Annotated in this window: 675 protein-coding genes, 23 tRNA genes, 6 rRNA genes, 3 other RNA genes, 8 pseudogenes and 7 riboswitches (1 of these 722 cut by a window edge); of the genes and pseudogenes, 488 read left to right on the forward strand and 227 right to left on the reverse strand. The window is 41.1% G+C overall.

Annotated elements, in window-relative coordinates; genetic code table 11:
* Positions 1-37 precede the first annotated feature (37 nt).
* The 7 genes from HXT46_RS00255 (at position 38) to nagA (ending at position 9,040) form a co-directional block, all read left to right on the forward strand.
* Entirely contained in the window at positions 38-1,603 is a 1,566-nt protein-coding gene (locus tag HXT46_RS00255) for an ABC transporter substrate-binding protein (protein ID WP_004137684.1), read from the forward strand.
* A gap of 198 nt (positions 1,604-1,801) precedes the next feature.
* A complete protein-coding gene (locus HXT46_RS00260) occupies positions 1,802-2,707 on the forward strand; it encodes an ABC transporter permease (RefSeq protein WP_004113928.1) in 906 nt (301 codons plus the stop codon).
* A gap of 1 nt (position 2,708) precedes the next feature.
* Positions 2,709-4,733, forward strand: coding sequence for a dipeptide/oligopeptide/nickel ABC transporter permease/ATP-binding protein (locus HXT46_RS00265; protein WP_004113926.1), 2,025 nt, complete (start codon positions 2,709-2,711; stop codon positions 4,731-4,733).
* Positions 4,730-5,590, forward strand: a complete 861-nt coding sequence (locus HXT46_RS00270) for an ABC transporter ATP-binding protein (protein ID WP_004113924.1) — start codon at positions 4,730-4,732, stop codon at positions 5,588-5,590. Before HXT46_RS00265 ends, HXT46_RS00270 begins: the two co-directional genes overlap by 4 nt.
* 171 nt (positions 5,591-5,761) lie before the next feature.
* Positions 5,762-6,721 carry a dihydrodipicolinate synthase family protein gene (locus tag HXT46_RS00275; protein WP_004113922.1) on the forward strand — a complete coding sequence of 320 codons (960 nt, stop codon included), beginning with the start codon at positions 5,762-5,764 and terminating at the stop codon, positions 6,719-6,721.
* A gap of 171 nt (positions 6,722-6,892) precedes the next feature.
* A complete protein-coding gene (gene nagB, locus HXT46_RS00280; RefSeq protein WP_004113921.1) occupies positions 6,893-7,705 on the forward strand; it encodes a glucosamine-6-phosphate deaminase in 813 nt (270 codons plus the stop codon).
* Between the two features lie 75 nt (positions 7,706-7,780).
* The gene (gene nagA, locus HXT46_RS00285) at positions 7,781-9,040 is read left to right on the forward strand and encodes an N-acetylglucosamine-6-phosphate deacetylase (protein WP_421786001.1); all 1,260 of its coding nucleotides are present in this window, start codon (positions 7,781-7,783) and stop codon (positions 9,038-9,040) included.
* 513 nt (positions 9,041-9,553) lie between these two features.
* Here the strand turns inward: nagA and HXT46_RS00290 are convergent.
* From HXT46_RS00290 to tgt, 4 genes are all read right to left on the reverse strand, one after another.
* The gene (locus HXT46_RS00290; RefSeq protein WP_004137759.1) at positions 9,554-10,351 is read right to left on the reverse strand and encodes a FadR/GntR family transcriptional regulator; all 798 of its coding nucleotides are present in this window, start codon (positions 10,349-10,351) and stop codon (positions 9,554-9,556) included.
* Positions 10,335-13,058: a sialidase family protein gene (locus tag HXT46_RS00295; RefSeq protein WP_421786004.1), complete on the reverse strand. Its 2,724-nt coding sequence runs from the start codon at positions 13,056-13,058 to the stop codon at positions 10,335-10,337. The genes HXT46_RS00290 and HXT46_RS00295 overlap by 17 nt, the downstream gene beginning before the upstream one ends.
* Before the next feature lie 170 nt (positions 13,059-13,228).
* A tRNA-Leu gene (locus HXT46_RS00300) sits at positions 13,229-13,311 on the reverse strand.
* Between the two features lie 249 nt (positions 13,312-13,560).
* Positions 13,561-14,886 carry a tRNA guanosine(34) transglycosylase Tgt gene (tgt, locus tag HXT46_RS00305; RefSeq protein ID WP_415681498.1) on the reverse strand — a complete coding sequence of 442 codons (1,326 nt, stop codon included), beginning with the start codon at positions 14,884-14,886 and terminating at the stop codon, positions 13,561-13,563.
* Positions 14,887-15,227: 341 nt separating this feature from the next.
* Here tgt and HXT46_RS00310 point away from each other — a divergent pair, with 341 nt between their 5' ends.
* Together HXT46_RS00310 and HXT46_RS00315 are read left to right on the forward strand one after the other, a co-directional pair.
* Positions 15,228-17,066 (forward strand): S1C family serine protease, encoded by a 1,839-nt coding sequence (locus HXT46_RS00310; RefSeq protein WP_421786007.1) that lies wholly within the window; start codon positions 15,228-15,230, stop codon positions 17,064-17,066.
* Positions 17,067-17,075: 9 nt separating this feature from the next.
* The gene (locus HXT46_RS00315) at positions 17,076-17,786 is read left to right on the forward strand and encodes a nitroreductase family protein (protein WP_004137757.1); all 711 of its coding nucleotides are present in this window, start codon (positions 17,076-17,078) and stop codon (positions 17,784-17,786) included.
* A 24-nt stretch (positions 17,787-17,810) separates the two neighbouring features.
* On the opposite strand, the gene HXT46_RS00320 is transcribed toward HXT46_RS00315, so the two are convergent.
* Positions 17,811-19,568, reverse strand: coding sequence for an ABC transporter ATP-binding protein (locus HXT46_RS00320; RefSeq protein ID WP_421786009.1), 1,758 nt, complete (start codon positions 19,566-19,568; stop codon positions 17,811-17,813).
* A gap of 32 nt (positions 19,569-19,600) precedes the next feature.
* The gene (gene rlmB, locus HXT46_RS00325) at positions 19,601-20,596 is read right to left on the reverse strand and encodes a 23S rRNA (guanosine(2251)-2'-O)-methyltransferase RlmB (protein ID WP_065189640.1); all 996 of its coding nucleotides are present in this window, start codon (positions 20,594-20,596) and stop codon (positions 19,601-19,603) included.
* 213 nt (positions 20,597-20,809) lie between these two features.
* Here rlmB and HXT46_RS00330 point away from each other — a divergent pair, with 213 nt between their 5' ends.
* The 12 genes from HXT46_RS00330 to HXT46_RS00385 all read left to right on the forward strand — a co-directional run bounded on the left by HXT46_RS00330 (position 20,810) and on the right by HXT46_RS00385 (position 36,981).
* Positions 20,810-23,767, forward strand: a complete 2,958-nt coding sequence (locus HXT46_RS00330; RefSeq protein ID WP_421786011.1) for a cation-translocating P-type ATPase — start codon at positions 20,810-20,812, stop codon at positions 23,765-23,767.
* Between the two features lie 90 nt (positions 23,768-23,857).
* Positions 23,858-24,439 carry a dCTP deaminase gene (dcd, locus tag HXT46_RS00335; RefSeq protein ID WP_004113895.1) on the forward strand — a complete coding sequence of 194 codons (582 nt, stop codon included), beginning with the start codon at positions 23,858-23,860 and terminating at the stop codon, positions 24,437-24,439.
* A gap of 290 nt (positions 24,440-24,729) precedes the next feature.
* Entirely contained in the window at positions 24,730-25,551 is an 822-nt protein-coding gene (locus tag HXT46_RS00340; protein ID WP_019261475.1) for an alpha/beta hydrolase, read from the forward strand.
* A complete protein-coding gene (locus HXT46_RS00345; RefSeq protein ID WP_421786014.1) occupies positions 25,548-26,012 on the forward strand; it encodes a nucleoside deaminase in 465 nt (154 codons plus the stop codon). The genes HXT46_RS00340 and HXT46_RS00345 overlap by 4 nt, the downstream gene beginning before the upstream one ends.
* Positions 26,013-26,502: 490 nt before the next feature.
* Positions 26,503-27,513, forward strand: coding sequence for a substrate-binding domain-containing protein (locus HXT46_RS00350; RefSeq protein ID WP_421786016.1), 1,011 nt, complete (start codon positions 26,503-26,505; stop codon positions 27,511-27,513).
* 262 nt (positions 27,514-27,775) lie between these two features.
* Positions 27,776-29,269, forward strand: coding sequence for a sugar ABC transporter ATP-binding protein (locus HXT46_RS00355; RefSeq protein WP_174190721.1), 1,494 nt, complete (start codon positions 27,776-27,778; stop codon positions 29,267-29,269).
* Between the two features lie 172 nt (positions 29,270-29,441).
* The gene (locus HXT46_RS00360; RefSeq protein WP_004113889.1) at positions 29,442-30,443 is read left to right on the forward strand and encodes an ABC transporter permease; all 1,002 of its coding nucleotides are present in this window, start codon (positions 29,442-29,444) and stop codon (positions 30,441-30,443) included.
* Between the two features lie 298 nt (positions 30,444-30,741).
* Entirely contained in the window at positions 30,742-31,680 is a 939-nt protein-coding gene (locus HXT46_RS00365) for a D-ribose ABC transporter substrate-binding protein (RefSeq protein ID WP_019261473.1), read from the forward strand.
* Positions 31,681-32,069: 389 nt separating this feature from the next.
* Entirely contained in the window at positions 32,070-32,465 is a 396-nt protein-coding gene (rbsD, locus tag HXT46_RS00370; protein ID WP_004113887.1) for a D-ribose pyranase, read from the forward strand.
* A 68-nt stretch (positions 32,466-32,533) separates the two neighbouring features.
* Positions 32,534-33,598 (forward strand): ribokinase, encoded by a 1,065-nt coding sequence (locus HXT46_RS00375; RefSeq protein WP_004113885.1) that lies wholly within the window; start codon positions 32,534-32,536, stop codon positions 33,596-33,598.
* A gap of 257 nt (positions 33,599-33,855) precedes the next feature.
* Entirely contained in the window at positions 33,856-34,824 is a 969-nt protein-coding gene (locus HXT46_RS00380) for a ketopantoate reductase family protein (RefSeq protein ID WP_004137622.1), read from the forward strand.
* A gap of 213 nt (positions 34,825-35,037) precedes the next feature.
* Positions 35,038-36,981, forward strand: coding sequence for an alpha-glucosidase (locus HXT46_RS00385; RefSeq protein ID WP_421786019.1), 1,944 nt, complete (start codon positions 35,038-35,040; stop codon positions 36,979-36,981).
* A 28-nt stretch (positions 36,982-37,009) separates the two neighbouring features.
* On the opposite strand, the gene HXT46_RS00390 is transcribed toward HXT46_RS00385, so the two are convergent.
* Positions 37,010-37,792, reverse strand: a complete 783-nt coding sequence (locus HXT46_RS00390) for an SIR2 family NAD-dependent protein deacylase (RefSeq protein WP_174142996.1) — start codon at positions 37,790-37,792, stop codon at positions 37,010-37,012.
* 568 nt (positions 37,793-38,360) lie between these two features.
* Between HXT46_RS00390 and HXT46_RS00395 the strand changes: the two genes are divergently transcribed.
* The 6 genes from HXT46_RS00395 (at position 38,361) to HXT46_RS00420 (ending at position 48,224) form a co-directional block, all read left to right on the forward strand.
* Positions 38,361-39,888 (forward strand): 16S ribosomal RNA (locus HXT46_RS00395).
* 373 nt (positions 39,889-40,261) lie between these two features.
* Positions 40,262-43,322 (forward strand): 23S ribosomal RNA (locus HXT46_RS00400).
* Positions 43,323-43,490: 168 nt separating this feature from the next.
* Positions 43,491-43,607 (forward strand): 5S ribosomal RNA (gene rrf / locus HXT46_RS00405).
* The 16S, 23S and 5S rRNA genes sit together here, the layout of an rRNA operon.
* 311 nt (positions 43,608-43,918) lie before the next feature.
* Positions 43,919-44,011: riboswitch (TPP riboswitch) on the forward strand.
* The gene (gene thiM / locus HXT46_RS00410; protein WP_004112852.1) at positions 43,999-45,516 is read left to right on the forward strand and encodes a hydroxyethylthiazole kinase; all 1,518 of its coding nucleotides are present in this window, start codon (positions 43,999-44,001) and stop codon (positions 45,514-45,516) included. It overlaps the preceding riboswitch by 13 nt.
* A gap of 5 nt (positions 45,517-45,521) precedes the next feature.
* Positions 45,522-47,219, forward strand: a complete 1,698-nt coding sequence (locus HXT46_RS00415) for a bifunctional hydroxymethylpyrimidine kinase/phosphomethylpyrimidine kinase (protein WP_004112854.1) — start codon at positions 45,522-45,524, stop codon at positions 47,217-47,219.
* A 591-nt stretch (positions 47,220-47,810) separates the two neighbouring features.
* Positions 47,811-48,224, forward strand: a complete 414-nt coding sequence (locus HXT46_RS00420) for a transcriptional regulator (RefSeq protein ID WP_004113737.1) — start codon at positions 47,811-47,813, stop codon at positions 48,222-48,224.
* A gap of 180 nt (positions 48,225-48,404) precedes the next feature.
* Here the strand turns inward: HXT46_RS00420 and HXT46_RS00425 are convergent, their stop codons facing one another.
* From HXT46_RS00425 to HXT46_RS00435, 3 genes are all read right to left on the reverse strand, one after another.
* The gene (locus tag HXT46_RS00425; RefSeq protein WP_004112863.1) at positions 48,405-48,776 is read right to left on the reverse strand and encodes a hypothetical protein; all 372 of its coding nucleotides are present in this window, start codon (positions 48,774-48,776) and stop codon (positions 48,405-48,407) included.
* Between the two features lie 161 nt (positions 48,777-48,937).
* Positions 48,938-50,098 (reverse strand): hypothetical protein, encoded by a 1,161-nt coding sequence (locus tag HXT46_RS00430; RefSeq protein WP_004138458.1) that lies wholly within the window; start codon positions 50,096-50,098, stop codon positions 48,938-48,940.
* Positions 50,095-50,766: a response regulator transcription factor gene (locus HXT46_RS00435; RefSeq protein WP_004113741.1), complete on the reverse strand. Its 672-nt coding sequence runs from the start codon at positions 50,764-50,766 to the stop codon at positions 50,095-50,097. The genes HXT46_RS00430 and HXT46_RS00435 overlap by 4 nt, the downstream gene beginning before the upstream one ends.
* Before the next feature lie 476 nt (positions 50,767-51,242).
* Here HXT46_RS00435 and HXT46_RS00440 point away from each other — a divergent pair, with 476 nt between their 5' ends.
* From HXT46_RS00440 to HXT46_RS00455, 4 genes are read left to right on the forward strand one after another with little or no spacing between them, the layout of a single operon-like run.
* Entirely contained in the window at positions 51,243-52,145 is a 903-nt protein-coding gene (locus tag HXT46_RS00440; protein WP_004138420.1) for an efflux RND transporter periplasmic adaptor subunit, read from the forward strand.
* The gene (locus HXT46_RS00445) at positions 52,142-52,852 is read left to right on the forward strand and encodes an ABC transporter ATP-binding protein (protein WP_032836407.1); all 711 of its coding nucleotides are present in this window, start codon (positions 52,142-52,144) and stop codon (positions 52,850-52,852) included. The genes HXT46_RS00440 and HXT46_RS00445 overlap by 4 nt, the downstream gene beginning before the upstream one ends.
* Positions 52,836-54,047 carry an ABC transporter permease gene (locus HXT46_RS00450; RefSeq protein WP_004118109.1) on the forward strand — a complete coding sequence of 404 codons (1,212 nt, stop codon included), beginning with the start codon at positions 52,836-52,838 and terminating at the stop codon, positions 54,045-54,047. Before HXT46_RS00445 ends, HXT46_RS00450 begins: the two co-directional genes overlap by 17 nt.
* A 27-nt stretch (positions 54,048-54,074) precedes the next feature.
* Positions 54,075-54,599 carry a hypothetical protein gene (locus HXT46_RS00455; RefSeq protein ID WP_004113747.1) on the forward strand — a complete coding sequence of 175 codons (525 nt, stop codon included), beginning with the start codon at positions 54,075-54,077 and terminating at the stop codon, positions 54,597-54,599.
* A gap of 44 nt (positions 54,600-54,643) precedes the next feature.
* On the opposite strand, the gene HXT46_RS00460 is transcribed toward HXT46_RS00455, so the two are convergent.
* On the reverse strand, positions 54,644-55,906 hold the full coding sequence (locus tag HXT46_RS00460; protein WP_004138411.1) for an MFS transporter: 1,263 nt from the start codon (positions 55,904-55,906) through the stop codon (positions 54,644-54,646).
* A 463-nt stretch (positions 55,907-56,369) separates the two neighbouring features.
* On the opposite strand from HXT46_RS00460, the gene HXT46_RS00465 reads away from it, so the two are divergent.
* The 6 genes from HXT46_RS00465 to HXT46_RS00490 all read left to right on the forward strand — a co-directional run bounded on the left by HXT46_RS00465 (position 56,370) and on the right by HXT46_RS00490 (position 62,285).
* Positions 56,370-56,495 carry a hypothetical protein gene (locus HXT46_RS00465; protein ID WP_004112878.1) on the forward strand — a complete coding sequence of 42 codons (126 nt, stop codon included), beginning with the start codon at positions 56,370-56,372 and terminating at the stop codon, positions 56,493-56,495.
* Positions 56,496-56,702: 207 nt separating this feature from the next.
* A complete protein-coding gene (locus tag HXT46_RS00470) occupies positions 56,703-57,974 on the forward strand; it encodes an ABC transporter substrate-binding protein (protein ID WP_004138403.1) in 1,272 nt (423 codons plus the stop codon).
* 84 nt (positions 57,975-58,058) lie between these two features.
* Entirely contained in the window at positions 58,059-58,964 is a 906-nt protein-coding gene (locus HXT46_RS00475) for a carbohydrate ABC transporter permease (RefSeq protein WP_004118115.1), read from the forward strand.
* Positions 58,964-59,785 (forward strand): carbohydrate ABC transporter permease, encoded by an 822-nt coding sequence (locus HXT46_RS00480; protein WP_004112888.1) that lies wholly within the window; start codon positions 58,964-58,966, stop codon positions 59,783-59,785. Before HXT46_RS00475 ends, HXT46_RS00480 begins: the two co-directional genes overlap by 1 nt.
* 32 nt (positions 59,786-59,817) lie before the next feature.
* The gene (locus HXT46_RS00485; RefSeq protein WP_004138409.1) at positions 59,818-61,197 is read left to right on the forward strand and encodes a glycoside hydrolase family 13 protein; all 1,380 of its coding nucleotides are present in this window, start codon (positions 59,818-59,820) and stop codon (positions 61,195-61,197) included.
* A gap of 29 nt (positions 61,198-61,226) precedes the next feature.
* Positions 61,227-62,285 (forward strand): LacI family DNA-binding transcriptional regulator, encoded by a 1,059-nt coding sequence (locus HXT46_RS00490; RefSeq protein WP_004113759.1) that lies wholly within the window; start codon positions 61,227-61,229, stop codon positions 62,283-62,285.
* A 142-nt stretch (positions 62,286-62,427) separates the two neighbouring features.
* On the opposite strand, the gene HXT46_RS00495 is transcribed toward HXT46_RS00490, so the two are convergent.
* A complete protein-coding gene (locus HXT46_RS00495) occupies positions 62,428-63,957 on the reverse strand; it encodes an aminotransferase class I/II-fold pyridoxal phosphate-dependent enzyme (protein WP_004138415.1) in 1,530 nt (509 codons plus the stop codon).
* A gap of 360 nt (positions 63,958-64,317) precedes the next feature.
* On the opposite strand from HXT46_RS00495, the gene HXT46_RS00500 reads away from it, so the two are divergent.
* On the forward strand, positions 64,318-66,381 hold the full coding sequence (locus HXT46_RS00500; protein WP_004138447.1) for a cation:proton antiporter: 2,064 nt from the start codon (positions 64,318-64,320) through the stop codon (positions 66,379-66,381).
* A gap of 279 nt (positions 66,382-66,660) precedes the next feature.
* Complete coding sequence (locus tag HXT46_RS00505; RefSeq protein WP_004138399.1) at positions 66,661-66,927, forward strand: hypothetical protein; 267 nt, start codon at positions 66,661-66,663, stop codon at positions 66,925-66,927.
* A gap of 47 nt (positions 66,928-66,974) precedes the next feature.
* Here the strand turns inward: HXT46_RS00505 and HXT46_RS00510 are convergent, their stop codons facing one another.
* A complete protein-coding gene (locus tag HXT46_RS00510) occupies positions 66,975-67,790 on the reverse strand; it encodes a nitroreductase family protein (protein WP_004138445.1) in 816 nt (271 codons plus the stop codon).
* Between the two features lie 73 nt (positions 67,791-67,863).
* Complete coding sequence (locus HXT46_RS00515) at positions 67,864-68,448, reverse strand: hypothetical protein (RefSeq protein ID WP_004138443.1); 585 nt, start codon at positions 68,446-68,448, stop codon at positions 67,864-67,866.
* A 183-nt stretch (positions 68,449-68,631) separates the two neighbouring features.
* On the opposite strand from HXT46_RS00515, the gene HXT46_RS00520 reads away from it, so the two are divergent.
* Together HXT46_RS00520 and HXT46_RS00525 are read left to right on the forward strand one after the other, a co-directional pair.
* Positions 68,632-69,390, forward strand: a complete 759-nt coding sequence (locus HXT46_RS00520; protein ID WP_004138413.1) for a histidine phosphatase family protein — start codon at positions 68,632-68,634, stop codon at positions 69,388-69,390.
* 154 nt (positions 69,391-69,544) lie between these two features.
* Positions 69,545-70,888: an ABC transporter substrate-binding protein gene (locus HXT46_RS00525; protein WP_004138370.1), complete on the forward strand. Its 1,344-nt coding sequence runs from the start codon at positions 69,545-69,547 to the stop codon at positions 70,886-70,888.
* Positions 70,889-71,139: 251 nt separating this feature from the next.
* On the opposite strand, the gene HXT46_RS00530 is transcribed toward HXT46_RS00525, so the two are convergent.
* The gene (locus tag HXT46_RS00530; RefSeq protein WP_004118123.1) at positions 71,140-72,159 is read right to left on the reverse strand and encodes a LacI family DNA-binding transcriptional regulator; all 1,020 of its coding nucleotides are present in this window, start codon (positions 72,157-72,159) and stop codon (positions 71,140-71,142) included.
* A 349-nt stretch (positions 72,160-72,508) separates the two neighbouring features.
* On the opposite strand from HXT46_RS00530, the gene HXT46_RS00535 reads away from it, so the two are divergent.
* The 3 genes from HXT46_RS00535 (at position 72,509) to HXT46_RS00545 (ending at position 74,955) form a co-directional block, all read left to right on the forward strand.
* Positions 72,509-73,363 carry a carbohydrate ABC transporter permease gene (locus HXT46_RS00535; protein ID WP_004138422.1) on the forward strand — a complete coding sequence of 285 codons (855 nt, stop codon included), beginning with the start codon at positions 72,509-72,511 and terminating at the stop codon, positions 73,361-73,363.
* On the forward strand, positions 73,360-74,193 hold the full coding sequence (locus tag HXT46_RS00540) for a carbohydrate ABC transporter permease (RefSeq protein WP_004113778.1): 834 nt from the start codon (positions 73,360-73,362) through the stop codon (positions 74,191-74,193). Before HXT46_RS00535 ends, HXT46_RS00540 begins: the two co-directional genes overlap by 4 nt.
* Positions 74,194-74,340: 147 nt before the next feature.
* The gene (locus HXT46_RS00545) at positions 74,341-74,955 is read left to right on the forward strand and encodes a DUF624 domain-containing protein (protein ID WP_421786030.1); all 615 of its coding nucleotides are present in this window, start codon (positions 74,341-74,343) and stop codon (positions 74,953-74,955) included.
* Positions 74,956-75,286: 331 nt separating this feature from the next.
* On the opposite strand, the gene malQ is transcribed toward HXT46_RS00545, so the two are convergent.
* From malQ to HXT46_RS00575, 6 genes are all read right to left on the reverse strand, one after another.
* Entirely contained in the window at positions 75,287-77,539 is a 2,253-nt protein-coding gene (malQ, locus tag HXT46_RS00550) for a 4-alpha-glucanotransferase (protein WP_421786032.1), read from the reverse strand.
* A gap of 244 nt (positions 77,540-77,783) precedes the next feature.
* Positions 77,784-80,546, reverse strand: coding sequence for a hypothetical protein (locus HXT46_RS00555; protein WP_421786034.1), 2,763 nt, complete (start codon positions 80,544-80,546; stop codon positions 77,784-77,786).
* 445 nt (positions 80,547-80,991) lie between these two features.
* Positions 80,992-82,983: a type I pullulanase gene (gene pulA / locus HXT46_RS00560; RefSeq protein WP_421786036.1), complete on the reverse strand. Its 1,992-nt coding sequence runs from the start codon at positions 82,981-82,983 to the stop codon at positions 80,992-80,994.
* A 105-nt stretch (positions 82,984-83,088) separates the two neighbouring features.
* Entirely contained in the window at positions 83,089-84,009 is a 921-nt protein-coding gene (locus tag HXT46_RS00565; RefSeq protein WP_004113786.1) for a sugar ABC transporter permease, read from the reverse strand.
* Entirely contained in the window at positions 84,006-85,409 is a 1,404-nt protein-coding gene (locus HXT46_RS00570) for a carbohydrate ABC transporter permease (protein WP_004113788.1), read from the reverse strand. The genes HXT46_RS00565 and HXT46_RS00570 overlap by 4 nt, the downstream gene beginning before the upstream one ends.
* Before the next feature lie 158 nt (positions 85,410-85,567).
* The gene (locus tag HXT46_RS00575; protein WP_004118137.1) at positions 85,568-86,797 is read right to left on the reverse strand and encodes an extracellular solute-binding protein; all 1,230 of its coding nucleotides are present in this window, start codon (positions 86,795-86,797) and stop codon (positions 85,568-85,570) included.
* Between the two features lie 443 nt (positions 86,798-87,240).
* Here HXT46_RS00575 and HXT46_RS00580 point away from each other — a divergent pair, with 443 nt between their 5' ends.
* Both HXT46_RS00580 and HXT46_RS00585 read left to right on the forward strand, forming a co-directional pair.
* Positions 87,241-88,947, forward strand: coding sequence for an alpha-amylase family glycosyl hydrolase (locus HXT46_RS00580; RefSeq protein ID WP_421786038.1), 1,707 nt, complete (start codon positions 87,241-87,243; stop codon positions 88,945-88,947).
* Between the two features lie 298 nt (positions 88,948-89,245).
* Positions 89,246-90,019 (forward strand): TraX family protein, encoded by a 774-nt coding sequence (locus HXT46_RS00585; RefSeq protein ID WP_004118141.1) that lies wholly within the window; start codon positions 89,246-89,248, stop codon positions 90,017-90,019.
* Here the strand turns inward: HXT46_RS00585 and HXT46_RS00590 are convergent.
* A complete protein-coding gene (locus tag HXT46_RS00590) occupies positions 90,003-91,019 on the reverse strand; it encodes a LacI family DNA-binding transcriptional regulator (RefSeq protein ID WP_032841349.1) in 1,017 nt (338 codons plus the stop codon). The two genes, HXT46_RS00585 and HXT46_RS00590, sit on opposite strands and share 17 nt — an antisense overlap.
* Before the next feature lie 258 nt (positions 91,020-91,277).
* Between HXT46_RS00590 and HXT46_RS00595 the strand changes: the two genes are divergently transcribed.
* The 14 genes from HXT46_RS00595 to HXT46_RS00660 all read left to right on the forward strand — a co-directional run bounded on the left by HXT46_RS00595 (position 91,278) and on the right by HXT46_RS00660 (position 115,120).
* On the forward strand, positions 91,278-92,666 hold the full coding sequence (locus HXT46_RS00595; RefSeq protein WP_004118145.1) for an extracellular solute-binding protein: 1,389 nt from the start codon (positions 91,278-91,280) through the stop codon (positions 92,664-92,666).
* Between the two features lie 70 nt (positions 92,667-92,736).
* Positions 92,737-93,672 (forward strand): carbohydrate ABC transporter permease, encoded by a 936-nt coding sequence (locus HXT46_RS00600; protein ID WP_004113799.1) that lies wholly within the window; start codon positions 92,737-92,739, stop codon positions 93,670-93,672.
* Entirely contained in the window at positions 93,669-94,502 is an 834-nt protein-coding gene (locus HXT46_RS00605; protein WP_004113800.1) for a carbohydrate ABC transporter permease, read from the forward strand. Before HXT46_RS00600 ends, HXT46_RS00605 begins: the two co-directional genes overlap by 4 nt.
* 15 nt (positions 94,503-94,517) lie before the next feature.
* A complete protein-coding gene (locus tag HXT46_RS00610; RefSeq protein ID WP_421786041.1) occupies positions 94,518-97,316 on the forward strand; it encodes a TIM-barrel domain-containing protein in 2,799 nt (932 codons plus the stop codon).
* A 1,014-nt stretch (positions 97,317-98,330) separates the two neighbouring features.
* A complete protein-coding gene (locus HXT46_RS00615; protein ID WP_421786043.1) occupies positions 98,331-105,968 on the forward strand; it encodes a peptidase in 7,638 nt (2,545 codons plus the stop codon).
* Positions 105,969-106,499: 531 nt separating this feature from the next.
* Positions 106,500-107,570, forward strand: coding sequence for a glycine oxidase ThiO (gene thiO, locus HXT46_RS00620; RefSeq protein ID WP_004118154.1), 1,071 nt, complete (start codon positions 106,500-106,502; stop codon positions 107,568-107,570).
* A 54-nt stretch (positions 107,571-107,624) separates the two neighbouring features.
* Entirely contained in the window at positions 107,625-107,831 is a 207-nt protein-coding gene (thiS, locus tag HXT46_RS00625; protein ID WP_004118156.1) for a sulfur carrier protein ThiS, read from the forward strand.
* Positions 107,832-107,916: 85 nt separating this feature from the next.
* The gene (locus HXT46_RS00630; RefSeq protein ID WP_004112835.1) at positions 107,917-108,735 is read left to right on the forward strand and encodes a thiazole synthase; all 819 of its coding nucleotides are present in this window, start codon (positions 107,917-107,919) and stop codon (positions 108,733-108,735) included.
* 42 nt (positions 108,736-108,777) lie between these two features.
* Positions 108,778-109,506, forward strand: a complete 729-nt coding sequence (locus HXT46_RS00635; RefSeq protein WP_285089122.1) for a HesA/MoeB/ThiF family protein — start codon at positions 108,778-108,780, stop codon at positions 109,504-109,506.
* A 200-nt stretch (positions 109,507-109,706) separates the two neighbouring features.
* A complete protein-coding gene (gene dnaK, locus HXT46_RS00640; RefSeq protein WP_004112831.1) occupies positions 109,707-111,599 on the forward strand; it encodes a molecular chaperone DnaK in 1,893 nt (630 codons plus the stop codon).
* Positions 111,599-112,369: a nucleotide exchange factor GrpE gene (grpE, locus tag HXT46_RS00645; RefSeq protein ID WP_415705199.1), complete on the forward strand. Its 771-nt coding sequence runs from the start codon at positions 111,599-111,601 to the stop codon at positions 112,367-112,369. Before dnaK ends, grpE begins: the two co-directional genes overlap by 1 nt.
* 209 nt (positions 112,370-112,578) lie before the next feature.
* On the forward strand, positions 112,579-113,622 hold the full coding sequence (locus HXT46_RS00650; RefSeq protein WP_174190839.1) for a DnaJ C-terminal domain-containing protein: 1,044 nt from the start codon (positions 112,579-112,581) through the stop codon (positions 113,620-113,622).
* A 40-nt stretch (positions 113,623-113,662) separates the two neighbouring features.
* On the forward strand, positions 113,663-114,277 hold the full coding sequence (locus HXT46_RS00655; RefSeq protein WP_004112824.1) for a heat shock protein transcriptional repressor HspR: 615 nt from the start codon (positions 113,663-113,665) through the stop codon (positions 114,275-114,277).
* A 129-nt stretch (positions 114,278-114,406) separates the two neighbouring features.
* A complete protein-coding gene (locus tag HXT46_RS00660) occupies positions 114,407-115,120 on the forward strand; it encodes an HAD family hydrolase (RefSeq protein WP_004112821.1) in 714 nt (237 codons plus the stop codon).
* A 548-nt stretch (positions 115,121-115,668) separates the two neighbouring features.
* On the opposite strand, the gene HXT46_RS00665 is transcribed toward HXT46_RS00660, so the two are convergent.
* Positions 115,669-118,020 carry a transglycosylase domain-containing protein gene (locus HXT46_RS00665; RefSeq protein ID WP_421786047.1) on the reverse strand — a complete coding sequence of 784 codons (2,352 nt, stop codon included), beginning with the start codon at positions 118,018-118,020 and terminating at the stop codon, positions 115,669-115,671.
* Between the two features lie 134 nt (positions 118,021-118,154).
* Between HXT46_RS00665 and HXT46_RS00670 the strand changes: the two genes are divergently transcribed.
* The 10 genes from HXT46_RS00670 to HXT46_RS00715 all read left to right on the forward strand — a co-directional run bounded on the left by HXT46_RS00670 (position 118,155) and on the right by HXT46_RS00715 (position 133,801).
* Complete coding sequence (locus tag HXT46_RS00670; protein WP_004112814.1) at positions 118,155-119,297, forward strand: inositol-3-phosphate synthase; 1,143 nt, start codon at positions 118,155-118,157, stop codon at positions 119,295-119,297.
* 67 nt (positions 119,298-119,364) lie between these two features.
* An RNA gene (ffs, locus tag HXT46_RS00675) (signal recognition particle sRNA small type) lies at positions 119,365-119,461 on the forward strand.
* Between the two features lie 436 nt (positions 119,462-119,897).
* Positions 119,898-121,019: a PAP2 family protein gene (locus HXT46_RS00680; protein WP_421786049.1), complete on the forward strand. Its 1,122-nt coding sequence runs from the start codon at positions 119,898-119,900 to the stop codon at positions 121,017-121,019.
* A gap of 170 nt (positions 121,020-121,189) precedes the next feature.
* Complete coding sequence (gene topA / locus HXT46_RS00685) at positions 121,190-124,033, forward strand: type I DNA topoisomerase (RefSeq protein WP_421786051.1); 2,844 nt, start codon at positions 121,190-121,192, stop codon at positions 124,031-124,033.
* A 21-nt stretch (positions 124,034-124,054) separates the two neighbouring features.
* Positions 124,055-124,756 carry a dTMP kinase gene (gene tmk, locus HXT46_RS00690; protein WP_102720954.1) on the forward strand — a complete coding sequence of 234 codons (702 nt, stop codon included), beginning with the start codon at positions 124,055-124,057 and terminating at the stop codon, positions 124,754-124,756.
* Positions 124,757-124,774: 18 nt separating this feature from the next.
* Positions 124,775-125,962, forward strand: coding sequence for a DNA polymerase III subunit delta' (locus HXT46_RS00695; RefSeq protein ID WP_421786053.1), 1,188 nt, complete (start codon positions 124,775-124,777; stop codon positions 125,960-125,962).
* Between the two features lie 397 nt (positions 125,963-126,359).
* Positions 126,360-126,911, forward strand: a complete 552-nt coding sequence (locus tag HXT46_RS00700; RefSeq protein WP_004113843.1) for a YbhB/YbcL family Raf kinase inhibitor-like protein — start codon at positions 126,360-126,362, stop codon at positions 126,909-126,911.
* Between the two features lie 183 nt (positions 126,912-127,094).
* Positions 127,095-128,702: a C69 family dipeptidase gene (locus HXT46_RS00705; protein WP_421786056.1), complete on the forward strand. Its 1,608-nt coding sequence runs from the start codon at positions 127,095-127,097 to the stop codon at positions 128,700-128,702.
* 212 nt (positions 128,703-128,914) lie between these two features.
* The gene (locus HXT46_RS00710; protein ID WP_421786311.1) at positions 128,915-130,432 is read left to right on the forward strand and encodes a formate--tetrahydrofolate ligase; all 1,518 of its coding nucleotides are present in this window, start codon (positions 128,915-128,917) and stop codon (positions 130,430-130,432) included.
* Positions 130,433-130,927: 495 nt separating this feature from the next.
* The gene (locus HXT46_RS00715; protein ID WP_421786058.1) at positions 130,928-133,801 is read left to right on the forward strand and encodes an SdrD B-like domain-containing protein; all 2,874 of its coding nucleotides are present in this window, start codon (positions 130,928-130,930) and stop codon (positions 133,799-133,801) included.
* A gap of 493 nt (positions 133,802-134,294) precedes the next feature.
* On the opposite strand, the gene HXT46_RS00720 is transcribed toward HXT46_RS00715, so the two are convergent.
* Positions 134,295-135,140 carry an alpha/beta hydrolase gene (locus tag HXT46_RS00720; protein WP_415707044.1) on the reverse strand — a complete coding sequence of 282 codons (846 nt, stop codon included), beginning with the start codon at positions 135,138-135,140 and terminating at the stop codon, positions 134,295-134,297.
* Between the two features lie 141 nt (positions 135,141-135,281).
* Here HXT46_RS00720 and rsmI point away from each other — a divergent pair, with 141 nt between their 5' ends.
* Positions 135,282-136,175: a 16S rRNA (cytidine(1402)-2'-O)-methyltransferase gene (gene rsmI, locus HXT46_RS00725; RefSeq protein ID WP_004118187.1), complete on the forward strand. Its 894-nt coding sequence runs from the start codon at positions 135,282-135,284 to the stop codon at positions 136,173-136,175.
* Here the strand turns inward: rsmI and HXT46_RS00730 are convergent.
* Entirely contained in the window at positions 136,170-136,481 is a 312-nt protein-coding gene (locus HXT46_RS00730) for a hypothetical protein (protein ID WP_014554813.1), read from the reverse strand. The two genes, rsmI and HXT46_RS00730, sit on opposite strands and share 6 nt — an antisense overlap.
* Entirely contained in the window at positions 136,471-137,349 is an 879-nt protein-coding gene (locus HXT46_RS00735) for a hypothetical protein (RefSeq protein WP_180947414.1), read from the reverse strand. Before HXT46_RS00735 ends, HXT46_RS00730 begins: the two co-directional genes overlap by 11 nt.
* A gap of 209 nt (positions 137,350-137,558) precedes the next feature.
* Here HXT46_RS00735 and metG point away from each other — a divergent pair, with 209 nt between their 5' ends.
* On the forward strand, positions 137,559-139,424 hold the full coding sequence (gene metG / locus HXT46_RS00740) for a methionine--tRNA ligase (protein ID WP_004112755.1): 1,866 nt from the start codon (positions 137,559-137,561) through the stop codon (positions 139,422-139,424).
* A 441-nt stretch (positions 139,425-139,865) separates the two neighbouring features.
* Here the strand turns inward: metG and HXT46_RS00745 are convergent, their stop codons facing one another.
* Positions 139,866-141,305 carry an aminopeptidase C gene (locus HXT46_RS00745; RefSeq protein ID WP_415699131.1) on the reverse strand — a complete coding sequence of 480 codons (1,440 nt, stop codon included), beginning with the start codon at positions 141,303-141,305 and terminating at the stop codon, positions 139,866-139,868.
* A gap of 485 nt (positions 141,306-141,790) precedes the next feature.
* On the opposite strand from HXT46_RS00745, the gene HXT46_RS00750 reads away from it, so the two are divergent.
* The 9 genes from HXT46_RS00750 (at position 141,791) to HXT46_RS00790 (ending at position 156,251) form a co-directional block, all read left to right on the forward strand.
* Complete coding sequence (locus HXT46_RS00750; protein ID WP_004138444.1) at positions 141,791-142,774, forward strand: ABC transporter permease; 984 nt, start codon at positions 141,791-141,793, stop codon at positions 142,772-142,774.
* Between the two features lie 25 nt (positions 142,775-142,799).
* The gene (locus tag HXT46_RS00755; RefSeq protein WP_004112747.1) at positions 142,800-143,747 is read left to right on the forward strand and encodes an ABC transporter permease; all 948 of its coding nucleotides are present in this window, start codon (positions 142,800-142,802) and stop codon (positions 143,745-143,747) included.
* A 20-nt stretch (positions 143,748-143,767) separates the two neighbouring features.
* Complete coding sequence (locus HXT46_RS00760) at positions 143,768-145,663, forward strand: ABC transporter ATP-binding protein (protein WP_004113856.1); 1,896 nt, start codon at positions 143,768-143,770, stop codon at positions 145,661-145,663.
* Between the two features lie 325 nt (positions 145,664-145,988).
* Positions 145,989-147,737 (forward strand): ABC transporter family substrate-binding protein, encoded by a 1,749-nt coding sequence (locus tag HXT46_RS00765; RefSeq protein ID WP_004113858.1) that lies wholly within the window; start codon positions 145,989-145,991, stop codon positions 147,735-147,737.
* A gap of 238 nt (positions 147,738-147,975) precedes the next feature.
* On the forward strand, positions 147,976-149,802 hold the full coding sequence (locus HXT46_RS00770; protein WP_004138380.1) for an ABC transporter ATP-binding protein: 1,827 nt from the start codon (positions 147,976-147,978) through the stop codon (positions 149,800-149,802).
* Between the two features lies 1 nt (position 149,803).
* A complete protein-coding gene (locus HXT46_RS00775; RefSeq protein WP_421786064.1) occupies positions 149,804-151,600 on the forward strand; it encodes an ABC transporter ATP-binding protein in 1,797 nt (598 codons plus the stop codon).
* A gap of 65 nt (positions 151,601-151,665) precedes the next feature.
* Complete coding sequence (locus HXT46_RS00780) at positions 151,666-152,646, forward strand: TatD family hydrolase (RefSeq protein ID WP_101890429.1); 981 nt, start codon at positions 151,666-151,668, stop codon at positions 152,644-152,646.
* A 200-nt stretch (positions 152,647-152,846) separates the two neighbouring features.
* Entirely contained in the window at positions 152,847-155,348 is a 2,502-nt protein-coding gene (locus HXT46_RS00785; RefSeq protein ID WP_415686784.1) for a KUP/HAK/KT family potassium transporter, read from the forward strand.
* A 69-nt stretch (positions 155,349-155,417) separates the two neighbouring features.
* Entirely contained in the window at positions 155,418-156,251 is an 834-nt protein-coding gene (locus HXT46_RS00790) for an HD domain-containing protein (RefSeq protein WP_410313232.1), read from the forward strand.
* Positions 156,252-156,280: 29 nt separating this feature from the next.
* Here HXT46_RS00790 and HXT46_RS00795 read toward each other — a convergent pair whose 3' ends face one another.
* A complete protein-coding gene (locus tag HXT46_RS00795) occupies positions 156,281-157,021 on the reverse strand; it encodes a FadR/GntR family transcriptional regulator (protein ID WP_004112733.1) in 741 nt (246 codons plus the stop codon).
* Between the two features lie 161 nt (positions 157,022-157,182).
* Between HXT46_RS00795 and HXT46_RS00800 the strand changes: the two genes are divergently transcribed.
* The 22 genes from HXT46_RS00800 to HXT46_RS00905 all read left to right on the forward strand — a co-directional run bounded on the left by HXT46_RS00800 (position 157,183) and on the right by HXT46_RS00905 (position 185,823).
* On the forward strand, positions 157,183-157,710 hold the full coding sequence (locus HXT46_RS00800; RefSeq protein WP_004112729.1) for a gluconokinase: 528 nt from the start codon (positions 157,183-157,185) through the stop codon (positions 157,708-157,710).
* Between the two features lie 180 nt (positions 157,711-157,890).
* Positions 157,891-159,231 (forward strand): GntP family permease, encoded by a 1,341-nt coding sequence (locus HXT46_RS00805; protein ID WP_004112718.1) that lies wholly within the window; start codon positions 157,891-157,893, stop codon positions 159,229-159,231.
* A gap of 97 nt (positions 159,232-159,328) precedes the next feature.
* The gene (gene gnd / locus HXT46_RS00810) at positions 159,329-160,204 is read left to right on the forward strand and encodes a phosphogluconate dehydrogenase (NAD(+)-dependent, decarboxylating) (protein WP_064623022.1); all 876 of its coding nucleotides are present in this window, start codon (positions 159,329-159,331) and stop codon (positions 160,202-160,204) included.
* Positions 160,205-160,265: 61 nt separating this feature from the next.
* On the forward strand, positions 160,266-160,574 hold the full coding sequence (locus tag HXT46_RS00815) for a hypothetical protein (RefSeq protein WP_415682516.1): 309 nt from the start codon (positions 160,266-160,268) through the stop codon (positions 160,572-160,574).
* 190 nt (positions 160,575-160,764) lie between these two features.
* Positions 160,765-162,292, forward strand: a 16S ribosomal RNA gene (locus tag HXT46_RS00820).
* A gap of 373 nt (positions 162,293-162,665) precedes the next feature.
* Positions 162,666-165,726 (forward strand): 23S ribosomal RNA (locus HXT46_RS00825).
* Positions 165,727-165,893: 167 nt separating this feature from the next.
* Positions 165,894-166,010, forward strand: a 5S ribosomal RNA gene (rrf, locus tag HXT46_RS00830).
* A gap of 183 nt (positions 166,011-166,193) precedes the next feature.
* Complete coding sequence (locus HXT46_RS00835; RefSeq protein WP_004125197.1) at positions 166,194-166,748, forward strand: cysteine hydrolase family protein; 555 nt, start codon at positions 166,194-166,196, stop codon at positions 166,746-166,748.
* A gap of 234 nt (positions 166,749-166,982) precedes the next feature.
* Positions 166,983-169,328 (forward strand): choice-of-anchor M domain-containing protein, encoded by a 2,346-nt coding sequence (locus HXT46_RS00840; protein ID WP_101890054.1) that lies wholly within the window; start codon positions 166,983-166,985, stop codon positions 169,326-169,328.
* 34 nt (positions 169,329-169,362) lie between these two features.
* Positions 169,363-170,562 (forward strand): TIGR03773 family transporter-associated surface protein, encoded by a 1,200-nt coding sequence (locus HXT46_RS00845; protein ID WP_004115987.1) that lies wholly within the window; start codon positions 169,363-169,365, stop codon positions 170,560-170,562.
* A gap of 13 nt (positions 170,563-170,575) precedes the next feature.
* A complete protein-coding gene (locus tag HXT46_RS00850) occupies positions 170,576-172,771 on the forward strand; it encodes a choice-of-anchor M domain-containing protein (RefSeq protein WP_421786068.1) in 2,196 nt (731 codons plus the stop codon).
* Between the two features lie 51 nt (positions 172,772-172,822).
* The gene (locus HXT46_RS00855; RefSeq protein ID WP_217431485.1) at positions 172,823-174,619 is read left to right on the forward strand and encodes an anchored repeat ABC transporter, substrate-binding protein; all 1,797 of its coding nucleotides are present in this window, start codon (positions 172,823-172,825) and stop codon (positions 174,617-174,619) included.
* A 16-nt stretch (positions 174,620-174,635) separates the two neighbouring features.
* Positions 174,636-175,457 carry an anchored repeat-type ABC transporter ATP-binding subunit gene (locus HXT46_RS00860; RefSeq protein ID WP_004113713.1) on the forward strand — a complete coding sequence of 274 codons (822 nt, stop codon included), beginning with the start codon at positions 174,636-174,638 and terminating at the stop codon, positions 175,455-175,457.
* The gene (locus HXT46_RS00865) at positions 175,457-176,329 is read left to right on the forward strand and encodes an anchored repeat-type ABC transporter permease subunit (protein WP_004113712.1); all 873 of its coding nucleotides are present in this window, start codon (positions 175,457-175,459) and stop codon (positions 176,327-176,329) included. The genes HXT46_RS00860 and HXT46_RS00865 overlap by 1 nt, the downstream gene beginning before the upstream one ends.
* A 34-nt stretch (positions 176,330-176,363) precedes the next feature.
* Complete coding sequence (locus HXT46_RS00870; RefSeq protein WP_421786070.1) at positions 176,364-177,245, forward strand: lysophospholipid acyltransferase family protein; 882 nt, start codon at positions 176,364-176,366, stop codon at positions 177,243-177,245.
* Positions 177,246-177,411: 166 nt separating this feature from the next.
* On the forward strand, positions 177,412-178,407 hold the full coding sequence (locus HXT46_RS00875) for an NAD(P)H-dependent glycerol-3-phosphate dehydrogenase (RefSeq protein WP_004113710.1): 996 nt from the start codon (positions 177,412-177,414) through the stop codon (positions 178,405-178,407).
* An 85-nt stretch (positions 178,408-178,492) separates the two neighbouring features.
* On the forward strand, positions 178,493-179,638 hold the full coding sequence (locus HXT46_RS00880) for a D-alanine--D-alanine ligase family protein (protein WP_004113708.1): 1,146 nt from the start codon (positions 178,493-178,495) through the stop codon (positions 179,636-179,638).
* Between the two features lie 143 nt (positions 179,639-179,781).
* Positions 179,782-180,774 (forward strand): CPBP family intramembrane glutamic endopeptidase, encoded by a 993-nt coding sequence (locus tag HXT46_RS00885; protein WP_421786073.1) that lies wholly within the window; start codon positions 179,782-179,784, stop codon positions 180,772-180,774.
* Between the two features lie 105 nt (positions 180,775-180,879).
* Complete coding sequence (locus HXT46_RS00890; protein WP_421786075.1) at positions 180,880-182,268, forward strand: homoserine dehydrogenase; 1,389 nt, start codon at positions 180,880-180,882, stop codon at positions 182,266-182,268.
* A 76-nt stretch (positions 182,269-182,344) separates the two neighbouring features.
* A complete protein-coding gene (gene thrB, locus HXT46_RS00895) occupies positions 182,345-183,376 on the forward strand; it encodes a homoserine kinase (RefSeq protein WP_421786077.1) in 1,032 nt (343 codons plus the stop codon).
* Between the two features lie 33 nt (positions 183,377-183,409).
* A complete protein-coding gene (locus HXT46_RS00900; protein ID WP_421786079.1) occupies positions 183,410-184,858 on the forward strand; it encodes a Maf family nucleotide pyrophosphatase in 1,449 nt (482 codons plus the stop codon).
* Positions 184,859-185,334: 476 nt separating this feature from the next.
* Positions 185,335-185,823, forward strand: coding sequence for a hypothetical protein (locus HXT46_RS00905; RefSeq protein ID WP_421786081.1), 489 nt, complete (start codon positions 185,335-185,337; stop codon positions 185,821-185,823).
* 22 nt (positions 185,824-185,845) lie between these two features.
* Here HXT46_RS00905 and HXT46_RS00910 read toward each other — a convergent pair whose 3' ends face one another.
* On the reverse strand, positions 185,846-186,994 hold the full coding sequence (locus HXT46_RS00910; RefSeq protein WP_421786083.1) for a GTP pyrophosphokinase: 1,149 nt from the start codon (positions 186,992-186,994) through the stop codon (positions 185,846-185,848).
* 46 nt (positions 186,995-187,040) lie between these two features.
* Between HXT46_RS00910 and HXT46_RS00915 the strand changes: the two genes are divergently transcribed.
* The 5 genes and pseudogenes from HXT46_RS00915 to HXT46_RS00935 all read left to right on the forward strand — a co-directional run bounded on the left by HXT46_RS00915 (position 187,041) and on the right by HXT46_RS00935 (position 196,569).
* Positions 187,041-187,502 carry a Panacea domain-containing protein gene (locus HXT46_RS00915; protein ID WP_248898619.1) on the forward strand — a complete coding sequence of 154 codons (462 nt, stop codon included), beginning with the start codon at positions 187,041-187,043 and terminating at the stop codon, positions 187,500-187,502.
* Between the two features lie 18 nt (positions 187,503-187,520).
* A pseudogene (locus HXT46_RS00920) lies at positions 187,521-187,738 on the forward strand (ORF6N domain-containing protein); the annotation flags it as partial.
* Between the two features lie 179 nt (positions 187,739-187,917).
* Positions 187,918-192,996, forward strand: a complete 5,079-nt coding sequence (locus HXT46_RS00925; RefSeq protein WP_421786085.1) for a type ISP restriction/modification enzyme — start codon at positions 187,918-187,920, stop codon at positions 192,994-192,996.
* A gap of 334 nt (positions 192,997-193,330) precedes the next feature.
* The gene (locus tag HXT46_RS00930) at positions 193,331-194,191 is read left to right on the forward strand and encodes a KilA-N domain-containing protein (RefSeq protein ID WP_248898622.1); all 861 of its coding nucleotides are present in this window, start codon (positions 193,331-193,333) and stop codon (positions 194,189-194,191) included.
* Between the two features lie 665 nt (positions 194,192-194,856).
* The gene (locus HXT46_RS00935) at positions 194,857-196,569 is read left to right on the forward strand and encodes a hypothetical protein (protein ID WP_421786088.1); all 1,713 of its coding nucleotides are present in this window, start codon (positions 194,857-194,859) and stop codon (positions 196,567-196,569) included.
* A gap of 308 nt (positions 196,570-196,877) precedes the next feature.
* On the opposite strand, the gene HXT46_RS00940 is transcribed toward HXT46_RS00935, so the two are convergent.
* The gene (locus HXT46_RS00940; RefSeq protein WP_421786090.1) at positions 196,878-197,819 is read right to left on the reverse strand and encodes an AEC family transporter; all 942 of its coding nucleotides are present in this window, start codon (positions 197,817-197,819) and stop codon (positions 196,878-196,880) included.
* A 343-nt stretch (positions 197,820-198,162) separates the two neighbouring features.
* Between HXT46_RS00940 and HXT46_RS00945 the strand changes: the two genes are divergently transcribed.
* From HXT46_RS00945 to HXT46_RS01000, 12 genes are all read left to right on the forward strand, one after another.
* Entirely contained in the window at positions 198,163-201,570 is a 3,408-nt protein-coding gene (locus HXT46_RS00945) for an Rne/Rng family ribonuclease (RefSeq protein WP_421786092.1), read from the forward strand.
* A 181-nt stretch (positions 201,571-201,751) separates the two neighbouring features.
* Entirely contained in the window at positions 201,752-202,060 is a 309-nt protein-coding gene (gene rplU, locus HXT46_RS00950) for a 50S ribosomal protein L21 (RefSeq protein WP_004111933.1), read from the forward strand.
* Between the two features lie 33 nt (positions 202,061-202,093).
* The gene (rpmA, locus tag HXT46_RS00955; RefSeq protein WP_004106248.1) at positions 202,094-202,345 is read left to right on the forward strand and encodes a 50S ribosomal protein L27; all 252 of its coding nucleotides are present in this window, start codon (positions 202,094-202,096) and stop codon (positions 202,343-202,345) included.
* A gap of 94 nt (positions 202,346-202,439) precedes the next feature.
* Positions 202,440-204,104, forward strand: coding sequence for a GTPase ObgE (gene obgE, locus HXT46_RS00960; RefSeq protein ID WP_421786094.1), 1,665 nt, complete (start codon positions 202,440-202,442; stop codon positions 204,102-204,104).
* The gene (proB, locus tag HXT46_RS00965) at positions 204,105-205,250 is read left to right on the forward strand and encodes a glutamate 5-kinase (protein ID WP_014554788.1); all 1,146 of its coding nucleotides are present in this window, start codon (positions 204,105-204,107) and stop codon (positions 205,248-205,250) included.
* A 469-nt stretch (positions 205,251-205,719) separates the two neighbouring features.
* Positions 205,720-206,982 carry a pyridoxal phosphate-dependent aminotransferase gene (locus tag HXT46_RS00970; protein WP_246979340.1) on the forward strand — a complete coding sequence of 421 codons (1,263 nt, stop codon included), beginning with the start codon at positions 205,720-205,722 and terminating at the stop codon, positions 206,980-206,982.
* 164 nt (positions 206,983-207,146) lie between these two features.
* Positions 207,147-207,222: transfer RNA gene (locus HXT46_RS00975), tRNA-Trp, on the forward strand.
* 38 nt (positions 207,223-207,260) lie between these two features.
* Positions 207,261-207,476 carry a preprotein translocase subunit SecE gene (secE, locus tag HXT46_RS00980; protein ID WP_004111941.1) on the forward strand — a complete coding sequence of 72 codons (216 nt, stop codon included), beginning with the start codon at positions 207,261-207,263 and terminating at the stop codon, positions 207,474-207,476.
* A 28-nt stretch (positions 207,477-207,504) separates the two neighbouring features.
* Positions 207,505-208,359, forward strand: a complete 855-nt coding sequence (nusG, locus tag HXT46_RS00985) for a transcription termination/antitermination protein NusG (RefSeq protein ID WP_421786097.1) — start codon at positions 207,505-207,507, stop codon at positions 208,357-208,359.
* A gap of 479 nt (positions 208,360-208,838) precedes the next feature.
* Positions 208,839-210,248, forward strand: coding sequence for a metallophosphoesterase (locus tag HXT46_RS00990; RefSeq protein WP_009994437.1), 1,410 nt, complete (start codon positions 208,839-208,841; stop codon positions 210,246-210,248).
* 88 nt (positions 210,249-210,336) lie between these two features.
* On the forward strand, positions 210,337-211,695 hold the full coding sequence (murA, locus tag HXT46_RS00995) for a UDP-N-acetylglucosamine 1-carboxyvinyltransferase (RefSeq protein WP_004111949.1): 1,359 nt from the start codon (positions 210,337-210,339) through the stop codon (positions 211,693-211,695).
* 175 nt (positions 211,696-211,870) lie between these two features.
* On the forward strand, positions 211,871-213,850 hold the full coding sequence (locus tag HXT46_RS01000) for a serine/threonine protein kinase (RefSeq protein ID WP_421786099.1): 1,980 nt from the start codon (positions 211,871-211,873) through the stop codon (positions 213,848-213,850).
* Between the two features lie 311 nt (positions 213,851-214,161).
* Here the strand turns inward: HXT46_RS01000 and HXT46_RS01005 are convergent.
* Positions 214,162-214,234 (reverse strand) — tRNA-Ala (locus tag HXT46_RS01005).
* 163 nt (positions 214,235-214,397) lie between these two features.
* Entirely contained in the window at positions 214,398-215,045 is a 648-nt protein-coding gene (locus HXT46_RS01010) for a hypothetical protein (protein WP_004111953.1), read from the reverse strand.
* A gap of 375 nt (positions 215,046-215,420) precedes the next feature.
* On the opposite strand from HXT46_RS01010, the gene HXT46_RS01015 reads away from it, so the two are divergent.
* From HXT46_RS01015 to HXT46_RS01050, 8 genes are all read left to right on the forward strand, one after another.
* Positions 215,421-216,101 (forward strand): DedA family protein, encoded by a 681-nt coding sequence (locus tag HXT46_RS01015; RefSeq protein ID WP_004124207.1) that lies wholly within the window; start codon positions 215,421-215,423, stop codon positions 216,099-216,101.
* Positions 216,102-216,246: 145 nt separating this feature from the next.
* Complete coding sequence (gene rpsO / locus HXT46_RS01020) at positions 216,247-216,516, forward strand: 30S ribosomal protein S15 (RefSeq protein WP_004111957.1); 270 nt, start codon at positions 216,247-216,249, stop codon at positions 216,514-216,516.
* Between the two features lie 434 nt (positions 216,517-216,950).
* Positions 216,951-219,695, forward strand: a complete 2,745-nt coding sequence (locus tag HXT46_RS01025) for a polyribonucleotide nucleotidyltransferase (RefSeq protein WP_004115946.1) — start codon at positions 216,951-216,953, stop codon at positions 219,693-219,695.
* A 126-nt stretch (positions 219,696-219,821) separates the two neighbouring features.
* On the forward strand, positions 219,822-220,679 hold the full coding sequence (locus HXT46_RS01030; protein ID WP_421786102.1) for an aldo/keto reductase: 858 nt from the start codon (positions 219,822-219,824) through the stop codon (positions 220,677-220,679).
* A gap of 54 nt (positions 220,680-220,733) precedes the next feature.
* A complete protein-coding gene (locus HXT46_RS01035) occupies positions 220,734-221,699 on the forward strand; it encodes a polyphenol oxidase family protein (protein ID WP_421786104.1) in 966 nt (321 codons plus the stop codon).
* A gap of 31 nt (positions 221,700-221,730) precedes the next feature.
* Entirely contained in the window at positions 221,731-222,402 is a 672-nt protein-coding gene (locus tag HXT46_RS01040) for a pyroglutamyl-peptidase I (protein WP_285064657.1), read from the forward strand.
* A 109-nt stretch (positions 222,403-222,511) separates the two neighbouring features.
* Positions 222,512-223,903: a cell division protein gene (locus HXT46_RS01045; protein ID WP_182835830.1), complete on the forward strand. Its 1,392-nt coding sequence runs from the start codon at positions 222,512-222,514 to the stop codon at positions 223,901-223,903.
* Between the two features lie 195 nt (positions 223,904-224,098).
* Positions 224,099-225,433 (forward strand): C1 family peptidase, encoded by a 1,335-nt coding sequence (locus HXT46_RS01050; protein WP_421786107.1) that lies wholly within the window; start codon positions 224,099-224,101, stop codon positions 225,431-225,433.
* A gap of 280 nt (positions 225,434-225,713) precedes the next feature.
* Here HXT46_RS01050 and HXT46_RS01055 read toward each other — a convergent pair whose 3' ends face one another.
* Positions 225,714-226,667 carry a hypothetical protein gene (locus HXT46_RS01055; protein ID WP_101888592.1) on the reverse strand — a complete coding sequence of 318 codons (954 nt, stop codon included), beginning with the start codon at positions 226,665-226,667 and terminating at the stop codon, positions 225,714-225,716.
* Between the two features lie 221 nt (positions 226,668-226,888).
* On the opposite strand from HXT46_RS01055, the gene nusA reads away from it, so the two are divergent.
* The 17 genes from nusA (at position 226,889) to rplA (ending at position 246,702) form a co-directional block, all read left to right on the forward strand.
* A complete protein-coding gene (gene nusA / locus HXT46_RS01060; protein WP_065189770.1) occupies positions 226,889-227,938 on the forward strand; it encodes a transcription termination factor NusA in 1,050 nt (349 codons plus the stop codon).
* Positions 227,939-228,192: 254 nt separating this feature from the next.
* Positions 228,193-231,126 (forward strand): translation initiation factor IF-2, encoded by a 2,934-nt coding sequence (infB, locus tag HXT46_RS01065; protein ID WP_421786110.1) that lies wholly within the window; start codon positions 228,193-228,195, stop codon positions 231,124-231,126.
* A gap of 2 nt (positions 231,127-231,128) precedes the next feature.
* On the forward strand, positions 231,129-231,710 hold the full coding sequence (rbfA, locus tag HXT46_RS01070) for a 30S ribosome-binding factor RbfA (RefSeq protein ID WP_004111977.1): 582 nt from the start codon (positions 231,129-231,131) through the stop codon (positions 231,708-231,710).
* 36 nt (positions 231,711-231,746) lie between these two features.
* Positions 231,747-232,949, forward strand: coding sequence for a tRNA pseudouridine(55) synthase TruB (gene truB / locus HXT46_RS01075; protein WP_032840541.1), 1,203 nt, complete (start codon positions 231,747-231,749; stop codon positions 232,947-232,949).
* Positions 232,950-233,038: 89 nt separating this feature from the next.
* Positions 233,039-234,376 carry a riboflavin kinase gene (locus HXT46_RS01080; RefSeq protein WP_421786314.1) on the forward strand — a complete coding sequence of 446 codons (1,338 nt, stop codon included), beginning with the start codon at positions 233,039-233,041 and terminating at the stop codon, positions 234,374-234,376.
* Positions 234,377-234,489: 113 nt separating this feature from the next.
* The gene (locus HXT46_RS01085) at positions 234,490-235,752 is read left to right on the forward strand and encodes a 3-deoxy-7-phosphoheptulonate synthase (protein ID WP_101890077.1); all 1,263 of its coding nucleotides are present in this window, start codon (positions 234,490-234,492) and stop codon (positions 235,750-235,752) included.
* 642 nt (positions 235,753-236,394) lie between these two features.
* The gene (locus tag HXT46_RS01090) at positions 236,395-236,871 is read left to right on the forward strand and encodes a hypothetical protein (protein ID WP_004111985.1); all 477 of its coding nucleotides are present in this window, start codon (positions 236,395-236,397) and stop codon (positions 236,869-236,871) included.
* An 8-nt stretch (positions 236,872-236,879) separates the two neighbouring features.
* Entirely contained in the window at positions 236,880-237,581 is a 702-nt protein-coding gene (gene mtnN, locus HXT46_RS01095) for a 5'-methylthioadenosine/S-adenosylhomocysteine nucleosidase (RefSeq protein WP_421786112.1), read from the forward strand.
* 282 nt (positions 237,582-237,863) lie between these two features.
* On the forward strand, positions 237,864-239,045 hold the full coding sequence (gene pstS / locus HXT46_RS01100) for a phosphate ABC transporter substrate-binding protein PstS (RefSeq protein WP_004111989.1): 1,182 nt from the start codon (positions 237,864-237,866) through the stop codon (positions 239,043-239,045).
* 82 nt (positions 239,046-239,127) lie between these two features.
* Entirely contained in the window at positions 239,128-240,114 is a 987-nt protein-coding gene (gene pstC, locus HXT46_RS01105) for a phosphate ABC transporter permease subunit PstC (protein ID WP_421786115.1), read from the forward strand.
* Positions 240,111-241,118: a phosphate ABC transporter permease PstA gene (pstA, locus tag HXT46_RS01110; protein ID WP_004111993.1), complete on the forward strand. Its 1,008-nt coding sequence runs from the start codon at positions 240,111-240,113 to the stop codon at positions 241,116-241,118. Before pstC ends, pstA begins: the two co-directional genes overlap by 4 nt.
* A gap of 29 nt (positions 241,119-241,147) precedes the next feature.
* The gene (pstB, locus tag HXT46_RS01115) at positions 241,148-241,927 is read left to right on the forward strand and encodes a phosphate ABC transporter ATP-binding protein PstB (RefSeq protein ID WP_004111995.1); all 780 of its coding nucleotides are present in this window, start codon (positions 241,148-241,150) and stop codon (positions 241,925-241,927) included.
* 293 nt (positions 241,928-242,220) lie between these two features.
* Positions 242,221-243,615, forward strand: coding sequence for an NCS2 family permease (locus tag HXT46_RS01120; RefSeq protein WP_004118365.1), 1,395 nt, complete (start codon positions 242,221-242,223; stop codon positions 243,613-243,615).
* Between the two features lie 448 nt (positions 243,616-244,063).
* The gene (gene rplJ / locus HXT46_RS01125; protein ID WP_004112001.1) at positions 244,064-244,585 is read left to right on the forward strand and encodes a 50S ribosomal protein L10; all 522 of its coding nucleotides are present in this window, start codon (positions 244,064-244,066) and stop codon (positions 244,583-244,585) included.
* Between the two features lie 96 nt (positions 244,586-244,681).
* Positions 244,682-245,065: a 50S ribosomal protein L7/L12 gene (gene rplL, locus HXT46_RS01130; protein ID WP_004112006.1), complete on the forward strand. Its 384-nt coding sequence runs from the start codon at positions 244,682-244,684 to the stop codon at positions 245,063-245,065.
* A gap of 494 nt (positions 245,066-245,559) precedes the next feature.
* Positions 245,560-245,991: a 50S ribosomal protein L11 gene (gene rplK / locus HXT46_RS01135; protein ID WP_004112010.1), complete on the forward strand. Its 432-nt coding sequence runs from the start codon at positions 245,560-245,562 to the stop codon at positions 245,989-245,991.
* Positions 245,992-246,006: 15 nt separating this feature from the next.
* Positions 246,007-246,702 (forward strand): 50S ribosomal protein L1, encoded by a 696-nt coding sequence (gene rplA, locus HXT46_RS01140; protein ID WP_004118314.1) that lies wholly within the window; start codon positions 246,007-246,009, stop codon positions 246,700-246,702.
* An 87-nt stretch (positions 246,703-246,789) separates the two neighbouring features.
* On the opposite strand, the gene HXT46_RS01145 is transcribed toward rplA, so the two are convergent.
* On the reverse strand, positions 246,790-248,079 hold the full coding sequence (locus HXT46_RS01145; RefSeq protein WP_174190527.1) for a helix-turn-helix domain-containing protein: 1,290 nt from the start codon (positions 248,077-248,079) through the stop codon (positions 246,790-246,792).
* Positions 248,076-250,223 carry a DUF6020 family protein gene (locus tag HXT46_RS01150; RefSeq protein ID WP_421786118.1) on the reverse strand — a complete coding sequence of 716 codons (2,148 nt, stop codon included), beginning with the start codon at positions 250,221-250,223 and terminating at the stop codon, positions 248,076-248,078. The genes HXT46_RS01145 and HXT46_RS01150 overlap by 4 nt, the downstream gene beginning before the upstream one ends.
* Positions 250,224-250,333: 110 nt before the next feature.
* Between HXT46_RS01150 and HXT46_RS01155 the strand changes: the two genes are divergently transcribed.
* Together HXT46_RS01155 and HXT46_RS01160 are read left to right on the forward strand one after the other, a co-directional pair.
* Entirely contained in the window at positions 250,334-251,338 is a 1,005-nt protein-coding gene (locus tag HXT46_RS01155) for a biotin--[acetyl-CoA-carboxylase] ligase (protein ID WP_421786120.1), read from the forward strand.
* 671 nt (positions 251,339-252,009) lie between these two features.
* On the forward strand, positions 252,010-253,230 hold the full coding sequence (locus HXT46_RS01160) for a hypothetical protein (RefSeq protein WP_421786122.1): 1,221 nt from the start codon (positions 252,010-252,012) through the stop codon (positions 253,228-253,230).
* A 343-nt stretch (positions 253,231-253,573) separates the two neighbouring features.
* On the opposite strand, the gene HXT46_RS01165 is transcribed toward HXT46_RS01160, so the two are convergent.
* Positions 253,574-254,413 (reverse strand): ATP-binding cassette domain-containing protein, encoded by an 840-nt coding sequence (locus HXT46_RS01165; protein WP_004112032.1) that lies wholly within the window; start codon positions 254,411-254,413, stop codon positions 253,574-253,576.
* Positions 254,414-254,468: 55 nt separating this feature from the next.
* The gene (locus HXT46_RS01170; RefSeq protein WP_421786124.1) at positions 254,469-255,647 is read right to left on the reverse strand and encodes an ROK family protein; all 1,179 of its coding nucleotides are present in this window, start codon (positions 255,645-255,647) and stop codon (positions 254,469-254,471) included.
* A gap of 271 nt (positions 255,648-255,918) precedes the next feature.
* On the opposite strand from HXT46_RS01170, the gene HXT46_RS01175 reads away from it, so the two are divergent.
* From HXT46_RS01175 to HXT46_RS01210, 8 genes are all read left to right on the forward strand, one after another.
* Complete coding sequence (locus tag HXT46_RS01175) at positions 255,919-257,073, forward strand: sugar-binding protein (RefSeq protein ID WP_004112036.1); 1,155 nt, start codon at positions 255,919-255,921, stop codon at positions 257,071-257,073.
* Positions 257,074-257,172: 99 nt separating this feature from the next.
* Entirely contained in the window at positions 257,173-258,717 is a 1,545-nt protein-coding gene (locus tag HXT46_RS01180; protein WP_004112038.1) for a sugar ABC transporter ATP-binding protein, read from the forward strand.
* A gap of 7 nt (positions 258,718-258,724) precedes the next feature.
* Positions 258,725-259,945: a multiple monosaccharide ABC transporter permease gene (mmsB, locus tag HXT46_RS01185; RefSeq protein ID WP_004112039.1), complete on the forward strand. Its 1,221-nt coding sequence runs from the start codon at positions 258,725-258,727 to the stop codon at positions 259,943-259,945.
* 137 nt (positions 259,946-260,082) lie between these two features.
* Positions 260,083-260,313 carry a CDP-diacylglycerol--glycerol-3-phosphate 3-phosphatidyltransferase gene (locus HXT46_RS01190; RefSeq protein WP_415682214.1) on the forward strand — a complete coding sequence of 77 codons (231 nt, stop codon included), beginning with the start codon at positions 260,083-260,085 and terminating at the stop codon, positions 260,311-260,313.
* Between the two features lie 73 nt (positions 260,314-260,386).
* Positions 260,387-262,000 (forward strand): xylulokinase, encoded by a 1,614-nt coding sequence (locus HXT46_RS01195; protein ID WP_182835798.1) that lies wholly within the window; start codon positions 260,387-260,389, stop codon positions 261,998-262,000.
* A gap of 90 nt (positions 262,001-262,090) precedes the next feature.
* Positions 262,091-262,783, forward strand: a complete 693-nt coding sequence (locus HXT46_RS01200) for an L-ribulose-5-phosphate 4-epimerase (protein WP_421786127.1) — start codon at positions 262,091-262,093, stop codon at positions 262,781-262,783.
* Positions 262,784-262,833: 50 nt separating this feature from the next.
* Positions 262,834-264,348 (forward strand): L-arabinose isomerase, encoded by a 1,515-nt coding sequence (araA, locus tag HXT46_RS01205; RefSeq protein ID WP_415684378.1) that lies wholly within the window; start codon positions 262,834-262,836, stop codon positions 264,346-264,348.
* Between the two features lie 93 nt (positions 264,349-264,441).
* A complete protein-coding gene (locus tag HXT46_RS01210; RefSeq protein WP_075038789.1) occupies positions 264,442-265,302 on the forward strand; it encodes an aldo/keto reductase in 861 nt (286 codons plus the stop codon).
* A 274-nt stretch (positions 265,303-265,576) separates the two neighbouring features.
* On the opposite strand, the gene HXT46_RS01215 is transcribed toward HXT46_RS01210, so the two are convergent.
* From HXT46_RS01215 to HXT46_RS01225, 3 genes are all read right to left on the reverse strand, one after another.
* Positions 265,577-266,401: an amino acid ABC transporter ATP-binding protein gene (locus HXT46_RS01215; protein ID WP_075038788.1), complete on the reverse strand. Its 825-nt coding sequence runs from the start codon at positions 266,399-266,401 to the stop codon at positions 265,577-265,579.
* Positions 266,401-267,294, reverse strand: coding sequence for an amino acid ABC transporter permease (locus HXT46_RS01220; RefSeq protein ID WP_248902267.1), 894 nt, complete (start codon positions 267,292-267,294; stop codon positions 266,401-266,403). Before HXT46_RS01220 ends, HXT46_RS01215 begins: the two co-directional genes overlap by 1 nt.
* A 152-nt stretch (positions 267,295-267,446) precedes the next feature.
* Complete coding sequence (locus tag HXT46_RS01225) at positions 267,447-268,316, reverse strand: ABC transporter substrate-binding protein (RefSeq protein WP_004116998.1); 870 nt, start codon at positions 268,314-268,316, stop codon at positions 267,447-267,449.
* Between the two features lie 264 nt (positions 268,317-268,580).
* Between HXT46_RS01225 and HXT46_RS01230 the strand changes: the two genes are divergently transcribed.
* A complete protein-coding gene (locus HXT46_RS01230; protein WP_421786131.1) occupies positions 268,581-269,471 on the forward strand; it encodes a nucleosidase in 891 nt (296 codons plus the stop codon).
* Between the two features lie 12 nt (positions 269,472-269,483).
* Here the strand turns inward: HXT46_RS01230 and HXT46_RS01235 are convergent, their stop codons facing one another.
* The 4 genes from HXT46_RS01235 to radA all read right to left on the reverse strand — a co-directional run bounded on the left by HXT46_RS01235 (position 269,484) and on the right by radA (position 274,618).
* Positions 269,484-270,032 (reverse strand): cupin domain-containing protein, encoded by a 549-nt coding sequence (locus HXT46_RS01235; protein ID WP_004575034.1) that lies wholly within the window; start codon positions 270,030-270,032, stop codon positions 269,484-269,486.
* Positions 270,033-270,109: 77 nt separating this feature from the next.
* Positions 270,110-271,531 (reverse strand): amidohydrolase family protein, encoded by a 1,422-nt coding sequence (locus HXT46_RS01240; RefSeq protein WP_248911936.1) that lies wholly within the window; start codon positions 271,529-271,531, stop codon positions 270,110-270,112.
* A gap of 92 nt (positions 271,532-271,623) precedes the next feature.
* On the reverse strand, positions 271,624-273,138 hold the full coding sequence (locus HXT46_RS01245; protein ID WP_004112062.1) for an adenosylhomocysteinase: 1,515 nt from the start codon (positions 273,136-273,138) through the stop codon (positions 271,624-271,626).
* A gap of 34 nt (positions 273,139-273,172) precedes the next feature.
* Positions 273,173-274,618 carry a DNA repair protein RadA gene (radA, locus tag HXT46_RS01250; protein WP_004116987.1) on the reverse strand — a complete coding sequence of 482 codons (1,446 nt, stop codon included), beginning with the start codon at positions 274,616-274,618 and terminating at the stop codon, positions 273,173-273,175.
* A gap of 93 nt (positions 274,619-274,711) precedes the next feature.
* Here radA and HXT46_RS01255 point away from each other — a divergent pair, with 93 nt between their 5' ends.
* Both HXT46_RS01255 and HXT46_RS01260 read left to right on the forward strand, forming a co-directional pair.
* Positions 274,712-275,341: a hypothetical protein gene (locus HXT46_RS01255; RefSeq protein WP_101890090.1), complete on the forward strand. Its 630-nt coding sequence runs from the start codon at positions 274,712-274,714 to the stop codon at positions 275,339-275,341.
* 126 nt (positions 275,342-275,467) lie between these two features.
* On the forward strand, positions 275,468-275,557 hold the full coding sequence (locus tag HXT46_RS01260; RefSeq protein WP_004268639.1) for a 30S ribosomal protein bS22: 90 nt from the start codon (positions 275,468-275,470) through the stop codon (positions 275,555-275,557).
* A 193-nt stretch (positions 275,558-275,750) separates the two neighbouring features.
* Here the strand turns inward: HXT46_RS01260 and rpiA are convergent, their stop codons facing one another.
* The 4 genes from rpiA to HXT46_RS01280 all read right to left on the reverse strand — a co-directional run bounded on the left by rpiA (position 275,751) and on the right by HXT46_RS01280 (position 280,754).
* A complete protein-coding gene (gene rpiA, locus HXT46_RS01265) occupies positions 275,751-276,449 on the reverse strand; it encodes a ribose-5-phosphate isomerase RpiA (protein ID WP_004112071.1) in 699 nt (232 codons plus the stop codon).
* Between the two features lie 116 nt (positions 276,450-276,565).
* Positions 276,566-277,627, reverse strand: a complete 1,062-nt coding sequence (locus HXT46_RS01270) for a ribonuclease H family protein (RefSeq protein WP_004112073.1) — start codon at positions 277,625-277,627, stop codon at positions 276,566-276,568.
* Between the two features lie 34 nt (positions 277,628-277,661).
* The gene (pgm, locus tag HXT46_RS01275) at positions 277,662-279,335 is read right to left on the reverse strand and encodes a phosphoglucomutase (alpha-D-glucose-1,6-bisphosphate-dependent) (RefSeq protein ID WP_174190537.1); all 1,674 of its coding nucleotides are present in this window, start codon (positions 279,333-279,335) and stop codon (positions 277,662-277,664) included.
* A gap of 291 nt (positions 279,336-279,626) precedes the next feature.
* Positions 279,627-280,754, reverse strand: coding sequence for a diacylglycerol/lipid kinase family protein (locus HXT46_RS01280; RefSeq protein WP_119675383.1), 1,128 nt, complete (start codon positions 280,752-280,754; stop codon positions 279,627-279,629).
* Between the two features lie 248 nt (positions 280,755-281,002).
* On the opposite strand from HXT46_RS01280, the gene HXT46_RS01285 reads away from it, so the two are divergent.
* From HXT46_RS01285 to HXT46_RS01305, 5 genes are all read left to right on the forward strand, one after another.
* Complete coding sequence (locus HXT46_RS01285; RefSeq protein ID WP_410312920.1) at positions 281,003-282,592, forward strand: L,D-transpeptidase; 1,590 nt, start codon at positions 281,003-281,005, stop codon at positions 282,590-282,592.
* Positions 282,593-282,656: 64 nt separating this feature from the next.
* Positions 282,657-283,976, forward strand: coding sequence for an App1 family protein (locus HXT46_RS01290; RefSeq protein ID WP_285064539.1), 1,320 nt, complete (start codon positions 282,657-282,659; stop codon positions 283,974-283,976).
* 68 nt (positions 283,977-284,044) lie between these two features.
* Positions 284,045-286,552 carry a S9 family peptidase gene (locus HXT46_RS01295; protein ID WP_410312921.1) on the forward strand — a complete coding sequence of 836 codons (2,508 nt, stop codon included), beginning with the start codon at positions 284,045-284,047 and terminating at the stop codon, positions 286,550-286,552.
* Between the two features lie 30 nt (positions 286,553-286,582).
* Positions 286,583-287,302, forward strand: a complete 720-nt coding sequence (locus HXT46_RS01300; protein WP_004112109.1) for a Crp/Fnr family transcriptional regulator — start codon at positions 286,583-286,585, stop codon at positions 287,300-287,302.
* A 52-nt stretch (positions 287,303-287,354) separates the two neighbouring features.
* Positions 287,355-289,745: a transglycosylase domain-containing protein gene (locus tag HXT46_RS01305; RefSeq protein WP_421780447.1), complete on the forward strand. Its 2,391-nt coding sequence runs from the start codon at positions 287,355-287,357 to the stop codon at positions 289,743-289,745.
* A 117-nt stretch (positions 289,746-289,862) separates the two neighbouring features.
* Here HXT46_RS01305 and HXT46_RS01310 read toward each other — a convergent pair whose 3' ends face one another.
* Positions 289,863-291,017, reverse strand: a complete 1,155-nt coding sequence (locus HXT46_RS01310) for a quinone-dependent dihydroorotate dehydrogenase (RefSeq protein WP_421786136.1) — start codon at positions 291,015-291,017, stop codon at positions 289,863-289,865.
* A gap of 209 nt (positions 291,018-291,226) precedes the next feature.
* On the opposite strand from HXT46_RS01310, the gene HXT46_RS01315 reads away from it, so the two are divergent.
* The 3 genes from HXT46_RS01315 to HXT46_RS01325 all read left to right on the forward strand — a co-directional run bounded on the left by HXT46_RS01315 (position 291,227) and on the right by HXT46_RS01325 (position 294,858).
* Entirely contained in the window at positions 291,227-293,260 is a 2,034-nt protein-coding gene (locus HXT46_RS01315; RefSeq protein WP_421786138.1) for an ABC-F family ATP-binding cassette domain-containing protein, read from the forward strand.
* 86 nt (positions 293,261-293,346) lie between these two features.
* Entirely contained in the window at positions 293,347-294,111 is a 765-nt protein-coding gene (gene rph / locus HXT46_RS01320) for a ribonuclease PH (protein ID WP_421786140.1), read from the forward strand.
* A 54-nt stretch (positions 294,112-294,165) separates the two neighbouring features.
* Positions 294,166-294,858, forward strand: coding sequence for a non-canonical purine NTP pyrophosphatase (locus tag HXT46_RS01325; protein ID WP_004116970.1), 693 nt, complete (start codon positions 294,166-294,168; stop codon positions 294,856-294,858).
* Positions 294,859-294,915: 57 nt separating this feature from the next.
* Here the strand turns inward: HXT46_RS01325 and rfbA are convergent, their stop codons facing one another.
* The 5 genes from rfbA to HXT46_RS01350 form a co-directional block, all read right to left on the reverse strand.
* On the reverse strand, positions 294,916-295,815 hold the full coding sequence (gene rfbA / locus HXT46_RS01330) for a glucose-1-phosphate thymidylyltransferase RfbA (protein WP_004112125.1): 900 nt from the start codon (positions 295,813-295,815) through the stop codon (positions 294,916-294,918).
* A 14-nt stretch (positions 295,816-295,829) separates the two neighbouring features.
* Positions 295,830-297,272 (reverse strand): sugar nucleotide-binding protein, encoded by a 1,443-nt coding sequence (locus tag HXT46_RS01335; RefSeq protein WP_174190999.1) that lies wholly within the window; start codon positions 297,270-297,272, stop codon positions 295,830-295,832.
* A 98-nt stretch (positions 297,273-297,370) separates the two neighbouring features.
* The gene (gene rfbB / locus HXT46_RS01340; RefSeq protein WP_174191000.1) at positions 297,371-298,405 is read right to left on the reverse strand and encodes a dTDP-glucose 4,6-dehydratase; all 1,035 of its coding nucleotides are present in this window, start codon (positions 298,403-298,405) and stop codon (positions 297,371-297,373) included.
* 57 nt (positions 298,406-298,462) lie between these two features.
* Complete coding sequence (locus HXT46_RS01345; protein WP_373271522.1) at positions 298,463-299,134, reverse strand: ABC transporter ATP-binding protein; 672 nt, start codon at positions 299,132-299,134, stop codon at positions 298,463-298,465.
* Positions 299,135-299,286: 152 nt separating this feature from the next.
* Positions 299,287-300,150 carry an ABC transporter permease gene (locus tag HXT46_RS01350; protein ID WP_004112141.1) on the reverse strand — a complete coding sequence of 288 codons (864 nt, stop codon included), beginning with the start codon at positions 300,148-300,150 and terminating at the stop codon, positions 299,287-299,289.
* Positions 300,151-300,476: 326 nt separating this feature from the next.
* Here HXT46_RS01350 and HXT46_RS01355 point away from each other — a divergent pair, with 326 nt between their 5' ends.
* Together HXT46_RS01355 and HXT46_RS01360 are read left to right on the forward strand one after the other, a co-directional pair.
* Positions 300,477-301,319 (forward strand): NAD-dependent epimerase/dehydratase family protein, encoded by an 843-nt coding sequence (locus tag HXT46_RS01355; RefSeq protein ID WP_421786144.1) that lies wholly within the window; start codon positions 300,477-300,479, stop codon positions 301,317-301,319.
* 65 nt (positions 301,320-301,384) lie between these two features.
* A complete protein-coding gene (locus HXT46_RS01360) occupies positions 301,385-302,356 on the forward strand; it encodes a glycosyltransferase family 2 protein (protein ID WP_004112145.1) in 972 nt (323 codons plus the stop codon).
* A 39-nt stretch (positions 302,357-302,395) separates the two neighbouring features.
* Here HXT46_RS01360 and HXT46_RS01365 read toward each other — a convergent pair whose 3' ends face one another.
* On the reverse strand, positions 302,396-304,090 hold the full coding sequence (locus HXT46_RS01365; RefSeq protein ID WP_004112148.1) for a glucosyltransferase domain-containing protein: 1,695 nt from the start codon (positions 304,088-304,090) through the stop codon (positions 302,396-302,398).
* Positions 304,091-304,253: 163 nt separating this feature from the next.
* Here HXT46_RS01365 and HXT46_RS01370 point away from each other — a divergent pair, with 163 nt between their 5' ends.
* The 6 genes from HXT46_RS01370 (at position 304,254) to glf (ending at position 311,945) form a co-directional block, all read left to right on the forward strand.
* Entirely contained in the window at positions 304,254-305,540 is a 1,287-nt protein-coding gene (locus HXT46_RS01370) for a glycosyltransferase family 2 protein (RefSeq protein ID WP_101888596.1), read from the forward strand.
* A gap of 88 nt (positions 305,541-305,628) precedes the next feature.
* Positions 305,629-307,542: a rhamnan synthesis F family protein gene (locus HXT46_RS01375; RefSeq protein ID WP_004115812.1), complete on the forward strand. Its 1,914-nt coding sequence runs from the start codon at positions 305,629-305,631 to the stop codon at positions 307,540-307,542.
* The gene (locus HXT46_RS01380; protein WP_004575007.1) at positions 307,535-308,632 is read left to right on the forward strand and encodes an acyltransferase family protein; all 1,098 of its coding nucleotides are present in this window, start codon (positions 307,535-307,537) and stop codon (positions 308,630-308,632) included. Before HXT46_RS01375 ends, HXT46_RS01380 begins: the two co-directional genes overlap by 8 nt.
* Before the next feature lies 1 nt (position 308,633).
* The gene (locus HXT46_RS01385) at positions 308,634-309,515 is read left to right on the forward strand and encodes a glycosyltransferase (protein WP_004115801.1); all 882 of its coding nucleotides are present in this window, start codon (positions 308,634-308,636) and stop codon (positions 309,513-309,515) included.
* Between the two features lie 19 nt (positions 309,516-309,534).
* A complete protein-coding gene (locus HXT46_RS01390) occupies positions 309,535-310,662 on the forward strand; it encodes a glycosyltransferase family 2 protein (RefSeq protein ID WP_415682179.1) in 1,128 nt (375 codons plus the stop codon).
* A 56-nt stretch (positions 310,663-310,718) separates the two neighbouring features.
* Positions 310,719-311,945, forward strand: a complete 1,227-nt coding sequence (glf, locus tag HXT46_RS01395) for a UDP-galactopyranose mutase (protein WP_174190705.1) — start codon at positions 310,719-310,721, stop codon at positions 311,943-311,945.
* Between the two features lie 215 nt (positions 311,946-312,160).
* Here glf and serS read toward each other — a convergent pair whose 3' ends face one another.
* Complete coding sequence (serS, locus tag HXT46_RS01400) at positions 312,161-313,447, reverse strand: serine--tRNA ligase (protein WP_421786146.1); 1,287 nt, start codon at positions 313,445-313,447, stop codon at positions 312,161-312,163.
* Between the two features lie 78 nt (positions 313,448-313,525).
* Between serS and trxA the strand changes: the two genes are divergently transcribed.
* The 3 genes from trxA to HXT46_RS01415 all read left to right on the forward strand — a co-directional run bounded on the left by trxA (position 313,526) and on the right by HXT46_RS01415 (position 316,910).
* A complete protein-coding gene (gene trxA / locus HXT46_RS01405) occupies positions 313,526-313,912 on the forward strand; it encodes a thioredoxin (RefSeq protein ID WP_004112182.1) in 387 nt (128 codons plus the stop codon).
* A 133-nt stretch (positions 313,913-314,045) separates the two neighbouring features.
* Positions 314,046-315,050: a G5 domain-containing protein gene (locus tag HXT46_RS01410; protein ID WP_421786149.1), complete on the forward strand. Its 1,005-nt coding sequence runs from the start codon at positions 314,046-314,048 to the stop codon at positions 315,048-315,050.
* Between the two features lie 201 nt (positions 315,051-315,251).
* Positions 315,252-316,910, forward strand: a complete 1,659-nt coding sequence (locus tag HXT46_RS01415) for an MDR family MFS transporter (RefSeq protein WP_004116956.1) — start codon at positions 315,252-315,254, stop codon at positions 316,908-316,910.
* A 567-nt stretch (positions 316,911-317,477) separates the two neighbouring features.
* Here HXT46_RS01415 and HXT46_RS01420 read toward each other — a convergent pair.
* The gene (locus HXT46_RS01420; RefSeq protein ID WP_020760219.1) at positions 317,478-317,669 is read right to left on the reverse strand and encodes a hypothetical protein; all 192 of its coding nucleotides are present in this window, start codon (positions 317,667-317,669) and stop codon (positions 317,478-317,480) included.
* Between the two features lie 278 nt (positions 317,670-317,947).
* Here HXT46_RS01420 and HXT46_RS01425 point away from each other — a divergent pair, with 278 nt between their 5' ends.
* Both HXT46_RS01425 and HXT46_RS01430 read left to right on the forward strand, forming a co-directional pair.
* Entirely contained in the window at positions 317,948-318,748 is an 801-nt protein-coding gene (locus HXT46_RS01425; protein ID WP_004112186.1) for a DeoR/GlpR family DNA-binding transcription regulator, read from the forward strand.
* A 269-nt stretch (positions 318,749-319,017) separates the two neighbouring features.
* The gene (locus tag HXT46_RS01430; protein WP_421786152.1) at positions 319,018-320,826 is read left to right on the forward strand and encodes a DEAD/DEAH box helicase; all 1,809 of its coding nucleotides are present in this window, start codon (positions 319,018-319,020) and stop codon (positions 320,824-320,826) included.
* A gap of 701 nt (positions 320,827-321,527) precedes the next feature.
* Here HXT46_RS01430 and HXT46_RS01435 read toward each other — a convergent pair.
* Positions 321,528-321,950 (reverse strand): DUF3052 domain-containing protein, encoded by a 423-nt coding sequence (locus tag HXT46_RS01435; RefSeq protein ID WP_004112197.1) that lies wholly within the window; start codon positions 321,948-321,950, stop codon positions 321,528-321,530.
* Positions 321,951-322,233: 283 nt separating this feature from the next.
* On the opposite strand from HXT46_RS01435, the gene nrdD reads away from it, so the two are divergent.
* From nrdD to HXT46_RS01485, 10 genes are all read left to right on the forward strand, one after another.
* Complete coding sequence (nrdD, locus tag HXT46_RS01440; protein ID WP_004112200.1) at positions 322,234-324,687, forward strand: anaerobic ribonucleoside-triphosphate reductase; 2,454 nt, start codon at positions 322,234-322,236, stop codon at positions 324,685-324,687.
* Positions 324,688-324,881: 194 nt separating this feature from the next.
* Positions 324,882-325,595, forward strand: coding sequence for an anaerobic ribonucleoside-triphosphate reductase activating protein (gene nrdG, locus HXT46_RS01445; protein WP_009994349.1), 714 nt, complete (start codon positions 324,882-324,884; stop codon positions 325,593-325,595).
* An 808-nt stretch (positions 325,596-326,403) separates the two neighbouring features.
* A complete protein-coding gene (locus HXT46_RS01450; protein WP_246943425.1) occupies positions 326,404-328,245 on the forward strand; it encodes an ABC transporter ATP-binding protein in 1,842 nt (613 codons plus the stop codon).
* A gap of 2 nt (positions 328,246-328,247) precedes the next feature.
* The gene (locus tag HXT46_RS01455) at positions 328,248-330,299 is read left to right on the forward strand and encodes an ABC transporter ATP-binding protein (RefSeq protein ID WP_004112211.1); all 2,052 of its coding nucleotides are present in this window, start codon (positions 328,248-328,250) and stop codon (positions 330,297-330,299) included.
* Between the two features lie 102 nt (positions 330,300-330,401).
* A tRNA-Asp gene (locus HXT46_RS01460) sits at positions 330,402-330,475 on the forward strand.
* Between the two features lie 43 nt (positions 330,476-330,518).
* Positions 330,519-330,591 (forward strand) — tRNA-Phe (locus HXT46_RS01465).
* 166 nt (positions 330,592-330,757) lie between these two features.
* On the forward strand, positions 330,758-331,657 hold the full coding sequence (trmB, locus tag HXT46_RS01470) for a tRNA (guanosine(46)-N7)-methyltransferase TrmB (RefSeq protein ID WP_004574381.1): 900 nt from the start codon (positions 330,758-330,760) through the stop codon (positions 331,655-331,657).
* Between the two features lie 74 nt (positions 331,658-331,731).
* Positions 331,732-331,803 (forward strand) — tRNA-Glu (locus HXT46_RS01475).
* A 270-nt stretch (positions 331,804-332,073) separates the two neighbouring features.
* Positions 332,074-333,486, forward strand: a complete 1,413-nt coding sequence (glmM, locus tag HXT46_RS01480; protein WP_004574382.1) for a phosphoglucosamine mutase — start codon at positions 332,074-332,076, stop codon at positions 333,484-333,486.
* Between the two features lie 301 nt (positions 333,487-333,787).
* Complete coding sequence (locus HXT46_RS01485; protein ID WP_004115770.1) at positions 333,788-334,441, forward strand: peptide deformylase; 654 nt, start codon at positions 333,788-333,790, stop codon at positions 334,439-334,441.
* A gap of 69 nt (positions 334,442-334,510) precedes the next feature.
* Here HXT46_RS01485 and glnA (HXT46_RS01490) read toward each other — a convergent pair whose 3' ends face one another.
* Positions 334,511-335,947 (reverse strand): type I glutamate--ammonia ligase, encoded by a 1,437-nt coding sequence (gene glnA / locus HXT46_RS01490; protein ID WP_004112221.1) that lies wholly within the window; start codon positions 335,945-335,947, stop codon positions 334,511-334,513.
* 173 nt (positions 335,948-336,120) lie between these two features.
* Between glnA (HXT46_RS01490) and HXT46_RS01495 the strand changes: the two genes are divergently transcribed.
* Together HXT46_RS01495 and HXT46_RS01500 are read left to right on the forward strand one after the other, a co-directional pair.
* Positions 336,121-337,713 carry an AI-2E family transporter gene (locus tag HXT46_RS01495; protein ID WP_004112223.1) on the forward strand — a complete coding sequence of 531 codons (1,593 nt, stop codon included), beginning with the start codon at positions 336,121-336,123 and terminating at the stop codon, positions 337,711-337,713.
* On the forward strand, positions 337,710-338,936 hold the full coding sequence (locus HXT46_RS01500) for a glycosyltransferase family 2 protein (protein WP_004115768.1): 1,227 nt from the start codon (positions 337,710-337,712) through the stop codon (positions 338,934-338,936). Before HXT46_RS01495 ends, HXT46_RS01500 begins: the two co-directional genes overlap by 4 nt.
* 351 nt (positions 338,937-339,287) lie before the next feature.
* On the opposite strand, the gene HXT46_RS01505 is transcribed toward HXT46_RS01500, so the two are convergent.
* Positions 339,288-339,476 (reverse strand): hypothetical protein, encoded by a 189-nt coding sequence (locus HXT46_RS01505; protein WP_032837316.1) that lies wholly within the window; start codon positions 339,474-339,476, stop codon positions 339,288-339,290.
* A gap of 97 nt (positions 339,477-339,573) precedes the next feature.
* Between HXT46_RS01505 and HXT46_RS01510 the strand changes: the two genes are divergently transcribed.
* From HXT46_RS01510 to HXT46_RS01520, 3 genes are all read left to right on the forward strand, one after another.
* Complete coding sequence (locus HXT46_RS01510; protein WP_174190545.1) at positions 339,574-340,452, forward strand: ABC transporter ATP-binding protein; 879 nt, start codon at positions 339,574-339,576, stop codon at positions 340,450-340,452.
* 15 nt (positions 340,453-340,467) lie between these two features.
* Positions 340,468-342,120, forward strand: coding sequence for a hypothetical protein (locus HXT46_RS01515; RefSeq protein ID WP_032834431.1), 1,653 nt, complete (start codon positions 340,468-340,470; stop codon positions 342,118-342,120).
* 146 nt (positions 342,121-342,266) lie between these two features.
* Positions 342,267-344,051 carry a D-alanyl-D-alanine carboxypeptidase/D-alanyl-D-alanine-endopeptidase gene (locus HXT46_RS01520; protein WP_174190546.1) on the forward strand — a complete coding sequence of 595 codons (1,785 nt, stop codon included), beginning with the start codon at positions 342,267-342,269 and terminating at the stop codon, positions 344,049-344,051.
* A 188-nt stretch (positions 344,052-344,239) separates the two neighbouring features.
* On the opposite strand, the gene tilS is transcribed toward HXT46_RS01520, so the two are convergent.
* A complete protein-coding gene (tilS, locus tag HXT46_RS01525) occupies positions 344,240-345,331 on the reverse strand; it encodes a tRNA lysidine(34) synthetase TilS (protein WP_014554746.1) in 1,092 nt (363 codons plus the stop codon).
* A gap of 69 nt (positions 345,332-345,400) precedes the next feature.
* Here tilS and hpt point away from each other — a divergent pair, with 69 nt between their 5' ends.
* From hpt to HXT46_RS01560, 7 genes are all read left to right on the forward strand, one after another.
* Positions 345,401-345,955 (forward strand): hypoxanthine phosphoribosyltransferase, encoded by a 555-nt coding sequence (gene hpt / locus HXT46_RS01530; RefSeq protein WP_004112234.1) that lies wholly within the window; start codon positions 345,401-345,403, stop codon positions 345,953-345,955.
* A gap of 193 nt (positions 345,956-346,148) precedes the next feature.
* Positions 346,149-348,416, forward strand: coding sequence for an ATP-dependent zinc metalloprotease FtsH (ftsH, locus tag HXT46_RS01535; RefSeq protein WP_410309700.1), 2,268 nt, complete (start codon positions 346,149-346,151; stop codon positions 348,414-348,416).
* Between the two features lie 97 nt (positions 348,417-348,513).
* On the forward strand, positions 348,514-349,575 hold the full coding sequence (locus tag HXT46_RS01540) for a dihydroneopterin aldolase (RefSeq protein ID WP_004112237.1): 1,062 nt from the start codon (positions 348,514-348,516) through the stop codon (positions 349,573-349,575).
* Positions 349,575-350,084, forward strand: coding sequence for a DUF3180 domain-containing protein (locus tag HXT46_RS01545; protein WP_004112239.1), 510 nt, complete (start codon positions 349,575-349,577; stop codon positions 350,082-350,084). The genes HXT46_RS01540 and HXT46_RS01545 overlap by 1 nt, the downstream gene beginning before the upstream one ends.
* Positions 350,085-350,226: 142 nt before the next feature.
* Complete coding sequence (gene ettA, locus HXT46_RS01550) at positions 350,227-351,903, forward strand: energy-dependent translational throttle protein EttA (RefSeq protein WP_004122991.1); 1,677 nt, start codon at positions 350,227-350,229, stop codon at positions 351,901-351,903.
* Positions 351,904-351,973: 70 nt separating this feature from the next.
* Positions 351,974-352,972 carry a lipid II:glycine glycyltransferase FemX gene (locus HXT46_RS01555; protein ID WP_004115724.1) on the forward strand — a complete coding sequence of 333 codons (999 nt, stop codon included), beginning with the start codon at positions 351,974-351,976 and terminating at the stop codon, positions 352,970-352,972.
* A gap of 557 nt (positions 352,973-353,529) precedes the next feature.
* Positions 353,530-359,784: a sugar-binding protein gene (locus HXT46_RS01560; protein ID WP_421786159.1), complete on the forward strand. Its 6,255-nt coding sequence runs from the start codon at positions 353,530-353,532 to the stop codon at positions 359,782-359,784.
* 630 nt (positions 359,785-360,414) lie between these two features.
* On the opposite strand, the gene HXT46_RS01565 is transcribed toward HXT46_RS01560, so the two are convergent.
* From HXT46_RS01565 to HXT46_RS01575, 3 genes are all read right to left on the reverse strand, one after another.
* The gene (locus HXT46_RS01565) at positions 360,415-361,245 is read right to left on the reverse strand and encodes a carbohydrate ABC transporter permease (RefSeq protein WP_004115716.1); all 831 of its coding nucleotides are present in this window, start codon (positions 361,243-361,245) and stop codon (positions 360,415-360,417) included.
* Positions 361,245-362,189, reverse strand: coding sequence for a carbohydrate ABC transporter permease (locus HXT46_RS01570; RefSeq protein ID WP_020760108.1), 945 nt, complete (start codon positions 362,187-362,189; stop codon positions 361,245-361,247). Before HXT46_RS01570 ends, HXT46_RS01565 begins: the two co-directional genes overlap by 1 nt.
* Before the next feature lie 143 nt (positions 362,190-362,332).
* Entirely contained in the window at positions 362,333-363,586 is a 1,254-nt protein-coding gene (locus tag HXT46_RS01575) for an ABC transporter substrate-binding protein (protein WP_004112252.1), read from the reverse strand.
* 310 nt (positions 363,587-363,896) lie between these two features.
* On the opposite strand from HXT46_RS01575, the gene HXT46_RS01580 reads away from it, so the two are divergent.
* The 7 genes from HXT46_RS01580 to HXT46_RS01610 all read left to right on the forward strand — a co-directional run bounded on the left by HXT46_RS01580 (position 363,897) and on the right by HXT46_RS01610 (position 373,123).
* Positions 363,897-365,516 carry a glycoside hydrolase family 31 protein gene (locus HXT46_RS01580; RefSeq protein ID WP_004112254.1) on the forward strand — a complete coding sequence of 540 codons (1,620 nt, stop codon included), beginning with the start codon at positions 363,897-363,899 and terminating at the stop codon, positions 365,514-365,516.
* A gap of 94 nt (positions 365,517-365,610) precedes the next feature.
* On the forward strand, positions 365,611-366,723 hold the full coding sequence (locus HXT46_RS01585; RefSeq protein ID WP_004112255.1) for a LacI family DNA-binding transcriptional regulator: 1,113 nt from the start codon (positions 365,611-365,613) through the stop codon (positions 366,721-366,723).
* A 46-nt stretch (positions 366,724-366,769) separates the two neighbouring features.
* A complete protein-coding gene (locus HXT46_RS01590; protein ID WP_004115711.1) occupies positions 366,770-367,504 on the forward strand; it encodes a hypothetical protein in 735 nt (244 codons plus the stop codon).
* Positions 367,491-370,292 (forward strand): HAD-IC family P-type ATPase, encoded by a 2,802-nt coding sequence (locus HXT46_RS01595; RefSeq protein ID WP_421786163.1) that lies wholly within the window; start codon positions 367,491-367,493, stop codon positions 370,290-370,292. Before HXT46_RS01590 ends, HXT46_RS01595 begins: the two co-directional genes overlap by 14 nt.
* Before the next feature lie 145 nt (positions 370,293-370,437).
* A complete protein-coding gene (locus HXT46_RS01600) occupies positions 370,438-371,922 on the forward strand; it encodes an L-serine ammonia-lyase (RefSeq protein ID WP_004112260.1) in 1,485 nt (494 codons plus the stop codon).
* Between the two features lie 247 nt (positions 371,923-372,169).
* Positions 372,170-372,577 carry an FKBP-type peptidyl-prolyl cis-trans isomerase gene (locus tag HXT46_RS01605; RefSeq protein WP_014554739.1) on the forward strand — a complete coding sequence of 136 codons (408 nt, stop codon included), beginning with the start codon at positions 372,170-372,172 and terminating at the stop codon, positions 372,575-372,577.
* Between the two features lie 66 nt (positions 372,578-372,643).
* A complete protein-coding gene (locus HXT46_RS01610; RefSeq protein ID WP_004112265.1) occupies positions 372,644-373,123 on the forward strand; it encodes a GreA/GreB family elongation factor in 480 nt (159 codons plus the stop codon).
* A 166-nt stretch (positions 373,124-373,289) separates the two neighbouring features.
* On the opposite strand, the gene lexA is transcribed toward HXT46_RS01610, so the two are convergent.
* Positions 373,290-374,009, reverse strand: a complete 720-nt coding sequence (lexA, locus tag HXT46_RS01615) for a transcriptional repressor LexA (RefSeq protein ID WP_004112267.1) — start codon at positions 374,007-374,009, stop codon at positions 373,290-373,292.
* Between the two features lie 171 nt (positions 374,010-374,180).
* Here lexA and HXT46_RS01620 point away from each other — a divergent pair, with 171 nt between their 5' ends.
* Genes HXT46_RS01620 through nrdR form a run of 3 tightly spaced genes read left to right on the forward strand, consistent with a single transcriptional unit; the run spans position 374,181 to position 375,289 of the window.
* Positions 374,181-374,549 carry a LysM peptidoglycan-binding domain-containing protein gene (locus HXT46_RS01620; protein WP_014554737.1) on the forward strand — a complete coding sequence of 123 codons (369 nt, stop codon included), beginning with the start codon at positions 374,181-374,183 and terminating at the stop codon, positions 374,547-374,549.
* A 45-nt stretch (positions 374,550-374,594) separates the two neighbouring features.
* Positions 374,595-374,786, forward strand: a complete 192-nt coding sequence (locus HXT46_RS01625) for a hypothetical protein (protein WP_014554736.1) — start codon at positions 374,595-374,597, stop codon at positions 374,784-374,786.
* 53 nt (positions 374,787-374,839) lie between these two features.
* Positions 374,840-375,289 carry a transcriptional regulator NrdR gene (nrdR, locus tag HXT46_RS01630; protein ID WP_004116911.1) on the forward strand — a complete coding sequence of 150 codons (450 nt, stop codon included), beginning with the start codon at positions 374,840-374,842 and terminating at the stop codon, positions 375,287-375,289.
* Between the two features lie 74 nt (positions 375,290-375,363).
* Here nrdR and HXT46_RS01635 read toward each other — a convergent pair whose 3' ends face one another.
* Positions 375,364-377,640 (reverse strand): HelD family protein, encoded by a 2,277-nt coding sequence (locus tag HXT46_RS01635; protein ID WP_075038508.1) that lies wholly within the window; start codon positions 377,638-377,640, stop codon positions 375,364-375,366.
* A gap of 229 nt (positions 377,641-377,869) precedes the next feature.
* On the opposite strand from HXT46_RS01635, the gene mraZ reads away from it, so the two are divergent.
* The 16 genes from mraZ (at position 377,870) to tuf (ending at position 398,338) form a co-directional block, all read left to right on the forward strand.
* The gene (gene mraZ, locus HXT46_RS01640; protein WP_421786167.1) at positions 377,870-378,643 is read left to right on the forward strand and encodes a division/cell wall cluster transcriptional repressor MraZ; all 774 of its coding nucleotides are present in this window, start codon (positions 377,870-377,872) and stop codon (positions 378,641-378,643) included.
* A gap of 11 nt (positions 378,644-378,654) precedes the next feature.
* Positions 378,655-379,716, forward strand: coding sequence for a 16S rRNA (cytosine(1402)-N(4))-methyltransferase RsmH (gene rsmH, locus HXT46_RS01645; protein ID WP_004122310.1), 1,062 nt, complete (start codon positions 378,655-378,657; stop codon positions 379,714-379,716).
* A complete protein-coding gene (locus HXT46_RS01650) occupies positions 379,716-380,348 on the forward strand; it encodes a hypothetical protein (RefSeq protein ID WP_004112281.1) in 633 nt (210 codons plus the stop codon). The genes rsmH and HXT46_RS01650 overlap by 1 nt, the downstream gene beginning before the upstream one ends.
* The gene (locus HXT46_RS01655; protein WP_004112286.1) at positions 380,348-382,441 is read left to right on the forward strand and encodes a peptidoglycan D,D-transpeptidase FtsI family protein; all 2,094 of its coding nucleotides are present in this window, start codon (positions 380,348-380,350) and stop codon (positions 382,439-382,441) included. Before HXT46_RS01650 ends, HXT46_RS01655 begins: the two co-directional genes overlap by 1 nt.
* Positions 382,442-382,469: 28 nt before the next feature.
* Entirely contained in the window at positions 382,470-383,705 is a 1,236-nt protein-coding gene (locus HXT46_RS01660; RefSeq protein WP_421786169.1) for a UDP-N-acetylmuramyl peptide synthase, read from the forward strand.
* A 93-nt stretch (positions 383,706-383,798) separates the two neighbouring features.
* Positions 383,799-385,529, forward strand: coding sequence for a UDP-N-acetylmuramoyl-tripeptide--D-alanyl-D-alanine ligase (locus tag HXT46_RS01665; protein ID WP_009994548.1), 1,731 nt, complete (start codon positions 383,799-383,801; stop codon positions 385,527-385,529).
* Positions 385,526-386,629: a phospho-N-acetylmuramoyl-pentapeptide-transferase gene (gene mraY, locus HXT46_RS01670; RefSeq protein WP_421786171.1), complete on the forward strand. Its 1,104-nt coding sequence runs from the start codon at positions 385,526-385,528 to the stop codon at positions 386,627-386,629. Before HXT46_RS01665 ends, mraY begins: the two co-directional genes overlap by 4 nt.
* 78 nt (positions 386,630-386,707) lie before the next feature.
* Positions 386,708-388,285, forward strand: a complete 1,578-nt coding sequence (gene murD / locus HXT46_RS01675) for a UDP-N-acetylmuramoyl-L-alanine--D-glutamate ligase (RefSeq protein ID WP_009994543.1) — start codon at positions 386,708-386,710, stop codon at positions 388,283-388,285.
* Entirely contained in the window at positions 388,272-389,600 is a 1,329-nt protein-coding gene (locus tag HXT46_RS01680) for an FtsW/RodA/SpoVE family cell cycle protein (RefSeq protein WP_009994541.1), read from the forward strand. Before murD ends, HXT46_RS01680 begins: the two co-directional genes overlap by 14 nt.
* A 132-nt stretch (positions 389,601-389,732) precedes the next feature.
* Positions 389,733-390,959, forward strand: coding sequence for a UDP-N-acetylglucosamine--N-acetylmuramyl-(pentapeptide) pyrophosphoryl-undecaprenol N-acetylglucosamine transferase (locus HXT46_RS01685; RefSeq protein WP_415697128.1), 1,227 nt, complete (start codon positions 389,733-389,735; stop codon positions 390,957-390,959).
* A gap of 2 nt (positions 390,960-390,961) precedes the next feature.
* Entirely contained in the window at positions 390,962-392,473 is a 1,512-nt protein-coding gene (murC, locus tag HXT46_RS01690) for a UDP-N-acetylmuramate--L-alanine ligase (RefSeq protein ID WP_004112295.1), read from the forward strand.
* 64 nt (positions 392,474-392,537) lie between these two features.
* Positions 392,538-393,671, forward strand: a complete 1,134-nt coding sequence (locus HXT46_RS01695; protein WP_004575091.1) for a cell division protein FtsQ/DivIB — start codon at positions 392,538-392,540, stop codon at positions 393,669-393,671.
* Between the two features lie 279 nt (positions 393,672-393,950).
* Positions 393,951-394,322: a 30S ribosomal protein S12 gene (gene rpsL / locus HXT46_RS01700; protein ID WP_003813881.1), complete on the forward strand. Its 372-nt coding sequence runs from the start codon at positions 393,951-393,953 to the stop codon at positions 394,320-394,322.
* A gap of 3 nt (positions 394,323-394,325) precedes the next feature.
* Positions 394,326-394,796 carry a 30S ribosomal protein S7 gene (rpsG, locus tag HXT46_RS01705; protein WP_004112309.1) on the forward strand — a complete coding sequence of 157 codons (471 nt, stop codon included), beginning with the start codon at positions 394,326-394,328 and terminating at the stop codon, positions 394,794-394,796.
* A 42-nt stretch (positions 394,797-394,838) separates the two neighbouring features.
* On the forward strand, positions 394,839-396,968 hold the full coding sequence (gene fusA, locus HXT46_RS01710) for an elongation factor G (protein WP_004112311.1): 2,130 nt from the start codon (positions 394,839-394,841) through the stop codon (positions 396,966-396,968).
* Between the two features lie 170 nt (positions 396,969-397,138).
* Entirely contained in the window at positions 397,139-398,338 is a 1,200-nt protein-coding gene (tuf, locus tag HXT46_RS01715; RefSeq protein WP_004112314.1) for an elongation factor Tu, read from the forward strand.
* 776 nt (positions 398,339-399,114) lie between these two features.
* Here the strand turns inward: tuf and HXT46_RS01720 are convergent.
* Positions 399,115-399,188: transfer RNA gene (locus tag HXT46_RS01720), tRNA-Lys, on the reverse strand.
* A gap of 435 nt (positions 399,189-399,623) precedes the next feature.
* On the opposite strand from HXT46_RS01720, the gene HXT46_RS01725 reads away from it, so the two are divergent.
* The 10 genes from HXT46_RS01725 to murI all read left to right on the forward strand — a co-directional run bounded on the left by HXT46_RS01725 (position 399,624) and on the right by murI (position 417,888).
* A complete protein-coding gene (locus HXT46_RS01725) occupies positions 399,624-405,647 on the forward strand; it encodes a S8 family serine peptidase (protein ID WP_421786175.1) in 6,024 nt (2,007 codons plus the stop codon).
* A gap of 152 nt (positions 405,648-405,799) precedes the next feature.
* Positions 405,800-407,155 carry an exodeoxyribonuclease VII large subunit gene (gene xseA, locus HXT46_RS01730; protein ID WP_246979451.1) on the forward strand — a complete coding sequence of 452 codons (1,356 nt, stop codon included), beginning with the start codon at positions 405,800-405,802 and terminating at the stop codon, positions 407,153-407,155.
* A 92-nt stretch (positions 407,156-407,247) separates the two neighbouring features.
* On the forward strand, positions 407,248-407,559 hold the full coding sequence (locus HXT46_RS01735; RefSeq protein ID WP_004115679.1) for an exodeoxyribonuclease VII small subunit: 312 nt from the start codon (positions 407,248-407,250) through the stop codon (positions 407,557-407,559).
* Between the two features lie 49 nt (positions 407,560-407,608).
* A tRNA-Arg gene (locus tag HXT46_RS01740) sits at positions 407,609-407,681 on the forward strand.
* A gap of 256 nt (positions 407,682-407,937) precedes the next feature.
* Positions 407,938-411,348 carry a mupirocin-resistant isoleucine--tRNA ligase gene (ileS, locus tag HXT46_RS01745; protein WP_421786178.1) on the forward strand — a complete coding sequence of 1,137 codons (3,411 nt, stop codon included), beginning with the start codon at positions 407,938-407,940 and terminating at the stop codon, positions 411,346-411,348.
* Positions 411,349-411,630: 282 nt separating this feature from the next.
* Positions 411,631-412,518: an ABC transporter permease gene (locus HXT46_RS01750; RefSeq protein WP_192381777.1), complete on the forward strand. Its 888-nt coding sequence runs from the start codon at positions 411,631-411,633 to the stop codon at positions 412,516-412,518.
* Positions 412,515-413,522, forward strand: coding sequence for an ABC transporter permease (locus HXT46_RS01755; RefSeq protein WP_004115673.1), 1,008 nt, complete (start codon positions 412,515-412,517; stop codon positions 413,520-413,522). Before HXT46_RS01750 ends, HXT46_RS01755 begins: the two co-directional genes overlap by 4 nt.
* Before the next feature lie 142 nt (positions 413,523-413,664).
* Positions 413,665-415,413 carry an ABC transporter substrate-binding protein gene (locus HXT46_RS01760; protein WP_174190559.1) on the forward strand — a complete coding sequence of 583 codons (1,749 nt, stop codon included), beginning with the start codon at positions 413,665-413,667 and terminating at the stop codon, positions 415,411-415,413.
* Between the two features lie 16 nt (positions 415,414-415,429).
* Entirely contained in the window at positions 415,430-417,055 is a 1,626-nt protein-coding gene (locus HXT46_RS01765) for an ATP-binding cassette domain-containing protein (RefSeq protein ID WP_421786181.1), read from the forward strand.
* Between the two features lie 50 nt (positions 417,056-417,105).
* Complete coding sequence (murI, locus tag HXT46_RS01770) at positions 417,106-417,888, forward strand: glutamate racemase (protein ID WP_004115668.1); 783 nt, start codon at positions 417,106-417,108, stop codon at positions 417,886-417,888.
* A gap of 77 nt (positions 417,889-417,965) precedes the next feature.
* Here murI and HXT46_RS01775 read toward each other — a convergent pair whose 3' ends face one another.
* Positions 417,966-418,670, reverse strand: coding sequence for a vitamin K epoxide reductase family protein (locus tag HXT46_RS01775; protein WP_004112337.1), 705 nt, complete (start codon positions 418,668-418,670; stop codon positions 417,966-417,968).
* Between the two features lie 81 nt (positions 418,671-418,751).
* On the opposite strand from HXT46_RS01775, the gene HXT46_RS01780 reads away from it, so the two are divergent.
* A complete protein-coding gene (locus HXT46_RS01780) occupies positions 418,752-419,639 on the forward strand; it encodes a PHP domain-containing protein (RefSeq protein ID WP_004137925.1) in 888 nt (295 codons plus the stop codon).
* A gap of 8 nt (positions 419,640-419,647) precedes the next feature.
* On the opposite strand, the gene HXT46_RS01785 is transcribed toward HXT46_RS01780, so the two are convergent.
* Both HXT46_RS01785 and HXT46_RS01790 read right to left on the reverse strand, forming a co-directional pair.
* On the reverse strand, positions 419,648-419,872 hold the full coding sequence (locus HXT46_RS01785) for a DUF3107 domain-containing protein (protein ID WP_004112344.1): 225 nt from the start codon (positions 419,870-419,872) through the stop codon (positions 419,648-419,650).
* A gap of 82 nt (positions 419,873-419,954) precedes the next feature.
* Positions 419,955-421,490 (reverse strand): phosphotransferase, encoded by a 1,536-nt coding sequence (locus tag HXT46_RS01790; RefSeq protein WP_004575051.1) that lies wholly within the window; start codon positions 421,488-421,490, stop codon positions 419,955-419,957.
* A 151-nt stretch (positions 421,491-421,641) separates the two neighbouring features.
* On the opposite strand from HXT46_RS01790, the gene HXT46_RS01795 reads away from it, so the two are divergent.
* Positions 421,642-423,225, forward strand: a complete 1,584-nt coding sequence (locus HXT46_RS01795; RefSeq protein WP_004575085.1) for an ATP-dependent helicase — start codon at positions 421,642-421,644, stop codon at positions 423,223-423,225.
* Positions 423,226-423,350: 125 nt separating this feature from the next.
* Here the strand turns inward: HXT46_RS01795 and HXT46_RS01800 are convergent, their stop codons facing one another.
* The gene (locus tag HXT46_RS01800; RefSeq protein WP_421786185.1) at positions 423,351-425,177 is read right to left on the reverse strand and encodes a zinc-dependent metalloprotease; all 1,827 of its coding nucleotides are present in this window, start codon (positions 425,175-425,177) and stop codon (positions 423,351-423,353) included.
* Positions 425,178-425,396: 219 nt separating this feature from the next.
* On the opposite strand from HXT46_RS01800, the gene HXT46_RS01805 reads away from it, so the two are divergent.
* The 4 genes from HXT46_RS01805 (at position 425,397) to HXT46_RS01820 (ending at position 435,868) form a co-directional block, all read left to right on the forward strand.
* The gene (locus HXT46_RS01805) at positions 425,397-426,338 is read left to right on the forward strand and encodes a S16 family serine protease (RefSeq protein WP_009994622.1); all 942 of its coding nucleotides are present in this window, start codon (positions 425,397-425,399) and stop codon (positions 426,336-426,338) included.
* Between the two features lie 618 nt (positions 426,339-426,956).
* Positions 426,957-432,422, forward strand: coding sequence for a Rib/alpha-like domain-containing protein (locus HXT46_RS01810; RefSeq protein ID WP_421786318.1), 5,466 nt, complete (start codon positions 426,957-426,959; stop codon positions 432,420-432,422).
* 95 nt (positions 432,423-432,517) lie between these two features.
* A complete protein-coding gene (locus HXT46_RS01815) occupies positions 432,518-434,449 on the forward strand; it encodes a SpaH/EbpB family LPXTG-anchored major pilin (RefSeq protein ID WP_421786187.1) in 1,932 nt (643 codons plus the stop codon).
* Between the two features lie 321 nt (positions 434,450-434,770).
* On the forward strand, positions 434,771-435,868 hold the full coding sequence (locus HXT46_RS01820; RefSeq protein WP_421786189.1) for a class C sortase: 1,098 nt from the start codon (positions 434,771-434,773) through the stop codon (positions 435,866-435,868).
* Between the two features lie 119 nt (positions 435,869-435,987).
* Here the strand turns inward: HXT46_RS01820 and HXT46_RS01825 are convergent.
* Positions 435,988-436,061, reverse strand: a tRNA-Val gene (locus tag HXT46_RS01825).
* Positions 436,062-436,209: 148 nt separating this feature from the next.
* Here HXT46_RS01825 and HXT46_RS01830 point away from each other — a divergent pair.
* The 6 genes from HXT46_RS01830 to HXT46_RS01855 all read left to right on the forward strand — a co-directional run bounded on the left by HXT46_RS01830 (position 436,210) and on the right by HXT46_RS01855 (position 442,760).
* Complete coding sequence (locus HXT46_RS01830) at positions 436,210-437,736, forward strand: DivIVA domain-containing protein (protein WP_004112362.1); 1,527 nt, start codon at positions 436,210-436,212, stop codon at positions 437,734-437,736.
* A gap of 46 nt (positions 437,737-437,782) precedes the next feature.
* Positions 437,783-438,517, forward strand: a complete 735-nt coding sequence (recO, locus tag HXT46_RS01835; RefSeq protein ID WP_004112365.1) for a DNA repair protein RecO — start codon at positions 437,783-437,785, stop codon at positions 438,515-438,517.
* 121 nt (positions 438,518-438,638) lie between these two features.
* Positions 438,639-438,741, forward strand: a riboswitch (TPP riboswitch).
* Positions 438,742-438,776: 35 nt separating this feature from the next.
* Entirely contained in the window at positions 438,777-439,397 is a 621-nt protein-coding gene (locus HXT46_RS01840) for an ECF transporter S component (protein WP_004116835.1), read from the forward strand.
* A 178-nt stretch (positions 439,398-439,575) separates the two neighbouring features.
* Positions 439,576-440,499 carry an ABC transporter substrate-binding protein gene (locus HXT46_RS01845; protein ID WP_004112371.1) on the forward strand — a complete coding sequence of 308 codons (924 nt, stop codon included), beginning with the start codon at positions 439,576-439,578 and terminating at the stop codon, positions 440,497-440,499.
* A 144-nt stretch (positions 440,500-440,643) separates the two neighbouring features.
* Positions 440,644-441,861 carry a phosphotransferase enzyme family protein gene (locus tag HXT46_RS01850; protein WP_174191032.1) on the forward strand — a complete coding sequence of 406 codons (1,218 nt, stop codon included), beginning with the start codon at positions 440,644-440,646 and terminating at the stop codon, positions 441,859-441,861.
* A 104-nt stretch (positions 441,862-441,965) separates the two neighbouring features.
* A complete protein-coding gene (locus HXT46_RS01855) occupies positions 441,966-442,760 on the forward strand; it encodes an isoprenyl transferase (RefSeq protein ID WP_004112377.1) in 795 nt (264 codons plus the stop codon).
* Between the two features lie 26 nt (positions 442,761-442,786).
* Here the strand turns inward: HXT46_RS01855 and HXT46_RS01860 are convergent, their stop codons facing one another.
* Positions 442,787-444,016, reverse strand: a complete 1,230-nt coding sequence (locus tag HXT46_RS01860; RefSeq protein WP_119675877.1) for a M20 family metallopeptidase — start codon at positions 444,014-444,016, stop codon at positions 442,787-442,789.
* A 64-nt stretch (positions 444,017-444,080) separates the two neighbouring features.
* Entirely contained in the window at positions 444,081-444,464 is a 384-nt protein-coding gene (locus tag HXT46_RS01865) for an MTH1187 family thiamine-binding protein (protein WP_004574987.1), read from the reverse strand.
* A 170-nt stretch (positions 444,465-444,634) separates the two neighbouring features.
* Between HXT46_RS01865 and HXT46_RS01870 the strand changes: the two genes are divergently transcribed.
* From HXT46_RS01870 to HXT46_RS01930, 13 genes are all read left to right on the forward strand, one after another.
* A complete protein-coding gene (locus HXT46_RS01870) occupies positions 444,635-446,155 on the forward strand; it encodes a glycine--tRNA ligase (protein WP_009993551.1) in 1,521 nt (506 codons plus the stop codon).
* A gap of 69 nt (positions 446,156-446,224) precedes the next feature.
* Complete coding sequence (gene dusB / locus HXT46_RS01875) at positions 446,225-447,379, forward strand: tRNA dihydrouridine synthase DusB (protein ID WP_421786194.1); 1,155 nt, start codon at positions 446,225-446,227, stop codon at positions 447,377-447,379.
* A gap of 226 nt (positions 447,380-447,605) precedes the next feature.
* Positions 447,606-448,808 (forward strand): cell division protein FtsZ, encoded by a 1,203-nt coding sequence (gene ftsZ / locus HXT46_RS01880; protein ID WP_421786196.1) that lies wholly within the window; start codon positions 447,606-447,608, stop codon positions 448,806-448,808.
* A gap of 24 nt (positions 448,809-448,832) precedes the next feature.
* Positions 448,833-449,300 carry a cell division protein SepF gene (locus HXT46_RS01885; protein ID WP_421786198.1) on the forward strand — a complete coding sequence of 156 codons (468 nt, stop codon included), beginning with the start codon at positions 448,833-448,835 and terminating at the stop codon, positions 449,298-449,300.
* Between the two features lie 185 nt (positions 449,301-449,485).
* Positions 449,486-449,782 (forward strand): YggT family protein, encoded by a 297-nt coding sequence (locus tag HXT46_RS01890; protein WP_004116829.1) that lies wholly within the window; start codon positions 449,486-449,488, stop codon positions 449,780-449,782.
* A 173-nt stretch (positions 449,783-449,955) separates the two neighbouring features.
* Positions 449,956-451,272, forward strand: coding sequence for a DivIVA domain-containing protein (locus HXT46_RS01895; protein ID WP_004112400.1), 1,317 nt, complete (start codon positions 449,956-449,958; stop codon positions 451,270-451,272).
* A gap of 47 nt (positions 451,273-451,319) precedes the next feature.
* Complete coding sequence (locus HXT46_RS01900) at positions 451,320-451,814, forward strand: signal peptidase II (protein WP_016827360.1); 495 nt, start codon at positions 451,320-451,322, stop codon at positions 451,812-451,814.
* A complete protein-coding gene (locus HXT46_RS01905; protein WP_004116820.1) occupies positions 451,807-452,739 on the forward strand; it encodes an RluA family pseudouridine synthase in 933 nt (310 codons plus the stop codon). The genes HXT46_RS01900 and HXT46_RS01905 overlap by 8 nt, the downstream gene beginning before the upstream one ends.
* Before the next feature lie 52 nt (positions 452,740-452,791).
* The gene (gene dnaE / locus HXT46_RS01910; RefSeq protein ID WP_004137938.1) at positions 452,792-456,343 is read left to right on the forward strand and encodes a DNA polymerase III subunit alpha; all 3,552 of its coding nucleotides are present in this window, start codon (positions 452,792-452,794) and stop codon (positions 456,341-456,343) included.
* 61 nt (positions 456,344-456,404) lie between these two features.
* A complete protein-coding gene (locus tag HXT46_RS01915) occupies positions 456,405-457,100 on the forward strand; it encodes a hypothetical protein (RefSeq protein WP_020759885.1) in 696 nt (231 codons plus the stop codon).
* Positions 457,101-457,253: 153 nt separating this feature from the next.
* The gene (gene glnA / locus HXT46_RS01920; RefSeq protein WP_004112411.1) at positions 457,254-458,591 is read left to right on the forward strand and encodes a type I glutamate--ammonia ligase; all 1,338 of its coding nucleotides are present in this window, start codon (positions 457,254-457,256) and stop codon (positions 458,589-458,591) included.
* A 399-nt stretch (positions 458,592-458,990) separates the two neighbouring features.
* On the forward strand, positions 458,991-459,947 hold the full coding sequence (locus HXT46_RS01925) for a nucleoside hydrolase (RefSeq protein WP_004112414.1): 957 nt from the start codon (positions 458,991-458,993) through the stop codon (positions 459,945-459,947).
* 141 nt (positions 459,948-460,088) lie between these two features.
* Complete coding sequence (locus tag HXT46_RS01930; protein WP_064623330.1) at positions 460,089-461,492, forward strand: MFS transporter; 1,404 nt, start codon at positions 460,089-460,091, stop codon at positions 461,490-461,492.
* 117 nt (positions 461,493-461,609) lie between these two features.
* Here the strand turns inward: HXT46_RS01930 and hrpA are convergent, their stop codons facing one another.
* Both hrpA and HXT46_RS01940 read right to left on the reverse strand, forming a co-directional pair.
* A complete protein-coding gene (hrpA, locus tag HXT46_RS01935) occupies positions 461,610-465,677 on the reverse strand; it encodes an ATP-dependent RNA helicase HrpA (RefSeq protein ID WP_101886370.1) in 4,068 nt (1,355 codons plus the stop codon).
* A 28-nt stretch (positions 465,678-465,705) separates the two neighbouring features.
* On the reverse strand, positions 465,706-466,407 hold the full coding sequence (locus tag HXT46_RS01940) for a class I SAM-dependent methyltransferase (RefSeq protein ID WP_004116812.1): 702 nt from the start codon (positions 466,405-466,407) through the stop codon (positions 465,706-465,708).
* 169 nt (positions 466,408-466,576) lie between these two features.
* Here HXT46_RS01940 and hflX point away from each other — a divergent pair, with 169 nt between their 5' ends.
* The 6 genes from hflX (at position 466,577) to HXT46_RS01970 (ending at position 472,531) form a co-directional block, all read left to right on the forward strand.
* Positions 466,577-468,046 carry a GTPase HflX gene (gene hflX, locus HXT46_RS01945; protein WP_013399502.1) on the forward strand — a complete coding sequence of 490 codons (1,470 nt, stop codon included), beginning with the start codon at positions 466,577-466,579 and terminating at the stop codon, positions 468,044-468,046.
* Between the two features lie 133 nt (positions 468,047-468,179).
* Positions 468,180-469,142: an L-lactate dehydrogenase gene (locus tag HXT46_RS01950; protein ID WP_004112440.1), complete on the forward strand. Its 963-nt coding sequence runs from the start codon at positions 468,180-468,182 to the stop codon at positions 469,140-469,142.
* 158 nt (positions 469,143-469,300) lie between these two features.
* A complete protein-coding gene (locus tag HXT46_RS01955) occupies positions 469,301-470,647 on the forward strand; it encodes a SufS family cysteine desulfurase (protein WP_421786203.1) in 1,347 nt (448 codons plus the stop codon).
* A 66-nt stretch (positions 470,648-470,713) separates the two neighbouring features.
* A complete protein-coding gene (gene sufU, locus HXT46_RS01960; protein WP_019261425.1) occupies positions 470,714-471,361 on the forward strand; it encodes a Fe-S cluster assembly sulfur transfer protein SufU in 648 nt (215 codons plus the stop codon).
* A gap of 53 nt (positions 471,362-471,414) precedes the next feature.
* A complete protein-coding gene (locus HXT46_RS01965) occupies positions 471,415-471,855 on the forward strand; it encodes a metal-sulfur cluster assembly factor (RefSeq protein ID WP_004115603.1) in 441 nt (146 codons plus the stop codon).
* 13 nt (positions 471,856-471,868) lie between these two features.
* The gene (locus tag HXT46_RS01970) at positions 471,869-472,531 is read left to right on the forward strand and encodes an HAD family hydrolase (RefSeq protein ID WP_248902318.1); all 663 of its coding nucleotides are present in this window, start codon (positions 471,869-471,871) and stop codon (positions 472,529-472,531) included.
* Positions 472,532-472,556: 25 nt separating this feature from the next.
* Here the strand turns inward: HXT46_RS01970 and HXT46_RS01975 are convergent, their stop codons facing one another.
* The 3 genes from HXT46_RS01975 to HXT46_RS01985 form a co-directional block, all read right to left on the reverse strand.
* On the reverse strand, positions 472,557-473,186 hold the full coding sequence (locus tag HXT46_RS01975) for a DUF4125 family protein (protein WP_004115596.1): 630 nt from the start codon (positions 473,184-473,186) through the stop codon (positions 472,557-472,559).
* Positions 473,186-475,243, reverse strand: a complete 2,058-nt coding sequence (locus HXT46_RS01980; RefSeq protein ID WP_020760760.1) for a DUF4037 domain-containing protein — start codon at positions 475,241-475,243, stop codon at positions 473,186-473,188. Before HXT46_RS01980 ends, HXT46_RS01975 begins: the two co-directional genes overlap by 1 nt.
* 113 nt (positions 475,244-475,356) lie before the next feature.
* A tRNA-Pro gene (locus HXT46_RS01985) sits at positions 475,357-475,430 on the reverse strand.
* A gap of 448 nt (positions 475,431-475,878) precedes the next feature.
* Here HXT46_RS01985 and lysS point away from each other — a divergent pair.
* Positions 475,879-477,552, forward strand: a complete 1,674-nt coding sequence (lysS, locus tag HXT46_RS01990) for a lysine--tRNA ligase (RefSeq protein WP_004115592.1) — start codon at positions 475,879-475,881, stop codon at positions 477,550-477,552.
* A 128-nt stretch (positions 477,553-477,680) separates the two neighbouring features.
* Positions 477,681-478,421, forward strand: coding sequence for a phosphoglyceromutase (locus HXT46_RS01995; RefSeq protein WP_004112459.1), 741 nt, complete (start codon positions 477,681-477,683; stop codon positions 478,419-478,421).
* Between the two features lie 109 nt (positions 478,422-478,530).
* Here HXT46_RS01995 and phoU read toward each other — a convergent pair whose 3' ends face one another.
* Positions 478,531-479,211 (reverse strand): phosphate signaling complex protein PhoU, encoded by a 681-nt coding sequence (phoU, locus tag HXT46_RS02000; RefSeq protein ID WP_009994834.1) that lies wholly within the window; start codon positions 479,209-479,211, stop codon positions 478,531-478,533.
* Between the two features lie 167 nt (positions 479,212-479,378).
* Between phoU and HXT46_RS02005 the strand changes: the two genes are divergently transcribed.
* Entirely contained in the window at positions 479,379-480,806 is a 1,428-nt protein-coding gene (locus tag HXT46_RS02005) for a sensor histidine kinase (protein ID WP_065189674.1), read from the forward strand.
* Between the two features lie 23 nt (positions 480,807-480,829).
* Here HXT46_RS02005 and HXT46_RS02010 read toward each other — a convergent pair whose 3' ends face one another.
* A complete protein-coding gene (locus tag HXT46_RS02010) occupies positions 480,830-481,096 on the reverse strand; it encodes a hypothetical protein (RefSeq protein ID WP_013399512.1) in 267 nt (88 codons plus the stop codon).
* A gap of 186 nt (positions 481,097-481,282) precedes the next feature.
* Between HXT46_RS02010 and HXT46_RS02015 the strand changes: the two genes are divergently transcribed.
* From HXT46_RS02015 to HXT46_RS02025, 3 genes are all read left to right on the forward strand, one after another.
* A complete protein-coding gene (locus HXT46_RS02015; RefSeq protein WP_004116799.1) occupies positions 481,283-482,287 on the forward strand; it encodes a CHAP domain-containing protein in 1,005 nt (334 codons plus the stop codon).
* 161 nt (positions 482,288-482,448) lie between these two features.
* Complete coding sequence (locus HXT46_RS02020) at positions 482,449-483,204, forward strand: C40 family peptidase (RefSeq protein WP_421786208.1); 756 nt, start codon at positions 482,449-482,451, stop codon at positions 483,202-483,204.
* Positions 483,205-483,416: 212 nt separating this feature from the next.
* Positions 483,417-484,460, forward strand: coding sequence for a universal stress protein (locus HXT46_RS02025; RefSeq protein ID WP_004115580.1), 1,044 nt, complete (start codon positions 483,417-483,419; stop codon positions 484,458-484,460).
* Positions 484,461-484,593: 133 nt separating this feature from the next.
* Here HXT46_RS02025 and HXT46_RS02030 read toward each other — a convergent pair whose 3' ends face one another.
* Positions 484,594-485,832, reverse strand: coding sequence for a glycosyltransferase (locus tag HXT46_RS02030; RefSeq protein ID WP_004116793.1), 1,239 nt, complete (start codon positions 485,830-485,832; stop codon positions 484,594-484,596).
* A gap of 91 nt (positions 485,833-485,923) precedes the next feature.
* Positions 485,924-486,343 carry an OsmC family protein gene (locus HXT46_RS02035; protein ID WP_004116790.1) on the reverse strand — a complete coding sequence of 140 codons (420 nt, stop codon included), beginning with the start codon at positions 486,341-486,343 and terminating at the stop codon, positions 485,924-485,926.
* 194 nt (positions 486,344-486,537) lie between these two features.
* Here HXT46_RS02035 and HXT46_RS02040 point away from each other — a divergent pair, with 194 nt between their 5' ends.
* From HXT46_RS02040 to HXT46_RS02050, 3 genes are read left to right on the forward strand one after another with little or no spacing between them, the layout of a single operon-like run.
* Positions 486,538-487,410, forward strand: a complete 873-nt coding sequence (locus HXT46_RS02040) for a thymidylate synthase (protein ID WP_004574972.1) — start codon at positions 486,538-486,540, stop codon at positions 487,408-487,410.
* A 48-nt stretch (positions 487,411-487,458) separates the two neighbouring features.
* Positions 487,459-488,091, forward strand: a complete 633-nt coding sequence (locus HXT46_RS02045) for a dihydrofolate reductase (protein WP_004115573.1) — start codon at positions 487,459-487,461, stop codon at positions 488,089-488,091.
* Positions 488,092-488,099: 8 nt separating this feature from the next.
* Positions 488,100-488,645 carry a low molecular weight protein-tyrosine-phosphatase gene (locus HXT46_RS02050; protein WP_004112487.1) on the forward strand — a complete coding sequence of 182 codons (546 nt, stop codon included), beginning with the start codon at positions 488,100-488,102 and terminating at the stop codon, positions 488,643-488,645.
* 107 nt (positions 488,646-488,752) lie between these two features.
* Here the strand turns inward: HXT46_RS02050 and HXT46_RS02055 are convergent, their stop codons facing one another.
* The gene (locus HXT46_RS02055) at positions 488,753-489,538 is read right to left on the reverse strand and encodes a DUF4191 domain-containing protein (protein WP_004112489.1); all 786 of its coding nucleotides are present in this window, start codon (positions 489,536-489,538) and stop codon (positions 488,753-488,755) included.
* 127 nt (positions 489,539-489,665) lie between these two features.
* The gene (locus HXT46_RS02060) at positions 489,666-490,232 is read right to left on the reverse strand and encodes a DUF3043 domain-containing protein (RefSeq protein ID WP_373271523.1); all 567 of its coding nucleotides are present in this window, start codon (positions 490,230-490,232) and stop codon (positions 489,666-489,668) included.
* A 206-nt stretch (positions 490,233-490,438) separates the two neighbouring features.
* Between HXT46_RS02060 and HXT46_RS02065 the strand changes: the two genes are divergently transcribed.
* Both HXT46_RS02065 and HXT46_RS02070 read left to right on the forward strand, forming a co-directional pair.
* Positions 490,439-491,806 (forward strand): dipeptidase, encoded by a 1,368-nt coding sequence (locus tag HXT46_RS02065; protein WP_421786210.1) that lies wholly within the window; start codon positions 490,439-490,441, stop codon positions 491,804-491,806.
* A 465-nt stretch (positions 491,807-492,271) separates the two neighbouring features.
* Positions 492,272-494,884, forward strand: coding sequence for an ATP-binding cassette domain-containing protein (locus HXT46_RS02070; RefSeq protein WP_020760175.1), 2,613 nt, complete (start codon positions 492,272-492,274; stop codon positions 494,882-494,884).
* Positions 494,885-494,899: 15 nt separating this feature from the next.
* On the opposite strand, the gene HXT46_RS02075 is transcribed toward HXT46_RS02070, so the two are convergent.
* A tRNA-Arg gene (locus HXT46_RS02075) sits at positions 494,900-494,972 on the reverse strand.
* Positions 494,973-495,051: 79 nt separating this feature from the next.
* Positions 495,052-496,593, reverse strand: coding sequence for a hydroxyethylthiazole kinase (thiM, locus tag HXT46_RS02080; protein ID WP_048730379.1), 1,542 nt, complete (start codon positions 496,591-496,593; stop codon positions 495,052-495,054).
* Positions 496,581-496,673: riboswitch (TPP riboswitch) on the reverse strand. (Overlaps the previous gene by 13 nt.)
* A gap of 560 nt (positions 496,674-497,233) precedes the next feature.
* Between thiM (HXT46_RS02080) and HXT46_RS02085 the strand changes: the two genes are divergently transcribed.
* The 8 genes from HXT46_RS02085 to HXT46_RS02120 all read left to right on the forward strand — a co-directional run bounded on the left by HXT46_RS02085 (position 497,234) and on the right by HXT46_RS02120 (position 507,577).
* Positions 497,234-497,860 carry a hypothetical protein gene (locus HXT46_RS02085; protein WP_004115566.1) on the forward strand — a complete coding sequence of 209 codons (627 nt, stop codon included), beginning with the start codon at positions 497,234-497,236 and terminating at the stop codon, positions 497,858-497,860.
* Positions 497,861-497,981: 121 nt separating this feature from the next.
* Positions 497,982-498,563: a tryptophan transporter gene (locus HXT46_RS02090; protein ID WP_004115564.1), complete on the forward strand. Its 582-nt coding sequence runs from the start codon at positions 497,982-497,984 to the stop codon at positions 498,561-498,563.
* Between the two features lie 108 nt (positions 498,564-498,671).
* On the forward strand, positions 498,672-500,489 hold the full coding sequence (locus HXT46_RS02095; RefSeq protein WP_421786213.1) for an ABC transporter ATP-binding protein: 1,818 nt from the start codon (positions 498,672-498,674) through the stop codon (positions 500,487-500,489).
* Between the two features lie 18 nt (positions 500,490-500,507).
* A complete protein-coding gene (locus tag HXT46_RS02100; protein ID WP_421786215.1) occupies positions 500,508-501,281 on the forward strand; it encodes an energy-coupling factor transporter transmembrane component T family protein in 774 nt (257 codons plus the stop codon).
* A 57-nt stretch (positions 501,282-501,338) separates the two neighbouring features.
* Positions 501,339-502,421: a 1,4-dihydroxy-2-naphthoate octaprenyltransferase gene (gene menA, locus HXT46_RS02105; protein ID WP_004115559.1), complete on the forward strand. Its 1,083-nt coding sequence runs from the start codon at positions 501,339-501,341 to the stop codon at positions 502,419-502,421.
* A 227-nt stretch (positions 502,422-502,648) separates the two neighbouring features.
* Positions 502,649-503,437, forward strand: a complete 789-nt coding sequence (locus HXT46_RS02110) for an ANTAR domain-containing response regulator (protein WP_004112506.1) — start codon at positions 502,649-502,651, stop codon at positions 503,435-503,437.
* Positions 503,438-503,559: 122 nt separating this feature from the next.
* On the forward strand, positions 503,560-506,661 hold the full coding sequence (polA, locus tag HXT46_RS02115; RefSeq protein WP_421786217.1) for a DNA polymerase I: 3,102 nt from the start codon (positions 503,560-503,562) through the stop codon (positions 506,659-506,661).
* A 58-nt stretch (positions 506,662-506,719) separates the two neighbouring features.
* Positions 506,720-507,577 (forward strand): Nif3-like dinuclear metal center hexameric protein, encoded by an 858-nt coding sequence (locus tag HXT46_RS02120; protein ID WP_101886377.1) that lies wholly within the window; start codon positions 506,720-506,722, stop codon positions 507,575-507,577.
* An 82-nt stretch (positions 507,578-507,659) separates the two neighbouring features.
* On the opposite strand, the gene HXT46_RS02125 is transcribed toward HXT46_RS02120, so the two are convergent.
* The 5 genes from HXT46_RS02125 to HXT46_RS02145 form a co-directional block, all read right to left on the reverse strand.
* A tRNA-Leu gene (locus HXT46_RS02125) sits at positions 507,660-507,746 on the reverse strand.
* A 66-nt stretch (positions 507,747-507,812) separates the two neighbouring features.
* Positions 507,813-509,804 (reverse strand): FAD-binding protein, encoded by a 1,992-nt coding sequence (locus HXT46_RS02130; RefSeq protein WP_415686172.1) that lies wholly within the window; start codon positions 509,802-509,804, stop codon positions 507,813-507,815.
* A gap of 29 nt (positions 509,805-509,833) precedes the next feature.
* Entirely contained in the window at positions 509,834-511,348 is a 1,515-nt protein-coding gene (gene dprA / locus HXT46_RS02135) for a DNA-processing protein DprA (protein ID WP_421786220.1), read from the reverse strand.
* The gene (locus HXT46_RS02140; protein WP_410311595.1) at positions 511,345-513,030 is read right to left on the reverse strand and encodes a YifB family Mg chelatase-like AAA ATPase; all 1,686 of its coding nucleotides are present in this window, start codon (positions 513,028-513,030) and stop codon (positions 511,345-511,347) included. The genes dprA and HXT46_RS02140 overlap by 4 nt, the downstream gene beginning before the upstream one ends.
* Positions 513,030-513,491 (reverse strand): YraN family protein, encoded by a 462-nt coding sequence (locus tag HXT46_RS02145; RefSeq protein ID WP_004112513.1) that lies wholly within the window; start codon positions 513,489-513,491, stop codon positions 513,030-513,032. Before HXT46_RS02145 ends, HXT46_RS02140 begins: the two co-directional genes overlap by 1 nt.
* A gap of 232 nt (positions 513,492-513,723) precedes the next feature.
* Here HXT46_RS02145 and glgX point away from each other — a divergent pair, with 232 nt between their 5' ends.
* Complete coding sequence (gene glgX, locus HXT46_RS02150) at positions 513,724-515,862, forward strand: glycogen debranching protein GlgX (protein ID WP_004112514.1); 2,139 nt, start codon at positions 513,724-513,726, stop codon at positions 515,860-515,862.
* A 72-nt stretch (positions 515,863-515,934) separates the two neighbouring features.
* Here the strand turns inward: glgX and HXT46_RS02155 are convergent, their stop codons facing one another.
* A complete protein-coding gene (locus tag HXT46_RS02155) occupies positions 515,935-517,032 on the reverse strand; it encodes a hypothetical protein (RefSeq protein WP_004121854.1) in 1,098 nt (365 codons plus the stop codon).
* 134 nt (positions 517,033-517,166) lie between these two features.
* On the opposite strand from HXT46_RS02155, the gene HXT46_RS02160 reads away from it, so the two are divergent.
* The 5 genes from HXT46_RS02160 to aroA all read left to right on the forward strand — a co-directional run bounded on the left by HXT46_RS02160 (position 517,167) and on the right by aroA (position 522,299).
* A tRNA-Pro gene (locus HXT46_RS02160) sits at positions 517,167-517,240 on the forward strand.
* A 340-nt stretch (positions 517,241-517,580) separates the two neighbouring features.
* Positions 517,581-518,183: an ECF transporter S component gene (locus HXT46_RS02165; RefSeq protein WP_014554685.1), complete on the forward strand. Its 603-nt coding sequence runs from the start codon at positions 517,581-517,583 to the stop codon at positions 518,181-518,183.
* Between the two features lie 197 nt (positions 518,184-518,380).
* Positions 518,381-519,970 carry an ABC transporter ATP-binding protein gene (locus HXT46_RS02170; RefSeq protein ID WP_421786224.1) on the forward strand — a complete coding sequence of 530 codons (1,590 nt, stop codon included), beginning with the start codon at positions 518,381-518,383 and terminating at the stop codon, positions 519,968-519,970.
* Between the two features lie 2 nt (positions 519,971-519,972).
* A complete protein-coding gene (locus HXT46_RS02175) occupies positions 519,973-520,866 on the forward strand; it encodes an energy-coupling factor transporter transmembrane component T family protein (RefSeq protein WP_004112518.1) in 894 nt (297 codons plus the stop codon).
* A gap of 62 nt (positions 520,867-520,928) precedes the next feature.
* Positions 520,929-522,299: a 3-phosphoshikimate 1-carboxyvinyltransferase gene (gene aroA, locus HXT46_RS02180; RefSeq protein ID WP_421786320.1), complete on the forward strand. Its 1,371-nt coding sequence runs from the start codon at positions 520,929-520,931 to the stop codon at positions 522,297-522,299.
* Positions 522,300-522,411: 112 nt separating this feature from the next.
* On the opposite strand, the gene HXT46_RS02185 is transcribed toward aroA, so the two are convergent.
* The 3 genes from HXT46_RS02185 to HXT46_RS02195 all read right to left on the reverse strand — a co-directional run bounded on the left by HXT46_RS02185 (position 522,412) and on the right by HXT46_RS02195 (position 528,174).
* The gene (locus tag HXT46_RS02185; RefSeq protein ID WP_004112520.1) at positions 522,412-523,641 is read right to left on the reverse strand and encodes an acetate/propionate family kinase; all 1,230 of its coding nucleotides are present in this window, start codon (positions 523,639-523,641) and stop codon (positions 522,412-522,414) included.
* 139 nt (positions 523,642-523,780) lie between these two features.
* A complete protein-coding gene (pta, locus tag HXT46_RS02190) occupies positions 523,781-525,445 on the reverse strand; it encodes a phosphate acetyltransferase (RefSeq protein WP_421786227.1) in 1,665 nt (554 codons plus the stop codon).
* Between the two features lie 251 nt (positions 525,446-525,696).
* Positions 525,697-528,174 (reverse strand): phosphoketolase, encoded by a 2,478-nt coding sequence (locus HXT46_RS02195; protein WP_004112522.1) that lies wholly within the window; start codon positions 528,172-528,174, stop codon positions 525,697-525,699.
* Positions 528,175-528,589: 415 nt separating this feature from the next.
* On the opposite strand from HXT46_RS02195, the gene guaA reads away from it, so the two are divergent.
* The 3 genes from guaA (at position 528,590) to ssrA (ending at position 532,510) form a co-directional block, all read left to right on the forward strand.
* The gene (gene guaA / locus HXT46_RS02200) at positions 528,590-530,152 is read left to right on the forward strand and encodes a glutamine-hydrolyzing GMP synthase (RefSeq protein ID WP_004112523.1); all 1,563 of its coding nucleotides are present in this window, start codon (positions 528,590-528,592) and stop codon (positions 530,150-530,152) included.
* Between the two features lie 96 nt (positions 530,153-530,248).
* Positions 530,249-531,931 (forward strand): alpha-amylase, encoded by a 1,683-nt coding sequence (locus HXT46_RS02205; RefSeq protein WP_421786322.1) that lies wholly within the window; start codon positions 530,249-530,251, stop codon positions 531,929-531,931.
* Positions 531,932-532,113: 182 nt separating this feature from the next.
* Positions 532,114-532,510, forward strand: a transfer-messenger RNA (tmRNA) gene (ssrA, locus tag HXT46_RS02210).
* 238 nt (positions 532,511-532,748) lie between these two features.
* Here the strand turns inward: ssrA and HXT46_RS02215 are convergent.
* Positions 532,749-533,495 carry a Panacea domain-containing protein gene (locus HXT46_RS02215; RefSeq protein ID WP_004112525.1) on the reverse strand — a complete coding sequence of 249 codons (747 nt, stop codon included), beginning with the start codon at positions 533,493-533,495 and terminating at the stop codon, positions 532,749-532,751.
* Positions 533,496-533,865: 370 nt separating this feature from the next.
* Here HXT46_RS02215 and miaA point away from each other — a divergent pair, with 370 nt between their 5' ends.
* The 15 genes from miaA (at position 533,866) to HXT46_RS02290 (ending at position 553,388) form a co-directional block, all read left to right on the forward strand.
* On the forward strand, positions 533,866-534,855 hold the full coding sequence (gene miaA / locus HXT46_RS02220; protein ID WP_004115519.1) for a tRNA (adenosine(37)-N6)-dimethylallyltransferase MiaA: 990 nt from the start codon (positions 533,866-533,868) through the stop codon (positions 534,853-534,855).
* 151 nt (positions 534,856-535,006) lie between these two features.
* Entirely contained in the window at positions 535,007-536,008 is a 1,002-nt protein-coding gene (locus tag HXT46_RS02225) for a cation diffusion facilitator family transporter (RefSeq protein WP_004115518.1), read from the forward strand.
* Positions 536,009-536,089: 81 nt separating this feature from the next.
* Positions 536,090-537,055: a TrmH family RNA methyltransferase gene (locus tag HXT46_RS02230; protein WP_004115517.1), complete on the forward strand. Its 966-nt coding sequence runs from the start codon at positions 536,090-536,092 to the stop codon at positions 537,053-537,055.
* Between the two features lie 60 nt (positions 537,056-537,115).
* Positions 537,116-538,183 (forward strand): phenylalanine--tRNA ligase subunit alpha, encoded by a 1,068-nt coding sequence (gene pheS / locus HXT46_RS02235; protein ID WP_004121821.1) that lies wholly within the window; start codon positions 537,116-537,118, stop codon positions 538,181-538,183.
* A gap of 5 nt (positions 538,184-538,188) precedes the next feature.
* Positions 538,189-540,813, forward strand: coding sequence for a phenylalanine--tRNA ligase subunit beta (pheT, locus tag HXT46_RS02240; RefSeq protein WP_421786230.1), 2,625 nt, complete (start codon positions 538,189-538,191; stop codon positions 540,811-540,813).
* 194 nt (positions 540,814-541,007) lie between these two features.
* Positions 541,008-541,631: an arginine repressor gene (locus HXT46_RS02245; protein WP_004121816.1), complete on the forward strand. Its 624-nt coding sequence runs from the start codon at positions 541,008-541,010 to the stop codon at positions 541,629-541,631.
* Positions 541,632-541,918: 287 nt separating this feature from the next.
* Entirely contained in the window at positions 541,919-543,133 is a 1,215-nt protein-coding gene (locus HXT46_RS02250; protein ID WP_004115510.1) for an argininosuccinate synthase, read from the forward strand.
* Between the two features lie 30 nt (positions 543,134-543,163).
* Complete coding sequence (argH, locus tag HXT46_RS02255) at positions 543,164-544,681, forward strand: argininosuccinate lyase (protein WP_421786233.1); 1,518 nt, start codon at positions 543,164-543,166, stop codon at positions 544,679-544,681.
* Between the two features lie 66 nt (positions 544,682-544,747).
* Positions 544,748-546,067, forward strand: a complete 1,320-nt coding sequence (tyrS, locus tag HXT46_RS02260; protein ID WP_004112539.1) for a tyrosine--tRNA ligase — start codon at positions 544,748-544,750, stop codon at positions 546,065-546,067.
* An 83-nt stretch (positions 546,068-546,150) separates the two neighbouring features.
* Complete coding sequence (locus HXT46_RS02265) at positions 546,151-547,686, forward strand: tetratricopeptide repeat protein (RefSeq protein ID WP_415690975.1); 1,536 nt, start codon at positions 546,151-546,153, stop codon at positions 547,684-547,686.
* Between the two features lie 98 nt (positions 547,687-547,784).
* Complete coding sequence (locus tag HXT46_RS02270) at positions 547,785-548,882, forward strand: HAD-IIA family hydrolase (RefSeq protein ID WP_004574985.1); 1,098 nt, start codon at positions 547,785-547,787, stop codon at positions 548,880-548,882.
* A gap of 38 nt (positions 548,883-548,920) precedes the next feature.
* The gene (locus tag HXT46_RS02275; RefSeq protein WP_415698302.1) at positions 548,921-549,700 is read left to right on the forward strand and encodes a TlyA family RNA methyltransferase; all 780 of its coding nucleotides are present in this window, start codon (positions 548,921-548,923) and stop codon (positions 549,698-549,700) included.
* Between the two features lie 108 nt (positions 549,701-549,808).
* Positions 549,809-550,837: an NAD kinase gene (locus HXT46_RS02280; RefSeq protein WP_020761809.1), complete on the forward strand. Its 1,029-nt coding sequence runs from the start codon at positions 549,809-549,811 to the stop codon at positions 550,835-550,837.
* A 9-nt stretch (positions 550,838-550,846) separates the two neighbouring features.
* Positions 550,847-552,625 carry a DNA repair protein RecN gene (gene recN, locus HXT46_RS02285; RefSeq protein WP_116692194.1) on the forward strand — a complete coding sequence of 593 codons (1,779 nt, stop codon included), beginning with the start codon at positions 550,847-550,849 and terminating at the stop codon, positions 552,623-552,625.
* Between the two features lie 64 nt (positions 552,626-552,689).
* The gene (locus HXT46_RS02290) at positions 552,690-553,388 is read left to right on the forward strand and encodes an HAD family hydrolase (protein WP_020760880.1); all 699 of its coding nucleotides are present in this window, start codon (positions 552,690-552,692) and stop codon (positions 553,386-553,388) included.
* On the opposite strand, the gene rnpB is transcribed toward HXT46_RS02290, so the two are convergent.
* Positions 553,387-553,758, reverse strand: an RNA gene (gene rnpB / locus HXT46_RS02295) — RNase P RNA component class A. The two genes, HXT46_RS02290 and rnpB, sit on opposite strands and share 2 nt — an antisense overlap.
* Before the next feature lie 156 nt (positions 553,759-553,914).
* On the opposite strand from rnpB, the gene hpf reads away from it, so the two are divergent.
* Together hpf and secA are read left to right on the forward strand one after the other, a co-directional pair.
* The gene (gene hpf, locus HXT46_RS02300) at positions 553,915-554,589 is read left to right on the forward strand and encodes a ribosome hibernation-promoting factor, HPF/YfiA family (protein WP_004112546.1); all 675 of its coding nucleotides are present in this window, start codon (positions 553,915-553,917) and stop codon (positions 554,587-554,589) included.
* Positions 554,590-554,801: 212 nt separating this feature from the next.
* Complete coding sequence (gene secA / locus HXT46_RS02305; RefSeq protein ID WP_004115494.1) at positions 554,802-557,573, forward strand: preprotein translocase subunit SecA; 2,772 nt, start codon at positions 554,802-554,804, stop codon at positions 557,571-557,573.
* A 99-nt stretch (positions 557,574-557,672) separates the two neighbouring features.
* Here secA and HXT46_RS02310 read toward each other — a convergent pair whose 3' ends face one another.
* Positions 557,673-558,215 carry a hypothetical protein gene (locus tag HXT46_RS02310; RefSeq protein WP_004112548.1) on the reverse strand — a complete coding sequence of 181 codons (543 nt, stop codon included), beginning with the start codon at positions 558,213-558,215 and terminating at the stop codon, positions 557,673-557,675.
* A gap of 76 nt (positions 558,216-558,291) precedes the next feature.
* On the opposite strand from HXT46_RS02310, the gene HXT46_RS02315 reads away from it, so the two are divergent.
* A complete protein-coding gene (locus HXT46_RS02315) occupies positions 558,292-558,981 on the forward strand; it encodes a lysophospholipid acyltransferase family protein (RefSeq protein WP_004115491.1) in 690 nt (229 codons plus the stop codon).
* Between the two features lie 133 nt (positions 558,982-559,114).
* Here HXT46_RS02315 and HXT46_RS02320 read toward each other — a convergent pair whose 3' ends face one another.
* Both HXT46_RS02320 and HXT46_RS02325 read right to left on the reverse strand, forming a co-directional pair.
* Positions 559,115-561,436, reverse strand: a complete 2,322-nt coding sequence (locus HXT46_RS02320; RefSeq protein ID WP_421786238.1) for a protein kinase domain-containing protein — start codon at positions 561,434-561,436, stop codon at positions 559,115-559,117.
* A gap of 90 nt (positions 561,437-561,526) precedes the next feature.
* Positions 561,527-562,609: a polyprenyl synthetase family protein gene (locus HXT46_RS02325; RefSeq protein ID WP_004112551.1), complete on the reverse strand. Its 1,083-nt coding sequence runs from the start codon at positions 562,607-562,609 to the stop codon at positions 561,527-561,529.
* A gap of 178 nt (positions 562,610-562,787) precedes the next feature.
* On the opposite strand from HXT46_RS02325, the gene HXT46_RS02330 reads away from it, so the two are divergent.
* From HXT46_RS02330 to HXT46_RS02360, 7 genes and pseudogenes are all read left to right on the forward strand, one after another.
* Complete coding sequence (locus tag HXT46_RS02330; RefSeq protein WP_004112552.1) at positions 562,788-563,738, forward strand: hypothetical protein; 951 nt, start codon at positions 562,788-562,790, stop codon at positions 563,736-563,738.
* A gap of 130 nt (positions 563,739-563,868) precedes the next feature.
* The gene (locus HXT46_RS02335) at positions 563,869-565,176 is read left to right on the forward strand and encodes an RNA polymerase sigma factor (protein WP_421786241.1); all 1,308 of its coding nucleotides are present in this window, start codon (positions 563,869-563,871) and stop codon (positions 565,174-565,176) included.
* Between the two features lie 108 nt (positions 565,177-565,284).
* Positions 565,285-567,645 (forward strand): DNA gyrase/topoisomerase IV subunit B, encoded by a 2,361-nt coding sequence (locus tag HXT46_RS02340; protein WP_004112555.1) that lies wholly within the window; start codon positions 565,285-565,287, stop codon positions 567,643-567,645.
* A gap of 218 nt (positions 567,646-567,863) precedes the next feature.
* A pseudogene (locus HXT46_RS02345) lies at positions 567,864-570,000 on the forward strand (InlB B-repeat-containing protein).
* Positions 570,001-570,208: 208 nt separating this feature from the next.
* Positions 570,209-570,508, forward strand: a complete 300-nt coding sequence (locus tag HXT46_RS02350) for a DUF3791 domain-containing protein (RefSeq protein ID WP_004112558.1) — start codon at positions 570,209-570,211, stop codon at positions 570,506-570,508.
* Complete coding sequence (locus HXT46_RS02355) at positions 570,468-570,695, forward strand: DUF3791 domain-containing protein (RefSeq protein ID WP_032840554.1); 228 nt, start codon at positions 570,468-570,470, stop codon at positions 570,693-570,695. The genes HXT46_RS02350 and HXT46_RS02355 overlap by 41 nt, the downstream gene beginning before the upstream one ends.
* Positions 570,696-570,814: 119 nt before the next feature.
* Positions 570,815-573,013, forward strand: coding sequence for a cell surface protein (locus tag HXT46_RS02360; protein WP_421786244.1), 2,199 nt, complete (start codon positions 570,815-570,817; stop codon positions 573,011-573,013).
* A gap of 144 nt (positions 573,014-573,157) precedes the next feature.
* Here HXT46_RS02360 and HXT46_RS02365 read toward each other — a convergent pair whose 3' ends face one another.
* Both HXT46_RS02365 and HXT46_RS02370 read right to left on the reverse strand, forming a co-directional pair.
* Positions 573,158-574,267: a type II TA system antitoxin MqsA family protein gene (locus HXT46_RS02365; protein WP_410310556.1), complete on the reverse strand. Its 1,110-nt coding sequence runs from the start codon at positions 574,265-574,267 to the stop codon at positions 573,158-573,160.
* A gap of 57 nt (positions 574,268-574,324) precedes the next feature.
* Positions 574,325-574,732: a hypothetical protein gene (locus HXT46_RS02370; RefSeq protein WP_004112566.1), complete on the reverse strand. Its 408-nt coding sequence runs from the start codon at positions 574,730-574,732 to the stop codon at positions 574,325-574,327.
* Positions 574,733-575,041: 309 nt separating this feature from the next.
* Here HXT46_RS02370 and HXT46_RS02375 point away from each other — a divergent pair, with 309 nt between their 5' ends.
* The 3 genes from HXT46_RS02375 (at position 575,042) to HXT46_RS02385 (ending at position 578,662) form a co-directional block, all read left to right on the forward strand.
* Positions 575,042-575,188 carry a hypothetical protein gene (locus HXT46_RS02375; protein WP_101891890.1) on the forward strand — a complete coding sequence of 49 codons (147 nt, stop codon included), beginning with the start codon at positions 575,042-575,044 and terminating at the stop codon, positions 575,186-575,188.
* A gap of 22 nt (positions 575,189-575,210) precedes the next feature.
* The gene (locus HXT46_RS02380) at positions 575,211-576,389 is read left to right on the forward strand and encodes an MFS transporter (RefSeq protein ID WP_101891891.1); all 1,179 of its coding nucleotides are present in this window, start codon (positions 575,211-575,213) and stop codon (positions 576,387-576,389) included.
* Positions 576,390-576,607: 218 nt separating this feature from the next.
* A complete protein-coding gene (locus HXT46_RS02385) occupies positions 576,608-578,662 on the forward strand; it encodes an InlB B-repeat-containing protein (protein WP_421786246.1) in 2,055 nt (684 codons plus the stop codon).
* An 80-nt stretch (positions 578,663-578,742) separates the two neighbouring features.
* Here HXT46_RS02385 and HXT46_RS02390 read toward each other — a convergent pair whose 3' ends face one another.
* Entirely contained in the window at positions 578,743-581,430 is a 2,688-nt protein-coding gene (locus tag HXT46_RS02390; RefSeq protein ID WP_065189323.1) for a DNA gyrase/topoisomerase IV subunit A, read from the reverse strand.
* A gap of 156 nt (positions 581,431-581,586) precedes the next feature.
* Between HXT46_RS02390 and HXT46_RS02395 the strand changes: the two genes are divergently transcribed.
* Positions 581,587-582,780: an alkaline phosphatase family protein gene (locus tag HXT46_RS02395; protein ID WP_032836418.1), complete on the forward strand. Its 1,194-nt coding sequence runs from the start codon at positions 581,587-581,589 to the stop codon at positions 582,778-582,780.
* An 11-nt stretch (positions 582,781-582,791) separates the two neighbouring features.
* Here the strand turns inward: HXT46_RS02395 and sepH are convergent, their stop codons facing one another.
* Complete coding sequence (gene sepH / locus HXT46_RS02400) at positions 582,792-584,123, reverse strand: septation protein SepH (protein ID WP_065189324.1); 1,332 nt, start codon at positions 584,121-584,123, stop codon at positions 582,792-582,794.
* Positions 584,124-584,328: 205 nt separating this feature from the next.
* Between sepH and HXT46_RS02405 the strand changes: the two genes are divergently transcribed.
* From HXT46_RS02405 to HXT46_RS02415, 3 genes are all read left to right on the forward strand, one after another.
* A complete protein-coding gene (locus HXT46_RS02405; protein ID WP_004112589.1) occupies positions 584,329-584,622 on the forward strand; it encodes a DUF4193 domain-containing protein in 294 nt (97 codons plus the stop codon).
* Complete coding sequence (gene dut / locus HXT46_RS02410) at positions 584,622-585,119, forward strand: dUTP diphosphatase (RefSeq protein ID WP_009993670.1); 498 nt, start codon at positions 584,622-584,624, stop codon at positions 585,117-585,119. The genes HXT46_RS02405 and dut overlap by 1 nt, the downstream gene beginning before the upstream one ends.
* Before the next feature lie 160 nt (positions 585,120-585,279).
* Entirely contained in the window at positions 585,280-587,619 is a 2,340-nt protein-coding gene (locus tag HXT46_RS02415) for a RelA/SpoT family protein (RefSeq protein ID WP_101890166.1), read from the forward strand.
* 103 nt (positions 587,620-587,722) lie between these two features.
* Here the strand turns inward: HXT46_RS02415 and HXT46_RS02420 are convergent, their stop codons facing one another.
* The 5 genes from HXT46_RS02420 to HXT46_RS02440 form a co-directional block, all read right to left on the reverse strand.
* On the reverse strand, positions 587,723-588,262 hold the full coding sequence (locus HXT46_RS02420; protein ID WP_004112594.1) for a peptidylprolyl isomerase: 540 nt from the start codon (positions 588,260-588,262) through the stop codon (positions 587,723-587,725).
* Positions 588,263-588,409: 147 nt separating this feature from the next.
* Positions 588,410-591,055 carry a phosphomethylpyrimidine synthase ThiC gene (thiC, locus tag HXT46_RS02425; RefSeq protein WP_421786250.1) on the reverse strand — a complete coding sequence of 882 codons (2,646 nt, stop codon included), beginning with the start codon at positions 591,053-591,055 and terminating at the stop codon, positions 588,410-588,412.
* A riboswitch (TPP riboswitch) is annotated at positions 591,052-591,159 on the reverse strand. Its footprint overlaps the gene before it by 4 nt.
* 171 nt (positions 591,160-591,330) lie before the next feature.
* Positions 591,331-592,014, reverse strand: coding sequence for a methionine ABC transporter permease (locus tag HXT46_RS02430; protein WP_004112597.1), 684 nt, complete (start codon positions 592,012-592,014; stop codon positions 591,331-591,333).
* Between the two features lie 2 nt (positions 592,015-592,016).
* Positions 592,017-592,841 (reverse strand): methionine ABC transporter ATP-binding protein, encoded by an 825-nt coding sequence (locus HXT46_RS02435; protein WP_014554658.1) that lies wholly within the window; start codon positions 592,839-592,841, stop codon positions 592,017-592,019.
* A 104-nt stretch (positions 592,842-592,945) separates the two neighbouring features.
* The gene (locus tag HXT46_RS02440) at positions 592,946-593,794 is read right to left on the reverse strand and encodes a MetQ/NlpA family ABC transporter substrate-binding protein (RefSeq protein WP_004112601.1); all 849 of its coding nucleotides are present in this window, start codon (positions 593,792-593,794) and stop codon (positions 592,946-592,948) included.
* Positions 593,795-594,102: 308 nt separating this feature from the next.
* Here HXT46_RS02440 and HXT46_RS02445 point away from each other — a divergent pair, with 308 nt between their 5' ends.
* From HXT46_RS02445 to HXT46_RS02490, 10 genes are all read left to right on the forward strand, one after another.
* The gene (locus HXT46_RS02445) at positions 594,103-595,800 is read left to right on the forward strand and encodes an NAD+ synthase (protein ID WP_248902367.1); all 1,698 of its coding nucleotides are present in this window, start codon (positions 594,103-594,105) and stop codon (positions 595,798-595,800) included.
* Between the two features lie 241 nt (positions 595,801-596,041).
* Entirely contained in the window at positions 596,042-598,417 is a 2,376-nt protein-coding gene (gene pflB, locus HXT46_RS02450; protein ID WP_004112605.1) for a formate C-acetyltransferase, read from the forward strand.
* Positions 598,418-598,538: 121 nt separating this feature from the next.
* Positions 598,539-599,420 carry a pyruvate formate-lyase-activating protein gene (gene pflA, locus HXT46_RS02455; RefSeq protein ID WP_004112608.1) on the forward strand — a complete coding sequence of 294 codons (882 nt, stop codon included), beginning with the start codon at positions 598,539-598,541 and terminating at the stop codon, positions 599,418-599,420.
* A 99-nt stretch (positions 599,421-599,519) separates the two neighbouring features.
* Positions 599,520-599,891 (forward strand): hypothetical protein, encoded by a 372-nt coding sequence (locus HXT46_RS02460; RefSeq protein WP_004115434.1) that lies wholly within the window; start codon positions 599,520-599,522, stop codon positions 599,889-599,891.
* Between the two features lie 193 nt (positions 599,892-600,084).
* Entirely contained in the window at positions 600,085-601,458 is a 1,374-nt protein-coding gene (locus tag HXT46_RS02465; protein WP_032836416.1) for an HRDC domain-containing protein, read from the forward strand.
* Between the two features lie 52 nt (positions 601,459-601,510).
* Complete coding sequence (tig, locus tag HXT46_RS02470) at positions 601,511-602,869, forward strand: trigger factor (protein WP_004112612.1); 1,359 nt, start codon at positions 601,511-601,513, stop codon at positions 602,867-602,869.
* Between the two features lie 122 nt (positions 602,870-602,991).
* Positions 602,992-604,455 carry a chloride channel protein gene (locus HXT46_RS02475; protein ID WP_004112613.1) on the forward strand — a complete coding sequence of 488 codons (1,464 nt, stop codon included), beginning with the start codon at positions 602,992-602,994 and terminating at the stop codon, positions 604,453-604,455.
* Positions 604,456-604,490: 35 nt separating this feature from the next.
* Entirely contained in the window at positions 604,491-605,102 is a 612-nt protein-coding gene (locus tag HXT46_RS02480; protein ID WP_004112615.1) for an ATP-dependent Clp protease proteolytic subunit, read from the forward strand.
* A 6-nt stretch (positions 605,103-605,108) separates the two neighbouring features.
* A complete protein-coding gene (locus tag HXT46_RS02485) occupies positions 605,109-605,777 on the forward strand; it encodes an ATP-dependent Clp protease proteolytic subunit (RefSeq protein WP_004112616.1) in 669 nt (222 codons plus the stop codon).
* 139 nt (positions 605,778-605,916) lie between these two features.
* Positions 605,917-605,990 (forward strand) — tRNA-Arg (locus HXT46_RS02490).
* Between the two features lie 151 nt (positions 605,991-606,141).
* Here HXT46_RS02490 and HXT46_RS02495 read toward each other — a convergent pair.
* The 12 genes from HXT46_RS02495 to HXT46_RS02550 form a co-directional block, all read right to left on the reverse strand.
* Positions 606,142-606,423 carry an HU family DNA-binding protein gene (locus HXT46_RS02495; protein ID WP_004112617.1) on the reverse strand — a complete coding sequence of 94 codons (282 nt, stop codon included), beginning with the start codon at positions 606,421-606,423 and terminating at the stop codon, positions 606,142-606,144.
* Positions 606,424-606,712: 289 nt separating this feature from the next.
* Complete coding sequence (locus HXT46_RS02500; RefSeq protein ID WP_014554652.1) at positions 606,713-609,148, reverse strand: lysylphosphatidylglycerol synthase transmembrane domain-containing protein; 2,436 nt, start codon at positions 609,146-609,148, stop codon at positions 606,713-606,715.
* Positions 609,149-609,177: 29 nt separating this feature from the next.
* A complete protein-coding gene (gene purB / locus HXT46_RS02505) occupies positions 609,178-610,620 on the reverse strand; it encodes an adenylosuccinate lyase (RefSeq protein WP_064623607.1) in 1,443 nt (480 codons plus the stop codon).
* A gap of 69 nt (positions 610,621-610,689) precedes the next feature.
* Positions 610,690-612,360 (reverse strand): alpha/beta hydrolase, encoded by a 1,671-nt coding sequence (locus HXT46_RS02510; RefSeq protein WP_180947408.1) that lies wholly within the window; start codon positions 612,358-612,360, stop codon positions 610,690-610,692.
* Positions 612,361-612,365: 5 nt separating this feature from the next.
* A complete protein-coding gene (locus HXT46_RS02515) occupies positions 612,366-612,566 on the reverse strand; it encodes a hypothetical protein (RefSeq protein WP_004118052.1) in 201 nt (66 codons plus the stop codon).
* Positions 612,567-612,684: 118 nt separating this feature from the next.
* Positions 612,685-613,299 (reverse strand): DUF6466 family protein, encoded by a 615-nt coding sequence (locus HXT46_RS02520; protein WP_048730310.1) that lies wholly within the window; start codon positions 613,297-613,299, stop codon positions 612,685-612,687.
* Positions 613,296-614,333: a vWA domain-containing protein gene (locus tag HXT46_RS02525; protein ID WP_004115395.1), complete on the reverse strand. Its 1,038-nt coding sequence runs from the start codon at positions 614,331-614,333 to the stop codon at positions 613,296-613,298. The genes HXT46_RS02520 and HXT46_RS02525 overlap by 4 nt, the downstream gene beginning before the upstream one ends.
* Positions 614,330-615,520, reverse strand: coding sequence for a vWA domain-containing protein (locus HXT46_RS02530; protein WP_004115392.1), 1,191 nt, complete (start codon positions 615,518-615,520; stop codon positions 614,330-614,332). Before HXT46_RS02530 ends, HXT46_RS02525 begins: the two co-directional genes overlap by 4 nt.
* Positions 615,517-616,050, reverse strand: coding sequence for a hypothetical protein (locus HXT46_RS02535; RefSeq protein ID WP_004115388.1), 534 nt, complete (start codon positions 616,048-616,050; stop codon positions 615,517-615,519). Before HXT46_RS02535 ends, HXT46_RS02530 begins: the two co-directional genes overlap by 4 nt.
* 12 nt (positions 616,051-616,062) lie before the next feature.
* Entirely contained in the window at positions 616,063-617,097 is a 1,035-nt protein-coding gene (locus HXT46_RS02540) for a DUF58 domain-containing protein (protein WP_004115385.1), read from the reverse strand.
* A complete protein-coding gene (locus HXT46_RS02545; protein ID WP_014554647.1) occupies positions 617,094-618,248 on the reverse strand; it encodes an AAA family ATPase in 1,155 nt (384 codons plus the stop codon). The genes HXT46_RS02540 and HXT46_RS02545 overlap by 4 nt, the downstream gene beginning before the upstream one ends.
* Before the next feature lie 61 nt (positions 618,249-618,309).
* On the reverse strand, positions 618,310-619,020 hold the full coding sequence (locus HXT46_RS02550) for a uracil-DNA glycosylase (RefSeq protein WP_004118032.1): 711 nt from the start codon (positions 619,018-619,020) through the stop codon (positions 618,310-618,312).
* A 146-nt stretch (positions 619,021-619,166) separates the two neighbouring features.
* Here HXT46_RS02550 and HXT46_RS02555 point away from each other — a divergent pair, with 146 nt between their 5' ends.
* Positions 619,167-619,850 (forward strand): LytR C-terminal domain-containing protein, encoded by a 684-nt coding sequence (locus HXT46_RS02555; protein WP_004115367.1) that lies wholly within the window; start codon positions 619,167-619,169, stop codon positions 619,848-619,850.
* 273 nt (positions 619,851-620,123) lie between these two features.
* On the forward strand, positions 620,124-621,749 hold the full coding sequence (groL, locus tag HXT46_RS02560) for a chaperonin GroEL (RefSeq protein WP_004112644.1): 1,626 nt from the start codon (positions 620,124-620,126) through the stop codon (positions 621,747-621,749).
* Positions 621,750-621,867: 118 nt separating this feature from the next.
* On the opposite strand, the gene HXT46_RS02565 is transcribed toward groL, so the two are convergent.
* Entirely contained in the window at positions 621,868-622,161 is a 294-nt protein-coding gene (locus tag HXT46_RS02565) for a WXG100 family type VII secretion target (RefSeq protein WP_004112646.1), read from the reverse strand.
* A 187-nt stretch (positions 622,162-622,348) separates the two neighbouring features.
* On the opposite strand from HXT46_RS02565, the gene HXT46_RS02570 reads away from it, so the two are divergent.
* The 6 genes from HXT46_RS02570 (at position 622,349) to HXT46_RS02595 (ending at position 630,354) form a co-directional block, all read left to right on the forward strand.
* The gene (locus tag HXT46_RS02570) at positions 622,349-623,083 is read left to right on the forward strand and encodes a hypothetical protein (protein ID WP_004112647.1); all 735 of its coding nucleotides are present in this window, start codon (positions 622,349-622,351) and stop codon (positions 623,081-623,083) included.
* Positions 623,084-623,143: 60 nt separating this feature from the next.
* Positions 623,144-623,884: a response regulator transcription factor gene (locus tag HXT46_RS02575; protein ID WP_004112649.1), complete on the forward strand. Its 741-nt coding sequence runs from the start codon at positions 623,144-623,146 to the stop codon at positions 623,882-623,884.
* A gap of 2 nt (positions 623,885-623,886) precedes the next feature.
* Complete coding sequence (locus tag HXT46_RS02580) at positions 623,887-625,920, forward strand: sensor histidine kinase (protein ID WP_101890176.1); 2,034 nt, start codon at positions 623,887-623,889, stop codon at positions 625,918-625,920.
* A 189-nt stretch (positions 625,921-626,109) separates the two neighbouring features.
* The gene (locus tag HXT46_RS02585; protein ID WP_004112652.1) at positions 626,110-626,499 is read left to right on the forward strand and encodes a cold-shock protein; all 390 of its coding nucleotides are present in this window, start codon (positions 626,110-626,112) and stop codon (positions 626,497-626,499) included.
* An 18-nt stretch (positions 626,500-626,517) separates the two neighbouring features.
* On the forward strand, positions 626,518-627,795 hold the full coding sequence (locus HXT46_RS02590) for a DUF3027 domain-containing protein (protein WP_101890177.1): 1,278 nt from the start codon (positions 626,518-626,520) through the stop codon (positions 627,793-627,795).
* Between the two features lie 69 nt (positions 627,796-627,864).
* On the forward strand, positions 627,865-630,354 hold the full coding sequence (locus tag HXT46_RS02595; protein ID WP_004112655.1) for an ATP-dependent Clp protease ATP-binding subunit: 2,490 nt from the start codon (positions 627,865-627,867) through the stop codon (positions 630,352-630,354).
* 124 nt (positions 630,355-630,478) lie between these two features.
* On the opposite strand, the pseudogene HXT46_RS02600 reads toward HXT46_RS02595, so the two are convergent.
* Positions 630,479-630,649, reverse strand: a pseudogene (locus tag HXT46_RS02600) (type IIL restriction-modification enzyme MmeI); the annotation flags it as partial.
* Between the two features lie 188 nt (positions 630,650-630,837).
* Between HXT46_RS02600 and HXT46_RS02605 the strand changes: the two are divergent.
* Genes HXT46_RS02605 through HXT46_RS02620 form a run of 4 tightly spaced genes read left to right on the forward strand, consistent with a single transcriptional unit; the run spans position 630,838 to position 636,656 of the window.
* A complete protein-coding gene (locus HXT46_RS02605; RefSeq protein ID WP_248898707.1) occupies positions 630,838-632,568 on the forward strand; it encodes a site-specific DNA-methyltransferase in 1,731 nt (576 codons plus the stop codon).
* Positions 632,562-634,775: a DEAD/DEAH box helicase gene (locus HXT46_RS02610; RefSeq protein WP_248898708.1), complete on the forward strand. Its 2,214-nt coding sequence runs from the start codon at positions 632,562-632,564 to the stop codon at positions 634,773-634,775. Before HXT46_RS02605 ends, HXT46_RS02610 begins: the two co-directional genes overlap by 7 nt.
* Before the next feature lie 2 nt (positions 634,776-634,777).
* Positions 634,778-635,557, forward strand: coding sequence for a DUF6414 family protein (locus tag HXT46_RS02615; protein ID WP_248898709.1), 780 nt, complete (start codon positions 634,778-634,780; stop codon positions 635,555-635,557).
* Positions 635,547-636,656 carry an AAA family ATPase gene (locus tag HXT46_RS02620; protein WP_248898710.1) on the forward strand — a complete coding sequence of 370 codons (1,110 nt, stop codon included), beginning with the start codon at positions 635,547-635,549 and terminating at the stop codon, positions 636,654-636,656. The genes HXT46_RS02615 and HXT46_RS02620 overlap by 11 nt, the downstream gene beginning before the upstream one ends.
* A 364-nt stretch (positions 636,657-637,020) precedes the next feature.
* Here the strand turns inward: HXT46_RS02620 and HXT46_RS02625 are convergent, their stop codons facing one another.
* Entirely contained in the window at positions 637,021-637,170 is a 150-nt protein-coding gene (locus HXT46_RS02625; RefSeq protein ID WP_248898711.1) for a hypothetical protein, read from the reverse strand.
* 843 nt (positions 637,171-638,013) lie between these two features.
* Between HXT46_RS02625 and HXT46_RS02630 the strand changes: the two genes are divergently transcribed.
* The 4 genes from HXT46_RS02630 to HXT46_RS02645 all read left to right on the forward strand — a co-directional run bounded on the left by HXT46_RS02630 (position 638,014) and on the right by HXT46_RS02645 (position 638,401).
* Positions 638,014-638,086: transfer RNA gene (locus HXT46_RS02630), tRNA-Gly, on the forward strand.
* A gap of 28 nt (positions 638,087-638,114) precedes the next feature.
* Positions 638,115-638,185: transfer RNA gene (locus tag HXT46_RS02635), tRNA-Cys, on the forward strand.
* Between the two features lie 31 nt (positions 638,186-638,216).
* A tRNA-Val gene (locus tag HXT46_RS02640) sits at positions 638,217-638,288 on the forward strand.
* Between the two features lie 40 nt (positions 638,289-638,328).
* A tRNA-Val gene (locus tag HXT46_RS02645) sits at positions 638,329-638,401 on the forward strand.
* A gap of 271 nt (positions 638,402-638,672) precedes the next feature.
* On the opposite strand, the gene HXT46_RS02650 is transcribed toward HXT46_RS02645, so the two are convergent.
* The 3 genes from HXT46_RS02650 to HXT46_RS02660 form a co-directional block, all read right to left on the reverse strand.
* On the reverse strand, positions 638,673-639,605 hold the full coding sequence (locus tag HXT46_RS02650; protein WP_004111907.1) for a LysR family transcriptional regulator: 933 nt from the start codon (positions 639,603-639,605) through the stop codon (positions 638,673-638,675).
* Positions 639,606-639,711: 106 nt separating this feature from the next.
* On the reverse strand, positions 639,712-640,398 hold the full coding sequence (locus HXT46_RS02655; RefSeq protein ID WP_421786261.1) for an HAD family hydrolase: 687 nt from the start codon (positions 640,396-640,398) through the stop codon (positions 639,712-639,714).
* A 14-nt stretch (positions 640,399-640,412) separates the two neighbouring features.
* A complete protein-coding gene (locus tag HXT46_RS02660) occupies positions 640,413-641,456 on the reverse strand; it encodes an ADP-dependent NAD(P)H-hydrate dehydratase (RefSeq protein WP_421786262.1) in 1,044 nt (347 codons plus the stop codon).
* Positions 641,457-641,797: 341 nt separating this feature from the next.
* On the opposite strand from HXT46_RS02660, the gene HXT46_RS02665 reads away from it, so the two are divergent.
* The 5 genes from HXT46_RS02665 (at position 641,798) to thrS (ending at position 647,900) form a co-directional block, all read left to right on the forward strand.
* Positions 641,798-642,982: a metal ABC transporter solute-binding protein, Zn/Mn family gene (locus HXT46_RS02665; RefSeq protein WP_004115334.1), complete on the forward strand. Its 1,185-nt coding sequence runs from the start codon at positions 641,798-641,800 to the stop codon at positions 642,980-642,982.
* A 94-nt stretch (positions 642,983-643,076) separates the two neighbouring features.
* The gene (locus HXT46_RS02670; protein ID WP_013399558.1) at positions 643,077-643,889 is read left to right on the forward strand and encodes a metal ABC transporter ATP-binding protein; all 813 of its coding nucleotides are present in this window, start codon (positions 643,077-643,079) and stop codon (positions 643,887-643,889) included.
* Positions 643,879-644,823 (forward strand): metal ABC transporter permease, encoded by a 945-nt coding sequence (locus HXT46_RS02675; RefSeq protein ID WP_004111894.1) that lies wholly within the window; start codon positions 643,879-643,881, stop codon positions 644,821-644,823. Before HXT46_RS02670 ends, HXT46_RS02675 begins: the two co-directional genes overlap by 11 nt.
* Before the next feature lie 2 nt (positions 644,824-644,825).
* The gene (locus tag HXT46_RS02680) at positions 644,826-645,725 is read left to right on the forward strand and encodes a metal ABC transporter permease (RefSeq protein WP_004111893.1); all 900 of its coding nucleotides are present in this window, start codon (positions 644,826-644,828) and stop codon (positions 645,723-645,725) included.
* A 144-nt stretch (positions 645,726-645,869) separates the two neighbouring features.
* On the forward strand, positions 645,870-647,900 hold the full coding sequence (gene thrS / locus HXT46_RS02685; RefSeq protein ID WP_064623182.1) for a threonine--tRNA ligase: 2,031 nt from the start codon (positions 645,870-645,872) through the stop codon (positions 647,898-647,900).
* Between the two features lie 118 nt (positions 647,901-648,018).
* Here the strand turns inward: thrS and HXT46_RS02690 are convergent, their stop codons facing one another.
* The 5 genes from HXT46_RS02690 to HXT46_RS02710 form a co-directional block, all read right to left on the reverse strand.
* Complete coding sequence (locus HXT46_RS02690) at positions 648,019-648,933, reverse strand: dihydrodipicolinate synthase family protein (RefSeq protein WP_064623180.1); 915 nt, start codon at positions 648,931-648,933, stop codon at positions 648,019-648,021.
* A gap of 124 nt (positions 648,934-649,057) precedes the next feature.
* A complete protein-coding gene (locus HXT46_RS02695; RefSeq protein ID WP_020761062.1) occupies positions 649,058-649,831 on the reverse strand; it encodes an amidohydrolase family protein in 774 nt (257 codons plus the stop codon).
* A 41-nt stretch (positions 649,832-649,872) separates the two neighbouring features.
* The gene (locus HXT46_RS02700) at positions 649,873-651,159 is read right to left on the reverse strand and encodes an MFS transporter (protein ID WP_004111886.1); all 1,287 of its coding nucleotides are present in this window, start codon (positions 651,157-651,159) and stop codon (positions 649,873-649,875) included.
* Positions 651,160-651,301: 142 nt separating this feature from the next.
* Positions 651,302-652,093, reverse strand: coding sequence for an SDR family oxidoreductase (locus tag HXT46_RS02705; RefSeq protein WP_004111884.1), 792 nt, complete (start codon positions 652,091-652,093; stop codon positions 651,302-651,304).
* A gap of 132 nt (positions 652,094-652,225) precedes the next feature.
* Complete coding sequence (locus HXT46_RS02710) at positions 652,226-653,509, reverse strand: enolase C-terminal domain-like protein (protein ID WP_020760259.1); 1,284 nt, start codon at positions 653,507-653,509, stop codon at positions 652,226-652,228.
* A 496-nt stretch (positions 653,510-654,005) separates the two neighbouring features.
* Between HXT46_RS02710 and HXT46_RS02715 the strand changes: the two genes are divergently transcribed.
* Positions 654,006-655,049 carry a LacI family DNA-binding transcriptional regulator gene (locus HXT46_RS02715; protein WP_004115320.1) on the forward strand — a complete coding sequence of 348 codons (1,044 nt, stop codon included), beginning with the start codon at positions 654,006-654,008 and terminating at the stop codon, positions 655,047-655,049.
* A gap of 141 nt (positions 655,050-655,190) precedes the next feature.
* On the opposite strand, the gene fucO is transcribed toward HXT46_RS02715, so the two are convergent.
* Positions 655,191-656,342 (reverse strand): lactaldehyde reductase, encoded by a 1,152-nt coding sequence (fucO, locus tag HXT46_RS02720; protein WP_004111880.1) that lies wholly within the window; start codon positions 656,340-656,342, stop codon positions 655,191-655,193.
* Between the two features lie 577 nt (positions 656,343-656,919).
* Between fucO and HXT46_RS02725 the strand changes: the two genes are divergently transcribed.
* From HXT46_RS02725 to HXT46_RS02735, 3 genes are all read left to right on the forward strand, one after another.
* On the forward strand, positions 656,920-657,747 hold the full coding sequence (locus tag HXT46_RS02725) for an ABC transporter ATP-binding protein (protein WP_004111879.1): 828 nt from the start codon (positions 656,920-656,922) through the stop codon (positions 657,745-657,747).
* A gap of 17 nt (positions 657,748-657,764) precedes the next feature.
* Positions 657,765-660,458 carry an ABC transporter permease gene (locus tag HXT46_RS02730; protein ID WP_421786268.1) on the forward strand — a complete coding sequence of 898 codons (2,694 nt, stop codon included), beginning with the start codon at positions 657,765-657,767 and terminating at the stop codon, positions 660,456-660,458.
* Positions 660,459-660,829: 371 nt separating this feature from the next.
* On the forward strand, positions 660,830-662,281 hold the full coding sequence (locus tag HXT46_RS02735) for a hypothetical protein (protein WP_004111876.1): 1,452 nt from the start codon (positions 660,830-660,832) through the stop codon (positions 662,279-662,281).
* 206 nt (positions 662,282-662,487) lie between these two features.
* Here HXT46_RS02735 and HXT46_RS02740 read toward each other — a convergent pair whose 3' ends face one another.
* On the reverse strand, positions 662,488-663,219 hold the full coding sequence (locus tag HXT46_RS02740; RefSeq protein ID WP_013399561.1) for a response regulator: 732 nt from the start codon (positions 663,217-663,219) through the stop codon (positions 662,488-662,490).
* 23 nt (positions 663,220-663,242) lie between these two features.
* Positions 663,243-665,771 (reverse strand): histidine kinase, encoded by a 2,529-nt coding sequence (locus tag HXT46_RS02745; protein WP_421786270.1) that lies wholly within the window; start codon positions 665,769-665,771, stop codon positions 663,243-663,245.
* Between the two features lie 129 nt (positions 665,772-665,900).
* On the opposite strand from HXT46_RS02745, the gene HXT46_RS02750 reads away from it, so the two are divergent.
* From HXT46_RS02750 to HXT46_RS02765, 4 genes are all read left to right on the forward strand, one after another.
* Complete coding sequence (locus HXT46_RS02750) at positions 665,901-667,280, forward strand: alpha/beta fold hydrolase (protein WP_004111864.1); 1,380 nt, start codon at positions 665,901-665,903, stop codon at positions 667,278-667,280.
* A 156-nt stretch (positions 667,281-667,436) separates the two neighbouring features.
* Positions 667,437-668,240 carry a pyrroline-5-carboxylate reductase gene (proC, locus tag HXT46_RS02755; protein WP_101886426.1) on the forward strand — a complete coding sequence of 268 codons (804 nt, stop codon included), beginning with the start codon at positions 667,437-667,439 and terminating at the stop codon, positions 668,238-668,240.
* Positions 668,241-668,297: 57 nt separating this feature from the next.
* On the forward strand, positions 668,298-669,386 hold the full coding sequence (gene ychF / locus HXT46_RS02760) for a redox-regulated ATPase YchF (protein WP_004111854.1): 1,089 nt from the start codon (positions 668,298-668,300) through the stop codon (positions 669,384-669,386).
* A gap of 115 nt (positions 669,387-669,501) precedes the next feature.
* Positions 669,502-670,245, forward strand: coding sequence for a L,D-transpeptidase (locus HXT46_RS02765; RefSeq protein WP_004111852.1), 744 nt, complete (start codon positions 669,502-669,504; stop codon positions 670,243-670,245).
* 80 nt (positions 670,246-670,325) lie between these two features.
* On the opposite strand, the gene HXT46_RS02770 is transcribed toward HXT46_RS02765, so the two are convergent.
* Positions 670,326-671,387 (reverse strand): YeiH family protein, encoded by a 1,062-nt coding sequence (locus HXT46_RS02770; RefSeq protein WP_032836389.1) that lies wholly within the window; start codon positions 671,385-671,387, stop codon positions 670,326-670,328.
* Between the two features lie 240 nt (positions 671,388-671,627).
* On the opposite strand from HXT46_RS02770, the gene HXT46_RS02775 reads away from it, so the two are divergent.
* The 3 genes from HXT46_RS02775 (at position 671,628) to HXT46_RS02785 (ending at position 677,345) form a co-directional block, all read left to right on the forward strand.
* Entirely contained in the window at positions 671,628-671,996 is a 369-nt protein-coding gene (locus HXT46_RS02775) for a DUF488 domain-containing protein (protein ID WP_004138317.1), read from the forward strand.
* Positions 671,997-672,340: 344 nt separating this feature from the next.
* Positions 672,341-673,630, forward strand: a complete 1,290-nt coding sequence (locus tag HXT46_RS02780) for a uracil-xanthine permease family protein (protein ID WP_004111840.1) — start codon at positions 672,341-672,343, stop codon at positions 673,628-673,630.
* A 139-nt stretch (positions 673,631-673,769) separates the two neighbouring features.
* On the forward strand, positions 673,770-677,345 hold the full coding sequence (locus HXT46_RS02785; RefSeq protein ID WP_004138155.1) for a UPF0182 family protein: 3,576 nt from the start codon (positions 673,770-673,772) through the stop codon (positions 677,343-677,345).
* Between the two features lie 86 nt (positions 677,346-677,431).
* Here HXT46_RS02785 and HXT46_RS02790 read toward each other — a convergent pair whose 3' ends face one another.
* On the reverse strand, positions 677,432-678,223 hold the full coding sequence (locus HXT46_RS02790; protein ID WP_004117970.1) for an ABC transporter permease: 792 nt from the start codon (positions 678,221-678,223) through the stop codon (positions 677,432-677,434).
* A gap of 314 nt (positions 678,224-678,537) precedes the next feature.
* On the opposite strand from HXT46_RS02790, the gene HXT46_RS02795 reads away from it, so the two are divergent.
* The 3 genes from HXT46_RS02795 to mfd all read left to right on the forward strand — a co-directional run bounded on the left by HXT46_RS02795 (position 678,538) and on the right by mfd (position 683,946).
* Complete coding sequence (locus HXT46_RS02795) at positions 678,538-679,590, forward strand: ABC transporter substrate-binding protein (RefSeq protein WP_004138058.1); 1,053 nt, start codon at positions 678,538-678,540, stop codon at positions 679,588-679,590.
* A gap of 164 nt (positions 679,591-679,754) precedes the next feature.
* A complete protein-coding gene (pth, locus tag HXT46_RS02800) occupies positions 679,755-680,354 on the forward strand; it encodes an aminoacyl-tRNA hydrolase (RefSeq protein WP_004111835.1) in 600 nt (199 codons plus the stop codon).
* The gene (mfd, locus tag HXT46_RS02805; RefSeq protein WP_004138191.1) at positions 680,344-683,946 is read left to right on the forward strand and encodes a transcription-repair coupling factor; all 3,603 of its coding nucleotides are present in this window, start codon (positions 680,344-680,346) and stop codon (positions 683,944-683,946) included. The genes pth and mfd overlap by 11 nt, the downstream gene beginning before the upstream one ends.
* 33 nt (positions 683,947-683,979) lie before the next feature.
* Here the strand turns inward: mfd and HXT46_RS02810 are convergent, their stop codons facing one another.
* From HXT46_RS02810 to HXT46_RS02820, 3 genes are all read right to left on the reverse strand, one after another.
* On the reverse strand, positions 683,980-684,720 hold the full coding sequence (locus tag HXT46_RS02810; RefSeq protein WP_004111829.1) for an ABC transporter ATP-binding protein: 741 nt from the start codon (positions 684,718-684,720) through the stop codon (positions 683,980-683,982).
* Between the two features lie 58 nt (positions 684,721-684,778).
* Positions 684,779-685,783 (reverse strand): ABC transporter substrate-binding protein, encoded by a 1,005-nt coding sequence (locus HXT46_RS02815; RefSeq protein ID WP_004111826.1) that lies wholly within the window; start codon positions 685,781-685,783, stop codon positions 684,779-684,781.
* A gap of 187 nt (positions 685,784-685,970) precedes the next feature.
* On the reverse strand, positions 685,971-686,768 hold the full coding sequence (locus tag HXT46_RS02820) for an ABC transporter permease (RefSeq protein WP_004138162.1): 798 nt from the start codon (positions 686,766-686,768) through the stop codon (positions 685,971-685,973).
* Positions 686,759-686,861: riboswitch (TPP riboswitch) on the reverse strand. Its footprint overlaps the gene before it by 10 nt.
* 148 nt (positions 686,862-687,009) lie before the next feature.
* Here HXT46_RS02820 and eno point away from each other — a divergent pair.
* The 8 genes from eno (at position 687,010) to HXT46_RS02860 (ending at position 696,142) form a co-directional block, all read left to right on the forward strand.
* Positions 687,010-688,305 (forward strand): phosphopyruvate hydratase, encoded by a 1,296-nt coding sequence (gene eno, locus HXT46_RS02825; protein WP_004111823.1) that lies wholly within the window; start codon positions 687,010-687,012, stop codon positions 688,303-688,305.
* A 221-nt stretch (positions 688,306-688,526) separates the two neighbouring features.
* Positions 688,527-689,441, forward strand: coding sequence for an L-lactate dehydrogenase (locus HXT46_RS02830; protein WP_009994092.1), 915 nt, complete (start codon positions 688,527-688,529; stop codon positions 689,439-689,441).
* A 185-nt stretch (positions 689,442-689,626) separates the two neighbouring features.
* A complete protein-coding gene (locus tag HXT46_RS02835) occupies positions 689,627-690,247 on the forward strand; it encodes an FtsB family cell division protein (protein WP_174190611.1) in 621 nt (206 codons plus the stop codon).
* Between the two features lie 60 nt (positions 690,248-690,307).
* Positions 690,308-691,936, forward strand: a complete 1,629-nt coding sequence (locus HXT46_RS02840; RefSeq protein WP_162861361.1) for a DUF501 domain-containing protein — start codon at positions 690,308-690,310, stop codon at positions 691,934-691,936.
* A 41-nt stretch (positions 691,937-691,977) separates the two neighbouring features.
* Positions 691,978-692,061 (forward strand) — tRNA-Leu (locus HXT46_RS02845).
* Between the two features lie 211 nt (positions 692,062-692,272).
* Entirely contained in the window at positions 692,273-693,442 is a 1,170-nt protein-coding gene (locus tag HXT46_RS02850) for a branched-chain amino acid aminotransferase (RefSeq protein WP_004111815.1), read from the forward strand.
* Between the two features lie 181 nt (positions 693,443-693,623).
* Positions 693,624-694,379, forward strand: a complete 756-nt coding sequence (locus HXT46_RS02855; protein WP_004111813.1) for a trimeric intracellular cation channel family protein — start codon at positions 693,624-693,626, stop codon at positions 694,377-694,379.
* Between the two features lie 71 nt (positions 694,380-694,450).
* Positions 694,451-694,642, forward strand: a riboswitch (Lysine riboswitch).
* Positions 694,643-694,693: 51 nt separating this feature from the next.
* Positions 694,694-696,142, forward strand: coding sequence for an amino acid permease (locus HXT46_RS02860; protein ID WP_004138348.1), 1,449 nt, complete (start codon positions 694,694-694,696; stop codon positions 696,140-696,142).
* A gap of 65 nt (positions 696,143-696,207) precedes the next feature.
* Here the strand turns inward: HXT46_RS02860 and HXT46_RS02865 are convergent, their stop codons facing one another.
* Positions 696,208-697,131 carry a hypothetical protein gene (locus tag HXT46_RS02865; RefSeq protein WP_421786278.1) on the reverse strand — a complete coding sequence of 308 codons (924 nt, stop codon included), beginning with the start codon at positions 697,129-697,131 and terminating at the stop codon, positions 696,208-696,210.
* A gap of 208 nt (positions 697,132-697,339) precedes the next feature.
* A tRNA-Asn gene (locus HXT46_RS02870) sits at positions 697,340-697,415 on the reverse strand.
* A 276-nt stretch (positions 697,416-697,691) separates the two neighbouring features.
* On the opposite strand from HXT46_RS02870, the gene HXT46_RS02875 reads away from it, so the two are divergent.
* Complete coding sequence (locus HXT46_RS02875; protein WP_004111802.1) at positions 697,692-698,453, forward strand: M23 family metallopeptidase; 762 nt, start codon at positions 697,692-697,694, stop codon at positions 698,451-698,453.
* Positions 698,454-698,547: 94 nt separating this feature from the next.
* The gene (locus HXT46_RS02880; protein ID WP_004111801.1) at positions 698,548-700,362 is read left to right on the forward strand and encodes an AMP-dependent synthetase/ligase; all 1,815 of its coding nucleotides are present in this window, start codon (positions 698,548-698,550) and stop codon (positions 700,360-700,362) included.
* Between the two features lie 6 nt (positions 700,363-700,368).
* Here the strand turns inward: HXT46_RS02880 and HXT46_RS02885 are convergent, their stop codons facing one another.
* The 4 genes from HXT46_RS02885 to HXT46_RS02900 form a co-directional block, all read right to left on the reverse strand.
* A complete protein-coding gene (locus tag HXT46_RS02885) occupies positions 700,369-702,087 on the reverse strand; it encodes a hypothetical protein (protein ID WP_421786280.1) in 1,719 nt (572 codons plus the stop codon).
* 77 nt (positions 702,088-702,164) lie between these two features.
* On the reverse strand, positions 702,165-702,971 hold the full coding sequence (locus HXT46_RS02890) for a fructosamine kinase family protein (RefSeq protein ID WP_421786282.1): 807 nt from the start codon (positions 702,969-702,971) through the stop codon (positions 702,165-702,167).
* Positions 702,972-703,060: 89 nt separating this feature from the next.
* A complete protein-coding gene (locus HXT46_RS02895; protein ID WP_004111798.1) occupies positions 703,061-703,504 on the reverse strand; it encodes a DUF2871 domain-containing protein in 444 nt (147 codons plus the stop codon).
* A 74-nt stretch (positions 703,505-703,578) separates the two neighbouring features.
* A complete protein-coding gene (locus HXT46_RS02900) occupies positions 703,579-704,019 on the reverse strand; it encodes a hypothetical protein (RefSeq protein WP_192382243.1) in 441 nt (146 codons plus the stop codon).
* A 205-nt stretch (positions 704,020-704,224) separates the two neighbouring features.
* Here HXT46_RS02900 and leuS point away from each other — a divergent pair, with 205 nt between their 5' ends.
* The 36 genes from leuS (at position 704,225) to HXT46_RS03080 (ending at position 749,303) form a co-directional block, all read left to right on the forward strand.
* Entirely contained in the window at positions 704,225-707,209 is a 2,985-nt protein-coding gene (leuS, locus tag HXT46_RS02905; RefSeq protein ID WP_103013147.1) for a leucine--tRNA ligase, read from the forward strand.
* 150 nt (positions 707,210-707,359) lie between these two features.
* Positions 707,360-708,151, forward strand: a complete 792-nt coding sequence (locus HXT46_RS02910; protein ID WP_004117231.1) for a ComEA family DNA-binding protein — start codon at positions 707,360-707,362, stop codon at positions 708,149-708,151.
* A gap of 26 nt (positions 708,152-708,177) precedes the next feature.
* Positions 708,178-710,001, forward strand: a complete 1,824-nt coding sequence (locus tag HXT46_RS02915; RefSeq protein ID WP_246979131.1) for a ComEC/Rec2 family competence protein — start codon at positions 708,178-708,180, stop codon at positions 709,999-710,001.
* Between the two features lie 126 nt (positions 710,002-710,127).
* Positions 710,128-711,099 carry a DNA polymerase III subunit delta gene (gene holA, locus HXT46_RS02920; protein WP_004111788.1) on the forward strand — a complete coding sequence of 324 codons (972 nt, stop codon included), beginning with the start codon at positions 710,128-710,130 and terminating at the stop codon, positions 711,097-711,099.
* A gap of 70 nt (positions 711,100-711,169) precedes the next feature.
* Positions 711,170-711,733, forward strand: a complete 564-nt coding sequence (tsaE, locus tag HXT46_RS02925) for a tRNA (adenosine(37)-N6)-threonylcarbamoyltransferase complex ATPase subunit type 1 TsaE (protein ID WP_004115217.1) — start codon at positions 711,170-711,172, stop codon at positions 711,731-711,733.
* 38 nt (positions 711,734-711,771) lie between these two features.
* Entirely contained in the window at positions 711,772-712,566 is a 795-nt protein-coding gene (tsaB, locus tag HXT46_RS02930; protein WP_020759511.1) for a tRNA (adenosine(37)-N6)-threonylcarbamoyltransferase complex dimerization subunit type 1 TsaB, read from the forward strand.
* A 20-nt stretch (positions 712,567-712,586) separates the two neighbouring features.
* Entirely contained in the window at positions 712,587-713,195 is a 609-nt protein-coding gene (rimI, locus tag HXT46_RS02935) for a ribosomal protein S18-alanine N-acetyltransferase (protein WP_004111784.1), read from the forward strand.
* Positions 713,188-714,252, forward strand: a complete 1,065-nt coding sequence (gene tsaD / locus HXT46_RS02940) for a tRNA (adenosine(37)-N6)-threonylcarbamoyltransferase complex transferase subunit TsaD (RefSeq protein WP_014554613.1) — start codon at positions 713,188-713,190, stop codon at positions 714,250-714,252. Before rimI ends, tsaD begins: the two co-directional genes overlap by 8 nt.
* Before the next feature lie 36 nt (positions 714,253-714,288).
* The gene (locus tag HXT46_RS02945; protein ID WP_075038641.1) at positions 714,289-715,389 is read left to right on the forward strand and encodes a tRNA (adenine-N1)-methyltransferase; all 1,101 of its coding nucleotides are present in this window, start codon (positions 714,289-714,291) and stop codon (positions 715,387-715,389) included.
* 21 nt (positions 715,390-715,410) lie between these two features.
* Positions 715,411-715,968 (forward strand): SixA phosphatase family protein, encoded by a 558-nt coding sequence (locus tag HXT46_RS02950; RefSeq protein ID WP_004117220.1) that lies wholly within the window; start codon positions 715,411-715,413, stop codon positions 715,966-715,968.
* Between the two features lie 176 nt (positions 715,969-716,144).
* Positions 716,145-718,481 (forward strand): 5-methyltetrahydropteroyltriglutamate--homocysteine S-methyltransferase, encoded by a 2,337-nt coding sequence (metE, locus tag HXT46_RS02955; RefSeq protein WP_014554611.1) that lies wholly within the window; start codon positions 716,145-716,147, stop codon positions 718,479-718,481.
* A complete protein-coding gene (gene metF / locus HXT46_RS02960) occupies positions 718,478-719,332 on the forward strand; it encodes a methylenetetrahydrofolate reductase [NAD(P)H] (protein WP_004111779.1) in 855 nt (284 codons plus the stop codon). Before metE ends, metF begins: the two co-directional genes overlap by 4 nt.
* A gap of 49 nt (positions 719,333-719,381) precedes the next feature.
* Positions 719,382-722,654, forward strand: coding sequence for a bifunctional [glutamine synthetase] adenylyltransferase/[glutamine synthetase]-adenylyl-L-tyrosine phosphorylase (locus tag HXT46_RS02965; protein ID WP_421786326.1), 3,273 nt, complete (start codon positions 719,382-719,384; stop codon positions 722,652-722,654).
* 111 nt (positions 722,655-722,765) lie between these two features.
* A complete protein-coding gene (pyrB, locus tag HXT46_RS02970) occupies positions 722,766-723,995 on the forward strand; it encodes an aspartate carbamoyltransferase (protein ID WP_285064624.1) in 1,230 nt (409 codons plus the stop codon).
* 86 nt (positions 723,996-724,081) lie between these two features.
* A complete protein-coding gene (locus HXT46_RS02975; protein WP_004111776.1) occupies positions 724,082-725,494 on the forward strand; it encodes a dihydroorotase in 1,413 nt (470 codons plus the stop codon).
* 84 nt (positions 725,495-725,578) lie between these two features.
* Positions 725,579-726,613 (forward strand): orotidine-5'-phosphate decarboxylase, encoded by a 1,035-nt coding sequence (gene pyrF, locus HXT46_RS02980; RefSeq protein WP_004138240.1) that lies wholly within the window; start codon positions 725,579-725,581, stop codon positions 726,611-726,613.
* 188 nt (positions 726,614-726,801) lie between these two features.
* Positions 726,802-727,710, forward strand: a complete 909-nt coding sequence (locus HXT46_RS02985) for a dihydroorotate dehydrogenase electron transfer subunit (RefSeq protein ID WP_004138030.1) — start codon at positions 726,802-726,804, stop codon at positions 727,708-727,710.
* A gap of 6 nt (positions 727,711-727,716) precedes the next feature.
* On the forward strand, positions 727,717-728,712 hold the full coding sequence (locus HXT46_RS02990) for a dihydroorotate dehydrogenase (protein WP_415682790.1): 996 nt from the start codon (positions 727,717-727,719) through the stop codon (positions 728,710-728,712).
* 74 nt (positions 728,713-728,786) lie between these two features.
* Complete coding sequence (gene pyrE / locus HXT46_RS02995; protein WP_421786291.1) at positions 728,787-729,479, forward strand: orotate phosphoribosyltransferase; 693 nt, start codon at positions 728,787-728,789, stop codon at positions 729,477-729,479.
* Positions 729,480-729,606: 127 nt separating this feature from the next.
* Positions 729,607-730,551: a hypothetical protein gene (locus HXT46_RS03000; RefSeq protein ID WP_248911999.1), complete on the forward strand. Its 945-nt coding sequence runs from the start codon at positions 729,607-729,609 to the stop codon at positions 730,549-730,551.
* 135 nt (positions 730,552-730,686) lie between these two features.
* Positions 730,687-731,250 carry an elongation factor P gene (efp, locus tag HXT46_RS03005; protein ID WP_004115197.1) on the forward strand — a complete coding sequence of 188 codons (564 nt, stop codon included), beginning with the start codon at positions 730,687-730,689 and terminating at the stop codon, positions 731,248-731,250.
* 163 nt (positions 731,251-731,413) lie between these two features.
* A complete protein-coding gene (nusB, locus tag HXT46_RS03010; protein ID WP_048730236.1) occupies positions 731,414-731,944 on the forward strand; it encodes a transcription antitermination factor NusB in 531 nt (176 codons plus the stop codon).
* A 188-nt stretch (positions 731,945-732,132) separates the two neighbouring features.
* Positions 732,133-733,347 carry a glutamine-hydrolyzing carbamoyl-phosphate synthase small subunit gene (gene carA / locus HXT46_RS03015; protein ID WP_004111767.1) on the forward strand — a complete coding sequence of 405 codons (1,215 nt, stop codon included), beginning with the start codon at positions 732,133-732,135 and terminating at the stop codon, positions 733,345-733,347.
* A gap of 29 nt (positions 733,348-733,376) precedes the next feature.
* Entirely contained in the window at positions 733,377-736,772 is a 3,396-nt protein-coding gene (gene carB, locus HXT46_RS03020; protein WP_048730234.1) for a carbamoyl-phosphate synthase large subunit, read from the forward strand.
* 3 nt (positions 736,773-736,775) lie between these two features.
* Entirely contained in the window at positions 736,776-737,675 is a 900-nt protein-coding gene (gene pyrF, locus HXT46_RS03025) for an orotidine-5'-phosphate decarboxylase (RefSeq protein WP_004115188.1), read from the forward strand.
* A gap of 22 nt (positions 737,676-737,697) precedes the next feature.
* Positions 737,698-738,315 (forward strand): guanylate kinase, encoded by a 618-nt coding sequence (gmk, locus tag HXT46_RS03030; RefSeq protein WP_048730232.1) that lies wholly within the window; start codon positions 737,698-737,700, stop codon positions 738,313-738,315.
* A 109-nt stretch (positions 738,316-738,424) separates the two neighbouring features.
* The gene (gene rpoZ / locus HXT46_RS03035) at positions 738,425-738,709 is read left to right on the forward strand and encodes a DNA-directed RNA polymerase subunit omega (protein WP_004111763.1); all 285 of its coding nucleotides are present in this window, start codon (positions 738,425-738,427) and stop codon (positions 738,707-738,709) included.
* A 113-nt stretch (positions 738,710-738,822) separates the two neighbouring features.
* Positions 738,823-740,049: a methionine adenosyltransferase gene (gene metK, locus HXT46_RS03040; RefSeq protein ID WP_009994736.1), complete on the forward strand. Its 1,227-nt coding sequence runs from the start codon at positions 738,823-738,825 to the stop codon at positions 740,047-740,049.
* A 25-nt stretch (positions 740,050-740,074) separates the two neighbouring features.
* On the forward strand, positions 740,075-742,525 hold the full coding sequence (locus HXT46_RS03045) for a primosomal protein N' (RefSeq protein WP_421786296.1): 2,451 nt from the start codon (positions 740,075-740,077) through the stop codon (positions 742,523-742,525).
* A gap of 46 nt (positions 742,526-742,571) precedes the next feature.
* Positions 742,572-743,696, forward strand: a complete 1,125-nt coding sequence (locus HXT46_RS03050) for a shikimate dehydrogenase (RefSeq protein ID WP_101888626.1) — start codon at positions 742,572-742,574, stop codon at positions 743,694-743,696.
* Positions 743,693-744,592, forward strand: coding sequence for an RNase adapter RapZ (gene rapZ, locus HXT46_RS03055; RefSeq protein WP_009994741.1), 900 nt, complete (start codon positions 743,693-743,695; stop codon positions 744,590-744,592). The genes HXT46_RS03050 and rapZ overlap by 4 nt, the downstream gene beginning before the upstream one ends.
* A gap of 174 nt (positions 744,593-744,766) precedes the next feature.
* Positions 744,767-745,705 (forward strand): DNA-binding protein WhiA, encoded by a 939-nt coding sequence (whiA, locus tag HXT46_RS03060; protein ID WP_004111755.1) that lies wholly within the window; start codon positions 744,767-744,769, stop codon positions 745,703-745,705.
* 215 nt (positions 745,706-745,920) lie between these two features.
* Positions 745,921-747,126: a phosphoglycerate kinase gene (locus HXT46_RS03065; RefSeq protein WP_020759503.1), complete on the forward strand. Its 1,206-nt coding sequence runs from the start codon at positions 745,921-745,923 to the stop codon at positions 747,124-747,126.
* A 105-nt stretch (positions 747,127-747,231) separates the two neighbouring features.
* Entirely contained in the window at positions 747,232-748,029 is a 798-nt protein-coding gene (tpiA, locus tag HXT46_RS03070; protein ID WP_020759502.1) for a triose-phosphate isomerase, read from the forward strand.
* Between the two features lie 59 nt (positions 748,030-748,088).
* On the forward strand, positions 748,089-748,337 hold the full coding sequence (gene secG, locus HXT46_RS03075; protein ID WP_004115170.1) for a preprotein translocase subunit SecG: 249 nt from the start codon (positions 748,089-748,091) through the stop codon (positions 748,335-748,337).
* Between the two features lie 129 nt (positions 748,338-748,466).
* Positions 748,467-749,303: an HAD hydrolase family protein gene (locus tag HXT46_RS03080; RefSeq protein WP_101886451.1), complete on the forward strand. Its 837-nt coding sequence runs from the start codon at positions 748,467-748,469 to the stop codon at positions 749,301-749,303.
* A gap of 593 nt (positions 749,304-749,896) precedes the next feature.
* Here HXT46_RS03080 and HXT46_RS03085 read toward each other — a convergent pair.
* Entirely contained in the window at positions 749,897-750,346 is a 450-nt protein-coding gene (locus HXT46_RS03085) for a hypothetical protein (RefSeq protein ID WP_004111746.1), read from the reverse strand.
* A gap of 1 nt (position 750,347) precedes the next feature.
* Positions 750,348-750,548, reverse strand: a complete 201-nt coding sequence (locus tag HXT46_RS03090; RefSeq protein ID WP_004111744.1) for a helix-turn-helix transcriptional regulator — start codon at positions 750,546-750,548, stop codon at positions 750,348-750,350.
* A gap of 310 nt (positions 750,549-750,858) precedes the next feature.
* Here HXT46_RS03090 and HXT46_RS03095 point away from each other — a divergent pair, with 310 nt between their 5' ends.
* The 3 genes from HXT46_RS03095 (at position 750,859) to HXT46_RS03105 (ending at position 752,927) form a co-directional block, all read left to right on the forward strand.
* A complete protein-coding gene (locus HXT46_RS03095; protein ID WP_257994157.1) occupies positions 750,859-750,951 on the forward strand; it encodes a recombinase family protein in 93 nt (30 codons plus the stop codon).
* Positions 750,911-751,813 carry a recombinase zinc beta ribbon domain-containing protein gene (locus tag HXT46_RS03100; protein WP_421786300.1) on the forward strand — a complete coding sequence of 301 codons (903 nt, stop codon included), beginning with the start codon at positions 750,911-750,913 and terminating at the stop codon, positions 751,811-751,813. Before HXT46_RS03095 ends, HXT46_RS03100 begins: the two co-directional genes overlap by 41 nt.
* 643 nt (positions 751,814-752,456) lie before the next feature.
* Positions 752,457-752,927 (forward strand): GNAT family N-acetyltransferase, encoded by a 471-nt coding sequence (locus HXT46_RS03105; protein WP_004111719.1) that lies wholly within the window; start codon positions 752,457-752,459, stop codon positions 752,925-752,927.
* 111 nt (positions 752,928-753,038) lie between these two features.
* On the opposite strand, the pseudogene HXT46_RS03110 reads toward HXT46_RS03105, so the two are convergent.
* Positions 753,039-753,149: pseudogene (locus HXT46_RS03110) on the reverse strand (conjugal transfer protein TraG); the annotation flags it as partial.
* 127 nt (positions 753,150-753,276) lie between these two features.
* Between HXT46_RS03110 and HXT46_RS03115 the strand changes: the two are divergent.
* A pseudogene (locus HXT46_RS03115) lies at positions 753,277-753,887 on the forward strand (CadD family cadmium resistance transporter).
* A gap of 622 nt (positions 753,888-754,509) precedes the next feature.
* Here HXT46_RS03115 and HXT46_RS03120 read toward each other — a convergent pair.
* Positions 754,510-755,313, reverse strand: a complete 804-nt coding sequence (locus HXT46_RS03120) for a sulfite exporter TauE/SafE family protein (protein WP_019261274.1) — start codon at positions 755,311-755,313, stop codon at positions 754,510-754,512.
* Between the two features lie 129 nt (positions 755,314-755,442).
* On the opposite strand from HXT46_RS03120, the gene HXT46_RS03125 reads away from it, so the two are divergent.
* Entirely contained in the window at positions 755,443-755,781 is a 339-nt protein-coding gene (locus HXT46_RS03125) for a hypothetical protein (protein WP_004573940.1), read from the forward strand.
* A 46-nt stretch (positions 755,782-755,827) separates the two neighbouring features.
* A complete protein-coding gene (locus HXT46_RS03130) occupies positions 755,828-756,319 on the forward strand; it encodes an NUDIX hydrolase (protein WP_004120512.1) in 492 nt (163 codons plus the stop codon).
* A gap of 408 nt (positions 756,320-756,727) precedes the next feature.
* Here the strand turns inward: HXT46_RS03130 and HXT46_RS03135 are convergent, their stop codons facing one another.
* Genes HXT46_RS03135 through HXT46_RS03160 form a run of 6 tightly spaced genes read right to left on the reverse strand, consistent with a single transcriptional unit; the run spans position 756,728 to position 763,705 of the window.
* Complete coding sequence (locus HXT46_RS03135) at positions 756,728-758,137, reverse strand: ABC transporter ATP-binding protein (RefSeq protein ID WP_101887808.1); 1,410 nt, start codon at positions 758,135-758,137, stop codon at positions 756,728-756,730.
* On the reverse strand, positions 758,134-758,868 hold the full coding sequence (locus tag HXT46_RS03140) for an energy-coupling factor transporter transmembrane component T (protein ID WP_101887807.1): 735 nt from the start codon (positions 758,866-758,868) through the stop codon (positions 758,134-758,136). Before HXT46_RS03140 ends, HXT46_RS03135 begins: the two co-directional genes overlap by 4 nt.
* Positions 758,868-759,452, reverse strand: a complete 585-nt coding sequence (locus HXT46_RS03145) for an MptD family putative ECF transporter S component (protein WP_004120520.1) — start codon at positions 759,450-759,452, stop codon at positions 758,868-758,870. The genes HXT46_RS03140 and HXT46_RS03145 overlap by 1 nt, the downstream gene beginning before the upstream one ends.
* A gap of 47 nt (positions 759,453-759,499) precedes the next feature.
* Positions 759,500-761,257 (reverse strand): ABC transporter ATP-binding protein, encoded by a 1,758-nt coding sequence (locus tag HXT46_RS03150; RefSeq protein WP_101887806.1) that lies wholly within the window; start codon positions 761,255-761,257, stop codon positions 759,500-759,502.
* Positions 761,250-762,995, reverse strand: coding sequence for an ABC transporter ATP-binding protein (locus tag HXT46_RS03155; RefSeq protein WP_101887805.1), 1,746 nt, complete (start codon positions 762,993-762,995; stop codon positions 761,250-761,252). The genes HXT46_RS03150 and HXT46_RS03155 overlap by 8 nt, the downstream gene beginning before the upstream one ends.
* Entirely contained in the window at positions 762,992-763,705 is a 714-nt protein-coding gene (locus HXT46_RS03160; RefSeq protein ID WP_016827934.1) for a TetR/AcrR family transcriptional regulator, read from the reverse strand. The genes HXT46_RS03155 and HXT46_RS03160 overlap by 4 nt, the downstream gene beginning before the upstream one ends.
* A gap of 824 nt (positions 763,706-764,529) precedes the next feature.
* Here HXT46_RS03160 and HXT46_RS03165 point away from each other — a divergent pair.
* The 5 genes and pseudogenes from HXT46_RS03165 to HXT46_RS03185 form a co-directional block, all read left to right on the forward strand.
* A pseudogene (locus HXT46_RS03165) lies at positions 764,530-764,739 on the forward strand (type I restriction endonuclease subunit R); the annotation flags it as partial.
* Between the two features lie 91 nt (positions 764,740-764,830).
* A complete protein-coding gene (locus HXT46_RS03170) occupies positions 764,831-765,652 on the forward strand; it encodes an SMODS domain-containing nucleotidyltransferase (RefSeq protein ID WP_004125829.1) in 822 nt (273 codons plus the stop codon).
* A gap of 1 nt (position 765,653) precedes the next feature.
* Complete coding sequence (locus HXT46_RS03175; RefSeq protein WP_004125833.1) at positions 765,654-766,208, forward strand: SLATT domain-containing protein; 555 nt, start codon at positions 765,654-765,656, stop codon at positions 766,206-766,208.
* Between the two features lie 22 nt (positions 766,209-766,230).
* Positions 766,231-767,694: pseudogene (locus tag HXT46_RS03180) on the forward strand (RNA-binding domain-containing protein).
* 629 nt (positions 767,695-768,323) lie between these two features.
* Complete coding sequence (locus tag HXT46_RS03185; protein WP_064623382.1) at positions 768,324-768,926, forward strand: DUF4097 family beta strand repeat-containing protein; 603 nt, start codon at positions 768,324-768,326, stop codon at positions 768,924-768,926.
* 247 nt (positions 768,927-769,173) lie between these two features.
* Here the strand turns inward: HXT46_RS03185 and HXT46_RS03190 are convergent, their stop codons facing one another.
* Complete coding sequence (locus tag HXT46_RS03190; protein WP_004121609.1) at positions 769,174-769,575, reverse strand: hypothetical protein; 402 nt, start codon at positions 769,573-769,575, stop codon at positions 769,174-769,176.
* Complete coding sequence (locus tag HXT46_RS03195; protein WP_004134772.1) at positions 769,572-769,775, reverse strand: helix-turn-helix transcriptional regulator; 204 nt, start codon at positions 769,773-769,775, stop codon at positions 769,572-769,574. Before HXT46_RS03195 ends, HXT46_RS03190 begins: the two co-directional genes overlap by 4 nt.
* A gap of 190 nt (positions 769,776-769,965) precedes the next feature.
* Here HXT46_RS03195 and HXT46_RS03200 point away from each other — a divergent pair, with 190 nt between their 5' ends.
* Complete coding sequence (locus HXT46_RS03200) at positions 769,966-771,159, forward strand: hypothetical protein (protein WP_119675625.1); 1,194 nt, start codon at positions 769,966-769,968, stop codon at positions 771,157-771,159.
* Between the two features lie 350 nt (positions 771,160-771,509).
* Positions 771,510-772,238 carry an ATP-binding protein gene (locus HXT46_RS03205; protein ID WP_421786307.1) on the forward strand — a complete coding sequence of 243 codons (729 nt, stop codon included), beginning with the start codon at positions 771,510-771,512 and terminating at the stop codon, positions 772,236-772,238.
* 77 nt (positions 772,239-772,315) lie between these two features.
* On the opposite strand, the gene tal is transcribed toward HXT46_RS03205, so the two are convergent.
* Together tal and tkt are read right to left on the reverse strand one after the other, a co-directional pair.
* Positions 772,316-773,419 carry a transaldolase gene (gene tal, locus HXT46_RS03210; protein ID WP_421786309.1) on the reverse strand — a complete coding sequence of 368 codons (1,104 nt, stop codon included), beginning with the start codon at positions 773,417-773,419 and terminating at the stop codon, positions 772,316-772,318.
* 210 nt (positions 773,420-773,629) lie between these two features.
* Positions 773,630-775,729 carry a transketolase gene (gene tkt, locus HXT46_RS03215; protein WP_019261268.1) on the reverse strand — a complete coding sequence of 700 codons (2,100 nt, stop codon included), beginning with the start codon at positions 775,727-775,729 and terminating at the stop codon, positions 773,630-773,632.
* A gap of 261 nt (positions 775,730-775,990) precedes the next feature.
* Here tkt and hrcA point away from each other — a divergent pair, with 261 nt between their 5' ends.
* The 3 genes from hrcA (at position 775,991) to fmt (ending at position 779,320) form a co-directional block, all read left to right on the forward strand.
* Positions 775,991-777,007 carry a heat-inducible transcriptional repressor HrcA gene (hrcA, locus tag HXT46_RS03220; protein ID WP_217431498.1) on the forward strand — a complete coding sequence of 339 codons (1,017 nt, stop codon included), beginning with the start codon at positions 775,991-775,993 and terminating at the stop codon, positions 777,005-777,007.
* Between the two features lie 59 nt (positions 777,008-777,066).
* Complete coding sequence (locus HXT46_RS03225) at positions 777,067-778,224, forward strand: DnaJ C-terminal domain-containing protein (RefSeq protein WP_004138365.1); 1,158 nt, start codon at positions 777,067-777,069, stop codon at positions 778,222-778,224.
* Between the two features lie 115 nt (positions 778,225-778,339).
* Positions 778,340-779,320, forward strand: coding sequence for a methionyl-tRNA formyltransferase (gene fmt, locus HXT46_RS03230; RefSeq protein ID WP_004115123.1), 981 nt, complete (start codon positions 778,340-778,342; stop codon positions 779,318-779,320).
* 62 nt (positions 779,321-779,382) lie between these two features.
* Here fmt and serB read toward each other — a convergent pair whose 3' ends face one another.
* Positions 779,383-780,066, reverse strand: a complete 684-nt coding sequence (gene serB, locus HXT46_RS03235; protein WP_415685808.1) for a phosphoserine phosphatase SerB — start codon at positions 780,064-780,066, stop codon at positions 779,383-779,385.
* Between the two features lie 267 nt (positions 780,067-780,333).
* Here serB and HXT46_RS03240 point away from each other — a divergent pair, with 267 nt between their 5' ends.
* The 3 genes from HXT46_RS03240 (at position 780,334) to HXT46_RS03250 (ending at position 783,456) form a co-directional block, all read left to right on the forward strand.
* Positions 780,334-781,176: an inositol monophosphatase family protein gene (locus HXT46_RS03240; protein WP_004111680.1), complete on the forward strand. Its 843-nt coding sequence runs from the start codon at positions 780,334-780,336 to the stop codon at positions 781,174-781,176.
* Positions 781,177-781,356: 180 nt separating this feature from the next.
* On the forward strand, positions 781,357-782,127 hold the full coding sequence (ppgK, locus tag HXT46_RS03245) for a polyphosphate--glucose phosphotransferase (protein WP_004111678.1): 771 nt from the start codon (positions 781,357-781,359) through the stop codon (positions 782,125-782,127).
* Positions 782,128-782,241: 114 nt separating this feature from the next.
* The gene (locus HXT46_RS03250; protein ID WP_415686615.1) at positions 782,242-783,456 is read left to right on the forward strand and encodes a pyridoxal phosphate-dependent aminotransferase; all 1,215 of its coding nucleotides are present in this window, start codon (positions 782,242-782,244) and stop codon (positions 783,454-783,456) included.
* 10 nt (positions 783,457-783,466) lie between these two features.
* Here HXT46_RS03250 and HXT46_RS03255 read toward each other — a convergent pair whose 3' ends face one another.
* Together HXT46_RS03255 and HXT46_RS03260 are read right to left on the reverse strand one after the other, a co-directional pair.
* Entirely contained in the window at positions 783,467-785,686 is a 2,220-nt protein-coding gene (locus HXT46_RS03255) for a beta-carotene 15,15'-monooxygenase (RefSeq protein WP_415686616.1), read from the reverse strand.
* A 15-nt stretch (positions 785,687-785,701) separates the two neighbouring features.
* Positions 785,702-787,303, reverse strand: a complete 1,602-nt coding sequence (locus tag HXT46_RS03260; protein WP_004111673.1) for an ABC-F family ATP-binding cassette domain-containing protein — start codon at positions 787,301-787,303, stop codon at positions 785,702-785,704.
* 260 nt (positions 787,304-787,563) lie between these two features.
* On the opposite strand from HXT46_RS03260, the gene uvrA reads away from it, so the two are divergent.
* From uvrA to HXT46_RS03390, 26 genes are all read left to right on the forward strand, one after another.
* Positions 787,564-790,587: an excinuclease ABC subunit UvrA gene (uvrA, locus tag HXT46_RS03265; RefSeq protein ID WP_410310711.1), complete on the forward strand. Its 3,024-nt coding sequence runs from the start codon at positions 787,564-787,566 to the stop codon at positions 790,585-790,587.
* A 44-nt stretch (positions 790,588-790,631) separates the two neighbouring features.
* The gene (gene uvrC / locus HXT46_RS03270) at positions 790,632-792,863 is read left to right on the forward strand and encodes an excinuclease ABC subunit UvrC (RefSeq protein WP_014554585.1); all 2,232 of its coding nucleotides are present in this window, start codon (positions 790,632-790,634) and stop codon (positions 792,861-792,863) included.
* A gap of 88 nt (positions 792,864-792,951) precedes the next feature.
* On the forward strand, positions 792,952-794,082 hold the full coding sequence (locus HXT46_RS03275) for a GuaB3 family IMP dehydrogenase-related protein (protein ID WP_004111665.1): 1,131 nt from the start codon (positions 792,952-792,954) through the stop codon (positions 794,080-794,082).
* Between the two features lie 305 nt (positions 794,083-794,387).
* Positions 794,388-794,969, forward strand: a complete 582-nt coding sequence (locus HXT46_RS03280; RefSeq protein ID WP_004111664.1) for a hypothetical protein — start codon at positions 794,388-794,390, stop codon at positions 794,967-794,969.
* Positions 794,970-795,180: 211 nt separating this feature from the next.
* Positions 795,181-797,241, forward strand: a complete 2,061-nt coding sequence (locus HXT46_RS03285; protein WP_041160640.1) for an AMP-dependent synthetase/ligase — start codon at positions 795,181-795,183, stop codon at positions 797,239-797,241.
* Positions 797,242-797,368: 127 nt separating this feature from the next.
* Positions 797,369-797,857, forward strand: coding sequence for a peptide deformylase (gene def / locus HXT46_RS03290; RefSeq protein WP_004111662.1), 489 nt, complete (start codon positions 797,369-797,371; stop codon positions 797,855-797,857).
* Between the two features lie 270 nt (positions 797,858-798,127).
* Positions 798,128-798,928, forward strand: coding sequence for a 30S ribosomal protein S2 (rpsB, locus tag HXT46_RS03295; protein ID WP_004111661.1), 801 nt, complete (start codon positions 798,128-798,130; stop codon positions 798,926-798,928).
* A gap of 29 nt (positions 798,929-798,957) precedes the next feature.
* Positions 798,958-799,809 carry a translation elongation factor Ts gene (gene tsf / locus HXT46_RS03300; protein ID WP_032833912.1) on the forward strand — a complete coding sequence of 284 codons (852 nt, stop codon included), beginning with the start codon at positions 798,958-798,960 and terminating at the stop codon, positions 799,807-799,809.
* Between the two features lie 176 nt (positions 799,810-799,985).
* Positions 799,986-800,735 carry a UMP kinase gene (gene pyrH, locus HXT46_RS03305; RefSeq protein WP_004111656.1) on the forward strand — a complete coding sequence of 250 codons (750 nt, stop codon included), beginning with the start codon at positions 799,986-799,988 and terminating at the stop codon, positions 800,733-800,735.
* A gap of 102 nt (positions 800,736-800,837) precedes the next feature.
* Positions 800,838-801,392, forward strand: coding sequence for a ribosome recycling factor (gene frr / locus HXT46_RS03310; protein ID WP_004111654.1), 555 nt, complete (start codon positions 800,838-800,840; stop codon positions 801,390-801,392).
* 34 nt (positions 801,393-801,426) lie between these two features.
* Positions 801,427-802,467, forward strand: coding sequence for a phosphatidate cytidylyltransferase (locus HXT46_RS03315; RefSeq protein ID WP_004111652.1), 1,041 nt, complete (start codon positions 801,427-801,429; stop codon positions 802,465-802,467).
* Between the two features lie 90 nt (positions 802,468-802,557).
* The gene (lgt, locus tag HXT46_RS03320; protein WP_004111650.1) at positions 802,558-803,493 is read left to right on the forward strand and encodes a prolipoprotein diacylglyceryl transferase; all 936 of its coding nucleotides are present in this window, start codon (positions 802,558-802,560) and stop codon (positions 803,491-803,493) included.
* A 64-nt stretch (positions 803,494-803,557) separates the two neighbouring features.
* A complete protein-coding gene (gene rpe / locus HXT46_RS03325) occupies positions 803,558-804,223 on the forward strand; it encodes a ribulose-phosphate 3-epimerase (protein ID WP_174143102.1) in 666 nt (221 codons plus the stop codon).
* A gap of 101 nt (positions 804,224-804,324) precedes the next feature.
* Positions 804,325-804,927: a CDP-alcohol phosphatidyltransferase family protein gene (locus HXT46_RS03330; protein ID WP_004111646.1), complete on the forward strand. Its 603-nt coding sequence runs from the start codon at positions 804,325-804,327 to the stop codon at positions 804,925-804,927.
* Positions 804,928-804,969: 42 nt separating this feature from the next.
* Positions 804,970-806,001, forward strand: a complete 1,032-nt coding sequence (locus HXT46_RS03335; RefSeq protein ID WP_004111644.1) for a DUF881 domain-containing protein — start codon at positions 804,970-804,972, stop codon at positions 805,999-806,001.
* A gap of 11 nt (positions 806,002-806,012) precedes the next feature.
* A complete protein-coding gene (locus HXT46_RS03340; RefSeq protein WP_004111642.1) occupies positions 806,013-806,345 on the forward strand; it encodes a small basic family protein in 333 nt (110 codons plus the stop codon).
* Position 806,346: 1 nt separating this feature from the next.
* On the forward strand, positions 806,347-807,249 hold the full coding sequence (locus HXT46_RS03345) for a DUF881 domain-containing protein (RefSeq protein ID WP_020759713.1): 903 nt from the start codon (positions 806,347-806,349) through the stop codon (positions 807,247-807,249).
* Positions 807,250-807,267: 18 nt separating this feature from the next.
* Entirely contained in the window at positions 807,268-807,708 is a 441-nt protein-coding gene (locus HXT46_RS03350; RefSeq protein ID WP_004111634.1) for an FHA domain-containing protein, read from the forward strand.
* Positions 807,708-808,232, forward strand: coding sequence for a MerR family transcriptional regulator (locus HXT46_RS03355; protein WP_004115090.1), 525 nt, complete (start codon positions 807,708-807,710; stop codon positions 808,230-808,232). Before HXT46_RS03350 ends, HXT46_RS03355 begins: the two co-directional genes overlap by 1 nt.
* A 166-nt stretch (positions 808,233-808,398) precedes the next feature.
* Positions 808,399-808,563 (forward strand): hypothetical protein, encoded by a 165-nt coding sequence (locus HXT46_RS03360; RefSeq protein ID WP_004130853.1) that lies wholly within the window; start codon positions 808,399-808,401, stop codon positions 808,561-808,563.
* 14 nt (positions 808,564-808,577) lie between these two features.
* The gene (locus tag HXT46_RS03365; RefSeq protein ID WP_004130852.1) at positions 808,578-808,781 is read left to right on the forward strand and encodes a hypothetical protein; all 204 of its coding nucleotides are present in this window, start codon (positions 808,578-808,580) and stop codon (positions 808,779-808,781) included.
* A 154-nt stretch (positions 808,782-808,935) separates the two neighbouring features.
* The gene (locus HXT46_RS03370) at positions 808,936-809,310 is read left to right on the forward strand and encodes a hypothetical protein (RefSeq protein WP_032840178.1); all 375 of its coding nucleotides are present in this window, start codon (positions 808,936-808,938) and stop codon (positions 809,308-809,310) included.
* 115 nt (positions 809,311-809,425) lie between these two features.
* Positions 809,426-810,292, forward strand: coding sequence for a hypothetical protein (locus HXT46_RS03375; RefSeq protein ID WP_248898749.1), 867 nt, complete (start codon positions 809,426-809,428; stop codon positions 810,290-810,292).
* 2 nt (positions 810,293-810,294) lie between these two features.
* The gene (locus HXT46_RS03380) at positions 810,295-810,585 is read left to right on the forward strand and encodes a hypothetical protein (protein WP_018639283.1); all 291 of its coding nucleotides are present in this window, start codon (positions 810,295-810,297) and stop codon (positions 810,583-810,585) included.
* Entirely contained in the window at positions 810,582-811,280 is a 699-nt protein-coding gene (locus tag HXT46_RS03385) for a zonular occludens toxin domain-containing protein (protein WP_018639282.1), read from the forward strand. Before HXT46_RS03380 ends, HXT46_RS03385 begins: the two co-directional genes overlap by 4 nt.
* 141 nt (positions 811,281-811,421) lie before the next feature.
* Positions 811,422-812,507 carry a protein rep gene (locus tag HXT46_RS03390; protein WP_421785613.1) on the forward strand — a complete coding sequence of 362 codons (1,086 nt, stop codon included), beginning with the start codon at positions 811,422-811,424 and terminating at the stop codon, positions 812,505-812,507.
* A gap of 45 nt (positions 812,508-812,552) precedes the next feature.
* Here HXT46_RS03390 and HXT46_RS03395 read toward each other — a convergent pair whose 3' ends face one another.
* The 12 genes from HXT46_RS03395 to hisS all read right to left on the reverse strand — a co-directional run bounded on the left by HXT46_RS03395 (position 812,553) and on the right by hisS (position 827,576).
* Positions 812,553-813,251, reverse strand: a complete 699-nt coding sequence (locus HXT46_RS03395; protein ID WP_004117864.1) for an HAD hydrolase-like protein — start codon at positions 813,249-813,251, stop codon at positions 812,553-812,555.
* Between the two features lie 45 nt (positions 813,252-813,296).
* Positions 813,297-813,644, reverse strand: a complete 348-nt coding sequence (locus tag HXT46_RS03400) for an RNA polymerase-binding protein RbpA (protein ID WP_004111625.1) — start codon at positions 813,642-813,644, stop codon at positions 813,297-813,299.
* Positions 813,645-813,734: 90 nt separating this feature from the next.
* The gene (locus HXT46_RS03405) at positions 813,735-816,371 is read right to left on the reverse strand and encodes a DEAD/DEAH box helicase (RefSeq protein ID WP_421785615.1); all 2,637 of its coding nucleotides are present in this window, start codon (positions 816,369-816,371) and stop codon (positions 813,735-813,737) included.
* A 54-nt stretch (positions 816,372-816,425) separates the two neighbouring features.
* Positions 816,426-816,791: a hypothetical protein gene (locus HXT46_RS03410; protein ID WP_101887994.1), complete on the reverse strand. Its 366-nt coding sequence runs from the start codon at positions 816,789-816,791 to the stop codon at positions 816,426-816,428.
* 1 nt (position 816,792) lies between these two features.
* Positions 816,793-818,718, reverse strand: coding sequence for a helix-turn-helix transcriptional regulator (locus HXT46_RS03415; RefSeq protein WP_004115086.1), 1,926 nt, complete (start codon positions 818,716-818,718; stop codon positions 816,793-816,795).
* Between the two features lie 252 nt (positions 818,719-818,970).
* Positions 818,971-820,398: a UTP--glucose-1-phosphate uridylyltransferase gene (locus HXT46_RS03420; protein ID WP_004115085.1), complete on the reverse strand. Its 1,428-nt coding sequence runs from the start codon at positions 820,396-820,398 to the stop codon at positions 818,971-818,973.
* A 163-nt stretch (positions 820,399-820,561) separates the two neighbouring features.
* Positions 820,562-821,665 (reverse strand): amino acid ABC transporter permease, encoded by a 1,104-nt coding sequence (locus HXT46_RS03425; RefSeq protein ID WP_004115083.1) that lies wholly within the window; start codon positions 821,663-821,665, stop codon positions 820,562-820,564.
* Between the two features lie 5 nt (positions 821,666-821,670).
* Positions 821,671-822,348: an ABC transporter permease subunit gene (locus HXT46_RS03430; protein WP_004111612.1), complete on the reverse strand. Its 678-nt coding sequence runs from the start codon at positions 822,346-822,348 to the stop codon at positions 821,671-821,673.
* Position 822,349: 1 nt separating this feature from the next.
* A complete protein-coding gene (locus HXT46_RS03435; protein WP_421785618.1) occupies positions 822,350-823,222 on the reverse strand; it encodes a glutamate ABC transporter substrate-binding protein in 873 nt (290 codons plus the stop codon).
* Positions 823,223-823,277: 55 nt separating this feature from the next.
* A complete protein-coding gene (locus HXT46_RS03440) occupies positions 823,278-824,048 on the reverse strand; it encodes an amino acid ABC transporter ATP-binding protein (protein ID WP_421785620.1) in 771 nt (256 codons plus the stop codon).
* Positions 824,049-824,264: 216 nt separating this feature from the next.
* On the reverse strand, positions 824,265-826,061 hold the full coding sequence (gene aspS / locus HXT46_RS03445; RefSeq protein WP_004115077.1) for an aspartate--tRNA ligase: 1,797 nt from the start codon (positions 826,059-826,061) through the stop codon (positions 824,265-824,267).
* 114 nt (positions 826,062-826,175) lie between these two features.
* Positions 826,176-827,576 (reverse strand): histidine--tRNA ligase, encoded by a 1,401-nt coding sequence (gene hisS, locus HXT46_RS03450; protein WP_421785622.1) that lies wholly within the window; start codon positions 827,574-827,576, stop codon positions 826,176-826,178.
* 96 nt (positions 827,577-827,672) lie between these two features.
* On the opposite strand from hisS, the gene HXT46_RS03455 reads away from it, so the two are divergent.
* A complete protein-coding gene (locus HXT46_RS03455; protein ID WP_421785624.1) occupies positions 827,673-829,040 on the forward strand; it encodes a DUF349 domain-containing protein in 1,368 nt (455 codons plus the stop codon).
* A 63-nt stretch (positions 829,041-829,103) separates the two neighbouring features.
* Here the strand turns inward: HXT46_RS03455 and HXT46_RS03460 are convergent, their stop codons facing one another.
* The 7 genes from HXT46_RS03460 to HXT46_RS03490 all read right to left on the reverse strand — a co-directional run bounded on the left by HXT46_RS03460 (position 829,104) and on the right by HXT46_RS03490 (position 840,391).
* Positions 829,104-830,252, reverse strand: a complete 1,149-nt coding sequence (locus HXT46_RS03460) for an Mrp/NBP35 family ATP-binding protein (protein WP_421785626.1) — start codon at positions 830,250-830,252, stop codon at positions 829,104-829,106.
* A 9-nt stretch (positions 830,253-830,261) separates the two neighbouring features.
* Complete coding sequence (gene ligA, locus HXT46_RS03465; protein ID WP_421785628.1) at positions 830,262-833,144, reverse strand: NAD-dependent DNA ligase LigA; 2,883 nt, start codon at positions 833,142-833,144, stop codon at positions 830,262-830,264.
* 86 nt (positions 833,145-833,230) lie between these two features.
* Complete coding sequence (locus HXT46_RS03470) at positions 833,231-836,530, reverse strand: tetratricopeptide repeat protein (protein ID WP_421785630.1); 3,300 nt, start codon at positions 836,528-836,530, stop codon at positions 833,231-833,233.
* 270 nt (positions 836,531-836,800) lie between these two features.
* The gene (locus HXT46_RS03475) at positions 836,801-837,700 is read right to left on the reverse strand and encodes a LysR substrate-binding domain-containing protein (protein ID WP_004115065.1); all 900 of its coding nucleotides are present in this window, start codon (positions 837,698-837,700) and stop codon (positions 836,801-836,803) included.
* A gap of 89 nt (positions 837,701-837,789) precedes the next feature.
* Entirely contained in the window at positions 837,790-839,403 is a 1,614-nt protein-coding gene (ahpF, locus tag HXT46_RS03480) for an alkyl hydroperoxide reductase subunit F (protein ID WP_285060141.1), read from the reverse strand.
* Positions 839,404-839,478: 75 nt separating this feature from the next.
* The gene (gene ahpC, locus HXT46_RS03485) at positions 839,479-840,042 is read right to left on the reverse strand and encodes an alkyl hydroperoxide reductase subunit C (protein ID WP_004115062.1); all 564 of its coding nucleotides are present in this window, start codon (positions 840,040-840,042) and stop codon (positions 839,479-839,481) included.
* 273 nt (positions 840,043-840,315) lie between these two features.
* Positions 840,316-840,391: transfer RNA gene (locus HXT46_RS03490), tRNA-Gly, on the reverse strand.
* 304 nt (positions 840,392-840,695) lie between these two features.
* On the opposite strand from HXT46_RS03490, the gene adhP reads away from it, so the two are divergent.
* Positions 840,696-841,706: an alcohol dehydrogenase AdhP gene (adhP, locus tag HXT46_RS03495; protein ID WP_004111567.1), complete on the forward strand. Its 1,011-nt coding sequence runs from the start codon at positions 840,696-840,698 to the stop codon at positions 841,704-841,706.
* A 98-nt stretch (positions 841,707-841,804) separates the two neighbouring features.
* On the opposite strand, the gene HXT46_RS03500 is transcribed toward adhP, so the two are convergent.
* Positions 841,805-842,815: a glycosyltransferase gene (locus HXT46_RS03500; protein WP_421785632.1), complete on the reverse strand. Its 1,011-nt coding sequence runs from the start codon at positions 842,813-842,815 to the stop codon at positions 841,805-841,807.
* Positions 842,816-842,923: 108 nt separating this feature from the next.
* A riboswitch (FMN riboswitch) is annotated at positions 842,924-843,075 on the forward strand.
* Between the two features lie 5 nt (positions 843,076-843,080).
* Here HXT46_RS03500 and HXT46_RS03505 point away from each other — a divergent pair.
* From HXT46_RS03505 to HXT46_RS03515, 3 genes are all read left to right on the forward strand, one after another.
* Complete coding sequence (locus tag HXT46_RS03505; protein ID WP_009994724.1) at positions 843,081-843,695, forward strand: ECF transporter S component; 615 nt, start codon at positions 843,081-843,083, stop codon at positions 843,693-843,695.
* 58 nt (positions 843,696-843,753) lie between these two features.
* The gene (locus HXT46_RS03510) at positions 843,754-846,099 is read left to right on the forward strand and encodes an energy-coupling factor transporter ATPase (RefSeq protein WP_421785635.1); all 2,346 of its coding nucleotides are present in this window, start codon (positions 843,754-843,756) and stop codon (positions 846,097-846,099) included.
* A gap of 244 nt (positions 846,100-846,343) precedes the next feature.
* Positions 846,344-846,649: a YhbY family RNA-binding protein gene (locus HXT46_RS03515; protein ID WP_103013215.1), complete on the forward strand. Its 306-nt coding sequence runs from the start codon at positions 846,344-846,346 to the stop codon at positions 846,647-846,649.
* Positions 846,650-846,724: 75 nt separating this feature from the next.
* Here HXT46_RS03515 and HXT46_RS03520 read toward each other — a convergent pair whose 3' ends face one another.
* The 4 genes from HXT46_RS03520 to HXT46_RS03535 all read right to left on the reverse strand — a co-directional run bounded on the left by HXT46_RS03520 (position 846,725) and on the right by HXT46_RS03535 (position 853,761).
* A complete protein-coding gene (locus tag HXT46_RS03520; protein WP_004138252.1) occupies positions 846,725-848,098 on the reverse strand; it encodes a replication-associated recombination protein A in 1,374 nt (457 codons plus the stop codon).
* A 94-nt stretch (positions 848,099-848,192) separates the two neighbouring features.
* Positions 848,193-850,721 carry a DEAD/DEAH box helicase gene (locus HXT46_RS03525; protein WP_285064359.1) on the reverse strand — a complete coding sequence of 843 codons (2,529 nt, stop codon included), beginning with the start codon at positions 850,719-850,721 and terminating at the stop codon, positions 848,193-848,195.
* Between the two features lie 65 nt (positions 850,722-850,786).
* Entirely contained in the window at positions 850,787-852,991 is a 2,205-nt protein-coding gene (gene der, locus HXT46_RS03530; RefSeq protein ID WP_004115051.1) for a bifunctional cytidylate kinase/GTPase Der, read from the reverse strand.
* A complete protein-coding gene (locus tag HXT46_RS03535; RefSeq protein ID WP_004113665.1) occupies positions 852,988-853,761 on the reverse strand; it encodes a pseudouridine synthase in 774 nt (257 codons plus the stop codon). Before HXT46_RS03535 ends, der begins: the two co-directional genes overlap by 4 nt.
* A 199-nt stretch (positions 853,762-853,960) precedes the next feature.
* Here HXT46_RS03535 and HXT46_RS03540 point away from each other — a divergent pair, with 199 nt between their 5' ends.
* Positions 853,961-854,947, forward strand: a complete 987-nt coding sequence (locus HXT46_RS03540; protein ID WP_004113663.1) for an MIP/aquaporin family protein — start codon at positions 853,961-853,963, stop codon at positions 854,945-854,947.
* A 27-nt stretch (positions 854,948-854,974) separates the two neighbouring features.
* Here the strand turns inward: HXT46_RS03540 and HXT46_RS03545 are convergent, their stop codons facing one another.
* From HXT46_RS03545 to HXT46_RS03615, 15 genes are all read right to left on the reverse strand, one after another.
* Complete coding sequence (locus tag HXT46_RS03545; RefSeq protein WP_004113661.1) at positions 854,975-855,364, reverse strand: DUF3017 domain-containing protein; 390 nt, start codon at positions 855,362-855,364, stop codon at positions 854,975-854,977.
* Between the two features lie 106 nt (positions 855,365-855,470).
* Entirely contained in the window at positions 855,471-857,111 is a 1,641-nt protein-coding gene (gene purH, locus HXT46_RS03550) for a bifunctional phosphoribosylaminoimidazolecarboxamide formyltransferase/IMP cyclohydrolase (RefSeq protein WP_421786330.1), read from the reverse strand.
* A gap of 73 nt (positions 857,112-857,184) precedes the next feature.
* Positions 857,185-858,780 (reverse strand): DUF6350 family protein, encoded by a 1,596-nt coding sequence (locus HXT46_RS03555; protein ID WP_020759731.1) that lies wholly within the window; start codon positions 858,778-858,780, stop codon positions 857,185-857,187.
* 133 nt (positions 858,781-858,913) lie between these two features.
* Positions 858,914-859,495: an adenine phosphoribosyltransferase gene (locus HXT46_RS03560; protein ID WP_004125952.1), complete on the reverse strand. Its 582-nt coding sequence runs from the start codon at positions 859,493-859,495 to the stop codon at positions 858,914-858,916.
* Between the two features lie 18 nt (positions 859,496-859,513).
* The gene (yajC, locus tag HXT46_RS03565) at positions 859,514-859,930 is read right to left on the reverse strand and encodes a preprotein translocase subunit YajC (RefSeq protein WP_004138065.1); all 417 of its coding nucleotides are present in this window, start codon (positions 859,928-859,930) and stop codon (positions 859,514-859,516) included.
* Positions 859,931-859,998: 68 nt separating this feature from the next.
* Positions 859,999-861,060: a Holliday junction branch migration DNA helicase RuvB gene (gene ruvB / locus HXT46_RS03570; protein ID WP_004113654.1), complete on the reverse strand. Its 1,062-nt coding sequence runs from the start codon at positions 861,058-861,060 to the stop codon at positions 859,999-860,001.
* A gap of 6 nt (positions 861,061-861,066) precedes the next feature.
* Positions 861,067-861,705, reverse strand: coding sequence for a Holliday junction branch migration protein RuvA (gene ruvA / locus HXT46_RS03575; protein ID WP_421785639.1), 639 nt, complete (start codon positions 861,703-861,705; stop codon positions 861,067-861,069).
* Between the two features lie 48 nt (positions 861,706-861,753).
* Positions 861,754-862,335: a crossover junction endodeoxyribonuclease RuvC gene (gene ruvC / locus HXT46_RS03580; protein ID WP_004113652.1), complete on the reverse strand. Its 582-nt coding sequence runs from the start codon at positions 862,333-862,335 to the stop codon at positions 861,754-861,756.
* Between the two features lie 6 nt (positions 862,336-862,341).
* Positions 862,342-863,100, reverse strand: a complete 759-nt coding sequence (locus HXT46_RS03585) for a YebC/PmpR family DNA-binding transcriptional regulator (protein WP_004113651.1) — start codon at positions 863,098-863,100, stop codon at positions 862,342-862,344.
* Positions 863,101-863,165: 65 nt separating this feature from the next.
* Entirely contained in the window at positions 863,166-863,828 is a 663-nt protein-coding gene (locus tag HXT46_RS03590; RefSeq protein ID WP_014554568.1) for a CDP-alcohol phosphatidyltransferase family protein, read from the reverse strand.
* A gap of 106 nt (positions 863,829-863,934) precedes the next feature.
* A tRNA-Gln gene (locus HXT46_RS03595) sits at positions 863,935-864,005 on the reverse strand.
* A gap of 76 nt (positions 864,006-864,081) precedes the next feature.
* On the reverse strand, positions 864,082-865,104 hold the full coding sequence (locus tag HXT46_RS03600; protein WP_032833905.1) for a ribose-phosphate diphosphokinase: 1,023 nt from the start codon (positions 865,102-865,104) through the stop codon (positions 864,082-864,084).
* Between the two features lie 126 nt (positions 865,105-865,230).
* The gene (gene nadD / locus HXT46_RS03605; RefSeq protein ID WP_004117782.1) at positions 865,231-866,067 is read right to left on the reverse strand and encodes a nicotinate-nucleotide adenylyltransferase; all 837 of its coding nucleotides are present in this window, start codon (positions 866,065-866,067) and stop codon (positions 865,231-865,233) included.
* A 49-nt stretch (positions 866,068-866,116) separates the two neighbouring features.
* The gene (locus HXT46_RS03610; RefSeq protein ID WP_004117780.1) at positions 866,117-866,692 is read right to left on the reverse strand and encodes a hypothetical protein; all 576 of its coding nucleotides are present in this window, start codon (positions 866,690-866,692) and stop codon (positions 866,117-866,119) included.
* Between the two features lie 49 nt (positions 866,693-866,741).
* Complete coding sequence (locus HXT46_RS03615) at positions 866,742-868,100, reverse strand: glutamate-5-semialdehyde dehydrogenase (protein WP_080576954.1); 1,359 nt, start codon at positions 868,098-868,100, stop codon at positions 866,742-866,744.
* A 72-nt stretch (positions 868,101-868,172) separates the two neighbouring features.
* Here HXT46_RS03615 and thrC point away from each other — a divergent pair, with 72 nt between their 5' ends.
* Positions 868,173-869,690 (forward strand): threonine synthase, encoded by a 1,518-nt coding sequence (thrC, locus tag HXT46_RS03620; protein ID WP_004117776.1) that lies wholly within the window; start codon positions 868,173-868,175, stop codon positions 869,688-869,690.
* A 10-nt stretch (positions 869,691-869,700) separates the two neighbouring features.
* Here the strand turns inward: thrC and HXT46_RS03625 are convergent, their stop codons facing one another.
* The 7 genes from HXT46_RS03625 to HXT46_RS03655 all read right to left on the reverse strand — a co-directional run bounded on the left by HXT46_RS03625 (position 869,701) and on the right by HXT46_RS03655 (position 876,525).
* The gene (locus tag HXT46_RS03625; RefSeq protein ID WP_004117774.1) at positions 869,701-870,426 is read right to left on the reverse strand and encodes a regulatory protein RecX; all 726 of its coding nucleotides are present in this window, start codon (positions 870,424-870,426) and stop codon (positions 869,701-869,703) included.
* Between the two features lie 86 nt (positions 870,427-870,512).
* Complete coding sequence (gene recA / locus HXT46_RS03630; protein ID WP_004113623.1) at positions 870,513-871,667, reverse strand: recombinase RecA; 1,155 nt, start codon at positions 871,665-871,667, stop codon at positions 870,513-870,515.
* 212 nt (positions 871,668-871,879) lie between these two features.
* Positions 871,880-872,113, reverse strand: a complete 234-nt coding sequence (locus HXT46_RS03635; protein ID WP_004113620.1) for a DUF3046 domain-containing protein — start codon at positions 872,111-872,113, stop codon at positions 871,880-871,882.
* On the reverse strand, positions 872,100-872,816 hold the full coding sequence (locus HXT46_RS03640) for a CinA family protein (RefSeq protein WP_004117772.1): 717 nt from the start codon (positions 872,814-872,816) through the stop codon (positions 872,100-872,102). The genes HXT46_RS03635 and HXT46_RS03640 overlap by 14 nt, the downstream gene beginning before the upstream one ends.
* A 7-nt stretch (positions 872,817-872,823) precedes the next feature.
* Complete coding sequence (gene pgsA, locus HXT46_RS03645) at positions 872,824-873,438, reverse strand: CDP-diacylglycerol--glycerol-3-phosphate 3-phosphatidyltransferase (RefSeq protein WP_004113615.1); 615 nt, start codon at positions 873,436-873,438, stop codon at positions 872,824-872,826.
* A 63-nt stretch (positions 873,439-873,501) separates the two neighbouring features.
* Positions 873,502-876,255 (reverse strand): DNA translocase FtsK 4TM domain-containing protein, encoded by a 2,754-nt coding sequence (locus tag HXT46_RS03650; RefSeq protein WP_421785642.1) that lies wholly within the window; start codon positions 876,253-876,255, stop codon positions 873,502-873,504.
* Positions 876,256-876,449: 194 nt separating this feature from the next.
* Positions 876,450-876,525, reverse strand: a tRNA-His gene (locus tag HXT46_RS03655).
* Between the two features lie 133 nt (positions 876,526-876,658).
* On the opposite strand from HXT46_RS03655, the gene purT reads away from it, so the two are divergent.
* The 6 genes from purT (at position 876,659) to purD (ending at position 886,858) form a co-directional block, all read left to right on the forward strand.
* Positions 876,659-877,996 (forward strand): formate-dependent phosphoribosylglycinamide formyltransferase, encoded by a 1,338-nt coding sequence (gene purT, locus HXT46_RS03660; protein WP_004117771.1) that lies wholly within the window; start codon positions 876,659-876,661, stop codon positions 877,994-877,996.
* 172 nt (positions 877,997-878,168) lie between these two features.
* Positions 878,169-878,951: a phosphoribosylaminoimidazolesuccinocarboxamide synthase gene (gene purC / locus HXT46_RS03665; RefSeq protein ID WP_004138186.1), complete on the forward strand. Its 783-nt coding sequence runs from the start codon at positions 878,169-878,171 to the stop codon at positions 878,949-878,951.
* Positions 878,952-879,088: 137 nt separating this feature from the next.
* On the forward strand, positions 879,089-882,850 hold the full coding sequence (locus HXT46_RS03670) for a phosphoribosylformylglycinamidine synthase (RefSeq protein WP_421785645.1): 3,762 nt from the start codon (positions 879,089-879,091) through the stop codon (positions 882,848-882,850).
* A 66-nt stretch (positions 882,851-882,916) separates the two neighbouring features.
* Positions 882,917-884,404 (forward strand): amidophosphoribosyltransferase, encoded by a 1,488-nt coding sequence (gene purF, locus HXT46_RS03675; protein ID WP_004113604.1) that lies wholly within the window; start codon positions 882,917-882,919, stop codon positions 884,402-884,404.
* Between the two features lie 80 nt (positions 884,405-884,484).
* Complete coding sequence (purM, locus tag HXT46_RS03680; protein ID WP_004113603.1) at positions 884,485-885,519, forward strand: phosphoribosylformylglycinamidine cyclo-ligase; 1,035 nt, start codon at positions 884,485-884,487, stop codon at positions 885,517-885,519.
* Between the two features lie 64 nt (positions 885,520-885,583).
* On the forward strand, positions 885,584-886,858 hold the full coding sequence (gene purD / locus HXT46_RS03685) for a phosphoribosylamine--glycine ligase (protein WP_101887977.1): 1,275 nt from the start codon (positions 885,584-885,586) through the stop codon (positions 886,856-886,858).
* Between the two features lie 25 nt (positions 886,859-886,883).
* On the opposite strand, the gene HXT46_RS03690 is transcribed toward purD, so the two are convergent.
* Positions 886,884-888,917, reverse strand: a complete 2,034-nt coding sequence (locus HXT46_RS03690) for an LTA synthase family protein (protein ID WP_421785647.1) — start codon at positions 888,915-888,917, stop codon at positions 886,884-886,886.
* 267 nt (positions 888,918-889,184) lie between these two features.
* Between HXT46_RS03690 and HXT46_RS03695 the strand changes: the two genes are divergently transcribed.
* Both HXT46_RS03695 and HXT46_RS03700 read left to right on the forward strand, forming a co-directional pair.
* On the forward strand, positions 889,185-890,561 hold the full coding sequence (locus tag HXT46_RS03695; protein WP_004138241.1) for an alpha/beta hydrolase-fold protein: 1,377 nt from the start codon (positions 889,185-889,187) through the stop codon (positions 890,559-890,561).
* Positions 890,562-890,564: 3 nt separating this feature from the next.
* Positions 890,565-893,175: pseudogene (locus tag HXT46_RS03700) on the forward strand (bifunctional lysylphosphatidylglycerol flippase/synthetase MprF).
* Between the two features lie 89 nt (positions 893,176-893,264).
* Here the strand turns inward: HXT46_RS03700 and HXT46_RS03705 are convergent.
* The 9 genes from HXT46_RS03705 to lepA all read right to left on the reverse strand — a co-directional run bounded on the left by HXT46_RS03705 (position 893,265) and on the right by lepA (position 903,212).
* Positions 893,265-893,669: a Fur family transcriptional regulator gene (locus tag HXT46_RS03705; RefSeq protein ID WP_004113597.1), complete on the reverse strand. Its 405-nt coding sequence runs from the start codon at positions 893,667-893,669 to the stop codon at positions 893,265-893,267.
* A gap of 92 nt (positions 893,670-893,761) precedes the next feature.
* Positions 893,762-894,934, reverse strand: coding sequence for a 5-(carboxyamino)imidazole ribonucleotide synthase (gene purK / locus HXT46_RS03710; protein WP_004117757.1), 1,173 nt, complete (start codon positions 894,932-894,934; stop codon positions 893,762-893,764).
* A complete protein-coding gene (gene purE / locus HXT46_RS03715; RefSeq protein ID WP_217430555.1) occupies positions 894,918-895,382 on the reverse strand; it encodes a 5-(carboxyamino)imidazole ribonucleotide mutase in 465 nt (154 codons plus the stop codon). Before purE ends, purK begins: the two co-directional genes overlap by 17 nt.
* A gap of 150 nt (positions 895,383-895,532) precedes the next feature.
* Positions 895,533-896,171, reverse strand: coding sequence for an ABC transporter ATP-binding protein (locus tag HXT46_RS03720; protein WP_004117754.1), 639 nt, complete (start codon positions 896,169-896,171; stop codon positions 895,533-895,535).
* Positions 896,172-896,329: 158 nt separating this feature from the next.
* Positions 896,330-897,670 (reverse strand): ABC transporter permease, encoded by a 1,341-nt coding sequence (locus HXT46_RS03725; protein WP_174142855.1) that lies wholly within the window; start codon positions 897,668-897,670, stop codon positions 896,330-896,332.
* A 24-nt stretch (positions 897,671-897,694) separates the two neighbouring features.
* Positions 897,695-899,065, reverse strand: coding sequence for an ABC transporter permease (locus HXT46_RS03730; RefSeq protein WP_421785651.1), 1,371 nt, complete (start codon positions 899,063-899,065; stop codon positions 897,695-897,697).
* 449 nt (positions 899,066-899,514) lie between these two features.
* Positions 899,515-899,970, reverse strand: a complete 456-nt coding sequence (locus HXT46_RS03735) for a tripartite tricarboxylate transporter TctB family protein (protein ID WP_004117747.1) — start codon at positions 899,968-899,970, stop codon at positions 899,515-899,517.
* A gap of 45 nt (positions 899,971-900,015) precedes the next feature.
* Positions 900,016-901,335, reverse strand: coding sequence for a radical SAM family heme chaperone HemW (gene hemW / locus HXT46_RS03740; RefSeq protein WP_009994119.1), 1,320 nt, complete (start codon positions 901,333-901,335; stop codon positions 900,016-900,018).
* On the reverse strand, positions 901,332-903,212 hold the full coding sequence (gene lepA / locus HXT46_RS03745) for a translation elongation factor 4 (protein WP_004113579.1): 1,881 nt from the start codon (positions 903,210-903,212) through the stop codon (positions 901,332-901,334). The genes hemW and lepA overlap by 4 nt, the downstream gene beginning before the upstream one ends.
* Before the next feature lie 255 nt (positions 903,213-903,467).
* Here lepA and rpsT point away from each other — a divergent pair, with 255 nt between their 5' ends.
* Positions 903,468-903,728 (forward strand): 30S ribosomal protein S20, encoded by a 261-nt coding sequence (gene rpsT / locus HXT46_RS03750; RefSeq protein ID WP_004113577.1) that lies wholly within the window; start codon positions 903,468-903,470, stop codon positions 903,726-903,728.
* A gap of 144 nt (positions 903,729-903,872) precedes the next feature.
* On the opposite strand, the gene HXT46_RS03755 is transcribed toward rpsT, so the two are convergent.
* The 3 genes from HXT46_RS03755 to HXT46_RS03765 all read right to left on the reverse strand — a co-directional run bounded on the left by HXT46_RS03755 (position 903,873) and on the right by HXT46_RS03765 (position 907,872).
* Positions 903,873-904,601: a GntR family transcriptional regulator gene (locus tag HXT46_RS03755; RefSeq protein WP_004114987.1), complete on the reverse strand. Its 729-nt coding sequence runs from the start codon at positions 904,599-904,601 to the stop codon at positions 903,873-903,875.
* A gap of 300 nt (positions 904,602-904,901) precedes the next feature.
* Positions 904,902-906,287: a PTS ascorbate transporter subunit IIC gene (locus HXT46_RS03760; protein ID WP_004113572.1), complete on the reverse strand. Its 1,386-nt coding sequence runs from the start codon at positions 906,285-906,287 to the stop codon at positions 904,902-904,904.
* Between the two features lie 391 nt (positions 906,288-906,678).
* Complete coding sequence (locus HXT46_RS03765; RefSeq protein WP_004113569.1) at positions 906,679-907,872, reverse strand: SLC13 family permease; 1,194 nt, start codon at positions 907,870-907,872, stop codon at positions 906,679-906,681.
* Between the two features lie 277 nt (positions 907,873-908,149).
* Here HXT46_RS03765 and HXT46_RS03770 point away from each other — a divergent pair, with 277 nt between their 5' ends.
* Positions 908,150-909,865, forward strand: coding sequence for an acetolactate synthase large subunit (locus HXT46_RS03770; protein WP_004117736.1), 1,716 nt, complete (start codon positions 908,150-908,152; stop codon positions 909,863-909,865).
* A gap of 161 nt (positions 909,866-910,026) precedes the next feature.
* Here HXT46_RS03770 and HXT46_RS03775 read toward each other — a convergent pair whose 3' ends face one another.
* On the reverse strand, positions 910,027-910,983 hold the full coding sequence (locus tag HXT46_RS03775; RefSeq protein ID WP_004114979.1) for an ROK family protein: 957 nt from the start codon (positions 910,981-910,983) through the stop codon (positions 910,027-910,029).
* Positions 910,984-911,260: 277 nt separating this feature from the next.
* Here HXT46_RS03775 and HXT46_RS03780 point away from each other — a divergent pair, with 277 nt between their 5' ends.
* Both HXT46_RS03780 and HXT46_RS03785 read left to right on the forward strand, forming a co-directional pair.
* Positions 911,261-912,400, forward strand: a complete 1,140-nt coding sequence (locus tag HXT46_RS03780; RefSeq protein ID WP_004114978.1) for an ROK family protein — start codon at positions 911,261-911,263, stop codon at positions 912,398-912,400.
* Positions 912,401-912,466: 66 nt separating this feature from the next.
* Positions 912,467-914,410 carry a beta-N-acetylhexosaminidase gene (locus HXT46_RS03785; RefSeq protein ID WP_410311304.1) on the forward strand — a complete coding sequence of 648 codons (1,944 nt, stop codon included), beginning with the start codon at positions 912,467-912,469 and terminating at the stop codon, positions 914,408-914,410.
* A 136-nt stretch (positions 914,411-914,546) separates the two neighbouring features.
* Here the strand turns inward: HXT46_RS03785 and HXT46_RS03790 are convergent, their stop codons facing one another.
* Together HXT46_RS03790 and HXT46_RS03795 are read right to left on the reverse strand one after the other, a co-directional pair.
* Positions 914,547-915,512, reverse strand: a complete 966-nt coding sequence (locus HXT46_RS03790; protein ID WP_020761465.1) for a nucleoside hydrolase — start codon at positions 915,510-915,512, stop codon at positions 914,547-914,549.
* A gap of 17 nt (positions 915,513-915,529) precedes the next feature.
* A complete protein-coding gene (locus tag HXT46_RS03795; protein ID WP_009994132.1) occupies positions 915,530-916,708 on the reverse strand; it encodes an MFS transporter in 1,179 nt (392 codons plus the stop codon).
* A 136-nt stretch (positions 916,709-916,844) separates the two neighbouring features.
* Here HXT46_RS03795 and HXT46_RS03800 point away from each other — a divergent pair, with 136 nt between their 5' ends.
* The 5 genes from HXT46_RS03800 (at position 916,845) to HXT46_RS03820 (ending at position 920,765) form a co-directional block, all read left to right on the forward strand.
* On the forward strand, positions 916,845-917,546 hold the full coding sequence (locus HXT46_RS03800; RefSeq protein ID WP_075038722.1) for a Crp/Fnr family transcriptional regulator: 702 nt from the start codon (positions 916,845-916,847) through the stop codon (positions 917,544-917,546).
* 79 nt (positions 917,547-917,625) lie between these two features.
* The gene (locus HXT46_RS03805) at positions 917,626-918,237 is read left to right on the forward strand and encodes an ECF transporter S component (protein ID WP_013399619.1); all 612 of its coding nucleotides are present in this window, start codon (positions 917,626-917,628) and stop codon (positions 918,235-918,237) included.
* Between the two features lie 240 nt (positions 918,238-918,477).
* A complete protein-coding gene (locus HXT46_RS03810) occupies positions 918,478-919,098 on the forward strand; it encodes an energy-coupling factor transporter transmembrane component T (protein ID WP_230454567.1) in 621 nt (206 codons plus the stop codon).
* Positions 919,082-919,936: an energy-coupling factor ABC transporter ATP-binding protein gene (locus tag HXT46_RS03815; RefSeq protein ID WP_004113544.1), complete on the forward strand. Its 855-nt coding sequence runs from the start codon at positions 919,082-919,084 to the stop codon at positions 919,934-919,936. Before HXT46_RS03810 ends, HXT46_RS03815 begins: the two co-directional genes overlap by 17 nt.
* The gene (locus HXT46_RS03820; RefSeq protein WP_009993757.1) at positions 919,920-920,765 is read left to right on the forward strand and encodes an energy-coupling factor ABC transporter ATP-binding protein; all 846 of its coding nucleotides are present in this window, start codon (positions 919,920-919,922) and stop codon (positions 920,763-920,765) included. Before HXT46_RS03815 ends, HXT46_RS03820 begins: the two co-directional genes overlap by 17 nt.
* A gap of 45 nt (positions 920,766-920,810) precedes the next feature.
* Here HXT46_RS03820 and HXT46_RS03825 read toward each other — a convergent pair whose 3' ends face one another.
* On the reverse strand, positions 920,811-922,746 hold the 3' portion of the coding sequence (locus HXT46_RS03825; RefSeq protein ID WP_041160638.1) for an alpha-mannosidase. 1,190 nt of this gene lie beyond the right edge of the window; 1,936 of the gene's 3,126 nt are visible here — the last part of the coding sequence; the start codon falls outside the window, past its right edge — the gene reads right to left on this strand; the stop codon is at positions 920,811-920,813.

The raw sequence follows: 922,746 nt of genomic DNA on the forward strand, positions 1-922,746 counted from the left end.
AAATGCGAAGAAAACAACTCAATGGTGAGGAGAAAATATGGCACGAATTAACTCAAAGCTAACCGCGGTAATCGCTGCAGGTGTAGCCGCATTAATGATGCTTTCTGGCTGTGGTGGAGCAAAATCCCACAAGGCAGCAAAAGCAAAGACTGCTGTTAAAGATACAATCACAGCTCAAGTCGCATACGCAAGCCGTGACTTTGCGCCATCCACTACTTCGGGCGCATTGCCAATGGCAGCAAACTGGCATGTGACAGAGCCGCTCTATGCTCTTGATTACAGCAATTTTAAAGTCTTCAATGCTCTTGCAAAAGGTGAGCCAAAGAAGATTTCCGACACCGAATATGAGGTAACAATTCGCGATGCTGCAAAGTTCTCTGATGGAACTGAAGTAACAGCAGGAGACGTAGTATCTTCCTTCAAGCGCACAACTGCAAAAGGCAGCCTCTATATATCTATGCTCGACTTTATTGATTCAGTTGAAGCAAAAGACAATCGTCATGTAATCTTCAAGCTAAAGAAAGCATTCCCACTGTTCAAGCAGCGTCTTGCTTTAATCCAGATTGTTCCAACAGCAAAGTCTGACGCAGATCTTAAGAACATGCCAATCGGCTCTGGTCCATGGAAGTATGTGTCCATTACAGATAACCAAGTAAAGTTTGAGCGCAACGATCTTTATAACGGCAAGTACAAGGCACAGACCAAGAAGATGGTTTGGAACGTAACCGTTGACGATACTGCTCGCGTAACAGCAATGCAAGGTGGAAAGACAGACGTAATGGAAATGGTTCCAGCACAAGCATTCAACACTTTGAAGGCGTCTGGTTCCGAGCTTAAGACCGCACAGGGCTTCACGCTTCCATTCGTTATGTTCAACACAAAGCAAAAGCCATTTGATGATAAGCGAGTTCGCCAAGCAGCTCTCTACGCGATTGATGTAAACAAGCTCATCTCTAACCAAATGAGCGGCCAAGGCGAGCCAGCAACAAGCTTCTTGCCAAAGAACTATGCAAACTACCACAAGGCAAAGAACGTTTACACCAAGAACATTGCTAAGGCAAAGAGCTTGCTTAAGGAAGCTGGCGTAAGTGGTCCACTAAAGTTCACTCTTTACACTACAGATCACACTTGGATTACTCAGCTTGCTCCACAAATCAAGAACGATCTTGCGGAGATTGGTATGGATGTAGAAATCAAGTCCATGAAGTCTTCTGCTCTCTACCCACAGATTACCGACCGTGACGATGCAAACTACTCCATGGTTTTGGCCCCAGGCGATCCATCCGTGTTCGGCAACGATCCAGATTTGCTTATGAGCTGGTGGTACGGCGACAATGCTTGGACTCGTCAGCGCACGTTCTGGAAGAACTCCGAAGGATACGCAAAGCTCCACAAGCTTATGGATGCAGCTCTTGAAGCGTCCAAGCCAGCAGATCGCCAGAAGTATTGGAACCAGTGCTTCGATTTAATTAGCGACGAAGTTCCTCTGTACCCACTCTTCCATCGTAAGACTACGACTGCTGTAAAGAAGGGCGCATTGGCTGAGTGGAACGCAATCGGCTCCACTGGCATCAACCTTGTAAAAGCAAAGCTAACAAAGTAGGTGCAAGCTAAAAAATAACAAACTTCATTTTCCCTAACCTCTAACCGCAAAACCGGCCCGGCTGTTTACCTTTCTCGCCTTTGTGCAGATGGGCCGGTTTTGTTATGCCTTAATAACAAATTTCTTCAATGGATGTGTGGATGTCTTATGAGTAATTTTCTTAGACTTTTAGGTAGGCGATTAATCGCACTGCCATTCATGGCATTCGGTGTTACGTTCCTCGTATTCTTCCTTATGTCATTTTCAAAATATGATCCAGCAGTTGCAGCATTAGGTGAAAACTCATCGCCAGCAGCACTTGCCGCATTCCGCCATGAAATGGGTTACGATCGTCCGTGGTGGGAGCAGTTTGGATCTTACATAGTTGGACTATTCCAAGGAAACATGGGTGTTTACGGCGTAAACAAGGATTCTGTAGCTCAGAGAGTGGCAGATGCCTTCCCAATCACCTTGCAGCTAACCTTCATTGGTTTGTTGATAGCAATAATCTTTGCAGTAATCTTCGGCGTTTTTGCAGCTCTTTACCGCGACACTTGGGTTGACCAAACAGTCCGCGTGCTTTCGATTATTGCAATCGCAACTCCATCCTTCTGGCTCGGCGTTCTTTTGATTTACGTCTTGCAAATCAAGCTTGCATGGCTCCCAGGATCTGGCGATTTTGTGCCGTTCTTTGAAGATCCAGAAGCTTACATCGCTAGAATGGCAATGCCTTGCTTTGCATTAGGTCTCCCAGTAGCAGGTCAACTTACGCGAATCATACGAACCTCGATGGTAGAAGAATTGGATAAGGATTATGTGCGAACCGCAATCGGCGCAGGTATTCCAAAGAGTGTGGTGGTTGCTAGAAACGTGTTCCGCAACGCTCTGATTACACCAATCACGACTCTTGGTATGAAGATCGGTTACCTTATGGGTGGTGCAATCGTTATCGAAGTTATTTTTGCACTCCCAGGAATGGGCACTGCAATGTTCGACGGCATTAATGGCAACCAACCAATGCTTGTTCAAGGTGTTGTTTTGGTTGTTGCAATTGCATTCATCTTCATAAACATTATTGTTGATTTGCTTTACGTGTTAATCAACCCAAGAATTAGGACGGTGTGACATGCTATTCGGAAAGAATCAGGTAGTAGATGCCGCATCTAAGCCAGGTATCAAATTTAACAGATTTAAAAGCATGAGCTTAGGTTCTAAAATATCGCTTATTGTGATTGCAATACTGGCATTCTGCGCAGTATTCGCGCGATTCCTAGCTCCATGCGACCCAGTAAAGATTACGCAAAACTATCAGCCTCCAACAGGAGCGCACTGGTTTGGTACCGATAACCTTGGTAGAGACGTGTTCTCGCGCGTTATGTACGGCGCTCGCTACTCGTTGGTAATCGGCTTGTCGTCTGTGCTCTTTGCATTAGTGATGGGCGCAATAATCGGCGCAATCGCAGCTGTAAGCCGCACTTGGATATCTGAGCTTATAATGCGACTGATTGATATAGTAATGTCAATCCCAGGAATCGCATTAGCGGCTGTATGCCTTGCAATTCTTGGACAATCCATGATTGGTATCATCATTTCCATCGGCGTGCTTTACGTTCCACAAATCGCAAGAATTGTGCGCGCAAACATAATAAGTGAATATGGAAAAGACTACGTTCGTGCAGTAATCGTTTCTGGCGCTCGCGCACCTTGGATTTTACTCAAGCACGTAACGCGTAATATTGCAGCTCCAGTTATGGTGTTCACAACGCTTTCTGTTGCAGACGCAATCGTGTTCGAAGCTTCTCTTAGCTTCATCAACGCTGGTATTCCAGAACCAACGCCAACATGGGGCAACATTTTGTCTTCCGCTAAAGCAGGCGTTATCTTCGGATACTGGTGGCAGGCATTGTTCCCAGGCTTAGCAATCATGATTACCGTTTTGTGCCTAAACATTCTTTCTGAAGGCATTACGGACGCAATGGTTGCTGCTCCAACTGCTCCAGTAGCTAAGAGCGCTGCAGATGCGGATGCGGCTCGCAAGGAAGATAGGATTCTCACCGACCCAGTGGCAGCTTACAAGGAGCAGCACGACGCTTTGGTTGAGTCTTTGGCAAAGCTTCGCGAGGCTGAGTTAAAGCGCACGGATCGCTTGCAGCCAACGTCTACGGAGCCTCCAGTTATTGAAGTTAAAGACTTGTGCATTCAGTTCCCACGCTACGGCAGCGTAAATGTTGTAGACCACTTGAGCTTCTCTGTTCGTCCAGGCGAAACAATGGGCTTGGTTGGCGAATCTGGTTGCGGTAAGTCAATCACTTCGCTTGCGATTATGGGCTTGCTCGATCCAAAAGCTAAGATTAGCGGACAAATCCTCTTTAATGGCAAGGATCTTGTAAAGCTTAGCCCAAAGGAGCACAATGCTTTGCGCGGACACGAAATCGCAATGGTATACCAAGACGCGTTGTCTTCCTTAAACCCATCAATGCTGATTAAAGCGCAGATGAAGCAGCTAACTTCTAGAGGTGGAACTCGTAGCGCCGAAGAGTTATTGGAGCTTGTAGGCTTGGATCCAAAGCGCACGCTTGAATCCTACCCACACGAGCTTTCTGGTGGTCAGCGTCAACGCGTGTTGATTGCAATGGCACTTACGCGAGATCCAAAGTTGATAATCGCAGATGAGCCAACAACCGCTTTGGATGTTACTGTTCAAAAGCAAGTGATTGACCTTCTTAACGAATTGCGCGAAAAGCTTGGATTCGCAATGGTGTTTGTAAGCCACGATTTGGCTCTTGTTGCAAAGGTTGCACACTCGATTACCGTAATGTACGCAGGCCAGGTTGTTGAGCAAGGCTCCACCAAGGAAATTCTCACTGATCCGCATCACGAGTACACGCGCGGCTTGCTCGGCTCCGTAACCTCCATTGAGGCTGGCGCTCCAAGATTGCATCAGGTTCCAGGAACTGTTCCAAGCCCATCCGACTTCCCTAAGGGAGATCGATTCGCACCGCGTTCTTCTCATCCAGATCAAGGACTTGATGTGCGCCCAGTAATGAAGCGTATTCCAGGAACATGGCACTTCTATGCTGCGCCTCCCGATCCTGAAACGGATGCACCTTCCGCAATTTTGACCAACTCCGATCAAGGAGATGTGCGATGAACATGAATGTTAATGACGCAAACAAAACTCAAAGCGAAAATGGCGATGTTCCAATCATCGAGTTGCGCGACGCCGAAGTGGTGTTCACTACTCGAGCAGGATCTGGCTTATTCCACAAGAACAAGATTACAGCCGTAAACAAGGTGAATCTTAAGCTTATGCCAGGCAAGACGATTGGTATTGTTGGCGAATCTGGTTGCGGAAAGTCTACTACTGCAAACATTATGTGCGGTCTTCAGCAAGTAACAAGCGGCAAGGTTTTGTTCAAAGGTCAAGACGTTACGCATAGAACTGCAAAAGAGCGCATGGATATTGGACGCGTGGTTTCCGTTGTGTTCCAGGATCCAGCAATGGCTTTGAATGCGCGCATGAGTGTGATTGACCAGTTGATTGACCCGCTTGTTGTGCACAAGATTGGAAGCAAAGCTGAGCGCGATGCTAGAGCCAAGGAGCTAATCCGAATGGTTGGTTTGCCTCACTCTGTTCTTGGCGCTTTGCCAGGTCAGCTTTCTGGCGGCCAGCGTCAGCGCGTGGCAATCGCTCGTGCTCTTTCGCTTAATCCAGATGCAATAATCGCAGATGAGCCAACTTCCGCTTTGGATGTTTCTGTGCGTGCTCAGATTTTGAATCTTCTTTCCGACTTAAAGAAGAAGCTGAATCTTTCCATGGTGTTTATTAGCCACGATATTCAAACAATTCGATACATATCCGACGAGGTTGTTGTTATGAATCACGGAACGATTGTTGAGCGCGGCGAAACTCACCAGGTGATTAACAATCCGCAAGATGAGTACACAAAGATTTTGATGGGCGCGGCGCCTTCGCTGTTGCACCCAACGGAAGAAGAGTGCAAGTAGTGCAAGCAGTGCGAGCAAGCGCTAGTCGTTAGTCGCTAGCTTGAATGCGAGGGCGGTCTGTTAAGACCTTGCAGTAAATCCATGCAGGCCGCCCATTAATTGCAAAATCTAAAGTCATAAATCATAAATCAATAAGTCATAAATAATAAAAAATACGAAAGAAGTTTAATCATGGCAGAAAAATTCCACGGCGTTATTCCACCAGTAGTTACGCCATTAACGGCAGACGGCGAAGTAGACGTTGTTAGCTTTGAGCGTTCGCTTAACCGAATGATTGAAGCAGGCGTAGACGGCCTGTTTACGCTTGGATCTTCTGGCGAAGTTGCGTTTAGCACAGATAAGCGCCGTCGTGAAATCATTGAAACCGTAATGCGCATTGTTGATGGTCGCGTGCCAGTGTTGGTTGGGTGCATCGATACGGAAACAAACCGTGTTATTGAGCATGCAAAGGAAGCTAAGGAGCTTGGAGCGGCTGCAATCGTTGCAACAGCGCCATTCTACGCACTCGGCGGCATGGCAGAAGTTGAGCGCCACTTCCGTCTTATTCACGAAGCTGTTCCAGATTTGCCACTGTTCGCTTACGATATTCCAGTTTGCGTACACACAAAGCTACCAGGCGCTTTGCTTGTAAAGCTTGGTAAAGATGGCGTACTTGCAGGCGTTAAGGATTCTTCCAACGATGACGTGTCGTTCAGGTTCCTTGTAGACGACAACAATAAGGCTGGCCACCCATTGACTTTGCTTACGGGCCAAGAGGTTGTTGTTGACGGCGCATACATGGCTGGCGCGGACGGTTCTGTTCCAGGACTTGCAAACGTTGAGGCAACTGGCTACGTGCGCATGTGGAAGGCTGCTCAGGCTGGCGATTGGGCAACAGTTAAGAAGGAGCAGGATTGGCTTGCTGCTTTGATGCGAATCGTTACTGTTCCTAGCGGAGTGGCAGGCTTCGGCGCAGGAGTTGGAGCATTTAAGACCGCAATGGCGTTGCTTGGCGTGTTTGACACAAATCAGATGCCAGATCCAGTTTGCCCACTTAAGGGAGAAAATGTTGAAGCCGTGGCTCGTGTTCTTAAGGAAGTTGGCTTGACTTTGGCAAAGACCCCAGAAGAAGTAAGCGATTCTACTAAGTGAGTATTTTTATCAGATAATTTAAGCAAATAATTTAAACAAAATCGTTTATTCATGGTGCATAGTAAATAAATGGTATTGCGGCGTACGCTTAAACGTATGCCGCAATGCTAATATTTGCTTGGAGTATTTGCAGAATCAAAAATCACAAAAGCTTTAAAGGAGAAGCTAAAGATGGCTGAAGTTATTATTGTAAAAGATCAGGATGAGGCAGGCGAGCTATACGCCGAATCTGTTGTAGATTTGATTAGTCGCAAGCCAGATGCAGTACTAGGGTTGGCAACAGGATCAAGCCCATTAAAAGCCTACGAGCATCTTGCAAAGCTTGTAAAAGACAAGAATGTTGACGTGAGCCGCGTACGTGGATTTGCGCTTGACGAATACATTGGATTGCCATTAGAGCACGAACAATCTTACCACAGCACAATCCGCAGAACTGTAACAGATCTAATAGGCCTAAACCCAGATTTAGTTCATGTTCCAGGAGATGTTCTTAATGGAGCGCCATTAAGCGAAGGTGATAAGATTGCGCACGCTGGAGCAGACTACGATGCTGCTATTGCTGCCGCTGGTGGGATTGACGTGCAAATCTTGGGAATCGGCTCCGACGGTCACGTTGGATTCAACGAGCCAGGATCTTCTCTTGCATCTGGTACTCGCGTTAAAACACTAACCGAGCAGACTCGCGTAGACAACCGCAGATTCTTCGACGGAGATATTAACCAAGTTCCAACTCACTGCATAACACAAGGAATTGGAACGATTTTGCGCGCTCGTCATCTCGTGCTTCTTGCGTTTGGTGAAAATAAGGCAGATGCGGTAGCTGCAACAGTAGAAGGTGGAGTAAGCTCGCTATGCCCGGCTTCTGCGCTTCAAATGCATCCTCATGCAACAGTGATTATAGATGAGTCTGCTGCAAGCAAACTTAAGCTTGCTGACTACTATCGTTGGGTGTATGCAAATAAGCCATCTTGGCAGGGGATCTGATACACAAGTCTGAAATTTAAGATAATAAATTTAAGATAATAAGATATCAAATAAGCACAAGCATAGGTGAATGAAATGTCAAAAGATGTGTATTTAGATGCCGTAAAGAAGATTGATGATTCACTAAAATCAAACGAAGAGCGCAATTTTGTAGTGCGCAACGTGAACGTTGTAGACGCTCGAGGAATTGTACCCAATTCGTGGATTTTGGTTAGTGACGGCGTAATTCTAGAGACTGGCATTTTAGACGAAGACCTTGCTTTAGCTATTAGCACTCGCGGCTTAAGCGCATCTGATTTAAGTGTTGTGGATGGGTGTGGCTGTTTTGCTACGCCAGGGTATATTGATCTGCACGCTCATGGAGCCTGGGAGCATTCGTTTGACGATGGTGCCGAAGGTATTGCTATAGCGCGCGCGTATCACATGCTTCATGGAACAACTAGGCAAGTTCTTAGCTTGATTACAAACCCTCTTGACGTAATGCAAGAGAATTTGCGTACTGTTAAGCGTGTTATGCAAACGCGCCCAGATGTGCTTGGGTCGCATTTAGAGGGTCCGTTCTTGGCGTTGTCTAGAAAAGGCGCGCACGACCCTAATTGCCTAGTGGACCCTACTCCAGAGCGCGTTGATGCGTTGCTTGAGGCGGCAGATGGAACTTTGCGCCAAATTACTTTGGCTCCAGAGCGAGAACACGGCATGGAAGCGATTAAGCGTTTTGTAGAAGCTGGCGTGATCCCAGCAGTGGGGCATTGTGATGCAGATTATAAAACCGCGCGCGCGGCTTTTAATGCTGGCTCTACGCTTATGACTCACATGTTTAACGCCATGAACGGCATTCATCACCGTAAGCCAGGTCCAATCCCTGCAGCCTTGGAGGATTCACGCGTAACTATTGAGCTTATTAACGATGGTTTCCACGTTGAAAATCCAGTTTTGAGAATGGCTTTTGATGCTGCTCCTAATCGCATTGCGTTTGTAACAGATGCTATGGCGGCAACAGGTTGTGCGGATGGCGCTTATAAGCTTGGCGCTCTAGACGTTACGGTTACGGGCGGCCATGCAAGGCTTGTTTCTAATGGTGCTATTGCGGGATCTACCCTGATCTTGGAAGTGGCAGTTGAGCGCGCTGTTAAGGAACTTGGCATTGGTTTGCCGGCAGCTATTGCGGCTGCAACTCTTATTCCTGCCCACGCACTTGGAGTAGATAAGCCGAATGCTATAACTAGCGCTCCTTTGGGCTTAGTTGAAAAGGGGTACGCAGCCGATTTGCTTTTGCTTAATCCAGGAACTTTGGCAGTTGAGCACGTTTGGTGCGACGGTCATAAAATTTCGTAACGTAAATCGTATCGTTGCGATTAATCGTGATGCTGTAGTACTCAGGCATCACCATTGAAGATGAAAGAACCGCTCCCTAAACTAGAGCGGTTCTTTCATCTTATGCACACCAAGCTAGGTAGAGATTCGAGATTTTTCGCAGCGAATGAAGCGAACCTCAGCATCTTTGATGGTGATTCGCTGAAGTAGCAAGAAAAATCGAGAATCTCAGCGATTAAGCAATACGCAATTGTTCAAGAATGTAAGAGGGCTGGGTGATTCTTGGTCGAACAGTATAAGAGCGGCAGCCGATACCAAATAATCCAAATTATCAACCACTACAAATAAACTTCAACCCAAAAAACGAAATCAAAGCCAAATCGGAACAACCGCAACTCTAGACTACACGTAATAGGCAGAGCGTTGTGAGACAAGAAACACCCAGCCCTCGCGCAACGCTAAATAGGAAAATCGCGCAACACCAAGCTAAGTCACAGCGCTCATGCAAGTCGATTCGTAAGAAAATTATGCGATTTAGTGCTTATGCAGTCTATTAAGCAAAATAGACTGAATTGGCTCGTAATGGTCGTTTACCGCCTGTCTATATCCATCTGCGTCTCCCGCAATAGCCGTTTTTAGCATAAGCTCGTGCGCTCTAGCGGTTTTTTCAAGCTCGTCTGAAACTTCCAACCCCAATTGTGGCAAAACCGCCATATGCACAAGCCACAAGCATCGCACGAATTGCTCTGCAATCGTATTGTTTACCGCGCGCAAAATACCAGTGTGGAAAGCAATGTCTTGTTCCAAGAACGTTTTTCCAGCATGTGCTTCTTTGGTCATTATTTCCGAAAGCGCCTCCAATTCTGGCTGCTGTGTTCCTTTAAGTGACTCAACCACCTTATCCGCGCATCCAAGGTCTAGGAATTTTCGCATTTCTACAACATCGCTTAAATCTTCAAAATTCTTATTTATTGAGATTAAGGAGCGAAAAGCGAGTGTTTCCACCATTGGGTCAAGCGATAATGAGCCAACAAACATGCCTTTCCCTTGCTTAACTTCCACAATATTAAGCGCTTCCAGCTTGCGAATCGCCTCGCGCACAGATGACCTTGATGCACCAATCAAGTTGCAAAGCATTGGTTCTGTTGGCAGCATATCTTTTGGCTGCAAGCGTTCTCTTAAGATAAGCGACCTGATTGCATCCATTGTTTCATCGCAGCGTTTTCTGGCTGTGATTGGAGCGGAGTTTGAGTTTGAGCTTGCCTGTAAGAAAGATAAACGATCTAGTGTTGTCATCTCGTCGTCTTCATGGCTGCTAAATGTCTCTTCCATGTTGGCTCCTTTCAGTTCGCGTAAGGCTTCCTTCTTCTAAATCTTTCATTTTTTCACTTGTGTTTATTTTATTTTTTATACAATCTAAGTCTGTATTGTTTAAACTTTTTGCATTGCTTTTAAAATCTATTTGTAAATTATCCTGCTTCCAAAGATTGGAATCTATTGCTGTTATATAAATTCCAGTAGTCTCTCTTTCCCACAGTAGTTGCAAAGTTCGTTTATTGCTAGAGCTAAGGCATTGATAAACGTGGTGGAATGGGTTTATGCACACGTTTTTTGCCCATGTTTTTCCGCCGTCGTAGCTAAATCTCACAACTCCGCGACCGCGATAAGGCATCATTTGGCTTGCGTTTGCAAATGCTATGCAGTCTGCGTTGTCTGCATTTTTGCTGTTAAAACAGGTTGCGCTCGGCTGGCTGAATATCTCTGGCAAACTTGTGTCAAAAATTAGCTCGCTCCAAGTTTCTCCGCAATCATGACTAATGGCTTTGCCTACACATCCCGAGCGATTTTGATTGCGGAAGAAAGCCAGAATATCGCCATTTTTGCGCTCAGCAAACACGGTTTCGGAGCTTGTGGCATCGTCGTCTTGCATTGTTGCAGGATCTACGATTTTTCCGTTGATCGATCGCCCTTCGTTAATCATTTTGCCTCGGCTCCATGTTTTGCCGTCGTCGTCCGAAATAAGTGCTCCCGAAGAGTAGTGCGATTTGCTTTGGCCGCTGCAATAGAATGGCACGAGTATTCTGCCGTAATGTTTCTCGCTGTGCCTAATAACTATTCCGTTCCCTGGGCATACTCCAGCGAAGCTCATCCATGGCTCCTTAACCATGTGATCGATTAAGCGTGGCGCACTCCATGTTTTGCCGTCGTCGTCCGAGTAGATTTGCGCTATATAACACGTCTTTTCGGCAAATAATGGCTGACTTTCGCTTGCAATTTCTTGCGATTTCCATATGTTCCACGTGGAACTGTCGCAAGTTTGATTACTGTGCGAGTTATTGCGTAAGTCATTGTGCGAATCGCAATTTTTTATGCTTCCGTCTGGGAAAACTAGCCACTTTGTTGCGCATTCTTTTTCGCTAGAATCGCATGGCAATTTTACGGCTGCGCTTCCATCCATTGCTGCAGAGTAGTGTATACCAAAGAGATCTTCCAGCTTGATTCTTCCGCACGCGTCAACGCCTACAGCGGTTTTGCAATTTGTTAATCCAATTCCGCTAGGATTAAGGTCTATTAATAAGTTAATTCTTTCGCTTTTTCCCGCTGGATCTAAAATGGGGCAGGAGTCGATTGCGCTCGCGCCCAGTTTTCCAAGGTTTTTGCCAGGCATGTTGATTACCGTTTGCAAAGGACCCCACGTTTTTCCGCCATCTGTGGATCTGCGAATCACAAAGTTTATGTGGTTTGGAGCGTCGTTTGAAACGCTTGTTCGCTGGTCTGCTCCTGCGATTAGCGTTCCCGTGCGCGTTTTTACAAGAGACGGTATTCTGTAACTGCGAGATTGTGCATATCCCGTATCGAATAATGCAGTTGTTACAAGTGGCTTTACTCTTGATATTCTTTGGATTTGGCCTTCGGTTAGTGCGCTAAAGTAGATTCCGCCTGTTCTGGCTTCTCCCATTAATCGCACTCCGCGCAAGTCTTCGCCTATACTCACTGCGTTTAATCCTGTTATGTTTGCAAACCAGAATTGTCCTATGTTGTGCGACTGGCTGTATCCGTCTACGTAAATGTCGGTTGCTCCGCGATTTGCGCGAATAATCAAGTCGTGCCATTCGCCGTCGTCAACGCTTGCGGCTGCTTCGATTACGCTCTTTACACACGTTTCGTCGTCGATTAGCGTGATTTTTATGCCTTCTGGTCCTGCATACACGCTTATTTTTTCGCTAGATTCTAGATTAGTTTTTGTTCCAACAGTTCCAGCAGCAAAAAGAACTCCATGTTGGCCAGGGCCTCGCAATCTAAATTGAATGTGCAAAGTTCCGCTCGACTTGCAAGATACGCGTTTTATGTCTCTTGCGCAAATCGTAGGTCCTGCAAAACATATGTCTGGCTGTGCTTGAGTGGACGAATTCGCAATTTCTTCTGGATTCGGCAAGTGACTTGAGTAATAAAAATCGTAGATTCGCGAAGATTTTTCCAACGATGGGCTTGCTTCAGCCTCTTTTGTGCTCACTCTTTGCGGCCCAAGATTTGTTGCGCTTGCAAAACATTGGTATCCGTCTAAATAGAATCGGCTCCCAAAACTTCCGTACGTTATTGCAAAATCGTGTTCGCGCCCGTTGCCTATATTTACGGCATCTTCCATGTGTAGCGCAATTTCTTTCGCACCGTTTGCGTCGGCGCTATCTTCTAAAAGATTTTGTGCACTAAGCAGGGGAGCGTCTTCTTTAATACTTATTTTTATTATTGGAGTTGTGTGCTCTTGTTGTGCAGAAGCTTCCGACTTTTGCGCGGGCTTAATATCTAATAAATCACAATCCGAATTTGCTACAAATTTAAACCCTATTATTCCTTCGTTTTGATTTATTTCCTCGTTTTTATCTTTGCGATTGAGGCATGATGCGTTTTCGCTATATTTTTTGTTTTCGCTAGATGGCGTAATTTTTATTGTGGCATGGCTGAATCGCGTCTGCTTCGAACCCTCGATATACGCGATATCTTCAATAAGGCTCGTCGTCTTCGTTGAACGGCGTTCCATTTTTAGTCCTCCATGACCAGAAAAATTAAAACCACTATGTTTTAACACGTCTGACGTCTTACGACATCTACTTATTTAGTCTATCACATATTTTTAAGCAAACGCGCAACTGTTGTAAGATGATGTCACAAAATAAAAAAGAACGTTGAAAAATCAACGTTCTTAAAGAGTGCGAACGGCGGGACTTGAACCCGCACGAGTATACACTCACTGCCACCTGAAGACAGCGCGTCTACCATTCCGCCACGTTCGCATACAGACCACAAAGCTACCATATTTGCAGCCGTTTAGCAAATATACACCTAGTGTGTTGCGCGACGACCTGCCTTCGAGCTTAGAGCGTAGCGCGAGAAGGCAATTCGGAGCGCTGAGCTTGCTCAAAGTTGAAAGCACAGTGTGCTTTCAACGCAAGCGAAGGCGTGAGCGCGCTTAGACCGCGCGAACGCAGAAACACCCAGCCCTCTCGCAACGTTAAGTAGGAAACCGTGCAACTCCAGAGAAATTATCCGCGCGACCCATTCTCATAATAATGGGCTAACGATTCATCTCTGAACTCTTCAAAATATCCGCCGTCAATCGACGCGCGAATGTCGTCTAGAAGCTTAACAAAGAATCGCTCGTTGTGAATCGTAGCAAGCGTGTATCCGTTCATCTCTTTAGCGCGCAGCAAATGACTAACATACATGCGCGAATAATGCGTGCAAGTGTAGCAATCGCATCCAGCTTCAAGCGGACCCTGATCGTGCTTAAATTCCGCGCGCTTCACGTTGTATCGTCCGTGGCGAGTAAAAATCGCGCCGTTTCTGCCGCATCGCGCAGGCGCCACGCAATCAAACGTATCGCCGCCGTTTTCTACGCAAGCAAAAATGTCGTCTACAGCAGCGATTCCAAGCACGTGGCGAGGGCGATTTTCTGGCATAGCATCGCAGATCCAAGCGCAAGTGTCTCCAATAATGCGCTTTTCAATTGCGCCGCCAATTCCGACGCCGTCAAAGTCGAGCGAAGCAATCTGCTCTGCCGCGTGCCTACGCAAATCCTCGTAATTCGCTCCCTGAACTACTCCATACAGCGCCTGATATGGCTTTCCTAATCGTGCCTCGGTTAATCGCTTGTGTTCGGCAACACAACGCTTAGCCCAGCGGAAAGTGCGCTCAACGGATTCCTCCTGGTAGCGGCGAGTGTTCATAAGAGTTGTAAGCTCATCGAAAGCAAACATAATATCTGCGCCAAGCTTGTGTTGAATACCCATTGAGATTTCTGCGCTAAATCGGTGAATTGAGCCGTTTAGAGGGGACTTAAACGTTACGCCATCCTCGTCAACGAATGCCATGCGCTCTTTACCTTCTGCAATAACATCGTCGGACTTCATGCCTGTAACGTCCATTGCAAGAGTTTTCTTAAAACCAGCGCCAAGCGAAAGCACTTGGAATCCACCAGAATCCGTAAAAGTTGGGCCATCCCAGTTCATAAACTTTGCAAGACCGCCAGCTTCGTCTAAAATGTCTTCACCAGGGCGCTCATATAAGTGGAATGCGTTAGAAAGCATGCATTGGCCGCCCAAGTCTTTTATTGACTCTGGCAGCACGGCCTTCATTGCGGCTTGAGTTGCAACAGGCACAAAAGCAGGCGTGTGAATATCTCCATGAGGTGTGCGAATTACGCCAGTTCGCCCGTATCTTGCGCCGTCACGTCCCTTGCCGTCCGCCGTATTTTCCAAACGCGTTTTTGTTGTAAACGAGAATTCATTGCGATCTCCAGGCTTACCAGGCTCTGCTCCGCGTGGGTGTTCAATAAGATTAGTCATACCTTTTACTCTATTAGAAGGCATGACGATACGCGCATAAGTTGTGGCATTGTACGCGGAAAAGTCGCCAGCAACCGTTCGTTAAATTTTACGTGTTTATGTATTTTCTATAAAAACCGCTAGCTAATTTTACGGTATTCATACGGTAACTATATGGTATTTATACGGCATTATATGGCTAAATATTCAGGTAATTTTAAGAGCAAAACGTTTAACTCATATTGTAAGAAAATTAAATCTTAGATTTTAACTTACGCTTTATTTGCGTGTAGAAAGATTAAAGCGCGTAAAAATCTCATATTAACTTGTATGAATGCGTGTAATCAGATTAGAGTATGTTGTGTTAAAAGATTTAAGGAGGATTAATGGCTGACGATATTTATGATTCTAAGGCCTATGATTCTAGTGAAGTGCAATCTGAGCAGTCTTCACAAGGACAGTCACAGACGGAGGAGACTAAGCAGACTGGTCAGGGTGAACCTCAGATTTATCGTCCTGCTCCGGAATATGGTGCATATGGTCCTGTTAATACTGGCGACGGAAGTGATGAAAATAATTCTGCAAACTCTTCGGTTGCTGGCGACTCTACTGCTAATGATGGTGAAGAATCGTCAAGAAACACAGTTAACGGAGATTATGCGCGTTCGGATGACAATTTGGATAATCCATTCTTGCCTTATGGTGATCCCTATAGCGGCAATATTAAAAATTCTAGATTTGGGAATCCTTATGATTTGAGTGATGATGCTGCTGGCGATGATGCTGCTGCTGGCGATGCTGGCGATAATCAGGATGATGCAGTTCATGGCGAAGTACAGGTCGTAAATCAGGGTTCAAATCAGAATCCAAATCAGGGTCCACATGTAGTGTACAAAAAGCGTGGCGCTAGAAAAGAGTCCAGAGAAAACTCAAATATAACAGTGGCGATTGTATCGTCAATTATTTCTGCAGTGGTATGCGTTGTTGTAATGTCATTCGCTATTACTCAAGGACTAATTTCTATTCCAGGTTCGGGAACGCTTGCAGATGTAGGCACACAATCATCTTCAAAAGGAACAGCAGTAGTAAAAGGTGGTCAATCTCCAGATTGGCGTTCGGTTGCTAAAAACGTTTCTGGCGGCGTTGTGTCTATTCAGGCGCGCAATGACAAGAATATGAGCAAAGGCTCTGGGGCAATAATCGACAAGCAAGGTCATGTTGTTACAAACAATCACGTTATTGCTGGAATGCAACAGTTGCAAGTAACGCTATCTAATGGCCAGATTTACAAGGCAAAGCTTGTTGGAACCGATAAAACTACCGATTTGGCTGTGCTTAAAGTAGACGGTTTACCAAGTAACGTAAAGCCAGTTGAGTTTGCTGATTCTGATGCTCTTGCTGTTGGAGAACCTGTGATGGCAATTGGAAATCCTCTTGGTTACGACGATACTGCTACAACAGGCATTGTTTCCGCGCTTAATCGCCCAGTTTCCGTTATGGATGATCAGAGTCGTTCGGAAATCGTAACAAATGCTGTGCAAATTGACGCTGCAATCAATCCTGGTAATTCTGGCGGACCAACTTTTGATGCTGCTGGAAAAGTAATCGGTATTAATTCTTCTATTGCCGCAACTTCTGCTAGAGGTGGCACAGCAGGGTCTATTGGAATTGGATTTGCTATTCCGTCTAATCTTGTTAAGCGCGTAGTAAACGAGATTATTAAGAATGGTTCTGTAAAGCACGTTGCTCTTGGAATTATGGTTAAAAGCGTGAACGTAACGCAAAATAACATTACGCGCGGCGGCGCTCAAGTGGCGTCTGTAACTCCTGGCGCTCCTGCAGCAAAAGGCGGAATGCGTGCTGGAGATACAATCGTGGCGTTTAATGGAAAGCCTGTGACAAGCAATTATTCGCTTTTGGGATTTGTGCGCGCTACCGCTTTGGGAGATAAGGCAACAATAACGGTTGTTCGTGGTAACGGAACTGTCAATCTAACAGTCAAGTTTAACCAGGAAGAAGCTGCTGTTAATGGTGCAACTCGTCAAGACCCTCGATCCTTGAGGAAGCGCGGAAGTAAAAAACCTGATTCTTCCGATAAGAAGAGCCAGAACAACAATGGAGGCGATTCTTCAGATGGAGATGACGATCCTTTGGATCAGCTCCCTCGAGGCGGAGACGACGATTCTGACGATGGTGGCATTTTTGACCCATTCGGTTTCTGGTAAACTGATAGTATGACTTACAAAGATTTTTGCCAACTTGCATCGGAGCGGTTTTCTGCACGCGACTTTTTAAACAAGCCGATTGAGCAAAACGTTTTAGAGTCAATATTGCACACTGCTTCTCTTGCGCCAAGCTGGAGCAACACAAGAGCTTACGCGCTTGCGATTGCGCAAGGTGGCAAAAAAGACAACATTGTGAAAGCTTATTTAGATAAGTGCAATGCAATGCTTAAAGCCAAAGATAAGAGTTTGAGCGAATCTGAGCGCGCTCAGTTTGCTCAAGAGTCAGCGCCTAATGGCGACGTTCCTGTTGCAAAGCCGTACCCCGACGATTTAAAACAGCGAAGCGCTAAACTCGGTCTAGCGTTATATTCGCATTTAGGAATCGAAAGGCACGATTTTGCAGCCAGGAACGCCCATACGCGCAGAAATTTCGAAGCTTTTGGAGCACCCGTTATTGGCTTTGTTTTAGCTAGACGCGATTTTATGCCATTTGCTGCAATGGATGCAGGTCTTATGCTACAAACGCTGTTTCTTGCTGCTAAAGATTTAGGCGTTGACTCTTGTCCGCTTGGAGTTTTGGCGACCTGGCGAGATCCGCTAGACGCGGAGTTTGACGTTCCAGAAAACATGGATCTTTTAACTGGATTTGCGCTTGGGTATGCTAGCGATTCGCACACAAACGAGTTTAGAGCAGAGCATCCAAAGATTGAGCTGCTTTAGCGATTGCGAAACAATTGTTTTTGCCTATTTTATATGCGCTTTGCGCTCGTAAATAGTAGACGTGCTTTCCCAAACAAGAGCCTTCCAAGACGTTTTAACGTTGGAAACAGCGTGCGCATTGTAATGCGAAATGTTGTAGTTTAAAGCCAAGAAGTAGTACCACGGCTGGCTGGATTCGCTAACAAAAAATTCTGGCTCGCCCTTTGCAGCACAATCCGTCAACTCTTGTGCTTGCTGGCTTGCAGTAGGGCTTTCATTCGTTATAAAAGTCTTGTTTTTGTAAGCGCAATCTATAAGATTTTTAGAAAAATAAGGGTTTGCGCCTATTAAAAGCCACGAATATTGGTGAGTGTCGTTTTCTTCGTGAGAAATAACTTTTCCACTTTCGTCAACCTGCTCGTCGTTATGGAGCCAAGATGCTACAAAACGCTTATTTTGCAAGTGATTACTAGATATGTATTGTGCTACAGCTCTAGAAGGCGAATAGTCAAACAGAATGTCGTTTACGCAAGCAAACGCGTTCCAAATTAGGCTTGGTGCAAGGATTATTGATATTAGTAGGTTGATTTTAAAAGCTTTGTTTTCGGTAATTTTTGTTTTATTTTGATAAAGATTAGTCGGCTTTATTTTAGCTAGTGCAGATTTTGTAAAAATGGCGACTTTAATAAAAATCGCAGGAATATCTTTTGTACTAAGCGGCTCTTTGATGTGACTAATCCAAAGTATGCTTAGCAGAAACACAAAGATTAGACCTGCGTGGTGAAGCGTAAAATAGCGAACGGCTACGATTGTAAGGACAAGATAAGGGATTACAAGAACTGTAAGAAGTTTTCTGCGCTTGGCGATTCTAATTGCAAATGCCCAAATCGCAAGACTAAAAATCGTGCATATTGTGATTGGCAAAAAGTCAAAAGGCATTCTTCGCATTGAAATATCGCCATAAAAGCTTGTAAACATGCTTTCGGAAGGCATTACGAATATAAAAGCGAAGCATTTTGCAATTGTTGAATTGCCATCAATCGTTGCGCGAGTGGCGAATGCGTTTTTTGCTGGCCATGCAAGAGCAAGGTTTGCAGCGCCAAAAATGGCGATTAATCCCCAAGATATAAGTCGCGCCCAATTTGATGCGATTGTTGCTTTAATCGCGTGAAGAATGGAGCTAAAATTAAGAGTTTTGCTAATATTCTTGCTAAAAACTCGCCAAATCCAAGCAATTGTAAAGCCTGCAGCAAATGCAATCCCATACACGCTAAGCAAGCACATAAACATAAGACTAATCGCAAGTTTGCAAGCGCTAGAAGTCTTAGAATCCGCACTATTCCAATAATGTGCCGCTACTAGCAAGCTTAAGCAAAGCAAAGCGTATGGTCGCGATGTAACACCGTACTGGAAGCAAGCAAAATAAGTAAACGGAATAAGAAAAGTTGCAAGGCTGCTTGCGCTTTTAAAAGGCGACTTAAAAATAAGCCACGCACCCAGTAGGCTTGCGCAAACCAGTTGAATACCCTTAATTCCAAACTCGTATGGAACGCTATTTTTAGCTGCAATCGCAAGCAAAAGATTCCAAAAAGGAGGGTGACCCTCGTAATGGGGTCTAACGCTAATAATGTCTGCAAGCGACGAGTCGCGCGCAATCAGCCAGCTTTGAGCTTCGTCAAACCAAGGTTCGTGGAAACACATTACGATTGCAATAATCGCAATGTATAAAACAAAAGCTAATAATAAAGCCAATGTGCGCGCGTTATGTGAATCTTGTAAATTGCGTGGCTTAAAAATCCGCATGAGTGTTAACTCTTAATTCGCAATGCTAATTACTAATTTTGACTCAAGGCGGAAAGCCTGCGAGCGTTAGCAACAGCATACAAGCTGATTCCAGCTGCAACGGATGCGTTAAGCGATTCGACAGCGCTAGAAATTGGGATTCCAGCAATAGCATCGCAAGCTTCACGCGTTAGGCGACTCATGCCCTTGCCCTCGCTTCCAAGAACTACGACAAGCGGATCGGTTTCAAAACCAGTCTCGCCAACAAGCTTGTCGCCGCCACCGTCAAGACCAATCGCATACCATCCGCGCTCGCGCAAACCTTGAATCGCCTTGTTTAAATTCACAACTCTAGCAACAGGCAAATGTGCTGCTGCGCCTGCAGAAACCTTCCAAGCGGCAGCTGTAACAGATGCGCTTCTGCGCTCAGGCAAGATTACGCCATTTGCGCCAAAAGCGGCTGCGGATCGAATAACAGCACCAAGATTTTGTGGATCGGTAACTCCATCTAGTGCTATAAACAATGGGCGTGCGTTAATGCGAGCGGCTGCAGAATCCGCCGCCTCCATAGCGCGAGACTTCTTTTCTGCGCGGTCAACAAGCTCTTGCAGCGAATAATATTGATAAGGCTGCACTTTTAATATAATGCCTTGATGATTGGTGCTGTGAGCAATGCGATCCATTTCCAAGCGATCCGCTTCCAAAAGTCGCAATCCTTGCATGCCAGCAAGCTTAACGATTTCGCGCGTGCGATCGTCATGCTCAATGCGATTTGCAACATAAAGTTGCGTGCTAGGAACGCCTACGCGCAAAGCTTCAAGAGCTGCATTTCGCCCAATTACCAACTCGTCGCTATCTGTGCCCAACTTATCTACTCTGCGTCTAGCTGCCAAACGCGGATCTGCAAACGTGCGCTTAATCGCAGCCTTTTTAGCGAAATAAGCCTTATGATACACGCGGTCCTCTGCTTTAGGAGTAGGTCCCTTGCCGCGCAATGCATTACGATGTTTTCCACCCGATCCCTTGGTCGGTCCTTTTTTCATAGCCATATTCTTATTTTCACATGCCCCCGAGGCATTGACGATGCTTTGGTGCTGCATTAGCGAGGCATTAGTATTTGGCGCTTTATGTGGCATAATAGAACGGTACTTAATTATTGTTATTGCAATAATCCACAACCGCGCAATAATCAAGATTTTGAGTCAATTTTGCGTAAAAATTTTGATTATTGACTACTCCGCGGCGCTCCCAAGGGGGAAAATATGGTTGATCAAAGCGATCAATCCAAAGATCCGTCATTGCAAGACGTGCAAAATGTTGCAAATTCGCTTAATGTAAACGTTTCTACGGGTTTAAGTAGTGATGAGGCGGCTAAAAGGCTCGCGCAATTTGGCCCGAACGTTTTAGCTAGCGCTCCTAAAACACCAGCGTGGAAGAGGTTCCTCGAACAATTTAAAGATCCGCTTGTTTACTTGCTTATAGCGGCTACTATTATTTCCGCAATCGCATGGTTTGTTGAGCGCGCACAACATGGTGGCGAAAGTGGCGGCGAAGTTCTGCCGTTTGACTCAATAGTTATAATCGTGATTCTTATAGCAAACGCAGTTTTGGGCTATATTCAAGAGTCGCGCGCGCAAGAAGCAGTTGAAGCGCTGGCAAAAATGAGCGCTCCGCAAACGTCTGTTCTTAGAGATGGGCGAGTTATGCGCATAGATACGGCGGATGTTGTGCCTGGAGATATTTTGGTTCTCGGCGAAGGCGATGCTGTTTCTGCAGACGCAAGGCTTATTGCAGCCGCTTCTTTGCGCGTTGCGGAAGCAAGCCTTACAGGAGAATCTGTTGCTGTTAGCAAGCGTCCAGAAACTCTAGCTTCGCCAAAATCTTTGGCAGACCGCACAAACATGGTGTTTAATGGCACTGCCGTAACGCAAGGCACTGGTCGCGCAATAGTCACTTCTACTGGCATGAAAACTCAGGTTGGAAAAATCGCAGACATGCTTTCTAGCGCGCAAGAAGAAGCCACTCCTCTCGAGAAGGAGATGGTTCGCGTATCTAAGGTTCTTGGAATCGCAGTGTGTATTATTGCAGCCGTTGTGCTTGCGTCTATGTGGGCGCTTGAAGGATTCCGCACTATTGAAGATGTTATAGATTCTTTGCTTCTTTCCGTTTCTCTTGCTGTTGCTGCTGTTCCAGAAGGCTTGGCTGCTATTTTAACGGTTGTTCTTGCGCTTGGCGTGCAGCGCATGGTAAAGCATCATGCTGTTGTTAAAAAGCTTTCGTCTGTAGAAACGCTTGGCTCCGCATCTGTTATTTGCTCCGACAAAACGGGTACTTTAACTCGAAACGAGATGACTGTTGAGCGTGTTATAACGCCTAGTGGCCAAGTACAGCTTACGGGTAGTGGGTATAAACCAGAAGGACGAATGGTTTTGCTTGATTCTTTAGATGCGGATTTGGCGGTTCCTCCAGCTCTAGCAACAGAGGTGATTGGCGCGCTCGGATCTGGGTATTTAGCAAACGATGGCGATTTGCACCATAATGAATCGTCTGACGCATGGCAGCCAGTTGGCGACCCTACTGAGGTTTCTCTTATTGTTGCGGCGCGCAAAACCAAGGCGGACAAGCGTTACGCGCATCTTAGTCGCGTTGCGGAAGTGCCGTTTACTTCTGAGCGCAAACGCATGTCTGTTGTTGTTAAAGACGGGTCGGATTCTGGGAATCTTATTGTTTGTGCAAAAGGTGCTCCAGATGTTTTGCTTTCTTATTGCACGCGAATCGCAGTTGCTGGCGCTGTTCGTCCTCTTACAGACGGAGATCGCGAAGAAATTCTTGCAAACGTGGAAAAGCTATCTGGAGAAGCGTATCGCACTCTTGCAATGGCGTATAGGCCACTTGGCGTAGATAGTTTAGCTAAAGTTGACGGCATGGTTTCTAACGCTGCCGGCCAAATCGCAGACGTTGCTGAACAAAGTGATGTTTTGGAGTCTGATTTGATTTGGAACGGCATGGTCGCGATTATTGATCCTCCTAGAATCGAAGTTCGAGATAGCGTTGCTCAAGCGCATCGTGCTGGAATTCGAACTGTTATGATTACTGGCGATCATCCGCTTACTGCTGCTCGAATCGCTCGCGACCTTGGCATTATTGGAAAAGATGAGCATGCGCTTACAGGCGATGAGCTTGACGAGTTACTTTCTAGAGACGACGACAATATTGCTTTCGACGATGCGATTAGCAAAGTGAGCGTGTACGCGCGCGTTGCTCCAGAACACAAGCTTGCGATTGTTTCCTCGCTTCAAAGGCAGGGCAATATTGTTGCTATGACTGGCGACGGTGTAAACGATGCTCCTGCTGTAAAGTCGGCAGATATTGGCGTTGCAATGGGCATTACGGGTACGGAAGTCACTAAAGAATCTGCCAAGATGATTTTGGCTGACGATAACTTCTCTACAATCGTTGCAGCAGTGCGCGAAGGTCGCGGAATTTTCGACAATATTCGTAAATTCTTGAGATATTTGCTTAGTTCCAATGTTGGCGAAGTGTTCACCGTGTTTGGTGGTGTAGTGTTTGCTGGTGCTTTGGGAATTACGCAGCCAAACTCTGTTGGCGTGACTTTGCCTCTTCTTGCAACTCAATTGCTTTGGATTAATTTGCTTACGGACGCTGCTCCTGCGCTCGCAATGGGCGTTGATCCGCAAACTGACGATGTTATGAATAGGCGTCCGCGAAGGCTTACAGATAGCGTTATCGATAAGCCAATGTGGGGAGATATTGTGTTTATTGGTGTGATCATGGCAGCTATAACGCTGATTGGTATGGACATGCATTTGGCTGGCGGATTGTTTACAGACCGCTCCACAACTGTTTTAACTCATGCAGCTCAAATGACTCACGCGCGCACAATGGGCTTCACTATTCTTATGTTTGCTCAAATGCTTAATGCTTTGGCTTCTCGCTCGCATTTGCAAAGCGTGTTTGTTGGCTTGTTTGCAAATCGCTGGCTTTGGGGTGCAATCGCAGTTTCCGTAGTGTTGCAGCTTGCTGTAATTTATATACCATTCCTTAATGGTCCGTTTGGCACAGTTCCACTCGACTTTATGGAGTGGGTTGAATGCCTTGGACTTTCAATGGTTGTGCTTATTGCTTCGGAGCTAAGAAAGTGCGTTTTGCGCTTTATGGCTCACAAGAAGTCTGCAGCTGCTGTTGCGATTTCTGCCTAATATTTTCGACCGCGGCACGCGCTACACTTGGCATATTAGTGTATTTAAGTGTTTGTTTTATGAAGTTTTATCGCAAGGAGATTTGACGTTATGCTGTTGTCTGATCGCGACATCCTCAAAGCTCATGACGAGGGTCATATTGATTTGACCCCATGGACCCCAGAAATGGTACAGCCTGCGTCGATTGATGTGCGGCTCGACCGATTCTTCCGATTGTTTAATAATCACGCTTACACCTACGTGGATCCTGCAGAAAATCAGGGGGAGTTGACTGAGCAGTTTGCGGTTGCCCCTGATGAACCTTGGATTTTGCATCCTGGCGAGTTTGCTCTTGGTTCCACTTGGGAGTATGTGAAGTTGGATTCTACGATTGCGGCGCGCTTAGAAGGTAAAAGCTCTCTTGGTCGTCTTGGAATTTTAACTCATTCTACGGCTGGCTTTATTGATCCAGGTTTTGAAGGTCATATCACCTTGGAGCTTTCAAATGTTAGTACTTTGCCGGTTAAATTGTGGCCAGGTATGAAGATTGGTCAAATGTGCTTCTTCAAGCTGAGTTCTCCTTGCGAAAATCCTTACGGATCTTCTGTTAACGGATCTCACTATCAAGGTCAGCGTGGTCCAACACCGTCTAGGTCTTATGAGAACTTCTATCGCGCAAATTTGGAAGATTAGTCTTGATTAAGATTTGATTAGTCTTGATTTTTAAGAAAAATCAGGGGAAAAGTAGTAAACTTTCAGGAACTTATCAGCTAACGTACTAGCAGCACTAAGGATTATGTGTTTTCATAATATTAGTGAAAAACTTAAAAAGTAATTCACGAAAGCTTATTCATATTTTTTCCTTTAATTTAAACCCCGACTTAAACGGTCGGGGTTAAATTTTTATGTAGCGTTTAGGCGTTTAGCGCAGTGTTCGGATTACAAGGGTTATAAATGCCAAAGCTGTGCCGTATGCTGTAGATATGACTAATCATAACGGTGTGATCTCAGATGAGTTCGACAACGGCGAGTTTGACAATAACGACAATAATGGCGATTTTGGCAGCGAAGACAGTGCTGCAAGCGCTTCAAATGGTCTCCATGCTGGTCGCGAATCTAGCGTTGTTCCAGGACGTTTCGGCGAAGATTTGCATGTAAGCGCTGCTAAGTATTCTCGCGGAGAAGCGTCGGCTTACGCTACAAGACCTCTTCTTTTGCTTCTGCACGGGTGGGGTTCCAATGAGGATGATTTGCTTGATTTGCTGCGCGTTGTTGCCCCTTATAATGATGCGATTTCTTTGCGCGCTCCGCTTCGATTAGATCAAGGCGCTTACAGCTGGTTCCATGATGCTGTTCCTCAGGGAGATGACTTAGATCGAGATATGTATGCTGCAGCTGCTGCAATTGACGAGTGGGTTGCTGCGAACGTTCCTGAAGATCGCGCTGTTGTGCCATTTGGTTTTTCGCAGGGTGCGGCTCTTGCTGTTCATATTCTCAGGCTTAACCCTGAACGTTATCGTGCAGCCGTTGCGCTTTCTGGCTTTGTAGCTCCTAATATTGCCAAGGATATTTCTCTTAATGATGATGTTCTTGCGGATCTTAATACGCCTGTTTTCTTTGGTTATGGTTTGGATGATGCTGTTATTGCTCCTTACGAGTTTTCAGCGGCTGCAGCCTGGCTTGAGGAACATACGTGGTTGGAAGAGAAGCGTTACCGAGGGCTTGACCATGCAGTTCACATGGAAGAACTTGGCGATATTCGCTCTTGGTTTGCTTTGCACAATATTTCTTCGGGGCTAATGTGACTTTGTGCGCGCGCGAATATGTTCCGCTAATGCAAGAGGCATTGCGACTTGCGCAAGTTGCTTCCGATTGTGGAGAAGTTCCAGTTGGCGCTGTTGTTGTAGACGGCTCTGGGGTGATTATTGGGCGCGGCTCTAATCTTCGCGAGCGAGACGCGGATCCTCTTTCTCATGCAGAAATTCTTGCGATTAGGCAGGCGGCAGAGGGTAAAAAGTCTTGGAATCTTAGCGATTGTGCGCTTGTTGTTACTTTGGAGCCTTGCCCTATGTGCGCTGGGGCGATTTTACAAACACATATAAAGCATGTTGTTTTTGGCGCATGGGATTCAAAACTTGGCGCATGTGGATCTGTTTGGGATATTCTGCGAGATCCTCATGTTGGCTCGCATCCGCAAGTTTTTGGTTCTGTTTGTGAATCGCAGTGTGTTCAGATTTTAGGCAATTTTTTTAAGAATTGCAGGTAGATTTGATTTACTCAAGTCTTTTCTAGTTCTGCTTAGCATTGTTTAACATAACCTAGTTTCGTCTTCTTTTATTGTTTCTTATTTAATCTCATCTACTCTTATTTTTTTTTTAAACCATTTTATTTTACTAATAATTATTTTAATAATATAAATTTCTTAGTGTTTTTATCTTGCAATTGCGTTTTTTAAATGCTATAGTTGCGGTAACGTTACCGCATAAGGCTTGCTATGGGAGCAGGAAGAATGTGGAAACGTTATCTCATAGGTGACTTTGGTCAGCGCTGATGAAGCTACTTAGTGAGATTGAGGTTAGTAAAAACATCGTATGCATAGATGCATAGTGTGATTCTCTCAAAAGAGAGGAGTATATGGAAAGACGTAATTTAGAATATAGAATACAAGAGAAAATCAGAGCATATAAATTGCAATGTAAATAATCTTAAATGCTGTACTTGTATAGTTTTGTATAGTGTTACCAATGGGAGGTGTTATGGCGTATATTACGATTCGCGATGTTGCACAACATGCTGGAATATCAGTGTCAACTGTGTCTCGCGCATTAAACAACACAGGTCGTATATCGGCAAACACCAAGGCAAAAGTTGAGCGTGCGGTTGCTCAATTAGGTTATATTCCAGATTCGCGCGCGCAAGCAATGCGATCGTTACGCACAAAAACAGTAGGACTGCTTGTGCCAGATATTCGTAACGCATATTTTGCCGAACTCGCTTACACTGTTCAAGACTCATTGTTTGAGGCAGGCTATTGTGCATTTATAGGAACATCATCTGAAAGTGCATCACGTCAAGATTCATTTATTACAAGTATTCTTTCGCAACGTATTGATGGAGCGATTATAGTTCCTCAAGGCGAAGTTACTGAAGCTATGGGAAAGCTGATTGAGCAGCGACTCCCTATGCTGTTTATGGATCGCCACGTAGAACCGCAAGCTAGCGGCTTAGAACACGTGCCAGTAGTTGATTCAGACCCAAAAAAGGGCATTCATGATGCGCTGTTAGATGTTCGGCAACATGGTTTTCACTCAGTTGGCTATATTTCTGGCCCAATTATTGCTTCGCCCTCGTTGCAAGAACGTGAGCAAGCATTTAGAACCGTGGCTTCAGAGATACTTGGCGAAGAGCATGTATTCGTAGAATCAACAGGATTTGACCAGTCGTCGTGTGCAAGCGTAATGCATCGCATGATTAATGTTGGAGTGAAAGCTCTTATTATTGGCTATTCGCCAGATGCGTTGCGAGTAATGCAAGTGATGGCTCAAGAAGGATTAGTAATAGGCAAAGATATATCATTGATTTCTTTCGATGATGTAGAAGTGTTTCGCCTAGCAACTCCACGTATTTCTGTGATTTCACAGCAAGTTCAACGTATTGGCCACATAAGTGCTGCACTGTTTTTAGATATGCTTGAGAATAATGGTGACGTTAAATCGCAGCGTGTAGAAACTGTGTATATCCCTCGCGAATCGCTAGGGCGAGCATAGATTCGTAAAAAGCTGCAAAATATCGTCATTCTTTAATGGTTTATCTATCAGTATTTCAACTGATTATTGCACTGTAACTTTGTTGTACGTGTATTAATTGTTTGAGTGAACATTGTTCGTACTCTGTACTTTGCACATTGTACTTAATGTTTTATTCGCAATTCGCAAGTCAATATAAACGTAACTAAACAAACAATAACTTGACGTAATCAATGGTAATTTCGCGAGCGCATTGATGCTATAGCGAAGGAAGAGGCTAAACATGACGGAGCTGTCATTAGTAGGAGTATCGAAAATATTCGGTAATTCTACTGTAGTTGACAATGTGTCAGTAAAAGTAAAGCCAGGTGAAGTTCATGTTCTACTTGGTGAAAATGGTGCTGGCAAGTCAACTGTTATTAAAATGATGAGTGGCATTTATCAGCCAGATAAAGGTCATATTGAGATTAACGGTAAAACGGTGCGTATTCCTAATGTAGATGCTGCGCGCAAATTAGGTATTGCTGTAATACACCAAGAGTTAAATTTAGTGCCTGAACTTTCCATTATGGAAAATCTGTTTCTTGGCATGCTACCGACCAAAGCTGGTTTTGTTGATCGCGCAACTATGCGATCTAAAGCAAAAGAGGCATTGCAAGTTATTGGCTTAGAAGAAGATGTAGATAAGCCAATGGGAGAGCTTGGAGTGGCTCGTCAGCAAATGGTAGAAATTGCTAAAGCGCTTATGCAACATGCATCTATTCTTATTCTTGACGAACCAACGGCAGCACTTACAAAGCGTGAGTGTGAACAATTATTCAGCATTATTGCAGATCTGAAATCTAAAAATGTTGGAATGGTATTTATTTCTCACCATTTGGACGAGATTGCGCGAGTTGGAGATGTAGTAACCGTACTTCGAGATGGAAAATACGTTGACACTGTTAGTGCAGATGTTCCAGAAAAAGAACTTGTAAGGTTAATGGTTGGACGCGATATAACTAATCAGTTCCCGCATGGGAATAGGCATCAAGGCAAGGAACTGCTAAAAGTAGAAGGATTAACGCGAAAAGGTGCTATTGAGGATGTGTCTTTTAGCGTTCATGCTGGAGAAGTCGTTGGACTTGCAGGCTTGGTTGGTGCTGGTAGGACTGAGGTTCTTCGTGCAATATTTGGAGCGGATGCTTACGATTCGGGATCTGTTTCAGTAGACGGAAAAGCGATTCCTAAAGCAAATATTGCTGGCAGCATTGCTGCAGGTCTTGGATTAGTGCCAGAAGATCGTCGCGTGCAAGGTCTTATTTTGGAGGCATCTGTTGCAGATAATCTTGGAATCTCTACGTTAATTCCTACATCTCATGCTGGTTTTGCAGATTTAAAAGGTCAGCGTGCGCATGAAGAAGAAACTGCAGAGAAATTGCGTATTCGCATGGCAAATATTGATCAGCTTGCTGGTTCGCTTTCTGGTGGAAATCAGCAGAAAATCGTATTTGGCAAGTGGTCTATGGCAAACGTAAAAGTGCTGCTTTTGGATGAGCCTACTCGTGGCGTTGATGTTGGCGCTCGCGTTGAAATCTATGAGCTTATTAACAATATCGTTGAAAACGGTGGAGCAGTACTTATGGCTTCATCAGATTTACCTGAAGTTCTAGGAATGTCTGATCGTATTCTCGTAATGTCAAACGGCAAGATCAGTGGAGAACTTGCTGCTAGCGAGGCTACGCAGGAAAAGGTTATGGAACTTGCTGTAACGCATCTTAGTGAATCAGATAAATAGGAATAAATAGCAATAAATAACGATAAACAACAATAAACAACATGGCGTGAAGTCATATTGAAAAATTAAAAATTGAAAGATTACTTGTAAAACGTAAAAATTGCGTTCTGCAGTTTGAAAAGCGCAAATAGGTGCTGTGAACTGTTGGAAACTCGTTAAAGGAGTATTTGTTATGAGTGCTACAAAGAGCGAAAAATCTCACCGTTTAGGGTATGGTGCAGACGACAAAGGATTTTTGCCAACGTTAAAAAAGTTTGCATCTCGTAATGGTGCACTTATTGGTTTGATTATTTTGTGTGCAGCGCTTTCTTGCGCTACGCCTGCATTTTTAACAAGTGTAAATATTCTCAACGTTGGCATTCAAGCTGCTACGGTAGCAATTTTGGCATTTGGTCAAACTTTCGTAATCGTTTCCGCTGGAATTGATTTGTCGGTTGGTGCAGTTGCTGCGATTTCTAGCATGCTTGTTGCTTACACTGGCGCTTCTATGGGCTTACCTCCAATATTGACTATTATTATTGGTGTAGCTACAGGTGCAGTTTTTGGCTTAATTTCTGGCGTTGCTAATGCTTTTCTTAAGCTGCCGTCGTTTATTGCCACGTTGGCAATGATGTCTGTGGCTCGTGGACTTACGCTGGTTGTTTCGGATGGTCGTCCTATTTCCACTTCGGGCATGGTGAATTTCTTCGGAGCAACAATATGCGGAATCCCTATGCCAATAGTGATGATGATTATTATGGGCGTTATTTCCGCAATAATCTTGAACTTCACTACTACAGGTCGTTCAATGTATGCTGTTGGCGGAAATATGGAAGCATCTCGTCTTTCTGGCATAAACATTCATAAAACTCAAATTATGGTGTTTATTCTTTCTGGCGTTTTTGCTGCTGTAGCTGGTTTAGTGATTGCAGGGCGTTTGCATTCTGCTCAGCCTCAAGCAGCTACCGGTTACGAGATGGATGCTATAGCGTCTGTGGTTATTGGTGGCGCATCGCTTTCTGGAGGCAAAGGTAAGATTTCAGGCACATTCGTAGGCGCAATACTTTTGGCTGTTATTCGTAATGGCTTGAACATTTTGAACGTTTCTTCCTTCTGGCAGCAAGTTGTTATTGGCTTGGTGATTGCGTTTGCTGTAAGCCTCGATACTTTGCGACGCAAGGAAGATACTCACTGAAATAAGGCATACTAAGCAATTAATAGACATATTAATAATCCGTAGAAACTTGATCTCCTTGCTTAGAAGGGGGGTGTTTATAAAGGTATTGACTTAATGGTGGCAAGCATCAATGCCTAAATGCAGCAAAAATATAATAAGAAATCTAACAAAAATCTAATAAAAATAATTTAAATTATAACTGAAAACAATTTAACAATATGGTAAATAAATGGCAAAAACATCAGCCTTATTTATGCAAATAATGTTTTAAATATTGTGATTTGCGATTAATAAGGCAATAGTCAAAGGAGATATGATGAATTATCTAGTTATGCGCCGTGGTATGAAGCTCGCTTGTGCTGTTGCAGCAGCATCGGCTCTTGTTTTCAGCATGAGTGCGTGTGGAAATGCAAGCTCTAACGACAAGGTTGCGCTGTTAGTGTCTACGCTAAATAATCCATTCTTTGTGGATTTGCGTGATGGTGCGCAAGCGGAAGCCAAGAAGCTGGGAGTTGATTTACAGGTTTCAGATGCTCAGAACGATTCTTCTAAGCAGCAAGATCAAGCTCAAAACGCGCAATCTCAAGGTGCTAAAGCAGTAATTATAAATCCTGTGGATTCCGATGCTGCTGGCCCAGCCGTTGCGCCACTTCTTAGCTCTGGTATGCCTGTGATTTCTGTGGATCGTTCCGTAACTGGCGAAAAAGTTACTTCTCACATTGCCTCCGATAACGTGGCAGGAGGTGCTCAAGCTGCCGATGCGCTCGCTAAGAGCATGGGAGAAAAGGGCGAAGTTCTAATTTTGCAAGGCATCCCAGGTGCTGCTTCTACGCGAGATCGTGGCAAAGGTTTTAAAGATCGCATTAAGAAGTATCCAAATATTAAGGTTGTTGCGGAGCAGACTGCTAACTTTGATCGTGCCGAGGCGTTGAACGTTGCAACCAACTTGTTGCAATCTCATCCGAACGCAGCTGGCATTTACGCCGAGAATGACGAGATGGCATTAGGTGCAATCCAATCATTAGGTGCTAAAGCTGGTAAAGATGTTAAAGTAGTTGGCTTCGATGGTACTGCTGATGGCATGAAGGCTATTAAGGCTGGAACAATGGCTGGCACTATTGCTCAGCAACCAAAGGAGCTTGGGCGTTCTGCCGTTGCTGCAGCTGTAAAAGCTATTAAGAAGCAAACTGTTCCAAAGACTGAGCCAATTACTGTGAAAACAGTTACAGCAAAGAATGTAGCTGATTTCGAGTAATAGTAAATCAAGTAGTACAAAAAAGTAGTAAACCAAATAGTGTGAAAAGTGTACAAAAAGTAGTACAACATTTATATGGCGTTGAAATCGTTGACTTGTATGCTAAGCGTAACAATTAATACGATTTTATTGCATATGCAACGTGTATGTTGTCATCGTTTTCAACGCCGCACTATTTGTTGTTTTTAATATCACATTATTTTGGATGCATTATTTGTAAATATATAAAAAGTAAATATTTAAAATAAGTAAATATAAATAAGTAGATATTTAGTCTTATAACAATCATTACAGCAAGCATTTAAGCTTGATGAGCATTTGCTATTATGCGATTATCACTGTTGATAGTCACTAATGCAAGGTAAAAATTTAATATCATAAGGAGAAAAATGTTAACTCATGGCATCTTGAACTCGCAATTAGCGGCTGCTCTGGCAAAGCTTAGGCATAAGGATCAATTTGTTATTTCTGATTGCGGATTACCAGTTCCACAAGGCGTAGAAGTAATAGATTTAGCTTTAGTGTTTGGAATTCCACGATTTAGCGATGTGCTGAATGCAATCAAAGCTGATTTGGTACTTGAATCAGGCATAATGGCTAAAGAAGCATGCAATAAAAAGCCAGAAGAGTGGGTAAAAGAATCCTTAGGCGTGCCGCTAACATACGTTCCACACGATGGCGATGAAGGTTTTAAAGCTTTAGTTTCACAAGCAAAATTTGTGATTCGTACAGGCGAAACTACGCCATATTCCAACATTTTATTGCGCTGTGGCGTTCCTTTCTAAATTTCTAAATTGTGGTGTTCTTTTATAAATTTTTAATATTAAAGATTAGTTGCTGATTTAGGAGAAAAATGCATTGTTATAGTAAGCTTGATTCGTTAAGTGGATTAGAAAATATTGCGTCGCTCCGCTTAAACGATTTAAAAGTTACGCAAGAGAATATACAAGAATCACATAAAGCGGATTCAAACGCTATTGCAATAGTCGGCTCTATGAATGCGGATTACACTATTGTGGCAGATCGTCTTCCTAACCCAGGAGAAACCATTAATGGAAACGAGATTCGCGTGTTGCCAGGTGGAAAATCTGGTAATCAAGCTGTATCGGCTGCAAAACTCGGTGCACACGTTAAAATGTTTGGTGCAGTTGGCAATGATTCCAATGCTGATTTTCTCCTAAATTCTTTGCAATCTTCCGGAGTTGATACAACTTGTGTTCGTCGCGTAGAAAATAAAAAGAGTGGCGCAACTGTGATTACTGTAGATGCGCATAGTGGGGAAAATACTATTGTGTATGCTCCAGGATCTAATTCTTTAGTAGATTGTGAGTATATTCAATCGCCGTTAGTAAAATCCGCTCTCACTAGCGCAAAAGTTCTTGGTCTTTGTTTAGAAAGTCCTTTAGAAACTGTAACTATGTGCGCACAACTAGCGCATGAAAATGGTGTAAAAGTGCTTCTTAACGATTCGCCATTTTTAAACAAGTTGCCTAAAGATTTGATTGATTCTGCGGATATTTTGCTTGTTAATGAGCATGAGATGGCGCAACTTTTGAATATTGAAGAGCCAGATGATGGCGATTGGTATTCTTTTGATTGGAATCATGTAGCTCACGCTATGCATGATTTTGGCTTTGATGAAGCTGTAGTTACTCTTGGCTCTAAAGGCTCTGTAGTGTTGGATTATTCAAAAGAGGATTGCGTATGCATGATTTCCCCTCAGAGAGTTAAAGCTGTTGATACAACTGGCTGCGGTGATGCTTTTATGGGCACAATATTAGCTTGTTTGTCTGTAGATATGCGTTTAGACGAAGCTGCCGCGTTAGCGTCTTATGTTTCTGCGTATGCAGCTACTGGTTTTGGCGCTCAAGCTTCTTATGGCACAGTTGAACAAATTCGTCAATTTTTTAATGTTTAAGTGACTGAGTTGTAGGTGATTGCGATATACGCATATTTGTGAGCATTATTAGTTGGTAATTGCATTTTAAATAATACAAAATTTTGACATTCTCAAAAAACTGTGTAATATGCTATAAAAACCAAAAAGCAGTTGGCTGATTTTAGTCACTACAATCAGCCTTACTGCTTTTTACTATATTTACAGTCGCTTCGACGAATTTCCATGTATGTATGAATTTCGCCTAAGCACATTTTTACCTAAAAGGAGGTGTCACTATGAGTGGCATGAAATATGCAATGATCGGTTCTGGAGCTATGGGGTATCGCTATGGCGTTTTGTTGCAGGAAACGGCTGGCATTCATGTTGATTTCATTGATGCCTGGGATGAAAATGTGAATAAAGTTCGCGAGCAAGGCGGCGTAATGGTGAGCCGAGATCATGAAAATCGTCATCTTGTGCCAATCAATATGTATACCCCTGAGGATTATGACGGCGATCCAGATGTGTGGATTGTGTTTATGAAGCAGATGCAACTTGCTCAAATGTTGGAGCGTTGCAAGCATTTGTTTAATGATCATCAGGTTGTGTTCGCTGCAATGAATGGTTGGGGTCATTTCGAAAAGCTTCAGCAGTATTTCTCGGATGATCGTATTTACGGTGGTACTGCAATGATTGCAACCGTGCTGAATGGCCCGGGCGACGTTGATTTTATTGGTAAAGTCGGCGTTGGCACAATGAATATGTGCGCGTTGAATGAGCAGGTGAGCGATGTTGAGCTTGCTATGCGAGATGATTTTAAAGCTGCTGGCTTGAATCCTACTATTACGGAAGATTTCAAGGGTACTTGCATGGCGAAGGTAGTTTTTAATTCCGTAGTTAACACTTTGTGCACAATGTATCAGATTCAAATGGGTCAGTTTATTTCTTACCCAGGAGCTATGGATATGGCTCGCCAACTTATTGACGAGGCATACGACGTGTGCGATCGTGCAGGAATTCGTATGGTTAATACGCGTCAGCAGGAGTTGGAGGCTATTGATTACGTGAGCCGAGTGGCAAATCCTTTGCACTATCCTTCTATGTATCAAGATATGAGTCGTGGACGAAAAACAGAGGTTGATTATATCAATGGCTATATTGCGAAGCTTGGTCGAGAAAATGATTACGTGTGCCGCACGCACGAGTTCTTAACGCACGGAGTTCATTTGGCGGAGCTTGCATTTAAATTGCATAATCAGCAGTGATTTGGAGAGCATTCTACAATTCGTACAATGAATGAGAAGGAGACACGGCTCGTGGTTTTTACTACGGGCCGCTTTTTATTATCCGCGCGTAACATCTAATATGCTGATAAAATTTAGAGTCTAAAATCATAAATACTATTAAATAAATAAAATTATTTGTAATAAATAAAACTGTAATAAAAATACTTATTAACGTAAATTAATGGGGATTAAATGACTACTTTTGACAAAGCGAACTTGCCAGAATCCGTGCGCACAAATGGGGCTACACCAAACCCTTGGTGGGCAAATGCAGTTGTGTATCAGATTTATCCGCGAAGCTTCCAAGATACTAACGGCGACGGAATAGGCGATTTGAAGGGCATTACTTCGCGTCTTGATTATTTGGCTGATTTAGGCGTTGACGTGCTCTGGCTTAGCCCTGTTTACAAGTCTCCGCAAGACGATAACGGCTACGATATTTCCGATTATCAAGATATTGATCCGCTTTTTGGCACTCTAGAAGATATGGATGAGCTTTTGGCACAAGCGCATAAACGCGGTCTTAAAGTTGTGATGGATTTGGTAGTAAATCACACTTCCGACGAGCATGCTTGGTTCCAGGCTTCAAGAGATGCTTCTAGCGATTACGCAGACTGGTATTGGTGGAGGCCAGCGCGCAAAGGTTGCGTTCCTGGGGCTCCGGGTGCTGAGCCAAATAAGTGGGGTTCGTATTTCGGCGGTTCCGCGTGGACTTACGATCCAAAGCGCGGCGAATATTACTTCCACCAGTATTCGCCAAAGCAGCCAGATTTGAATTGGGAAAATCCTGCGGTTCGCGCTGCCGTGTACAAGATGATGAATTGGTGGATGGATCGCGGAATTGACGGCTTCCGCATGGATGTGATTACGCAAATTTCTAAGCGCGTAGATAGCGAAGGGCGTTTACCTGGAGAATACGGTTCGCAGATTGAAGATGCGCCAGCAGGCGATGACGGCTACTCTTCTCCGTATTTCTTCTGCTCCGACGGCCCTCGTTTAGACGAGTTTTTGCGCGAGATGCGCGAAGCGGTTTTCAAGGGTCGCGAAGGTTTCTTAACCGTTGGCGAGGCTCCTGGAATTTCCGCGCATCGAAACACTTATATTACAAATCCTGCTAATGGTGAGCTAGACATGCTCTTCTTGTTCGATCAAGTTAATGTTGATTGCGCAAATGGCACTAAGTGGAATCCTATTCCTCTTAAGTTGACGGCATTAAAGCGCGCAATGGCAGATCAGCAGCAGGCAGTTAGCGAGGCTGGTTGGGCGAGCCTGTTCTTTAATAATCACGATCAGCCGCGTGCGCTTTCTCGCTGGGGTAGTGAGGCTAGCGATGAGATGCGCGTGCTTTCCGCTAAGTCTATTGCAATGCTCTTGCACATGCACCGCGGCACTCCGTACGTGTATCAGGGTGAAGAAATTGGCATGACAAACGCGCACTTTACGAGTCTCGAGCAGTATCGCGATTTGGAAGCGTTAAATATGTTTAAGCAGCGCGTAGAAGAAGCGCATATTCAGTCGGCTGAGTCGATGATGGATGCGCTCGCAAAGCGCGGTCGCGATAATTCTCGAACGCCTATGCAATGGAATGCGTCTAAATATGCTGGATTCATGCCTTTTAATGTTCCGTCGCAAAATAATGCACAGCCGTGGATTAGCGTGAATCCTAATTATGTAGATATTAACGCTGCTGAGCAAATGGAAGATTCGGATTCTGTTTATTCGTTCTACAAGCGTTTGATTGAGTTGCGTCATTTGCAGCCTGTTGTTTCGGCTGGTTCTTGGAATTTGATTGATGCGGATGATGAGTGTGTTTACGCGTTTATTAGGAAGGTTGAGCAGACTTGTGAGAATGCTAAGGCAGATGAGGCAGGTCTTGAGAATGGTGTGCGTTCTTCAAGCGCGGTTGCTGGCGATTCTTCCTCTGTCTCGATAAAGAAGCTGCTCGTAATGGTAAATATGACGGATTCGTCTGTGGCAATACCTGCTCAAAGTGCCGAATTGTTGCGTAATATCGCCTCTAATGGCGTATCGTATGATGATGTGATGATTTCTACCTACAGCGCGGATCATGCTCTTAAATCACTTAAAAATGGCACGCTTGCGCCTTGGGAGGGAATCGCTGTTAGCTTGCAATAATTATTTTGAAATAGTCACTTTGTAATATTCACTTTGCAATAGTTTCGTCTACTAATTTTGGCAGAGCTTTCGCAATATCTTCGCGTATTATGCGCTCTGCCAAATAATCGTATTGCGTAGCGCCCAGGTTTATTATTGTAATCGGCACTCCTGCGCGAGCGGCTAGCGGCACAAGGCTTGCAGCTGGAAACACTTCTAGCGTGGAGCCAATAACCCACAACTCGCTTGCGTGCATAATCGCCTGCGCGCTGCGTTCCATTGCACCTTCGGGAAGTGCTTCTCCAAAATATACAACGTCTGTTTTTATAAGACCATTGCAAGGCATATTTCCGCGGTACGGCAGCGCGCGCCTGCAATGTGGGTCTGGGTGTGCGTCTAAGTCGCGCATAATGTCGGCTGTATTGTAGCTAGCGTGGCAGCTCATGCAATGCGATGTTCCAATGCTTCCGTGCAAGTTCACTACAATATCTGGGCTGTTTCCAGCTTTTTCGTGAAGCGCATCAAAGTTTTGAGTGGCGATTAAGTCCAGCATCCCAGCTTTTTCAAGTTTTACTAGCGATTTGTGTGCTGTTCCTGGCTGAGCGTTCCAAACTGGCGACTCTTTTTGCCAGCGCCAAGAGTAAATGCGTTCCTCTTCACTGCTTAAAAACGCGTCTATATCGTAAACACTCATTTGCTCTGGGTGTTTAGTCCAAACTCCATCTGGGCCTCGAAAGTCTGGAATGCCAGCGCTTGTAGATATTCCGGCGCCTGTTAGAGCCACAATGTGATTGTGTGAGTTGTTCTTGCTGTTTTTCTCGCTATTTCTCATATACCTATATATAGCACGCGAACGCATAGCACGTACACATGTTGTATGCATATATTTTGTTTACGTTGTTTGCGTTGTGTATTTTGATTATTTTGCTCGATTGCTTTGCGCGACACTCCAGGGTTTTGTGTTTTTTATGGTTTTTTGTTTGTTTTTTGGGTTGTTTTTGGTTTTGTGTTGGTGGTTGTGGTGGTTTGTTGTGGTTTTTTGCTGTTTTCGACACGCCGATGTTTTGGCTTGTTTTCAATGGTTTTGTGGTGTTTGTTTGGTGTTGGTTTGCGTTTTGGTGGGGTTTGGTGTAAGTTTATCTCTTGCTGCTCAGCGCGGCTGGTTCTCCTCGGTTGAGGTTGATGGGCCGGCTGGTGTGGTGGTGGTTTGAGAACTCAAGAGCGTGTCTGTACTACTTATTAGTTAATTATTGCCAGTTCATTGTCAGCCTCACGGATTGTGGGGTGCCTGAGAGATGGTTAAATGATGGTGAGGTTTTTGTTGGGATGTTCTTTCCTTAAAGAATGTCTCGTCTTTTTCTTTTATATTGGAGCCTTTTGTTGGCTCTTCATTGAAGTTTTTCGTGGAGGGTTCGATTCTGGCTCAGGATGAACGCTGGCGGCGTGCTTAACACATGCAAGTCGAACGGGATCTGACCAGCTTGCTGGTTGGTGAGAGTGGCGAACGGGTGAGTAATGCGTGACCAACCTGCCCCATGCTCCAGAATAGCTCTTGGAAACGGGTGGTAATGCTGGATGCTCCAACTTGACGCATGTCTTGTTGGGAAAGTGTTTAGTGGCATGGGATGGGGTCGCGTCCTATCAGCTTGTAGGCGGGGTAATGGCCCACCTAGGCTTCGACGGGTAGCCGGCCTGAGAGGGCGGACGGCCACATTGGGACTGAGATACGGCCCAGACTCCTACGGGAGGCAGCAGTGGGGAATATTGCGCAATGGGGGGAACCCTGACGCAGCGACGCCGCGTGCGGGATGAAGGCCTTCGGGTTGTAAACCGCTTTTGATTGGGAGCAAGCCTTTTTGGTGAGTGTACCTTTCGAATAAGCGCCGGCTAACTACGTGCCAGCAGCCGCGGTAATACGTAGGGCGCAAGCGTTATCCGGAATTATTGGGCGTAAAGAGCTTGTAGGCGGTTCGTCGCGTCTGGTGTGAAAGCCCATCGCTTAACGGTGGGTTTGCGCCGGGTACGGGCGGGCTAGAGTGCAGTAGGGGAGACTGGAATTCTCGGTGTAACGGTGGAATGTGTAGATATCGGGAAGAACACCAATGGCGAAGGCAGGTCTCTGGGCTGTTACTGACGCTGAGAAGCGAAAGCGTGGGGAGCGAACAGGATTAGATACCCTGGTAGTCCACGCCGTAAACGGTGGACGCTGGATGTGGGGCCCATTCCACGGGTTCTGTGTCGGAGCTAACGCGTTAAGCGTCCCGCCTGGGGAGTACGGCCGCAAGGCTAAAACTCAAAGAAATTGACGGGGGCCCGCACAAGCGGCGGAGCATGCGGATTAATTCGATGCAACGCGAAGAACCTTACCTGGGCTTGACATGTGCCTGACGACTGCAGAGATGTGGTTTCCTTTCGGGGCAGGTTCACAGGTGGTGCATGGTCGTCGTCAGCTCGTGTCGTGAGATGTTGGGTTAAGTCCCGCAACGAGCGCAACCCTCGCCCTGTGTTGCCAGCGGGTTATGCCGGGAACTCACGGGGGACCGCCGGGGTTAACTCGGAGGAAGGTGGGGATGACGTCAGATCATCATGCCCCTTACGTCCAGGGCTTCACGCATGCTACAATGGCCAGTACAACGGGTTGCTTCATGGTGACATGGTGCTAATCCCTTAAAACTGGTCTCAGTTCGGATCGTAGTCTGCAACTCGACTACGTGAAGGCGGAGTCGCTAGTAATCGCGAATCAGCAACGTCGCGGTGAATGCGTTCCCGGGCCTTGTACACACCGCCCGTCAAGTCATGAAAGTGGGCAGCACCCGAAGCCGGTGGCCTAACCCTTTTGGGATGGAGCCGTCTAAGGTGAGGCTCGTGATTGGGACTAAGTCGTAACAAGGTAGCCGTACCGGAAGGTGCGGCTGGATCACCTCCTTTCTACGGAGTTTTTGTGCACGCTCGGTTGAGTGTGGTTACTGGTGTGGAAAACAATAGTTAATGTTTTTAGATGAGTTTGTTGGGCATGCTTTTGGGTTCCCGGATTGCCACCCCCCTTTTTTTGGGGTTGCGGTCCTGGCCCTTGGATTACAGGTTGAGGCTTTTTGGTTTTTGGCTTGTGTTCTTGGTGTTTGGTGGTTTGAGAACTGGATAGTGGACGCGAGTAAGAATAGTGAGACTATTTTTGGTTTTGCTTGTTTTTACTTTTATCAATTTCAACCGGCTCCATTTTGGTGGAGTCGCTTGATCGTTTTGTGATCGTTTAGTGTGATGATTTATTGTCTAGAGAGTTAAGCGATAGGCTTTTTACTGGTGTATCACTGGTAAGGGCGTATGGTGGATGCCTTGGTAGACAGGACCGATGAAGGACGTGACGGGCTGCGATATGCCTCGGGGAGCTGCCGAGTGGGCTTTGATCCGAGGATTTCCGAATGGGGAGACCCGGCCACTGTTATGGGTGGTCACCACAGTTTTTGTGGGGGGTACGCAGGGAAGTGAAACATCTCAGTACCTGCAGGAAAGGATACTCCGTGAGTAGTGGCGAGCGAAAGCGGATCAGGCTAAACCGAGTACGTGTGATAACCGTCAGGTGTTGCGTATTCGGGGTCGTGGGATTGACTGTTCAGCCTCTGACGGGGTTGAGAAGAGTGATAAAATGTCGTGTTATGTGAATGGGATTGAATTCCCAGCCGTAGAGGGTGATGGCCCCGTAGCAGGTTGCGCGATGTCTTTTTATGTTTATTCCCAAGTAGCGCGGGCCTCGTGGAATCCCGCGTGAATCTGCCCAGACCGTTGGGTAAGCCTAAGTATTCCTGTCTGACCGATAGTGTACTAGTACCGTGAGGGAAAGGTGAAAAGCACCCCGGGAGGGGAGTGAAATAGTTCCTGAAACCGTGCGCTTACAATCCGTCGGAGCCTTCTTTGTGGGGTGACGGCGTGCCTATCGAAAAATGAGTCTGCGAGTCAGTGGTATGTGGCGAGGCTAACCCGGGTGGGGGAGCCGTAGCGAAAGCGAGTTTTAAAAGGCGTTTTAGTCGCATGTCCTGGACCCGAAGCGGGATGATCTAGCCCTGAGCAGGTTGAAGCGCGGGTAAGACCGTGTGGAGGACCGAACCCACCTAGGTTGAAAACTGGGGGGATGACTTGGGGTTAGGGGTGAAAGGCCAATCAAATTCCGTGATAGCTGGTTCTCTCCGAAATGCATTTAGGTGCAGCGTCATGTTATTGCTTGCAGGGGGTAGAGCTACTGGATGCTTGCGGGCCCATACCGGGTACTAATAGCAGCCAAACTCCGAATACCTGTTAGGTTTATCATGGCAGTGAGTCGGCGGGGGATAAGCTCCGTCGTCAAAAGGGAAACAGCCCTGATCGTCGTCTAAGGTCCCGAAGCGCGTGCTAAGTGGGAAAGGATGTGGAGTCGCATAGACAGCCAGGAGGTTGGCTCAGAAGCAGCCATCCTTGAAAGAGTGCGTAACAGCTCACTGGTCTAGTGGTTCCGCGCCGACAATGTAGCGGGGCTTAAGCACGCCACCGAAGACGCGACTGCATGATTTAGTTCATGTGGGGTAGGAGAGCGTCCTGTATGGGGTGAAGCGGCAGTGTGAACTTGTCGTGGACTATACGGGAGTGAGAATGCAGACATGAGTAGCGAGAGACAGGTGTGAATCCTGTCCGCTGAATGACTAAGGGTTCCGGGGCCACGTTCGTCGTCCCCGGGTGAGTCGAGTCCTAAGGCGAGGCCGACAGGCGTAGTCGAATGGATGAACGGGTTGATATTCCCGTACCGGTGTTACACCGTTCGAACTGAATCTGAGAGTACTAACCTTCGTTATTCTGGTTGATTATCTTTCGGGGTTTTCTTCTGGTTTAGTGTTGGGACTGTATCGGTAGTAGGTTAGCGTGGGAGTGACGCGGGTAGGTAGCCGGCTGCGGAGGTGGTTTTCCGTGGCTAAGCGTGTGGGCTGTCCTCTAGGTAAATCCGGGGGATGTTTAAGCTGAGGCGTGATGGGTAGGCTGTAAGGCTGATTCCGGTGATCCTGCTTGCCGAGAAAAGCTTCAACGTGAGGTGTGATTCCGCTCGTACCCTAAACCGACACTGGTGGTCTGGTAGAGTATACCAAAGCGATCGGGCGAATCCTGGCCAAGGAACTCGGCAAATTACTCCCGTGCCTTCGGCATAAGGGAGACCCCTGATGGTGATGTTTTTTACAAGCGGAGCTGTTGGGGGTGGCACAAGCTAGGGGGTAGCGACTGTTTACCAAAAACACAGGAGCGTGCGAAGGCGTAAGCCGCTGTATACGCTCTGACGCCTGCCCGGTGCCGGAAGGTTAAGAGGATCCGTTAGCTTCGGTGAAGCGGTGAATTTAAGCCCCGGTAAACGGCGGTGGTAACTATAACCATCCTAAGGTAGCGAAATTCCTTGTCGGGTAAGTTCCGACCTGCACGAATGGCGTAACGACTTCCCCACTGTCTCGGCCAGGAGCCCGGCGAAATTGCAGTACGAGTAAAGATGCTCGTTAAGCGCAGAAGGACGAAAAGACCCCGGGACCTTTACTATACCTTGGTATTGTCGTTAGGTGTGGATCGTGTAGCATAGGCGGGAGGCTGTGAAGCGTGGGCGCTAGCTTGCGTGGAGTCGATCAGTGAAATACCGCTCTTTCCATATCTGGCGTCTAACCTCGACACGTTATCCGTGTTAGGGACAGTGCCTGGCGGGTAGTTTAACTGGGGCGGTTGCCTCCTAAAGAGTAACGGAGGCGCTCAATGGTCCGCTCAGCCCGGTTGGCAATCGGGTGTTGAGTGTAATCGCACAAGCGGGCTTGACTGTGAGACTGACGGGTCGAGCAGGGACGAAAGTCGGAGATAGTGATCCGGTGCCGGCGTACGGACGTGGCATCGCTCAACGGATAAAAGGTACCCCGGGGATAACAGGCTGATCATTCCCAAGAGTCCATATCGACGGGATGGTTTGGCACCTCGATGTCGGCTCGTCGCATCCTGGGGCTGGAGCAGGTCCCAAGGGTTCGGCTGTTCGCCGATTAAAGCGGCACGCGAGCTGGGTTCAGAACGTCGTGAGACAGTTTGGTCTCTATCCTCTGCGCTCGTTGGAATGTTGAGGAGACCTGCCCATAGTACGAGAGGACCTGGGTGGACGAACCTCTGGTATGCCGGTCGTCACGCCAGTGGCGCTGCCGGTTAGCTACGTTTGGAAGGGATAACCGCTGAAAGCATCTAAGCGGGAAGCCTGCTCCAAGATTAGCATTCCTTGCACTTTGTGTGTGAGCCCCCATGTAGAACACGTGGTTGATAGGCTGGATGTGGAAGCCCTGTAAGGGGTGGAGCTGACCAGTACTAATGGGCGATTGTGATACTACTTGTATTGCTTATCGTTTAATTCTCTTAGATAGTATGGAGTGTTAAATGATCATGATTATGGTTAAGTTGTTGATTTTGATGATTGTTTCTTCTGTTTGCTCGCGTTCATGTCCGGTTCCCAAACCGCCAATTTGCCGCTCGTTTAAAGCGAGTGTATAATCTAGTTTTGCGGTGGTCATGGCTCAGGTGAGACGCCCGGTCCCATTCCGAACCCGGAAGCTAAGGCCTGACACGGTGAGGGTACTGCACTCGATAGGGTGTGGGAGACTAGCACGCTGCCGCATTATTCTTTGATAAGCGGGGAACTTGATTGTTCCCCGCTTTTTTATTATTTAAGTTTAGGTTATCGTCGAACACGTTCATATTCTTGTAGTGCGATTGTACTTGATTTACGTCGTGTCGTTATACAAACGCACTACATGGAAGGTCCTCGTTCGCGCGGTCTAAGCGCGCTCACGTCTTCGCCGCCGTAGAAGCACACCGTGCTTCTACGCTAAGCGGCTCAGCGCTCCGAATTACCTTTTCGCGCTACGCTCTAAGCGAAAAGGCAGGTCGGAGCGCATATAAATAACGTCATAACGAACATATATAGTCAAACATAGGTTCGGGGTGCGCATAAGCGCTGAGATTATACCCGTTGAACCTGATCTAGTTAGTACTAGCGAAGGGAAAATCATGACTACTGTGTCGTGTTCTAAAAATAGTGAATTCTCAACTAATGCTCGTTGCAAGCAATTCATGCAAGATGTGCGAGAATGCATTGAAACTTTACGCGCAAAAAATCCGCTAACGCATTGCGTAACGAATAATGTTGTTCAAGAAATAACAGCAAACGTTCTGCTGGCTGCTGGAGCATCGCCAGCAATGGTCGTAGATGCAGAAGAAGCTGAAGTATTTGCTCAAATCGCATCTGGTGTATTAGTAAACATTGGAACGTATAGGCCAGTAGACAAAGAATCTATGGATGCTGCGATTCGCGGAGCTGTAAAAGCACACACTCCATGGGTTCTTGACCCAGTTGCAGTTGGCGGTTTAGCTCCACGCACGCAATACGCGCGCGAAATTGTTAAAAGTCATCCTGCTGTAATTCGTGCCAACGCTTCCGAAATCTTAGGCTTAGCTGGAGAAGAAAGCGGCGGTAAAGGCGTAGACGCTGGAGATTCCGTTGATTCGGCAGTTGCAGCAGCTAAGAAGCTAGTTAAACGCTACGGCTCGGTAGTGGCTATTTCTGGCGAAAAAGACGCTATTTATGGGCACGGATGCTCGGCACGAGTTTCTGGCGGCCACGAAATAATGACGAAAGTAGTCGGCACGGGCTGCTCTCTTGGCGCGTTGGTGGCAGCATACGTTGGAGCAAATCGAAATCGACCTTTTGCAGCAACAGTTGCCGCGCACGTACACGCTGCTGCAGCAGGAACTTGGGCAGCGCAACGTTCAACATTGCCAGGGTCATTTAGAAAATTATGGATGGATGCGCTTATGGATTTGAGCGCAGACGAGATGCTGAAATTAGCGAATATTGAATTTGAACTCGATCCTGTTGATTGGTCTCTATACTTTATAACAGACCCAAAGATGAGTGATCGAGCAGAAGAAGATATTGCAGTTGATTGCGTTAAAGGCGGAGCAAGCGTAGTCCAATTGCGCGATAAGTACGCAAATAGCGAAACTTTTAACAATAAAGCTCAAAGCCTGCGAGACAAAATGCTTGCTAATGGTTGCGGAGACGTGCCGATTTTTGTTGACGATCGTATAGATTGCGCTAAAAACTTAGGGTTCAACTTGCATGTTGGGCAAACAGACACGCCTTATATTGAAGCGCGTAAGTCTATTCCTGCAGAGTGGATGGTTGGACTTTCTATAGAAAAGTTAGAACAGTTAGATTACGTTTATAACGAATGTGCTAAAGAAAATGTGGCATTACCAGATGTTATTGGAATAGGTCCGATTTGGCCTACTGCCACTAAGCCAGACGCTGCTCCTGCTTTAGGAGTTGAAGGAGTAGAAAAGATTGCTAAACGCGCTAAAGAACTCGGCATTAGCACTCTAGGAATCGGCGGAGTTAATGAAAATACCGTGTTTCCTATTAAAAGCACTTCAATAGATGGTTTATGCGTAGTATCTGCTCTAATGCTTGCGCAAAATCCTTGCGAAGAAGCACACAAATTACGCGATGCTATTACAAAGGAATAAAAATAATGAATAATCAATTTTCGCAAACTCAAGCACCTTTGCAATCAATTTCTAAATTATATGATTCAAGTCTAAGGCCATCTTCCTTGCCATCTTTAGAAGAGCCAATTATTCCGCGAGTGCTAAGCATTGCTGGAACTGATCCAACAGGCGGAGCTGGAATTCAAGCTGATTTAAAATCAATCACAGCATCTCATGGATTCGCAATGTGTGTAACAACTAATTTGGTTGCTCAAAACACTTGCGGTGTGCGCGAAGTTTACACTCCTCCAACAGACTTTTTGCAAGCGCAACTAGAAGCAGTATTTGATGACGTAACTATTGATGCTGTAAAAATCGGCATGCTTGGAGACAAATCATATATTAGCCTAGTTCAAGATTGGCTTAAGAATCATCCTGTTCCTGTTGTTGTGTTAGACCCAGTAATGGTAGCAACTTCGGGAGATAGGTTGCTTGAAAAGTCTGCAGAAGATGCAATGCGTGAGTTTGCGCCTCTTGCGGATGTTATTACGCCAAACATACCTGAGCTCGCAGTATTATGCGATAAACAGTCTGCATCTAATTTTGAAGAAGCTTATGCTCAAGCAAGCGAGTGGAGTGCAAAAAACAATACTATTGTTATTGTTAAAGGCGGCCACTTAACAAGCGACGATGCTGGTAATACTGTTGTGTTCCCAGATGGCCACAGAGTGCACGTTCCTTGCCCTAGGGTTGATACAACAACAACGCATGGCACGGGCTGCTCGCTATCTTCCTCGCTCGCTACGCGCATAGGATTAGCGTTGCGAGAAGGCAAGAAGCTTAGTGATTACAGTACAGTAGCGGATGCTCTAGCATGGTCGTCAAGATGGCTTAATGAGGCTATTGCTTGCGGTAAAGATTTGCATGTTGGCAAAGGTCATGGGCCTGTGAATCATGCGGCTCGTAATTACCGTTTGGAATTAGATTCTTCATCAACTCCTTGGGAGCATATGCAAACTAATGGCTTAGACGGATTAACTGCGCAAAGCGTAGTCGTAAAAGCTCATAGCAAGGCTAGAAAGCCAAAGGTGGAGCCTTGTGGCCCTTGGACTCAAGCTTTATGGGATGCTAGCGCAGATGTTGATAACAACATTATGAAAATGCCATTTATTAAGGCTTTAGGCAATGGAACGCTTGACTCCGACTTGTTTGCTTTCTACATAAGTCAAGATTCCGAATACTTGAAGCGTTACTCGCGCGCGCTAGCTGCTGTTGGAGCTAAAACGCCAGATAATGAAGCTGGAGTGCATTGGGCTACGGGTGCAGCTATGTGTATAGAAGCAGAATCGCAGTTGCACAGAGATTGGCTTGGAAGTAGAAATATAAGCATTGATGCGCCTTGCTCGCCAGTAACGTTAGCTTACGTAAATCACTTACTTGCTTCTACAATGGCAGAAGATTACGTGATTGGAGCTGCATCCATATTGCCATGCTATTGGCTTTATGAAGAAGTGGGACAAATTTTAGTCAAAAATAATACTCCTGAAAACCCATATCATGATTGGATTTCAATGTATTCTTCTAATGATTTTGAGTCAGGAGTAAGAATGGCAGTTAAATTTGTTGAGAGAGCTTTTGAAGAAGCTGGCCCACAGGCTCGAATTCTTGCTGCTCAAGCATATATGACTTCATGCATTTACGAGTATGAGTTCTTTAATCAAGCTCATAGAGCATTGAGGTAGATGGTTTGATAGCTTGATAGCGCTGATGCATTGACTTCGTCTTTATTAACAAAATCTAGAAGATTTGAAGATGAGTAAAAGCGTCAGCGCATTTTTATAATACGCATGTCTCTTATTTATTGTTGATTTTCTGAGCAGCGCAGATGCACAAGTGACTTGCTTAAGACCTTGCTTAAGACTTAAATCGTGAGTAGTAAAAGTTACCTAAATTCGCTAGTCAATTTTCCTATCTGCATATTTTCCCATTTTCATATCTCCCTATCTTCCTATCTTGCAAAACTCAAAGTACTTTGGAAAATATCAAATAGAATTGCATTCAATGACGGTTATGCATTTGCGATGATTTTGTATGCAATGCCTATTTACTGAATTGATAAATAGGCATATACTTATATGTGTGAAGCGAAAAGAGTTGGAGAAAAAACTCAATCAGCTTGCAAGAAGTACTAATAGACAAATAACTTGGTCTGAGGGCGGTAATCATAGCAAAGTTTGCATTGGCGAATTGGCTACTACTGTTCCGAGGCATAATGAAATAAATGAGCTTACTGCTAGAAGCATTATTAGATATTTTGAAAGGAACCTGCAGGCATGATAGGAGCAATGAGTGTTACTGAGCATGATAATGCAACAAATTGTTTGCAAAAGGTGACTGCTATAGCTCGCAGATGCGATGACTGGTGGGCTATAGAAGTGCCAGAAATACCAGGATTATTTACTCAAGTACGTAGGCTTGATAAGGTTGCAGCAATGGTAAAAGATGCTGCTGCAACTTTAAATGTTAAAGTCAATTGCGTGGAAGTAACTCCGAAACTTAGTGAGCAAGATGAGCTTATGCTTCAGCGCATGTTAGATGCAAAATCTGCAGCTATAAAAACTCAAGAAGAAGCGTCTATACTTATGCGTGAAACAGTTCGTATACTAAGGAATCAGGGATTGACGGTTCGTGATGTTGCAGAGCTTACGGGGGTTACTCCGCAGCGAATAAGCTCGCTTAAATCTTAGTGATTTAATGCAATGCGGTTGGGGCTATGCACAAGCAAGTTGCTCAGTAGTGTATAAACTCTATGCAAAACAAATCAATAGCGGATAAATAAGTAAAGGTCAAGTCGTAGGATGTGTGGCTACAACTTGACCTTTGAAAATTGCGATATGTTTTTAAGTTAAAATCGCAGTCTAATGCTTTTATTTATTCTTGGCAATTCCAAGAGCTTTTGAACTTTCATCCTTGTCAAGGCCTATAAATAAAAGCACGATTATGCCAATAATCAGCGGAACATAACCGTATCCAGATCCGTGGATTATGCCGAATATTTCCATAAGACCATTTGCTATTACGGCTAGTGAAGATACTATAAAATATAGTTGCGCGCACCACGGTTTTTTAATTAGAAACATGGTTGCAAGACCAAATAATCCAGCGATAATTTGAGGCACTCCCCATAGATAATCATTACGCATTACAATCAGCGCGATTCCGCTAGCAAGAAATACGCCATTGGCTATTGTCCAAAATACGGATGGAATTTGTGCTTTTGTATCTTCTAAATTACTCATATTCTTCTCTTTCTAATACAAGAAAATAATTGTGTATATCAAACCTTTACAACTTATAAATTAATGGCGTGCTAAAAGGTAAACAATATCTTGTCTAGGAAAACCTTTACAAATAATTACTATCTAAAACTGCTTAAGATTCATTAATCTTTTAAACTGAATCAGTAAGCCATACTATCTATACAGTTATGTTCATTTTTGAAAGGAATAACTGCATTACATTCCCAATACTTACCAAAGGCTCGAAAATAGAGTGAACCGCCTAAATGCTTTATGGTATCGCGATGAAGCAGAAGTCCTTTTTGAGATACTGAGCGAATTGCATCTTTACTTTTCCCGCCCAAAAATCGAACATTGAACTGTTTTATAACAATTTGTTTTTCGCGTATCGAAATTCTGATGTAATAAACTAAAGAAGCATATTTTCGCATGTTCAAATATAGTTCTTCGATTAATTCAATAACTTCACAGATGATTTCATCGCTAATGTCTTCAGGGATATCGTTACTAGATATGTTGCATATTGATCTTCCTTTTAATCCACAAGATGTATTGATTGAGTCGTTCATTTGTAGTGTATCTTCAATGTGCTGAATGAACTCGCTTCGAGCATCTTGCTTAGCAGTATTTCCACGTAGAATGTCGATAATATTATGTCCTTCTTCAAAAGCCTGATCTGCCAAATCATTTATTGCCTCAATAGCACTTCGCTGTTTTTTAGAAATAGACTTGTCAAGTAATGCTATTTTACTTTGTAGTGCAATATCTGCAATCTTATTAGTTAATCTATCGTGCATTCGCACAGCCAGATGAAGATTATTAATTGTTTGCTTATCTTTTTCATAAAGAACCATTTTTTGGTGAGAAATGCGCAAAATAATACCAGTGCAAACGCAAAATATATTTATTAAAAGGTAAGCAATAAGATACTTGAAAGACAAAGTTGATAGGTATCGGTATGCAACGTAGTGTAATGCATCTATTACTAAGAATAAAGGTAGTGTGAATTGAATCGGATATAAATACGAAATAAAAACAAATGATATGATGAGCCCGAAAGTTACTGGTGGAAGATTCAGACTAGGAATAACAAGAATGCTGAGATGTACAAAAATATAGCACATGCTCATAAAATGCGGGAGCAAGCAAAGAAACAGATTTATAGCAGCAAGAATCATGTAAACTATGACAAGTTGTATTGTGCTATTGTCGCTATTTGAGTAAATATATGCATCCATTGCGCTCGACAAACATCCCAATAGTAAAAATGTTTTATTGTCAATAAGCTTTTCTCGTAAACGACGCATTAAGAAAATAATCATTGTGTATCATTTCCTAAATATTCATCATGCAGCCATGTAGTAATAAGTTGTGAACGATTTGTCACATTCAATTTTTTGAACACGCGACGAAGGATAGTTTCCACAGTACAAGTTTCAACAAATAAACGTTTGGCGATTTGCGCATTAGTCATGCCTTTACTGCACAACTTTATAATTTCAGTCTCATGATTCGTTAAAGCAAGGCGTCCATTTTTTGGCTTATTTTGCAAACGCTGAAATGCTGTCGTCGTGTCGTCAAAATGAAGATCTCCTATTATTTGTGGCTTGAACGTGCCATTGGCAATACTGCTAAGCATGGCGCAAATAGTTTCTGGGTGGTTCTTTCCAACAATGCCTTGCGCGCCTGCTGTTGATGCTTTTAAAGCATAATCGTTTATAGGGAATGAAGTTATAGCAATTATTATTGGGAGTGAGTATCTTCTTCGCAATTCGTATAATATTTTAATTCCCGAAACCCCAGACATATACATGTCAATTAGCAGCACGTCTGGGCATTGATTTTGACAAAATTGAATTGCTTGATCGGCGTACGCGGATAACCAGCAAATACTGCAGGACGGAACAACCTGTTCAATATATGTTTTTAGGCCGTGTAGACAAAAACAATCATCATCAACAATGCCAACAGTAATATGCTTTGCTATCATATTGCTCCTTCAGAAAAGCATTATTTAAGTAATAATAGTACTTGAATTTGTATGATGAATATCTTGTCTAGGAAAACCTTTACAAAGGTAATCTTATAAAGGTAGGCACTGAGAGCTTACGGGGGTTACTCCGCAGCGAATAAGTTCGCTTAAAGTTTAGTGATTCAATCACAATGTGGTTGAGGTTATAAGCAAATAAATTGTTCAGTAACATATAAACTCTATGCAAAACAAATCATTCTCTGGTATTACGCAAGCTCCAAAAATCATAAATAAAATCATCATTTAGTGTGATGCAAACTCTTTACGGCGATTATAGGCTATTAAGCAAAAGCTGAAATCCTCAATAAAGTGTCAATCATAAAAGCATTAATTGTAGCATTATCAAGCACTTTATTTATTTTGGATCAGTTTGAGAGGCTTGTTTCGACGCATACTATGTGTCTACGAGTTTGGCGAGTAAGGAGATTTGTGTTATGAGTAAGTTTACGAAAGTACTCTTGCTTTCTGCTATGCCAGTGTGTTTGCTTACTGCATGCTCTGGTAGCGCAGTTGATAATAGTCAACAGCAAGCACAACACGATTCAGTTCCACTTGTTTCAGTCAAAAAACAGCCTTTAACACAAGTTGTGTCGGGTAAAGCAACAATAGAACAATCGTCTACCTTTGTTATCACTGCTGTAAGTAGAGGGAATTTTTCTCCATCGGTAAAAGCAGGAAGTGCTGTAAAAGCTGGAAGTATTTTAGGCTACAATGCTGGTAACAAAGTTATTGCTCCAGTAAACGCTAAAGTTGTGTCAGTGGCTGAATCATCTGCGGACGTGCCTAAATCTTTCCCGCTATTTACTCTTAAATATGAAGGTTTTTCAATAAGCCTTAACGCAAAAGCTTTACTTCGTTCTGCGGATATTGCAGATGTTAAAGGTCGCTTCCAAGTTGAAGACGGTGTTGGACCAACAAATTGTTTGCAAATAGTACAAAGCGGTGGAACTTCTACCGATGTTGCAGCCTCGGGTAGTAGCAAGAATGATAATGCTGATTCAACTCAAACAGATGAGTCGAGTGCGCAAAGTAAACCCAGTGTATCGTCAAAAGTTTTAACGTGTTTAATAGATAAAAGCACAGAAGTAGAATCAGGTCAAAATGCGACGCTTGTTTTTAATGGCAAGCATAAACAATCGGTTCTAACTCTGCCTGTTAGTGCGGTTGCTGGAAGAGTCCAAAAAGGCTTAGTATCATACAAGAAAGGCGATAATTGGGAGCGTAAAGAAGTTGGTCTTGGAATCAGTGACGGCGCTAATATTGAAATTACGTCTGGTTTGCATGAGGGTGATGTTGTAGCAGGTGTTTCTCCTAATCTCATTCCAGGAGTGCAATGATTATGGAGAACAATACTGTTCCGCTGGTTGAACTACAAGACGTGTCAGCGCGTGTAAAACTAGGCAATGGCGAATGGCTTACCACTGTCAACTCTGCTTCTATGTTACTTAATCAAGGTGAAACATACGCGGTAGTTGGCAGGTCTGGCTCCGGCAAAACAAGTCTTATTTCTATTATTGGATTTTTGAATAAAAATTTTACTGGAAAATACTATTATTTTGGCAAATCAATCCAAAAGTGTAGTGATGCTACAGTATCGCATATGCGCGCTCGAAATATTGGTTTTGTTTTTCAAAACTATTCGCTTATTAAGCATTTAAGCATTAGAGAAAATGTTGAGTTGCCGCTTTTATACGCAGGACTACAACAAAGCAAGCAGAAAAGAAGAAAAACTATAGAAGAAGCATTATGTGATGTTGGATTGCAAGATAAACTAAACGAATACCCTGGAAGGCTATCAGGCGGTGAACAGCAGAGAGTCGCGATAGCGCGTGCTCTCGTCACTAATCCCGAATTACTTATTTGCGATGAGCCAACTGGTGCGCTCGATAGTAGTACGGGAGAAAAAGTGCTTCAAGTGTTGCATGATCGTGTTCGAGAATCTGGAACAACATTACTATTAGTCACTCATGATATGAAAGTGGCTCGTTCTTGCTCTCACATTTTTACTATGGAAGGCGGTGTTCTTTATGATCATGCTGCTTAAAGATTTGCGCCTGTCTCCTATGAGATCCTTCCTCACAGGTTTTTCAATGTTTATCGGCATCATTGCCGTTATTGCGTCAGTGCTTATCGGCACGGTTGGTAAGGACTATCTTATTGCAACTAACGAACAGCTAAACGGTCGTAGACCAACATACGAGATTACTTTTTCAGCACAAAATTTTGACGAATATTCAGTATTTAACAAATTCTTAAATCGCATTGAATCCGCAAACCGTAACGCTAACGTTATGCTACAAACAAACACTGGACTACTGTTTAGCGCTTCTATGCCAGCCTCGAAGAGTGTAAAAATAAGCAAAGAATATAAGACTGGCAATCTTCAATATGCTGACGCTGTTTACACTACGGCAGGATACAACAAAGTTTATAACTTACCTATTGTAAGTGGAAGATGGTTTAGTAATAGCGCTAAAAGCAACGCATTAGAAATGGTAGTAAACCAATCTGCTAGCAAAAGATACAAGATTGGTGAAGTAGCATTTATTACTTCTCGCAAAACAACACAAATGAGTCCTATAAGGATTGTTGGAGTTGTGAACGATGGCGTAGACTCAGCAAAAGTATACGTGAATATTCTAGGATTATTACGTTATGCTCCAACTCTTTGGGAATATTCTGGAAAAGAAGCTCAAGGCTCAATCTACTGGTTGAATAAAGAAAATCGTTCTCAAAAATCAATTAAATCTTATGTTTCAGATGCTCTTTACGACTGTTGTGGTGGACAAGTAAACGAAATTAGAAGACATGATAATAGTGATGATTACGAGAATGTTATAACAGTATTGCAATTAAGTTTTGCTATCGTAGCAGCATTATTGCTTTTTGTTTCCGCGCTAGGTTTAATCAATATTGGTTTAGCATCGTTGGAGCAGCGCACACATGAACTGCTTATACGCAGAGCCTTGGGTGCTACTAGATGGTCTATTGCTTCACTCGTGTTAGGAAGTGCGATTATTTTAGCGCTGATAGTTTCGATTGCTGCTGTCGCTGTTTCTTTTGGACTTGTGTCTATAGCATCAAGTTTTTGGGATGCAGCAAGCCCAGTTAGTCCGCCAGTTTACCCATATGAAGCCGCTATTGGAGCTGTTATTGCGGCTTTTATTACAGCGCTTGCTGGAAGTGTGGTGCCGGCAATAAAAGCATCACGTTTACAACCAGCATTAGCATTGCGTTAATTTTCAAAAAATAAGAAAGAAGGAATAATGAATAATCATACTATTGGTAAAGCAACTCTTATTGTTGGTGTGCTTAGTGCGCTTCTTATGTTTAATGCGTGTGGAGGAATAGGCAACAATAATGCGAGTGGTATGGGTGGCGCGCGCTCGCAAAATAGTTCGCCGAGAGAGATTGTTGATTTTGCTCATATAGAGAAGGAATATCAGGAATCTGTGGCAAAGCTTAGTTGGCCTGAAAAATATAAAGCTCCTGCAAACTTGGTTGGAGAAGAAAAAGACGCTCAGTTCCAGAGTGGATATGGTGATACGCAAGCATCTAATTATTATCAGTGTGCTTGGGAACGGCAATGGTTAGACACGTATGCTAGTGATGAACAAGCGGCAAGTAAAGCTTTGCATGAGCTTGAAAAAGTGCCTAGCATGCCGTTTATGGGTCCAGATCGTTGTGATGATGCAACGCGAAACTTTTTCAAAGAGCACATGCGTAAAGCAAAACTAGGAGATCCGTCAGGATTCCAACAGGATGTGCAAACTAATTGTCCTGTGATGTAATTGCATTTGTATAGCTTTATTGTGCTTACGCGCTAAATAGCTTGTTATATGCTTCTTTTTACCCATGTTGATGGTGTCCAATAATCTTTGGTAAGCATTGATGGGTATGTTTGTTTACGAGCTTGAATAATCCATAAGGCTATACCTGTTGAAACAAGTATTACGCCAGCTGCAATCATTATGAATAATGATGAATTTAGATTTCCCCATGCTAGTACGCTTGCATACCCTACGATAATGCCGCATTGCTCCATAATAGAAGTAAAAGTAGTAGTCGCGCCGAGAATGTGTGTCGGTATGCCATCGAGAAGAGCTGTTTGCCCATAGACAATAGTTGCGTCAAAAATAATACCTGCAATGAAAGCAGAGCAAAGAAAAAGAGCAATCCAGTTATTAAGTGCGAAAATAAGTAAAGGAATAGAAAGGAATCCAGGTAATAAAATAGAGTATAAAATCTCATAATGTAGCACAATGTATTTGCATAATAGCGAACCTACAATCATGCCAATGTTAAATATGCTGACTATTGATCCCCACGTGGATGCCGAATGAAAAAGCGTGAGACAATGGTGTGCTCCCATTAGTCTGAATGCAGCAAGCCATGAGCCTGATTGTAATGCTGATACTACTCCTAAGACTATTAACCATGGTGTAGATTTCATATAGTGTAGAGAAGCTGCAAAACCAGCAGTTTTATTGCTTCCTGTCTTCGTATTGTTTGAGCTATTTTGTGCTTGCTGGTTTAGATTAGCTAACAGTAGAGGTAGCGCCGCTAGTATCATCACAACAGCAATGCTCGTAAAGAAAATGAGTGGATTGCATATATCAACAAGTATGCCAGTAATCGCAGGTGCAGCAAGCCTGCTGAGATTAATCCACATACGCATGCTTGCTAAAAATTTGGTTTTTTCGCCAGTTGGCGCGCTATATGCCATTAATACTTTTTGATTAGGCGAAGAAAATGCAGTAAAGAATCCGAATATTATGCCGAGTAGTGTAACCGTAATAGCAATAAGATTATGCTGTGCTACTAAAGCGAAACCGTATCCAGTACACAACAAGGCAAAACAGACCGTTAGCGCTATAAACAATCTAGTTGGTGGATATTTATCTGCGATAATTCCACCAAGCGGTGCTGCTATGCAGGTCATAAGTGCTACGGACACTGCGTTAAGCGCTGCGTGAGATAAGTCGACATGTATTAAAAGATATAGGCTTACGCCAAATCTACAGCTTGTTATAAGAAAAGCATTAAGCGATAAAACGGCAATAATAAGAGTTGTGCGAATCCGTGCCGCAGCGTTCATTTCCTTCTCTTTTTTCTTTCTTTCATGTTATGAATGTCTTTCATATTCTGAATGATATATGCCTCTTGATATACACCTTTTTCTGGACTGTGAGTGAAATGAGTGTTTTATTGCAGTGTTTTACTCTTAACTACTCTTAACTGTGCTGAGCCCTACTCTCGTATGGCTTTGTTGGGTTTTCTTTGTGTTTATTGTGGTGTTTTACTCCGAAATGCTCCGAAATGTATTTACTTTTGCGCTTTGTTGTTTGTGTCGTGATTCGAATTGCTGCAGTTTGCAAACAAGATATATAACTACTGGCGATAGTAGGAGAGGAAGCTGGAGAGTTTGCTTATTGCGTCGCGAAGCGTTTGCAAGCGCGGCAAGTAGATAACGTGTAATTATTTTAAGGGATTGACGTTTGTTTAACAATGTAGTAAATTGATTTACAAGAGTTTAGCATTGCAGTTCAAAGGAGACTGAAATGGAAAGAATACCTAAAGGTAAAAAGTTCCAATTTAAGGCATTGCTTGATGACAAACAGTGGGTATCTAAAGATAATGTCTTCGGAGTTGGAGGGGAGGAGGTAGAAACAAGCGTGCATTTTTGATTTGGTGTCTGTGTGAACATGACATGTAGATTTATATGAGCCAGTGTTTGCGGCAATTAAAAAACTGTTTGCTTGTTATGTAGTCATACAACAAAGAATAAAAAAATTACTAGTTTGTTTTCTGATGCTTTAGAGAATAGTTCGTCACCCATTTTCTAAATGCAAAATGAGTGCAAGTTAACATATGCAGATAAAAAGAAGGTTACAATGAAGAAACTTACAAAAATATGTGCATTAATCGGTGCTGCTGCAATGATTATTAGCGCAGGTGCGTGTGGTAGTGCAAAATCATCCGACGCTAATGGCTCAACACAGCTTACCATTTGGCATTATTGGGATGGCGCTAATGCCGATACCTTTGATGCAATGGTGAAGGATTTTAATGCTTCGCATAAAAATATTAAGATTAAGACTGCGAGCGTCCCGAACTCTGATTTTATGACGAAGCTTCGTGCATCGGCTTCGTCGAAGAGCTTGCCAGATATTTCTATAAGTGATTTGGTATGGGTGCCACAGATTGCAAAAATGGGCAATTTGACTGATCTTTCTAAGGTTATCAGCTCGAAAACGCTCGATGATGTGACTCCTGCATTGATTGACTATGGTCATATTGACGGCAAACAAGTTTCTGTGCCAGTTACTGCCAATAATCTTGCGTACATGTACAACAAGGACGTTTATAAAGAAGCTGGGTTAGATCCTAACAAACCACCACAAACATGGGATGAGTTGAAGAAAGTTGCAAAGACGATCAAGGAAAAGACGGGCAAGCCAGGGTATGATTTGCTTACTCAAGCAGGAGATAACGGAGAAGGTTTAACTTGGAACTTCCAGGTCAACTTGTGGCAAGCTGGCGGCGAATTCTTGACGAAGGATAATTCTAAGGCTGCATTCAATACGCCAGAAGGCAAGAAGGCTATGAACTTCTGGATGGATCTCATCAAGAGTGGCGTGAGCCCATATGCTAAGTGGGGCGAATTTGAAAAGGGCAAGGGTGGTTCTGCTCAGGAAGGTAGCTGGATGGTTGGCATCTGGGCGCCAGATCCACCATTTGATTTCGGTGTAGCGAAAGCTCCTCATCCAAAGGATGGCAAGGAAGCGACTAATCTCGGTGGTGAACAAGCAATCGTCTTCCATAATTCTGACGCTCGTGCCAAGGCTGCTGGCGAATTCTTGAACTGGTTCTTGCAGCCAGAACAGGTGATCAAGTGGTCGCAAAAGACTGGCATGCTTCCTGTAACGAAGAGTGTTGCAAAGTCTGATAAGTATTTGGATTGGGTTAAGAAGGAACAGCCTCGTTTAATTCCGTTTGTGGAACAAATGGAGATTGCTCATACACGTCCAAATACGCCATTGTATCCAAAGATTTCCTTTGAATTTGCAAAGGCTGTGGAGAAGGCTTTCGCTGGAGAGCAGAGTGTTGACGAAGCGCTTGCGAATGCTGAAAAGGCAGTTAACGACGTGATTGCCAAAGGCTGATTGCATAAATACTGTGCCGATAGCTGGGTCAAAGGAAATGAAGTTGACTCAGCTATCGGGGTTCTTTGCATCAAGGAGTATGTAATGAAAAAACGTCATTTTCTCAAGTCTGCGCACAGGCACTACCAGAAAGATCAAGTAATATGTGCTGCGGTATTCTTGTTGCCAGCAGTGCTTATTATTGGTGGTTTCGTGCTGTACCCTGTGTTGTCTGCTGTATATATTTCACTAACATCGTGGGATGGATTCTCTCCAGAAAAGAAATTTATTGGCTTGGGAAACTATGTTCGTCTTTTCCAAGATCCTGAGTTTTTCAATAGCTTAATGGTAACGGTTATTTATGCTGCTGGTGTATGTGTATTAAGTGTGCTGACTGGATTGTTGCTCGCGCTTTTGCTTGATGCGCCTATACGAGGTAGGAGTATTTATCGTAGTATTTACTTCCTTCCAGTGGTTACATCTTCTGTGGCTGCAGCCATTGTGTGGAAATATATGCTCGATCCTTCTGGATTCGTGAACAGTGTGTTGATGAAATTCAATATACACGGACCAGATTGGTTACAAAATCGTTGGCTTGCGCTTATTGCATTAATTCTTTTGACCGTGTGGAAAAATATTGGTTTTAACGCTATTTTGTATTTAACTGCGTTACAAGCATTGCCAAAAAGCGTGTATGAAGCGGCTGCATTAGATGGAGCTACTGGGTGGCAAAAATTATGGAAGATTACTTTCCCATTGCTATCTCCAATGACGTTTTTTGTAGTAGTTCAGGCATTAGTAACGAGCTTCCAATCCTTCGACCTTGCATACATGCTCACTGGTGGCGGTCCTCGCGGAGGCACGGAAGTGCTTGGCATGATGATGTATCGTGATGCGTTCAAGCTCGGTGATTTTGGCTATGGAACAGCAATAGCGTTCATTACGCTTGCGCTAGTGCTAGGCGTGACGATGATTCAATGGAAAGTTTCTGGAGCACAAGGAGAAGAATAATGAAGTCATCATTATGGTCGCGTTTGGCGCGTCATGCGATTCTGATTTTAGGTTCAGCAACAGTAATCATTCCATTTTTGTGGATGTTCACTACTTCTTTGCAAATGCGTGCTGAAACATACACGAATACTTCAATTTTTCCTACATCATGGCATTGGGAAAACTATATTCACGCTTGGCAAGCGGCGCCGTTTGCGCAATATTATTGGAATACGCTATTGATGACGGTAGGAATTGTTGTAGGACATTTAATATTTGATGCCTTTGCCGCCTACGCTTTTGCGCGATTAGAATTTCCTTTGAAGAAAACAATATTCATTCTGCTGCTTTCTGCATTGATGATTCCTAATTTTGTGATTGTTATTCCGTCTTATGAGATAGTCGCTAATTTGGGATGGGTCGATACGCTGTATGCTTTGATTGTTCCTAGACTTGCAGATGTGTTTGGCATTATTTTACTTCGCCAATATTTTGCAACAATTCCTCGAGAGCTTGATGAGGCAGCGCGCATTGACGGTTGTGGCAGGTTTGGAATATTCTTCAAAGTAATCGTTCCATTGTCGTCCCCAGCGTTTGCGACGCTTGGTATTTTTAGTTTTCTCTTTGCGTGGAATGATTTCCTTTGGCCGTTATTGGTTACGAATACGGATGAAACTCGTACAATTCAGATTGGTTTAGCATCCTTCGTAGGGCGTTACGGAACCTCTTGGAATTATTTGATGGCAGGAACTTTGACTGCAACAATACCAAGTATTATTGTGTTCCTTTTCTTCCAACGTGCGCTTGTTAGAGGAATTGCCAATACTGGTATGAAAGATTAGAAATTGTAGAAAAATTAAGGATGGGGTTTATTATGTCTATACCACAGTGGTTGCCTGATGCAAGATTTTATCAGATTTTTCCTGATCGTTTCTATCGTTGTGAAGGCTACGGTATGCTAACTGAAGGTCATGTGCCGCTTGATCCATGGGATGCTGAGCCTACGCGTGAGAATTTCTTAGGTGGTAATATTGCTGGAATTACAGAAAAACTTGATTATATTCATGATTTAGGTTGCAATGCGCTCTATTTGAATCCAATTTTTTCTGCTGCAACAAATCATCGTTATGACGCAAACGATTATTTTAAAATCGATCCACTTTTAGGAACTCTTGAAGATTTCCATACATTGGTAGATGAAGCGCATAAGCGGAATATACGTATAGTACTAGATGCAGTTTTAAATCATTGTGGTAAAACTCATTGGATGTTTCAAGATGTTGTTAAAAATGAAGAGAATTCAGAATATGTTAATTATTTTTCAGTGAAAAACTTTCCAGTTAAGTCATTGCCTGTGCCTAATTATAAAACCTGTTCTGGTTGTGAATATCTACCGAAGTGGAATGTGTTTAATCCAAAGGTGCGTGAGCATCATTTTAATGTTGCGAAATATTGGATTGATCAAGGTATCGACGGTTATCGTCTTGATGTTCCATATTTTATTTATCCAGAATTTTGGCAGGATTTTAGGCAAGTTGTTAAATCAAAAAATTCAGAATTATGTTTGATAGCTGAAGAATGGAGAGACCCTGCTCAATGGTTGCAAGGAGACACTACCGATAGCACAATGAATTATACTCTGCGTGATTTAGTTTTAGGTTTTACTGCAACAAAGCGATTCAATGCATACGATTTTGTTAACGGTATTAACCGTCTGCAGGAGCGCATACCGTATGGATATCACCATGGGATGATGAATTTGTTGGGTAGTCACGATACTGAGCGTGTTTTAACTGCGCATCAAAATAATACTGAGGATTGCATAACTGCCTACTGTTGCATGTTTGCCTGCGAAGGTGCTCCGATGATTTATTACGGTGATGAACTTGGTATGGTTGGCGATAATGATCCAGGGTGCCGTTCTGGCATGCAGTGGGATAGTCTTGATACAAATGCTGAAATATTCCGTACAATTGTTCAATTAAATGCATTGCGACGTGATCATATTGCGTTGCGAAGGGGTACGCAAAGTTGTTACGCTGTTGATGGAGATACTGTCATTATTTCGCGAGAGCATAAGGAAGAATCTCTTTTGATGATTATTTCACGTAGTAATTTATTAGAGTATAATTCATCGAAGCTACCTCAACAATTGCAAAATCATAATTGGCGAATTATAAATGGTGTAACTGTTGGAGATAGTTGGCGCCCTAATAAAGATAATTCTATGATCGTATTGCAGGCTCAACAGTAAAAATAATGTAGAAGTAAGAAGTGTGAAGCATGGGAAAGAAAATTACAATGCAGGATATTGCTGATGCAGCGCGTGTCTCTAAATCTGCTGTCTCCTTTGCGTATAATACTCCTGATCGCTTATCGTCAGAAACTGTAGAACACATATTTTCAGTTGCAAAGGAACTAGGATATGTGCGTAATCCTGTTGCTTATATGCTGCGAACTCAAAAGACAAATAGTTTGGGATTGTTACTACCACAGCAATTAGGGCGAGTGCTAGAAAACCCATACTATTCGGAATTTATTCAGGGTATTGGGCAAATCTGTGAGCGAGAGGGATTGACGCTTCTTTTAGTGCCTCCACTTCGTAATTCTATGTTAAAAGCAATTCCTTATGCTGCCGTTGACGGTTTTATAGTAACTGGTTTAGAAGAAGATCGTGGTGAAGTTGAAGCGCTTATGCAGCAAGGAAAGCCATTTGTGATTGTTGACAGTGAAGTACATAGCCAGGCTCCGAGTATCAATATTGATGAGACGCGCGCTATGAAAGAATTAACTGAGCATCTTATTTCATTGGGTCATCGCAATTTTGTGGTGATTTCTCCAGAATCAGGTAATGATGATGGGTATCTTTCTTGGCATGGAACAATTCGTCGCCGTATTGATGGTGTGGTTTCTGCTTTAGAAGAGAATGGAATAGCTCCACTGGTCGATAAGAAAAATGTTATTGAAGTGCCATGTACTCGTACTGGAGGAGAAGAAGCTTTTGCACAAATAAAACAAAATAATTCTGTATTACCAACTGCATTCATCTGTTTTAGTGATGTTATTGCGTTTGGAGTAATGGACGCTGCTAGACAGTCTGGTTTACAAATCCCACGCGATATTTCTGTTACAGGCTTTGATGATATAGATGAGTCTGCATGTAGTAATCCACCGTTGACAACAGTTAAACAACCTGTCACAACTAAAGGACGTTTAGCTGCTGAATATATAGTAGAGACTTTGAATGCTGGGTATGAACGAGCATCATCCCGTCACGTATGCCTACCTATTACTGTGCTGCTGCGTGAGTCAATTGGCCCAGCAGCATCTATAAGAGAATAGGCTGCGTAGTAAATACTTGATTCCTTCCTCCTATGAAAATATAGTGCCACGTTAAGTTTTTTTAGCGTGGCACTATATGCATAATTTCTTGAATAGGGTCAGAATTAATCGTAATTTTTTGTTTATGCAAAAATTATGATTTCTACTGGCGATAGTAGGAGAGGAAGCTGGAGAGTTTGCCCATTGCATCGCGAAGCGTTTGTAAGCGTGGCAAGTAGACTACGCGGAAGTAGCCTGGAGTCTGCCAATTAAAGCCTTTGCCGTGCACAATCAGCAACTTTTGGTCGCGCAGCAAATCAAGCGCAAACTGTTCGTCGTCGTGAATGTTGTAGCGAGCAGAATCGAGTTTTACAAACATGTAGAAAGCAGCATCTGGTCGCTCGACGCTTACGCCATCCATCTCCTGAAGTGCGTTATAGCAATACTCGCGCTGCTCATACACGCGTCCGCCCGGCTCCAAATACTTCTCAACGCTTTGGTATCCGCCTAAAGCAGTCTGAATAATAGATTGCGCAGGAACGTTCGAGCACAAGCGCATATTAGACAGCATGTTAAGCCCCATAATGTAGTCGCGAGCTTTGGATTTATCTCCCGAAAGGCTCATCCAACCAATACGGAAGCCAGCAATCATATGCGACTTAGAAAGTCCGCTAAAAGTTACGCAGAACACGTCTGGAGCAAGAGAAGCAATCGAAACATGTTTTTTGCCGTCCATAACAAGACGATCGTAAATCTCGTCCGCAAAAATAATCAGATTAAACTCGCGCGCAATCTTAACAATCTCTTCCAAAACTTCGCGACTATACAGCACGCCCGTAGGATTATTCGGGTTAATAATCACGATTGCTTTAGTGCGAGGCGTGATTTTAGAGCGAATATCGGCAATATCTGGGTACCAATGCGACTTTTCGTCACACATGTAGTGCACAGGAGTGCCGCCAGCCAAGCTCGCGCACGCAGTCCACAACGGGTAGTCTGGGCTTGGTATAAGAATCTCGTCGCCGCAATCAAGCAACGCTTGCATAGAAAGATTAATCAGCTCGGAAACGCCGTTTCCAGTGTAAATATCTTCCATTTGCACGCCTGGAATGCCCTTAAGTTGATCGTATTGCATAATCGCCTTGCGTGCGGAGAAAAGTCCACGACTATCCGAGTAGCCTTCGCAGTCAATAAGCTGCTGTTGCATGTCGTAAATCACTTCGTCTGGAGCGCGGAATCCAAAAGGCGCAGGATTTCCAATGTTGAGCTTTAAAATATGCGTTCCGTTTGCTTCCATGCGGTTTGCTTCTTCTACAACAGGGCCTCGAACGTCGTAGAGCACGTGCTCAAGTTTGGTGGATTTGTTGAAGTTTCTATGTTTGAGTGTTTCAGAAAGCTCATCTTCTGTTAATGGGCGATTTTCCTCGTGCTGCTCGCTGCAATCTGCTTGCGCCTTTTGCGCGGTTTTTGCGCAAGAATGCCCACCTTTGATTCCGTAGTCGCTAATTTCAAGAATTTGTGCAAGCATATCTCGCACGTCTTTGCGTGGCTCAGTTTTACCGCTTAAATACTGGCTTAACTGGCTTTTGCCAAGCTTATGGCCGCTTTTTGCTGCAAGATCGATTACATCAATCTGCTTATATTCTTTGATTTTCATGGCCTTTTTAAGGTCGTTTGCAAAATTCTGTGCCATAATCCGTCTTTCTTATAGAAGCTTATAAAATCAGCATTCTTAAATTGAACAAACTTACAACAAAGTTCAAAATAGAAGCTATAAATTGAACTTTGAGGCGATTAAAAGACAATTTTACGCATAAAAAAGCATTTTGCAAGTCTAGAATTGAATTTATTTTGAATTTTGACAGAACCGTGCGAACAATTATGAACTTTTTGAATCTATGTTGAACTTTTGAATAAATAGACAATTTTTAGATTTATTTTAGATTACTTTGAATTACTCAAATTGTTTTACCATTTTCTTATATTTCGCGCGGTTGCCATGTTTCGATAAGCTGGAAAAATATGGCAAATAAGCAAGGGGAGTTATAGCACTATGCCAGTTTTTGAGCTAATTCTGTACATAATGGCAGTTGTAGTGCTGTCATCATTCTTGGAGCGTTTTATACCAAGAGTTTCAGTGCCACTTGTGCAGATAGCTATGGGTATTATTGCCTCGGAATTGCCATTTTTCCCAAACGCATCTTTAGATCCAAACATGTTTATGGTCGTTATAGTTGCGCCACTTATATACTTTGAGTCTAGAGAAATCAATAAGCTAGCTTTACTGTCTTCTTTCAAATATTCCGCCACGCTAGCTGTTGGGTTAGTTTTAGCCACAATGATTGTTGTTGGCATTCTATTGCCTGCAATATGGCCGTTTGTGCCAATTACGGCAGCTCTTGTGTTGGGTGCTGCATTAGGTCCAACAGATGCCGTGGCAGTAAGCGCTTTAAGTCACGAAGTGTCGCTTACGCGTAAACAATTTAGCGTTCTTCAAGGCGAATCATTATTTAATGACGCATCTGGAATAGTAGGATTCCAATTTGCAGTGTTGGTAGCATCCTCAGGCGTTTTCGACATTGTTCCAGCATTAAGCAGTTTTACAACAAAATTCTTTGGTGGAATAGCAGTAGGCGCGTTAGTAGGTTTTGCTGCAAACTGGCTTTTTGAAAAAATCAGGTCACTAGGTTGGGAAACTACGAAAACTAGAATATTAATGGAATTATTCCTACCATTTTTGCTATACATGGGTGCAGAAAGCCTTGAAACTTCGGGAATGCTTGCGCTAGTTACTGCAGGATTGCTTACAAAATTCGATCGTTCTGGAGTAGGTCCTAATGTTTCGCGAACAAATATAGTGGCAAACAGTGTTTGGAGCGTTCTATCTTTTGGGCTTAATGGTGCTGTTTTTGTGCTTTTGGGAATCGCGCTTCCAAAAGTAGTAAGTTCAAGTTGGAATGATCGTGGAATTAACAATCTTATTCTAGTGGCGATTATTTGCGTAACTTTAGTTGCCATTATAGGCGTTCGATTCTTGTGGATGGTTATTATGATTCGCCTTGCAAGTCGATCTAAAGCAAATAGGCGAGATGTAGATTGGCTAAAATCGTCCGTAATAATGACATTAGGTGGAGCAAAAGGAACTTTAACATTAGCGCTGATGTTTACGCTTCCAATTAGCTTCTCGCTTAGAAATGAATTGATTTTTATTGCTGGAGTGGTGATAGTAGTAACGCTTTTGCTAGCTAACTTTATTCTTCCCCTAATATCTCCTAAAGATAACAATCATGAGCTAGAAGCAGTTACGCCAATAATCATAGAAGTTTTGCGGAGAACCGTTGAAGAGCTTACGCTTAACGTTACGCAGGACAATCTTAAAAGTGATGATTATGAAACTCGAGGTGCCGTTTTATCTGTGATTGATTCCTACACGGAACGAATCAATAGGCTAAAACAAAATGTAAATAAGAGTGATTCAAAAGACTACTTGTTATTACGTGTAGATGCTCTAAATTGGGAAAAGGACTATATAAAACAAAGGCTTAAAGAACTTAAACAAGATAGTATAAATAAATCTCATAATTTAGAGACAGAAGCATGCGAGAGGCTTTTGGATCAGATAATGAATTCCTTAAGACATATTCACACAGGGGAACAATCACAATCTATAATGTGGTATTTGCGTGGACGATTTAGGGCTGCTCAGCGAAGAGTAGTAACAGTTGTAAGACGAACAAGTAATATGATTCGCCGAACGACTCCGCTTCTTAGAGAAGACATGATTTTTGTGCGCGTTCGGCAGATTCATATTGACGTTATACATAGCGTTGTTAAACGCTTGTATCAGGAAATGCATAAGGAAACATATAATACGGAGCATTGTTCAACGCTTTTGCGTGAATATAGGGCTAATGAGGCGCTTCTTAGATCTAGGCCAAATGTTGCTATGAGCGTAAAAATGATTGAGAGGATTGATGATGTTAAGCGTGAAAGCTATGCGATTGAGCTTAGGATTATTCACGAGATGTATGAGGCGGGTTACATTACGCGTGCACAAGAGCGGCAGTTGCGAAACAACGTTTATGTTATGAATGTTGATGCTAATGCAGATGTGTAAGTTTTGTGTTAAATGCAGCTTTGTAGTGCGTTTGTATTAACTTTGCGGCGTGCTGTGTCGTTCGCGCGGTCTAAGCGCGCGAACGACTTCGCCGCGCAGAAGCAGTGCTTCTGCTTTGAGCGGCTCAGCGAATCGAGGTGATTTCTCGCGCATTATGCAGCTCGAAATCGTCGATTCGCACGCGGTCTAAGCGCGCGCTATTCCTCGCGGCTATTAGTAGCCGCTCGGCTGATTTGGCACATAAAGTTGCGAATCAACGCAGTTTGTTGCGGTGATACTATGGGTTACATGTATTTCTTTACTCCGCGCAGATGTGAATCTACTCAAAAAATAATGTATGCCAATAAAGGGCAGGCTCTTATGGCAGCGGATAAAAGCCTTAGAGAGCGCGGAGCAAGATTATGGGTTTATAAATGCGATTATTGCGGAAGTTGGCATTTAACGCATTCAAATCCTGCAATTCGTAAGTATTGCGATATGCGCTCGCGATTTGAAACAACCAAACCTAAGTCTAGAAAACGCGGATATAAGCCGCGTCTTCGTTAAATAATTAATGCTAAATAATTAACACTAAAAATCAGCAAATCAATAAATCAATACTTAAAAGTAAATCCTTGCGCATTAAGCTGCGATTCGCAACTATGGTTTTTGGCGCCAGAATCTACAGCAAGCTTTGCGATTTGTGCGCTGAACGCGTCTACTGGTTTGCTAGCATTTCGCAAATCGTAGTATTTATGCACTCTTTCATCGAATTCTGCAAGTTTTTCAAGCAAAACATCATCGCTGATAGGGTATTCATTTTCAAAGAATTGCATGCTCGAGTCCATGCGCGGCTTTAGCTCTGGGCTTTGGTCTGGCTCGCCAATCGCAAGCCCAAGTACTGGATACGTGTATTTTGGCAACTTCAAAAGTTCAATTAAATCGGGTATATTGTTCAAAATTGAACCAAGAATTACGCATCCAAGTCCAAGCGATTCTGCGGCTGTTTCCATAGCGTGTAGTGCAAGAATTGCGTCATTTTGTGATTGTGAGAACCTGTATCCTGTTTTAAGCGTAAAGTCGTTCCCGTCTGCATCAATGCCATTTTTGCGCGCTATAGCAGCATTTCTGTGCTGGTCAATAATAAAAACATACAAAAGTGGTGCTGTGGCTATATAAGTTTGATTTCCAAGCTGGGAAAGCTTTTGTTTAAGATTTTTGCTAGTGATTTTAATTGCGGACCAGTCGTTTAAAAACTGACTACAAGCTGCGCGCTGTGCTGCTGCTTCCAACGTTTTTACAATATTTTCGCTAATCGGCTCGTTTTTAAAAGCGCGTATAGATCTACGATTTAGAAGTGTCTGAATTGTTTTATTTTCTTCAATCTGTTTATTGTTGTTTTGATCGTTATTTTGTTGCAACTCTGTCATTTTATTTCCTTAAAATTATGCTATTTAAAAATATTTATGCTATTTGGGCTACTTAAAATACTTGTTTTTCTTGTTATTTTCTGCGACTTTGCCTTTTCTTAATTGCAGATAGTACCGCGCGATTTGTGTATCTACCTGCAACTGTTGTTAAGATTGCGCTAAAAATCGCAAGCCCGATGTTCATGAGCAAAGAATCTTCTTGTTTATTGTCTTTACTGATTTTTTTATAGTCTTCTCTATTTACGTCTTTATTTTTGCTACTTTTATTTTTTCTGTATTTCTCAAATTGTTTATTTTGCGCGATTTTGTGCATTTTATTGTTTTTTACGTAATGCTTCCATACGATTTCTGCGACTTTACCTACGACCATTGTAACAATTGCAGGAATTGCAGATTTTGCAATCATATCTAACAAAGTGTCAGGATTTTTAAGTCTTTTTTGTCTTAATGCAATAGCTTTATCGTTAACCTTGTTTAAACGCTTAATTGTAAGATTTGAAGCGCTGCGGGTTGCGCTGCGAGACGCATTATGAGTCGCACAATAATCTGCATGCGCGTTGGAAGATTCGGTATAAAATTGACCAGAAAAGTCTTGTCGTGAATTGTGCTGCGAATCATTCCGTGAATCATATCGTGAATCATTTTGGGTTAACGTCATATTTTTATGTTAATGGTAGCGAAATACCAATTAGTAATTGACATGTAAAAGTGTTATAAAAGTGTTATAAAAGCGAGCGAACATGGCAGTGGAGCCAGTTTGTAAGTAATGGGTTTAGATTTGCGCTAAGGCACCAAGCGCAGATTTTCGACTTGTTGGCGGTGCTTAAGGCGGAGTGGATTTATGCTGAACAGTATTGACGTTGACGTTAATGGTGGTTCATTTAGCGGAGATTCGTACGAGATTCAAGATGTTCCAGCAACTTGTGGCGGAGCTCCAGAGGGAAGACTTGTTCTTTTGCGTCACGGACAAACTGTTTGGAGCGAATCAGGTCAGCATACAGGTAGAACGGATATACCGCTTACTCAAATTGGTTGTTCGCAAGCAGTTTATGCTGGTGAGCGCATTCGACAAGCATTTCCTAAGGGTTTTGATGCGGATTGCCAGTTTGTAAGCCCTCTTGTTCGTGCTCGTCAAACAGCTCAACTGGCGGGTTTTACGTATTGCACGCCGTTAGAATACGCAGCTGAATGGGATTATGGGTGTGCAGAAGGGCGAACTAGAAAAGATGTCTCCGCGTTAAGCGGAGTAGAATCGTGGGATGTTTGGCGAGATGGTCCTAAGGCTCTTCCAGAGTTTATGTCGGATTCTTGTGAAGAGTCTCTTCCGAGTGGTGAAACGGTGAAAGTAGTACGCTGCAATGGGGAAAGTCTGCAGGATGTTTCTGATAGAACGCAAAAAATAATCGACTCTGTTTTGCCAAAGCTTAAAAGCGGCAAGGATGTGATTATTGTTGCGCACGCGCATGTTCTTAGAATTTTAGCTATGAGATGGTTAGGCGTTGATGCGTCTCAAGCGCGGTTGCTGCGACTAGACACCGCCCACTACAGCGCTCTTGGAACTTATAAGGGAGATCGTGTAATCGTTCGCTGGAATTGTTGATTTGTGATTGTTGCAGATTGTGCGACACGCCATCATATCAACACTGCTATCGTTTGCAATATCTTTGCATTTGAGGCATAATAAAAATTGTCGAAAAGGGCACCTAGGGGTGCGGCGGCTCATAGTAGGGTCGACGGCATAGGAGAAAGGTTCGATGATGAATCGTACAATTAAGTCAACAATTGCACTTGTAGCTTGCTCCGCGATGGCATTCGGTGCGCTCGCTGCATGTGGTTCCAGCTCTTCGGATTCTTCCGATAAGGGTAAGGTTTACTTCCTTAACTTCAAGCCAGAATCTGCTGATCAGTGGAAGGAAGTTGCTAAGGAATATACCAAGAAGACTGGTATTCCTGTAAAGGTCCAGAACGCTGCTTCTGGCACATATGAGCAGTCTCTTAAGAGTGAAATCAGCAAGGGTGATGAAGCCCCTACACTCTTCCAGGTGAATGGTCCTGTTGGATATGCATCTTGGAAGGATTACACTGCAGATCTTAAGGATACGGAGCTTTACAAGCAGCTTCAGAACAAGGATATTGCTCTTAAGGACGGAGATAAGGTTGTTGGTGTTCCATACGCAATGGAAACTTACGGCTTGATTTACAACAAGTCTTTGTTAAAGAAGTACACTGAGCTTAAGGATGCAAAGGTAAAGTCTGCTGAAGAGATTAATTCCTTCGATAAGCTTAAGGCTGTTGCTGACGACATTCAGGCTCGTAAGGGTGAACTTGGTGTTGATGGTGCTTTCACTTCTGCTGGCTTCGATTCCAGCTCTGATTGGCGCTTTAAGACTCACCTTGCAAACATTCCTCTGTACTATGAGTTCAAGGCAGACAAGGTAACTAAGCAGCCAGCAAAGATCAAGGGCACGTTCCTTGACGGATACAAGAAGATCTTTGATCTTTACATTACTGATTCCACCACTCCTGCAACTCAGCTCAGCTCTAAGACTGGTGAGGATGCAAACTCTGAGTTCTCGCTTGGCAAGGCTGTGTTCTATCAGAATGGTACTTGGGCTTGGACCGACTTGCAGAAGGCTGGTATGAAGGCTGAAGACCTTGGCATGCTCCCAATCTACATTGGTGCTAAGGGCGAAGAAAAGCAGGGCTTGGCTACTGGCTCCGAGAACTACTGGTGCATTAACGATAAGACTTCGGATGCAAACAAGAAGGCAACTAAGGACTTCTTGAAGTGGGTTCTTACCTCTGATTATGGCAAGGAAGCTATGTCTAAGAAGATGGGCTTCACCACTCCATTCAAGAGCTTTGCTGATATGAAGTCTGAGAATCCTTTGACTGCTGCTGCTGTTGAAGATGCTCAGTCTGGTAAGACTCCTGTAAGCTGGAACTTCACTATGATGCCATCTGACAACTGGAAGAACGATCTTGGCTCCGCTTTGCTTGAGTATGCTCAGGGCACTGGCAAGTGGGATAAGGTTAAGAGCGCCTTCGTTGACAATTGGGCTAAGGAAGTTGCTCAGACTCACGAAGATCAGGATTAATCTGAATATTGATTATTCGGCTTAAACTTGATTACAAATTAAAGTCATAATTTAAGAACATAATTTAAAACGATAATTTAAGATTGGGCTGTTGATGTAATTGCATTAGCACAGTGCATTAATAGCCTACCAAAAGAGCTTCAAGCCTTAGGGGTTTGAAGCTCTTTTGTTTGAATTTAGGCTGAATTTTGTTTGAATCTATTCTGATATTTAAATAGTATTTTAAGATTGTATTTAAGATGGTACTTGAACTAAGCTACGTCAAGTTGAGATGTACTCGAGCGCACAATTAACTGTGCTGGAATCGTAATGTATCTGCGACTTTCATCTAAATAATCTCCATTAATTAAAGATAAAGTCATTTTTGCAGCATCCACTGCCATGCTTACAGGGTCTTGTCTGATAGTTGTAAGTCCTGTTTCTCTAGCGTAGAAGCTGTCGTCAAAACCGATAATTGAAAGATCACCTGGTGTGCTGTATCCGCTTCTAGAAAGCTGGAACATTAAAGGTATTGCTATCCCGTCTTCTTGGCATGCGATTGCGGTAGGCATACTACTGTTGCTTAAAAGCGATGAAACTATTGAACTTATGCGGTCTAAACCTTCTGGAGCTACGATTTCGGTAGGCGTAATATTGTTAATCTTGCATTCGTCAATAAACGAATGATAACGTTGTAAAACGCTGAAATGAAGGGAAACATCGCGATTTGTGCGAATATAAGCTATGTTTTTATGACCTAATCCAATAAGGTGACGAGCCATAAGCCTCGCGCCCTGATTGTCGTCAATATTAATTGTTGCGTCAAAATCGCAGTCCATAGGATATAAGCAATTTATGCCTAAAACCGGTACGCCAGTTGCCTTTAATGAAGCAACTTCCGACTTATTTACGTCAAATGAGCAAACTATTACAGCATCCGCATTTCTTCGAGTTGGTAGCATATCAAAGAATTCTGCGCGCTCTTGGCTGCTGGATATTTGGAAAATTGATAGATCGTATCCTGCTGGGTGAAGAACCTGATTCAATCCTTGCATTATGGATGCGCTAAACCACAGTCGAATGCTGTCGCTCATTAGTAGTGCGACTCTTAGAGTTTTGCCAGATTTTAAAGCGGCTGCAGAACGAGATATTGAGAAGTTTAGTTTTTCTGCAATAGCCAACACTTTGTCGCGAGTTATTGCGGAAACTAAGTCTGGTCGTGTAAATGAGCGTGAAACAGTAGATACTGATACGTGAGCTTCGTTGGCAACATCTTGAATATTAGCCGGCATGTGAACTCCTTTATTCGCACAACATCAATATCTTCATCAATATTTTTATTAATGTCTTCATTAATATCATTCAATCATCTTCAACGATAGTATATGAGCAGCGCATACATCAATGTTCATTGCGCCTCTTATACACAAACGTTTGCAATAAAAATAATAATAGCAGATTTTGCTGCAAAATCGCCAAAAATAGGGATTTTCTTCACATTTAATTTTGATTTCATCGCGTAACGACATGCAAAAAATGACAACGTTTGACATTGCTGTTGCATGTAGTAATATAAAAGTATTGGTTCGGGCGTCGACGCTCGTACAAGCGTTGTACTCAAGGAGGAGAAAGTGACGAGTCATGATTAATATGAGTGGAAAAGCAATACGCAAATGGTGGGCGTTATTCGCTTTGCCAACGTTTGCTGCTTTTGTAATCGGCTTTTTAGTGCCGTTCGTGATGGGTGTGTATCTTAGCTTTACTAAGTTCCATACTGTTACGGATGGAAAGTTTGTGGGTATTCGCAATTATCGCAAGGCTTTGCGCGATCCTCATTTTATTCATTCGTTGATTTTCACAACTGCTTTTACTGTGGTAACAACAGTTGTTATTAACGTTATTGCTTTTGCAATTGCGTATATGCTTACAAAGAAGTTCAAAGGTTCAAACTTATTCCGTACAGTGTTCTTTATGCCAAATCTTATTGGTGGCATTGTTTTGGGATATGTTTGGCAAGTAGTGCTTAATGGTATTTTAGGCTACTTTGGTCGTGCTATTACGTATTCTGCGACGTACGGATTCTGGGGCATGGTTCTTTTGATATGCTGGCAGCAAATCGGATATATGATGATTATTTACATTGCTGGTTTGCAGGCGCTTCCAGGAGATGTTATTGAGGCGGCAGCTGTTGATGGCGCAAACCCAACGCAAACGCTGTTTAAGATTACGATTCCTCTTATGATGCCGTCCATTACAGTGTGCACATTCTTGACTGTTACAAACGGATTCAAGCTGTTCGATCAGAACTTGGCGTTGACTAATGGTGCTCCTTCCAGAAAGTCGGAGATGTTGGCGTTGAACATTTTCAACACATTCTATGGAAGAATCAATGGTGAAGGCGTCGGTCAGGCAAAGGCAGTCATATTCTTCATCATTGTGGCTGTAATTGCTTTGATTCAGAACAGGTTGACAACGTCTAAGGAGGTGGCAGCATGAACGAGAAGACTAAGCATCCTGTGCTTTGGACCACGCTTTTTGCTGTAGTGAGTTTGTTGTGGATTTTCCCAATTGCGTTAGTGTTTATGAATTCCTTTAAGTCAAAGGTGTATATTGCTAGCGAGCCATTTTCACTTACTCCAAAGTCGTTTATTGGTTTTGATAATTACGTTCTTGGCATTAACCGCACGAATTTGTTGATGAGCTTTTGGTGGACAATTGTTGTAACGATTGGCGCTGTGGTTCTGATTCTTTTGTGCACTTCGATGTGTGCATGGTGGATTGTGCGAGTAAACAATTGGGCTGCAAGGCTGCTTTACGTATTGTTCTTGTTCAATATGATTGTGCCATTCCAGATGGTTATGTTCACTCTTTCCAACATCACTACAAAGCTTGGGTTGAACACCCCTTGGGGATTGTGGATTATCTACCTTGGTTTTGGCGCAGGTTTGGCTGTGTTTATTTTCACGGGCGTTGTGAAGGGTATTCCTCAGGAATTGGAAGAGTCCGCAATGATTGATGGTGCTTCAGTGCCTCGCATATTCTTCCAGATTATTGTTCCAATTATGAGACCTGCTATTATATCCGTTTCTATCTTGCAAACAATGTGGATTTGGAACGACTTCCTTCTTCCTTACCTAACTTTGGATTTGAACAAGTATAAGACTGTTTCGATTGCAGTTCAATATTTGAAGGGTGGTTATGGTTCCGTTGAAATGGGTGCCATGATGGGCTGCTTGGTTCTTGCCATTCTTCCAATTATTATCTTCTACCTCATCTGCCAGAAGTATATTATCAAAGGCGTTATGGCTGGTGCGGTAAAAGGCTGAGGTCTTTTCTCCTTCGGACCTCGGTTGCATGATGATGGTGGTTGCAAAACTTTGCTTCCACCATCATTTGTGTTTAAGTGTATTTTTTAGTGTATTGTTATTTTAGATTTGTTTTAGATTGCGTTTAACTATGCGGGAGTGGTTGTAATGATTTCTTTTGGCATCCCCGATTCAAAGTTTGCTCAAGGAATGGAATCGTTTGCAGATGCAGTATGGCTTACCATTTTAATGATTATTACGAGTATTCCGATTATAACGATTGGCGCATCTATTACAGCTGCTCATGAAACTGCTAGAAGGATTGAACGCGGAGAAGCGCACACAACTTCAATCTATTTTAAATCTTTTAAAAATAATTTTGTTAAATCTACTATTATTTGGATAATTTTGCTTCCGATTCTTGTGGCAATTGTAGGGTCTTGGATTTTTCTGCAGCTTACGCCACTTTTAATAATAAAGTTTGCGATCAGTATTTTATGGGTTTTGGTTGCTCAATGGGTGTTTGCTCTTCAAGCAAGATTTGAAAATTCTGTTGGTAGAACTTTGATTAATTCGTTGATTTTTAGCGTATCTTACATTGCAACCACTTTTATGATGGTTTTGCTTGACTTTGTATTTTTTGCGCTTGTCTATTTATCTTTAAAGTATTTTTTGCAGGGATTACCGCTGTTGATTTTGCTTGGATGGGGGTCTTTGATTATGCTCCATACTCCGCTGCTTGAGCGTGTGTTTGCAAAATACGTTAAAACAAGTGGTAAGTGATTTGTGAATTGACATTAGTAACCCGAGAATTAGATGTAACCAAGTAATCGTGTATTCGGATAACTGGGTAATCGGGGGTAACTAGGTATTCGTGTATTCTGCAGAATAATTAATGAGGCGAACATCATCATGGATGTTCGCCTCATTTGGGACATCATTACAAGGTGCTTTAAATGTGCAACTATGCGCAAATCCTAACACCATGTCGGGGAGGGAAACAAGTTACTCTTAACAGATAACCATGCCCTTTCATTATACTCTAAATAGCTTTATTTATAAAGGTTTTCACCCTTTCTTTTTTGTTATTTTTATTGTTATTTTGGCTTAAATTCTAATTATTTTTGCCGTTCATAACAGCTGCCATAGAAAGCACTCTAGGTGACTTAAACACTTCGTCGGTATGAACAACATTGCCATCTTTATCAGCAAGAGGAATACGCCAATTTGGATATTCTGTACTGGTTCCAGGCTGATTCTGCGAACGCTTTTCTCCAACTGCGTCAACAAGCGCCACTTGCAAAAGCAAAGATGGGGAAGTGCGCATAATCGCATGCATAGCCTCCACAATCTCTTGCACATGGTCTTCTACATGTTCGGCAGCATCCTTGCTAATCCATCCGCCTTCCAAAAGCATCTTCATCATGGCGTCCCGTTCTGCGCTCGCAGCCTTCTGGAAGCTTTCTACAGAATCGGTAAGCAAGTGAAGCTCCTCGCGAAGCTTAACATGCTCAAAAGCAAGGTATCCAGCTGTAGGTGGCATGTCGTGAGTTGTAACAGATGCCAAAGCGTATTCGCGGTATGTAGAAGGGTTTGCAAATATAATCTGCTTTTTACCAGCCTTCTTAGCGGCTTTTTCTGCATCGTCGTTGTGAGTGAACCATTCAACAACAGTTCCAAGAATTCCATGCGAGGCAAGAACCTTAGAAACATATGCTGGAACAGTGCCCAAATCTTCGCCAATCACCAATCCGCCTGCGCGAGTTGCCTCAATGCTAAGAACAGCAAGCATAGCGTCCACGTTGTAGTACACGTAAGCACCGTTTTTAGCTCCTTGACCTTGCGGAATCCACCATAAGCGGAAAAGCCCAAGCACGTGGTCAATGCGAACTGCGCCAGCATGCAAGAACACGTTGTGAACCATGTCTCGGTATGCAATGTAACCAGTTTCGTCTAGATAATTAGGGTCAAATGGAGGCTGACCCCAATCCTGACCTTGCTGGTTGTAGAAGTCTGGAGGTGCACCAACGCTAACGCCGTTAGCAAATCGCTCTGGGCTCCACCACACATCTGCACCATAGCCGTGAACGCCAACAGCCATGTCTTGCATAAGACCAATCGCCATTCCAGCGGCTTTAGCTTCGGCATGGGCAGCTGCAACCTGCTCGTCTGCAATCCACTGCAGCCAGCGGTGGAACTCCAACAAATCAGCGTGCTCGCGCTTAAGCGCGTCAATCTGAGGAGTGCCCTTGCCAGTGGTATCAAACCAAAGGTTATCTCCCCAAGGAGCGCCCCAAACCTCGAAGGCTACGCACCAAGTCGCAAAAGCGTCTAAGTCTTCTCCAGAACGCGCCTTAAAGTCTGCGAAATCCTGCTCACGCTCTGCGCTTCTAGGCTGCTCAAAAATCATCTTTAGTGCTGGTAGCTTTGCGCTCCAAGCAGCGTTAATATCCATAGGATTTGGATCGTTGTTTTGCGCTTCAACCGACTCGTGCAGAGCTTCCACTTGTTCTCTCTGGCTATCGCTTAATTGCGTGTATTCTGGAATATCCTGTGGGCGAATATAAGTTACGTTTAAGAATCTGCGCGACTCAGGCAAATAAGGCGAAGGCTCTAAAGGCGCCACTGGTGCGCAGGCGTGAATTGGGTTTATAAGCATGAAGTCGGCTTTGCCAATGCTACCCGCGTCTTTAAGCAGCCTACGCAAGTCTCCATAATCGCCAACTCCCCAAGATTCCTTTGATCGCACGGAGTAGAGCTGAGTCATGTAACCCCAGCGATGGCGTTCCTGAACGCTTTGCGGAAGAGGGATTCTTGCTGGAGCAGAAATCAGTGTAACCTGAGCATGCAAGGCGCATTCGTCATCTACAGTTGCTTTCAGAGTGTGGTAACCCATTGGCAAATCTTCTGGAAGTTCCAGCAATAAGTCGCCCTCTTTGCTTGTCTTAAAGTTATTAAGCGGCTTATCAGGCGTATCCTCGTATTCTGTTCCGTCTTCTAAAGTCAGTGTTACGTGGATTTTGCTTGGGTCGATTGCACTACCGCCAGTGTGCACAGGCACTATTGTTTTTGTGCCATTAAAGCATACAACTGTTGGTGGCAGAAGTTCGCTATCTCGCTTTTCTTGCACTCGTTTTAGTGAGTTTGCAATATTTTCCTCTGTATCTGCTTGCCAACCTAGTGCATCTAGCACGCCAACAAGAGCTTCATCGGTAATTTCCGTATAGTCGCCTAGTTGGTCGATGTAGAAAGTTGCAACTCCGCAGGCTTTTGCTAACTGAATTAGTGGACGATTGAGTCGTTCTGTGCTTTCTTCTACGGGCACAGGCGTGGCAGCCTTTGTTTTGGCGTTGTCTGTTGTGCTCATGATGCTCCTTTGTTAATCAGTGGCACATGTAATCTCGTCGCATCGATGTTGGTTTGCAAACGATGTCGAAGAGTGCGATTTCTCAACACCTCACTGGATTGAGGTACGCTCTAGCTAACCATTATATTAAGTATTGATATCGTTTGCAATATTGGCGATTTTCGTGGCACTTAACAAAAACCGCAGAAGGTTAAATACCAACTGCGGTTTTTGTTATTTGTTATTTGCGCATATTTGCTGCTACTTACTTGCGACGGATTCGCATAAAGTGCCATCCTGCGCCGATTGCTGCGATTCCAGCAGTTATGCTGCCAGCAACAGCTGCGATTAGCGTTGTGCTGTTGCCAGCGGCGTGCTCACCGTTGTTTGCGCCAGATGCCTGAGCGCTCTTATCGCTGCTATTGTCTTCGCTCTTTGAGTCTTCGTTCTTGGACTCTTCGGATTCCTTCTGATTTTCATCTTTTGCGGAATCGTTAGATGTGTTCTTGGACTCTTCGCTCTTTGTTGTGTTTGCGGAGCTTGCTGTAGGAGCAGCAGGAGCAGCAGGAGCAGCAGGAGCAGCAGATGCTGCAGCACGAGGCGTGCGTGCAGGAGTCTCTGCGGTTGCTGGCGACTTAGCAGTAGCGTTTTCTACGAGTTCTTCTGCAGCTTTTGCGGTATGCGTGGACTCCGTTTGGTTCGCTGGAACAGCACTGTGCTTAGGTGCAGCCTGTGGTGCAGACTGTGATACAGAAGGAGCCGAAGCCTGTGGCGCACTTGGTGCAGCATTGTTCTGTGGCGCATTCTGTGGAGTGCTTGGAGCTGGAGCTGGCTGTTGTGCGCTTGGTGGCGCAGAAGGAGCCTGTTCCTGCACCTGTGGATTTGAAGCCGTTGGAGGTGCTGGTGGATTAAGCGGAGCTTGTGGCTGCACCTGTGGAGCCTCTTGCGGAGTGCTTGGAGCTGGAGCAGGAGCTGGTGTAGAAGGAGCTGGCTTCTGAACCTGTGGATTCAAAGATTCCTCAGCCTTCTGCTTTGCTGCAGTGAGACTATTTTCCACATTGTTCAACGTTTGTGTTGATTTATCAAGTTCTTTAGATCGATTAGCAACCTCTTTTATCATTAAATCAAAAGCGAATTCGATGGTTTGGGAGCTTGCAGCATACTTTGAAATAAGTGTACGCTTGGTCTCTTCAATTGAAGCTTTTAGCTCTAAGATCTTTGCTTTAGTTGCTTCAACATTAGTTTTCGCTTCATTTAGTTTTTGCTTTGCTGTTTCAGCAAGTTGTTTAGTCACCTCGACATTAGTTTTAGCTTCGGATATTTCTTTATCGATTCGCTTCAAGTCTTCTTTCAGTTGATTAAGATTCTTTTCGGCGGTATCCTTATCCATTTTAGCGTTTTCAAGATTAGCAGTTTCGTCTTGAACTTTTTTCTCTGCTTTTTGTGCTTCTTCTGTTATTGCCAGTAAGTTTTGAGCAGCTTTTTCTGCCGCCTCTTTAGCTTTTTCTGCCTCCTCTTTAGTGGTAGAAAAAGCTTTTTCAGCATCTTGTTTAGATTCTTTTAGCTCTTTTATAGTATTCTCAAGCTCAGCTAGTTCGGATTCTTTATCTGAAACTTTTTTAGCTAAAGAATTAGATTCAGACTTCTTCTCATTGGCAGCTTTTCGAGCATCTTTTGCATTATCAGAAATTCTTGTTAAAGAATTTATCTCAGAAGTCAATTCAGAAATTGTATCTAATAGATCTCTTATTTGACTACTTTTATCTGCTTCGGCAAGTTCTTTTTGAGCTTTTTTTGCTTCAGTACTTAGTTTTTCGCTATTTTCTTTTGCGGTACTAGCTTCGTTTTTTAATCGCTCTTCAATATCTTGCGCCTCTGTCTTTTTAGTTTGCGCGTTAGTTAATTTTTCTATATGTGAAGGATCACCAAGTTTTGATCTATCGGATTCTAATTTTTGTAATTCTCTCTCATATTCGGCAACTTTTTCTTTTTGTTGTGTATATGCAAGTTGTTTTTGAGCAGCAGTTTTTTCTGCTTCTTCAGCATTTTTCTTAGTTGAAGCAGCTTTTTCTTTTAGCTGATTAATTTTGTTTTGATCATTGTCAGCATCAAGAGTTTTTAGATTTTCTTCTGCAGTTTTAATTTGCTTAGTAATGTTCTCAATCTTATTATCGACGCCTTCAGCAGCTGCTTCCTTTTGCTGTGCTTCTTTTTCAATCTTTTCAGCTTCTGCCTTAGCAGATTCAGACTTTTGCTTGGCTTCAGCTAACTCTGCTTCAAGCTTAGATTTAGCCTCTTCTTCATTTGCTAAATCTTCTGCAGTTTCTTCGTTGTCATCTTTTGCGTCCTCAGCAAGTTCATCTTTTGCAGCTTTTTCTTCAGACCTAATTTTGTTTACTTGATCAGCATTTTGCTTAGCCTCATCAGTCACTTTCTTGTCTTTTTCTGCCTCTTTTACGGCTTTACTCTTCTCTTCAATGCGCTGCTCGGCATTTGCTATATTCTGAGTCTCTGTTTCTATTTTCTTATTGGTCTCAGCAATGCTATTTTCTGCATTATTTTTCTTTTCTACAGCTTCATTAATTTTTCTTGCAGTATCTTCAGCTTCTTGTTTTGCTTCTTCTACAGCTTTATTTGCTTCATTATGCTTATTCTGAGCTTCTTTTTGTAGATTCTTTGATTCTTCGACTTTTTGGAGTATTTCTGCATTTGCTGGAGTGTTATTCTTAGGTGTGCCTGAACCTTGAACCGTTCCAGGATTTTCTTTCTCTTGCTTGCCGGCAGCAGCGTCGCCAGTAACAGGCGAGTTAACGGTTTGTGGTTTAAAATCTTCTGGACCATAAGAAACAACATTGCTAACAGCATCAAAACCAGTGTCGGATATGGTCTTAACCTGTGCTGCTGGATGATTGGACGTATCTGTTGTAGTCGCGTCTGCTGCGTTGGCAGCGTTTGCAATGCTTATGCTTCCAATAAGAGCCAAAGAGCTTGCGCCCAAAGAGATAGCGGCTGCAATCTTAGCGTTCATATTTACCTCATTCTTCAAATCATTTAGGTTTGGGTGTGGGGGTATTTGTTTAATTATCAAGTTGTAAGATCAAAGCGCTGGCATACAATCCGTGTCTGTATTGCGTCTCTGTCTTGTTTCTAGACTTTCTACTCTTCTCTACTCTGCATATTTCTCCACTTTGCATATACACAATAGGGGTATAAAGTATAAAAGTTATTCTAACAGAATCACAGGAATAATTCGCTCACTTTGGCAAGTTATAAGGAACAATTAAGGAAATTACAAGGATTCGCCTTGAAATATTAGTATCCGACTCAGTATTCGAAAATATTGGGTTATTCCCCAAAATATTAATATTCAATCATAAGCCAAAAAATAATCCCGACTTTGTTCCCAAATCATAGGAATAAGAGAACAAAATCGGGATAAATTGCGAGCCGAGCGCGCTCAAGAACTCGAGCAATCAAGCGCGCTTGCGACTCAACACAACGAATGTACGCGGCGGCACATGAACCGCACGCTGAGAGCCATTATCATCGCACAGCATAGAAACGCAGCTGCCAGAGTCGTGCCCCGTCCACTTAGCAAAATACTCAGTGGAATCCAACACGCAGCGCCACGGGCTTGCAGATTTAGCAGGCAAATCAATTGCTGCAGACGCATCATTCATAGGGTTCACACACACAATCAAGTCGCTTCCAATCTGCTCTGCAAGAACAGTATTATCAGACGCAGTAAGGTGAGTGCGCTTAGCATCATAAAACTCAGCATTCTTAGCGCGAAGTTTTATAAGCGCACTATACCATTCTACAAGCGGTTGGAATCGCTCAGCTCTAGACCAATCAAGCTGGTTCATAAGAACGCCGCGATTATAAGAATTATCACAACCATGCTTAGTGCGACCAAACTCCTCGCCGCCAAGCATAAACGGCATACCAGCAGAACACAAAATCAATCCAGCACTGAGAATATTAGCGCTAAAAATGTCTGCAACGCTGTTTGGATCACTTGCGTCAAAATCGCAGCTAGACGCATTATCGCGCATAGAAATACACAGCTTATCCCACAAAGTCAAATCGTCGTGAGCAGAAACATACTGCACAATTTGACCAACACTTTTACCAGCACAAGGCATACCACGCCAGCCATTAAACGCGTTTCGCACAGGATCCGCCGTCCAAAACTCATTGCCATTTACATATCCGCGGTCATGATGATCCATAACATTGCCCTTAAGCGTGTCACGAGACTCATCACTAAACCAGCCGATTCTAGAATCAAGGAATCCTCGCCCATCTTTATCTCCCATAGGGCAATCATCAGGTACAGCTGCAGCATCCGCGCCCCACGGCTCGCCATACATAAGAATATCTTTGCCGCCATCAAGCTTATCTAATTCTGCGCGAATCATGTTCAACGTTTCCGCGTCCGTTAATCCCATAAGGTCAAATCTAAAACCATCCACATGGTAGCAGCGCGCCCAATGCAAAATAGACTCAATCATAAAACGCCTAAACATTGGGTGATCGGAAGCCATTTCGTTACCGCAGCCAGAACCGTTTGCAAAAGACCCATCAGACTTACGTCTGCAGAAATAGCCTGGGGCGACACTTTCAAACACATTCGACGCAGCCTCAAACATGTGGTTATAAACAACATCCATAACTACGCGCATGCCATTCTTGTGCAAAGCGCCAATCATCGCCTTGCACTCGCGTATTCTTGCCGTACCGTCGTATGGATTGCTAGAGTAAGCACCCTCCGGCACATTGTACGCATGTGGATCGTAGCCCCAATTGTAAAGCGAATCCACGCTCTCACCGTTTTTGCGAGCAGACGAAATCGCAACCTCATCCACAGTCGCAAAATCGTAGATTGGCATTAGTTGAACGTGAGTTACGCCAAGTTTTTTAAGATAGTCGATTCCAGTAGGGAAGTTGTTATCTGAATCTAAAGTCGTATGCGAATCTGTAAAAGCAAGATACTGACCACTATGTTCTGGCTTAAATCCGCCATTAGGATTGCTGCTAAAGTCTTCAACATGCGTTTCCCAAACAACCGTCGCATGGCGTACAAACTCTGGCGACTTATCTTTGTGCCAGTCAGCTGGGCTAACGCGTTCCTCACTTACAACCATGCTGCGCTCGCCATTTACGCCACTAGCAACACCCCAAGGGTCACTTGTACGATTCACTTTTCCATCAGCAAAAGTCACCAGAAAATCGTAATAAACGCCATCTAGCCTTTGCAATATTGAAGTTCTCCATGCGCCGTCGCGCAATGGCTTTAAATTACGTGTTTTGAAAGGTTCGCTGTTGTTTCCTGTTTCAAAAAGTCTTAGCGTCACGCATGATGCGGTTGGCGCCCAAACTGTGAATGTTGTTGATTTTTCATTAAGCGAGCATCCAAGCTGACCCGAGTACACTGGCCATTGTGTTGAAGACGTGAACGTCATGTAATATATCCTTCTTTTAATTATTCAGAAGAAAATGAAGGCCGAAACGCTTTAAAACGCTCGACCCCCATTTTCAATTAAACCCCACAATTGATGTAGAGGTTACTATCCCTTAACAGAGCCAGACATCGACTCTTCATAGAATCGCTGCATAACAATAAACAGGATTGCAATCGGAATGGAAACGCACACAGCTCCAGCGGAGAATCGTGCGAACCAGTGATTGATGTATTCTCTCTGCAACATCTGGTACAAGCCCAAAGCCACAGTGTAATTATCTTGAGTACGGGCAATAGTCTTAACCAAAACGAAGTCAAGCCATGGACCCAAGAAGCTAACAATAGCCTGGAACACAATCATAGGCTTGCATATTGGAAGAATAATCTTCCAGAACACTTGCCAAGTTGTGCATCCGTCCAAATAAGCGGCTTCATCCAAAGACTTTGGAATCGTGTCCATATAGCCCTTCATAACGTAGAAGCCCATGCCGCTACCAGCAGAGTAAACGATTATAAGGGAAATAAGAACAACAGAACCATTCGTCAAGCCAAAAGCCTTCAAAATGAAGTAGATAGCGATAACTGCCATGATGCCTGGGAACATACCAAGAATCAAAGCAATGTTCATAAATGTCTTACGACCGCGGAAACGCAAACGAGACATGCAGAACGCTACTACAAGCACGAAGAACAGAGAGATAATGCACACGAAAATAGACACAATCAAGGTGTTTAAGAACATTCGTGGGAAGTCAAGAACTTCTCGCTCAGTAAACAGCTGAATGTAATTATTAAACGTGTACTTAGTCGGGAAGAACGTTGTCTGATATGGTGCAGTGTTCTGGTTAAAGCTTTCCAAGAACACCCAAACGATTGGCGCAAGCCAAATCACAGCCATAACAATCAGGAACAGATGAGCTACAATGTCTCCGAATATGCGGCGGATACGCTGATCGCGCCAGAACGGGACACTACGTACACTATGCACAGTCTGTTCGCCTTGCATAAGATCCTTCTTATTACTCACCGGAATCCCTCCTCATTCTTGTAGGAGCCAGAGTTGCGGTATGTTATCAAAGCAACAATCGCAAGCACAATGAATGTCATAATGCCGATTACCGCGCCCATGCTGTAGTTATCTTTATCAACCGTAAGCTTGTACAGCCAGGTGATGAGCAAATCAGTCTTACCTGCAGAAGAACCAATTGGTGTTGGCTCGCCGCCAGACAACAGGTAAATAACGTTGAAGTTATTAACGTTTCCAGTGAAGGTGGTGATCAGGTATGGAGTCATAACAAAGAAGATATATGGCATAGTGACGTTCATGAAACGCTGCCACCAGCTTGCACCGTCAAGCTCTGCGGCTTCGTAAAGTTCAGCTGGAACGTTCTGCAAAATACCAGTGATCTGCATGATGGTGTAAGGAATACCAACCCAAAGGTTGATGAGAATAACCGTAACCCTTGCCCAAGTAGCATCCTGGAAGAACGGTAGTGGAGAATGAATCCAGCCAGAAGATATAAGAAGACGGTTAATAGCGCCATCTCTTTGCAACATGCTGTGCATAACAAGCAAGGACACAAACTGTGGGACAGCAATGGTCAAAGAGAAGCAGATACGCCACAAGCTCTTAAGACGAGTGGTGCGCCTGTTAATAATCATTGCCATAAACATGCCGAAGAAGAAGTTCAAGAATGTAGCGAAGAAAGCCCAAACAAGGGTCCAAATCAAAACATCAAAGAAGATTCCAGCATTAATGGTTCCAGTTGTATTTCCAAGAATCTTAAAGAAGTTGTTTAAACCAACCCAATGGAACAGCAATGTGTGGTCACGATCATAGTTTGTGAATGCCATCGAAATCATGAACACCAATGGCAAAACCGTGAACAAAACAATTCCAGCGGTTGGAAGAGTCATAAAACCAACGTGCGCATGGCGGTCGAGCAAAGACTCAACATCTTTAACAAAAGTAATAGGCTTTTCTCCGCGTGCTACAAAAGCCTGAGCTTTGTATGCGCTACGCAAAGACAAAGTAGCTAAATAAATTAAAACAACAATTGCTGCAATGCTCATAACGCCATACAGCAAAATTTCAACAGAATTATCTCCAGCCACATAGTGCCAGAAGCCGTTAATCTTTACTCTACCCTGCTTCTTAGTACCAAGAGTACCGAATTTTGGTAGATATTCAGCGCCAGTTGTGGCCAAGAAGGCAAGAACTCCAGCCTCGCATAGAATGAATACGAGACCTTTCACGTACTGTTTGCGAACGAAGTTACCAAAACCGAAGATAATTATCGAAACCCAAGACAGTACGTCTGCGTGCTTTGCAGCCTCCTGTAATGAGTATTGCGAAGGGGCAATGTATTCATCGGCAGCAGGTGCCTTCTTACGCTTCCCTCGCTTGGTGGATGTCGTGCCAGTCATGACATGCCTTTCGTAAAATTGTGGGGTTTTTACAAGCAAAGGACGCCCCGCCCCGATTTTAAAATCCTTAGGGGAGCGGGGCGTCCTTGCCGTGTGTTTTCTAAATATTATTTTCTTTTAAAAGAATTTAATATTTAGAAAACAGTCGTAAGTAATACTTACTTCTTAAGAGCTTCCTCAAAGCCCTTCTGGAAGTCTGCAATCTTTGCAGCGGCGTTGCCGTCGTTGACTTCCTTGTTTGCCAATGCAGTACCGAAGGTCTTCATTGGATCCCAGAAGGCACCCATTTCTGGAACGGTTGGCTGCAAGACAGAAGTCTTAGCAATGGTGTTCATCTGAGCCACAGCGGCTGGGTTGTCCTTAACGAGATCAGACAAAGACTTAGCAACTGGGATATCGCCGTGAAGCTTGTACATCTGCTCCTGGGATTCCTTAGAACCGAGGAATGCAGCGAACTTAGCGGCCATCTCTGGAGCCTTGGAGTTAGGGTTGTAAGCAACAGCCTTAGAACCAGCGAAGGACTTCATCTGATGTTCGCCATCTTCAGACTTGAACTTTGGAAGCTGAGCAGCAGCGTAGTTGTCGCCCAAAGCCTTCTTTACGTCGCCAGCATCCCAAGAGCCAGAGAAGTAAGCGTCAACAGTGTGGTTCTTAATGCCAGCTAAGCCAGCGCCATCGCCATCCATTACGAAGTTCTTGTTCTGAATGAGCTTTGCAACATACTTGGTGATTTCGGCAGCCTTGTCACCAATCTTGATGCCAGCCTTGCCATCGTTGCTCTTCTCGCCGAAGAGGGTCATGTTGCCATCGAGGTAGAAGCCTGGAAGGTACCAAGCGTTGCTGATATCGAAAGCAACCTTGCCCTTTTCGAGCATCTTATCGAGGGACTTAACGTCTTCGTCGGAGAACTTGGACTTATCGTAGTACATGAACCAAGTGTTGCCCATGTATGGAACGCCATAAAGCTTGCCATCCTGAGCGGTTACAGACTGGATGATGGTATCATCGTTGTCTTCCTTAACCTGCTTGGCAGCGTCGTCGCTCAACTCGCCAATTGCATTTGCTTTTACCAAGTCGCCGAGCTGATCGTTAGGGAACAGGTAAACGTCGGCAGCAGCCTTAGCGTCCTGCTTAACGGTCTTAGCAGCATCTGGTGGAGCAACAACAGCGTTCTTAAAAGTAACCTCTGGGTGATCCTTCTTGAAGGCTTTCTCCATAGCCTGAATCCAGCCGCCAGCCTTCTGATCTTCGGAAGAAGACCACACGGTGAGCTTTACTGGGTTTGCCTTGTTGCTGGAGCCAGCGTTGGTGCTAGAACCGCATGCAGCAAATCCAAACATTGTAGCGATTGCGAGGCCTGCGCCCAGCACTTTCTTCATATTCGTCATCCTTGACCTCCTATATCATGCCAGCTTGGCATGTTCTTTGGTGGCATAGTAACAGATCCCATGCGACGCACCATCGCATTTTGCTGCGTTGAGCAGTGTCGCATTTTTATTGAAATCCGTATATAAGCAATGTGTAGTATACACGGATATAAAAGTGTTAGCAAATCATGTCGCAAGTGATTAGAAAAATTGTTTGTAAAGTGACTTTTTAGCTTTAGAAAATCGTATTTTATTCTATAACTCAGTAAATTTAACGGAATTTTATTATTGACTGGTTGAATGTGAATCGACGATTTCGAGCTCAGTCAAAGCGTAAAGTTTTCCTGATTTTGTTGCTCAAAATGGCAAAATCAACAACAAAAAGTGAATAGTAAAATAAAATCGTACGAGTTAAAAGTCAAGTCAAAATAAAAGATAAGTTACGTCAACAAAAAAGGGGAAATATGCAAAACGAACATGCGCAATGGCTGCGCGACGCCGTGTTCTACGAAATCTATCCACAAAGCTTCTACGATTCAAACGGCGACGGAATCGGCGATATTCCAGGCATAATCGAAAAACTCGACTACGTAAAATCGCTTGGATGCAATGCGATCTGGCTAAATCCTTGCTACGATTCGCCATTTAAAGACGCGGGTTACGATGTGCGCGACTACAAAAAAGTGGCAGCGCGCTACGGCACGAATGAGGATTTGCAACGTCTTTTTAGCGAAGCACACAATCGCGGAATGCACATTTTGCTAGACCTTGTTCCAGGGCACACAAGCGAAGAGCACGAGTGGTTTAAGCAAAGCTCGCGCGCGCAAGAAAACGAGTTTAGCAAGCGATATATATGGACCGACAGCGCGTTTAGCGGCTATTCCATGCCGTTTATTGGCGGCGAAAGCGAGCGAGATGCCACGTATATTCTGAACTTCTTTAAATGCCAGCCAGCGCTAAATTACGGCTTTGCGCATAGGGATCGCGCGTGGCAATCCGCGCCAGATTCTAATGAGGCTGCGCAAACGCGTGCCGCGATGGTTGATGTTATGCGATTCTGGCTTGCGCTCGGTGCGGACGGATTCCGCGTAGACATGGCGGATTCGCTTGTAAAAAACGACGACAACAATGGCGAGGGAAGCCTTGGCAAAGACAACACGATTCGCGCATGGCAAGAGATGCTGGGTGCTGTAAAGGCCGAGTATCCGCAGGCTGCTTTCGTTTCGGAGTGGGGCAGGCCTCGTCAGGCGCTGGCTGCTGGATTCGACATGGACTTCTATTTGAATTGGCGCTGGGATGGGAATCCGAACGGTTACGCGCGCTTGGCTCGCGATGTGGATAATGCGCTAGACAGCAATCCCGAGCACGACCACAGCTACTTTAATGCGCGCGGCGGCGGCAGCATTTGCCCATTTTTAGACGATTATTGCCCACAGTATGAGGCCACTTGCAACGAGGGTTATTTTAGCTTTATAACGTGCAATCATGATACTCCACGCCTGGCTCCGCGATTAAGCGAGCGCGAAAGGCGGATTGCGTTTGGCATGATTCTTACAATGCCAGGTGTGCCGTTTGTGTATTACGGCGACGAAATCGGCATGAAATATCGCGATATTCCTACAAAAGAGGGCGGTTATGCGCGCACGGGCACGCGTACGCCAATGCAGTGGGATGATTCTAAGAATTTTGGATTCTCCACGGCTGCAAAGTCGAAGTTGTACTTGCCTGTTGAGGCGCGCGCGGATGGAAGGACTTGCGCAAACTCGCGTAAGCAGGCCGTGCAAAGTGGCGAGATTCCAACGGTTTTGGGTCAGGAGCAGGATGGCGATTCGCTGCTTAACTGGGTGCGCGCGCTGATTGCTTTGCGTCACGAGTGCGCGGCATTGCACGCGGATGCCACTTGGCGAGTGTTGCACGCTCCTGTGGATGGTCGCAGTTTTGCGTACGAGCGATGTGCGGCTGAGTCGAATGTGTCGGATGGCGAATCCTCTACAGATAGATGCATTGTGGTTATGAATCCTGGATTAAACGAGGAGACGATTGCGCTTAGCGCGCTTGCAGGGCTTACGCCAGAGGAGATTTTGCAGCCGCGGATTTCGGTTGGAGCGGTTGCTTGCGATTCTTCCGCGCTTAAACTCGGCGCGCAGTCCTTCGCTGTGTTTGCTTTATAACACGATTTTCCTATTTAGCGTTGTGTGAGGGCTGGGTGTTTCTACGTCCGCGCGGTCTAAGCGCGCGGACGTCTTCGCCGCATGTAAAGTCCACTGGACTTTACATTTAAGCGGCTCAGCGCTCCGAATTACCTTTTCGCGCTATGCTCTAAGCGAAAAGGTAGGTCGTCGCGCACTGCAGAGATTTAAGTTAGGGTTTGATACAATTGCAATGATGTCAACGCTGTTGTCAATAACGTTGCAATGACGGCAAAAGCTTATACGCACTCAACGCACGCATGCGAGCAAGAGGTGAATTATGGACGCGCTAAAACCAAAGATCCGCGCAGACAAGAACATAAAAATGGGTATTACGCTCAAAAAGTTCAAGCTGCTCGGCGCTGTAATGATAATGCTCAGCGCATTTGGCACAACCGTGATTCCGCACCTTTTTGGCGGTCTTTCCAACTCCAATATGTGGAGCCTCACAGCTGCCGTAGTTTGCGAAGTTATAAGCTGGTCGGCTCTGCCGTGGTACGCGTGGCTACTCGTTCGCGGATATCAAAACACGCATAACCTCAACCTTTACACGCTCCGCCTTCTTGTGCTTGCGCTTATTTGCGAGGTTCCGTACGACTTTACAACCTTTGGCTGCGCTTTCGATATGCGCTCGCAAAATCCAGTGTTTGGGCTTGTTATTGCGCTTTTTGTGCTTTCGGGAATCGACATGGTTCGCGCGCGTTTTAAAGGCGCTCAAAAAGTTGCGTCAATCGCAGTAATCCTGGTTGCAGGAATATTGTGGAATCTTTTCGGCAAAGTCGGCTTTAGGCAGAATATTTTTTGGGGTGGAGCTTTACTTTTAGGATTTGTTCTTATCTTTAGATTCCTAGAAAACCACGAGATTCGCATGGAGCTGATTGCTGGCGCGTTTGGCGGTATGTCGCTTTTGGCGCCAGGTGTTGGCGTGGCTGTGCTGCACTATCGCAGTCCGTATGGCGACGGACCTAAGCAAACTAAGCAATTCCGCTGGCTTATGTATGCGTGGTATCCGCTTATGCTTGTAATCGCAAGCTTGTTCACGATTCTGCTTTAGGTGCAGCCGTAGAATTTCTTATAATAAGTTGCACTGGAGCTGTAAGATGTCTTCGCGCTACAGCTTTACCTTCTATAAGAGATATCGCAATGTTCCCAGCCTGCTCTGCCATTGTTTTAGGATTCTGACGAATGGTGGTTAGTCCAGCCTCTTTTGCATAAGTGCCATTGTCGAATCCTATAATCGATAAATCTTCAGGCACGCGAATTCCTAATTTTTGTAATCTAAACAAGAACGGCATTGCTGTTGAATCCTGGTGGAAGCATATTGCCGTAGGGGGATTTTCTTGTGTAAAAAGCTCAGAAAGAGTGGCATCTATAGGGTCATCTTTTATGTCTATTGGCAGTACTTTCCCTTGCATTCCATCAATATTGTTGCACACGTTTTCAAAGCTTGTGATTCTTCTTGACGAGCTAAAGCGGAAAGATGAACAAAAATGCTCATACACGTATAAAAGACGCTTATGCCCTAATGTTGCTAAGTGTTGAATCGCAAGTTTTATACCCAGAGCATCGTCGATTCCGATTGATGCAGAAAGCACTTTAGAAGCTGTGCAGTTTATTCCAACAATTGGTACGTTTATGCGTTGTAATTGTTCAGCCTCATTGCTGCTTATGTCAAATGACGATACGATTATTGCGTCTGTGTTTGCGCGTAAGGGCAGCTCTTTAAAGAAGTTTTTTCTTTGTTCAACTCCCTCTAAAAGGTGTATTACAAGGTCGTAGCCATTTTTGTTCAGTACGCTATTTAATCCTTCTATAATTGCTGAGCTAAACCATTCGATTTTACTGCTTCCGATTAGTAGCGTTATGCGATATGATTTGCCTGTTTTAAGCTCCCCGGCGGTTCTAGAAACAGTGAAATCCATTTGTTCGGCTGCGCGCATGACTTTGGCGCGTGTAGATGCGGAGACTTTTTCTGGATGTGCGAATGTTCTGGAGACGGTTGCAATCGACACTCCTGCCAGTGTTGCTACATCGCAAATACTAGTTTTTGACAAGTCGCACCTCTTTTAAGCGTTTTAGCTGCAGAGTTTTTAGCTGCATTTCTTTTAATCACCCTGCTTCTAGTTATCATAAATGAAAAGGTTTACATTTTTAGACACGCCGCCTAAAAAGTATTTATTCGTGCAAAACTAGCTTAGTATTAAGGATTCAAAATGAAAACCTTTACATTTACATTTTTAATGTTTGACCGAGTCAAACTTAAAGCAATATTATAAAATTACCCATCAATTTCACGAGGAAGTGGAGTAACAATGAAGATTAGAAAAATATGCATATCCTGTATAGCAGTTTTGGGCATGATTTCTACGCTTGCCGCATGTGGGAATAATGGTGCAGCAGGAGTAACAGATACAAAGAAAGACAAAGGCCTAGCTGTTATGGGTCAAGCTTTAAAGTATGACCCAAATCATTTAGTAAATCAAGGAAAGCCAATCCAGCTTGAGTATTGGAGCTGGGGAGACGCGTCCACTGATCCAATTTACGACATGATTAAGGATTATCAAAAGATTTATCCAAATGTAAAGTTTAAGACTAAGAACGTTGCTTGGGATGATTACTGGACAAAGCTTCCACTTGCTCTAAAGGGAACAAAGGGCCCAGCTTTGTTCAATATTCACAACTCCAAAGATGAGCTTATTCGCCCATACGCTGCCGATTACAAGATTGACAAGGCTGCTATGGAATCGGATTACGCAACGGCTAGTGCGCATGAAGATGCTAAAGGTAATGTAAAGTACATTGATTCCGTAATCAATACGGGAAACATCTACTACAACAAGAAGCTTTGGAAGGAAGCTGGCTTAACTGAGGCAGATATTCCTGCTACTTGGGATGAGTTGCGCGAAGTGGCGAAGAAACTCACTAAGTGGAACGGTTCCAAGATGGAACAGGCTGGATTTAACGTGAACGGCGATGCTTATGCTGCAATCAATCAAGGATTGAACTATCAGCGTGGTGAACTTGCTTTTGATGAAAGTGGCAAGAAGCCTAATTTTGACAACAAAGTCACGCGTGAAAACATGAAGTTCTTGAAGAATTTGTACGACAAAGACAAGGTCATTTCTACCGACTTTGGCACGGATTACACGCAAAGCTTTGGAAACGGCCAATCTGGAATGGTTTATGCCTGGGGATGGCTCGAAGGTGTGCTAAAAGAAAAGTACCCAAATATTGAATATGGAGTCTTCCCAACTCCAACATTCACAAAAGAAAAGCCATTTGCGTACGATCGCTACAATGGAGAATCCACTCCAGGAATTAACGCTCACCAGTCAAAAGATCAGCAAGAGGTTGCTCAAGACTTTATTAAGTTCATTCTCGCTAACGATGCGTTTATTCGCTCGGCAGTAAAGCATTTGAACTCGTTCCCAGCAAAGAAGTCTTTGCAAAACGATCCTGAGATTCTAAAGGCTCCAGTAATGGCTGCGATTCAGCCGCGTGCAGATCGCCTAATCTGGCCAGGGATCACGCCTTCTACCGTGGAAACAAGTAGCAAGGCTGCTTTCCAGAACGTTATGCAAAATGGTGAGTCTATTGATGATGCAATCAAAGAGGCTCAAGCAACAATGGTTAAAGATATGAAGAATTCTAAGTTTACGTCTGCAGAAAGTAAGTATGAGTTCTTCAAAGAGCACAAGTAAAAACAAAGCAGACTAGTTAACTAGTTGTAAATCGTAATCACTGTGCTCAGTAGGTAAGGCAAGGAAAATCATGAAACAAGTAAATCAGGATTCTCATTTGAGCAAAATGAGAAAACATAATGGTGGTATGTCAAAAATAAGCACTGCTCTTTCTCGAACCTTCTCCTTTCGGAATATAGCAGTAGTGTTTCTGATTGTTTATTTTGTGATTTTTCTTGCCTATCCAATATATAAGGCTTTTGCAGGCAGCTTCCATGAATGGAATCCGCTTGTTGGAACATACAATTGGGTTGGGCTGGATAATTTTAAGCAGATTTTAGTAGATAAGTTATTCTGGAAGTCCATTGCAAACACCGCAATCTTTACGTTTGTATCTGTTGTATTCCGCGTTATTCTTGGCATTGGTTTTGCAATGTTGTTAAGCTCCAAGCTTGTTAAGTGCAAAGATACTCTGCGAGGTCTTTTCTACATGCCAACAATTACGCCGTTGGTGGCAGTGAGCTTTGTGTGGATGTGGATGTTTGACCCGCAGTTTGGCATGATCGATAGGGTTACAGGCTTAAACATAAATTGGTTGCACAGTTCGACTTGGGCTATGCCAGCAATCATAATAATGACAATTTGGAAAGACTTTGGCTACGCAACGGTATTGTATTTGGCTGGATTAATGAATCTGCCAAAAGATGTTTACGAAGCGGCAGAAATCGACGGCGCTAATAGTGTTCAGAAATTCTTTAGAATAACAGTTCCGTTGCTAAAACCAACAACACTTTTTATAGTAATCACATCTATGATTGGCTATATTCAAGCGTATGTTCAGATTCTTGTTATGACCAATGGAGGCCCAGGAACATCAACGTACACAATCAGCTACCTAATTTTTGATCAAGCGTTCCAAAAGTATAACTTTGGAATTGCATCTGCAATGAGCGTCATTCTGTTTATAATCACTGGAATCCTAACATTCATAATGTTTAAAGCGTCTAAGGATAGTGAGTTAGTATGAAAAAACAAAATCTTAAAAAGAGCATTATTGGATGGTTTCTAACAATATTCCTATTCTTATTGTCTTTCTTAACAATCGTGCCATTTATTTGGATGTTTGTATCTTCCTTTGCTCCAAACAGCGACATTGTGCGCATAGATGGTGGGCTGTTCCCAAAGCCAAGCACATTTGGGAATTACGTTGGGATTCAAGAGAAATTCGACTTTTTGAGGCTATTCTTTAACTCATTGTTTATATCGGTAGTTAAAACGGTAATAGCCATTTACACGAGTGCCGTTCTTGGATATGTGTTTGCAAAAATGAGGTTCCGTGGCAGAAATCTGCTTTTTGGAATAGTAATAAGCACGATGATGGTACCGTGGGCAGTAACAATTATTCCTCAATACGACATGATGACTAGCTTTGGTTGGCAAGACACGTATCGCGCGCTTATAGTTCCAGGCTTAATAAGCGCATTTGGAATCTTCTTATTCCGACAATCAATAAGCGGAATATCCGACGAATTGATTGAAGCAGCAAAACTAGATGGAGCTTCGGATTCTAGAATATTCCACAGAATAATTCTGCCAATGAGCCACAATACTATTGCTGCGCTCGCGATATTTACGTTCTTGTGGAATTGGGAAGACTATTTGTGGCCATTCCTTATGATTACAGACGAGAAAAAGCAGCTTCTTGCAGTTGGATTGAAGACGTTTAGCGGAAGATTTGGAACTGACTACGGCGGTTTGTTTGCTGCGGCATCGCTTGCTATTATTCCTGTAGTAGTAGTGTACTTGGTGTTCCAGAAGCAGTTTATTGCTGGAATTTCAACCGGCAGCGGTAAGTAGAAAAGGGCGGGTCGAATGACTTTACAAGATGCGCGTGAAGCGCGTGGAACACAGGATGTGCAAGACGCACACATTTTTTACGATTACGCTAAAAATCCGCTAGCTAAGGCAAAAGAATCGCAGGTTATAAGCGGCAAAAATTGGCGAATCACTTTAATCACGGATTCGCTTGTGCGCCTTGAGTGGAGCGAAAACGGCGAATTTGTAGACGCTCCTACGCAAACAGTTGTAAGACGAAACTTCGAGGGCAGCGCGCAGTTTGCCGCGGAAAAGTCGCCAGCAACCGAAGATGAAGCATCGCGCGCTTTTAATCCAAAATCTGTTAATCCAAAATATAGTGTAAAAAACTTGGAAAATGGATGGATAGAAGTCGAAACCGAAAAACTACTGATCACATACAACCAGCAGCCGTTTAGCAAAGAGGGCTTGAGCATTGTTGTGCGCGGAGTGCCAGGCTCGCAATTCAACACGTGGCATTACGGCGACGAGTGCCACGGCAATTTGCTCGGCACGGCTCGAACAGTGGACGAGGCGGATGGAGCCGTTAAGCTTGGAACGGGCGTAATATCTCGCGACGGGTGGGCTGTGTTAGACGATTCGCGCTCGGCAAAAATCGCGTATGCGGCTGCTGTTGATGGAAAAGAAAACCCATACGGGGCATGGGTGGAGCCGCGTGAAAAGGCGGATGGTAGTGTGTCTGGCGAAAACTCTGGCGAAAACTCTAAAGACCTATACTTCTTTGGCTACGGTCACAACTATATAGGCGCAATTCGCGACTTTTACAAGCTTACGGGCGCGCAGCCTCTTCTTCCGCGATTCGCACTAAGCAACTGGTGGAGCAGGTACTACAGGTACAGCCAAGACGAATATTTGCAGCTGATGAGCCGATTTAAGCGCGAAGGCATACCGTTCTCCACTGCCGTAATCGACATGGATTGGCACGTGACGGATGTGGACCCAAAGTATGGTTCGGGATGGACTGGCTACACGTGGAACCGCGATTTATTCCCAGATCATCGCGCGTTTTTGCGCAGACTTGCCAGCGAAGGGCTTTCTGCAACGCTTAATTTGCACCCGAGAGACGGCGTGCGCGCGTTTGAAGAAGACTATGCGCAAGTTGCGCGCGATATGGGAATTGACCCTGCAAGCGGCAAGGCAGTTGAGTTTGACCTTACAAATCCGCGCTTTTTGCGAGCATACCTAAACATGCATCGGCGCATGGAGAACGAGGGCGTTGGGTTCTGGTGGATTGACTGGCAGCAGGGCGGAGTTACAAAGCAGGCTGGGCTGGATCCGCTTTGGATGCTTAACCACGTGCATTACCAGGATTCGGGGCGCGGCGGTGCGTGGCCGCTAACGTTCTCGCGCTACGCGGGTCCTGGCTCGCACCGATACCCAGTGGGATTCTCGGGAGATAGCGTGACAACGTGGGATTCGCTGGCTTTCCAAACTTACTTTACTTCTACGGCGTCCAACATTGGCTACGGCTGGTGGAGCCACGATATTGGCGGACACATGCTTGGCGTGCGATGCAATGAGCTGGAGGCGCGCTGGTATGCGTTTGGCACGTTTAGCCCGATTAATCGCCTTCACTCCAGCTGCTCGCCGTTTGCAGGCAAGGAGCCGTGGAACTTCCCTCGTGAAACTCGTGACGCGATGGTTAAAATGCTGCGACTTCGCGCGCAATTGATGCCTTATTTATATACGATGAATTATCGCGCGGCGGTTTGCGGCAGGCCGATCGTAGAGCCAATGTATTGGCAATCGCCAGAAACACCTGCAGCGTACGAGATGCCGAATGAGTACCGTTTTGGCAGCCAGCTTGTGGTTGCGCCAATCGTTAGCAAGGGGTGCGAGCAAGTTGAGCGCGGTTGCACTTCCGTTTGGCTTCCAGAAGGCGATTGGTACGATTTCTTTGACGGAAGGCGCTACGTTTCGCGCGGCGGTGCTGGGCGCAGATTTGAGGTTTGGCGAGGAATCGACCGCGTGCCGGCGTTTGCGCGCGCTGGGGCTATTGTGCCAATGCAAGTTTTGCCAAGCGAAGAAGATTGCGCTCGAAATGAAGATGTTGCGAAGTCTGTGAATAGCGTTGAAAATCCGCGATCTTTGCGCATTCTTGCATTCCCAGGGGATTGCGGCGAGTTTGTTATGCGCGAAGATAACGGCCGATTTGAAGACGCGTGCGCTGGTAAAACTGACGATACGCGCATGGAGCTTATTTGGCGAGATGGCAATGGATCCACACAGTTTGTGATTGATGCAGCAAAAGGATGCGCTAGTGCCGTTTCTTCGCTGCCTTCTAAGCGCGATTGGAGCGTGGTATTTAGAGGCGTGGCTTGCCCAGACTTTTCGCGAGTTCGCGTTTTTGTTGGGCAAAATCAGATTGAATCTGAGGCTGTAGAAGTTTCATATGAAGGCGAAGAGGGCGACTTAAGTCTCACTGTTTCTGTGCGCAACGTGCCTGTTGGCGATTGCGTGCGAGTGATTGTTGATGGCGGACTGTGCATTGCGCAAGACCCTAAGATTGGCGATTGCTACAGATTGCTTTTACAAGCGCAAATGCCGTACCGCGGCAAGGAGATTGCTTTTGATGCGATTCGCCAAGCTGGTGGTAGTGCGAGTGCTATAAGTGAGCTTTGCGCACTTGAGTACACTAGCGAGAGCGAGTTTGAGCGACATCAGCAAAGCGTTGACTTGACTAACGCGCATGCGCCGCAGCACCCAGAGGTTGCTAAGTGGGCGCAATGGAAGTGCACGCTGCCTGATTCGGTTAAGCGCTCTCTTGAGGAGATTTTAATTCGCAGCGCGCTGTAATGCACTGTAATGCGCGAACGATATTTCCTATTTGGTGTTGTAGGAGGGCTGGCTAATTCTACGCTCGCGCGTTACAGCGCGCTCACGCCCTCGCTTGCGTTGAAAGCACACTGTGCTTTCAACTTTGAGCAAGCTCAGCGAATCGAGGTGACTTCTCGCGCGCTATGCAGCTCGAAGTCATCGATTCGCACAACGCTTCGCCTCTTACGTGTTGGTTGTTGTTGCGGTTGTTCCGTTTTGGCTTTGATTTTGTTTTTGGGTTGAGGTTTGTTTGTAGTGGTGGCTCATTGGATTGTTTGGTATCGGCGCCGCTCTTATATTGTTCGACCAAGAATCACCCAGCCCTCTTACACGTCTGAGCTTTTGTGTGGCTTTCATCGCCGCATTTGGTGTAATCATGTAGTGCGTTTGTACCGAATTTCAGCGTTTTTTAATACAAACACACTACACAAACACGCAAAACTGTAGTGTGTTTGTACTGAATTTCGGCGTTTTTTTTTTGATACAAACGCACTACAAGAAATGCACAAAATATTGAACAAAAGTCAACATAAACAACAAAGCACGGAAAACAACTCCGCTTTTTGTTGTTGATTTTGCCGTTTTGAACAACATTTTCGGGAAAAAGTTGATGCTTGCGGCGAACGAAAACCCACTGCAGAGGGTCTAAAAATGTGATTTGTATCATATACAAATGTTTAGATGAGTGAGCTAAAAATGGCGGTTGATTCGCCAGAATTGCGAGAATTTTTGAAAAAAATATCTCGAAAAAACCCTTGAAATAAAAAGGCTGGGGGGGGGGGGTATGTATCCCCAAAAGCTACAAACATTTGTTTATGTAGTGTCAAAAATATTCTTTAAATGTTATAATGACTTGTTAAAGATTGCTGCTCCTTTATAGTTGCAAGCTATTGAAAATTAGATAACTACTTTTAGAGCTTATGACTTTTTGTCGCTCATGGTTAGAGCGTTCAAAACTTTTTGACTATTTGTTCTAATAGAAAGAAGAGGAACATGACTACAAAATCTGCTAAACACGCCAACAAGACATTTGGTTCTGCAAAAGATGAGTCTGCAAAGGCTGTTGATATGCGCAAAGTGGCTGCTCTTTCGGCTGGAGCTGCTAGCGTAATTGCCGGCGCGGCGATTGCTTTTGGCGCAACTCCTGCAATGGCGGCGGAGACTCCTGCTTCTGCGCCTGTTAATACGAATGATCCTGCAAAAGAACAGAGTGTAATTGCTAATAAGAATAAGACTGAGGGTGAGGATTCTAAGAAGACTGCGACCGAGACTAATAAGAAGGAAGAATCTAAGAAGGAGCAGCCTGAGCAGACTAAACCAACTGAGCAGACTGTAGTAAAAACCGAAGGTAAGGCTGACGCTACTAAGACTGAGTCTGGGTCGAAGGTTGAGAGCGCTACGGCTGTAGATAATAAGGTTACGAATAGCACTTCTGCTACTGATAAGACTAATGCAGACAGTAGCACCACTGAGGAAACTAGCACTCCTGCGGAAAATGTCGTAAAGAAGCGTACAAGGCGTGCGGCGGTTGAGAATAAGCAACCTGAGGCTACTAATTATGCTAAGGATGAAAATCAGAAGCAGGGCGAACCTGTTGTTGGTGCAGATCGCGAAGCTAATCCTGCACCTGCTCCACAAGTTAATAGTGAGATAACACTTTCAAAAGAAACAAAAGACACACTCCCTAACATGTATGCGTGGGGATCTTCTGACAATACGTATATTGAAAAAGGCCAAAACCAATCCGTTACCTTTAAATTTGCTGCACCAACTGACGGAAGTACCATTACCAAAGTAGCTATTTTCCCATCTGATGGTAATACTGTTGATAATGCTAAAAGTAGAAAGTTCCTTGAATATTATTCCGATGCTGCTGCTGTAAACGAGCATCAGCCATATTCAGGTACATACGAATTTAAAGTAGACAATGATGGTACAGCTACGCTTACCATGACCAAGCTTTATAGAAATGGCAATCTTAAGAGTGGAGAAAGCTACTCTGCAAACCGTTGCATTTATGTGTACGGTACAGATAAAAACGGTAAAACAGTAGTGCTGTACAAGACGAATATTGTGCGTGCGGCAACACTTATTCCGCCTAAAACAGCTGGCTCAATTGTGCTGAAATATAACGAAGCGCTTACTGAAAAACAAATTCAAGATAAGCTAAAGGCTGCTTTGGATGCTCCTACCGAAGCCACTGGTAAAAAATCAATTCGCGCACAAATTGATGCTGCAAGTAGATCTAACGGCGTTGGTGGACGCACTGGAGTAAACGGCGCATTTGTTCAGACGCCAGATGACCCTGAGAAAAAGGTGGTTATTACTGACAAGCAGGCGTATGACCCTTCCCAGGTTACTAGAATCAACACGGTTACGTCAAAGAAAGACCAGCCAACAACATATGTTGCTGGCGCTCAAACGCTCAAAACCTACCTGGTCTCCGACCTTGGCTACAAGTCTGAGGCGCTCGCTCTTACTGTTGCGCGCTACGATACGCGTATTGATAAGCCGATTGTGGACGACCTGTCCAAGGTTTCCGATGATGTAAAAACCGAAATTAAACGCAAGCTTGCGCATCTTAATCACGTAAGCCAAGATCAGGTGACCATTAACGACCAGGGTGAAGTCACTATCAACTTTGCTGGCGTGGATGAAAACGACGCTCCTAAGATTGCACTCAGCGACCTTGTGTTGAAGAAGATTGCAGAGAAGGATGTCGTCGTTCCAGCTGGCGAGAAAGCAGTCTTTGTTGCTAACCCACTGGGTTACTCCAATGCCGAACTTGACCGAATTAAAACAGCTATTTTCGAAGCTAACAAAGACAACGAAGAGCTTGGCCTTACCAGCAAAGATCAAATTTCACTCTCGTACCTTACAGGTGACCTTACTGGCGCAGGCGATGCTAATAAAGGTCGTTCAAACGGCTTACAAGAAAATAATATTAGTGTAACCATTAAGACTGATAAAGCACTTGCAGAGTTTACATCAGACATAACCAAAGATAAACTCACGCGTCTCCCAGATATTCGTAAGGATTATAACGTTGAACTGGTAAAGAATAAGCTTGATGGTCGCGATAGCGATGAGGGCTTCTCGTGGAGTGACGATAAACACACTACACTCATCTATCGTTATGACCCAACCAAAGCTCAAGCGTTTACCGCTCCTGAGATTTTGAAACTTATAAAAGCTACGCCTAAGGATCAGAAAACAGGTTTGCGTCCGCTTGCGGGTGGTGAAGCGCTCGATCACGAAGGCGCGAACGGCAAGGCGCGTAAATCTCATGTGTATTATTCAATTGATAAAAATGGTGAACCTACTACCGAGCTGACCCTTGGTATGATGAGTGGTCCGTATTGGATAGGCAATCCACAAGTTGCCAATTCAGACGTGAATATGGGTGACGAAGAGTCGAAGGTGGGTCAGTATACCTGGGATACAGAGGCTGGTTCTGTAACTGTTGCTGCTAAGCAGAACAAAGTTTTTAAGACGCGCTTGTTTGTTGCACCATATACTTTGACGTACTATCGCGGCGTATATACAAATCCGTATCAAAAGGATCCTAACAACACGCCTAAGGCAATCAACATTATCTTTGTGCCGCAAACGAATCATAAGACGAAGGATCTTAAGGATTCGATTGGCGAGCACGCTACAACTCAGGTTGAAGGCAAGGATATTCCAACTGATTCTAAGTACTACAACGCGTCTGACAAGGTAAAGAAAGACTACGAGGATGCGTTGAAGGTTGCTAAACAAACGCTTGAAAAAGTTGGAACTACCACAGACGATAAGTTATCTGAACAGCTTAAGGCTGAGGTTGATAACGCGACGATTAACCTTAATAAGGCACGCGCCGAGCTTGATGGTGCTGACACCAAGAAAGACGAACTGGATAAGTCGATAACAGAAGATGGTACGCCTGCTGAAGGTCAACAAGCTACAACTGGTACAAAGGCTAGCGATAAGTATAAGAACGTAAGCGATCCTGACTTCAAGACGCCTGAAGGCAAGACTGACGAAGCTAGAAACAATGCAGCTAAAGAGGCTAAGAAGGCTTACGATGAGGCGCTTGCTGAAGCTGAGAAAGTAAAGGCAGACGACAACGCCACGCAAAAGGCCGTTGACGACGCCAAGGCCAAGCTTGATGCCGCGCGCGCAAAGCTTAACGACTTTACCACTAGCAAAGATAAGCTTAACGCTGCCATTGCTGAGCATGGTCAGGTAAACACGGGCGATGCAAAGCTAACTGACCCAGATAAGAAATTAGCTTCCGCCGACCCAACCTACCAGAACTCTACTCCTGAGCAGCGCAAAGCATACGATGACGCTGTAAAGAAGGCAAATGAACTTGCCAAGGATCCTAACGCTTCTCAAAAGGACGTTAACGCAGCTATTGACGCGCTTCAAAAAGCTAAAGCAGCTCTTGACGCTAAAGCTACGGATAAGTCAAAGCTTATAGCTGCCGAAAAGCTCAGCTTCGATAATCCTGATAAAACTGACGCAAGCAAGCAGAGCACCTTCTACAAGAATGCGCTTAATAAGCAGACTAACGGTGCAAACGAGCAAGAAAAACAAGCTGCTAAAACTGCTGTTGAAAACTATGATAATGCGTTAGATAATGCGCGCAAGGTTCTTAAGAACGATAAAGCAACTCAGGCTGAAGTTGATGATGCTAAAAAGAAGCTTGAAGCAGCCGAAAAAGCATTGCATGATGGTTATGCAACCGACCCTGACGAACTTACTAAAGTTCTTGCTGATAACTTTAGTGGTTACCTGATGCCTGCATACTTTAACGCTTTCGATAAGGCGCAAGCGGGCGACGCAGATGCCAAGAAAGCATTCAAAGACTACAATGATGCTTATCAAAAAGCTAAGGAGCTTAAGGAAAATCTAGAAAAAGCTAAGACTTGTGGAAAGGCTCCAACTCAAACAGAGATTGATGAAGCCAAGACTGCACTTGAAACAGCACGTACTGTTATCGACAAGTATGCAACTAATACCAGCAGGCTTTCGGCAGCTGTATTTAACGATATTGCAATACAAAAGAGCCCTGCATACAAGAATGTATCCGCAGATGATGCGAGCGAAGAAGCAAAAGAAGCTAAAAAGAAGTATGACGCCGCAGTAGAGAAACTGCACAAGGCGCTTGCTAACAAGCTGCCAAAGGATCCAGTTCCTGATAGTAATACCCCGAAGAAAGATGGCAACCTTAACGATAAGGACTACCTGAAAGACATTCAGGCGCACAAGAACGGCGAGCCTCTGGATAGGGATGTTGACGCTATCCTTAAGGAAATGAACGCTGCAGCTGCTGAGTTGAACAAGTTTGCAACCAAGACTGACGCTCTGCTTAAGTCTGTTAACGAGCATGACAATACTCAGCAGACGCCTGCATTCAAGAATGCAAATCATCCTGCTTTCAAGCAAGCTGACGGTAAGACTGCTGATGATACTAAGAATACTGCTGCTAAGGCAGCTGTAGATGCTTATGGTGACGCTCTCAACAAGGCAAAGGAATTGCTCAAGAATCCTGCTGCAACGCAGAAGGAAGTCAATGATGCGTTGAAGAAGCTCGATGATGCTCGCACGGCTCTTGACGCCTACAAGACTGATGTTAAAGCGCTCAAAGCAAGTGTTGACAAGCACGGCTCTACAGAGGGCCCTGCAGCTACAGAAGGAACGCAAACTTCTGATGCGTATCGCAATGCGTCTGATCCTCACTTCATGAAGGAAGATGGCGGCAAGCTTGTTCCTGATAAAGAAAAGAACACTCAGGCCGCCGCAGCCAAGAAGGCGTATGATGAGGCTTTGACCAAAGCTCAGGAGCTTTTGAAGAAGCATGGCGATAAAGATACGCCGCAAGATGCAAAGCCAACTCAAACAGAAATTAATGCTGCGCTTGATGCTCTTGATACAGCACGCACCAATCTTGACACGTACAAGACTGACACTTCTAAGCTTGAGGAAGAAACTAGGAAGTCTACTGCGGAGGGTGCTCCTGCTGTTACTGAAAACGACTTCGAGAATACGCCAGAGTTTAAGAACGCTCAGGCTAAGACAAGCAATGGTCAAACAAATGCTGACGTTGCTGCCTACCAGGAAGCTCTCAAGAAGGCTCGCGATCTTGCAAAGGCTGCAGCAGATCAAGACAAGAAGAACAGCGAGCGTCCAACGCAAAAGCAGATTAACGAGGCGCTTGACGCACTTAAAGCAGCCAAGAAGCAGATTACTGACAACTATAAGACGAATCTTGAAGCGTTGACTGCTGCTAAAGACTTTGCAGATGGTGACTTCAAGAATACGCCTGAGTACAAGAACGCTCTTGCTAAGAAGACTGCTGGTGACCAAGGTGCTACAAATGACTTGGGTAAAGATGGTGAGCAAACTGGCTTCGACAATATTCTCAAGAAAGTTGCCGACAAACTTAATGACGATACTTGGAAGCAAAAAGCAACCCAAAAAGAAGTAAGCGCGCTGCTTAAACAGCTCCAAGACGCTCAAGAGAAGATTGCGAAGACTTATAAGACTGATGCAATTAAGCTTGAACGTGAAGTAGGAGATAAAGATCAAGACGGCAAGCCAGTTGTTCCTCCGTTTGAGGCGTCGGTAACGTACAAGAACGCACTTGAAAAGGCAAAGACGGAGGATGCTGCTACAACGGATCCTAACTCCGCTACTAAGAAGCTGGAAGCTTACAACGAAAAGCTCAAGGCTGCACAGGAACTCATCAACAAGGTGAATAACCCTGATCCAAATGCAAAGCCAGAAGATCGTCCAACGCAAGTCCAAGTAGACAAGGCGTTGCAAGACCTTAAGGATGCCAAGGATGCAATCACCAATGGTTTCAAGACTGACGTCACTGCCTTGCAGAATGAAGCTGAGGATAATGACGAGCATGGTAATGCGAAGCAAGAAGCAGACAAGTTCGAAAACTCTACCGAGTTCAAGAACCTCAAGGCAAAGCAGGAAGGAAATACAAAGCCTGATGACCTTGTAGCGTATGAGCAGGCTTTGGCTAAGGCTAAGGAACTCGTCGACAAGAACGATGGTATGGTTGCTGATCCTAATGATTCGACTAAGCAGATTGCTGTGCCAAAGGATCAGCTCCCAACTCAGAAGGAAGTTGACGAGGCTCAAAAGGCTCTTAAGGAAATCAAAGACAAGATTCTTGCTAACTACAAGACCAATTCGACCGAGTTGAAAATGGAAGTCGACAAGTCTAAGGACGGCAAAGACGACACCAGAACCGACGTGTTCGAGAACACTCCTGCGTTCAAGAACGCTGATGCTAAGAAGGGTGACGACGGCAAAGATAATGCCGACATGGCAGCCTACAAGACGGCTCTTGCTGATGCAAAGGCTCTACTTGACAAGTTTGACCCTGCTACAGGTCTACCAAAGACTAATCTCCCATCAGGTGAAAAGGCTCCAACCAAAAAGCAGCTTGACGATGCACTTCAGAAGCTACAAGATGCTAAGTCTAAGATAGAAAAAGACTATGCAACTAAGAAAGAAGAGTTGAAGTCTGAAGCGGATGCTAATGACGCCTTTACTAAGACACCTGAGTATCAGAATGCTCAAACTAAGGGTGATGACGCGTCTAAGCAAGCTCTTGAGGACTACAAGAAGGCTCTTGAGGATGCGAATAAGGTTCTTGGTGATAAGGATGCAACTCAGGCTCAGGTTGACGAGGCTTTGAAGAAGCTTCAGGATGCTAAGAAGAAGCTTTCGGATGGTTATAAGACTGATAAGACTGATTTGCGCCAAGAGGCTGGTAAGGATTCTGATTTCACTCAGTCTCCTGAGTATCAGAATGCTGCAGGAAGCTCAGAGGCTGAGGCTTATAAGCGCGCATTGGATGAAGCTAATGCAGTTCTTAAGAACCCTAATGCAACTCAGGCTGAGGTTGACGAGGCTTTGAAGAAGCTCCAGGATGCTAAGCAGAAGCTTGCTGATTCTCATAAGACCGATAAGTCTGGTTTGGTTTCGGAATATGTAACCGATCCTGACTTCCGTAAGTCGATTCCGTTCATTATTGGTAAGGCTGCTGATTTGGCAGAGTATCAGCAGGCGTTGAATGATGCGGATAGTGTGCTTAAGGATTCTAATGCTACACAAGCTCAGGTTGATCAGGCTCTTCGTAGGCTTCGTGATGCTAAGCAAAAGTTGATTGATGCTTATAACAGGCTTGTTAATACTGGTGTTGGTGTTAACGATGTGAATAATACTAGTGTTAATAATGTTGTTGATAAGGGTGCTTTGCAGGCTGAGGTTGATGCGGCTCTTGGTGATGTTTCGGCTAATGCTAATGGCGTAGTGGCTGATTCTAACTTGGTGAGTGAGTTTAATGCGGCTTTGAATTATGCTCGCTCAGTGTTAGCGGACGCGAATGCTACTCAGGGGCAGGTTGATTCGGCGTTGGCTCGTTTGCGTGCTGCGCGTGCAGCTTTGCGTGCGGGAATGCTCGCAGCGCGTGATTCTGCTGGAATGAATCTCAAGCGTGGTGACGTGAGTGGTGTTAATACTGGCGCTAGTTCCTCGGTGTTTGCTGCTTTGGCTGCGGTGTTTGCTGGGCTTGGAGTGGCTGGTGCTGCGTCTAAGCGTAGGAAGCATTCGGCTCGTTAGTTTAATCTGTAGTAGTGTGTGATGCTGCTACGATTGGAGTAATGTGAATTAATGGCTTGGAGATAATCTCTTCAAGCCATTAATTGTTTTCTTCTTTTCCACATTTTGTTTGCTCATGTACAGAAGAAGACGCGGAAGAAGACGCGGAAGAATTCGCAGAAGGAATCTCCGAATAACATAGCAAAGAAAACGACAAATAACATTTTGGAGAATATTGCGAAGAACATACCAGTGAATTTAGTAATTTTTCACAAAAGTGTTAAAATCCATAACTGTGACTTATGCAAAGCAAAATTGCAAATCACCCGTATGGGGACGTTTGCAGGATTGCACTATCGCGAATAATCGCCAGTAGTTGTGATTGCAAAAGCCAAAAAGAGAAAATAGTCTAAAAAATAATCTAAAAACAGTCTAAAAGGTCTGAAATTAACCAAAATAGACGAAACACGGGAGCTTGTTCTATACAGGCTGAGAGGGCGAAAGCCGACCGTAAACCTGATGCGGGTAATGCCGCCGTAGGGAAGGAGTATTATGCGAAATATTCGTATTATTGGTGCAGGTATCATTGGTCTAGCAACAGCTTGGAGACTTACAGAAGCTGGCGTAAAAGTTAGCATAATTGACCCAGATCCAGTCTCTGGCGCTTCTCATCATGCTGCCGGCATGTTAGCTCCTACCGCAGAAATGCAATATCAGCAGGATGCCTTGTATCCGCTCATGTTTGAGTCTGCAACTATGTATAAGGAATTGGTTGATTCGGTTGCAAAATACACCGATAAGCCAACTGGCTACTTAGAGTGCGGATCTTACGTAATTGGCGGTGACGCTGCAGATAACGAGCACGTAAACGAGTTGCTAAACTTGCAGCACCGTTACGGACGTAGAGCTGAGCATATTTCTGTGAGTAAGCTTCGTGAAATTGAACCTGCGCTTTCGCCGACGATTGCAGGCGCTGTAAGCGTTCCGGATGATCATCAGATTAATCCTCGTCAGTTTACTGCAGCAATGATTGATGCACTTGAAAAGCGTGGTGTTGTTATTGAGCGTCGCGCAAGCACTCCAGACGATTTGGGTCCAGACACGGTTTTGGCATCTGGTTTGGGTGCTAAGGAAATGCTTCCTCAGCTTAAGCTTCGCGCTGTGTGGGGCGACATGATTCGTATGACTATTCCAGAGCCTTTGCGCCCAATTTTAAGCTCTGTGGTTCGTGGATTTGTGCATGACCGCCCAGTGTATTTGGTGCCTCGCGCTAAGGAAACAGGCGAGCTTGTGCTCGGCGCTACTTCTCGTGAAGACGACCGCGATATTCCAAAGGTTGGCGGTGTGCTCGACTTGCTTCGTGATGCAGCAAGCGTACTTCCCGGCATCCAGGAATGCTCGATTACTGAGGTTACCGCTGGCGGTCGCCCAGGAACTCCAGATGATTTGCCATTCATTGGCATTGATCCTAAGACGCACACCACAATTTCTACTGGTTACTTCCGTCACGGCATTTTGCTCACAGCTTTGGGTTCGTCTTTGACTACAAAGCTTGTGCTTGAGCAAGAGTTGACTGAGAAGGAAAAGGGCTTCTTGGAGAGCTGCAATCCTGCTCGCTTCTAGTGACGCAAGTTTCTAGTTACGCAAGTTTTAATTGACGTTAATAAAGGTTGAATTATGCAAATCGTCGTCAATGGTGAAACCACTCAAGTGAAGGATAACTTGACTATTGCCCAACTTGTTGCACAACTCTACGGATCTGACTCTGGTTTTGGCATTGCGGTCGCCATTGGCGACGATGTGCTTAAGCGCGCCCAATGGGAATCAACCATCATCTGCGATGGGGATAAGATCGAAATTCTCAGCGCGGTTCAGGGCGGATGACCCTCAATAGGCGACTGATCCACAATAGCGGTTGATTTCAAATAATTTGAGTATAGTTTCAAAAAATTTATATAAAAGGCTTAAAATGACAGAAAATATAGAAAATAATGAAGAAAATGTCGATACTTGGCAGCTTTGCGGTAAGACCTTGCACTCAAGGCTTTTGCTTGGCACGGGTGGAATGACAAGCATTGACATTATGGAAAAGTCACTTGTTGCTTCAGGCGCGGAAGTAGCAACTGTTGCTTTGCGTCGTCACGCAAAAACTGGAGTTGATATTTACGGTATGTTGCAGCGCCATAACATTAACGTTTTGCCAAATACTGCTGGTTGCAAAACTGCTCATGATGCTGTTCTTACAGCAAAAATGGCTCGTGAATCACTTGGAACTGATTGGATTAAGCTCGAAGTGATTGCAGACGACGATACTTTGCTCCCAGACACTCGCGAAGTTTTGCTTGCTGCAGAAAAGCTAGTTGAAGAAGGATTTAGCGTGCTCTGCTACACTAATGACGATCCGATTGTGGCTCGTCGCCTTGTGTCGCTTGGTGTGAAGGCTGTTATGCCAGGGGGTGCTCCAATTGGAACTGGACTTGGTATTTTGAATCCTCGAAACATTGAGCTGATTGTTCAAGAAAGCAAAGAATCTGGCGTTCCTGTGATTTTGGATGCTGGCGTTGGCACCGCTTCAGATGTTGTTAAAGCTTTCGAAATCGGTTGCTCGGGCGTGCTTCTTGCAAGCGCTGTAACTCGCTGCCCAGATCCTGTAAAGATGGGTCGTGCAATGGCTGCTGCTGTAACTGCTGGTAAGCTTGCTCACGATGCTGGCCGTATTCCTAAGCGTGAGCATGCGCTCGCGTCTTCGCCTGTTGAAGGTCGCGCTTGGGCTGACGCAGTACTGTAAATTCTGTAAATTTTGTACTGTAATTGATTCAGCATATTCAGTATGACGATTAATAAGATTTATGACAACCTGCAGGAGCTTGAGGCGGAACGCACTTGCCGCCACTTGCTCCTGCCGGGCTTTACGCATGAACATCAGCAATTACTTCGCGATGCGAAAATCTGCATGGTTGGGGCAGGTGGACTTGGTTCGCCGTGCTTGCTTTCGCTTGCTGCTGCAGGAGTTGGTGAAATCACGATTTGTGACGACGATGTTGTAGAGCTTTCTAATTTGCAAAGGCAGACTTTATACACTGTGGATCAGTGTGGCAAGTCGAAAGCTCAACTTGCAGCTAAGCGCTTGCAGGCATTATCTCCAGGTTTAAAAATCAACCTTGTAAATAGATTTAATGAAGACAACGCAAAACAACTTGTAGAAAATCACGACTTAATAATTGATGGTTGTGATAATTTTGCTACGCGCTTTTTGATTGCGGATGCTGCTTGGCATGCTGGTACGCCAGAAGTTTATGGCTCAGTTCTTTATTATGAAGGTCAAGTAAGCGTTTTTGTGCCAGGAAAAGGACCTACTTTGCGTGACTTGTATGCTTGCCCTCCGCCTAAAGAAAAAGTGCCAAAATCGGCTGTATTAGGCGCAACTGCAGCTATTGTTGGCGCAATGATGGCAACTGAAGCAATCAAGATTATAACTGGTATAGGAAAGCCGCTTATTGGGGTTTTGGCGCGATATAACGCCATTGATAACTCGCTTCGACATTTTAGATTTGCGTGAACTTTGCGAAAAGTTACAAAAGTTGAGTGGAGTAGTATTAAGTTTTTGCGAAACGCGCACCAAAATATTTGACTTTAATAACTTGAGTGTGTTAGACTCAAGTTTTGTAAAAAGAAAAAGTGGCTAGTCGCAAGGCTGGCTGCCAAGAATTTGAGTACATAGATTAAAAGGTACATAGATAAAGATAGCTAGGAGATATTATGGGACGCGCAGTAGGTATTGATTTAGGAACAACGAACTCCTGCATTGCAACGCTTGAAGGCGGCAGTCCAACAGTTATTGTTAACGCAGAAGGTGCGCGTACAACACCATCCGTGGTGGCATTCAGCAAGTCGGGCGAAATCTTGGTTGGTGAAGTCGCTAAGCGTCAGGCAGTTACAAACGTTGATCGTACGATTAGCTCTGTAAAGCGCCATATGGGTACGGATTGGTCTGTTGAGATTGATGGCAAGAAGTGGACTCCACAAGAGATTTCCGCACAGGTTTTAATGAAGTTGAAGCGCGATGCTGAAGCCTACCTTGGTGAGCCAGTAACCGATGCCGTTATTACATGCCCAGCTTACTTCAACGATGCACAGCGTCAGGCAACTAAGGATGCAGGTAAGATTGCAGGCTTGAACGTGCTGCGTATTATTAACGAACCAACTGCTGCAGCTTTGGCTTACGGCCTTGAAAAAGGCAAGGAAGACGAGCGCATTTTGGTATTCGATTTGGGTGGCGGTACTTTCGATGTGTCGCTTCTTGAGATTGGTAAGGATGACGACGGCTTCTCTACAATCCAGGTGCAGGCAACTAATGGCGATAACCACTTGGGTGGCGATGACTGGGATCAGAAGATTATCGACTGGCTTGTTGGCGAAGTTAAGAACAAGTACGGCGTTGATTTGAGCAAGGATAAGATTGCTTTGCAGCGCTTGAAGGAAGCTGCTGAGCAGGCAAAGAAGGAGCTTAGCTCTTCTACTTCTGCTTCAATTTCTATGCAGTACTTGGCAATGACTCAAGACGGAACTCCAGTGCATTTGGATGAGACTTTGACTCGCGCTCACTTTGAGGAAATGACTTCCGACTTGCTCGGTCGCTGCCGTACACCATTTAACAACGTGCTTTCCGACGCTGGCATCTCCGTAAGCCAGATTGATCACGTGGTGCTTGTTGGTGGTTCAACTCGTATGCCAGCCGTCAAGGAGCTTGTAAAGGAGCTTACGGGCGGTAAGGAAGCGAATCAGTCCGTGAACCCAGATGAGGTTGTGGCTGTTGGTGCAGCCGTGCAATCGGGCGTTATTAAGGGAGACCGCAAAGACGTTCTGCTTATTGATGTAACTCCACTTTCCTTGGGCATTGAAACCAAGGGTGGAATTATGACGAAGCTTATTGAGCGTAATACCGCAATTCCAACTAAGCGCTCTGAAGTGTTCTCTACTGCAGAAGACAATCAGCCATCCGTGTTGATTCAGGTTTATCAGGGTGAACGTGAGTTTGCTCGTGATAACAAGCCTCTTGGTACTTTTGAGTTGACTGGTATTGCTCCAGCTCCTCGTGGCGTTCCACAAATCGAAGTTACTTTCGACATTGATGCTAACGGCATTGTGCACGTTTCCGCTAAGGATAAGGGCACTGGTAAGGAACAGTCCATGACGATTACGGGCGGTTCTGGCTTGCCAAAGGACGAGATTGACCGCATGGTTAAGGAAGCTGAAGCTCACGAAGCTGAAGATAAGAAGCGCAAGGAAGAAGCTGATACTCGCAACCAGGCAGAATCCTTCGCTTACCAGACTGAAAAGCTAGTAAACGATAATAAGGATAAGCTTTCTGACGAAATCTCCAAGGAAGTTACCGAAAAGGTGAATGCTTTGAAGGAAGCTTTGAAGGGCGATGATATTGAGAAGATTAAGTCTGCTCAGAGCGAGCTTATGACTTCTGCTCAAAAGATTGGTCAGCAGCTTTACGCTCAGCAGGGTGCGGCTGGTGCACAGGCTGGCGCTGCTGGTGCTGCATCTGATGCAAATGCTGGCGCTGGATCTTCTGCAAAGGATGACGACGTGGTTGACGCCGAAGTGGTGGACGACGACAAGGACGATAAGGACAACAAGTAATGTCCGAGTTTAACGCCAACGACTACTTGAGCGGATTGGAAGATGTGCCTTCGGATGCTGGCGATTTGGAAGAATCGTCAAATCCAGCTGATTCTGCTAGTGCAGCCTCGTCTAGTGAGCATGTGGATGCATCACAAAACGAAGCACAAGACGCAGCTGCTCATGAGGCAAAGCATGCGGCGACGCAAGATACGTCAACACAAGATGTGGATGCTAATGCAAGTGCCGATGCGGAAAAGTCGCCAGCAACCGACGATAAAGCCAACGCTAGTAAGTCTCAAGAAAATAATGATTCTTCAGACACGCAAAGCAACGAAGAAGAAGATTCTTTAACACCGCTTGGCAAAGCCAAAAAAGAGGCGGCGGAGTATTTGGAAGCGTTGCAACGCGAGCGAGCAGAGTTCATAAACTTCCGCAACCGTGCTTCTAAAGAGCAAGATCGATTCCGTCAACATGGAATTATCGATGTTTTAACAGCTTTGCTACCTGCTTTAGATGATATTGATCGTATTCGTGAACATAGTGATATGGACGATTCATTTAAAGCCGTTGCTGCAAAGTTAGACAAAGCATTTGAGAAATTCGGCGTTGAAAAGTTCGGCGAAAAGGGCGAAGAATTTGACCCGACTAAGCACGATGCGATTCTGCATAAGCCAGATCCAGATGCTACAAAAGACACAGTAGATGTTGTTGTAGAAGCAGGATACAGGATCGGAGATCGAGTGATTCGCGCAGCTAGAGTGGTTGTTGCGTCGCCAGCGAACTCGTGAAACACGCTGTGAAACATTCGTATGGTTTGTATGTAACGCAATAAAACGCAGTTACCGACTTGCGAAGAATCCCATAAAAACTTACTCGTGCTGGTTTAAAACGTTTAAAACACTGTTTACAAACGCAAAACCAACACGAGTAGGTTTTTATTTAAGGTTTATATATAAATGTTATGCCAATGTGCTCGAAACATAAGAAGGAGGCACAAATGGCTGAAAATGAATGGTTAGCCAAAGATTTCTACAAAGTGCTCGGTGTCTCCAAAGATGCCGACGAAGACACAATCACAAAAGCATACAGAAAACTAGCTAGAAAATATCATCCTGATTTAAACAAAACAAAAGAAGCGGAAGAAAAATTCAAAGACGTGTCCGAAGCGTATGACGTGTTGAAAGATAAGCAAACACGTCAGCGTTACGATGCGATACGCCAATTTGGAGCGGGCGGAGCAAGATTCGCTGGAGGCTCTGGAGCAGACGGATTCGACGCAAGTGGATTCAGCGATATATTCTCATCGATGTTCGGAGGCTCAAATGGGTCTCGCGTGCGATTCTCCACAAGCGGAGCTGGACCAGACATGGGAAACATATTCTCCATGTTCACGGGAGGTGCAGGAGCGCAATCTTCGCAAGGATTTGGAGGAAGTGGCTTTAATGGTGGCGCAGAATATGGTCAATATGGTCAATATGGTCAATCTGCTCCACAAAATTCGCCTGAACGCGGTGAAGACATTACAACTTCAATCAAACTAACATTTAAACAAGCGTTCAAAGGTGCTACGGTTTCGCTTCGATCGGGCGGAGAGTCGTTCAAAACTCATATTCCAGCAGGAGTAAAAGATGGGCAAAAAATCCGCTTAAAGTCCAAGGGCAAGCCAGGGAAGTTTGGTGGAGAAGCTGGAGATATGTACTTACAGGTTCAGGTAGAAAAAACTGATAATTTTTCTCTACGCGGCTGTGATTTAGTGGCAAATCTTCCGCTTACACTAGATGAGGCTGTTCGCGGAGCAAAAGTCACGCTTAAAAACCTAGATGGTAAGCCAGTAGTGTTTAAAGTGCCAGCTGGAACATCTAGCGGTAGCGAAGTACGTGTAGAAGGCGAAGGCGTGCCAGGTAAAAATGGAGCCTTTGTAGGAATCGTACAAATACAAATACCAAAGCGATCTGGCATGATGATAAAGCGTGCTGCAAAAGAATTCAACAAGGCATGCGGAGAATCATATGAGCAAGAAGTGCACGATTTGCGCGCATAGCAACAAATCGCTTAGTGTGTGCGTGTAGAAAGGAAAAGTCATGGTTAGGTTGGAGCGCCAAACTAAAGCATTGTACGAAATGTGTGCAGTGGCGTTAGTGCGTGGAAGCGCAACTCTTGACGGCGCAGATGAAGTCGGCTTTAAAATCGACATGCCGATTTTTACAGTAAGCCACGTAGCCAACCTAACCGACACTCATCCACAAACACTAAGACAGTACGACAGGCTGCGCTTGATTATGCCACAGCGTACAGAAGGTGGAGCTAGAAGATACTCGCTTAGAGACATAGATAGGCTTGTGCAAACACAAAAACTAAGCCAAGAGGATGGAGTAAATCTTGCTGGAATAATGCGTATTTTGGCTTTGCAAGAAGAAAATCGCCAGCTTAAAAGACAAGTAAGACACTTGATTGAAGAAGCCAATTGCGCTGAACGAAATATTTTTACTGCGACTGTAGATGGGAATATTGTAGAAGTTCAAAGGTCACAAAGCGCAAAGGATTGGCGACGCGACATTCGTGTTCAACAGCGAGCATTGCCATCATCGTATAATAAACATTCTCACTCGCAAAACGATGCTCAATACAACAATTGTGATTATGATGATTTAAACGACGATAAGTCTGTTGTTTTGTGGCGAGCATTCAGAATATAGCAATGTAGCAGTCTAACATTAGTTTAGATATTATTAAATACTAATCAAATGTTTAAATATAAAATGTAAATATAAAATATAAATATTGATAAATATCGCATACGTAAAGCGACAAAACAAAGGGTATTGATGGCAATAAACACAACAGCAGCGCAAAACACCACAAATCACAAGCTTTCCGCAGTCTTTTGGGATATGGACGGCACGTTAATTGATTCGGAACCGTATTGGCATGATGCTGAAATCCAAATCGCAAAAGAACATGGTGGCGAATGGAACGAAGAATTAGCTTGGCAGTATTCTGGTGGATCTTTAAAAGATGTTGCTGAAGCCATGATTGCTCGCGGAACAAAAATGGGCGTTGAAGAAATCGGCAACGCGATGGTGGACTATGTAGCGCAAAAAGAGCAGATAGAGGTTCCATGGGTACCAGACGTTCTGAATCTTTTGCAAAAATTAGCGGATGCAGGAATCCCTTCGATTCTAGTGAGCAATTCACCAAGGCGACTTGTTGAAAACATTGTGAACCATGCGCCAAAAGGTGCGTTTGCAGGATACATTTGCGGAGACGATGGATATGCTACAAAGCCAAGCTCCGAGCCATATTTAGCAGCAGGGAAACTGCTTGGTATTAGTGCGCAAAACATGAAGTATTGCATCGCTATTGAGGATTCGTTTGCAGGGTTAAAGTCGGCTGCGGCTTCGGGGGCGACGACTCTTGCACAAACAGCGTACTCGAATCTAGACGTAAGTAACGGACCGCAATTCGCTGATATACATGGATACGAAGATGTTACGCCTCAAACGCTTGAGCGCTACATTATTGCGCGAATTGCGCAGTAACATACAAACACACTACATGATTACATCAAGCTAGGTGGAGATTCGAGATTTTTCGCAGCGAATGAAGCGAACCTCAGCATCTTTGATGGTGATTCGCTGAAGTAGCAAGAAAAATCGAGAATCTCGGTGATTAAGCTATACGCAATTGTTCAAGCACGTAAGAGGGCTGGGTGATTCTTGGTCGAACAGTATAAGAGCGGCAGCCGATACTAAATAATCCAATGAATCACCCTACAAACAAACTTCAACCCAAAAAACAAAATCAAAGCCAAATCGGAACAACCGCAACAACAGACTACACGTAAGAGGCGGAGCGTTGTGCGAATCGACGACTTCGAGCTGCATAGCGCGCGAGAAGTCACCTCGATTCGCTGAGCCGCTTAAATGTAAAGTCCAGTGGACTTTACATGCGGCGAAGGAGTGAGCGCGGCTAATCCGTGCGAGCGTAGAAACACCCAGCCCTCGCGCAACAGTAAACAGTAAATATGAAATGTCGTTCGCGCGGCCTAAGCGCGCGAACGCACTACGAGATTACAGAATCACGTAGATTAATCGCCGCCAGCAGCGCCTTCTTGAGTCTCTGATCCAGAGTATCCATATGGCGATCCTGGCGAGTCAAATGCTCCAGACGAATTGCGTTCAGCTTGACCAGACTCTCCCGAACCAAGCCCAGATCCATAAGATCCTTCGGACCCGCGTGAAGAGTCGCCAGCAGCCGCGCCTGCAGAATCTGAAGGCTTATTTTCTGTCCTATCTACTTTATCCTTATTTTCCTTATAAGGCTCTTTATCGTCAGAAGCTCTATCCGAGTAGTCGTATTCCGAAGTATGCCTATTGCCTCCAAGTCCCCACTTGCCATCTTCACCACCAATTTTGCCGTTATCCTTAGCTTCTGGGAACTTCTCGGTAGGCATTCCAGTAAGCGCGTGACGCATATACTTTGTAAACAAATGTGCAGAATACCCAACACCGCCTGGATAACCGCGGAAAGACGGAACAGGCTGAGGATTTCCCTGCGCATTCGGATACCATATAGCAAACACGGTTACAACACTAGGAGTAAAACCAACAAAGCTGCATGCAGTCTCATCGTTTGCGGTACCAGACTTTCCAGCTATAGGTTTGCCAACACCCCTAGCTTCCGTAGAAGTACCATATTGCACAACGCCTTGCAGAGCTTTAGTGGTAAGAGCCATGTCTGCTGGAGAAAACACTTGTCGTCCAGATGTTGGAGCTCTATAAAATTCTTTACCATCTGGATTCTTAACGCTAGCAACAATATGAATATCTGGCCTGCGCCCCTGACTTGCTATCGTAGAATAGGCTCGCGCAATTTCGCTAACATGCACAGGGTCGTTACCCAACACTGTGAACGGATTTTCGCCATTAATCCTCTTAGGATCCAAGCCAGCCGTAACAGCAGTATGAGCCACAGCCCTACGCCCAAGCTTTTGCTGCAAAGACATAAACGGCGTGTTCACGGAGTTTGCTGTTGCTTTATAAAGGTTGATTGTTCCCCAATTAGTGTTTGCATAGTTGTTAACAGGCTTATCTATGCCTTCAAACTTTAGGTTAGAATTTCCATTAAACAGCGTATTAAGACTTGTTCCAGCCTGAATAGCACCGATTAAAGCGAATGGCTTCATGGTGCTTCCAGGTTCATAAAGGGCTTGAGTAGCATTATTAAGCGGTTTAGAAAGATAGTCATCTCCAGCATAAACGGATATGATTGACCCGTCTTTAGGATTTACACTCATTCCACCTACTTGCAATCCAGCTGGAGCAATTCCGCGACCACCCATAGCAGGGCTTGCCACACTAAACATTAAATCCTGCTTAGCTTTGTCGATTGTTGTAACAATACGATATCCGCCAGTATCAAGGTCTTCCTTTGTAAAAGCTCCGCTTTGAGTAAGCTCGCTGCGAACCATGTTAAGCAAATAACCTTGAGGTCCTGAATAAACGTTTTGCTTAGTCTGATTAATGGTTTGTGGCATTTTAGCGCTTTTATATTCTGCGTCAGTAATGTACTTGTCTTCACGCATAATCCTAAGAACGCGCTTGAATCGCATATTCGCTTCTTTAGGCATAATTGCAGGATCCCAGCTGCTTGGTGCAGGGATTATTCCAGCCAGCATTGCTGCTTGAGATAGTGTAAGATCCTTTGCTTCTACACCAAAGTACGCTTTTGCTGCCGCTTGTATTCCATACGCTCCGCGACCAAGATAAATAGTGTTCATATAGTTACATAGCACAGTATTTTTATCTTGTGTTTGCGCGATTTTTAGAGCTAGAATCGCCTCGTGAAGCTTGCCTAAATACGTTTTTGTTTCACCAAGATAGTAGCGTTCTGCATACTGTTGTGTGATTGTGGACCCGCCCCAGCGTCCTTTAGAAGTTATGTTGTGAATTATTGCGCGTCCAATTCCTTTAAAATCAATTCCACCGTCTTTGTAGAACGATCTGTTTTCGCTTGCGACTATCGCGTTGCCAACATATGGTTTTAGCGCAGAGCAACTTATGATTTCTCTATTTTGTTCCGCAAAACTACCGATTTCTGTTTTTCCGTCTGCGTAGTACACCTTGGTTTTGTCTGCCATTGCAATCTTATCTGGCTGCGGAATGTCGGTGTTTACATACATAACCGCAAATACGAGTGTGCCAAGGATTATTGGTGTAAAAATTATGATTAATGCCCAAAATAGGATTGGATGTTTTGTTCGCCACGTGTCGCGGATTCTTTTGTGTTTTCTTCTTTGACGCCTCTGCCTTGTTGCGCTTGGTCTGGCTGTTCCAGTTCTGGCGTTTGCGCGTCGTTTTTCCTCTGCAGAAGTCGCGCTTCTTACAGTGCGTCCTGTATTAGAAGAGTGCGAATTTTGTCCATTACTATTTGCAACCATATAATCCAAGTTAGCGCTTGGCGAGGAATTTTAATCATATGTAATATCATGTGTAATATTTGTAAAAGCTAGTATTATAAAAGTGTGTTAGTGCAGCATGATTATATGCTGCTGTTTTTGGGCAAGGAGTTTATATGAGTATCCGCGTTGCCATTGCCGGTGTTGGCAATTGTGCTTCGTCGTTGGTTCAAGGCGTTGAATACTACAAAAATGCCAATGATGGCGATAAAATTCCAGGATTAATGCATGCTGTTTTTGGGCAATATCGCGTGCGAGATATTGAGTTTGTAGCAGCTTTTGACGTTGACGCTTTAAAAGTTGGCCATGACTTAAGCGAGGCGATTTATGCTTCGCAAAACAACACGATTCGCTTTGCAGACGTGCCTAATCTTGGCGTTAAAGTGCAGCGTGGACCTACTTACGATGGTTTGGGCGACTATTATAAGCAGATGATTGACGAATCCGAAGAAGAACCTGTGGATGTTGCCGCGGTTTTGCGCGATTTGCATGTAGACGTGCTTGTGTCTTACTTGCCAGTAGGCTCCGAGCAGGCAGACAAGGCTTATGCTACGGCGGCTATGGAAGCTGGATGCGCGTTTGTGAATTGCCTTCCTGTTTTTATTGCTTCCGACCCAGTTTGGGCGCAAAAATTCCGTGACGCAGGCGTTCCGATTATTGGCGACGATATTAAAAGTCAGGTTGGAGCTACGATTACGCACCGCGTTATGGCGCGACTTTTTGAAGATAGAGGAGTGCGTTTGGATCGCACTTACCAGTTGAATGTTGGCGGAAACATGGACTTTATGAACATGTTGCAGCGCTCTAGGCTTGAGTCGAAGAAGATTTCTAAGACGCGCGCGGTTACTTCGATTGTTCCGCACGATATGGATGATCACAACGTGCACATTGGTCCTTCGGATTATGTTGCTTGGCTTGACGATCGCAAGTTTGCGTTTGTGCGCTTAGAGGGCACCACTTTTGGCGATGTTCCGCTTAGCTTAGAGTACAAGCTCGAAGTGTGGGATTCGCCTAATTCTGCAGGTATTGTTATAGACGCTGTGCGCGCGGCGAAGATTTCGCTAGATCGCAAGCTTTCGGGTCCGATTTTGGCTCCTAGCTCCTACTTTATGAAGTCGCCAGCTGTTCAGCATGAAGATAGCGAGGCGCGCGAACTCGTTGAGCGCTATATTGCTGGAGATGTTGAGGCAGATGAGTCGCAGCTTAATGCAGATGTTGAGGCTGCAAAAGAACATGGTAAAAGCGTGTGGCGCGCCTAGCAATGCGCCTAATGGTGCGGAAGCTTGCGACTTGCGCTCGACTTGTAGCCAAAATCGTGTAATATAGGTAGAGCCTCCGCGTGGCACTACGTCACCCAATCCCCCCAGGGCAGGAATGCAGCAAGGGTAAGTGGCCTCTGGTGGGTGCGCGGGGGTTTTCTTATATAAAGTTTGTTAGATTTGTCTCGCTCGTGATGCAAATATAACGCAAGCGATATTACCCATTTGTTGTTGCGCGAGGGCTGGGTGTTTCTTGTCTCACAACGCTCCGCCTCTTGTGTGTTTCTTGTTGTTGCGGTTGTTCCGTTTTGTCTTTGATTTTGTTTTTTGGTTGAAGTTTGTTTTGTAGTGGTTGATCATTGGACTATTTGGTATCGGCTGCCGCTCTTATATTGTTCGACCAAGAATCACCCAGCCCTCTTACATGCTTGAACAATTGCGTAGTTTTCATCACCGAGATTCTCGATTTTTCTTGCTACTTCAGCGAATCACCATCAAAGATGCTGAGGTTCGCTTCATCCGCTGCGAAAAATCTCGAATCTCTACCACATTTGGCGTAATCTACACAACCACGTCGCGCATGGAGTGTTGTTTGATAAAATGCTTGGTATGAGTCTATTTGAAGGCAGCAAGATTAGCGATGGCAGCGACGACAGTGATAATAGCCAAATTAGCGGCATTGGTGAAAATATCAAAAATAGTAAAAATTCTCAAAGCAGCGAGGCTAATCAAGATATTTCTAAGCTCGATCCGCTGATGAATCGTCCTAGAATATCAACAATAGCTTTGTGTGCGCTGTGTGCTGTTCTTTTTGCATCTTTTGCATCAATCATGTGGATTCTAGCCGTTAGAACCGCAATAGGTCAGTCGTATGAAGAAATGGTGATTAGTACTTTTGGATATAGTGCCATTCCGTCGTGGCTGTCTGTTGTACTAACTCCGCTTAGAAGTTCCATACTCGTTATAGTCTTATCTGCCTTGATTTGCGCTGCGGCAGCAATAATATCAATCATAAGAAAACGCTGGTGGCTGATTGCGCAATGCGCTGTAATACTAGTTTTATCTCTAGCTGCAGAGCCTCTAAAACGTGTGCTTCCGCGTCCGATCCTAGTAAATGTAGCAACGCTTGCAAAAAATTCCGCTCCGTCTGGTCACATGCTACTAATGGCGGCTGCGTGCGCGCTGCTTGTTTGCGCTGTAAGTCGCGCTTTTAGAGCATGGGTTGCGCTTGGATCAGCAATAATCACATTTCTGCTTGCCATAGCTCTTTTGGGAGGCAGATGGCACAGGCCGGCAGACGTTATGATATCCGTACTCATAGTTGGTGCTGTAACGTCAACAGTGTTGATTTTTACAAGATCATCCGCAATGGACGTGCCAGGTTCAAGAAGATCATCTATAAGCGTGCAAATCGTTGGAAGCGCAATGATCACAATGGGAATAATCTGCCTAACTTACTGTTCGTACATGATTTACCAGATTATGCCAGGAATAGATTTAGGTGCAAAATGGGCTATAGGGGTATCGCACTCTTGCGCATATTGGGCTGTAGCAGGAGTGTGTAGCTTGACTTTCGGCGTTTTGATGGTTCTTAGACAATCCAGTGCAGCTCCTTTAAGTAGGCTAGGATTAGTTGGTGCTCCGCCTACTCCTCCTTCAAAAAGCGAAGTTCCAAAACGTCAAGATGAGGACGATTTATTGTTAAGATTATCGTCTAATTGAATAAAAAATAAGTAAAGTGGTATATATAGGAGTATATGCTGATATTTCGCAAAGTTTGATTTTGTTGATTTTGTTGAATATGAAACGCGTATTGCGTTAGAGTTTGCGTGGATTGAGTAGTAAAAGCGCGGAATATGCATACAAAATGCATCTGTACGAAAGGAGAGCGTATGACAGAGCAGAACAAGCTTGTCATTGTGGAGTCTCCCACTAAAGCGCGTAAAATAGGCGGATATCTTGGAAACGGATACACTGTTATGGCATCCGTGGGTCATATTCGTGATTTAGCACAGCCAAGTCAGGTGCCAGCTGCTAAAAAGGCAGAATTTGGCAAGTTTGGCGTAGATGTAAACAATGGTTTTGAGCCATACTATGTTGTTGGCGCGGATAAAAAGAAAACAGTTTCGGATTTAAAGGCTGCGCTCGCAAAGTCGGGCGAATTGTTCCTCGCAACTGATGAGGACCGCGAAGGAGAAGCGATTGCGTGGCATCTTGTGCAAGCACTTAAGCCAAAAGTGCCAGTAAAGCGCATGGTGTTTCACGAGATTACAAAAGATGCGATTCAAGCTTCGCTTGCTAACACGCGAAACGTTGACGACCATATGGTTGATGCGCAAGAAACACGCCGCGTGTTGGATAGATTGTACGGCTACGAGCTTTCGCCAGTTTTGTGGCGTAAAGTTGGGCCGGGTCTTTCTGCTGGGCGAGTGCAATCTGTTGCAACGCGTTTGATTGTTGAGCGCGAGCGCGAGCGAATGGCGTTTAAAAAGGCGAGCTATTGGGATGTTTGTGCGGATTTGAGCGCAAATGGCGTTGATTTCCAAGCGAGAATGACGGCTCTAAATGGAGAGCGTTTGGCTGCCTCTAAAGATTTTAATTCGCTTGGCGAGCTTCAAAAAACTAAGGGCGAATCTGCTTTAGCGCACTATTTGAATGAGGCAGATGCTTGTGCGATTGCACAGAGTCTTGGCGCGGCTGATTTTGTTGTGAGCTCAATGGACACTAAGCCGTATCGCCGCCGCCCATTGCCTCCGTTTACAACTTCTACTCTTCAACAGACTGCTGGAAACCGCTTGTCTATGAGCTCTCGCCAAGCTATGCGCGCGGCTCAATCTTTGTACGAAAACGGTTACATAACCTACATGCGTACGGATTCTGTAACGCTTTCTAAAGAGGCGATTTTTGCGGCGCGAGATTGCGTTAAGTCTAGTTTTGGAGACGAGTATTTAGCGGATTCTCCAAAACAGTATGCTACGACTTCTGCAGGCGCTCAGGAAGCGCACGAGTGTATTCGTCCTGCTGGATCTACGTTTAGAAATCCTGCGGATTTGGCTGGCGTTCTCCCTGCCGATCAGCTTAAACTTTATACGCTTATTTGGCAGCGCACTCTTGCTTCTCAAATGGCGGATGCTACTGGTTTTACAGCTACAGTTAAGCTAGATGCTTCGGCTGGCAGCTTTGGAACGGCTAATTTCCAAGCTTCTGGAACCGTGATTGAGTTTGCTGGATTTATGAAGGTGTTTGGCGGATTTAGCGAAGACGAGCAGTCTAAGGCTTTGCCTCCTATGGCTAATGGCGATGTTCTTAAAGCTTTGCGAGTTAGCGCGGATGGTCATGAAACTCAGCCGCCAGCTCGCTACACGGAAGCGTCTTTAGTTAAAACGCTTGAAGCTAAGGAGATTGGTAGGCCGTCTACTTACGCTAGCATTATTTCCACGATTATTGACCGCGGATACGTGTATGAGCGTGGGCGCGCGTTGATTCCAAGCTGGCTTGCTTTTGCTGTTATTAAGCTTTTGGAATCTAATTTCCCAACTTACGTTGACTATGCGTTTACGGCGGACATGGAAAATGGTTTGGACCGCATAGCACATGGCGAGGAAGCTGGTAAAGATTGGCTTTACAAGTTTTACTTTGGAGATAACGGGGCGGTTGCTGGCGACTTTGCAATGCATGAAGGTTTGCAAAAACAAGTTGATCAGCTTGGCGAGATTGACGCTCGAGAAATCAACACGATTGATATTGGCGGCGGATTGCACGTGCGCGTAGGTAGATACGGCCCGTATTTGGAAGATACGAAGAATCTAGACGAAGAGGGCAATGCGCGCAGAGCTTCGATTCCAAGTACTTTGGCTCCAGACGAGTTGACTGAGCAAGTTGCGCGAGATTTGATTGAGAACAACTCCGACGGTCCGCGCGTTTTGGGTACGGATCCGCAAACTGGCGGCAGCGTAGAAGTTAGGAACGGGCGTTTTGGAGCGTACGTTGCTCTTGTTGAAGCCTCGGATGAGGATGAGTCGCAAGCATCCGACGATTCTGCTAAAACTGGCGCAAAGTCTTCTGCAAAATCTAAAAAGTCTGCTAAAGCTAAGCCAAAAATGGCGTCTTTGTTTAAAACAATGGACCCTGCAACAATAACTTTGCAAGATGCTTTGCGACTTTTGAATTTGCCTCGATTGGTTGGCGTTGTGGAAGAAGTTGATGAGCAAGGCGAAGTGAAGCGCGCGAAGATTGAGGCGAATAATGGTCGATACGGACCTTATTTGACTAAGACTTACGAGCGCGCGGATGCTGGCGATTCGGCAGCGTCTGCGGATGCCAAGCCAGACAATCGTTCGCTTGCAAGCGAAGACGCGATTTTTAGTGTGACTTTAGACGAAGCCAAGGAGCTTTTTGCTCAACCGAAGTATGCAAAGCGCACTCGTGGAGCCGCAAAACCGCCGCTTAGGGAGCTTGGAGAAGATCCAGAAAGCGGCAAGCCAGTGGTGATTAAAGACGGCTTCTATGGAGCTTATATTACAGACGGCGTTACGAATCGCACGCTTCCAAAGCAGTACACGCCTGAGTCGATTGAGCCACAGGTTGCGTTTGAGCTTTTGGCGCAAAAGCGTGCGGCAGGACCTGTAAAGCGCAAGAGAACTGCTGCAAAGAAGACGGCAACAAAGAAGACGGCCGCTAAAAAGCCTGCTGCAAAAAAGAGCACAGCAAAAAAGTCCACATCTAAAGGCGAGTAAACCTGGTAGAGGTATGCAAAAATGGCTATAGGTCTTAAAAACAGCGGGCTTAGCGGTTTAAACAAAGGTCTTTTTATATCTTTTGAAGGAATAGACGGCGTTGGGAAAACCACGCAAGTTGAGGCTTTGCGTGATTTTTTGCAAGCACGCGGACTTGAGGTTGTTGTAACGAGAGAGCCTGGCGGAACACCGTTGGGCGAACAGTTGCGCAACATTCTTCTACACGGCGGAGCGATTTCTGCGCGCACCGAGGCGCTTCTGTTTGCTGCAGATCGCGCTCAACATGCTGCGCAAATCATCATCCCAGCCTTGCGGCGCGGTGCTGTGGTTATAACGGACCGTTACATTGACTCATCGCTAGCGTATCAGTCTGGGGGGCGTGAGCTCACTATGCAAGACGTGCGTGATTTAAGCGAGTGGGCGTCTAATTGCCTTTGGCCAAATCGCACGTATTTGCTAGATATGAGCGAGAAAGATGCTGCTGTGCGATTGCATGGGCAGGCGGATCGCATGGAAAGTGCAGGGCTTGATTTTGCACGCCGAACGCGTGAAGCGTTTTTGGATCTTTCTAAACAAAACGCGCAAAGATTTTGCGTTTTAGACGCCACTTTGCCAGCTTGCGACTTATCGAAGTTGATTGCTAAAGACGTGTGCAAGTTGATGGATAATGCTGGAATAGGTGGCGAAAAATCGCCAGAATCGCCAGAAAATCAAGGATTTTAGGACTATAGGATTTTAGCAATGGACGTTTGGGAATCGGTAGTTGGTCAAGCGCAAGTTGTTGAACGCCTTAAAAAAGTAGCGCAAGGCGATTCAAGCAAAATCGCGCAATCATGGCTTATTTGCGGATCTACTGGATTCGGGTGTGCAAAAGTGGCAAGAGCGTTTGCAGCGGCATTGCAATCGAGTGGAAAAATCGCAAGCAACCGCGCCGCCGAAAACTCCGCCACTCAAATAAACACTCAAATAAACACAGATAAAATCGCAAGTGAAGTATTAGCTGGAACAAGCCCAGACGTAAACATTTTAAGCACGGACAAAGTTACAGTAAGCATTGACGAAGTGCGAGAACTCGTATCAATATCCGAGCAAATGCCAAGTGTTGCACCGTGGCGAATCATAATAATCGAAGACGTTGGACGCATGCTTGAGCGCACAACAAACGTTTTGCTAAAAGAAATCGAAGAGCCAGCACCTCGCACAATTTGGATTCTTTGCGCGGCAAGTGCGGCAGATGTTTTGCCAACAATTCGATCCAGGTCTCAAATAGTGAATTTGGCGCAACCAAGCGACCAAGCTGTGCAAGAATATGTGCAACAAAGCGCACGCATCGATTCGAAAACGGCGGCAAGCGTGGCTCGCATGGCTCAAGGAAACGTTGATTTAGCAATGCTTTACGCAACAAGCGAGAGTGCTAGAAGTAGAAGAGAAGAGCTTGTGGCAGGCGTTTTGCGTCTTAGCAGCGCAATAGATGCGATTATGCTTGCTCAAACGCTAATCGAAGATGCTAAAAGCCAGGCAGAAGATGAGGTTCAAAAGTCTGTTGAAGCTGAGCAAAGCGAGTTTTTGCGCATAAATGGCATTAAGCCAACAGATAAAATTCCGCCTAAAATTCGTAGCGCATACAATGCGATTGGCAAAAAAGACGATGTTAAGCGCAAAGTCACTCGCGTAAGTAGAGACGTTTTAAACCGCGCAATAGATGCAATTTGCAGCATTTACAGAGATGTGCTTGTTGTGCTAAACAATGCGCAATCGCAAACACCACTTGTGAATCAAGAATTTAAAGCAGAAATTATGCAGCTTTCTAAAAAAAATACAGCAGAGCGCGCGCTTAAATGCCTGGACGCGCTTGCGGTTGCTAAAAAGCGGCTTGCTGGCAATGGAAACGCAACGCTTGTTTTTGAAGCACTTTTATGTGCGCTTTGACTGAGATTGAAATTGCATAACGCATTTCAAGCTCCTTCAAAGCGTGATTTGGCTTAAGGCATAAAGTCCAGTGGACTTTATGCGCCAAATCAGCCGAACGGCTACTAATAGCCGTGAGGAATAGCGTAGCGCGCGAACGTCTTCGCTTGCGTTGAAAGCACACCGTGCTTTCAACCTTAAGCAAGCTCAGCGCTCCGAATTACCTTTTCGCGCTACGCTCTAAGCGAAAAGGTAGGTCGTGTCGTTCGCGCAGATTAGCTGCGCTCACGTCTTCGCAGCGCAGAAGCAGTGCTTCTGCCTTGAGCTGCTCAGCGCGCCAAATTGCCTTCGCGCGCTACGCTTTAAGCGCTACGGCAGGTTGGCGCGCATAGTCACAGCGGTAGTAGATACTTAAATTATGAATATTTCTACAGATTTCACCACTATTCCAGACAACTTTGCAAAAGCTGCGCCGGAAGAAAACAAGATTAACGGCGTTCCAGTCGTGTCTTTTCCATTTTATGTAGACAAGTTGCCGGATTTTGTGCACTACTTGCATTGGCGATTTGTAGACGACGACGCTATACCAGTGTGCGGATTTCAGTGGATTCATTGGGTTGTGGCAAATGTTCCAGTGGAAGCGCTTATGTTTGACTTTAATGACTCGCGCGCTTTGCAAATTCCGCAAGACTTTTCGCGCACAATGCCAACTATGATTCCAGAAGTTGTACAAGGGCGAAACTCGCAAGCTAGCCGATTTGTGGGTTGCACAGACCCTGCAATTACAATGCGCTACAATGGCCCGCAGCCGCCAGACAAGGATCACGACTACATGCTAGAAGTGTTCGGCACGCAAAAGCCTCTTCCAAATCTTAAAGAAGGCTTCTATCTTAACGAAATGATGAATGAAATCAGGCATTACGATTCGTATGTAGACGTTAACGGATTATATTTGCGAGGAAAAGCTTAGAATTTAGGATTTAGGCTTTATATGACTTCGTGCGGATTAGTCGCAAGCAGCTTACGACTATATATGCGTGCGTAAAATAGTCAAAAATAAGCAAAACCAATCAAACTAATCTAAACAAACAAAATAATCAAAAATAATCAAATAACCAAAATAATCAAAAATTAGAAAAATGAGGATGCAAATATGGCATGCACAACAATTTTAGTAGGACGCAAAGCGAGCTACGACGGATCCACGCTTATCGCGCGTAACGAAGACTCAGCAAATGGCGAGTTTAATCCAAAGCGTTTAGTGGTAGTAAAGCCGCAAGACCAGCCTCGCGTTTATAAGTCCGTGCTTAGCCACGTAACAGTAGAGCTTCCAGATAATCCAATGCAATACACAAGCGTTCCAAACGCAGACTTGCGCGAAGGAATTTGGGGAGAAGCTGGCGTTAACGAAGCAAACGTGGCAATGAGCGCAACCGAAACGCTTACATCCAACGAGCGCGTGCTGGGCGCAGACCCAATGGTGGAGCTTCAAAAAGCGCAAGGTAAGGAAGGCGACGCTGATTATAAGTCAGAAGTGCCAGGAGGAATTGGCGAAGAAGACTTCTTAACGCTTGTTTTGCCTTATATTCGTAGCGCTCGCGAAGGCGTTGAGCGTTTGGGCGCGTTGCTTGAAAAGTACGGCACGTACGAGATGAACGGCGTTGCATTCTCGGATGTAAACGAGATTTGGTGGATGGAAACTGTTGGCGGACACCACTGGATTGCTAAGCGCGTGCCAGACGAGGCGTATGTTGTTATGCCAAACCAGCTTGGAATCGACGAGTTCGATTTGGAAGACGCTTTGGGAGACCAAGAAGAGCACATGTGCTCGGCTGATTTGCTTGAGTTTATTGAAGAAAACCACTTAGATTTGTCGGTAGAAAACGCTTCGCCATTTAATCCTCGAGATGCTTTCGGCTCTCATTCAGATGCCGATCACGTGTACAACACTCCTCGCGCGTGGTTTATGGAGCGTTTCTTGAATCCTTATGACGAAGTGTGGGATGGCAAAGACGCAGATCACAAGCCAGATAGCAACGATATTCCGTGGGCGCGCCAGCCTGAGCGCAAAGTGACGGTTGAAGACGTTAAGTACGTGCTTAGCTCGCACTATCAGGGCACTGAATATGATCCTTACGGCAAGCTTGGCGATGAGCATACGCGTCATCTTTTCCGCCCAATCGGCATTAATCGCCAAAGCCAGCTGGCTGTTATGCAAATCCGTCCTTACGTGCCAGAAGCTTTCCGCACAATTCAGTGGATGGCGTACGGCTCTAACCCGTTTAATGCGCTTGTGCCGTTCTACGCAAATGTAAACGAAACCCCAAAGTATTTGGAAGATACAACTACTCGCGTAACAAGCGAAAACTTCTATTGGGAAAATCGCATTATTGCAGCTCTTGCGGATGCTGCATTTAACGACACTGCAAACGCGATTGAGCGTTACCAGGAAGTTGTCGGTTCCCTTGGTCACGCAATGGTTAAGTCTACGGATGCTGCTGCGGCAGATCTTCTTGGCGTTGATTTGGCTGATTACGAACCAGAACGTGAAGGTAATGAAGGCGAAGATTACGATGATTTAGTTCGCGATCCTGAAGCAATTATTGCAGAGCTTCGTAACGACAAAGTGCGTGAAGCTTTGGCTGAAGCGAACGACGATATGGCAGCAAAGTTGAAGAAAGAAACCGATTCTTTGCTTGACACAGTGCTGTACATAACTAGCATGCGTATGAAGAATGGTTTTAATCGTTCCGATCACTGATCGCAAGCTGTTATAGACATTAGTGATAACGCGCATAGTTTTGATGTAATATTGCTATACCACGCCCATGCAATCGTATAGTATAAAAATTGTTCATTTACATTAGCTATGCGCGTTTACTATTGAGCGTTTATTGGGCATCTGTTATTGAACGTTTGTTATTGAACACTATTGGGCATCTACTAGGCTTTTTGCTTATGAAAGTGGGGAATATGAGCATTCTTGATTCGTTTACTACGCAATTTGGATTAGTTAAAAAAATAGACGCCTTCGGATTCTTGGATTATTTAAAGAAGAATCCAAGTGAGCAAAAAAAGCACGGTAAAGTGCTACTCGTTACAGCTGATACTCCTCTTAAGGCTTCTAGAGGAGAAGGCAAAACAACTACCACTATTGCGCTGGTAGACGCGTTGCGCGAACGCGGGGTAGATGCGGCGGCTGTTTTGCGCCAGCCAAGCATGGGCATTACTGCAGCGGGTTCAAAAGGCGGCGCTAGCGGCGGCGGAAAGTCCTCACTTTCGCACCCTGAGCTAATCGATTGGGGATTGTGCGGAGAAATGGCTGCCATTGAATGTGCGCAGAATTTGCTTGTTTCTTTTGCAGAAAAAGCGATTGACGAGGGTATTTTAGACACGATTTTAGTGCCGCGCGTAAGTGAAGTACCTTCAAGATCTTTGCGTAGTATTGCTGTTGACTTTGGCAAGAGCACGGTTGCGGAGCGCGTTGTGTTAACGCCAACTTGTGAGCTTATGCAAATCGTAGTGCTTTCGAGAAGCATGGAAGAAATCGCAAATCGCGTTGCTGCCATGATTGCTGGCACAAAAGACGGGAATCCTGTTAAATTTGGCGATTTTGTTGACTTGTGGCGAATCACAAATATTCTTGCCGATGCTGTAAAGCCTGCAAAAACTGAGACGATTAATGGTTCTCCGATTTATGTTCATTGCGGGCCATTTGCCAACGTATCTCTTGGTATTCCAAGCCTTGTAAGCGTTGAAATGGCTTGTGCGTTGCACGATGTTGTTGTTGTGGAAGCAGGCTATGGCACGGATGCTGGTGCGCAAAAGTGGCTAGATATTGCTGCTCGCGAATTTGGCGCAAAGTGGCCTGCTGCTGCGGTTGTTGTTACTCGTGCAACTACTTGGCGAGATGACGAAACGCTTGCATGGCGCTACCCGTTCCACGTTTCGCGCCTTGAGTCGCTTGATATTCCTACTTTCCCTCTTATTAATTTGTGGGAAGGGGAAGATAGCCAAGTTCCAGATTTGCTTGAGCAAGCTAAGACTTTGGGATTCCGCAAGCCGATTGTTGGCAATCTTTTCCGAGATGGCGGAGATGGCTTGGCGGATCAGCTAGACGATTTTGTGTCTGTGATTACCGCTGATGCTGAAACGAAAGTTCTAGAAAGTAGGCGAGGAAAGTCGCTTCGCGAGCGCATTAATCTGCTTTGCTTGGAGGCGTATGGTGTGCCTGCTGAGCGCGTAATCGACAAAGCGGGTTTTGCTGATTCGTTGCAGGAAGCGCAGGATTTGTGCAATAAGGCTGGTGTTGATTTTGATAGCTTGGCTCTTGTTGCTGTAAAGTCGCCAGCAACCATGACGGATGACGATCACGCGCCTGAAGATTCTCGCACTGTAACTTTAAAGAAAGTAGAAGTTCACGCTGGAGCTGGGGTTGTTCAAGTCAACCTTACATCTTCACTAACAACGCCAATGCCAAAAATCGTGTGATTGCTTTTAAATATTACTTATTAATAACAAATAACAAATAACAAAACGTCGTCAACACATCAATCACGGTGTGAGGACGACGTTTCTGTTTTATAAACGTTGTTTATAAACGTCTTTTAATCTTTTACATAGGATCCATGTTGTATCTATCGTAAAGATATTTGTGTATTGAACTTGCGCCATATTGTGTAATGTGAAAAACCTCACATGTATTATTTAATTATCATATTGTTATAACAACAGAAAATATTACGATTTAGCTTTATTATAAGAGAGTTAACATGCATATTTTTCGTATTTTATCTTAATTAATTTAAATTTTTCTTCAGACTCGCCGAAGGTGTTTTTTTTTTATTCGGCGATTCCATAAATATAAAAAGGGTTTTAGTTGTCGGAAAATTTACGACAATTTTCAGTTTGAAAAATAAATTTTTTAGTGTTTTACTCGTGGATTGTCTCATAACTATTTTCATGAGCGAAGGGAGAAAATACTTAATGAAAATGAAAATAGTGACAGCTAGCTTATTAACAGCCACGTTATTAACAGCAAGTTTATCTTCTTCGGCATTAGCTCAGTCGAGCAATGATAATGCTTTCACTAATCGTGAGAACATTCCAACGAATAAATCCAGTATTAACAACATTGATTTAATTCCTGCTCCTACCCAGCATTTCGGCAAGCCAGATGGGAAACTTCCAGAAATAAGAACTTCAATCAGCTATGTTGATGGAGATTCTACTGACAATCATGCGGATACGAATAAAACTAATAAAATTCTGCGTCCAGGTAGCAAGCTTACGCTCCGGGCTACAGCCAAATTTATTGTTCCTGAAGCTGGCGATGTTTTTAGACCATATCTTCGACTAGCCATTCCGAAAATTCTTACAGTAAACGCAAATGATTTTGTTGTTGATGCTGGCAGTGTTGCAAATAAAGTAGTACAGATTTCAGATTCTAAGTCGTTTGGTAACCACAATCTTGGTAACTACAATCTTTTTGACGTCTACTTTAACTACAACGAGTGGTCCTCTGATTTTGCAAACGAAATGCCATACCTTGCTGCCATAAAAGGCGTGAACCACTCTGGCAATGTATTATCCAATGATGATGTAATAAAAAATAATCAAACAGTTTCCATTGAAATCCATACAGTAATCGACAGTAATGCAAAAACTTCTGATCTAGTTGATTTGCAAAATTACAAAAAAGGTGTGAAACCATTAATCCAAGGCAGAGTGTCTTATATGCCTTTCCCAACACCTATGGAATATACGTCTACAATCGGCGGATTAAAAGATTTTCCAAACGATAAGATACTGCAAAAAAATCCATGCCTAGTGCGTTCGGATCTGGTAACTGGATGGGACGGCAGAGATAATTATGGATTCTGGTTCACTGGGTTATCTATGGAAACAAGCGGCGTCGATTATGACAGTAGAAGCACTATGGTTGAGTCGCAGAATGGTGTTTGGTTACCACAATTAATACCTGCAAATATTGAGCATAACCAATTCGTAACTATTTATCGCAATGGGAACGACAATAATCCGATTAAGTTGAGATTTAAAATTCCATTTGGTTCTAAGGACTATGCTTTAAATGGAACTAAGCAAGTTTTTAAAAATCATCATTTAACAGTTTTCCGTTCGCCTAACAACAACGATGAAGCTCGTAAAATTATGGCTAATATTGGAATAGAAAAAGTTGCTTATGGGGATACTGAAGTTTTCGGCGATATTTTGGATTCTAAATATTTCGATGGTTGGGGAACTGTTCCAAAACAAAACAGACCTTCTGAGTTGCTAATATCTGGAGAATTTAACCCAGATTCAACTGTGTTTGGTCCTGATAATATTAGCAACGGTATTTGGATGAGTGGAAAAGCAAGCGCATCTATAAAATCGTATTATCGTGCGTTAGATTGTAATGATAATTATCCAAATAATACTTTGAAATATCCGCCAATTATTAACAAGATTCAGGAGACTGTTGCAACGTATGCGCGCAGTAATCGCAGCAAAGTGAGCACAGTTCCTATTGAAATCGTTATTCCTGCATCTTTGAGTGGACGCGTGTGGTTTGATGCTAACCATAATGGTATTCAAGATAAGGGAGAGTCGAGCATAATTGGTGCAAAAGTACAGCTTGTTAAACAGTATGGGGATAGCACAGTAATCGACATAAATGGCAATAAGGTTAATCCTATTACCACTACTTCGCCTGATGGATACTACGAATTTACTAATTTGCTGCCAGGAAACTATGTTGTTAAATTCACACTTCCAGAAGGTAGTGAATATTTTGGTTTTACATATACGCATAAAGGGTCAGATTCCTCTGTAGATTCTGACGCGATTCCTGGAGAGCCTGTAACGGATAGGTCTGTTATAGAAAACGTATCTTCAGAAACTGATAATTCAACTTCAAAAAACTCATATGTTGGCAATATAAGTCTTTCTGCTGGCGAAGATAAAAAGCATATTGATGCTGGAGCTTTTAAGAAGGATGAGCCTAAGGACCCTAAGTCAAATCCTGAGCCTAAGAATCCGCAGCCTAAACCTGAAAATCCCAAGGATCCCGAGCCGAAGAAGGATAAGCCGAAGGATCCTGATAATAAGCCAAAGTCAAATCCTGAGCCGAAACAGGATGATCCGAAGGACTCTAAGCCTAAGCCAAAGACTGATCCTAAGAATGACAATCCTGTAAAACCTGATACTCCTAAGTCTCCTGATCCTAAGGATCCTAAGAAGGATAAGCCTAATAATCCAAATTATCAGGATAGAGATGTACATGATCCTAAACCTGATGATCCTAAGAAGCCTGATAATCCTACGAAACCTAAGGATGATAAGCCTGATAATCCTAAGGAACCTGAGTCGAAGGATCCTAAGCAAGATCCTGATCCTAAGAAGGATGATCCTGAAGATCCTGATCCAAAGGATACTAATCCTAAGTCTGATACTCCGAAGGACAATGAGAACCCTAAGGAGCCTGAGTCTGAACCTGATGATCCTAAGTCTGATACTCCTGATGGTCCTGATACTGATTACACAGAGTCTAATGATCCCCCTCAGTATGAGGATCCCCAGCCTAAGGAGGATTCTTCAGAACCTAATCAATCTGAGATTCGTGAATTAGATAATCCGATACCAAACATTAATAATGATTTAGATAGCAATAATAGTCAGTCGAATGAAAGTTCGTTTGACAATAATAATGCTGATTTTAAGCAAGAGCATGTGAGGGATAAGCTTGTAAACACTGGCGTAAGCACAGTTTTCACAGCTGTTGCGTCCGTTGCTATGCTCGCTCTGGGTGCTACAAATAAAATAAAGAGTTATTTCTGCAAGGGCAAGCACAGGCAATAATCGTAGAAAATTCAGGTGAATAATATAAAACGTCGACTTGCAATTTTGTGTAGTGCGTTTGCGCGACGACCTGCCTGAGCGCACTACATGATTACGCCAAACCAGGTAGAGATTCGAGATTTTTCGCAGCGAAAGAGGTGTATCGCTCGCGCGTTACAGCGCGCTCACGTCTTCGCTTGCGTTGAAAGCACACTGTGCTTTCAGCTTTGAGCAAGCTCAGCGAATCGAAGTGCATTCGCGCGCTACGCTTTAAGCGCTCATGCAGATCGATTCGCAGCATGAAATGGTGATTCGCTGAAGCAGCAAGAAAAATCAAGAATCTCGGTGATAAAAGATACGCAAAAGTGTTAGATATTCAGAAGGTTTGATGTATTTCTATACGAGCAATAAAAGAGGAGCGCAGCGACGGGACTTGCGAGGAGAGAAATACTCAAACCTCGCGCAATACCAAGCAATGGAACCGCGCTACGCTCTAAGCTCGAAGACAGGTCGATTAGCACGCAAATGTGCGACGAAGCCAATCGCAAGCAAGATCAATCCACTGCTGAACTTCTGGCTGTACAAACTCAGGAATCACTGCGCCATTTTCATCGCGCTTAGCAGTTTCTTTAACAGCCAAAGCCAAGCCGTGCGGACCCTTAGGGAACAAATGTGCTTCCACGCTTACGCCAGCTTTAACACAAGCATTAATAAACATAATAGAGTTTTGAATTGGAACCGTTTGATCTGTAATCGTTTGCCAAACGAACACAGGTGGAGTCTTAGAATCCACGTGATTTTCCAGCGAAAGCTGTTCAACGAGTTGCGCGCGAGTACTAGAATCTATGCTTCCAAAAAGACGGTCGAAAGTTGGCTTATGTGCGTATTCGCCAGCGGAAATCACAGGGTAAGCAAGCATAAGAGCGTTTGGACGAACACCATTTGCGTTGTATCCATTTGCTTCTTCAACATCGTCGCTAACGCTAGTCGCAAGATTTGCTGCGACATGGCCTCCTGCAGAGAATCCAATAATCGCCACTTTTTGCGCATCTACATGCCATTCTTTTGCATTATTGCGAATCAATTGCATAGCTTGTGCTGCTTCCAAAAGCTGAGTCGGGTGTGCACTAGGCACAAGAGAATAGCGCAGAACAAATGCGTGGAATCCAGCAGCAGCAAACTTCATAGCAACAGGTTCTGCTTCGCGATTAGAAACGCGCAAGAATCCGCCGCCTGGCAAAATCAGCACTGCTGGGCGTGTTTGATCCCCTTCGCTATCTAAGTTGTCATCTAAAACATATCCAGTAAGAAGCGCGTTGCTACCGTCAATGCCTTTAATTTGGCGTTCTATAATCTTCATGGTATCTCTTTTCGTTTTGCGCGATTGCAATTTATGCTAAGCATAAACTTAAGCATAATTCTAATCAAATACCTTGTTTTTTAAGTGCGTTATTTTATAAATTCGTGTAGAGTCTTAAGAGGTTTTATAAGGAGATTTAAGATGCGTAATGAAGAAGATAATTTAGGAAAAGTTGTTCTTGCAGCCACTCCGATTGGCAATATGGGAGATGCTTCATCGCGCTTGATTAATCTTCTAGAAACCGCGGATATTGTTGCAGCAGAAGACACGCGCAGACTTTATGATCTTGCAAATCGCCTTGGCGTGCATGTTTCTGGACAAGTTATTGCATATCACGATCACAATGAGCACAACAAGGCAGATGGCTTGCTGGATAAGGTTGAGCAAGGCAATACCGTTCTTGTTGTTTCCGACGCTGGTATGCCTACGATTAACGACCCAGGGCTTGCGATCGTTCGCCGTGCAATAGAGCGCGATTTGCCTGTTACTTGCGCTCCTGGACCGAGTGCCGTACTAGATGCTCTAGCGCTTTCTGGCTTGCCAACAGACCGTTTTTGCTACGAAGGTTTTTTGCCGCGTAAATCTGGAGATAGACAGCAGCATTTGCGCTCGCTTCTTTCAGAGCGGCGAACAATCGTTTTTTATGAGGCGCCGCACAGAATTGCGGAGTCAATGGAAGATCTTCTTGCAGTTTTTGGCGCAGATCGCAAGATGGCGCTATGTCGCGAGCTTACAAAGGATTTTGAGGAAATAAGGCGAGGAACAATTTCTCAAATATGCAAAAGCGTAGAAAACGACCCTCCGCGCGGAGAAATTGTTCTTGTGATTGCGGGAGCTAGCGATGAAGAAATCAAGCAGCAAAACATTGATTTGAGCGTTGAACAGCTTGCGCAAATGTCTTACGATCTTTCGCAAAATGAGGGTTTGCGTATTAAAGATGCTATAACGCGTATTGTTTCACAAAATCCTCTTTCAGACGGTTCTTTTGCTAATCGTAAAGAAGTTTATGCTGCTTGTTTAAATATCAAGTCATGAAATTTGTTTCGCGTAATCGTAGCTTTCTAAAAGTACGTCTAAGCTATGCTTAACATCTGGACCGCCTTTCTGTGAAATATACTCCAGTATTTTTGCGTCAGCGGCTGGGTTTGCTATAACCCATTTTCGTAAGTGCGGAATGTTTCTCGCTATGTGCCAAAGTATTTCTTTGTCTGTATTTTCACAGCATGCTACTTGCTCTGTGAGAATAATTGGCGGTTTTGGTGGTAGATCTTTTGTTTGTGTTTTATGGAAATCTTCTTTATTTTTTTGTACTTGATTTAAATGTTCAATATTAATATTCATAAAAAATATCTTCCTGTTCTATAACGTTTTTTAGCCAATCTTTTGCTTTTTGCGCTCCTGGAAAATGTGGGTTGCTATTTATGATTTTTTCGCATTCTTTAAAGCTTGTGCCATATTCTTGAATCAGATTGAAAATTGTGTCTTTTTTGCGTATCTCGTCGTAAATATTTTTAGACGGTGTTAATGCTATGTCGCAGATTGTTCGAGCAGGAGATGTTATGCGCAAATCTTTAATCACCTTTTGTTCTCTCTTCAACAATTTTCGTCTGAATACTCGTAATGGATGGTCATGTGGTACTACGCGATAATGGCTGCCAGAGATAACGTCTAATATGTTTGGAATTGTTCCTCCAAGCCAAATCCATGATGCTGTAAACATGCATGCTGCAGAGTCTCGTGGTATTAGCTTTTTGAGTATTTTGCACCGCCCCTCAATGGACTTTGCAGTGGAATGTGCAAATCCGCTTCTTATTGACAATCGTTCAAAAGCTCCGAATTTAGATAATTTCTTCATGCACAATGGTCCTGGCAGATGCGTTGTGTCTAGTAAGGTTGGAAGATTTTTACTAATGTCAATGTGTTGATTTTTATTGTCGTAATTTTCAAGAATTATTTTTGTTTCTTGAGCTATATCTTTAGTCGTACTGTATTTATTCGCATCATAGTTTCTGCTTTTTGAAGTCGTTTTTGAATTGTGCCTTGAAGTCTGCCTTGAAGTCTTTTTTAAATTTTTAGCGATTGGCTTGATCGTGGATTTATCTGTTATTTTATTTGTTCGCTTATCGGTTGTTTTGCATGTGTATTTACTTGTAGTATTAGTCGAATTGTTAATAGTTTTGTTTGCAATAATTTCTGCTTCGTTATTCATAATCCCTCCTTTCTTGTTAGACATAATGATTGGGAATAATTTTTTAGACATATGGTTTTAGACAGAATAGATACGTTTGTTCATGTTGTCCATAAGATTTTTGCGAAATGTGTAAAAGTGGATTTTTAAGCCTTTTTACATTAAAAAATGTGCATATGTGTATATGTTTTTTATTAAGGTGTCCTCGCTGAACAAGATAATATTTGGCTATGAGTCATATTTTGGTGAATGTTGCATGGCCTTACGCAAATGGCCCTCGTCATATTGGTCACGTTGCAGGATTTGGTGTTCCTTCAGACGTGTATGCGCGTTATGAGCGCATGAAGGGCAATGACGTGCTTATGGTTTCTGGTACAGACGAACATGGCACGCCGATTCTAGTTGAGGCAGATAAAGAAGGCGTTAGTGCTCAGGAGCTTGCAAACCGCTATAATCGCGTGATTACTAAAGATTTGTGCGATTTGGGTTTAAGCTACGATTTGTTTACGCGCACGACTACAGCAAATCACGAGCATGTTGTTCAAGAGATGTTCCGTCAGTGCTTAAAGAACGGATACATTTATAAGGGTACTCAAAAGGTTGCGATTTCGCCTTCTACAGGTCGTACTCTTCCAGACCGCTACATTGAGGGCACATGCCCACTTTGCGGAGCAGATGGAGCTAGAGGCGACCAATGCGATGCTTGCGGAAATGAGTTGGATCCAGATGAGCTTATTAATCCTGTTTCTAAGATTAACGGCGAAACTCCGCGATTTGAAGAAACAGAGCATTACTTCCTCGATTTGCCTGCTTTAGCTGATGCTAATTTAAGCTGGCTTAATTCAAGGGATGGTTGGCGTACAAATGTTATCAACTTCTCGATTGGATTATTTAAGGAAGTTAAGCCTCGAGCTATTACGCGTGATATTGACTGGGGTATTCCTGTTCCTGTAGAAGGATGGGTTGATAACCCGAATAAGCGCTTGTACGTGTGGTTTGATGCTGTTATTGGCTACTTGTCTGCATCTATTGAATGGGCACGTCGTCAAGGTAAGCCGGATGCTTGGCGCGATTGGTGGTGTGACCCTAAGTCTCCTGGCTATTACTTTATGGGCAAAGATAACATCACCTTCCATTCTCAGATTTGGCCTTCAGAAATGCTTGCGTATAATGGTGCTGGCTCTAAGGGTGGCGAGGCTGGAGTTTATGGCCCGTTGAATATGCCTGAGCAAGTTGTTGCTTCTGAGTTTATGACTATGGAAGGCAAGAAGTTCAGTTCTTCGCGTGGAATTGTGATTTACGTGAAGGATATTTTGGCGCGTTATCCTGTGGATGCTGTGCGTTACTACATTTCTATTGCTGGTCCTGAAAATTCTGATGCCGACTTTACTTGGGCAGAATTTGTTCGTCATAATAACGAAGAGCTTGCTGCCAGCTGGGGTAATTTGGTAAATCGTGTCGCTAATTTGATTCATAAGAATTTCGGAGAGATTCCTGCTCTGGACGAAAATTCAATGACAGATATGGATCGCGCTTTGCTCGATCAAACCTCTAATGCTTTTGAGATTGTTGGTGGTTTGATTGAACGTCATCATCAGAAGAATGCGCTTAACGAGGCTATGCGTGTTGTGTCGGATATCAACAAGTACATTTCTGCAACTGAGCCTTGGAAGATTAAAGATGATGAAGCACGTCTTGGTACTGTTTTGCATGTTGCAGCTCAAGCTGTTTCTGATGCTAATCATTTACTTGCTCCATTCTTGCCACATTCTGCGCAAAAAGTGTGGGAAGCTCTTGGTGGTACGGGTGTGTTCTCGCCTCTGCCAAGAATTGAAGAGGTGACTGACTTAGATAATCCAGATTTTAAGTATCCGATTATTACTGGCGACTATCGTCTTGGAGAAACTGTTCACCCGTGGGAGAGTGAGGAATTAGTGACTGGTACACCTGTCGCTAAGCCAACTCCGATTTTTGCCAAAATTCCTAAAGAGGCTATTGATGAGGAGCTTGAGCGTTTTGAATCTGCGCTTGCCGCTCGTCGTAAAGCTGACGAAGAAAGATTGGCTGCGGCTAAAAAATCACTAGAATCTAAATGATTAAACGAAAAATTTTAAGTTATAGTGATGCATGTAACAAAAAATAGGTTGACTATCAGGATTTAAAAAATTTTTTAAGGAAATTTTTAGGTTATATGCGTGTTTTGCGAGAAAAGTGTGGTTATAATGAGTATTGCTGATGGTTATCCATCAGTGAGGTTCGTTCGCGGACCCCATAACTGAAACCTTCTTCTCTCTTTCTCTCTGCCCCGGTGGGTCTTCTCTTTCCCACCGGGCTTCTTTTTATCTTTTTCAAGCTCTTGCAGTCTACTCGTATCGCTTGCGTTATATTTGCATCACGAGCGAGACAAATATAACGAAAATCAGTCAAAAAACGTTACAAATGCCTCACGAGCGAGACAGATGTAACGAATCTGGGTCAAAAAAAACGCAGACTGCGTGGCAATCTGCGTTTGTAAATCAGCTTGTGCTAAATCAAGTTTAGCGGCAGCGCTTTGTAAGTGGAATCCACGGATCAAGCATTACAGGCTCCTGATCCAATATTGCTCGCGTTGCTTCATCAAGATACTTCTTGTTAATAATGATTTCTGTAACGTAGCGGTCAAACCACTGCGCGGATCCAACGTAGTATCCGTCTTCGCCGTTATCTTTACCCCAGCTGTTTTCAATCTTCCAGCGGTCTGGCTCACCATCTTTGTTAAGGTTTACGCCAGTAAAGGTCATTGCGTGGTTGCCTGGGCAATCCATATATTCCAAACCTTTAGCTTTGTCGAATGTAAACTCTACATCGAATAGCTCGTCTACGCGCACAACTGCTGGGTCAAAGAACCCATCTTGCCTTAGCGAGAATTGCGTGCAATCGCAAGCAAACCAAATTGGATGTCCGTCTTTTAGCTGATCGACAGCTGCTTTTCGGAATACTTCTAGCGCAACGTTTGCAAACTCCATTTCCTTCGTCTCAGCAACGTTTGTGGTGTATTTAAGCTGGTAGAGCTTGTTGAACGGAGTGTGTTCCATTGGGGAGTTGCACAAGCTCACAAAGTCGTTTACGTCAATTGGAACGTATTTCTTTGCGAATTCTAGTGGTGTTATTCCATATTCGCGAATCATTGGACGATCGTCTTTGCCAGTCTTTGGCTTATCGTCCTTCTTATCGTCTTCTTTGGCTTCGTTCTTTTTGTCGTCCTTTTCGTCTTTCTTATCGTCGTCATCTTTAGTACGTGCAATGAAGTCGAAACGCTCTGGTGGCTCGCCAAGTGCGATAGCTGTCATACGGTATACGGTTTCAAGGTCGCGGATTTTCATTTCGCGCAACTCTTCTATGGAAGTACCGTTCTTGTGTGCTTCGCGCAATTCAGCCGCGAATTCACGCAACTTGGTATTTATGTATTGCACGAATGCATCTGAGTCAATAGCATTCTGTGAATCTGGGTATGCGCTTTTTGGTACGAGTCCGTACTTGTTTACCAAGTTAACGAACATTTGCCACCATCCGCCGTCGTCGATCGGACCGTAGTTAATGTTTTCAAAGATTCGACTATCTAGGGTTTCGTCTAATGTTGCCAACACGTTTTCCAAGTACGCATTTGCCTTTTCAATCTTGTCCCAGAAGAACAGGTAGCTTTCGGAAAACTCGAAGTCTTCTAAATTCCACTTGTGCATTAATTCGTAACGCAAAGTGTTAAGGGAAGCGAACATCCAGCAACGTCCAGAGTGCTGTTGGTTTGTTATTGATCCTTGTTTTAATTCTATGGAGAAGTTGCGTGGTAAAGCGCGTTGTCCTTGATAGCTTGTTGCAGCTTTAAGAACGCCGCTTGCTACAGAAGCGTTTGCGGCTACTCGATTTGCTCGCTGTTCGTTAAAATGCTTGGAATATTCGCGCACGTTGTCTATGGTAACGGCTTTTACGTTTTCAGACATATATCTCCTTTTGTTGTTAGGTTGAAAATAGGCGAATAAGCGTTATTGTAGCGTGTTCAATGCACGAGTAGCGTTTTGCGTGATTTGTGCTTTTTAGTAGGATGCTAGTAAAACTAATTGCAATGTGTTTTGTTAGTACGAAATGTTATTGTATTTACACTTTTATTACGATTTACGAAACTAATTTTCGTAAAATTTAAATAATTCCGTTAAATATTCTGATGTTTTGTTGATTTTGTGTATTAATTTTTGTGATAATTGATATTTATTCCGTATTATTGCATGTTTATTTTAAGCAATGTACATAGGTTAGCTAAAAATATACTAATTACATGTCCCATTTATGAGGGCTTACTTAAGTGTGCCTTGAGTATGCTTTTGATTTGCTTTTGCAACTGGGTATAGCAAACGATGGCAGTGTGCAAGCTTTAGGCTTGCAGTTACCAGATGGAGGTAACAATGGTTAGACGTAGAAAAGAGTCACAATGATACGATACATCGTTAAACGATGCCTGAATTATGTTGTGATGCTGTTTGTCTCCGTATCCATGACGTATTTCTTGGCAAGTGCTTTTATGGATCCGCGATCGAATTATATGTCTAGGCATCCGCATCCACCAATTCCTTCGATTAACCGTTCTTTGGATTTGGCGAACATTAACGACCAAACTCCAGTTATTACGAGATATTTGCGTTGGATTACTGGCGTTCTTACTCGTTGGGATTGGGGATTAAGCCCAGAGCAGGCTCCTGTTGGTCCTGCGATTGCGGCTCGTATTGGTGCGTCTGTCCAATTAGTTACTTGCGCAACTGTTCTTGGTATTGTTTTCGGTGTTAGTGTTGGCGTTTATACTGCTATTCGTCAGTACAAGTGGCAGGATCGAGTTCTTAACTCTATTGCTACGTTCTTGCTTGTTGTTCCAGCTGCTGTGTTTGGATTGCTTATTGTGTTAGCTGCAATTAGCGTTAACAATGCTGCTGGCTCTCGTTTATTCTTTGTTACGGGATTGCATTCTTATCAAGGTTCTAACCCTATTGCTTTTGTTCTTGACTTCTTACAGCATTTGATTTTGCCGACAATTGTTATGACTGTTCCTGGCATGGTTGGATACCATCTTACGCAGCGCACTTATTTGCTTGACACTATGAATGCTGATTATGTTCGCACTGCTCGTGCTAAGGGCTTGCCTTTGAACATTGCTATTCGCCGCCACGCTTTGCGTACTTCGTTGATTCCTACAGCCGTAGATGTTGCCTTCTCAATTGCAGGTGTGTTTACGGGCGCCGTTATTACTGAAACCGTGTTTGCAATTAACGGTTTGGGTAGCTATTTTGTGCAGACGATTTCTAATAACGACATTAATGGTTCTGTTGCTATTGCTGCATTCGGAGCTGTGTGTACTTTGGCTGGAGCTTTGCTGGCAGATATCTTCTCTGCTTGGCTTGATCCTCGTATTCGCTTGAATTAATTGTGCAACAGTGTAGGTGATTGATATGAGTAAAAAAGATGTATCTTCAAAGTCTCAAGAGTCTGTTGCAGACAAAAAGGCAAATGCTAATTCTTGGGGTAATTTTAAGCGAACTGGCAAAATTACGCTTTATACGCGTCGCTTCTTTAGGCGACCGTCTGCCGTCGTTGGCTTGGTTTTGCTTGTGTTCTTGATTCTTCTTGCTTTGTTTGGATCTAAGATTAGTAAGTGGGGCTACGATGAGCCTGATTTTACGGCTCTTGCAACTCCTCCTAGCGCAGAGCATTGGCTTGGCACAACTCCTGGCGGATCAGACATGTATGCAATGGTTGTTCGCGGACTTGGTCGCTCACTTTCTATTGGCATTGTAAGCTCCATTTCTATTACAATTATTGCTGCTTTGGTTGGTACTGCTATTTCTTACTTTGAGGGTTGGTTTGAGCAAGTTGGCATGTGGGTTTTGGACATGCTTTTGATTGTTCCATCCTTCTTGCTTATTGCTTTGATTGTTAGCTCCGCGACCGGTGGCAATGATTGGCTTTGGCTTGCGTTTGGTATGACTTCCTTTGGTTGGATTGGTTATGCTCGTACGCTTCGCACTTTGACTTTGAGTTTGCGTGAGCGTGAATATGTGCGCGCAGCCAAGTTTGAAGGTGTTTCTTCATTCCGCATTATTGTTCGCCACCTTGTTCCAAATCTTGGTTCTGTGCTGATTATTAACACGGTTCTCGGTGTTATTGGCGCAATCAACGGCGAAACCGCATTGAGCTTCTTGGGTCTTGGTATTAAGGCTCCAGATACTTCTTTGGGTACTCTTCTTAATGTTGGTCAAAGTAGCGTTATGACCTCTCCTTGGGTTCTTTTGGTTCCTTCTGCGGTTTTGGTTATTTTGACTTTCTCTGTTCAGCTTATTGGCGATGGTCTTCGCGATGCGATTGATCCATATTCTAGGTCTGTTGGTAAGGCCGAGTAAGGCTCGTTGGAGGTTTAAACATGACTGATATGGTGAATGACGCAATTAAGGAAGATTCTGTGATGGAAAATCAGAACAACGAACCACTTCTTTCTGTACGCAACTTGCAAATTAGCTTTGCTTCGGAAGCTGGTACGGTTCATGCAGTACGCAATATGAATTTTGATTTGTACCGCGGAAAAACCATTGGTATTGTAGGTGAATCTGGATCTGGTAAGTCGGTTACTTCTCTTGCTGTTATGGGTTTGCTGGATAAGAACGCGTCTGTTAAGGGTTCTGTTGTTTATAAGGGCGAAGAGCTGTTAACGAAGTCTGATGCAGAGATGAGTAAGATTCGTGGCAAGAATATTGCTATGGTGTTCCAGGATCCTCTTTCTGCTTTAACTCCAGTGTTTTCTATTGGAGATCAGCTTAAGGAAGCTTTGGTTATTCATAATCCAAATATGACCGAAGATCAGATTCGTGAGCGCTCTATTGAATTGCTTAACTTGGTTGGTATTACTAAGCCAGCTGAGCGCTTAAAGGCTTTCCCTCACGAGTTTTCTGGCGGCATGCGTCAGCGCGTTATGATTGCAATGGCAATTGCTAACAACCCAGATATTATTATTGCTGATGAGCCTACTACCGCTTTGGATGTTACGATTCAGGCTCAGGTTTTGGATGTTTTGAAGAAAGCGCAGAAAGAAACTGGCGCCGCAATGATCTTCATTACTCACGATTTGGGTGTTATTGCTGGCGTTGCAGACGAAGTTATTGTTATGTACGCGGGCCATTTGGTTGAGCATAATAGCGTTGAAGAGATTTTTACTCACCCAACTCAGCCATACACAATCGGCTTGCTTGGCGCTGTTCCGCGCGTTGACCAAAAGCGTACTCGCCGCTTAACTCCAATCTCTAAGCCAACAATGGATATGTTGATGGCAGAAGAAAAGAGTGGAGATACTAGCGATATGATGGGTCTTGAGGCAGAAAGCGAAACCGTTCGTGCGCTGCTTCATGCAGAAACCGAAAAAACTATTAAGCCAATGTTTGAGGGCATTCCTCGCGAGGATCGCAAGGTTGTTTTGGATGTTAAGGGCTTAGTTAAGACATTCCCAATTACTGGTGGCGGTTTCTTGCGACGCAAGGTTGGCGAAGTTCGCGCTGTTGATGGCATTGACCTTGAGATTCGCGAAGGCGAAACTGTGGCCCTTGTTGGCGAATCTGGTTCTGGTAAGTCAACTACTTTGATGGAAATCATGAGTTTAAAGAAGCCAGAAGCTGGCTCTATTACAGTTTTTGGCACCGATCTTAACGATAAGTTGACTAAAGAGCAGCGTCGCGAGCTTCGTTCTAAGATCCAATACGTGTTCCAGGATCCTATGAGCTCTCTTGATCCTCGTATGCTTGTTTACGATATTTTGGCAGAGCCTCTTCATGTTCAAAAGAAGTCTAAAGAAGAGATTCGTCAGCGTATTGCGGAGCTTATGCAGCTTGTTGAGCTGAATCCAGATCAGGTTGATCGCTTCCCAACGCAGTTCTCTGGTGGTCAGCGTCAGCGTATTGCTATTGCTCGCGCTTTGGCTGTAAACCCTAAGCTGCTTCTTCTTGATGAGCCTGTTTCGGCTTTGGATGTTTCTATTCAAGCTGGCATCATCAACTTGCTTGAAGATTTGCAAGACAAGTTGGGTGTTGCTTACTTGTTTGTGGCTCACAACATGGCGGTTGTTCGTCATATTTCTAGCCGAATTGCTGTTATGTACCACGGACGCATTGTTGAATCTGGCGAAACGGATGAGGTATTCGATAATCCTAAGCACCCGTACACTAAGGCTTTGATTAGCGCTGTGCCAATTCCAGATCCTGTTATTGAGAAGAATCGCAAGCGTATTATTCTCAACGAAGAAGATTCGTTTGATGACGTTGCAAGCGTCTGATTCTAATCTTTTGTAAATACGCCTAAACTTTTGTTTAGGGCAATTTTGATCGCGTGTGTTATGCAAGACACACGCGATTTTTTGTTACAGGCATATAAATTCTAAAAAAAGTAATATATTTTGTTTTTTAATTAAAATAAACTAAAAAATTTTCTGTTTGACTGTTTTATGTATTTAATTTTCTTTTTTATGGATTAAATCTTAAGTAACAAAAGCTTAAATTCAGTATTTGTTAAAAAAGTCGTAACACAAAATGTCAAAAGATTAGATATACTCTACACACATACCAGAAAGCGGACATCATTTCTGGGGAATGAGAGGAATCATGAAAAAAACTAATGCAGGCAAATTAACTGTATTCGCCGCAGCTGCACTTTCTGTTGCAATGCTGCTCGGCGCTTGCGGTGGCACAACCGCCACTACGGCAGATAAGGCCAAGGGCGGTATGACCGAAGAGCCAGCCGCAGGTGTGGATACTTCCTACACTGGCGCTCTTCCAATGCCTAAGGTTGATAAGCGTTACGACAATCCACAGCCTCGTGACAATGTTAAGGATGGCGGTACTTACACGTTCTCGCTTTCCGACATGGGTCCAAACTGGAACTACGCTTCTAACGACGGTAACACCGCGTATATGAGCACTTTGTGGGGCTTCTACCAGCCATCGCTTCCTTATTACGATACCGTTAAGGGCGAGAAGGTTAAGTACAACCCTGATTACATTACTTCTGTTAAGAAGGTTAGCGACAAGCCACTCGTAGTTCAGTACGATTTGAACCCAAAGGCTAAGTGGAACGATGGTACAGACATCGATTACACTGCTTTCAAGGCTACTTGGGAAGTTATGAATGGCAAGAACGAAGCCTACTCTGTACCATCTCACGAGGGCTATGACTGCATTGAGTCCGTTGAGCAGGGTGCAAATCCTAAGCAAGTAATCGTTAAGTACAATAAGCCATGCGCAACTTGGGAATTGCTTTTCGCTCCATTGGTTCATCCAAAGGCAACCGATCCTACTGTGTTCAACCAGGGTTGGGTAAATAATCCTCACAACGAGTGGGGTGCAGGTCCATTCGAGATTCAGTCCGCAACCGAAGATCAGGTTGTTTTCGTGCGCAATCCAAAGTGGTGGGGCAAGAAGGCAAAGCTCGATAAGGTTGTTGTAAAGCGTATGGAAGATACCGCTGCAATGAATGCCTTCCAGAACGGCGAAATCGATTCCGTGGATTCCATCTCCACCAAGGATAAGATTAAGGCTGCTCGTAGCGTTAAGGGCGCTCAGCTCCGTTACGGCTACAGCACCAAGATTCGTGTTATTAACTTAAACGCAAAGGCTGGCGCATTCAAGGATAAGGCCGTGCGTAAGGCTGTTGTTCAGGCATTCGACGTTGCTACATACAACAAGATTCAGTTCCAGGGTATGAGCTGGAAGAGCGAGCAGCCAGGTTCGGAGCTTCTCTCCATGTTCCAGGCTGGCTACAAGAACAACCTCCCAGCTGATGGTAAGTTCAACGTAGAAAACGCTAAGAAGACTCTTGAGGCCGCTGGCTACAAGATGGGCAAAGACGGCTACTACGCTAAGAATGGTAAGACCGTTCAGTTCACATTCACCTTCTTTGGCGATGACTCTACTCAGGCAGCTCTTGCTAACGCATTCCAGGCCATGATGAAGAAGGCTGGCATGAAGTGCAAGACTGTAAACAAGCCTGCTTCTAAGTTCTCTAAGACTGTAAGCTCCTTCGACTTCCAGGTGCTTCCAATGGCTTGGGTTTCCCAATCCCCATTGAGCTTCGTGGGATCCGCTTCCCAGGTCTACGGTTCTAAGAGCGATTCCAACTTTACTGGCACTGGCAACAAGAAGATTGATGCCCTGCTCGCCAAGGTTGGTAAGACTTACGATTACAAGGAACAGACTGCATTGGCCAACAAGGCTGAGTCCATGGCTTTCGCCGAGTATGGTACGCTTCCAGTTTCTGCTCCTCCAACCTATCAGGCATACAAGAAGGGCTTCGCTAACGGCGGTCCTGCTGGATATGCTAACGTTTTTGTTGAAAACATTGGTTGGCAGAAGTGAGTAAATTTGTAGCGATAACTCGCGCAAGTTTACTAAGCTGATTGCTTAACTTATAGCATGTGGCGTGTGGTCTTTGGCTGCACGCCACATGCTTTTGCTGTAATCGCGTGCGTAGTTACGCAGAAAATAATCGCGTAAAAAATAGTCGCGCAAAAATAAACTCAGAAAAATAGTATAAACTTAATAAAACTTAATAAAAAATAAATCGCGAAGTCAAAAATAAGGGAGAATCTAGCGCATGTATGTAAATCCAAGTAAACGCAAAGACGCAAGCAATGTGCGCTGGGTTTTGCAATATTGTAAGCCAGATATGTGGAGAGTAGGCGTATCGCTAGTTCTTTTTACTATAAACGACACAATGGCAATGACAATGCCGCTGCTTTCGGGCTTTATTGTAGACAAAGTCATTATTGGAAAACAGCATGATTTGCTTGCTTTTGTATGCGTGCTAATGGTTGCAATGATGATTATTCGCGTAGGCTCAAGATATATCTACCAGCTTCAAATGGAAAGATTTGGCCAAAACGCCGTGTATCGCCTTGTAAGCGACGAGTACGAGAAGCTGCATTCGCTTGATTTTACATACTTTAATCACACGCGCACAGGCGACATTATGAGCCGCATGACTTCGGATACGGACGCGATTCGCCACATTTTAAGCTGGGTGTCTTATATGGCGCTGGATTGCTTAGTAATGTTTGTGTTTGCGCTAGTTATAATGTTTTCAATCCAATGGCAGCTAGCTCTAGCGCTTATGGCAATTACACCATTTTTGTTCTGGCTTGCAAAGCTTATGGGCAAGAATGCTAGGCCAAAGTTCCTTGCGATTCGCGAATCGTTTGCACGCATGAATTCAATGGTAGAAGAAAACATTGAAGGCAATCGCGTTGTAAAAGCTTTTGTTCGCGAGCCTTTTGAAACTCAGAAATTCGATAAATGCAATGAAGATTACTTTAATCGCAATATTACGCTTGCAAAAAACACGCAAAAATACATGCCATGGCTTGACGGTATGGGCTTTGCGTTGGAGCTTGTAACAGTAGGATTTGGCGGATGGCTTGTGCTTAATGGAAGCATGACTTTGGGCGCGTTTGTAACGTTTAACAGTTTTCTTTGGATGCTCCACATGCCAGTAAGAATGGTTGGGTGGCTTATTAACGATTGGCAGCGATTCAACGCAGGATGCGTAAATATTCGCAAGCTTCTTACGCAAGAATCGCATATTGATTTGCCATCTGCCTCCGCAAAAAACGTTAAGGTAAAGGGTCACGTAACTTTTGAACACGTTGATTTTGCATTCCCAGACGATCTTGATTCCCCAATTTTAAGTGATATTGATTTAGATGTTCCAGCAGGCACAAAGCTTGGAATCTTAGGGGAAACGGGGTCTGGAAAGTCAACGCTTGTAAGTCTTATAGCGCGTTTTTATGACACTACGCGCGGCCGCGTTTTAATTGATGGAAAAGACGTGCGCGAATGGCCTCTAGAAACTGTTAGAAATCAAGTTAGCATAGTTGCGCAAGAAACATTCCTGTTTTCCGATACGATTGCAGGAAATATTGGCTTTGGTTTGCCTCAAAACGAGGAAAATTGCAAAGAATTAGATAGCACGATTAGGCGTATGGCAAGAATCGCAGATGCAGACGATTTTATTATGAATATGCCAGAAGGCTACGAAACTGTAGTAGGCGAGCGAGGAGTTGGTCTTTCGGGCGGCCAAAAGCAGCGTTTAAGTCTTGCTCGCGCGCTAGCTAATAATCCTCCAATCTTGATTATGGACGATACAACTTCTGCAGTAGACATGGAAACTGAGGAGCATATTCAAAAAGAGCTAAAAAAGTTAGATGGTTCTCGCACAGTAATCACAATTGCTCACAGAATTTCGTCTGTTAAAGACGCAGACATGATTATTGTGCTAGATCACGGCAAAATCGTAGAACGCGGAACGCACGAGCATCTTGTGGCATCGCATGGAAGATATTGGGAAATCTACAAAAAGCAGCTTGGTATGCAAACGGGCAAAGCTTTGGGATTTGAAGATTCACACGAGCCTAAGGGGGAGTAGAATGGTGCAGCGCAACACTTATAGAGAAGACGAAAGCCAAGAAGAGCACGTAAATTTGCACGAGTTGATGCGCGTTCGCAAATACATAAAGCCGTACGCATGGCAGCTAGTCAAAATAGTTTTAGTTGTTATTAGCGGAAGTTGCATTATGACAATAACGCCAATGATTACAAAAACACTTATAGACGTAGTTTTGCCTAATAAAAACGTTTCTTATTTGTATGCGCTTATTGCATTGTTTGGCGTGCTTATTGTGCTATATGAGCTTGGTTTGGCATACAGAACGCTTGCTATTACGCGACTTGGTCAAATGATAATTAAAGATATGCGACGAGATATTTTTACGCACGTGCAATCGTTGTCGTTTGATTACTTTGATTCGCGCCCACACGGCAAGATTTTGATTCGCATAGTAAACTACATTAATACGCTTTCCGACACGCTTTCGTCTGGTTTAATCAACGTATTTTCCGATGTTTTTGTGCTAATCATTACGCTGATCGCAATGTTTGCTATAGATTGGCGAATGGCATTGTGGAGCCTTGTATTATTCCCGGTTTTTATAATCTGGACTCGCACTTTGCAAATTTTGCAACGAAAAGCGTCTAAAAAATTGTCGAATAAACAAAGCAATCTTAACGCATATTTGCACGAATCAATCGCAGGCGTAAAAACCACTCAAACTTTTGCGCGTGAATCAGAACAATACGCTACATTCCAAGAGCAGCAGTCGGGAGTCAGAAAAGCGTGGATGCGAAACGTTAGAGTGCAAATGCTACTTTGGCCAGGAGCTTCGATTATTGAAAGCGCAGCAATTTCGCTGCTTTACTACGTTGGCATAATGAATGCAAGTAGTATGAAAATAAGCACGGGTACGCTTATAGCATTTGTGTGGTATTCGAGTACTTTTTGGGAGCCAGTTGTAAACATTGGTAACTTCTACACGCAACTCGTAACATGCTCAGTGTATTTGGAGCGTATTTTTGAAACGCTAAGCATTAAGCCAAATATTGTAGATAAGTCAGATGCAAAAGAATTGCCGCAAATTAAAGGCAGGGTTGACGTAAACGACGTTGTGTTCCGCTACGAAGAGAACGGAAAGCCGATTTTGAATTTAGTTGACTTGCACATTGAGCCTGGAACAACGGTTGCGCTTGTAGGTCCTACTGGAGCGGGTAAAACAACGCTTGTAAGCCTGCTTTCTAGATTCTACGACGTTTCCGAAGGTTCAATCACAATTGACGGCTACGATGTGCGCTCAATAACGTTAGCATCTTTGCGAAAGCAAATGGGCGTTATGCTTCAAGACAGCTTTATATTTAGCGGAACTGTTAAAGAAAACATTCGCTACGGCAAGCTTGACGCAACAGACGAAGAGATTGAAGCTGCAGCTCGCGTAGTTCACGCTCACGAGTTTATTGAAGAATTGCCTAATGGCTACGATACGGAAATTGAGGAGCGAGGAGCCACTCTTTCTGCAGGACAAAGGCAGCTTATATCGTTTGCCAGAGTATTACTTGCGAATCCGCGAATTCTAATTTTAGACGAAGCAACAAGCAATATAGATACGCGTACAGAAGAGGCGTTGCAAGCAGGATTAGCTCAATTGCTTAAAGATCGCACTTCTTTTGTAATTGCACACAGGCTTTCTACAATAGAGAATGCGGATTTGATTTGCGTGATTGACCATGGGCAAATCGTGGAGCGCGGAAGCCATGAGCAGCTTATGGCGCAAAAAGGTGCGTATTACAGGCTTGTGGAATCGCAATACGCTGCGATTAGTGCTGCGATCCAGTAAGCGCAAAAGTTGCGTTTTAAGTCACGTTTTAAGTCACGTTAAATATGCGACTACACTTGTAAATCATGAGTAAGCATCATCGCGAGCACAATTGGGCGCCTTCTTTAACAGAGCAGTCTGAAATATGGCAGAATCTAATTAAAGAAGGCATAACAATTGCAGACGACCACACGCACATGTTAAGCGTAGTGGACTTTGCAAAAAATCTTAATCAAGAATTATCGCAAAAAGGGCGAGAACCAATTGCGGAACCAAGTGCAGATGACTTAGTAAATAGTGCAAAAGCATCAGGCGTTTCTAAAATGATCGAAGTTGGATGCGAATACCCAGATTGGCAGCCAACAATAGATTTTGCGGCAGCTCACGCGGATTGCGTGCGTGCTGCAATAGCGATTCACCCCAACGAAGCGCCTCTACACGGTCATAGGGGAGCAGAAGGGCCAGACGGCTTACCGGTGGTTTATAAGCCGTATCATGATATTTCATTTGACGAAGCAATGCAACACTTGCGCTCGCTAGTCGTAGATAACGCAGAAGAAGTAGTGGCAATAGGTGAAACGGGATTAGACTATTTTCGCACAGGCGAGTCTGCAAGGATTTACCAACGCGAATCATTCCGCGCGCATATAGCACTTGCAAAAGAGCTTAATTTGCCGCTTCAAATTCACGATAGAGATGCTCATAGTGATGTTGTAGAAATTTTGCTAAAAGACGGAGCGCCAGAGCGCACAGTGTTTCACAGCTATTCTGGCGGGAAAGACTTAGCTCAAGTGCTAAAAGAAAACGGATGGTACGCAAGTTTTTCTGGAACGATTAGCTATAAAGGTAACGAAGATTTACAAGAATCTGCGCGAATCATTGGCAAAGATCATATAACTGTTGAAACAGATGCGCCGTACCTTACACCAATGCCGTATCGAGGTCGTCCGAACGCGCCTTATATGGTTCCTTATACACTTGAATCGTTAGCAACCGCGCTTGACTGTTCTTTGCTAGAAGTAGCAAAGTCAACTTTAAAAACAACGAAAGAAATCTACGGTTTTTAGATGATCTAGTCTTATATTCTTGCTTTGATTAAGCCTTATTTTTCAAGGATTCTATGCTGACTTTGCTTTATATATCTGTTATTGTATACAATATTTAGGTACAAATAAATAAAACTGTAAGCAGTAAGACCATATGCGACTTCTTATTATGGCAGATTATTGCAAAGAAGAGGTCTTACTTTTTGGAGGAAAAATCAAGCATGACTAAGTCACGCGTTTCAGCGCTATCTAACGATGACGCTAAGGATCTTCGCAACGGGGCGAAGGAGTCTGAGAAGGCTGCTAAGGGAGTAACGAACCCTAAAGAGGCGATTCTAAAAGCCGCTTCTTTTACAAAAGCGCCAAAAGTTTCTCAGAAAACCACCACTCGCGAAGAACGAGAGGCGTTGGCGTATCAGCAGGCTAAAGAAGTTAAAGAGGCTGAAAAGCTTGCGGATAGTGCGGTTAGAGGCCCGCTTGGAAGATTGTGGGCAAAGATACAAACCAGCTCAGATAAATTTACTTTAGGTATGTCGATAGTGGCATTGGGCGTTGTTTATGGAGATATTGGAACTTCTCCTTTGTACACTGCTCAAACATTCTTAGCTGGTCAAGGCGGATTGCAAAACATTAGTCGCGAAGCCGTTTACGGAATGTTATCCCTAGTGTTTTGGTCAATCACGCTGATCACAACCGTAAAATACGTGTTTGTAGCTATGCGCACAGACAACAAAGGCGAAGGTGGAATTTTTGCACTCTACTCGCTTATTAGACGGAAAGGCGCGTGGCTTGCGATTCCAGCAATGATTGGCGGTGCTGCGTTCCTTGCTGATTCTGTTCTAACTCCAGCAGTTTCAATATCTTCTGCAGTTGAAGGTCTGCGAACTATATCTGCGTTTAGGCCTATTTTCTTAGAAAACGACAATCTATCTTTAATGATCACCGTGGTTATTATTGTGATTCTGTTTTCGGTTCAACAGCGAGGAACTGAAAGAATAGGCAAAGTTTTCGGCATAGTAGTTATGATATGGTTCGGATTCCTAGCGCTTGTTGGAATCATGAATATTGGAGAAGATTGGGCAATTTTTGAAGCTTTGAACCCAATTTACGGCTTGAAGTTTTTGTTTAGTTCGCACAATGTGCAAGGAATGGCGTTAATGGGCATCATATTCCTTTCCACAACAGGTGCGGAAGCCTTGTATTCTGATATGGGTCATGTTGGGCGTGGAAACGTTTACGTTACGTGGCCATTTATTAAAGTTGCTCTTGTTCTAAACTACTTTGGTCAAGGCAGCTGGATGCTACAACATCAAAACAATAAAGCATTATGGTCTATAGAAGGCTTAAATCCTTTCTTCCAGATGCTCAGCCCGAATTTACGTTATGTAGCAGTTGTGCTTTCTGTAACAGCAGGCATTATTGCATCACAGGCTTTGATTACTGGTGCATTCACTATGGTTTCAGAAGCTACAAGCCTTAATTGGATGCCTCATCTCCAGGTGCGTTACCCTGCGCGTACTCGTGGTCAGCTTTATATTCCAGTTGTTAATTTTGTGCTTTGTCTTGCAACTCTTACGGTTTTAGCTGTGTTTAAAGATTCAGAGCATATTTCGGGAGCATATGGTCTTGCACTTACGCTTACCATGATTGCTACAACAACACTTCTTACTGTTCACATGTGGTATCAAAAGAAGAAGATTGCTGCTTTAATTTTTGCCACTGTGTTCTTGATTATCGAGATTTTGTTCTTTATAGCATCTATGGCAAAATTCATGCATGGTGGTTGGTTTACCATGATTCTTGGGGCTACGATTCTTATCGTTATGCTCACTTGGAAGGATGGCACTAAGATTGAGCGTTCTCAACGCTTGCACATGAAGCCTAAGGATTTTCTGCCTGTGCTAGATAAGCTTCATCGTGATTTCCGTATTCCTTATTTTGCGGATAACATTGTTTATTTGACTTCCGATAAGGAAATGAAGCGTTTGGATACTGGAATCTTCTTCTCTATTTTTGCGGATCATCCTAAGCGTGCGCGCGCGTGGTGGGCTGTGTCAGTGGAAACGGATGATGCTCCGTTTACTCGCGAATATTGCGTGGAGAATTTTGGTACGGACTATTTGTTCCGCGTTAAGATCAAACTTGGGTTTAAGGTTTCTCCTTCGATTCCTGCGTATTTGCATCAGATTATGCACGATTTGTCGCATACTGGCGAGCTTCCGCAACAGCAATCTGTGTACCCTAAGGTTGATGCGGATCCAGATATTGGTCCAATTCGTTACGTGCTTTTACATAAGGCTTTGATGCCTGAGTCGAATATTTCTTTGCGTGGTGCGTTATCGCTAAAAATGAAGTATGCGATTCGTCATATTGCTGGTACGCCTGTTAAGTGGTTTGGATTAGCTCCGTATAATCCTGTTGTAGAAGTTCAGCCGTTGTTTGTTTCCACTCGTAGACCTCCTCGTTTAAAGAGAGAAGAAGTTGCTTCTTCTAGAGCAGTTCAGTCTTTGCAAGGTTCAGGAATTGTGTCTGATGTTGCGTCGGATGCTGAACAAACAACTATTATGAACGCTAGAGATATTGTTAATGCAAATGTTTCTAGCGATGGCAAGTCTGAGAAGTCTGAAAAGTCTGCAAATAAGGAGACTAAGGAATCTAAAATATCTAACACTGGCAAAATCGCTAGAATAGATACTGGTCAGATTAAAGCAGTTAAAAAGTGAAGTGATTTAAGCAACTAAGCAACAAGTGCTTTGTTTGTGTTGCTTTGTTTTAAGGAGCGCGGTGTAATTATGCTTGCAGATTTGCCTGATTTTAATAGGATCGAAAAGTTGCATCGCGCTACTGCGCCAAGTGAAGCTGCGTACAATTTGATTCACTGCCATTGTGTTGTTATTGCTACGATTTCTTGGATGATCGCAAGACGCCAAAATCAGTTGTTGGCTTTTAAGCAGCTTGGTAGTATTGAGGATTTTGCGGATAAGTCGCCAGCATCCGTCGAACGGATTATGCTTTGTCAAATATCTAAAATCAATAAAGACTTAAAAAGTAGATGTGATTTAGCAAAGTCGTGTCTTGAAAAATTAATAAATTTAGATCCGTTATCTCTTCCTCAAATCGATGGAGGTGCGGCTCCAAGTGATTATGTAGACGAATATGCTGCATTTGCTGGAGGATTGTTGCACGATATAGGAACTTATTTTGTTTTAGCTAAAGATGGTTCGCGCGAAGAGAACGGTAAGTTGGAGTTTGACGGTCCTCATTATATTTTGCACGGCTTGCGCGGCTACAACTATTTGATTGATAACGGTTTTAGCGAAGATACTGCGCAATTTGCGCGTAATCATACTGGTGTAGGGCTGACTCGCGAGCAAGTTGTTTCTCAGAATTTACCGCTTCCAGCTGGCGACTATATTCCGCAAACTATTGAACAAGAAATTGTGATGGTCGCAGATAAATACAACAGTAAGTCGATTCCGCCGCGATTTTTAACAGTTGATACATATAGATGTAAAGCTGAACGATTTGGCGAAGAAAATGCAAAGCGATGGATGTTCTTGGTTAATAAGTATGGCAGAGTGAGTGTTTGCAAGCTTGCAGATTTCTTTGGGCTTAAGGTTGATTAGACAAAGTTGATTAAGCTTTGCTTTTATGGCTATAAAGCCGCTAATCCAAGTGCAGTGTTTACTTCGGCTACAATATCGTGCATAGCAGCGCTTGCTGCAGCTGCGTCACCTTCCATAATTGCCTGCGTTACCTTTTTATGGTTTAATATCGCTTCTTTATTTGGTTTTTGCGGATAAAGATTTAGCTCAACTCTGCCGCGTAATACGCTTTCGACTATTGAACTAAGTTTTGCAAAAATCGGGTTACCGCTATTTGCAAGCAAAAGAGTATGGAACTGGATATCTAATTCATGAAAATCTGCCAGTCTATTTTCTTCTACCGCTTTTACCATATCGTGACCAATTACGCCCAATTTATAGCGTATTTCTACATCTCCGCGTAATGCACATCCAGCTGCTGCGGCAGGTTCTACAACAAGACGAAGTTCTGTTAATGCTCGTAGTTCATTTTCTCTGTATGGTGAATGTAGTTTCCATGTGATTACTCGTGTATTTAAATCGTCCCAATTTTCTGGATTGCAAGCTATTACGCCTGTTCCGCGTTGAAATTGTACGCAACCCAAAGATGCTAATAGTCTTGTTGCTTCTCGAGCTACTGTTCTAGATATTCCATATTGTTTTTGAATATCTTCTAGTTTTCGATTAGTTTTTGGCTCCCATTTGTTATTTACTATTTCATCTGCGAGAGAATCTGCTATAGATAGATGTAAAGGAGCGTTTTCGGTCACTAAGTCACTAGAAATTTGACTTTGTGTGGTATTAGACACCATATTTGCCTCGCAGTTTTATGTATACTTATGGTTTCATCCTAGCAAATAGAAAATGAAAATATAGTTATGCTCAAAAAATAACATATCAAAGACTCTTAATTCTTTGACAAAGAGTCTTTGTGTGGTATTCTTATAGTGTTGTCAATAACAAAGGAGCTATTATGGCGATTCACATTGTAGTGATGGGCGTTGCTGGTTGCGGCAAGTCTACTGTTTCTGAGGCAATTCGCGATCAACTTGGTTACACTTTGGCAGAAGGCGATGATTTTCATCCAAAAGCTAATATAGATAAAATGTCCGCAGGAATTGCGTTAACAGATGAAGATCGTTGGCCTTGGTTGGATCTTATTAACAAATGGATGGTTGCGCGTGAAAGTCTTGGAGAAAACACAGTTGTTTCAAGCTCTGCATTAAAACGGTCATATCGCGAAGTTCTTTCTAAAAATCTAAACGTGTACTTCTTGCATTTAAACGGAAGCCATGAGTTAATAGCGCAGAGGCTAAAAGATCGTAAAGGACACTTTATGCCACCATCTTTATTGCCAAGTCAGTTTGCAATTTTGGAGCCTCTAGGTAAAGAAGAAAACGGAACCGTTATATCGATTGAAGGTTCTGTTGAAGATATGGTTCATAGAGCTATCAAAGCAGTAAAAACATATGAACAATCGCAGCTGCAAAAACAATCATAAATGCAAAACAATAGCAATTGTAAAGTGGCGCAATTGTAAAGCAGCACAAAAATATACATTCAAAAATTACTAACGCAAATAACAAAGTTGTTAGCGCATTGATCGTAAACAAAAGATCACAAGGAATTATAAATAAAGCATCACAATAATTAAAACAATTCACAAAATCATGGAGGATTTATGAGTGGGTTAATTCTTGCGGCAATATTAGGTATAGCGCTTATTGTCGTACTTATTGCAGTGGTAAAAGTACATCCCTTCCTATCGTTAATGATTGGTTCGATTGCAACTGCAATCATTGCAGGAGTTCCATATGATAAAAGTCTTACAAGCTTTACTAATGGAGTTGGTTCCACAGCATCAGGAGTTGGATTACTCATTGCTTTAGGCGGAATTATTGGAATTCTTCTTACGCGTTCTGGTGGAGCAGACGTGATTTGTGACACCATACTTAAGAAAGCTCCAGAACATAAGCTTCCATGGGCTATGGCGCTGAGCGCATTTATTGTTGGAATTCCACTGTTCTTTGAAGTTGGTGTAGTGATACTTATACCAATTATTCTTCTTGTTGCTCGTCGTACAAAAATGCCAGTAATTGCTTTAGGAATACCGGCGCTCGCAGGCTTATCGGCTTTGCATGCTTTTGTACCGCCACATCCTGGACCACTTGTTGCTATTGATGCTTTGCACGCAAACCTTGGATTGACTTTGGCTTTTGGTTTGATTATCGCCATACCAACTGTAGCAATCGCAGGACCTCTAATGGTTCATTGGATGGTAAAAATGGTTCCTATTCAAGCTAAGCAAGAAGAAGACAATAAGAAGGAAGATAAGCCACAAAATCGTCCTACATTCGCGGAAGCATCTAGCGTAATTTTACTTCCAGTAATTCTTATGCTTGCAGCCAGTGTTGTTGATATTACGGGGCAATCAAAATCTACATTTGGTAGTGTAATCGCATGGATTGGAACACCACTTGAAGCTCTTACAATCACTACTATTTTTGCGATGATATTATTTGCTATTCGCGCAAAGTGGAGTAGGGATACATTAAATTCTCTGGTAGGCCTTTCGTTCTCCTCAATTGCAAGTATCTTGTTGATCGTTGCTGCTGGAGGTGGATTCAAGCAGACTCTTGTAGATTCTGGAATTGGTAAAGTTATTGCTACGGGTATTGTTCAGGCAAATCTTAATCCTCTTCTTGCTGGATGGATTGTTGCTGTACTAATTAGGCTGGCGACTGGATCTGCAACCGTTGCAACCGTAACGGCATCTGGTATTGTTGCACCTTTGGCTGCAAATCTAAATCAAGTACAATTAGCGTTACTCGTACTAGCTATTGGTGCTGGATCAATCTTCTTATCTCATGTAAATGATGCTGGATTCTGGTTGGTTAAAGAATATTTCGGTATGAGCGTAGGACAAACATTTAAAACATGGTCATTAATGGAAACAGTATTGTCTGTTGTTGGACTTGCAATTATTATGCTAGTTTCCGCTGTTGTTCCTGTGTTCATATGAAATTAAAAAGATTATCTGAATAAGTTTTGTGACAGTTTTGCAAAAGTTATTAAAAGTTATTAAAAGTTATCAAAAAATTTGAAGGAAGGAATTTATTATGCAATTAGGTGTTATCGGTTTAGGGCGCATGGGTGGAAACATGGTTAAGCGCTTGCGCGAAGGAGGTCATGAAGTTGTTGGATATGACGTTAGTGCCGAATCAAATCGAGATGTTGATTCTTTAGAAAAATTGGTACAAAGACTTTCTAGTCCGCGTATTGTATGGGTTATGGTTCCAGCTGGTTTTCCTACAGACACAACTATCGAAAAATTAAGCAATCTTCTTGAAGATAATGATCTAGTAATTGATGGAGGTAATACCAGGTATATTGATGATCAACGTCATTCTGTTGAATTAAAAGCAAAGGGAATCCATTTTATGGATGTTGGAGTTTCAGGAGGAGTTTGGGGCTCGACTCGTGGTTACGCATTGATGGCTGGCGGCTCCTATGAAGATTATCAGAGAATGCTACCAATTTTCGAGACTTTGAAGCCTGAAGGCCCTGACGGACTCGTTCACGCTGGTGCTGTTGGCGGTGGTCATTTTGCCAAGATGGTTCACAATGGAATTGAATATGGCATGATGCAGGCTTTTGGTGAAGGCTTTGCAACAATGATGCGTTCAGAATTAATAGATGATCCAGCTAAGGTTATGTCTTCATGGCGCCAAGGTTCTGTTGTTCAATCTTGGTTGCTTGACTTATTCGCGCGCGCTGCAAAAGACGATCCAACATTAGAATCTATGCCTCCTGTTGCTAATGAATCTGGTGAAGCAAAGTGGATGGTTGAAGCTGCACTTGAACTTGGTGTTCCAACCCCAGTTACCGCATGCTCATTGTGGGCTCGCCAAGTATCTCGCGGAGGTGGAGATGACACTTTGCGAGTAGTTTCATCGTTGCGTGCGCAGTTTGGTGGTCATGTCACTAAAAAATAGTCAAAGTAAGTAGAAAATATCTAAGGTAAAAATAGATAAAAAATAGATAAAGATTGTATAGATGGGCAGTTATGTGTTAATTGCCCATCTATTTTATTTTCGACACTCCCGGGTTTTGTGTTTTTTATGGTTTTTTGTTTGTTTTTTGGGTTGTTTTTGGTTTTGTGTTGGTGGTTGTGGTGGTTTGTTGTGGTTTTTTGCGTGTTTTCGACACGCCGATGTTTTGGCTTGTTTTCAATGGTTTTGTGGTGTTTGTTTGGTGTTGGTTTGCGTTTTGGTGGGGTTTGGTGTAAGTTTATCTCTTGCTGCTCAGCGCGGCTGGTTCTCCTCGGTTGAGGTTGATGGGCCGGCTGGTGTGGTGGTGGTTTGAGAACTCAAGAGCGTGTCTGTACTACTTATTAGTTAATTATTGCCAGTTCATTGTCAGCCTCACGGATTGTGGGGTGCCTGAGAGATGGTTAAATGATGGTGAGGTTTTTTGTTGGGATGTTCTTTCCTTAAAGAATGTCTCGTCTTTTTCTTTTATATTGGAGCCTTTTGTTGGCTCTTCATTGAAGTTTTTCGTGGAGGGTTCGATTCTGGCTCAGGATGAACGCTGGCGGCGTGCTTAACACATGCAAGTCGAACGGGATCTGACCAGCTTGCTGGTTGGTGAGAGTGGCGAACGGGTGAGTAATGCGTGACCAACCTGCCCCATGCTCCAGAATAGCTCTTGGAAACGGGTGGTAATGCTGGATGCTCCAACTTGACGCATGTCTTGTTGGGAAAGTGTTTAGTGGCATGGGATGGGGTCGCGTCCTATCAGCTTGTAGGCGGGGTAATGGCCCACCTAGGCTTCGACGGGTAGCCGGCCTGAGAGGGCGGACGGCCACATTGGGACTGAGATACGGCCCAGACTCCTACGGGAGGCAGCAGTGGGGAATATTGCGCAATGGGGGGAACCCTGACGCAGCGACGCCGCGTGCGGGATGAAGGCCTTCGGGTTGTAAACCGCTTTTGATTGGGAGCAAGCCTTTTGGGTGAGTGTACCTTTCGAATAAGCGCCGGCTAACTACGTGCCAGCAGCCGCGGTAATACGTAGGGCGCAAGCGTTATCCGGAATTATTGGGCGTAAAGAGCTTGTAGGCGGTTCGTCGCGTCTGGTGTGAAAGCCCATCGCTTAACGGTGGGTTTGCGCCGGGTACGGGCGGGCTAGAGTGCAGTAGGGGAGACTGGAATTCTCGGTGTAACGGTGGAATGTGTAGATATCGGGAAGAACACCAATGGCGAAGGCAGGTCTCTGGGCTGTTACTGACGCTGAGAAGCGAAAGCGTGGGGAGCGAACAGGATTAGATACCCTGGTAGTCCACGCCGTAAACGGTGGACGCTGGATGTGGGGCCCATTCCACGGGTTCTGTGTCGGAGCTAACGCGTTAAGCGTCCCGCCTGGGGAGTACGGCCGCAAGGCTAAAACTCAAAGAAATTGACGGGGGCCCGCACAAGCGGCGGAGCATGCGGATTAATTCGATGCAACGCGAAGAACCTTACCTGGGCTTGACATGTGCCTGACGACTGCAGAGATGTGGTTTCCTTTCGGGGCAGGTTCACAGGTGGTGCATGGTCGTCGTCAGCTCGTGTCGTGAGATGTTGGGTTAAGTCCCGCAACGAGCGCAACCCTCGCCCTGTGTTGCCAGCGGGTTATGCCGGGAACTCACGGGGGACCGCCGGGGTTAACTCGGAGGAAGGTGGGGATGACGTCAGATCATCATGCCCCTTACGTCCAGGGCTTCACGCATGCTACAATGGCCAGTACAACGGGTTGCTTCATGGTGACATGGTGCTAATCCCTTAAAACTGGTCTCAGTTCGGATCGTAGTCTGCAACTCGACTACGTGAAGGCGGAGTCGCTAGTAATCGCGAATCAGCAACGTCGCGGTGAATGCGTTCCCGGGCCTTGTACACACCGCCCGTCAAGTCATGAAAGTGGGCAGCACCCGAAGCCGGTGGCCTAACCCTTTTGGGATGGAGCCGTCTAAGGTGAGGCTCGTGATTGGGACTAAGTCGTAACAAGGTAGCCGTACCGGAAGGTGCGGCTGGATCACCTCCTTTCTACGGAGTTTTTGTGCACGCTCGGTTGAGTGTGGTTACTGGTGTGGAAAACAATAGTTAATGTTTTTAGATGAGTTTGTTGGGCATGCTTTTGGGTTCCCGGATTGCCACCCCCCTTTTTTTGGGGTTGCGGTCCTGACCCTTGGATTACAGGTTGAGGCTTTTTGGTTTTTGGCTTGTGTTCTTGGTGTTTGGTGGTTTGAGAACTGGATAGTGGACGCGAGTAAGAATAGTGAGACTATTTTTGGTTTTGCTTGTTTTTACTTTTATCAATTTCAACCGGCTCCATTTTGGTGGAGTCGCTTGATCGTTTTGTGATCGTTTAGTGTGATGATTTATTGTCTAGAGAGTTAAGCGATAGGCTTTTTACTGGTGTATCACTGGTAAGGGCGTATGGTGGATGCCTTGGTAGACAGGACCGATGAAGGACGTGACGGGCTGCGATATGCCTCGGGGAGCTGCCGAGTGGGCTTTGATCCGAGGATTTCCGAATGGGGAGACCCGGCCACTGTTATGGGTGGTCACCACAGTTTTTGTGGGGGGTACGCAGGGAAGTGAAACATCTCAGTACCTGCAGGAAAGGATACTCCGTGAGTAGTGGCGAGCGAAAGCGGATCAGGCTAAACCGAGTACGTGTGATAACCGTCAGGTGTTGCGTATTCGGGGTCGTGGGATTGACTGTTCAGCCTCTGACGGGGTTGAGAAGAGTGATAAAATGTCGTGTTATGTGAATGGGATTGAATTCCCAGCCGTAGAGGGTGATGGCCCCGTAGCAGGTTGCGCGATGTCTTTTTATGTTTATTCCCAAGTAGCGCGGGCCTCGTGGAATCCCGCGTGAATCTGCCCAGACCGTTGGGTAAGCCTAAGTATTCCTGTCTGACCGATAGTGTACTAGTACCGTGAGGGAAAGGTGAAAAGCACCCCGGGAGGGGAGTGAAATAGTTCCTGAAACCGTGCGCTTACAATCCGTCGGAGCCTTCTTTGTGGGGTGACGGCGTGCCTATCGAAAAATGAGTCTGCGAGTCAGTGGTATGTGGCGAGGCTAACCCGGGTGGGGGAGCCGTAGCGAAAGCGAGTTTTAAAAGGCGTTTTAGTCGCATGTCCTGGACCCGAAGCGGGATGATCTAGCCCTGAGCAGGTTGAAGCGCGGGTAAGACCGTGTGGAGGACCGAACCCACCTAGGTTGAAAACTGGGGGGATGACTTGGGGTTAGGGGTGAAAGGCCAATCAAATTCCGTGATAGCTGGTTCTCTCCGAAATGCATTTAGGTGCAGCGTCATGTTATTGCTTGCAGGGGGTAGAGCTACTGGATGCTTGCGGGCCCATACCGGGTACTAATAGCAGCCAAACTCCGAATACCTGTTAGGTTTATCATGGCAGTGAGTCGGCGGGGGATAAGCTCCGTCGTCAAAAGGGAAACAGCCCTGATCGTCGTCTAAGGTCCCGAAGCGCGTGCTAAGTGGGAAAGGATGTGGAGTCGCATAGACAGCCAGGAGGTTGGCTCAGAAGCAGCCATCCTTGAAAGAGTGCGTAACAGCTCACTGGTCTAGTGGTTCCGCGCCGACAATGTAGCGGGGCTTAAGCACGCCACCGAAGACGCGACTGCATGATTTAGTTCATGTGGGGTAGGAGAGCGTCCTGTATGGGGTGAAGCGGCAGTGTGAACTTGTCGTGGACTATACGGGAGTGAGAATGCAGACATGAGTAGCGAGAGACAGGTGTGAATCCTGTCCGCTGAATGACTAAGGGTTCCGGGGCCACGTTCGTCGTCCCCGGGTGAGTCGAGTCCTAAGGCGAGGCCGACAGGCGTAGTCGAATGGATGAACGGGTTGATATTCCCGTACCGGTGTTACACCGTTCGAACTGAATCTGAGAGTACTAACCTTCGTTATTCTGGTTGATTATCTTTCGGGGTTTTCTTCTGGTTTAGTGTTGGGACTGTATCGGTAGTAGGTTAGCGTGGGAGTGACGCGGGTAGGTAGCCGGCTGCGGAGGTGGTTTTCCGTGGCTAAGCGTGTGGGCTGTCCTCTAGGTAAATCCGGGGGATGTTTAAGCTGAGGCGTGATGGGTAGGCTGTAAGGCTGATTCCGGTGATCCTGCTTGCCGAGAAAAGCTTCAACGTGAGGTGTGATTCCGCTCGTACCCTAAACCGACACTGGTGGTCTGGTAGAGTATACCAAAGCGATCGGGCGAATCCTGGCCAAGGAACTCGGCAAATTACTCCCGTGCCTTCGGCATAAGGGAGACCCCTGATGGTGATGTTTTTTACAAGCGGAGCTGTTGGGGGTGGCACAAGCTAGGGGGTAGCGACTGTTTACCAAAAACACAGGAGCGTGCGAAGGCGTAAGCCGCTGTATACGCTCTGACGCCTGCCCGGTGCCGGAAGGTTAAGAGGATCCGTTAGCTTCGGTGAAGCGGTGAATTTAAGCCCCGGTAAACGGCGGTGGTAACTATAACCATCCTAAGGTAGCGAAATTCCTTGTCGGGTAAGTTCCGACCTGCACGAATGGCGTAACGACTTCCCCACTGTCTCGGCCAGGAGCCCGGCGAAATTGCAGTACGAGTAAAGATGCTCGTTAAGCGCAGAAGGACGAAAAGACCCCGGGACCTTTACTATACCTTGGTATTGTCGTTAGGTGTGGATCGTGTAGCATAGGCGGGAGGCTGTGAAGCGTGGGCGCTAGCTTGCGTGGAGTCGATCAGTGAAATACCGCTCTTTCCATATCTGGCGTCTAACCTCGACACGTTATCCGTGTTAGGGACAGTGCCTGGCGGGTAGTTTAACTGGGGCGGTTGCCTCCTAAAGAGTAACGGAGGCGCTCAATGGTCCGCTCAGCCCGGTTGGCAATCGGGTGTTGAGTGTAATCGCACAAGCGGGCTTGACTGTGAGACTGACGGGTCGAGCAGGGACGAAAGTCGGAGATAGTGATCCGGTGCCGGCGTACGGACGTGGCATCGCTCAACGGATAAAAGGTACCCCGGGGATAACAGGCTGATCATTCCCAAGAGTCCATATCGACGGGATGGTTTGGCACCTCGATGTCGGCTCGTCGCATCCTGGGGCTGGAGCAGGTCCCAAGGGTTCGGCTGTTCGCCGATTAAAGCGGCACGCGAGCTGGGTTCAGAACGTCGTGAGACAGTTTGGTCTCTATCCTCTGCGCTCGTTGGAATGTTGAGGAGACCTGCCCATAGTACGAGAGGACCTGGGTGGACGAACCTCTGGTATGCCGGTCGTCACGCCAGTGGCGCTGCCGGTTAGCTACGTTTGGAAGGGATAACCGCTGAAAGCATCTAAGCGGGAAGCCTGCTCCAAGATTAGCATTCCTTGCACTTTGTGTGTGAGCCCCCATGTAGAACACGTGGTTGATAGGCTGGATGTGGAAGCCCTGTAAGGGGTGGAGCTGACCAGTACTAATGGGCGATTGTGATACTACTTGTATTGCTTATCGTTTAATTCTCTTAATAGTATGGAGTGTTAAATGATCATGATTATGGTTAAGTTGTTGATTTTGATGATTGTTTCTTCTGTTTGCTCGCGTTCATGTCCGGTTCCCAAACCGCCAATTTGCCGCTCGTTTAAAGCGAGTGTATAATCTAGTTTTGCGGTGGTCATGGCTCAGGTGAGACGCCCGGTCCCATTCCGAACCCGGAAGCTAAGGCCTGACACGGTGAGGGTACTGCACTCGATAGGGTGTGGGAGACTAGCACGCTGCCGCATTATTCTTTGATAAGCGGGGAACTTGATTGTTCCCCGCTTTTTTATTATTTAAGTTTAGGTTATCGTCGAACACGTTCATATTCTTGTAGTGCGATTGTACCAAAACATGTTAGTGTAAAGAATCTTGTTAGCGTAAAGAGTAGTGTGTAAGTGTAGCTTTAACACAATTAGACGGAAGTATGTATGAAAAAGGCTCTTATTAACATTGATTATACGAATGATTTCGTTGCAAGTGATGGCTCGCTTACAGTAGGAGAGCCTGCACAAAAGCTCGAGAAGCGAATTACAGAGATATCGCAAGAATTTCTAGACGCTGGAGAATTCGTTGTTTTTGCAATCGATACGCATCATCTAAACGATCCGTATCATCCTGAAACTAAGCTTTTCCCACCTCACAATATTGCTGGAACACACGGTCAGGAGCTCTATGGCACTCTTGGTGATTTTTATGAGGCAAATAAAGATAAAAGCAACGTTTATTACATTCATAAAACTCGCTACTCGTCGTTTAATGGCACTGATTTGCTGATTAAACTTCGCGAACGTCATATTGAGGAGCTGCATTTGGTAGGCGTTTGCACAGATATTTGCGTGCTTCACACGGCTGTCGATGCGTATAATCTTGGATTCAAGATTGTGGTTCACAAAGATGCTGTCGCAAGCTTTGATCCTCAAGGTCACGAGTGGGCTTTGCGCCACTTTAAGACTTGCCTTAATGCGGATATTGTAGAAGGCTGAGAATTTTAGCTACAAACTATTTAAATAATTATTAAATAGTTATTAAAAATAATCGACGCTGGTTGCTTTGAGCTGCCAGCGTTTTTGTTTAATCGGAGTGTCGACTTGACTATTAATGAGAATCATTATTATTATTGATAGACGTTGTAAAGATGTCTTCGAGTAGTTATGTGTAAAAGAAGAGTACACATTGCGAAATAGAGAAGATGAAGTGTAGAGAGCGAAATAGTAATTATGACTCAGGTCATTAAGAATATGGTAAAACGCGCGTTTGCAATGTGTGGCGTTGCGGTGCTTGCGTTTGCGGTGCTGGTATCGGGGTTCAGCGCTGCTTTACCGGCAGTTGCATTAGAAAATGGTAATCCTGCTGAAAAATACGATCCTACAAAAAAGGAAGTGCTAAGTCACGGTCATACAGACGTGTTTTACCCAATTCAATACAATGGTAAATTCATTATGGCCGTCGAAAAAGACGCTGCTACTTTCTTAAAGCCTGAAAACACTACTTTGCGCGTAGCCAAAAGCACGTATACTACAAAATCGCAACTTCCTGCTCTCGCTACTGAATACTACTATCTCGATAGTTCCGGAAATCAAAAAGGAAACCCCCTCTTCCCAGGTTGGGACACAGGTTATGCTGCATCTTTAGTTGGCGCATCTCACGCAGATGATGCAACAGCAGATATTGCAATTCAGCAAGTTACTGGACCAATGAACGGGCGCATTCTGCTTTGGACTACCGATGGCATTGGAAAAAATTCGAAGAAATTATCATTTGAAGAGAATGATTTAGACGACGAACCTGATACTGATGGCAGTCGATTTATGCTACCTGGCGTAATTCACCAACATACTGCTGGCCACGTGCATGCAAACTGGGGATTTACGCAGCCTGGCGTTTACAAACTAAAAGTAGCAGCAACTATTACAAATAAGAACACTAAGAAGCAGATTACAACCGAACCTGCAGAATACACTTTTGAAGTAGAAGATACATATTCAGGCGAAGTACCTGTTTCTGGCATTACGGAAACGCTTGATTTGCACCGTCGCGGTGATTTTATTAATCCTGACGATGATGAAGAAGCGCACGAAGCTTCCAAAGATCATAAAGACACGGATAAAGACGATGGCGGCGATATGCGCATCGGCAATATTCGTGATTCCGGACCTCATCCGCATTATCATTCATACGAAGGTTATGGTGGTTTAGACTTAAAAGTAGTTAACAAACCAAAGGGCGCTCGTATTGAGTGGAGATATGTGCGTGCTGACGAAGGTCCTGACGCGTATGGAACCACTCTTTTTGCTGAGAGATTGCAGCTTCCAGCTGAGCCTGCAATGAACAAGATGAAAGTGTATGCTCACGCAACTGAAGGTGAAACGCAAGTTGGCAAAGATACTGCGTCTGCAACCATCGCCGTTGAAGATCACGGTGCTGACGGACATCCTGTAGTAAAAGCAATTGCTCCTTATAAGCGTTTCAAACCAGGGGATACTTTACACGCGAAAACAGTATTGCTTAACCCTCATGTTGCAACCGACGGTGTTACCGGTGCGCCAATTGACGATCCGACAAGTCCAGTAACTTCCATTGTTAAAGATTATGTTTGGTTGATGAAAAAGGAAGGAGAAAGCGAATTTAAGCGCATTCCGGGTGCCGTGAACAGCAAGTTGGAGCTAAAACTTGATGCGTCAATGCAAGGTGCAACGATTCGTCCTTCCTTAGTTTTAAAGAACGGTGAGCTTTATCGTAATAAAATGTTTGATGAGTTTTGCGATTATGTTATTGAGATGAAAGGTGTTCCTCACTCTCATAACCATGATGGCGATGATGATCAAAGTGGTTCTGATTCTGAGGATGATGAGAATCCTCATGGGAAAAAGCGACATGAGAAGCGACATAATAATCGTCATAATAAGCGCAAAAATAAGACTAAGCATTTCGCTGGTGGAAAGAACTTTTTGAAAGGCGTATTCGGTGGTGCTGCAAATTCTGGACTATTCGGATCTAGCTCTAACGGTGGATTCCAATTCGAATCTAATTTCTTTAAGAAATCTGGCAAAAAATTAAAGCGCGCAAAGAATAATCGCAATAAGACTAACCGCAATAAGACTAACCGCAATAATCGTAAGAATAATCCTAAAAATAATACGCAAAGTGGTGCTAGTTCTGGTTCTAGTTCTTTTACAAGAACAGAAAATTCAAGCGGAACATCGTTACATAATTCATCGCGACGAACTTCTGACGGAACTCATACTAAGAACAAGAGCTCTAAGAAAAGTGGACAGACTATTCGTAATTTCGTAAGAACAGATAATAATTCTGGCAATAAGTCCAAAAATAGTTCTGTCAATAACTCTGATTTTGTTAAGAGTAATGAACGTCATGCTTTGCAAGGTGCAAGGCAATACAACGAAGAATCTGATGAAACGTATGAAGATGATTCAGATGATATAAAAGGTGATAGTTCTTCGATTAAGTGGATTGCGGTTGCAGCTTCAGGTGCGAGCGTCGGCTTATGCACAATAACTGGTGCATGCGGCGCATTGGTACGTCCTAGATTGAAATTGTTGTAAATGGTATTCGTATTATTACTAGAAAGTTTAAATAATGAATTACAAACAAAATGAAACATTGCAAGTAAAACGAAAGCATGTATATTCTACTGCGTTGCTTGCGCTCATATTTTCTTTAGTAACTTTGGTTGCATCTTTATGTGCACCAAATCCAATGCAGGAAACTGCTTATGCTAATGAAGGCAATCAGCCAGTTATGATTCAAGCAGGTCATGCTGATTTTGGACCAACGCTAATCGACGGCAAATGGAAATTGAAGATTCGTGATGATACTGGTGACGAACCAGTGTGGCGAGACCCAGAAAATGTGGTATTTAAATTAGGTGGCAATTCAATAATTCCTATGCCTGATGATGCTGCCTACAGTTTTATTGGCGAAAAGCCTGGAACCAAGCTTTACGTAATTCCACAAACTCAAAATCCTGATGTGCCGTGGCTTGGTTGGAATACGCAGGAAGGTGGCGTGCTTAACGAGCTCGATCGCGGTGCAAACCTTTCTCTTGAAGGAGTAAGCGGCCCGGGTAAACTGCATGTTTACTTAGAAAATGGCAACAACAATCCACAGCAACTTTGGGATAGTACTAAAGGATATCCGCAAAACAGCTGGATTGAAGCCAACGCTCATACTCACGTGAATTGGGTGTTTTCTAAGCCTGGAATTTATCATGTGAAGCTTACTTTTTCAGGAAAGCTTAAAAATGGACGCGCAGTAAGCGATACGCGTGTTCTTAATTTTGCGGTTGGAGATAATACCGATCCTAATGCTGCTTTAGGTGCGAGTGCTGCTGGAGCAAGTGGCAACGAGGGCGACGAAGAGGGTCAAGATGAAGAAGATAACGATGAATCCGAAAAAGATGAAGCTAATCATCATCACGAACTCCTTAACAACAAGCATAAGCATTCTCACAAAGTATCTGAAAAAAGTGACGATACAGCTTTAGTTCTTCAAATCGTAGGTATTTTCGTGGCTATTATTGCCGTAATTATTGTGATTTTTGTACTAATAGCTGTAGTTAAAAGCAAGAAAGCACGAAATCTTGCGCTTGCTAAGCAAGTTTCTGCACAAGCTAATCAACAGTATGCAAATAATGCAAATTCTGTGAATAATGCAAATGGTGACAATACCTTGTCAAATCTAGTGCGTGATCAAGAAACGACAGTAATGTCACCAATTAATAATTCTCAATATTCTCAATCAGACAATATGCAATCTGATGGTACTCAGTGGAAATAATGGTGTGACGAAAATGGTTCGTAATAGTATAAAGAAATTATCTCGCGCTTTATTGGTGGGCGTGTGCTTGTGTGGCATGATGATGGGAACTCCCACGGCTTTTGCTGACAATGGCAGTGACGCAACTGTTGTAAGCGGAAAGAAATCTTCTAAAGATTTTGACGCAATAAAGCAAGCCAATTTTAAAGCGTGTGCAACTGCTCGCTTAGATAAAACTGCTTCACAACCTGCGGCTGATAGTAAAGTTGCAATGTGCCATGCGTATAAAGGGCATGCTGACGTTTTTGCAACTTTCTTTGATACTACAAGCAGGCGCATGGTATTAGGAACCTTGGGAGATGCGTTTGAAAGTGAAGATCATAATGGCACTCGTTACGATACGAATCGACTTATTTTTGAAGTCGGCTCTAAAAATATCATGCAGTTTTCCAAAGATGAGAACGATCCGATAATAAAAGAAATCTACGCAACAACTCGCGAAGGTGTAGTCTGGTTCTTTGATCAATCTGGAGCTGGAAATACTGGTGCATTATGGCCTGGTTTAGACACTAGACCGTTATATAAGGGAGCTGGTTCTACTTCAGTTAATCCAACGGTCAAACTGTCATTAACTGGTATCGAAGCACCTCACAATGGCGAAGTTTTTATGTACACTCGCAGCGGTGACGATTATGAGAAAATGCTCGGCTCTGCTGAAAACTGGCCGAAAGATGTTGACGTCACTGAGACTGGTGGCAAGCATTTGCACATGTATTGGTCTTTTAACCGTCCTGGTGTGTACAAGTTAAAAATGAAGGCTACTACTACCGTTGGTGACGAGGAGCAAAGTTCTGAGCAAATCTATACATTCCACGTCACTAATCATGATGTAACAGTTGGGGATTTTGCTGATTATGATGGCGCATCTTTTGATGGTGATGAAGATGGTGAAGATGACGAAGAAGATTCAGATGATAATGACGATTCTCAAAGTGAGGATCACAGCATTAATGTGCAACAAAGTAACGGATCTTTCTTCATTAACGGTAATAACAACACTGTGTATGTGACTCCATGGCCTGGAGCAAAAATGCAACAACAAGGACTTCTTGGAAGTAATAAAGGACTTGCTGGAAATAATAACGGTGGTCTTATTAATGGGGAACATAACGCGAAAAGCGGAAAGCAAGATTCTCAAAGTCAGCAATCTGCTGCGCTAAAGTTCAAAGACATCAAGGGTGACAAGCTTGTTATAGACCACGGTCACGTTGATATTGCTGTATATACTGGCGATTCAAATAAAGTCGATATGGCTGTGCAAGAAGATGTGACAGGAAGCCACGTCTTTAGAGACCCAGACACAGTTGTATTCGCAGTTGGTGATGCTGGTAAAACTAACGGCGTGTATCGTATACCGCAAACACAAATTGATGGTGTGCCATGGATGGGCTGGAATAATCAGTCTATGAATCCGCATAAGCCAACTCAATTGAGCTTAACAGGAGTTGAAGGTCCTGGAAACGTACGTGTTTGGATGTTTGGCGGCTTGGGCGGTGGAGATCAAGAGATTTTCTCCACTCAAGGAGCAACAGATTATACTATACCTGCAAATACGCATGCTCATGCGAATTGGGATTTCGACAAACCGGGATATTACACATTGCAATTCCAAGCTTCTGACGGAAATTCTACAGTAACTCGCAATATTCATGTTGCTGTTGGTGTTGATCCACAAGAAACGCCAATGGGGTATGCTGACGGCGGCGGAAGCAATGAAAAAGAGGATACACAAGGCAAAAAAGTTGGTCCTTCTGCACCTCATAATCCAGTAAAACCTACTAGTTTGCCTCGTTCTGGCGGTAATAATGGCAGTGGTGGAATCGGTGCCGTTGGTGGCGGAAATTCTTTTGTTGGAGGTCGTGGGTTTGGGTCAAGCAATTCACGTTCTGGAAAACAATTGCCAAGAAAAGCTAAAAAGCATAAAGGTCTTGTTTCAAAAATTAGTAACAAGAGGCTTGCTAAAAGTTTGTACCGACAAAAATTGAATGATAATGACGATATTGTGAAATCTGAAGCAAAGGGTGTAAAAGGATTATTCAATCGGAATCCTTCACTTGCCTATTCGCTTATTATTGGCGGAATTATTGCTGTGCTTGGCGTTTTTGGTGCCGGAATTTGGTTCCTCTACAAGCGCGGGCTTATTAACTTCAATTGGTTGTTGCGCTATTAGTAGTAGGAGTGTGTAAGGGTGATTCATAAGCCCAGAAAAGTAAAGCAAACTTTGTTTTCTTCGATTAGTGCAATTGCAGTCGTCGCGCTTATTTTGCCGCTTTCTTCTTGTGGTAGTGCTAATGGGAATCGTGCAGGACATCGTAATGGTCGCATTAACGTTGTAACAACAACGGGCGTTTTGCGAGATATGGTTGCGAATGTTGCAGGAGACGCAGCAAATGTGAGTGCGATTGTGCCAGACAACGCGGATCCGCATTCGTACGAGCCGCGTTTGCGCTCAATTAGAGACGTTGTGTACGCGGATGTTGCTTTTAGTAACTACATGATGCTTGAGGAGCACGGCGTAATTACAGCTTTGGACGCTAATTTGCGAAAAGGTGTGCCAAATGTGCAACTTGCGGAAGAAAGTGTTAAGCACGCTGCAGATATTATTCCGATGGTAGAAGACGTGTCTTTAGACACGATTTGGCTAGGTCTTGCTACAGAACGCATGGCTGCGCAACCGAGCGAGGAAGCGCATAGCGTGCAAGGCAGTGCAAATGCAAATCCGCAAAAGCGTGCGGAAGAATCGCCTTCGGCGGCGGCTGGTGAGTTAGCTTCTCTAAACAATCTCAATAAAACAAAAACAAATTCAAAACAAGCCAGCCAACTAGAAAAGTCAGGTCAATCTTTGCAATCAAATGCGCCTTCAACTGCAACAAAAGAAGGTCGCGCAACTGTAATAAAGCCGAACGCATACAACATGAAGCGCTCCGACAGAATACGCTTAACGGCAACGAAAGTAAGCGGACCAGGCGCGCTATTTGCATACTTGACTGGCACTTTTGGAAGCGTAGAAACATACTTTAACAGCGCAAACGGCATAAGCGCAGAAGACCACGTAGACTTGCCAGCAGACGCGCACACGCATTTAAGCTGGGCGTTTAGCAAGCCAGGCGAATACACGCTTGACTTGCACGCCGACATGCTAAACGCGCAAAACGAGGTAGTTTCTAGCCTTGGAAACGCTAAAATGCGATTTGCTGTAGGCATAAATGCGCAAAAAATAGCCAAAAAGCGTGGAGCTAGCGTAGTGCTGAACAAAGGTCATGCAGATTTAGCTTACGACTTAGCAAAACGTGGATTTGTGTACCGCGTAGATACTTTGCAAGAAAAACGCTCCGCTGCGCCAAAACGTGTGTATTATGCGCCGCGCGATGTTGTTGTAGAAGTGCCAACTAACGCGCTAAAAGAGATACCAGCCGAACAAGGATACAGGTTTTTGGGAGCTGCAAGGCAGAAGATTTATCAGCTGCCGCAAGCAGTTTTAGGAAAGCACGTTCACGGAGATATTGACCCGCATTTGTGGCAATCCGTAAAAAATGGCATAGCATACGTGCGCACAATCGCAGATCGCCTTTGCGAAGTGGACCCTAAAAATGCTCGTAAATATCGCGAAAATGCGGATCGATACATTAACAAGTTGTTAGACGTAGATGCGTATATGCGCAAAAAAGTGGCGTCAATACCAAAAGAGAAGCGCAATTTAGTTACAACGCACGACGCTTTTGCGTACTTAGGTAAAACTTACGGCGTGAATATTGCAGGATTTGTAACGATTAATCCTTCGAGCGAGCCGAGCGTGCAAGATAGGCGTAGATTGCAGCAGATTTTGCGCGATTTAGAGATTCCAGCTGTGTTTTTGGAGCCAAATTTAATATCGCGTTCGTCTGTGCTGAAGGAGTTGGCAGCGCAAGCGCACGTAAAAGTGTGCCCGATTTATGGAGATGCTTTCGATTCTAAAGTGCGAACTTACGCGGATATGATGCGAGCGAACGCGGATTCTTTAGCGAAGTGCTTGAAGTGAGATTGAAGTTGAATTTATGAAGATTAATAAGGGAAATATGGACGCGAATATGGACGAAAATACTGTTATAAGCGCGCAAAACTTAATCGTAAGTTACGGCAGTCGCACGATTGTAAAAGACGTTTCGTTTACGATTAAAAGCGGCGAATTTGTGGGACTTCTTGGTGCAAATGGAGCTGGAAAAACAACGCTTTTCCGCGCGATTATGGGTTTGATTCCGCATACTGGAAAACTCGAAGTGCACGCTAATAAAAGCGGTGAATCTTTGATTAATTCGCGAGTAAACAACGTTGGATACGTGCCACAACGCCACGATATTGCGTGGGATTTCCCACTTTCTGTACTAGACGTGGTAATGATGGGCCGCATTCGTCACATTGGCTACGTTCGTCGCGCAAAAAAAGAGGACTACGAGATAGCGCTCGCTTCTCTTGAGCGCACAGGAATGGCGGATTTTAGGGATCGCACAATCGGCGAGCTTTCGGGCGGGCAAAGGCAGCGCGTACTCGTTGCGCGCGCTCTTGCAGGGCAGCCGCGTTTGCTTCTTTTAGATGAGCCATTTACAGGCTTAGACATGCCTACTCAAGAGCTGCTCACGAGTCTTTTTTTGGATTTAGCAAAGTCGGGAGAAGCTATTTTGATGAGCTCGCACGACATAATCGGATCTATAAACTCGTGTTCTAGAATCATGCTTTTCGACGGAAGCATAGTGGGCGACGGCGCTCCAGAATCGTTAAACGCAAATCAATGGGTGCAAACATTCCATGTGGATGCGCAAAATCCACTAATCAAAGCTGTAGAGCGCGTTATGGCGCATGAAAGTGGGGCAGAAAAGTAATGCTATCTCCAATCGACTTTATACAAGACCTTACAAACCCAGACCTTTGGTTCTTACTCAAAGCGCTTATAGTAGCGTGCCTTTCTAGCGTAATATGCGGAGTTGTAGGATGCTACGTAGTGCTACGCGGAATGGCGTTTATTGGAGACGCAGTAGCGCACTCCGTTTTTCCAGGACTTGCAATCGCATTTGTGTTGCAAGGAAACTTGCTGTTTGGCGGCGCGCTCGCAGGAGTTGCAACCGCGCTAATCGTATCAATCTTTAGCCAAAATCGTAGACTTCGCGAAGACTCGTTTATAGGCGTATTTTTTGTGTCTGCCTTTGCGCTGGGAATCGTAGTAATCTCAAAGGCTTCGGGCTATGCAGGATCCTTGGAATCGTTCCTATTTGGCTCCATTACAGGAATACCAGACTCCGACATTGCTGTAGTGGCAATAACAGGGCTAATAATCGTAACGCTTCTAATGATGTTCCACAAAGAGCTAGTATGCGTTTCAATGGATCGAGAAACAAGCCGCGCAATGGGGTTGCCAGTAGCGTGGTTGGATGGAATGCTATACGTTTTAGTTGCGATTGCTGTAGTAGTATCTGTGCAAATAATTGGAAACGTGCTTGTTTTAGCGCTTTTGATTACGCCTGCGGCGACTGCGCGATTGCTTACCGACAGACTTGGGAAAATGATGATTTTGGCGCCTGCTATTGGGTGCGCTTCTTCGATTCTTGGAATGTACTTGTCTTGGAGTTTAGACACTGCTACTGGCGGCACAATCGTTTTGGTTGCGACTTTTATGTTTGTTCTAGCGTGGGTGTGCTCGCCTAAACATGGGTTGGTGGCGAGGATTGTGCCGAAACTGCGATCAGTCGTTTCGTAAAATTGCGGTTTATAGTTTGCGGCACAATAGACGTATGGTATCTAAAGGAAAGCCTTCGCCTAGAAGCGCAGTTAAGCCGCTCAGTGATGAGCAAGTAGAACGCTTAGCGCGAGCACACAAGTTAGTTGATCCTACTTATTACTACCCAACTGGCGCGCGGACGCCAAATACGGCAGAAATCAACGCGCAAAATCCAAAGGCAACTGAGCGTCTCCTTGAAGGAACGTCTCGCGTGCTTAGATCTCGTTGCAAAGTGCGCGCATGGGGATTAGAGAATGTGCCAGAAGAAGACGTGTTTATAACCGCTTGCACGCACATTACAATGTTCGACGTTTTCGTGCCAATGACGTCTCTATTCCACCAAGGCCGACGTCCGCGATACATGGCAAAAGCAGAGCTTGCGCATTGGCCAATCTTAGGAAAATGGTTCCAGCTTGTTGGCATGCAACCAGTTCCACGCAGAAGCGGAAAAGCACGTGAAATCGAAGAAGAATCGATTAAAATCCTAACAAACGGTAGGCCGCTTAGCGTATGGCCAGAAGGAACAGTTACGCGCGACCCTCAAAAATGGCCTATGAGCATGAAGCCAGGAATCGGAGTTATTGCGCTCGAAGCATCGCGTAGGCTGGGGCATCAAATTCCGCTATTTTGCGCTGTTACATGGGGTGCTGCAAGCATCAATCATTGGTGGCCGTGGCCAAAGAAGAACGTTGTAATGTGCTACGATGCGCGTCTTGATTATTCGGATCTTCTAAAAGATATGGAAAATTGGGGTGATTTGCCGCCTATGGAGTCTGCTGCCGAATTGGCTCGTCGCGTACGCGTACGCATGACGGAAATTATGGAAGAGATCCGCGGAGAAAAAGCACCAGAAGGATACTTTGACTATAGACTTATGAAGAGAGTCAAAGAATAGTGACTGTAAATTTGCGGTTCACTAAGCCGTAAAACTTTTGTGAATCATCCGTAAAGCGGGCTGTGTAGAATTATGCAATAGTTTGATTAAAAGTATGCAAACATAAAATCGTAAATACTTAAATCACAAAAGTATATAGATTAAAACCGAAAGGCTAGGCGTAAACATGAACGTTACGGTGTTGGGTGCTGGAGCTTGGGGTACGGCGTTTGGGCAAGTGCTTGCAGACGCGGGAAATCAAGTGACAATGTGGGCAATAGAGCCGCAAATTGTGGAAGGCATTCGAGATAATCACCGCAACGAAGTGAGGCTGCCAAGCGTAGAGCGTTTGCCAGAAAACATGACTGCTACTGGGGATCGCGAAGAAGCTGTAGCAAACGCAGACATTGTAGTAGTTGCGATTGCAGCACAATTTGCGCGCGTTGCACTCGAAGAATTTGCTGGCAAAATTCCGCAACATGCGATTGTTGTTTCGCTTATGAAGGGCATTGAGCGCACAACAGGCAAGCGTATGGACGAAGTTGTGTGCGAAGCTTTAAGCTTACCGCGCAACCGTTTTGCAGCATTATCGGGGCCAAACTTAAGCAAAGAAGTGGCATTAAGGCAGCATGCGGCAGCGGTTGTGGCGTGCGAGAATCGCGCAAATGCCGAAGTGGTGGCAAAAGCTTGCTCAAACAGCTACTTTAAGGCGTTTGTATCAACCGACGTAATCGGCGTAGAAATGTGCGGATCGCTTAAAAACGTGGTTGCGCTCGCAGTTGGCATGGCTCGAGGCGCAGGATACGGCGAAAATACAGCAGCTATGATTGAAACTCGAGGACTTGCAGAGTTGACGGCATTGGGCGTTGCAGAAGGCGCAGATTCGCGCACATTCGCAGGACTTGCAGGCTTTGGTGATTTAGTGGCAACTTGCGGGTCTCCGCTAAGCCGCAACTACACTTTTGGATCAAATCTTGGAAAAGGCATGAGCGTTGAAGAAGCAACTGCCGTAAGCAATGGTGTGGCTGAAGGCGTTCCAACTACTAGCGCGGTTGTTTCAATGGGTAAGCGTTTAGGAGTTGCTACTCCGCTTGCAAGTGCGATGGCTCGTGTGCTAGAAGAAGGAATATCGTGCCAAGAGATGCTTGCAATGCTTTTCGATAACGATGTTTGCGAAGAGTAGTGAAATTCCTTATAAGCCGTGCGCGTAGATAATTCAAAATAATTAAAATAATTAAGATAATTAAAATAATTTTCAAAGGAAAAAAATGACGAAAAAGCGTGTAGTGTTCTTGTATGGCGGTAAAGCAGACGAACATTCGATTTCTTGCATATCGGCTGCTGGAGTACTCAGTGCTGTAGACGAAAGTCGATTTGAAATCGTACGTATTGCAATCACAAAGCAAGGCGAGTGGATTGTTGGCGGCGAAGATCCGCGAAACTTCCGCATGGAGCAAGGCGAGTTGCCAGTAATCACAAAAACCGAGCAGACGCGCGATGTTGTGCTAGACCCAGCTAAAGGTGCCGACGGATTTTTGGTGCGAGAGGCAGATGGCACGCTTACAAGTTTGGGTCATATTGACGCTGTTTTTCCGGTTCTTCACGGCCCAAACGGTGAAGACGGAACCTTGCAAGGTTTGCTAGAAATGATGCAAGTTCCATACGTTGGTTGCGGAGTTTTGGCATCCGCCGCGTGCATGGATAAGTATTACGCTAAGCAACTTTTTAAGGCGGCTGGAATTGATGTTGCTCCAGGAATCGCGCTGGATGTGCGAAAGTTCGCTAATGATTGCGCAAATCACTTTGACGCGTACGCAAACGAAATTCTTGAGCAAGTTGAAGAAGCAAAACTCGAGTATCCACTTTTTGTAAAACCAAGCCGAGCAGGATCTAGTTTTGGAGTTACAAAAGTTGAATCGCGCGATGCTAAAGCTTTAGCAGATGCCGTTTTTGAGGCTTCGAAGCACGATTGGCGAGTATTGATAGAGCAAGGAATTGACGCGCGAGAAATTGAGTGCGCGGTTCTTGCCGCTCGCGACGGCGAAGAGCCTAAAGCGAGCTGGCCTGGAGAAGTTGTGCTTGACAAGCGCGAGGCTGGAGAAGACCAGTTCTACGATTTTGACAGCAAATACATGGATTCCGCAGCTTCACACGTGGAAGTGCCAGCAAATCTGCCAGAAGAAACTTTGCAGCGCGTTCGCAATACTGCGCTCGCAGCGTTCAAAGCAGCGGACGGTCGAGGACTTAGTCGCGTGGATTCTTTCGTTACTCCAGAAGGACATGTAATGATTAACGAGATCAACACAATGCCTGGATTTACGCCAATTTCCATGTATCCAAAAGCTTGGGAAGCAACAGGAATAAGCTACGGTGATTTAATCACAAAACTTATTGAAGGCGTGATTTTAGACTGAGACAAACTTCAAAAAATCATGGTTTTTGAGGATTAGTCGCCAGCAACCGAAGAATTTGTGCAAATTTGCGCAAATATCAAATCTTAAAGTCTGTATAAAATCAGGTTTAAGAGAAAACTTAAAACACAAACGAAGAGGTAAAAATGCGAAAAACTCAGCATAACGACATGTACCATTTAGCGCGAAAACGTCAAGGAGATGTTGGTGTATCGCTGTGCTTATTCCTATTTGTTTGGATTCTTGCAACTATTTTAATAGGTGAACTTATAGGCTTGTTCATTCCAAAAGGTGTTCTAAGTCCTTCATTAAGCTCCTTCGTTTCGTCAGACATTGCGCAATACTTAATCGCGTTGCCGATAGCGATGCTTGTTTTAAGACGAGTGCCAGCGGTAGAAACACGCAAATTCACAATGACATTCAGACAGTTTGCTGGATTTTTCGCAGTGAGCGTACCGATAATGTATGCAGGAAACTACCTAGGTTTGGCGATTTCTGCGCTTATATCTGGCGGAAAAGCTGAAAACAGGATTGTAGATATAGTGGCAGGCGGAAACGTATGGGAAACCATGATTTTCGTTGTTTTCCTTGCTCCAGTTGTGGAGGAATGGCTGTTTAGAAAGCAGATTATAGACAGGCTGCGAGTGTATGGCGAAAAGCGCGCGATTGTGTTCTCGGCTCTGGCGTTTGCGTTGTTCCATATGAACATGTTCCAGTTCTTCTACGCTTTTGGGCTGGGACTTGTGTTCGGCTACATGTATGCGCGCACATCGCAGCTTAGATACAGCGTTGCTTTGCACATGATTGTGAACTTCCAAGGAAGCGTTATAGCGATGTGGATTTCCGACAATATGATGGATTCAAACGGGAACTTAATTAAAGTTGAGAATCTTACAACGCAAGAAATCGCGGATTTGGCTCCTGGATTCATGTTTATAGGTCTTTACGCGATGTTCATGATTGTTATGTTTGTGTTTGGAATTGTGCTGTTAGCAAGGAGTAAAAAATATCTCGAATTCTACGATTCGCCGCTTGAAATTCGCGGAAGTGCTGGAATAAAGGCGCTTTACGGAACAGTAGGCATTATGGGTTTCCTTGTGGTTTCAGTGCTTATGAATATGATAATGCTTTTTGTGTGAGCGAGAACGCGTTTAGTGTGATTTCGGATTACGGGATTATTTGGGATTGATTCTGGATTTATTCCAGATTAATTTGGGATCGTTTGGGGTATTGGAGGCGATTTTATGGTTACGGTAAATGCAGAAAATGCAGAAAATAGTGATGGATTGGTTGCTGGCGACTTTTCTGCTGAGCCAATCCGCGTGGGTCTTTTAGGAGCCGGAACAGTAGGATCGCAAACAGCGCGTCTAATAGTGGAAGAAAACTCTGACTTATCGTCGAGAATCGGCGCCCCGCTAGAGCTTGCAGGAGTAGCATGCTTGCATCCAGAAGATGTGGATGCTCCATGGATTGCCAAAAATCTTCTAAGCGCAGACGCTCTAGCATTATGTGAACGCGAAGATATAGACATAATCGTTGAGCTAATTGGCGGTTTGGAACCAGCGCACACATTTGTAAAAACCGCTCTAGAATGCGGAAAGTCGGTTGTAACAGCAAACAAAGCATTGCTTGCAAAGTTTGGTCCAGAACTCTACGATTGCGCGCAAAAAAACGGAGTGGATTTAAGTTTCGAGGCGTCTGTTGCAGGTGCAATCCCAATTTTGCGTCCGCTTAGAGAGTCGCTTGTAGGTGACAAAATCACGCAAATTTTTGGAATCGTAAACGGAACTACAAACTATATTCTTGACGAGATGACGGTTCGCGGTCTTGATTTTGATTCGGCTTTACGCGCGGCTCAAGAAAAGGGGTACGCGGAGGCGGATCCTACAGGAGACGTTGAAGGATTTGATGCAGCAAACAAGGCTGCTATTCTTGCAACACTTGCATTCCAAATGCCAATAAGCATTGATGACGTTAGTGTTGAAGGAATTAGCGCGATTACGGCTGAAGACATTGCTGCGGCAAGTGCAGAAGATCGCGTGATCAAGCTGCTTGCAGCGGTTTCTTGCGATTCGAATGGATTGGTGAGCGCAAGCGTTTACCCAGCGTTGGTTAGCAAAGAGCATCCGCTGGCCTCCGTTCATGGCAGCTTTAACGCCGTTTTTGTTAAAGCGCAAGCGGCGGATGATCTTATGTTCTACGGCCGCGGCGCTGGTGGTGCGCCAACAGCAAGCGCGGTTGTTGGAGATATTGTTGGAGCTGCTAGAAACATAGCGCGCGGTTGCAGCGATGCCAGCGTGCCAATGTATAACGCAAAATCTTTGGCTTCCACGCGCTCGATTCGTGCGGATTTTGTTGTGCGATGCAGCATGGAGGATACTTCACTTGCTCTTTGCAGCGAAGTGATGGATGTGTTTGATGCGCATGGAGTTAACGCGGAACGATTGCCTATGCTTTGCCAAACTCAATATGAGGGCGAGGGCGATTGCCCAGCTTGCGGAATCGGCGGTCCTGACGCTTTGCGTGTGCTTGTAAAAGATTGTACAGAGGCGGATTTGCGCGCAATTCTTGCTGATTTGCAAAAAGTGGATGTTGTGTGTGCAAAGCCTCTTGCTTTGCGAATTATTGAGTAATTGAGTAATCGCGTAATTGAGTAATTATTGAGTAATTAAGTAATTAAGTAGGCTGCTCGAACGGAAAAGGTGCGAAATGAAACCAGTATGCGACAGTGTGTCAGTTTGCGTGCCAGCAACCAGCGCAAATCTTGGGTCGGGATTTGACGTTGCAGGAATTGCGCTTGATTATGCGGATTCGCTAGTTTTTACGCTTAATGATACGCTTGACGATTCACAAGATGTTCGCGTGATTATTCATGGCGAAGGCGAAGATACGTTGCCAAAAGACGAGACGCATCTTGTTGTTCGCGCGTTTCGCAAAGCGTGCGAAGCGTTTGGCTTGCCGCGTTTGCGATTTACTCTAGAAGCGCATAATCGCATTCCTCAAGCGCGCGGAATGGGGTCTTCCGCCAGTGCGATTGTTTCGGGCGTAGCTGCAGCTTGGGCTTTTGCGCATAATGGAAATCTTAATAAGCAGGCGATTTTTGAGCTTGCATCTTCGATTGAAGGTCACCCAGATAATGTTGCTCCAGCGGTTTTTGGCGGATTGACAACCAGTTGGAAGAATGACGATGAGTTCCACACTGTTCGATACGGCGTTTCTAAGCAAATTCGTGCAACGATTTTTGTGCCAAACTTTACTCTTTCAACTCAAATGGCTCGCCAAGCGCTTCCAGAAAAAGTGCCATATGTAGATGCCGTATTTAACGTTTCGCGCGCTTGCTTATTGCCGATTGCGTTTGGTGATTTTGGTGATTTTGGTGATTCTCGCGATTCTGCCAACTCTTGCGATTCTTGCGTAAAATCCACTCTTTCTAGAAACGATTTGCTTTTTACAGCTACTCAAGACGCTATTCACCAGCCATACCGAGCAAGTCTTATGCAACCAACTTGGGATTTAGTAAAAGCTTTGCGAGACAAGGGGTTTGCGGCTGCAATCTCGGGAGCTGGATCTTGCGCGGCGGTGTTCTATGAGGAAAAGTCGCCAGCAACCGTAGATGAAAATAACGCTACTAATATAAGCGAAAAAATAGAAAAAATTGCAGAACCGCTTTTAAGCGGCTGCGATTGGAAAGTTTTGCACGTGCATGTTGATTCTATTGGTGTTGCAATAACTCGCGAATAAACTGTGCGAAGTTGTAAAAAGGAAGAGTAAGGTATGACAGTTTCATTGATTTTGGCTTCTCAGTCTCCTGCAAGAAGAGCGGTGTTGGCTGCTGCAGGCGTGATTCCTGTGATTCACGTGAGCGAGGTAGATGAGCCAGCGGAGTTGCGTAATGCTGCAAATGCGCAAGGTGTTAGCGTGGAGCAGATGAGCGCCGAGGAGCGCGTTTCGATTTTGGCGCAAGCAAAAGCTCAAGCTGTGTACAATGCGTGGAAACTTGTGGCAGATACGGCTGCTTCAGCTAGTGGCGATTTGGTTGTGGGGTATCCTCTGGAGGCTGAGGTGGATGCAGCTGAGGCTGAATCTTCTAAATCTGAGTCTTTTGAAACTGCTAGTAGCGCTTTGGCAAACGATTCGCAATCGCATATAACGCATAACGTAGATACTGCACAGACTCGCGATTTTTCTGGCGTAAAAGTACCTACCAAGACTTTTGATATTCACGATTTTGCGCACGTGAATAAGTCTTCCGCTGATTCCAATAGTGTGCTTATTGTTGGCTGCGACTCCATGTTTTTGCTAGACGGCGAATGCTACGGCAAGCCGCATACTCCTGAAGTGGCATTTGAGCGGATTAAGCGAATGAGCGGAAAAACTGGAGAATTGTTTACTGGCCATTGCTTAATCGACACGAAAAGTGGCAAAACAGTGTGCAAAGTGAGCCGCGCAAGCGTGACTTTTGCGCATATGAGCGATGAGGAGATCCGCGCATACGTAGAAACTGGCGAGCCATTGGAAGTGGCGGGATCCTTTACGCTAGAAGGCTTTGGTGGGGCATTTATTGAGGGAATTCAGGGCGATCCGCATGGAGTTCTTGGGATTAGCTTGCCGCTGCTAAGGCAGATGGTTTGCGATTTTGGGTACGCTTGGCCAGATTTGTGGAATAGTCGCAAGTTAGAGGGAGAGGCGATTAAGGACGATCCTGCTTCCGCGCAAGTGCCTAAAGAAAACGTGCATCAGCCAGGAGACGGATGGGTTATGTGCGATTGCGGGCGCAAGCATTGGGGCCATAATGGCGCTGCTGGCGTGTTGCTTGCTAGGCGAGATGAGACCACTGGGCGCGTGACTCACGTTGTTATGCAACATCGCGCGCTTTGGAGCGCGGAAGGTGGCACGTGGGGGATTCCTGGCGGCGCAATATCTGATGGCGAAACTGCGATTGAGGGTGCGTTGCGCGAGTCGTTTGAAGAAGCTAACATAACGTCTCAAGACATTGATGTTGTTGGAGCGTATTGCGAAAATCACGGGAATTGGCGTTATACAACGGTTTTTGCGTTTGAAAAGCCGGGGCATAGTGTGAATCCGTGCGCGCACGACGACGAGAGTATGGAAATCAAGTGGGTGCCGATTGACGATGTTCCGAAGCTAAAGCTGCTTACGGCAATGCGCACGGATTGGCCGTCTTTCCGCGCGCGCCTTGATTCGCTTGCTTCGACTCGCTAGCTGCGCGACGACATACCTTCGCGCGCATTGCACTTACTAAAAGTGAGTTTGAAATGCTTAATTTAAAAGATAAATTATATTCCTTTTTTAAAAGTCGTAGGAATTGTATACTAGTAGCGCGCATGCTTTTAATGATATTATCTGTGCTTTTACTGGTGTTTACAATAGCCTTAATTTTTTACGGTAATATTGAACACTCAAAGCGAATATATTCTATTGTTAATGTTTGTGTAACGTACTTAATACTATTTTTATTGTTTCTTATTTATTTAAAGTTTAAGAACGAGGATATTCTATTTTTAATAGTTATTATTCAGTTGTATTTATCCTTTTGCATTTTTGCATATATTTATTATGATGCAACTAAGGGTTTGCCAGAATGTTATAAATCGCTAGTAATGTTCATTCTATGGTTTATACCGTTCTGCTTTTTAGTGCGCAGAAGCGTTAAAGTTTTCTTGAGAAGTTCAAAGTTCTTGATTTCTGTTTTGTCAGTCTTGTTTACACTTTTAGGGTTTTTAAATGAGTCTAATTGGACAATAGTTGCTTTGGTAATAGCATGCATTGTATTTTTGCTTAAATTGGAAAATTTACAGATTCTATGTAAAGGGATATTTGATATAAAAATAGAAGATTCAGATAGTAATAAATATAAATTAATTATTATCAATATTATGACAGTAGTTTTTGAGGCAATGTTGTATTTATCTCTGAAACTTTCTGAGTATTTATCAGAATTATTAAATTGGATTTATGATTGCGCTAACGTTAGTGGCGGTTCGAGATTGTTAAATAATGAAATTATTACAGAACATATGTGGTTAGGGTTTTACAGGTTTATTATTTTAGCTGTTATTTTCATTATTGTATGTAATCTTTTTCAAAGTAAACAGAATGCCATATCATCATGCATAAAGAACATATTTGACTGCAAAGATAACGCCCAGGTGAAGAAGAATTCATGATTATTACCCCAATTTTCATTAATTAATGAATTAGTTCTTCTACTTTTTCAATAAATTTTTCTATGTTATATGAGTAATTAGGATAAGTATCTCCTAGTTGATCCTTGTTTTTCGCATAAATAAGTACCCTGTTAATACTAGTTATATATGAGGTTTGCGCATCTGGTTTCTCAACTGTCAGGTTTTTATTTACGCTACCGCTATCAATTTCTGTATCATATTGAATTTTGTTAGCTTCATTGCTTATGCTGCCATTTTCCTTGCTGTTATAATTCGTTATAGCTTTTTCTACGCAATCCATAGTGTATGAATGTATGGTTAATTCTTGTGTTTCTCGAGAAAGCTCAAGTAAGTAAAGTCCTTCGCCGCCTTGTGCGCTATTTTTTTGCATATTAATAGTTACACTGTTGCGCGCAGCTTTAAGATCTTCAATAATTTCTTTAAAATTATCGTTTGTTCGCACTGAATTTACAAGTTCCTCATTCGACTTACTGCAAGCATCATCGTTATTTTCACAGCAATAAAATAACTCAGAGATTACTTTGAAGAATTGTAAGCAAGATTGTATTCGAATATTACCTTTACTTATCAAAGTAGGATCTTTGTATTCTACATTATCTATCTCACTCATAGCTTCTACTGCTGTTGACCAATGGTGTTGAAGCTTAGTGCGTATTTGCAGCTCAATCCTATATTGTCTGTCTATGTTTTCTTGTTTTAATGTCTGTTTTATTATTATGTGCAGTGACCTATATCCGGATTTTTCTGGATTTTTTATATAGTCTTTCGTTTTCTTAATATCGATTTCCTTAGATTCTTTAAGATTAAGAATTTCATTATAAACTTCGTAAACTTCACTAATAGAATTTACAATCACTCTGCATCCTGCGATGTCATCCATTGCGCCAAGCTCAAAATTTCCATTGCTGCGGTATAACTTTTTAAGTATTGATTCTTTGCGTTTAAGACGATACGTAGCCATTGCGTCTGGATACTTATTTATGATTCCAACAAGTTTCTTGAAAAAGATTTGTGCTGGTTCTTCATGCTGATGACGCCATGAGTCGAGTATTAATATCTGCTTGCCATACTCTTCTGAGTTTTGCTGGCCGCTTAATTCCTTTAGCATTTTGCCAGCTGCAGTGGCTTGCTTTCGGCTAATTATCGTCATACGAATATAATATATAACTTGTCTGTTTTATAAAAGGGAGGTGCGTATGACAACAATCTTTAACGTGGCATCGTACATCCTTGATATTACTGGAACTATTACCACTATGAAGCTTCAGAAGCTAGCTTACTATTCGCAAGCGTATTCTTTGGCTACTACTGGATATCCGTTATTTAATGAGGATTTTCAGGCATGGAGGAATGGTCCTGTTTGCCCAGAATTATTCGCAATGCATCGCGGGAAGTTTTTGATTCGTAAGGGAGAAATCATGCTTCCCAATACCGAGAAACTAAACAAGGATTCTTTAACGGATAATCAAAGGCTCATTGTGAAAAAGGTATGCGAAAAGTTTGCTGAATATTCTGGTAGTGATTTGAGCGCTCTTACACATCGTGAGGATCCATGGAAGAATGCTTATGATGTTACTGATGGTTCTGCAATATGCGTTCAGAAAATTACTAAGACTTCTTTGAAAGAGTATTATTCAAATCATAATTTATTGCAGTAAGTGTGTTATTCTCTTGCGATTGATTTTGAGCTTGCTGTGATTCATGGGTACACTACAGCAAGATTCAACGAGCAAGTAAAAATAACGTAGAAAAATTTGATAGCGACTTTATGTTTCAGCTAACCGCTGATGAGTTCAAAAACTTGAGGTGCAAAAATTTCGCCTCAAGTTGGGGTGGCTGCAGAAAGCTGCCTTATGCTTTTACTGAGCAGGGTATTTATATGCTCACTGCGGTGTGGAGTGATTGGAAGAGGCTTTCGAACATAAACTAGTTTTTTGGGGTGGGTGGATTATTAAACGCTACACTTCTATAGTTATTAATGGCGGTAGAATTAGAGTAATTTGTTTTTCTATATCGTGCTTATTAGTGACTTTAGAGTGACAATAGAGTGACTTTAGATTGCAGGAGAGTACCATGACTGATTATGCCAGCGATGAGTCTTACAATCTCAACGATGAGATTGATAACGAAAATCTCACAGTAGATGATGTTATAAATCATATTGTTAAAGTTTCAGTAGACCAGCATCAAAAGGGCACATCTTGGGAGCTTGCTGTTCGATACTTCTTGCAAACAAGTCCAGAGTGGAAAAGTAGATTTACAAATGTTTGGATGTGGAACGATTCTCCAACCAATCCAGGGAGCAAAGACATTGGCATAGATCTTGTAGCTCAAGATACGGATGGAGAATATTGGGCAATTCAAGCAAAATGCTACAAAGAAAAGCTAAGCAATAGAAATTTAAGTACGTTCTTTGCTAACGCTTTAGCAGATAAACAATACAATCACTATATTATTGCAGATTCTGCTCCTGGAATTACTAGCGAACTTAGAAAATATATTAATAAAAATGTTGCTGATGGAATTGATATAGTTCGTATTGATAAAGAGACTATAAGCTGTTCAAATATTGACTGGCGTGCTTATCTCAATGGAAAACCTTCGTACGCTAGAAAAGTAAATGAGCCTCGCGATTATCAGCGTGAAGCTATTGATGCTATTAGTGCAGAATTAAAAAATCATGATCGTGCGCTCGCTGTAATGGCTTGTGGCACTGGTAAAACCTTGACTTCTTTGCGTTTTGCAGAAGAATTTTGTGGTTTTGGAACCGTGCTGTTTTTAGCACCGTCTATTAGTTTGGTAAGTCAAACAATGAAGTCTTGGGTGAACCAAGTTCGTGAGAAAATAAATGTGTATGTTGTTTGCTCGGATGGCGGAGCATCGAATATCGATAGGGAAGATAATTATGGTCAAATCAGCGATATTCCGTCTCCAGCTACTACTAACGCTTATACTTTAGTTCACCGCTTTAAGCACAAGCCTGATGCTCTTAATGTGGTGTTTAGTACGTATCAGTCGATTCAAGTTTTACATGATGCTCAAGAGCAAGGTTTTCCCGATTTTGATTTAGTTATATGTGATGAAGCTCATCGTACAACTGGTTTGGTTGGTGAAGATGAAGGCTACTTCCAAAAAGTTCATGATAACGATTTTTTGCGATGCTCAAAACGATTATATATGACTGCAACTCCTCGAATTTATGATACGAGCGCTAAACGTGCAGCTAGTCTTGAAGGTGCTGTGACTATTGCCAGCATGGACGATGAAAAAACATATGGACGTATGTGTTATCACCTTGGTTTCGGTAAGGCTGTTGAAAAAGGTATTCTTACTGATTACAAGATTGTTGTTATGCAAATCAGTCAAGATGCATTGCCTAAGAGTATGCAGCAACATTTGGCTGCAGGTCCGTCAATCGAAGTTGATGATCAGGCTAAATTTGTTGGCATTTGGAAAGCTCTTTTTGATCGTCGTCATGCAAATGAGTTGAAAAATATTGGCAAACATGCTATTCAGAGTTCCGATGATGCTAAACGCGTTTTGCATCATGCTATAGCTTTTGCCTCCAGCATTAAGGCTTCGAAGCAGCTTAGTAATGAATTCCAGAGAGTTATTAGAGCTTATACTAAAGCTCTTGGTGAAGAGGATGCTGCTGAACGTGATGCTCTTTTGGATGCTTCTGGAAACACTAAATTTGAAGTGGATCATGTTGATGGAAGCATGGATTCTTCTACTCGCGCGCAAAAGCTTAAAGCTTTAGCTGCAGAAGATGGTTCTTGTCATATTCTTTCTAACGCACGTTGCTTGGCGGAAGGTATTGATGTTCCTGCTTTAGACGCGATTATTTACTTGAGTTCGCGTAAGAGCAGAGTGGAGATTATTCAAAGCGTTGGTAGAGTAATGCGTAAGGCAGAGGGTAAAGAATTTGGTTATATTATTTTACCTATTTTTGTTGCTAGTGAGGTAGACCCTAGTGAAGCTTTAGCAAGTAGTGATGCTTATAAGATTGTGTGGAGAGTTGTTAATGCTCTTCGAGGTCATGATGAGCGTTTGGAAGCTAAGATTAATGCTGCTGCATTAGGAGACACTGATGCTCTTAATCATATTGTTGAAGTCGATGTTCTTGGCGAAGAGAGTGTACGCAATAAACTCGATGCGTTAAATGTTGCTAAAGCTAATAAAAATGGTAACTCGCATCTTATTGGCTCAGATGCACAAGGTGATGATTTATGTCATGCTTGCTATGGAGATGATGGTTCTATTAACGCTACTCAAGGCGTTTTTGAAATCGATTCTTTACGTGATTTGAGTCGATCAATTAATGCTCAAATTGTGCGCAAATGTGGAACTAAGGTGTATTGGAATGAGTGGACTCAGGACGTTGCACAAGTTACTACTGCTCGCGCGCAAGCGATTGATGAAATGTTGGAATCGGGTGCCGCTGTTGAAGAATTTAACAGGTTCTTACAAGGTTTGCGCAATAGCCTCAATTCTAATTATTCAAGGGAGCAAGCTGTAAGTGTTTTAGCTCAGCATGAGATTACGCGCCCAATTTTTGAAAGCTTGTTTAATAATCCAAGTGTTATTGAGAATAATCCTATTGTTAAGGGTATGAATCGTGCTTTGGAAAGCTTGTATCTTGCTGGTTTGCCAAGGGACTTAGGTGATTCTAAACTGCAAGATTTGTATGCTTCTGTTAAGATGCAAGCTTCTCAAGTTGTTAAGGATTCGGCTCGTCAGAATCTTGTTAAAGAAATATATAACGACTTTTTCTCGGTTGCGTTTAACGAGATGGCTAATGAGCTTGGCATTGTGTATACTCCTGTTGAAGTTGTTGATGCTCAGCTTCACATGGTTAATCGTGTTCTTAAGCGCGAGTTTGGCTTAAGCCTTGGAAATCGTGATGTGCATGTGTTGGATGGTTTTGCTGGTACTGGCACGTATATTTGTCGTCTTATTGAAGATGAGTCGCTTATTCCTTTAGATAATTTAACGTACAAGTATGAGCATGATTTGCATTCTAACGAGATTGTTCCTTTGGCTTCTATGATTATGGATGTAAATATTGAGCAGTCGTATCATGCGCGTGTTGGTGGAGAGTATAAGTCGTTTGCTGGTGCGCTTCTTGCGGATACTTTCCAAATGTATGAGCCAGACGATCCGATTGATACTACTACTTTTTCGGAGAATACTGAGCGCGTTGAACATCAATTGCATTTGCCTATTCGAGTGATTGTTGGCAATCCGCCTTACCGTTCTGGGGATAAAGATAATACTGGTAATCAAAATACTAAGTATGAGTATTTAGATAAGCGCATTGAAGAAACGTATGTGAGACTTAGTAATGCATCTCTAAATGGTAAGTTGTATGATCATTATATTCGTGCATTCCGTTGGGCGAGCGATCGTATTGAAGATAATGGTGTTATATGCTTTGTTTCTAATGGAGGTTGGCTTACTAGTGCTAGTGGCGCTGGAATGCGAAAAGCTATAAGCAAAGAATTCAATTCGATTTATGTATATAACTTACGTGGTAATCAAAGAACTCAAGGTGAAGAATCTCGCAAAGAAGGCGGAAAAATCTTTGCTTCAGGTTCTAGAGCAACTATTGCTATAACAATGCTTGTTAAGAATACTAATTCTGCAGAGCATGGCGTTATTCATTATTGCGATATTGGCGATTATTTAACTAGAGAAGACAAATTTACTATTCTTAAAGATGCTGTTAAAGAAGATCCGCAGTGGCAGATTCTTAATGAAGATGAGCATGGTGATTGGCTAAATAAGCGTGATAGCAGTTTTGATGGCTTCATTCCTATGGGATTGGTTAATAAGCCTGACAAAATGCCGGATGGATTATTTAAGATGTATTCTCTCGGAGTTGCAACCAATCGTGATGCTTGGGTTTGGAATATGTCTTTATTGAAGTTGCAAGATAACGTAAGAACTTTAATTGATAATACTAATAATGCAATGAAAGAATTGCAAAATAACAATAATCAACTTCCGCAAGATACTACAAAATATAGTTGGTCAAGAAGAGTACAGGATTATGCTAAAAAAGGTACATATATTCCGTACGTTCCAGAACATTGCGTGCAAGGAATGTATAGACCTTTTACTAAGTCTTGGTTGTATTTCGATTCGTTAATGAATGAAAGGACATGTCAGCAACCGCGCATTTTCCCGATTGTCGGAGACAATCGGGTGAAAGGACATGTCAGCAACCGCAATATATCCTCATATGCTAATAATGAAAATGCGCGCGAAATGACATGTCAGCAACACTCTTCCTCTTGTGCTGAAAATATGGTGATTTGTGTTCCAGGTAAAAGCAATAGTGGATTCAACTGTTTTATTTCAAACACAATAGTTGACTTGAATTCGTTAAGTGCTGGAGCACAATGCTTCCCACTTTACTGGTACGAAAAGGTGTGCCAAGATCAGGATCTTTTCAGCACAAATGTTGAAGAAAATAAATCTGGCTACGTGCGTCACGATGCAATCACAGATGCAGGTTTAGCAGTATTCCAAGCAGCATATCCTGGTCTAACTATTACTAAAGAAGACATTTTCTACTATGTTTACGGAGTTTTGCACAGCTCGGATTATCGCAGTCGCTTTGCTAATAATTTGCAAAAAGACTTGCCTCGAATTCCATTAGCTCAAAACTTCTTAGCTTTCAAAAAAGCTGGTGAAAAACTCGCTAAATTGCACCTAAACTATGAAAAAGTTAAGCCGTGGGATGATATTCGCGAAGTAGGAGACAGTGAAAATCCTGGCGAAACAATCAAAATGAAGTATCCTAGCAAAATTGTCAATCCAGAAACTGGCAAAAAAGAGGACGATTTAACGGTATTGCAAGTATCTCAAAATCTTGTGCTTGAAAATATTCCTTTGCAAGCATACAGGTATGTTGTAAACGGTAAAAGTGCAATCAAATGGCTGATTGAGCGATATCAGGTAGCTGTAGATAAGAAGACTGGGATTGTACGAAATCCAAACGAAGCATACGATAATCCGCGCTACATTGTTGATTTGGTTAAAAAGGTAGTTCGCGTTAGCGTAGAAACAATGAACATTATTGACGGTTTGCCAAAACTTAACGAAATCACTAATAAGCCAGATTGCTGGCCAGATGCGTGGAATTAGAAAGTGTGGAGTGGCTGGAAGTAGTCTTACAGCTTGCATAGTTTTAGTTAGAGCATTGTTTTGAGGATTAGCTCTTTATTTTGTTTTCCGCTTTTTGTTGTTCAACACGCCGTTTTGAGCAACATTTTCGGTAAATCCTCTTGCTTTGTAGAATTATATTTATGCGCTGATGCATGCTAGTTTTCTGCTAGTTGTTAGATGTTATATGGCTTGTGCTTGATTTTGTAATTTTGCTTGTGATTCATGGGTTTTGTGTTAAGCGCATAGAAATAAAGTAAACAAATCAAATAAAGCAACTATTTGCGTAGATCTGCGTAAAAATTAGGGGGAAATTATGTCTAATGTGTCAAATATTAAAAAAGATATTATTAAGGCAAAAGGCTTTACAATTCAGGTTTATACGGAAGATTTTATGAATGATTACGTTAGTTTAACCGATATTGCGAGATATAAAAACAAAGAAGAGCCTAAAGATGTTGTTAAAAACTGGCTGAGAGTGAAGAATACTATTGAATTCTTGGGATTGTGGGAGAGTATTAACAACCCGAATTTTAAAGGGGTCGAATTCGACTCCTTTAAGAATGAGGCTGGTTCTAATGCTTTTACTTTATCTCCTAAAAGATGGGTAGAATCAACAAATGCTATTGGCATAGTCTCTAAATCTGGTAAGTATGGTGGAACTTACGCTCATAAAGATATAGCATTTAAGTTTGCAGCTTGGATTTCAGCAGAATTTGAACTATATATTATCAAAGATTATCAAAGACTTAAATCTGATGAGAACTCAAGGCTTTCACTGAATTGGAATTTGAACCGTGAGATTTCGAAGATTAATTACAAGATTCATACGGATGCTATTAAAGAATATTTGTTGAAGGATTTGACTCCTGAGCAGTTGATGTATAAGTATGCAAATGAGGCAGATTTGTTAAATGTTGCACTGTTTAATAAGACTGCTAAACAATGGAGAGATGCAAATCCTAAGTCAAAAGGCAACATTCGAGACGAGGCGAGTATTAATGAACTTCTGGTATTGGCGAATATGGAAAGCTATAACGCTGTTTTGATTTCTAAGGGTTTGCCACAGGCAGATCGAATGGTGGAACTTAGAAATTTGGCGCGAACGCAGATTTTATCTCTTGAGAATTTGAATAATTCTGGAATAAAGAGTTTGGATTCCGTGCTAAAAAATTGAGTTTAATCACTTTTTAATTCTGCGCTTAATACTGATATTTACCTCGTTTTCGTGCGCTCCGAATTGCCTTCGCGCGCTACGCTTTGAGCGCGAAGGCAGGTCTCGCGCCCGTGTTTGTAGTCAGATTTGCTTAAAAAGGGAACAAACGCGGGAGAAGAGATGTCAGAGTGAAGAGTGGTGGGGTAAAGAGTTGGGTGTGATTAGGTGTGATTTCTTGTAGCGTGGCATTTCGTGTGGTGTTGGTTTGACGTCGGTATTGTGTTGGTGGGGTGTCGGCGTGTTGCGTGTGTGATGTGTGTGGAATGTTGATTTTTCAATGGTTTTATAGTGTTAGTGTTCTTGCTCGAGTAGTTTCCTGAGAAAAGTCTGGGAAAATTCTTTAAAAACCTTGAAACAATGTGTTTTTACGGTTTTATTAGTGTTAATCCACAAATATTATGGTGAAAATAGTTTTTATTGTGGATTAGTTTGTGTGTAACATTATTTTTTTCTGTTTATTTTGTGTGGTTGCCTCTTGACTTTTTTAAACGGGGGGGGGGTATGTTAATAACAGCTGCTAGCTAGATGCTCTAGATGGTGGTTATCCACAATGTTTTGAATATTGTTGGATGTTTAAGATTTTTCTTCGTGTACCTGCACGGAGGAGAAGAAGAAAGGAAATTAAAATGATGAATAAGAAGGCTATCGCTGCTTTCGCTGCTGGCGCTACTTTGCTTGCCGGCTTCGCTGCCGCTCCAGCATTCGCTGCAAACATTAATCCAAAGGATTTTCCAGCTTTCCAAAGCCCAGAGTATAGCGCTGATACTGAAAATCACGCTAATGTAAATGCAGCAAAGAATGATCGTTCTTTGGAGCTTGCTCGTATTAAGGCCGCTAAGACAAACGGAATGCGCTATGGCACCTTGAGTGAGCGTACTCAGCTTGTTGGTGAAGCTAGGTTGGCTGCAGCAACTGCTCTTGAGGCAGCTAAGGAGGCTGCTAATACAGCTAAGGCTAATGTGAATACGACTAAGCTTGCCTTTGAGCAGGCTGAGGCTGCTGCGAAGGCTGGTTATGAGGCTGCTAAGAAGGCTGTTGCAGAAGACGGTACTCCTAATGCTGGTTATGCTATCGGCACTGGTGAAACTTTAAAGGGTAAGGTAGTTAAGGTTGATGCTGGTACTAATGCTGAATCTCAGGATGCTGATACTAAGGCTGCTGACACTTATCTTGGATTGTTAAAGACTGCTGAACAAAAGAACAGTGCGTATGTTAAAGCTCAGGATGCTGCTAAGTCTGCAGAAGAAGCTTTGGCGAAGGCTCAGACTCCAGATCAGGCTGAACTTGCTGTTACTAGCAATTATCTTGTTTTGACTGCTGATGGTGAGCATGTTGATTCTGCTACTACTGCAGCTGCTTTGGAGCGTGTTGATGAGGATGCTTATGTTAATGGTCGTATTGCTTCCACTAGCGAAGATGATGTTTACGACAAGGATGGCGAGCATTCTAATAATCGTACGATGAACAATGATCATCGTAAGGGTTTGAAGAAGAATCACAAGAAGTCCCACAAGAAGGACGACAAGAAGAAGGATGATACTACCACTCCTGATGAGAAGATCAAGGATCTTGGTAAGTTGAACTTGTCTGATGCTGCTAAGAAGAAGCTTGCTGTTCATTACGTGTATAAGGCTAAGCTTGCTTTGGATGAGGCTGATAATAATCTTGCTGAGAAGAAGGCTGATTATGCTGCTAAGAGGAAGACTCTTCTTGAGACTATGAGTGAGCTTGCTGCTCGTAAGGCCGCTGCTGAGAAGGCTAACCAGGATTTGACTGATTTCTTGGCTTCTGGTGAGAATAATTCTGCTAAGGAAACTGCTCTTCGTGATGCTTTGAACCGTGCTCATGCTCATGAGCAGCGTGCTTTTGATGCTGAGCAGAAGGCTGAAGCTGAGTTTAATGCTGCTCGTGATGCTGCTTTCGCTGCTGTTGCTGCTTATAACAAGGCTTTGGCTGAGTATAAGGATGCTTATAATGATGCGGTTCGTTTGGGTGTGAATCCTGCTGCTCTTCCTCCTGTTGTGACTTCTGATCCTTTGGCTGCTGATTTCCCAGCTGTTCCTGGTACGAAGCAGATTTATGCTGATGCTTTGAATGGTAAGTTTGGTCCTGCTGCTCAGGCTTCTGCTAAGAAGACTGAGGTTGCTAAGGCTCAGGATGCTGCTCCAGCTGCTGCTGGTAAGGCTGCTGCTAAGGGTGAGCTTGCTGCTAAGGGTGGCAATGGTCATGGTAAGGCTGGCGAGAAGCTTGGTAATGCTGGTGTTGGTGTTGCTTTGACTGCTTTGGCTGCTTCTATGCTTGCTGGTATGGGTGCTGCTGTTCGCAAGATGCGTCACTAAGCATTATTTACCACCTTATTTAGGGTTTGCACTCAACGACTAGTGTGGTGTTTTGTAGGGAAGCATCACACTGGTTTATTCCCGATTCTCTTTGGTTTTATTGTTTTAACATTGGTTTGCTATTGTTTTTCTTTTCTTCCCAGTGTTGATTCGTTTAGCTTGTTGGGTTTTGGGTGTTGAGTGTGTTGCTTTCGGTTTTGTTTGCTACTAGGGGCTTTCAAAACCGGAAGCATTTTTTGTGTTTGTTTATTTTTGCCAGTGTTTGTAGTTATATTTGCTTAAATAGGGAACAAATGCGGGAGGATTAGTCACCCTAAAACTGCTGCGATTAACGCCATACAAATCGGACTCGTAACCGTAGAAAACAGGATTCCATCGCGCGCAAAACTCAAGCCAACATTGTATCTTGCAGCGTAATTGTACACGTTTTGGCCAGTCGGAAGAGCCGCCAGCACAACACACGCGTAAAGAGTGGCACCTCGGAAACCCATAACAAAATAAGCCAATAAAAACGCAATAATTGGCATAATCAAGTTTTTCAGAATAGCAACAGTCGCAATAGCAGCACGATTAGAATCTTTTTGTAGCGGCTTGCTGCCGTAAAGTGACATTCCAAAAGCCATTAAAATCATAGGAACCGCTGAATCGCCAATCATTTTAATCGGGTCATAAAGAAAATTCGGAACAGGAAAATAGCCAATTTTTGCGGAAATTGCCGAAATAATAATTCCTCCAAGTGAACCAATTAAAAGTGGTTGTTTAAGCGGCTGTTGAGCAATGCGTTTAAGCGAGCACTTTCCAGTAGTTGTAACGTCTAAAACCGTTAGTCCAACAGGCGTAAAAACAGCTTGCTGCATAACTAAAATTGGGGCAACAAGCGCGGGATTTCCAAGAATATAAGTTGCAACAGGCAAGCCAATGTTGTTTGAGTTTAAGTAAAGCGAGTTAAGCGCGCCAATTGTGCAATCTGCCGCAGGAAGACGGAAAAACAGGCGATTAAGCAGAATAAATGCAACGCCAACAATCATTGCGGAGAAAAACGCAACAAAAATTGACGAGTGGAAAATCTCAAAAATTTGCTCTTTTGCAAGTATTGCAAACATTAAACAAGGACTTGAAACAAAAAAGCTTACGCGATTAAGCACCATTTGTGCTTGCGATCCGCCGATGCGAAGACGCGCGGTTACGTACCCTGCGGCAATGACGATGCCAATTACGCAAAAGCCTTGCATAGCACTGATTAAACCCATGAAAACGATTTTAGCGCTGATTTTTGGATTGTGGGTAATGCGCAATCGACTTTTATTGGCGTATGTTACTTTTATTGGCGCATGTTATTTGACGTTGCAATATGGCATACTAGAAAACGGTGGCGCTGCAAGCCGCCAGAGCATTCGACGGCGTCGATCCCCTCACGTGATTTTCACGCATGATTTTGGGCGAGGCTGGTGTCCGCTGTCGTGCAGCTAGACTTTATTGATAGCCTTAGGGGTGGCTCGCATAAGCGTGTGCATTCTTCAGGCTAAGAGCGCGAAACTATTGCAGAGTTTCGCTAGGAGCATAGTGCCCAGAGTAACACGAGAAGGCTTCACCGTGCCCGAAGCCAATAATGATAAAAATGAAGATAAAAATCTTTCATTCGTAGCAGCAAATTCAAGCGCGAACGAATCTACTAACGCAGCTGACGAGCAAAGATCAGCAGCTGCTTCAACTGTTACATCACCCGTTACAGCAGGTGTTGTCAATGTGGTTTCAGGTTCGCAAGACGCAGCGTCAAGCACAAGACGCAGGCGTGCTGGAAGACGCGTTGTAAGAGTTGCAGGAGCAGCTGGCGAATCGATGAAACTACACGTACAAGGCGGAAACGATTACGATACACGCTCTGAGGAAACTGAATCTGAAAGTGTTGTTGAGCACCAAACTCCTGTAAGGCCGATAACATCGCTACTTTTTCAGGAGCCTGTTTTACCTCATCGTTTGCCTGAAAACAATAGTCGTATGCGCGATTTAGATTACGACGATGATGCAAATGAAAGCGATAGAGAAAACAGTCGAGATGATTTAGACAAAGACAATAGTCGCAGTTCACGAAAGTTGCGTAAAACGCGTTCTGGCAGGAATGACAGGAAGAATCGCAATGAAGACGAGGATTTAAGTAGAGTACGTAGTCGCAAAAATCGCAATAATCGTAACAATTTTGACGATAACTATGATTCTGAATCTGACGATGATACACGTGTTATTCGTGTGCGTTCTAGAGTAAATCGTGCAGATCGCACAGATCGATCCAATCGTGCAAATCCTGAAGATTTAAACGAAATTGATAATAGAAGCGATAGCAGAATAAGTAGAAATAATCGAGATTATCTAGATAAGGATAGCTTGGATAAGTCTAATTTTGATAAAGCTAACCTTGACAAAGATAATGGTGACAAATATAGCGAGAATAACAATAATGGTCGTAAGAATCGTGACAATCAGGATAATTACGATGATCAAAATCATAGAAAGTCACGCAAGAATCGCAGACTAAACGCTGCCGAAAGACGCGCCGCCGCAGAAGTCGAGCAAATAGAAGAAGACCTTGAATACGACGACATAGTTTATTCTCCAATCGATGATGTAATTGACGAAAGAATTGAAAATAGTGTTGAGTCAGATAATGATGTAGATTCTGAATCAACCCGCAAGTATACAAAAACTTCTGATTTAGAAAATAATGATGATGAAGACGGAGAAATGATAACCCGTCGTCGCCGTCGTCGCAGACCGTCTCGCGCAGATAAGGAAGATAGGACAGATAAGTCTGATAGATCAAGCCGTAGAACAACATCCGACCTATCTTCGGATGATTCTTCATACGCCGACGATTATGACATAAACGAAATAGAAGTTTCTCAAGAAGACCGCGATTTAATTCCAGATCCAGACGAGTTGCGATCTCAAGATGACGAGGAAGTGTACACTCGTCGTCGCCGTCGTCGCAGGTCGAAATCTTCTGACGATTCGTCTCAAAGTTCCTCAAGTTCGCAAAGTTCGCAAAATTCACAAAGCACACAATCGCGTTTTGTGTCAATAGACTCCGATTCATCTAGTCGAAGATCTAGAAAACAGCAGTATATTGATGAGATTACGGATATTGAAGGTTCTACGCGACTTGAAGCCAAAAAGCAGCGTCGTCGTGACAATCGCAGGGAGCGTAATCGCCAAAACTTGCTTATGGAGCAAGACTTTTTGGCAAGGCGTGAAAACGTTGACCGACTTATGGTTGTGCGTGAACGCGATCGTCACACGCAAATTTCTGTAATCGAAGACAATATTCTTGTAGAACACTATGTTTCTGATATTCAAGAAGTTGCAACAGTAGGAAACATTTACCTTGGTCGTGTACAAAATGTGCTGCCAAGCATGGAGGCCGCATTCGTAGACATTGGTCAGGCTAGAAACGGCGTGCTTTACGCTGGCGAAGTCAACTGGGATACAACCCGATTAGAAGGACAGCCGCGAAGAATGGAGCTTGCGTTTAAGGCAGGAGACCCTGTTTTAGTGCAGGTTACTAAAGACCCTATAGGCCATAAGGGTGCGCGACTAACATCTCAAGTAACGCTTGCTGGTAGGTTCCTTGTGCTTGTTCCGTCTGGAGCTATGACGGGCGTAAGTCGCAAGCTATCCGACCGTGAACGCAGCCGACTTCGCGCAATCGTAAGCAAAATCGCGCCTAAAGACATGGGCATAATCATTAGAACCGCCGCAGATGGTGCTAGTGAAGATGCGATTGAAAAAGACCTTGAATCGCTTGTAAAACAGTGGGAACGAATCGAAGCGAAGCGAGAAGAGTTCTTGCATGGCAAGCGTCCAAAGCTTTTGCAAGGCGAGCCAGATGTGGCTATTCGTGTTGTTCGAGACATATTTAACGATGACTTCCAAAAGATGATTGTGGAAGGCAAGGGCGCGTATGACCGCATTTGTGAATACTTGGAGATGATGGCTCCTGATTTGCGCAGCAAGATTGAGTATTGGGATCCTGCTGAGCATGAAGGCAAAGACGTGTTCGACAAGTGGCAAATCGACAGCCAGCTTAGAAAGGGCATGGAGCGCCAGGTTTATCTTCCTGCAGGCGGTTCGATTGTTATTGACCGAACGGAGGCAATGACAACGATTGACGTGAATACGGGTCGTTTTATTGGTCGCGGTAAGTCTTTGGAAGAGACTGTGACTCGCTGCAATTTGGAAGCTTCCGAGGAGATTGCGCGTCAGCTGCGACTTCGCGATATTGGCGGCATGGTTATGATTGATTACGTTGACATGGTTATGCCAGCGAACCGCGATCTTGTTTTGCGCCGTCTTGTTGAGTGTCTTGCGCGCGACCGCACAAAGCATCAGGTTGCGGAGGTTACATCTCTTGGTCTTGTCCAAATGACTCGTAAGCGCGTTGGACAGGGTTTGGTCGAGGCGTTTTCGGAGGAGTGCCCGACTTGCAAGGGTCGTGGGTTTATTCTTCACGACGAGCCGACTGTGTCTTCGGAGTATGCGGATCCTTACGCGCTTAAGGGCGGTGATCCGTTTATTAAAACCAATAAGCATGGTCATGGAAGTATTGCGGACCCTATGCCTGTGGTTAAGCAGGAGTCCAGTGCGGATGTTCGCGCCAAATTAGCGCGTATTGCTGCCGCTGCAGCGTCGTCGGCTTTCTTGGAGGAGTCTTTGCGTAAAAGTGACGAAAAAGACGGTAACGATAATAAAGACGATAACAATAATGATGTGAATGCTGTAGCTGCAGATGACGTTGCTAATAATGGCGATGCAGGTGATAGTGTTGTTGACAGTGTTGACAGTGTTGATGAATCTTCGGTTGCTGGCGACTTTTCTGCAGTAGATGCGAGTAATGAATCTGCAGAAATCAGTGAAGAATCGCAGGTAGTCGGGAAAATTGAGGAATCTGATGATTCGCAAGAATCTCAAGAATCCACAGAAAGCTCTCAAGAATCTAGTGAAAACTAAAAAATAGACGCAAAGTATACGGCTCGAGTACAATAATGTCTATTGCTTATTTCGACTTTATGAATTAAGACTTGACGTTAGTACAGGGGTCGGTGTAATTTTGATAGTCGGTGTCTTGCCGCAGGTTCAACGCTGCGCGTGAGGCAATAGTAAAGCTTTCAATTTAGCTAAGGAACGAATTATGTACGCGATTGTGAAGGCCGGTGGCCATCAAGAGAAGGTTGAGGTTGGAGACGCCATCCTCGTAAACCGTCTCGATGCAAAGAAGGGCGATACCGTGGAATTCCCGGTCGCGCTCGTTGTTGACGGTGCTAAGGTGACCTTAAGCGCTAAGGATCTTGCAAAGATCACAGTTAAGGCAGAAGTTCTTAACGACGAAGCTAAGGGTCCAAAGATTAGCATTATGAAGTATAAGAACAAGACTGGCGTGGCTCGCCGCAAGGGTCATCGTCAGAAGTTGACTCTCGTCAAGATCACGGCCATCGCCTGATTGACGGTGTTATAAACCTGAAAGGACAGCAAGATGGCACATAAGAAGGGTGCGTCTAGCTCGCGCAACGGTCGCGACTCACAGGCGCAATATCTTGGCGTTAAGAAGTTCGGTGGAGAAGCTGTTGTGGCTGGAAACATTATTGTTCGCCAGCGCGGCACCAAGTTCCACGCAGGACAGAACGTTGCTTTGGGCAAGGATCACACGCTGTACGCTTTGGTGGACGGCAATGTGAAGTTTGGCATTCGTCGCGATCGTAAGGTTGTAGACGTAGTTACCGCCTGAGTAACTCATTAATCTTATAGCCGCACCCCGTTCGGTGCGGCTTTTTTGTTTTTGCAAATCTGGCGAGTATTGAGCATCAAGTAAGGTAAAAGTTATGAGCGATTTTGTAGATCGAGTAACGGTACACGTTAAAGGCGGCGACGGCGGCAACGGATCCGCAGGCGTGCGCAGAGAAAAATACAAGCCACTTGCAGGTCCAAATGGCGGAAATGGCGGAAATGGCGGAAGCGTTATATTCGTAGCCGATCGCAACGCTAACAGCCTACTCGACTACCGATTCATGCCACATCGCGTAGCGCAGAGTGGCACAATGGGTTTAGGTGATACAAAGGACGGCTCCAAAGGAGAAGACCTTATGTTGCCAGTGCCAGTCGGAACCGTAATTTTTGAGGCGAAGGGTGCATCGGGCGCGCAAAAAAAGCCAGGCAACGTTTTGGCTGATTTGCAACATGTAGGCGACACATTCGTAGTCGCAGCAGGAGGTGCTGGAGGCCTTGGAAACGCCGCTCTTGCCAATAAAACTCGCCGCGCTCCAGGTTTTGCACTACTAGGCGAACCTGGCGAAGAACGAGACGTAATCCTAGAACTAAAGTCGATAGCAGACGTCGCGCTAGTGGGCTTCCCGTCTGCAGGAAAGTCAAGTCTTGTAGCTTCAATCAGCGCTGCAAAACCAAAAATCGCAGATTATCCGTTTACAACGCTTGTTCCAAACCTTGGTGTGGTCAGCTTTGGTGAATACCGCTACACAATCGCAGACGTGCCAGGATTGATCCCAGGAGCTTCCGAAGGAAAAGGGCTTGGGCTAGAATTTTTGCGCCACATTGAGCGCACGGAAATAATCGCCCACGTAATCGACTGCGCAACGCTTGAACCCAATCGCGATCCAATCAGCGATTATAAGGCTTTGGAACACGAGCTTTCGCAATACGCAAACAAGTTGGATTTGCCGCTTGGAGCGATTCCGATTCCAGAGCGTCCGCGAATTATTGTGCTAAACAAGATTGATGTGCCAGAGGCAAAAGAGTTGGCAGAATTTGTGCGAAGCGACTTTGAAAAAATGGGCTTTCCAGTTTTTGAGATTTCTACTGCGTCTCACGAAGGCTTGAAAGAGCTTGGTTTTGCGCTTGGAAAGATGGTGGCTAGTATGCGCGAAAAGCTTGCTGAGCAAGAGGCAGCGCGAGAAGAAGAGCGAGTTGTTATTCAGCCGCTTGAACAGCCAGCATTGAGACGACGCAGAGATGATGGCCGCGGAAGTGCTAGCGACTTTACAATCGAGCGCGAAGAAGACAAAAATGGCGACTTCTGGTTTACTGTTACGGGCGCTAAGCCAGAGCGTTGGGTTGTGCAAACAAACTTCGACAACGACGAGGCAGTTGGCTATTTGGCGGATCGCTTAGCAAAACTTGGTGTAGAAGACGAGTTGCGCAAGAAGGGTGCACGTCCAGGAGACGAGATTAGGATTGGTCGCGGAAACCGCATGGTTTGCTTCGACTGGGATTCAAGCATTGCAGCAGGTGCGGAAGGTTTGGACGGCGCTAGCTTGGGCGCGCGTGGAAAAGACTTGCGACTTGAAGCAAATGACCCTAGAGGTGCAAGACGCACGAATGCGGAGCGCAGACGCGATTATCACATGATGATGGATGCAAAGAGCGCTGTGAGAGATGCGATGATGGCGGAGAGAAAGCAAGGTCATTGGGCAGATCCATCGGTAGATGACGACAAACACGATGAGCAGAGTTTATTTGGACGTGGTGAGTAAATGATTAATAAGGCAGTTGAGCCTACCGAAGATGAGATTCGGCGTTCAATTAGCAATGCGAACACAATAGTCGTAAAAGTTGGCTCTAGCTCGCTTACAGACTTATCTGGTCATTTAGACGTGCAAAAATTACGTGCTCTTGTTACGGCTATTAGCCGTGCTCAAATGTCTGGAGCTAATGTAGTTTTAGTATCTTCTGGTGCTATCGCAGCGGGATTTGGACTACTTGGTTTTAATGAACGTCCTAAAGATGTGCCTACTCAGCAAGCAACAGCATCAGTTGGACAAGGCTTGCTCATGTACCAATATGAGTCAGCATTTGCGGAATTCGGCATAAGAGTAGGGCAAATGCTACTAACGGCAGACGTTACTATAAGTCCTTCGCGTTACCGTAATGCCCAACGCACAATGCTTAGGCTGCTGGAATTAGGCGTTGTGCCAATCGTAAACGAAAACGACGCTCTGTCTAGCAACGAAATACGTTTTGGTGATAACGATAGGCTTGCGGCGCTTGTGGCGAACATTGTGCGAGCAGATGCGCTGGTTCTTTTAACAGATGTTGACGCGCTTTACACGGCTCCGCCTAGCGAACCAGATGCTAAGCGGATTGGTTTTGTTCCCGATGTTACGCGCGCGTTAGATGATGTTAAAGTTGGCTCCAGCATTTCGGGTGTAGGCACAGGCGGAATGATAACCAAAATGGATGCAGCGCACGTTGCTGCTGTTTCTGGAATCCCAACGCTTTTGACATGTGCTAGTAACGCGGAGGGCGCACTATCGGGGAAAGCAGTTGGAACCGTGTTCGCGCCACTAAATTCGCGCGCGTCTTCCAGAAGACTTTGGATTGGTTTTGCGTCTAATCCGCATGGCTCGATTATTGTAGATTCTGGTGCAGCTGCAGCCGTTCGAGGAGGGAAAGCAAGCCTGCTGGCTGCTGGAATCGTAGGGGTTGCTGGCGACTTTTCTGCAAGCGATCCAGTGTGGATTGATGACGAGCATGGCAATCATTTAGCCAAAGGGCTAGTTGCATTTGATTCAGATGAGATACCGCAGGTAATGGGGCTTACAACAGATGATTTAGAGGCGACTTTGGGGCGGCAATACGCGCATCCTGTGGTGCATCGCGACAATCTTGTGCTTTTATAATCTTCTACTTGCTAATCGATTTGCATGTGCGCTTAAAGCTTCGCAAAGTGAGGTGGAGATTCGAGATTTTTCGCCCTGAATGAGATGAACCTCAGCATCTTTGATGGTGATTCATCGAATGAAGAAGAAAAATCGAGAATCTCGGTGATTAAGTGGTACGCAATTGTTAAGACTTGTAAGAGGGATGGGTGATTCTTGGTCGAACAATATAAGAGCGGCAGCCGATACCAAATAATCCAATGAGTCACCACTACAAACAAACTTCAACCCAAAAACAAAATCAAAACCAAAACGGAACAACCGCAACAACAAGCAACGCGTAAGAGGCAGAGCGTTGTGAGACAAGAATTAGCCAGCCCTCGCGCAACACCAAACAAGGAAATGCCTCGATTCGCCCGCGTTTGTTTCCCAAATTGCAAAATATGGGAACAAAATCGGGAAATAACGTGTAATGGTTACACTGTAGAGTATGGCAGAAAATATCGCAGCAAATACGGCAGCAAACGCATCAAACTCTCAATGGCGCTCTATGAGCAATCGCATTAACAAAGTGGCACCGAGTGCAACGCTTGCTGTAGATGGCAAAGCAAAAGCAATGAAAGCCGCAGGAATCGACGTTATTAGCTTCGGCGCAGGCGAACCTGATTTTCCAACGCCGCTCTACATTGTTGAAGCCGCAGCCGCCGCATGCAAAGACCCAAAAAACTACAAGTACACGGCTACGGCTGGTCTTCCAGAGCTTCGCGAGGCGATTGCGCGCAAAGTCAAGCGCGATTCTGGCTACGATGTTTCCCTAAATCAAGTTGTTGTAACGAATGGCGGCAAACAAGCTGTTTACGAAGCATGCCAGATTTTGTTAAACGATGGCGATGAAGTTATAATCCCAGCGCCATATTGGACAAGCTACCCAGAGGCAGTAAAACTTGCAGGTGGTGTGCCTGTGCCTGTTATGTCTGGCGCGGATCGCGGTTTTGAGCCAGATATTGAGGCGATTGAGGCGGCTCGTACCCCACGCACGCGTGCGATTATTGTAACTTCGCCTTCTAATCCAACAGGCGCTATTTGGAGCGCACAAACGATTCGCGCGATTGGCGAATGGGCTGTAAAACACCATATTTGGGTGCTTTCCGACGAGATTTACGAGCACTTGCATTACGACGGCGTAAAAACGTCGTATATTGGCGTAGAAGTGCCAGAAGTGCGCGACCAGCTGCTTGTTTTGAACGGTGTTGCTAAAACGTACGCAATGCCAGGTTGGCGTGTTGGCTGGATGGTTGCGCCGCTTGATGTCGCAAAAGCTGCGATTAAGCTTCAAAGCCACATGACGTCTAACGTTTCCAATATTTCACAGCGCGCAGCCCTTGCAGCGGTTGGTGGACCCTTAGATGAAGTTGCAAAAATGCGCGATTCCTTCGACGCTCGTCGCAAGGCGATTGTGCAAGCGTTAAACAGCATGCAAGGCGTGACTTGTCCTCTTTCGCACGGCGCTTTCTACGCGTTTGCAAACGTTGAGGCACTGCTTGAGTGCCCGATGGGCAAGGATTCTAAGATTCCAGGCACGTCGTCCATACTCGCGCAAATGCTACTTGATGAAGCGCATGTTGCCGCTGTTCCTGGAGAGGCTTTTGGTGCGCCTGGCCACTTGCGATTCTCGTGTGCTTTAGCAGACAGTCAGCTTGCCGAAGGTATGAGGCGTATGAAGCAGTGGATTGAAAGCGGAAGCGCGTTTTAAAGTCGCCAGCGCGTTGTTTACGCGCGCAAAAGTCGCCAGCAACCGCGCGTTTAGCGACACTCGCTAATCATAATAAAACCCTTAAATCTTGCCCTTCCGCTAACATATCTACTTGGCGGTTTTGCCAAGTCAATCTTTTTAAGGTATGATTAGCAAGTTCACCTAGGGATGTGGCGCAATTGGTAGCGCAACGGTCTCCAAAACCGTAGGTTGTGGGTTCGAGTCCCGCCGTCCCTGCCAGTTTTATTGTTAACAATTTTCAAACGAAGGATTCAAGCATGGCCAAGGCAAAAGAGAAGAAGCCGAATTTGTTCATGCGTATTGGCATGTTCATTAAGCAAACTATTGACGAGACTCGCAAAGTCGTTGCTCCTCACGGCAAGGAATTGTTTGCTTGGTCAGCTTCCGTGTTTATTTTTGTTATTTTCTTGATGGTTTTCGTCACTGTTATGGACTTCGGTTTGGGTAAGTCTGTTATGTGGCTGTTTGGCTGATTTCAACGAATTTTGAGGGTGTGCGAATATGACTGACGAGTTGAATCTCGAAAATGTTGATTCTGTGAATGATCTTGCGGATTTTGACGCAGCTGATATTTCGGTTGATGCTGCAAATGTTGAGAACGCAGATGCTGCAGATACTGTTGTCGTAGAAGATGCTTCTGAAAATAGTGAAAACGTAGCTGGTGAGACCGAGTCTCCTGCTGAGCCTGCTGAAACGGTTGCTGGCGATTCTTCCGCTTCGCAAGAAGTTGATGCTACAGATGCTGGTGCTGCCGCTGTTGCGGAATTCTCTAAGACTTTGCGCACTCTTGAAGGCAAGTGGTACGTTCTTCACACCTACTCTGGCTACGAGAAGCGCGTTAAAACTAACGTTGAATCTCGTGTACAAAGCTTTGGTTTGGAAGACAAGATTTTCCAGATTGAAGTGCCAATGGAAGAGGTTGAAAAGCACACTGACAAGGGTAAGAAGGTTATTACCCGCGTTCGCGTTCCAGGTTATGTGCTTATTCGTATGTGGCCAGATGAGAATGCTCGTCGTATTGTGCGCGAAACTGAAGGCGTTACTGGTTTTGTTGGCCCATCTAAGGAGCCTGCTCCTCTTAGCCGTAAGGAAGTTATCGATATGATGGCTCCTATGATTGCGTCTGAGGCTTTGAAGAAGGCTGGAGATAAGCCTGCTGCGGCTCGTAAGCGTACCGTTGAGGTGGCTTACAAGGTTGGCGATCAGGTTACAGTTACCGATGGTCCATTTGCGACTATGGCTGCCGTGGTGTCGGATGTGGATCCTACAACGCAGAAGCTTACGGTTCTTGTTTCTATCTTTGGTCGCGAAACTCCTGTGGAGCTTGGATTTAACCAGGTAGAGCCTATTGTTTGATTTTTAATGCGCGTTTTGTGATTGTTGCGCGTATCTGATTTTATCAGTGCATAAGTCGGGGTGTGGTGTTTGCTGCATCCCGACTTTTGTTTTGCTTTGTTTTTTTGGGGGGGGATAATCCGTAATTTTGTAATGTAATTTTTTATAATGTAATCAAAAACCCCGAGCTATTAACCCGGGGTTATGAAAGAGAAGAGAAGAAGAGAGGTTCAGTTATTAGTTCTTGCAAATCATTCGTTATGTTGATTTGCTTTTTCCTTGATGTCTCTATAATAGGCATCCTTTACTTAAGACAAAGATGTTATTGCCTGTGAATTACCTGAAAATCTTGTAAAAAATCTCTACGTTTCGCCATTTTTGTGTATATTTCTTTATTTTTCTGTAGTTCGAGTGCAGTCTTAATAATTTCGCGTTAAATTCTTTGAATTTTGTTAAATCTTTTGTTGATACTGTTCTCTGATGTGCCGTATGCTTGAATCATGTCAGAAATTGCAGAATCTACGAATAGCGATGAGTCTAAAGTTTTACCCACTTCTGAATCGGCTAATTCTTCTGAATCGGCTAATTTGCCGATGTCTATTTCTGCACGATTAGGTAAATTGCAATTCCATCTTTCTGGCAAATTTCGTGTTTTGCAGTTTGCAGATGTTCAGGATGCTCCAAAAATTAGCAAAGATACAATTAGGCTTATAGAGTCCGCTTGTGATGCTGTTAAGCCAGATATTGTGATTTTTACGGGTAATCAAATTGCTGGATATGTTAAAGATTTTGCGGATACATTTGTACGCAGACGCTGGTCTTCGGAGGCTTTCGACTCTTCCTCAGGACGATTTTCTGATAATTACTCGCCTAAGGATGAGTCGTATGCAGAAAAACTAGATGCAACGCGAAAAAAAGTTATTGAGCACATTAAGCGTATGGTGCAGCCTTTGGAAGATCGTTCAATTCCATGGGCGCTGACTTACGGAAACCATGATTTTCAATGTGGGTTAAGCAATGAAGAATTGGATTCTTTGTATCAAGAGTTTAAGGGTTGCATGAACCGTTCTTCGCAAAACAAGTCGAATAATTATGATTCTTCTAGTTGCAATGTTGCAGCTTTGCAATCCACTAAATGCATATTGCCAAATCAAATCATTTTTCCTTGTGAAGCTGGTACGTTTGCGCTTCCAGTTATGGATGTGAATCAGGAAAATGTTGTATTTTCATTAGTTTTGGTTAATTCTGGAGACTATGAGAAGAGTGGAGGTTATGGGAAACCTTCGGATAAGGCACTTGATTTTTTGAGAAATTTGCCAAAGTTATCGCCTCCAAAATTCTGTGTTTTCCAGCATTTTCCTCTTCCTCAATACTATGGTTTAATGCGTGAAGTTTCTAAAGATTATGCGTCTCAGGAACATGCGATCGAGGGGTACAGGCGTTTTGCTGGGAGATATTATGCTTTAGACGATAATCGCGTTTTGCCAGATGGTTATCTTGGAGAAGGTGTGAGTTGCCCAGATAAAGACAGTGGGGAATATGATATTTTGCAAAAGATTGGCACTTTCGCTTTCTGCGCAGGGCATGATCACAGAAACGCGTTTGCTGGACGTTGTAAAGATTCGGATATGCTACTTATGTCTACTGCAACGTGTGGTTTTGGATCTTATGGGCCAGCTGCATCTAAATGTGGTGCAAGACTTATCGAATTTGACATACGTCACCCATACGAGCCTAGAACGCAAATGCTTGAATTTGGTGATTTAGTTGGAAAACCTTCGTCTAAAAAGGCGTATACTTATGGTCTAAACGCGGATTGCGATCACGATTTGCCAGAAGTAGATTTATTGCAAAAACCTTCGCTTTTTGCAAGGCTATTGAGAAGATGGCGGTCTCGCGCAGCAAAGTAGCTTGGTTAATGCTCGAATTGGTATGTGTTATTGGCACGCATGTCGGTATTATAGTGATTAGTTTTAGTTGCAAACGAAAGAGGTAAATGTGTCTGCGCATAATACGGCTGAACAGAACGAAAGTGGCATTGACGCTGCAGACGTTTTGCATGTAGAAGGTGGCAAGCCGCTTAACGGAGCTATTAAAGTTCGTGGTGCAAAAAACTTTGTTAGTAAAGCAATGGTTGCAGCTTTGCTTGCTCCTGGGAAATCCGTGTTAAAGAATGTTCCAGAAATCAGAGATGTTCACGTTGTTTCTGATTTGCTGCGTTTGCATGGAGTAAACGTAGATGTCGATGGTGCTGCAGGCGTTGTTAGTATTGACGCAAGCAATGTTCAGCTTGCTGATGTTGCAGACGTAGATACATTATCAGGATCTTCTAGAATACCGATTCTCTTCTCTGGTCCGCTTCTTCACAGACTTGGTGAGGCTTTTATCCCAGCTTTAGGTGGGTGCAATATTGGAGGGCGTCCAATAGATTTCCATCTTGAAACTTTGCGTAAACTTGGTGCGAATGTAGATAAAGATCATGAGGATGGTATTCATATTACTGCTCCTAACGGTTTGCATGGCACTAAAATTCATCTACCTTATCCATCGGTTGGTGCCACTGAGCAAACTCTTCTTGCAGCCGTGCTTGCAGAAGGTAAAACAGAGCTTTCGGGTGCTGCAATTGAGCCAGAAATTATGGATTTGGTGGCTGTTTTGCAAAAAATGGGCGCTATTATTTCTGTAGACGTTGATCGAACATTTAGGATTGAGGGCGTTGATAAGCTTCAAGGCTATAATCATACGGCTTTAACAGATAGGATTGAGGCGGCATCTTGGGCTTCGGCGGCGCTCGCAACTCATGGTGACGTGTTTATTAAAGGGGCTACTCAGCCAGAGATGATGACCTTCTTAAACGTGTTCCGTAAAGTTGGTGGTCAGTTTGACGTTACGGATAACGGTATTCGATTCTGGCATCCGGGTGGTGATTTGCATCCTGTTGCTATTGAAACCGATGTCCATCCTGGTTTTATGACTGATTGGCAGCAGCCTCTTGTTGTTGCTTTAACTCAAGCTAAAGGTTTGAGTATTGTTCACGAAACTGTTTATGAGAATCGTTTTGGGTTTACAAAACCACTTGTTCAAATGGGCGCTATGATTCAGTTGTATCGCGAGTGCTTAGGTTCTCTTCCTTGCCGATTCCAGCAGCGAAATTACAAGCATTCTGCTGTGATTTTTGGTCCGACGCCTCTTACTGGTCAAGATATTGATGTTCCTGATTTGCGAGGCGGTTTTAGTCATCTTATTGCGGCTCTTGCAGCTAAGGGTCCATCTAACGTTAAGGGTATTTCGCTTATTGACCGTGGTTATGCAGATTTCCGCGGTAAGTTGACTGCTCTTGGCGCGGATATTGATTGAGCAATTTGAGTAATTTGGGCGATTTGAGCAATGTGGATAACTTTTCCCTTATTTTTCTAGGGTTTTGATGGCTTTGGTACACATTGTTCTATAAGTATTTTCAATACGCAAATTAGTCTATAAAGTTTGCAGCACAGGATTATTGTCATTTTGATTTTATGAAAGTGCGGCAAATATGGTTTGTGTGGGCGGAAGATATCAGATTCTCGGAAAACTTGGAGCTGGAGGAACATCTACTGTTTATCTTGCGGTAGATAATGTTCTTCATAAGCAGTGGGCTATAAAAGAAACTGCTACTGATTTTGATGACGATAAAAAAGCCTTGATTTTGCAGTCTTTGCGCGCAGAAGTTGAGGTTTTAAATCATTGCAATCATCCTTCTATACCTAGAATTGTTGATTTTTTTGAGGAGAATGGCAGAGCATACGCTGTTCGCGACTATGTTGACGGATTTTCTTTAAAATCAATGATTTTACAAGAAGGTGTTATGAGTCCTGCCGAAGTGTGTAATTTAGGTATACGATTGTGTGGCTTATTGCAATATCTTCATTCACTTAATCCTTCTATTGTTTATTGTGATTTAAAACCATCTAACATTATGCTTTGTGCGGATTCAAAAGTTTATTTAATTGACTTTGGATCTGCATTAGAAATTAAAAATAAAGATGGTGTGTTGGTGCAACCAAGCAGATTTAAACAAGATGCGCGTTTTGCTACTCGTGGATTTGCTGCTCCAGAACTTTTTAAGCCTGAATCCAAAATAGGCGTTTTTACTGATGTGTATTCTCTTGGTGCTACATTGTGGTTTGCTCTTACGGGTAAATGTTTTTCTGATAATAAGACTATAGACTCAGAAAACTCAGAGCATTATGATGCTACAAAGCACTTTACTAACTTCGACTTAGCTGATGGTGGTTTTGCTAACGATCTTCAAGCTGTTTTAATGCGCGCCATGTTAGAAAATCCTTTGGAGCGTTATGCGGATTGTAAAGAATTTGCTCAGTCGTTAGAGGATTGCTTAGAAAATTATTTAGGAGACAATTTAGATTCTGGCGTAGAGGGTATAGAAAATATCAGGTCGCGTGTAAATCATTATAAGAATAATCGTCGTGATAAACGTAAGAGTAGTCGTAGGAGTATGCGTAAAAATACTCATAAAAATAGTGGTAGGAATAGTTATCGAAATATTGTAATCAAAATTATTTGCTGCATACTGATGGTTGTTGTTGGCTGCTTTTTGATAGGAACATCATTGCATTCTTTAACATCAAATAGTCAAATAAGTAGTCGAAAAAATGATTATGTGCAACTGACTCGTAACAATGATGAAAAAAGAAACAAGAATGCTATAGAGAAAATAAGTGATGTTGAAAAATATAAAAACTACATGAGAACAGCGGCAAAATCAGTGGATTCTAAGCAGGTGATTCAAAATGTTAATCAAGCCATGCGATTGCAAATAAAACTTTTTAATGCCAATATTCAGCCGCTTTCCATTCAACCAATACTCAGACTTTTAGTGCATCAAATTGAAGATTTTCGGTGGACTCTTGATGAAAGAGAAGATTTTACAGCGTTGATTAATGAGTATAAAAACACGCTTAAAAAATCTGAAGATTGGTATGAACTGTGCTTATCTGTGGGTAAAGCATATTGGTATTATAGCGTTGAAAATGGGGAAGAAGTTAGTGATTCAAATAGAAAAACTCGCATAACAGCAGCATCTGAATGGTTTAAAGAAGCGTTAAAAGGTGTTAAATCAAAAGACTATGAGTTGGCATCAATGTATTATTCGATTGGAAGTGAGTATTTAAGCTTTGCATCTTATGCGGAAGGAAAATCCAAGCCGCAAAATGTTGATTATATTACGAAGTTGCATAATTTTATTGAAAATGCTAAGAAAAATCAGAACGAGATTGTAAAAATAGATGCGTGTGAACTTGTTTTTAATTCGCTAAAATCGTGGATTAGTTTATTTAAGTCTTATGCTGTTAGTCAAGATAGTATTGAAAATATTTTTGACGACGCGTTAGATTTAGCGCGATCTATAAAGTCGCAAAATAAAAACGTTGACAATAGAGTTAAGCAAATAATGAGCCAAGCAGATCCGTTAATTGATTCAATTGAAAATATATTTGACAATGGCGATATTTGATGTTTAAGGATTCACTAGGTGCGGTGGAGATTCGAGATTTTTTGCAGCGGATGAAGCGAACCTCAGCATGAAATGGTGATTCGCTGAAGAAGCAAGAAAAATCGAGAATCTCGGTGATGAAAGATACGCAAAAGTTTTAGATATTCAGAAGGTTTGATGTATTTCTATACGAGCAATAAAAGAGGAGCGTAGCGACGGGACTTGCGAGGAGAGAAATACTCAAACTTCGCGCAACAGCAAACAAGGAATCGCGCAATAGTAAGTAAGAAAAGAAAAAGCCCACTGCGGTGGAATGAATGCAGTGGGCTTAGTGGAGCTAATGGTAATCGAAACCACGACCTCTTCGATGCGAACGAAGCGCTCTACCAACTGAGCTATAGCCCCATTGTTCTACAACAACTCTGCACACTGTACTACAAGGTGCGTAAAAGTACAATGCTAAACCGGTATGGAGTGTTGCAAAAAACGTTTAAATATCAATAATAATGCGCCTAATACTTATTTGTATTTTCATATAGTGCACACATTTAGTATGCATATGTGGAAGCTACATTGCTGTCATAAATCCGCCAAAAATCACCACAAGAATCGCTAAGACTTCAATAGTATAGAACATTATAAATGATGCCCAGCTGCAAGTCAGCACATTTAAGCGTGATGTTTTAGGCACTATTACAAGTAGTCCTACGAATAAAACAGCGTATACAGCAACGCCAAATCCTGCAGATATTATTCCAAGGTTTGCTGCATTAGCTAGTCCAGCTGCAGACCCATAAACGACGTATGTTGAGTACCAAAAGCTTAGTCTTAGCAAGCATAAGCCGCTTATAAATTGTTCAATCGTTAGAAAAATAACGAATAAAAATCTCCACAGCCATTTTTTAGACTCTATTAATGCCATTGCTAGTGTTGTAGCTGTTGCAACGGTTGTAACCCATGCTATAAACACAACGCCTTGTGGTGTTAAACCAGAATAATGTTGAACAACCCATGAAGTGTGTTGTACTGCTAATGTTCTACCTATCCAATATGGAATGACTATTGCTGCTAGAAGCACTGCAAAGTAGAGTATCCAGCGTTTAGGATTAGAGTGACGTTTGGAAATATCTGCTATCGATAGCTCAGATTCCAATTCGTTAGGTGATTCAAGTGTTTTATCTGCGTTAGCATCAGTGTTTGCTTTACGCTGATCCATCTTTTGCCACTCTCCTTTAAACGCGTTAAACACTTTAAAGCTAGATCAAATTTGTAATATCAAATTCTCAATGACTACATTACCAGCAAAATAAAATATACGCGAAAAACGCCTGATTATCTGTAAAAATCTCGAATCGTTAGCTGGTTATCAGTCTGTTAATCAGCCTCGTTAATCGTTAGTCTGTGTTGCGTGTGCACGGTAAGTGCGCTAGCGTTCTTGGTTTTGTAGTCAAATATCGGTTTTAAGGAAACAAAGTCGGGATTCAAATCGTAATCTTATAATCTAAAGCGTGCAATATAATTGTTAATCCGCGCAAAATGCGTGCCGAGAAAATGCAACACGGTACTACAAAACAGGATTTTAGGTATTCTTATGGGATTTATTCATTTTATTCTTAATCTTCTTAAAGACCCGCGTTCAGCTATAGCTGGTTGGATTGCTATGGGTACAGCTCCTGCTTTGGGATTAATATTCTTAATCATTTTTATTGAAACAGGCGTTGTGTTTTTCCCATTTTTGCCTGGAGATTCTTTGCTTTTTGCAGCAGGATTCTTTGCCGCTCCAGATTCGCAAACTGGTAAAAGTTCTCTTCCGCTTATGCTTTTGCTAGCGGTTGTGTGGATAGCACCTATTGTTGGCGACCAGTGCAATTATTTCATCGGACACTTTTTCGGTAGAAGAATTGTTGAATCTGGTAAAGTTAAGGCATTGACTCCAGAACGCGTTGCTAAAACAGAGAAGATGATTGATAAATGGGGTCCTCTTGCTGTGTTTTTAGGTAGGTTTTTCCCGTTTATACGAACTTTTATGCCTTTTATTTCGGGTATTTCTGGAATGCGTTGGACTCGTTTTACTCCTTTCTCGATTCTTGGTGGAGTGGTATGGTCGTCGCTTTTTACAATGCTCGGATATTTCTTCGGCAATATTCCTTTTGTTCAGAAGAATTTTGAGCTTGTTATAGTGGCGATTCTGCTGATTTCTCTTGTGCCAACATTTATTGGACTTTATAAAGCTCATGCTGCCAATAAAGCTAAGAAACGTTTGGAGAAGTAGGGTATTGGTAGAGTTAAGAGTATTCAATCGAATTAATCTTGTTAACACGTTGTTGTAGAATCAACATTTGGCGTGTAACGCCCGCGGATTGAGAGCGCTGCATCATAAGGTTGCAGCACCGCGCAGTGATATTAAGGAGGACGCCGTGGCATTGACGGCTGAAGATAAGAAGAGCATCATCAACGAATACGCGACACATGAGGGTGACACGGGTTCCCCGGAGGTCCAGGTTGCTTTGTTGAGCAAGCGCATTGCTGACCTTACTGATCACTTGAAGGAGCATAAGCATGATCACCACTCTCGTCGTGGTATGATGCTCATGATTGGTGATCGTCGTCGTCTTCTCGATTACTTGAAGCGTGTAGACATCAACCGTTATCGTTCTTTGATCGATCGACTCGGATTGCGTCGATAAGTCTTTTTTGCCCGGGCATAAGCTCGGGCTTTTATATTTTCATGATGAATATTTTCATTATGTATTTATCGGGTTTATCGGTTTTAGTGGGTTTGAAGTAGAATAGAAAAGCTTGAATTAAATCTATTAGTTTTAAACAGACTTATAGTGTCTAATTTGTAAAGTTATAGAAAAACTATAGAAAATATTGTAGAGACTTATATTTTTGGATTTTAGAATTTAGGATTCATAAGATTTATAACTGAAGATTTAGAAGCATAATTGAATATGGATGATTGAAGTAGCCGAAACAAAAAACACTACGAAAAGAAACATTGGCATATGCAAATTTGCAAATTCGCATGGATGTTAGAGGTAAACAAATAACAAAAGCGAAGTTGTCAATGTTATTACGCATGTTGGTTGATTAGGTAAGTTAAGAAAAGGAGGAACCCGTGGAGGGTCCCGAAATTAAGGCTGTAGAAGCCGTTATTGATAATGGTTCATTTGGAAAGCGTACTCTACGCTTTGAAACTGGTCGCCTTGCTCAGCAAGCAGACGGTGCTGTTGCCGCATATTTGGATGATGATTCCATGATTTTGTCTACGACGACTGCAGGATCTAGCCCAAAGGAAAATTACGACTTCTTCCCATTGACTGTTGATGTGGAAGAAAAAATGTATGCTGCTGGAAAGATTCCAGGATCTTTCTTCCGCAGAGAAGGACGCCCGTCAAATGAGGCAACACTTGCGTGCCGTATTATTGACCGCCCATTACGCCCATTGTTCCCACACACTTTGCGTAACGAAGTGCAGGTTGTGGAAACGATTTTGGCAATTAATCCAGATGATGCATACGATGTTATTGCTTTGAATGCTGCATCTGCATCTACTATGATTTCTGGATTGCCATTTGAAGGTCCAGTTTCCGGTGTGCGCTTGGCTTTGATTGATGGCCAGTGGGTTGCTTTCCCACGTTGGAGTGAGCGCGAGCGTGCAGTATTTGAGATTGTTGTTGCTGGTCGTGTTATTGAAAATGGCGATGTTGCTATTGCAATGATCGAAGCTGGTGCTGGTAAGAACGCTTGGAATTTGATTTACAATGAGGGTCAAATCAAGCCAGATGAAGAAGTTGTAGCTGGTGGTTTGGAAGCTGCAAAGCCGTTTATTAAGGTTATTTGCGACGCTCAGAACGAGTTGAAGCGTATTGCTGCTAAAGAAACCAAGGAATTCCAACTCTTCCCAGAGTACACTGACGAACTTTATGCAAGAATCGATGAGATTGCTCATGCTGATTTGAACGAGGCTCTTTCTATTGCTGAAAAGCTTCCACGCCAAGACCGTATTGCGGAGATTAAGGAAGGCGTGCGTGCTGCAATCGCCGAAGAGTTTACCGATATGGACGATGAGGAGAAGGAAAAGGAGCTTGGTAACGCCTTCAAGGAGTTGCAGCGCCAGATTGTTCGTCGTCGTATTTTGACGGAAGATTATCGTATTGATGGCCGCGGTTTGCGCGATATTCGTACTCTTAGTGCCGAAGTAGATATTGTTCCTCGCGTTCACGGTTCTGCGCTATTCCAGCGTGGTGAAACCCAGATTTTGGGCGTAACTACTTTGAACATGCTTAAGATGGAGCAGCAAGTGGATGCGCTTTCTGGTCCACAAACCAAGCGCTATATGCACAATTACGAAATGCCTCCATATTCCACTGGTGAAACTGGTCGCGTTGGATCCCCTAAGCGTCGCGAGATTGGTCACGGTGCTTTAGCAGAGAAGGCTTTGGTGCCGGTTTTGCCAAGTCGCGAAGAGTTCCCATACGCTATTCGTCAAGTCTCGGAAGCTATTGGTTCCAATGGTTCCACTTCTATGGGATCTGTTTGCGCGTCTACGCTTTCTTTGCTTGCAGCTGGTGTGCCTTTGAAGGCTCCAGTTGCTGGTATTGCTATGGGCTTAGTTTCGGGAGACGTAGATGGAAAGCATATCTTCAAGACTTTGACCGATATTCTCGGTGCAGAAGATGCTTTCGGAGATATGGACTTTAAGGTTGCTGGTACTTCCGAGTTCATCACTGCTTTGCAGCTTGATACTAAGCTTGATGGTATTCCAGCTGATATTTTGGCTGCCGCTTTGCAGCAGGCTCACGAAGCTCGTGCAACGATTCTTGAAGTTATTAACGAGTGCATTGATTGCCCAGCTGAGATGAGCCCATTTGCTCCACGCATTATCACAACTACGATTCCTGTAGATAAGATTGGTGAAGTAATCGGACCTAAGGGCAAGATGATTAACCAGATTCAAGAAGAAACTGGTGCCGAGATTGCCATTGAAGATGATGGTACTGTTTATATTTCTTCTGAAGGCGGCGAAGCTGCTCAGAAGGCGAAGGAAATCATCGACTCTATTGCAAATCCTCGTATTCCAAAAGCTGGTGAAACTTTCACTGGCAAGGTTGTTAAGACGACAAGCTTTGGTGCTTTCGTAAACTTGACTCCTGGAAGTGACGGATTGCTGCACATTTCTCAGATTCGTAACCTTGCTAATGGCGAGCGCATTGATACTGTTGAAGATGTGCTTAAGGAAGGCGATAACGTAGAAGTAATCGTACAAAGCGTGGATGAGCGCGGTAAGATTTCTTTGGCCATTCCAGGTTTTGAGAATCAGGAATCTTCTGCTCCAGCGCCTCGCGAAAACCGTGGTCGCGCTCCTCGCGAAGATCGTGATGATAGGGATGATCGCAGAAGCGATCGCCGACGCGCTCCGCGTGACGATAGGGATGATAGGGGCGATAGGGATGAGCGTCCTCGCCGCCGTAACGTTCGTGATGATCGCGATTCGCGTTATGACGATAGGAATGATCGAAACGATAGAAGCGATCGTTCTGACCGTTATGAGGATCGTTCTTCCAGAAGGGATGATCGCAGGGATAATCGTTACGATAACAACGATTTTGAAGATCGTCCTCGCCGACGCGCTCCACGTGAAGATCGTTATGATGATAGGGATGATCGCAGGGATAATCGTGATGATCGCCATGAAGATAGGTCTGCTCATCGCAATGCCGATCGTCGTGGAAACGACCGTAATCCACGTTACGCAGCTGATGACGATCACTATGATGAGTATCGCGCATCTCGCGAAGAGCGTTCTGAGCGCCCTCGTCGTAGGATCCGTCGCGATTTTGACCCATTTGACGAGGATTAATCTTAAGTCAAATAGATGAACGCACAAAAGCGTAGTCGCATAAAATAAAAATAATTCTAAATGCCTTCAAGTAGCTTTTGCACTTGGGGGCATTTTAAAACGGCTTAAAATAAGGGAAATACTATTATGGATCGCACTTTAGGGTCATTTAAAACCACTGCTATTGGTTTTGGTGAAATGCCATTGACGATTGAAAACAATCTTGGACACGATATGGGTATTGAAACTATTCATGCAGCTCTTGATGCAGGCTGCACTCATATCGATACAGCATGGGCATACTATTGTTCTGGCGGCGAGGAACAAACTGGCGAAAAGCTTGTTCGCGAGGCTTTAGAAAGTTGGAAAGGCGACAAGTCTTCTATTTTAGTTGCAACAAAAGTCGGACACTTCCGCAACTTTACAGATGGAAAGCCAACATGGGGTAAAGATGGTAAGCCAGAGCATTTGATTGCTCACGCTAAAGAGTCAGCAATGGCTCTTGGCGTAGATACGATTGATTTGCTTTACTTCCACAGGCCAGATCCAGAAGTTCCATACAACGAGTCGATTGAAGCAATGCAACAGTTGCTCGATGAAGGAGTTGCGCGCGAAATTGGCATTTCTAACGCATCTGTTGAGCAGATTGACATTGCGCGCGGGATTCTGGGAGAAAAGCTTGTTGCTGTACAAAACCAGTATTCGCCAGTGCATTTAGAAAACGAAGACACGTTGCAGTATTGCAAGAAGCTTGGGATTGCGTTTATTTGCTGGAGTCCTCTTGGAGGGTTCCGTCACCCATATGACGAGCATCTTTTTGACCCATTCCGCAAAGTGGCAGATGCTCATAAAGTTAGCTATCAGCAGGTTGTTTTGGCTTGGGAGCTTGCTAAGGGAAATAACGTTTTTGTTATTCCAGGCGCTCATAGACCAGCTACAATATTAGATAGTCTAAAAGCTGCGGATTTGCAGTTAAGCGATGAAGAATTAGCTTATTTGGGCTAACTTTTACGGCAAATAACTTGTTACGGCAAATAAAACAAAACGAAAGCGAATAATATGCAGGAAACTAGCGTAGCAGGAATGCCACTTGCTCACGAAGACGAGCATGGGTTGCCAATTCCAGTGACAATTCCAGTGCCATTGGGATCGCGTGCTCACGTCGTTTTTACGACACGATTAGGTGGCATTTCCGAAGGTGATTTTGCGTCGCTTAACCTAGGTGGCAAAGCTGGCGACGATGCTAAAGCTGTGTTTAGCAACCGTTGTGCTTTGCAAAATACTCTTAAAGCCGACTTGTGTCTTGTTAGCCAAGTGCATGGAAATAGCGTGTTTGATGCAGATTCAATAGTTGATTCGTGGAACACTCCGTATGGTTTTGATGCAACAGGTTTTGCAGATTCAAAAGTGCGAATTGAGGCTGATGCTCAAGTTTCAACAGCATGCTCACTCGCTTTAGGAATGTTTGCTGCAGATTGCCTACCAGTTTTACTTGCCGATAGTGAATCTGGAGTAATAGCTGCAGCGCATTGCGGACGAAAAGGCTTAATGTCTGGAGTACTTGATTCTACTATTGAAGCAATGTGTGAAAAAGGAGCCGAACGCTCGAATATAACAGCTGTTCTTGGACCATGTATTTGTGGCGATTGCTATGAAGTTGGCGAAGAAATAGCTAGCGACTTTGAACGCAGATATCCACAAACTGTAACACAAACGCGTTTTGGTGGAGTGGGAATTGATATTGCTGAAGCTGCCCGCATTGATTTAGCTATGGCAGGAGTTGCAAACGTTGTTGACGCTTTACCGCGAGTTACAGCCGCAACTCAATATTTGGCAGAAGACGAAGAATTGAGTACAGTTTGCGATGTTGATTGCGAAGGTGGAACGCTGAAAAGTCGCCTTCAGGCGTTGCAAAACCCAATGTGCACGTTGGAAAATCCACTCTGGTATTCTCATAGACGCGCAGGTCTTGCTGGAAAATCACATGAAGGACGATTGCTTGCGCTTATAGTCAAAGATAAGTAAAAAGCAAAGCTATTCGTAGAAAGCTATTGTTATGAAGCAAATTAACGTAGTTATTTCAGGATTTGGACCATATGTTGATCTTAGCGTAAACCCGTCTTACGAAGTGCCATTGGCTTTAGAACAATATTCAAGTCAGGAGCTTGATCTTCCAGAAGATGTTAGCGTAAATATCAAGTCTGTAATGCTGCCGATTAGCTTTGCAAACGCATGGCCTCAGCTTTTAGAAACGATTAATGCGCAAAATGCGGATATTGTAATTGCAACAGGAGTAAAACATACTGCTCGCGGAGTGCAATTAGAACGGTGCGCCACAAATATTATGGACGCAACTAAACCAGACGTAGATAACCACACTCCACAAAGTGTGCAAATTGTTGAAAATGGACCATCTGCGTATTGGACTAGGTTGCCATTGCGAATGATTCTAAACGATTTTGCTCACGACGCAATAGCGTCAACACTAAGCTCGGATGCAGGAACATACGTTTGCAACTCACTGTTTTATAGGCTATTAAATTGGGCGTCCAATAATTCTAAAAAGCAGATAATTGCAGGATTTGTAAGTTTTCCTCCAGTAGTTGCAACTCATGACGCTAGGCATGGGCTGCCGTTAGATTCGCAAATAAAAGCTGGTCAAAACATAATTCGTGAAGCCGTAAAATACTATATGAAACCTTCATCTTTAAGCATATTGCTCGAGTAGTTCGCTCGACACGCCCGAGTGTTTTTGCGTCTAAAGTGATAGCGTTATTGCTGATGGAGTGTGCACGATAAGTTAGTGAATCGTGCGGGGGTTTGTGAAAGGAAAAACTATGGTGCCAGATCGTTTCCCAACTGCTTTGCGCGGATACGACAAAGATAAAGTCAACGAAGCCTTTTCTAACTACGAGCGCACAATATCGCGTCTGCGTGAGCAAGTGCGATCTAGTGACGAATCTATTCTTCAATTGCAAGCACAATTGCAAGAAGAAAAAAATAATGTTAAACGTGCAAAAAGCGGGAATACTTTTGCATCTTTGGGCGCAAATGCGCAACAATTACTTGCGTCTGCAGAACAGACGAGTGCGCAGCTAATTGAACGCGCAAAACAAGACGCTGCATCGATTAAAAAAACGGCTCAAGCGCAGGCTGGAACCTTGCTGAACAATGCAAAATTAGACGCAGAGCATTTGCTGCAAGAAGCTCAAACAAAAGCGGATACGCTGCTTTCTACAGCAAGCAACAAGGCAAGCCAGATGACGAGTGCGGCAAAAGAAGACTCGCAGCGTTTGCGTGAAACAACAAACAAAGATGTTACTGCACAAAGAGATGCTGCAACGCTGGAAATAAACAACGCTAGAGAAGAACACACGAAGCGAATGGCATCCGAAAAATCCGAGCAGGAGCGTGCAATTGCACAGCTAAAAGCGGATGCAGCGCAGAAAATCGCGGAACAAAGGTCTGCGGCAAACGCGGAAATTGCTCATGCTAAAGCAGAGACAAATGATCAGATTGAGTCGGCTTTGGCAGAAGCAAACAAGAAACTTGCAGACATGCAGGAGCGAGCAACAAAGATGATGGCGGATGCGCAGCGCAAGGCTGGAGAAATTACAGATGCTGCTGCGGCAAAAGCCCAGGAGATTGCAGACGAAGCGCAAGTTGAGCGCACGCGCACGCTAAGCCAGGTTAGTGCAGAAGTTGAGCAAATTAGAAACGATATTGCAGCTCAGCAAGAAGAAGCAACAAAAAAGGTGAACGAACTTATATCTGGCTTGAAAGAGCGAGAACACGCTGCTCAAGAAGAAGCTGATGCGCTTGTTGCTAGGGCAAAAACTGTTCATCAGGATGCGGATAATTATGCTGCACAGGCGCATAAGGATGCAGATGCTCAGGCTGCACAAATCGTTCGTAAAGCTATGCAAGATGCTACAGCTCAAGTGGAAGAGCGTAGGGCAGCAGCTCAGCAGGAGCTGGATGGTATGACGGCGCGCCTAACACAGCTGCAGCATAGGGAAGCGCAAATTACGCAGCGAGTTACCGAGCTTAGGTCTTTGTTTGCAAACGCTTTTTCTGGATTTGATTTTGGTGATGCTGCTTCTGGACAGGGGCATTCTGGCGATTCTGCAGATGCGGATGCTTCGGATAATAGCGATGCTGATGCTCAAAAACAGGCGAGGAAAGACGCACAAGCTCAAGTTGAAGAAGCTATCGCGCAGGAATCCTGAGTGGCGAATAGCGAGTAGCGAATTGCTCTGTGTGGCGGATTCTGCTTTGTGGCGGATTTATAAGTGAAAACTCATAAAGAAAAGCAGTAAAGAGATTCCACGGAAAAGTCGCAAGCATCCGAAGATTTGCATAAAAAGCTAAAATAAACTATAAAAAATAAAGATAAAATAAGGAAAAACAAGAAAGGTTAGACAGTGACTGAGATCTCTGAATTAAGTGCCGAAGCTTTGCAAGGTTTGCGTGACGATTTTGACGCAAATCCATTGAATCGTTTAGCAATGAACGGTGTTACTGCCGCTGGAATCGACAAGGTGGCGCGCAACTATGACAGCGCGCGTTTATTGCAGCGCCGATTCTCAACGGTTGTTGATAATGGTGATGCAAGGCATCAGGATCATTCTGGTCGCTGCTGGCTATTTAGCTCTTTGAACGTTGCGCGATTTGTGGCTAAAAAAACGCTTAAAGTTAAGGATTTTGAGTTTTCGCAAAATTACGCAATGTATTTCGATAAGCTTGAGCGAATCAACTATTTCTTAAAGGATGTTGCTGCTCTTGTTCGTTCTGGTGAACCAGCTGATTCTAGACTAGTTCAGCATTTGTTGCACGACGTTATGGGTGACGGTGGTCAGTGGACAATGGCTATGAACGTCTATAAGAAGTATGGTGCCGTGCCTAAAGACTTGTATCCAGAAACGGAGTCGTCTAAAGATACGGACGCTATGAACACTCAGCTTCGCCGTTTGCTGCGAACGGCTGTTGCACATATGTACGCTAATGCTGCAGATATTGACGACATAGTTGCGGAAGCTACTGCTGCAGGTCATAGGATTCTTACAATCCACTTGGGTGAGCCGCCAAAGAGCTTCGATTGGGAATGGACGGACGAGGACGGAAAGTTCCATCGCGATGGCGAGATTACGCCAGTTGAGTTTTGGAAGAAGTACGTTACGGCTGGGCTGGAAGACTACGTTTGCTTAGTAGACGACCCGCGTGCGGAGCATCCAAAGGGAAAGAAGATTGCTATTGAGCACTTGGGTAACGTTGCCGGTGGAGACGCTACGGAATATTTGAATGTACCAAATCAGTTTATGAAGGATTGTGTGCGTAAGATTCTCGTTGAGCAGGGCATTCCAGTTTGGTTTGGCGCGGATTGCCATCCTATGATGGATCGTGTAAACGGTGCTTGGGCTACGGATTTGTTTGAGTATGATCGCGTTTATGGCGTTGATTTTGATTTAAACAAGGAGCAGCGTGTGCGTTTTGCTGATTCGGCGATGAACCATGCGATGGCGTTTGCTGGAGTTGACGTTGCTGATGATGGTACAACTACTCGCCGCTGGCGTGTTGAGAACTCTTGGGGCGCGGATATTGCCGACAAGGGTTACTTTACTATGAGTGACGATTGGTTTACTGAGTACGTGTATGAGGTTGCTGTGCCTAAGGCGCTTTTGCCAGAGGAGTATCGTAAGGCGCTTGAAGAGCCAGCAATCGTTTTACCAGCGTGGGACCCAATGGGCGCTTTGGCTTAACGCGAAGCTGCATAATGCGCTTCGCGTTACTCCAAAGCGCCCGAGCTGCTTAGGGCAGAAGCATTGCTTCTGCTGCAGCGAGGACATTCGCGCGTGTAGACCGCGCGAATGTTGTAGCCTAGGCGAGCGCGCCTGAGCCGCTCAAACGTAAACTCCACTGGACTTTATGCTTGAGCCAAATCACGCTTTGAAGGAGCTTGAAATGCGTTATGCAATTTCAAGCTCAGTCAAAGCGCCTCTCGCGCTACGCTTTAAGCTCGAAGTTGCTAGGTTAGTGCGCTTATTGTTCAAAGATTGCAGAATCGTCAGTTGGATATCCGTTTGAATACGCGCTTATTATGTGTGAAACTACGATATCTGCAAGTACACCTATAAAATCTTGATTTTCGATACTTGCAATCGCGTCATTGTTGATTTTTTCATCTTTGTTTACTGGGAAAATCATTTGATTTAACGCGTCTAGTTCTTCTCTTGCACAATCCATATAGGCTATTGCAACAATAGGGAGTTCTTTTCCTGTGGCGTTGTCTTTAGCAACTCCTGATTCCAGGTTTTGCTGAGGTATCTCATAGACTTTTTGACGCAAGTCACTTCCGTTTGAAGCAAAATGCATAAGTGTGTTTGAAATTGTAGCCGTCATGTCACTTTGTCGAAGTGAAACGTTTTTTGCATCTCTAGCAGCTAGCGTTTGCAATAGAAATGCGAGTTTATCTTGTGCTACAGCTGCTTTTGCTAGCGGATCATGATTCCAGTATAGGTTTTTGTTATTGTCTGCAAAGTCTTGGATTTTTTTGTAAGCGTTTAATTCTAGTTGCTCAGCTAGCTTAATTGTTTCAGCATTTCCAGTTTGATTTAAATTGGCTAATTTCCAAATGTTTTGGGCACTGAACACAACGCCTTGAGCGAATCTACTGTTACATTGAACTGCGACTTTTTTCCATGTGTCAGAAGCATTCTTTAAGTCTTTAGATGTTAAGTTATTTATTTTTTTATCCACTTTTTCTTGGCTTGATTTCGCTTTTTGCATAATTTTGTAGCAAGGTTCGTGGTTTTGCAAAGAATGCAGATTGTTGTTTTTTAATTCTTTTGTACTAGAACATGCACTGAAAAGCATTGTTATTGTCATTAATGCTGCAACTATTAAAAGATGATTTTGCGTATGCTTTTGGTTGCGCTTTTGATTGTGTTTTGTGCGCTCTAATAGGCTTCTTAACAAAACAAACTGTGTCTGCATAATCTACTAAAATAGTCCGTGACTGTGACCAATGTTTGCTTGTTTTGCGTTTGGCATTGTATGCTTAACATTTTCAATTGCAGTCATAAGATTTTGTGCTTTACAACCGTTGTTAGATTTAGATTTTAACGCGTTTGTTGTGTGCTAATCGCGATAAAAGAAAAATAAGTTAATTTTATAAGTGAATTTATAAATGAATTTTCAACAGGAGGACATGCACGATGGAATTGGATTTGGCGGGAATGCATCAGCTTGCGGCGCAGCAGGGGATTAATGCCGAGGAGCTGGACGAGGCACTCGCCGAGGCCTTGCGTCTTGCATACATGAAGACTTCTCACCCAGCTAGGCATGCTCGCGTTGAATTAGATGAGCGTGCTGGCAGCTTTACAGTGTGGGCAAAAGACGAGATTCCTGGAGTTCCTACGGAAGATAATCCTCATCCAGCACCAACTCTTGGCGAAGAATACGATGATACACCTCGTGATTTTGGACGTCTTGCTGCTGCTACGGCACGTCAGGTTATTACTCAACTTTTCCGTAAGGTAGAAGATGACCGCGTATTTGGTGCTTTTTCTGGACAAAAAGGAAAGTTGATTAACGGTATTGTACAGCAGGATTCTAAAGATCCTTCTAACATTCATGTTGCTGTTGGAGATGTTGAGGCGATTTTACCGCGTCGTGAGCAGGTTCCAGGCGAAAGATATCGTCATGGTGAGCGTATTCGTGTTTACGTTGTGAACGTTGCTCGTGGTTTGCGTGGTCCAGAAATCGTTGTTTCTAGGTCTCATCCTGATCTTGTTCGTAGACTTTTTGAGCGCGAAGTTCCAGAACTTGTTTCTGGAGCAGTTTCGATTATGGCTATTGCTCGCGAAGCTGGCGCTCGCACTAAGATTGCTGTTCGTGCCAACACGGAAGGTGTTAATCCAAAGGGTGCTTTGATCGGTCCTGGAGGTTCTCGTGTTCGTGCTGTTATGGAGAATCTTGGTCCAGAAAAAATAGATATTGTTGATTGGTCGGAAGATCCAGCGAAGTTTGTTGCCGCTGCTCTTTCTCCAGCAACAGCAACACAGGTTCATGTTGTTAGTGAAAAGAGCCAGACGGCTGTAGCGTTTATTCATGATTCTCAGCTTTCTCTTGCTATCGGTAAGGAAGGTCAAAACGCAAGGCTTGCAGCAAAACTTACTGGTTGGAAGATTGGTATTGAGTCTGCGGAAGAACATGCTAAGAAGCAGGAAGAAATGAATGCTGATTCTAAGGTTTCAGCAGAGTAACATCCCGTGGATTAGCATTAGCGACACTCCCGAGAATCCAACGTTTCGAGTATGCTGAAAGCTGCAATTTGGGCTTATGCGCAGCTTTCTGCCTAGTGGGAACGAGGTACAGAAAATCATGGTTGAAATCATGGTCGCACGATGAGATATCGCATTATGAGGTATCTCACTAAAGAGCATAAGAATAAGAATCTTATAAAAATATAAAGTGGCTGCGTTCGTTTTGCGCTGCCACAGACTGAGGAGAACACTGAGTGGTAAAAAAGCGCGTATACGAACTAGCTAAAGAGTTTGGTGTAGACAGCAAAACCGTGTTGGAGCGGTTGAAGAGCATGGGCGAATTTGTTAAGTCCGCGTCTTCAACAGTAGAGGCTCCTGTTGCACGTAGATTAAAAACAGAGTTTGCGTCCGCTGGATCATCTTCTGGATCGTCTGCTGCAAAGAATGATGCGAAACCTGCTGCAAATAAGAATGCTGATAATTCTTCGAATAAGACTAATCATTCTTCTAATAAATCGGAGTCGTTGGCTCAGAATAATGCTGAAAAACGAAATTTGGATAAGTCTTCAGAAAAAGCTTCGGAAAAACAGCATTCTTCGCAAAAGCCACATGATAATCATGATAATAGTGACAATAAAGAAAATCATTCATCTTCCACTCCAAATGGTGTAATTCCTAAGCCTTCTGCTGGTCACGTAAAGCCACATGCTATCGCTAACGCTGATTCTAAGCGTGGAGGCGATAAGCGCGGGGAAAATCGTAACGATGCACGAGGCGATAAGCGCGGGGAAAATCGTTCTTCTAAGTCAGATCGTTCTTCTCAGATGCCTCCACGCCCTCGTCCGCATCAGGGTGCTGGCTCTGGTTCTGCTCCTCGTCCAGGTAACAATCCGTTCAGCCGAAAGCAAGGTATGCGCGCTCCTACACCTGGTGATATTCCTCGTCCTCACCCAATGTCACGTCCAGGCGCTGCTGCAGAAAATTCTCGTGGAGCAAAGCCTGGTCAGGGCGGCGGTAATGGCAACGGCGGTGGTCGCGGTCGCGGTGGTCGCGGAGGCGCTCGTCAGGGCGGCGGTAATGGTTCGAACCGCTCTTCGCAGTGGTCTGGTTCACATCGTCAGGGTGGCGGTAGTGGCGTAAGCTCTCGTCCGTCTGCAGAATCGCGCTTTAATGCAAATCAGGCTGCAAGCTTCCAAGCTGCGGCTGCTGGCGCTCCAAATGCTGGTCCATCTCGTGGCAGTGGTCGCGGTCGCGCAGGTGCTGCAGGCGCATTTGGTCGTCAGGGTGGAAAGTCCTCTAAGGCTCGCAAGAATCGTCTTGCAAAGCGCAGAGAATACGAAGAGCTTAAAGCACCAGTGATTGGCGGCGTGCGTATTCCTTCTGGAAATGGCGCTACGATTCGACTTCGTCAGGGCGCAACGCTTTCTGATTTGGCAGAAAAGATTGATGTAAATCCAGCTGCTTTGGTAACTGTTTTGTTCCATCTTGGAGAAATGGATACAGCTACTCAGTCTTTGGATGAAACAACATTCCAGATTCTTGGCGAAGAAATCGGTTGGAATATTAATCTCGTTTCTGCAGAAGAAGAAGATAAAGAGCTTCTTCAACAGTTCGACATTGATTTGGATGAAGAGGAACTTCAAGAAGACGATAATCTTGTAACTCGTCCTCCAGTTGTTACTGTTATGGGTCACGTTGACCATGGTAAAACTCGTTTGCTTGATACTATTCGTAAGTCGAATGTTGTAGCTCGAGAAGCTGGTGGAATTACTCAGCGTATTGGCGCTTATCAGGTTACGGTTACTTTAGATGGAGACAAGCGCAAGATTACGTTCTTGGATACCCCAGGCCACGAAGCATTTACTGCTATGCGTGCTCGTGGTGCAGAGCTTACAGACGTTGCAATTCTTGTTGTTGCAGCAGACGACGGCGTTATGCCTCAAACTGTTGAGGCAATCAACCACGCTCAGGCTGCTCACGTGCCTATTGTTGTGGCTGTAAACAAGATTGATGTTGCTGGAGCAAACCCAGATAAGGTGCGCGGTCAGCTTACAGAGTACGGTCTTGTGCCAGAAGAATACGGCGGCGACACCATGTTTGTGGATATTTCCGCAAAGCAGGGAACTAACGTAGATAAGCTTCTTGAGGCTGTTCTTTTGACAACTGACGCTGAGCTTGATCCTAAGGCAAATCCGAACATGGATGCTCGTGGTGCAACCGTTGAAGCTCGACTTGATAAGGGTCGTGGCGCTGTTGCTACTGTTCTTGTTCAGCAAGGCACTCTTAAAGTCGGAGATTCTATTGTTGCAGGTACGTCTTATGGTCGTGTTCGCGCAATGCTCGACGAAAATGGCAACCACTTGCAAGAGGCAGGTCCTTCTACGCCAGTTCAGGTGCTTGGTTTGACTTCTGTTCCAACTGCAGGAGACTTGTTCTTAGTCACATCCGACGATCGTTCCGCTCGTCAGATTGCCGAAAAGCGCCAAGCTACAGAGCGTGCAGCTCAGCTTGCTAAGCGTCGCAAGGTTGTGTCTCTTGAAAGCCTTAAGGAACAGTTTGCTAAGTCCGAAGTTGATATGCTCAACATTGTTATTAAGGGCGATTCTTCTGGTTCTGTTGAGGCTTTGGAAGATTCCTTGATGAAGATTGAGGTTTCCGACGAAGTTGGAATTCAGGTTATTCACCGCGGTGTTGGTGCAATTACTCAGAATGATGTGAACTTGGCAACAGTTGATAAGGCTGTGATTATTGGCTTCAACGTGCGTCCAAACCGTCAGGTTGCCGATTTGGCAGACCGCGAGGGCGTGGAAGTCAAGTACTACTCGGTTATTTACAAGGCTATCGAAGATATTGAAGCTGCTTTGAAGGGTATGCTTAAGCCAGAGTTTGAAGAGGTTGTTACTTCTCACTCTGAGATTCGTGAAATCTTCCGTTCTTCCAAGTTTGGCAATATTGCTGGTGTTATGGTTCAAGACGGCGAAGTTAAGCGCGGTACAAAGTGCCGTATTTTGCGTAACGGTGTTGCTACTGTTAACGATCTTGAAATCTCCAGCTTGCGTAGGTTCAAGGATGATGTTCAATCCGTTAGCGAAGGCTACGAGGCAGGCATTAACCTTGGCAGCTTTAACGACATTGAGCTTGGCGATATAATCGAAACCTTTGAAATGAAGCAGATTGAGCGCAAGTAATTATGGCAGGAACAAACCCTAGAGCCGCGCGAATTGCGGCTCTGATTCACAGAGTGATTGCGTCCAACATGGAGGCTCATTTACACGATAAGCGACTTGCTAATGTGACTATTACAGAAGTGAGAGTTACTAACGACTTGCAGATCGCTAAAGTGTATTGGACACAGCTTGGCACTGTTGGTAAAGAGCAGGGTGAGCGTCAGCGTGCAGCCCAAGCTTTGCAACAGGCTAAGGGGCGTTTGCGCACTCTAGTTGGAGCTAAGGCTGGATTGCGTTTAACTCCTCAAATCCAATTTGTTTACGATGAGGTTCCTAGTGAAGCTCATGAGATTGAAGACATTTTGGTCGCCGCGCGTAAGCGTGATGAGGAGCTAGCTAAAGCGCGAGAAAATGCTCGGTACGCTGGTGAAGAGGATCCGTATAAAAAGCCTCGTGAAGATGAGGATTTTGACGATTCCGATGATTCTGATGATTTTGATGACTCCGACGAGTATGAGGATTATGAGAACAGCGAAAACGATTTTGTAGAAGATAAGTCGCCAGCAACCGACGATTTAGATGATTCTGCTCATTTGGAATTATAGTTTTAAATCAAATAATTAATCAAATAAAATTTAGTAATGAGTAGTTCTCAAACATCATCTTCAGGCATTTTATTAGTAGATAAGCCGAAAGGCGTTACCAGCCATGACGTTGTGTCTTGTGCAAGAGGATTGTTGCACACTAAACGCGTAGGTCATGCGGGAACGCTTGACCCAATGGCTACAGGATTGCTGATTCTTGGTTTTGGTAACGCCACTCGCTTGCTTAACTATTTGCTTGGTCACGATAAGACTTATGAGGCTGTGATTCGTCTTGGCGAATCAACCAATACGGATGATGCAGACGGTGATGTCGTTTCAAGTGTTGATGATGAAAATAGCATTCTAAACTCTGCAAATACTGATGAGATTCTTAAAGAATTGCGTTGCGTAATCGCTAAGAATTTTACTGGGCACATTATGCAAACTCCAACGGCTTTTTCGGCTATTAAAATAAACGGTGTGCGTGCTTATGACTTAGCGCGTGAAGGTAAAGATGTTCATTTAGAGCCGAGAGAAGTTGTTATTCATGACTTTTCGCTTCTGGATGCGCGTTTTAATGTGGGTGTAAGCGGTGCAAAAGTTGTTGATGTGCGTGCGAGTATTTCTTGTTCTAGCGGCACGTATATTCGCGCACTTGCTCGCGACTTAGGGCGTGTTCTTGGTGTAGGAGGACATTTAGTAAGTCTTAGGAGAACTCGAATTGGCGAATTTTCGGTAGAAGATGATAGGGTTCTTAAACTTGAAACTAGGATTCGTACATTTACGGACAAGAATGGCGTGACTCAGACTCGCGCAAAGGCTGTTGTAGCTGACAGACACGATAGTGTTTCTGACTATTTTTCTGACAGTGTTTCTAACAGTTCGGTTGCTTGCGACTTATCTGGAGATTCTTCTTGTAGAAAATCTGCACAAAAAAACTATGATTTACAAAATCGTGTTCTAAGTATGTTTGAATCCGCAAAATTAACCATGCAAACAGTTGAAATCAGCGAAAATCAGGCTAAAGACTTGCGTTTTGGTAGAAAAATAGTGATTCCTGCGATTAGTGAAAAAAATACTATTGCATACGTAAAAGCCGAAAAAGATGAGCAAAACGATGTTGTTGCAGTTCTGGAAACCGCTGAAAAGTCGCCAGCAACCGCAGGGGGAAGCAGAGCGTTCTCCAAGTTACAAGAAAAAAATGAAAAAAACATAAATCAAATAGAAGCTAAACCTATTGTGGTATTTGTACAAAGCTAGTTTGCTGGTAAAATAGTTAATAGTGTGAAAATAAGGGTTCGCGGCAGGAATGCTGCTTATTTCGAATAGTTGCGAATAGTAAGGATATGATGAAGGTCATCAACATTCGACCAGATGCCAACGGCATGATTAATTGGCCAACATTAAGTGCTCAGCGTAAGGCGATTGTTACGATAGGTGTGTTTGACGGAATGCACCTAGGGCATAGAAAAGTTATTGAACGCACCGTTGATCTTGCTCGCAAAAACAATGCGTTTTCTGTGGTTATAATGTTTGATCCGCGACCAAGCGTGGTTCATGAAAACCCAGATTTATTCGACGATTTTGGAGATAACGCACAGATTCCAGTGGATTCGCAGGCGTTAACAAGTGTTCGTCAGCGTCTCAGGGTTTTGCAGCAGTTAGACGTGGATCATGTGATTATTGTTCGATACAGCCTAGCTTTTGCTGCAAAATCATACAGATTCTTCCTAGGGCAGCTTGTTGGAAAACTTGGTATGCGTGCACTTGTGCTAGGGTCGGATGCAGCCCTTGGAGCGCGTAGAGCTGGAAATGTTCATGCGATTAAGGAGCTTGCGCAAGCTACGGGCGTTTTTGATTTGGTTGTGGTAGACGATTTTGGTCCAGGGGATGTTCGTGTTCCAGACCCAATTGTGCCAGAAGTTCCGTCTGAAGATGGAGAGCCAAAAGACCCTGCGGATGGTATGAACAAGGCGGAATATCGCGCTTGGAGTAAAGGTATGCCGAATAAGAAGGTTCGTGCTTGGAGCTCTACGAATGTGCGATGGATGCTCGCGAATGGTAGGGTTCGCGATGCTAGGGATGTTCTTGGTCAACCGCATAGAGTTGAGGGTATTGTGGTTCATGGTGCCGAGCGCGGTCGTGAAATCGGTTTCCCAACAGTGAATTTGGGCGAGCGTATTGATGGGTATGTGCCTGTTGATGGAGTTTACGCTGGCTGGATTGTTGATTTAGATGTGGACGAGGCTAGTGCAGATAATTTGCATTCTTCTAACATTCCGAGTGTTGGCGTTTTGCGCAAGGATGAGTTGCATCTTGGAGTTCATTCGCCATGGCGTTGGGCTGCTGCGATTTCAATTGGAACTAAGCCAACTTTTGCTGAATCGAATGAAGGTTCTTCTGTTAAGAATGTAGTTTCTGGTGATTCTGGCGATATCTTTGAATCTGATTCTATCTCTGATTTTGGCGCAGATTCTTCTACGTATCCTAATGATAGTGAAAATCGCGTGGTTGAAGCTTATGCTCTAACAGATAAGTGGCAGGATTTGTATGGTCATCGCATTTGCATTGAATTTGCGCAATTCTTACGTCCTCAACATGCCTTCGATTCTGTTGAAAGTCTTAAGGATGCTGTGAGACACGATGTTGAGAAAGTGCGAGAAATAACTGATGCTGAAAACCGATAAGCTGGTTTAGATTAGTTTAGGCTGATTTTTCTTGATCTAGTTTGATTGGGATCTGATTTAATTAGATTATTGGCTGAAGCTGCGGTGTTTTGTGCTTAAGATTGGCGGTGATTATGGAGTTGGATATTAATAGCAGCGATATTAGTGGTATTGAGCCTAGTACAAGTGATCTTAATTGTAAATCGTTTAATAACAGCAATGCCTTAAATCACTCGGATGCTCGTGCTGTTAAAAAAGCTGTTGAAGAAGGGAAAAATCCACTCGATTCATCTAAATTCGAGCGCTGGGAAGACCAGGTTGGAGTAGATCGTATAATCAACCGTCGCGTGTTGGAGTTGGAGCCGCTTCCCACTCCTGCACAGGTTCTTGGTGAGTTGCCACTTTCTCCGTATGCGCAAGATATTGTTGCAGAGTCACGCGATGAGATCCGCAGATGCCTTAATGGAGATGACGACCGCCTTCTTGTTATTGTTGGACCGTGTTCTGTGCATGATCCTAAGGCAGCTCTTGACTACGCGTCTCGTTTGGCTGATTTGCGCGCAAAGCTCGAAGGTGAGCTTTTGATTGTTATGCGCGTTTACTTTGAAAAGCCGCGCACAACAGTTGGCTGGAAGGGCTTGATTAACGACCCCGATATTGACGGCACGCACGATATTCACAAGGGTTTGCTTTTGGCGCGTCGCACGCTTCTTGGCGTTTTGGACGCTGGTTTGGCTGCAGCAACCGAGTTTTTGGAGCCGACTAGCCCGCAGTTTATTGCGGATGCTGTTAGCTGGGGGGCGATTGGCGCGCGAAACACGGAATCGCAGATTCATCGCCAGCTTGCTAGCGGTCTTTCTATGCCAGTCGGATTTAAGAATGCAACGGATGGCTCTGTTACGGCCGCCGTCAATGGATGTTTGGCCGCTAGCCAGCATCACACTTTCTTTGGCATCGACCATCTTGGACGCGCTTGTGCTGTACAAACACTTGGAAACCCTGATTGTCATGTTGTTTTGCGCGGATCTAGCAAGGGTCCAAACTACGATGCGGCTTCTGTTGCTGCTGCTGTTGCATCGGTTCGTTTGAGGCTCGGCGCGGATTGCGTGGCGTCTAATGGCGTTGTAATCGATTGCTCGCACGGAAATTCGGGCAAAGATGAGAATCGCCAGATTCAAGTCGTGCGAGATATTGCGGATCGTCTTGCACATGGCGAAAAAGGCATTAAAGGCGTTATGATGGAGAGCTTCTTGCAAGGCGGAAACCAAGATCCTGCGCCTTTGAGTGAGCTTGAGTACGGAAAGTCGATTACGGATCGATGCATTTCTTGGGAAGATACCGAGCGATTGCTTAACACGCTTGCGCAGTCTGTTTCTTCTCGCCGACTTAAGTCTTGATTTTCCCGAAAATGTTGCTTTAATCGGCGTGTCGAGCTACAAAGTCGGGAAGATTTTCCCGAAAATGTTGTGCGATTTCCTATATTTCCTTGCTTGGTGTTGTAGGAGGGCTGGCTAATTCTTGTCTCACAACGCTCCGCCTCTTACGTGTTGTCTGTTGTTGCGGTTGTTCCGTTTTGTCTTTGATTTTGTTTTTGGGTTGAGGTTTGTTTGTAGTGGTGGCTCATTGGATTGTTTGGTATCGACTGCCGCTCTTATACTGTTCGACCAAGAATCACCCAGCCCTCTTACGAGTCTGAACAATTGCGTATAGCTTAAACACCGAGATTCTCGATTTTTCTTGCTACTTCAGCGAATCACCATTTCATGCTGCGAATCGACCTGCATGAGCGCTTAAAGCGTAGCGCGCGAATGCACTTCGATTCGCTGAGCTTGCTCAAAGTTGAAAGCACAGTGTGCTTTCAACGCAAGCGAAGACGTGAGCGCGCTGTAACGCGCGAGCGATACGCTTCATTCGCTGCGAAAAATCTCGAATCTCTACCCAGCTTGCGCGAACGACACGACACGCCGTGTTTTTTTTTAGTTACAAACTATTACAATAAATCCTCAAATATGCAGCATTTTTGAACAAAGGAGTGCAAAATGTGCGAATCGCCAGCCCCCGATCGTAACAATCTTCACCAAGATAAAAACGTTTCAAGCCGCGCCCTGACGATCGCGCGATACGCGATTTTTGCGCTTCTGCTTGCTGGCGCATTTCTTCTGGCGTTTGCGTGGTATCGCGGCACTCACAGCAAAGGCTACACTGTTGTTACCTGTTCCGCACTATGGTTTAGCGTTATTGTTCCGTTTATTACATTGATTGTGCTTTGCGTTTTTGTGCGCGGATGGCGTCTTGTTGTTGGCTCTACTATTTGCGTTTTGCTAATAGCGTCTTTCTTTGGGTTTATTGCGTTCCACGATTCAATCATGGGTTTTTTGAATGTTCCCTCCACAAATCCTTGGTTTGAATTTACGTGCAGCGCCTTGCTAAAAATTGCAACCGCATCTTTTGTTATTATGTGTTGTGTAAGCGTATTTTTGATTAAACGCAATTCAATGCACAAGATAAAAGGATGATTTGACGAATGCCTAAGTTTACAAAAATCGCCATTATTGGCGCTATGGAAGAAGAAGTTACTCACATTGCCGGTTCTCTTAGCAATGTTAAGCATAATAAGGCAGCCAGCTTAGATGTATCTTGTGGCGTGCTTGAATGCGAAGATGGCGGAAAAATCGAAGTTGCTGCAACAGTTGGCGGAATGGGACTTGTAAATGCCGCTGCAACTGCACAGTATTTAATTGATACGTACAAGCCGCAGGCCGTAATCTTTTCGGGAATTGCGGGAAATCTCAATAAAAATTTGCATACGAATGATGTTGTTCTTGGAAAAACATTAAAATATTTAGACACCGACATGCGCATGATTAATCAGTGGAAGCCGTTTACAAACGAATATCATTCAGACGATTATCTTCTTAAAACTGCAGACAGCGTTTTAACAAAGATGGGCATTAACCACATTTTGGGAACAATCGCCTCTGGCGGATATTTTGTAGACACGCCCGAAAAAGTGGCGGAAGTGATTGAGACGACTCAAGCGGATGCTGTAGAAATGGAAGGCGCTGCGATTCTTCACGTTGCTGCAAGAAACGACGTTCCAGCGTTAGTTGTGCGCGCAATGAGCGATAATGCAGACACAAAATACGAGGAGTTCCACACTTTCGACATATCCGAATACGCGGATACAGCTGCAAAAATGACGGTAAATATTGTTAGGAATTTGTAGAATTCAACACGCCGATGTGGTCGCCGACGCGCTGCATCGCCAAACAAAAGGCGAGTAGCGCTAAATGCCGCCATTTTCTGAGTGCAATCAGATTTTGGCGGCAAGGTTTTTACCCCCCTCTTAAGATTGGCATCGTTAATAGAAGAAAAAGGTAATAAGAAATAAAAGATGCCAGTTTTAAACATTAGTCTAAATAGTTTAAGAGGAAAATTTGCGGTAGGTTATACGAGAAACGCAGATTGACTGGCATGATGGCAATTCTTCTTGAAAGGAATGAAGAATATGCGTAAAAATGCAGTAAAAAATAATGCAGTAAAAAATAAATCAATCAAGTTGAACACAAATTTGAACATTCGCGCGATTGCAGCAGGATTGCTAGCATCCGCAACTTTAGTGAGCCTTGCAGCTTGCGGAGATAATGTTCCTGCAAGTAATTCGCAATCGTCCGCAAATACTGGCGCAAAAATCGTAGGAAACTTCCAAGGTTCGGGTGCATCTTCCCAGCAGGTTGCTGTAGAAGCGTGGATTGCAGGATTCCAATCAAAAAATCCTGGCGCAAAAATCGCATATAATCCAACTGGCTCGGGTGCAGGAGTTACAACGTTTATGACGGGAGCCACAGCGTGGGCTGGATCCGATAAATCGCTAAGCGACGACGAGTTAGAAAAGTCAAAGTCGGTTTGCGCTAATGGCACTACGGCTTTCGACGTTCCAGTATACATTTCTCCAATCGCAGTAATCTTTAATCTAAAAGGCATTTCGGATGCTGGAAAACACATAAATATGGATGCTTCTACAATCGCAAAAATCTTCGACGGCAAGATTACGCGTTGGAATGATGATGCGATTAAATCGCAAAATCCAAAGCTAAAGCTACCAGATAAGCCGATTACAGTTGTTCATAGGTCCGATAAGTCTGGCACAACGCAGAACTTCTTAAGCTACATAAAAGACGTTGCGCCAAGCGATTGGTCATACGATCTTAGCGAAAATTGGCCAAATAGCGTGGGTCAGGGCGCAAAAGGCACGTCTGGCGTTGTTTCCACAATCCGCATGGCAGACGGAGCGATTGGATATGCGGACTTTTCGCAAGTTGGAAAGCTTGGAACTGTGGCAGTAAAAGTGGGAGATTCTTACAACGAGATTAGCCCAGAAGGTGGCTCTATAACCGTTAATGATTCAAAGGTTGACGAAGATGCTGCAGCAAAATCAAAGCACCGCGTTGTTGTTAAAATAAACCACAAAACGGAAGAAAAAGGCGCTTACCCAATTGTGCTAGTTTCTTACGATATTGTGTGCGGCGCTTACAAAGATGCTGCAACAGCACGATTTGCAAAGTCTTGGCTTAGCTACGTTACCAGCAAAGATGGCCAGGCTGCGGCTCAAGGTGCTGCTGGAACTGCGCCTTTGCCAGAAAAGCTTATGGGCAGGATTAACAAGTCGATTCAGTCGATAGGCAAGTAAAAATAGTAATTTGCCAAGATTTTAGAGTAGTCAATATATTGCTGCTGATAGCATTTATATAATGACTACAAAAGGAGCATGAGTGAGTTCTAAACAAAGAACTGAAATCAGTAAAGATGTGCGCAAAAGTGGCCATTTTGCAGGTGGTTTTGCAGGTGGTTTTGCCGACCGCTTGTTCAAAAGCGTAGCTATTGCTTGCGGATTGCTGATTTTAATGGTGCTTACAGCTGTGGCGTTGTTCTTGCTGTTTCAAGCGTTGCCGATTGTAGGCGCAAACAAAAGCCAAGTAAGTCAAGTATTTTTAGACTTTACGGGAGGCAAAGCGCACGATTTCCTAAGCTACGTAGCGCCAATGGTTTTTGGAACTGTTCTTATGTCTGCGCTCGCTCTGCTCCTTGCATTCTTTGTTTCGATTGGAATCGCGCTGTTTATAAGCCACTATGCTCCGCCAAAAATGGTGCCGCTTTTAAGTGGTGTAGTCGACTTGCTTGCTGCGATTCCGTCCGTAATCTACGGTCTTTGGGGCGGATTGGTGCTAGTTCCATCCATATACCCATTCTGGAAGTTTATCTCGCACATTTTTGGCTGGATTCCGCTTTTTGCAGGTCCTGCGGCAAGTCCTTCGCGTAGTGCTGCAACCGTTAGTGTTGTTCTTGCTGTTATGATTTTGCCGATTATAACTTCTATGGCACGAGACATTTTCCAGCAAGCTCCGCGATTGCAGCAAGAAGGCGCGCTCGCTCTTGGTGCCACAAAGTGGGAGATGATAAAGCTGGCGGTTTTGCCGTTTGCAAAGTCGGGAATTGTTTCCGCGTCTATGCTTGGTCTTGGTCGCGCGCTTGGCGAGACAATGGCAGTTCTTATGATTTTGTCTCCAGGATTCACCTTTAAATTCAACATTTTGCAAGCTTCACAAAACCAGACGATTGCAGCAAACATAGCAGCGCAATACCCAGAAGCCAACGGATTGGGTGTTAGTGCGCTTATTGCTACAGGTTTGGTGCTGTTTGTTATTTCATTCGCTGTAAACCTTATTGCTCGCAAAATCACGGGAAAGGCGAGTGCATGATGCAAAATTCAGAATCGTTACAAGCTGGCTCTGTTAGCGCAAGCAGCGAATCTCCAAAAATCGACTTTAACAAGTTCCGTCCAACGCGTTCTAGAATCGCAAGTCGTAAGCGAAAAGACGCGTTTATGCGCGTGCTAATCTTCCTGTCTTTTGTAGTTGCTCTAATTCCGCTTCTTTCTTTGCTTTTTACGACTATTGTAAACGGCATTAAGCGACTAAACCTTGACTTTTTAACGCATAATATGACGTATGTGGTTGGTGGCGCTGCTACTGGCACAGGTGGTTACGGCGGTATTTTGCACGCCATTATTGGAACTTTGGAGATTACTTTTGGCGCAATGCTGATTTCGATTCCGATTGGAATTATGTGCTCCGTGTATTTGATTGAGTATGCGCGAGGAAGTCGCTTAGCTACGTTGATTAATCTTGTTGTAGACGTTATGAGCGGAATACCTTCGATTGTGGCTGGCTTGTTTGCGTTTTCTAGCTTTACGATTTTTGTGGGTCCTGGAACAATCAACGGTTTTGAAGGGTCGGTTGCGCTTTCGCTGCTTATGCTTCCGACTGTTGTTAAGTCGTGTCAAGAAATGCTAAAAATTGTGCCGAACGATTTAAGAGAAGCGGCGCTGGCTCTAGGCGTTACAAAGCAGCGCATGATTACAAAAATTGTGTTGCGAACCGCCTTGCCTGGCATTGTTTCTGGCTGCATTCTTGCGGTTGCACGCGTGGTTGGAGAGACGGCTCCGCTTTTAATGGCAGCTGGGTTTATTGCATCCACGAATTTCAATCTTTTTGACGGGCAAATGACCACTTTGCCAGTGTACGTTTACCAAGAGTATTCAAAGCTTTCGGCGAATTGCCCAGCTAACGCGCCATCTTCGTGCGTTACTACGATTCCAATGGAGCGAGCATGGGCAGCGGCCCTTGCCTTGATTGTGATTGTTTTGCTGCTGAATATTGTTGGGCGAGTTGTGGCGCGCGTGTTTTCAGTAAAAGCAAAGTAAGACGAAGGATTTTAGAAAGTGAGGCGCAAATGGGTCAGCGCATTGATGTTAAGCATTTGAACATTTACTATGGTGATTTTCTAGCAGTAGAAGACGTTAACATAAGCATTGAGCCAAACAAGGTTACGGCTTTTATTGGGCCTTCGGGATGTGGAAAATCAACGGTTTTGCGCACTTTAGACCGCATGCACGAGATTACTCCAGGCGCTCGCGTGGAAGGTCAGGTGTTGCTTGAAGGCCGTGATTTGTATGGCAAAGATGTGGATCCTGTGGCAGTTCGCCGAGATGTTGGAATGGTGTTTCAGCGTCCAAATCCTTTCCCAACAATGTCTATTCGAGAAAACGTTCTTGCAGGAGTTCGCTTAAATAATCGCCATATTTCAAAGCAAGATGCCGACGACCTAGTTGAGTGGGCTTTGCGCGGCGCGAATTTGTGGAACGAAGTTAAAGATAGACTAGATAAGCCAGGAATCGGGCTTTCTGGCGGCCAGCAGCAACGACTTTGTATTGCGCGAGCTGTGGCTGTGCATCCGCAAGTGCTTCTTATGGACGAGCCTTGTTCTGCTCTTGACCCGATTTCTACTCTTGCTGTAGAAGATTTGATTAACGAGCTTAAGCGCGATTACACGATTGTGATTGTAACGCACAACATGCAGCAGGCAGCGCGCGTTGCCGACTACACTGCGTTCTTTAACCTTAAGGCGGTTGGAAAACCAGGGCATCTTGAGTATTTTGCAGATACTACCACCATGTTCAACAATCCGCGCAATACGGAGGCGGAACGCTACATTTCTGGCCGCTTTGGGTGATTTTTGCATTCGTGCGATTCGCTACACGTTTTCTTTGCATGGTTCTTTACATGATTTTCTTTGGTCAGCACGTGCGCGTAAGGTCGAACCTGTTCGGTTGTTCAAAGTTCTATAAGTCATTTCAAATTTCGCGAGTTTTCTAGCGTGTTTATTCGGCTTGTGCTTTGTGCGTCGAGCGAGTCGCAGTAACCTCTGCGTGAATGCCCAAATGTAATTGCGTCCGCGATTGCTCAAGTGCTCTCGCCGCGCTTTTTATGGTCTTTTGCGCTGTAAAACCAAGGAACAGAGAGTTTATGGAAAAGTTCTTCCATCTCAAAGAAAACGGCACGAATGTATCAACGGAGATCACTGCAGGTCTCACTACATTCTTTGCAATGTCGTATATTATCGTCGTAAACCCAATGATTTTAAGCCAAACTGGCATGCCTAAGGGTGGCGTTTTCCTCGCTACAATCATCGCAGCAATTATTGGCACGCTTGTTATGGGCTTGTTTGCTAACGTGCCTTACGCTCAAGCTGCTGGCATGGGTCTTAACGCATTCTTCACATACACAGTTTGCTTTGGCTTGCATTTTACGTGGCAAGAAGCCATGTGCATGGTGTTCTTGTGCGGTTTAATTAACATTATTATTACCGTTACCAAGATTCGTAAGATGATTATTCGTGCCATCCCAACTTCGTTGCAACACGCGATTGGTGGTGGCATTGGTTTATTCGTTGCATACGTTGGCATTATGAGCGTTGGCTTAATCACCTTTACTTCCAAGGATCCTGCTGCCGCTGCTAAGAGTAAGCCAACCGCTGCTATTCCAGGTCTTGCAGTTATTAACAATCCTGTTTTGTGGCTATTCCTTATTGGACTTGTTTTGGCTATTGTTCTTACTGTTCTTAAGGTTCGCGCAAGCTTGCTTATTACGATTATTGCAACCTCTTTGATTGGTATTCCGCTTAGCTTGACTTCGTTAAATAACGCTGTTTCTGTTACAGATGCTTTTGCTCAGCTTCCAACCACCTTTGGTGCTATTTTTGGTCCGCAAGGTTTCCCTGCTCTCTTCTCTAATCCAGCACGTATTCCGCTTGTTTTGGTAACTATTTTCGCCTTCTCTATGTCGGATACTTTCGACACTCTTGGCACGTTTATTGGTACTGGCCGCAGAACTGGCATTTTCTCTGAGGCAGATGAGAAGGCTTTGGAAAACGGATCTGGCTTTAGCTCCAAGATGGATCGTGCGCTGTTTGCTGATTCGATTGCAACTTCGGTTGGCGCAATTTGCGGTACTTCTAACACCACTACTTACGTTGAGTCTGCTGCTGGTATTGGTGCTGGTGGCCGCACTGGTTTGACTTCTGTAGTTGTTTCTGTGTGCTTTGCACTTTCGATTGTGCTTGCGCCTTTGGCTAGCGCTGTTCCTGCTGCTGCTACGGCTGGCGTGCTTGTAGTTGTAGGTTGCATGATGGCAAGCTCGTTGAAGGAGATTGCTTGGGATGATATTTCTGAAGCTATTCCTGCGTTCTTCGCCGCTGTGTTTATGGCGTTCTCTTACTCGATTTCTTACGGCATTGCCGCTGGATTTATCATGTATTGCTTAGTTATGACTTGCAAGAAGCGTGCTAAAGACGTTCATCCAATGCTTTGGATTGTTTCGCTTTTGTTCATTCTTGATTTTGTTGCTAACGCAGTTTTGTAAATCTGTTAGTTTGTATTAGTTAAGTTAGATATTAGTTAGATATTAGTTAGATATTAATTTAATTAATTATTTTAAGAGCGTATTTGGTGCGTACGGTTGCTTTCGACTTTTCCGCGTTAGTTTGGGATAAGTCGCCAGCAACCGCGCGTGTTGAGTACGCTCTTAAATAATCTTAAATAAAAATAAATTATAAAGTTTGCGAAAAAATATTGACATTGTCGCGTGTGGGTATTAAACTTGCCCAACGTAAACCACAGACCGTTGGTGGAGTCGTAAGATTCCTGAAAATGATGTGTCATGCCAGCACAGGTTGAGCAGTGATTGTTGCAATTTATTTGCGATTTTTCACAAACTTTTTAACACTATGTGTTTTTTGGATGCTCTGCCGTGCGCAGGGCTTTTTTGATATGTTATTTCCATTCCGACGGCCAATTTAGGAAGGAACGCCATGAAGAGGCCCGAAAAGGAAGCGGTAGTTGCAGAGCTTACGGATTTGTTCCGTAACGCCGACGCTGTCTACCTTACCGAGTACCGCGGGCTTACAGTTCCGCAGATTTCTTCTCTGCGCGAAAAGCTAGGCCGCGATACTTCCTACTCTGTGGCTAAGAATACGCTTGCTCGCATCGCCGCTAAGGAAGCGGGCATTGAAGGTCTTGATGAGCTTCTTGCTGGCCCAACTGCAATCACCTTTGTAAAGGGCGATTTCATTGAGGCTGCTAAGACCTTGCGTGATTTTGCCAAAGAGAATAAGACCCTCGTCATCAAGGGCGGTTTCGCAGATGGAACCGTTTACGATGCCGAAGGCGCCAAGCAGCTGGCAGACCTCAAGTCTCGCCCAGAATTGCTTTCCGAGATGGCTGGCGCGCTCAAGGGCACCATGTCCAAGGCCGCCTACCTGTTCAACGCTTTGCCAACCAAGGCAGTGCGTACTATCGACGCTTTGCGCGAGAAGCAGGAAAAGGCCGCTTGATTCCCTTGCAGCTTGCTGCATGAGACCAAAAAATAATAAAAATGTTATGGCTCTAAGGCACAAGGTGTGTCTGGCCAAGTAAGAAAGGAAGCCATTATGGCTAAGCTCACTAGCGAAGAGCTTCTTGAAGCTTTCGGTGAAATGACCCTCGTCGAGCTTTCTGAGTTCGTCAAGGCCTTTGAAGAGAAGTTCGATGTTGAGGCTGCTGCTCCTGTAGCTGCTGTTGCTGCTGCTCCAGCCGCTGCCGCTGGCGCTGCTGAGGAAGAGAAGGACGAGTTTGACGTTGTCCTCGCTTCTGCAGGTGCTCAGAAGGTTGCCGTCATCAAGGCTGTTAAGGCTTTGACTGGCCTCGGCTTGAAGGAAGCTAAGGACATTGTTGACAATGCTCCAAAGCCAGTCCTCGAGAAGGCTAAGAAGGAAGATGCCGACAAGGCTAAGGCTGCTCTCGAAGAAGCCGGCGCAACTGTTGAACTTAAGTAGTTCTAGGCTCTTTTGTTAACGCATTAGGCTGGTTGCTAGTGCATTAGTCGCGGATGCGTTTTGAAAGCGGCAAGGTTTTCGTGGTTTCACGGATTCCTTGCCGCTTTTGCGTTCCGACCTGCCTGAGCGCTTAGAGCGTAGCGCGCGAACGACATGATCTGTTTTCCCGAAAATGTTGCTCAAAACGCTGTTTAGAGCTACAAAGTGCGTCAAGTTTTTCCGCACTTTGTAGTCGAATGCGATGATCAGAGCAACAAAGTGCGTAATCATGTAGTGCGTTTATATTGCAACACGCCGTAAATCAGGTACAATCGCACTACATCTTGTTTCCAAAATCGTCGCGGCAAAGTGGCATAATAGGAAAGCTTGTGACTGGAGGAGTAATCCGCTAGCACAGCACAGCAATATAAGTTGCGGGAGGATCCTTAAAACGGCTTAATATCAACGTTTTAGGGCGCCGAATGAACCGCTTCAAAAGAAAGAAGAACCATATTATGGCTCCAAAAAAGAAAGTCTCTGCGCTTATTAAGCTCGAGATTCAGGCTGGTAAAGCAAATCCAGCCCCACCACTGGGTCCTGCTTTAGGCTCCCACGGCGTAAACATCATGGACTTCTGCAAGGCCTATAACGACCAGACGAAGGACAAGATGGGTCAGATCGTCCCAGTAGAGATTACTGTTTACGAAGATCGTTCCTTTACATTTATTCTTAAGACTCCACCAGCTGCTGCTTTGTTGCTTAAGGCTGCTGGCATTCCTAAGGGCACCGAGAACCCATTGACCCACAAGGTTGGCTCTGTGACTAAGGCTCAGGTGCGCGAAATCGCCGAAATCAAGATGCCAGATCTTTCTGCACGAGATGTTGAAGCTGGTATGAAGATTATCGCGGGCACTGCTCGCTCGATGGGTATTACCGTTACCGACTGAAAGTGAGTGGAAAAAATGGTGAAGCGTTCTAAGAAGTATCGTGAAGCGGCTGAGAAGATTGACCGCAACAACCTTTACACCCCAGCTGAGGCTATTGCTTTGCTTAAGAGCATGCCAAAGCACGCTTTCGACGAGTCTGCTGAGGCTGTTATGCGCCTTAATGTGGATCCTCGCAAGGCGGATCAGTTGGTTCGTGGCGTTGTGAACTTGCCTAATGGCACTGGTAAAACCGCTAAGGTTTTGGTGTTTGCTCGTGGTCCAAAGGCTACTGAGGCTCAAGAAGCTGGCGCAGACATCGTTGGTGATGACGAGCTTATCGAGAAGGTTGCCGGTGGCTTCCTTGACTTCGATGCCGTTGTTGCAACCCCAGACATGATGGGCAAGGTTGGTCGCCTTGGTCGTGTGCTTGGTCCTCGTAGCTTGATGCCAAATCCTAAGACTGGCACCGTTACAATGGATGTTGCAAAGGCTGTTGCCGATATTAAGGGTGGTAAGATTGAGTTCCGCGTTGATCGTCAGGGCAATCTTTCCTTCCTCTTTGGCAAGCTTTCCTTCGACGATAAGGCTCTTGAAGAGAACTTCAAGGCTGTTGCCGATGAGATTCGCCGCTTGAAGCCTACTACCATCAAGGGTCGTTACATCACTAAGGTAACGATTACCTCTACGATGGCTCCTGGTGTTCCAGTGGATATTGCAAGCATTGCTGCGTGATTTTAGCCAAGCATAGCTGAGTAATTTTATTAGCGCTGAAAATAGTGTGTTCTTTTATAGAATGCGTTGTTTTCGGCGCTTTTTGCTTTAGCGCGCAGAATCGCGGATGCGCCCAATCGTAATAGCAGTTTGTAAAACGTATGCTTCTCTAGGGTCGGTGGCGTCCCAGCCTGTTGTTTGTGCAACTTTGCGCAGTCGATATCGTATTGTGTTTGGGTGCACATTAAGGTTGTGTGAAGTTTGGTCTAGTGCGCCGCCAAATCGCAAGAAAGCGTCGACTGTTTGCAAAGTCGGGTCGTCTGGGTTGTATGGTGCCAAGCTCTGATACACCTTAGTATATAAGGTTTCTACGGCAGTTTCGTCGCCTATAAGCGCGCGCTCTGGCAGCACGTCGTCGCAGCGTATTATTTGTGGCAAATGTGTTACAGATGGCGCAACAGCAAGCGCTGCTAGAGTTGCTGTGATTTCTTCGCATATTTCTTGTGCGCCGACTGCAATTTCGCTTATGCAAATTGGCTTACCTGATTTTGTAAATACTTCGCAAAGTTTGTTTAGCGCGTCTTGGCTTGGGTTTTCTTTTAAAGCTAGTATGATTATGTGTGACGGGGCGGGAAATTCATCGTTTTCTTTTGCTTGAGGTTTTGCGGCTATTTTCCATGTTTTTGTTCTAGATGTAATTGCGTCTTTTTGAACGCGGTCTACTATCGCATCGTATGCTCCACATGCGCCAAGTTGCGTCCATATGGTTCGTCGTAAAGTGTCTGTGTTGTTTTGCGGCGCGTGAGTTGTTGTTTTTCGTGTTGGACTGTCTTCGTTTATATCGAGTGTTTCGTATGTACCAGCTATTGCTAGGAGCCACGTATTTTCTTGCCATTGTAAGAGGTGCATTAGTGCGCTTACGCGGCTGTCTGCAATGCCATTCATCAGGCACGCTCCAATTATTGTGTGTAGTCGCAGGCGTGTTGCTGAGTCGAAGATTTTTCCGTCTCGATTGTCAAATATTCCACTTGTGTCTTCGTTTTTTGGCGCGCATGGCAGTGGCGTAAATTGTGGTGTTGTGCTAGTAGCTTTTTCTGTAGTTTCGTTTGATTGTTTTCTGCGCCATAAAAGATGATGTTTTTTATGTGTTTCTGTTTGGTTTTGGTCTTGAGTTTCTTCGGCTTTTTCATCGCTGGTTGCTTGCGATTTTTCCTTAGCTTCGTTTGAGTTCCTATTATAAATATTGTTTCCGTTTGGCAATATTCCTGTAAGAATTGTTAGAAAATCAACATCTTCTGTGATGTTGCTAGTAGTACTATAGTCTACGTCATAAAGCTTGCTGGTTGTGTCAGCAGTAGAGTCGCCAGCAACCGCGCTATCGTAAAGTTCGTTGTTCATTTGTCACCTCCAATCGTTTCTATATTTAATTTTGGCAATTTTGGCAACTGTGAAGTATTTTCTATTTTTGTATTTGACGTTATATCTATAATATTATCTCTGCCAAGCAATTTAGACTCTCTTAAAAATGTTAGAGCCGTAAAGAAGAATACGAACGTAATAGGGAGCATATGTCGTTCAAAATTGTTTGCAGGAGCCAGCACCATTACTCCTATTAACAGAGCAAGAGGAATATGCAAAACGAGTGTTTTCCAACGTTTAAGAACGATTTCTGCAACTCCGATAAGCAGTGTGCCAACAACATACAGGTTTCCGTGAATCAGCCAACCTAAAATCGGCGTATTACTCCACGATTCAACAGTATTTGAAACACCTGCACGCCATTCCGGTAGCCAGTAGCGTATCCACTCTGAGTTTTTTATGTTGTCAGTATTTATGTAGTATTCTGGTCCGACATAAGGGATGTCTAGAATGTCAAAATAACCGTAGGATTTGGCTAAGAATGCGTCCGTTGCAACAATTGGACTGTGTTTAACCATAAGCCACCATGCGTGGTTAAACTTTTTCATGTCGTCTTTTGTAATGTAACGCCAACGGTAGCTCACTTTTTTAGACTGTAAGCCAGAAGATTTTACAGGATCTGCGTCTTGAGGTGTGTATGCTTCAGCGGTTTGGTTGAGATTAAAAATTGGCGCAATTTCTCGTGCTGCTTTATGAGGTATGCTTTTTGGATCTAGTTTTGCGATTCTGGCTATTTGCTGAAGTTGTACTCCGCGGCTTTCAATAGGATCTCCATTTATTATGGCTCCGCTAGATATGGCTATTATTATGGCTCCGTGTATAAGAATTGTTGGGAGCAGAATGCATAAAACCCATATTTTCCAACGTTTTATGCTGTAAAACATTAGAAGTACAAATTGAATTACAAGAATATACCACGCGTATTTTGCTGCGATTAGCATAATGCAAACGCTTATTATCAGTTCAAGAATCGTATGTTTGCGTGAAATTTTTGTGTTTTGTATTGTGCAGTGTAGTTCGTAAGATATTCCAAACCACCATACGAATGCAAATGCGAATAATGGTGATTTTGTTAGTGCGATTGTTGAAAAAACTACAAGTGGACTGAATAAAAATATGATTATTACGGCTGCGCGGAAGAAGATTAGTGTTGGTAAGGCGGTTTGCGTTTCGCTTGTTTTAGATTTAGCCCACGGTGTGTTTAAGAATCGGTTCGCTGTGGCGGCACAACACCATGCTGCAAAAATGAATTGCATAATTGCAAGTAGTATGATTCCAGCATCGTTTGATTCGGTAAAATATCGCGATACTGCTGCTACGGCACCGTAAATTAATGTTAAAACAATGTTGTGTTGGTCGCTTAAATACGTAGGTTTTGCCGGCCAAAGATAGTGTGCTGTTGGGTAGATGTCTGCTGGAACAAAGCTAAAGAATCCAATGTATGGTTGTTTTATGCCAGTTATTTGGTTCCATGTCCAGCTGTATTCTCGGATTTGTGAGCAAATATCGGCTCCATAAGCTGCTAGAAGTGTTATTGGTGCCCACAGCCAGCCGATAATCAGTGTTAGGAAAATGTTTCGTTTTCTACAAGTTGAATGGTAAAAACACCATTCTAGAGTACGTTTTATTGAAAAAATTATCTTAGGCTTTTTAGCGGCGATGCTCTTAAATGGGTGAAAAAGTGGTTTTGTGATTTTATAAGTTGTGATTTTTAGTATTTTTAGTATTTTTAGTATTTTGTCGTTTTTGTTATTTTTCCCAAAATGAATGATGGATCTTAAAATAGCGTAATAAACGCAGAATACTGCTGCAAAAATAAGTGCGTTAACCCAATTAAAATCGGTTAAAGATCCCTGATTGCGGTAAATCACGCCTAAGCTTGTGCAAAGAGCGAGCCAGATGCAAGTAAATAGTATTAGTGCTTGAGTCGCAAGCTGACTTACGAGATTAAATATTGATGTTTTTGTCAAGCTTGTTTTTGATGTGCTTGTTTTTGGATCGATTTTCATTTCAGATTTTGTATCTGGTTTTATATCGTTTTTCGTATCTGGTTTTGCATTGCAAGTATCAGTAGGTTCTGCGACTGTTTTTGCGCTCGCGTAGTCATTTTTAATGAATTTCATAGTGACCTACTGATTTTTAATCCTAATAAGTAATTTGTGTAAAGTACTTGTGTAAATTATACCTGTTGCACAATCTTTTTAAATTATATTAAAATTTCTATAATTTCTGTATGAGTAATTTTTTTGAACGCACTAAAAATGTTGCAGACGGTTTTGTTTATTTTGACGTTATTGATTCAACACAGAATTATGCACGCAAAATTCTCACTGATGGGTGCGTTGATGGGTGTACTGATGATTGCAGCAATATCTGTTTTATAAAAAGACAAGACGAATTGCCTGCGATTTATGTTGTTGCTGCTTGCCATCAGACAGCTGGCAAAGGAAGATTGTGTAGAAAATGGGTTAGTAAGCCATTCGAAAGTTTACTAGCTTCTTTTGCCACGATTTTGCCAAGTAGCATTGTTAAGAATCCAAGTTACAATGGTTGGCTGCCTATAATTGCTGGTCTTGCTGCGCGAGATTCGATTATTGGCGCGCTAAAAGAGTTTGGCTCTACGCAGATTGAAAATGGGGAATTGCCAGATTATAGCAAGATCAGTCTTAAATGGCCTAATGATATTTTTATTGGTGACTGTAAAGAAGGTGGAGTTTTAACGGAGATTGTTTTGACTCCAAAAACGGTTGCTGGCGATATTGCCGATCCTAATGTTGGAGTTATTTTCGGGATTGGTTTAAATCTTTTTATGGATAAGCAGTCGCTTCCAATCGAGGAAGCAACTTCGCTTAAAATGCATTACGATAATCTGCCAGATTTTGCTGAGCTTGGGGATAATATAGCCGCGCGATTGGTGGAAAATCTTAGGATTAGGTTGGGGAAGTTTGTAAAGAATACGAATGAATACTCTTTAGATTTGCTTAAAGAGGCGAGCGAAGCGTGTTGGACGTTGGGGCGCAAGGTGATTGTTCGCGCGCCGAATGATGACGGTTTGTGGATTGATGCTGGAGTTGACGATTCTAATAACGCTGATGCTTATGATGTTGGTGCAAAAAGTTTTACTAGTGTAGAAGGAGTTGCTCAAAATCTTATGCGTGATGCTTCTATTCAAGTGCGTAAGGATTCTGGGCAGATAATAACTGTTCGCACTGGCGATGTTTGTGCTGTGCGAATCTAGGTGCATTCGCGCGCTTAGACTGCGCGAAGGACATTTGCGCTTTTTGTAGTTTGACACGCCGTGAATCAGCTACAAACTCGGGAAAACTTTCCGCATTTTGTTGTTGATTTTGTGGTTTTAAGCAACATTTTCGGGAAAATCTTCCCGACTTTGTAGTTCGACACGTCATTTTGAGCAACATTCTCGGGAAAATGATTTTGCGTTTGTTTTCAAAATTGCCAAATACGTAAACAATCTCGGGATAAGAGATAGGCAGAGTGAAGAGTGGTGGGATGTCGGCGTGTTGCGTGTGTGGGTTGTGTGGAATGTTGATTTTTCAATGGTTTTATAGTGTTAGTGTTCTTGCTCGAGTAGTTTCCTGAGAAAAGTCTGGGAAAATTCTTTAAAAACCTTGAAATAATGTGTTTTTACGGTTTTATTAGTGTTAATCCACAAATATTATGGTGAAAATAGTTTTTATTGTGGATTAGTTTGTGTGTAACATTATTTTTTTCTGTTTGTTTTGTGTGGTTGCCTCTTGACTTTTTTAAACGGGGGGGGGGTATGTTAATAACAGCTGCTAGCTAGATGCTCTAGATGGTGGTTATCCACAATGTTTCGGAAATGTTGTTGGATGTTTAAAATTTCTCTTCGCGTGTTTTACGTGGAGGAGAAGAAGAAAGGAAATTAAAATGATGAATAAGAAGGCTATCGCCGCTTTCGCTGCTGGCGCAACTTTGCTTGCTGGCTTCGCAATGGCAACCCCAGCATTCGCTGCTGATGGCGGTGCAAATACTCAGTCTCAGGAAGTTAAGAAGTCTAAGGCTGATTTGAAGAAAGAATTAGATACCGCTCGTGCTAATTATGAGGCAGCTGTTGCAGCTGAGAAGGCTGCTGATGAAGCTGCCACTAAGGCTGCTGCTGCTTTGCAGACTGTTGGTGCTAAGCCAGCTGATGCTAATGATGGTAGCGTGAAGATTGAAGAGGATAATGGTCATCTTAAGGTAACTACTACCGATGCCGCAAAGGTAAAGGAAAAAGAAGCTGCTGAAAAGTATGTAAATGCTTACAACGCTGATGTTGATGCTAAGGCTGCTAAGACTGCTGCTGAGCAGGATAAGAATGTTAAGGCTACTGCTTATCTTGCTGCCGAGCAGGCTTATGCTAAGGCTCCAGAACCAAAGGCTGCTCCATCTGATGATCAGAAGAAGGCTGAGGCTGTTGAGGCTGTTAAGACTGCTAAGTTGCATCTTGATGATGCTTTTGCTGCTTATACTAAGGATTATGCTGAGTATGAGAAGGCTAAGGCTACTTTGGCTGGTAAGGTAGCTGCTCAGGAAGCTGCTGAGAAGGCTTTGAAGGCTGCTCAGGATGCTTTGGAAGCTTATAATGTTTCTGCTAAGAATGATTCTGCTTTGGCTCAGCGTCTTGCTGATGCTGTAGATCGTGCTCAGGCTAAGGTTGTTTTTGCTGTTGCTGAGACTGCTAAGGCTAATAAGGATTATGCTGAGGCTAAGGCTAAGGCTGTTGCTTCTACTGATAAGTATAATAAGGCTTTGGCTGAGTACAAGGCTGCTTATAATGATGCAGTTCGTTTGGGAGTGAACCCTGCTGTTCTTCCTGCTGTTGTGACTTCTGATCCTTTGGCTCCTAATTTTGAGGATGTTCCAGGTGCTGCTAAGGCTATGAATGATGCTGCTAGTGGCAAGCTTGGTAAGGCTGCTCAGCAGGCTGCTGCTCCAGCTGCTGCTGGTAAGGCTGCTGCTAAGGGTGAGCTTGCTGCTAAGGGTGGCAATGGTCATGGTAAGTCTGGCGAGAAGCTTGGTAATGCTGGTGTTGGTGTTGCTTTGACTGCTTTGGCTGCTTCTATGCTTGCTGGTATGGGTGCTGCTGTTCGCAAGATGCGTCACTAAGCATTATTTACCACCTTATTTAGGGTTTGCGCTCAACGACTGGTGTGGTGTTTTGTAGGGAAGCATCACACTGGTTTATTCCCGATTCTCTTTGGTTTTATTGTTTTAACATTGGTTTGCTATTGTTTTTCTTTTCTTCCCAGTGTTGATTCGTTTAGCTTGTTGGGTTTTGGGTGTTGAGTGTTGTTGCTTTCGGTTTTGTTTGCTACTAGGGGCTTTCAAAACCGGAAGCATTTTTTTGTTTTTGTTTATTCTCGCTCGTGTTTGTGCGTGTTTTGTAGTCAGATTTGGTGTTTTGGTAAACAAACGCGGGAATAGGCTCTTATGTTTTGACCTTGATAGCTTATTTTGCACTTCTACTAATAAGCGCATTTCTTTTATGACTTAGTTTTTGATTCTCATTTATGTTGTCTATTATTGATGAAGATATTGTATCGTCTTCCTCATCCTCTATTCCAGTCATTTCTCTGATTATTTGGACATAATTTGTTTCACTAACATCATGATTTCCAACGATTTTTCCTTGTCTTAGTACAACTATCCTAGTTGCAACTGCAAATACGTCTGGAAGATTATGGCATACCAATATAATTGTGCGACCCTGTGATCGTAGGCGTTTCATATAAGATAAGGTTTCAGCTGTTTGTGTTAAAGATAATGAAGCTGTAGGTTCGTCTAATAGTATGAGTTTTGGATCCGATAGTAGCATTCGTGCCAATGCGACAGTTTGACGTTGTCCACTTGATAGTAATCGTATTGGAGTATGTATTCTTATGGCACATGTTAGTTCTTGTAATGCCTTTCGGGCTTCACACGCCATTGCATCTTTATTGAGTGTATGACATGATTTATTTCGCATCTCTTTGCCTAAGAATAGATTTGATGTAACGTCCAAATTATCGCAAAATTCTTGTCCTTGAAAAACTGTTGCTATTCCAAGATCATTTGCTTCTCGTATGGAGTGCAAATTCACTTCTTTATCTTCAAAGATCATTCTTCCTTTTGTTGGTTGGATCAAACCAGATATTGTTTTAATAAGAGTGGATTTTCCGACGCCATTGTCTCCAACAATTGCCACTATTTCTTTGCTATAAATATCGAGTGTTATTGATTTAAGCGCTTCGGTAAAGCCAAAGTTTACGCTAATATCTTTTAGCTGTAGGAGTGGATTTTGTCCGTACATTACGTCTCCTTGTTGATATTGCTAATCATATTGCAATCGATATTACAACCTATTTCTATAGGTGTTGAGATGTTTTGTGATGTATTTTTTCTGCAGCATCAATTCCTTCTAGTGCTGCTCCTAGTGCAGAACAATTAGTAAGATTTGATGCAACCACAACTTGTATAGGAGTTAAAACATCAGGGAATAGTAAGCGGTGCAATGACTCTCTAAAAGCATCGACGAAAACTGATCCACTTTGCACTAGGAGTCCTCCTATAACTACAATTTCAGGGTCTACTGATGTGCATAGTTCTGCTGCTACTGTTCCTATTCGTATTGCAGTATCAGCTATGATACGTCTGCATCCTGGGTCTCCTTCATTTGCTAAACGTACAAGATCTTCTACAGTTAGATCTCCATGGGTAACTCTTAATAACGATGTGATTCGTTCTTCATTTATAAAAGTATTAAGGCATCCACGGTTTCCGCATGCGCAAATGCTTCCGAGTGGATCAACTTGAATATGCCCTATTTCGCCTGCCATTCCAGTTACGCCGCGCCATATTTTCCCATCTGCCATTATGGAGGCACCAGCTCCGTCATCGGTATTTATGTATATGAAATCTGTGGTTTTTGTAACAGATCCTGTTCTTGATTCCCATACTGCGCAACAGTTTGCATCGTTATCTAAAGTAACTGGAATATTAAAAACTGATTGCAGATACGAAATAATGTCGAAATTGTTCCAATGCGGCATAATGCCAGGTATTGCTATTGTTTTTGTACGTTTATCTATTGGTGCTGTTATAGATACGCCTATTGCTATTAGTTCTTTTGCTGATGCGTTTATGTTGGATAAAGTTTCGTTTATGAGTAATGTTGCTCGTTCGAGAGTTGCATCTGGAATATGTTGTTTTGGTAATAGTAATGTTCGTTCCGCGATTATGTTAAGTTCGTAGTCAATAAAAATTAGATCTAGAGAGTGTCTGCTAATTTTTAGTCCTGCGCTTATTCCTTTTCTACGAGCTAAAGCTACGAGTGTTGCTCTTCTTCCGTTATGTATTGTGTTTTCTGTGTACAACCGCCCTTCTTTTACAAGTTGTCTTACAAGAGCTGATACGGTTGCAGTTGATAATCCTGTCGCTTCAGCAAGCTCTATTTGCGTAATTGCACCAAATCTGCGTATGTAAGAAAGTAATGCAGATCGATTAGCTTCTCGCAATGAAGTTTGGGATCCGAATAAATGCGACATAATATAAGCATATCTATATTTTGAAGAATTGTCATTCGTTGATTTGAGACTTTTGTTCTTTATTGGTTAAATTAACTGAATTTATATTAAATAATTGGTACGAGCAGTTAATTCATGTAGATTAAGAATTGTGTTAAATTTATATATTAAACAAAAAAATAGAAAAATTTGATTTATGTGTTTGACAACTTAACACAATAGTTTATAATAAAAAACTAGATAGCGTTGTAGCTGTCTATATCAAATAACCTTTTGATGCAAAGGAGCGTCGATGAACATAGGTAAAAAGGCAATCGCTTTATTTGTAGGTATTGCTGTAGTTGCTGGTTTATCAGCCTGTTCAGGTTCAAGAGGTGGTGCATCCAAAAACGTAAGTCAAGGAATTGAAAAAGGTGCCACCATTGGTGTCTCTATGCCAACAAAGTCGGAGGAACGTTGGAATAAAGACGGTAATAACCTAAAGAAGAAGCTAGAAGATGCTGGATATAAAGTTATATTGAACTTTGCAGACGATAAACCAGCTCAGCAAAACGCAGATATTGAAAATATGATTAACAACGGCGCTAAGGTTGTTGTTGTTGCTGCAAAGGATGGTAGTGCTGTAGGACCTGCAGTAGAAAAGGCTCATGATGCTGGAGCTAAAGTAATTGCCTACGATCGATTGATTATGAATACAAAGGCTGTTGACTATTATGCAACATTCCAGCTTGAGCAGACTGGTATTCTTGAAGCAAATTATATTATTGATAAGTTGGGTCTTAAGGATGGTGCAAAGGGACCATTCAATATTGAGCTTTTCACTGGTTCTCCAGATGATAACAATGCTAAGTACTTCTTTAAGGGTGCATGGGATTTGCTGCAACCATACTTTAAATCTGGTGCATTAGTTTCCCCATCTAATCATGGTGGTGGCGTGAATAAAGACTTTAAGGTTCAAGATTGGCAGAAGATTTCTGTTCAAGGGTGGAAAGCTGAACAGGCTCAAAAGGATATGGAATCAATTATTGATTCTGCATATGCTAAAGGTCAGCCACTACATGCAATATTAAGCCCTTATGATGGTATCTCGACTGGTGTTATCAACGCAATTGAATCTAAGCGGCCAGATTTAAAGCCAGGTACAGATAATTGGCCAATTATAACTGGACAGGATGCTATGGAGTCAGCTGTATCTTCAATTGCACGTGGAAAGCAGAGTCAGACAGTATTTAAGAATGTCAATAAGCTTGCTGAAGCCGTTTATCAGATGGTATTGGAAATTGCTAAAGGCAAGAAGGTGTCTGGTATTAACGGAAAGTTCAATAATAACAAGATAGACGTTCCTTCTAAATTGCTAAATCCACAAGATATTACTAAGGATAATCTTACTGACTTAGTGAAAGATGGTTATATAACACAAGAACGCTTTGATAAGTTAGTACATTAAAAATTAACTATCAATTTGAACTAATATGGGGGCACGATTAGTGCCATAGTTGTGCCTCCATTAGTTGAAACTGTGCGTTGTAATGATTGGAAGTAGATGATGTCGCATAAAGACACGATATTGAGTATGCAGCACATCACAAAAACGTTTGGTTCACTAAAAGCTCTTACTGATGTTAATCTTTCGGTTGATCGCGGTGAAATTCATGCAATTTGCGGCGAAAATGGTGCTGGTAAATCTACGTTAATGAATGTGCTATCAGGTGTTTATCCTTACGGATCTTACACGGGAAAGATTATATTTAACGGAAAAGAGTGTAAATATAGTAATATTAAAAATTCAGAACGTGATGGAATTGTTATTATTCATCAGGAGCTGACTTTAAATCCATTTCTTTCAATTTCTGAAAATATTTTCATGGGAAATGAATGCTCCAAAAATGGAGTAATTGATTGGAGTGAAACTCGCGCTAAAGCTGCAGAACTTCTTGAACGTGTTGGTTTGCCAGAAGATCCAGATACAAAGATTATGGATATTGGTGTTGGTAAACAGCAGCTTGTAGAGATTGCTAAGGCTTTGTCTAAAAATGTAAAGTTGCTGATTCTTGATGAACCAACTGCAGCATTAAATGATGAGGACTCTGCGCATTTACTACAGCTTGTTCGTCAATTAAGAGATGAACATGGCGTTACAAGCATTATAATTACGCACAAGCTTAATGAAGTTGCTGTAATAGCAGATAACGTTACTATCATTCGTGACGGATCGACAGTTGGTGAAATGTATATTACACCAGAAACGCCATTAGATTACGATGAATTAATTCGTAAAATGGTAGGTAGAGAATTAACCAATCTGTATCCTAAGCACGAAACAAATCAATCTGGTGAAGAATATCTTCGTATAACCAATTGGACAGTTCATCATCCAATGGATAATAGCCGAATAATAGTCGATAATGCTAATTTGTATGTTCGTTCTGGCGAAATTATTGGATTGGCTGGATTGATGGGTGCTGGAAGAACCGAATTGGCCATGAGTGTTTTTGGACGCTCATATGGCTCCAATATAACTGGTGATCTTTATATTAAAGGTAAAAAAGTCGAATTGCGCAATGTGCAAGAAGCAATTAATGCTGGTTTGGCTTATGCTACAGAAGATCGTAAAGGTTATGGTTTAAATCTTTTGCAGAATATTCGCGAAAATTCATCTATTGCTTCATTGTCAAAAATGAGCAAATTAGGTGTTGTTGATGGAAACATTGAGCGAAAAGAAGTTGATGCATATCGAGAGAACTTTAATATAAAATGTCAAAACATTGATGTGCAAGTTTCTACGCTTTCTGGCGGAAATCAGCAAAAGGTTGTATTGGCAAAATGGGTTCTTTCTGATCCAGACATACTCATTCTCGATGAGCCAACTCGTGGTATAGATGTTGGTGCAAAGTATGAAATTTATGAAATCATCGATAAGCTTGCCGATCAAGGTAAAGCTGTTGTAGTTATTTCTTCTGAACTACCAGAATTAATTGGTATATGCGATCGTATTTATACCGTAAGTCAAGGCATTATTACTGATGATGTTAATAAGAATGGGTTTACCCAAGAATATCTGATGAAATGCATGACTAAGGAAAGGAATTAGCGTTATCATGAGCAAAAACAGATTAGCCCAAGATACGAAGGGTGAACAAAAATCAAGTATTCTTTCGACAATTACCGATAATGCAAGACAATATGGAATCGTTGGAGCTTTAATCGTTATTGTCGTTGTGTTTCAAATACTTACAAAAGGTGTTCTTTTAACTCCTAACAGTTTTGTTTCTTTAATTCAGCAGAATGCATATGTGATTATTTTGGCAATAGGCATGGTGATGGTGATTATTGCTACACACATTGATCTTTCTGTAGGATCTTTAGTCGCATTTATTGGTGGTGTTTGTGCACTGTTGATGGAACGTTATGGTGTTAATTGGGTATTAGCGATTGCTATATCAATTGTTGTTGGTTTACTTATTGGTTGCTGGCACGGTTTCTGGGTGGCTCGAATGGAGATTCCTGGATTCATCACCACTCTTGCAGGTATGCTGATCTTCCGCGGTTTATCTACGGTTATAGTTGGCGAATCTGTGCCTATCACTTCAGACGCGTTCCGTGGAATTGCTCGTAACTATCTTCCTAATATTCTCGGTTGGTGGGGTCCGTTTGATGGTCTTACGATTGTTCTTGGTCTTATGTGCATCGCTTTGTTTGCTTGGAGCCAAATTAATAAGCGTAAGCATGTAGAAAAAGTTGGATTAGTCCCAGAACCACTATCGATTACTGTATGCAAGATCGTATTTGCTGCTCTTGCAATCATATTTGTAACATATTTGTTAGCATCCTCTGGCAATTCCGAGATGGGTGGAACTCCAATTATGTTGGTGATTGTTGCGATTTTGGTAGTTGCATACAACTTTATTCTTACAAAGACAGTTTTTGGACGTCACATATATGCTGTTGGAGGTAACCGTAAAGCTGCAATACTTTCTGGTATTGATGTTAAGCGTGTAGATTTCTGCTTGTTTGTTCATATGGGATTCTTGTCTGCTATTGCTGCTGTGGCTATGCTTTCTCGTCTGGCATCTGCTACTGCACAAGCTGGTATGGAATTTGAAATGGATGCAATTGCATCCTGCTTCATCGGTGGCACTGCTGTAACTGGTGGTGTTGGAACTATACCTGGAGCCGTTGTTGGTGCTTTTGTTATGGGAGTAATCAATCAAGGCTTGTCTATCATGGGCGTTGACACTGCAATTGTGAAGACAATTAAGGGTCTTGTGTTACTCGCTGCAGTGGCTGTTGACATAATGAGCAAGCGTCGTAAGCGCTAAAAATGCCGTATATATTGGGCGTGCGCTTCAGATATTACACAAGCGTTGTGAACGAAAAAGTGTACGCCCAGTTTTGTTAGTTATTAACAGATATTAACAGGTGTTAATCAGAATAAAAGAACAATAAGGAGGAATATATGCCAAAAAAATATGTTCAAAAGACTAGAATGTACGCGCTAACTACCTTTTTTATGTCGATTTGGTTATTCCAGTCTTTATATGGTTCTTATAAATCTGGTGATTTATTCGCTTGGTACACTCTTATTTTTTCATTGTGCTTATTAATTGTAATCGGCTATTGCGGTTACAACGCTTTTAAAGGATTCAGTCAAGAGCGTAAAGATAAGAGCGAGGATTCTAAAAAGTAATAAATGATTGGGTATTCAAGATTTTCTACATATTTGAATAAATGAATCTTATAAAAGCATGCAAAGGAGCATCATGTGTGATATTTCGAGCGTATCATCTAATAAAAAAGATATTATTAATGCAAACACATATCTTGGTATTGAGTTGGGTTCAACTAGAATTAAAGGTGCTTTAATTAATGGACAATATCAAGTTATTGCAGAAGGATCTTATAAGTGGGAAAACAAACTAGAAAATGGTTTGTGGACCTATGATCTATCTGATGCTTGGCATGGAATACAATCTGTTTTTTCTCAGATAAGTAATCAAATTAATAAAGATTACCAATTGCGTTTAAATAATATTGGCGGCATTGGTATTTCAGCAATGATGCATGGTTATTTAGCCTTTGATAATAGAAATAAGTTGCTTGTGCCATTTAGGACTTGGAGAAATACCAATACGCATGATGCTCACAGAATTCTTTCTAGCGAATTGAATCTTAATATACCAGAACGCTGGTCGATAGCTCACTTGTATCAATGTGCGCTTGACAAGGAAGAGCACGTACATAATGTAGCATTCTTTACTACGCTATCTGGCTATATTCATTGGAAGCTTACTGGCAAAAAAGTATTAGGATTGTCGGATGCTTCTGGAATGTTTCCTATGGATTCAAACAGTTTAAGCTGGGATGAGAATGCGCTAAATAAAATTGAGAATCTTCCTGAAATATCTAATCAGCCTTGGAATTTGAAGGATATTTTACCTACACCTCTTTCCGCTGGAGAATTTGCTGGTCGATTGACAGTTGATGGTGCTTCTCTTCTTGACCCTAGTGGCATTTTGAATCCAGGAATACCATTTGTTCCTCCTGAAGGAGATGCGGCAACCGGTATGGTTGCAACCAATACATTAAAGCCTGGTACTGGTAATGTTTCGGCTGGTACATCTATTTTTGCAACTGTTGTTTTAAAGCGCCCTTTGTCAAAAGCTCATAAAGAGTTAGATATAGTTATGACTCCAGATGGTCATTTATCTGCAATGAGTCATGCTAATAATTTCACTACAGATTTAAATGCTTGGGTTAATTTATTTGCTCAATTTGCAGATGCAATAAGAAAACCAATATCAATGGATTTGTTATATACAAGCCTGTTTAATTCTGCTGTTGATAATGGAACTGAATTTGATGCTGGAGGAAATATTAACTACTGTTTTTCTTCTGGAGAGTTTCAAGCAGGTTTGGAAGAAGGACGATTTGTATTTGCTCGCGGTCCGCAAGCAAAACTTTCACTCGGAAACTTTATGCGTGCTCAACTATATGGAGCATTTTGTCCAGTGACTATTGGAATGAATGTTTTAACAAAAGAAGAGCATGTTGAAATTGATTCATTGCTTGGTCATGGTGGTATTTTTGCCACCCCTGAAGTTTCTCAGCGTATTGCTTCGGCGGCGTTTGGTGTTCCAGTAACCACTATGCCTACGGCTTCTGAAGGCGGATCGTGGGGAATGGCGATTTTAGCATCATATATTAGGCGAAAAAATATAACATTAATAGACTTTTTGCAAAATGAAGTATTTGCTCATGTGAATTCAGTTACCGTTTTCCCTCGTAAGGATGACGTGGAAGGATTCCAGAGATATTTTGAGCAATTTATGAGGTCATTGCCAATAGAACATGCAGCAATAACTACGATGCCGTAAAAATATTGTGCAAAAGATTGCTTAAGCAAGACTAAAAATAGTGTTTTCTCATCATATTTTTAAAAAATTTATTAGAAAGAAATAGTAATTATGAAAACTTTAAAAGATTATTCAAAAGAAACTCAATCTGAGGTAAAACAGGTACGCGAATTAGTATCCAATTTGCATGATCAACTTATTAAATGGAATTTAGTTGTGTGGACTGCGGGAAATGTTTCTCAACGTTTGCATACTGCTGATTTAATGGTTATTAAGCCTTCTGGAGTACGATACGAAAGACTAACTCCTGAATCAATGATTGTTTGTGATCTAGATGGGAATGTTGTTGATGGATCCTATTCTCCAAGTTCTGACACAGCTTCGCATGCTTATATTTATAGAAATATGCCTGAAGTATTTGGAGTAGTACACACTCATTCGACTTATGCTACTGCTTGGGCTGCTATTGGAGAAAATATACCGTGTGGATTAACAATGATGGGAGATGAGTTTGGCGGTCCTGTTCCAGTTGGACCATTCAGGTTGATTGGCAGTGAGGCCATTGGGCAAGGCGTTGTTGAAACATTACGCAAATATCCTAAGTCGCCAGCGGTTTTGATGCAAAATCACGGTCCATTCGTCATTGGAAAAGATGCAGAAAGTGCTGTGAAAGCTGCTGCTATGACGGAAGAAGTAGCCAAAACAATGTGGGCTGCTAGGCAAATAGGGAAAATAATCGATATAAAGCAAGAAGATATTAATTCGCTTAATAAACGATATCAAAATGTTTACGGACAAAACTAATAAAAATAATCTAAAGACAATTACATATATAAGTCGTATAGGAGTAAATAATGGCTATGGAAAATCCTTTTGAAAACAAAGAAGTGTGGTTCGCTGTAGGTTCACAAGAACTATATGGTCCAGAAACACTAGAACAAGTGGCAACACAAGCTAGAGAAATTGTAGATTATTTAAATAATAAACATTCGATACCTGTGAAAATTGTTTTGAAACCAACCTTAAAGTCATCTGACGCTGTGCGTAATTTTATGGTTGATGCTTCTTCAAAAGAATCTTGTATCGGTGTGATTGCTTGGATGCACACGTTCTCGCCAGCAAAAATGTGGATTCGCGGATTAGAACTGTTGCGTAAACCTTTGCTTCAGTTGAATACTCAGTATCATCGTGAAATACCTTGGGACAGTATTGATATGGATTTTATGAATTTAAATCAAGCTGCTCATGGAGATAGAGAATTTGGTTATATTGTTTCTAGACTTGGTATCAGAAGAAAAATAGTTGTTGGTCATTATACGAATCCAGAAGTTTCGGATCGCATAAATGCTTGGGTTCGTGCATGTTTAGGCTGGTGGGCGTCTAACAATATGAACGTTATGCGTTGGGGAGACAATATGCGTAACGTTGCAGTTACTGAGGGAGATAAAACTGAAGCTGAGAAAATCTTTGGTGCATCTATTAATACTTGGTCTGTAAACGAATTAAATTCATATGTTAATCGTGCTACAGATAAGCAAGCTAAAGATTTGATAGAAGATTATAAAAATAAATACAATGTTGATCCAGAATTATTAAATCAAAAATATGATTCTCTGTTAATTGCAGCTAAGCAGGAAATTGGAATGGTATCCATGATGCGTGATTATGATGCTACTGCTGCAGTAGATAATTTTGAAGATCTTGGTGGTCTTTCTCAACTTCCAGGAGTCGCTGCTCAACGTTTTCCTTCCGAATATGGATGGGGTTTCTCGGCAGAAGGGGATTGGAAAACCGCAATATTGGTTCGTTTGGGATTAGTTATGGGGTATGGTCTTGAAGGTGGAGCTTCTCTTATGGAAGATTACTCGTATCATTTTGAGCCAGATAACGAAATGATATTAGGATCACATATGTTAGAAGTTTCGCCTTCTATTGGAAGTATTCAAAAACCTCGTCTTGCTATATACCCATTGGGTATCGGCGGAAAATCAGATCCTGTTCGACTCGTGTTTACTGCTGCTCCTAAAAAGGATGCTGTTGTGGTTTCTCTTGCGGATATGTGCAGTAGATTTAGACTTTTAATGAATGTCGTCGATGTTGTAGAGCCGTCTGGAAGCCTAAAGAATTTGCCTTGCGCTCGCGCCATGTGGAAACCGCAGCCAAGTCTATCTTTGTCTGCGCAATGCTGGTTATTAGCTGGTGGATCCCATCATACTTGTATGACAACGTCAATTGGTAGAGAAGTTTGGGAAGATTTTGCGCGTATCTCTGGTGTCGAACTAGCTGTGATTGATAAAAACACTAATACCCAAGATTTTGAGCGCAATCTACAGATTTCTCAAATGTATTACAAGCTTAATGTTAAGTAATATTGGCATTATTACGTCTCTAGTGATGAGTGTTTGTTGTGTTATTATTTCCTTTGAAAATAATGGTCAATTTTATAGCGAAGGGGTGCTTTAATGAATGAAAATATGCACATTGTGCCTAACATTTTATTATCGGATGGCAATTCTATACCACAAGTTGGTTTAGGTGTACTTCGAGTTGATAAAGTAAGTATGCATGATGTTGTAGAAAGCGCTCTTTCGTTAGGATACAGACATATTGATGCTGCAGCTGGATATAACAATGAGAATGAGCTAGGTGAAGTATTGCGCGAAACTGGTTTTAATACTGGCGAATTGCGAGAAAACCTATGGGTGACTACAAAAGTTAGAGATTCACAGCAGGGGTATGACAGTACTTTGAAGGCTTTTGATTCTCAACTTGCGGATCTTTGCTTGAACTATGTGGATATGTATATGATTCATTGGCCTACACCATTTGATTGGCGTTCTACAGAAACATGGAAAGCATTTGTTAAGTTGAAAGAGGAAGGTAGGGTACGTTCGCTTGGTGTGTGTAACTTTATGCCTTCTGATTTGCAGCGTTTATATGATGAAGTTGGTCAGTGGCCTCAAGTGAATCAGATTGAATTGCATCCGAGCTGGCAGCAGTCTAATGTAGTTGATTTTTGCAAGAAGCATAATATTGCTATTGAAGCGTATTCTCCATTGGCGCGCGGACGTGATTTGAATATCGGCGATGGTGTTTTGGAAACTATTGCTAAGAATCATGATGTTACTTGTGCGCAGGTGATTTTGCGCTGGCATATTGAGCATGGATACATTATCATACCTAAATCTGTTTCAGAAAATAGGCAACGTGAAAATATTAATGTTTTTGGATTTAGTCTTGAGGATGATGAAATACGTGCAATAGATGATTTGAACACTAATGAGCGAATGGGTCATGACCCTGCAACGTTTAGTTATGCATGATTGTGTGGCGTTTGTTTTATTTGTATTTGTGAAGGGGTTATATATGTGACTTATTGATTCCTTGTCATCGAGGCTACGAGTGATTAATGGTGGACAGTATAAGTGAACAAAAAATTTTCGTAGCTTTCTCCTATAGAGCGGCATGAAGTTTGTGTTTTACATGATCTTCATGCCGCTTTGCCCGTGTTTGTAGTCAGATTTGCTTAAAAAGGGAACAAACGCGGGAATGGGGTTACGCTTATGTGAGCGCAATTACTGCGTAGTTCACAAAAAATCAATGTCGGAAAGACTTAAAGAAGTTTTGCGTTTCTGGGTCACTGCAAGCATCCATAACTTCGTATGGTGTGCCATTTTCTGCAACAACGCCGTTTCGCAGCAAAACCACTCTATCGGCAGCTTTGTGAGCAAAATGCATCTCGTGAGTGGCCATTAGAATCGTGGTTCCTTGCTCTTTTAGTTCCGCAACCATGTCTAGAACTTCGCCAACAAGCATTGGGTCTAGCGCGGAAGTAATCTCGTCTAAAAGCAAAAGTTGTGGGCTTGTCATAAGCGCGCGTGCAATAGCCACTCGTTGCTGCTGTCCGCCCGAAAGCTGATCCGGATAAGACTTTGCTTTATTTTCTAGCTTAATCCTAGATAGAAGCTCCATTGCGCGGCTTTCTGCACGGTCTTTGCTCCAATGATGAACTTTTCGCGCAGCAAGAGTCACATTATCTAAAACGCTCATATGCGTAAAAAGATTGAATTGCTGGAACACAACTCCGATTTGAGACCTAATTTGATCCTGATTTATACGAGGATCTGTAATATCTGTGTTTCCAAGCCAAACTTGGCCGTCGTCTACTCGCTCAAGCAGATTAATGCACTTCATAAGAGTGGATTTTCCGCTTCCAGAAGGTCCTAAAAGAGCCACTACTTCGTGAGGTGCAATATCAAAAGAAATGCCTTTAAGAACAGGTGTTGAGTTATACGATTTTCGAATATTGCTTAAGCGCAAAACTGGGGTTGAATCCGTGTAATCACTTGCATTTGTTTGATTGTTTGCGTTTATTTGCTCGCTCATTTGCTGACTTACCTTCTGGTTTGTTAAGTTATTCATCACACGGTTCCTCCGTTTAGCTCGCGTTTGCGCAGTCTTGCCGTATACCAATCGTTTAGAACAATAAACGGAATGCTCAGCGCTATAAATACAACGCTTGCTACAACGTATGGAGTGAAGTTATAAGAAGTTGCAACAGATATTTGCGCGGCTCGAACAGCGTCTACAGCGCCCAAAACCGATATGAGTCCTGCATCTTTTTGCATTGATATAAAGTCGTTCATTAAGGCAGGAGCCACTTTTCTTAAGCCAAGAGGAATTACCACTAATCGCACAGTTTGACCAGATGTTAAGCCAAGTGATCTTGCGGACGCTCGCATAGACGGATGCACGTCTTCAAATCCTGCGCGCAATACCTCTCCAACGTATGCGGAGTAGCTCATAACAATGGCAATTGTACCGAGTATTGCTGGTGGGATTCGCCCAAAAAGCTGTAATCCTGGTATGCCAAAGCCGATTAAGTAAAGCACAACAAGCATTGGTATGCCGCGCATAATAGTTGTGTAGAATTGCGCTATAGCTCGCAAAGGGAAAAGCATTGGGCTTATGCTTGTACGGATAACTGCGATTAAAGTTCCAAGTATTGCTACTCCAATAACAGCGAAAACAAGCACCTGCAGATTAAGCATTAAGCCTTGCAAAACGGATGGCAAAGATAACATAAAGTACTTGCCAGAAAAGAACGTTTCGCGCACTCTTGGCCAACCAGGGCTCATTGCAAGTGCCGCAACGCACACGCCAAGTAATACTAAAGTGCTTATTATGCTTGTTAAAACTGATTTAAGATTTTGCTTTTTGCGGATTGACCTACGCTCAAGCTCGATATTGCTTAAAGCGTATTCTCCAGCGTTGTTTGATTCACTGTTTAATGCATTGCCGTTAAGTACTGTCATTGGCGGCACTCAAGCCTTTCGACATAATGAATGATACGCACTATTGTAAGCACTTTTATGTGACGATTGGGTTACAAGTTGCTTACAATAATGCGTATTGGTAATGACGTTAGTACGATTTTTATTTATTTTATTTATTTTTGGTTTAGTTTTTACTTAAGAACTGGCAGATTAGTCGTGTACTCTGCAAGCCACTTTTCTTGGAGCTTCTTCAAAGTACCATCTTTTTCTAGCGCATTCACAGCCTTAGTGACGTCTGCAGTAAGCTTAGAGCCTTTTGGAAGTACCAATCCAGTTCCTTCCTTATCTTCCGATCCTGCAATCTGTCCAAGAACAACACCTTCTTTAACCTGCTTGCTGCGCACAATGTTTACGGAAGATGGAGTATCTATAACAAGTGCGTCAATCTGCTTAGAATCAAGAGCCTGAACCAAAGCGTCATTATCGTTAAAGGTTTGAATATCGCTCTTAATCTTGTCTTTAGCAAAGCTGTAGCTTGTTGTTCCAACCATTGCGCCAATTGTAGCGGTTTTAAGGTCTGCTAAGGTCTTTGCGTTAGCAAACTTGCTATCTTTTTTGACCACAACACCCTGAGTTGCGTTGTAGTAACTTGGCGAAAAGTCTACTGCCTTCTTGCGTTCCTCCGTAATAGAGAACTGCTGAAGGTTAAAATCAAAGTCTTTTGGTCCTGGGGTTACTGCGGAGTCGAAGGTTGTGCGAACCCACTTTACTTTGTCTTTATCGTATCCGAGTTTCTTTGCAACAGCGTATGCTACTGCAGATTCGTAGCCCTTGCCGTTTTCTGGCTTGTTATCGTACATCCAAGGTGTGTAAGTTGGCTGAGCTGTGCCGATTGTCAAAACGCCTGGAGTAATCGTCTTTTGGTTTGTATCTTGTGCGTTTTGGCTGCCGCATGCTGCTGTGCTAACCATTGCTGCCATTGCTAATGCTGCTGCTGCAATTTTTGCAGCAGCGATTGCTACGCGGTTGGTGTGCAAGTTGTTGTGTACGAAAATAGCCATTTTTTCTCCTTGTTTTTGCTAAAACCTTAAAATTTTTCGCTTACTCGTTTTTAAGCGATGTAAGTAGGTTTTGCGGCCGTACATTTGATAGTTTATAAGACGATAGATGCATTTAAGGCTTAATTGTTACAGAATTGTTATCGTGATTGTTTATAACGCGCTATATTTTGTTGATTTCATACATGGTTTTGTGGTGATTAGACTTAAGTCGTAGTATGTTAAGTGTCAGTTACATACGGTGTGTTGTTTTTTGAGGAGTGTTTTATGTTAAATAATTTTGAACATAGCGTGGCTGACAATTTTTCTGAAAGTTCTAAAGATTTTAGTCATCTTTCAAAACTTGCTGTTATAGTTGCACTTCAAAAAGAAGCTCAGCCTATTCTTCAAGCATTTTGTGGGGATTATAAAACTTGGGATTCGTATGGGGTTACTTTTATTCAGGGCAAAATCGCTTCGAATAGCAAAGGTGAAAATCCTACTCTCACAATATGTGTTGCTGGAATGGGAAAGTGCGCTGCCGCAGCTGCAGCTCAAGCGTTGATAATCGAATCCAATCCACAAGTGTTGATTTTTAGCGGAATCGCAGGTGCTTTAAATCCGCGTCTTAATGTTGGAGATATTGTTATAGGCAAGAAACTTCACTATTTAGAAACAAATACGCAGATTATCGCAGAGTGTGCTCCGTACAAATCTGTTTTTGAATCAGATCCAAAATTATGCGATTTAGCTGCTAAAGAGGCGCAATTATTAGGATTTAGGCTTGAGAAGTCTTTGGAGGAATCCTCTTCGGTTGCTGGCGACTTATCCTCGGACTTTAAGCAAAGCGCGTCTAATGAAAATAGCGTGTCTAACGAAAATTCAAACAACGTTGCTTATTTGTGTGGAAACATAGCAACAAGCGACCAATTTAACACAGATCCTAATATTTTAGACGCTGTGCGAGCAACGGTTTTTGGTGATTGCGAAGAGATGGAAGGCGCTGCTGCTGCACATATTGCGGCTAAAAACGGTGTTCCATTCCTTGCGATTCGCTCAATGAGCAACCGTTGTGGAGAATCATACGAATCTGTGGACTCGCATAAGGATGATTTAGTTCTTGCAGCTAATCAAGCAGGATCGTTAACTTTGCGTGTTTTGAAGGCGCTTGTTAAATAACTGCAGACTAGTTTACTTATTTGAATCGTTTTGTTCTGCTAAATCAAATCCGCTGAAAGTAAACCCAGGGCTTACTACGCAAGAAACAAGAACATCGCCATCGCTTGGTATTGTTCTCTGCCATGTCCCAGCAGGAATTACAAGATGTCCGCGCGTGGATAAGCCATTGCATTCCTTAGTGTTTCCAAGAGTAAAACGCTGCAAATCTGCCTCATCACAAGGGGTTTGACCACATCCACCAAGTTCAATCGTAAGATTTGACGGTCCATGCCATAGCCAAATCTCGTCTGCATCAACTTTATGCCATGCGCTTGAATCGCCAGAAGGCAAAAGGAAGTAAATAAGAGAGGCCAATGGTCTTGGTGCGTCTGCGCCAGCGTTTTCGTCAATTTTCGTATTGTTTGTGCTCGCGTTTGAAGTATTTTCATTGTTGGTTGCGCTATATAGTTGCGCTGCTTGCCAGTCGCGGGTGTACCATCCGCCTTCTGGATGGGCTTCTAGCTGTAATTCTTTAACAAGATTTTTGGCGTAATCACTCATATTTTCTAAACTGACACTCATAATGCATGCTCCTTTTATTTTTCATATTTGCGTTAAATGTGTTCGTTAAACGTGTTCTTATCTGTGCTTGCATCAGATTATTGAGCAAAAGCACCATTATTGTATACAAGATTTCCAGAAATAACTGTTGCTTTTGCACTACCTGCACCGTGACGCACAAAATTGTGCAAAGTCTCTTCAACTCCTTGTGGCGAGCTTGTGTCTGTTGGAATATCAAAGAATGCAAGGTCGGCTGTTGCTCCAGCATTAATTTGACCAATTCTGTGCGGTCCTACGTGTAAGCCCATAACGCTTGCGCCGCCTAAAGTAAGCATGCGAATAATTCGATGTGTTAAATCATCTTTTCTATACCCTTGCGCTGTTGCTAAATCATAGACTTTTGCAGCGTCGTCTAAAACGTCTAAAGATGGGGAAGAAGATAGTGAATCCGTACCAATCGCAAGCAAGTTTCCTTCTTCCATGTAGTCGCGAATTGGCGCGTCTCTTTCCGTAACAGTAATGCGGTTGGATCTTGGGCACACTGCCACTCCCACTCCGCGTTGACGCAAAATTCTTCGGTCTTCGCCATCTGCCCAAACTCCGTGCGCAATATGTACGTCTGGTCCAAGGGATCCGAGCTGATCCAAAAACTGAATTGCGGAAGCTGTCATTCCATGTGCTTTAAGTTCGCTGTAGCTCGCCCAAACGTTAGCATTCCAATCTGGTGCGGAATACGTGGTGAGTGTATCGGCGTGATTTCCAGCCTCCATAGGTGTTTCTGCTAAGTGTATGTGCAAGCGCATGTTTAGCTGTCTTGCAATGTCTGGCAAATCCACAAAAGGTTCGGTTTCTAGACTGTAAGGTGCGTGTGGGCTAATTCCTATACTCGGCACTCTGCCGTTGTCCATCATGTGCCCAAGCATCTCGAGCAGCTTAGCGTAGCCTTCTTCCTTCCAGTCAACGTTTTTCCAGCCCATTACCTCCCAATAGGCTATCCCGTGCATGCCTTGGCTTGCAAGCGCTCCAACTGCTTCGATATCAGTTACAATGTCGGCAGCTGCAGTAGTGCCAGCTTCCACCATCATTCTTGCGCCTTCGTATGCAGAAGTTTTCCAAGTCATCAATGATGGGTTATGCTGTTTTTCTTTTTGTAATTTGTCATAAACAACATTGAATCCTTCTTCCCAGTCTCTAAAATTGCGGTATTCGCCGCGGCCTACGCTTGCCATATTAGTGTATTGCAAATGCGTGTGTGCGTTTATAAGACCTGGTGTCATAAGACCATGCCAATGTCGTTCGTTGTTAAACATTTTCCTATAGGAATCGTTTGACATTTCATCTTTTAGAATGTCTAGTACCCACTGTCTTGTTCCAACGTGTACAACGCGTCTATTTGATACTGCTACGGCTCCTTCGGGAATAATAGGACCTGTTACTGGAATAACCATTGCTGCACTGTATAAGGTGACTTCGCTAAGCGGCGTTGGGTGTGCAAGTGCGCGTATTGGATCTGTAAACATTGCTTTCCTTATGGAATTATCGTTTAACTAATTTTGTTTCTGTTACTCTATTATTGCTTAGATTTGTTATGATTTGGTTAATTGGATTTCATCTAAATATTTTCGTCTTCGGCAAATCTTGTTAAATCCCATCTATAACCATTATCTTTATTGGATTCGCTAGCACTATATCCGCGTTCTGCTAATGCAATACTTGCTATTTGATTATCGGAGCTTTCTGGCAATTGGTAAATTCCAGAATCAAGCCGATTTTTGTCGCTATTTTTCTTGTTTTTCCCATTGTGCTCTAGCAAATACGCTACTGCGCTTACTTGAACAGCAAAACTAAAGTCCATAATCTCAATAGGATTTCCACCGCCAGTAGTGTAATTTGTGCCGTCTCCTTCACTTATTAGTGTGATTTGCGGACCGCACGGAACTTGGATTTTTCTTTGTGAAGTTCCAACAAATGGCTTAAAATCAGGGATTTCGTCTAGTGCAATCTCGTTTGCAATTCCGCCAATAACAGCCAAAATCGCGTTTTCTTGCATGTTTTGCATGTGTTGCAATGTAATCGTGTGTCTAACGCCTGTTGCAGAAACAATCATATTGCTTTTTTTAACAACGCATTCAAGATTATGAGCTTCAAATCCATCGAAAACTGCGCGTAAGGATTGGACAGGATTTGTATCGCAAATCGTAACTTTTGCACCCAATGCGCGTATTCTTAATGCGAATCCGCGACCAACTGGACCGTATCCAACAACAGTTACTTTAGCGTTTTTAAAGCATTCGCTTCCAAGAATTTGCTGCATAGTAGTAACGCATGTTTCGCCAGTTCCATGACGATTGTCAAAATCGGTTTTTAGAGCGCTGTTATTTACTGCAATCACAGGGTAGTGCAAGTGTCCAGCTTTTTGCATTGCTTCAAAAGCGCGCACTCCACTAGTTGTTTCTTCTGCAACTCCTATTAGATTAGCTGCGATTTGCGGGCGTTCCAGGCTTGCTAGGCGCGCAAAACTTGCACCATCGTCGATTATTATGTCTGGCTGTATTTCGTCTAAGAGTTTTAGCGCACCTTCATGAGTTTGTTCAGGTGTCCAATCTCGGTTTGCTTGTACTAAAATGCCTTCTTTTTTAAGCTGATCTGCTACTCTCTGGTCAGTTTCGTCTGGACCACAAAAAACGCCAACAATCGCTCCGTGCGCGTGCAATTCTCTAAGCAATACAGCTGTTTTTGGTTCCAACACAAGACAAACAGCTATTCTAACGCCTTCTAAATTAAGACCACTTTCTTGTAAATTGTTAAGTAGCGTGCGCATTACTGGCATATGTTTTTGCGCGTAATCTATTGCGTCTTTTCCGCTTAAATTAGGCGCATTAACCATAGTGTTTTCTATATTTTCGTAAGATTTAGTGGCATCAAAATCTGCGTATTGTTTACAAGTCGTAGGAATTATTCCCCAAGATTGCGCGCTCTGTAAGAATTTTTCCACATCACTATTTTGGTCACTATTTTTAGCATTCTCATTTTGAATATTGTTATCTCCAATAAACACGCGTGCCCCAGCAAGAGATTGGTTAGTTCTCTGCGAAGTAATAGCAACCCATTCGCTAAAATCAATCATATTAAACTCCTAAAAGCTCTTATATTTATTATCCCTATAATCCAAGTGCGTTCAAAGCTTCTTTTAAATTCTCTACTTCGATTATGTCAATACCGGGAATGCTAATTTTCTTTCGCATATTACACACGATCGCACGCTTATAGCCGATCCTAGCTGCTTCTCTAATTCTAGGTTCCATTCTAGAAGCTGGACGAATTTGACCAGTAAGACTAATCTCACCAATTGCGCAAGTTAAAGGTAAGACTGCCTTATTTTTGGCTGCGCTCGCCAAACTTGCCACTATTGCTAAATCGCAAGCAGGTTCTTTCGCCTTAGCTCCAGCAATCGTAGAAACGTAAATGTCTTTAGATAAAAGATTTAATCCACCATGTCTATATAAAACAGCGGTAAGCATGGCAATTCTGTTTGTGTCTACTCCAGAAACTGCGCGTCTAGGGGCTGGCAGAACCGAATCTGTAACAAGAGCCTGAATTTCAATAGGTATGCTTCTGTGTCCTTCTAAAGTAAAAGTTACGCACGTTCCTTCATTTTTACAATCTCCATTAGAAGACAGGAAAAGCCCAGAAGGATCTGGAACCTCTTCAATACCATCGCCACTCATGTCGAAGCAGCCAACTTCGTCTGTAGGTCCAAAACGATTTTTAACAGCGCGAAGCATGCGTAATGCGGTTTGACTATCTCCTTCAAATTGGCAAACAGTGTCTACAAGATGTTCAAGCGTGCGAGGACCTGCAATCGAGCCGTCTTTTGTAACGTGTCCAACAAGAAGAATTGGAATATCGCAAGTTTTAGCAACGTCTATAAGCGCGCTAGCTACTTCTCGAACTTGAGTGGAGCCTCCTGTAATTCCTTCAACATCGCTAGAAACAATAGTTTGTGCCGAATCTACAATTGCAAGAGTTGGCTTATATTTTTCGATTAGCGCTAAAGCTGTGTTTAAGTCTGTTGTAGACGCAAGAAGAAGATTTTGACTTATGGCATTTATGCGTGATGCGCGCAATTTTACTTGCGACTTTGATTCTTCGCCAGAAATGTACAGGACTAAATTTTTTGTGTATTCGGCAGTGTTTTTTGCAGATTCGTTGCAATTCTTGGCAATTTTTCCTGCTGTTTCTAAAAGTAGAGTAGATTTTCCGATTCCTGGTTCGCCTGCTATAAGCGTTACTGATCCTGGAACAAGCCCGCCTCCTAAAACGCGGTCAAATTCGCTAAATCCTGTGTGGATTCGCATGCCATTATCTGCTGTAATTTCACTGATTGGCTGAGCATCTACGCTAGAATCAAGATTTGTTATTGTAGAAATGTTATTTTTTGCATTTCTAGATCTTGTGGAGGCTCGTGAAACTCCGCTTGTAGCTTTAGGCTCGTGAAACTCGCTTAATGTACCCCATTCGCCGCATTCTGGACAGCGACCATACCATTTTGAACCACTCCAACCGCATTCGGAGCATAAGTAGTAAGTAGTAGATTTTGCAGCCATGATTTGACGCTAGCTGCATTTGTAGACATTTTACCGTCATACTTTTGTGAGATAATCCAAGTATGTTGAACAGTGTTATGTGGGGTAAAAAATATGAATTCTTATGCGAATAATCCTTCTAACTCGGCTTCATCTGTATCTGCTTCTCATAACAACTTACGAAAAGTTCTTATAGTTGCCGTAATAGTGGTCGTTTTAGCTATAGTTTCCGCATTCATATGGCCTGGCTGGGCGTTAAATCGCCAGCAACCGCAGTCTGCTAAAACTCAGGTGTCTTCTGCAAAAACTCCGTCAATTAAGTCTAAAGATTTGCCTAGTACATCTACTGCACTGTTAAGATCTATGCCAGATAGTGTTCTTGATTTTGCGCGTGTTGATGCTTCTCCTAGTGCTAAATGGTCTTCCGCATCTCCTTTGGAAGAATACACTGTTAGATATTCTACGGGAGAATCTGGCAGTGATGTTTCAGTCGTTGTTGCTCAATGGAGTAGTCGTGATTTAGCAAATAAGCAATATGAGCTTTTGACTGATGCATTAGCTGGAAGTGATATTGCTTCTGGAAAGATTCAGGTTGCTGGTAAGGCTACTGGAAGCTATGTTTTGAAGGTAGATGATAATAGTAAGACTAAAGCTAGTGCCATCTGGCAAAATGACACTGTTGTATTTGAAGTGACTGGTTTAAAACAGTCTGTTGAAAGATTCTATAAGCAATTCCCAATGTAACTTTCGTAGTGATATAGGCTGTTTTGTACGTGTTTTTGTAAAATTTTGTTTTAAAATTTTCCAAAGTCGTCAAAACGGTGTAACATTAGGCAAGTTGCACACTTTACATATGAATGGAGGCTTCAGATGGGTTCTGTCATCAAGAAGCGCCGCAAGCGGATGAGCAAGAAGAAGCACCGCAAACTGCTGCGTAAGACTCGTCATCAGCGTAAGTAGTAGCTGTTTGGCGCGCCTGCCCGTTTGGGCACGTAACACTTTTGAAAGCGTTGGATTTTTCCAGCGCTTTTTTTTTATTGCGATTGAAGACTGCAATGATTGAAGAATGTAAAAAATTTCCCGAAAATGTACGTAAAACAGTGGATTTTACGTACATTTTCGGGAAATGATTGGTTAAATTTAGATATGCAGTTTACTTATTTGGATTTGTGAGTGTGCGAGGTCCGTTTGGATCACCAACAATCACAGTGTCAACCATATTCAAGAACAATCCGTGTTCTACAACGCCAACAGTCTCAATCAAATCCTTAGCAAGCTCTTGCGGGTGCTCAATGCGCTCCAAGTGCAAGTCAACAACAAAGTTATTTTCGTCTGTACGCACTTCCTTGCCATCTGCATCAAGACGCAAAACTGGCTTGTATCCGCGCTTTTCAAACTTGCGAATCACTTGTGCAGATCCGAATGGAATTACCTCAACAGGAAGTGGGAACTTGCCGATTGTATCAACTACCTTGCTGGCGTCCACAATCCACACAATGCGGTCGGAGTTAATTGCAACAATCTTCTCCCAGAGCAATGCTGCACCGCCGCCCTTAATACCGTTAAAGTTCTTATCGACTTCATCTGAACCATCAATAGTAACGTCAATATGGTCAACATCGTTAATGTCAAGAATCTTAATGCCGTAGCCCTCTGCCTGCTCTTGCGTGCGTCGAGAAGTTGTGACACCAGTGAAGCTCAAGCCTTCTTCTTTTACTCTGCGACCGAGTTCGTCTACAAGAAAACGAACAGTAGAGCCGGTTCCAAGTCCAACCATCATGCCATTTTGTACAATCTTTGCGGCCTCAATGCCAGCTGCCTTCTTAAGAGCATCTTGCTGTGCTTTATCCATTTGTGCCTACTTTCTTATCTTTCTTGTTGGCGTGGCTAAAATAACAGCGCGTTTATAGCGTTTTTACCAACCGCCACTTATTTCATACATACTACATATTAGTCTGCGTTCAGATTTTATTCTGTTTGGTTTGCAGCTTTTGTTTGAATATAAAACTCGGTTGGATCTAGTTTAAGAGTGCCGTCTGGCTGAACATATCCGCTTACTTGTATGTTTCCTAATACGTATCGTGGTTGACCATTAAAGCTTTGGCTCGTATTTGGAGCAGGTGTGAATTGTAATGTTCCAGATACACATAATCCTGGCACTACTTGATATTTTTGTTCTGATTTATTTTGAGATTGTTTATTTTTACGCGACTCGTCGGATGCTTTCGATTCATCCTGTGTATTACTGTTACGCGTAGTTGAATCGTTAGCAACGCTGTTATCGGCGTATTTAATGGCATCATCATCGGATGTTTCACGTTTTGTTTCACGATGAAAATCGCCTTTAAAATCAGGATTAATATCCTTACCAACGCATCTTCCTATGTGATATTCTGCATTAGAAATCTTGCCGTCTAACAGCATTTTTGCGTCTTCTGGTACATCAACACCGTCTGCATATGTAGAAGAAATCAACGATTTCCATCCTTCTAGTGGCAGGTATCCATCCTTCAATCTGCTGCGGCAATCTTCAGCATAAGTTCTAGCCAGCTCATCAACTTTTTCGTTTCCAGCGTTTCCAGCGTGTCCCTTAACCCAGACGAACTTAACGGAGCCTTCGCGTTTAGTAATCTCCGAATCGATTGCGCGAATCAAATCTGCGTTTTTTACAGGCTCTTTTTTGGAGTTCTTCCAACCGTTCTTCTTCCACCCGTGAATCCACGTGGTTGAGCAGTTTATAGCGTATTGCGAATCAGTTTCGATTGTAAGATCCTCGCTTCCAGGGTGTGCTCTCAACGCTTCTAGTACTGCGCATAACTCACCAATTTGATTCGTGCCATTTGTGGCTCCGCCTGCATCCGCGTTTCCTGCATGTTGATGCTCGTGCGTGCTTCCTGCTTCATCAGTGTGGTCTGCCCAAGCCCAACCCATTGATCCATTTGGATTTCCAAGTGCTGAACCATCGGTAGAAACAACAATCATCACAAAACCTTTCAAAAATGCGCCGGTTGCAGATTGCAACCAGCGCAATTAGTAGATTCTTTACTTACGAAAGATTATTACGTTACGCTAAAGCCTTGTCTACTACAGCAGTAGCTTCCTCAAGCACCTTGTCAAGTGCCTCTGGAGAAACGAAGGACTCAGCATAAACCTTGTAAATGTTCTCGGTACCAGATGGGCGAGCAGCGAACCAATTGTTCTTGGTCGTAACCTTCAAGCCGCCAATCTTTGCGCCGTTTCCAGGAGCTTCCGTAAGCTTTGCGGTAATATCTTCGCCAGCGAGCTTAGTTGCTTCAACATCGTTGCCACTTAGAGCAGCAAACTTCTGCTTCTGTTCAAGAGTTGTTGGAGTATCTACGCGCTTGTACCAGCTTTCTCCAAAGCGAGCAACCTGATCTTGGTGAAGCTGAGCAGGGTTCTTACCAGTCTTTGCAGTAATTTCTGCAGCGAGCAAATCAGGAATCAAACCATCCTTATCGGTGGTCCACACGCGTCCGTCTTTGCGCAAGAAGCTCATGCCAGAGCTTTCCTCACCGCCGAAAGCAACTTCGCCGCTAAAGAGTGGGTCAACGAACCACTTGAAGCCAACAGGAACTTCCACAAGCTTAGCGTTAATCGAAGCAGCTACGCGGTCAATCAAGGAAGAAGACACAAGCGTCTTGCCGATAGCAGTATTCTTTGGCCAATCCGGACGAGCGCCGCCGAACAAGTACTCCACGCACACTGCAATGTAGTGGTTCGGGTTCATAACGCCCCAATTCGGGCACACGATACCATGGCGATCGGCATCTGGATCAGTGCCTCCAATCAAATCGTACTTATCCCAAGCGCCAGCGTTAAGCTGATCAACTAAGCCCTTCATTGCGTAAGGGGAGCTTGGATCCATACGAATCTTGCCATCGTGGTCAATAGTCATGAATCGCCAAGTTGGGTCAACTTCTGGACGCACAACGCCAATGTTTAAACCGTACTTTTCGTTCATAAGTGGCCAGTAGTTTACGCTTGCGCCGCCGAGTGGGTCAATTCCCAAACGCACGCCGCTAGAGCGAATCACATCGAAATCGATTACGTTAGCCAAATCGCTAACGTAGTGCTCGCGGTAATCGAAGCCTTCAACCAAATCAGACTTGATTGCTTCCTCGAAAGGCACGCGCTTAACGGACTTGTAGTTGTCGAGCAATTCGTTTGCGCGAGCTGCAATTGCGTTAGTCACTTCTGCAGGTGCAGGACCGCCTGTTACAGGGTCGTACTTAAAACCTCCGTCGGTTGGAGGATTGTGCGAAGGAGTGACGACAATGCCATCTGCCAAGCCGTCTCCGCTAAAGCGTTGAGTGCCGTCTGCTGCGCGATTATGCGTCAAAATAGCCTGAGAAACAACAGGAGTTGGCACGAAATCGCCGCGAGAATCCACGCGAACGTGAACTCCGTTAGCAACCAAAACCTCGATAGCGGTTTTTTGAGCAGGCTCAGAAAGAGCATGCGTATCGCGACCAATATAAAGAGGACCAGTTACGCCAGCCTTCTTGCGATATTCAGCAATAGCTTGAGTAATAGCCACAATATGAGCTTCGTTAAACGAAGTTTTTAAAGCAGAACCACGGTGACCGGACGTACCGAAAATCACGCGCTGTTCTGGAATATTGGAATTTGGAACTTCATCATAGTAAGCGCCAACCAAAGCGTCGACATCTACTAGATCTTCTGGGGTGGCGGGCATTCCCGCATTTTTTGCTACCATAATTTTTTATTTTGCCACGGCGACGGTATTTTCTAATGTATTTTTCTATTTGTTTCTATGAGAGGGCTGGCTAATTCTTGTCTCACAACGCTCTGCCTTTTGTGTGTGGTTGTTGTTGCGGTTGTTCCGTTTTGGTTTTGATTTTGTTTTTTTGGGTTGAAGTTTGTTTGTAGTGGTGACTCATTGGATTATTTGGTATCGGCGCCGCTCTTATACTGTTCGACCAAGAATCACCCAGCCCTCTTGTATGCTTGAACAATTGCATATCGCTTAAACGGCTGAAATCGGAGACTAAACGGCGGTATCTTGAGTCAAAGAAGATTGTAAACTCTCTGGTATGCGCACGCATAAAGCCTGTTTGTCTACGCTAAAACGCAAGTGTTTTGTGTAGCCTAAAATATCTCCATCAACTTGCACAGGAGCAGGTCGTTCTATCTTGACTTCTGCTTCAACACCTTGCGATTGGTCGATTTTAGAGTTTGTAGAAAGCGGACTTTGCTTTGCTTTTCCTGTAACGGTTTGGTGTACAACGTCTCCAAATAGGTTAGCCCATCCAATTAATCCGCCAGATGTGTCAATAATTTCGAAGTCTAATATGCCATCATCGTAAACGGCTTCTGGCATTAAAGAAAGCATTGGTATTTGTCCACAATTACCAGCCATAAGTGTGCGGAATGATATTCCTCTTGCTGTGTGATTTGTACCGTTTTCTCTAATAAAAGTCACATCTCCTCGATATTTTGGCGCAAATAAGTGTTTAACTCCTGCAACAAAGTAGGCTAACCAACTTATGTTCTTTTTTAATGCTGGATTAGTGTCGTCTATCATAAGAGCGTCGAAGCCAATTCCTGCAATAATCAAAAATGCGTGACCATGGTCTTCATACGGCTTGTCGAGTATAAAAACACGCCCAACGTCAACTTTTTTAGATCCGTGGCTTGTTGCAACTCTTAGCGCAGCTTGAACATCATCTACTGGAATACCCATGTTGCGCGCAAATAAGTTCCCTGTGCCAATTGGAATTATTCCCATAGCGTGGTTCGTGCCAGAAACCGCGCTCGCAACCGTTCTAACAGTGCCATCTCCACCAACTGCCACAACAACATTTGCGCCGTTTTTTAAGGCTTCGAGTGCGCATTCTCGCCCGTCTTTATTTAATTGAGTGTCTATTATTTCGTATGTGAAATTGTGTGATTTGCAATATTCTTTAATGTCAAGTCTATATTGTTCTGCTTGAGGTTTAGACGGGTTTAGTATGAAAGCGTAATGTACACTATCTCCGTGTCGCTCTGCGAGTTTTTCTGCTAAATGATGCTTTTTCAAGGCACGCGTAACTATCATAATGATGAATGGCGCAAGTACTAGCGCAAAAACAATCACCATTAACGCAATTGTCGCTTGAATTGGCATATCTGGCATATTTATTATTCTTGCACATATCTTCAATATATGGTGATTATTTTTAGAATATTTGCGAATATTTGATTACTTTTCACATTTTCATCACGTATTGAGCATATTTTTTATTTTTGGCTCGCATTTCTATTATTTATTTCTATTATTTCTATTTATACGTTTTACATTCCTTATGTGAGTTATATGCTAAGTAAGTGCTAAACTTGCCACATGCGATTTTTGTGCCATTAATCGAGCAGGGGTTTAAGAGTATGTCCGAGTTAGAACATAATAATCCAGACGCTTTTGAGTCTGAAAATATTGATAATATTGCTAATAATATAGACGTAAACAGTGTAGATAATTACAATATTGACAATAACAATATAAATCAGACTGCTGTTTTAAAGAACCGCCATAAGTCGAACAAGTCTGCACTGGTTCTTTTATATTCTTTGGTCATATTCGTTATACTCTTAGTTTGCGCTTTTCTTGGCACACAAGCGTATTTCCATAATCGTGTTGCCCCTGGTGTACATTTTGCTGGAAGTAGTCAAATTGTTGGCGCTCAGTTGGCAGCGGTTTCTAAAAATGTAGATAATGCTGTTGATAACACCAAAATAGAAATTAAAGATGATCGTGGTAAAACAATCAACGCGAATTTTGAAGACTTGTACGTCAAAGTAGATAAGAGCGCAACGGTTAAAAATATAATGCGATCTAAGCATGATAACGCGTTTACAATGCTTATGCCTTGGGTTCAGAAGACTGTCGCTTTGCAAGCAACTCGAAACGACATGGATATGGATGCGTATATCATCAAGAAATTTGTTAACGATAAAGATCGTGCAATGCCTTATACGGCAAAATACGATTCTGGTTCTGAATCTTATGTGGTGGAAGATGGTGTTCCAGGTCGTACAGTAATAACATTGCCTGTTCGTGAGGCTGTTAAAAAATCGCTTGAAAATCCTGGTAAAACAGTAAAAGTTACTATTGAGTCTCGTAGGATTGAAGCACCGATTAAGCGTGATGTTGCTAAGAAAACTGTGGATCAGCTTAATAATATTCTTACTAAGAAAATCACTTTAAGTAATGGCGATTCAAAAGATTTTACGATACCTAAATCTGCAATCGCTTCTTGGATTAAGGTTAATGCTGATGAACAGAGAAAGCAGATTTCATTTACTGTAGATAGGGAAGCAGTAAATACTTGGCTTTCAAAAGAGCTTGCTAAGAATCTGAACCAGCAGAAAATAGATCAGGAAGACACTTATAGTAAGAAGGGTCAGTTCATAATGACCACTCTTAAAGGTGTTAATGGCGTAGAGGTTCGCTATTCAAAGGATGTAGCAAACAAGGTTGTGGATACTATCGAAAAGGGTACAGACGCAAAGATTACGGTTCCAACAAATGTAGTAAAGTTTGCTGTTGAAAAGAAGATTGTTGAAATGCGTATTGTGGTTGATAAAACCACGCAGACAGTAAGCGTTTACAAAGATGATCAATTAATACGAACAATGCCAGTTTGCACGGGCTCCAATGGATATTACGAGACGCCAAATGGAACATTCCACATTTACTTACGTTATGACGTTCAAGCTATGCAAGGATTTAATAGAGACGGTTCTAGATACTATTTGCCTGGAATTACTTGGGTTAGCTACTTTAACGGTGGAATTTCATTCCATACAGCAAGGTGGAATGATGTTGGTATAGCACAAGGATACCCAGCAAAGCATGGTTCTCACGGCTGCATTAATATGTACGAGCAGGATTCTAAGTGGGTGTACGACAATTGCCCGCGTGGAACAATCGTACAAGTGGTTGGCGAGCAGCCAGATGGTCCAGTTCGTCAATAATTCATTGCAATAGTGAGTTATAGGATTTATAAAAGTTATAAAATTAATAAAAGCGAGTAACAATTTGGCTAAATTGGATGACAATAACGCTGCAAAAGGCGGCGAACAAGCCAAGCAAGAATGTGATTCTCCAGCTGTAGCTAGAAGAATAAGCAGTACGCCTATTCAAGTGCGAGTTACAGCCACGCTTTTTGATGCTCCTTCGGACGAAGAGCGTATAGATAAAAAGCCGCCTTTTATTCGATTTGCCAGAAAATTTGTTACGTCAAGCGTTGGATTTTGGATGCGCGTAAGCGGTAAAATTATGCGTCGCTTGGGTTGGTTCCCAAGCGTTGAGCCTTATATTGGTTATGGAACTGATAATTATGCTCGTTTGATTTGCCGTACTGTTCTTGCTCCTAAAGCTGGTCATCATTCTGTTTTGAAGCGCGGAATATATGCGATGCTTGTTGTTCCTGCTGTTAGGATTCGTGTTTCTTTAAGCATTGATGGTGTTCCTGTTGAATCTGCGCAAGTTGGTGATTCGTCTGTGTACGATAAGCCAGATGCTAGTTTCAACAGTGGTGCTGAATATTGTGTTTCAGACTGTTCTGGTTATCTTGATTTGATTACTGAAAGATCACTTAATGTTGGTGAACATAAAGTGTCTTACAAAGTAGATAATCGTGAGCCTGTTGATGCAAGCATGTTTGTTATTTCTGAAAAATCTACTTTGGGAATAATTTCCGACGTTGATGACACTATTATGGTCACTCAGGCTCCTTCTCCGCTAAGAGCAGCTTACAATCTTCTTATTATGAATCCAGAGCACAGACATGCTGTTAAGGGTATGAATCATTTCTTTAATAAGATTCGTGATTTTGTTCCTAACGCCCCGTTTTTCTATCTTTCAACTTCTCCTTGGAATGTGGAAGCTTCTATACGACACTTCATTTCGCGTGAAGGTTTTCCATCTGGACCGCTTCTTCTTAGAGATTTAGATCCTAGACCTAAGACTTTTGTGCCGACTGGTCCTCAGCATAAGCTTGAGTTTGCTCAGCAGCTTATGGATGATTTTCCAGGTATGAGATTTGTGCTTATTGGTGATGATGGTCAGAAGGATCCAGCTACTTATGCGAGTATTATAAAAAAATTCCCTAATCGAGTTTTAGCGGTAGGCATAAGACAGCTTAAGGTCAATTCAACTATGACCGATTTTAGGAGAGCAATGTCTAAGGATTTTGGGGTTACTCTTGCGTCTTCTAGAATTGCAAGCGTTGGTGATGGTAATTTTGTTAATGCTAAAGGTGCTGCTGGAACTTTTGAAGGTGTCCCATTTTTTGCAGCTCCAGATGGTGAATCTTTGGAAGATATTATGATTCCATTTATTATGGATGCTGTTTAATGTTGTGTAGTTGATATTGTGTAATTGTGCAGAATTTTTATGTTTTCTATGTGTTGTAAAGGTTATAAATGCAAGATAGTTCGCTAAAAGTCGGTGAGTTTGATTCTTTAAATAAGGCTGCTGGTTGTAAGCCTATGACCGCTACAAAAATTGATTATGTTCGTGAGTTTCACAATGATGTGTTTGTAGATGAATATGCTTGGATGAAAGACAAAGAGAGCAAAAGACTTCGTGAATATATTGATTCTCAAAACAAGTACACTGAACAACGCGTTTCTAGGTTAGATTCTTTACGTAAACAACTGTTTAATGAGATGAAATCGCGTATTCAAGAAACGGATATGTCTGTTCCAACAAGAATGGACGGATATTGGTATTATGTGCGTACCGTAGAAGGTAAACAGTACGGGATTCAATGCCGAATGCCTGTTAAAAACGAGAATGATTGGGATCCGCCAGTTATAGATGAACGCGCAAATCCTGGAGAAACAGACGGCGAAGAAGTTATTTTTGACGCCAACAAAGAGGCATCGGAATTTGGTGGAGATTTCTTCCAACTCGGAGGAATGGATATTAGTTTAGACGGCACGAGAATGTTGTTTGGTGTCGATACTAAGGGTGATGAAAGATTCGATTTTTATATTCGTGATTTTTGCAAAAGTAGCAATGGTTTTATAACTCTTCCAGATTGTATAAAAGGCATATCTTCTGCTCTTTTAACACCAGACGGAAGATGGGTTTTTTATGTGACTTTAGACAGCGCATGGCGACCATACCAAGTGTTTAGACATAAAATTGGAACTCCTGTAGAGGATGATGTAAAAGTTTTTGAAGAATTGGATGCGCGATTTTTTGTTAGCGTTTACGAAAGTTTCGACGAACGCAGCATTATGATAAACAGCAGCTCCAAAACGACTTCGCGCGTATTAATGCTTCCATTAAGCACTCCAGAAGCAGACTTTAGAATGGTTCTAAAGCCTATAAAAAACGTGGAATACGATGTTTCTTTCGCATGCTTTGAGAATGCTGGAGATGATGGTAAAGATATTCCACTCATGTTTGTAAGCCACAATCTTAAAAATCCTAATTTTCAGATTGACGTTATAGATTTGCGAAAGCAATCTATGGAATCAATGCCATTTAACATTGGCGAAGGCGATTGTGTGGTTCAGGGATCACCTTACGGCTGCAAAAATGGAGATTCATTAGAACCAGGGGCAAGCAAAAAAGCGGTTAGTGAACCGTATTATAACAGCAAAAATCCTAAGATTTTACAGGGAACTTGCGGATTGAGCATCGATGGTTTAAGCGTTTATAAGAATTATGTGGCTCTTTCTTTCCGCGCGAATGGCTTGCCTCAGCTTGCTGTTATGCCTAAAAGCAATGCTGTTGAAGATTTTAATGCTGGGCGACCTTGGCGTTTTATTAGGGTTGGGGCAGAAGGTTTTATAAAAGAAACAGCGGAAGAGTGGCAACCAACCAATGTTGCAAAAGATAATTTGTCTGATTTATCTAATTTATCTGTCCAAAATAAAAATCAAAACCAAAACACCGCTCGAATTGAACTGTCTAAAATAACCAATGAGCAAGCTAAAAATAGTCGTGTTTATCTTATTGGAGCAACTGGTAATCCTTCTTACGAAGCTCCAAGAATGCGTTATTCTTGTTCAAGTTATGCAACACTAGGGTCTTTGCGTGAAATAGATCCTACTACAGGCAAAGACGTTTTGCTTAAGCGCGGGAAAATTCTAGGCGATTTTAACGAAAACGACTACGCGGAAAAACGAGTGTGGATTACTGTCCGAGATGGAGAGCGCGTACCCGTATCCCTAGTGTGGCGTAAAAACACTGTAGCTAAATCACAAGCAATGTTCATCACCGCTTACGGAGCTTATGAAATAAGCAGCGACCCGTATTTTTCTGTGGCGCGCCTAAGCATGCTGGATAGAGGAGTGCTGTTCGCGCAAGTCCATGTGCGTGGTGGCGGAGAAATGGGTCGTGCGTGGTATGAGAATGGTAGGCGTCGCAACAAAAAACACACGTTTGAAGATTTTGTGGATGTTACGCGTGCTTTGCAACAAGCGGGTTATGCTTCGGCAAATCAGACTGTTGCAAATGGCGGTTCTGCAGGCGGTCTTCTTATGGGCGCTGTAGCAAATATGGCTCCGCAATGCTATGCAGGAATCGAAGCTGATGTTCCGTTTGTTGATGCGCTTACGTCTATGCTAGACGACTCGCTGCCGCTTACTGTTACAGAGTGGGACGAATGGGGAGACCCATTGCATAATGCGCAAGATTACGCGTATATAAAGTCGTACACGCCTTACGAGAATGTGCCTGAACATGTTGAGCCAGGTGAGTTTCCAAAGATTCTTATAACTTCTTCGATTAACGACACTCGCGTTCTTGTTACGGAGCCTCTTAAGTGGCTTGCTCGCTTGCAGGCTGCAGGCGCGGACGCGATTGCGCGCATTGAAACAGATGGCGGTCACGGTGGAAGCTCTGGCAGGTATAAAAAATGGGAGGAAGTTTGCTATGAAAACGCATGGTGTTTAGATGCCATGGGTATTTCGTAGAATATTTTTAAAACACATTGGAGGCTGATTGTGGTAAGAATTAAGCCAGATAAGCCCTACACGGAAGACCTTCCTTTAACGCATACAGCGTTATTTAAGCAAGTGCCACTCGATCAAGCGAGGGAGCTTCTCGAGCATTTGCATGAGTCGGTTTTTTCTAAGGGGCAGGCGATTTTTAACGAAGGAGATACTGATCGCCGCATGTATCTGCTTGAGCGTGGACGGGTTAAGCTTGTACGTCATTCAAGGGATAATCGTGTGCAATTGCTTAGTATCCACACGCACGGTGAGATTCTTGGAGAGATTCCTGTTTTTGACCCGTTCGGCGGTCCGCGTACAGCTTCTGCAATAGCAATTACAGATAGAACTCGCGTATTATGGCTAGAAAACGAAGTTCTTTTTAAGTGGCTTGGCCATCATCCTAGGGTTGCTGTAGACATGCTTCAGGTTTTAGCTGCACGTTTAAGAGCAAATAATGAACATATTTCTGATCTTGTTTTTATGGACGTTCCAGCTAGATTGGCTAAAACGCTTTTAAACCTTGCTTCTAGGTTTGGAGAACCTGTTAGGGAAGGTGTGCTTGTTCCTCACGATTTAACACAAGAAGAACTTGCTCAACTTGTTGGGTCTTCTAGAGAAACAGTTAATAAAGCGTTGATGGATTTTGCTCAGAGGGGTTGGATTAAAAGGCACGGTAGGTCAATTATTATTTACCAACCTGGAATGTTGATTCGCAGAGCAGAAAGATAAATCGCGATTTTTGCGTGCCGCAACGTAGAGGCAAACCTCTAGAATAGTTCGCATGCCTAAGAAGAAATCCCTCACAACTCGTCGCGTGTTAGCACTGTTCCTTACGTACATCACATTGTGTGTTGCAGGTGGTGTAGTATCAAGTATTTTATTTGTGCCAGGAGTGATGAGCGTAAACAGCGTGGTCAAGTCTGTTGTGCCTTCTCTTAGAGTTGATGGCATTGATTTTGACGTTACGGCTTTACCTCAAAAGTCGCGTTTATACGCTTCTGATGGCAAAACAGTTATAGCAACATTTTATGCTCAAAATCGCACTGTTGTGCCATTAAGACGCATATCGCAATACATGCAGCAGGCAATGGTTGCGCGTGAGGATCGTAGGTTCTTTGAACATTCAGGCGTTGATGTGCAAGGCGTTATGCGTGCGTTTGTGCAAACGTTTATTAAAAAGTCTGATATGCAAGGTGGATCGTCTTTAACACAGCAATACGTTAAGAATGTTCTTATGATCAAAGCTAGAGAAGACAATGATCCTATTTCGGAATATCATGCTGCAGAAAGTACTGTTGCTAGAAAATTGCGAGAAATGTTAATCGCAATACAAATGGAGAAAAAATACTCTAAGCTAGAGATTTTACAGGGATATTTAAACGTTGCACAGTTTGGTAGTAATAATCTTTACGGTGTAGAAACTGCTGCAAAACGCTATTTTAATACCACTGCAGCCAATCTTAATCTTGTTCAAGCTGCGACTATTGCATCAATCACAAAGAATCCTTCTAGGTACGATCCTTCTATTGAAGAAAATCAGCCTGAATCGCAGAAGCAAAGAAATATAGTTCTTGATTTAATGCTTCGACAAAACTTTATAAGTCAAAAAGAACATGATGATGCGGTTACAACACCAATTAAAAGCACTCTTAATATTCAGCATGAAGTTGCTAACGTCGGTTGCCAGGCTGCTGGAGATGCAGCATTCTTCTGTGATTATGTTACTAAGAAAATCTTGAATTCTAGAGAATTTGGCAAAACAACTGTAGCAAGGCAGAAGCTGCTTAATGAAGGTGGCTTGGATATTTACACTACAATGGATATAACAGCTAACACAACCGCCATGAATACAGCTAGGGCCACTATCCCTGTTAATGATCCTAGTGGTTTTGAAGTCTCTATAGCTGCTATAAAGCCTGGTACTGGTGAAGTTCTTGGTTTTGGAAGCAATCGTATTTATGATGCGACCGATGCGGCGAGGTCTGACCCTACTCACACAGCTATTAACTACGCTGTAGATGAACAAGACGGTGGTGGCTTAGGCTGGCAGATTGGTTCTACTTGGAAGCCAATCAATCTTGTTGCATGGATGCTTGCTGGAAAATCAATTAATCAGCCTGTACGAACAAACACGTTCTATAACAATACTGAATTTTCGTGCGCAAGATATAAAGGTATAGGGCGTTGGTCTGTGAGAAATTCAGATGGTGGAACTGTTAATCCAGAAACACCGTTAATGGGTTTGGTGCATTCTCACAACACAATTCAGGCTGCTATGGGTGCTCAGCTTAAGCTGTGTGCAGTGGCAGAGGCTGCGAAAACACTTGGATATCACAATTCTCCAATAGGCCAGGAAGACGTATTTTCTAAGAATTCTCTAAATCCTCCTATGGTGATTGGTGCAGTTCAGGCTTCTCCACTAACAATGGCAAATATTTACGCAACATTGGGTGCTAATGGTGTTCAATGTGACCCTATTGCAATCAAGCGTGTTATTGATAAAAACGGTAGACGTTTGCGAGTACCAAGCGCTAATTGTCATCAGGCTATACCGAAAAAAATTGCTCAAACTGTAGCCTATGCTATAAATCAGGGTGTTGCTCAACCTAGTGGTGTTGCGCATGCTGCTCAATTAGCTGGTGGTCGTAAAACTTTTGCGAAAACTGGTACTAACGAACAGTATTACATGACTACTGCAGGATTCGTGCCAAATAAGATTAGTGCTTTTGTTGCAATTGGAAACGCTGAAGTGCAAAAGAGCTTCAACAACATGAGAATTAATGGTGTTTATCGAAGCGCTTGGTACGGTGTTTACATTGCAACTCCAGCTTGGAAAAAGTTTATGGACGATTATCTAAAAGCGGCAAACGTTCCTATCGACAACGAATATGGTAAGCCAGATTCAAAGTATATGGCTGGTGGAAAGATGCCGTCATTAACTCCGCAAATGCGTCAGGAAGATTCTGCAGAGCAACAGCGTAAGCGCGATGAGGATGCTCGTAGACAGGCGGCTCAAGATCAGGCTCAGGCTCAGGCAAATCAGGGTGCGGCTTCGACAGATCCTGCGACTGGTGGATCGTCGGTTACTGGCGATGGAAGAACGAGTACATCTTCTGGTTCTACGTACGGTAATACGGATAGAACAGGAGACGCATCTTCTGACGATAATTAAGCTTCATCTGGTTAGTTGAAAATATTATTAAAAAATCAGCTGGCATTGAGGTATTGTGCGAATACTTCGATACCAGCTGATTTATTGTAATTTATTGTTATCTATTCTGGTTTTTTTTTAATCTACATCAGCTGAAACTGCATCTTTAACTGTTTCAAACCCATCTTTTCTGAGTAAATCAGCAAGTCCGCGCTTTAGAACAGTTATTTGTTGAGGACCTCTATACATAAGAGAAGAAACGAACATCACTAGGTCAGCTCCACTTCTAATCTTTTCATAAGCTTGTTTTGCAGTAAATACGCCACCTATTCCAGCAATAGCAAACCTGTTGCCAAACTCTTTACGAGTATTTTTAATAAGATCATTACTCGCGGCGAATGTAGGCGCACCAGAAATTCCACCCTTCCAATCTGCTGGAATATTCAATCCTTCGCGGTTCTTTCGCAGATTTGCAATGCTCACGCCATCAACCTTATGTGCGCTTAAAACGTCTAACAAAGACTTAAATTGAGGCCATCCGCCTTTTAGATTCAAAGGCATTTTTACAAGAGTTGGCTGAGGACGATCAACTTTATCTAAAACATTAAAAAGCTTATCTAAAGCTTCTGGCTCGCTAAAAGGCTCGCCAGCCATAGTGTTTGGACAAGAAATGTTAACCTCAATCATGGAGCTTTTGCCACTTGCTCGCTCCATAGATATGCGATAATCTTCAATACCTTCGTCTAAGTCACCAACAAGATTATCATTGGTGCGCGCAATGCTCACAGAAACGCGCATGCTTTTAGCATTAGTCCACGCTTTTTCCACTCTAGGAATCACAAACTCGCTGCCATCGTTAGCAAGACCCGCATGAACAAGAAGAGAATCATATTGCGGAAGCCTATGATACCAAGGTTTAGCGTTTCCTTCGCATGGGCGGGCAGTTGTGGAGCCAACTGTTTCAAAACCAAAGCCAGCGTTGTCTAGAACTGTGCATAAGTCGCAGTTTTTATCGAGTCCCGCGCTTAAGCCAAATGGATTCGCAAAATCCACTCCCATAACTCGCGTTTCTAAAATTGGATCCGTGTAGTCTAACATTTCTCTGAGCATCCACATTAATCCTGGTATGCGTTCACTCGTCTTGCAGAAAGTGATCATGCGATCGTGAGCTTCGTCTGGTGGAATGTTAAACACTAAGTGCGGCTTAATAATGTGCTTGTAGCTAAAAGTAAATAAGTCTGTTGCAGCTTTGTTCACAACATTGTGTAAAGAATTTTCAGATACATAACCCATAACTCAATATTATACGACATTCAATATTATGCGACTTTCCGCTTTTTGTTGTTGATTTTGGTGTGTTGAGCTACAAAATGCGGAGTTGTTTTCCCGAGTTTGTACCAAATTTGATCTAAATCACGTACAATCTCGGGCAGGTCCTGTCGTTCGCGCGGTCTAAGCGCTTTACCGCGCGTAGTATAGTAGCACAGCTATATTTGTGAGTTATGCCTACTTATGATTTGGGACTAGAACGCGTATCGCTTGAATTTGCAACAAAAACTATTTTTAGAAATGTGACTCAAGGCGTTTTTGAGGGAGACCGTATAGGAATTGTTGGAAAAAACGGAGACGGAAAATCCACGCTTCTTAAGCTTCTTGAGGGTAGTATGGACCCAGATTCTGGCAGAGTTACGCGTAGAAGCGGATTGACATTTGGCATTTTAAGCCAGCGAGATCCGCTAGACGATAATGCTACGGTTCGCCAAGCCGCATTGGAGAATCGCCAGGATTATGAATGGGCTGCTGATTCAAAGTCTCGCGAAATTGTTGAGGCTCTTTTGGGCGGAATCAATCTTGAAGCTAAAGTTGGTACGCTTTCTGGAGGTCAGCGTAGGCGCGCGGATTTGGCTAGGTTGCTGTTGCATGATTGGGATATTTTGGCTTTGGATGAGCCTACGAATCATCTTGACGTGCTTACAATTCATTGGCTCGCAGAGCATCTTTTGCACAGGTGGCAAGACGGCGAGGGTGCTCTTTTACTAGTTACGCACGATCGATGGTTTTTAGACGAAGTTTGCTCTTCTATGTGGGAAGTTCACGATGGTGTGATTGACCCATTTGAAGGCGGATACAGCGCGTACATGATGCAGCGCGTTGAGCGCGAACGCCAGGCGGATGTTCGCGAGGAGCGCAGGCGTAATCTGGCTCGTAAAGAGCTTGCGTGGCTTTCTAGGGGTGCTCGTGCGCGTTCTACCAAGCAAAAGTTTCATGTTAAGCAGGCTCGTGAGCTTATAGCAGATGTTCCACCTATGCGAGATACTCTTGAGCTAAAAAGAATGGCAACTTCACGTCTTGGTAAGCAAGTTGTTGATTTGATTGATGTTACGCAAATTTTTGATGATTCGTCAAATCCTGCTGGAGCCGATGCAGATATTGTAAAATCGCCATTTTCCCAGCCTACACATGATGGTAGCGTTACGATTTCTGTAGACGAATCGCAAGCAGCCGCACAGTCGCAAGAATCGCAACTATCGCAAGAAGAATCGTCATTAAAAGAAACGTGTGCAGCATTACAAAAAACGATTAGCGGCCGCATGATTTTAGACAATCAAACGTGGCTAATAGGACCTGGAGACCGATTCGGCATAGTAGGAGCTAATGGCGCTGGAAAATCAACACTTTTAAGCATAATCGACGGCTCTTTGCGTCCAACTAAAGGGCACGTAAACATTGGTAAAACTGTAAAATTTGCTGTGCTTTCTCAACGATTAGAAGAGCTGGAAAAGCTTGGAAAATATAAAGTCAAAGAGGTTTTGAGTAGATATAAGCCAAGTTACATAATCGACGGCAAAGAAGTGACTCCTGGTCAACTTATGGAGAGGCTTGGTTTTAAGCCAGAGCAGCTTATGACACCAATTGCAGATCTTTCAGGCGGCCAGAAACGCCGCATGCAATTGCTTTTGATTCTTCTAAACGAGCCAAATGTGTTGATAATGGACGAGCCTGGAAACGATCTAGACACCGACATGCTTGCAGTTATGGAAGATTTACTAGACACATGGCCAGGCACTTTGATTGTTGTATCTCACGACAGATACTTGCTTGAGCGAGTGACTGATCAGCAATTTGCATTGATTGACGGCAAGATTCGCCATCTTCCAGGCGGAGTTGACGAGTATTTAAAGATTATGGAAGACTATGAGCGCGCAAATATGCAAGAATCTAAGGCAGATTTTGAGGCGAGTTCTAGGGCGGTTGCTGGCGATTCGTCAGATGCGGATTCTGCGGAAAAATCCAATCAAAAATATGAAGCAAAATTAAGCGGAAAAGCTTACTACGATGCTACTAGAAGAGTTTCAGCAATAGAGCGAAAACTAGAAAAGCTTGAGGAAGAAAAAAGCGAGATTGAGCAAAAAATGGCTAGCCATAATCCTAGCGATTTTGTTGGCTTGCAAGAGCTTAACGAGAAGTTACAGGCGAATCAAAGTGAGTCGAGCGCGTTAGAAGAAGAGTGGCTTGCGCTTAGTGAGCAAATTTGATGCAAAAGTCTACAGTTTTTGCATTGCGATTTTGCTCAAGATTAATGCTGCATGCTAGTTAATGCCGCGTGCTAGATTGTTGAATTATGGCTCAAATTAAGGATATGTTGGAATCTGTAAAACCTATTCGCTTTGATGGCAGAGATGTAGACGAGTTGCGACCAGTAAAAATCACGCGCAATTTTACAAACGTGCCAGAAGGCTCCGTTTTAATCGAGTGTGGTAACACGCGCGTTATGTGCACTGCCACTTTTACTATTGGAGTTCCGCGTTGGAGACGAGACACTGGTTTAGGTTGGGTTACAGCCGAATACTCAATGCTTCCAAGAGCCACTGCCGAGCGCACTGATCGCGAGTCTATTAAGGGCAAAATCGGCGGCCGCACGCACGAGATTAGTCGCCTTATTGGTCGCTGCCTTAGAGGTGTTATAGATATGAAGGCAATGGGTGAGTGTTTGATTCAAATTGATTGCGATGTTCTTCAAGCAGATGGCGGCACGCGTACAGCTTCGATTACGGGCGCATATGTTGCTCTTGTAGATGCGCTAAATTGGGCAGAAAAGCACAAGCATATTCGTAGTGCTAAAAACGTTCTTAAAGACTCTGTTTCTGCTGTTTCTGTAGGCGTGATTAATGGCACTCCAATGCTTGATTTGCCGTATGTAGAAGATAGTCAAGCAATGACAGATATGAATGTTGCTATGACTGGTTCTGGCAATTTTATTGAGATTCAAGGCACTGCGGAACATCGCCCGTTTAATCGCGATGAGCTTAATGTTTTGCTTGATTTGGCAGCTAAAGGTAATCGTGAGCTTCAGGCTGCTCAGCGCGCTGCTTTAAGTCAAAATTAAATAAAGTTTATATCTATATCTGTTTATTCGATAAATTACTAAGGAGTGGCGAGCGTGAAACTTGTTGTGGCAACGCATAATGAGGGTAAACTCGTTGAAATTAAGCGGATTCTTAACGAAGAGTTTGTGGAAATGTCGGAGCATATTGAGCTTGTTACTGCTGGCTCTTTGGGGCTTCCAGATCCAGTAGAAACAGGCGTGACTTTTGAGCAAAATGCGTTAATCAAAGCTAGAGATGTTTCTTTAAGAACTGGTTTGCCTGCAATAGCAGATGATTCAGGTTTGATTGTAGATGTTCTCGGAGCTGCTCCAGGAATATTGTCTGCGCGTTGGAGCGGTGTTCATGGAGATGATAAGGCGAATAATGAGCTTTTGCTTAAACAGCTTGAAGACATTCCAGATCAGTGTAGAACAGCACGATTCCGCTGTGCTGCAGCTTTAGCTATTCCTAAGGGTTGTGGTGAAACAGAACTTGAAAACAGTATGTGGAAAACAAATGGTTTTGAAACTGTTCGCGTTGGAGAAATGGTTGGTAGACTGATTAGAGTTCCACGCGGAGAGAATGGTTTTGGTTACGATCCGCTTTTTGTACCAGATAATCAGCCTGTTAGAAATGGCATTCAAATGCAGGATTTGACAAGTGCTCAGCTTAGTCAAGAAGAGAAGAACGCCATTTCACACAGGGGCAGTGCGTTACGAGCGCTTTTGCCAGAGTTAAAAGCTATGTTCCTTGGGCAAACTAAGTAAATAAACTAAGCAAACCAGAAGTAAACTATCTGATTTGTAAAATTGGATTTGCGATTTTTAATCTGTGAACAAATCTTTAGATATGATAATGCGATTTTCAGCAACCTGCTTTAAATGCTTGCCATAATTGCTTTTACCATATTTTTCTGCCGACTCAAGCAAACGCTCGCGACTAATCCACTGGTTTTCGTACGCAATCTCCTCAAGAACTGCGATTGGCAGCCCTTGCGCTCGCTCTATTGTGCGCACAAATTCGCCAGCTTCGTAAAGCGAGTCCATTGTGCCAGTGTCTAGCCACGCGTATCCGCGACCAAGAGTCATAACGTTTAGTGAGCCATTTTCTAAGTACATTTTGTTAAGGTCCGTAATCTCAAGCTCGCCGCGTGCGCTCGGCTTAACTTGTTTTGCAAACTCTGTAACTCTGGAATCGTAGAAGTATAATCCTGTAACAGCATAGTTCGATGCTGGGTGTTCTGGTTTTTCTACTATGCTAACGGCTTTGTGATTTTCATCAAATTCCACAACGCCGTATCTTTCTGGGTCGTCTACGTAGTAGCCGAATACTGTAGCACCGTGTTCTACGCGTGCAGCGTGCTTTAAAATAGCTCCCAGGCCATTTCCGTAGAATATATTGTCTCCAAGCACGAGCGCGCAAGAATCGCCGTTTATAAACTCTTCTCCGAGTATAAATGCTTGAGCAAGACCGTCTGGCGATGGCTGAACTTTGTAAGATAAGTTGATTCCAAATTGTTCTCCGCTTCCAAGTAGCCTTTCAAAATTCGGCAAGTCTTGAGGAGTAGAAATCACAAGAATATCTCGGATTCCAGCCATCATAAGCACGCTAAGAGGGTAATACACCATTGGCTTATCGTAAACTGGCAAAAGCTGCTTAGACGTTACTGTAGTAAGTGGGTATAGGCGTGTGCCAGAACCGCCAGCAAGAATAATGCCTTTCATCTTTGAAACATCCTTTACTTGTTGTTTTGTTCAATTCTATTTACGTAAGACTCAAGCAAATCTTCCCAATCGCATGGCGTAAATCCAACGGACTCGATTTTTTGCAAGTCAAGTGCGCACTTGTGTGGTCTAGGAGAGCCATTAGATATGCGCGTGTAATCGTCTACGCGATTTGCTTCGATTTTGCTTGTGTCTACATTAAGTTGTGTAAACACTTTTTGAGCAATATCGTGCCAAGACGCGATTTTTCCTGAACCTGTAAGATTGTATGTTCCGTATTGTGCTTGAGTGTTTAGAAGATGGAACATGCCTTTTACTAAGTCGCTTGCAAAAGTGAGTCTGCCAGTTTGATCTATTGGCGCTTGAACACTAACAGATTCGCCATTTTTTAAACGGTTTGCAAAGTCAATCATGCGCGTTACAAAGTTTCGTCCTTCTCCGACAATCCAGCTTGAGCGAATAATATAATGCTGTGGAACGTTTGCTACTAGAGAATCTGCTGCAGCTTTTGTTTCGCCGTACACGCCTAGTGGTGCAAAGTCTTCGTTTTCTTTGTGATTTTCTTGAGTGCCGTCGAAAACATAGTCGCTTGAGATGTGCACAAGAGTAATGTGGTGTTCTTGCGCTATTTTTGCAAGATTTGCCACTCCTTTAACGTTGCTATTCCACGCGGCTCTTCGCCCTTGTGGCGTTTGCGCGCCATCTACAGACGTGTATGCTGCTGTGTTAATAATCGTTCCGTACAAATCCCAGTCGTAGCGGCTGTAATCGTCTTTATTTGCTATATCGAAGCTATCTAAGTCTACGTACTCAAATCCTTCTAAATCATGCTCTTGAGCATAATTTTGTATTGCGCGACCAAGTTGACCGTTGCATCCAGTTACAAGAGTGCGTTTTGATGCCATTGGCTTTGCGTTTTTTAGCATTGGGTGGTGTAAGTCAGCTTCGCTTCGCTCGGATTCTTCTAAAGGTATTGGCCAATTAATGTGTAAATCTGGGTCTGCAAGGTTTACAAAAGTGTATGTTTTCTTTTGCTCTAGTGACCAATGTGCGTTTACTAAGTAAGTGTATGCCGTGCCATCTTGCAAAGCTTGGAAGCTGTTTCCTACGCCTCTAGGAACGTAGATTGCTTTGCTAGGGTTTAGTGTGGTTGTGTACACTTGACCGAAGCTCTGCCCTGGTCTTAAATCCACCCATGCGCCAAATACTTCGCCAGTAGCAATGCTTATGTATTTATCCCATGGCTCTGCGTGGATGCCTCTGGTTACTCCGCGTTTTTCGTTGAACGAAATGTTGTTTTGTACGGGTCCAAAGTCGGGGAGACCTAGAGCCGTCATTTTTGCGCGCTGCCAGTTTTCTTTGAACCATCCGCGGTTATCTCCGTGTACTGGAAGATCAAACACGATTAAACCTGGAATATTGGTTTTTGTAACGCTTAGTTCTTTTTCAAATTCCATAGCATCCTACAAATTCTTTATTTTTGATTAGATTTATGACTATTTTTGGCTAGATTTGCATACAATTTGTATACAAGCAGACTTGACTTTTAGGCGATTCACTGCCCTTGAGCTTTGTACTTTGCTTCGGTTGCGCTTTTAGAGCCTTCCCACCATGCTCGATTTTCCGTGTACCATTTGATTGTTTGCTCTAAGCCTGTTGTAAAGTCTGTGTGCTTTGGCTTCCATCCAAGCTGCGTTTGTAGCTTTGTGCTGTCGATTGCGTAGCGGCGGTCGTGGCCTGGGCGATCTTTTACAAGGTCAAAGTCGTCTGCATCTTTGCCCATCATTTCAAGAATCATGCGCAAAACTGTTATATTGTTTTTCTCGCCATTTGCGCCAATCAAGTACGTGTTTCCAAGCTCTCCCTTTGTGAGGATTGTCCAAACAGCACTGCTGTGGTCTTCTGTGTGAATCCAATCTCGAACGTTTAAGCCTTGACCATACAACTTTGGCTTAATGCCTTCTAAAATATTTGTGATTTGGCGCGGAATAAACTTTTCAACATGCTGATATGGTCCATAGTTGTTTGAGCAATTGCTGATTGTTGTGTGCAAACCGTATGTGCGAGTCCATGCGCGTACCAACATATCGCTTGCCGCTTTTGTGGAGCTGTATGGGCTGGATGGGTGGTATGGCGTCTCTTCTGTAAATTTAGCTGGGTCGTCTAATGCCAAATCTCCGTACACTTCATCGGTAGAGATGTGGTGGTATCGAATCCCGTATTTTCTAACTGCTTCGAGTAGTCTAAAAGTGCCTTCAACATTGGTTTTAAGAAATGGTTCTGGGTTTGCAATGCTGTTGTCGTTATGAGATTCTGCAGCGTAGTGCACAATAGCGTCGTGCCCTGGAACAAGCTTATCTAAAAGCTCTGCATCGCAAATATTGCCGTGAACAAAGTCAACTCTATCTTCTGGCAATCCTGCAATGTTTTCAATATTTCCGGCGTACGTTAACGCGTCTAGTACCGTTACGTGCGTTTCTGGGTGATTGTTCACTACGTAGTGCACAAAATTAGACCCAATAAAGCCGCATCCGCCAGTTACAATTATGTTTTTTGGCTCAAAGTTTGTTGTGTTACTCATGTTTTCCATAATATCCTCTTATATGCCTTTTGCTTTTTAGTTTTGATTATTGTTTAAGATTGTTGTTTATGCTTTATTGTTTAAGCTTTCTCGCATTGCGTTAAATGCTGGCTCGGCTTGACCGTCGTAAATCATGTGTGAATGAGACAGCACTATGCAGCGAGAACAAAGTTGCTTAATTTGATCTTCGCTGTGCGAAACAATTACCATTGTTTGCCCTCGTTTTTGCTGCTCTTTAAGCCTAGTAATGCACTTGTGTTGGAAAGCTTCATCTCCAACTGCAAGAATTTCGTCGATTAAGAATATGTCTGGATCGCTGTGCGCTGCTACAGAAAACGCCAATCGTAAGAACATTCCAGAAGAGTAGAACTTAACTTCTGTATCCATAAAAGGCTCTATTTCGCTAAAGTCTACTATTGATTGGTATTTATCGTCTATTTCTTCTTTTGTCATTCCAAGAATTGCGCCGTTAAGATACACGTTTTCGCGACCAGTTAAGTCGGCAGCAAATCCTGCTCCAACTTCGATTAGTCCTGCGATTCTTCCGCGCGCACAAACTTCGCCTTCGTCTGGTTGCATAACTCCAGAAAGCATTTTAAGCATAGTAGATTTTCCAGATCCGTTCATGCCTATTAGTCCAACAGTTTCGCCGCGTTTAATAGTAAAACTAACATTGCTTAAAGCTGTAAAGTTTTGTGTCTCGTGCTTTTTAGACGGCGGTGTTAGCAAGTTTACAATCGACTCTTTAATCGAATGATTTGCTCGCAGCGAGAATCGTTTAGTAACGTTGGAAACGCTTAACACAACGTCTTCTGGAAGTGTGTTATAAGGCTTATTCATATATAACTCCTGCTGCTCTTAAAAGTAAAATCCACAAAATCTTAGTAAGCTTAAATTTCTTGAGCAAACTTGCCTTCAAGATGTCTAAATGTAACTTCGCCAATAAGTAGTACAGCAAATGCGACTACAAGGCTTTCGCAAAGTCTTAAAGACCAAGCTCCTGCAAATTGGAAAGTGCGATCTGTGGCATTTAGCCAGAATCCGCGGTGGAATGCTTCAACGCTTATTGCAATAGGATTTGCATAATACATCTCTAAAACCCATCGTGGTGCGTGGGCTGCAACCATTTGCCATGTGTAGAAGCACGGCGCAAGCCATACGGCAACCATTGCTACTAAGTCTGTAATATTTTCTGCATCTCTGTAAAAAACGTTTATTGCTCCAAAGAATAATCCAAGACCAAACGCAAACGTACACACGCTAATAAATCCGATTATTGCCACTATTACGCCTGCAAAATCTGGAATCCACCCCATGCATAAAGCTCCGATTATAAGCACGATTACTTGTGGGAAAAAGTGCACAAAAGCAACTCGTAGCGATGCAAGTGGGAATAGTTCTCTAGGAAGATAGATTTTTTGTATTAAGCCAGCATTAGAAAGTATTGATCTTGTGCAATTAGAGAATGCTTCTACAAAAAAGTTTGTTACTATAATTCCACTAAAAAGGTACAGTGGGTAGGCTTGAATTCCGCCTCCGCGGCCAAGTCCTAAGAAAATTCCCATTGCAACGTAGAACACTACAAATTGCGTTATTGGCTTTACGTACGTCCAAGCCATACCGAGCCACGAACCGCGATATCTTATTCGTACTTCTTTTTTTACAAGTAAGTCAAGCAAATAAAGGTACCTTGGAATGTCTATCAAACCTTTGCTTCTACCAGGGTGATAGATGGCGTCAGACTTTGTTGTCATCGCTGCCTTTCTTGCAAAATTTGCAGTGTGTATGCACATATAACTTTGTTAAGTTTACATTTATAACTTTGTTAAGTTTACATTTGGGGATTGATTTGATTCAATATTTGGCTAAATATTTGGTTAAATTATGCGCAGTATTGTGAGCAGTATTATGCGAGATATTATGTTCATCATTATATGTAATAATTTTAGCTTTTAGATTAGTTGTTAATGTGATTATTTTGTGATTATTTTGTGATTTTAATGTGATTATGTTGTGATTATTTTGTTCTATTTATTTTGGCATGTTTGAAAGTTTTTATACGCTGCTAAACTGAAAAATTATGAGTAAGCGAATTCTTGTTACTGGTGCTGGTGGGTATATTGGTCGTCACGTTGTTAAAGCTCTTTTAGATGCAGGTGCTAGCGTAATTGCTTCCGACTTGCGTTTAGATGGTGTTGATGAGCGCGCAACGCGTATTGAAGCGAATATTTTTAGCGATGATGCTGATTTGTTTGCAAAGCTTGGGTCTCCAGACGTTTGCTTGCACATGGCTTGGCGCAACGGTTTTAAGCATGCTGCAGACACGCATATGGAAGATTTATCGAACCATTACCGCTTTATTCGTATTATGCTTCAAGGTGGCTTAAAGCGGATTGCTGTTATGGGTTCTATGCACGAAGTTGGCTACTGGGAGGGCGCTATTGACGAGAACACGCCTTGCAAGCCAGCTTCAATGTATGGCATTTCTAAGAATGCTTTGCGTGAAGCTACTTTGCTTTTGGGTAAAGAGTATGATGCAACTGTTCAATGGATTCGCGCATACTACATTGTTGGCGACGACGCTCGTGGAAACTCTATTTTCTCTAAGCTTCTTCAAGCTGCTCAAGAAGGAAAGAAGACTTTTCCGTTTACTACTGGCAAAAACAAATACGACTTTATTAATGTAGACGTGTTAGCTAAGCAAATTGCTGCAACCGTTTTACAAGATAAAGTAAATGGCGTAATTAATTGCTGCACGGGGGAGCCTGTTTCGCTTGCAGACCGCGTTGAACGTTACATTCGCGAGAATAATCTTGATATTTCGCTTGAGTATGGCGCATTCCCAGATAGGCCTTACGATTCTCCAGCAGTTTGGGGAGATAATAGCAAAATCCAAAAGATTATGAGTGATTTTCTAAAATAGTTATTGCAAATCGTAACTTTTCTGGATTTTTAATGCTAAATTATGGTTTTTAGAAAGGATTAACATTGCGTGAAACATTGCAAAACAGCAAGTGCCCATGCATATATTTTGTTCTTCCTTGCTACAACGAGGAGCCTGTTCTTTCGCAGACTTCTAGTATTATTTTAAGCAAAGTTACTTTTCTTATTGAAAATAAGATTATTTCGGATTATAGCCGTATTCTTTTTGTGGATGATGGTTCTAGAGATTCGACTTGGAATATTATTTGCGATTTGCACCAGTCGAATCCTTCGCTTTTTGGCGGTGTAAAGCTTGCGCATAATCGTGGTCATCAAAATGCTTTGCTTGCTGGCTTAACTACAGCATATAAATCGGGTTGCGATGCTGCAATTTCCATGGACGCCGATTTGCAAGACGATGTTGATGTTGTTGATCAATTTATTGCAAAATATGTGGAAGGCTACGAGGTTGTGTATGGCGTTCGCTCGTCTAGAGAAACAGACACGTGGTTTAAGCGCAACACTGCATTAGCTTTTTACAGTGTTTTCAGATGGATGGGCGCAGAAACAGTTCCGAATCATGCCGATTATAGACTTATGGGCAAGAATGCGTTGAAGGCTCTTTTGGAATATAAAGAAGTTAATCTTTTCTTGCGTGGTATAGTGCCATCTATTGGCTTTAAGTCAACAAAAGTTGAGTATGTGCGTGGTAAGCGCAAAGCTGGTGTGTCTAAGTATCCGCTTAAAAAGATGATTTCGTTTGCTATAGATGGCATTACATCTTTTTCTACTAAGCCTTTGAGTTTTGTAACATTTGCAGGATTCGCGTCTATTTTAGTTTCACTATGCGTATTTGTTTATGTAATAGCTTCTGTTGTGCAAGGAAAAGCAGTTGCTGGCTGGGGTTCTGTTATGTTCTCAATGTGGTTTATTGGCGGATTGATTATGCTTTCAATCGGCATTGTGGGCGAATATATTGGAAAGATTTACATGGAATCTAAGCATCGCCCACGTTACGAGATTGAAACTACTATTTAGATATTTATATATTTAGGTATCTAAATTCTTAACTACTATTTAGTGCTTATTTTGCATTGGTTCAGAGAATTTTACGACTATATACTTGTTATCTAAAACAGTAGTGCATTTATCCGAAGGCCAAGAAGGCAGATTTTGTGCGGCCTTTTCTGCGTTTATATAAACGGATTCTAATACAGGATTTTTCATTTTAAATCCAGTAGTTGAGCGTATGAAACCAGTTTTTACCCATGTGCCGTGAAGAGTTGAGAATCCAATCTCAAACATTGATCGTCCAATAAGTTCAAGCTGATTTGACTTAAATTCACTAGGATTGTAGTCTGCTATGTGATTGCCAACGAATATTACTTTAAGAGGATTTTTATGATTTGCTTGTAGTACTTCTATTCTTCTAGCAACATCTTGAGCAATGTAATAGTCTTGGTTATAAGTCATGTATTCCGTGTAATACAAGCGATTTACTGTAAACGACTGACTTAATCCAATAATTGCAAGAAGAATGCATGCAATAATCGTTGTTAAAGTCTTTTTGCTAAATTGCATAATGTAATGCAACAAATACATGCATGAAAAAGCGCCAGCAAGCGGGTATGTTAGTTCCGTTCTAGCCGTGCCTGCTGTGCCGAGTATTACGCTCATCATCATAGGGCTTGCAACTATAGCAATAGCAAAAATAATAGTAAAAGCGTTAAGCTCTTTACGAATCACTTGAACAATAGTTAATAACACTAAAGCGATTAATGCAATTGTTATAAATACGCTATGGAATATTGTTCTTCCTAGATACATGTTTTTTGCATGCAAAAATATAGTATGAATGATTTTTGCTATAGGGTCTTTACCCCAACGCATTTGTTCTTTAATGTACGGATCTGTGAAGGTGTGGTTGGTAGCGATAACAATTTTATTCAAAATCACATAGCATGCATAGCTTGCTATAAACACGCAAATATACGTAAAAACGTAGCTTACTATGTTCTTGAATTTGCATGCATAGTCGCCCTTAACTATTAGTGTAATCATGGCTGTTCCAGCAATAAAAACAGTAGTCATTGCTAAGTAGAGAGTAAAACCAAAAATCGCAAAAATAAGTGCCATTAATGCGTATGCTAAAAGAGTTTTAAGTTCTTTACGATTTTGGTACGCGTTATGCGCACACATAAGCGACATGCTAACAAACATTAGCGCACAAGCTACGTCATCTCCCATAAGCAAGAATCCAAGCATTTCTGCAAGAATAGGAGCGCTTATAAAAGGAATCATAAATAAAGCTGGGTGGAATTTTGCGCCCAAATTGTGCGCTTTGCTAAACAAGTATGCCCATGTTGTTGCGGAAGCAAAAAGCGCAAGAATCATTAAGATTCCAGCTAATGAATTGTTATACCAGTATCTTCCTGTAACGTACTTAAAAGCCAGCAAGCCGAAGCGTTCTAGGCGAATCCAAGAATTGTAAAGAGCCTTAGATCTAGAGATCATTTCTTCTGTGTCTATAGAAAAAGTGTTAGAAAAAGCTTTTTGACCGTATGCAATAATCAAAAAAATCGCGCTTATTGCAAGTTCTGCAACATTAGATTTGCAAAAATCAATGAAGTCTTTAAAGGAATACGTTTTTTCTATAATTGCTCTAGTTGTGCTAGTTGAGTTGCTTTTTTTGCCGCATTTTGCAAGTGTAGCTGAATCTTGTAGTTGATTAGTGTTTAATTCTTTAATACAACTAGAGTCTGCTTGATTCATACTACAACCCTTCTATGTGTTTGACATGCATGTGCTACTTGTCACTAAAAAATATACTATAAGATTTTAATGCGTGACAACAATCTAAAAACTGATTGTGTTTAGTAGTACAATAGATATGATTTGTGCTATTTTACCGATTAGTGTGCAATGGAGACGATTTATGAATCCTGCAATTTCCGTGGTGGTTCCTGCGTACAACAAGGAGCCGTATATTAAGCAGTGCATGGATTCACTTGTTAATCAAACTTTTAAAAACATTGAGATTATTGTTGTTGACGACGCTAGTACAGATAATACTTTGCAAATTTTGCGCGATTATGAGCATAAAGATTCTAGAGTAAAAATTATTGCTAAAGATCATAATTGCGGTAGGCATGTTGCGCGTAAAACTGGTGTTCAGTCGACTAGCGGTGATTACGTTCTTTTTGTTGACGCAGATGATGAGATTGATCTTAAAGCTTGCGAAGTTTTCTACTCATACGTTACTAATAATCCTGCAGATATATTGCATTTTGGTGTTTCTATTCACCCAGAAGGCAAATCAGATGAAGATTTTGCATACAGCTACGATCAAATGTATGCGCAAAATAATGGTGATCAAACTGGCGATAATATTATTAAATCAACGTTTTCTAGTGATTTTCCGCATTGGACACCTTGGAATGTTATAACAGCGCTTTTTAAAGGTGACTTAGTTCGAGATGCGTTTAAAAAAACAGTTTCAACACGACTTTCTAAAGCAGAAGATGCTTACGAATATTTCGCTATTGCAGCCTTTGCTCAAACTTTAAAAGACTTAACAGCGTTTCGCGCGCTTAAATACCATATTGGCAGAGGAATTTCTGGAAGATCTAAGATAAGCGTTGAAAAATTTACTGTAGAACAACGAAGTGTTAAAGATGTTGTAAGCGCTGTTTACGATTTTGCTAATGATTTTGCTAAAGAGCCTTCGATGAAAAGTCGCAAGCAAACCATTGAAGAAGCCTCACGCTGGTTTGATAATCGTGGATTAAAAATAGTAAAAGATGAGTTCTTTACAAGACTAAAAGTCGAGGATTTTCAAGAAGCCATAAACGCTGTTATTGAAACATGGGGATTAGAACGCGCGTGCTCAATTGTGCTAGAAAAGCTTGTAGACCTTATGAATCAAGTTGTAGAAAGCGATTGCATAATAAAACACGGTTCAGTGTGTGATGTTCTTCTTAACGTTTATAGAAATATTAAACCAGATAGTTTTAAAGACAAACAAAACACAACTTACGATAAGCAAGTAGACTTAATGTCTTTGCATATTATGCAGGTTCATCAGCAAAAATATGAAGAAGAACAGAAACGTTTGCAAATTGAAGCGCAAAAACGTTACGATGCAATGCCAGTGTATAAGCGTTTTGCAAAAAAGATAAAAAATATGGTTAAAAACTTAACTAAATCAAAGAATGATAAATAAAGTCTAAAAAATAAATTTGAGATTAAACAAAATACAAAATTACACAATAGAATAATCAAGGATAATTAAGGGTAAATCAGGAGATAACATGATTTTGGAAAATCCAAAGCGCTTGGGCATTTTCTTCTTCTACGATGCGCAAGGTCACGCAGACCATTATGTGTCTACGCTGCTTGACGGATTCAAACCATTCTTTAACGAGCTTGCGATTGTAGTTAATGGCAAAATCGACGAGTCAAGCAAAGCGATGCTTAAAGGTTACGCGAACAAGTTTATTTTGCGCGAAAACAAGGGTTTTGACGTGTGGGCGTACAAAACTGCAATGGACTCTTACGGTTGGGCAGAGTTGGAAAAGTTTGACGAAGTAGTGCTATTTAACGCTACGATTATGGGTCCAGTTTATCCGTTTAGCGAAATGTTTAACGCTATGAACGCAAAAGACCTTGATTTTTGGGGCATAACAAAGTTCCATAAAGTTAATGGAGATCCGTTTGGATACAGTCCGTACGGATATTTGCCAGAGCATATTCAATCGCATTTTCACGCATACAGGAAAAGCTTTGTTCAATCCAAAGATTTTCAGGATTATTGGAACAATCTTCCACCAATCAACAGCTACTTTGAGTCTGTTGGATTGCATGAATCAGTATTTACAAAGCGATTTGCAGATAAGGGATACAAGTGGTCTGTATACGTTGATACGAGTGATTTAGAAGGCTATTCTTATGGCCCAATAACGTATGCTGCAAGGCAGATTGTGGAATACAAGCGATGCCCGATTTTTAAGCGCAGGTCTTTCTTCCACGATTACTCCGACGTTTCTACGCAATCTGTTGGAAACCAAGCATTAGACTTATACGAGTATTTGAAAGACCACACAGATTACAACACGGATTTGATTTGGGAAAATGCTTTGCGAAGCATGAATATGGCAGATTTGATGAAGAATCTTCATTTGCGATACATTTTGCCGCAAAATCATGTTGTAGAAAACTCGTCAACAGCTACATCAGAATCTACGGCTAAGCCAAAAGTCGCGTTGTGTATGCACTTGTATTACATGGATTTGCTAGATAAAAGTTTGCACTATATTCAGTCTATGCCGCAAGGATGTGACGTTATTTTAACTGTAGGATCGAAAGAAAACCAGCAAATTGTGAAACAGCGTGTGGAACATCTTCCATATGACGTAGACGTGCGGTTAATTGAAAATCGCGGTAGAGACGTGAGCGCATTCTTAGTGGGCGGCGGCGCAGATCTTATGAAGTACGATTACGTATGCTTTGCTCACGATAAAAAAGTCACGCAATTATCGCCTCGAAGCATAGGCGACGGATTTGCTTACAAGTGTTTTGAAAATATTCTTGCAAGTAAAGAGTATGTGCAAAACGTTATAAATCTGTTTGAAACGCATCCGCGACTTGGAATGGCAATGCCAACGCCGCCAAATCATGCAGACTACTTCCCAGGATTTACATACACTTGGGGTCCAAACTTTGAAGGCACAAAGAAATTCCTAGAAAAAACGTTAGGAATTAGCGTTCCGCTAGACGAAAACAAAGACGCTATAGCTCCGCTTGGCACAATGTTTTGGTTCCGTACAAAAGCTATGCGTGGGCTATTGGATAGAAAGTGGACTTACGAAGATTTTCCAGCAGAACCGCTAAAAATAGACGGAACGTTGTTGCACTTTATAGAGCGAGCATACGGGTATGTGCCGCAATCCAACGGATATTATGACGCATACATATTCTCGGATCACTTTGCGCGAATAGAAATGACTAACCTAGAATTCGATGTTCGAGAACTATCAAAATCTGTGAGCACGCCATGGATTAAACGCAATTTGGAAGAAACTTGTAGAGAAGTAATGCGCGGAAAGCGATTCCGTTACGCTGCTTTAAGAGTATTAAAGAGTATTGCAAAGCGAGTTTTCTATAAAACACTGTACATAGGTCAAAGAATTGTGCACATTGGTCGTAAAGGTAAAGAAGATGAGTGATATAAGCGTAAATACAGCTGCGACAAAACTTACGCGCGCAAAAAAACCGCGACTTTTCTACTTGGATTGGATTCGCGCAATAGCTGCGATTTTGATTGTTGTAACTCATTTTAACAATCCATATTTGGAGCCAATGCGGTTCTTCGTAAATAGACCGTTTGGAATCTACATTGGTGGATTAGGAGTATCGCTATTTTTGATTATTTCTGGCGCTGCTCTTATGTACAACTATGGCGATAGAGAAAGCCTGGATTTGCGCACATTCTACACAAAGCGCGCAAAAACACTATACCCAATGTTTTGGGTAGCATTCATAGTGGCGAATATTTTATTGTTTATTCGCAATAATGGATATATTTTTGTACCAAGGCATAAAATAACAGCAATTTTTTCGCTTTTTGGAATGGATGGTTATGCTTCTGCATTCGGCGTAGGTACTTTTTATGTTCTAGGCGAATGGTTCTTAGGGTTCATAATACTGTTTTACATAGTGTTTCCACTTTTAAGAGTTGGCGTAAATAAAATGCCAATAACAACTGTGTGCGTTGTGTTGGCTCTATACGCTGCAACAGTTGTGTTCTTTACTTTTTACCAGATTCCGCGAGTACCGTCTGATATTCTTTTAACAACAAGATTGCCAGAATTAGTATTTGGCATGATTTTTGTAAAGTTTATTAAAAAAGTGCCTTGTTGGCTTGCTGCAGTATCTTTTGTGATTCTTGCATTGCAACAATTAACGCATGTTTTACAAGGAAATATTGCCGTTACGATTGTAGGAATATTAGCATTTTTGCTGCTTTCTTATATTGGTGAACTTGTTAAAAGTTTTAAGCCATTAAGCGCGTGTACAAAATTTATATCCGCATATTCGTACCCGATTTTTTTGGTACACCATGTGTTAATAATGCAAGTGTTTACAGTAATATATCCAGTGTGGCTTAATCGCTGGCAAGCATACGGATTGCTAATCGCAGAGTTTGCGGTGATTCTTGTGCTTTCTGTAATACTCAAGCGTTTTACAAACTTGATTGTTGGTTTTGTGAGCAAATGTTGGGTGAAAATCGGCAGCAAGAATCGCAGTTTGGACTAACATGCGTATTTGTTCTGGAATAATCACCTATAATCCAACTTTAACAGACGTAAGCACGTGTTTAGAAGCGCTATGCAATCAAGTAGAGCGCGTAATAATCGTAGACAATGCGTCTAAAAATGTTAAAAGTTTGCAAGAAGTTGTAAGCAAATACGCAAACGTGACTTTAGTTAAAAACAGTCAAAATATTGGTTTTGCAAAAGCATTAACGCAAGTGTTTGAATGGGCAAAATCGCAAGGTTTCAACTGGGTTCTAACGCTTAACGACGATTCTGTTGTGCCAAGCAACATGATTAGCGAATACAAGAAAATCCTGGAAAATCAGGGAAGTCTTGTAAATCAAAAAAATTCAAAAAATTCCAAAATCGCAATTGTATGCTCTTTGCTAAAAAACCGTTTAGACGGCACGATTTTACACAGCAAATGCCACGAAGACGAATGCATAACGTCTGGAAGCTTAACAAGCGTAGAAGCGTGGCAGAAAATCGGCGGATTTGACGAATGGCTAGAAATCGACGGAGTAGACTTCGACTTTTCAAGGCGACTTGCGCGTGCTGGCTGGCAAATCGTAGAGTGCCAAAACGTTATAATGGAACACCAAATCGGCAAAGCGCGCTCAATAAACTTGATTATAAAACACCCAATCGTGTGGAATCACAATGCAAATCGCAAGTACTATATAGCGCGAAATATGCAAGTAGTGGATTACAAAATGGGAACATACTCGTATGCTAAGTCGTTGCGTGCAGTTGTGCGAGATATGATTTTCGTTGCGCTGTGGGAAAAGAATAAATTTGCGAAAATTCGCGCGATGATACGCGGATTTAAGGATGGGCAGCAAAAGATTCGTCAAATGCGCAAAGCAGAACAGAACGCGGTTTGAAAGGATAGAAATGATAGCAATGGAAAATTATGCTAAAAACGAAAATCCGCTAGTTTCTATAATCGTGCCAGTCTACAATTCTGCAAAATATTTGAGCGGATGCGTGGACTCGATTCTTGCGCAAACGTACAAAAACATAGAGCTGATTTTGGTAGACGATGGATCAAAAGACGACTCGGGTAAAATTTGCGATTCGTATGCATCAAAAGATTCGCGAGTTAAAGTAATACACCAACAAAACGGCGGAATATCGCGTGCGCAGAACGCAGGGCTTGATGCAGTGAGTGGGGAATTTATAGCGTTTGCAGACAATGACGATATTCTAGATTGCAAAAATATTGAGATTTTACTAAACGCTATTTTGCAAAGCGGAGCTAGTATGAGCAAAGCAAAATGGCGTCAATTTGGGCTAAGTAGCTTAGAGCAGATTAAAAAAGAAGCTGGTTTGGGTGCGCGCGGATTGGGTACGGAAAAATCGCAAGTAACCGCGCGTTTAGAGAACGCGACTCAAATAAAAATCGTAAAAAATCCTCTAAAAGCGTATCAAACTGTATTTTGCAAAATATTTAGAATAATCGGAAATAAGCTGGGCAAAAACAGCGAAGCGCGCTACTTTAACGAAGCGAATTGGTGCAGGCTTTACAAGCGAGAAATCTGGCAGGGAGTGCGATTCCCCGAAGGAAAGTTTGCGCAAGACACGGCGATGGCAAGCGTGCTGTACTCGCGCATGAATTGCGTGGCACATGTGGATGAAGTGCTGTATTACTGGCTGCAACGCGAGGATTCCGTAACGCATAAAATGCGAGACGCGGGCTTTTATCACGATCATATAGATGCAGTTCGAGCAAATTGGGATTTGTGCTTAAAGCACAATGTTGTGCCAGCAAGAAGCTACTACACAATGGTTGGAAACTTAAGGTATGAGCGATGCGCGCTGAAAAGCGGAGAAAATACGCTTAATGGCGGAAAAAGTAGCGACGCAGAAATCCAAAAAATATACGAAAAAAATTATGTTAAAGACGTAGAATTTGCTAAATCAGCTGTTAAAAAGCTTACGATTTTGCAGCGCGCGCAATGTTTTACTATGGCGTGTGTGAGAAATCTTGAAAAAATAATCTACGATTACAAAATCAAAAATATGAAGTAATGCAATTAAAAATCGAAGAGTAAGTGCAAATCAGAAAGCAAGAAATGAGTGGGAAAATGAGCGAATACCCAGATTTAGTAGTTGTTGGAGCAGGATTGTTTGGCTTAACTGTAGCTCAGCAGGCTGCAGAACGCGCTGGCGCAAGCGTTGAAATTATTGACGTGCGTAGTCACATTGGCGGAAATGCTTACTCGTATTTTGACGAGCGAACGGGAATTGAAATTCACAAGTATGGCGCACATCTTTTTCACACAAGCAACAAGCACGTGTGGGATTACGTGAACCGCTTTACAACGTTTACTAACTACGTGCATCGCGTTTACGCAACTCACGACGGCGAAGTGTATTCGTTGCCAATCAACTTAGGTACAATTAACCAATTCTTCCACGCGCATTATACGCCAGAAGAAGCTAAGGCTTTGATTGCAAGCCAAGCGGGGGAGTTTGCTGGCAAAGATCCGCAGAATTTGAACGATAAAGGCATTAGTTTAATCGGGCGCCCGCTTTATGAAGCGTTTATTAAGAATTACACGGCAAAGCAGTGGCAAACGGATCCTTCTAAGCTGCCTGCTGGAATTATCAAGCGCTTGCCTGTGCGATTTAACTACAATAATCGCTACTTTAAAGACACTTGGGAAGGATTGCCAACGGACGGCTACACAGCTTGGATGCAGCGCATGATTGACGATCCGCGTATTCACGTTTCGCTTGGCGTGGACTTTTTCGACGAATCGCAGCCGTTTAATAAGCACGCGTTGGCGGAGGCTGGAGTGCCGGTTGTTTATACCGGTCCGGTTGATAGGTATTTTGACTATGCGCTCGGCGAGTTGAAGTGGCGCACTGTGGACTTTAAGGAAGTGCGTTACCAGGAGAGCGACCACTTTGGCTGCCCAGTTATGAACTATTCGGATGCAGATGTTCCGTTTACGCGCGCAATTGAGTTTAAGAACTTTAATCCAGAGCGCGAGGAGGTTGAGGGCGTTGCTAGTGGTGAAGCTAGCGATTGCGCAACTTTCGTGCCAGGCAAAAGCGTTAAAGCTGGGGAAACTGTTGTGTGGCAGGAGTATTCTCGCGCTGCAACTCGCGACGACGAGCCGTATTATCCAGTGAATACTGAGGAAGATAAGGCATTGTATGCGCGCTATGCAGAGCTTGCTGAGGCGCAGCCTAACACTGTTTTCGGTGGACGTTTGGGCACTTACAGCTATTACGATATGCACAACGTGATTGATATGGCTTTGCGCGCTTACGAATCGCAAGTAGCGCCACTTATTGCTCACTAAATGCAAAATATAAATTAATAAAAATAAATAAAAATAAAGAGCTATACATCAAAAAGTGTATGAAACTAAACTGACTAAATTCTATTTCAAGAACATACATCAGAACAGTTTTATACACTTTTTGACATATAACCCAAAAGGAGAAGATTATTTGATACTAAACTAAATGATCTCGCGTGTCAAGATACAAAATTTAGACTCAAACTATAGTAAAGTCACGCTTCCCACTTAGTAGGCTCAATAACTTCTTTGCCACCCATATAAGCCTGCATAGCCTTTGGAATATCAATCGAACCATCTTCATGCTGATGATTTTCCAAAATAGCCACAAGCCAGCGAGTAGTAGCCAAAGTGCCATTAAGCGTGCTAACTGGGCGAGTTCCGCCATCTTCCATGCGTTCGCGAACATTCAAGCGGCGAGCCTGATACTCAGTGCAGTTAGAAGTAGAAGTAAGCTCACGGTAACGACCCTGAGTTGGAACCCAAGCTTCGCAATCAAACTTACGAGCAGCAGAAGAACCAAGGTCACCAGCAGCAGTATCAATAATGCGGTAAGGCACTTCCACCTTAGCAAGCATTTCCTGCTCCATACTAAGTAACTTCTGATGCTCAGCGCGAGAATCTTCCTGCTTGCAATAAACGAACATTTCTACCTTATCGAACTGATGCACGCGAATGATACCAGAAGTATCCTTTCCAGCAGCACCAGCTTCACGGCGGTAGCAGCTCGACCAACCGCAATAACGCAAAGCACCATTGCTTAAGTCAAGAATCTCATCCTCGTGCATACCAGCGAGCGCAACCTCGGATGTGCCAACCAAATACTGATCATCTGGCTCACGAAGGCGATAAATCTCGTCCGCGTGAGAATTCAAGAAGCCAGTTCCGCGCATTACTTCTGGGCGCACAAGCGTTGGCGTAATCGCAAGCGTAAAACCGTGCTCTTCGGCTTGGTCTACAGCCATAGTAAGCATTGCGATTTGCAATCTAGCCACAGCACCGCGCAAGAAGTAGAAGCGAGAGCCTGCAACCTTTACGCCTCTGCGCATATCAATTCCAGCAACGCCAGTTCCAAGAGTCAAATGATCCTTTGGCTCAAAGCCTTCTGCAGCAAAGTCGCGAGGTGTGCCAACTTTCTTAACTACAACGTAGTCATCTTCTCCGCCTTCTGGCGCTTCATCTTCAACGATGTTAGAAAGCTTCCACATTGCTGTAGTGTAGTCGGCAGTAGCCTGCTCAGATTCAGCCTTGTATTCTGCAACCTTTTGAGCAAGTTCTTTAGTCTGAGCAATAAGTGTGACTTTCTCGCTATCTTGAGCAGCTGCAACCTTTTTTCCTATTGCTTTCTGCTCTGCTCTGGCTGCTTCAAAAGCCTTTAAACTGTTGCGGCGCAAGTCGTCTGCACGAAGCACCTCATCGACGAGCTCAACGGACTCGCCACGCTTGCGCTGCGATTCCTTAACTACGTCGGCATGTTCACGAATAAATTGGATATCAAGCATGTTTTCTAGCCTAGTGCCGCAAGGCGACAGATACATATATAATGGCATGAATAAGTGATTGCACTAAAAGGGGTAAAAATGGCGGTTATTCATGCTACGCAAGATAATTTTGAGAAAATTGCTGGTACTAATGAAATAGTTGTTGTTGATTTTTGGGCAACTTGGTGCGGACCATGCCGAGCTTTTGGTCCTATTTTTGAACAAGTTAGCGAAAAGTTTGACGATGTTCCATTCGTTAAGGTAGACATAGACCAGTCTCCTGATTTGGCAAGTGCTGCGGCGATTAAAGCGGTTCCAACGGTTATGGTTATCAAACGTGGAGATGTTATTTATCGTCAGGCTGGTGCTTTGTTGCCAGCCGATTTAGAAGATTTAGTCAATCAAGCTAAGGCTTACGATCCTAGTAAAGATGATGAAGGTAATTCTGTAAGCGAATCAAGTGAATCTGAAAATGATGGGGAATAGTAGTAAGAACCTTGATTTTAAGCCATTCTCTTTGCATGAGTCTACAATTATACATACTTTGTGCAAAAAGCTGTATGAGGATTATTTATTTTTAGATTTACGCTTTGTGCATTAACTTCTACCAAGGAGAGTTATGACAAGTCACCGAAGGAAAACTGTTACACTTACCTCATTGAGTGTTCGTCAGTGGGCAAGAATTGTAGCGATTTTTGTTGGTTTTGTGTCTGTAGTAACTCTTGGTATTGCGTCTAGGAACTTTTATTCGGCATCAAAGAATCATTCTGTGAAGCCTTACATAACTGCTTATTCTGCTACAGATTCCTCTAATCAGGTTTCGCGTGGTACGTATCGTAATTCGCTTAAAAGTGTTAAAAAAGGCGCTACTTCTTACATAACTGTGAATATCAATGGGAGTCATCGTACTGTTCTTGGCACGGATTTTACAAACGTTAAGTCTGTTCTAGAAGCTGGAGATATTACTCTTGGGCCTAATGATGTTGTAGAGCCTGCACTTGATTCCAAGGTAACTGAATCGACAGTTATCAACATTAAGCGTGCAGGCGCAAAGCTTGAAACTTCTGATGAACCGATTGCTTTTAACACGGTTAAGAAGGAAACTGCAGCTCTTCCAAAGGGCACGGAAAAGGTTAAGGATCAGGGTGCTCCTGGCGTGATGGAAACAAGTAAGATTGTTACTCGCGCAGGTGATAAAGTTGTTTCGTCTAACGTTTTTGTATCGTTTGTTAAGCAGGCTCCAAAAGATAAGGTCATTCTTGTTGGCACAGGTGGAGCTAGCGTAGATTCAGATTTTGCATCTTCTATTGGTACTACAGTTCCTGCTGGTGAAATGCAGGAGTGGGCGCATTCTTGGCTTCTTTCTAACGGTTACAGTGAAGCTGATTTTACTGCTACAGTGTTTATTATTTCACATGAATCAGGTTGGCGTGTAAACGCTATGAATCCTTCTGGTGCATACGGTTTGCCTCAGGCTCTGCCTGGAAGAAAGATGTCTTCTATGGGTGCTGACTGGGCGACTAATTATCAGACTCAGCTTCGTTGGTTCTGGAATTATTGCAATGGTCGTTACGGTTCCATTCAGGGTGCCTACAGGCATTGGTTGTCTCATAGAAGCTACTGATTTGTATTATACTTGCTACTATTATGAATTTTGCGGCAATTGTAAGTTTGTGAGGATTATAGATTTATAGACGCACAGACTCATAGTGTGTACTTATAGATTTGTTTTAAGGCGATTATCGTAGAGTCAAGTATGTTTCTTGGTTTTACGATAATCGCTGATTATTTTATGCGTGTTGTGTGAATATGGAAGGAAATTTAAGTGACAATATTGCCTAGAAAATCATGGTTTAATAAGGGTGATGAATTTGCTAGTGAGCATGCTAGCTGCAAGTCTTTCGTGAACTTGTCTAAACTTAGTCATGCTCTTGTTGGTGAAGAAGCGTATAAAAACAATCGTCTTACGCGTGCAGCCTTGGTTTCTCTGGCGATTCTAACTTTTATAACTTTTATTGGCAATTTTGCGCAATTGCAGCTCACTGCTGCATTACCTACTATTGTGCGTGAGTTTAACATAAGTGTTACTACGGGACAGTGGCTTACGTCTATTTTTCAGCTGATTATGGCTATTATGGTGCCGCTAACAGCATTTTTGACTAGACGATTTTCTACTCGTCAAATTGTTATTACTTCCATGATTCTTTTTACTCTAGGCTCAGTTATGGCGTGGCTGAGTAATGATTTTATTATGGCGTTAGCTGGGCGAACTCTAGAGGCTATTGGCACTGGAGTTATGTGGCCTGTTCTACAGATTACTGTGTTTTCTGTATACCCAGTTACTCGTAGAGGAATGGCTATGGGTAGCGTTGGTATGGCAATGAGCATTGCTCCAGCAATTGGACCAACAGTTGGTGGTATGCAAACTGATTTTAATGGTTGGCGTTCTATATTCTTATCTCTTACAATTATCGGCGTAATTTCTATTATTCTTTCCATACTTTTCTTACATAATTTCGGTGAACATGATCGCTCTGCTAAGGCGGATTTTTTCTCCGTTGGACTTTCAATTGTTGGCTTTGGTGGAGTTATGTTTGGTTTCACAAACATTGAGTCTTATGGCATTTCAAATCCGCTTTCGTGGTCACCTATGGTTGTTGGAGCATGTGGAATAACGTGGTTTGTGATTAGACAATTGCGTGCGCGAGTTAAAGGAAAGCAGCCGTTGCTTGGAATAAGCGTGTTGAAGAATCGCTATTTTACGATTGGCACCGCTTGCGCATGTTTAACATTCTTTGCGTTTAGCTCAATTATGGTGGTTATTCCGCTGTATATTCAATCAGATCGTGGTTTTTCAGCTACTATGAGTGGTCTGGTATTGTTGCCTGGCGCGTTTGGAATGGCAATTTCGCAATATTTTGGTGGGCGTATGCTCGATCGTTTTGGTGTGCGACCTGTAGCAATGGCAGGCTCTCTTATTTTGCTTTTTGGCACAGTTATGATGAGCCTTATCGATAAAGACACATGGATTTGGTGGATTTCAATCTGGCAGTTTACGCGACAAATCGGCATGGGATTTTTGCTTATGCCTGTTACAACATGGTCTTTAAATTGCTTGCAACCTAGTGAGTTGGGCGATGGTTCTGCAGTCACTAATACAATGAGACAGCTTTGGGGTGCTATTGGTGCTCCAGTACTTGTTGTTACTATGGCTACTTTTACTCAGTGGTATCATATGCTTACTGGAGTTGGTTCTGCAGATAATTTGGCAGCCAGCATTTTTGGTGTTCAATGGACTTTGAGAATTAGTGCGATTATTACGGCTGTTATGGCTTTAATTGTGATTTTTGGGGTTAAAGGTGATGGGGCTGGTTCTGCTCATCAGCTTGCGCGTAAGGCGATTGATCGTATGCGCGTTTTGCATATTCCTCATGCGTCGGAGCATAAAGACGTTATGCACGATCACACGCATCATCAATACTGATATATTGCACGCTCTTTGACTTGTTTGCTGTTGCGCGCTTTCTTGTTTGGTATTGTGCATCTTCCTTGTTTGGTGTTGTAGGAGGGCTGGGTGTTTCTATGCTCGCTTGTTATAGCGCATTATTCTTTACTTGGTATTGCGCGAAGTTTGAGTATTTCTCTCCTCGCAGGCGCGACGACCTGACTTTTCGCTCAAAGCGTAGCGCGAAAAGGCAATTCGGAGCGCTGAGCTTGCTCAGGTTGAAAGCACGGTGTGCTTTCAACGCAAGCGAAGACGTGAGCGCGCTGTAACGCGAGAACGACATTCTCTGTTTACTGTTGCTAGAGGGCTGGCTAATTCTTGTCTCACAACGCTCTGCCTCTTGCGTGTTGGTTGTTGTTGCGGTTGTTCCGTTTTGTCTTTGATTTTGTTTTTTGGTTGAAGTTTGTTTGTAGTGGTTGATCATTTGGATTATTTGGTATCGGCTGCCGCTCTTATATTGTTCGACCAAGAATCACCCAGCCCTATTACATGCTAGAACAATTGCGTATATCTTAATCACCGAGATTCTCGATTTTTCTTGCTACTTCAGCGAATCACCATTTCATGCTGCGAATCGACTTGCATGAGCGCTTTGACTGAGCTTGAAATTGCATAACGCATTTCAAGCTCCTTCAAAGCGTGATTTGGCTTAATGCATAAAGTCCAGTGGACTTTATGCGCCAAATCAGCCGAACGGCTACTAATAGCCGTGAGGAATAGCGTAGCGCGCGAATGCACTTCGATTCGCTGAGCTTGCTCAAAGTTGAAAGCACAGTGTGCTCTCAACGCAAGCGAAGACGTGAGCGCGCTGTAACGCGCGAGCGATACATCTCATTCAGTGTGAAAAATCTCGAATCTCTACCTAACTTGGTATTGGTAAATTTTGCATAATCATTTGTTCGTTTTGTTGAATTTTGCAAAATTTTCTTATGAATTTTGTTAACTACCTAACGTTTTTCACATAGAAACGCTCATTTGAGTTTGTTTTTTGCGTTTAGTTGTGCGATAATGTTCACATGATTTCTTCTCAGCGTCAGCAGTTGATTTTAAGCCGTCTTCGCACTAGAGGGGCTGTGCGTATTACTGCTCTTTCTAAAGAGCTAAGTGTTTCGGCAATGACTATTCGTAGGGATATCGCCGAGCTTTCAGACAAAGGTCTTTTAAAAAGAGTTCATGGTGGTGCTGTTACAACTAACACTCTTCTTTCTGAGCCTCTGTTTTCGGTAAAGTCGCAGATGGATATGGGCTTAAAGGACGCAATCGCCAGCAAAGCTGTTGATTATGTTCAGCCTGGAGATGTTATAGCTATTGGTGGTGGCACCACTGCTTATGTATTTGCTCAGCATCTACTTGAGTCTCGCAGAGCTTCTGGTATTACGATTTTAACCAATTCGATTCCTGTTGCAGAGCTTGTTCAGGCGCTTGAGTCTAAAGATATTGAGGTTATTGTTACTGGCGGAGTTATTACTAGATCTAATTCTCTGGTTGGTCCTATTGCGGATAAGGTTGTTTCGTCTTTGCGCGTAAACACCGTGTTTTTGGGCACTCATTCCGTGAGCCTACCTCGTGGATTCCTAATGCCTAATTCTCTTGAAGCTGCTACAGATATGGCTTTGATGGATATTGCGGATCGTACGATTATTTTAACAGATCACACTAAATGGACTTGCACATCGCTTTCACTGTTTGCTCGCTTCGACCAAGTGGATACTGTTATTACAGATGATTGTCTGGATGCGGATTCTCAGCTTCGCACGCGTGAGCTTGTTAAAAATTTGGTTCTTGCTCCTACAATAGATTCTTTGGAAGAAGAGTAGCTTGTAGATTAGTATTGCATTACTTATTGCGTATTGTGTGGGGCTTGTGTTAGGCTCAGTTAGTTCATGACTTTGTAGTGATTACACATTAAAGTTGCGCGGCTTATGCTTGCGATTCACGGTTTGCTTGTTTTGCGCACTTTTGCTGCTTTGCAGTCTGTAGATTAATTTTGTGCAATTACATTTGTAATTGCGCCTTTGAATGTTCGTAATTACGCATTGTCAACATTATATGTCAACTATGTTGAAGTAATTTACGAAAGGCTATTGTGCCACATACTCATTATGCTGCGTCTGCTAAAACGCAAGGTGCTAAGAAATCTGCTGGTAAAAAATCTGCTGTAAGTCAGGGAGCTAATAAGAATTTTTCTAAAAAAGGCTATAAGTCTAATAGAAACCCATTTGAATATCAGGGAAATCGTAAGAATAACGAATTTAATGCGCGTAAAGCACGTAATCGCAAGGCAGACAAAGCTAGAAGTCGTGCTCGTGAAAAGGCTTTGCAATATGAAGAGATTGCAATTCAAGAAGCTGAACAAGATTTTGGCAAACGCGATTTAAAAAAGCGCGATTTTGATTTTGACAATCGCAATATGAAGAAGAGTAGAGATAGTCGCCACAATAGACACCAGACAAGTCGCCAGCAACCGACGACTATTGATACTGAGTCTTCAATAAAGAAAAATCTAGAAATTACAAAAAATTCCATAATGATTCCAGATACAGCTGTGGAATCTCGAGAAAACTATAGTGATGATGTTACTTTTGCACAGCTTGGTGTTCCAGAACCATTGGTTAACGTTTTGCGTGCAGACGGTAAAAACACAGCTTTCCCAATTCAGCAGGCTACTCTGCCAGACTCTTTACAGGGTGCAAACATACTTGGTAGAGGGCGTACAGGAAGCGGTAAAACTTTAGCATTCTCGATTCCTCTTGTAGCAAGATTAGCTGAAAACTTTGTTGATTTAATAAATTCTGGTCGTACTTCTAGAAAAAACAAAAATCGCGAAGATAGTAATATTCCAGCACCTCATGCGATGATTTTGGCTCCGACGCGAGAACTTGTGCATCAGATTGATGAGGTGATTGCTCCTCTTGCAGCAGCATATGGGATGCATACTGTTACTATTTACGGCGGAGTAAGATATCAGAGACAAATTGCTCCGTTAAAGCAAGGTGCTCAGATTATAGTAGCGTGCCCAGGGCGATTAGAAGATTTACTAAAACAAGGCGCATTAACGCTTGAAAACATAGAAGTCAGTGTTTTAGATGAGGCTGACGAAATGGCTGATATGGGGTTCTTGCCAGCTGTAACAAGGCTTTTAGAGCAGACAAATCCTAATGGTCAAAGAATGCTGTTTTCTGCAACTTTGGATAAGCAAGTTGCTGCTATAGTAAATCGCTTCTTGCCGAATGCTGTTGTGCACGCTGTGGATGATGCGGATTCTCAGGTAGATACAATGACTCATCATGTGTTTGGAGTGTCTGCAGGAGATAAGTATGAGGTTCTACGTAAATTAGCGTCTGGTAAAAAACGCTCTATATTCTTTACTCGCACAAAATACCAAGCTAAGAACATGGCTAAAAAGTTCATTAGTCAGGGTATTCCAGCCGTCGATTTGCAAGGAAATTTGTCTCAGAATCAGAGAGATAGGCACTTGGCTGTGTTTTCTGATGGGCTAGTGCGCGTTCTAGTTGCTACAGATGTTGCGGCTCGAGGCATTGATATTAGCGATGTTGCGCTTGTGGTGCAAACCGAGCCTCCAGAGGATCCAAAATCGTTCTTGCATAGATCTGGGCGTACTGCGCGCGCTGGGGAGTCTGGCGATGTTGTAACTCTTGTGTTGCCGAATCAAAAGCGCATGGCGAACACTATGCTTCGACGCGCTGGAATTCATGCTAAGGCAGAAGACATTAAGCCAGATTCGCCTGTTTTGCAAGAAATTGTTGGGGATTTGGCGGATTTGCAAGAGGGCTGGAGTATGCCAGAGCCAGAGCAGCCAAAGCGCAGAGGCAGAGGAAGAAGCCGCAGGCGCGACGACCTACCTTCGCGCTTTAAGCGTAGCGCGCGAAGGTAATTCGGAGCGCTGAGCTTGCTCAAAGTTGAAAGCACGGTGTGCTTTCAACGCAAGCGAAGACGTGAGCGCGCTGTAACGCGCGAGCGGTTTTCTTTGTTTACTGTTGCGCGAGGGCTGGGTGTTTCTACGCTCGCACGGATTAGCCGCGCTCGCTCCTTCGCCGCATGTAAAGTCCACTGGACTTTACATTTAAGCGGCTCAGCGAATCGAGGTGACTTCTCGCGCGCTATGCAGCTCGAAGTCGTCGATTCGCACAACGCTCCGCCTATTACGTGTTGTCTTGTGTTGCGGTTGTTCCGATTTGGCTTTGATTTTGTTTTTTGTGTTGATGTTTGTTTGTAGTGGTTGATCATTTGGATTATTTGGTATCGGCTGCCGCTCTTATACTGTTCGACCAAGAATCACCCAGCCCTCTTACGAGTCTGAACAATTGCGTAGCTTTCATCTCTGAGATTCTCGATTTTTCTTCTTCATTCGACGAATCACCATTTCATGCTGAGGTTCATCTCATTCAGTGCGAAAAATCTCGAATCTCTACTTCATTTGGTGTATTCCTGTAGTGCGTTTGTACCTGATTTACGGCGTGTCGCTATACAATCGCACTACATAAATATTAAGTCAATAATGTGCTATGAATCGCTGAAGCGCTGAAGCACTACAAAAAGCGCGTAGGCTAACTAACTAAGCGACGACTATTTGCGCTATTTGCTCTGACCCTTGCCGAATGCGCGCAAGCGGATTCCGTTCCAATCTTCGCTTACGGTTAAAGGAGTTGCAGCATTCATGCCAGCTGTTTTAGCAGCGGATTGCACTGTGCTGGAGCTTGGAGAGCCTTCGCGACCAGGCTTAGGTGTTAGAACCCACATTGGAGCTTCGTCGTCTAACATGTTTGTGGCATCCATAATCGTGTCTGCCAACTCATCCTCATCGTCGCCATCGCGCCACCAAATAATGACGCCGTCAACAGATGAGTCGTAATCTTCATCTACCAGATCTTCTCCAGTAAGATTTTCGATATTGTCGCAGATTGCATCGTCAACGTCATCGTCCCACAGCCACTGCTGTACGATATCTCCAGGTTGGAAGCCAAATTCTTCTGCATGTTGAAAAGCTGTCTGTTCCACGTGACTCAATATATCAAAGTGCCACGAATTTGTGCGATTTTTAAGTTTAGTGCGTGTTTCTTGATAACGGAATGCATATATATTCCGGTTGCATCGAGACACGCCTCAAAAATCGCGAAAATATCCAAAATCACTATATATAGTTTGTTTTTTGAATAAAGTTCCCTAGATATTGTGCAGAGGTTGGGTTATAGTTGAGCAAGTTGTTTTGAATAATGGTCATTATTCAAAACAGGATGGATAACAGGATAAATAAACTGTAGATGTAAGAAAGGTCTGTAGGATGCAGGTCTCTGGTACGACTTTAGAAGACATGACTTTAGAATCGCAGCTAAGCGATGTTGATGTAGAAATGGCTGATTCTATCTCGGATAGTGATTCTTCTAAGAAGTCTCGTGTGCAGGTCGAAAAGCGTGATGGTCGCGTTGTCGATTTTGATCAAATGAACATTATTATGGCAATTAAAGCCGCTTTTAAGGACTTGCGCAAAGAAGTCGGTCCTCAAGAAGAGCAGATGATTCGCGATATTACGGACCATATAGAAGCTGAAATTCAGGATCGTTACAATGGACCTGCAAAGATTGAAGATATTCAGACTCTTGTCGAGCATGGTCTTATTGAAAATCACCTTTACGAAGTTGCGCGTTGCTACACAAGCTATCGTCTAAACCGAGATATTGACCGTGCTAAGGCAACCGATATTAACGAAGCAGTAAATCGTCTTGTAAACCGAGATGAGTCGCTTGTTCGCGAAAACGCCAACAAGGATTCCAATGTTTACGCCACTCAGCGCGATCTTCTTGCAGGCGCTGTTTCCAAGGCTTCCGCGTTTTCTATGCTTCCTCATGCAGTTTCTAACGCGCATATGAAGGGTGATATTCACTTCCATGATGCTGATTATTCGCCATTTACTTGCATGAGCAACTGCTCGCTCCCAGATTTTGGTGATATGCTCGCTAAGGGATTTGCTCTTGGTAACGCAATGATGGATAGCCCAAAGTCTATTGGCACTGCTGCAACTCAGGTTACGCAGATTATTAAGGATATTGCAGGCGCACAGTACGGCGGTCAAACAGTTAATCGTGCAGACGAGATGCTTGAGCCTTATGCTAAGTGCGATTATGATAAGAATCTTGCTATGGCTCATGCCATGATTCCTGATTCTACGCCGATCGAAGTTGCCAAAGATATGATTGACGGTTTGAAAGCTCAGGAGCCTAAGAATCTTCATTGTTCGGATAGGGATCCGCTTCCTGCTGATACTCCTTTTGATGAAAACTTGAGTGAGCTTGATCAGATTCGTGAAATTTACGCAAAAATTATGACGCGCAAGGCGATTTACGATGCTATGCAAACAATGGAATATCAGATTAATTCCAACCGCGTTTCTAACGGTCAGACTCCGTTCGTAACTGTTGGATTTGGTTTGGGTACTTCTTGGTTTGCTCGCGAAATTCAGCGCGCTATCTTACTTAACCGTATTCGTGGACTCGGCAAAGATCGTCATACTGCAATCTTCCCTAAGCTTGTGTTTACTATTAAGCATGGTGTAAACGCAGATGCTGGCGATCCGAACTACGATTTGAAGCAGCTTGCGCTTGAGTGCTCTACTAAGCGCATGTATCCAGATGTTGTGTTCTACGAGAATATTATTAAGATTACTGGCTCCTTTAAGGCTCCTATGGGCTGCCGATCCTTCCTTCAGGGTTGGATTGATCCAAAGACTGGCAAAGACGTGGAAGACGGTCGTATGAATCTTGGCGTTGTGACAGTTAACGTGCCGCGTATTGCGCTGGAGTCTCATGGAGACGTGAACCGATTCTGGAAGCTTTTTAACGAGCGTATGGAAGTGGCTCATCAGGCTCTGCGATTCCGCATTATGCGTTGCAAGCAGGCAACCCCTGTGAATGCTCCAACGCTGTTCCGCTACGGTGCTTTTGGTCGTTTGGAAGCTAACGAAAGCGTGGATCAGCTGTTCCGCAACGAGCGTGCAACGGTGTCTTTGGGCTACATTGGCTTGTATGAGGCTACATCCGTGTTCTTTGGCAAGGATTGGATGCAAGATCACAGTTGGAACGAAGATGGCAAGCAATTTGCGCTTTCTATGGTTCGCCGAATGAATCAGCTTTGCCAGCAGTGGTCAAAGGCTGAAGGCTACCATTATTCCGTTTACTCAACTCCTGCTGAGTCTTTGACGGATCGCTTTAACCGCATGGATCGTCAGAAGTTTGGTCGTATTGAAGGCGTTACCGATCACGACTTCTACACCAATTCCTTCCACTATCCGGTTTGGCTGCAGCCAACTCCTATGGAGAAGCTCCGCTACGAGGTTGACTTCCCGTATCTTGCTTCTGGCGGCTTTATTAACTATTGCGAGTTCCCATGCTTGCAGGCAAATCCTAAAGCTTTGGAGGCTGTTTGGGATTATGCTTACAAGATTGGTATTGGCTACTTGGGTACGAACACTCCGATTGACCATTGCTTCGTTTGCGGATTCCAGGGCGATTTTGAACCGACTAAAGAAGGCTTCCGCTGCCCAGAGTGCGGAAACAGTGACCCAGATAAGTGCAATGTTACTAAGCGCACTTGTGGCTACTTGGGTAATCCTGTTCAGCGTCCAATGGTTCACGGACGTCACGAGGAAATCGCTCATCGCGTTAAGCACATGTCTGGAGAAACTGGTCATGTTGTTCTTAACAACGGTGAGTCTCGTGAATGGTACGAGGAGACCAAGTAGTAGCGGAATAGCGTGAAATAACGTTTTAGTTTGTGTTTATTATTTGGTGATATGTAATATATCTAGCCGTTAGAAAATGTTGATCGCATTTTTTGACGGCTGGATTTTATTTTATTTAACAAAAGTTAATACAATCTAACAAAAGTTTATTTAAGATTATTTAATAAAATATTTAAAGCTAGAGGAGGTGGACTATGGCTCGCATAAGTTTACATGATTTTGCTCCATCAGATGTTAACCGTGGACCGTGGATTCCAACCTCTCTTTCTAACAATCCTCGCGCAGGGCAGTGGTCCAGTGAGCGCATGAGCAAGGGAATGGTGGCTGATTATAAGCGATTTCTTATGACAGACGGCGAGGGAATTCGCTGCTCGCTTTACGTTTCTGGCTGCCCATTCCATTGCGTTGAATGCTATAACGAGTCAATTTGGGATTTTCGCGCTGGTCACCCTTATACTCAAAAGCTCGAAGACCAAATTATGGAAGATTTAGCGCAACCATATGTACAAGGATTGACGCTTCTTGGCGGTGAGCCGCTGCTTAACACTGGCATATTGATTCCACTATGTGAGCGTATTAGAAGCGAATTTGGCAATACAAAAGATATTTGGAGTTGGACTGGTTACACCTGGGAAGAGCTTATGCGACCGGGCGAGACTCCTGACAAGCTTGAGTTATTGCGATACATTGACATTCTTGTTGACGGGCGATATATGAAGAATCTTCACGATTCGCTATTGCAATTCCGTGGCTCTAGTAATCAGCGAATTATCGACGTGCCAAAGTCGCTGGAAAATCCACAAAATCCGCCTGTAATCTGGGAAAAGCTTCACGATCAAGAGCGTTTTATTCCATCAATCTACGGCAAGGATCGAGCAAAAGGCGAATCGACTTGCATGAGCGCTTAGAGCGTAGCGTGCGAATGCACTTCGATTCGCTGAGCCGCTCAAACGTAAAGTCCAGTGGACTTTACGTGCGGCGAAGACGCGAGCGCGCTTAGACCGCGCGAGCGATTTTCCTACTTAGCGTTGCGAGAGGGCTGGCTAATTCTTGTCTCACAACGCTCCGCCTATTACGTGTAGTCTGTTGTTGCGGTTGTTCCGATTTGGCTTTGATTTTGTTTTTTGTGTTGAAGTTTGTTTGTAGTGGTTGATCATTGGATTATTTGGTATCGGCTGCCGCTCTTATACTGTTCGACCAAGAATCACCCAGCCCTCTTGCATGTTTGAACTTTTGCGTAGTTTTCATCACCGAGATTCTCGATTTTTCTTGCTACTTCAGCGAATCACCATCAAAGATGCTGAGGTTCGCCTCTTTCGCTTCGAAAAATCTCGAATCCCTACCTAACTTGCGCTCCGACCTGCCTTTTCGCTTAAAGCGTAGCTCGAAAAGGTAATTCGGAGCGCTGAGCCACTCAAGGCAGAAGCACTGCTTCTGCGTGGTAAAGCGCTCTGACTGAGCTTGAAATTGCATAACGCGTTTCAAGCTCCTTCAAAGCGTGATTTGGCTTAAACGTAAAGTCCAGTGGACTTTACGTGCCAAATCAGCCGAACGGCTACTAATAGCCGTGAGGAATAACGCACGGCTAATCCGTGCGAACGACGACCTGCCTTGTAGTGCGTTTGTACTCAAAATACGGCGTGTCGTGGTACAAAAGTGCTACAAGTCAGAGGTGATATGATTAAGCGTATACATTACGCTTATCAGAGAGGTCGCATGACAACAAAATCGCAGCAAAAACCTAAGGATTACGCTTCTCATGCGTTCCGCACAGTGATGGCATCCTTAAAGCGATATCGTCTTCTTGGAGTGCTAACGTCTTTCGCAATTTGCATAGAAGCTGCTATGCAAATTGAGATCCCTACAGTAATGTCAAATCTTATTGATTTTGGTATTATGTCACGTTCTCAAGAAGCTGTGCAATATTATGGTTTGCAATTGCTTATTTTTGCTGCAATTGCAATGATTGCAGGCGTTGTTTCTGGTATTTGTTGCGCTCATTCTAGTGCTGGTTTTGGTAAAAATTTACGTCACAACATGTTTTCACGCTTACAAAGTTTAAGTTTTTCTGATTTAGATAAGTTTTCTAGCGGTACTGTTGTTACGCGTATGACTAGTGATGTGTCAAATGTGCAATTTGCTTACCAAATGATTATTCGCTCTGGTATTCGCAGCGTTATGATTATCATCACTGCTTGGTGGTTTACTTTTTCAATTAGCCCTGCTATCTCGTGGGTTTTTCTTTCATTTGTGCCTATTATTGGTGCAATTGGCGCTGTTGGAGCTAGTATAGTTGCTCCAGCATTTTCTCGAATTTATCGAATGATTGACGAGATGAATAATAGAGTTGGCGAGAATTTGCATAATATTCGCGTCGTAAAGTCTTATGTGCGTTCTGATTATGAAATAAGTCGTTTTACGCGTATTTCACATAAAATCTATGATTATTTTATTAAAGCTGAGTATGTGTTAAATTGTAGTATTCCTTTGTTTAACTTATGTTTTTATTCTGGCATGCTACTTATTGCGTGGTTGGCTTCGCACGAAATTGTGGCTTCAGGAAATAATCCTGCTTTTGGTTTAACAACGGGAAATCTTGCTGCATTAGTAGTGTATGCTTTGCAAATTTTGTTTGCTTTAGCGAATTTAGTTGCAGTGTTTGTAATGTCGTTAACAGCTCGAGCTTCGATGCATCGTATTTCACATGTTTTGCAATCTCGAAATACTGAAGTTGTTTCCAAGCATCCACTTACAAAGCTTTCTGACGCTTCTGTGCGTTTTGAAAATGTTTCGTTACGCTATCCTCAATCAGATAATACAGATGAATCCACTCCAGCAGAACAGGAAATTTTACATGATATAAATATATCTATTCCTTCTGGAGCAACTGTTGGAGTTGTTGGTGCAACGGGATCTGGAAAATCAAGTTTAGTGCAATTAATTGCAAGACTTTATGACGTAACTTCTGGTGCTCTTTTTGTAGGCGGAAAAGATATTCGCGATTATGATTCTTCTAGTTTGCGTGAAGAAGTTGGTGTTGTTCTACAAAAAAATATTTTGTTTAGTGGTACAATTGCAGAAAATCTTCGCTGGGGTAGGGCGGAAGCAAGCGATAATGATTTGCGTCAAGCTTGCGAAATTGCTTGTGCTGATGAGTTTATTAAAGATTTACCAGACGGCTACAATACGCATATTGACCAGGGTGGTAAGAATGTTTCCGGTGGTCAGCGACAGCGTTTGTGCATTGCGCGCGCACTTTTGAGGAAGCCGAAAATTTTAATCCTCGACGACTCGATGAGTGCGGTTGATATGAAAACGGATAGTAAAATTCGCGATGGCTTGAAAAAGTTTATGCCTGATTCTACGCAAATTATCGTTGCTCAGCGCATATCTTCAATCGAACATGCGGATATTATTGTTGTTCTTAAAGATGGTCGTGTTGTTGCTAACGGTTCGCATGATGAATTATTTAAATCTTGTGAAATTTACAGAAATATGGCGGTTTCTCAAGAAAAAAGTCGAATAACTAGCGCAACTAAAGAAGAAGGAGCTAAATAACAATGGCTAATAATAAAACGGCTCACTCTTCTAAAAATGATTCAGCTATTAGTTGGAAAACTCTTAGCAGACTTGCCTCTTATGTGCTTGTGTATCGAGTTAAAATTTGCGTAATTATTGCATCAATAATAGTTAGCGCAATCGTGCAAGCTGCAAGCGCAATGTTTTTGCAATCTCTTGTTGACTCGTATATTCTTCCGCTTGTCGGTAAGCATAATCAGGATTGGACGCCTCTTGTTCGCATGATTATTCTGATGGCAAGTGTTTACGCTGTTGGTGTGTTTTGTTCTTGGCTTTGGAGCAGGCTTGTTGCGAATATATCTGAAAGTGTTATGCGTGATTTACGAGATTCTATGTTTAAGCATCAGCAGAAGCTTTCATTGCGTTACTTAGATTCTCAAGGTTACGGCGATATTATGAGCCGTTACACAAACGATACTGAGGTTCTTCGTGAGGCAATTTCGTGGGCATTTCCGGACTCTTTTTCTGCACTAATGTCGATTTTGGCAGCGTTTATATCTATTATGTGTCTATCGCTTCCGGTTGCAGTTTTTGTAGCTATATTTACTGCAATGTTGCTTTATTTAGTGCGTTTTATGCTAAAGAAATCTGGCAGTTTATTTGAGCAATTCCAGCATGCATTAGGCGAGTTAAATGAGTTTGTTGAAGAATCTGCAACAGGCAGCAAAGTGATTAAAATTTTTAATCATGAGACAGATTCTATTGAAAAATTAGATAATTGCATAGAAAAAGTGCAAAAAATTTCTGCAAGTGCCAATTCTTATGCGAATAATGTAATGCCTGTTATTAGTAATGCAAGCTATTTGCTTTATGTATTAATTGCTTTACTTGGTGCGTGGGCTGCTTCAGCTGGTTTGCCAACGCTGGGATTATCTGGATCTAGTACTCTTACATTAGGTACGCTTATATCTTTGCTGGCACTTTCGCGCGCATTTATTAACCCTATTGGCGAAATTACAATGCAAGCTAACGCACTTATGATGGCTCTTGCAGGAGCTTCTCGTATTTTTGAGTTACTTGATGAAAAGCCAGAACTTGATTCTGGCAGTGTGCAATTAGTTAAAGTGCGTGTACTTCAGTCTGCTGAAGATCTTGGAGAAAAATCAGAATTTGATGTGCTTGAAGAAGTAGACGAACAATCTGAAGGAAACAATATTTATTGGGCTTGGAAAAGGTCAAAGCAAGATAATGGCACTAAAGCTAAAAAGTGCGCTCAAAACTTAAGTGAAATGGCTCAAGAGATTGTGTGCCATGCAAAGCGAGATGCTCGCACTTCTAAGGATGGCCGCTATACTTTGCTTCGAGGCGACGTGCGTTTTACGGATGTTGTGTTTGGCTACAAAGAAGATCATCCAGTTTTGCACGATATTACGTGGTTTGCAAAACCTGGTCAAAAAGTTGCTCTTGTTGGAGCTACAGGTGCTGGAAAAACTACTATTGCTAACCTTCTTACGCGTTTTTACGACATTGATGATGGGCAAATTTTGTATGATGGCATTGACGTGCGCGATATTTGCAAAACGGATTTGCGTCACGCTATTGGCACTGTTTTGCAAGATGTGAATTTATTTACTGGCACAATAATGGACAATATTCGTTATGGAAATCTTGATGCTAGCGACGAAGATTGTATTCAAGCTGCAAAATTGGCTCATGCTGACGCGTTTATTTCTCATCTTCCTGACGGATACAATACGCAGCTTAACAATGGCGGTGAAGGGCTTTCTCAAGGTCAGAAGCAGCTTATTTCTATTGCTCGTGCTGCAGTAGAAAATCCGCCTGTGTTGATTCTCGATGAAGCAACTTCATCGATTGACACGCATACTGAAGAATTAGTTCAGCGTGGAATGGATTCTTTGATGGAAGGGCGCACTGTATTTGTAATCGCTCACAGACTGTCCACAGTGCGCAATTCTGATGTGATTATGGTGCTGGATCACGGTCGCATTATTGAACGCGGTTCGCATGAGGAATTATTGGCAAAACGTGGGGAGTATTATCAGCTTTGCACTGGAGCTGCTGAGCTTGAATAATAGCTTGATTTTGTGCTGCAACACGCCGAACACGCGCGGCACTTGCATTTTGCTAAGGATTCTGTAAGATAGTGACTCGGCTGTTCGAGAGAACAAAGCCACGGCCCCGTAGCTCAGTTGGTTAGAGCGCCGCCCTGTCACGGCGGAGGTCACCGGTTCAAGTCCGGCCGGGGTCGCGATTAATAGAATACCCGGTTCGCCGGGTTTTTTATTCATCATGGCTCTGTAGCTCAGTTGGTAGAGCGAACGACTGAAAATCGTTAGGTCAGCGGATCGATCCCGCTCGGAGCCACTGTCAAAATAAGCGTTAGAAGTGTTTGATTGCTTCTAGCGCTTTTTGTTTTTGCGTCTTACCTACATTATCCATCCTCACCCTGTTTTGCTGCTTTGATACCATACGATGAGTTGATATTATGAGTCGTAGTTGAACAATTTTATGTGAATAGAAGTGGAATAAAGTGGAAGAATCTCAAATAGTAAATTTGCAATCTGACGAATTAGAATCCAATATTTTGGAATCTGATGAATTGAATTGTATGAATAAGCATAAAAACAATAAAGATGATAAAGACAATGGTTCTGCTAGAGTAATTCTTTCTTTTGTAAGAAGGTCTGCTCGTTTGGACGCGCGTCTTGAGCGAGCAAAAGAGCGATATTCAAGCCAATATTTATTAAATGTTGAAGATAGTTTAGGGTCTTTACGTGTAAAAAGCGATTTGCTGGCAGACTCCAACTGGGTTGCTAAAAATTGGGGTAATTCGAATCCTCTTATTGTAGAAATAGGATCTGGTCAGGGCGAAAATATTGTAGCCGCAGCCGAATCAAATCCAAATATTAATTTTCTTGCACTAGAAGTTTATGATCCAGGAGTGGCACACACAATGCTATTAGCTGGAAAACAGTGTGTAGAAAATCTTAGAATAGCGCAAGTTAATGCACCTGATTTTCTAGCTTCATGCTCTAATGGTGTTTTGAAAGAAGTTTGGACTTTCTTCCCAGATCCATGGCCTAAAATGAGACATCACAAGCGTAGGATTGTGCAGCCGTCTTTGGCAGATGCGGTGCATAACGCACTTATTGATAAAGGCGTTTGGAGAATTGCTACGGATATTGAGGATTATGCACTACATGTTCATGAAGTTATGGATGAACGAGAAGATTTTGAAAATACTGGAAAGTTACAAGTAAGTTTGCCGATTGAGCATGTTGGTAAGGGCAATGCTCAAGATGCTAAAGATTTACCTCATGCTGATTTCGCGGAATCTGTAAGATTTGAAGGTAGGGTTTTGACGAATTTTGAGCGTAAAGGATTAGAAGCAGGTAGAAAAATTCACGATTTGACTTATGTTGCTAAATGAGTGACAAAATGATTCAACACGCCGTAATTTGCTATGTGAGTTTATGAGTGTTAGTATCATATGGTTTGGTTAAAGCCCCCTTCGTCTAACGGTTAGGACACCAGACTTTCAATCTGACAACAAGAGTTCGACTCTCTTAGGGGGTACAAATTCTAAGCCACTTAGTTTGCTAAGTGGCTTTTTGATTATCAATGTATTGTTGCAAGTAGTGATTTCAGGGTAGCGATTACCCCGATTACCCGTAATTCAACCAAAGTTAATTGCAAATAAGAAATAAGATTATGTCAGTGGTCAGTGGCGCGTTTAGTGGCATGCAGGGTAAAATAATGAACAGCGTGTGTTTACAAGATTATTTGTAGATAATATACAAAATGTGTAAATAGCAATGACTATTAGTTAGACGAAAGAGGCTGGTTATGCCAAATATGTTCGGAACAGATGGTGTTAGGGGATTAGCCAATCGAGATTTAACCGCGCAGCTTGCGTTGGATTTAGGAGATGCTGCAGTACGTGTTTTAGGTGAAGCAACGCATAGTAGCGAGTCGCATAACGAAGATGCAGGGAAGAAAATGCATGCTCGACGCAGAGCGTTGGTTGGGCGAGATACTAGAGTTTCTGGAGACTTTTTAGCATCGGCTTTGGCTGCTGGAATGAGTGCGGGCGGTTTTGATGTGATCGATGCTGGCATAATACCAACTCCTGGCGTGGCTTTTCTAACTTCTGTGCTCAATGTAGAAATGGGAGCTGTGATCTCTGCTTCGCATAACCCAATGCCAGATAACGGCATTAAGTTCTTTGCACGCGGAGGCTTCAAACTTCCAGATAGCAAAGAAGACGAGATTGAGGCTGTTTTAGGCAAAGAATGGCAGCGTCCTACAGGCAGCGGCGTTGGACGAATCAGCCATGACACTATTACCGCAACAAACCTTTACATCGATCACCTCGTTTCTTCTGTTGCTCCATTAAACAGCGAAACATCAACACGTCCAAAACCTCTTTCGGGATTAAGAGTTGTGGCAGACTGCGCAAATGGTGCAACGTCTGTAGTAGCACCAGAAGCATTGCGCAGAGCAGGCGCAGAAGTAATAGTAATTAACGCTTCTCCAGATGGATACAATATTAACGACCACGCTGGTTCCACACATCCAGAACAATTGCAAGCTATGGTTAAGGCGTCTAACGCCGATTTAGGAGTAGCTTTCGATGGTGATGCAGACCGTTGCCTAGCTGTAGACGAAAATGGAAACATGGTTAATGGCGACCAAATTATGGGCATTCTTGCGCGTTCTAAGAAAGCCGAAGGAAAGCTGAATCACAATACTCTTGTTGTTACAGTAATGAGCAATCTTGGATTAAAGCTTGCGCTGAAAGACATGGGTATTTCCACTGTTCAAACAAGCGTCGGAGACCGCTACGTTCTAGAAGAGATGCTTAGAGGCGATTATTCTCTTGGCGGTGAACAGTCGGGTCATGTAATTAATCGCGAGTTTGCAACCACGGGAGATGGCACACTTACAGCACTTACGCTGTGTCGCGAGGTTGTGCGCGAAGGCAAGAAGCTTTCGCAAATGGCTGCCGACTTCCCTCAGCTTCCGCAATGCTTAGTCAATGTGCCGAATGTAGATAAGATGGCAGCTAAAACTAATGCTGCTGTTCTTAAAGCGGTAGAAAAAGAAAGCGCGCTTTTGGGAGATACGGGGCGCGTTCTTCTTCGACCAAGCGGAACAGAACCACTTGTGCGCGTTATGTGTGAAGCTGCAACGCAAGAGCAAGCAGATGAGGTTTGTGCACGACTTGCGCAAGTTGTAACTGATAATCTTAAGCTGTAGCGCGCGACGACCTACCTTTTCGCTTAGAGCGTAGCGCGAAAAGGTAATTCGGAGCGCTGAGCCGCTTAGATCAGAAGCACTGCTTCTGCGCGGCGAAGACGTGAGCGCGCTGTAACGCGCGAGCGATTTCCTGAGAATGTTGTTAGACACGCCGTTTACAGCTACAAAAAACAGATAACCTTGATATACTAATCCTTTTGGTATTGTTGTTTGAGCGTATGTGATTTAGCAACAATAATCAAAGTTGGCTTTGTAAATTACTTTAGAAGTTTTGTAGAATTAGCCTTGGTAAAGGAGCCCTATGTTTACGCATCACGCAAGTGTTGATACTAAGCTTAGCCGCGCGGTGGAGCGCCTTTTAGATTCCGCTACAGACGATGGCGTGCTATCTATAGTTCAAGCAGGAGAGCCTGTGTTAAGACAACGAACAGTGGCTTACGATGGTCAGCTAACGCGTGCTACTCTTAATAAGCTTATTTCGCTTATGCACAGCACTATGTTAGATGCACCAGGAGTTGGCTTAGCTGCTCCGCAAATTGGTTTAGGTCTTGCAATTGCTGTTGTAGAAGACCATGTTCGAGACGATGCAGATGATCCTAGGGATATTGCAGAATTGCCATTTAGGGCGATCATAAATCCCCACTATGAACCAATTGGAACACAAACACGCAGTTTTTACGAAGGATGCTTGAGTGTTGCAGGATATCAGGCGGTTCGTCAGCGTTGGTTAGATATTCAAGCTACATGGCAAGATGAAGATGGTAAGCAGCATTCTGAACGTTTACATGGTTGGCCAGCGCGAATCTTCCAGCATGAAACAGATCATTTACGCGGAGAGCTTTATATTGATCGTGCTGAGATGCGCTCGCTTTCTACAGATGAAAATCTTGAGGATTATTGGTCTGATGAGGCTGTTCCTGTAACTGCTGCTAGAACACTCGGTTTTGCGATTTAAAATAAAAGACGAATGCAAAATAAAATCCCCCACAAGTTTTCTTGCGGGGGATTTTATTAATCACAAATATCAGATATGGAAGTAAAGCTCATACTCGAGTGGCGTTGGAGCCAAACGAGCCATATCCATCTCTTCATGCTTTAGATTAAGCCAAGTTTCAATCAAGTCGCTAGTAAACACATCTCCTTGCATAAGGAAGTCGTGATCTTCTTCCAAAGCTTGCAAAGCTTCACCAAGCGAAGAAGGAACTTGCTTAATGCCGTCATGCTCTTCTGGAGGAAGCTCGTAGAGATCTTTATCAACAGGAGCAGGAGGCTCAATGTGGTTCATAATGCCGTCTAAGCCAGCCATAAGCTGAGCAGAGAACGCTAAGAATGGATTGCAGGAAGGATCCGGAGCGCGGAACTCAATACGCTTAGCAGAAGGAGCCTCACCAGCAAGAGGAATACGAATAGCTGCAGAACGGTTACGAGCAGAGTAAACCAAGTTGACTGGGGCTTCGTATCCTGGAACAAGGCGGTGGTAAGAGTTAAGTGAAGGATTTGTAAAAGCGAGCACAGAAGACGCGTGCTTAATTAAGCCGCCAATGTACCAGCGCGCAATATCGGAAAGCTGAGCATAACCAGTTTCCGCATAGAACAATGGCTTACCATCCTTCCAAAGCGACTGATGGCAGTGCATGCCAGTGCCGTTATCTCCAGCAATTGGCTTTGGCATAAATGTTGCAGCCTTACCAGCCAAAGCAGCAGTCTCGTGAACAACGTACTTGTATTTCATTAAGTCGTCGCCAGCATGAACAAGCGTATTGTAACGGTAGTTGATTTCCTGCTGACCTGCGCCGCCAACCTCATGGTGAGAACGCTCAAGAATCAAGCCAACCTTTTGAAGGTTGTAAACCATGTCGTCGCGCAAGTCTTGATTATGATCAACAGGTGGAACAGGGAAGTAGCCGTGCTTTACGCGATTCTTAAAACCAATGTTGTTGCTGCCATCATCTTCAGTATCAATGCCAGAATTCCATGGAGCTTCGTTGGAATCCACCTCGTAGAAGGAGCGTTGCATGTCGTTTGCAAAACGCACCTTGTCAAAAATGAAGAACTCGGCTTCTGGAGCAAAGCTTGCGGTATCGGCAATGCCAGTTGCCTTTAAGTAGGCTTCGGCTTTAATTGCCACTTGGCGAGGGTCCCTAGAATAAGGCTCGTCTGTTACAGGATCCACAATCGAAAAAGCAACATTCAAAGTCTTATGCTTGCGGAATGGGTCAATGTATGCGGTGTCTACGTCTGGAATCAGCTTCATATCGGACTCGTTAATAGCTTGGAATCCTTGCATAGAAGAGCCGTCGAAAGCCATCCCATCTGTAAAAGCGCTGTTTAAGAACTCGCTTGCAGGCACAGTAAAATGCTGCTGAACGCCAATCAAATCGGTAAATCGAACTGATACGTATTCAATGCCTTCTTGCTTAATCAAAGCTTCGGCATCTTCTTTAGTTTGTAAAGTGGTCATGCACAATCCTTTCGTAAAAATCTCAGTAAATAGTTTAGATTGTTGCATAAGATTTTGGATTTCAGCGACTCGACTATCTGGTTACGATTGTGTTACACGCTACTTATTTGTGTTTATATGCACAAAACATGCAAGCGGCTCGTGCTCCCACGTTATAAAGTACAATGTATTTTATGAATAATAAAGAACAACATGAAGGCAGTATAGATAATCACAGCACAAGTGCAAAGCTTGATTTATCCGCGATTTTCCCAGCCAAAGGGGATGATAGGCGCCCGCCAGATTGGCTTAGCCGCGCGCTTATGTATGCTGTTATTGCAGCGTTCGTAGCGATTTTTGTATGGTTTGCTTGGGGAAATATCGCCTTTATAGTCTTCGATGTTGTAGTATCCATTTTTATAGCGTTGGCAATTGAACCTCTTGTTGTGCGGCTCATAAAACACGGGTGGAGTAGAGCTTTTGCATCTTTGGCAAGCTTGTTTGGGCTGCTTGTAATAGTTATTTTGCTTCTTGTGCTTTTTGGTAATCTTTTTGTGCAACAAGCAGTTTCCATGGTTTTAGGTCTACCTGATTTATACAACCAGTTTGCCCATTTTGTACTAAATTCCACTGGTTTCAAAATGCCAAACATTGAGCAACTCGGCATGGAAATTCTTAAACACGTTCAAACCTCTTGGGTTGTAGATTTCGCTGGACAAGCAATTAATACAACGTGGGGATTATTGGCGGTTTTGCTTGATTTACTCACTATTCTTATGGTGACCTATTACATTTCTGCAGCTGGTCCTTCTATGCGCAGAAGTGTGTGTAGGCTGTTGAATCCTAAATCTCAGAGGCGATTTTTATTTATCTGGTCCGTTGTACAGGAGCAGATATCAAGCTTCCTATTTTCGCGCACAATTTTGGCAGCTATTAACGCAACGGGTACTGCGATTTTCCTAATATTCATGAATGTTCCATATTGGCTTCCGCTTTCACTGTTTTGTGGAATCGTTTCGCAATTTGTTCCGACAATAGGAACATATTTAGGTGGAGCACTGCCAATTTTATTTGCGTGGGGATCTAATGGTTTTGGATCAGCTATAGCAGTTTTGATTTTTGTGACAATTTATCAGCAGATTGAAAACATGGTGATTTCCCCTAAGATTTCCGAAAAAACCATGGACTTAAATCCTGCAGTAGCCTTTTTATCGGTGTTGATTATGGGTGCTGTGTTTGGTGCTCTCGGTGCATTCTTAGCACTTCCAGTAACCGCTAGTTTGCAGGCAATTCTCAAAGTTTGTACAAAACAATACAATCTAGTTTCTTCACCTTTAATGGACGATCCAAAGCCTAATCGTAAATCAATTATGGTTACGAGTGTTGAAACTATAAGAAACAGTTTTGTTAAACCTGTTAAAGATAGTGTGCTTAGAGTTATGAAAGGATCCTCATCTCGAGTATCTATTAACGAAGACATTATGTATTGGTATAAGCAAGCCTATAATTCTTCAGACGAAACTATTGAAAATGAAAATTCAGTTGACGATTCTGGGTATGTTGAAACTATGGCAATTTCACGCGATATTTTAGACGCTGTAAATAAGGATATTGCTAAAAAACGCGCAGAAAATTCAGATTCGGATAAGTCGCAAGCAACCGATCAAGATAAGGAAGAACTAAAGTCAAAAACAAATAAATCTGGTACAATTCCAAACGAAAATAAAAAAGAAAATAAAAAAGCAACAAACTCAAATAGTAATCCACGAAGTGGGTGGAATAAATGATTCTTTTGTCTATTTTCGACGTTTTAGTAATCATAATTGGCGTAAGTAGCGTTGTATATCAAGGCGTTTGCGCAGTCGCGTCGCTTGTAGCAAAGCCTATTGTGTTTCCGCAAGCACCAATGGACAAGCATTACGCTGTTCTAATATCCGCGCGCAATGAGGAAGCTGTAATAGGAAACCTCATAAAATGCATACAATCCCAAACTTACGATCAAAAATTAATCGACATTTGGCTAGTCGCCGACAATTGCACCGACAGCACGGCGCAAGTTGGAAGAGAGTACGGGTGCAATGTTATAGAGCGATTCGACAAGCAGCATATTGGCAAAGGCTACGCTTTAAGCTACCTGCTGGATCACATAATGGAGCTTGGAAAAGACAAAGATTACGACGCGTACTTTGTTTTCGATGCCGATAATAAGCTGGATTTGCACTATTTTGAAGAGATGAACAAAGGATTCCATGCAGGATACCAGATTCTAACAAGCTACCGAAACTCAGTGAATTTATCGGATAATTGGGTGTCTTCTGGGTCGGCATTGTGGTTTATACGCGAATCGCGATTTACCAACAATTCGCGCATGCTTTTTGGGTCTAGCTGCCATGCAGGCGGAACAGGATTCATGTTTTCGCGCGAAATCATGCACAGAAATCGCGGGTGGAAATTCCATCTGCTTACAGAAGACCTTGAGTTTACAATGGACTCGATTTTGCACGGCGACAAAGTGGGTTATTGCGGATCGGCGGTTCTCTACGACGAGCAGCCAGTATCGTTTAGGCAAAGCTGGAGACAGAGGTTGCGCTGGAGTAAAGGCTTCTTGCAAGTGTTCCGCTATTACGGAGCAGCTCTTATACGTCACGGAATCCGCGAGCGCGATTTTTCGTCAGTTGACTTTACGCTTATGCTATGCCCGTTTATGGTGCTTGCGATTGTGCGACTCATACTCGGATTTATTTTTGCCGCGTTTGGATTCGTCACTTGGACAAGCCAGATTGACTCGACGCTTAACTTTATAACCACTACTGTCACAAGCGTTTTAGGTATGATGGTGTTTGTTTCGCTTACCATTCTTGTAGAACACGATAAGCTTGGAGCCACTAACAAAGAGCTTTTTGCGTACGCACTAAGCTTCCCTATTTTTATGCTTTCGTACGTGCCGATTGCGTTCCAAGCTGTGTTCTCTAAGAGCGAGTGGAAGCCGATTCATCACACGGGTCGGTAAATCGGAGCGAGCGCGCGAAATTCTCTGTTTGGTGTTGCGCTACTTCCTGTTTGGTGTGTAGGAGGGCTGGGTGTTTCTTGTCTCACAACGCTTCGCCTCTTACGTGTAGTTTGTTGTTGCGGTTGTTCCGATTTGGTTTTGATTTTGTTTTTTGGTTGAAGTTTGTTTGTAGTGGTTGATCATTTGGATTATTTGGTATCGGCTGCCGCTCTTATATTGTTCGACCAAGAATCACCCAGCCCTCCTACGTACTTGAACAATTGCGTATTGCTTAATCACTGAGATTCTCGATTTTTCTTGCTGCTTCAGCGAATCACCATCGGAGGACTGCGGATCGACTTGCATGAGCGCTTAAAGCGTAGCGCGCGAATGCACTTCGATTCGCTGAGCTTGCTCAAAGTTGAAAGCACAGTGTGCTTTCAACGCAAGCGAAGGCGTGAGCGCGGCTAATCCGCGCGAGCGATACGCTTCATCCGCTGCGAAAAATCTCGAATCTCTACCTAGCTCGGTGTAATTTATGCAATCTCGTAGTGCGTTCATACGCAATATATGAGATAATAGAAGCCTTGATGTAAACGTGCGATTGCGCAATAATGTGGCGCAATACGTGCGTTTATCTGTGTATTGCGAGGTTTTTATGGTAGATTCTGTTCCTTCTGCAAATGCGTCTGGCAGTGTTCCAGTTTTTGGCGCAAACGCTTACGACGCTACTAATGAAGAAGTTCCAGCGGTTTCTATTCGCGGATTTGTTAAGACTTTTGGAAAAAAAGTTGCTGTAGATAATCTTTCTTTAGACATTCCAGCAGGCTCTTTCTACGGATTGGTAGGTCCGAACGGTGCTGGCAAAACCACTACGATTAAAATGCTTACGGGCTTGCTTATGCCAGATGCTGGCTCGGCTTCGATTTTTGGCAACGACGTTTGGAGCGACGTAAATAGTGCTAAGCGCTCAATCGGTTTAATGCCTCAAGCCGATGAGATTTTTAAGACGATTACTGGTCTTCAGCTTTTAACTTACGCTGGCATGCTTCGCGATATGAGTCGCGCGGAATCCGTAAAGCGTGCAAACGACTTGCTTTCTGCTTTCGATTTAACAGAAGCTGCAAATACTATTGTTTCTGACTATTCAACTGGTATGACTAAGAAGATTTGCCTTGCAACAGCTATGATTCACAGCCCGCGCGTGCTTGTGCTCGATGAGCCTTTTGAGGCAGTGGATCCTGTTTCTAGCGCAAATTTGAAGGATATTCTCGCCGAGTATGTTTCTACTGGCGGTACGGTTATTATTTCTTCGCACGTTATGGAATTGGTTGAAAAAATGTGCTCGCACGTGGCAATCATTAACGAAGGTCATGTTGCAGCTTCTGGCACTCTTGAAGAGGTGGCTCAGGGCAAAGATCTTGAAGATCGCTTTATGGAGCTTGTTGGCGGACGTCACGCTGCTGCACGCATCGACTGGCTTAATGGCGGTAAATCTGATAATGCTCCTGCATCTTCCACCGATCTCAACGCTTAAAAAAGGAGAGCCGTAATGTCTATGATTTTCACAATGGTTCGCCTTCGCTGGGCGCTTACTTTTTCTGTTATGCGAAAGTCAATGTGGCAAAAAATTGGCTTTGGTATAGTCATTGTTTTTGGGCTTGCGATTATATGCGCTCTTGGTTTTGCCGGCTGGCAAACTGGCAAGTACATTGATCCAGGAATGCTTGCAGACGCTAAAAATTGGCAGGAATTCCAACTTGCTCCAATAATGGTTATATCGATTGTGTCGATTTTTACGCTGTTTATAAACCTGTTTATGTTAGGCAGCGACACAACACTAAAATCGCGCAGTTTTGCGCTTTATGGCATTCCTTACGTAAAGCAGCAAGCTGGCATGCTTCTTGGCTCTCTTTTTGGAGCATTTTCAATAAGCTGCACAATCGCGCTTGCTTTGTGGTCTTTAGCGTACAGAAGCTTTGGAATTGTGCCGGTTTTAGTCAGCGTAATTGCAGCTCCGCTTTACGTTGCAACAATCGTGTCTTTAAGCAAAATGCTTATTGAACTTTTGGATACTATTTTAATAAACAAGCATTCAAGAAACATTTTCTACTTTGCCATTTTTATAGCGTACATGATTTTTGTTGCCACTGTGAATATTGGTAACAAAAATCCAAGCGGAATTGTGCTCGGCTCAAGTTTCTGCGCTGCGTCTGCTTTTACGCCGTTAAGTGCGGCTATGGCTTTGCCTCTTGACGCCATTAATGGCAATTGGCTTGCGCTTGTTATTCGCTTCTTTATTTGCGTACTAACGATTGCTGCTTGCTTTGCAATCTCTGTATTTTGCGCAAAATTAGAGCCGAAGCTACTTCGCGGCGAGCAAAAAACAGTTGTTAAAACTAAAGGAATCGGCTTATTTGCAGCAGTTCCAGACAACACAGTTGGTGCGATTATTGCGCGAATTATTAGCGTTATGAGAAGAGACATGCGTCAACTGTTTTTGCTTCTTACGCCGCTTTTTATGCTGATAGTTGCAGGAGGAGCTACTTTCAAAACTAAAGGATTTGCTTCTATGGCACAGGACTTAGGTGTTTCTTGCTGGCTTATCTATGCTGCTTCGCTTATGGGCATGGTTGTTGGAAACAATATTGCATACGATGGCACAGCTTTTACTATGCACGCGATTATTGGTGTAAAAGGCTTGCACGATCGCTTAGCGCACGCAATAGTTTGGTCCGCCATTTGCGCTGTGTATTTTGCGATTCTTGGAGTAGGAGTTTACGTTTTTCTTTTCTTCGTATTAAATGTTCATCAAAGTGTAAATGCAATTCTGTTCCAAACTCTTTCACCAATCGGAATAGCTTTTGCTACCATAGGAATCGGCTTAATCTCTTCGTGCATTGCAATGTACCCTGTATCATCAATCGAAAAGCCATTTTCTAGGCCGCAAGGCTCTGCTGGCGCTAGATCTTTTGCTCCAATAGGTTTTATGCTGCTATCTTTCGTATGCATGATTCCGTCTATTGCTTTGGCTATTGTGTTTGTGGCTATTAACATGAATCTTTTGTGGATTGCAAGCATACTGTTTGTAATAAACGGTGCAATCGTTCTGGTTGTTGGCGTTATTTTGGGCGGTAAAGTGATGGATAAGCGCATAATTCGCATTGTAGAAAACTTGCGCAGATTCGCATCGATTACTGCTTGAGTATTACTGCGCACGCCTTTAAAAATTATGCGCACAAACTTACTCTCGGCATATGCAAGTGTATAGTTTGTATAGTTGTAAAGAATTGCAATTAACTTAAGTACATACACATACAACTTAAGTACATACACATAGGCGGCGTGCGCATGCAAGACGATGAAGACCTTAAGAATCTAGATAACATAGTCGAGATTCCAGAAGATGCTTTCACGTCGAAAGAGGCTAGGGAAAAAGCTGGTTTTAAGTCCAGTTTGCAAACAATATCGCAAAAAGTACCCTCGCCAACAGTATCGCAAAAAAAGCAAGCCGAAACATTGGATGAATCGCCAGCAACCGAACTTAGTGTAGAAAACCACGCCAATGGCTCTAGGCTAAAAAACCGTTTTCTAGTCTGCTTAATATCGGTAATTGGCGTAATTTCTTTAATGGGTGGCTATATTCTGTTTGATTGCCAAGATATTTTGCAAAATCGTTTTATTAATCAGTTTGAAATTGCTGCGCGTGATCATAAGATTTTTCAAAAGTTAACTAGCCCCAAACCTAAGAGATTAGCTAAATATGCTAGCTTGATTAAGCAGGTGGATAAGAATAAGCCTGTTGACAAGTCATCTGCGGAAAAGATTTTGAAGGAATTTTTTGAATATCCAGGTCTTGGTCCTAATGCTTCAGCTGTTATTGCTGATGCAAACGGAAAGATTATAGCTGCTAAAAATGAAAATCTTGCTTTGCAGCCGGCGTCTACTATGAAAACGCTTACGGCTCTAGCTGCCTCGCATGTTCTAGACATGGGATCGACTCTTTCTACAACAGTTTACGCAAACTATGTTGGAAGCTCTAGAAATGCTGATTCTGCTGTATCTGGAGTGAAAAATGGTTTTGCTAGGCTCGTTCTTCATGGCGGCGGCGATATGCTGATGGGTGCTGCAACCAATGATCCAAATCATGTAAATGGTAGAGCTGGTCTTGAAACCCTTGCTAGCAATACTGTGAATTCGCTTAAAAAACAAGGTGTAAAAGTTGTTGAGCTTGCTGTTGATGATTCCTTGTTTGGAGAGAAACGCTATCCTGATTTGATTCATGAAAATGATGAAGAAGGACGTTTTTATGCGCCAACATCGTCTTTAGCTGTTGATGAAGGCAGAGATCGTAATCTTGCAGCATGGGTGGCTGCTGGCAATGATGCTGATGACCCAGATGATTATCCACTTTTAGATCGGCATCCAGCTGTAAGTACGGGATTAATTTTTGCGAATCTACTCAAAAAATTTGGTATTGACGTGAGAACTTGGAGCACTGATTCTGCAAAAATTGGCAAAACTTCCAAGATTGATGGATTATCATCCATATATGTTAGCTCTAGAAAACCGATGATTTCCTCTGATTTTAAGCAAATAGCCCGCGTTTCTTCTGCTCCACTTAACGAAATTATGGCATATATGCTAAGGCATTCGGACAATTCTATTGCGGAAGAATTTGGTCGTCTTACTGCGCTCGCTATGCGTAAAAGTAATTCTCCAGAAGGTGCCACAGACGCTGTACGCGATGTTTTGCGCGATTTAGGCGTTGATGTAAACGGATTGCACATGTCTGATTGTTCTGGGCTTTCACCTGAGTCCGCTGTTCGCGCTGTGACTCTTGTGCAAGTTCAGGCTCAGAATCTTAAAATCGGTAAAGGTGCTGCTGCAGCAGAAGGCTTAGCTTTACCTGGTGTATGGTGCACTTCGGCACGCCATCGTTTGTCAGATCCTTCGGCAGCTGGCTTACTGCGTGTTAAAACTGGTTTTCTGGGTGATGTGTCATCTATGGTTGGCAATGTTTCTAGAAAGTCGGGAGGCGCGCTAACCTTTGCGGTTGTTGTTAATCCTCCTGGAGATGTTAACTACACTTATGTTGGCATTAATAAGATGATGGCCGAGCTGACTAATCTTTAGTGCGCGCCAACCTGCCGGAGCGCTTAAAGCGTAGCGCGCGAAGGCAATTTGGCGCGCTGAGCTTGCTTAAGGTTGAAAGCACGGTGTGCTTTCAACGCAAGCGAAGTCGTTCGCGCGCTGTAACGCGCGAGCGACTTACCGAGAATGTTGTTCAAAATGGAAAAATCAGCAACAAAATCGGGAAATCGCTAGCGTTCGCAAATAGTTATAGTCTGTGATTTTCTGCTTGCCGCATATCCGCTAGGAAGCGCTACAGGTTTTTGACCGTGCCAGTTTGTAATTAGTTCGTCGATTGATTCTATATGATTTGACGAAAAACGTATTCCAGCGGCGGTTAGAGCGCGGGCGATTATTCTGCGTCTTATCGAAGTGTGTTGTTTTGTTAAAGGTGATATTGCTATTTTTACTTCGTGTGCGCAAGAATCATAATTTTGCTTTAAAATCGTCTCTTTTTCTATTACGTCAACCTGAGAATTAATGTAATCTAAATCGTCTTGTGCAAATTTGGCACCTTTGGCAAGTAGTAAAGTCATGTCTGTAGCAAAAAACCGTGAAATATAAGGCATTAGAGTATGTCTTATTCTTGAGCGAAGAGGGTATGACTTTGGTAGTTCAACATCGCTTTGTGTTAAATCGCCGTTTGTTGGATCATCCCACCACTCAATTCCCAAATCTTTGCAAATATTGGTTGTTTCAAGCCTTCTAAGGTTAATTAGCGGTCTAGCAAAACGTATTCCACTTCGAACCGTAATATTTTTCATTCCAGCTACAGCCTCAAGACCTGCAGAGTCTCGTAAACCTATAATCACTGTTTCTGCTTGATCGTCAGCCGTGTGCGCTAAAAGAACTGCGGATGCACCCAAATCCTTAGCCGCGTCAATAATAGCAGCGTATCTAGCGTCTCTTGCTGCAGATTCTTCTCCTTTTTCGCCATCTTTAACTTGCACGGACTCAACGAATATAAGTGATTTGTCTACTCCTAAACTTGCAACAGTATTAGCAGCGTTTTGTGCAACTTTTGCGGATCCTTCTTGCATGTTGTGGTTCACTATAATCGCTGCACATCGAATACCTCTGCTTGCGCACACTTTGACTGCCAGTGCTGTTAATGCTAGCGAATCGCGTCCTCCAGAGCATGCTACCAGCACGATTGGTGCGTTTGGTAAAGCCAAATGTTGCCCGTGCTGCAAGAATTGTGGACCTTGCACTTCTAGCCCAAGATTATCGAAGCAGCGTTTTACTTCGCCAATTCCTTTACGCCAACTAGGTGAGTAAACCATGCTTATAGTCTAAATCATAATGCGTAAGTTGTAACACGTCCGTCATTCGTTTATGCAATCATAGTTAGCATGCAGATTGCTGATATAAGAGATGATATTGATTACGAATTGATCAGTCACGAAGAACTTATGAAGCGTATTCGTGAGGTTGCGGCTCAAGTTAGTAAAGACTACGAGAACCGCGATATTTTGCTTGTTGCAGCGCTTAAGGGTGCTGTTAACACGCTTGCTGTTTTCTCGCAGGAGCTTAGTCTTAACGCGCCGATGGACTTTATGAGTCTTTCCAGTTATGGCAGTGGCACTAAAAGCAGTGGTCAGATTACGGTTCGTGAGGACTTGACTACTGATGTTCGCGGACGAAACGTGCTTATTGTTGAAGATATTGTTGATTCTGGCAAGACTTTGGATTGGCTCGTTAAAGAGCTTAAGAGCAGAGGCGCTGCGAGTGTGAAGGTGTTTGCGCTTCTAACTAAACCTGCTCGTCGCGAAGTTGAAGTTGATATTACTTACGTTGGATTCGAGATTCCAGATGCTTTTGTAGTTGGTTTTGGAATGGATTACGACGAAAAGTATAGGAATCTTGATTCTATCGCGGTTCTTAAGCCATCTGTGTATGAATCTTAAGTATTCTTTATTGATTTTGAGTAGTAATCTTAAGAAACTTTGGTTAGTCTTAAAAAATCTTGATTAATTTTAGGTAATCTTGAATAATTAAGTACTGGATAATAGAAACCAAATAGTAGGATTTAATCCTAGTTTTAAGCATATATTTCTATGTAAGGAGCCTTCAGAAGGATCCTGAAAGGAGCCTGATTATATGGGCGCTTCTCCAATGTCGCCTCGCGGACCTATGGGTGGACCTATGAAAAGTCCTTTGGGAGGTAACGGTAATAATCCGTTCCTTCCGCCTAATTTTGGAAAAAATCCAGATAGGAATAGTGGGAATAATAAGAACAATAAAAACAAGAACGGCAATAAGAATCAGAATGGTAATGATTCGCAGAATGATAATAATCCTGATTCTCGTCGTAAGTTCTTTAAATCTCCTTGGACTTGGATTGTTCTTCTTGTGATATTGTCTGTAGCAGGATTCCAGATGTTTGTGCATAACGGTACACAGACAATTGATACGCAAGATGGCTTGGAGTTGCTTCATAAGCGTAGTGCAAATTATGTGGAGGTTATTGACAACAAACAGCTTGTAAAGCTTACGCTTGACAAGAAGTATGTTAAGCTCGATAAGCGCGATAAGCAGAAGCACGATTATGGAAAAGACGTGCAATTCTACTATACGATTGCTCAGAGTAAGACTGTTGTTCAGGATATTGAAAAAGCTAAGCCAGTTAATGGTTGGACTGTTAGCATGCAGTCTTCTAGCATAATTTCTTATCTGATCACATCTATGCTGCCGATTTTGATTCTGCTTGGGCTTGTTTGGTTCATGTTTGGCAGAATGGCAAGCGCTGGCGGCGGAATGCTTGGAATGGGTGGCGGCCGTGGACGCGGAAAGCTTTTGGAAGGTCAAACACCTAAGACTAAGTTTGCGGATGTTGCAGGTGAACAGTCTGCTGTAGAAGAAGTTGAGGAAATTAAGGAATTCCTTAAGGATCCTTCTCGCTACAAGGCTTTGGGCGCGCGTATTCCGCGCGGTGTGCTGCTTTATGGCCCTCCAGGAACAGGTAAGACTCTTCTTGCGCGTGCTATTGCAGGCGAAGCTGGTGTGCCGTTCTATGCTATGGCTGGTTCGGACTTTGTTGAGATGTTTGTTGGTCTTGGTGCTTCTCGCGTGCGCGAGCTATTCGATGAGGCTAAGAAGAACGCTCCAGCAATCATCTTTATTGATGAGATTGATGCAGTTGGACGACGCCGCGGTAGCGGTATGACAGGCGGCCACGATGAGCGCGAGCAAACGCTTAATCAGCTGCTTGTGGAGATGGACGGCTTCGATAACGACACTAACTTGATTATTATCGCTGCTACGAACCGCCCAGATGTGCTTGATTCTGCGCTTTTGCGACCAGGACGATTTGATCGTCAGGTTGCTGTGGAAGCCCCAGATTTGGAAGGTCGCGAGGCGATTCTTAAGGTTCACGCTAAAGGCAAGCCTTTTGTGCCAGACGTTGATCTTCATATGGTTGCTGTTCGAACTCCTGGTTTTACGGGCGCGGATTTGGCTAATGTGCTTAATGAAGCGGCTTTGCTTTGCGCTCGTTCTGGCGCTCAGCTTATTGACAATCGCGCTATTGACGAGGCGATTGATCGCGTTCAAGCTGGCCCTAGAAAGAAGTCTAAGGGCATGGCTTTGGATGAGTTGCGCAACACGGCTTATCACGAAGGTGGTCACGCGCTCGTTGCTGCTGCCTTGCATCACACGGATCCTGTTACTAAGGTTACGATTTTGCCTCGTGGACGCGCTCTTGGATACACGGCTGTTATGCCAACTAGCGACCGCTATTCTCAGTCTCGAAATCAGTTGCTTGATCAAATGGCGTATGCTATGGGCGGCCGTACTGCGGAAGAGGTTGTGTTCCACGATCCAACTACTGGCGCTTCTAACGATATTGAAAAAGCTACAGCAATCGCTCGTAAGATGGTTGTTGAATATGGTTTCTCCTCTAAGCTTGGTGCCGTAAAGTGGATGGACGCTGATCAGGATTCTTCTGGTTCTTTGGATTCTTTGCAATCGCGTAAGTTCTCTAATAAAACTGCCGAAGTGATTGATGAAGAAGTTCACAAGTTGATTGAAACGGCTCACACTGAGGCGTGGGAGATTATTAATAATAATCGTGATGTTTTGGATGAGTTGGTTCGTCAGCTTCTTGTTAAGGAAACGCTTAACGAGAAAGAGCTTGAGCAAATCTTCTCTAAGATTCGTAAGGCTCCAGAGCGCGATTTGTGGCTTTCTAATTCGGATCGTCCAGATTCGCCTCTTCCTCCTGTAGAGATTCCAGAAAGCTTGAAGCGAAATATTGGTGTTATTAAGGATGATGCCTCTGAGGGTGATTCTTCTAAGGATAATACTGAGGATAATGCTGAGGATAAGTCGCCAGCTGATTCTACAGATGAAGATAAAAGTCTAAAATAATAATTTAATTTAAATAATAATTTAATTTAACAATTTTACGCGCGGTGTTTAGCGATTATGCAAAGCATCGCGCGTATAATATTTTTGGGAGGCGATTATGGACACAATTAAGTTAAGTGGTATTAAACCTAGTGATACTGATGCTTTTATTGGCTTATATACTCGCCTTAGTGTTGATGCTGTTTTGAGTTTAGATTTGAGGGCAGCGGTTGCTGGCGACTCTACCCAAACGGTTGATATTGCCCAGATTTCTAAAAGACTTAGCCGCGTTTTGGACTCGTGTGTTCAAGATGATGATATTGCTAAGAATTCTTCGATTTGTTTGGAGCTTACGGCTGGAAGGCTACTGGATTCAGCTATGAAATCTTGGCTTGTTAAACAGGCAGAGATTACTGTTAATGCGCAGTTTAAAGCTGATTTTAACGATGCTTCTTATGATTTACCTAATGCAGATGGCGTGTCTATTACGATTCGTAGGGTTGCAGACGATGTGGAAACATCGCAGATTTTTGGATTGGCGAATCCTACGGACGCGTCGCTTTTTGCGGCTGAGCAGAGGGAAAAATTACAAGATGAGACTTCGAAAGATGAGTCTAAAGATAAGTCGCAAGCAACCAGCGATTCTAATTCTTCTTTAGATTCTGTCTATAGCCAATCTGGCTATAATCCAATTATCACAACTGCAGTAGTGTCAATGCAGGGAGAAAAATCAGAGTCAACAAAATTCGCCATGCTAGATGTAATCACGAGTTTGGAGCAATCGAAAGAACCTATTTCAACTCAATTAGACGGCGTTTCGGCGTTATATCAGGTAAGCTCTGATAAAGGCGAAGAATATTCTGCAATAATAGTGGTATCTAGTACAATGGTAGAAGATGATTTAGCGCTTAAGATCAAAGAAATGCAAATTTCTCAAGAACAAAATTTGCGATTGAGAATTTTAGGCACGAGGCAATACGGATCTGATAGTTCAAACACAAAGACTATGGATTCAGATAGGCTTGGTTCACAGCTAAATGCTGCACAATTGGAGCCATGGATGCAAATTGAGCCAGATGCTTCAATTGACGGAGAACCACTTGCGTACAAACTTGCGTTTGCACCAGATGCAGCGCGAGTCGGTATTTATTCAGAACGTTGGATTATGGGAGAGTGTTGATGAAAGCTTACCGCACGCCTTGGTGGTACTTTGTACTCGGGGTGCTATTTGGATTTGTATTCGGCGCATTCCTGGTGTCTATTACGGAATCAAGCGCAATATCGCTTTCTGGTGCGCCGTGGGTTGTTCTTGCGTTTATGACAATTGGTGGAATAGTTACCTTTATTCTTACTTGGCAGACGCATCAGTATGTTACTGCAAAGCCAGAGGAGCATAAGCATTTAAATATGCAGCTTGCTGTTGCAGCTCTTATGCTTGCAAAAGCGCTTGGAATGGCTGGAGCGATTCTAACTGGCTGGTATGCTGGGCAACTATTCATGTGTTGGCCGCATGCAAATATTCCGCTCTATTCCAACATTATTCGTGAATGCATTATAGCTGGAATAGTATGTCTTGTAGACATGATTATTGGTATTGTGGGTGAGTGGATGTGCCAGCTTCCTCCAGAAGATGGTGCGGATGCATCAAGTGGTACTTCCGACAGGGCACAGTCAGCTGCTGCGATTTAAAATTATTTAAAATATAAAATTTAAAAATATAAGTATAAAACCGAAATACAAAACATAAACACAAACCTAAAATTTAAAAATCTGCTGTAATAATTTAATTTTAATTCAATTTAAATTCAATTTTTAAGGATGGTATATTACTTTGGCTGAATTTATTTACCAAATGATTAAGGCACGCAAGTCTTACGGGGATCGCGTGATTCTAGACGACGTTACCTTAAGCTTCCTACCAGGCGCAAAGATTGGCGTTGTAGGGCCTAACGGCATGGGTAAATCAACGTTGCTGAAGATTATGGCTGGTTTGGAGAATGTATCAAACGGCGAGGCTTCGATTACGCCAGGTTATACCGTTGGAATTTTGCAGCAGGAGCCACCTCTAGATGAAACGAAGACGGTTGGCGAAAACATTAAGATGGCATTTGGTGAGATTGCGCAAAAAGTAGCGCGTTTTAACCAAATCGGCGAAGAGATGGCAAATCCAGATGCTGACTTTGATGCATTGATGGAAGAAATGGGTAAGTTGCAAACAGAGATTGATGCTGCAAATGGTTGGGATTTGGATTCTCAGCTTGAGCAGGCGATGGATGCTTTGCAATGCCCAGACCCAGATTCGCCTGTTTCTGTGTGCTCTGGTGGAGAAAGGCGTAGAGTGGCGCTGTGCAAGCTTCTTCTTGAAGCCCCAGATTTGCTGCTGCTTGACGAGCCTACAAACCATTTGGACGCTGAGTCTATTCTTTGGTTGGAACAGTTCTTACACAAGTACGAAGGCGCTGTTATTGCTGTAACCCACGATCGCTACTTTATGGATAACGTAGCAGAGTGGATCTGCGAGGTGGATCGTGGTCAGCTTTACCCATACAAGGGCAATTACACCACTTACTTGGAAACCAAGGCTAAGCGTATGGAAATCCAGGGTGCTAAGGATGCCAAGCTTGCTAAGCGCTTAAAGAATGAGTTGGACTGGGTGCGTAGCTCGCCGAAGGCACGTCAGGCCAAGAACAAGGCTCGTTTGGAGCGCTACGACCAAATGGAGCAAGAGGCACGCAATTCCAAGAAGCTTGATTTTTCGGAGATTCAAATTCCTGCAGGTCCACGCTTGGGATCGCAAGTTTTGGAAGCGAAGCATATTCACAAGGCTTTTGGAGATCGCGTGTTAATCGACGATTTGTCGTTTACTTTGCCGCGTAACGGCATTGTTGGCGTGATTGGTCCGAACGGCGTTGGTAAGTCTACGCTTTTCAAGACGATTGTTGGCTTGGAGCCACTTTCTGGTGGAGAGCTTACAGTTGGAGATACTGTGAAGATTTCTTACGTGGATCAGAATCGTGCAGGATTGGATCCTAATAAGAACTTGTGGGAAGCTGTTTCAGGCGGACTTGATTTTATTGAAGTTGCAGGCGTTGAAATCCCTACTCGCGCATATGTTGCAAGCTTTGGATTTAAAGGTTCGGATCAGCAGAAGCTTACGGGCGTGCTTTCTGGCGGCGAGCGTAATCGCTTGAATTTGGCTTTAACTCTTAAGCAGGGCGGCAACTTGCTGCTGCTTGATGAGCCTACTAACGATTTAGATGTTGAGACTCTTGAAAGCCTAGAGAACGCTTTGCTTGACTTCCCAGGCTGCGCTGTAGTGGTGAGCCACGATCGTTGGTTCCTTGACCGCGTTGCCACGCATATTCTTGCGTGGGAAGGCGACGATGAGAATCCTGCAAAATGGTACTGGTTCGAAGGTAACTTCCAAGCTTACGAAGAAAATAAGATCGCACGCCTTGGTGAAGAAGCTGCTCGTCCTCATCGCTTGCATCGTAAGCTTACTCGCTAAATCGCGTATAACTCGTGCTATCAGAGTAAAACTGAATTAAAATCACGTATTGAGCTAAAAAGGAGAACAAATGCCGATACTTGATAAAAATGATTCTTCTAAAGTCCAAGAGTATGAGGAATTCATAAAACATTCGCCTTATGGAAACGCTATGCAAGATATGCGTTGGGCAGATGTGAAAAGCAACTGGATTAGTGAATACGTTTATCTAGAAGAAAACGGTAAGATTACAGCAGCAATGTCTGTTCTCGGCATAAAAGCTGTTGATGATAAAATGTTCCTCTATGCTCCTCATGGACCAGTAAGTGATTTTTATGATATAGAAACCACTAAGAAGCTGATTGAAGAAGCTAAGCCTCTTATTGAAAAGTACAATGCGTTTTTGCTGCGAATGGATCCTTGCGTTAAAAACGATCAAGATCTTGTTAAGAAGTATAGAGAGCAAGGTTTTACTTTTAGGAGCGATGGGGAAAAACTTCATTCTTTCTCCAATCCTCGATATGAGATGATGCTAGATCTTGAGGGTAAGTCTACGGATGATCTTCTTGCTGGGTTTAGTGCGATGACAAGAAGGCACATAAGGGCTTCTTTAAAAGCTGGCGTTACATCTAGGTGGAGTCGTTCTCAGGAAGATATTGACAAGTTCTATGAGCTTACTGAGATTATGGCAAAAAGACACGGTATTACATACAGACCTAAAGAGTATTTTGAGAGATTGCTTGCAGCTTATCCAGAAATGAGAATTTATAGCACGGACTATGAGGGTGAGACTATTGCGTGCATGATTGGTTTGCCTTATAACGGTGAATTATGGTACATGTATGGTGCTACTGCGACCATGCAGGGCAAGGTGAGCCCAGGGTATTTGTCTATATGGGATTTGATTCAGTGGGCGCATGAGCTTGGAATGAAGTACTTTAACATGGGTGGTGTGTTCTCACTTGATGTTAGCGATGGTCTTTATTTCTTTAAGTATGGTTTCTGCAAGGCTACTGATCCGTTTATTTGGATTGGTGAGCTTGATGTCGTTGCAGATGAGGATGCATACAGCAAGTTTGTTAATAGGTGATCTCCTGAAAATTTGCTATTTCTAGAGTGCTATAGTGCGCGAGTTGGGGTGAATCTGGTGCAAAGTACATCATGTCGTTCGCGCGCTACGCTTTAAGAGCTCATGCAGGTCGCGTCTCCCGTGTTTGTTTCTATTTTGCTCAAAAAGGGAACAAATGCGGGAATATTCTTACGTGATTTTGATTATCTTGTAGTGTTTTTCTTATCCCGCGTTAGTTTACTTGTATTCGAGTGTAACGGCATGTCGTGTATAGCTTATGCTTATCAATATCATTAATAAAAAATATATAGCGAAAATTTGTGTAAACCTTATTTTGTTAATGTTTAGTAAGGAAAATCAGTAATTTTTTAAAAAATAATATAAATCTGTGATTAAAATCACTCAACAAATTCTCTCAAAATTATTGAATTTTTCCACGGGGGGGGGGGTAGATTACTCTAATTGGCAATTTGCTATCTCTGTGCTTTGTTTTGTTAGTTATTCTACATTTTATGAACAAATATTTGCCTGTGATGCAAAAAGTCGAAAAGTATAGACGTCCTAAAAGGGTGAAGTATATGACGAGTAAACAAAATAGCGCGAAACACATATCCATATCTAAAAAGTGCACAAAATCTTCGTACCTAGATAATTCTGTTATCGATTCAATGGCGAAATCGATTACGTCTACAAACTTTGAGGCAACTTCTTCTAGGAGGGTCTCTGTACTTCCTAAAATTGCTTTAACAGCAGTGCTAGCAAGTTTGCTTGCATGTGGAGCAGGATTGCCATCTAACCATGCATGGGCTAATGGCGTGAATATGCCTGACGGCAGCTATAGGTATGCGAATCGTGATTCTTCTACAAAGGCGCAGAAGTATGTTGATATTAAAGCACTTCCTTGCGATAAGAATCAGGTAACTGATAAGAATAAGGCTGATAGAGAAACTTACGGACAGTATTACAAGGTCGAATACCAGTTTAATTCTCAGGGTGAATGGTGGGGTGGTCGACCATTTTGGTGGGCGAGCGTGCCTAAGGATGTTGACATTGTAGATAATAAAGTTACTTTGCATAAAGATGAACAGTTGACTGGTGATGGCGGTTCCAAACAAACAGGTGCAACATATGGAAAGGATGCTTGGAATCAGTCTGCAAGCCGTTTCTGGTTTAGTAAGAATACGGAGAAAACTGAGTTTGAGAATAACTGGAAGAGGATGACTGGTGAAGCCGGCGGTTATGACAACTCAGGTGATACTTACAATACTTCTACAGCATATATGAACGATACGAGTGCACTAATTATTAACTGGGAGAGTAGGGGCAATAGAAAATCTAAGATTAGCTTTGTTATCAAACTGAAAGATAAAACGGAGCCTTTAAAGTTTGCTGCAGGTGTGTACCAGGTGATGGGCAACTGGCATTACACTGTTGGCAAAGTTGAGATTGCTCCAACGTTGCCAGAGTATTCCAAGGAATTGGAACTTAATTATCCTCAGGCTACAGAAATTGCTACATTTGGACAGCCAACAGAGTCTGAGCGAGATAAAATACTCAGCAAGCTGTGGGATGCTAATAAGAGTAATACCGATGTGCTTAAAAAGCTTAAAGGTATGGAACAGACTCAAACTGAAGCGGCTTTCAAACAGGCTGTAAAAGTCAATAATGATGGTAGCGCGACTATTACGTACAAAGATGACTCTAAGGATACTATTTCTAAGGAGAATCTAACTAAGCGCTACGTGCCATTGTCAGAGCGCACAAAAATTACGTATCCAGCTTTGACTCCTGTGAAGAATACGTCTTCTCTTGATTCAACAGAGAAGACGCAAGTTGAAAATGCTATTAAGAATGCTAATCAGAATAAAAATATCAAGAGTGTAACTGTTGATGGTAACGGTAAAGCGACTATCACGTTTGATGATAAAATTGGCACTCCTTCCACTAAGACAATTGAAGGCCAGTATCTTGTAAAGAAGCAGCGTTCACTTGCGGATAAGTTTACCCCTTACTATCCAGTGCCAATGGCAGTTGGGAATCCAAGTAAATTGTCTGCATCTGAGCAAAAAACATTGTTAGAAAAAATCTATGAAATTAATCAATCTAACAAAGAATTCATGGATGCTATAGGAAATCCAAATACAGACGATGCTAAGAAAAAAGCTATTTCTGTTAGTAGTAATGGTGATGTAACTATCACTTATACTGATAAGTCTAATGATAAGCTCGATGGCAGCAAGATGGTGTATAAAAGTAAGCCACTCGCTGATTTGACGAATATTACACTTCCAGCTCGTACAGCAGTTGATAATGCTAAGAGTTTAAAAGAGGAAGAACAGAATAAAGTTAGAAAAGCTATATTAACAGCCAATAATGGTCTTAAAAGCAAGCTAAAAGGTAATAATGAAAATAGTGCTATCACATTTGATAATGATAAGCATATTATGACTGTTAAGTTTAATGATGATTCAACTTCTACCTTCGACTATTCTGAGTTGGCGTATACCAATGGTAATCCAGAAAAGCCAAAAACTGAAACAAAAAATAATAATGGGTACAAGTACAACATCACTAAGATTGCTATTAACGATAAGGATAAGCCGCAGGTTGCTGATTGGAATAGTTTTGTCATAAAGTTCATTCAAGATAATTGGAAAGTTAAATCAGGAAATGCTGAAATAACTACAGATTTTATAACTAAGACTGATGGCTTACTGAATAAACTTACCACTACTGGTGACAGTATAGGTAATGGAATGCAACTTTACAGATATAGTGGACAGTGGATTGAAAAAAATGGATCTAATCTTAAATTGGTTAGAGGTGGATTTGGTGGTGAAGATGGAATTGTAACAATTTATTTAGGCGACTCCATTGAAGTTAGAAAATCTAGTAAATATGGTGGTTCTGATTTAGCATTCAGTCTTACTAAGAACGACTGCTTCGTATCTAATGCTGCTGCTCCTCAGCCTGAAGAACTTAAGAAGGAAGCTGGGAATCTTATTGACAAGATTCTTAAGAAAAATGGCTTGAATGATCAAGAGATTAAGAAGTTCAAGGAAGATCATAAGAACGATATCAACAATATTACTAAGCCTACGGATGTAGACAATATCATTAAGTCTGCTGACAAGCATGGTAAAGATGAGAAGAAAAAGAAAGATGCTCAAAAGCAGATTGAGAATGCTCAGGATAATCTTGGTTTACCTGAAGATCAGAAGAAAGAACTCAAAAAGAAGATTGGTAATGAGACTGATCCTGAAAAGATCCGTGAGAAGATAAACGAGTTCCAAAAGGATCAGGATCAAAAGAAACAAAAGGAAGCTGATCAAAAGCAGCAACAAGCTGATCAGCAGGCTGAGCAACAACAGAAACAGCAGCAGCAGAAAGATAATACGAAGGTTGATACTGATATACAAACTCAGAATCAGCAAGAACAGCAAGACACAGGCAAGGCTAAAGAAGCTAAGAAGAAAGCTGAACTTGAGAAGCAAAAGCAGGCTGCTATTGATGAAATTCGCAATAATGATAAACTCAAGCCTGAGCAGAAAGAGCAGTTTATTAAGCAAGTTGATGAAGCTCAGGATACTGATGGTGTAAACAAAGCCAAGAATGACGCTACGTTAAAAGGCAATCAGAATCAGACTGCTTTTGATAACAGTAATAATAATGGTCTTGATACTGCTAAGCAAGCTGCTAAGGATACTATCGGTAAGCTTACTAATCTTAATGATACTGAAAAGCAGAAGTATCAGGGTGATATTGATAAAGCAAATAGTCTTGATAAAGTTGCAGAGATTCTCAACAAAGCTGAGTTTGAGGATGCTAAAGCTGCAGCTAAGAAGAAGATTGCTGATCTGAAGCAGAAAGGTGATCTTACTGATCAAGAAGCTACAGATCTAAATAATCGCATTGATAAAGCTAATGATTTGCGAGAAGTTGAGGGTATTCTTGAGGAAGCTGAGTTAAATAAAGCTAAGAGTGATGCTAAATCTGATGTAGATAAGCTCACGAATCTTAACAAAGCTCAAAAGGATGCTTTGAAGCAGAAAATTGATGATGTTGAAACTGATCCTACCAGCGATAATTTGAAGACTGTTGATCAGGCTAAGACTGCCATCACTGCTGTTGTTGCTAAGGCTAAAGAGCTTGACAAGAAGATGAGTGATCTTAAGACTCTTGTTGATTTGGTCAATAAACAGAAAGAAACTCTTAAGAAGTCTGATGGCTACAAGGATACATCTAAGAAGAATGCTTTTGACACTGCATTAACAAATGCATCTACTCTTGTTGATCTAACTAAGGGTACGAATGCTGATGGTGCCAAGGTTGATGAGACTAAGAACACATTAGAAAATGCTGTTAAGGATCTCGGTGGTAATACTGTTGACAAGTCAAAGCTTCAGCGTGAAATTGAGACCGCTTATGAATGGCAAGGCAAGAATAAGCAGGGTAAAGATGATTCTTCTATAAAGAAGAATCCAAAGTATGAGAATGCTTCTAAAAATAAGAAGAATGATTTTGATACTGCTCTGTCTAATGCAAAGAAAGTTTATGACCAAAAAGATGCTTCACAGGTGTCTATTAATGAGGCTGAATCTAAGTTAAGCAAAGCAATTGATGCTCTTGATGGTCATAATAAATCTGATTTGAATGATGCCATAAAGAAAGCAAATTCAAAGAAATCTGAAATTGTTTACAATAACGCGTCAGAAGATAAGAAATCTGCTTTTGATAAAGCGTTAAAATATGCTGAGGAAATCGAAAAGAAGCTTGGCGCATCAGATGTTGAGATCAGTAAAGCAAAAGACGACTTGGATAAGGCACTTAACGATCTTAATGGTAAGGTTAAAACTTCTGATTTGGAAGCTGCTGTAGAAAAAGCAAAGAAAATGAAGAAGTCAACAACTGATCCTAAATCTGATGGCGATCCTAAGTATGAGAATGCTTCTCAAGAAAAGAAGCAAGCTGTTGATACGGCTCTCAATCGCGCTGAGTCTGCTCTTGCTGACGCTAAGAAGGATAAGTCAAAGAACACTCCTGAGCAAAAGCAGAAAGCTATTGATGAAGCATTAAATAAACTTAATGATGCTATTAGTAATCTTGATGGTGTTGACAAGACTAAGTTGACAGGAAAGCTTACGGAGGCAAAAGGTAAGAAGGATACTCCTGCTTATAAGAATGCTTCTAATACCAATAGTAAAGCGCTTGATGACGCTATAGCTTCTGCAGAAAATATCGTAAATAAAGCTGGTGCAACAGAGAAGGAAATTTCTGATGCTATCAATAAGCTTACCAAAGCTATCGATGGTTTGGATGGTCATGATATTTCTGATTTGCATAACGCTGTTGATAATGCCAATACTAAGAAGTCTAAAGTGTCTTACAAGAACGCCAATCAAGATAAGCGAGATAATTTTGATAAGGCTCTGAAAGCTGCTGAAGAAATCTTGAAGAACCCTAATGGTAAGACTGAGCAGGCAATAAAGACTGCTAAGGATAATCTTGAAATTGCATCGAACGAGCTGGATGGCGTTGTTGATACATCTAAGCTGCAGTCTGAAGTTACTAAGGATACTGATATAAAGGATAAGCCGCAGTATAAGAACTCTGATAAAGATAAGCAGACTACTTTTGATCAGGCTCTTATCGAAGCTCAGAATGCTTTGAGTGAAGCGAAGAACAATAAGTCTCAGAAGTCTCCTGAGGATAAGCAGAGTGCTGTTGACAATGCTTTGAAGAATCTTCAGACTGCTGCATCTTCGTTGAATGGTGTTGATATTAGTGCTTTGCAGGAAGAGATTGCTCTTGAAGGCACTGTGAGAATGTCTTCTGCGTACCTCTATGACACTTCGGATAAAAAGACTGCATATAATGATGCTTTGCAAGATGCGCGAGATCTCGTTTCAAAGTTGGCTGATATATCTGGTACTGGTAAAGATCTTGCTTCTAAGACTCAATCAGAGCGTCAAGCTCTTGTTGATTCTGCTTTGAAGAAGCTCCAGCGGGCTAAGAATGCGTTGACTGGTGTAGCTCCTGCTCAGTCTCTGTCTCCAGTTATTCCTGTGAATCCAGAGTTTGAGCAAAAGCCTGTTCCAGTTCCAACTCCCGATACAACTCCAACTCCAGAGCAAACTCGTGATTCTGGTTTTGGTATGAATGATAATGCGCCAGCTATTGTAGATAAGGGCGAGTTGCATTTGCAGATCGAGGGTGCTGAATCCGATTTGCAATCTAGCGATAATGCCAATGGTTCGCAGCAGAACAATGTGGATGATAACTCTAGCAATTCTATTAATTCAGGGAATGTTAGCAAGAGTACAAATAGTGGTAATGGTGTCACCAGCAGTTCTGCTGCTAAGCAAGATAATGCATCCAATGATAATGGATCACATGATGCAAATATCGATTCTGGTGTAGAGAATTCTCCAGCTGTTAAGCAGGCGGATATTGATGTTTCTAAGGCAAAATCTAATGTTGATAGTGCTTTGGCGGAAGCTAAAAAGGTAGCGGCCGATCCTCATAGCACTCAGGAACAAGTGAATGCTGCTGTTGAGAAGCTGAGTGCTGCGCGTAAGGCTTTGCTTGCTGCTAAGTCTCGTGCTTCGCAGGTTCGTGATGAGGTTCGTGCTCAGGTTATTAAGAATTCTAAGTCTGCTGGTATGCGTGCTTATTCGAATGCTGAAATGAGTAGTGATAGTAATAAGCGTGGAGAAATCAGTGGCATGAATACTGGTTCTGTTGTTGCTCCTACTGGGCTGCTGGCATCGCTTCTCGCTGCTGCTGGAGCGCTATTTGCTGCTCGTCGTGGTGGATTGCGCAAAAATAAGTAAGCAGTTTTAGCAGTGTAAATTGGTTGCTCGGTTTTATAGCTTTTTGCTTGTAGCTGAGCAACTTTTTTATTCTCGTAACCTGTATGGCTGACTAGTTTATAACCGTATGCACTTATGCAGGTCATTTTTTACTTGTATTTGTACGTGCTATGGGGTGAATATGGCGTAGGGTGTGTTTCGACGTTAGCGCGGTTTAAGTGCGCTCACGTCTTTGCCTGTGTTTGTGTATTTTCGCCCGTGTTTGTAGTCGTTTTTGCTCAAATGATAAACAAACTTGGGAAAATATTCCTTTAGGATGCACGTAAATTAGGTCAAATCTGGTATAAAGTGCGCAATAGTTCGCGTATATTATGTAACGCTTATGTAATAAATGTTTTTGCTTATAGTCGAAAGCGCATCAATCTTTTAATATTTGATTTGGATCAAATATTAATAAGTACAGTGTCTCTATTCTCAAATGTACGGCTATGCTTAGAATTGATTTCTAAACTGTTTGCCACCGAAAACCAGTTACTTTGTACAACACATGTACTTATACATATAGCAGAAAATATGCACATGCACTTTTTATTAAAATTGATTATCTTCATTGATTATCCTAATTATGTAAAAACATTTAGCTATAAATATTTAGCCCTTTACTGATCCAGCTAAAAGACCAGAAACTATCCACTTCTGGCAGAAGCAGAAGAAAATAAACACTGGAATCAAAGCTAATACAGTCGTTGCCATGAACAAAGGCCAGTTTGTTGTGAATTGTTGTACAGCATTGTAAACCTGTAAGACAACAGTCTGTTTGTCTGTTGATGATAAGAACACGCTTGGTAAAAGAAAGTCATTCCAAGTGCCCATTGTTTGGAAAACAACTACGGCTACAATAATTGGACGTATAAGAGGCAGAACTATAGTCCAATATATTCGGAATGGTCCTGCGCCATCAATTTTTGCTGCTTCAAATAATTCTTGTGGAAGAGCTTTCATATAGCCAACAATAAGAAAATAGCAAAAGACGCAGCTACCCATATATAGCGCTACAAGACCTGTAAGAGTATCTGTTAAACCTATTGAAGATTCCATACGGTATAAAGGCAATAAAGTCGCTTGTACTGGTATTGCAAATGTAATCATTAGGATTGACCCAATAATCATAGTAAAAAGAGATTTTTTCTGTACTACACCATAAGCTGCAAGTGATCCGATTAATACTTGCAAAATAACAGCAACAGCAGTCACAATAATTGTGTTTATAAATGCTTGAATGATTGTTCCATCTGCAAACGCATCTATGTAATTATTCCATAACCATTGTGTTGGTAGCTGCAATGGGTGTTTAATCATGTCGATAGGTGTTTTGAATGAACTAATTACAACGTAGTACAGGGGGACAGCGCATATTAGAGCAATTGTCCAAACAACTATAGTTCGAACTGTTTGAGATACGATTTTGTGACGCTTATTCATTATTGGAATCTCCTTGCAACTGTGCTTGATACCTTCATTTGGATTGCAATAACAATTACGCAAGCAATCGTGAATAATGTAGATAATGCTGATGCTAAACCAACGTCAGATTGTCCCATGCCGCGCATAATTATCGCTTGAGTTATGGTATTTGTGGAATGACCAGGACCTCCAGCGGTCAATGTGTATGGTAAGTCGTATATTTTCAAAGCAGTTGTCATCAATAAAAATGTTGAAACAACCATTCCTGGAATTAACTGTGGCAAAGTTATATGAACGAATCGCTGTAAACCATTCGCACCATCTACTCTCGCTTGTTCATAGAGATCTGCTGGAATTGCCTGAAGCCATGCGATGTATAAAGTAGCATGCCATCCAACTTGCATCCATACTGCTACGAACATTACGCAAAAACGTGCCCAGTTATCTTGAGAAAGCCATTGAATAGAAGGTAAGCCAAATGTGTGTAAAACTTGATTGGCGACTCCAGAATCTAAAGGAGAAAAAATGTATTGCCAAATTAGACCAATTACCGCTTGTGCTGGTACTCCTAGGAAGAAGAATAATGATCGCAAAAAACTCTTACCAATCATTGCTTGATTTAAAACAACGGCTAGAGGAATTGCCAGACATGTAACTACGATGGTAACGATGAATGAATACATCAATGTAAAAATTAATGCTGAAAGTAATGATGTGTCAGAAAAGACTTGTTGATACTTTTGCAAGCCGATGAAGTGAAAATTTAAATCGTAGCCATTGAAATCAGTAAATGAGTAAAAAATTGATTGCATTAAAGGAATTAAAGTTAACACAATAAAAATAATCACTATTGGCAATAGGAACCAAAATGAAGTTAAATTATCTTTAAAGTCAGCTGAAGATACAGAAAACTTATGTCTTATTTGCTCAGAATTGCTGTTATTGTTTGGTGAACACCTCATAGTAATGCCCCCTCTATGATCTACAAATCTGCTATTGCTAACAGGATTACAGATGCAAATTACTCTCGTCAATGAAAACGGGTTGCACTCTGTAACAGATTTTACTGATTTAAAATTTCAGAGTGCAACCCATTCTGCTTATACTATTTCATCGAATTCCATTTATCGTCTAACAACTTAGTGAATTCTTTTGGAGTGATTTTTCCTTGAACTAGCTCTTGTTGACGAGATGCCATTTCTGTCATCATTGCGCTAGGAGACTTGGAGAAGTTCACCCAGTAGAATTTGTTATTTTGGAAATAATCTTTAATAACTCCAGCAAGTTCAGCAGGAGGATCTGCGCGATACTTATCAGATAATGACAAAGTTCCAGCATTTGTTGTGAACGTCTTAAGACCATCCTTGCTGTTCAAATATGCTAAGAATGTTTTTGCTGCTTCTTGCTGAGCTTTAGATGCTTTAGCTGCAATAGCGAATCCTTGGTCAGGGCCACCATTAATCCACTGCTCTCCATTCTTATAAGAAGGCATAGGAGCAACACCAAAATTAATTCCAGAGGCTTTTACATCTGCCAAATCCCAAGGACCAGAACGCATAACTGCAAGATTTCCAGTGACAAATTCTTGCTTTACCTGATCTGCTGTTAGGCCAATGCTCTTATGAGGAATGACTTTTGCGTCTATAGCTTTAGCCCATTCGCTCAATGCTGGAGTCCACTCTTTACTAAATGTTGAAGATCCGTTCCAGATTACTTCGTCTTGCTTATCGTTTTTGTCAGAAGCATATTTACTTGCTAATAATGCCTCGAATGTGCCAGATGGCTGTGTGTTAAAATCTTCCAAGAATGCGACTTTACCAGAATCATTAATCTTCTTGCCCATAGTAATAAAGTCGTCCCATGTCTTAGGGAATTCAGTGTATCCAGCTTGCTTCAAAATATCTTTATTGTAAAACATTGCACCAACCCAAGCAGAAACTGGCATGCCATATGTTTTACCGTTGTGTTGGAATAGCTTGAAGTTTGATTCATCAATTCCAGAGAAGAATTTTGATCCTGAAATATCCAGAGCTTGACCAGATTGCATTATGTCAGTGCGGTTATCCATTGTTAAATTGAAAATCGTCGGAGGAGTGCCGCCAGCTAGTCGAGTTTGCAGAGTTTGGATGTATTGCGTTGAATTTTGACCATATTGCGCATCAATCTTAATATTTGGATGTGCTTTTTGAAATGCTGAAATTACATTGCCTATCTGATTTTTCTTGAAGTAAGAATAAAACGAAATAGATACTTTTCCAGCAGAATTTCCATTGCCACATGCTCCCAATGGTAATAACACTGTGGCGAGTGTCACCAGTGCCACCGCCGTGCGCTTTACATTTCGAAACCCACACCTCATTGTGATTTCCTTTCTTTGTGATAGCAAATCTTCTACCATCTTTTCAATACGTATTAGTACTGATAGGTACAGTATGACACATATCTTATAAAAATGCAACTTAAATATAGTTATATGTGTTTTTAAAAAGATATATAACAAGCGTAAAAATAGTGATTTATTAAGGGATTTCGTTATTTATGAGCAGGATAAACTTGTATGGATAAAGAATATTTTATATATATTAGACAATATCCATTATTAATATTATAGTAATAATACGTATTAGTAATAATTGAATGTATACAGATAATATTTTTTAGGATGCAAGATGAACGTGGAAATTAGTCGCACAATGGATGTGCTAAACACAGCAGACGCAACAAAAACAGATGTAGTTTCAAATGTAGTCGATAAATTTGTAACCACAATTAGGTTGCTCGAAGGGGAGCGCTGGTGGGGTGGAACAGTAATTGATGGGATATATGAACCATTTGGGAAACAAGTATTTACAAGAGATTTGTCTGAATGGACTCAAAAACTAAGAGAAGTTCCTGAAGCCTCAAATCAATCTTCTCCGCTACTAATATCTACGTGTGGACGATATGTATGGTGCAAAGAACCTTTCAAATTTACATTCGCAGATAGAACTCTATCGATAGAACATTCATCATCTCTAACGTTTACCAAAGTTGGAGATAAATTATCTGATGCTTATAAGTATGCTTGCAATAAATATTTTCCACCAAGCGGTAGAAGTATACCTGCAGATCTTATTGATAAGCCGCAATATAATACTTGGATCGAAATGCCTTATGCTCCAACGCAAAATAAAGTAGAAAATTATGCGCGTCAGATTCTTGAATTAGGAATGCCATCTGGAATCATTATGATTGATGACAAATGGTCACCTGATTATGGTGATTGGACATTTGATATTTCGCGTTTTCCAAAACCTCGTAAAATGATTGACTCATTGCACGAACAAGGCTTTCGTGTAATGCTTTGGCTCGTGCCTTTCATTAGTCCTGATTCTGAAAATTTCCGTTATTTGGAAAAAGAAAATCTTTTATTGAGAAGTGTAAATGGGGAAACAGCAATACGACGATGGTGGAATGGCTTGAGTGCTGTTTTGGATTTGTCGCATCCAAAAGCAATCTCTTGGTTAGAAGAGAAGCTTGATGCTCTTAGACAAATAGGTGTTGATGGGTTTAAATTCGATGGTGGTGATTTTTATGAGTGTCATAACGATGACATTTCATACGAATCAATGACGTCTGCAGAATTTTGTGAGCGATGGGCGAAATTCGGGTTGCGCTACTCTTACAACGAGTTTAGAGCATGTTGGAAAATGGGTGGTCAGCCTTTAGCGCAGCGCTTACGAGATAAGCCACAATCGTGGGGGGTTGAAGGTCTACAATCGCTTATTCCAGAAATAATAGCTCAAGGTCTTATTGGTCACGCATTCACATGTCCAGATATGATTGGTGGAGGCGAAATTGAATCTATGCAAAATGCTAATAGTATAGATCAAGATTTCTTTATTCGGTATGCACAGATTGCAGCATTATGTCCTATGATGCAATTCTCTACTTTACCTCACCGTGTTTTAGATAAAGAGCATATGAAAGCTCTAATTTGTGCTATAAGAACGAGAGAAGCACATTTGCCGACGATACAAAAGTTTGCATTAAATGCTGCTAATACTGGTGAGCCAATAGTACGACCAATGTCTTACCACTACGATCATTGTGAAGATATAATTGATCAATTCTTACTTGGAGACAGAATTATAGTGGCTCCAGCTCTTCATAAATATCAAAAACAGCGTTCTGTTTATATTCCTGATGGAAGTTGGGAAAGTGATGATAAAATTATTTTTGATGGACCAACTACTATCATTGTTGATACGCCGTTGGATCGAATTCCAATATTCACAAAAAAAATGTAGAGTATATTTTGTATATACTATATATTCTGTATATTTTGGGATTGATGGCAAGTAGTACAAAGGTTGTAATTGCTTAGCGATAGGTTGTAATGCAATGAGAATTTCACAAGACGGATTTGCCTACAAAGCTCCTACAAGTAAAGATGTAGCGACTTTAGCTGGAGTTTCGCAAACAACTGTTTCGTTTGTTATTAATGATAAAAACGGGATTGCTCCTGAAACACGTAACCGTGTACTCAATGCAATGCGCACACTTAACTATCATCCTAACGCTGGCGCTCGCATTCTTCGAACATCTAAGACGAACATTATTGCACTATTTGCAGAGATGCGTAGCAATAAAGATGCAAATGAAACTACTCCTTACATAGATACCATAGTTCGTTATGCTGAAGAACATGGATATGATGTTATTCTTAACACAACTGCACATGATTCAAAGAGTATACAAAGATTAGCTAATAAGACACTTTGTGATGCTTTTATCCTTATGGATATTGAGACTAATGATCCTCGTATACCAGTAGTTTGCCAATTGACTCAGCCAACAGTGCTAATTGGAAGACCTAGAAATGCGCAGGGCTTGGATGTCGTAGATTTAGATGCTCGTATTGCAGGACGCATGGCAGTTGATGAACTATATGAGACAAATCATCATCATATTGCTGTAATAGGGGAGCCTGTGAGTAACCCGTACTCTATAGACTTTGAAGAGCCTGAAAACATGTTCTTTATTCACGAGTTCCATATGGCCATACGTCAAGAATGTGAAAAGCTTAATATTCCGTATTCTATAATCCCAAGAAAATCTCCAGACTGGACAGGTTTTGTTGAATGCGCTGACAGATTATTGAAGTACAAAGATGATAGACTTGGTATTATTGTTCGTCAGCCTAGTGTGGCTCAGTGGTTGTTATGGTATTTGAAAGAACGAAATATTCAGCCTGGGAAAGATTTATCGGTTATCGTACATTGTTCTGATGATTATGCAGAGAGTTTCCCAACGCCTATTACTAATATTTCAACTGTTCCAAGAGAAGTTGCAAAAACTGCGATTCAACTAGTACTTCAGAGACTAGATAGTGAATCCAATCAACAGCATTCTGAATTTAAACAAAATAAGATTATTCCTAATCGCACTAATCGTGAGATACTTGTAGCTCCATCTAATATACATAGGAGAGCAACGACTGTTACATCATGGTAATACGCCTTTTAAGTATTTCATATGCAATTTGTGATATAAAAGTATTATGTCTCTTATGCGCAAAACAAAGCACGTGCTTATGAATAAACTTAAACGCGTGACATGTTTATGCGCAGCTGCGTCGATTTCTCTATTGGCGGTAGCGTCTTTGAGTGGGTGTGAGCCTAATAATCACGCGGTTGGGGATACGGGTAAGGCAGACGACATAGTTCACGATGGCATTGACGTAGAAGATATCAAGCTACTTATAGTTGGGTCAAAATCCGCATCTCTTGATTCCAAGCTTCTTCATTTATGCGAAAAATCTGGTTTGAGTGCAGCTTATGCTTCTGTGTCGGATGTTAAGAACGCTAATGAGGCTGCAAGGGATGCGATTAAGTCTGCTTCCGAGCAGCCTGTTTCTATGATATTGATTAACAACATCAATATTGATGCTTCAGATTCTACAGATTTAGGGGTTAAAAGCAATGCTGGTGGAGCGCATGTAGATTCAAAGGCTCGTGAATCTTGGATTGATGCGCTTAAATATGCTCGTTTTGCTGGAATACCAGTAGCTCTTGTGAATCCTAAAAATCCTCCAAAGGATTCAACTTTGTATGCTGCAAAATTGTATATTTTCAAGGATTTAGACAATCAAGCTTTGTTTGAGTTTAATAGGGATAATAAGTCGAATGTAGATAAATCGGGAAAAATTCAACATTCATCTCTTCTAAAAATCGTTCAATCCTTAATAGATAATACGCCTCACAGCAGGGATGTGATTATAAATGACAAGAACTAGCGTAATTAAGAAAGATTTGCCAGAGACTTCGCGGAGGCTGCAGATGCGTGATTTGGATAATTTGCGTGACATAAGTGACATGTCTGATTTGCCTGATTTGCCAGAAGTTAACGAATCTGGTTTAAATGCAGATGAAGTTTCTTATGCTGTGGAAAATGGCGACGTTAACATTACGACTAATCGAACATCTAGGTCTGTGCTTTCTATTGTGCGCGCCAACGTGTTTACACTTTTTAACGCGATTATCTTTGTAGCAATGGTGGTTGTTCTCGCTACTGGATCTTGGAAAGATGCCGTTTTTGGTTTTGTTATTTTGATTAACACTGGTATTGGCGTTGTTACTGAGTTGCGTGCAAAACACACGCTTGATAGGCTTTCGATTCTTGTGGCTTCGCGATCGATTGTGCGACGAGGCGGAAAGAACGTTTTTATAAACCATTGCGATATTGTGCTTGGTGATTTGTTATGGGTTCGTGCTGGAGACCAGGTTCCTGCAGACGTGCAAGTGCTTGAATCTTGGGGTCTGGAGATGGATGAGTCAATGCTTACGGGCGAATCTGCAACTGTACGTAAGTCTGCAGAGGATCGTGTATATTCTGGCTCTACCGCTGTTTCTGGTGTTGCTTTGGCTCGTGTTACGGCTGTGGGTGGCAACAGTTATGCTGCTAGATTGGCTGCTCAAGCAAAGGTTTACACTAAAACAATTTCGGATTTGAGCCGCGGAATTAACACGATTTTAAAGTGGATGACGATTGTTGTTGTGCCTCTTTGCGCTTTGCTTGTATGGTCTCAGATTAGTAAGGTTGGTGGTTTTGCGCTTGCGTGGCAGACTGGCAATTGGCGTAGTGCCGTGGTTTCTGCTGTCGCTGGTGTTGTTGGCATGATTCCAGAAGGTCTTGTGCTTTTAACTTCGCTTAATTTTGCTGTTGCTGCTATGCGCCTCGCTCGAAAAAAGACTCTGATACAAGAGCTAGAATCTGTGGAAACTTTGGCGCGAGTGGATTGTTTGAATTTGGATAAAACTGGCACTATTACGGATGGTGGAATCGCATTTGTAGGCGTGGATTTGCTTGATGACAATTTAAGTGATGTTGTAAAGCAGGGCAGCGCAGATGCTTTCGACTTGAATGATGGTTTGCGCGGTTTTGTAAATCAAGCTTTATTTGATTTGTCTAATGAAGAAAATCCAAATGCTACTGGTATAGCAATTATGGAAGGTCTTGGTAGCAAAGATACCTTTAGCAAAGGTCTTAATGATAAAAACGTTGAAAATCAGGGTGTCTCCTCTGGCTGCGTAATAAATAATCGTCTTCCGTTCTCGTCTTCTAGAAAATGGAGTGCTATTAATTACAAGCATAAAGATGGTAGTTTTGAAACTTGGTACATGGGTGCTCCAGAAGTTTTGGTTAGTGCGATCCGTGAGTTTCGTGATTGTTCTGACGGCAATTCTGATTCTAACTATTCTAATATGCGCTCGCATGAGCAGTTTGATCGTATTTTGCATAGTGTAAACGAATATGCTCAAAAAGGTGAGCGTGTGCTTCTCCTTGCTTTAGATGACAGCGATTCATGTGATTCTACTTTTTCTGATTCTCCTACTATTTCTTCTAATGCGCGTCCTGTTGCCTTGGTTCGCTGTTCGGAGAAAATTCGTTCGGATGCTAGACAAACACTCGCATGGTTTAGGCAGCAGGGAGTTAGATGCCGTGTTATTTCTGGCGATAATCCTATAACAGTTGCTGCAGTGGCTGAAAAAGTTGGATTAACTGGCGATTCTAAGCCTGTGGCTATGGATGCTAGGAATCTTCCTAAAGATGTTAATCAGCTTTCTCAGGTCCTTGAGAATGTTGATGTTCTTGGTCGTGTTTTGCCAGATCAAAAGAAGGCGATTGTTCAGGCTCTGCATGCTAAGGGTCATGTTGTTGCTATGACTGGCGATGGTGTTAACGATACTCTTGCGCTTAAAGAAGCGGATTTGGGTGTAGCTATGGGGAATGCTGCTCCTGCGGCTAAGGCTGTGGCTCAAGTTGTGCTTGTTGATTCGCGTTTTTCGCATCTTCCAGACGTGGTTGCTAGGGGTCGTCAGGTTATGGCAAACATGGAGCGTGTTGCAGGATTGTTCCTTGTTAAAACTGTGTATTCTGCACTTATTTCGGCTGGTGTTGTTCTTCTTGGTCTTCACTTCCCGTATTTGCCTCGTCACATAACTTATATTGGCTCGTTAACAATTGGTATTCCAGCGTTTTTGCTGGCTTTGGCTCCTAATTCAAGACGTTATATTCCAGGGTTTTTGCATCGTGTTGTGCGTTTTGCTCTTCCTAATGGTGTGGCTGTTGCTATATCTGTGTTGGTTACGGCTGTTTTTGCTCCTATGATGTTGGTGCGTGGTTTAGATGCTTCTGGTGTGAGTGCTTCCAAGCTCATTGTTGGTGCAGCCAAGTCTTTGGATGTGACTCGTAGTATTTGTTCGGTTGTTGTTTTTGCGCTTGGTGTAGTGGTTTTAGCTACTGTTTCTAAACCTATTTTTTCTTGGCGTGGAATAATGGTGTTGTGCTTTGCGCTGGCTGGTGTTGTGGGTGTGTTTATACCGTTTGTCGCTCATTTCTTTGATTTGCACATTCCAACTAATGGGAACGATATGTTTGTTATGATTTGTGCAGTAATGTTTGCTTTTGTTGTGTGGATGCTTTTACACTTATTTAGCAGACTAATCGTAAGTTGGTTAGACAACAGTCATTCTTCTGATATTTCTGCTGCAGATATTTCTATGGATGAAGATGCTGATTAGCTTTTATTAGCTTTTATCAACTTTAGTTGGTTTTTGGGTTTTGTAGTGCATTTTATTTTTATGTTGAACGCAACGTATATCGAATCGCTGCGTGTCGTGACTTTGAAATTATGCTTACAATGTATATGTGTTCAGTATTTTAGAAATGTTTTCGATTGGTGTAGGACCTAGTTCTTCTCATACTGTTGGTCCTATGCGCGCTGCGAACGCTTTTGTTACTTCTTTGAAGGAAAGTGGAAAGCTTAATAATGTTGCGCGAGTTCATGTTACATTGTACGGTTCTTTGTCTCTTACAGGTTTAGGTCATGGCACGGATCGTGCTTCTGTTGCAGGTTTGGAGGGTAATTTACCTGACGATGTTGATACAGAACACATGATGACTATTCGCGAATATTGTAAGAAAACTGGTACTTTGACTCTTGCTCATAGTCATACTATTGAATTTGATTACGATTCAGACGTGATTTTTGAAAAGTGGAAGCGCATGGTTGCACACCCTAATGGCATGAGGTTTGTGGCTTTTGATTCTCAAGGTAATACTGTTGACGAGCAAGTTTGGTATTCAATTGGAGGTGGTTTTATTCGCAAAGGTAACGCGAATGATGCAATGGTTGGGTTGCATGATCGCGTTTTAGACGATGCGAATAATGTTGATGATTCTAAGTCTGACTCGACAAATAATTCTGTAAATGGCGATTCTTCCGTAAATTCTTCCAATGATTCAACTGTTCCTTATCCTTTCTCGACTTGTAAAGAGCTTATTTCAATTTGCAAAAAAGAACATAAGAATATAAGTGATATTGTTTGGCAAAATGAGCTTGCTTTGCATGAGGGAGATGCGCATTACGTTCGCTCCTATTTGCTACATGTGTGGAAGGTTATGAGCAAGTGTGTGGAAAATGGTTGTAATTCTAAACAGGAGATTCTCCCTGGAGGACTTGATGTTCCTAGGCGTGCTCCCAATATGTATGCTCGTCTTGCTGCTAATTCAGATATGCTTCGTCAGAATCATCGTAGGGCTGATTCAGCTTTAGAAAGCTCCGATTCTGCGTGGGTTAATCTTTTTGCACTTGCTGTGAGTGAGGAGAATGCTGGTGGTGGTCGTATTGTTACGGCTCCTACTAATGGTTCTGCCGGAATTATTCCAGCTGTTTTGCAATATTATTGGCGGTTTGTAGATAGTGCTAGTGAAGATGGAATTGTAAGATTCCTTCTTGCTTCTGGCGCTGTTGGATACCTGTTTAAACGCAATGCTTCGATTTCTGGTGCAGAAGTTGGATGCCAGGGAGAAGTTGGTTCCGCGTGTTCTATGGCTGCTGCTGGATTATGTGAGGTGCTTGGCGGCACTCCTGAACAGGTTGAAAATGCTGCGGAAATTGGTATTGAGCATCATCTTGGTTTGACTTGTGATCCTGTTGGCGGTTTGGTGCAGATTCCTTGCATTGAGCGCAATGCTATGGCTGCTAATACGGCGATTAATGCTGTGAGAATTGCTCTGCTAGGTGATGGTTCGCATATTGTTAGCCTTGATAATGCGATTAAAACAATGAAGGAAACTGGTCAAGATATGATGTCTAAGTACAGGGAAACATCTAAAGGTGGACTCGCCGTAAACGTTGTTGAATGTTAGATTGAATGTTAGATTGAATCCTAAATTAAATTTTGGATTAGATTAGGATTTAGATTAGGATTTGACTTTATATTATTGGCATAGGTAGCGGTTGAGTGCTAATCTAAATCACGCTATAAGATTACAGAACTGTTATAATGTTCGAAGTTTTTGGATAATGCTATTAAACATTAGTTGATTTTTGCAAATGTTTTAAGCATTTACATATGGCTGTAAGGGATTGGAAAAGATTATAAAGGAGGGCAATATGGCACAGGATATGCCAGAAGTAGTTTCGGAATTTGGTACTACGCCAACGGTGACGTTCCCAGCGTCTGAGCCGCCAGCGGGGCTTAAGGTTGTTGAGTTAGTAGAAGGTAATGGTCCTTTAGTTCGCGCTGGAGATACTGTGACTGTTAATTATCATGGTGTTGTTTGGGGCGCGGATAAGCCGTTTGATTCTAGCTTTGATCGTCATAGGCCAGCAAGTTTTGGCATTGGTGTTGGTCAGGTGATTCAGGGGTGGGATCGTACTGTTCCAGGTCATAATGTTGGCTCTAGGCTTCTTGTTTCTATTCCGCCTGAGTATGGTTATGGTTCTCGTGGAGTTCCTCAGGCTGGAATTGGTGGTTCAGACACTCTTGTGTTTGTGATTGATATTATTTCTACGCGATGAATATTGCGTGTGATTGATTTTTAATTTGCTGTTTTATTCTTTGTTCTTTATTAAGGAGATTACAAAATGGCTGAAGAAAAAACGATTTTGTTGACTAAGGAAGCTTACGATAAGCTCAAGGAAGAATTGGCTCATCGCGAAGGCGAGTATCGTGATGAAATTACTGAACGTATTGCTGCTGCGCGAGCTGAGGGCGATTTGTCTGAAAATGGTGGTTATCAAGCTGCTCGTGAGGAGCAGGGCAAAAATGAGGGTCGTATTAACGAGCTTATTGTTAAGCTTCGTAATGCTAAGATTCTCGAAGCTCCAGAAGCTGGCAGTGTTGGGAATGGCTCTCTTGTAACCTTGGAGCTTGCTGGCCGAGAAATGACTTATGTACTTGGCTCTCGCGATATTGCTGTTGCTACAGATTACGATGTTATTAGTCCAGAATCTCCAATTGGTGCTGCAATAATGGGCGCTAAAGCAGGTGATACTGTTAGCTATTCTGCTCCAAATGGTCGTGAGATTTCTGTAACTATCAAGGATTCTCATCCTCTCGCATAATAAATTTTTATGTGACAGGAAAGTTCATTTTTTAATCGCTGTGATTTTAAAGCTCTTATAGCTGCTAATCACAGCGATTTTTTTTTATTATTTGTTTTACATATTGAGAGAGTATTTGTAATGTTTTGCGTTTGCTAGAAATTTAGTTCTAGTTCTGCTTAAAACGTTAAATTTTTCTTAAGATAGTAACAACTTTACCCATTATTTTTGCGTGTGATCCATCGATAGGTGAATACGCTGGATTGTGTGGCATAAGCCAGACGTGACCATTGTCTTTTCTAAACGTTTTTACAGTAGCCTCATTATCTAGCAGTGCGGCAACTATATCTCCATTTGTTGCTTCATTTTGTTCTCGTACAACAACGTAATCTCCATCGCAGATTGCTGCATCGATCATTGAATCTCCATGCACTTCTAGCATAAATAGATTTCCGCTTCCAGTAAGTCTTTCTGGCAATCTCATAACATCTTCAACGTGTTGCTCTGCTGTTATAGGTGTTCCAGCTGCAATTCTCCCAACAAGTGGTACGTCGTGTGAGTGAATCAATGAGTCGTTGTTGTATATGCTTACATCTACTGCTGATTTTGTAATCAGTGTATGAGCTTTCTCCTTATTTTTCTTTAAGAAATCTCCAATAACCTCAATGGCACGCCCTTTATTGGCGCTTATTCTTATTAGTCCTTTCATTTCTAAGGCTCGCAATTGATGTTTTACGGAAGAAGGACTTCTTAAGCCTACAGCTTCGCCTATTTCTCTAAATGATGGAGGAAATCCATGTTCTTCAAGGCAATTTTGTATGGCATCCATGATTTTGCGCTGACGATCTGTTAGCGGTTCTGTGTTGTGCGCCGCGGAATCACTAATCTCGTTTGTGTTGATATTCATGGTGTCTCCTTTCGATGATTTTATTCTATGACAAACTCGCAAAAAAATCAAACATATGTTCGACACGCCGTTGCATCTTTAGAACAGATGTGTCAAGATTGATACACCTGTTCGATAGAACAAATGTTCATATGGATTTATATTGATTTAAATTTGTGAGAAAGGGTAATTATGCATAAGAGATCAAAAGCAACTGGTGCTTTATATAGTCAGTTTGCGAACAACGGTACTTGCGTAGATAAAACTTGTTTAAAACGAAATAAGTATAGTAAATCTTTTATTAGATTTATTGTTTTTGTTGCTTTAGTGTGTTTTGCATGGATTATTTTTACTCCAAAGCCAGCAGTTTCTGCAGTGTCAAAATCTTTTGTAACATACACTGTTCGTCCTGGAGATACTTTATGGAGTTATGCAAAAACTATAGCAAACAAAGACAGTAATATTTCTGATTCTGTAGATTATCTCATGCAAATTAATAATTTAGATTCAGCAGATTTAGAAGTAGGTCAGTCTATAAAAGTGCCGTTTATAGATGATTAATCAATGTAGATAATTTTATTCGATAGTTAAAATATGGAGGTTTATATGGATTGGATTTGCGAATGTGACTCGTATGATGAAGATTATAACAATGTTGTATTTATGGCTTCGTTGATATATGAAACAACGGTACAAGTAATTGCAGATATGGCTTTATACCCATCAATTCAGGTATTTATTGGTAAAATTTATCAAGAATATGGACAAAAATATGAAAAAATCGATTTATTTATATAACAAATATTAAAGCATATATAACATATTTTAATAATTTTTAGTATGCTAGATGTATGCATTGTCCTTTTTGTAAGAATTCCGATACTAAGGTTATCGATACGCGAATTAGTGAAGATGGATATTCGATTCGTCGCAGACGTGAATGCCAGATGTGTGGAAACCGCTTTACGACAGTTGAAACTACTCAACTGCTTGTTATGAAACGATCTGGTTCAATTGAGCCATTCGACCGAGCAAAGGTGGTTGCTGGTGTAGGAAAAGCTTGTCAGGGTAGACCTATAGACTCTGAAGCTTTAAAGACGTTGGGAATGGAAGTTGAAGCTGATTTGCGTGCTCGCGGATTAGCGCAAGTTACATCTGAAGAAGTTGGAAAAGCAATATTGAAACCATTGCGAGAACTGGATGAGGTAGCTTATCTTCGTTTTGCTAGTGTATATCAGAACTTCGCTGGCTTGAAAGATTTTGAACAAGCCATTGAGGATCTTAAAAAGAGTAAGCAATAACCCTTCTTGTTTGAACCATATATTTCAATAGGTCAAACAATGTACTAGGTTATTCGGGTTTAGTGTTTTTGTGTTTATTTTGAAAAATCAGCATCATCTTGTGTGCGCAAGATGACTAATCGCTGTGTTGGTCTTGTCATAGCAACGTACAGATTTGCTGCTGCTGTAAGCATAGATGCTGCTTCTTGTTCTATTTTAGAAGGTTGCATCAGAATTACGGCATCGTATTCTAATCCTTTAACGTCTTCAGGCGTGCAAACGCTAATCTGACTATCGTCTGAATTCTGTTGAAGTATGCGATTGTATTCTTTATCGGAAAGATTTTTACGAAGAGTATCTTTAACGATTTTATCAGTATGGTCTAATAGTTCATTAGGAACTATTATCGCTACGCGACCACTTCCATCTTCTGATACGAATTCTTTAAACAAATCAATGCAATATTTTGAAAGTGTTCTATCTAGTTCATCTTGATGCTTAAGTGTATGGGTAACAAGAGAATCAGGAACAGATCGTACAGCATTAACTGTGGAAATGTACAATCCAGAGTTGTTTGCCACTTTTCCTGCAGCATCTGAAACTTCTTTAGGGTTACGATAATTAATGGTCAACTCGTAAAGATCCCAGTTTGCATCTCCAAACAGTGAGCTCATATTCTTTTGCCAATGATGCGTTCCACCTAAAGCGGATGTTTGAGCAACATCACCAACGATTGTAAATGATCTAGAAGGGCAGCGACGGATTAGCATTCGCCAATCCATTGCTGTAAGCTCTTGAGCTTCATCTACAACCACATGACCATAAGTCCACTCTCTATCTGACGCAGCAAGATTGGCTACAATGCTTGTATCGTCACCTTGAATGTTCTCTATGAGCATATCTGCGGTGACGATTCCATTTCCAATGCCATTTTGAGCAAGTGTTTCAGAAGCGTATTGCTGCTCTTCGAGCTTTTTGCGAGCATTTGCAGCATTTTGTGCCTCAACTTTTGGATCTGCACCTAGAAGCTCCATAGCCTCATCAAGAAGCGGTATATCAGAGCGAGTTAGAGGACTACCTTTTGGTCTAGTTAATACACAAATATCGTCTTCACTTAACCAAGGAGCATATATGCGAAGTTGTTCAGGTTTAGAAAACAGCTGGTCAATAAGCCACGTGGCAGTCATAGGGAGCCAAGCAAGATTCAGAGTAATCTTAAGTTTCTCTTCCATACGAAGCTGAGATGTAATATCGGATATTTCAGACTGCGAAGGAGTGTAATCTAACTGTTCTAGGTATCTATTTCTAAGTGAACTTATAACTGACTTTACGAAGGTTTTGCGAGCCTGATTATGAGGTTGGTGTGTTCGTTGAGCATCTGATTGTGCAAGCTCAATATCCTCTCTTTTGAGTTGTACAGCAAACCCGTTTATGCGTAGCGTTGGTAAATCTTTAGGAACACGTATTCTTGCACAAACAGCGTTCTGAATAACGTTTTTCATGCGATACATTCCCTTAAGCTTTGCCGCATGTGGAGTATCTTCTGCAACAGCATGAACATTTGGGATCAAATCAGAAATTGTTCTACTTACAACACCAGTTTCACCCAAAGAAGGCAAAACTTGATCTATGTATCTTAAGAATGCCGAGCTTGGTCCTACAATCAGAACGCCTGATTTTTCAAGCTTTCTACGATGTGTATAAAGAAGATATGCTGCCCTGTGCAATGCTACTGCGGTTTTGCCAGTACCAGGCCCACCTTGTACAACAATAGTATGGTCAAGAGGAGCGCGAATAATGCGGTCTTGTTCAGCTTGAATAGTTGCAACAATATCCGTCATTTTTCCAGTTCTACGAGAACCTAGTGAAGCTAGTAAAGCACCTTCGCCTGTTAGAGTTCCCTGCTTAGAAGCCTTGTTTACCTCGTCTGCATGAATATCAAGAATCTCGTCTTCAACTCCAACAACCTCGCGGAATTTAAGAGTTATATGCCTACGCATAACGATGTTTCCATGGTGACGTGGCGTTGCCTCATAGAATGGTCGCGCAGCTTCTGCTCGCCAATCTGTAAGAATAGGATCGTGATTTTCACTGAGTAGACCAATCCTACCTATGTAGTGTCTTGTTCCTTCGCGATCATCAAGTCTTCCAAACACAAGTCTGTCTTCTACGGCTCTAAGTTGAGTTAACCGATCCTCATACATTGTTGCAAATGAATCACGTTCGGTGCGCTGAGTAGGAGAACCGTGTGATCCTGCAGCTCGTACAGCGTCAAGTCTTGTACGAACCGTAGAACGCAAGTCATCCAAGCGTCCGTAAGCGCAATCAACTGCTTGTTGTTCTTCGCTAAGTTGTGAGGAGTACGTAGACATTTGTGTCCGTTCTTCTTAAATGTTGAGCTAAAAACTAGGCGTTTAAGTATATCTCGAGGCTTATACACGGTATTTTCTAAGAAAGTTTTTGCGATGAATGCATAAAGTGGCACTTTTATGAAAAAAATATTATTTTTTTATAAAAAAGTGGGGATTTTTGGTGAGGAATGGGGTAAAATGGTGAACGATGTGCAAGTGGCATATTGCATGTTGAAAAGGAGGTGGAGTTATGGCTCGTAATAATGCGGATGATAATGCGCAGAATAAAGCCAATTCCTCCTTTATGCATGCTCAAAATCTCTCTGACAGTGATTCACAAAATATTGCTCAAGCTAATGCTCAGGGAATGCATATGCCAATGCAAAATCCTCAAGCGTACGCTCAGCCTTATTATGTGATGCCACAGATGTATCAGCCACAGCAGATTCCGCCAATGCAGCAGATTCCTTTTGCGCAACCCATTAACCAGGCTCCATATTCGGCTTTTAATTCCACTCCTTTACCGAATAATGAAGATTCTCGTGGTAATGGCATAAGCAATCAGAATCAGCAACAGAATCAAACCCCAATTCTTCTTGGTACATATGCTCCAAAAATTGATGGAAAAGGTCGTGTAGCTTTACCAGCGAAATTTAGATCTCAATTAGGGAATGGTTTTGTTATGGCGCGTGGTCAGGAACGTTGCGTATACGTACTGCCAATGCAAGAGTTTCAACGTATTACAACGCAGATTCAGCGCACATCTATGAGCAATAAGTCTGCAAGAGACTATTTGCGAGTGTTTCTTTCTGGCGCTGTAGATCAAGAACCAGATAAGCAGGGACGCATAGTAGTTCCACCAATGTTAAGAGATTACGCAAATCTTGGAGACGAGATTGTTGTAATTGGTGTTGGCACTCGCGCAGAAATATGGAATAAGTCTGCTTGGAACAAATACCTTGCAGATCGTGAGCAAGATTATGCAGATATTGCAGATGATGTTCTTCCGGCGGTGATCCAATGAAAGGTGATCCGATGAAGGACTTATCTACAATACACGCACCAGTATTGCTCGACGATTGTGTAAATCTAGTATCTCCAGCGTTAAACCACAAGAATTCTGTTGTTGTGGATTGCACGCTGGGTCTTGCTGGTCATGCAACAGCTTTTCTTAAAGCGGCTCCTCTTGCAACGCTTGTAGGCATAGATAGAGATGGCGAAGCTCTTGAGCTAGCTACGAAAAGAATGCGTGAAGAAGGATTAGACGAACGTTTTATTCCAGTACATGCAGCATTTGATGAAGTCGACAAAGTTCTTGAAGATTTAGCAATCTACCATATTGATGCAGCATTTATGGATTTGGGACTTTCTAGCTTGCAAATAGACGAAGAAGATAGAGGATTCTCATATTCTCACAACACTGCATTAGATATGAGGATGGACACTACACAAAGCATAACAGCTGCGACTATTCTCGCGACTTATGATTCGCATAAGCTTGCGAATATTTTCCGAGAATATGGTCAAGAGCGTTTTTCTGGTCCAATAGCTCGCAAAATTGTTCAAGTTCGTGAAGAGACTCCGATTACCACATCTGGTCAGCTGGTTGAATTAGTTGATAACGTCATTCCTCGTTCTCATCGTGCTCCAGGAAACCCAGCTAAGAGAGTTTTCCAAGCTCTTCGCATTGAGGTTAATGGAGAATTAGACAAACTTGCTAGGACACTACCAAAGTTGGCTCTGCGTTTAAATCAAGGTGGCAGGATTGTTGTTGAATCTTATCATTCGCTAGAAGATATTGCGGTTAAAAGATTCATGAACAATGGCTTAGAAGTAGATGTTCCAGCGAATATGCCTATTGTTCCAGCAGATGCACAGCCTTTCTTTAAGGCGCTAACTAGAGGAGCTGTAAAAGCATCTAAGGAAGAAATAGCAAATAATACTAGGTCTTCGTCTGTTCGCTTGCGTGCAGTGGAACTGATTCGAGATATTCCAGAACGTTGGATTAAGGAATTTGAATCTATTTCTAGAGGTATTGAAGAATCATCTAATTCTTCGACTATACGATTTGCACATAAAAAAGGGGGTAGGTTCTAATGATTAAACCATTAAAAAACCGTGCTCCTGGATTGTCTACTGTTACTGCAACAGCAGCTCCTGCAGGTCGTGTAAAAGAAAAAGTTGTTGGAGATTCAAGGAAAAATCGTGTTCTAAAATCCCTTCCATTGGTATTTAGCGCATCAGACCGCAGATCTTACACAGTAATGAACCGCTTGCATAAGGTTATAGAGTGGAGCAATACTCGTAAAGCGCCTCTTTTTAATGTGATTATCGTTGTTTTGTTCTTAGTAATCACTCCTACAACATCTCTATTGTTGCGCACAAAAATGGCAGAAATATCTTTTGAACAGGCTGCTACACAATCGAGTATTTCTAGGCTTCGTCAAGATGTAGAAACAGCGCAAACAAAATTAGATACTTTAGAGGCGGATCTTCCAGCAAAAGCGCAAACGATGGGAATGGTTCCGCAGCAAGGTGCAATAACCGTTGATTTAAGCGATTATGCAAATAAAAAGAAAGCTGAAAAAGCAATGCTTGATGCTAAGAAAGCTCAAACACAGGCTAGTTCTAAGAATCAAAAGTCGCAGCCCAAACAGCAGGCGCATGATTCACAACAATCTAAACAACAATCTAAACAACAAAAACCAAAGGATAAGGAGAAACATTGATGAGCCGCCAAATCAAGCAACGTTTCGCCAAATATTCAGGCAAAGTTAATGGAGTTGTTAATTCTATTAAAGACAAAGTTAATAGAACAAGCAATTCCAGTGGATTTTCAAAAACCAGTAAGTCTCTAAAAGATGGTATTAGTCGCGTTTTTAGCTTACTGAAGCTGATTAAAAGAAAATCGCAATTTACAAGGTTTAAAAAGGCCAGCACATACAATGCGAATTCTTATGAGGCTTACGGATCCTATAATCGGTCTGCTGCTAATAAGACTGCTGCGATGAATAGCACAGTTTTTGCAAAGAAGTGCGTAATTGTTGCAATTATTTTTGCGTTTGTTGCAACATGTGCAATAGTAAAACTTAGTTTTATACAGCTTATTAATGCTCGTTCTACTGCTCAGGCGGCTCAAGCAGAACGTATTAGGACAAAACCAATTCTTGCTAGAAGAGGTCGTATTTTAGATACAAACGGTTCAGTTCTTGCTCAAAGTGTTGAAAGATACAATATAATTGCTGATCCTATGAATGCGCAGGCGTTTAAACCTACTCCTTGCACAAAACAAACTGCTGGTAATTGTCATTCGATTAATGGTAAGGATGTTGAAGGTACTGGTGCCGTGGCGGTGGCACGTCTTTTAGCTCCAATTCTTCATATGAGCTCTGTTGAAATCGGCGGAAAGATTTCTGGATTGGGTCGTTACGCAGTTATCAAGAGGAATGTGAAGCCTTCTGTTAAGCGTGCAATTGACAAACTCAACCTTTCTGGTTGTGTTTATGCAGAAAACAGTAGTGAACGAGTGTATTCAAGTGGTCCTATTTTGGGTGCCCTAATTGGTTCTGTCAAAGATGCCGAAGAAAGCTCTAGACCAGAGGCAAAGGGTAGAAGAGGCGAAATAGGTGAATCTGGATTAGAGCTTTCGCAAGATAAAGTTTTAACTGGTACAGATGGATATCAAAAGTATCAGGGAAACAATGTTGGAAATGAGAAAATTCCTGGCACTGTTAGCGAATATAAAGATGCTGTAAATGGTAATGACATAAAGTTAACCATTGACAGCGATGTAGATTGGTACGTTAAAAAAGTTCTTCTTGACGGAATGAAGCAGTACAAAGCTGGATGGGGAATTGCTGTTGTTCAGGATATTCGCACTGGTGAGATTCTTGCGTTAGAAGATACTGACGATATTAAAGCTGGTTCTTCAGCTGCTAGAGCATCTGTTTCTAAAGCGGTTAGCCAGATCTTTGAGCCAGGTTCTATAGGCAAAGTGTTTGCCATGGCTGGAATGGTTCAATCTGGTGCGCGTCAACTCAGCGACAAATTCTCAGTTCCAGGGACAATAGACAAACAAGGTCAGGTTTTCCATGATTCTCACAGTCATGGTATTGAACGTTTAACATTAGCTGGAATTTTAAAGGAATCTTCTAATGTTGGCATGATTTTAGCTGGCGAAAAATATCCTAATAACAAGCGTTATGAGTTTTTGTCTAAGTTTGGAATTGGGCAATATACTGGTTTAGGTTTACAAGGTGAATCTCCTGGTCTTCTTCCAAGCGTACAAGCATGGGATGGTCGTAAGCAAAACACTGTTTTGTTTGGTCAGGGTTATGCCACTAACGCTTTGCAAATTACTAATGCTATTGCGACTATTGCGAACAAGGGTGTAAGGCTCCAACAGTCAATAATCAAATCTGTAATAGATCCTCATGGACGTGTTTCAGAGCACAAGAGACCTCAGGCAACTCGCGTTTTGGATGAACATGTAGCATCGCAAATGTTGAATGCTATGGAAAGCACAGCGGAATCTTACAAGAACTTTATATCAATTAATGGATACCGTGTTGCTGCTAAGAGTGGTACTGCAGAAGTAGCGGGATTCGGTGGAGGATTAAGTTCTATCGTTGCAGATTGTGCTGGAGTCATTCCTGTGGATAATCCACGATTTGCTATTACAGTGGCATTAAGTAATCCTCAGGGAACTTTCGGCGTTGTTGCAGCAGCACCTCTTTTGAAAGCAATTGGAGAATTCTTGATGCAAAAGTATGATGTTCCAGTTTCTACTCCTCGTAGCAACCCTATTGCTGTAGAATGGTGATATACAACAAATAAGGGCGAGTGCGAGTATGAATGCTGTTGATGAATTTTCCAGAACCAGAGTGACGCTTGGTTTTGCTGCTGAACAGTATGGTTTTGAGGTAATTCCTTCCTTTGCATCTGGTGTGACTATTACATCATTAGCTTGTGATGTTAGAAGTGTTAAACCAGGTTGTCTTTTTGTTCCTTCATCTCGAGTAGATAAGAGACAATTAGAGGCTGCTAGAGATGCTGGAGCGTATGCTGCAATGGTTCCTCCAGAGTTTAGATCTGAAGCAATGAGTGTAGGCATTCCTCTACTGGTATCTTCTAATAATCCAATAACTCTCGGTAAGTTAGCTTGTGATGTTAATTGCGATCCGTCATCTTTTATAGCAACTTTTGCAGTTGCTGGAGATAGTGATGATGAGATTTATGCAAATGTTATACGTTTGGCTGATTTTCTTCATATGCTCGGCAATCCAGTCGGTATTATTAGTGCAGCTGGGTCTAGCTCTCTTCAAAGAGAGCTAGATTTAGAGTATCCTATGGGAATAATTGATATACAGCATAACTTGTCTGTGTGTGTAGAAGATGGCGCTGCAGCTGTTGTAATAGCATTAAATTCTGCAACTCTTAGTAAAGATGCATTGCAGTCTGTTAACGTTGATGTTCTTGGAGTTGAAAGCAATAATGCTCTAGCAATGGCTGGAAGCCTTGACTTATATGCAAGCGACTCTTCTTATTCTGATTCTTACTCTAATACTTCAAAATTTGATAGTCATGCAAATCATGCAGATGATAATGCAGATAATCATTCATATAATAAAAAGAAGTATGATTCTGATACTACATTAAATCAGAATTCAAAATCGCAGCAAAAAGTCGAATCACTTAATTCCGATAGTGAATCTCATAGTGAATCCGATAGTGTATCTGATATTTCTTCTTCTAGAACTTCTGCTAATAAATCTGATAAACCTTACGACAATAGTTTTATCAAAAATCAAAATGATGATTCCGCTATAGATGAAGAAAGTATGAAGTCCGCTCGACCAGTAATAAGTTTTTATACTCTTCAACAACGTTATGGGTTTGTAAGTCATGAAAGATCTTATTGCGTTATGCGTTCTCGTGAATCAGATGAGTTAGCTGCTTTAGCAGATCAGATTGGTGGTAAGGATGTTCACAAACATCTTTCTCTTTCAATAGCTATGGTTCTTGCAGCTGGAGTTAGAAGAGGAACTATTAAAAGCGCGTTACGAGTGTCTCATGAATTAAAGTAGTGTTAATTAAAGTAGTGTTCAGAAACGTGTTGATGATTAATAGATTTGTTGCAAAGCAAATGAAACCAATGTTGGGAAAATAACGAGGTTATGATGCAAAATAAGACTTTGGGCAATAATACAACGACCAATAATATGCGTATGATGCCTATGAGTGTTAAAGAAGTAGCTGCTGCGGTTAATGGCAGACTTTTTATAGGTGGTTGTTTAGTAAAAGAAAACCACAGTGTTACTTCTGAGAAATTTTGCATAACAGATAATGATGTTGTTATTTCAGATAATGATGTTGTTATTTATGCAACAAGTGATTCTCGTAAAGTTGTGGATTCTTCCATATTTGTAGCAATACCAGGCGATCGTGTTGATGGTCATGATTTTGTTCAAAAAGCTGCAGAACTTGGTGCAAAAATCGCAATAGTGGAGCATTTTGTAAAGTTAGATGAGTCTAATAATAGTAAAATTGCTCAAATAGTTGTTGAAAATTCGGTTGAAGCTCTTGGACTTTTAGCAAAACACAATCTTGAGCGTCGCCGCGCGTTAAATACACCGTTTAGTATTATCGGCATAACTGGTTCAGTAGGAAAAACCACTACAAAAGATATGCTCAAGGCTCTTCTTTCAACGCTCGGTAACACTGTTGCGCCAATTGGATCTTTTAATAATGAAATTGGTTTGCCGTTAACATCTTTGCAAGTAAATGAAAACACGAGATTCCTTATTGCAGAAATGGGAGCAAATCATGTTGGCGAAATCGCAAAACTAACCACAATAGCTCCTCCTGATTTAGCTGTTGTATTGAAGGTGGGTGTTGCGCATTTAGGTGAGTTTGGTTCTGTAGAAAGAATTGCTCAGGCAAAAAGTGAGATTGTTAGAGGTCTTGTTGCACACGGAATAGCAATTTTAAATGCTGATGATTTTCGAGTATCTGCAATGCGTTCTTTAGCTGATCAAGATAAATTGCGTTGGTTTGGTAAAAACAGCAATACGGAAGGTGATTTTGACGCATCTAACAATGGCAATTACCAATTGTCTGCAAGTGATATTTCATTAGATGAAATGGGTTGTGCAGAATTTGTTCTTAATGAGAAGAATGAGGATAAGTCTAAAAACTCAGTTAGAGTCCATCTTGCTATACAGGGACAGCATAATGTTATGAATGCAATGGCTGCTTCTAATGTGGCAAGATATTTTGGAATGAATCTTGATAGTATTGCTAAAGTTTTGCATGAAGTTTCGCATATTAGTCCGCATAGAATGCAGCTTTCTAAAATTTCTAACAATAATAATGTTTTTACGCTTATTGACGATTCATTCAATGCAAATCCTGATTCCATGAAGGCTGGAATTGATGGATTGTGTTCTTATGAAAATCATGACTTACATGATTTAAACGTTAATACTGAAGAAGATCTAACAAGTAAAAAGAATAATATTTTTAGAATAGCAGTTCTTGGATCTATGTTAGAGCTTGGTTCTAATGAGAATAATATGCATGAATCAATAGGCGAATATGTTGCAAAGCATAATATTGATGCACTAATAGCTGTTGGTTCTAAATTTGATAAAAAATTAGATGAACTAGCTGGTTGCATTTATAAAGGTGCTAAAGATAATTGGCAGAATAAGAGCCTTGATGTTGAAAATGGCGTATATTTTGTTCATGATTGCACTGAGGCGGATAACGTTGTGTGGAATCTTGTGGCCGCGCATTCGAGTAGTGTTGTGTTATTGAAAGGGTCTCATGCTTCGGGCTTGAGCGTGTTAGCTGAACGCTGGTCTAAACTTAATGAGAGTCTTAGTGAACATACGGAGGTTAACCTGTGATTGCGCTTATCGTGGGAATCGTGGTATCGCTGATTGTTACTATTGTCGGTACGCCGCTTTTAATCCGCTTAGTACACCGTTTAAATTACGGTCAGTACATTCGTCAGGACGGTCCACAATCTCATTTAGTTAAACGTGGAACTCCTACAATGGGAGGTGTTGTTATAAACTTTGCTGTTGTAGTTGGTTGGGCTGCTTCTGCTCTTTACAGATACTTCTCTGTTGGACGTACTCCATCCTGGTCTGCGGTTCTTGTGCTTTTTGCAATGCTTTCTATGGGTTTTCTTGGGTTCATTGATGACTTTGCAAAGGTTCGTAAAAAACAGAATCTTGGTCTTTCGGTTCGTGCAAAGCTGATTGGTCAAATTATTTTTGCAAGCATTTACGCACTTTTGGCTCTAATGCTACCAACTCAGTCTGGTATTGCTAGTGCTCAGGCTGGTATGAGCTTTATTGAAAAACCATTTCTTGATTTTTCAATGTTTGGGCAAGTCGTAGGAATTGTGGTTTTTATTATTTGGGTTAACTTCTTGATGGCGGCTTGGTCTAATGCTGTAAATCTTACAGATGGTTTAGATGGTTTAGCTTCTGGCTCTTCAATGATTGCTTTTGCTGGTTACGCTATGATTGCGTTCTGGGAAAGTTACCACGTTAAAGGTGGCGGTCATTTTGGTTTCTCGTACGCAGTATCTGACCCTCTTGATTTGACTATTATTGCTGTTTGTGCAGCTGTTGCCTGCTTTGGATTCTTATGGTACAACGCAAATCCTGCTCAGGTATTTATGGGAGATACGGGATCATTGGCATTAGGTGGTCTTTTTGCTGCTCTTTCGATAGCTACTCATACCGAGTTTCTAGCTGTTATTTTGGGCGGATTATTTGTTATAGAAGCATGTAGTGATGTAATTCAGGTTGGATGTTTTAAGCTTACGCATAAGCGAGTGTTTAAAATGGCTCCTATACACCATCATTTTGAGCTTGTTGGCTGGGCGGAAGGTAAAGTCGTTGTTCGTTTTTGGATGATTGAGCTTATGTTTGTACTTTCTGCATTGATGATGTTTTATGCGGATTGGGCTGGTCATTCTGGGTTACTGATTTAACGATTAGTTCTGACTTAACGATTAGCATTGACTTAGTAATTGAGTATCTACTTGGTAATTGGTGAGGGTTAAATAAATATGAGCAGCGTTGCAGAAGATTGTTTGCTTAGGGAATTGTCGTTCCACAAGAAGTTCCCATTCAATAATGTTCTTGTGGCGGGTCTTGGTGTTTCTGGCATTGGTGCTGTAGAAGTGCTTAAATCCGTTGGTGCTACAGCGATTACTGCAGATGAGCGTAAGGAAGAGGCTCAGGTACACGATTTTTCCAAGATTGATTGGGATAATATAGATGCTGTTGTAACATCTCCTGTTTTTAATCCTCGTACACCTTTTATTCTAGAAGCGCAGAAGCGTAATATTCCAGTTATTAGTGAAGTGGAGCTTGCTTGGCTTGTTCGTGTAAACTCAGATAAAACCAATAATCCTGCACCTTGGGTTGGAATCACTGGTACGAATGGAAAAACTTCCACTACAGAGATGACTTCCGAAATGCTAACTGCTTGTGGTTTTGATGCTCCTGCAGTAGGAAATATTGGAAAATCGGTTTCTCACGCTGCTATGGAATCAGAACATGATGTTTTGTGTGTAGAATTAAGCTCTTTCCAGCTTCATTTTACTAATTCGATGAGATTAGATTGTGCAGCTATTACTAATATTGCTGCGGATCATTTAGATTGGCACGGTGGGATTGAAGCTTACGCAAAAGACAAGTCTAAAGTTTTTAATGGGGTTAAAAAGGCTCTTGTTTATAATGCTCAGGATTCTAGAGTAAGTGAACTTGCAGCTAACGCTCAAGTAGAAGATGGTTGTAAGAAAATTGGCTTTACACTTGAACCTCCAGAATCTGGAGAAATAGGTGTTGAAAATGGTTGGATTGTAGATAAGAGTGGTGTTGCTGGCGGAAAAGTTGGAGATCCAGTTAAATTAGTGGAGCTAAGGGATCTTAAGCATTTATGCGAACCAGACGGAAGCGTATATCCTCATCTTCTTGCAGATGCTTTGACTGCTTTAGCTCTTACATTAGGGTTGAATCCAGATGTTGAAAATGCTGTAAAAGCTTTGTGTAACTTTGCTCCAGGAGGTCACAGGATTCAAACTGTTGCAACTTTAAATGCTGACGATAATCTTCCTGAACACTCGATTCGTTTTGTAGATGATTCAAAGGCTACTAACGCTCACGCTGCAGCAGCATCTATTTCTAGTTTTGGTAAAAAATCTGTAATTTGGATCGCTGGGGGGCTTGCAAAAGGCGGTTGTTTTGAAGATCTAGTTAAAGATAATAGAAGTATTATAAAGGCTGCTGTTGTGATTGGTGTAGATCAAAAACCGATTATAGAAGCTCTTAATGCTAATGGAAAAGATATTCCAGTAACTATTGTTTCTCCAGATGGAACAGGTTGTGAATCTTTTGATTATGCGGATGATTCTGTTCTTAAAAAAGTGGAAAACGATAAGACTATTAGCCCAGATCCTTCTCTAGGTCAAAAAGTTATTTCTACAGCAGTTGATGCTGCCGGACGCTATGCAAAACAAGGAGATGTTGTGTTGCTGGCTCCAGCGTGTGCATCAATGGATCAGTTTGTGTCTTATGCGGATCGCGGATCTCGTTTTGCTAAAGAATCTGAGCGATGGGTTAATAGTCATGAACGTGAATAGCAAAAAATCTAATCCTAACAATGCTAATAAAAAGCCTTTGCGATTGTTTTCTTCTAGTAAAAAACAGCGTTCTACTAAATCGTCAAGAGCGTATGAAACTTTTAATGAAAACAGTCATGCTTTTAAACAATACGTTGGTATTCGTAGCATATTTAACCCATTATGGTGTTTGTATGGTTTAAGAATATCTGTTGCAATGCTTTCTGTTTTCGGCTTATTTATGGTTTTTTCAAGTTCCTCAGTGACTATGATTACTTATGGAGCAGGTCCTTGGGGTTCTGGAATAAGTCAATTGATTTATTGCATTATTGGATTTATTGGTTATTTGATTGTTTCTCGTCTTCCAGTCGATTTCTATAAAAGTAAGATTATTGTTATTTACGCAATATCTGTTTTTATGCAATTTTTGACTTTTGTGCCAGGAATTAGACATGAGGTTAATGGTAATGCTAGCTGGATTAAAATAGGTCCTTTTACAATGCAGCCCGCAGAAATAACCAAGTTAGCTATATGTATTTGGCTTCCTATGGCTCTTGTACTGGCTAAAAAAGCTTATGAGCGTGTTCAAATGCGCGCATACATTCCGTCTGTAGTGGCTCTCGGAGTTTCATTGCTTCTTGTTGTTGCTGGTAAAGATCTTGGTACTGCGTTGATTATTCTTCTTATAGCCGTAGTCGCATTTTATATAGGAGGATTCCCTACAAAGTGGCTCGTTATCGCTCTTATATCTGCATCTGCAGCTGTTTTATTGTTGGTTGTTACTAGTCAAAATCGTATGAGGCGTATTCTTGCGACTATCCATGGTTGTGATGCTAAGTCTATAAAAGGCGTGTGCTTCCAAGCTATTCATGCGCAATATGCTATGGCTTCTGGTGGTCTTATGGGTGTTGGCATAGGTAATTCTCGAGAAAAATGGAATTATTTACCTTATGCTCATAATGATTTTATTTTTGCGATTATCGGCGAAGAAATGGGATTTTTTGTAGCGTCTTGTGTGATTCTTCTTTATATTGTTATTGGATGGTGTTTGTTAACTTCCGCATTGCAATCTCATAGTAAGTTTGTTTCGATATCTCTTATAAGTATTGCTACATGGATTGTAGGTCAGGGTTTAATAAACATATTGGTTGTGGTTCAAGTTCTTCCTGTTATGGGTGTTCCTATGCCGTTTATTTCTGCTGGTGGTTCGTCTTTAGTTATGTGCTTGTTGAGTATTGGTGTTGCGGACTGTTTTATTAGAAGTAACCCTTATATTAAGCCTAGTGTTAATAGCAGTATTAAGTCAGTTTCTAGTGAGGATGACAATAAACGTTAAAGTCTGGTTATTGTCTAATTGTTTAGTCTTAGATTAAAGTTTTAGATTAGGTTAGAAATTATTATAATTAGTGGTTTTAGATTGATTTAAATTTATTTTAGATTCACTCTAGCTCGAATGTAGGTGGTTTATATGGAAGATGTGAACTCTGATTCCTCTGTCGATAATGTCGATGAAGATTCTTTGCATGTTGTTTTAGCAGGGGGCGGAACAGCAGGTCATGTTAATCCTCTTCTTTCTGTAGCTAGCGCGTTAAAAGATTTAGATGAATCTGTAAAAATTAGTGTTATTGGAACTAATGTTGGATTAGAAAAGACTCTTGTTCCACAAACTGGTTTACCGCTTGATGTCATTGAGAAAGTTCCTTTTCCTAGAAAACCTAATTTATACATGTTTAAGTTTCCTTTTAAATGGGTTCGTGAAAAGAATAAGGTTCGTGAAATACTGAAAAAAAGACGCGCTGATGTTGTTGTTGGTTTTGGTGGTTATGCTTCTGCTCCTGTTTATTCGCAAGCTCACAGCATGAGATTGCCTATTGTTATTCATGAGCAGAATGCTCGTGCTGGAATGGCAAATAAACTTGGTGCGCGTTGGGCTAACATGATTGGTTGTGTTTATGATGGCACTGGTTTGTGCTCAAAATTAGGTTCGTGCACAAAAGCGTTACGAGTCGGTTTGCCTCTTAGAAAAGCGATATCTGATTTATGCGCACAAATTACACAAGATTCTGATTTAGCTAGGATAGAAGGTGCTAAAAAGCTTGGATTAGATCCAAGTAGACCTATTGTACTTGTTACAGGTGGGTCTTTAGGTGCTAAAAGTTTGAACGATTCTGTTTCTATTGCTGCTGGCGATTTGCTTAAGTGTGCTCAAATAGTTCATCTTACGGGTTCTGGAAAGTCTAAAGAAGTTAAAGATAATGTTGCGCGAGTGGCTGGTCTTAATCAAATAAACGACGTTAAGCCAGAGCATGCAGGTTTAGGTGATTATCATATTTGTGAATATTTGGAGAGGATCGACTGGGCTTTTGCTTGTGCAGACTTGGTGATTTGTAGGTCTGGCGCTGGTACTGTTGCAGAAATATCTGCTATTGGTCTTCCTGCAATTTACGTTCCGCTGCCGATTGGTAATGGTGAGCAGCGTTTTAACGCACAGCCTGTTGTGGATGCAGGAGGAGCGATTATGGTTAGCGATTCTGATTTTACTGTTGATTGGATTCGTGACAATGTGTTGGAATTGCTTGACAATACAAATCGTCTTGAACAAATGCGTGAAAAATCTTGGAAATATGGCATTCGTGATGCTGCGAGTGTAATGGCAAAATATATTCTTGATATTGCAAAAGAAAGCAGAAGATAATTATGGATATTAATATGAATCCTATGCGCTCAGCATTTGAAGCAGACCAGACTATATCTTCGTTAGGCTCTGTTCACTTTATTGGAATAGGCGGAGCTGGAATGAGCGTTTTGGCAGAAATGCTACACGAAGAAGGGGTGGAAGTAAGTGGATGTGATTGTCAAGAAAATGACCACACAAGACGCTTAGAAGAACTTGGAATAAATGTAAAAATAGGTCAAAGTGCAAGTCATATAAAAAATTCCGATATTCTTGTGTATTCTAGCGCGATTAAGCCGAGTAATCCTGAAATTATTGCTGCTTATCAAAATGGTGTGAAACTTGTACACAGAAGCGACATCTTATCCTTGCTTTTAAGTGCTAAAAGGGGAGTAACTGTTGCTGGAGCGCATGGCAAAACTACAACAAGCTCACTTTTAGCACATATTTTGCGAGTTTGTGGTAAAGGTGATCTAGCAGACCCGAGTTATGCGATTGGTGGATCTATTCAAGCACAAGATGGTGGTGAAATAGACGGAGGGCATGCTGGCAGCGGAATCGTTATGGTTGCAGAGGCGGATGAATCCGACGGCAGCTTTGAAAAATATAATCCGTATATTGCAATTGTTACAAATGTTGAAGCGGATCATTTGGATCATTATGGAAATGCGCAAAATTATCGCTCGGCTTTTGTTGAACATTTAAGCCATGCTCTTGGGCATATTGTGATTTGTGCAGATGATGATGGCGCTCGTGCCGTTTTAGATGCTTTAAGCGATGATTCTCTTAAAAAAACAATCGTTTACACAAGTAATAAAGATAATGTTTCTTTGCTGAATGATCGAGTGAAAAGTTTTGTAAAATTTGCCTTTATTGAGCATGAAAGTGAAAAAACGGGTAGCGGAAGTGAATCGTTTGTTATTGAATTTAATGGCGATTTTATAGATGTTAATCTTATAATTCCAGGATTGCATAATGCTAGGAACGCATGTGCTGCTATTATTGCTGCGATGCTTTTAGGCATGAGCCCTAAAGATGCGGCAGATGGTGCTTCTAGTTTCCGTGGGGCTTCTAGGCGATTCGATATTCGTGGGTGTGTTAATGGAGTAACGGTTGTAGACGATTACGCGCATCATCCTACGGAAATAGATGCTCTTTTGCGCGCTGCAAGAAGAAGATATCCGAATGCTAGTATTCGTGTTCTTTTCCAGCCGCATCTGTTTTCTAGAACTCGCTCTTTTGCGCATGAATTTGCATCTGCATTATCTCTTGCAGATGACGTGATCGTCACTGGAATTTTCCCAGCTAGAGAAAAACAGGAAGATTTCCCAGATATTCACGCGTCAACTATTGTTGATGTAGCTAGGAAAGATGATATTACATCTAATATCGAGGCAGTGGAAGATATGCGTGAAGGTGCTCTAAAATTGGCTAGTCGAGCAAAAAATGGCGATGTTCTGTTTACTGTTGGAGCAGGAAGTATCACAGCTATGACATCTGTTATGCTTGAAGCATTGAGTTACAAAAGTTTGTGAGTTTATAAGAGTTTATAAAATTTTAAAGCAGATAAAAGTCGTAAGCTGATTTAAGAGGTAGTGTATGGGGCGTGTGATTTTTAGCAAGTCTGAAGGTCGTACTGTATCTAGTACGACTGGAAACGATGCGGAAAATCGTAACCTGATTTCTAAAAAATCATTGCGCAAAAAAGGTAGAACAGCAAAATCGAATTTAACTACATCTGATAGTTCTATTGAGTTTGTTACATCTTCCGTGCCTACAACTGCATCTAAATCTTCTGCGTCTTCTGTAACTGCAGAGTTTTCTGTATCGGGTGAATCTACAAAAAATAATGCTTCTAAGAACACTTTTGTAGATGCTAGGAGACTTTCTGTAGTTGATTTTGTAAAACAGACTTTGCGTTCAACCGCTGGGCCATTAGGTATTGTTTCTAGGCCTAAAGTTATAGATTTCAGTGCTAGAGAAAAAGAAAAAAAGTTCGCTAGTTTACGTACGATTCTGTTGAGATTTCTCTATAGTTTTCTGATAATTGCATCTATAACATTGCTATGTTGGGTTCTATTCTTTTCTCCTGTATTTAGACTTAAGTCTAAAAATATTAGTATTTTTGGCTCTAACGAATGGGTTAGTGAGCAAAAAATTTCGTCTATTGCATCTAATCAGGTAAATAAATCGCTGTTTTTAGTGTCATCTCAAGAAATAATTGAGCAACTTAATAACATACCTGGTGTTACAGAAGCTAAGGTTTCAAAAAAATTCCCTCAAGGATTGCAAATAACGGTTAGAGCGCAAAAGCCTGCTGCGATACTTAAATCTCACGGTAGTGAAAAATTAACAGCTGTTGACGTTAAAGGTAGAGTTCTTAATGCAGTTGAAAATGTTCCTACTACAGGAATTCCAGTTATTGAAGTTACAGACGTTCACAAGAGTTTGAGCAGTAAGGCTGTACGTGAGGCGTTGAAAATTGTAAGTTCTTTGTCTGAAGATTTTCGTTCACATGTAATGCGAGTTAGTGCCAGAACTCAGGATTCTGTTGAAACTGAGATTTCTTCCACTGTTTCTAACGTAGAAATTCATCGTGTAATTGTTTGGGGTGATTCTTCAGATTTAGATCTTAAAAAGGCGATTGTAGACGTGATTATCAATGATCCTAGCAAAATTGGAAACAGGCAACGTCTTGATGTTTCTGCTCCCGCGAGACCTATTTTAAAGTAGTTCGTTTAAGCGGATCTTATTTAAGCGTATTTTAATTGTCAAGCAAAGATGTATAATAGTAATTCGTGTGTGCCAACGGTGCGCCTTATGTTATAGGTGTTCTCGTTGGGATATCCCAAGTGCCAAGGATAGCGCGCAGTAATGCGTGGCTGGAGGCATGAGGGCCATCGGGCCGGTGGACTGTGGCTTTTACTCTTTTAACCGATTCATGGTTTAAGGTGTGCTGCAGTGTGGCGGTTTTCACCAAATAGAAGATAACAATGAATCGGAGAACTTAAGTTGCCTACGATTGAACAACTCGTCCGTAAGGGACGTCAGGCCAAGCCTAAGAAGTCAAAGACTTTGGCCTTGAAAGGTAGCCCGTTGCGTCGTGGCGTGTGCACTCGTGTGTACACCACCACTCCTAAGAAGCCAAACTCTGCGCTTCGTAAGGTTGCTCGTGTGCGCCTCAGCTCGGGTATTGAAGTAACCGCCTATATTCCAGGCGAAGGTCATAACTTGCAGGAGCACTCCATTGTGCTCGTGCGCGGTGGCCGTGTGAAGGATCTCCCAGGTGTGCGTTACCACATCGTGCGTGGTGCTCTCGATACCCAGGGTGTTAAGGACCGCAAGCAGGGTCGTTCCCTGTATGGAGCAAAGAAGGCGAAGTAAAACATGTCACGTAAAGGACCTGCAAAAAAGCATCAGCTGCTTCCTGATCCAATCTACGGCTCGACCGTCGTGGCTCAGTTGATTAACAAAATTCTTCTCGATGGCAAGAAGTCCATCGCAGAAAACATCGTCTACACTGCTCTTGAGCAGGTGAAGGCAAAGACCGAGCAGGAGCCAGTTTCTGTTTTGAAGCGCGCTCTCGATAACATTCGTCCAAGCCTTGAGGTTCGTTCCCGCCGCGTCGGTGGTGCAACCTACCAGGTGCCAGTCGAAGTTAAGCCTGCTCGTGCAAACACTTTGTCCTTGCGCTGGCTTACAGACTTCTCCCGCCTTCGTCGTGAGAAGACTATGGCTGAGCGTTTGGCTAACGAAATTCTCGATGCCTCCAATGGCTTGGGTGCTTCTGTAAAGCGCCGCGAGGATACCCACAAGATGGCAGAAGCAAACAAGGCTTTTGCTCACTATCGCTGGTAATCCACAAGATAATCGGTATCTTAAAGAGCTAAGGATAATAATATGGCACAAGATGTGCTTAACGACCTGAATATGGTTCGTAACATCGGCATCATGGCGCACATCGATGCTGGTAAGACTACTACCACCGAGCGTATTCTTTACTACACTGGTAAGAATTACAAGATCGGTGAAACTCACGATGGCGCATCCACCATGGACTTCATGGCACAGGAGCAGGAACGCGGTATTACTATTCAGTCTGCTGCAACCACTTGCTTCTGGCAGCGTCAGACTCATGACACTGACGATCGCTACCAGATCAACATCATCGATACACCAGGACACGTTGACTTTACCGCAGAGGTTGAGCGTTCTTTGCGTGTTCTCGACGGTGCTGTTGCAGTGTTTGATGGTAAGGAAGGCGTGGAGCCTCAGTCTGAAACCGTTTGGCGTCAGGCTGATAAGTATAGTGTTCCACGTATTTGCTTCATCAACAAGATGGATAAGCTTGGCGCAGATTTCTACTATTCTGTTAAGACCATTAAGGAAAAGCTTGGTGCTAAGCCTCTCGTTATTCAGCTTCCAATCGGTGCTGAAAACGACTTCCTTGGTGTTGTTGACTTGATTCGTATGAAGGCTTACGTCTGGAATGACGTTAAGGACGATATGGGTGCCCACTACGACACCGTTGACATTCCTGCAGACCTGCAGGAGCGTGCAGAAGAATATCGTGCCGAGCTTATGGATCAGGTTGCAGAAGCTGACGAAGAGTTGCTTGAGAAGTACCTCGAATCTGGAGAGCTTTCTGAAGAAGAAATGCGCGCGGGTATTCGCAAGCTTACTATTGCTCGCGAAGCCTTCCCAGTAACTTGCGGTTCTGCATTCAAGGATAAGGGCGTTCAGCCAATGCTGGATGCTGTTGTTGACTTCCTTCCAAGCCCAGAAGATGTTCCATCTATTAAGGGCTTTGATCCAAGCGACGAATCTGTTGAAATTGATCGTAAGCCAGTAAACACCGATCCATTTGCAGCTTTGGTGTTCAAGATTTCAACCCATCCATTCTATGGAAAGCTTGTGTTCGTGCGCGTGTATTCTGGTGAAGTTAAGCCAGGCGATTCTGTGTACGATTCCACCAAGTCCAAGAAGGAACGTGTTGGTAAGATCTTCCAGATGCACGCAGATAAGGAAAATCCTGTAGATTCTGCAGAAGCTGGAAACATTTACACCTTTGTCGGTTTGAAGAATGTCAGCACTGGTGATACTTTGTGCGACGAAAAGAACCCAATTTCTTTGGAATCCATGACCTTCCCAGATCCTGTTATCGAGGTTGCTGTGGAGCCAAAGACGAAGGCAGATCAGGAAAAGATGAGCTTGGCTTTGGCTAAGCTTTCTGATGAGGATCCTACCTTCCAGGTTAAGACCGATGAAGAGTCTGGTCAGACTTTGATTTCTGGTATGGGCGAGCTTCAGCTCGACATTATTGTGGATCGTATGCGCCGCGAGTTCAAGGTCGAAGCGAATGTTGGTAAGCCACAGGTTGCTTATCGTGAAACCATTCGTAAGGCTGTTATGAACCAGGAATACACCCACAAGAAGCAGACTGGTGGTTCTGGTCAGTTCGCAAAGGTTTTGATGAACTTTGAGCCAATCGATCCAGAATCTGGCGAAGTCTATCAGTTCGTTAACGAGGTCACTGGCGGCCACATTACTAAGGAATTCATTCCTTCCATCGACGCAGGTGTGCAGGAAGCTATGGAATCTGGCGTTTTGGCAGGCTTCCCAGTGGTTGGCGTTAAAGCAACCGTTACCGACGGTCAGACTCACGACGTTGATTCTTCGGAAATGGCCTTCAAGATTGCAGGTTCCATGTGCTTCAAGGAAGCTGCTCCTAAGGCTCACCCAGTAATCCTCGAGCCAATTATGGCAGTGGAAGTTCGTACTCCAGAAGAGTACATGGGTGACGTTATGGGCGATTTGAACTCCCGTCGTGGAAACATTCAGTCTATGACCGACGCTACTGGCGTTAAGGTTATTGACGCTAAGGTTCCACTGAGCGAGATGTTCGGCTACATTGGTGATCTTCGTTCCAAGACTCAGGGACGTGCAATGTTCACCATGCAGATGGACTCTTACGCGGAAGTTCCAAAGGCTGTTTCGGACGAGATTATTAAAGCCCAGCGCGGCGAGTAAAAGCGCACGCTACTTCGGTGTTTTGTGTCCCTAGTCAACGCTAGAATTTCGTACGTTGACTGGGTTCTGGCACCGAAGTGGCACCTAACCCAGAAACCCAGTAAATATGTAGCGAGAGGCTTCACATAAGGTTGTGAAGCAAACTACGAGACGTCCAGGAGGACAAACACATGGCAAAGGAAAAGTACGAGCGTACTAAGCCGCATGTTAACATTGGTACCATCGGTCACGTTGATCACGGTAAGACTACCTTGACCGCGGCTATTTCTAAGGTGCTGCATGGCGAGTATCCAGATCTGAACCCTCAGTATGACTTCGATCAGATCGACGCCGCTCCAGAAGAGAAGGAGCGCGGCATTACCATTAACATCGCCCACATCGAGTATCAGACGGCTGCACGCCACTATGCTCACGTGGACGCCCCAGGCCACGCTGATTACGTTAAGAACATGATCACTGGTGCCGCTCAGATGGATGGCGCAATCCTCGTGGTTGCTGCTACCGACGGTCCAATGGCTCAGACCCGTGAACACGTCTTGCTTGCTAAGCAGGTCGGCGTTCCAAAAATTCTTGTTGCTTTGAACAAGTGCGATATGGTTGACGACGAAGAGCTTATCGATCTCGTTGAAGAAGAGGTCCGTGACCTCCTCGAAGAAAACGGCTTCGATCGCGATTGCCCAGTCATCCGTACTTCCGCTTACGGCGCTTTGCATGATGACGCTCCAGACCACGACAAGTGGGTAGAGACCGTCAAGGAACTCATGAAGGCTGTTGACGAGTACATCCCAACCCCAACTCACGATCTTGACAAGCCATTCTTGATGCCAATCGAAGATGTGTTCACCATCTCCGGTCGTGGTACCGTTGTCACCGGTCGTGTTGAGCGTGGTAAGCTCCCAATCAACACCCCAGTTGAGATTGTTGGTTTGCGCGATACCCAGACCACCACCGTCACCTCTATCGAGACCTTCCACAAGCAGATGGATGAGGCAGAGGCTGGCGATAACACTGGTCTTCTTCTCCGCGGTATCAACCGTACCGACGTTGAGCGTGGTCAGGTTGTGGCTGCTCCAGGTTCTGTGACTCCACACACCAAGTTCGAAGGCGAAGTTTACGTCTTGACCAAGGACGAAGGTGGCCGTCACTCGCCATTCTTCTCCAACTACCGTCCACAGTTCTACTTCCGTACCACCGATGTTACTGGCGTTATCACCTTGCCAGACGGCATCGAAATGGTTCAGCCAGGCGATCACGCAACCTTCACTGTTGAGTTGATCCAGGCTATCGCAATGGAAGAGGGCTTGACCTTCGCAGTTCGTGAAGGTGGCCGTACCGTTGGTTCTGGTCGTGTGACCAAGATTCTTGCCTAGTATTTTTTCTAACTGAAGATATTAGTTAAGTCTTAGAAAAGACCCCATGAGGAAAATCGTGGGGTCTTTTTGTATTTTCTGTTGAAGAATTACACATAGATCGTTTTGTGTTGTTTGGTGTGTTGTTTGGTGTTGTTTAGCGTATTTTGAATTTTTACTTTTTTATAGTTATCACAAAAATTATCACAACATTGTTTTTTTTTTTTAAATGTTATTGTGTAAATGGCGAAAGTGTGTCTGAGAGTCAGTCTTTTGTTGGAATATTGGGGTTATAGGCCAAAAAGTGTGTAATAAATCATGTCTCACGCATTGCAATACAAGGGTTTTGCGGTAATCGAATCTGTTTTCTGCACATTCGCCACCCGGACAAAAAGTGTGTAAAAAATCAGTTCATAACCCTTATAGCAGTACGGCTCGCGGCATATCGAATGTGGGTTATTTCTTATGTTCTTTGGTGTTCGAAACATGTATTAGATGAATATTTAACAATAAATCGTCAAACGCTGTTACTGTCGCAGATTACGTACTGCACTAGTAACATATGACCCTTACTTTCTCAGTTAGCTGACTGAGTTATTAACAGTGTCGTGCCTATTACCGTTATTTTCTCAGTTCGTTAACTGAGTTATTAACGGTGTGTGTACTGTGGCTTATACGCCAGAAGATTAATCAGCTTAGCTTTACACACTTTTTGGCCTATAGCCCATAAATCATATGTGAATAATGAAAAATCTAAATACGAAAAAACCCAAGCCGCAAAGCTTGGGTTTTGTTTGTGCCCCCTCAGGGATTCGAACCCTGGACACGCTGATTAAGAGTCAGCTGCTCTAACCAACTGAGCTAAAGGGGCGTTGGTCATTTCTTGAGCCGAGTAATAACTATACTCAGAATCGATTTATTTGCAAGTTACGGCGTGTCGTGTTTTGTTATTAGTGCTATAACACTTTTTGGTTTCACATTTTATATTTCGGAAAAATTTCGATAAGAAGTTTATCTAAAGTAACATATGTTTATAAATATAAGCAATATTTATAAAAAATAGTAACAAAAAACGAGTTTTGAATCTTTTGTGTGAACAACATGTTAATTTATAGTTGTATAATCAACGCAATTCTGAAAAATTTTCTCTTTAGAAATGGCTATATTTAGCCGTTCTTTGTGGGTTGATTCGTATTTTTTAACTGTTTATGCATAAAAATTTACATATTTATGTTTTTTTTATTTTCCTCAATGCTAGGCTTGTGAAAAATATTTTATAAGTATTTCATTGAAGGAGAGCGTATTTATGAAGTTCAAAAGAGCATCATATTTAACTCGCTTAGCTGCATTAGGAGTTGCTACAGCAACCCTTATCGTGCCGCTTTCCGGATTAACTACAGCATACGCAGAAACTGTATCAAACGTAAATGTTAATAAAAAATCTGATAAAACCACAATTTCTGGTGCAAATAAATTGCTCAGCAAAGCTGCTGATTCAGGTCATGTGCCTACAGAAGCAGAAATTAAAAGAGCTATTAAAGATTTTGCTGAAAATAAAAAGAATGAAGGTACGGAAGAATCTTATAAAGGTTCATTGCTTGAAAAAGCTATAGAAGATTATAAAAAAGCGTATAAAAACGAATTTGACTTTAATTCTAAAGAAGAAGTAAATGTTGTAGTTACTCTTAAAGGTAAAGGTGGCATTGGAAAAAGTGTTGCTTCAGAACGTAAGAATCAACAAAATAAACTTCTCCCTCAATGGTGCAAAAAATATAAGATGAAGGTTCGCCGTCAGCTTGGATACTTGGTGAATGCATTTGAGGTAACCATGCCTCAGAATATGGTATTAGAACTTAGAAAAGAGCCTGAAGTTGAATCTGCTCACAAAGCACGTAAATTCCGGACAATGGAAAACAATGCACGTGTTTTACAAGGTGTAGGTGAGGCTTTTAAAAAGTATAAGCTTGATGGCACTGGTATGCTAGTTTCAATTATTGATACCGGTATTGATATGAATCAGCCAGATATGAAGCTCGATGAATCTGCAAAAGCTCATATAAAAATGAAACCTAAGCCTGGTTTTACAGATAAAGTTCCTGACGGCTATAATTTTGCAGATCAAAACGATAATGTTAGAGATGATATTAGTGAAGAACAGCATGGCATGCATGTAGCTGGTATTGTGGCTGCTAATGGAGATGAGACAGGTAAACCAGCGGACAAGAATTGGCGTGTAGATGGTGTTGCTCCAAACGCACAGCTACTTGCTATGAAAGTGTTCTCGAATGAAGCTAGCAGATCTGGCGGTGCTGATGATGCTGATATTGCTGCTGCTGTTGAAAAATCCGTTGAGCTTGGTGCGGATATTATAAACATGTCGCTTGGTTCTATCAACGGCTTTAGTGGAGCCTCAAATATTACAGGTTTGGCATTAAAGAAAGCTAGAGCTGTTGGTGTGCTTCCAGTTATTTCTGCCGGTAATTCAGGTTTGAATTTTTCGTCTAATGGTGAAATAGATGATGTTTTTGGAAAGTTAGATGATGCGACTCTTGGCACGCCTTCTGCATTCCCTGAAGCTTTCAGTGTTGCTTCTGTTGAAAATTCAGTTATGACAGAGAAAAAAGCAACTTATAAAGTAGATGGTTCTAGTAAAGGTACAGATATACTTTATAGGTTGGCTACAGGCAAATCTGATGGTCAAGAGCGTGAAGTCGTTTCTGTAGGATATGGAAGATCATACGATGATGATTCAGATGATCCTGATATAGATGAGTACGATAGCGTAAATGTTCACGGTAAATATGTATTAGTTGAGCGCGGTAAAATCAATTTTGCTACAAAATTCAAGCATGCTTTTGAAGCTGGTGCCGCAGGTATACTTGTTTACAATAATGATAAAGGTACAGAACAATTCCTTGGTATGGCTGGTATTGAAGGATTTGGCAAAAAATTTGGAGTGTCGATTAGGCGTACTGACGCTTTAAAAATGCTCGATGATCTTAAGCAAAATAAGAAAGTTAAGATTTCTTTCAGCAATGATTATGTAAGCGCTCCAAATCCTGATAGCATGCATCCTTCAGGATTCTCTTCGTGGGGTTCAACGCCAGAGCTCGACTTTAAGCCTAATATCGCTGGTATCGGTGGTAATGTATTTTCTACTCAGAACGGTAAAGGCAATTATGTAAACATGTCGGGTACCTCTATGGCTGCTCCAAATGTTTCAGGTCTTTCTGCACTTATGGTGCAATATTATAAGAATCGTTTTCCTTCTATTAGTAGAGTAGAACGCGCAAAGAGAGCAACTCAAGCGTTGATGAATACTGCGAAGGTTCTTACTGATGATGGTAAAGATACGGGCGTTCCGTATGTTCCTCGTCAAATCGGTGCTGGCTTGGCACAGGTTGACAAAGCTATGGATACAAATGTTATTGCTACTGTTAACGGTGAATCTTATGTTCCTCTTCGTGAAGTTAATGGTGAAAGAACTATTAAAGTAGATTTGCACAATTACGGAAGCAAAGATTTAACTTTCAACGTTCCAACTCAACAAGTATTAAATGAATCAAACGAAGCTAATAAAAATACTGTTACAAATATAAGTAAGAATGAGGATTTGACTCCTCAAAATTGCAATGGCAGTATTTTAGTAAAAGCTAATAGTGTTGCAACAGTTGAATTTAAGCTTAAGTCAAACACTAGTAGGAATCACTATATTGAGGGTTATATTCGATTTGAATCAAAAGATTCTAATCAACCAAACATCTCAGTTCCATATCTAGGTTTCGTTGGAGATTGGAATAAAGAGCCAATTCTTGTTGATCCTAGTAAGGAGTATTCTTCAGATATTAAAGCAAGTACAACTCTTGTTTCTGCGGTAAGTAATACTAATAAAGTAAAGGTGAATCGTGAGGGTGAAGCTACTAAATTAGGTTCATTCTCTCCTAACAAAGATAAGCTTTTAGACACTATCATTCCATCTGTAATGATGTTCCGTAGTGCTGAAGAAGTCAGATATTCTATATATGACAGTAAGGGCAACCTTGTTAAAGATTTAGGTTATGACAATTATCTTAGCCGTAGTGATTACAGGAGCCTTAAAGGAAATGCTCATGGTAATGAGAGTTCTACTGGTGAATGGGATGGTAGTGAATACGATCCTAAAACCGGTAAAGAGGTAATTGCTCCTGATGGAATATATACGTACAAGGTTACAGCAAAATTGTCTAAGAATTCTGATCGTTCACAAACCTACACTATGAAGGTTGGTCTTGATACCAAAGCTCCTAAGATTAAGGTTTCTGACCGTGACTCTAATGGTGATGTGATTATTACTGTCACTGACGATTTGAGCGAAACTTATGTGCCTGATATTCATATAAATGGCAAATGGTCTGCAGTTAGAAATGTAGATAAAACATGCCAGGAAAAAGATGACAAGGGTGCTTGTAAGTTAAACTTTGATCCTTCTAATCCTGCGACAAAGCATACTTATAAAGTTCATATTGGGTCTGATGCTAAATTCCTTTATGTCTCAACTAAGGATTCTGCTGAAAATAAAAGTGGTTATGTTTATAAGATTTTTAAGGATTCTAAGGATTCTAAAGATGTTGTTATAAATGGAGCCTCTAAGCTTGCAAGTAAGACTATGGCCATTAGATTCATGTCTAAATTCGATGGTGACAATAATCTTTATCTTCCTATCGGCGGTTATGCTTCCGATGATGTGAAAGATATTAAAGTTTCGGTTACCTATAAAGATAATGGGAATAAGACTGTAACTGTTGATGATGAGCATAAGAAATTCTTCAAAGATAAGTCAGCTTTTGCCGCCTATGTTCCTCTTGAGAACGGTGTTAATCATATTGTTGTTACAGGTTTAAACAATGAACGTAAGCCAATTGGTAATGATGAAGTTGATGTAACTTTCAATGCTCATGCTCCAAATATAACAGTAACCAATTTGAACAAAAATAATAATCTCGATGTTCTTAAAAACGGTGAGGTTACTATTAAGGGCAAAGTTACTGATGATAAAGGTGACAAGCTTTCGATGCATTTGGATTATGTTAAGACAGCGCAAACTCCTGATGGTGGTGTTTCCGTTGGTAGCGGTTCTTCTTCTGGAGAATTTGTAGATCCTGATGATGTAAAGCTTAATGATGACGGTTCATTCGAAGTTACTATTAAACCTGATGCTACTGCTTATACAGTTACTTTAACTGCATCTGATGGTGCGAATGATTCTTCTAAAGTGTTTGCTTTAGAAGGTCGTACGAAGCCAGTAGATAAGTTTGATAGTGAAGTTCATAGGATATTCAGCAAGGATTATGACTTTGAAATAGATAAGGAATCCGCAAATAAGTTTGAAGGAATTAACACTTATATAATTCAACCAAAATTGAAAGACGGTAAGCCAAATCCTAATATAAGTGGTAATTCCTTTACAGTAACAGGTAAAGTTGGACCTAAGATTTCAAACATAGTGTTCACGCCTTCTGCTGAAATAGTTGACGGTCATATGAAATTGAAAGATCCTATTGTTGCTTTAATTAAAGATGGTCATTTTTCTGTGACGCTTCCTATGCATGTTGGAATAAATGATTTCCGTATGCAACTTAAAGAAAAAGTTAAGAAAGAAGGGTCAACAGAGGAATTAGAGAGAAGCTTCCTTGATACTAAGGCAAGATTCTACTTTGACGTAAATCCAGCTAAGGCTGTGTTTAACGAACCTATTGTTTACGGTAATACATTGTTCACCAATAAAGATTCTGTGGACTTCAAGGGTTCTATGAGCCAGGATTGCTTTGGGTATTCTCTGTTTATAAACGGAAGTATAGTTAGTGAATTCTTCTCAACAGATGGTGGTGGTGAAAAGGTAAACAAGTCATTGTTTAACAAGAATTTTGCTGTAAAAGATAAGGATATTATTCATGTAGAAGTGAATAATACAACTGCTTCATCTTTGGAAACCTTCATACCTGTAGTTGTTGATAAGAAGGATCCTGAAGTTAATATTGGTGTGGAAAGCAATGAAACTATTAGTGATAATAGATCCATCAAGGTGAAGGTCAAGGATAATAATCTTCAACTTGCAAAAGTATATGTTGATGGAAAAGTTGTCGCTTCTGCTAAAAATAATCTAGTTAAGAAGAATATAGAAGATATTCTTGTAGATTCTGATAATAGTAAAGATAATGCTGCTGTTGTTGCTAGCAAGCCGGGTGAGACTGAATTCAGTCTTGATATTCCAACTGCTGATTTAAATAACGGTAGTCATACTATTAGAGTAGAAGCTGTTGATTACGCGGGTAATATTACGACTAATACGAACGCTGATAGTGATACGGTTTCTAAGGTAATTGTGATTGACAGAAAGAAAGAAAAGAAAGATACGCCTCAAGGTCCATCTGAACATTCTGGCTCTTCTAATACTTCTGTAAATCCACCTGCTGAGTCGACTTCAGCGCCTAAGGCTCCTGAATCAATAGCAGATCTAAAACAATCACTTAAAGGTGATCTTGTAGTTGGTAATCGCTTGAATAACGTTGCTCGTGCTGGTAAGAGCAATCCTGTTGTTATGTTGATTGCTGGAATGAATGATTCTGCTGAATCTGGTTCTGAGTCTCCTAATGCTAAAGTTTCTAGTGATACAAGTGCATTCATTAACCAACTTAAGAAGAATAAGTTAGCTTATGCTTATGCTTACATTTATTCTTCGCCTGTGCTATTGCATGGTAAAGATGGATCTAAGTATGTAACGGTAACGTTAGGTGATGATGGGTTGCCTCGCTTCGACGCTAAGATCCCAGAAGGATATTCAGGTGAGTATACGATTGTTCTTCTTGATGAAAATGGTTCGCAGATTGCATGGACTACTGTGTGGGTTATTCCAGCTAATGCAACTTCATCTGAAGAAACAATTGCAGAATATAATCTGAAATATTCTGAAAATAATTTCGGAAGTGTTTTGGGAAGTTCTTCAGGATTTGGATTTGATTCATATCACGAGAATTATGAATCTTCTAGCAATGCTGCCAATGATTATTTGAGCTCTGGTTACGCAAATGCTAGTGGATCTGCAAATGCAAGCAATGCTGATGCCAACGGTAGCGGAAGTAAGAACGGAAGCGGATCTAAAGCTAATGGTGCTGCCAATTCTGGTGCAAGCAATTCTGCATCTTCAAAGGAAACTAATGCAAGTAGCATGCTTTCAAAGTTAAGTGCAACTGGTGTTGGAACAGTTTCCACTCTGGTTACAGTTACTTTGTTGATGCTAATTAGTGCTTTTGCGTTAATTGCTAGCAGATTGCGGAATCGAAGCATTAAATAATTGAATTTTAGATTCTGAAGTTGAATTTTAGATTCTATGATTCTAAATAATTAAATACTCCTCATGCTTAATCGCATGGGGAGTATTTTATTGTGGGCACTACTGTCGAGAGTTATCGCGTGTTTGTCCCTCTTTGCAGTCAAGCTGTAAACATGACCTCGTCAAATATGATGCCGCAATTATTCCAGGATGATGCTTCGCAAGATATGCCGCAAGATTCGCAGCAGACGATTATGTCGCAGCCGCGCCAAACGTTCGTTCAGTCGCAGTCGCAGCCGCGCCAGCTTCCTCTGAAGGCAGCCGACACGACTGCCGAAAATCCTTGGCCAGTAAGCGTTATAAGCCAAAAGTTCCATGGTGCTGTAGAAAAGTGGCCTGCAGCTTGGGTAGAAGGTCAGATTGTTGAAATCAACATGAGAAGGTCTACGTCTGGCTACATAACGCTCAGAGACAGTAACGAAGACATTTCAATCTCCATAATGGGCTTTAGCAAGTTTGTTCAGCAATCGAAAGATTTGCGGCAGGGCGATAGAGTAGTAGTTCACGGCAAGGCGGATATTTGGGTAAAAGCAACGCGATTGAGCTTTGTTGCAGACGAAATTAGACGTGTTGGCGCTGGCGACTTAAAAGCGCAAATAGATGAGTTGCGCAAAAAGCTTAAAGGCGAAGGCTTGTTTGACGTGGAGAATAAAGTGCCTCTGCCTGAGTTCCCAAAGTGCATTGGTCTAGTGTGTGCGCCTCAAGCTCGCGCCGAGGGGGATGTTATTACAAACGTCAATTTGCGCTGGCCTGTAACGCGTTTTAAGGTGGTTCACGCGCATGTTCAGGGTGTGCAATGCCCAGCGGACGTAATTGCGGCCATTAAGCAGCTAGACGCAGACCCAGAGGTTGATGTGATTATTGTTGCGCGCGGCGGCGGTAGTTTTGAAGATTTGATTGGATTTTCGGACGAAGGCGTGGTTCGCGCTACGGCTGCTTGCGTAACTCCGATTGTTTCTGCGATTGGTCACGAAGACGATTGGACGCTTATTGATTTGGCTGCAGATATGCGAGCCTCTACTCCTACAGACGCAGCAAAACGCGTTGTTCCAGATGTTAACGAGCAATGGCAGTTGATTGATAACGCTTTGCAACATGCGCGCATGAGGATTTCTGCGCGAGTTAGCAACGAGATTCAGCTTATTGAAGGCTACGCGAATCGTCCTAGCCTTACTAGACCGAGCACTATGCTGGAGTCGCATGAGTTGTTTGTGCAGCAGGCCGTTGAACGCATGAGGCATGGTTTGGTGCGGCTGCTTGACGACGCTAGTTTGACTGTTGAAAAAGCACATGCCAGTATTACGGCTCTTAGTCCGCAATCAACGCTTAATCGAGGTTATGCAGTTGTGCAAATTAGCGGTGGGAAAGTACTCGATGATTCTAGTCGTGTAAAAACTGGCGATGATATAACTGTTACTCTTAAAAGTGGCTTGATTACAGCTAGCGTTACTTCTGTAGAAAAGTCGTAAAGTCGTAAAATTGTAAAATCTAAATATCTTAAAAATAAAACACAAAAATCTTAAATAAAAAATCTTAAATAAAAATTAGAAAAAGGATGATTATGAGCGACGAAACAAAAGATGCAAATGGTGCAAAAGTTGACGCTATTAGCACGCTTAGCAGTGAAGAGCGGGCTGCGATTAACGCAATGCCTTACGAAGAGGCGCGCGAAAAGCTTGTGCAAGCTGTTAAAGCACTTGAGGCTGGCGGTTTGACTTTGGATCAGTCTATGCATCAATGGGAGCTTGGAGAAGCGCTAGCAAAGCGTGCGCAGGGCTTGCTTGCATCGGTTCGCGCTAAGTTGGACGCGGCTCAAGCGGAGCAGTCTGCTACGGCTGCAACTGCTGGAACGCAGTCTAATCTTGAATCTTGAGCAGGTTATAGCGTGTAAACCACGCTATAGTGTATAATTGCCATTTGTTGCCTCGGTAGCTCAGTGGATAGAGCACCACTCTCCTAAAGTGGGTGTCGTCAGTTCGATTCTGATCCGGGGCACTTTTTGCTAATGTTAGGGGATAGTGTTAGATTGTTTCTAACTTAAGCGATGATCCGTTATCGGCGGGGAGTTTTCGGAAGAACGGCGAGGATTCGTAAGATCCTCGCTTATTAGAACCGACGGGGTTGGCCCGTATAGCCAAACACGAGAGGCTGCAAGAGTTGCGTAAGCATCTTGCAGCAAGCGAGGTGGTACCGCGGCAATAACTGTCGTCCTCGCAGGGAAATATTCACCCTGTTGAGCGAGGAGAGCACAGTGAGCGAATCCACTAATCCAGCAACTAGCGCGTGCGCAAATACGTCTGCAAATCACGTATATCCGAAAGCAAATGTAACTGCATCAACGCAAGAAAACGCCGGCGCGCAAGTTGCACCAAATCCTTCCTTCCCAAAGCTTGAAGAATCAGTTCTCCAATACTGGGATGCAAACAACACTTTCCGCAAGTCAATCGAATACCGCCCGTCTGGCAAAGGTAGCCAAAACGAGTTTGTGTTCTTCGATGGCCCTCCATTCGCAAACGGTCTTCCTCACTACGGCCACCTTCTCACAGGCTATGCAAAAGACGTGGTTCCGCGCTATCAGACTATGCGCGGCCGCAAAGTAAACCGCGTTTTTGGTTGGGACACTCACGGACTTCCAGCAGAGTTGGAAGCGCAGAAGGAACTCGGCATCGAGTCGGTTGAGCAAATCGAAAAAATGGGCATCGCGAAGTTCAACGATGCTTGCCGTGCCAGCGTTTTGAAGTACACGAACGAGTGGCAAAACTACGTACATCGTCAGGCTCGCTGGGTTGATTTCGAGCGCGGCTACAAGACACTGAACATTCCATATATGGAATCCGTAATGTGGGCATTTAAGCAGCTTTACGATAAGGGCTTGGCTTACAAGGGTTACCGCGTGCTTCCGTACTGCCCGAAGGACCAAACTCCACTTAGTGCCCACGAGCTTCGCATGGATGCGGATGTGTACCAGAATCGTCAGGACACTACCGTTTCCGTGGCTGTTAAGCTTCGCGACGAAGACGATGCTTACGCAGTATTCTGGACCACTACTCCTTGGACAGTTCCAACAAACTTCGCAATCGTAGTTGGTGCAGATATTGATTACGTGGAAGTTCGCCCAACTGAAGGCAAGTTTGCTGGCAAAAAGTTCTACATTGGTAAGCCTTTGCTTGGTTCCTACACTAAGGAACTTGGCGAAAACTATGAGGTTGTGCGCGAGCTTAAGGGCGCTGAGATGGCTGGCTGGCGCTACTATCCAGTGTTCCCTTACTTTGCAAGCGATTCTGCGCTCGCTGAGGGTGGCACTCCTGGTCCTAACGCTTTTACAATTTTCACAGCAGATTATGTTGATACCGCTGAAGGTACTGGTCTTGTTCACCAGGCTCCTTATGGCGAGGACGATATGAACACGCTTAACGCGCACGAGATTCGCAGCGTTGACGTGCTCGATGCTGGATGCAAGTTTACAAGCGACTGCCCAGATTACGAAGGCTTGTACGTTTTCGACGCCAACTTGCCAATTTTGCGTAACTTGCGTGCAGGAGACGGGCCACTTGCTCAAATGCCGGAAGATCAGCGCGCGTTGCTATTCCAAGAAAAAAGCTACGTGCACAGCTATCCTCACTGCTGGCGTTGCGCAACTCCGCTTATTTATAAGCCTGTTTCTAGCTGGTTTGTGTCTGTTACAAAGATTAAGAAGCGCTTGCTAGAGCTTAATCAGGAGATTAATTGGATTCCTGGAAACGTTAAGGATGGCCAGTTTGGTAAGTGGCTTTCTAACGCTCGTGATTGGTCTATTAGCCGTAATCGCTTCTGGGGCTCGCCAATTCCAGTGTGGGTGAGTGACGATCCAAAGTATCCTCGCGTAGACGTTTACGGCTCGTTGGATGAGCTTAAGGCTGATTTTGGCGATTATCCTCGCGACGACGACGGCAATGTGAATATGCACCGCCCGTATATCGATCGCCTCACGCGCTCAAATCCAGACGATCCTACTGGAAAGTCGCAAATGCACCGTATTACGGATGTTCTCGATTGCTGGTTTGAGTCTGGTTCTATGCCTTTTGCGCAGTTCCATTATCCTTTTGAAAATAAGGACTTCTTCGAAGAGCACTTCCCATGCGATTACATCGTTGAATATATTGGCCAGACTCGTGGATGGTTCTACACGCTTCACATTATGGCTACGGCTCTGTTCGACCGTCCAGCTTTTAAGAATGTGATTTGCCACGGCATTGTGCTTGGCTCCGACGGTCAGAAGATGAGTAAGCATTTGCGCAATTATCCGGATGTGAACGGTGTTTTCAACGAATACGGTTCAGATGCTATGCGCTGGTTCCTTATGTCTTCGCCAATTTTGCGCGGTGGCAATTTGATTGTGACTGCAGACGGCATTAGGGATACGGTTCGTCAAGTTATGCTTCCAGTTTGGAGCTCATATTACTTCTTTACTTTGTATGCGAACGCTGCAAACGGTGGTAAGGGTTACGATGCTCGCAGGCTTCGCGCGGACGAGGTTGCAGGACTTTGCAACATGGATCGTTATTTGCTTGCTCGCACGCGTTTGCTTGTTGAGCGCGTAGAAAAATGCTTGAACGAGTTTGCAATTAGCGATGCTTGCGCGGCAGTAAGCGATTTTATTGACGTGCTTACGAATTGGTATATTCGCGGCAGCCGCGACCGATTCTGGAATGAAGACGAGACTGCTTTCAACACGCTTTACACTGTGTTGGAAGTGTTTATGCGCACGATTGCTCCTCTTGCTCCTATGGAAGCAGAGGCTGTGTGGCGTGGTCTTACTGGCGGCGAATCCGTGCATTTGGCTGATTGGCCTTATTTGGTTGAGCCGCAAATGCTTTCAGATGGCGAGAAGAACCCTAAGGCTGGCGAGGTCACTGAGCTTGGTGCTGTTCTTGCGCACGACGATGCTTTGGTTGCTGCTATGGATAAGGTTCGCGAGGTTGTGTCTTCTACGCTTTCTTTGCGCAAGGCGGAACAGTTGCGTGTGCGCCAGCCGTTGGCAAACTTGACTGTTGTTGCAGAAAATACTGCTGCTGTAGAGCCTTACGAGCAGGTGCTTGAGCGCGAGCTTAACGTGAAGAATGTCACATTCTGCACTTTGCAAGATGCAAGCGAACACGGTTTGAAGATTGTTCACGAGCTTAAGGTTAACGCTCGCGCGGCTGGCCCTCGTTTGGGTAAGCAAGTGCAGTTTGCTATTAAGGCTTCTAAGAGTGGCGATTGGCGTGTTAACGAGTCTGGCGCTCCTGTTGTTATGACTCCAAACGGCGAAGTTGCGCTTGAACAAGGCGAGTATGAGCTTGTTAATCGCGTTGAGTCTTCGGATGCTCAAGCGGCTGCAAATACGGCTTCTTCTGCAATGCCAACTGGCGGTTTCGTTATGCTCGACACTGCTTTGACTAGCGATTTGCTTGCTGAAGGTTACGCTCGCGACGCTATTCGCGCTGTTCAAGATGCTCGTAAGGAAAACGGTTTGGATGTTACAGACCGAATCGCTTTGACTTTGAATGTGCCTAGCGTGGACGTTGCTAAAGTTGAGCAGTTCCGTGATTTGATTGCTAACGAAACTCTTGCTACAAGCTTAGAAGTTACTGAGGCTGATTCTAGCGCAACTGAGCTTAGCGTAAGTCTTAAGCGCGCGTAAAAAACACAACTAACAGCTAATTAACTAAACAAAAAACGTGCCGTTGTATGATTCATACGTCGGCACGTTTTGTTTGTCTTCGGATTTCGCATAAGTGTAGGCGAAATCGGGGTCGCGATACGCTCTAAGCGAAAAGTGAAGCAATGCGACACTCTGATTTTCTACACTTCCATACCTTCATATAAATTCGTTATGACAACAATACAAATTTATTCATGTTTGTATTTGTTAGTTTTATAGAAAAATTGCAATACGAAAGTGCAGGTAACGAAATGAGTGGCGATGAAAAGGGGCGGTGTATTTTATTCGCGTAGTAAGCGCGACTTATCAAGTGTTACCGCAATTGTTGGAATTGCAATAATATCACTGTTTGTTTTATTGGCGATTTTTGCCGACCTTTTTACTCTTATTACAGGTAATGATCCATATAGCGAAAATCCCGATGTTTTGTCGGATTCTTCGTTGCCTATAGGCATAGGCGGAATAAGCTCAAAACATTGGTTTGGCGTAACGCCATTGCGCGGAATTGACTTATTTGCAATCATCTCTCACGGCGCAAGGATCTCTCTTGGAATTGGCTTAGCTTCTACTGCAATCTCCGTTGTTTTAGGCGTTGTAATTGGCGTTATTGCTGGTTATTTTGGTGGTTTTGTTGATTTTGCAATTTCTCGCATTATGGACGTGTTCTTTGGGTTTCCGTTCCTAATCTTTGCGATTGCGCTTTCTGCGATTGTGCCTCAAACTTTCCCGCGTCCGCTTCTTTTAACTCTTATAATCGGCTTTTTTGGTTGGCCTAGTATGGCGCGATTGGTTCGCGGCGAAACACTTAGCCTTAAAAATCGCCATTTTGCTGTGGCTTCTAGAGTTATGGGCGCTAGTGCTTTTCATGTTTTGCGCAATCAGATTTTGCCAAACATGCTTCCAATAATCATTGTTAATACAACACTTTCTATACCAGGCCGTATTGCACTTGAAGCGGCACTTTCATTTCTTGGCGTTGGCATGAATCCGCCTTCGCCTTCGTGGGGACGCTCAATATCCGACGCAGTGCAGTGGGCATTGGTAGACCCGTGGTATTTAATATTCCCAGGTTTATCTTTGTCCCTGCTTGCGCTCGGGTTTAATATGCTGGGCGATTGGCTTTCTTCAAAAATGGAGATAGCAGCATGAGCGTTTTTCTTTACATTATTAGGCGCGTTGCAAGCGCTTTGGCTGTTATTGCTGTTATTGCAATGGCAATGTTTTTGATTTTCTTTATGACTCCAACAAATCCTGCTCAGCTTATGTGCGGCAAACCTTGCACGCCTGAGCGTTTAGCACAAGTTTCTGCGTTTATGGGAACTGATTTGCCTTGGTATAGTCAGCTTTTTAACTATTTACAGGGTATTTTTGTTGGCCGTACTTTTGGCGATTCTGCATCTGCCAGCGCAATTGTTTGCGCGGCTCCTTGCTTAGGATGGTCTTTTGCGCTTAATGAACCTGTTACTGGTTTGATTTTTAGTCGTTTTCCAGTTACAGCATCAATCGCCATTGGCGCTGCTGTTTTGTGGATGATAATTGGCGTATTTGCAGGCGTTTTGCAAGCTGTTAAGCGTGATTCGTGGATTGACCGCTTAATTGTAGCAATATCTTCGATTGGTATTTCGTCTCCTACCTACTTAATTGGTTTGCTGGCGATTATTGCTTTTGCGGTTTACATTCCCGTTTTTCCTACGGGTGGATATGTTAGCTTCTTTGCTAATCCTTTTGACTGGGCTTGGCATCTGCTACTCGCTTGGATTGTTTTAGCGTTGATAAATGGCGCTTTTTATGCGCGCATTACTCGTTCTACAATGATTAGGGAATTTGGTAAAGATTATGTGCGAACTGCAATAGCAAAGGGCATGCCTGATTCACATGTTGTAGTAAATCATGCTTTGCGAAATGCGATTTTACCAATATTTACAATGTTTGGTTTAGATCTTGGCGGTCTTCTTGGTGGAGCGGTTATAACTGAGCGTGTGTTCTCTATGCACGGGTTGGGTTCGCTTCTTTTAGACGCTGTTAAGACTTTTGATTTGCAAGTTTTGGTTGGAGTTACGCTGTTTTCGGCCGCTCTTGTAATAATTGCAAATCTTATTGTTGACGTCTGTTATTGTTTGCTTGATCCTAGAGCGGCTAAAGTCGCCCTTTAAAGTGGTGATTAGTGAGCGATTAAAATCGCCAGCAAAATCGCCATTAAGGTTGCAACTAAAGTCGCTACTAAAGTCTTCTTTAAATCACAATAATAAAAATTTTTAATAACTTTATAACTTTATAAAAAATTAAGGAAAAATCATGCAAAATACACAAAATATACAAAATTATTATCAAATCATCAAAAAATTTAATCGCGGTTTTGCTCTAAATATATTAAGAGCAATTGCTGTAATTCTAGTGTTTTCGCTGGTTTATGCATTTTCTGCTTGCGGAACTGCTGTGCAAAGTGGTCAAAACCTACAAAAAAGACTACCAAATGCTTCTGTGCTTAATAGCAATCCAAAAAAGGGCGGAACACTTACGATTCTAAGCTCTGAATCAAAAATGGATTTTGATCCTGCAAGAAGTCAGGGTTTGCCAATAACTTCTAATAGCCTAGTTTTCCGCGCTTTAACAACGTGGAAAGTAACGCCAAGTGGCAAAACGCGTGTTGTTGCCGATTTAGCAACAGATACGGGAACTGCTTTAGACGGCGGAAAAACTTGGAAGTACACTCTTAAAAAAGGCATTAAATACCAGGATGGAAGCCCAATAACGTCTAAAGATATTAAATATGGTCTTGAGCGTTCTTTTGCAAACTCGCTTACAGGCGGATTCGGTTACCACAAAGCGCTTTTGGAAGGCGCTAAAGACTATGCCGGTCCGTTTAGTGGCAAATCTTTGGATTCGATTGAAACTCCAGACAATCAAACAATCATTTTTAAACTAAATGCTGCTTTTGCTAATTGGCCTTGGGTTGCGTCTTTGGCGGCCTTTGCTCCCGTTCCGTTAAATTCTGGGAATGCGCAGGATTATGGTAAAAGCCCAGTTGCTTCTGGACCGTACAAAATTGTTGAAAACGAAGTTGGCAAGCAAATTGTTATGGTTAGAAACACTAATTGGGATTCCAGCGCGGATTCAATTCGAGCTAATTACCCAGACAAGATAATTTGGAAGTTTGGTGTTGATCCTTCTGTTGCTGCCCAATCTATGATTCAAGGCAATTCTGGCGCAGACAATGCTATTCTTGCAGATTTTGTGCCTCCAGCTCAACGCGCACAAGCTAAAGCAAGCTACAAGTCGAGCAATCTTTTAGTTACAAGCGGTGACGGAGCGTTGGAATATTTGGCCATGAACAATCGCCGTATTAAAGATGTTAAGATCCGAAAGGCGATTCAGTACGCTGTAGATAAGCAGTCGTATCAGCGAGCAAAGGGCGGTGCGGTTGCTGGCGGTTTTGCAACAACGCTTATTACTCCAGGCGTAAGCGAGCGCAAAGTCTATAATCTCTATTCTGCAAATCCGCGTGGGGACGTAGAAAAGGCTAAACAATTATTAAAGGAATCGGGTAAATCTAAACTAAAGTTTAGTCTTATTGCTCGCCCAGATCAGGCGCAAGTGGCATCTTCTATTCAAGCAAGCTTAAAGCGCGTTGGAATTGATGTTTCTATACGAACTGTGGATTCGCAGATTTTTACCGATATGATTACTGGCGATTCTGGCGACTACGATTTAGCTTTGTCTAAATGGCAGCCTGATTTTCCTTCTGCGTATGCAAATATTGGTCCGCTTTTTGACTCTTCGCAAATAGGCGGCGGCAATTGGAATATATCTCGCTACTCGAATCCAAAAGTGGATTCCTTGATTCGTCAAGCTGTTGGCGTTATAGATAAGTCGCGTGCAGATTTGCTTTGGCAGCATGTTGATAAAGAGATTATGCGCGATTCTCCAATCGTTCCGCTTATTTACTCTAAGAACACTTATATTCACGGAAGCAATGTGGAAAACTTCTTTGTTGGGTCTTTCCCGGCTTATCCAAACTATGCGCGAGTTTCGCTTAGAAACTAGAAAAGGATTTAAGAAAATGTTGGAAAATCGCGAAAACCCAGTGCTCAGCGTTAGTAACTTGTCTATTGCGATTGGCAAAAATCAGATTACGCATAACGTATATTTAAACTTATATGCGGGCAAAATTAGTGCGCTGGTTGGCGAATCTGGTTCGGGAAAGTCCTTAACTTCGTTGGCGTTAATGGGTCTTCTTCCAGGCGATTTTAGTGTTTCTGGCAAAGCGGTTATTAATACAAGCGCTAATGACAGTTTGGATTTACTAAGCAATAATGCTCCGTATTCTTATATTCGTTCGGGGCTTATTTCAATGGTATTCCAAGAGCCATCTACAGCATTTAATCCAGTTATGCGCATTGGCAAGCAAATTGAAGAGTCATTAAAATATCATCACGAAAAGTTTGGCAAGATGAGCGCTCGCGCTAAAAAATCGCGAGTTCTTGATTCCCTTAGCGAGGTTGGCCTAAAGGATGTAAATCGCGTTTATAGGTCTTATCCGCACGAACTTTCTGGAGGGCAGCTTCAGCGCGCAATGATTGCAATGGCAATTATTAATCAACCTTCTTTGCTTATTGCAGACGAGCCTACAACAGCTTTGGATGTTACAACTCAGCGTAAGATTTTGCAGCTTTTGCGCGATTTAGCTAAAAAGCATAATATTGCGGTTTTGATTATTACGCATAATATGAGCGTTGTTAAGGCTGTTGCAAACACAGTTTATGTTATGAACAGTGGCAGTATTGTTGAAAGTGGGCTAGTTAAAGATGTGTTTTCTAATCCTAAAAACAGCTATACGCGATCTCTTTTAGACTCTATTGTTGATTTTGATATTAGTAATTTAGCTAGCGAATCAACTAGTTCGGAGGCTGGCGATTTTTGCGTAAACATTCAAAATGTTTCTGCTAAATATGCTAAGTATTCTAAAATTTTCAACCCTTCTAAATACGCAATAAGTGATTTGAACCTTAATATTTTAAGGGGGAAAACGCATGCGCTGGTTGGCGAATCTGGTGCTGGAAAAACAACGATTGCAAAGCTTATTTCTGGTCAGCTTAAGCCAGAATCTGGCAGCATAAGCATAGAGGGTCTTAATTTATACTCCGATTGCAAAAAACGCGCAAATCGCAAGATTTTAAGCAATATTGGGTTCATTTTCCAAGATTCTGGCTCGGCGCTAAATCCTTTAAAAACTGTAGGTTGGAGCATTGCCGAGCCTCTTATTGTCAATAAAAGTCTTAGCGAAGAAGAGCGCAAAAAGCGCGTGGAGCTTGTTCTTAATCAAGTGCATTTGCCATTAAGCTTAATAAACAGGTTCCCGCACGAGCTTTCTGGCGGTCAAAAACAGCGAGTTGGCATTGCGCGAGCGTTAATAAATCGTCCTTCTTTGATTATTGCAGATGAGCCAACTTCGGCGTTAGATGCAAATCATTGCCTAAAAATCCTAAATCTTTTAAGTAGCTTGCAAAAGCAGTACAACTTTTCGTGCTTGTTTATAACGCATGATTTGGCTTTAGTAAGCCGCATTGCTAGCCAAGTTAGTGTTATAAAAGGCGGAAGGATTGTTGAGCAGGGAAGCGTTAAAGATGTATTGCGTTTACCTAAAAATCCATACACGCGCAGTCTTATTGATGCTGTTTTGCAATGATTATGTTTGTGCTAAAAAGTACCATTGTAAGAGTTTATTAGGAGGTTTTTATGTCTTCGTGCGCTCCAATAGGTGTATTTGACTCTGGGTTAGGTGGTATTTCTGTAGTTCGTGAGCTTCGAGAAGCAATGCCAAATGAGCGCATTATATACTTTGGGGATTCTGCTAATGCTCCATATGGCATAAAAACTCCGCAAGAAGTGCGTGAGCTTAGTTTTAAGATTGTTGAGCATTTTGCAAGTCTTAATGTTAAAGCTATTGTTATTGCTTGCAATACTGCCACTTCTGCTGCTGTTAAAGATTTGCGTGAGCACTATAGTATGCCGATTATTGGCATGGAACCTGCTCTTAAGCTTGCTTGCGATTTAGGTGGCGGCAAGCCTCAGCGCGTGATTGTTGCTGCTACTCCTTTAACGCTTAAAGAGCGCAAGTTTGCGGAACTTATGAATCGTTTTACGCAAGATCACCAAATTTTTTCTAGACCGTGTCCAGATTTGGTAGAAATTGTGGAAAATGGTGATTTAGGCAATAAAAATATTGTTATGAGTGCTTTGCATAAGTATTTTGATTCTTATGATTTAAACAATATTGATTCAGTTGTTTTAGGCTGTACTCATTTTGTGTTTTATAAAAGTTATTTTCGTGAGTTTTTGCCTGATTGCGTGAAGATTGTAGATGGTAATGCTGGCACTATTCATCATCTTAAAAGCGTCTTAGATTCAATGAATCTTCTTGCGGATAAAGATGACGAGGGGAGTGTTTTGCTCACTAACTCCGATTCAAGCGATCGTATTGCTAAGCTATCGCAATCTCTGCTTAATAGTGACTGCTGATTATAACTTTAATTTAAATTGCAGCTTATAAATATGTGATGAAATATGTGATGAATTTAGTTGTATAAGCTTTTGATTCAACTAAATATAGCATGACCGTATTTGCTTAAAATTAATAGCACGATTACGAATATCCATAGTGAGTCTACGATTAAATCGTAGTTAATTCTGTAATACGCGTTTAGAATTTTATTTTTTAATCCAATTCCTTGCGCGCTAACTGTTGCGTGGCTAAGTGACATGAATTGTATAGTAGTGCAAAACATTAGTACTAAGCACCATGGGCAAAGAACTTGTATTACGAACATTGATTGAGAAAACAGCCAATACGCGTACAAGAGTGCGCATAACCCGCCTACCCAACTAAATATCGCTAGCCATTTTGGAAGTTTTACTTTTGCTATTCCAATTACAGCAAGTGTTACAAATACGCTTTCGGCGGCTATTCCAAAGAAGGCGTTAGGGAAGCTTAGTTCGCCAAATCGTATGAATTCTGCTTGCCATGTTTGAGCTACTTTAGAGCATGATATGAGAGTGTTTATATCGCATCCAAGCGCTTTGTGCGGTGTGCGCGCAAGAGCTAAAGTTTCAGAAGATAATATTAGAGATGTTAGAAGGGCTATTGCAGAAGTAACTAGCATAATAGCGTAAACCCAAGTAGCAGAATGTCTCCAGCCTTTTAATGAGTTTGTTTCGTAAAGTGTTTTTTCGTCTACATTGTTTTCCGTTTTAGATAGCTCATTTATATTTGTGAGTTCTGTTTGTGAATTACAGCTATCCATAAGTACTCCTGTAAACGCTAATAATGTAGGGATTAATCGTTTATAAGATAAACGTTACATGCCACAGTTTACGATAATTGTATGACTGTAACTAGCACTAGCGCTGATATTGATTTTTTTGCAAACCCTGATGAGAATAATTCTGGTTGGGATTTGCATTGTCATACCTTTTATTCCGATGGTACAAAGTCGCCAGAAGATTTGGTAAATGAAGCTAAAACTATTGGTCTTAAAGGTGTGGCTATTACAGATCACGATACTACTGCTGGTTGGAGTGATTTTAAAGAAGCTGCTAATATTGCGGATTTTCCAGTTATTTTTGGATCCGAAATCACATCTGTAGAAGGTAATATATCTGTTCATATGCTTGCTTATCGTTATAATCCAAACGACGAGTGCATTATTGAAATGTTTGATTTAACAAGGAAACGTCGTTTAAATCGTACGCGTAAAATGGTGGAGCTTATGTCGCACGATTTTCCGATTACTTGGCAAGATGTTCTTAATCAAGCAGGTAAAGGGAATCTGACTACGATTGGCAGACCACATATTGCAGATGCATTGGTTTCTGCAGGTGTTTTTGAAACAAGATCTCAGGCTTTTGCAGGGCCAGTAGCGCCTCATGGACCTTATTACATTCCTACGCCTTCTCCCAGCGTTGATGAAGTTATTAAAGTTATTAAACATGCTGGGGGAGTGAGTGTTATTGCACATCCTGCGGATTATAGTAGGAATCCTGTTATTCTTTCAGACTCTCAAATTGCTTATTACGCTAGTTTAGGTCTCGATGGTTTAGAAGTGTATCATCGTGGTAATTCTTTAACGCAAAGACAAAGACTATTTGGATTAGCAAAAGACTTGGATTTGCTTGTTACTGGCGGCTCTGATTGGCACGGAAGCGGGAAACCAAATAGTCTTGGTGAAGAAACAACTAGCGACGAAGTAGTGAGTAAAATCCTAAATCGCTAGTTTTGTAATTACAATGCGTTGAAACCAACAGTGTGTGTTGGGGTATCTCCGATTATTGCATAGGCAAAAGAGTTGCTAGGTACAACAATTTTCCTGTTATTTTTATCTGTAATGGTGATTAATTTTTCGTCTTTGATTGCATTGGTTATAATATTCTGCACGTCTTCTTCGCTTTGTTCTGATTCAAAGCTGATAGTGTCGTTTACGTGTTTAACTCCGATTGTTACCTTCATTTTGTTTCCTTTAATACTTTTGATACTTTTAATAATTGGTTTCTTTGATTTTACTTAATATTTAGCATCTAATATTTAGCATTTACGAATTACTCAGTTTGTCTTTAGCATCTTTAATAGCTTGATCTGCATCTTTTAGCATTGGGATAATAATAGTTGCTGGCTTATCTAAATCTTCATTGTTATTTTTGCCAGTATTTTCTACATTGTTATCTTTGCTTTCGATGCTGTTATTGCTCTCAATCTTGCTTTCGATGCTTCCGTCACTATTCTTGTTACTATTATCGGCGTTATTGATAATGCTATTTATAACTTGTGTTTCTAGATTATCAGCAACAGATGTAGTTTTAGTAGCATTCGTATTATCAGACTCTTTGTAAGAATCTTCTTGCGCTTGTGAATTTGAATAGTTCACTTTTGTAGGGTTTTCACTCGTGCTGTCGTTATTGCTGTTTAAAGCAATTGTCTGACTTTTAGCACTTATATTGCTCTCATTTGTGGCATCAGAAGATTCAATAGTATCGTCTTTAACTATATCTCCTACAGTTAGAGAAGACGCAGGATTTGCGCTTGAATTGTTGTTTTGATTAGCATTTGCGTTTCTAGAATTGTTTATACGCGTAAGCTCGTGAGCAAGACGTTCTACTTGTGCTTTAAAGCGCATGATCCCAGTTGTATCCGCACGCTGCAAAGCTTGAACAAAGTCGCCAACCTGCTCCATTTGAAGCCATAGGTTTGCGCGAAGCATAATCATGCTGTCTAATCTGGCTCCTAGCATTCTTCCGTAAGCGCTAAGAAGTGCATTCCTATGCTGTTCATTAAGTTTTGCAAAAATCCACGCTAAATCTCGCGCAGGATCGTTGATTTGCATGCTCTGCCAATTGGTTATTGCAGTAATCGTAGATCCAGAAAATAGAAAATCTCCATCTTTAAAACCGCCGTGAACAGGGCAAGTGTCAAATGCCCACAATCCATCGGTTTCAAGCACTCTGGACCAGTTATCGGTGATTTCAGTAGGAATGTGACCAGCTTGACGTAGCCTTTTAATCCAAGATGTTAATTGTGCTCGAATCTGACCAGTAGTAAAAGTAGGGTAGCCGCCTTTTGTTAAAAATGCTGGGCTTAGTCGGTGAATTGCGCCCATGGCTGTGCCAGCGTTTACGCAATCGTCTGTTGTAAGAAGGCTTAATTCTCTAGCGCTTCCGTTTAAATGTGGGCAAATCAATACTGTTGGATTATTAAAATCTGCCTGTCCAAGTCTTTCGCCATATAAGCTGTTTGAATCAGATTGGTTATCTTCTTGTGTAGATTGTGTAGATTGCGCAGCTTTTGTATTTTGCGTATTTTGATTGTTCTGGTTTGAAAGGGAGCCAGGAACAAACTTAAGCATTTCTTCGTGTGCAAATCCAAGAGCTGCAAGTCCTTTGGTTTTTTGCAGCACCCATGCTGCTCTAGCTCTGTCGTGTAAGCGTTTTTGCCCTTTTTTCTCGGAGCTTACAAAAATGTCATAAAGGTTACCAGAAACGTCTTGAATAACGGCATGAGATATTCCCGCAGCGGCATCGGTGGCGTTTGCCTGCTCACTTTGGCGGGTTCCGGCGAATTGTACTTCTGGCATGACCGATGAGGCCAGCGCTACCAACTTGAATCTGCTTATCTGTGTCACAGTTCAACAGTAATACAAAGCAGCGAGATATAGTCAAATAACCTTTAACCACATTTGTGTTTTAATCTTTTATTTTTTCTTTGTTTGCTGTAACAATAGAAATATGATTTCTTCTCCAGAGTCATTATTGAATGATTTAGATGATTCACAGCGTGCAGCAGCCATGGCGTTAAATGGTCCTGTTCGCATTGTGGCGTGCGCTGGTGCTGGTAAAACTCGCACTATTACACGCAGAATAGCGTATGCGTGTGCTAAAGGAGAATGGGATGAAAATCGCGTTTTGGCGGTAACTTTCTCTGTAAAGGCTGCTAAAGAAATGCAAGAACGTCTTAAAAAATTAGGTGTTAATAATGCGACTGTTGCAACTTTTCATTCTGCAGCATTAAAACATTTACGTAAGGTATGGGATTCAGTGTGCTCAGCTCCTTTTCCAAGAATAATGGATGATCCTAAAGAAGTTACAGAGCAAGCATTGATTCATTACACAGATCTTGCAAATATGACGTCTGTGCAAATAAGAGATATTATTTCAGAAATTGATTGGGCGAAAGTTTCGCTTATTGCACCAGATGATTATGCGAAAGCATATGCTTGTGTTCATAGAGAACTCCCTGCGGGCTTAGATGTTAAACAATTCGTAGAAGTTTATAAAGCGTACGAGATTGAAAAAAATACGCGTAATCTTATTGATTTTAACGATTTGCTCCTTTTAACCTGTCATATTTTAAGATCTTTCCCTAATGCTGCTAAACAGATTCGTAGTTTAATAGGTTGGGTTACTGTTGATGAGTATCAGGATGTTTCGCCGTTGCAACATGAGCTTCTTGTACTATGGTTGGGCGATAACCGCAATATTTGCGTTGTTGGAGATCCTGCCCAAACCATCTATTCTTTCGCTGGTGCTAGTAGCTACGATTTACTTGAGTTTCCAAAAGAATTTGCACCAATCTACGCGGATATTAGTTTGAATACGGATTACAGGTCTACAGAACGTATTGTTGGTCTTGCTAATCGTGTTCTTTCACAATCTGCGTGTAGGCGTGATTATTTAAAATTAAAATCAAATATTAAGGGTGGCGCTCGCGTTTCCAAAAGTATTTATAATACTGATTACGATGAGGCTCTTTCTGTTGCTCAGCAGATTTCTAAAGCTGTTAAATCGGGGGATGCGCTTCCTACGGATTTTGCTATTCTTACGCGCACTAATGTTCAGCAGAATATGTTTTGTAGAACATTAGGTAGCTTGGGCTTACATTTTTCTGTTAAAAAAGATGCTGGTCTTCAACCTGATGTGCTCGATAATAATATAGATAATACAGAAGTAAGCAATTCCAATTCATCGGTTGCTGGCGACTTATCCTTTGCTGATACAGATAATAAGTTTGTAGATAATGTTTCCGAAAAGAAGCATGTTGATTTAATTAAAAAATCTTTACTTCCTGTAACTATATCTACAATTCACGCGTCTAAAGGTTTGGAATTTAAACACGTTTTTTTGGTTGGCTGTTCTGAAGGTCTTCTTCCTTTTGGATCTTCTGTTAGTAGAAGTGAAGATGAGGATGAAGAAGAACGCAGACTTATGTATGTTGCAATAACAAGAGCGGAAAAAACCTTGCATATTTCTTACGCTCTTTGCAAGGATTATGGAAGTGGTATGCAAAGAACTGTAAGTCATTTCTTAGAATAATTTGTTTAAAATAATTCTAAGAAAATCGCAAGTTTTTCCGCTCTGTTTTATTATTTCTATTCATTTATTATTCATTTGTTATTTATTTATTGTTATTTATTATTTATTTATTTATTATTCACTTATTATTTATTTATATCTGAATCGGGATTTGAATCAGAATCAGTTTCACCGTTATCTGAATCTTCGTCAGCATTGTTGTTTGCGTCATCAGATTCGTCGTCAGACGTGTCATTAGATGCTAACAGTTTGCTTAATTCATCGTCCCAATTCACATCTTTGAGTTTCTTTTCTAAATCTTCACTATTCTTGAAGTCTTCCAAATTAGGCATATTCATGCTTGATTCTTTTGACTCTTTATTTGTTTCAGTTTCCGATTCAGAATTAGACTCAGCATTAATTTCAGCATTAGTCTCAACATTATCATTTTTCTTATTTTCATAAGAATTTTCATGTTCAGACTCGTCGTTATCAATCTTAGAAGCTGACGACTCTTCATTATCTGTAGAATCAGCCTCATAGGATTTGCTTGCCTCATCTTTGTTTGTAGAATCTGCAGAATCTATTTGCTTATTATTATCTGTGCTATTTTCATCTGTAGTATTCGTTTTTTTATCACTTGCGTTTGCCTCATCCTGAGACTCTGGTAAATCAGGCAAAAGATCAGGATGATTCCACATAGAGTCTCGCTCCTCAATGCCTTTTTCGTTTGTGATTGAATCCCATAATGCTGCAGCTTCTCGCATTCTGCGCGGTCTTAATCTCAATCCGATAAGAGATTCAAAAGTTATTTCCGAAGGTCCACCTGCAGCGCGCTCGCGTCTCATCATCTCTCTAAGTTGATCGATGTGTGGAATATGTGCCATTCCAGCACGCCAAATAACGCAATCAACCCAGCCTTCTGTAAGAGCAAGAAGTGTTTCCAGTCCTTTAAGAGCCTGTTTTTGACCCTCTGTTTCTGTATCTGCAACTTTAGAAATATCCACCGCTCCAGAAACAGCTTCTGGATCCATTTCTTGAATATCTCTAAGCTGGTCTTCTACAGCATCTAAGTCAATAGAAATACCATCTGCATACTTTATAATCAGAGCTTCAAAACGTGGCATAAGCCATGGTACAGACGCAAACAAGCGAGCGTGTGCAAGTTCGCGTAAGGCAAGATAATTCATAACTTCTGTTACGTCTAATCCCCAGGTTTTTGCATAATCTATGCAATTGTATGGAATAAGACCTCCAGCTGGATTGTTAAGTAGTGCTATACCTTGATCGAAGCTTCCATGAACCTCGTGAGATAATGCTCCAGCAGCGTATCCTAGTTGCATAGCAAAAGATGTATTTCCGAGCAATCTCATAAACTGGTCAGGTTGTTTTACCTCATATGGCATAGGGATTGGCATAATTCCATCGTATATGCCATCCACTTCTGTATCTTGTGAATCGCCGAATCTTGCGGATATTACGCTTGTAAACGCCTCGCACACAGATTTTGCAACAGGGTTCGCGAATTTAACCCACGAATCTATTGTTCCTTCAATCCAATCAGATCTAGAAAGAATATCAGGTGTTCCTGGCGCAGGATTTAAGTTGCAACTTGTGTCTAGCCACAAGTTTGCTTGGCTAAGTGCTCTTCTGGCACAGTCTGCAACTTCAGCGTTTACGGTTCCTCCGTCGCTTGTTGATCTTTGAATAGCGATAGATTGTGCAAGCTTTTTATTTATTGGACCGTCTTCGAGAGTCACTCTCATTTCAAGAGGATTGTTTAATCCTCCTGTAGAAAAAGCTTGCATCATGGCGTGAACTTCGCCTGGTGTCGGAAGTCCTCCAATTCCACACCTTTCCTTGATGTGTTCGCGTATGTCAAAAGGGAGGTTCTCAAAGTTGTGCCATGCTTTTTCGCCTTGTTCAGAACCAAAGCAGTCGACGAGCCACTGGTGAATTTCTTCTTCGCTCATAGTTAAGTCCTTACAGTCTTAGTTAAAAGTCATCTAATATTTTCTACGTTATTTCGTATTCATTTATTAGTGTGACTTTTTGCAGCTTATTACAGATTCTACCTGATATACGGCAATTTTCATTCAATAAATCAATAATTTAAGTAACTTTTTTAATTTAATATTTTGAATGAATCCTAATTCCGTTATGCGTATGGCTTGAGTATAGAATTATTTCTTATGACTAATAAGATATTTGCTGTTTTTAATAATGGATGTATGACTGTTATAAGTTTTACGAGTAGAGTTTTTAATTATTTTGTTAAATATTTTTCTTCAAAATCCGTGCAGTATTTTATTGGACTAATCATTGGTATTCTTGCGATTATTGTGCTTTTTCTTCCTAGCGCATATGTTGTTGAAGAACCAGGACCAACTCAAGACGTTTTAGGAAAATCTTCTGGAAAATATGTGATAAACGTAGATAATCCTAATAATCCTAATAATCCTAATAAAAAAGCTGCTTCAGCTGTTTCGGGTTTAAAATCGCATTCAAAAAGTGGCAAATTGCTTTTAGTCACAGTAAATACGTCTGGAGTGCCAGGGTATGAGATTCCAAATATTTACGCTGTTTTATCTTGGTTTGATTCAAAAAAGCAGATTTTGCCGCGTGAGGTGTTAGTACCTGTAAATCAAAATGCAAGTGATTATAAAAAAGAAACAAATAAGCAGATGACTTCCTCGCAATCTTCTGCGCAAGTGGCGGCTTTGGATTATGCGAAGAAACATCTTAATGTGAATGTAAAAAACGTAAAAGTTAAGATGCATATAGACGATATTGGCGGTCCTTCTGCAGGAATGATGTATGCTTTGGGTATTTTAAACAAGTTAACTGGCGTAGATTTGGCTGGCGGCAAAACAATAGCAGGCACGGGAACCATTGATAATAATGGGAAAGTTGGGGCAATCGGCGGAATTCGTTTAAAGATGATATCTGCTAAAAGAGATGGTGCAAGATGGTTTCTAGCGCCAAATAGCAATTGTGATGAGGTGGTTGGCAATATTCCGCAAGGTTTAAACGTAGTAAGCGTTAAGACTTTAGATGATGCGTATAAAGCGTTGGAGAAAATTAAGGCTGGTAAAAGTATAAAGTCTTTTAAAACGTGTAATGCGAAGATGTAGAAGATGTAGAAGATGTTGCTTCATTTTTAACTCTTTATTTCTTTAACTCTTTATTTCTATTATCGAAAATCCTATATTTAGTATGTTTTATTATGCAAAGTGCTGCATATTGTGTTTTAAGACACGCCGAGTGTGATAATTTCGATGCTAAAAGCGAAAAATATAAAGTTTCCAATATATTTTTAACGTATTTTATGGTGATCTTTATAGAATCTAGGAATTTTTACGAATGTTAAAAAATGTGTAGATTTTCCTTGAATTTTCCTATGGGGGGGGGGGTACAACTGTATACGTGCTTTGCAGTAGTGCACTGTATTATTTTGCATTTGAGCGTTTGGCGCGAATTTAACTACTGGTTTTGTGGAAGCTAGGTATGCTTACGTTTATTTAACGCTTGCACGCTAGTTTTCATCGATAGTTTCGAGTCGGCTTACGTTTATTTACGTAACTTGATTGCGCGCTTTTTGCTTGCAATGCAGTGTTCTGCACCCCGGGCAATGCTTGTTGGCTTATAAAACCAACAAGCATGAGTATTCGAGCAGCTTTTAGATTTTAAGAAATCGAGGCGTTAGAATGTCACGGCTTCATGGCTTATTGAACTTGCGTAAGCAGTTTAGAATGCTTAATGCTTCCTCTTCAAATAGTTGCAGCCGTACTCTCTCAAAGCGTTACGTTTTCCGCGCGCTTTTAGCAATGCTCGTTGCCGTCGCCACCATAGTAACCATGCTCATCGTGCCGCCAGTACAAGAAGCTAAGGGTTATGCAGATGGTAAAGCACCGATTCACGCTTGGTGGAATAGTTTTGGTACAGGCTTTGTGTCTGGTTCTGGCTTTGGAATAGGGGATGCTCCTAATCAAATTGCTTCTAACGTTGAAGTTGTGCGCAATGTTTATGACTCTTCTACTGGTAGAAATAGAACTCAGATTAAATGGGAAGTGTTTTTCAATACTTATTCTCAAATGTACGAGAGTATTGTAACAGGTGAACCTTATAGCGGTAAGCAAGAAGATAAAGCGTTTGGTGGTAAAAGACCTCTTCTTATGGCTTGGCTTCCAAAAGGTATTGATAGAAAGAGTATAAGAATTAGTAGAAGGAAGTCTGGTAATAGAGCTGGTTACCGTAACTATGGCTGCTGGCCTGAAACAGACAAGTGGTATAGCGCGTTTCCAAAAGATAAACAGTTTGATAAAACTGATAACGGTCGTGGATGTAGAGCAATCCAGTATCAAGAGCCTATTGTTACAATTAATAAAACATTAGATGAGTTTGTTAACAGTAGTTCTAGATGGGCTCATTCGTTCGATGGTAATTTGTATGAAGGTAAAGCTGGTAAAGAGGGTGCTGGTAAAGATCAACAGCTATTTAACTCTTATTGGGATAATGCTTTAGGTACTTCCAGACTTACATCGTATTGCGATTCGAACGATAAGCATGACATGTGCGAAATTAGAAACTGGAAGAATGATTTCTCTACTGTTCTTGCTGACTGGGAAGTTTCAGGTAATACGGCTTTTCAGTGGAATATCACTGCGTTTGTTGATAGTAGTATGGAAAATCGCTCAGATTTAGTATTGAAGAATCTTCCGTTCTCAGCTGGATGGAACTCTGGCAAAGGTACATATTCCGAAAGCGATTTTGGAGATTTAGAAACGAAGAAAAATGGTGCTGTAGAAGTTAGAAGTAAGTGGACTTTTATTGGACCTTTCGATAGTGATGGCGATGGTATTCCAGATTCTATGGAAGGTTATGACCATAAGAATCCTGATGCTTTGCCTGATTTTAGTAATAGTGATCAGCCGCATACTGTTTTGAATAATATTACTGATCCAAATGGTAAGACTGAAATCAAGTATCCTCAATATTCGTCTAGCATGATGAATGATTATGTAAAGAAATTAAATAATCAGAATTTAAGCTCGGACACTACTTATGGTGGCGTAGAGAATGTGCCTGTTACTACGTATGGTACGCCTGTAACAATTAAGCCGTACGTTAATACTGGTTCTTGGCAGGGGTGGGATTTAGGCGACTGGGACGGTCAATATTCTCTACAAAACCATTATGGCGGTCACTATGTTGCAGGAAAAGATACGGATACTACTACTAATATTCCATCAGATTTTCCTAACGGCTCTAGCATGAAGTACGAGCTTACTTCTATTCCACAAGGTATTACGCAATCAAGTAGTTGTAGTACTGGTAAGAATAATTCTGACAAAGGCTGTGTGAGTATAGATAGTAAAACTGGTTATATTACTTATAATCCAGGAAGGTTGGATCGTAAAACCGAAGGTATTACTTTTAAGGTGAAGATTACGCACCCAACTCCTAGTGCCTACCAATACAACTGTAAGTATACGACACCGATGGTTCAGGAAAATGTACCTATAAAAATCAAGGTTGTTTCTAATGCCATGTTGTACAACCCGCAGTACAAGGAAACTACTGTTGCATACGATCCGAATCAGAAGAAGTTTAACCCTACTGATAGCGAAGAGCCTAAGAGTGTACGAGCTAACAAAAAGCCGTGGGTTAGAGTAGGTAATCTTCCTAAAGGTTCTACCTTTAAGTTAGAGAAGTATGGTAAATACGGTTCTCCTGTGCTTGATTGGTCTAAGATTGATTCGAAAAATACAGGAAACGGCAAAGTGACGTTTAGCCCGTCTAAAACACAAGCTGGTAAAAGTGAAAAGACGCCTGTGCTTGTTACGTACCCAGATGGTTCTACGTCTAAAGATAGTGATGCAGGTAATTATGACAAGGTCGTGTATGCTACTGTTAAAGTTGGTGATTTGCCAATTTCAGGCGGTGACTTGAATCTTGGTTTATATGACGGGAATAGCATAAATAATAATGGTTTCTGGGGCTTTTCCTTTAGAGATAAAACGAATCCTCACGAGATCGATAAGGGTAAGAAAATAGGTCTGTCAGATAAGGATCACAAGAACCCTAATAAGGGTATTGTGTTTGATTCTTGGGCAAAGAATGGTAAAGGTCCTATTACTTTCCGCGTGATATGCCATAGGACGGATGTACCTAATTCTCCGTTCGCGTTGCTTAAGCCTAAAGAAGGAAACAAAGAAGCTAGCGGAGAGATTAACGGCTTGCATTTTGAGGATTTCCGACAGTGGATTCGAGATAACGACAAGCGTTGCAAGGGCAAGGATTGCAGTAACGATAATCTCTACCTTCACTCTAGAGAATACGAAAATGACACTATGGAGCGTTCGCGCGCGATGATTGGTGGCACGCCTAAGGAAGGCGGCTCGTACGAGTGTAAAGTATTCGCTTTCCACGAAAAGTATGATGATAAAAACGATCACGGTGGTTCACTGAAAGCATTTGATGACACGGCGAAAAATGGTGGTCCTACTGAGTATTCAATACTTTTTAATAACTATGAAAGTATTAAAGCAACAACAAAAGGCTCAGAGTGGATTACTGACAGTTTCTACTTTAAAATCAAGCTTAAAGACAACCAAAAGTACAACCCGACTTATATGAAGATGCCAACTATTCAAGCTGGTAAGTCAATTAAGGATGGTAGGTATAGCAGTCCAACAAAAGACAGTATCAGCACTGATCAGCCAAAGAGTACTAAAACTGGAAATGGTGTTCCGAAGGATGAGCAAACTAGCATTCTTGATGATGACCTTCCTGATGGCACGTGGTTTGAGATTAAAAAGCTACTTAGAAAAGTAGATGACAAAAACCATTCTGATAAGTTTACGTTGCAACAAGAGAAGGAAACTTGGTCTAGGTTTGAAGACAGTGAAGACAACGTTACGCGCGATGAGCACGGCAATCCTGTTAAGAAGAGCGGCAAAGTAGTTACTTTAGATCAGCCTAATCGCGAATACGGTTCTGTAACTTTCCACCCAGATAAGTGGCAGTCTGCTGGCGAGTATTGGGCGGAAGTTAGAGTTCACTACCCAGACGGCTCTGTATCAGACGGCGAAGGCTCTGTAAACGAGAAGCACCCTGTGTATGCGAAGGTGAATGTTACTGCTAAGTCTGGCAATAATATATTTGGTCTTAACTTGTTTAGGTATACAACGGATTCTCAATACAGAACTATCAGCGTTGAAAATGGCATAAACCTTCATCCAGGAGATTTACTCGCTGGTAACGATCGTCCTATGTTTGATTCTTACTTAACAAACGCGATTGGCAATCTTCACCAGCATATGATTTGTTCAAAGCAAAGCAAGGATGGCAAGCAAACCGATTACACGTATGGCATTCTTCCTGGTCATGTTAATAATGAGAAGTCGCAGAAAGATAGCGAAAAAGACGGATTGCGACTTTTGGAACCGCAGACGATTTGGAAGCATTCATCACTTAAGGATCAGTTTGAGTGCAATACTAATGGCAAAAAGTGCAAGTCTGATACTTACTTATACGATGACTGGGTTGATAGCGATAAAAGCTATAACACTTTTGAGCGCACGCACGGATCTTTCGGCGGCGTGGCGCAAAAGACAGGCGACTATGTGTGCAAAGTCTACGTTATAAAGGGCGATCAGAAGAAGTCGGATGCGTTTAAGAATGCTGTTGAGGCTAATATCAAATCTAAGAAGAACGAAGACCCAGTTACAAGCGTTCTTAACGCTAGAGGTAATCCATATGGCAAAGAAGGCGAAGGCTACAAAATTGGCGCATTCTCTGTTCATATTCATAAGGACAACCAGCTGTACAACCCGACTTATACAAAGATGCCAACGATTTTGGCGGGTAGTACTTTTGACAAGAACCTTAAGAATCACAAGGCTGACATAAGCTCTGACACTCCGCGAAGCAAGAAGATTGTTAAAGACAGCAATAATCATGACGTTAATGCTAACGGCGTTCCAAAAGAGGATTTGGTTAACGTTAAGGAAGGCGCTCTGCCTGCTGGCACTTGGTACGAGATTAAGCGCTTTGTTAAGGCTGGCGATATTAAAAACTCGAAAGCAAAGAGTTTGCCTTGGGCTAACTTTGAAGACGGCGAAGATAACAAAGCTGATGGCAAGTCGGAAGCAGCCAGCAAGGACGCCACCGGCAAAGGCTCCGTCACCTTCCGCCCAGATAAGTGGCAGGATGATGGCGAGTATTGGGCTGAGATTAGGGTTCACTACCCGGATGGCTCTGTTTCGGACGGCGATGACTCCATCAACAAAGATCACCCTATCTACGCAAAGGTTAAGGTTACTAGACCAGATATTAGCGCTGGCGATTTGCATGTTGACGTGTACAAGTACTTTGACCATACAGCGTATAATTCCGATACCAATAAAGGCAGAGTCGACTCCGCAGATAACATTGCGAATGTTGACAACAAGGTTGGCGTTACTGTTATGCGCGGAATCGGCTTGCTGAATGACCTTGGTGTTGACTCATGGTCTACAAATAAGCGCGGCGGCATTACTCTAAGAACGTTGTGCAGGGATGCGAATGAGCCAGCTAAGGGCAGTGGTAATAAGTCTCAGGTTTGGAGCGAAAATCTAAATAAACTGTTCTTTAAGCTTAACGGCGGCGATAGTCAGAAAGTGTGGGGGCATGCGAACTTCCGGCAGCAGGAAACTTGCCGTAAGAACGGTAATAAGGGTGATGGCTGCGTTACTGATGTAGCTAACCCTATGCTTTTTGACAGCACTCGCGGAACTATGGAACGCTCACGCGGATTTATTTCAAACACTAAAGCGCCTACGGAGACTGGAAAATACTATTGTGCAGTGTTTGCGTTGAAGCCAGATGCTTTGACTGAGTACAAGAATGCTGTGAAGAAAGGCACGATTAGTGTTGTGAATAATAGCGATATTGTTAGCGCTATGAGCTTTAAGGGCGAGAGCGGTATTGACTATGCTGCAAAATTCTTCCCAGTGTACGTGGTGAAACCATTCAAATTACCAAAGACGGGCGGCGTGAACTGGAACATGTTTCTTGGTGGTGTTGTGTTTGTTGGCACTTCTCTGATGTTTATTGCATTGTTGCTTGATCAAAGCAAGTGGGGGCGTGCGCTCATCGCTGAGATTATCAAGATTATTAAAGTTTTTATCCGCAAAACCGCTAGAAAATGGCGCATTGAAAGGTGGCGATGCTGATGAAAATTTTCTGCAGCGCAAAAACTGCAGTATCAACGTTCCATGTGCTGGCAATGGCATTGCGTAGTTGCGTTACATAGTGATGTTACATAGCAATGGCAATTATGCCGAAGCATGGTTCGGATTTAATCTTGCTGCGCGCGGCGCAAATCGTAGCCGCCGACAGAGTTCATACAACTTGCAATGGCTCCGCCGACCGTGCGCAACACAAAACAGAAAACTTATCTCTTAAACCTGCTCGAAAGAGCAATAAAAAAGGAGAAATTATGAACAAGATAACAAAGCAATGCGTGGCGGCAATCGCCTCGCTCGCAATGGCTGGCACGCTGTGCGTTGCTGGCGCCGTGGTGGCTGGCAACTCAGCTTGGGCTGTGGATAATGCAGCTGCTGCTAAGGCTCCATGGGGAGATACTACTAAGACTGGTTCCATTACGATTCACAAGAAGGATGATACTTCTGGTACACCTGTTGGTCTTAACGGTGCAACCTTTACAATTCAGAAGGTTTTAAAGATTGGTAATGATAATGTTCCTGATCTTAAGAAGCAAGGGGATTGGATTACTCTTGCATCTAAAGTTAAGGAACTTAACGAAGCTGCGAAAGCTGGTAAGCCTACAGATAAAGTCACGTTTGATACAACGAATTTTGGCACTAATGGCAAGATGGAAAAGGTAACGGCTAAGTCTAGTAGTGAAGACGGCGTGGCAAAGTTCGATAATCTTGCAATCGGCTTGTACTACGTTGAGGAAACTAAAGTGCCAACAGGCTATAGCCCTGAGTTTACTCCATTCTTTATAACTGTTCCGCAAATTACGCGTGAAGATGGTAAAACCACCAACACTTATACATATGATGTAAGCGTTTCTCCAAAGAACTGGAATGCTAATGGTGGTATTACTAAGGATGCTCAAACTAGCAAGATGGTAGGTGCTGGAGACACGCTTCCATATGTGATTACTGCTAAGGTGAAGCTTCCACTAACGCCTGCTATGGATAAAACTAAGTTAGCCAGCTCTAATTTCACTGGCTTTAAGGTTTGGGATGATGCGTTAGCATCCGCATATAGCAACCTTACTAACTTTGGTGATACTGCAACTAATTATAAGGTTCAAGTTGGCGAGTACGATGCTCAAAATAAAACATTTAAGAAAGTTACTAGTGGTACTAATCCTGTAGATCTTACTAAAGGTACTGATTACAATATAGCTGTTAGCGACTCTGATGTTGATAAGGCTGGTACTACTGTTACTCGTAAGCGCATTCTGTTTACATTCGAAGATGCTGGTTTAACTAAGATTGCTAACGCATTTGGAACAACTGCTAGTGCGTTTGCTAGTAAGGATATTCGAGTTCAGGTAACTTTGAATCTTAAGATTAATAAAGATTTTGGTAAAGACACTGTAAAGACTGAACTTACTAACAAGTATGGTTTTAACCCAGGCGGAGACAGCGGTAAGGATACACCTGGTACCGATACCAAGACTGTATTCCACAAGTTCCATGTCTTGAAGTATGACGGCACTGATACCTCAAAGAAGACAGTTCTTTCTGGGGCAGAGTTCAAGGCGTTTGCTGATAAAACCAAGGCTTTAGCGTGCGCAAAAGACACAACTAAGTGCGCTGAAACTAATGGAGCTATGCCTGGCTTTACTGCTACTAAACCAGCTACTGCAGGAACTGCTACTATCACTACAACTGGTAATGATGGCAAGACTTCTGATTATGTTGTAAAGACTACTGATGCGAATAGCAAGATTTATCTTGTTGAGGTTAATGCTCCAAAAGGTTATGTCCGCTCAGAAGATGTTCATGAAGTGGATACTGCTAACGCAAAAGATAATGAATCACTTGAGGTTCCAATTGCTGATGTTCCAACGAGCAATAACATTGAACACTGGTTCAAGCTTCCAAATACTGGTGCTTATGGCGTGATTATATTCGCCATCATCGGTTTGGGCTTAGTTGGTGCTGGTACATTCATGTACATGCGCAATAATCGCAAGAAGGAAGAAGAACAGGCTGCATGATTTGCTCAGTTTGATGAGTAAATCATAAACGATTGAGTCTATAAACGATTGAGTCTATAAACGATTGAGTCTGCATAAATTGAGTCTAGGAGCAAAATCCTAGACTCAATCCTATGTGGACTGTTAAAGCAACAAAACCCGTCGTTTTCCCGCTTTTTGTTGTTGATTTTGTGGTTTTAAGCAACATTTTCGGTAAGTTTTTCCCGATTTTGTTGTTAATTTTGCCGTTTTGAGCAACAAAAAGCGCAAAATCCCACTGCGTTTGTAGCAAAATCAAACCAAATATTATCTTTCATTAAATAGCTTTAGCTTGGAGGAGTTATGAGGCTAGCCGATATTAGCAATTTGTGCCGCTTGTTGAGCGAGCGCGCTGTTGCTAAATTGTTTAAGAATAAGGCGAAGCGTACCTCCAGTGTGGCTAGCACGAGCAATGTGGCTGGTGCGAGTGATTTGCTAGCGGAAAAGTCGTCAGCAACCGAAGAGCAAACTCCACAATCCAACTCAAGCCAAAAAACACAGAAAAACTTAAAAACACAGAAAACTTTTATACATCGCATAATTGAGCCGATTGCGTTAGTGCTAGCAGGCGTATTGTTCTTCAGCTACCCAGTGGCGTCAACACTGTGGAACAACCACGTGTCTAAACAAATTTCTATAGATTACGACAAAGTAAGTTACAATCAGGCCGCTGGCGTGCGAGAATCTATTCTAAGAAGTGCGCGAAAATACAATGCGCGCAGAAAAAAATTCTTTACAGCCGACCCGTATGACGGCAGTGACAATTACAAAAAAACAGCAGACTATAAGTCATATATCAAACAACTAGACGAACCAATGGGAATTATGGGAATCATAAAAATCCCGAAAATTGGCGTAAAACTACCAATTTACCATGGCACTTCGCGCGATGTCCTAGCTCGCGGAGCAGGACACTTGTATGGCACAGATTTACCTGTGGGCGGCAAAAACAGGCATACCGTTATAACAGCACACACTGGATTGCCTACAGCAACCATGTTTGACGGTTTAATCGACATGAAGCGTGGAGACTACTTCTACATTGATGTACAGGGCGACACGATGCGCTACAGGGTGTTTCGCATTAGTGTTGTAGACCCGCAGGATATCAGTTTGCTGCAGCGTGAGCCTGGGCGCGATTTGGCGACTTTGCTTACATGCACGCCGTATGGTGTGAACTCGCATAGGCTACTGATTACGGGGTATCGCGTGCTGCCGGACCCAGCGCACGCTCCAGAAGATCATCTTCAGTGGCCGCTTTGGATGACGCTGTTTGTAGCTGCTATGATTCTTTCGCTGTTGATAATTTCAATCATGGTAACTGGATACTTGCAAAAGCGTAAGAATAAATCAGATTTGCGCGGCAAGCACATACTGCGCGAGACCTGCCTTCGTGCTTAAAGCGTAACGCGCGAACTATTTTCCCGAGATTGTTTACGTATTTGGTGGTTTTGGGAACAAACACGTGGAAAAAATAAACAAACACGGGGAGCGATACGCTAACCAAGAAAAGCGGAAAGTGGGCGATGAGGGACTCGAACCCCCGACATCCACCGTGTAAAGGTGGCGCTCTAGCCAGCTGAGCTAATCGCCCGCTTGAAACAAGATACAGTATGGTGTGTACTAGATGCGTGATTCGCGATTTGCGTGTGTCTTTCAGAGTTTGTGTTTTGCGTTTTGAAGCGTCTTAACAATCGCGTAGAGTATATTCAATAATGATATGTTCAGGAGGTCTATTGTTTATGGCAAGTAAACCCGATACTGCGCGTAATTCTTCTGGTATTGAGCGCGTAGGTAAGCGCAAGAAGGGTTACAGCGTAGAGCAAGTTAATGATTTTCTTGAGCGTGCCCATTCTTTGTATGAGTCCGACGACATTCGTCTTACACAAAAAGATATTCAAGACGTGTCCTTCGATTTAGAAGATGAAGGATACGCTATACCTCAAGTTGATGCGGCTCTTTCTAGGTTGGAACGTGCTGTTGTAGATAAAACAACCGAATACGAAATTTCTCATCGCGGTAGAATCGTTTGGAAAGCACAAGCCGATAGTGAATACCGTGTTTTGCTTAATCATTCTCAGCGTGATTACAAGATGCGTTTTGATTCTGGTCAATCTCGCAAGCCTTCGTATGATAAAAAACAGGTCGATAATGTTGTTAATAAGACCTTAGATAAGATTTCTATTCTTCTTGGATATAAGCCAACGTGGGGTAATAGTTCAAGCGATCTTGATGGCATTGACGCAATGTTTGTTTCTAACGTGTTGTTTACACAGCGTTCTGGTAAACATGGATATGATGAGCGTCAAGTGGATTATTATTTGAACGCTTGCATACGATTGCTTAGTAGGCTTGAATCTTACGATCGTGTTTCTAAGTACCTAGATTTTGATTCTAATGGTGCTGCCGCATCTTCTGTTAACGCAGCATATAGTCAGACGACGCCACAGCCTGTGCAATCTGCAAATCCTATGCCTCCATCTGTTCCCGTTGAGCATAATGCGGATTCGTTTGTAGTAAATCCTGTTCAAAATACTGTTGAAGCAGATAATCCTGTTGCAAATGATATTTTTTCTAGAACTACAGTTGATGAAGTAGATTCGCATCATATTAGTGCAGATAGTGTGCCAGTCGTTGAGCATGTGGCAGATAGTGATAATAGTTCTGCACAGCATATTGAAGATATGCCTCAAGATAGGCAAAGCATTTTCGCACCTGTAGACAACAGTGTTGATAACAATAGTGGTGCTTCTCTTAACGATTTGCACCATGGGGATAGGGCTATTTTTACGCCTCATTCTGCTAATGTAGAGCCTAATGATGATACTGATGACGAGATGTCTCAGGCTTCTACTGTTATGCCTCCTACGTTCCCGCCATCGTATGCTCCGAAAGATTCCTATTCGCAGACTTATACAAGAGACAGTGCTATTCCAGCTGCACCTAGCCAAGATTCTTATAGTCAGAATCATGTTAATGCTGCTAATGCTAATGCTGTTAATACTAAAGATGATGATAAGAATGATTCAAAGAATAGTGCTTCAAACCCTGTTGGTGATTTGAATTTGTCTCTTCTTGCATCTCCTAAATTTGAGCCGTCGCAAAGTCTCAATCTAGATATTCCAGATCTTTCATTCCCAGTTATGAATCATTTTAATGCTTCTTCTGAAGATTTTAATGCTAACAATGCTGGCAATAATGATTCAGATGATTTGGATGATACTGGCGAATCTAATTTCGGTGGTTTTGTGAATCCAAGCCACAACTGATCTATAAAAATACTTTGGATTAGCAGATTAAGAGTTTTTGATTTTCATGCCGTTGTATAACGATGAGGCTGTAGTTCTTAAGACTTTTCCTTTAGGAGAAGCGGATAGAATTGTAGTTATGCTTACTAAAAAGCATGGTAAGATTCGTGCTGTTGCAAAAGGTGTTAGGAAAATAAAATCTCGTTTTGGGGCGCGTTTAGAACCTTTTATGCGTGTGAATGCACTTTTTGCTACTGGAAGAACTTTTGATGTTGTTTCTCAAGCGGTTTTAGTTTCTGCTTATGCTGAGAGTATTTGTGCTGATTATGATTTGTATAGTCGTGCTAGCATGATTGCGGAAATCGCAGATGATTTGGTTTCGTCTTCTGCACAGTATCAGGATTCTTGTATGCAATACAATCTGCTTGTTGCAGCCTTATCTGCTCTTTCTAGGGGATTGCATAGTGCTGATTCAATTGGATTCTCATATGTTTTAAGAGCGTTAAAACTAGCTGGCTGGTCTCCTATGCTTAATGAATGCGTAGTTTGTGCAACTAAAGATGATTTATCATATTTTTCCTCTTGTTCTGGAGGAGTTATGTGTTCTAAAGATCATGATTTGCAGTCAATTAAGTGTAATGGTTTAGCACGTTTTCAAATGATTTCTTTGATTAATGGCGATTGGAAGAATATAGACGGAACAGATATTGATTATTTAACGTATAGATGCGTTGAGCAGTGGTGTGAATATTATCTTGAGCGTCCAATTAAATCAATGCATTTATTAGAAAATAATATGTGATTTAATATAGCTTTTTTAGCGTCTTATTTAACGTTTTTGTGAACGTTTTAGTGAGCGTTTTTGTTAATTTTTTGTTTGAATTTTATAATAATTGTCCTCGCTGTCTGATGCAATAATGATTGATATCAGACACGGGTGCTCTTTCAAAGAGCTGAGAAGATTACTGTCTAACCGTTTAACGTGATTCGGTTAATGCCGACGTACGGAGTTTTCTGCAGGGTCGCCTTTGTTTGATAACTGATAATGAAAGGAGACCCTAATGGGTGCATCTGTTGAAGAAGAAACCGTGCGTCCATCTTTGCGATGGAATGTAGCTGATATTACGCTCACGGTTGTTGTAGCTGTAGCTTCTGGTATTATCTTCTGGGGTATCAGTTTGATTAGCGAGCCTATTTCTGCTGCTCTTAAGCTTATTCCAGTTCCAGGAGTCAGCGCATTGTACTACGGTTTGTTCTATTTTGCTGGTCCTTTGGCTGCTATTATGGTTCGCAAGCCAGGTGCAGCATTGTTCGGTGAGTTTATTGCTGCAATGGTTGAGTTGACTGTTGGAAGCCACTGGGGTGGTATCGGTACCGTTCTTCCTGGATTTGTTCAGGGCTTGTTCGCTGAATTTGCATTCTTGTTCTTCATGTATCGCAAGTGGAATGTTGGCTTAAGCGCACTTTCTGGCGCATTAGCTGGTTTGGGTGGAATCGTTTCAACCTACCCGTTCTACTATGCAGGTGTTCCAATCTTTGGTTCATTCATGGTGATTCACACTATTTGCAGCATGATTTCTGGTGCTGTAATCGGTGGCGTTTTGATGTGGTACTTGTATAAGGGTATTGCTGCCACTGGCGCATTGAGCCGCTTTGCTTCTGGCAAAGAAGTGCGCGCCTGATTTTACGGGTAAGATTACAAGTAAAATCAACTTATAAATTTGATTTGTGGGCGGGGATTAATTACCTCGCCCATTTTTGTAAAGTCGCAAGTTAAATCGCAAGTTAAGTTGCAAATAAAAGTCAAAATAAAATCACAAATAATAAAATCATAAATCACTATAAAACAAAGGAGTTAATATGCTAAGAGTACGTCTTGAATATGTGCATCCATGGACGAATCACGCAGGTATGTATCTTGCAAGAAAGCGCGGATTGTATTCACAATACGGATTAGATGTAGAGTTTACAAGCACAGATACAGAGCGCGGCGATGTTCCAGCATGTTTGGAGCGTGGAGAAGTAGATATAGCTCTTGTTCGTTTAAATCAACTTTTGGCTCATCAAAATGGTGCAAACAGGCTAACGTCGTTTGCTGTAATGAATCAATCGCAAATTGGTGGAATCATAACAAATAAAAACACGGGCATTACGCGATTTAAAGATCTAGAAGGAAAGCGCGTAGTAATTCCTATGGGCGTTAAGCGCCTATACACGGAGCTTCAGCAGGCGGTTGCTGCCGACGGCGGCGATTTTAGCAAGCTGATTACAATTGACCCAGGCCCATGGGAGCCAGACATTAGAGCAGTAGAACGCGGAATGTGCGATGCTTTTATTAACGTAGCATGGTGGGAGCCATACCAGGGTTCGCTTCCGTTTGATCAAGTTGTTGTTCTTCCATTCGATTCTATTGGCGTAGCGCCGCATCATTCTTACTATGTTTGCGCTCGCCAAGAGATGATTGAGCGAAATCCGCAATTAATACGTAACTTTGCAAGCGCAACAGTTAAGGGCTATGAGATGGCAGGAAAAGACCCTCAGGCTGGTGTTGATGCTTTGCAGAATGCGCTTTGCCATATTAGCCCAGAGGCTTTGCGTGCCTCGCTAGACGAAGTGATTCCGTCTTGGTACGACAAGAATGGTCGTTGGGGCACGGCAGACATGGCTTTGGTGGAAAACTACACTCGTTGGATGGGTGAAAATGGCCACTTAAGCGTGCCTCTTGATTGCGCGCTAAAAAGTTTAGAAAACGGGTGCGTAACAAACGAGTATTTGCCAGAATAGTCATTAGTTTTGCAATAGTTAGTTTTGCATAAGCAAAGTCGCCAGCAGTCGCACATGAGCTGGTTTAGCGTTAAATAATCCCGCAAAAAATGCTCGAAAAACAATGAACCTGTAGTTAAATATTTGTATAAATATGGAGCGAATATGGAAAACGAAAGCAACGACCCTCAACTAGATATTGTTGCTCAAAGATGGGCAAATGTTGATTTAGATGAGGCAAATACTGTGTGCTCGCTTTTAGAGGAGTCGCTAGAAGTAGATTGCGTTTTAAGCCATAGTTTGCGCCCGATGGCTGCAGGTTCATTGCTTCGCGCGCATTACAAAGATAATGCATCAAAGCAATCTAAAAGTTTGGACGTTTATATTAAAAGATGCAGCACAAAAGTGAGGCAAGCTAGCACAATTAGACCGTATCATCGTTTTGCGGAGCATCTTTTACAAAACAAAATAAGCACACCAAAGTACTTGTATTTTAATAAAAATAGCGAGTATTTAGGTTTAGAAAAGAATACTTCTGGCGATATTTGCGTAGACGGAACTCTTCTTGTAATAGGCGATTGCGCTTACGAAGTTACTTTAAAAGCTAGCGGAGAAGACCGATACAAAGACGCGTACACTTGGGATCCGCCTAAAACGTGCGAAGAAGCCAAAAATCTTGGAGCGATGATGGCAAAAATCGCCTTAGCTTCACAAAGTTTTGACGAGCCAAATCCTAAGGAAATCAACGCTTTTCAATCAAGATTTAGTCTTTGTGCAAGCGAAGACGTGCAAAGTGATGCCGAAGTTTGGTTAAAAAATAGGCCCGATTTAGCGAAATTCTTAAAAGAACAGAATCGTGATTTTGTAAAAGATTTAAGCGAATTTGCTCCAACATGCAAAAAAATTTACGATTTGGGGTACGCGAATCTAAGAAAGCAGTGGGCTCATGGAGATCCGCATATATCTAATTTTATGTGGGAAGGTAGTGCTCCAAGCGCAGTATTTGACTTTGGAATGGCGTATAGAAACACAGCAATCTACGATTTAGCAATGACTTTGGAACGCAACACAATTCAATGGGTAGATATTGCGAATGGCAAAAAAGATTCATTTAGAACGGATTTAGTTAAGTCAATTTTGCAAGGATATGCTAGCGTTCGGCCATTAACAGATGTTGAAAAAGAGTTGCTTCCGTTTGTTCTTAGCGTAAGTCAAATTGAGCAATGCGTAGAATTTGTAGACTATTATTTAAAGTCAAATGGATCTTACGACTTTAAAATTTGGGGTTACGATACTGGGTTCTTAGAGCACGCTAGATGGTATAAATCTAGTTACGGAGAGCAATATTTAAACGCTTTAATAGAGATTTTGCGAGAAATATAAATATAGAGGATTTTGGCGGATTTTTTATCTGATTTAGCTGGCTTTTATTAAGCTTTGCAAAACGGGTTTAAGTATTCGTTCAATGGGGTTGTTAGATTTTAACTATGAGTTTTGAAAACGTTGACTACACTTCGTTAAATATTCCAGCAGCTCCATTTAGTGATCCTAGCCGCGTGCCAGATTTTCCTAAAGGTAAAGTTCCTCGCCATGTAGGCGTGATTATGGACGGCAATGGGCGTTGGGCTAAAGAGCGCGGAATGATTCGCACCGAAGGGCATAAAGCGGCGGAGCCAGTGGTTTTTGACACTATTGCAGGAGCCATAGAAGCAGGTGTTCGCTACTTGAGCTTGTACACGTTTTCTACGGAAAATTGGAAGAGATCTCCTCAAGAAGTGCATTTTTTGATGGGATTTTCTAGAGACATTATTCACCGCAGGGTTGCGCAAATGAATGAGTGGGGAGTGCGCGTGCGCTGGGCCGGAAGACGGCCAAAATTGTGGAAGTCTGTTATTGACGAGTTGGAAAAAGCTCAAGAGATAACGAAAAATAACACTACGATTGACGTTGTTTTTTGCTTAAACTATGGTGGTCGCGCGGAAATCGCAGACGCTTGCGCGGCAATTGCTAGGGAAGTTAAAAGCGGCAAAATTAAGGGTGATCGCATTAGTGAGAAGATGATTGCGGAACACTTGTATAACCCAGATATTCCAGATTGCGATCTTGTGATTCGCACTTCGGGAGAGCAGCGCACTAGCAACTTTCTGCCTTGGCAAGCGTCTTATGCTGAGCTTGATTTTGTGCCAGAACTTTTCCCAGATTATGGTCGCGAAGCGCTGTGGAGGTCAATTGACCGTTATGCGCATCGCGACCGCAGATTTGGTGGCGTAAAAAACGCTTAAACTTATCTGTTAGTAGAATTAATTTATTAGTCGCAAGCTAGCCAAGCGCAAGCTGCTACAACAGCTGATTCAAGTCCACGATTTAGAGTTGGTTGCAAATCTGGAGCAAAAGCTGGATTGTGATTTCCAGGAGCATTTTTCATGTCTTCAAATCCACCTAATCCCCAGTATGCGTAAGGTGTATTAAAAGCGTTCGCGACTATAGAAAAATCTTCCGAAGCAGAAGCGCGCGAAATATTTACAGAGTCTTCTCCAAAGTATTCATCAAAAGCTTTACGCACGCGCAAAGACGCATTCTTATCATTATTCGTAAGCGGATAGCGGTCATAGTATGTAAATTCTGGTTTCTTAGGACATCTTGCAAGCTCGCACTCTCCACGCACAATTCGTTCAATAGCATTGTGTACAAATTTTTGAGTATCTTCGCTATAAGTTCTTGTGTTAATTAAAAGCTCGGCATCATCAGGAATAATATTCGACTTACTTCCTGCATTAAGCGCACCAACTGTAACAATTGCGTAATCTTTAGCTGCAAGTTCGCGAGAAACAATCGTCTGCAATTTAAGCACAATTGACGAAGCAACAACCACTGGGTCAACACTCAACTCAGGCATAGAACCATGTGAACCTTTACCAAAAATGTGCACGCGAATCGAAGCTGCAGTAGTTAAGAACGCGCCCGAACGAATACCGACTGTTCCTGCAGGAATAGCACCCAACACATGCTGACCAAGGTAAACGTCAGGCTTTGCAATCATGCTCGTAATGCCATTTTCCACCAAGTATTTTGCGCCTTGAGCTGTTTCTTCTCCAGGCTGAAAAACGCCAATGTACGTTCCTCTCCAAGCATCTTTATGCTTGTTAAAAGCCTTCAAGGCGCCAAGTAGGCTGGAAATATGAAAATCGTGACCGCAAGCGTGTGAAACTCCAACCGTTTTGCCATTTTCGTCTTGCGTGCTAACTGTTGAAGTATAATCTTTCCCTGAATTTTCTTTAATTGGAAGCGCATCAATATCCGCTCTCATAGCAACAACAGGACCTTCGCCGTTTTTAATCTCTGCCACAACGCCTGTCTTGCCAACTCGCTTTGTTTCAATCCCAGCCTTGCTAAGAATATCAATAATTGTTTGAGCTGTATGATCTTCTTTCATTGACAGTTCAGGATGTTGATGAAAGTATTTGTATTGTCTTTCTCGTTCTGATTGGGTTTCATCTAAATCGGATAATATCTTCTGAACTGCCGTAAGTTGCAGCATAAATTCCTGCTTTCTTTTGTTTTATTATAACTTTGTTGAGTTTTGAGATTATTTGATTTTAGTTTTATTTTTCTTTATTTCGTTCTTCGAGAATCTTGTCTACAAGAGCAGCTTTTGCGTCGATTTGATCGCTAAAACCAGGACGAATGTCTAACTTTAAAATAACGCCTGTGCGATAGCCTTTTTCAACAAGAACCATAGTTGCGTCTTTTACAACGCGCATAACATCGTCGAATTCGCCTTCGATATTTGTAAACATTGCGTTCGTTTCGTTTTTTAATCCAGAATCACGAATCACTTTAACGCAATCTGCTACATATTCGCTAAGTTCTTCGCCAACTCCGCTAGGAGCAATACACAATGCTGCAACTGTATTAGTTTTGTGGCAATTCTTGTTATTGCAAGTATCGCAAGTATTGCAAGTATTGTTATCAGTGTTTTCGCTCATTTTAAATCCTCTCAAAGTGAAAAATATGTGTTGCAAAATTATGCTTACACTTTATTGTATTCGTTTAGCTTATATATGATGCTTATATATGTTGCTTTAGCGTCACAGGGTTTTTCTATAATAAACACCGTTTTCACCCAAATTTTCTAGATTTACGAAAAAGGTGTATTGTGGCTGTTTCAAAGCTTGATGAAGTCGTATCCTTGGCTAAGCGTCGAGGATTTGTGTTCCCAGCTGGCGAGATTTATGGTGGTACGCGTTCTGCTTGGGATTATGGTCCTTTGGGCGTTGCGTTAAAAGACAATATTAAGCGCGAATGGTGGCGTTATATGGTCACTACGCGTGGCGATGTTGTTGGAGTGGATACTTCTGTTATTTTGCCTTCCCAAGTTTGGGTTGCGTCTGGTCACGTTTCTGTGTTCAATGATCCTTTGATTGAGTGCTTGAATTGCCATAAGCGTCATCGTGCAGATAAGCTCGAAGAATCCTATGCCGAAAAGCACGGCGACAAAATGCCAGAAAATGGCTTGAAAGACATTGCTTGCCCAGATTGCGGCACTCGCGGAAACTGGACGGAGCCTCGCGATTTCAACATGATGCTTCGCACGCATTTAGGACCAGTTGAAGACGAAAACAGCTTGCACTACTTGCGCCCAGAAACAGCTCAAGGCATTTTTGTTGACTTTAAGAACGTTATGACTGCTACACGCCAAAAGCCACCATTTGGCATTGCGAATATTGGTAAGTCTTTCCGTAATGAAATCACTCCTGGAAACTTCATCTTCCGCACTCGCGAGTTTGAGCAAATGGAAATGGAGTTCTTCGTAGAGCCTGGAACAGACGAAGCTTGGCATCAATATTGGATTGATACACGCGTAAATTGGTATGTTGATTTGGGCGTAAAGCCTGAAAATTTGCGTATGTATGAGCATCCTAAAGAGAAGTTAAGCCATTATTCCAAGCGCACTGTAGATATTGAATACAAATTCGGCTTCCAAGGATCTGACTGGGGAGAGCTTGAAGGTATTGCAAACCGTACCGACTACGATTTGTCTGCTCACGCTAAGCATTCTGGCGAGGATTTGAGCTACTTTAATCAGGCTACTGGCGAAAAGTATGTGCCTTACGTTATTGAGCCTGCGGCTGGTCTTACCCGCTCGCTTATGGCATTCTTGGTTGATGCTTACGACGTTGACGAAGCTCCAAACACTAAGGGCGGAGTCGACAAGCGTACTGTTCTTAGACTTGACCCTCGCTTGGCTCCTGTTAAAGCTGCAGTTTTGCCTTTGAGCAAGAAGCCAGAATTGCAGGCTGTTGCTCAAGATTTGGCTGCGGATTTGCGCCAGCACGATTGGGTTATTGATTACGATGAGTCTGGTGCTATTGGTCGCCGCTACCGTCGTGAGGATGAAATTGGTACTCCTTTGTGTGTAACAGTTGATTTTGATACTTTGGAAGATCATGCTGTAACGATCCGCGAGCGCGACACTATGCAACAAGAGCGCGTTTCCTTAGACAAGGTTGCAGATTACGTAGCAAGCCGCATTAACGAAAAGCGCGTTAAGTATCCGCAAGGTCCTGTAGAGATTGTTGGTACTCGCGCTGCAGACGGTGGTGTGGATGTTTCTAAAGAAAACGGTGTTGATGAATCGCAGCCTGTAAAGATTGCTCAGGCTGGCGGCTTGTATTAATACTCGTATAGTGAAAAATCGCTAATAAACAAAAACAAAATATATTAAAGTGAATGGAGTTAAAGCAATATGGATTTTTCTATTAAACCAGTAGATTTAGGGAAAATTCATATTGCAACTCCTGTTGTTTTATCTCCAATGGCTGGTATTACTAACTGGCCTTTTCGAGTGATTTGCCGCGAATATGGTCCGGACGGGCTTTACGTAGCAGAAATGATTACAGCTCGCGCATTAGTTGCAAGGAATCCTAAAGCCTTGCGTTTATGCCGTTTTGCGCCTAACGAAAAAGTGCGTTCTTTGCAACTTTACGGAGTAGATCCTTCTATTGTAGAGCTTGCTGCTCGAATTGTTGTTGATGAGAACATGGCGGATCACGTTGACTTAAACTTTGGATGCCCAGTTCCTAAAGTTACAAGGCGCGGCGGCGGTTCTGCTCTTCCTTGGAAAACAGATTTGCTTCAGGAGATTTTGCATCGTGTTGTTTCTGTTTGTGATCCAGCAGGAATTCCTGTTACAGCTAAGTTCCGCGTTGGTATTGACGAAAATCATGAGACTTTTATGCAAGCTGGTCATATTGCGCAAGAAGAAGGATGTGCTGCTGTAACTTTGCACGCGCGCACAACTGCAGAATACTACGGTGGTCATTCCGATTGGAGCCGTATTGCTGAGCTTGTAGATGCTCTTGATATTCCTGTTTTTGGTAATGGCGATATTTGGGGCGCGGATGACGCTCTTGCAATGTTTAAAGAAACAGGATGCGCAGGCGTTGCTATTGGCCGCGGATGCCAGGGGCGTCCTTGGATTTTTGCTGATATTCGTTCTGCTTGCAATGGAAGCAACGATCGCGTTAATCCAAGTCTTGGGCAAGTTTGCAAGGTGATTTTAAGACATCTTGAGCTTTTAGTCGAGTTTTATGATGGCGACGAGCGAATGGCTGTTCATGACTTGCGCAAGCATATTGCTTGGTATTTAAAGGGTTTCCCTGTTGGAGGTGGAACTCGTAAGAATTTTATGGAATGTGAGTCTATTGAGGATGTTCAGCGTAATATTGATGCGTTAGATTCTTCACTAAAACTCCCTGAACAAGTTTTAGACACGCCGCGTGGGCGAGTTCGTTTTGCAAAAAAAGTTCATTTGCCATATGGGTGGTTGGATTCTCGAATAACATCTCACAGTGAGCGTGAGGAGTTGTTTGGCGATGATCCAATGGATGCAAGTTACTAGGTTTTACTAGTGTTTTCTAGGGTTTTTGAGTATATAAAACATAATATAAACTACTGCTTAATATTTTAAACTTTTGTTAATAAAACGCATTAATGATTTGCGTATAGCACGGTGTATTATCGAATCGGTGACATTTTTTCAGTTTTTATTCATAAAACGCCGCCATTATCGAGCGTTTTGCGCTAAAGTAATGCGTAAACGTGCGTGTGAGTGACAGGAGACAACGGTGAGCGAGATTGCCCAGACTGACAATTTCAACGACAAAACCATAATCAAGGTAGTCGGCGTCGGTGGAGCCGGTGGTAACGCCGTCAACCGAATGATCACCGAGGGTTTGCAGAACGTAGAATTTGTGGCTATTAACACTGATGCCAAGGATTTGTTGCGTTCTGATGCTGACGTGAAGATTTCATTATCTGACGCTTCGAGTCGAGGATTAGGAGCAGGTGCTGATCCAGAAAAAGGCGCTAAAGCTGCTCAAGATCATCAATCTGACATTGAAGAATCATTAAAGGGCGCCGATATGGTGTTCGTAACTTGCGGAGAAGGCGGTGGAACTGGTACGGGTGCAAGCCCTATTGTTGCGCGCGCCGCACACCAGCAAGGTGCTTTGACAATCGCAGTAGTTACGCGTCCATTCGGTTTTGAAGGACCTCAGCGTGCTGCATCAGCAAAACTTGGTATTGAGAATCTTCGTAAAGAAGTCGACGCTTTGATTGTGATTCCAAACGATCGTTTGTTGGAAATTTCAGATCGAACCATCGGAATTATTGAAGCTTTTAAGACTGCAGATACCGCATTGCTTGCAGGCGTTCAGGGTATTACAGATTTGATTACCATGAATTCTTATATTCATGTTGATTTCTCTGATGTTACCGCTGTTCTTCGCGGTGCAGGAACTGCGCTATTTGGTATTGGTGCAGCGAAGGGTGAAGACAGAGCTACGCAAGCTGCAGAAATTGCTATTAGCTCTCCATTGCTTGAAGAAAGCATTGAAGGTGCTCATGGTGCTTTGATAAATATTGCTGGTCCAAGTGATTTGAAGCTTCAAGAAGCAAGTGCTGCAACAGAGCTTGTTCGTAAGGCAATACATCCAGAAGCGCAGATTATTTGGGGTCTTTCTTTGGACGATTCTTATGGAGATGAGGTTCGTGTTACTGTTATTGCAGCTGGTTTCGATTCTCATCCTAAGTCTGAAGACAGCAAAGCAGGTGCTTTCGTAGATATGCAGGCAGGAGTCGATCCTGTGGCTCCAGCTCATTCCACTACTACTGCTCCTTCTAAGCCTGTGGACACTGTTGAAACCGCGGAACCTGTTTCTTCTATGTTTGATTCTGTTGATCCAGTTAAGCAATATCAAACACAGGCTACTCAAGTGAAGCCTCAAGACGAACCAGACGAGCTGGATATTCCTGATTTTCTGCGTTAAGCATAACTAGGGGAGGGCATCTTAATGGCTGGTTTTATGAAGAACATGATGTCTTATGTAGGCATGAGTGATGTTCAGGACGACGATGATTTCGTTGATTCTCAAACACAGGATACTTCGTTTGACAACGACCACAGTGTTGCTCCTATGAGCCTTCATAATGGTGATGTTGCACAATCTGGTAATGGTGCTTCTACTCGATCTAATGCAGGTCGTATGAGTCTCATTACTACGATTCATCCAAAATCTTATGAGGATGCGCAATTAGTTGGAAGAGCTTTAAGAGATGGAACACCAGTAGTCTTGAATCTTACGGGTGTTAGTGAATCCGTTGCATATCGCATAGTTGATTTTTCTGCTGGCGTTGTGTTTGGTGTTCGCGGATCTATAGAAAGAGTAACTCCTAGAGTCTTCCTTTTAAGCCCTTCTCAAGTAAATATAAAAGTTGAAGATGCTCCTAATGGCGGATCTGCTCGCGACTTATTCTCCTAAAGCTAAATAACATGAGACTAGTCGCCAGCGACCGAACATTCGATTGCTACGCTTAACTTGTATTTAAGGCAGATATCTTTTAGGTATCTGCCTTAAATTTATACTTATTCTGTACTTATATTTTGGTTTACGATTAACTTAGCTATTGTGTAAAATTATTGAAAATAGTTTAAAGGAAAATCTTAATGAATTTTGTAATACGCTTAATACTAATTTTGAATATTTTCATAAACGCTTATCTAGTAATACTGTTTATTCGCGCAGTTTTAGATTGGATTCCGTTTATATTCCATTCTTTTAAACCAAATGCGATTTTGCAAAAATTCACTCAAATCATATATTTTATGACAGAACCACTTTTAAGATTTGCGCGAAAATTTATACCACCAGCAAGATTAGGTAGCATAAGTTTAGACGTGAGTTTTATGGTAGTGTACTTTTTGTTACTAGTTTTACAAATGTTTTTGAATATGCTTTACTGATGCTTATTAATCACAATTTTTAATGAAGCGACACGATAGTTATTAATTTAGAAAAATATTGGTAGATTTCGTAAAAAAATAATCGCTTTTTACACAATTTTTTCTATAGACGTGATAGCATCGAATAGATATATCAAAAGGGCTGCGCGCCCAAAAGTGAGGTGTAATGCATTATGGCTCTGTTAACGCCTAAAGACATTCGCGAGCATACCTTCCAAATCGTTCGATTCAAGGGAGGCTATGATGTTGACGAAGTTGATGACTTTTTGGATCAGGTTACAGAAACAATAGAAGCGCTTGGTCAGCAGGCAGTGCAGGGGCTTGGAGCTTCCACGCAGTCTCTTGGCGCCGATGTTGCTAGCTTGAACAATAAGATTTCTGATTTGACAAAGCAAGTTGAATCTTTAACAAAAGAAAATAATGATTTACGTGAAGCATCCAGCAGCGCGAACAAGAATGACAATGATCTTGCAGCAAAGCTTAAGGAAGCTGAAGAAAATAATCGTGCATTGAGCGAGCAGAATCAGCAGCTTAAAGAGCAGCTGGATGGTTTAGGTGCTCAGGTAGATCAGCTCACAGCACAGGCTGCAAATGCTGATAATGCTAAGGCAGACGCTGATAAGAAAGTTCATGAAGAGCTTGAAAACGTTACTCGCGAACGCGATGACTTTAGAGCAAGTAGCGAGAATTTGGGTCGCGAATTGGAAGAAGTCCGTCAACAGCTTGTTGTAACACAGCAGGAAAATGCAAAGGTTCAGGATTTGTCTCGTCAACTTGAAGAATCTCATAAACGTGAAGAGCAGCTTCGTGAGCAGGTTGCTAAGATGGAGCCAAGCACGGAAACAGGTAGCTTGCAGAAGATTGCAGGTGCTGGTGCAGAAGTGGGCGGTTCTGAACCAGAACGCGCTACAGCAATGTTGACTCTTGCAATGCAATTGCACGATCAGTATGTAGATAAGGGCAAGGCTAAGGCAACTCAGATAGTCGAAGAAAGCCAAGCTCGATATAACGAGATCGTTACTAAGGCAGACGATTATTCTAATCGTACTCGTAGCGAGGCTGATGAATACAATAAGCAGACTCGTGGAGATGCGGATGATTACTCCGTTCGTACTCGTAGCGATGCAGACGCTTATGCTGCTCGCGCGCACAACGAGGCAGATGCTTATTCTGGTAAGGTTCGTCAGGCTGCAGATGATTATTCTAAGCAAACTCACGATCAGGCTGATCAATATGAGTCTGAAGTTCAGCATAGAGCTGCGGATTACGATTCCACTACTCGTACTGCTGCAGATGCTTACGCTCGCCAGGTGCGTGAGAATCTTGAAAAGCAGACTAAGGTTATTGAAGGAAACATTCAAAGCCTCAAGCAGTTTGAAACTGAGTATCGTACTCGCTTGACTGACTTCCTTGGTCAGCTTGTTGCTCAAGTTTCCGATGAGAACACTTACAGTTCTATGGAAAATCAGGATCAACAGGATCAAAAGTAGTTATACTAAATCCAGTTAGATTGGAAAATACATTGACGCATTGTGATATGCGTGTAGAACGGCTGCGTAATCGCGCAGCCGTTTTTGCACTGATTGCTTTTATTGGAGTGGTTTTAGACCGCATAACCAAAGTTTGGGCATTAGCAGCGCTTAGTGGAGGAAAAAACATTGATATTCTTCCACATTTGCTCTCTTTTACTCTTGTTAGGAATCCTGGAGCATCTTTTGGCTTAGGCTCTTCTTTTACTTGGGTTATTAGCGTGTTAGCTTGCGTTGCATGCGCTGCTATGATTGCGGTTGTTAAGCACACAAAATCTTTATATTGGACTATTGCGCTTGCTTTAGCTTTTGCTGGAGCTTTTGGAAATCTTATTGATAGAGCGCAATATGCTCAAGGCTTTTTGAACGGAAAAGTCGTAGATTTTATAAACTACGGATGGTCCGTTGGGAATGTTGCAGATATTGAGCTTATGTTTGCAGGAATTGCAGTTATATGCCTCATTTTGATTGGGATTCCTCTTATAGAGCGCGCTGATGAGTGATATTCGTTTTACAGTTACGAGTCAATTTGCTGGATGCAGGTTCGACGTATGCTTGTCGAACCTTATGGGAGTATCGCGTGCAAACGCAATATCGCTAATCGATAGTGGCAAAGCAAAAATCTTAGATAAAAAATCACAAAAATCCTCAACTTTGCAAGATGGAGATGCGATTGTTATAAATCAAGAGGAAGTTGAGGATCAAAAACAAAAGTCAACTAGCAAATCCACTATATGCGATATTCCAATAGTTTATAATGATGAAGATATTGTCGTAGTAGATAAGCCTGTTGGAGTTGCAGCGCATTCAGCAAAAGGCTGGGATGGCCCAACAGTGCCAGAATGTCTAGAGGCAAGCGGTGTTGAAATAAAAACAACCGTGTGCGATGAATCACGAAAAGGAATCGTAAGCCGATTAGACGTTGGAACAAGCGGATTAATGCTGGTTTGCAAAACAGATTTTGCGTATGAAGAAATGAAAAAACAGTTCGCAAATCATAGTGTGAAGAAAATATATCACGCTTTAGTCCAAGGAAATCTTAAACAAAATAAAGCTACAATTGATGCGCCAATTGGGCGAGCAAAAGTTTCAGATTTTCGTTTTACAATAACTAAATCAGGTAAGCCTGCAATTACGCATTGGGATGTTATAGAGCGTTTTAAGGGAGCGACTTTAGTGAAAGTCAATCTGGAAACTGGCAGAACACACCAAATTCGTGTGCATTTTTCGTCAATAGGACATCCGGTAGTGGGCGATCCTATGTATGGCGCAAATCCTCAATTAAGTGAAAAATTAGGGCTTTCTAGACAGTGGCTTCATGCAATGAGTCTAAAATTTAAGCATCCTCGAACGGGAGAACTTATTAAAGTTGAATCGAAGTATCCGTTAGATTTGCAACACGCTTTACACGCCATACAAGAATTGTAAAAGTAGAGTTATTTAGTAAAACAGGTCATATTGCATCTATAGAATAGCCACTATGGCTAGGTTGGAAACAAACTTCGTACACTTACATAATCACACACATTATTCGCTTTTGGATGGTGCTTCGAAGATACCAGACCTAGTTGCACGTGCAAAAGAATTAGGTATGCCAGCTGTGGCTATTACAGATCACGGAAATATGCATGGTGCATACGAAATGTGGAGTACTGCTGTAAAAGCTGGAATTAAGCCGATTATTGGAATCGAAGCTTATGTGACCCCTGAAACAGCCAGACAAGACAAGAGCAGAGTGCATTGGGGAACTGAAGCGCAAAGAAGCGACGATGTTTCTGGCGGCGGTTTGATTACGCACATGACAATGTGGGCTGAAAATGATGAAGGCTTAACAAATCTACTCAAAGCGTCTTCTATAGCTAATTTAGAAGGTCGCGTAATGCGATACCCTCGAATGGATAAAGATGTGTTATCAAGGTATTCTAAAGGGGTTATAGCGTCTTCTGGATGCCCATCTGGTATTATCCAAACGCGTCTTCGTTTAGGTCAATTTGATGAGGCTTTACGCGCTGCAGGCGAGTTTCAGGATATTTTTGGGCGCGATAATTTCTTTATAGAATTAATGAATCATGGGCTTTCTATCGAAACGCGCGTTACTAAAGATTTGCTTGAGATTGCTAAGCGTCTTAATGCGCCTCTTCTTGCTACAAACGATTTGCATTACGTGCACGAAGAAGATCGCGAAGCGCAAGATGCAATGCTATGCATTAATTCAGGATCGCGCTTGGATGATCCAGACCGTTTTAAGTTTGATGGCTCTGGATACTATTTAAAATCTGCCGAGCAGATGCGTGAATTGTTTAAAGAGTTTCCAGAGGCTTGTGACAATACGCTAGAAATTGCCCGTCGTTGTAACGTTATGTTCGACGATGGTGAAGATGGCGCTTTTATGCCGCAATTTGATTGCCCTGAAGGTTGGGATGAGACTTCGCTATTCCTTAAAAAAGTTGAAGAAGGATTAGAGCGTAGATATAACAACAATGTTCCTATGGAAGTCTTAAAACAAGCAGACTACGAGTGTGGTGTTATATGTCAAATGCAGTTCTGCGGATACTTCCTAGTTGTTGCGGACTACATAAATTGGGCAAAAGCACATGGTGTTATGGTTGGTCCTGGACGTGGTTCTGCAGCAGGCGCAATGGTTGCGTATGCTATGGGAATTACTGAGCTTGACCCAATGAAGCATGGTCTGATTTTTGAACGATTCCTAAACCCAGAGCGAGTATCTTTACCAGATATTGATGTTGACTTTGACCCAGATGGTAGAGCCAAAGTTTTGGAATACGTCGGTGAAAAATATGGAAGAGATAAAGTAGCTCAATGCGTGATTTATGGAACGATTAAAACAAAGCAAGCATTGAAGGATTCAGCTCGAATAATGGGCTACGAGTTTTCCGTTGGAGAAAAAATTACAAAAATTCTGCCTCCTCCAAAAAACGGAAAAGATATGAGTTTCCACGATATTTTTGATGAAAAATCAAAGAGATACGCGGAGGCGCGCGAGTTTCGCGAAATGTATGACACTGATCCAGATACGAAGCGAATTACTGAAGAAGCAAAAGGTATTGAAGGTTTGATTCGCCAAACTGGTGTTCATGCTTGCGCAACAATCATGGGCTCGGAGCCGATTACTGATACTTCGCCTCTTTTGGAGCGTACTGATGGAACAATAACAACAACGTTCGAGTATCATACTTGCGAAACGTTGGGCTTAGTGAAAATGGACTTTTTGGGTCTTTCCAACTTAACAGTTATTAGGGATACGCTTAAAAATGTTGAGCATAATGGTAAAGAGCCTATTGATTACACTAAAATTCCGCTTGACGATAAGGAAACATATCAGCTTCTTGCTAGGGGAGACACTTTAGGAGTTTTCCAGCTTGATTCCGACGGTATGCGTGCCCTTCTGCGCACACTTAAGCCAGATAACTTTAACGATATATCGGCTTTGATTGCACTTTATAGACCAGGTCCTATGGATATGGATTCTCACACTAACTACGCCAAGCGTAAGAATGGTTTACAAGAGATAACGCCTATCCATCCTGAAGTTGCTGAGCCGCTAAAAGATGTTCTTGGCGAAACATATGGTTTGATTGTTTACCAGGAGCAGGTGCAGTCAGCTGCGCGTATTTTAGCTGGGTATAGCCTTGGTAAAGCAGATGTTTTGCGTCGAGCAATGGGTAAAAAGAAGCCAGAAGTGTTGGCTAAAGAAAAAATCCCGTTCTTTAAAGGCATGAAAGAACATGGTTATTCAGAAGAAGCTGCACAAGCTGTTTGGGATGTTCTGGTTCCTTTTTCTGGTTACGCGTTTAACAAGGCTCATTCAGCCGCATACGGTTTGATTTCTTATTGGACTGCGTATTTGAAAACGCATTATCCTGTGGAGTTTATGGCTGCATTGCTTCAAAACGAGCGCACGAATAAGGATAAGACAGCGCTCTACTTGGGTGAAGCTAGACGCATGGGTATTCGTGTTTTGCAGCCAGATATTAACGAGTCTGTTCTTGAATATTCTGCAGTTGGAGATGTAGTTCGTTTTGGACTTGGAGCTGTTAGGAATGTTGGTGATAAAGCCGTTAACGATATTATTAGCGAAAGGGAAAGCGAGCGCGGAAAGTTTATTGATTTTAAGGATTTTGTAAACCGTGTATCTTTTGCCGCTTTGAATCGTAGACTTGTTGAATCTCTTATTAAATCTGGTGCTTTCGATTCAATTAATCCTTGTAGAAGAGCTATTTTTGAAATTTGTGAACCACTAATTGACTCTGTTATTTCTATTAAGCGCAGACAGGCAGGTGGTCAGTTTGATCTTTTTGCTGATCTTGATGATTCCGATAGTGATCTTGGAGATGCTCAAATCAACATTCCAGATGTTGAAGAATGGGATAAAAAAACGAAGCTAAACTTTGAGCGAGAAATGCTTGGGCTTTACGTTTCGGATCATCCTTTGAGTGGTCTTTCTGCTGTGTTGGCTGGTCTTAGGGAAATGTCGATTGCTCAGCTTTTAAATCGCGCTAAAACTATGGGCGAAAATCAGCAGGTAACTCTTGCAGGCCTTGTGACTAGCGTAGACAGGCGAGTATCTAAAAAAGGTAATGCTTGGGCGATTGTAACTATTGAAGACATGGAAAGTTCAATACAATGCATGTTCTTTGGTAAGGTCTATGAGTCATCTGCTGCAGAACTTGCGATTGATCAAGTTGTGAGAATTAGGGGACAGGTAGAGGTTCGAGACGAAACAGTGTCTTTAAGAGCAACTGAGTTTGAAGTTCCAAGTTTAGAGGCGGAAGATGCTCAGCCTGTTACAATTGTTCTTCCTTTGCAAGCATTAGAAAAGTCACGTATAAAAGAGCTTGAAAATATTGTTACAAGACATCCTGGATGTTGCGAAATGAATCTTGCTTTGATTGATTCTAGAGGATGCGCAAAAGTGTTATCGTTTGGAGATAGATTTAGAGTTAAGCGAGATACGTCACTTTTTGCAGAGATCAAAATATTGTTTGGTCCTAATTGTTTGCCAAGCGCGTAGATTATGCTTAAAGTATTTTTAAGTGGCGTTAACTAGCTGTTTAATAAGTTAGGGGTACAAAATGTGTGCAGATAATGAAGGTTTGAGTGAAGATAGTAGCGACAAAAACTTTGCGAATAATGGGAAAAATTCCAATAATTCTTCTAATTCCAAAGAGTCGAAGGAAGTTCGCACATCTTTTACTGATAAAGAGCTTGAAGATGCGTTACTTGGATTTGAAAAAGAATTTAGCGAAGAGCAAAAACATGATTCTGTCGATGATGTTGTAAATAAGATTGAGCAAGCAAACTTTGAGGAAGATTTGGAAGGTTTGCTGGGTAAAAAAGCCAAGTGTGCTCTGTTTCTAACTGTTATGGAGCCAGGGGAGCTTCTTGCTGCTTTTTGTAAAATGGCTGGTATTAGAGCTAAATGTTTTAGTGATGAGAACGGTGGAGTCGCCGTTTTATGCGATTTAGACGAGGATAATCCAGAAAAATCTGTTAAACGATTCACAGAGTATTTTCGCGGTATTCCAGCGATTTTAATGGTGAATCGAGCTAATAAAATTGATGCAAAAGTCTACGAATATAAAAAAGAAGTACAGGATGCTATTCCTCCTATGGTTCTTACCATGTCTGCTAGATGTGTGGAAGATCTTATGATTTGTTATGCGACAGTTGAAGATCTTAAAGAGTCTGGGATTGAGGTTACTTATACGGATGATTTAAGTGATGAGCAAGCTAAAGAGATTTTTTATAAATATGGCAAAAAAATGTGAGTCTAATCTTGCAAATACGCTAAATTAAAAGTAAGTAAATTCATTGCTATATTTCTAAATAAAAACTAAATATAAGAGATAATATAGTCATTGCGTTTTGCTCTAAAAACATGTTGAAAAATATAAGACTTGAATACTGATTGGACTGTAGATATGGATAGACAACAAGAGTTCGCTTTGCGTACGGTTGAAGAGCGTGATGTCCGTTTTATTAGACTATGGTTCACGGATGTTCTTGGAACTCTTAAATCGGTTGCTATTGCTCCAGCAGAGCTTGAAGCTGCGTTTGAAGAGGGTATTGGCTTTGATGGGTCTGCGATTGAAGGCATGACTCGCGTTTTAGAAGACGACATGATTGTTAAGCCAGATCCTTCGACTTTCCAACTTTTGCCATGGCATGGCGGCCCAGAGGGTACGGCACGCATGTTTTGCGACGTTCTAACGCCAGACGGGGAGCCGTCTCTTGGAGACCCTCGTCATGTTCTTAAGACTGCGCTCGCAAAAGCTAAAGAAAAAGGCTTTACTTTTTACGTTCATCCAGAAATTGAGTTTTACTTATTTGAAACGCAAGACGATTGGTCTAAAGCACCTGTTCCTATTGATGAAGGTGGGTATTTCGACCACGTTCCAAGAAGTTCGGCAATGGACTTTCGTCGTAGTGCTGTGAGCATGCTTGAACAGATGGGTATTTCTGTTGAGTATTCTCACCACGAAGGCGGTCCTGGTCAAAACGAGATTGACTTAAGATATGCAGACGCTCTTACTACTGCAGATAACATTATGACTTTCCGCACTGTTGTTAAGGAGATTTCTCTTGAGCGCGGAATGTATGCGAGCTTTATGCCTAAGCCTTTAACGGATCAGCCTGGTTCTGGTATGCACACGCATTTAAGCTTGTTTGAAGGAGACTCCAACGCTTTCTACGAGGCTGGGCAAGAGTTTAATATGTCGCTTATTGCGCGCCAATTTGCGGCTGGTATTTTGCATCATGCTGCGGAAATTTGCGCTGTTACCGATCAGTATGTGAACTCTTATAAGCGCTTGTGGGGTGGAGCTGAGGCTCCTAGCTATGTTTGCTGGGGTCATAGTAACCGTTCTGCGCTTTTGCGTGTGCCTCAATATAAGCCAGGCAAAGGTAATTCTTGCCGTATGGAGTTTCGCGCGCTCGACCCTGTGGCGAATCCGTATCTTGCATACTCTGTTTTGTTGGCTGCTGGCTTAGATGGTATTGAAAAGCAGATGATTTTATGTGAGCCTACGAGCGACGACGTTTGGGAGCTTACGGATGCTGAGCGTCAGGCTATGGGCATTCAGCCACTTCCTGAGTCTTTGGATGAGGCTTTGAAGATTATGGAGAAGTCTGATTTTGTGGCTAGCGTACTTGGTGAGCATGCTTTTGAGTATTTCTTGCGTAATAAGCATCAGGAATGGGAAGAGTATCGTCGTCAGGTCACTCCTTTTGAATTGCAGAAGTATTTGCCTAGACTTTAGTTTTCTTTTGCATTGCTTTCGCGCGTGTCAAATCTAAATTTTTGAATATTTTTGAATATTTTTCAAATGTTATTATTTGTGATTGTTGACACGCGTTTTAATTTTTTGTATTCATATGTTTAGTTTGTGGCTGAGCTCACAGCTATAATCTAAACATATGTTTATATATATTAACGTTTGTTGAAAATTATAACATTTTATAACAAAATTCGTGAATATTAACAATTAAAGCAACATTATGTCTTCTTGCTTCTATTTAAATATGCCATTGCTTTTCGAGATTATAATAATAAAATTTTTAAATTGGTGATACTTAAATATCAAGTTAGATATTCAATTACACCCATGATTTACAACGACTGTAAGCCATGCCTAAATATAAGAAGGAAGGTAACTCAAGTGAAGAAGCTGATTCTTGATCTTGATACTGGTGTTGACGATACTCTCGCTATATCTTATGCTCTTGGAAGCCCTGAAATGGAGCTTATTGGCATAACTGGCACATACGGTAATGTTTTAATGGAGCAAGGTGTTCGTAACGCGCTTGCAATCACAGATTTACTTGGGCATCCAGAAGTAAAAGTTTATAAAGGTCTTTCACACGCAAGCACAAAAGATTCGTTTGAAGTGCTTCCAATATCTGCTTTTATTCATGGTGACAATGGAATTGGCGATGTTGAAATTCCAGATTCTCCTCGCAAAGCAGAAGATGAATCCGCTGTTGATTTCATTATTGATTCCGTAAAGAAATATGGCAAGGACTTAGTGTATGTTCCAACCGGTCCAATGACCAATATTGCTGCTGCATTGAAGAAAGCTCCAGAAATCAAAGACGAAATCGGAAAGATTGTTTTGATGGGTGGAGCGCTCACCATTCATGGAAACGTAAACGCTTGGACTGAGGCGAATATTTCCCAAGATCCAGATGCTGCAGATATTTTATTCCGTTCTGGTGCTCCAGTGACAATGATTGGTTTGGATGTTACCTTACAGACTCTGCTTACTTACAAGGAGACAAAGCAATGGCGTGATCTTAACACCAAGGCTGGCAAGTTCCTTGCAGATATGACTGATTTTTACATCAAAGCTTATGAAACCACTGCTCCGCACCTTGGTGGATGTGGTTTGCATGATCCTTTGGCTGTTGCTGTTGCAGTTGATCCAACGCTTGTTACAACGCTTCCAATTAACATGCAGGTTGATGTGGAAGGTCCAACTCGCGGTCGTACCATCGGTGATGTTACGCGCTTGAATGACCCTGTTAAGACAATGCAAGTTGCTGTTGGCGTAGACGTTCCACGATTCTTGAACGAGTTTATGACGCGTATTTCTGGCTTGGCAAAAATCGCTGGCTGAGTGTGGATTTTACGTGTTTTAATTCCGTTTTAGCTCCGCTTTTTGTTGTTCGACACGCCGCAAATCGCAACATTTTCCGCAATATGCGACGTGTCTTATTTGCCAATGTAAAAACTAAAAATATTTATTGATCGGATTATTATGACTGAAATTGCAAAATCTACTGCGGTAGATCCATACGAGGATCCAAAAACCCGCGACAAAGTGGCGATTTACTCGCTGATTTTGTTGCTTATAACCTTTATTCTTGGAACATTATGTTTGCAGGGATTTAATCTTGTATTCGACCAGATTGGCAAGGCTGTTGGTGCCCCTGATCAAGCTTCGCTTATTACAAGCTTGCCAATTATTGTTCTAGGTATCGTGTGCTTTATATACGGTTCTCTAGGTGACTTTGTTTCTCTTCGCAGACTTATAACAATCGGTCTTGTAACACTGTTTGTTGGTTCCTTGTTTGGTTTTATTGCAAACTTCTTCTTTACTCCAAATTTGTGGACTGTTATTATTGCTCGCATTATGCAAACTGCTGGTGAACAGGTAGCAGGTTCTTCCTTCCTTGTTATTGCAACTAAGTATTTGCGCAATGATTTGAAAGTTATTTTCTTTGGACTCTTTACTGCCGCATATCAGCTTTCTGCTTCTATCGGTGTATTTGCTGCTGGTGCTCTTAGCTCTATTGCTTGGCAATATTTGTTCCTTATTCCTGCGATTACCATTCTGTTCTTGCCAGTACTCGTTAAATGCTTACCAACTAAGAATGGTATTGGTGGAAAGATTGATAAACTCGGCTTTACTATATTCGGTATTGCTGTGACATTGTTGACTTTGTTCTTCTCTTACAAAGTTTGGGGATTGTTACTTGGATCCATCGTGCTGTTTGTTATGTTCGCTGGATACATTATGAAGGCAAAGAACCCGTTTGTGACTCCTGCATTCTTTAAGAATAAGCGTTGGCTTTCGGGCATTGTTTTGATATTCATCTTCTACTTTACTAACTATTGCATGCCTCCAATTTACAATGTAATTGGCGGTGCTTTATACAAGATGGATACTTCTCAGGTTTCTTCTTACCTTGTATGGGCATTCGTCGTAGCAGCAGTGTTTGGCACTTGCTCTGGAACAATCATCGGTTTCATTGGACGTAAAGCTGGTATTATTACAGCTGCTGTTCTTATGATTCTTGGATGGGTTGGTGCTGCTGTATTCATCAATTCTGGGTTCCTTACATTAACACTGTGCGCATGCGTTTACTACGCTGGGTGCGGACTTATGTATTCGCCAATCGTTTCTACTGTTCTTAGCGCATTGCCTGTTGAAGAGTCTGGTCGTGGCTGCGGTATGAACGATTTGGTTATGAACGTTACAGCTTCTATTGGTATTTCTATTTTCAGCGGATTCTTTGCTGGAAATCTGTTCAAAGGATTCTCCTTTGCGAATATTCAAGGATTAGCTGCAGGATACTCAAACTTGCTTATGATGGGCGCTATTGTAGCCTTCATAGGTTTGGTGGTTTACATAGTTCGTAGCGTTATGGTTAAAGAGTAATTAATCTTTACCCAATATATTAGTGGTCACTATCTTGCAGTCATCTTTGGCTGCGTGGATAGTGGCCACTTTTTGTAGTCTTATGTCGCGCATTTTTACACTAACATAGTTTTTACGCTAACATAGTTTTTTCATACGCTGAATACTGATCGGGTATGCTGTTCCAAGTTCTTGTGCCCAAAGAGAAACGTAGAATTCTTCGCACATCCACTTTAGTTTTTGAGCTTTTTCTTGAGCCTCATCTCTATTAGGTCCAGCAGGCAAGCTTTCTGCTCTATTTTGAGCTTCTAGCACAAGCTTATGAGCTTCATCTGCTTGCCAAGCCCATCGTACATCTCTATCCTTATTTGTTTTAGCTTTATCAAGTCTAATTAAATCAGCATGCAAGTAGCGTTCTATTGAACTAAGTGCGCTAGAATCTGCTTTTGCAATAAATCCAGGAAAAACAAGTGAGGCTGCGTGTTCTCTAATCGATTGAAGAACACTAAGCATTGGCAAGTCGGCTTTGCCGCCAACAGCAGTGCTAACTTTAGCAAAACGCTTCAAAATAGCAATCACATCGTGCGCAATACCATAAACTGTGTCTTCGTATACTTCGGCAATATTTCCAACAGCTTCCTTAAGCTCAACATCGTTAGTAATTTTTTGCGTATTTGGTATAAGTCGCTTAATAGCTGCCATTTGCAAATCTTGGGCCAAATCTTTAGAAGACTTATAAGGTGCAGAAGCAAGTATCAGAGCCTCACTTCCGAGCCATCTAGATGTAATACGTTTATCATCTAAAATAAGCATATTGAGCGCGCCCTGCCAAACCATTTGAGATCTAGAAAGATTAGTTGCACCAGACTTGTGTAACAAATCTGCTCTCTCAACAACATTTCCAGCTTGTGCAGCTTTAATCGCTTTGCTATTAACAACATTTAATGCACACTCTTGAGCTGATTTTGCAAAGCGATGCTGAAGACTTATCAGCGATTTATCTGTTCCTAAAACAGTAGGCTTAATGCGCTTTTTGCTTTGATTATGGGAATTGTTTGATTTATTTTGATTAGCTTTCTTTTGCTCAACGCTAAAAGTTATGCGCAAATAAGGAGATAGCCGTTGCAACTGTTCATCGCTTAAAACTTCTGGGTGGATTTGTGCTCCAACAACACTAATCGCAGCTTTAGTAAAGACTTCGCTAAAATCTTGCCAAATAAAATCTTCTTGTGGATTTTCGTTTATTCCTGGAAGATAGTCATAATTGTCATCTATCCACTCACGGATTTTACGAGCAGTATCTGGAGCTGGAACGAATTGTACTCGCAAAGTCTTAGGAAGAGACTTAATCATGCCAATAATAAGCTCGTCTAATAAGCCTGGCACATTCCAAGTAAACTCTTGAGGTTTAAGTCGCAAAAGCGCATGAAGTGGAACGTGTACAGTTACACCATCTAAAGGATCATGCGGATCATAAATGTAGCTTAAACGCAAGTTGATTTTCTGACCGTCTGTTCCAATCGTATGCCAAGTATCTGGGTAATCTGCCAAATCAGTGTCATTTGCGTATTGCAAGCGCTCAACACAATCTGGGTTAAAATCAAGAAAATGCGGGTCTTGGAGCCTGTAATTTTTCCACCATTTAGCTAAATCTGCAATAGTCGTAGCTTCTTGAGGAAGTTTATTATCGTAAAAAGTAAACAAATCCTCGTCGTTTACAGTTTCGCTTGCCTGTCTAGTGCGATTTGTTTGATTATCGGCATCGTTTAAAATGTTAATATTTGAGGAGATAAAATCGTTGAATGGAAAACGCTGTTGAACGTTTCCTTCGACTAAGCCTTGACGAATCATTAACATTCGAGATTCGTAAGGGTTGATTTTAGACCATTGAACAGTGCGATTTTGCACAATAGGCAAGCCGTACAAAAGCACCTTCGATTGGGCGATTGCTGCACCTTTGCTTGCGCTCCAATGAGCATCTGAATATGTTACGCGAGTAAGATTCTTAGCTAAAGACTCTGCCCAAGCAGGGTCGATTTGCGCGCAATACCTTGCCCAAAGTCTAGAAGTTTCAACTAATTCCGTACACATAATCCAAGAAGGAGTTGTTTTAGAAACAGATGAAGCTGGAAAGATTGCAAACCTTGTGCTTCTAGCACCCTGATAATCGTTTTTTGCCATTTTTTGAGCGCGCTTAATAGCGCGAATTTTGGCTGTTCCGCGAAGACCTGCAAAATCCGAAGCCTTAGGCTCGCGAATAACTTGCATGCCAATCATAGAAAGCAAGCCAGAAAGCATAGAAGCGTGGATTCCTTGGTAATCCCAAGTGCAGCAAAGACTGTGAGCAGCTTGCTGATTATTTGGTAATTGGCGGATTTGCAAAGGTGCGCGTTTAAGTGGTAATGCTTCGCCAACATTATAATGAAGTTCTTTGCATAAATCTTTAAGCTGATTAACTAAATCTTTCCACTGTTTTAGGCGTAAAAAGTGGAAAAATTCCTCTTTGCAAAGTCGCCTTAGCGCGTTATTGCTTATTTCGCCATCCGCTTGGAATATGCGATCCCAAATATTCAATGCCGTTAAAAAGTCACTTAACTCGTCTGCATAACGATTGTGTAATCTATCTGCTTCATCGCGTTTATCTTCCGGACGTTCGCGCGGATCTTGCAAACTCAAAAACGCCACAATTACCAGAACAGCAGCAAGAGTATTAGGAGTGGTTTTACGCGCAGCTTCAATAATCATGCGTCCTAAACGAATGTCAATCGGTAGTTTAGAAAGCTCGCGTCCAATATGAGTTAAAGTGATGAAGCCTGATTTTCTGCTTATTGCACCAAGTTCACTAAGCTCGTTAAAGCCGTCGCTTACAGCCTTAATATCTGGAGGATCAATGAATCCAAAATTCGTTATATCTTCGCCAGTTTTAGCAACACCAACAGAGAGCATGTGTAAAACAACAGCGCCGAGTGAAGTGCGTAAAATCTCGGGGTCGGTAAAGCGCGGGCGAGTTTCGTAATCTTCCCTAGAATACAAGCGAATAGCAATGCCATCTGCAATTCGCCCACAACGACCAGAGCGCTGATCTGCACTTGCTTGAGAAATAGGTTCTATAGGAAGACGCTGAACTTTAGCAGACTTAGAATATCTAGAAATTCTAGCAAAACCAGGGTCTACAACGTAGCGAATCGAAGGCACTGTAAGAGAAGTTTCTGCAACATTAGTGGCGATTACAATGCGCTGATGTGTGTGGTGTTCAAAAACGCGATGCTGGTCTTTAGAAGAAAGACGTGCAAAAAGTGGAACAATCTCAATGGCGTCACTACGATTCATGTCGCTTGCACGCGCACCGAAATAAGAACGCAACGATGCTTCAAATTCTCGAATATCGCGCTCGCCAGAAGCAAAAACCATAATATCGCGCGCGCCTTGAGTGTGGTTTGAATGAATCACAAGTTGCGCGCATGCGCGAGTTACAGCAGAAGCAATGTCTTCGTCGCAAATATCGCCGCTTTCCGAAAGACTTTGGCTTTGCGCAACGCTTTCATCATCCATAGCAATATCGGCAAAACCTGGAACGTGCCTCATAAGTGAAGGCGCGCTTCCAAGCGGCTCGTAAAGTACGCGCACGGGGTATGTTCGCCCCGAAACCTCTATAACAGGCACCTTAATGTGCAGCGCTTGCTCAAAATGGTCTTTAAATTTTGCAGAATCTATTGTTGCAGAAGTGATAATAAGTTTTAAGTCTTTGCGCTTTGGCAAAAGAGTTGTTAAATATCCAAGCAAAAAATCAATATTTAGGCTACGCTCGTGAGCTTCATCAATGATAATAGTGTCATAGCGCGTAAGAAGTGGATCGCGTTGAATTTGAGCGAGTAGAATACCATCCGTAACTATCCGAAGCTTTGTTTTAGATGAGCTTTCGTCGTTAAAACGCACCTGATAGCCGATTTCTTCGCCAAGTTTAACACCCATTTCGCTTGCGATTCGTTCGGCAACTGTGCGCGCAGCAAGTCGTCGAGGTTGTGTGTGAACAATTTGCTTTCCGCGACCACCTCTGCCAAGTTCCAAAGCCATTTTTGGGATTTGAGTGGTTTTGCCAGAACCAGTTTGACCAGATACGATTATAACCTGCGACTCTTTAATGGCTTCAATAATCTGGTCGTGTGCAGCACAAATCGGCAGTTCACTAGGATAGTCAAAGTTCATATTCAATCCTGTTAAATTTTGCTAAATCTTATTTTCTTAAGACTTCTATAATCCTGTATCCCTTAGAGCTTGCGTATTTTTCAACGCTAAAATCTTCCCCAAGAGTTTTAGAAAGCCAAGTGATTAAGGAATCGGAGCCAAGATTTTTTTGAACAACTAAATAAGCAGCTCCACCAACTTTTAGGCGAGGAAGCCAGGTGATCAAAATATTATGCAAAACGTCTTTTCCAACGCGGATTGGAGGATTAGACCAAATAAGATCAATGTCTTTTAGCGCATCTTCTTTTAACGCATCTTCTACAAGATAAGTGTGAATGTTGTTTAATCCAGCATTCTTGGCATTAATATCAGTAAGATCTAGAGCACGTTCATTAACATCTACAGCATAAATTTGCGCATTAGGGGATTCAAAACCTAAAGCCAAACTAATAGCACCCCAGCCGCAACCGATGTCGAAAAATCGCCCATTTTCTGGAGGCTGTGGAGCGTGTTTAAGTAGAACTGCAGTGCCTAAATCAAGCTTAGAAGAGCTAAAAACTCCATTAGAAACCTGCACGCTAACCTCGTGACCGCGCAAATCAACATGCAAAGTTCGTCTTAAGTCTAAAGAGTTTGGGTTAGCGGAAAAATACTGTTCGCCGCCAGTTTTAGCTTCTTTAGTATTTTTGTTTGTTTTAGTAGCATTAATGCTGCTCGTCTTTTTAGTTTTATTAAAAGTGTTAATAGCCATTTTAGTGTTGCGTTAAAAATTATGTCTCCTAGATTCACAATAATAAAACAAACGTTGTAAATCGTGTATTAACAGGGGATTTAGCGTTAGTAGTTAAAGCAAAATAGCAAAGGGCATAGTTTTGGTAGATACTTTAGCAAACAGCAATTTGGCGAGTGGTGATAATAATATGCCTGAGCATAAAAATGAGCATAAAGACGTTCTTTCAGGACATTCCGAAGTACTACTAGATTCCACAAACACTGGATCAAGCCTAGAAAGTAACGATGAAGCTTGGCAAGAGCGAGAATCAAGAAACGCCTTAAAACGAGTTGCGGGTCTTGGAGAATTACAAGACGTAACCGAAGTAGAATACAGAAAACTAAGACTAGAGCGCGTTGTTTTAGTAGGCGTATGGTCTAGCGCTCGCGGAACTTTAAGCCAAGCAGAAGAGTCTCTTAGAGAGTTGGCGGCGCTTGCTAAAACAGCTGGTGCAGTAGTATGCGACGGCATGTTGCAGCAAAGATACAGACCAGATGCAGCAACGTATGTTGGTTCTGGAAAAGCGCGTGAACTTGCAGCGGTTGTGGCGCAAAATGATGCGGATACGATTGTGGTAGACGACGATCTTCCACCAAGCCAAAGAAGAGCTTTGGAAGATGCCACTAAAGTCAAGGTTGTAGACAGAACGGCTGTTATTCTAGACATTTTCGCTCAGCATGCAACAAGTAGGGAAGGAAAGGCACAAGTCGAGCTTGCTCAGCTTCAATACATGCTTCCGCGACTTAGAGGTTGGGGTGCTGCTCTTTCTAGGCAGGCTGGTGGTCGCGCTGCAGGAGATGCAGGAATAGGCTCTAGAGGCCCTGGAGAAACAAAAATCGAAATGGATAGGCGCGCAATTAGGAATCGAATTTCAAAATTGCGTCACGACATTGCACTAATGGCACCAACTCGCGAGACAAAGCGCGGATCTAGGCGTCGTCAAGATATTCCAACTGTTGCAGTAGTAGGGTATACAAATGCTGGAAAATCTTCGATTATAAACAGACTTACAGGATCTAAAGAACTTGTAGAAAACGCGCTTTTTGCAACTTTGGATACTGCTGTTCGAAAATCTTTAACTAAAGATGGTCGCGCTTATACACTTGTAGACACTGTTGGCTTCGTTAGAAGGCTGCCTACTCAGCTAGTAGAAGCGTTTAAATCAACTTTGGAAGAAGTTGGTAATGCAGATGTAATTTTGCACGTAGTTGACGGTTCTCACCCAGACCCTGTTTCTCAAATTGAGGCAGTTAACGAGGTTTTAGCTCAAATTGACGGTGTGGAAGATATAGCGCAAATTATTGCTTTTAATAAGTCGGATGTTATGCAAGAACCAATGCGTTTACGCTTGCAATCGTTGTATCCTGATTCTTTAATTGTGTCTGCTGCAAGTGGAACAAATATTGACCGTTTAAGAACGCGTATAGAAAATTTGTTACCTTCACCACATGTTCATGTTAAAGTTACATTGCCTTATAGCGATTATTCTGGGTCTTTGCTATCTAGAGTTAGGGAAAACGGTATTGTAAAATCCGCGGAATATAAGGATTCTGGTGTAGAATTAGATGCTTTTGTTGGCGATTCTTTGGCTGCAAAACTTATGCAAATTGCACTTTAAACAAAATTCCGGTGGTGTGATTAAAGTAAAAACTGTTTATACACATATAGCTCTTAATGTGAGAGCAGCCCTTGTATTTTTCTATTTATAAGTTATAAGGGTCGACTCGGTTTGTGGAAAAGGGGTTTTTCTAATGGTGAGTTCTCAGGTTAAGCCAACTAAGCTTGCGATTATTGGTGCTGGTGCAGTAGGTTCCACGCTTGCGTTTGCTGCAGCTCAGCGCGGTGTTGCTCGTGAAATTGTGCTTGAGGATATCGCTAAGGAACGTGTTGAGGCAGAAGTGCTCGATATGCAGCATGGTTCTAGCTTCTATCCAGCCGTTTCTATTGATGGCTCAGATGACGTTGAAATCTGCCGTGACGCAGACATGGTTGTTATTACTGCTGGTGCTCGTCAAAAGCCTGGTCAGACTCGCTTGGAGCTTGCAGGTGCAACCATCAACATTATGAAGTCGATTATTCCTAATGTTGTGAAGGTCGCTCCAAACGCTATCTACATGCTTATTACAAATCCTGTGGATGTTGTTACGCATGTTTCTATGAAGCTTTCTGGTCTTCCTGCTAATCAAATGTTTGGATCTGGTACAAACCTTGATTCTGCACGTTTGCGCTTCCTTATTGCGCAGCAAACTGGTGTGAATGTTAAGAATGTTCACGCTTATATTGCTGGCGAGCATGGCGATTCCGAAGTTCCTCTTTGGGCTTCTGCAACTATTGGTGGTGTTCCAATGTGCGAGTGGAATGCTCTTCCAGGTCATGAGCCATTGGATGAAGCTAAGCGCGAAGAGATTCATCAAGAAGTTAAGAACGCAGCTTACAAGATTATTAACGGTAAGGGCGCTACAAACTACGCTATCGCTATGTCTGGTGTTGATATTGTTGAAGCCGTTCTTCGCGATACTAACCGCATTTTGCCAGTATCTTCTCTTCTTGACGATTTCCATGGAATCTCAGACGTCTGCATGTCCGTTCCAACTTTGTTGAACCGTAATGGCGTAAACTCTCGCTTGAACACTCCAGTTTCGGATCGCGAGCTTGCTGCTTTGAAGCGTTCTGCGGAAACTCTTCGTCAGGCTGCTGCAGAGTTTGGATTCTAATTAATATTAGCTGTTCATAAAACGCTAATTATTAAAATTTAAATTTTGAAAGTCGTTCCTTCAATCTTTGTTTTGGGGGAGCGACTTTTAAATTATGAACAAGATTTATAAAATTTGATTGTATAGGTTGTATAAATTTGCTTAAAAGGGGATTTTGAATGTTTAATCATAAAAATCTTGAGACAGATACTGTGTTAATGCACAAGTTTGAAGATTTGAGATCTCAATTTCCAATTTTAAGTCGCAAAGTACATTCAAAACCCTTGATTTACTTAGATTCTGCAGCTACTGCTCAAAAGCCGCAGGTTGTAATCGATGCAGAGAGCGAATTTTATAAGACTATTAATGCTGGCGTGCATAGGGGGGCGCACGAGTTGGCGGCGCTTTCGACAGTTGCCTTTGAAGAAGCGCGTGCAAAAGTTGCAAAACTCGTTGGTGCTTGTAGTGAAGAAGGAAACGAAGAGATTATTGTTACGCCTGGTGCTACGGGCGCTCTAAATCTTCTTGCCACTTCTATTGGGAACGCTACGATTAACGCTAGATTAAATCGCACTGGTTTTGCTGAAGATAACTTAACTTTGCGCAAGCATTTTGTGATTAATGAGGGAGATAATATTGTTGTTTCTCGCTCAGACCATCATTCTGTTTTGTTGCCGTTCCAAGAGCTTGCGATTCGATTGGGTGCAGAGCTTCGCTGGATCGATGTAAGTGAAGATGGTCGCGTGCGTGCAGACGCGGATTATTTGAGCACGATTGTTGACGAGCGCACGAAAATCGTTGCAGTTACGCATATTAGCAATGTTACTGGCGCTATTACGGACGTTTCGCCGATTTGCAAGCGTGCGCATGAGGTTGGTGCAATTTTTGTTCTTGACGCGTGCCAGTCTGTTCCGCATATTCCAGTTGATTTTCACGCGCTAGATGTTGATTTTGCAGCATTTAGCGCGCATAAAATGTACGGCCCTACGGGTGTTGGGTTCTTGTATGGACGCCGCAATCTTTTGAACGCTCTTCCGCCATCCAATTTTGGTGGATCTATGGTGGAGCTTGCGTGGCTTAACAAGCCAGCGCAATATATGGATGCGCCTTACCGTTTTGAGGCGGGAACTCAGCCAGTTGCGCAAATGGTTGCTGCAGGAGTGGCTGCGGATTGGCTTCGCGAGTTGGGCATGAACCGAGTTGCAGAGCATGAGCAGGAACTTGCTGCAGAATTGTTGAAATTGCAGGATGTTCCAGGCGTTCGCGTGCTTGGGCCGCTTGATTTAAACAACCGCATTGCAACGGTTTCTTTTGAAGTTGAAGGCGTGCATCCGCACGATGTTGGCCAGTTTTTGGATGCGCAAGGAATTGCGATTCGCGTTGGACATCATTGTGCTCAGCCTATTCATCGCCATTTTGGCGTGTACGCTTCGAATCGCGCGTCTGTTGGAGTTTATAACACAATCGAAGAAGTCCGCGCGCTTGTGGAAGCTGTTTCCCATGTTCGCGCATACTTTGGTGCATAGTATTGTCAAATAAAATTCAAATAGAATTCAAATAAAATACTGTTTAATAACAAATAAGGAGAGCATATGTTTGATATGAGTGTTGACGACGGTAGCGGCTTAGAAAGCATGTATCAAGAAGTGATTTTAGATGCTGCTAGAAATCCGCACGGAAAAACACATTTTTCAAACACAGAAAGTCTTTCTAAAGCAGAAGAGCAGGAAGAGAAAGTTGAGGAGGCTTCGGATAAGTCGCCAGCAACCAATGAGTTAAAAAACAATTCTAATATAACAATTACAAATCATCATGAAAATTGTGCTGTAGAAGCTAATAAAAATTACGCATTAGGAAAATCTCATCAATTTAACCCAACTTGTGGAGATGAGGTTACGATGCATGTGGAACTCGCTAAGAACGTTGACAATTCAAGCAATGCGCTTGTTAAAAGTATTAAGTGGGATGGTCATGGTTGCTCAATTTCGCAAGCGAGTCTTTCGATTATGGTTGATTTGGTTGAGGGAAAAACTGTTGCGGATGCCTTGCGATTAGCCGCGCTTTTCCACAAGCTTATGGAATCTAGGGGAGTGGGATTAAAAAGCGAGCAAGACGAAGATGAGTTGGAAGATGCAATGGTTTTTCAAGGCGTTTCTAAATATCCAATGCGAATAAAGTGCGCATTGCTTGCATGGGAAGGCTTAAAAGACGGTATTGCAAAGGCTATTGAGGCTTTATAAAATCGTATGTGGCTTTATAAAATCGCAGTGTAACACTAAAAATAAGGAATATTATGGCAGAAAATCAAGCTCAATCTCAGATCAACGTAAATAGCATCGGTCGCGTAACTGAGGAAGATATTCAAGATGCTTTGCATGATGTTGTAGACCCAGAGCTTGGAATTGACGTAGTTGATTTAGGATTAGTTTACGGGATTGAGATTGATGAGCTTGGACGCGCGATTATTACGATGACGCTTACAACGCCTGCTTGTCCTCTTACAGATTTGATTGAAGACGAATGCGCGAGTGCGCTTGTTGGATTAGTTGATGAATTTCGTATTGATTGGACTTGGAAACCGCGTTGGAGCGTTGAAAATATTACGGAAGATGGGCGCGCGCAGCTTGAGGCGCTTGGCTATAATTTGAACAATTTGCCTGCGAGCTTTGGTGCTGGAATTGGTGCTGGTGCTGGAATGTCATCCTATGCCGGCGGAATTTCGCCAACTGAATAATTTAGGATTTGTAATGATTTGCACAGAAGATTTTTCGCCTAATCACAATGATTGCAAGAATAGTTGTGATTATTGCGATTTATGCGCGCAAAAAATTATTGAAAACGGCATAACAGATGTTGTTTTTGACTTGCATCTTCTTGTTGATTGGGATGCGCGTCGCACATTGGAATCGTATTACCCAGATTATATTGGCGAGGTGCTGTTTAGCTATGAGCCAGAATGGGGTTTTGAGTTTCACGAGGCTTTGCGTGAATCAGGATGGAGCATTGAGTGTGCGCTTGAATCGTTTAGTGAGCATCATGGTCCTGCCGTAACTTGGCTTTATCGCTTGTATTTTGAGAATTTTTTACACGGATTTTTAGGGGAGCGAGAGCGTTTTGCGGCTGTTGCTCGCGATTTAATTGCAAAAGATGTGCGCGTTTGGGCGTTTGGAAATGCTTCACAAGAGTGGGTTGATTGCGCGCGCACAACTTGCCCAATACTTGGCGAGATAAATGGCGTTAGCGCATCTTATGAATATCATTTGCGCAAGCCGAATATTATGATTTATCGAGATTTTTTGAGCAAAAATGGTTTGAGCGCATCTTCTACTGTTTTTGTTGAATCTGATTTGCGTAGTTTAAAAACTGCACAAAGAATTGAGTGTGCATTTGCAAAACTATTCACACTGTAATAAAACTATTCACGCTATAGTTGACTCAACATTTGTCGGCTGCTTCAAGTGAATCGTAGCCATACATGCGCACAGTATTTGTAATAATCATTTGCGTTAGATTTAGATTTTTCGCTGTTAAATCTTCTATAAAAGACTTATATTTAGCAAAAGTTTCGGCGGAATACGTGCTTAATTCTCCTCGTAAATACGTTTCAAAAGATGTATTTTCTTCTGTATCTTCACTTGTTTTTAGAACGCGCATCGCAAGACCTAAATGAGGGTATCGATCGCGAAAATCATCCGCCCATTTAACTTGCGTTAAAATAATCTTCTCTTGCTCGCTTTTTCTAGGCTCTAAAATCGGCTTAATATAAGGCTTAATTGTGCGCTCAAAAATTTCTGGAGCAGTAGACTCCATCATTCTTGCATATTTTTCTGTTATCAAATTTCTGCCATTGCTGTCAGCGCGCTCAAGATCTTTTTTATAAGACTCTTGCAAATCCAGAGGCCAAGTTAAAAATTGACTCATGCGCATAATGCGGAATGTTTGCCAATCTTCCTGGCAATTCGCGCGCCCGCCTTCGTTTTGCGTAAGCTGGAATTGCTGCCATTCTAGTTTTGTAATTTCTTCTGCAAGATTTTGCGTTTTTGGATTTGATAATGAATCGCACATCATAAGCTCCTTAAGCACGTTGCGCGCGAATTAATATGTGCTTCAACATACGGGCGTTGCCATTCTAAAAACGTTTCATTGCAATCGCTCAAACCTTGATATTTAAGCTCTTGCACTACTTCGTTGCACACGTTTTGAATAATCTCGTTTATTTTAGATTCAGCTTCGCTGCTGCCTTTTGTGCCTTCGCCAAATCCGATTCCACCAAAGCATGCTGCGGAGCTTAGTCGCATAAGCGATTCAAGTTGATTTGCTACGCCAGAAAGCCTAGACGCCATGCGATTGCTTAGCTTGCGAAGTGCTGCAAATTGCCACTTATAATATGGCAAATATCCTGCACTTATTGGGTTATTTAGCAAAAATACGATTGAAGCGGTTGCGCGCACAAACTCGTTTATAGAAAGCCATGCTGCAGCTCCGTCTTTTCGCGCTAGCATTCGTGGAACATTGTATTGACCTGCTTGAGCCATCATGCCAAGCCTTCTAGAGATTAGCGAGATTCGCACATCGTCTGGCATGAGTTTAAAACTTTGACGCGTTTTGCTAAATTCTCCAAGTGGGTCTGCAAAAATTTGGCCGTTCGTAGCTGCAGCAAGTGTTGGCTCGCTTAACGAAAGCCATAAATGCGGCTCGTTTTGACTTGGTGCAGTAGAAAATCCCGTTATGTTTTCAAAAAATTCGCTTATGCTAAATATTCCAACTCGCTTGCTTCCTTCGCATGATTTAGCGCGTGGAGTTTCTTCGCGAGAGCCAAAACCAGCGTATTCTTGCGGAAGAGAATCGTAAGCTGCTTGCAAATCATCGCCAATTTTCGCATAGTCTTCATCTGTAAGCCATAAGCAGAATCCTGGGCCAAAATCGTGATCGCGCGAAATCTCGTCGTCAAATCCGTAGCATTCCGATCCGTGACCTACTAATCCTGCAGCTATGCGGTTTTTATAGTCTTTAAATTGTTCAAGTTCAAGCAGTGGTTTTCCGTAAGTTTGCCAATATGATTTTGCAAGTTGCATGCCGTTTTTGATTTTTGGATTATATTCTGTTTTTACAGTTTTGATTGATTTTATGGTTTTATTTGATTGTATAGTTTTATTTGACTCTGGCTTTGGCTCATCGCTTGCTTGCGACTTTTCCGAATTGCATTGAATTGTATTTGCCGCGCTTTTCGCCGTAAATTTTTCTTCTGCATCCTGTGCTTGCTGCAGATTCTCCAACGTTATAGCGTATGACTCGCTATCTTTTCCGTAACATTGTGCTATTAAATCTAGAGCTTCGCTGTATGCTTTTACAGCGTCGGAATACTCTTTTCGTGCGTATTGAACTTGAGCATATCCAGCTAAAGCAGATGTGTAATGTGGTTGATTTTGGTTATTTCCTGCAATGTACATGCGAATACTAGTTGAAGCGTGTTCAAAAGCAGAGTTAAGGATAGTGGATTTGCTGTTTGTGCTTTCGCTAGGCTGCGAACACTCTTGCAAAATCGCAAGCGCAAGATTTGTGTGAGTTGCTGCTATATCTATGTCTGTTGAAGGATCGATACTCGATTTTTGCAATATTTCAAGCGCAATATTAAGTTCATTAATTGCTTCGCTCGTGTTGCCTGTTTCGCTGTAAAGCATTGAAAGATTGTTGTGCAGAGCTGCGAGCTTTCTATCGTTTGGTTTTAGTGTTTTCGATGATTCTTTAATAGCTTGAGAATATATTTCTGCTGCGCGCTCATAGCTGCCCGCGGCTCGTAGGCTAGTAGCAGCGTTTATAAGCGTGGTTGTGCCAGCTTCGCTGCCTGCTAAATCCATCTTTTTTGACAAATCTAGCGCATTATCAATTATTGTCTTGTTTTTTGCGTGTTCTCCTCTAGACCTATAAAATCCCATCAACTCGTTTAACACAGATAGTTGCAATGCTTGAGCGTTTGCTTCTGCGTGGTTTGTTGCTTCTTGGTTTGCTTTTGCTTGCGATTGGTTGAGCGCATTTAGCAGGTATTTTTCGATTTCTTGCGCGCTTGTGTGGCTTGCAAACATATTGTCTAATTCTTTATAAAATTGCGAAACGCTTAACATTTAAGCCACCTTGCTTCTTGCGATTAAATTCCGTTTTGCTCACTACTCAATCATAGCGAATTATTTGTTTATACGAGTGTTGTAATATGCGCGATTGTGCAAAAAATCAAAAGTCGGGCTGGTGGGATTTGAACCCGCGGCCTCTTCGTCCCGAACGAAGCGCGCTACCAAACTGCGCTACAGCCCGATGTCGATTGTGCGAACTCAATAGAGATTGCACATCGTGAATCCATCTTATGAATACATGACGCAGCTACATGTTGTAATTGCGCATGCAACACTCCGACAACGTGGTTATAATAGCGTGAACTTGCTACAAATTAACAGTGTGTGTCGTTGTCAAATAAATTCTTTTAAAATTTTATTAAAAATTCACTTGTATTCTTTTGCAGCTGCATGGTCTCCGCAATATTTGCAAAATGATGTAACTTTTCGTAAATAATTTTGTATATCTTAATAAAATAATAAAAAGTTTTACTGTAAATGTATTTTTCTTTCGAAAACAGAAAAATATAAATATTTCTATAAAAATGTATATTTGTTGCAAAAATGATTAGCGCAATCGATCTAGTAACACAATAAAATGCATTTGCGACTCGCTTACCTGTATTCCCTAGTAGCTACAATTGGCGTTTATGACTGACACGAATACTGCAATGTCTGCCGCACAAAACGCCGCAGAAAATGACGTAACAGATAACGCCAATGAAATTGACACCGTTGAGCATGCTGAGATGCTGCTCGCTCAAGATGAGGCTATTGCTAAGCGCGTAAATGATGGTGCTACTCTTGACGAAGCAATTGATCCAAGCAATAAAGAGTTTGGTCCGCTTGCGCACCCAGAGCAGGTGCAGATGCGTGTTGCTAAGCGTGCGATGATGCTTAAGGAGGGTGTGCAGCCATACCCAGTGCATCTTAATGTTACGGATACTATCGAAAAGGTTCGTGCTGATTTTGATGGCAAGCTTGAAGCTGGCGAAGAAACTGATACCGAGGTTGGTATTGCAGGTCGCGTGCTTTTCTTGCGTAATGCTGGTGGCTTGTGCTTCGTTAAGCTTGCTGCTGGTGACGGCACTACGATTCAGGCGATGGTTTCCAAGAAGGAAATTGGCGAAGAATCTATTAAGAGCTTCAAGCAGATGGTTGATTTGGGCGACCATTTGTATGTTCGCGGTCGCGTTATTTCTTCTAAAACTGGCGAGCTTTCCGTATTCGCAACTGAGTGGGCAATTGCAGCTAAGGCTTTGCAGCCACTTCCGGCTTTGCATAAGGAATTAAGCGACGATACTCGTACGCGCAAGCCTTATATTGGCATGATTGCGGACGAGAAGATTCGCGATATGGTTCGCAGGCGTTCGCATGCCGTGGCTTCTCTTCGCCGCACTTTCGACAGCCACGACTTCTTGGAAGTCGAAACACCAATGTTGCAAACGGTTCACGGCGGTGCTGCTGCTCGTCCGTTCACAACTCACATGAATGCTTTCGACATTGATCTTTATTTGCGTATTGCGCCAGAGCTTTTCTTGAAGCGCTGCTTGGTTGGTGGCATTGACCGCGTGTTTGAAATCAACCGTGATTTTAGAAACGAAGGCGTAGACGCAACTCACGCTCCAGAGTTTACAATGCTCGAAGCTTACCAAGCTTATGGCACTTACGATACGATTGGAGCTCTTACTAAAGAGCTGATTCAAAAGGCTGCTGTCGACGCTTTCGGCTCCACTAAGGTGACTTTGCTTAACGGCGAAGAGTACGATTTTGGCGGCGAGTGGAAGCAGATTACCATGTACGGCTCGCTTTCTGAGGCTTTGGGCGAGGAGATTACGCCGGAAACTTCTGTTGAGCATTTGGGTGCGATTGCAGACAAGCTTGGCGTTGAGCGCGACGAAGTGGAGAATCACGGCAAGTTGGTTGAGCACTTGTGGGAGCACTTCTACGAGGATAAGCTTTATGAGCCAACGTTTGTGCGCGACTTCCCAGTGGAAACCAGCCCGCTTGTTAAGGGTCACCGTACTAAGCCAGGAATGGTTGAAAAGTGGGATTTGTATGTGCGTGGCTTTGAGCTTGCAACCGGCTACTCCGAGCTTAACGATCCTGTTGTGCAGCGCGAGCGCTTTGTTGCTCAAGCTAAGGATGCTTTGGCTGGCGATGTTGAGGCAATGGATATTGACGAGGACTTTATTGAGGCTCTCGGCGTCGGTATGCCTCCTGCTGGCGGCATGGGAATGGGTATTGATCGCTTGCTGATTGCGCTTACGGGCGCAACTATTCGCGAGACGATTACGTTCCCACTCGTTAAGCCTCTTCGCTAATTGATAGATTTTAGTAGATTGTAAAGCCGTTGGATGTCGTTTAAACATTCATCGGCTTTTCTATTAAATTTTTCGTGTTTGTTTACTTTTATGCAAGTAGTCTTACGAAACGAATAGACTGGGTAACTATGACATATAAATTAGTATTGCTCCGACATGGTCAGAGCGCATGGAATAAGACCAATCAGTTCACTGGTTGGGTTGATGTACCGCTGACTGAGCAGGGTGTTGAGGAAGCTAAGCATGGTGGCGAGCTTCTTAAAGAGAAGAACGTTCTTCCAGACATCGTGTTCACTTCTTTGCTTCGTCGCGCTATCAATACCGCGAATTACGCGCTTGATGCAGCCGACCGCCTGTGGATTCCAGTTCGTCGCAGCTGGCGTTTGAACGAGCGTCATTACGGTGCTTTGCAAGGTAAGAATAAGTCTGAGATTCGTCAGGAATATGGCGATGAGAAGTTCATGATTTGGCGTCGTTCTTACGCAACTCCACCTCCTGAGATTGATCCAAACGATGAGTATTCTCAGACGAATGATCCTCGTTACGCAGGCGATCCGGTTCCAGAAACTGAAGCTTTGGCAAACGTTGTGACTCGTGTAACTCCTTACTGGGAGTCCGATATTATTCCAGAGCTTAAGTCTGGCAAGACTGTGATGATTGCTGCTCACGGCAACAGCTTGCGCGCAATCGTTAAGATGCTTGACAACTTGAGCGAGGAAGAGATTTCCAAGGTGAATATTCCAACCGCTATTCCTCTGCTTTACGAGTTGGATGAGAACTTTAAGCCAATCAAGCCTCGTGGTGAGTATTTGGATCCAGAAGCTGCTGCTGCTGGTGCTGCCGCTGTGGCTGCTCAGGGTCAGAAGTGAGATTCTGATTAGTTTAAATTAAAAAAGTAGGTCTGCAACTAAATCTGCAGACCTACTTTTGTTTTACAAGCATACTTTTGTTTTGAATTTCTATTCAAAAACTGTATTTTTATGCCACAACTGTGTCTTTATCTGGTTCTGGTTTTTTAGTTGGGTCAAATCCTGAAACAATAAATACTACTTGTCTTGCTGCAGCAACTGAATGATCGCCTATGCGTTCCATGAATCTGCTTAGAAGCACTAAGTCAATCAACTGTTTTCTAGTGCCGTTCCAATTTTCGCCTTCTACAAGAGCAAAAATGTCTTCATGTAGCTTATCCATCTTATCGTCGCCGTGAATAATTGCATCGGCTACTTGAACATCTCGCTTTGAAAGCATGTCAGTTAGTTGCACAGAAAGAACACGAAGGAAGCTAACCATCGCCTCAACTGTTTCTTTTGCTTGGCTTGGTATTGCGGAATCAGGCCATGTGCGTCTTGTGATTTGTGCAACGTGACTTGTTAAATCTCCCATGCGCTCAAAAGTCGCAGCCAAACGCATGGTTGCTACTACTTCTCGCAAATCTGTTGCTACAGGATTTTGTCTAGCTAGCAATGTTAAGCATTGATCTATAACGCTATCTTCTAGTGAATCTAGTTGAGTGTCATTGTCTATAACTGCTTGTGCAGATTCTAAATCAGCATTTAATAAAGCATTTCCAGCATCGTTCATGGCTTTTGCAACAAGCTCTGCCATGCGTTCAATGTTTAATGCAACTGCCTTCATCTCTTCGTTGAAAATCACTCGCATGGTGCGTCCTTTCTTGCGTTCAATCGCGCTCAATTGCGTTTGGAGCATATTCGCGTTTGTTTAGATTGCCCTAATCAAGTATAGACTACTGTGCGCACGTGCGTTAAATGTATTAGTCGCTGTATTAGTTGCTTAAATGTGAGCGCGTTAGAGTATTCTTTAAGAGTATGCTTCAAGATTCGCCATATTCGCCTTTAATGGTGTTTGTTGTTTTTGCTTTGATTGCGCTTTGTGTTGCAATCGTAATTGTTATGTTTGTTGTTGATTCGCTTTTTCCAATATTTCGTAGTGTTTTTAGACCGTTTTTTAGTTCTGTTGTAAATCCTATAGCAGGTGGTTTGCGTAGGATTTTTCGTAGTAGCTTTAAGAAGATCTTAAAAATTTTAGGTAAACGTAATTTTGGTGATGATGAAGATGATGAAGATTCAGTTGATAGTAATTCAGATGATATAAGTTCAGATGCGTGTGCGATTTTATCCATGCTGTCTGCTGCGACTATTGTTATCGATGCTGATAATGATGTTTTACGAGCTAGTTCTGATAGTTATACGCTTGGTGTTGTTGTTGATGATTCTATTGTTCAATCGAGAGTTCTGGATTCTGTAAATCGTGTGCGCGAGTCTGGCGGTTTTGAGAGTTTTGATTTAGTTACTTTTACTCCTGAACAGTATATAACTATTGGTGAAGATTCTGATTTTAATAGTAATTTTTCTGGTGACAGTGCTGTGTTATTAAAATCAGCTACGGTTGCTGGCGACTTTTCCTCGAATAAAACTGATAAATCGTCTGATGCTTCTACAGTTTCTAGACCTAATTGGCTTAATGTTACTGTTGGAAGTGTTGGAGCAGGCAAGGTTGTTGTTATTTTAAATGATACGAGTGCTGCGCATCGTTTTGAGCAGACTAGAGATGATTTTATAAGTAATGTTTCTCAACAACTTATTAGCTCTACTCGAATGATTTCTAGTCTTATAGAACTTTTGCAGGATAGTAATGTTACTCTTAATCGTGTTAAGGAAGTGTCTTTAAAAGCTCAGAGGTCTTCTAAACGCTTGGAACATATGTTGGAAGATCTTCTGCTTCTTATGAGTGCTCAGAAGCCTATAGATGTGTCTAAGGCGAGTGCTGTGAACGTCTTGAGTGTGTTAAAAGATGTTCAGAATCAGGTTTCATATCTTGCTTTGAGCCGAAATGTGCGTCTTTGCGTTAAGTCTGATTCTTCGCTTAGTGTTTTAGGCAGTTTTTCACAAATCAGCGCTGCCGTGCGTAAACTTGTTGAGAATGCTATTATCTATTCTTCAGCAAATAACAGTGTGGCGATTTCAGCGTTAAAGTCTGATGACTCTCAGTTTGCAGTGATTCGTGTTGTTGATTGTGGTTCTGGTATTGCGTTGCGTGATCAGCCTCGCATTTTCGAGCGTTTTTATCGTTCGGATAACCAGAATGACGGCAGTCAGGATGGTGTTGGTTTAGGTCTTGCTATTGCTAAGCACGTGGCTCTTACTCATCACGGTAGCATTACATTGTGGAGTAGACCAGGGAAAGGTACTACGGTTAATTTTGCGATTCCGCTTTCAAGATCGGATGCAAAATAGTTCGCTTAATCGTATTAAGCGTTTTACTTTCCTAGTCTTCTATAATCCCAACGGTCAAAGTGTTCCCAGATTAAAAGCAAAATACCTATTACGAATCCGCTAAGGCAAACTATAGCAAAAAACCATAGTAGAAAGTGCAAGATTGCGAGCACAACAGTGATTATTGATGCTATAAGCCATAGAACTGTTCCAACCATAAATGCTTTGCACAGGTCTACGCGCAATGGCTTTGGTGCCTCTTTGCGCGCATCTGGGTTAATAATCGGTGCTAGCTTCATATGATTAACCATACATCTAGTGATGTCTAATATCAATTTTTGGTTATATTTTTTGATGATATACGTTTATGATATACGTTTAAATTTTACTATTTTCTTTTTCGACACCATTTTTATCACATCCGCACCACGTTGTAGTCTTGAGCTTTGTAGGTGCCGTTTTGACGTGATACTTTAACAATTCGGGAGTGGTTTTTTATGAGACATGGTGCACATGGTGCTAAGAAAGCAAAGGGGCGTTTCGTTTCGCCTTTTATGCTTTTTTCCTCTTCTCATATTTCCAGTGCTACTTCTGAGCGTTCTACCGAAGCGGTTTGTGCGAATAATGGTGCAGTTGTGGGCTTGAGCGAATCTGTGGCTCAGAGTTTGCAAATGTCTTCTGCTCCTCGTACTCGTCGCGAGATTCGTTTAGCTCGCGAATCTAGAGAACGTAAGAATTGTATTATTGTTTCTACGTCTTTAGTAGCTATAGTTGGTGCCGCATTGACGTCTATGGCTTTGAGCAAGACTGATGGTTTGGGTTCTTTTGCTTCAAAGCAATATGCTTCTGAGATTAATTTTTCCAATGATTCTAATGATCAAGCTGCTTCTCGTTCTAGTCAGCGTGAAAAGTTAGATCGTGCTGATAAATATTTGAAGTTCAGCAGTGCTGTTGCTGGTCTCGAAGCTGATTTAAACGCTTTCTCTACTAGATCGTCTCATGAGTCTAAGTGGGATTTAGGTTCTAATTCAGATTTTAAAGTTTCTGAAATGTCTAAGTCTTCTGCGAATAATCCGCAGGTTGCTATTTTAATGGATTCAGACGTTAATTCTTTGCCTGCTGGATTTAATCCAAATCATAGTTCTGGTGATTCTGGGAATGCATATGAGTTTAGCCAGTGCACTTGGTGGGTTTATATTCGTAGGCATCAGCTTGGTCTTCCTGTTGGTTCCAATATGGGAGACGGCTGGATGTGGGCTTTGACTGCTCGAAAACTTGGATATTGGGTAGATCGTACGCCTCGTCACGTTGGCGATATTATGGTGTTTGGTCGCGGTCAGGCTGGCGTTAATCGTACTTATGGTCATGTTGCTGTTGTTGAAAAAATTAATCCTGATGGTTCTATTGAAACATCTGAGTCTAGTGCGGAGCTTCACGGTAGGACCTTCTCTAGGGTTGTAAATCCGAATGAAACTTCGGCTTTTGAATTTATCCATTACTAGATTATTTGGAATTTTAATATTTTGACATTTTAATATTGATATCTGTTACTACGTTTTGCGGTTTTCTAGTCTATTCTGGCTGTTATGCGTGTAGGTGTGCATTGTTGTGCTGTAAATAGTGCGTGCAAATTTTGTTTGTGGTCTTAGTTTGTAGTATTAACATGCTAACATCGCTAATGATGATTAAGCGAGATAAGATTTTTTCTTCTGTATTTGCAGGTTTTGTATCTGCAGCGCTGGTTGCTGCTATGATTCCGCTTGCTTGTGCTTCCGCTTCTGCTGAAGAATCAGCAGTTACATCTACACGTTCTTTCCCTAAGATTACTGATGTTAAGCGTGATTTGTTTACAGAATCCACTTCTACCGATGTTGATGCTAATTCTCATTGGGGCAGTATTGAGTCTTTGGATGTTCCGCAGACTAAGAGTGCTGCTGAACTTGCACTTGAACAGGCTCGCCAGCAACAACAGGCACAGAATAATTCTGTTGATGGCTTCGACGCTACTGCAAGTCGTTCTGGAGCGCGTAATGGCGTTGGACCTATGACGTACTTTGTTGCTCCTCCAGATAATCAGTCTGTTTCGGCGATGCTTAATTTTGCGGCTCAGTTTTTAGGTAAAGTGCCTTATCGTTCTGGTGGTACAAGTCCTGCTGGCTGGGATTGCTCTGGTTTTGTGCAGTACGTTTTTGCCAATATGGGTATTTCTTTACCTAGAACTTCTGGAGCTCAGGCCACTGTAGGTACGGCTGTTCCGAGTTTAGCTCAGGCCCAGCCTGGTGACATAATTGCCAATGGTGCTCATGCATCTATTTATGTTGGTAATGGAATGGTTATTAATTCTCAGTACGCTGGAACTCAGTATGATCCTATTAGATACGTTTTTTCGGGATCTTATTCTATTCGTAGAATCTTCTGACAATTTGATTTTGAGTGGTATTCATGATTTTATGGATACAACTTTTAGTTTTTGTTAGTAGTTTTGATACGTTTTTAGGTTATTTTTAATTAATTTTGCCATTAATACTTAGGTTTGTTGTGTCGCGATAGACGCGACTACCTTAAACGCGCTATTCTAGTATTTAAAGTATTTAAGAAAATAAAAAATCGCGCGATGCTAGGAGGATCTAGATGGCACAAGGTGTTATTACACAAGAAAAAGCTGTTCTTGTAGGTGTTGATGGTTCTCATGCGAGCTATAAGGCTGTATGGTGGGCATCTAATTATGCTAAGCATGCTGGATTACAGCTTCAAATAGTTTGTGCATATTCTTTACCTAGTTATGCAGCTGTATCTTTTGATGCGACTTATACTGCGATTGGTGATGATAATGTTGCTCATCAAGACGCTCAGGAAATTCTTTCTAAAGCAAAAGCTGTAGCTTTAGAACAGGGTGTGGATGCAACAACGTTAATCGTTACTGGCGATCCTTCTTCTGTGTTTGTAGAGCTTTCTAGGAACTATCAGCTTATTGTTATTGGTAACCGAGGTAAAGGTGGATTGGCTGAGCGTTTGCTTGGCACGACAAGTTCTTCGCTTCCAGCCTACGCTTATTGCCCAATTGTTGTTGTTCCATATACAGATGATGATGGTCAACGAATCCACTTGAATAATAAGATTTCTAAGATTGCTGTTGGCTCCGACGAGTCTAAGTGGGGATTAAAAGCTCTTGAGATTGCTGCAGATTTGGCTGATAGTTGGAACGCACAATTAGATGTGATTTCTGCTGTTCCTAGCGTTCAGGGTGCAGAAGGTGACACTGCTGTTATGGGATCTTATATGGAAGATCTTGATGAGAGAGTAAAGCCTATTTTGCAGCGTTTGCCAAATCTAAAGATTCATCGTTCTGTAGTTCCAGGTTCTGCTGTAAACGCTTTGACTCAAGCGAGCTTAAACAATGATTTGGTTGTTGTGGGTTCACGAGGACGTGGTGGTTTTACAGGATTGCTTCTTGGTTCTATTAGCCAAGGTTTGTTGCAGCATTCTTCTAGACCGGTGTATGTGGTTCCACGTAAGTATGTGGAGTTAAGCGCTGCTCAAGTAGCACAGCAGTCTAAGGTAAGTAATGATACTAGTGCTATTGATTCTATAAGTGGCGTTCATACAGTTGATGTTCCAAAAGCTGGTGTGGAAGCTGCTAAAGAAATCGAGCAAACTATTGATCCGCTTCACTAGTAGTTTGTAGTAGAGAAGTAGCTTGTAGTAGAAAATAGCGTCCAAAGCACTAAAACAGTGTTTTGGACGCTATTTTGTTGCAAAGCTAGCCCAGGCATGTACTATGTGCTTTTTATTTGTTTAAGTTTGATTTTTACTTGTTTTTAAGTAAAAATCGTGCGCGTCTTTTTTCGCGAGCAGCGCGTTTTTTAGCAAGTTCGTTATTGTTCATTTCAATAGCAAGTTTATAAATTTTAATTAGCTCTTGAGCTTGCTTTTTAAAGTCATTGTTCTTTGAGTATTCGAGAACATTTGCTTTTAGTTGTGCTTGCTCTTCTTCACTCATGTTAAGAACGTGACTAAACACTTGCTTAAAGTCTTCTTTAGAATCCCACTGATAACCATTTTTGCCACTAATAATCTGATTCTCATTAGGGATATCGTGCTTTACGAGAGCAAATAATCCAGATGCCATGGCTTCAAGCATAGAAAGTGAATGCATTTCCGATAGGGAAGCGGTAGTGTAGTAGTCCATAGCGTGCAAATACTTAGGGATCTGCGTGTGTTCAATAGGGCCAAGTAGGTAGATTCTATCTTCAAATCCTTTGCTAGCTACTTTCTTACGCAAGTCTTCTAAATCAGGTCCTCCGCCAATAACAACGAGTCTAGCTAATTCGCGTGGAAAATCGCAATACATAAAGTTGTCAATAAGCTCAGAGATATTCTTTTCTGCTCCGATTCTTCCAACAAAAACGAAGAGTTTCGTGGAATCAGCAATACCGTATTTTTTACGGAATTCTTTTCTAAAAGCAATTCGCTCTGGTGTAGGCAAGAACTTTTTATATTCAACTGCATTGCTAAGAACAACAACTTTTTTATCGACTTTTTGACGATCAATATAAGCTTGAGCCTTAGCGGACATACTAGTAATAATTGTTGCATTTTTAGAAAATCGCGTAAAATATTTTGCTGAAATATTCCTAGAAAACTCTGTAAAATGCTTTAGACCAATATAAAACAGGAACTTATCGTATTCTGTATGAAGAGTATAAATAACAGGAACATGTTCTTTTTTAGCAACTTCTAGACCTATTTCACCAATACCAAACTCATTTTGTATATGAATAACATCTGGTTTAAAGTTGATAGGGAATTTTTTGCGCATGTTTCCAATCGGAATTGCAACTCTATACTTGTATAGCTTTTTAAGAAGTATTCCTGGAACGTATACAACTCCGTCTACAAGCTTAGTTTTTCGCTGTTTTTCGGATCCAACCGTAACAACAAGAACCTCGTGTCCAAGTTCCTCGTACATTTTTTTAAGCATGTATGATTGCGTTGCTACGCCATTTATGTATGGTGGATATGTTTCTGTAAAAATCGCGATTTTCAAAGTTTCCTCCAGTTACATAAATAGCTCTAACAACGTTAAAAGTGTAGCATTGTGTAAGTTATTGCGCCACAAATTGTGATTTTTAGCGTTTTTAGTGTCTTACATTTACTGTTACACGCACTTGCGCACCGCGTTCAAGAGTGTGCTTAACTGTGCAACCCTTGTTGATATGTCTTTCCATGCGTTCTTTTAGTTCTTTTGCATTTTCATCGTTTAAAGCAGGTTTTGCGCTTGTAGCATCAACTGTTACATCCTCTTGGAATCTTAAGTAAGTTCCTTCTTCTGGATCATAAGTTCCATTTACAAGAACTCGAGCGCCTTTTCCTTCTCCGAGCGCATGTTCAACAGCGTATTGGCTGCTTAAAGCTGTGCAACCAGCTAGAGCTATTTGCATTAGTTCCACAGGTGAAAATTGTCCTTCTCCTTTACCAAATTTTAGTGTTGCACCATCATCACTTTGTGCTTGCCAAGACCCGTCTTCTAAACGTTCAACCCATATTCTTCTAGTCATTTTTGCTCCTTTGCATTTTTATACATTAACACATTGTGATTATGTTTGTGCTTATGTCTATTTGTTTTTAACTTTTATTTTTTAAGACAAACCTATTATAACTAGCATGCTTTGATTTCAGTTTGATTCTTGTTCTTATATTTCTTATATTTACTTTTGGTGGTGTTGAATTTAGCTAATGATAAAATAATCTCATGGCTTTAACTCAAGAAGAACTTGCGGATATCCGCTCTCGCGTACCACAGAAACCTACTTCCGATATTCCTACACCTTATGAGGATTTGGTTAGAAAAATACTTATGGAAGGTACTTTAAAATCGGATCGCACTGGTACAGGAACAATATCTCTTTTTGGTCAACAAATTCGATTTGACTTAAGCAAGAGTTTTCCGCTTATAACCACAAAAACAGTGTTCTTTAAGGGACTTGCATATGAGCTTCTTTGGTTCCTTAAAGGTTCTAGTAATGTGCGCTGGTTGCAAGAAAACGGTGTGCATATTTGGGATGAGTGGGCAGATGAAAATGGCGATTTAGGTCCTGTTTACGGCGTTCAGTGGCGTAGTTGGCCAGCGCCTACGCAAGAAAATCCTAATCGAACAATCGACCAGATTGCAAACGTTATGGAGCTTATTAAAAATCATCCAGATTCTCGTCGAATGATTGTCAGTGCTTGGAATCCTGCAGAAGTAGAGAATATGGCTTTGCCGCCTTGTCACTCGCTTTTCCAGTTCTATGTTGCTGACGGCAAGCTTTCTTGCCAGCTTTACCAGCGTTCTTGCGATATGTTCCTTGGCGTGCCATTCAACATTGCTTCTTACTCGCTTTTAACAATGATGATGGCTCAGCAAGCAGGATTGGAACCAGGAGAGTTCGTGTGGACAGGTGGCGATTGCCATATTTACGATAATCACGTAGAGCAAGTGCTTGAGCAGCTTTCGCGTGAGCCGTACCCGTATCCGCAGCTTGAGATTCGTAAAGCTGATTCAATTTTTAGCTACGACTATAGTGATTTTAAGGTTGTTGATTATAAGCATCATCCTACGATTAAAGCTCCTGTAGCTGTGTGATCTTATTTATTAGTTGCTTATTAGTTTGAGTTTTTGACTAGGAGTTTTATGGCAAACGATATTCCTGTGCGTTTAATTTGGGGGCAAGCATACGATTTGGAAGGCCGCGTAGGCGCAATGGGTGTAAATGGTGGTATGCCATGGAGACTTTCCACAGATTTGCGCTATTTTAAAGCCATGACAATTTCTTGCCCAGTAATAATGGGTAGGGGAACTTGGGATTCTATGCCAGAAAAGTTCCGTCCTCTTCCTGGGCGAGAAAATATCGTTGTTTCTAGGAATCCAGATTTTAATTCAGATGGTGCAAAAAGTTTTACAAGCATTGAAGAAGCAATATGTTACGCAAAAAAATGGATTGAAGATAATCCTATTGAGCATGTAGATTCTTCAGATTTGCCTAAAGATGGTAGCGCAGTTTGGATTATTGGTGGCGGAGCAATTTTTAGAGAAGTGATTGAGTCGCAAATTGTTGACGCTGCCTATGTAACTCAAATTGACACTAGAGTAGAAGCTGATACGTTTGCTCCTAACATTCAGAAACTTGTAGATGATGGATTGTGGAAAGTTGCACGTGATTGTGATTGGCAGGAATCGACTATAAAAGTTGGCGCAAATCAATTCAATACAAAATATAAGTTTATGGTTTATGAGCCAGTTAAATCTAAAAATAAGCTAGATTAAGGATATGTATGGAATCTTTAAACAAAATTCACGTAGATGCTAAGCATCCGTATGTTGTTATGACGGTTTGTACAGGGAATATTTGCAGATCGCCAATGGCAGAAATTGTTTTGCGTAACGAGTTTAAGCTTAGAGGATTAAGCGATGTTGTTGCTGTAAAATCATGTGGCGTAAGTGACGAAGAATACGGAAATCCGATTGATAGACGTGCGCAAAGAGAGCTTAAAAGTAGGGGTTATTCTTTGCCGTTAAGCCATTTTGCGCATAGGATTGAGCGAGATGAAATAGAAGAGACGAATCTTTTTCTTCCAATGACTGCTTCGCATATGCAATCTTTGCTCAGGATTATTCCGCCACAAAAGCGTAGTCTTGTTCACATGTATAGGTCTTTTGATCCGTCTTTAGAAAAGCCACAAGTTGGTCGCGAAGCTGTTTTGGATTTGGCGGACCCATGGTACGGAGGTCCTAAAGAGTTTGAGATTGCAATGGATCAAGTGGAGGAGTGTGCTCCTTACATTGTGGATTGGGTAGAGTCGCAGATAACGCGCGAATAATAATTGCGTAAAGTCATATAAAGTCGCTTAAAATATATTAAAACCAGACGAACCAATTGGAACGTCTGGTTTATTTTTATGCCTTTTATTTAAATAAAACCTACGATTTATTTTCCTCTTAAAGCTCTGCGACTTACTCGAGGAGCATGAGTTGGGTCAATTCCTTTTGGAATACCGAACCCAGATTTGCCCTGTAGCGTACGCAAACGATCATTCAAAATTGCAAGCTCAGTTTTAGTGAGGAAGAAGCGACGATTAGGGTGAATCATCTTAAACAAAGCAAACTTGTGATTTGTAGGCATTAAAGTTTTAGATTTTAAAACCTTACTTCTTAGATCCCTAAGTTTAACTTGATTTTCACCATTACCGACGCAAATGCGGTAAACAGGAATATTAGATCCTGCTGTAACACTTTTAATCGCGTGCTCTTGGCGATTCATAGCTTGGCTTAAACGCTCATAGTTACCTTCGCCAACAAGGAAGATTCCGTTAAAACCAGTTCCTCTCCAAATAGCATCTTTTGTGCGAGGATCAACCCACACAGGTTGTTGAGGGAAAGTAAATCCGCCTTTGTTAATAGCAGATACAATGCCAGCCGCAGCTCCAGGCTTTCCTTCTAGTCTTGCATAGCCAACCTTATCTGCGCGTTTAGTGAGAACAACAGTAAACAGTAAAAGACCCAGCATAAGTGCTGTTATTACCATCATAATCCAAGTCAAAATGGACCATCTAAGAATAACACCAGCTACAATGCACAGCACAACAGGAGCTACAAAAGCTAAGCCAAGCCAAAGTGGAAGCTGCTTATCGTCTGTATGCGTGTACTTGTAGATACGCATAATTTGTGAAATCATGCCTGGCTTCTTAATGCCTTTTGGTTTATCGTTTGCCATTTGCGTTTATCCCCTAATACATAATATTAGCGTTTTATTGCTTTGTATTTTGTTGCTTTATTGCTTAGTAATCATACCCTAAACACGCTTATGCTATAAATCATAGCTTTGTTAGTATACTAGCGATTTATTTAGGCCAATTACCGCGCTTTGGTGTACTTGGCTTTGGGAGTCTCCATCTGCGCATTTGTATTGCTCGACTGCAAGCATACATAGCAGATCTAGAGCTTTTGCCAACAGAAACTTCGCCGTATCGCTTAACAAGCTCTTTACGAAGCTTGCGCCACATTATTATAACGTCAATAATTGCAGCAAAAAGATATGCGTAAAGAACAATCGCAAGAGCAAAATATAGAGCAATATACTTAGTGGATAAGAAGTTTTGAGTTAAGAATATGCAGAGCATAATAACGATTGCAAACGGCACAAAAAATTCGCCAATATTGAAACGCGCATCTACATAATCTCTAATATAAACTCTCCATGGAAGCTGCTCTGACTTTGGCATATGAGCTAAGTCTCCATTTTTCATCGCATCGTATTGAGCATTTTCTTTTTCGCGCAATCTGGCTCGCGCAGCCTTTGCGCTTGCTTTTCTATCCGTTGGAACTAACGGTCTAAGATTCTGCGCTGTAGCTTCGCTTTGCTTCGGCGTTGGAGCGTTTTTTGTGCGAGTCTTTGCCTTATCTTCTATTTTATTTTCACTATTTTCATTAGTCGCTGATTGATTGCCATTTTGTGCACCATTATCAGCAGATTTTTTTACGAATGGATTCCATGTCATGTTTGCAGATTACCCAACAGACTAGACGCGTTATGAGCAATTTCGTTGGTTATGAATAGTCTGATAGTAGTAATTCAACTAATGTTTTTACTAATCTACTGTTTTTTGGAGGACTTATGGCTAGTTTAGAGGTTGCTGATGTGCGTTCGCGCGTGCAAAACGCTTGGGAAGACGTTATTAGCGTATTAAATAAGAAGATCTCTTTAGGAGCTGTTTCTGCTAAAGGCATTACTGGAGATCATATGCGTGCTTCGGCTGAGTATGTGGCTGAAGTTTTGCGCGAAGTGGGTGTAGATGCTCGCGTTGAGCAGTCTCAGAATCCGGATGGTACTCCTGGAGCTTTTGAAGTAGTTGGATCTCGTATTGTGGATCCTAGCGCTCCAACTGTTTTGCTTTACGCTCATCACGATGTTCAGCCTGTTCCAGATGCAAGCGAATGGAATACTGATCCTTTCAAAGGAACTGAAGTAGATGGTCGCTTGTATGGCCGCGGTAGTGCTGATGATGGCGGCGGAATTGCAATTCACTACGGTGCTTTGCGCGCTTTAAGCGAAGATTTAGGCGTAAATATTAAGGTATTTATTGAAGGTGAAGAGGAAATGGGCTCTCCAAGTTTCATTCCATTCATCGAAGCTCATAAAGATGAGTTTGAATCAGACGTTATTATTGTTGCCGACTCTGGAAATTGGTCTGCGGATGTTCCAAGTCTTACGACTAGTTTGCGCGGAAACACTACTGTAGACGTTAAAGTGAAAATTCTTGGACATCAGGTTCATTCTGGACAGTTTGGCGGACCAATTTTAGACGCATACACGCTTGCTTCAATGCTTATTGCTTCTCTTTATAACAAGGAAGGTGATTTGGCCGTTCCTGGAATTGAATCGCAAGAGCCTGTTGGCGGTTTGCAACGTGATTTGGATGAGGCTCAAGTTCGCGCAGATTCTTCAGTAGTGGATTCTTACAAGCTTGCTGGTACTGGTTCCCTTGCTGCTCGTATGTGGACTAAGCCTAGCTTGACTGTTATTGGTATGGATGCTCATCCAGTAGAGGAAAGCTTTAATGTGATTGCTCACGAAACGCGTTTGCGACTTTCGCTTAGAACTGCGCCTTGCCAGCGTCCAGAAGAAGCGCAAAAAGCTTTGAGCGACTTTTTGGCCGCAAACGCCCCATTCGGTGCGCAAGTTACTGTAGAGCCAGTTGACAATGGTATGGGTTGGGCTATGGATCCTGATGCTGTAGCAACTAAGGACGCTTTAGCTTCTATGAAGGATGCTTTTGGCGTGGATCCTATTAACAAGGGCGAAGGTGGTTCGATTCCATTTATTCCAGAATTGCAACGAATTTTCCCTAAAGCTCAGGTTTTGGTGACTGGACCTGAAGATCCAAAGTCTAATGCGCATAGTCCTAACGAGTCGATTTCTCTTTCTGGCTTGAAATCGAATATCGTAACTGAAGCTTTGCTTTTAGATCGTCTAACTAAGTAAACTTAACAACTCGTATACAATCGCTATATAAAATTTTAGCGTTTGTATACGAGTCTACGCAATGACGTAAAATCTTCACACGACACGGGTGCTTTGCATTAATTTGTAAAGCTGAGAGAAACCGCTTGAACGTGAATCCAGGTAATGCTGGCGCACGGAGATCTGTTTTTCCCGTGCCTTAATGGTGACCTACGATTTAAGCCAACGCATAAGTCGTAGTGAAAGAACAGTAAGGCACATATCTATGTCGAAAGAAAATGTCTTATTGCAATGCAATCAGCGATGTAAATCACTGATATGACGTTTTGTTATTAGGATAAGTCAAAAACGTGTTTGTAATAAAGACATTTTAGGATTTTTAGGTCGTTAAAAAGTCCGTAGCAGATCTAAATGATTCTAAAAGAAAAAATTAAAAAATAGATAGAAAATAATTAAATAAAAATCATTGCCATAAAGGATTTTGCTATGCCCGATGCATTTGAAACGCCAGTTTTGAACAAAACTAATACGCAGGATGCCGAAACATTCCTTCCATCGGCTAGCTGCAATGCTCAGCTACGTTTTGATAATTGGGGTTATCGTCATGCTTCTCGCAAACATTTTGCTGTACGCGGGTTGAACCTAACAATTGAAGCAGGGCAAAGAGTTTTGTTGCTTGGTGCATCGGGCATAGGCAAATCCACAATTCTTGAAGGTGCTGCTGGGCTGATTGGTAGTGATATTGTTAAATCTAGCTCAAATAATTCAAAGCCTGATTCGAAGAAGAATGTTTTAGTAGAAGATGAAGATGGCGGTGTAAGCGAAGGCTCAGTATTCGTAGATGATTTACCAGTTCATAAAGCGCGTGGGCGAGTAGGATTAGTGTTACAAGATCCAGAGGCTCAAGCTATTTTTCAGCGTTTAGGGGATAACGTCGCCTTCGGTCCTGAAAATATGAATGTTCCTCGTAAAGAAATATGGGATCTTGTTAATAAAAGTCTTGAAGAAGTAGGTTTAGAAGGATTACAGTTACACCGTTCTACCGCCCATTTAAGTGGTGGTCAAATGCAGCGTCTGGCATTGGCTGGAGCATTGGCTATGAAGCCAAGTGTGCTTCTTTTAGATGAGCCTACTGCGAATCTAGATCCAGATGGTGTTAATCAGATTGTAAAAGCTGTTGGTAAAGTTTTAGACGATACCAATGCAACAATGGTTCTTGTAGAACATCATGCGCAGCCTTGGATTGATTTGATTGATAGAGTAGTGGTTCTTGGTCTTGATAATTCTGTGAACAATACTGAAGAGAATAATTATGTTCACGATGATGATATTGCGCGAGACGAGTTTGCGCAAACAGTTATTGTTGCAGATGGAACTCCAGACGAAGTGTTCAGTAGAAGCGATCTTGATTTTGAAAACCTTGGGATTTGGCTTCCTGACAAGTATAAAGATCCGCAAGATCGCAGAATTGGTAGGATTTATGTTGAATGTGAACCAGATTGCGATCCAGCAAAAGGTGATGGAAGAGTAGTTCTATCAACAGAAAACCTTGCGATTAGTCATACGAGTACTCCAATAGCAAAAAATATAAATTTGAAATTTAATTCTGGACAAATCACAGCATTAGTTGGAGCAAACGGTGCTGGAAAATCCACTTTATCTCTAACTTTGGCAGGATTAATTCCAGCTTTAGAAGGTCAGGTTGTAGCTAGTGAGGATCTTTGCGAAGGCGCTGGTGGCACCGATCCTATGAAATGGAAGTCTACTGATCTTGCTAAAAGAATTTCATACGTTTTCCAGAATCCAGAACATCAGTTTGCGTGTGGAACTGTTCTTGAAGAAGTTATGCTAGGTCCTATTAGAACTGGAATGAGTGAAGAAGACGCTAAAACTAAAGCAGAGTCTTTATTAGATAGATTCCGCCTATCTAGATATTCTAACGCAAACCCATACACTTTATCTGGCGGTGAAAAGCGTAGACTTACTGTTGCCGCATCTTTGGCTGCAGCTCCAAGAGTTTTAATTTTAGATGAACCGACTTTTGGACAGGATCGTAAAACTTGGTTACAAATTATAAAACTCATTGCAAGCCTTCGCGCAGATGGCGTTAGTGTTATTGTTGTTACTCATGATAGAGAGTTAGTAGATGCGCTTGGAGCGCGTTTAGTGGAACTTAAAACTAATGTGGATTCCACTAATGACGAATCTTATGAGTCTGAAAATGTAGATAATTCACAAGAATCTTTAGCATTATCTTCGTCAACAGATGCAACGAATATATCTCGAATAGAAGTTAGCGATGTGAACCATCGTGATGAGGCAGCTCGCGCATCAAGTTATTCTCCATTCTTGGCATCTTTGAATCCTGTGTATAGGATGCTTGGAGCTTTCCTACTTTCGGTTCCGCTTTTGTTTACTCTCGACTGGCTTTCTGCAACAATAGCTTTGGTTTTGGAGTTTGTGATTCTTTGGGTTGTTAAAATGAACCCTTTGCGAGTTATTAAACTTTCTTGGCCTGTATGGGTTGGTGCTCCTGGATCTGCATTAGCAGTGTGGTTGTATGGTAAATCAGGTGGAGCAACATGGTTTGATTGGGGAATTATTCATGTAAGTGATCATTCCACAACTCTTGCAATTGCAACATTCATCAGAATTTTAGCTATCGGTGTTCCAGCTATTGTTACTGTTATTGGCATTGATGCAACTGATTTAGCTGATGCCTTTAGTCAAGTTATGAAATTGCCAGATAGGTTTGTTTACGGTGGATTAGCTGGTATGCGATTGTTTAGCGTCCTTCAAGATGATTGGGCTGCTCTCAGCGCATCTAGGCGTTCTCGCGGACTTGGCGATGATAGTAAGATTAAGGCTTTTATGCCTCAAGCTTTTGCTCTTTTGGTGCTGTCTATTCGAAGATCTACAACTTTGGCTACGGCTATGGAAGCTCGTGGATTTGGCGGAGAAAACCCAAGATCTCATGCACGTATAAGCCATGTGAATAAACGCGATTATGTGTTTATGATTGGGTGCTTAATTATTCCTGCTATAGCTTTAATCGCTGCTGTATATTACGGTACTTTTGCTCTTCTTGGAGGAAATTAATACTAACACAAAATGTGGGCTTGATGAGATTCGAACTCACGACCTTCTGCTCCGGAGGCAGACGCTCTATCCACTGAGCTACAAGCCCGCAACTTGTGAAAGTATACACGTTGCTAGGGATTGAAAGTATACGCTATTAGCCAATTTTTGTGACTTTAATGCATACTTTAGCGAGTTATTACGCTTTTAAGGTCGCTTGCTACTTTTTTAGGATCTTCAGCGCACATGAGCGCAGATACAGTGCATACTCCGTCAATACTTAGGTCTTTGATTGGGAAAACGGTGTTTTCGTGTATTCCACCAATCGCTAGAGTTTTTACACCCATGCTGTGTGCTACTTTTGCTACTTCATTTACGCCTTCAATTCCAAGAGGAGGAACATCATGCGCCTTAGTATTTGTGGCAAATGCAGCTCCGATTCCTATAACATCAGGAAGTGGAGTATCGTTCTCTTTGCACTCTTTATATGCTTTTTCCATTAGGTCTACTCTTGCGCAAGAAAGTCCAATCATCCATTCGGCTGGCATGGATTTACGTGCTGTAACGAAAGGCGTGTCTTTTTGACCAATATGCAGGTTGAATCCCAGTTTTGCTGCGGTGTCAACGTGATCGTCTATGAAAATCGGTATATCTCCATGTTTTGCTTTTATAAGTGTTTTGCGTAACTTTATGGCTTTTTCTGATATTTCAGTATCGTTGGAGTATTTATCTCGCAATTGAACTATTGTCACTCCGCCATCTATGGATTCTACTGCAACTTGTTCTTCGCTACGGTTTCCCATTCGTGGATCTGTGACTAGGTAAAGCGTCCAATCTGTTGGTTCTATGCTAAATTCAATGTTTGTTAGTTCAAACATGTTGTTTACACTTAATGTTTGCAATGCGTCGATCCACAGTGTTTTGAATGTTCCTGGTGCAGTTGTTTGTCTTGCTGCAAACGTTCCAGCTGCTGCAGCGTGCACGTGTGCAGCCACTGTTGCTGCCACTGGGCGCTCTGGGTTTGCACCCACATATGCCGCCACTAATGATCCAAGAGCGCACCCAGTTCCTACAACTTTTGTCATAGCCTTGTGTCCGCCAGTTATTCGCACTAGGCATCCGTGACCGTATACCGCGTCTTTTTCTCCAGATATTGATATTACAGATCCGTATTCTTTTGCCAGTTTTTTGGCTGCTTCTAGCGCGGAGTTTACTGGATCTTGCGCATCTACGCCTTTCATCTGACTGTTTTGCCCAACTAAAGCTAATATTTCGCTTGCGTTCGCTCGTATTACTGTTGGGTTTCGTTTTACTATTTCTCTTACAAATTTTGTTCTAGTGGTTAATTCGTCTACTCCAACTCCAACTGGATCTAGTACCCAAGGAGTTTGTGTTTCTTCGCAAGTTTCTATTGCTTTGCGTATGGCTTTGCCTTTTATCTCTTCGAATGTTCCAACATTTACTAGAACGCCTGACGCTATTTTTGCAATGCCTGCTGCTTCATCTGGGTCGCATACCATTATTGGCGTAGCTCCTGCGGAAAGTAGTACATTTGCTGTTATTTCTTGAACAATATTGTTTGTTATGCAATGAGTTAGTGGCTTCTTTGCTCTCACTCTTTCTATGCATGATCTAACGTCATTTAGAAACATTCGTCTTCTTGCGCGAACGCTAAAACTTGTATCTATATTTGTATCTATATTTGCATTTAATTCGTTTAATTCTTCCATGATTTTCCCTTCGCTAGCACTACCTAGATCAGGTTTAACGGGTGTAATCTCAGCGTTTTTACGCACCCCGAACCGACTTTGACTATATCGTTTGTGTATGACGTTTGGCTATGTAATATTTTATTTCGCGCGTTTTGCGTTGTTTTGCTTGAAATTTCGGGGATGATTGAAGATTATTGTTTTGGATTTTATAAAATTTTTCCATTAATTTTTTATTTTTGTTTGCATTTGTACTTTTATAGTGTTAGCATCAAACACAACACAAACGGATATCGTAAATTTTACGATTTACGATTTTGGATTTGTGATTGACCACATTAAGCGTTTAGCTTTGCAGCTAAGTATTAAGGAGGCGGCTATCATGCGTAACATGAATGCTCAAGCTCGCGGTACTTTTGATGCTGCTCGTATGTGGTGGTGGCAGACTTCTCTTTGGCGTAGTTTACTCTAAAGCTTTAGAAGCTGCTTGTTTAGGCTTGTAAAAGACCTCTAGGGTAAACCTGGAGGTCTTTTTTATATCTCCAGAAAGCCAAATCTATTTGGATTAATTTTACGTCTAAAACAAATCTATAAACATAAAAAACAATTAAAAAATTGTTTAAAACAATCAACATAAAAATCTACATAAAAGGAGAAAATCATGGCTCAGGAAATTAATGAAACTAAGCAGGAAACCTCATTTACTTCTGCTGAATCTAGTGTTAATCAGGCTTCGGATTTACTTAAAGGTGTAAATGTTAAAAAGCATGCTTTAGATATTACGTCTTTGGTGTTGGTGGCTGTTCTTTTTGCAGCAGGATGTATTCTTGACTTTACAGTTGCAAAAGCGCTTTCGATTGGAAATATTCAGCCAGAGTTTGTAATTGCATCGTTCTGCCTTGCGATTTTGTTGGTTCGTCCAAATGTTATTCAGGGTGCGATTATTGGTGCTTTGGCTGCGACTTTAATTCAATTTAACACTTCAATTCCTGGTCTTGAATACGCTTGCGATATTCCAGCAGCAATTATTATGACTTTGATGTTGATGGGTTATTTAAAGGCTTTTCCTAAGGATGCTGCTAGAAAGTTCAGTGTTTTCCCATTAATTTCTTCCTTTATTGCAACTGTTATTTCTGGAATGATTTTTGCAACAATCGCATCTTTCTTTATTCTTCACTCTCCAAACACTGTTCTTGTTATGCTTCCAATCATTTTGGGTACTGCTGTGTTTAATGCTGTTGTTGTTGAAGTTCTTTACACTCCAATTCGACTCGTTCTACACAAGTAAATCAGAATTGAAAAATAATTAAACAAATTAATTTAAATCAATATAAATAAATATCAAAACATATATAAATAACAAAAGTCGATAATTAAAACTTGATTATCGCAACTTAAAGGAGAAGATTATGAATCAGGAAATTAACGAACATGAAGGTAATATGCTTAATGCTGTAAGTATTAAAAAGCACGCTTTAGATATTACGTCTTTAGTGTTGGTGGCTGTTCTTTTTGCAGCAGGATGCATTCTTGATTTTACAGTTGCAAAAGCGCTTTCAATTGGAAATATTAAACCAAACTTCTTAATCGCATCATTCTGCCTTGCGATTTTGTTGGTTCGTCCAAATGTTATTCAGGGTGCGATTATTGGTGCTTTGGCTGCAACTTTAATGCAATTTAACGCATCTATTCCTGGTCTTAATTATGTTTGCGATATTCCAGCAGCAATTGTTATGACTTTGATGATTATGGCTTATGTCCGCGTTTTCCCTAAGGATGCTGCTAGAAAGTTCAGTATTTTCCCACTTATAGCAACTTTTATAACCACAGTTGTTTCTGGTTTAATATTTGCATCTACTGCATCTTTCTTTGTTCTTCATTCTCCTAAGACGATTCTTGTTATGCTTCCAATCATTTTGGGAACTGCTGTGTTTAATGCTGTTGTTGTTGAAGTTCTTTACACTCCAATTCGACTCGTTCTACACAAGTAAGTATTTGAATTTATTTTAGATGATATTCAGTAAGTCATATAATCGTCAGAGAGTAATCAATAAGTAATGTTCATAGTATTGTTGGGTTTTTAAGAGTTAGGAATTGTTGTGTCTTTGCTTGAGCTTAGGGAAGTATCTTTTAAATATTTGAATCATAATAAGGATGATTCTTTAGACTCTGCAAAGGCACAAGATTCCACTTTTGCCTTGAACAATATAAGCCTTAGTATTGAAGCTGGCGAATTTGTTGGAATTATTGGACCATCTGGATCTGGTAAAACAACTCTTGCCTCTATTTTCTCTGGTGCTATTCCTCATCATTATTCTGGAGAACTTTCTGGAATCGTTAAGATTGCAGGTCAAGAAACTAAAAATCTTGCTTTAACTAATATAGCCTGCTTAATTGGATCAGTTATCCAAGATATTGATGCGCAAATGGTGGCTGCAAACGTAGAAGATGAGATTCTTTTTGGTCTAGAAAACTTTGGTGTTGCACACAATGAAATACCGAATCGAATCGATGAAGCTTTACAAATTGTTGGCATTAGTGATTTGCGCAACCGCGATTTAGACACTCTTTCTGGAGGTCAAAAGCAGAAAGTTGCGATTGCTGCTATTCTTGCGCTAAAACCTAAAGTTATGGTGTTAGATGAGCCTACGTGCGCTTTAGACCCTGTTTCTTCTAAAATGATTTTTTCGATTCTTAAAGATTTGAATAAGAATTTTGGAATAACGGTTGTTATAATTGAGCAGAAAGTGGCGCTTTTAAGCGAGTATTGCAAGCGTTTGGTTGTGCTTTCTAATGGCACTTTATCACTGGATTTGCCTGTTGGACAAGCGCTAAAAAATATGGATTTGCTTTATTCTATTGGAATAAATTATCCGCGCACTACACATTTGGTTAATGATTTACAGCGTGAGAGTGTTTGCTCTAAAAGCGATTTGCCTGTGTCTGTAGAAGATACAGTAAATACTATTGTTAATACGATTAATAGTGGAAATTCTTTAGTTTCACATGATGATTCACATAGTGAATGCGATGAAGATAAATGTGCGGCTGCTTTCGACTTTTCCAATGCATCGCAAAACTTAGCACAAAATTCTTCACCATGTCTTTCTTTGCAAAATGTTAGTTTTTCATATCCGAGTGGTGTTAGTGCTTTAGAAAACGTGTCTTTTGACGCTTATCCTGGGGAGCTTGTAACTCTTGTTGGAAGAAATGGTGCTGGAAAAACAACTGTTACTAAGATAATAAACGGTTTGCTTAAGCCAAATAGTGGAAGTATTTTTATTGATGGCAAAAATACTAGCAACATGAAAATAAGCCAAATTGCCCACTATGTTTCGACTCTTTTCCAGAATCCAGATCGTCAGCTTTGTAAAGATACTATTTTAGAAGAAGTAGCGTTTAGTTGTATTCTTTTAGGTGAGTCTGTTAAAGAAGCTAATGATCATGCTATGCAAGTGATTGAAAAGCTTAATTTAGATCCTAATGCTAGCCCTTTTATGCTTTCTAGAGGTCAGCGTCAGATGGTTGCTTTGGCTGCAACTGTTGTAACTAAACCTAAGATTCTTGTGTTAGATGAGCCTACTTGCGGACTGGATTACATGGAATGCTTGAGAATCATGCAAGTTGTAGAAGACCTTAGAGACCATGGTTGTTGCGTGATAATGGTTTGCCACGATATGGAAGTGGTTCTTGATTTTGCAACGCGTTTAATCGTAGTAAACGATGGACATATTCTTGAAGACGGAAGCATAAGCCATGTGTTTGAGAATAAGAGTATTTGCGATGAAGCTGCTTTATGTGCTCCTCTTTTGTGCGCTGTATCTCAGGGCTTAGTTAAAAATGGTTTTGCTAAGTGTAAAGGATTGTATAAGAGAGATATGTTGGTTAATGCTCTTAAAAAGAGCTGCAATTTGTAAAACAAATGGGTGATTTTTATGCAAACTAAGATTCTTACTTATAATGCTGGTTCAACTTTCTTGCACAAGGCAAATCCTATTGCAAAACTTATATTAGCTATAAGCGTTGTTGTGTCTGCTTTTATAGCTCAACAATTTAGCGTTCTTGTAACTATTGCAGTATTGATTCTTGTTGCTATGGCTATGGCTGGGATTCTTAAAACTCTGTTTCCTCTTGTGCGCGCAATGCTTATTCTCGGCGTTGTAATGTTCTTTTTGCAAACGATTATTGCTCAGGGTGGAAATTATATGTTCTTGTGGTTTACATCAAGAGGAATTTCTGTTGCTGCAAGAGCATCTTTGAGACTATTCTGTTTTGCTTTGCCTCTTGTTAGCGTTCTTAGCATTACAAAATTGAACGATTTAGCTAATGCTGTTGTTCAATATCTACATATTCCTTACTGTTATGTTTTTACTATTACTACAGCTGTGCGTTTTGTTCCTATTTTTGCGTACGAAATGTCTCAGATTACGGAAGCTCAAATGGCAAGAGGAGTTGAGTTCGATACTAAGAATCCTTTTAAAAAGATTAAGCTGATGATGCCTTTGATTGTGCCTCTTTTGGTTTTGTCTGTTCGTAAAGCCGATAGTTGTGCTTTGGCTGCGGAAGAACGTGGATTCTATTTGCGCACTCGTAAGTCATCTTATAAAAAGTACACTTTTGGATGGCGTGGGCTTGTTCTTATTGTAATATCTGCGATTATGATTGCTTTGCCTATAGTTGTGTCTATATTAGCTCCACAAATTATTTAAAATAGTTTAAACTAATCTAGAATAAGTTAAAAAATTCTAGAATCTAGGCGATTTTTGATGAATAATTTAAAGGTTTGGCTTAAAGGTGCAAGACTTTATACTCTTCCAATCGGAATAGTGCCAGTTATTATGGCGATTTCGATTTTTGCAAGATATTTATTCAGTGGTCAAATACTTGTAAAACCTTATAATATTGAAAATTTTGTTATTCAATCACTATTGTGTATAGGTGTTGCTGCTTTTATGCAGATTTCAGTGAACTATGCGAATGATTATTGTGATGGTTTGCGCGGATTAGATGATCAAAGATCTAATAGAGATTTAGGCGATAAAACATTGTGTGATGTGTCTTGGAGACTTGCAGACGCTGGTATTAAACCAAAATCAGTTTTGTATGCTGTTTGCATATCTGCCTTAGTATCATGTGTTTTTGGGTTAATCATTACTGTTAGAAGTGGAATTTGGATATTTATTCTTCTTGGACTAGTTTGTCTTATGGGAGCGTGGTTTTATGCGGGAGGATCGCATCCTTACGGTTACCGTGGTTGGGGAGAATTTAGTGCGTTTTTGTTCTTTGGACCTGTTGCTTTTCTAGGAACATTGTGTGCTCTTAGTTTTGGAAGTGGTTTTCCTAAAGAATCAATAACAACGGCAAGCGTTCCACAAATTGTGTTTTGTGTGTTATTGTCCATCATTCCAGGCGGGTTCTCTGCTTGTCTTATGATGATTAACAATTTAAGGGATATAGAAAGTGATACAAAACACGCAAAATTTACAGCAATGTCAATTGTTGGGGAGAATATAGGGCGAATTATATTCGTTTCTGTTGTAATTATGTTTACGCTTCTGCAGTGTGTTTATGTTTTTCTTAATATATTTTTTGCTAAGTTTATGACAATAATTTGGAATGTAGCCAGATTGAATAAAAATGCTTTCAGAATAAATTGCTTCTTGTTTAATCAGGGTGTGTTTATTGTTTGCTGCATTTTGTTATTATTGCTTACCTACATGTTTATTAAAAAAGCGTATTCGCTAGCATATGCGGTTATATGTGGGAATTATGCTAATGCTTTTCCAATATGCGTATCTTTAGCAATGCTTGGTGCTTTGACTTTTGTATTGTCAATATTTGCATGCTAGCTTTACCGCATTAAAAAGCGGTTTATAATGTATTTTATACATGCGTACTAGTAAAATCGTATGGCAACGCGCACGGTGTGCTTTTAGTGTTTGTGCAATGAATATGCATGATGCTGGTTCACGCAATGACCGCAAAGCTGGCGTGTATTAGAGTGTGCAAAATGTGTGTTGGTGGAATACATAGCGCTGTTGCCTTGTGTTTTAGGGTAAGGAAATGAGGTTGTAAAATGTCTGCTGTAACCAGCGATGAAGAGATGGGGAAGTCGCCAGTTGTGCTTACCGATGATGAGTTGCGAGATGCGGCTGAGTTGTCTACTCCTAAAAAAGACGATGATAACAGTGAAAGCAAAAAAGAAAATGCTGAAAAAACTGTTGTAGTTGCAGAAGACGAGGCAGTGAACCGTATGGATCTTGTAGCAATGTTGGAAGATAATGGCTACAAGGTTGTAGGACAAGCAGCTAATGGAGAAGAAGCGGTTAATCTTACTCGTCAATTCCATCCAGATGTTGTTTGCATGGACGTTAAGATGCCAGTAGTAGATGGTATTCAAGCGGCTGCCACTATTTGTGACGAGAATATTGCTCCAGTTGTTATGCTCACTGCTTTTTCTCAATCTGATTTAGTTAAGAGAGCTACTGGCGCTGGTGCTATGGCTTATGTTACAAAGCCGTATGAGGAGTCAAAACTTTTACCTGCTCTAGAAGTAGCTATGGGTAGGTTTAGTGAAATTAACGATTTATTAGATAGTGTTGAGCGTACTGAAAATAAGCTACAGGATGCGCAAGATCAGCTTCGTAAAGCAGAAGAGAAGCTTAGGAAGGCTGAAGATACTCTTGAAGAGCGTAAGCTTGTAGACAGGGCAAAAGGTTTGCTTATGGACAAGGCTGGATTCTCGGAACAGGGTGCTTTCCGCTGGATTCAAAAAACTTCTATGGATCAGCGTATTCCAAAGAAGCGTCTTGCTTTGGCTATTATTGCTAAGTATGGTGAAGAAAAACCATCTGCAGAAGCGTAAACAGTATTTCAAAGCATTATTTAAAAACAATATTTTGTAGTTGTTACAATTAATGGTTGTTACAGCTATGGTAAATAATTTCATAAAAAATTTATTTTACGAGAACGCAGGTGGGTAGTTAAGTGAATGCCAGCATCGTTGCAAACGAGGATTCTTTGAATAATGAGGATGAAAATGGAACGTTGTTGGTGGTAGATGGCCACTCACTTGCGTTTCGTGCTTTTTACGCAATATCTGCGGATAATTTTTCAACAAAATCTGGTTTTGCAACCAATGCAATATGGGGTTTTTCAACAATGCTTTCTCAGGTTATTGAAAAAGAAAAACCAGATAAGCTTGCTGTTGCTTTTGACGTTAAAGGCGGAACTTTTAGGAATAAACTTTTGCCGCAATATAAAGGAACTCGAGAAGCTGCACCAGAAGAGCTTCTAGCTCAACTTCCTGTTATACAAGAATTGCTCAATGCATTAGGTGTTAAATATATTACAAAACAGGGTTATGAAGGCGACGATATTATTGCAACCTTAGCCACAATGGGCGCTAAAGCTAAATATAAGACTCTTGTTCTTTCTGGAGATCGTGATGCGTTCCAACTTATTGATGAATATATAAATGTTTTGTATCCAGGCAGGCATTTTAAAGATTTAAAACAAATGGATACTGATGCGATTATTGAAAAATATAATGTTACGCCTAAGCAATATTCAGATTTAGCAGCGCTTAGAGGAGAAACTTCCGATAATATTCCAGGTGTTCCTGGCGTAGGCGATGGTTATGCAGCAAAGTGGATTAATCAATTCGGTGGATTAGAAGGCATTATAGAACACGCGGATCAGGTGACTGGCAAAAAAGGTGAGTCTTTGCGAGAAAGCATAGATCAGATTCGTCTGAATAAGAAAGTAAATACTCTTGTTAAAGATTTAGATCTTGGTGTTGGTATTAATGATCTTGAATTTGGAAATGTTGATGCCGCGTCAGTTGGCGAATTGTTTGAAAGACTCGAATTTGGTACTCGCAGTAGAAGGAAGATTTTAAAAGAATTTACGCGTGGAAGCAAAGAGCTTTTAGAAGAGAACATTAAGATGATGATTTCTGCTGGAAGCACTCATGTTGGCAGTGATGTTAGTTCTACAGAGTCTGATAATTCAGATGATTTAGAGGATTTCAAAACTATAGTAGATAAAATAAATATTCATAAAATTTATTCAGAATCTGATTTAGATAATTGGATTAATCTCGTTTCACCATGTATTGAGAAAAGTGAGTCAAAGGGATCGTCAGAATTAGTTAAAGAGAATACGGAATATAAATCTAAAGCAACCGTAGATTTGTTTGAATTACTTGATTCTCAAGAAAAACCTTCTTTAAATCTTATAAGAAATGATTTAGAGTGTGCAAAAACTATTAAAGATCACAAAGAACTAGTTATATATGCATTGCAAAAACCAAATAATAGCAGTCAGTTTGGTATTTATGCAGATGTGCTAGTAATGCTATCGCAAAATAATGCTGCAATTGTATATTCTGATGTTCTTAATGGGGGTTCTAGCGAAGATTGTAATAAAATCTGTCACAAGCTAAAAGATTTCATGAAAATGTATGAATCTTCAATTGTTTTGCATGACTACAAAAAACATATAGCTCTTCTTAAATCGCTGAAAATTGTAGATAATAATTACTCTTTTAATCCATTACTTGACACTCGTTTAGCATCTTATTTGATAGAACCAGATTTTCGCAATGAAAATATTGAAGATATGGCGGAACATGTTCTAAATATTCATGTAGAAAATGAAAAATCTAATGAAGAGCCTGCACAAGGAGAGCTTGATTTTGTTTTAGAAGATAGTGATAATCCTGAAGAGTTAAATCAAGAAGAGGATAAGCGTAAAAAGCAAGAAAAGCGTATTTTGGAAACTGCTGTAACAATAAGATTGTTGGCAAAGCAATATGCTATAAAACTAGATGAACGTAAACAAACAGGCTTAATGGTCGATGTCGAAATGCCTGTTTCTAGGGTTTTAAGAGGCATGGAAGATGCAGGTGCTGCCGTAGATATGAACAGGCTCGTATCTATGAGGGATAATTTTGCGGCAGAAGCTCAATTTGCCCAAAAAATGGCTTTGGATGTAGCAAACAAGCCGATAAATTTGCAAAGTCCTAAGCAGCTTCAACAATTGCTGTTTGAGGATATGGGTTTAAAGCCTACAAGAAGAACGAAAAGTGGATCTTATACTACTAATGCAGAAGCATTGCAAGAATTATATGCAAAAATTGATCCGGATGAAAAAGCTAGTCAATTCTTAGGGGCTTTGCTAAAACATCGTGAGACAAACAAGTTAAAGCAGATTGTACAGAGTCTTATTGATTCTGCAAGATATGAAGATGGCAGGATTCATACCACTTTTGAACAAACTATTGCAGCTACTGGGCGTTTAAGTTCTTCGGACCCAAATTTGCAAAATATACCGAATAGGAATGTGGTCGGTAGGGAAATTAGAGCTGCTTTTATTCCAGGAAATCAATACGATCAGCTTATGAGTTGTGATTATTCTCAAGTAGAGCTTAGAATTATGGCTCATGCTTCTGCAGATGAAACACTTATTAAAGCTTTTAAGTCTGGTGTTGATTTTCATAAGTTTGTAGCAAGCTTGGTTTATAAGATTCCAGTTGAACAAGTTAGCCCGGATCAAAGATCGCATGTTAAAGCAATGAGTTACGGATTGGCGTATGGGCTTAGTACTTATGGTTTAGCAAAACAGCTTTCTATTAGTCCTGCTGCTGCAGAAGTTCTTAAAGAAAAGTATTTCGATACTTTTGGTGGCGTGCATGACTATTTGGAGTCTTTAGTAGATAAAGCTAGAAAGCTTGGATATACTCAAACGATGTTTGGTCGTAGAAGGTATTTTCCTAAGCTAAATTCCACGAATAGAGCATCTCGTGAAGCTGCAGAGCGAGCAGCTTTAAATGCTCCTATTCAAGGAAGTGCTGCAGATATTATGAAGCTTGCAATGATTCAAGTAGATAAGGATTTGCGAGAAGCTAAAGTAAAAAGTCGTGTGATTTTGCAAATACACGATGAACTTGTTCTCGAAATAGCACATGGCGAAGCAGATATCGTAGAAAATATTGTTAAAGGCGCTATGGAACATACTGTTGAGTTAGACGTTCCGCTTAACGTGTCTACTGGATTGGGAGCTGACTGGCAGCTTGCTGCTCACTGATTTTATCTGTGAGAATTATTGTAAAGCCCGCTGTAGGTTTATTGTAAAGGTGTAGAATATGGCAACTTTAGTTGATGTTGTTAGGGTTTTAGAAGACTTGTATCCTCTAAATCTTGCTGAATCTTGGGATAATCCTGGACTAATTGTTGGAAATCCTATGGATAATGTGAATAAGATAGTTTGTTTATCTGATCCAACTTTAGAAGCTGTTGAAGAATCATGCAAAATGGGTGCTAATTTGATTGTTTCTCATCATCCTTTATTCTTTAGGTCAGTTCATGAAGTTTCTGGTTTTTCTGTTCGAGGAAAAATAGTTCAGACGCTTATTGAAAATCGTTGTGGATTGTGGGTTGGTCACACTAATGCGGACGCGGCTTTTAGGGGAGTGGCGGATGCTGCAGCTAATGCTTTTGGTCTTAAAGATTTGCATCCTCTTATTCCAGCAAGTAATCATGACCTTTCTCTTGGTCTTGGCAGAGTTGGAGTGCTTGAGCAAAAAATCACGCTTAAAGAGTTTGCTATGCGCGTTTTTAACGCTTTGCCTACTACTAATCTAGGCATTCAAGTGTGTGGAGATATTAATGCTATGGTTAGCAAAATAGCTGTTCTTCCAGGTTCAGGTGATTCTTTATTTGATGAAGTTCGCGCTTGCGGAGCAGATGTGTATGTAACAAGTGATTTAAGGCATCATCCTGCAACGGACGCGTACGAGCAGGCTGTGTATGAAGCGAAATTAGCAAACTCTAATATTATTAAGCCCATGCTTATAAACACTCCTCATAGTGCCATTGAGTCGTTGTGGTTTAAGTATGCTGTGCAAGATGTTCATGATTCTATATACAAGAATTTTGGTGAATCATTGGATATTTCTTGGATTGGTAGAGCTTTTGACCCTTGGAATTATGTGATTAATTAGAGTGATTGATCAGCGCGATTAGCGGATATGAATATGAAAAAACAGAAAAGTCTTGCTGATTTCTCAGCAAGACTTCATTCCGTGTCCGGAGCGGGACTTGAACCCGCACGCCTGTACAAATAGGCACTAGCACCTCAAGCTAGCGCGTCTACCATTCCGCCACCCGGACGGGTGTTTTAGACAACAGATAGAACTATAACATCTTTTTTAACTCTTTGCTTCGGCGTGTTGAAAATTAATCTATTTTTGTCATAATTTTGTTAATTTCATCCTTATTTTGATGATTAATAGGCTTGTTTGGGTCAAAATCGACAATTATTACTGGAATATTTTGTACTTCGCCGTTTGAATCCACTATAGAATGTTGTGGATTTTGATTGTTATTACGTTTTGGATAGTCCAATCTTGTGAATGCTCCACGAGATTCATGTCTTGCAAGTGATGCTTGCAGAACCGATTTTGCAAGCGTAATCATGTTTTGTAATTCCCAAATAGCGATTAGTTCTTGATTAAAAACAAGATTTTGTGAATGTAAAACAAGAATTTTAGCTTGCGGAATAATAATCGTATCGATTTTTTGCAAAGCATCTTTAAGGGTATTTTCACTGCACCTAACCGCTGCAGCATTTTCCATAATATTTTCTAGTTTTTCTAGTAGATTATATGGGTTTGTTGTGTTGCTAGATGTGCTTGTATTTTGAATAAGACCGATTATCTCTTGTACACGATTTTCTGATAATTTGTCTAGATTTTCAAAAGTATTAGAAGTGCTATTGTACACATTTCTTGATGTATCTACTATATGCTCTTCGTGTTTTTCCTGACTTTTCTCCTGACTTTGTTCTTTTAATTCTTTTGCAATAGACTTACCAGCTAGTTTTCCGAACAGGCATGCATCAAGAAGAGAGTTTCCGCCAAGGCGATTAGCTCCATGTACTCCCGAGCATGCGCATTCTCCTGCAGCATATAATCCGATTATTCTCTGTTTTTTATTATTAACTAGTTTATAAACTTGCCCGTTAAGCGATATGGGTATTCCCCCCATCGTGTAATGCGCTGTAGGTCTAATAGGTATAAGATCTTTTGATGGATCAAGATGAGCGTATTTTTCAATAGTTTCTACAACCTGTGGAAGAGCGCTCAGCATATGTTGCTTTTCTATATGAGTCATATCTAGCCATACGCAATCTTTTCTATCAATGTTGCTAGTAGTATCTTCAACGCCTCTTAAAGCATCTATCTCTGATACAATCGACCTGCTTACTACATCTCTTGGAGCTAAATCCGCATGCGTGTCGTCGTAGTTTTTCATAAATGCTTCATTCTTGCAATTCCTAAGAACTCCGCCTTCTCCTCGAGCTGCTTCCGAAAGCAATATTCCAGTATGAGCTAGACCGGTCGGATGGAATTGTATGAACTCTATGTCTTCTAGTTGCAATCCTGCGTTTAGTGCTAAAGACATTCCGTCCCCAGTTAAATCCCAGGAATTAGATGTTGTTGAAAATAGTCTTCCAGCTCCACCAGTTGCTATAAGAACATTTCTTGCACATATTTTTTCTACTTTTCCACTTTTTTCGTTTAGCGCGATTATGCCCTCTACGCTATTAGATTTGTGATTTATAGCAAGGTCTGTTACATAAATATCTTCTTCGATTTTAATATTTTCCTCTATGCATTTTTGCCATAGGCTGTATAGAATTTGGTGTCCAATTCTGTCTGCAGCGTACGCAGCTCGTCTAATTGGCTGCTGACCGAAGTCGGCAGTATGCCCACCAAAAAATCTTTGATTAATATGACCATCTTCTGTTCTAGAAAAGGCAACTCCAAAGTGTTCTAGTTCAATAACTGTATCTCTAGCTTCTTTTGCTAGCATTTTTGCTGCGTCTTGATCGCTTAACCAGTCTCCACCGTGAACGGTGTCGTAATAGTGCCATTGCCAGCAATCTTTTTCTATGTTTCCTAATGATGCTGCGATTCCACCTTCGGCAGAACCTGTATGAGACCTTAACGCTTGAAGCTTGCAAATCACTAATATTTTAGGCTGTTTTCCTTGAGATTTTAGCGTTTTATATTCTTCAGATTTCACTAATCCCAGTGCTGCAGAAAGTCCTGCTGCTCCTGCGCCGATAATCACAACATCGTATGATGATTGCTCTACTTGTATTTGCACAGTTTTTTCTTTAACTGTAGTAGTATTTTCTTTTTGCTGACTCAAGTTTGACTGCATAACATTTATTTTCTCATATTTTCTGCTTTTTATTTAAGATTTTTCCTATTTAAACTAAAAACACCATTTTGGTTTTTGACTATTCCATTTAATTCAAGAATTGCTATTTCTCCAGAAATCTTAGATATTGAAAAACCATTATTTGAGTTTGTATGAAGCATGATTGCGTGTATATTATCAATGTTTGCGCATATTTTTTTGCTCTTACACTCTTGAATTGCTTTCAATATAATTCTTTGAAAATCATTACACGTATTTGGAATAATATTGTTATTGCTTAAAGAGTGTGGCAAATAATGGTGGGAATTAGGATAGATACTATCTATATCATTTTGTGAACATATCATCATAGCTTTTCCATCGTGAATAAGCATATTGCATCCAGCATTACTCGGTGATGTTACATCTCCTGGAACAGAATAAATCTCGCGATTTAATCTATTCGCCCAGTTTGCTGTGTTTAAAGCTCCAGATCGTAATCGTGCTTGAGATACTATTACCTTGCTAGCAATAGCCGCAATAAGGCGATTTCTGAGTAAGAATCTACGTGCAACAGGAGTAGTGTCTGGGCATAGTTCACTAATACATGCTCCGCCGCTAGAAAGAATCGCATCAAAAAGTTGAGCATTGCTTGAAGGTCCCATTTTGTTCAAACCTCCAGCAAAAACAACAATTGTTTTGCCAACAGGATTAACATTTGCTACATGAGAGTCTAAAGCATCCAAGGTTCCCCAATGAGCTGCAGCGTCAATACCATAAGCTCCGCCAGAAATAACTGTGTGCCCCTTTTTAGCGCACGATTTAGCGAATGTAAAGCTAAGCTCGTATCCGTAGTCATTGCAACCTCTAGAGCCAACAATTGCAAGTGGCTGCTTACATTGAATAAGCGCGTTGGGATCTCCAATTCCCCACAAACACAATGGGGGAGCTACTTGGCATTGGGTTGCTAAATCTTGTAGCTGTTTTGGCCAATATTTACTTTTTGGTGAGATAATCCATTGCGTTCCGTTAGAACTAAACCATCTTTTAAGTTGATTTGAATCCCAAGAAGGCAATTGTTTTAGTCTTAAACACCATTTTTTAATGGATCTGTGTAATATATCAAAATTGTTAATAGCAATTTTATTGTCAGCATTATTGCTTCCCCATATTTTAAGACCTTTCAGAAAATATTCTTCTAAAACAGAAACTTTTGAGTGATTTTTTATAATGTTAAGAATTTTTCCATTATTTTCTAAATCATCTAAATTCGATTTAGTCTGGTTTTCTAAAGATCCGTCTATGTAAAAATCATCTTGACAGCAGCCATTTTGCAGATCTAATTCTAGCTGCTTGTTTTTTGTTTTACCAATAGATTCACTTATAGATTCGCAAATAAGGTGAAGTGCTTCCACAATACTGCCAGTGTTTACTGACCCTATTACAAGTGTGTACATTATTGCATCTGCGCCATCAATACAAAATGTGAGTATTGCGCGCGATAAAGTATCGTTATCTATTCTGTAAGTATTGTTGTTGCCATTTATGCTACTAATATTGTTCATATTCTGGTCCTTAAACTAATTGCCTGAGCCATGTCAGTTAAATCTGGAGAAGTGTGCCCATAAAGATCAGCTAAAGTCCATGCAAGCCTTAAAGCTCTATCTGCTCCGCGTAAACTCAACTTGTGGTTTTCAAGTGATTTATTAATCAACTCAATAGCGTATTTAGATGTGTATTTTCTAAGCCATGTTCCAGACGCTTGAGCGTTACAACTCCATCCGAGTTTTCTAAAACGATTTTGAGCAACCAGCCTTGCGTTTTTTACGTTTTCTCGCATCATTGCACTAGTTAGAATTTTTTCTGACATTTGACTAGATCCATGTTCTGATTGCGCTTTTGAAGTAATAATTTTTTCTACAGGTGGAACATCCATTTGAATATCAATCCTGTCTAGAATTGGTCCAGAAAGTCTAGAAAAATAACGTATTCGTTCCTTCTCTTTGCATGTGCATCGTTCGCCATTGCCATAGGCGTATCCGCATGGGCATGGATTTGCTGCGATAACAAGTTGAAATTTAGCAGGATATAGTGTTGTTCCTTTAGATCTCGAAACAGCTATATGACCAGATTCCAATGGTTCTCTAAGAGTTTGCAAAACTCTTGGTGAGAATTCTGGAGCTTCATCCATAAACAAAACTCCACAATGCGCACGAGTTATTATTCCAGGCTTGGCTAGACCTGCGCCTCCTCCTATAAGAGATGCTGCAGAAGATGTATGATGAGGTGCCTCAAAAGGCGGAACATCTGTTATTCCATAGTATGGTAGTGTTCCGCAAAGTGACCTAATAGATGCCACTTCAAGCTGTTCTTGCTCGTTTAGTGGACACATGATGCTTGGCATTCTAGATGCCAGCATAGTTTTACCAGATCCTGGAGGTCCAATCATCATAACGTGGTGTCCGCCAGCTGCAGCTACTTGCAATGCCCACTTTGTGTGTTCTTGCCCTAATACTTCCGACATATCACCGATTTCTCCTAGCGGATTGGCGCTTTTTATTGGATCAACATTATCCGTATTATTCATGTTTGAAGTCGTATTATCGTTAAGCGCTGATTTGAAATAGCGTCTTGTATTATCGATTTCTTTAATATGAAGATGATCATAAGGGTTAATTGCTTTTAATGCTCGTTCTCTGTTCTTTTCGGCAATCGGTCTAGCCTTGTTTTCTAATTTCCCGTTTAGTTCGTCTACCAAATCTAAAATGTGTTTAATCCCAATTACTTCAATTCCATTTATCAGCTTGGCTTCTGAAAGATTTTCGTAGGGAATAATCATTTTTGTAATATTTTTTTGCTTGGCATATAAACAAATTGGTAGCATGCCTTGAATTGGTAGAACTGACCCATCTAAGTTAAGTTCTCCTAAAATAATCGTATTTTCTAGCTCGTTAAGTGGAATAATTCCTCTAGCACTAAGTATGCTTGCTGCAATTGCAAGATCGTAAGATGCTCCACTTTTTGGCATAGACGCAGGTGAAAGATTCACTGTTAACCTTGTTTCTGGCCATTCGCAGCGTAAAGACGTATATGCTGATTTAACTCGTTCTCTCGCCTCGCTTAAAGAGGTGTCAGGAAGACCAATAATAGAGAATCCTGGCAATCCACTAGATATGAATGCCTGTAATTGTATTGTAAAGGCTTTCAAACCCAGTAATCCTACAGATAATGCGTTTCCAATAACCATTAGAATGCTCCTAAAATGTGACGTAGTTGAATATTTTTATCTTTTGAAATTAGTATTGACACAACGTCGAATCGTATTTTTCTATGTTTAAAAAAGTTATGCTCGTCTAACCACTTAAATCCAGCTTTATGTGTTTTTAAGCATTTTTCGTTTGTTACTGCTTCTAGTGGAGTTCCAAATCTTACGCTTCGTCTCGTTTTTACTTCTATGAATACAATTCTTCCAAACGGATCCATCATCACAACATCAAGCTCTCCAAAACGACTATGCCAATTTCTGTCTAATAGAATCCAATTTTTAAGAATTAGTTTTAGAGATGCATATTCTTCTCCAAGATTTCCTATTGTTTTATTAGGGATTGAAAAATCGCATAGTTCTACTTCAATTTCTGCTATGCGATTTAAAATTTCTTCTTTTAATCCCACGCCATCCGTGCAATATTCGTTTTGCTTATATGTCATATTGCTATTTCATCAACACTAAAAACGAATTACCAGATTTTTCAATCAATGTGGTTAAAGGATGTTCTTTGCGTGTTGCGTTGGTTTTAAAGGGGAATTAGCACATAAATACAATTCATATTTTTTTTTTATTATGCGTTAATTATGATTATTTTCAAATCTTTTTCATCTTTTATAAAGAATCGCCTACAGTATTAATGAAAACTATATAAATATATGCAATACTTGAATTATGCAAATTAGACCAGGTTCTATGTATCCGCTTGGTGCTACCTACGACGGTGCAGGCGTGAACTTCGCATTGTTCTCTGAGGTGGCAAAGCATGTTGAGCTATGCTTGTTCGATGAGCAAGACAATGAGACTCGCATCGATATGACTGAGCAGAATTCTTACGTTTGGCATACTTACATATCTGGAATACAGCCAGGGCAGAGATACGGTTATCGTGTTCATGGACCGTATGATCCAAATCATGGATTATGGTGTAATCCAAACAAACTTCTTTTGGACCCTTATGCAAAGGCAATAGAAGGCAATATTGACGGTGACGAAAGCCTATTTTCGTATTGGTTTGCTAATCCAGATGATTTAGCCGCAATGAACACTTTGGATTCTGCAGATCACACTATGAAAGCAGCTGTTATTAACCCATATTTTGATTGGGGTAACGACCAGCATCCAATGATTCCGTACCACGATAGCGTGATTTACGAGGCTCATGTCAGAGGAATGACGAATTTAAATCGTAATGTTCCTCCAGAAATTCGTGGAACATACGCAGGTTTAGCTCATCCAAGTGTAATATCTTACTTAAAAAAGCTTGGTATTACTGCTATTGAGCTTATGCCTATCCACCAGTTTGTAAATGATTCTTTCTTGCAAAATAAGGGATTAAGCAATTATTGGGGATATAACACCATCGGATTCTTTGCTCCTCAGAATTCGTACTCGAGTTCTGGACAACGCGGCGAGCAAGTTAACGAATTCAAGGCAATGGTTAAGGCGTACCATGCTGCAGGAATGGAAGTTATTCTAGACGTTGTTTACAATCATACCGCTGAAGGAAACGATAGAGGTCCAACCTTAAGTTTCCGCGGAATCGACAATCGCGCATACTATCGTCTTGTAGATAACGATCAGAGACATTACTTCGATACTACTGGTACTGGAAATTCGCTTCTTATGCGTTCTCCTAAAGCGTTGCGACTAATCACAGACAGCTTGCGCTATTGGGTAACTGAAATGCACGTAGACGGATTCCGATTTGACTTGGCAGCAACGCTTGCTCGTCAATTCCAAGAAGTAGATAAGCTTTCTGCATTCTTCGACATTATTGAACAGGATCCTATTATTTCTAGTGTAAAGCTTATTGCAGAGCCTTGGGATATTGGTGTTGGAGGATACCAAGTAGGTGGATTCCCTCCAAGCTGGTCCGAGTGGAACGGTCGCTACCGCGATTGCGTACGCGATTTTTGGCGCTCGCAGCCTTCGACTTTGCCTGAATTTGCAAGCCGACTTATGGGAAGCTCCGATTTATATGAGCAAAATGGACGTAAGCCTGTAGCTTCTGTAAACTTTATTACCGCTCACGATGGTTTTACTATGAACGATTTGGTGAGCTATAACGAAAAGCATAATGAAGCGAATAAAGAAGGCAATAACGACGGTGCTAACGATAATCGTTCGTGGAATTGTGGAGTAGAAGGTCCTACTAATATTCACGATGTTAACGAGCTTCGTCAACGTCAAATGCGAAACCTGTTCTCAACTTTGTTGATGAGCCAGGGCATTCCTATGATTTGCGCTGGTGACGAGATTATGCGTACTCAAAATGGAAACAACAACGCATATTGCCAAGATAATGCTATTTCTTGGATTAATTGGGATTTTGATTCCACACAAAAAGATATGTTTGATTTTGTTTCTAAGCTTATTCATTTAAGACTAGATCATCCTGTTCTTCACAGGCGTAGATTCTTTACTGGTAGAGAACCAGGGGATGATGTTTCAGAGATTCCACAAGTAGAATGGTTTGATCATACTGGTTCTGTTATGGATATGGAGGCATGGAGTAATACGCATGCTCTTTCGGTAATGATTTATTTGAATGGTTCAGATATTCCAGAAACCGATTGGTATGGAAGCAGGATGGTAGATAATGACTTCCTTCTTATTTTCAATGCGCATTATGAGCCTATAACATTTACTTTGCCAGATAAGAATTATGGTGAAAAGTGGACTCTTGTTGTGGACACTCATAATCCAAAAGGACCGCAATTGCATTATGAATCAGGATTCAATATTGTTGCTCAATCACGAAGTTTCCTTCTGCTTATGAGTGAAAATCAAGAAGAAAATAATCTCGCATAAAAATATTCATACTAAAACTAATTGAGGCTTAGATTATAAAAACTAGATTCTAAGCCTCAACTTTTTTATTGATTAACCTATATCATATTTAATATTGTTTTTAGAATGTTCATTTATTTTAATTTGCAAACGGTCGCTTTGCATTGCGGCGACCTGTCTTGAAAATACTATTATCCATCCTAAAAAGAGTAAACAAGATAATGCTTCTACGTTAGTTAATGTGTTATGACCATGTACCCATTGGTTTCCAACCCATGCGGTAAGGACTACTGCTAAATCTGAAGCTACGTAGAATGTTTTAGAAAGTCTAGGAGCAAGCCAAGGAAGGCAAATAAGCATAGTACAAATAAGACCAGTAACACCTCTTGCACATAAATCATGTATAACTGGGTGAGGAGTGTATCTAAATGTTCCTATGCCAATAAACGCAATTCCCCCCAAAATTAGTAATGTAGCCATAATGGTGGTTCTAGTTTTAAAGTGTTTTGTAATATTAGCGTCTTTATGTTGCAAAATTTCTTTCTGAGTGGCAACGAACTCTGTTATAGCAAAGTAGCTTGTAATAATAATGCATATTCCAGCTAAAATCAGCGTAGCATTAAACATGCTTGCAGCAAATGTTGTTTTATCTCCTAGTTGAGAGAAGTTATTGTTGTACCAATACGGGTCGTCGGATGTCAATCCAGCTGTTGCTGCACCAGAAATCACAAATAGTGGTAGCAGTGATGCAACGGTTTTCGCCTCTAAGAGTTCCGCTTGAACCAGAGTTGCGTATCCAACAATTCCACTTAAAGCACAACAAAGTACAGGAAGATAACTGTTTACTGCGCTTCTTCCAATAATGCTATTGATTATAGAAAGCAGAGCAAAAGACATAAGCAGCATTGTTGCGCCATAAATCGTAGATAATGCGATTATTTCAAAAGCATGTTTTGCAATTTGCAGCCAATTCTTTTTAAGTATTTCTTTGTGTGTTCTTAAATATCCGACTACAAAAGTACACATGCTGCAAATAGCCACTATTCCAGATGCTACCGTAAATAATCGTTGCGTAACTTGCCAAATCGCTGGCATAGTTTTCATGTATACAGACATTACGACTATGCTGAATATTGCACAAGCTAAAAAAGCTATTAATCCAGCCGCCTCTGCACGCTGAAAACGCCCCATGCTAACCTCTAAAATCTATCGCCTATTTTCAATGCTATTTATATTCTATCGCGCGTGTTGCAAATTTGCGTTTGTCTGCGATGTGCGCTATTGTAGTTGATTGTGCTTGGAGCTGGTAGTCAGCTTGGAAGCCTCGGGGTGTAGCGCAGTTTGGTAGCGCGCCTGCTTTGGGAGCAGGATGTCGCAGGTTCGAATCCTGTCACCCCGACTTTTTTGTATTTGCTTGTATTTGCTTGTTTTTGTGTAATTTTTAATCAAACTGTGTACGTAGTTGTGTACTTATATACTTATACAAAATTGCGTATTTGCATTTTCAACACTTACTATACAAAAAAGTACTCTATGTGTATTCTTGTAAAGGTGAGTTTTTGATGCATTATTTGCGTTGGATTCTTACATTGTGATTATAAATATTTGACTCGGGAGCCGTTTCTGGCTGAGAGGAAGCGAAAGCTTCGACCGATTGAACGTGTGCTAAGTAATGTTAGCAACGGATGTCGCTCTTTTCCCGTGCCCAAATCTTTCAATATTGAAGAAAGGCACTTATTATGACTAATGTTTCAATGGAACATTCTAATCGCTGGCGTATTCTTGATATCGTCATAGCTGCTATTATCGCTGTTGCATCTGGCGTATTATTCTGGGCTTGGGATATTGTGTGCGCAGCTCCTACTAATCTTTTTGCAAGCCTGTTGCCTGGTGCTGAAGGTTTATCTAATGGTTTTTGGCTTTTTGCTGGACCTTTAGCTGCAATAATCGTGCGTAAGCCTGGTGCTGCATTGTTTGCTGAAACTCTTGCTGCTTTTGTGGAACTTATGTTAGGAAATCAATGGGGTGTTGGCGGATCGTTAATCGTCGGCATTATTCAAGGTGTTGGCGCTGAACTTGCATTCATTTTCTTTATGTATAAAACATGGAATTTGCTTTCCACTGCAATATCTGGATCGTTAGCAGGCGTAGCTTGCTTTATTTATAATTGGGTTAGCGGCGGTCAAGGCTGGAGTACTCAGTATATTGTTGCAAATCTAGTTACTTCTATTATTTCTGGTTTTATTGTTGCAGGCGTTGTAGTGTGGTTTGTTCAAAAAGCATTAGCTGCAACGGGCGTGCTTGATCGTTTTGAATCAGGCCGTCCTCAAGCATTAGTGTGAGTTATATCTAAATACTCATTGCAGCTTGTAAACTATCGTGTTTTGTGTAAAAAGTACAAAACACGGTAGTTTACTCGTATGATGCTTATATTTCGTATTTGTTTTACTTTATATTTTTGAAATTGTGTTATGCAATTTTTATATTTTAGATTTTGCTATGCAATGAAAGTTTTGCTATGCAATGAAAGTTTGTTTGTATGCAATTTGTGAATAAAACTGAATGGACTCCAGCTAGCGTAGTTGCTAAAAACTGGGGTTGGAGACACGCTACTCGCAAAGATTTTGTGTTGAGGAATGTAAATATTGATATTAAGCCTGGTGAACATGTGTTGCTTTTAGGTGCTTCTGGCGCTGGGAAAAGCACATTTATGGCTGGTTTAGCAGGTGTTTTAGGCGATGAAACAGAAGGTATGGAAGAAGGTAGCCTTCTAATCGGTGGTGTTCATGCTAGAGATGCTCGCGGAAAAGTTGGACTTGTTATGCAAGATCCAGATTCACAAATCATTCTTGAAAGAGTAGGCGACGATGTAGCTTTTGGAAGTGAGAATCTTGGAGTTGATAGCGAAGAGACTTGGAATCGCGTAAAGCTTTCGCTAAAAGCTGTTGGTTTAGACAATATTACTCAAGGAAGTCAGGGTCTTAGACGCTCAACACAATCTTTATCTGGAGGCCAAAGGCAACGTCTTGCTTTAGCAGGAGTGCTTGCAATGCATCCTGGATTGCTGCTGTTGGATGAGCCTACAGCTAATCTTGATCCTGAAGGTGTTCAGCAAGTGCATGATGCTGTAGCGAATATTCTTAAAAAAACAGGTTCTACAATGATTGTAGTTGAACATCATATTGATGTGTGGCTGGATTTGATTGATAGAGTTATTGTTATTGGAAAAAACGAAAATAATAATGATTCAAATGTAGGATGCGTTATTGCAGACGGTAAACCTGAGGATGTTTTTGAAAAGTATGGCGATATGCTTGCAAAAGGTGGTGCTTGGGTTCCAGGAAGAACAGTTAAATCTTTTGCTCCTAAACATTGCGATGGCAGAATTAATGGCGAAATCGATGGCGAAATCAAAGATGCGAAAGAATCTGTTGCGCTCTATACTAATGATTGCTCTTTTGGAAGAACTCTGCCACTAGCGGAACATGTTAATATAGCTTTTCGTTTTGGCGAAGTAACGGCTTTAATGGGGCCTAATGGTGCTGGTAAAACCACGCTAGCGTTAACGCTTGCAGGATTATTAAAACCAATTGCTGGCAGTGTGTGCATGATGGAAAAGTATGTGCCAAAACGACGTAAAAATAATCTTTTTACTTGGAAAAGTCAAGAATTATTAGGGCGAGTTGGCATGGTGTTTCAGGAGCCAGAACATCAATTCATAACATCTTCTGTAAGAGATGAAGTTGCCGTAGGGCCTAAAAAGCAAGGAAAAAGCGAAAAGGAATTTTACGATATTGCCGATAGCATGCTTGAACGTATGGATTTGAAGCGTTTTGCTCTTGCTAATCCTTATACATTATCTGGAGGAGAAAAACGTAGACTTTCTGTAGCTACGCTTTTAGCTGCTGCTCCACGTGTCGTTATTATGGATGAGCCTACTTTTGGACAAGATTTTAAAACTTGGACAGCAATGGTAAAACTTATTGCGCAAATACGTGATAATGGCTCAGCGGTGATTGTTGTTACTCACGATGATGAGCTTGTAAAGTCTTTAGAGGCAAGAGTAATAAGAGTTGAGTACGAAAAAATCGTAGAGTCCGCTCATAACTATAGCGAAGGGAATGAGTAGAAGTGAATAAAACTAGTAGTGCAGAAGAATCGTCTAGTATTAAAGTTAAAGACTTTGAAAGTTTATTAAAAGTTTCGCATATTGATGTAACAGCGTCTTCTAAACGTTTAGAAAGTGAACGACTAGTTTCGCCTTCTTGGTTTATTCGTAAGCTTAATCCAATAAGTCGTTTTATTGGAGCGTTATTACTTTGCTTGCCTATGTTCGTTACATTAGATATTGTTTCTGCTTCTATTGCATTTGGTTTAGATATACTGTTATTTGCAATTGCTGGAGTAACTCCTTGGTATGTTTTACGCCATACTTGGCCAGTTTGGATTGCTGCTTCTGGTAGCTTTATATCTGTGCTTTTATATGGCCAAAGTTCTGGAGATGATATATTTAAGTTTGGCTGGATGCATATAAGCCAAGGATCATTGTATTTGGCAATTTGTACGTTTGTTCGTGTTGCATCTGTAGCAGTTCCAGGCGTTATATTAGCCATTGGATTAGATCCAACTGATTTAGCAGACGGCTTAGTGCAGATTTTGCATTTTTCTCCACGATTTGTGTACGGAGCATTAGCTGGATTGAGAATGTTTAGTCTATTGCAAAATGATTGGCGTGCTTTTGGTTTAGCTCGCAGGTCTCGTGGTATATCGGATGGTAAAGCGTTACAGCGCATGCTTTCGCAATCTTTTGGTTTGCTCGTGTTATCTATTCGCAGAGGTACGAAACTTGCTACAGCTATGGAAGCTAGGGCTTTTGGAAGTAGTATTAAACGTGTTCCAGCACGAAAATCGAAGTTAACAGCATACGATTGGATATTTTATGTAATTTGCATTGCTGTTCCTGCTATTGCTTTATATGCTTCAATACAAACAGGATATTGGCATAATGCGTTTATTCATATGTAAAGCATTGTGAAAATTACAATGCGTACATATTTATAGATAGTATTCATAATATGAGCGAAATAATGAATCCTTATAATCATGATGATGTTTGGCAAGCTCCATCGTGCAATATGCCTTTGAATGCAACAGTGAATATTCCTGGAAGCAAATCATTGTCTAATCGTTATTTGATTTTAGCAGCTCTTGGTAAAAAACCAGTTGTTCTAAAGGGATTGTTGCGGTCAAGAGATACGGAACTTATGATTAACGCGCTAAGCGTATTTGGAGTTAAATGCGATTCGCTAAGCTGCGATGGTACAACAATTTGCGTTATTCCGCCCAAAAATGGCGTTTTTAGTGTAGATGATTGTGCGGTTGTTAATTGCGGCTTAGCTGGAACGGTTATGCGTTTTGTAACGGCTTTAGCGCTGTTTGCAAATAATTGTGTGAAATTTGATGGAGATGAGCAAGCATATGCTCGTCCAATGAAGCCTGTTCTAGATGGATTGGAACAATTGGGCGCAAAAATCGTATATCACGGAAAAGTCGGATTCTTACCATTTAGCGTTATTCCGCCTAAAAATCTTGAATCATATGGTATAAATGACGCGCAAAATTCTTGCAATAATCGCGTTATTCGTATCGACTCTTCGTCATCGTCTCAATTTATATCTGCACTTCTGCTAATTGCATCTCGTGTTCCAGGAGGGCTACAAATCGAGCATATTGGAAGCAAATTGCCTAGTATGCCGCATATTCAAATGACAATGGAAGATGTGCGCAAAGCTGGCGGAGCGGTAGATATGCCAGAAAGCGGAGTATGGCGTGTTAAAGAACATGATTTGACTTTGCCACATGAAGTTGTTGTAGAGCCAGATCTTTCTAACGCGGCGCCTTTTATTGGAGCAGCGTTGATTGCTGGCGGATGCGTTAAAATCCCTAATTGGCCGCTTAAAACGACTCAGCCTGGGGGATTGTTGCCTGGGATTCTTGAGCAAATGGGCGCAAAAATTGTTTTTGAGCATTCTAGATCAGATTCTTCAACATTGTGCGTAACTGGTAGCGGAAAAATTCGTGCTATTAAGTCGCTTGATTTGGCTGCTGCTGGCGAGGTTGCGCCAAGTATTGCTGCGATTCTTGCGTTTGCAGACAGTGTAAGCGAGTTACGCGGTATTGCGCATCTAAGAGGCCACGAAACAAACCGCTTGAGTGCAATAGTTACGGAACTAAATCGCGTTGGAATAGGCGCAGAAGAGCTAGATGATGGAATTCGTATTATTCCTAGCAAAAATATGCATGGGGAAGTGATGGAGACTTATGCGGATCATCGCATGGCAACTTTTGCATCAATGTTAGGGCTTCGTATATCTAATATAAGCGTAAAAAATATTGCCACTACGCGCAAAACGCTTCCTGATTTTCCAACAATGTGGAATAACATGCTTAAAGAGTGAGCCTAAATAGTGAGCTTAAATAATATGCTTAAATAACAAATAATCCCGAGTTTTTTTAACCCGGGATTATTTATGTGTTACGTTTTTACGTTACGTTGTTTTACACTACGATTTAGCGTTCAAACTTGTTGCCGTAAGAATCGACTCCATCTTCTGCAATTTGTGCAGACTTTCGAGCGATTGCCAACTCTTCGTTAGTTGGGATTACAGCAATAATTACAGAGCTATCTGGAGTGGAAATAATGCGTGGCTCCTTAGAACGAACCAAGTTCTTCTCTTTATCGAGCTTAACGCCGAATGGAGCAAGCTTTTCGCACACAAGAGCGCGAACAATCTCGTCGTTTTCGCCAACGCCAGCGGTGAATGTGATTACGTCCACGCCGCCCATTTGAGCAGTGTAGTTGCCAATATAGCCAACAATGCGGTGAACGTACACGCCGAGAGCAAGCTTAGCGTCTTCGTCGCCTTCTGCAATTAGATTGTGAATGTCTCGCAAATCGCCGTGGCCAGTCATACCCATCATGCCAGAACGCTTGTTGAAGAGCGTATCAAGCTCGTCTACGTTCATGTGAGCGTTGCGAATAAGGTGGAACACTACGGCTGGGTCAATATCTCCAGTGCGGCCGCCCATCATTAAACCTTCGAGAGGAGTCAAGCCCATAGAAGTTTCAACTGGCTTGCCAGAAATCTGAGCGGAAGCAGAAGCGCCATTGCCAATGTGCAAAACAATCTGCTTTAAGCCTTCTGCAGGCTTTCCAACAACGCTTGGAACTACAGAGCCAATGTATTCGTGGGAAGTGCCGTGAGCGCCATAGCGACGAATGTGGTACTGGTTTGCAATATCTTTGTTTAATGCGTAAGTTGCAGCAACTTGTGGCAAATCGTGGAAGAACGAAGAATCGAACACCATAATTTGTGGAACATCTGGCAAAAGTTCAGTCATGACTTCAGCGCCAACAGCCTCAGGACCGTTGTGAAGTGGAGCCAAAACAGCCAAATCCTTCACCTTATTAATGGTCTTTTTGTTTACTAATGCAGGCTTAGGGAATGTTAAGCCACCCTGAACAACGCGGTGTCCAACAGCTACGATTCCAGACTTGGAAAGATTTGGACCATATTCCTCGAAGAAGCCGAGTACGCGCTTTAAGCCTTGCTCGTGATCATGCACTGGCTCGTCAAACTCATGCTTTTCGCCATTGAATACGTGCTTGTAGTGTCCGTCAACTGGCTCGCCAATTTTTTCTACAATACCAGATGCAATACCTTCGCCGCTTTCCAAATCGACGAGCTGGTATTTAATCGAACTAGAACCAGAATTGATAACAAGAACGGTTTTTGCCATGAGGGAATCCTCCATAAAGTGTTGATAAGGCTAGTAAATTGCCACGTTTAAGTGTACAGGTAAGTTCCTACAATGAGTAGGTTTTATTAGTCAGAATCTCTGCAGGAACTTACCTATTTATTAAATTTGTTATTTATTGTTAGAATTGTGCTTCCAATGCTGTAAGAGCAACAGTGTTAATAATATCTTGAACCAACGCTCCTCTAGACAAGTCGTTAACAGGCTTGTTTAATCCTTGTAGGATTGGTCCAACAGCTAAAGCGCCGCTAGAGCGCTGAACAGCCTTATATCCAATGTTTCCAGCGCATAAATCTGGGAACACAAACACATTTACGTGACCTGCTACATCATTTCCTTTAGCTTTGGACGCAGCAACAGTTTCAGACCATGCAGCGTCAAATTGAATAGATCCAACAACTTTCAAATCTGGGTCTTTTTCTTTTACAAGACTTGTAGCTTCCTCAACTAAATCAACGTCTGGGCCTTTTCCAGATCCAAGAGTGGAGTAAGATAGCATTCCAACTTTAGGATCTAATCCGAAAGCTTTAGCGGTTTGTGCAGATTGAAGAGCAATGTCAGCCAATTGCTCAGCGTCTGGGTTCAGATTAATAGCACAATCAGCAAATACTGCTACATGATCCTTAAAGCACATAATGAATGCGCCAGAAACAAGCTTAGATCCAGGCTTAGTTTTAATAACTTGAAGAGCAGGGCGCACAGTATTTGCTGTTGAGTTAACAGAGCCAGAAACAAGTCCGTCTGCTAATCCAAGTACCACTAGCATTGTGCCAAAGTAGCTTGCGTCTTTAAGCTGTTCTCTAGCTTGCTCTTCGGTCATGCCTTTCTTTGCGCGCAATTCGCAAAGCTTGCTAATCATTTTGCTAAGAACCTCTTCGTCGCTCATAGATTGGAAGCTTGCTTTGCTAAGAGACTCTAATCCAAGCTCTTGTCCTCTTGCAAGAATAGATTCGCGTTCTCCAACAATAATAAGGTTTACAATGTCTCGTTCTAGCAAATAGTCAGCTGCTTTTAGAATGCGGTCTTCTTCGCCTTCTGGAAGCACAATTGTTTTCTTATTTGCTTTAGCTTTTCCAAGCAAGCTGTATTGGAAGGCGTACGGGGTAGTAGGTGCATTAAATGGCTGTTTCAAAGCGCTAATAATCTCTTCATCTGCTACATAATCGTTGAATTTATCTGATTCTGATTCTGATTCGCTTATAGAAGGCAAAGTCCAAAGTGGAGTGCCATTATTGTTTTGAGCGTAGTTTTCTTTTACTTCTTTTGCTAAGTCTTCTTTGCAATCAGTTACAAATACGCCTAATACTTTTGTGTATTCTTTGCTAACGCTTGCACATTGTGCTTCGATTGTTTGCAAGATTTGCTTGCTATCTCTGCCTTCTGCGCAAATGCTTAGGAACACTGGAGAAGCTAAGTCGGCTGCCACACTTGCATCAAATCGGAATAAATCTGGATCAAATACAGAAGTAGAATCGCTTGCTACAATAACGCATCCTTGAGCGTTCGTCACGCTAATCAGCTCGTTGAAGTGAGCTACAATGTCTCCTCTTAGTGTATCTTTGTTTTTACGAACTGCGCATGGGCATGCTGCGATCACTTGTTCTAGAGTCGGTTTTGTATTGCTTGATGCTATTAATTCGCTTGTAAACGCGTCATCATGCTTTGCGGATGGTCTAAAAACAGTTGTTGGATAATGACTTGAAAGAGCTTTTGTAACTCCTAGTGCTACGACATTGCGACTTTGTGCGCAATCTGCGCTGATAATAGTTACGTTAACTAACGACACGACTTTTCTCCTTTGATGCGTCTGTGTTTATTCTATTTTGCATTGCATTTTCGTTTTACTATTCTTCGTATTTCAACGTTGAAAAATTTACATATCAAACGAAGAATCCTCTAGTTATTCTAGAGCTATTTGCGGAACAACAAGCTGATTTTTTAATTTTTTGCATATTTTTTATTAATTTTTTAGGGAGCCAACCTTTCGATTGACTCCCTAAAAATCAACTAAGCAATTTTAGCATTGATAGCTTAAAACTACTCGTTATCGCCAGCGGTTGCAGCGGTAGCGGTGACAGCGCCTGGCTTGTCGGTCTTAACGCCTGGCCATACCCAATCGGTGTAGTCTGGGTGATCAAGACCCTTGTCGACTGCATACTGGAAGGCTTCGAGGCGGAAGTCCTCGAGCTTCTTGATTTCGTCGGCATACTTAGCAGCGTCAACCATGCGCAATGCTTCAGCAGTAAGCTCGTAACGATCCATGTCGTTCACGCGAACCATATCGTATGGCGTGGTGGTGGAGCCCTGCTCCTTGTAGCCATGAACGTTGAAGTTGTCGTGGTTTGGACGATCGTAAATCAAGCCGCGAACGTCATGTGCGTAGGAGTGATAAGCGAAGAGGACTGGCTTGTCAGCAGTGAAGAGATCAGTGAACTCTTCGTCAGTCAAAGCTTCGTTGTTTTCCTTAGCGGACTGCAACTTGAGCAAGTCAACAACGTTAACAACCTTGAACTTAACGCCAAGCTTGTTCAACTTGTCGGCAGCTGCCATCAATTCCTGCTGTGGAACATCACCAACACCAGCGAGAACAACCTGAACTTCGTCATTGTTCTTAGCGTTGGAAGCCCACTTCCACTCAGCAGCACCCTTCTCGAGCTCTTCGCGAGCTTCGTCGAGAGTCAACCAAGTAGCAGCTGGCTGCTTACCAGCGAAGATGGCGTTAATCATGTTGGTGGACTTGTAAGCCTTTTCAGCAACAGCAAGCAACATGTTGGAATCTACTGGGAAGTAGATTCCAATCACGTGATCGTTGTTGAAGGTCTTGTTCAAGAGCACGGAAGTTACGCCTGGATCCTGATGCGAGAAGCCGTTGTGATCCTGACGCCACACGTGAGAGGATACCAACAAGTTCACAGAGGAGATTGGCTTACGCCATGGAATCTCACGAACGGTAGCTTCAAGCCACTTTGCGTGCTGGTTCAACATGGAATCGATGACGTGTACGAAGGACTCATAAGAGCTCCAGATGCCGTGACGACCAGTGAGCAAGTAGCCCTCGAGGAAGCCTTCCATCTGATGCTCGGAAAGCTGTTCGGTGACCTGGCCGGTAACAGCCATGTGCTCATCGACTAAGCCAGAAAGGTAGCCAGCATCCCACTGCTTGTTGGTTACCTCGTAAGCAGCCTGCAAACGGTTGGAAGCGGTCTCATCTGGGCCAAAGATACGGAAGGAATCTGGGTTGTTCTTGATGATGTCGCGAGTGTAAACGCCAAGACGACGGGTAGCTTCGAGCTGACCCCAGCCGTGACCGAATTCCTTAACTTCCTTGACTTCGTAATCCTCAAGCTTTGGAAGCTTCAAATCTTCACGAATACGACCACCGTTGGCGTTTGGATTTTCACCAATACGGAGTTCGCCCTTTGGCATGAAGGAAAGAACGTCTTCCTTAACAGCACCCTTTTCGTCGAAGAGCTCTTCAGGCTTGTAGGACTTCATCCAGTTCTTCAAAACCTCGAAGTGAGCTTCGGTATCGCGAGCAGATGCCAGTGGCACCTGGTGTGCACGCCAAGAGCCTTCGGTCTTCTTGCCGTCGATGAACTTCGGGCAGGTCCAACCCTTTGGAGTGCGGAAGATGATCATTGGGTAGTAAGGACGAGTTACATCGTTAGTCTGAGCTTCAGCCTTAATATCGCAAATCTCATCGAAGATGGTTTCGAACATGTCAGCGAAGCGACGGTGGATGGAAAGATGATCCTCATCGTCGAAGCCAGCAACGAACTCGTATGGTTCGTAACCCATGCCGTGGAAGAACTCATGAAGCTCTTCGTCAGAAATACGGGAAAGAATAGTTGGGTTAGCAATCTTATAACCGTTCAAGTGCAAGATTGGAAGCACGATACCGTCGGTACGTGGGTTCACAAGCTTGTTGGACTGCCAACCAGTGGCCAAAGGACCAGTTTCAGCTTCGCCATCGCCGACGATTGCTGGAACGAACAAGCTTGGGTTGTTCATAACAGCGCCGTAAGCGTGAGAAAGTGCATAACCAAGCTCACCACCTTCGTGGATGGAACCTGGTGTTTCAGGAGCGAAGTGAGAAGGAATACCGCCTGGGTAAGAGAACTGACGGAAGAACTTCTGTAAGCCAGCTTCGTCCTTAGTGATCTTTGGATAATATTCAGTGTATGTGCCGTCGAGGTAGGACTGAGCAGTACCAGCTGGGCCGCCGTGGCCTGGACCCATGATGATTACAGTATTCTGCTGGTGATCAGCGATAAAGCGGTTGATGTGTCCAATAAGGAAGTTAAGGCCTGGAGTAGTGCCCCAGTGACCTACCAGACGATGCTTAACATCTTCGCGAGTAAATGGCTCCTTCATTAGAGGGTTGCTGCGAAGATAAATCTGACCGATTGCGAGATAGTTTGCTACGCGCCAATACTTGTCTACGCCTTCGATGGCCGCCTCAGAAACTGGAGCATTTAGCTTCTTCCAAGGGGTGCCAATAACAGGACTCGTCATGTGTACTCCTGTACTCAAGCACTTTTCAGTGCAATTTTAATCATTACCATTTGGTTATAGAGGCTGAAAAACGAATGTATTAGCCTCTTTTTCCATCATTCTCAGTATAGTAACAGCTTTTGACTTTTGTGCGTTTGATTACTCACTACGTGCGATTTTGTTGAAAAAATGTGTTAAAGTGTTCGCAAAAATTTTCTTAAAATTATCATTTATGTTATGTTTTATGTTCACTTTATTGCTATATAAAGCTTGATTGGTTTTAAAACTAGATAAGTCACGGCGTTTCGAAGCGCTGCAACGTCGCAAAGCGCCATTAGTATAAAATGAATCAGCCTTAAATATCACCTTTAAAACATTTGCAAAAAATAAAGTGATAAATAAGGAATATATAAGAAGCGTGTAAATAAGGAGAATCATGGCAAAAGGTCCGGTACTTGTAGTTGACTTCGGTGCCCAATATGCCCAGCTAATCGCTAGAAGAGTGAGGGAAGCAAACGTTTATTCGGAGCTTGTTCCGCACTCTATGCCAGTAGAAGAAATGCTGGCAAAAGATCCAAAAGCCATAATTCTCTCTGGCGGGCCTGCTTCCGTTTATGAGCCAGGAGCGCCAAAAATTGACACAAAGATTTTTGAAGCAGGAGTTCCAGTGCTCGGAATTTGCTACGGATTCCAAGTTATGGCTCACGAGCTTGGTGGCGTTGTAGACAAAGCTGCATTGGGTGAGTACGGAAAAACGCATGCAACTATTGATGAAGCAGAAGGATTGCTTGCTAATTCTCCATTAGATCAAAATACTTGGATGAGTCACGGAGTGGCAGTTAAGAGCGCGCCAGAAGGATTCGAGGTGCTTGCTCACACTCAAGGCGCTCCAGTTGCAGCTATGCAAGACAAAAGTCGCAAGCTTTACGGAGTGCAATGGCATCCAGAAGTCAAGCATACGCCTTTAGGTCAAAAGCTGATTTCCACATTTTTGCACGAGTGTGCAGGATTGGAAAATGATTGGAATCCTTCGAATATTATAGAAGATCAGGTTGCAAAGATTCGCGCTGAAGTTGGAGATGCACAAGTTATTTGCGGACTTTCTGGAGGAGTCGATTCCGCAGTTGCAGCAGCACTGGTACATAAAGCAATCGGAGATCAGCTCACTTGCGTTTTTGTAGACCATGGCCTTCTCCGTAAAGGCGAAGTTGAGCAAGTGAAGCACGATTTTGTTGAGGCCACTGGAATCAAGCTTATTGCAGTGGATGCAGAAGATGACTTTTTAGATGCGCTTAAAGGCGTGAGCGAGCCAGAGCGCAAGCGCAAGATTATTGGCGAAAAGTTTATTCGCACATTTGAAAAAGCACAACGTCAAGTTATTGAAGAAGCTGGAAAATCTGGAGCAGAAGTTAAGTTCCTTGTACAAGGCACACTTTACCCAGATGTTGTGGAATCTGGTGGCGGAGACGGTGCTGCAAACATTAAGTCGCATCACAATGTTGGCGGCTTGCCAAAGGACTTAAAGTTTAAGCTTATTGAGCCTTTACGCACTTTGTTTAAGGATGAAGTTCGCGCAATTGGTACGGAGCTTGGGCTTCCAGACGCTATTGTGTGGCGCCAGCCGTTCCCAGGCCCAGGATTGGGAATTCGCATTGTTGGCGAGATTACTCGCGAGCGTTTAGCTGTTCTTAGAGAAGCAGATGCGATTGCGCGCGAAGAGCTTTCGGCAGCTGGATTAGATCGCGATATTTGGCAATGCCCAGTTGTTCTTTTGGCAGATGTTCACTCTGTTGGAGTTCAAGGAGACGAGCGCACATATGGATCTCCAATTGTGCTTCGACCAGTAAGTTCTGAGGATGCTATGACTGCTGATTGGTCGCGAGTTCCTTACGATGTATTAGCAAAGATTTCTACTCGAATCACAAACGAATGTCGCCAGATTAATCGCGTTGTGCTTGATGTAACCTCTAAGCCGCCTGCCACGATTGAGTGGGAATAGATAGTCCTAATATAGTGAGGTAGAATCTGGCTCTAAAAAGAATAAAGTAAGAGTAAGAACAAAGTAAAGCCGCGATTCTTGCAGAAAGGAACAATGATGATCCACAGCATAAAGGTATTTACGAGCTTCAATAAAAAGATGTTTGTAAAGCTAAAGTTTGTGTTGGCAAGAGTTGCGGCTATAACATCTTGTGTTGCTACGATTTTGGCGGGAGCAGTAGTCGTAAGCGGCCCAGCGATTGCATATGCTGGCGCAAAATCATCTCAAAAAACTATACAAAAAGGCGTAATAGTCACAGCGTTCCAACAAAATTGGAAAAGCATAGCTAAGGAATGCAAAAAGACGTACGGTCCAGAAGGCGTAAAGTACGTGCAAGTTTCGCCTCCGCAAGATCACATTAAAGGTGACCAATGGTGGACAAGCTATCAACCTGTAAGCTATAAGCTAAATTCAAAACTTGGCACAGAAGACGAGTTTAAAAAGATGATTACAACGTGCAAAGCTTCGGGTGTTGGAATTATTGCAGATGCGGTAATAAACCACACAACTGGTTTTGCAAACAAAGACACTGTTGGCGTTGGTGGAAGCAAGTATGATGCTGCAAATCAATCGTTCCCAGATGCTGGATATACAAAAGACGATTTTCATAAGTCAACAGAAAATATCAACACGTATCGAAAAGCAGAAATCGTTTGGACGCATCGACTTGTTGGACTGTTGGATTTGGACACTTCTAATCCTCATGTGCAAAAAACTTTGGGAGAGTACTTTGCGCATATGCTAAAGCTTGGAGTGGCTGGGTTTAGAGTTGATGCAGCAAAACACATGTCTCCGCAAGATGTAAAGGGAATAAAAGATGCAGCTGCAGAGGCTGCTGGAACAACGCCAGATAAGATTTGGTGGATGCAAGAAACAATAGGGTTTTCTGAGCAAGACCCTAGAATTCAGCCAAACCAATATTTGCAAACTGGTGAAGTGAATGAATTTGAGTACTCTTATAGGCTTAGAAACTATTTTTATGGGTCTATTGAGAATCTTAAACATATTACAGATAAGTTGATTCCAAGCAAAAAGGCTGCGATTTTCGTTACAAATTGGGATACTGAGCGAGATAATGCAAGCAGAGTTTTGACGTATAAAGATGGTAAAAAATACGAGCTTGCAAACGCGTTTATGTTGGCGTATCCATATGGAACTCCAAATGTGTTTTCTGGTTATGAGTTTACAAAACGAGATGAGGGAGCGCCTGGAGCTACGCAAACTTCGATTCCTGATGTGAGTTGTGCAAAGGATTCTAAGTGGCAATGCACGCAAAGGTTAACTTCGATTCGCGGAATGATTGGGTTCTACAACGCTGTTAGGGGCACTAAGGTTACTAATTGGCAAGATGATGACGATAATAACGTTGCGTTTAGCCGAGGAAACAAGGGTTTTCTTGCGATTAACAATACGGAAGAGCCGCAAAAAGTGAGTTATAAGACTGACTTGCCAGATGGTGAATATTGCAATGTTTATGAGTCTAAAGATTGCACTAAAACTGTGAGCGTTAGTGACGGAAAAGTAAAGACCACTGTTGATGCGGAATCTGCTGTTGCTCTTCATGTTAATGCTGTAAAAAGTCTTGGAAATGCTAGAGCTAGAAACGTTACAATATTTATTTGCGTGTTTGTTGCGTCAATTTGTACGTTTGTTGTTAATAGAAGATTTGTTGAAAAATCGAAGAAGCTTGCCAAAGGCAATAGTGATGGTGTTAAAACAGGTGAGACTAAAGGTAAGTGATTTATTGGATTAGTCTTTGGATTAGTCTTTGGATTAGTCTTTGGATTAGTCTTTGGATTAGTCTTTGGATTAGTCTGAAATAAATCAATAGCCTAAAACAGGTTGACTCTGTTAAAACGTTTATTTATAATGATTATTCTGGCTTTATGCCAGTATCTAATTGATAGTTTGATAAATCAAAAGGGGTCGATCGGTTTCGACGGTGATCTGTTCGCCGCGGGGAAGCGTGCCGAGAATGCGAAAGTCCACTCGTAAACGTCCTTTCGCAAAAGAATAAGTGCTAAATCTAATCGCACTGAGTTCGCTCTTGCTGCCTGAGCTTCGCGCCAGGATTAACCAGTGAGCAGCTGCTCCGTTTACCCACTCACGTCTTCGGAGTGGTGCTAAACGTCATTAGAAGACTTGCTTGAATTGCCGAGCTGCAGGGTAGTTCAGGGACTTTTACTGTAGATATGCTCGCCATGAATTGTCTGCGATAACATGGGGGCAGAAAAACTGCCGAATGGCCAGCAGGCTACGCACGTAGAAGACCGAGGGTACGGTTTCCGGACCGGGGTTCAATTCCCCGCGACTCCACAAACGCAATAACGCCACTGCTAAAACAGTGGCGTTATTTGTAGCAAATCCCAATGTTTCCAACGCTTTTAGCATAGAACAGTGGGCGTTGTTTACCGCTTGCACACAAGTATGTACGATATGTGATATAGCACATACAACAGACGGAAATAATCAGAGCAAAAGCTCTAGGTATAAGATCTAGAGCTTTTTGATTTTCCTATGCATGCTTATTTGCGCCGTATGTTTTGACCTATACCACTTATTTATTTTTATTTTTATCATTAATATCATTGTTTATGTAGTCAACAAAATGTCGTGCTGTAATACGAACAATGTTTTCATCAAAATAAATTTTATTATTTTTAAGCCCATTCAATATGCTTAATTTTTCTCTTAAAATTTTTTCAGCCCGTCTTATTCTTCTAACTTTTTCATCTTGATTATATTGATTAAATTTTTCAATTTGTTCAGAAATTATATCTTGTATGTCTTTTTGTAGTTCTTCATCATCTTTTCTAAATTCTTTGCTTCGTGTTGTTCGTGAATTCGTATTAATTACTGGATGTTTTACGTAATAATCATGAATAATTTTCTTAGATATTTCTACTTCATTAGCCTTATTTGGTAATATCCCTCTGCGTGCATCAATCCATGGCATCTCACTGCGGGCGCGATTTTCTAGTTCTTCAATACTAAAATCAATTAAAGCGTCGCAAACGTTATAGATAGTGAGTAAATTAGAATAAGTAAGATGATTTTTAAGTTCATAAGGTCCTAGAACAATATCTTTACATTCTATAAAAACATCATTAATTCTGTGCATCTTAAATAAATCTAGGCATACTGGACCGTTGCGCCAAGCCTGAAAATTGTTATAGAACAAAGGAGAATTAGTGGATGCTAGGTTATAAGCTTGGCAATAGTAAGAAAGTAATTGTAAGCGATTAATATTCATTTTCCCATAACGTTTTAAAATCGCATATGCTACATGAGAAATAGTAATCATATCTATTCTCCATCGGTGCAGAAAAGACAACAAAATGATTAACGTAAAACCAAATAGAATCCTTTTATAAATCACGTTGAACGAATAATTTTAGTTGTAAAATGCACGAACACGTGTAAACAATAAAAATCATTCGGTTTTAAGTTAGCGAAAACGGTACCATATAAAATAAAACACATCAACAATAGCGCGTGTCGTCCTCAATGGGGATTGTAATACAGTGTGGTAATCAACTACTGCTTTGGTGTCGAAGCAAAATCTCCTACTACTTTTATTGACTTTTATGTATGTTTGATTGTGTAAATTTGTAGAAAAGATTCTTCTTTAAGGTTGATTTTAGTTCGTTTAATATGATTATTAGGAGCGCATTGTGTGCAAACCGCCGAAAGTGATTTCGATTGTAGGTCCAACAGCATCTGGCAAAACGAGTCTTGGTATTGCAATTGCAAAGAAATTTGCTGAACGTGGTGTAAAAGCGGAGATTATAAACGCAGACGCATATCAAATGTACCGTTATATGGATATTGGTACAGCAAAAGCCACTAAAGAAGAGCAAAGCGAGATTAAGCATCATTTAATAGATATTATTGATCCAGAAGAATCCATGAGCGTTGCAAAATTTCAAACGCTTGCTAGGCAATGCATACGCGATTTGCAAGAAAAAGGTATTCGCCCAATTCTTGTTGGAGGCTCTGGTCTATATGCACGTGCGGCTGTAGATGATATAACTTTTCCAGGTACAGATCCTAATATTCGCAAAGCTTTGGAAGATCGTGAAAAGTCGCAAGGAGCAATGGCTCTTTTTGAAGAGTTACAAAAACTGGACCCTGTGGCGGCTAAAAATATGGATCCAAGAAATTCGCGCAGAACAATTCGCGCTCTAGAAGTTATTGAGTTAACAGGAAAGCCGTATTCTGCTACTCTTCCAAAATACAAGTATTTGATTGATTGTGTGCAAATAGGATTGGACTTAAACAGAGAAGATTTGGATGCGCGAGTGGAGCTTCGCACAAAAATGATGCGCGAGCAGGGTTTTGTAAACGAAGTTAAAGAGATTCGCTCAAGGCTTGGTGTTACTGCGAGTAGAGCTTTGGGATACAAGCAAATAATGGACTATTTAGATGGCTTATGCAGCGAAGATGATGCTTTTGCTGATATTGCTCAGAAAACTAAACGTCTTGCTAGAAAACAAATGGGTTGGTTTGGAAGAGATTCGCGTATTCATTGGGTTAATGCTTTGCAGCCAGATGTGGTTGATGTCTCAATGAAGATAATTAATGCTGCTGATAATGGCGATTTTAAAGATGATTTGATTGCCGAATCAACTTCCCATCATCTCGGCGCGTTAATTGACGAATAGTAATAATAGAATAAGTTTTTAGATAATTAATCTTTAGATGTTTATGCGTGAACCCTAGCTTAGGCTGGGGTTCATTGCGTATAAGGCATATTGGGAATGATATTGAGAAACGATATCGAGATACTTATTTGTATGAACATAGGAGATTTGTGTGAATAATCATCATTTGTCAAACTCTTCCAGTGAAATCTTAGAGAAGAATGATTTAAGTACTTCTGGAACTAATGCCGCTTCTTTGCAAGATGCTATTAAAGCAAGTCATGCGCATCAGCATAAGCTAACTATCACTTTGGCTTTAACGTCTATTGTATTCTTGGCAGAAGTAATTGGATCTGTTTTAACAAATTCACTTTCTTTGTTAATTGACGCAGGACATATGTTAACAGATATTTCTGTTTTAGCTGCATCTACGGTTACTGCGATTTTGATGCGCAAAAGACCTAATGCAAAGCGCACTTGGGGTTGGGCTAGGCTAGAGGTAATTACTGCTGCTGCTGGTGCTCTTGTTCTACTTTTTGTTGGCATTTATGCGATTGTGGAATCTTGTATGCGTCTTTTTGGTGTAAATCATAATGGAATACATGATGTAAATCAGCTTCTTTTCTTTGGTATTCTTGGTTTGCTTGCAAATCTTGCTTCTCTTGTAATTCTTGTTTCTCAATCTAAAGACAACATGAATATGCGAGCAGCCTTTTTAGAAGTAATGAACGATGCTTTGGGATCTGTTGCTGTTGTAGTGTCTGCTGTAGTAATGATGAGTACTAGTTGGAATGGATTTGATGCTTTAGCTGGCGGGATTATTGCAATTTTGATGATTCCTAGAGCGTTACATTTGCTTAAAAATGCTGTAAAAGTTTTGCTTGAGCAAACGCCGGAAGGATTGGATATAGAAAAAGTTCGCGATCATCTTGAACACGTTCCTCATGTTCTTGCTGTTCACGATTTGCATGCAAGTACTGTTTCTACAGGAATGCCTATTTTTATGGCACATGTTGTTGTAGAGCGCGATTTAACAATGGATCAGTGTGCTGATATTTTAAGCCAGCTTCAAGATTGTTTGCGTGAGCATTTTCCAGTTTCTGTTTCGCACACCACATTCCAACTAGAACCTGAAGGATATACCACTCAAAGTTCGTCGGAACATCATGAGTAGTTTCGTTGAGTAGTTTCGTTGAGTAGTTTTGTATTGCAACATTTACGCGTGTTGTAACTATATGTAAAGTAGAGTGATATTATGCCGTTAAAAGAGTTAATAGACAACGCGCATAGCGATCGCGTTAAGCGTATTTGTGCAATAAGTCGTGCAAAATCGCGAGTGGATGGGCGCTTTTTAGTAGAAGGTCCGCAAAGTGTTAGGGAAGCGGTAAGGTACGCGCATAAATCGATTTTAGACATTTACGTTTTGCAAGATGCTGTTAATAGTGACTACATTGATGTCAATTCTTTTAAAAATCTTAAAAATGGCATTTTGCAAAATGGATCTTTAGAAACGATAAGCAAAATTGTTGACGAATCCTTAAAAAATCAGTGCTATGTGCACCCTGCAACAGCAGAAGTTATGCATAAGATCAGTACGGATTGTCAAGGGATTGTTGCCGTTTGTGATTCTACTATTTTAGATAAAGAATTTATAAAAGAATTTAATAGTATTGGGGTAGAAAGCAAATATAAGTCTGGTTTTGCTTATGATCCTATATTGATTGCAGCCTGCTGGCAGGTAAGAGACCCTGGCAACGCTGGTGCGATTATTCGCGTTGCAGATGTAGCTGGTTGTAGTGCCGTTGTTTTTGTTGACGATTGCGTGAATCGTTTTAATTCAAAGCTTGTTCGTTCTACTGCAGGCTCATTATTCCATTTGCCAGTAGTGACAATGAGTGAGGATGATTGGTTTGATTGGACAAAGTCATTAAAAATAAGGGTTATTGCAGCTGATATTTATGGAACGGAAAATAAAAAACCAAAGTCTTTTGCAAATCTTCTAAAACCACTAAGTGATGATTTAAATAAAGGATATAACGAAGGATCTAATGCAATATTATTTGGAAACGAAGCCAGAGGATTGCCAGAAGAAATATTAAATAGAGTAGACGAAATATCGGTAATACCTATTTACGGAAAAGCAGAATCAATGAACTTGGCAACCAGCGCTGCAGTAATGCTAATGGGCTTGGCTATGTCTAGTCATGAGCGAAAAATGTAGATTTGAGACGTTTTTTGAATGCTTCACAAAAGTACACATAACACGGATAGGAAGGGTGCTGTGGCAAGTAGTAAGCCGTTCGACGCGAAGGCAATTACAAAGGTAGTAAAAGAGGGTATAGCTTGTGTTCAAGCCGCTAAAACAATGGAAGAGTTGAAAGCGGCAAAAACTAAGTATGCAGGAGCTCAGTCTGCAATGACCCTTGCCAGCAAGTCTATTGGAAGTCTTCAAGTAGAAGAAAAGAAAGAAGCTGGCAAGATAATGTCGGCTTTACGCGCTGATTTTGGTCGTGAATTTGCAGCAGCCCAAGAGCGTATTAAGGCTATTGAAGAAGCTAATATGCTTCAAAAAGAAACAGTCGATATGACCTTGCCAATAAATCGTAAGCCGCTTGGCGCTCGCCATCCGATTGCGCGTATTATTGAAGACTTTGAAGACTTCTTTGTGTCTATGGGTTGGCAGATTTCTGCAGGACCAGAGGTAGAAACAGAGTGGTTCGATTTTGACGCGTTGAATTTTGGTCCAGATCATCCTGCTCGTCAAATGCAAGATACTTTTTATGTGCAAGGTAATCAGGCAAAGGATGCTGCAGGATTTGTTGGATCTAACATGGTTTTGCGTACGCAAACTTCTTCCGATCAGGTTCGTGCGTTAATTGAGCGAGGAGTACCTCTGTATATTGCGTCCCCGGGCCGAGTATTCCGCACGGATGAGCTTGATGCAACGCATACTCCAGTCTTCCACCAGTGCGAAGCTTTGGCAGTAGATAAACATTTGAGCATGGCTGATTTAAAGGGTGTTCTTGATCGACTTGCTGTTGCAATGTTTGGTCCAGATGCAAAAAGCCGTTTGCGCCCAAGCTACTTCCCGTTCACGGAGCCTAGTGCGGAGTTGGATCTTTGGTTCCCAGATAAGAAGGGTGGCCCAGGTTGGATTGAATGGGGCGGATGCGGAATGGTGAATCCGAATGTTCTTAAGTCTGCAGGCTTAGACCCAGATGTTTATACGGGATTTGCTTTCGGTGTTGGCTTGGAGCGCACTTTGCTGCTTCGTCACGATATTAACGATATGCACGATTTGGTTGAAGGCGATAAGCGCTTCAGTGAACAGTTTGTGATGGGAGAGTAGTACTCATGCCAATGGTAGATATTGACTGGCTTAAAGATCATGTTGAAGTGACAGAAGGTTTGACTTACGAGCAGCTTGCTAAAGATTTGGTGCAAGTTGGCTTAGAAGAAGAAGAGATTCACGACTCTCAAGTTACAGGTCCTATTGTTGTAGGATACGTTGTTGATGCTATTCCTGAGCCGCAAAAAAATGGCAAAATTATTAATTGGTGCCATGTTGATGTTGGAGATAAATACAACGAGGTAGACGAAAATGGCAATAAAGTTCCTCGTGGAATTATTTGTGGCGCTCCAAATATGGCTGCTGGAGAAAAAGTTGTTGTAACTCTTCCTGGGGCAGTTTTGCCTGGCGATTTTAAGATTGAGCCTCGCAAAACTTACGGCCACATTTCTAATGGAATGTGCGCATCCGAGCGCGAGCTTGGTTTGGGAGATAGCCACGATGGCATTATTTTGCTTCGCGAATACGGTTTCTCTAAAGCTGAATATGATGCTTTGAAACCTGGAGACGACGCAATGTCGCTTCTTCACTTAAACAAGCCTTTGCTGGAAATTAACATCACTCCTGATCGTGGATACGCGTTTTCTTATAGGGGTGTTGCGCGCGAATATCACCATTCAACTGGTGCAACTTACACTGATCCAGTAATTGAACTTAATAATAAAGCTGATCAAGTAGTTTCTATGTCTGATGGAGCTTCTAAAGATATAGAAGTTAGTATTGAAGATAATAATCCTATTCATGGTGTTGTTGGATGCGACCGTTACTACGCTCGCGTTGTTAGAAACTTTAATCCAGATTCTTCTAGCCCTAATTGGATGCGTAGGCGTTTAACTCGTGCTGGAATGCGTGGTATATCTCTTGCAGTAGACGTTACAAATTACGTAATGCTCGACTTAGGTCAGCCTCTTCACGCTTATGATTTAGATAAGATTGAAGGTCCTATTGTTGTTCGCCGCGCTAAAGCTGGAGAGCGTTTAACAACTTTAGATGGCAAAGACAGAGAGCTTAACGTTGAGGACTTGCTTATTTGCGATTCTCCAAAGGGAAATCACGGTTCGCGTGTTCTTGGACTTGCTGGCGTAATGGGCGGAATGTATGGAGAAGTAACGAGCGAAACGAAGAATATTCTTGTTGAAGCTGCACACTTTGACCCCGTTTCTATTGCACGTACAGCTCGTAGACATAAGCTTCCAACTGAGGCATCTCGCAGGTTTGAGCGTGGCGTTGATACTGCTTTGCAGCCAGCAGCTGCGCAAATGGCTGTTACAATGCTCAGCGATTTTGGTTCTGGAGAGCCTTCTAATACGCCTACAGACGTAAACAATACTGTTGATAGAAGTGTTATTGTTTTCAAAGCTAGCGAAGTAGAGCGTGTTTCTGGCTTAAGCATTGATTTGAATCGTATTAGCGATATTCTTACGGATATTGGTTGCTCTGTTGCTGGCGGCGGAAACGGATCCTTCTCTGTTTTGCCTCCAACTTGGCGCCCAGACTTAAATGAGCCATGCGATTTGGTCGAAGAAATCGCGCGCTTGGTTGGCTACGATGAGATTCCTGTTAAGGTTCCAGCTGTTCCTGTTACTGGCAAAACTGGTTTAACGCAAGATCAAGCAACTCGTAGAGCTATTGCATATGAACTTGCTGAAATGGGCTTGATTGAATCTTTGAGCTACCCGTTTGTTGGTCAGGAAGATTTTAAAGCTTTCCGTGAAGACGTTGATTCTGTTGCTAAAGTCAGCGTAAAAATCGCAAATCCTTTGGCTGGCGATCGTCCTTGGCTTCGAAGGAATGTTCTTACCACTTTAGCTGGAACGGTTCGCAGAAATATTCGTCGTGGCTTAAGTGATGTTTCTCTTTATGAGCTTGGTCACGTGTATTTTGCGGATCCTAATGCTCCAGCTATTCCTGCTTTGCCTGGTTCGGTTCGTCCTACGGATGCTCAGCTTGCTGCGTTGGATGCAGGTTTGCCTGAGCAGCCTTTGCATGTTGCAGCTCTTTTAACTGGTAATGCTGAAGAAACAGGTTGGCTTGGAACTCATAGAGAAGTTGATTGGAGTGATGCTGTAGAAGCTGTTAATCGTTTAGGAAAGCGAATCGGCGTTGCTTTTGACGTTCGTCAGATTAATTCTGATGATGTTCCTGCTTCTTGGCATCCAGGTCGTACCGCGAAGGTGTATATTCCTGTTGATGGTGCCGACGATGTTGAAATTGGTATTGTTGGAGAGCTTCATCCTCAGGTTGATGAGAATTTGGGTTTGCCAAAGCACTCTGCAGCATTCGAGCTTGATTTGAGCGCATTGTTTGATGCTATGCAAGTTAAGCCTGTTCAGGCAAAACCTGTTTCTACATTCCCTCCTGTTAAGCAGGACTTTGCGTTTGTTGCTCCTTCTTCTTTGACTGCTCACGATTTAAAGGAAGCTATTGTTAAAGCTTCTGGTGATTTGCTTGAGTCTGTAGAGTTGTTCGATGTTTATGAAGGCGAACAACTTGGAGAAGGGCTAAGATCTCTTGCTTATTCTGTAACATTTAGGGCTGCTGATAGAACGCTTTCTAGCGATGATATGGAAGCGGTTCGAGAGGCTATTACAAAGTCTGCTCAAAAATTGCATGCAACATTGCGAGTATAAGTTCGAGTATAAGTTACAGAGTCGCGTTTTTTAAATTAATACGGCTGAATGATTAGTATTATCTGGTTGTTCAGCCGTATTTTTTAGTAAATAAAATAGTATTTATGGCTTTGTTAAAATGTATATATTCATGAATATATTTATGTATTCATGTATATTAGATTGGAGTGCTCTTTAGAAAGGTATTGCCAATTATGGTTGAGTCTAATAGGAAGTCAAATAATTTTAGTGGCGATGATGCGCTTAATCATAGTTATGTGAATGAAGATAATAATTTTGACGATGCTTTTGATGTTAATGACGATTTTGGTTCTATTGAATCCGCTGGAAAGCAGCGTCCTACGACTAAAGCTGCACGTTTAAATGCGATTGAACAGGCGCTTTTAAGTGAGGTTATTACTTCACAGTCTCAGCTTGCTAAAGTTTTGGCTCGTCATGGTTTTGAGGTTACTCAAGCAACTTTGAGTAGAGATTTGGATGAAATAAATGCTGTTAAAATTCGTCTTACAGACGGCAGAATTGCTTATGTTCTAGGAGATGGAACTGGTAATCGTCACGCAATGGATACCGTTAGGATTGATCAACAGGTTGCTAGGACTCTTTCTGGTCTTATTACAGAAGTTGGATTTGCTAATAATATTGTTGTGATTCACACTCCTTCGGGCGCTGCTCAATATGTTGCAAGTGTTATTGATAGGCAGCCTTTAAAAGGTATTTTAGGTTCGGTTGCTGGCGATGATACAGTGCTTATGGTTTGTGTTTCTAACGAAGAAGCAGAAGATAGAGCTAATTGGATGCTTTCAGTCGCATCTAGGTGATTTTGTATATAGTTTATTCATTTTATAGTTATATTTGTGTCTAATATGCATCGATGGATGTTGAATTTATAATACTTGTTGCAAAGATTACAGCGTTGTGATTTTTGCACTTTGTTATAGTACGATTAATTGTATAAGTATTATTTTTATTGTCTTATTTTTTTAAATATTATTTTTCAAAATATGATAAAAACGTTGTATTTCTAAGCGTGTTGAGATTTTATCTATGGTTGTATAATATACTATATATCGTTTATTTATTCAATATATGACCTTGGGAGGTCACTATGACTAGTAAGAAACGTATTGTATTAGCGTATTCGGGTGGCCTCGATACATCTGTAGCTATTCCGTACCTTAAAGAACAAACAGGTCAAGACGTTGTAGCTGTGTCACTAAACGTTGGTCAAGGTGGAGAAGCACTCGAAGTTATTAAAAATCGCGCTTTGGCTTGTGGTGCTGTTGAATCGTATGTAGTTGATGCTCGTGAAGAATTTGCGGATAACTATTGCATGCTCGCATTAAAAGCAAATGCAATGTACGAAGACGTGTATCCTTTAGTTTCCGCGCTTTCTAGGCCGCTTATTACTCGTCACTTGGTTCACGCAGCGCACGAATTCGACGCAGATACGATCGCACATGGTTGCACTGGCAAAGGAAACGATCAGGTTCGTTTTGAAGTTGCAATTCAGTCTTTGGATCCAGATTTAAAGGCAATTAGCCCAATTCGCGATTTGTCGCTTACTCGCGATGTGGAAATCGCTTTTGCAAACGAGCACAAGCTTCCGATTACTCAAAGCAAGAAAAGCCCATATTCTATAGACCAAAATGTTTGGGGAAGGGCTATTGAAACAGGCTTCTTGGAAGATCCGTGGAATGCTCCAACCGAAGAATGCTACTCTTACACAAAGAATCCTTTGGAAGCTACAACTCCAGACGAAGTTACAATCACGTTTGAAAAAGGTATTCCAGTTGCAATTGACGGTCATAGCGTAACTCCATTGCAAGCAATCGAAGAAATGAACAAGAGAGCTGGTGCACAAGGAATCGGCAGAATCGACATTATTGAAGATCGTTTAGTTGGCATTAAGTCTCGCGAATTGTATGAAGTTCCAGGCGCGCAAGCTTTGATTACGGCTCATCAAGAGCTTGAGAATTGCTGCTTAGAGCGTGAACAGCATAGGCTTAAGCGTGCTCTTGATAAAAAGTGGGCGGAATTTGTGTATGACGGCCAGTGGTTCTCGCCAGTTGTGCGTTCTTTGAACGCGTTCATAAACGAAACGCAAGAGCATGTTTCTGGCGATATTCGCATGACTTTATACGCTGGAAAGGCTGTTGTAACAGGCAGAAAGTCGGATGAGTCTTTGTATGACTTTAACTTGGCTACTTACGATTCTTCCGATACTTTCGACCAGCGCGCTTCCAACGGATTTATTGAAATCTACGGATTGTCTAGCAAGGTTGCAGCGGCTCGAGATATGCGCGTTGCAAAGAACAACTAACAAGAGGAAAGCAGAAAGAAGAATATAACTATGCACGATGCAAATGCCAACGCAAATGCCAACGCAAATGCCAACGCAAACCATCCAATAGCCTTGTGGGGCGGACGTTTTAGCTCAGGACCTTCCGCAGAGCTTGCAAAGCTTAGCAAATCAACTCAATTTGACTGGCGATTAGCGGATGACGATATTGCAGGATCTCGCGCTCATGCGCATGCGTTGCATCGTGCAGGTTTATTAACAAATCAAGAATACGAGGATCTTCAAAAAGCTCTAGACGAGTTGCAAAATCGCGTGGATAATGGCACTTTTACGCCAATTGAAGAAGACGAGGATGAGGCAACTGCATTAGAGCGCGGTTTGCTTGAGATTGCAGGAAACGAACTTGGAGGAAAGCTTAGAGCCGGACGCTCTAGAAACGACCAAATCGCAGCTTTAATACGCATGTTTTTGCGCAGACACTCGCGCGTTTTGGCTGCTCTCGTGTTAGATGTTTGTAATGCTTTAGTTGCTCAATCTTTAGAAGCAAAAGACGCTGTAATGCCTGGTCGTACTCACATGCAGCATGCTCAACCTATTTTGCTTGCACACCAGCTAATGGCTCATGTTTGGCCGCTTTTGCGAGACGTAAATCGCCTTGCGGACTGGGATTTGCGCGCAAACGAAAGCCCATACGGAGCAGGGGCATTGGCTGGCAACACTCTTGGGCTAGATCCCGAAGAAGTTTCTAAAGAACTTGGTTTTTCTGCTTTCTGCGCGAATTCTATTGATGCTACAGCAAGTAGAGATATTGTTGCGGAGTTTTCATTTATTGCAGCCATGATTGGCGTTGATATTTCTCGTTTAAGCGAAGAGATTATTATATGGAATACTCAAGAATTTGCGTTCGTAACTTTAGACGATGCTTATTCTACTGGATCTTCTATTATGCCTCAAAAGAAGAATCCAGATATTGCGGAGCTTGCTAGAGGTAAAGCAGGACGATTAATCGGAGATTTAACTGGATTAATGGCCACTCTTAAAGGTCTTCCTACTGCTTATGCAAGAGATTTGCAAGAAGATAAAGAGGCAGTTTTTGACCAAATTGACACTCTAGAAGTTCTGCTTCCAGCATTCGCAGGGATGGTTAGAACAATGCAATTTAATATTGCTAGGTTGCGTGAACAGTCTGCTACTGGTTTTGCCTTAGCTACAGATATTGCAGAATGGCTTGTAAAACAAGGTGTTCCATTTAGAAATGCGCATAAGTTATCAGGATTATGCGTAAAACGTGCTGAAGAACTTGGTGGGGATTTAGACGTTTTAAGTGATGATGATTTTGATAATATTCTGAATGATTTTGTAGATCGAGCCGATATTGAGAATCTTAAACTTGTTCTTTCTAGTGATGGATCAGTAGCTTCTAGATGTGGAAAAGGTGGAACGGCTTTTGTTCGCGTAAAAGAACAAATTACTCAAGCTCAGCTTGCGATTGATGAGTATAAGAAATTTTCTGAATCTGTAAGTGATGGAACTGCTTATAAGAGTGTCGCCCTGTGCTGCCAAAATTGAAAGGCTTGGATTGCGCTTTTAGCGCCCGATGCCTAGGTAAGTTTTGGCAATAATAAGGAGATACGAATGGCTCAGGTCAGGAATTACAAGGAAGCTGGATTTGCTTCCTTGTTTGAAGAGCTAAAGTGGCGTGGATTAATTTCACAATCTACTGATGAGCAGCAGCTTGCTCAAGCGCTTGACGGAGAACCATTAACGTATTATTGCGGTTACGATCCTACTGCTGCTTCATTGCATATTGGTAATCTTGTTCAGCTTATTAATATGCGTCATTTGCAAGCTGCAGGTCATCATCCTATTGCGTTAGTTGGTGGTGCTACTGGTTTGATTGGTGATCCTCGTCAAAGTGGAGAACGCACGCTTAATTCTAAAGATATTGTGGCTGGTTGGGCAGAGCGCTTACGCAAGCAGATTGGCAGAATTTTGCCTCTTGATGGTGAAAATCCTGTTCGTTTTGTTAGCAATTACGACTGGGTTTCTAAGATGTCTGCTATTGACTTTTTGCGTGATGTTGGTAAGAATTTCCGTGTTGGCACAATGCTTTCTAAGGATATTGTGGCTCGCCGCTTAAACTCCGACGAAGGAATTTCTTTTGCTGAGTTCAGCTATCAGGTTTTGCAAGGAAACGACTTCTTGTACTTGTTTGATAATTACAATGTTACTTTGCAACTTGGCGGATCTGATCAGTGGGGTAATTTGACTTCTGGCATGGACTTGATTCGTAAGGTTCGCGGAGCTTCTGTGCACGTGTTTACAAGCCCGATTATTACGGATAATCAAGGTCGTAAGTTTGGCAAGTCGGAGGGTAACGCAATGTGGCTTGATCCTACAATGCTTAGCCCTTATCGTTTCTATCAGTTCTGGTTTAATCAGCCAGACGATGAAGTTGTTAAGCTTCTTAAAGCTTTTACGTTCTTGCCTAAGAGCGAGATTGAGCGTTTGAACAAGCAAATTCAAGAAGACCCAGGAAGTCGTGAAGCTCAGCGTGTTCTCGCTTGGGAAGTTACAAGCTTTGTTCATGGTGAAGATGTTACGAATCAGGCTATTGCTGCTTCTTCGGCATTGTTTGGTAAGGGTGATTTAGACGCTATTGATGCGCAAACTCTTGAAGCTGCCTTGGATGGTGTTAAGGTTAAGGCGCAGGATGGTAGTTTAGAATTTGCTAAAGCAAATAGTGGTGATCGCGTTGTTGAAGCTGCTGTTGCTGCTGGATTGTTCCGCACAATTTCTGAAGCTCGTCGTGCTATTGAAGCCGGTGGTTTGTACGTTAACAATAATCGAGTAGACAGTGTCGATGACATTTTGAATGATAATTCATTCTTGCATGGTCGTTTTGCTTTGATTCGTAGGGGCAAGAAGGCTATTGGCGCTGTTGAGCGTGCTTAGTTTTTTAAGCGTGTTTGATTTGTTTTTAATATTAGATTTTTAGTATAATTTTATATTTTTAGAATTTGAAAGGTATGCCAATAATGGGCGAAGAACGCGGATCGCGTAGTGGTAAGTCGTTTGGTAATCGTGGCCATTTTAGCCGTCAAAATGGCGGTAAAAATGGTGGAAACGGCGAGCATCGTGGCGGATTCCATAAGGGTGGATTCCACAAAGATGGTGGCAGAAAGTTTAATCACCGTGATGGCGAACGTAGATTTGAGCACAATGATCGCAGATATGATGATCATAAGAACGGTCGTCGTGACGATTTTGAGCGTGATTCTGGTAGTTCAGAAGGTTTAAGACGCAATGGATTCCACAAAGGTGGATTCAATAAGAGCGGTTTTAAGAAGGATAACGATCGTAGGTTTAACCATCGTGATAATGATCATAGGTTCAACCGTGATGATCGTGATAACCGCAGTGATCGCAGATTCGATAGAAAAGATAATCACGAAACTCGCAGAAATCGTGGTTTTGATGCCAAGTCGGAAGAAAATGGCAATCCAAGGTACAAGAAGTTTGATCGTGATAATCGTGGCGAGCGCAATGATCGCCGCTTTGAAGATAATCGCGGTGGCTTCCACAAGGGTGATTTTAAGAAGAATGATTCTAGAAAGCGCGATTCAAAGTCGTCTTTCCGCTTTGAAAATGGTCCTCGTAGAAACTCGGATGGAACTGTTTCTTACCCATCTCAAAACCCTTATACTGATAGGCGTCCAGGCGAACCTAAGATGCCTAAGGGCTTAGAATATTCCATGCTTTCTAAAGAATCTCGTGAGCGTTTGCGCGGTCTTTCTAAGGAACATTCTGAAAATATTGGTTTGCATATTCTCGCAGCTTATGCTTTGCAAGAAGAAGATCCAGAGCTTGCATTGGAACATGCAAAGTGGGCTGCAAAGCAGGCATCGCGTATTGATTTTTCGCGCGAAACATTAGGATTTATTGCATACCGTCAGGGTGATTACAAGCTTGCTGCGCGCGAGTTTAGAACAGCTATGCGAATGAATGGCTACATGGATTATCTTCCATTTATTGCCGATTGTGAGCGCGGTATGGGCAACCTTGATAAGGCTTTGGAAATCTGCATGTCGGATGAAGCTAGAAGGGTTACTGGCGAAGTCAAGGCAGAAATGTTCCTTGTGTACGCAGGTGTTTTGGCAGATACAAACCATTCGGATAAGGCTATTGAGCTTGTTCACGCAATGGGTAGGTCTAAGGGTTTGCCTGGCGAGTATAGAATGCGTGCAGTTCAAGCGGAACAGTACTTCCTAGAGGAGGCTGGGCGAAGTGATGAGGCTATTGAGCTTGACTCTTTGCTTGATCGCTTAGAAGAGCAATACGCAGATATTGAAGACGAAGAAAATCCAGAAGATGTTGTGATTGACTACGATTTGGAACATCTTAATGACGCGATTATGGACGAAGTTGGCATTAGTGAAGATGATGCGCAATTTGCTCCAGATGATGATTTGGAAGATGATTCGGATGATTCGTATGATTCAGACGATGATTCACAAATCGCAGACAATACTGAAACTATAGAGATGAGTGCAGTTAAGTCTAAAGAGGAATAGTACAACCATATTTTCTAAGCCCGGCTTCTGTATTATGAGAGTATAGTAAGCCGGGCATTTGCTACTTTGATATTTTTAAAATCATGTGGGGATATTCTATGCAACTTGATGAACGAACGAATTTTTCAAATAGTAAATCTGCGTTAAGCAAGAATTTTCGCTTAGCTTTGCTTGACTTAGACGGCGTAGTGTATAGAGGCGGAAAATCCGTTGAATATGCTGCTGAATCAATTGAAAATGCTCAAAAAAATGGCATGTTTATTGAATATACGACTAATAATTCTTCTCGTTTTCAAGAAGTTGTAGCAAGTCAACTAGAAAGTTTCGGCTTAAAAGTAGAGCCGTGGCAGATTATAACTTCTTCTGTTGTTGCAGCAAGAATGGTTGCTCGCTACGTTCCGAGAAATTCTAATGTTTTAGTGCTTGGAGCCGATCATCTCGTACAAGAGGTTCGTAGTGCTGGTCTTAATCCAGTAAAGTCTTGTAAAGACAATCCAAAAGCTGTTATCCAAGGCTGGTATCCGCAAATGACTTGGCAAGAAATGGCACAAGTCGCTTTCGCAGTAGAGCATGGAGCTAAGTATTTTGTTACTAATCGCGATTTAACAATTCCACGTGAGTTCGGTATAGCTCCTGGATGCGGTTCTATGATTCAAGCTGTAGTAAATGCAACTGGAGTTGAGCCTATTGCTTCTGCTGGAAAACCCGAGTGCGCAATGTATGACGAAGCGAGATTGTTGGTTGCTGCAAATGCAAATCACAATGATGAAGATGTTAAAGAATATGCAGAAAAAGATGAGTTTGGGAATCCTGTAATAAGTATTTCGCGCTCGCTAGCCGTAGGAGACCGATTGGATACAGACATCGAAGCTGGTACCAGAGGGGGATATGAGTCTCTTCTAGTGCTTACTGGTGTCACCAATCCGCGTATGTTGCTTGAGGCTCCAAAACACTTGCGACCAAGCTTTGTTTCTAAGGATTTAAGAGGACTAAACGAGGCTCATGAGTCTCCAAAGCGTGTTGACGACGTTACATTTGTATGCGGAACTTCTAGAGCACAAATTGTTTGTAACTCTATTGAAGTAAACAATCCTAATGATTGCAACGCTTTACGTGCTGCTTGTGCGCTCACTTGGAGCTTAATAGACAGTGGAAAATCACTTGAAGACTACATTCTTCCAGAGTTTTCTTTATAAATATATGAGTTTGCATATGTGTGTATGAGGATTTTTCAATGTCTGACGGAGATGATTTAGTTCAGCGATTAGATTGTGAACTTGTAAATCGCGGATTAGTGAAAAGTAGAACGACAGCTCAGCGTTTAATTAAGTCTGGGTTAGTAAAAGTAGATAATCGAATTGTTTATAAATCATCATTTTTAGTGGAAAAAGCGCAAGAAATAAGTTTTGATGAATCAAAAAAAGAAAATTCTTGTCTTAAATATGTTTCTAGAGGAGCACTCAAATTAGAAGGTGCGTTCTCTTTATTTGAAGATTTAGGATTAAAAGTTTATTCAAATACTAAAGCGCTAGATATTGGTGCTTCAACTGGCGGTTTTTGCGATTATTTGTTGCAAAATGGCGTTAATCGCGTTATTGCTTTAGACGTTGGACACGGTCAATTGCACCCAAAGATCGCAAGCGATCCGCGCGTTATCGAAATGAGTGGCGTAAATATTAGAAATGTTTACGCGCAAGATCTGCCTTACAAGCCTAATCTTATAGTCTCAGATGTTTCTTTTATATCTCTTACTTTTGTTATTCCAGTAATCGCGCGTATTGCGCAAAACAACGCGAATATTGTTCTTCTTGTAAAGCCACAATTTGAAGTTGGTAAAGGAAATCTTGGAAAAGGCGGAATTGTAACAGATAAAGACCTAAGACTTAAAGCATTAGAAAATATTAAAGAATGCGCTAAAAATAGTGGTTTAAAAGTTGTTGCAACTCATGAATCTCCTATAGAAGGAACTCATGGAAATATTGAATATCTTCTTTATGCGCGATTTAATAGTTAAAAATAATTATTTGATAAATATTTTTTACATAAGCAGTACAATGCGCAATATGTAGTGCAACAATTACAATATTTATTGTTATTTGCAAAACCACAAAGGGGCTGTGTTATGCCAGAACTTTTAGTAGATGATGATGCTTCTTATGCTCGTCGCGCTCTGGTAGTTACGCATGCGCGTCTTGATAGTCACAGTGCCGTTGTAAATCAAGTTACCACGCAGCTTAGTAGTGCTGGTTTTCATGTGGATGTGTTTCATAGTGCTGCCGTATCTGATTTTGCGCAAAAAACAGCACATGTTATTGATAAAAACACAGAGATTGTTGTTGTGCTTGGTGGAGATGGCACAATGCTTCAAGCTGCAGAATTGGTGCATTGCACTCCTGTTCCAATCATAGGTATAAATCTTGGTCATGTTGGATTTTTGGCGGAATTTGAAAGCTTCCAAATAGATGAGGCTATTAGAAGAATTGCTCAAAAAGATTACTTTTTAGAGCATAGAATGGAAGCTCATGTAGACGTTTGGCTTCCTGGAGCGAGTGAGCCTTTAAGTGATTGGGCGCTTAACGATATTACTTTAGATAGGGCAGATCGCGGTAGAATGGTGGAGCTTTCGATTCGCGTTGATAATGTTGAAATGTCGTCTTTTGGCTGCGATGGTGTTATTGTTTCTACTCCTACTGGATCCACAGCTTACGCATTTTCGGCAGGAGGTCCAATCATGTGGCCAAATGTTGAGGCTTTGCAACTGGTTCCTTTGGCTGCACACGCGCTTTTTTCTAGACCATTGATTATTGGAGCAGGTTCAACTTTTACTATTGATATTTTGGAAGATTCAGCTTCTGGTGGTTGGATTTGTTGTGATGGTAGGCGTCAAAGGGCTTTACCGCAAGGCTCTAGGATTCAAATTCGTCAGTCCAAGGATGAGCTGTTTTTAGCGCGTCTTTCTGGTGTTCCATTTACGCAAAGATTAGTTACTAAGTTTGATTTGCCTGTAGTTGGTTGGCGCGAAAATCGTCGTAAAAAGTCTTCCAAACCTAAGGAATATGAGGCTAATCTGCATAATGAAACCGATAGGAATTATGAAGATGTTCCAAATGTCTCAAATAACTACCATAACCCTAATAGCTTAAACTCGTAGGGGGCATCCTTGCTTGAAGAATTAGAAATTCGTAATTTAGGACCAATCTCTCACGCGGTTATTACTCCCTCATATGGAATGACTGCTATTACTGGAGAAACAGGGGCTGGAAAATCTATGCTTCTAAGCGCTATAAGACTTATATCTGGAGGAAAAGCTGATTCTTCTAGAATTACATCTTTTGCGTCAGAATCATGGGCGCAAGGCGTTTTTTCTGTTCCAAAGTCAGGAATTGTTTCTAATCTTTTGCAAGAATCTGGGATAGATGTTGAAGAATCTGAAGGCGATGATTCTAAAATAGATGTTTATGTATCTCGTACTGTTCCAAAATCTGGTAGGTCTAGGGCTGTAGTATCTGGTTGTTCTGTTCCTAAGACTTTGCTGGATAAAATTTGTTCGCAAACAATAACAATTCATGGGCAAAGTGATCAGTTGCGTATAGCAACAAGTGCAAAACAGCGTGAGTTCTTGGACTCAATTTCTTGTGATTCAAAAGAATTACAAGAATATTCTGTGGCATTTAAAGAATGGCAGGATGCTGTTGAATCTTATAACAGGCTTATAAATCAAGAATCTTCTTCTAGGCAGCGTGCAGATTATTTGCGAGAATCGCTAGAAAAAATTCGCCAAATCGATCCAAAACGGAATGAAGATGAAGAGCTTAAAGCTAAAAGAGACCGCATAGAAAACGCTGCTCAAATCGTTGGAGCTATTAGCGAAGCAATTTCTTCGTTAGACGCAAGTCAAATTGACTACGGCGCAATAGATTCCGTTGACGCATTACATTTGGTTGACAATGCATCTAAGGCAATTCGCTCGATTCGAGTTGATGGAGATTATAGCGCGATTGCAAATCAACTTGACGATATTTCTTCCCAAATTTCCGACATTGTTATGCAGCTCGCTCAGCAATTAGATGTTGATGAGAGTCAGGAAGATTTAGACGCTATTAACAATCGTATTCACGATTTAAGCGATTTAACACGCAGATGGGGTCCACAGATCGATGATGTTTTAGAGTGGGCTAAAAAGGCGCAATTTGAGCTTGAAGATTTGGATGATTCACCTGAGGCTATTGATCGCGCTAAAAAAGCTTGTGATAAGTATTATTCTAATGCCAAAAATTTAGCAGATAAACTTTATGATTTGCGCAAAAGTGCAGCAGAAAAGTTTAGTTTTGAAGTTAGTAAAGAGCTTGAATCTTTGGCTATGCAAGATGCTCAGCTTTTAATCAAAGTTAATAGGCGTAAAGTAGATGAAACTGGAGTAGTTGACTTAGATTCTCATGGTTTAGACAATGTTGAGTTTCTTTTTAAGCCTTTCCCGTCGTCTGATTATTTGCCAATGGGTGGCAGTGCTTCAGGTGGAGAGTTAAGTAGACTTATGTTAGCTATGGAGTTGGTTGCGGCAAAATTCAATAACAGCGACTCTCATTCTATGACTTTTATTTTCGACGAGGTTGATGCGGGAGTTGGAGGAGTTGCAGCAGTGGAATTAGGCAAACGCTTAGCTCAACTTGCTAAAAGTTCTCAGGTGATTGTTGTAACGCATTTGGCTCAAGTTGCTTCTTTTGCTGATGTTCAATTTGTGGTTAGAAAAAGTTTTAGTGATTCATCGGTTTCTGGCGATTCTTCTAATGATTTTGACTCTTCATTAGTCGTAGATACTACTGTTACTAAGTTGGATGATTCACAGCGTGAGCAGGAAATAGCTAGAATGCTTTCTGGAAGTCAGTCGCAAGCTTCTTTAGAGCATGCTAGAGAATTGTTAAAAACAAGCAAAATCTAATCTAAAATCTGAATCTAATTCAAAGTAATTTTTATAAAACAGGATTAATATCAGGATTAATAATATGAGCGAAAATGTGTTAGTTGATAATTCAAATTGTGCAGCAATTTTTGATTTTGATGGTACTTTGCTTGACTCCTTACATGTTTGGGATGATATAGACGAAAAGAGTTTTGCTAAACGCGGTATTAAAGTGCCCGCTGATTTTGCTGATTCCACTGCAACAATGGCTCCTCGAGAAGTGGCTGATTATGTTATCGCACGTTTTGGTTTTACGGATTCTCCCGAAGATTTAATGCAGGAATGGAATGATATGGCTAATGAAGCTTATTCTAATCAACTGCTTCTTAGAAAAGGCGCTAAAAATTACGTTGATTATTTGCATAAAACAGGTGCAAAATTAGTTCTTATGACTACTCTTTCTAAATCTTTATGCGAAGCATCTTTAAAGCGAACAGAATTATGGCAATATTTTGATTTGATGATTTTTGGTGAAGATTTACAATCAGATGGGAAAAATAGTCCTCAAACTTATTTAGATTTGTCCAATAGAATAGGTGTAAAACCAGAGTATTGCACTGTTTTTGAGGATTCAGCTATAGCTTTAAAGTCGGCTCGTTTGGCTGGAATGAAAACTTGTGGTGTAGCGGATTTAGATAATAGTGATTTAAATCCAGAATTTAATAATTGTTGCACAGTTTTTTGTGATTTTGATTTCGCTCCAAAAGTGTTATGCAAAAAACTAAGTGAAAATCAAAATTAAGTTGAGGTTTCACATACCCCGGGTTTTGTCGCGTGCAAAATGCACACGGATGACCATCCATCTCGATTTGACGTTACCGCCAAACTCTAGCAGTCTACCCGAAGACTTAGGCGAGCAGCCCTTAAACACCTTCTACTTGACCTTGCTCCCAATGAGGCTTGCCATGCGGCTAACTGTTACCAGAAGCCCGGTGGTCTCTTACACCGCCGTTTCACCCTTACCTAAACAAAAGTTTAGGCGGTCTATTCTCTGTTGCGCTATCTCTCAGGTTGCCCTGGGCGGACGTTATCCGCCATTGTGCTCTACGGAGCCCGGAAGTTCCTCAGCTGCTCCGAATGAACATTGCAGCCGCGGTCATCGTGAAACCTCAACCTTCCCAATTATAACAGACGTTTTAATTTTGCGCATATTTTGCGACTCGCTAGAAAATGGCGGCTTTTAGCGGATATAATGGATGTATCAGCGGCGCTGGTGCCGTTGACGTGTACACAAACCGATTTATATCGGATTACTTAAGGAGGTTCGCATGGAAATCGTCATCACCGGACGTCATACGCAGATTAAGCAAAGATTCCGTGACGTTGTGGAAAGCAAGATGAATCGTGTGACCGCCATTGCTCCAGATGCGCAGCGCATTCAGATTGTGCTTAACACTGAGGGCAATCCAAGGCAGGCAGATACTGCAAAAAGAGTTGAAATTACTGTAGTTGCAGGAAGTACGGTTATTCGCGCAGAAGCATCTAGCACAGACCAATACAGTGCATTGGATATGGCTCTTGATAAGTTGACGCTTCGTTTGCGCAGAACTCGCGATCGTCGTAAGGACCATCGTCGTGGATATGAGCAAATGGTTCCAGTTGATTTGGGTGTTGTAGAGCCAGAAGTTGAAACAACTGTTGAAGAAGTTGCACAAGAAGATGGAACGAATAGTGCAGATGCTGCGGTTGCTTCCGACTTGGGTCCTGGTGAATCAGTAGAGGTGAGTGTTGGAGATACTCCTATTGTGATTCGTCGCAAGCTTCATATTGCTGAGCCAATGAGCATTGACGAAGCGTTGTATGAAATGGAACTTATTGGTCATGATTTCTTCCTGTTCGTAAATAAGGAAACAATGAGACCTTCGGTTGTGTATCGTAGGCATGGATGGAGTTATGGTGTGTTTGAAATTGATACTCCAGAAAACGTTTCTAAAAAGAAGTAATAAAGAAGTAATAAAGCAAATAAGGGTAAAACATTATTAAATAGAAATTAACTCATATGAGTCAATGCCCGTCTAGTAAAAGTCTAGGCGGGCATTTTATGCGTAGTGTCAGACTCGCTATCTTATAAAAATCGCAGCCGTCGCGTAATATAGGCACAGTTTACGTCTATATTGGCTAGCCGAATAATAGACACGACCTAAGGGAGCTAAACGTGGTAGATATCGTCGATAAAGCCTTGCGCATGGGTGAAGGCCGTCAATTGAAGCGCCTTGAGAATGTTGCAAAGGCTGTGAATGCGCTAGAAGATGAGATTTCTGCGCTTTCCGATGAAGAGCTTAAAGGGCAAACGGCAAAATTCAAGCAGAAGTTAGACAATGGTGCAAAACTTGATGATTTAATGCCAGAAGCATTTGCTACAGTAAGAGAGGTTTCAAGGCGTACTCTTGGTCAGCGTCATTTTGACGTTCAGCTCATGGGTGGTGCAGCATTGCATTGGGGCAATATTGCAGAAATGAAGACTGGTGAAGGTAAAACACTTGTTGCAACACTGCCTAGCTATTTGAACGCTTTGGAAGGTAAGGGCGTTCATGTTGTTACTGTTAACGACTATCTTGCTAGCTATCAAAGTGAGCTTATGGGTCGTATTTACAGGTTCCTTGGCATGAGCGTTGGATGCATTATTACAGATCAGCAGCCTCCAGAGCGCAGGAAGCAATACAACGCAGATATTACTTACGGCACAAACAACGAGTTTGGTTTCGACTATTTGCGAGACAACATGGCTTGGGAAAAGGGCGATCTTGTTCAGCGTGGTCATCACTATGCAATCGTCGATGAGGTTGATTCCATTCTTATTGATGAGGCTCGTACGCCACTTATTATCTCGGGACCTGCCGAAGGTGATGTTACGCGTTGGTATCGCGAGTTTGCAAAGCTTGTTCTAAAGCTTGATCGCGATGTTGATTACAAAATTGATGAGAAGCGCAAGACTGCTGGTATTTTGGATCCAGGCATTGCAAAGATTGAAGATTATTTAGGTATTGATAATCTTTACGAGCCAAGCAACACTGCTTTGATTGGCTACTTGAACAATGCTTTGAAAGCTAAGGAATTGTTCCTTCTTGATCGCGATTATGTTGTTACTAATGGCGAAGTTTTGATTGTTGACGAGCACACTGGCCGTGTTCTTCCAGGTCGTCGTTATAGCGAAGGCTTGCATCAGGCGATTGAAGCTAAAGAGAATGTTGAAGTAAAAGCAGAAAATCAGACTTTTGCAACTATTACTTTGCAAAATTACTTCCGCATGTACGACAAGCTTGCTGGCATGACTGGTACTGCAGAAACGGAAGCTGCCGAGTTTATGGGAACATACAAGCTTGGCGTTCTTCCAATTCCTTCTAACCGTCCAGTTATTCGTATGGATAAGGATGATTTGATCTTCCGCACTAAGAAGGAAAAGCTTGCTGCGATTGTTCGAGACGTAGCTCAGCGTCATGCAAAGGGTCAGCCTGTTTTGCTTGGTACTGCATCGGTTGAATCTTCCGAAATCGTTTCTTCGCTTTTGGATGTTGCTCGTATTCCTCATCAAGTGTTGAATGCTAAGCAAAACGCTAAGGAAGCAGCTGTTGTTGCTGTTGCAGGTCGTAAGGGTGCTGTGACTGTTGCTACAAACATGGCAGGTCGTGGTACAGATATTATGCTTGGCGGAAACGTTGAGTTTTTGGCAGATGCAAAGCTTAAAGCAGAAGGCTATTCTCCAGACGATACTCCAGAGGAGTACGAGAAGCGTTGGCCAGGTGTTTTGGCAGAAGTTAAGGAACAAGTTAAAGACGAGCACGAAGAAGTTAAGAAGCTTGGTGGCTTATATGTTTTAGGCACTGAGCGCCACGAATCTCGTCGTATTGATAATCAGCTTAGAGGTCGTTCTGGCCGTCAGGGTGATCCTGGCGAATCGCGCTTCTACTTAAGCTTGGAAGATGACTTAATGCGTTTGTTCAACACTCAGCTTGTTGCGCGTGTTATGGCTAAGGGCTTGCCAGAAGGTGAGCCAATCGAATCTAAGTATGTTTCTAATGGCGTGCGCACGGCTCAAAAGACTGTTGAGGCGCGTAACTTTGAAATGCGTAAGAACGTTTTGAAGTACGATGATGTTATGAATAAGCAGCGTACTGTTATTTATTCAGAACGTCAGATTGTTCTTAAAGGTGAAGATATTCATGAAGATATCTTGAAGTTTATTAAAGATACTGCCGATAGCTATGTTCGCGGAGCTATGAACGGTTCTGATAAGCCAAAGAACTGGGATTGGGAAGGTCTTAAAGACGCTGTTAATGCTGTTATGCCAATTATTTTGGATTGGGATCAGCTTCGCCTGCAAATTGAGTCTCTTAAGGGAGAAAAAGCTGTTGAAGCTTTGCGAGACACTATAGTAGATGGCGTTACTACTATTTACGCTGTGTTTGAAGAAAGAATGGGTTCTGATAACTTGCGCCAGTTTGAGCGTAGAGTTGTTCTTGCTGTTCTTGATCGAAAGTGGCGTGAACATCTTTATGAGATGGATTATTTGAAGGATGGTATTGGTTTGCGCGGTATGGGTCAGCGTGACCCTCTGGTTGAATATCAGCGCGAAGGATTCCAGATGTATAACTCAATGATTGAGGCAATTAAGGAAGAGTCTATTCAGCTTCTATTCCGTATGAATCTCGAGCAGATTGTTGCGGAAACTGAAAACCAAGATGATTCTTATGTTGATGCCGATATTCAGCAAGCAGAACAAGAAGAAGATGAGCATTCTGGAATCGTTGGTCCTGCTCCTATGAGCCATGCTGATGGTGAAGTGCCATTGAGTAAGCGTCCAAAGGTTGAAGAATGGAAGACTCCTTGGGCTGATGGTCGTACCTTCCCAGGAACGAACAAGAATGATGAGTGCCCATGTGGCTCTGGCAGAAAGTACAAGTTATGCCATGGTCAGAATGAGGATTAAAATAATTTTAGTTTAAACGAAGATTAAATTTTAAGTTGTAATCTTTAAAAAATGAGGCTGGTGCTTTAACATCAGCCTCATTCTTTTGTATAAATGCACTTAAACTCGTGCGCCTTTTCCGTAGTCGTTGTAATCTTCACTAGAAGTATAATTTTTCTTTCTACTCATAAGTAAGCCTGCAGATCCAACAAGAAACAGAAAAGCGCTTATAGTACCTGAGTATGCTGCGAAATATGGCACTAAGACGCTAAGAATTACGCCCAAAATACCCAGAATAAGAATAGTCCATAAAACTATGAGGGTAATAGAAATATTCTTAAAATGTGGGTTTGGTGGAACAAAATCGTCTCCGTAAGAATCCATTGTTTCATCAACATCTAACCAACTGGTCTTAACGTTATCTCTTGGACCAGCATTATTGTATGACGCTATTTTAGTAAGTGGTTTTGTCGCCTGACTAATACGTTTTTTAAAGATTTTCGCACTTTTAGATTTCTCTATTTCTTTAAAATCTTCTGCATGATCTCTAATAAAATCAGACCAATTCTCATTAAAAGAATTATCGCCAAAAGAATCGTCATTATTGTTGTTTGAGTTTTTGTCCTCAGGGTGAGGGGAGTTGGTATTCTTAGAAGAAGTCATAAATTATACTGTAGCAAGTCTGCTTGATTGCGTAATGATTCGCTTTTAGTAACTCTTGCTAGAAGGGGTTTTTAGAATGTTGTATTGGTTCTTTGTAAAGGGGTTTGGATTTATTGCGCGTTTACGGATTAATCCTACTGCTCAAGGCGTTAACAACATTCCTAAAAAAGGTGGGGCTATTATTGCCGCAAATCATCTTGCCGTGATTGACGATGCACTTTTGCCTCTCACATGCCCTAGGATGATTCATTTTATGGGTAAAGCCGAGTATTTCGAAGGCAAAGGATTAAAGGGTCGCTTTAAAAAATGGTGGTTTACGTCCGTTGGCGTATTCCCAGTGGATCGTTCTGGAGGTTCTAAATCTCTTGGGGCATTGAATCATGCTCGTGCGATATTAGAAAATGGACAGCTTTTTGGAATTCATATTGAAGGAACTAGAAGTCCTGATGGAAGATTATATAAGGGACATACTGGTGCAGCTCGCTTAGCTTTAGAAACAGGATGCCCGATTATTCCAGTTGCGATTATTGGTACTAGGGAATTACAAAGGCATGGTCAGGTTATGCCTGCAAAGGGCTATACAAAGGCTATTTATGGCGAGCCTATTGAAGTTGAAAAAATGAATCCAGAAGATATTACGCACGATATTCTTCGTGAGCTTACCGATAGAGTAACCAAGACAATTCAAAAAATGAGCGGTCAAGAATATGTTGACGAATATGCTCAAACCGTTAAAAAGCGTATTATGACAGAATCAGCGAAATAAGCTGGTAAATTGTTTGTTGTAGATTATTTGAGTAAAAATATTTTGATTCAAACAACCTACAACATAACTCACAACATTTCATACAACATTTTATACAATGTGTGTGTAGCATTACCTACGTTATTTGTATAAATCAAATAACGGTTAATGTAACAACTGTTGGGTTTCCTCTTTCATCAAGAACACGAACTTGTGTACCAGGAGCTACAGACTGGAATCTTACCGTGTGCATAAAGTCTCCAAGCGGAGCGGAAACATTTACTTTTAGTCCTAGGGCTTCAAGAGCTTTTCGAGCGTCGTTAGCATTTTTATTGCGAACATCTGGCATAGTAACAGTTCTTGGACCTTTAGAAACAACGACATTGAGTTTATCTCCCCAATGAAGTTGCGCTCCTTTTTCTACAGATGTGCTAATAATTTTGCCTTTTTCAACGGTATCATTGAACTCTTCACTGTATGTTGGAACAAGTTTTGCGTCGTTAAATGCTTTATCCGCATCTTCTTTTGTTCGGTTAACAACATCTGGCATAGAAACAGGCATAGGACCTTTAGATAATACAACAGTAATGTTCTTATTGTGATTCATTTGCATTCCTGGTGTTGGAGAAATTTCTACAACACAGCCTTTAGGAACATCTAATGAATAAACGTCGTTGCTTTCTTTGTGATTAATAGAAGTAAAACCAGCTTTGCGTAAAGCTTTTATAGGATTCTTACCAGTTGTTGATGTTGGATCGATAATATCTTCAGGAATTGTAGATTGTCGTATTCCTTTTGACACAATAACATGAACTTTATTATTTCCGTGTTTAGATACATGACCGCCACTGAAATCAGGATTAGTGGAAATAATGTTTCCAGAAGGTATATTATCGCTAAATTCTTTTTGAACAGAATAAGGAATATTGGATATTTTAAGAGTTTGCTCGTAATCAAACCATGGAATATTTGTGATTTTGCAAGCTTCTTGTGTTTTGCATGACTGCGTATTTGGTTTCGGCAAAGACCAGTAGCTTCCAGGTCCTAGATAATACCAGTAAGAACCAAATGCGATTGCTGCTGCAATAACTGCCGCGCTGCTAACAGCTATAATAACAACTTTATTGTGTAATTTTTTATGATTAGAGTTTTGACTTTTACCGTCAGTGCTTAAATCATTCTTATTAAATTGAGGCGCACGCATAGCAATAGTTAGCATATTGCTATCATTAAAATCTTCAAGTTGATTCACACTGTTTGAAGAATTTTGACTATTGGAATAGTTAAAATCACTGTTACTGTTTTTTTGAACTATTGTCATAGTTGCATCAATATCAGCTGTTTTGTCAATATCAGTTGTTTTATCAATGTCTTTAGTTTTAGACAATACCTCATTTCCAATATTGTTAGGATTAGAACTACTCTGATTTACATTCTCTTTATTAACTTTATCAGCATTATTCGCATCGTTCGCATTAGGAGGAAGAGGTATGTTAGAGTAATTTCTTTTATCGAATTTATCTGAATCAGACATTCTATTTTCAGTTTTGATTGCGTCTAAAGTCGTATTTAAAAGTTGATCTTCATTATCATAATTTGGATTAAACTTATATTGCCAATCTTCTTTAGGCATATTAGCGCAAATTTGTCTAAGCATACTAAGTGCTTTAGAAGCGTCACTCGGTCTTTTTTCCATTTCTCGAGCAGTAATAGATGCAAGAAAATCAGCTATAGAAGAGTTGATATCGCTACAAATTGTTTTTATAGATGGAGTGTCTTCATGAACATGCTTAAAAACAAGCGTAACAGGATTATCTGCGCTAAAGGGAACACGCCCAGCAAGCATTTCCCAAGCCATCATTCCAGCGGAGTATAAGTCTCCTTGAGGAGTGGCAAGATTCTTTTCAATCATTTCTGGAGCTAGGTATGCGGCGGTTCCAAGAAGAAGACCAGTAGAAGAAAGTGTAGCTTGCGATATAGCACGAGCAAGACCAAAATCAGTTATTTGCACGTGACCGCGGTCGTTAATAAGAATATTTTCTGGTTTAATATCTCTGTGTACAACACCAGCAAGGTGTGCGGATGCAAGACCATCTAAAGTTTCCGCGAGAACTCGAAGAGTGTCTTTTAGGCTAAATGTGCCATATTTGTTCATTTCGTATCTAAGATTTACTCCATGAACATATTCCATCACCAAGTAGTCAAGCCCTTCAAATTCGCCAGTATCGTAAACCTGAACAATATGAGGATTCGCTATTGCAGCGGCAGATGTAGCTTCACGCCTAAATCTTGCAATAAATTGCTCTCTATGTATTCCTTGAGCTAGTTGAGTATGCATGATTTTAAGCGCAACTGGGCGATTAAGACGCTCATCTTGCGCTTGATAAACGGTAGCCATGCCGCCTTCTGCTATCTTCCGCATTATGCGATAGCGATTCTCAATACACATTCCTGGTTGCGCTTGAACTTCACTCATGTAGTAAATCCCTTATACGCGTATTAAACCAACTACCTAAAAGTGTACAGGCAATACAGTATCCACTAAATATTTAGTATATCAGTGATTTTACTGCCATTCTCTAGGAATGAATTTGCTAGAAACCTCGTTCAATATGGATTTTCCAAATTCAGATAATGTACTGTTATCTATTTTTTCTTGCGATTCAACCCAAAGATTGTGAATGCGCTTTTTAGACTTACTTATAGCACCACTCTGATTGAAAATGTTAATAATCCTATTAACATCATCTTCATTGCGATTATTAGAGTTATAAGCATCTATCAAAAATAGACGGTCTTCGCTTGAAGAAAGATCTAGAGCATCAGCCAAAAGGACAGTGCGTTTACCTTCTCGAATATCGCCTCCAATAGGCTTTCCAGTGTGAGCAGAATCTGAAACAATATCAATAAGATCATCTGCAATCTGAAAAGCAATTCCCAATGGTTCACCAATATCATTCGCCAACTTAATAGCGTAATTTTTATTAAGTCCAGCAGATAAAAATCCGAGCGCAAGTGGAGCTATAGTTGTGTAACTTGCAGTTTTCCAACGAAAAACATTTATTGAGGATTCTGCTAGTTTCTTTGGATTTTTAAGGCTCATCATTTCTATGGAAAGATCTAAAACTTGACCAATACCAACATTTCTTTGCATATTTGCAAACTCGCCTAAAACTTCTTGAGGATTGCGCAAATTAGTACATGCTTTTCTAGTTATGTCAAAGCTTTGAGTTGCTAAAATATCTCCAAGCATTAATCCAAGTCCAATGCCGATATGCTTGCTATTGCATGCTTTGCTCAATGCGCAATATGCGCTTGGTCTTCCTCGTCTTAAAGCAGATTCGTCGATTATATCGTCATGTACAAGTGCTGCAGTTTGAAAGACTTCTAAAGCACATGCAACATCTAGCATTGCGCAATATGCAGTGTCTTTAGAGCAGTTACCGCGTACTGCATCGAAAGCTTCTAAAGCTAAGTAAGCTCTGAGTCTTTTGCCGCCTTCACTAGAAGAAATTGCTTGTTTCACTACATCTTTAAGTGTTTTATCACAACTAGAAATAAGGTTTTTACAAGCTAAAGAATTAAATTGGTCATAAATTAATTCGCTTATACGCGTCTCTATACATGACTTTTGCGAATCTAAACTCATATTAAGAGTTATCCACATGCCTTAGACATTACAAAATGAGTATTTTTCTAGTATTTTCTAGGATTTTATAGCCTTTAACCACATTGCGTTATTTTTATTGCACTAATTTGTTTCTGCTGCAAAACTCTTATTACCAAGTTAAAAACAGTATAAAAACACAACAAAATAAGGAGGAATTATGCAAATAAAAAGTGAATTGAAAAACAAGCAAGTTTTTGAAGATAATGATCATGAATATTCAACTTTGAAAGAATTAACAAATTTATATGCTGCAGGTACGTTTTGCGGAATATCTGAAGAGTACTTTGCTATGACTTGTGTTGCTGGAAATAGTATAGAAAAAGTGAATATCAGTAATGTTCCAAAAGAATGTATGACAGTTTTAGATATTCCTAAAGATTATATTAACAAACATCATAATTATGAAGATTATTGGATTAAATGTCTTAGAGATTTAACGCCAGATCTTTTTGAAAAATACATAGGCATAGATTATATGAGCAAAAATTTGAATGTTAAAAAAGAGGAAGCTGTATTTTCAAGTTATGATATTTTTGTTACACAATCTATACGAAACTGGCATAACATGGTTTCTAAAAAAGACGGCAATATTGTGGGTTATGACTTAATAATGTTGCCGATTGCAATGCTAAATAACATTAATGTTCGAGATACTCTGCTTGTGTCTTTACTAGACAGTAAAGGCGAGTATTACAACATAAATGATCTACTCGTGCTAGCTTTAGCTCCACGAGAAAAAGAAAGATCTAAGGAATTAAGAGATTTTCTAGAAGAAAAATTTAACGAAGAATATGAGTTGCCTGATATTTGTAAAGCGCTAGACGTTGTTAACTTGCTAAAAGCTATGACTTATGTTGTAGATAATAATCCTAAATTAAAAGTACAAGTTTACGCATTAATGTCTTATATAAGCTGGTGGTTTAAGCTAGGAGATGTTGAAAGATACGTTTCAATGGCGCTAGAAATCGATCCTGATTGTTCTATGGCTATGATTGTGGATAATGCATACAAAAGTCATGTTGAGCCAGCATGGTGTAGAAAATTCGCCACGCCGCAAGTAGGGAAGCAGAAAAAATCGTCCTTAGAAGATGATTTACTTCTTAAGTAAAAGTTGCCCTTGCCATAACTATGCCTTTGTGGTATAGTGAGATGCCTTTAAAGGGCATAGCAAGGTATGATGAATGCCTTAATATGGCGGATTACTTTGCACATAGCAGGGAATCTACAGGAGGAAAAGTTTGGCGAGCGAAGATACATCTATTGTCGATTCCAAGATGGGCAAGGAAGAAAATCAGGAATTTAAAATGTCAGAAGATGTTGATGATCAAGATGTAGATGTTGACGTTGATGCAGACATGGATACAGATGAAGAACATATGGATTTAGAAGATTTTGATGAAATCCATGATGATCTTGATGTAGACGATGTTGACAATTTAGATGACGTTGACGATATGAATAATCTGGATGACATTCCAGATGATGAAGATTCCGAAGATTCTGACGATAATAATAAAGAAGAAGCGCCACAAGTTCCACAAGCAAAAGGTGCTTTTATTGTTCGAGATGATGATGACGACGATAATCTTACGCCTTCTGGAAATCCTAAGCGTCGAGTAATCGCCACTGGCGCTACAGCGGATCCTGTTAAGGATTATTTAAAGCAGATTGGTCGCGTGAGCCTGCTTAACGCAGAGCAGGAAGTTGATTTGTCAGAGCGTATTGAGGCTGGTTTGTATGCTCAGCATTTGCTTGATACGCAAATTGACCAAATGGAGTTTAAGCGTAAGCGTGAGCTTAAGTGGGCTGCAGCAGACGGTAAGAAAGCTAAAGATCATCTTCTTGAAGCAAACTTGCGTCTTGTGGTTTCTCTTGCAAAGCGTTATACAGGTAGAGGCATGCTTTTCCTTGATTTGATTCAGGAAGGTAATCTTGGTTTAATTCGCGCAGTAGAAAAGTTCGATTGGAAGAAGGGCTTTAAGTTCTCAACCTATGCTACTTGGTGGATTCGCCAGGCTATTACTCGTGCTATGGCAGATCAGGCTCGTACTATTCGAGTTCCAGTGCATATGGTTGAAGTTATTAATAAGCTTTCTAGAGTTCAGCGCCAGATGCTTCAAGATTTGGGTCGCGAACCTACGCCAGATGAGCTTGCGCGCGAGCTTGATATGCCTGTTGAAAAGGTGCAAGAAGTACAGAAGTATGGTCGTGAGCCAATTTCTTTGCACACTCCTTTGGGTGAAGATGGTGATTCTGAGTTTGGCGATTTGATTGAAGATACTGATGCAATCGCTCCATCGGACGCTGTAGCATTCTCGCTTCTTCAGGAACAATTTAGACAAGTTCTTGAAACTTTGTCTCCTAGGGAAGCTGGCGTTATTAAAATGCGCTACGGTTTGGAAGATGGTCAGCCAAAGACTTTGGATGATATTGGTCGAGTATATGGTGTTACTCGTGAGCGTATTCGTCAGATTGAGTCTAAGACAATGTCTAAGTTGCGCCATCCTTCTAGATCGCAAACTTTGCGTGACTTCTTAGATCAGTGATTTTAGAATAATTAACAAGTAAAGTGTCGTATTGTTGCTTTGTTTAGCAGGGATGCGACACTTATTGCTTAGTGGTTGCTTAATATTCGTGTTGTACAAGGGGTAGAAGTGGTCTCTAATAAAGATCGAGAACAGTATGATGCCGACAGTTTGACTGTGCTTGAAGGCTTGGATGCTGTACGAAAGCGCCCAGGCATGTATATTGGCACCACTGATAGTCAAGGTTTAATGCATTGCCTTTGGGAAATCATTGATAATGCTGTTGATGAGGCTTTAGCTGGGGCTTGTGACCATATTATCGTCACTCTTCACGACGATGGTTCTATTGAAGTTGCAGATAATGGTCGTGGTATTCCAGTAGATGTAGAGCCTAAAACAAAACTTACAGGTGTTGAAGTCGTTTTAACTAAGCTTCATGCTGGAGCTAAGTTTGGTAATGCTTCGTACAATGCTGCAGGTGGCTTGCATGGCGTTGGATCTTCTGTTGTAAATGCGTTGAGCTTGCGATTGGATGTTGAAGTTGATCGTGATGGTAAAACGCATCACATGGCTTTCCATCAGGGTCATCCTGGAGTTTATAGTGACGCAGATCCAATGCATCCGTCTCCAGTTTCTCCGTTTAAGCGCACTCGCAAGAACAAGCCTACTGAGCTTGAGATTATTGGTACTGTTTCGCCAAAAACTACAGGTACTCGAGTTCGCTATTGGGCTGATCCTGAGATTTTTAACTCAACAGCTCGCTTTAGTTATGAACAGTTAATTGATCGAGTTCGTCAAACTAGTTTTTTGGTTCCAGGCTTGCGCATTACTGTTATTGACGAACACGTGCCAGAAGGCGAATTTAGCGATATTCAAGAGATTGATGTTAGCGCTAGTGATGATGCGAATGCTAATACTAGTGATTTAACAGATGATTTGGCTTTTAAGGATGAATCGCAAGCAACCGTAGATAATGAATCTAATGAGCTAAATCAATCTGAATATGAATCAGAAGAATCTGAATCTGATGGCGAATCAGAAGAAACCACTGCGCAATCTGTTGCAAATAGTGAGTCTTCTAGAGAATTGCAAAATAAGCATCATCCTCGAGTGGTTGAATTTTTGCATAACGGCGGAGTAAAAGATTTCGTTGATTTTCTTTCAAAGGGTCAAGCAGTCTCAGATATTTGGCGTATTTCTGGCGAAGATACGTATGTAGAGGAGACACAAGCTGTTGATTCTGCTGGAGATTTACATGCTCAGCAAGTGACGCGTAAATGTGGCGTTGACATTGCAATGCGCTGGGTAAATGGCTACGATTCAACGATTATTAGTTTCGTAAACGTTGTTGAAACTCCTGGCGGAGGCATGCACGTAGACGGATTCTTGCAAGGATTGACTAAGCAAATTCGTAAAGCTGTTGAAGATAATGCTCGCAAGCTAAAAGTAAATCTTAAAGATTCAAACACTAAGATTGAGCGAGACGATATTCTAGCTGGAATGGTGGCTGTTGTAACAGTTCGCATTGCTGAACCTCAATTCCAAGGTCAAACTAAAGATGTTCTTGGAACTGCTCAAGTTAAGCCAATCGTTACAAAAATGACTGACGCTCAATTTGGGGAAATGATTAGCGGATCCAAGCGAGGATTCAAAGAACAGTCTGCCAGAGTTTTAGAAAAAATTGTTTCCGAAATGCATGCGCGTATTCAAGCGCGTAAAACTAAGGAAGTTACTCGTAGAAAGAATGCACTTGAGTCTGCTTCAATGCCACCAAAACTTTCTGATTGCCAGCCTGGAAACGATGATGTTGCAGAACTTTTCATCGTCGAGGGTGATTCTGCTCTAGGCACTGCAAAAGCTGCTCGAAATTCTGCTTTCCAAGCGCTTTTGCCAATACGCGGTAAGATTTTGAACGTTCAAAAAGCAAGTCTTGCGCAAATGTTATCCAACAAGGAGTGCGCTGCAATTATTCAAGTTGTTGGAGCAGGGTCGGGCGCAAGTTTTGATATTTCGCAAGCGCGTTATAACAAGATTGTTATGATGACCGATGCAGATGTTGATGGCGCGCATATTCGTATTTTGTTGCTAACGCTGTTCTACCGCTATATGCGTCCGCTTATTGAGAACGGGCATGTTTATGCTGCTGTGCCGCCTCTTCACAGAATTGCTCTCGCTGGAAAGCACAAAGGCGAGTATATTTACACGTATTCCGATGACGAATTGGCTGGAAAACTTGATGATTTGCAAGCTAAGGGCATTGATTTTAACAGCGATATTCAGCGCTACAAGGGATTGGGTGAGATGGATGCGGATCAGCTTGCAGACACCACTATGGACCCTAGAACGCGAATGCTAAGAAGGATTCGTATGGAAGATGCTCAGCAGGCGAGCGAAGTATTCGATTTGCTTATGGGTGATGATGTTCCTCCGCGCAAGCAGTTTATTGTTGATAACGCTGACGACTTCGATCGTTCCAAAATCGATACCTGATTTTGTTTTACTTGTGCGTTAAGTTACTTAATTTGTAATTTTCTTCGCATTATATAATGTGTATTACAAATTTTGAATTGTAATTACATTATGACATTTAGTTAAGTTATAATGATTTTATGATATAATTGCGAATGCAGGTTTGCTTCAATAGTGGAAGTGAATCTGGGATTTTGCATTTATTGATTTTCTTAGAATTTGTTTTATAAGAGGGAAAAATGAACAAGAAAACTGTGATTTTATTATCGACTACGATGATGAGTATTGCTACTGCTGCTTGCGCTTTTTGCATGGCTCAAACTGCAAATGCTGCTGATACTTACGTGGATTCTGGCACTTCAACTGCAAAAGTTACTACCCCCCCCCCCAATTGAAAATAGCTCTTCTCAAAAAACTGGTACTTTTGATAAGAGTGTAATAAAGTCTTCTGATTCTTCTGATAAAGATAATATAAAACCTGAAACGAATTCGAAACCAAATTCTAATACAAAAACTGAATCCAAGCTTGAAGCTAAGAGCGATGTAAAGTCTGATGCAAAGCTTGATACAAAGACTAATGTAAACACTGGCGTTAAGACTACTGCTAAATCTAATGCAGATTCTGTTGTAAATACTGATACAAAGACTGAATTAAATATTGATTCAAAGTCTAAGAGTGAGGAAGCTCCAGTTTCACCAACAATTTTTAATCAAGCGCTTTTTGCTAGTGGTAAGCCAGGTCCTAATCAAACTCCTAAACCTCAAACACAAACAACTGAGCTTAAGGTAAGTCTTTGCTGGGAAACCATGAACAAAGATAATAAAAATGCATTTATTAAGGGTGATAGCGATTTTGGTCAATTGAATTTTGAGAATTGGGACTTTGGTTCCACGCTAGATTCTTCTAGACAAGACGTAAAGGATGCGTTTAAGAATATACAGTTTCAGATAAAAGATACAACTGATAACAAGGTAGTAGCAACAACTACTGGCACCTATGATCCTGATACTGCTACTAGTGCAACCAAAAGCTTGGGTAGTTATGATTCAAACCATACATATGAAGTGTCAGTGGTGAATAGCACAGTTCCAAGCCCGTATTATGTGACATACAATAATGTTTCTGTAGATGAAGGTGATGAATTTACACCTAGTGTTAGCAACTTTACGTGGAACCCATCTAAAGGGTCTAATAAAAAGTCTCAAAACAAATATTTCCGTTTAAATGTATTGGAAATTGTTTATGCGAAGGATGAGTCTGTGGCAGACAAGTGCTTCTCGTATGAGCAGCCAAAAAAGGATGACGGAAACTATCGATCTGATGGTAACTGGAATTTCAAGTATAACAAGGATAATATTTTTGAGCGTATTCGTGTAAAAGATAATGCTATTCAGTTCCCAACGGATGAAAATGGCAAACCTAAGGTTCCTGTTAAAGCTGGTTACAAGTTTGTTGGTTGGCAGTTCTATGTTGCTAAAAAAACAGATAATCGTCCATACACGTCGTTTGACCGTATGAGTGATGACGATAAAAAGATCATTAATAGTACAACTGTTGCGTATTCGGATTTTGGTACTAAGCCATTTATTGATTATCCGTATATTTTTGCGCTGATAAGGGATAACAAGGGCGTTAATACATTTGGTAGTAAACTCGGTACGCAGTATTGCTCTACAAATCACACATTTGTTGTATTCCCTAAGTGGGAGGTTGCTGGTCATACAGTTACTTTTATGGATGGAGATACTCAATATGCACAAGTAAAAGTGCAAGACAATAAGTCTATTAGTGGTGATGAATGGACTGACCAGTCTATGCCTGCTAATCCTACTAAAGCTGGTTTTACTTTTAATGGTTGGTATCAGGATAAAAATGGAACTGGTGATGCGTTTACTGGTGATACTGTTGTAGCTAATAGTGATATGACTGTATATGCGTCGTATGTAAAAGAAACATCTCCTACACCATCTCCTACGCCATCTCCAGCTCCTGAGCCAACGCCAACGCCGACTCCTATGCCTGAGCCAGATGTGACTCCTGAACCTGAGCCAATACCAGTTCCTGACGTTCCTGATGTTCCTTATGTGCCTGATGATTCGTGGATTCCTCTTCCTGAGATTGTTCCTGAGAATCCAGAGTATTCTGTTGTTGAGCAGCCTGTGTTGAATCCTGTTCATTCTTCGGATAAGCCAGTGGAGCGTTCTGTTGAGCAGCGTTTTAAGGCTGTTGATGCTGGTGAGGCTTATAATGCTAAGTCTCCTGCTAAGCATTTGCCTGATACTGGTGTTTCACTGGTTATGTCTATAAGTGCTTTGTTTGTGTCTTTGTTTGCTGGTTTTGGTTTGTCTATGTTCAAGTCTCGCCGCAAGCATTAAACGCAAATATCGCATATAATCGCGTATAAACGCGTATAAGAATTAAAAAATATTGGAATAAGGCTTCTGAGTAAATGTTTTATAACATAAAGTCAGAAGCCTTATTTTATATGCGATTTTTGATGTAAACTGTATTAAAGGTTTGTTTTAAGAATTATTACTTTGTAAGTCAGTGTTCTATTGTGCTTTATCTTAAAAAGGAGGGTTTATGATTGGTAATAAGCAAGAAGTCTTTGACAAAGATAAGCTTGATTTTGCAATATTTTGTATTGAAAATGTTGCAAATAAGCTTAATCAAAACCCTCGAGATACGTATGATGCTTTGACTAAGAAAAGTAATATTCTTATGTCTTATATTGTTCCATCTTATGATGTTTTGCATACTCAAGGCAAAGAGTATATTACAAATGACATTATTTCCTTTATGCGTGAAAAAGGTGTGGCAAGTTTTAGGGGAGTGATGGATTTTGAAGGTGAATCCTATTTTGTTGCAAAAGAAGTATGCTAGGGTTGTAAGTTTGTTAGCTGAGCGTGCTGGGTTGAGTTATGAGCAGGCGCTTGACGTATTTTACCATTCCGTCACTTATGATTTGATGCGTAATGGTATTTCGGATATGCATTGTATGAGCGACGGATATTTGGTTCAAGATCTGCTTGATGAGATGCATAATTCTAAAATATGTGTTAATGCATGACTTTTGTAATAAATTAAACGATCGCGTGATATATCATGCTTGCATTAGTATTTCGACTATAAAGCGTACAATGTGTGTATGTTTTTACATTATTGCGTTATATATCTTTAAGAGGAAAAATGGGTAAGAGAACTAATATAATTTTGACTAGCGCTATGATGGGTATTGCTACTGCTGCTTGTGCTTTTTGTGTAGCGCAAAGTGCGAATGCTGCTGAAACTTCAGCTGCTTCTTCTGGTGTTAATACGTCTGTAAATTCTTCTGCCGCAACTTCTAATACACCCGGGGGGGGGGGGGCTTTAGATAGCACTTCCTCAGAACATGCTAAATCTGTTGATGAAGATAGAAGTGCTCCTGAGGAAACGCCTGTATTTGATACTGCTGCTAACTATAAGAAAGTTGGCGAAGATGATGACCAAATTAAGTACACTTATGTGAATAATACTACTAAAAAAATCACAAATCCATTTCCAGATGTAATTTCAGATGACGAGATTGAAAAAGCGTTTAAGAATAAAGAAACTTCTGTAGAAAAAATTTATTTTAAGCCTGCTGCCACTTCAGATAATCCTAATCCCAAAAGTGAGATTGTTAAAAATAGATTCTTAAAGAATGTTGATGGAGAATATATTGTTTACAAAGTATATAAAAATGATTATGTTTCTGGCAAAAATGAGTCACAGATTACTTCATCTCAGGGTGTGTCTGTAAATGGTTCTATATCAAAAGATGGTAGTATTTATGCAGGCTCTGAACAAACAATTACAGCTTCTGCTGAACCAGTTGATTTTGAATTAAATGGTTATACTGTTGCAAAGAATTGTAAAAAGTCTATTGATATTCGCTCTGAGTATGCTTTCAAAAATTACTTATACCTAAAACTCACGTATAAGTATAAGTTTAATTTTGAAAGATTTAAATTTGTGTATGTTTATTGTCATCATGCTGGGTGCAATACAAGTTATAATCGTTATTTTTCTGCAGCAGATGCGCAGTTCCATTTTGTGGATGATTTGCAATATAGATCTAAGAATCCAAATGGGGTAGATAAAGATGGTAAGTTAAAGCAGCGAGGAAATTCTGACACTCATCCATCTTTAACTGATGCAGACAAGAAGAAGGGTACTCTAATATCGTCGGTTCCATTTTACGAAATTGCGGGATTGGCGGATATTTCTGGTACTTCTGCTGTAATAACTGATAAAGCAGCCTTCTATCGAACAGATAGTGGTGACGGTAAGACATCTATTTTGTCTTTTGATAAAGATCCAGATATAAAATATGCGAAGCGTCCTATACTTACTGATCTTACTGGTAAGAATATTCCAGGATACGTGTATTGGGATAATGACATTGATAAGCCTCAGAACAAGAATCATGAGTTTGCGAACGATAAGGATACTAAGGAAGATCCTGGTAATCACTATCTTTCCTTTGCTTATGAAATGAAGGATGGCAAGCCTGTTAAGCGTCTTACACGTAAACATTATTATGTTACTTTTAGAGCAATTCCTACGCAGTTGGTCGTTAAGTATAAGAAGTCTGATGGAACATTTGAATCAAATGCAAAGTACGAGCTTTTAGATTCTGGTAATGCGAAAATTGGCAATGAATTTGCTGCTGCGAGTGGTGATATTGTTGCCAGCAGTATAAACGATCTAGTGACTATGATGAAGTCAACTGACACTACTCTTCTTAAAGGTTTTACTGGTTACTTATCTAACGGTGCTGTGTATTTGACTCCAGGAAACTATACTGTAAAACCTACAGCTCAAGCGCCTGAAGGGTACGATTGGGTTGTAGATTCAAATAAGCAGGATTCCAAAACTAGTGCAGATATTAATATCGGACTTCAAACTGGAAAGACTACTGCTATACAATTTATTACTTTTGTATTGAAGAAGAAGCCAACTCCTCCTATTCCTACGCCATCTCCAACTCCTGAAACTACACCAACTCCGACTCCAGCTCCTGAGACAGATGTGACTCCTGAACTTGAGCCAATACCAGTTCCTGACGTTCCTTATGTGCCTGATGATTCGTGGATTCCTCTTCCTGAGATTGTTCCTGAGAATCCAGAGTATTCTGTTGTTGAGCAGCCTGTGTTGAATCCTGTTCGTACTGCAGATAAGCCGGTGGAGCATTCTGTTGAGCAGCGTTTTAAGTCTGTTGATGCTGGTGAAGCTTATAATGCTAAGGCTCCTGCTAAGCATTTGCCTGATACTGGTGTTTCACTGGTTATGTCTATAAGTACTTTGTTTGTGTCTTTGTTTGCTGGTTTTGGTTTGTCTATGTTCAAGTCTCGCCGCAAGCATTAAATATGCATGTAGTAGGTTGATTTTATGTAAGAATCTAAGTTATGTTGTGTTGATATTGTGATTCAAGAATTCCCCCTGTTGTGTAACTTGTATGGTTGTTTGCAGGGGGAATTTGATTTTATTGTGTTTTGTTTCTGTTTCGCTTTATTTACTGGCAAACATATCTTTCGCATACTGGCGAATATCATCTGGATTTATCATATTGTATTTTTCTTTTATTTTTGTGAAGTATTCGCCAATTATCTTTTTGCTGATTATTTTATTTGATGAATCATTAGTTTTTAGATTTCCGCGAGTAAGTATCCAAGGCTCCTCATGATGCGTAAATCGTTCAAGTTCTTTACCGCTGTAGCAGCAAAGATTATCAATAACGCTATCGCATACTGCTTTTTCGGTAGCTGATAGTGTGGTTGTTAGTTCTGATGTAAATAATGTCACATCACTTTTTTGAACATGTTTGTAATACGCTAATTTTTCTGATGATTTAATTCCTGATATTTCTGTTGTCGGTGAATCTATTGGAGTAAAAGTGTAGTCTTTATAACGCAAATAGACGTCTTTATATACAGGTCCATGAATCCATGCTTGACAATCATCGGTAAATATGAATGATTTATAAAAAGCGAAATAAAAACCCTGAATGTAGTATAAGGATTTTTGCAAGGCTAGGGTAGTTATATCCTCACACTTTATAAGCAAGTATTGTATTACATTGTTTATTTTGTCACTCGACTTATTGCCATCAAAGTTATTGTTTGCAAAGTTATTTTGTAATTCGCGTATTAGTTTTTGTGTTGCTTTATAACTTTTTTCGTAACTAATTGCAGATTTCAGATTATCCTTATTGCTGATTAATAATTGCAAGTAATATTCCGGATCATTATAAATGCGTAGCAAAATATCAGAATATTGTTTTGAAGGAATGTCTCCGTCTGCAAATCTAGAAAACGTTTGTTCACCCCAACCGAGAAGCAGTGAAAGTGGACGCTTGCCTATTGAGTATTTAGCAGGTATTTCGTTGATTTTGTCAAGCGGAATAATATTGTTTTCTTTACGATACTCGTCATACAATGCTCGAAGATTCGCGTCAATAATTTCGGGTACATATACAGCAGAGCCGCATTCTTTGCAGTGTGCTTCTGTGCCAGTGTAGGAATATTGTTTTCCTTTGATAGATGCAGTCATTGGAACGGATTTTGTTGAGTACTCAACGTCATTCCTGCATTCTTCACAAAATGTCTTATTATCTTTCATTATGAGCCTTTTATTGAAAATTAGCAGATTTATTATCTTTTTGAGTTGTTTATTAGATTATTTAAATAAATAATCTATCTGTTTATTTGCTTTATGGAATGAAATAACAACTGTTCTATTTTGCTGAGAAATAGTAATGATATTAAACTTCGTGTAAATGTTTACCATCTCACATTTACCTACGTGTGATAGTTTTACGCGTGGTGCGAATACGTAAAGCGTTTCATATTCATAGCCTCTTTTTTTGTTTTTTAACGAATGACAAAAATCTTCCACTTCTATGTTGAGAAGTATATTTTTCTGAATATCTGATCGTATGTTGTATTCTCGAATGAAGTTTATGTTTTCTTGACGATTTTCGTTTAATGAGATGGTAAAACGGTCATTCCTTATGCAGTCTTTTATCTTTGCAAGTATTGCTGAAATTTCTTCTTTTGTGTAATTCTGATTATAGTTCTTGTTCATACATCACCTCTAGTCGTATGATACAAAAAATAGGTGCATTTATCAAGAAAAATGCATCTATTGATGCATAAATAATTTCTAAGCATTCTAGAATAAAATTTATTAGCCTTATTAATGTATTTGGCTTGTTTTTATCCTTTAAGATTATCTTCAATAAAATGTAAATTTGAAACTTTTATTTAGTTTAAATAAGACGTTGAACTCATTTGGTCACTTACAGTATTGCTTATGCTGTTGAATATTGTATCATTTTTATTGTTGCTAATTTTTGTCTTTCCTAGTAACACATATTTGCAGTAGGAGTGTTGCATGACTGATTTAGATGCTATTTTTGATCTCTCTACAACAGATTGTGCTCTTTGCAAGAAATATAATATTCCCAATTCTGATACGCTTGCTGCATTTGAAGAAGCTAAGCAAATGAAATATGATCCTAATGCGAAAACTTATAACTAGTTTTATGAATTAATATGTGAATATGATTAATCTTCTTCTTGCAATTATTTATCTAGCATTTATCAGTTTGGGTTTGCCTGATGCTCTTTTAGGATCTGCTTGGCCGACTATGAGTCACGATATTGGCGCGCAAATTTCTTGGGCTGGCGGAATATCAATGGTTATTTCTGCAGGAACTATTGTTTCTGCTCTACTGAGTGACAGGATGACTAAGCGTTTTGGTGCAGGCAAAGTTACGTTTGTGTCTGTTGCTTTAACTGCATTGGCATTGTTGGGTTTTTCTTTTGCGCCGAATTATATTGTGCTTATTTTGTTAGCAATCCCGTACGGGCTAGGTGCTGGAGGGGTAGACGCTGCTCTTAATAATTATGTTGCTTTGCACTACGAAAGCCGTCATATGAGCTGGCTTCACTGCATGTGGGGTATTGGAGCTTCAGCTGGACCTTACGTTATGGGTTTTGCGCTTTCTCACGGATTTGGATGGTCTGCAGGATATCAGTATATTGCGATTGTTCAAGTGATATTAACTGTAATATTGTTTATAAGTTTGCCATTGTGGAATAATCGTAAAGCACATGAATTACAGAAATCTATTCAGATATCTAAAGAATATTCTAAAACGCTATCTTTTGCGGAAGTTTTGCGCATTCCTGGAGCTAAAAATATTCTTATAATGTTCTTCTGCTACTGTGCTATTGAACAGACTGCAGGATTATGGGCTAGTAGTTACATGGTTTTGTATGGGTCCGTTAGTCGTGTTGTTGCAGCGGGATGGGCAAGTTTATTTTATGTTGGTATTACAGCAGGACGATTTATAAGCGGATTTTTGACAATGCGTTTTAATGACGAAAACATGATTCGTCTTGGACAACTAGTGATGATTCTAGGCATTCTTGTGTTGTTATTGCCATTGCCAAATCATATAGCATTAGTTGCAGGATTTGTGATTATTGGTTTAGGGTGTGCGCCTATTTATCCATGTGTTATTCACTCTACACCGCATTATTTTGGAGCTGATAAATCACAAGCGATTGTTGGCATGCAAATGGCTAGCGCGTATATTGGATCAATGTTGATGCCTGCAATCTTTGGGTTTATTGGTCAAAACGTGTCTATGTCTTTGCTTCCAGCATATTTGATTATTTTGCTATCTATAATGGCGTTTATGCATATGCAATTGCTTCGGACTTGCAAAAGTTGAGTATGAGAATGTTTTTGTGTGATTGTTGGCTTAATGGTTGTTTGTTTAAGATTTATTAAGCTTATTGTGAGTTTGGTTACATTTTGTTGAGATTGAAGTTGTAAGTTGTAGAATGTCTGAAGATTCAATGCTGTTAAATGCCTGTATTATACTTGTTTTGGTGTTGATTCCGTTATTTTGGTAATTATTCTAGAAAATTTGGTTTTGCGGGAGGAAAAATGAGTAAGAGAACTAACATAATTTTGACTAGCACTATGATGGGTATTGCTACTGCTGCGTGTGCTTTTTGTGTAGCACAAAGTGCAAATGCTGCCGATACCTCAGTGAGTGATGGTATTAATACAACTGTAAATTCTTCTAACGCAAACTCTTATGCTACAAATCCTAGTAAAAACCAGCATGGGGGGGGGGCTTTAGATAGCACTTCCGTAAAATCCTCTGAAAATATCAATTCCTCCAATTCTAATGAAGCTGCAAAAATTACCGAAACTGCAAAAACTGATAATGATGTTGTTAAATCTTCTAAACCTGTAGACGCTACTGAAAATTTTGAAACTACTAAACTTACTCAAACTCTTATTGATGTAAGCAATACTAATCTTCAAACAAATAATCGTGAAGATAGAAGCGTAACTGCATATGAAGAATCCAGAGCAGCTTCAACTGATTCAAGTAGCACAAATGATGAATCTTTAACTTGGACGCGTGACGACTTTAATATCACCCCTGATGGCAAACAGATTGGGTACAGGAAAGATATTACTGTTACTGATCATGATGGAAAACCAGCTGGTACAGAAAATGTTATTGTTCCAGGACTTAATGAAAAAGGCCTTGCAAAGCTTAAGAAAAATCCGCATATTGTAATTCCAGAAGGTATAGAAGTAATTGGAGAAGTTGCTTTTACAGGTAAAGCGAAACAAGTTGGCAAAAATCATGAGCATATCGAGGGTGAACATTATATAGAAAGTGTCACTCTTCCGCAATCTCTTAAAATCATCGAATACGGTGCGTTCGGCTGGAACAAAATTAAGGGAACTGTTACTATTCCGAAAAGTGTAATTTCAATACATAATGGTGCTTTTGTAGCTAATGAAATTGAAAAAGTTGTGTTTGAAGGCGTAATTGATGACAAGGGCAAAGAGCACGATTCAGACTCTAAGCCGTATTATCTTTCTGGAATTGGTAGCGATGCTTTCCAAGGTAATAAAATTACTGAAATTGATGTAAAAGATAATTTGGCTAAGTATCAATTATTCCCATCTAATAATCCGCAGAAGGGCGATTCTGTGTTCGATAACCAGAATCCTGGAACTTTCACTATTGAAGTAGGAGACGAATATAAAAGTCCTATTAAAATTACGAAAGAAGGTGTCAATCAGAGTATTAATGTAGTGGAAGGATTCAAAGAAGATGGTACTCCAGTACAGATTGAAAATTCATCTTATTTTGAGAAGAATAAAGAAGGCAAATATATAGCAGTAAAATCTGGCAAGCTTGAAGGTCAGTGCCTGTTTTACGATATTATCAAAAGACAATTTAGGATAATTGGTATTTCGCACTTTACCTACAACATTGTTCCTAAACCTAAGATCTACAAAGTTACTTTTGTTAATGATAGCAATAAAAATTATGCTTCTGTGCAAGTTAAGGAAGGCAAGAGCATAAGTGAAAACAGTGTTGCAGGTCAGATGATGCCATCGGCACCATCTAAAGAAGGTTATACTTTTGTAGAGTGGAATGCTGATTCTACAGGTAAGGATAAAAGCAAAGTATTTACTGCTCAAACTCCAGTAAAAAGTGACATGACGGTTTATGCTATTTATACACCTACGCCATCTCCAACTCCTGAACCAACACCAACACCAACACCAACACCAGAGCCAGCGCCTGAGCCAGATGTAACTCCTGAACCTGAGCCAATACCAGTTCCTGACGTTCCTGATGTTCCTTATGTGCCTGATGATTCGTGGATTCCTGTTCCTGAGATTGTTCCTGAGAATCCAGAGTATTCTGTTGTTGAGCAGCCTGTGTTGAATCCTGTTCATTCTTCGGATAAGCCAGTGGAGCGTTCTGTTGAGCAGCGTTTTAAGGCTGTTGATGCTGGTGAAGCTTATAATGCTAAGTCTCCTGCTAAGCATTTGCCTGATAGTGGATCCTCAGTGGCTATGGCTATAAATTCTTTGTTTGCATCTGTGGTTGCAGGAAGTTTCGTACTTATAGGAGCTAGAAAAGCGCGCAATAACGCTTCCAAGCATGCTCGCAAAAACTAGTTACAAAAATCGCAACTTATAGCATCTATAGAAATAATTGCATAAATGGCGTAACTACACAACTTAACTACACAACGTATCTACCCAATATGCGCAATAGGGGAAACCAGCTCGGTTCCAGAAGCATCTCTTCGCATATCTGGCTTAGGCAGCTCTACGTTTGCTCCACGTTGTGTAGTTGCGTAAAGCGGATAATTGCCAACGTATGCTGCCAAAATTGTGTTTTGCCCTTTAAGGAATCGCTGCGATCGCACGCCTCCAGTGCCTCTACCCTTTGTAGGATACATTTCTAATGGTGTAATCTTTGCAGCTCCGTTTTCTGTTCCAGCAAGCGCATCGCTATCTCCAGCAAGAGTGAACACTACGCTTCCAGAAGCAGAAAATAGACCATTTTCGCCCTCTTCGTAATTCCATTCAACATCATTTTTAGCAACTACAGCAAAAGCAGAAACAGTGCATCCTTCATTAAGCCTAATTCCTGCCATTCCAGCGGAGTTTCGCCCCTGAGGTCTAACTTGTTTTGCGTCGAATGTAAGAAGAGAAGAATCGCTGCTTATAAACACAAGCCTATCTTCATCATTAGCGAGTGCTGCATTAATAACTGAATCATTGTCTTTTAAGTCAATAATGCTCCAAGAATCCATTGTTGTTGGCGATTCAAAATTCCATCGTTTTACGATGCCATTCTTTGTTCCTATTGCAAGAGGAGTTTTAGAAGATATAGGAGTTTTAGAATCAGAATCGCTTAATGCAATAGCAGCTACGACTTTCTCTCCTCTAATTGGGTCTGTGCTTTGAGTAGAAGTTAATAATTCGCTTGCTTTAACACCATTGGAAAGAGATTCCGAAACGTTTTCATCTCCTTGATTTAAATGTGGCAAGTCTGCAACATGCGCTATTACTAATCGCCCTGCGGATGTTATTAAAGCGTATGTTGCTCGCGTAGTAGTAGTAAACACGTTTAAGCATGGAGTGTCAAAGATATTTGAAGAATGTGATTGCCATCTATTAAATGTTTCAACACTAGTTCTTGCTATAAGACCAGATGTGCTTAAAGCTACGGCGCACGGTTCGTCGCTTAATTGCAAAGCTGCTGAAGTTGCGTCAGTGTCTCCAGACTTACGAGCGGCGCTTGCGGCTGCTGCAACATCTGCCTGGGCATTTGTCAATTGATTTGCTGCAATAACTGCGTCCATAGCTGAATCAGAATTAACTTCTTTACTGTTTTTAGTGCAAACAGGCGTAAAGCTGCCGTCTTCTTGTTCGTCTAAAAGAATTGTTCTGCGCGGAGTATCCCACTGTTTTACAGCGTAATCCATTTCTGCAATCACAACTTTGTCTAGCTGGCTTGCGGAGCTTAGAATCTCGTTAAGTTCATCTATTTTTTGCAATAAGTCGTTTTTTTCGCCTTCTAGCTCGATTCGACTCATTTTTGTAAGTCTTCTAAGTCTTAAGTCAAGAATGTATTGCGCTTGAATCTCGTCTAAATCAAATACGCTAATAAGCTTTGATTTAGCGGTTTCTGCGTCTTCGGAAGACCTAATTACTTGTATTACTTCGTCAATGTCTAGCATTGCAAGAAGCAAGCCTTCTACAAGGTGCAATCTATCTTTGGCTTTGTTTAGCCTGAATTCGCTGCGCCTTCTAATAACTGTTCTTCTGTGCGCAATCCACACGTCTAGAAGCTCGCGAAGCCCCATTGTATGAGGTCTTCCATCAACTAGTGCAACGTTATTAATCGTAAAGCTTTCTTGCAGCGGAGTGTGCTTAAAAAGTTGCGCAAGAACAGCGTTTGGATCAAATCCTGTTTTTATTTCTATTACGATTCGCGTTCCATTGTGCCTATCTGTTAAGTCTATTGCTCCAGATATTCCGTCTAGTTTGCGCGCTTTTATGCCTTGAGATATGCGCTCGAGCACTCGCTCCGGGCCAACCATAAATGGCAATTCTGTAACAATAATCGCCTTTTTGCGCGCTGTAACGTTTTCAATATGCGTTTTCGATCTAGTTGTAAAAGCGCCTCTTCCAGTTTCGTACGCTTCGCGGATTCCACTTCGTCCAATAATTATGCCGCCGCCTGGCCAGTCTGGACCTGGAACTATTTGCATTAAATCGTCTAGGGTAGCATTTGTATGCTTCATAACGTATTTCGCTGCAGCTACGACTTCGCCAAGATTGTGAGTAGCCATATTTGTGGCCATTCCAACTGCGATTCCAGAAGCTCCGTTTACAAGCAAGTTTGGTATAGCGGCAGGCAGAACAGTTGGTTCTTTTAGCTTATTGTCATAGTTTGGAGCAAAGTCAACAGTGTCTTCGTTTATATCTGCATTCATTCCAAGTGCTGCTGGAGCTAGTCGCGCTTCCGTGTACCTAGATGCTGCAGGACCGTCGTCTAAGGAACCAAAGTTTCCATGACCGTCAACCAGAGGGAGTCTAAGAGAAAATGGCTGAGCCAAACGCACCATTGCCTCGTAAATTGCGGAATCTCCATGCGGATGCAGTTTTCCCATAACTTCGCCTACAACGCGAGCAGACTTCATGTATGCGTGTTCTGGGGTAAGGTTCATGTTTCCCATTTGATACACGATTCTGCGCTGTACAGGCTTCATTCCGTCTCTAGCGTCTGGCAATGCGCGCGCGTAAATCACCGAGTATGCGTATTCGAGGAATGATTTGCTCATTTCTTCGTTAAGCGGCGTTTCAACAATGTTTTCCTTAACCTTTCTAGGGTCGAAGGTTTGTTTTGCTGATTTGCTGCGTGAAGGCATGGTTTTGAACTCCTTGAAGTGATTTACAAGCCTTTATAATACCAATTTATGTGCACAAAACTTTGTTAAATGCTTATTTTATGCTTATTTTACTCATAGTCTGTTATGCATTATTCATGATTTTGTATAGTTTGTGTTTTGACTACAATGTTGCTTATGAGTATTGAGATTCCGTCTGTGGATGATTTGCTGAATTTTGTTGATGATTCGTGTAATTCCGATCTTCGTTTGTCTGCGATTCTTCCAGCAGTAAGCTCTTCGATTGATGCTTCGATTAGTACAGCTGTTTATAATGATCCTGATACTGCGCGCATTAGTCTTGGATTTCCGAAGTCACAGAGTGCTGTTGTTGTGCTTGTAGACGGACTTGGCTATTGGAATCTTGCTATTAGAAAAGGTCATGCTCCTTATTTGCGCTATCTTCTTAACGATTGCGCAAATCAGCGTCCAATAAAGACTTGTATTCCGAGTACTACGGTTGCGGCAATGGCAACTTTTGGCACTGGAACATGCCCTGGTCTTACTGCAATGACGGGATACACGCAAAAAAATCCTAAAACGGGGGCATTATGTCAATTAATCCAATTTAGGGATGCTCCAGATCCATTAGATTTGCAACGCCAGCCTACAATATTTGAGTCGCTTTCTAATTTAGGTGTTAGAGCGAATCATGTAAGTCTTTCAAAATTTGAGGATTCTCCTCTAACTCAAGCAGCTTTTAGGGGAGCTAAATTCATAAGTGGATCAACTCCTAGAGCAAGAATTATGAATGCTGCCAATAGTACTAAAACGCCTGGTTTAACATATTTGTACCTTAGAGATATTGATAAAGTTGGTCACAATTACGGTTGGAAATCTGAGAATTGGGTTTCAGCTTTTGAGCAGATAGACGCGCAACTGAGTCTTTTAAAAAAGAATTGTCAAAAAGGCACTTTGATTGTTATTACTGCAGACCATGGAATGATTGAATCAAATCCAGATTTGAAAATAGATATTGCGAAAGATAGTCGTCTTACTAAAGGAGTGAAGCTTGTTGGGGGAGAGCCTAGGTCTGTTATGCTTTACGCGGAAGATGGCGAAAATCCAGATGACATTGCGTTAAGATGGTCTAACGTTTTGCAAGATAAAGCGCGTGTAAGAACTAAAGAGCAAGCTGTTAAAGATGGTGTTTTTGGGAAAGTCAGCCCGTTAGCATTAAGCGTCATAGGTGATGTTCTTGTTCAAGCAAAGTCATCTGTAACTATAGTGGATTCCAGGATAGAAACAGAAAAAGCCATGAACTTACCAAGCGTTCATGGCTCTATGAGTCACATGGAAATGGATATTCCATGCTTAGTTGATATAGCTTGATTTATGATCAATTAAGCCTCTCCAAAAAGAATCTCATCCCAACTAGGAACAGCAGCTCTCGTGCTCTTCTTAGCCCTAGTATGCTCGTTCATATACTGTTTTGGTTCAGTTTTTGGAGTTTCTATAGCAACTGTTTTATCTGCTTGAACATGCGCATCTTCAGAATCTGATCCAAAAGTGTTTGATTTAGAATTTGCATATTTGCTTTTTGCAGAAGCAGAATTGGAAGAATCGACTACCGCATTTTCACTAGAATTATCTTGTGAAATGTTTGCGCTCGTATTTTCGCTACTATCTTCATTTTCTGAATTTTCTTTAGACTTATAGATTCCAGAATTAGAAGAAGAGTTTGCAATATTTGCAGCAGTTTCTGCGGCTTCTATGTTTTTTACGTTTGCAGAAGACTGTTCTGTATTATCTGGATTGTTAGATGGAGTAGAGTTTGATACCAAATCGCTTAGAATTGGATTTTCTGTATAACCATCTAAAGAATTATTAGTATTGTTGCTGTTTTGTTCTTTTTGTGCAGCCTCTGTTTGAATAGCAACATTTGCAAGATTAACGCTATTCCTTGATTCCCACTGACTCACAGCACGTTCTATTCTTGCAGAACGAATCGAATTTCCTGGAAGCTCATCATTTGCGAATGGGAAGTTTATGCTTACTGTGTCTCTATAAGCTCCTCCAAACTGTGATTTTTTAGAAGAAGAATCATTGTTCATGATTTCTTCGCCAAGCAACAATCTAGATGAAGGGTTTGCGCACGTAATAGAGTTGTCGTGCATATTCCAAGTCCACTCTGCTTTTATTGTTCGAGTAGCAGTGTTGAACTCTGCTGTTATAAGCCATGGTTCAAGTCCGCGTCTTGTGGCACGCCATTTTACAGTTTCCATTCCAATATGTGCTTTTGCGAGAGTTCGTTCGATCAAATCTGAAATAGTTCTCATATTGCTTTGTTTTGGAGCTGGAACTGTTAAGAATTGCTCAATAGCGTACTGTTTTTCTGTTTCAACGCCACTAGAGAATCTTTTAACTTGAGATTCGCTTACGTTATATCGCTTTGCAACATGTTCTGGATCGACGCCAGCACGTATCAGTGCTTGTATCTGAGATATAGGTAGTGTTGCCGTGGTAGCAGCTGGCGAATCATCAGATTTACCAATAGAATTAACTGTGTTTTGATTATCGCCACCAACATTTGTTAGTTTTTTTGATTCGGCAATCGCGCGCTCCAGCGTGTCGTCAACATGAATTTTTAACGGCGTGTTTTCAAAAATAAAAATTAAATCGCCATTATTATCCACATGATCGAAACTCGCCTCTTTTGGCGGATTTTCAAGCATTGTGCACCACTTTCCTCGCTTTTAACGCTACTTATAACATACTTTAGTCCATAGTCTGCCTTCTTTGCCATTTTCTATGAATAAAAAAGCGAGTATTCTATGCGGGGTAGCTTTCATGTATGCTATGCGCGTAGGTAGCTTTTATTAGATAGCTAAAAGTATAAAAGTAGATTTAGTAAGTAGTTTTAAAAACGAAAGGACCATAATGGCACAGGATTATGATTCTCCTCGTAGTAAAGACGAAGACGAGGAGTCATTGGAAGCGTTGAGTAAGGGTTCACAAAGCTCTGCTAACGATATAGACGATGATGAGAATGCTATTGCAGAAGATTACGAGTTGCCAGGTGCAGATTTAAGCAATGAAGATGCGTCTGTTACAGTAATACCAATGCAGGGTGATGAATTTATTTGCTCAGAGTGTTTCCTCGTAAAGCATCGTAGTCAGCTTGCACAAATGTCTCAAGATGGTCAGCCAGTTTGTAAGGAGTGCGCAGCCTAATGTCTTATGACGAGACCTACACTGGTCCAGAACAGGTAGAAGTTCTTATCAAGTATTTGGATAATTTGAATGATACTGATAGTAATCAGCCTGCTATGGAACATATTTCTTACGCTCATGCTGGAGATGCTGGGGCGGATTTACGAACTACGCAAGATGTGACTTTGCGCCCATTTGAACGTGCTCTGGTTCCAACTGGTGTTGCTATAGCTTTGCCAGCTGGATACGTTGCTCTAGTTCATCCGCGTTCTGGTCTCGCTGTAAAACAAGGTGTTACAGTTCTTAACGCGCCAGGAACCGTTGATGCTGGGTATCGCGGTGAAATTAAGGTTCCGTTGATAAATATGGATCCGAACAATACTGTGCAGTTCCATCGTGGAGATCGTATAGCTCAACTAGTTATCCAGCGTTATGTTGAAGCTAATTTTATTGAAGCAAATAAGCTTCCAGGATCAGATAGATCTACAAAAGGATTTGGATCTACTGGAGTGCAATAAATTACATAAATCCGGCCAGAGCTAAGTTTATTAGACTGAGTCGGATTTATTGTATTTAATATTAAGTTTATTGTGTTTAATATTAGACATGTAGATTATTGTATGATTTAGCTTGTTTTACAAGGTAGGATAGTAACTATAAATCGGGAGGTGATATTCGATGGGTGAAAATCAAGACGACATTAAGGTCGCTAACATGCTCGGATGTGAAATTAGCGAAGATATGCGAGACCCATTGTGCCCAATATTGCGAATGTGTAAGTGGCATCATCCCGATGAGAATATGGAGATTTTGCACAAAGCTTATGCTAGAGCCGTAAAACAGCATACTGGTCAAAGGCGTAAATCCGGCGAACCATATATTATTCATCCTCTTGCTGTTGCTCAGATTTTAGCTGACCTAGGAATGGGTCCTATAGTTGTTGCTGCAGGGTTATTGCACGATACTGTTGAAGATACTGATTATACGCTAGAAGAGTGTAGGGCTGATTTTGGTGATACTGTTGCAGGATTAGTCGACGGTGTTACAAAAATATCAAAAATGGAATATGGAGAAAGCGCTCAGGCGGAAACAATCAGAAAAATGGTTGTTGCAATGAGCCGAGATGTGCGAGTGTTGGTGGTAAAACTTGCAGATCGTTTGCATAACGCTCGTACATGGAGATACGTTAAGCCATCTAGCTCACATAAAAAGGCTCGTGAAACTCTAGATGTTTACGCTCCTCTTGCAAATCGACTCGGCATGAACGCAATTAAAACAGAGCTTGAAGAGCTAAGCTTTAAAGTTTTATATCCAAAAATTTATAACGAAATAGTAGTTTTAGTTGCTCGTAGAGCTGGTCAACGTGAAGTTTATTTGCGTCAAATTCTAGAAGAAATCAATGAAGATTTAAACCAGCAACATGTAAAAGCTTCTGTTAAGGGGCGTCCAAAAGATTATTTTTCAATCTATCAAAAGATGATTGTTCGCGGTCATGATTTTGAAAATATTTACGATCTTGTAGGTGTGCGAATAATCGTTGATTCTATTCGAGACTGTTATGCTGCATTAGGTGCAGTTCATGCGCGCTGGAGTCCTGTTCCTGGACGTTTTAAGGACTATATAGCAACGCCTAAGCTAAATATGTACCAAAGCTTGCACACTACTGTTGTAGGTCCTGGTGGAAAGCCTGTGGAGATTCAGATTCGCACATGGGACATGCATAGGCGTGCTGAATTTGGTATTGCTGCTCACTGGAAGTATAAGGCAAACGGACAAGCTGGTCGCGCTTTAAGCAAGCCAGATAAAGGTGATGTTAAGCGTGAACAAGAAGAAAACAAAGAGCTTAGCGAATTAGATAATTTAAAGTGGATTCAGCAGCTTGCAGATTGGACCAGTGAAACGCCAGATTCTGACGAATTCTTGGGTTCCTTAAAGCAAGATCTTGGAGCTTCGGAAGTCTACGTGTTTACTCCAAAGGGAAGTATTGTTGCTCTTCCGCAAGATGCAACTCCAGTTGACTTTGCTTATTCTGTGCATACTGAGGTTGGTCACAGAATGATGGGCGCTCGCGTAAATGGAAAGCTTGTGCCACTTGACACTAAGCTTAACAATGGCGATACTGTAGAAGTTCTTACATCAAAGTCTGATACTGCTGGTCCTTCAAGAGATTGGCTCAGCTTTGTAAAAAGCCCTAGAGCTAGAAATAAGATTCGTCAATGGTTTAGCAAGGAACGCCGTTCGGAGGCGATTGAAGAGGGTAAAGACGAGCTTACGCGAGCTATGCGTAAACGTAATTTGCCTTTATCTACTTTACTTACTCCACAAGCGTTAATAGGTGTTGCAGAAGAGCTTAATATAACTGCTAATGTAGAAGCTGTTTACGCCGCAATTGGCGAAGGTCAAGTTTCCACTCAAAACGTTATTTCTCGTCTTGTTAAAGATGCTGGTAGTGAAGAAGTAGCTGAAGAAGCTCAGGAAGAAGCACTTCCGCTTAGGAGAGTTGAGCGTAATCGCAAATCTAATGGTGTTCTTGGTGTTTCCGTAAAGGGCGTTGGAGATGTGTGGGTTAAACTTGCTCGCTGTTGCATGCCTGTTCCTGGAGATGACATTGTTGGTTTTATAACTAGAAATCAGGGTGTTTCTGTTCATAGAACGGATTGCCAGAATATGATTGATTTGCAAAAGTCACAGTCGGAGCGTGTTATTCCTGTTCAATGGACTAGCGATAAAGGCTTGTTCCTTGTTAAAGTTCAAGTAGAAGCTTTGGATCGTCAGCATTTGCTTTCGGATGTTACGCGAGTTCTTTCGGATCATGGTGTAAACATTCTTTCGGGAACGATTGCTACTGGAGATGACCGCGTTGCTACAAGTCAATTTACGTTTGAAATGGCAGATCCTCAGCATTTGAACACTCTTCTTGCTGCAATTCGTAAGATTGATGGTGTTTTTGACGTTTATAGAATTACGGGCGCAAAAGATAGTGCGGAACCGCGACTCAGAAAAATGGAACGCGACTAAACAAGAAAACCTAAACAATAAAACTTCCAGTCAAATAATGTTTTGGCTGGAAGTTTTATTATTGCAATTTTATATTATTTATGCTTTATTTTAATTAATGTTATTACTTAATAACCTCAATAGATATAATTCCAACTGGCTCTAGTGGGGCATCAGACCTATCTGTTGGAACAGATTCGAGCTTATCTACAACAGCTTTAGATTCATCATCCACGACTTCTCCAAAAATGGTGTGATGACCATCAAGCCAAGGAGTTGGCACGGTAGTTATAAAGAACTGAGATCCATTCGTGCCGTGTAAGCGTCCGTCTCGTCCGCGCTGTTTTCCAGCATTTGCCATTGCAAGAAGATACGGTTTATCAAACTTTAAGGATGGGTCAATCTCATCGTCAAATTCGTAGCCAGGACCACCCATTCCGTTTCCAAGAGGGCATCCGCCTTGAATCATAAAGTCTTTGATAATACGATGGAATGTCAAACCGTCATAGAATGGTTCGTTGGATTTTTCTCCCGTAAAAGGATTCATCCACTCTTTTGAACCAGTCGCCAAGTCAACGAAATTTTTTACTGTAATAGGCGCTTTATCGTCAAAAAGATTAATCTTTATATCGCCTTCGGACGTATGCATATTGATAAGTGTCATAATGCGATTTTCCCATATGTTAAAGACTGTTCAAAACTGTTGCAAATAAAACTGTTGCAAATAAAAATAAGGCGAGCTTGAGCAGGATTAATCTTGCATTAACTCGCCTTATTTTCGTAATATCAAAACTTTAGAAACATAGATACTCTACGCTTTGGCGCTTTGATACAACGTTGAACCAGCTTCCTGGAACTTTTTACTCATCTCTTTCATACCCTCGGCAATAGCCTGACTGCGGGCTTCTTCAACAAGTTGTTCTTGTTGATCTGCGCCACCGAAACGCTTGCGAATATTCTGAGAAATAGCCATTGAGCAGAATTTTGGTCCACACATGGAACAGAAGTGAGCCATTTTTGCTGGCTCTGCTGGAAGCGTTTCGTCATGGAAAGCGATAGCGGTATCTGGATCGTAGCTTAAATTAAACTGATCCAGCCAGCGAAACTCGAAACGAGCCTTGCTTATAGCGTTATCTCTATCCATGGCATGCGGATGATGCTTAGCAAGATCCGCAGCGTGACAAGCAATCTTATAAGCAATAACACCTTGCTTAACGTCATCCTTATTAGGAAGTCCTAAATGCTCTTTAGGAGTGACGTAGCAAAGCATTGCTGTGCCATAACGAGCGATTTCAACGCCGCCGATAGCGGAAGTAATGTGATCATATCCTGGTGCAGTATCGGTTGTTAAAGGACCAAGAGTATAGAATGGAGCATTCTGGCAAATCGCTTTCTCCATTTCAATATTCATGCGTACCGTATCAAATGGTACGTGTCCTGGTCCTTCAATCATAACCTGAACATCGTGTTGCCAAGCAATCTTAGTAAGTTCACCAAGCGTCATAAGCTCGGAAAGCTGAGCAGCATCGTTTGCATCAGCCAAGCTTCCTGGTCGTAAACCATCTCCCAAAGAGAATGCGACATCGTACTTGGCAAAAATCTCACATAATTCTTCGAAGTGAGTGTATAAGAAGCTTTCTTGATGGTGTTGTAAGCACCATTCAGCCATAATTGAGCCGCCTCGAGAAACAATACCAGTTACGCGGTTTGCAGTAAGAGGCACGTAGCGAAGAAGTACGCCTGCGTGAATAGTCATGTAGTCAACGCCTTGCTCGCACTGTTCAATAACAGTGTCGCGGAAAAGCTCCCAGCTGAGCTTAGAAGCATCATCCTCAACTTTTTCCAAAGCTTGATACATTGGCACGGTACCAATCGGAACAGGGGAGTTACGCAAAATCCACTCGCGAGTTGTGTGAATATCGTTACCTGTGGAAAGATCCATAACGGTATCCGCGCCCCACTTAGTAGCCCACGTAAGTTTTTCTACTTCTTCGTCAATAGAAGATGTTACAGCAGAATTACCCATGTTTGCGTTTAGCTTAGTTAAGAAGCGAGAACCAATAATCATAGGTTCTGCTTCAGGGTGGTTGATATTGCAAGGAATCACAGCGCGACCAAATGCAACTTCAGAGCGAACAAGTTCCACATCGCAATTTTCGCGAGTAGCAACATACTGCATTTCTGGAGTGACAATTCCATGACGCGCGTACCACATTTGGGTAATAGGATGATCTGCAGCCTTCATTGGCTTATGAGTGCGACCACGCCACTCTTTTGAAGCTTTACCGCGCTTAATAGCTCGCTTGCCGTCATCTTGAAGATTTCGACTACGACCTTCATATTCAACAACATCGCCACGATCTCTAATCCAATCAAGACGAAGAGGAGCCAAGCCTTCCTTAGGATCGCACTTAGGTCCCTCTGTGTTGTAATCCTTAAATGGTGGGTTAGGACCAACGCCTGGAGTATCAGAAAGCTTAATTTCTGTATACGGCACTTCCAAATCGTAAGAACCATATTCATATTCAAAGTGAACTGGCGTAGTTTTACGAATATGAGCTTTGTCCCTCTGAGTACATCCGCGAGAAGCAATATCAACGCGCTGTTGCTTTGCTAATTTTGCAGCATCTTTTGCTTCTTTAGCATTAATGAACTTTGGCGTATTGTTAGCTTTCTCATCAGCTTTTTCCTGAACTATAACGCGTTTTGCATAACCGTGCTTTTGATTGCCGCGAATGTGCGTAAAGCGTTCCACGAATTCACTCATAGTGGATTCTGGTGTTTCGCTTGCGTACAATGCTTCAGATACAAACAATCCTGCAGCCTTACTGCGAGCAATCATGTCAACATCTTCTAAAGATGTTCTTCCTCCAACAAGTACTGGAAAATCGCTTGCTGAGCAAATAGTATTAATCTTTGCTCCATCTAAAATAGTGTGATTTGGTTCTAATTCATAAGTTGGAGTAATGTTTTCGCAACCATCTTCTGGATTATGCATTGCCGTTACACAAATATAATCAATGCAGCCATCAGGAAGTTCATTAATAACCTTAACAAGACTTTCTGTTTCTACGGACAAGCCTATTATTGCGTCTTCTCCCAAAAGTGCTCGTGTTTCTTTAGGTTCCATGTCGCTTTGCGCAAGATGAACTCCATCGACTTTAATTCCTTGATTTCTTGCCTGCCAGACAACGTCAACTCTTCCGTCTATTACGAAAGTTACTGAATCACATTTATCGTTATCTTCTATGATTTGTGCAATATCTCGTGCGATTGATGTGATTTCTTTTGCGCTTTCATCCGCACAATTAAGCCTTATAAATGTTGATCCTGCGCGTAAAGAGTCGTCAACTATATCCGTGAGTGCGCGACTTTTGCATAGTTTAGGATTTGCAATAAAACATGTGTTTAGGTTGAACTGGTCACGCATTGATGCGTATGGATAGTTTGAGGTCATACTTAATCGTTGCTCCCTACGTTGTATTAACTAACAGGTTCGAAGGGTCAGGTTTTTCACCTATCTCAGCCTTCTTTAAAAAGAAAGCACCCCTGCAAAATGTTGTGACTCAGACATTCTACATTATTTGGTATCTTTTCAATAAATCGTAGGCATGTTGAATGGTTGATCATTTGATAAATAGAAAATCCTAGAAGCGATTAATAGATTTTACTGTATCTTACGCTACTAGGATTTTATTTGTGACTTTTTTATTTGTGACTTTTTATTGGATATTATCGACGTTCATGATGGTTGATTTTATTGGATATTAAATCTCCAACAGTTTGTACTACTTGCACAAGAAGAATACAGAAAATAACAGCAACACTCATAACATCGTATTGGTAACGCTGATATCCGTAGCGAATTGCAATATCTCCTAGACCGCCTGCGCCAACAGTTCCAGCCATTGCAGAGAATCCAAAAAGTGTAATGAAAGTCAATGCCGCTCCACGAATTAATGAAGGCAAGCTTTCAAAAAGCAATACTTTGAATACTATTTGCGTATTGCTTGCGCCAAAACTTTGTGCAGCTTCTATAAGACTTCCATCAACTTCTGCAAGAGATTGCTCAACAATTCGCGCTACGAATGGTGCAGCTGTTAAAACAAGAGGAACAATAGCGCCAGAAACTCCCAAAGACGTTCCAACAATAAGTCTAGTAAGTGGAATTATTGCAACAAGTAGGATTATAAACGGTATTGAGCGAACAATATTTACAATCCAACCTAAAACCGCATTCAAATATGAGTTAGGACGTATTCCTTGTTTTGCGCTTGTTATAAGAAGAACTCCTATTGGTAATCCTATTACGTATGCGAATAGTGTAGATATTGAAGTCATAGATATTGTATCTTTTGTGCCTTCAATAAGTAGTTCTCCATATTCGTCTATAAATTGTGAAATATTTTCTGGCATTTTTATTTCACCCCATTGTTTGTTGCGCTATTAGTGGTTATTTCATTTTCGGAATTACTATTATTGGATTTAGTTCCCCTATGGTTTTCAACATGTTCGTCTGCAATAAGCGTTTTTAAAATATTGCTTTGAGGATTTTTGAAAAGTGTTGAAGTGTCACCGATCTCTACGATTTTTCCGCCGTCAATCATAGCAACCCTATCGCAAATATTTCTTGCTACTGCTAACGAGTGAGTAATAATAACCAGTGTTACGTTAAGATCTCGGTTGATTCTTCTAAGCAAGTCAAGTATTTGTGCTGTAGTTGTTGAATCCAAGGCGCTTGTTGCTTCGTCACAAAGCATTATAGAAGGATTATTAGCAAGTGCTCTCGCTATTGCAACTCTTTGCTGTTGTCCGCCAGAAAGCTGAACAGGGTAGCGGTTTGCTAAATCTTTTAATCCAACTAAATCGAGTAAATACTTTGCTCGTTCTTCTCTTTTTTCTTTAGGAGTGTTGTTTAGTTCCAAAGGAAAAGTCACATTTTGTAACACAGTTCGCTGTTGAAAAAGACTAAAGTTTTGGAAAATCATTCCAATATTCGATCTTATTTTAGATAAATCTCTATTTTTGGCGTCCGTAATATCTTTTCCGTCTATTAGCACTCTTCCAGATGTTGGACGTTCTAACAAGTTCATGCATCTGACTAATGATGATTTTCCAGCTCCAGAAGATCCCAAAATACCAAATACTTCGCCTGATTCAATAGTTAAATTAATATCGTTAAGTGCTTCGTGCGATTGCTTACCACTTGAGTAAGTTTTATAAAGATGCTCAATTTGAATCATATTATCTCTCACTGATTTTGAAAAACAAGCATGAGGCATGCGCCTCTATGCTTTTGTGAGTCACATGTCTCATACTTGTTTATGGTTAGAACACTGTAATCATCTTAGAAAACTGGCAAAACAGCGCCGTTGTAGTTTTTCTTTATAAAATCACGAACTGCATCTGTTTTTAACGCTTTTACAAGAGCCTTGATTTTAGCAAGCTTTTCGGATCCTTTCTTAACAGCAATAATGTTTTCGTATGTTTTAGCAGCTACGCCTCCAACTTTTTCGCTTGTAAGAGGATCTTTAGTTGGGTTAAATCCAGCTTGAATAGCGTAGTTTCCGTTTAGAGCAGCTAAATCAACGTCCTTAACAACTGTTGGAACCAAAGCAGCGTCTATTTCCTTAAACTTTAGATTCTTTGGATTAGAAACAATATCTTTCTTTGTTGCGTTAACATCCTTTGGATTCTTTAGCTTAAGAAGACCTGCATCTTGCAAAAGAAGAAGTGCGCGAGCTTCGTTGGTTGGGTCGCTAGGAACCGCAACTGTTGCGCCATCTTTTAAGTCCTTAATTGTTTTAGTCTTTCCTGGGTAAAGTCCAAATGGTTCAAAGTGGATTCCAGCAATAGAAATAATATGCGTTCCTCTTTCTTTATTAAAGTTATCTAAGTATGGCAAATGCTGATGGTAGTTTGCGTCTGCTTCGCCTTCTTCTACAGCAGTATTTGGTTGCACGTAGTCAGTAAATTCCTTAACAACCAACTTATAGCCTTGTTTTTGCAAAATTGGCTTAACTACTTTGTTTAAAATATCGCTGTGAGGAGTTGGGGAAGCTGCAACCTTAATCACCTTATCGTCTTTAGTTGCTCCATTTGCAGAAGATCCGCATGCGCTTAGTGAAAGCCCCAAAATCGCAGTTAGTGCTGTAAAAGCTGCAATAATCTTTGTGTTCTTCTTTGTGATTTTCATATTTTTCCCCTTGTCCTTTAATGTTTTTTGTTCGTTGATTTTTTGTTTCTTAGCAACGGAATATCAATATATGCGATTTTGTATCTTCTTCGCTACCTATTTTCTATTTGTATAATTTATGACGAGTTAGCAATACTAATGAAATCAGGCAGATATGTGACAATTAATTTTTTATACTTGCGATTGATTTTTTGTTTTTCGCTTGTTTTTTATGATTGGCGTTTTGCGATTTTTCTGTTTAGTGGATGCTTTTATTGCAATATGACTTTATACAATGCGGCTTATGCAACATGGATTATAATAAAAACATGACTTCTTTGCGTTTAGCTTTAGCTCAAATTGACACTTGCGTTGGAAACATAAGCAAAAATACGGATGAAATATTGCGATTTTGCAAAGATGCAAGTAGTGGAAACGCTGATATTGTTGTGTTTCCAGAAATGACACTAACAGGGTATCCAATCGAAGACCTTGCTTTGCGTGCAACATTTAGAAAAGCAGCTAGCGACGCTGCTTACAGTCTTGCAAAAATCTTAAAAGATAGCGGATTAGCTGACTTATACGTTGTTGTTGGAACAGTTGGTGTAGACGATGAATTAGGTAAGCCAAGAAATCGTTTACTTGTTATTCATGATGGAAAAGTGGAGCTTGTTTATGACAAGCATTTCTTACCAAATTATGGCGTTTTTGACGAATTTAGAATTTTCTCTTCTGGAGATGATTGCGGAATTCTAAACGTTAAAGGCGCAAAATTAGGATTTGCGATTTGCGAAGACATTTGGCAAGATGGCGGCCCAGTTGCGCGTCTTTCTAAAGAGGGGATTGATGTTTTAGTAACAATCAACGGTTCTCCGTACGAAGAAGGCAAAACAGATATTCGCTTAAAGCTGGCGCAAAAGCGTGCAAAAGAGCTTAATGCTCCTCTTGTTTACGTAAATCAAGTTGGTGCTCAAGATGATCTTGTTTTTGATGGCGGCAGTTTTGTAGTAAACGCAGATGGATCCCTGATCGAGCGTTCTAAAATGTTTGATCAAGACTTAAGTTTTGTTGATTTTAATACAGATTTAGATGCACAAAAGTGCTCAACGATTGCTCAAAAATTAGACCCAGACGAAGAAGTTTATTGCGCATGTGTTTTAGGACTTAGAGATTATATGCGCAAAAACGGATTTAAGGGCGTTTGCTTAGGACTTTCTGGCGGAATTGACTCTGCGCTAGTTGCAACTATGGCGGCAGATGCTTGCGGAGGGCAAAACGTTTGGGGAATCTCAATGCCAAGCATGTATTCTTCGCTTGGTTCTAAAGACGACGCTTGCGATTTAGCTAAGCGACTTGGAGCACATTACGATATTCAGCCTATTGAGCCACTTTTTAAGTCATTCCAAAATCAGCTTGATTTACAAGGTGTTGCTGCAGAGAATTTGCAAGCGCGAGTTAGAGGCGTGATTGTTATGGCGTACTCTAATTCAAAAGGTTTGCTGGCTCTAGCTACTGGTAATAAGTCGGAGCTTGCATGCGGTTATTCTACGATTTATGGAGATGCAGTAGGAGGGTATGCTCCTATTAAAGATTTGTTTAAGACTCGCGTTTGGGCGCTTTCTAGATGGCGAAATCGTGCTGCTCAAAATGGAGTAGGTCTTGGAATGTTACCTATTGCAGGAAGAGAAGATTTTCCTAAAGACAATGCTCCAAAAGATGGCATTCTTATACCTGTAAACTCGATTATTAAGCCTCCAAGCGCAGAGCTAAGACCAGGGCAAAAGGATTCTGATTCTTTGCCAGAATACGATTTGCTAGATAAAGTGTTGGAAGCTCATATTGAGCTTGCTCATGGTCGCGCAGATTTGCTTGCAGATGGTTTTGATGAGCGCACAGTTAATACAGTTATTAGGCTTGTAGACCGCGCAGAATGGAAGCGTAGGCAGTATCCGTTAGGGCCAAAAGTTAGTGCGATTGCGTTTGGAAGAGATAGGCGAATTCCAGTAACAACCGCGTTTAGAGAGTAGACGAAATCTTGGATACGTCTTGGGAAAAGTCGCAAGCATCCGTTGATTAACTACATATTGCATATGCGCTAGTTTGAGTATTCAAACTAGCGTTTTTTACTAAATTGAATACATAAAAGCATAAAATGTGAGGTAACTCACTTTAAAATAGTAAAAAATCGACGTGTACTGTTTAAACATTGCTTTAACATAGTAGAGAAGACGGCGTGAAGAAGCGTCGTGGATACGAAAGGAGTCAAATATGGCATCAGTGGATGCATCCGTTCTCACCGAAGAGGATCTTCGTGCAAAAGCGTGGGATGGATTTACAAGCGGCAATTGGGAAAAAGATATTGACGTACGCGACTTTATTTTAAAGAACTACACCCCATACGAAGGCGACGAATCCTTCTTGGCGAATGCTACCGAGAAAACGAAGCATATGTGGAAGTATCTCGATGACAATTACTTGGCAGTTGAGCGTGAGCGCCGCGTATACGACGTTGAAACTCATATTCCAGCAGGCATTGACGCAATGCCAGCAGGCTACATTGAAAGCCCAGAAGTAGATAACGTAATCGTCGGTTTGCAAACTGACGAACCTTGCAAGCGCGCTATGATGCCAAACGGTGGTTGGCGAATGGTTGAGCAGGCTATTAAGGAAGCCGGCAAGGAAGTAGATCCAGAAATTAAGAAGATTTTCACCGTTTATCGCAAGACTCATAACGATGGCGTGTTTGGTGTTTACACCAAGAATATTAAGATTGCTCGCCACAATAAGATTTTGACTGGTTTGCCAGACGCTTATGGTCGTGGTCGTATTATCGGTGATTATCGTCGCGTGGCTCTTTACGGCGTAAACATGCTTATTGAGTTCAAGAAGCGCGATAAGGATTCGATTCCATACCGCAACGACTTTACTGAGACCGAGATTGAGCATTGGATTCGCTTCCGCGAAGAGCACGATGAGCAAATCAAGGCTTTGAAGCAGCTTATCAACTTGGGTAACGAGTACGGCTTGGATTTGAGCCGCCCAGCTCAAACCGCTAAGGAAGCTGTTCAGTGGACTTACATGGGCTATCTTGCTTCTGTTAAGAGCCAGGATGGCGCTGCAATGAGCTTCGGACGTGTTTCCGCATTCTTCGATTGCTACTTTGAGCGTGATTTGAAGGCTGGATTAATCAACGAAACCGATGCTCAGGAAATCATTGATGCTTTGGTTATGAAGCTTCGTATTGTTCGCTTCTTGCGTACTAAGGATTACGACGCAATCTTCTCTGGAGATCCATATTGGGCAACTTGGTCCGATGCTGGCTTCAGCGATGATGGTCGCACATTTGTTACTAAGACTTCGTTCCGTTTGCTCAACACTTTGACTCTTGAGCATCTTGGGCCAGGTCCTGAGCCAAACATCACTATTTTCTGGGATCCAAAGCTTCCAGAAGCCTACAAGCGTTTCTGCGCACAAATCTCTATCGACACTTCTGCAATTCAGTACGAGTCCGATAAAGATATTCGTGAGCACTGGGGCGATGACGCTGCTATTGCTTGCTGCGTTTCCCCAATGCGCGTTGGTAAGCAAATGCAGTTCTTCGCTGCTCGCGTTAACTCCGCAAAGGCTTTGCTCTACGCGATTAACGGTGGTCGCGATGAAATGACTGGCATGCAGGTTATTGATAAGGGTGTTATTGACCCAATCAAGCCAGAAGCCGACGGAACTCTTGACTACGAGAAGGTTAAGGCCAATTACGAGAAGGCTTTGGAATGGCTTTCCGAAACCTACATTGAGGCTTTGAACATCATCCACTACATGCATGATAAGTACGCGTACGAGTCCATTGAGATGGCTTTGCACGATAGGGAAGTCTATCGTACACTCGGCTGCGGTATGTCTGGCTTGTCTATTGCTGCAGATTCCTTGGCTGCTTTGAAGTATGCAAAGGTTTACCCAATTTACAACAAGGATGCTAAGACCACTGAAGGTCATGAGTATGAGTACATCGAAGGCGCAGAAGACGACTTAATCGTTGGCTACAAGACGGTTGGAGAGTTCCCAATCTACGGTAACGATGACGATCGTGCTGATGACTTGGCAAAGTGGGTTGTAAGCACTGTTATGGGTCAGGTAAAGCGTTTGCCTGTGTACCGTAATGCTGTTCCAACTCAGTCTATCTTGACTATTACTTCTAACGTTGAATACGGCAAGAACACTGGTTCCTTCCCATCTGGTCACAAGAAGGGTACTCCTTACGCTCCAGGCGCAAACCCAGAAAATGGTATGGATTCTCACGGTATGCTTCCATCCATGTTCTCCGTTGGCAAGATTGACTATGATGATGCTCTCGATGGTATTTCTTTGACCAACACCATTACGCCAGATGGTTTGGGAAGAGATGAAGACGAGCGTATAACGAATTTGGTTGGTATTTTGGACGCTGGCAACGGTCACGGCTTGTACCACGCAAACATCAACGTTTTGCGCAAGGAACAGCTTGAAGACGCTGTTGAGCACCCAGAAAAGTATCCACACCTTACGGTTCGCGTTTCTGGCTACGCAGTGAACTTCGTAAAGCTCACTAAGGAGCAGCAGCTCGACGTTATTTCTCGTACATTCCACCAGGGTTCAGTTACTGACTGATTCTGATTGATTGCGAATGCCGCCGGGAGTGAGTAGGTTTTGCTCCTGGCGGCTTTTAAAATAAACGTAGTTTTTAAAATCGAATAAATTAAACCAAAGACGGTTATAGGAGGGCATATAGATGGTTGAAAACACAGCATTTCGTACCACGACTCAGCACATGTTAAAGGAGTCAAAAGAGTATGCCCGACAAACTTTAATGGGTGGTCTTTCTGGTTTTGAATCTCCAATTGGATTAGACAGAAAAGACCGCTTAGTTGCTCTTAAAACTGGCGATATTGGATTTGTGCATTCTTGGGATATTAATACTTCTGTTGATGGCCCTGGCACTCGTATGACTGTTTTTATGAGCGGCTGCCCACTTCGCTGCCAATATTGCCAAAATCCAGATACTTGGAAAATGCGCGATGGCAAGCCAGTCTACTTAGATGCAATGATTAAAAAAGTAGACCGTTATCAAAGTCTTTTTAAGGCAACTGGTGGCGGAATCACATTTTCTGGCGGCGAATCCATGATGCAACCAGCTTTTGTATCTAGAGTATTTCGTGCAGCAAAAGAAATGGGCGTGCATACTTGCTTAGATACTTCGGGCTTTTTGAATCGCAATTATACAGACGAAATGATTGACGACATTGATCTTTGCTTGCTAGATGTTAAATCTGGTATTGAAGAAACGTATAAAAAAGTAACTGGCGGCTTGCTTCAGCCAACTATTGACTTTGGTCAGCGCTTAGCGAAGGCTGGTAAGAAGATTTGGGTGCGTTTTGTGCTCGTTCCAGGTCTTACAGACAGTGAAGAAAATGTTGAAAAAGTTGCTGAGATTTGCGATTCGTTTGGAGATGCTGTTGAGCATATTGACGTGCTTGGATTCCATCAACTAGGCCGTCCAAAGTGGCATGAGCTTAGGATTCCGTACCCACTTGAGAATCAAAAAGGACCTTCTAGAGCATTAAAAGAGCGAGTTGTAAATCAGTTCAAAGACCACGGTTTTGTAGTGTATTAGACTGAACCTCGATGCGTTTTAGGCAATCTTTGTGTATTGTATTTTTTTGAAGGATTTTGTATAATTATACAAATACCCTTTTTAGAGAAAGGATACGCAATGAAGCGCAGAATAGGTTGTTGGATTGCATTAGCTTTTGCATTAGCGTTAGCTATTTTTGCACGGTGTAACGATCAGTTTGGCTTTGGCACAGCGCTTATTATTTTAATTGTTTTGCCGATAATTTTGTTGCCGATAAATATCGTTGCGGCTTTCGATAAGAAACCTCTTATCGAAGTGCCGATAATATCTATTGCTATAACTATTGCTACAGAACTTGCCACTTTCCCAATAAGAGATTTAGGTTTACATGCTCTCTACGTTATCCCAACAGTTTTAGTTTCGGCAGTCGCATTTACTCTTACTAGATTCCTTAAAACTAAACTTGTTAAGCGCATAAATGGAGAAATAGTAAATAATAAAACAGATTGATTATCTAAATGATTATTTAATTGATTATTTATTTTGATTAGTCGTAGTTGTGTGCGAAAGTTGAAGCCGTGTTAAAAGATGCACAATCTATAACACGGCTTAAATATTTTTTACGGATATTTTGCAAAAAATTGCAAGGCAAGATGCAAAAAGCGTAAGACTTTGGCTAGAGCATGCAAATCGGGAGGCGTTCTTGAATAAGGAACCAAAGCTCTTAAAAGAGCCTAGAGAAGGAGTTCCAGAAGTCATTGATACGCTTGAAGCATATAAAGAATATTGTAATTTGTTAGCATCAGGGTCGGGGTCTTTGGCTGCAGACGCAGAGCGCGCATCTGGTTTTAGATATGGTCACGAAGATTGGCTGATTCAGTTCAAACGCAAAGGTGCAGGAATTGGATTGCTGGACCCAATAGCGTTAGGAAAACTTGGCGTTGATTGGCATGAATTTAACAAGGCAGTAGGAGACGCGCCTTGGATTATTCACGATTCTATGCAAGATTTGCCAGGATTTTTCGATATTGGTTTGCGCCCGCGCGCCTTATTTGATACCGAGATTGCAGCTAAATTGCTTGGTAGAAAGCGATTTGGATTAAGCTCTGTAACTGAATATTATTTGGGGCTTACTCTTGCAAAAGAACATTCTGCAGCGGATTGGTCATATAGACCTCTTCCTAGAGATTGGCGAAATTACGCGGCTTTAGACGTTGAATTGCTAATCGAATTAGAAGAAGTAATGAGTGGCGAGTTAAAAAAGCAAGGCAAGCTTTTATGGGCAAATCAAGAGTTTGCACACTTATTAAGTAAAGGTGCGCAAAAGAAGGCTCCTCACCCAAATCCTTGGCTTAGAATATCTCATATAAGCGTTCTTATGCACGATAAAATCGGCTTAATGATTGCAAAAGAGCTTTGGCAAAAGCGAGATGAGCTTGCTTGTCAATACGATATTGCGCCAACTCTATTGCTTTCGGATGCTGCGATTATTGAAGCAGGAAAGCGAAAACCAAGTAATTCTAGGGAGTTTCGCTCAATTCGCATTCTTAACGAACGCGTTAGGATTCACACGGGCAGCGAGCAAGACAAGATGTTTGAACGTTATGCTCCGATTCAGCGCAAAATCAAGCCAAATGTGTGGAAAGTTGTTATAGAAGACGCGATTAGTCGCGCTAAAAGTGGGGAAGTTGCTATTGTTTCTAAGCTTGATGATTCAAGTAGTAAATATGGCAATTACAACGATTCTGGCGATTCTGACAATTCTGCGGATGCTGGCGATTCTGCGGATTCTAGCGACGCACAAGAATCGCAAGCAGCTCCACGATCTATGAAGTATTGGCGTGATCATCATCCCAAAAGATATGAGCGCTTACAAAATGTAAAGCAGTCTTTAATCAAGATTGCAGAAGATACGCATACTCCTACAGAAATCATTATTAAACCGCAAATTATTCGCAATCTTTGTTGGCAAGATAATATTGAGCATATTAACGTTAAGGAGTTTCTTGTAGAGCAGGGCGCAAGAACGTGGCAAAGCGATTTAATTGCAGAGTCCGTAACTCGCGCTATTATGTAACGGTTGTGCCATATGGCAGAAGCTAGAAAACGTAATTTCAGGAGCATGAAGCGTGAAAATCAGCGTCAGGAATCTTGAGCCAACTAAGGTTAAGCTCACCATTACCGCAGATCTCGAAGATTTTGAGCCATTTATGGATCAGGCTCGTAAAGAGATCGCAAAGCAAATCAACGTGCCAGGTTTCCGTAAGGGACACGTACCAGGCAAGATTGTAGATCAGCGAGTTGGCTTCGGAGCTGTTGCCGGTGAAGCTGTAAATTCTGCTGTTCCAGAGCTTTATTCTAAGGCTTTGGAAGAAAAGAAGATTCGCCCAATGGATCAGCCAGAATTTGATGTTCAGGAAGTCCCAGAATCTGCTAAAGACGAACTTAAGCTTAAGTTTGTTGCAACTGTTGAGCGTCGTCCAGAGTTCAAGCTTAACAAGTTCAAGGGTGTAGAAATCGAAGTAGAAAAGCCAGAAGTTACAGACGAAGATGTTAATGCTCGTCTTGAGGCTTTGCGTCAGCGCTTCGGTACTCTTGTTGGTGTTGATCGCCCAGCTAAGAAGGGTGATTTTGCTAACATTGATTTGGAAGCTCGAATCGACGATGAGGTTGCTGATTCTCAGAATGGCGTGAGCTATGAGCTTGGTTCCAACACCATGCTTGATGGTTTGGATGAAGCTTTGGAAGGTCTTTCCGCTGGCGAAGAGACCACTTTTGAAGGCACTCTTGAGGCTGGAAAGAACCAGGGTAAAAAAGCTCAGGTTAAGGTGAAGGTTAACTCTGTTAAGACTCAGGAATTGCCAGAGCTTAATGATGACTTCGCTCAGGAAGCTTCTGAGTTTGATACTTTCGAAGAGCTTAAAGCTGATGTTCGTAAGTCTTGCGAGCAGGCAAATGAAGGCCGTCAGGCTACTATGGCTCGCGATGCCTTTATTGCTAAGATTCAGGAAGAGGTTGAGATTCCTGTACCAAAGGGTGTTAAAGAAAAGGCTGTTGCTGAACATCTTAAGGGTATGACTCCAGATCCTGAAAAGGCTACTAAAGAGCAGAAGGAAGAAGCTGAGAAGGCTGCAGAAAAGGAGCTTCGTGACCAAATGGTTCTCGACGCTTTGGCAGAAAGCCTCGATGTTTCTGTATCTCAGGCAGATGTCACTAACTTCTTGGTTTCTGTTGCTCAGCAGTATGGTATGGATCCAAGCCAGTTTATTAACGCTATTGTTCGTAATGGTCAGCTTGGTTCCGCTGTTCAGGAAGTTGCTCGTTCTAAGGGCTTGCTTGCTGGTATGCGTGCTGTGAAATTCGTTGCTGGTGGAGAGGCTATAGACTTGAGTGCTTTCTTAACGGAAGAAGAGGAGCCAGAAGACGAAAGCGTTAAAGCTGCTTCCGCTGCTGCTGCAGTAGCTGATGAGCTTACCTCTGAAAAGTAAGTTAGTATCTTCTATTAGATTTTAATCTAAGACCTAGTGGAGTTTAGCTCCGCTGGGTCTTACTTATATCTAATTAAATAATTACGATTATTATAGGAAAATCTTAAGAATTGCGAGACATTATGGATAATAGTGCTAAAACTAAGCATGAAGCTTGTTGCAGATTTGGCAGATTCGGTAAATCTTGCAAGTTATTTAGTTTTGCAATTCGTCTAGCGTGTTTTATTGCAGTCTCTGTTGCCCTTGGCGTTCTTATTGGCCTAGGAGCTACAGTTCTTACGCTTATTTTTTATGCTGTACAATACCTTGCTTTTGGCTCAATTGAATCTGCTAAAAACACTGTATTTTCAGCTCTTCCTTGGTATCGATACGTGCTACCTGGCACAATTGCTATGACTATTGCTGCACTGGCTTGGTATTTTTTGCGAAAAAGAGAAAATCCTCCTCGAATCGTTACTATTCCACAAGCCGTTAGTGGCAGTAGAATGCCAATTTTTTCTACTATTGCACATGTTTTATTGCAAATCGGCATTGTTGGCTCTGGAATTTCAATCGGAAGGGAAGTAGCTCCTAGAGAATTAGCTGCAATGATTGCTCAGCGTTGCAGCAGTATTTTTCATATGTCTGTTAAAACTCAGCGTATACTAGTTGCGTCTGCTGCAGGTGCTGGCTTGGCTGCAGTGTACCACGCGCCTTTAGCTGGCACCGTGCTTTCTTTAGGTTTGCTTAGTAAAACCCAAGGTTTTGGTTTTTATGCGTGGCTAAATCGCGAGAATGGCTCGCTAATAGATAATGCAGCTAAAAATATTGCGCGCTCGGAGCGTTTGCATTGCTTGCCTTTTGCTCTTGTTATGAATTATGTTGCTGCGTTTGTTGTTGAATTTTTATTGCATCATTCTAGATACTACAATATTTCGCAATTTTCTTGCGTGATTTCTTGGCAAATTTGCGTTTTAACTGTTGTTGTTGGTGCAGCGTGCGGCTTAGTTGGTTACGTTTTTCGCTTGGGTATTATTTGGTGTAGAACTCATGCTTTGCGTGGCATACAAATGCTGTGTTTTATGCCTGTAGCTGGCTTAGTTATTGGTGTTGCGGCTTGTTGGTTTCCGCATATTATGGGGAATGGTAGGTCGCTTTCTCAGCTTGCTTTTTCTGTAGCTAGTTTTCCGTATTTGGCAGAAAGTTCACATATTGTGACTATTTTATTGCTTCTTGCAATGATGAAAATGCTTGCGACTTTGTTGGTTTTGCGTTACGGTGCCTCTGGAGGCGTTTTGCAGCCGAGTATTTCGACTGGCGCTTGCTTTGGTGTGATTTTATACGCTATTTTTTCAACGTCTGCGCTTTCGCAAGTTTTTGACATTTCGCAAGTTTCTGCAATTTCTGTATCTATTATTGGCGCTGTTTCTTTACTTGCATCTTCCAGAAAAGCTCCAATTATGGCTTGGCTTTTAGTTGCTGAATTAGTAAATGCGCCGTTTGCATTACTTTTTCTTATGCTATTTGCTGCAATTGTGTCCAATTGCGTAGCTAATTGTGTTGAGCGATTTATTTCGCATTTTTTTGCGGTCACGCGCACACGATAGTCTAGATATATTCAAAATGTTTGTAAGGAGATAAGGTGACTGAGCTGTTTACGGCTTCTCCCATTATGCAAGAAGGGGAGCCACAAAATCCAATGGATTCGATTTTTAATCAACTTTTAAAGGATCGTATTATTTGGCTTGGTTCTGAAGTCAAGGATGAAAATGCTAATATCATCTGTGCACAGATGCTTATGCTAGCTGCGCAAGATCCTAAAAAAGATATTTGGCTTTATATAAATTCGCCTGGAGGGTCTATTACGGCAGGAATGGCGATTTATGATACTATGCAGCTTATTGAGCCAGATGTGGCTACTATTGCTGTGGGAATGGCTGCTTCTATGGGTCAGTTCTTACTGAGTTCTGGTACTCCTGGTAAGCGTTTTATTACATCTCATGCACGTGTTCTTATGCACCAGCCTTCTGGTGGCGTTGGCGGTACTGCAACTGATGTGCGTATTAATGCTGAGTTAATTATGGATATGAAGAAGACTCTTTCTGAGCTTACTGCGCAGCAGACTGGTCATACAGTTGAAGAAATTTACCGTGACAATGAGTATGATCATTGGTTTACTGCGCAGCAGGCTTTGGAGTATGGTTTTGTGGATAAGATTGTCACCACTCCAGCTTCTATGCGTGGGGAGGAGTGATTTTATATGGCAAGTGAAGAAGCAAAGTTTGTTGCACGCGCCCAGCGCTTGGGTGGATTTGGTCAAACCAGTGGTGTGTTTACGAATCGTTATGTTTTGCCTCAATTTGGCGAGCAGACTCCTTATGGTATGAAAACTCAAGATCCGTACACTAAGCTTTTTGAAGATCGTATTATTTTCATGGGTGTACAAGTTGATGACACTTCTGCTGATGACATTATGGCTCAGCTCTTGGTTCTAGAAAGCATGGATCCAAATAGGGATGTAATGATGTACATTAACTCTCCAGGCGGTTCTATGACAGCTATGACGGCAATTTACGACACTATGCAGTATATTAAGCCAGATGTTCAAACGGTGTGTTTAGGGCAAGCTGCTTCGGCTGCTGCGATTTTGCTTGCAGCTGGTTCTGCTGGTAAGCGTATGATTCTGCCAAATGCTCGTGTTCTTATTCATCAGCCTGCTATGGGTCAGGATTTTGGTAAGGCTACTGAGATAGAGCTTCAGGCTAAGGAAATGTTGCGTTTGCGCGAATGGTTGGAATCCACTCTTGCAAAGCATACTGGTCAGGATATTGAGCGTATTCGTAAAGATATTGAGGTGGATACGATTCTTACAGCTCCTCAGGCTAAAGAATACGGTATGGTAGATGAAGTTCTTGAACATAGGTCTTAAGTAGTTTTTACTTTTTAGATTTTTATGTTTTAGCTGCAACCCTTGGCGACACGCCAAGGGTTGTGTTTTTGTGAATATGGTTGTATATTAGTCAAGTTGCCGAAAACAAGGGAACGATTTCCTAAGGCTTCGGAAACATGCGCCAGTAGCCCAACGGATTAGAGCATCTGACTACGGATCAGAAGGTTGCAGGTTCGAATCCTGTCTGGCGCACAGGTGGCGCGGTGATTTTCACCGCGTTTTTTTTTATTCTGTTTTCCGCTTAACGCATACAAAATCATATTAGGTATAAAAAAACGAGGAACAAATCCAAAATTGGGAGCGTTCCTCGTTTGCTTGTAAGTCTTACGCTTATCGTTTAAACCTACTCAGTAACTGCCTTCTTGAGCAAAGAACCAGCGGAGATTCTAACACCGTAAGATGCAGGAATCTTAATGGTTTCGCCAGTGCGTGGGTTGCGGCCAGTGCGCTCAGCGCGCTTTACACGCTCAGCGGAGAACAGGCCAGTGAGCTTCAATCCTTCACCAGACTGCAAAGCCTCAACGAACACATCCTGGAATGCGTTGACAGCGGCCTCGGCCTGTGCCTTGGTAAGGTTGGACTTCTGAGCGATCTTCGAAACGAGATCAGACTTGTTGTATGCCATACAAGCATCCTTTGTGTTAGGGGCCTTCTCTTCCAAAGACCACTTTCACTCATAGATATTAATACATTTTCCCTACAAATGCGCGGTTTTTCGCCGTTTTTCCGAGATTTTTTTACGATTTTTTAGATTTTTTGCTTGATAAAATACTTTAAAATCGTAGAAATGCCTTATATAGGTTTATTTATACTATTATCAACTAAATAATCTTATATAATAAGAAAGTTGGTTTTTCAAGATTTTAAGCAGACCATACTAAGCTGTCTAGCTTTTTAAGCATATGTTACATGGTCTAAACTAATCCGCGGTTACTAAGACTTTTCATAGCAAAAGCGCCTATTGGTATTCTTAGCCAGTAGAACATGAGTCTGTAAAGTAGGGTAGCAGATAATGCGATAGTTGGATGAATTCCAACTGAGGTAAAAGCAAAAGTAAGTGAAGCTTCAACAGCTCCCAATCCACCTGGTGTAGGAACAGCGGAACCAGCAGTATTGGCAACTAGGAACAGTAGCACTGTTTCCCAAGGGTTTGCATAGTAGCCGAAAGCAAGAAGAGCTACCCAATATCCCAGTCCTGTTGCAAAAACAAGAATAAGACCGCCTACAGTGCCTTTAATGAGCTGTTTAGGGCTACTTATTAGCTCTTTAATCTGTTTACCATAATCTGAAAGAATAGGAAGATATCTTTTACGTATAAATTTTCGAATAGGTGTAATAATCATAAAAGTGCATATGATTAGCGTTACTATTCCTATTACTGTTATGAGCATGTGTGTAGGAATCATTCCAGAAAGCACATTTTTACCAGTAAAAATGCCTACGCAGAACATAACTAAAGCTGTAACAAGTGCTTGTAAAAGCCAAACTGCACTTGTAATGGCTGTGGCTTGAGCAGCCGAATACCCATTCTTTTTTATAATTTGCATGTTCACAAAGGCTGGTCCTACGCCAGCTGGCATGGAAACAGCTGTAAACCCAGAAGCAGCTTGTGATGTAAACAGAACGCCAGCAGAAGGGCGTGAATCGTCCATAAAAGATCCAACTGTAATCGCAGAACCTACCCAAGCTAGCAAGCTGAACGCAAAGCATAATAGAACCATTAATGTATCCGCGCGTTTAAGAGCAGATACAATTTCTTGAGGATGCCATTGTGTTGCAATAGCAGCCAGAGCTGCAACAATAAGAATCAGCGTAACGAAGAATCTAATATTAAAACGGGCTAATCGCACTGTATCATAATCTTCGTCATCTGTGTGCTCGCATACCTTTTCACCCAGCTTAGTTTTAAGTTCTTCAAACAATTTCTTATTCCAAGACGTTAATGCTCTAGTTGATGAAGGAATAGCAGCTTTTTGCATAAAAGGCATTATTTGAGCTAGCTTATCTGCGCCCCAAGTATTCATAGCAGCTTCTATAGCGCTACTTGTATCAATGCATGTTGCGATTATTGATAAAAGTTGTACTTTGTCTAAAGCAATATTGATGTCGTCGCTAGCCACATCGCCATTTTGCCATCCTGCAATAACCGGAGTTCCATCTTCTAGCCTTGCAAGTGTTTCTGGGCTTATTCTTCTATGTGTTATTCCTCGATTGTTTGCAATATCGAGGTAGCGCATAAGTCTTTCCGCATCTTTAATTGTAAGCGTGTTTAAATTGCATGGCACAAGTACATTATCGGTGTGGAATACCATTATTGAAGATTTTCCACAATCTGTTACTCCATAAACGTTTGCTGTAGCTAAGTGCAAGCTCCTAAGAACAAGAAGCATTGAAAGATGATGATGTATGGAGTGTCTTGCAGAACGATCTCGTCTAACTGGTATATCTATTAGCTTAATCCATTGCCATAGCTGATTTAGATATCCTGGCAAGTGAACCTGATTATCTAGAACCGAAATCACGTATCTTGTTCCATGAATATCAATCGCATCGTATAGCCTTGAATTTTCAATCAGATCGTCATCAAGGCTAGATTTCAGAACACCATTATGGTCTGTAGTTAGTGTACGTCTGTTTAATTGAACAAGATGAGTAATTCCAATATTTTCTAATGCGTCAACTATATCTTTTCCCCAAGCACCTTTGCTGCGAGTGCCTTTAATAAATCTGATTATTGTACCTATAGCGCGACCAATACACCAAGATGTTAAAACACCTGTTAGTGAATGCCATGATGTGACTATTAGTATAGGTGAAGCAATTATTAATGCTTGCCAAGATATTCTTACGACTTTACTATCTCGTCTAGGTCCACTAACGGTTAAAAAAGCAACTATTACCGCGTATATGTCTGGCAATAATTCAGTACCGTGACTGCTGGAAATCGAATTGAATGATGTAAATAGTGGAGCATTATTTAAAGCAGTGAGAAGATAAGAAATATACCATACTAGAGGATATGTTAATAGCAAGGTTAGTGTAGATATCGTTGTATCAATCCAACGTCTTGCGTTAATCATAGAAATTACTACGCTAGCTACTATGGCGATTGTAATTGCTTGCTGGAAAAGAGAAGATGGTAATCCAGTTACAATCCACACAATAATTTTTCCAGCATTTTTTGCATCGTGCTCTACGCCTGCGGTTGTGCCAGAAAAACACATTGTAAACAGTACAACCGCAGTTCCTAGTGCAATAGATATAATCGCGTAAATCAAGTCAGCCCAATTACGAACTAATTTAGGCCTCGTGTCATTAATAACCAAATTTTCTTCTACTTGCGATTGCATAACCACACCGTTTATTTATTAAATAAAATTTATCGAATAAAATCAACCAGCCTAGATGCAATACCAGTATAAGATTCTGGTGTAAGAGCTTTTAACCTATTTGCTGTTTCTGTATCAAAGTTTCTAGAAGATATAAACTTTTCAACATCTTGCCTAGAAATACTATGACCGCGCATTAATTCTTTAACCTGCTCATATGGGCGTTCCATTCCTTCTACGCCAGCAATTTCTTGAGCTCTCATAGCAGTTTGGATTGGTTCTCCAAGAACTTCCCAGTTGCTGTTAAGCTCTTCACTCATCATTTGCGTGTTTGGATGAATCGACTTTAAGCCTCCAAGAAGATTGTTTAAAGCAAGAAGAGCATAGCCGAATGCGGATCCAACGTTTCGTTGAGTAGTTGAATCTGTTAAGTCTCGCTGCCAACGGCTTTCGGTAAGAGTTGCGCAAAGAGTGTCGAAAAGTGCGCAAGAAATCTCAAGATTTGCTTCCGCGTTTTCAAATCGAATAGGATTCACTTTGTGAGGCATTGTGGAAGATCCTGTAGCTCCTTTAACTGGAACTTGTACAAAAACGCCGCGAGAAATGTACATCCACACGTCTACAGCAAGATTGTGAAGAATATGGTTAATATGACTTACTGTGCTGTAAAGCTCTGCTTGCCAATCGTGACTTTCGATTTGCGTTGTAAGAGGATTGAAACAAAGACCCATTCTATTTTCTACAAATTCTTTAGAAACGCTAAGCCAGTCGATATTAGGGAAAGCTGCAAGGTGAGCGCCAAAAGTTCCAGTAGCACCGTTTATTTTTCCAAGATATTCTTGGCAGCTAAGGTGTTTTAGCTGTCTATTTAGCCTGTAAACAAACACGGCAAGCTCTTTACCTAAAGTTGTAGGAGTGGCAGGCTGACCATGAGTGAGAGATAGCATTGGCATATCTCTATACTCTTGTGCTTTTTGGGTTAGGTAATCAACAATAGCTTTCAAATTTGGCGTGTATACGTTTTCAACCGCGTTTTTTACGCACCTCGCTATAGAAAGATTGTTTATATCTTCACTCGTGCATGCAAAATGAACTAATGTTTTAAGATTGCTAAGCTGGGTTTTATGCCCTAATACTTGCTCTGCTTTGTCTAACTCGTCGTCAATGTAGTATTCAACAGCTTTAACGTCGTGATGTGTTATAGCTTCGTGAGCTGCATGGCGTTTTATTCCTTCTGCTCCAAAATTTTCTGGAATTGCACGCAAATAATCGCATTCTTCATCTATTAAAGGATTTACGCCGTCTACAATGGTTTTGAATCCGTTTCCCTTGTATCCGTTTGCTAAAAGGATCATCCATTCAACCTCTACGCGCATGCGCTCGCGGTTTAAGGCTGGTTCGCTTAGAAATTCTACAAGATCAACAGTTTGATTGTGGTATCTTCCGTCTAGCGGAGTCAAAGCAATAGCAGGGCAAATATCAGTAAGCTTCATACTTTAAAGGTTACAGCATGGCATGAAACTACTAGGTGTTTTGAGCGGTTATTAGTTAATGGCGCATAGTTAATGGCTCATAATTCCTTGCCATAGTGTTGTTTCTTCTAATTCGTCACCTAGTGTTTTTCTAAAATGCTCTTCTTGCATTCGTATCTCTTTAGATCCAAGTTGATGAGCGTCTTCATAAGCTGCTTTATGATAATTCAAATCATGTGTGAGCGTTCCTTCTTCTGGTACATTTTTTACTAAGATTCCATCTTTTTCAAAAAGTTTTTCATTTTTATAACTTTTAGTTCTGTATTGTTTATTGTTTTTCTTATTATTTTCTTTATTTTTGTTTTGCGATTTTATTACATTTACAACAAGTGAATTGTATATTGCATTATGAGCTGTTTTAGGGGCGATTGTGCCATTGTGAGCAGTAGCGCTTTTCTTTGCAGTTCCATGTATTGTAACCCAATTATTTCTATTTGGATTAGATGCGCCATCTAAGGTAGGAACTAGTTCGTCTTCCATTTCTATGCTTGTGACCCAAGTTTTATTTGGTATTGGATGGTTTGCTATTGGAGATCCAGCAGTTACTATGTGTTTTATGTTGTATTGTTTTGAGTAATCGCTAGCTATGCTTGCAGCTACAATTCCTCCTTGTGAATGTCCAACAAGAATAACTGAGTCTTTTGCTTTAATTCCACTTTTTCTCATGGCTTCTATAACCATTTTTGTGCTGTCTGCATTTTGTCTTACGTTTTTAGAACTACTCATAACTTCTGCGTTTTGTGGCCATCCAAAAGGAGATTTTGGTTTGCCATCTGTTCCAGGTATTGTAACAAGCCAAGATATACTACCGTCTTTTTTCTTAAATCGTTGTATTGCTATTGTTGCTCCATCTGCGTTTATTTTAGGCGGTTTTACGCCAAGATTTCCATTTGAAAGATCTGTTAGATTTGCAAGAGCTTGACTAATATTGCTTCCTCTGTAATGCAATATTTTCGAATATTCTCTGTGAGGTAATCTAATTTTTGTTACTTTAAGACTATTCCCTTGGTTTGCATCGTTGATTTTTGCGCTAAACAAGCTTAATGCGCTTGCAAAAGTGGAAACTGGTGCTTTTGAATGTTTTACATCGTTCTTTTCTTGAATACTAGAAAAAAGACGAATAGGGATTCCTGTTACGGGGTTTATTAAAAAATGCTTAGAAAAGCCTCTAATAAAGCCTTGTTGAATTGGTGCAGTTTCATGACTCCATTTAGAAAAGTTTTTCATACCGCTTTTTTGAGTCATATCTAAAAGTATGCTAAATCCTACGCTTGCAAAGAATGGTACTGCTGTAATAGGAAATATACTTGTACCAATCGATACAAGATTATCTAAGTTTTCTCTATTTTTGTATTCTGCGTTAGCATATAGATTATTTGCTCTGATTATTAGAGAAGATAATTCATCAAGTTTATTTGATAACGATTCACATTGGCTTGATTTTATTCTGCATTCTGCAGGATCCAATAGCGGTTGTAAAGAATCGTCATTAAAATAACCATTAAAATTTTTGTTATTTTCAGAGAAAACAGACGATTTTTGACTTTCAATCTGCATCGCAGCTTGCATCCAGCTTGTGCTTAACGAGTGGAAATCGTTGGATAGTTCTTGTAATTTTGCGGATTTTGTTTTGTATTCGCTAGCATCAGCTACGCTAATAGTTTTCCCACCTGTTATTGTTGATTTAACTCTCCAAGGCATTAAATTCACCTCCATAAGTTGATTTTTGAGTTAATAGAGCTAATTTCGCATGCTTTTTTGGCAACATTAAACATTTCTTCATTGAACGCGTTTGCGGCTTTTCCATGCCAATCTTTAAGAGTATTTGAATGTGCTTCGCCAAGCACGCTGTTAGAACATTGTTCTGTTCTTGCTATCAGCCAGTAATAATTATTAAATGTATGCATACAAAGTATTACACACAATGTTTTTTAAATAGTCACGAAAAATCTTTTAATGTGGTTAAAGGTTCCAAAATATTGAAATATAAGGGTTTATATTCTATTAGATATTTTTTTATTACCTTTACCACGGCTTGTTACTTGAATCTTCTTGTTTAGAAGACTTTGTTTTTCCAGACTTACTATTTGAATCATTATTGCTGTAATCTTTTTCGGATTGGTTTATTTGATTCTGGTCTTGATCTTTTTGATTGTTTTGTTTTAATAAGTCTTCGACCTTCTTTTTTTGAGAATCGCTTAAACTAGAATTCCCAGATTTGTCCTGCAAATTATTTTTTTGGTTTCGGTCATTATAGTTGGATTGTGTACTAGAATCAGTATTCTTTTTATCTTCATCAATTTGTTTTTGTAAGAATCTAGTAAGTCTTTTAGATATTAGTGCGTTGTGCTCAATACTATTTTTTATGTGAGGTAAAAGAATAGTGTATGGCGATTTTGCTTCGCTAAATTGATCATCAACCTGTTTTTGAGATACGAGCAATATTTCTATATCTGCATCAACTTTTTTTGACGCTTTTATGTTATTTATTAGTGATTTTGTGGCAGAATTATACTTTGATTCTGCTTTAAGATTAGTAATAGACAAATAAGCTGATATAGCGCATAAGGCTATAACAATAGAAGATAAAGTAACAAGAGAAAATCTTAGGAGTGACTTAGGTGTGATTCTGCTAATCATATAAGCTTCCTTGATTTTGTAATCCAGCATGATAATTCCCAAAGAATCAATATGCTTGCAAGAATAGCAAAAGGCCAAACGATTGGCTCAGGTCTAAGTCTTGGCTTAACAGTATTGTTCTGTTTCCATTGTTTAGAAAGAATATTTTTTGCTTCTAATCCAATAGAGTGATTTTTGCTAGAGTCAGCATATTTTCCACTAATCTCATCAGCTATATTCTTAAGATTCTGCGGATCCATCTTAGATATTCCAGGTTTTCCAGTAGATGGGTCAATAATCCATTTACCAGATTGTTTTGTAGAAGAATCTGTAGAATTTATATCATCTAAATCATTTAGCTTAGTGGTGGTATTTGGGATTTTCCCGCCATTTTTAGAACCTACGCCAATAACATAAGCATGATTCACGTATCCGCGTAGAGATGAGAATGTTCTACGCTTTCTAGAAGTTGTTTCTTCTCCATCGCTTATTAAATATAAAACTGTAACGTCTTGCGGATGAGCGTCATGAATTGCCTTAGCTTCAAGAAGAGTTTTATCTAGGGGAGCATCCAAACTAGTTCCATTTGAAACTCCAACAGGTTCAGTGTTGATAGTATCAACCCAATTTTCAATTGCATTAGAATCTGGCGTAAGTGGAACATCAACACTAGAAGACGCTCCAAACCTAATAGCAGTAAAACTTGCGTTTATGTAATTATTTGTAATTTGTTTTATTATTTGTTTTGCAGAATTAAACCTAGTGGTTGTGTTGTTGTTTAAATCCTTAGAATCATTAACATTCATAGAGCCAGTAACATCTAAAACAAATATAACATTTGTAGCATTAAGAGAGCGTTGCAAGGTGCTTTTCATAACACAAGGGCATAATGCACAAATAGCTAGAAGAACGCATATCAACACTCTTCGAACCCTCATATAAATTGTTTCGTCCGAACTAAGGTTTTTGCGATTAATTGGGAAAATTTCATATAATGCCAAAATGCCAAGAATCGCAATAGCAACTAGCGAAATCCAACTAAAAGATATTTTCATCGTTTTATCCTTCTCGCTGAAATAAGCCAGAGAGTTACAAAAATAACCGCAAATATTGTTGCAATACTAGGATCATCGCTTAACGCTGATTGTGTAGAGTCCTTTTGCATAATTGTGTGCTGCTGTTCAATTTTACGTACCAAAGCTAAAACAGAATCAGAATTATGCTGAGTTAAGAAAATGCCACCATTTTTTTCAATAAGTTCACGCATCTGATTAGTAGTGTTCTCATTTTCGCTTTGAGTAGATCCAGAATACAATCCATCGACTTGAATATTAGCTCGTTTTGTTAGATCTAAAGCTTGCTTAAGAGAGTAAACTGGTTTCCCAGAAACAACATTATCTGTAGCTAAAACAATAGATGCACTACGATTAAGACGATTATGAGGTTTTTGGGAGTTGCTAGAAGAACCATATACAACTCCAGGAATCATTGCAGCGCAACTAACAAGACCATCGCCAATTAACGATGTTGCTTCTTTTCGGTTTTGCGTACCATCAAGCCACGTGGAAATCTGCTGATACTGCTTTTGTTGCATATTGTCGATTTTGTCTTGTGTTTGAACTCCATCCAACAGCTTAGAAGCGTACTGCAACTGTTTTTTAACAAGTGAATAATCGTCTGTAAGAGGAAAAACAGTTCTAGAAGTTGAATTAAAAATACTCAAACCAATGCGCTCGCCTTGAAAATGCTCAACAAATTTCAAATAAGCGTTAATAACTTCCAAATCATACGGCAGAGTAGATCCAGAAACATCTAAGCATAAAACAATATCTCTAGAGCTTGATTGTTCGTTTGCGTTTAAAACTCTTGAAGGTCTAGAGCTGAGAATTGTAGTGCATATAAGAGCTAGGATAAGCATTATAAAAGAGAATTTGCGAAGAATATTCCATAGTCTCCATTTTCTAGCACATAAACTTCCTTGCAAATCCTCGTCTAAAGTAAATGTTCTCAAAAAGCTTGATTCTAAAATGTTTTTTGAATTGTACGAATGATTCTTTAAGTTGTGTCGTTTAACCTCGCTAATCACTAATACAGTTATAAGAATTATTACGCTTGCTAAAACACCAAAAAACAGGACTATTGGCCATTTAAGTCGCATAGAGAAAATAGATGAAACGAGTGTTGAATAATTATATATTTGGCAGTTACATAATGTTGAGAATGATAATGTGGAGAATGTCATCTTTTATTCTCCTTTGTTTTCCAACTTTCTAGCAGAATAAGAACCCATCTTGCACCCTGATCCACATCTGTATTTTTAGCTTGATTATTATATGTGCTATCTGCAAATTCAGGAGGATATAATGCTGCGATTGTTTGTCTTAAAAGATCTGCTCCATGAGTGTTTTTCCAAGATTTTCTAAGTGAACTGATTTCTCCAAGTGTATGCGATTTAATGTTTTCGCCACTCATTATGGAAACATATTGTCTAGCTATTTGCGCTAATTTTGCAAAAGCCTGATCTTTCTCAATTTTATTTTCATGATATTGGCTTACCACTAAATCAATCTTTTTACGCCATTCTTGCTTATTTGCATTCAATGTATGAGCAGCATTTTTAACTTTTTGCTTAGAATCCCCTTTAGTGTTTATTTTATAAATTGCAGCATATAGAACCACGAAAGCAGCGCATGCGATTATTAGACTTAAGCCAATAAATGCAAATAGCATTGAATCATCGTTTAGAATTTTATTAACATCAAGAATACTCATCGACTTACCCCACTAACTCAAGCGTAAATCTTTATTGCTTTTAGCGCCAGAAAACATACTCTGTAAGGTAGCTTTCGATATAAATTTCGTCGAAGAATGGAATATTTGTTCACTAGAAGAACCGCGTATAAGCGATGATCCTGTGTTATTTAGAATTTCGTGCAATGCGTTATTGACAAAAGCTCTATGTGTATTAACTTCTTTAGCGCAAGAATCATCTTTTAAGAATGCTGGAATTTCTCGCATTGTTGTACCGTCAATTATTGGCGTAACTTTATATGAATTAAATGGATTAATTGGACATATTGTTACCACGATCAATGAGTGTAGTCTTGAAATTTTTTGCAAATCATCAAAATGTTTTGACGAAATTGCATATTCATCCGTGATAATTACTATTAATCCGCGTGATTGATTAATTGAATTAGCAAAATTTATGATCGTATTTGTATCTCTAAGTTTTTTACGTGTTTTATATATATTTTTATCCAAATTACGTTCAAAATCAGGAAGATTCCTAGATGAAGGAATCTTTATAATATCGTTACCGTCAAATAAAACGCAGTTTAATGAATCGTTACGTTTTATACTTAAAGACGCAAAGAAACACGCTGAATTAGAAGCTGCCTCGTACAAATACTCGTTAAGTCCATTACAAGAACATGAAGCATTCATGTTCGCGCTAGAATCTACAAGAATCCAAGTCTTAGAAGAACAGTTTCTTTCTCTAGAAGAAACCATTGGCTCGCCAAGTCTAGCGCTAGCTTTCCAGTTCATCATTCTAGCTTCATCACCCGGCTGCCATGAGTGAATGTCAACTAAATCACCATTTCCAAAATTATGATTGGACGGATGCTCTCCTTCAAAAATGCCCAACGATTTTTTGGCTACGGGTAAATTCAGACGATTATCTAATTCTTCAATCTTTCGCCTAATCTTTTTAGCAGAATTTGAAACTAATAAGCTTCTTTTAGTATCTTGTACCACAAAATCAGATTTTGTAAAAGATTTTAACATTCTTGTAAAAAACGGATTTGCAAAGATCATGGTGCAGGAACCGTTTTCACTATTGCGTCAATAATCTGATCACTTGTAATAGAATCAGCTAAAGCTTCAAAAGTAAGAAGAATCCTGTGTCTAAGAACATCATGAGCAAACTTTTTAACGTCTTCCGGTATTACGTAATCTCTTCCAGCAAGAAGAGCCTGTGCCTGACCGATACGGATTAACGCGATAGAAGCTCTAGGGCTTGCGCCCATTCTAACTAGAGAAGAAATAGTTTTAAGAGGGTGACTACCTTCTCCTCTAGAAGTTGCAACAATATCTACTGCATACTTCATAACTGCCTCCGAAACATGTACTCTGCGAGTTGCCGATCTTAAGAAAGTGACATCCTGAAGGCTAATCTTTTGATTATTTAAAGATTCTGGATTGAAAACGTCGCTGCCTCTATTGGTTAAAAGCTTCAGCATACTAACTTCTTCGTTGAAGGAAGGATACGACATAATTGCTTTAATCATAAAGCGATCCATTTGTGCTTCTGGAAGATTAAAAGTTCCTTCTTCTTCAATAGGGTTTTGTGTAGCGATAACCATAAAAGGCTGAGGAAGATTAATGCGTTCTCCACCAATAGTTGTGGCGCCTTCTGCCATTGCTTCAAGCATAGCGGATTGTGTTTTTGCGTTAGAACGATTAATTTCATCTAGAAGAATTACGTTAGCGTGAATAGGTCCAATTTGTGTTGTGAATCTTTGAGAAGCGAAGTCAAAAACTTGTGTTCCAACCAAATCTGCTGGCATTAAATCAGGAGTGCATTGCACTCTTTTGAAACTTCCAGACATTGCTGTAGCAAGAGTCTGAGCCGCTGTGGTTTTAGCCAATCCAGGAACGGACTCAATAAGAATATGTCCTCCAGCAGCAAGAGTTAAAATAAGTGATTCTCTGAGAGAATCTTGTCCAACAAGTGTTTGTGCAAACCTAGAACGAAGAATATCAGCGATCTGTTGAGCTCGTTTAATATCTTCATTAGAAACACCAGCAGATACTGGTTGATTTATAGAGTCAACAATTTTATTAGCTATTGTATTGCTGACCATTGTATTGTTAGGTGTAACTGCACGTGGTTGTGGAGGAAGATTAAATACGCCAGTATTAGCGTTATCGTTTTGTTTGCTTGGTTGTGGAGGGAATAATGCCATGCGTTTCATTCTAACTGATGTTTACTACTTTAGATGATTTTACTACTTTAAATAATCTTTACTATTCGCTAGGGAGAGTCCAATCTATTGGTGTTGATCCTAACGATATTAAAGCCTGGTTTGCTCTTGAAAATGGACGAGAACCAAAGAATCCTCTAGAGGCAGAAAGAGGACTTGGGTGAGGGGATTGAATAATGATTGCGTTTGTAAGAAGGGGAGCAAGACTTTGAGCATTTCTTCCCCACAAAATTGCAACCAGAGGAATATGCTTGCCGTTATTATCTACACGGTTATTCAATGCGGTAATAGCTGCATCGGTAATTTCTTCCCAGCCCTTTCCCTGATGACTATTAGGTCTACCTACTTCAACGCTAAGGCACCTGTTTAGTAGCATAACGCCTTTTTGAGTCCACGGTGTTAAGTCACCATTCTTTGGCATTGGTACATTTAAATCACTAACTAATTCTTTATAAATATTAATAAGACTTTTAGGTAATGGTTTAACGTTTGGAGCAACGCAGAAACTAAGCCCTACAGGATGACCTGGAGTAGGATATGGGTCTTGACCAACAATAAGAACCTTTATTTCTTTAAAAGGTATTGTAAAAGCTCTGAGAATATTGTGACTTTCTGGCAGGAATCGCCTCCCGTTAGATAGTTCATCTCTTAAAAAGTCTCCCATTTTGTGAACTTGTGGTTCTACTGGTTCAAGAGCGTCTGCCCAATCTGGGTCTATTAAATCGTGTAAAGACTTTCGCTGTTTAATCTCCATGGTTAATAACTTTAAAACATAAATGACAAATATGTGCAGCAAATAATAATAATTTTTTATATTTCCATTTATCTTATGTTTTGTGCGAGGCATTCGCTAGTATGTATTCCATACTGTTTTAATGATTTTTTGGAAGGGATACAATTATGGCGAACAATAGCCAGAACGTGTCATTCACGACTGATGATTTCGATAATCCACCAGAAGGTCCTGTTGGAGTACATCGTGGAAATCGCGCGTGGTATGCTGTATTGTTCCCATATGTTGTTGTGCTAGTTGTTGCTGTTGTGTTGGGTCTTCTGGCATGGGCGGTTATGTCTGGAGAAATCAACAATATTCGTATGCCTTGGAGTGCAAATAATTCAGCAATTTCCAAGTCTTCTAATGGCAATAAAAATGGCAAAATTGATGAGAGCAAGAGTAAATCTGACAAAGCTGATGGCGATGATTCAGACGAGGATAAGGACCCAGAAGAAACAAATAAGTCAGATAAAAAGCAAGATAAAGAAGATAAGAATTCTTCTAAAGACTCTAATGCTAACAATGACTCTTCGACAGCAGATATTAACAAGACAGTTCAAGTAAAAGTTGTTAATGCAACTAAAATTCAGGGTCATGCAGCTCAAGAAGCTGGAAAGCTTAAGCAAGCTGGTTATGCAAATGTAGAAGCTGCAAATCCTAAAGGTAATGTTCCTTCGGATTCTGTTGTTTGGTACAAGGGAGATGAAAATCGTGCTGCTGCACAAGACATTGCTAAAACTTTGGGTATTAGCAATGTTGAGGCAACTAGTGAAATAACTACCACAATAGTTGTTGTTTTGTGCAAGTAAATTGCGATTTACTCATTTTGCAATAAATTTCAATAATAAATAATTTCTTAAATAGTCGAGTAGAAAGTCATCTAGAGTGGCTTTTTGCTTGGCTATTTTTGATTTTGCTTATAGATTTTTTCTATATATTTTTGAATATAGTTGGCACTCGGGCACTTAGAGTGCTAATCTTCATTTAGCACTCTAATGTTGCAGGTTTAATCAACAGCTGACGGTTGGTTAGATTTCGACGGTTTGAGTGAGTGTTCCATAGTTAAGTTATGTGGAGGAATAATGGCAAAGATTATTGCCTATGAAGAAGATGCCCGTCAGGGTATGCTTGCTGGTCTTGATAAGCTTGCAAATACAGTAAAGGTGACTCTTGGTCCAAAGGGTCGTAACGTTGTTCTTGATAAGTCTTACGGCGCCCCAACCATCACTAATGATGGCGTTTCAATCGCTAAGGAGATCGATCTTGAAGATCCATACGAGCGTATTGGCGCCGAATTGGTAAAGGAAGTTGCTAAGAAGACTGACGACGTTGCAGGTGACGGCACTACAACCGCTACCGTGTTGGCTCAATCTCTGGTGCACGAAGGCTTAAAGAATGTTGTTGCTGGTAGCAACCCGATTGCTCTTCGTCGCGGAATTGAAAAGGCTTCAGAAGCAATTGTTAAGGAACTTCTCGCATCTGCTAAGGATGTTGAAACAAAGGATCAGATTGCAGCTACTGCAACTATTTCTGCAGCAGATCCTGAAGTTGGCGAAAAGATTGCTGAAGCTTTGGATAAGGTTGGTCAGGACGGTGTTGTTACCGTTGAAGACAACAACAAGTTTGGTCTTGATTTGGACTTCACTGAAGGTATGCGTTTTGATAAGGGTTATATTTCCCCTTACTTCGTCACTAATGCAGAAGATCAGACTGCTGTTCTTGAAGACCCATACATTTTGCTCACTTCTGGCAAGGTTTCTAGCCAGCAAGACATTGTTCATGTTGCTGAACTTGTTATGAAGTCTGGTAAGCCATTGCTCATTATTGCTGAAGATGTTGATGGCGAAGCATTACCAACTCTTGTTCTTAACAAGATTCGCGGTACTTTCAATACTGTTGCAGTAAAGGCTCCAGGATTTGGCGATCGCCGTAAGGCAATGCTTCAGGATATGGCTATTTTGACTGGTGCTCAGGTTGTTTCTGACGACCTTGGTTTGAAGCTTGATTCTATCGACGCTTCTGTGTTTGGTCATGCTGCAAAGGTTATTGTTTCTAAGGATGAAACAACTATCGTTTCTGGCGCTGGCTCTAAGGAAGATGTTGAGGCTCGTGTTGCTCAGATTCGCGCCGAAATTGAGAACACTGATTCCGATTACGATCGCGAAAAGCTTCAGGAACGTCTTGCTAAGCTCGCTGGCGGCGTTGCTGTTATTAAGGTTGGTGCTGCTACGGAAGTTGAGGCTAAGGAACGTAAGCATCGCATTGAAGATGCAGTTCGTAATGCTAAGGCTGCTATCGAGGAGGGTTTGCTTCCAGGCGGTGGTGTAGCTTTGGTTCAGGCTGCCGCTAAGGTTGAGAAGTCTGCTGATATTGTTGCTCTTAGTGGAGAAGAAGCCACGGGTGCTGCAATTGTGTTCCGTGCTGTAGAAGCTCCAATCAAGCAGATTGCTCAGAATTCCGGCGTTTCTGGAGACGTTGTGCTTAACAAGGTCCGTGAGCTTCCAGAAGGCGAAGGCTTCAATGCTGCAACTAATGCTTATGAAGATTTGTTGGCTGCAGGCGTTACCGACCCAGTTAAGGTAACTCGTTCTGCTCTACAGAATGCTGCTTCTATCGCTGGCTTGTTCTTAACTACAGAAGCTGTGGTTGCTAATAAGCCTGAGAAGCCAGCTGCTGCACCACAGGCTGGCGCAGAGATGGGCTACTAAATAAAAGTTAGACGTATTGCTTAGCTTTTAGCTAGTTGTTATATGTGAGCGGTGAGTTGTTATAAAATACAAGTCACCGCTCACGTTTTTTATTTATTCTATTGTTTAATTATTTTGTTTATCCCATTGAAAACAAAGATGTAGCTTGCGCTTCTGTATCCATGTAAATGTTAGAAGCATTTTGCATAGCGAGTTGAATGGATTGCAATGATTGTTCCATTTGCTGGTGTGCTGCACGCCATTGCCAAGCTGTTGATGCAAATTGTGTAGCTGCAGGACCAGTCCATACACTTTGCAATTGTTGGAGATTTGCGTACATTCCATTTGTGGCGTCTCGAATCGCATTAATCGAAGATGCAACTGCTGCAGCAGATTGCTGAATTTGTTCTGAATCAACTCTAAATTGTGTCATTTTTTCTCCTCATTTAGTGTAGTTAATTTTCTTATAGTTATTCATTTAGTTTTTGCCGTGCAAACTTATCTTTTGTATAAATTAATTTGTATAAATCAAATTTATAATTTTTTTAACTTTTGTTTTGCCTAAATTGCTCTATTTTGCGCTTGTTTCTTGTAATCTAAAAACACGGTATTATGAATATATGCCGTCGAGAAAGTTTATAAAAGATTTTTTTATCAATGTGGTTAAAGGCTTATCTGCTTTTGTAATTATTGTATTTTTGAGCGAAAGTGTTTTGTTTCCAACAACAGCTTTTGCTAATGATGGATTATCAAAAGCGGATTCTCAGAATAAAAGCACTAAGAATTTGGGTATTGTTGCAACAGATTCTATTACGGATACAGAAAATCTTCTTGGAGATTCTGTTACAAAAGTTTCAGATATGATTTCAATAACCAAAAAACAAACAGGTGTATCGGTTAAATTACTTTATTTATCTAATTTTACTGGAAATAAAAATCCGTCAAAATGGGCTAGTGATTTACTTACAAGCACTAATCCAGATCGTAATACTGTTCTTCTTGCTGTTGCTACTCATGATGGAAAGCTTGTAGTAGCAGTTTCATCTAATTCTGATGAATGGCTTAAAAGAAAAACAACCGTGGATTTGCTTTCTGATGCGGCGTATCGTCCTCTTATTAGTTCTCAAGGTGCTGATTGGTCTCAATCTGCAATCATGCTTATGAAGCAGATTGCTCGGTCTAAGAAAACTTCTGTAACTTCCAGAACAAGTGTAGTTTCAACAATCGTTATGGTTGTTATTATTGTTGCTTTGTTTGTTCTTGTTGCACTTATTTTGTGGAGAAGAAACTATATTCTAAAACAAGTATCACTAGGGTTGAGAAGAGCTAAGAGACGCCATGCGGCGCGTAAATAAATCGATTTTTTTCAGGAAACACTCAGGAAACATTCAGTTTTATAAGTGATGCTAATCAGTATGGGTAAGAATGTAGAAGCATCTATTGTTGTGGTCGATGACGAACCTTCAATTCGTGAGCTTTTGGTAGCATCGCTACACTTTGCAGGATTTGATGTAGAAACAGCAGCTTCTGGATCAGAAGCTATTGATGTTATTGAGCGTGTACATCCAGATCTTATTGTTATGGACGTTATGCTCCCAGATATAGACGGATTTACGGTTACAAGGCGAATTCGCCAGAATGGTGTTGCTGTTCCTGTGTTATTCCTTACTGCTAGAGACGACACTCAGGATAAGATTATGGGTCTTACTGTTGGTGGCGACGATTATGTTACAAAGCCTTTTAGTCTAGAAGAAGTAGTTGCGAGAATTCGTGCAATATTGCGTAGAACTCAAGATCCAGATGAAGATACTCCTGTTGTGCGCGTTGCTGATTTGGAAATTAATGAGGATTCGCATGATGTTTCCAGATCTGGTGTTCCAATTGAATTAAGTCCTACGGAGTATAAACTGCTTCATTATTTGATGGACAATGAAGGTAGAGTATTGTCTAAGAGTCAGATTCTCAATCATGTTTGGCAATATGATTGGGGTGGAGATGCGGCAATCGTAGAATCCTATATTTCTTATCTTCGTAAAAAGATTGATGGTATTGAAATTAAAAATGAGGATGGAAGCTTAAAGAAGGTTGTTCCTCTTATTGAAACGAAGCGTGGTATTGGCTATATGATTCGCGTTCCGAAAGCAGGTCAAGCCTGATTATGCGTGAGAGCAAATCTGTGGATGGTTCGCTTTACAATAATGGTTCCAAAACATCTGGTTCTGATAACAGCGGATTAAATCAGTCCGAAGTTAGTGCTGATCGAAATGTTAAAGCCGAATTAGTGACTTATTCTGGTGATAATCCTAAAAAAAACAAGAATAAATCTAAGTCCAAATGGTTGCGGAGGCATATTGATGCTATACCGTTGAGTACTCGTTTAGTGGCGTGTACTTTGGTTGTTCTTACAATTGCTGCATTATGCATTTCTCTTTCTATTAGGCAATTAGTTGGCAGTTATCTGTTGGATAAAACCGATGCTCAGCTTACAGATCAGGCTCAGCTTATTTACGACAATATAGATTTGCTTCGTAGTAAGGATTCTGGAGAACAGACTGCAGGTCCTAATGATTATTTCTTGCAGATTAGAGACACTAATAACAAGATTATTACTACACCTTTGATTCCAAAACTTAAAGGTGATGTTGTTTCTATGCCGAATCTTCCAGAAGATGGCGAAATTAATAATGTTGTTGTAAGACGTAGACCTTTTACTGCTCCAGCGCGAGTGCATGGAGATGTAAAAAGTATTGATGAAACAACTGCAAAAGCTGCGGAATCTCCTTGGCGAGTTCTTGTTCTTACATGGGGTCAGCGAAGCGGATATAATTCCGAAATGCATGTTAGAGGGTATGTTTATATAGCTCTTTCTTTAAGTGACCAATTAGATACTGTTAATACGCTTACACGTTATTGCGTGATGGTTAGTATAACAGTTATTCTTCTTGGTGCTGTTTTAGCTGCTCTTATTATTCAATCTACTCTTGTTCCACTAAAGAGAATAGAAAAAACTGCGTCGAAGATTGCTTCTGGAGATTTAAGTAGGCGAGTGCCTTCCGCCCCAGAAAACACGGAGGTTGGATCTTTAGCTGCTTCGTTGAACTCTATGCTTTCTAAGATTGAGCAAGGATTTAACGACCAGGAAGCAATGACTGAGAAAATGAAACAATTTGTTTCTGATGCAAGTCATGAACTCCGTACTCCATTAGCTGCTATTCATGGATACGCTGAATTGTACTACATGTGGAGAGGTGTGCCTGGTCAGCAAGAAAAAGCTGATGATTCTATTGCTCATATTAAGGCTTCTAGTGAAAGAATGACGGAACTTGTAGAAGATTTGCTTTCGCTGGCGCGATTTGACGAGGGTAGAGGAATAAATGTTTCTCAGACAGTTAAAGTAACTCCTATTCTTTCTGATGCGGCAAATGATTTGAGAGCGTTGGATCCAGTTCGAGTTATTCAGCAAGGCACTTTGCATTTAGCTGATGACTGGAAGTTGATGAATTGCTCTAAGCCAACAAATTGCAGTCTTGATAGAAAGTTTATTTTTACTCCAGGTGAGTTACCTAAAGTCACTTTAAAGGGTGACGGAGCTAGATTGCGACAAGTTCTTACAAATATTGTTGGAAACATTCATCGATATACTCCAAGCGATTCTCCAGTAGAGATAGGTATGGGTGTTCTAAAGGCTTCTATTACTCCTGAAGCTCTTCAAAAAATGGGATCTGTATCTCGTTCATTGAAAGACTTTTTAGAAGCTGCGGAAGTGAGCCAATCTACTGGAACAGGCAGCTCATTTGTGGTTATTCGCGTGGTAGATCATGGACCTGGCGTACCTGAAGAATCTTTATCTCACATATTTGAGCGATTCTATATTGCAGATCCATCTCGCGCTAGAGAAAAGGGTGGTACTGGCTTAGGTATGTCTATTGCTCAGTCTGTTGTTAAAGCTCATCGTGGTTTTATATGCGCTACTACGTCTTGTGCATCTAGGACCAGCAGTGATCAGCTTATTGATGATACAATGGTAGGAAGCGAATCATCTGAATCTAAGCCTCATGGTTTAACTCTTACGGTTGTGTTGCCGAATGTGATATTTGACGATGAGAATAATAAGAAGGTTAAGAATACAGATACTTCTAGCATGGTTACCGATAATAATATTGTAAAAATCGATAATAGTTTAAATTATTAATTATTTTATTTATAATTTTGCTTGTTTTGACATGTTTTTTCGGATAATTTATTGCTTATAGTTTTTGTTTTAGATTGTTCGGGATTCATGCGCTACAATTGATAAAGCGTGAGCCGAGTGAATGTTATGTGGATTATAGTAGAGTATGATGATTCGCATAGAATTTAATGAATTCGAGTGAGGTGTGTTATGCCCAACGGGCGTGTTCGTTGGTACGATTCTAAAAAAGGATATGGCTTTATATGCGATGAGGATGGCAAAGATGTATTCTTACCATCTTCTGCGCTGCCAGAATCAGTGAAAGAGCTGCGTAAAGGTACGCGTGTTGAATTCTCTGTTGTTGAAGGTCGTAAAGGGCCACAGGCAATGGGTCTCACTGTTGTGGCTTCTGCGCCTTCGCTAGTAAAAGCCACAAGACCAAAAGCTGAAGATATGGCTGCAATAGTAGAAGACCTTATTAAGCTTTTAGATTCTGCAGGCAATGGTTTACGACGTCGTCATTATCCGTCTACTGCTGAGAGTAAGAAACTTGCGCATTTGTTGCGTGCTGTAGCAGACAATTTTGACGTGCAGGACTGATATTTAACAGGATTTTTTATGGCAGATGAAGTAATTAATCCTCAGGAGCTTGCATATAGTATTGCTGTGGAAACTTCAGAGCGTGAAAACGCTGTTGGAGATTTCGTAAGTGCTACAGATCTTGGTAGTGATGTTACCGATTTTAGATTTGTTTGCAATATGCCTGGGTATGAAGGTTGGCAGTGGTCAGTAACGCTGTACCACGATGCTGATGTTGATCGTTGGACAGTTAATGAGTCAACTCTTGCCCCAACTGAGGATTCTTTACTACCTCCACCTTGGATTCCTTGGAAAGATAGACTTAAACCAACGGATCTTTCGGTTATGGACTCTATTGGTACAGCCGAAGATGATGAAAGGCTTGAATCTGGAGTTAATTCAGAAGATTTAGATTATAAAAAATCTAAAGCAAATGTTTCTGAAGATTCTGTAGAAACTGAATGCTCTGAATCGGAAAAGTCGCCAGCAACCGAACAGGATGGCGAAACAGAGCAAAATAATGAATCTAAAGAAGATAATGAATCTAAAGAATCTCAAGAAGATTTTGAAGAAGCAGTTGAGACTTTTAGATTAACTCGTAAGAGGGTTATGACTGCTGAGGCAATAGCTCAAACGGCGAAGCGATGGTATTCGGGACAACATGGTCCTAAATCGCTTTCTACTAAAATTGCGGATGGTAAAGCGTGTTCATCCTGCGGATTTATGATTCCGTTAGCTGGCAGCTTAGGAAACATGTTTGGAGTTTGCGCAAATATGTGGAGCCCAGACGATGGGAGAGTGGTGGCATTAGATCACGGGTGTGGAGAGCATTCCGAAATAGAGCCACCAGAGCCATCACAACTTTGGATTCAATCGGCTCCAGCTTATGACGATTATCATATTGAGATAGCTCCTCAAGCCCCTAGAGACGAGAGAGCAGATGTAGAGCTTATCGAAGAAGCGATTGAAGATAGTAAGGAAAATCGTAAAAAACATCGCAGGTTGATAATTGAAGACGAGTCTGACGAGTTCAGTGAAAATAGCGAAAATAGCGATTCTGCAGAAATTGATTCAATTGATAGAAGTAATAATAAAGATAATAAATCTAATGAAGATATTGAATCAGAAGATTTTGCAGATAGCACTGATAATTCTGATGATGTTGATAAGAGTGATGTTTCGGATGATGCAGATAGCGCAGATTATGCAGAATCTGGCGATGACTCGGATTCTGCAGATGACTCGAATTCTGCAGATGACTCGAATTCTGCAGACAATTCTGAAGATTTAAATAAGTCGTCATTAACCAATGAGTAACACTAAAAATAGTGTTAGAGTCATGGCAACTCGTTACCATAGAACGAAGGATAAGAACGGAAGGCAATTATGTTTGAACGGTTCACTGACCGCGCTCGGCGTGTGATTGTGCTAGCTCAGGAAGAAGCGCGCTCTCTTCAGCATAACTATATTGGTACCGAGCATATTCTCTTAGGTCTTATTAGAGAAGGCGAAGGAATAGCAGCAAAAGCTTTAAACGCCAAAGGCGTAGAATTAGACAATACTCGTAAACAAATAAAAGAAATGATTGGCACTGGTACTGTCTCGCCTAGTGGACACATACCTTTTACTCCGCATGCTAAACAAGTGCTTGAGCTTAGTTTGCGTGAAGCATTGCAATTGGGGCACAGCTATATTGGTACCGAGCATATTCTCTTAGGTCTTATTAGAGAAGGCGAAGGTGTTGGAACGCAGGTGCTTATTAAGATGGAGGTCGATTTAGGAGACCTTCGTAGCACTGCAATGGATTTGATTCGAGGAAATTCTGGATTACCAGAAGACGGTCAGAAGGGTGATTTGGCTAATGCTGGAGGAGTGCAGGATAAGAGGAATCAGTCTGGTTCTGCGCTGCTAGATCAGTTCGGAAGGAATCTTACTACAGAAGCTGAGCAAGGGAAGCTTGATCCTGTTATTGGTCGTTCAAAAGAGATTGAGCGCGTTATGGTTGTGCTTTCTCGCAGAACTAAGAATAATCCTGTTCTTATAGGTGAACCTGGTGTTGGTAAAACAGCTGTTGTGGAAGGTCTTGCACAGAAGATTGTTGCTGGAGATGTGCCAGAAACGTTAAAGGGCAAGCAGGTTTATTCTCTTGACTTGGGTTCGATGGTTGCTGGATCTCGTTATCGTGGCGATTTTGAAGAGCGCTTAAAGAAGGTGCTTAAAGAAATTAAGACTCGTGGAGATATAGTTCTATTTATTGATGAGATTCATACTATTGTTGGTGCTGGGTCTGCAGATGGTGCTTTGGGTGCTTCTGACATGCTTAAACCTATGCTTGCGCGTGGTGAGCTACAGACGATTGGTGCTACAACTACCGATGAGTATAGAAAGTATATTGAAAAGGATGCGGCTTTGGAACGAAGATTCCAGCCTATTCAAGTTCAAGAGCCTTCTATTGCAGAGACAATTGAGATCCTAAAAGGTTTGCGTGCACGCTACGAGAATCATCATCACGTAACTATTACGGATGCTGCTTTGCAGTCTGCAGCAGAAATGTCTGCTCGCTATATTCAAGATAGGAATTTGCCAGATAAGGCGATTGATCTTATTGATGAAGCTGGAGCTCGCCTACGTATTAAGCGATTGACAGAGCCACCAGAGCTTAAGGAACTTGATTCTAAGATTTCTAAACTTTCAGAAAAGAAAGATGAAGCTATTAAGAATCAGGACTTTGAGAAGGCTGCCGACTTGCGAGATGAGCAGGAAAAGCTTGAGGAAGAACGTAAGAATAAAGAGCAGGCTTGGCGTGAGGGCGAGTCTAATGTGAATATGGTTGTAGACGAGGATGTTATTGCATCTGTTGTTTCTAATACAACTGGTATTCCTGTTGTTAAGCTAACTCAAGCGGAATCCAAAAAGTTGCTCGGTATGGAAGCGGAGCTTCATAAGCGTATTATTGGTCAAGATGAGGCTGTTTCTGCACTTTCTCGTTCTATTCGTCGTGCGCGAGTAGGATTGAAAGATCCAAAGCGTCCTTCTGGATCGTTTATTTTCGCTGGTCCTACAGGAGTTGGTAAGACAGAGCTTGCGAAAACCTTAGCTCAATTCCTGTTCGACGATGATGATGCTTTGATTCGTGTTGATATGTCGGAGTTTGCGGAAAAGTATGCGGCTTCTCGTCTTTTCGGTGCTCCTCCAGGATATGTTGGCTACGAGGAGGGTGGCGAGCTTACAGAGAAGGTTCGTAGAAAGCCATTCTCGGTGGTGCTTTTTGACGAAATTGAAAAGGCACATCCAGATATTTTCAACACGCTTTTGCAAGTGTTAGACGACGGTCATTTAACAGATGGCCAAGGAAGAAAAGTTGATTTTAAGAACACGATTATTATCTTGACTACAAATCTTGGTACTCGTGATATTGCTAAGTCAGCGAATACTGGTTTTAGTCTTGGCAATAATGCGGATGCATCTTACCAGAGAATGAAGGATCAGGTTAATTCGGAATTAAAGCGTCAGTTCCGTCCGGAATTCCTAAACCGTTTGGATGATACGATTGTATTCCGTCAGCTTACTGAGCCAGAGGTTCGTCAGATTGTTGATTTGGACGTTAAGCGTTTGAATGACCGTCTGTTTGAACGTCATATGACTTTGGAGCTTACAGATGCAGCTAAGAATCTTCTTGCGCAAAAGGGCTTTGATCCTCTTCTTGGAGCAAGACCGTTGCGAAGAGTTATTCAGCGCGATATTGAGGATGCCATAAGTGAGAAGATTTTGCTTGGCGACTTAACAGATGGTGAACGCGTTGAAGTTGATGCAGAAGGCGAAGGTTTGCTGGGGGAGTTTATTTTCCGCGGTATAAAGTTTGATGTTGAGTCTTGATGTTGAGATTTGATTTTGAGTCTTGATGTTGAGTTCTAAATAACGAAAATATTCTAAATAACGAAAATCCCGGTGTGTAAAACCATCGGGATTTTTGGGTTTTACGAGTTTATTTATATTAAATTCATTCTTTAGTCATGCGAATATAGGATTTGAAGAGAATTTCTAGTCGCTCGTCGTTATTAGAACAAAGATTTGTAGCACCAAAAGCAATGTCTACTATTTTATCTAGTTCTTCGTGAGCTTTGCGCAAATCTGGAGGCATACATCTTGGATCATATAAGTCTGCTAGTGAAGATTTTCTAGTGTGAAGAAAAGATACTTACAATAAAAACCATTAATAAAAATGATTAATATTCTTTACGAAATCATTAAAACGATACATACATGAAAACATATCTCGTTGAAAAAAGTATAAAACACCTGTTTTGACTTTAATTGCACACTAAACGATAGAATTGAATCACGGTGTAGGAGGATATAGTGGCTAATTTATCGCAACAGAAGCGCGAGCGTATGCTGGCATTCTTAAATAAAGTTAAAGAAGAGCATAAAGACGATGATGAAACTCTTATTGCTCTTGATGAGATTGAGAATGAGCTCAACTCGAAAAAATATGGTCTTGTATGGGAAAAACACGAAGAAGAAGTCGACCGTATGATGCAAGACAATATTCCCGTGTTCACTGAAGTAAAAGAGCGTGAAATTAAAGCAACTGATGAAAACTCTTATAACTTCCTAATGGAAGGCGACAACCTTCACAGCTTGAAGTTACTTGAGAAAACACATGCAGGAAAGATTGATGTAATCTATATTGATCCACCTTATAATACGGGCAACAAGGACTTTATCTATGATGATGCATTTGTAGATAAAACGGATGGTTATGCACACTCTAAGTGGCTCTCCTTCATGAGTGAGAGACTTGAGATTGCAAAAAGATTACTCTCTGATAACGGCGTTATCTTTATCTCTATTGATGATAGAGAACAATCTAATCTACATTTACTATGCGATGATATTTTTGGTAGCAATAATTTTATTACGTCATTTATTTGGGAAAAAACACATCACACAGGTAAACAGGCCAAAAATTGCTATTGCAACGTTGATTATATCTTGGTCTATGCGAATAAATTATATGGAATAGACGGTAAGTTAAAATCGTTATTGGTGGAAAAAACGTTAACTGAATTTTTGGATGCTCCTCTTTATAACGCATCAAATAATGAGCAAACTTTAACATTCCCAGCTGGTACCGTGTATTTTAAAAATCCAACCTGTATTAATGATTCTGCAAATAAAAAATATAAACTAGAAACTCGAATTGTTGCTGAAAAGTCAGACTCAAAGTTGGATATTAACGACGTTAGTTATGAATATTCAAATATTGAACCAATTGTAATGTCGTTTAAGTCTAGGTGGAGCCAAAAAGAAGTTAATAGGCAGATTGAAAATGGTACAAAATATATAATTAAAAGTTCTGGATGCGCAATTAGAGCAGTTTACTCCGATTCAAAAGAAGGTTTTAATTTATCACCTTGGCAAATTATAAAAACAAGCAATGGCCAACAAGTTGGTACGAATGAAGATGGATCTTCTATTTTAAAGAAAATTTTGGGAGAAGGAATTCCATTTTCATATCCAAAACCTGTATCATTGGTGAGATATCTCACTAAACTGTGTATCAATAAAAATTCCACAGTTATAGATTTCTTCGCAGGCAGTGGTACTACCGCGCAAGCTGTTCTTGAGCTGAATAAGGAAGATGGTGGGAATCGTAAGTTTATTCTCTGCACGAATAATGAGAATAATATTTGTGAAGAAGTTACGTATGAGCGTATTAAGCGTGTGATTCATGGCTACGCGGATGTAGAAGGTATTCCTGCAAATCTCAAATATTTCAAGACTGACTTTATTGCTAAAGATGCAGATGATGTGAGTGAAGAACTCCTTTCTCACATCAAAGAGATGGTAGAACTTGAAAATGGTATTACGCTGGATAACAAGCACTATCTTATTGTTTTGAGTGATGAACAAGCTGACGAGCTTGCTAAGAACTGGTCGAATTATGAGGACGTAAAGGCAATTTATGTTTCTCGTAATGTGCTCTTTACGTCTGAGCAGGATGCACTTTTTAGTAACACGGAGATTCATATTATTCCTGATTACTACTTCGAATATGAGCTGAAGGAGGTTGGTGAGACATGGTAAATCCAGGGCTTACAATCAATTTATTTGAATTTCAAGAAAAAGCCGTAATCCGTTTAATAGATTTAACTACTAAGTCGGATGCTAAAGAAACGGTAGTTATGAAAGCTCCTACTGGTTCAGGTAAAACAATTATTCTTATTGACTATGTTGATACATATTTAAGTAATGTTGATAAGAAAACTGCTTTTATTTGGCTATGCCCAGGAAAAGGAGACCTTGAAGAGCAAAGTCGTAAGAAGATGCAGAAACTTTCTCCAGGTAGAAAGACACAGAATTTATTTGACGCACTCTTAGGTGGATTTCCTGAAAGTTCAACGACTTTTATCAACTGGGAGATGGTTACTAAGAAGGGTAACACGGCTATTCGTGACAGTGAACGTAAAAATCTATTCGACCGTATAGCGGAAGCCCATCGTTCAGGTATAGAGTTTATTGTTATTATCGACGAGGAACACTCCAATAACACTGCAAAAGCTAGAACAATTATTGATGCTTTTGCTGCCAAGCATACTATTCGTGTCAGTGCCACGGCTGTTGAAAACAAGCGCTATGAGTTTTTTGAAATTGATGAACTTGATGTTATTGACGCAGGTCTTATTACAAAGGCTCTCTATGTTAATGAGGGTCTCAAGGAAAATATCAATATTGATGATGATTATGATACTTTGCTTGATTTAGCTGATAGCAAGCGTAAAGAGATATCTGGCAGGTATAAATCAATTGGTAAAACAATACGCCCACTCGTGTTGATTCAGTTCCCTAATGGTAAGCCTGAAACGATTGAAGCAGTAGAAGCAAAGCTTGAGTCTATGGGATACACGTATAAAAACGGTATGGTCAGCAAGTGGATGAGTGAAGATAAGAAAGACTTACCCGATGATCTAACTGAGAATGATGCTATTCCTGTGTTCCTTCTTATGAAGCAAGCAATATCTACTGGCTGGGATTGTCCTCGTGCGAAAATACTCGTAAAACTTCGTGAAGGCATGAGTGAATCCTTTGAAATACAAACTATTGGACGTATTCGTCGTATGCCTGAAGCAAGGCACTATGATGATGATTTGCTTGATTTTTGCTATGTTTATACTTTTGATGAAAAGTACAAGGCAGGACTACTTTCTTCAATGGATAAGGCCTACGAAACAAGACGTCTGTTTCTTAAAGATAAGTGCAAGACATTCACGTTAGAAAAGCAAATCCGTGACCTTGATTTTAATGGTTTAGGGGAGCGTGAAGTGTTGCAAAAGATTTATGCTTTCCTTGTTGAAAAATATAAACTTACAAATGATAAGAAAGCAAACCTCACACGTTTAGAAGCTGCCGGCTATGTTTTTGGTAATGAAATACTCGGCTCTGCTTTATACGGTAAGTTCATTAAAACAGATTCCGTAGCTGAATCTACAACATACTATATGACTAGAAAGCATGTTGATACGCATAAGCATGGTATTGAACTTTTGCACAGTGTCGATGCGATTAAAAGCACGATTGGCATGTCAACTGTCAAAGTAAAAGTCATTCTGGAACGCTTATTCCGTAAAGGTGGTAATAATAAGCAAAAACTCATTAACCTTACTACAGCCGACTTTTATGCTTTTGTTGTTAACAATGAGCATCTTTTGAAAGAGGAATTTAGAGATGTTACAGCTAAAATGTCTGTACAACAAGAACTGAAGCTTGCGCCTAAAACATCTACTTTCAAGATTCCTGAGCAGGATTTCTTTAAGTACGATCCGGGTGTCAAAAATGAAGTAGAATACCTTGCAAATGCTTACCGTGAATACACTTCAGGTTATGCAACAAGTGTTATACGTTCAACGTCTGAGATGCTGTTTGAGAAGTATTGTGAAACGCGAGATGATATTGATTGGGTTTATAAAAACGGTGATACCGGTCAGCAATATTTCTCTATCGTTTACATCGATGGTTTGCAACATCAATGGCTCTTCTATGCAGACTATATTGTTAAAAAGAAAGATGGTTCTATTTGGGTAATTGAAACCAAAGGCGGCGAATCTAGAGGACAAGATAAGAATATTGACAAGCAGATTGAGAATAAGTTCAACGCTTTTAAACAGTATGCTCAAGCTAAAAATCTTAACTGGGGTTTTGTGCGAGATAAAGATGGTGAACTTTATATCAACAACACGGTATTTGCTGAAGATATGGCAGACGAGAACTGGGTGCCGATCAAAGAAAGGTTTTAATAATGGCAAAACGTGCACGCAATGGTGCCAATAATATGTCCTTCTTAAAAGTAATCTATTTCGATGAAGAAGCAGCTACAGACTTATTGTGTATCAGAAATAAGGGGAAAGTGATTAGTGAAATTAAGAAGGCTTCAAATAACAATGATTCTGAATCGGTAAACGGTGGAACATCTGCAGATATTAAATTTCCATTTTGGCCATTTAGTTTGCGTGCAAACATTGGAGTTAAAGGAGAGCTTAATCGTAAAGCTGAAAGAATAGTAAACCAAATTTTTACTAATGATGTACTATCTGATTATTTAGATTTTGCGTACAGTGAGGACAAGATACAAAAATTTAATAATTCCTTAGTGTATGCATATCCTAATTCGTTATCTTATTTTAAATTAATAACACCATACATGGCTATGACTGAAGGAAAGCTCGACGCTGGTAATTTTAAACTTAATATTCCAATGATGGATGAAGCATTAACGAGAGGTAAAGGTTACTATGAAATGCTTTTGAATTTCAATGATAATATAATTATTTTGCGTTTTAATTTAGCTTCTTTTAGAAATACCTATTCACTAGCCGATTTAGTTAAAATGAATCTTACTTATCATGGTGTTAAGGTTGGAAAGACATCGATAAATAAGTTGGATATTAATAATGAATTCCAAATGGAAGAAAAGAAAATTGACGCATATGAGCTAGCGAGTGAGAACGATACAAAAGAATCAACTGATTGTGTTGATGTTTATGATGTTCTTTTTGCGGGAGTAGCATATGAAAATTAAGATTTATTATGGCCCACGCAAAGCTTTTGATGAAATTCTTCCCAAAGGTATAAGGCCTAAAACGCTTACAAAATTAGTGGGAATATCAGATCGCGAAAGACACAATTTCTATGTGGATTACACTAATAAAATAAAGGAGAACAGAAAAAAGCGAAGCTTTAAAAATGTGATTGCAACTACAGAAGAATATGCTCTACTATCTGACAGCGGACTAAATGGTCTTATAACACTATTGGATGAGTTTTCAATCGGAAATATATACTTTCAAAATCCTCCATATAGCGTCGTAAGTCAATTAGAAGAGGTTTACGAAAAAATAGATAGAGTTAACTGTTCGTACGAAAATATTCAAACTAAAACGCTAAAGATATTTTCCAACAAGTTCACTTCTGAAATTTTAGGACAGGAAACAGCAAAAAAGAAGTTACTTGTGAATTTATACCAGCTTGCCAAAAACTATAATAAGGGAAAACCTATAGTATTAATGTTGTATGGACCAGCAGGAGTTGGAAAAACAGAAACAGCAAAATTGTTGTCATCAGTACTTGGCCAACATTTATTTAGGAAACAGTTCTCAATGTTTCACACTAATTCATTTGCTGATTATATTTTTGGTGCAAGTCACAACTCATCTTCCCTTTCAAGAGACCTTTTGGAAAGAGAAAGCAATGTTATTCTGTTTGATGAGTTTGATAAACCCGACAATATGTTTTACAGCGCATTTTATCAGATGTTCGATGAAGGCAAATTTGAAGATAAGAATTACCAAGTAAATTTAAAAAATAGCATAATTTTCTGTACTTCGAATTTTATAAATGAGGGGCAAATTAAACGAGTCTTAGGTGATGCCATATACAGTAGGTTTGATGCTTTTATAGAATATAAAGCATTAACAAAAGAAGTTGTAAATCAACTAATATCAAAGTCATTTAATAAATTGATAAATAGCTTAGATAATGATGATAGAAAAAGAATCGATGAAAAGAAATGCTTAGAAGTTTTATTGTCGCATTCAAGTAACTTACAAAATGCTAGAGAACTTGATAAATTTGTCAATGAATACGTATTTACGCGCATTCTAAAAGCAATTTCTTCATAATAATATAATTCATGTCTTATTTATTTACGTCACTAGACATAATAATTTTTTTGTGTTTTACCAAGCTCATACGCTTCCTCAAGCATTGCTTGTGTATATATTGCTCAGTGTTTGGAATATAGCAAGCTCCATTCGAATAACTTTTAGATAAAATGTCTGAAAGTAATGTGGCTTGGCAAATACCACTGTAATTACCAAAAACAAGGAAAACTTACTTCATGCAATGTGCACTAGGTAGGCTTTCCTATGTTCCCGCTTAAAGGCTTTCATTCGGTTTTCTTTTAATCCATTACTAAAAACTCATTAAGGGAGCTAACTCATATAAGAATTAGCTCCCCTTAGCTAATCAATTATGCAAATTGCCTTATTTAGAACTTTTTTTAGTTTGAGATAAAGCACTTCCAGCAACGGACTTAGAAATTTTACTAAATCTCCCATCATGCAAAACTTTACTAGCTTTAGAAGCAACAGACTTAGAAGTTTGCTTCGTATTTCTGATACTATTTCTGCCCATACAATCACCCCCCCCCTCCTTGAAAAAGTTCTTACTATTTATGTAGTATAAATACCCTGCCCCCCTCATATATAGTACCACATGAATCTAAATTTAACAAAATGTAGTAAATAATGTTTAATGATAAATCTGGTATTGATAATTTATTTACTACAGAAAAGTGATATTTAATTCAAAATAAGTCAACTAACAGATACACCTTTGGGATTATAGGCCAAAAGTGTGTAAGAAATCATGTCTCACGCATTGCAATACAAGGGTTTTGCGGTAATCGAATCTGTTTTCTGCACATTCGCCGCCTGGACAAAACTGTGTAAAAAATAAGCTCATAAGCCTTATAGCAGTAGGGCTTATGATATATCGAATGTGGGTATTCTTATGCGCATTGGCGCTCGAGGCATGTATTAGCTGAGTATTTAACAATAAATCGTCAAACGCTGTTACTGGTGCAGTTTATGTACTGCACCAGTAACATATGACCGTTTTTTCTCAGTCAGTTGACTGAGTTAGTAACAGTGTTTAGATCGTGGATTATAGACACAGAATATTCATCAGCCTAGCTTTACGCACTTTTGGGCCTATAACCCCCTTATTGATTACGCGAGAATAAAAAAAGCAAAAAGCTCTAGGCATAACGCCTAGAGCTTTCGCCGACCGAGTACTCCCAATCCATTTGTTCCATCACTGTATCATATATAATCTTATTTACTAACAAACCTCAAACCAACACGCGCAAACACCACCAAACGACACGCCAAAAGACGCAAAGCTTGCATTTGAGAATATTTCGGGTATAGTAGTTACTCGTGCTTCGGCGCTGGCAGTTGTCAGTGTGAGAGCATTGCGGACATAGCTTAGTTGGTAAAGCGCAACCTTGCCAAGGTTGAGACCGCGGGTTCGAGTCCCGTTGTCCGCTCTAGGTCCGGTGAGTTATTCGACCTTACGGTGGGTTAGCCAAGCGGTTAGGCAGCGGCCTGCAAAGCCGTATAGATGAGTTCGACTCTCGTACCCACCTCGATTAAGCGGGTTAGCTTAATAAACAACCTGGGCGGTTGGCGCAGTGGTAGCGCACTTCCCTGACACGGAAGGGGTCACAAGTTCGAACCTTGTATCGCCCACTCGAAAGGATTGCCTTTCACGCATAATTAAAAAAATTTTGGGTGATTGGCGCAGCGGCTAGCGCACTTCCTTCACACGGAAGGGGTCATAGGTTCGATTCCTATATCACCCACAATATTGTTCAGTTTCGCGGTATGATATACCGCATTTTTTGTATCTACTGGTATGCCTCGGTATTAGTCAGCATTTTGTTAATACATTTTTCGTGTATAGGTTGACTTAAGAATAAGCGTAGCATCAAAATTAAACACTATTTTTGAGTTACACACAAAATAGTGTTGGATAATGTAACGGTGCTGAATAGTGTAATTCCCAAAATCTCGCAGTTACGCTGTTCAGTTACACTGTTCAGTCATGTTGCTTAATCACGCTGCTCAGTTCTACTATTTAGCTCTATTTATTACTTGATATCCGTGTTTAATTAACACAGATTCGAGTTGAGAAAGATACGCAATTGCTGCAGGGGAAAGATTCGTGCGCTCATTCTTAATCCACCCAACAAGCATGGTTTCTTCGCAATCCAGCGGAATGGTCACGATTTTCTCGTTATTCAAGTCGCCATTGTCGATTCCAGTGCAAATCGTAAAACCATTAAGACCAATAATAAAGTTCAAAATGGTTGCGCGATCAGTAACATTAATCTTTTTAGGCGGATGTTGAGGCCATACCGCTTCCTCCGTAAAGAAGAAGCTACCATCCTCACCCTGCTCATACTGAATAAACGGATATGGTCGCAAATCATCCAAAGTGAGTTTTTTATGACCCGCAAGTGGATTGTTTCTAGAAATAAACACATGCAATTTAGCGCGGAAAAGTGGATGGAATTCAAGATGCTTTTCTCGAAGCATCTTTCCAATAACGTCTTTGTTGTAGTCGGAAAGATAAAGCAAACCAAGGTCTGCGCGCATTGAAGTCACTTGATTAATAATATTTTTTGTACGAGTCTCCCTTAGTGAAAACTCGTACTCGTTAGAATCAATGCTGCGAATCATGTCTACAAAAGCCTCAACAGCAAACATGTAGTGCTGAGTTGCAACGCTGCAAAGCTGTTTTCTAGGCTTAGTGCTGTTGTAGCGCTCTTCAAGCAGATCTGCTTGGTCTAAAACTTGTCGTGCGTATGTTAAAAACTCAGCTCCGTCAACAGTTAATGCAATTCCTTGAGAAGATCTAGTAAAAATCTCAATGCCAAGCTCTCGTTCCAATTCTTTTACGGAAGAGCTTAACGCTGGTTGTGAAACATAAAGTTCATGCGAAGCTTCGTTCATAGATCCACACTCTACGATTTTCACAATGTACTTTAATTGCAGCAGCGTCATTATTAAGAGCCTTCCGATTTTGGGATTTATACTTGACTATTTCCAACTATTACAACTATAACAACTATAAACTAACGCCTATAATCTTGCGACTTTGGCTTAGTGCTTATAATCTAACGCCTAGCGATGCCAAATCCTCTCTAGCTTTTTGTGCTGTAGTAAAAACAAACCCGTGCATTCCAACATTATGCGCGCCATTAATATTTACTGGCTTATCGTCGAAGAAAACAGTTGTTTGCGGTTTCAATCCAAATCTGTTCATAGCAAGCTCAAAAATCTCAGGCTGTGGCTTATGCAATTTTTCAACGCCAGAAATAACCGTACCTTGTAAAAGCGTTTTCAATTCTGGGAATTTACGCAATGCGAGTGGGAAAGTTTCTTTAGACCAGTTAGTCAATCCCCAAACTCCGTAGCCAGCTTTGCGTAAATCGTGCAATAAATCAACTATTCCAGGCATCATTCGCGTAAGAACTTGGTCATAGTGTGTGCAATACCATTGAAAAGCGTTGCTAAGCTCCTTGCCAAAGCGCCTTTCATATTCTGGCAAAAGGTCTTTTAATAGTTCGCCGCCGTCCATTCGGTCTTCAAACTCATAGAATCCAGCCAAATCGTCTTTTCCAAAAGTGCCATTAGGGCAAATCGTGTCTACTAAATCCGGGAACTGTTTTTGTAAACAATTCCTGCAATTCCACTCGAGTAAGACCTTACAATAATCAAACATTACGTCGTGAATTTCAACAGATTCTACATTTTCATTTGTGTTGATATTTGTGTTGATATTTGTGTTTTTCATTTTTTCTTCTTTCACTAATTAAGATTCATTAAAAGACCAATAATGTAAGGCAGCGCATTAATAATATCGCTTGCTACAATTGGGTGATCTGAAGTTGAATCATCATTTGATTCCACTATGTCTTGCGCCAATTGAGTGTAATTGTTTTCGCTGTTGATTTTAGATGCTAATGATGCTGAAATTCCGTGGATTACAGCTGCGCTCGCTGCAATAAAAGCATAGTTTTCGTTTTCTGCGTAATTCGCGTAGTTTTCTGCATAATTTTCTGCACAATTTTTATTATTTTCTTTTCTTTCGCGTTGCGCTAATAATGCTCCTAGAATTCCTGCCAGTACATCTCCTGAACCTGCGGTTGCGAGCCAAGATGGAGCGCATTTTGCAATATAAATGGGAGAGTGTAGTTCTGATGGTGATGCAACTGCTGTTGTTGCGCCTTTAACTAGCACAGTTGCTCCAGTAAGATCGGCTGCTTTTTGAGCGTAGTGTGTTGGATTGCTAGATATTTGTTGTGCGCTTATATTCAAGTCGTATCTAGTAAAAAGTGAGCTTAATTCTCCTGCGTGTGGAGTGAGAACCACTTTTGTGCAAACCTGTTTTGGCAGTAAATCTAACGCTCCAGCATCTACGCATAGTGGTGGAAGATTATCTTTTTGACTTATTGATTGTTCTTTCGAATTATTATTTTCTTTCGCATATTGCGCAAGAATGCTCGCAATGTATTTTCTTTGATTTGCGCTAGCTTCAGTATTGCAATGATCCGCATCTGGTATTCCAGATCCAACTGTTATAGCGTCGATTTTTCCAGTCAATTGTTCCGAGGCTACTACTTCTGGAGATGTTTGTAATACTAAGTTTTGTGCGCGAAGAGGACCGGCATAACGAACCATTCCAATATTTGCGTGTGACGCAGCACTCGCGCTTAATATTGCAGCTCCAGGATACTCATTAGAACCCGTTACTAATCCCAGAACCCCACGCGAGTATTTATTGTAAAAAGGCTTAGGCTTTTTTAGACATTTGCTTACATCTTTTGCTTCTATGTTTAGAAGTTCACTCATGCTTACGATTGTAGTGAATATCTGGGATTGTTATTTGTGGTTTTGTTATTTGTGGTTTTGTTATTTGTCACATTGCATTCGCTATATACACCATTTATTTATATAACGCAAGAAAAATCGCAATTATATCAGACAAAAAATTTGCGACACGCCACTTTTGAAAAAATATAATAAATTTTCAAAATTTCATTGACCATCCATCATATTTTTTCTATGCTTTTAAACGTTATTGCTAACGATAATCTTTCCTAATTAAAAATAATGGAGAAAGTGAAAACGCTTTTTAAACAGATTACAAGACTTGCAATAATGTGAATTCATAGATTCCGGAAAGGAAAATAGTGAAAACTGCACGAATTTTTGCCACCGCAGCCACCGCCGCTTTGCTAACTGTTGGCTTGTGCGCATGTGGATCAACAGCTAAGACAGCAGATCAAAAGACTAACGGTAATCAAGTAAACGTAGTTGCAACCACCACTCAAATCTGCGATTATGTAACTCAAATCGCATCCACTGCAGATGCAAAATCTGGATTAAGCCTTAATAAAACCGATTCTCAAGGCAAAAAGTCTGTGATTGGCGCGCCTCAAGACAAAGCAAAGTCAACAATCAACCTTACATGCTTACTCGCGCCAAACGCGTCTGCACACGAGCATGAGATGACTCCAGCGCAATCCAAAGCGCTTTCTAAAGCAGATTTAATGCTTGTTTCTGGAGTAGATCTTGAGCACTTCTTAGATCAGGCTGTAAAAGCTACTGGATTTAAGGGCACGATGGGAGTAACTTCGGGCATTCTTACCGCAGACGAAATCAAGGATTCAAAGGCAGAAGCTGCTAAAGAAAAGAATCTTCCTTACAAGATTGACCGCGGTGTTGAAAAGGTTCATGCTGAAAAATGGCCATTCCCACCAGAAGAAGGCGAGAAAGAGCCAGAATTCCAGTATGATCCACATATTTGGACTAGCACCAAGAATACTATGATTCAAGTCAAGAATATTGGTAACTTCCTTGGCAAAGCTCTTCCAGAAAGCAAGTCAATCTTCGATGAGCATGTTGAAAAGTTCGTTAAGTCTCTTACTGATTTAGACTCTTGGGCAACTGAAGCTTTGAACAGCGTGCCGCAGGAACATCGCGTTCTGTTTACTTCGCACGACGCATTCGGATACTTCTCACGCGACTACAATGTTAAGTTTATTGGCGCAGCTCTTTCTGACTTCAACAGTCAGCAGGATGCAACTGCAGACCATATTAAGGAGGCTGCAGAAGCTGTTAAAAAGTCTGGTGCCGTAGCAATCTTTGCCGAAAATTCCAACAATTCAAAGTCTATTAAGGCTGTGGCTGCTGCTGCAGGCGTAAAGGCGATTATTGGCGACGATGCGCTTTATGGCGATTCCCTTGGTCCTGTTGGCTCTGCTGGCGAGACCTATATTGGTTCCATTGTCCACAATGTTCAGACTCTTGTTAAGGCTTGGGATGGCAAAGTTCCAGACCTTCCAGAATCTGTAAAAACTGCTTTGAAAAAGTAGTTAATAGGTGGCTATATAAGTAGCTGAAAATAATAAATCACTACAAAAGTAGTTACAAGAAGGTTAATTTATAGTGAATAAGAGCGTCCTAGCAATGAAAGATTGCGACCTAGCATACGGTTATAAAACTGTTGTGACTGGGCTTAACGGAAGTGTAGAAGCTGGAGAGGCTTTAGCTTTAATAGGACCTAATGGTTCTGGAAAAACAACGTTTTTGCAGGCGATTATTGGTATTGTGCGAGTAAGCCATGGAAGCTTAACAATGCCAAAAACGGTTTCTATAGGCTACGTTCCTCAACAAGTTGATTTGGATTTGACTTTTCCAATCACCGCTCGTCAGGTTGTAGCAATGGGCTTAAGCAGGCAAACTGGATTCCTTGGTTTGCTTAAAAAAAGCCAGAAAAAATCTGTTGAGGACGCTCTTAATCATGTTGGTTTGCTAAATAGAGCAGATGTGCGATTTGGTGATCTTTCTGGAGGTCAGCGCCAGCGAATATTGCTTGCTAGAGCTATTGTTGCGCGCCCTACGTTAATTCTTTTAGACGAGCCTTTTAACGGATTAGACGAGCCGAATCGAAAAGAACTGCTCAATATTATGAAGTCCGCAAAAGAAGATGGGATTTCGTTTGTTGTCTCTACTCACGACTTGGTAATCGCGGACGCGATTTGCGAAAAAGCCTTGCTTTTGGCTGGTCGTCAAGTAGCTTTTGGGCCTCTTAGAAAAGTCATGACTAAAGAAAACATATCTTTGGCTTATGGTGGAAGTATGCCAGCTGCAAGTGCGGGTATTACTTTGAATCAATTAGCAAACAAAGATGATTCGTTAAATGCGGCGAGTGTCACAAGCACTTTTAGTGATTCAAGTATTTCGGGCACTGCTTTAGGAGACGAATCCAATGCTAGCTGAATTGGTTGAGTCTTTGCGCAAAATCCTCGAGCCTATACCAGGATTTGACTTTATTGCATCCGCTCCATACATTTTCAGACCTTTCTGTCTTCTTATTGTTCTTGCGATTGCTAGCGGAATAGTTGGCGTGTTTGTTAACTTAAGATGCGCCGAGTTTAATGCGGAGGCTTTGGTTCACGGGATTTTTCCTGGAATCGTAGTCGGAGCGTTATATGGTGGAATTGGGCAAATTATTCCAGGAGCTTCGATTTGCGCAATTTTTCTGGTTGCCGCTCTTGTGTGGGCATCTAGGTCTCAAAAAATCAACGAGTCAATAATTGCAACAGTTTTAACAACATTTTTTGCGCTTGGAATCGTAATATCTCTTAAAAAGGGAGATATGTCTGGACAGCTTGAAGCACTTATGTTTGGACGTTTGCTAGATGTTACAGATGATAGAATGACTCAAGCAATGCTTATTTGTTTATTTGCAATCGCATTACTTGTTCTAACTTGGAAGAAGCAAATTGTTGTTGCGTTTGACCGCGCTAGTGCTCCTTTAATGGGTGTTAATACTTTACTTGTAGATATTGTGCTAAATGTTGCAATTGCGTCTGTTGTAGTTTCTGCATCTTCGGCTGTTGGCGTACTTCTTGTTATTGGATACCTTGTTATTCCTGGAGCTAGCGCAAGATTGGTTTCTCGCACTGTTGGGCGTATGGCGTTTGTTGGCGTTGCGGTTGGTATTTTTGGCGTTTTATTAGGCATGTACGCTATGAACTTGGAACTTGATCATCCAGTTTCTCCGCAAGCTGCAGTGGCGCTAAGTATTTGCGCAATGTTCGTAGTCGTTTTGATTTTAAGATTCTTATACAGAGTTACATACGCACTAGTGTTTTCTAAAAAGTTTTCTAAAAAGAAAAAGTCTAGCGCAATAGATGGTGGTGGAAAGTAATAATGGTAAGTATTTGGCAAATTATTGCTCTTCCGATTGTAGAGGCAATTGCTGTTGGAGCATTATGCGGTTTTGTTGGATCCTTGGCTTTGCTTAATCAGCGTATTTTCTTCACCGAGTCTATAACTCACGCTGCTTTTCCAGGAGCTGTTATTGGAGTTGTAGTTACATCTGTTTATACGATTGACCAAAACGTTTTGTCTATTGGTCTTTTTATTGGCGCTGCTTTGGCTTGTATTGTTTTGTCTTTTATGATGCATGTGCTTTCTAAACTAAAGGGCATATCTTCTCAAGCATCTGCTGGAATAACTCTTACTGTTGGTTTTGCAAGCGGCTACTTTTTAAACAAGTGGTTTGCTCCTCTTCCATTGCGAATTGAGGGTTTTTTAACAGGATCTTTGCTTAATTGCACTCCTGCAGACGTGATTTTTGCGATTATTGCATTCGCTCTTGCACTAGGATTGTGGAGTTTTAATAGTGCTAATTTGATTCATTGCTCTTTTGACTCCACTAATTACAAAGCTTTAGGAGGCAGAAGCGGATTAATGCAAGGAATTGTTCTTGCGCTAATAATCATTACAGTTTCGGTAATTATTCCAGCTGTTGGAACTGTTGTTTCGGTATCTTTAATCGCAGCTCCTGCAGCAGCACTAAAGAGCAGGATGCGTTCCATTAACAAATTTGTGTTTGCGTGCGTATTGTCTTCTATTTTTATAGCGCTTTTAGGACTTGCCTTAGCTGTGATTTTAAGACTTTCTGCTGGCGGAACTATCGCGATTTGCGCTGGATGCTTCTATTTAGTTGTAAAGCTTAGTGAAAGTATCTTTTTGAAAATACATGAGATTTATTCTGGTTTTTGCAAAAAATCATTGTTAAAAAGTCGCTCTGTTGTTCTAGAGTAACAGAGAATTGCACGTGAAAAATGCGTGCGATTGACGTCGTTTTTTGCGCGTTTTATTTATGTTTTAATCGCGTAAGTTTATCGACGCCACACAAGTCCAGGTCTGCACATTAGTAACGCAAGACCCCGATAGAAAAGGACAATTATGGCTGAAAATACCATCTCCATTACAGTAAACAATGAGCGCAAGGAGGTGGATGCAAGCTTCACTGGCGTTGAACTTTTCGCGGAAGATAAGAATATTATTGCCGTGCGTTTAAATGGCGAGTTGCGTGATTTGTACACGCCTCTTCATAACGGCGATACCGTGGAATCAGTAGCACTTGATAGTGAAGATGGCATCGCAATCATGCGTCATTCCGCTACACACGTGATGGCTCAAGCTGTTCAAGAAATTCGACCAGACGCAAAGTTGGGCGTAGGTCCTGTAATTAAAGACGGCTTCTACTACGATTTCGATGTTGATACTCCATTTACGCCAGACGATTTGAAGCAAATCGAAAAGCATATGCAGCGCATTATTAAAGAGTCTCAAAGCTTCCGCCGCCGCGTTGTAACAGAGGATGAAGCGCGCGAAGAAGAAGCAAATCAACCTTATAAGTTGGAGTTGATTGGAGATAAGGAAGCGGCTCTTGATCCGGCTGCTGCTGGCGAAATCAGCAAGCACGAGCTTAGCATGTACGACAATTTGGATCGCGAAGGCAATAAGGTCTGGAGCGATTTGTGCCGCGGACCTCATTTGCCAAATACGCGCTATATTAAGGCTTTTAAGCTTGAGCGTGTGGCTGCAGCTTACTGGCGTGGTTCGGAGCATAACCCTATGCTTCAGCGCATTTACGGAACTGCATGGCCTAGCAAGGAAGAGCTTAAAGCTTATACAACTCGCATGGAAGAAGCTGCTAAGCGCGATCATCGTAAGCTTGGTCAAGAGATGGATTTGTTCTCATTCCCAGACGAGATTGGCCCAGGCTTAGCAGTGTTCCATCCAAAGGGTGCTGCAATCATTAACGCAATGGAAGATTATTCGCGCGAACAGCACAGAAAGCATCACTACAGCTTCGTACAAACTCCTCACATTACTAAGGGTGGATTGTATGAGACTTCCGGCCACTTGCAGTGGTACAAGGATGGCATGTATCCTCCAATGAAGCTTGACGAAGAGCGCGACGAGAATGGCAATGTAACCCGCCAGGGTGCTGACTACTACTTGAAGCCAATGAACTGCCCAATGCATAATTTGATCTTCAAGTCTCGCCAGCGTTCGTACCGCGAGCTTCCTTTGCGCTTGTTTGAGTTTGGTACTGTGTATCGCTACGAAAAGTCTGGCGTTGTGCATGGCTTAACTCGCGTTCGCGGATTGACTCAGGATGATTCGCATATTTACTGCACTCGCGAGCAGATGCGCGATGAGTTAAAGAGCTTGCTTAACTTTGTGCTTGGTCTTCTTAAAGACTTCGGTTTGAACGACTTCTACTTGGAGCTTTCCACTAAGGATGAGCACAAGTTCGTTGGTTCCGACGAGATTTGGGAAGAAGCAACTAACACTTTGGCAGAGGTTGCTAAAGAGTCTGGTTTGGAACTCGTGGACGATCCAGGTGGAGCTGCATTCTACGGCCCGAAGATTTCTGTGCAAGCTCGCGATGCAATCGGCCGCACTTGGCAGGTTTCTACTATTCAGCTTGACTTCAATTTGCCTGAGCGCTTTAAGTTGGAGTATATTGCAGCTGATGGTAGCCACCAGCGCCCAGTTATGATTCACCGCGCACTCTTCGGCTCTATTGAGCGTTTCTTCGCGATTTTGCTTGAGCATTATGCCGGCGCGTTCCCAGCATGGTTGGCTCCAGTTCAGGTGACTGGCGTTCCTGTTGCAGACGAGTTTGCTCCGCACTTGCAAAAGTTTATTAGCGATTTGGAAGAGAATATGGTTCGTTGCGAAATGGACAGCTCCGACGATCGCTTTGGCAAGAAGATTCGTAACGCTTCTAAGTCTAAGGTGCCTTTCACTTTGATTGCTGGCGAAGAGGATGTGAACAACAATGCTGTGAGCTTCCGCTTCCGCGATGGTAGCCAATTGAATGGCGTTCCTACCTCGCAAGCTAAAGAGTGGATTTTGTCCATTATTAAGCAGCGCGTTCAAGTGAATACTGCAGAAGATTTCGAGCGCTACACAAAGTAGCATCCGCGATGCAACTTACGTAGCATAAATCAACGTAAGTCAATACAAAACAAACCCGCACTTCTTAACGTTGTGCGGGTTTATTCTTTTTATTCTTGATTTATTACGAGTGACTTAGTTATTTAAGCAGCGCACGAATTACTTCGATTTGCTCGCTATTAACTTGACTTGCAGGCTCGCGAACAAGCGTGCTAATCGGCAATCCCTTAAGATTTACAGCAGCTTTAATAGCAGAAATAAACAAGTCGGTAGTGTTGTAAACTGCCATCAAATGGCTGATTCTTTTAGCGCATTCAATAAGATGTGCAAAATCTCCAGCCTCATACGCCTTATGCAAAGATGCAAAAGTTTCTGGCTCTACATTAGTAAGACCACAAATCACGCCATTTCCTCCAGCAATCCTGTTAGGAGTGTAATACTCATCAAAGCCAGAGAAAACAACGAAATCTGGGTTTACGCGTCTAGTGGCTTCAATCATTGCGCGAGTATGGCTTATAGTATCTACCGTATCTTTAATACCAACAATATTCGGGTATTTTTCAGCAAGATTTGCAACTAAGCTTGGTGTTAAATCGCTGCCAGTTCGAGCAGGGAAGTTGTATAAAATCACAGGCAAGCTAGTTGCGTTAGCAATTGCGCCAAAGTATCGTTCTGCTGTTTGTGCGGTTGGCCCAAAGTAGTATGGAGATACAGCTACAACAGCGTCTGCTCCGCAATTTTCCGCAAACTTAGTAAAGTCAAGTACTTCGTTAAGATTTGTGTTCCCAACACCTATAAGAACTGGAACTCTGTGATTAACGTGTTCAATAGCAAACTTAGCAGCTTCCTTTTTTACGCTAAGTGGATATGCGTAGAATTCGCCGATGCTGCCAAAAATCAATATGCCATTAATACCAGCATCAATCAGATGGTCTAAGTGCTTTGCCCATAAGTTGTAGTCAATGCTTCCGTCATCTTTGCTTACAGTTATTGATGGGCAAAACACGCCCTTAAAAGCATGCAAATCAAGCTTTGCGCTATTAGAAGTAGTCATAAAATTCGTCCTTTTATTTAATTATTTTGTGTATTTAATTATGGGGTATAAGACTTTAACTGGCAAAATCTTACACCCCATAAGCAATGATTATTCAAATCGATTATTCAAATAACTTAATTAATTACAGTTTAATACCATACGCCTTCTTTGCATTATTCATAAAGAAATCTTCGTCATCGCCGAAAAGCTCAACCATTAAGTCAAGATGCTGCTTAAGTGAAGAATTCAACTTAACAACTGGCCAATTGGAGCTAAAGAGTAGGCGATCAGGGCTAAAGGTGTCTTTTACAAACTTAACAATATCTGGATTTACTGGATTATCTCCCGAAATCTTAATATAGCTGTGTGGAAGCTTTGCAAACGCACGCAAAGCATTGCAAGAATCGTCGTCTAATCCTGGAACATTGCCCAAATGGTTTAGAACAACAGTAACTTCTGGAACTTGCTCAAAAGCTTTAGCCATATCTCCAAGTTCTTCGCCACGATTGCAAAGCTCGAAAGGCATGCCTTTCTTCGCCATTGCCTTAAGACCACCAATAAACGAAGGCTCTAGGCAGCGTCCGCGTGGCTCGCTCGGAATATGAAGAGGCTCGCGAATACCAGTTGCGTGAATTGGAACGCGCATAAACGGATCCAACGTGACTCTAAGCATTTTAGCTAGAATCTTAGGATTAGGATTTTCGCCAATAAGCTTATCTTCTAGCTCGTGGTCTGCAGCATCAACCTCAACGTATACGCCGCCGAGGAAGTCAACGCCTAAATCGGCATACTCTTTTTCTAGCTGCTCTAGAGTAAAAGTGTGGTTTAACTTGTCTAAGCCATCAAGCCAAGGCAAGACTTGCTTTGTTGGATCCCAAATATGAAAATGTGAATCCAAAATACGAAGTTGAGACATAATAAATTTTCCTTTCTAAAGACTTTGTAGTTATTCGCGAATTATTTAGCTTCTACAAGACCAATCTTTGAGCCCCAAAGAGCGTACCAAGCAACATACAAGAATCCTGGAACTGTGAGCAATACGGCGGCTTCGATTCCAGCAAAATCTTGTACCAAACCGAAAACTAACGGAATGATTGCAGCGCCAACAATGCTCATAACGAGTGCAGAAGAACCAGTCTTTGCTGCTGCTCCATGAATTCCCTTAAGAGTAAGAGAGAAGATTGTTGGGAAGCCAATGGAGATAAACAAGTACGCTACAATGTAGGCGATTACAGAAATCTGACCAAGTCCAAGGAATGCAACAAACATAAGAACTGCGCTCAAAGTCATGTACAATCCAAGAATCTTGCCACCATCAAACTTTGCCATCAAAGGAGTTGTAACAAAGCGGCCGATTGTAAACATTAAGGAAACGATTGCAAGCATAGAAGCAGCAACACCAGTGGTGATTCCAGTACCCCAATGCTTTAGAGCAAAGTCGGAGAACATTGCCATTCCAGCAACTTGAAGTCCAATAAAGATGAATTCTGCAATAATTCCAAGAGTAAAGTATGGCTTGCTCATAAGATGAATGAAGGAAGAATCACCCTTGCTTTCCTGGTCTGCCTCAACGTCTCCTGGAGGAGTAGGGAGTTTAAAGCAGAAGAAGATTGCAATAATCGCAATAAGAACAATGCCAATAACAATGTAAATCAAGCGAGTATCGCCAAGGAACTTTAGCTTAGCAACGTCGAAGCCTGGCTCGTTCTTAGCAACAGTTTTGCCTAAAATTTGACCAAGAATAAGAGGTCCAACAATGTTTCCAACTCCGTTGAAGCTCTGTGCCATGTTGATTCTAAAGGATTCGCCCTTCTCATCGCCAAGCTTAGTAATGTAAGGGTTGCAATTCGTTTCCAAAGTTGCTGCGCCCAACGCTATAACAAACATTGCAACTAGGAACATTGCGTAGCTTGCGGTAGCTGTTGCAGGGATTACCGCAAATGCGCCAAGAGCAAAGAGTGCGAGGCCACTAATAACGCCGCCCTTGTATCCAAAACGCTTTGCGATTAAGCCTGCAGGAATTGCCATAACGAAGTATGCGCCAAAATATGCTACCTGCAGCAATGCTTTTTGAGTATTATTCAGTTCAAGATAATTGCCAAATGGTGAATTCAGTGCATTGACCAAATTCATGGTCAAGCCCCATACAAAGAACAAAGATGTTACCAATACGATGGCAATCATAGCTTTTGAGCCATTTTTACTATTCTTAACGACGGCATTGTCGTTTTCTTTTGTAGTCATCGTCACTCCTGTGTGAGAATAATTCTAAAAGTTTAAGATTTTAAGTTCTTAAATGATTTTGTGCAATGGTGCGCAAACACACATTCGCATTGCGCACCATTTACTAGCTAAACTGCATTAATCTTAAATTTGGATTTGTGATTTAAGACAAAGCTCGATCAAGATGCACGTAGCCTCCATCAACGAATACCCACTGACCAGTGGTGTGCGAAGAGCGATCCGAAAGCAGGAATGCAGCTTCGTTTCCAATCTCTTCCGTAGTAGTCATGCGGTTTTCCAGAGGAATCTTGTCTGTAATAACCTTCAAGCGAGCTTGCTGAGCAGCTTCGTCACCAAATGTCTTAATCCAATCTGCATACAGTGGAGTCCAGCATTCCGAAACAACAATCGCGTTTACGCGCACGCAATCATGGACAAGAGCTGCAGCCCATTCGCGAGTCAAGCCTAAGATTCCGCCCTTTGCAGCAGCATAAGCGCTAGTCTTGCCCTGGCCAGTTAGAGCAGTCTTAGAAGAAATGTTCACAACTGCTCCGTGGCTTTCCTTCAAGTACTTTACAGCAGCATGAACAGTTTCGTAGTAGTGAGTGAGGTTTCCGTGAATCGACTTCTCGAAGTCGCGCCAAGAAGTGGATTCCAAATCCTTGTTGTCGTTAACGCCAGCGTTATTTACAATGCCGTCAATATGACCATACTTCTTATAGGTTTCTTCAATAATTGGTGCAATCTCGTCCGTGTCGTTCAAGTCGAGAAGATAAACATCGTAGTTCTTTGTGTATTGCTCAATATCTTTGCGGAATGTTTCTTCTGCAGCATCTGCGCGGTTAATAACTACTGGAATTGCGCCTTCTCGAGCAAGTTGAAGCGTAATGCCTTTACCAATTCCCTTGAATCCACCTGTTACAATGAAAACCTTGCCTTCCAAATGCAAATCCATAATGAACTCCTTTGTTAAATGATGTGGTTTGCTTTTAGTTAATTTTTAAATTATAAAATTCTATGATTTGTTATTTTTACAAGTGGCTAATCGTTAATCACTATGCGATTAGCCACTTATTTTTTATTATTTTTAGCCGCGATAAAGGTACTTTTCGGCTGTTTCCAGCGTCATCTCAGTGCCATTACCTGGGGCGGTTGGCGCAACGTAATTGCCATTCTTGATTTGTGTTGGATGTACAAAGTGCTCGTGCTGATTGTCTACGTATTCAATCATGCGACCTTCCTTTGTTCCAGAAACTGCAACATAATCAAACATTGCAAAGTGGCATACGGCTTCGCATAATCCAACGCCACCTGCGTGTGGGCAAACTGGCTTGTTAAACTTACGAGCAAGCAAGTATTCGAGAACAACTTCTTGTGGACCTGCAACTCGAGTTGCGTCTATTTGCATGATTCCAAATGCGTTTGCCTGCAAGTATTGCTTGAACATGATTCTGCTTTGCATTTGCTCGCCAGTTGCAACTGGTATTGGGTTGATTGCGCGAGCGATTGTTGCGTGTCCAATAACGTCGTCTGGGCTTGTTGGCTCTTCTACCCAAGCTAAGTCGAAGTCGTGGAAGCGATTAATCCAAGTAATTGCTGTTGGAACATCCCACACTTGGTTTGCGTCTACTGCAAGTCGAACATTTGGGCCGATTGCTTCGCGAGCGAGTGCGAGTCTTCTTAAATCGTCGTCTACATTTTGACCAACCTTAAGCTTAATTTGCTTAAAGCCTTTAACTTGCGATTCTTCCTTAGCGATTGCAACCATTTTCTCGTCGCTGTAACCGAGCCAGCCTGCGGCAGTGGAGTATCCTGGGTAGCCGTTTACAAGCAAGTCTGCAATTCGCTCTTCCTTGCCTTTTTGGCCATCTTGCAAGAATTCGATTGCTTCTTCTGGCTTTAAAGCGTCTGTCATGTAGCGGAAGTCGAGCGTAGAGACTAATTCCTTTGGATCCATCTCGGCAAGCAAGCGCCACAATGGCTTTCCAGCTCTCTTTGCTTTAATATCCCACAATGCGCTCAAAATCGCGCCAATTGCCATGTGCTCTACGCCTTTTTCAGGACCTAGCCAGCGAAGTTGTGAGTCGTGAACAAAAAGATCCCATGCAAGTCGCATGTTGTCTAGTAATTCTTCTACGTTTCTGCCAATAAGCACTTGAGACATGGAGTCGATTGCTGCGCAAACAACATCGTTGCCGCGGCCAATCGTAAATACAAATCCAACACCTTTAATGCCATCGTCTAGGCTGGTTTTGATTTCTACGTATGCGGATGAATAATCTGGATCTTTGTTCATTGCGTCGGATCCAGAAAGCGTTTGCGACGTAGGGAATCTAAAATCATAGGTTTTTACTGATGTAATTGTACTCATAACGATTTGTGCTCCTTTGCTTTAAGATCGTTGTGACCTACTCCTATATTTTATAACAAAATAATAGAAAAATGTTCTAATTGTTAGGAAATTTTCGTAAATAATTTTTTGCGAATTTTTCCTAATCTCGCGTTTTGTGATAAATGTCATATTTCGGATTTTAAGAATATTGAAAAATTGAGCTTTTATCTTTTATAACTGTTAAAAAATGAATACTTTTGGCATCGATGTTATCTGTTAAATTCTGATTATTCGGCGTGTCATAAGAAAATTTCGCGACTTTGCATAGTCTGTAGCGAAATAACATATGATATTATTTCTATTAGTCTTGATACGTCAGGCAATAATGCGGTTTTTCTATTTTTTGAATTTTCGCATTGCTGAGAATTAATGCAAAATTAAGTAAGAAATTTTCTCTGCATTTGTTTGCGACTTAAGAAAATTTTGCGACTTATAAGCATATGAGCATAGGAATATAGGAATTAGGAGAGTGCATATGCCAACTCGTAGTCACGCAACTAGCATTGCTGAAAATGAATCTTCAAAACCTCGCATAACGGAGTTGGCTAAAAAGGCGGGGGTATCGCCTTCTACAATTTCAAAGGTTATTAACGGTAGAACTGGCGTTTCAGATGAGACTCGCAAAAAAGTAGAAGAAGTTCTTTTAAAAAGTGGGCGCGAGTATTCGCTTGTAAGCACTAAGGTATCTCCGACAATTGAATTATTAGTAGATTATGTGGCAAATAATGGCACGATTGAGATGATTACTTACGCATCTCGTTGGGCGCAAAGAGAAGGATTAGCTCTTACAGTCGCTCAAACCGATAATGGTAAGAAACGTGATGAATGTTTGCGTGGAATTGTAGATAGAAATCCTCTTGGTGTTATATCTCAAATGTCTGATCTTACGCAGAAAGATAAGGAATTTTTGCGTATGCGAAATATTCCGTTGATTATAATTGATCCCGTGTCTCTTTCTAATGGGGAAGATCACACGATTTCAATCGATAATTGGACAGGAGCTTATGAGCTTACAAAACATCTGATTAATCTGGGGCATAAGAGAATAGGCGTTATAACTGGTCCTCTTAATGTTCAATCTGGTGTAGCCCGATTTGCTGGCTATAACGCTGCAATGGAGCAGTCTGGCTTGACGATTGATAAAGATTTGGTTAAAGAGGGGGATTATCTTCCTGAACGTGGCTATGAAATGGCTTGTAAGATTTTGGATTTGCCTGAAGAAAAGCGTCCTACTGCTATTTTTGCTTGCAACGATATTACAGCTGTAAATGTGTATCGCGCTGCTCGCGAACGCGGTATTAAGTTAGGATCTGAGCTTTCTGTAGCTGGGTTTGATGACGTGTATCCTGCACAGTATTTGATGCCATCTTTAACAACTGTTAATCAGCCTTTTGACTCAATAGCAAAGAATGCTATTAGAATGATTCTTGAGATTAGGGAAGGTAAGGAGATTGAGAATCAACTGGTTCTTCCTGCGCATATTGTTATTCGAGAAAGCACTCAGACTGTTGTCGATTGATAGAAGAGTTATTAGATATAGAATTTGACTTATGATTTATGGCTTATGACATAAATCAAATAAATGTGGACGCAACTTAAATCAAGATAAATTGCGTCCACAAATATTGCGTATTTATTTATTATTTATTATTTTAGAAGACTACATCAAGCTTGTGTAAATCTTGCGAATGTCTTCCAAAGTTGCCTTGCGTGGGTTTCCTGGAGTGCAAACATCTGCCAAAGCGTCGTGGCTCAAGCCTTCAATATCTGCCTCACTAGCTCCAACTTCGCTAATCTTAGTAGGATTTCCAAGCTTAACAGTTAAGTCGTGAACTGCCTTTACAGCAGCATTGCGCACGGTTTCGAGGTCATCTGTGTATGCGTTTGGAACGTCGAATGCTGCAGCAATATCGCGATACTTTTCGCCAGTGTAATCCTTGTTGTATTCCATAACAGGAGCGAGCAAAATTCCGTTTGCAACGCCATGAGCAACGCCAAGGCGACCACCGAGTGGGTGAGCCATGCCGTGAACTAAGCCCAAACCAACGTTGGAGTATGCCATGCCAGTTATATAGCTTGCGTAAGCCATTTGTTCGCCTGCTGGAACGTCTCCATCTGCGCTCTTTGCAAGGTTTTGTGCAATCATGCGAATTGTTTGCAAAGACAGGCAATCCGAAAGGCTCCATGCGCCTGGTGTAATGAAACCTTCGATTGCGTGGGTGAGTGCGTCCAAACCAGTTGCAACTTTAAGCGAGCGTGGCATGGAATCGGTTAAGTCTGGGTCTACGAATGCAACGATTGGAATATCGTGAGGGTCTACTGCAACGAATTTACGAAGCTTTGCAGTATCGGTAACAACATAGTTGATTGTTGTTTCGGATGCGGTTCCAGCGGTTGTTGGCACGCCAAAGATTGGAACAGAAGGATTCTTTGTATCTGCAACGCCTTCAAGAGAAAGAACGTCGCCAAACTCTGGGTTTGCTACAATAATTCCAATGCCTTTGCATGTATCTTGTGGAGAGCCGCCGCCAAGTCCAATAAGGAAGTCTGCTCCAGATACCTTGAACTTTTCTACACCGTCTTGAATGCATTCAACAGGTGGATTTGGCTTTACATTGTCGAATACTTCGTATGGAAGACCAGCTGATTCTAGAACGTCTGTAACTTTTTTAACGGTTCCAGTTTTTACAAGAACAGGATCTGTTACTACAAATGCTTTTTTAAAGCCGTGTGCTTTAGCAACGTTTGGAATCTCTTTGATTGCTCCGCGACCGAAGTAAGCAGTCTGATTGAAAATCATTCTATAGACCATGCGAAAATCTCCTTTGAGTTTCATATTGGCATACACCAAATTTTTGGTAGTCGTTTAATATTTTACAATATTGCATGACATTTGGCGAGTGTATTAAATAAGCTTTTTATTACTAAACTTAACAAATAAGCAATTAAAATGAACATAAACTAACTAATTTTATGCATTTTTATTTATTTTAGATATAAATAAGCACATTTATAAAAATTCGAGCACATGATTTGCAATGAATATGTTGAAAGAAAAATATTAATCACGTTAAGAAAAATTCTTTAATTGATTGGTGTTTTAGTTATCTAATTGATTTATTTTGAATTAAATAATCTATTTGGAATGCAAATTTAGATCTGTAATATTACGCCTGTGAATTTAAGCCTCTCATACTGGCTCTCATACTAAAGTATGACGATTTTATATAAGAGCATTTTTATATCAAAATTTAATATCAAAATTCCTATTATTTCAATGAGAATATCAGCCTTACGCACTATAGAGAATGCGTTTTTAATCCCGTAAATTGTAATTGTAAGGTAATTCCAATACTTGTAAGGAACTGCAAAAGTAAGCGAGGTGCAAAATGAGTGTTGAAAATAGTCAAGATACGCGTTTTACGCAAATGAATTATTCCGCTCAAGAAGGTTTGATTGGCGAGACTGCGGTTGCAGCTTTGCATGTTGTTAAAGATTTTGGCAAGGGTGCAGGCATTGTTCACGCTTTGCGAGATGTAAGCGTTAGTTTCGAGCGCGGCAAGTTTACTGCGATTATGGGTCCTTCGGGTTCTGGAAAGTCAACTTTAATGCATTCTTTGGCTGGTCTTGACAGCGTTAATTCTGGAAAAGTTTTGGTTGACGGCCTAGATATTACAGGCATGAGTGATAAGCAGCTTACGCTTATGCGCCGCGAGATGGTTGGTTTTATTTTCCAAAGTTTTAATCTTCTTCCAATGTTTAGCGCTGAGCAAAATATTCTTATGCCTCTTACTTTGGCAGGCAAAAAGCCAGATAAGCAATGGTTTAATACTTTGGTTAATACTCTTGGCTTGCAAGATCGTTTAAAGCATAGGCCTGCTGAGCTTTCTGGTGGTCAGCGTCAACGCGTTGCAATTGCTCGAGCTTTAATCTCTAAGCCTTCCGTAGTTTTTGCAGACGAGCCTACTGGCAATCTCGACTCTGCTTCCAGCTTGGAAGTTTTGCATTTCTTGAAGAAGTCTGTAACGGAGCTTGGTCAAACTGTGATTATGGTTACTCACGACGCTGTTGCAGCGTCTTACGCGGATCGAGCAATCGTGTTTGCAGATGGTCAAATCGTTGAAGACGTGCAAAATCCTACTGCAGAAGGAATGAGCAAGATGCTTATGGAGCGTAGCGAGGCTGGCGTTAATAATCAGCCTGCTCAATTGCAATAAAAGGTGGTGAACTTAGAATGTGGAAAATCGCACTAAAACTTATGCGTAAAAGCATGCGCATGCTAATCGCCTCTGGAATTGCAATTCTTATAGGCAGCATGTTTATGAGCGCTACTTTGCTTTTTGCAAACAGCGTTGATGACTTGATGGTTCGAAACGCAACAAATGAATTCGGTAGCGCAAATTATGCAATCTCATTTAGGAATCCTAACAGTTCTCCGAGTAGTGAAATTCATTATAAAGATCTTCATTTAGACGAAATATCGAAGATGCCTGGTGTTAACGGTATTCGTAGTGACGATGCTACTGCGCTTGTAAGAGTAGAAAAAGGTGATAAATCAGTTACGAGTATTGCTTGGTCTAATGGTTTGTATGGAAATCTTCCTGTGTATAAATCAACAGAAGGTAGAGATCCGCAAGAAATAGGCGAAATCACGCTTATTAAAAGTATTGCTAAATCAATACATGCAAATATTGGCGATACTATAACTTTGGTTAAAGTAGATGACACTGGCGGAGATAAAGAAAAATCGTACGATGTTCGTGTGGTTGGTCTTGTTGACGATGGAGAACATTCTCAAATACCATTTTCAAATCGCGGCACGTATCTTGGTGGCATAACGAACGATTTTTGTGCAAAACTCGAAAATATTGAGAATTTTGACAATCAAGTTGTGCAAAGCAAAGTGTACATGAGTATTGATGAATCTAAAATAAACGATTTATCTCCTAAGATTAACGCTTTGCTTCCTTCGAGATTCTCTCTTATGTCTAGGCACGAAGTTGGTGTGAGATCTGTTCGAAATGTGTCTAACGGCACTAATTTTGTGACTATGTTTTTGCTATCTTTTGGTATTCTAGCGTTGCTTATTTCTTCGCTTGTTATAGCAAACACATTCCAAGTGCTGGTTGCTCAACGCAGACGAACTCTTGCGCTTTTGCGCGTAATTGGCGCACAATCTCACCAGCTTTATGCTGCAGTTTTGCTTGAAGCTGCAATACTTGGAGTTATTTCCGCGGCTGTTGGTGTGCTTTGCGCAATCGGATTTATGGGCGCAATTAGTAACGTGAATATTAATTCTGGACCGTTATCTAAGATTCCTTTGATTGTCTCGCTTCCGGCAATTGTGTGGCCAATAGCAATTGGCACGATTGTAACAGTTCTTGCGTCTATGAGTGCTGCGCGATCTGCTACAAAAGTAACGCCTATGGAAGCGCTACGACCAATGGATTTGATTAAAGATAAGCGTGCAAGCATTATTCGCGCTGTTTTTGGCGTTCTGTTTATTGTTGTAGGTATTTTAGCTACTGCTTTAAGTGCTACTTCTTTAGCGAGTATGATTGCTGGGAAGTCACCTAATGCTGGTTCTGACTCTTGGATGACTTTGCTTGGAGCAATGTTTGGTTGTGCGCTTGTTTTCATCGGAATTATTATTACAGCAACATTCTGGATGCCGTTCGCTATGAAGGCAACTGGCGCAATCATGGCACTTTGTGGGCCTGCTTCTAAAGTTGCCAACGCAAACGTGCAACGAAACCCTAGAAGAGTTGCAGCAACTGGAACGGCTTTGCTTATTGGCGTAACGCTTGTTTCTACAGTAGTAACGGGCGCAATATGTGGTAAAGCAACTCTTAAAGGTGTTGTTGATGACCGTTACAGTGTTGACATTATTATTCAAGGCAAGAATGTTGATGAATCTCTAGCTGCCGATATTTCAAAGATTAGTGGAATAAAGCATACTGAGTTGCTTCCTGCAGTTCCTATGACTTTTAAGAACGCTAAGGGCAAAACTGAGTATGCTATGGCAGTTGGAGTTGATAATGTAAATCAACTTAAAAATGTAATGCACACTGACCTTGATGGCGTTAATATAAACAAAGATTCTATACTTTTGCCTAAGTTTAATGAAGAAGGTGGAGAACCTTTTGAGCTTAAAAAAGGAAACCTTGATCTGCAAGCTTACGTAGAAAAGTACAGTTCTGGTGAAACAGACAGTGATAATATTACGCCATTTACTGGCACGAATACAGACTCTAGTAATAACGATAAAAGCATTACTGTAAAGCAAGTTCAGTTTAAGAAGTATAGAAATGTTAATATATATTCAAGGAATACTGCTTTTGTTAGCAAATCTTACTTCAATAACTACCTTAAGCCTACAACGCATATTCTGCTCATTTCGGTAGATTCTAGCAAAGCTAATCTTGTAGATATTGTTAAAAATATTAGAAATATTACATCTAGCTATGTGGAGGTTATGGCTGCTGGAAGCGTGTTTGAGCGAGCGCAGTGGGAGAGTGCTATCGACGTAATGATGATGTTGCTTGTTGGCTTAATAGCAGTAGCTGTTGTGATTGCTTTAATAGGCGTTGCAAACACATTAAGCTTGTCTGTTATTGAGAGAACCAAAGAATCTGCAACTTTGCGCGCAATAGGCATGACAAGAGGCCAGGTTAGAAGATCTCTTGCGTTGGAAGCAACGTTGATTTCCTTAACAAGCACCGTTTCTGGCTTGATTGTTGGAACAGTGTTTGGGTGGATTGGATCCTACATGGTGTTTAGCGTAATTGGCAAAGTTCCGTTTGTAGTTGATTGGGCTATTTACGCGGTTCTTGCTCTAATCACTTTGCTTGCAGCGCTTCTTTCTAGCGTTCTTCCGGCTCGTAGAGCAGTGAAGTCTTCGCCAGTAGTTGCGCTCGCAGAAGAATAAACTATATGTTGTTATAACATATATTAAGTTAATTATAAAAACAGAAATAATGCTGGTGTAGTTGTGCATCAGCATTATTTTTTTCTACATAACGTGCGACACGCAGAAAAAATAATGTGATGTACATCAAAAAAATAAATAAATTTTATGCATAAAATACAATTGTTTAGATATTATTAATATGGATTTATATTTTTATCGGGAAAATCGAAAAAATTAAGTATTAAATATTTGTTATAACAAGTTAATCGAAAAATTTTTCGATTATTTGACGTTGGAATCTTATTTATTTCTCTGTTATGCTCTTTGGTTGACTGCTGACATAAGCATAAATTAAATATGAGGCCGCTACGAGCAAGGAGTAGAAGAATATGGTAACGGTCAATAAAAAATCTGCCGCAGTGATTGCAGGAATCGTGTTGTTATTAATGCAAAGCCCAATGCCAGCGTGGGCACAAGAAGCTGTAAGTGGATCAGAACCAAATAATGTTGTCGATGCTTCTGATAACAAATTCGGTAAATTAGAAGATTTAGATTTGGGTGCTAAAGATCCAGAGACACAAGATGAATTACTTTCTAGTCGTAAAAGTGCAAAAAATAATTTAAAGATTTATGAAAACAAGTTAAAAGAATTAGAAATAAAAGTTAAGACTTTAAATGAACTTGTAAAAAAAGAATTGGAAGATAGTAATAATAAAACTGATAAAATTGAAGAATTAGAACGCAGAATGGAATCTGCTTCTGAATCTGATTTTGATCGTCTTAATGGAGAGAAAATCAAGCTAGATGAAGATAGAAAAAATATAGAAAACAATCTTAGAGACAATACTAAAAAGTTGAATTCTGCTGAAGAGGATTTGAGAAAATATAATATATATTCACAAAATGCAAGGCAACAAGTAGCAGAATATGAACGAAAACTTAAGGATAATTTTGGTGTAGATATCAATGATCTTAATAAGGAAGAAAATAAGGTTCAAGAAGAAACAATGAAGCCGGATTCTCCTACACCAGCTCCACGTACAGAGTCAGATACTACAGTTGATACGCCAAATGACTCTACTAAGTCGAAGAAAGAAGTTGAGAAGTCCATTCCAGAAGTAAAATCTCCAGATACTAAAGTTATTGAAGAAAAAGCTGCACAAGAAAAAGATTCTGTGCAGACTCAGCCGAAGGATTCTAAAGTTGATTCGCGGTCTTCAGATAATAAATTTGCATCTTCTGAATATAGATCTTCGCAAGTAGAATCATTAGAATCTAAGAAATCTAAAGCGAAGAGTGTTGAAGTTGAATCGACTACTTCTTCATCTGTAGCAGCACGCCCAGCAGAATCCTCTGTAACACCATTTGCTCCAGTTTCTGAATCAAAGGTTATCCCACAGAATGCTACATCCAAGGAAATTCCTGCGGCTTCTGTTGGAAACTCACAAAATGCATCTGCTGTTTCTCCTGCGTCAGATGTTTCTGCTGCTTCCGCAAATGTGAGCACTACTGCATCAGTTGCAGCGCAGACAGCATCGCCAGTATCTCATCCAGCAGAATCCGAAGCAAATAACGCTTCTAGTAGCGAAAAAAGCGATTCTCAAAATACTGAAGAAGATAAAAAAGATGAAAATACGGAAAATGAAGAGGTAAAAGAAGATTCCAAAGCTGTTGAAGAAGCCGATAAGTTATCTGAAGCTAAAAGCGATAACGCAAAAGCACCATCGAACAACAATAATCTTGTAGTTGCTGGCGCTGTTGTAGGAACAATGGCAATAGGTGGTTCTGCAGCTGCAGGTATTTATATGAGTCGCGGTGGCAAAATTCGCTTTTCTAAATAAAACTTAGGATTGCTGATAATCAAATACAGATAGCTAAAATAGCTTAATGCGAATATAAATAGCACAAATAATATAAAAAAATTAAAATGCGGTTGCAAGTCGATCGTTCAATGAAGAATAGATTAATTTTGCAGCCGCATTATTTTATAGAAAAGATTTATTGTTTATAAGAACAGCCGCATTATTTTTTATTTTTATAAGAATAATTAAACAAGACCATTTTCGTAAGCGAACACAACAGCTTGAACTCTGTCTCTTGCGTCGATTTTTCCCAAAATATGAGCAACATGCGTTTTAACTGTTGGCAAGCTAATAAACAGTTTATCAGCAATCTCTTGGTTAGACAGTCCGTGAGCAATTTCAATGAGTACTTCGCGCTCGCGATCTGTTAAATCATTTAAGTAAGAATTGTAAGCGTTTGCGTTTTGTTTGCTTCTAGACGCATTTTCTGTATTTTCTTCTTCCGATGCAATACTTTCGTTGCTCGGCTTAGAAATCATCGACTCAATTAAGCGCTTTGTAGCAGTTGGAGCAATAATTGCGTTTCCTTGATACACAGTTCGTATTGAATTAAGCAATGTTTCTGGCTCTGTATCTTTAAGCAAGAATCCAGATGCGCCCGTATGAATTGCAGCCATAACGTATTCGTCTAAATCAAAAGTTGTTAAAATAATAATGTGCGTGTTGCTATTAGCATCTTCTTGCAAAATTTTGCGAGTTGCTTCCAAGCCGTCCATGTTAGGCATGCGCACGTCCATCAAAATAACGTCTGGATTTTCCTTTGACGCAACTTCTACAATTTCATTGCCATTTGAAGCTTGCGCAACAACTTGCATGTCTTTTTGCGAGTTGATTACCATAGCAAATCCTGCGCGCACAAGCTCCTGATCGTCTGCTATTGCTACGCGAATTACTTCATTGTTTTCCATATGTTCCATAGTATCAACTTACTGTTGCTTATTTAATGTGTTGTGTTTAATGCGTTGTGTTGAATTTGCTCATCAAGTGGTGCAGCAGGGCGAACCGCAATCTCAGAAACATTTGCACTATTATTTGCTGAATTAACGCTTGATCCTGTTTCTCGCAAAATTCCAAGCAATTTTCGCATATATTTTAGTGCTGAACGACCTTCGTCACTAATATTTTTGAAAGCTTTACTAATTGCTTCACTTTGTTCTTGTAGTTGCTCAGGTTCTTTTGACTTTTGATTTTCTGCATTACTATTTGTTTTTTCGTATTTATTAAGCATATCAATTCCGCTATTTGCGGCATCAATTACTTTATGCAATGTAACTGCAACTTTTTGCTGAATATTTGCGCTAATACGCTGCCTTTCGGCATTTGCTGCAAGTACTTCTAGCTGTTTTTGTTCTTGTTCTAATTCTGTTCTGCGCGCTTTTAGAATCAGCAAATTATTGTCATCGTTTCTGCGGTAATAAGCAAATGCAATAGCAGCAAAACAAATTAATGCAACTATAAAACCAAAAATTAATCCTACGGACGCCATTTGCATAATGTCATAAAAATTAGTTGTGTACGCATTAGATGCAAAAAATCGTATTGGAGTTTCATTTTGTGGAATATTTTTTGATGCAACACCAATTTTTACAGCAAAAATAGCAGATTCGGCGAGCACTACTGCGCTAACCCATTGCCATGCGTGCTTTTTGCCATAGAGCACAGCCGCATAAACAATGGTTGGTATAAAGAAATTAGCAAATAAAATATTAGGCAAGCATATAAGTTGTATTGCAGAAAATGCTGCTGCAACAATTGCGCACGTAGTCGGAGCTTTTCTACGAAACATAAATGGAATCATAGTAGTAAGCGTAAGTATTCTATAAAGTATTTGTAATGAAAGCGAGCTTGAATATTGTGAAGTCATTCCAGTTCCAACAGTAAAATCGTAAGTTGGTATAAAAAGCATTAGAACAGTCCAAGGTGATGCATAAATAACATCGCCAATAAGCCAATGTTGTTCAAACCATTGTGATACTTTCTCAATCCTATTTTGTGAATTATTTGTCGCTGGCAAAACTTTTGATGAGGTTTTATCGCTTGTATTTTCTGGTTTTTCTTGCGTTGATAATGGATTATTAACTTTTACGTTTTTATAACTAACATTAGGAATACTATTTAGTGCAGAAGCAGTAGTGTTTGATTGGTCTGTGCTGTAAAAATATGGAATAAAAGCAACAATACTAAACGTTCCATCATTGAGTTTTCCATAATCAAGCGTTCCGTGAAGATTTTCAATGCGCTCTTTCATGCCAATCAAACCATAACCATTTTTATGTGGCACACCACTATTTTGCTCTTGATTAGCTTCAAGCTTGTGTACTTCGTTTGTGATTTTTAGTGTTAATCCTTGTTCGTTCCACTGTTCGTGAATGTTTATTTTAATGCCATTTCCTGCGTGCTTCCGAATATTAGTAAGAGATTCTTGAATAATGCGGTATGCAACGGTTTGTGCGTCCGTGTTAAGTCTATTTTGAGAATTTATGCCATCAACAGTGTGCCAAAAAATGTTATTAGGAGATGCAATTTTTGCTTGCTCAATAAGCGAAGGTATGTGATTAAAATCCAATTGAGCGGATGGAGCGTCTGTTAAAGCCTCTAGCAGTCGACGCATGTCGTGAACGGCGCGCTCTGCTTCGTTTTTAATAATATGCATTGTTTTTTTAGCAAGCGAAATATCTTTGGTTGCTGCATAACGACCACCATCTGCTTGAACAATAATAATAGAAAGCGTGTGAGCAACAATATCGTGCATATCTCTTGCGATTCTAGCGCGCTCTGCAGTAACAGCAATATTTTGAGCTTTCTTTCGGTACGCGCGAATAGCATTATTGTTCTCTTGTAAAAGTTGAATAGTATGCACGTGAGTGCGCTGCCAGTAGCCAATAATAACCGTAATTGTAGTAATAATAATCGCAAAAATTATGGAAGGAATTGCAAAATCAAGTACATTTGAAAAGCAGTTTCTTATGTTGCTGCTATTTATATTTTGTACACTACAAGAATAACTAGCTTTTAAATGATTGATGCCATATATTGGCCCCATTACAATATTCCACGATATTGCTGCGCAAGATAATACTGTTGTTACGTAAGCTGCAATAACAAAAGCTTTTGAATGTTCTGGATTTCCGCGAGCAATAGCATTAACAAGCAGCACAAAACCAAAGAAATCAGCAAAAAGTTGAGTAGGGCCAAATATTACTTGCAAAATGCATGCAACAATAAAAATAACAGCTGTGTGTTCGGGCCATATTCTTCGTACTGAAAGTAATGATGCAACAACAATATTTATAAGATAGGTTGTAATTAGTGAACTTTGCGTCAAGAATCCGTCAACATTGTTTATAGGATACCGATTGCTTGAAAGTGTAAAAAGAATAAGTGGAATAATGCCCCACAATATATCGTTTAGCGTAAGCTCAGTGCGTAAGCGTTGTATGGCTTTGTTAAACGTGTGAGATATTTTCATAACTACTAGGCTAGTACACGGCACTTTATAGAACAATCGAACTTGAGTATGATTTATATAAGAGTGTGTATTTTTGTATGTGATTTGTTATTGCAACGTTGCATGCGAGTGCAGAAAGGAATGTTTACAATGGCACTGCTAGCAAAGTATTACGTACCAGGATTGTATGTAGAAGAGCGCGCAATCGATGTTCCTTTAGACTGGGAGCAAAACACTCCAGGCGATTCTATTAAAGGGGAGACGATTCGCCTATTTTGCAGAGTTATTTGTGCTCCAGAACATGTGCATGACGATTTGCCTTTGCTAGTGTTTTTGCAAGGAGGCCCAGGGGGTCAGTGCCCTCGTCCGCTTTCGCCGTCTAGCGATGGTTGGATTCAAGAGGCAATTAAGCATTTTCGTGTTGTTCTTCCAGACCAGCGTGGCGTTGGGCGCTCTTCTAGAGTAGATGCTTCTACGATTAAGCGCATGGCAGACGACGGCGTGAGTGTAGAGAGGCAAGCATGGTATTTAAAGCGATTCTTAGCTGATTCTATTATTCGCGATTTTGAGCATTTGCGCTTAACTGAGTTTAATGCAAAGCCGTGGGTTTCTTTGGGTCAAAGTTATGGTGGATTCTTAACGCTTACGTATTTGTCTCTTTTCCCACAGGGCTTACTTGCAAGCTTTACAACGGGCGGTATTCCTCACATTCCAGCTAATGCTCTAGAAGTTTACGAGCACACGTTCCCGCGTATGGCTAGAAAAACTGAGCAATTCTACGAGCGTTATCCGCAGGATGTTGCGCGCGCTGCAGCTATTGCAGATAGGATTTCTCAAGGAGATGTTTTCTTGCCTAATGGCGAAAAGCTTACGGTTGAGCGCTTTCAGACTCTTGGTTCATCTTTTGGCATGAAGCCAAGTTTTGAAAGAGTTCATTGGCTTATTGACTCTGCATTTTCGGATGGAGATGGCTCTCTTAAGGCGTTTAAACATGGTGGTGGAACAGCAGATGGCTATTTAAGCGATGAGTTTCTTTATGGCGTTATGGATGCAACATCTTCTAGTCCGCTATATTGGCCACTACAAGAGTTCATTTATGCGGATGGCGAATTAGATCATCCAATTCGTTGGGCAGCTCAGCAAGTTCGAGAAACAATGCCAGAGTTTGCTGGCAGTGCGCGTCCGCTTTTGTTTACTGGCGAAGCTGTGTTTCCGTGGATGTTTGATCAGCAAAAAGCTTTGCAACCGTTCTTGCCAGCTGTTGATTGCATGATGAACGATATGCAATTTGGCAAGATTTACGACTTAGATCAACTCGCAAATAATGAAGTTCCTTTGCAAGCAGCGGTTTATTTCGATGACTTGTATGTTGATTCTGGTCTTCAGCTAGACACTTTGTCTCATATTTCTAACTCTCATTATTGGACTACTAACGAGTTTGAGCACGATGGTGTTCATGGCGACTTTGTGTTCCGTCATTTGCTAGAAGAGGCAAAGAATCGTGGAGATTTAGAGACTATATATAAGTGATATAAGTCGTAATATAAGTGATATAAGTCGTATAAGTAACTTTTGATTAAAGTACCTAACAAATGATTAGATATACAAGTTGTATGTACAAATGATTAGATGCTTAATAAAAAGTTAGTGTTTAGTTTATTGTTTACTTATTAGGGAGATTTGTTAATGAGTTATAACTCAATTGGAACCGTTGGATTTATTGGCTTTGGAAACATGGCTCAAGCGATTGCGCAAGGCTTGATTCGCGCTAATGTTTTGCAAGGAAAAGATATGGTTGCATGCGCAGCCCACTTTGAAAAACTTGTTAATACTACGAGCAAATTTGGAGTAAAAGCGTTAAAAAGCGCGTGTGAAGTTTGTGATGCTAGTGATATTTTAATTCTGGCTGTAAAACCAAATCAGATTGAAGAAGTTCTGCATCCTATTGCAAAAACTATTGTGGACAGAAAAATAGCAATCATATCCGTTGCAGCAGGCTGGAGTCTTAAGCATTACCAGAATCTACTTGGCAAAGATGCTAACGTGCAATGCATTATTCCAAACACGCCAATCGCAGTTTGCCAAGGAGTTACTTTAGCAGAAGACGAAAATACGCTAACCGATAGTCAGCTAGAAGCTTTTAATGCGATTTTTAATCCGATTTCTTTAGTCGAGCGAGTAGATAGCGAGCACATAAATATTGCAATGTGTGTTTCTAGTTGTGCTCCGGCTTTTACTGCTATGTACATGGAAGCTTTAGCGGATGCTGGCGTAAAGTATGGTCTAAAGCGAGATTGCGCATATCGTTTGGCTGCAAAGATGATTGAGGGAGTCGGTGCTCTGTATATGGATACTCGCATTCATCCAGGCGTTATGAAAGACGCTGTATGTTCTCCTGGCGGCACTACGATTCGAGGTGTTTCAAAGCTAGAATCGTGTGGTTTTAGGGGAGATGTTATTAGCGCGGTTGATGCAATTCAACAAAAATAAAACAATACGAGTATAGTAGAGTCGTCAATTCCTCTAGCTGGTCTAAAGTAGGTAATTATGTCTTTAACAATTGGAATCGTAGGTTTACCTAACGTTGGTAAATCGACTATGTTTAATGCTCTAACAAGAAATAACGTTTTAGCAGAAAATTATCCGTTTGCAACAATCGAACCAAATACTGGTATTGTGCCTTTGCCAGACAAACGTTTGCCTGTTTTAGCGAAGCTTGTTAAAACCGAGAAAATAGTTCCAGCAACCGTTACATTTGTTGATATTGCAGGAATCGTTAAGGGTGCAAGCGAAGGCGAAGGCTTGGGCAACAAGTTTCTTGCTAATATTCGTGAAGCAGATGCCATTTGCGAAGTTGTTCGTGCATTTAACGATGATGACATTGTGCATGTTAATGGCAAGGTAGATCCAGCAGACGATATTGACACAATCAACACGGAGCTTATTCTTGCTGATTTGCAAACAATCGAGAATGCTTTGCCAAAGTTAGAAAAAGATTTACGTGGTAAAAAAGTTACTCAAGAATACGTGAATGCTGTAAATAAAGCTAAGGAAATTCTTGAATCTGGCAAGACAATTGATCAGGCTCATAATGAGAAGTTGATTAATAAAGACGACGTTTACGATTTGCACTTGCTTACTGCTAAGCCTTTTATTTACGTGTTTAACGTTGACGATTCGGAGCTTTCGGATGACTCTTTAAAGTCTAAGCTAGCTGCATCTGTAGCTCCTGCAAAGGCGATTTTCCTTAACGCACAATTTGAGTCGGAGCTTACTGAGCTTGATGAAGAAGATGCTCGAGAAATGTTAGCTGATGCGGGCTTGCAAGAATCTGGATTGGATCAGCTTGCTCGAGTCGGATTTGATATTCTAGGGCTTCAAACCTATTTGACGGCTGGCGTTAAAGAAGTTCACGCATGGCAAATTCATAAGGGTTGGACAGCTCCGCAAGCTGCAGGCGTTATCCACACTGATTTTGAGCGTGGATTTATTAAAGCAGAAGTTGTTTCATACGATGATTTTGTTGAAGCTCAAGGCTCAATGGCTAAAATTAAGGAAGAAGGAAAGCTTCGTCTTGAAGGCCGCGATTATGTTATGCAAGACGGGGATATTGTTGAATTTAAGTTTAATGTGTGATTAGTTAAACAATTTGTCTAAACAATAATCATATTAATGTGTAATGGCGCTGCTTAGGTACTGTAGTATAGTATCAAAGTAGCGCCTTTTTATTTTGTTTATTTATGGAGATTTTATGAATATATTTTATTCTTTAAAAAGCGTTCTAAGGTCACTTATTGCGCGATTAGTGAAATATATTATTAGCTTAAAATCTCCAGAAAATCGCAAAATTTTCTATAAGCGCGTTTCTACTATTCTAGTTATTTTAATCTTTTTCAGCTTTGTTGGTTTTCAAGTATCTCATGTGATTGAAGAAGTAAATAGTCGAATCTCTAATAACACAAAATCTTATTATTCAAAACGCAAAAACAATAAGAGTAATAAAAGTAATAAAAAATCTAAAATAAAGATAGATTACTTAAATAATTCTATAATTAAATCTTCTGATTTATGGAAAATTCCTACAGGAGGTCAGTATCCGAATCTTTCTGGTGTCGATGCAAATCATTTACATGTAAATGTAGACCTTAAAAAACAACGTGTTTATATTTATGCGAATAATAATCTTGTTTATACGATGATCGTTAGCGCTGGAATGGATGAATCAACTCCTAAAGGTGATTATAAAATTGGTGCACGAGGTGACCATTTTTATAATGATAGAGAAAAGATGGGTGGCGACTATTGGGTTGGTTTTATAGGTTCTGAATATTTATTCCACTCTGTGCCAACCAGGTTTAATTTTGGTGATTATATTGTTCCAGAGGCTCAAAAGCTGGGTGTTCCTGCGTCTCATGGATGTGTTCGGTTAAGTGTGCCTGACTCTAAGTGGTTCTATTCGTATATTCCAGATGGAACTTCTGTACATATTGGATAACTGAAATATTTATTGATTATATATGCAAAGAGGATTCCCTTAAAGGGAATCCTCTTGTTTCTTTTATAATGTCTGTTCTTTTAGAAGAACAAAATACTTGCAGCACAAGCTAACACAACTAACACTATAGAAGCCAAGAAGCTTGCCAAGAACGCTGCTTTTCCTTGCTTAAATATAACTCTAAAGTTTACGTTGATTCCAAGAGCAGCCATTGCCATTCCTAGGAATACGTATCCTGCGTCAACAAGTAGGGATGCGTAAGACGAAACAAAAGGCACATATGTACCAATAACGGATGCTGCAATAAAACCGAGCATAAACCATGGGAAGTTAATCTTGCGTTTACCGTTATCTTCTACTTGGCTGTGACGAGCATTCCACCAAATTGCAATAAAGATTGATGTAGGAACAAGCATAAGAACTCGTGTAAGCTTCATGATTGTTGCAACGTCAATACTCCCAAAAGCTCCGCCTGCTGCAACAGCGTGTGCAATTTCGTGAAGAGATGCGCCAGATGCGATTCCAAGCTGCTGCTTAGTCATTCCGAAATGAGGGAGAATGAAAATTTCAGCCAAAGCGTAGATTGTGCCCATGATTGCGACTGTTGCAACAGCCATAACTTCGTTTTGTTCTTTTTCATCCTCTTCTTGTGGAGGTACAGGCATGGAGCCAGAAAGGCCCATAACAGCTGCCGCTCCGCAAATGCTTGTTCCACCTGCTGTTAGCATTGCAAGCTGAGGACTTACTTTAAGAAGTTTTGCAATGTTATAAGTAACGCAAACCATAACAGCAACGAGTACAGCTGCGATTGGTAGGCACTTTAAACCTTGAGTAAATAGAACGTGCAAATTTAGCTTAAAGCCTAGCAAAATAATACCTAGGCGAAGAAGCTTATTTGCAATTAGACCAGCAGAAGATTTAACTCCAGATCTTCTAGAATCATTATTCAACTTGTATACGTGCAAAGGCAGCTGCAGGGCCATGCCAATAAGCAACGCAATGATAAGCGCTCCCAAAAGGCTTAAGCCTGGGAACTGCTTGAGCCAGCTACCAATTAAGGAAGCTAGAAGAGTCAACACTGCTATAAGAGCCATGTTGATGGTGCAGATTTTCTTTTTCCATGTATCAAAGAAATTAACCATTTAGCTAAGTATTCTCTCATAATCGGACAAAAATGAACAAAAATTCAAAAATATTTACACATTTATTTGCATTTTGGCTTGATTACAAGCAACACGCTAAAAATAAAAATCACATAATAAAACATATTCGATAAAAATCTATCGTAGTCTTGTATTAGTTTCATTCGGATTGTGATTAATTAAATCTTGTTGAAAAAAATCATAATTGTGTAATCATTATATGTAGTTAAAGAGGTAATTATGTGCAATATTAATATTCAAGTTAAACGCATTTATGAATCATCTGATGAACATGATGGCTTGCGAGTATTAGTAGATAGATTGTGGCCTAGAGGAATAAGTAAGGAAAAGGCAAATCTTGATTTGTGGTGTAAAGATATTGCTCCATCAAGTGATTTGCGAAAATGGTTTGGGCATAAGTCTGAGCGTTTCGAAGAATTTGCTAATCGTTATATTGAAGAGCTAGACGAGAATCAAGATTGTGTAAACCAAATCGTAGATATATGTAGAAAAAATAAAAAAGTAACGTTTTTATATGGCGCGAAAGATCTGCGTATAAATCATGCAATTGTGTTAAAAGATTACATTCAAAATGTTTTGCAAAATTAAGATTGTAATAAGCAGATTTAATACGTAAGCAAAAGTTTATAAGTATAAACTTTTATTAGTATTAATTAGTTGTGTTTTATCTGTTTTCGACACACCGATTTTCCTTGATATTTCAATGAAAATCACATGTAAATTTGTTATTTTTAAAATTGCCTCGACACTTTATGATTAGTACATTAGAATGACCATTTGGCTAAGGGGCGGCGGTTGATGGCGACCTCTGCGGAAGCTGCCAAACCTGCGCTCGAGTAGTGCTTGTTTTTTTTTTTTAAGCTGGCGCTTGTTTTTTGTAGTTGTTCGACTACAAACATATATACGAACTCGTTTTACACAAGGAGAAAACGATGAAATCGTTGTTTACATGGCAGCTTCATGGTGACGGAAAAACTTTGAAGCCAGGAGAAGTAGTAGAGCCAGATGAGCGTCTAACTTGGACTCGTACTGCTGGTATTGGCGCTCAGCATGTTATTGCTATGTTTGGCGCAACATTCTTAGTGCCAATTCTTACAGGCTTTGATCCGTCTACTACTTTAATGTTCACGGCTCTTTCCACAGCACTGTTCTTGTTGATTAACGCAAATAAGCTTCCTAGTTATTTAGGAAGCTCTTTTGGTCTTATAGCACCTGTTATGGCTGTAACTGCTGCGCATAAAGGTATTGCTGTAGCAAGCTTTGGTATTATGTGCACAGGTATTCTTCTTGCTTTAATCGGTGTGCTTGTGCATTTTGCAGGAGCAAAGTGGATCGACATTATTATGCCTCCTGTTGTTAACGGTGCAATCGTTGCAATCATTGGCTTTAACTTGGGTCCAGCTGTTTGGGGTAACTTCCAAAAGGCGCCAGATACTGCTTTAGTAACTTTGGTTGCGGTTATGCTTATTGCAGTAATTTTCCGCGGTCTTCTTGGACGTTTAAACATTTTGCTTGGCGTTCTTGTTGGCTACGCTTACGCATGCTTCCAGGGTCAAGTTGACTTTAGTAAGATTGAGCAAGCTTCTTGGATTGGCTTCCCTAAGTTCCACACTCCGCAAGTCGACTTCTCTGTTTTGCTTATGTTCTTGCCAGTTGTGCTCGTTCTTATTGCAGAAAACGTTGGTCACGTTAAGTCTGTAGCTCAGATGACTGGCCGTGACTACGATTCCAAGATTGGTACCGCTTTGTTTGCAGACGGCTTAGGTACTGCAATTGCTGGGTGCTTTGGCGGCTGCGGTACTACAACATATGGCGAAAACATTGGCGTTATGGCTGCAACAAAAGTGTATTCTACTGCCGCTTATTGGTGCGCTGCATTCTTCGCATTCGTATTAAGCCTCTGCCCAAAGTTTGGTGCAATTGTAAACTCCATTCCAGCGGGCGTTTTGGGCGGCGTAACCACCTTGCTTTACGGCATGATTGGCATGATCGGCGTGCGCATTTGGGTAGAGAACAAAGTGAACTTCGATAAGCCAGTTAACATTATGATTGCTGCAATCGTTATGATTATTGGCATTGCTAACTTCCAATTTGCTGTTTCTGGAATTCAGTTTAACGGTATTGCAATCGGCACTGTTGTTGTGTTGGTTGTGTATCACATTATGAAAGCAATTGGTAAGCTCACTGGAACAATCGCTAAAGACGATCCAGATGTTGCTTAGCTTAAATGCTTACATGATTTAATTTAATAAAATTAGGCGCGTTCGCTACTTTGTGAGCGCGCTTTTTTGTAATTATTTTTGATTACACAACAAACACAACACGTAGATTAGGAGTAATTAGTATAGTACTATTATCCTTATGTTGAAAGTCATCATAGAAATAATCATTGGCATTGCATGGGTTGCTTTTGGCGCGTATATGGCTAAAAAACCTAAAAACACTAAAGTGAATAAGCGTTCCGATTATTCAAGCGATGGAAAGAAAAAGAGCAATCAAAATAATGATTTTGCCGATACTTCTTCCGATGCTTCTGCGGATGATTCCAGCGATCAAGATGTAGTTATAGAAAGCATTGATGAAGATAATAGCAATACAAATATTGTTGCTAAAGATGCTTCTAAAAATGAGTCTAATAGTGAAAACAAAGATAAGACTTTTTCAAAGTTTGCAAAAAAAATAGGAGATTGGGCAGATAGTGACGATGGTGACATCGGTGACCTCTTTAGTGATCTATTAGAAGCTAAGAAAAAACTAGAAAACGAAGGCGATTTGCCAAAAAATAGCGATATTAGCGAAGATAGCGAAAGCAATACTAGCAATATTAGCGATAATAGTAAAAGCAATAAAAGCGATAATAAAAGCTCAAACAGTAAGGAGAATAATCGCTATATGAGAATAGATTTTGATGTAAATAAGTTTGTTGGAAAATCAAGAAAATGGCGTTGGGCTATTGTTGCAATAGTAGTAGCAATAGCGTTTATATGCTCAATTATTTTTGGTTTTTCTACTTTTATTACAGATTGCATGTGGTATGCACAACTTGGATTCGAGAGCGTAATCTGGATTCAACTAGCCGCTAAAATCGGCGTTTGGGCTTTGTACGCTCTGCTTATGGCTGCATTTGGGTATTTGTCTGCATATATTGCGATTAAAAAACGTCCTGGAAGCGAAGATGGCGTATATGTTAAAGAAAAAGGCAATATTTTAGACACTAAAAAGGGAATAAGCTCTAAGCTTGCAATGCATGTTGCAGGAGTTGTGTCTTTGATTGTAGGCGCTGTGTTTGGAATGCAATTCTACAATCATTGGGTGCAAATTCTGCTTATGTTTAACTACCAATCATTTGGTATTAAAGATCCGCAATTTGGATTTGATAACGGATTCTATGTGTTTGTTTTGCCAGGATTGCGTCTTTTTACAAGAGCGTTTATTGTTCTTCTTGCTGTTTCTTTGCTATTTAGCGTTATAACAAACGCTTTGATGGGAGCTGTAAGAATTACGCTTCCTGTTGGCGGCAAGGGCATTTTTAGCATAACTAAAAGCGCAAGGCGTCAAATTTCTGCGTGGTTTATGCTCGTTATTATTTTCTGGTCCGTTTTGCAAATCTTAGATGTGTTTGCGATTGTAAATTTGGATGGTTCTAAGATTACTGGCGGATCTTACACAGATATGAATGCTGGCGTTCCTTCCAGCATTGCAATGGCTGTAATAACACTAATTGTTGGAATTGTTATAACAGCGTGGTTGCTAAAATCTCACGCTCTTAATGGAAATGTAAAAATTGGCACGCGATTTGTTGTAGCTGTTAAAGCTTGGCGCACACCTGCTGTAGCTGTTGCGTCTCTTGTTGCATGCGCTATGGTGTTGTCTTTTGCTTGGCCTGCTCTTTTGCAACGTTTTAAAGTAGCACCGAATGCTCAAGAATTAGAAGCCACTTATATTCAGCGAAATATTGATGCAACTAAGTTTGCGTATGGCTTAAATAATGTTAAAAAAGAATCGTATAACGCTACTTCGGAAGGAAAGTCGGGAGCGCTTGCAAAAGAAGCGGAGTCTACTGCACAAATCAGGCTTTTAGACCCTCAAGTTACTTCTCCAACATTCCGCCAATTGCAGCAATCTAAGCAATACTATACTTTTGCAGATACTCTTTCTGTAGATAAGTATGACATTGATGGCGTGAGTCAAGACACGGTTATTGCTGCAAGAGAGCTTGATTTAGCTGGAAACGATAATCGAAATTGGGTTAATGACCATACTGTTTACACGCACGGATATGGCGTGGTTGCAGCATACGGAAATAAGGTTACTGCAGATGGTCAGCCGCAATTTATGGAATATGGAATTCCAACTCAAGGAAAGCTTACAAAGTTGAAGAAGTATGAGCCGCGTATTTACTTCTCGCCAAACGCTCCAAAGTATTCTATTGTTGGTTCTCCAAAAGGCACTGCTCCTTGGGAATTTGATTATCCAACTGGTTCAAATGGTGCTTTAACAACGTTTAAGGGAAATGGTGGACCAAGAGTAGGAAACTTCTTCTCTAGGTTGTTGCACGCTATTCGTTTTGAGTCAGATCAGATTCTGTTCTCTGATAGAGTTACTTCTGATTCGCAGATTTTGTATGATCGTGATCCTAAGACTCGCGTTTCTAAAGTTGCTCCATACTTGACTTTAGATGGACGCGTTTACCCAGCGGTTGTTGACGGACGAGTTAAGTGGATTGTTGACGGATACACAACGTCCGATTCTTACCCATATTCGCAAATGACTGATTTTGGTCAGGTGACTCAGGATTCTACAACCACAACATCTCGTTCTATTAAAGGCTTAACGAATCAGCGAGCAAACTATATTCGCAATTCAGTTAAAGCTACTGTTGATGCTTACGACGGTTCGGTTGATTTGTATGTTTGGGATAAAAAGGACCCTGTGATTAAGGCTTGGAGATCAATATTCCCAGGTCATTATCACGATATTTCTAAGATTTCTGGCGATTTGATGAGTCATATTCGATATCCAGAAAGCTTGTTTAAAGTGCAAAGGCATTTGCTTGCAAAGTATCATGTTGACAGCGCAAGTCAGTTCTTCTCGGGAGAAGACTTCTGGCAGACTCCAGTAGATCCTACAGAATCTCAAAGTCTTCAGCGAGAAGATATTTTGCAACCTCCATACTATTTGACTTTGCAAACTAGAGGAGCAAACAAACCAGTATTTTCGCTTGTTTCCACATATATTCCTGCTGGAAAAATCACTCGAGAAATCCTAACTGGATTCTTGTCTGTAGATTCCGATGCTGGAAATGTTGCTGGAAAAGTAAGCGAAAATTATGGCAAACTAAGACTTCAAGAGTTACCTAAAGTTTCAAATGTTCCAGGACCTGGTCAAGCTCAAAACAACTTTAATGCTAATGCAAATGTTTCTAAAGAGTTGAATTTGCTTGAATCTGGCTCAACCAAAGTTAAGCGTGGAAACTTGCTTACATTGCCTCTTGGTGGAGGATTGGTTTACGTAGAGCCTGTTTACGTACAATCTAGCGGTTCTACGAGCTATCCATTGCTTAAGAAAGTATTGGTTGCTTTTGGAGATCAAGTTGGATTTGCTGACACTTTGGATGAAGCGTTAAACCAAGTGTTTGGAGGAAACTCCGGCGCAAACGCTGGCGATGCTTCCAATAATTCTGGCTCAAATGAAAATGTCTCCAATAAAAATAGTGCAAATAATTCCAATAAGAGCGATGCTAAAAGTAGTGCAAATGCACCTGCAAAATCTAATTCTATTAGTGAAAAAGCTAGGATTGCACTTAAACGAGCAGCTCAAGCATTGAAGGATTCTGATTCTGCAATGAGATCAGGGAATTGGCAAGCATATGGAAAGGCTCAAAAAGAGCTTAGCGATGCTATTAATGATGCAATGAGTGAAGAAGCTGTTAAGTAGAATTAGAAGACAGTTTTGGAACAATAAAAATTAATGCCGAACATAATCGATTACATTATGCTCGGCATTAATTTTATATATCAGTTTTACAGTTGATTATCTGGATCTTCATCGTCTTCCACAGGACCTAGAAGAAGTTTTTCAGCTGTATTTATAACAAGCATTAGAAGAGCTGTAAGAATTATTATTGCTATAGTTGCTGAAAAAATAAGTGGAGTTCTAAAAGAGTTATATGCGGATTGAAGCCAAATACCTAAGCCGTTTCTAGCTCCTAAATATTCTGCTGTAGCAGCTGTTCCCAAAACATATGCTGCGCTAATTTTAATTCCTCCGAAAATTTGCCTAGCCGCTACGCGCAACTTAACATGCCACAAAGTCCAAGTAGCATTAGCTCCACAAGTTAATGCAACATCGGTATAAAAACTAGGAACTGCGTCTAATCCTCGAACAGTTTGAACAGCAATAGGAAACATACTAAAAATCATTACTATTACTATTTTTCCAGACATTTCAAATCCAAACCAAATCAAGAAAATTGGTGCAATAGAAATTAAAGGCATAGTTTGAGCCGCGCACAGTAGTGGGAATAAAGCAGACTTAACTAGCTTAGAAACATGGAAAAATACGCCCAGAAGAATTCCGCATATTATTGCTAGTGCAAAGCCAATAACTGTTTCTTGAGTTGTTATTAGTGCAGCAGGCAATAAAGTAGGGAATGATTCAATTGTGTCTTGAGCAATAGAAGTTGGTGCAGGAATAAGATTTGGCGATATCTTATAGTGTTGGCAAGCAAATTGCCATAGAACCAGCACAATTGCTATTGATATTACAGTTGGCAGACACTTTGCAAGCGTAGTCTTTAAACGCGATTGCGTCATTTATTTTCAATCCTTTTCTTGAATATTAAACTAGTGACATAAAAATAGCGACTGCTGCCCCAATCGCATAAATTCAGAAATAAGAATAGCACGTGTATTCTATCAGAATCTTATGTTTGTAACATGATTATTAATTTGTCGATTGAATCGTGCATAATCAAAATGTTTCGTGAGTCAATGTGTGGCAAACCTAGTCAGACTCTTAGCTTGATAGGGGGCATTGAACGGCGCGGGCTAGGCCCTTGATACCGTTTTCTGCCAAGTCTGTGCTGCATTTCCCAGAAAATGGTAAGTAAAAACAAAGTAGGGAACTCATGAATATGCGTGTTTTAAAGCGTAGTCTTGCGTTTATTCTTTCTGCATTTTGTGCATTATCTCTTTCTGCATGTGGATTTGAGGGTAATAATCAAAACTCGAATCTTCGTAAAGTATCTTTTATGCTTTTTTGGGCACCAGATACTAATCATATTGGTGTCTATGTTGCAAAACATAAAGGTTGGTTTAAGGATGCAGGATTAGATGTGGATATGCTTGCTGTTGCTCCAACTGGTTCTGAACATGCTGTAGACAGTGGTGCAGCTGATTTTGCCCTTACTACATTAACTAATGTTGCTGATTCTTCTACAAAGGGAGCTAATCTTGAGCAGGTTATGCAAGTGCAGCAAAAACCAAGTGCAATTTGGTGTGCTCTTGCTAAAAACAATAAGATTCATTCTCCTAAAGATTTTGATGGAAAAACTTACGCGTCTTTTGGTGCTGCAGAAAGTGATGTTGTAATTAACAGAATGATTCAGCATGATGGTGGCAAGGGTAAATTCGATAAAGTTACTGTTGGAACCTCAACTTTCCGTACTCTTGAATCTGGAAAAGCAGATTTTGGTGGGTTTTATGCGACTTGGGAAGGTGTCCAAGCAGATATGTTCGGTCCTAAGCTTCGTTGTTTTAGGTCTAGAGATTATGGAGTTCCTGGTCAGCCAGATACGATTGGTATTATTACTAATAAGCGAACAATTAAACGTGATCCTAAGCTTGTTCGCGCATTCGTTAAAGCTGCAAAGCGTGGGTATGAATACGCGTATTCGCACCCAGATGAAGCATCTGACATTTTGGTTAAAGAAGCTAAAGACGCAAATCTTAATCCAAAATTTGTTAAACGCAGCATGAAACTGATCGTCGATGGTCAGTATTGGGGAAACCACGCAGATATTAAAAGTGGCAAGTTTGTGTTTGGCACAAGTGATGTTAAAGGTGCTCAAGACTACTTTAACTTCTTAAGCCAAGGAGGAGCTTACACTGATGCAAAAGGTAAGGTAACTCATAAAACTCCTCAAGCTAAAGAATTATCCACCGACGAATTCTTAAAGTAGTTTTTGCGAAAATTTTAAACAATAACCGCATTATTTAAACAATGACCGTCTTATTGGTAGAATAGTGCGCAGTATATGAGGGCGTATCGAGAGCCTACGTATTTAAGTAGTATTCAATCGGTACGCCCATTTTGTTGTTGAGTTTATGAGTTGGAGTGTGCGCTATGGCATCGGATTTTTGGCTGATTGTAGGACTTGGAAATCCTGGATCGAAGTATGAAGGTACACGTCATAATATGGGATTTATGGTTGCAGACGTGCTAAGTGAGCGTTGGTCAATATCTTTTTCCGACCATAAGGGCTTGTCAAAATTAGGCAAGGGAGTAATGAATTTAGACGGTAAATCGGCGAAGTTTTTCCTCGCTAAGCCGCTCACATTTATGAACGATTCTGGTGCTGCTGTTTCGTCAATAAGCTCGTATTATCAGATTGAAACTGACCATATTGTGATTATTCATGACGATATGGATTTGGATTTTGGTCGGATTAAAGTAAAATCTGGCGGTTCTGCTGGAGGTCATAATGGTATTCGTTCTATTGATCGCAGTCTTGGAACTCCGCAATATGCTCGTGTGAGAATGGGTGTGGGGCACGCTCAACGCGGAGCGCACGCGCATGATAATACTGTTAATTGGGTTTTGGGTGGTTTTGCTGGTGCGCAAAAATCTGAACTTCCTAATTTTTTGGCAGATGGTGCTGATGCAGTAGAAAGTGTGATCTTCCGCGGACTTAGCGCCACTCAGGAGCATTTCAATGGCAAATAAATCTGATTTTTTTGCTAACAATATGTCAGATTCTAAAGATTTTATAAATTCTAACGTTTCTTTTGAAAATATACTTAAAGATATTTTAGATAAAAATGAAGCGTTTAAATCTTTAGTTTCTAACGTGCTAGATTTTCCGAATCCGCTTACTGTAGCATCTCCTTTAGGTTCTAGACCTGCTATAGCAGCTGCAATATCAAAGAGTAGTCCTGTTGTTCTAATTACTCCATCTGGTAGAGATGCTAGTGACGCTGTTTCTTCAATACGCGATTGGTATGATGGAGATCCTCAGGATATTGCCGAACTCGAGGCTTGGGAGACTCTTCCTCATGAGCGTCTTTCTCCTAGAGCAGACACTGTGGCAAGTAGAATGTCGGTTTTTAGAAGATTAAAACATCCTCAAAGTGGCAAAAATAGAATGTTTAGCCAAATTCGTGTGCTTGTTATGCCAGTTCGTTCTATTATTCAGCCAGTTGTTGAAAATATTTCAGACGTGGAGCCTCTTGTTTTTGAATGTGGTAAAGAAGTTCCTATAGATTCTGCTGTAAAACGTCTTGTTGAAAACTCTTATAATCGCGTTGAGTTGGTTATGAATCGTGGAGAATTTGCGGTTAGAGGTGGAATAATAGATGTTTTTTCTCCAACGATGAATCATCCTGTTAGAATCGAATTTTTTGGAGACGAAATCGACACGATTAAGCAGTTTCATGCATCTGATCAGCGCACATACGGTGAGAATATTAATAGTATTTGGGCTACTGCTTGTAGAGAATTACAGCTTACAAAAGATATTCAAAATCGTGCAAAATCTTTGATTGGTAAAATTCAAAATGCTGACGAAATGTTGGAATCCATATCGAATGCAATACCTGTAGAAGGTATGGAGTCGTTGCTTCCAGCATTAGTTGACAAAATGGAACCAGTAGAAAATCTGCTTCCAAAAAATTCTATAATATTGATCTCTGACCCAGAAAAATGTAGGCGCGCAGCTCAAGATTTAAGTAGAACTGCTAATGAATTTTTGGCAGCAAGCTGGCATGTAGCTGCATCTGGTAGAGGAGCAGGTGCTCCAATCACATTCGATCAGGCGAGTTTTCTTGATTTTGATGAAACTTTAGCAAGCTTAGAAAATAAGAATCATCAGGTAATAAATTTAACGAGTTTTGGATCTGATAAGTCGCAAGCAACCGTAGGTCTTAAAGAATCTGACGAAAATAAAATTGTAAAAAATAGCCGTCTAGGATTGAGCATTAAATCTCCTCAAGAATTTAGAGGAGACAATGAAAAGATTTCTAGTGGAATATCTGGTCTTATAGCAAACGGATTTAAAGTTTACATAATTGCATCCGCATATGGAACCTTATCTAGACTAAGTCGCGCAATACAATCAACTGGAATTTTTGATTTTGTACCGATTCAATCGCAAATAGTGGACGGATTCATAGATGAACAAAGTAAAATCGCTATTCTTACAGAAAGAGATTTGACTGGAAAAACATCTTCTGCAAGCGCGCTTAAGACTCCTAGGAGAAGACGAAAATCAATAGACCTTCTAGATCTTAAACCAGGCGATTTTGTTGTTCACGATCAGCATGGAATCGGCAAATTTATAGGCATGAGGCAGCGAAATATAAAAACCTCAAGTGGAGAAGCTACTCGTGAATACTTGGAAATTGAATACGCACCAAGTAAACGTAATGCGCCTGCCGACAAGCTTTTTATTCCAACCGATCAACTCGACTTGGTTAGCAAATATATTGGGGCTGAAATTCCAAAGTTAAACAAACTTGGAGGATCAGATTGGGCTGCTACAAAGGCAAAAGCTAGAAAGCATGTTCAAGAAGTTGCAGAAGATTTAATCAAGTTATATTCAGCCAGAGCATCTACTAAAGGTTTTGCCTTCAGCTCTGACACTCCGTGGCAAAAAGAGCTGGAAGATGCATTTCCGTATCAAGAAACGCCAGATCAGCTTACTACTATTGACGAAGTTAAACAAGATATGCAGAAGCCAATTCCAATGGATAGGTTGATTTGCGGAGATGTTGGGTTTGGCAAAACGGAAATTGCTGTTCGAGCTGCATTTAAAGCTGTTCAAGACGGTAAACAAGTAGTTGTTCTAGCGCCAACCACTCTTTTGGTTCAGCAGCATTACGAGACTTTTACTAACCGTTTTTCTGGCTTCCCTGTAACAGTTGCCGCAATGAGCAGATTCCAGAGTGCAAAAGAAATAGACGCTACAATGCAAGGAATAGAATCAGGGCAAGTAGATGTTGTTGTTGGAACTCATAAACTTTTAAATCCAAATATAAAATTTAAAGATTTAGGATTAGTGATTATAGACGAAGAACAACGTTTTGGTGTTGAACATAAAGAAACTTTAAAAGCTCTACGAACAAATGTAGATGTGCTTAGCCTTTCTGCAACGCCTATTCCTAGAACGCTTGAAATGGCTGTTACGGGTATTCGTGAAATGTCTACGCTTGCTACGCCTCCAGAAGATCGTCTACCAGTCTTGACTTATGTTGGAGCATATGAAGATGCACAAGTTGCAGCCTGTGTTAAACGTGAATTATTGCGTGGAGGACAAGTATTTTACGTTCATAATCGCGTAGAAGATATTAGTAAAATTGCCTCTAATATTCAAAAACTTGTGCCAGATGCTCGAGTGGCGATTGCGCACGGAAAAATGGGCGAGAAGCAACTTGACACTATTATTCGTGATTTTTGGCATAGGGATATTGATGTTCTTGTTTGCACTACGATTATTGAAACAGGATTAGATATTTCTAATGCAAATACGCTTATTGTAGATCACGCTGACAGATTCGGCTTAAGTCAGCTTCATCAATTACGAGGACGAGTTGGCAGAGGTCGTGAGCGCGCATACGCATACTTTTTGTACGATCCTACTAAGCCTATGACTCAGCAGGCTCACGACAGGCTTGCAACAATCGCTCAATATACTGCTCTTGGCTCTGGTTTTGATGTTGCTATGAAGGATTTGGAATTGCGCGGAACTGGCAATTTGCTTGGAGATGCTCAGAGTGGGCATATTGAAGGAGTCGGATTCGATTTATATGTTCGGATGGTATCTGAAGCTGTTGAAAAATATAAGGAACCAGATCATAAAGAGTCCATATCTGTTTCTATTGATTTGCCAATAGAAGCCTCAATTCCAGTATCTTATATTGATTCAGATAAATTACGTTTGGAAGCTTATAGGAAGCTTGCTGAGGCTCAGAATGATGAAGACTTAAAAGAGATTTTCAATGAGTTAAGCGATAGATATGGAAATCCTCCTAAATCCTTACAAACATTATTTGATGTTGCAAGATTACGTTTTAAAGCTAAACAAATGGGTATTAATCAAATAAGCATGCAAGGTAAAACTGTGCGCGTTATTGGCGTAGATCCAGCTCAATCTGTTTGGATGCGTTTGAGTAGGATCTACAGGGGAGCACAGTTTAAGCCTGTAACCCACACAATGATTTTTCCATCTCCTTTTGCGTCTGTTTTAGGGGATTCATCGTCTATGAGTGAAAAAGAGATAGTCGAATGGGCTAAGCAACTTTTAGAAGACATTGATTGGTAAAAATTAATAGGTGAATTTTAAATAGTGAACATGTCACTTTAAGGCAAGTCTTAAATCATCTTCAATAGAAACATGATTTGTAGGTCTTCCTTGCGAATCAACACTGCTCCTATCGATATTCCATTGCCTTGATATTACGCCATTTTGAAGCATTAGAATACGATCTGATAATCTTACAGCTTCCGCAATATCGTGAGTAACCATGATTGTGCTCCAGCCGTTTTGTGTTCTTAGCTTAGCTAGAAGATCTTGCATGTCTAGTCTTGTTAAAGCATCTAATGCGCCGAAAGGTTCGTCTAAAAGCAATAGCTCTGGGTTTCTTACTAATGCTCTAGCTAAAGAGACGCGTTGAGCTTGACCGCCAGAAAGTTGAGAAGGCCATTTATTGGCGTATTCTTCTAATTGCATTTTGCTAAGAGCATTATTTGCAAGTTTTTTAAGATTGTTTTTACTGTCTGAAAGACCAAAAACAACGTTTTCACCAATTTTTAGCCATGGGATTAATCTTGCATCTTGGAATCCTATAGCCTGCATGTCTGTAACGTTTATACTGCCGCTTGTAGGTTTTAATAAACCAGATATTACTTTAAGAAGCGTTGTTTTTCCGCAACCTGATCTGCCAATAAGTGAGACAAACTCGCCTTGCTTAATGTTTAAATTAATATCTTTCAAAACCTTATAAGTGTCGTCAAATGCTACTTCAATATGCGTTAAAGAAACACAGTAGGAATTGTTGACATTATTAGCATTATTTTCATTGTTTTGAATGTTCATATTAACTCCTACTGTGTTTTGATTTTGAAAATTATTTAGCGTATTTTAAAGGTTTAGGTTACTTGCTGCAATCCATTACGGAATCATCCAAGTTTGTTGGAGCTTGCTTAATTAAACCATATTTTACGTATTCTTTTGCCTGAACCTTCATCATTTCTAAGCCTTTCTTATCGATTGGCTTAATTGTTGGATTATCGAATTTTTCAATCTGCTTAATGATTGTGTCGCTTGCTCCAAGTTGCTTATAAGCATTCCCGATAACATTCTTTTCTTTATGTGACTTATTAGCTTCGCGAACAAGAGCATTATACATTTTTTTAACGAGCTCAGGATGCTTCTTAGCAAATTTTCTAGAAACAATGTGAATGGTAACATTCATGTTGCCATACTTTTTAGCGTTAACAAGTAATTTTGACCCAGGGGTTGTCATCGCTGCAGCAAGATTCTGATCGAATGAGGAAATTGCATCAATCTGTCCAGATGTAAATGCTGCCTGGAAGTTCTTAGGGCTCATCTCTACTTTATGCACTTTAGAAACGTCTAATCCGCTTTTATCGAATGCGCGGTGAAGCATGTAATCGCCAGTATCACCGTTGTGAATAATAGCAACTTTCTTTCCATATAAGTCTTTTAGTGTTTTTGCGCCGCTTTTTGCGGATGCAACGATTCCTTGAGAATCACCATTGTAATATTCGAGCGCAAATGCAACCCAAGGTTGACCTTCTGCAATCAAATCAATAAATCGTCCAGTTCCAGTAGTTGTTGCATCAGCGCTTCCGCTCATAACTGCGGTAAGACCATCAACTGGAGTGTATGGTCCAGTATAGGTGACTTTTGCTTTTCCAAATTCTTCCTGAAGGAATTTTTCATTTTTTAACGTTGTTAAATAGTTTGCTGTAGAAAGATAAGCAACCCTCATTATTCCCGTATCTTTGCTAGAAGATTGGGAGTTATTTGCAGGTTTTTGAGCTCCGCCGCAAGATGCAAGAGCGATAGTTGCGCAAAAAGCGCATATTGCTGCAATAGAGCGTTTGCTAGCAATTTGTATTTTGAAATTAGCCATGATTTGGCTCCTTTACCTTTATTTTGTGTTTTTCTTATTTGGTTTATTTGGTTGTTGATTAAATTTTGTTGATTAAATTTTTATAAAAATTGACTTATTTTTAAAAGTATCGTTAAAAGTATCTCTAAAATTCACAGAGGATTTTATAAATTCTTTATTTACGTGAATTTCTAAAATCAACTCTTTGTTAAGATTCTCTATTTACTCTACGTTCTGGCATAAGCCAATATTCGAATATGTTTGCAGTAACTTCTGATCCAAGTCCTGCAATCGCATATAAAATAATGCATGCCATCATTTGATCTGGTCTAAAGAATTGTTGAGCTCTAGAAAGAATATATCCGATTCCTATTGAAGAATTAACTGTTTCACAAGTAACTAAAGCAACCCATGCTACGGAAATTGAAAATCGCAATCCTGTCATAAAATTAGCTAGTGTTCCTCGCATAAAAATTGTTGTAAAAACAGTCGATTTTTTAACGTTATAAGCCTTTGCAAGTTCTATTAGTTTAGGGTCAATGTTCCTTACTCCATCTCGAATATTGACATACATTGGTCCAAAAACACCAAGCGCTATAAGCATTATTTTCATCATTTCGTCCACACCGAGAAAAATGATCAATAAAGGTGCTAATGCTGGGAATGGGATGGATCTGAGCATATGACTTGGTTTATTTATTACTGATTCTCCTATTTTGCTTCCGCCAGAAATGATTCCAGATGGCAAAGCAAAAGCAATTCCTAAAAGAAGACCAGCTACAACTCTAAATATGCTTATTGCAAGAGACGGTAGTAATATTCCTTCGTTGTTTAAGTCAACAAATGCTTTTATTACCTCGATTGGAGATGGCAAAGCGCGATTTTCGGCAGGAGTTAAGGTTATTAAAAACCATAAAAAAAGAATCGCTATAGTAGAAAGCCAAGCTTTTAAAGAAATAAAAGCTTTATGATGCAGTTTTGCAATCGCGCTAAAAAGGTTATTCATAACGACATTCCCTTCGATAGTTTTAGCTATATCAGGTTCGACGGGTATAATCTCAGCAATTACAATTAAATAATTGCACCCCGTGTCAGTTTGTTATTATCGTATAAAGGCATGGACAAATCGCGAAACGCTTAGATTATATAGGCTTGTATCTTTAACGACTTACGCTACGAAATAACGTCCATAAAACGCATTAATCTTGAATATGTTACACAACCAACAAAATGAATAAGGAGTAGTTGTGGCAGCTATTGAAAGCGTATATGCACGCGAAATTTTGGATTCTCGTGGAAATCCTACCGTTCAGGTTTATTTGGAGACCGAAGATGGCGCTCAGGGTATTGGCTTAGTGCCTTCTGGTGCTTCGACTGGTGAGGCTGAGGCTTGGGAGCGTCGTGATGGCGACAAGTCCCGTTATCAGGGCAAGGGTACTTTGGAAGCAGTTAAGGCTGTTAATGAAGTAATTGCTCCAAAGGTTATTGGCATGGATGCCTCTGACCAGCGTGCTCTTGATGAAACCATGATTGAGCTTGATGGCACTCCAAACAAGGGTAAGCTTGGCGCAAATGCTATTCTTGGCGTTTCTCTTGCTGCTCTTTATGCAGCTGCTGAATCTGCAGAGCTTCCATTGTATCGTTACATCGGCGGAACTAACGGACATATTCTTCCAGTTCCAAACATGAACATCATGAACGGTGGCGCTCACGCTGATTTTGCAACTGATATTCAGGAATACATGATTTCTCCATACGGTTTCGCAACTTACAGCGATGCTTTGCGCGCTGGTGTTGAGGTTTATCACACCTTAAAGAACGTTTTGAAGAAGGAAGGCTTGGCTACTGGTCTTGGTGACGAAGGTGGCTTCGCTCCAAAGATGAAGTCCAACGAAGATTCATTGAAGTACATCATGGATGCAATCGAAGCTGCAGGTTACGAGCCAGGAAAGCAGATTGGTATTTCCCTCGATGTTGCTTCTTCTGAGTTCTACAACAAGGAAACTGGCAAGTATCGTTTCGACGGCGAAGAGCGCGAATCTGCTTACATGCTTGATTACTACGAGAAGCTCATCAACGAGTATCCAATCGTTTCCATCGAAGATCCATTCCAGGAAGAAGGCTGGGATGATTGGGCAGCAATCACCAAGCGTCTTGGTGATCGTTTGCAGTTCGTTGGCGATGACTTGCTCGTCACCAATCCAAAGCGTTTGGCTAAGGGTATTGAGCTTGGAGCAGCTAATTCCTTGCTCGTAAAGTTGAACCAGATTGGTTCCGTTACCGAAACCCTCGACGCTATTGAGCTTGCAACCAAGAATGGCTTTACTTCTATGGTTTCCCACCGCTCTGGTGAAACCCCAGATACAACCATTTCTGATCTTGCTGTTGCTAAGAACACTGGTCAGATTAAGACTGGTGCTCCTGCTCGTGGTGAGCGTATCGCTAAGTACAACCGCTTGCTTGAGATTGAGGAAGAGCTTGGCTCTACCGCTCAGTACGCTGGTTACAGCGCATTCAAGGCTTGCAAGAAGTATATGAAGTAATATACTAGGGCTTTTATAAGTTCTTCATAAGACTTGTTTAAGCTTTTTAAGCTTTGAGCTGAAGTTTATTTTCGGTCAGTCGCAATAAAATGCGGCTGGCCGTTTTTGTATATTTTCAATGATTTCTTAAAATTTTAAAAAAATTTTTCTAAAATTACTTTCATTATCTCCAGAATAGTGCTATTTTTATGAAAAACTAAAAACAGAAGGAGATGTTTCATATGAGAAAAGTCGCTGTTATAGGCATGGGTAATGTTGGTGCTGCAGTAGCCCATCAGCTCATTATTGGTGGTCACGTTGACGATTTGTATCTTTATGATTCAAATGAAGCAAAAGTTAAGGCTGATGCTCTTGATTTTGAAGATTCAATGGATAATGTGCCTTTTAACGTTAATATTACAGTAAATGATTATGAAGCATTAAAAGACGTAGAAGTAATCGTAAGCGCCTTGGGTCATATAAAACTTTTGGATGTTCCTCATCCAGATCGTTTTGCGGAGCTTAAGTATAACCGTAAAGAGGTTGCAGAAGTTGGTGCAAAAATTAAAGCTTCTGGATTCCATGGCGTTTTGATAGATATCACTAATCCTTGTGATGCTATTTGCCAGCTCTACAAGGAAGCTACTGGACTTCCATACGAAAGAGTTATTGGTACTGGCACTCTTCTTGATTCTGCCCGTTTGCATCGTGCTGTAGGAAAGTTCTTCGGAGTTCATCCTAAGGCAGTTAAGGGTTATAGTTTAGGTGAGCACGGCGATTCACAGTTCGTTGCATGGTCTACGGTAAAAGTGTTAGAGCAGCCAATTACTGATCCTGCTGAGGAAAAGAACATTGACTTGGATGCTGTTGATGATGAAACTCGCGAAGGCGGTTTCACTGTGTTCTATGGAAAGAAATATACCAACTACGGTATTGCTGCAGCAGCTGTTCGTTTAGTGAATGCTGTAATGACGGATTCTAGAGAACAGATGCCTGTATCCAATTATCGTGAAGAATATCATTCTTATCTTTCTTATCCAGCGATTGTTGGTCGAGATGGCATTATTGAGCAGTGCAAGCTTGATTTGACTGAAGAAGAGTTGCAAAAGTTGCAGCATTCTGCAGATACGATTTTGAGCAAGGCTCAAATGGAATAGTTGGGAATCTAAGTTTTAAAAGAATTTTGAGTATGATTTTGTGACCAGCTCCTATATATGGATAGCTGGTCACAATTTTTGTATTTTGGCGTGTATTTTGTTCATATTGTGTAATAATGATTTTTTAGGCTAAAAGTAAATATAAGGTGTATTTACACGTCGAATATTTAAAGTAACTTAGAAGTATGGTTTTGAGAAATCGCCGCACGGCAACAAGTACAGTTGATGAATCAAATCAGCCAAAGAAAAAAAGGCTGTTTTCTGGTTCGTTCGTATTTGTTTTTATGATAGTAGTGGCGTTTCTTTGTTCTATAGAATTTGTTTCAACAATTCGAAATTATGCGTTAAGCTTGGCTGAATTACACGCTTTGCAAAGAGATGAGTCTGCTCTAAAAGACAAAAAACAGGAGTTGGATAATAATATTGATCGTTGGAAAGATAAAGCGTATGTTACTGCACAAGCTAGGGATAGGCTAGGATTCATATTCCCTGGAGAGCAGGCTGTTAGAGTTGAACACCCAGAAGCTGTTACAGGAGTTGTGCCAAAATCATTTAATAAAGATGAATCACAGTATGAAGAAAGAAAAGCTCTTCCTTGGTATAGTGATTTGTTCTATTCTCTTCATAAAGCAGATAAGCCAGATGATATGAGTATGAAATCTCAAAACGATGACGTTAACGATTCTAATAAAGATAAGACTTATAAGCATAATAAAATGGATAAAAGTCGCCAGCAAAATGAGCATCAGAAAAATAAATCGTCAAAATCTACAGATAAGAAACAGAGTAATACAAGTAGACAGTAGTAAGAAAATATTAAAGTACTTTATTTTAAAATCATGCAAATGCATAGGGGAGTTAAAAACATGGATTTGAATATACAATCCTTAGTGGATAGTTTGTTGGAAAACCCTGCAAGTGATGCAGATAAAGACATTGTTAAACGTCAATTGGGAAGATTCCCTAGGGGCATGGTTGCAGTTGGAGCTAGATGCGCTTGTGGACGTCCTCTTGCTGTTATTACAAGACCATGCTTAGAAGATGGAACTCCTTTTCCAACTACATGCTACTTAACAAGTCCAGAAGCGGTTAAAGCAGCTTCGCATCTTGAAGCACAAGGTTTTATGAAGGAATGCAACAATTTATTGAATAATGACAATGATGTTGCTAAAAAATATGAGCAGGCACATAAATACTATTTAGAGTTTCGTCACGAATTAGCTATTCGATTAGAAGATAGTGAAGAGCATATTAAAGATATGAGTGCTGGGGGTATGCCTGTTCGTGTTAAGTGTTTGCATGCCTTGCTTGCGCAAAGTCTTGTAATGGGCAAAGGTGTGAATCCTATTGGCGATATGGTGTTAAGCAAGGTAAAAAATGAATTTGACCCTAATGTTTGTAAGTGCACTACTCCTTGGAGTGATGATGCTAATGAAATTGAAACTGAGAAATTATTAAATACAAAATCTTTTAGCACCAATACAATCATTGGAACTAATAAATCGGTTTGCGTAGCTGCAATTGACTGTGGCACGAATTCGATTAGATTAAAAATTGCAAAAGTTAATGCTAATGGTATGCGCGATGTTGTTCCTAGAATGCTTAGAGTTGTAAGACTTGGTCAGGGAATTGATGAAACGCATATGTTTGCTGAAGATGCCTTGCAGAGAGTTAAATCTGCTGCCAAAGAATTTGCAAAAGTGCTTAGCGAACACAAAATAGATGCTATTCGTTTTGTAGCAACATCTGCAACTAGGGATGCGCTAAATAGAGACATTTTTGAACAGATGATGTTTGATGAGCTTGGCGTACGCCCTGAAGTTATTAGCGGAACAGAAGAAGCTGCTTTGAGCTTTTTGGGAGCAACAAGTGTTGTTTCTAGAAAAGATTTGCAAGCCCCTTATGTTGTTGTAGATTTAGGTGGTGGGTCTACTGAGATTGTTCTTGGTGGAGACGGCGTGAATATTGCGGAAGATAAAGTGGATTCCGCGTATTCAATGAATATTGGTTCCGTTAGAATGACTGAGAGACACTTGCATACAGACCCTCCAACAGAAGAAGAAATTTCTTGTGCTATAAAAGATATTGACAAAAATATAGACGAAGCTTTTAAGCATGTTAACGCTGGTAAAGCTCGCACGATTATTGGTGTTTCTGGCACTGTTACAACTATGGCAGCCCTTGCTATTGGATTAAAGCATTATGACCATAAGGCTGTTGATGGAGTAAAAATCGCGTTGGATCAGGCGTATACAGTTAATGACAGGTTCTTGCATATGACAAGAGAACGTAGACGTACTTATGCCACTATTCATCCTGGAAGAATTGATGTTGTTGGTGGAGGTGCAGTTGTGTTGAGTCGTGTACTTGAACGACTTGCAAAAGCGGCGTATGAAGACCATGGTGGAGTTCTAGATACTTTTGTTGCTAGTGAGCATGGTTTACTAGATGGAATCACGTTAGATTTGGGTCGTAGAATTCTCGCCACACGCTGAGTTGTTTTTAATTGTATTATATGGCATAATAATTGTCTGTTGCCTCCGTGGCGGAATTGGCATACGCATCAGACTTAAAATCTGACGCCCTTACGGGCTTGTGGGTTCGAGTCCCACCAGAGGCACAAATGTTACGCTGCGAGTTTATTTTTTACGTATTTAATGTTAATTTTTTGTTGCAATTCGTAAGATTTTTGGTTTAATTAGTCTTTTTTCTATAAAAATATCTGTTTACAGTCTTGCGTTAATCGAGAATCGTACTAATCTATACCATTAATTGCAATAAAAGCAATAATAAAAATACAAGTAATATCGCAAATTAGGAAAAGAGACATAATGGCTGATTTAGAGGTTGCTCCAGACTTTAAAAATGCCTATGATTCTTACGATCATAGTGATTCTGATCTGTTGAACAAACTTGCTGGCAATTTTACTGTTTTGCCTAACGATAATCCTGTTTCGGATGCAAAGCGAGCAGAGCTGATTGATAAGCCTGCTTTTGGTCAGATTTTCTCCGACAATATGGTCCATATGTCTTGGACCAAGGGAGAAGGCTGGTCGGATAGACGTGTTGAGCCTTATGGGCCATTAAAAATGGATCCAGGTGCTTCTGTGTTGCATTATGCCCAAGAATGCTTTGAAGGTTTAAAAGCATACAAGCGAACTGATGGATCCATCTGGCTTTTCCGTCCAGATATTAATGCGGCACGATTCCAGAATTCTGCGAAGCGTTTGTATTTGCCAGATCTTTCTATCGACGATTTTATTGGATCTGTTGCAGCCTTAGTTAAGCGAGATAAAGAGTGGGTTCCAAGCCGACGCGAATATACTCTTTATATGCGTCCGTTCATGTTTGCTTCCGAGCCGTTCCTAGGTGTGCGAGAAGCTCATGAGGTTGAATATTGTGTTATTGCTTCTCCGTCAGGACCATATTTTAAAGGTGGCTTGAAGCCAGTTAGTATTTGGGTTGAAGATCAGTGGTTCCGCACTGGCCCTGGTGGTACTGGTTTTGCTAAGTGTGGTGGAAATTATGCGGCTTCCTTGCTCGGTGAATACAAGGGTATTGAACACGGTTGCGAACAGGTTTGCTTCGTTGATGCAGCAACTAAGACCTATTTGGAAGAGCTTGGTGGAATGAACGTGTTTGTTTTGCACAAGGATGGTCATTTGGAAACTCCATCTCTTACTGGTAGCATTCTTCCAGGTGTTACACGTCGTTCTATTATTCAGCTTGCAGAAGAAGCGGGTCACAAGGTTGTTGAAACTATGATTCCACTTCAGGGATTGCTTGACGATATTCGCTCTGGTGAGGTCACTGAAGTCTTTGCCTGCGGAACTGCTGCGATTATTACGCCTATTGGTCGCTTTAAGTCAGATGACTTCGATCTTAAGGTTGCTGATGGTGGAGTTGGTGAGTTGACTCAGGCTTTGCGTGATGAATTGCTTGGTATTCAGCTTGGAGATGTTGAAGATACTCACAACTGGATGTGGAAGGTGTGCGACTAGTTAAAAGCTGTTTAAGAGCTATTTAAAAGTCGTTTTAAATCCGTTAGAGTTTTTAGTATTTGGCGCGTCATTTTTTATATCTTATAAAAGGTGGCGCGCTAATTGTATGCTTAATTGGTTATAGGCTTATTAGGCGGATTTTGTTTTTTAAGTGTTTAACTAACCTTGGAAAGGAAATATTGTGGAAGGGGCTTTAGGAGATAACATTTTCTTCCTTGTTGTTGAATACATTGCTATGGGTTGCTGCGGAATGGTTGGCGGAATGTGGGCTATTCGCAAGAATTATGATATCTTTGCAATAATCACAACGTCATGGCTTACAGCATTGGGTGGCGGAATTGTTAGAGACGTTCTGCTTGGAGCTTTGCCGCCAGTTGGAATTGCAGATAGGGGATTTGTTTTTACTGGTCTTGCTTCGGGTGTTATTGTTGCTTTCGCTCATCTAGAAATTGATGAGTGGAAATGGCTTATGTTAACTCTTGACGCTTTAGCATTGGGGCTTTTTGCTGTAAATGGTACCGCTAAAGGCTTGGATTTTCACATGTCTGGAATGGCGTCTGTGTTTTTAGGCATGGCTACAGCTCTTGGTGGTGGATTAATTCGAGATATGGTTTTGAATCAAGTTCCTGTAATTGTTCGAGATAAGCATTGGTATGCGCTTCCTGCTGCAGTTGGGTGTGTTTTGACGGTATTTGTTGTAAAAGCACAACGTGCAGGATGTTTTGACGTTATTACAGAGATGATTTTAGATACTCTTATTGTTGTGCTAGTAGTTGCGATGCGATTAATGTCTGTAAAGTTTGATTTAACGCTTTTTGGTGCAATGAACCGCAAATCGCCAATAAAAATAAGTAAATATCGCAGACATAATGCATATAGTCGTAAAATTTCCGATAAAGCCATAAAAAATACAGAAAAAAATAATCAAAATAAATAGAAAATATAGTCTAATCTGAATAAATATCGGTTAGTGTCTAGAGTTTGTCTTTGCCTATCTCAATAATGAAACACATCGACCAGAGGTCGCGCTCAACAAGAGTAGCAATCATTAGCCAGAAAGAGGCGTTAAGTGATTTGCAAAAGGGGAGAGCGCCGAAGTTTGTAGGTTATTCTTTCTAGCTTACAAGCTGGGACTTGGCTTAATAAGCCAAGGACTGTCGCAGCAATTTTGGCAATTTGCTGCGGAGTGCTATCGACATGCATACTGTTGCCTGTTTACCTCTGTTTGAATATTGTCAAAAGGAGGAAACAATGAATAACAACAGTTCATCAACTACTGAATCTCAAACCGTTCATCGCGGTCTAAAAACACGCCATATTTCCATGATTGCTTTGGGTGGAAGCATCGGAACAGGCTTATTTGTAGCTAGTGGCGCAACAATCCACATGGCAGGCCCAGGGGGAGCGCTTTTAGCGTATGCTGCAATCGGCATCATGGTTTATTTTCTTATGACATCTCTAGGAGAGATGGCAACATATATGCCAATTAGCGGGTCTTTTGCATCTTATTCTGGAAAGTTTATTGATCCAGCTTTAGGATTTGCAATGGGTTGGAATTATTGGTTTAACTGGGCAATCACGGTTGCTGTAGATATAAGCACTGCAGCAATCGTTTTGCAATATTGGCTTCCTAATGTGCCAATATGGGTGTTTTCGCTAACAGTTCTTGTTATTATTCTTTTGATTAATATTCTTACTGTTAAGTGCTTTGGAGAAACCGAGTATTGGCTTTCGATTATTAAAGTTGTAACAGTTATTATATTCCTTGCTATTGGTTTGCTTACGATTGTTGGAATTTTAGGCGGAAAAGCACCATTGTTAAGCAACTTTACTCATAAGAATGCTCCATTTGCTGGCGGAATCCCAGCTGTTTTAGGTGCGTTTGCTATTGCAGGATTCTCGTTCCAGGGAACAGAGCTTATTGGCATTACAGCAGGTGAATCTGCAACACCAGATAAGAGCATTCCAAAGGCTGTAAAGCAAGTGTTCTGGCGTATTGTTTTGTTCTACATTCTTGCAATTTTTGTAATCGCATGCATCATTCCATACACAAGCCCAAGTTTGCTTGGATCGGAAGCTAGCGATATTTCTATAAGCCCATTCACTCTTGTATTCCAGCGCGCAGGATTGGCGATTGCAGCCACAATCATGAATGCCGTTGTGCTTACATCTGTTATTTCGGCAGCAAACTCTGGAATGTATGCTTCTACTAGAATGCTTTACGCCCTCGCAAAAGATAATCACGCTCCAAAGATGTTTGGAAACGTAGATAGAAGAGGTGTTCCAATGCAATCTTTGGTTGCAACGTTTGTTGTAGCTCTTTTAACATTCTTGATGAGTATTTTTGGAACTCAAATTTACATGTTCTTAGTTGCTGCAAGTGGTTTGACTGGATTTATTGCATGGGCAGGAATCGCAGCTGCGCACTACAGGTTCCGCAAAGCGTATATTGCTCAAGGAAAGTCTTTGGACGATCTTGTTTATAAAGCTAAGTGGTATCCATTCGGTCCTATTGTGGCTCTTGTATTGTGCATTTTGGTTATTGTTGGTCAAGATCTTGAATCGTTCCACACGCTTAATTGGCAAGCAATCGGCATAACTTATATGTCTGTGCCGCTGTTCATTGTGCTTTATGTTGGATACAAGATTAAGTACCACACTAAGGTTATTCCGTTAGATCAAGTTGATTTAACAAAGTGATTAGAATATAAAAAATGCGCTCAGTGATTTGCTGAGCGCATTTTTTTATTGATTAACAGAGGTTATTATTTGTCTCCGTCGTTAGAAATTTTAGGATCTGGCTGTTCCTTCTTTTTCTCTTCCTCTTCCGTCTGCTTTCTTTCTTCTTCCTTCTTTTTCTCTTCCTCTTCCGTCTGCTTCCTAGCTTGTTCTTCAGCTTGCTTCTTAGCTTGTTCTTCTAGCTGCTTCTGTAGATTTTCGGCAGCATCCCTAATTCGCTTTCTTCTTTCTAATTCTAAACGTCTCTTTTCTGCATCAGCCTTTGCGTTTGCTTTAGCTTTAGCAGCTTGTTCGTCAGCTTGACGCTTTGCTTCTTCAATCTTTTTCTGCATGGCGTTATCTGCTTGAACTTTTTCTTCTTGAGTAGGAGGAATATTTTGAATAATAATATTCGGCTTACGCTTTACCTTAGGAGCTATACGAATAACAGGAGCAGTAATCTTCTGCAGTTCCTTCTGGCTTTCTTCAGCCTTCTGCTTCTCCTGTGCATTCGCTGTAGTATCTGTAGATGCTGCAGAAAGCTTATCAATCATTGCAGAAGTCACTCCACGAATACGCTGAGCATTGTCAGAATACCATTGAGTTGCAGCTATAGCTTGAGCTCCCTGAGACCCTAACTCTTCTGGAGAATTAGCATTGCATACAACTGTTTCTGGCAAACGCTGCTTCAAAAGCTTAGCAAGTAATTTGCCATTTTCTGAGTTATCTTGAGCAAAAGAGATAAGAAGAGAATTTTTAGTAAGTTTTTTCCATGACTGGCTTGCTTTGCTAACTTGTGCAACCTTAATTTCGCACTGTTTTCTAGCTTCTTTCATACGAGACGAGTGCTGAATGCTCCAGCAAATACCACCAACGCCTAATACTAAAGCTAATACAATGACGCCAGCAACGAGAATTATCATCTTCTTTTTATGGCCATTATTTGTGGCTTCGGAGATGTTTTCTAACATGTATCATCCTCTGTTTTTATCAATCTTCGCCAAGAATTGCTTTTTGCAAAACAACACTTGTAGTTTACGCCAAACTAAGTACGTGATCCTTGTAGTTTGTAGCATTTTTGATGATTTGCAGGACAAGCAATATTATTTGCGATTCATTAGAATACAATATTCAAATAAATTCAAAACAAAAAACCACCAGGTTCGCTGGTGGTTTTCTTGGCTCCTGCGGCTGGGCTTGAACCAGCGACCATTCGATTAACAGTCGAACGCTCTGCCAACTGAGCTACGCAGGAATATCCTCTGTGCTTGGCTGTGTGCCGTGCACAAGACATTTATATTACACGGAATTTTATAATATGCAAATATAGCGTGTTTGGGCGTGTCGAAAACTCGTAATCGTTGGAATACCAATGATTTGCATGCTTTAACCACATTGATAAAAAAGTGTTCCTAAAAAAAGAATTTTGTGAAAAACTTTCAAATATAAGTAAAAACCTTTAAATAATGCAGATTTTCGCTGTTGAAGCATAAAACAAATTTGATTTATGAAAGGAGAAAAATAAAATATCATGAGAAAAATATTTGATTTAAAAATGCTTAAGCCCAGAATCTTAAAAGTCAAAAAATTTATATTAAAACAAAAATCACAGTTTGTTAGAATACTGATTTTTATGATTCTGATTGTAATCATGTTGATTATTCATAGTTGCATAAATCCTACAATAAACAAAAGTATTGAGTATGAATATTTGCAATCGAATCAAACTGATTATAGTGTGTCTTCATTTGACTCTGGTTGCATAGAAAAATCTTTTGTAGGTAAAAATCAAAAAATAGTCGCGAATACAGTTAGTCAGGCTTCAACAGCTTCAACACTAGAAGAAACTACAAATTGTAAATCAAGGATGGTATGGCCAGTAAAAAATGTAAATATTATTAAAGATTTTGATACTCCAGCAAAGCCATGGCTCGCTGGTCATAGAGGAGTTGATTTGCGAGCAGAGGAAGGAACTGAGCTATATGCTCCATCAGATGGAATAATAAATTTTGCTGGACTTGTGGCTGGAAAATCTGTTGTAACAATCAAACATGGAGTTTTGTCTTCCACATTTGAGCCAGCATATACAGATTTACCTGTTGGAACAGTTGTTAGAAAAGGTCAATTTTTTGGTTACGTAACAGTTGGATCAGATCATTGTGACAATTTGTGTATTCAATGGGGTTTAAAACGAAGAGACAGGACTTATGCAAATCCAAGGAAAATGGTAGCGAAAAAACGAATAATTTTAAAACCAAAAGAAGAGACAAAAGAAGAAAAAAATAGTCTGTAAAATGTGTGTCGTATAGTGTAATAAGAGTCTTGGGCTTAAGACATTGACCTAAGATTATTACATAAGATTTTCTTAAACATATTAGGGAGCGAATATGCAAAAGTATTCTCGTAATCTCGATGAGAAAATTGATTACAATGCAAACATTTTTTCGCTTCTTGAAAGTCGCGTAGAACGTAAGCCGAACGATTCATTGGTTGAGTATGTAGGACGCGACGGGGAATGGAATTCCTACAGTGCTAAAGACTTTAAAGATTTGGTTATATCGGTAGCAAAAGGATTCATAGCACACGGTGTGATGCCGGGAGATACTATATCGATAATAGCGCATACTTCATGGCAGTGGACTGTGCTTGATATGGCAATAATGTCTATAGGCGCGTTAACAGTGCCAATTTATGAAACAAGTTCTGCAGTGCAAATAGAAAATATTATTAACGATTCTAGAGTAAGCATGATTTTTGTTGAAGATGAAAATATGCGTGAAACTGTGGAAATATCAAAGAAGTCATGTCCAAGCCTTAACGATGTCTATGTATTAAGCAGAGACGCAATAGATGCGCTAATTGAGTATGGAAAAACAGTTACAGACTCAGAGTTTTATGAAAGAGAAAAAGCTGTTAAAGGCGATGATCTAGCTACAATCGTTTACACATCTGGATCTACAGGAGACCCGAAAGGTATAGAACTTTCGCACGGAAATTTTGTGTTTATAGCGAAATCTGGAATGCTTTCCATGCCAGATATAGCATTAAAAGGCAAACCAAGACTTCTTTTATTCCTTCCTTTAGCACATGTATTTGCAAGATTTATGCAGTTCTTCTGTTTTGCGGGAAATGTAACACTTGGATTGTCAAGCAACCTTAAAACAATACTAAGTGATTTTAAAAGTTTTAAACCAACTTTCATACTTGGTGTACCTAGAATATTTGAAAAAATCTACAATGCTGCCTCTCAAAAAGCTGGTAGAGGAGTAAAAGGATTTATATTTGCTCAAAGCGTAAAAGTGGCAAAAGAATGGTCAAAAGCTCAACAATCGGGGAGAATGATTTCGCCAATGCTGGCTATAAGCCACTCCTTATGTAAAAAGCTCGTTTACAACTCAATTTTGCAAGTTTTTGGAGGAGACGTTGAATATGGTGTTTCAGGAGGAGCGCCATTAGACAAATCGATTTCGCATTTCTTCAATGGCATGGGATTGCCAATTCTCGAAGGGTACGGAATGACAGAAACATGTGCTCCGTCAATGGTAAATCCAACGAAAGGCTATAAAATCGGAACAGTTGGTTTGCCAGTACAGGGAGTGTCTGTAGCAATAGATGATGAGGGAGAGCTTTGTATTAAAAGTCCCGCTGTTTGCAAAGGATATCATAATCATCCAGAGATAACTGAAAAACAAATAGTAAATGGATGGTTGCATACAGGAGACTTCGGATCTTTAGATTCCGACGGTTTTGTAAAAATTACTGGTCGCAAAAAAGATCTGATAATAACAGCTGGCGGGAAAAACGTTTCACCTAGCATACTCGAAGCATCAGTTATGACTTCTTCAATTATTTCTCAATGCGTTGTTATTGGAGACAGAAAACCTTTTATCTCTGCGATTATTGCGTTAGATCTTGCAGAAGTGAATTCTTGGCTGAAATCTCGAGGAGCAAGCCCAGTGCGCTCGCTGGAAGAGGCAAGAAAAAATTCAATCGTCATAAGTTCCGTAGAACAAAGCATAGTTAAAGCAAATTCTAATGTTTCTAGAGCAGAATCAATCAGAAAATTTGAGATTGTTCCAGATGCTTTTACTCAAGAAAATGGTTTAGTTACACCAAGCCTTAAAGCAAAGCGCAATGCGGTTATAGAACGTTATAACGATCTTATCGAAAATAAGATTTACGCTCCAAGACCAAGAAAATAACGTACTTTACAGTCCTGCATCTGCAAGAGTTACGTATCCAGGGTCAATCAAAAGAGCTTTAAGATTAGTTGCGCTTACAGCGAGAATTGGTTCTGTTATTACAGGTATATCTTTTTCTGATCCACTGTTATTTACAAAAATAGAAATATCTTCGAGTTGAGATAATTTTCCATTAACATTTAGAGAACTACATTCTTGAGCAACATCAGTAGAGATTTTCTGAATGTTTTCGATAGAAGTCATCCATTGCTTTCCATTTACAAGATTTGGTAAAGCATCTTTGTAAGCGCCGTAGCCAGTAATAACAGGCCATTTTGAGTCGTTTAACAATTCATTCGCTGAATCTTTAAGCTCAGAATCTTCAGTATTTTTATTCTCTTTATTGGATTCAGATGAATTCAAATCATTATTTTTTGTGCTAGATTTTTGTGATTCATTATTTTTCGCAGTAGAAGCAGGCGTTGGAACCTTTTTCTTAGTCAAATTTCGTTTTCCTATAAAGCTTCCGATTATATCTGGAAGAGTAAAGGAAGGGTTGATATCCGCAGAGCTTCCCTTATACCCAAGGTCTTCAAGAGCTTTTTCCACTTGCATAACAACTTGATCATCTAAAGCAATAATGCCATCTACGTGTTTTGTGGAAGTTGTTCCGTTATCATTCTTTATTACTAATCTCGAATTAAGTTCTGCCTTAACAGAGTCAGAATTATCTGCGTCGAAAGCAGCATTTTCCCAGTCATTCTCTGTTGAATCCTTACTAAGTTTTCCAGAAGGTGAAATCATTAATCCAGATGCGAAATAAGGTTTTAGAATTTTCCAGATTCCAGCAAAAGCAAGTCGCGCGAATTCATCATCAAATTCTTGAATTTTGGAACTTGAATTATCAGAATCTGAATTACCATGAGTATTTACTCCAAAATGCATATGAACATCTTGTTTTTGATTGTGGCAAGGCAAAAGTACTTCTACGCTTTTTGGATTATCTTTAGAAGCCTGATTTAATGCTAATTTTTGCACAAGAGTATACGCTTGAATTTCTCCAATGCTCTGAGCAGAAGAAAGTTTGAAGAATGCATCTGGCTTAAAATCTCTAGTAAGCCTAGATAACATAACAACATGCATGCCAGCTTTTTTAGCCAAATTTAATGACGATGTAAGTCTATTTTCTGCTTCCTCTTGTGATTTTAGATCTTCTTCTTTTAGTTGCTCTTTAGGTGTTGTGGGTTGAGTGACGTAATCACCATAATTATTATTACCGTTTTTATTACTCCAAGGAGCAACAACAATAGTCGTATTAGAAAGTTGCTTTTTTACGATGCTATGGATATCTCTGATACTTGTTTTCTTGTTTTTATTTTTAGAAGAATTTTTTGTTTTTAAAGATGTAATCATGCTTACAACGTAATCTTGAATATCTTGACTTTGATCGTATAAGCTGCTGGACGATTTAGTAGTAATAGAATTTTCTGAAAATCCTTGCTTTTTTAACGATTTTACTATTTCTGGAACAAGATTATCCCATGTACTTAATGGAGTTTTTCTACTTAAATTTAGACCATCAGAAGGCGTAAAAACTATAACGTTGCCGTGATTCACTTGAGGCTTTGCGCTAGGCGATGCGTTTTTTGCATTGCTCGATCCGCATGCGCAAATCGCAAGAAGCATTGTGCTAGATACTAAAAGAGCAATAGTTTTGCGCAAAATATGCTTATGCGTGCGAATCATAGTAGTTAAGGCCTTTCGTAAATTTTAGTTTTGTGCTTACTTTTATATTAGTTTCTATTAAATTATCTAATGCAAATTTAGCGATTAAGCAAATCCAAGCACATATCTCGGTATTCGCTAACGTAGCCTCCACCAAAGAAGACACAATGTCCAGCAATAGGGTAGAGCTGCCAAATTGTCATGCGATTTTCAAAACCAGATTTTAATGGATGAACAGATTGATAGCCATCTAAAATCTGCTTAAAATAGCTAATCCCAAACAGTTGCAGCATTGCTAAGTCTTCCTCACGATGGCCGACGTGAGCTGCAGGATCAATTAAAACAGCTTCTGTGTGTTCGCCATCTTCGCTTTTAGTCCAAAGCACATTTCCACTCCACAAGTCTCCATGGACTCGCGCTGGTTTATCTTCAGATGCTTTTCCCAGCAAATCTGGCATAGCATCAATAACTTTATTTGTAAGATCTAAATCGTTTTTTGTAAGGCTTCCTCTAGAAATACCAAGATTTACCATTGGTAAAAGTCTGCCTTCTGCCAAATAGTCAATAACATTACTCCAAGTGCCACAATCCATTTTTACAGGGTCGCTTAATGGTCCAAAATAGCATGTGCCATCATAATCTGCAGGTGGCTCCCCAAAATATTTCGCACCGAAATCGTGCATATGCGCCAAAGATGCTCCAAATTCAAACGATGCTAAAGGAGTAGGGCTTGTAGTTTCAATGCGTTCAATGTTTAAGTAGTCTTTTCCCCAATCAAAAACTTTAGCTACTTTAGGCCCGCCATAGTCGTAAGCTTCTCGAAGCCAATTAAGGCCACGACCTTCGCATTCAAAGAATCGTTCTGGTGCGTATGATCTACTCTTTTTATACACGTTATTACTCATAGCAACCTTCTTAATGTAGTAGCATATGCGGCTTATAGTTACACACTTAATAAATATTTTATGAATAAACTAAATTATTCCTATCATCACTATTCTAATGAAGTATTAGCACAATGAGCGATGCTGCGTTTAATTTGCAATAAGATTAGTACAATACTTACGCCAAGTAGGATGTGTCCGATACCTGCTAAACCAGTTATGGAAAAATCTATAGATGGACTGAGATGTAGACGCATTACTTGTGCAATTCCACGAGTAATCATCATTACTGCTGTTAGGTTGAGTCCAATATGATAAGTTATTAAGATTCTCGTAGTTTTTTCGTTACTAAAACTGAAGTTTTTCTCAAATAGTATGAGTAACAGAAAAACAACCATTCCAAGCATAAAGTAGTGTGTGTGAACTATAGCAAGCACAGTCTTTTCATGGAAAGCATTAAATTTTGTAAATTCGCGATAAAAGACGCCGCCAATCATGGCGAAGACAGCATACAACAAAGACGTATTAATATAACGTTTCATAACATGGTTCATAGTAACTTCCTTACGTAGAGTGATAGTCAAATATTTCTTAGTAATGTTGATGTTGTTACAAGTGTTTGTAAGCGCTATTGCATAGTATGAGTGTTTTTGTAACGCGGACATGCAGTTTTAGCAAAATGATACCCAAAAAGCAATCCTGCTAGAGTAAGAGCAGAACCTAATCCCGTATAAAATACGGCTATAAATTGTTCTGGAGCTATATTTGTTGCACGAAGAACAATTCCAAAAGTCATCATAAAAGCCATGATTATAAAAGATTTAACGTCAAAGAATTTAAGGAAAAATTGCTTGTTTTCTTTGTATGCGTTAATCCTAGCAGTATGTTTTTTAACAAGTTTTCCGAAAATAAACACTTGGAATATTGCAAAAACAGCTAAAGATAAAGCGAAATTAATAGGAGATAAAAAGTTTGAGTAAGCAATAATACCAATCCTAAGAATGTTGAATCCGGCAAAACACCATACAATGCATGCGATTAATAAAAGTATGTTCTTTGATACCTTCATAACTAACCTCGTTAAATCACATTATTCTTAATAAAATCTTATGTTGAACGTTTAAAACAATTGTAGTAATGATTTTCATGAAAAACGCTAAATAAGAGTATTTTGTGAATTGTGCATTAAAACTTTCAAAAAACACAATAAAATATGGATAAAAGTTGTAAAAAGTGTTGCAAATTGACGATATGAGTCGCTATAGTGCTTGTTTATGGAAGACAACGATCAACAGTATTCAACAGCTGACAATAAAGCTACTATTGCTGAGCCAGCTTTTCGTTACAATGCGCAGCTCGCACAAGATATTGAGCAGCGCTGGCAAAAGACTTGGGACGAGCAAGGCACGTTCTGGGCTGCTAATGTTAAGGGCGATTTGAAGGATGGCGAAGGCAGATTGGCTTGTGGCCGTCCTTCTTTCTTTGCAATGGACATGTTCCCTTATCCTTCTGGAAAGGGCTTACATGTTGGACATCCTCTTGGATATTTGGCAACGGATGTTGTGAGCCGATATCACCGTATGAAGGGTGAGAATGTTCTTCACGCGATGGGCTACGACGCTTTTGGACTTCCTGCAGAACAATATGCTGTTCAAACAGGTCAGCATCCTCGCATTACTACTGAGGCAAATATTGCAAATATGCGCAGGCAGTTGCATCGCATGGGATTGAGCTTTGACGATCGTAGATCTTTTGCAACTATTGATACAAACTACGTTCGTTGGACTCAATGGATTTTCTCGAAGCTTTATGACGCTTGGTATGACCCTGATTTTGTACGCAAAGATGGCGGTAAAGGTTCTGCTCGACCAATTGCTGAGTTAGTTGATGAGTTTAAGAGCGCAAAGCGCGAAATTCCTGGTTTTGCTGACAAAAAGTGGGAAGAGCTCAATAAAGTAGAGCAAGCGGATGTGTTGAATGACTTCCGCATTGCTTACATTTCTAAGTCTCCTGTAAATTGGTGTCCAGGATTGGGAACTGTGCTTGCAAACGAGGAAGTTACTGCAGAAGGTAAATCTGAGCGCGGAAACTTCCCAGTATTCCAGCGCAATCTTCGTCAGTGGTCCATGCGAATTACAGCTTATGCTCATCGCTTGGTTGAAGATTTGGATACTATTGATTGGCCAGAAAAAGTTAAGCTTATGCAGCGAAACTGGATTGGCGAATCTCACGGTGCTTCCGTGCATTTTGAAGTTGAATGTGCAGATGGTGAAATGCGCGATTTGGAAGTATACACTACTCGTCCAGATACGCTTTTTGGTACAACTTTTGCTGTTGTTTCTGTAGATCACCCGATTCTTGAGCACGTTCCAGAAGCGTGGGAAGCTAGCGTTCTAGAAAGCTGGAAGGGTGGCTACGCAAGCCTTAAGGAAGGATTGGCAGAGTATCAGGCTCAAGCTCGCGCTAAAACCGCTAAAGATCGTACGGAAGACGCTGGTGCAAAAACTGGTTTGTTTACTGGTCTTTACGCAATTAATCCTGTAACTGGAGCAAAACTTCCGCTGTTTGTTGCAGATTATGTGCTTATGGGTTATGGAACGGGCGCAATTATGGCAGTTCCTGGCGGTGACCAGCGCGATTATGATTTTGCTAAAGCTTTCGGCTTGTCTGTAATTTACACTGTTAAGCCTTTGCCTGATTCTGTCGAAAAGCTAGAAGATTATGATGGCAAAGCTCCGTTTGTTTCTCACGATGGAATTGTTATTAACTCTTCTGTGGAGCATACTTATAAGCTCGGTGACGCTTTGTCTATTAACGGTTTGCGCGTAGATGAAGCTATTAAAAAAGTGACGACTTGGCTTGAAGCAGCAGGCGTAGGCGTTGGTAAGGTTTCTTACAGACTTCGCGATTGGCTGTTCTCTAGGCAGCGCTACTGGGGTGAGCCATTCCCAATCGTTTATGATGAGGATGGTGTTGCTCACCTTGTGCCGGATAGTGAGCTTCCAATTGCATTGCCAGACGTTCCAGATTATCAGCCAAAAACTTACGCTCCAGACGACGCAAATTCTGAGCCTGAAGCACCTTTGAGCCGAAACGAGGATTGGGTTAAAGTTCAGCTTGATCTTGGTGACGGTGTAAAAACCTACTATCGCGACACCAACACTATGCCAAACTGGGCTGGTTCATGCTGGTATTACATGCGTTACTTGGATCCAAACGACGCTGAGCATATGGTTGACAGCGACGAATACGACTATTGGATGGGTACGAATCGACCAGGCAAGGAACATGTTTCTGGAGGCGTTGACCTTTATGTTGGAGGCGTAGAGCATGCAGTTTTGCACTTGCTTTACTCGCGCTTCTGGCATAAGGCGCTTTACGACTTGGGTTACGTTGATTCTGCTGAGCCTTTCCATCGCTTGTTTAACCAGGGTATGATTCAGGCTTACGCTTACACGGATGAGCGCGGGCAGTACGTGCCAGCTGATGAGGTTGAGGAAGGCGCTAATAACGGCGCTGGTGAGCCAACATTTACTTGGCACGGCGAAACCGTGAATCGCGAGTTTGGAAAGATGGGTAAGAGCCTAAAGAATATTGTGACTCCAGACTACATGTACGAAAACTACGGTGCAGACACGTTCCGTTTGTATGAAATGAGCATGGGTCCACTTTCTGAGTCTCGCCCATGGAATACGCGTAACGTTGTTGGAGGCATGCGATTCTTGCAACGCTTGTGGCGTAACGTTGTAAACGAAGAAACTGGCGCTTGCGTAGTAACAGAAGATGCTTTGGACGAAAAGACGCTAAAGCTTCTTAACAACACGATTGCAGAAGTAACTGTAGAAATGGAAGCAATGCGTCCAAACACTGCGATTGCTAAGCTGATTGTGTTGAATAATCACTTAACGTCTCTGCCTCACGTGCCTCGCGCAGCAGTTGAGCCGCTTGTTCTTATGCTTTCTCCAATTGCACCGCATATTTGTGAAGAAATGTGGAGCAAGCTTGGACATACTAAGTCGATTGCTCACGCAGATTGGCCAGTTGAAGATTCCCGCTACGTTGGTGCGGATACTGTTACAGCTGTTGTGCAAATCAAGGGCAAGGTTCGCGCAAAGCTTGAAGTTGACCCGAATATTGATGCTAGTGAGCTTGAAAAGCTTGCTTTAGAGGCCGTAGCTGATCGCTTGGGTGGAAAGAAGCCGCGCAAGGTAATCGTGAAAGCACCAAAGATTGTGTCTATTGTGCCAGATGAAAGCTGAAACTCAATGTTTTCTAGGCAAAATAGCCTTTAACCACATTGGTTAATTTTACTTGAAAGATGCTTATCTTCATTTAATAGTGGAGGTAAGCATCTTTTTTTTTATTTAACAATCAAAAATAAATAGTCTGAAACGAAGGAGGTGGTTAAAATGAACAAAAACAATAGTAACGTTCTAGAAAGATTGGCAGCTATTGATGCTTTAAATAATAATTATGAAAATTCAAATTATTTGCAAAATACTTTGAATGATGATTCTAAAAATCGCATATTGGCACAAGAGAAAAACAATTCTATAGATTATCAGCTTGCTGATTTTTGCATAAGCTCAAAAGATTCTGCTTCAAATATTGATAATCTTAATAAACGAAATAATTTTGAAACAAGAAATCTCGTTAGATTACGAATAAAACCAGTACATGCTTTGTCTATTATGCTAATTCTCGTAGTATTCTTAGCATCAAGTTTAACCATGCTCATATGTCAATCTAGAACTTATAACAAGATTTATTCTTATCAAGCACAGAGAGAATCTAAAGTTAAATCTTTAAGTAAAAAATTTGAATCAAATAATAAAGATGATGATGAATATAGCAATGATTCTAAAGAGGATTCTAAAAAAGACTTACATACAAATGAGACTAAAGATTTAACTGTTAAAAATAAAAATGAAGATTTTAGTGATAGCACGCACAAAATTAATGAAAATGATATAAGCAAAAATAATAGTGTCAACAAAGATAAAAGCGGTTGCATAAATATAAACACAGCAGGGTTGGAAGAATTACAAACTCTAAAAAGTATAGGGCCAAAAATGGCTCAAAGAATATTAGATATGCGTAAAAAGTTGCGTGTTTTTAAGCGGGTTGAAGATCTTATGCAAGTTAAAGGAATTGGGCAAAAGACTTTTTTAAAACTTAAATCAGCAATCTGCATTAAGTAAATTTATGTGATTTTTAAGGTTGGAAAATGAAAGAATTATATTGGGATCTTGAAAATGGAAACAAAGATTTTAGGCTTGTTCCTATTGCGTTTAGCGTATGGTTTGGTTGCTTATTCGCTCGATTTATAGTTGATTCACAACAAGATTTTTTCTGTATGATAATCGCAATATTATCATTTGCTCTTTTGTGCTTTTATACTATTTTTTCAATGGGAAATTGCATTTTTACGTGCCGCTTAAAGAATACAACTGATTACAAAAGTCGCATAAAATCAAAGTTTTATGAGTTAATTAAAAAATTAAAAATAATAGGATACAAGCATGCTTTTTTAACAAGTTTTTGTACGTTTCTAGCAGCTTTTATAATGTGTTCAATTATTCTAAACATAGAACATATGGACCCTGTTTTTAATGCTATTAAAGATCTAAAGCAAAGTGATACAGAATATAAATTTAATAGAAAAAACGATGTTCAATCCATCAGATTGCTTATGGATATAACGTCTCCTCCAAGAGTATCGCAATCCTTTAAGGGGGATTGCGTATTAAACGTGAATGTAAAACAGATTGAAATTATGGATAAAGAAAAAGTTATTAGTAGGAGTAAAAGCTTTGTGTCTGCCAAACTTTACGCTTTTAATCCAGATTGCAAAATAATGAACTACGGATACAAGATAAGTAGTTTTGGAAAAATTTCGATTTCAAAATTTGACTCTCATGCGATAGAAATTCAAGTTCCTAAAGCAAACAAAACAGATAAAACGAAATTATATAAAGTAGAAGTTATTGAAAAAGCTAATCTTTTTAAGAGATTACTAAATACATTGTGGAAAGAATTTTACAATGTGACTAGTTCTTTAGATGAACAGGGTCAAATGCTTGTTCCTGGTCTTACTGTAGGACTTTTGGGACAAGAGCATTTAAGTGATGTAGAAGATTTACGAAAAGTTAGTATCGATAGCACTTATGCGAATACTATGAAACAAAGATTCAAAATAGCTGGAATAATGCACCTTATGGCGGTTTCTGGAGGACATTTTTTGCTTTTATCTTGCGTTATTCGTAAGACATGTGCTTTTTTGCTTTTGCCAAGAGTAGTGAGCGCAATATTTGAAGCTTGTGGTCATATTCTTTTATCGTGTATTGTGTATCCGTCGGCATCTGTTCTTAGAGCGCTTATAATGGGTTTAATTTCTGCCGGGGCATTAATGTTTTCTAGACAATACCAGTCTGCTAGTGCTTTAAGTATAACTGTTATAAGTGTTCTTTTTATTTGTCCAAAATATGCATGGGATTATTCGTTTGCTCTTTCTGTTTGCGCAACTTTTGGAATAATTGTTTGTGGAATGTCTTTAAGAAGAATCTTTTTAAGATATATGCCGTCTAGTCTTGCAAGCGCATTAAGCATAACGTTGTGTGCACAGTGTTTTACGCTTCCTGTACAAATATTAATGCAACCGCAAGTATCTTTTATATCTGTTATAGCGAATTTAATTGTTGCACCTTTTGTTGATTTTGCAACAATATTTGGTCTGCTTTCGCTTATATGCGCTAATTGGAGTTATTCTATTTCTCTGATTTTTGCCACAATTTCATCTTTTGGAACAAACATTATGGCAAATTGCGCATGGTATTTGGGAGATTTACAAATTGGAACAATACCTTGGGTTAATGGATCTTTAGGTGCGTGGCTAATCGCGTGCGCTGAATTCGCTATCTTTTTATTAGTACTTATCATAAATAAATATTTTAGAAAAAGTGAATCATATAATAGTTTAAGGATATTTTTACAAGTTAAGTCAAATCGTTTTAAGCAGCTTATAAATGATTCAACAAAACTTTTTGAATGATTAAGTGTTTTAAGTTTTATATAGTTTGTACAATTAATAGGCGTGCAAAATTAAGCGGATTAAATAAAAACAAGGATATTCGCGTTAGTTAAATCGTGAGAATATAAATATTCTTAAGGAGTACGTATGCAAGCGTTAAAAAAATTTGCGCCATTTACAGTTGTAGTTGGCGGTGATGCGTATTTAAATGATCTAAACGCGCGCGACTTAAAAACTCGCATATTAGGCTCCTACCCAGATGCAGATGTTATAAATTTAGACGCATTAAATGCCGATAAATATGCTTTTATAACTGCTACAGGACCATCACTTTTTTCTAGCGGAACAATTGTTGTTATTAATAATCTTGAACAAGCTAATGAAGATTTAGTTGAAGCGATAATAGAGTTTTGTACTAGAGAATCTAAATCTAATAACAATGATTGCTGGGTTATTGCGCGCCACGAAGGAGGTGTTAAAGGAAAGTCAATTGTTACAAAACTTGAAAAAGCTGGAGCAAGTAAAATAACTGTACCAGATCTTAAAAAAGATGATGCAAGATTGAATTTTGTGCTAAGTCTTTTTGAAAGGCAAAATCGTAGTATAGAGCCTGCAGCAGCTGGACGCATAACAGAAGTCTTAGGCGGGAAAACCGACCAGTTGGCGGCTCTTTGTTCTCAATTGTGCTTTGATTTTGAAGATAACCCAATCACACTAAAAATAGTTGACCAATATTTAATATCGGATCCGCAAGTAACTGGATTTTTTGTAGCAGATAAAGCTGCAGAAGGTAACTATGCTCAAGCTATTCTTGCATCAAGAAGAGCGATTTTACAAGGCGTTGATGCTATAGCATTGATTGGGGCTTTGGCTGCAAAAATGCGAATAATTACAAAGGCTATAGCTGTTAAAAACGGGGAAATTTCTAATGCTCAAGCAAAAGTTAACCCTTGGGCGTTAAAAATGGCTATGAGGGATTTAGGTGGATGGAATGATGATGGGATTCGTAAGTGTTTTAAATGTTTAGCGTGGGCAGATGAGCAATGCAAAGGCGGAACAAGTGATGCTGATTACGCTTTAGAAAAATGCATTAGCATGATTGCTTGTCGTGGGCGTTAATGTGAAAATTTTAAAAGCATAAAGTGTTAAAACATAGAGCGTTAAAAGTCTAATATGAAAGTGTGTAATTTTGGAAAATCATAATATCAAAAAGCTAGTAATTCCAACTGATTCGTGTATGCGAGATCTTGGAAAAACTATTGCAAAAATAGTGCATGAGACAGATGTTATTTTGCTTTCTGGTCCACTTGGTGCTGGAAAAACAACGTTCGCGCAAGGTTTTGGACAGGGCTTGGGAATAAAAGATCCGATAGTTTCCCCGACTTTTACTATTGCTAGAGAGCTAAAAGGCACATTTTCTGATGGAAAAGTTGCGAATCTTATTCATGTAGATGCTTATAGGCTTGGTGGAAAAGATTATGCTCCAGGGCAAGACACTGTTTCTAGGCTTTTAGATGAGCTTGAATCTTTAGGTTTAGATGAAGCATTGGAAGAACCAGGAGAGGGAACTGTTGTGCTTATGGAGTGGGGAGAACAGATGGCTGGTGTTCTTGCTGATGTTCGTCTTGAAATTCATATTGATAGACCGATTGATAAAGAAAAGTCAAATGAGTTTACAAGTGAAGGCAAGCGCGTTGTAACGCTTGTTCCAGTCGGAGGAGACTGGTGCGATCGCTTAAAAATTCTTGATTAAGAGTAAGCTAAATTGGTTGGTTAATTTAAGGAACAAAAATGAGCAATACGCTGATTATAGATACGTCATATGGTTCAACAGTTGGAGTTGTAGGTTATAAGCCAATAGTGGAAACGGATTCGCGTACACATGTTGAAAAGTTGCAAGTAAACATTGATTTTGCAGTAAAAAATGCTGATCTAGAGCTTAATCAAATAGACGAGATTGTAGTTGGAGTAGGCCCTGCTCCTTTTACAGGTTTAAGAGCTGGGTTGGTTGCAGCTAAGGCGATTGCTTTTGCGAATAACGCAAAGATTCTAGGATGCAACAGTTTGCTTCCACAAAGTTTAATGATTCGTTCTGGCGCTTTTGAAGAATCGCTTAAAGATGGCGTTATCTCTAATAGTGAAATAGTCGAAAATAATGAATCTTGCGTAGCTAAACACACGTATGTTCTTTCGTTAAATGACGCTAGAAGACGCCAAGTTTATATGAGTTTATATGACGATAGTGGTTGTGCAGTAATAGAAATGGACATTGATTATCCTGCAAATATTGTTGAAAGAGTAAATCAATATTTTGAATCAAATAATATTTGCGATTATTGCGTTTGCGTTGCAGGCCATGGTGCTAAAAAATACGCTGAAGATTGGAAGAAAATCGGGAATATATGCTTAATTACAGAGGCGAGTGCTCTTGATTTAGGCGTAAAAGGATTAGAGATATTTAAGCTGTGCGCAAGTCAAAAAGACGTTATTGAACCGCTTTATTTAAGAAGACCAGACGTATCTGTTCCAAACCCGTTGAAGCACGTTTTGGGATCTGGCGCTGCTACAAAAGTGGCGGAAAAATAGGATTCAAGCGAAGTACACATATGATTGTAGACATAACTCGCTCAAAATATCCAGCTTGTGCATCAAATAGTCAAAGCTGCGCAATAGAGAAAATTGATTATGCAAAATATGAAGCAATAGTTTCTCAAATTGCAAAAATCGAAGCAGACTTGTTTGGACCAGGATGCTGGAACAAGAACATGATTTTGCAAGAGTTACAAGCACCAATGCGCGCGTATTATGCAGATGTTGATCTAAACACAAATACGGTAGCTGGGTATGCGGGATTTTGGTTTGATGGCGACGACGCTCAAATAATGACAATAGGTGTTGCAAAAGAATATCAAAAGCGAGGAATTGCAAGCAATCTTCTAAAAACTATGATTGAAAATGCAAAATCAATAGGCGCAAAACGAATGCTTTTAGAAGTTAGGGTAAATAACAATCCAGCGCTAAAACTGTATGAAAAATTCGGTTTTACAAAAATGGGATTAAGAAAAAGATACTATATGCCAGAAGGAATAGACGCATATACAATGTGCGCACAAATAGACGATTTAGAAGACTTAGAAAATTTAAAAAGCTCAAAAAGCTTAGAAGAATCTAGCGAAGCTTATAACAGCGCTAAAAGTGAGGATAATAATGAGTGAAACAATGAATAAAACAAGCGAGCCAATAGTTTTAGGCATTGAATCAACTTGCGATGAAACGGCAGCCGCAATCGTTAAAGGAAGAACATTAGTTTCTAACGTTGTAGCATCCTCAATGCAAGAACACGCACGCTACGGTGGTGTTATACCAGAAATCGCATCACGCGCGCATGCAGAAGCATTCGTGCCAGTGGTATCAAAAGCATTAGCAGATGCAAATATGGATTTAAGCGATATTGACGCTATAGCAGTAAGTGCAGGTCCGGGATTAGCAGGATGCTTAGCTGTTGGAGTTTCGGGAGCTAAAGCACTAGCAAGTGCAGCAAAAAAGCCGATTTATGGAATAAACCACGTTATTGGACACATTGCAGTAACACAATTGCAATTCGGCGATGTACCTAAAGACGTTCTAGCGCTTATAGTTTCGGGAGGTCACACTTCTCTTTTGCATGTTAATAACATTGCGCGCAGTATAGATGTTGTTGGAACAACATTAGACGATGCAGCTGGCGAGTGCTTTGATAAAGTAGCTAGATTGCTAGGATTCCCTTATCCAGGAGGTCCGCATATTGACAGGCACGGGCGCCTTGGGGATCCAAATACGTTGAAGGTTCCGCAAGGACTTACGCAAGGTCGTTCTGGCAAAGAGCATCCTTACGACTTTAGTTTTTCGGGTGTCAAAACAGCTGTTGCGCGTTGGGTGGAAGCTCGCCAAGCACAAGGCTTAGAAATACCAGTGGACGATGTTTGCGCATCTTTGGCAAACTCTGTTGCGGATGTTCTTTCTCGCAAAGCTATGATGGGCTCCGAGCAATACGGTTCAAAAACTTTGTTGATTGGTGGCGGATTCTCTGCAAACTCGCAACTTAGAGAACATCTTTTAGAGCAAGGCAAAGAGCATGGAATCGAAGTTCGTTTGCCAGAGCTTAAGCTTTGCACTGATAACGGAGCAATGGTGGCAATGCTTGGTGTGAATTTGGTGGAAGCAGGCGTTCGTCCGTCCGCTCCAGATTTTGCAATCGATTCAGCAATGCCACTTACAACCGTTAGCTTATAATAGTAAAAGTCGTTCTGAAGATAAGCGAGGTGTTTTGTGTACGAAAGCTATGCACGTAGAGGAGTTTTGCAAGTTGGTGAAAAAATCCAATTCACCGATAGAAAAGGCAAGCGAATCACAGCACAGCTTACTAAAGGCGGAGTTACACAAACCGAACACGGCATTATTTTGCACGACGATGTTATTGGCAAAACTCAAGGTGTTGTAGTAACAACAGTTAGCACAAAACGTGATTTTGAGCGTAGCAATAAGCAGCTTGACGCATCTAAAGAATCAAACAAGCCATGGATGGCAGCCCGCGCAATAGGCGGATGGGATTATGTAGTTATGCGTCCGCGATTGGCGGATTACGTTTTATCTATGCCAAGAGGCGCTCAAATCATGTATCCAAAAGATATTGCACAAGTGATTTCTTTAGGAGATATTCGCTCTGGAATGCGTGTTTTAGAGTCGGGAGCAGGATCTGGCGCGATGAGCTTAAGTCTTTTAGACGCTGTTGGTCAAAGTGGTGAGCTTACAACAATAGAGCTTAGACCTGATTTTGCTAGAATCGCGCAACTAAACGCAACAATTTACTATGGCGAAAAACCAGAATGGTGGAATCTTTTAACTGGAGATTTTGACTCAGTAGCAAAGTCTCTTCCAGAAGGCTATTTTGATCGCATTATGCTAGATATGCTTGACCCTTGGAACAGGCTTGAACAGGCTTATAGAGTTATTGCTCCAGGTGGAGTATTGGTTGCGTACGTAACAACTACAACGCAAATGTCTAGAATGGCACAAAGTTTGCGAGCTTCGGGAGTTTGGACAGAACCAGAGATTCAAGAAACTTTAGAAAGAGCTTGGAAAGCACAAGATTTAGCAGTTAGACCAGATCACGCAATGATAGGTCATACTGGTTTTCTGGTTATTTCGCGCGCAATGGCGCAAGGATTTAATGCGTTAAAAAAGCGCGATCGTGCTACAAAAGATACTGTTAGCGATATTGATGACTTAACTCCCGAAGAGCGCGCAGAACAGTTAGAAGACTTGTCTCTTAGAGATATATCCGATAGAAAGCTTAGAAAAGTCCTTAGAGATTTAGATTTGCAAATCGCACAATTACCTAACTCAAATCCAAAGCCTGATAAGGCTTAACTGAAGACTGAGGAGATTAAAATGGCGGCGTCAATCAAAAAAATCGTTAAAAAAGTAAAGCACGCAAAATATGTGCTGCTACTAATGCGCCACGCAAAAGCACAGCCGCCAACAATGGGAGACGATTGGGGAAGGGACCTTAGCGATAAAGGTTTAAAACAAGCAAAAATCATGGCAAAAGGTTTGCAATCTTTAAAGCTTGTTCCAGACTACATTATTTGTTCAAGTGCAAATCGCACCGAACAAACGATGCACAAAATGCTTAAAAAGTTCGGAGATTCTCCAATAGTAGCGTCAAGAAAAAGCTTATATGATGGCGGAATGCAGTCTGTAATGGATGAGCTTTGTGCGATTAGGAGCGATTCTAGAATAACAATGATTATTGGTCATGAGCCAACAATGTCGATGGCTGCGCAATGGCTTTCTTCTCCAGATTCAGATCCTGATATATTAGGAACAATGCGACTCGGATTAGCTAATGCTTCGATTATTGTTTTAGTATCCGACGTACCTTTTGCATCTTGCGGTTTGCGAGGAGCTAAAGCGTTGGGAATTATAACCCCAAAGGATTTTGAATAGTAAAATACGCATAAATTTGCATAAAATCCTTATAAAATTTGCATAAAATCCACACGAATCATCTGCATAAATCTGCATATAAGTTTAGGTTATAACGACACCCCCAAATAGCTAATGACCTCATTAAGCCAAATGTTTGCTAGGCTGAATCAGGTTATTAATTATTTGGAGGATATATGCATACTGTTCTTACGTCCGTACAGGGATTCCCACGAATCGGCGCAAATCGCGAGCTTAAAAAAGTTATTGAACGCTATTGGAAAAAAGACGCAACTCTAGAAGAAGTAAGACAAGTTGCAAAAGATTTGCGCAAAAAGCATTGGAAAATCCAAACAGAATCTGGAATAGAACTTATACCAAGTAATGATTTTAGCTATTACGATCAAATGCTAGACACAGCAATCCTGCTTGGTGCAGTGCCAGAACGGTACAAGAATCTAGAGTTTGAAAATGCAGAAGATACGCTTTTTGCAATCGCACGCGGATATCAAGGTGAACGCGGAGACGTAACAGCGCTTCCAATGAAAAAGTGGTTCACAACCAACTACCACTACATTGTTCCCGAAGTAGAAAATCCGCAAGATTTGCATTTAGCTGGCACAAAACCATTCGACGAGTTCAATGAAGCAAAAGCACTTGGAATTGAAACAAAACCAGTGTTGATTGGACCATACACCTTCTTAAAACTAGCGCGCACCCCGCAAGCACAAGAATTAGAAGCAAACAAAGAGACGATTGAAGCATTAGCAAACGCGTATTGCGATATTGTAAAACGATTTGCAAGTCTTGGAGCAAAATGGTTGCAATTCGACGAACCATACTTGTGCTTAGATAAAGAAGATGGAGATTTAAGGATTTTTAGCGACTTATATAATCCGATTCTTCAAAGCAGATTTGAAAGCGCGGATAATGCTGAAAACGTTAAAATTTTGCTTAACACTTATTTTGGCAATATTTTAGACTCGTACAAAACACTAAACGATTTGGCATTTGATGCAATTGGCTTAGATTTTGTAGAAGGCAAAGAAGAAAACCTTGAAGCTTTGCAAAAATATGGAGTAAACGAGAAAACAACTATTTTTGCAGGAGTTGTAAACGGCAGAAACATTTGGAAAAATGATTACGCGCAAAGCCTTGGCTTGCTAGATGCTTTGCAAAAAAACGTTACTAATCGCATAGCTGTTTCCACTGCATGCTCGCTTTTGCATGTTCCATTTAGTACGGATGGAGAAGAGCTTGGCGAAGACGTATTAAAGCATTTTGCGTTTGCTGTAGAAAAGCTGAAGGAAGTAAGCGAAATCGCTAAGCTTTGCGTTTTGAATGATGATGAGCTTAAAAACAGCGAGGAATTAGCGCAAAATCAGGCATTATTCGATGGGTCTAGAGTAAAAGTAGACGAAAATGTTAAAGCGCGAATCGCAAGCCTTAAGCCAGAAGATTTTGAGCGAAAGCCATCTCGCGCGGAGCGTCAAAAATTACAAAAAGAAGCATTAGGATTGTCTGATTTGCCTACAACAACTATCGGATCCTTCCCTCAAACAAAAGAAATAAGATCGATTCGAGCGCTTTATAGAAAAGGCGAAATTAGCAAAGAAGAATACAACGCGTTTATTGCCAAGCAAATAGACGAGTGCATAGAACACCAGGAGCGCATTGGCTTAGACGTTCTTGTACATGGCGAATTTGAGCGAAACGACATGGTTGAATACTTTGGCCAGCATTTGCACGGATTTAAGTTTACAAAAAACGCTTGGGTGCAGTCTTATGGAACTCGATGCGTAAAGCCTCCAATCGTTTGGAGCGACGTTTCTAGAGCGCAGCCAATCACAGTAGAGTGGAGTGCGTATGCTCAAAGCCGCACAAACCATGTTATGAAAGGCATGCTAACGGGGCCTGTTACGATTCTTAACTGGTCTTGGCCTCGCGAAGATATTACGCACGAAGAGCAAACTCAGCAGCTTGCTCTTGCTATTCGAGATGAAGTCTTGGACTTGGAGCGTGCTGGAATTCGCGTAATTCAAATCGATGAGGCAGCACTACGAGAAAAGCTTCCGCTTAGACGCTCGGATTGGCATAAGAAGTATTTGGACTGGGCGATTGCAGCTTTCCGTCTTGTGCACTCTGCCGTAGCTGCTACTACGCAAATCCACACTCATATGTGCTATTCGGAATTCAACGACATTATTCGAGACATTGATGCAATGGATGCGGACGTGATATCGTTTGAAGCTTCGCGCGGAGATCTAGTTGTTTTGGACGCTATTCATAACGCGAACTTTGAAACAGAAGCTGGCCCTGGTGTTTATGATATTCACTCTCCTCGCGTTCCTAGCGAAGATGAGATTGTTAACAGGATTCACGAGATTTTGCACAAAATGCCAGCAGACAAGCTGTGGATTAATCCAGATTGTGGCTTGAAAACTCGCGGAAATGCAGAAACTTGGGTTAGCTTGCAAAATCTTGTTTCGGCAGCTAAAAAAGTTAGAAGCGAATTGGGCGGTAGTCTAAAATGACGTACAAACCAAAGTTTTCGCTAGAGGTGTTTCCGCCTAAAAGAACATCTCCAATAGGTACGATTTACGACACTTTAGATGGCTTAAGGGGATTGGATCCAGATTTTATATCTGTAACTTATGGAACTGGAAAATCTTCGGATCGAACTGCTACTGCTAGAATCGCCAACACTATTCGATCGGAGTATGGCATTAAAACTGTTGCTCACTTAACAGCAAGATACTTGGATTATGACGATGTTGACGAAGCTTTAGATATGTTTGATAAGGCAGGCGTTAGTGGCGTTTTAGCTTTGCGCGGAGACGTTATTGAAAATCAGAATGCTGCTGGAGTATTTAATCACGCAAGCGATTTAGTATCATATATTCACTCAAAGCGCCCAGATTTGCCTATTTTGGGTGCATGCTACCCAGAAAAACATCCAGAAGCTGCTACTTTGCAAGAAGACATCGATAATCTAAAGCGAAAAGTTGATGCTGGAGTAACTCACTTGATTTCGCAACTTTTTTACAATAATGATGACTTTTTGCACTTTAGGGATTTAGCTAGAAAAGCTGGCATTAACGTTCCAATTGAAGCTGGAGTTATGCCTGTTGTAAACGCTAATCAAGTTAAGCGAATGACAAAAATGTGCTCTTCTAAAATAAGTGAGCCAGTTTTAGCAATGATTGAGCGATGGGGAAGTAACCCAGAAGTCTTGCAAGACGCTGGAAGCATATTTGCGTCTCAACAGATTAACGATTTAGTTGCGGAAGGCGTAGATGGAATACACTTGTACACAATGAATCGTCCTGGCGTTACCAGAAGCATTTGGTCAAACGTTAAGCCACTTTTTACTAAGATAGTGTAAATTTGTAGATTTGTGGTGCAGTGCAAGGATCATGTTGTACTGCACCACAATGTACAGTGGCGGTATGAGCAGTCAAAAAAGCAGTAATAGCGATTTAGATCATAATTTAGGCACTGATTTAAAACAGCATGCGGATTTTAATTTAAGTTTTGCTAAAGAAACTGACTTATCATACAGAACTCTAGTTAAAGCTGGATTTGCTCGTCCAGAATCTGCTCGTAAAACTATAGAAGATATTTGCAAAAATTGTGAGAATAACTCAATTAATGTGCTCAAAATCTTAGAAAGCATAAATAGGGTAGAAGATCCAGATCACGCAATTTTAGCGTTTAAAGATATATATCAATCTCAGAAAAAAACTGTTGAAAATATTGCGGAGAACTCGAATAATTCATTAATAACAAGCCCACTTGCGTCTTTAATGCAAGTTCTTGGAGCATCTAAATCATTTGCGATGCTAATGAGAACGCACACCGATTTAATAAACGCTGCAGCAAATGACCCAAATCACTTACTACACATGACTTTAGAAGAACGTGTTTCGGATTTACTCGAAGCTATTCAATCTTACAGTGCAACAGTAGTAAACGAAGACAATGTTGGCGCCAAGAATTGTAGCTCGTGCACTGTTCCAATAAGTTCTATGCCTTTTGCACAAGCTGTTTGTGCTCTTAGAGCGAGATATCGTCAGCATATTGCTGCGATTATGGCATATGATTTGGCGAGCGCAGACCCTGTAGAATTACAGCCAGACATAAGTCGTAAACTTTCGGATGCTGCGGATGCGGCTTTAGAGGCGGCGCTTGCGATTGCGCGCGGGCAAATTTCTGGATCTTGTTGCTGCAGGTTTGCAATAATAGCAATGGGAAAATTGGGAGCGCAAGAAATAAACTACGTTTCAGACATTGACTTAATATATGTAGTAGAACCAACTAATGGCGTTAAACAAGATGAAGCTTTGCGAGTTGGGTCTTCTATTGCACTTGTTTTGCAAAAAGTGTGTCAATCGGTTGTTATGGGTTGTGCGGAGCCACCATTATGGCAAATTGATACAGCGCTAAGACCAGAAGGCAAAGATGGACCTCTTGTTAGGAGATTGGAATCACATCACGAATACTACGAAAAGTGGGCAAGTAGCTGGGAGTTTCAAGCATTACTGAAGTCGAGACCAGCTGCAGGAGATGCGCAGCTAGGTAAAGATTATAGACAAATGGCAGATTCGCTTATTTGGAAAGCGTCTGGTAGAGAACACTTTGTTGCAGATTGCCAACATATGCGACAGCGAGTAGAGTCTTTGATCCCTGTGTCTCAGCGAGATTTAGACATGAAGCTTGGGCGCGGAGGATTGCGAGATGTTGAGTTTACAGTTCAAATGCTGCAACTTGTGCACGGAAGTGAAGATAAGTCTTTGCGAGTTAGAGATACTTTAGGCGCGCTTAATGCACTATCTGCTGGAGGATACGTTTCTAGGTCGCAAGCTGCAATTTTGGCAGAACACTACCGTTTTGAGCGTGTTCTTGAACATCGCCAGCAAATGTGGAGTATGCAACGCACTCATTTATTCCCAGATTTAGGTGCCCAAGGAAATGGTGGATTAGATCGCGCTAGAAGCATTAGTGCGGAAGAGCTTAACAATAACGAACAAATCAGGCGTCTTGCTAGATCTGTTAGACTTAAGCCAGAAGAGCTTGTTGCACGATTCGACAAAGCGCGCCGAGAAATTAGGCACTTGCATAAAGATATTTACTACCGTCCAATGCTGCCAATCAATGCGCAAACGGATGCGGATCCTATTGTGTTGTCTGCAGAAGCTGCTCGCGCTCGCTTTGCATCGATCGGTTTTGCTGATGCAAAAGCTGCACAAATGCATGTTGAAGCGCTTACTGATGGACTTTCACGCGCTGCTAAAATCCACAGAATTTTGCTCCCAGCAGTGTTGAAATGGCTTGGAGAAGGGCAAAATCCCGACATGGGTTTGCTTGCTTTTAGGCGACTTTCCGAGCGTTTTGGTGGAAAAAACACATATCTTGGATTTTTGCGTGATTCTCCTAGCGCAGCTCGCAGGCTTTGTCATGTTTTGTCTGATTCGCGTTATTTAGGCGATGCAATGATGAAGTCTATACAGTCAATAACTTGGCTTGGAGACGATTCGGCTCTTACACCTAGAGGCAGAGAAAGTCTAGATATGCAAACGCGAGCAATGGTTGCAAGATATTCAAGCAGTATTGCGGATTTTGCACAATTTTTGCGCGCTTTAAGAAGGCAAGAAATTGAGCGAGTAGCTCTTGCTTGGATGTGCGGGATTATCGACGATGATACTTCGATGCAAGCGATGAGTGATGTGTTTGATGCTGTACTTGATGCTGCCCTGCAATGGTCTATGAAAGATGCGTCTTTAAAAATGGGCTTAGATGAGAGCAAAGCTTCGATTGCCATTATTGCCCTAGGACGTTATGGCGGAAGGGAAGTTAACTTCTGCTCGGATGCGGATATGATGGTTGTTTATAAGCCGACGGCGAATGATGATGATTGCAAGATTGAATATGATTCCGTATCTGATCTTGCTCACCGTTTCGCGCAGACTACTGTAGACATATTGCGCAATATTCTGCAAGGTCCTCTTACTTTAGAACCAAAAATCATGGTCGATTTAGATTTGCGACCAGAAGGTAAAGATGGTCCGCTTGTGCGTTCTCTAGAATCGTGTGAGCATTATTACCAAAAGTGGGCTAGTACGTGGGAAAATCAAGCACTTTTGCGCGCGCGTTTTGCTGCAGGGTCGAAAGATTTGGCAGATGATCTGCTAAGCGGAGTAGTAAACGACTTGCGATATTCACCAGATGCTCTTAGCGAATCTCAATTGGCGGAAATTCGTAAGCTTAAAGCGCGTATGGAAGCAGAACGCTTACCAAGAGGAGTTAGTAGAGACAGACATTTGAAGCTTGGTCGCGGTGGTTTAAGCGATGTTGAGTGGACTGTTCAGCTTTTGCAATTGCAATATGCTGGGAAACACGAGTCTTTGCGCGTAGTTGGCACAATGCAAGCGTTGAGAGCGCTTAAAGAATTGAATTTGATTGAAGATGAAGACGCAAATGTGTTAGAAAAATGCTGGCATATGTGTTCTGCAGTGCGAAATGCGAACTTCTTGTGGTCTGGTTCCTTGGAGCGCGCGGATGTTATCCCAACAGACTCTTATTCTTTGGGTGGAATCGCCACTTATCTTGGGTACGATCCAAACCAGGGTCGCGTTTTTGAAAACGATTTAATGGCTGTTATGCGTCAATGCCGCGAAGTCATGTCTCGTATTTTCTACTGTCGCTAATATTTAGAAACATTTTTATTGTGTCGCTAAGTCTGACAAATCGTGTACAATCTACAAGGTCGCGTGTGGTCGCGGTCGTTTGCCAACTAGCGAAAGGTAAGCGGTTCTATTATGACGAATGTATTTTCTGATTCTTCTAATCAAGTTTTTTCTCGTTGCGCAATTGCTCAATCGTTAGCAAACAAAAGCGTTGTTACTTTAGACGATATTTCCACTGCGCAAATACGAATGCTTTTAGACAAAGCCCGATATATTGACGAGCACAGAAAAGAAGTGGCCCACACTTGCGATGGCAGAGTGTTGGCCACTCTTTTTTATGAGCCGAGCACGAGAACGCGACTAAGCTTTGAAACGGCAATGCTTCGCTTAGGTGGAAAGGTGATTGGTTTTGCAGGCGCACAGCTTTCTAGTGCAAGCAAAGGCGAAACGGTTAGCGACACTTTAAAAGTGGTGTCAAATTATGTAGATGTTGTAGCTATGCGTCATCCTAAAGAAGGTGCTGCATTTGTGGCGTCGCATGCAGGAAGTGTTCCTGTTGTTAACGCAGGAGATGGTGGTCATATGCACCCTACTCAAACTCTTGCAGATTTAGCTACAATTCTTGCACGATTTGGCAGGCTGAATAATTTAACAGTTGGTTTATGTGGAGATTTAACATACGGCCGCACTGTTCACTCGCTTATTGAAACTTTATGCCGCTTTGGAAACGTTCACTTTGTGCTAATTAGCCCAGATGAGCTTAAAACTCCTCAGTACGTAATCGACCGCATTAATGATACACCTTCGTGCTCTTACGAAGAAACGCACAATTTGATGGAAGTTATTGGCAGTCTAGACGTTCTTTACATGACTCGCGTGCAAGAAGAGCGTTTTACAGATCGCGAGCAATACTTGCGACTTCGTGACACTTACATTTTGACAGAAGAAAAATTGCAAAAAGCAAAATCTTATATGCCAGTGCTTCATCCACTTCCTAGAATTAACGAAATCGCTGTTGATGTTGATGACGATCCTCGTGCAGCATATTTTGAACAGGTTAAGAATGGCATGCTTATGCGAATGGCATTAGAAAGCTCTGTTCTTGGAGATGAGCTTCCAGGATATGAACCGACTGATTTTGTCAATGTTCCTAAAGATGAGTTGGAAGCTTACGATGCTCATGGAATTTCGTTGGCTAATCCTCGCGTTCACATATCTGACGAGAATGCTCCAGAAAATCTTATATGTCCTAACTCTCGTTGCATAACAAATAGTGAGTTGACTCTTAAGCGTAGATTCTATAAAGCTGAGTCAGATAGACATGAGTATCATTGCTTGTATTGTGATGAAGAATTGCAGTGAATCCAAGTAGAATATACGTAAATAATATAATTCAAAATTAAAAATAAAACTGAATAAAAATAGAAATAAGCAAAACTAGGAGCAATATGAACGACTCACGCATGTTAACCTTGCGAAATATTGCCGTTTGGGATACTGGCGAGCGAATCGATTTGGTTGTAGATGGCGTTAGACAAGACGCTTTAATTGAACAAAATGCCCGAATTTACGGGGAAATTGATGCAAGCGATTGGATTGTTGCTCCTGGTTTTGCAGATCCGCACGTGCATTTTAGGGATCCTGGTCAAACTGATAAAGAGACAATGATGACTGGTGGCAATGCTGCGGCTGCTGGAGGATATACGAATGTGTTGATTATGCCAAACACAATTCCAGCTGTTGACGGTGAGCCTTGGAATGATGCTCCTTTTGATGTAGAAAACGTTATAGATTTTTTGCAAAGATACGGGTGTATTTATGGCGTAAAATTGCCAGTCCACTACGATTTAAGTGTTTGTGCTTCAATAAGTAGGCAAGGTTTAAAACCAAGCAATATTGAACTTTGGAAAAAATATGTTCATGGTGTTGATGATAATCAAAAAACTTCGCCTATGAAAAAGCATCCAATTACTGCCATAAGTGATGATGGTTCTGCTGTTACAAATTCGATTTTGCTAGACGTTCTTAAAATGGCGAAAGAAACAGGATTACCGCTTCTTGAGCATTGTGAGCACCATGATTATGGCTCGGTAAACGAAGGACCAGTTGCTAAAATTCTAGGTGTTGGCGGAATTCCTGCGTCTACGGAGCTTGCGATTGTTAATAGGGATATAGAAGCAGTTCGCAAAACAGGTGTTCACGTGCACTTCCAGCATGTTAGTACGGCTGCTGCTTTTGAAGCTATTCGCAAAGCCAAGAAGGAAGGTTTGCCGATTACTTGCGAAACAGCCCCACATTACGTTGCTCTTTGCGATGAGGATGTGCTTAAGTATGGGTCAATGGCAAAGATGAATCCACCACTAAGATCTAAAGCGGATCGACAGGCAACTCTTGCTGCTATTGCAGATGGCACTATAGATATGATTGCCACAGATCATGCTCCTCACACAGCAGGTGATAAAGCTGGCGATTTTGCTAATACTCCAAATGGGATTATTGGTTTGGAATGTGCTTATGGTGTATGCCGTAAAGTTCTTGTTGATGCAGGATATACGGATGATAAGCACTTAATTGAACTTATGTCGATTAATCCTATGCAATTTATGAGTAGAAGGCCTACAGATGTTGCAGCTTTGCTTAACGTGTCTTCGCGTTGTGCCGTGAGACGAACATTAAAATTAAGTGAAACTGAACATCCAGAAAATATTGATTTAGTGCTTATTAATATGCGTGAAAAATGGAGCGTTGATGCGAATTCATTCCATTCAAAGGCTCGTAATACTCCATTTGAAGGATGGCAGTTACAGGGAAGACCAGTGGCTACTATTGTTGGCTCAGAGATCGCCTTTTCTCGTATGTAATTTGTGTATTTTATAAGTCGTGTTTTATAAGTAAAGACAAAGACTAAAAACTAAAAAATAGTTTGCGGCTAGTAGAGGAACAATATGGACGAACTGATAGAAGAAATAGCAGCGAAGCAAAACCCTACTGTTGTTGGATTAGATCCAAAGCCTGGGATTTTGCCTGCGCAAATTTTAAGTGGATTATCTGATGAAGTTTTGCAAGAAGTCGAAGATGAAGAGGCTTTGCCAACCTTGCTTGCTGCATCGTACTTTGAGTTTAATCGTGCGATTATTGATGCGATTTATGACATTGTTCCAGCTGTTAAGCCGCAAATTGCAATGTATGAGGCGCTTGGTTCAGCTGGAATAGACACTTATGCTATGACTTGTGATTATGCAAAATCACGTGGGTTATTTGTTATTGGTGACGCAAAACGAGGCGATATTGGTTCCACTGCAGCTCAGTATGCAGCACATTTGCGAGGATTCGCTAATCTTGATTCGTATTTCAAAGATGATTCTTACGATTTTAACGAATCTTTAGTTAATCTTCTTAAAAGCGCTAGTACAAAAGATGTGTGGCACGAGGATTCGTTTACTGTAAACCCGTATATGGGTTCAGATGGTGTTAAGCCATTTATAGATGAGGCAGTAGCGCGTAATAAAAATATTTTTGTTCTTCTACGCACATCTAATCCTTCTAGCAAAGAGCTTCAAGAACTTGTTGTTGAAGATGGCAAACCAGTTTATGAGCATATGGCAGGTTTGATAGAAAAATGGGGTGAATCAAATATTGGGACTAGAGGGTATTCGCGAGTAGGAGCAGTAGTGGGAGCAACTCATCCAGAAGAAGGTAAGCGTTTGCGCGAGATTATGCCGCACACTTTCTTCCTTGTTCCAGGTTATGGCGCACAAGGTGGAACGGCACAAGATGTTGCTGGAATGTTTGATGAAAATGGTCGAGGTGCAATAGTGAATTCTTCTCGCGGAATTATTGGTTCTTGGCGAAAATCGCAAGATTATGTTAAAAACAAGTCTTCTCTTTCTCTTAATAATATTCTTGAGATTGTATCTGATTCTGCTCGCAAATCTGCTTTAAACATGAGGGATGATTTAAGACAAGCAGTATATAAATAAATCGTGTGTTAGTGTTAATGCAAAGCGAATCACAATTCGGAAATGTTTCAAGGTCATTGTGTCAAAATTGTGAATATGCGCGTGTAAAAACAATTATGCATGTATAACTAAATATAACTAAAACTAAAAATAGCTAAAGATAGCTAAATTACGCAACGATACGACTACATAAGGTAGGGTAAAACTAGATGAGTGATGGCATGTTTATTCAAACTCGAAAATCTTTGAGAAACGCCATATTTACGTTACGTGAAGACGCTTATGATTCTTCGGGCGCAGATTCTTTTAGTGCAAAAAGTTTGCACGCTGATGATTTAAAATACACTCGTCTTTTAGGTCGCCGTGCTATAGAAGTTCTTGATAATCAAAAGCTTGATGAAGGTGTGTATCGCTTAGTTTTGCGCGATGATGCTATTGCTAAAACTGCCACTCCTGCGCAATTTGTTAACTTATATTCTCCAGATTCTACGACTATGCTTCCTCGACCATTTGGTGTTGCAAGCGTTGATGGAGATACTTTTACTCTTATTTTTGCTGTGATTGGTAAGGGCACTGCCGAGTTTGCGCAGCTTAAAGCAGGAGACACTGTAGACGCTTTAGGACCATTAGGATTGGGCTTTGATATTTCTAAGCCAGCGCACTATGTTCTTGTAAGCGGGGGATTGGGTGTTCCTCCTTTGATTTGTGCTGCACAGGCGATTGCAAAAAACAAGAATTGCAAAGTGACTGCGGTTCTTGGATATCGCGATAATCATTTTGCTGACTCATTTATGAAGGAATACGTTGATAATGTTTATAGCATTAGCAACGCGCAAGGAACTGTTATTACTTTGCTTAATGAACTAGAGCAAGAAAATCATTTTGATTTTAATGGCGATTTGCCTATTGTTGTTCTTTCTTGCGGTCCTATGCCAATGATGAAGGCTGTAGCTCATTGGACGCATGAGCGTAATGTTAAATGTCAATTAAGCCTAGAAGCAAGAATGGGATGCGGATATGGAACTTGTGTTGCTTGCGTTGTAGATACTTTAGAAGGCAGACTTAAAGTTTGTAACGAAGGACCAGTGTTTGACTCTGAAAGATTAGGCTGGGAGTAAAAAGATATGAGTAACGAAATGAATAATACTTTAGAGAATGTGCAAAATAGCGCGCAAAATAATGCATCAACTCTTGGATTTGACACAAGCCACGTTTGGAAACACAGCACTAAAGTAGCTGGAGTTGAATGGAAGAATATGGTTGGAACAGCGTCTGGCACGTTTCAGCTTGCAGCTTGCGCTCACTTTTACGATGTGAGTCAGCTTGGTGCAATTTGCACAAAAGGCGTTTCACCTGTTCCTTGGCAAGGAAATCCTGCTCCGCGCACTGCAGAATCGCCTTCTGGAATGGTGAATGCTGTTGGTTTGCAAAATCCTGGAGTTGACCACTATTTAGTAGACGAGCTTCCAAAGTTAAAAAAGCTTGGAGCGCTTGTAATCACAAATGTTGCTGGCCACAGTGATGACGATTATGCTCAAGTTGTTGAAAAGCTTGCAGATTCTTCTGCAGACATGCTTGAAATTAACGTAAGTTGCCCAAACGTGACTCACGGCGGAATGAGTGTTGGCACGGATCCAGTGGCATTGCACCGCTTAATTAAGCGACTTCGCGCAATGACAGATAAACCAATGATTGTAAAAATGACTCCAAACGTTACTGATATAGTCTCGATTTGCAAAGCTGCTGTTGAAGCTGGAGCAGATGCTTTAAGCATGATTAATACGCTGGTTGGTTTGCGAATTGATATTCGCACAGGCGAGCCGATTATTGCAAACCGCACAGGAGGTGTTTCCGGTCCTGCTATTTTCCCAATTGGACTTGGGTTTGTGTGGAGAGTTCGCCAAGCTATGCCAGATATTCCAATTATCGGCATTGGTGGAATTGATTCTGGCGAAAAAGCTTTGGAATACTTGTATGCTGGCGCTAATGCTGTAGAAGTTGGTGCTGCCGCTTTGGTGGATCCTACTGCTCCTATTCGCATTGCTCGCGAGCTTGACGATTTGCTTGATTCGCGTCCAAAGCTTGCGTCTTTACTTGCCGAAGGAAAGACTTGGCGCTGAAATTAAGTATTTAATAAGGTACTTAGAAAGTATTTAGAAAGTATTCAAAATTATTTTAAGAAAGAGAGCTAATTATGGCAGAATTAGACGAACGTTTTACAAAGTTTTTGCTTGATTCAGGCGCACTTAAATTTGGTGACTTTACGCTAAAATCTGGTCGTCAATCACCTTATTTTATTAACGCTGGAGCTTTTGACGACGGAATGAAAATCGCGAGCTTAGGAGCATACTACGCTCAGCGCGTTGTTGCAGCAATCGAAGATGGCAAACTTCCGCAAGACATTGATACTGTTTTTGGTCCTGCTTATAAGGGTATTCCTCTGGCAGTTTCTACGGCAATGGCTTTGACGAATAATCACAATATGCCTGTTGGTTTTACTTTCGATCGCAAAGAGCGAAAGGACCATGGCGACGGCGGAATTATGGTTGGAAAACCGTTAAAAGACGGCATGAAAGTTCTGTTAGTTGACGACGTGATGACCGCTGGAACCGCAGTTCGCGAAACTTTGCCAAAGCTTAAAGCAGAAGCAAATGTGCAAGTTGTAGGCTTGATTTTGGCAGTAGACAGAATGGAACGCACGAAAGATAGTGAGCTTTCTGCAGTAAAAGCAGTAGAGCAGGAGTTTGGATTCACAGTTTTGCCAATTGCTAACGTGCGTGAAATTTTTGCTGCAGCACAAAAACTTACTAATAATGATGGAAGCGCTGTTATGGATGAGAATTTAGCTGCTCGAGCTGAAAATTATTTGCGAGAATATGGTGCGTAAATTGTTTGTGCAATATAGACTTATACAATTATAGACTTATATAATCAAGCAATTATATAAGTCATGTATGAGTTGTGTTCTTGCTATTTTATTCATACATAGGTTTGTTAAACAGGAATGGCGGATTATGAAAGAGGACAATAACGAATATCAGGATTTGAATGATATAGCTTCATTTAATAATCCGCCTGAGTATGAGCAAGATGTCATTTTTGATCGGTCTAGTAATGATTCAAACAGATCATTATTAAGCGATAAGAAAGCTATTGCAGTGATTATATCTATTTCACTTACTGCAGTGGCAATTGTTATCGGAATATGGTTGTCTTTGTTTGCGAATAGTTCTAAGAGTAATATAAACGCGGGCGAGCCATCTAAAAAGTGCGTGCAGTTGCGTACACAAGTTCTTTCAGCTAAAGCTAATCTTAAAAAAATTATTTCAAGCCAAAACGTGCATGATGCTTCTGAAATAAAATCTTCCGATTTTGATGCTGATTTTGATTCAGTTAAGGATGCTGTTGACGATTTTCAATCTTCCTTAAATTATGCCAATGATGATTTGAAAAATGATATTTCAGATTGTCCAGTTGGAGCCAGTTCTTACGATTCACCATCAGTCGAAAATAAGCTTTCCAACCAGTTGGATACTTTGAGTAAAGATGCTGATTCGCTTAAAAAATCTTCTGATAATCTTTTAAAAACAAGCAGAACTTCTTTTGGCGATCAATTGTTAAATCTTGTTAAAAAAGCTAGAGAGCTTGTAGAAAAAGCGAAAGATTTGCCTATTTTAGCTGTTGCTTCTAAAAGTCTAGAAAATGCTATTAATGATGCTGGTAATGCTCTTGCTAAAAGCAGCAATAATTATCAAGAGTTAAGACAGTCTTATCAAAAAATAAAAGCTGTTATAAGCCAGTACGAAGATAGAATTAAAAAAGTGAGCGATAGATTTTTAAGTAGAGATGGCAATGGGTATCCTTTTGATGCTCCACATCCTCAGGATGATCAAGGTGGCTATATTCCAATGGGTCGTAGTCAAAACTCAGAGTCGTCGGAACAAAACGATCAAGAGTAACGAATAATCGCGTTAAATGCGTGTTGTTATTTTAGTTGTTATTTTAATTAGTTGACGCTTTGTGGCATAATAAGCAAGGTTTATTTCTTAGCTGTGTATATTGCAGCTTTAATTAACGAAAGAAACGGATAACTCGTGGCACAGACTACCAATGATATTAAAAATGGATCGGTTTTGAACCTTGAAGGTCAGCTTTGGACCGTTATCAAGTTCCAGCATGTTAAGCCAGGTAAAGGTCCTGCTTTTGTGCGTACCACCATTAAGAACGTGCTCTCGGGCAAGATTGTCGACAAGACTTTTAACGCCGGCATGAAAATGGAGTTCGAGACCGTTGATAATCGCACTTTGCAGTACTCTTATGAAGATGGCGATAACTTCGTCTTTATGGATATGAACACTTATGATCAGGTTTATATTCCTAAGGACTTAGTTGGTGAACAAAGCAAGTATTTGCTTGAAGGCACTGATTGCATTGTAAGTTTCCATGACGGCACTCCTTTGAGCGTTGAGCTTCCAGCTTCTGTAATTTTGACCATCACTCACACTGAACCTGGTTTGCAAGGTAACCGTTCTAACGCTGGCACAAAGCCTGCAACTGTTGAAACTGGTGCTGAGATTCAGGTTCCACTGTTTGTTGGCGAAGGTGAAAAGGTGAAGGTTGACACTCGTGACGGATCTTACCTTGGTCGTGAAAACTAATTAAATTTTTTGTATAAAGCGACTCGGCGGCGATTCTTGTTGCTGAGTCGTTTTATTTTGCAATAGCTATTTTGTGCAATATTTGATATATATTGATGTAAGTTTAATTCTTGTAGACTTTAAGGATCTATAAGATTATGTAGTTTGATAGAAAGACGATACTATGGCACGTTCCACCGCTCGCAAAAGGGCTTTGAATACGCTGTATGAGGCAGATGAAAAGAATCAAAATATTCTTTCTTTGCTTGAAGAACGTTTGAAGGAGCCAGGTGCGCAAACTCCTCTTCCAGATTATGCTGTTGATATTATTCGAGGAGTTGGTGAGCGTAGAAATAGGATTGATAAGACGTTGAATCGTTATTCTACTGGCTGGAAAGTCGGAAGAATGGCGGTGATTGATCGTAATATTTTGCGAATAGCTGTATGGGAGATTCTCTTAAACGACGAAGTGCCAGATAAGGTTGCTATCGATGAGGCTATTTCTCTTGCAAAAATGTATAGTGATGATGATGCTATTGCGTTTATTCATGGCTTGTTGAGCGCGATTATGGCAGACAAAGAAGCTTGCTTAGCAAAGTTTAATGGTGAGGCATCTACGGAAGATACTGCTGGAGAAGTTAATGAAACTGAAGCAGCTGATTCTTCAGATGTTGAACAATCTTCTAATGAATTTAATACTGATTCTGTTGAGTGAATTTAAAATTGCGTGTAATCCGTTTAGTGCAGTAGCATTAAGCGGATTTTTTTTATTATGAATTCGTAGTAATGAATTCGCAATAATAATTTGCATTAAGAAATTGTTGATAGCTATTATCGGCGCGTCGCCGTCCGCCAATCTGAGTAGACTTGCCACGAATAACCTAAAGCCATAAGGGGGTTAAGGTGGGCTATAACGACACCTTCGCTGGATTCGGCACTGATGATGCAGTATTAGTATTGGAAGACGGACAAGTTTACGTTGGTAAACCATTTGGCGCAAAAGGTTCTACGCGCGCTGAAATCGTGTTCTCTACAGGAATGACTGGTTACCAAGAAACGCTTACTGATCCAAGTTATGATCAACAAATAGTTGTTCAAACGTTCCCACACATAGGAAATACGGGAATTAACAATGAAGACCCAGAATCTTCAAAAATATGGGTTGCAGGATACGTGGTAAAAGCTCCAAGCCCTATTGTTAGCAATTGGAGATCCACTGGTTCCTTGGAAGATGATTTAGAAAAACAAGGGATAGTAGGAATCAGTGGTATTGATACGAGAATGCTGGTACGACATTTACGCTCAGTTGGCGTTATGCGTGCCGGCATTTTTTCTAATGAAGCACTGATAGACAAATCTACTGGAGCAATTCGTACAGTTGCGTCTTTTGTGAATGAGATTAAACAAACTCCTCAAATGCAAGGCTTGCGATTAACTGACGAAGTTAGCACGCAAGAAGCTTATACAATTGAGCCTTGTGGAGATTACGAAGGCAAGGAGCCTCTTTACACTGTTGTAGCTGTGGACTTTGGTATAAAAGCCATGACTCCGCATCGTTTGGCACAGCGTGGATGCCGTGTGCACGTTGTAAGCTCCTCAATAAGCTTTGAGTCACTTCAAGCACTTAACGCAGATGGCGTGTTCTTCTCGAATGGACCAGGTGATCCTGCTCAAGCAAATCGAGAAGTGGAATTATTGCGTAACGTGTTAGACGCAGGATACCCATTCTTTGGAATATGCTTTGGAAACCAGCTTTTAGGTCGCGCGCTTGGGTTTGGAACGTACAAGCTTAAGTTTGGTCATCGTGGCATAAATCAGCCTGTAAAAGACGTGACTACTGGAAAAGTGGAAGTTACGGCTCATAATCACGGCTTTGCTGTAGACGCACCTATTGGTAAGACTGTTCAGTCTCCTTACGAAAATGGACATTTTGGTCGCGTAATAGTGTCTCATGTAGATCTTAACGACAATGTTGTAGAAGGCTTGCAATGCCTTGATATTCCAGCTTTTTCTGTGCAATATCATCCAGAAGCAGCCGCAGGACCTCATGATGCATCGTACTTGTTTAACCGCTTTGTAGAACTTATGCAAAATCACAAGAATAAAAGCGAAAAATAGTAGGTATAAAGGGATAAAAGGAATTTATAATGCCAAAACGTGCTGATATTAAATCCGTAATGGTTATTGGTTCTGGTCCAATCGTAATTGGTCAGGCTGCAGAATTCGACTACTCTGGAACGCAAGCTTGCCGAGTACTTCACGAAGAAGGAATCCGCGTAATTCTTGTAAACTCTAATCCTGCTACTATTATGACGGACCCAGAGCTTGCAGACGCAACATATATTGAGCCAATAGACACGGCAATTTTGGAGCGCATTATTGCTAAAGAGAAGCCAGATGCGCTTCTTCCAACATTAGGTGGTCAAACTGCTCTTAATGCCGCAATGGACTTGGGTCGTGCAGGAATCTTAGAAAAGTATAATGTAGAGCTTATTGGTGCATCTCTTGAGGCAATCGACCGCGGTGAAGACCGTGAGCTTTTCAAAAAAGTTGTTGAAAAAGCTGGGGCAGAAAGTGCAAAATCCTTTATTGCTCACTCAATTGAAGAAGTAGACAAAATTGTTGAAACACTAGGGTACCCAGTTGTTGTACGCCCAAGCTTCACAATGGGAGGTTTAGGCTCTGGAATTGCTCACAATCAGGAAGAATTACATCGCATTGCAGGAGCAGGTATTCACTATTCTCCAACAGACGAAGTGCTTATTGAAGAAGGCATTGAAGGCTGGAAGGAATTTGAGCTTGAGCTTATGCGAGATTCCAAAGACAACGTTGTTGTTGTGTGCCCAATTGAAAACGTTGATCCTGTAGGCGTTCACACGGGAGACTCGATTACAGTTGCTCCATGCTTTACGCTAACAGATCGCGAGTATCAAAAGATGCGCGATATTGGCATTGCGATTATTCGAGGCGTTGGCGTTGACACCGGCGGATGCAATATTCAGTTCGCAATCAACCCTCAAACTGGTCGCATTATCGTAATCGAAATGAATCCGCGAGTTTCGCGTTCTTCTGCGCTCGCATCTAAAGCAACTGGTTTCCCGATTGCAAAAATCGCTACAAAACTTGCTCTCGGCTACACTTTGGACGAAATTCAAAACGATATTACGCGTTCAACTCCTGCAAGCTTTGAGCCAACGATTGATTATGTTGTAACTAAGATTCCGCGCTTTGCTTTTGAAAAGTTCCCTGGAGCAGACACTACGCTTACAACTTCTATGAAGTCAGTCGGCGAAGCAATGGCTTTGGCTGGAAACTTCCAGGAATCTCTTGGCAAAGCAATGCGCTCAATCGACAAGCGTCACGCTTGCTTTAACTGGGACGGAGAGCGCCCAAGTAAAGAAGAAGTTAGTAATCTTCTTGAAGAAATGCACACTCCAACCGAGCACCGCTACTTGCAAATTCAGCGCGCACTATGGGGTGGGGCTACGCCTGAGCAGATTTTTGACGCAACAAAGATAGACCCATGGTTTGTTGAGCAGCTTTCGTTAATTAACAAAACAGCTTTAGAGGTTCGTGAAGCAGAAAATTTGACGCCAAAAGTGTTAAAGAATGCTAAGCTTGCTGGTCTTTCGGATGTTCAAATTGCGCATTTGCGTAATCTTGGCGATGAAGGCGAAAACATGGTTCGTGAGCTGCGTTGGGCGTATGGATTGCATCCTGTTTACAAAACGGTTGACACGTGTGCTGCCGAGTTCGACGCTGTAACGCCTTACTACTATTCTTGCTACGCTGACGAAAGCGAGCTTAAGCCACGCGATCGTGAAGCTGTAATCATTCTTGGCTCTGGTCCAAACAGAATAGGTCAGGGTATTGAGTTTGACTACACTTGCGTTCATGCTGTGCAAGAGCTGGGTAAGGATTACGACACAATCATGGTCAATTGCAATCCTGAAACAGTTTCTACAGACTACGATATGTCGGATCGCCTTTACTTTGAGCCGCTTACTTTTGAAGACGTGCTCGAAATTTACCAAGCAGAAAAGAAGCTTGGTCCTGTTAAGGGCGTGATTGTGCAGCTTGGTGGTCAAACGCCACTTTCGCTTGCTGCGCGTCTTAAAGCTGCAGGAGTGCCAATTTTGGGAACTACGCCTGAGGCTATTGATTTGGCGGAAAATCGTGAGCTTTTCGGAGAGGTTCTTCGCCAAGAAGGCATGAATGCTCCTCGATACGGCACAGCTTTGAGCCTTGAGGAAGCAAAAGATGCAGCTCACGCAATTGGTTACCCTGTTCTTGTGCGACCAAGCTACGTGCTTGGCGGTCGTGGCATGGAAATCGTGTATGACGATGCTCAGCTTGCAAAATATGTGGATCGCGCGTTACAGGAAGCTCAAGCAGACACTGTTGTTTCTGGTCGTTTGCCTTCGCCGCTTTTGATTGATAAATTCCTTCAGGACGCTATTGAGATTGATGTTGACGCACTTTACGACGGCAACGAGCTTTATATTGGTGGAATTATGGAGCATGTTGAGGAAGCTGGCGTTCACTCGGGTGATGCTGCTTGTACTCTTCCTCCGAGCACGCTTTCGGATGATCAAATTCGCCGTCTTAGGGAGGGCACGCTTTCGATTGCTCGCGGATGCTCAGTTCGTGGTCTTATTAATGTGCAATACGCTTTTATGGCAAACACCTTGTACGTAATTGAGGCGAATCCTCGAGCGTCTCGTACTGTTCCGTTTGCGTCTAAAGCTACGGGAGTTGCTCTTGCTAAAGCTGCTGCTCGAATTATGGCTGGCGAAACAATAGCACAGCAGCGAAAGCGCGGTCTTCTTCTTCCTAAGGGAGATGGTGGAGATATTCACCCAGGCCAGCAGGTTGCTATTAAAGCTTCCGTTTTGCCTTTCAAACGTTTCCGCACGCCTGTTGGTCGCACAGTTGATATTTTGCTCGGACCAGAGATGCGCTCTACTGGAGAAGTTATGGGCTTTGACCGCGACTTCCCACATGCTTTTGCTAAGAGCCAGCTTGCAGCTTACAAGGGCGGTTTGCCTACAAGCGGCAACGTGTTTGTGTCTGTAAGTGATGCAGATAAAAGACAATTGCCGCTACTTGCAGTGCGCCTAGTAGAGCTTGGATTTACTATTTGGGCTACCGAAGGTACAGCATCTGTTCTTAGACGCTACGGCATTGATTCCGTTATTGTTGATAAGCTTTCTAGCCTTGGCGACACGGCGAAGGATGTGCGAAATGCTGAGCCTTCGCATGAAAGAATCGGCAAAAACGTGGTTGAACTGATTGAGAATGGTAAGATTGATATGGTGTTGAACACGCCGAATTCCAGAGGGTCACGTACGGATGGTTATGCTATTCGTGCAGCTGCTGTTGCAGCAGACCTTCCGCAATTCACTACAATTACGGAGTTTGCACCAGTTCTTATGGCTATAGAAGCTGTTAAGAACAACGATTACCAGGTGATGAGCATTCAGGAGCATGCCAAGCAACTGTTTGCAATCGAAAAGGCAGAAAACGAAGAAAGTCGGGCTTAATACATGACCGAAAGCATACGAGAGCAGGAATTGCAGGCGCAAAGATCCGATTTTGGATTGCGTCTAAAAAACGCTATGGCAAAATACGGTCCATTATGCGTTGGTATAGATCCGCACCGCAAGATGCTGCTTAATTGGGGATACAAGATGGATGCTCAAGGAGCAGAATTGTTCTCCATGCGTATGCTTCAGGCCATGAACGGCAGAGCTGCTGCCGTAAAATTCCAGTCGAGCATGTTCGAGCGTTACGGGTCTAAGGGGTTCGCGGCGCTCGAACGAGTGCTCTATGCTGCAAGGCAAATGGACGTAATTACTATTGTGGATTGCGGTCATGGTGGATTGTCTACGACAATCTCTGCGCTTGCCGACGCATATTTTAAGCCAGATGCGCCTCTTCTTACTGATGCTATTACACTTCTTCCGTATTACGGAGCTAGGTCAATGGGTGGGTTGATTAATGAGGCTCTTAATAATGGCAAGGGAGTGTTCATTGCTTCGCTAACGTCTAATCGCGAAGGTGCTAGCTTGCAAACTGCTATTCGTCAGACTGGTTCCTACCGCGGCACAACTGTTGCTCATGGTATTGCTCAAACTGCGCAAATTTTTAACAATAATACAAAGGGCATGGGTTCTGTTGGCTTAATTGTTGGAGCCACTATTGGGGATTGGATGAATGGCGGTGGAATCGATTTAACGAGTTTTACTGGCCCGATTCTTTCTCCAGGTTACGGTTGGCAGGGAGCGGAAGCTAACGATTTGAAAACGGTTTTTGCTGGCACGCATGGAAATGTTTTAGTAACAGTTTCTAGGTCTATTGCTTCTCATGGTCCAGATATTGGTGCATTATCTACTGCAACTGAACGAATAGCTTGGGATATTCGTCAAGCTTTAATGGATTCATGAAAATTATTTAAGAGAGTCAAATATGGTTAGTTTAAACGATACACATAGTATGCCAGTCGCTACTAAAAGGCGTTTGATTGTTCTTACTGGTCCTACTGCAGCTGGTAAGGGCACTGTTGAGGGAGTATTGCGCGAAAAACATCCTAATATTTGGCTTTCTGTTTCTGCGACTACCAGAAAACCTCGTTATGATGAGTTTAATGGAATTCATTATTGGTTCATTGATGAAGAAGAGTTTGAGCGCAGGAAGAGGAACGGAGAGTTTCTGGAGACTGCTCTTGTTCATGGAATGGCACATTATGGCACTTTAATTCAGCCTGTTTTAGATCATCTTGCTCAAAACGTTCCAACTCTTTTAGAAATTGATCTTCAGGGAGCTAGGAGAGTTAAGCAGGAAGCTTCTAGATTAGGTTTAGAAGTCGTATACGTATTTATTGCCCCTCCTAGCTTTGAGGAGCTTAAGCGTCGACTTATTGGTAGAGGCACTGAAACTCCTGAGCAGCAGGCTAAGCGTCTGCAAACCGCTAAAGTAGAAATGGCTGCGTCTAGCGAGTTTGATTTTGTGATTGTTAATGACGATGCTCAGCGCGCTGCAGATGAACTTTGGAAGATAATAGCTAAAGAATACGATTTAGATTAATTTAAATTAATTTAGATTAATCTAAATGAGTAATTCCTAAATATCCTTGCAATAGCTTACAATAGTCTACTTGGAAACTATTGTGGCACCATAGAATATGGAGAACATTATGGCATTGGGCACTAAGCCAACACCTACGGGACTTGCAAATCCGCCTATTGATGATTTGATGCAGCATGCGGATTCCAAGTATGCGCTTGCCTTGTTTGCCGCAAAACGAGCACGGCAGATTAATTCTTATTTCACTCAGCTCAACGAAGGATTGTTGCAGAATGTCGGTCCTCTTGTTGATTATAGAAACCAAGAGAAGCCTCTTTCTATAGCATTCCGAGAAATTAATAAAGGTTTGCTGGTGGAGAATCTTGGTGAAGATGATATGAATGAGGGAAATTAAGTTTTCTTTACATTTTTAATTGCAGCCGTATTATCCTATGCTTGTTGGTATTGGATATGCGGCTGTTATTGGTTTTAGTGCATAAGTTTTAATTTTTTAATTAAAGGGGAGTTATGTCGGAAGCTAAACTTATTTCTGCAGAATCTGTTACAGAAGGTCATCCTGATAAGCTTTGTGATCAGATTGCAGATGCGATTCTAGATGATATGCTTCGTCAAGATTCTCATGCGCATGTTGCTGTTGAAGTTTGTGCATGCGTAGGACAATTTGTAGTCTTCGGGGAAGTTAGGGGAGAAGTATACACCGACATACCAGGAATTGTTAGAAAAGTTGTACGCGAAGTAGGATACAACAGTTCAACTGTTGGATTGGATGCTGATTCATGTGGAGTAATGGTATCTTTAACTGAGCAAAGCGCGGAGATAAATCAAGGTGTTTCTAGATTAGATTTAGAATCCGAAAGTATTGCGTCTAAAGAAGATCGTTATAAAAGCCAAGGCGCAGGCGATCAAGGCGTTATGTTTGGATATGCTAGCGATGAGACAGACGCTTATATGCCCCTTCCAATATATCTAGCTCATCAGCTTGCCCAGCGCCTATCCTACGTGCGAAAATCTGGAATTGTATCTAAACTTAGACCAGACGGTAAAACACAGGTTACAATCGAATATGATGAATGTGGGAACCCTGTTCGTTTAGATACTGTTCTTATTTCAACACAGCATGACCCAGATGTGAGTCATGATTGGCTTAGAAATCAACTTGTTCAAAACGTTGTAGAGCCTGTTCTTAACAAAGTGTTAGGGAAAAACGTAAATCATAATGATTACAGAATGCTTGTAAATCCAACTGGATCTTTTGTTTTGGGTGGTCCTGCAGCAGATTCTGGTTTAACAGGCAGAAAAATTATTGTAGACACTTATGGAGGGGCTGCACATCATGGTGGTGGAGCTTTTTCTGGCAAAGACCCTAGTAAAGTGGATCGTTCTGCAGCCTATGCTGCGCGTTGGGTTGCTAAGAATCTTGTTGCCGCAGGTTTAGCCCATAAAATAGAGGTACAAGTTGCATATGCGATTGGAATTGCAGAGCCTGTTAGCGTGAATGTAGAAACTTTTGGAACCGAAGCTAATGGAATTACTCGTTCAGATATTTCTAAGATTGTTCGAAAAGTCTTTGATTTACGCCCAGCAGCAATTATCGACGAGCTTGATTTGCTTCGACCAATCTACTCGAAAACTTCTGCTTATGGACATTTTGGAAGAACAGATGTTGATTTTCCTTGGGAAAGACTTAATCGTGTTGATCAGATTAAGAATGAGGTAAAATCTTTAAAAAATTGATTTGAGGATTTAAAAGGATGTGCTAATGCTTGAGCAGCCTTCACTTGATGGTTTAGCGCGCAAACCACGTAGGCGTAAGAAGAGTGATTCAACCCAGAGTCGAGCTGATAATTGCCCTATTGCTCATATTGTGCTGGATGTTCAAGCATCTCATCTCGGTAAAACTTTTGATTACATTGTTAGCAAAGATCAGGATGATTACGCTAAGCCAGGGTGTATGGTCCGCGTCAAATTTGGTGCTAGACGCGTAAATGGAATTATTTGGAGTAGGAGTGAATCAAGCACAACACCAATATCTTCATTAAAGTTTATTGAAAAAATTATTCCAATAGGGGAAGTAGTTTCTAAATCTTTTATGGAAGATATTTCTTCAATAGCTGATGCTTATGGTGGAACAAGAGCTAATATTATTAGACTTGCTTTACCTAGAAGAATTGCTGGTGTAGATAAAGAAAATTTGCTGGACGATATTCATTTATCTAAAAGAGTAAAATGGATTAATGAGTTACAAAAAAATTTTAGGTCTAATGATACTTGCGCGATATCTCAATACGATGGAGGTGAGAATCTTAGAAAAACAACAGATGCTCGTATGATTGCATCCTACCATAATGCGAATCTTCTTAAACAATCCTTAGAAGATGTTCAGAAACCGTATTATTTGCATCATGAAAATAGTTCGCTTTCGAATAATTATAAGAATAATTGCAAAGCTTTTCTTATAGATGCCTTACCAGGAGCAATGAGATGGGCTCAGGATTTAGCGTGGATTATTGTAACTGCAATAAGAGCTGGTCGTCAAGTTGCTGTTGTTCTTCCTACAATTCGCGAAGTAAACGATGTTATGCGTGCCCTTATGGTTTATGGTCTTAAACCTTATAAAAAATCGCAGAATCCAAGTGGAACTTTAAGTGGAGATGTTGCTCGTCTTTGCGCATATGATTCTCCAGCAGACAGGTATAGAGCGTGGAGAGCTATAGAAAAAGGAATTGTTCCATGTGTTTTAGGAACAAGATCTGCAATGTATGCACCAGTTGAGTCGCAAGCGCTTTTTGTGATTGTAGAAGATGGCGCATATCAGTACGCAGATGGTATGATGCCTTACGCTCAAGCTAGAGGCGTTATGCGATTGCGCGCACAAAATCATAATGGCGTTTTCATAACAATGTCTTTTGCTAGAAGCGTAATAAGTCAAAACGAATTAAAAGGAAAAAATCTTGCTGCAAAAGTAAGTGGACCTTTAATTGAAATTAAACCATTTAATACTATTGTTAGTAATGCTTGCCCATGGGTTCGTCTACTTAATTTGGATAACCTTAATAAGATAAATGACCCGAGTGCAGGATCTAGAATACCGTATACTGCACTAGCGTCGATTAGACAAACTTTAGACGCAAATCTGCCTGTTTTACTTGTTACAGCACAAGACGATACTGTTCAGCGTGCTGCATGCAAAAAATGCCATAGTATGGCTCGTTGTAAACGCTGTACAGGTCCTCTTGACTTACCTATAGATGGTTCTGCTCCTAAATGCGCATGGTGTGGAAGTGCTGCGATTGGCTGGAAGTGCTCGAATTGTTCTAGTGGATCTAACTTTATCGAGGCTATTCGTGTTGGCGTCAATTTTACTGCCAAAGAAATATTTAAGATTTTCAATGATGTTCCAATTATTATATCTTCCGCGAAGCAGAAAAGTGGTGTTATAGAGTGGATTGACCAGAAGCCGATGATTGTCATTTGTACTTTAGGAGAAGAACCTCGAGTTTTAAGCTCATCTAAAAATTCTTGCGGAGAATATGGTCTTGTTGCGATTTTAGACGCGTGGACGAGTCTTTACAACACTGGTTTAGATTCTCGAATAGACACTTTGAATGCTTGGATGAAAGCAGCTTCAATGTGTGCGTCAAAAAACAGAGGTGGAAGCGTTCTTATTTTGGGTGAAACTTACGATATTCTCGCTAAATCTTTGGAAGAATGGGATTCATCAATTCTTTCTAAACAAGAGTTGCAAGAAAGAAGTGAAGCACTTCTTCCGCCAACTGTATGTGTCGCAAGAATATGGGGTTTTAGGCAGGCTGTAGTAGATACGCTTAATGCGATTGGCGCAATGAGTGTAGATGTAAGCGAAGATATTACAAAAGTTGTAAGCAAAAATGGTGATTTAGATAGTTCTAGTAATCTTCCAATGTTAAAAGTCGAAACTAAAGATAGTGAATCTGTGGTTTCAGGCGATTCGAGTGAATCCGAATATCTTCCACCTTTACTTGGAATTGTTCCAATGAAGCCTCCTTCAACATTGCACGAGCAAAATTCTCAACGCTTTGAAGAGTTAAACGACAGAGTTAAAGCAGTTGTAAGAGTGCCATTAGAGTATAGAGATGAATTAGTTAATCGTTTGAAAAAAGAATGTGCAAAGCATTTTGCAATGCGAAAAAATGGTGAATTAAAATTTAGTGTGGATCCTAAGGATTTGTAAAATCGCATAAACTTATTAATAAAGACTTATAAATAAAGAGGTTAAAATGGTTGAAAAATGCTACAATTGCGCGGTTTTGGGCAATCCTATATCGCACTCTCTATCTCCAGTTCTACACAATGCTGCATATAAGGCATTGGGCTTAAATAATTGGCATTATGGTAAAGAAAAAGTTAGCGAGGAAGACTTAAAAGATTTTATTGCAAATCTTGACGATTCTTGGAAAGGCTTAAGCCTTACAATGCCACTTAAAAAAACAATTATGAGCCTAGGTGTAGCTTGCGATTATTGGTCTAAAACGCTTGGTGTTGCAAATACTGCTGTGTTTAGTAAAAAGCCATGCTTAGAAAATCCTGAGACGATTGAGCTTTGTAACACAGATGTAAATGGTATTGTAATGGCGTTAATACACTCTTTAAAGTCTCAAATATTAAATGCTAAAAGTGCGGTTATTATTGGCAGCGGAAACACTGCGTCTTCTGCAATGGCAGCTTTAATAGAAATTGCTCAAGGTTCAAAATTGAGTAAAGTTAGTGTTGTTGCAAGATTGCAAAGCGATGGTAAAACTGTTAAAGGCGTTAGTAGATTTAACGATTTAGTAGATAAATATAAATTGGATTTTCCAAATAGCAGAAGAATAGAGCCGTCTAACTTGAATCTTAAAAACAAACGTGGCTACAAGCCTGTTTGCGGTATAGAATTCCCTACTATTGATCCTGAGTTTATAAAAATATCGCAATATATAGAAAAATGTGATAAATCTCACATTCTAGAATCTATTTCTTCGTTGGATGCAATTGAAGCAATTGTAAACGCAGATATTGTTATAAGCACTGTTCCTGCTCATATAGCAGACGGATTAGCGCTCGCTTTGTGTGAATATTGCAAGGAAAAGTCAATAAAACATTTAGGAGCTTTGCTAGACGTTGTATATGATCCTCGACCAAGCCAGATGCTTAAAGTTTGGAGAAAATATGGCATGGGTATTGGTGGAGAAGAAATGCTTTTATATCAAGCACTAGATCAAGTAAAACTCATGACTTTTGATTATAGGCATTCAAGTGATGATTCGTGTGATGATTCTTGCATAATCAAACACCAATCTGACAAGGCTACAGATTACGATTACATAAGAAGTTGCATGGAAAAAGCATTGAAGGAGGCGTTATGATCACTGAAAATAGTGAATTCTCGCAGGTGGCAAGCGATTTTGAAGTAATGCTCATTACTGGCATGAGCGGCGCTGGCAGATCTCATGCAGCAAATGCTTTGGAAGACATGGGCTGGTATGTTATTGATAATCTTCCTCCAAAGTTACTCATCCCTCTTGTAGACATGATGACATCTTCTGGATCTAAAGTTCATAAGCTTGCAGCAGTTATTGACGTAAGATCTCGCGGATATTTTGATGATTTATTTGTTGTTTTGGGTCATATAGATGATTTAGGCGTAAAAACTCGAATACTATTTTTAGATGCATCTGATTCTGTGCTCATTAAAAGGTATGAGTCAGTGCGCAGACCACATCCTTTGCAGCGCGGAGGAAGACTTATAGATGGTATTTTGGAAGAGCGTGAGCTTTTATGTCATCTTAAAGATTGCGCAGATATTATTATCGATACTTCAAATCTTAGTATTCATCAGCTTTCCACTAAACTTTATGAGGGGTTGCTTGGAAAAGGATCTTCTACAGTATCTGTTCACATTTTTAGTTTTGGGTTCAAGTACGGAATGCCTATGGACGCCGATTTTGTGGCAGATATGCGATTTTTGCCCAATCCATTTTGGATTCCAGAGCTTAGGGATTTAACTGGAAAAGATAAAGCAGTTAGCGATTATGTTCTTAAAAATCCAGCGGCAATAGAATTCTTAGACTATTACGAAAAAGCTCTTCTTACGGCAATTGATGGTTTTGCAAAAGAAGATAAGCATTATGTAACAATTGCTGTTGGATGCACTGGGGGTCAGCATAGGTCTGTAGCTATTAGCATAGAGCTTGCAAGAAGACTAAAATTAAGAGGATTGCAGGTTACAGTATCTGCTAGAGAGATGAGATCTAGAACATGATTTAATTTCTCCTATAGGATTATGTAATATAAAAAGCAGAACTATAAAAGGTAAAATGTCCAAGTCATTGGGTATCACAGAAAGCCGAGCATGTAGGTGTTTTGCACATCGTGCAACGGCATCTTGTATGAATCCCAACGCATACTCTAAGAAGAACAAAATAGGAGGTTTCCCTTGGCTCTTCTTGACGACGTAAAGAACGAACTCGTCGCAAATAATAGTGAGCTACCAGCGGTTGTTATGGCTCAGGCAGCAGCAATGATGCGTTTTGGTGGCGGCTTAAGGCCGGTTAATAATCAGGCTGTGATTCGTGCACAGTTTGATTCTCTAAGCGCAGCGCAATGGCTTGTAGATACGCTTGTGACATGTTTCCAAAGAGAAGCAACGATTTCTCAAACTACTCGTCAGACTCCTACAGGTGTTGTTACTCGTTACGATGTTCTTGTGGAGCGAGGTGCTGCAGCTTTGGCTCTGCAATCAGGTTTGTTGGACCGTCGTATGCATATCGTTGCTGGTCTTGCCCCTGAAATTGTTGGTGGAAGTATTGCGCAGGTTAAAGCTGCGTGGAGAGGTGCTTTCTTAGCTCATGGGGCTATATCCGATCCTGGAAAGGCAAGCTATTTAGAGATTGTTTGCCCAACTCATGAGGCTGCTACAGCGTTGCAAGCAATGGCAGCACGACTCGGAGTTGGTGCAAAGGCGCGCAAAGTTAAAAGCTCTGAGCGTGTTACTTTGAGAGATTCTGACGCTATTGAGCGTATGCTGATTTTGATTGGAGCTCCTCGTTCTGCTCGAGAATGGACTGGTAAGCGTTCTGATGGTGAAGCAAGAGGCAAAGCTAATCGACTGGCAAACTTTGATGATGCTAATATGCGCAGAAGTGCTAAAGCTGCTGCAGAAGCTTGCGAAAAGGTTCGTCACGCTTTCGATGTTCTTGGGGACGATATTCCAGAAAATCTTTTGATGGCAGGAAAGTTGCGACTGCAGCATAGTGATGCAAGTCTAGAAGAACTTGGTCATTTAGCGGATCCTCCGATTACAAAGGATGCTGTTGCTGGTCGTATTCGTAGGCTTTTGCAGCTTTGCGCTAAAGTAGAAAAGTCGCGAATGTAATTGCTTTTTTGACTGAGTATTTATTCGTATTGGCCGCATACTTTTAGTATGCGGCATTTTTTGTAGTTTTTTATTATCTAATTTTGGGCGTGCTTGTTGCGCACATGCGATATAATTGCTCATGGAATTTATAGACGTTTTAGCTTTGCTTTCGTCTTTTTTCTTGTTAAATTCGCCATCATGATTGGTTGAATCATGTTTTGGAAAGGATACCAATGAAGACACTTAAAGATTTGGGAGATTTGAGCGGCAAGCGCGTACTCGTTCGTGCTGATTTTAATGTTCCTCTCAAGGGCACGACTATCACAGACGATGGTCGAATCAAGGCTGCTTTACCAACGATTAAAGCTTTGCGTGAGCAGGGTGCCAAGGTTATTTTAATGGCCCATCTTGGACGTCCAAAGGGTCAGGTTGTTCCAGAGCTCTCTTTGGCTCCAGTAGCGGCTCGCTTAGGTGAACTTCTTGGTGTTAATGTTGTTTTGGCTGCAGATACTTATGGTGAAGATGCTCAGGCTAAGGTAGCTGCCATGAATAATGGCGACGTTGTGTTGCTTGAAAACGTTCGTTTCAACGCTGAAGAAACCAGTAAGGATGCGTCCGAACGCGCTGAATACGCTAAGAAGATTGCTGCTCTTGGAGAAGTTTTTGTTTCCGACGGTTTCGGTGTTGTTCACCGCGCCCAGGGTTCAAATTACGATGTTGCTGCCGATCTTCCAGCTGCTGCTGGCTTGCTTGTTGAGAAGGAAGTTAAGGCACTTTCTCGCGCAACCGAAAATCCAGAGCGTCCTTTAACTGTTGTGCTTGGTGGTTCTAAGGTTTCCGACAAGCTTGGCGTTATTGAAAACTTGCTTTCTAAGGCTGACCGTCTTGTTATTGGTGGCGGAATGGTGTTCACATTCCTTAAGGCTTTGGGTCATGAAGTTGGTACTTCTTTGCTTGAAGAGGATCAGCTAGAGAAAGTTAAGGGATATATCGAAACTGCTAAGAAGAATGGTGTTGAGCTTGTTCTTCCAACCGATATTGTTGTGAACGCTGGCTTCCCAGCAGGCGATACTCCTGTTGCTCCAGAAGTTGTTCCATCGGATGCTATTCCAGCAGACAAGATGGGCTTGGATATTGGCCCTGATTCTCAAAAGCTTTTCCACGACAAGATTGTTGATTCCAAGACTGTTGTTTGGAATGGACCAATGGGCGTGTTCGAAGTTGCAGAGTTTGCTGCTGGTACTCGCGCTGTAGCTCAGGGTTTGGTTGATGCAACGAAGAACGGCACTTTCACTATTGTCGGTGGTGGAGATTCCGCTTCTGCAGTTCGTAATCTTGGATTCCCAGAAGATGGCTTCTCTCACATATCCACTGGTGGTGGCGCTTCACTCGAGTTCTTGGAAGGTAAGACGCTTCCAGGTTTGAGCGTGCTTGAGTAAGTGACTTTAAAATATTGTGCCGACTTCGATTTTATAAATTCTTTTTGTAGATCGGGGTCGGCATAATGTTAATTTTATCTTTATAACTAATTCTTAAGGGTGATTATGGTTGTCAATAGGAAACCGCTAGTTGCAGGCAATTGGAAGATGAATTTTAATCACCTCGAAGCCACTCATTTTATTCAAAAATTCTGGTGGCGTCTATGTGATTCTCGCTTCGATTGTAAAAAATGCGATATTGCTCTTATGCCATCGTTTACGTCCTTGAGAAGTGTGCAAGTATTAGTTGAGTCTGATAATCTTCCTATTCTTTATGGCGCGCAAGCAGTTTCCGTTACAGCTCAAGGCGCGTTTACTGGAGATGTTTCTGCAGATATGCTTGCAAGCTTGGGCTGCTCAATGGTGATTGTAGGTCATTCTGAGCGACGCAAGTATCATCCAGAAGATGATGCGAATATTGTTGACCAAGTGCGAGCTGTGCTTGCTGCTGGAATGCAACCTATTCTTTGCGTTGGTGAAAGTTTTGAAGAGCGCAAGCAGGGTATAGAGCTTGATTTTGCAGTTGGACAGGTTCATGACGTTACTCGCGATTTGGATTCTAAGCAGGCAGAGCGTTTGATTATTGCATACGAACCAGTTTGGGCTATTGGAACTGGAATGGTAGCTACAGCACAGTCTGCTCAAGATGCTGCTAAGGCTATTAGGGATGATCTGCAGGAAACTTTCGGGGATACTGTATCACAAAAAGTTAGAATACTTTATGGCGGCTCTGTAACGTCTTCTAATGCAGCAAGTCTTATTTGTGAGCCAGACGTTGATGGATTTCTTATTGGTGGAGCTTCTTTAGACATTGAGGAATTGGCTACTATTGTTCAATTGTCGTCTTACAAAAATCGAATTTAATACATAGGTCAATGGCTTTTACTATGCTTTACAAAGTACTCTAAAACAGGAGGTTACTTGTGTCCGCTGTGAAAATTGTTTTGCAAGTGTTGCTTGTGCTGACCAGCATTTTGTTGACATTGTTGATTTTGATGCACAAGGGCAAGGGCGGCGGTCTTTCCGACATGTTCGGCGGCGGTTTAACGAAGAACGCTGGTAGCTCTGGTGTTGCAGAAAAGAACTTGAATCGTTGGACTGTTATTATAGCGTTGATTTGGGTGGCTGTTATTGTTGCCTTGAATCTTATGACTAAGTTCTCACTTATCTAAGTATTCTTTTAAGCGCGTAGTCGAAAGATTGCGCGCTTTTGTTTTATAAGCAGAGCAGGTGTACATTTTGCTATGCTTTTTAAGATGTTAGAAGATGTTAGACTAATTAAAATACATTAGGTTATTGTTATGCTTCATTTTTCTCCTTCTCTTGTGGTAGCAGATCTTGATGGCACTATGCTTCATGATGCTAATGCTTTTGAAAGCAGATATTTAAGCCAAGAAACTGTTAGCGCTTCTAAGCGTTTGAGTGAATGTGGAATTCCGCTTGCGATTATTACTGCTCGACCTGTTGGAAGTGCTTTTGATTTTATTCACGATTTGAATGCTCAAGTTTGCGCGTACCTTAATGGTGCTCTTATTGATTTTGACTGTGCTCACAGCACGATAGGTGAGCTTACTTCGCAAAGAAGCCTTGATACTCTTACGCGTTTTGGATTTGATTCTCAACATGCTTGTAGTGTGTGTTTGCGCTTGCTTAATGAGATTCCTACGCTTCGCATTGGCATTGTTATGAACGATGTTCGTTACACTAATTTTGATGTTCGTATGCTTTGGAACGAGCAGGATTTTGTTATTACCGATTTTTCTAATGTTCCAAGTGGCATTGCAGACAAGATTATTATTGTTCCTCGAGAGAGTGAGAAGGAAAAACTTCAGAGCATTCTTCCAACCGATTTTTCGCTACACATTAGCGAAGATGTTTTGTGGATGCTTACGAATCCTCTTGCAAACAAGGGGCATGCTTTGAACGTTATTTGCAATCGTTTGGGTGTGAAGCCGAGCCGCACAGTCGTTTTTGGAGACGATATTATAGATATAGACATGTTCCGCGCAGGGGGATACGGTGTAGCGGTATCGAATAGTAATCCTCGGTTGCTTGCGATTGCGGACGAGGTTTGTGATTCCAACAACAATAATGGCGTTGCTACCTGGCTTAATTCAAATCTTTTTACTAGATTGTGAATAACCCACCTTTCGTTACCGGCGAAGTTGTGTGACGAATTCTTTCGTAGAGAGTCAAACGGAAAGCTTGGTGACATTATCAGTGAAGAGAAGAAATCTACCATTAAAGTCGGAGCAGCTAAAGATCTCAATGGAGAATACCCATTTTTCATTAGTGGTGATGCTGTACTTTCTTGTGATAAACCACTAGTTAATAATCGACCCATTTATATTCCAAATGAGATTGAACTTAAGGTGTTTAATAGCATTGGATATGCATGATTATACGACTATATCGTATAATCAACGCGAAAATAGAGCTTTGATAGCTCTCCGTGATTGGCTTTTACCTACTATGCTCATGAACGGGCAAGCGACAATCGAAGATTAGGCAGCTAAATTATCATTTCTCTATCCATTAATTTCTTCTCCTTAATCTACAAATTTCAATCAACAAAGCGACTGAACTTATATTTCAATCGCTAAAAGTCTTATATGTTAAATTGTTTTAAGTGGGGATTCTTATCCTTACCATTTTTACATCCTAATTTTGAGTATAAAAAAGACGATAGAGTTTTAACTGTCTATCGTCTAATACCTTTACTATGATATTTTTAAATCTTTTTTGACCAATATACTTTTAATAATTTAGAAAATATTATTTGCACAAATGCAACTATTATTAACGCTAAAAAGGCTTCATAACTTACATATGCTACAAATAAAGAAACAGTTACAATAGCCATTGAAAATATAGGTATTATATTTGATCCTGACTTCATCTTTATTAATATCATTCTTTCATCTGTTTCTTTAGTATGCATCTTCTCCAATATATCTCTATTTCTATATGCTCTACCAAGCATTGACATGTAGAATACAGATACAAGTTCAAGTCCAATAAAAAATACTGCTACATAATATGTCACATCTTCTTTTAATGGGAATTTATATTTTAAGTAAAAATTTCCAATAATAACTGCGAGTAAGGCAACCATACATAATAAGACTAAAATACTAATTCTAAATCCTATTTCTTTTTTATATTTTTCTAATTTGTTCATATTAATCATCCTCTTCTATACTAAATATTTCTTCAATACTCATATCAAAAAACTTAGCAATTTTAAAAGCCAAAGGCAGTGACGCTATATACTTCCCAGTTTCAATGGAAGTTATGGTCTGCCTTGTAACTCCAACTTCATTTGCCAATTCTTCTTGAGTTATTTTATGCTGTTTTCTTAATCGAAAAATTGTATTTTTCATTTTCCTCCTTCAACAGCAAGTTAACTTTACATATAATGTATAGCTCGCTTTGCTTTTTTTGTCAAGCGTACTTTGCTTTTTATAATTTCTTAAACTAAAAAGACGATAGATTTTTTATTATCTATCGTTTATTGCTATATTCAATCCTATAATTAGTTTTTTATATTTTTATTTTTAATACCTTAGATTTTGAAGTTAATTTAGTTTTATCCCTATTTTTCAAAAAATCTTCACAATCAAACAAATTCTTTTTATCATAATCTTCAAGTAACTTGTAATTCTTGAACAGGAAGCAAAAGTCGTAAGAAGGATTTATAGAGAATATTTAGAAGGAGCAAGTCTTAGAGATATAGCGGAGGGCCTTGAAAAAGACGGCATTAAAAAAACGGCGCCGGGCATTTAAATGGCACTTGTCTAATATTAAAACCATCTTGCAAAACGAAAAATATATTGGTGATGCTCTTTTACAAAAAACCATCACGACAGATTTTATTAACCATGTTCGTATAAAAAATGATGGAACAGAACCACAGTATTATGTGAAAGATAGCCACGCGTCTATTATTCCAAGAGATATTTTCTTTAAAGTTCAAGAAGAAATGGTAAGACGAGCCAACATGTTTAGTGGTGAGGAGAACAAAAAAAGGAGAGTTTATTCCAGTAAGTACGCTTTATCCAGCCTGTGTGTTTGTTCTAAATGCGGGGATGTTTACAGAAGAATTGCTTGGAATAACCGAGGAGTACGATCTATTGTTTGGCGTTGTTGTACCAGATGGGAAAATGGTCCTAGTGCTTGCGATGCTCCGACAGTAAAAGAGGAAGAACTGCAGTCTGCTACAGTGAAAGCCATAAACAAGGTGTTTAGTATATCGGATGAAGTATTAGACATGTTGAAGAATAATATTAGAGAAATTATCGCGGGCAATAACTTAAACGAGATTGAAACGGTTGATAAAAGAATCGCGGACAAACAAGCGATACTACTAACCTTGCTTAAAGCTAAAAAAGACTACACGAAAACTGCCAACGAGATTGATGAGCTTAAGGTTAAGAAACAGCAGCTTCTTATAGAAAAAGCAGGTCAAGAAGATGCTAAAAGACGAATCAGAGAAATGGAAGATTTTCTGAAAAATGAGCGTCACGATATTAGTGAGTATGACGAGAAGCTGGTAAGAAAGTACATCAAGAAAATAAAAGTTTACGAGGACAAGTTCAGCGTAACTTTTAAATCAGAGATTAGCGTGAATATTGAAAGAGCATCATAAAAGCCAAAGTACTTTTAGCATTTGAAATGTTACAAAACTCAGCCTAGGGGGAATCATCTCTAGGCTATTTTTTATGCTCAAGAATCAAGCTATTAAGCCAATCTTAAACTTTTTAACGATAGCTCGCTTCTATCGTTAAAAGGTGCACCCACTATCAATAGTGTGCACTCAAAAAAGTGTAGCTATACTTGGAGTTCTCTCAATCCACGTCGAGACTGTCGTATTGATGTCAAAGGCTTAATAGGTGGGTGCAAATTTGCCTTTGTGTAGCAAGGCTTAGCGAGGTCTATCGTTAAAAGGTTTAATGCGTGGCGGCTTTAAGCTGGGTTCTTGTGGTTTTTGAGTGTGATTTTGCTGTTTGAGGGAAGATATCGACGCTATGGGGTCGAGTGCACAGGATGTTAACGTTAAAAAGTGCACACACTTTGCACCCACCCTGTGAAGTGGGGAATGTCAATCAACGTTGAAACTCTAACCCTGCTATCGCGCGATTAGCAAAGCTAATCGATGCGAAGCAGAGGTAGGTCTCATGTCAAGAATCTCCAAGAGAAGCGACCGAATAGGAAGCTTCGATTGGAAAGATTCGACGGCGGAGGCTCTAGTATTGATGACAAGAATAAATTAGAGTTTGTGGAGGACTGGATTGAATATAAAAGTAAAAGAAATTGAGAATAAACTAGAAAAGGAATCTGTATCTAGAGAAGTATTGTATGATCTTCAAGAATGGTTTGGAATGCCAGAAAGTACAGAAGAATATATTCAAGATTCACAGGAAAAGCCTTTTCTTGCTTGTTATATTAATGATAAACTTGTTGGGTTTATTGTGTTAAACGCAACCAGCAAGGATTGTGCAGAGATTTTTGTGATGGGTATAAAAAAGAAATTCCATAGAATGGGAGTTGGCTCGGTACTTAACAAAGCATACGAAGCTATGGCAAGGAAGATGGGTTACACATACTCACAGGTAAAAACTGTTCAGATGGGACACTACAAAGAATATGATATTACAAATCATTTTTATATCGCGATGGGATATAAAGAATTGGAATGTTTTCCAACTTTATGGGATGAGTGGAATCCGTGTCAAATATATATTAAATATCTAGGAGTGTGAGAACTCTAAGTTTATTTGCTTGAGACCTTTTAACGATAGGCAGAGATAATTGTTAAAAGGTTCATGGATATGTTTCTGCATACGAACATGTCGATAAGACATACCTAGTGTTTACTCGTTTAATCTTGTAATTACAGTATTTCTATTAAGCTTAACTTTGCCTTTTCTCTTTATATATTCTTCAATATCAAACACATTCTTCTTGTCATAATCTTCTAAGAGCGCAGTTTGGCTGTATGAGGGAAGATGTCAACGCTCTAGGGTCGGGTGCACAGGATGTTAACGTTAAAAAGTGCACCCACTTTGTACCCCCCTGTCTAAAAAATTTAACATTTTGAAAGGAGAAATAATGGAAACAATAGTATCCGCTTTATTAGTTTTTGTTTCTACATCCATTGACTACTTAGTTGTTTTGACTATTTTATTCGCTAGTCAAGGAAAGAAAGGTTTGAAATCAATTTATGTAGGGCAGTATTTAGGTACAGGACTGCTTGTACTGGCTAGTCTTATTGCCGCTTACTTTTTAAATTTTATTCCACAAGATTGGATTATCGGACTCCTTGGTCTAATTCCGCTAGGTCTTGGTATAAGAGCAATTTTTTGGATGAAGATATTGATGAAGAAGATATCGAGGGGAAAATTACCGGAGATGGATCAAAAATCTTAGCATTTACAAGTTTAACAGTGGCAATGGGTGGAGATAATTTAGGAATTTATATCCCCTATTTTACAGGAAAGAGTTTGATTGAGATTAGTATAAGTTTAGTAATATTTGCCTTAGGGATTTTGATTCTATGCAAATTATCTCAAAATCTCGCCTCAATTTCTGCTATCGGAGAGACTGTGGAAAAGTACGAAAAAGTAATTGTACCTGTCGTGTTTATTGGACTCGGTCTTTATATATTGATTGAAAATGGAACTATTAATTATTTCATAGGTCAAGTCCTAAAAGTGGTGTAAATTCATTTCCTTCCCTTTATCTGCTATTTTTATGTTCAAACTCAAACGAGAAAAATAAGTGGTGCTTCCCACCGTCACGGCGCTTGATTGTGCTATCAGATGCAGGAGGCTGATTAGGTGGGTGCATTTTAGTCCTTGTGTAGCAGGGGTTTGTGAGTGCTATCGTTAAAAGGTTTAGCGTGTGGCGGCTTTAGGCTGGCTTGGTGTGGTTTTTGAGCGCAGTTTGGCTGTATGAGGGAACATGTCTACGCTCTGGGGTTGAGTGCACAGTATGTTAACGTACTTCGCTTGCGTTGAAAGCACAGTGTGCTTTCAACTTTGAGCAAGCTCAGCGAATCGAAGTGCATTCGCGAATTATGTTTTAATCGCTCATGCAGGTCGATTCGCCACTTTGCACCCACCCTGTGAAGTGAGGATATACAGTATAGTTTGCGTAATTATTTATCACGCAAAAAACATGATAATAAAATTTATACAAGCAAAAAGAGATGTTACTCAAATGGCATAATTGTAAAAAGTCACTTTATAACGTTCTCCTATATCGTGGGGCTTAAATCTAAGCCCCACTTTTTATATTCAAAACTATTTTTTTAAATAAATAAAAGTCAAAGACTTTACATATTTAACGCTTATTCTTAGCTAAAATACCTGTTTTTAATATCATTCGTAAGCATGCACTGAACAAAAAAATACAAAACAATATATTGCATATAAAAGGTGAAATACTGCGCGCAGTTATTGCGCCTAAGTTTACAGTAAATGTCGCAAAAATACCGATAATAATTCCTTCAGTAAAATGAGTATAATGGTAACGAGCATTAGCAATACTACCACTTATAGCTGTAGGAAGCGTGACAAGCAAAGCAGTTCCTCTTGCCATAAGGTCTCCCATGCCGAGCAAAAGTTGCACGCATGGCACTATAATTCCTCCGCCACCAACGCCTAAAATACCTGAAAAAATACCAGAAAAAACGCCTATAAATATAAGACATATAGCTTTTAAAAAACTAACATTAAAATCTACATTTCTTAACGGAATCCAAACTTGACTAGAACATATAACTAGTAATACAAAAAGTGTAAAACACCAAGGAAATATTTTTTTAGGCAAAATATGTGAAAAATATACCCCAATTTGTGATCCGAAAACTGAACCTATTATTAGAAAAAATGCTGATAAAAATGACACTTTGCCGTCTAAACCGTAAACAATGCTTCCACAAAGCGACGTTATAATTATGGCAACAAGAGAAGTAGCAGTAGCATGACGCTGATCAAATTTCATAAAAACAGTTAATGCAGGAACTATCACCATTCCTCCACCTACACCGAACAATCCTGATAAGAAACCTGCTAATAGTCCAATGAAAACGATTAAAACAATATTATGGAAATTATATTTGGTTTTAAAAATATTTCTCAACATATATCTTTTCTTCACAAATTACCTCCTCGTAATTTATTCACTACTTTTACTATGTTATATGAAAAATAGAATGTTTCTATACTAGTTCAATTGTAATTTATGTATTTATTTATCTAATTAACGTAAGTAATGGATAATAAGAAGTTTATCGCAGAGACGAAAGATGTTCGTTTAACGGTGAAACGTGCTGATACCTTTGGTGTGAGCTTTGTTAACTGTGAACAAGATATATTGAGGGTTGAGGAAGCGCAAAATGTTATAAGGCTTATTCAAACTAAAAAAGTTTCAGCTTCGAATTGGCTGAGGTGGTTTACTCAGGGTATGCCTGAAATTGTTGTGAGTTTGCCACATGATGTGGAAGTTTGTGAGGTTGAATCTGATTCTAATCAAGTGCTCATCACGGATATTGAGATTGGTAAGCTTTATGTAGAAGTGAACAATGGCTTTGTATCCACTGGAGAAAGATAAAATTCATATTTAATGAAATTGACAATCAGGCCTTATGGAGGGTTTTATGGCTGAGATTTGGGATGCGTATGATAAAGAATTTAATAAATTAAAGAATATTACATTAGTGAGAGGAGAACCAATTCCTGACGGCATGTATCATTTGGTGGGCGAAGTAATTGTTAAACATATAGATGGGACTTACCTTATTATGCAAAGAGATTTTGAAAAGAAATTCGGTGGAATGTGGGAGTTGACAGCAGGTGGTTCTGCATTGCAATATGAAACACCATTAGAATGTGCAGTAAGAGAATTAAAAGAAGAAACAGGTATTGAAGCTTCAAAAATTATGGAGATCGGAAGATTTGTGCAGGATGTTTACCACTCTCTTTATGTTGAATATCTATGCGTAACCGATTGTAAGAAAAATGCAATTGCTCTTCAAAAAGGAGAAACGGTTAATTATAAGTGGGTAGATGAAAAGAGCCTTTTGGAAATGAGCCAAGACGAGTTAGTATCATCAAGGGCAATCAAACTTATTAAAACAGTAGATATATAAATTCAAGTTTGGCTGTTTGAGGGAAGATATCAACGCTCTGGGGTTGAGTGCACATGATGTTAACGTGCTTCGCTTGTGTTGAAAGCACAGTGTGCTTTCAACTTTGAGCAAGCTCAGCGAATCGAAGTGCATTCGCGAATTATGTTTTAATCGCTCATGCAAGTCGATTCGCCACTTTGCACCCAGGCTGTGAAGTCGGAAATGTTAATTAAGCACGATTCATGCACAGTATGATGAAATAATAGTTGAATCGTATGTGTCAACAAGGCGCGCAACTTTAGAACAATTTTGATTTGCTTCGGAAAAGAAACGAGTTCATTTGCGTTTATATTTATTCATACTCCCTTTTGGGGAGGTCATAGTATGTGGTTCAAGATAAATAAATTCTATGCATTTCGAGAGCTAACTTTACATATGAATCAATCTTGTGCAACATGCATGTATGAGTTCACTATCGTGAGTTACTACAACAATTGTTGTATTCATTGACTTAAGTTTTGATAGTAGCTGTGCTAGTTCTTGCATATGCGCATAGTCTAATCCGCTCGTCGGCTCGTCTAACGCTAGAATTTCTCTACCTGTTGCCAGCGCGCATGCAATTGCTAATCGCTGTTTTTGCCCACCCGATAGACTCTGCGGATGACGGTGTGCCAAAAAGTCCAAATCAAATTGTCGTAATATATTCATCGCAACATCGTTCTTATTTTTGCTGCGCTTAGGCAAACTAATTAAAACTTCATCTAAAACGCTTTCTGTAAACAGCTGGTTGCCTGTATTTTGCATCACCATAAAACATAATTTTTTACGTGCTCGATTACTTAAAACGCGATCCTCGTATTTAAAAATACCTTTGCAGTTTTTTTCTAAACCGCAAAAACAATTGAGAAAACTGGTTTTGCCAGCTCCATTTTTTCCTACAATTGCTGTAATTTGATTACGCGCAATAGCAAGCGATTTAATATTGACTATTTTCTTCTTTACGCCATGATACGCAAAGTTGAAATTTTTTAATGCGATTATCTGATCGTCTTGTGTGACAGATGGCATTTTATTAATTTGTATGGGTGATACCATAAGTCGTGTTCTCAGTCCCATTTTTTGCGCATCTATGTCGTTAAGAGCATCTTTTTGTTCGGATTTAATATCTTTAACGATCTCACCTTGTTGCATAACCACTAGGCGATCCATAATATCCCAAAGATAAGCTATTCGATGCTCAGCTACAACAATTGTTCTTCCTTGTTTTTTCCAATGCAAAATCAACTTTTTAAGCATCAACGTTGAGTCGTAATCTAAATTTGCTGAAGGTTCATCTAACAAAATTATGTTTAATCCTGCTACTTCAATTGACGCACAAGCTATTTTTTGCTTTTCGCCATCAGATAGATGAAAAATATTGCGATCCATCAAATTTTCCATGTGCAAATCAGCAACTGTTGTATCAATACGCTGATAAATATCAGATTTTGGTAGTCCTTGATTTTCACACGCAAACGCTAGTTCACTCGTTGTATCAACATTATAAAATTGTGACTTAGGATTTTGAAAAACCGTGCCTACAACATGTGCTAAATCATATAATTCATTATTTTTAAAAGATCGACCGTTTAATAGTATATCGCCTTTTACATTTCCTTGATAGAAGCGTGGAATTAAACCATTTATAAGACGTAACAGCGTTGTTTTGCCACAACCCGAAGGTCCGGTTATCAAAATTAATTCGCCATCTTCTATGCGCAAGTTAATATCATTTAATTCACTTGTATGATGGTCATCTTCAGTTCCATAATGGAAATAAACATGCCTAAATTCGATCATACGCTTACTCCTAAGCTACACAACAACCAAAAACATATGACCGACAAAGAAATGAGTAATAAAAACCAATCTTGTATTCGAAAACCAATTTGGCAAATATTAGTTCGCTTGATAGGGTAGCCTAATCCTCGAATTAACGCTGCTGCCGATAGTTCTTCGCCAATACGTACACCCGAACTAATCATAGGAATTAATTGGTACTCTAATATTTTTCCAATACCAACTGCTCCTATATGAATTTCACGCATATTCATAGCGCGACAAATTGATTTCCATTCTGTTGCAATCGTTGGAAACATTCTAAACATAACTGACATTGGCACAATAATGGCTCGTGGCATATGTATTTTTTCCATTGCTGCAATAAATTCACTCACCGAAGTTGTAGCTATAACATAATTGCCCATTGCAACTGTTGCTACAAAGCGCGTAAGAATATATCCGCACATTAAAGCGATAGGTTTTATCATACTAGGCAAATATGGTATCACCAAAAGACAGCCATAACCTATTATGAGCATGATACTTGCATGCCAAAATTTTTTCCATTGTTGTTCTATCAAAAGCAGCACAAAAGGAATGATAGATAATACAAAACTTATATCTTTCATGCGTGCGCCACACACGCCGCCCATTACGAATATTGCTAATAGCAAAACAAGGACGATTTTTACGCGTGGATCTAGAAAACTGCGTTTGTTCTTTTGCGCTGCTAGAGATGAATATGCCATTAAACAAGACCAGCTTTTTCAAAATGTTTTTTCAAAACTTTTTGACCAAACAGTCCGCCTAAAATACCGCAGATAAAGCATACAATTAGCAGAACGAACGCCATCCAATTTGGTAGGAGCTGAGCAACAGCCTCGGCATAAGCTTTACCAAAGCTTGCACGTTGTGCAAAATATTGTTCGCGATCAAGAAACAGTGACATATAGTTGCCATACATCCACAGGCTAAAAAATCCATATGTCAAAACAGCTTTTTTAGCACTGGCATAGTTGCCACTTTTGAACACAATTTCTGCAATCAAACCAGCAATCGCACTTGTTAACAACGACCACATTCCCATGCCTGTGAGCACCATCAATAGACCCATCATGATTGCCATGATAAAAATCATTCCTGGCTTTTTAACTTTGGTCAAAAAGAGCATAAAAGGAATACCGCCTATAATTGGCATTAATACCGCAAGGAGCGGCAAAAAGACGGGTACTATCCCAAGCATTGATATTACACATACAATAACAAAATAAATGGCTCCAAATATACCAATGTTTATCAGGTCATGACCACTTAATTTAGTTGCGCGTTCCATAACAAATTCCTCCTTTTTCTATCATGCGCGTTCTACACGCGCTCAAACTAATACGAAAACTCCTCTGCTGCACACGTTTTATCAATAAGATTTTGATAAGTAGGGCTTATCTGGATAAGCTCGGCATGTGTACCGCATGCTTCAACGTGACCATCTTTTAACACAACTATTCGATCAACATTTTCAATTGACTTCATGCGGTGAGAAATAATAATCACAGTCTTATTTTTTACCAATTCGGTAAGTGACTGTTGAATTTTAATCTCGTTGTCAACGTCTAAACTTGAAGCAATTTCATCAAGAATAAGAATTGGTGAGTTTTTCAAAAATGCGCGCGCTATTGATATACGCTGACGCTCGCCTCCAGAAAGCTGCTGACCGTTTTCGCCGATAATGGTGTTGATCCCATCTGGGAGTGCGTCAATAAAGTCGCAATGCGCAAGCTGAGCTGCATGTTTCACTTCTTCGTCTGTAGCATCTTCTCGACCTATACGAATATTTTCCAAAATGCTTGTGTTGAAGAGAGTAACATCTTGAAAAACGATAGATATATTTCGGTACAGGTTTTCAGTAGAAACTTTCCGTATATCTACGCCGTCAATACGAATGCTACCAGAATTAAAATCGTACAGACGCGCTATAAGTCGAAGCAGAGTTGTTTTTCCGCAGCCTGACTGCCCAACAAGTGCGCAAACTGTTCCATGCGGCACAGTAAAACTTACGTCGTTTAGCACAGGAGTAGCGTCATCGTAAGAAAAGCTGAGCTTGTTTATCTCTATATCAAAATTAGCAAATTGAGTAGCGCGTTTATCTGTAGTGTGTACGTCTGTAGCAGCTTCCGGCTGCACATCTAATACCTTTGCGTCGCGAATTTCACGAATACGCTTCACAGCCGAATTGATATAGAAAACTTCCATAAGGAATTCCATATTCGAGTCCACAAATTCTTTGAGCTTCATGGCAGCAAGAACGTAGCCTAGCAGATATAGCACAGAAATTTCGCCAGTTTGCATAAGAAAAATGCCACCGATAATCGTGAATGCCAACGAAAAATGCGAGAAAATATCGGCAAATATCAGCAAGAACCCAGCGTTGCGTTCGCTTTCCCACTGGACGCGGAGCGTGTCATCAAGCTTGGCATAAAGCTTTGTTTTTATACGTTCTGCAAGATTAAACGCCGCAATTTCCTTGGACAGCTCAATACGATCTTGAAACGCTTGAGAATTTTCGCGTAATCGCAGGTAATGTTTGTTGTGCTGCGCACGTACATAGCGCTTTGATACTACAATCAGCAAAAACGAAAGAAGCGTAGGGCCAACGGCACAAATCGCCATTTTCCAGTTCCCTATGAACATTAATACAGAAAGAAATGGTAAGAATAAACAAAACGCGAGCAGTTTCGGAACTGCGTGACTTTCTGCATGCTCAAGTGACGCTACGTCTGCCATAATACTTTGAGAGAGATCGGTAAGATCGTGTTTTGCGAAGTAAGACATTTCTAGTCGCGAAAGTTTCTCTGCAATATTAAGACGCAAATGAGCTGCTTCTTTATATGTTTCGTTATATTGTGCTTCGTATTCAAAACTCAATAGCACTGCCATTACCACCAAGGTCACAATAGAACACACAAGATAGATGGCTGTACTATGTACATGGCGTAGTAACAGATGATCTACCAACAATAGCAGCAGCATTGAAGGAACCATATTGATAACAAATACCAAAAAACTAAGTACACCCGATTTAAAAGCGCCTCGTACACCTTGATCGGTAAGAGCAAACGTATTTTTTAAAAACTTAATCATTAACAACCCTCCACTCATTAGCTTGGGTGTAAATTGTGTACAAATGTGTATATTGGCCATTTTGCGCCATAAGCTGAGCATGTGAACCGCGCTCAACAATGTGTCCGTGGTCAACAAGCAAAATCTCATCCACACCCGTAATGGACGTCAGACGATGTGCAATCATAATGACCGTTTTACCACGCATTAAACGTTTAAATGCTTTTTGTAACTCATGCTCGTTGTCTGCGTCAATAGAAGCAGACGCTTCGTCCATAATTACGATGGGAGAATTTTTTAAAATGGCACGAGCAATCGCAACGCGTTGAGTTTCTCCACCTGAAAGATACACGCCTTTTGTTCCAATTATGGTATTTTCTCGCTTATCTAATTTATCTAATACCGAATCAAGTCCTGCTGCAGAAATCGCAGACATTACTTCCTCGTGGCTTGCGTCATGTTTTACGCAGCTAACATTGTTATATAGTGTGTCACTAAACAACTTAGAATCTTGAAAAACAAAGGAAATTTCTTGCATGAGCGCTTCTTGAGAATATGTGTTAAGAGGTTTATTGCCAATTAAAATTTCTCCAGAACTTATGTTGTAATATGCGCACATCAGTTTAGCAATTGTAGATTTACCTGATCCAGATTTTCCTACTAGAGCATATATCTTATTTTCTGCTAAATTGAAGGACAGATTTTTCAAAACTTCTTTTTTGTCATACGAGAACGAAACGTTACGAAACTCAATGTTGTGATTTGCAAAATGATCTTCATTGCCAAAATGTATTTCTTCTTTCGACATTTGCGCATAAAGCTTCTCAAGCGAATCAACCGCATGATTACCCTGGAACGAGTACATGCCAATGTACATAACGCGCATAAATGCTGCAAACATTAATCCCGATACGAAAAACGTCATAATTAAATCGAGAGCCAAACGTTTGGGACTGCCCAAATCGTCAATAAAAAATACCAGCGGCAGTGTAAGTATTGCAATAATACCAAAGAAAAGGCATTCATACACAACGTATCCTGCTTTGCAATGCTTTGAATATTGGTAAGCATATGTTGAATAATTGTGAATAAGTTTGGATAGCTTTTTCATGGAACTTACTGAAACGCCAAAGATTTTGATAACAGAAATGCCACGAATATATTCGACTGTTTCGGCAGATAGATTATCGAGTGCGTCTTGGTACATTTTCATGAATTGCTTGCCGCCCATCATGCTAGCCATAATAGCGCTACCGACAATAGTAAGTATTAGAATGCATAAACCTACGCGCCAGCTTATGCAAAAGCTGAATGCAATTATGAAAAATGGCATAAGGATTGCGCGCGTAGCGTCAGGAATCATGTGTGCGACAATCGTGTGAGTGAGCGCTGCATTGTCGTCAATAGTTTTGCGAATAGTTCCAGATGAATGTGTGTCAAAGAATGTAAAACTTGCACGATTTAAGCCTTCAACACCGCGTTTGCGCAAAACATTTTCTAAATTGAATCCCACGTAATGAGCCATAAGACCCGACGCGCCAAGACATAAACTGCCGGTAAGTAAAAGCAGTGCAATGACGAATGCAAAATTTTGAGCGACAGGCAAGTTTTCGTCAATAATAAGCGCATGCAAAAAACAATGTATCGCATAATATCCGCAAGTAGTTAGTAGAGCTGACAAAGCTGAAACGAGTACTGCTCCAATAGCTAAACCCTTAAACTGTGGAATATAGGCAAACAGTTTGCGGTATGTGTTCATGAGAGCTCCTTTGCTGGTAAAGAAGTTGAAGATGCTTGAACAGACTCTTGTATGCTGCCTAACTGATTGTTTCCCTCGTCGCTGGAGCGAGTAGCGCCGCGGCTGTTGCCCTCGTGACTGGATTGAGCGGTGTCCTGTTTCAAAATATTCAAGAGCAGCTGCTTAATAAGCGCCTGATTATCTTGTACAAGTTTGTGTTCGTTGAGCACATGCGCAGAAAGAATGATCGCGTTTACAAAAAACGCCATAAGTTCAAAATTCGAAGGCTTAACAGAAAGCGTTTCTGCATCGATGTTATGTGCCCTAAACGTATCAAAAGCAGTGTGTTCAAGCTGTCTATATACCTGTTCAAGCTGGGGGTTTCTCTTCTTAGCCAACAAAAGTTCCACGTAGACGGGCATAAGCGCATTGCTATCAACTGCTTTTCTGGCCATTTCATCAGCAAGAAGATCAATGCTCCATTGCTTGCCATCCTCTATAGATTTCATCATGATGGTGTTGCGGTATGCGATGCCGTCGAGCATGATGTCGTGGAGTATGTCGGTTGTATTCTTGTAGTAGTGATAAAACCCACCCTTTGATAAGCCTGTTTCTTTTACCAGGTCTTCCATGGTTGTGTTCTCAAAGCCTTGTTTGACAAAAATACGTATAGCAGCATGCTTTATTGCTTGCTTGCGTTCATTAAAACTAAGCCGCTTATTACGAGCCATGCAATTCACCTCACACCACAAGCTGGTAAAGGGTTAACGCGCCAAATAGTTGTCATGAGTCAACGCGTAAAAAGTCTTCGCGCCTTGGCTACATCTAAGGGGTCGTCATCCTATCGACGGATGCGTCGATACATACAGTATAAGTTAGATAGTGTTTACTGTCAAGCTCTTGCTTGAAAGTAAACACTATTTGTCGATGCTGGTTAGAAGAGTGCCTGCTTGTGCTAATAAAATTCATAAGAAACTAGGCGATAGTTCAGCAAATCCATAAACGCATACCGTATTTATAGTTTGCATATATGTACCACAGTACAAAAAAGTTCAATCGTTCGTGTATTTTTGGGCTACATGGGGAGTGTCGTATTGATGTCAAGGGCTGATTAGGTGGGTGCATTTTTGCCCTTGTGTAGCAGGGGTTTGCGGGGTCTATCGTTAAAAGGTTTAATGTGTGGCGGATTTAAGCTGGGTTTTCGCGGTCTTTGAGAGTGATTTTGCTGTATAGGGGAAGATATCGACGCTCTGGGGTTGAGTGCACAGTATGTTAACGTACTTCGCTTGCGTTGAAAGCACGCTGTGCTTTCAACTTTGAGCAAGCTCAGCGAATCGAAGTGCATTCGCGAATTATATTTAATCGCTCATGCAAGTCGATTCGCCACTTTGCACCAAGGCTGTGAAGTGGGAAAATAAGGTTTAGGCTAATTATCGAAGTGGTTCAATTACGATAATTATGCAAAACTATATAGATCTGTTCTATCAGTCCACAGCTCACACTGAGTCATTACTGTTTGAACAGCATCTTCCATACCTTCAGGAGGATAGTGGTGCTCCTTAAGAAACATAAATACCCGCCGGAGGGCATGGATGACGCTGTTGCTACTGTAATGCTTCAGTGTGACCTCTGGGCGGACAACAATGATATGGAGCATCGGGTAGTTAACTATAGTGAGGTACTGAAAGAGAGTAATAATCAGGAATTGATTATGGTTGCCGAAGACAGAGGAGTTTATGATAATAATGAGTGCTGGTACAGCTGATATAACGAAAAGAAGATGTTGTGGTTTCTTGGCGGCTTTCGAATAGAGTTTCCTGATAATCAAAAGGCAAAAATGAAATGGAGAAATAATTATGAGTTCAAACGTAATAAGACATGATAACATTATCCCTTTAGTAACGCGTCAAAGCATAGCAAGCAGATATCATACGGTTACGAAAGCTATAAATCAAGAGTTTTGGAATTCAACGAGTGAAACTACACATAGTCTCTATGTTGGTTCTTATGGAAGAAACACAGCAATAAATACAAGCGACATAGATATACTTGTTGAAATTCCAGAAGATGAATATAATCGGTACTCATATTCTAAATGGAATGGGCAATCTAGACTTTTACAGGCTGTGAAGAATGCGATTGAAACTCACTATTCAAGAAGCGATATTAGGGCAGATGGTCAGGTTGTTAAAATTGCCTTTTCTGATGGGATGAAATTTGAAGTGTTACCAGCGTTTCCGCAGACAAGTTTGGGTGGTAGTGTTTCATACAAATATCCAGATACGAATATGGGAGGAAACTGGAGAACAACAGATCCTAAGTCTGAGCAAAAAGCAATGAAGGAAAAGAACAGCTCATCTAATGGGTTATTGTGTGCTACTTGTAAGCACATAAGAACGATCAGAGATGATTCTTATTCGAGCTATCATCTGTCAGGAATTTTAATTGATTCCTTTGTATATGTTGCGATGGAAGGATGGCATTTTACGGATGGAGATAGCAATTCCTCAAGCCAACCAAGATCGTATGAACAGGCATTACTTGATTATTATAATCATATTCCATGCAACGAAATACTTGCGCCAAGTCTATCTGCTCCCGGAAGTGGAATGTCGATTGATACTACAAAAGGATGGGATGTCCTCGGCAAGATCCTAAATAAAATGGTATCGGAGTAAAATGGAAAGTGATAAAAGCTATAGGGCACGATTAAAAAATCAAATAAAGGATGCTTGTGGAAAAGTTATATACACATATACTGCGCATCACAAATTAGCTGATCGACTTGAGAAAGAAAATAAGTATGTGAAGAATGCACAGATTATATTGACCGCACTTTCTTCTTGCGGATTTTTTTACAGCATTATAACAAACAAGGTCATATCGACATGGGTAGGTGGAATTGCTGCTGTATTGTCTTTGTGCCTAAATCTATATGCCAAGGAATATAAGATTCAAAATGAAGTAAGCCAGCATCGAAATGCAGCAAATGTGTTGTGGGGTATTCGAGAAGAGTATGTTTCCTTATTAGTTGATTTTGAAGTGCTTGACGATAGTGAGATACAAAAAAAGAGAGATGTTCTTTGTAATAAAGTTTCAGAAGTCAATAATAATTATCCTGCAACTGATGAGAGAAGCTACAGGGCTGCGCAGAAGGCTTTGCAAAAGGAAGAAGAACAGACTTTTAAGGAGAACGAGGTTGATTCCATTTTGCCTAATGGAATTGATAAGTGAATAATCGAAAGGGGTGAGTTATATGATACTCCCTGAAAATTTGATGAACTTGATTCATCAGGGCGAGGGGCTGACGGTCGAATTCAAAAAATCAACAACAGATATTACGAAGGATGTCTACGATACTGTTTGTTCTTTTTCTAATCGGGATGGCGGTCATATTTTCTTTGGTGTGAAGGATAACGGGACGATTCTCGGTGTTGATAAAGACTGCGTTGAGTAGATGAAGAAAAATTTTGTTACTACGATTAACAATGAGAGAAAAATGTATCCGCCACTCTATTTGACTACAGAGGAATATGAGATCGATGGGCGTATTGTTCTTTATGTCTATGTCCCGGTTGGAAAAACCGTTTACCGCAATGCGGGCAGAATATTTGATCGCAATAATGAGTCGGACATCGATATTACAGATAATGCGGACATGGTTTTCAACCTTTATGCCCGTAAGCAAAGCACCTATTTTGTGAATAAGGTCTACCCTGCCATCCCGGTTTCAAGCCTTCGTCATGATCTTATGGATCGAGCAAGGAGAATGACGAGAGTGAATACTGAGCACCATCCGTGGATTGACATGACGGATGAGGAGATGCTCAGAAGCTGCGGGCTTATACTTGAGGATCCGGAAACGAACAAAGAAGGTATAACACTTGCGGCAATCTTGCTCTTTGGTACGGATAACCGTATCATATCCGTGTTACCTCAGCATAAGACAGACGCTATTTTCAGAGTGTTCAATGTTGATCGTTATGATGACAGGGATGTGGTGATTACAAACCTGATTGAAAGTTATGATCGTCTGATGGAATTTGGAAAGAAGCATCTGAATGATGTTTTTACATTGGATGGTGTCCAGCGGATAAGCTCCAGAGATAAAATCCTGCGTGAGATTATTTCCAACCTGCTCATGCACCGTGATTTTTCCAGTGGATATGTACCGAAGCTTGTCATTGAACGGGATAAGATTACAACAGAGAATGCGAACCTTGCGCATGGGCACGGCAACCTGAATCTGAAAACATTCAAGCCATTTGCAAAGAATCCGCCGATAGCAAAAGTGTTCCGTGAGATCGGACTTGCTGATGAGCTTGGAAGCGGTATGCGCAACAGCTATAAATACACGAAGATGTATTCTGGTGGAGAGCCTGTCTTTACAGAGGCAGATGTTTTTACGACAGTGATTCCTCTTTCTGAGGCGGCAACTGCCACGGTCGGGCCGACCGAAGAACTTGATCCAAGGGAGCAAGTTAGGGAGCAAGTTAGGGAGCAAGTTAGGGAGCAAGTTACGATACAAGCTCTCCTTCAATTTTGTATCGTTCCTCGTAGTCGGAAAGAAATGCAAGAATTTATGGGTCTGACCGGTAGAAGAAACTTTTCTGAAAAATATATCAAGCCTTTGCTTAGTGCAGGAAAAATAGAAATGACGATACCAGATAAGCCAAACAGCAGGAACCAGAAATATAAAAAAGTGAACATTGAAGATTAAAAAGCGACCATTGGAGACAGAAACCATATATCGAATAGAGGAAAACGGACATTCAATGTATAGTTTTGGTTTCACAAATAGGTATGTCGAGACGATGGGATTTCGGACTTATTTCCTCAGAGCGAAGTCTTGAAACGAACGTCAAATCTACGGATTTGCATATCATAGGTAGTAACATGGTCCTTTGAACTTTTCCGAGAACGTATAAGGGCAAAAATCGGTGTATTTCCGAGCAAAAACATGCTTTGACCAATTCCAGCGAACGAGCACGAATCTGGCTACACACTCGACATTAAGATGAAGCAGTCGAGCCATACAGAAAATCAGTGGCGCTCCTTTACAAATCGCGCTGAATTGGAATAGCGTTTTTTCTGATACCTACTATGCGTGCATTCTAGTTGTTGCGTTTTCGTTCTGACATTTGTTTGTGTTCATAAAGGTGAGTGTAAGACTAAATAATCTTGTTAGAAAGAAAAAAATTTGTGCTAGTTTGAAAGATTTAATAAAATACTCTCATTGGTGTAGCATACGTAAATAACAGTACCCGACGCGCCTATTAACAATGCGGACCAAGTCGGGTCTTTTGATTTTTGGTCTATAACCCGATATTTAACAAGGGAGTTGTTCAAGTGGTGAATAGTAGGAAGTTTGTAGCAAAAACGAAAGATGTTAGCTTAACGGTGAGAAGGGCTGATTCTTTTAGCATTAGTTATGTTAATTGTGAAAAAGATATATTTCATATTGAAGAAAATCAAGACGGTATAAAACTTGTTCAAACAGAAAAAGTATCGGCTTTTTACTGGCTGCATTGGCTTGCTAAAGGCAGTCCTGCTGTCATTGTTTCATTGCCGGAGAGTATTGATTTTTGTGAAATTGAAGCTGAGTCGAATCAAGTATTAGTAGCAGATATTAAAGCTGACAAGATTTATGCGGAAGTTCATAACGGCAGGGTGGAAGCAAGGAATGTTCAGGCGAATGATGTTTTTCTAAAGTGCCTTAATGGTTCTGCTGTGGCGAATAATGTTAAGGTTGTTGCTTCTTGCATGGTGGATACTTTAAATGGTACGAGTGTTTTAGAAGGAGAAATACCTAAGGATGCATGTCTTGAAGTAGTTTGTGAGAATGGCGTGGCTGAAGTTTGTGATAAGCATAAAGCAAATCTCGTGCGCAACCCAGATGGATGTGCTCATTATGCGGTGCATTGCTTGAATGGAAGAGCTGTAGTGAAGTAATATTGTTGTGGTGTTTTATGTCCGCTACTTTGACCAATCGCACGAAATAGAGTTTGGCATATTCTAAAAATGCTTCGGAATGTTGGAGTATTAGGCTTGGTGGTTTTTAATCCAAGTGTAAAGGTCATTTTCATTTGCCTCGCCAGATGCAACTTTGAGAATAAAAAAGTTCCGTATTGTAGATAAGTAATTTATGAAAGTTGGTAAGCTTCGTAATAAGTAGTAAATGAGCGGGTCAGGTCTGATTTTAATATTTTTTCTCATAATATTTGTTGATAAAAAACATGATTAATGGAGAAAAGGCAATCGAAATAGCTAGAAGAGCAGCTGGCAAATATGCTTTTGTGATAAATGCAATTATGGCAATTATTCCCATTAGGTGCATTAGTATGAATGCTATTGTTGCATTTACTTTATCTTTGATTTTCTCGTTTCTTTCATCGTTCACGTTTATTTTGTAGTTGTGGTCTTTTTCCATCATCTTATAGTGCATGATTTTTACGTGTGAAAGTGAGATAATTGCAACAAAAACAACTGACAGTGCAATTTCTACGGATTCGTTCAGTTTAAGAGTCAGTGCAAGAATTAGTCCGCAAATTCCTATTACATATCCTATGTACCAAAAATTCTGTGTTTTTTGTTTTTTCATTTTTTATCCTCCTCGTAGATAAATATTTCTTCGATTGTTAAATCAAAGTACTTGGCAATTTTGTATGCCAATATGATTGACGGGTTGTATCTTCCATTTTCCAAAGAACCGACTGTTTGTCTTGATACTTCGAGTGCGTCTGCAAGTTCTTCTTGTGTTATGCCTTTTTCTTTTCTAATTTGTTCAAGTCTATTTTTCACATTACATTCTCCTTCCTAATGGAAAGCTAGCTTTACATATAAGATAATCGTTTCGAGAGCAAATGTCAAGTTTGCTTTCCGTTGGATTTAATATCGATAATATTGTTTGCAAAGTTTCATAGTATTCAAGAGAGTAGAAAACTAAAAGTATAATTTTCTTTCAGATGCTATTTCAGATAGTATTGTTCTTATGTGTAACAGTGGTGAGCTTTCTGCAAGTAACAGTGAAAATACGTTAGTAGATTTTACTGAAAAACTTCTTGTTGATGTTAAATATTTTACTAATAACAACAATAAAGTATTAAGTGTTCCCGTATCTGAATTATTGAATTTTGGATCTGGTTTATCGTCATTAATTCCTGCATGTAATACAGTTACTCAAACAATAACCATTCCTACGGATGGTATTTATAAGATTGCTAATAAAGCTGCAGGTGATACTCTAAAATACGCAAAAAATGGGAATCTATGGGGATCTTTAAGAAAATCTGACGGTGGCTCTAGAATGATGCAGATTTCAAAGATGGAGTCTTTGCAAGGTTCTATGAAAACAGTATCTGCGTTTAATCCTGCTCTTTTAATGATGGCTGTGGCTATTTATTCTATTGAAAAAGATATGAAAAAGATTAAAGAGACGCAGGAAAAGATACTTACCTTCATGGAAGTTGAGAATGAGTCACAGATTGAGGCAGATGTTGAGTCATTGATGGGGATTGCTTCTACTTATAAGTGCAGTTGGGATAATGAAATTTCTGTTACGAATAATCATAAGCTTGTTATCGATATTAAGAATCGTGCTAGAAAGAACATTATTGCTTATCAGAAAAAGATTACTGATATTCTTCTGTTAAAGAAGTTTATTGTGTCTAAAAGTAACGTAAATTCGACGTTGTCTGATTTAGGAAAAAAGTTTAAATACTACAGATTGTCATTGTATATTTTCTCTCTATCATCTTTGATGGAAATAATGTTAAGTGAAAATTTTGCGGAAGAGTACATTAGCAATGCAGAAAATGAGATAAAGAAATTGTCTGATGACTACTGTGAGAAATTTGAAAAAAGCTCTTTATATTTAGAAAAACTTGGTAATTCGGAAGTAGAAGTCAACGTTGTGAAAGCTATAGGTACTGCTGGTACGGCTGTTGGTAAGTTAATTGGCGGTATTCCTTTAGCTAAATATCGTTCTGTTGGTGAGTCTTTACAAAATAAAGGAAACGGATTACATGAAAATGCTAATGTAATTGGAGTAAAAGCAGTGAAGGAGTTTGCTGTTTTGCGTGATCCGGAAACAAAAGTGTTTCTGGAAAAAATGGAGGATATAACTCAAATCTACAATCGTACTTCGCAAATATGTGTTGATAAAGAAAAAATATATTTGTTGTAAGTTATATATTGTTTCGTGTTGTGAGCAAACGTTGTGTTGATGAGAGTAGAAAAAACTTCAAATACTCGCGGTTATTTACGCTAGAAGAGAACAGGCTAAGCGACTGGAACAATTGTAATGTAAACGTATTATCAAGCCAATCTTAAACCTTTTAACGATAGCCTTTCCTATCGTTAAAAAGTGCACCCAATATCCATAGTGTGCACTAAAAAAGTATAGCTATACTACCCATTCTCTCAATCCAGATTGAAGTACTGTTTTTAGTAGTCTTTAGTGTTAATTTATCATAGCATTTATTACCATTTTTGCTTAATTCTCAATCATTAAGAGTTGATGATACCGCGTTGCATATGGCAATTAGAGAAGCTCTTGCAAACACGTTGATTCATGCTGATTATTATATGCGAGGAAACACGGTTATTACATATAATAATGTTGTGAACACTTCTGTTGACGGTTCTTCACAATCTACTACAGAAACGAATAGCTTGAACGCTGGTTTTAAGCTTTATTTTGCAAACCCTGGGTGTTTACGTATGCCTATAGAAGTGGCTTTGGCTGGAGGTTTTTCTGATTCTCGAAATCCCGCACTGCTTAAAATGTTTGCACTGATTTCTGTTGTTGAACGTGCAGGAAGCGGATTTGATGCTATGAGAGCTGGATGTGATTGGGCTGGAATACCTCATCCAAGGTTAAGTGAGTCCTTTAATCCTGACCGTACCACTCTTGAATTTTTTGTAAATGATAAGAATAACATTGTATCTAGTCCTGAAAATCACAAAACGAATCTTAGTGTTCATTCGTCAAATCTAGTGAATAATACTTATAATTCAGGACTTACTGCAAATGCACTTTCACAAGATTCTAATAAGTCATATAAGCGTATGAGCGTTGACGATTGCTATAAAAAGATTATTGAAGCAGTGCATAATCATGGAACAATAAAGCGTGAACAAGTGCAAAATATTCTTAACGTGGGTAGCACCAAAGCTAAGCAATTGTTATCTGATTTAGTTAGTAGGGGAGATATTTCAGTTTGTGGAAAGGGTCGGTCTACTACTTACGTTTTTAACCGCTAGTTAAACGAAAACCGCACATGTGTGAATTAATCCACGAACATGTGCGGTTTATATTTAGCTATTACTGATTAATCGAATCAGGCGTTTACGCGATCGATGCCAGACTGTACGTCTGCAATCACGGAATCCCAAGACTTGATGAAGGCGGCAACACCGTCGGCCTCAAGCTTGTCGGTAACATCCTTGATGTTGATGCCAAGCTCAGCAAGCTTGTTCATAACAGCGTGGCTCTCTTCGTAAGTACCCTTAACGGAAGCAGCACCGTTGCCGTGATCAGCAAGAGCGTTCAAAGTCTTCTCTGGCATTGTGTTAACAACATGCTCAGCAACCAACTCATCAACGTACTTGCAATCGGAGTAAGATGCGTTCTTGGTGCCAGTAGAAGCCCAAAGTGGACGCTGCTTCTTAGCGCCCTTGGCTTCAAGCTCAGCCCAACGTGAATCGGCAGCGAACTTCTTCTCGAAGAGTTCGTAAGCCAAGCGAGCGTTAGCAACAGCAGCCTTGCCTTCAAGAGCCTTAGCTTCATCAGAGCCGTTAGCTTCGAGGAGTTTGTCAACAGCGGTATCAACGCGGGATACGAAGAAGGAAGCCACGGAACCAATGTGCTTCAAGTCGTGGCCGTTAGCTGCAGCCTGAGCGATACCTTCGATGAAGGCGTCGATAACCTGCTCGTAGCGCTCGAGGGAGAAGATCAAGGTTACGTTTACAGAAATACCCTTAGCAAGGGTAGCAGTGATAGCTGGAAGACCTTCCAAAGTTGCTGGAATCTTGATCATAACGTTTGGACGATTAACCTTTGCCCAAAGCTCTTCAGCCTGCTTCTCAGTGTTAGCGGTATCGTGAGCCAAGCGTGGGTCAACTTCGATGGAAACGCGACCGTCAACGAAATCGGTCTTTTCAGCAATCTCGCGGAAGATATCAGTTGCGTTACGAACATCGGTGGTGGTCAACTCGCGGATAGCGGTTTCAACGTCAACCTTGCCGAGTTCCTTAAGCTGTGCGTCGTATGGACCAACCTGGCTCAAAGCCTTCTGGAAGATAGATGGGTTGGTAGTAACACCAACAACATTCTTGTTAGCGATCAAATCCTGCAAAGAACCAGACTCAATGCGGGTACGGGACAAATCGTCCAACCAAATAGAAACGCCGGAATCGCTAGTGCGCTGCGTTGCTTCAGTCATGTTATCTCCTTAACACTGTGCTCCACCAGTTGGAACACGTTGGTAGTGTTGGCGTTTTACAGGAAACAGCGGTTGATGCTAAACCAGCTGTAGCTTAACATCAACACGCCTTTGCTGTTTCCAGTGAAGTTGCTAAATTAGCACTTCGAGTTTTGTGATGAATCAATTTTATTTTGATACATCAAGTTTTTATTTTGCTTAATTTCTATCTTAAGCGCGTGCTTCTTCGATAGAAGCCTTAGCAGCTTCTACTACGTGCTCAGCAGTAATGCCCAAGTCGATCATGTTCTGACCGCCGTCACCCTGCAAGCCGTACTGTTCGATAGAAACAGCCTTGCCGCAATCGCCAAGATACTTGTACCAAGGCAATGCCAAGCCGGCTTCGATGGAAACGCGAGCCTTGACGGACTTTGGAAGGATTGCTTCCTTGTACTCTTCGTCTTGCTCTTCGAACCACTCGAGAGATGGCATAGAAAGAACGCGAGCCTTAATGCCTTCTGCTGCCAAAGTCTTGGCGCCAGCAACAGCCCACTGAACTTCAGAGCCAGTAGCCATGATGATTACGTCTGGAGTGCCTTCGCAGTCAACCAACACATAACCGCCGTGCTTTACGCCTTCGCGAGCCTTCTCAGCAGTTTCTGCGAGGGTCGGCACGCCCTGACGGGTCAAAATCATAGCGGTTGGGTAGTTGTTCTTCTTCTCGAAGAAGTAGCGGTAAGCTTCAGCAGTCTCATACTCATCTGCAGGGCGTACAACCTCAAGCTGAGGAATAGCGCGGAATGCAGCCAAGTGTTCGATTGGCTGGTGAGTTGGACCATCTTCGCCCAAGGCTACAGAGTCGTGAGTCCAAACGTAAAGGTTTGGAATCTCCATCAAAGCAGCCAAGCGAACTGCTGGGCGCTCGTAGTCAGAGAACTGGAAGAATGTGCCGTTGAATGGGCGAGTGTCAGAACCAAGCAAAATGCCGTTTGTAATAGCACCCATTGCGAACTCGCGCACACCAAAGTGAAGCTGGCGACCGTACTCAGAAACGTTTGGCCAAGTGCGAGTTGCGTCTTCGGATGGACCGAAGGAGTCAGCGCCCTTAATATTGGTGTTGTTGGAGCCGCCCAAATCAGCGGAACCGCCCCAAAGTTCTGGCATAACAGCAGCGATTGCGTTAAGAACTGCGCCAGAAGCCTTACGGGTAGCGACCTTGGAACCGGCTTCGAAGCCAGCGACCAAGTCGTCAATAGCCTTGTCGAATCCTTCAGGAAGCTTGCCAGCCTTAAGACGCTCGTAAAGAGCAGCCTTATCGGGGTTTGCAGCAGCCCACTTTGCAAGAGCTTCATCCCAAGCCTTGTGAGCAGCCAAACCGCGTTCAGCAACCTTACGAGCATGAGCCAAAGCTTCTTCGTCGATTGGGAACGAAACTTCTGGGTCGAAACCGCAAAGTTCCTTCAAGCCCTTAACAGCTTCTTCACCAAGCTTAGAGCCGTGGGAAGCTTCATTGTTGGTCTTGCCTGGGGTTGGCCAAGCAATCAAAGTATTAACCTTAATGAAGTGAGGCTTATCGGTAACTTCCTGAGCCTTTTCGATAGCTGCAGCCAAAGCCTGAACGTCTTCCTTGTAGGAGCCGTCTGGCTGAATGAAGCTAACTTCATCGGTGTACCAACCGTATGCACGGTAACGAGCAAGAATATCCTCGGAGAAGGTGAGCTTAGTGTCGCCTTCGATCTGAATGTGGTTTGCATCGAAGATTACGGTCAAATTACCAAGCTTTTGGTTTCCAGCCAAGGAAGCAGCCTCGGAAGAAACGCCTTCCTCAACGTCGCCTTCGCCGCAGATAACCCAAACCTTGTGATCGAATGGGGAAGTGCCAGCTGGAGCTTCTGGATCAAGAAGACCACGCTCAAAACGCTGACCATAAGCGAAACCAACAGCAGAAGCAAGACCCTGTCCAAGAGGACCAGTGGTCATTTCAATGCCTGGAGTTAAGCCATATTCTGGGTGACCTGGAGTACGCGTGTCTGCGCCGCCACGGAAATACTTGAGATCATCAAGAGTCAAGCCGTATCCAGAGAAGAACAGCTGCACATATTGCGTAAGCGAAGCGTGGCCGCCAGAAAGAATAAAACGATCGCGACCGGCCCACTTTGGGTCAGCTGGATCGTGCTTAATGAAGTGCTGGTACAAGGTGTACGCAATCGGTGCCAATGAAACAGGGGAGCCAGGATGTCCGTGTCCTGCTCGCTCAACAGCATCAGCCGAGAGAACCTTCGCCATCTTTACGGCGCGCTCGTCTAATGCAGACCAGTTGAATTCGGTCATGTGATCTACTTTCCTTCCAATAATTCGGGTTTTTTGCGCACAGCTTACGCTGGCCATCACCCTCACATTGCCATTTAATCCTATCTTTTATATCAGACGAATTTCTAACAAAGTGTGTCAAAACTTAACAAAAGTTTATATTTATAGTTAGTTGTTAAGATAACAAAAAATAGTTAATCACATATTATTCTGGAATATATAATAGTTGACAGTAAAAGTTACATTACCTAAATAAAAGGAGGATCAATGCAATCACGTCGCATGATGATACTCCGTGCGGTTGTTGAAGATTATATTCGTTCACACGAGCCAGTTGGATCAGCGTCTTTGGCTAAAAATCACAAATTAGATGTTAGCTCTGCAACAATTCGCAACGATATGTCGATACTAGAAGAAGAAGGTTATTTAATTCAGCCACACACATCTGCTGGTCGAATTCCTACGGAAAAAGGATACAGATATTTCGTTGATGGATTGGCGGCGCTAATACCACTTTCTAATGCACAAAGAAGAGGAATACGCAGTTTTTTAAGTGGATCTGTAAGTTTGCAAGACACACTTCAACGTTCAGCTCGTCTTCTTGCAAGTATCACTGGGCAGGTTGCTCTTGTTGCGTCACCTGCATTATCTAGATCAAAAGTAAAAAGAATTGAGATTGTTCAAGTATCGTCATCAACTCTTCTTGTCGTAGTAATTACAGACGCTGGAGGGGTAGCGCAACATATGATTCAGGCTTCTAATGTGAATTCAGATGATTTGTTGCATTTAACAAATATGATTAATGAAGATTGCATTGGATTGTCACTTTTGAATGCATCTAAAAAAGTGTGTGCATTGTCGGAACGTAAAGATTTAGTTTCTTCGTTACAAATAATTAAACAATTGTCTAATGCTATTGAAGATATGTACGATGGCGATCGAGCACACGAATTATACATGGCTGGAACCTCCCAGCTTGCTCATAGACAGAATATTGGTGATTTTGCTGCTCTTTTTGATGCTTTAGAAGAGCAAGCTGTTATTATGCGTTTGATGACTTCGCTAAGTGAGGAGGCAAGTGATTGTGCAAGTGGAGTCAGTGTTGCAATAGGTTCGGAAACTCACACGCCTGGTCTTTTGAATGCTTCTGTTGTGACGAGTGCTTACGGATATAATTCCGATCCTGATTCCGCATTCATTGGTTCAATCGGACCTACGCATATGGATTATGCTGCAACAATGACTGCGGTTAAAGCAGTGGCTAAGTATCTTAATGCGTTTATATCCGAAAATTCATAAAAATATAACTGGCTGTGCCTTATGCAAGAATTATTTTATTAAGGTAAAAGGGGAGTTAAGTGACTGACTATTACAAGATTTTAGGTGTTGATTCTAACGCTAGCGATGATGAGATTCGAAAAGCATATAGAAAATTAAGTCGAAAGTACCATCCAGATATCGCAGGTCCTGAGTTTGAAGACAAATTCAAGGAAGTTAATGCTGCATACGACGTTTTGTCTAATCCAGAAAAACGCAAAATGGTAGATATGGGTGTTGACCCAAACAATCTATCGGCATCGGGTGCTGGAGCTGGCGCTGGCGGATATGCCAATATGAATATGGATATGGGAGATATTTTAAATCAGTTCTTCTCTGGATCCTTTGGAACAAGTACGGGTTCTCCTATTCCGCGCGTGAATCGTGGTGAAGATTCACTCACAGAAGTTAAAGTTGATCTTAAAACAGTAGTATTTGGTGGAAATGCTAAGGTTCATGTAGTGACTTTTGGCTTGTGTCAAGATTGTGCTGGAAAAGGCTCTGCAGATAAATCAGACCCTATAACTTGCCCGCAATGCAAGGGCGCTGGTTTTGTACAAAGGGTTACTCGAACAATGTTTGGTCAAATGATGTCTTCGGAGCCTTGTAGAGAATGCGAAGGTCACGGAACAATCATTAAGAATGTTTGCCCAAATTGTCATGGACATGGTCGAATTCGTACATCAAGAGAAATTGGGATTACTATTCCTGCTGGTATAAAAGATAATTCTCGATTGCGACTTGCTTCGCAAGGAGCAGTAGGGGAATGTGGCGGTCCTGCTGGCGACTTGTATGTTGATGTACATATTCGAGAGGATAAACAGTTTACTAGGAATCTAAACGATTTACATTGTTGGATTGACATTCCAATGACTTGGGCTGTTTTGGGACATAAAGTTGATATAGATACTTTTGACGGCAAAAAGAGCGTGGAAATCCCTTCTGGCTCTCAAAGTGAAAATACTATTTCTGTACCTAATTTGGGTGTAACGGTTCTAGGCTCTAAAGAACGCGGAAATCTTGTTGTTCACATTCTTGTTAATATTCCAACAAAGCTGAGCGATGAAGAGCGTAAACTTATTGAAGAGTTTGAAGAATTGCATGATGGAAAAGATGATGTTATTGTTCAACGCGCTATCCCAGATTCGACTACAAATCACAAAGGATTCTTTAGCAAGTTAAAGGATGCTTTCTGCTAATTCGCTAATTCTTAGTATTTTCATGACTATTCTCGTTACTGTTCGATTGTTGAGAGTATATGATTTTTGAAGATGTTAAGAATAATGAAGATATTTTTCTTAAGGGGGTTTACGTATGGTGCTACCTATTTTATTTGCTGGAACACCAGAGGTTTCTGTTGCGCCATTGCGTGCTTTAGCTCAAGATAAAGAGCATTTTGATGTTCGTGCTGTTCTTACGAGACCTGATGCTCCGACAGGCAGAGGTAGGAAAATTGTTCCTAGCGCTGTTAAAAAAGCTGCGATTGAACTTGGGATTCCTGTTTTAGAGGTTAATCCTAGTGATGAAGAGGAGTGCATAAGAGCTTTAAAGGCAACTGGCGCTAAACTTGCTGCCGTGGTTGCTTATGGAAAGATTCTTAGACAATCTGTTTTGGACGCTCTTCCTCTAGGATGGTACAACTTGCATTTCTCGCTTCTTCCACAGTGGCGAGGGGCAGCTCCTGTTCAGCGTGCGATTTGGGCTGGAGATGATATTACCGGTGCCACTGTTTTTAAGATTACGCGTGGAATGGATGAAGGACCTATTCTTGCACAAATGACTACCGAGATTGGTGCTCATGAAACAGCTGGCGACTTGCTTATGAGACTAAGCAATGATGGTGCAGATCTTCTTTGCTCTGCTCTTGTTGGGATGGAATCTGGTCAAATTATTCCTGTTGAGCAAGATCCTACACCTTGCCAAATCGCGCAAAAAATCACTGTTGAGGATGCTCATATTCGTTTTGATATTCCAGCATTTGCAATCGATAGGCAGATTCGTGCTTGCACGCCAAATCCTGGAGCTTGGTGTAATCTGCATGTTGATTGTGGCGATTTGCAAATCATTAGTTTGCATGTTCTTTCTTGTGCATTGGCAAAAGATGAGGATATTTCAATACATAATCTAAGCGAACTTAAGCCTGGGCAGATTTTTGCAGGTAAGCGAAATGTCTGGGTTGGTTCTGCAAGTGGTGTTCTTGAGCTTTTAGAAGTTAAAGCGCAAGGTAAAAAGGCTATGAAGGCTGCAGATTGGGCTAGAGGAGCGCATTTAAGTCAAGAGTCCTATTTGGATTGAAGCGATAAGTGTAATCTTGAAAAACGCAAAGTAAAATTTGTATAAATTCTAGTTAGTTAAGTTTAGTTTAGTAAATCTAAAACTAGGCTTAGGTCTCGCGTATCTATGCTTGCTTTAGCTTGACTTTTTAATAACTGCTTTGCGCAAAATGCGACGCCTAATCCTGCTGTTTTAATCATATCTATATCGTTAGCGCCGTCTCCAATAGCAACGCTTTGAGCAATATCAATATTGTTCTTGCGCACCCAATTAGTCAATGCTTGTGCTTTATATTGGCGATTTACTATAGGCTCAATAACTTTCCCACTTAGCTTAGAATCTACTACTTCTAGATTGTTTGCTACCCAAAAATCTATGTTTAGATTTGGCAGAAAATCATCTAAAACATTATTGAATCCTCCAGAAACTGCTCCTATTTTCCATCCAAAGGAATGTAATGTGTCTATAAGTTTTTTGGCTCCACTGGTTACGTGGATACTTTCAATAGCTTTTTTAAAACAAGTGCATTCGAGTCCTTTTAACATTGAAACCCTTAGTTTTAAAGATGTGTCAAAGTCAATTTCTCCTTTCATTGCTTTAGAAGTTATATATGCTAAATTTGACCCGACTCCAGCAATATCTCCTAGTAAGTCAATCACTTCTTCTTCAATAAGAGTGGCGTCAACATCTAAAACAAGAAGTCCTGGTTTTTTCAATGAAGGAGCATTAATTAATTTTTGGTTTTTTAACTCTAGTATTTTAGTCATGTTATAATCTTTTGGAAGAGATGTTAGGTTATGAATTAATTTTAAGGCTGGTTTAAGAAATTTAAGGATTTGTTTTTCTATGCGTTTTGCATTGTAAAACTTTTCTATAAAACTTATATCAAATGTGAAAGTTTATTGATTTTATTGGAATATTGCGTGTGGAAGTTTGGTTTAATTTAATTAGTTGAGTAGAATAGTTGCAGATTTTATGAGAACAAGATTAAAGAATTTGAAAACAATTGTATTAGACAGAGGGGTGAGAAGAATATGGCAGGTATGAATTTAAGGGATGTAGCTCTTGAAGTTGCTAGAATATTAGAAGATGTTGGTAAACATGCATATCAGGATCAGCTTAATCCTAGAGATATGGCAAGTATGATGGTTCTAGGTGATCCTAATCAATCTGATTCAGCTTTTGGAGATAAGCTAGTACGTTTTATTGAAAATCGTCTTACTTATATAAATACTTTTCAAGGATTCTGGAGAAATAGACCAGATGATTGCAAAACAGGTGATCGTTTTTGGTGTGTAGGCAATATTGACGGTGCTATTAACTTTAACCGCGATATGGCTGAATGGACTTTAACTGTTTCGCTTTTCGAGTTTAATGATCAAGGCTCTGCTAGACCTGTTCTTGGTGTTGTTCATGCCCCAGCTTTAGGGCTTACATATTTGGCTGCTAAGGGTCAGGGTGCTATTCGTATTCGTAAAACTCCTAATGGGGAGAAGCGAGAGAAAATCACGCCTTCTACAACATCAACATTGCATGGCTCTGTTGTTTGCTATGGAATGTCTTATATTCCAGGTGAATCTAAAAGAGCTTTAGACGTTGTTTCTTCGCTTGAGGAAGAATGCCCAGCAGATATTAAGCGTATTGGTCCTGCTTCGCTTGACTTGTGCAAAGTAGCAGATGGTACTTACGACGCATATTTTGAGCCACATCTTCATAGGTGGGATATTCCAGGTGTTTCAGCTGGCGCCGTTGTTGTTAAAGAAGCACAGGGGCATGTTCGACAATGGAATGGTGACTCAATTCATTGGAGACGTGAAAATGACGTTATTGCTTCAAATGGTTTAATAAACAAAGAGCTTCAAAACTATTTGCGATAAATTAGAGTTAAAATCTTAGCAATTGTTTGCATGATTTTTAATATTAAAGCTTTAATTTTGAGAAAAACATTTATGCAATCGTTATCATTAAATAGACAATTATATAAGCGTGTCGCTTTAGCAATATTGTAGAATGAACATGATATCCCATTGTCCGACATTCAGAGGGGAGTGTTAACGATGATTGACACTGCACAAGCATTTGGCGTAGATATTGGTGGCTCTGGTATTAAGGCTGCACCAGTTAATTTGGAAAAAGGCGAGTTTGCAGAACCGCGATATAAGATTCTCACTCCAGCGGTTTCCACACCTCAAGCTGTTGCAGATATTGTTCGTCAGCAACTTGAGCATTTTGATGTTCCTGCAGATGTTCCTGTTGGAATCGCTTTTCCAGCTCCTATTAAGCCTGGAAAGAAGCTTGAGTTTATGGCGAATCTCGATCAATCTTGGATTGGTGTGGATGTTACAGAAGTGTTCAGCGAAGCTTGCGGTCGTCCTGTTACTGTAGTGAATGATGCTGATGCTGCTGGTCTTGCTGAGCAACACTTTGGTGCTGCAAAAGATAAAGATGGTTTGGTTATCGCTACTACGCTAGGCACTGGAATTGGCACAGCATTGATTTATAACGGTACTCTTATTCCTAATACAGAGCTCGGTCATATTCAGCTTGAAAAGGGTAAGGGAGATGCGGAAAAGTATGCTGCTTCTTCTGTTCGCGAAAAGCTAGACATGGGTTATAAAAAGTGGGCTAAGCGTCTTACTAAGTATTATGGTTTGATGGAAAAGTACTTTAACCCAGACCTGTTTGTTGTTGGCGGCGGTGTTAGCCGTGTTAGCGAGAAGTTCTTGCCTCATATCGATATTAAGACACCTATTGTAGTTGCGTCTTTGCATAATGAAGCTGGCATTATAGGTGCGGCATATTATGCAATGCAGCAAAGAAACAATTAAGGATTTTTGATATTTTATTTGCGCTGGATGCTTTTGCGTTCAGCGCATTTTTTTGTATTTGCATATTTTTGTATTTTTATATATTTGGTTTATACAATGCGCTAGTGTAGTCGAGTGCGATTTTCTTCTAGAGTTGATGTTAGTGAGCCAAATCCAATTATTCTGGCTCAACGTGTTGCTATATCTAAAGGTATTAAACTTACAAAACTTAATGATTCAAACCCAACAGTACATGGTCTTTCTCCAGAGTGCTTAAATGCAAAATATACTGCGGATCCTAGAGGACCTGTCGAAGTTAGGCGCATTCTTGCTAACTTTATAAATCATAGAGATAATCGCGTAGATCAAAATATTGTAAATAAGAAGGGTAGTTCAGCTAAGGTTCTTAATCCAGATAATCTATACGTATTATCATCAACCTCTCAAGCATACGCATGGTTAATGATGCTAATGTGTGATTGCGGTGATTCTGTTTTAGCTCCGACTCCTGGATATCCTCTTATAGAATCGATTGCAAGACTACAAGGCGTAAAATCTATACCTTATCCGCTTGTTTATGATGGCTCTTGGACTATTGATATTCCTAGGGTTAAAGAACTTTTAGAGAATACGGATAATCGTATTCGTGCACTTGTTTTAATAAATCCAAATAATCCAACAGGATCTTATATAAAGCCTCAAGAAAGAGACGCATTATTGCAACTATGCAATAAAAATAATGTGGCAATTATAGCTGATGAAGTTTTTTATGATTATTGTCTAGAACCTTTTGATGGAAACTGTAGGTTAGCAGGTGAAGAATCTACGCTAGTTTTTGCTTTAGATGGATTCTCAAAGATGCTTGCAGCTCCGCATGCAAAAGTTGGATGGATTGAGGTTTCGGGACCAAGTCAAGACGTACAGGATGCTATGAAACGCCTTGATGTTATTGCTGATGATTTTCTTCCAATTGGTGCAACTGTATCAGAAAGAATTCCGGAATTATTGCAATGTGCTAAAGAACAAACCGATCTTGTTAAAAACAGAGTTAGGTCTAATCTTAAAACGCTTAGAAAAATGCTTGCAAACTACCCAAATTGTTGCGTTAGTGCATTGCGTGCAGAAGGCGGATGGAATATTCTTATCCGTGTTCCATCGTGTTTAGATGATGATGATTTAGCTCTAAGACTTATGCAAGATTATCATCTTGTATCTCAGCCTGGCTATTACTTCGATATGCCAAATAATGGATATTTGGCATTATCTTTGCTGCCAGAAGAAAAACAATTTGTGTATGGTGTTAAAGCGTTGCTAGATACTGTTCATGCAATGCTGGAAGAATTAAATTAATGAAAACAAATTAGATTAATGTGAACCAGCATCTCACAGTATGCCACATTTGAGGATTAAAACGTAGTATTGAGTCTTCTCTGCCTGGTACGAACCAGCTTAGAAAAGCTATTGCTATGGAGAAAAATAGAAGACCAAAAATAACGAATCGCAGTAAATAGCATAATGTTTTAGTTTTCCAAGTGTCACATACTGTAATATCAGCATATTTTTGTAGTAAAGAATTAATACCTATTATTGCGCTTAAAGCGAAAAGCCATGCAAAATCCGCAATATATCGCCATCCTATACCAGCTTTTAAGCTGTCAAAAACAATAACGATTATGCCTGAAATTACAGATATTATAGCTAATCGTGTAGCGATTTTACTCATGTTTCTAGCCATTGTGAAAACGCATATAATTCCTAGTAATGCGAGTGGAGATAATGTAAACATTCCACCAATCATTGGCTCTGCATATTGCCACTTTTCAAAAGCAATAGGTTGAATTGCTATCCAAGGGAAAGTTGATATAAAACGTATTGGCAAAGCTATATAACTTAAAATGGATGGAATGATGTTCTGCGAAGGGAGACGCATTGTAGTCATATCTGTAATCGTAATCTGATATTCATTGCCAAAATTAAAAGGGGACCCAAATCTTAAAGCATTATATAATCCGATTGGTATTGCAACTATTATAAATGGAATAATTATGCAAAGAATTAGCTTTAATAAGTTTTTAAGATTTTCTATAGATTTTTTGTCACTGATAATAATATTTTTAATATATGAGTAAAAATGAGTATAAAATAGCGGAATTGCGAATAGAAAAGCGATTATAAAAGTTGGTCTACAACCAAGATTAAAAGCAATAAACAACGATCCTGCTGCAATATGCTTAAACGATATTATTGATGATGGTTTTAATTGTTCCACTATTTTGTGTGATTTTATAGTTTCCTCATCTTTAATAGATCCGAGATAAAACCATAATCCTAGTGAAGTGAAGAATAATGATGCAGCCATTGGAACTGAATAAAAGGATGTTCTAAACCACAAGTAAACGGTGTTTGAAGTAATAAAGAATAAGGTTAAACAAATTGATACACAAGCAAGAGTTGCCTGATGATTAACACGTTTAATTAGACGAATAACCAATAGTGAGCCAAAAATTAAAAATCCAATTAAGCATATGAAAGTGGCTATTGTTGTAGGGAGCATGGCTCCACCAGGAATCCACAAATTGGATATAATCTTATACGGGATAAAGAATAAAACAACTGGTATTACACCAAAATACGAATACCAATGACCCTTATAATACGCATGATCCCAATAAATATTGTGTACATAATCAGAAAGAAGATTATTTCTTGCAATTGGGTCATACGGATTAGATAATTTTTGCATTTGCGGCGGAACAGGTAAATCAAGATGAGTCTTACCTTTAAGTAGAGCGTCTGCTGTACGTGCGTATTGATCAAAATCGTAAGTGTAGTTTCCAGCAACATCAAAATGCATTGGAATACCGTTAAAAACATTCCAAAATATTGCAAAAATAGCAATCAAAAGGAAAGGTGTCCAAAATAAAGTAAGTAAAAGTCTTTGATTAATACTCTTTGTATTAAGTCTGATTTTCCAAAGCTTAGACCACGGATTCCATAATGCAATAAAAATTGAAATTATTATAAGAAGAAAAACGCGACCCCAATTCCAGCTAAAAGGTGCTCTAACATTTGCTTTAGCATCCTCAACGTCTACAACATCTCCTTTAGGATGTTGTATCCATAATCTAAGAGTGCTTTTAACTCCAATTGCTTGATCTGGAACTGGAAGCATAGCAAAACTAATGGCTCTAGGGTTGGTACTTAAAGGCTTTCCAGCGATTTTATTAACATCAATTCGTACATGCACATCCGTTTTAACAGGGCTTTTGCCAATTTTTTTCGGCGTAATTAGTGAAGGCTTAAGCTGAATATATGGTGAAGATCCGTCGGAATTAACTTCTAAATAAGATTCCGAAGGATCGGTAATTAAAAGTCCTCCAGAAGAAAGTCTTTCAATACCTGGACCAGTTGCATTGTGTGCGAACATGCTATCTGTGCTGCCAGTAACACTATTCCAAAATGGAATATTTCCAACAGTGCATTCAAACAATGCTATTAACAGCAAGATTGCTAAAGGCTCGCGAAGAACATGGAAAATGTGTTTTAGCGTAAAATTAGCAAATCTAGCTGTTGTTTTCATAGCAATCCTAAAATCCTATTCTTCCGCAACCAAATCAAGATAGTCATCACTCCACAAATCTTCGTCACCGTCTGGCATAAGAAGAACTCGTTCAGGGTTTAACGCAAGAACTGCTCCTTCATCGTGAGTAACCAATACAATAGCGCCTTCGTATTTTGCAATGGCTTTAAGAATTTCGTCTCTAGAAGCTGGATCTAAATTGTTAGTAGGCTCATCGAGCAAAAGCACGTTTGCTTTTGAAGTTACAAGAGTTGCCAAGGCTAGACGAGTTTTTTCGCCTCCCGAAAGCACTTTAGCTGGCTTCATTGCGTCATCTCCAGAAAATAGGAAGCTTCCTAGCATAGATCTTGCTTGAGTGTCATTTAAATCTGGAGCAACATGCTGAAGATTTTCTAATACTGTCGCATCTAAATCCAAAGTGTCGTGTTCCTGAGCAAAATAGCCAATCTTGCAGCCATGCCCATAGTTTACGCTGCCAGTATCTGCACTTTCTTCTCCAGCTAGAATACGTAAAGTGGTTGTTTTACCAGCACCGTTATATCCGAGAATAACAACTCTTGAACCTTTATCTATAGCCAAATTTATGCCAGCAAATACAATATTGGATCCATAAGCTTTTGAAATATCTTCAGCCATAATAGGTGTTCGTCCGCAAGGAGCAGGTTCTGGAAAACGAATATCTGCTACTTTCTCGCGACTTTGTGCTTCGCTTGTTTCACTTAACAGACGTTCAGCCCTACGCATCATGTTTTGAGCTGCTACTGCTTTTGTTGCTTTTGCATGTAAACGAATACCTTGTTTCATAAGGCGTTCAGCTTTTTTTTCAGCTACTTCTCGTTCTCTGCGCCTGCGTTCTTCGTCTACAACGCGTTGATGTAAGTATGCTTTCCAACCCATTGAATACATGTCTATTTGAGCCAATTGTGCATCTAAATGCCAGACTTTATTTACAACCTCATCTAGCAATTCTGTTGAATGGGATATTACTAAGAATCCACCAGAGAATTTTTTCAAATAGTTTCTCAGCCAAATTATAGAATCTGCATCTAAATGGTTGGTAGGCTCATCTAAGATCAGCGTGTCTGCATCGGAGAAAAGTATTCGTGCAAGTTCAATTCGTCTACGTTGACCGCCAGATAGAGTTCCAAGAGCTTGCTTCATAATTTCTTGTGGAAGCCCAAGGCTGTTTGCCATCGATATTGCTTCCGATTGAACAGCGTATCCACCAGCTTTTTCAAAGTCTTCAATGGCCTTATCGTAGCGATTCATGGCTTTCGTCATAATATCTGGATCTGGATTCGTCATCTCTTTTTCTGCTTTTCGTATACGAGATACGATTGATGAAATGTCGCGAGCGCTCATAATCCTATCTAACGCGCTTTGTTCTGGGTCTGCTGCATGAGTATCTTGTGGTAGATACCCCAATCCACCGCTTACTCGTACAGTTCCGCCAGCTGGGAGCATTTCTCCTGTTATTACTCGTGTAAGAGTTGTTTTTCCAGCTCCATTCCTTCCAACTAAGCCGATTTTGTCGCCTTTTGTTACATGAAAGTCGGTAGGGTTTAATAGCGTACGCGCACCAATTTGTATAGTTAATCCTTGTGCGTCAATAGCCATTTGCACCCACTCCTTAAAATAATGCTTTAATCTGAATATCTTCAAAATGTGTTAGCCAAACTCACAATTATACAGTTAGGCTTGCATAGTTTTTACTAAAGGATTTTATTCTTCATATTTCTACGTATTTCGACAACACGCAGAAAATTATCTACTTCGAACAAGTGTTCTATAATTAATTGTATTGTATAATTAGTGCTCAATCAATAGTGAGTTTGGTGCAAAGTCTTGATTCTTAAAATAGCTCTTAGGGAGGCAGAATGCAAAGCAAATCAGATTCTTCGCAAAACATGCAATTACCTTTATCCCAAGATGCAATTTTAGATAACAAAAACCATGAATGCACTAAAAAAGCTGACATCTTGCAATCTATGCTCGACTCTGCTCAGCCTGTAAAAGATAATGATAATTTAGTATATGATTTGTCTTCTGTTCCTTCAGATTTAAAGATAACCATACAAGGAGCTAGAGAGCACAATTTAAAAAATGTTAGTTTACAATTGCCTAGAAATCGTATGATTGTTTTTACTGGATTGTCAGGATCTGGTAAATCTTCTCTTGCTTTCGATACTCTTTTTGCAGAAGGTCAAAGGCGTTATGTGGAATCCTTAAGCGCGTATGCCAGGCAATTCCTTGGAAGAATGGATAAACCAGATGTAGATTTTATTGAGGGATTAAGCCCAGCTGTATCTATTGACCAAAAAACTACTAATCGTAACCCTCGTTCTACTGTTGGAACAATCACAGAAGTTTATGATTATTTAAGGCTTCTTTTTGCTAGAGTTGGAATTCCTCATTGCCCTAAATGTGGCGAACTTGTCAGTGCTCAAACACCACAACAAATGGCTAATTCTATACTTTCTTTACCAGAAAGAACAAGATTGCAAATATTAGCACCTGTTGTTAACGGCAGAAAAGGCGAATTCAAAGATACAATTACTCTTCTTAGATCAGACGGCTATTCGAGAGCGCTTGTAGATGGGCAAATGCGCGAGCTTTCTGAAGATATTACTTTAGAAAAACAAAAGAAACACACAATCGAAGTTGTAATAGATAGGTTAATTATAAAAGATGGCATACGTACTCGTTTGACTGATTCTATAGAAACGGCTTTAAAACTTTCTAAAGGAATTGTTATAGCTGATTTTGTAGATGAAGTTGCTGATTCTAAATGCAGACGCCGAAATTTTTCTGAGCACAGAGCTTGTCCTAACAATCACCAGCTTAATTTATCAGAAATAGAGCCTAGAACATTCTCATTCAACGCTCCTTATGGGGCGTGCCCCGATTGCTCTGGAATCGGTTACAATCTAGAGATTGACCCTGCTCTTGTTGTTCCAAATACAGAAAAATCACTTAATGAAGGCGCGATAGAACCTTGGGCACTAAATAAAGCTGCAGGGGAATACTATAGGCATGTGCTACAAGGGCTAAGTGTTGAACTTGGTTTTAGTATGGATACACCATGGTGTGAATTGTCGAAAGATACGCAAAATTCAATACTTTATGGGCATGATTTCGAAGTAAAAGTATCTTATAAAAATAGATGGGGTAGGCAGAGAGAATATTCAACAGGATTCGAAGGTGTAGTGCGCACTCTTATGCGCAAGCATGATGAAACAGACTCAGATCAAATGCGCCAATACTACGAGTCATACATGCGAGAAGTTCCATGCTTAACATGTAACGGTAAACGATTGCGTCCAGAAGTCTTAGCAGTAACAATAAACTCATACTCAATTGCAGACATATGTGATATGCCAATAGAAAAAAGTCTTGAATGGATTAATTCTTTAAAACTAGAAGGATCAAGCAAGATAATTGCTAAAGAAATTGTAAAAGAAATCAAGGCAAGATTAGGATTCTTAAATGATGTTGGCTTAAATTATTTAACTCTTTCTAGAGCCGCAAAAACACTTTCAGGTGGAGAGGCACAAAGAATAAGATTGGCGACTCAAATTGGATCTGGACTAGTTGGAGTCATGTACGTTCTTGACGAGCCTTCAATAGGATTACATCAAAGAGACAATGAGAAACTCATATCAACATTGCACAATCTTCGCGACTTAGGTAACACTCTTATAGTTGTTGAACATGATGAAGATACAATTCGGCAATCCGACTGGTTAGTAGATATTGGACCCGAAGCTGGAGAAAACGGTGGAGAAGTAGTATATTGCGGACCAGCAAATCACATAAAAGATGCAAAACGTTCAATTACAGGAGACTATATTGCAAAAAGAAAATGCATAGAAGTTCCTAAAAATCGTCGAAAAATAAACAAAAATCGTTTACTAACTATTGTTGGAGCAAAAGAACACAACCTTAAAAATATAGATGTAGAAATACCTTTAGGCATATTTACTTGCATAACAGGAGTATCTGGATCTGGAAAATCTAGTCTTATAAACTCGATACTCTACCCAGTTTTAGCAGATAAGCTAAACGGCGCTCGCATTGTTCCAGGACTTCATAAACGAGTTGATGGTATTGAAAATTGTGACAAGGTTGTTCACGTAGACCAAAACCCTATTGGCAGAACGCCAAGATCAAACCCTGCGACTTACACTGGTGTCTGGGACAAAATACGTACACTTTTTGCTCAAACACCAGAAGCAAAAGTTAGAGGTTATGGTCCTGGAAGATTCTCGTTTAATGTAAAAGGCGGAAGATGCGAAGCTTGCAGCGGAGATGGAACGCTGAAAATTGAGATGAATTTTTTGCCAGATGTATACGTACAATGTGAAGAATGTCATGGGAAAAGGTACAACAGAGATACTCTAGACGTAACATATAATGGTAAAACCGTTTCAGACGTTCTGAATATGCCAATTTCTGAAGCTGCTGTATTCTTTAAAGCATATCCATCCATTTCAAGATATTTGGATACTCTTGTACAAGTTGGTCTTGGATATATTAAACTCGGACAAAGTGCTCCAACATTATCTGGTGGAGAATCACAAAGAGTAAAGCTTGCTACAGAGTTGCAAAAACGTTCAACTGGCAAAACTGTTTATATTCTTGATGAGCCTACAACTGGATTGCACTTTGAAGATGTTCGTAAACTTTTAAGCGTTCTTCAATCTTTGGTAGATAAAGGCAATACTGTAATAGTTATTGAACACAATCTTGATGTTGTAAAATGCGCGGATTGGATTATTGATTTAGGACCAGAGGGAGGAGACAAAGGCGGCGAAATAGTAATCACTGGCACTCCAGAAGAAGTTGCAAAATCGAAAGAAAGTTGGACGGGCAAATTCTTAAAGCCTATGCTCAAATCTTAAAGGAATATAGTTAAATAGTATTTTTATGAAAGGAGGTGAACAGAATGGAAATTGTGAATAATAACATAGATATCAAAGAAGATGTTATAAGCAGTCAAGGCAAATGGAAGAAAACTCATCTGTCTAATTGTGATATAAGTACTACTGACATTTTGAACAATTCAGTTAAAAATAATTTTGGAGCATCACTTTTAGGCGACACGAGAGACTTATTTAGACCAAAAACTTCCGATATTCCAAATCAACCAGGAGTATACAAGTGGAGAGATGAGAAGGGGAAAGTAATATACGTTGGAAAAGCAAAAAGTTTAAGAAATAGGTTGTCTAATTATTTTCAACCGTTAAATCAGCTTCATCCTAGAACTCAGTCGATGGTTTTAACAGCTCGAAGCCTAGAATGGACCGTTGTAAACACTGAGCTTGAAGCTTTAACACTAGAATACACGTGGATTAAGGAGTTTAATCCACGTTTTAATGTTGTTTTTAAAGATGATAAAACATATCCTTATCTTGCTGTATCTGTGAATGATGATTTTCCAAGAGTCTGGATCACAAGAAATAGGAATTCTAAATCAACTAGATACTTTGGTCCATATGCAAAAGTGTGGCAGCTAAGGCACAGTCTAGATTCTTTGCTTAAGACTTTTCCTGTAAGAACGTGTAGACAATCCGTTTTTGTCAAAGCTCATAAAACTGGTAGACCTTGTCTTCTTGCAGCCATTGGAAAATGCTCTGCACCTTGCATTGCAAAAGTGGATCGTAAAACTCACAGAAATAATGTTGAACAATTAGTTGGTGTACTAACTGGTTCTATAGGTGATTCTTACATTAACGATTTAACAAGAGAAATGAAAGAATCTAGCGATAATCTTGATTTTGAGAATGCTGCAAAAATAAGAGATAAAATAAACATTTTTAAAACTGTTATGCAACAAAATTCTGTTGTTTTTGACGAGAATGTTGAAGCTGATGTTTTTGGTTTTAGTGGAGATTCTCTAGAGGCATGCGTTCACGCATTCTTTGTTCGCGAAGGCTTATTGCGAGGAGAGAAAAATTGGCAGGTTGAAAGAAGCGAGGATATTAGCGATGCAGATATAATAGCGAATTTGCTTATGCGAGTTTATTCAGAATATGAATCAAATAATAATTTGCAATATGAAGACTCTTTGAAAATAGAGCAATCAAGAAATGCATTGCAGATTGACTTGGAGAATACCAAGAGTAAATATATTGACTCAGCGTATCGTGCAAAAACAACAAAAGAGCGTAAAAAAAGGCAAGAATCAACAGGAAGGGGAGATTTACTAGACCCAATTACCCCAATCCCTAGAGAAATAATCATTCCTTTTGAAATATCACAGAATCAATGTGAAAATTTGGAAAATTGGTTAAGCAAATTGCGTGGATCTAAAGTTAGCATTAAGGTTCCTGAACGTGGCGATAAACGAAATCTTATGAATCAAGCAAATGATAATGCTAAACAATCATTAATGAGACTGAAGTCCAGCAGAATCAGCAGTTTAGATGCAAGAAGTAGCGCCATGAACGAGGTGGCTGAAGCTCTTGGAATGAGCGAATCTCCTTTGCGTATTGAATGTTATGATATTTCCAATACGGTAAATGGAGAATATCAGGTTGCATCAATGGTTGTATTTGAAGATGGTATTGCTAAACCTAGCGAGTACAGAAGATTCTCCATAAAAGGGTCTGATGGCAACGGAAAACTTGATGATTTGAGCGCATTGTATGAAACTATTTCTAGGCGTTTTAAGCACACAAGTAGTGGCGATGTAGATGATGATTACGGAGAAAATCTTGAAAAATCAAAATATAAAAAATTCGCTTATACGCCTAATCTTATAGTTGTTGACGGGGGTAGAGAACAAGCCAGAGCAGCACAAAAAGCTATGATAGATTGTGGAATAAAAAACATAGTCGTATGCGGTTTGGCTAAAAAGCTTGAAGAAGTTTGGCTTCCTAATAATGAATACCCAATTATTCTTAAACGAAGCTCCCAAGGATTATATTTGCTACAGAGAGCTAGAGATGAATCGCATCGTTTTGCTATAACTTATCATAGGCAGAAACGAAGAAGAGCCATGTTAAATTCGTCACTAGACTCGATTCCTGGTATTGGAGAGTTTTACAAAAAACGTCTTCTTTCCGTATTTGGTAGTGTTAAGAAATTAAAAGATGCGAGTGTTGACGATTTACAAAAGGTTTCTGGCATCGGTCAAGCTAAAGCTAAATCTATTTACGAATCATTGCATAAGTAACACTGATATTCAATAGAATTATCTTATAAATTAGTTAAATAATTTTCGGCATGTTGATTCGTCATGATAAGACACTAGCCTTGTAAGTATGTCTCAGGAAATTGAAATAGGATTGGGCAAAAAAGCCCGAGTTGCTTACTCACTTGACGATATTGCTATACTACCTTCTCGTCGTTCTCGCGACCCGCAGGCTGTTTCTACGTCCTGGCAAGTCGATGCTTATAGTTTTGACGTACCAGTGATTGCTGCGCCAATGGATTCTGTTACTAGCCCAGATACGGCTATTGCAATGGGTCAGATGGGCGCCTTGGGTGTACTTGATTTGGAAGGTTTATGGACTCGTTACGAGGATCCAGAACCACTTCTAAAGGAAATTTCGGAGATTCCAAACGAAATTGCTACGAAGCGTATACAAGAAATTTATTCTGAACCAATTAAGCCTGAACTTATTGTTAAACGTTTGCGCACTATTCGTGATTCTGGAGTTACTGTTGCAGGTGCTCTTTCTCCTCAGCGCACTCAGGAATTCTATTCTACTGTGTTAGAAGCTGGAGTAGATCTTTTTGTTATCCGTGGAACAGCTGTTAGTGCAGAACATGTTTCTAAAGATCATGAACCACTTAATCTAAAGAAATTTATTTATGATCTTGATGTTCCAGTTATTGTGGGAGGCTGTGCTGATTACACTTCAGCTTTGCATTTAATGAGAACTGGTGCAGCTGGAATTCTCGTAGGTTTCGGTGGAGGTGCAGTTTCTGCAACTATGAATACTCTTGGTGTTCAAGCTCCTATGGCAACTGCAATCTCGGATGTTGCCGAAGCTCGTCGCGACTATATGGATGAATCTGGCGGAAGGTATGTTCAAATTATTGCAGATGGCGGAATGGGAACATCTGGCAACTTTATTAAGGCTTTGGCTATGGGAGCAGATGCAGTTATGCTTGGAACTCCTTTAGCACGAGCAACCGAGGCTCCAGGACGCGGAATGCATTGGGGAGCAGAAGCTCGCCATCCATCTTTGCCACGCGGAATGCGTACGAATGTTGGAACTGTTGCTCCGCTGGAGAATATCTTGTTTGGTCCAAGTCATATGGCAGACGGAAAAACAAATTATGTTGGTGCGTTAAGGCGCACAATGGCATCCACTGGCTATGTCGATGTTAAGAGTTTCCAGCGTTGTAGTGTTGTATTTAACCCATTCCATCAGGATGTTCGGTAATTTTTAATACTATTTGTTTACTTCCTTGTGAGCTTAAAACTAAAAATTTAAGTGCACAAGGAAGTAAAAACTATAATGTGCATAACTTAACACTAAATAATCCTTGATTTTTCAACAAAAATCGAGGATTTAATTTTATTTATGCACACTTAGAAATAATACTTTGAATTTTTGAAATAAGTTGTATGCTTTATTTAAACCTTTGCTAGACATTGGTTTTAAATTAAAAATACAAAAAATAAAATAAGGAATTTAAAAATAGAAAATGGGATAAGTAACAAATTTTAACGGGAAAGAGCAGGAAAATGAATAATACTCTTGGTACCATAGTCAGCGATAACTATGACGAAAATGATGCATTCTGGGAAGTTGTAAAAAACGACTTTGCTGCAAATGATGATCATACTACGTTCAAGTGGAATGATCGCAAGCCATTGCCAGTATACGAAGGTTCATTCCCAGTGGGTTCTTCGCATTTTATGGCAACATATCATGTATCATCATGCTTTAATAATTCGGCAGATGAGGAATTGTACTTAGACCTCGCTTTAATAGCGTGCAAAGTAGCATGTATTGCTAGTGACATTTCTAGAGGAAGACCGATATCGTCACAAATGCGTAAGGTTCTTAGCGAAGAATGTATTTTTAAGCTTGAAAACATGTGGTATCTAATATCTCAATGTTTCTCAGACAAACACGATGAATATACAAGTTGGCAACTACGTTGCAAACCGACTATGCCAAGAATGATAAATGGAATGCTAATTAGTCCAACTCGTTTTGAGGCAGTTGTTTTATTTTCTATTGGAAGCTTAAATTATTGTGCGTCTTTGGCATTTAAATCTCAAAACGGAAGTTGGATATGTACATTAGTTGACTTGGGATGATTGGTAGGAAATATACTAGCCTTTAAATTCCATTGTCAATTAAATAATAGTTAAATACAAAAATATGACTCTTCTGGTTTAGGTAATCATTATTAGTTTGCTTCTAATTATCTAACCAGAAGAGTTTATTTGTAAAAACCACCAATTTTAGGTTGACATTTTTGTACGACTTTCGTTTGTGTCGTGTTAGATATACCGTACAATTAAGACTATGCTGCGAGAATTTGCTGTAGAGGTCATTCACCCAACAAATGACGGTGACACAATTTATTCACTGCTTGCCAATAGGGCAATGCGAGATCCACAAGGCGTAATAGCCCAATGGCAAGACGATGATACTCGTCAATGGCATGATGTTACTGCATCTGAAATGCTATTAAAAGTTCGTGCAACAGCTAAGGGGTTGATTGCTCTTGGCGTTGAACGAGGAAGCAAAGTTGTTATTTATTCCCCAACCTGTTATGAGTGGGGCGTTGCGGATTTTGCTTGCGCGTGCATTGGTGCTGTAAGCATTCCGATTTATGAAACAGATTCAGCAATCCAAGCTGCTGAAATTATTTCTGAAGTAAAGCCTGTGATAGCTTTTGCAGGTGATGATGAACATGCGCAATGTTTAGAGCGAGTTCGCCAAGACAATAAGCGTATGTCTTTAAAGACTATTTTTAACTTTAAAGCTGCTGGAATAGATGCAGTGATTGATTTTGGAAAATCAATCAGCGATGACGAACTTAATAACAGCATATGTCAAGTAAAAGCTGATGATTTAGCGACTATCGTATACACCTCTGGTTCAACTGGAAAACCAAAGGGTGCAATGCTTTCCAATAGGAATTTTACGCATATTGTGTATGCAGCTTATGACGTTTTAAATGATATGCTTTATAAGCCAAGTAGACTATTGCTATTCCTTCCGTTAGCTCATTGCTTTGCCAGATACATACAGTATGTGGCAATAGGTTCTCACGGTGTTATTGGATATGTGCCAAATGCAAAGCATTTATTAGCAGATTTGCGTAGTTTTAAACCTACATATTTGCTTGGAGTCCCAAGAGTGTTTGAAAAGGTTTATAATGCTGCGTCTCAAAAAGCTGGAGCAGGTATACGCGGTAGGATTTTTGCAAAGGCTGTACAACATTTTATTGAGTGGTCTAAAGATGAAGTTGAAGGTAGAACACACTCAATTTATGCAAAACTTCAGCATGACTTTTATATGAAAACTGTTGGATCTTCCATACGATCTGCTTTGGGACCTAATTTATCATGGCTAGCTTGCGGCGGAGCTCCAATAAACGCTGAGCTTGCTCATTTCTTTAACGGGTTGGATGGAATAACCTTTATTCAAGGTTATGGAATGACCGAAACAGCAGCTCCTTGTGTTGTTAATTTTGAGCATGCTAATCAAGTTGGTTCTGTGGGTCGCCCTGGTCCTGGAATTACTATCCGTATTGCAGATGATGGAGAAGTCCTTGTAAAAGGTCCTAACGTTTTTATCGGATATTATGATAAGCCAGATCTTACTTCGGATGTTATTGACGAAGATGGATGGCTCCATTCTGGAGATTTAGGCGAGATCGACGATGAAGGATTCTTGTCTATTACTGGTAGAAAGAAAGATATTATTATCACTGCTGGTGGAAAAAATATAAGTCCAGCGCCTTTGGAAAGTATTATCTCTAAGTGTCCTCTCGTATCTCACGCAGTAGTTGTAGGAGACGGTAAGCCATTTGTTTCCGCTTTGATTGAGGTTGAGCCAGATATGGTTCGTTCTTGGCTTAAGAGTCAAGGAATGGATGAAAATCTTTCTATGAGTGCTGTTGCGGAAAACGATGCTATTCGTTCTGTTGTACAACAGTTTATTGATCAGGCAAATAGCACTGTTTCTAGGGCTGAGTCTATTCGTAAATTTATTATTTTGGATGAAGAATTTTCACAAGAAACTGGCACTTTGACTCCAAGCATGAAAGTTGTGCGTCCTAAGGTTTTGAAGAGGTATTGTGATCTTATAGAGAATCAGCTTTATGCTCCAAAACCAAACAGTAGACCATTACCTGCTACAGTTAAGATTTTAGATAAGACAACTGAGACTGTTAAGCAAGCGCAAGAAACTGTTAAACAGGCTCAAGAAGCGGTTACTCCTAGAGTTAAGCAAGCAATCGATCAGGCTGCTACTCATCTGAAACGTTTTGGTGAGGATTTGCCTACACAGGTTAATGTAAAAGATCAGCATACTGAATATGCTGAGAAGAATAATAATTCTAACGACAAAGAATAGTTATTCGAAACTAAATTAGCTATAAAACGTTAAATAGGCTGATTAAAATTGCAATTTTAATTACACTAAGTCTTGTATAATTGCATTGCATTTTTAATTAGCCTTTTAGAATTTTTAAGGAAGTACTGTGACTATTAGACAGATTCGCATTGTTCCAGATCCTGTTCTTCGAACACCATGTAATCCAATTCGTGAGATTACTCCAGCAGTTAGAAATCTCGTAGAAGATTTATTAGAGACTGTAAACGATCCAGGAAGAGCAGGTCTTAGTGCAAATCAAATAGGTATTAGCCTTAGAGCGTTTTCATACAATATTGAAGGTCATATTGGCTATATTCTCAATCCTGTTATTGAAGAATTGAGTGGTGAACAATATGGGGATGAAGGTTGCTTGTCCGTTCCAAGATTATGGTATAAGACTCGCAGGGCAGATTATGCTAGGGCTAAAGGCATTGATTTAGACGGTAAAACTATTGTTCTAGAGGGCAAGGGTTTAATGGCTCGTATGATTCAGCATGAGTGTGATCATTTAGATGGACACGTTTATTTGGATCGTTTAGAGAAAGATGTTAGAAAACAAGCTTTGCGCCAACTTCGTAATGGATTATCTAAATAATATCTAAATGAGAACTAGCAACAACTATAGTATTAGTTTGTATTATTTATTTAGTATTAAGCGTCTGATATGATTATCTTTTGCGTGTCCATTGAGCATGAATGTTGTCGCGTTATATGATTGCTCGTTTTTTATTGTCTACTCGGATACGCGAATACGCGCCATGTACGCGTCCGTTCGTGTCGGTCGGCTTGGATTTAGACATATGTTATCCAAGTTGCATGCGAACAGGCATGGCCAGGCAAGAACCGACAAGAAAGGTATATAGATATGGCACAGATTACCATGAGTGAAATGCTGAAGGCAGGTTTGCACTTCGGACATCAGACTCGTCGCTGGAATCCAAAGATGAAGCAATTTATTCTAACCCAGCGCAATGGTATTCATATCATCAATTTGTTCAAGTCGCTCGACATGATCGACAAGGCTTATGACTTCATTAAGCAGACTGTTGCTCACAACGGTACTGTTTTGTTCGTGGGTACCAAGAAGCAGGCTCAAGAAGCTGTGCAAAATCAGGCTACTCGTGTGAACATGCCTTACGTGAGCGAGCGTTGGCTCGGCGGTATGCTGACGAACTTCCAGACTGTTTCCACTCGCGTAAAGCGTCTCAAGGAACTTGAGGAAATGGACTTCACTGATGTTCGTGGATCTGGTTTGACTAAGAAGGAGCTTTTGCTTCTTGAACGCGAAAAGGACAAGCTTTCCAAGCAGCTCGGCGGTATTCGCAACATGAACCGTACTCCTTCGGCAATGTTTGTTGTTGATATTAACAAGGAAGCTTTGGCCGTTGAAGAAGCTCACAAGCTTGGTATTCCAGTTGTGGCAATCGTTGACACCAACACTGATCCAGACTCTGTTGAGTATCCTATTCCAGCAAATGATGATGCAATTCGTGGTGTCGAGCTTCTTACTAGCTTGATGGCTGACGCTGTTGCAGAAGGTTTGCTTGAACGTGCTGGAAAGGGCGCAAAGTCCGAAGGTTCTGACGCTCAGCCAATGGCAGCATGGGAAAAGGAACTACTCACTAAGGAAACTGAACAGTCTGAAGACGAAGCCAAGGCTGAATAAGTCTGTTGGCGGTTAATGAGGAGAACAAAATGGCAGCAATTACTGCAGCGTTGATTAAGCAGGTGCGCGAAGAAACTGGCGCTGGCATGATGGACGTTAAGAAGGCTCTTACCGAATCCGAAGGCGATGTAGCTCGCGCTAAGGAAATTATCCGTGCTAAGGGCATTCAGGCCGCTGGCAAGCGTGAAGGTCGCAAGGCTCAGGAAGGAACCGTTGCTTCTAAGGTTGTTAAAACTGCAGAAGGTGAAACTGGCTATGCAGTTGAATTGAATTCCGAAACCGACTTTGTTGCTAAGACTCCAAAGTTCGTTGAATTCTCCGAAACTGTGTTGAACAATGCTATTGAAGCCAATGCTTCTAGTGCAGAAGAGCTTCTTGCAGCTAAGGCTGGAGATGCTACGGTTAAGGAAGAAGTAGAAGAAGCAGCAGCATTGTTTGGCGAGCACGTTAAGGTTGGGCAGATTGCCAAGATTAGCGGTCCTCACGTTGAGGTTTATGCTCACAAGAAGTCCGTTGAATTACCTCCAAGCATTGTTTCTATGATTGCTACCGACGAAGCGGGCGCTAAGGTTGCTCACGAAGCTGCTTTGCAGATTTCCGCTATGGGCGCTCAGTGGCTTCGCCGCGAAGATGTTCCAGCAGATGTGTTGGAGTCTGAGCGTCGCGTTGCTACAGAAAAGTCTTTAGCTGAAGGCAAGCCAGAGAAGATTGTTCCAAAGATTGTTGAAGGCCGTTTGAACGCCTTCTTCAAGGAAACCGTTCTTCTTGAGCAGTCTTATGTCAAGGATCCTTCCAAGACTATTGGAGATTTGTTCAAGGAAGTTGGTGGCACTGCTTTGGCTTTCGCTCGCGTTGAGGTTGGCAAAGGCTCTGCTGAATAATTTTTAAGCGAAAGCTTATTAAAAATTCATAAAACAAGAATGGGTTTGCGTGATAAGTCATGCAAGCCCATTCTTTTAATTTATACATTATAAAATCGTGTTTTGCTGTGTCGTCATTGAAAGATATCATGGCAAAGATATGCTTGCGTTCGCCGTTATGACTGGAGGAAAGTTTTATGACTATCGCACAAGCGGGGGAAAGCAAGTCTCGTAGAGTTTTATTGAAGCTCTCGGGAGAAGCATTTGGCGGTGGAGCCGTTGGTATTGATACTCATGTTATTCGTAGAATTGCTGGAGAAATTGTAAAAGCAGTGCATGAAGGCGTGCAAGTTGCAATTGTTGTTGGCGGCGGAAACTTCTTCCGCGGAGCAGAACTTCAGCAGGCTGGAATTGATCGTAGCCGTGGTGACTATATGGGTATGCTCGGTACTGTTATGAATTGCTTGGCTCTACAAGATTTTCTTGAACAAGCAGGGCAGGCAACGCGTGTGCAAACTGCTATAACAATGGGTCAAGTTGCAGAACCTTATATTCCACTTAAGGCAATTCGACACCTTGAAAAGGGTCGTGTAGTTATTTTTGGTGCTGGTGCTGGAATGCCATATTTTTCAACCGACACTGTATCTATTCAGCGATCTTTGGAAATACATTGCGATGAGGTTTTGATGGGCAAGAATGGTGTAGATGGCGTTTATAGCGCTGATCCACGGAAAGATAAGAACGCGAAGAAATTTGTAACGTTAAATTATCAACGTGCTCTTGTCGATGGTCTTGCTGTTATGGATGCTTCTGCACTATCTATGGCTAGAGATAACAAGCAGAAGATTCGCGTATTCGGATTAGAGGGTGAAGGAAACGTCACTAGAGCACTGGTTGGTGAGGAAATCGGAACTTTAGTTTCGGATGCTGAACCTACATTTGCTTAAATATGCGAATATTCATAATTTGAATATTTAAAATTTAATAAACATGAATAGATAGTTAAATAATAAATTTTAAAATTGGCACATACCGATAAAGGAGAATACATGCCAGCGATTATCGATCAGGCTCTTGAACAGATGAACAAGTCTGTGGAAGCTACTAAAGAGAACTTCATGGGTATTAGAACTGGACGTGCTAATCCTGCTCTTCTTAATGGCATTATGGTTGACTATTATGGTGCTCCAACACCTATTAAGGCTGTTGCTTCTATTGGTGTTCCAGAGCCTCGCACTCTTTCTGTAACTCCTTTTGATGCTTCGCAAGCTAATGCTGTAGAAAAGGCTATTCGCGATTCAGATTTAGGAGTAAGCCCTAATAGAGATGGAAATGTAATTCGTGTTACAATGCCAGAACTTACAGAAGACCGTCGTAAAGAATACGTAAAACTTGCTAAAACAAAAGCTGAAGAAGGTAAGGTTGCTGTTCGAAATATTCGCCGTAAAACCAAGGAGAATATTGATAAGTCTGTAAAAGATGGTGAAATCGGCGAAGATGAAGGAGAGCGCTTACAAAAAGAGCTTGATAAAGTTACGAAGCAAGTAACTGATTCCTTAGATGCTTTGCTTGATGGCAAGCAGAAGGAAATAATGGAGGTCTGATTCTTCAGAAACTTTTAGGTTGAATGGGTGTCGTATGAATCAAGAAAATCTTGGAGAATTGTCTAACAAAGCTGATTTGTTAACTAATAACAATTTAGTCGGTAATAATAAGTCGGCAAAATCTGATTCTTCACATGAAAAGACCATTAACGGCACCCATGATACTTTAGACGATATAAATCGTCGTACTGGCAGAAATATGCCTCAGGCTATAGCGACTGCGATTTTATTGGTTGCTGTGATTGTTGCTTGTCTTGTAATTAGCATCGATACTTTTGTTATTCTTTTAACCATTTTTATGGTTCTCGCGTTGTGGGAGTTGCATGTAGATTTTGCTACGGCAGGTTTCAGGATTCCATTTCTGTTATTGTCTGTTTGTTCTGTAATCACTATTCTTTCTGCTTTTTATGCAAGATGGCATACTGTTGCTATGGCTAGTGGCATAACAGCATCATTGCTTTTAACTGTTGTTTTTGCTACATTGAATAGCACTGTTTCGCAAAGGACTTTACGCGCTGTAGAAAAAAAGCTCCAGCATCCTACATCATCTAAAAGTGCAAAGGCAAATACTTTCACTAATACGGCAGTCTCATTGTTTGTTGTATTGTATATTCCTTTGCTTGCCTCATGCATTGTTTTGTCTTTAACAAATACTAAGTATGCTATAGCGCATGCGATGCTGCTTGTGTTTCTACCAGCTTTAAGTGACACTGGTGGTTTGTTTGCTGGTGCGTGGCTTGGTAAGCATAAGCTCTCTCCTCGTATTTCTCCTAAGAAATCAATAGAGGGTCTTTTAGGGTCAATGCTTTTTGCTTTGATAGGTGCTTACGCTATCATATCTGGCTTCTATGGATCTTCTTGGATAAAATTCTGGTGGATGCCAGCAATAATGGGTGTTGCATCAGGCATGGTTGGTACCTTTGGTGATTTATGTGCTTCAATGCTTAAAAGGGATATTGGCATTAAGGATATGGGGCATTTGCTTAAAGGTCACGGTGGAGTTTTAGATAGAGTGGATTCTATTTTGCTTTGTGCGCCTGTTCTTATGGCATTGATTAAGGTTGTAGGGTTCTAATTTATAGGTAATATTTTAGATATTAATCGTTTGTTTTGTCATAAAAACATTACAAGTAACCGTCATGGTTTTCTACTAACATGAGGATTTATGACGATTTGTTCTATTCCTAGTCCTAGTATTTCTCAGATTACATTAGGACCTATAACGTTAAGATTTTATGCTTTATCAATTCTTGCTGGTGCACTTGTTGCAATGTGGATTACCACTCGTAGATGGAAACGAGAAGGCGGAGATTTTAATCAGATATTAGATGTTGCACTGGTTAGTCTTCCGTCAGGAATAGTTGGAGCACGTCTTTATCATGTTATTACCACTCCCGAAAAGTTCTTTGGACCTAAGGGAGATTTGTTGGAGATATTTAGAATTTGGAATGGTGGTTTAGGAATCTGGGGAGGAGTAATCCTAGGATCTATTGCTGCAAGCGCACTGTGTACCTATAAAAAATATCCAATAAGCTTGCTTGCAGATGCAGCTGCACCTAGCTTGCTTATTGCACAAGGTATAGGGCGGTTAGGTAATTGGTTTAACCAAGAACTTTATGGTGCTCCAACTACTTTGCCATGGGGCCTAAAACTTAATTATTCTGCTGCAAATGCTATAGGACACAGTGAAAGTTGCTACGATGGTCTCACATGCCCAGAGGGTACTCTGTTTCACCCTACTTTCTTATATGAAATGATTTGGAATTTTGCAGGCGCAGCCTTGCTTATTTCTTTCGGCAAAGTTCTTAAGAGAAAACTTAAATCTGGATCTGAGTTTGTTCTTTACGTAATGTGGTATACGGCAGGAAGAATGTGGATTGAGTCTTTAAGGATTGATTTTTCACATACTTTTCTTGGAATAAGAATTAACGTATGGGTTTCTATAGTTGTATTTATTATTTCAATTATTGTTTTTATGATTTTGCAAAATACCCACAAGTCACGAACAGATCTTGTGAATCGTCTTATTGATATAACTGCAGATGAACGTGAGCGTGAATCTCAATCTAATTCAAATATTAAAACAAAAAGATTATCTTAAAATATTCTTAAATAATATAGATATTTTGTTTTTCTAGTCGCTTGCTTTTCTTAGAATGGAACACATGAATATACAAATAGCACCTAGCATTCTTTCTGCAGATTTTTGCAATCTTGAAAGAGATCTTATAGCAATTTCAAATGCTGATCTTGTTCATGTTGATGTTATGGATCATCATTTTGTACCGAATTTAACTTTAGGGGAGCCGATTGTAAAACGCATTTGCGAAGTTACTAGTCTTCCTGTAGATGTTCATTTGATGATTGAGGATCCTGATCGTTGGGCTCCAGAGTACGCAAAACTTGGTGCTGATTCTGTGAGCTTCCATATGGGTGCCACTCATGCGCCTGTTCGTCTTGCTCGTCAGCTTAGAGACATGGGTTGCAAAGCTTGTTTTGCAGTCCGCCCAGCTGAGCCAGTTGAACCTATTTTCGATATTCTTGATGAATTCGATATGATTCTTATTATGACTGTTGAGCCTGGTTTTGGTGGACAAAAGTTCTTGAGCAATCAAATGGGTAAGGTTCGTCGTTTACGTGATGAAATTACTCGTCGTGGATTGAATACTCATATTCAGGTTGATGGTGGAGTAAGCCCTTCTACAGCTGCTATAGTCGCAGAAGCTGGTGCTGATGTGCTGGTTGCAGGATCTGCTGTTTATGGAGCTGAAAATCCATCAGCTGCTATTGATTCTATTCGTAATATTGCGCAAGAGGCTTGGCGAGCATAAAACTTTTATTGGGGCATTTTTAGAATAATGCCCCAATATTTTATATATGCAAAATAGAATACAATTGGTAAGTCTTTTAAATTGTTTTTAAGGAAATAGGTATGGTTAAGTTCATTTCTAATCAGGAGTACAGTCCTGAAGCACTTGATCGAGTTTTTACTGTACCTAATGTGATTAGTTTTCTGCGTATATGTTCTATACCATATCTTGCCATTTTAATTGCGCAAAATAAAATGGGGGTTGCTCTAATCATTCTTGCTATATCTGCTTTTTCAGATTGTGTTGATGGTTATATTGCTAGAACTTTTAATCAGGTTAGCAAATTAGGGCAGATTTTAGATCCTGTTGCAGATAGGCTTTTAATAGCATGCAGCATTTTAGCTTTAGCGTTTGCCAAGATTATACCTTGGTGGGCGTTGGCTCTTGTTGTTTTGCGAGACATAGTAATGGCTATTTTGATTGTTATTCTTGCACAATATGATTATGGACCTTTACCAGTGAATTTCATGGGTAAAACTGGAACAGCATTATTGATGATTGCTATCGTATTATTTATGATTGTTTATGCTGTTGCTACTGAACCAATGCTTATTTTGTATGCTGCAGCGATAGCTTGTGCAATTTGGGGAATAACACTTTACTGGTTTGCTGGAGTATTGTATTGCATTCAAGCCTATAAGCTATTAATAAAAAAGTTTAAATAAGGATTATAAGTATTATAAACTGGTTTAAATAACGGACATATTATGGTGCAAAAGACTTCTAATCTAAATCATGATGTGAATAACACTGATAATAGTGTTATTCCAGAGTCTTTTCCTGCTCCAACCGTTATCTTATTTTCAAAACGCAGAGCAGTTTTTTCCAAATCTGTATTTGCTCTTGGTCCTCATCATGTGACTAATTCAAGTTATAACTTTTCTAACCATAATGAAAAAAGACGTCGTATTGAAGACTATTCATTACGCTTAATTGACGATTTAAGCAATAGACCAGTGGATCCTCTTTTTATGGATTCCCGTCTTAATAAGCAGAATGTTAGTAAGATTAATCTCTGGATTACTAGAATAATTGTTTTTATTATTTGTGTTGCTCTTGGTACTGTGGGAAGCCAATTTGTGCGAAAATTGCATACGGATTCTCGTAAAGCCATACGTTTATCGTTAGCTAACGAGCTTACTTCTCACGCAAGCCGTTTTGACAATCTTGTTAAAGATGTAACTAGATTGCGGGCTAGTGTAGATCGTGAGTCAAAAAGAATTAATACTCCTTATGAAAATCAAGTTGATAAATCTGACAATATGACGAATGGTACACATGGCGTTGTAGGGTCTGGAATTGTTTTAACTATTGCTAATCCTATTTCTACAAACAATGACGTCTCTAGCGGCAACATTCCTAGAGAAATGGCTAAAGGAGAAAGAATTAGGGTTGTTACAGATAGAGATATTCAGATTTTTGTTTCCATTCTTTGGGATGCAGGCGCAGAAGCAATATCAATAAATGGTCATAGAATTGGCGCTCAAACGTCCATCCGTACTGCTGGGTCAACTATTCTTATAGGTGTTAATCAGACTCAAAGCCCTTATATGATTGAGGCTATTGGAGACAGTTCTAGTCTTATTGAAAAGTTAAATTCTCAAAAGCGTTCTCCGTGGTTTGTTTCTCTTAGCGACGCAGGTATTAATCCGCAAATTTCTAAGTCAAATACGCTTAAACTTTCTGCTGCGGGAACTGGTGAAATTAATTTTGCAAAAGAATTATTGAGTAGGAGATAGGAAAATAGGTTATGACAGCTGTTCTTGGATTGATTTTAGGTGCGCTTATTGGGATTGTTGTACATCCTGATATTCCAGTAGTTATTCAACCTTATCTGCCAATTATGGTTCTTGCAGCCTTGGATGCTCTGCTTGGAGCTGCTAGAGCTTATTTTGAGCGTAGTTTCTCTGATAAGGTGTTTGTTATTTCATTCTTTTCGAATGTTATTGCTGCTACTCTTTTAGTTTTACTCGGAAACCAACTTGGAGTTGGAGCACAATTGCAAACTGCTGTTATTGTTGTATTAGGAATACGAATCTTCTCTAACGTTTCTGCAATACGTCGTTTTATATTTAGAGGCTGATATGCGTCACCCATTTTCTAATACATCAAAAAATAGCATAAAGAACGACAATTTAGACGATACTTTTGATAAAAATGTTGACAAAAATATTGATAAAAATATTGACAATATCGTCAGAAAATTGCATCGTCAGCATGCTAAAGATCGCGAAAGTGATCGTACACAAACAGGTTCTTTCCCGATTGTTAAACGAAAAAATAAGCCTTCATTGCAAGGTCATATTACGCGTACTAGTATTTTAACTGGCTTACTTGTTATGCTTCTTTGTGCATTGCTTGGATTTGCTTATATGATTCAGGTTAATAGAAGTACACTTGTATATCAGACGATGAGTGAGGATGAGCTTACTCGTTTAATTACAGAAACTAATTCGCAAATACAAAATCTAGAGCAGCGAAAGTTTGAGTTAACTAGCCAGCTTAATTCTTTAAAAGCATCTGTTAACAAACAGGAGGAAGCTGCTAGGATTGCTAAGCAGAATTCTCAGACGAGTGGTTTAATATCTGGTCGTCTTCCAGCTGTTGGTAAGGGAGTAATTATTCACATTACTGCTGGAGAAAAAGAGCGTGTGGATGCTGCTACAATGTTTCAACTGCTTGAAGAGCTTCGTAATGCTGGAGTGGAGGTTATGTCTGTTAACGACATACGTATAGTAACTTCTAGCTATATTTCTGACACTAAGCATGGGTTATTATGTGACGCAATTGAGATTAATCCTCCATATGTTGTTAAGGCTATTGGCGAGCCTCAGAATTTGCAAAACGCCGTAAATATTGCTGGGGGAGTTGGGTCTAGATTAAAAGTCAAATTCGGTGCTTCCGTATATGTTTCAACGCCTGAAGAGGTTGAAATTCGCTCGACACGCGAACCAAAACAGTATCAATATGCAAAACCGGTCGAATAAGAAGGTAAAATAGCAATTATGACTGAACCGATTCCTACTGCTGGCGAAACAACCATTATTGGTATGCCAGCTATTACCATTCCAATAAACTCTAATGCAGATCGTCCTCTTAGGCAGGATGATTTAGATACTATAGCAAAGCTGCTTCCTGGTACCGCTTTACTTATTTCTACACGTGGAGCAGTTTCTGGATCGCGTTATTTACTAGATGAGGACGTCGTTTCTGTTGGACGAGATTCTAGAGCTGATATTATGCTAGACGATTCTACTGTCTCTAGAGCTCATGCTGTTTTTCGTAGAAATGGTACTGTTTTTAGCATTGCTGACGCTGGAAGTCTAAATGGAACGTATGTTAATCGTAACCGTGTTGATGAAGCTATTCTTCATAATGGTGACGAAATTATGATTGGCAAGTTCCGATTAATGTTCTTTACATGTGACGCTGTTACTAAACGATAATGAATTTTGAAAACTCTCCTGAAGATAGTGCGTTGGTTGATTCTTTAAAACATGATCATCAGCCAACGCAGGGGGAACTGTTTTCGTTTTCGGATGATGAAGAGTATTCCACAGGATACCGTGGAAGCGTTGCTATGAATATCGCTGGTATTACATATAGACAACTTGATTATTGGGCTCGTAAACACATAATTGAGCCTTCTATTAATCCGTCTCATGGTTCTGGGTCTCGTCGTTTATATTCATTTAAAGACATTGCAATTATGGCGGTTTCTAAGCGACTTTTAGACGCTGGAGTAAATCTTACTAATGTGACTACTGCTATAGTGTTTTTAAATTGTTTTAGTGTAAAGCATCTCGAAAATATGACCATAATTTGCGATGGTCAATCTGTTGTGGAATGCGATAGTAATCAGGAAAATATGCGAGATATGCTTGAATGTGGCACAGCTGTTTTTGCTATAGCTGTTGGTCGTATTGTTAAACAGGTTAAAGCTGATTTAGACTCTGCATTATCTAAGTAAATTTCTAATGTATTTGTATATTTTATCCCTAAAATATATCTAATCTGACATAACGTACATTATCGGATATTGTCGTCGTTGGCTTAGTTCTCGTGGTTTAACACTATATCTCAATCTTAAAGATGTTCCAAAACTAAAATCTAGATAATTGAAAGGGGGTGATTAAATGACTGATGTTAATGCTACTTTGCGACTTGTGCATGCAACGTCTAAGGCGAATAATCCTTATGATTATGTTGCTGTTATTGTTGCTGGTCAAGAGATTTCTCGTCTTTTTTTGAAACCTCTTGAAGTTAAGTATTTATTTGATTCTAAAAATGTTGTTATTTAGTAAGGAGTTTTATTATGTATTCTGCACAAATTTTAGCTGATGGTTCTGGTATGGCTGGTTGGATTGCTTCGTTTCAAACTGCTTGGAATACTGGAGCAATGTGGAATGAGCTAACTGCAGCGGGTGCTCTTATTGGTCTTGTTGTGGTTTTTTCTTTTGGTTACCGTATTATCCGTAAATTGGTTAAAGGCGTTTCTAAAGGTAAAGCTAATATTTAACGTTTATTGTTGTCATTGGATAAGCTATGTATGATTTTCAACCTTTTTATGATGTTATTGTTGAGTTAGGAAAGACGCTTGTTCCGCTTGCCGTTCCTGCTATTTGTACATGGCTTATCCTTTCCTGGATTTTTGATTTATTGTATAGATCATAATGCGTTTTGTTGATTCTCGTAATACTAAAGGTTTAAGTAAGCCTGTTTATGGTGATTCGTTTTGTATTGTTGATACAAATCGTTTGTTTTCTTATCGTGCTGGTGATTGGTCATCGAGACGTAAGTATGCTGTATATGTTAAGGCTGGTGTAAGTGCTGATGAGTGGTTTTTATCTTCGTATGCGCAAACCTATGATAGTCGTTCTCCTTGTGAGAATTATGAGACGTATTCGGTACAAGTGCAGCCCTCTACTCATTTTTTTACGGCAGAACTCGTTACTGATGCTTTGTTATGTACGACGATTATTTGTTCGATTGTTTGGCTTATTGTGCGTCCTATTTTTCCTCGTCGTTTGCGTTCCGACCGTCGCTAATGCTTCTATTAATACTCCTGTTGATAGCGTGCCCATTAATGGTAACATTACTGTTTCTAATGGTTCTCTTTCAAATTTAGGTACTGGTGCGGTTGCTTTAGCTCGTGGACAAATTATGTCTATTGATGCTATTTATCCCGTTGGTTTGCAAGCTGGTGATATTGTTGCTGTTTCGATTCATCAATTGAATTCTGATACTTCGTTTGGCGTGAAGTGGGGTGCTTTATCGAATTATCCTTATTCTTCCCTTTTACAGCTTGATGTTGCTGCTAAGACAGCGTATTTTAAGTGTCTTTCTTCTTCTTGCGCTTTATCGTCTGTGGCTAAGCTTCAAAATGATGCTAATTATTTCATTACTGCTTTTCGTATTCGGGGTGATAATCTTGCTGATATTAAGGCGTATTTGGATCAGTTTAATAATTGGTTTTCTACGCTTTCTAATCGTCTCATTAATGTGAATGATACGCTTGCTGATATTCGTTCTAAAATTGATGGTATTTTTACTTGGTTTCGTTCAATTAATGATTATCAAGATATACGCACTGGTAAAGTTTTAACTGAATTACATAAGTTAGAAAAGTTGTTGAAAGATCAGGAGCGTGATCGAGAAGAACAGAAGAAAAAAGAACAGCAAGCTAATGCTGATGCAGAAAAAAAGAAAAATGAGTTTTCTAAGAAGAGTGATAATGATACAAAAGCTGAAAATAATGTTAGTAAGCTTTCTTCGCTTTTTACGAATCTTTTTACTACATCTCCTAAACCTCCTAATATTAGTGCATCATATAATGGTGTAAAATTGGATTTTGATTTTGATGCTATTCCTGCTCCTCCTGCATGGCTTATTGCGTTAGAAGCTCTCCCCCTTTTTTATATTTCTTTACGTTGTTTTGCTAAATTGCTTCGTCTAATGCCTGAGCTTGTGCGTGCTTGGCGTGAGCGTTCTATGTCTTTGAGTATGGTTTTTGATTTCTTAGGAGTGTAGGTATGCTTGATTTTGTTCGTGTTGGTATTCGTACTGCTGTTATTACTGCTATTTTTGTGGCACTTGGTGTTCTTCTTGCTGGTTTGTTTAAATTATTTTCTATTATTCCGTTTCCTGATGTTTCGCTTGTTATTGATGCTTTTAGTATTGCTTTTTGGTTTCTTCATCGTTTTGCGCCACCGCTTGTTTGGACAATACTTTTTATTTCTTCTTTAATTGTTTTTAAGTTTACTGTGTATGTGGCGTATTTAGTTAATCTTGCGGCTAGTTGGGTTTTGGAGATATTTCAATGAAAATAGATTTTGAGTCTTTTAGGCATAAGTCACCTAAAGCTTTTACAGGTTTTCCTACAGGAACGCGCGTGTATAAGGGTTTTCAAGGATCTGGTAAAACTCTTAGTATGGTACATTATGCGCTTAAAATTTTAAAAGATTATCCGGATTGCATATGCTATAGTAATATTATTATTAATCATCCACGTGTAAATCTGTTTTTTACGAATGATGAATTAGAAAACATTCTTAATATGACCGTTGGTGATAAAGGGTTATTACTTCTTCTTGATGAAGCGCATCTATTTTTTAATAAGAAACGTGGTATTAGTCTTGATTTTCTTGCTGCGATCTCTCAACAACGTAAAAATCGTTTCCATATTGTTATGTCCTCACAAATATGGGAAGAACTCGACATTAGTTTACGTAAACAGGTAAAAACAATTGTTAATTGCCATAGCTTATTACGTACTATTATCGTTAATGATGTATCAGATGGTGAAACACTTTCTTATGATAAATTACAAGGCGCATATGTAGCTAAAAAATTGTATACGTATGTTTTTCATATGACAAAACGAGAAACTTCACTCTATGACACATACCAGCGTATCGCACGCAATGACGAATACTCACACACTTCTACACGCTCTACGGACTCGTCGTCATCCGCAATTCAAATCAACCTTCCCAAACACGCACTTCTCCGTGCGTAAAAATCAGACCGTCCGAACTGTTCGCACAGTACTGTGCGCAGTTCGAGACGGCAAAATAATACTGCAACCATTGGTTGCAGTATTATCATAATTTTTTTATAATAGCATAATCAATACAATTTCTCTTTAAGGATAATTGAAATGACAGTAAATATCAATATCAAGTCTCACAAGCTTCGCCAAGCTCTTGGTAATTCGGAAAAAGCTTTCAATATGCTCTGGTCTTTACGCTCTACAATGCAGAAAATTGCTTCTAAGCATACGTTGAAAGATTGTGGGCATGTTATTAATCATGCTGCTGCGGTTCAAAAAGTAAGATCAGACGGGTCTGCCACATTCGGTGGTCTTTCGACGTGTTCGAATGTTTGGTGTTGTCCTGTTTGCTCTGCAAAAATTTCACATTATCGTGTTGAACAACTAAAAGTTTTGGTTGACTGGGCTAAGCGCAATAACTACGTAGTGAGCTTATTGACATTGACTCAACGTCATCATAAAGGCGATAATCTTGCTGATTTATGGAAAAATATCAGTGCTGCATATGCTCGCTTGCAATCTATGTCTGGCTTTATGAATTTTCGTAATAATATTGTCGTTGGTTCTGTAAAAGCTACAGAAGTTACTTATGGTGACAATGGTTGGCATGTTCATTTTCATATTCTTTTTATAACTACTCGAACTTTTGAAGGTTATCACTGTAATAAACGTGGTGACACTATTCGCGATTATATTGCAGCTAAGTTTGGTTTATTTCTTCAAAAATTCGGTGGTGACTTTATCGCTGCGTCTGGTGGCATGGATTGGCAAATTTGCAAAGACGGCACAGAACGCATAGTCGCCAAATATGTCAGCAAAGTTCACGGAGATATTGCTAAAGAATTAACTTTAGGTAACTTCAAAAACGCTCGCGTTAAGTCTTCTCGCACTCCGTTTCAGATACTTGCTGATATTCAAGAAGACAACTTTCAAAACAAGCAAGATATAGCTATTTTTCGTGAGTATGAGAAAGCTAGTCATTACAAACGACAAATGCATTTTTCACACGGTCTTTTTGACATGCTACCACTAGAAGATTTAGACGACGAACAAATCTTAGAACAGCGCAGTGATCGTGATACACTTTTCTTCATCTCAAAAGACGATTGGGAAGTCATACGCGAAGACGGTACAGCTCCCCAATTACTCGCTTTTGTTGAGTCTACAGATGACGTAAGAGACATTATCGGATAAATACTCATATATTTTTTAGCACGAAAAACAAATAATATTTCAAAATTATTCAAAATACTCGTTAATGGCATTATTCAAATCAGAAACACTGTCGATAATACGATATGCTCCGTGAGTTTTAAGCTCACCAGGCTCGGCATAACCCCAAGAGCAACCCAAACAATCAATATCGCATGCTAAAGCGCCATCAACATCCGTCCAACGGTCGCCAACCATTAAAGCACGATCCCGTAAAGGATTGAATCCAATATTTTCAAAAACATAGCGAATAACTTGATCTTTATTAATCCTAGACATATCTTTGCTAGCACCATAAATACCATCAATCAAGTTTGTCAATCCAAAATGATCACAAATTGGTTTAACTTGATATTCAGGCTTGCAAGATGCAGTAGCAAGATAATAACCAGACTTTCGTAGCAACTTAAGCTGTTCAGGAATGCCATCATAAACTTTGTTCAAAAAATTCCCAGTAATCATATCGCCATTTGGATTATCAGGATCTATAAAAGTTGCAACTTCGGAATAATATTTCCTATACAATTTAACGCCTTCAGATTGCAATTCTTTAGGCATATGATTCCTCTGAAAAGATTCAAGTATAGACGGTCCAACAAAACGCAACATTTCAGTATCATCAGGTATCTGCATACCAAGATCAGACATCGCTTTTTTAGCGCACGCAATAATACCAGCATGCGATTGTGTTAAAGTACCATCTAAATCAAGAAGAACAACTTTCATGACAGCTTATTTCCCTTAGAAGTGTTTTGTTTGTAAAAATAATTCTCACTCGTAATCAGGAATCCAACCCTCATGATGCATCTTTAAACGCTTATCAAGTAAAGCTTTAAGCTCTTCTTCACTTCTACGCTCTAAAAGCATATCCCAATGCGTACGAGCTGGCTTATTAAAATCATCATCTGGTCTGTCTGCATCGCCTTCCTTATGTGCTAATGCACCACAACGGCATTCCCACTCTTCAGGGATCTCGGCACCTTGAGCAAATGGAAGAATCGTTCTGTGACCCTTAGGGCACACATATGCAACATCGTTACGAGCAGCGAAATCAACATTATCGTCGGATTCCAATGATTTAGCTCCAATGCTCATTCCACGTAAACTGCGCTCTGCCATAATATATTATTCTCCTTTTTGTTTTCATTATAAAGCTAGCGAATTGCACGGACGATACACAAAGGTATACCATGGTATATCAATAACATATCAAACATCACAATAAGCAACTACCCCGCGATTAATAAGTTTAGCTGCTTCATAAGCATTGTGAGCTAAAGAATCATCTACGTTAGGCAATATTTTCAAATATTCGCTAGCAACAGCAAGTTGATTAAGTAAGTCAATAAGTCTTTTTGCAAATCTGACAAAATCACCACCAGTTATGTCAGTATTTTGCAATATGTCGAGTAAATCAGCACCTTGAGCCCAATCATAAATCATATCGATTGCACCAAAATCAAGAGGTCTTAAAGCATCAAGATGATTATTCAAGCACATATCACTTATACGAATAAATAATTCTTTCATCTTTAAAACTGTATTGAATACAGGCGCATTTAATCCTCCAGGATACCTACGCGGCTCTCCCCCAGCAGGACCCCTAGATTCATACACTAATGCAGATAAACAAGACAATAATTGAATAGGAGTTAGATTATTAAAAATTCCTTCACAAATTGATTGAGCAAAAACAACATCAAGCTCGTTGTAAAGTCTACGAAGCAACTGACCCTTGTCTGTTAACACTAAAGCATCGTTCGTATTTTTTAAATAATCTAATCTACAAAGTACTTCACAAATACTATCGAAACATCTTGCAACTGAGCCAGTGCGAGAATTATAGCGATCCTTAACTTGTTTTAGTTCACGCATTTCTCGAGCCCAATAATAACCCCAGTGTAAATGTTCTTGAATATCTGGGCATCCTGCACAAGGATGGTTACGCTCCTCGTTGCGTAAGGTATCGATAGTTTTATCTAATTCTTTAAAAGCTTTAGCACGTTCAACTTCACTAGCAAATATTGTGTGCTTAAGTTTTCTGCGCTGATCATGTTGAGCATCTTTAAGACGCATTCTAAGAGTCATAAACTCAGCAAAATCACCTTGAGTGCAATGAAATGCTTGTTCGTAGCCGTTAATAGCTTCTTTAAGATCCTCAATACGACTTAAAAGCCTTTGAGCAGAAGCATTGGCTTCCCATTGAGCAAAAGAACTGCTTAGAGTTATGCGAGCAGTTTTAACATCACTATTATTTAGGAGATTAACAGCCATGTTGAATGTAGGAACAAAGCTAGAATGAAGAGGATACACACGTTTACTAGACAATGATGCAGCCTTAGAAGGATCAAAATCAGGATTGTCAATTAACACTGCATGACCAATATCATCTATACCACGTCTGCCAGCGCGACCAGTAAGTTGTGTGAACTCACCAGGAGTTAGCGGAACGTGACCTGTACCATCAAATTTAACGAGTTTTTCAACAACAACACTTCTCGCAGGCATATTTAAACCTAAAGCAAGAGTTTCTGTAGCAAAAATAACCTTAATAAGACCGCGCTCAAAAAGCGCTTCTACAATATGGCGAAAAATAGCAATCATACCAGCGTGATGAGCTGCAAAACCTTGTTCAAGAGCATACCTAAAACGCTCAAATCTAAGTGCCTTTAAATCGCTTTTGCTTAGCTTATTTTCCGCAATCATAGAATCAACTATTCTGCGGATTTCATACATTTCTTCATCGCTAGTAAGAGATAATCCAGCGTTTAAACATTGTTGAACAGCCTGATCGCATCCTGAACGAGAAAAAATAAAATATATTCCTGGGAGCATATCAAGGTAATCAAGCTCATCTATAACAGCCCACCTTTTAGGTGTGTGTCTAACAGCAACTTCTCCCCTATTACTTTTAGATGAATTATCATATTTGTTAGAAAACTTGCCTTTTCTAAAACGTTTATTCGTATTACGATAAGATGCTTTACGGCGTAAAGAAGCATTCTCCCATTGAGTGATTTTTCTTGTTAAGGCAAGATTTACATGATTGGTGCTATTACCATTTTTATCAACATCATATAAGTTAAGTAATTCAGGCTCTGTGCGTCCATCCTTTTGGATAATAACATGTCTTTCAAGTGGAACAGGACGATGCTCATCTACAACCAAATGTGTTTCTCCGCGCACAGAAGAAATCCATGCACTAAAATCTTCCACATTAGAAACAGTTGCAGAAAGACCAATAATCTTAACGCTCTTAGGAAGATGAATAATAACTTCTTCCCACACAGCGCCCCTGAACTTATCTGCAAGATAATGAACCTCATCTAAAACAACAAATCCAAGAGATTTAAGAGTAATTGAACGTTCATAAAGCATATTGCGTAAAACTTCTGTAGTCATAACAACAATATCAGCTTCTGGATTAACCGAAGTATCTCCAGTTAAAAGTCCAACTCTATCTATTCCATAAACTTCGCAGAAATCATGATATTTTTGATTACTTAAAGCCTTAATAGGAGTTGTGTAAAATGTTTTAACTCCACGATTTACGCCTAGAAAAACAGCAAAATCAGCAACAACAGTTTTACCTGCTCCAGTAGGAGCTGCCACAAGAACATTATCTCCATTTTCCAGTGCATCAATTGCTTCTGCTTGAAAATCATCTAAATCAAAACTTAAAGATTGTTCAAATTTTGCAGCCATAGTTCGAGAGTGCTCAATAGTTTGCTTAAACAAATTAAACCGTTCAGCTGGAGATAAAGGAATTTCAGAATCATTCTTGTAATCGTTTGAATCAACAAGAATATCATTTTTCTTTTTCTTGCGATATGACGTCTTAGACATAAAAAAGTTTAGTTCTTTCTTCTTAAATCAAAATAATTTTAAGTTCGCAATTCACTAAGATTCTTTTGACTCTTTAAAAATAGGATTATCAATATCTTCTTGACGCAACGACTTTGTATTCCAATTTTGCCAAATGGACTTATGGGTTTCTCTTATACGATTATGACGCTCATTAACCTTAATTCGAGTATGCTCGTATCTACGCGCTGCATCCTTTATAGGACGAGTGAATAGCAGGCTTGTATCATTATCTAAAGAATCATTATTGTCTTGAAGTCTTTCAAAGCAAGAAGAAACTTTTTCAAGAAAACTTGAAGAATTTTCAAAAATCCTAAAAGCATTTCTAATAGCGAAAACAGTCCCGCATGCAATCATACAAAGCATGAAAAGCGTAATAATAATCCAAATCCACCACGGCATTTTAATTCTCCACAATAGGAGAATCGCTATGATCAACACTCAATTCACGTTGAGCACGAGCAATAATCATAGTCCGCAAAGTTTCTGGAGAAACGGCTTTGATATGACGGGCATGAGCAATACAGAAAGCAACAAACCAAGAATCTGAGCAAACAGTCAAATGAACTTTAACCCCACTCCCACAAGGCTCAACCGTAGCACCTGAAAGACTCTTTAAGAAGTTTAAATCAGGTTCATCAGTGATAAAGCATGTTTGCGTACCATTGTCAAAACTCCACTTACGAAGTTCGCTAATAGGAACATCTGGAATTTCTACAGGGCAAACAGGCGTAATTACCTCTGCATGCTCAATGCGAGCAACGCGAAGAACTTGCCAAATTCTAGGCAAACCATTTGCCTTATTGATAGAAGTATCCTTCGCAACTAGACTACGTTTATCTTCTGGAGCCTGATTTTCAACATCAGTCCAAACTGCAACGTAATAAACGCCTTCATCAACAAAAATCTTAGAAGGTGCAACAACTTTCCTACGAGTTCTGCCTGCTCCGTCTGTATACTCCATGTCAATTAGAGCACCAGCATTAATAGCGCTACGAACTATAGAACAGTTTCTAGGCTCTACTTCATAACCAGTAAGGCTCAGCCAAGGAGTTTCACCTGGACGCACATGCCTACGCAAACGCATATACAAAGCCTTAGCCTGGTCTCTCTGTTCAACAGGAAGAAGCGGAGAATGAGCAAGATAATTAACTGATGCGGTCAACATGCTCATATACTGTTGAGAAACACCAGCCAAACGCTCAAGCCCTAATGAATTTGTTGCAGAAACAATTCCTTCAGCTTCTAGCAAAGACCAATCAATATCGAAGAACTGACTACCAGCCATCTCTCCATCATCAGATACAGTCGTAAGAGTATTGATATCTTTGTGCAAAATAGCAACAAATCTACGAAGTTCGTCTTCACTCTTTGGCTTTCCTATAAATCTAACAGCAAGCTCATCCAATGGGAACTCTTCACCAAGATGTGCAGAAAGGAAGAGCATTAATCGAAGTCTGCGATCAACCTCACTGCCAGTTTGGAAAGATGCTTTCTTTTGGCGTGATTTGTCTGGCTCAGAGTCAGACAAATCCTGATTATCGTCAGAGCTATTTTGCGATAAATCGTCTTGCTCAACATAATCTTCATCGCAAGACACAAATTCCGTTGCAGCATTAAGTCTACGATGGAATGCATCTACTGCTTCTTGTGGACTTACAACACAAGAACCTGGATGTTCAAGCACAAACATCGCTAAATCATCTGAATCAGTATAAGCAACATTCAAATGCTCGCCATCAACATCAACTGTTGCGGCGAATCTACGTGAATCAATAACCTTAACTAATGCATCTGGAATTGTCTGAGTGCCTAAACCTGGAGCGATAGAATCAAGACCTAGTCCAGGTATAGGAGTTTGAGGAACTCTTGGAGCTGTGCGAGACGCAGAAGAATGCTGTTGCTCAACTTTACGAGATTCAGAAGAAGAAATGGACATAGACCTAGCCAAATAATTGGCAGCAGCCAAAACAGGAAGTTCTTCTTGCTCGAAACGTATACGAACTCTTGGCTCATCGCCAAGCTGCAATCTATAAGATGCAAAATCTTGCCCTTCGGATTTGGAAGAATATTCTGGCTGTCGTGACTCAATTGCAATTCCCATAGCCGCAAGTTTTGCACGATCCCTTTGGAACTGCTTGGCAAAAGCTGCCTTAGCAGCCTGATCAGCAAGCTCTCCATATGAATCAGCATAAGCTTTAACTCGTTGTGCAATCTGACGCGAAGTCAGCCATTGTGGAAATGCGGAAGACAACACCGCTAGCACATCTAGCTCATGTTTGCCCCACTTATCGGAAAAACGACGTCTTCCGTTACTTCCTTCTGCCATTGGTCCTCACGTATCGTTTCTTTTGTAGTTTCCTTCCATGCATAGAGAATCTGCGATTAATGTAAGACGCTAAATCCTCCACACACACTTTATCTATTTTAATGGTGTTTTGCTATACGTGTGGACATTTTTAAAAAAACTCATGATTTTTCTTATTTTATTATTTTCAAGGGTAAGAGAACCCTTGAAAACAAGCCATTTCACGCGCGACACGCCATAAATATTTTTTAATTCTCAAATTTCACACGCTATTTACACCCATTCATCTGGTTCAATACCCTGAGGCCCAACAAATTCCCCATTTGGAACGTAGCTTGGCTCTCCAGTATCTTCTAAAACAGCATCGGAGAACATAGAAACCTGATTACCAAATGTCCAATCACCACGAATAGTAACTGACTTTGCAGCAGCTAAAGCAGGAACCGAATAAGGGAATCTTTCGTTGAAATCATTGATATTTCGATAATAACGAGGATCGAGATCAATATCTGGGAATATGTAGTTGCCATCCTCCATCTCATAAGAATCAGTAAGATGGAATCTGTCTGAACGCATTATAAACAAATCATTAGTTGTCTTGACAGGCAAGAATCTCATTCTATCTACTTCTACACAAATAGCATCATTAAAAAGCGAAATTGCAGCACCCATCGCAGTTTCCAGCTGAATAACTTTCTCGCTTTTTTCATTTGTAGGATCAATAGTTTTTCTATTGCAAATCACAGGAAGAGGAAGAACTCCATTGTATTCTTCCAACTTTTTTTGTAATGCGTCAACGCGAACCCAAATATTATTTGTATTAAAATAGGGATGTTTCTTAATACTTTGAGCACTTCTTCGATCTTCTGGATGAACTTGAGTCATTTCTCGAAGCATCATTCTTCCAGTTTCGAGATCTCTAACAATATGACCACCTTTACGATCGGCTTGAGTACGCTTAGCAACCTCAATCATTATTGAAGCACCCGTGTTTTCAAAGTGCTGAGCAAGAGTACGAGAAGGTCTAGCGCCTAAATTATCTGAATTTGAAATAAATAAATATTCAATACCATTTTTCTTCAAAACGTTTAACAATCCTGATTCCCAAATTGTAGAGAAAATATCTCCATGACCTGGAGGACACCACTCTAACTCAGGATCTTCTGGATAAGAAACTGGCTCACAGGTTTCCTCTAGCAATTTCGGTTCTTGATGCTGAATAATTTCAACAGGAATGTTTTCTTGAGAAAATTTACGATTACGCTTCAGCACTTGTAATGTATCTTTAGATGTGCGGAAAGAGTTCATAAAAATAAGAGGTAAATCAACACCTAAGCGTTGGCGTGCTGTAAGAACCTGACCGATTATTATATCTATAAATCGCATTTGTCGAGCTTTGTGCCTACGGACAGGCAACAAAGATTTTGCGCACGACAATCCCATAGACGTTCCCAAACCACCATTAAGCTTAATAAACGCTGTTTTTGCAAAAGCGTTTACAGCTTTATCATGATCAATAGTCTCATAAATTTCGTGAAAATTTGGAACACTCTTAATAGGCTCTACAGTGTTTTCGCGAATAAATTCACCAGACTTATCATTAATCCACGAGTCATAAAGATGCGCAAATTGATTAATCGCAATCTCACTCATACCTTGTTCGCGCATCTTTGCAGCGGACAATTCAAAAGTGTCGCCCATTTAAGACAGCCTCCTTGTATGCATTATGTTTAATAGTTTATCTATTCAATCTATATGTTGCAAACAAGGTGAATGGATTTTATTACTAAAAATCAAAAAAATAGCACAACAGGCGGAATCAAACCCATTGCGCTATTATTCATAATTAATCTAAAAATTAGAATTAATCATGCTTTTTATTATTTTTATCTTGGTTAGTATTTTGACTATCATCTAAATTCTCGTCACCAGTTTCTAGATGATGCTCATCGTAGCCTTGCAAGTAACGAGTACGACGCCAATGGTGAATAGAAGCGTTTGTACCGCGGTGATGCACGTGGTACTTTCTAGGAGTTCCACCGTACGGAAGCTCTTTAACTTCCTTAGCAACAGCAATCTGATTCACGTTAGAAGGATCCATAATTGCGATTGGCGCAACAGGTTCTGGTTCAGTCGGAGCTGCCGTTCTGCTACTAAGCTTTGATGGGAGCCATTCAGCAAACCAAGAAAGCGCCCAGCAAATCAAGAAGTACACAACTGCAGCAACAGTCAAAGTTTGCAAAATATTAAAGTACATTGATCCAAGTCGTCTAGATTCTTGTAGCAAATCAGTGTACATAATTATGGAACCTAATGCAGTATCTTTTAACACAACAACAAGCTGAGTTACTGCTGCTGGGAGCATTGCGATGATAGCTTGTGGCATTTCGATTTGTGTTAAAGACTGATATTGAGATAGTCCAAGAGCTAAAGACGCTTCACGCTGACCGTTAGGAAGATTTCCAACGCCAGATCGAACTAGCTCTGCGACCACGGAACCGTTGTACAAAATCAAAGACAACACAACGGCCCAGTAAGACGCGCCACTTATTCCAGCAAACGCAAATCCTCTCCAAAGGAAGATCATAAGCAAAAGCACTGGCACAGCGCGGCAAAACTCAACTACAACGGCAGAAATGCTGCGAAGAAACAGGTTAGGCAATAGTCTTAAAAGACCAAATAAAAGTCCAAAAACTATCGATCCCACAACGGCAAGAAGTGAAGCTTTAAGAGTCATCCACAATCCTGGAAGATAAAAATCAGTCCACGCTTCCGATTCCACAGCTGGATTCCACAAATCCCACGAAAGCTGATTTTCGCCTTCGGGAGGATTGCTAAGTCTTAAAAGCAAAGCAATAACAATAAGTGCAAACACAACGCACGCAACAATATTTGCAATGCGAATCTTTTTTAAAGCCTTAGGCCCAGGCGCATCAAATAACAGAGATTTTTCTTGTTTTTTTGCCATTTTCATCACCTTCTAACCGCAAGCTTATTAGACAAATAAGTTGTGAAAATACCGATTGGAATAATCAACACAATGTATCCGCACGCAAAAATCAAAAAGATTGGAACAATCAAATCTGCATGCCTTTCAATCATCTCACTCATAAGAGTAGATGTTTCAGTTGCAACAGATGCAGCTGCAGCAACAGTGGAATTTTTAAGCAACGCAATAAAAGTGTTTCCAAGAGGTGCTACAGATCCGCAAAATGTTTGAGGCAAAATCACATTAAAAGCCGATTGGAAGAAGTTAAGTCCAAGCGCTCTACATGCTTCTGCCTGACCCAAAGGTACGGTATTTAAACCAGATCTTAAGGATTCGCAAACAAAAGCTGCAGTGTAGAAACTCAAGCCAGCAATTGCAAGCCAGAAGAAGTTTACGCTAAAAACAGTTGAAAAACCGAGCTTTAGCTGAGCATACACGCCAAGAACCATAAATACCATGATTATTGTTAGAGGCATATTCTTAAAGAACTCAACGTATGCGCTTGCAATAATTCGAAGCGAATGAATTGGGCAAATCCTCATCATAACTAGAATCACACCAAGAATCGTTGAAAAAAGCACGCTCCACAATGTGATTTCAATATTCACCAAGAATGCTCCTGGAATATTGTATGAAGTAAATAATTGCACAAAGTCTTGCATTTTACTCCTCCCCCTCATTTGGTACTGGCGGATTATACTTTGCGTTTGGCTTAAAACCAGTTCCGCGCATGTTATCGTCTAAAGCTCTTTTCCATGAACCATTTTTAATCATGTCTTTAAGAGCATTATTAATGCGCTTAGCTAGCTTCGTGTTTCCTTTTTTAATGCCAATGCCATAGTGCTCTTCAGTAAATGGCTTACTAACAAGCTTTAGTCTGCCTCTAGATGCTGTAGCAAGACCAGCGAGAATAATATCGTCTGTTGTAACAGCGTCTACGATTCCAGAGAATAATGCTGTTGCACATTCTGCATAGCCAGGCTGTTGCATAAGTTGAACTTTTGAAGAGTACTTCTCTTTAATAACTATTGCAGACGTAGAACCAGTTACTGAGCATAAACGCTTTCCGTCTAAATCGTCTGGACCGCTTACTTTATGCTCGTCTTTGCGAACTAATAAATCTTGACCTGCAATAAAGTATGGTCCAGCAAAAGAAACAGTGTTTTTTCTAGCATCTGTTATGGAATATGTTGCAACAATCATATCTACATCGCCATTTTGAAGCATTGCTTCACGCTGTTTTGAAGGCGATTCCTTCCAAACAATCCTATCTTCGGAGTAACCCAACTTTTTGGCAACGTACTTTGCAACGTCTACATCAAAACCAACGTAAGTTCCAGACTTTTTAAAGCCAAGACCAGGCTGATCAAACTTAATGCCAATGCGTATTACATCGTTGCGACTATTTTGACTGCAAGCGCTAAGTGGTAGAACGCAGCACAATGCGCAAATCATAGATAAAATTGCGCAATATGTATGTCTTAATCCCAGTTTGTAACGCTTACACTTAAGCGCAATATTGTGTAAATATTTCATAACTACCTCTTAAAGATTTAAAAAATCGCTATTAATGATTTAAAAACGAGTCAAATTAATGAGTCAAAATCTTTGAAAGGAAGTCTTTTGCTCTGTCTGTCTTTGGATTTTCAAAGAACTCTTCTGGTGTATTTTGCTCAAGAATTCTGCCATCTGCCATAAACACGATTTTGTCTGCAGCTTTACGTGCAAAGCCCATCTCGTGAGTAACGCAAATCATGGTCATTCCTTCTTTTGCAAGCTCAACCATAACATCAAGAACTTCGTTAACCATTTCTGGATCAAGCGCAGATGTAGGCTCATCAAAAAGCATAACCTTTGGATGCATTGCAAGCGCGCGAGCAATTGCCACTCGCTGCTGCTGACCTCCAGAAAGCTGAGAAGGCATTTTGTTAGCTTGATTATCAACACCAACTCTAGCAAGAAGATCCATTGCCAAACTTTCTGCTTCTTGCTGCTCCATATGACGAACCTTAATAGGAGCAAGCGTAACGTTTTCTAGAATCGTCTTGTTTGCAAAAAGATTAAAAGACTGGAACACCATTCCTACTTCTGCACGCAATGCGGCAAGTTCTTTTCCCTCTTGAGGAAGAGGCTTACCATCAATGCGAATGTCTCCAGAGTCAATAGTTTCAAGACGATTAATCGTCCTGCACATTGTTGACTTGCCAGAACCAGAAGGTCCAATAATAACAAGCACTTCGCCTTTATTAACAGTCAAGTTAATATCTTTTAAAACGTGAAGCTTACCGTAGTGTTTTTCAACATGGCTAAGTTCCACCAACGGCTGTGCTACTTTTTTTGTGTTGTTTAATTTAGTATACATAAAAAGGATTCTAATGTTCTTTTGTTACATGCGTTTATCGTAATAGTTACTTTTAAACGCTTATAAAGTTACGGAAAACAATAAAAATGATACCAAAATGTTAATTTTAGTTTAAAAATGCCGTTAAGTTCGGATTTCCTAATACAATCACACAACTTAACGGCATTTATTAGCAATATTTAAATTGTAAATTATTGCATTCTATTATATTTACGATTACTCGTCTTCTTCTGGATCGTAATCGACGCCAGTTTCAGCGCGCTGTTCGTCAGAAATTGGAGCAGGAGCGCCAGTTAGAGGGTCGCGTCCGCCGCCAGCCTTAGGGAAGGCGATTACGTCGCGAATCGAGCTTGCGCCTGCAAGAATTGCAGCAGTACGATCCCAGCCCAAAGCAATACCAGCGTGAGGTGGAGCACCGTACTTAAAGGCTTCAAGCAAGAAGCCGAACTTTTCTTCTGCTTCCGCTTTGTCGATTCCAAGAACATCGAGCACGCGATCTTGAATATCGTCGCGGTGAATACGAACGGAGCCACCGCCCATCTCGTTACCGTTGCACACGATATCGTAAGAATCGCTCATTGCATGCTCTGGATCTTTATCGAACTTATCAATCCAATCAGCAGATGGCATTGTAAATGGATGGTGCATAGAAGTCCACTTAGAATGGCCAACTGCAACATCATCATCGTCTGGATCATCTGTGCGCTTAAACAATGGGAAGTCAACAACCCAAGTAAACGCAAACTCGTCTGGGTGAAGCAATCCTGCGCGGCTAGCAAGCTCTACACGAACTGCACCAAGCAAAAGCTGAGAAGATTCACGGCTTCCTGCTGCAAAGAATACAGCATCGCCATCTTGCGCACCAACAGCTTCCTTAAGTCCTGCACGCTCTTCTTCGCTAAGATTCTTAGCAACAGGGCCTTTGAGCTCGCCATCTTCACCAAAGACTACATAAGCCAAGCCCTTAGCTCCACGCTGCTTAGCCCAATCCTGCCATGCGTCAAACTGACGACGAGGTGTATCTGCACCGCCCTTAAAGAGCACAGCGCCAACATAAGGAGCTTGGAACACGCGGAATGGAGTGTTCTTAAAGAAGTCAGTCAACTCAATAAGTGGGTTTCCAAAACGCAAATCAGGCTTGTCGGAACCGTACTTATCCATAGCTTCCTGCCAAGTGATTCGAGGCAAAGGAAGAGTAATCTCGTGACCAGCTTCCTTCCAAATAGCAGCAATAACGCGCTCTGCCATAGCCATAACATCTTCTTGGCTTGCAAAGCTCATTTCCATATCAAGCTGAGTGAACTCAGGCTGACGATCAGCACGGAAATCTTCATCACGATAGCAGCGAGCAAGCTGATAGTAGCGTTCAACGCCAGAAACCATGAGCAACTGCTTTAAAAGCTGAGGAGACTGTGGAAGCGCGTACCAAGATCCTGGAACCAAACGTGCTGGAACAACAAAATCGCGAGCGCCTTCTGGAGTGGACTTAATAAACGTTGGTGTTTCTACTTCTGTAAAGTCCATATCTTCCAAAGCGTGACGAGCTGCCTTAGCCATATCAGAGCGAAGCTTTAGATTACGCTGCATTGATGGGCGGCGCAAATCAAGATAACGATACTTCAAACGAACATCTTCGCTTGGAAGCTTGTTTTCAGACTCGTTTTCCAATGCTGTAGAAACCTGGAACGGTAACGCGTCGGACTTAGCGAGAATTGTTACTTTATTTGCAACAATTTCGATTTTTCCTGTTGCTAAATGATCATTTTCATTTCCATCTGGACGCAGGCGAACCTCACCAGTAACCTGAACAACAAATTCACTACGCAATGGTCGCGCAGTTTCCTCATCGTAAATAACAACCTGCACTAAGCCTGTGTTGTCACGAACATCTACGAAAGCGACGCCACCGTGATCACGGCGACGATCAACCCAACCAGCAATGGTTACGTTCTGTCCGACCAAGGTCTCAGTCACTTCAACGGCATGGTGTGTGCGATACGCCGTCTGGCTCATAAGTCCACTTCCTTGTTTAAATAATTTTGTTAATTTTTGTTTTGACTTTAATAGTTTACCGCATGAATCGCGCGTTCAAATATTGCAAAATATATTCTTAAAATATAAAGCAAATTATTGAGCGCAAGAAACAGTCTGCCGGGCATAAACAGTATCTGGTTGCCAAGACGTGACGTCTGCAGAAACTTGTTCCCCAGTAATAATATTCTTCACTTCATCATGGTTAGATTCAGAATCTGCGCTATCAGCTGGGAACCACACATAAGGAATACCTAACTTATCTGCATATTTTATCTGCTTACCAAGTTTTGCTGCACTTGGAGAAACATCAGCAGCAATTCCTCTAGAACGAAGCTTTCGAGCAATCTCGTTACAAGCAGACCTATCTTCCTCATTCCAAACTGCCACCAATACTGCAGCAGGAGAAACACGGGAAACAGTGGCACCAGCTGTGTGAAGCATATAAGAAAGTAAACGCGAAAGTCCTATAGAAAGACCTACGCCTGGATACTTTTTATTACCTTGAGAAACAAGATTGTCGTAGCGTCCGCCAGAGCAGATTGATCCAAGGGATTCAGCACCATTTAAGAATGTTTCGTACACGGAACCTGTGTAATAATCCAATCCTCGCGCAATCTTCAAATCTGCCACAACAGCACCTGGACGAATTTTTGCTGCATCGTCCACAATCATTGCAAGAGTTTCAACACCTTGTGAAGCTAAAGTGTACGATTCGTTATCTTCACTGCGAGAAATATCATGCTTATCGCATAATTCATCGAAACGAGACTTCAACTCATCTCCTGTTTCAGCAGTAAGTTCAGCCAATTCTAAGCATGCAGCAGCTTGTGAGTCCGTAGCTCCGCACTCTTTTACCAAAAGCTTAGCAACTTCTTCAGCGCCAATTTTGTCGAGTTTGTCGATTTCTCGAAGAACTCCCTCAATATCGCTTAAACCAATACCGCGATAAAAGCCTTCAGAAAGCTTACGATTATTGGCGTGAACAGTGGCTTTAGGTAATCCGAATTCGCGCAAACGCTCAAGTGCTTCTACCATGACAAGAGGAAGCTCCACTTCATAGTGAGACGGCAAATCACCATTTCCCACAACATCAATATCTGCTTGAACAAATTCACGGAAGCGTCCTTCTTGCGGACGTTCGCCGCGCCAAACTTTTTGCATCTGCCAGCGCTTAAAAGGAAAAGCTAAATCGCCAGTGTGTTCAACAACATAACGACTAAGAGGAACTGTTAAATCAAAATGCAAACCTATTCGATTTTCAACAGGAGTGTCGCTTTCATGCCCCACCTCTTGCAATCTAGACAAAAGATATATTTCTTTGCTAGTTTCGCCTTTTTTTAACAGACTTGAACCCTGCTCAACAGCACGAGTTTCAATGCCTATAAAACCATTTAATTCAAATACTTCCCGCAATGTGTCCATAACACGCTGTTCAACAGCGCGCTCACTAGGAAGCCACTCTGGAAAACCAGATATTGATGAGCCTTGTACCATGTCCACTATAATAGGTTATGTTGCGGAAAAATCATGGCTTACCGTCATACTTATTCGTAACACTGTTACCGTGCATTTGCTGTAAGGAGTCGACCCGTGACCGAACAGACTAAACCTGAAGAAACTACTAAACAAACTACCCCAAAGCCGCATGCGCCGTCGCCTGCAAACTTTGCTAACAAGGCTCGCGTTGTTGCTGCGGTTCCAACTATCTCGTATAGCGACGAAGATGTTAAAACCGCTAAAACCTTTGGGCGAGTTGATGAAAATGGAAACGTTTATGTTCGTGAAGGAGCTGACGAACGCGAAGTAGGTCAGTATTCTACTGGTACTCCAGAAGATGCTTTGACTTTCTACGTACATCGTTATCTTGACTTAAAGATTAAACTTGATCTCTTCGAAAAAAGACTTGAATCGTCTAATGTGAGACCTAAGGAAATTGATGAGACTTTAGCTACTTTAGAGGCGGATCTTAAGGAACCATCGGTAGTTGGAGACATCGCTGCTTTGAATGCTCGACACGCCGAATTGCAAGCTAAGGCTGCGTCTAAAAAAGAAGAACTTGCAAAAGCTCGCAAAGATGAATTAGATAAAGCTCTTAAAGAACGTACTGCTATTGTTGAACAGGCAGAAACATTAGTTGCTCAAATAGGTGATTCTACAAATTGGCGCTCGCTTTCAGATAAGCTTCGTTCCCTGTTTGACAAGTGGCAGCAACATCAGCGCACTACGATCCATCTCAATAAGGCGGATGCTGACGCTTTGTGGCAGCGATTTTCTAAAGCTCGTTCTGCTTTCACTCAAGCACGCAACGCTTGGGTTAAGGAGCGTGATACTGAAAGAAATACTGCTAAAGAAATTAAGGAAGCCATTATTGCTGAAGCTGAAAGCTTGAAGGAATCAACTAAATGGCGTGAAACTTCTATGAAGTTTAATGCTTTGATGGATCGCTGGAAGAAGGCTGGAAATGCTGGTCGTCAGCACGACGATGAGTTATGGGCTAAGTTCCGTGAAGCTGCAGACACATTCTATCATGCTCGTCAAGAAGATAGAGAAAAGATGAATGCTGGTGAAAAAGAAAATCTTTCCAAGAAGGAAGCTTTGCTTGTTAAGGCAGAAGCTCTTCTTCATGTTAAAGATGAAGAAGCAGCAAAAGCAGCTCGCAAAGCATTATCTGAGATTCAAGAAGAATGGGACAAGATTGGTTTTGTTCCACGCGAAGATATGCGCAGAATTGAATCCCGCTTAAATGATGTGGATAAGAAGATTAAGGCTGTTGAAGATGCTGCTTGGAAAGATGCTGACCCAGAGGCAGACGCTCGTAAGTCTAGTTTTGCTACGCAATTGAAGGCTCAGCTCGAGGAGCTTGATTCTAAAATTGCAAGTGAAAAAGATGCAAAGCGTAAGGCTAAGCTTCAGGCTGAAAAAGCTACAAAAGAACAATGGTTGAATGCTATTAAGTAATTAATCATTAATCATTTAAATATGGGGTTACTTAAAAATTAAGTAACCCCATATTTAATAGTTTTATTTAACAGTTTCCATTAAAGCTTTAGCAAGTTGAATAAAGGTGTTAGCTAATTGTGAATTAGCTAGGCTTCCATCCTTTTTAAGAACCGCAGGTCTGCCAGACTCTCCAATTTCTCTAATACTCGTATCTAATGGAATTTGTGCTAAAAGAGGCACATTCTTACCAAGAGCTTTACAAAGCTGGTCACTAACGCGTTTTCCGCCACCTGAACCAAAGATTTCCAAGCGCGCTCCATTATTTTCAAACCAACTCATATTTTCTACAACTCCACGCACATTAACTGGAATTTGCAACGCCATAAGACCTGCTCTAACGGCAACATCTGAAGCACTAGGCTGAGGAGTTGTAACAACCACAAGCTCCACATTAGGCAATGATTGAGCAACAGCCAGAGCCATATCTCCAGTTCCAGGCGCCAAATCTAAAAGAAGCACATCTGGGTCTGCCCACCAAACGTCGCAAAGAAACTGTTCAAGAGAACGTTGCAAGCGAGGACCACGCCACAAAATCGCACGATCTGTTCCAGCAAACATTCCAATAGAAATCAGTTTAACCCCCCAAGCTTCTACTGGCATAAGCATGCCATTCAAATTAGTAGGCTGACTTGTAACACCAAACATACGCGGTAGAGAAAATCCATAAACGTCTGCATCTATTGCTGCTGTTTTGTATCCAAGAGCCGCGAAAGTGGCTGCTAAATTGGCAGTTATGGAAGACTTTCCAACTCCCCCTTTTCCAGATGCTATAGCAAAAATTCTTGTTTTAACGCCATTTTTATTAAAAGGATTTTCTTTACGTTCCTCTTTCAAATCCGAAACAAGTTTTGCAAGCTTATCCTTACTCATAGCGCTTATATTTACGTGAGGAACAAGATTTGCATTAGGATATTTTTTTACAGCTGATTGAATTCTCTGTGTAATTACTTGTGCTAGAGGACAATCTGGAACAGTAAGTTCTATGCTTATAGTCACATCATAAGTTGGATAAGAATTATCAAAATCGCATGCACCAGTGACATTTTGTTTTCCACTTACGTGTATGCCAGTTACCATATTTAGTTCAGTAACTGAACGACCTAATTCTGGATCAATAACACTTCCTAATAGATCGTAAATGCGAGTTTCGAGTTCAATAGTGCTGCTCATTTTTAACTTTTACGATTCGTTCTTAAAATCAAGTTCGTATTTGCTATCTAGAGCAGATTCAATACTGCCAGTATTAAGCAAAATCTTAAATTGATTCTCATCTAGCATAGGTATACCAAGTTCTTCTGCTTTAGTGGCTTTAGAACCAGCATTTTCTCCTACAATAACGCAATACGTCTTTTTGCTAACAGAAGAGGCTGCTTTTCCTCCCCTAGAAGAAATAGCTTCTTTAGCTGAATCTCTGGTAAAACCTTCTAATGATCCTGTAACAACAACCGTTTTGCCACTAAGAGTCTGTTCGATACTGTCCGCATTAGAAGAGTCAGAAGATCCAACTACTCCAGCTTCATTCCATTTACGTAAAACTTCACTACGCCAATCTTGAGGATTCTTCGATTTTTCAAACCAATCGTATACAGCTTGAGCAATTTCTGGACCAACTCCATCAATTTGTGTTAAATCTTCAACAGATGCTTTAGAAATATTCTCAATTGAACCAAATCTTGCCGCTATTAGTCTTGCTGTAGGCGGACCAAGTCTACGAATAGACAAAGCCACTAGCACACGCCAAAGTGTTGCAGACTTACCCTTTTGAACTATTTCTTCTAACATTGCTCTTGTTGTTTCGCTTGGACGAGTGTATTCAGGAACACTCACTGTTTGAAGAACATTATTTTTACGAATTTTCTTTTCAACTAACCTTATTACATAAGCGTCAGAAGGAACTTCAAATATTGGGTAATCTGGATTTAAAGATTCCTTAAGCTCATCACTGTTGGAATCATCATTGGATTTTCTTCTTGTAGCTTCTAAAGGTCTAGTCCAGAATGCAGAAACCTGTCTCCACAATCCAGATCCGCCTATTTTTTTAGTTCTTTTCTTTAATTTTCCGTCTTTTCCTAATTCTTTCCATTCTTCAACAAGAGGTATTTCTTTCCAAACTTTAATATTTCGCAAATCGGCTGCAGTAATGTTAAAAATATCCGCTTCGCTTCTTATAACAGGTTCTTGAAATTTTGGAAGATCAAACACAGATTCTGGAATAGTTGGTTGCAAAGAAGAACCGCGCTGAACTACTATTTTGTCAATATCAGGATGATAGACCTCTGCAGTTGTAGGTCTAGAATCTTCTGGATTTGTTAAAGCTAGTGCAGAAGATTCTCCAAGATTTTCAATGTCGAATGCGTGCCTCGATGCAAGATTAATTATTCTCTCTGTTAATTGTGCTGGGCAGTTTTCTACATTTGGACAACGAATATCCTTGTCTCCCTCTTTAGCAGGTGCAAGCTTAGATCCGCATGATGGGCAATACTCTGGCATAACAAATTTGCGTAATTTGCTTTCATTCCCATCCCTATACTTTAGTACTGGACCAACTAATTCTGGTATAACATCGCCAGCTTTACGAACAACAACAGTATCGCCTATAAGCACACCTTTATGCTCAACTTCGTAAGGATTATGCAATGTTGTGCGCGATATTGTAGATCCTGCAACAGTTACTGGGTCCAAAACAGCAACAGGAGTGACTCTACCTGTTCTTCCTACTTGAACAACAATGTCTTTAAGAACAGTATTTACTTCTTCTGGAGGATACTTGTACGCAATTGCCCATCTTGGTGCTCTAGATGTAGACCCCAGTTCTCTTTGCAAAGCACGATCGTCTACTTTAACTACAATTCCATCTAAGGCATGAATAATAGAGTTTCTGTGTTCTCCATAGTATTCAATCATATCTTCTATTTGTTCAAAAGACGTAACTTTGCGAGTATAAGGAGATACGGGTATCCCCCATTTTTTATACAGCTCGTATGCGTCCGATTGATTAAACGATGTTTGCTTATGTGATTTATGCTCAGAATCATTTTTTACTGAATCTTTCCACTTTAAATCACCTAATCCATGCGCTATAAAGCTTAATCTTCTTGTTGCAGTGATTCTAGGATCCTTTTGTCTTAAAGACCCTGCAGCAGCGTTTCTTGGATTAGCAAAAGCAGGCTTTCCTAAATCTTCTTGCTCAATATTCAGCTTTCTAAAATCCGCCCATTTCATAAAAACTTCACCACGAATTTCCACAAATTCTGGAATATCGTCTGAATTTTCGCATTTAAGCTGAGTCGGTATTTCTTCGATTGTTCTTACATTCAGAGATATGTCTTCTCCAGTAACGCCATCTCCTCGAGTTAGCCCTTGTTCCAAAGTTCCATTTCTGTATATGAGATTTAACGCAAGTCCATCAATTTTTACTTCGCATGTCATTGGCAATGGCTTATTTTGGGGCCATTTTAAATCGCGAATAATGCTATCGTACCAAGATTTTAGCTCTCCTAATGAGAATACATCGTCTAAACTCATCATTCTTGATGGATGTTTAACTGACACAAAATCGTTCGAAAAAGTTCCACCAACTCTATGTGTTGGTGATTGAGGCGTATCTAATATTGGGAATGTAGATTCTAGTGAGCTTAAAACTCGCATTCTTGTGTCATAAGCAGCGTCAGAACTACTTGGTGAATCATCAACATAATAAGCTATCTGATCTGATTGAGCCCAAGCAGCTAATTTTGCCCATAATCTAGCAGCTTGCTCGCTTGTTAAAAGTGAAGGTTCTAGCTTAGATAATGCAATAGCGTCTACATCTGTTGGCTCTAATTTAGAAATCCAATCATTAAAATCTGTAGTTGAACTAAACTCGTGTGATGTGTTAGATGTATTGTTCTCGCCTGGCTCATGAACATTTTGGTTTTGATTATCGACTGTGCTAATGCTTGAAGATAATGAATCGTTGTTAACACTTGATTTATCAGTATTTAGCGAATCATCAAAATCGTCGAAAAGAGATAATTGTTCTCCAACTGCGTGTGACGACTTATCGCTATTAGACGCAATCATAAGCTTTCCCTTCAAAACCTTTTCATTATCCTATCTACCAGACAGGAGTCAATAACTGATTATAATTACTATTTAATAAGAGTTGTTTATGAGTTAAGCGAGCGCAAAAACTGCATTTGAACAACGTTATCTGATGAATTGTTGCTGAACAGCATTCTCGCTCTTGCAACGGAAAGCGTTCGTGCAATAACAAACATTCCCTCGTTTACTGTTATTTTTGCAGCTTCATCAATAATCTCATAAGCTTCAACATCTGGCCATTTTGGAACATTGTTTATTTTTAAAACTTCTTCTACTTGAGACATATCATTAGGAGCTGGAATGCACTGTGACTGCATACGGCTCAGTAATTCATCAAGCTCTATTTCAATAGACTCAATTTTTCCAGAAGATAAATTGTCTGCCATTTTATATGATGCTACAGCAAGAGGGAAATTATCTTGCATCCACTCTGCGTAAGCAAGTCTGTAATATATAAAAGCAGCGTCTTCTCTATCAAAGCATACTGGTAATGCGTTTAGACACACTGCTTCTACAGAAGTCCAATCTTCTTTCTCCGTAAGCTGTGAAGCTAACTTGAGATGAGAAATAACATATGTTGGAGCGTATGAAACCATTGTGTTTAAGTGTTTTAGTGCATCCTCATGCCTGCTGAGTTGAGTTAGTAAGTCTGCTAACTCCATATGCGCGTAAAAAAGACCATCTGGTATAAGTATCATACGTTCATTTTGGGTTGCAAATATTCGATTGTATACAACTCGCTCTGCGTAGGAATTAAAGTATCTTGGTACAACATCGTTGAAGGAAAACATGGAATCGAAATGTTTTACTGCATTTTCGTATTCTTCGATGGCATTTTCCAAGTCTCCACTCATAAATTGCTCATGAGCATGAAGTCTCATATTATAAATATCTTTTGAAACTTTAAAAGATATTTCGGGTATTTCTTTTTCGTCTATTAAAGCGCTTGTTATAAGATTTGCTTTCTCATTTAATTCTGGATCGTCAATACTTTCCACAATATCCATTGCCATACGAGCTTTTTCTGCATTAGATATCATTACTTCTGACGATATGTGATGAAAATCCGCAACAGCCTGTTGTAATAAATCTTCTCTTTGAATTGAAAGACCTTTAGAGTTGGTAGTAGCTAATGTTTTTTGAGATTTGATGTCAAAAATTACATCTGAAAACTCAGGTTCCTCCTGTGCTCCATGAGGAGAAAAACAACTATCTCTCAGATCAAAGCTTGGTTCAATCGGGTTTAATGCGCCTTCTTCATCTATTTTCATATTTGCGTTAAATTTTTTGTATGCGCCAAGAGGATTATTCAACCCATTTGCACGAATATGTTTTATAAAAGATTCACGATTGAATGTGACTGTCAATAAAGACTTTACAGTTGGGTATTTGCTAAAAGCATCCATAGGATTAGGTTCAATAGGATCTGATCCAATATCGTTCGTATTGCTATCACTAATCTCAGTATCACTGTAGCTATCACTAGAATTTATCGATTTGCTACTGGTGGCTTTATTACTACTATCAGGCACAGTCACTTCATCTTCGTGAAGAATAGTATGATTAGTGAAGTTTTGTAAATCTTGCACATTCGCTAGTCCGTTATTAACATCTCCATGAATATCTCCATCTTTAGGATCGCCTTTAGAACGAGCTGCCTCACGATTCATATTATTCAAAGCATTAATTGTTTGATTTAGGATTTTACTCATAGCATCATCTTGAGCAGCAACCATTTCTTCTAAGCCTATTGAATCTAATCTTATAGATACATTCTGTACTTCTTCACTTGTTCCAAATGCAAGGGTTGCCATGATTATTCCAAGTCGAAGATTGTAATCAGTTGTCATACGAGACTTATCTGCATTAGTTAAAGTAATCCATTTTTGGTTAGCAGAATCAAATCTTCTAGTCGGCATCATCGAACTGCCAGTTGCCATAAATGCTAATGCAACATTACCGTCTTCTAGATTAGAGCGAAAATCAGTATCAAACCTAAATGGTAAATAAAGACTTCTAATTAATCCAGATAATCTTTGCCTATAAGACCATTCGCAATTAGAAGATCCATCTGACTTGTAAATATAAAGGTCGTTAGATTTTTTTGCAGTATTCCACAAGTGCATTAATGGGCGAATATTGTCGTCTTGTAAAGGATTACCAAAACTATTCATATCCAATTCGCCGTTAGCACAAAACGCTGGATCTTCTATAAACGATAAATCTATTTCAGATATTTGACCAAAGTTTACAGAATTTTCCGTTAAATTACCGCCATTAGCGCAATTTTCTTCTAAACAACTACTAATGGACTGGAAACGGTTAATAGCACCTTCTATTCGCAATACTTTCAACGCAGCTTTTGCTTCTAAAGAATCATCCCATACTAGGAAATTAGCGTCTGAAACTTGCGACTTTTGCAAATGTAAGCGTTCTGCTCCATGAACAGCTTCAAGCGGACCACTATGTTCTAAAGCGCCAGAATCTAACATAAGATAAGCAAAATATTTTTCCATTGACGAAACACGCAAACCTGCTTTTTCCGCCACTTTTGAATCCATAATGCTTCTTCTAATAGCTCCAAGAGGGGCTTCCTTTGTAAGACGCCTAAAAATATTGCCAGATCCGAAACCGCTAAACGCTCTAGTTATATCTGGAATAAAGAACGATGCAAAGAAAGATGTTGAAATAGCATCGCAGTATGAAAGATTGCAACGGAGTCTGTCAGGAAGCAAAACTCTAGTTTCTTCAAGAGTATATGCTTCTTTTTTGTCATTAACTTTACGAATCCAAGATGATACCCATTGCATGCCTTCATCTTGTGATAGCTGAACAACTACATCTCCTCTTATAACAACTAAATCAGATTCACGATTATTTTTATTGATTGAATTTACTTTTTTACGCGCATGACTCGCATGAGTAATTTTCCTATCATCAACACCATAGAAACGTAACGAATCTTTAAGAGTCATAGAATTTTGTTCTACAAAAGATAACTCTGGTATTCTTTCCATCGTATCTTCAATAGAAATGTCATGTCCTGTATAAACACGACCTTCAAAATCTGCAACAGCAAGCTGACGAAAACGTTTGCAATCATCATTGAATAATCCAATAGCTATACCATGTTTTTTCCCAGAAAGTTTAATCCAACCTAACTTTACGTTTTTTGGCATCATTGGAAAATCTTTAAAAATATGCTTTTTAGAAAATATCCTAACTGGAATAGATTCTCTATTTTCCCACAATGTTTTAATGGTTTCCTGCACAATCTGCATACTATCATCTGCAATATCTGAGCGATTTTTTTCACTACTTTCGGCAGAATCTATTTTCTTGCTAGATTGCACTTCGTCTTGCATATTCCTCGTTCTTTCGTTTTAAAGCCAACTACTATTTTCGTAAAACCCGTAAAACTAAATATTTAAGTGATTTCCATACGTGTTGCATTTATTCTTACTCAAACATTTTAAGTATAGCTGATTATCGGTTCGAAAAACACAATTAGAAGTAGAATATGTTTTAACTCTTTTAGAACAAAATCAAATTATATTTCATTTCAATCTTGTTTTAATCTAACATGTGAATGCTTTAATTGCTTTTAAAGTTTAAAAATATAAATTTTATTAACTTCACTTATGCAAATTCACGCATGCACCAGAAATAATCTTAGCTAAACCGTCCATAATTTGATCCACTGGAGAAGCTGCTCTCCAGTTTAAATACAGCGAACGATATGGTTTTGGATCTTTAAACTCGCGAATTGTTAATCCTGATGGCTGAACAATTGGAGGAAGAATAGAAAGACGCGGAAGCAAAGTCACATCTTTACTTCCAACAACCATGTATCGTAAGGTTTCCAAAGACGTAGCATAAAATTCAGACTGTTTTGCACCAACTTTTTGACATACATCTATCATGCTTCTACGCATGCAATGACCATCTTCTAAAAGTAGCACTTTTTGGCTAGACAATTGCGAAACATCAATCGGAGTTTTTTCATGACCAAACTGCGAATTTGTAGAAGCAGCCAATAAAAAGTCCTCGTCAAAAATATGTTTTACTTTCAAAGAAGATTCATTTAATTGCTCGCTTAATATTGCGCCATCAATCTGACCACTATGCAACATTTCTACAAGGCTAGCAGACTTTTCTTCAACAAATCGAATATTAAAATTCGGCTTAACTTTACGCAAAACTGGCATTATTCTTGGCAAAAGATAAGGGCATAATGTTGGAAAAACGCCTAAAACTATAGTAGATGACCATGGGTCTTCTAATCGCCTTGCTGCTTGATAAATACTTGAAACGTCGGCATGAATACGCTTTGCATAATACACGACTTCTCTGCCTGCTGGAGTTAGAATTTGCTTTCCAGGAGTTCTTTCAATAAGACAAACTCCAAGCAAATCTTCTAACTTTTTAATTTGCGTAGACAACGTTGGTTGAGAAACGTGCATACGTTCAGCTGCTTTTGTAAAACTTTCCTCTTTTGCAAAAGCAATTAAGTATTCAAGTGATTTAATGTTCACGTAATCATCTTTCTTATTAAAAGTAGTAAGAATATAATATATATAAATTTTAAGTATCAAAAGCTTATGCGTTAAAAGTTAATCTAGTTTTACACATTTCTAATTAGATAGTCGAATGCACTAAGAGCCGCGTTTGCTCCAGATCCATATGCTGTAACAATTTGCTTATAAGGCTCATCTGTGCAATCGCCAGCAGCAAAAATGCCATGAACACTCGTGCACCCTTTTCTATCTGTTACTATTTCCGAACGATTATTTAAGCTTAGTTTGTTTGAAATCCATTTAGTATTTGGCATTAAACCAATTTGAACAAACACGCCGTCTGTGTGCAAAATTTTCTCACTATTTTCACCATTATTAGCATTGCGATCTTTATAACGTACTGCAATAACCTTTGTTCCGTCTCCTTCTATAGAACTAAGAGCAGCACCTGTTATTACAGTAGTATTAGAAAGATTATTTAGAGCATTAACTAATATTTGATCTGCTTTAAGCGTGTTCATATACTCGATTAGAGTAACGTGATTTGCAACACCTGCTAAGTCTATTGCAGCTTCGACTCCAGAATTTCCTCCGCCAACAACTACAACATTCTTATTTTTAAATAATGGACCATCGCAATGCGGGCAGAACGACACTCCCTTGTTTCTATATTCGTCTTCCCCAGGAATGCCAAGTGTTCTCCATGTAGCGCCTGTTGCAATAATCACTGCTTTAGCTTTTAAGCTTCCGCCAGATTTAGTACTAATTGTGTGCAATCCGTAAGATTCTTCAGCAATATCTAAAGATGTAGCCCAATCGGGAATAAATACGTCAATGTCATATTGAGCAATGTGGTTTGTTAAATCGTTAGCAAGCTTTGCGCCTGTTGTGTGCGTTTGCGAAATATGATTTTCAATGCTTTCTGTTTCAACAACTTGACCGCCTCTGTGGTCCATAATCATTGCTGTTTTAAGGCCTTTTCTAGCTGTGTAAATCGCTGCGGCGCTTGCAGCAGGGCCTCCACCTACAAGAATAACGTCGTACGGATTTTTGGCGTTCATTTTTTGCGCTAGTGAAGAATCGCCAGAAACCTTAGAATTGCTTGAATCGCTATTTTCCTCTTGACTTAAAAGAATCGCAACTAATTCGTCTATAGATGATCTTCCAGAAGAAATCATTTTTCCGTTTTCAAAAACTGCAGGAACACTCATTACGCCAAGAGAATCTACCTCGTCTTTAAAAGCGCTCCCTTCTACAGCAATATGTTTTACTTTAGGATTAATAATCGAAATTGTATTAAGCGATTGAACAACCTCTGGGCAATTAATGCAAGTAACAGACATGTATGTTGTAACTTCATGACTTCCAATGCTCAAAATTGCTTTGCGCTGACCATCGCTTATTTTGGGAGCGTAACCGCTTACTTGCAAAATCGCTAAAACTAAAGAGCTAAACTCGTGTCCAAGAGGTAAACCAGCAAAGCTTACAGACACATTAGTTTGTGGATTAAGTACTGCGAAACTTGGTTTGCGATTTACGCGACTTTTATCACCTTCTATAACAGTGATTTTGCTGCTTTGATCTGCTACTTCATTTAAAAGCTCAATAACTTTTTGAGAATTTTTACTACTATCAACATATGCAACAAGATTAATAGGATTAACCATTTTTGTTAGTAATCCAGCAAGTTGAGTAGTTAAGTTTGAATCCAATAAAGACATTATTTTCACTTTCTATTCTTAAGTAGCAGATCTTTAGCAGTAAATTAATTATTAGAAAATCAGACTTTTAAAAAATCAGATTTTCCCAACCAAGTCAATAGATGGAGCAAGTGTTTCTTCTCCCTGCTCCCACTTTGCTGGACATACTTCTCCTGGATGGGCTGCAATAAATTGAGCAGCTTTAACTTTGCGAAGCATCTCATCTGCATTTCTGCCGATTCCATCTGCTGTCATCTCGTAGAATTGAATATTTCCTTGAGGATCAACCAAGAATGTTGCACGGTGAGCTAAACCAGATTCCTCATTCAAAGCATTAAAGTTTTTAGAGAGCGCGCCGTTTGGATCTCCAAGCATTGTGTATTTTACTTTTGCAATAGCTTTAGAGTCATCGTGCCAAGCTTTGTGAACAAAATGAGTGTCTGTTGAAACAGAATAAACTTCTACGCCTAATTTTTGAAGATCTTCGTAGTGATTTGCAAGATCTTCAAGCTCTGTTGGGCACACAAACGAAAAGTCTGCTGGATAGAAGAAGAATATAGCCCACTTTCCAAGAACATCATTATCGCTTACTTCTACAAATTCCCCATTCTTATATCCGTTTACTTTAAACGGAAGAATATGCGTACCAATAAGGCTCATAACAACTCCAATCTTTAATTGTTTATTTAAAAAATTTTCATTTCTTGCAATTAGCAATATTTTGACCTATTTGCTAAATCTAATTATTTAGAATCAGAATTCAGCATTAAAATCATGATAGATTATTTATATCAAAAAGACTATATGTATAGACAACATCTATAGCGCTAGATGTCGTATATCAATAACTCTTTAATAAATTTATATTTTCATAAAACAAATATGACTAAAACAAACTAAAAAAAAATATAACAAAAGCAGAAGAAAAAAAAATGGAGCGGACAACGGGACTCGAACCCGCGGTCTCAACCTTGGCAAGGTTGCGCTTTACCAACTAAGCTATGTCCGCAAACAAAATGTCATAATAGCCTGATTTCTTTATAAATGCAAGTTATGAGTAAAAATAAAAATTTATAGTGATTTTTCTGCAATATACATGCAATTTTACGGAGTGTTGAATAAAAGAAAAATATTGATTACGATAATTATTATCATTAAGCCATAAATTTTTATAAAATTTTTCTTAAAATGTGATTTTTATCATGAAAAATCGTAAAAATAATGTAGAATAAAAGATAGCTTTTACCAAACAGGTAAAAGAAACCAAAAAGGTAATGTTTTTCAAAGATGAAGCATAGAACAAGGAGGTTTCTATGAAGGCTATTGTTGCAACCAAAGATAAGAAGGCTCAGGTTGTAGAGAAGGAACTCCGCCCATTGGAATTTGGTGAGGCCTTACTCGATATGGAGTGCTGCGGCGTATGCCACACCGATCTTCACGTTAAGAACCAAGATTTTGGCGATAAAACAGGCGTTGTTCTTGGACACGAAGGTATTGGCATTGTTAAGGAAGTTGGCCCTGGTGTTACAACATTAAAGCCAGGCGACCGTGCATCTGTAGCATGGTTCTTCAAGGGTTGCGGACATTGCGAATATTGCACCACAGGCAGAGAAACACTTTGCCGTAGCGTTTTGAACGCAGGATACACTGCCGATGGTGGCATGTCTCAAGAGTGCATCGTCGCAGCAGACTACGCAGTAAAGGTCCCAGAAGGCTTGGATCCAGCTCCTGCAAGCTCCATCACTTGCGCTGGCGTTACAACCTACAAGGCTATTAAGGAATCTGGCGTACATCCAGGCGAATGGCTTATTTTATTCGGTCTTGGCGGTCTTGGTAATCTTGCGTTGCAATATGCAAAGAACGTATTTGGTGCGCACGTAATCGCAGTAGATGTTAACGATGCTCAGCTTGAATTTGCTAAGGAATATGGCGCAGATTTGTGCGTGAACCCACTTAAGGAAAATGTTCCTGAATTTGCTATGAAGAAGGTAGGCGGCGCTCATGGCGCTGTCGTAACCGCTGTAAGCAAGGCTGCTTTTAACAGCGCAGTTGACTCTGTGCGAGCAGGCGGCACTGTTGCAGCTGTTGGTCTTCCACCAGAAGAAATGGAACTTAGCATTCCTCGCCTTGTTCTTGACGGAATCCGCTTGGTTGGTTCTCTTGTTGGAACTCGTAAGGATTTGGAAGAAGCGTTCCAGTTTGGTGCTGAAGGCAAGGTTCTTCCACAGTGCCATATGCGCAAGATGGAAGACATTAACGACATCTTCGACGAGATGCTCAGCGGTAAGATTCGCGGTCGAATGGTAATCGACCTCTCCCACTGAAAAAGAGATAAAATAAAAAAAAACTAAAAGCCACTTAGCAAATGCTAGGTGGCTTTTAGTTTATGTTTTAAGATGTTTTAAGACTTAATTTTTGTACACTATTTCAACGGAGGCATTGGCTTCCAATTAGGATCATGCAAAATTTTTCTGCTTGCAATCCAACCAGTAAAAAGCTTTTTAACACCACTTAAAATATGCTCACGATCTACAGCAACAAGCCTAATAAACTCTTTTGCAGCAGTTAATGCTGTTCCAAGAGCAAACATAAATGGTCGATAATCGCCATGAATCATAAAGTATCGCGCCATAAAACCACGATTTCGCATAATATGGTAACGATTCATGTCAGAAGTAGAATTTAGTTGACGAACGCCAGCAATATCCCAATTAGGAATATTACGAGTTCTACGAAGAATAACATCTTTTACAACAATCGGATTCGTAACTTTGCTAGCAAGGTATCCGTAAGTTGTGTCATCCCAATAAATAAAATAATGCGGATCTGGCAAACCGATTTTCTCTACAATATTGCGCTTAAACAATCCGCCTTCAAAGCACATAGTGTTCATAACGCAATACCCAGATGGTCCAAATGCTGCTGGAGCAATTGGATTAGGGATTCCAAGAGAAACAATAAATTTATATTGCCAATAAAAATCGCCACCGTCGTAGTCTAAACGGCTGCCTTGAATCACATCGTGGCTTTTAGTCCACTTTGAAAGACGTTCAATAGATTCTGGAACAGTTTCAACATCATCGTCCATAACCCAGAACCACTGCGCGCCAAGTTCATACGCTTTTTTAACACCAGCACTAAAACCGCCAGCTCCCCCAAGATTGCTGCTTTGAGGCGCGTAAACAACGCGGTTTGAATCGCCAAAATTATCCACGCTAGCAGAACCCCAGCGACGTGTAAGAACATCATCTAAATCTTGCACCATATCACGAGTTTTTTCACTCTTCTCATTGTCTACAACAACAATCCTCCATGGGCATTGATTTAATCGTTCAAAAGATTTAAACAGATTTTCAAGCAACTCCTGACGCTTATAAGTAACTACAACAACAGCAAGCTTATCAATAGTATTATCATTTATAACTTCGCTCATATTTTTAATATTACACTAGCATTGCCATCAATATTATTAATAAAATTCAAATTTTTTAGTACAAACTTCATTTTCAGATAAATGTTCATAGCATAAGATAAAAATAAAGTGTAGTTTCAGGGAAGGTGAAAATCCTTACTGGCGGTAACGAGGTAATTCTTGTATTAGTGAATTTTCTCGAAGCCCGCGAGCGGCAACGCGCTGCTGATTCGGTTAAAATCCGAAGCCAACGGTTAAAGTCCGGATGAAAGAAACGGAGGCTCTAATGAGCATTTCACGCGAAAATAATCATAAAACAAGCAATCACACAGCAAATAATAAAGTAGCAAATAATCACGCAACTTACTCTGGCACAAACTATTGGTCAAGCGAAAAAATTGCTAAATACGCGCTATTTGTTGCGCTCTCTATTGCTGTAAGCTTTATAGAATTTCCACTTATTCCAGACCTAAGCTACCTTAAATACGATCCTTCGGGAATTGTGTGTTTAATTGCAGGATTTGCATACGGACCATTCGCCGCTGCAATCGTAAGCGTGCTAGGATTTGCTCCACACTTCTTTACTAACCCGTTTGGCGCAATAATGGCAATATTGGTTTCAATGGGTGCGTCTGTTAGCGCTGCAATCGTCTACAAAAAAATTAGAACCAAAGAAGGCGCTATTATTTCGCTTATAGTTGGCTCTGTAGTTGCGATTGCTCTTGCAATAGTTGGAAATCTTATTATTACGCCATTTTATGCGCATATGAGCGTTGAACAAGTTGCCGCTCTTATAGTTCCAGCTCTGCTACCGTTTAATGCTATTAAGCTTGCGATTCATTGCGTAATAACTATGCTTGTTTATAAGCCTGTTTCAAAGCTTCTTAACTACAACAAATAGCAAACAAATAGCATTAGCCAAAATAGCATTAGTCAATTAAGTAAAAAGCAAGCTGATTATGCAAAGCAATAAAGTTATTCAAGATAAAACATGTTGCAAAGTCGAAAAAAGCAATACGGATTATTTTGCTAAAAAAGATAATGCTGTTTCTTTGCAAAAAGTTCGCTTTAGCTACGATGGCGGAAAAACTTGGATTCTAGACGGAATAGATCTTGAAATTGCATATGGTCAAAGAATCGCAATCATTGGCAAAAATGGTAGTGGAAAGTCCACGCTAGCTAAAATTATTGCAGGACTTTCTTCCCCAGATTCTGGAATTGTTACGCTATGCGGAATAAAAGTTTTTGAAGCAAACAATGTTGATTCAAAAGCTTACCAAAAAGCACGAGAATCTATTGGAGCATTGTTTCAAAGCCCAGAAGACCAAATCGTTACAACAGTTGTAGAAGACGATGTTGCTTTTGGGCTTGAAAACTTGTGCGCTTCTAAAGAATTTATGAAGCAAAATATAAGCAATGCTTTACGCGCTGTAAACATGGAAAATCACCGTTTTAGCGACCCGAGCAATATGAGTGGAGGTCAGCATCAGCGCGTTGCTATTGCATCGTCGATTGCTACAAAATCAAAACTTATTGTATTAGATGAGCCTACAAGCATGCTTGATTCTTGCGCAAAAGAAGATGTAAATAAGCTTTTTAACAAATTGCAAACGAGCGGCACAACAATCGTACAAGTTACGCATAAGATTAGCGAATGCAAAAATGCGGATCGAATATTGATGCTAGAAAATGGAAAATTGCGTGATGTAAGTTTATTGGAATTAGATGAATTTTTCACGGAAAAATCGCCAGCTGTTATTGAATCAAAAAGCATGACGGAAAATGCAAAAAAATCAAATACAGCAATTGAAATATCGAATTTAAATGTGAGCTATACAAATAGTCAAACTCCAATAATAAGAGACTATTCTCTAAGCGTAAAATCAGGCGAAATCGTTGCAATAATGGGAAAAAACGGGTGCGGAAAATCAACGCTCGCAAAAACAATATGCGCACTTATTAAATACGATTCTGGCTCCATTTGCGTAAACGGAATAAAAATTAGCGAAAAAACAAGCAAATCGCAAATGCGAGAAATTCGCAAAAACATTGGTTACGTTATGCAATTGCCAGAACAGCAACTTTTTGCACAAACTGTTTTTGAAGACGTAGCATACGGGCCAAAAAACTTTGGATTAGAAGGACGTGAATTACATTCCAGAGTATTGAACGCACTAAAATCATTGCATATTGAACACTTAGCACAAAAATCCCCATTCGAACTTTCTGGCGGACAGCAACGACTAGCAGCAATCGCAGGTGTTTTAGCTTGCAATCCAAAAATTTTGGTTTTAGACGAGCCTACAGCAGGATTAGATTTTGAGTATGCAAAAATCGTACTAAAAATTTTAAGCGATTTACACAATAAAGGCATAACAATTATTGTTATTACTCACGATCTAAACGAAGCAAAATCGCTTGGAGCGCGCATAGTTACGTTAGAATCGCGCAAAAAGAAGGAGATTCAAGAACACGCGCAAGACGAAAAGCTTGAAAATGCTAGCGAGAATGTTAACGAAAAGAAAAACGAAATCAAAAACAAGTCATTGCTAAGCTTATTCAATACGCGAATCATACTAATATCATGCTTAATTCTTATGTTTAGCGCGTTTAGTATTACAAACTTCTATCAACTAGGAATTCTTGCACTATCAACGCTTGCTCTAATATTTCTCGCTAGAATATCACCTATAAAATTATTGTTGTCATTGCATATGTTTATTGCAATATTCGTATTTTCTGGAATGTTTAATCTTCTAGTTGTGCATTCTGGAAGAGAAATTTTTAAAATTGGACCGCTATTAATAACAGATGATGGAATAAAGTTTGCAATACTTTTCGCTTCAAGATTTTCGCTTGTTATACTAATCGGATCAATAATTGTACTAACAATAAGCCAAACGCAGTTGACTGAAGCGTGCGCGTCTATTATTTCGCCTCTTAGAATCATAGGATTGCCAAGTCAAGAAATTGCTCTTATTATGAGCCTCGCTTTGCGATTTTTGCCGACTCTTGCAAAAGAAGCAGAATCTGTAGCTTTAGCTCAAATTGCAAGAGGCGGAAACATAAAAGACGGGTCTATAAAAAAGCGATTGCAAGCAATAACATCTCTTATAGTTCCAGGATTTGCAAGCGTGATTCGGCACGCAAACACACTGGGACTTGCGCTAGATTCTAGATGCTACGTTCCTGGAGCTAAGCGCACGCACTTACATACGGAGAAAATGCGCTTAAAAGACTTTGCACTTTTAATAATTACATTAGCTATTGTGTGCGGAATAATTTTTGCTGGAATATTTGTATAACTGATAACTGTAATATTTGCATATTGAGCGTATTAATCGTATTGAACGTATTGAACGCGGATTCTTAAGGTTAATGTATAATCCGATAAGCATTGAAAATTTAAGCGTTACAAGTAGATGATCAATAGTCGATAGTTGGTTGTCGATAATTGCGTTTGACAATATAGCGTTTTGACGTTTTAATGTTTTGAAAATTGACGTTTTAGCGTTTTACGCATGTTAAACGCGATTTGGAAGGAAAATAATGGCATTAACTAAAAAGCAGATTAAGCAATTGCGCGCGCTCGCTAACACTTTAAGCCCATTGCTTTACGTTGGAAAAAACGATATTAGCGATGCTGCTGTTAAGCAAGCGGATGAGACAATGCAATCTCATGAGCTTATGAAGTGCGCTGTACAAGATGGCTCTGGATTAAGCGCTAAAGAAGCTGCGCAGGAACTCGCAGAACATCTTGGTGCAGAAGTCGTGCAAGTAATTGGCAACCGTTTTGTGTTATTCCGCGTTTCAAATCGCGAAGATATTGACCACATTATGCTTGTTCATGAATAAAACTCTCTTAAAAAAAATAGTAATACTGTATTAAAAGGCTTCTTAGAATTGTAAGAAGCCTTTTAATTATTGACTTTAGTTATTGTCAGCAGATTTGTGGAGAATATTGCGGATTTGAGATAAACGTTGCGAAATCTCGTGCTCGTAGCCGCGATTATTTGGGTGATAATATTCGCGACCAACTAGCTCATCTGGCATATATTGTTGCGATGCCACAGCACCCGGATAATCGTGAGCATACTTGTACCCATCATGATTGCCCCAACTTTTCATCAAAGCAGTTGGCGCGTTACGCAAATGAAGAGGCACTTGACCGATATTTCCAGTATCAACGTCTTGCAAAGCCTTATTAATAGCGTTGTAGCTTGCGTTTGATTTTGGAGCAGTTGCTACAGCAATCACAGCTTCCGAAAGAATAATGCGCGCTTCTGGCATTCCGATTAAAGCAACTGCTTGAGCTGCAGCAACAGTTACTTGTAAAATTTGCGGCGCTGCCATACCAACTTCTTCGGCAGCAGCAATCATAATTCGCCTTGCAATAAAACGCGGGTCTTCACCAGCTCTAAGCATTCGCGCTAAATAATGCAAAGAAGCGTCAACATCACTTCCGCGCATTGATTTAATAAAAGCAGAAATAACATCGTAATGGTCATCGCCATCTTTGTCATAGCGAACTGTAGTAGTATCCATTACGTTAGAAACTACATCAGCAGTAATTACAGGCTTATTTTTACCATGCTGCAACGCAACATCTCCTGTTACAGCTCCTGCTGCCGCTTCTAGAATAGTAAGAGTTTTGCGAGCATCTCCCCCACTTAAACGAATAATTGAATCTATTGCGTCTTCGTCGATTTTAAGCTGATTATTAAGACCATTTTCGCTAGAAATTGCACGTTCTATCAGAGTGTGCAAATCTTCAACACTAAGAGACTCAAGTTTAACAACTACTGATCTGCTAAGTAGTGGCTTAATGATTGAAAAACTTGGATTTTCGGTAGTAGCTCCAATAAAAGTTACATCGCGATTTTCTACGCTTGGAAGCAAAGCATCTTGCTGTGATTTAGAAAAACGATGAACTTCGTCAATAAACAGAACTGTTTCTTGACCTTTACTAACTAAACGCTCATGCGCTCGATCTAACACAGCTCGAACATCTTTAACTCCAGAAGTTACAGCAGAAAGCTCTTCGAACACGCGACCAGACTGTCTAGCCACAATATAAGCAAGCGTAGTTTTACCAACTCCTGGAGGTCCAAACAACACAACAGAACTTGGAGATGTAAGAGAACCTTTAGATTGTGGATTTGCAAGCCTGCGCAAAGGCGAACCTTCTTTTAGCGCATGCGACTGCCCCAACACATCTTCAATACTGCTTGGGCGCATACGCACTGCCAACGGACGCGTAACATCGCTAGGTGCACTACTTGCGGAAAATAAATCTTTCTCCATGAATACCAGCTTACACTACATATAGAACAAACGTTCGATTGCATTCTGCATTCTGTGTTTTGCATTCTGTGCTCTGTTAGCACATTTTTAAGAATCACACGTGCGACACGCTGTAGTCAAAGAACACAACTTCGCCTGTATCTTGTGTGGAATCCAAATCAACAATTCCAGTAATAGCCCAATTATAGTCTCCGTCCGAATCGTCAATAATTTGCCGAACTTTCCACGAATGTTCACTCTTCTCAAGAGAATCATCCAAAATAAACAAGTCGCCACTTCTAGCCTTGGCATCGATACCAACATACTCGTGCTCATCGTAATAGTCGTCAAGCACATCATTCCACTCGTGAACACCGTAACCCCAAGCTTTGTCAAGCTCTCCTAAAGTATCCGCATCTTCCAAATCCATAAGCTGCACGCGACGGAACATTGCGTTTCTAATCAACACAATAAGTCCACGACGATCCTCAACTACAGACTCAGAAGTTCCAGGCGCAGCCATAGTTACAGCGCTAGCTTCAGCGTCCGACCCTCCAGCACTTTCCCACTCGTCAACAAGACTTGAATCAATAGATCGCACAACAAGACGAAGCCACGAAATAATATCACACAATTCTTCGTTCAGCATGTCTTCTGGCACAGTGCGAGCAAGCGAACGATAAGCGTCCGAAAGGTAACGAAGAAGCGTTCCTTCACTTCTAGCAATGCCATAGCGCGAAATATAGCCAGTAAAATCGGACGCTGTTTCAACCATGTCTCGAAGCACAGATTTAGGCTTAATCCAGTAGTCGTTTGCCCACGGAACATCTTTGCGATATTGCGCAAAAGCAGGCTCAAGCAAATCTTCAAGAGGCTTAGGGTAGCTAACTTCCACTAAGCGTTCCATGCGCTCCTCGTAATCAATGCCATCATCCTTCATGCCAGCCATTGCAGCATCGCGAGCCTTACGCTCTTGTGCGCGAAGCACAGGCTTAGGGTCATCTAAAGTTGCTTCAACCATAGAAATTACGTCAAGCGCATAGCTTGGAGATTCTGGGTCTAGAAGTTCCAAAGCTGCGAGTAAGAATGGAGAAAGCGGCTGATCTAGCGCAAAACCCTCTGGCATAGCAACATCAAGATCATAATCACAAGAACCATCCGAAAGCTCTCTGCATTCAATCACTTGAGTATCGAGCAAAGTTTGGAAAATATCGTTGCAACGCTCGAGTAATTTCTCTTTATCTTGCGGCTTTTGCGCACTATCTTCAATAAGTTTTTCAACGCGTGCTCTAGCATCCCCACCTTGTGTAACTTCGTTCAAAATCATTGAGTGCGTTACAACCATGTGAGGATTCAAAGTTTCTGGAGCGCTTTCAATAAGCTTAGTAAACGTTGGCTCGCCCCAAACTACAAAGCCTTCTGGAGCTTTCTTACGCTTAACTTTTTTAAGCTTCTTAGGATCATTTCCAGCTTTTGCAACAGCGCGCGCATTCTCAATCTCGAACTCTGGAGCTTCTGCAACTACTAAGCCCTCAGTATCGAATCCCATTCTGCCTGCACGTCCTGCAATTTGATGAAACTCGCGAGCACGAAGCTTTCTACTACGATTCCCATCAAATTTTGTAAGAGCTGTAAGAACAACCGAGTGAATTGGCACGTTAATACCAACTCCGAGAGTGTCTGTGCCACAAATAACGGGCAGCAATCCTTGCTGAGCTAACTGTTCGACAAGCCTACGGTAGCGCGGAAGCATACCAGCATGGTGTACGCCTACACCCGTGCGCAGTAGCCTTTGCAAAATTTTGCCGAAACCTGTAGTAAATTTAGTGCCTTTAATCGCTTGAGCAATTTTGTCTCGCTGATCTTTGCTAGAAACCCCCGTGCTTGCAAGCGCTTGAGCTGTTTCTAGAGCTGCATCTTGCGAAAAATGAACTACATAGATTGGCGTTAAACCCTTGTTAAATAAGAGTTCTACAGTTGTTGCAAGCGGCTTATCTGTGTACTCGTATTCGAGTGGGATTGGTCTTGGCGCATTAGCAATAATATCAACACTACGTTTTGTTGATTTTTCTAAACGTTCCGCAATATCCGTTACGTCTCCAAGAGTTGCGCTCATAAGTAAGAATTGCGTATTTGGAAGTGTAAGTAACGGAACTTGCCAAGCCCATCCGCGCTCTGGATCACCATAGTAGTGGAATTCGTCCATTGCAACGCAATCGACTTCAGCGTTTGCGCCTTCGCGTAAGGCTTGATTTGCTAAGATTTCTGCAGTGCAGCAGATTATTGGAGCGTCCGCGTTAATATGCGAATCTCCTGTAATCATGCCAACGTTGTCGCGCCCAAAAATCGCAACTAAATCGAAGAATTTTTCGGAAACAAGAGCTTTAATTGGCGCAGTATAGTAGGAGCGTCTGCCGGTAGCGAGCGCTGCAAAATGCATGCCGAGCGCTACTAGAGATTTTCCAGAACCGGTTGGAGTATTTAAGATAACATGGTCTCCTGCAAGCAAATCCATAACAGATTCTTCTTGATGCGGCCACAAATCTACATGCTTGTTATCTTTAACCCAATCAACAAATGCTTGAAAAATCTCGTCTTCGCTAGCATGATGCAAATCAAAAGCTAACTCGCCCAGACCAGCCATATTCCGCTCCTACTTTACTTAAGCTTTACTCGTGACTTTAATCGCACATTTATTTACTTGCGATTTTACTTGCGCTTCTTCTTATCTCGTACTTTTACAGAGATTTGAATAGGAGTTCCCTCAAATCCAAACTCTTCTCGAAGAGAACGCTCAATAAAGCGACGGTAACCGTGCTCTAAGAAGCCTGTTGCGAATATCACGAAACGCGGTGGGCGCGTAGAAGCCTGAGTAGCAAACAAGATTCTCGCTTGCTTTCCGCCTCGCAAAGGATGCGGATGAGCAGACTGAATACGACCTAAGAAAGCGTTGAGCTTGCCTGTAGGAATGCGCTTATCCCAGCTGTCTAAAGCTGTTCGCATAGCGCGCGCAAGACGATTCGTATGCCATCCTGTTTTTGCGGAGAGATTAACGCGCTCAGCCCAAGTTACGCGCTCAAACTCAGTTTTCCACAAGCGTTCCATGCGCTGTCTGGAAAATTCGTCCATCAAGTCCCACTTGTTAAACACAAGTACGATTGCTCGACCCGCGTCTACAGCCTGGCTCATAACTTTCAAATCCTGCTCTGCAATCGGCTGGGAAGAATCGAAAAGAATCAAAGCAAGTTCAGAACGCTCAATCGCAGCTTGCGTACGAAGTGAAGAATAGTATTCAGCACCAGTAAGCTTATGCTGCCTGCGCTTAATACCAGCAGTGTCAATAAACAGCCAGTCTTCTCCATCAACTCGCACAACCTCATCAACAGGGTCGCGAGTAGTTCCAGCCAAATCGTTTACAACAGAACGTTCTTCATGAGCTAAATGGTTCAAAAGCGAAGACTTACCAACGTTTGGACGCCCAACTAAAGCAACTCTGCGAAGTCCTTCTGGAGTCAAGAATCCTGAAGTTTTATTCGCTTTCTTCAAAGAGTTAAGAGCCGCGTCAAGCAAATCTCCAACGCCTCTGCCATGCATTGCAGAAATTCCGTAAGGCTCACCCATTCCGAGCTTCCAAAACTCTGCAGTTAAATACTCGCTTCTAGCGTCGTCAACCTTGTTAACTGCCAAAGTAATAGGCTTACCTGCAGCGCGAAGCATTGAAACAATACGCTCGTCTGTAGCAGTTAAACCAACTTGACCATCTACTAGGAAAATCACAGCATCGCTTAAACGCACTGCCACTTGCGCCTGTTGAGCAATAGAAGAATCAATGCCTTCAACATCTGCTTCCCAGCCGCCAGTGTCAACCAGCTTGAAGTTGGTTCCAGCCCACTCAGCGTCGTAACTTACGCGATCTCTAGTAACACCTGGAGTATCTTCTACAACAGCGACACGATGGCCCAAAATACGATTTACAAGCGTTGATTTTCCAACGTTTGGTCGACCTATAACGGCGATTACTCCAACAGCTTTTGTATCTTTCGATTCATCATCGCTTGCAAAATCACCACTAAGAAGCGCACGATCTTCATCATCAAGATCGTAGCCTTCAAGATTTGCAGCATAACGGTCGTACTCATCTTGCTCAATTGCATCGTCAACAATCTCTACAAGCGCGTCAAGAGTCTGCTCAAAAGTTAAATCAGAATTATCTAGAGTTGTAACACCGTCTGCAGCTTTAAGAAAATTCGTAACTTTAGCATCTTTAGCATCACGAGCGCGAATATCGTCTTCTTCAGATTCATTATTCTTAGATTCATTATTTTGCAAATTTTCTTGCGCAATATCCTGCTTATTTCTGCGAGCTTGACGCACTTCCTCACGAGCAGTAAGAAGCACTCGAACTTGAGCATTTGGAGCCACAACAGTAGTAATATCGCGGCCTTCTGCAACTATTCCCTCTCCGCCTGAGAAAGAATCTTCACTAGACTCTGAAGCAATATACGCGCGCTGAGCAGCAATAAGCATGCGTCGAACTGCAGGAATCGAAGAAACCGTAGACACGTGCGAAGAAACTTCGCTGGAACGCAATTCTTCGCTAATATCTTCACTATCAATTACGACTACAGGATTTTTTGGATCAACACTAAATTCAGCATGATCTTCCGTAAACAATGCTCCAACAGCTTCAACAATTTGATTCAAGCGTTTTGCATCTGCAGAATTCGTTGAATTTCCTTCTTCATCCAACTCAAGCTGCTTGCTTAAATCAATACCTTGCTTCAAGCACCACCAAGCAGCAGCTCGATACATTGCCCCCGTATCTAAATACGCAAAACCATAGTATTGCGCTAAAGCACGAGAAGTAGAAGATTTACCTACTCCTGCTGGTCCATCAATTGCTACGCAAATCACAGGCCAACCTCCTTAGAAAGCGAGCGCACTTCTGTTTGAGAAAGCACTCGATACGATCCAGCTTTTAAGTCCCCTAACTTAATAGGCCCAATTTGAGTACGCACAAGACGCTTTACAGGATATCCTACGGCTCCAAAAATCCTGCGCACAATGCGATTTTTGCCAGAGTGTAAAACAACTTTTACGATTGTTGCATCGTGATTTTGGTCGATTATTGCACAGCGATCGAGCTTAATCCAGCCGTCTTCCAGATTTACGCCTTGCGAAACTAGCCTGCGGCAAACCATTCCGTTGATCTTGCCTTCAACAGTTGCAATATACGTTTTCTCAACTTCATACTTTGGATGCATAACATGCTGGCTTAACTCACCATCGTTGGTCATTAAAATAAGACCTTCAGAATCGTAGTCCAAGCGTCCCATGTGGAAAATTCGCTCGTACTTATCTCCAACAATGTCTCTTAAAGTGAAGCGACCTTTTGGATCATCCATTGCGCTCAAAACTCTTTTAGGCTTATTAAGCGCGAGCGTTACAAGCTTGTGATTAAATTTCACTCTCGATCCGTCTACGCGTATTTTTTGTTTACTTGGATCTACTCGAGTTCCGAGTGTTGTTACAAGCTCATCATCTACTTCAACACGCCCATCTAAGATTATTTCTTCACACTTTCGGCGTGAACCAAATCCCGCTTCAGCAAGTAGCTTTTGCAGTCGAACAGCGTTTTTGGATTCTTGTTGCGCCTGATTGGCGCGGGAATATGCGTTTGGCATCGTTCTCCCAACGTGACCTTATTCGTATTCTTTTAATAAATTAGTAGCAAATTTTCATATTCTGCAATAAATACAGGAAATTACCACGTTTTTCTATGTTAGCGTATGGCATAGCCGTGATACTATAGCAAACGTTTGGTTGTGCTGTAAATAATAAAAACCAGCATAGCGGTGTACACAATTAACGTAAGGAATTGTTATGAACTACACTTCAAATGCAGATTGCTCTGTTTCTAAACAATCTTCTGCACTTAGAACTCCGCTCATTTTTAGAGTAGGAGCAGAATTCATTGCAAGCGCTTTTGCAATGTTCACTATCTACATGTTCTCATCTATTGTTACTGCAATGTATGGCGTAAATGTTCTTATGATTGCAGTAGGAACTGGCATTGCTTATGCTGCTGCTATTGGTATTGCATCTAAGTTTTCTGGCGGACATGTAAATCCTGCTATAACTATCGCATCTATGCTTACTGGCAGAACTCCTTATATTTCTGGAATTTTATACATTATTGCTCAGGTTCTTGGAGCTATCGCTGCAGCTGGAGTAACTGTTTTTGTTCTGCCACAAACAAAGATGGTTCCAGCTCACACTTGGTTTGCTCCTGTTGTTAATGGTTTTGAAAATGCTTCCATTTCTGCAAACCAACTTAAGAGTGTTAATGCATCTTTTGGCGTTATTACTGCTCTTCTTGTTGAAATTATTGCAGTTCTTGTTATTGTTGCAACAGCCATGACGTACATGAATGACAACGGCAGCACAAAATGCGGATACTCTACTCACATGGGCATTGCTTATGCCGCTGGAGCTTTCATTACTTATCAAATTACTGGAGCTGGTTTAAACCCTGCCCGTTCTACTGGCATTGCTATTCTTGCTCAATCGCAAAAGTTATCTGTCTCACCATTGAGTCAACTTTGGGTATTTTGGATTGCACCTGTTTTTGCCGCTGCGCTCGTAGGATTTGTCATGCTTATTTGCAAGCTTGCAACTTCTTCTTCAAATAATCAGAATCCTGTTGCTGCTGATTGCTCAAATCAAACTTCTCCTGTTCTACAGAATACTGTTCCTGTAGTTCCAGAACCTCCTGTTAACACAGAGTCTTCAGTAACCCCTTCTACGACTTTGGATTCTACTGGAAACGATAATGTTCCATTTAATCCTTTTAACAGAGATGATAAATAGAATTTCGTGAATTAAATCTATCGGATTCTACATTAAGAAAAAAATTGAAAAATACGTTATCAATAGTCCAATTCCTAGCGAAATGCTTATGAAAGAATCGAAGGCTACAGATCTAACCTTCCATGGACTTTTTTGAGTAAATATTAAGCGTATGATTCCAAGAACAATGGCTGTTGCGGCAATTATTACCGTGGCAGCCATTGTTTTACCCATAAACGCCAACACTGCGCTTACGCATACTATTGCTGCCACAATCCATTGCGCATACGGTTTTCCTTCTTTGACTTCCGAAACGTATATATGGTTTGATTTTTTTGCTAATTCAGATTCATTTACATTTAAAATGTTCTTTTGAATTTTTGATACATCGTCTTGTTTTTCATACCGATCATTAATTGTCATACTTGTATAATACATAAAAGACCTTAGAAAGTATACGAAAATACAATCCAAGGTCCTTTTTATAGAATACTTGTATTAATTAAAAAATTAATAAATATTTTATTATTCAGTTAAATACTATTTAGTGGAAGAAGTGCCTTGTACCAGTAGTGTACATTGTTACTCCAGCCGCACGCGCAGCTTCAAACACTTCCACATCTCTAATTGACCCTCCTGGCTGCACAATTGCTCGCACACCTGCGTCAATAAGGATTTGCGGACCATCAGCAAATGGGAAGAATGCATCCGAAGCCGCAACAGCTCCACGAGCACGCTCAACACCATCAGCAAGAGTATTAGCACGCTCAACAGCCAAGTGGCAAGAATCCACGCGATTAACCTGCCCCATGCCAATGCCAACAGTAGCATTATCGTGCGCAAGTAGAATTGCGTTAGACTTTACGCAACGAAGCGAGCGCCATGCAAACTCTAAGTCTCTCAAAGTATCAGTATCTGCAGCTTCTCCAGATACAAGAGTCCAATTTTGAGGATTATCGCCAAAATCATCAATCTTATCTGCGCTTTGTACCAATGCGCCACCATCAATAGGATGCACCTGCAAGCCCAAAACTGGAGGATTTGCAACCTTTAAGATTCGCAAATTCTTCTTCTTAGTGCGCAATAACTCCAAAGCCTCAGGCTCATAATCTGGAGCAATAATTACCTCTGTGAAAATTGGTCGAACACTTTCAGCCATTTCTAGTGTGACAGTTGAATTGCAAGCAATCACACCGCCGTAAGCACTTACAGGATCGCAAGCGTGAGCTTTCTTATGAGCAATAGCTGCAGTTGCACCTATTGCTAAGCCGCAAGGATTATTATGCTTGCATACTGCAACAGCGATTTGTGGGGCAAAATCCCATACTGCACGCCAAGCCGCATCCGCATCAACATAATTGTTGTAGCTCATCGGCTTTCCACCAAGAAGTTCAGCTTGAGCTAAACCTCCCTTATGCAATGGGTCAAGATAAAGCCCCGCCTGCTGATGTGGATTTTCACCATATCTAAGCTTGCGATTTAACTTCCACGTACGCGTATAATCAGTTGGAAGAATCAAATCCTCACTTGTTTTATCAACTGAATTTGCGTCTTCCTCAGACTTGGTCTTCATACTTTCTGTAATTGACCAAACTTCACTTGTCCACTGGCATATTGCAGCATCGTAAGAAGCCGTATGTTCAAATGCTTTATGCGCCAAGTATTCACGTTCTTCTAGGCTAAAACCTTCTCCAGATAACACTCTTTGGGCAAGAATATTATAATCTGCAGGGTCTGTAATAACAGCCACAGATTTATGATTTTTCGCGGCAGCGCGAACCATAGATGGTCCACCAATATCGATTTTCTCAATAATCTGAGCTTCGCTTCCACCGCTCATAACAGTGTTTACAAACGGATACAAATTCACTACAACAGCATCAAATGGCTCAATATTTAACTCTTTAAGCTGCTTTACATGATCAGGATTGCTCATATCTGCTAAAATCCCAGCGTGAATATGTGGATCGAGCGTCTTAACCCTACCATCTAAGCTTTCTGGGAAACCTGTTATATCAGATACTTCCGTAACCTTTACACCTAATTCTTGGAGTTTTGCAGCTGTTGAACCTGTTGAAACAACCTGAGTTCCGCACTTTTTAAAAGCGTCTGCCAGAGTTTCTAGCCCTTCTTTGCAAAATACTGATACAAGTACTCGCTTGATTGACCTTTTACCTGTGGTTATCAGCACATCTGCACTTGATTCTTGCGCGTGTATCTGTTGCACGGTGGTCTTCCTCCTTGATGTTGGACGAGGATTATTTTTTATTGACTTTCGAACTAACTGTTCTAGGTTTTCTAGTATCAGTTTTGTTCTCAAGCAAAGGTTGTTTTTTAGTAGATTTAACGCTTCGCGGCTGACTTATATTATCTGTTTCATTTTGACTAATTGAACAAGATGAACGCGTTTTTTCTTTTTTTGAAGACATATAATCAGCAGACTTTTCAGACATATTGTTTTCTTTAGGAGTTATTACTGACGTTTCACATGACTGTTCAACTGGTTTTGATTGCGATTTTATGTTCTGATTTTCTTTTGACTTTTCACTAATATTTTCAGATAACTTTTTGGAAAATATATTAAAATTCGACGGCTTAATGGAATCATATTTCTCAAAAATTTTAGAACTTAACGCACGAATAGAAATTATTATTGCGCACACAAATATAACGAGAATCCAGGCCAACCCAAAACCAAATACTGTTAAATGACCTAAAGCACGAACACTTCTACTTACATTTACACCAACATTGGATAAACGATATTTACCTAAATCACCGTTTGCGAACAAGAATAGTATACTCATAACGAGTATTACTAATATGCAAGTTGATACCAAAACTACAGCTGATTCCACAAAAGCAATAACGGTAGACTTCCAATCAAGTTTATCTTTATCGAAATGCAAACGAATATTACAAGACTTAGAATATAAGATCACAAATAACGCAAATACGCCGCATAAGGCAAAAACGATACCATTAACCAGAATCCTATAAAGTGAATCACCTATAGAGTCTGGGAATATGGCAAAGAATGGAACAGGAGGCAAAGACTTACGATTAACTGCATAAATTGTGAAATTAGCAACTGATCCTATAGCAAATCCTGAACCTGAAATCCATGATAATGCCCATAATGCAACGTTTGGAAGCCATACCAGACATGCAATTGTGGTTAAAATTCTTGAACCTAATTGCATTCCTAACTTTGAAAAAACTATCTCAACATTACTTGCTCCAACAATGGACCAAAAGATAATCGTTGATAATGCAATAATTGCATAAATTGACAACACGATTACGGTTGAATAAAGGCAAATTTTTATGCGTTTTAATATATGTTCAGGAACATTTTTTGTTATATTATTTTTGATTAATACAAACAATGAGCTGTATGGGAAAACAGCTATTAACTGTGCAAAAGCATATACACAAAAGCTTTTTAACAATATGACTGGTAACGAATCCAATAACTCAATATTAGTATTTTGAGATATAACTCCATTGATGAAAACCCAAACAAATAAACCAATACAATTTACTAGCGATCCACCTTTTAGTTTTCTCATCAGAATCGCAAGCATTGTAATTATAAGCGAAGTCAAACCAAGTGGAATAACTGTAAGAATAAAATCATCAAAGCCTAGACCAACTCCTTGCGCAAAAAGAAGAGCAGCCCACGTCATCGACATTGATGAATCGGAAAGATTACCAGTTCCTTCTTCTATAGAAATAACAAGAAGGGTTAGTGACATGAATAATCCAACAACTATTGCAAAAATCAAAGTCGCAATAGCGGGTATAGATATCCCCTTCAAAATGCTAATAAGAGAAGACTTCAGTTTTTTCATAACATCATCCTCCCTTATTAGCCGCTTGAAGTTAGATCTAAGTTGTTCGATTTTTTATGATTACACCTAAAAACAATATATGAATAAATGTAGCTGCCCAAGTACAACACAAGCTACTACTCATACACCACTTTTATGCAGGCATCGTCATTAAACTAGAGCATTTATAAGATTGCAACTCATTCATTCCGCTAATTCCTGTTAACTCCATTACAAAGCAGAATCCAGCAACAGTGCCCTGCGACCTTTCAACAAGTCGCGCAGCAGCTTTTGCAGTTCCTCCTGTAGCAATTAAATCGTCAACAATAAGAACACGCTGACCAGGCTTTATAAGATCTTTCTCAATCTCTATCTTAGCTTCCCCATATTCGAGAGAATATGATTCGCTTATGACTTCGGGAGGCAATTTACCTGCTTTTCTTACGGCAACAAAACCTTTATTGAGTCGAGCAGCCAAAGCTGGACCAAACAAAAATCCACGAGCCTCAAGTCCAGCAACTAAATCAAATGAATCTTTAGAAACTGGCAACGAATCTACTAATGAATCAATAAGAATTCGCATACCACGATTATCAGCAAAAACAGGAAGAAAATCGCGGAAAACAATCTTTGGATTTGGAAACCCTGGAATTGTTCTAATAAGAGATGCTAAATATTTAACATCCTCATCACTAACATTCTTCAAAGATTTTACTGTAATATCAGTTGTTGTCATAATCTTATTGTTCTTATCTCAGTTTTCTTTGACTTCACCAGTTTCACTGGATTCTTGAATCTGCACAGTTTCGCTAGATTCTTGAGATTCATCTTTATCAGATGCATCAACATCTTCCGAGTTATCAGCTTCATCGTCTTTGTCATAGCTGTTGAAATCTACACGAACATAAACTCTATTCACAGCTCTGAAAGACACACGAAGTAGACTACCTTCTGAATCTAGAACAATCTCTTCGTGATCAGAATCAACTACGACGACCTTACCGATAATTCCACCAATTGTTATAACTTCAACGCCTGGTTTCAAAGAATCATGGAAGGACTTCAACTCATTTTGACGCTTCTTCATATTACGAGATTGGAACCACATGATACCAACCATGGCAATTACGAGTACAATAAGCATGCCATACTGGCTAACAAATTGGGGCACAATAAACTCCTTATGTATCCAACCCTAAGACGGACAAAACACCGTCCAAAACACTTATTTTATGTTATCTATCTGACATTATCAGGCGCTTTAAGACCTAAGTGTTGCCAAGCTTTTTCAGTGGCAACACGACCTTTAGGAGTCCTAATAAGGAACCCTTCACGCACTAAATATGGCTCACAAACGGTTTCTACAGTTTCTGCCTCTTCTCCAACCATTGCAGCCAAATTATTAAGCCCAACTGGACCACCATTAAATTGATTCACAATAGCTTTCAAAACCGCAATATCTAGACGGTCAAGACCTTGAGTATCAATCTGATACAACGATAAGGCTTCTATTACAGACTCGCGATTTACATCTTTAAGATTATGCACAACTGCCCAATCGCGTACGCGTCTTAACAGTCGATTTGCGATTCTAGGCGTTCCTCTGGAACGAATAGCAAGTTCTTTAGCTGCTTGATCAACAAGATGAACACCAAGAAGAACAGATGAACGTTCAATCAGTTTTTCCAACTCATCGTGAGGATAAAAATCCAAGTGAGCCGTAAAACCAAAACGTGCTCTAAGCGGAGAAGGAAGCATACCTTCGCGCGTAGTAGCACCAACCACAGTAAAATGCGGCAATGTAAGAGGTATAGAAGACGCCCCTGGTCCTTTGCCAACCATAACATCAACTCGGAAATCTTCCATAGCGATATAAAGCAACTCTTCTGCAGCTCGAGGCAAACGATGAATCTCATCAATAAACAGTACTTCACCAGTATCAAGAGAACTCAAAATTGATGCTAAATCACCAGCATGTTGAATAGCAGGACCAGACGTAACTCTAATAGATACGCCTAACTCATTAGCAACAATCATTGCTAATGTTGTTTTTCCAAGCCCAGGAGGACCTGCAAGCAACATGTGATCTGGAGGAACATCACGCAATCTTGCAGCATCCAAAAAAAGTTGTAACTGCGCCTTTAAAAGAGGCTGTCCAATAAATCCATCTAGAGCATGAGGTCTTAATTCTTCATCGCTAATCTGTTCATTTCCTATAGGAGATGATGAAACAATTCTTAATGAATCTTCGGATACGCCAGTATTTAAAGCTTGTACGTCGATTCCTTCATCCAAACTCATGAATCATCACCTGCCTCTATCTAACGCTGCCAATGCCATACGCAAAACATTAGGCATATCTGAATCACTGATTGGCAGAGCAATTTTTTCACTATTACACACGTTTTCAACCGCTCTTTGAGCATCTGACTGCTTCCACCCTAAAGACATAAGTCCATCGACAACCTTGCTGATGACAGATTCATCAAATTCCTTTTTATAAGATTTTGAATCTTTAGAAGTATCATCTTCATTTAATTGAGATACGTCAATAGAGCCTTTAAGCTCGAGGATAATTTTTTGAGCACCCTTTTTACCTAATCCTGGAGCAGAAGACAATGCGGTGATATCGCCATATGCAATAGCCTGCAATAAACGATTCACATTTAAAGTGGAAAGTAAAGAAAGAGCAACTTTAGGACCAACACCACTAACTTTCTGCTGAATTTGAAGAAAAATACGCTTGGCAGGCATACTTGTAAAACCATACAAAGTAACAGCATCTTGACTTACTTGTAAAGACGTATAAACCTTAACATCTTGACCTTCATGCAGCGCAGCCAAATCAGAGGATGGCATATAAACTTCATAGCCAACACCACTAACACAGATAAGCGCACATCGAGAATCAACTGATTCAATAACGCCGCTAAGCATACCAATCATCAGCGCTCACCTTTCTAGATAAATAGAACATCTGTTCTATAAAACATACTACATGTCACGTCCGACAGAAGAATGTCTGCTAGCAGAACGCAAAGAAGCAGCCCACTTTCGTTGAGCCTCAGTTAAATGTTGCTCTCGCTCTCCTCCTTGCAAAGCCCCTGCTGGGCGAAGCGCGTGACAAATCGCTTGAGCCAAGGCATCAGCTGCATCTGCAGGAGTCGGTAAAACATTAAGATTTAAAAGACGCGCAACCATGCGCTCTACCTGAGTTTTATCCGCCTTTCCATTTCCAGCAACAGCGAGTTTAACCTCTGTAGGAGTATGCAAAGCTACAGGAATACCTCTCTGAGCAGCAGCCAACATTGCAACACCTGCAACTTGAGCAGTACCAAGAACAGTGTTTCGATTTTCTTGAGCAAAAACACGCTCAATCGAAATAGTATCTGGCGAAAACCTTTCGATTTTCTCCACCAGTCCATTGTAAATTTCGAGCAATCTTAAATCTTGAGAAGTCTTAGGATCACTTCTTAATACATCGACGTGAATAAAAGAAAGCCGACGAGAAACGCCGGCTTCAATCACGCCGACCCCGCAGCGAGTAAGCCCGGGATCAACGCCCAAAATCATCATAGGAAACTATTCTGCTTCCTCAAGCTGAGCCATAACCTCATCTGAAGCAGTCCAGTTGCTGTAAATATTCTGAACATCGTCCAAATCGTCGAGATTGTCAATCAAACGAGACACTTTCTGAGCATCTTCAAAGCTCAATTCAACCTCATTGTTTGGATGCATAACGATTTCTGCGGAATCATAGTCGAAACCAGCATCTTGCAAAGCCTTACGAACAGTTACCAAATCGCTAGAATCAGTGTATACGGAATACACATCACCGTCGTCAGCAACATCTTCAGCGCCAGCTTCTGCAGCAATATCAAAAAGCTTGCTATAGTCAACGCCTTCGCTAGGAACCTCAATCAAGCCCTTACGCTCAAAGTTGAAGCTAACAGAACCGCTTGTAGCCAAAGAACCATTGCCCTTTGTAAGAGTGGAGCGAACGTCTGCTGCAGCGCGGTTGCGATTATCAGTAAGGCACTCAATAATCAATCCAACACCTGCTGGAGCATAGCCTTCGTAAACAATCTCTTCGTAGTTTGCGCCGCCTGCTTCTTCACCAGAACCACGCTTAACAGCGCGCTTAATATTATCTGCTGGCATAGAAGCTTTTTTAGCCTTAACGATTGCATCGTACAAAGTTGGGTTACCATCAGGGTCTCCACCACCAAGACGAGCAGCGATTTCAATATTCTTAATAAGCTTGGCGAAAAGCTTGCCGCGCTTAGCGTCAATAGCGGCTTTCTTATGCTTTGTGGTCGCCCACTTGGAATGACCTGACATGATACTCCTAAAAAGTGTACGGTTACGTAAACGTGATGATTTTAATGCTCTTTAGCGACAAATCGTCATGCGCTAGTATTTTTAAGCAAATTTTTAACTTCAAAAATCCTCTGTATAACGGTTATGATACCACCAATACAAAGGATAAACATGGCTAAACTAAGCCATAAAAGCCAGTCAGTTAATCCACTTAATCCCATTGAAATCAATATAATAGCCACTCTGTCTGCTCTAGTAATCAAACCTTTTTTAGCTTCCACCCCAACGGACTCACCTCTTGCTCTAGCATATGACGTTACAAAAGCAGCCATAATTGCTATTAGCGAACAAATCAATCCGCAATATTTTATAAAACCATTAACATATTCTGGCAAATATAAACATATGTTGATATTTTTAGCACGATATAAGCAAATACAAACACACAAAAATAGAGACCAATCAGCGATTCTATCTAAAGTAGAATCCAAAAACGCACCAAATTTCGTTCCACCATTTTGATTAGTTAAAGCAGCGACTGAACCATCCAAAGCATCTGCAAGGACAAAAATCGTAAGCAAAATTGTACCGAATAAAAGCCAGCCAGTCATAGAAACAAAAATTGAGGTTACTACAACAGCCAAAGTACCGAAAACAGTAATGCCATTTGCTGTACAGCCAAATTTTACAAGCAGCTTAGCAATAGGCGCAATAACACGCTTGAATCCACCTCTTAAAGATTCCAACATATCTAATAAAACGCCTTCCTAGATTAAACAAGCTACTCATACACACACTATCAACAAACTATGTTAATAAAAAACGCCGCTTAAAATTAAGCGGCGCAATTTCTAGCTCCCTCACCTGGATTCGAACCAAGACAAAGGGTTCCAAAGACCCGTGTGCTGCCATTACACCATGAGGGAACGGCGGAAAAAACCGCCAAGTCACTATTATGCCATAACAATTGACATCGTCAAGTTTGGCGTGGCGAAATAGGATTTATGCAAAGAAGAACCCCTTGCCATGATGCTCTGGATAAGTGTCAAACAGCTTTGCAACAGACCCATCTTCAAACACAGCTTTAATAGCACTTGCCAAAAGTGGGGCAATTGAAAGAACAGTTAACCCATCCCAACGCTTTTCTTCTGGAATTGGAACAGTATCCGTTAACACCACTTCCCTAGCTCCGCAATTCTTTAAACGTTCAACTGCAGGACCAGAAAGCACTCCGTGAGTTGCAACAACCGTAACAGACTTTGCACCAGCGTCCTTAAGAACATTACAAGCGCCTGCAATTGTTCCAGCAGTGTCAATTAAATCATCAACCATAACACAATCACGCCCAGCAACATCACCAACAACACGATTTGCTACAGCCTGATTTGGACGAGTAATATCTCTAGTCTTATGAACAAAAGCCAATGGACCTCCGCCTAAACGTTGCGCCCACTGTTCTGCAACTCGGATTCGACCTGCGTCTGGCGAAACAACGGTAACGTTTCCTAAATCTTCGCTGAAACGATCTCGAACGTAATCAACCAGCACTGGCATAGCAATCAAATGGTCTACAGGACCATCGAAGAATCCTTGCGATTGTGCCGCATGCAAGTCAACGCTCATGATTCGATCTGCGCCTGCTGTTTTAAGCAAATCAAACATCAAGCGGCAAGAAATAGGCTCACGACCGCGATGCTTTTTATCTTGTCTAGAATATCCAAGCAACGGGCACACAGCGGTAATAGAACGAGCAGACGCGCGCTTTAATGCGTCGATCATAATTAACTGTTCCATAATGGACTTGTTAACAGGGTCACTATGACTTTGCAACACAAACACGTCTGTTCCTCGCACAGACTGAGTGTAACGAACATACATCTCGCCATTAGCAAAATCATATGCTGTTGTTTCCAATACTTCTATACCAAGCTGATTTGCAACATCTCGAGCAAGCTTCGGATGCGCGCGACCAGTTACGAGAACAAGGTTTTTATCTGGCTTTCCTTCAAGGACGATGCTCACCATATCTCCAAACGCTAGTTCACTAACAGCCCACAAAAAACGGACTGTGATTAATACTATCTATTTGCGCAGACTATAATCATTAAGCCGTTTCATACACAACAAATCATTGCAAAAGATTCCAAATAATCACAAATCGCGTCTGTATAAACCATGCTTAACAATGTATTGAACAACTCCATCTGGAACCAAATACCATACAGGCTCCCCGTGCTCAGCTCGCTTACGAACATCAGTAGAAGAAATTGCTAGTGCTGGGATTTCCAAAATGTCAACTGGGAAACGATGACTGTGACAATTAATCATATCGTCACAAGAATCCGCTGAATACACATGAGCCTCAATTTGAGTAAACTTTTCTGGACTAGAATACCCAGGACGAGTAACAGCCACAAATCTAGCCAAATTCCACAGTTCTCTAGCATCTTTCCATTGCATAATCTCCGCAATAGCATCCGCGCCTGTAATAAAGAAAAGTTCAGCATCTGGATGCTGAGATCGAATATCGCGAAGCGTATCAATTGTATAAGTAACACCTGGTCTATCAATATCCACTCTGGAAACTGTGAACTTGGGATTAGAAGCAGTTGCAATCACAGTCATCAAATATCGATCTTCTGCGTTAGTAACCTTCTTATCAAGTTTAAAAACAGGCTTTCCTGTAGGAACAAAAATAACTTCGTCTAGATCATAAACCCATGCAACTTCAGAAGCTGCTACCAAGTGGCCGTTGTGAATAGGGTCAAAAGTGCCGCCCATGATCCCTATTCGTTGGCGCTGATGAACATTACCTCTAGCAGATTGACGGTGTTTAACAACACCTACCACAACAGGCGGCGCAGCCTCAGTGCCATTAAAAGACCCTTGGAACAAGTCAGACATTCTGCGCTCTTCAGAAAAATCTTTTACTTCTGACTTAATACTATTTTGGGAATCAACTTTAGAGTTGTTTAGATTATTTTGCATTAATTCATTTCCACATTTTGTTCAAAATACACAAAATCAAGCATCATGATTATTTTGCACCATCAAGCAAATCAGCAGCATCATCTGCCTTAGCTTCACCGATAACGCTAGAGGCAACGTTCGCCTTATCAGGATTAATATTGCCCATTTCCTCATTCCACTCATCTTGAACAACCCGTTTAATCTCCTCAAATGTTGGAAGAGGAAAATCAGGCTGGAAAATACTTCTAATCTTTGCAACAGATTCTGTAATCTTAATAAGAATATCTGCCATATTATCTACTTCACCGCAACGCTCAAGATTACTGAATTGAGATATATTATCTTCCATTTTTCTCAAATTCTTATTAATCTCATCTAAAGCAGCATTATCCTGAGGCTTGAAAATAGTACGATTATCCCTATCTGGCCAACCCATTAATATTGCATCAGCATATTCAAGAGAAGATCTTTGAGATGCAGACGCAATACCATCTTCAATTTGCACTAAAAACACATAGCGAACTATGGATAAACGCTCAGCGGAAATATCTAAAGCATCTAAAACATTGAAATCAGACACACCATATGATTCGCTTTTCGCGTATACAATATCTGATTTAGTTGATTCCTGTGTATTTGGCATACTCATAACCTTACTCTTAATACCTTATTATCTGTCACAATTTATAACATCAAGCTCTTATTTGACCATCTCCATAACCAATCCACTTTGTGGTTGTCATTTCTCTCAAACCCATCGGACCCCTGGCATGTAATTTTTGAGTAGAAATGCCAAGCTCAGCTCCAAAACCAAATTCGCCGCCATCCGTAAATCTTGTTGAAGCATTTACCATAACAACAGCTGAGTCTACAGATGACACAAAATTATTGATTGTTAAATAATCTTCAGAAATAATCGTCTCAGTATGCCCCGTTGAATACTTTGTAATATGATTCGCAGCATCCTCAACATCTTTTACAATCTTTACTCCTATTTGCAAAGACAAATATTCACGATTCCAATCATCATCATTTGCATGTTCTAACTGCAAACCATTGATATTTGAATCGAATAGAATATTGTAGGATTTTTCATCAGCATGAATCAAAACATTATGTTTAGCTAACTCGCTTGCAATTCTTGGCAGAAAATCTTTAGCAATATCTTGATTTACAAGCAATTTTTCTGCAGCATTACAAACTCCAACTCTTTGAGTTTTTGCATTTACAATAATTTGTATCGCTTTTTCAAAATCTGCTGTTTTATCCACGTAAATATGAACATTTCCAGCTCCAGTTTCTATAACTGGAACTGTTGACTCTTTAACAACTGCAGCGATTAGATTTGCACTTCCTCTAGGAACAAGAACATCAATATGACCATGAGCATGCATCATTGACGTTGCTCCACTTCTTCCAAGATCATCAACAGATTCTATAAGATTTCCACTTACACCAAAATCTTTTAATACTTGCTTGATTACAGAAATTGTCGCATGGTTCGTGCGCTCAGCTGCACTACCGCCTCTTAAAATTACAGCATTTGAAGATTTTATGCACAAAGATGCAACGTCAACAGTCACATTTGGTCTAGCTTCGTAAATAATTCCCATTACGCCTATTGGCACTCTTACTTGAGAAAGCCTAAGACCATTTTCTAGCGTGTATCCACGAACAACTTCTCCAACAGGATCTTGTAATTGCGCTATTTTTCTAATACTTTTTGCAGATTGGAATATTCTTTCTTCATCAAATTTAAGTCTGTCTAGTTTTCCAGCATCCATACCATTTTTTTGAGCTTTTTCTAAGTCTTGCTTATTTGCTTCTTCAATAAATTCTGCATTATTTTCAATAGAATCAGCAATAGCATTTAGAAGATTATTTTTAAAATTGGTATTAGCTTTAGCAAATTCACGCTGTGCTATTCGCGAAGCATCCGCTCTAGAAAAAACAATAGAATCTATAGAGTCCCCATAATCTTTAGACATATTGTTTTGTGCATTACTATGCGTTTCATCTAACTTTGTATCAAGATTAATCATATTGAACATATTAGCAATAGCAGTACTTAGGCTCCACCTCTTCAGGTAACATGTATACCAATTAGCACGAATGGAGGAATCATGGCAGAAAACACTACGAATACAGTTATGTTTCACAGCACTAGGTCAAACTCTAAAACCTATACATCGAAGCAAGCTATTCGTAGAGGAATAGCAGATGATGGTGGCTTGTTTGTTACGGATTGCCTTGGTGAAACTCGTTATGATATTTCTAATCTTTCTGGGAAAACTTATAAACATATTGCTAAAGACGTTCTTCAAATTCTCCTTCCAGATTTTACGTCTAGCGAGCTTGATGAGTGCGTTGAAAATGCTTATGGAAGTCAGTGGGAAGATAGTGAAATTACTCCTCTAAAGACTCTTGGAAATAATAATGATTTTGTTCTAGAGCTTTTCCACGGTCCTACATGTGCTTTTAAAGATGTTGCTTTGCAGATTTTGCCGCAATTCATTAGTCACACAAAAAATGTATCTGATTCTAATAAAAATGTTATGATTCTTACCGCCACTTCGGGAGATACAGGAAAAGCTGCGTTAGCTGGGTTTGCGGATATTGAAGGCACTTCTATGGTCACTTTTTACCCAGAAGGTAAAGTAAGTAAAATTCAAGAATTGCAAATGACAACTCAAAGTGGAAATAACGTAAAAGTATGCGCTGTTAGAGGAAATTTTGACGATGCGCAAAGCGGCGTTAAACAAATATTTACTAACAATTCAATTAATGAAACGGTTGAAAACAATAATCACGCACTGCTTTCTTCTGCTAATTCGATTAATATTGGAAGACTTATTCCTCAAGTTGTTTACTACTTCTACGCTTATTCTAAGCTTGTTGAACAAGGCGTTATTGAACTTGGTAATGAAGTGGAATTTTGTGTCCCTACTGGCAATTTTGGAAATATTCTTGCTGGATATTACGCGAAAATTCTTGGTCTTCCTGTAAAACACTTAATCGTAGCGAGCAACAGCAACAATGTTTTGTTTGACTTTTTGGTCAGTGGAACATATAACAAGATTCGACCATTTAACCAAACAATTGCACCGTCTATGGATATTCTTGTTTCTTCTAATTTAGAACGCATGCTTTACTACATGTGCGATAAAGATACACGACTGTTGCAAATGCTTATGAATGATTTACAACAATGGGGCGCCTTTGAAATACCAGATAATGTTCTTTCTAAAATTAGGAAACTTTTTGGTTGCGGCTGGGCAAACGAGGATCAAATTCGCGATTCCATACAAGAATGCTGGAATAAGCATAATTATGTTATTGATCCACATACTGCTTGCGGATACTTTGTTATGAATCATATTCCTCATGATTCTAATGTTCCGCGTGTTCTTTTGAGCACAGCAAGCCCGTATAAGTTCCCTAGGGTTGTTTGCGAATCTTTAGGCTTAAATGTTGAAGGATTAGATGATTTTGCTTGCATGGATTTGTTAGAAAGCAAAACTTCTACAAACGCTCCTAAAATGCTTAGCGAACTTAAAAATAAAACAGCTAGATTCAACGATGTTATTAACATCGAAGATATGCCAGATTATGTTCTTAAGTGCGCTAACGAAATTTGCTAAAGATTTTGGTTTAAGACTTAAACAAAGCATAATATACTTCGTTTAGTGTGTTTAAATCATGACCTTTTCTAGCTCCTGCAGAAAAGAATCTACGTCTTTTTACATTATCGTCTAGGCTTTTAAGTTTTAACGATAATTTTCTGCCTAATTCCCATGCAGCTTCTTCAAAAACACCGTCTTCTCTAGCTTCTTGCAATGTTGAACAGGCCACAGTGGAAGAAACGCCCTTTTTTTGTAGCTCAATGCGAGTCGCACGTTCTCCCAACAATCTAGATACACATGAGCGTATAACGGATCTAGCATATTGTTTATCGTCAACCAAATGTAATTCTTCCAAACGAATTATTACGGATTCAACAATATTCTCTTTGTAACCCTTATTTATGAGCCTATTCTTTAAATCATCGGAAGATCTAGCTGAATAATCTAGCATTCGTAAAGCAGATTCTCTACAATCGTCGAAATCAGAGGCTTTTTTGACATCTACTTTTTTAGCAGCTTTTCTACTATTAAATGAATTATACTTCTTAAAAGCGTAAGAAGAGTTTTCTTCACAATAATCTTCATGATTATTATCTAAGCTATCAAATGACTTATCATAAGCATCACTAACGCCAACTGTTGTTAAATCACAACCATTAACTTCAGATTCTTCTGCTTTTTCACACTCATTTTCTGCAGAATAATAAGAATCAACAGGTTTATGATTGCGAAGAAAACTCTCTACACTAATCATCTTCTATTCTTTTCACTGAATCTCAGCCAATATGATGTGAATCAGCTAAACTCAACTTTGTTTTAATAATTTTATTTAATATAGTTTTATTTGACATCACTGCCTTTTGAAGTGTTTGTTTTACTATCAGCACTTGAAGATGATACTGACTGAGAATTGTCATCTTCATCTTCTACCTCAACGAATTGATCTTCTGGCTTCATTAGCCCAAACGCTACTTTTACTTTATCGCTAATCTCTTCTGTAATAGCAGGATTATCTTTAAGGAATTGGCGAACGTTCTCCCTACCTTGCCCAAGTTGTTCACCTTCATAAGTGAACCAAGAACCAGATTTTTTAATAACATCGCACTGTACAGCCATATCGATTACAGAACCTTCAGTTGATATTCCTTCTCCGTAAAGAACATCAAACTCTGCTGTTTTAAAAGGCGGAGCCATTTTATTCTTTACAATCTTTACCTTAGTACGATTTCCAACAGCCTCTTCACCATTTTTGATAGTAGAAACTCGTCTAATATCCATTCGAACAGATGAATAGAATTTAAGAGCTTTACCACCAGTAGTTGTTTCTGGATTACCGAAGAATACACCAATTTTTTCACGAAGCTGATTAATAAATATTGCTGTCGTTCCAGCTTGAGACAATGCACCAGTCATTTTTCTTAAAGCTTGGCTCATTAAGCGCGCTTGTAAACCAACATGGCTATCTCCCATGTCTCCATCAATTTCCGCTTTTGGAACAAGAGCTGCTACAGAATCAACTACTATAACATCTAAAGCACCAGAACGAATTAGCATGTCGGCAATCTCTAATGCTTGTTCACCATTATCTGGCTGAGAAACAATAAGAGAATCTGTGTCAACACCCAATTTACGCGCATAAACTGGATCTAAAGCATGCTCAGCATCAATAAATGCAGCAATACCACCATTCTTTTGAGCATTAGCAACAATATGCAAAGCTAATGTTGTTTTACCAGAAGATTCAGGACCATAAACTTCCACAATACGCCCACGAGGAACGCCACCAATCCCTAGAGCCATATCTAGAGCTATTGAGCCAGTAGGGATAACCTCCACGTCTTGTAGTGGCTTATCACCCAATCGCATTGCGGAACCTTTACCATATTGTTTTTCAACATTGGCAAGAGCTGTTTCCAACGCTGCTTTTCTACGAGGATCTGCCTTGTCGGCATCAATAAGACGATCCACTGCACCTTTTTTTGCTTGTTGTGCCATATCTGCTACTCCTTTCGCATGCCGATGTATTGATTGACGTTAATGCAATACATAATGACTATGCAAGCGTTTTAGAGCAATGTGGTTAAAGGTTTTACTCAATAACACAATAGGCACTTATCACGCTGCAAGAAGCCCAACAATTGACATTATACACCATAAACGAACATTTGTTCGACAAGTGTGTTGACTTGAAATTCCAACGAAAATATCTATTTTGCAGGCATTGGTGGAGCATTATGATCTTTACCCCACCTCTTACTATCAGGAATATTCATGTGATCACATAAAACATTCCAGACAATTCTTGGCTCTACTCCAGCATCAATCGCCTCACGAGCACTCATACCATTAAGTTTTTGCAGCTCCTGATCTTTTGCGATACTCCTGCCAAACTCCCTGCCAAATACCTCTTCAAGAAGCTCCCAGAATTCACGCTCGCGCATCAAAAATCCAATCTTCAAAAATTATGGAATGCAGAATTTTGATTAACGCATAAACGACACCGTTTCGAACTTCTTCACGATTACCAGAAATATTTAATTGAGCAGAAATCAACAATCCTAAATCACAAGAATAAAAATCACATTTCTCCAAGGAGAAATTACTAATTTTTCCACACTTACAATCAAAAACGCAATTTTTTATTCTATTAAACTTGCAAGAAATCGCATCAGGGTCAAGCGAATAGCAAGATTTATCTGTAACAGTTGGAACAAAAACACCAATATACGCCAACCCAGCTGGCTTACCAGCATCAGAACCAGGTCCAGCAACACCAGTAGTTGACAATCCAATAATAGGAAAATCAGGATTGTCAACATCTTTTTGTTGCTCAAAACGCTTATAACACCAACCAGATCCACTGTATAATCTTGCTGCACCAAACGCCATTTGCTTTGCTACTCGCGCATCTACAGCACCACACGATTTTAATAAATCGCAATCCACACCAAGTATCTTAGATTTTTCACGAATATCGTAAGTAACAGCAGATCCAAGAAAAACTCTAGAAGCGCCAGGAATCTTTACAAACGAATCTGAAAGAAGACCCCCAGTCAGAGACTCAGCACATGCGATATGCAAAGAATGTGCATCGCAAAAATCAAGAATCTCACTAGCTAAAACACTAACAGAGTCACTACACATATCTATATCAATGCTTCAAAGCGTCGTTCACATAAAGAATACCAGAGTAAGTAGCAAAACCTATTGCAATTCCAATCAAACCGTAAGCAATGGAGTAATAGCAAATCACCCAAAGTGGAATATCATTTGCGCAGAAAATAGGAACAATAGGAACGAGAAGCATTGCAATACCAATTGACTGAGAAAGTGTCTTAAACTTTCCAGCAGAAGATGCTGCAATCACTTTACCGCCCTTATTTATAACATAGAATCGTAAAATAGTTATGCCAATTTCACGAATAACAAACAAAGCAGTAATCCACCAATATAGTTCTCCAAAAGCTGACGCAATAATAAGCGCGGAAAGCATAAGAAGCTTATCTGCTATAGGATCTAGTAATTTACCAAGCTCAGTTACCTGATTGTATTTTCTAGCCATCCAACCATCTAATTTATCTGTAGAAGCTGCAATTACAAACAAAACAAACACTGACCAACGTATCGCAGTAGAAGTATAACCCCAAGGACCTGCAACCAAATATAAGATTATAAATAGAATGGAAAGAATAATCCTTATGTATGTCACTACATTAGGAGCATAATCCCAACCTTCAAGTAATTTAGACTTACTGTTTTTCAACATCTATAAATACCTCCATAAAGCTACACAAATATGGTATAGCAAACGCAAAACTTAATTCAACTTTTACAAAGAATCACTTTCACCGCGAATAAATGCTAAAACTTTAGGCAAATCTTGAGGTTGCACAAGAACCTCACGTGCCTTAGATCCTTCGGATGGACCAACAACGCCACGCGACTCAAGCAAATCCATTAACCTACCAGCTTTAGAAAAGCCAACACGCAATTTTCTTTGAAGCATCGAAGTGGATCCAAACTGAGCGCCTACTACAAGCTCTGCAGCCTGAAGCAGCTCATCCATATCGTCGCCAATATCGCTAGTTTTAAGCTTGCTTTGAGCTTGAGCATCCGCTTTTTGAGCCATTTGTTCAATATCTTCACGATACTTTGGCTTGCGCTGAGTGCGAACATACTCCACAGCCCTGCGGATTTCAGATTCACTCACCCACGAGCCCTGCACACGCTGAGGCTTAGCAGCACCCATTGGAAGGAACAAAGCGTCACCTTGACCAATCAAAGTTTCTGCACCAACAGTATCGAGAATAACCCTGGAATCAGTTGCAGATGAAGTAGCAAAAGCCAAGCGAGAAGGAATATTTGCTTTAATCAAGCCTGTTACAACGTCAACAGATGGGCGCTGAGTAGCAAGAACCAAATGCACTCCTGCAGCTCGAGCAAGCTGAGTAATACGCTGAATAGAACTTTCCACATCGTTCTTAGCAACCATCATCAAATCAGCCATCTCGTCTACAACCACAAGCAAATACGGGTATGGAGCAACTTTTCGATTAGAACCAGCCGGAGCATGAACTTTTCCTTCACGCACAGCCTTGTTGAAATCTTTAACATGGCGGAAGCCGAAGAATTGCAAGTCGTCGTAGCGCGCGTCCATCTCTTTAACAACCCACTCGAGAGCCTGCGCAGCCTTCTTAGGATCCGTAATAATCGGTGTGAGCAAATGCGGAATGCCAGCGTATGCAGAAAGCTCTACTCTCTTAGGATCTACCAAAATCATACGAACCTGTTCAGGTGTTGCTCGCATGATAATAGAAGTGAGCATCGAGTTAATAAAACTCGACTTACCAGATCCTGTAGCACCTGCAACAAGCAAATGCGGCATTTTATCGAGAGCTGCCGTTACGAAATGACCCTCAACATCCTTACCAACACCTGTAAGCATAGGGTTTGGATCTTGGCGCGCTTTATCAGACCTAAGAACATCTCCCAGATTTACAATCTCTCTATCTACATTCGGGATCTCAATACCAATTGCAGACTTGCCCGGAATTGGAGAGAGAATACGCACATCAGTACTTGCTACAGCATACGCAATATTCTTTTGAAGATTCGTTACCTTCTCTACTTTTACTCCAGATCCTAACTCAACTTCATATTGAGTTACAGAAGGACCTCTTAAGAAGCCAATAACCTTCGCATCTACCTCAAATTGTTCAAAGGTAGAAGTTAAAGCTCGAATCACACGATCATTCGCTGGTGTTCTTGTTGCATGAGACTTTCCATGAACAAGTATGTTCAAATCTGGTAGAATATAAGGTTCATCTTCATAAACATTAGAATCACTATGATTTGAATCGTATATATCTTTGCCAGCAGCGCTATCACTATTATTTTCTTGCGATGACCTATATTTATCTAATTGCTGAGCAGGCATATTTCCCCAAGGATCAGAAGAATATTGCTCGCTGGTGCTTATAGGAGCCTTAGGGAATTCATCAATATATAATTCTGGAGATGTTTTCCAAGAATTAGAATTCGCAGAAGAACCACTTGAAGATACAGACCTAGGAGACTCACGATTATGTGATTTATCAACCGTATTCTCATAACCTTGCGATTGATTATTAAGATCACCATCATGAATATTCGTGCGATCAGCATTATTTGATTCGAAATTACTACCGCCATCTTTTGAAGATGCACAGAGAAAAGCATCATCTCCAGCATACTCATCTAAAAGCTCATTATTACTATCTTTTTTCTTAGTTCCAAATAGTGAATTCCATAATTTAGAAATTAACGAATTATGCAAAGATCTGCGAGACTTTTCAGATTTGTCAGAATCATCATGAGTTGGCACTCCATCAGCAAATTCAAGTGTTTTATCATCATCCTTAGAATCATTATCGTATGAATCTTCCTCAGAATTATCGTCTTTACTATCTTTACTATCTTTAGAAAAAGCAGAAAATATAAACTGCGTTATGTCTGTAACATGCAATTTTAAAATCATCAAAAACGAAAAAATTGCGATAATAACAAAAATCACTAGAGCAAAAGTCCTAGATAATCCCCAAGCTAAAGGAGAACCAAGAGAAAAACCTAATAATCCACCAGATTTTTGCAAATCTTCTATGTGAAAATGTTGATTTTTACTAGCAAATAAAATATCTAAAATAGAACATATAGACCACAAAATAAGAACAAAACCACCTATAACACGTGGGTTACCTGATTTTGATCCACTATTTCTCATTAGTCTAATTGCTACAGCAAATAACCAAACTGGTAAAACAATGCTCATAACTCCAAAAACTGCAGATGCTGCGAAGTGAAAAGCAACGCCTATAAAACCACTAACTCTAAACCATTCCGATGCGCAGAAAAGAATAGCAATAATAATCATTACAAAGCACAATCCATCTCTGCGGTATGCTTCGTCGTATTCTCCCACACCAAAAAGCGAACGTACTACTTTACCAACAAGTCGCGGAACAAAAAGCAGCGCGGATTCCCAAAAAGGTTCATCATAAGATACATTTGATGACGACTTTGATGACTTACCGCCCCTACCTGCCATATATAAGCTCCTTAAACATAAATTTATGAAACATAACAAATTATGCAATCCACATTATTCTACCCCAACGTGTACTAATATACGGGCATAAACGTGTACTGATAAATTAAAAAATCTAATTGCAAAAAGAATGATACTCAAAGTAAAAAATAATCTAGCATAAAAAAAAATTCGGCTGAAACCAGCCGAAAAAATGGGGTGGCTAACGCGGCTTGAACGCGCGACCTTCTGAACCACAATCAGATGCTCTACCAACTGAGCTATAGCCACCATTATGGCGCGAAACCCTTCGGGAATCGCACAACAGAGGAATACTATACACGATTTTTTAAATTTATGCTAGTCAATCTTCATTCGGCGCGTCGCACGACAATTCGACATTGCGTAATGTAAGAATATAGTTATGAGTTTTTCGCAAAAATCAGATTCAAATAATGAATTAAATGAAAGCGTTACAAACGAGCGAATTTTTGGTATTTTTGATTCAAAGTTACATACAACAAAAGTTCTTCTTCTTGGCTCTGGAGAACTTGGCAAAGAGATTGCTATAGAACTTATCAGGCTTGGCATAAGAGTATGCGCGGCAGATAGCTATGCGGACGCTCCAGCAATGCAAGTAGCTCAAGAAAATCGCGTTATAGATATGAGCGACTCTCAAGAGTTGCAAGACTTAATAAACGATATAAACCCAGACATAATAATTCCTGAAATTGAAGCAATATCAACTCAAATACTAAAAAATGTTGTAAAGAGTAAGAAAATTCAAGTTGTTCCAAGCTCTGATATTACTGCAATTGCTATGGACCGCGAAGCTTTGCGAAAAATTTCACACGAAAAACTAGGATTGCCAACAACACCATATCGATTTGCTTCTAACTATGAAGAATTAGAAAAAGGAGCAAAAATCGTAGGATATCCATGCGTCGTAAAACCAATTATGAGCTCATCTGGTCACGGTCAATCAATAGTAAAAAATCTTGAAAATCTACAAAATGCTTGGGTAGAAGCACAAAATGGAAGAAGATCTAAGCATAAGAGTCAGAACACACAAAACGCTGATATATCTCGCGTAATTGTTGAAGCTTTAGCACCATTAGACTACGAGCTAACAGTACTAACTGTAAGCTCTAGCGCTGGAATAACAACATGCGAACCCATTGCACAATTTCAAAAAAATGGCGATTACAGGCAATCATGGCAACCAGCAAATATACCAGAAAACGTTCGAATCAACGCTAAAAATATTGCTAAACGAGCCGTTGAAGGTCTATCTCAAATAGCAAGAGAAAACGGAGAAACTGGTTGGGGCGTTTATGGAGTTGAACTCTTTGTTCTTAAAAACGGTGATTTACTTTTCAACGAACTATCCCCTCGTCCGCACGATACTGGTATGGTTACAATGATTTCACAGTATTACAGCGAGTTTGCTCTGCATGTTTTAGCGATTTTGGGTGTTCCTATTACTCAAAAGCACACTGCTCTTTGTTTAAAAAATAATGAAGTCGCTTTAAGCCATGCACTTGTTGTAGAAGGTAATGGAAAAATTGGATTTGCGAATGTAGCAAAATCATTAAACACTGAAGATTGCGCAAGATGTGATATACGCATCTTTGGAAAGCCAGAAGTTCACGGCTCAAGACGCTTAGGTGTTATTTTGACAGTATCAAACAGCGTGCGTGATGCAAAATCTTGCGCGACACGCATTGCTAGCGAATTACACACTGTAGAACTACCGTCTTAAAACATCGAAAAATCAAGGTTTTTACTGGTTTAAGACATTAAAAGAATAAAAAATAATCTAAAAAAATTGTAGGTAACAATTGTTAGTCTGAACGTGCTGACAAGGTTGGATAAACCTTCAAACAATGTTGGTTTTCGCCTACAGCCATAGATGCAACAAGAGAGGCACGTCAATGGAAAAACTTGACAAGTTGTATGAGGGCAAAGCAAAGAAATTGTATGCCACTGATAACAATAATGTGTTGTGGGTGGAATACATGAATCAGGCAACAGCTGGCAACGGTCTTAAAAAAGCTCAAATTGCTGGCAAAGGCAGCTTAAACAATCAAATAACTTCTTTACTATTCCATCTTCTTGAGGCGCGTGGCGTGAAAAGCCACTTCCTAGGGCGCATTTCTAGCACTGAGCAACTTGTAAAACGCATGAAAATGTTCCCATTAGAAATAATAATGCGAAATACTGCTGCTGGTTCTTTTGCAAAACGTTATGCTGTAAAAGAAGGCACTCCTTTAAAGAAACCATTATTGGAATTCTGCGTTAAATCCGACGAACTTGGCGATCCATTTATTAATCCTGAAGGCGTTGTAGCTCTTGGATTAGCAACCGATGAAGAGCTGGCAGAAATTACTCGCCAAGCTCATGCTGTTAATAATGCATTGCTTGATGTTTTCTCTAAGATTGACGTACAGCTTGTTGACTTCAAGATTGAAGAAGGCGTTGACTCTAAGGGAAACATTCTGCTTGCTGACGAAATAACGCCAGATACTTGCAGACTTTGGGATAAGCGCAATACGAATAATTCTGAAGTAAGCCACTTAGATAAAGATTTATTCAGACGAGATTTAGGAGATATAATTCCAGCCTACGAGGAGATATTCTCAAGGCTTAAATCTCTTGCTCAAAGCGAAGGCGTAAACTTCGACGAAATAAATCCAAATAATTATGTTGAAGAATGATTTTTAATGTGGCTCGCATCTTTCGAGGTGCGAGCCACGCGCGTTCTTAAAGCAAAACTAAACAAAATTGAAAAAGAAAACTGAAAAAACAAAACAACCAAAATAGCCAAAACGTACAATTACAAGGCAGGTTTACCGTGGTATTTCGCGTTTATGTTGAAAAGCAATCTGGTTTCGATGTTAAGGCACAGCATCTTAATCACGAGCTTAAAGAAATTCTAGGAATAGATTCTTTAAAATCAACGCGCATAATAAACAGGTATGATGTTGAAGGAATATCAGAAGATCTATTCAACACTGCTATCAAAACAGTTTTTAGCGAACCACCAGTCGATAACACCTATGATTATCTGCCCATAAGCACAAGCGAACATGTTTTTGCTATGGAATTTCTTCCAGGACAATTTGATCAGCGAGCAGAATCTGCAAGTGAATGCATACAGCTTATAAGCCAAGGAGAGCGACCAAGGGTAAGAACCGCGCAAATCTTGGCTTTTAAAGGTGATTTGTCTAAAAAAGATTTGGACGCAATTAAACACTACATAATTAATCCAGTTGAAGCGCGCGAAGCATCTTTAGATAAAGTCAATACTTTGCAAACAGAAACAGTTATTCCAGCAAATGTGGAAGTTATCAACGGATTCAACGATTTAGACGAACAAGGTTTAAAAAAGTTCATAGAAGATCGCGCGCTTGCAATGGACTTGGAAGACGCAAAATTCTGCCAGAACTATTTTAAAAACGAAAATCGCAATCCAACTATTACAGAAATCAAAGTAATAGACACATATTGGTCTGATCATTGCCGTCATACAACTTTTGGCACGCATCTTACAAACATAAAAATAGACGATGAGCAGGTACAAGCCGCATTTAATCGTTATCTTGAAATGCGAGAAGAACTTAATCGCACAAATAAGCCGATTTGCCTTATGGATATGGCAACTATTGGTGCAAAGTATTTGAAGCATAATGGGATTCTTAAGAATCTAGACGAATCCGAAGAAATCAACGCTTGTACAGTAAAAATCAAAGTTGACGTAAACGGGCACGATGAAGATTGGCTGTTTTTGTTTAAAAACGAAACACATAATCATCCTACAGAAATCGAGCCTTTTGGTGGTGCTGCAACATGCATTGGCGGATGCATTCGCGACCCTCTTTCGGGAAGATCTTACGTATATCAGGCAATGCGAGTAACTGGTGCTGCAGATCCTAGAACGCCAATAGCCCAAACTCTTGAAGGAAAATTGCCTCAAAGAAAAATCGTAACGTCGGCAGCTGCAGGCTACTCTTCTTACGGAAATCAAATTGGACTTGCAACAGGCGAAGTACACGAGATTTACCACCCGGGATATGTTGCAAAACGAATGGAAGTGGGTGCGGTTGTAGCCGCTACCCCAGCAGACCATGTTCGAAGAGAAACACCTGAGCCAGGAGACGTGATTATTCTTCTAGGTGGACGAACTGGAAGAGACGGAATTGGTGGAGCAACTGGTGCTTCTAAAGCTCAAGACACTGATAGCATTGAGGAATGCGGAGCAGAAGTTCAAAAAGGAAATGCTCCTATTGAACGCAAGTTACAACGACTTTTCCGCCGCAAAGATGCATGCAGACTTATTAAGCGTTGCAACGATTTTGGTGCTGGAGGCGTAAGCGTTGCAACGGGTGAAATTGCAGATGGCTTGATTATTGATTTAGATAAAGTGTCTAAAAAATATGAAGGTCTTGATGGCACAGAGCTTGCGATTTCTGAATCTCAAGAGCGAATGGCTGTTGATGTTGCTGCAAGCGATGCCGACGAATTTTTGTCCTATGCACGTCAAGAAAATTTAGAAGCGCAAATTGTAGCCATAGTCACAGAAGAAGCACGAATGAAAATGACTTGGCGAGGAAAAACAATTGTGGATCTAAGCCGTGAATTCCTAGCTTCTAATGGCGCTCCAAAAGAGCAAAATATTCACGTTGAAAGTGGCGAAAACTATACTTCAAAATGGCAAGATATAAGTGGCGAATACGCTAATAAATCTTTTGGCGAGCGCATGAAAAATCTTGTTTCCAACATAAATATTTGCTCAAACAAAGGTCTTAGTGAAATGTTCGACTCCACTATTGGAGCTGCAACAGTTCTTATGCCTTTTGGAGGCAGACGTCAGCTTACTCCTGCACAAGCAATGGTTGCAAAATTGCCAGTTTTTGGAGAAACGAACACCGCTTCTGCAATGTCATGGGGCTTTAACCCATATATTATGGAAAAGAATCAATTTACTGGAGCTTATTTAGCTGTTGTTGAATCTTTGGCAAAGCTCACAGCCAGCGGTTTTACTATAGAAAATGCTTATTTAAGTTTGCAAGAATATTTTGGAAAGCCTCATAATGTTCCAGAACGTTGGGGAAAACCAATGGCAGCTATTCTTGGAGCTTTAAGCGCACAAATTGACTTTGGTGTAGGCGCTATTGGCGGCAAAGATTCTATGAGCGGAAGCTTTGAAAATCTTGATGTTCCACCAACACTTATTTCTTTTGCTGTTTCTACAGGAGACGCGAGAAACGTTGTTTCGCCAGAATTCAAAAAAGCCAATAGTAGAATTTTAAGAATATTGCCTAAATATAAGGAAGATGGAATCACGCCTAAATCTCAAAGCTTCTTAGAGGCGATTAGGATTGTGGAAAATCTTACCTCAAATAAACATGCGCTTTCCGTTAGCACTCCTGGATTTGGTGCTAGTGCGGAAATCTTATTTAAGATGACTTTGGGAAATCATATTGGGTTAAAGCTTAATAATGCGATTAGCAAGAATGATTTGTTTAAGCCAGCATATGGGTCGTTCTATGTGGAACTTAAAGATGATTCTGAACTTACGTATGCAGATTCAGATCTTGTAAGCGTAGATGTAGTAGGCGAAACTTGTAATGAGTTCGAGTTTTGCGTAGAAAACGAGAAACTTAATTTAGCTAGTTTGCAAGAAGATTGGGAAAATACTTTAGAAGATATATTCCCGTATCGAGAGAAGGGAGACTCAGTTCCTGCTATAAACTCTAGTGAACTGAAGTATTCTCATAACCACATGCGTTCTCATAGAAAAACTCCGATTAGTCACCCACGCGTAATCATTCCAGTTTTCCCTGGAAACAATTGCGAATACGACACTCAAGCAGCGTTTGAAAAAGCTGGAGCAGAATGCAAAACGCTTATAATCAATAATTTAAGCGCTGATGATATTGCTCAATCTGCAAAAGATCTTGTTGATGAGATTAATAAAAGCCAAATTGTTATGATTCCAGGCGGATTCTCTGGAGGTGATGAACCAGACGGTTCAGCCAAGTTCATAGCATCTTTCTTTAGGAATCCTGCTGTTAGTGACGCTGTTCGCGATTTGCTCAATAATCGCGATGGCTTAATGCTTGGTATTTGCAATGGTTTCCAAGCTCTTATTAAACTAGGTCTTGTCCCGTTTGGAGATATTGTTCCAATGGATTCAGAATGCCCGACTTTAACGTTTAACACTATTGGAAGGCATCAAAGCAAGATTGTTAGAACTCGCGTTGCTTCTAATCTTTCTCCATGGCTTTCAAATTGCAAAGTTGGCGATGTTCATAGTGTTGCAATATCTCATGGAGAAGGTCGATTCGTAGCCCAGCCAGAAGTTATGGATACTCTTATACAAAACGGCCAAATCGCAACACAATACGTTGACAGCAATGGCGTTCCAAGCATGAATCTTAAAGTGAATCCGAACGGTTCACTTATGGCTGTAGAAGGAATCACTAGCCCAGATGGCAGAGTGTTTGGAAAAATGGGACATTGCGAACGCAGCGGAAACGGTTTGTACGTGAATATTCCAGATTTTAGAACACAAAACATTTTTAGCGCTGGAGTCGAATATTTCACTGCATAATGTGATTTTTGTAGCAAGTTTATAGGAAAATCTTGATTAAGAATCTAAAACAACAGGGGGTGTTTGATGTCTGCAGAGCTCGAAGACATTCATGAAGAGTGTGGCGTTTTTGGCGTTTGGGGTCATTCAGATGCTGCTAGATTAACATATTTTGGATTACATGCACTGCAACACCGAGGTCAAGAAGGCGCTGGAATCGTATCAAACGATAATGGTCATCTTAAAGGTTACAGAAACCTAGGTCTTTTAACTCAGGTTTTTGCAAACGAAGACATTATGAAGAAACTTACTGGAAACAGCGCAATTGGGCACGTTCGTTATGCTACTGCTGGTTCGGGAAGTGTTGAAAACATTCAGCCTTTTCTTTTTTGCTTCCATGATGGAGATGTTGCTTTAGGACATAATGGCAATCTTACTAATTGCACAACTCTTAGGAATAAACTTGAAGATGAGGGAGCAATCTTCCACTCGAATTCGGATACTGAAGTGTTAATGCATCTTATTAGAAGATCAAATAAAACTTCTTTTATGGATAAGCTTAAAGATGCTTTGCAAATAGTTCATGGTGGTTTTGCCTATTTGCTTCTAACTGAAAAGGAGCTTATTGGCGTAACAGACCCGAATGGTTTTAGACCTCTTTCTTTAGGAAGAATGAGCAATGGAGCTTATGTACTCGCATCCGAAACTTGCGCATTAGATATTGTTAGAGCAGAGTTTATTCGCGATATTGAGCCTGGCGAAATAATTGTTATTAATGACGATGGCTACACTATTGAGCAATATACAAAGCACGTACAACATGCAGTATGCTCAATGGAATTTATTTATTTCGCTCGCCCAGATTCTAATATTTACGGTATTAATGTTCATTCTGTGCGAAAGCGTATGGGTGCGCGTTTGGCTAAAGAATCTCCTGTTGACGCAGACATGGTTATTGGAGTACCTAATTCTTCACTTTCTGCTGCTGCAGGATACGCTGAAACAAGCGGAATTCCAAATGAAATGGGATTGATTAAAAACCAGTATGTTGCACGCACTTTTATTCAACCAACACAAGAATTACGCGAGCAAGGCGTTCGTATGAAACTTTCTGCTGTTCGTGGCGTAGTTGCAGGAAAACGCGTTATCGTTATTGACGATTCAATTGTTCGCGGAACTACCTCTAAGCGCATTGTGCAATTGCTACGAGAAGCTGGAGCTAAAGAGGTACATATGCGTATTTCTTCTCCTCCTCTTAAATATCCTTGCTTCTACGGTATTGATATTCAAACCACAAAGGAACTTATTGCAGCAAAACATTCAGTCGAAGAAATACGCGAGTATATTGATGCTGATTCCTTAGCATTTTTGTCTTTAGATGGATTAGTAGAGTCGATTGGATTAAAAAAGCCAGCGCCTTATGGCGGTTTGTGTGTTGCTTACTTTAATGGCGACTACCCTACTGCACTAGACGATTACGGCGAAGAATTCTTGGCTTCACTTACTCCTGAAGAACGCGAACATTTGCAAGAAGTGAGAAAGCACAGCAAATATTCACACGAAAATCTTATATAACTTAATATTTTAATTGTTTACCGCAATTTATAAATAAAATTTAAGAAAATACTTATAACATAGTTATGAAAGGAATCAATATGCCACACGCATATGAAGAGGCTGGCGTAAGCGTAGAAGCAGGATACGAAGTAGTACGTCGTATTAAATCGCATGTGAATCGCACGAAACGCCCAGGCGTTGTAGGTGGCATCGGCGGATTTGGCGGCTTATTTGATTTGGCATCTCTTGGTTACAAAGAGCCAGTGCTGATTTCTGGTACGGATGGCGTTGGAACCAAGCTTGTGATTGCAAAAATGATGAATAAGCATAACACTATTGGCATTGATTGCGTTGCAATGTGCGTAAACGATATTGCAGCTCAAGGTGCCGAGCCGCTTTTCTTCCTCGATTACATTGCGTGTGGGAAAAACAATCCTGAAATACTTGAGCAGGTAGTTTCAGGCGTTGCAGATGGTTGCGTGCAATCAGAAGCAGGTTTAATTGGCGGCGAAACTGCTGAAATGCCTGGAATGTATGACGAAGACGAGTACGATCTTGCAGGTTTTGCAGTAGGCGTTGCAGAACGTTCGAATATTGTTGACGGCTCTGCTATTTGCGAAGGCGACGTGCTTATAGGACTTCCTTCTTCAGGAGTTCATTCAAATGGATTCTCTCTTGTTCGCAAAGCTTTGTTTGAAGAAGCAGGTTTTAGCGTTGACACCAAGTTAGATGAGCTTGGCGGCAAAACGCTTGGCGAAGTTCTTCTTGAACCTACTCGAATCTACGTAAAAGCTTTGAAGCCACTTTTTGCTGAGCATCTTATTAAGGGAGTTGCTCATATTACAGGCGGCGGATTTATTGAAAATGTTCCTCGCATGTATGCAGATGATTTGGCTGCAAAAATTGATACCACTAGCTGGAGCGTTCCACCTATTTTTGGCGTTATTGAAAAAGCTGGAGAAGTTACTCACGCTGAAATGTTCAACGTTTTTAATATGGGAATTGGCATGGTTTTGTCAGTTGATGAAAGCAAAGCAAACGAGGCAATGCGTATACTAAACGAGCATGACGAAACCGCTTATATTATTGGCAAAATGGCTAAGCGCGAAAACGCTGCAGTTGAGTTGTTGTAAACCGCGAAAAACGCAAAACGCAAAACAGTAGACAGCAAAATCTTAAAGCAATAAAGGATTAAAAATGAAAGTTTTAGTAGTTGGTTCTGGCGCTCGCGAACACGCTATTGCACACGCGTTACTTAAAGGAGAAAGCGTTGAAGAAGTAACTGTTGCTCCTGGAAATCCTGGTATTGCAGCAGATGGAATTCAAACTGTAAACATAAGTCAATCAGATCATGACGCTCTTATTAAGTTCGTTAAAGACAATAACTACGATTTTGCGTTCATTGGTCCTGAAGTTCCGCTTATGAATGGCATTGTTGACGATTTTGAAGCGCATGGAATTGCCGCTTTTGGTCCAAACAAAGCCGCAGCTCAAATTGAAGGCTCTAAAGATTTCGCAAAAAAGCTTATGGCTCGTCACAACGTTCCAACTGCCTCCTACAAAACATTTGACGCTTTGGAGCCTGCACGCGCATACGTTCTTGAGCATGGTGCTCCAATTGTTATTAAAGCGGACGGTTTGGCTGCTGGAAAAGGCGTTACTGTTGCTATGGATGAGCAAACAGCAGTTGATGCTTTGGAAGATATTTTCGTCGATCATCGTTTTGGTCAAGCTGGAGCAAAAGTTGTTATTGAAGAATTTTTGCAAGGTCAAGAGTTTTCACTTATGAGTTTCGTAAGCGGAACTGATTTTTGGGTTATGCCAATTTCTCAAGACCACAAACGCGCTAACGACGGCGACACTGGTCCAAATACTGGCGGCATGGGAGCTTATAGTCCTGTTCCACAAATTAGCGACGAAACAGTTCAGCGTGCTATTGACGAGATTGTGCGCCCAACTGTTGAAGGACTAGCTAAAGAGGGCACGCCTTTTACCGGTGTACTTTATGCTGGATTAATTGATACAGCTTCAGGGCCTAAAGTTATTGAGTTTAATGCTCGTTTTGGAGACCCAGAAACCGAAGTTGTTCTTCCAAGACTTACTAGCGACTTTGGTGAAGCTATTTTTAACATTTTGCATGGCAAAGAACCAACATTTACTTGGATTAAAAATGGCGTAACTCTTGGAGTTGTATTAGCAAGCGAAGGCTACCCTGGCACTTTAGTTACTGGAACTCCTCTTCCTCAAATTCCTATTGACGAAGATCAAGGTCAGCACGTGTATTATGCAGGAGTAAAAAGCGATGAAGAAAGCGGAAAACTTCTTACTTCTTCAGGCAGAATAGCTCTTGTGCAAGTGCATGGAAACGATGTAAAAGACGCTCAAAACAACGTCTACAGCATATTAGATAAGCTTAATCTTCCTCACATGTTCTTTAGGCATGACATTGCGTCAAAAGCACTAGACCTGTAGAGGATTATCCGACTATCTGATTATCTTAAAAACCAAGAAAGTTTGTGTTTTTAAGATAATGCTTCCCAGCTGTAATGTCGTACTGAATCAAGCGATAATCATGCAATAATTGCTTAGTTTCTTTATTCATACTATTAGCAATCATTGGCTTACCATGATTATTCAGATAGATGGATTGTCCTTCTGGAATCCTATCCCAACCTTGAATCTTATTGACTACAGGAGGCTCCATAGCACTAACCTTATCGTGTAATCTAGTAAGGAAAGCTATATAGGGCGAAACCTTTGAATTAGTATGAGATGCTACTTGAGATATGAAGAAGTTTGGAGACGAATAAGTATTTTTATGAATATTTTTAATCTTATTTGTCTCAATAGCTTTTCTATTTGACCAAATAAAGTAGTCAGTTAAATGCAAATCTAGAGAATTATTTTGATCTGCACTAGCCGTACTGTATACGCCAGGAAGATGATCGCCGTAAAACACAACAGTAACAGGCTTGTCAATTGAATCAAGATTCTCTAAGAACTTTTGCGTAGCATGATCCGTGTAATTAACACCCTTAGCATATGTTTCAATTGATGATGTTTCCGATTGTCCTAAATTAGGTGAACTATCTTTTGCTTTTGCAACAAAATCATTATTCTTATACCAATTTCTATAAGGCATATGATTTTGCATTGTGACTACTTGCACAAACTGCGGCTTTTTACTAGCAGAAATTGACTCAAATGCGCTATCGTAAGCTGAAGAATCTGAAACATAAGGAGATTTATCCAACATTTTTTTATGAGAAATAATATTAGGACCTTCAAGAGCATAAAACTTACTAAAACCGAACTTCTTGTAGTTTATTGATCTAGAATACATGCTTGGCTCATATGGATGAAAAGCTACAGAATTTCCTTCACTACCCCAATATCTGTTGATTGTAGGAGTCCAAGAAGAATTTGGAACAAGCTGCTGATACGGGCTTGTAAGAGATGAATTGAAGTTCACCATGCTCAATCCCGTAAGAGACATATATTCGAGATTCGCTGTTCCCCCACCATAACCAGAAGAAAGCATTAAACCACTATCTGTTTTCTCTTTCAAAGAGCTTATAAATGGCATTGGATTCTTATTCAGTTGCAATCCTGGAACCCTCATTGGGTTTGAGAAAGATTCCGAAAGTACATAAACCACAGTATTGTCTGAAATTTTGCTTTTGCGAGAAACATTGATTTTCTTAGCTTCAGTATCATATTTTTTTAGAAGAGCTTTCATAGTGGATTCATTGTAATCCGCTGGTTTATCCATAACTTTTGGATTCACTTGTCTTAAGAAAGCAACTAAAACACCGTTTCTTTGCGAATCATAAACAGAATCCCACATCGCAGGAGCATCGCCCATAAACTTAGCAAAACCGTTAGCACTAGAACCAACTGTTCCAACCCCAGAAACATACCATCCAAGACCCAAAAAACACACTAAGCATGTAACAACTCTAATTACAATAGAAATGCGAAAATCCTTAGTAAACACGATTTTTCCGCGATTTACATCTACAAAATGCATAAAAATAGCAGCAATAACAGCTACAAGTACAGCAATAATGGAGCAGACAATCACAGCTATAGCATTATCTGGCAGAAAAGATGCGATATTCCCCGTATTACTCTTTAAAAAGTTCAAGTCCGCTGGAAGAATTGTCTCGTATCTAACATTAACCTTCATATACTCGATTACAGAAATTATTACAGATAATGTAATCAGAATAAGTGTAGTAATCCAAAAACGATTTATTACCATCAACAGAATTCCGTAAATTAGAGCAACTATAAGCAGATTCAAAACGAATACAAAATTTAAGCTAATCCACATTTTTGAAATTATGTTCCATGCGCTTGCCGAAAGCGAGGAGGTCATTTCCACTCGTCCAGACCTTTGAACAGAAAGCTGCACAATCATAACCATTATTGCATCAAATACAACGAACAGAACCGCATACAACCATCGCGGAATCGCAAGCTTAAAACGCTTAAAAATAGTAAGAAAATTGCTTAATGGCAATTTCACACCCTTCTAATTACATGACTAATACATAACTCATTTACGCATCTATGTTACAAATACATTTTAATTATCGCCATCGTCATAAATAAACATAACTTGTAGTAAACAATTGTGTATATTCATACTTTTGACGTATTGCAATAAACTCTGTATCTTTTATCATTATAATTGATGACATAATATAGAAAATTTTAAGGATTACGAATTATATTATCAACGGCTGTATTTTTTGATAGCTCTAATCTAGTGAGGTTTTAAGGAACAGTAAGAATGAAGTTTATTGCCACAATTAACCTAATGCACGGCATACTACCTATAAGTATATTCACAATATCTGGATTATGCTTAGCTGTCCTTTTAATAACAAAATCTAAAAAAATAAAGTATCTTCCATCTCTTTTAACACAATTAGGTTCTGCATCATTATTCGCACTTATATTTGGATTTATAACTTGGCTTATTTCAGACGTTTTTCTTGTATTCGGAGTAAGCCTAGGATGGCTTGTGATTTTTTCTATTGCAGGAGGATTTGCGGCTGTAGGATTTGCTTTAAGCGCGGCTATAATATCTAAAGGATATAGAAGAGCTTTTGCAATATTTTCAATTATTTTGTTTATTTTAGCCACAATGATTCGCGTAAACATGATTTATGGCGAATACACAACTATTGGATCAGTATTCGGATTAGGTAATTATCCGAAGCTTGAAGAGCATAATAAACATAATGGGGTTATGGAAATCGCTGATTGGAATTCACTTGCAGCACAAAACAAGCTCCCCAAAATACCATCCAAAGGAATAAGTAGATCCGTTAAAATTCCCGCAACAACATCTAACTTCCGTGCCCGCACCGCAAACGTCTACTTACCACCAGCAGCTTTAACAAAATACGCTCCAAAACTACCTGTAATGGTTCTTCTTTCTGGTCAACCAGGAAGCCCTAATAGGCTATTTGCTGCGAGCGAAATTGTAAACACCTTAGACGCTTATGCTAAGGATCATAATGGTTTAGCTCCGATTGTTGTGTCACCAGATCAAAACGGTACTGCAACACACAATTCTCTTTGCGCGGATACAAAGGTTTATGGAAAAGCACAAACTTATTTGACAAAAGATGTTGTTAATTGGATTCATAAAAATCTACCAGCCAGCAACAATCCAGCACTTTGGCTAATGGGAGGATTTTCTCAAGGAGGAACTTGCGCAACTCAGATTGTGCCAGCTTATCCTAAACTATTTGGAAACATGTATTCTGCAGGCGGAGAACTAGAGCCAACATACAAGAATCGCGATGAAACAATAAAACGTTATTTTGATGGAGATCGCAAAAAATACGAAAAGCATATTCCAGCAAACATAATGAGAAAAAATGCTCCTTTAAAACAAAATTATTACTCTATAGCTGGAGCTTGGGATCCTAAATCGCAAGTAAATCAGTCTAATATTGCTATAGCGGCTCATAAGTCTGGAATAAGCGTTATAACCATGATTTCTAAAGGATCTGGACACGATTGGCATACCGTTCAAAATGGGTTAAAAGTTGTAATCGACCATCTTTGTAAAGATTCTGGAATAACAAGCAATTATCCAGATTTAAACTCTTATAATAATATTCAAGTGGTTATCAATCAGAAGGTGAGGCGATAAATCATGCCAAACTTTTTATCAAAAAATCACGAGTCTACAGCAAAACATCATTTAAGCGTTCTTACCAACGATGTGCGCATGTGGCTATCGCAGCGCGTGCTAGCAGCGAAAATAACTCTAGTTTTCTTGGTTATTAACCTTATTCACTGGGTTTTCAGTACCGTAATGCACATCTATACTTATGGCACCAATGCAACTCTTTCGCAATTCTTCTCGTATCATAAACCGAAAATAAGCTCTACTTTTTTGTTTGGGCATAGAAATATTACACAGCTTCTGATTAAACTATTCCACTCGCTATTTTTTGTAAATAGTTTCCCATCTCTAATAGTAAATGCAATACTTTCACTTGTTTTGATAGGGTTAGCCGAAACACGTATCGGTAAAATGCGTTTGCTTTTTGTTTCTGTAACAAGCACTCTTATTGGAACAATACTCGGTCTTACTTTAATCGGTAATCTTTCAATGATTATTAGAAACATGCGTTGGATTACTAGAATACCAATTAGACTTTCTCCTTTTACACTTTTTGTTGGAGCTTTTATGGCTGCAGCAACATGCGAATCGATATTGTGGCGTAGACGAATGTTTGTTTTAGGATACGCAATCACGTCTGCGATGCTTCTTTATAGTGGAAATCCTGGGGATTATTGCACAATTTTTGCAGCAATTTGTGGCCATATTATTGGCAATCTGATGAACAAAAATAGCAATGCTAATACAAATACTGTAAAAAGCGCGAACTGGTGGGAAGGAACAGACTACGAGATTAGACGTCTATTTTCCATAACTCAACTTGTTATGGCTTTAGGACCAGTTCTTGCACTATCTTCTAGATCTCACGCTGGAATACTAACTACATTAGGTTTATTCATGTCTCCGCAAATGGGTACGAAACCGTGGCTAGCAAGATGTATATCAAACTATAGTTCAAGCAGTTGCCTGCTTCATTCAGGATTACAACACGCAACAATAGGAGGTCTTTGGATTCGTATTCTTTTGCCTATTGTCACTTTAATGATTATATCTTGGGGACTTTTACGCGGAAGAAGACTTGCAGCTTATGCTGCTATAACAATCAACGGAATTACAGCAGTATATGCAACCATGTATTTTGCCATTTTGCCTTTGATTGCAACTAAACAAACCATGATTTTCCACAAGAATAATGCTACTTCTATAGCCTTTATGCTTACAGCTTTGCCTCCTTTATTAATCGCAATCCTACTGTTTATAAGCATAAAGCATTTTCCAAATCATAGTGATAAGCTTGAGCGCAGAGTTGGATTAGCTGCAATTGTTTTTGCACTATTTTCTACTGGAATAGGATTTTGGATTAAGGTCCAATGCCATGCTTACACCTATAACTCCTTTGTCTTCAGCAATAACTCAAGGTGTTGGAGTTCTATTCTGGCTTGTTCTTTTTGCTGTTTGCATGGTGTGGTTTAGAAACAAAATAACAATTAATGAAGAAGACCGCAAAAAAGCAAGCAAGTTAGTTCAACTTGGTGGAGACACCATGAGTTTTATGACAACATGGCATGATAACCACTATTGGTTCTCCGCCACTGAACATTCTGCAATAGCATACAGACTAAAATATGGAGTTGCTTTAACTCTAACTGGTCCTTTTGGAGATAAAACAGAATATAAACAAGATTTGAAAGCGTTTATTCAACTTTGCGAACAAAATTCATGGTCTCCAGCATTCTACGCTGTTCACGATGAAGAACGAAAAGCCTTGGAATCTATTGGTTTTTCTTCTATAAAAGTTGGAAGCGATATGCTAGTCTACCCTAAAGAGTGGCAAACTAGGGGTAAAAAGTGGCAGGATATTCGCACTGCCATAAACAAGGCAAAACGTGATGGAATAACAGATGTTCTTAGCACTTACAACGATGCTCCTTGGGAAGTTCAGCAACAAATTATTGAGATTTCGGAAGAATGGGCGGAACTTAAAGCTCTTCCAGAAATGAAGTTTACTCTTGGCGGTTTGGAAGAATTGCATGATCCTAGAGTAAAGATTTTGTATGCGATTGACGAGAATAATCGCGTTCTTGGGGTTACAAGTTGGATGCCGACTTATGACAATAATCGCATAATCGGGTGGACTCTTGATTTTATGAGACATCGCACGAATAGCCCTAATGGAATTATGGAGTTGCTTATTGCTAGAATGGCGGAACGGTTAAGAGACGAAGGTCTTGAAAATCCAGAATCTGCTGTGGAGTTTATGAGTCTTTCTGCAGCTCCTCTTGCTGGAATAACAGATATTTGTGAAAATTCTACATTAAGCAATGAGGATTCTAGTAAAGATACCCAGGCAAGCCAAAAGCCTACAATTCATGGAGATTCTCAATCTTCAAATCATCATGAATCAAATGATATTATTGTTCATACGCTTGAAATGATGTCCGATATTTTGGAGCCAGCATACGGATTTAAGTCGCTTTATTTCTTTAAAAAGAAGTTCCAGCCTACTAATAGACCTGTATACATATGCTATTTGGATTCTGCAAAACTAGCACAAATATCGTTAGCTGTTACAAGCTCTTATTTGCCAGAGACTAATCCTAAGCAGATTTTAGAAATGCTAAAAACGCTTAAAAAATAGTTCATAGTAATATAGAAAAAATCAGCCTAAATTCTAAATCTAGGCTGATTTTTAACTGTAATTAATTAGATTGATTAATGAGTTTGCAATCAATCTACACTCTGATTACAGTCTGGGCATAATCCAAACACTTCCAAAGTGTGATCTATAACCGTATACCCATGAGATTCGGCGATCTTGTGAATCCAACCCTCATCATCAGGAGGCTCTATATCCACGGTTTTACCACACTTTTCACACACAAGATGGTGATGATGAGTATTCTCATCGCAAATGCGAAATAGTTGCTGTCCATTAAAACGAACAGTATCAACATCGCCACTTTGTGCAAGCATATTAAGCTGACGATACACTGTGGCTAAACCAATGATTTCACCATCTTCCACAAGCAGGCGATGCAGATTCTGTGCAGAAACAAAATTACGCGAAGCTCTTAAATGTTCAAGAACAGTTTCTTTTTGCTTAGTGTTTCTGCGTACTGGCTCACCAACCATTATTTAACCTTTTACCTTTCAAACTATTAAAAGATCTAATACTAGTCCAACAAACTATAACTATTTAAATTTTAAGACTAATACTAAATCTTTTAATCAAGCTCGTCATCCCAACAGCCAGTAGCATCTAATTCTGCAGCTTCTTTAACTGGGTCATCACACAAAACAGTAATATGACCCATTTTGCGATTTTTACGAACCTCAGCCTTTCCATAGTCATGAACATGCCATTCTGGATGCTCTAATATAAGAGAACGAGTAGGAGCAACATGTTGACCAAGAACATTAACCATCACTGCAGGAGAAAGCAGCTTAGGCTTTTTTAAAGGCCATCCAACAATACCGCGAATATGTGCTTCAAACTGATCCATATCGCAAGCTTCAATCGTGTAATGCCCAGAATTGTGAGGGCGAGGAGCAAGCTCGTTTACTACTACACGATTATCTTTAGTAATAAATAACTCAATGCCAAGCGTTCCAGCAAGCTCAAAACCTTTAGCCAGTTGAAGCGCTAAATCGTGTGCGGTCTCTCCTACAACAGGATCCACAACTGCAGGTGCGAGAGTCATATGAAGAATGCTATTGTGATGAACGTTTTTTACAAGAGGATAAGTCACAAAATCATTACCATTGCCGGAAACAAGAATTGAAGCTTCAAAAGCAAAATCTACAAAGCCTTCAAGAATAGACGGAGGGAATTTTCCTCCCCTATCGGAACGGTGATGAATATTAGCAACATCTTCTTCAGTGCGAAGAACATCCTGACCATGACCATCATAGCCACCACGACGAGTCTTAAGAATAGCAGGCAAACCAATTTCTTCGATTGCTGCGTCTAAATCGTCAAGATTATTGACTTCACGCCATTTAGCTGTTTCAATGCCATGTTTATTAATAAACTCTTTTTCACAAACACGATCTTGTGTAACACGCAATAAATCTGTGCCCTGAGGAATAGCTGTTAAATGACGAACCTTATCTAACGCATCTGCGTTAACATTTTCAAACTCGTATGTAAGAACATCACAACGTTCAGCAAGCTCGCGCAAGCCTTCAGGATCATCATAATTTGCCTCAACCTGCAAATCTGCAACCTGAAATACTGGGCAATCAAGCGTTGGATCTAAAACTCCTATGCGGAATCCCATATGTCTAGCTGCAATAGCCATCATGCGTCCCAATTGACCGCCGCCAATAATTCCAATAGTGGCTCCTGGCATCAAACGCTCTACAGCACCATTAGTGACTTCAGATAAGCTCGGCATTAGATTCCTCAACCTTCTCTTTTAATTCTTGACGGTAATCTTCAAGTTCGTCTGCAAGACGATTATCTGTTGTGCTCAACATGCTTACTGCAAGCAAACCAGCATTTGTAGCTCCCGAGTTGCCCACAGCTGTTGTAGCAACAGGAATACCACCAGGCATTTGCACTATAGAAAGCAAAGAATCCCAGCCCGAAAGAGCATGGGATTTTACAGGAACACCAACAACTGGAAGAGTTGTTTGAGCAGCAATCATACCTGGTAAGTGGGCCGCTCCACCAGCGCCAGCAATAATTACGCGAAAACCATTTTTTCTAGCACTGTGAGCAAAATCTGCCATAAGTTCTGGAGTGCGATGTGCAGAAATAACTTTTTTCATATACGGCACTCTGAATCTTTCTAGGATTTCGCAGGCATGACGCATGGTTTCCCAATCACTTGAAGACCCCATAACAACTGCCACAATAGGCTTAGAATCTGACACTTCAGCCACAACAACCTCCCCGTGTATGCACTGATACGCAACTTCTGCGCAAAGGTTACGCACAGGTTTTACTTTACGCAGAAGCACGGAAAAATCGTTGATAATTAGTCTTTTATATTATTTTTTTGTTAACTGTTTGTTTTTGAGAACATATTTTATGTCTGCAGCAGCCGCCACATCGCTCGAATGTGTTACAACAATCACGCATTTTCCGTGTTTATGAGCTGCGTCTTTTAAGATTGATATAACTTCTTGTGTTGTATTTGGATCCAAGCTACCTGTTGGCTCATCGGCAAGAATAACAGGAGCAGAAGATACAAGCGCTCGCGCAATAGCCACTCGCTGCTGCTGCCCGCCAGAAAGCTTTGTTATATTTCTAGTTGATTCGTCTTCACTAAGTCCCAGTTCTTTAAGAATCTTGGAATCAGCATTTGAATTAACAAGACGCAAGTTTTCTACAGGAGTCAAGTAGTCGATTAGATTGAAATTCTGAAAAACTAAAGACACATGATTCTTGCGATGATTAGAATATCCACCATTCTTGGAAATATCTTGTCCATCAAACAATACTGTTCCTTTTGTTGGAGTATCTAATCCCGCTAGAAGAGATAGCATAGTGGATTTTCCAGCTCCAGATTGACCTGTAATACTGTATATTTTCCCTGATTCAAAATCCGCATTAACGTTTCTAAGAACAGGAATATTAGTTGCACCATAAGAATAATCAACGTTGTTAAGTTTTAATAAAGTAGTCATAATAAAACTCCAATATTTTCTAAATTTAATATTTCATACTTAATATTTAATACTTGTAAATTTTTAATTTTCTATCAGAATCCGAATCTTATTCTTAATAAAATCCAGTTAAATCCAATCTTCTAATTGATTCATATTAATTATCTAAGAAAATCACCTCAGCTCATTGAATTCAATACAAAGCGAGGCTTTTTAAACATTATTGGCGCAAGAGCAATGCATAGAGATACAAACGCTATAGCAAATCCTATAAGAATAGCAAAAAATGTTTGTTTATTTGGAATCCAAGAAATGCTTAAGTCAGAAATTGTACTATTTGAGACATTAGCCAATAGCATTGATCCTACACTTGAAGATATTGCAGACCCAATTAGAATTGATGCAACTGAACAGAAGGCTGTTATTATAAAAACTTCTATAATCATTTGCAAAGCTATTACAGACTTGTTCATACCAATTGCCATTAGAACTCCAACTTCGTGAATCCTTCCTCGAACCCAAAAAACAAGAACTAAACCAAGCACTATAATTCCGACTAATGCAAGACACATTAAAATCATTGTTACTAGTTGCTTAACTGTTTTTACAGATTGAAGAACAGAGGCAAATCTTTGCGCATTGTTTTCTACAGAAAGCATGCCATCGCCATCGTTTTTAGCGATTTTATTAGCTTCTTCTAAAGCTTTAGTTAGATTATTTGAATTTTGCATAACACACTTTATAGAACTGCGATTTTTACTTCCAGACAGGTAAAGAGCGGATTCTAAATCAGTTATTACGCGATTTTCGGAAGAGTCTGACGGCAACGCACCTTTTGTTTGCATCTTGCCAGAAAAAATACCAACAACCTTAAGATTAATGCTTTTGCTGCCTTGTTTTAGCTTTAAAACAGAGCCGAGTTTAAGATTATTTTGCTTAGCAAAAGACTTGTGAATTATTGCAGATTTTGCGCGCTTAAAGTCGCCAGGTGCCGAAGAATGAATATGATTACCTTCCTCAAGCTTATATAATCCTTCTTGAAATCCTTGTGATAACTGTGATCTAGTTGTTCCCGTTATTGAAACAAGCGAAAACATCTCATCATTGTCTAAACGCGGACCATGTATTGGCGCTACAATTTTAACGTTAACAGGATTTGCTAAAACATCTTTTTCTTCTGCAATAGTTTTTATTCCACTAATCTTTTTAAATTTTGCAATAAGATTTTCTGGAATTCCTTCGTTTTTTTGCAAATCTTGAGGAATATCTTGCTGCGATTGATTAGCGGAATCACTAGAAGAATCAGACTCTGGCAAAGTCTCTCCCTGCGTTTTTGCATAAACGCTAAAACCTAAGCCAATATTAGAAGCTATTTGATTCTCAAGATTTTTTACAGAAGCAATAACTCCACTCTGGCAAATAAGCGCACTAAGAACAACCGTAATAATCAAAGCTAAAATAGCACTGCGCCTTGGTTTTCTAACTATAGCTAGCCAAGCTCTTTTTATAATTTGAGTCATTTTACCACCTACTTTTGCAGCCAACTACTTTTGCATGCCAAGCAAATCTCTAGGAGACTTTCGCAAAATAGGAAGATAAGACAACGCAACTGCCACAACAATAACCATCAGAACAATTAATGACGATTGAATTAAACATTCTGTGTTAACTTGAACAGCAATCTTATCTAATGTTCTCGTTGCCATGCTCGATTCTAGATTTCCTCCAGCTTGACCCATCGAACTAAGCTGCTGCGCGGCAGAATTTTTTACTGAGCCTAATGCGCAATCACTAATCCAAGGAGATATTGCGCTCGCAAAACCGTAACCTATTGCAATAGCTGGAATAGCAAGTATCACAAGCTCAGAAATCTGCTGCAATACAAGTGACGCCTTTCCAACACCAATTGAAGTTAGAACACCAATTTCTCTTCTACGCTCATTAATCCAAAGAATAAGCACTAATCCTAAAGCAATTACAGCAAACGTGCTTACTGCAATAACTGTTATGTTCATCATGGATTTTACGCCTTTTGCTGCTCCAATCATGCCTTGTACGAATTGATCATCTCGAGTAATCTGATAGTTTTGCAAATCAATCGGCAGCTTAGACGCTTCTTCAATCACAGAATCTGCGTCCGCTCCTTTTTTAACCTTAAAACTTGCGTCCTGGTATATTTCTTTTCCAGGCTTATATTTGTAAAGCTCTCTGGTTGTTTTCAAATCTGTATACACAGTATTTGCAGTTAATTCCGCACGTGTTGCAACTGGGCGATTATTAGCTCCGCCATAAATTCCAACTATGCGTGTTTTTACTTGCTCCGTAGAATGGTTAAGATTATCGGCGTCAAACGGGTTTGCTTTAAGTGTTAACGAATCGCCTAATTTTAAGCCATTTAGTTTTGCTAAATCTTCGTGGATTAAGGAAGCATGCTCATCTGATTCTTGCAAAGCTCTTCCTTTAACCATGTGAATTGATTTTGTTTTGAACGCATTTAGACCCTTAGAGGAGTTTGTTCCCTCTAGGTTTACAGCGTTTCCGAATTGCTTTTCTCTACGAGCATCGTAGTCTTGAACACCTTTTATTCTAGCTGCTTTTGCACCAACTAAATCGGCAGTAACATTTTGACGCAAAACATACGAATCAACATTTTTTAGTGACGCTATTTTTTTAACATCACTTGGCTTAACAGTTCCTGCTCCCCTAGGAGTTCCAGGATTTACTTGCGGATTATTTGCTAAAACAAAACTAGATTCTGCCTGTTCTTCTACCTTTTTGCCTTCTTTTTCTGCAGCAATCGCAACTGCAGAAGATGCCAGCAGAAGCGTTGAAATTAATGCTAATATTACAAACACTATTGCTGATTTCACTCTTTTTCTCAAAACGTAGCGTATTGCGCGAGAAATAAATGTCATCGACTACCTTCCTCATTGAACACTTGTCATTATGAAATTGTCTGTTACAAAATAGGTACAATAAGTACAATCTCGTAGCTTATATGATTTACCCTTATAAAAAGCTAAGAAAGAACTGTTGATTTTCTTTAAATATCTTAGAAAATTTTATGAAAATTACTGATTTAATCTAAAAAATATGCGCAATATTGTTATAATCATTTTAAATATTTTTAGTTGTCGAATGATTATAGAAGAAAATTACGCAAACAAACTATAAGTTTTACTAATTAAAACTTACTAGTCAAAAAAATTTATTTTGCATGATTTAACTAGAATTTGCATGATCATTTTGCAAGATTTGCATAGATAAAAGCGTGTAAAACAAACAAGGCGCGCACATTGTATTACCAAAGCGCCCGCCTTAATTATTTTTATTTATAAACAAACCTAAATCGACCCAAATCTAACTAAAGCGCGGTACCGTGCTGATCGAGTCGCGGATTTTGCTTAGAGTTGCTAAAGCTAAAGAACAGCCCAAACACGCCCAAAGCAAACAACACTGCAACAGTTATAACAAGCACCATTGGCTGACTTGGCAGCCACATAATTACCAAGAACGCGAATGCAGAAAGCAAGAGAACAGCCCAAGAACACACGCCAATAACTTTGCGAACAGTATTCCAAGTATCATCTCCAGCCTTAGCTCGCTTAATATTACGAGTTAACTGTTCCTCTTGTTCTGTAACGCTAGAAGATGGCTTCCAACCGTCAACGCCGTTTTCTTGGAGCCTTCTTGAATGTTCTTGCAGATTGTATTCGTCAATCATTCCACCGCGACCGCGGCCATTCGTTTGATCGTATTGAGACGGGATTCCCCTACGACTCTGCCTGGCTTTTGCTCTACGCTCTTTGCGGTTTGCCATGATTGATTCCTTTCTGCATTGAATTTTCACACAATACGAATCATTTTAACGCATAACTAAGCCATTTTGGCACGCGTCAACAATTTTTTCGATTAATAAATCGTTTAATAAACGCCCTTTTCGAGTGGCAGCAATACGATTTTTGTTCAACACTGCCAAATCTTCTTTACACACTTCGATTAGCACTTTTTGCAAATAAGAATCGTCAAATTCGCAATTTGCTTTACGCATCTTTGTACACAATTCATCAATACTAAGACCTTCCCTAATGCGCAACCCAAGCATTACCTCTTCTATCAACGCATCCTCGCTATTTATACACTCGTAGTTTTGCCAAGGCACGTTTCCTGCATTAATCGCATGCGCCCAACGTTTTGGATGCAAAATATCCCAAGATCTAAGATTGTAAAACTTGCTTGAATCCGCCAAAAGAGCACAATCATCCATGCTTTGCTTGCTAATGCCGCTAACAGAATTGTAGTGAGAATGAGCCCCTGGGCCAATTCCTGCCCAATCAATGTTCTTCCAATATCCAAGATTATGTTGAGACTCAAAACCAGTGCGCGCCCAATTAGAAATCTCATACCACTCTAGGCCCGCAGAATTAAAAAGCTCGTCTGCAACTTCGTATTTCGCGGCTTCATCATCGTCATCTGGCGCGTGAATTGTGCCAGCAGCAATTTGGCGACCCATTTTTGTGCGCGGCTCTACTGTTAGCGCATACGCGGAAACGTGGTTAACGCCCAGGCTCAAAGCCATTTCTACCGACTTTCGCCAATCGTCTAGACTCTCCCCTGGAGCTCCATAAATCAAATCAACACTCGAACGCAAACCACAAGCATCCGCTGTTTTAACTCCGCGCTCTACGTTTTCTGGAGTATGCGTGCGGTCAAGCGTTTTTAACACATGTGGCACAGCCGATTGCATTCCGAAAGATATTCGCGTAAATCCACCTTCTGCAAGCGTCTCAATATAAGACTCGTCTGCAGTGTCTGGATTTGCTTCCGTAGTTATTTCCGCGCCAGGCATAATGCCCCACAAGTTACGTATTTCTTGCAAAATTCGCACTAAATCTTGCGCTTTAAGAACGGTCGGAGTGCCGCCGCCAAAGAAAACAGATTGCGCTTTAGGCTCGAAAATCCCGTGAAATTCCTGCCACTTTTTTACAAGACGCATCTCTAGAATCGCAACATCCGCGTACCCTTCACGACTCGCACCTTCGCCCAAATCACGAGCAGTATACGTATTAAAATCGCAATAACCGCAGCGACGCAAGCAAAACGGCACGTGCACGTAAACTTCAAAAGGCATGCTTTTAGTTTGCATAGCTGATTTATTTAATTCAGCATCCAACTCTAAACTCATCCTTCAGACTTTTGCGCTGCACGAATCTTATCTTTAGTGTCTCTATCGTTTGCGCCATCATCCGTAGCCAAAGCCGCAACAAACGCTTCTTGAGGAACTTCAACGTGTCCAAGCATCTTCATGCGCTTCTTACCAGCCTTTTGCTTTTCAAGAAGCTTGCGCTTACGAGTAATATCGCCGCCGTAGCATTTAGCGAGCACGTCTTTTCTAAGCGCACTAATCGTTTCGCGAGCAATAATACGCGAGCCAATTGCAGCCTGAATTGGAATCTCAAACTGTTGGCGAGGAATAAGTCCGCGAAGTTTCTTCGTCATCATAACGCCGTAAGAATAAGCCTTATCGCGATGCACGATGGCGCTAAAAGCGTCAACCTTATCTCCCTGAATAAGAATATCTACCTTAACAAGATCTGCAGCTTGCTCGCCATCTTCGTGGTAGTCAAGAGAAGCGTAGCCCTTTGTGCGGCTTTTAAGCTGATCAAAGAAGTCAAAAACGATTTCCGCAAGAGGAATCCTGTAATGCATTTCCACACGATCGGCACTAATGTATTCCATTGTGCCCATTTCCCCACGATGATCTTGGCACAAGTCCATAATCGCGCCAATAAAATCTTTAGGCGCAATAATATCGGCAGCAACCATTGGCTCAATAATGCGCTTGATTTTGCCTTCTGGGAACTCGCTAGGATTAGTCACATGATGCTCGGTGCCGTCTTCGCTAGTAACATCGTAAGTTACGTTTGGAGCAGTTGAAATAAGATCTAATCCAAATTCTCGACTTAAGCGCTCGGAAACAATCTCCATGTGCAACAGTCCTAAGAATCCGCAACGGAAACCAAATCCCAACGCAACAGATGTTTCTGGCTCGTAAATAAGAGCAGCATCGTTAAGTTTTAGCTTGTCGAGAGCATCTCTTAGCTCTGGGAATTGCGCGTTATCGATTGGGAATAAGCCAGCGTAAACCATAGGCTTAGGGTCTCTGTAGCCTTCCAAAGGCTCGGATGCGGGATTTACGGCGCTAGTAATAGTGTCGCCAACTTTAGATTGGCTCACGTCTTTTGCACCCGTAATTACGTAGCCGACTTCTCCCGCTCCAAGCGCCTTTGTTGGAGTCATATCTGGGCTAATAACGCCGATTTCAATAGGATCATGCGTCATGCCAATGCCCATCATATGCAATTTTTCACGCGATTTAAGCTCGCCATCAACCATACGAATATATGTGACGATTCCGCGATACGAATCGTAGACTGAGTCAAAAATAAGCGCACGAGCAGCGCCATTAGGATTTCCACTAGGAGCTGGCACTTCCAGCACGATTTGGTCGAGAAGATCTTTTACACCTTCGCCAGTTTTCCCAGAAACACGCAAAACTTCATTAGGCTTGCAACCAATTAATCCAGCTATTTCTTCCGCATGCTTGTCTGGCTCCGCACTAGGCAAATCGATTTTGTTTAATACAGGAATAATCGTTAAATCATGTTCGATTGCCATATAAAGGTTGGAAAGCGTCTGCGCTTCAATACCTTGAGTGGCATCCACAAGCAAAACCGCACCCTCGCATGCTGCAAGCGCACGCGAAACTTCGTAAGTAAAATCAACGTGACCAGGAGTATCAATCATGCCAAGCGAGTACTCTTTACCGTCAAAAGTCCACGGCACGCGAACAGCCTGCGATTTAATAGTTATTCCGCGCTCTTGCTCAATATCCATGCGATCCAAGAAACGGTCTCGCATCTCACGTTCTGGCACAATCCCAGAAAGCTGCAAAATGCGATCCGCTACAGTAGACTTGCCGTGATCTATATGCGCAATAATGCAGAAATTGCGTATCAACGATTGATCCGTAAATCCTGGCTGGTTATGCGGTGTAATCAAAGCAAATATCTCCTTTTAAGACACAATGAATATATAGTATAATGTGCATCAAGCACTGTAACTCATTAATGGTAGCAACTTGACTACCCTAGTCCAAGAAGATAAGAACAGCAAGTTATGCACTTAATTACATTTAATGCATGCAGTAAGCATTATGGTGATTAATATTCGTGAAAATTAGTGGTTTTATCCAAGAATCATGCTATGCTTACCCTTTGTATGTCCTTGATATAGCAAACGTCGTTTGGAGTAATAGTGGCAAACATTAAGTCGCAGAAAAAGCGCGTGCTCACCAATGAGAAGGCACACAAGCGTAACGTGGCAGTGAAGTCTGCTTTGAAGACTGCTATCCGCGCTACTCGTGAAGCCATCGCTGCTGGTGACAAGGCTGCAGCTGAAGCTGCATTCGCAGTGGCTGCTAAAAAGCTTGACAAGGCTGCAGGTCGTGGTGTGATTCATAAGAATCAGGCTGCAAACCGTAAGTCTGGTCTTGCTTTGGCAATCAACGCTCTTTAAAATAGTCGCATTAGATTGCGATCTTAATTAGAGTTTGAAAAATCTCCGTTATCATTTGTTTACATTTGGTAACGGAGATTTTCTGTATACTAGAACATTTTTATATAGAAAAACAAGAATCGTTCAAGAATAAATAAAGTAATATCAAACAGTAATATGCATTTTGAATTGAATATCACAATACTTTGGTGTATAAACAGCAGCACCAAAGGCTATTATTGAACCAAAAGAGTCCTTAACAATGGATTCAACTGCAAGAGATGGAGTTTTATCTTCAACCTGTAAAACTTTTGCCATGGTTCCACATAGTTGCTCAACATGAACAGACAAATCATTTTCACAAAGCTTTACAGCGTAATCGCTTTCTAGAAACTCTGCTAAAGATTTTTTCGTAAAATCATGAGTCAAAACTTTTGGAAATCTTGAAGCTTCAAGATAAACTACACTGTAATTAGACAAAACGTCATCAACGTACTTTAATCGTTTAACACAAATAAGATCAATTGACTCATCTAAACCAAGCTTATAAGCAGCAGATTCATCTTTAACTACATCATTTTGAATAACTTTGATTCGTATATGTTCTTTGCTTTCAGAATAATTCTGGTAAAAGCCTTGAACCTGGTCTGATATAACTTCACGGTTAACACTGTGAATAACATCTCTTGCTCTAAAAGTTCCTTTGCCTTGTATTCTTACAAGCAGACCTTCCAATATCAGATTATCAACTGCATGTCTAAGAGTAATTCGGCTAACGTTGTATTGCTTACACAATTCTACCTCTGGAGGAAGTTGTTCGTCTGGCTCCATTAAGTCAATGCGTTTCCTAAGATTGTCTCGCACGGCAATATATTTAGGTACACCTTCGGTCACAATCCACTCTCCAAATAGTAATTTTCTTTTAAAAGCTATTAAAAAAAAAATCTTAAAAAATGAAGCTTTTAAGAAAATTTTTACAAATTTGCTTTCAAAACACACAACAGTTACATAGTATCAGTATATTATGCCAATATACGATTAAGGCGTGCCTATACTACAAAAGGCTACAATCTTAAATTATTGATTAAAGTTGCTATTTAATCGCAAATTCAAGATCATAACCTTTTAGACTTATCGTTTCTATTTTTAATTGTGATTTAAGTTTAATTTCTACAATAACTCTTCACAATTGTATTAGTTTTCAATTGCATATTTGACTTTACTATTTTCTCTGCGCGTCAACAATATTGAAGACGCGTAGAAAAGAACATAAGATATTACAACTGCAATAATACTTACGATTTTGCCTCCTGCAACATTCGTGTAACCAAGAAAAACTCCAGTTACACCAAAATCAGCGTCTGAATAAGTGGAGTTTGCAGAACCAAGATTACCCAAAACAGGCAAAAGAAGTAACGGCAAGAATGTAATAACAATACCATTAACAAAACCGCCTACAACGCAGCCTCTTCTACCAGCTTGGCCGTTACTAAATACGCCAGTAACACCACCAGCCATAAAGTGAGCAACAATTCCTGGAATAACAACTGTTGTGCCAGCCAAAGCCATAATAACCATTCCAACAATTCCGCCAGCAAAGCTTGCCAAGAATCCAATAAGAACAGCGTTTGGAGCAAAACCAAAAGTCATAGGAGCATCCAATGCTGGTTTAGCGTTTTTAACGAGTTTTTCGGATATTCCCTTAAATGCTGGAACAATCTCATCTAAAACAACCTGTACGCCTGCAAGAATAATGAAAACGCCTGCAGAGAACATTGCAGCCTTAAGAATAACAAACACAATAAAGTTTTGCCCATTAGATAAATGCGATTCAATATATTGCGGCCCCGCAAAAAGTGCTACAACAGCGTAGATAATTGCCATTGAAAGTGCAATGAGAACAGTTGTATCTTTTAAGAATCCAAGAGCAGCTGGGAACTTAATATCTTCAGTAGACTTAGACGGATGCTTTTTAGAAGCTGTAAGTTTTGCAATCAAAGTTCCAATAAGAACTCCACTACTCGTAGGATGTCCAAGTGCAACATCATCTTTGCCGGAGGCAGTGCGCATAAATGACTGAACCAATGCTGGAGAAATCGTAATAAGTAGACCTTGAGCGAATGATCCGAGAATAATAACGGTTAGAGTATTAAAACCTGCGACATTGAAGATTACTGCGAGCATACTTGCCATATAGAATGCAACGTGACCAGTTAAGTAAATGAACTTAAATCTAGATGTTATTGATAAAACAATGTTAACAATCATTCCAAAGAAGAAGATTAATGCTGCTTCTGATCCATACTTCATAAGAACTGTACCGATTATAGCTTCATTATTTGGTACTACGCCTTGAACATGGAACGCATATTGGAACATGCTCCCAAAAGGATTTAGTGCTTCAGTGACTACTCCAGATCCGGCTGCCAATACTAAGAAACCAATCATTGTACGAATAGAGCCTTGTACTATGTCGGAAATCTTTTTGCCTTGTACTGCAAGACCAATTAGAGAAATCATTGCAACTATTACAGATGGTTGTCTAAAAACATCTAGCAGTATAGACAGAACACCGTTCATAGTTCTCTCCTTATATATTTTTATTAATATGTGAGCTGATTTTGGCATGCATAATTTACAAAATTACAAGAGAGAAAATGTAATTAATGCCAAAAGTCTTTTGCCCAAACTTAACTTAGTGCAAGAAGCCATAATAATGGATAAGCCAAGACATAAATTTGTTATAATGTTATATTCAATTTTTGATGATTTTCGTATATATTTTAAATAAAATGAAAATTATTAAGCATAATTGCGATTTAATAGAAAATAATACAACAAAATCGCAAATAATCTGAAATTTACTAGCATTTCATTGCAGAATAACGTAAAAATATGTGAAAATAATCACAATAATTGCAATAAAAGACACACCCACAATGCAAAAATCACGCAAAAAGCCAGAAAAACACTACTCAATAATCCAAGCTAAACCAATCAAAACAGCCAAGAAAAGAAGATTCACAATTGTGTACATAAGCAAATAGCGACCCTTATTATGAGGATACTTATGCGTAATACTCTTGTATGAAATCAAAGATGCCATAGACGCAATAAGCGTTCCCATACCGCCAAGATTAGTACCAATAATAAGCATCTTCCACTGGTCGCAGAAGCCTGAAAGTAAGATAGTAGTTGGAACATTACTAATCATTTGACTAGAAACAACCGAAACTTCCATAGGATGAGAGCCAACCCACATTTGTGCAATCTCGGTAAATCCTGGGACCCTACGCATGTTTCCAATAAAAATAAAGAACATTATAAATGTAAGAGGCAAAGCCCAGTCTAGAGCGCGGAACACATGCGAATCGCAAATAATAAAGGCAATAACAACTGCCAAAACCATAATCCAGTCTGGAATCCAGCCAGCTACTCCACACAAGCACAAAACAAATAAAAGACTATAAACAATAACTCGCCATTGAGTAAAACCAACACCGTAACCCATAACGCGAATCTCATCTGGTTTAGGTGATTTAGAGTGCGGAGCCAAGACACTTTGTTCAATGTCATCTCCATGCAAGCCCTCAAATTGATCGACTTTTCTAGAGCTAAAGAACACAAACGCAAACGCAATCATAAGAATCGCAGCAGTAAGCGTGTACGGAGCCATAATGGAAAGAAATCCACCAGTAGACATTCTAGTAAGCGCTTTAAGATACAAATTGTGCGCATTGCCAATAGGAGTTAGCATACTTCCAACGTTTGCACCAATCGTCATTAAAGTCACAACAAGAATTGCGTGCTTTTCTGCATTCGCCATCATCAAAACAGAAATCGCAAAAGGAACAAAAGTTACAAGTGCAACATCATTAGTTATAAGCATCGCTGAGAAAAACGTTAGAGACATAAGAACCAGAACTAATCCGCGCTCAGTCCTAACTCTTCTAAGAAGATTCGCGCCAATGCTTCTAAAAACGCCTATTCGTTGGAATCCGCAAACAACCATCATTAAGCAAACAAGTTGAGAAATAGTGTTTACGTGAATGTAGCTAAAATATTGCGCATCTGGTGGAACGAAAAAGCAAGAAATAACAGCTAAAACGGCGGCCACAATAAGGATGGTTTCACACTTGACCAAATTCAGAAGCCAGCGCCTCATCGTTCCTCCGTGACAAAAATACACAACTCGTTCAATTGTATAAGAAACCCAATCCAAAGGGGCAAAAATTCCCGACAAAATCGTTGAAATAACAAGGCATATTGTCTTAAAAGAGCTTTAGTTTTGCCACAAAGCGAATAGGCAAAAATCCGCCCATTTTTATGACACGCGCAAAATGGGCGCATGTCGTAGAAGACTATATTATAAATGGAAAAGAAGTCTTGAAGTTTAAGCTTAAAGGCTGAAACAACTTAAAGCAAAAGCGAGAAGCGCAATTATGGCAAACGAAGAATTGCAGAAAACAAAACAAAACAATCATAAAAGAAACACAGCAGATTTGGTTGTAGAATGCCTTGTAAATGAAGGCGTTGAAGTTGTTTTTGGAATCCCAGGCGAAGAAAATATTCCGCTTTTAGAAGCAATTGAACGAAATGGAAACATACGCTTTGTGCTTACTCGCCACGAGCAAGGCGCAGGTTTTATGGCCGCAACTTATGCTCATATTACTGGAAAGCCAGGCGTGTGCTTAGCAACGCTTGGACCTGGAGCATTAAATCTTACTCTTCCAGTGGCTCAGGCAAACGCAAGCACGACCCCGCTTGTTGCAATATGCGCTCAAGGAAACGTATCTCGTCTTTATAAAGAATCTCACCAAATCATTGATTTGGTGTCATTGTTCCAACCGATCACTCAGTGGTCTTCGATGATGTTAGCTCCAAGCACTGCTCCAGAAATGGTTCGTAAAGCTTTCTCAATCGCTCAAAGAAAGCGTCCAGGAGCAACCTGCCTTGTAATCCCAGAAGACATTAGCGAAATGAGCGTTCCAGAAAACGCAAAGCCACTTCCACTTCCAAGACCTCTGCACATCCTTCCCGCTCCAGATACTATTGACGAAGCTGCTAAAATCATTAGCCAAGCAAAAACGCCGATTATTCTTGCAGGAAACGGAGTTGCACGAAGCCATGCTCAAGATCAGCTACGCGCTTTTGCAGAACAGCTTAATGTTCCAGTTGCAACAACATTTGAAGGCAAAGGCGTGTTCCCAGATAATCACCCTAATGCTCTTGGCGTAGTCGGATTCATGCATAGGGATTATGAGAATTTTGCTTTCGATACAGCAGATTTGATTATTGCTGTTGGATTCTCTATACAACAGTTTGACCCTAAGAAGATTAATCCAAATATTGACAAGACTATTATTCACATAAACACATTTGTTGAAGACACAGACGCACACTACCCTACTGCCCTAAACATTATGGCAGATATTGGTCAGACTCTTAAAACTCTTACAAATGTTCTTAAGGATAGAAACATTACTTTTGATGTAACTCACCCAAAGATTCGTCAAATGATTACAGACGAGCTACGTTCGTTTGAAAACGATAACAGTATTCCTATGAAACCACAGCGTGTTGTATACGACACTAGGCGCGCTGTTCCAGAAGGAACCAAGGTTCTTGTAGATACGGGCGCTTTAAAAATGTGGATGGCAAGGCTTTACCCAACAATGCATCCAAATACGTGCATTATAGACAACAGCCTTTCTACAATGGCTTGGACTTTGCCTGGAGCTGTTGGAGCATCGTTTATTAAAGATAATAGTGGAAAAATCAACACAAAGCCTGTTCTTGCTGTTATGGGCGACGGCAGCTTTATGATGAATGTTCAAGAGATTGAAACCGCTGTTCGCGTGGGTTCTAGAATGGTTGTTCTAGTTTGGGAAGACAACGCTTACGGATTGATTAAGTGGAAGATGGACTTACACGCTGGAGAACACGAATACGTTGATTTTACTAATCCAAATGTTCCAAAATTGGCAGAAAGCTTTGGAGCTAGAGGCCATGTCGTACAAAAGCCAGAAGACTTATACAACATGCTTAAAGAAGCTTTGGAACAAGAAAGCGGCGTTGACGTTATAGCTTGCCCAGTGGATTATAGCGAAAACATGAAGCTTATTGAAAAGCTTGGAGACATTGATTTTGGCAACTAGGTTGATTGTGACAACTATAGTGCTAATTGCATAAGAAGAATCTCCGCACTTGCATTAATTCAGTTATCATCTGCCAATTTAAAGATAGTTAAAGGTAGTTTTCTGAAGAATAAATGCAATGCGGAGATTTTTATAATACTTTTACAACACGGTTTAAATATTTAATTTTCCTCCTTTGCTTTATCATCGTAGCGTCTGCCAATAAGAGCTGCTCCTAACGCACCAAAGAACACTTCTTGATTTGCAATCACTACACGATCGGGTATTTTTAGTGAGGACAAAAATGACGATTTTTGTTCAAGTCTACAAATGTATTCTTTTACGCCTTTTAATAAAATTGCTCCTGTTTTACTCACTCCTCCACCAATAACAATAATCTCTGGATCAAAAGTAACTGTAATAATCTGTAGTGCACTAACTAAGGTGGAAATGAACTTATTCCATACTTTTTCAGCTTCTTTATTTTTAGCAGAAACATTGCGCAGCAAAGACGCGATAGGATACTCATTCTTTGCTGGCCAAAGTTTAGATAAACCAGTTCCAGAGATTATTGTTTCTACACATCCACGCTGTCCACATGGGCAATCCCTACCCTGCGTATCAGCAACTATATGACCTATTTCTCCAGCCACACCAGTGGAGCCGTGGAAAATAGAGCCATTAATGATAATTCCCGCAGAAACTCCAGTACCTAAATTCAAAAACACTAAACTACTAGAATCAGAACCATAATAATTATATGCACCGAATGCTGCAGCATTAACATCATTATCTATTACAGAATTCAATCCAAAACGTTTACGTATTTCAGTCTTAAAATCTATACTATGAGATCCCAAATTTACTGATTCAGATACTTGCCCAGTATGTTGATTAACTAAACCAGGCACACCAATTCCTATAGTGAATTTAGTATCATTGCCATATTTTAGGATAATTTGATTAATCACTTCAGAAATAAGCTTGCACACTTCATCGACAATCTCTACTTCACCTTGCTTGGTAGAAACTTGAGAATGCGCAATCAGTTCATTATTAGTATTGAAAGCTGCACATAATACTTTTGTTCCACCTACATCTACCCCTATGCTTATATGCGACGGTGTGCTGTGCGTCATAATAAACTCCTTAGAAAAATACTTCTGCTTTGAAGTTGAACCCTATTAAACCAATTAAGTACAATTATTGCACTAAAAGATAAAAATGCAAGACTATCTAATATATTTAATAAAAACATTGAAAAATAAAGGAATCTATAGTTCCAATATTTCATATATAAAAAATAAAATTAGAAAATATTTTACAAAAACATGTTTTAGTATATATTCCAAACTATATATTTATCTGATAGAATATCATGTATAAAACAATGGGCATTAAAAGTGGAACGACGACATGAGCATAAAAACAATAGCGAAGCCAATGATTAATCAATTAATGACAGTGTCTCAAAAAACCATACCTGCCGACGCAAGAATAAATAACAGAATGCTAATATTCAACTATTTATTCCCAAAACAAATACTTTCTAGAGCTATGCTCGTAAGAAAAACAAAATTATCAAAAGCATCTATTTCAACCGTCGTGTACGAAATGCTTGAAGACCACATATTAGTAGAAAGTGGTCAAGAGTCAAAAATAGAAAGAGGTAAAAAAGGTACACTACTCGAAGTAGACGCAAACTATTGGAACATTATAACTATAGATCTTTCACAACCTTGTCTCATACAAGGCGCTGTTGTTAATCTGTGCGGAGATATATTAAAAAGATCGGAAATATCGTTATATAAAAGCACAGATGCGAACTGTGAAAAAATCATAGAAGTTTGCAAAACTCTAATAAATAATTCAAATAATCACATACTAGGAATAGGAATTGCTGTACCTGGGATCGTAGACGATGAAGGAAGAGTAGTTCGCTCATCGAATCTTCAGTGGGAAAATATAAACATTAAAGAAGAGTTGATTAAGCATTTTAATTGTCCAATTATCGTTGATCATGACACGAATAGCGCATTACTAGCCGAAAGATTCTTCGGCAACGGCGTACCAAATACAATATTTATACAGTTATCGTTAGGTGTTGGCGCATCAATATTAATAAATGATGCTATTATCACTGGAATAAATAATTCTGCAGGAGAAATTGGTCATATTACAGTAGATCCGCAAGGACCAGATTGTTCATGCGGCAAAAAAGGATGTTTAGAAACATATATTTCCGCGGAAACACTGCATAGAAAAATGTTTACATCAAATAGAAAACCAGAAGATATATTAGCAGAGGCAGGTAATTATTTAGGAAAAGCTCTCACAACAACAATTAATCTTTTAGACTTAACAGACGTGGTAATTTATGGACCATCCGACATTGTAAATAAGGTATTTATAAGCTCTACAGAAAAAGCAATACAAGAATATGGTCCATACAGTCCAAAACATCCTTGTACAGTAAGAAGATGCACTTGCAACAATGACATAACTCTTATAGGAGAATGTATATCAGTAATTCAAAATAGAATCATGAATCTCTAAGATATAAAAAGCAAAGAAGCAATCAACAAAAAATTAATGTAAAAACTAGTAGCAAAGAAGCACAAAATGAAAATCGACAATTCAAATACCGAAATAATACCTTCACCACAAAACATATCAATATACGCAAAAGATACTATTACGCTTCCACAATCAAGTCATATTAGTTTCATAAATATTAAACCAGACTTAAGAATAACTACAGCAGCAAAACAGCTATGTGAAGATTTGAAAAACAATCACAATTGCAACTGGAGCATTAGCTACTCAGAAGGATATAAAAGCGCTATATCGGCAGCTATTAACAAAAATCTACGTATTCAAGAATATAAAATTTCATCTAAAATCTCGACCAATCAAACACTTATAAGCATAGAAGCTGGGAGCATAGCGAGTATATGCTTTGCAATACAAACTATAAGACAACTAATTATGCAATATGGTCTAATACTGCCATCATTACAAATTCAAGACTTTCCAGAAATACCTGTAAGAGCATATTCTTATGATGTTTCAAGAGGAAGAGTGCCAAAACTTTCATGGTTAAAAACTTTAGTAGACCAGTTAAGTCTATACAAATATAATCAACTTCAACTATACGTAGAACATGTTATCGATTTAGATGACACAATTGAATCCTGGATTGGACATTCACCATTAACTTGTAATGAGATTATCGATCTAGATGAATACTGCTATGCAAGAGGAATAGAACTCGTTCCAACACTTGCAACTTTTGGACACATGTATGAAATACTAAGAAGTAACTCATATAAACAGCTTGGCGAATTCCCAGACCAATCAGAAAGACCCTTCAGTTTTGTTGAAAGAATGATGCATCATACTCTAAATCCTACTAATCCTAACACTATACCGTTTATATCTAAAAGGATTAAAGATTATGCATCACTATTTAAATCTAATAAGTTTAATATTGGCGCCGATGAGACCTTTGACCTTGGATGCGGTGAAAGTAAAAATGTTGCTGAAAAAATAGGAGTGGCAAATCTTTATTTGTCCTATATTAAAAAGCTATGTGAAAAATTACACGAATTAGATTTGCAGCCAATAATGTATGCTGATATTGCAATAAAACACCCAGAGTTATTAGCTGATATTCCAAAAAATGTTATTTTTGCAAATTGGGATTACTCGGCAAACATGAATGAAAACAATATAAAACTAATAAAAAGTCAGAATCGCGATCAATACGTATGCCCTGGCACACAATCTTGGAATAGGCTTATACCAGATTTTGACTCTGCTATAAGTAACATATCCAAAACATGTGAATATGGGCACAAAAATCATGTATTAGGATTTTTGTTAACTGATTGGGGAGATTATGGACATATAAACGATCCAATACTCTCACTTCCGTATGTAATAATATCATCGGAATATGCTTGGAAATCTAATAATATTGCAAAAAAAGATTTAATAAACAAGGTAAGTAATGTATTTGCTAACAGAACAAACTCAAACTTACTTAACATTATTAAACAAGCGTCTCATGCACAAGCATTCAGCTGGTCTGACGCTGTGCAATTCAAAGAACTTGAATACAATAACGAAAATATAGCAAACGAAGATGTACTATTTTCATTAGGATATCCAAAGAACACTTCCCTAGAACAAGCAAGAAGACGATTCTTAAATGAAAGAGAAGCACGAATATTAAATGCTAAAGAATATAATCGCACTCTATCAGAATGCTCAAAGAGCATCTACGATATAAATGCTTGCAGCGAAAATATAAACTGTGAAAATATAAACAAAGATTTTATAAGCACTAGCATTTTAAACATTCAAGGTCAACAACTGCTCAACCAATTAGGGTTGTACATACTAAACCAGAGATTTACTCTAGCTGAAGCAAAATCTTTTAAAACAAATTTGAACGAATGGTTCACCCAATATCAAAATCGTTGGGAATCAATAGGTAAAACGGCAGACTTGTACAGGATACGAGAAGTATTGGATTGGTATATAAAAATACTAGGGATGTGAGAAAAGTATATTTACTGGACATATACGCATTAAATATAAATACGACCGAGAAAGTTTATGAATAACAATAAACAAACCCGGTCGTATTTAAATGTTATTGCAAGATAGAAAAGCATGTCGGTAAAGACAAATTTTGCTAATCTACAACATGTAAAGTACGATAAATGTAATTTTTATATTTTTCTGGATTAAGCTTACTACATATTTCAACATTCGGAGTCTTCCCAGAGAAGAAATTAGCGTCAACAAGAACTGAACCATAACTTGGTCCAGGAGTTGCATCAACTTGGCAATAATATTTTGTGCATTCGCTTACACATTCAGGATATAGCGCAGCGGCAACAGCAGATGGATCAGCCATATCGAGATAAGCATCCCCAAAACGGCTAATATTCATTTCCATTAATTCCCTATTGCAATCAATGGCAAACTTACCAAGTTCTCCACTTTCGCGAATATTAGCAATTTCTTGTGGATTCAGCATACATTCTCCCAAGCATGCATCCCATCCAACAAACATAATATTTTTAAGACCAGAATCAACTAATATCTTTGCAGCTTCTGCATCTTGCCAAATATTGAATTCTGCTACAGGAGAAACATTTCCACGACCTAGACCAGCAGATCCCATAACTACTATGCGACCAACTTTTTTCATCGCTTCATAATCAACCTTAATAGCTAGAGCAATGTTAGTTAATGGCCCTAATGCAATAATGTCTATTTCACCATCCTCACTGTTTCTCAAAGTTTCAATCATTTTCAAAACAGCATTACCATTACTTTCTTTTAAGCGATGAGGCACTAGACCAATATCACCCATTCCATCTCTGCCATGGGTTTCATGAGCATAAACCAAATCGCGCAACAGCATGCTGCTACTTCCTTTATATACAGGTGGTTCATATGAACCAGCATGCTCGATAGTAGTAAGCGTATTAATAGTCGCTTGTTCCATGCATACGTTTCCTGATACAGTGGAAAACATTAATATCTTATATCTAGGATCATTTAAAGCCATGGCAATTGCCATAGCATCATCCGAACCACAATCTGTATCTATTATTATTTTCTTTTTAGAATAAATTTCTTTATTTTCCATAAACTCTCAACACCCTATCAATTAATAGAAACTGTATTTTCAAATGTAACTATCTTTAGCAGTGCAGCCGAAGCAATACATATTGCCAGCATTATAAGCCCGAATGTATATGAGAACCCTACTCCAAATTGCGAAATAACAGCACCAACAACGATAGGAGTTAGCATATCAGCTACGCCACTTGCTGTAGCAACGATAGAGCACGCTATACTCACGCGCTTATACATAATTCTAGAGGCAATTGCAACAATAACACTAAATAAAACGCCTAAGAAAAGACCAGCAACGAAAAGCCCAATATAGTAACTCAAGGCAGTGTTAACAAGCATTGCGGCAAGAATAGCAATAAATGAACCGATACAATTCATGAGTAGCACTAAGGTACCTTTTACATATCTCAGAATCCAAGTGAAAAGGAAACCTCCAAGGACACAACCTAAGTTAAATAGTGTAAACATAAATGCAGCATTTGATTCGCTTATTCCTTTTGTTATTGCAAAACTTGTTGTATACATACCTATAGCAGTCGATACTCCGCTGAATGCGGCAACTGAAATAACAATTCCAGCATAGGCAAGAATCTTACTCTTAGCATATAGTGGCCTGATATGTTCTTCCTCTTTCTCTGTATCTTTAATCTCAGACGTATCTTTGACTATAAAAGACACCGCACAGATAATAAATGAAAGAATACCTAACACATAATATGACCATGCATAAGATAATTTACCACTCAAGAACAGACCTAATACAAATGGTGAAACTGTAGTTCCTACACCAAATAGTCCTTGTCCAAAAGTCAATGAACTTTCATAATTCTTTTTGAATATGCTACTTAACAATGTTGGGCATGCAGCATCCTGCGTGCCAAATGCAATGCCTCCCGCAAACGCAAGTATTAAACCAGAAACAAAACTAGGAATTGTAGGAATACCAAACATAAATATGCCAGTAATAAAAGTACCAATTCCTAAAACTTTTACTGATCCAATTTTCTCTACAAGAACACCTGTTATGTTAACGGTGAGAATTCTACCAAGAGCATATGCTGATCCAAGTAAACCGACAAGTTCAATCTTCTGTCCATAGGTTTGTACTAACTGTGGCAACGTACTGCCAATCATTACACATGTCGAACCTGCCAAGAAATACATAGCAAATGAAAGAAAAGCTTTTAGCGCATCATTACGCTTCATGATTTCACACTTTCCTAGTTCTTTTAATTAACATTTATAAACCATTAGAGGCTTGCCTAAAAAATATCATGATTTTATAATGCTTAAAATGACACTTGTCATGACTAATTTTGTTCTTAAGGAGTAAAAGTAAATCATGAACAACAAATGTATAGCAACGGCGCTTGAATTTATACTAGATGCAACGGATAGCATGAGTACGATTGTAAAAATAGAGAAAGCAAAACAACTCATTCCTCACCAATTCATACGAACATATCACACTAATGATGTTCTCATAAATATGAATAGTGCAGCAAAATATGTATATATCTTTTTAGATGGTAAAGCTACAGTTCGAGGAAGTTTAAATCGTAACGATGGAGTTATTTCAAATATTGAACCAATAGAAATACTGGGACTTTTTGAACTCGTTACCAATGAACCGCATTATACTGCTTTCGTTATGGCAGAAGAAAAAAGTTTGGTATTTAGAATTCCATCTTCGCTATTTCGCGAAATTGTTCAAGAAAATGGCAAAATTTGCTATTGCGTATTATCAATATTCGCAAAAACAGCGGGAAGAACAATGCAAGAAGCAGCAACGAAAAGACTACTTGAATCAATTGACATTATTGGATATTATTTATATACTCAAGCAAACAAAGATAGACCGTATATATGCCCATATACTCGCGAAGATTTAGCAAAAATACTAAATATTAATTTACGAACTTTATACAGGTATCTAGAATCCATGAAAAAAGAGAATCTTATAACAAGCATAAGAGGAAAATTGGTTATAACGGACCAACATTTTGCTTTGCTACATAAAAGATACTCTTCTATGACTATTTAATTATCAAATGACAAATGTCATTTGATAATTAAATAGTCAAAAAGATAATATTTGTAGTAATCAAATAGGAAGTGATTGCATGAAACAGATAATTAAATCATTCAAGGAAGAATTTACTACTGTTGCAGTTGTCACAATACCATTATGTGTTGCTGTTAATTATATTTCTGGAACTATAGCAGGTATGCTAAAACTACCCATTTTCCTTGATACTATAGGTACTTTATTTGCATGCATGATTTTTGGGCCACTTGTAGGAATAACAACTGGAATGCTATCTTCAATAATTTCATCAATCACTATGCCAACCATGCTTCCATTCATAGTGGTCAATATTGCTCTAGCCTTATGCGCTGGTATTCTAGCAAAACATAAAATGTTTTCAAATTATATGAAAATTTTTATTTCTTCAATAATCATGGCAACAATATCCATTATTATTTCAGCACCGATTGTAGTCCTAGTATTTAGCGGGTTCACTGGCGGAGGATCATCTATTATAGCGGCTTTAATAACTGCATCTGGAATGAATATCTGGATTTCTGTATTCTCTACTGAAGGATTCTTTACATGGGTTGATAGAGTATTAACAATCATTATATGCTTAAGCGTTATAAAATGCTTGCCCAATAAATTACTGCTTCTTTTCCCATTAGGTTTACTTTATTTAAAAAATTCAGATTCTGAATAGTAAAAATTAAATCGAGTTTACTATATAAATACAGAGATAAAAGTAATTATGTACATGCATTATATCGATACTATTAATCAAGTAAAAAATACCAAGATACTTGCGACGCTATACCCGACAACAAAATTTATATTGACCATATATTTAATATTAGTAGATATTATATTAAATACTTTTTCATTCACATTATACAATTTGCGACTTTTATTGTTCCCCTATTTTGTTGCTCTACTTGTTCTGATGATTCTATGTGGAATAAAAAAGAATGGATATAAGCTCGTATCAAGTATAGCCATGTTCTCATTATTTGTTGCGATATTTCAAGTCGCTTTCTGTAGACAAGGAAATACAATATTAAGTCTTAATTTTTTGCAGATTACAGATACAGCATTGTCTAATTCTATAACGCTCGGAATGAATACCTTAAATATATCAACTATAGTCATATGTTTTTTCCAAATAACTGATATAGAAGATATTACAATATCTTTAAACAAACTTGGGATGAGCAATAAAACATGTTTCATAATACTTTCTACTTTCCAAACGATTGATTATTTACAAATGCAAATTAAAGCAATAATAACCTCGCAAAAAAGTCGTGGAATAAACTTTAATGGAAATTTAATACGTAGAATTGGCACATTTACTTCGATTTTGCTTCCAGCATTTATTACTTCACTAATAAACATCGAGCAACGCATAATGATGCTTGATTCGCGAAATTTTTTTAGTTCAGAAAAAAAGACATATATTAAACAGGTTAATCATAATGGTCACGAAAAATTAGTACTAACAATAGGAACAATTACACTAGTTTTTCTTATTCTAGGAAGAGTAATTTATGGTTATATCATATAATATTTGCAATTTTTCATACACTTATCCACTTACTTCAAAACCAGCTTTAAGCAAGATAACAATACAGCTAGAATTAGGGAAAATATATGGAGTAATTGGAGCTAACGCTTCAGGTAAATCAAGTCTATGCTTATCTCTTAAGGGATATATTCCTCATTTCTATAAGGGAAAATATTCTGGAAAAATACTATTAAACAACACGATTGATTTATTAAAATCTAATGAATGTGACAGTGTAGGCTTTGTATTTAGCGATCCTTTTTCACAGTTAAGTCATATCAAAAAAACTGTATTTGAAGAAATTGCATTCAGCTTAGAAAATCGCAGTATCCCTATTCAACAAATAGAGAGTCTGGTTACACAAGTTATGCAATTACTTAACATAGAACAACTTGCGCTTCAAAACCCACTAACCCTATCCGGAGGGCAGGTTCAACGCGTTGCAATCGCGTGCGTTATAGTTAATAATCCAGAAATACTAATTCTTGACGAACCTACTTCACAACTTGATCCAGAAGAAACTAAAAATATTTATAATTTTCTACAAAAATACAAAGACGAGGGACATACCGTAATAATTAGTGAACAAGATACAAATTTGTTAGCGGAATATGCAGATAATATCATTGTTCTTCAAAATGGTTTTATCACTCATTATGGAAATAAATATGATGTTTTTTATGATGAAACTTTCCCTTCTGACTGTATTGATATTCCAGAAGTTGTCAAAATTGTGAAAAAGTTACGTAAGTTTGATATCCAAATAACCCCTGACATAACAGATATAGGCGAATTAATAGTTTTATTAAAGGAGAAATGCGATGAGCATCGCAATTAAATTGAACGATGTAAGTTTTCAATATCCTTCAAATGAAAAAATAAAAAATAAAAATAATGATAAACAAGAAAAATCCTGCAGAATACTAAACCACGTAAACATAGAATTCGAAAGTGGTGAATTATGCGCAATAATAGGTAGCAATGGAGCAGGTAAAAGCACTCTCGCCAAAATAATAGACAATTTATTACAGCCAACTTCTGGAGACATAACTATTGAAGGAAAACAATATAAGACATTAAAGCAACACGATATTACATCACTCGTTGGTTATATTTTTCAAAACCCAAATGATCAAATTTTTAACAGCACTGTACATAAAGAAATTACATATGGGATAAAGAATATAAACAATGATCTTTACAGTCGCGTTCTGAATCTTACTGGTTTAAACGATAAAGAAAATACAAACCCATTTAATTTGTCATTCGCTGAAAGAAAATTTATTAACATTGCATCTGCACTACTAAGAGAACCACATATTATTATTATGGATGAAGTGACTGGTGGGTTGGATAAACCACAAAAAATGCGACTTGTAAAAATACTTAATTATTTACATACGATAAATGTAACAGTATTATTTATCACCCATGACATGGAATTCGCATACGAAAATTGTCAAAATGCTCTCATACTTGATAACGGAAATGTGTTATACAAAGGGAGCATCGAATCTGCATTCCAGAATGTAGAAATAATAAAACGCGCGCATATTGACCAACCAATCATAGTACATATAATGAATGCGCTCGGAATTAACTATATGCATAAAGATAATCCTATACGTGCTTTAGCTAAATATATTGCGAATCGCAATAATCATTAAGGTATATGCAATCAAAAGCATCAAAATATAAACAAAATATCAACATTAAGATGCAATGCGAATACGCAATGAACATAGTTGGAAAGGACGTAATTCTACATTTAACGCGTCATTATTATTGTGCAAAGCTATAGGCATACCATGCAGCACTGGCATTTCCATAAGATCTACCTCTTCAATTGAGGAATAACGCAAGATTTTATTGAGTTTTATTTGCCCATTTGCATATCCACCAGACGGCTCGTGAATACGTAAGATTATATCTCCAGAACAATCATCAGCCAGCTTAACCCAATCTAATGCAATTAGACCTGAGTTTCTGCGAATCGTAAACAATGGATCGACTTCTGGTAGCATATCAATAATTGGCGAATTCAAAAAATCAGCTGTACTTAGAACTGAATCCATATTTGCATCAGCAATAAATGACCAAGTAAATTCATGCTTACCTTGATCGGTGTTAGGATCGGGGTAAAGAGGCGCAGAAAGCAAAGATAATCTGAGCATAGTTCCATAAGATGAAGAATAATCGCCAATAGGAGCAGTATCAGCGCCATAAGTAGACGAATTTGCAACAGCAACAGCATACGAGGAATCTTCTATACGAACAAACCTATGTGTGCATGATTCAAACTTTGCATCATCACTACGAGTATTTTTTACTATTGGCCTTTCAACTAAACCATATTGGCACTCATACTGGGCCTTATCTGAACATACGGATGTTGGCATATCTACTTTTAGAAATTGCTCTTTAGCATTCCAATCAACTTGCGCATGGAAATCAAGTCGTTTAACACATGGCTCTAAAATTATACTTGTTTTAATCTTAACATCCTTTTTACATGCCAAGATTTCAACAGATACACCGCCCGATAAAAGCTCTTTAACGTCAACAATTGAAGAATCATCAATCTTACGATTCCTCATAAATGCATCTCGCTCAATATCCCATGCATCCCACTGATACGGCTCATCTTTTAATATCTCATATTGCGCCATGCGATAACCAGATGGGATTAGCTCACGATTAAATTTAATATCTTCAACAGAAGATACTGTGCCATCGCGTTCAATAGTCACACTTAAAACACCATTATTAAGAATTACTCCACCATCATTTTTGTGTTTTACAGTTGTTGTATTATTTTTACAGCTTTCACTACATTGATATAAATTCCAAGCGACCTCATTTTTACCTGTATAAGTCAACAACTTTACATTTTCACGCGCATTAACCGCGTTAACCGTGCTGTTAGCTTTTACAATCGCATTGGCAATATCTGAAATAATTTTACGTAAACAAGAAATATCTCTAGCATATTCTTCTCTAGCTTGCCTATGAACCCATGCAATAGCAGAACCTGGAAGAATATCGTGGAACTGGTTCAATAATAAAGTCTTCCAAATTCTAGTAAGCTCATCGTTATTGAAACGATATTCTGGCGCATACACTCGAGCTAAAACAACAAGATATTCAGCCACACGCAACAATGATTCCTCCATGCGGCAATAACGCTTCATATCTTGCTGAGAAGTAAGAGTTTTTCTATGCAACTCTAGATAAAGCTCACCCTTAAACACTGGCGTATTGCAATTTGAATCGTCAACAATATCTTTTCGTATTTTTTCAAATAACTCATCAGGAGTGCCGAAATCAACTCTAGGAGCACCCTCTAAATTACGATCACGCCTAATACGAGCAGTCATTTCGCGAGTAGGCCCTCCACCGCCATCGCCAAAACCGTATAACAATATTGCGTGATCAGATAAATCTTTATCCAAAAAATTGCGTTGAGAATAAACTAACTCATGCATGCTCACAGATGAAGCATAAGTATTAGATGGAGGAAAATGAGCTAAAATCCTAGAACCGTCTATTCCTTCCCAAAGGAATGAATGATGTGGGAATTTAGTGGTATCATTCCAAGAAATCTTTTGAGTTAAAAACCAATCAAATCCAGCGCGGCGAGCAAGTTGA

It is taken from the genome of Gardnerella sp. DNF01204, assembly GCF_049244145.1.
GTDB classification, from domain to species: Bacteria; Actinomycetota; Actinomycetes; order Actinomycetales; family Bifidobacteriaceae; genus Bifidobacterium; species Bifidobacterium vaginale.

What these genes read in the sequence shown, in the direction of transcription:
- HXT46_RS00255 (WP_004137684.1), top strand. Translation starts at nt 38, where the DNA reads ATGGCACGAATTAACTCAAAGCTAACCGCGGTAATCGCTGCAGGTGTA.
- HXT46_RS00260 (WP_004113928.1), top strand. Translation starts at nt 1,802, where the DNA reads ATGGCATTCGGTGTTACGTTCCTCGTATTCTTCCTTATGTCATTTTCA.
- HXT46_RS00265 (WP_004113926.1), top strand. Translation starts at nt 2,709, where the DNA reads ATGCTATTCGGAAAGAATCAGGTAGTAGATGCCGCATCTAAGCCAGGT.
- HXT46_RS00270 (WP_004113924.1), top strand. Translation starts at nt 4,730, where the DNA reads ATGAACATGAATGTTAATGACGCAAACAAAACTCAAAGCGAAAATGGC.
- HXT46_RS00275 (WP_004113922.1), top strand. Translation starts at nt 5,762, where the DNA reads ATGGCAGAAAAATTCCACGGCGTTATTCCACCAGTAGTTACGCCATTA.
- nagB (WP_004113921.1), top strand. Translation starts at nt 6,893, where the DNA reads ATGGCTGAAGTTATTATTGTAAAAGATCAGGATGAGGCAGGCGAGCTA.
- nagA (WP_421786001.1), top strand. Translation starts at nt 7,781, where the DNA reads ATGTCAAAAGATGTGTATTTAGATGCCGTAAAGAAGATTGATGATTCA.
- HXT46_RS00290 (WP_004137759.1), bottom strand. Translation starts at nt 10,351, where the DNA reads ATGGAAGAGACATTTAGCAGCCATGAAGACGACGAGATGACAACACTA.
- HXT46_RS00295 (WP_421786004.1), bottom strand. Translation starts at nt 13,058, where the DNA reads ATGGAACGCCGTTCAACGAAGACGACGAGCCTTATTGAAGATATCGCG.
- tgt (WP_415681498.1), bottom strand. Translation starts at nt 14,886, where the DNA reads ATGCCTTCTAATAGAGTAAAAGGTATGACTAATCTTATTGAACACCCA.
- HXT46_RS00310 (WP_421786007.1), top strand. Translation starts at nt 15,228, where the DNA reads ATGGCTGACGATATTTATGATTCTAAGGCCTATGATTCTAGTGAAGTG.
- HXT46_RS00315 (WP_004137757.1), top strand. Translation starts at nt 17,076, where the DNA reads ATGACTTACAAAGATTTTTGCCAACTTGCATCGGAGCGGTTTTCTGCA.
- HXT46_RS00320 (WP_421786009.1), bottom strand. Translation starts at nt 19,568, where the DNA reads ATGCGGATTTTTAAGCCACGCAATTTACAAGATTCACATAACGCGCGC.
- rlmB (WP_065189640.1), bottom strand. Translation starts at nt 20,596, where the DNA reads ATGGCTATGAAAAAAGGACCGACCAAGGGATCGGGTGGAAAACATCGT.
- HXT46_RS00330 (WP_421786011.1), top strand. Translation starts at nt 20,810, where the DNA reads ATGGTTGATCAAAGCGATCAATCCAAAGATCCGTCATTGCAAGACGTG.
- dcd (WP_004113895.1), top strand. Translation starts at nt 23,858, where the DNA reads ATGCTGTTGTCTGATCGCGACATCCTCAAAGCTCATGACGAGGGTCAT.
- HXT46_RS00340 (WP_019261475.1), top strand. Translation starts at nt 24,730, where the DNA reads ATGACTAATCATAACGGTGTGATCTCAGATGAGTTCGACAACGGCGAG.
- HXT46_RS00350 (WP_421786016.1), top strand. Translation starts at nt 26,503, where the DNA reads ATGGCGTATATTACGATTCGCGATGTTGCACAACATGCTGGAATATCA.
- HXT46_RS00355 (WP_174190721.1), top strand. Translation starts at nt 27,776, where the DNA reads ATGACGGAGCTGTCATTAGTAGGAGTATCGAAAATATTCGGTAATTCT.
- HXT46_RS00360 (WP_004113889.1), top strand. Translation starts at nt 29,442, where the DNA reads ATGAGTGCTACAAAGAGCGAAAAATCTCACCGTTTAGGGTATGGTGCA.
- HXT46_RS00365 (WP_019261473.1), top strand. Translation starts at nt 30,742, where the DNA reads ATGAATTATCTAGTTATGCGCCGTGGTATGAAGCTCGCTTGTGCTGTT.
- rbsD (WP_004113887.1), top strand. Translation starts at nt 32,070, where the DNA reads ATGTTAACTCATGGCATCTTGAACTCGCAATTAGCGGCTGCTCTGGCA.
- HXT46_RS00375 (WP_004113885.1), top strand. Translation starts at nt 32,534, where the DNA reads ATGCATTGTTATAGTAAGCTTGATTCGTTAAGTGGATTAGAAAATATT.
- HXT46_RS00380 (WP_004137622.1), top strand. Translation starts at nt 33,856, where the DNA reads ATGAGTGGCATGAAATATGCAATGATCGGTTCTGGAGCTATGGGGTAT.
- HXT46_RS00385 (WP_421786019.1), top strand. Translation starts at nt 35,038, where the DNA reads ATGACTACTTTTGACAAAGCGAACTTGCCAGAATCCGTGCGCACAAAT.
- HXT46_RS00390 (WP_174142996.1), bottom strand. Translation starts at nt 37,792, where the DNA reads ATGAGAAATAGCGAGAAAAACAGCAAGAACAACTCACACAATCACATT.
- thiM (WP_004112852.1), top strand. Translation starts at nt 43,999, where the DNA reads ATGACTACTGTGTCGTGTTCTAAAAATAGTGAATTCTCAACTAATGCT.
- HXT46_RS00415 (WP_004112854.1), top strand. Translation starts at nt 45,522, where the DNA reads ATGAATAATCAATTTTCGCAAACTCAAGCACCTTTGCAATCAATTTCT.
- HXT46_RS00420 (WP_004113737.1), top strand. Translation starts at nt 47,811, where the DNA reads ATGATAGGAGCAATGAGTGTTACTGAGCATGATAATGCAACAAATTGT.
- HXT46_RS00425 (WP_004112863.1), bottom strand. Translation starts at nt 48,776, where the DNA reads ATGAGTAATTTAGAAGATACAAAAGCACAAATTCCATCCGTATTTTGG.
- HXT46_RS00430 (WP_004138458.1), bottom strand. Translation starts at nt 50,098, where the DNA reads ATGATTATTTTCTTAATGCGTCGTTTACGAGAAAAGCTTATTGACAAT.
- HXT46_RS00435 (WP_004113741.1), bottom strand. Translation starts at nt 50,766, where the DNA reads ATGATAGCAAAGCATATTACTGTTGGCATTGTTGATGATGATTGTTTT.
- HXT46_RS00440 (WP_004138420.1), top strand. Translation starts at nt 51,243, where the DNA reads ATGAGTAAGTTTACGAAAGTACTCTTGCTTTCTGCTATGCCAGTGTGT.
- HXT46_RS00445 (WP_032836407.1), top strand. Translation starts at nt 52,142, where the DNA reads ATGATTATGGAGAACAATACTGTTCCGCTGGTTGAACTACAAGACGTG.
- HXT46_RS00450 (WP_004118109.1), top strand. Translation starts at nt 52,836, where the DNA reads ATGATCATGCTGCTTAAAGATTTGCGCCTGTCTCCTATGAGATCCTTC.
- HXT46_RS00455 (WP_004113747.1), top strand. Translation starts at nt 54,075, where the DNA reads ATGAATAATCATACTATTGGTAAAGCAACTCTTATTGTTGGTGTGCTT.
- HXT46_RS00460 (WP_004138411.1), bottom strand. Translation starts at nt 55,906, where the DNA reads ATGAACGCTGCGGCACGGATTCGCACAACTCTTATTATTGCCGTTTTA.
- HXT46_RS00465 (WP_004112878.1), top strand. Translation starts at nt 56,370, where the DNA reads ATGGAAAGAATACCTAAAGGTAAAAAGTTCCAATTTAAGGCATTGCTT.
- HXT46_RS00470 (WP_004138403.1), top strand. Translation starts at nt 56,703, where the DNA reads ATGAAGAAACTTACAAAAATATGTGCATTAATCGGTGCTGCTGCAATG.
- HXT46_RS00475 (WP_004118115.1), top strand. Translation starts at nt 58,059, where the DNA reads ATGAAAAAACGTCATTTTCTCAAGTCTGCGCACAGGCACTACCAGAAA.
- HXT46_RS00480 (WP_004112888.1), top strand. Translation starts at nt 58,964, where the DNA reads ATGAAGTCATCATTATGGTCGCGTTTGGCGCGTCATGCGATTCTGATT.
- HXT46_RS00485 (WP_004138409.1), top strand. Translation starts at nt 59,818, where the DNA reads ATGTCTATACCACAGTGGTTGCCTGATGCAAGATTTTATCAGATTTTT.
- HXT46_RS00490 (WP_004113759.1), top strand. Translation starts at nt 61,227, where the DNA reads ATGGGAAAGAAAATTACAATGCAGGATATTGCTGATGCAGCGCGTGTC.
- HXT46_RS00495 (WP_004138415.1), bottom strand. Translation starts at nt 63,957, where the DNA reads ATGGCACAGAATTTTGCAAACGACCTTAAAAAGGCCATGAAAATCAAA.
- HXT46_RS00500 (WP_004138447.1), top strand. Translation starts at nt 64,318, where the DNA reads ATGCCAGTTTTTGAGCTAATTCTGTACATAATGGCAGTTGTAGTGCTG.
- HXT46_RS00505 (WP_004138399.1), top strand. Translation starts at nt 66,661, where the DNA reads ATGGGTTACATGTATTTCTTTACTCCGCGCAGATGTGAATCTACTCAA.
- HXT46_RS00510 (WP_004138445.1), bottom strand. Translation starts at nt 67,790, where the DNA reads ATGACAGAGTTGCAACAAAATAACGATCAAAACAACAATAAACAGATT.
- HXT46_RS00515 (WP_004138443.1), bottom strand. Translation starts at nt 68,448, where the DNA reads ATGACGTTAACCCAAAATGATTCACGATATGATTCACGGAATGATTCG.
- HXT46_RS00520 (WP_004138413.1), top strand. Translation starts at nt 68,632, where the DNA reads ATGCTGAACAGTATTGACGTTGACGTTAATGGTGGTTCATTTAGCGGA.
- HXT46_RS00525 (WP_004138370.1), top strand. Translation starts at nt 69,545, where the DNA reads ATGATGAATCGTACAATTAAGTCAACAATTGCACTTGTAGCTTGCTCC.
- HXT46_RS00530 (WP_004118123.1), bottom strand. Translation starts at nt 72,159, where the DNA reads ATGCCGGCTAATATTCAAGATGTTGCCAACGAAGCTCACGTATCAGTA.
- HXT46_RS00535 (WP_004138422.1), top strand. Translation starts at nt 72,509, where the DNA reads ATGATTAATATGAGTGGAAAAGCAATACGCAAATGGTGGGCGTTATTC.
- HXT46_RS00540 (WP_004113778.1), top strand. Translation starts at nt 73,360, where the DNA reads ATGAACGAGAAGACTAAGCATCCTGTGCTTTGGACCACGCTTTTTGCT.
- HXT46_RS00545 (WP_421786030.1), top strand. Translation starts at nt 74,341, where the DNA reads ATGATTTCTTTTGGCATCCCCGATTCAAAGTTTGCTCAAGGAATGGAA.
- malQ (WP_421786032.1), bottom strand. Translation starts at nt 77,539, where the DNA reads ATGAGCACAACAGACAACGCCAAAACAAAGGCTGCCACGCCTGTGCCC.
- HXT46_RS00555 (WP_421786034.1), bottom strand. Translation starts at nt 80,546, where the DNA reads ATGAACGCTAAGATTGCAGCCGCTATCTCTTTGGGCGCAAGCTCTTTG.
- pulA (WP_421786036.1), bottom strand. Translation starts at nt 82,983, where the DNA reads ATGACGTTCACGTCTTCAACACAATGGCCAGTGTACTCGGGTCAGCTT.
- HXT46_RS00570 (WP_004113788.1), bottom strand. Translation starts at nt 85,409, where the DNA reads ATGACTGGCACGACATCCACCAAGCGAGGGAAGCGTAAGAAGGCACCT.
- HXT46_RS00575 (WP_004118137.1), bottom strand. Translation starts at nt 86,797, where the DNA reads ATGACGAATATGAAGAAAGTGCTGGGCGCAGGCCTCGCAATCGCTACA.
- HXT46_RS00580 (WP_421786038.1), top strand. Translation starts at nt 87,241, where the DNA reads ATGCAAAACGAACATGCGCAATGGCTGCGCGACGCCGTGTTCTACGAA.
- HXT46_RS00585 (WP_004118141.1), top strand. Translation starts at nt 89,246, where the DNA reads ATGGACGCGCTAAAACCAAAGATCCGCGCAGACAAGAACATAAAAATG.
- HXT46_RS00595 (WP_004118145.1), top strand. Translation starts at nt 91,278, where the DNA reads ATGAAGATTAGAAAAATATGCATATCCTGTATAGCAGTTTTGGGCATG.
- HXT46_RS00600 (WP_004113799.1), top strand. Translation starts at nt 92,737, where the DNA reads ATGAAACAAGTAAATCAGGATTCTCATTTGAGCAAAATGAGAAAACAT.
- HXT46_RS00605 (WP_004113800.1), top strand. Translation starts at nt 93,669, where the DNA reads ATGAAAAAACAAAATCTTAAAAAGAGCATTATTGGATGGTTTCTAACA.
- HXT46_RS00610 (WP_421786041.1), top strand. Translation starts at nt 94,518, where the DNA reads ATGACTTTACAAGATGCGCGTGAAGCGCGTGGAACACAGGATGTGCAA.
- HXT46_RS00615 (WP_421786043.1), top strand. Translation starts at nt 98,331, where the DNA reads ATGACTACAAAATCTGCTAAACACGCCAACAAGACATTTGGTTCTGCA.
- thiO (WP_004118154.1), top strand. Translation starts at nt 106,500, where the DNA reads ATGCGAAATATTCGTATTATTGGTGCAGGTATCATTGGTCTAGCAACA.
- thiS (WP_004118156.1), top strand. Translation starts at nt 107,625, where the DNA reads ATGCAAATCGTCGTCAATGGTGAAACCACTCAAGTGAAGGATAACTTG.
- HXT46_RS00630 (WP_004112835.1), top strand. Translation starts at nt 107,917, where the DNA reads ATGACAGAAAATATAGAAAATAATGAAGAAAATGTCGATACTTGGCAG.
- HXT46_RS00635 (WP_285089122.1), top strand. Translation starts at nt 108,778, where the DNA reads ATGACGATTAATAAGATTTATGACAACCTGCAGGAGCTTGAGGCGGAA.
- dnaK (WP_004112831.1), top strand. Translation starts at nt 109,707, where the DNA reads ATGGGACGCGCAGTAGGTATTGATTTAGGAACAACGAACTCCTGCATT.
- grpE (WP_415705199.1), top strand. Translation starts at nt 111,599, where the DNA reads ATGTCCGAGTTTAACGCCAACGACTACTTGAGCGGATTGGAAGATGTG.
- HXT46_RS00650 (WP_174190839.1), top strand. Translation starts at nt 112,579, where the DNA reads ATGGCTGAAAATGAATGGTTAGCCAAAGATTTCTACAAAGTGCTCGGT.
- HXT46_RS00655 (WP_004112824.1), top strand. Translation starts at nt 113,663, where the DNA reads ATGGTTAGGTTGGAGCGCCAAACTAAAGCATTGTACGAAATGTGTGCA.
- HXT46_RS00660 (WP_004112821.1), top strand. Translation starts at nt 114,407, where the DNA reads ATGGCAATAAACACAACAGCAGCGCAAAACACCACAAATCACAAGCTT.
- HXT46_RS00665 (WP_421786047.1), bottom strand. Translation starts at nt 118,020, where the DNA reads ATGGTTGCAAATAGTAATGGACAAAATTCGCACTCTTCTAATACAGGA.
- HXT46_RS00670 (WP_004112814.1), top strand. Translation starts at nt 118,155, where the DNA reads ATGAGTATCCGCGTTGCCATTGCCGGTGTTGGCAATTGTGCTTCGTCG.
- HXT46_RS00680 (WP_421786049.1), top strand. Translation starts at nt 119,898, where the DNA reads ATGCTTGGTATGAGTCTATTTGAAGGCAGCAAGATTAGCGATGGCAGC.
- topA (WP_421786051.1), top strand. Translation starts at nt 121,190, where the DNA reads ATGACAGAGCAGAACAAGCTTGTCATTGTGGAGTCTCCCACTAAAGCG.
- tmk (WP_102720954.1), top strand. Translation starts at nt 124,055, where the DNA reads ATGGCTATAGGTCTTAAAAACAGCGGGCTTAGCGGTTTAAACAAAGGT.
- HXT46_RS00695 (WP_421786053.1), top strand. Translation starts at nt 124,775, where the DNA reads ATGGACGTTTGGGAATCGGTAGTTGGTCAAGCGCAAGTTGTTGAACGC.
- HXT46_RS00700 (WP_004113843.1), top strand. Translation starts at nt 126,360, where the DNA reads ATGAATATTTCTACAGATTTCACCACTATTCCAGACAACTTTGCAAAA.
- HXT46_RS00705 (WP_421786056.1), top strand. Translation starts at nt 127,095, where the DNA reads ATGGCATGCACAACAATTTTAGTAGGACGCAAAGCGAGCTACGACGGA.
- HXT46_RS00710 (WP_421786311.1), top strand. Translation starts at nt 128,915, where the DNA reads ATGAGCATTCTTGATTCGTTTACTACGCAATTTGGATTAGTTAAAAAA.
- HXT46_RS00715 (WP_421786058.1), top strand. Translation starts at nt 130,928, where the DNA reads ATGAAAATGAAAATAGTGACAGCTAGCTTATTAACAGCCACGTTATTA.
- HXT46_RS00720 (WP_415707044.1), bottom strand. Translation starts at nt 135,140, where the DNA reads ATGAAGATTATAGAACGCCAAATTAAAGGCATTGACGGTAGCAACGCG.
- rsmI (WP_004118187.1), top strand. Translation starts at nt 135,282, where the DNA reads ATGCGTAATGAAGAAGATAATTTAGGAAAAGTTGTTCTTGCAGCCACT.
- HXT46_RS00730 (WP_014554813.1), bottom strand. Translation starts at nt 136,481, where the DNA reads ATGAATATTAATATTGAACATTTAAATCAAGTACAAAAAAATAAAGAA.
- HXT46_RS00735 (WP_180947414.1), bottom strand. Translation starts at nt 137,349, where the DNA reads ATGAATAACGAAGCAGAAATTATTGCAAACAAAACTATTAACAATTCG.
- metG (WP_004112755.1), top strand. Translation starts at nt 137,559, where the DNA reads ATGAGTCATATTTTGGTGAATGTTGCATGGCCTTACGCAAATGGCCCT.
- HXT46_RS00745 (WP_415699131.1), bottom strand. Translation starts at nt 141,305, where the DNA reads ATGTCTGAAAACGTAAAAGCCGTTACCATAGACAACGTGCGCGAATAT.
- HXT46_RS00750 (WP_004138444.1), top strand. Translation starts at nt 141,791, where the DNA reads ATGATACGATACATCGTTAAACGATGCCTGAATTATGTTGTGATGCTG.
- HXT46_RS00755 (WP_004112747.1), top strand. Translation starts at nt 142,800, where the DNA reads ATGAGTAAAAAAGATGTATCTTCAAAGTCTCAAGAGTCTGTTGCAGAC.
- HXT46_RS00760 (WP_004113856.1), top strand. Translation starts at nt 143,768, where the DNA reads ATGACTGATATGGTGAATGACGCAATTAAGGAAGATTCTGTGATGGAA.
- HXT46_RS00765 (WP_004113858.1), top strand. Translation starts at nt 145,989, where the DNA reads ATGAAAAAAACTAATGCAGGCAAATTAACTGTATTCGCCGCAGCTGCA.
- HXT46_RS00770 (WP_004138380.1), top strand. Translation starts at nt 147,976, where the DNA reads ATGTATGTAAATCCAAGTAAACGCAAAGACGCAAGCAATGTGCGCTGG.
- HXT46_RS00775 (WP_421786064.1), top strand. Translation starts at nt 149,804, where the DNA reads ATGGTGCAGCGCAACACTTATAGAGAAGACGAAAGCCAAGAAGAGCAC.
- HXT46_RS00780 (WP_101890429.1), top strand. Translation starts at nt 151,666, where the DNA reads ATGAGTAAGCATCATCGCGAGCACAATTGGGCGCCTTCTTTAACAGAG.
- HXT46_RS00785 (WP_415686784.1), top strand. Translation starts at nt 152,847, where the DNA reads ATGACTAAGTCACGCGTTTCAGCGCTATCTAACGATGACGCTAAGGAT.
- HXT46_RS00790 (WP_410313232.1), top strand. Translation starts at nt 155,418, where the DNA reads ATGCTTGCAGATTTGCCTGATTTTAATAGGATCGAAAAGTTGCATCGC.
- HXT46_RS00795 (WP_004112733.1), bottom strand. Translation starts at nt 157,021, where the DNA reads ATGGTGTCTAATACCACACAAAGTCAAATTTCTAGTGACTTAGTGACC.
- HXT46_RS00800 (WP_004112729.1), top strand. Translation starts at nt 157,183, where the DNA reads ATGGCGATTCACATTGTAGTGATGGGCGTTGCTGGTTGCGGCAAGTCT.
- HXT46_RS00805 (WP_004112718.1), top strand. Translation starts at nt 157,891, where the DNA reads ATGAGTGGGTTAATTCTTGCGGCAATATTAGGTATAGCGCTTATTGTC.
- gnd (WP_064623022.1), top strand. Translation starts at nt 159,329, where the DNA reads ATGCAATTAGGTGTTATCGGTTTAGGGCGCATGGGTGGAAACATGGTT.
- HXT46_RS00815 (WP_415682516.1), top strand. Translation starts at nt 160,266, where the DNA reads ATGGGCAGTTATGTGTTAATTGCCCATCTATTTTATTTTCGACACTCC.
- HXT46_RS00835 (WP_004125197.1), top strand. Translation starts at nt 166,194, where the DNA reads ATGAAAAAGGCTCTTATTAACATTGATTATACGAATGATTTCGTTGCA.
- HXT46_RS00840 (WP_101890054.1), top strand. Translation starts at nt 166,983, where the DNA reads ATGACTCAGGTCATTAAGAATATGGTAAAACGCGCGTTTGCAATGTGT.
- HXT46_RS00845 (WP_004115987.1), top strand. Translation starts at nt 169,363, where the DNA reads ATGAATTACAAACAAAATGAAACATTGCAAGTAAAACGAAAGCATGTA.
- HXT46_RS00850 (WP_421786068.1), top strand. Translation starts at nt 170,576, where the DNA reads ATGGTTCGTAATAGTATAAAGAAATTATCTCGCGCTTTATTGGTGGGC.
- HXT46_RS00860 (WP_004113713.1), top strand. Translation starts at nt 174,636, where the DNA reads ATGAAGATTAATAAGGGAAATATGGACGCGAATATGGACGAAAATACT.
- HXT46_RS00865 (WP_004113712.1), top strand. Translation starts at nt 175,457, where the DNA reads ATGCTATCTCCAATCGACTTTATACAAGACCTTACAAACCCAGACCTT.
- HXT46_RS00870 (WP_421786070.1), top strand. Translation starts at nt 176,364, where the DNA reads ATGGTATCTAAAGGAAAGCCTTCGCCTAGAAGCGCAGTTAAGCCGCTC.
- HXT46_RS00875 (WP_004113710.1), top strand. Translation starts at nt 177,412, where the DNA reads ATGAACGTTACGGTGTTGGGTGCTGGAGCTTGGGGTACGGCGTTTGGG.
- HXT46_RS00880 (WP_004113708.1), top strand. Translation starts at nt 178,493, where the DNA reads ATGACGAAAAAGCGTGTAGTGTTCTTGTATGGCGGTAAAGCAGACGAA.
- HXT46_RS00885 (WP_421786073.1), top strand. Translation starts at nt 179,782, where the DNA reads ATGCGAAAAACTCAGCATAACGACATGTACCATTTAGCGCGAAAACGT.
- HXT46_RS00890 (WP_421786075.1), top strand. Translation starts at nt 180,880, where the DNA reads ATGGTTACGGTAAATGCAGAAAATGCAGAAAATAGTGATGGATTGGTT.
- thrB (WP_421786077.1), top strand. Translation starts at nt 182,345, where the DNA reads ATGAAACCAGTATGCGACAGTGTGTCAGTTTGCGTGCCAGCAACCAGC.
- HXT46_RS00900 (WP_421786079.1), top strand. Translation starts at nt 183,410, where the DNA reads ATGACAGTTTCATTGATTTTGGCTTCTCAGTCTCCTGCAAGAAGAGCG.
- HXT46_RS00910 (WP_421786083.1), bottom strand. Translation starts at nt 186,994, where the DNA reads ATGACGATAATTAGCCGAAAGCAAGCCACTGCAGCTGGCAAAATGCTA.
- HXT46_RS00915 (WP_248898619.1), top strand. Translation starts at nt 187,041, where the DNA reads ATGACAACAATCTTTAACGTGGCATCGTACATCCTTGATATTACTGGA.
- HXT46_RS00925 (WP_421786085.1), top strand. Translation starts at nt 187,918, where the DNA reads ATGACTGATTATGCCAGCGATGAGTCTTACAATCTCAACGATGAGATT.
- HXT46_RS00930 (WP_248898622.1), top strand. Translation starts at nt 193,331, where the DNA reads ATGTCTAATGTGTCAAATATTAAAAAAGATATTATTAAGGCAAAAGGC.
- HXT46_RS00935 (WP_421786088.1), top strand. Translation starts at nt 194,857, where the DNA reads ATGATGAATAAGAAGGCTATCGCTGCTTTCGCTGCTGGCGCTACTTTG.
- HXT46_RS00940 (WP_421786090.1), bottom strand. Translation starts at nt 197,819, where the DNA reads ATGGGTTTAATCAGTGCTATGCAAGGCTTTTGCGTAATTGGCATCGTC.
- rplU (WP_004111933.1), top strand. Translation starts at nt 201,752, where the DNA reads ATGTACGCGATTGTGAAGGCCGGTGGCCATCAAGAGAAGGTTGAGGTT.
- rpmA (WP_004106248.1), top strand. Translation starts at nt 202,094, where the DNA reads ATGGCACATAAGAAGGGTGCGTCTAGCTCGCGCAACGGTCGCGACTCA.
- obgE (WP_421786094.1), top strand. Translation starts at nt 202,440, where the DNA reads ATGAGCGATTTTGTAGATCGAGTAACGGTACACGTTAAAGGCGGCGAC.
- proB (WP_014554788.1), top strand. Translation starts at nt 204,105, where the DNA reads ATGATTAATAAGGCAGTTGAGCCTACCGAAGATGAGATTCGGCGTTCA.
- HXT46_RS00970 (WP_246979340.1), top strand. Translation starts at nt 205,720, where the DNA reads ATGGCAGAAAATATCGCAGCAAATACGGCAGCAAACGCATCAAACTCT.
- secE (WP_004111941.1), top strand. Translation starts at nt 207,261, where the DNA reads ATGGCCAAGGCAAAAGAGAAGAAGCCGAATTTGTTCATGCGTATTGGC.
- nusG (WP_421786097.1), top strand. Translation starts at nt 207,505, where the DNA reads ATGACTGACGAGTTGAATCTCGAAAATGTTGATTCTGTGAATGATCTT.
- HXT46_RS00990 (WP_009994437.1), top strand. Translation starts at nt 208,839, where the DNA reads ATGTCAGAAATTGCAGAATCTACGAATAGCGATGAGTCTAAAGTTTTA.
- HXT46_RS01000 (WP_421786099.1), top strand. Translation starts at nt 211,871, where the DNA reads ATGGTTTGTGTGGGCGGAAGATATCAGATTCTCGGAAAACTTGGAGCT.
- HXT46_RS01010 (WP_004111953.1), bottom strand. Translation starts at nt 215,045, where the DNA reads ATGGATCAGCGTAAAGCAAACACTGATGCTAACGCAGATAAAACACTT.
- HXT46_RS01015 (WP_004124207.1), top strand. Translation starts at nt 215,421, where the DNA reads ATGGGATTTATTCATTTTATTCTTAATCTTCTTAAAGACCCGCGTTCA.
- HXT46_RS01030 (WP_421786102.1), top strand. Translation starts at nt 219,822, where the DNA reads ATGGATCGCACTTTAGGGTCATTTAAAACCACTGCTATTGGTTTTGGT.
- HXT46_RS01035 (WP_421786104.1), top strand. Translation starts at nt 220,734, where the DNA reads ATGCAGGAAACTAGCGTAGCAGGAATGCCACTTGCTCACGAAGACGAG.
- HXT46_RS01040 (WP_285064657.1), top strand. Translation starts at nt 221,731, where the DNA reads ATGAAGCAAATTAACGTAGTTATTTCAGGATTTGGACCATATGTTGAT.
- HXT46_RS01045 (WP_182835830.1), top strand. Translation starts at nt 222,512, where the DNA reads ATGGTGCCAGATCGTTTCCCAACTGCTTTGCGCGGATACGACAAAGAT.
- HXT46_RS01055 (WP_101888592.1), bottom strand. Translation starts at nt 226,667, where the DNA reads ATGCAGACACAGTTTGTTTTGTTAAGAAGCCTATTAGAGCGCACAAAA.
- nusA (WP_065189770.1), top strand. Translation starts at nt 226,889, where the DNA reads ATGGAATTGGATTTGGCGGGAATGCATCAGCTTGCGGCGCAGCAGGGG.
- rbfA (WP_004111977.1), top strand. Translation starts at nt 231,129, where the DNA reads ATGGCAGGAACAAACCCTAGAGCCGCGCGAATTGCGGCTCTGATTCAC.
- truB (WP_032840541.1), top strand. Translation starts at nt 231,747, where the DNA reads ATGAGTAGTTCTCAAACATCATCTTCAGGCATTTTATTAGTAGATAAG.
- HXT46_RS01080 (WP_421786314.1), top strand. Translation starts at nt 233,039, where the DNA reads ATGAAGGTCATCAACATTCGACCAGATGCCAACGGCATGATTAATTGG.
- HXT46_RS01085 (WP_101890077.1), top strand. Translation starts at nt 234,490, where the DNA reads ATGGAGTTGGATATTAATAGCAGCGATATTAGTGGTATTGAGCCTAGT.
- HXT46_RS01090 (WP_004111985.1), top strand. Translation starts at nt 236,395, where the DNA reads ATGTGCGAATCGCCAGCCCCCGATCGTAACAATCTTCACCAAGATAAA.
- mtnN (WP_421786112.1), top strand. Translation starts at nt 236,880, where the DNA reads ATGCCTAAGTTTACAAAAATCGCCATTATTGGCGCTATGGAAGAAGAA.
- pstS (WP_004111989.1), top strand. Translation starts at nt 237,864, where the DNA reads ATGCGTAAAAATGCAGTAAAAAATAATGCAGTAAAAAATAAATCAATC.
- pstA (WP_004111993.1), top strand. Translation starts at nt 240,111, where the DNA reads ATGATGCAAAATTCAGAATCGTTACAAGCTGGCTCTGTTAGCGCAAGC.
- pstB (WP_004111995.1), top strand. Translation starts at nt 241,148, where the DNA reads ATGGGTCAGCGCATTGATGTTAAGCATTTGAACATTTACTATGGTGAT.
- HXT46_RS01120 (WP_004118365.1), top strand. Translation starts at nt 242,221, where the DNA reads ATGGAAAAGTTCTTCCATCTCAAAGAAAACGGCACGAATGTATCAACG.
- rplJ (WP_004112001.1), top strand. Translation starts at nt 244,064, where the DNA reads ATGAAGAGGCCCGAAAAGGAAGCGGTAGTTGCAGAGCTTACGGATTTG.
- rplL (WP_004112006.1), top strand. Translation starts at nt 244,682, where the DNA reads ATGGCTAAGCTCACTAGCGAAGAGCTTCTTGAAGCTTTCGGTGAAATG.
- rplK (WP_004112010.1), top strand. Translation starts at nt 245,560, where the DNA reads ATGGCTCCAAAAAAGAAAGTCTCTGCGCTTATTAAGCTCGAGATTCAG.
- rplA (WP_004118314.1), top strand. Translation starts at nt 246,007, where the DNA reads ATGGTGAAGCGTTCTAAGAAGTATCGTGAAGCGGCTGAGAAGATTGAC.
- HXT46_RS01145 (WP_174190527.1), bottom strand. Translation starts at nt 248,079, where the DNA reads ATGAACAACGAACTTTACGATAGCGCGGTTGCTGGCGACTCTACTGCT.
- HXT46_RS01150 (WP_421786118.1), bottom strand. Translation starts at nt 250,223, where the DNA reads ATGAAATTCATTAAAAATGACTACGCGAGCGCAAAAACAGTCGCAGAA.
- HXT46_RS01155 (WP_421786120.1), top strand. Translation starts at nt 250,334, where the DNA reads ATGAGTAATTTTTTTGAACGCACTAAAAATGTTGCAGACGGTTTTGTT.
- HXT46_RS01160 (WP_421786122.1), top strand. Translation starts at nt 252,010, where the DNA reads ATGATGAATAAGAAGGCTATCGCCGCTTTCGCTGCTGGCGCAACTTTG.
- HXT46_RS01165 (WP_004112032.1), bottom strand. Translation starts at nt 254,413, where the DNA reads ATGTACGGACAAAATCCACTCCTACAGCTAAAAGATATTAGCGTAAAC.
- HXT46_RS01170 (WP_421786124.1), bottom strand. Translation starts at nt 255,647, where the DNA reads ATGTCGCATTTATTCGGATCCCAAACTTCATTGCGAGAAGCTAATCGA.
- HXT46_RS01175 (WP_004112036.1), top strand. Translation starts at nt 255,919, where the DNA reads ATGAACATAGGTAAAAAGGCAATCGCTTTATTTGTAGGTATTGCTGTA.
- HXT46_RS01180 (WP_004112038.1), top strand. Translation starts at nt 257,173, where the DNA reads ATGTCGCATAAAGACACGATATTGAGTATGCAGCACATCACAAAAACG.
- mmsB (WP_004112039.1), top strand. Translation starts at nt 258,725, where the DNA reads ATGAGCAAAAACAGATTAGCCCAAGATACGAAGGGTGAACAAAAATCA.
- HXT46_RS01190 (WP_415682214.1), top strand. Translation starts at nt 260,083, where the DNA reads ATGCCAAAAAAATATGTTCAAAAGACTAGAATGTACGCGCTAACTACC.
- HXT46_RS01195 (WP_182835798.1), top strand. Translation starts at nt 260,387, where the DNA reads ATGTGTGATATTTCGAGCGTATCATCTAATAAAAAAGATATTATTAAT.
- HXT46_RS01200 (WP_421786127.1), top strand. Translation starts at nt 262,091, where the DNA reads ATGAAAACTTTAAAAGATTATTCAAAAGAAACTCAATCTGAGGTAAAA.
- araA (WP_415684378.1), top strand. Translation starts at nt 262,834, where the DNA reads ATGGCTATGGAAAATCCTTTTGAAAACAAAGAAGTGTGGTTCGCTGTA.
- HXT46_RS01210 (WP_075038789.1), top strand. Translation starts at nt 264,442, where the DNA reads ATGAATGAAAATATGCACATTGTGCCTAACATTTTATTATCGGATGGC.
- HXT46_RS01215 (WP_075038788.1), bottom strand. Translation starts at nt 266,401, where the DNA reads ATGAATAACTTAACAAACCAGAAGGTAAGTCAGCAAATGAGCGAGCAA.
- HXT46_RS01220 (WP_248902267.1), bottom strand. Translation starts at nt 267,294, where the DNA reads ATGACAGTACTTAACGGCAATGCATTAAACAGTGAATCAAACAACGCT.
- HXT46_RS01225 (WP_004116998.1), bottom strand. Translation starts at nt 268,316, where the DNA reads ATGGCTATTTTCGTACACAACAACTTGCACACCAACCGCGTAGCAATC.
- HXT46_RS01230 (WP_421786131.1), top strand. Translation starts at nt 268,581, where the DNA reads ATGTTAAATAATTTTGAACATAGCGTGGCTGACAATTTTTCTGAAAGT.
- HXT46_RS01235 (WP_004575034.1), bottom strand. Translation starts at nt 270,032, where the DNA reads ATGAGTGTCAGTTTAGAAAATATGAGTGATTACGCCAAAAATCTTGTT.
- HXT46_RS01240 (WP_248911936.1), bottom strand. Translation starts at nt 271,531, where the DNA reads ATGTTTACAGATCCAATACGCGCACTTGCACACCCAACGCCGCTTAGC.
- HXT46_RS01245 (WP_004112062.1), bottom strand. Translation starts at nt 273,138, where the DNA reads ATGATTGATTTTAGCGAATGGGTTGCTATTACTTCGCAGAGAACTAAC.
- radA (WP_004116987.1), bottom strand. Translation starts at nt 274,618, where the DNA reads ATGGCTGCAAAATCTACTACTTACTACTTATGCTCCGAATGCGGTTGG.
- HXT46_RS01255 (WP_101890090.1), top strand. Translation starts at nt 274,712, where the DNA reads ATGAATTCTTATGCGAATAATCCTTCTAACTCGGCTTCATCTGTATCT.
- HXT46_RS01260 (WP_004268639.1), top strand. Translation starts at nt 275,468, where the DNA reads ATGGGTTCTGTCATCAAGAAGCGCCGCAAGCGGATGAGCAAGAAGAAG.
- rpiA (WP_004112071.1), bottom strand. Translation starts at nt 276,449, where the DNA reads ATGGATAAAGCACAGCAAGATGCTCTTAAGAAGGCAGCTGGCATTGAG.
- pgm (WP_174190537.1), bottom strand. Translation starts at nt 279,335, where the DNA reads ATGGTAGCAAAAAATGCGGGAATGCCCGCCACCCCAGAAGATCTAGTA.
- HXT46_RS01280 (WP_119675383.1), bottom strand. Translation starts at nt 280,754, where the DNA reads ATGCCAGATATGCCAATTCAAGCGACAATTGCGTTAATGGTGATTGTT.
- HXT46_RS01285 (WP_410312920.1), top strand. Translation starts at nt 281,003, where the DNA reads ATGTCCGAGTTAGAACATAATAATCCAGACGCTTTTGAGTCTGAAAAT.
- HXT46_RS01295 (WP_410312921.1), top strand. Translation starts at nt 284,045, where the DNA reads ATGCAAGATAGTTCGCTAAAAGTCGGTGAGTTTGATTCTTTAAATAAG.
- HXT46_RS01305 (WP_421780447.1), top strand. Translation starts at nt 287,355, where the DNA reads ATGCCTAAGAAGAAATCCCTCACAACTCGTCGCGTGTTAGCACTGTTC.
- HXT46_RS01310 (WP_421786136.1), bottom strand. Translation starts at nt 291,017, where the DNA reads ATGGGTTATGTATCTGAAAATTCTTTACACAATGTTGTGAACAAAGCT.
- HXT46_RS01315 (WP_421786138.1), top strand. Translation starts at nt 291,227, where the DNA reads ATGCCTACTTATGATTTGGGACTAGAACGCGTATCGCTTGAATTTGCA.
- rph (WP_421786140.1), top strand. Translation starts at nt 293,347, where the DNA reads ATGGCTCAAATTAAGGATATGTTGGAATCTGTAAAACCTATTCGCTTT.
- rfbA (WP_004112125.1), bottom strand. Translation starts at nt 295,815, where the DNA reads ATGAAAGGCATTATTCTTGCTGGCGGTTCTGGCACACGCCTATACCCA.
- HXT46_RS01335 (WP_174190999.1), bottom strand. Translation starts at nt 297,272, where the DNA reads ATGGAATTTGAAAAAGAACTAAGCGTTACAAAAACCAATATTCCAGGT.
- rfbB (WP_174191000.1), bottom strand. Translation starts at nt 298,405, where the DNA reads ATGGAAAACATGAGTAACACAACAAACTTTGAGCCAAAAAACATAATT.
- HXT46_RS01350 (WP_004112141.1), bottom strand. Translation starts at nt 300,150, where the DNA reads ATGACAACAAAGTCTGACGCCATCTATCACCCTGGTAGAAGCAAAGGT.
- HXT46_RS01355 (WP_421786144.1), top strand. Translation starts at nt 300,477, where the DNA reads ATGAGTAAGCGAATTCTTGTTACTGGTGCTGGTGGGTATATTGGTCGT.
- HXT46_RS01365 (WP_004112148.1), bottom strand. Translation starts at nt 304,090, where the DNA reads ATGAATCAAGCAGACTCTAGTTGTATTAAAGAATTAAACACTAATCAA.
- HXT46_RS01370 (WP_101888596.1), top strand. Translation starts at nt 304,254, where the DNA reads ATGAATCCTGCAATTTCCGTGGTGGTTCCTGCGTACAACAAGGAGCCG.
- HXT46_RS01375 (WP_004115812.1), top strand. Translation starts at nt 305,629, where the DNA reads ATGATTTTGGAAAATCCAAAGCGCTTGGGCATTTTCTTCTTCTACGAT.
- HXT46_RS01380 (WP_004575007.1), top strand. Translation starts at nt 307,535, where the DNA reads ATGAGTGATATAAGCGTAAATACAGCTGCGACAAAACTTACGCGCGCA.
- HXT46_RS01385 (WP_004115801.1), top strand. Translation starts at nt 308,634, where the DNA reads ATGCGTATTTGTTCTGGAATAATCACCTATAATCCAACTTTAACAGAC.
- HXT46_RS01390 (WP_415682179.1), top strand. Translation starts at nt 309,535, where the DNA reads ATGGAAAATTATGCTAAAAACGAAAATCCGCTAGTTTCTATAATCGTG.
- glf (WP_174190705.1), top strand. Translation starts at nt 310,719, where the DNA reads ATGAGCGAATACCCAGATTTAGTAGTTGTTGGAGCAGGATTGTTTGGC.
- serS (WP_421786146.1), bottom strand. Translation starts at nt 313,447, where the DNA reads ATGCTTGATATCCAATTTATTCGTGAACATGCCGACGTAGTTAAGGAA.
- trxA (WP_004112182.1), top strand. Translation starts at nt 313,526, where the DNA reads ATGGCGGTTATTCATGCTACGCAAGATAATTTTGAGAAAATTGCTGGT.
- HXT46_RS01410 (WP_421786149.1), top strand. Translation starts at nt 314,046, where the DNA reads ATGACAAGTCACCGAAGGAAAACTGTTACACTTACCTCATTGAGTGTT.
- HXT46_RS01425 (WP_004112186.1), top strand. Translation starts at nt 317,948, where the DNA reads ATGATTTCTTCTCAGCGTCAGCAGTTGATTTTAAGCCGTCTTCGCACT.
- nrdD (WP_004112200.1), top strand. Translation starts at nt 322,234, where the DNA reads ATGCAGGTCTCTGGTACGACTTTAGAAGACATGACTTTAGAATCGCAG.
- nrdG (WP_009994349.1), top strand. Translation starts at nt 324,882, where the DNA reads ATGGCTCGCATAAGTTTACATGATTTTGCTCCATCAGATGTTAACCGT.
- HXT46_RS01450 (WP_246943425.1), top strand. Translation starts at nt 326,404, where the DNA reads ATGACAACAAAATCGCAGCAAAAACCTAAGGATTACGCTTCTCATGCG.
- HXT46_RS01455 (WP_004112211.1), top strand. Translation starts at nt 328,248, where the DNA reads ATGGCTAATAATAAAACGGCTCACTCTTCTAAAAATGATTCAGCTATT.
- glmM (WP_004574382.1), top strand. Translation starts at nt 332,074, where the DNA reads ATGCCAAATATGTTCGGAACAGATGGTGTTAGGGGATTAGCCAATCGA.
- HXT46_RS01485 (WP_004115770.1), top strand. Translation starts at nt 333,788, where the DNA reads ATGTTTACGCATCACGCAAGTGTTGATACTAAGCTTAGCCGCGCGGTG.
- glnA (WP_004112221.1), bottom strand. Translation starts at nt 335,947, where the DNA reads ATGACCACTTTACAAACTAAAGAAGATGCCGAAGCTTTGATTAAGCAA.
- HXT46_RS01495 (WP_004112223.1), top strand. Translation starts at nt 336,121, where the DNA reads ATGAATAATAAAGAACAACATGAAGGCAGTATAGATAATCACAGCACA.
- HXT46_RS01500 (WP_004115768.1), top strand. Translation starts at nt 337,710, where the DNA reads ATGATTCTTTTGTCTATTTTCGACGTTTTAGTAATCATAATTGGCGTA.
- HXT46_RS01505 (WP_032837316.1), bottom strand. Translation starts at nt 339,476, where the DNA reads ATGAACGCACTACGAGATTGCATAAATTACACCGAGCTAGGTAGAGAT.
- HXT46_RS01510 (WP_174190545.1), top strand. Translation starts at nt 339,574, where the DNA reads ATGGTAGATTCTGTTCCTTCTGCAAATGCGTCTGGCAGTGTTCCAGTT.
- HXT46_RS01515 (WP_032834431.1), top strand. Translation starts at nt 340,468, where the DNA reads ATGTCTATGATTTTCACAATGGTTCGCCTTCGCTGGGCGCTTACTTTT.
- HXT46_RS01520 (WP_174190546.1), top strand. Translation starts at nt 342,267, where the DNA reads ATGCAAGACGATGAAGACCTTAAGAATCTAGATAACATAGTCGAGATT.
- tilS (WP_014554746.1), bottom strand. Translation starts at nt 345,331, where the DNA reads ATGGTTTACTCACCTAGTTGGCGTAAAGGAATTGGCGAAGTAAAACGC.
- hpt (WP_004112234.1), top strand. Translation starts at nt 345,401, where the DNA reads ATGCAGATTGCTGATATAAGAGATGATATTGATTACGAATTGATCAGT.
- ftsH (WP_410309700.1), top strand. Translation starts at nt 346,149, where the DNA reads ATGGGCGCTTCTCCAATGTCGCCTCGCGGACCTATGGGTGGACCTATG.
- HXT46_RS01540 (WP_004112237.1), top strand. Translation starts at nt 348,514, where the DNA reads ATGGACACAATTAAGTTAAGTGGTATTAAACCTAGTGATACTGATGCT.
- HXT46_RS01545 (WP_004112239.1), top strand. Translation starts at nt 349,575, where the DNA reads ATGAAAGCTTACCGCACGCCTTGGTGGTACTTTGTACTCGGGGTGCTA.
- HXT46_RS01555 (WP_004115724.1), top strand. Translation starts at nt 351,974, where the DNA reads ATGCCGATACTTGATAAAAATGATTCTTCTAAAGTCCAAGAGTATGAG.
- HXT46_RS01560 (WP_421786159.1), top strand. Translation starts at nt 353,530, where the DNA reads ATGACGAGTAAACAAAATAGCGCGAAACACATATCCATATCTAAAAAG.
- HXT46_RS01565 (WP_004115716.1), bottom strand. Translation starts at nt 361,245, where the DNA reads ATGAATAAGCGTCACAAAATCGTATCTCAAACAGTTCGAACTATAGTT.
- HXT46_RS01570 (WP_020760108.1), bottom strand. Translation starts at nt 362,189, where the DNA reads ATGAGGTGTTCACCAAACAATAACAGCAATTCTGAGCAAATAAGACAT.
- HXT46_RS01575 (WP_004112252.1), bottom strand. Translation starts at nt 363,586, where the DNA reads ATGAGGTGTGGGTTTCGAAATGTAAAGCGCACGGCGGTGGCACTGGTG.
- HXT46_RS01580 (WP_004112254.1), top strand. Translation starts at nt 363,897, where the DNA reads ATGAACGTGGAAATTAGTCGCACAATGGATGTGCTAAACACAGCAGAC.
- HXT46_RS01585 (WP_004112255.1), top strand. Translation starts at nt 365,611, where the DNA reads ATGAGAATTTCACAAGACGGATTTGCCTACAAAGCTCCTACAAGTAAA.
- HXT46_RS01590 (WP_004115711.1), top strand. Translation starts at nt 366,770, where the DNA reads ATGTCTCTTATGCGCAAAACAAAGCACGTGCTTATGAATAAACTTAAA.
- HXT46_RS01595 (WP_421786163.1), top strand. Translation starts at nt 367,491, where the DNA reads ATGACAAGAACTAGCGTAATTAAGAAAGATTTGCCAGAGACTTCGCGG.
- HXT46_RS01600 (WP_004112260.1), top strand. Translation starts at nt 370,438, where the DNA reads ATGTTTTCGATTGGTGTAGGACCTAGTTCTTCTCATACTGTTGGTCCT.
- HXT46_RS01605 (WP_014554739.1), top strand. Translation starts at nt 372,170, where the DNA reads ATGGCACAGGATATGCCAGAAGTAGTTTCGGAATTTGGTACTACGCCA.
- HXT46_RS01610 (WP_004112265.1), top strand. Translation starts at nt 372,644, where the DNA reads ATGGCTGAAGAAAAAACGATTTTGTTGACTAAGGAAGCTTACGATAAG.
- lexA (WP_004112267.1), bottom strand. Translation starts at nt 374,009, where the DNA reads ATGAATATCAACACAAACGAGATTAGTGATTCCGCGGCGCACAACACA.
- HXT46_RS01620 (WP_014554737.1), top strand. Translation starts at nt 374,181, where the DNA reads ATGCATAAGAGATCAAAAGCAACTGGTGCTTTATATAGTCAGTTTGCG.
- HXT46_RS01625 (WP_014554736.1), top strand. Translation starts at nt 374,595, where the DNA reads ATGGATTGGATTTGCGAATGTGACTCGTATGATGAAGATTATAACAAT.
- nrdR (WP_004116911.1), top strand. Translation starts at nt 374,840, where the DNA reads ATGCATTGTCCTTTTTGTAAGAATTCCGATACTAAGGTTATCGATACG.
- HXT46_RS01635 (WP_075038508.1), bottom strand. Translation starts at nt 377,640, where the DNA reads ATGTCTACGTACTCCTCACAACTTAGCGAAGAACAACAAGCAGTTGAT.
- mraZ (WP_421786167.1), top strand. Translation starts at nt 377,870, where the DNA reads ATGGCTCGTAATAATGCGGATGATAATGCGCAGAATAAAGCCAATTCC.
- rsmH (WP_004122310.1), top strand. Translation starts at nt 378,655, where the DNA reads ATGAAGGACTTATCTACAATACACGCACCAGTATTGCTCGACGATTGT.
- HXT46_RS01650 (WP_004112281.1), top strand. Translation starts at nt 379,716, where the DNA reads ATGATTAAACCATTAAAAAACCGTGCTCCTGGATTGTCTACTGTTACT.
- HXT46_RS01655 (WP_004112286.1), top strand. Translation starts at nt 380,348, where the DNA reads ATGAGCCGCCAAATCAAGCAACGTTTCGCCAAATATTCAGGCAAAGTT.
- HXT46_RS01660 (WP_421786169.1), top strand. Translation starts at nt 382,470, where the DNA reads ATGAATGCTGTTGATGAATTTTCCAGAACCAGAGTGACGCTTGGTTTT.
- HXT46_RS01665 (WP_009994548.1), top strand. Translation starts at nt 383,799, where the DNA reads ATGCAAAATAAGACTTTGGGCAATAATACAACGACCAATAATATGCGT.
- murD (WP_009994543.1), top strand. Translation starts at nt 386,708, where the DNA reads ATGAGCAGCGTTGCAGAAGATTGTTTGCTTAGGGAATTGTCGTTCCAC.
- HXT46_RS01680 (WP_009994541.1), top strand. Translation starts at nt 388,272, where the DNA reads ATGAACGTGAATAGCAAAAAATCTAATCCTAACAATGCTAATAAAAAG.
- HXT46_RS01685 (WP_415697128.1), top strand. Translation starts at nt 389,733, where the DNA reads ATGGAAGATGTGAACTCTGATTCCTCTGTCGATAATGTCGATGAAGAT.
- murC (WP_004112295.1), top strand. Translation starts at nt 390,962, where the DNA reads ATGGATATTAATATGAATCCTATGCGCTCAGCATTTGAAGCAGACCAG.
- HXT46_RS01695 (WP_004575091.1), top strand. Translation starts at nt 392,538, where the DNA reads ATGGGGCGTGTGATTTTTAGCAAGTCTGAAGGTCGTACTGTATCTAGT.
- rpsG (WP_004112309.1), top strand. Translation starts at nt 394,326, where the DNA reads ATGTCACGTAAAGGACCTGCAAAAAAGCATCAGCTGCTTCCTGATCCA.
- fusA (WP_004112311.1), top strand. Translation starts at nt 394,839, where the DNA reads ATGGCACAAGATGTGCTTAACGACCTGAATATGGTTCGTAACATCGGC.
- tuf (WP_004112314.1), top strand. Translation starts at nt 397,139, where the DNA reads ATGGCAAAGGAAAAGTACGAGCGTACTAAGCCGCATGTTAACATTGGT.
- HXT46_RS01725 (WP_421786175.1), top strand. Translation starts at nt 399,624, where the DNA reads ATGAAGTTCAAAAGAGCATCATATTTAACTCGCTTAGCTGCATTAGGA.
- xseA (WP_246979451.1), top strand. Translation starts at nt 405,800, where the DNA reads ATGACCTCGTCAAATATGATGCCGCAATTATTCCAGGATGATGCTTCG.
- HXT46_RS01735 (WP_004115679.1), top strand. Translation starts at nt 407,248, where the DNA reads ATGAGCGACGAAACAAAAGATGCAAATGGTGCAAAAGTTGACGCTATT.
- HXT46_RS01750 (WP_192381777.1), top strand. Translation starts at nt 411,631, where the DNA reads ATGAAAAGGGGCGGTGTATTTTATTCGCGTAGTAAGCGCGACTTATCA.
- HXT46_RS01755 (WP_004115673.1), top strand. Translation starts at nt 412,515, where the DNA reads ATGAGCGTTTTTCTTTACATTATTAGGCGCGTTGCAAGCGCTTTGGCT.
- HXT46_RS01760 (WP_174190559.1), top strand. Translation starts at nt 413,665, where the DNA reads ATGCAAAATACACAAAATATACAAAATTATTATCAAATCATCAAAAAA.
- HXT46_RS01765 (WP_421786181.1), top strand. Translation starts at nt 415,430, where the DNA reads ATGTTGGAAAATCGCGAAAACCCAGTGCTCAGCGTTAGTAACTTGTCT.
- murI (WP_004115668.1), top strand. Translation starts at nt 417,106, where the DNA reads ATGTCTTCGTGCGCTCCAATAGGTGTATTTGACTCTGGGTTAGGTGGT.
- HXT46_RS01775 (WP_004112337.1), bottom strand. Translation starts at nt 418,670, where the DNA reads ATGGATAGCTGTAATTCACAAACAGAACTCACAAATATAAATGAGCTA.
- HXT46_RS01780 (WP_004137925.1), top strand. Translation starts at nt 418,752, where the DNA reads ATGACTGTAACTAGCACTAGCGCTGATATTGATTTTTTTGCAAACCCT.
- HXT46_RS01785 (WP_004112344.1), bottom strand. Translation starts at nt 419,872, where the DNA reads ATGAAGGTAACAATCGGAGTTAAACACGTAAACGACACTATCAGCTTT.
- HXT46_RS01790 (WP_004575051.1), bottom strand. Translation starts at nt 421,490, where the DNA reads ATGCCAGAAGTACAATTCGCCGGAACCCGCCAAAGTGAGCAGGCAAAC.
- HXT46_RS01795 (WP_004575085.1), top strand. Translation starts at nt 421,642, where the DNA reads ATGATTTCTTCTCCAGAGTCATTATTGAATGATTTAGATGATTCACAG.
- HXT46_RS01800 (WP_421786185.1), bottom strand. Translation starts at nt 425,177, where the DNA reads ATGAGCGAAGAAGAAATTCACCAGTGGCTCGTCGACTGCTTTGGTTCT.
- HXT46_RS01805 (WP_009994622.1), top strand. Translation starts at nt 425,397, where the DNA reads ATGACTAATAAGATATTTGCTGTTTTTAATAATGGATGTATGACTGTT.
- HXT46_RS01810 (WP_421786318.1), top strand. Translation starts at nt 426,957, where the DNA reads ATGCTTAATGCTTCCTCTTCAAATAGTTGCAGCCGTACTCTCTCAAAG.
- HXT46_RS01815 (WP_421786187.1), top strand. Translation starts at nt 432,518, where the DNA reads ATGGCAATTATGCCGAAGCATGGTTCGGATTTAATCTTGCTGCGCGCG.
- HXT46_RS01820 (WP_421786189.1), top strand. Translation starts at nt 434,771, where the DNA reads ATGAGGCTAGCCGATATTAGCAATTTGTGCCGCTTGTTGAGCGAGCGC.
- HXT46_RS01830 (WP_004112362.1), top strand. Translation starts at nt 436,210, where the DNA reads ATGGCAAGTAAACCCGATACTGCGCGTAATTCTTCTGGTATTGAGCGC.
- recO (WP_004112365.1), top strand. Translation starts at nt 437,783, where the DNA reads ATGCCGTTGTATAACGATGAGGCTGTAGTTCTTAAGACTTTTCCTTTA.
- HXT46_RS01840 (WP_004116835.1), top strand. Translation starts at nt 438,777, where the DNA reads ATGGGTGCATCTGTTGAAGAAGAAACCGTGCGTCCATCTTTGCGATGG.
- HXT46_RS01845 (WP_004112371.1), top strand. Translation starts at nt 439,576, where the DNA reads ATGCTAAGAGTACGTCTTGAATATGTGCATCCATGGACGAATCACGCA.
- HXT46_RS01850 (WP_174191032.1), top strand. Translation starts at nt 440,644, where the DNA reads ATGGAAAACGAAAGCAACGACCCTCAACTAGATATTGTTGCTCAAAGA.
- HXT46_RS01855 (WP_004112377.1), top strand. Translation starts at nt 441,966, where the DNA reads ATGAGTTTTGAAAACGTTGACTACACTTCGTTAAATATTCCAGCAGCT.
- HXT46_RS01860 (WP_119675877.1), bottom strand. Translation starts at nt 444,016, where the DNA reads ATGCTGCAACTTACGGCAGTTCAGAAGATATTATCCGATTTAGATGAA.
- HXT46_RS01865 (WP_004574987.1), bottom strand. Translation starts at nt 444,464, where the DNA reads ATGAGCGAAAACACTGATAACAATACTTGCAATACTTGCGATACTTGC.
- dusB (WP_421786194.1), top strand. Translation starts at nt 446,225, where the DNA reads ATGGATTTTTCTATTAAACCAGTAGATTTAGGGAAAATTCATATTGCA.
- HXT46_RS01885 (WP_421786198.1), top strand. Translation starts at nt 448,833, where the DNA reads ATGGCTGGTTTTATGAAGAACATGATGTCTTATGTAGGCATGAGTGAT.
- HXT46_RS01890 (WP_004116829.1), top strand. Translation starts at nt 449,486, where the DNA reads ATGAATTTTGTAATACGCTTAATACTAATTTTGAATATTTTCATAAAC.
- HXT46_RS01895 (WP_004112400.1), top strand. Translation starts at nt 449,956, where the DNA reads ATGGCTCTGTTAACGCCTAAAGACATTCGCGAGCATACCTTCCAAATC.
- HXT46_RS01900 (WP_016827360.1), top strand. Translation starts at nt 451,320, where the DNA reads ATGCGTGTAGAACGGCTGCGTAATCGCGCAGCCGTTTTTGCACTGATT.
- HXT46_RS01905 (WP_004116820.1), top strand. Translation starts at nt 451,807, where the DNA reads ATGAGTGATATTCGTTTTACAGTTACGAGTCAATTTGCTGGATGCAGG.
- dnaE (WP_004137938.1), top strand. Translation starts at nt 452,792, where the DNA reads ATGGCTAGGTTGGAAACAAACTTCGTACACTTACATAATCACACACAT.
- HXT46_RS01915 (WP_020759885.1), top strand. Translation starts at nt 456,405, where the DNA reads ATGTGTGCAGATAATGAAGGTTTGAGTGAAGATAGTAGCGACAAAAAC.
- glnA (WP_004112411.1), top strand. Translation starts at nt 457,254, where the DNA reads ATGGATAGACAACAAGAGTTCGCTTTGCGTACGGTTGAAGAGCGTGAT.
- HXT46_RS01930 (WP_064623330.1), top strand. Translation starts at nt 460,089, where the DNA reads ATGACTGAAATTGCAAAATCTACTGCGGTAGATCCATACGAGGATCCA.
- hrpA (WP_101886370.1), bottom strand. Translation starts at nt 465,677, where the DNA reads ATGAACTTTGACTATCCTAGTGAACTGCCGATTTGTGCTGCACACGAC.
- HXT46_RS01940 (WP_004116812.1), bottom strand. Translation starts at nt 466,407, where the DNA reads ATGGCTATTAACACTTTTAATAAAACTAAAAAGACGAGCAGCATTAAT.
- hflX (WP_013399502.1), top strand. Translation starts at nt 466,577, where the DNA reads ATGCCTGAGCATAAAAATGAGCATAAAGACGTTCTTTCAGGACATTCC.
- HXT46_RS01950 (WP_004112440.1), top strand. Translation starts at nt 468,180, where the DNA reads ATGGTGAGTTCTCAGGTTAAGCCAACTAAGCTTGCGATTATTGGTGCT.
- HXT46_RS01955 (WP_421786203.1), top strand. Translation starts at nt 469,301, where the DNA reads ATGTTTAATCATAAAAATCTTGAGACAGATACTGTGTTAATGCACAAG.
- sufU (WP_019261425.1), top strand. Translation starts at nt 470,714, where the DNA reads ATGTTTGATATGAGTGTTGACGACGGTAGCGGCTTAGAAAGCATGTAT.
- HXT46_RS01965 (WP_004115603.1), top strand. Translation starts at nt 471,415, where the DNA reads ATGGCAGAAAATCAAGCTCAATCTCAGATCAACGTAAATAGCATCGGT.
- HXT46_RS01970 (WP_248902318.1), top strand. Translation starts at nt 471,869, where the DNA reads ATGATTTGCACAGAAGATTTTTCGCCTAATCACAATGATTGCAAGAAT.
- HXT46_RS01975 (WP_004115596.1), bottom strand. Translation starts at nt 473,186, where the DNA reads ATGTGCGATTCATTATCAAATCCAAAAACGCAAAATCTTGCAGAAGAA.
- HXT46_RS01980 (WP_020760760.1), bottom strand. Translation starts at nt 475,243, where the DNA reads ATGTTAAGCGTTTCGCAATTTTATAAAGAATTAGACAATATGTTTGCA.
- lysS (WP_004115592.1), top strand. Translation starts at nt 475,879, where the DNA reads ATGACTGACACGAATACTGCAATGTCTGCCGCACAAAACGCCGCAGAA.
- HXT46_RS01995 (WP_004112459.1), top strand. Translation starts at nt 477,681, where the DNA reads ATGACATATAAATTAGTATTGCTCCGACATGGTCAGAGCGCATGGAAT.
- phoU (WP_009994834.1), bottom strand. Translation starts at nt 479,211, where the DNA reads ATGCGAGTGATTTTCAACGAAGAGATGAAGGCAGTTGCATTAAACATT.
- HXT46_RS02005 (WP_065189674.1), top strand. Translation starts at nt 479,379, where the DNA reads ATGCTTCAAGATTCGCCATATTCGCCTTTAATGGTGTTTGTTGTTTTT.
- HXT46_RS02010 (WP_013399512.1), bottom strand. Translation starts at nt 481,096, where the DNA reads ATGGTTAATCATATGAAGCTAGCACCGATTATTAACCCAGATGCGCGC.
- HXT46_RS02015 (WP_004116799.1), top strand. Translation starts at nt 481,283, where the DNA reads ATGAGACATGGTGCACATGGTGCTAAGAAAGCAAAGGGGCGTTTCGTT.
- HXT46_RS02020 (WP_421786208.1), top strand. Translation starts at nt 482,449, where the DNA reads ATGCTAACATCGCTAATGATGATTAAGCGAGATAAGATTTTTTCTTCT.
- HXT46_RS02025 (WP_004115580.1), top strand. Translation starts at nt 483,417, where the DNA reads ATGGCACAAGGTGTTATTACACAAGAAAAAGCTGTTCTTGTAGGTGTT.
- HXT46_RS02035 (WP_004116790.1), bottom strand. Translation starts at nt 486,343, where the DNA reads ATGACTAGAAGAATATGGGTTGAACGTTTAGAAGACGGGTCTTGGCAA.
- HXT46_RS02040 (WP_004574972.1), top strand. Translation starts at nt 486,538, where the DNA reads ATGGCTTTAACTCAAGAAGAACTTGCGGATATCCGCTCTCGCGTACCA.
- HXT46_RS02045 (WP_004115573.1), top strand. Translation starts at nt 487,459, where the DNA reads ATGGCAAACGATATTCCTGTGCGTTTAATTTGGGGGCAAGCATACGAT.
- HXT46_RS02050 (WP_004112487.1), top strand. Translation starts at nt 488,100, where the DNA reads ATGGAATCTTTAAACAAAATTCACGTAGATGCTAAGCATCCGTATGTT.
- HXT46_RS02055 (WP_004112489.1), bottom strand. Translation starts at nt 489,538, where the DNA reads ATGGCAAACGATAAACCAAAAGGCATTAAGAAGCCAGGCATGATTTCA.
- HXT46_RS02065 (WP_421786210.1), top strand. Translation starts at nt 490,439, where the DNA reads ATGGCTAGTTTAGAGGTTGCTGATGTGCGTTCGCGCGTGCAAAACGCT.
- HXT46_RS02070 (WP_020760175.1), top strand. Translation starts at nt 492,272, where the DNA reads ATGCCCGATGCATTTGAAACGCCAGTTTTGAACAAAACTAATACGCAG.
- thiM (WP_048730379.1), bottom strand. Translation starts at nt 496,593, where the DNA reads ATGGAAGAATTAAACGAATTAAATGCAAATATAGATACAAATATAGAT.
- HXT46_RS02085 (WP_004115566.1), top strand. Translation starts at nt 497,234, where the DNA reads ATGGCTCAGGAAATTAATGAAACTAAGCAGGAAACCTCATTTACTTCT.
- HXT46_RS02090 (WP_004115564.1), top strand. Translation starts at nt 497,982, where the DNA reads ATGAATCAGGAAATTAACGAACATGAAGGTAATATGCTTAATGCTGTA.
- HXT46_RS02100 (WP_421786215.1), top strand. Translation starts at nt 500,508, where the DNA reads ATGCAAACTAAGATTCTTACTTATAATGCTGGTTCAACTTTCTTGCAC.
- menA (WP_004115559.1), top strand. Translation starts at nt 501,339, where the DNA reads ATGAATAATTTAAAGGTTTGGCTTAAAGGTGCAAGACTTTATACTCTT.
- HXT46_RS02110 (WP_004112506.1), top strand. Translation starts at nt 502,649, where the DNA reads ATGTCTGCTGTAACCAGCGATGAAGAGATGGGGAAGTCGCCAGTTGTG.
- HXT46_RS02120 (WP_101886377.1), top strand. Translation starts at nt 506,720, where the DNA reads ATGGCAACTTTAGTTGATGTTGTTAGGGTTTTAGAAGACTTGTATCCT.
- HXT46_RS02130 (WP_415686172.1), bottom strand. Translation starts at nt 509,804, where the DNA reads ATGCAGTCAAACTTGAGTCAGCAAAAAGAAAATACTACTACAGTTAAA.
- dprA (WP_421786220.1), bottom strand. Translation starts at nt 511,348, where the DNA reads ATGAACAATATTAGTAGCATAAATGGCAACAACAATACTTACAGAATA.
- HXT46_RS02140 (WP_410311595.1), bottom strand. Translation starts at nt 513,030, where the DNA reads ATGGTTATTGGAAACGCATTATCTGTAGGATTACTGGGTTTGAAAGCC.
- HXT46_RS02145 (WP_004112513.1), bottom strand. Translation starts at nt 513,491, where the DNA reads ATGACATATAAGCAAAACGAATATTGCACGGATGGCGTGGGATTAAAA.
- glgX (WP_004112514.1), top strand. Translation starts at nt 513,724, where the DNA reads ATGCAAATTAGACCAGGTTCTATGTATCCGCTTGGTGCTACCTACGAC.
- HXT46_RS02155 (WP_004121854.1), bottom strand. Translation starts at nt 517,032, where the DNA reads ATGGGGCGTTTTCAGCGTGCAGAGGCGGCTGGATTAATAGCTTTTTTA.
- HXT46_RS02165 (WP_014554685.1), top strand. Translation starts at nt 517,581, where the DNA reads ATGACTAATGTTTCAATGGAACATTCTAATCGCTGGCGTATTCTTGAT.
- HXT46_RS02170 (WP_421786224.1), top strand. Translation starts at nt 518,381, where the DNA reads ATGCAATTTGTGAATAAAACTGAATGGACTCCAGCTAGCGTAGTTGCT.
- aroA (WP_421786320.1), top strand. Translation starts at nt 520,929, where the DNA reads ATGAATCCTTATAATCATGATGATGTTTGGCAAGCTCCATCGTGCAAT.
- HXT46_RS02185 (WP_004112520.1), bottom strand. Translation starts at nt 523,641, where the DNA reads ATGGCAAAAACCGTTCTTGTTATCAATTCTGGTTCTAGTTCGATTAAA.
- HXT46_RS02195 (WP_004112522.1), bottom strand. Translation starts at nt 528,174, where the DNA reads ATGACGAGTCCTGTTATTGGCACCCCTTGGAAGAAGCTAAATGCTCCA.
- guaA (WP_004112523.1), top strand. Translation starts at nt 528,590, where the DNA reads ATGGCAAAAGGTCCGGTACTTGTAGTTGACTTCGGTGCCCAATATGCC.
- HXT46_RS02205 (WP_421786322.1), top strand. Translation starts at nt 530,249, where the DNA reads ATGATCCACAGCATAAAGGTATTTACGAGCTTCAATAAAAAGATGTTT.
- HXT46_RS02215 (WP_004112525.1), bottom strand. Translation starts at nt 533,495, where the DNA reads ATGATTACTATTTCTCATGTAGCATATGCGATTTTAAAACGTTATGGG.
- HXT46_RS02230 (WP_004115517.1), top strand. Translation starts at nt 536,090, where the DNA reads ATGCCGTTAAAAGAGTTAATAGACAACGCGCATAGCGATCGCGTTAAG.
- pheT (WP_421786230.1), top strand. Translation starts at nt 538,189, where the DNA reads ATGCCAATGGTAGATATTGACTGGCTTAAAGATCATGTTGAAGTGACA.
- HXT46_RS02245 (WP_004121816.1), top strand. Translation starts at nt 541,008, where the DNA reads ATGGTTGAGTCTAATAGGAAGTCAAATAATTTTAGTGGCGATGATGCG.
- HXT46_RS02250 (WP_004115510.1), top strand. Translation starts at nt 541,919, where the DNA reads ATGACTAGTAAGAAACGTATTGTATTAGCGTATTCGGGTGGCCTCGAT.
- argH (WP_421786233.1), top strand. Translation starts at nt 543,164, where the DNA reads ATGCACGATGCAAATGCCAACGCAAATGCCAACGCAAATGCCAACGCA.
- tyrS (WP_004112539.1), top strand. Translation starts at nt 544,748, where the DNA reads ATGGCTCAGGTCAGGAATTACAAGGAAGCTGGATTTGCTTCCTTGTTT.
- HXT46_RS02265 (WP_415690975.1), top strand. Translation starts at nt 546,151, where the DNA reads ATGGGCGAAGAACGCGGATCGCGTAGTGGTAAGTCGTTTGGTAATCGT.
- HXT46_RS02270 (WP_004574985.1), top strand. Translation starts at nt 547,785, where the DNA reads ATGCAACTTGATGAACGAACGAATTTTTCAAATAGTAAATCTGCGTTA.
- HXT46_RS02275 (WP_415698302.1), top strand. Translation starts at nt 548,921, where the DNA reads ATGTCTGACGGAGATGATTTAGTTCAGCGATTAGATTGTGAACTTGTA.
- HXT46_RS02280 (WP_020761809.1), top strand. Translation starts at nt 549,809, where the DNA reads ATGCCAGAACTTTTAGTAGATGATGATGCTTCTTATGCTCGTCGCGCT.
- HXT46_RS02290 (WP_020760880.1), top strand. Translation starts at nt 552,690, where the DNA reads ATGAGCGAAAATGTGTTAGTTGATAATTCAAATTGTGCAGCAATTTTT.
- hpf (WP_004112546.1), top strand. Translation starts at nt 553,915, where the DNA reads ATGGAAATCGTCATCACCGGACGTCATACGCAGATTAAGCAAAGATTC.
- HXT46_RS02310 (WP_004112548.1), bottom strand. Translation starts at nt 558,215, where the DNA reads ATGACTTCTTCTAAGAATACCAACTCCCCTCACCCTGAGGACAAAAAC.
- HXT46_RS02315 (WP_004115491.1), top strand. Translation starts at nt 558,292, where the DNA reads ATGTTGTATTGGTTCTTTGTAAAGGGGTTTGGATTTATTGCGCGTTTA.
- HXT46_RS02320 (WP_421786238.1), bottom strand. Translation starts at nt 561,436, where the DNA reads ATGAGTGAAGTTCAAGCGCAACCAGGAATGTGTATTGAGAATCGCTAT.
- HXT46_RS02325 (WP_004112551.1), bottom strand. Translation starts at nt 562,609, where the DNA reads ATGAGTTTAGATTCGCAAAAGTCATGTATAGAGACGCGTATAAGCGAA.
- HXT46_RS02330 (WP_004112552.1), top strand. Translation starts at nt 562,788, where the DNA reads ATGCAAATAAAAAGTGAATTGAAAAACAAGCAAGTTTTTGAAGATAAT.
- HXT46_RS02350 (WP_004112558.1), top strand. Translation starts at nt 570,209, where the DNA reads ATGATTGGTAATAAGCAAGAAGTCTTTGACAAAGATAAGCTTGATTTT.
- HXT46_RS02360 (WP_421786244.1), top strand. Translation starts at nt 570,815, where the DNA reads ATGGGTAAGAGAACTAATATAATTTTGACTAGCGCTATGATGGGTATT.
- HXT46_RS02365 (WP_410310556.1), bottom strand. Translation starts at nt 574,267, where the DNA reads ATGAAAGATAATAAGACATTTTGTGAAGAATGCAGGAATGACGTTGAG.
- HXT46_RS02370 (WP_004112566.1), bottom strand. Translation starts at nt 574,732, where the DNA reads ATGAACAAGAACTATAATCAGAATTACACAAAAGAAGAAATTTCAGCA.
- HXT46_RS02375 (WP_101891890.1), top strand. Translation starts at nt 575,042, where the DNA reads ATGACTGATTTAGATGCTATTTTTGATCTCTCTACAACAGATTGTGCT.
- HXT46_RS02380 (WP_101891891.1), top strand. Translation starts at nt 575,211, where the DNA reads ATGATTAATCTTCTTCTTGCAATTATTTATCTAGCATTTATCAGTTTG.
- HXT46_RS02385 (WP_421786246.1), top strand. Translation starts at nt 576,608, where the DNA reads ATGAGTAAGAGAACTAACATAATTTTGACTAGCACTATGATGGGTATT.
- HXT46_RS02390 (WP_065189323.1), bottom strand. Translation starts at nt 581,430, where the DNA reads ATGCCTTCACGCAGCAAATCAGCAAAACAAACCTTCGACCCTAGAAAG.
- HXT46_RS02395 (WP_032836418.1), top strand. Translation starts at nt 581,587, where the DNA reads ATGAGTATTGAGATTCCGTCTGTGGATGATTTGCTGAATTTTGTTGAT.
- sepH (WP_065189324.1), bottom strand. Translation starts at nt 584,123, where the DNA reads ATGCTTGAAAATCCGCCAAAAGAGGCGAGTTTCGATCATGTGGATAAT.
- HXT46_RS02405 (WP_004112589.1), top strand. Translation starts at nt 584,329, where the DNA reads ATGGCACAGGATTATGATTCTCCTCGTAGTAAAGACGAAGACGAGGAG.
- dut (WP_009993670.1), top strand. Translation starts at nt 584,622, where the DNA reads ATGTCTTATGACGAGACCTACACTGGTCCAGAACAGGTAGAAGTTCTT.
- HXT46_RS02415 (WP_101890166.1), top strand. Translation starts at nt 585,280, where the DNA reads ATGGGTGAAAATCAAGACGACATTAAGGTCGCTAACATGCTCGGATGT.
- HXT46_RS02420 (WP_004112594.1), bottom strand. Translation starts at nt 588,262, where the DNA reads ATGACACTTATCAATATGCATACGTCCGAAGGCGATATAAAGATTAAT.
- thiC (WP_421786250.1), bottom strand. Translation starts at nt 591,055, where the DNA reads ATGACCTCAAACTATCCATACGCATCAATGCGTGACCAGTTCAACCTA.
- HXT46_RS02430 (WP_004112597.1), bottom strand. Translation starts at nt 592,014, where the DNA reads ATGCCAGAAAATATTTCACAATTTATAGACGAATATGGAGAACTACTT.
- HXT46_RS02435 (WP_014554658.1), bottom strand. Translation starts at nt 592,841, where the DNA reads ATGATTCAAATTGAGCATCTTTATAAAACTTACTCAAGTGGTAAGCAA.
- HXT46_RS02440 (WP_004112601.1), bottom strand. Translation starts at nt 593,794, where the DNA reads ATGAAAATCACAAAGAAGAACACAAAGATTATTGCAGCTTTTACAGCA.
- HXT46_RS02445 (WP_248902367.1), top strand. Translation starts at nt 594,103, where the DNA reads ATGACTTCTTTGCGTTTAGCTTTAGCTCAAATTGACACTTGCGTTGGA.
- pflB (WP_004112605.1), top strand. Translation starts at nt 596,042, where the DNA reads ATGGCATCAGTGGATGCATCCGTTCTCACCGAAGAGGATCTTCGTGCA.
- pflA (WP_004112608.1), top strand. Translation starts at nt 598,539, where the DNA reads ATGGTTGAAAACACAGCATTTCGTACCACGACTCAGCACATGTTAAAG.
- HXT46_RS02460 (WP_004115434.1), top strand. Translation starts at nt 599,520, where the DNA reads ATGAAGCGCAGAATAGGTTGTTGGATTGCATTAGCTTTTGCATTAGCG.
- HXT46_RS02475 (WP_004112613.1), top strand. Translation starts at nt 602,992, where the DNA reads ATGGATAATAGTGCTAAAACTAAGCATGAAGCTTGTTGCAGATTTGGC.
- HXT46_RS02485 (WP_004112616.1), top strand. Translation starts at nt 605,109, where the DNA reads ATGGCAAGTGAAGAAGCAAAGTTTGTTGCACGCGCCCAGCGCTTGGGT.
- HXT46_RS02495 (WP_004112617.1), bottom strand. Translation starts at nt 606,423, where the DNA reads ATGGCATACAACAAGTCTGATCTCGTTTCGAAGATCGCTCAGAAGTCC.
- HXT46_RS02500 (WP_014554652.1), bottom strand. Translation starts at nt 609,148, where the DNA reads ATGCAATCGCAAGTAGAAGAAAATTTGGTTATTAATGACACGAGGCCT.
- purB (WP_064623607.1), bottom strand. Translation starts at nt 610,620, where the DNA reads ATGAAGCTTACTGATATTTGCCCTGCTATTGCTTTGACTCCGCTAGAC.
- HXT46_RS02510 (WP_180947408.1), bottom strand. Translation starts at nt 612,360, where the DNA reads ATGCCTTGGAGAGTTAAATCAACAATAACAGGTGGGAAAACTATTAGC.
- HXT46_RS02515 (WP_004118052.1), bottom strand. Translation starts at nt 612,566, where the DNA reads ATGCATACATTTAATAATTATTACTGGCTGATAGCAAGAACAGAACAA.
- HXT46_RS02520 (WP_048730310.1), bottom strand. Translation starts at nt 613,299, where the DNA reads ATGATTAGCAGAATCACACCTAAGTCACTCCTAAGATTTTCTCTTGTT.
- HXT46_RS02525 (WP_004115395.1), bottom strand. Translation starts at nt 614,333, where the DNA reads ATGAAAATATCTTTTAGTTGGATTTCGCTAGTTGCTATTGCGATTCTT.
- HXT46_RS02530 (WP_004115392.1), bottom strand. Translation starts at nt 615,520, where the DNA reads ATGACATTCTCCACATTATCATTCTCAACATTATGTAACTGCCAAATA.
- HXT46_RS02535 (WP_004115388.1), bottom strand. Translation starts at nt 616,050, where the DNA reads ATGAGTATTCTTGATGTTAATAAAATTCTAAACGATGATTCAATGCTA.
- HXT46_RS02540 (WP_004115385.1), bottom strand. Translation starts at nt 617,097, where the DNA reads ATGATCTTTGCAAATCCGTTTTTTACAAGAATGTTAAAATCTTTTACA.
- HXT46_RS02545 (WP_014554647.1), bottom strand. Translation starts at nt 618,248, where the DNA reads ATGGCATTATTCCCTCCACAACCAAGCAAACAAAACGATAACGCTAAT.
- HXT46_RS02550 (WP_004118032.1), bottom strand. Translation starts at nt 619,020, where the DNA reads ATGGAGATTAAACAGCGAAAGTCTTTACACGATTTAATAGACCCAGAT.
- HXT46_RS02555 (WP_004115367.1), top strand. Translation starts at nt 619,167, where the DNA reads ATGGCGAACAATAGCCAGAACGTGTCATTCACGACTGATGATTTCGAT.
- groL (WP_004112644.1), top strand. Translation starts at nt 620,124, where the DNA reads ATGGCAAAGATTATTGCCTATGAAGAAGATGCCCGTCAGGGTATGCTT.
- HXT46_RS02565 (WP_004112646.1), bottom strand. Translation starts at nt 622,161, where the DNA reads ATGACACAATTTAGAGTTGATTCAGAACAAATTCAGCAATCTGCTGCA.
- HXT46_RS02570 (WP_004112647.1), top strand. Translation starts at nt 622,349, where the DNA reads ATGCCGTCGAGAAAGTTTATAAAAGATTTTTTTATCAATGTGGTTAAA.
- HXT46_RS02575 (WP_004112649.1), top strand. Translation starts at nt 623,144, where the DNA reads ATGGGTAAGAATGTAGAAGCATCTATTGTTGTGGTCGATGACGAACCT.
- HXT46_RS02580 (WP_101890176.1), top strand. Translation starts at nt 623,887, where the DNA reads ATGCGTGAGAGCAAATCTGTGGATGGTTCGCTTTACAATAATGGTTCC.
- HXT46_RS02585 (WP_004112652.1), top strand. Translation starts at nt 626,110, where the DNA reads ATGCCCAACGGGCGTGTTCGTTGGTACGATTCTAAAAAAGGATATGGC.
- HXT46_RS02590 (WP_101890177.1), top strand. Translation starts at nt 626,518, where the DNA reads ATGGCAGATGAAGTAATTAATCCTCAGGAGCTTGCATATAGTATTGCT.
- HXT46_RS02595 (WP_004112655.1), top strand. Translation starts at nt 627,865, where the DNA reads ATGTTTGAACGGTTCACTGACCGCGCTCGGCGTGTGATTGTGCTAGCT.
- HXT46_RS02610 (WP_248898708.1), top strand. Translation starts at nt 632,562, where the DNA reads ATGGTAAATCCAGGGCTTACAATCAATTTATTTGAATTTCAAGAAAAA.
- HXT46_RS02615 (WP_248898709.1), top strand. Translation starts at nt 634,778, where the DNA reads ATGGCAAAACGTGCACGCAATGGTGCCAATAATATGTCCTTCTTAAAA.
- HXT46_RS02620 (WP_248898710.1), top strand. Translation starts at nt 635,547, where the DNA reads ATGAAAATTAAGATTTATTATGGCCCACGCAAAGCTTTTGATGAAATT.
- HXT46_RS02625 (WP_248898711.1), bottom strand. Translation starts at nt 637,170, where the DNA reads ATGGGCAGAAATAGTATCAGAAATACGAAGCAAACTTCTAAGTCTGTT.
- HXT46_RS02650 (WP_004111907.1), bottom strand. Translation starts at nt 639,605, where the DNA reads ATGACGCTGCTGCAATTAAAGTACATTGTGAAAATCGTAGAGTGTGGA.
- HXT46_RS02655 (WP_421786261.1), bottom strand. Translation starts at nt 640,398, where the DNA reads ATGAAAAACACAAATATCAACACAAATATCAACACAAATGAAAATGTA.
- HXT46_RS02660 (WP_421786262.1), bottom strand. Translation starts at nt 641,456, where the DNA reads ATGAGTGAACTTCTAAACATAGAAGCAAAAGATGTAAGCAAATGTCTA.
- HXT46_RS02670 (WP_013399558.1), top strand. Translation starts at nt 643,077, where the DNA reads ATGAAAGATTGCGACCTAGCATACGGTTATAAAACTGTTGTGACTGGG.
- HXT46_RS02675 (WP_004111894.1), top strand. Translation starts at nt 643,879, where the DNA reads ATGCTAGCTGAATTGGTTGAGTCTTTGCGCAAAATCCTCGAGCCTATA.
- HXT46_RS02680 (WP_004111893.1), top strand. Translation starts at nt 644,826, where the DNA reads ATGGTAAGTATTTGGCAAATTATTGCTCTTCCGATTGTAGAGGCAATT.
- thrS (WP_064623182.1), top strand. Translation starts at nt 645,870, where the DNA reads ATGGCTGAAAATACCATCTCCATTACAGTAAACAATGAGCGCAAGGAG.
- HXT46_RS02690 (WP_064623180.1), bottom strand. Translation starts at nt 648,933, where the DNA reads ATGACTACTTCTAATAGCGCAAAGCTTGATTTGCATGCTTTTAAGGGC.
- HXT46_RS02695 (WP_020761062.1), bottom strand. Translation starts at nt 649,831, where the DNA reads ATGTCTCAACTTCGTATTTTGGATTCACATTTTCATATTTGGGATCCA.
- HXT46_RS02700 (WP_004111886.1), bottom strand. Translation starts at nt 651,159, where the DNA reads ATGACTACAAAAGAAAACGACAATGCCGTCGTTAAGAATAGTAAAAAT.
- HXT46_RS02705 (WP_004111884.1), bottom strand. Translation starts at nt 652,093, where the DNA reads ATGGATTTGCATTTGGAAGGCAAGGTTTTCATTGTAACAGGTGGATTC.
- HXT46_RS02710 (WP_020760259.1), bottom strand. Translation starts at nt 653,509, where the DNA reads ATGAGTACAATTACATCAGTAAAAACCTATGATTTTAGATTCCCTACG.
- HXT46_RS02715 (WP_004115320.1), top strand. Translation starts at nt 654,006, where the DNA reads ATGCCAACTCGTAGTCACGCAACTAGCATTGCTGAAAATGAATCTTCA.
- fucO (WP_004111880.1), bottom strand. Translation starts at nt 656,342, where the DNA reads ATGGTCTATAGAATGATTTTCAATCAGACTGCTTACTTCGGTCGCGGA.
- HXT46_RS02725 (WP_004111879.1), top strand. Translation starts at nt 656,920, where the DNA reads ATGAGTGTTGAAAATAGTCAAGATACGCGTTTTACGCAAATGAATTAT.
- HXT46_RS02730 (WP_421786268.1), top strand. Translation starts at nt 657,765, where the DNA reads ATGTGGAAAATCGCACTAAAACTTATGCGTAAAAGCATGCGCATGCTA.
- HXT46_RS02735 (WP_004111876.1), top strand. Translation starts at nt 660,830, where the DNA reads ATGGTAACGGTCAATAAAAAATCTGCCGCAGTGATTGCAGGAATCGTG.
- HXT46_RS02740 (WP_013399561.1), bottom strand. Translation starts at nt 663,219, where the DNA reads ATGGAACATATGGAAAACAATGAAGTAATTCGCGTAGCAATAGCAGAC.
- HXT46_RS02745 (WP_421786270.1), bottom strand. Translation starts at nt 665,771, where the DNA reads ATGAAAATATCTCACACGTTTAACAAAGCCATACAACGCTTACGCACT.
- HXT46_RS02750 (WP_004111864.1), top strand. Translation starts at nt 665,901, where the DNA reads ATGGCACTGCTAGCAAAGTATTACGTACCAGGATTGTATGTAGAAGAG.
- proC (WP_101886426.1), top strand. Translation starts at nt 667,437, where the DNA reads ATGAGTTATAACTCAATTGGAACCGTTGGATTTATTGGCTTTGGAAAC.
- ychF (WP_004111854.1), top strand. Translation starts at nt 668,298, where the DNA reads ATGTCTTTAACAATTGGAATCGTAGGTTTACCTAACGTTGGTAAATCG.
- HXT46_RS02765 (WP_004111852.1), top strand. Translation starts at nt 669,502, where the DNA reads ATGAATATATTTTATTCTTTAAAAAGCGTTCTAAGGTCACTTATTGCG.
- HXT46_RS02770 (WP_032836389.1), bottom strand. Translation starts at nt 671,387, where the DNA reads ATGGTTAATTTCTTTGATACATGGAAAAAGAAAATCTGCACCATCAAC.
- HXT46_RS02775 (WP_004138317.1), top strand. Translation starts at nt 671,628, where the DNA reads ATGTGCAATATTAATATTCAAGTTAAACGCATTTATGAATCATCTGAT.
- HXT46_RS02780 (WP_004111840.1), top strand. Translation starts at nt 672,341, where the DNA reads ATGAAATCGTTGTTTACATGGCAGCTTCATGGTGACGGAAAAACTTTG.
- HXT46_RS02785 (WP_004138155.1), top strand. Translation starts at nt 673,770, where the DNA reads ATGTTGAAAGTCATCATAGAAATAATCATTGGCATTGCATGGGTTGCT.
- HXT46_RS02790 (WP_004117970.1), bottom strand. Translation starts at nt 678,223, where the DNA reads ATGACGCAATCGCGTTTAAAGACTACGCTTGCAAAGTGTCTGCCAACT.
- HXT46_RS02795 (WP_004138058.1), top strand. Translation starts at nt 678,538, where the DNA reads ATGAATATGCGTGTTTTAAAGCGTAGTCTTGCGTTTATTCTTTCTGCA.
- pth (WP_004111835.1), top strand. Translation starts at nt 679,755, where the DNA reads ATGGCATCGGATTTTTGGCTGATTGTAGGACTTGGAAATCCTGGATCG.
- mfd (WP_004138191.1), top strand. Translation starts at nt 680,344, where the DNA reads ATGGCAAATAAATCTGATTTTTTTGCTAACAATATGTCAGATTCTAAA.
- HXT46_RS02810 (WP_004111829.1), bottom strand. Translation starts at nt 684,720, where the DNA reads ATGAACATTCAAAACAATGAAAATAATGCTAATAATGTCAACAATTCC.
- HXT46_RS02815 (WP_004111826.1), bottom strand. Translation starts at nt 685,783, where the DNA reads ATGGCTAATTTCAAAATACAAATTGCTAGCAAACGCTCTATTGCAGCA.
- HXT46_RS02820 (WP_004138162.1), bottom strand. Translation starts at nt 686,768, where the DNA reads ATGAATAACCTTTTTAGCGCGATTGCAAAACTGCATCATAAAGCTTTT.
- HXT46_RS02830 (WP_009994092.1), top strand. Translation starts at nt 688,527, where the DNA reads ATGAGAAAAGTCGCTGTTATAGGCATGGGTAATGTTGGTGCTGCAGTA.
- HXT46_RS02835 (WP_174190611.1), top strand. Translation starts at nt 689,627, where the DNA reads ATGGTTTTGAGAAATCGCCGCACGGCAACAAGTACAGTTGATGAATCA.
- HXT46_RS02840 (WP_162861361.1), top strand. Translation starts at nt 690,308, where the DNA reads ATGGATTTGAATATACAATCCTTAGTGGATAGTTTGTTGGAAAACCCT.
- HXT46_RS02850 (WP_004111815.1), top strand. Translation starts at nt 692,273, where the DNA reads ATGGCTGATTTAGAGGTTGCTCCAGACTTTAAAAATGCCTATGATTCT.
- HXT46_RS02860 (WP_004138348.1), top strand. Translation starts at nt 694,694, where the DNA reads ATGAATAACAACAGTTCATCAACTACTGAATCTCAAACCGTTCATCGC.
- HXT46_RS02865 (WP_421786278.1), bottom strand. Translation starts at nt 697,131, where the DNA reads ATGTTAGAAAACATCTCCGAAGCCACAAATAATGGCCATAAAAAGAAG.
- HXT46_RS02875 (WP_004111802.1), top strand. Translation starts at nt 697,692, where the DNA reads ATGAGAAAAATATTTGATTTAAAAATGCTTAAGCCCAGAATCTTAAAA.
- HXT46_RS02880 (WP_004111801.1), top strand. Translation starts at nt 698,548, where the DNA reads ATGCAAAAGTATTCTCGTAATCTCGATGAGAAAATTGATTACAATGCA.
- HXT46_RS02885 (WP_421786280.1), bottom strand. Translation starts at nt 702,087, where the DNA reads ATGATTCGCACGCATAAGCATATTTTGCGCAAAACTATTGCTCTTTTA.
- HXT46_RS02890 (WP_421786282.1), bottom strand. Translation starts at nt 702,971, where the DNA reads ATGAGTAATAACGTGTATAAAAAGAGTAGATCATACGCACCAGAACGA.
- HXT46_RS02895 (WP_004111798.1), bottom strand. Translation starts at nt 703,504, where the DNA reads ATGAACCATGTTATGAAACGTTATATTAATACGTCTTTGTTGTATGCT.
- HXT46_RS02900 (WP_192382243.1), bottom strand. Translation starts at nt 704,019, where the DNA reads ATGAAGGTATCAAAGAACATACTTTTATTAATCGCATGCATTGTATGG.
- leuS (WP_103013147.1), top strand. Translation starts at nt 704,225, where the DNA reads ATGGAAGACAACGATCAACAGTATTCAACAGCTGACAATAAAGCTACT.
- HXT46_RS02910 (WP_004117231.1), top strand. Translation starts at nt 707,360, where the DNA reads ATGAACAAAAACAATAGTAACGTTCTAGAAAGATTGGCAGCTATTGAT.
- HXT46_RS02915 (WP_246979131.1), top strand. Translation starts at nt 708,178, where the DNA reads ATGAAAGAATTATATTGGGATCTTGAAAATGGAAACAAAGATTTTAGG.
- holA (WP_004111788.1), top strand. Translation starts at nt 710,128, where the DNA reads ATGCAAGCGTTAAAAAAATTTGCGCCATTTACAGTTGTAGTTGGCGGT.
- tsaB (WP_020759511.1), top strand. Translation starts at nt 711,772, where the DNA reads ATGAGCAATACGCTGATTATAGATACGTCATATGGTTCAACAGTTGGA.
- rimI (WP_004111784.1), top strand. Translation starts at nt 712,587, where the DNA reads ATGATTGTAGACATAACTCGCTCAAAATATCCAGCTTGTGCATCAAAT.
- tsaD (WP_014554613.1), top strand. Translation starts at nt 713,188, where the DNA reads ATGAGTGAAACAATGAATAAAACAAGCGAGCCAATAGTTTTAGGCATT.
- HXT46_RS02950 (WP_004117220.1), top strand. Translation starts at nt 715,411, where the DNA reads ATGGCGGCGTCAATCAAAAAAATCGTTAAAAAAGTAAAGCACGCAAAA.
- metE (WP_014554611.1), top strand. Translation starts at nt 716,145, where the DNA reads ATGCATACTGTTCTTACGTCCGTACAGGGATTCCCACGAATCGGCGCA.
- metF (WP_004111779.1), top strand. Translation starts at nt 718,478, where the DNA reads ATGACGTACAAACCAAAGTTTTCGCTAGAGGTGTTTCCGCCTAAAAGA.
- HXT46_RS02965 (WP_421786326.1), top strand. Translation starts at nt 719,382, where the DNA reads ATGTACAGTGGCGGTATGAGCAGTCAAAAAAGCAGTAATAGCGATTTA.
- pyrB (WP_285064624.1), top strand. Translation starts at nt 722,766, where the DNA reads ATGACGAATGTATTTTCTGATTCTTCTAATCAAGTTTTTTCTCGTTGC.
- HXT46_RS02975 (WP_004111776.1), top strand. Translation starts at nt 724,082, where the DNA reads ATGAACGACTCACGCATGTTAACCTTGCGAAATATTGCCGTTTGGGAT.
- pyrF (WP_004138240.1), top strand. Translation starts at nt 725,579, where the DNA reads ATGGACGAACTGATAGAAGAAATAGCAGCGAAGCAAAACCCTACTGTT.
- HXT46_RS02985 (WP_004138030.1), top strand. Translation starts at nt 726,802, where the DNA reads ATGAGTGATGGCATGTTTATTCAAACTCGAAAATCTTTGAGAAACGCC.
- HXT46_RS02990 (WP_415682790.1), top strand. Translation starts at nt 727,717, where the DNA reads ATGAGTAACGAAATGAATAATACTTTAGAGAATGTGCAAAATAGCGCG.
- pyrE (WP_421786291.1), top strand. Translation starts at nt 728,787, where the DNA reads ATGGCAGAATTAGACGAACGTTTTACAAAGTTTTTGCTTGATTCAGGC.
- HXT46_RS03000 (WP_248911999.1), top strand. Translation starts at nt 729,607, where the DNA reads ATGAAAGAGGACAATAACGAATATCAGGATTTGAATGATATAGCTTCA.
- nusB (WP_048730236.1), top strand. Translation starts at nt 731,414, where the DNA reads ATGGCACGTTCCACCGCTCGCAAAAGGGCTTTGAATACGCTGTATGAG.
- carB (WP_048730234.1), top strand. Translation starts at nt 733,377, where the DNA reads ATGCCAAAACGTGCTGATATTAAATCCGTAATGGTTATTGGTTCTGGT.
- pyrF (WP_004115188.1), top strand. Translation starts at nt 736,776, where the DNA reads ATGACCGAAAGCATACGAGAGCAGGAATTGCAGGCGCAAAGATCCGAT.
- gmk (WP_048730232.1), top strand. Translation starts at nt 737,698, where the DNA reads ATGGTTAGTTTAAACGATACACATAGTATGCCAGTCGCTACTAAAAGG.
- rpoZ (WP_004111763.1), top strand. Translation starts at nt 738,425, where the DNA reads ATGGCATTGGGCACTAAGCCAACACCTACGGGACTTGCAAATCCGCCT.
- metK (WP_009994736.1), top strand. Translation starts at nt 738,823, where the DNA reads ATGTCGGAAGCTAAACTTATTTCTGCAGAATCTGTTACAGAAGGTCAT.
- HXT46_RS03045 (WP_421786296.1), top strand. Translation starts at nt 740,075, where the DNA reads ATGCTTGAGCAGCCTTCACTTGATGGTTTAGCGCGCAAACCACGTAGG.
- HXT46_RS03050 (WP_101888626.1), top strand. Translation starts at nt 742,572, where the DNA reads ATGGTTGAAAAATGCTACAATTGCGCGGTTTTGGGCAATCCTATATCG.
- rapZ (WP_009994741.1), top strand. Translation starts at nt 743,693, where the DNA reads ATGATCACTGAAAATAGTGAATTCTCGCAGGTGGCAAGCGATTTTGAA.
- HXT46_RS03065 (WP_020759503.1), top strand. Translation starts at nt 745,921, where the DNA reads ATGAAGACACTTAAAGATTTGGGAGATTTGAGCGGCAAGCGCGTACTC.
- tpiA (WP_020759502.1), top strand. Translation starts at nt 747,232, where the DNA reads ATGGTTGTCAATAGGAAACCGCTAGTTGCAGGCAATTGGAAGATGAAT.
- HXT46_RS03080 (WP_101886451.1), top strand. Translation starts at nt 748,467, where the DNA reads ATGCTTCATTTTTCTCCTTCTCTTGTGGTAGCAGATCTTGATGGCACT.
- HXT46_RS03085 (WP_004111746.1), bottom strand. Translation starts at nt 750,346, where the DNA reads ATGAACAAATTAGAAAAATATAAAAAAGAAATAGGATTTAGAATTAGT.
- HXT46_RS03090 (WP_004111744.1), bottom strand. Translation starts at nt 750,548, where the DNA reads ATGAAAAATACAATTTTTCGATTAAGAAAACAGCATAAAATAACTCAA.
- HXT46_RS03120 (WP_019261274.1), bottom strand. Translation starts at nt 755,313, where the DNA reads ATGTTGAGAAATATTTTTAAAACCAAATATAATTTCCATAATATTGTT.
- HXT46_RS03125 (WP_004573940.1), top strand. Translation starts at nt 755,443, where the DNA reads ATGGATAATAAGAAGTTTATCGCAGAGACGAAAGATGTTCGTTTAACG.
- HXT46_RS03130 (WP_004120512.1), top strand. Translation starts at nt 755,828, where the DNA reads ATGGCTGAGATTTGGGATGCGTATGATAAAGAATTTAATAAATTAAAG.
- HXT46_RS03135 (WP_101887808.1), bottom strand. Translation starts at nt 758,137, where the DNA reads ATGATCGAATTTAGGCATGTTTATTTCCATTATGGAACTGAAGATGAC.
- HXT46_RS03140 (WP_101887807.1), bottom strand. Translation starts at nt 758,868, where the DNA reads ATGGCATATTCATCTCTAGCAGCGCAAAAGAACAAACGCAGTTTTCTA.
- HXT46_RS03145 (WP_004120520.1), bottom strand. Translation starts at nt 759,452, where the DNA reads ATGGAACGCGCAACTAAATTAAGTGGTCATGACCTGATAAACATTGGT.
- HXT46_RS03150 (WP_101887806.1), bottom strand. Translation starts at nt 761,257, where the DNA reads ATGATTAAGTTTTTAAAAAATACGTTTGCTCTTACCGATCAAGGTGTA.
- HXT46_RS03155 (WP_101887805.1), bottom strand. Translation starts at nt 762,995, where the DNA reads ATGAACACATACCGCAAACTGTTTGCCTATATTCCACAGTTTAAGGGT.
- HXT46_RS03160 (WP_016827934.1), bottom strand. Translation starts at nt 763,705, where the DNA reads ATGGCTCGTAATAAGCGGCTTAGTTTTAATGAACGCAAGCAAGCAATA.
- HXT46_RS03170 (WP_004125829.1), top strand. Translation starts at nt 764,831, where the DNA reads ATGAGTTCAAACGTAATAAGACATGATAACATTATCCCTTTAGTAACG.
- HXT46_RS03175 (WP_004125833.1), top strand. Translation starts at nt 765,654, where the DNA reads ATGGAAAGTGATAAAAGCTATAGGGCACGATTAAAAAATCAAATAAAG.
- HXT46_RS03190 (WP_004121609.1), bottom strand. Translation starts at nt 769,575, where the DNA reads ATGAAAAAACAAAAAACACAGAATTTTTGGTACATAGGATATGTAATA.
- HXT46_RS03200 (WP_119675625.1), top strand. Translation starts at nt 769,966, where the DNA reads ATGTGTAACAGTGGTGAGCTTTCTGCAAGTAACAGTGAAAATACGTTA.
- HXT46_RS03205 (WP_421786307.1), top strand. Translation starts at nt 771,510, where the DNA reads ATGGCAATTAGAGAAGCTCTTGCAAACACGTTGATTCATGCTGATTAT.
- tal (WP_421786309.1), bottom strand. Translation starts at nt 773,419, where the DNA reads ATGACTGAAGCAACGCAGCGCACTAGCGATTCCGGCGTTTCTATTTGG.
- tkt (WP_019261268.1), bottom strand. Translation starts at nt 775,729, where the DNA reads ATGACCGAATTCAACTGGTCTGCATTAGACGAGCGCGCCGTAAAGATG.
- hrcA (WP_217431498.1), top strand. Translation starts at nt 775,991, where the DNA reads ATGATGATACTCCGTGCGGTTGTTGAAGATTATATTCGTTCACACGAG.
- fmt (WP_004115123.1), top strand. Translation starts at nt 778,340, where the DNA reads ATGGTGCTACCTATTTTATTTGCTGGAACACCAGAGGTTTCTGTTGCG.
- serB (WP_415685808.1), bottom strand. Translation starts at nt 780,066, where the DNA reads ATGACTAAAATACTAGAGTTAAAAAACCAAAAATTAATTAATGCTCCT.
- HXT46_RS03240 (WP_004111680.1), top strand. Translation starts at nt 780,334, where the DNA reads ATGGCAGGTATGAATTTAAGGGATGTAGCTCTTGAAGTTGCTAGAATA.
- ppgK (WP_004111678.1), top strand. Translation starts at nt 781,357, where the DNA reads ATGATTGACACTGCACAAGCATTTGGCGTAGATATTGGTGGCTCTGGT.
- HXT46_RS03255 (WP_415686616.1), bottom strand. Translation starts at nt 785,686, where the DNA reads ATGAAAACAACAGCTAGATTTGCTAATTTTACGCTAAAACACATTTTC.
- HXT46_RS03260 (WP_004111673.1), bottom strand. Translation starts at nt 787,303, where the DNA reads ATGGCTATTGACGCACAAGGATTAACTATACAAATTGGTGCGCGTACG.
- uvrA (WP_410310711.1), top strand. Translation starts at nt 787,564, where the DNA reads ATGCAAAGCAAATCAGATTCTTCGCAAAACATGCAATTACCTTTATCC.
- uvrC (WP_014554585.1), top strand. Translation starts at nt 790,632, where the DNA reads ATGGAAATTGTGAATAATAACATAGATATCAAAGAAGATGTTATAAGC.
- HXT46_RS03275 (WP_004111665.1), top strand. Translation starts at nt 792,952, where the DNA reads ATGTCTCAGGAAATTGAAATAGGATTGGGCAAAAAAGCCCGAGTTGCT.
- HXT46_RS03280 (WP_004111664.1), top strand. Translation starts at nt 794,388, where the DNA reads ATGAATAATACTCTTGGTACCATAGTCAGCGATAACTATGACGAAAAT.
- HXT46_RS03285 (WP_041160640.1), top strand. Translation starts at nt 795,181, where the DNA reads ATGCTGCGAGAATTTGCTGTAGAGGTCATTCACCCAACAAATGACGGT.
- rpsB (WP_004111661.1), top strand. Translation starts at nt 798,128, where the DNA reads ATGGCACAGATTACCATGAGTGAAATGCTGAAGGCAGGTTTGCACTTC.
- tsf (WP_032833912.1), top strand. Translation starts at nt 798,958, where the DNA reads ATGGCAGCAATTACTGCAGCGTTGATTAAGCAGGTGCGCGAAGAAACT.
- pyrH (WP_004111656.1), top strand. Translation starts at nt 799,986, where the DNA reads ATGACTATCGCACAAGCGGGGGAAAGCAAGTCTCGTAGAGTTTTATTG.
- frr (WP_004111654.1), top strand. Translation starts at nt 800,838, where the DNA reads ATGCCAGCGATTATCGATCAGGCTCTTGAACAGATGAACAAGTCTGTG.
- HXT46_RS03315 (WP_004111652.1), top strand. Translation starts at nt 801,427, where the DNA reads ATGAATCAAGAAAATCTTGGAGAATTGTCTAACAAAGCTGATTTGTTA.
- lgt (WP_004111650.1), top strand. Translation starts at nt 802,558, where the DNA reads ATGACGATTTGTTCTATTCCTAGTCCTAGTATTTCTCAGATTACATTA.
- rpe (WP_174143102.1), top strand. Translation starts at nt 803,558, where the DNA reads ATGAATATACAAATAGCACCTAGCATTCTTTCTGCAGATTTTTGCAAT.
- HXT46_RS03330 (WP_004111646.1), top strand. Translation starts at nt 804,325, where the DNA reads ATGGTTAAGTTCATTTCTAATCAGGAGTACAGTCCTGAAGCACTTGAT.
- HXT46_RS03335 (WP_004111644.1), top strand. Translation starts at nt 804,970, where the DNA reads ATGGTGCAAAAGACTTCTAATCTAAATCATGATGTGAATAACACTGAT.
- HXT46_RS03340 (WP_004111642.1), top strand. Translation starts at nt 806,013, where the DNA reads ATGACAGCTGTTCTTGGATTGATTTTAGGTGCGCTTATTGGGATTGTT.
- HXT46_RS03345 (WP_020759713.1), top strand. Translation starts at nt 806,347, where the DNA reads ATGCGTCACCCATTTTCTAATACATCAAAAAATAGCATAAAGAACGAC.
- HXT46_RS03350 (WP_004111634.1), top strand. Translation starts at nt 807,268, where the DNA reads ATGACTGAACCGATTCCTACTGCTGGCGAAACAACCATTATTGGTATG.
- HXT46_RS03355 (WP_004115090.1), top strand. Translation starts at nt 807,708, where the DNA reads ATGAATTTTGAAAACTCTCCTGAAGATAGTGCGTTGGTTGATTCTTTA.
- HXT46_RS03360 (WP_004130853.1), top strand. Translation starts at nt 808,399, where the DNA reads ATGACTGATGTTAATGCTACTTTGCGACTTGTGCATGCAACGTCTAAG.
- HXT46_RS03365 (WP_004130852.1), top strand. Translation starts at nt 808,578, where the DNA reads ATGTATTCTGCACAAATTTTAGCTGATGGTTCTGGTATGGCTGGTTGG.
- HXT46_RS03370 (WP_032840178.1), top strand. Translation starts at nt 808,936, where the DNA reads ATGCGTTTTGTTGATTCTCGTAATACTAAAGGTTTAAGTAAGCCTGTT.
- HXT46_RS03375 (WP_248898749.1), top strand. Translation starts at nt 809,426, where the DNA reads ATGTCTATTGATGCTATTTATCCCGTTGGTTTGCAAGCTGGTGATATT.
- HXT46_RS03380 (WP_018639283.1), top strand. Translation starts at nt 810,295, where the DNA reads ATGCTTGATTTTGTTCGTGTTGGTATTCGTACTGCTGTTATTACTGCT.
- HXT46_RS03385 (WP_018639282.1), top strand. Translation starts at nt 810,582, where the DNA reads ATGAAAATAGATTTTGAGTCTTTTAGGCATAAGTCACCTAAAGCTTTT.
- HXT46_RS03390 (WP_421785613.1), top strand. Translation starts at nt 811,422, where the DNA reads ATGACAGTAAATATCAATATCAAGTCTCACAAGCTTCGCCAAGCTCTT.
- HXT46_RS03395 (WP_004117864.1), bottom strand. Translation starts at nt 813,251, where the DNA reads ATGAAAGTTGTTCTTCTTGATTTAGATGGTACTTTAACACAATCGCAT.
- HXT46_RS03400 (WP_004111625.1), bottom strand. Translation starts at nt 813,644, where the DNA reads ATGGCAGAGCGCAGTTTACGTGGAATGAGCATTGGAGCTAAATCATTG.
- HXT46_RS03405 (WP_421785615.1), bottom strand. Translation starts at nt 816,371, where the DNA reads ATGTCTAAGACGTCATATCGCAAGAAAAAGAAAAATGATATTCTTGTT.
- HXT46_RS03410 (WP_101887994.1), bottom strand. Translation starts at nt 816,791, where the DNA reads ATGCCGTGGTGGATTTGGATTATTATTACGCTTTTCATGCTTTGTATG.
- HXT46_RS03415 (WP_004115086.1), bottom strand. Translation starts at nt 818,718, where the DNA reads ATGGCAGAAGGAAGTAACGGAAGACGTCGTTTTTCCGATAAGTGGGGC.
- HXT46_RS03420 (WP_004115085.1), bottom strand. Translation starts at nt 820,398, where the DNA reads ATGGGCGACACTTTTGAATTGTCCGCTGCAAAGATGCGCGAACAAGGT.
- HXT46_RS03425 (WP_004115083.1), bottom strand. Translation starts at nt 821,665, where the DNA reads ATGGCAAAAAAACAAGAAAAATCTCTGTTATTTGATGCGCCTGGGCCT.
- HXT46_RS03430 (WP_004111612.1), bottom strand. Translation starts at nt 822,348, where the DNA reads ATGCAAGACTTTGTGCAATTATTTACTTCATACAATATTCCAGGAGCA.
- HXT46_RS03435 (WP_421785618.1), bottom strand. Translation starts at nt 823,222, where the DNA reads ATGAAATATTTACACAATATTGCGCTTAAGTGTAAGCGTTACAAACTG.
- HXT46_RS03440 (WP_421785620.1), bottom strand. Translation starts at nt 824,048, where the DNA reads ATGTATACTAAATTAAACAACACAAAAAAAGTAGCACAGCCGTTGGTG.
- aspS (WP_004115077.1), bottom strand. Translation starts at nt 826,061, where the DNA reads ATGAGCCAGACGGCGTATCGCACACACCATGCCGTTGAAGTGACTGAG.
- hisS (WP_421785622.1), bottom strand. Translation starts at nt 827,576, where the DNA reads ATGGTACAAGGCTCATCAATATCTGGTTTTCCAGAGTGGCTTCCTAGT.
- HXT46_RS03460 (WP_421785626.1), bottom strand. Translation starts at nt 830,252, where the DNA reads ATGAGCAGCACTATTGAACTCGAAACTCGCATTTACGATCTATTAGGA.
- ligA (WP_421785628.1), bottom strand. Translation starts at nt 833,144, where the DNA reads ATGATTGCGTCTAATAGCGATAAGTCGTCACACGCAGTTGGAGAACAA.
- HXT46_RS03470 (WP_421785630.1), bottom strand. Translation starts at nt 836,530, where the DNA reads ATGCAAGACGAAGTGCAATCTAGCAAGAAAATAGATTCTGCCGAAAGT.
- ahpF (WP_285060141.1), bottom strand. Translation starts at nt 839,403, where the DNA reads ATGTCTTTATTGGATTCAAACTTAACTACTCAACTTGCTGGATTACTA.
- ahpC (WP_004115062.1), bottom strand. Translation starts at nt 840,042, where the DNA reads ATGAGCCTTATTGGTACGCATATTCTTCCGTTTAAAGTAAACGGATAT.
- adhP (WP_004111567.1), top strand. Translation starts at nt 840,696, where the DNA reads ATGAAGGCTATTGTTGCAACCAAAGATAAGAAGGCTCAGGTTGTAGAG.
- HXT46_RS03500 (WP_421785632.1), bottom strand. Translation starts at nt 842,815, where the DNA reads ATGAGCGAAGTTATAAATGATAATACTATTGATAAGCTTGCTGTTGTT.
- HXT46_RS03505 (WP_009994724.1), top strand. Translation starts at nt 843,081, where the DNA reads ATGAGCATTTCACGCGAAAATAATCATAAAACAAGCAATCACACAGCA.
- HXT46_RS03510 (WP_421785635.1), top strand. Translation starts at nt 843,754, where the DNA reads ATGCAAAGCAATAAAGTTATTCAAGATAAAACATGTTGCAAAGTCGAA.
- HXT46_RS03515 (WP_103013215.1), top strand. Translation starts at nt 846,344, where the DNA reads ATGGCATTAACTAAAAAGCAGATTAAGCAATTGCGCGCGCTCGCTAAC.
- HXT46_RS03520 (WP_004138252.1), bottom strand. Translation starts at nt 848,098, where the DNA reads ATGGAGAAAGATTTATTTTCCGCAAGTAGTGCACCTAGCGATGTTACG.
- HXT46_RS03525 (WP_285064359.1), bottom strand. Translation starts at nt 850,721, where the DNA reads ATGGCTGGTCTGGGCGAGTTAGCTTTTGATTTGCATCATGCTAGCGAA.
- HXT46_RS03535 (WP_004113665.1), bottom strand. Translation starts at nt 853,761, where the DNA reads ATGCCAAACGCATATTCCCGCGCCAATCAGGCGCAACAAGAATCCAAA.
- HXT46_RS03540 (WP_004113663.1), top strand. Translation starts at nt 853,961, where the DNA reads ATGAACTACACTTCAAATGCAGATTGCTCTGTTTCTAAACAATCTTCT.
- HXT46_RS03545 (WP_004113661.1), bottom strand. Translation starts at nt 855,364, where the DNA reads ATGTATTATACAAGTATGACAATTAATGATCGGTATGAAAAACAAGAC.
- HXT46_RS03555 (WP_020759731.1), bottom strand. Translation starts at nt 858,780, where the DNA reads ATGAAAAAACTGAAGTCTTCTCTTATTAGCATTTTGAAGGGGATATCT.
- HXT46_RS03560 (WP_004125952.1), bottom strand. Translation starts at nt 859,495, where the DNA reads ATGACAACAACTGATATTACAGTAAAATCTTTGAAGAATGTTAGTGAT.
- ruvB (WP_004113654.1), bottom strand. Translation starts at nt 861,060, where the DNA reads ATGAGTTTGGATGAAGGAATCGACGTACAAGCTTTAAATACTGGCGTA.
- ruvA (WP_421785639.1), bottom strand. Translation starts at nt 861,705, where the DNA reads ATGATTGGTATGCTTAGCGGCGTTATTGAATCAGTTGATTCTCGATGT.
- ruvC (WP_004113652.1), bottom strand. Translation starts at nt 862,335, where the DNA reads ATGATGATTTTGGGCGTTGATCCCGGGCTTACTCGCTGCGGGGTCGGC.
- HXT46_RS03585 (WP_004113651.1), bottom strand. Translation starts at nt 863,100, where the DNA reads ATGTCAGGTCATTCCAAGTGGGCGACCACAAAGCATAAGAAAGCCGCT.
- HXT46_RS03590 (WP_014554568.1), bottom strand. Translation starts at nt 863,828, where the DNA reads ATGTTGGAATCTTTAAGAGGTGGATTCAAGCGTGTTATTGCGCCTATT.
- HXT46_RS03600 (WP_032833905.1), bottom strand. Translation starts at nt 865,104, where the DNA reads ATGGTGAGCATCGTCCTTGAAGGAAAGCCAGATAAAAACCTTGTTCTC.
- nadD (WP_004117782.1), bottom strand. Translation starts at nt 866,067, where the DNA reads ATGCAAAATAATCTAAACAACTCTAAAGTTGATTCCCAAAATAGTATT.
- HXT46_RS03610 (WP_004117780.1), bottom strand. Translation starts at nt 866,692, where the DNA reads ATGCCAAATACACAGGAATCAACTAAATCAGATATTGTATACGCGAAA.
- HXT46_RS03615 (WP_080576954.1), bottom strand. Translation starts at nt 868,100, where the DNA reads ATGTTCAATATGATTAATCTTGATACAAAGTTAGATGAAACGCATAGT.
- thrC (WP_004117776.1), top strand. Translation starts at nt 868,173, where the DNA reads ATGGCAGAAAACACTACGAATACAGTTATGTTTCACAGCACTAGGTCA.
- HXT46_RS03625 (WP_004117774.1), bottom strand. Translation starts at nt 870,426, where the DNA reads ATGATTAGTGTAGAGAGTTTTCTTCGCAATCATAAACCTGTTGATTCT.
- recA (WP_004113623.1), bottom strand. Translation starts at nt 871,667, where the DNA reads ATGGCACAACAAGCAAAAAAAGGTGCAGTGGATCGTCTTATTGATGCC.
- HXT46_RS03635 (WP_004113620.1), bottom strand. Translation starts at nt 872,113, where the DNA reads ATGCGCGAGCGTGAATTCTGGGAGCTTCTTGAAGAGGTATTTGGCAGG.
- HXT46_RS03640 (WP_004117772.1), bottom strand. Translation starts at nt 872,816, where the DNA reads ATGTGTAGTGACTCTGTTAGTGTTTTAGCTAGTGAGATTCTTGATTTT.
- pgsA (WP_004113615.1), bottom strand. Translation starts at nt 873,438, where the DNA reads ATGTTGAAAAACAGTAAGTCTAAATTACTTGAAGGTTGGGATTATGCT.
- HXT46_RS03650 (WP_421785642.1), bottom strand. Translation starts at nt 876,255, where the DNA reads ATGGCAGGTAGGGGCGGTAAGTCATCAAAGTCGTCATCAAATGTATCT.
- purT (WP_004117771.1), top strand. Translation starts at nt 876,659, where the DNA reads ATGAGTTTTTCGCAAAAATCAGATTCAAATAATGAATTAAATGAAAGC.
- purC (WP_004138186.1), top strand. Translation starts at nt 878,169, where the DNA reads ATGGAAAAACTTGACAAGTTGTATGAGGGCAAAGCAAAGAAATTGTAT.
- purF (WP_004113604.1), top strand. Translation starts at nt 882,917, where the DNA reads ATGTCTGCAGAGCTCGAAGACATTCATGAAGAGTGTGGCGTTTTTGGC.
- purM (WP_004113603.1), top strand. Translation starts at nt 884,485, where the DNA reads ATGCCACACGCATATGAAGAGGCTGGCGTAAGCGTAGAAGCAGGATAC.
- purD (WP_101887977.1), top strand. Translation starts at nt 885,584, where the DNA reads ATGAAAGTTTTAGTAGTTGGTTCTGGCGCTCGCGAACACGCTATTGCA.
- HXT46_RS03695 (WP_004138241.1), top strand. Translation starts at nt 889,185, where the DNA reads ATGAAGTTTATTGCCACAATTAACCTAATGCACGGCATACTACCTATA.
- HXT46_RS03705 (WP_004113597.1), bottom strand. Translation starts at nt 893,669, where the DNA reads ATGGTTGGTGAGCCAGTACGCAGAAACACTAAGCAAAAAGAAACTGTT.
- purK (WP_004117757.1), bottom strand. Translation starts at nt 894,934, where the DNA reads ATGCCGAGCTTATCTGAAGTCACTAATGGTGCTGTAGAGCGTTTGATG.
- purE (WP_217430555.1), bottom strand. Translation starts at nt 895,382, where the DNA reads ATGGGGTCTTCAAGTGATTGGGAAACCATGCGTCATGCCTGCGAAATC.
- HXT46_RS03720 (WP_004117754.1), bottom strand. Translation starts at nt 896,171, where the DNA reads ATGACTACTTTATTAAAACTTAACAACGTTGATTATTCTTATGGTGCA.
- HXT46_RS03725 (WP_174142855.1), bottom strand. Translation starts at nt 897,670, where the DNA reads ATGACTCAAATTATAAAAAGAGCTTGGCTAGCTATAGTTAGAAAACCA.
- HXT46_RS03730 (WP_421785651.1), bottom strand. Translation starts at nt 899,065, where the DNA reads ATGACATTTATTTCTCGCGCAATACGCTACGTTTTGAGAAAAAGAGTG.
- HXT46_RS03735 (WP_004117747.1), bottom strand. Translation starts at nt 899,970, where the DNA reads ATGGCAAACCGCAAAGAGCGTAGAGCAAAAGCCAGGCAGAGTCGTAGG.
- hemW (WP_009994119.1), bottom strand. Translation starts at nt 901,335, where the DNA reads ATGAGTTTAGAGTTGGATGCTGAATTAAATAAATCAGCTATGCAAACT.
- HXT46_RS03760 (WP_004113572.1), bottom strand. Translation starts at nt 906,287, where the DNA reads ATGAACGGTGTTCTGTCTATACTGCTAGATGTTTTTAGACAACCATCT.
- HXT46_RS03765 (WP_004113569.1), bottom strand. Translation starts at nt 907,872, where the DNA reads ATGAGGCGCTGGCTTCTGAATTTGGTCAAGTGTGAAACCATCCTTATT.
- HXT46_RS03770 (WP_004117736.1), top strand. Translation starts at nt 908,150, where the DNA reads ATGGCAAACGAAGAATTGCAGAAAACAAAACAAAACAATCATAAAAGA.
- HXT46_RS03775 (WP_004114979.1), bottom strand. Translation starts at nt 910,983, where the DNA reads ATGACGCACAGCACACCGTCGCATATAAGCATAGGGGTAGATGTAGGT.
- HXT46_RS03780 (WP_004114978.1), top strand. Translation starts at nt 911,261, where the DNA reads ATGAGCATAAAAACAATAGCGAAGCCAATGATTAATCAATTAATGACA.
- HXT46_RS03785 (WP_410311304.1), top strand. Translation starts at nt 912,467, where the DNA reads ATGAAAATCGACAATTCAAATACCGAAATAATACCTTCACCACAAAAC.
- HXT46_RS03790 (WP_020761465.1), bottom strand. Translation starts at nt 915,512, where the DNA reads ATGGAAAATAAAGAAATTTATTCTAAAAAGAAAATAATAATAGATACA.
- HXT46_RS03795 (WP_009994132.1), bottom strand. Translation starts at nt 916,708, where the DNA reads ATGAAGCGTAATGATGCGCTAAAAGCTTTTCTTTCATTTGCTATGTAT.
- HXT46_RS03800 (WP_075038722.1), top strand. Translation starts at nt 916,845, where the DNA reads ATGAACAACAAATGTATAGCAACGGCGCTTGAATTTATACTAGATGCA.
- HXT46_RS03805 (WP_013399619.1), top strand. Translation starts at nt 917,626, where the DNA reads ATGAAACAGATAATTAAATCATTCAAGGAAGAATTTACTACTGTTGCA.
- HXT46_RS03810 (WP_230454567.1), top strand. Translation starts at nt 918,478, where the DNA reads ATGATTCTATGTGGAATAAAAAAGAATGGATATAAGCTCGTATCAAGT.
- HXT46_RS03815 (WP_004113544.1), top strand. Translation starts at nt 919,082, where the DNA reads ATGGTTATATCATATAATATTTGCAATTTTTCATACACTTATCCACTT.
- HXT46_RS03820 (WP_009993757.1), top strand. Translation starts at nt 919,920, where the DNA reads ATGAGCATCGCAATTAAATTGAACGATGTAAGTTTTCAATATCCTTCA.